Consider the following 922746-nt stretch of genomic DNA (forward strand, 5'->3'; position numbering starts at 1 on the left):
AATAAAAGGGTAGGAATAATTATTTTATAAGTAAGATAAAACACTATAATCCATATAACATACATGAATATTTGCTTTATCCAAAATTCTATCGGGAAGCTAATATTCATATATAGTGGCATACTTTGGACAATAAGCAGTCCAAAAAAGAGTATAGCTTTTGAAAAAATCGAAATATCTTTAACTGAAAATGGTTTCATCATATGCAATTTAAAAATAAATGTACGGAATATATTATGTCCTAAAATCGAAATCGACAGTTTCCTATAGAATGTCGATAGATAGACCTAGTTTATCTCAGAAAAATTAAATACATCTTATTAATTCCTGGATTGTGATGAATGTGTAAAAAAACATTTGTAAGCTGTGATAAAGAATTTTATCCGTTTTAATTGAGTCAGCAACTTTGTTGAAAACATAAAAGCAATTGAAGATTTTTAGGCATAAAAAAGCCTGACATTGTTGTCAGGCTTTTAAAATTTCCCTTATTGGCGAAAGATGCAGAACAAATCATCTCGTTTCAATAAAAGGGTTATGCTTACTGTAAAATGGAAGGAACCTTAGTTTTCTTTTATGAACGGAGCTATACTAGCCCAAGCGGAATTAAAATTCACAATAAAAGCAGGATGACCAGCATTAGGGATAATCGCTAACTGATGATTGGGAATTAACAATGCGGCATTTAAAACATTTTGTACGGAGTTCCCCTCGTCTCGGTCGCCTGCCATCACTAAAACCGGGCATTTAATGGATCCTAATAAATCCTTGCCCACTGTTAGTTTATTGTAACAATTGGAAACCTGTTTAAACACTTCTTCTAAGCGATTCGGTTCTGGCATTAAGGCCCGCTGTTGGATCCAAAATTCCGCATCCAACTCCATCGCATTATTGAAGTTAAAATTAAAATCTCTTAATCCCGGATATAAAATACCCGCGCCTATTACGATCATTTTTTTTACTTTATCAGGATACATCGAGCCGAATTTATAAGCGGTAAATCCTCCATCACTAAATCCGAGAATCATTACTTTTTCTTTGGTTACTTCATTGATTACTGCCAGTACATCATTGGCTCTTTGTTCTAATGTCAAAGGTTCGACTCCGATTTCAGATTTACCGTGCCCACGGGTAGAAACAGCTATTACCTGAAAATCAGTTGAAAGACTATCTATAATTCTTCCCATTTCGATAGTTGACCCAAACAGCCCGCCATGTAAGACTACAATGGGTTGCCCTTTGCCGTATACTTCATAATAAATTTTGGCATCTTTTGATTTTACATACTGCCCTGCTTGCGGATTATTTCCATAGGGAACTTTATAAATTACATTTGCAGGCTGCATAAATCCTCGGATGGGCTGTTGGGCTTGTAGCTGTATTGCACATAAGATACAGACCCAGAATAGATTGAAAAAACGTACCATTTTTTTATTAAAGTTAAAGTTTTTTATAATTAGCGTTTTATAATTTTCAAATCCTTGAAATAACCAATAGTTCCTATATCAACCCATAAAGCGATAGCTCCTTTAGTGGTGCTTCCCTTCATCGTATCAACAATAAAATTAGAATACTTTGCATCATTTACAAACAATTCAGCTCTTTGTCCTTTTATTTCTATTCTCAGTTTTATCCATTCATTGATAGCAACGGGAGCTGATGTCTCGTACATATCAGGAGAGAGTTTTCTTAATGTTTCAAATTTAAATTTTGGATAAGCATAATATTGAACGGTATGATTTCTGTAGGATTGATTGTCTGATCTTCCTACTTTTGGTCTTAAATAGATGTTCTCAAAAGCCTTATCGGTATCATCTATTCGGAAAGCAACTCCTATAAAACCTTGAGCAGATTGAAATGGTGAAGGATTCTGAATTTGGCTATACATTTTTACTTCAATCGTTCCGTTTTCAAATTCTAAATCGGTGAGTTTTGCATAAGTAGGTTCATCAACAGTAGATTCCAATCTGTTTACATCAAAAGCTAAGGCATTAAGATCTCGTTCTATTTTCAATACTTTTTGACCCTGAAAAGTAATAATTGATCCTGTAACATTTTTTAATTCAAATGTTTGCTTTCCCAGTGTCAGTTTCTGTCCATAAGAAACCACACATAAGAGCAAAAACGGAATTGTAATTTTTAATAACTTTATCATAATTGGTTTGTTTCAAGAAATTAATTAAAATAATTTTTCTGCTGGAGGAGTTGCACCTACTAATCGTAAATAAACGGTTGTTTGCGCTCTATGATGAGTTTGATGTTCGAAACATTTGTTTAACACCTGTTCTCTACTCATATCAAATTTGCCAAAAAGTTTAATCTGTTCCCCTAATTTATTATTAGGATATTTTTTAATGGAATTGATGGCAAAATCATAAGCAGCCATTACTTTGCTGGTAACACTTGCTTTGTTCTCATCACCGGATTTTTCTAAATCCCCAAAACCTACTGGTGGTTTTTCATCGGTAGCAGCGCCTACGAAACCATATATGGCATCGCTCAAGTGTAAAACTTGACCTGAGAAAGAACGCATTTCTTTTGTTGGTTTAAATGAATACCCACTTTCTGGCATTGCATCCAGATACTCTTTAGTATATGCTTTGGCTCTTTCCCAGTCTTTAATAATATCAGATGTTGTTGTTTGTGCATTCAAATTTCCCACAGATAAAATGAATGTCAGAAGTAATACAATTTTTTTCATGTTTTCTTGTTTTTATAGTTTTTTACAAATTTACGACCATTAGTGTATATTTGTAACCAATAAATTAAATACCAGTAACCAATAGGTAACTACAAATTGTATGAGATATATAGAAAACCCTTATGATTGTCCTGTAACAAGAGCCATGTCAATTTTTGGCGGAAAATGGAAACCTATAATATTAAATTGCATTGGCGAAAGCTCGTTGCGGTTTGGGAAGCTAAACCAATTAATGCCGGCTATTTCAAACAAGGTGCTTTCTAATGAATTAAAAGAATTAGAAACATTAGGATTAATTGAGAGAACAGCGTTTAAGGAAAGCTCCCAAAGAGTAGAATATACGTTATCAGATTCGGGGAAAAGTTTGATGCCTGTTTTACATGAAATTGCAAACTGGGGTAATTCAAATCAGGCAAAAAAGATTGTTACGGAAATGGTAAAGTAGAAAACCCGTTTCTTGTAATTACGGCTAATCATTTTTTTTAGATTCAATCCCAGAAAAACCAGGAATCACTACTTTTTAGACATAAAAAAAGCCCGACATTGCTGTCAGGCTTTTAAAGCTCCCTCTCTTGGGCTCGAACCAAGGACCCTCTGATTAACAGTCAGATGCTCTAACCAACTGAGCTAAGAAGGAAACTGTATATTTTTATTCTGATAATGAATGAACGTTTTTGTGTGCTTATTAGTGAAGTGTGTTTCACTTGTAAAGCGGTGCAAAGATAGGGCTTAATTTGATTTCTGCAAGCAAAAATAAAATTTTTTTTAATTTTTTTTACTTCCCAAGAATTGCCTTGTAAATGTCGTTTCCATTAGCAAATAGTAACAGTGTTATAAGTAATACGAAACCAACCATTTGTGCATTCTCTAGGAATTTATCACTTGGTTTTTTACCACTAACAATTTCATATAATAAAAACATTACATGACCACCATCAAGTGCCGGAATAGGCAATAAGTTCATTACACCAAGCATAATTGATAACAAAGCAGTGATTGTCCAGAAAACTTCCCAGCTCCAAGTATTAGGAAAAATGTCAAATATGGCTTTAAAACCACCTACTTGTTTGTAGGCACCCGTACTTGGACTGAAAATCATTTTCAGCTGTTTTCCGTATCCTACTAACTGGTCTTTTCCTTTTGCTAATCCTACAGGGATAGATTCTAATAGGCCAAATTCCTGCTTGCTAATTTTATAATAGCCTAGTTTCTCTAAAGATTCCATTCCTAAACCTCCAATTTGTACCCCTAGTTTTCCCTCTTTAGAAACGGTAACAGGAACTTGTACTTCTTTTTGATCTCTTAAAACAGTAGCATTAATGGTTTTGTTTTTATTGTTTTCCAAAACTGTTTTGGCTTCATCAAAATATTTTGTTTTTTGACCGTTAAGGGCAATAACGATATCTTTTGGTTGTAAAGCAGTATTTTTAGAATCCGCAGCAACAGCACCAATGACAAACGGCATTCTGATAGATACTAATGGTCCTTTTTCAAATTTTGATAATTGATCCACAAAATCATTTGGCATTGTGATAGACTGCTCAGTTCCATTTCTTTCAATAAGGACTTGTTTCCCCATTACCACTTTAGCATTGATTCCATTATCAAAACGTTCTACTTTTTCACCATCAATAGAAATGATTCTGTCACCCGTTTTGAAACCTGCATTTTGCATGGCTTTATTTTCGATCGAAAGACCGTCTTTCAAATCGGAGTTAGCAATATAGGTATCGCCATAAGCAAATGCCATTCCGATATAAATAATGAATGCCAAAATGAAATTCACGGTAACACCACCAAGCATGATAATCAAACGTTGCCAAGCCGGTTTAGAACGAAATTCCCATGGTTGAGGTGGTAAAGCCATTTGCTCTTTGTCCATGCTTTCGTCAATCATTCCTGAAATTTTTACATAACCACCCAAAGGCAACCAACCGATACCGTATTCAGTTTCGCCAATTTTCTTTTTTAGAAGGGAATATTTAACATCAAAAAACAAGTAAAATTTTTCGACTCTGGTTTTAAACAATTTAGCAGGAATAAAATGTCCTAATTCGTGAAGTATAATAAGTAATGATAAGCTCAATAAAAATTGAGAAAGCTTGATAACTATGTCCATTTTTTAATTTTAGTTCTTTTACAACTTACAAAAGTAAGGTTTTCTATTTGTTTAATTTACAATAATTGTTCCATACCGTTTTAAATGTTTGTTAATTAATTAAATTTCAATTTTTACTTTCGGTTATGTCCCTTAACTTTACTTTTTTTCAGGAAATGTTGTGAAACAGTAAAGTATAATTTTGACCATATAAGAAATAGAAGTTCACATAAGCTATAATTTAAGCTAAAACTTAAATGAACTGCTATTTCTTATATGGTTAAAAATAAGTAGTATATGCTTTTTTCGAAAGTATGCTCTTTATTATTTCCAAACAAATCCTGTCGAACTACTTTTTTAGAAAATCATTTTTAATTTTTAAATTAAACTTCATACAAATGGCATCACAGTTATTTTCACCACTTCAAATAAAAAACACCACCCTTAAAAATAGAATTGTTATTTCACCCATGTGCCAATATTCGGCAACAGATGGTTTTGCCAATGATTGGCATCTCGTTCATTTGGGTAGTCGTGCCAGTGGTGGAGCAGGATTAATTATTCAGGAAGCGACTGCAGTTTCTCCCGAAGGTAGAATTTCCCCTAGTGATTTGGGACTTTGGAAAGACGAACAAATTGAAAAAATGCAAGCGATTAATCGTTTTATTGTGAGTCAAAATTCAATTCCCGGAATTCAATTGGCGCATGCCGGAAGAAAAGCAAGTGCAGCTGCACCTTGGGAAGGGGGCAGAAAATTAGACGAAAGCCAAGGAGGTTGGGATACAGTGGCGCCAAGTGCTGTCGCTTATCATGACAATGAAAAAACACCTATTGCATTAGACAAAACGGGAATTGAAAAAGTAATTTCCGATTTTAAAGCGACTACTAAAAGAGCGGTTCAAGCCGGTTTTCAAGTCTTGGAAATTCATGCGGCTCATGGCTATTTATTGCATCAGTTTCTCTCGCCTTTGTCTAATTTTCGAACGGACGAATACGGAGGAAGTTTCGAAAACCGAATCCGTTTTACTTTGGATATTGTGGAAGCAGTACAATCGGAATGGCCAGAAAACTTGCCTTTATTTGTTAGAATTTCTGCTACGGATTGGGCGGAAGGCGGTTGGGACATCGAAGAATCAGTTCAACTTTCGAAAATACTAAAAGAAAAAGGGGTGGATTTAATTGATGTTTCTTCGGGTGGATTGGTGTCACACCAACAAATTCCGGTTGGACCCAATTATCAGGTTCCTTTTGCAGAAAGAATAAAAAAAGAAACTGCAATAATGACAGGTGCCGTAGGATTAATCACAGCATCCGGTCAAGCGGAAGAAATAATTGCAACTGGAAAAGCCGATTTGGTTTTGTTCGCAAGAGAATCCCTTAGAAACCCCAATTTAGGCTTGACATTCGCTCAAGAATTACAGGCAGATATTCAATGGCCTAAACAATACGAAAGAGCAAAAATTAAATAAAATGTAAACACGAATTAACGCGAATTATTTTTTACCGAATTCCCGGAGCAAAAATTAAATAATTTATTAGATAAATCTTCTGAATCGATTAATACGTCAGTTCGTCCCGACGCTTCGGGATTTTGAGCAGTGAAACGGGACAAAAAAGTATCGAGGACCAATTCTTCAACGAACTTATATTCCTATATGGTTCAAAATTTAACCACATAAGGAATATGAGTTCCTGTAAATTTTAAAATTAAAAGTTATAAATTCGTGTTCGACTAAAAAAAAACAGCACATGCAAAAAATAAGAACTGCTTTACTTTCCTACGGAATGTCTGGAAAAGTATTCCATGCTCCGTTTATATCATTCCATGAAGGATTTGAACTGATTGGTTCATGGGAAAGAAGCAAAAAACTGATACGCGAGGATTACCCTTTGGTTAAAAGTTATGCCACTATGGAGGCTTTACTCGAAGATGATGTCGATTTGGTGATTGTAAATACGCCAGTGGACACGCATTATGAATATGCCAAAAAAGTATTGCTTGCGGGAAAACATGCCATTGTCGAAAAAGCATTTACCACAACCGTTGCCCAAGCGCAGGAATTAGCTGCTTTGGCAAAAGAAAGGGGAGTTAAGCTCGCCGTTTTCCAAAACAGAAGATGGGACAGCGATTTCAAAACCGTGCAAAAAATTATTTCAGATAAAATGCTGGGTGACATTGTGGAAGCCGAATTCCATTTTGACCGCTACAATCCGCTTTTGAGCCCAAAATCACACAAAGAAACTGCTAATTCCGGTGCTGGAATTCTAAAGGATTTAGGTCCGCATTTAATTGATCAGGCCTTGTGTTTATTTGGTTTACCTGAATCTGTTTTTGCTGATATCAGAATTACGCGGGAACATTCTTTGGTAGATGATTATATAGACATCTTGTTGTATTATCCTGATTTCCGTGTCCGATTAAAAGCGGGATTTTTTGTTCGAGAAGCAATTCCGGCGTTTGTTGTTCATGGTAAAAAAGGGTCTTTCTTGAAACCACGTGGCGATGTACAGGAAGATGATTTAAAACTGGGGAAAAAACCGAATCTCGACACTTGGGGGAAAGAGCAAAAAGACAAAGAAGGTTTGCTTCATACGGAGTTCCATACCGATATATTAAAGGAAAATGTACCAACACTTCAAGGCAATTACTACGATTTTTTTGATGGAGTTTACAATTCTATTTCAAATGATGTTCAAGAGCCGGTAACGGCGCAGGATGGGGTTCATGTCATGCAAATTATCGAAGCGGCAATACAAAGTAGCGTCCAAAAGAAAGCAATTAATTTGTAGATTTCATCCAATGAATGTAATAACTAACCGCAAATTTGCCAATTTAAAACATGCAGATGAATGGGTAAATTTGCGGTTATCACTTTTTAAGTTGTACTAAATCCCCTCCTTTTTTATAAACAATAACGATATATTTTTGACGGGATGCGTTGTTTAGAGGTAATGAACGATTGCTTTTTGTACTTTTGACGGTATAAAACTCTAAAATCAAATCCTTTTGATAGATTTAAACTTTTTAGGCAGGTTCAGAACCAAAGCAAAATTCAAAAAAACGTATAAAGATGCCAAGATTTCTTATTTAAATAGAATTCGATGGGCAGTATCTATGTTTTATTTTGGAATGGGATTGTGTTTTGCCACTTGGGCAAGTAGAATCCCGGATATTAAAACAGCATTGCATTTAAGTTCAGGAGAATTAGGGTCAATATTATTTGCAGTTCCATTAGGACAATTGGTGGTTATGCCTTTTTCCGGAAAATTAGTCACCCGTTTCGGGAGTCATCGCATCCTTATACTATCACTATTATTTTACGTTTTTAGTTTAACAAATCTTGGACTGGCTGCTCAGGCTTGGCAATTATCACTTGGATTATTTGTATTTGGGATATTTGGAAATTTGGCAAACATAGCAGTAAATACACAAGGTGTTTATACCGAAGAACTTTTCAAGAAAACCATTATGTCTTCTTTTCACGGGATGTGGAGTTTTGCAGGATTTACTGGCGCATTAGTTGGTTTAGGAATGTTAGCACTGGAACTAACGCCGTATGAACATTTTTTAATAGTAGCCGGTATTGTACTTTTGATGATTGCTTTTAATTATAAATTCCTGATAAAAGCCAAAGAAATCATCAAAACCGAAAAGAAAAAATTATTTACAAAACCGGACAGTGCCTTAATTTGGCTGGGTATAATTGGTTTTTGCTGCATGGCCAGCGAAGGGGTTATGTTTGACTGGAGCGGTGTTTATTTCAAAGATGTCATCAAAGCACCCGGACCATTGGTTATTTTAGGCTATACTTCTTTTATGATAATGATGGCTGGAGGACGATTTTTTGGTGATGGCCTGATACATAAATTTGGAAGAAAACCAGTAATGCAAATCAGCGGAATTATTATTTCACTGGGATTATTTACCTCAGTATTTTTTCCATATATAATACCGTCAACTATTGCATTTATGTTTGTTGGACTTGGGGTTTCCACCATTGTTCCTACCTTATACAGCATTGCAGGGAAAAACCCAACGGTACCTCCTGGTGAAGCTTTAACAATCGTTTCAAGCGTAAGTTTTCTTGGATTTTTAATGGGTCCTCCCGTTATAGGATATATTGCAGAATTGTCCAGCTTGCGATTTTCATTTGCCTTTATAGGTGTTTTTGGTTTTTTAATTGCATTCATGGTTTCCAGAATCAAGGCAATTCAATAGATTTTTAGGAGCACAACTTCTCGTTTTTCATAAGCGTTCACACCCGCTGTACACAGTATCTTTTGTCTCGTAAAAAACGAGAAAAAAGGATACTTGCTCCCATCGGGGCTACTAATCCCGTTTTTAATTTCTTAGGACTTTTGCAAGGAGATAAGTATGTAAAATAGTTTTTTAAAAACATAAGATTTATTTTATTAAAAAATATATTTTTATAGTTTTTTTCTTATATTTACAATTAGAAATTCTAAACACCACGCCTTTCAGCAGAATTTCATTCGGTATCAAATTCTAATTTCCAAAAACATTTTACCATTATTTTATTCTTTATCTCTTTTTGGGATAAAGAATCTTTATTCATTGGCGTATTCTCATTCGCTTATAAAAGACATAATGTGCTTATGAAAAAAATTACCCTAATTCTCTTCTTTTTTGTTGTAATACCTTTTGCTTTTGCACAGCAAGAAACAGGCATTTCTGGAAAAATTATCGATTCCAAAACCCAGCAACCATTAGCATCTGTTGTAGTTACCATTCAAAACACAAATTTAATGCAGCTGACAACAGTTGACGGAAAGTTTAGGTTTAGCACTGTTCCCGCAGGAGAACAATTAGTTTTATTTCACAGTCAGGGGTATAAAGACGCCTTATTTCCAGTTGAAATCATAGCGGGACAACTACTCGATTTAGACACCATATTATTAGAAGATGACCAAAGTTCAGAACAACAAACCGGTTTAATTGCACTTTCCGAAAGTGATTTAAGTGATGACAACAGTGGCTCCGAAAGCACTTCAGGGCTTTTGCAATCCTCCAAAGATGCTTTTCAGCAAGCGGCGGCTTTCAATTGGGGACAAGCTCGTTTTAGGATTCGAGGGTTGGATAGCGAGCATTCCACGATGATGATTAATGGTGTTTCCATGAATAAATTGTACGATAGTAGACCGCAATGGGGCGATTGGGGCGGACTGAACGATGCGCTCCGAAATCAGGAATTTTCCATAGGAACTGCTCCTTCTGATTATACTTTTGGCGGAATATTAGGGACTCAGGAAATCAATACCCGTGCTTCCATTTACAGACCCGGCACCCGAATTTCATTTTCTGGCACCAATACTAATTACAGTTGGCGCATGATGGGAACGTATGCTTCCGGTATGAATGCACGAGGCTGGGCATTTGTAGTTTCGGCTGGAAAGCGATGGGCACAGGAAGGCTATTTTGAAGGAACAAATTACGATGCCAGTTCCGCCTTTATAAGTGTGGAGAAAAAACTGAACGAGAATCATTCCTTAAACTTTACGGCTTTTTATACTCCAAATTCACGAGGGAAAAATTCCCCAAATACCACCGAAGTTTCCCAATTAACAAACGGAAAATACAATTCCTATTGGGGTTTTCAAGATGGGAATAAGAGAAATTCAAGAATGAAAACCATCGAAGAACCGATTGTGATGCTAACCCATTTTTTTAAAATAAACGATCATACAAATTTGAATTCCAGTTTGATGTATCAATTTGGAAAAATTGGGAACAGCAACATCGATTATCAAAATGCCAATAGCCCAGATCCGACTTACTATAGAAAACTGCCAAGTTATTACAGTTCGCATTACGATTCAGATAACGGGGAATTTTCAGGAGAATTCACACCAGATTTAGAGAATGCGAAGAAAAGCAAAGAACAGTTTTTAGCCAATCAGCAAATGGATTGGAATGGGATGTACCAAGCGAATCAAAATCCGATTGTAGATGCAAATGGAACAATTTCAGGTTACGAACCTTCTAAAAGCAAGTATGTTTTGTATGAAGATCGAACCGATGATAAAACAATCGTGGCGACTTCTACTTTCAATACACAACTCACGGAAAATGTTATTTTGAATGCTGGAGCTTCTTTCAAAAACTTGAAATCACACAATTATCAAAAGCTTTTGGATTTATTGGGTGGTGCTTATTTTGAAGATATTGATGGCTTTTATAACGGAAACCAATCTCAATCAGACTTGAATAATCCAAACCGTCAAGTGGTTGTTGGTGACGAATACGGATACAATTATAATTATGTTGCCCATACGCTCGATGCGTTCACCCAATTCAAATTCTCGTATAACAAAGTCGATTTTTATCTGGCTCAAAGTTTCTCAAGCACCAATTATCAAAGGGAAGGTTTGTACAGAAACGGGATTTACGAAACCAATTCCTTTGGAAAAAGTGAGAAAGCAACATTCGAAAATTTCGGGTTTAAAGGAGGATTAACCTACAAAATATCTGGAAAACAATTGTTGATTTTTAACGGAGCGCACTTGACGAAAGCCCCAACAATCAGAAATACTTTCCCTAATTCCCGATTAAATAATAGGATTGTTGATGATTTAAAAAACGAGAACATAAGCAGTCTGGATGTCAGTTATGTGTATCGTTCTCCAAAATTAAAAGCCCGACTTACCGCTTTTTATACGTTGATAAAAGATGCCACACAAACTTCTTTCTTTTATGCCGAAGGAATTTTTGATGATGGTGCGGGGTATAATAACACGAGTGCTTTTGTGAGCCAGACGCTGACGCATTTGAACAAGAAAAATCTAGGTACGGAATTAAGTTTAGAATATCAGATAAACCCAACATTGAAAACCACTTTTTCCGCGGCTTTTGGAGAATATACCTACGACAGCAATCCAAATGTAATGGTGACTAATGATGCCGAAGCGTCAATAGAAAATACGAACCCTGTTTTTGATTTTGGAACCGCAGCATTAAAAAACTACAAACAACCGGGTTCGCCGCAACAAGCGTATTCGTTGGGAATTGAATATCGAGATCCTAAGTTTTGGTGGATTGGTGTTAATATTAATTATTTAACAAACAGTTATATTGATGTCTCTCCCATTGCCAGAACAGATCACTTTTTTATCAATCCTGCCAGTGGATTTTCCTTTCCGGAAGCCACCGAAGAAAGAGGCAAGGAATTATTGCAACAGGAAAAATTTGCTCCAACAACATTATTAAATATAGTTGGCGGTAAATCATGGCGAGTTTTCAGTAAGTATGTAGGTCTTTTTGCCAGCATCAATAATGTGCTCGATGTTACTTACAAAACAGGCGGTTATGAACAGGCAAGAAATGCCAATTTCAGGCAACGCAATCAGGATGTTTCCAGTGGAACACCATCTTTTGGCAACAAATATTTTTACGGGTACGGGAGGACTTATTTCGTCAATCTTTCCATCAATTTATAAATTTGAAAACAGAAACATAATGAAAACAACTTTCAATAATCTATTTTTTTCTATAGTAATAGCAATTGCTTTTACCAGTTGCGTAAACGATGAAGTAGCTATTCCAAAACTAATGTGTGCCCAACCTGATTTAACTGTAAACCGGACTGTTGCAGAAGTTCGGGAAAATGCCAATGCAATTGTAAGCCAATACAAGTACGACGATATCATAGAAGCGTACGTTGTTTCCAGCGATGAATCGGGTAATTTTTTTAAGTCCATTTCCTTTCAAACTTTGGCAACAGCCACAACGCCAGCTATAGGGTTTAGTGTTCCAGTAGATGCTACAAACTTGTATATTGATTACAGATTAGGCAATAAAGTATATTTAAAACTAAAAGACCAATACACTGATATTTCGTTTGGAGGCCTGCGCATAGGAAGCATTTTTGTTAATTCTTACAATGAAGGAGGAGTGGGGCGACTTTCCCAAAATGAGTATAAAAAAGTGTTGAATGCCTCTTGCACAACCGTAAAGGAGGAACTTCTAGTAAAGACAATTTCGATGGAGGATCTATTGAATGATTCTAATTTGAATATGTTGGTCGAATTATCGGATGTTCAGTTTACAGCGGATGCTATTGGTCGCCATTATTTTGAGGAAACCAATAATGTGGGTGGCGCAACCAATTGGGGTTTGATGGATAAATTAGGGAATCAAGTGTATTTTAGAACCAGTAGTTTCGCTGATTTTTCGAGTAGTATAGTTCCAAATGGAAGTGGAAAAGTAAGAGGGGTTTTAACAAAATATGGAACGGACTATCAACTATTACCGCGCTCCGAGAAAGATGTTGTGATGACTGGAACTAGAGCAGCTCCTTTTTTCTCTCAAGATTTTGAAACGGTTATTGATAAATCAAATTTGAGTCTTCCGGGATGGGCAAATATTGTTCAAAAGGGAGCGATTTCCTGGAAAGGGACAGTATATTCCGGAAATGGTTATGCCGAATTTAATATTTCAGGCGCAAAGGTAGTTTCGAATGTAGCTTGGTTGATTTCCCCAAAAATAGATATGGACAAGCACACTAATGAAATCTTAACTTTCAGGGCTGCCCAACATCATTTAGATGTTGATTCCCAATTGAATTCTTTGGAAGTTTATGTTTCCACTAATTTTGACGGATTGAATGTGGCTACCGCAACTTGGGTTCCCATTTTGGCGAAATTACCAAAACAAGCCACGCCTTGGTATCAATTTGTAGGAAGTGGAGGAATAGATTTATCCTCCTATAAAGGCAAAATAAATATTGCTTTCAAATATACAGGTTCCGGAAAAAATCTGGCTTTGGACGGTGCTTTTCAAGTGGATGATGTGCAGATCTTTGGAAATTAATATTGGCCACATAGCAGAGAAAAACACAATTTATGTAGCGTGTGTTTTATATATTTGCAATCTTAAAAATTAAATTAAAATTTATGAAATCTATTTTATTAGCATTAGTTTCTATACTATTTGTTTCTTGCTTATCAGATGCTGGAACATCTAAACCTGTTGATTATACAGTTCAAAATGAAAAAGAAATTGTTGATTATGTCGCCAAAAATCATTTAACTGCTACAAGAACCGATTCAGGATTGTATTATGTGGTTAATGAAGCCGGTACTGGAACTCAACCTACCGCAACGTCTAATGTAACAGTGGCTTATAAAGGTTATTTTACAAACGGAAATGTATTTGATGAAAGTAAAGCCGAAGGAATTTCATTTGGATTGAATCAAGTGATAAAAGGTTGGACAGAAGGAATCCCTTACTTTAAAGCAGAAGGAAGTGGTATCCTTTTAATTCCGGCTCACTTAGGTTATGGAAGTAATGATAGTGGTCCTATTCCTGGTGGTTCTGTACTTGTTTTTGAAGTTAAATTAATTTCAGTGAATTAGGCCATTTGTTTTTCTTTCCTAAATAACACCAAAATAAAAAGGCTGTCTTTTCGGACAGCCTTTTATACTTAATTATTTTTTGATTTCAACTATACTTATCGCATAACCTCCACCCGGAGCACTCAACTGCGCCAGTTTTGATTTGTTGGTCACCGTCATTTTACGAATTGTATAAGCTTGCGGATTTGTTTTATAATGTGCGTCTTTAGCATCTGCATAAATGGTGGCTACATACGTTTTTCCTTTTTCCAAGAAATCAAATTTGATAGCTGAAGTACGAGGCGTTTCTCCGTTTACATTACCAATGAACCAATTGTTGGTCACTTTTGCTTTACGCGCAACAGTAACATATTGACCTGGTTCCGCTTCTAGGTATTTACTGTCTGTCCAATCTACCGCTACATCTTTAATAAACTGGAATGCATCAGCAAATCGGTCATAATTTTCAGGTAAATCGGCTGCCATCTGCAACGGACTGTACATAGTTACATACAAAGCCAGCTGATTTGCTAATGTGCTGTTCACATGGGAATGATTATCAGGATTGATTTTGCTTAAATCCATTTCAAAGATACCCGGAGTATAATCCATAGGTCCGCCTACTAAACGGGTAAAAGGCAATACCGTTACGTGGTTTGGTTTAGAACCACCAAAAGCTTGATATTCGGTTCCTCTTGCGGCTTCGTTACCAATTAAATTTGGATACGTTCTGCAAATACCTGTTGGACGAATAGCTTCGTGAGCATTGACCATGATTTTATACTCAGCTGCTTTTTCGACAGCATATTGATAATGATTGACAATCCATTGGCTGTAATGATTTTCACCTCTTGGCAAAATATCACCTACATAACCACTTTTCACGGCATCATACCCATTGTCTTTCATAAACTGATAGGCTTTGTCCATATGACGCTCATAGTTACGAACAGATCCAGAAGTTTCATGGTGCATAATCATCTTAATTCCTTTTGATTTTGCATATTCATGTAAGCCTTTAACATCAAAATCCGGATACGGAGTTAGAAAATCAAAAACATAATCTTTTGAATGTCCAAACCAGTCTTCCCAACCTTCATTCCAACCTTCGACCAAAACCGCATCAAAACCGTTTTTGGCTGCAAAATCGATATATTTTTTCACATTGGTGTTATTCGCTCCGTGTTTGCCATTTGGTTTTGCTTTTGCAAAATCAGTAACGCCAAGTTGTACCGTTGGAAATTCATCAGTGTACGCCCATGAGCTTTTTCCAGTAATCATTTCCCACCAAACACCCACATATTTAACTGGTTTTATCCATGAAGTATCTTCGATTTTACTAGGGTCATTCAGGTTTAATGTCATTTTTGAAGCCAGAATTTCTCTTGCGTCATCACTAACGATTATCGTACGCCAAGGCGAATGACTTGGAGCTTGCATATATCCTTTGTCTCCTTTTGCATCTGGTGTTAACCAAGATTCGAATACCATATTTTTATCATCCAGATTCAAATGCATACAAGAATAATTAATTAAGGCTGCTTCGTGTAAATTGATATATAAACCGTCCCCAGTTTTTAGCATAAGCGAAGTCTGAACTCCTGTTGTAGAAAAAGACCTTTGAGAAACATTTGCAGTAGTTGCTTTTTCTGACAAGCCTCTAATTTCAGATAATTTTGAGGTGGTGTAATCATATTCTTGTGTGTCATAATCACCAGGAATCCAAAAAGCGGTATGATCTCCTGTCATTGCAAATTGGGTTCTTTCTTCTTTGATTACAAAATAAGTAAGGTTCTTTTGCGAAGGAAACTCATAACGGAATCCTAGACCATCGTCAAACAAACGAAAACGAATAACAATTTGTCTGTCGGTTTCTTTTTGATTTAAGGTAACGGCCAATTCGTTATAATGATTGCGAATTGAGGCAACTTCTCCCCAAACTGGTTTCCAGTTTTCATCAAAAGTGGATGTTTTAGTATCGATAACAGTAAAATCATTTAACAATGATTTTTTATCATTTTTTAGCTCAAGACCTAATTTACTTGGTTTTACAACTGCTTTGCCTTTGTAATTTAAACTGTAACTAGGTGTTCCGTCATTTTGTAATGAAAAGGTCATTACAAATTTTTCATTCGGTGATTTTAACTGCTGTGCATTTGCAGTGTTAAAAAAAGCGAGCCAAAGTAAGGCTGTAAAAAGAAATTGCTTCATTTTTTAAATAGAATTTAATAATTAATTTTTCAGGTTCGGTAATAGAATGTGATTTTCACGAAATCGATTTATTGAAAAAGACAAAGTTTTAATCCCAATTCCGAATTTCGAGAAAGTAAAAGTAAACGCTTTATGCGCTACATATTTTCATCATTCTAAAAAAGTAGATTGTGTTTCTATTTTTAAAATGCAATATACTGAATAACTGACTATTAAATAAATTTATTGTTTAAAAAAAGTAGTGTATTTATAATAAAAAAGAGGTCTTCCAGATTGTTTTAACCTGGAAGACCTCCTTAAAAAACAGATTTTTTCTATTTTAAATTGGTACCTATACGCATTACTTTTGCTTCAAATTCTTCCCGTGGACCTGCTGCTTTGTTTTTGAGTTGTGAACGGTAATTGTAAATAGTGGATACAGAATAGCGAAGAAATATTGAAATTTTTGCGCTATCCTTGATGCCCAAACGAATCAGGGCAAAGATTCTCAATTCCGTATTCAGCAGTTCACCGTCCTTTAATTGTGTTGCTTCATCATCAATCAATAAAGCTTTAAACTCTTCGATAAAATCAGGAAAGAGTTGCAAGAATGTTTTGTCGAAATTAGTATAAAATGCTGCGAGCTCATTTTCGATAAACTGTTTCGATTTTACGGCACTGATCAAGTCGTTCATTTTCCCCGTAGTCGCCATAACATTCAATTTTCGGCGGTATTCGTCTAATTTGCCAATGTAATCAGAACACTGGTCCATGTAACGGCCAATGTATATTTCTTTCAAAAGATTGGCTTCGGTCAGCGTATAATTGGTCTCATTCAATTTCTCAATAAATGTATTTAATTCGGCATTCAGTTCAGAAAGCTTGGTGTTGGCCAAACTTAAATCCTGTTTTGCTTTGGACAATTTTTTCATTTGCTTAAAAAGTAAAAAAAGCACCGCCAACAAGAACACCGATAGTATACTGGCACTTATCAAAAATAGCATTAATTGGAGTCGGTTGGTTTCATTTTGTTTTTGATACGCCTCGTTAATGATGGGCAGCATCTTAGAGATTTCATACGTCCTTAAACGCGCATTGCAAAAAAGGGCATCTTCGAGGGAACGTTTTATATATTTATAAGCGCGGTCAATATCTCCATTTTCATACATTAGAAAAGCCAAAGAACGCAACGAAATATATTCCTTTTTGGCCAACTGCAAATCAGAAATAGCAGAAATTGTCAACCATTTTTTCTCCTGTACATGGTCCTTTTTTTCGCGATATGCCTGCGAAATAATATAGGCAATGACAGCTTTATCAGGACTATTAGGAGCAATATTCGGAAAATAGTTCAGCAATAAATGCAGTGTCTCATTGAGTTTTCCAGCGTCAATAAGCGTGCTGGACTTCGCCATAATATAAGCACTTGATTGCGTTGGATAAAAATTTAAGGAGGAATCACGGTACTTTTTGGTTAACAGAATATATCTTTCTTTTTCCTGAGGTGAAGCCGCATAATCAGACATATATCCATAAACCACACTGTTTACGGTAAAATAATATCCTTTTAGGTCGGGAGTTGTATTGATGTTGATGGTATTAAGGATGTCAGTCGCTTCTTTGTACATTCCTAATGTTCCCATGATGGAAGCCAGATTTAATTGGGCATCATTTAGCTTTCGGGCATCATTCAGCTTTTCGGCTATTTGAAAACTTTTTCGGGCGTAAATCAATGCCGAGTCCGACTGATATAATTTATATTCCGAATACAATTTTCCGTAAATGGCATATTTTTGAAGATCAGCGACAGTGTATTGTAGCAGTCCTTTGAGTTTGTTTATTTCAGTCTCTTTTTTATTCGAATACAATTGGTAATCAGTTACAGTTTTATCCAATTCATCCAACAGTGAATCAAAATTATTTTGCCCAAAAAGAAGAACAGGAAATAGCGATGCAATAAGTAATGTCAAAAATCGATTCATTCAAATGGGATTAAATTCATGTAAAAATAATTAAAAATCCAAATTAACTCCTAAAGTGCGCAGTGCAAAAGCGTGAGAGTTATTTTTTAGCTACGAATTTTCCCTAATTTTTTTAAATTAAAGACTAATTTGTGGTGATTTGTATAATTCTATCTAACTCTTTTCAAATGGTTGGTATTAAGAATTCGAAATAGTACTACGGCACTATAAAATCTGCTGAATCTGCGTGCTAAAATTTTTCACGTAGATTTTGCAGATTCAGCAGATTAGTTTTGTAGAAAATTTGTTTTTTATCAGTATTTCGCTTTAGCGAACCTATTTCATCTGCTTACGGTTGACAATGCTTTTTTCTTTAGTCTAATTTCCAGCTCGACCAAAAAACTATCATTATTCACACCTTCTGACTTTTTTATAAACCCATAATTACATAAGTCCCTGACAAATCATTAAATTTGTAGCTTATTCAAAGACATGTTAGAAAAAGAAGTAATAAATTTCGAAAAAACGGCTATAGTTGGTATTGTAACTCAAAATCAAAGTGAAGAGAAACTAAACGAATATCTTGACGAATTAGAATTTTTGACCTTTACCGCTGGGGGCCAAGTGGTAAAACGTTTTTCGCAAAAAATGGAACGCCCAAATCCCAAGACTTTTGTTGGAACTGGAAAAATCGAAGAGATTCATCAATTTGTAAAAGAAAATGATATCTCGACTTTGGTATTTGATGATGAATTATCGCCTTCACAACAAAAAAATATTTCTAAAATAATTGAGGAATGTAAAATCCTCGATAGAACGCACCTTATCCTTGATATTTTTGCGCAACGTGCCGAAACTTCGTATGCAAGAACGCAAGTGGAATTAGCGCAATGCCAGTATTTATTACCAAGACTTTCCGGAATGTGGACGCACCTTGAACGTCAAAAAGGGGGAATTGGAATGCGTGGACCTGGGGAAACCGAGATTGAAACCGACAGACGTATTGTTCGTGACCGAATTGCTTTATTGAAGGAGAAAATAAAAACCATCGACAAGCAAATGGGCGTGCAACGTGGCAATCGTGGCGCTATGGTTCGTGTGGCTTTGGTAGGATATACTAATGTGGGAAAATCAACCTTGATGAATGCCGTTGGGAAAAGTGATGTTTTTGTAGAAAATAAACTTTTTGCGACTTTGGATACCACCGTTCGAAAAGTAGTGATTAAAAACTTGCCTTTCTTGCTTTCGGATACCGTAGGTTTTATTCGAAAATTACCAACACAATTGGTTGATTCTTTCAAAAGTACGCTGGATGAGGTTCGTGAAGCCGATTTGTTATTGCATGTGGTGGATATTTCGCATCCTGAATTTGAAGATCATATCGCATCGGTAAATCAAACTTTATTGGACATCAAAGCAAATGACAAACCGGTAATTATGGTTTTCAATAAAATTGATGCCTACAAACCGCTGACTATTGATGAAGACGATTTAATGACCGAAAAAACACCAAGACATTTCACTTTGGAAGAATGGAAATCGACTTGGATGAGCCGAGTAGGCGAGCAAAATGCCTTGTTTATTTCGGCAACAAACAAAGAAAATTTCGAGGAATTTAGAGAACGCGTTTACGAAGCCGTAAGACAAATTCACATCACCCGTTTTCCATACAATAAGTTTTTATATCCCGATTATAAAGATGCTGTGGAGAAAGAAGAAAAAGAAGAAATCGATTAATTTCTCCAAAAATATAAAGCTTACCATCCCTTTTGATATTTTCAAGAGGGATTTTTTTTGGGCATGTCTCAGCTTCCTCTGTGTTACAGCTACGTCAGGCTCTGCGCTAAAATCTTTTATTTCGCTATGCTACATAAAAGGATTTCCGCTACCGTCCTTCATGCGGGCTCTGGGGATATAATTGCTATTCTGGGTTTTAGACTATTTGTAAGAAAAAATCAATATATTTGATAATAAATAAAGTCTTACGTTTATCAGACATATTTACTCAATTTAGGGGTGATATGTCTGATGTCGTCAGTACTATATACTAGTTGGCGGTTAGTTGAATAAAAACTGCATAAAAAATAGAAAAATGAAAGAATATAATTTTGAATACTCTAATCAAAAATACGCAACTAAATTATTTTTAATTTGCTTTGGAATTGGTTTTGGTTTATTTTTTGGAATAATTGGTCTTTCAAAAATAGTCAAACTATCAGGAACATATTTTTTACTAGTATTTATTATGTTTATTATTGGAATTCCTTTTTTAATTTTTTGGCTAAACCGAAAGAATATCAAAAAAATAGGTTCTGCGAAATTAGATGAAAATAAAGTCCAATTTATTTATGAAAACAGCATTAAAGAAATTGATTTTAGCAACATTCAAAATTATTTAGTCCAAACTTATAATGGAACATTATTGCAAATGAAACTTTTAAATGGAGAAAAATTTAAAATGTTCTCAAATTCTAATTATTGTAATACTTTAGAATTTGATAAGTTCAGCTATGATTTAGAAATCAAACTCGAGAATTTTAAAAAACTAAATAATACAAGCATAATTAGAAAAAAATCATTTTTTGAAAGAGTTTGGATTTATCCATTCTTAATAATAATGACCATATTTGTAGCAATAATTGTTGTTTATGGTTTCTATGTTGGAAAAGGATTTTCTTTAAAATTTATTACTGCTATTTTTCCATTAATTTCTCTTTGGGCTGGTTATTATAGCGCAAAAAACAGGAATAAATAAGCGCTAAAGGAACTAAACAACCAACCACCAACACACGCTACAAGCAATTTGGGTATTAGGCTTAATTTGAAATTGGCTTTGTATTTGGAAGATTTGGAAAATCTGAATATAGGGCTTGATTTAGTCCAAAACCATCTGTAGTCCAAAGTTTTAACGGCAATTCCAAAACTAAATAGACAATTCAATGAACTCAAATATTAAAATAAAAGCTTTAGATATCGACGAAAATGATTTTACAAAATTTAGAATATTTTTCGATAATGGATTAATTTCGTCCCCATTTGAATTCTATCATTACATTGATTGTTTTACTGAATTTGCTTTAAAACTTGAGTCTTTTCCAATAGATGTTAATGATACTATTACGTTCGAGGTTGGAGAAGATTCTGAAAAATGGGCTTATTACTTGGCTTTAAAAATTAGTTGTGAATCTGATGGCAGATCAATTATACATATAAAACTCGACAACCATTTAGGTGACTCAGATTTAATTAAAGCAGAGTTTTTTATAAAAACACTTCCTGCTTCTTTAAATAAATTTGGGCAACTCCTTAAAAGTTGGAATCCAAAAGAAAGTACAGAAGTGTCTTGGGAAACAACATACTAAAGGCACAGCCGTTAACAGATGTTTCGGCTTATAGCGGTTCTTTAGTAGCTTGAAGATTTTCGTCATGGAAAATCGTTCTCTGGTGCTCGTTTGCAACGAGTACCTACTTAAATTAAGAGGTAAATTATAGCGTTTGCAACGCGGATCGCTAAAACAGAGCTATTCCTGGACGAGACAAATAAAAACAAAAAGGACCTTTAGAAAATTTCTAAAGGTCCTTTTTTATGAAAAATGCGTTTTTTTAGAAACCGTAATTAACCCCTAAGCCAAATACTTCTCTTACTTGAACGGCTTGAATCGAATTGTCATCGTAAATTGCTTGTACGGCCACATTTGCTGACAAGTATTTGTTTATTCTCATGATTACATTCATTTGATAATCGACATCAATGTTTTGCGGTTTGTCTAAATAATTGGAATATAAATTCAATCTGTTTTCAATACCAACATTTGTCATGATGTTGAATTTATAATATCCCGAAATACTGGCTCCAAATTCAAATCGGGAAGAATCACCTTGTAATACTCCAAAAGAAGGACCAAATTCAGTAAAATGAGGATGAACTATAATTAGTTTTGCTGTTGCAGGAGAAAAATTGACGCTTAAATGATTGTTTTTTTTCCACCACATTCCAGGTCCAACTTGAAAATAAGCCGGAGAAAAGAGATGAGAAATTTTGATGTTATTTTTATCAAAACCAGAGTCCATTTGGCTTTTGAAATTAAAAAACATGGAATAGTACCATTCTCCTTGGGCATTTTTACCCCAAAGTGAATTCAGTTCTAAACGATCATCGGTTTTGGCTATTTTTTCAGCTCCTTTTATTTTACTCAGACCATAAGCCAGAATGAATTTATTATCCCAAACTACATCTCCATTTTTATAGTTGAAATCATAATTCAACCCAAAATTCCCCGCAACGTTTGAAGTTCCGCCTCCCAGCCATTGTTTGTTATAAGCGGATTGATTAAGAAGCAAAGAGATATTTCCTTTTTTGGTCCAAAGTTTTGTGGTGTCTTTTGTAGTTTCTTCTTGCGCATTAACTGAAATTATGGCAAAAAGGAACAGTAAAGAAAATGCTGTTTTTTTCATGTCTATATCTTTTAAATTCTACTATTAAAGTATAAAATAAACGGAATACTACTACTCTTTTTTACTCGCTTTATATAATGGAACGGCAGAGCAAGCTTCGCCATACATAATACTTCGTGCATAAGGCTGTAGGTAGTGTGCTGCTAATACGTAAGCCCGCATTGGAACCGGTTTTCTGGAGCATCCTTTTATAATAACAGGTTTGTTTTCATACACCGAATAATCAATTTTAGGCAACAATTCTTCATAAAGAGAAGCGTCTAAATCTTCTAATGTCCCATTGATGATTTTCTTTGCAAATGGCGCTAATTGAATAGCAACCAAAATAGAAGCCCAAGCAGGAACAATAGCATCGGTACTGCAATTAATAGCAACATATTGATCTTGATATTGTGACCAATCGTGATTTTTCAGCTGCTCTCTAAAGTCTTTTTCTTTTAATAAAAAACCTTCCAAAAGCCATTGCGAAATATCTATTTGCGCACGAATCCCCTTTGGATAATAATCTTCAAGATCGAAGACTTCCAATACGCTATTCGCAACTTTATTTATTATTTCTTCCATTTTGAAAAGTTTAAAGGTTTAAAGTTTAAAGTTGCTCAACCTTAGACTTTAAACCTTGAACAAATTTTACAACATTCCCAATTCTAATTTTGCTTCTTCGCTCATTAAATCTTTGCTCCAAGGCGGATCAAAAGTAATTTCTACTTCAGCATCTTTTACATTGGTAATCGATTTTACTTTTTCTTCTACTTCTCTTGGTAAGCTTTCTGCAACAGGGCAGTTTGGGGAAGTAAGTGTCATCAGTATTTTTACTTCGTAATCCGTATTGACCATAACATCATAAATCAATCCTAATTCGTAAATATCTACAGGAATCTCCGGATCGTAAATAGTCTTTAATATTTTTACGATTGATTCTCCTAATTCGGCAGTGTCTATAATTGTTTCTTCCATTTTTATTTAGTTTTGCGTGTTGAATGCCAAAGCATACATTTTTATATTTTTTATCATGGATACTAATCCATTGGCGCGTGTAGGCGATAAATGTTCTTTCAAGCCGATTTCGTCGATAAAATTCATGTCGGCTTCCAGAATATCGGAGGCTTTTTGATTCGAAAAAGTACGAATTAATATAGCGATAATTCCTTTTGTCAAAATGGCATCACTATCAGCCGTGAAAACAATTTTATCGTCGTTTTTTTCTCCCTGCAACCACACTTTCGATTGGCAACCTTTAATCAAATTGTTTTCTGTTTTGAATTCTTCTTTTATCAAAGGAAGATTTTTTCCTAATTCGATGATGTATTCATAACGTTCCATCCAGTCGTCAAACATAGAAAACTCATCAACGATTTCTTCTTGTATGTCTTTAATTTTCATAGTATGCTGAATTTATTTCAGTATTATTCTTTTTTAGCGAATGAAGTTATTTTATTTACGAATTTCTTAATTTCTTTTGGTGGAAAACCATGATCAAAACCAGTCGTTTCATACGTTTTGTCTTTGTAGGTAATTTTCAAATTGGCAATAGGCGCACCGTCATAAAAACGTTTTTCAGTTGGTGCTTTTAATTTTGCCAAACTGTCTAATTCCACTGTTTTAAAACATTCCACTAGTTCTTTCCAGTCGGCATCAGCTATTTTTGTTGGTACCGGTTTGTCGTTTCCACTTCTATCTTTTGAAACAGTGACCATCTGATTCTTCACCGTTATTTTTTGATAAGAACCTCTGGTATTGGCAACATATTCAATTACAGCAGTTTCAATATCTTGTTTTTTTTGGGCTTCACACCCTTTTCCAAGAAAAATTGTCAAGAACAAAATAGATAGTATTTTCATGTGTAGCTAATTTTAAATTTTTAAGACAACATAAGTTGCGCTTTTTTAATGGCTTCAACCATAACGTCAATTTCTTCTTTGGTATTATAAAAAGCAAATGATGCTCGTATCGTTCCCGGAATACAAAAGAAATTCATGATTGGTTGCGCACAATGATGCCCTGTTCTTACGGCTATACCTAATTTGTCAATTATCGTACCAATATCATACGGATGAATTCCTTCAATATTAAAGGAAACTACAGAAGTTTTTGCTGCCGATGTACCAAAAATCTTCAAACCTTCAATTTCCAGTAAACGTTGCGTTGCATGTTCCAGTAATTCTTTTTCTTGTTGTTGAATGTTTTCAAAACCAACTTCGTTCATATAATCAACAGCAGTTCCCAGAACAATTCCTCCTGCAATATTTGGTGTTCCGGCTTCGAATTTATGAGGCAATTCAGCATAAGTAGTTTTCTCGAAAGTCACTTCCTTAATCATTTCGCCCCCACCTTGATACGGAGGTAATTTATTCAACCACGCTTCTTTTCCGTATAAAATTCCAGTTCCTGTTGGACCACACATTTTATGTCCAGAAAAAGCATAAAAATCACAATCCAATTCTTGAACATCTGGTTTCAAATGCGGAACCGCTTGTGCGCCGTCAATGAAAACAGCTGCTCCAACTTCATGTGCTTTGTCAATCATGTATTTAATTGGATTGACAGTTCCAAGAGCATTCGAAATATGATTTACGGTTACGATCTTTGTTTTATCCGAAAGTAATGTGTCATATTCGGACATAATCAATTCGCCATCCTCATTCATTGGAATTACGCGTAAAGTCGCTCCTGTTTTCTCACATAACATTTGCCAAGGCACAATATTGCTGTGGTGTTCCAATGCCGAAACTAAAATTTCATCACCCGGTTTTAAAATCGAAGCAAATCCATTGGCAACCAAATTAATTCCATGCGTTGTTCCCGATGTGAAAAGCACTTCGTGAGCAAATTTTGCATTGATATGATTTTGAAGTTTACCACGTGAAATTTCATAGGCATCGGTCGCCAGTTGACTCAAAGTGTGAACACCACGATGAATATTAGCATTAATCTCCTGATAATATTTTGAGATTGCATCAATCACAACTTGTGGTTTTTGCGAAGTAGCTCCGTTGTCGAAATAAACCAATGGTTTTCCGTTTACTTTCTGAGAGAGAATCGGGAAGTCGGCTCTAATTTTATTTATATCTAACATTTGTTTATTTAGAATTTTTCTAAATACAAAAGTAATAAAAACTAAATTGTTTTAGCCATGAATTAACCAATTTACTTCTATTAATTTCGGTGTTTTATTAAAATTAATTTCGAGAATTCGTGACTAAAAAATAATTATATTGCATTGTTTTACAATTAGCTACTATGAAAAAACTCTTCAAGTTCGTTGGTTTTGCCTCTTTTATCGGAATCTTTTATTTTGGATTCACCACCTATCCAAAACTGGATTTAATTTCTGGCTTTTCAGCCAAAAGTATCGCTTCGGGACATTTTATTGATAATCGTTCCCAACAAATGATTGAGAAAGGGGACAATGATATCGATATGATTGATTTGGCGAAAAACAAAATCGATGATGCCGGAAAATTTGCGGATGCTTCAGTTTATGGTTTGAAAGAACGAAAAGCAATTTACCGTGAAGGTTTGGGAGCCACTTTAATCAACGATGATTTTGATGTCACAAAACCGTATGAAGTTCCAAAAAGAACGAAATCGAACAACAATTTGCCTTTTCCGTATGGAAATAATGAGCCAAAAGATACCGTTTTTAGTACTATTGATTATACTAAATTGAATGCGGCAGTCGCCAATGCTTTTGATAAAACTACCGAAATCAAAAAAAGAACCCGTTCCATTTTAGTGATTTATAAAGATAAAATCATTGCCGAAAAATATGACTCGGGTTTCGATAAAAACAGTAAAATATTGGGTTGGTCCATGACTAAAAGTATCACGAGCGCATTATTTGGAATCCTTCAAAAACAGGGGAAATACGATATTGATGATTCTGCTCCAATTCCAGAATGGGCGAATGACAAACGGAAATTGATTACAACAAGCGATTTGCTGCACATGAATTCCGGTTTACAATGGGTAGAGGATTACAAGACTATTTGTGATGCTACCAAAATGCTTTTTCAAGCCGAAGATATGACTCGGGTGCAACTAGAGAAACCGGCGGAAATTAAACCCAATATGCGGTGGAATTATTCTTCGGGAACTACTAATTTACTTTCAGGGATTTTGCGGAAGCAGTTCAAAACGCATCAGGAATATTTAGATTTCTGGTATTCCGCTTTAATTGATAAAATAGGAATGAACTCGATGGTTGTCGAAACGGATATGGCGGGAAATTACGTAGGATCGTCCTACGGTTGGGCTACAACACGCGATTGGTCAAAATTTGGGTTGTTGTATTTGCACAAAGGCAATTGGAACGGCGAACAAATTTTGGACGAGAGTTGGATAAAATACACCACAACTCCTACGAATACTTCCAACGGAAGATACGGCGGACACTTTTGGCTCAATGCCAGCGGACACTTTCCTGATGTTCCAAGAGATATGTATTACTGTAGTGGTTTTCAAGGTCAAATGGTAGCGATTATCCCATCATTGGATTTAGTAATCGTAAGAATGGGTTTGACTGAAGAACCTGAATTTGATTTCAATGGAATGTTGAAAGGGATTGTGGGGAGTTTGGAGAAAAATTAACCACAAAGGACACAAAGCAAAAAAATACAAAGGGCACAAAGTTTAGTAAAAAACCTTGTGCCCTTTGTGCGTAAATCTTTGCGAACTTTGTGTTTAAAAACTACAAATCAAATCCTAATTTCACGCCCAATTTATTGGCGATAATAGTGGTAATTCGTTTTTTAAGTTCCGGTATTTTGATATTTTCGATAACGGCATTCGAGAACGCGTACATCAATAACGCTTTAGCTTCTTTTTTAGGAATTCCGCGTGCTTGCATGTAGAACATAGCCGTTTCGTCTAATTGTCCAACCGTACAACCGTGAGAACATTTTACGTCATCAGCAAAAATTTCCAATTGTGGTTTAGCATTTATTGTCGCTTTGTCGCTTAATAGAATGTTGTTGCTTTTTTGGAACGCATTCGTTTTTTGAGCGTCTTTCTCCACGTACACTTTTCCGTTGAAAACTCCTGTAGAACGATCAGAATAAATTCCTTTATAATCTTGGAAACTTTCGCAATTTGGAGCCGAATGTTTCACTAGAGTATAATGATCTACGTGTTGTTTTTCACCAATAATTGTGATTCCATTTAAGGTACTTGTCAATCGTTCCCCAAAGTGATAAAAATTCAAGTTGTTTCTCGTTAAGTTTCCTCCAAAAGAAAAGGTATGTACTGAAACGTGACTTTCTTTCTGTTGAGAAACAAATGTATTATCGATTAGATTCGCTTCAAGCGCATCGTTTTGAATTTTGTAATAATCTACGATAGCACGTTTTTGAGCAAAAATCTCGGTAACGGAATTCGTTAACACGGGATTTTCGGTCAAACTTTGGTGGCGTTCGATAATTTGAACATGTGAATTTTCACCCACAATTACCAAGTTTCTCGGTTGAACCAAAAGTGCCGCTTCGTTTCCTGTTGAGAAATACATAATCTCAATAGGCTTATCCGCCACTTTACTTTTAGGAATGTGGATATACGCTCCTTCATTGGCGAAAGCCGTATTCAAAGAAGTCAAACTTTCATCTTTACTCGCTATTTTATTAAAATAGGTGTCGATAATCATTTTGTATTTCGGTTTTGTCAATGCCGATGACATCAAACAAGCATCAATTCCGTCGTGTGTTGTTGACGATAAATGAGAACTGAAAACGCCGTCAATAAACACTACTTTATAGGTGTCTATTTCGTGTAAAAAGTATTTTTTTACTTGGTTAAATTCAATTGCACTTTCTTGCTTTGGAAAAACGGTAAAGTCATTTTTTAGGATGGCATTTAGCGAAGTATATTTCCAAGCTTCGTCTTTTTTGGTTGGGAAACCTTTATCTTCAAAGTTTTTTATGGCTGAAGTTCTCACATCATGAAGTTCAGAGTGAACATCGACACGCTCTTCGAAAGCCATAAAAGACGATAGTAATTTTTCTTTTAATTCCATTTTTGGTAGTTATAAGTTGGTAGTTGTAAGTTGGAGTTTTGCAAACTGCAAACTGTAAACTGCAAACTAATTTTACGCTTCTTGTTCTTGTTTAATCCAGTCGTATCCTTTTTCTTCCAGTTCGTGTGCTAGTTCTTTTCCACCGGATTTTACAATTTTTCCGTTGTATAGTACGTGAACAAAATCAGGGACGATATAGTCTAATAATCTTTGGTAGTGCGTAATAACTACGATTGCATTTTTGTCGCTTTTTAGTTTGTTAACCCCATTAGCAACAATACGCAAGGCATCAATATCAAGTCCAGAATCAGTTTCATCAAGAATAGCCAATTTTGGTTCCAACATTGCCATTTGGAAAATTTCGTTACGTTTTTTCTCTCCACCAGAAAAACCTTCGTTTAGAGAACGAGACAAAAATTTACGGTCGATTTCTAATAATTCTGATTTCTCACGAATCACTTTTAGCATTTCGTTAGAAGGCATTTCTTCCAGACCTTTAGCTTTACGAGTTTCGTTAATAGCGGTTCTCATGAAGTTCGTTACTGAAACTCCTGGAATTTCTACTGGATATTGGAACGACAAGAACACGCCTTTGTGCGCTCTTTCTTCTGGTGCCAATTCAGAAAGGTCTTCACCATCTAAAGAGATTTCACCTTCGGTTACTTCGTAGTTTTCGTTTCCTGCAATAATGGAAGCAAGGGTACTTTTCCCAGCACCGTTTGGTCCCATAATCGCGTGAATTTCTCCAGCTTTTACTTCAAGGTTGATTCCTTTTAATATTTCTTTGTCCCCAATGGAGGCGTGTAAATTTTTTATTGATAACATAAACGTCTTGTTTTTATAAAGTCTTAAAAAGGTTATCCTACAGATCCCTCAAGAGAAATTTCTAATAATTTTTGTGCTTCTACTGCGAATTCCATTGGTAACTTATTCAATACATCTTTACTGAAACCGTTTACGATTAAGGCTATAGCTTTTTCGGTTGGAATTCCACGTTGGTTGCAATAAAAAACTTGGTCTTCACCAATTTTACTTGTCGTAGCCTCATGTTCGATTTTTGCCGATGGATTTTTACTTTCGATATAAGGGAAAGTATGTGCTCCGCAATTGTTCCCCATTAATAAGGAATCACATTGTGAAAAGTTTCTGGCGTTATCCGCTCTAGCGCTAATTTGCACTAAACCACGGTAACTATTTTGTGATCTTCCTGCAGAAATTCCTTTAGAAATAATGGTCGATTTAGTGTTTTTACCTAAATGAATCATTTTGGTTCCTGTGTCGGCTTGTTGAAAATTATTGGTTACAGCAATCGAATAAAATTCTCCTGTTGAATTATCTCCTTTTAAAATAACGGAAGGATATTTCCAAGTTATAGCTGAACCAGTTTCTACTTGTGTCCAAGAAATTTTTGCGTTTTTCTCGCAGATTCCTCTTTTGGTCACAAAATTGAAAACACCACCTTTTCCTTCTTTGTTTCCAGGATACCAGTTTTGTACGGTTGAATATTTTATTTCGGCATCGTCTAGTGCGATTAGTTCTACTACAGCTGCGTGCAATTGATTTTCATCACGGCTTGGAGCCGTACAACCTTCTAAGTAGGAAACATAACTGCCTTCGTCAGCAACTAATAATGTTCTTTCGAATTGCCCTGTTCCTGCTTGATTGATTCTAAAATAAGTCGAAAGTTCCATTGGGCAACGAACGCCTTTTGGAATATAACAGAAAGAACCATCAGAGAAAACTGCCGAATTTAGCGCCGCATAAAAATTATCTTTTTGTGGCACAACCGTTCCTAAATATTTACGAACTAATTCTGGATGTTCTTTGATGGCTTCAGAAATACTCATGAAGATAATTCCTTTTTCTCCTAATGTTTTCTTGAAAGTAGTCGCTACTGAAACCGAATCAACAACGATATCCATGGCCACATTATTCATCATCTTTTGCTCATCTACAGAGATACCTAACTTTTTATACATTTCTAAAAGTTCCGGATCTACATCGTCCAATGTTTTATTAGGATCAACGACTTTTGGAGCAGAATAATAAGAAATCGCCTGAAAATCAGGTTTGGTATAATGCACATTAGCCCATTCCGGCTCTGTCATTAGCTCCCAAGCACGAAAAGCCTCAAGACGCCAATCAGTCATCCATTGAGGTTCTCCTTTTTTGTGTGAAATAGCCCTAACGATATCTTCATTTAAACCAATAGGAAACGTTTCTGATTCTAATTCGGTATAAAATCCGTATTCGTATTCTTTGTTTTCGAGTTCGATTTTTAAGTCGTCTTCGGTATATTTTGACATATTTTTTTATTTAATGTTTTACAAAGAGAAACTCTCTCCACATCCACAAGTTCTATTGGCATTTGGATTATTAAAAACAAATCCTTTACCATTTATTCCTCCTGAAAATTCTAATATTGTTCCGGCTAAGTATAGAAAAGATTTTTTCTCAACAGCGATAGTGATATCGTTGTCTACAAAAATTTTATCGTCCTCGCTTTTTGTTTTATCAAATTTTAAATCATAAGACAATCCAGAACATCCGCCGCTTTTTACACCAACTCTTACGTAGTCGATTGCAGCATCAAAACCATCATCTTTCATTAGATCGATGATTTTTTTTCTTGCAGTGTCAGAAACTTTTATCATAGCTTATATTGATTTTGTCTAAATTAAGGACAAAGATAGTGTATAAAAATCTTTTTCCATAATTGATGTCATTTTTATAGCCAATGCAAAAATAGAAAAAACCTATTTGAACCGAGTAAAAGCGTTTGAATTCCTTAACTTTGGTTCCTCTCGAAAAAAAGAAAAATCATGAAATTATATCCTATAGAAACTGGAAATTTTAAATTAGATGGTGGTGCGATGTTTGGGGTTGTACCCAAAACTATTTGGAATAAAACCAATCCAGCCGATGAAAACAACTTAATTGACATTGCTGCGCGTTGTCTATTAATTGAAGATGATAATAAATTGATTTTGATTGATACCGGAATGGGAAACAAACAATCCGAGAAATTTTTCGGGTATTATTCGCTTTGGGGAACGCATTCTATGGATAAATCTTTGGCTAAATTTGGTTTCCATCGGGATGATATTACTGATGTTTTTATGACGCATTTACACTTTGACCATTGCGGGGGAAGTGTGCAATGGAATACCGACAAAACGGGCTACGAACCAGCATTTAAAAATGCTAAATTTTGGAGTAATGACAGCCATTGGGAATGGGCAACAAAACCAAATCCCAGAGAAAAAGCGTCGTTTCTTTCTGAAAATATTTTGCCGATGCAAGAGAGCGGTCAGCTGCATTTTATCCAAAGACCGGAAGGTGATTTCCTTGAAAAATCGGAACTGGGTTTTGGTATTTTCTTTGCCGATGGTCATACGGAGAAACAAATGATTCCTTATATTCAATATCAGGATAAAACCATTGTTTTTTGTGCGGATTTATTGGCAACAGCCGGACACGTTCCTATTCCGTATGTAATGGGATATGACACGAGACCTTTATTGACCATGCCAGAAAAAGCAAAATTTCTAAACGCTGCTGCTGAGAATAATCATTATTTATTTTTGGAACACGATGCCCATAACGAAATTATAACGGTCGAAAAAACAGAAAAAGGAGTTCGGTTGAAAGAGCGATTTACGTGTGAACAAATCCTAACATAATGTTAACCCTAAATATTTTTGTAACAAAATAATTTATTTTAGACAAATATTTAAAACTTAACATAACAAATAATGAATAGTATTAAACCAATTTATTTATCAGCATTTGCACTATTAGTTCTGGCAGGATGTGGCGCTTCAAAACAAGTTTCTAATTCTAATGCAACGCTGACTGCAATAAGCGCACCTTTAAACATTACAAAAAAGGCACCAATAACTGAAAATGACTTGAAACGTTGGAGTCATTTAGATATCGTAAAAGATACGATTCCCGGAATGAGTGTTGATAGAGCGTATTCTGAATTATTGAAAAATAAAAAAGGGGTAAAAGTTATCGTGGGTATTGTAGATTCAGGAGTTGATATTGAGCATCAAGATTTAAAATCGGTGGTTTGGACCAATACAAAAGAGATAGCAGGAAATGGAATTGATGATGATAAAAATGGATATATTGATGATATTCACGGTTGGAATTTCCTTGGAGATATCACCAAAGAAAATTACGAATATGAGCGAATCATCAAAAACAAAAACATAGTTGATGAAGTAACGTATCAAGCAGCAAAAGCGACAAATGATACTAAAATTGCCGATGCAACTAAAGGGAAAACACGCTTGGAGCAAATGTTAGTTACCCTAAACGAAGGGGATGCTAGATTGATTAAGCATTTTGGAAAGCCGGTTTATACAATTGAAGAAGTTAAAGCAATTGTTTCACAAGAACCGGAAGTACAAAAAAGTAAGGCTGCTATGGAGCAAATGCTTTCTTATGGCATGCCTTTAACGGACTTAAAAGCAGCTGTTCAAAAACAATTAGATGGTTTTAATGCTGTTTTAAATGGAGAAAATCTAAAAACAGATTACAGAAAAGTTGTTGGAGATAACCCAGAAGATATTACAGATACAAAATATGGTAACAATAACGTTATGGGTCCGGATAAGAATGCAATTCTTCATGGAACTCACGTTGCGGGAATTGTTGCTCAAGTTAGAAACAATCAATTAGGTGGTGATGGAATTGCAAATAATGTTGAAATCCTAACTGTTCGTGCAGTGCCAGATGGTGATGAATACGATAAAGATATCGCTCTTGGGATTCGTTATGCGGTTGATAATGGTGCTAAAGTAATTAATGGAAGTTTTGGAAAAAGCTTTTCACCACACAAACAATGGGTTTATGATGCAATCAAATATGCAGAGAAAAAGGATGTATTAATTGTTCATGCTGCCGGAAATGATGCAAAAAACCTCGATACCGAAAATAATTTCCCTAATGATTCGGATGATAAAGTAACTGAATTTGCTGATAATGTAATCACAATTGGTGCGTTAAATTTTGAATACGGAAATAAAGTAGTAGCACGATTTTCAAATTTTGGAAAAACCAATGTTGACGTTTTTGCGCCGGGTGTAAAAATTTATGCAACTACACCAAATGATTCTTATAAATATTTACAAGGGACGTCAATGGCTTCACCAAATGTTGCCGGAGTTGCAGCAATAATCCGTTCGTATTACCCAAAATTATCGGCACAACAGGTGAAACATATTTTGATGGATTCAGGAGTAGCAATTACAACAGATGTTATTGTTGGTGGAAAACCTGCTGACACACGATCTTTTACTACTTTATCTAAATCAGGAAAAATAGTAAATGCTTACAATGCTTTATTGATGGCTGAAAAAATGTCTAAAAAATAATAAATCAGTTTGTTTACAAATGGAAGGGCATATTGTCCTTCCATTTTTATTTAGAACAAGATGAAAATACCTTTTAATATTCATTTCTTTGCTTTCGAACAAATCTTAATGGAGTGTTAATCCATTTAAATTCTGAGACAAAAAAACATAATTTAGACCCCACATTTAATTTTAAAAATTTATAAATGAACCATATTAAACCAATTTACTATTCAGCGGTTGCTTTTTTTGCAATAGTGGGATGTAATGCTCAAAAACAAGTTTCTAAAACTACTGCGCCTACAATAGTAAGTGCGCCGTTAATTATTAAGAAAGTTGCTCCTATAAGTGAAACTGATTTAAAACGTTGGAGTCATTTAGATTTAGTGAAAGATACGATTCCTGGAATGAGCGTTGATAAAGCGTATGCCGAATTATTGAAAGATAAAAAAGGAGTAAAAGTTATCGTGGGGATTGTAGATTCAGGAGTTGATATTGATCACGAAGATTTAAAATCAGTGATTTGGACCAATACGAAAGAAATTCCCGGAAACGGAATTGACGATGATAAAAACGGGTTTGTAGATGACATTCACGGTTGGAATTTTCTTGGCGATTCAGGATTTGAAAATTTAGAGATGACCCGTATTCTAAAAAAAGCAGATGATGGATCAGTAACGTATAAGAATGCTAAAGCAGATTATCAAAAAAAATATGATGAAGCTTTAGAAGGGAAACAGCAAGTGGATTTTCTTTTGAATACGAATAAAGCAATTCAAACGTATTTAAAGAAAGACGATTACACACTCGAAGAATTGAATGCAATCGTTAGTACTGATGAAAATTTGAATAGAAGTAAAATGATTATGACTCGCGTTATTGGGCAGTCAGGACCAAAATTTGCCGCTGATATCGAAGAGTATAGAAAGTACATTTACGACCAGTTGAATTACAATTTAAATAAAGAATTTGACGGAAGAAAATCAGTTGGTGATAATCCGGATGACATAAAAGACAACAAATACGGAAACAATGTTGTTTACGGACCGGATAAAGAAGAAGCGTTGCACGGAACTCACGTTGCCGGAATTATTGCTCAAGTGAGAAATAACAATTTGGGGGGAGATGGAGTAGCAAATAATGTTGAAATTATGGCCGTAAGAGCCGTTCCTAATGGTGATGAATACGATAAAGATATTGCTTTAGCGATTCGTTACGCAGTTGATAATGGGGCTAAAGTAATCAACGGAAGTTTTGGAAAAAACTATTCTCCTCACAAACAATGGGTTTTTGATGCTATAAAATATGCTGAAAAGAAAGATGTTTTGTTCGTACATGCATCAGGAAATGAGGGAAATGATATTGATTTAGAAAAAAACATCAGTTTTCCAAATGATTCGGAAGACAACAAAATAGAGTTTGCTAAAAACGTACTTACTGTTGGAGCCTTGAATAATGTATATGGTGAAGCAGTAGTTGCGCCATTTTCTAATTATGGAAAAATTAATGTAGATGTGTATGCACCGGGAATGGAAATTTATGCATCAGTGCCAAATAATAAATACAAATACGAACAAGGAACTTCAATGGCTTCACCAAATGCGGCTGGTGTTGCGGCATTAGTTCGCTCGTATTATCCTAAATTATCTGCTGCTCAGGTTAAACAAATCTTGATGGATTCAGGAACGCCACTTCCAGAAACGATAGAATTGGGAGAGACTCAAGAGAAAAAATTAAATGCTGAAACTTCAAAATCAGGAAAAATGATCAATGCTTATAATGCTTTGATTATGGCTGAAAGAATATCTAAAAATTAAATTCAAATAGGTATTAATCTAATGGGAGAGCTTTTGCTCTTCCATTTTTTATTATAAAAAATGATGCGAAAACTCTTTTTACTATCTTTTATCACACTTAATTGTAGTGCTTTATTGGCTCAAAGTTCCACGTATTGGCAACAACATGTTGATTATAAAATGGACGTCACGATGGATGTGAAAAATTATCAATACAAAGGAAAACAGGAATTGGTGTATACTAATAATTCTCCTGATACTTTGAAAAAAGTATATTACCATTTGTTCAATAATGCTTTCCAACCCGGAAGTGAAATGGATGCCAGAATTCAAAGTATCAAAGATCCGGATGCCAGAATGGTCAACAAAATAAAAGTTGACGGAAAAGATGTCAAAGAAAGCCGAATCAAAACTTTGAAGCCTAATGAAATTGGGTATTTAAAAATCACTAATTTCAAACAAGATGGAATTGTCGCTTCCGCAAAAACGGTAGGGACGATTCTCGAAGTAACTTTGGCAAAGCCAATACTACCCAATTCAAAAACTACTTTTACGTTGGATTTTGATGGCCAAGTTCCAGTTCAAATTCGTCGTTCCGGAAGAAATAATGTGGAAGGAATAGAATTGTCAATGGCGCAATGGTATCCAAAAATAGCCGAATTCGATTTTGAAGGCTGGCATGCGGATCCTTATATTGCAAGAGAGTTTCACGGTGTTTGGGGAAATTTTGATGTAAACATTACGATTGACAAGGATTACATTTTGGGTGGTTCCGGTTATTTGCAAAACCAAAACCAAATTGGACACGGATACCAAGAGACAGGAGTTACAGTGGTCTATCCAAAGAAAACAAAAACATTGACGTGGCATTTTATAGCGCCAATGGTTCATGATTTTACTTGGGCTGCCGATAAAAATTACATGCATGATGTAGTCAAAGGACCTAATAATGTTGACTTGCATTTTTTGTATAAAAATAGTCCAAAGACAATGGAAAATTGGAAACAATTAGAGCCATTAATGGTCAATGTAATGGATTTCTATAACAAACACATTGGAGATTATCCATACAAACAATATTCCTTTATTCAAGGTGGCGATGGCGGAATGGAATATGCAATGTGTACGTTGATGTTAGGTGACGGAACTTTGAAAGGAATTTTAGGAACAGCAACGCATGAGTTGGGACATTCGTGGTTTCAACATATCCTAGCTTCAAATGAATCGAAACATCCTTGGATGGATGAAGGTTTTACCACTTACGTTGAGGATTTTGCATTAAATGAAATAGCAGTCAAAAAAGAAGAAAATCCATTCAAAGATAATTACGAAGGGTATTATAAATTAGTAGAATCGGGTAAAGAGCAATCCCAATCTACGCATGGCGATCGTTATGATGAAAATAGAACTTACAGCACGCAATCGTACAGAAAAGGTAGTATTTTCTTGTCGCAATTGGGTTATGTGATTGGACAGGATAATTTAGCGAAAACAATAAAAAAATACTACCAAGATTTCAAGTTCAAACATCCTACGCCAAATGATATCAAGAGAACAGCTGAACGTGTTTCAGGGGCAAATTTAGATTGGTATTTGGTGGATTGGACACAAACCACAAATACTGTAGATTATGGAATTAAGGAAGTTAGAGTTGATCTTGGTTATACCGGAAAAAACACGGTAATCACTTTGGAAAGAATTGGGAGAATGCCAATGCCAATAGATTTATTGGTCGAATATACGGATGGTACGAAAGAGAGTTTTTACATTCCGTTGCGCATGATGAGTTTCGAGAAAGAAAACCCAAATCCAAATATTGAAAGAACGGTTTTGAATGATTGGGCTTGGGCTTATCCTACATACACTTACTGGGTACATACCGACAAAACCGTAAAGAAAATTACCATTGACCCAAGTGGGTTAATGGCCGATGTGAAACAAGTGAATAATACGTATGAAATAAAGTAATTTTTCATTAAACCAAAAAGAGTCTAGTTTACGCTAGACTCTTTTTGGTTTTAAAGAATAAATTTTATTTTTCGGCGCTCAAATTTTTCAACATATCCACGGTCATGGATTCCAAATCAAATTTGTGTTTCCAATTCCAATCTTTTCTAGCTTCAGTATCATCAATACTTGCAGGCCAGCTATCGGCTATTTTTTGACGGAAGTCAGGTTTGTATGTAACAGTAAATTCAGGGATGTGTTTTTTGATTTCGGCAGCAATCTCCGTTGGTGTAAAACTCATTGCGGCCAGATTATAGGAAGAATGAATTTTTATTTGTTCGACTGGCGCCTGCATAATTTGTATCGTTGCAGCAATCGCATCATCCATATACATCATTGGCATTTTAGTTTCGGAGGATAAAAAGCATTCGTATGTTTTGTCTGAAAGTGCTTTATGGAAAATATCCACGGCATAATCTGTAGTTCCACCTCCCGGAGGTGTAGACCAGCTAATCAAGCCAGGATAACGGATGCTTCGCACATCAACGCCAAAAATATTGTGGTAGTATTCACACCATCTTTCGCCAGCTTGTTTGCTGATTCCATAAACCGTTGAAGGTTCCATGATGGTGTATTGTGGTGTGTTTTCTTTAGGCGTTGTTGGTCCAAAAACAGCAATACTGGAAGGCCAGAATATCTTTTTTATTTTTTTGGCTTTCGCCAAATTCAAAACGTGAAACAAAGAATTCATATTCAAATCCCAAGCAAAAGCAGGATTTTTCTCGGCTGTAGCTGATAGTAATGCTGCCATTAAATAGATTTCATCGATTTGATGAATTTCTACAAGATGCTCAATTTGATTAAAATCCAGCGCATTTACCACTTCAAAAGGACCTGAATTAACAACATCATTATTCAGTTTTCGAATATCGGAAGCTATTACGTTTTCTGTTCCATATATTTTTCGCAACTTATGGGTAAGTTCAGTTCCAATTTGTCCGCAAGCGCCGATAATCAATATTTTAGTACTCATTTTGTCTGTTTTGAAATACAAAGATAACGTTTTCGTAAATAACACAAATTTGATTAAAACAGTTATAAATTTACTAAAATGGTATTTAAAATGGGTGTAAAATTCTTAATTTTTGTTCTTTTAAATATAAAAAGAGCTTCAAGAATATTAGATTGTTATTCCTATGTTGTAATTCGTAATTGTAAATTTACTTTGTAACTTTGTACTTTAATTCAAATTCAAATGATAAACAAAATAATAGTCTTCTTTTCTCTGATTTTCATCTTGTTTTCGTGTCAAGATGATAGTCAAAAACGGATTGCCGAAAATAAGAAAGAGATCAAAAAAAAAGAAGTCATATTTAAAAATATAGAGAAAGGCTGGGTTTTTTATGATACACCTATAACAGAGGCTTCTGAAAAAAGCATCGCTACCTGGAATGAATTGCGTATGTTTTTGGCTGAATTAGCTCAAAAGCCTAAAAAAACCATTGGTGCTTTTCAACAAAAATCCAAAGCACTTTCTAAAAAAGCAATGGCTTTGAACGATAATGTTCCTTATAATTTTAGTAAACCTCAGATAAAAAGTAGAATTTCGACGGTAATCACTAAGGTCCGAATGCTGGATTTATTCATTCACCTGGATAATATTCCCGATAAAAAAGTGACGCAGTTAGTTGCGGAAATTAATTTGGAATTGGTTTCCTTACAAAGACAAATGGATAAAATCGTAGAAAAAAGTAAAATTCCAGTCGAAGAAGGAGAATCCGACTTATTGAAAATGATGGATGCTTCAAGAGCAATTCCTAATACGCCAGCACCTAATACACCAATCGACCCAAATCTGCCACGCGTTGAGTAAAAAAGCCTTATATAATACATACGATAATGCACCAAAAACGCAGCAAATTGTTGCTCGTTTATTGGAAAATAATCAAGTAAAAATGCACCTTTCTGGATTACTCGGATCAGCGCTTTCCTTTGTAATTCGTGCGATTTTTAAGAAATCCGAACTTCCTTTTTTGGTTATTTTAAACAATAAAGAAGAAGCCGCTTATTATTTGAACGACCTCGAACAGATGGTTGGTGACCAGGATGTTTTGTTTTATCCCGGTTCATACCGTCGTCCATACCAAATTGAAGAAACGGATAATGCGAATGTTTTGCTTCGCGCCGAAGTCCTGAACAGAATCAATTCCCGTAAAAAACCGGCAGTTATTGTCACGTATCCCGAAGCATTATTCGAGAAAGTGGTGACCCGAAAAGAATTGGATAAAAACACGTTGAAAGTAGCTGTCGGAGACAAGATTTCTATCGATTTTATCAACGAAGTATTGTTCGAATACGAATTCAAAAGAGTTGATTTCATTACGGAACCCGGAGAATTTTCGGTTCGTGGAGGAATTGTGGATGTGTTTTCTTTTTCGAATGATAATCCGTACCGAATTGAGTTTTTTGGGGACGAAGTGGAGAGCATCCGTAGTTTTGATGTAGCGACCCAATTATCAATTTTACAACAGAAGAAAATCACGATAATCCCAAATGTAGAAAATAAAGTTTTTCAGGAAAACCGGGAAAGTTTCTTGGATTATATCTCGGAGAAAACGGTAATTTTTATCCAAAATACCGAAGATTTTTTATCGCAATTAGACAAACAATTTGGCAAAGCCGAAGAAGCTTTCGCAAAATTGTCACAGGAAATAAAACGTTCGACGCCGGAACAATTGTTCTTGAATCAAACGGAGTTTATAAAAAGAGCGTTGGATTTCTCCATTGTGGAATTGAGTCCGAAAGCTATTTTTAGAACCACCAAAAAATTCGAATACCACATTCAGCCGCAACCGTCGTTCAATAAACAATTTGATTTGTTGTTGAATAATCTGAATGAAAATCATTTCAATGGTTACAAAAATTATTTATTTTGTTCCAATGATGCTCAGGCCAAACGTTTTCATGATATTTTCGAAACCTTGGATGAGGCGAATTCGGAGAACATCAGAAAACAATACCATACCGTTGTTTTGCCTTTGTACCAAGGATTTATAGACGAGGAAAACCAAATAACCTGTTACACCGACCATCAGATTTTTGAGCGCTACCATAAATTCAGCATCAAAAATGGCTATTCGAAAAAACAGAATATTACTTTAAAAGAACTGACGACCTTATCCGTTGGGGATTACGTGACGCACATTGATCACGGAATTGGAAGGTTTGGAGGTTTGCAAAAAATACAGGTTGAAGGCAAAACGCAAGAAGCAATCAAACTCGTTTATGCCGATAATGATATTGTGTATGTAAGTATTCATTCGCTTCACAAAATTTCAAAATACAACGGAAAAGACGGAACGCCACCCAAAATTTACAAATTGGGTTCGAATGCCTGGAAGGTTTTAAAACAAAAAACCAAGGCGCGCGTTAAACATATTGCATTCAATTTGATTCAGTTGTATGCCAAGCGACGATTGGAAAAAGGATTCCAGTTTGCTCCCGACAGTTATTTGCAAAATGAACTGGAAAGCTCGTTCATTTACGAAGATACGCCGGATCAAACCAAATCGACAGCAGAAGTAAAAGCTGATATGGAGAGCGACCGTCCGATGGATCGCTTGGTTTGTGGGGATGTAGGTTTTGGTAAAACCGAAGTAGCCATTCGTGCCGCTTTCAAAGCAGTCGATAACAGCAAACAAGTTGCGATATTGGTTCCTACAACCATTTTAGCGTACCAACATTATAGAACTTTTACCGAACGATTGAAAGATATGCCGGTTTCTGTTGGCTATTTAAACCGTTTCAGAACTGCCAAACAAAAAGCGGAAACCTTAAAGTTATTAGCCGAAGGAAAACTCGATATTGTGATTGGAACGCATCAATTGGTCAACAAAAATGTAGTTTTCAAAGATTTGGGATTGTTGATTGTGGATGAGGAACAAAAATTTGGTGTCAACGTAAAAGACAAACTCAAAACTATTGCTGCGAATGTTGATACGCTGACTTTGACGGCAACGCCTATACCGAGAACGTTGCAGTTTTCATTGATGGCAGCGCGTGATTTATCCGTAATTACAACACCTCCGCCAAACAGATATCCAATTGAAACGAATGTAGTTGGTTTTAGTGAAGAATTGATTCGGGATGCGATTTCGTATGAAATTCAGCGCAACGGACAGGTTTTCTTTATCAATAACAGAATAGAAAATATCAAGGAAGTTGCCGGAATGATTCAGCGTTTGGTGCCCAATGCCAGAGTTGGAATTGGTCATGGACAGATGGAAGGAAAAAAACTGGAAGAATTGATGTTGGCTTTCATGAATGGAGAATTTGATGTTTTGGTAGCCACCACTATTATCGAAAGCGGTTTGGACGTTCCCAATGCGAATACGATTTTCATCAATAATGCGAATAATTTTGGATTATCTGATTTGCATCAAATGCGTGGTCGAGTAGGGCGTAGCAATAAGAAAGCGTTTTGCTATTTTATTTGTCCTCCGTATTCTGCAATGACGGATGATGCCCGAAAACGAATTCAGGCTTTGGAACAATTTAGTGAATTGGGAAGCGGATTCAATATCGCAATGAAAGATTTAGAGATTCGTGGTGCCGGAGATTTATTGGGAGGCGAACAAAGCGGTTTCATTAATGAAATTGGTTTTGATACGTATCAAAAAATTATGAATGAAGCCATCGATGAATTGAAAGAAAATGAATTCAAGGATTTGTATCCGGAGGAAAATAATTTGGAAACCAAAGAATATGTCAAAGACCTGCAAATCGATACGGATTTTGAGTTGTTATTCTCTGACGAATATATCAATAATGTTTCGGAACGATTGAGTTTGTACAATGAATTGGGCGGTGTAAAAAATGAAGAAGAACTCATTATTTTCCAGAATAAATTGATTGACCGTTTTGGTCCTTTGCCTCCACGAGCCAATGCATTAATGAATAGCATTCGAATCAAATGGATTGCTACCCGTATTGGAATCGAGAAACTGGTGATGAAACAAGGCAAGATGATTGGGTATTTTGTGTCGGATCAACAATCGGATTATTATCAATCCAATCGTTTTCATCAGGTGTTGCAATTTGTACAAACACACAGTTCTATTTGTAAAATGAAAGAAAAACAAACGCCAGCTGGTTTGCGATTACTGTTGACTTTTGACAATGTGAAGAATACTAGAACAGCTTTGGAATTTATGGAAATGTTGGGGAAGTAGCTTTTGAAATAAAAGCTTCCGGTATCAAAATTCAGAAAGTTTCATAAAATTTGTATATTTGATTTTTACAAATTCATTAGCAATGAAATTAAAATCAATAGACGAGTTTTACCAGGAAATCTCTGGAGACTCCAGTACGGAACCGAGTACATTATTGCCCAATGGAATCCAAAAAGAAATTGGTCATTTCAATGTTTTCAATATCAAAGAACTTTATGAAAGGCTAAAGGATAAGTCTTTTATGCCTTATGACCGGAGAGCGTATTATAAAATAAGCTTGATACGGGGTAAAAATAGAGTGGAATATGCAGACAAAGTAATTGATATTGAAAAGAATGCTCTTTTATTTGCCACACCCAAAATCCCATATCATTATGTTCCACAAGACACGCAACAGTCGGGACATTTTTGTGTCTTTACCAGTGAGTTTTTAACCAAGGACAAAAGTGGAATAGAATTAGATAAACTGCCTATTTTTCAAACGGATGGGTATCCTGTTTTCCAACTTACGGATGAAGAAACAATAGAGATTGATTTATTATTCAAAAAGATACACAAAGAAATCAATTCGGATTATGTGTATAAATACGATTTGATTCGGAATTATGTTGCGGAGTTGATACACTTTGGACAAAAGTTACAACCCATAACTGCCTTATATTCAAAACACAATTCGGCAGCCAGAGTTTCTTCCTTATTTATGGAATTACTCGAACGACAATTCCCAATTGAATCACCGCGGCAACGGTTAGAATTGAAATCGGCTAAAGATTTTGCGGCCCGTTTGGCTATTCATGTCAATCATCTGAATAAAGTTTTAAAAGAGAATTCCGGTAAAACTACCACCGAGTTAATCAGTGACCGATTGATTCATGAAGCGAAAATTTTATTAAAAGAAACCGACTGGAACATTTCGGAAATTGCCTATTCACTGGGTTTTGAAGAGTTGGCGCATTTTTCTAATTTTTTCAAAAAACAAACGGCTTTGTCTCCATTATCTTTTAGGGTTTAAATAAATTGAATCCTTTTAAATCTGCATGATCTGCTTGCCAATTTATTGTTTCACGCAGATTATGCAGATTTCTATTTTGCCTTTTTAAGAATTACGTATTGAATAACAAGATATTTAAGCACATAAAATAGGCAACCTTAAATGAACTTACATTGCTTATATGGTTAAAAAATCATGATTTGAATTTCGCAAACTCTGGATTGATATTTACAATTGGCTAGCGTTGCTTCTACACTAATTTTGCTGTATTAATTTAAAACAACTATTTAAGATGGAATCAAAGAAAAACAAAATAGCATTAGTAACCGGCGGAAGCCGTGGATTAGGGAAAGATATGGCTTTGAGCCTTGCCAAAAAAGGACTTGACGTAGTGCTGACCTACAACAGTAAGAAAGAAGAAGCGGAAGCTGTTGTAAAAGAAATTGAAAATTTGGGACAGAAAGCTGCGGCTATTCAACTGAATGTTGCCGAAGTGAATAGTTTTGAGGCGTTTTTTCAAAATGTAGCAATTGCATTAAAAAACACTTTCGATACAGAAAAATTTGATTTTTTAGTTAATAATGCAGGCGTAGGTGTTCACGAAAGTTTATTGAAAACAACTACAGCTCAATTTGATGATTTGGTAAACATTCAATTCAAAGGGCCCTTTTTTCTAACTCAAAAAGCTTTGGAAATAATGAACGATGGCGGTGGAATTGTAAATATTTCATCTGGATTGACTCGTTTTTCATTTCCGGGATATGGTGCTTATGCGAGTATGAAAGGTGCGATGGAAACATTGACAAAATACCAAGCTAAAGAATTGGGTGAAAGAAAAATCAGAGTAAATATAGTGGCACCAGGTGCTATAGCAACCGATTTTGGTGGCGGCGTGGTTCGCGATAACGAGCAATTAAATCAATTTATAGCTTCGGTAACGGCATTAGGACGAGTAGGTTTACCAGAAGATATTGGAAGCGTAGTGGCCTTTTTATGTACTGAGGATGCAAAATGGGTGAATGCGCAACGCATTGAAGTTTCAGGAGGAATGAACTTGTAATACTAAATTATAAGTTTAAACGTTTAGGGGATTTTTTAAACCATATAAGAGATGTAAGTTCATTTAAGTTGGACCATTTTGAATTTATAAATGGTATAATTGTGTCTTTACTTTTTTTAATTTATAATTAAAAAAGGGTGTATGAAATCAATTCATACGCCCTTTTGTGTTTTTAAAGTAATTGTTTTTATTTCCTTATTTTATAATCACTTTTTTGGTAACGTCAAGATGATTCGTGTTAACATTAACCAAATACAAACCTGTTGCTAAATTGTGGTCGATTTTTGTAGAGACACTAATTTGTTTTACGAAAACAATTTTCCCATTCAAATCAGTAACTGTAACTGTAGCAATGTCATTAGCTTCCAATTCAGGTAAAATTATATTAAACTGATTGTTGGTTGCTGGATTAGGATAGATAGTAATCAAAGTAGTTTCGCCTTCTTCATTCGAAAAGCTTTTTGCATTTGATAAGCGAGAAGTTGCTGTTCCAGCTGCGACTGCATTCAACTGCCATTGTGCACTATAAAAACTATCTTGCGCGCCTGAATATTGGGCAGCTCCAGTTTGTCCTTCTACATTTACAATACTCGCTGGTTGCCATTTATTTCTAATTCTAATCCAAGTGCCATCAATATATTCGGGAGTCCATTGCGCACTTGACCAACCTGCCGTAATCGCTCCACATTGAACAGAACCCGTTTGATTTTCGATGTGCATAAATTCTCCAGTACCTAGGTTTTTGAATTGCATGTAGCGACCATCGACCATTACTTTTTCCCAACGATAATTATTGTTTGCCACGGTTGCACCATAACCTACATTAGCGCCAGCATCGTAGAGATAGGTTCCTTTCCATCTATTTTGAATTGTATAATAATAGAGGTTTGTAACGACAAGATATTGATAAGGGTTCAAGGTCATCGTTGCACCTGAAGTTAAGTTAATAGTTGCACCGGTATATACTTCTTTGAAAGAACCTGCCATGGCTGCTGGAACAACAAAAGTTGAGGATGATCCTCTGAGGTTTGTGATGACAATAACCTTTTCGCTTCCAGATGTTTTGGTAAAAGCACAAACGTTCGTGTTTGAATAATTGGTCATTGTGCCACGTCTTATGGCTACGCTTGAGTTTCTAAAATTTAGTATTTTAGTAAAATCTGTTTTTGCGGTAGTATTACTCCAATTAATTTTTACAGAAGTATATGGCCATGGAATTATTTGATTAAAATCGGCTTCTTGCCCGCTGGTTAAGAACGGAACACCTCGCATGTAAGCAGATACAAGAAAATTTGCGATTACGCCATCGTGACCTCCAAAAACATTCATGGCTGTTTCAGTAGTTTCTGAGTCATGGTTAGCGGTATATCTGGCAATTTGTTGTGAGGCATTTGCCGAAGTATATTCAGTATTGGTAACCGTTTGAAGTTGGGCTACAGAAGTCCACGAGTGAACCGATTTAAGTGCATCACCATACCATTTAAACCCAAAATTCATATCAAAACCGGAAGTGAAATTTTGAGCAAAAGTACCTTCTGCAAATAGTATTAATTTATGCGAAGTAATACCTCTTAAATTACTGATGGCTTGCGTCCAGAAAGTGGCAGGAGCACTATCAGCAAAGTCACAACGATACCCGTCAATATTGGCAGCAAAAACCCAATAACGCATGGCATCAATCATTGCCGTTTTCATTGCTGTGCTATTGAAATTTAAAGCGGCTACATCAGGATACGTACTTAATTGCTGTATCACGCCATTACTTTGAACATAGTAATCGGGATGTTGGGTAATCCAGGGATGATCCCAGGAAGTTTGATTGGCAACCCAGTCTAAAATAACGGACATTCCTCTGCTATGAGCGGCATCAGAAAGGTTTCGTAAATCAGTCAGAGAACCATATTCTGAACCTACTGCTTTGAAATCTTTGATACAATAAGGAGAATTAGAACTTCTGGAATCAGTTCCGTAAGGGTAAATAGGCATCAGGTATAATACATTAATACCGAGTGCCTTGATTCGGTCTAAATCTGCTGTTACAGCTGCCAGATTACCGGCTGCACTATGCGGACGAATATGCACCTGATAAATGTTTGCATCTCTGGGATCTGATACTCCTGTATATGGGGTTCCGTACTGAGCAGGATCTTGTGCATAAATGGAACTCGCAAATAAAAGCATCAAGATCAAACAAAGCAGGAGTACTTTTGATTGACTGGAACAGCTATTTAATAGTTTAGAAGTGGTTTTTTTCTTCATTGGTTTTTTGGTTTATTATATTGGTTAATTTTTTACATAAACTTTAATAAAGGGCAGTTGTAATGAGGATTTGTTTTTCTGTTTTCAAAATATTATTGTAATTAAAACTATAGAGTTACTAGTATTAATAATTGTTTCGCTCCTTTTTTGAAGTTGTAATTATTATGAAGTTCCGGTTTGATGAAAAATTAGTTTTAAAAAGATAAAAAAAACACCTCGTGAGAGGTGTTTAAAACAAAACCCAAATTATATTTAAAACTTATATTGTAGTAAAATCTCATTTGTATTTTTAGCACTGGCCATCGTTGAAATAGTACTCATTTCATAAGCATATCCAATGATGAATTTCTTGTTAAGAATAAAATTAGCCATTGCTGCATAGGCTTTATCTGTTCGATACAATGCACCAACTTCAAAATTATTCTGTATTTGCAACATGGTACTGAAATCAACAGAAAATGGAGCAGCAGTAACATATCTAGCCAACACAGATGGTTTTAATACTAATGTACCTGCTGGATTAAGATTAAAATCATAACCACCGCTTAGATAAACTCTAGGTTTGTTGGTCTCTACTGTTGCATATCCATTATCATTTTTTGCATTTTGGATATTTAATAATTTTGGAACCGAAAGCGATACATAGAATTTTTCGCTTTTTAATAAGGCACCTGCACCAAAGTTGGGATTAAAGGTGTGAATGGAACCAAAAGCAGGATCTGCTTCAACTGAATACAGTTCTAATCCCGCTGTATTTAGATTAAAATTAGTACCGCCAGCGTTGATACCCAGATACAAATCAGTGCTTTGAGTCATTTTTACTTTATAAGATAAATTAATATCTACTGCCGTTTGTTTTTCTATAAAAGTAGAAGAATTGACTACAGCGATACCAAACCCAAGATTATTTGCTATTGGCATCCCAAAAGAAACTGCCTGAGTTTTTGGTGCATTTGCAATTCCGCTCCACTGATTTCTAAGGGAACTTGTAATTACGGTTTGCTCATCAACACCTGCATAAGCAGGATTGATAACATTCATGTGGTATTTGTAAAAAGCGAAAGAGCCTTCTTGTTGGGCAAAAACCGAACTACCAATTAAGAGTAGTACGGCTGCCAATATATTATGTATTTTTTTCATGTTACTTTTTTATTTATAAATTATTTAGCAATGTAAATCCAGCCTTGTTTGTCAATAGAACCATCATTACCTAAATCAATTTGATAGAAATAAGAACCTACAGCTACAATTGAACCGGTGTTTTTGTATTCTCCATTCCAATCATTTTGGTAATCTTTAGAAAAATACACTTCTGCTCCTGTACTGTTTAATACGCGAACGGAGGAATTAGGATGATTTATTAAATTATTTATAAACCAAGTGTCATTTTTACCATCTCCATTTGGAGAAAATCCTTCGGCTACATTTATTTCAACTAAATCACATGCGTCACCAATACCATCATGATCAATATCTGCCTGATCTTGATTATACGTTGTAGGACAGTTGTCATTTACGTCCAAAATACCATCAAAATCATGGTCTTCATTATACACTTCGATTGTGAAATTTTTAGTTGTAGAGCCAATAGAATTCGAAGCAGTAACAGTATAGCTGATTGCAGTTGTCTCTACAGTTGGTCTACCGCTTATTGCTCCAGTGCTGGTGTTAAAACTCATTCCGGTGGATAAAGAAGGATTGATGCTAAAAGTCGATACCGGATTTGAAGTTACAGTTGGTACTACAGTTTCCATTACTATGTTTATTGGTAACCTTAGGTTGCCGGCATATGCTAAAGCTGTTGGTATTCCTTGTATTTCAATACTAATTGTTTTTGAAGAAAAACCATAGCTATTGGTTGCAGATACTGTGTATACTGTTGCAGATTGAATGCTTGTTGGCGTTCCACTGATAATACCAGTAGCAGAGTCCAATTGAAGTCCTCCAGGTAATGCAGGATTTACAGTATATACAAGATTGCCTAAACCTTCATCTACTGAAGGAACTAAGCTTGCAATAGCTGTATTTGTGACAAAAATATTAGGGGTACTATAGTTTAATTTACTTGGTGCAGAAGGGATTAAAATACTATATTCTGCGGTCGTTTTATTAAAAATAATGTTATAAACACCGGCTGTTGGAACGGTTATAGGATTAGCATCAACAACTGCTGTTCCTGAAGGAAAGTCAGTTCCTCCCCAATTGTAAGGTAAGGTCCAAGCGTGGTCACCTCTAAATTTTAATGCACCTGGTATTAAAGAAACTCCATCAAGTGTATAAACAATACCATTTGAAGTCGTCATATCCGTATCGGTTACCCAAGCTCCCGGGGTTGCATCTCCAAATATACTTATGGTTTGAAATGTAAAACTGTAAACTCCAGTTGTTTTATTAAAAGTGATGTTGTAAATACCTGCTGTTGGTATTGTGATACCATTTGCATCAACAACTGCTGTTCCTGAAGGAAAGTCAGTTCCTCCCCAATTGTAAGGTAACGTCCAAGCATGATCCCCTCTGAATTTTAATGCACCTTGTACGAGAGAAACTCCGTTAATTGTGTAGTGAATACCATCTATAGTTGCCATGTCAGTATCCGTATTCCATCCGCCAGGAGTCGCATCACCAATTAAACCTACTATAGCATATACTATTTGTGGGGTGGCAAATGAATAAGCTCCAGTCGTTTTATTAAAAGTGATATTATAAATACCTGTAGTTGGTATAGTTATAGGGTTAGCATCAACAACTGCTGTTCCTGAAGGAAAGGCTGTCCCTCCCCAATTGTAAGGTAATGTCCAAGCGTGATCCCCTCTAAATTTTAATGCTCCCTGTACTAAGGAAGCTCCATTAAGAGTATAAATGGTACCGTCAGTAGTTGTCATGTCAGTATCGGTTACCCAAGCTCCCGGAGTCGCATCTCCAAATATACTGATCACTTGATAGTTTACTGGTGGAATTGTAATTGAATAAACTCCAGTTGTTTTATTAAAAGTAATATTATAAATACCTGCTGTTGGTACTGGTATAGGATTGGCATCAACTACCGCTGTTCCTGCTGGAAAGTCAGTTCCTCCCCAATTGTAAGGTAATGTCCAAGCATGATTCCCTCTAAATTTTAGAGCACCAGGAATCAAAGAAACTCCATTAAGGGTATAAATAGTCCCGTCTGTAGTTGTCATATCAGTATCAGTTACCCAAGCTCCTGGAGTGGCATCACCAAATATGCTTATGGTTTGAAATGTAAAACTATAAACACCCGTAGTTTTATTAAAAGTAATATTATAATTACCCGCTGTTGGTACGGTTATACCACTACCATCGACTGTTGCAGTTCCTGAAGGAAAACTTGTTCCTCCCCAATTGTAAGGTAATGTCCAAGCATGATCTCCTCTAAATTTTAATGCGCCAGGAATCAAAGAAACTCCATTAAGAGTATAAATAGTCCCATCTGTAGTGGTCATGTCAGTATCAGTTACCCAAGCTCCCGGAGTTGCATCACCAAATATGCTTATTACTTGAAAACTTACTTGCGAAACGACAAATGAATAAACTCCAGTTGTGATATTGAAAGTAATATCATAATTACCAGCGGTTGGTATTGTAATACCATTGGCATCAACTACTGCTGTACCTGAAGGAAAAGCGGTGCCTCCCCAATTGTAGGGTAATGTCCATTCGTGATTTCCTCTAAATTTTAATGCTCCTGGAATCAAAGCAACTCCTTTAAGAGTATAAGTTGTTCCATCAGTAGTGGTCATATCAGTATCCGTTGTCCAGCTTCCTGGAGTCGCATCACCGAATATACTGATCGTTAGAAAAGCTGAATTCTGTTTTTCTTCCGAAATAAGCGGTGGCTTTTTTGCATTTGCAAAAGAAATTGTCAAAAGACAAATAATAAAAAAGAGTAATTTCTTTTTCATAGTTTTTTGGTTTTTAAGTTAGTATTAGTATTTATTTTTTTGGTAATTCTGTTTAATAAACCATATTACAAAACAGGTGTGTTTGCAATATGGTTTGTGTTTTATTCTTCAAATTAGATTTTTTTTAAACCCTTCATTTCTGAAACATTCCCTTCTTTGATACTGATGGCAGTACCTCCACCGGGAGCGATGTATTGTTTCAAAACACTTTTTGAAGTCACTATGATTTTTTGAATCGTATAATTTTGTGGTTTTTCGTTCCAACTGGCGTCTTTAGCATCCGAATAAACTGTTGCGATGTATTTTTTACCTTTTGGAAGATAATCAAAAGCAATAGTTGCCGTTCTTGCATTTTCATCAGTTATACCACCCACGAACCATTCGTTTTTACCTTTTGCTTTACGGGCAATAGTGATGTAATCTCCCGGCTCAGCTTCTAGGATATAGCTATTGTCCCAGTCTACTGCAACATCTTTGATAAACTGAAAAGCATCTGGAAAACGATTGTAATTGTCCGGAATGTCAGCTGCCATTTGCAACGGGCTGTACATGGTCACATAATAAGCTAGTTGTTTTACCAAAGTAGTATTGACACGTTGGTTTCCACCAGTTTTGTAGTAGGTAAGATCGGTTTGAAAAATACCGGGTGTATAATCCATTGGTCCACCCATCAAGCGGGTAAATGGTAAAATAGTGGTGTGTTCCGGAGCTAATCCTCCCATGGCTTCAAACTCTGTTCCCCTAGCTGATTCTTGTGCAACCCAGTTCGGATAGGTACGGTTTAACCCCGTAGGACGAACCGCTTCGTGGCTGTCAATCATGATTTTATAATCGGCAGCGCGCTCCGCTACGTGTATGTAATGATTGACCATCCATTGTCCGTCATGGTGTTCACCACGAGGAATAATCTTCCCTACATAACCTGTTTTTACAGCATCATATCCATTGGCATTCATAAACTCAAAAGCACGGTCCAAACGACGTTCGTAGTTTGTTGCGGCTCCAGAAGTTTCGTGGTGCATGATAATCTTTACGCCTTTTGCGGCAGCGTATTCATGTACTGCTTTTACATCAAAATCAGGATAAGCAGTTGTGAAATCAAAAACTTCTTCTTTCCAATTGTTAATCCAATCTTCCCAACCTACATTCCAACCTTCGATAAGGATGGCGTCAAAACCATTTTTTGCTGCAAAATCAATGTACTCTTTGGCATGTTCCGTAGTCGCTCCGTGTTTTCCATTTGGCGTAAGCTTAGTAAAATCTTGATTTAGTTTCACATTATTCTCTTTTCCGTAAGCCCAAGTGCTTTTTCCAGCCACGAAATATTCCCACCAAATTCCAATGTATTTTACTGGTTTTATCCAAGAAACATCTTTGTAACTTGTAGGTTCGTTGAGGTTTAAGATTAGTTTTGAAGCCAAAATATCAGTGGCCTTATCACTTACCACAATAGTTCTCCAAGGCGTTTGAGCATCCGTTTGCATGTATCCTTTATTCCCAACAGCGTCCGGAGTAAGATGACTGCTCATTTTGAAAGTTGTTGCATCCACGTTTAAAGACATGGCGGGATAATTAATCAATGCCGCTTCATGAATATTGATGTATAAACCATCTGAAGATTTCATCATAGAAGGTGTTTGTACCGCCAAATTTTTTATTGGCCATTGGGAATTGATTTCAACGGTAGCTTTTTTCATCAAGGAAGGAATCTCCGAAATCTTTGATGTGGTATAAGCATATTCATTTGTGTCATAATCTCCCGGAATCCAGAAAATTTTATGATCTCCTGCCAATTGAAATTCGGTACGTTCTTCTTTGATTACAAAATAATTCAAATCATTTTGTTTTGGAAATTCATATCTAAAACCCAATCCATCGTTGAATAAACGAAACCTAATTCGGATGTAGCGATTGTTGTTTTTGGCTTGCGCCAAAGTAACTAGCAGTTCGTTGTAATTATTACGAATCGTTTTTTGTTCGCCCATAACAGGATCCCAATTAACATCAACAGCCGTTTGGGTTGTGTTTGTAATAGAAAATCCATCAATGAATGATGCTACATCTTTTGTTTCTACTCCTAAAGTACTGGATTTGATAACCGGTTTTCCCTTGTACGTTAATTGGTAAGAAGGCACTCCATTTTCTCTCAATTCAAATTTTAGAACAAGGTTTTTGTTAGGCGAATTGATTTCTTGTGCGAGCATCCATAATGGGCTTGCACAAACGAATAGAAATAACGCATGAAGACGTATTTTTTTAAGTCTAAAGTTCATGTTTTTTATTTTTTAATTAATTAATAAAGGATGCTATTCTGGTTTAATATGGTACTTTAATTTAGATTAGGACCGTTTTTTGAATGCGCTGAATAGGTATGAATCGTTCTCGTGGAACTTTCACAGCGTTGTAGGAATGAACATTAGTCCATCCTTAATAAATTGACGCAAAGGCACAAAGACACATAGGTTCGAAGCATTTAAAAATTTTAAATAAACTATCAAATTGCTTAAAAACAAGAAAGTGATATGAATTAAATCTTTTGTGCCTTTGTGTTTTGCGGCAATAAATGGAATAGTGTTTTGGCTAACGAATGTTACCTAAAATTAATTTTGAGCATTAATTTTTCAATACTTTATATTCAAATGGCAATAAACTTATTTGAGTACTTGCTGTTATTGCTGCACCAGTAAATCCATCTTTCCAAGTCAATTTTGACAATGAAACGGGAATAGTATAATTGACTGTTGCAGTAGTTAAGTTAGATAACACAAAGACTTTTTCAGTAGCGGTTTCCATAGTGAATGCACTTATAGCGTCACTACTATATCCTTTGTAAGTCCCTTTTTTTAGGGCATTGCTAGAATTTCTGAAAGCAATGATTTTCTTATATTCGGCTAGCATATCTAAATCGGCAGTACTCCAGTCAATAGGGGTACGGTTAAAATAATCGATTCTTTTATTGTATCCTACTTCTTGTCCGTTATAAATCATAGGTACTGAATTCATGTACGCAGTAACGACAAATGCTGCAATAGAACCTTTTTTTCCACCAAATAACTCTAACGGTGTACCATCAGAAAGGTTGACATCATGATTGGTTGTATACCTAACAATTCTATTTTCAGGATTATAATTATTAGCATATTCGGTAGCATTCGAATCTTGTAAAGTAGTAGCAGATTTATTCTCTTTGAAAACTTTTTCCAAAGCACTGAAGAAGTTAAAACCAAAAGTGTAATCAAAACCAGCAGCAAATTGACTCACTTTTGATCCTTCTGCAAGCATTAATATATTCTGGGTTTTCTTGATTTTTCTTAAAGCGGTAATGGCTTCTGACCAAAAATTCTGAGGAACAAAATCAGCATAATCACATCTGAAACCATCTATGTTTGCACTGTATACCCAATAGGACATTGCATCAATCATCCCACTTCGCATTTCAGTATTAGTAAAATCTAACTGTGCGACATCATTATAATTAGTTCCGGGAGGGATAATAATATTTCCATTAGCATCTTTTTGATACCAATCCGGGTGAGCAGTAATCCAGGCATTATCCCATGAAGTATGGTTCGCAACCCAGTCCAATATAACTGCCATGTTTTTTTTGTGGGCTTCTTCTACCAAAACACGTAAATCTTCCAAAGTTCCAAAATCTGTATTTACAGCTTTATAATCTTTAACAGAATATGGAGATCCTAATCCACCTGCAGATCGAACTACTCCAACAGGATAAATAGGCATTAAATAAATAACATTAACCCCAAGCTCTTGAATAGAAGTTAGTTTTTCCTGAACCCCTTTTATAGTTCCTGCCTGACTAAAAGCACGAATGTTTACTTGATAAATGACGGCATCTTCTTTTTTAGGCATTTTTTCAAACCGTGTTCCATATTGTGGATAAGCCGGAGCTGGAGTTGACTCATTATCCGAAGAACTGCAGGAAGCTAGTACCGAAGAAAAGATAAGTATAAAAACGATGTTGATATATAATTTCATTTTTTTTGATTTTTAATAATAACCGTTAAGAACTTAGAAATGGTTGCATCCCTTCCTCTTTTTCAATAAAAAGGGATGCTTTTTAAAATTACTAACTAAACCATTTTTATGCTAAACGAGTATTCTGTTTATTAGATTTTTGTAACTGTATAAGTAGCAGTAGCAGGATAAAGACCGGTTGTTACATCTTTTTCTTGTATAGAAAACGTTACTTCATAAGTACCGGCTTCACTAACATCGTAAGCTCCTTGATTGTCTATGTACATTATGTCATCAGTATTGTTTTTTGGGCCATAATTTACAGTCCAGGTGTTATTAAGCCTGAATTTTAAAGCACCTGCGCTTAAAGTCCCTTTAAATTTCCACACTTTTAGTTGATGATCATACGTCATATTAGTAGAGTTATCCCAGCCACCTGCAGTTGCGGTACCAATTATTCCCCAAGAAAAAGGAGTAGCTGTCCATTTTGCAGTGTTTAGGTTTACAGTCATTTGATAGGAACCTGCTTTTTCAATTTGAAAATCGGTATCACTGCCATTAACTATATTTCCATTGGCGTCAGCTCCGTAAAATTGACTCCAGCTTCTTTCATTGGTGAATTTAAATCCTAAACCTTGTGTTTCTGGAAAAGTCACATATCCTTGAAATATACCACTATCAATAGCTTTTAGTTCAGCTGCAGTATTTACATCCCATCCTTGGTAACTTCCCGGCATATATATTGCACCAAACACCACTTTTTTAGCAAAAGGGGTTACACTTAATTCTATAGGATTTGAATATATTTTTCTGTCCAAAGTTGATTCTACACGAACTACTATTTTTCCTGCAACATCAACTGGAAGACCTAATTTAATAGCCATTTTATTAAGGTCACTTCCTGAAAAAGCTTTGCTTAATACATCTACTCCAACTTCAACACGAACTGCTTTGGACCAAGCTGTAGCTCCAACTGCATCTGCTGGGATATCAAATTCCAAAGCATACGTTACAGGTGCATTCACAGGAAATATTACTGCAGACCATGATAGGGTTAGTACAGATAAATTTTCGTTTTCTGTAGAAATTACTATAGCATTTGACGAAGCCTCAATTGGACCCGAAAAATTCACTTCTTTTAGAGAGGTAAGTATGGCGTCATTTTCACAGGATACACCAAGGAAAAGTAACGCGCAAATTACGAATAACTTGTTTATATATTTTTTCATAATAGTTCTATGTTTAGTAACCTGGATTTTGTTTTATTCCTTTGTTTGCATCCAATGCCGCTGTTGGGATTGGGAACAATTTTCTGTAGTTAGCAGAAACACCTCTGAAATCATTTGCTAATAAGAATTTATCAAAACGAATCATATCTTGTCTTCTGTGTCCTTCCCAGTTTAACTCAAATCCTCTCTCATTATAAACATCGTCTAATGTTGGATTTGCAGCTAATATTCCAAGTCCGGCACGTTGTCTGACAGGATCTATGAATGGTTTTGCAGCAGCAGCATTACCTAGTCTAACATTACATTCTGCTTTCATTAATAATACATCAGCATAACGATAGATAGGAAAATCATTTGATGCTCCACCACCATCCATAGGTGTAACAGGATAAAATTTAGTATTACGAACACCCGCTTGTGGTGCAGCACCAGGATTGTCTAATGACGCTACATCAATAGAATAATTTACTCCTCCGCCTTGGTCTCCATAACGGAATTGTTTTTTACGAATGTCATTGTCATTGTATTTCGAAAAGAAATCTTTAGGCACAATAGTACCATTCCATCCGCTATAGCCAAACAAGTTTTTGGCGTCTGGTCCGTTTAGACTTCGAACTGTAAAAATATTACGGGATACTACATTTGCAGTAACAAACATGGCTAATATGGTTTCATCATCCGGGAGTACATCACCAAATAATTCATAGTATTTGTTCCCCATTGGACTAGAAGCATTAGCAGCACCAGAATGAAGTGAGAATCCTCCGCCACTCACTTTATCACAAGCGGCTAAACATTTTTCCCATTCAGGAGTACCAGTATATACTCCGGCATTCAAATATACTTTAGCCAATAAAGTGTAACCGGCCCATTTGTTGAATCTTCCGTAATAATTTCCTCCTTTGGTAGCCGAAAGAGTTTCTACATTTTCGGTTAACTCTTTTACGATGAAATTATAAACCTCTTTACGAGTTGATTGTGGAATTTGATCTACAGTTATATTATTATCCGTGTAGAAAGGAACATCTCCAAAATCATCTATCAATAAATAGTAGAAAAAGGCTCTCAATACTTTAGCTTCGGCAATTTTTGAAGGTTCAGCATTTGATTTTTCTAATTGGTTAACGGCTAAATTGGCATTGAAAATAGATTTGTACAACCATCTCCAAGTGTTGTTTATAAAAGAATCTGTTGGCAACCAATCGTGTTTGTATAAACGAGCAAAATCCAATTCCCAGTCACCGGTTGTTCTATGAGGAATAACTTGTTCATCCGAACTAAAGCAGTTTAAGTCATACCAACCTCTGTCTGCTCCAGCATATCCTACACCATCCCAATTCCCGCCAACTTGGGCGTAAACACTTGCCAATGCAACATCAGCTCCTTGCGCAGATCCGTAAAAGTCGTCTGCTGTATATTTATCATATACTTTTTCATCAACATTGGTACAACCAACAAGTAATAAGAAACTTAAGCTTCCTATTAACAATATATTTTTGATTTTCATTTTTCTTTTACTATTTAAATTTTACATTCAAACCAAAGGCAAAACTTCGGGTACGGGGATAAATACCATTATCGCCTCCAAAGCCATTACTACCACTCATATTTAATTCGGGATCAATTCCAGAATAGGGTGTAATCAACAGTAAATTATTTCCGGTAAGAGAAAGGCGAACAGATTCAATGTATTTGATCTTTTCAAAATGAAAATTGTAGCCAACAGTTACATTTTCTAATCGTAGAAAAGAACCATCTTCAAGCCATAAATCAGAACCATATTTAGAAGTGAATAATCCTAATGGAATGGCACTGTCTAAAATATTTGCTTTACCGATATTTTCTAAATAACTTAAGCTTGATCGCAGGCCATTGTATATTTTGTTTCCTCCTGATCCTCTCCATAACATTGAGACATCTAAATTTTTATATTGGAAAGTGGGGTTAAATGCATACGTATAAGTTGGTAAAGCAGAACCTTTTATCAAACGATCCGGGCTTGTATTTCCTTGATCTATGATTCCATTTTTGTCAACATCAAGTACAGTTTCAGAATTTGCATTGTCTTTTCCGGTATGATGTAAGATGTTGAAAGTCCCAATAGGTTGTCCAGCTATCAAAAAGGAACTTGGTCCCCAAGACACATTATCAGTATTTAACGGAACTCCGTTGATACTGCCGCTTAAGTTTAATACTTTGTTTCTCAATAAGGATACATTACCGGCAAGTGTAAGTGTTGTGTTTTCTGTTTTTATCAAATCATACCCTAAGGCAACTTCCAGTCCTTTATTTAATAGACTTCCTACGTTAGCTTTTATTGTATTGTAAGGAAATGGAGGTTGTGGAACAGTATAATCAAATAAAAGATTATCAGTAGTTGCTGTAAAAACATCGACAGTTCCTCTGATTCTGTTATTTAAAAGAGCAAAATCTACTCCGATATTGGTTTGTTTTTTTGTTTCCCAACGTAAATCTGCATTAGCATTTTGAGTTACATTGAAATTGGTAATTTGTTGACCTCCAAAATAAGTTACTCCTGATCCACCCACTAATGAAATAGAGTTTTGTGGATATAACCCTTGTTGGTTACCTGTAACACCATATCCTCCGCGTAATTTTAACTCGCTGAAAATAGTTTGATTAGCCATAAAAGGCTCTTTGTCTATTTGCCAAGCTACCGAAGCTGAAGGGAAATCTCCCCATTTATTATTTACACCAAAAACGGAAGAACCATCTCTTCTGATACTGGCAGTAAATAAATATCGGTTTAAAAACGAGTAATTTATACGTCCTAAAAATGAAACTAAGGTTCTGTCGTTTTTATATGAACTAATGTCTCCAGGTTGTACTTTGGACAAATCACCCAATTGCAACGCGTTATAAGTGGCAATATCATTGATAAAACCTTTGGCTTGGGCGAAATTACCTTGATAGGTTTGGTTTTGCCATTCGTATAATGCCAAAGCGTTGATGCTGTGGTCTCCAAATACTTTTTTATACGAAAGACTAATATTCATTAATCTTTCATTTTGTTTGTTGTTACTAATGTTAGCGTACCCTTTTTGGTCCATTGCATACGCATTAGTCGATTCGGCAGGGAGATAATATCCATTAGTACTATTCGTTTTTCTCCAGCTTCCAAACCAACCAGCTGTTAAACCTTTGTATAAATCTAAATCAGCTTTAAGGCTTCCAAATAAATTATCATATTGTCCTTGATTAGTAACAGTTTGTGCAGCTGCATAAGGATTTAGGTATTGAAAAACATTTGGATCTGTAAAATAACTTCCATCAGTATTGTAAACAGGATCCGTAGGGCGCATTACATAAGCATTTGTAATTAAATTAGATGTAAAAGCGGCTCTTCCGATGCTTCCAATACTATTAGTTGCATTGGTAATTCCACTGTTAAGATTGAAAGTTAATTTTAATTTATCATCTATCGCAGATTGAGTGGCTTGAATTCTACCGATATATTTTTGATTACTGGTGTTGATAACAACTCCATCTTGCAAAATAGCACTTATCGAAGCTCTATAACTAAATTTATCTGTTCCTCCACCAAAAGATAACGTATGGGTTTGCGTAGCGCCACTTTTAGTAAGAATACCATACCAATCGGTATCTGAGCCATGATTAGCCGAGGCAGGAACGCCAACTAATTGCGCTTGTTGCCACCATTGATCAGCATTCAGCATGTCTAGTTTTCTAGGTATATAATCGACAGCCATTGAACTAGAATATTCTACAGATGTTTTTCCTGCTTTATTTTTCTTGGTACTAACAATAATTACACCAGCAGCACCTCTAGAACCATAAACGGCAGTGGCAGAAGCATCTTTTAATATGTCCATCGAGGCTATTTCACTTGGAGGAATTTGGTTTAACAAATCCATATTTCCTTGAACACCGTCCACAACGACTAAAGGATCATTTCCACCAATTAAAGAAGATATTCCACGAATTCTTACACTTGGTGCCGTACCTGGCTCACTACCCGTTTGAGTAATATTTACCCCAGCCATTTTACCGGAAATTAATTGCAGTGGATTGACAACTGCACCTTGATTCATGTCTTTTGCAGCGATTGAAGAAACTGCACCTGTAACATCTTTTCTGGTAGAAGATCCATAACCTATCAATACAACTTCTTGTAAAGTAGTTGTTTCTGGGAAAAGTTGAATAACGCTATTGTCTTGATTTGCAGAAACTCTTCTTTGTTTATATCCTATATATGATATCAGAAGCATGGCATCACTGTCTTCAACGGTTATTTCAAAATTTCCGTTAGCATCAGTGATAACTCCTTTTTTTGTTTTTTCTTCAATAATGGATGCACCGGGAAGTGGCATTCCGTTTTCATCAGATACTTTACCTTTGATAGTCTTTTTTAAATAAAACTTCTCATCTGTTTTTTCAATAAGAGGTTTTTTTAAAATAATTTGAGTATCCCTAACTTTAAAATCCGTACCAGTTCCTTTGAATAGTTTATCTAAAACGACATCAATTGTTTGGTCCTTTACACGGATAGAAATGATACGATTTAAATCAATATCATTCATTTTATAAATAAATCGAAAATCTGTTTTTTGCTCAATGGTTTCGATAACCGTTTCCACGGTTGTGTTGTTTAATTCTAAACTTACTTTTGTTTTTTGTGCATAAGTATTGGCTCGAATATTAAACATAGCCACCAAAAGAAGGAGAGTAGTTAGTTTCAATTTTAGGTTATTTTGGAACAATGGGAATTGTATCCCACTATTCTTTGGTTTTTTTTTCATAATTTTGTAAATAGATTGTATTTAATCAGTTAGGTTCAATCACTTATTCAATCGGAAATTGTTCGCAGCTCTTTCCGATTTTTTTATGCTTCAATAGTTAACTCGTCATTTTTCATTGGTTTTTAAGGGTTATTTAATTAGTATCTCATTGTTTTTTATGGTGTAATTAATGCCGTGAACATCATTAAAGTAACTCAGTACTTTCTCTATTGGTTCATCGCCAAAACTGGCATAAAATTTTTCATTAGCCAATTTCTTGTTTTGGTTAACAATGGTAACATTGTAGTGTCTTTCCAGTTTTTTGGTTATATCGTTAAAACTCATGTTCTTAAATGTCAATCGCCCTTCCATCCATGAAGTATAAACATCAGTAATAACAGGTTTTGTTTCAATATGATTGTCTTTTCTATTAAAACTACCTTTATATCCGGGTTTAAGAACGGTATTTTTATTGGCGTCAAATTTCTCATTTGCAGTATATAAACCTACTGAACCTTCTACTAAAACTACATCAGTTACATTATCTTCAGGATAGCTGGAAACATTAAAATGAGTTCCTAAAACACGAATGTTCAAATTATCTGCATTGACTATAAAAGGGTGTTTTTTATCTTTTGTCACATCAAAAAAAGCTTCTCCGTCCAGAAAAACCTGTCTGTTTTCACCAGCAATAAATCGTACCGGATATTTAAGTGTGGTTCCGGAGTTCAGATGTACAATTGTTCCGTCAGATAATTCCAATTCAAATCGTTTTCCGTATGGAATTTTAATGGTATTGTAAACTAGTTTTTCTAAAGGGGTTTCAGTATCGTAGGCAATTTTATTTCCATTATGGTTTGCTACAACATTTCCTTCGGAGTCGGTTACTTGAGATTTTTTACCGGCTGAAATAATTTGAACATCACCGTTTGCTAATTGCAAAGTGATTTCATTGCTATTTATAATTGCATCATTTTTTTGTTTGAAAAAACCGTGTTGATAAGACCATCCAATGGATAACAAAACAATAATCGATGCTGCAACAGAAATGTATTTGAACATTGGAAACTTTTTGGTTTCAATCGCTGTTGATTCCGTTTCTTTTGCGCTAATTAATATTTTAGAAAATATTTTATCTGCAGTCGCTACATCCATTTCTGGAATTTCGTCTACTAGTATTTTTATGTCTTCAACTGTTGGGAAATCAGTAGTGAGTTTGTTTTTTCTGTAATAGTCAACAACTTCATTACTTTCTTCCACATTACATTGGTTTAAAATAAATTTATGAAGTAATTTTTGTATTCCTGAATTTTCATTCATCTCGAATTGGGTTTTTTGATCCTGTACTATATAATACAGTTCAAGTGGAGTTGACTACTACTCAAACGTTGTAATTTTTTTAATTTTAAGATAAAATAATTTCAAAAAGTAATTATTTCGTTTGTAACTCATTGTTTTTTAATTCTTTATTCGATTTACTTCGTAATAAAAAAAATAAAAAAAATCACCCATAAAGAGTGATTGAGGTGCTGATATTTTTTTATTGATTTATAAGATGCCATCATGGTCTTTAAAAAAAAGACGTATTGATTCCAGTGCTTTGCTCATTTGGCTTTTTACGGTATTTATAGAAATGCCTAATTCATGGCTGATTTCTTCATAGGTTTTACCTTGTTTACGCGACATTTTGAAAATTAGTTTGCGTTTGGGAGGCAGTTGTTTTATGGCTTGCTTTTTTAGTCTTTTGCAATCGGCTTCTCGAATGGAATAATCACCCTGATCATGAGATTTCTCACTTTTATAGAAAATCTCTTCTTTTAGAAGTACATCATTGGCGGCTTTATTCAAAAAATTAAAGGCTTGGTTTCTGGCAATGGTGAACAAGTAGGATTTAAAGGATTGCTCTAAATTCAAGTTTTCTCGATGTAACCAAATTTTCAAAAATACTTCTTGTACATTTTCTTCGGCTAATTCTTTTGACTTCAGAAGACTAATGCTATAGCCATAAATATCTTGGTAATAGAAATCAAAAAGGGAACGAAATGCTTTTTCGTTGTGATTTTTGAGTTCACTAACCAATAATTGTTCGCTATAGTTTTTTGTTTCTGACATTAATTTGGGTACCCTTTATTTTTTTGGCATTATAATAAGACACTCTCAATTCTAGCCTCTTAATTGTCTGATGAATTAGCAAATATATAAAAATATTATTCGCATCGATTTCTTTAAATCAAAAATGGTTTTTAATTTATACGCAAAACTTTGTAGATAAGTAACGTGGTTTGAATAAAAAACGGAATTCCGTTTAACTCAAAAATAAAATTTGTAATAAAAAAGCTTCCAGTCTTTTTTGAAGACAGGAAGCTTAAAATATAAAATAAGAAATATTAATTCTTTAAATCTTTAATTACTTTAAAAGCAACATCTACTTCATTTTCACTTACTAAAATTGTAAATTCATTTGAAGTCGAAATTACTTCGTTGATGATAATTCCTTCCCAAGCCAAACGTTGGAAAATGAAATAGTAAATTCCTGGAACTACGATATTTTCTTTAGGTAATTTCACGGTTATCGAAGCCAGATTATCCAGTTTTTGAATTAATTTTTCGTTGGCAAAATGTTTGTCAACCAAATGGTTTATTGTATTACTTACCACGATATTAGTTTCATTTACGCCTCTTGACGAGGTATAAAAAATATCTGGAAAAGCATTCAAATCGGTGATTAATTCAGCTTGCTTGTTTAAAACGGTATCTGATGCTGCAAAAGTATAATCGGTTAGTTCAGAGCGAACTGTGATTTCCCCAATGTTTTTTATTACTTTATTTATTTTATGATTTAATCTGAAATCCAACTCTTCCGTAAGTCTTTTTAGAGACATAACTACCGCTCCTTGTTTTACTTCTTTACCAAATTCAGATTCTAATTCAGTCATTATATTCCGTGATAAGGAAGTCAAATTAATGATTCCAAGAGATAAAGCATTTAATAGAAAAGGCTTTGTTTTGATGTAATTTTCTACAATGGATGAAACAGTTTTCATAATTGGTTAGGTGTTTTTACGTAGTTTTTACTTAGTTAGAGTGTCAAAAATCTCTGCAAAGATAGATAAAAAACAATTTGTTACAAATATAACATTGATTTTTTTTGTTAAAAATGATAAAAAGCATCTATAAGGTGTTCAATTACAAAAGATTTGCCTTCTTTGTGGATAGCAATAATGTCAAAACGGACTTCAATGTCCAAATCATTTTTACTTACGTAAGCATCTACAGCCTTTACCAGTAGCTGTATTTTTTTTGGTTTTACAAAATCTTGGGGTAAACCAAACTCTAGGGACGAACGGGTTTTTACTTCAACAACAGCAAGTGTGTTTTCTTTTTGGGCAAGAATATCAATTTCGGCTTTTTGAAAAGTCCAATTGGTTTCCAGGATAGTATAGCCGTCTTTTTGTAGGTATTCTACCGCCATTTCTTCTCCAATTTTTCCCAGTTCGTTGTGTTCAGCCATAAAAAAGTGTTCAGTTTTCAGTTCGTAAAAAAATCTGCAATCAAAAATCAATTTTTTACTCAAAAACTACGCTACTGGAATTTTTGTCTAAATGCAGAGTCACTTTACTTCCTAAAATTAATGCTCGGTTATCATGAATATGTCCCGCCGGGAAATTATAAATAACAGGAATGTTGTACTTTTTAGTAACATCCTCTATGATTTCAAGGGCGTTTTTGCCCCATGGAATATCATTGTCTTTCATTTTTGACATCGAACCAACAATAATTCCCTTAATACTTTCCAAACAACCATTGCGTTTTAAGTTCATCATCATACGATCGATGTGATATAAATATTCATCTAAGTCTTCTATAAACAATATTTTATCCGTGCAATCTATCGCTGATTGAGAACCAAATAAACTGTATAAAATAGATAAATTCCCACCGACTAATTCCCCGGAAGCATAACCAAATCGGTTCATGCCAAAAGGTTCAATAGTATATTTCAATGGTTCCCCAAACATGGCAATTCGTAAACTTTCAATAGCTTCAGGAGTTGCTTTTGGAATACTGATAGGCATAATACCATGAATAGATTTGAAACCCATTGTATTCAAATGATTGTGCAAAACGGTGACATCGCTAAAACCAATAATCCATTTTGGATGCTGCTTAAATTTGGTGAAATCCAATAAATCAATCATTCTTACCGTGCCATAACCACCACGAACACACCAAATTGCTTTGATGTTTGGATTGTCTAATTGAGTCTGGAAATCAGCGGCACGTTGTTCATCAGTACCAGCCAGTTGATTGTCATCTAGGCCAATACTTTTCCCAATAACAACTTCCAGTCCCCAGCTATGCAATAAATCTATTGCTGGTTTCAGGTTGTCGTCTATGTTTTTTCGAGCTGTTGCCAATATGGCTATGGTATCTCCTTTTTGTAAAATAGGTGGTGTAATCATTAGTGTGCTGGCTTGAGAATTGAAAGATTGTAAAACAAAAATAAGAAATAGGAATTTATATAAAACAACATTTCTTTTTAAAGTAAATCGAGAGGCATACATATTCGTTTTTTTTTCTAAAACAAATATAGACAATTACAAAATAATTCTAAGTTACATCTTCAAATGACTATTTTTACAATAAACGAAACCATTAGGATTTCTATTATGACTAAAGATATATTTAAACGTATGAGAATTACCAACTTGATTTTATTCTTGTTTCTTTTTTTTTCAATGATGAAATCGAGTGCTCAACAAAAGAATTATGTGATTCATACTGTTGCATTCTATAACTTCGAAAATTGTTTCGACACGATAAATGATCCAAAAACGAATGATGACGAATGGACACCAACAGGAACGCAGCGATGGACATCAAAAAAATATTATCATAAACTCGAAAATTTGGCTAGGGTTTTATCCGAAATCGGTTCTGCCGAAAATCCGGATTCACCAACTTTTATAGCCGGTTCCGAAATTGAAAATAGAGGAGTCCTGGAAGATTTAGTCAAACAGCCCAAACTGATAAACAAAAATTACGGTATTATTCACTTTGATTCACCGGACAAAAGAGGTATAGATGTAGCTTTATTGTATCAAAAAAAACAGTTCCAGCCCACTAGTTATCTCAATATTCCGCTGTATGTTTATAAAAATAACCTAAAAACTACAGCAGCTTTAAAAACTGAATCCGACGAGAAAACCGATGATGTTTTGCAAGTAAGTGCACAAAATAATAGGGTATATACAAGAGACCAACTCTTGGTTACCGGATTTCTTGATGGTGAAGAAATAAACATAATTGTCAATCACTGGCCGTCACGTTCCGGAGGAGAAAAAAAATCAAGCCCTTTTAGGGAAGCTGCCGGTATTTTAAACAGAAAAATCATTGATTCCCTGCAAAGGATAAACCCAAATGCGAAAGTCATTACATTGGGTGATTTGAATGACGGACCCTATAATAAAAGTGTAAAAGTAGCGCTTGGCGCAAAAGCAAAAAAGACCGAAGTTCCACCACTCGGAATTTATAATCCATTCGAAGAAATGGCCAAAAACGGGATGGGAACTATTGCAAATCGAGATGCTTGGGATATTTTTGACCAAATCATGGTTTCACAATCTTTATTAAAACCAGATTATTCCTCTTTTCGGTATTGGAAAGCGGGTATTTACAACAAATCATTTCTAATACAAACCAGTGGTCAGTACAAGGGATATCCGCTACGGCATTCGGCAACTGAGGTAGGATTTAGCGATCATTTTCCAGTTTATATTTATTTAATCAAAGAAAAACAATAGCGTTTTTTATTTCATAACTTTACATTTAAAATTCATAACAATGGCAATAGCAAAACCTTTCAACCTCAATAAATGGATTGACGAAAACCGACATCTGCTGAAACCGCCCGTTGGCAATAGAAATTTATACAGAGAATCCGGTGATTACATTGTGATGATTGTTGCGGGTCCAAACGCCCGAAAAGACTATCATTATAATGAAACCGAAGAATTATTTTACCAACTGGAAGGCTCAATAAAAGTGATTATTCAGGAAGATGGCGAGCGCAAGGAAATGGAACTTCATGCCGGCGATATGTATCTTCATCCTGCCAAAGTTCCGCATTCTCCGGTTCGTTCTGAGGGTTCGATAGGATTGGTGATTGAAAGAAAACGCGCCGGAAAAGGATATACGGATGGTCTATTGTGGTTTTGTGATAATTGCAATCATAAATTACACGAAGTCTATTTTGAACTGCATAATATCGAAAAAGATTTTCTACCTCATTTCGAGCATTTCTATAATTCAGAAGCACTGAGAACCTGCGAAAAATGCGGTACCGTTATGGAAACCGATCCAAGGTTTGTAGCCCAAAAATAGTTTTTTTTTGAAGCTATTCCCGTCATCCGCTCTATCTTTTGTGGCTTAAAGAAAGCCACAAAAGGATGCCGCTACTACCGGGGCTAGGGCTGATTAGTGTGAATTAATAATAAATCAATATTGGAACAAATTTTAGCTTACAGTTCAAATCGCTTCCCTTGTTCGGGAAAAATAAATTGCACATCTAAATCATTTTGTTTTTTTAACTGCGCCTTAATTTTTGCGTAATTTTCAACAGGAGGTTTCATATGGGTAATGATAATTTTAAAACCTTTCAAGGCATTTTTTCCTGTAAGTTCACTTAAAGCACGAAGCTCTTTCAGGAGATAATTAGGAGTTAAATGCCCAAATAAAAGAGAGTCAGGTTGCTCGTTTGGGAAGGAAACCTCAATAAAAATACCTTTTAATTGCTTATTTTTAATTAGTGGAGCAATTTCAGTCCATAGCAAACTTAATTTATCACTTTTTTCAACAGCATCAGACCCCGTGTCACCTAAATACAAAGCATAAGCTTCTCCGTTTTTAATTAAAAATGCGGTACTTTCAAAAGGATTTACATGACTTAGCGGAAATGCTTTTACGGTCATTGTGGTACTTGTAATATGCGTTTCTTCTTTTGGATTTAAGGTTTTAAAATGATATTTTTTTATGAGATAACCATTTCCTTCGTCTCCAAAATTGGCCCAGGTTTGCCCGTTGAAATAATGTTGTTTCATCATTTCCATACAACTATTGGTTGCGTAAACGGTTTTTGAAGAATCGGCAGGTGAATTAATAATTAAACCAGAAACATGATCTAAATGGGCATGGGATATTAAATAGCCTTTTATGTATTTTTTCAAAACAACTTCCGATGGGACTTTGAAAACTTTATTTTCTAAGGCTTTTTCAATTCCTGCATGTATGGTTCCCGCATCAAGACAAATAAAATCAGTAGTGTTTGAAGGTGCCAGTAAATAAGCCGAAAGGTTTTTTTCGTCAATACCGCCTTTTACTCCCAAAGGTACAACTTGGAAAGCTGTTTTTTGTCCCTTTTGTGCAAATGCACTTACTGATATTAAAACGAAACAAATCCAAATTTTTTTTAATATTACCATGTTTTAAAATGTGTATAGATAAATTAAATTTATGTCTGTAAAATTAGTTGGTTCTTTTGTATTGGACGCTTTTTTTTGCAAAATCAATTGCAACTCATCAAATTGATTTAATTTTACTTCGATTTTAACAAATTAATTCGATTGAAATTCAACTCTAAATAATATCTTTACAAAAAAATATAACAATTTTAACTAAAAAAGTTACAATGATAACAATAGCAGATCAATTCGGAATGAAAGAGGCATTGGCGCAATTGGGTGTAAAAGCCATAAATGAAGGAACATCAACAGGAATAAACCATTTTTCAAATGGAGAAATTCTGGAGAGTTATTCACCAGTGGATGGTCAATTAATAGCATCAGTAAAAACTTCAACTGCTGCCGATTACGAAAAAGTAATGCAAACCGCTACCGAAGCTTTTAAAACATTTAAATTGATGCCAGCGCCACAACGTGGTGAAATCGTGCGTCAGTTTGGAGATAAATTGCGAAAAAACAAAGAAGCTTTAGGTAAATTAGTTTCCTATGAAATGGGGAAATCATTGCAAGAAGGATACGGAGAGGTTCAGGAAATGATTGATATCTGTGATTTTGCAGTGGGTCTTTCTCGCCAATTGCACGGATTAACGATGCATTCAGAACGTCCAGGACATAGAATGTATGAGCAATACCACCCAATGGGCGTTGTTGGAATCATTTCGGCATTTAATTTTCCAGTGGCAGTTTGGGCTTGGAACACAGCACTGGCTTGGATTTGTGGAGATGTTTGCGTTTGGAAACCTTCAGAAAAAACACCACTTTGTGGAATTGCCTGTCAAAACATTATTGCTGAAGTAATCAAAGAAAATAACCTTCCAGAGGGAATTTCTTGTCTGATAAACGGAGATTACAAAGTAGGGGAAATGATGACTAATGATAGACGTGTACCATTAATTTCTGCAACGGGTTCCACTCGTATGGGGAAAATCGTAGCACAAGCAGTTGCGGGTCGCCTTGGAAAATCATTATTGGAATTAGGCGGAAACAACGCGATAATCGTAACGCCGGATGCTGATATTAAAATGACTGTTATCGGGTCAGTTTTTGGAGCAGTTGGAACGGCAGGACAACGTTGTACTTCAACACGTCGTTTAATCATTCACGAAAGTATTTATGAAAAAGTAAAAGATGCCATTGTTTCGGCTTACAAACAATTACGCATCGGAAATCCATTAGACGAAAACAATCATGTTGGTCCGGTAATTGACAATCATGCTGTGGAAATGTACAACAAAGCATTAGAAAAAGTAGTTGCCGAAGGTGGGGAAATCCTAGTTGAAGGTGGCGTACTTTCTGGTGAAGGATACGAGAGCGGCTGTTATGTAAAACCAGCAATTGCTGAAGCTGACAATACTTTTGAAATCGTTCAACACGAAACTTTTGCTCCGGTATTATACTTATTAAAATATTCTGGAACGGTGGAGAATGCTATTGCGATTCAAAACGGAGTAGCACAAGGATTATCATCAGCCATTATGACTAATAATTTGCGTGAAGCTGAACTTTTCTTATCCGTTACCGGTTCTGATTGTGGAATTGCAAACGTAAACATAGGAACTTCAGGAGCCGAAATTGGAGGTGCTTTTGGTGGAGAAAAAGAAACAGGCGGTGGACGTGAGTCAGGATCTGATGCATGGAAAGTATACATGAGAAGACAAACGAATACCATCAATTATACCACAAGTTTGCCATTGGCACAAGGAATAAAATTTGATTTGTAATACGCATTCATTTTAAACAAAAAGGCAATTTGAAAATTTCAAATTGCCTTTTTTTATAATTAAAATTTGGGTATTCTTTGCTTTTAAAAAGTATTACAAATTGAAAGAAGCACCAATATTAAAAACAAACTGGTTGTTTAAATTATCAAAACCAGTAATAGTGTTGTCATATTTTGCTATTGGAATTCCAGCTTCTGTAAAAATACCAAAACCTTCCGTAAAGAAATAACGAAATCCAAGGTGTGCACCAAAATTTCTTAAACCTAAATCAAGTCCCGGATAAACATCCATTTTTGGATCTAATTTAAGGACGTTTCCTAAATTAGCATTGAATCTCACTTTTGCATCAAATCGATCTCCAAATTTAGGTTTGTTCCCTAAATCATCATTAGAAACAGATAACAAATAAGAAGTTACAAATCCATAAGACATATTTTCACCAAGGCCAAAATCAGTAGAAAGACGAATTCCGGAACCTCCGTTTTGAATGTTTGCTCCAACATCAAATTTAGTATCTCCTTTTCCTTTGTATGCTTGTGCATTAACAAAACCAACTAACAATAATAATGATAGTGTAATAATTTTTTTCATGATTTTTGGGTATTAAAATTTTGCGCAAAAGTAGTTTATTTAAACTAATTCCTACCTTTTTCATTAGAGTATAAAAGATCTAACGGTTCACTTTGCCAGAATTCTTTGGTATCAACATCCATAATAGTCAACGGGCCTTTGAAAGCGGCACCGGTATCTACATTCCAAATACAAGCCATTTGTACGGGAGTTGTTTTGCCAATTCGAGAAACAGGCGTGTGACCAATATAAATTTCATTGTATAGGGTCAATCGCTTGGGATAAAATAAATTACCGGGTTTCATGTTTTTGTCTAATGCCAAAGCGGTTTCCCACAAAGTTCTGTCCCAATAAAAAAGCTTTGGAAAATATTCAAAATCAACACCATTCATATTGGTGAAACCAGCGTGAATAAATAACCGATTTTGGTCGTCAAGATAGAAATTTTCCAATGATTGCAGGAATTCAACATGTCTTTGTTTGGTTTCCGGATTAACCGTCTCATAAGCATTGACGGTTGCTTCACCCCCGTGTTTGTACCACAAAAGATTGTCTTTGCTGTCCTTAAGCCAGTGCAGGAGTAATTCATCGTGATTGCCACGAATAAAAACACAATTATTTTTAATATTCAATTCAATCAAATAATCAATTACTTGTGGTGATTGGCTCCAGCCATCTACATAATCCCCCAGAAAGATTAAAGTGTCTTCAGTAGTTACTTTGGCTCTTTCCATAATTTGGTGTAGCGCATGCAAACCACCATGTATATCGCCTATGACGAGTGTTCTCATTTCTAGTTGTCTCAATTTGTTCTTTTACAAAAATAGCAGAAAAGCATTTTTTGAACTCATAAAAATAGGTAAAAGAGTTAGGAAGAAAGCATTTTTAGGTAATTTTTTTGATTTCAACAAAAGAACTTAAAATTAATGAAGTAAACTTCATTTTTAATCACTTGAAATATACCCACTTTTAGTGATGTTCTACTAATAATAATAAGAGTAGTTTTACAAAAAAATCAATTGTTAAGATATTTCTGATTAGGATTATGCGGAAATGTGTCTAAGTCGCTTAAAATAAATTAGATGCCTAAAAATAACTCAAAGAGGGTAATTTAAATAAATAATTAAAATCAAAAGAATGAAAAAAGCATTCAAAATTATGACAGTTGCTTTTGCAATGTCAATTATGTTAACATCTTGTTTTTCTTATACTAGTGTTGTTGGTAAAGGGGCTCAAGGAAATGCACAAGTTACAAAATGGAATCACTATGTGATTGGAGGATTAGCACCAGTTGGAGTTTCAGATTCTAAACAAATGGCTGACGGAGCTGAAAATTATACCGTCTTCACTAGACAATCATTTGTTAATGGTTTAATTGCTGCTATTACATTCAGTATTTATACGCCAACAACAACTACTGTTACAAAATAACATAACATATGGCGGTGATGATTTCATCATCGCCAAATTTTTTAAACATGAAAAAGATTCTTTTTTACATATCATTGATAATTACTATTTATATAGTTTATATTATTTCAAATATTTTTATTTATCATTTTGATAAACTAAATAATTTTGGATTAGGTTTTTTAATTGGGGAATTAGTACTTTTAGTAATATTCAGTTTTTTAACTTATAAAATAAGACCAGAAAAAAAGAAAAATCAGTACTTTCAATCATAAAACATCTTTTAAGTTATTCACGTTTTTTTAATATGGGTTTTTCAAAAGTTGTATTGTACGTATTCTATTTGAAGTCTTTCATATGATTTCTCAAACGTCACAGTAGAAAAAACGGTTTTATTTTATAATTTTTGGTTTAAACCCGAGCGACCGAAATTGAAAATAAAAGAGGCCGATTTCCTAAAAATATTTTTTGAACTCGTTAGGTATTTCGTTAATAGGTTTTATCATTACCTCTTTGTAGTACACTTCGCTAGCTTCACTTTGTAATTGTATTTTTCCTTCAATTAGCGGCTTGAATTTCGTACCATCCCAAAAGCGAGAATTTGCCAGTACCATTACCACATGGCCATTTACAATATGAAGACTTTTTCCTTCAAAACATACCAGTTCTACTTCGGTCCAACTACCCATCGGACTTTCATAATTATCTTTTCGGGTACAATAACCGGTTCTTTCAGTATGGGTTCCAAAGGGTAAAAAAGATTGATTTTCATCGGCAATTGAACTCATCACGCCTTCTGATGCGAACGCTTTTATATCGATGGCAGCATTGGCAATATTCCAATAATCACCAAAATGTCCTTCCATGAATTGAAATTCTTGTGACAGCATCCACGCTCTCCAATAATCCACACCAGCTGGACCTTGTGAGTGATACAATACTCCGGCGTCGAATAATTTATCTGTTCTGGGTTCCCATTTTTTAGTTCCCCATTTTACTTTAAGTTTTAGGCGGTAATTTTTATAACTATTTTTGGTAAAAACACAACCGTAATATTCTCCGGAAACTCTTAAAACGGGAACATTATTTTCTTGGATTACAGTAAAAACACCAGCTTCATTTTTGTTATAGCCAATGGGTTCAATAACTTTTCCTTCACTATCGACAGGAACTTGACCATTGTAATTATTTTTATGTTTATAACTCAAATACGTCTCCCACTGACTGAGATTTGAATCTATAAGGCTAGTCCAATCCTTATTTTTAGAAGTCTGTGCGTGCAGTTCAAAGGTTGTGGAAAAAAGGAGCATTGAACAAAGGAATAATTTAATTATGGTTTTCATTTTACGGTTAATTTTTTATAATTTCATAGATTATGGCAAATATTCTGATTCAATAAATTGATACAATTTGGAAAATTTATTGAATTCAAATATATTGTTTAATAACAACATAAAAATGTTTTAGGATTTTCCCATCGATACAATTTTTTTAAGGAATTAGGGCTTTAATGGAGTAAATAATCGTCTTAATTGTTTGAAATTAAAGTAATTAATGTAAATTTGAGAGCTGAAATCATTATTTCAGTGCTACAAAAAAATCACTGTTTTTGGTGATAGTTTGATAAAATATTTTAGGTTATTTTTACAAAAACTTAAAACACATATAAGATGAATGCAGTTCTCGCTTTGTTGTTTCTTTTGACCAGTTTTGTATGTCAAGTGATAAATGATATTATAGTTTGGTTTGCGGCATTGTGGTCGTAATACAATCGAAAGGAATCAATAGTTCACTTAATTTTTAACTACACATTCTATTTCATCTTCCTCAGAATTTCCGAGCCATCCTAGTATGGCTTTTAGATTTGTCTTTTTTATAAAAGATAAAATTTCAAAATAAATATGAAAATATACCTGCAGATACTATTTTACTTTCTTCTTATTAGTTGTAATTCAAGTAAAAAAACGACTAACGTAAAAATTCCCAATCAAAATTTCGAAGTTAAATTAGACAGTGCAAATTGGTATGACACTTCAAGAAAACGATTAATTCCCGTTGCATTTTATTTGCCAAAGACAAACGGAAAAATTATAAATCAAAAAGTGGTACTTGTCAGTCATGGTTATGCAGAAAATACCCCCGGAGCTAATAAAGGCTATTCTTATTTGACGAAAAATTTAGCTTCAAAAGGATATTTTGTAGTTAGCATTCAGCATGAATTACCAACAGATGATTTAATTCCTAAAACAGGAATTCCTCAAGTTGTGCGGCGACCAAATTGGGAAAGAGGAGCGGAGAATATTTTATTTGTTCTTAATGAATTGAAAAAGATAAATCCCGATTTAGACTATAAACATTTAATCCTAATTGGGCATTCGAATGGAGGTGATATGTCTGTTTTATTTGCTCATAAATACCCTGATTTAGTAGATAAAATAATTTCGTTAGACAATCGCAGAATGGAATTACCCAGAACCTCTAAGCCTAAAATTTATTCATTACGATCCAGTGACCAACCTGCTGATGAAGGCGTTTTGCCAACTGTTGCAGAGCAGGAAAAATTTGGTATAACAATCATTAAACTGCCTAATACGATTCATAATGTCATGAGTGATAGAGGAAATAAAAGGCAGAAAAGAGAAATTAATAGATATGTGATGCGTTTTTTATTTGAATAAAATAGCCGAATAATTATAATAACTAAACGTCACTGCACATCATATTTCATTTTTCTCAAAATCCGTAACGCTTCTTTAAACGACAAATACACTTGAGTAAAAGGTTTCAAAAGCAGTTTGGCATCAATCAGTTTTTGTTTGGCTTCTTCAAAACCGTTGAGGTAACAAATCATGAAGGTCGAGGGTAAATTTTCTAAATCTTTGCGTTCCCTTTCGGATAGCGAAAGCCCTTTTTGGAGCTTATTCAGCAAAGTAATATTGGCATTGTAAATATGAAATAATAGTTTTTTATTGAATTCCGGCGGCTGAAAAAGCATTTCTCTTTCAATTTTGTAATAACCATTATCATGAAAATGAATGGTTTGTTTTTCTAAAGGATAGTAACTCGTTTTATCATTCAAACCCAATGGAACATACTCAATAATCGTAAAAGTATCTTCATCATAAATGATTTCGACAACATCCTGAGCCGAGTAAAACAACTTAATTTGTTCGTTTATCAGTTCAATGTCTACGCGTGATAAATAGGTTTTGTCTCGGGATTTTTTGGCGATTCCAGCCCAGCAAATCACAAATAATTCTTTGAAAACTTTATATTTTGGAGACATGTCTTTGTGACGAAAATTCATAAAATCAATCACGCCGTCCAATGTATATTCGATGCTGTTTCTTGAATTATTTTCGATGCCAATTACGGTTTCCGTGTTCTGGTAATTTTTTTCTATTTCGCCTTCAACCGGCATGGTATTGCTGCCTCGCCTTATAAAAACGCTGTTGGCAGGAATGGTGTGGATTCCTTTTTTGAAATGGGACGTTTTGCTTTTGGGTTTGATGGTTACTAATCCAATCACTTTATCCTTTGGCAGATTTGGGAAAGGGACATTTTCGTATTGAATTTTTGGTGGATTTTCAAGATACGCATTCACTAAATTCTGAATTCGGCTATCGTCAAAGAAATCATCACCAACAATAGTATTGTCTTGGTCTTCAACACCTACGACAATATAGGAATTATTAGTGGGATTTGAATTGGATAAGGCGCAAATGTGTTTCAAAAACTTAGCTTTTCCCTCTCGGGTATGTAAATTCAACTGACGCTTTTTATCATAAAAACTGCTCTCATCATTGTGAGCGAGAAGGTTTTTAATTAAAATTCGTTTGTTGATCATTACTATTAGATTTTTAGATTTCTTAGATTGTTGGATTTTAGATTGTCTAAATAATCTAAAATCCAACAATCTAAAATTCAATTTTAAATATTTCTTTTTAAAATAGTTGCTGAAGCCTGTGCAGTTGGAAATACAATCAAATCAGCAATATTCACATGATAGGGTCTTGAAACTACAAAATGAATGATATCAGCAATATCTTCTGGTTGTAAGGCTTCGATACCTTTATAAACATTGGCAGCTCGGTCATTATCACCTTTGAAACGCACTTCGCTAAACTCCGTTTCCACCATTCCGGGATGAATGGCACCAACCCTGATTCCATAAGGATTCAAATCCATACGCATGGCTTGGTTCAGGGCATCAACGGCATGTTTTGAAGCGCAATATACGTTTCCGTTTGGATAGACTTCTTTTCCGGCAATAGAACCAATGTTGATAATATGACCTGATTTTTGTTCAATCATTCGCGGAATGATAGCTTTGGAAACATACAACAACCCTTTTACATTGATGTCAATCATCGCATCCCAATCGTCTAAATCTCCATTTTGGATAGCATCTAACCCGTGTGCATTTCCGGCATTATTAATTAAAACATCAATTTTAGAAAATGCTTCCGGCAAGGAATTGATATTTTCAAAAACGGCCTTTTTATCGCGAACATCAAATGATAACGTATGGATTTCAGTGAATTCAGAAAGCTCTTTCGCAAGTGCTGTCAATCGGTCTTCACGTCTTCCACAAAGAATAATTTTATAATTATTTTTGGCTAATATTTGTGCTGTTGCTTTACCAATTCCGCTGGTTGCACCAGTTACTAAGGCTATTTTACTCATGGTTTTTTTTATGTTTTTCAATCATCTTTTTTCTGTTTTTTGCAATTTTCGACCTCATTATGGAACATTTTTTCCCATACTTTCTGCCCAAATGGCAAACCAATCTTCTTTTTCTAATTCTAATTCGACGGCTTTCATCAATGCCTGAATTCTTGCGACATTAACCGTTCCAGCAATAGGAATGACTTGGGCTGGATGTTTTAAAATCCAGGAAAGTAAAATCGTATCAGAACCCAAATGGTATTTTGAAACTAATGTTGCCAATAATTTTTTTAGTCGGTGAGTTTGTGGAATATCTTCTCTGAAAACGCATCCTAACGGATTCCATGACATAGGACGAATGTGGTTCGTTTGCATATAATCAAAGCTTCCGTCAAGCATAGGTTCAAAGTTGGTAGCCGAAAATTGCACTTGATTGTAGCTGATTTCTGTTTTCTGACGAATCAATTCTGTCTGCGAAGAAGTAAAATTAGAAAGACCAAAATCTATAATTTTCCCATCTGATTTTAGTTTCAAAACCGCTTCGGCAATTTCATCCGCTTGCATCAAAGGACTTGGTCTGTGCAATAAAAACACATCTAGATAATCCGTGTGTAAATTTTTTAAGGAATTTTCAACGGACCAAATAATATGGTTTTTCGAATAATCATAATGTTTTATGGTGTTTTTACGGTTTTCCGTCACCATTTGGATACCACATTTGGATATCAGTTGTATTTTTTCTCTGGCTATTTTGCTGGAAGCAAATGCTTTTCCAAAATCAGATTCAGTGGTATAATCACCGTATATATCAGCATGATCAAAGGTGGTGATTTTGTTTTCTAAACACACCTTAATCATGTTTTCCATTTCTTTGGTATTTAGATTTTTATCCCAAATTCCCCAATTCATGACACCAGCAACGATAGGTGATAATTTTGTTTTACTCATGGTTTTTATTTTTTATTGAAATGCGTAATTCTTCGAATTCAAAGCATATTTTTCAAAGTTCTTAAAAATATGAAAATTGTATCATAATTCGTCCTTAAAATTAAGGGTTTGGTCGAAGTTTTAACCATTTTTTAACATCTTACGTCTAAAAAAAAATTCAATTTGCACCATCAAAACGAAGGCATTAAATTCAAGGTTTTAAAAATAATAAAATGGAAGAAAATACAGCGACTTTAGACATTAGAGCAATCAATGAAAAAATTGAAAGAGAGAGTGCTTTTATAGACCTTCTCACAATGGAAATGAACAAGGTTATTGTGGGTCAAAAGCACATGGTGGAGCGTTTATTAATTGGACTTTTGGGTCAGGGACACATTTTGCTGGAAGGAGTTCCCGGATTAGCAAAGACATTGGCGATAAATACCCTTTCACAAGCTGTTCAAGGATCTTTCAGCAGAATACAATTTACTCCTGATTTATTGCCTGCCGATGTTGTTGGGACAATGATTTACAACATCAAACAAAATGAATTTTCGATAAAAAAAGGACCTATTTTCGCTAATTTCGTCCTTGCCGATGAGATTAATCGTGCGCCAGCCAAAGTGCAATCAGCATTGTTAGAAGCCATGCAAGAAAAGCAAGTGACTATTGGTGATACTACTTTCAAATTAGACAGACCTTTTTTAGTTTTAGCTACGCAAAATCCAATTGAGCAAGAAGGAACATACCAATTGCCTGAAGCTCAAGTCGATCGTTTCATGTTGAAAACGGTTATTGATTATCCAAAAATGGAAGACGAGCGTTTAGTAATTCGTCAAAACTTAAAAGGGAGTTACGAAAAAGTAAATGCTGTAGTTTCGGTGGAGCAAATTTTACGTGCTCAAGAAGCAGTTCGTGAGGTTTACATGGATGAAAAAATAGAAAAATACATTCTTGATATTATTTTCGCCACACGTTACCCAGAGAAATATAAATTAGCTGATTTGAAACCATTAATCAGTTTTGGAGCTTCGCCTCGTGGAAGTATCAATTTGGCGAATGCCGCAAAATGCTATGCCTTTATCAAACGTCGCGGATATGTAATTCCAGAAGATGTTCGTGCTGTAGTTCATGATGTATTGCGTCACAGAATTGGAGTTACCTATGAAGCTGAAGCCGAAAATATTACTTCAGTGGATATCATTAACAAAATCGTAAACGAAGTAGAAGTACCTTAAAATCAGATTGAAGTTTACAGTATTCAGAAAACAGTCTTTATTAGACGGCTTTTTTATCTGAAATCTGAAATCTAAAATCTGAAATCTGAAAAAATGGATACAAAAGAGCTTTTAAAAAAAGTACGAAAAATAGAAATCAAAACCCGAAGATTGAGCGATCACATCTTTTCGGGAGAATATCATACCTCTTTCAAAGGACGCGGAATGACGTTTAGTGAAGTGCGCCAATACCAGTACGGAGATGATATTCGTGCTATTGATTGGAATGTAACCGCACGTTATAACGAAGCGCACGTGAAGGTTTTTGAAGAAGAACGTGAATTGACCATGATGTTAATGGTTGACATTTCGGGTTCGGAAAGTTTTGGTTCTAAAAACCAATTCAAAAAGGATATTGTTACTGAGATTGCCGCAACAATGGCTTTTTCGGCGACTCAAAACAATGATAAAATAGGGTTGATTTTATTTTCAGATGAAATCGAATTGTATATACCACCTAAAAAAGGAAGATCGCACGTATTGCGTATCATCAGGGAATTGATAGAATTTCAACCTAAAAGCCGTAAAACTGATATTGCCCAAGCCTTGAAATTTTTATCGGGAACCCAAAAAAAGAAAGCCATCGTGTTTGTGATTTCGGATTTCATGTCGGAAGATTATGAACAAACATTGAAAATAGCTTCTAAGAAACACGATATAACAGGTATTCGTGTGTACGATATTCGAGAAGAAAAAATGCCAAATTTAGGTATGGTTTCCATGCTTGATGCTGAAACTGGAGCAATCGAATTGATTGATACTAGTTCAAAATCAGTACGAATGAATTATGAGAAACAGTATCACGATAAAGTAAACTATTTTAAAGAAACATTCAGCAAATCAGGTTCAGGGGTTGTAAACACTAGAGTTGACGAAAGTTATGTCACTAAATTATTAGGCTATTTTAAATCGAGATAAGACAAAAACCAGTTTGGTTTAAATAACAATTAAATGAAAATTAGACTTTACCTACTTTTTTTACTGGTTACAACGTTTGTTTTTGCACAACAAAAACAAGTAGTCACAAGTATTGACACGATTAAAAATAAAATTGGTGCGGAATTTAAACTGTCCATAAAAACTACTGTAGACACATCGTCTAAAGTAATTTTTCCAAAGCTAAAAAACTTGGGTGCTTTAGAGGTAATTCAGTCCTATCCTATTGATACCATCAAAACAGATGGTCGTTATGAATTGGTGAAAAAATACGGATTAACCCAATTTGATTCCGGTAGATATGTTATTCCAAGTATAAAAATCTTCATCAATAGCAAGCCGTTTCTAACAGACTCGCTTTTAGTTGAAGTTGCGAATGTTAAAGTGGATACTTTGAAACAAAAAATGTTCGATATCAAGGGCATTGCCCAAGCGGATAATTCGATTGGAGATTGGTGGAAATATCTTTTGATAATCGCATTGATTCTTGGAATTGGAGTTTTGATTTATTGGTATATTAAAAAGCACCAAAAGAAAAAGTTAGAAGCCGAAATATTCAAAACACCAATAGAAAAAGCGACCAGTTTGCTTGATACTTTAGAGAAAAAAGAACTTTGGCAAAAAGGAGAAGTAAAAGCTTATTACAGTGAATTAACTGATATTACCAGAAATTATATTGAAGAAGCAATAGAAATTCCAGCAATGGAAAGCACTACATCAGAGCTGATTCAAGGACTTAGGGCCGCTTCTGTCAAAAAGAAAATGACGCTTTCGCAGGAAATAATCGAAAATCTGGAGCGTGTTTTAAAACAAGCCGATTTAGTGAAATTTGCGAAATCAAAACCATTGGATTTTGAAATTACCGAAGACCGAAATAAGATTCAAAAAGCAATTCTGACATTAGACAATTCTATTCCTGTTGAGGTTCCTGCAGAAGAAGATATTTTATTGAATGAGGCACAAAGACAAAAACAGATACAAATTCAATTATTAAAAAAGAGAAAAAAACGTATCGTTACTGCAGTCGTTTCAGTTGTTTTTTTACTGGTGGCTACGACTACTTTTTTCATTGTTCTCAAAGGATTTGATTATGTAAAAGATAATATTCTAGGGAACCCTACTAAAGAATTATTGGAGGGCGAATGGGTGAAAAGTGATTACGGAAATCCAGGTGTTATAATAGAAACGCCAAAAGTGCTGAAGAGAGTTGATTTGACTAAAACGCTGCCAAAAGACGGAATGGCGTTGATTAAAGAAATGCAATCTTTTGTTTATGGAAGTGTTTCGGATCATTTTTATCTGATGGTTTCTACTTTGAAATATAAAAAAGAGACCGAAATAGATTTGAAAAAATCAATGGACGGAGCATTGCAATCACTAGAAGTTCAAGGTGCTAAAAACATGATTGTGAAACAAGAAGATTTTGAAACCAAAGAAGGAATTAAAGGACTTAAAGCCTACGGTACATTTCAGAAAATAGATGGCGATAAACAAAACAGCGTGAAAATTTATTATGAAGCATTATTGTTTAGTCAAGAAGGTGGATTACAACAAATTTTACTCTTCCATGAAGAAGGTGACACGTATGCAAATGAAATATCAGAACGCGTTTTGAGTTCTGTCGAATTAAAACAAGCAAGTAAATAATGGCTAAAATAACTTTTTTAAACCCAGAATTTTTTTGGTTGTTTCTTCTGATTCCAGTTGCGATTGTCTGGCTATTTTGGAAAAAGAACCAACAATCAGCAACGTTAAAAATAAGTTCATTACAAGGATTTAAAGGCTCCAGTTCGTATTTAACAAAGTTGAAACCAATATTGAACGTGTTTCGTGTATTGGCTTTGTGTTCCTTAATTATTGCGATGGCAAGGCCCAGAACGGTTGATGTAAGCAATAAAACAAAAACGACTAAGGGAGTTGATATTGTCATGGCGGTAGACGTTTCCGGAAGTATGCTGGCCAAAGATTTGAAACCAAACAGAATGGAAGCGCTGAAAAGAGTAGCTGCTGATTTTGTTGAAGAACGGCCAAATGATAGAATCGGATTGGTAGTTTATGCTTCTGAAGCCTATACAAAATCTCCGGTTACTAGCGATAAAGCAGTTGTTCTGGATGCTATCAATAGTATAAAATACGATACTGTTTTACAAGATGGAACTGGAATAGGAATGGGATTGGCCACAGCCGTAAACAGATTGAAAGACAGTAAAGCGAAGAGTAAAGTGATTATTCTTTTGACAGACGGGGTAAACAATGCCGGATTTATTGAGCCTGAAACCGCTGCTGATATTGCAAAACAATACGGAATTAAAGTATATACCATAGGAATTGGAACAAACGGAATGGCAATGTTCCCTTATGCGGTGGCACCAAATGGTCAGTTTTTATTCCAAATGATGAAAGTGGAAATTGACGAGCAATTGATGAAAAGTATTGCCCAAAAAACGGATGGAAAATATTTTAGAGCAACAAGCAATAGCAAATTAGCGGAGATTTATGCGGCTATCAACAAACTGGAAACTACTGAAATCGAAGAACTAAAATTCTATGATTATGATGAAAAATTCAGACCATTTATTTGGTTTGCAGGTTTTCTACTGTTACTGGAAATAGGATTGCGAAATACGGTTTTTAAAAGCTTTATATAATGAGAGTCGCAAACTGAAAATTGTGACTAAAAGATAAAAAATGGAATTAGACGAAAAAAAATATTTATACCTGCTACTTATACTCCCAATTGTGGTGTTGGTTTTTCTAGTTAATTTATATTGGAAAAGAAAAAAACAACGCGAATTTGGAGATTTAGAAATGGTTAAAAAACTAAGCCCTGAAAGCTCTGTTTTTAAACCAGTTTTGAAGTTGGTATTGTTGTTGCTAGCATTACTTGGACTTATTCTTGGATTGGTAAATCCAAAGATTGGTACTAAAATGGAAACCGTAAAACGAGAAGGAATTGACATTGTTTTTGCAATGGATGTATCCAAAAGTATGCTGGCCGAGGATGTCGCACCCAATCGTTTGGACAAAAGCAAGCAAATTGTTTCGCAAATTATCAATCAGTTAGGAAGTGACAGAATAGGAATTGTGGCTTACGCCGGAAGTGCTTTTCCAGTATTGCCTATCACAACTGATTATGGAGTAGCAAAAATGTTTTTGCAAAGCATGAATCCGGGAATGGTTTCTTCTCAGGGAACATCGTTGGATGAAGCCATAAAATTATCAGCTACTTATTTTGATGATAAAAGTAAAACAAGCAAATTATTGATTCTGATTTCTGATGGAGAAGATCATTCTGAAGGTGCCGAAAGTGCTGCTGAAGAAGCCAATAAATTAGGAATGAAAATTATTACGATTGGAGTTGGAACTGAAAAAGGAGGAACGATTCCATTGAAAAGAAACGGAATTGTAGAAAGTTTTCAAAGAGACAATAACAATGAAGTGGTTATTACTAAATTGAATCGAGCAGGATTAGAAGCTATTGCAAAAGCTACAAAAGGCGGTTATGTCAATGGGAATAATACCAAAGAAGTGCTGGAATATATCAAAAATGCTTTGGATAAAATCCAAAAAACAGAATTTGAAGCTACTGAAATGGCTGATTTTCAATCTCAATTTCAATGGTTTTTAGGTTTTGCTTTTGTTTTCCTGTTTCTGGATATTTTCCTTTTGGAAAGAAAAACAAGTTGGGTAAATAAATTGAATTTATTTAACGAGAATAAATAAAATATAAAGAACAAAGTATTTAGAACCAAAACAAAAAAAATACTTTGACGCTTACATTTAAAAAATAAAATGAAGAACTTAATCTTACATCTTTTATTGCTTATTTCTTTTGTTGTAAATGCACAACAGAAAGACAGAATATTGCCTAAAGCAAATGAGGAATATGCTGAAAATAATTTTGTGGATGCGGAAGCTAATTATAGAATTTCGGATTCAAAATTTCCGAATAAAACGATTGCACCTTACAATTTAGGGAATGCAATTTATAAGCAAAACCAAGTGGCAGAAGCAAAATTCGCTTATGCAAAAGCATTAAAAAACGCTAAAACAAGACCGGATAAACACCAAGCCTTTCATAATTTAGGTAATGTTTTCATGAAAGAAAAGGATTATACACAAGCGGTAGAAGCCTATAAAAATGCATTACGAAATGGTCCTACAGATGAAGAAACCCGTTATAATTATGCTTTGGCAAAGAAAAAGCTAAAAGAAAATCCGCCAAAGGATGACAATAAGAAAAACGACAAGAAGAGCGATAAGGATAAAGACAAAGACAAGAAAAACGACGATAAGAAAAAGGACGGCGACAAAGATAAAAAGGACGATAAAGATAAAGACAAGAAAGACGACAAAGGAGACAAAGGAGACAAGGATAAAGACAATAAAGGTCCTAAACCTGATGATAAAGGGGAGCCAAAACCAGCGCCGGGAGGAATCTCTAAACAACGTTTAGAAAATCTTTTGGATGCGGTAAATAAGGAAGAAAAGAAAGTTCAGGATAAAGTGAATGCCCAAAAAGTAAAAGGAAAACCAGTCAAAACTGAGAAAGATTGGTAATTCAATTAGATAATTTGAAAATGAAAAGATTTATAGCAGTACTAGTTTTAATGGTGTGTAGCTCACTTAGCGCTCAAGTACAGTTTGAGGCGAGAGTAAGTAAAACCACGCTAGGCTTAAACGAAAGACTTCGTATCGATTTTATAATGAATGTAGACGGGGATAACTTTAATCAACCGTCTTTTGAAGGCTTTAGGATTATTGCAGGCCCAAGTCAGCAAGTGAGTCAATCATGGGTAAATGGTAAGAGTTCTTTTGAGAAAATATATTCTTATTTTCTTCTGCCAAATCAAAAAGGATCGTTAGTTATCAAGCAAGCCGCTATAGAGTACAATGGACAAATTTATAAAACATCGCCCATAAGAATTAATGTCACTGCGGCAACGGAACAGCCTAGAGATCCAAACGATACCAGTGTTTCAGCAGATGATAATATTTATCTTGTTGCTGATATTTCTAAAACAAATCCGTATATAAACGAACCAATTACAGTAGTTTATAAACTGTATTTCAGTTATAATATAGGAATCACTAATTGGCGGGAACTCAACAAACCAAAGTACAATGATTTCTGGAGTCAGAACATCGATATCAAACAGCTTGTTGCCGAAGAAGGGATGTTTAAAGGGCAAAAATACCGTTATGTGGTATTGAGAAAAACAGTTTTATATCCGCAAAAATCAGGAAAACTGGCAATAGAGCCTTTGTCATTAGATATTGATGTGCAATTGCCTACAAACCGTCGCGATATGTTTGGACGTGTAATTGTTACTGACGGTAGTAAAAGGGTTTCTGCAGGAACAAAAACGATTGCTGTCAAAGCACTTCCTGAGGCAGGAAAACCGGAAGATTTTTCTGGAGCTGTAGGTAATTTTGATTTTAAAGTAACACCAACAAAGACCGATTTAAAAAATGGAGAAAGCCTTGATTTAGTTGTAAGTGTAACTGGTAAAGGGAATATGAAATTGTTCAGTTTGCCAAAACCAGTAGTGCCAAATGCTTTGGAAATGTATGATGCCGTTCATAATGAACAAGTAGATACTCCACTTTCAGGAATGTCAGGAAAAATTTCGGATAGTTATACTATTATCCCGCAATACAAAGGAAATTACCCGATAAAACCATTACAGTTTTCTTATTTTGATTTGAGTTCAGGGACGTATAAGACTATTAGTTCAAAAGAAATAATGATTAATGTGTTGGACGGTCCTTCAGCTTCGGATGCAACGACTGCTTCTAATTCAGGGGAGAATAAAAATAAAATAGGGAGCGTAGAGCAATTCAAATTCATCAAGTTGAAAAGTAAACTTTTGAATAGGAATAAGAAAGACTTCTTCGGGTCTAATTTGTTTTATGGATTGCTATTTTTCCCGTTTCTATTATTGCCTTTGATTGTGTTATTCAAAAAGAAAAAAGAAGCTATTGACGGCGATATTACCGGAAACAGAATCCGAATGAATAATAGATTGGCAAAGAAATATTTATCGGAAGCCAAAAAGCAAATCAACAACAAAGAACTGTTTTATATTGCACTTGAAAAAGCGATGCATAATTTCCTGAAAGCTAAATTACATATTGAGACTTCAGAAATGAGCAAAGATAATATTCAGGAATTCTTGTTGTCCAGAAATGCTAATCCAGAAGCGGTGAATGATTTTATTGCGCTTACGGAGAACTGTGAAGTAGCTAGATATGCTCCATCATCAAGCGTTACGATACAACAGGATTTTGATAAAGCGGTAGCGATAATCTCCGAATTAGAAAAACAGATTACTTAACCACAAAGGGCTCAAAGAAGGCACTATGTACACTAAGTTTTAAAAATAAATAAATGACTGAAAACGAAATATCAAAAATTGTATTTGAAAGTGCGCTAAAAGTTCACAAGGTTTTAGGTCCCGGATTATTGGAGAGTGCTTATGAAGAATGCTTGTTTTATGAACTTAAAAAGTTTAATTTAAAAGTAGAAAAGCAAAAAGCACTTCCGTTGATTTATGAAGAGGTTAAACTGGATGTTGGTTACAGAATAGACATATGTATTGAGGATAAGTTTATTGTTGAGGTAAAATCTGTTGAAGCCTTGACAGATGTTCACTTGGCTCAATTACTAACGTATTTGAGATTGTCCGATTACAGATTAGGATTACTAATCAATTTTAATGTGAAATTGCTAAAAGAAGGAGTGAAAAGAGTTATAAATGGAGCGCTTTAAATAGTGATCATTGTGACTTCTCTGTGACCTTCGTGTTTAAATTTTTATGAAAAATATATTATACATACTCTTACTTTCAACCCAAATTTTCTTTGCCCAAAATGGCTTTGAAAAAGGGAATGCCTTTTACGAAAAAGGGAAATACAATGAAGCTGTTGCTGCTTATGAAAGCGTTTTGAAAGACAACAAATATTCGTCAGAATTGTATTTTAATTTAGGAAATGCCTATTATAAATTAAATAAAGTTGCGCCTTCCATTTACAATTATGAAAAAGCCTTGGTGCTTAATCCAAATGATAGCGAAAGTAGCAACAACTTAAAATTTGCTCAAAAAAGAACTATTGATGAAATTAAAGTAATCCCAAAAGTTGGTTTTGGAAAACTAGTACGTGATTTCACGGGAATTTATCATTACAATACCTGGGCTTGGATTTCAGTAGGTCTTGCAACCGCATTCTTGTTGTTTTTTATTGGATATTATTTTTCACAGATTACGGTTTACAAGCGGATTTTCTTTTTTGGAATGTTTGCCCTTATTTTTCTGATGCTAATCAGTATTTCATCAGCAATTTTCGAAAAAAGCCATTTTGATAATGAGAAACCGGCTATTGTTTTTGCTGAAATTACTGAAGTAAAAAGTGAGCCGCAAAAAGCGGGTTCCGCTATTTTTGTACTGCACGAAGGAACAAAAGTTTTTGTACAGGAAACATTAGAAAATTGGAAAAAAGTACAATTAACTGATGGAACTGAAGGCTGGATTGAGAGTAGTGCTATAAAGGAAGTGAAATAATAGTATTTAGTTCAGTCGCAGTATTATTCCATTTTGAATGCAATAAATAGGCTTAGCATGTATTTATGGGCTGCCTATCAATGCTATTCTCTGAAAACTGAGACCTGAAATCTGCCTACTGCTTTTTCTTCAAACCATCGTACCATTTCTCTATTGAAGGATACATAAACCGAGCTGTTTTTTGGATGGGATTATAAAATAAAGATTTATCCAAGGTCTCTTTTTTGGCTATAAAATTGTGATAATTTATTTTTTCGAAAACAGCGAATACAATACCTAATATCAAAACAGTTTTCAATACCCTAAAAAAACCACCGCCTAATTTGTTAATCCAGCCTAAAAAAGCTAAATCTGCTATTCCGGTAAGGAATTTCCCCAATAATGATATTCCAATCACAACGAGGATAAAAGTAAGTACAAAAGCAATCACTTGAATGGTATATGGATTCCAATGAACAAAACCTGCCAACATTCCTTTTATAAGTGAGGAAAATTTTATGGCAAAATAAATTCCGACTATTAATGATACTAAAGAAGCTAATTCAACAAAAAGCCCGTTTCTAATGCCTTTATAAAATGTATAGGCTAGTAATCCACTCAAAATGATATCCAAAAATCCCATGCTAATTAATTTAGTGAAAATAAAAGTGCAAATATAAAAGAATAGTTCAGTATCAATTGCCAAATTTCAAGTTCTTATCTTTGTCAAAATAATTCGATTGCTATTTTTGAAAATTTATAATCAAAAATCGGAAATCAACAATAAAAAATAAAAATGTCAAGAGACACACAACTTAAAGAACGCTGGGAACAGCTTGTAAATATACTTTCTAATCAATTTTCTCAAGGAGAGGATTTAGATCTCGATGCTATTATTTATCTAATTGGAGTACAAGAACTCGGAAAAGTACATAGCGAATACAAGAAAGACGAAAAACTAAACCTGATGCACATCGCGATTTGCAGGTTATTAGAGCCTTATGGATTCTATGAATTTGAGTTTTTTGATGAAGAAGGATGGCCGCATTACAAAGTAAAAGAGGAGTTGCCACCTCTAAAAGCGGGGGAACAATCGGTTTTGATGAAAGAAGCTATTGTAAATTATTTTATTGAAAGAGAGCTGATAGAGTAAACCATATAAGAAATTTAAGGAAATATAATTTTTTTCATAAAAACGGTTAGCTCAATAAAGCTCAGGCTTAAATGTTCTTACATTTCTTAAATGGTTAAAAAATGATGTTTTAGTTTTTGTTATTGAACTAAGTAAGCAATCTAACAATTTAGAATGGAAACTTTAAACTTTAAACGGGAAACCTAAAACAAATTTTGTAATTTTGCACTCTCAATTATTGGATGAAAATGATAGACAAGATAAAAGAATATATTGGTGAAGCACAAGCTTTCTCAACGCAAAATACAGCAGATTTAGAAGCATTCCGAATTAAATTTCTTGGAACTAAAGGGCTTTTGAAAGATCTTTTTGCTGAATTCAAAAATGTTCCTAACGAACAAAAGAAAGAATTTGGGCAAGTAATCAATTTGCTTAAAACTTCTGCCGAAGAAAAAGTAAAAACGATACAGGAAGCTTTAGAAAGTAAAGAAGAAATCAAAGGCTTTTATGGGGATTTGACGCGCTCGGCTGAACCAATAACTATTGGCTCTCGTCACCCTATTTCATTGGTAAAAAATCAAATTATTGACATCTTTTCAAACATTGGTTTCAATGTTTCTGAAGGTCCGGAAATTGAAGATGACTGGCATAATTTTACCGCATTAAACCTACCGGAATACCATCCGGCACGTGATATGCAAGACACCTTTTTCATTCAAACGAATCCTGATATTTTGTTGCGCACGCACACATCATCCGTTCAGGTGCGTTATATGGAAGATAATAAACCGCCAATTCGTACTATTTCTCCGGGAAGAGTTTTCCGTAATGAGGCAGTTTCGTCCCGTTCTCACTGTATTTTTCATCAAGTGGAAGGATTGTACATTGACAAAGACGTTTCTTTTGCCGACTTAAAACAAACACTTTTATATTTCACCAAAGAGATGTTCGGAAAATCAAAAATCCGTTTACGTCCGTCTTATTTCCCTTTTACCGAGCCAAGCGCTGAGGTTGATATTTATTGGGGTCTGAAAACAGAAACCGATTATAGAATCACTAAAGGAACCGGTTGGTTAGAAATCATGGGTTGTGGAATGGTTGATCCAAACGTTTTGAAAAACTGTGGCATTAATCCTGATGAATACAACGGTTTTGCATTTGGAATGGGAATCGAAAGAATCGCCATGTTGTTGTATCAAATCGGCGATATCCGTATGTTTTATGAAAACGACGTTCGTTTCTTGGAGCAATTCAAATCAAGCATTTAAATATTTAAGAATGTTGATTAACGATTTCTGAAGGATTTAAAATCTGAATTCAGAAATCGTTAATCTTATATCTAAAATCAAAAATATGAAATCCGACATCATCATCCCCGAAGTAGAAAACGTATTCCTTGCTGCAGTTCAGGAATGGAGTGACGATTTCATGGAAAAAGTATGGTATGCCTACTTAATAAACGATAGTGATTACCTTATAGAAAGTGTTATGGTCGTTTCCAAAGCTTTTGGAACCATAGACGGCGAAATGAAAAAAACATCACTTTTGCGTCATGCTTTTGTAGAAGTGCCGCCAGTTTCAGTGATCAAAATAGAAATGATAGAAAAAAGTGTTCTGGCTCTTAACAATGAGTTTATGTTGACTTATTTCATCGGAGATAAATTGCACGACAAAAAATTCATTTTCAAAGCGCATTCCATCCATGAGGATTTTGTGGAAGAAGTACCTATTTTATTCGTTGACGGAGTTATTGTGAAATAAATTTATTTCGGTTTCAAGCCGAATCAAAAATAATTATAAAAACAAAGGCACTATCTTTATATAGATTAGTGCCTTTGTTTTTTGTTAGACCTGAAGAAATTCTTCTATTTTACTAATCTAATTTATCAGTCAAAGCTTTAAAAACAGTTTTAGCATCTTTTCCTCCGTACAGAATTTCATAAACGGCATCTATAATTGGAGTTTTCGCTCCATACGCTTGATTGAGTTTATAAGCGCTTTTTGCAGCGTAATAACCTTCGGCAACCATGCTCATTTCCATCATTGCTGATTTTACCGTGTAGCCTTTACCAATCATATTTCCGAACATTCTGTTTCTGGAGAATACAGAATACCCAGTAACCAATAAATCGCCTAAATAAGCCGAATCATTAATGTTACGTTTCATTTTGTGAACCTTTTTAATGAATTTTTTCATCTCCCGAATCCCATTGCTCATCAATACTGACTGGAAATTGTCGCCATAACCTAATCCGTGTGCCATTCCGGCTGCAATTGCATAGATATTTTTTAGCATGGCAGCATATTCAGTTCCTATAATGTCATCTGTAATCTTCGTTTTAATGTAATTTCCGGATAGATTTTTAGCAACAATTTTAGCTTTTTCATCATCGCCACAGGCAATAGTCAGATACGACAATCGTTCCATAGCCACTTCTTCTGCGTGGCAAGGCCCCGTAATTACACCGATATTATAATAAGGAATATCATATTTAACATGGAAGTGTTCGCCAACAATTAAACTCGTTTCAGGAACAATGCCTTTTATTGCCGAAAAAATGATTTTGTCTTTCAGTGAAACCGTCAATTTTTCTAATTCAGCATCCAAAAAAGCAGATGGAATTGCAAAAATGATATAATCAGCATACCCCACAGCTTCGTTGATATCACTGGTAAGTTTCAGTTTTTTGACATCAAATTCAACAGAACTTAGATAATTTGGATTGTGTTTGTAAGTTTTAATGTGTTCTATAGCAGCTTCATTACGCATATACCACGAAACCTCCGAAAGATTTACACATAGCATCTTTGCAATCGCTGTTGCCCAACTTCCTCCGCCAATCACTGCAAATTTTATGTTTTCGGTCATTTTCTTATTAAATTTAATCAAAAGTACTTAAAAAAGTAGTGATTATACAAATAAAAATGGAACAAGAAATGGGTATTCTATGAGTTTTCAAAAAGGGATGATTCTAAGAAATAAAAAATAATTTTTTATTTTTTATTTTTTAACACAATATGTATATTCGATTTGCGTTCTATATGATTATAAATTAATCATTTAACAAATATAATGCAAATTGAATTAGTTGGTTTTGTTTTAGTATTTTAAAAGGCGTCCCCATTATAAACATGAGAACGCCTTTTTATTTGTGCCAATGTCAATCAGCATCAGTATTATTTGAATTAATAACCCATTTCTACAATAGACTGTATTTTCTCTAAAGTAATGTTTTGTTTTTCACCCAAGGCTTTCCAACCTCTCTCTTCAAAGCGGGTTACGATAAAATCAGCCGTTTTTTCAAAGTCTTTTGTATAATCAGATAATTTCGTTTGCATTCCCATTGTGTGAAAGAATTCAACCGTCTTGTTGATGGCTTCATTGGCAATTTCATCATCACTTCCTGTCAAATTAAAAATACGTTTTCCGTATTGTGCTAATTTTCCTTTTTTGGTTTCAAACATTACTCGGTACAAATTTGGACCTACAACCGCCAAAGTTCTGGCGTGATCGATTCCATACAAAGCGGTCAATTCATGTCCAATCATATGCGTTGCCCAATCTGAAGGAACACCTTTTTGGATTAATCCGTTTAGAGCCATCGTACAACTCCACATAAAGTTAGAGGCTAACGCATAATCCGTAGGATTTTCAACTACGTCTGGACCAACTTGAATCAAAGTTTGCAGAATACTCTCTGCTATTCGGTCTTGAAGATACCCTTCGTGCGGATAGGTTAAATATTGTTCTAAAACGTGGACGTAAGCATCAACAACACCATTTTGCAATTGTCTTTTTGGTAAAGAGGCGATTACAGTTGGATCACAAATGGAGAATTTTGGAAACATAGCAGAACCACCAAAGTCTAATTTTTCCTGAGTGGCTTCAATCGTAATTACAGCACCAGAATTCATTTCGGTTCCCGTTGCGGGTAAAGTCAATACAGTACCAAAAGGAATTACTTTAGTAACATCTTTAAAAAGAATTCTTTTCTTAAGAATATCAATTGGATTTCCTTCAAAATTTGCTGCTGCTGAAATGAATTTTACTCCGTCAATTACCGATCCGCCACCTACGGCAAGAATAAAATCGATGTTTTGGTCCTTAATAATCGCAACAGCTTTCATTAAAGTTTCAAAATGTGGATTGGCTTCTATTCCACCAAATTCAACTATGTCAAAACCTTTTAGATTGTTGATTACTTGCTCGTGAATCCCATTTTTAAAGATACTTCCACCACCATAAGCCAATAATATTTTAGCATCTTTTGGAACTAGTGTAGCTAGTTTTTCTATTTGTCCTTTACCAAAAATTAAGTTGGTAGGATTGTATAATTCGAAATTTAACATGTTTATTTTTTTGCGTTTAATTGATCTAATATTTTCTCAGCCACAAGTTTAGAAGAAGCTGGGTTTTGTCCTGTAATTAATAATCCATCTTCAACGGCATATGGATGCCAGTCAGCAACTTTGCTATAAGTAGCGCCGTTATTTTGTAAAACATCTTCTAATAGAAAAGGAACAACTTTAGTTAAATCTACCGCTTCCTCTTCTGTATTAGAGAATCCGGTCACTTTTTTGCCTTTCACTAAAAATTCCCCATTTACTTTTACATTTTTCAAAGCTCCAGGAGCATGACAAACAAAACCAACTGGTTTATTGTGTGTGTAAAATGATTCAATCAATGCGATTGAAGTTTTGTCTTCGGCTAAATCCCAAAGTGGACCGTGACCTCCTGGATAAAAAACCGCATCATAGTCTGCTTGATTTACATCCGATAATTTTTTTGTGTTTTTTAGTTTAGCAAGAAGCACAGTGTCGTTATCAAATCTTTTGGTGTCCTCTGTTGCTGCCGATGGATCTTCACTTTTTGGGTCAATAGGCGGTTGTCCTCCTAGCGGTGTTGCAATATCAATCTGTACTCCTTTATCTGCCAAAGCATAATAGGGTGCCGCTAATTCTTCTGTCCAAAATCCTGTTTTTTCTCCTGTGTTACCCAATTTATCGTGACTGGTAACCACAAATAATACTTTTTTCATACCTTTTTTATTTATTTTTTGTGCAGTGGCAGTGATGCAACTTGCGGTTAATGCTACAATGGCAAATAATGCAATTTTCTTCATGACTGATTTTGTTTGTACAAATTTAGGACGAATATGCTATTAGTAAAAATAATTTAAATTATGTTTGTGATAAATATATTTATATCATGGTCAATCTCGAATGGTACAGAACCTTCAAATCGGTTTACAAAAACGGGAATTTTTCTTTGGCGGCCAAAGAATTGTTTATCAGTCAACCTGCAGTTAGTCAGCAAATATCAATGTTGGAAGCCCATGTAGGGTATAAACTTTTCAATCGAAAGTCAAAAGGCGTGGAGCCAACAGAATACGCCAAGTTACTGAATAATCTAATCATTGAGGCTTTAGACCGATTGGAAAATGTGGAGAATGGTTTTCGTGCCAAAGCATTTAATGCGAATCGCTTAATTTCAATTGGAATTTCGAAACACTTGATGAGCAGCTTGGGAAGTTGTTTGATTTCAAAATTTGACTTTATTGATTTTAGCTTTCATGAAAATGATGCGCTTTTTGAATTGGTAGATTCTAAAAAACTTGATTTTGCGATTGTAACCAAAAAATACGATACGTTTGACACGATTCAGAAAAAGGTGGGTGAAATCAAACAGGTTATTGTAGGTTCAAACACTATTGATGCCTCCGAATTAAAATCAAATATTAAAATTAAAGATTTCACGGCAATCGAGCATTGGTTAAATGATCAAAAATGGTTCAGTCACAATGCACAAATTCCACACATCAAATTATTTTGGTTGTATGTTTTCAACAAAAAAAGACCTTCGATGGTTCCCAATTATATCATTCCATCCGAATATGAAATGTTGGAAATACTTTCCAGAAATACTGGAATAGGAGTAGTTTGGGATATAAATGCAAAGAATTTTATTGCAGAAAAAAGAGCACAATTACTATGGAACAGTAAGCAAATGCCAAGTACAGAAGTGTTTTTATTATCGGGTAAAAATGATAATTTGAGTGCTGTTTTCGAAAATATTGAAACAGAATTGAAAAAGGTTTTGGATTAATTACTTCCTGTAAAAGTTATTATGATCAATATATTCCCAAACTTTTGGTGGTAACAAAGGCTGCACATTTTTTCCTTTTTTGATGTTATCCCGAATAAATGTTGAAGATATTTCAACAACCGGTGCATCAATCATGTGGATTTTTGGATGGTCCTTAAACATTAGGTTCTCTGCTTCATTTGAAATTCTAGGATAGACATAAATTTCATGATGTGACAGAATAGCTTCGTAGTTTTTCCATTTATGCAAAGATTTTAAATTGTCTTCACCCATGATTAAGGAGAAATCGTAATTCGGAAATTTTTCTTGTAAATGAACTAAAGTGTTCACTGTATAATTAGGTTGTGACAGCTTGAATTCAATATCCGAAGGTTTGATTTTAGGAAAATCTTCGGTAGCAAGATGTACCATTTGCAAACGATGGTAATCGTCTAGTAAAGTGCTTTTTTTCTTCAAAGGATTGTGTGGTGTAACCACCATCCAAACTTGGTCTAAATCGGCATGTTCCGCCATGTGATTGGCAATGATGAGATGCCCAACATGAATGGGGTTAAACGTTCCGAAATAAAGACCTATTTTCATTTACTAGGGTTTTAGGTTTGGATTTTAGATGTTGATTATAACTAAAAGCCAACACCTAAAACCTAAAGCCAATATTTTTATTTTACAAAATTCTTTACCAATTGATATGCTTCTTCAAGAGCAATATCCAAATCGTAGTTTTTTATAATAACATCAAATTGTGGTGCTGTGGCTAGTTCAACCGAAGCTTTAGCAATACGCATATTGATTTTGTCTTCACTTTCGGTAGAACGTTCTTTCAGTCTTCTTTTTAGTTCATCCACGCTTGGCGGTTTTACAAAAACAGCTAAAGTTTCTTCTGGGAATTTATGTTTGATACGCAATCCGCCAGATACATCAATATCGAAAATTACATTTTTTCCTTTGGACCAAATGCGTTCCACTTCACTTTTTAAAGTTCCGTAGAAATTATCGCGATAGACTTCTTCCCATTCCAGAAAGTCTTCGTTTTTGATGTGTTTTTTAAATTCTTCGGTAGACATGAAATAATAATCTTTTCCATTTACTTCTTCGCCTCTTGGTGCGCGGGAAGCGGCCGAAATAGAAAATTCAAGATTTAAATCTTCTTTGCTTAATAAATGCCTAACTATGGTAGTTTTCCCAGATCCTGATGGTGCCGAAAAAACAATTAATTTTCCTCCTGTACTCATTTTATGCTGAATTTATTTCAGTATCTATTTATGTTTTTCCTGCAAGGTTTTTTTAATCTTGTAGGTCTATTTATTGTAGAAACCTACAAGGTTAAAAAAACCTTACAGGTTGGGACTTATTATAGAACGTTCAATACCTGTTCTTTGATTTTTTCTAATTCGTCTTTCATCTGAACGACTAATTTTTGCATTTGTGCGTGATTGGATTTAGAACCCATCGTGTTAATTTCACGTCCCATTTCTTGGGTAATGAACCCTAGTTTTCTACCATTGGCTTCGGTACCGTTGATGGTTTCAAGGAAATAATCAAGGTGATTGGTCAAGCGCACTTTTTCTTCCGTGATGTCTAATTTCTCTAAATAATAAATCAGTTCCTGCTCAAAACGATTTTCATCAACGTTAACTTTTAGTTCTGAAATTGCAGTTTGCAAACGGTCTTTTATCGCCTGAACGCGTTCTGGATCAAGTGCCAAAGCTTCGGTCATGTATTGACGAATATTGCCAATTCGCAACTGAAATTCTTTCTCAAGAGACATTCCTTCATCTCTTCTAAAGGTCAAGATGTTTTGTAACGCTTCCTCAATAACGGTTTGGATTTGTACCCAGTCGTTTTCATCGATTTCATCACGTTCTATTTTCATGGTATCAGGCATGCGAATAGCCATTTTCATTAGTTCAGTTTCATCAGCGTCAGCATAGACTTCTCTCAATTGATTAATATAGCCTTTTACAATTGGCACGTTAACTTTCGTCGAAGTTTGTTCCGCTGTACTTTCGATAAAAATAGAAAAATCTACTTTTCCTCTTTCCAGTTTTAGGGCAATTTGGTTGCGTAAACCCAATTCCATTTCGCGGTAAAGAGAAGGCATTCTCACATTCAAGTCCAAACCTTTACTGTTTAAGGATTTTACTTCTACCGTGATTTTTTTGGTTGGTAACTGCAAAGTCGCTTTACCAAAACCCGTCATTGATTGTATCATATAATTTTCTAAAAGAGGTCAAAGATAAGGAAAAGCCACCGAACACCCAAAGAGGTGAATTACTGATGGTTTTGTTGTTATTTTAATGGTTTTTGGTCTATGCCAAAGCAAGCATTACTTGATGCATGTTTTGTTGTGTATTGCCAATGTAAATGGTGTCGTTGATAATAAAAACGGGACGACTCAAGAATGTATAATGTTCCAGAATGTATTTCTTGTAATCATCTTCGGTTAAAGATTTATTCTTCAAATCCATTGATTTGTACAACTGTGCTTTTTTGCTGAAAAGTGCTTCATAGCTTCCGGAAAGTTCGCGCATTTGTTCCAATTCCTCCACTGTAATTGGGTCTTGTTTGATGTCGTGAAACTTAAAATCATGGTCTTTCGGTAATGATTTTATAATTTTTCTGCAGGTATCGCAAGAAGCGAGATAATATATTTTGTCCATGTAAATAGCGATTTCTTTGTGCAAAGAAAAATCATTTGATATGGAAAATGATTATTTTTATCAAAAAATTCAAAAAATGCATCAAACATTAAGTATTACAGAAAACAGTAGAAATACCTTGTCAAAGTTTTTACAAGGATATACATTAGAGCAACTCAATGCAATTCCGGTGGGTTATAGCAATAATTTGATATGGAATATTGGGCATATTGTTGTGGTTCAGCAGATGTTGGTTTACAAATTGTCGGGTTTGCCTATGATGATTTCGGATGAAATGGTCGAGAAATATAAAAGAGGAACCAAGCCGGAACAAGATGCAACACAAGCTGATATAGATGAAATCCAATCATTTCTTTTTGAAACCATCAATCAAACAAAATTTGATTTAGAGAATAAAGTATTCCAACATTTTCAGGAATTCACCACCATGAACGGGTTTACGATAAAAACTGCCGAAGATGCTATGTCTTTCAACGTCTATCATGAGGCTGTTCACACCGGAATGATGATGAGCATCCGAAAGTTTATTTAGGAGCTATTTCCCGCTATTCGTTTCAATCTTTTACTTTTTTAAAGAAAAAAGTAAAAGGATTTTCACTGCTATCGGGGCTAGGTTATTATGGGGACATGATAATTTAGGATTTTAAAAACGCTAAATTATATGACCTTAAATTTCTTATATGGTTTAATTTTTTGAGGACCATTTATTATTTAACCATTAAATATTCATTCACTTCTTTGTAAGGCAATAGCAATTCTTTTGGTCCATCCGCATACGATGCCGCTTCATAGGAATTGTAATAAAGAAGCAATCCTTTATCGGTATAGAAAATATTTTGTGGCAGATAAAATTTCTCGTCCTCAAACATCAGTCCTGTTGCGTTTATAGATTTGTTTTCCGGAATTTTATATTTGGCTCTGAATTTTTTTTCGGCGAAAGCCATAAAAGCATTCTTGTTTTTAAACAATTTATTGTTCGGAATATATTTTCCGGTTTCCGGGTCAAATAGTAGCGAACGCAATCCTTCATAGCCATGAGCTCCTCCGGTAAAGGTGTAATGTTTGATTTCGATGTTCAAAATACTATCCGATTGGTATTTTACACTTCCTTCAATTTTGCCTTCCCAACCAAAAGTATCTTTCGGAAATTCTTTCTGAAGTTTTTCATAGGAATCAATAAACGAAGTCAACAATCCATTATAATTAGTAGAAGTATATGGCTTTTCGCCAAAATAAATAATCTCCTTCAATACTGAAAACACTTTTTTATTGATGCTGTCCGCAACAACGGGAACATCCTTTGCAACCGGAATTTTTACAGTTATCTGAGGACAATTTTCCTTGCAAGGCAAAGTCGTTTTTTTCTGAAAAGATTGCTCTTCAAAAGCTAATTCGTTAGAACAACGCGCAATAGAAAGAAGTAATACCGAAAAAAGGATAAAGTGTTTCATTTCAAAATTGTTAATTATATACAAAGGTATCAACTTGCGGCTTGGTTAGAATAAATTAAAAGGTAAATTTGTAAAACAATTCAGCATTTGAAAATTAAACGATAGGAAATCGTCAGGATTCAAAATCACAAAATATGAAGAATGGCGTTATCAGATTCCATTAAAAAAACAAATATTATCTAGATATGAAATTTAATACTAAAGTTATTCACGGTGGTCAGCACCATGATCCAAGTACGGGAGCAGTTATGCCTCCAGTGTATCAAACGTCAACATTTGTGCAGACAAGTCCCGGACACCCGATAAATCCGGATTATGAATACAGTAGAGCTGCAAATCCTACCAGATCAGCACTCGAAAATGCATTGGCAAGTATTGAAAACGGAACACGAGGATTGGCTTTTTCGTCAGGATTAGCAGCCACGGATTGTATTTTACGTTCTTTCAAAGCAGGTGACGAAATCATTGCGATGGACGATTTGTATGGTGGAACGTATCGAATGTTTACCCGTATTTATAAAGATTCAGGCATAAAATTCCATTTTGTGGATATGAATGACATGGAGAAATTCAAGTCATTAATCAATGAAAATACAAAATTGGTTTGGGTAGAAACGCCGACCAATCCATTAATGAAATTAGCCGATATTCAGGAGATTGCTAAAATCACCAAAGAGAAGAAAATCCTTTTTGCGGTTGATAATACTTTTGCAACACCCTATTTGCAAAAACCATTAGACTTAGGCGCTGATATTGTAATGCATTCAGCAACTAAATATCTTGGTGGGCATTCTGATGTTATTGCTGGTGCATTGATTGTAAAAGATGAAGCTCTTGGAGAACAACTACATTTTCAACAATTTGCGACTGGAGCCACACTTGGGCCAATGGACAGTTTCTTGGTTCTTAGAGGAATAAAAACGTTGCATTTACGTGTGGAAAGACATTGTGAAAATGGTGGAAAAGTAGTGGAGTTTTTAAGCAACCATCCAAAAATTAAAAGGGTTTATTATCCAGGATTACCGAGTCATCCATATCATGAAATTGCTAAAAAGCAAATGAGCGGTTTTGGAGGAATGGTTTCTTTTACTTTTGTTTCAGGCAAAAAAGAGGATGCGATTGACTTTCTTGAAAGGCTAAAAGTTTTTACATTGGCCGAATCTTTAGGCGGAGTAGAATCATTGGCAAATCATCCTGCTTTGATGACACACGCATCGATTCCGGAAGATAAACGGGCAGCAATTGGAATTACGGATGATTTGGTTCGATTGAGTGTAGGTATTGAAGATGCCGAAGATTTGATTGAAGATTTGAAACAAGCGTTAGCGTAAATATATAAAAAACAAAAACCCCAATTCTGAAACTTCAGAATTGGGGTTTTTGTTTTTTATAAAGGATTGTAATTGCTATTGTAAGTAATAAATATAACCTACATTGAACCAAACCAACCAATCATTTGCTTTGTTCTCTTTGTAAAGTGCCGGATTTGGATTTAAACCATCTACCCAATTAGAGAAATAATATTGGAATCTTAAATCAACCATCAAATCTCGTAAAGGAGTCAGTTTATAACGGGTTCCTACGCTTGATACGACTGACCAAACAGATCCTCCTTCGGTAGAAAAACCATAAGGGCGACCATCAGTAGGGGTTAAATATTTAGGAAAAGTGGTTAAGGGCGTCCCTAAAGGTCCCATTGTTGAATAAGCTTTGGCATTATAATAACTAAATTGTCCTCCAAGGCTTATGAATGGACCTAAACTACCAATTCGTGAGGTAAAATCCCGGATGCTTAATGGAAAATATTCCAATTGCATTCCTATATTAGTTACAGCGGTACTTCCTCGCATGGCTCGTAATTGATCTGCACCAAGTGAAGTTTTACTTGGATCTACCCATTCTCCAAAATGTTTCAATTCGGTTTTGTTATACGAAAGTTCCGATCTTAATTTAAAATGGTCGTTAAAATAAGTTTCGGGAGTATAACAGTTACATTCGGCTTTATAAGAAAAATTTAAATAATGAATGATTCCAATTCCAATTCCCGTATTTCCAGAGTTTGTGTTTAAATCGTGACGTTCTCCATAATCAGATTGAAAGGCTACAGGACCAAATATAACTCCTACTTCATGCGAAAAACCAAATTGCGCATTTGTATTATTTGAAAAGCCAAATAAAATAAATAAAGTAAGTATGGTTTGCTTGATCATCAGATGTAAATTTCAAATCTTGACAAATATATAAAAACATCAAGCATTAATTAAAATAAACTAAAAATTAAATATAAGTAATCAAATTCTTGTTTAGTTACGAAAACTACAACGTTTTCGTAACAAATAGGAGTTCAAAAGTAGATTTCTTTATAATTGCTTAATAAAAAGATAATTCTGTTGACAAAGTTAAAAAAAAAGCTGCAATATTCGTTTAAGATGTATCTTTGTAGACACTAACGAAAACGTTTTCTTAAACGTTAATAATCTAATTATTATGTCACAAAGTATTACTACTTTTATCGAAGCGGTTGCTAAAAAGAACCCTAACGAGCCTGAATTCATGCAGGCAGTTTTAGAAGTTGCTGAAACAGTAATTCCTTTTATCGAAGAAAATAAAAAATACCAGAACAAAATGCTTTTGGAAAGAATGGTCGAGTCGGATCGAATCATTACGTTTCGTGTAACTTGGATTGATGACAAAGGAGAAATTCAAGTGAATAGAGGATATCGTATTCAGATGAATTCTGCAATTGGACCATATAAAGGAGGACTTCGTTTTCATCCTTCAGTAAATCTTAGTATTTTGAAGTTTTTGGCTTTCGAACAAACTTTCAAAAATAGCTTAACTACATTACCTATGGGTGGTGGAAAAGGAGGAGCTGATTTTGATCCAAAAGGGAAATCAGATAATGAAGTGATGCGTTTTTGTCAAAGTTTTATGACTGAATTGTGTAAACATATTGGTGCTGATACGGATGTTCCTGCTGGAGATATAGGAGTTGGAGGAAGAGAAGTAGGATATATGTTTGGTCAATATAAAAGAATCAGAAATGAATTTACTGGTGTTTTAACCGGGAAAGGAATTTCTTTTGGAGGTTCATTGATTAGACCAGAAGCTACAGGTTATGGAGCAGTTTATTTTGCACAAAGCATGTTAGCTACAAAAGGAGATAGTTTTACAGGAAAAACTGTTGTTGTTTCTGGTTCAGGAAATGTAGCGCAATATGCTACTGAAAAAGCAACGCAATTAGGTGGGAAAGTAGTGACCATGTCAGATTCTGCAGGGTATATCTACGATGCTGATGGAATAGATGCGGAGAAACTTGCTCATGTAATGGTAATCAAAAATGAGTTAAGAGGTAGAATTAGTGATTATGTGACTAAATATCCAAATGCAAAATATGTTGCAGGAAAACGTCCTTGGGATGTAAAATGTGATATTGCATTGCCATGTGCTACTCAAAATGAATTGAATGAGGACGAAGCAAAAGCTTTGGTGGCACACGGATGTATCTGTGTTGCTGAAGGAGCTAATATGCCTACAATGCCAGATGCAGTTATTGTTTTTCAAAAAGCAAAATTATTATTTGCTCCGGGGAAAGCATCTAATGCTGGTGGAGTTGCAACTTCAGGTCTGGAAATGTCTCAAAATTCACTAAGATTAAGTTGGAGTTCTGAAGAAGTTGACGAAAGATTGAAAGGTATTATGTTGAATATTCATGCTTCTTGTGTGAAATATGGTTCTGATGCTAACGGTTATGTTGATTATGTAAAAGGAGCCAATATAGCAGGATTTGTAAAAGTAGCTGATGCTATGCTAGCTCAAGGAGTGGTATAAATCAGGTTTAATTATAATTTAAAATGCCTTCTGCCGATATTAAGGATAGAAGGCATTTTTTTTGTGTAACAAAATTCTAATACTTTCGTTTGTTCTATATTTGTAAACCAATATTCCTGCAAATAATGAAAAAGAGCGTTTTATGTTTTTTGCTTTTACTTTTTATCCAAATGGGTTTTGCCCAAAGTAATCTGTTGTGGCAAGGATATTTCTCTTACAATGAAATTAAAGATGTATCAGAATCTACAACTGCAGTTTTTGCCGCTTCAGAAAATGCCTTATTTTCTAAAAATATAGCAACAAGCCAAATTAAAACCACCAATACTATTGACGGACTTTCCGGAGAAACCATTTCGGCATTATACCATAGTGTAACATTCAATAAAACAATTGTAGGATACGAAAACGGATTGATAATAGTTATCAATGAAGCTGATGGAACGATGCTCAATGTGGTCGACATTATCAATAAACAACTTCCTTCAAACATAAAAAAAATCAATCACTTCATGGAATTTGAAGGCATTGCGTATGTTTCCTGTGATTTTGGAATTGTTCAATTCAATTTGGCTACCATGCAATTTGGTGACACCTATTTTATTGGTACAAATGGCGCTGAAATAATAGTGAACCAAACAACATTATTTAATGGATTTATTTATGCAGCTACTAATAACGGTATAAAAAGAGCCGATATCAGCAATAAGAACTTAGTTGATTTCAGCCAGTGGGAAACAATTGCTGCTGGAAATTGGTCTGGCGTGGCGACCTTAGGTTCTGATTTGTTTGCTGTTAATACTTCAGGGTACATTCATAAATACGATGCGAGTGCTAACCTGTTTATGGAATATTTAGCGCTTTCATCATCAGTTTTGGATATGAGAGCAACTGCGGGTTATTTGATACTAACAACTCTAAACAGTATCTATATTTACAACAGTCAGATGGTTTTGGTACGCCAAATAAACACAAACCAAATTACAGAAAGCACTCCGAGTTTTAATTGTGCTACAATAATAGGCGATACTATTTTTATTGGAACAAAAGAGGATGGATTGATTACCACTTCCATTTCTTCAGTTACGACTTTCGAAAATACGACTCCAATTGGGCCTTCACGCAATAATATATTTGCACTTCAAGCTACATCAAATTCGCTTTGGACCGTTTATGGAGATTATACAGTAGATTACAATCCGTATGATTTAGATAGTTATGGCGTGAGTAAATTTAGCGCAACAGGATGGTTGAATATTCCGTATGAGAAAGTTTTGGGTGCTAAATCTATGACCAGAATCACGGTTAATCCCAGTAATGAAAACGAAGTGTATGTGAGTTCTTTTTTTTCAGGATTGTTGAAAATTGAAAATGATGAACCAAAAATTTTATACAATCAAACCAATAGTGGTTTAGAATCATTAACATTTGTGGGTCCAAATTATATTGATGTTCGAATAAACGGAGCTGCATTTGATAAATCCGGGAATCTTTGGGTGACCAATAGCAGAATAAAAAATGGATTGAAAGTATTGAAATCTAGCGGTCAATGGCAAAGTTACGCGATGGATAATATTCTTGATTTAGCGATTGACAATAGTTTTGGAAGAATGGCAATCGATAAAAACGGAACGAAATGGCTAACCACCAATAGAGATGGGATTATTGGTTTTAACGAAAGTAATAATAAATTTAAAAAAATAACAACAGGTACAGACACTGGGAATCTGCCTATTGCTGACGTAAGAGCCGTTGCTGTAGATACCAGAAACCAACTTTGGATAGGAACCGCAAAAGGATTGCGAATTTTATCAAATGTTGGAAGTTTCTTGTCTGAAGATAAATTAACAACCAATTCCATAATTATTTTAGAAGATAACTTGGCACAAGAATTATTATACGAACAATTTATTACTGATATTGTTGTAGATGGGGCAAATAACAAATGGATTGGTACAGCAGATTCAGGTATTTTTTTAGTATCACCTAACGGTCAGCAAACCAAATATCATTTTACGACCAGTAATTCACCTTTGCCCAGTAATGTTATAAATGACATTGATATCAATAGCGTAACAGGAGAAGTTTTTATCGCTACCACCAAAGGTTTGGTTTCTTTCAAAGGAGTTTCGACTGCTGCCAATGATGATTTAAGTAATGCGTATGTGTACCCAAATCCAGTGCGACCTGAATATCAAGGAACCGTTAAAATTGCTGGGTTGCTGGATAAAGCCAATATTAAAATCACCGATATTGAGGGGAATCTGGTTTATGAAACCACTTCCGAAGGCGGAACAATAGAATGGGATACCACCGCTTTTGGGAAATACAAAGTCGCTTCGGGTGTGTACATGATTTTTATTTCGGCACAAGACGGAGTAGAAACAAAAGTTAAAAAAGTAATGATAATTAGATAACTCTGGGTTTTAGAAGATTTAAAACCAACACCTAAAATGCTTGTAAAAACCAAAGCCATCGTTCTTTCATCCATAAAATTTCAAGAAAAAAGCTTGATTGTGAAATGCTTCACGCTGTCTCATGGTTTGAAGTCCTATTTTGTTCGGGATGCTTTTTCGAGTCGAAAAGCCAATCAGAAAATTGCTTATTTTCAGCCGTTGACTATTCTCGAAATTGAAGCAGTTCATAAAAACAAAGGCACTTTAGAAAATTTCAAGGAAATAAAAATAGCTACCCCTTTTCATTCCATTCATTCGGATATTTATAAAAGTACGATTGTGATGTTCATTTCGGAAATGCTGCATCATTCGATTCATGAAGAAGAAAAAAACGAGCATTTATTTACCTTTTTAGAAACAGCCTTGCATTGGTTGGACAATCACGATGAAATTGCTAATTTTCATTTAATTTTATTATTGGAAACTACAAAATATTTGGGCTTTTATCCCGATATTTCTGATATGGACATGCCTTTTTTCGAAATGAACGAAGGAGTTTTTACGCCCTTTCATGCCATCAGTTCGCTTACGGAGCATGAAAGTAATTTGTTTAAAAAACTGATTGATTTAAAATTCGATAACAATCAAAAAATATTCCATGTCATTGAAAGACAAATAGTTTTAAGAATACTGATTGATTATTACAGTTTTCACTTGGACGGCTTTAAAAAACCAAAATCATTAGACGTTTTAAAAGAAGTTTTCTCTTAGAAAGCAATAAAAGGATATTTTGATTCCATTTTATCGAATTATCGATCCAATTTCGTCTATTTTCCCTCTTCTTTTCTTTCTTTTATTCAAAATTCCTTACTTTCGCACCTCGATTTAGAAAAGGATAAAATGAGCACAAAATTTACTGAATACAAAGGACTTGACTTACCAACTGTAGCGTCAGAAGTACTTGATTTTTGGAAGAAAGAAAATATATTTGAGAAAAGTGTAACCACTCGTGAAGGAAACCCACCATTCGTGTTTTTTGAAGGTCCGCCTTCGGCAAATGGATTGCCTGGAATTCACCACGTAATGGCACGTGCAATTAAAGATATTTTTTGCAGATATAAAACTCAAAAAGGGTTCCAAGTGAAGCGTAAAGCGGGCTGGGATACGCATGGTTTACCAGTGGAATTGGGTACCGAAAAAGAATTAGGGATTACCAAAGAAGATATTGGAAAGACCATTTCCATCGAAGAATACAACGAAGCGTGTAAAAAAACCGTGATGCGTTATACGGATGTATGGAATGATTTGACCGAAAAAATGGGATATTGGGTTGATATGGAAGATCCATATGTGACGTACAAATCCAAATATATGGAAACGGTTTGGTGGATTTTGAAACAAATCTACAACAAGGATTTGATGTACAAAGGGTACACAATCCAGCCGTATTCTCCAAAAGCAGGAACTGGATTGTCTTCTCATGAAGTAAACCAGCCGGGAAGTTACCGTGATGTAACGGATACGACTGTTGTAGCGCAATTTAAAGTAATTGACGCACACAAAGAATTGTTGTTTTCTAAGTTTTACGATTATATCACTTCAAAAAACTTACAGCATTACAAATTAGAAGCTTTGGATTTAGAGGATATCTATTTCTTGGCTTGGACGACAACGCCTTGGACATTGCCTAGTAATACGGCTTTGACTGTAGGTCCAAGAATTGAATATGCTTTAGTAAAAACATTTAACCAATATACGTTTCGTCCGGCAACATTGATTTTGGCTAAGAATTTAGTTGGAAAACAATTCGGGAAAGGGTTCTTCGAAAGTTCAGAACCAGCTGATTTTGAAAATTTCAAAGAAGGCGATAAGAAAATTCCATATCAAATCCTTGCTGAATGTAAAGGAGCTGATTTGGTTGATATTCGTTATGAACAATTGCTGTCGTTTACTTTGCCATACCAAAATCCAGAAAATGCTTTTAGAGTAATTTCAGGGGATTTCGTTACTACAGAAGATGGAACGGGAATTGTACATACTGCGCCAACATTTGGTGCTGATGATGCAAAAGTAGCTAAAGAAGCGACGCCAGAAGTTCCACCAATGTTGGTTCTTGACGAAAATGGAACTCCAGTTCCTTTAGTAGATTTACAAGGGAAATTCACTTCGCACATGGGTGAATATGCTGGTAAATATGTGAAAAACGAATATTATAATGATGGTGAAGCGCCGGAGCGTTCTATAGATGTTGAAATCGCTATTCGATTAAAAGAAGAAAATAAAGCCTTCAAGGTGGAGAAATACGTGCACAGTTACCCACATTGTTGGAGAACGGACAAGCCTATTTTATATTACCCTTTGGATTCTTGGTTCATAAAAATCTCTGAAGTTAAAGACAGAATGTTCGACTTGAACGAAACTATTAACTGGAAGCCAAAAGCTACTGGAGAAGGACGTTTTGGGAATTGGTTGAAAAATGCCAATGACTGGAATTTATCACGTTCAAGATTTTGGGGAATTCCGTTACCAATTTGGAGAACCGAAGAAGGAACCGAAGAAATCTTAATAGGTTCTGTTGAAGAATTATATAATGAAATTGAAAAATCAATCGCTGCAGGTTTCCAAAAAGAAAATCCTTTCAAAGGGTTCGAAATTGGAAATATGGCGGAAACAAATTATGATTTAGTTGATTTGCATAAAAATGTAGTCGATAAAATTACGTTGGTTTCTGCTTCTGGAAAAGCAATGACGCGTGAAGCGGATTTGATTGATGTTTGGTTTGATTCGGGTTCCATGCCTTATGCACAATGGCATTATCCTTTTGAAAACAAAGATAAAATAGACGAAAATAAAGATTTTCCTGCAGATTTTATTGCCGAAGGAGTCGATCAAACGCGTGGTTGGTTTTATACCTTGCACGCTATTGGAACATTAGTTTTCGATAAAGTAGCCTATAAAAATGTAGTTTCAAACGGATTGGTTTTGGACAAAAACGGACAAAAAATGTCCAAACGTTTAGGCAATGCCGCAGATCCATTCGAAACATTAAAAGAATACGGTCCTGATGCCACACGCTGGTATATGATTTCCAATGCGAATCCTTGGGACAATTTGAAATTTGACTTAGAAGGAATCGCTGAGGTACGCAGAAAATTCTTCGGAACATTGTACAATACATATTCGTTCTTTAGTTTGTATGCCAATATTGATGGTTTCAAATTTGAAGAAGCGGAGATTCCACTAAATGAAAGACCGGAAATTGATCAATGGATTATCTCGGAATTGAATACCTTGATAAAAGATGTTGACAGTTATTATGCGGATTATGAACCAACAAAAGCGGCTCGTGCAATCTCTGAATTTGTACAGGAAAACTTGAGTAACTGGTATGTACGTTTGTGCAGAAGACGCTTCTGGAAAGGGGAATATGCACAGGACAAAATCGCTGCTTATCAAACCTTATATACGTGTTTGTTAACCATAAGTAAACTGGGTGCGCCAATCGCTCCATTCTTTATGGACAAACTTTACAGAGACTTAACTTTAGCAACACAGTCGGAAAAGTACGACAGTGTACATTTGGCGGAGTTTCCAAAACACGTTGAAAACTTTGTTAATAAAATGTTAGAGAGTAAAATGCAGAAGGCACAGACCATTTCATCATTGGTTTTATCACTCCGAAAAAAGGAAATGATAAAGGTGCGTCAACCATTGCAAAAGGTAATGATACCAGTACTTGACGAGAATCAGAGAGCTGAAATTGAAGCCATTTCTGACCTTATAAAAGCAGAGGTAAACGTAAAAGAAATCGTACTTTTAGATGATGCTTCGGGTGTTTTGGTGAAACAAATTAAACCGAATTTTAAAGCGCTCGGACCGCGTTTTGGAAAGGATATGGGCTTGATTTCTAAGGCAATACAAGGGTTTTCTAAAGAGCAGATCAGTCAATTGGACAAGGAAGGAAGCCTGAATATTGTTATTGCAGGAAATAACGTAACTTTAACATTAGAAGATGTAGAAATTACGTCACAAGATATTGAAGGCTGGCTGGTAGCCAATTCAAACGGAATAACGGTTGCGCTTGACATTACAATTTCTGAAGCATTAAAACAAGAAGGAATTGCCAGAGAATTAGTAAACAGAATTCAGAATATCCGTAAAGATTCAGGATTTGAAGTTACTGATAAAATTAAAGTTCAACTGAAAAGAAATGGACTTTTAGAAGAGGCAATTCTTAAAAATGAAGCGTATATAAAATCAGAAACATTAACCAGCGATTTGGTTTTTGTTGATGAAATAGAAAACGGTACGGAAATTGAATTTGACGAAATAAAAACAATGATATTAATTTCAAAATAATATAAAAATGGTAGACGAAATAGCAAGATACTCTGACGCAGATTTAGCAGAGTTCAAAGAGATAATCCTTAACAAAATTCAAAAAGCACAAGCAGATTTAGATTTGATAAAAAGTGCTTATATGAATGATTTGAATAATGGGACTGATGATACTTCGCCTACGTTTAAAGCCTTTGAAGAGGGAAGCGAAACGATGTCTAAAGAAGCAAACTCACAATTGGCAATCCGTCAGGAAAAGTTTATTCGTGATTTGAAAAATGCACTTTTCCGTGTAGAAAATAAAACGTACGGAATTTGCAAAGTAACTGGCAAATTAATCGGGAAGGAAAGATTGAAAATCGTTCCTCACGCTACAATGAGTATCGAAGCAAAAAACTTACAACGATAAACCTCTTGTTGAACAATATTTAACGCTCCATTGGGAGCGTTTTTTTTGATTAAATTGTTACTTTTGCGCCATTAAAATTTATAAAATGTCATTACGAAAAGCGTATCTCCTTATTTTTATCATATTACTTGTTGATCAAGTGTCAAAAATATACATCAAAACTAATTTTATTTTAGGCGAAGAAGTTGAAGTATTCAAATGGTTCAAAATTCTTTTTATCGAAAATGAAGGAATGGCTTGGGGAACTAAAATCCCTGGAGCGTATGGAAAATTATTCCTGACACTTTTTAGATTGGTTGCCGTTGGCGGAATTGGGTATTGGTTGTGGGATTCTGTTGAAAGAAAACACAGTTCAAATTACTTAATTGTTGCCATTGCATTAATTCTTGCAGGTGCTTTTGGGAACATCATAGATTCTGTTTTCTACGGAGTGATTTTTGATGATAGTCATCAGCAATTAGCTACTTTGTTTACAGACAAACCTTATGGGACTTGGTTTCACGGTCAAGTTGTCGATTTGTTTTATTTCCCTTTTTGGCATGGAATTTTACCAAGTTGGATACCCGTTTGGGGCGGAAAAGAATTTACTTTTTTTAATGCTATTTTCAACGTTGCCGATATGGCCATTTCTACAGGAGTTGGAATCTTGATTTTTTTCAATAAAAAGGCATTTCATCATAAAATCGCATAAATTTTTAAATCACTATTTCACAAAATAAAAAAGACCTATTTCATAATTTGAATAGGTCTTTTTCTGTTGTTGGATTTATTTGTTTTGCCCCGGGGCATAACGCTTAGCGCTTCGGTCTCCATTCATTTTTTTGGCTTGCCCCGGTGGTATCCTTTTAGTTTTATAATAGGTTCTGTTCGAGTTTGTCCCTACTCTAACCGCACAGTTAGATAGTGAAATGGCAAATACAGCAATTAAAATAATTGTTGTAAATCTTGAGGGCTGAATTTTTTTCATAGCTTTAATTGGGCTTTGTTTACGAAAGTACGCTTTCAAAATTAAAAAGAGTGAATTAAATTTGGTGTCACGCAATAATCCAGTTTTACATCACCTTCAAAAACATCTGTAATCAATTCTTCAGGGTCAAAGAAAGAAAGGCCAATTTTGATTACATCGGGTTTACATTCCGATAAGAATTTGTCATAAAATCCTTTTCCATAACCCACCCGATTTCCTTTTTTGTCGAATGCTAAAAGCGGCACAAAAACAACATCAATTTTATGCGCAGGAACTTCAATTCCATCAACAGGTTCGGGGATATCGTATTCGTTTTTCTTGATTTTGGTATTGTCAGTCAACAGGAAATGAGTCATGTTTCTGGTTTCAAAATCAGCTTTAGAAATAATAATCTCCTTGTCTTTTCCGGATAATAAGTGCAGAATAAATTCAGTATTAACTTCTTTTTGTTCTATGATAGGAAGAAAAATATGGAAATAGGCTTTCTCCCAAATAGGAAGTGTCAGTACTTTATTGGCAATAGCCAAACTCATTTCTTCCAATTCATTTTCAGAAAGTGAATTTCGCAAAGCTTTGTATTTTATTCTTAGTTCTTTTTTATTCTTCATCTTCTTCGTTAGTATTTGACATGTGATAAATAGCATCGCCTTCGTAAACAATAGGCGAATGATTAGCATTGATTACATAGCCGTCATTAGGTGCTTTTACTTTTCGTTCAAATTTCCCAAAAGGATCTGTTATGGTGGCAAGAATGGTTCCTTTTTTTACAAATTTCCCAATCGTATCGTAATCGTGTAATAACCCGGAACATTTGGCTCGTATCCAACCCGATTTTTCAATATAAATGGTTGGTGTTTTTTGTTTAGTAACAAAATGTTTTGGATCCAACATATCGAGGTGAGCTAATAATCGCTTCACTCCATTTACGCCTTCATCAGCAACAGCGTTATTGATATCAAGAGATTTTCCGCCTTCAAAAAGCAGCATTTTAACATTCAATTTTTCACTGGAACTCCTGAAAGATCCCGAAATATTTTTAGAATATAAAGTAAATGGCGCATTGAATACATCGGCCAGTATTTTTAATGCTTCATTGTTTTGGGTAAGACGAATTTGAGGGGCATTGAAACGACTGGCGCCACCTGCGTGAAAATCGACGGCATATTGTACAATTGGCATAATCTCCGTTAAAATATGAAAAGCGAATCTACTGGCTAGAGAACCAGTTTTACTTCCAGGAAAAACCCGATTTAAATCTCTGCCATCAGGAAATTCTCTTGATTTATTGACAAATCCATATACATTAATTATAGGAATACAGATGATTGTGCCTCTTTTTGGTTTGTTTATTTTTTTGCTGATAAGTTGCCGTACAATTTCGACACCATTAATTTCATCACCATGTATTCCTGCAGAAAAAAGGACTACAGGACCGTCAATTTTAGACCTTCTTATTATGACTGGGATATTTAGTTTTGTTGTAGTATGAAGTCGCGCAATTTCCACATTGATGGTTTTACTTTCGCCGGGAATAATGCTTTCGCCAAAAATGACTATTGGTGCGGAATTATTTTTTATCATAAGTTCTTGAAAAGATAAAAATAAGGATAATAACGAATTAGAAAGTAAAATTCTGATAAAACTTTCATCAGAAAGATTTCAAGGGTATTGATTTGTATTTCGGGATTTTTGAGATTAACTTTGTTACATGAATCCAACAAGTTTAGCCCTACAAATACAGACTTTGCCTGATAATCCCGGTGTATATCAATATTATGATAAGGAAGGGAAAATTTTGTATGTAGGCAAAGCCAAAAATTTGAAAAAAAGGGTTTCTTCCTATTTTAATAAAATTCATGATACGGCTAAAACGAATGTATTGGTTAAGAAAATTGTGACCATAAAACACATTGTAGTCCCTACGGAAACCGATGCGCTTTTATTGGAAAATAATCTTATAAAAACTTTGCAGCCTCGTTACAATGTACTGTTACGAGATGACAAAAGTTACCCGTGGCTGTGTATTAAAAAAGAACCTTTTTCGCGCATATTTGCTACTAGAAGAATGGTCAAAGATGGCTCGGAATATTTTGGTCCCTATACGAGTTTCAAAACGGTGAATACTATTTTAGAACTGATTAAAGAGTTGTATCCACTTCGTACTTGCAACTATGATTTGAGTAAAAGCAATATTGATAGCGGAAAATTCAAGGTTTGTCTCGAATATCATATTGGGAATTGTATGGGACCTTGTGAAGGTTTTGAAACTTTAGAAAATTATCAAAAGCAAGTTGATGCAATTCGCGAAATCCTGAAAGGGAATTTCAAGGAAAGCATGAAAGATTTCAAACGGGTTATGACGAATCTTGCAGCGGACATGCATTTTGAAGAAGCACAAAAAATCAAAGAAAAAATAGAAGTTCTTGAAAATTACCAATCACGTTCTACGATTGTAAATCCAAAGATTACCAATATCGATGTGTTTTCGATAGTTTCGGATGAAAGTGCGGCTTATGTGAACTTTTTGCAAATTTCTCACGGCTCGATTATTCGTTCGCATACGATGGAAATCAAAAAGAAACTGGACGAACCTGATGAGGAATTACTGGAATTGGCGATTATCGAAATGAGAGAGCGTTTTCAATTGTTGTCCAAGGAAGTAATTGTTCCGTTTCATGTTGACTTGGGTGAAAACATAAAAATTACGGTCCCACAATTGGGAGACAAAAAGCAAATTTTGGATTTATCCATTCGAAATGCTAAGTTTTACCGCATCGAACAATTAAAACAACTGCAAATTGTAGATCCGGATCGCCACACGAAAAGAATTATGGCGCAAATGCAAAAAGATTTGCGATTGCCGGTGGAGCCAAGACATATCGAATGTTTTGATAACTCGAATATTCAAGGAACGAATCCCGTTGCGGCTTGTGTGGTTTTCAAAGATGGAAAGCCCAGTAAAAAGGATTACCGTCATTTTAATATAAAAACGGTCGAAGGACCGGATGATTTTGCGTCAATGACCGAAGTAGTTTACAGAAGATACAAACGATTGCTGGATGAAAATGAACCTTTGCCTAATTTAATAATTATTGATGGAGGGAAAGGACAATTGTCATCGGCATTGAAAAGTATTGATGAATTAGGTTTACGAGGGAAAATAGCCATAATTGGAATAGCCAAAAGACTGGAAGAGCTTTTTTATCCGGGAGATTCTATTCCGTTATATTTAGATAAAAAATCAGAAACCTTGAAAGTAATCCAGCAATTGCGCAACGAAGCACACCGTTTTGGCATTACGCATCACAGAGATAAAAGGAGTAAAGCGGCACTAAATTCGTCGATAGAAAGCATTCCTGGTATTGGAGAAAAAACGATGCTGACTTTGATTCAGCACTTTAAAAGTGTTAAAAGATTGAAATTAGCTTCAGAAAAAGAAATTTCTGACGTTATAGGTGTATCAAAAGCCAAAAAAATTACCGAATTTTACAAGGCGTCAAATGAATGATTAATTTAGATTGTTGAATTTTAGGCAAATGATAATTGATATCGTCAAATTCGATTGCACACCAAATTGCTACTTATGAAGAAAATTGCGCTGTTATTCATTGTTTTTTGTACTAGTTTAACTGTGTTTTCGCAAGAGCAGCGCAGACCAAAAATAGGGTTGGTCTTAAGCGGTGGTGGAGCAAAAGGATTTGCTCATATTGGCGTTTTGAAAGTGCTTGAAGAGGCAGGAGTCAAAATTGATTACATTGGCGGAACCAGTATGGGAGCAGTTATTGGCGGACTCTATGCTTCGGGATATAATGCAAGCCAGATTGATTCTATTTTTCAATCCACTAATTTTGATGAATTATTAAACGACTTCATTCCCAGATCTTCTAAAAATTTTTATGAAAAACGAAATGACGAATTATACGCGTTAGTCTTACCTTTTAATAATCTAAAAATAGGGATTCCCGAAGCGTTGTCAAAAGGAATGTACAATTATAACCTGTTGAGTAGAATTACCAGAAATGTTAGACACATCAAGGATTTTAATAAATTACCAATTCCCTTCTTATGTATTGGTACCAATATAGAAACAGGAGAACAAGTTTTGTTGAATAAAGGGAATTTGGCTCAGGCTATGATTGCCAGTTCTGCTTTTCCATCGTTATTTTCACCGGTAGAAATTGATGGAAAATTATTGGTAGATGGTGGTGTTGCTAATAATTATCCTATTGAAGAGGTGCGAAAATTAGGAGCAGATATTATAATAGGTGTTGATGTTCAAAATGATTTATTAGATAGAACACAATTAAAAAATGCAACAAGAATTCTGGTTCAAATCACCAATCTTCAATCTATAGAAAGAATGAAGAAAAATGTTAAAGAAACGGACATCTATATAAAGCCGGATATAAAAAACTACGGAGTAATTTCTTTTGATAAAGGACAAGAAATCATTAGAAAAGGAGAAGAAGCGACATTCTCTGTTTTTGAAAAACTAAAACTATTAGTTGATGAATCAAATCCATATAAGAAACCAGCATTAAAAATAGTTACGGATAGCTTACAAATTGAAAACATAAATTGCAATGAACTGGACAATTACACGCAAGATTATGTTGTTGGAAAATTAAGATTTAAGCCGGGTGTTAAAACGACTTACAATGGTTTGTTGAAGGGAATAAACAACATCAATGCAACTCAAAATTTTAGCACCATATCGTATTCGTTAGATGCGAATAATGGACGAGACGACTTAAATATGACGTTGAAAGAAAATCCTACAAAGACCTATTTGAAATTTGGTTTGCATTATGATGGTCTGTTTAAGAGTGGTGTTTTAGTTAATCTAACCCGTAAAAAAACACTCTTTAAAAATGATATTGCATCAGTTGATATTGTTTTAGGAGACAATATTCGATACAATTTAGATTATTATGTAGAAAATGGGTTTAATTTGAGTTTTGGTTTTAAATCCCAATTCAATCAGTTTAATAGAAATGTAGCTAAAGAAATTAGTAATTTGAATTTAAGTAATGTGAATTCAATTAATGTTGACTTCTCTGACTTGACTAATCAAGCCTATTTCCAATCTTTATTTGTTCAAAAATTTTTGGTTGGAGCTGGTGTCGAGCTTAAATTTTTAAAAATAAAATCAGAAACCTTAGCTAATGTAGATCCAATAATTGATAGAAGTAATTATTTAAGTGTTTTTGGATATGCAAAATACGATTCGTTTGACAATAAATATTTTCCTAAAAAAGGATGGTATTTCTCAGGGGATGTTCAATCCTATTTGCTTTCCTCAAATTACACAGGAGATTTTAAACCGTTCTCTATTGCTAAAGCTGATTTTGGTATAGCTACAACAATTTTTAAGAATGTAACGATTAAAATTCAAACGGATGCTGGTTTCTCATTTGGAAACGAAAGCGTCTCCTTTTTTAATTTTATTTTAGGAGGGTATGGGTATACACCGATAGATAATTTTAAGTATTTCTATGGGTATGATTTTTTAAGTGTAGCTGCCAATAGTTATATAAAATCAACAGGAACTATTGACTATGAATTTTACAAAAATAACCATTTTAACTTTTCGGCAAATTTTGCCAATATTGGAGATAAAATTTTTGAATCAGTAGATTGGGTTTCGGTTCCCAAGTATTCAGGATATGCAGTGGGGTATGGTCTGGAAACGGTAATTGGTCCTATAGAAATAAAACATTCCTGGTCTCCTGAAAACACAAAAGGATATACTTGGTTTAGTATTGGATTTTTGTTTTAATTATAATTTATTTCAATAATAATTCCGATATTTGTTATAATGAAAACAAAATGGCTAGGTTTATTAGATTATCTTCAATTCCTCATCAAGAGAAATCCTGAGTGAGCACCCTTTTTTTGATTTAACATAGCACATTATAAAGTAATCTCAACTTTAAATTGTTACACTTTTAAACAAAAAAATTATGCCTTTATATCATAAATTGGGAAGTTTTCCCCAAAAAAGACACACACAATTCGAAAAACCAAACGGGGGTTTGTACTACGAACAACTTTTTGGAACCGAGGGTTTTCATGGCCATTCATCATTATTATATCATGTTCACAGACCAACACAAGTAAAGGAAATTCTTAATTCCTACTCCGTTGAACCAAAAATTGCCATTGGAAAAAACATAAAATCGTTACTCTTAAAAGGGTTTGAGTTGAAACCCGAAGATGATTTTCTGGATAGCCGCAAAGCTATGCTGGTCAATAAAGATTGCACGATAGGATTAGCAGCGCCAAAACAATCCTTGCGTACGTATTTCTATAAAAATGCCGATGCCGATGAAATGATTTTTATTCACAAAGGCAAAGGGAAGTTGCGTACCATGATGGGAAATATTCCTTTTAAATACGGGGATTACCTGATTATTCCACGCGGAATGATTTATCAAATCGATTTCGATACTTTAGAAAATCGATTGTTTTACGTCGAATCATTTGCGCCATTTTATACTCCAAAACGCTATAAAAACGAATCGGGTCAGCATCTGGAACATGCTCCGTTTTGCGAACGCGATTTCATTTTGCCAAACGAGTTAGAAACACATGATGAAAAAGGAGACTTCCTTATCAAAATCAAAAAAGAAGGCATGATGCATGAAATTGTATATGCAACACATCCTTTTGACGTTGTAGGTTGGGACGGTTACAATTTTCCTTATGGATTCAGTATTCATAATTTCGAACCTATAACAGGTCGCGTACACCAACCGCCTCCAGTGCATCAAACTTTTGAAACAGCGACTTTTGTAGTTTGCTCTTTTGTGCCAAGATTGTACGATTACCACCCAAAAGCAATTCCGGCACCTTATAATCACAGTAACATCGACAGCGATGAGGTTTTGTATTATGTAGATGGCGATTTTATGAGCCGTAATAATATTGAGCAAGGCCATATTACGTTACATCCAAAAGGAATTCCTCACGGACCGGCACCAGGAGCAATGGAGCGCAGCATTGGTCAAACCATAACGCACGAATTAGCGGTTATGGTCGATACGTTCCGCCCATTAATGGTAACCGAAGAAGCGATGGGACTTGACGATGGACAGTATTACAAATCTTGGGTAGAATAAGTCATTGCGAGGAACGAAGCAATCGCACTTAATTATATAATAATAAGGAGCTATTTCCTGCTATCCGTTACAATCTTTCTAGTCCTGAACTTGTTTCAGGATCCTGAAACAAGTTCAGGACTAGAAAGGATTTTCACTATTATCAGGGCTAGGGCTTTAGTATAAATAACAACATCTTTTTAAATTAATAAAATCCGTGTAAATCTATTTTGGCAGCGTCATCTGCGTTCCAAAATTAGATTTGCCGAATCAAAAAATAAATCACAATGAGCAAAGAAGTAAAATCAGTAGAATACGGACTAGAAAAAATATTTGAAGGAGCGCAAGATTTCCTTCCTTTATTAGGAACCGATTATGTAGAATTCTACGTAGGAAATGCAAAACAATCCGCACATTATTATAAAACAGCTTTCGGATATCAATCATTGGCTTATGCAGGCTTGGAAACTGGAGTAAGAGACAGGACGTCCTATGTGCTAAAACAAGATAAGATCCGCATCGTATTGACCACGCCATTAACGCAAGATTCTCCCATACACGAACATTTGAGAAAACATGGAGATGGGGTAAAAGTTGCGGCACTTTGGGTAGAAGATGCCACTAGTGCTTACGAGGAAACAATGAAACGTGGTGCGCGCTCTTTTATGGAACCTACAGTTGAGAAAGATGAATTTGGAGAAGTAGTGCGTTCGGGAATTTATACGTACGGGGAAACCGTTCATATTTTTGTGGAACGCAAAAACTATAACGGTGTTTTTCTTCCGGGATATAAGGAATGGAAATCTGATTACAATCCGGAACCAACAGGATTAAAATACATAGACCATATGGTGGGTAATGTAGGTTGGAACGAGATGAATACCTGGGTTAAGTTCTATGAAGAAGTAATGGGATTTGTAAATTTCCTTTCCTTTGATGACAAACAAATTAATACCGAATATTCGGCCTTGATGAGTAAGGTAATGTCCAATGGAAACGGAAGAATTAAATTCCCAATCAATGAACCTGCCGAGGGAAAGAAAAAATCACAAATTGAGGAATATTTAGATTTTTATGGCGGACCTGGAATTCAGCATATCGCTATTGCAACGGATGATATTATCAAAACAGTATCTCAGTTGAAAGCAAGAGGGATAGAATTCTTGTCAGCTCCTCCGCATACTTATTATGAGGCAATTCCGGAGCGATTGGGAGAGCATATGAAAATGATGAAAGAAGATTTAAATGAAATCGAAAAGCTAGCCATTATGGTCGATGCGGATGAAGAAGGGTATTTATTACAAATATTTACAAAACCGGTACAGGACAGACCGACGTTGTTTTTTGAAATTATTCAAAGAATGGGAGCCAAAGGTTTTGGAGCAGGTAATTTTAAGGCCCTTTTTGAATCAATCGAAAGAGAACAGCAATTGCGAGGAACGCTATAAAAGAGTGTTATTTTTATGTTATGTTAAAAAATAATCAGTGAATAGTCTGTTTTTTTGCAAATGTTGTGTTAAACTTTATTTTTTGACTTTATAAACTAGTTTTATTAATTAGCTTTGCACTCTCAAAACAGGAAGGGGTGGTTTCCTTCCTAAATTGATATAAATTTCATAATTTATAGTTTTTTGGTTAGTTAATAGCATAAAAACTCAGTCATTATTTGACTGAGTTTTTTTGTTTTAATATATTTGGAACAAAATTTGCAGTTACGGTCAATAAATTGACAAAAAGTAATGAAAAAAATAATACTATTCATCCTATTTATAACCACAGTAAGTTTTGATTCTCAAAAAGAAGATGCTTACGATGTGGGCGAGTATTTTAAATTCCGTATCCATTATGGTATAGTAAATGCCGGATATGCTACGCTTGAAGTCAAAGATGCAGTTGTTAATAATAAGAAGACTTTCCATGTAGTAGGGAAAGGATACACAACAGGTATGTCTCGTTTTTTCTTTAAGGTTGACGATTTGTATGAAAGCTATATTGATAAGGAAACCAGAAATCCATATCAATTTGTAAGAAAAATTAATGAAGGCGGTTACACTAAAAATCAAGAAGGGTTTTTCAATCAGACTACAAATAAAATCCTTGTAAAAGATTACAAACACAAAAACGAGAAGACAATTGTCATTCCTAAAAACACACAAGACATTTTGTCTACTTTTTATTATTTGAGAAATTATCCAAGTATTGATAAAATTAAAGTAGGAGAATCAATAGCTATAGACATGTTCTTTGACGATGAATCTACAAAATTTAAGATGAAATTTATAGGTCATGAGGATATTACAACTAAATTTGGGGTTGTTTCAACGATGGTGTTTAGACCTTTAGTACAATCAGGGCGTGTTTTTAAAGAACAGGAAAGCTTAACCGTTTGGATTTCAGATGATGATAATAAAATACCCTTGCGAATTAAAGCAAGTTTGGCTGTAGGATCAATCAAAGCAGATTTAGATGAATTTAGAGGATTGAAGAATCAGTTTAAAATAAAAAATAATAATGGACAATAATAATTCTGAAGCAATTTTAAAAGAAATTGAGCTTAAATACCAAGCAATAGACCAGAAAACCGAAACGCAACTTGAAGGATTACTTTGGTCTAAGCCAATTACTTATTGGGATTATATACAAACAGATGCGTTATTAAATCTCCAGATTCAAAGAACAGTACTACCGGATGAAATGGTTTTTATCATGTATCATCAAGTCAATGAATTGATATTCAAGATGATTTTATGGGAAATGCATCAAATTTCTTATTGTAAAGAGATCAAGACGGATTTTTTTACTGAAAGATTAATGAGAATCAGTCGTTATTTTGATATGCTGACAACTTCTTTCGGAATCATGGAAGACGGAATGGAAGTAGATCAATACATGAAATTTAGAAACACACTTACTCCGGCAAGTGGTTTTCAAAGTGCACAATATAGATTAATAGAGTTTTGTTCTACGGACTTAATAAATCTTGTGGATTACCGGTATAGAAGTTCAATTGATAGAGATGCTCCATTTGAGTTTACTTTCGAACATTTGTATTGGCAAGCTGCAGGAAAAGATTACCAAACAGGGAAAAAATCATTTCTTTTAGAGGAATTTGAAAGGAAATACAAAGGAATGTTTTTAAAACACATGGAGGAATACAATACCATAAACATATGGCAAAAATTCAAGCAGCTTCCTGATGTAGATCAAAAAAATCCAGAGTTAATTCAAGCGATGCGCCATTATGATTATACTGTAAATATTACTTGGGTAATGCAGCATTTAAATGTAGCGATAAAATATATTGATCATAGCGGAAAAGGGGATGGCGAGGCTACCGGTGGAAGTGACTGGAGAAAATACATGCATCCAAAATACCAACGCAGAATATTTTTTCCTGAATTATGGACGAAGGATGAGTTGGCGAATTGGGGGGAATAAAAATAATTAGAATAAAAAAAAGATAGTTTGAAACAAGTATTAATAGCAATTATAGTGTTGTTTTCTTTAGTTTCTTGTAATAAATCTAATGATATATTAGACAAAGAAATTGTAAAACCAGTAGTTAAAAAAATAGAGTTTGGGTTTAAATACTCTGATTTTAATGTGATTCACGATACCATTAAAAAAGGAGATACTTTTGGTACTATTATCGAAAATCAAAATATTGGCACAAAGAAAGTATATGATATTATTGAAAAAGTAAGGGATACATTTGATGTTAGAATAATTAGAATCAACAAACCGTATACGCTGCTTAGATCCAAAAATAAAACAAACAATTTACAAGTTTTTATTTATCAGCCGGATGCATTAACCTACTATGTTGTTGATTTACGTGATACAGCTGTGGTTGTTTATAAAAAAACCAGACCCGTTACTATTAAGACCAGAACGATAGGTGGATTATTGAAAGGTTCTTTGTCAGAAACTCTCGAAAGCGCGAAAGTAGAGGGTTCATTGGCGAGTAAAATTTCTAAAATTTATGCCTGGTCTATTGATTTTTTTAAACTTAAAAAAGGTGATCGATTTGCCATTACTTTTACGGAAAGATATATAAATGACACTGTTTATGATGGTGTTGATAGTCTTAAAGCTGCCTTTTTTGAATACAAAGGGAAAATAATCTATGCATTTCCTTATGCTCAAAATCCATCGTCCAATAAAATTGAATATTACGACGAAGAAGGAAAAACATTGAAAAATTTCTTTCTTAAAACACCTATTAAATTTAGTAGAATTTCCTCGCGATTTTCAACTAATCGCTTTCATCCTGTACAGCAAATCTGGAAAGCCCACAAAGGAACTGATTATGCAGCACCATACGGAACGCCCATTACAACTACTGCTGCTGGAATTATTGAGCAAACTGGTTTTACAGCTGGAAACGGTAATTTTGTAAAAGTAAAACATAATGGAACCTATTCTACTCAATATTTACATATGTCAAGAATTTTAGTTCGTCGAGGACAACATGTAAATCAGGGACAGGTTATCGGTTTAGTGGGAAGTACAGGTCTTGCTACAGGTCCTCACGTTTGTTATCGATTTTGGAAAAATGGAGTTCAGGTAGACGCATTAAAACTCAAATTGCCTACTGGCGAACCTATGAGCGGCAGAAATAAAGACCGATTCATTAAAATAATAACTCCTTTGAAATGGGAATTAGACAGTGTTGCAAATTTATAGTTTGATTATTGAAACCATTTCATTCGAATTCAGAATTGTTTTATACCAATTCTGAATTTCACTATTTTGGCAATTTACCCATAAATTGTTATATAATTGTAAACACATTTACGGTTAAAACTAATTTCAGTATTTTTGTCAAAAATTAAACAAAACTACAATCCAAAAATAAATGGCTTTAAATACAATAAACCCAACCGAAACAGTAGCTTGGAAGAAACTTCAACAGCATTACAGTGAAATGCAAAAAGCTTCCATGAAAGAAATGTTTCAAGCAGATGATTCAAGAACAGAAAAGTTTAACCTGAGATGGAATGATTTTTTAATTGATTATTCAAAAAACATTATTAATCAGGAAACTCTTGATTTATTACTTGAGTTGGTAGAAGAATCTGGACTTAAAAGTGCTATCTCAGACTATTTTGATGGTGGTATTATTAATCAAACTGAAAGCAGAGCGGTATTGCATACAGCTTTGAGAGCTAAGGAATCAGCAGTTATAAATGTAGAAGGACAAAATGTGGTTCCTGAAGTTTATGAAGTAAAAAATAAAATAAAAGCATTTACTAATGAAGTAACATCCGGGCAAAGAACGGGTTTTACAGGTAAACCTTTTACGGATATTGTAAATATAGGTATTGGTGGTTCAGATTTGGGACCTGCAATGGCTGTTGAAGCATTACAATTTTATAAGAATCACTTGAACGTTCATTTTGTATCGAATGTTGATGGAGATCATGTAAACGAAATCATTAAAAAATTAAATCCAGAAACAACGCTTTTTGTTATTGTTTCTAAAACATTTACGACACAGGAAACATTGACTAATTCTGAAACTATCAGAAAATGGTTTTTGCAATCAGCAAAACAAGAAGATGTAGCCAAACATTTTGTTGCGGTTTCCACAAATATTGCCAAAGTAACAGAATTTGGAATAAATCCTGATAATGTATTCCCTATGTGGGACTGGGTTGGAGGTCGTTTTTCTTTATGGAGTGCTGTGGGGCTTTCAATAAGCTTAGCGGTAGGATTCGAAAATTTTGACGAATTATTAGGCGGTGCAAATGAAATGGATGATCATTTCAAAACGACTGATTTTGATAAAAATATCCCTGTTATTTTAGCTTTGTTGAGTGTTTGGTACAATAATTTCTTTGGAGCTGAGAGTGAAGCCTTGATTCCGTACACACAATATTTACAAAAATTGGCGCCTTATTTACAGCAAGGAACAATGGAAAGTAACGGAAAAAGTGTTGGACGTGATGGAAAACCGGTGAATTATGAAACGGGAACGATCATTTGGGGTGAACCGGGAACCAATTCGCAACATGCTTTTTTTCAATTGATACACCAAGGTACTAAATTGATTCCTACTGATTTTATTGGATTTATAAAACCATTATATGGTGATGAAGATCATCATGATAAATTGATGTCAAACTTTTTTGCACAAACGGAAGCTTTGTTGCACGGAAAAACAAAAGACCAAGTTCAAGCTGAATTTGATAAACAAGGGCTTGCCGCTGATAAAGCAGCTTTTCTTTTGCCGTTTAAAGTTTTTACGGGAAATAAGCCTACGAATACTATTTTGATACAAAAACTGACGCCAAGAACGCTAGGTTCATTAATTGCAATGTATGAACACAAGATTTTTGTTCAAGGAATCATTTGGAACATATTCAGTTATGATCAATGGGGAGTTGAGCTTGGAAAACAATTAGCGAATTCAATTTTAGAAGAGATAAACACTAAAAAAGTAAAAAATCACGATTCTTCAACTTCATTTTTATTAAATCATTTTCTTTCGAATAAATAAAATTTTGTTTTAATCCAGACTATATAACAAGGTTTAAAAACAATTTTCATTGAATTTTGAACTTATGGACTTCAAAAAGCCCCGATTTTTTATAAAATCGGGGCTTTTTTATGTAAGTAATTCAGCGATAGTGGGTTTTTGATAATAATTTCCATTTTTCAACAAATTAGTTTTTGTAATATTTTTATCAAATGAATATTTATAATTGTTAAAAAATAATAATCAAATTATTTTTTAACAATTATGTTGCAATAATCACTTTAAAGCAAAAAAATGTGATTTAGATGGATTTTCTTAACGTTTCCATAACAGTATGAGGCTTAAATGTTATAATTTTGCTAAAAATTAATAAATTAAACAAAAAACAAAAATGAAAAAAATTATTTTTATTTTGATTATTTTTTTATCAGCTGTTGGTCATGCGCAGGTTACTAGTTCTGCAATGTCTGGTTCTGTTAAAACAAGCACTGGCGAATTGCTTCCAGGTGCATCAGTTGAGGTTATACATAAACCAACTGGAACAAAATATTTTTCAACTACAGGTTCTAAAGGTGGATATGCTGTACAAGGAATCAGACCAGGTGGTCCTTACACAGTTAGAGTAACTTTTATAGGTTACAAAACAACTGAAATTACTGAAATCAACGCACCATTAGGTAATAATATTACAGTTAATGTTGTTGTAGATGAGGAATCCAATGCCCTAAAAGAAGTTGTGATTGTATCTACAAAATCAAAAGGAACTTTCAATAAAGGAAGAACTGGAGCTTCTCAACAATTTTCTAACAGAGAATTAACTGCCGTTCCAGTTACAGGAGCACGTTCAATAAACGCGGTTACTAAATATAATGCTAACGCAGGAAGTAATGGTAGTTTTGGAGGTCAAGATTCAAGATTGAATAACTTTACTATCGATGGATCTGCATTTAACAATGGTTTTGGACTTGGGACTGATTCACAAGCAGGAGGTAGAACAGGTTCTACTGCGATTTCTTTAGATGCTATTGAACAATTACAAGTTAATATTGCACCATATGATGTACGTCAATCAGGGTTTTTAGGTTCTGGAATTAATGCAGTAACTAAAAGTGGTACAAATGAAATTGAAGGTTCTGTATATAACTCTTTCCGTAATAACAGAAAAGATTTTATTGGAACTAAAGCAGGGAACACAGTAATCGTTCCTGGGAAATTTGATGAAACAGTTTGGGGAGCTAGAATAGGAGCACCTATTATTAAAGACAAATTATTCTTCTTTGGAAATTTTGAGACAATAGAAAATACAAGCCCAGCTACAACTTGGACTTCTACAGGTTCACCTCAGCCTAGTGCTCAGGTTTCTTTGCCAACATTTGCAGAAATGCAAACATTATCAAATTTTGTTAAAGATAAATTTAATTACACAACTGGTCCTTGGGAGAATTATGATGCTTCAAAAGTTTCAAAGAAATTCCTTGCTAGAATTGACTGGAATATTAATGACAATCATAAACTTACAGCTCGTTATGTTTTTCATAACTCAAATTCTGACGAGTTGACTTCTAATTCAAATTCATTAGGATTTGGTAACAGAAGAACTAGTAATCTTGCAATGTCATTCCAAAATAGTGGTTATGTTATTCAAGATAATACGAGATCTATTGTTGTAGAATTGAACAGTAAATTAAGTAATTCATGGTACAATAACTTCATCGCAGGTTATGATAAACAAATTGAAGATAGAGGATTACAAGGTGGAGGTTTGTTTCCTACAATTGATATAAAAAATGGATCAAATACGTTTATTTCATTAGGTTTAGATCCATTTACGCAAGGAAATAAACTGTCTTATTCTACACTACACTTTACGGATAATTTGACAAAAACAATAGGAAATCATTCGTTATTGTTTGGTGCTAATTTTGAGCATTTTAAATCAAGTAACTTGTTTTTCTCAGGATCTAATGGAGTATATGTCTTTAACTCTTTAACTGATTTTTACGCTGCTGCTAATCAATCTGCAAATACGGGTGGTGCTCCATCAACTACTGCTTTACCGGCACGTTTCCAATTCAGATATTCTGCTTTGCCAGGAGCTGAAGAGCCGTTACAGATTTTGAAATCTAATAAAATAGATGTGTACACTCAAGATGAAATCAAAGTGAGTGATAATTTAAGAGTGACATTAGGTCTTCGTGCTTCAGCGGTTTGGTTTGCTGATACGGCACTTGAAAATACTAAAGTTACAGCAATGACTTTTGGAAATGGTGAAAAGTTCAATACTGGTGAAATGCCAAATACACAATATTTATTTGAACCTAGAGTAGGTTTCAATTTAGATGTTGCTGGAGATGCTACAACACAAGTTCGTGGAGGTAGTGGTGTGTTTACAGGAAGAGCTCCATCAGTGTTTTTATCTAATGCAATTGGTAATAACGGTGTTCTTACTGGTTTTGTTGATGTTAGTGGCGCAGCTGTGGGAACAGGTGGATATGGTTTTACTCCTAATCCTAATGATTATTTCATTCCTGCAACACCTACGCTTCCTTCTACATTTGAATTGGCGTTTACAGCTAAAAAATTTAAATTTCCACAAGTTTGGAAAACTAATATAGCGGTTGATCAAAAACTTCCTTTTGGTTTCATAGGAACCATTGAAGGTATCTTCCAACAAAATATTAACGCTATTCATTATTACAATGCTAATTTTGATGCTCCAGTTGGAAATTTCAGCGGACCAGATACAAGACCTAGATATGCTAGAACTGATAATGGAGTTCGTATAAATGACAATGTTTCAAGTGCTGTTGTATTAACGAATACAGATAAAGGATATTTTTATTCAACAACATTCAAATTAGAGTATCCATATAAAAAAGGACTTTGGGGTTCAGTAGCTTACACGCATTCAAGTGCTAATGATTTATTATCTGCAGGTTCTATTGCTTCTGGTTCATGGACTGGTGCAAGATCTGTAAATGGTAACAACGATTTACCTTTGTCATTATCTTCTAACAATACACCACATAGAATTGTTGGTATATTAGGTTATAAAATTGAATATGGAAATAATTTAGGTGCTGCAACTTCAGTAAATCTTGGATATATTGGAGAACAAGCAGGAGCTTATTCTTATGCTTATGGTGGAGATATGAATGGAGATCAAGTTAATGGAAATGATTTAATGTATGTTCCAAATAATGGAAATGAAATCCGTTTTCAATCTTTATCTGTTACAAATATTGTAAATGGAGCAAATGTTGTAACTGTTTATACTGAAGCGCAACAACAACAGGCGTTTGAAGCTTACATCAAACAAGATTCATATCTTTCTTCAAGAAGAGGTCAGTACACTGAAAGAAATGGTGGTGTTTTACCAATGTTACATAGATTAGATTTATCTGTAACTCAAGATTTTTTCATTAAAATTGCAGGTAAAAAGAATAGCTTCCAATTTAGAGCTGACGTCTTAAACTTTACCAACTTGTTAAACAGAGATTGGGGAGTAACTCAAAGAATTACAGCAACAAACGGGAATGTTTTAAGTTATAAAACGACAACTGCGAATGTGCCTTTTTATACATTGGCAACTCAAACAGATGTTGCTGGAACAAAAACTTTAATTAAAGATACATTCCAAAAAAATGCTTCTACTTTCGATGTTTGGCAAGCACAATTTACACTTAGATATATTTTTGGTAAATAATACCTGAAAAAAATATCAAAAAATCAAAACCACGCTTTAAAGCGTGGTTTTTTTATGCCTTTTTTTATTATATTTGTTAAAACAAAAACACAATTTATGTACGAATTCATTCAAAAATTTCATTCTGGCTGGGCTTATATAGCACTTTTATTATTAGTGGTTGCGGTTATTAATTCCTTTATTGGGATGGCTTCCAAAAAAGAATTTACTTCAAAAGATAGAAAAATTGCATTATTTGGACTTATAGGAACACATACACAATTATTAATTGGTTTGATTTTATATTTCGTTTCGCCATTAGGTTTTGCTTCATTAGGACAAATGTCAGATAAAGCATTACGATTAACTTCTCTGGAGCATCCATTAATTAATATTATTGCGATTACTTTGATTACTATAGGATGGTCAAAACATAAAAAGTTAACGACTAGTGAGTCAAAATTCAAAACTTTTTCTATTTTTTATGGTTTAGGATTGTTGCTTATTTTAAGTAGAATTCCATGGTCAATGTGGTTTTAAAAAATCAATTAAAGCTCTAGAAATAGAGCTTTTTTTATCTGGGTATGGTTTTTGTAAAATAGATTAACTTAAAAAAGTATAAATGAAAAAATTAATAACATTATTTTTTTTGCTTGCAATTATAGGATTAGTTAGCAGCCAAAGTTCAATTGTTGATAAGCAAAAGAACGCCATACAAAAAGATACTATTAAAAAAAACAAGCCAGGGATTGTACGTCAAGAAATTATTTCAGACACCTTGACAATCGAAAACGGAAAATTTAAAATTTATAAAAAAGAAGCGCACGCCTCTTATTATGCGGATAAGTTCAATGGAAAAAGAACGACCAGCGGTAAAAAATTTGATAATAATAAATATACAGCTGCACATAAAAAACTGCCTTTTGGAACAAAAGTAAAAGTGACTAATGAATCCAACGGAAAATCAGTAATCGTAGAGATTACAGATAGAGGCCCATTTGTAAGATCAAGAGAAATAGATTTGTCAAAACGAGCTTTTAGAGATATCGCTTCACGTAATGACGATGGAGGAATGATTGTAACAATAGCAGTATTGAATAATTAAATCACCAGCTTTTATAAGGATTATTGCTTAAATAAGAATTATAATAATGCTTGTCATTTGTCACTTCATTGCTTAGCCAATTTGGTTTTTCGAAAGTTTCATTTTCAGAGCCAAGTTCAATTTCAGCAATGATTAATCCGTCGTTTTGGCCATGAAATACATCAATCTCATAAACATGGTTGCCTAATTTAACTTCAAAGCGGGTTTTATCAATCACGCCTTTTTCACATAAAAGCAACAAGTTTTTAGCTTCTTCAACTGGAATTTCCTTTTCCCACTCAAAACGAGATAAGCCAGATTCATTAGAAATTCCTTTTATGGTTAGAAATCCCTTTTTACCTTTTATGCGAACACGAACCGTACGTTCAGGAACCGAACTTAAATAACCCTGTGCAATATGATTCTCAGTAAAAGCATCTCTTTTAAACGAATCATCTTTAACCAAAAATTTCCGTTCTATTTCAATCATAATGACTTTAGTGTTATTTAGTTTTTGGAGTTATTTCCGGTTATTTGTTTCAATTTCTCTTTCATAAAGCTTTTTTTCTATTTAAAAAAAAGGAGCTTCTTGGGTCGCTCTTTTCTTAAAAGAAAAAATAGTTTTTTTCAATCGAAGATTTCCACTGCTATCCGGACTAATTCGATTCGTCAAATATATTGAATATTTTCACTATAATTAATTTATATCCTTCAAGAAGATTTCATTATCTCTTCCTCCCAATTAATTTATTATTCTGAGTTAAGTAGAATGGTATCACCGAAGATTTAAATCAAGTTTTTAGATGACTTTAAGTTTTATAAACATTTTTACAAGCGGTTATTTTATGATTAAGTTAATGAAAGTTGGCAGGTCAATTTGTATTTTTACAAAAATTGAACTAAAATAATGAAATCCCTTTTTAAAGCGAAACCAAAGAAAACTCCAGCAGAATTAATCACTAAATTTTTTGACGAAAGTCAGTATTGGCGTTATAAAGAAGATGATTTAGAACCATTAGTGGAGTTAATTAGATTGATTCGGCCTTTGAAAACTAAAAATTTAGAAATTGTTGATTTACAGGAAATCATATCTTTTTTAAAGGAAAATTATTTACTCCGAGAACAGTTTTCAATTTATATCAAAGAAATTTTAAACGATAAAAAGTTCAATAAAATCATTTCCGATGCGGCTATTTTGCAAGATGTAGATTTTATTTTTGAAGTCAAAAAAAGAATTTTTGCTAAATTGTTACCCTATCAGCCACAAAAAAATACATTAGAATACATCCTCAATCAAGTTTTTTATCTTGCTAATGATGCGATTTGGATTAATAAAATACCATCAAATCAATTAGAAGAATTATACGTTCTTTTAGAATTTAAGTCTATTTATGAAAGCACGGAGCCTAATTCGGTTTTATCTGAATTATTGTTTGGAATGTACTTAATTACACAGCGAATTAGCGGTCGTGCCATGGAAACGGATGTTATTAAAATGGTACCGGAATTTGATGATTATGAAAGCCCTTTCTCCGCTTTTGAAAAGGAATTGTTTCAAATTGAAGACAAAATTAGAAATTCTGAAAGTCATTATATCAAGTCGGATGATTTATCGTATGCGCAGCTGTTGGTTTTGCATAAACAATGTGAAGAATTCGTTGATAAAGCATTTCACAACAGTTCAAAATATGGGATTTCGCTTCGGGTAAACCAGAATTTATTAAAAATTAGACAACAATTAGAACGGTTGAAATTTTTAATTCCGTTATTGATTGTAGATGAAGAGAGTTATAAAAAAAGTAACGGTATCGCATTGGCGTTACACTTAATTAAATACAATTGCTACAAGAATAATGTTCGGAAATTTATTGGCGAAAGCACTCAATTGATTTCCTATGAAATAACGCAACATACTGCTAAAACAGGCGAACATTACATTACTGAAAACCGAAAGGAATATTTTAAAATGTTTCGAACTGCATTAGGAGGAGGATTTATTGTTGGAATAATGTGTGTCATTAAAGTCTTGCTTTCTAAAGCTGATACGAGTTTTTTTGGACATGCTTTTCTTTACAGCATGAACTATGCTTTTGGATTTATTGTGATTTATTTGTTGGGTTTTACATTGGCTACAAAGCAACCCGCAATGACTGCTTCGGCTTTGATAAAAGCTTTGGAGGAAGGTGTGATAAAACAAGGTAGAGATGCTGAGAAATATAAAGCTTTTGCCATTCTTTTTGCACGTGTTTTTCGCTCGCAGTTTATAGCATTTGTTGGGAATGTTATTATGGCTTTTCCGGTTTCATTACTTGGTATTTGGCTTATTGATTATACTTTAGATTATAATATTGCCGCTACTAAATGGGAGTCGTTGCTCATTGATATAAGTCCAATACATTCGTTGGCTATTTTTCATGCTGCCATTGCCGGAGTATTTTTGTTTTTATCCGGAATTATTTCGGGAAGTATAGCTAATAGGGATAAACATAATCAGGTTTTTTTCCGGATAACTGAACATCCCTTGCTTAAAAGAAGTTTAGGAAAAGATAGGACGCTTAAATTAGCAAAACTGTATGAGAAAAGATGGGCGGGAATTGTTTCCAATTTTTGGTTTGGTATATTCATGGGAAGTACAGCATCTATTGGTTTGTTTTTAGGACTGAATCTGGATATTCGACATATCACTTTTGCCAGCGGGAATTTGGCTTTAGCATTATACGGAGCAAATTATGAAGTCAGTGAGTCAATGTTATTTTGGGGTGTTTTTGGAATTGGTATTATAGGTTTGGTTAACTTTATGGTAAGTTTTAGTTTGTCATTGGGATTGGCCTTTCGCTCAAGAGCCATTTCATTATTTGAGTTGCGATTTGTCACGGTTTCCATTTGGAATCATTTCAAATCCCGCCCATTTAGCTTTTTCTTCCCTACAGAAAAGAAACTCAAATCAGAAGTGGTAGAAAATTATTTAAGTTCTGAAGCTAAAATATAATCTTTAGAAAAGAAAACCATTAGAAAATAGTTCTGGATATATAAGTATTAAAATATGCAGGAGGAGTCAGTGCTAAATAGAAAAATCATACACGTTGACATGGATGCATTTTATGCTTCGGTGGAGCAAATGGACAATCCATTATTACGAGGAAAGCCTATTGCCGTAGGAGGTTCTGAAAATCGTGGTGTGGTTGCGGCGGCGAGTTATGAAGCTAGGAAGTTTGGTGTTCGCAGTGCCATAAGTGGTGTTATGGCTAAGAAAAATTGTCCTGAACTCATTTTTGTAAGACCGCGATTTGATAGATACAAGGAGATTTCTACTAAGATCCATAAAATTTTTCATGAGTACACGGATTTGGTGGAGCCTTTGTCGCTCGATGAGGCCTATTTAGATGTAACTAATAACAAAAAAGGGAACCCTAGTGCTACTTTATTGGCACAGGAAATAAGACAGCGTATTTTCAATGAAGTAGGTTTAACGGCGTCGGCAGGGATATCGGTCAATAAGTTTGTGGCTAAAATTGCCAGTGATTATAATAAACCTAACGGACAAAAAACGGTAAACCCTGACGAAGTTATTTCATTTCTGGAAGAATTACCCATTCGCAAATTTTATGGTGTTGGAAAAGTCACCACTGAAAAAATGTACCAACTCGGAATTTTCACCGGAGTAGAATTAAAAAGTAAATCATTGGAATTTTTGGAGAAACATTTCGGGAAATCGGGGAGTTTCTATTATCATGTCGTGAGAGGGATTCATAATAGCGAAGTGAAATCAAATCGAATTACAAAATCAGTTGCGGCAGAACACACTTTTGATGTGAATCTCTCTTCTGAAATTTACATGTTAGAACAGCTTGAAACTATTGCCGGTGCATTAGAAAGAAGATTGAAAAAATACAATGTTGCAGGAAAAACAATTACTTTAAAAATTAAATACAGCGATTTCACACAGCAAACCCGTAGCAAAACGTTGCCTTATTTTATTTCTGATAAAGCATTGATAGTTGAAGTTGTAAAAGAACTATTGTATCAAGAGCGGATGAAAGATTCCGTACGGCTACTTGGAATTTCTTTAAGTAATTTAAATACCGAAGAGAAGAAATTTGTTGTTGTACAGTTAAAATTTGATTTTTAATTAATAATGGACACGTTCAACAATGGTTAAAATCAGCTATTTGCTATTTTGTTTTTATAAATAAAATTACATTTGACTTCAAAATCAAATAGCATGAGTAGTTTTGAACAATATGATGTAGCCATTGCAGAATATCACATGGGTCTAAGTGTAAAGAGACTGCCCGTTTTTTCTTGGGATTTTAATCATGAATTTATAGTAGAACTTAAAAACTCGTTTCTGGATTTAAATAAACTTAAATCAATTGCGTTAAAAAACAAATGGACTAGTGATAATTTAGATTTAAAATCAAGGCTAACCGAGGAAGTAATAATCGTTACTGATGCTAACTTAAGTATTGTTTTTGCTTCTCATAATATGTTGAAAATGAATGGTTATGTTGAAGCAGAAGTTTTGGGTAAAAGCCCTAAAATGTTCCAAGGTCATGCTACTGATTTAACAACTTCAAATGAGATTCGTGATGCAATTCAACTTAAACAACCTTTTGAAAAAACGGTTATGAATTATAAAAAAAATGGGGATATCTATGCGTGCTTGATAAAAGGATTTCCGGTCTTTAATTTGAAAGGAGATTTAAGTCATTATATTGCTTTTGAGAAAGCGGCATAAAATAAGAAACCCTTTCTGATTCAGAAAGGGTTTCTTATTATTGAATATTACAATAGACTTAGTTTTTACTGTTTAGCTTAGAAAGTAATCGTAAAAATTCTATGTATAACCAAACTAGCGTTATCATTAATCCCATAGCACCATACCATTCCATGTATTTAGGCATTTTTTGTTCGGCTCCTTTTTCGATTCTGTCAAAATCCAAAAATAGATTTAAAGCAGCAATAACTATTACAAAAATACTGATTCCAATGCTCATCATCGAGTTGCCATAATGAACGGGCACAAAGCTGGTAAACATAGAAAACAACCAAGATATTAGGTAGTAAGTTGCAATAGCAAGTGTAGCGGCTACAACAACAGATTTGAACTGCTCTGTTACTTTTACAATTTTATATTTATACAATCCTAAACAAACTGCAAAAGTTACAAACGTAGCTCCAACTGCCTGAATCACAATCCCGGGATACATGGCTTCAAATATTGCCGAAATCCCACCGATAAATAATCCTTCGAACAAAGCATAGCCCGGAGCCAGATACGGAGAATATTGTGGTTTGAAAGCTGAAATTACGACTAGAATAAGCCCTACAATAGCACCGCCAATTGCCGGAACCATTGGATTCATACCATTAAATGCCAGCCACCAAATTACCATTGCAGAAGCCGTAAGAAGTAAAAATAGAATTAAACTCTTATTGATTGTTCCTGACAAAGTCATTTCTTGGTTGAAATCAATTAGAGTTGCTTGGTGAACTTCGTCTTTTCTTGAAACTGCTGTTGACGAAAAAGTTTTATTATTTAAAAATGGATTTTTCGAATTGAAACTCATAATTAGTAAGATTTTTTGTTCCTCAAATATAAATTTTATTTTATAGAAGAATGTTTAATTGTTCTTAATTTTTTTCGAATGAAAATTTAAATGTTTTTTAGGTTAAAAAAGCTAGTCCAAAAAAAATCCGTCTCGTTATTAAACAAGACGGATTTTATAGTAATTCAAATAGCTTAGATCTATTCTATTTCAGAAACTCTTAAGGTGTTTACCATTCCTTTATCTTTAATAGGCATTGCTGCTAAATTGATAAGGAAATCACCTTTTTGTACAAAACCTTTTTGTTTTACGATTTCGTTAATGTCAGTTACAGTATCATCTGTGCTTACATCCTTAGAGTACATGAAAGATTTTACTCCCCATAATAAATTAAGTTGTGTAAGGATTCTTTTATTAGATGTAAAAACTAAAATATGTGCATTTGGTCTCCAAGCCGAAATTTGGAAAGCAGTATAACCACTATTAGTCAATGTACAGATAGCTTTTGCTTTGATAACATTAGCCATAGTTGCAGCATGGTGACAAATTGTTTTTGTAATAAAACGTTTTGTTTTTATCTGTGGCGTATTTTGTGGGACTTGAATAAGCGGAGAATCCTCAACTGCTTCAATGATTTGAGTCATTTTTTGGATTACTTGAACTGGATAATTTCCAGTAGCAGTTTCTCCAGAAAGCATTACAGCATCTGCACCATCCATAACTGAGTTCGCAACGTCATTTACCTCTGCACGTGTTGGCGTAAGGCTGGTAATCATTGTTTCCATCATTTGCGTAGCAACGATAACTGGAATACGAGCTGTTTTAGCTCTGCGAATTAATTCTTTTTGAACTAAAGGTACTTCATGAGCAGGAAGTTCAACTCCTAAATCTCCACGAGCAACCATCAAGGCATCGCAATACGCAACAATTTTGTCAATATTCTCTAATGCTTCAGGCATTTCTATTTTGGCAACAATTGGAATTTTATATTCTGAATGTTGTGCAATTAATTCCTGTAAGTCTTGTAAGTCTCTTGGTGTTTTTACAAAAGATAATGCAATCCAATCTACATTTTGACCAATAGCAAAAATAGCATCAGCAATATCTTTTTCAGTCATTGCTGGAAGAGATATTTTTGTATTTGGAAGATTAACTCCTTTTTTAGATTTCAACTCACCACCTTGAATTACTCTTGCTATAACCTCTGATTTTTTATCAGTTTCAACAATTTCGAAAATAAGTTTTCCATCATCAAGCAAAATTCTTTCTCCAGGATTTACATCATTTGGAAAGTTTTGGTATTTCATGAATACTTTTTTTGCAGTTCCAAGGATATCCTCAGCAGTAGTGAATGTAATCAAGTCACCATCATGAACTACAACACCTTCTTCCATAACTCCTACACGAAGTTTAGGTCCTTGTAAATCTCCCAGGATTGCAGTAGTGTAGCCAAACTCTTCATTTAGACCACGTATGATATTGATTTTTTGTTTTACATCTTCGTAGTCAGCATGTGAAAAATTCACTCTAAACACATTTACACCTGCATCAATCATGTCTTTAATGATCTCTCTTGTACTACATGCAGGCCCAAGTGTGGCTACAATTTTAGTTTTTTTGTTTGTAAGCATTGGTATTAAAAAATTAAATTGTTTTTTGATTTGATTTGATTTGTATCTACGGTATAAAGTGTAGATATGCTATCGATTTTGTTTAATATAGTCTGTATTGTTGATACGCTCGTTGTATCTTCAATATTCTCTATTTTTAAGAAATAATCTACTTTTTTAAACTCAGGAAGTAAAAAGACTTTTGTTGAGACTTCCATTGTAACATTTGAAAATAAATTTTGGCTAATTCCCTTTTTTTGTTGAACTACCTCATTTTTATTTTGAATCAAATTCCAAGTGATTGCTTTTTCATTATCATAATAATAGAATCTTGAAAAATTTGTTTCCCCTTCTTCTATATTAATCTGAATTTCATTCTTGCTTTTACTTAAATTTATTGGCAATAATTGATTAATAAAAAAAGCCAATCTATAGTCTTCTAATGAAGTATGTATAGCAATTAAATAGTAATCTATTTCGTCAAATTCTCCAAGATCTAGTTTATGAATAGCCATTTCATGAAAAAATAAGTTGTAAATATAGTATTTCTATCGAAGTTCTAACCTATCTAAATAGGATGTTTTTGTTAAATTATCAACGAAAACGTTATAGGTTTAAGAAAATGATGTTATTTTCTCTCCATTTTTTCTTGAAATGCAAAATAAGCACGTTGGGATGCTTTTTCTTCCGCCTTCTTTTTAGAAGTTGCTCTTGCTTTTGCAATTACTTTATCATCGATGCTGAGTTTAACTCCAAACAAGCGTTGTCCATCTATTGCATTGTCCTCAAAAATATCATAATGAAATATTTTTTTCTCTTTTTGACACCATTCTATGATTAAGCTTTTATAGCTAATTACCTTTCCTTCCAGTCGAGCAATATCTACATAGGGAACAATAACTCTTTTCTGGATGAATTTTTCGCAATAGACATATCCTCTATCTAAATAGATTGCTCCAACAAGCGATTCAAAGATATTACCATGTATGTTTTCGCCAAAATGTTGTAATGGCACTTTACTTTCTATATACTGAACCAGATTTAAATCCTTTCCTAATTCGTTCAAATGTTCTCTGCTTACGATTTTTGAACGCATTTTTGTCAAATATCCTTCGTCACCAGCAGGAGCTTTATTAAATAAATGGGCTGCAATTACTGAGCTTAACATAGCGTCACCTAAAAATTCCAATCGTTCGTAATTTATTGGGTTTCCCAGAACATCCAATCGATTAGAGGAACGGTGTGTGAATGCTTTTTTATAGTAATCTAAATTATCAGGGGCAAATCCTAAAATTTTCTGAATAGAATCAAAAAAAATCCCGTCTTCTAGAGAACGGGATTTCGAAAATATTTTTCTAATTATACGCATATAATTTAGATATCTAATTTTTTTACCAATACACAAGCATTGTGTCCTCCAAAACCAAAGGTATTACTCATTACAACATTCATTTCTCTTTTTTGAGGAACATTGAAAGTAAAGTTTAGTTTAGGATCTATGCTTTCATCATTAGTAAAATGATTTATTGTAGGTGGTACTATTCCGTGTTTCATAGAAAGAATAGAAGAAATAGTTTCAATTGCTCCGGCAGCACCAAGTAAATGGCCTGTCATTGACTTAGTTGAGTTCAGATTCATGGTATAAGCATGTTCACCAAAAACATGCAATATAGCTTTAGATTCTGCCATGTCTCCAAGAGGAGTCGATGTTCCGTGCATATTCACACCATCAACATCACTAGCTTGTAAACCTGCATCTCTCAAGCAATTCAACATTACATTTTTAGCGCCTAATCCTTCAGGATGCGGAGCTGTGATGTGATGTGCATCTGCTGACATTCCGCCACCACCAATTTCACAATAAATTTTTGCGCCACGAGCTATAGCATGTTCGTATTCTTCAAGGACAAGAGCACCAGCTCCTTCACCTAGAATAAATCCATCTCTGTCTTTATCCATTGGTCTTGAGGCTGTTTTTGGATCATCATTTCTTGTAGATAAAGCATGCATGGCATTAAATCCACCCATTCCTGCAATAGTTACTGCAGCTTCAGAACCACCTGTAACCATAGCATCTGCATGACCCAATCTGATATAATTGAAAGCATCAATAATAGCATTTGTAGAAGAAGCGCAAGCTGATACAGTTGTAAAATTTGGTCCTCTAAAACCATATTTTATTGAAATATGACCACCAGCTATATCGGCAATCATTTTAGGAATGAAGAAAGGATTGAATTTTGGGGTGCCGTCACCAGCAGCAAAATTAAGAACTTCTATTTGGAAAGTTTCTAATCCTCCAATTCCAGATCCCCATATTACACCGACTCTGTCTTTATCTAATTTTTCAAAATTGAAACCAGCATCAAGTACCGCTTCGTCAGATGCAACCATGGCATATTGAGCGTAACGGTCCATTTTTCTCGCTTCTTTTCTATCTAAAAAATCTTCAGCATTAAAGTTTTTCAATTCGCAAGCAAATTGAGTTTTAAATTTTGAAGCATCAAAATAAGTAATTGGCGCAGCACCACTAACACCGTTAATGAGGCCATTCCAGTACGCTTCAATGTTATTTCCAATAGGAGTAAGAGCGCCTAAACCTGTTACTACAACTCGTCTTAATTCCATAAATTCTTTATTTTGTTATCTTTAAACAAATAAAACCCATGCTGATACTGTATTATATAGTACAAAATAGCGATGGGTAATACAATAAATATCTTTTTGATTGAAATTCAATCTCGAATTTAATTTTAAAAAAAAATAATAACACCCGTTTACAGGATTGCAAACGGGTGTGTAATTTATTATTTTTTAGCTTCCTCGATGTAAGAGATTGCTTGACCTACAGTAGCGATGTTTTCTGCTTGATCGTCTGGAATTTGAATGTCAAATTCTTTTTCGAATTCCATAATAAGCTCAACAGTGTCTAATGAGTCAGCTCCTAAATCATTAGTGAAGCTTGCTTCTGTTACAACTTCGTTTTCGTCAACACCTAATTTGTCTACGATAATCGCTTTTACTCTTGATGCAATGTCTGACATAATCTTTAATTTTAGAATTTAATTTGTTGGCAAAAATAAAAAACTTTATTTTAAAACAACTAAATAGTTAATAAATGTGACAACTAATTTATAAAATATATTTGACAAAGCCTTCGCAATGTTATTTAATTTCATTTTTTATGCCTTTTTTTGCATAATAAAAAAGGGTTGAATTATGAAAAAAATAGTGATTTTCGCTTCTGGATCGGGGACTAATGCTGAAAACATCATCAAGTATTTCGCTGCAACAAAAATTGGAAGCGTTGAAGCCGTGTTTACAAATAACCCAAATGCTAAGGTGATTGAAAGAGTCAAAAAATATGAGATTCCAACGGAAGTTTTCTCGAAAACTGAATTATTTGAAAGTAAAATATTACAAAAAATTAATAATATAAAACCAGATTTGATTGTTCTGGCTGGATTCTTGTTAAAATTTCCTGAGAATATCATCGAAGCCTATCCTAATAAAATAATAAATATTCATCCGGCCTTGTTGCCAAAGTATGGCGGAAAAGGGATGTATGGGATGCACATACATAGAGCAATTGTTGGGAATAAAGAAAGAGAAACGGGTATTACTATTCATTTTGTAAATGAAAATTATGACGAAGGAAATATTCTTTTTCAAAAAAATGTAGTTTTATCAGGAGATGAAACTCCAGAAGAAGTTGCTGAAAAAATTCATGAATTGGAGCAAAAATATTTTCCGGAAGTGATTGAAAAGCTGTTAAATCATAATTTATAATTTTGAATATTCACGACGTACATATATATACGGATGGCGCTGCAAAAGGAAATCCAGGTCCAGGTGGGTATGGAGTGGTTATGGAATGGGTAGGAAAACCGTATAAGAAGGAATTCTATGAGGGTTTTCGTCATACCACTAATAATAGAATGGAATTGCTGGCGGTAATTGTGGGCCTTGAAAAATTAAAAAATCCCAATACGAGAGTTTTAGTAGTTTCAGATTCTAAATATGTTGTGGATTCTGTGGAGAAAAAGTGGGTTTTAGGTTGGGAAAAAAAAGGGTTTGTTGACAGGAAAAATTCCGATTTGTGGAAACGCTTTCTGGTTGTTTATAGAAAACACAAAGTCAATTTCAAATGGATAAAAGGACATAATAATCATGTTCAAAATGAAAGATGTGACGAGTTGGCAGTTATGGCTTCGATGCAAAAGCAACTTTCTATAGATGCTTTTTATGAAAAGGAAGAAGGGAAGTTGTTGTAAAACAATGGATTCCAGTAAAATAAATTAGCAAAACTTTACGACTGGGACCCTTTGCTATTTTATAACTTATGAACTATCTTTGCGCTTTAATTCGAAACACATAAAATGAATAAATTATTGATTGTTGGAACTGTAGCTTTCGACGCAATTGAAACTCCTTTTGCAAAAACAGATAAAATCTTAGGCGGAGCAGCAACATACATAGGATTATCAGCATCTTATTTCAATTTACAATCGGCAATAGTTTCTGTAGTTGGCGATGATTTTCCACAAGAATATTTAGATTTATTAATAGCAAGAAACATAGATATTTCTGGTATTGAAGTTGTAAAAGGCGGAAAAACGTTCTTTTGGAGCGGTCGTTACCATAATGATTTAAATTCAAGAGATACTTTAGATACTCAATTAAACGTTTTGGCAGATTTTCAACCAAAAGTGCCTCAAAATTTCAAAAACTCGGATGTGGTAATGTTAGGAAACTTGCATCCATTAGTACAAAGCAGTGTTTTAGACCAAATGGAAACACAACCTAAATTGGTAGTTTTGGATACTATGAATTTTTGGATGGACTGTGCTTTACCAGAATTATTGGATGTAATTAAACGTGTAGATGTTATTACTATAAATGATGAAGAAGCAAGACAACTTTCAGGAGAATATTCTTTAGTGAAAGCTGCTGCAAAAATTCATACCATGGGGCCAAAATATGTGGTGATTAAAAAAGGAGAACATGGGGCCTTATTGTTTCATAACAAAGAAGTTTTCTTTGCTCCGGCATTACCTTTAGAGGAAGTTTTTGATCCAACAGGAGCTGGGGACACTTTTGCAGGTGGATTTGCAGGATTTATTACGCAGAGTGAGAATATTTCATTCGAAAACATGAAAAACGCAATCATCTATGGTTCTAATTTAGCTTCATTTTGTGTAGAGAAATTTGGAACCGAAAGAATGATTGGTTTAGATAAAGAAGAGGTGCTGTCAAGATTGAAACAATTCAAATCATTGACACAATTTGACATAGAATTATAATATTTCAAACCTCGGAAACGGGGTTTTTTTGTTCAATAAATTAGGTTAATGACTTTCAAAGAAAAACAATGTGTTCTTGAACTAGTTCAATGCAAAGCAACTAAAATAAGCACAACTTTGTAGCATCATTAAGTAAATTATAAAAACGAGGGGTTTATATGATTGAAAAGAATACAGATTCAGTGGGCCCAAAGGATTTAAAAGATTAGAATTTGAAAATGAAACGATTTAGCTTGTTTCTAATAAGCAATAAATTGTAAAATTCTTTCTAAATAACAAACACAACAACAAACAACAACACAATGAGCGACGCTTTACAACACGAATGTGGAATAGCCTTAGTTAGACTACTTAAACCGCTTGAGTTTTACAAAGAAAAATACGGAACTGCTTTCTACGGAATACAAAAAATGTATCTCCTTATGGAAAAGCAACACAATCGCGGACAGGATGGAGCTGGTTTTGCAAGTATTAAAATGGATGTTGAACCTGGCGAGCGATATATAAGCCGTGTGCGATCAAACCATGCGCAACCTATTCAGGATGTATTTAAACAAATAAATGAAAGAATAAATGAAGAAATGGTGGCGCATCCAGAATATGCGGATGATGTGCCACAACTAAAAGCTAATATTCCTTACATTGGAGAGTTGTTTTTGGGACATGTGCGTTACGGAACTTTTGGAAAAAATAGTATCGAAAGCGTTCATCCATTTTTACGCCAAAGCAATTGGATGCATAGAAATCTGATATTGGCTGGGAATTTTAATATGACCAATGTAAAAGAACTTTTTCAAAACTTAGTAGAACTGGGTCAGCATCCAAAGGAAATGGCAGATACGGTTACGGTTATGGAAAAAATTGGACATTTTTTGGACAAAGAAGTGATGCAATTGTATCAAGATTGTAAAGAAGAGGGTTTGTCTAAAAGAGAAGCTTCACCAGTTATTGCAGAACGATTAGATATTGCTAAAATTTTGAGACGTTCTTCTAAAAATTTAGATGGAGGTTATGCAATGGCAGGACTTTTAGGTCACGGAGATTCATTTGTATTTAGAGATCCTGCAGGGATACGTCCCGCTTATTTTTATCAAGATGACGAAGTAGTTGTTGTTGCTTCTGAAAGACCGGTTATACAAACCGTTTTCAATGTGCCTTTCGAAAAAGTACAAGAAATAGACCCAGGGAGTGCATTAATAATTAAGAAGAACGGAACTGTTTCTATGCAGGAAATTCTTCCACCAACAGTTAAAAAAGCATGTTCTTTTGAACGTATTTATTTTTCAAGAGGAAGTGATGCTGAAATTTATCAGGAAAGAAAAAATTTAGGAAAATTGATTTTGCCTGCCGTTTTGGATGCCATTGACGAAGATACGGATAATACGGTTTTCTCTTATATTCCAAATACTGCCGAAACTTCTTTCTATGGATTAGTTGAAGCGGCTCAGGATTTTTTAAATCAAAGAAAGAATAATTACATTCTTGAAAATAGAAATACTTTAACTAAGGATTCTTTACAAGAATTACTTGCGGTAAAAATTCGTACAGAGAAAGTAGCGATTAAAGACGCAAAATTAAGAACATTTATTACGGAGGACAGTAGTCGTGATGACTTGGTAGCTCACGTTTATGATGTTACTTATGGTGTTATCAAACCAACAGATAATTTGGTGATTATTGATGACAGTATCGTGCGTGGAACTACCTTGAAAATGAGTATTATCAAAATGATGGATCGTTTGAATCCAAAACGAATTGTAATCGTTTCATCAGCACCACAAATTAGATATCCTGATTGTTACGGAATTGATATGGCTAAACTGGAAGGTTTAGTAGCATTTAAAGCAGCTTTGGAATTACTAAAAGAAAGAAACTTATATCACATTGTTGATGAAGTATATTTAAAATGTAAAGCACAGGAAAACTACATTGACAGTGAAGTTGTAAATTATGTAACGGCAATCTATGAGCCTTTTCAACCGCAAGAAGTTTCAAACAAAATTGCCGAAATGTTAAGCTCTCCTGAAATCAATGCTGAAGTGAAAATAATATTTCAAACCGTAGAAGATTTACATATTGCTTGTCCTAAAAACTTAGGGGATTGGTACTTCACTGGAGATTACCCTACACCTGGAGGGAATCGAGTAGTGAATCGTGCATTCATGAATTTTTATGAAGGAAAAGATGCTAGAGCATACTAGTAATTGGTATAATTTAGTTATTAATCGGTTTTATATGTTGTTCATCTAATTTATTTGGTGGCAACCAAGAACTAGTATAAATTTGAATCACCATAACATTAGTAGGTTAAGTTTATGGTAGATTTGGGGCAAAAAGGGTGGAAGAAATTCCACCTTTTTTATTGGAATAAAGTCAAGGATTTTTTAAATAATGAATAAAAAAAATAGACGAATAAACTTTAAAAAAGCCTATCCGTCTATCGTCTAAAAATCTATTGTTTTTCTCTTTATGACTATTTGTCTAGAGCATATCTTCTTGAAACTTCAGTCCAGTTAATTACATTGAAAAAAGCTTCGATATAATCAGGTCTTCTGTTTTGATAATGTAAATAGTAAGCATGTTCCCAAACATCCATTCCTAAAATTGGAGTCCCACCACAACCTACACCTGGCATTAATGGATTGTCTTGGTTTGGAGTTCCACACACATCCACTTTTCCACCTTTATGTACACAAAGCCAAGCCCATCCTGAACCAAACTGTGTAACACCCGCTTTAGAGAATTTTGCTTTAAATTCTTCAAAAGTTCCAAAAGCAGCTTCGATCGCAACCAATAAATCACCAGTTGGAAGTCCGCCACCGTTTGGTGTCATAACAGTCCAATATAAATTATGATTGTAAAAACCACCACCGTTGTTACGAACTGGCATGTTTTTCATATCAAGATTAATCAAAATATTTTCAATCGTCTTACCTTCCATATCCGTTCCTGCAATAGCTGCATTCACGTTAGTAATGTAAGTGTTGTGATGTTTTGTATGATGAATTTCCATCGTACGCGCATCAATATAAGGTTCTAATGCGTCATACGCATAAGGTAATTGTGGTAATTCAAAAGCCATAATATGATTGTTTAATGATTTATAAATATTTTTATTCAAATTTATACATTTAACTTTGGAATCGGAAATTCTATTTCGTTATAATTTCATTAAATTAATTGATAGTGTGTTCTTTGGAATTGTAACAGACTTGTTTTCAGGAGCTATTTCCTGCTTTCCGCTGCAATCTTTTTATTTACCGAAAAGGCGCATAAAAAGGATTTTCGTTGCAATCAGGGCTAAAAAACGACTGTGATTGAAATTGCCGTCCAGTTTTAAATACAAGTTTTAGGACCTGAATTTCCACATTACGATTGTGCCATTGCCATACAAATCACACTAATTTTAGCGCCAGGAATTTTCAATAAAGCATGGGAGCAAGCTTCAAGTGTGGCTCCGGTTGTGATAACGTCATCAATTAAAAGGAAATGTTTTTGATGGTCTTTTTCAGTAAAGGAAACATCAAAAATAGTTTCAATTCCTTCGGTTCTTCCCAATAAGTTTTTCTTGGATTGCGTTTTTGAATACACATTCCGAATCAATAGCGAATCATTATAATTTAAATTTAAACTGGAAGAAAGTGCTTCTCCAAAAGCAGTTACTTGATTGTATCCTCTTTCTTTTAATTTCCTTCGATGCAAGGGAACTGGAATAATTTCATCTACAGATTGTAATAAATTGATATTTTTTAAATCTTCGGCATACCATTCGCCTAAAATCGTTCCTATTTCCTCGTGTCCTTTATATTTTAAATTATGGATGAGTTCTTGAACAATTCCCTTTTTATGAAAATAAAATAATGCCGAAGTATGAATTACTGGAATTCTTCCGTAAAACTTTTTGAATGCATCATTCTTTGGATTTAAATGATGATTAGTCAACGGAATGTCATGCCTGCAAACGGTACAAATCACATTTTCATTAGATAATAAAAAAGAGCTGCAACCGGAGCAGACTTTTGGAAAAAAGAGATTAATAATGCTTTCAAACATGTAATCAAGGATTTATTTATAAAAATAGACAAATCAATGCTTCAATCTTTAATAATTTTCTTTTTTTTAAGTTCACTTTTTATATTTTTGCACTATTATGGCAAAACAAGAAGATTTATTTAAGAATGTAATTTCGCATGCAAAGGAATACGGATTTATTTTTCCGTCAAGCGAAATATACGATGGTTTAAGTGCAGTCTATGATTATGCACAAAACGGTGTAGAGTTAAAAAAGAACATACGCGAATATTGGTGGAAAGCAATGGTTCAAATGAACGATAACATTGTTGGTCTTGACGCAGCGATATTGATGCACCCAACTACTTGGAAAGCATCAGGTCACGTAGATGCCTTCAACGACCCATTAATTGACAACAAAGATTCGAAAAGAAGATATAGAGCTGATGTTTTGATTGAAGATTATGCCGAAAAGCTGAATCAAAAAGCAATCAAGGAAATCGAAAAAGCGCGTGCCCGTTTTGGTGATGCTTTCAATGAACAGGAATTTGTTACGACAAATACTAGAGTTGTTGAATACAAAGCCAAAGAAAGAGAAATTCTGGAAAGAATGGCTCGTTCGCTTGGTAACGAAGATTTAGAAGATGTAAAAGCATTAATTGAAGAATTAGAAATTGCTTGTCCGGAATCAGGTTCAAGAAATTGGACTGAAGTGCGTCAATTCAACTTGATGTTTGGTACAAAATTAGGTGCATCAGCTGATACTGCAATGGATTTGTATTTACGTCCGGAAACCGCTCAAGGTATTTTTGTCAATTTCTTGAATGTGCAAAAATCAGGAAGAATGAAAGTTCCTTTTGGAATTGCACAAACTGGAAAAGCTTTTAGAAATGAAATCGTTGCGAGACAATTTATTTTCCGCATGCGTGAGTTTGAACAAATGGAAATGCAATTTTTTGTACGTCCAGGCGATGAAATGAAATGGTATGAACATTGGAAAACTGCAAGACTAAACTGGCATTTGTCGCTTGGTTTAGGAAAAGAAAATTACCGTTTTCACGATCACGAAAAATTAGCGCATTATGCCAATGCAGCAGCCGATATTGAGTTTAACTTTCCTTTTGGATTCAAAGAATTAGAAGGAATTCACTCCCGTACTGATTTTGATTTGAAAGCGCACGAACAGTTTTCAGGCAGAAAATTACAATATTTTGATGCTGAATTGAATCAGAATTATGTACCTTATGTAGTAGAAACTTCAGTAGGATTAGATAGAATGTTTTTGGCAGTTTTTGCAACTTCATTAAAGGAAGAAACATTAGAAGACGGTTCTACAAGAACAGTTTTAAAATTGCCAGCAGTTTTAGCACCTACAAAAGCGGCAGTTTTACCGTTGGTTAAAAAAGACGGATTGCCGGAAATAGCTCATAAAATTATTGAAGATTTGAAATGGGATTTCAATGTGGCATATGATGAAAAAGATGCAGTAGGAAGACGCTATAGAAGACAGGATGCATTAGGAACTCCTTTTTGTATTACTGTAGATCATCAAACTATAGAAGACCAAACGGTAACGATTCGTCATAGAGATACAATGAAACAAGACCGTGTGAAAATCGCCGATTTGAAATCTATTATAGAGAATGAAGTTTCGATGAAAAATTGGTTGATGAAAATGTAATTATTTTTTTGTTTAAATAAGAAAAGCTTTCCTAAACGGAGAGCTTTTTTATTTTGCATAGGATCAGTAATTTTTTTAATGCACAATTAATTAGAAAGGAAATGGTTATTAATTTCTTTTGTAACAAGAATTTATGCGCTTTATCGGGTTTATTTGCGCTTCATCTTAATGTATCAACATTTGTTAAAAACATATTAACAACATCTATTAAAAAATGGTTAAATGCTTATTTTTAGACTGTTAAACAAGGGTTTTTATGCGATATTTTATGCTTTTGTTTAATTAGTTTCCCAAAACTACCAGTGTTACTTAATAATTTGAAGTGTATTTTACTTTGGAAATCTGATGTTACGCCTAACAATTTTAGGAATAGCCATTGATGAATTACTCGTACATAGTTATTGACGATGATCAAGAAAGTGTTTCGAAAACGAAAGCCATTGCTGATAGTTTTTCGGAGCTTACTTTTGTGGCATCAGCAAATAATTACACGGATGGCTTAAATCTTATTTTAGAACACACTCCTCAATTAGTTTTTCTTGAAATTGACCCTACCAATAAAGAGAGTAATTTGTCGTTGACTCTTATTAATGAGTTGTATCGATATCTGAAAGTAATCCCGAAGATTATTGTTACAACCACAAAGAAAGATTTGGCTTTTGAAGCTATTCAATATGAAGTGGCGGATTATTTATTAAAACCATTAGCTCGTATCGATATTGTAAAATCAATTTTAAAATTGAACAAATCGAATAATGCGGAAGAAGTTATTTCGGAGCAATCACCAACTGTTGATGAAAAACCTATAGTATCAGTTAGGCAAGAAATACTAAATCAGGAACAGCCTCTTATTCTATGTATAAAATCATATGGTGATTACAGATATATTGATGCTAAAGATATTTGCTACTTCCAAGCGGATAATAATTCTACTGACATACATCTAAATAATGGTGAAATGATAACTGCTTTCAAAACATTGAAGCATTTTGAAGGAATTTTATCCTTCCCTTTTATAAGAATTCACAACAGTTATATCGTAAACCGAAATTACATTTCTAGAATTCATACAGGAAATACGGTATGTTACATTAAAAATACCACTACAAAACTTCCTTTCTCCAAATCGTATAAGGCAAATGTAGACCTTATTATTTCCGATTTTTCTAACGGAAATTACTTGGAAATCTAAAAAATAGTCATTTACCATAATTTGAGCGTCATTCACTATCAAACGACTGTGTTCTACCATAAACGCCTTTTTTTGTAGGAAATTTTAAGAATGCTTATGTAGTTTTACTAAAGAAATTCCTGCAAAGGGAAATAAAAAAAGTAAAAAACATAACAACATAAAAATCCCCAAATTATGAAAAAAGCAATCTTAACAATCGGTTTATTCTCTTTAGTAATGATCTTAACATCATTCACTACACCAGAAACTAAAAATGCTGTAAAATCTGATACTAATGTTAATATCATTGGTCAAGGTGCAGCAGGAGGAAATGTAAAAGTTGATATTATTGGACAAGGTGCAGCAGGAGGAAATGTAAAAGTTGATATTATTGGACAAGGTGCAGCAGGAGGAAATGTAAAAGTTGATATTATCGGACAAGGTGCAGCAGGAGGAAACGTTAAAGTGGACTAAAAACTAAATTTTTTAGATATAATTTAGGCTATCAATTTATTTGATAGCCTTTTTTTATGTCAATAGTTTTATTTTACTATTTTTGGTAAAACATACTAATAACTATTGAAAAATAAATACTACATACTTCTATTATTTTTTATGTTGTTTGTTTTTTTTGGTTGTTCCAAAAAAAACGCGAAAAATATTCCTGTTGCTTCATCTGAAGATAGTCTTTCTTCTTATTTTTCATTAGCAAATGATTTTAGTTTAGCTAGGGAAAAAAGGCAAGAATACAATAATAAAGCTTTTGATATTGTTATCAATCAAGAAAATGATTCGCTCAACCGTGTCAATCTCTTCAAAGTAGCCAATCGATACTATAACATAAATAATTGGAAATATTTTAATAAAACGGTTCATCTTGTATTGGACAAGTCAGAAAAAGTAAAGGATACATTAAATATAATAAAAGGTTATACTTATTTAGGGGATTATTATGAGTCACAATCTATTTTGGATAGCTCTTTTCAGTTTTATTATAAAGCAGAAAAAATGTATGAAAAACTCGGTAATAATTTTAATTTAGGCAAAATACTCATCAATAAAGCTACATTACAGTTTAAAGCGGGTGATTTTTTTGGGTCTGAACAATCAGTTATTAAAGCATTGCGGATAATAAAAGGAGAAAAAGGTATTAATAACATTTTATATGATGCCTATAATTTATTGGGGTTAGTTTATAATGAACTAAGTGAATATGAAACTGCAATAGCCTATCATAATAAAGCATTAGTAATCAGTGATGATGAAATAATCCCCAAGGTATTTCAGTCTAAAGCAACTACTTATAATAATATTGGACTTCTATATCTAAATTTGCATAATTATACTAAGGCACAAAGTTATTTTAAAAAAGGTTTAGTTCAACAAAACTTAAAAACAGAAAAACCATACGTTTATGCCATGTTGTTAGACAATTTGGCCTATTCAAAAATGAAATTGAAAGATTCAAATGAATTACCTGAATTATTTTATGAATCACTAAAACTGAGAGATAGTCTTCAATTGACTTCTGGGATATTTGTAAATAAAATCCATTTATCAGAATATTTTGCTGCAAATAGGGATACCATTAAAGCTTTACGGTTTTCTAAAGAGGCATTATTGCTTGCTCGAAATACTAATATATCTCAAGATATTTTAGTAGCATTGAAGCAGTTGGCTATTATTGAGCCAGATAAAGCTTCTGCTTATTCAAAAGAATATATTCGTATTAATGAGAATTTACAAAAAGAAGAACGAAAGATGGGAGACAAGTTCTCTCGTATAGAATATGAAACGGATCAAATAAAAGGAGAGAATACAGATCTGGAAACTAAAAATAGGAATTTATTATTTGGTTTTAGTGTAATTACGATGTTGGGTTTATTTTTGTATATCATTAAAGCTCAAAAAACTAAAAACAGAGAATTGTTGTTTAAACAAGAGCAGCAAAAGGTTAATGAAGAAATTTATAACTTAATGATTTCGCAACAAAGTACCATTGAGACGAATAGAATTGTAGAGAAAAAAAGAGTAGCGCAAGAATTACATGACGGTGTGTTGGGAAGGATGTTTGGCGTGCGAATGAATTTGGATGGGTTGAATAGATTCAATGATGAAATGGCTGTTAGTCAAAGAAATAGTTATTTGGCGGAATTAAAAAATATTGAACAGGATATTCGCGAAATTTCACATGACTTGAATAGAGAGAAATCGGAATTAATTAATAACTTCGTTGCGATAGTAAATAATTTATTTGAAGATCAAAAAAAGACATTTAAGCCAAAATTAGTAACGATAATTGATCCTGCTATAAAATGGGAGTTATTAAGTAATGCTATTAAAATAAACTTATACCGAATTATTCAAGAGTCACTTCAAAACATTAATAAGTATGCTAACGCAAATACAATTAAAGTGGAACTCAAGAAAAATGGTAATGATTTATTTTTATCAATAAATGATGACGGAGTTGGGTTTAATGTAAATAAAGCAAAAAGAGGTATTGGTATACAAAACATTCAATCTCGAACGAATGAGTGTAATGGAACTGTCGATATAAAATCAAATAAAGGAGAAGGAACAACAATTACAATTGCAGTCCCAATAGAACAGAAACTAATACTTACATAGAAATGACAATTGCCTCAACTGAAAAGACAATGATTCAAAATAATATATTAATAGTTGATGATCACCCTTTTATTATTGAAGGGTATAAAAATGCAATTACAAGATATAATCCAAAGGATTTTCAGTTTTTTATTAGTCAGGCTAAGGACTGTAAATCAGCTTATGATTTGATTACAAATCCTGATACTTTAGCTTTTGACATCGCTTTTTTAGATATTAGCATGCCGCCTTACGAAGAAAAAGGTATTTATTCTGGAGAGGATTTGGCTAAATTAATTAACGAAATCATGCCTGCTTGCAAAATCATTTTGCTAACTATGTATACTGAATTGTTAAAGATTAAAACTATCATAAGTGCTATAAACCCAAATGGCTTAGTGATAAAAAATGATCTGACATTTGATGAATTGCTTTTTGCTTTTGATAAAGTCATAAATAATAAAATCTATTACAGTCAATCTGTCCAGAAAATGTTAGACTTGGCCGAAAAGGATACAATAGAAATAGATCAATTTGATAAACAAATTTTATTTCATTTGTCAAAAGGTACTAAGTTGAATGATATTCCACAATATATTCCAATATCCTTGGGAGCAATAGAAAGGAGGAAGTTAAACTTAAAAGAATTATTGAAAATTGTAGATGGAAGCGATATAGATTTAATTCGCGAGGCAAAAAATCAAGGATTACTTTTTTAGCTATTAAATGAACTTTAAACAAAAAACGACACTTGTAAAAGTGTCGTTTTTTGTTGGTTTAATGGATGCTTTATTCACTCAAGGCATCCCAACCACGCGCTTTTAAGGCGATTTTTGTGTTGGCACGAGTAACTAAATGAATGCCTTCACTTTCTTGTGTCATGTGGCCAATAATAGTAAAATTTGGATTGCCTTTTATTTTTTCAAAATCCTCCATGGCAATGGTGAAAAGCAATTCGTAATCTTCTCCTCCGTTTATTGCCACTGTTGTACTGTCGATATTGAATTCTTCACAAACATTAATAAATTGAGGATCGATTGGTAATTTGTCTTCGTATAAATTACAACCCACTTTGGACTGTTTGCACAAATGCATAATTTCCGATGACAATCCATCCGAAATATCAATCATTGAAGTTGGTTTTATTTCTAAAGCATGCAATAAAGTTCGAACATCCTTACGAGCTTCAGGCTTCAATTGACGTTCTATCAAATACGTATAAGCATCTAAATCTGGTTGTGAATTTGGATTAACCTGAAAAACTTGCTTTTCTCTTTCTAAAACTTGCAATCCCATATAGGCAGCTCCAATATCTCCAGTAACCACTAATAAATCAGTTTGTTTGGCGCCATTTCTATAAACGATTTCTTCTTCATCAGCTTCGCCTATGGCAGTTATACTGATGATTAAACCTTTTTGCGATGAGGTAGTATCGCCACCTATAACATCTACATTATATTCACGGGCTGCATGCGTAATTCCTGCAAATAATTCGTCTAATGCTTCCAAAGGAAAACGATTGGATACTGCAATAGAAACCGTGATTTGTGTTGGTTTGGCATTCATGGCGCAAATATCAGAAACATTGACCACGACAGCTTTATAGCCCAAATGTTTTAAGGGCATATATGCCAAATCAAAATGCACGCCTTCAATCAACAAATCAGTTGAAACTACTACTTTTTTATCTTTGAAATCCAAAACGGCAGCATCATCTCCAATTCCCTTTAAAGTAGAAGGTTGATTGATTTCAAAGTTTTTTGTCAAATGGTCTATCAATCCAAATTCTCCTAGTTGGGCAATACTTGTACGTTGTGGGGTTTTATCTTCGATCATTTTTTTCATTGTTTTGAGGTTGCAAATATACAAAGAAATATTCGCCTTGAATTCTATCAAATTCTATCAATTTTATCCGACCTTTAGAGTATTAAATTCGTGAAAAATGAAGTCATTTGATATAGTTACGCTTACAGTTAATCCTGCTTTAGATAAAAGCACTCATTTTAAAGGGTTAGTCCCGGAACAAAAAATACGATGTGATGAGCCTCGTTATGATGCGGGAGGAGGAGGAATCAATGTTTCTAAGGTAATCTCCCGTCTAGGAGGAACGTCTTTAGCGGTATTTACTTCTGGTGGACCAATGGGTAAAATGCTTGAGGAATTGGTGGCTAAAGAATCGGTTGAATTTAAAGCAATCGAAGTCCAAACTTGGACAAGAGAAAGTTTTGTAGCTGTGGATGATAATACAAATTCACAATACCGATTTGGATTTACAGGAGGAAAAATTTTAGAAGAAGAAAGCAAAAGAATATTAGAAACCATAGCTAATTTTGAACTAAAATTCCTTGTAGCCAGTGGTAGTTTGAACGAAGGGTTATCAGTAGATTTTTATCAAAAAATCGCTGAAATAACAAAAAAATCAAATGCGAAGTTAATTGTGGACACCTCTGGGGAATCATTAAAAAAAGCATTAGAAATTGGTGTTTATATGATCAAACCTAATGTTGGAGAATTGGCAAAATTAATAGGTGTGGAGCGATTGGAACTGGAAGAAGTAAACCAAGCTGCAAAACAAATCATTGCCAAAGGTGGAGCCGAAATTGTAGTCGTTTCCCTTGGTCCACAAGGCGCAGTATTGGTTACAAAAGATTCTTATGAATTTGTCCCTGCTCCCAATGTTGCCAAAAAAAGTACGGTAGGTGCCGGTGATAGCATGGTTGGTGGGATGGTTTGGGCGCTTTCGCAAAATAAAAGCCTGAAAGAAGTCATTCGTTGGGGTGTCGCTTGCGGTTCAGCAGCGACGATGAATGAAGGAACCCAATTGTTTAAATTCGAAGATGCAAAACGATTGTTTGAATGGTTGAAGGATAAATAAATGTATTATAGTTACATGTTATGTAGAGTTGCACTGCAGTGCAACTCTACTACGATACCGAAAAACAAAAAAACCTGATAATTTTTACATCATCAGGTTTCTATATATTTTCTAATTCCCTCTTCAGGGGTTAGGGGGATTAATCGTTCAATTTCAAAACAGCCATAAACGCTTCTTGTGGAATTTCAACATTTCCAACCAATCTCATACGTTTTTTACCTTTTTTCTGTTTTTCCAATAATTTACGTTTACGGGAAATATCTCCACCATAACATTTGGCGGTAACGTCTTTACGCAATGCTTTTATCGTTTCACGCGAAATAACTTTCACCCCAATAGCAGCTTGAACAGGAATATCAAATTGTTGACGTGGAATTAATTCTTTCAGTTTCTCACACATTTTTTTACCAATAGAATACGCATTATCGGCATGCATTAAAGATGATAAAGCATCCACAATTGTAGCGTTCAATAAGATGTCAACTTTAACCAAATTAGAAGTTCTCATTCCAATTGGCGTATAATCAAAGGAAGCATATCCTTTAGAAACGGTTTTCAAACGGTCATAAAAGTCAAATACAATCTCTGCCAACGGCATATCAAAAGTCAACTCTACACGTTCCGTAGTCAAATATGTTTGATTAGTAATCAACCCACGTTTTTCGATACACAAACTCATTACATTCCCAACATAATCAGATTTAGTGATGATAGTAGCTTTAATAAAAGGTTCTTCAACATGGTCTAAACGAGAAGGCTCCGGCAAGTCCGAAGGATTATTTACGATAAGCGGTGTTGTAGGATCTTTTTTGGTGTAAGCGAGATATGAAACGTTGGGAACTGTAGTAATAACAGTCATGTTAAACTCTCTCTCCAAACGCTCCTGGATAATTTCCATGTGCAACATTCCCAAGAATCCGCAACGGAAACCAAATCCCAAAGCCGCTGAACTTTCCGGTAAAAACACCAACGAAGCATCATTCAGCTGCAATTTTTCCATAGAGTTTCTCAACTCCTCATAATCTTCAGTATCCACTGGATAAATTCCCGCAAAAACCATTGGTTTCACATCTTCAAAACCAGTAATTATATTTGTTGTTGGCGTTTTCGCATCCGTCAACGTATCTCCTACTTTTACTTCTTTTGCTTCTTTAATTCCAGAAATTAAATACCCAACATCTCCTGCTGAAATGACTTGTTTCGGAACTTGATTTAATTTCAAAGTACCAATCTCGTCCGCAAAATATTCATTTCCGGTAGCCATGAACTTAATCTTCTGGCCTTTTTTAATCTGGCCGTTTTTTACACGAAAAATAACTTCAATTCCTCGAAACGGATTATAATGAGAGTCAAAAATCAACGCTTGTAAAGGTTCGTCAACATTTCCTGATGGAGGAGGAATTCTTTCGATAATTGCTGCCAAAATATTTTCTACACCCAAACCGGTTTTACCCGAAGCATGAATAATATCTTCCAGTTTGCAACCTAACAAGTCCACGATATCATCGCTTACTTCTTCAGGATTGGCACTTGGTAAATCCACTTTATTCAAAACTGGAATAATTTCCAAGTCATTTTCCAAAGCCAAGTATAAATTCGAAATCGTTTGTGCTTGGATACTTTGCGCTGCGTCTACAATTAAAAGTGCGCCTTCACAAGCCGCAATCGAACGAGAAACCTCATACGAAAAATCCACGTGTCCAGGAGTATCAATCAAATTCAAGATGTATTCTTGTCCTTTATACGTGTATTCCATCTGAATCGCGTGACTCTTAATCGTAATCCCACGTTCGCGTTCCAAGTCCATGTTATCAAGCAATTGCGCTTTTTCTTCACGGGCGGTTACTGTTTGTGTTGCGCCTAATAATCGGTCAGCAAGCGTGCTTTTCCCGTGATCAATATGTGCAATAATGCAAAAATTCCTAATATGTTTCATGTTCTAAATAATATCAAATTTATTTGGGTTTACCCTGAATTTATTTCAGGGCGTGACCACAAGGGTCGGGCTTTCCGCTACAATCTTTTCCTTTTTAAAGAAAAAGGAAAAGGATTTTTGCTGCAATCCCTCACGCAATCGCCAAACAGCGACAATTAATCTGCAAATATAAGCTAAATTCAACAGTTTCAAAGTCCCGAATTCGCAAACTAATTGGTTTAATACTAAGTCTTTCTTCTTTCTTCTTTTATCCTTTCATCTAAAAAACGTAATTTTGCACCAAAATAAATGAAGATGGTCAAGATTGGCAACATAATATTACCCGAATTCCCTTTACTTCTCGCACCTATGGAAGATGTGAGCGATCCGCCTTTCCGCAGATTGTGTAAAGCTCATGGTGCTGATTTAATGTATTCGGAATTTATTTCTTCCGAAGGTTTAATTCGTGACGCTATCAAAAGCCGAATGAAATTAGATATTTTCGATTACGAAAGACCTGTAGGAATCCAGATTTTTGGTGGTGACGAGGAAGCAATGGCTATGTCTTCCAAAATTGTTTCGGCAGTAAACCCGGATTTAATAGATATTAATTTTGGCTGTCCTGTTAAAAAAGTAGTTTGTAAAGGAGCCGGAGCCGGAGTTTTAAAAGACGTTGATTTGATGATTCGTTTGACTCAGGCCGTTATCGATAGTACCCATTTGCCTGTAACCGTAAAAACGCGTTTGGGTTGGGACGATAATTCCATTAATATTGATGAAGTTGCGGAACGTTTACAAGATATTGGTGTTGCAGCTTTGAGTATACATGCCAGAACTCGTGCCCAAATGTATAAAGGACACTCGGATTGGTCGCACATCGCCCGAGTAAAAAATAACCCAAGAATCACGATGCCTATTTTTGGAAACGGTGATATCGATTCTCCAGAAAAAGCATTACACTATAAAAACGAATACGGCATCGACGGAATTATGATTGGTCGCGCCGCCATTGGTTATCCTTGGATTTTTGACGAAATCAAACATTACTTTAAAACTGGAGAACATTTGCCAAAACCCACAGTTATTGATAGAGTAGAAGCGGTGAGAAATCACCTCACTTGGGCAATGGAATGGAAAGGTGAAAGATTAGGAATTGTGGAAACGAGACCACATTATACCAATTATTTCAAAGGAATTCATTCTTTTAAACCCTTTAAGCAAAAATTAGTAACGCTAGATCGACCTGAAGAGTTGTTCGCCGCTTTGAATGAGATTGAAGAAGCGTATGCGGGTTATGAGGTTGTTTAGACTCTTTTAGGGTTTTAAGCCCTAAAAGGGTTAGTTTGGTTTTAATTCAACAACTTTTTACTCACGCGACTACTTGCAATCAGCGAAGCGATAAAACCAAGTGTGACAATCGTTCCCATAACAATCAATACATTTTCGAGAGAAAAAACTACGGGATATGCCAGTGTGGGTGTAATCATAACCAATTGAAAATGTTGTTGCAGTAACACAATTATAATCCCTAAAACTAAACCTATTATTCCGCCAAAAACACTCAATAAAGTGCCTTGAAGCAGGAATATTTTTCGCAAATCTTTGATTTCAGTTCCAAGATTAAATAAGGTTTTTAAGTTTCCTTTTTTATCCAAAATCATCATAATTAGTGCGCCAATTAAGTTGAAAAGAGCCACAACAATCACTAAAGTAAAAATCAAATACACCGCAATATTCTCGGTGTTCAACATTTTATAGAGCGATTCGTTGAGTTGCGCTCTATTTTTTACGGTAATTGTATTATTAAAAATAGTTTGGAGTTGGTCTGTAATGACAGTTTCATCAGCACCAGCTTTTTCTTTTATTTCAATCCCCGAAACTTGATTGGTTTTGTATTCCAATAATTCTTGGGCTAAACCTAAATCGGCAAAAACATATTTAGAATCAAGGTCTTCGCTTATGGCATAAATCCCAACAGGAATAATATCCGTTTTGTTAAAAGCCTGTTCCGGATTTTCGATTGCTCCTTTTCCGGGTTTTGGAACTAAAACTTCCAATTGATGATTAAAATCAAGCAAGCCCATCGAGAATTTCTGGGCAATTCCGTAACCAACGACTACTTGATAGGTGTCCGGTTTAAGCCATAGCCCGTTGAAAAGTTTCTTTTCAATAGCATTTACTTTGCTAAAGTTGGAATCAACTCCCTTAAGATAAGTGACTTCCTGCTTTCCGTCAAAAGTAAATAAAACACGCTCTTCGATTATCTTAGTATAAGAAGCTAAGCCGTCAATTTTTTTGATTTGGCTTTCCTGATTTGGAGAAATAAGGAATGATTTCCCTAAAGTACTGCTTATTTTTAAATCAGGGTCGATATCATTCGTAAACGAAAGACTAAAAACTTTTAACCCGCTAAAAACAGATAAAACCACAAACAAAGCCATTGCGCCAACAATAATTCCCATGCTGGCAATTCGATTGATAATATTAATCGCATTGTTTTTACTATTGCTACGAATATAGCGTTTGGCTATGTAAAGGGGAAAATTCAAATTTTATTGAAATCTGCGTTTGTCCAAAAGATCTCTGTTTTCTATAGGATTGTCTTTGTTGGCTAAGGCATTGTCAATTTTTTCAATATAGTCCAAAGAGTCGTCGATAAAGAAAACCAAATTGGGAACTTTTCTTAATTGTAAACGAACACGTTGTGATAAATCATGTTTTATGGTTTTAGAATTGGACTTAACCGCCTCTAAAATTTCTTTTGCTTTGTCCTGAGGGAAAACGCTTAAATGCACTGTAGCTACTGATAAATCTGTAGTTACAGTAACCTTGGATACCGAAATGATTAAATTAGCCAATCCGTTTTTTCTCACTTCACCTTGTAGAATGTCAACCAAATCTTTTTGGATAACCCCACCTATTTTTTTCTGTCTATTTGTTTCCATGCTGCAAAAATACTACTTTTAAGTTTTATCCCGAAGTTTCGGGACAAATTTTAAAAGTAACCTAGAAATTGTTGCGTTTTTAGGAGCTATTTCCTGCTGTTCACTATATCTTTCCTGCCGAACACCGGCAAGAAAGGATGCCGTTTCTATCAGGGCTAGGAGATTTAGGAAATTAGAACGCTAATTCTAAATCAGAAATCTAAAATCGTTAATCAGAAATCTAAAATGTTAATGCAAAGACCTTCATTCTCCATATACGACGCATCGGCAGGTTCTGGAAAAACCTATGCGCTTGTCAAAGAATACCTAAAAATTATCCTTGTTGCAAAAAAGAATGACGCCTATCGAAACATTCTCGCGATTACGTTTACCAACAAAGCGGTTCACGAAATGAAAAGCCGAATCGTAGGCAGTTTGTCCGAATTTGCCAAAGACGAACCAAGTTCAAAAGCACAGGATTTAATGCAGGATTTGGCCGTAGATACCGAACTTTCTATCATTGAAATAAAAACCAAATCACAGCAAATCATCAAGCACATTATTCATAATTATGCTGCTTTTGATATTTCCACCATTGATAAATTCACACATAAAGTGATTCGTGCTTTTGCACACGATTTGAATTTACCTATGACTTTTGAAGTCACTTTGGATACTGAGAATTTATTGATTGAAGCTGTCGATGCCATCATCGCCCAAGCCGGAGAAGATGAAACATTAACCAAGCTACTCATCGATTTCACGATGGAAAAAACCGATGATGACAAATCTTGGGATATTTCACGAGAGATTCTCGATACCGGTCGTTTAGTTCTCAATGAAAACAACAGAAACGAAATCACTCATTTTCAAGATAAATCCATTGCTGAGTTTGTTGAAATAAAAAACAAACTAGCCGAAGCCTGTAAAAACTTAGAAAAGCAAACTATTATTTTTGCGGAAGAAGTATTGTCATTAATTGACAAAAATGGAATTGACATCAAATCCTTTTCTAGAGGTACTTTTCCGAATCATATTAATAGTATTCAGCAAGGAAAATTCAATCCCAAGAATAAAACTTTTCATGAGTTTGATGATATTGCTATCAATAAAACAGCTAAAGATCGTGCGATTATCGAAAATCTAATTCCTGAATTTTTGCAAATCCTGACTAAAGTTTATACAGCTTTCGAAAAGATAAATTTCTACAAAGCGTTCTTGAAAAACATTACACCTTTGTCATTATTAAATACGGTCAGCAATGAATTAACCAAAATCCAGAAAGAACAAAATGTGCTTTCTATTTCCGAATTTAATGCGATTATCCATCGTGAGATTCAAAATCAACCCGCACCTTTTATATATGAACGATTGGGCGAGCGCTACCGTCATTTTTTTATCGATGAATTTCAGGATACTTCCGAAATGCAATGGCAGAACCTGATTCCGCTTATTGATAATGCGCTTTCGGGTCAAGATGATTTTGGTGTAAAAGGAACTTTGATGATTGTAGGTGACCCAAAACAATCTATTTACCGCTGGCGTGGTGGAAAAGCGGAACAGTTTATTGAATTGAGTAAAGACCAAAATCCGTTCAATAATCCAGATAAAAAATTAGAACATTTAGATAAAAATTACCGTTCTTACTCACAGATAATCGAATTCAACAATGATTTTTTTAAATTGTTATCGAATGAATTCGAACATTTGGATTATAAAGATTTGTATGAAAATCACAGTCATCAAAAAACTAATGATAAAACTGGGGGCTACGTAAATATTTCTTTCATTCCAAAAGTAGAAACTTCGGAAGAAGATGAAGAAGTTTTAGACAAAACTGATTTGTATGTTTTAGCAACTTTAAACACGATTCAAAAAACCTTGAAACAAGGCTTTCAATACAAAGATATTGTGATTCTGACCCGAAAACGAGATCAGGGAATTGCGATTGCTAATTATTTGACGGAACAAGGAATTCCACTTTTGTCTTCGGAAACTTTGATGATTCAAAATGCCACTGAAGTTCGATTGATTATTCATTTATTAAAATACTTGAAAAATAGTTCTGACTTGGAATCCAAAGCAAACTTTCTTCAATATTTAGCACAAAACAGTCAGGATAAATTACCGATTCATGATTTTATCGCTCAGGGAATGGCGTTATTTCAGGAAACTGATTTCGAAAATTGGTTGATGAGTTTTGATGTTTCGCTTTCGTTTCAAAGCATTAGAAAAAAATCATTGTATGAGGCAGTGGAAACTATAATAAGTAAATTCCTCCCCCCAGCCCCCTCCGAAGGAAGGGGTGACGGAATAGTGAGCTGTGTGGATAAAAATCGTCTTATTGAATCAAATAAATTAGGATACATGACTGGCGGAAATTATTCTCATCTTTCAATCGATAAGGCTAAAGCGATGAGGAAAAATCCAACTAATGCTGAAAAAATACTTTGGTCTGAACTCAAATCACAATCTTTAGGAAGTAAATTTAGACAACAACATTTGATAGATGATTTTATTGTTGATTTTGTTTGTTTGTCAAAAAAATTAGTAGTCGAAGTTGATGGAGATTATCATTTTACTGAAGAACAAATTCAGTTAGACAAAAACAGAACTGAGATTCTAAGTAAATTAGGTTATAAAGTCATTCGATTTACCAATGAGCAAGTAATAAAGTGTATTTCAGATGTATTAAATAAAATAAAAGAAGAATTAATTCAACAAGAAGAAATTCAAAACTCCAATTTATCAGTTTCGGCTCCCTCCCCTTCGGGGAGGGTCGGGGAGGGGAATGCTTACGTTCAATATTTCCTAGACATTGTTCTCGAAAGAGACATTCGGAATCAAGCAGGTATTTCGGACTTCTTAAATTTCTGGGATAAAAATGCAGAGAAATTTAGTATTCCGTCTCCCGAAGGAAATAATGCAGTCCGAATTATGACTATTCATAAATCGAAAGGATTGGAATTTCCGGTCGTTATTTTTCCTTTTGCCGAAGAAGATTATAATCGAAAACCAAAAGATAAATTATGGCTTAATGCTGAGGAACAAGATTTCGGTCTACCAAAAGTTTTAATTGACAATAGTAGCGCGGTAGAAGGATTTGGAGAGGAAGCATCATTCGTTTACAATCAAAAGAAACAGGAAGAATTATTGGATAATATCAATGTTTTGTACGTGGCTTTAACCCGTGCTGAAGAGCAATTGTATGTAATTTCAAATATGAATTTGTCCAACAAAGGAGAAGTTCCAAAAAATAATATGTGTGCCTTTTTCATTAATTATTTGGGAAGCAAAGGGGAGTTCGATGAAGGTAAATTAGAATATGAATTTGGAAATAAAACGAAATTATCTGTAGGGCAGCGACACATTGATACTTCAAAAACGATTCCTTTAGTTTCAGAAATTTTGAATCCAAAGAATATAAAAATAGCACAACGCGAAGCTTTAATGTGGGGGACACTCCAACAAGAAGCTATCGAATATGGGAATGTTATTCACGAAATTCTATCTTTTGTCAAAACTAAAAACGATGTTGATTTGGCAATTACAAAATCCATTGAAAACGGATTGATAACTTTTAGTCAAAAAGAGACGGTTTTTAATACGATTCAAGAAATTGTTAATCATAGTGAATTAGAGATTTGTTTTGCTGAAGGGAATGAAGTTTTAAATGAACAAACTATTATTCAAAAAGAAGGAAAAACAGTAAAACCGGACCGAATGGTTTTGACAAAAAACAAAGAAGTATTGTTGTTGGATTATAAAACTGGAACACATAATGTTAAATACCAACAGCAATTGGAGAATTATCAGGATGCTATTGAGAAAATGGGATACAAAGTAGTTAAAAAGGCATTGGTATACATAGGGAAAGAAATCGATGTAGTAAATTTGTAACCTACTATTGAAAGGAATAAATAACGGCTTTAATAAACAGATAAAATGTACGGAAAAATCAAAGAATACTTACAGTCAGAATTGCAAACTATTGAAGATAACGGAATTTTCAAAAAAGAAAGAATCATCACTTCTCCGCAAGGAGCCGAAATCACTATTTCGACAGGTGAGACAGTTTTGAATTTTTGTGCTAATAATTATCTTGGATTATCATCACACCCTGAAGTAATTCAGGCTGCTAAAGATGCTTTGGATACGCATGGTTTCGGAATGTCGTCGGTTCGTTTTATTTGTGGAACTCAGGATATCCATAAAACACTAGAAAAAAAGATTTCTGAATTTTACGGGACAGAAGATACTATTCTTTATGCGGCAGCTTTTGATGCTAACGGTGGTGTTTTTGAGCCTTTGTTAGGAGAACAAGACTGTATTATTTCTGATAGTTTGAATCATGCTTCTATTATTGATGGCGTTCGTTTGTGTAAAGCAGTACGTTATCGTTATGAAAATAGCAATATGGAAGATTTGGAACAACAACTGATTAAAGCTACGGAAGCTGGAACGCGTTTCAAATTAATTGTTACTGATGGTGTTTTCTCTATGGACGGTGTTGTGGCCCCTTTGGATAAGATTTGTGATTTAGCGGATAAATATGATGCCATGGTCATGGTTGATGAATGTCATGCCGCTGGATTCATAGGTGCAACCGGAAAAGGTACGCTTGAAGCGAAAGGTGTAATGGGTCGTGTAGATATTATTACGGGTACATTAGGAAAAGCACTTGGTGGAGCCATGGGCGGTTATACAACAGCCAAAAAAGAAATTATTGAAATATTACGTCAAAGATCCAGACCTTATTTGTTTTCAAATTCTTTGGCGCCAGCAATTGTAGGTGCTTCTATCAAAGTTTTTGAAATATTAGAAAGAGATACGGTTTTAAGGGATAAATTGGAGTGGAATACCAACTATTTTAAAGAAGGTATGAAAAAAGCAGGTTTTGATATCATCGACGGAGATTCTGCGATTGTTCCTGTGATGCTTTATGATGCTAAGTTATCTCAAACTATGGCTGATGAGCTTTTAAAAAGAGGTATTTATGTTATTGGTTTTTTCTTTCCTGTAGTTCCTAAGGATAAAGCCAGAATTCGTGTGCAGCTATCTGCAGCACATACAACAGCGCATATAGACAAGGCAATTAGCGCTTTTGTTGAAGTTGGGCGTTTGTTAAAAGTTATATAATTTTTATTGAAAGTTATATAATTTCCACTTTGCCTCTAATATTATTGTTTTTTTTAACATTTCATTTTGTAGTTAAAAATTTACGAGTTACTTTTGTCTATAATTAACTAAATTGTAATTAAAAAAATTAAGTATGAAACATCTTAACAAACTTTTAGTTGCTGTAATGATGGTGATGGGTTTAAGTTCTCACGCACAAGACAGTAACAATCCATGGGCAATCTCTTTTGGGGTTAATGCCGTTGACACTAAAGCTAGTGCAGCTGGTGGTCATAATTGGCTAGATGCGCATTTTTCCCAGCCATTCGCTGTTAAAGACAACTGGAATATTCTTCCTTCTGTATCTTATTTAAGTGTATCTAGATACATTGGAGATAATTTCTCATTTGGACTTTCTGGATCAGTAAATAAAATTACAAAAGCAGTTTATTTTCGTCCAACTGCTCCGGGTCATGATTCTCGTGGTTATATTGTAACTAACCCAGGGGATTTAATGTATTATGGTATCGATGGTACTATTAGATATAGTTTCATGAACTTAATTAAATCTAAAGTAATTGATCCTTCTCTTGCTGTTGGTGGTGGTTATACATTCTTAGGAAAAGACAGTTTTGGAACTGTTAATCCAGGAGCTGGATTGAATATCTGGTTTACTGAAAATATTGGACTTTCATTAACAACTACTTACAAAAAATCTTTTGGAGATAGAGATGATGCTAATGGAGTTATTGATTCTCCTTCTCATTTCCAACATACTGCAGGTCTTATCTTCAAATTCGGTGGTAAAGATACAGATGGTGATGGAATATATGATAAAGATGATGCTTGTCCAGAAGTTGCTGGTTTGAAACAATTCAATGGATGTCCTGACACTGATGGAGATGGAATTCAAGATAGTGCTGATGCTTGTCCAGAAGTTGCTGGTTTAGCTGCATTAAACGGATGTCCTGATACTGATGGAGATGGAATTGCTGATAAAGATGATGCTTGTCCAGAAGTTGCTGGTTTAGCTGCTTTAAAAGGTTGTCCAGATGCTGACGGAGATGGAATTGCTGATAAAGATGACAAATGTCCAACTGTTGCAGGTCCTAAAGAAAATGCAGGTTGCCCTTGGCCAGATACTGATGGTGATTCAGTTTTAGATAAAGATGATGCTTGTCCTACTGTTGCTGGTCCAGCTAGTAACAAAGGATGTCCTGAAGTAACTACTGAAGCTTTAGACAATCTTAAAATTCAAGCTAGAGCAGTTTACTTTAATTCAGGTAAAGCTACTTTTAAAACAGCTGACGTTCCTGCTAGACTAGATGCTATGGCAAATATTCTTAAAAACTATCCTAATGCTAAATTCCGTATAGAAGGACACACAGATAGCGATGGTTCAGATGCATACAATCAAAAACTTTCTGAAGCTAGAGCAAATGTTGTTAAAAATGCTTTGACTGAAAGAGGTATTAGTGCTGATAATTTAAATGCAATAGGTTTTGGTGAAAGTTCACCAGTTGCAACAAATAAAACAGCTAAAGGTAAAGCTCAAAATAGAAGAACTGAAGTGTTGTTACAAAAATAATCTACTTCAAAATTTTTTAGAAAACGCCTCGATTTATCGGGGCGTTTTTTTTATTTTTATAAAATGACAAATACTTCTTTTTTAGATAAAATAGCCACAGTTTTAATTGAAAAATATTCAAATAATCTATCCAATACGATTGTAGTTTTGCCAAACAAAAGGGCAAAAATATTTTTGATTGAAGCGCTGAAAAATCAGGTGACCTCAAATATACTTTCTCCTGAAATTATAAGTATTGAAGATTTTATTCAAGACATAGCAGGCATTCGTACTATTGATCCGATTGAGCTATTATTCGAATTCTATGAAGTCTATCTGTCTGTTACTGATAAAGCAAACCAACAATCATTCGAATTGTTTGCAAATTGGGCGAAAACACTACTACAGGATTTTAATGAGATAGATCGCTATTTATTGGAACCATCCCACGTTCTTTCGTATCTAAAAGATATCGAAGACATCAAAAAATGGGGAATTGAAGTTGAAAATAAGACTGCATTATTAGAGAAATATATTGATTTTTGGAAATTACTGCCTAATTACTATCAATCACTTTATAGTCATTTATTGAATAAAGGAATCGGTTATCAAGGTTTGATTTATCGTGAAGCGGTAAATAACCTAAACCATTTTTCGAATTCAGTGCAAAATAAGCAATTCCTGTTTGCAGGTTTTAATGCGCTGAATGCCGCGGAGGAAAAAATAATCCAACACCTTATTGCTTCTGATCAAGCCAAAATATATTGGGATGTCGATCAAACCTTCCTTAATGACCCATATCATGATGCTGGACTGTTTGTGCGCCGTTTCAAAGAAAGTTGGAAACATTATAAATCGCATCCTTTTGAATGGATTGTAAATGATTTTTCGCAGACTAAAAACATCAAGGTTATTGGAACGCCGAAGACAATCGGTCAAGCCAAAATAGCCGGAAGTATTATTGAAAATGTCGTCAATGAAAATCCCGACGGCAAGCTGGATAAAGTGGCTGTAGTTCTAGGCGAGGAAAATCTTTTAGTTCCACTTTTATATTCGTTACCGTCAAGCGTTGGTGCTTTGAATATTACGATGGGTTATTCGAGTAAGAATAATCCTGCCCAGATTTTGATTGCAAAATTATTTAAAATGCATACGAATGCTTTGTCCAGAAATGCCAAAAGCTATGTGTTGTATTACAAAGATGTCTTGGATATTTTGACGCATCCTTTGGTGGAACCGTATGCGAAAACCAATGCGCTAGTCAAAATTATCAATCAAAACAATTACACATTTATTACCCATCATAAATTGATGGAATTGAATACTGATCCAACTGAGTTGTTTCTATTGTTATTCCAAAAATGGGAGCATGGTTCGATTCCGGTATTAGAGACAATTTCTAAATTATTGCAGACTATAAAGAACAATTTAAGTAATGATAACGAAGAAGAGAAAATTACCAAAGCTTTTGTTTTTGCTATTTTCAAAGTGATTAATAAACTAATTAATTACTATTCGAAGCATGAACATATTGATAAAATAGAAACGCTTTATGCTATTTACAAACAAGTAATTGATTTGGCAGAAGTTTCCTTTGAAGGAGAACCTTTGAATGGTTTGCAGATTATGGGAGTTTTAGAAAGTCGTGTTTTGGATTTTGAGACTGTAATTGTTACTTCGATGAATGAAGGGAAATTTCCGGCAGGGAAATCGCAAAATTCTTTTATTCCGTATGATGTGAAACGCGAATTGGGATTGCCGACATTCAAAGAAAAAGATGCTATTTATACCTATCATTTCTATCATTTATTACAACGTGCCAAAAATATTTACTTGCTTTATAATACCGAAAGTGAAGGTTTAGATGCGGGTGAAAAAAGTAGATTTATCACCCAACTGGAAGTTGAAAAACAAAAAAATCATACGCTTACTCATGAAATTTATAATGCTGTTTTACCTGAAACAGCCTATCAGCCAATGGTAATTCCAAAATCGGAAAGTGTTATGGTGCGATTGAAAGAAATTGCAGAGAAAGGTTTCTCTCCGTCCGCATTGACGAGTTATATCCGAAATCCAATTCAGTTTTATTTCCAGAAGATTTTACGCATCAGTGAAGTCGAAGAAGTCGAGGAAAATATAGCATTAAATACTTTGGGAACTATTATTCATGAAACCTTGAAAGTTTTATATGAGCCGTTTATTGGAAAATTCATTTCGGAAAGTAATATTTTAAATTGTTTCAAACAAATTGATGCTGAGGTTCTCCAGCAATTCAAATTGGTTTATAAAGAAGGTGAAATTAAAAAAGGAAGAAATTTATTGGCTTTTGAAGTGGCGAAGCGTAATGTTTCAAATTTCCTGAAAGTGGAATTGGAAAGTATTAAGAATGGTGATGCAATCAAAATCATCGCTTTGGAACAAACATTCGGACGTACTTTAAATCATCCTAATTTGCCTTTTCCGGTATTGATAAAAGGAAATGTAGATAGAATTGAAGAGCGTAACGGAATCATTAGAATTATCGATTACAAAACGGGAAAAGTAGAAAAAGCAAGCGTCACTTTGAAATCATGGAAAGGATTAACCGAAGATATTAAAAGCGACAAAATCATTCAGGTCCTGGCATATGCTTATATGTATGAGCATGAAGCTAAAGGTAAGCCAATTGAAGCAGGAATTATTTCTTTTAAAAACTTGAAGGCAGGTTTTCTTCCGTTTAATTTTAAAGAAGACAAAGAAATAAATTCAATTATAGATGAAGAAATTTTGAGTAATTACCTCGAACAGATTGTTATTTTGTTGAGTGAAATTTTAGATCAGAATATTTCTTTTGAAGAGAAAATAATTTAGATGCCTTTAAAAAAAGTTAACAATACTTTCAATAATTCCTCTTTGTTCTCAATATGACTCATGTGTCCGTCTGGAAAATTTGCGAATTGTACAGTAGTGTTTTCTAGTTGTTCTTTAGTCTCTTCGTAATTTAAAACAGGATCTTTTTCACCTAGAATTAATAGTTTTGGATAGGGTGTGAGGTGCAATAAAACTTCCCGGTCTTTTCTTGTTTTCATTCCTTCGAGTGAAGCAACGATTCCTTGAAGTGGCGTTTTTAAAGCTTCTTTTTTTACTCTTTCAATTTCTGACGAAAGTCTTTCTCTGTTGGATTCGCTGAATAAATTAGCGATGGATAGTGAAACAAAATTTATGAAAGATTGTTTTACGGCTTTGATAGCTCGGTCCCGATTTATTTTTCGCTCCTCACTATCAGCTCTTGTTGTTGAATTTAATAAAACCAATCCTTTTATATTTTCCGGATATAATTCAGCGAAAGCCAAAGCCACATAACCTCCCATAGAATGTCCTACAAAAATGGCTTTCCTGATACGTAATTCCGATAAAACAGCGTGAACTGCATCAGCATTATCCTCCATCGTTTGTACGTAACTCAAACATTCCGTTTCGCCATGTCCCAATAAATCAATTGTGATGACGCGGTTTTTTTTAGCAAACTCAGGAATATAAAAATCCCACATGCCTTTGTTTTCCAAGAAACCATGGAGCAAGACAATAGCGGTTCCTTTCCCGGTATCGGAATAGGAAATAGAGGTGTTTTTAAAGAGAATTTGTTTCAAAATGGAAATTTAGTCTACAAAAATAACACTTTATTTTTTTAACCATTTAGGAAATATAAGGTAGTGTAAGCAAATCACGAATAGGTTGTAATAAAAATAGTATATTTGAGAAAAGCATTTTATAAATATGGCTAAGATTTTAATTACAGGAAACGGATTTGATTTATTTCATCATTTGCCAACAAAGTATGGACATTTTATGTCAATAATGAAGGCTATTGAGGAAAATAATTTTTCAAAGATATTTCATTTGAAGATTTATTTGGGTCATTTTTTAAAAATGAATATGAAGTCGATTACAAGTTAATTGTTGAAAATTATGAAGTGGCTAAATTTAAATTAGATAAAATTAATGATTTGAAAGTTTCATTACAGAATAACTTATGGTACAAATATTTTAAGAATGTAATAGAGATAGAAACTTGGATTGATTTTGAAATGGAAATTGAAAATATTCTGAAACAAATATCAATTTTATTGAAATCAGAGACTACTCAATCCAAAAAAGTCAATTATTTCAGAGATATTTCTATAAATTATTCTGATTTTAATTTGTTTGGGATTATTGAGCATAAATTGGATGATAAAGAAGTTTTTAGTGTTACAGAAAAATATTTAGATAAAAGGAAACGTGAAATTAAAAGTAAGGATATATTGAGTGATTTATCAAATTCATTTGAGGAGTTTATTTCCATTTTTAATCGATATTTAGTTGATATATTGGGGGTATTTTATGAAAATAAAACCCATAATCACATTATTCCTTTTCATTTAATCAATCAAATATTTACATTCAATTATACCCCAACGTTAGAAAATTTTTATGGTGTTGATAAATCCAAAGTGGTTTATTTACATGGAGAAATGCACGCGAATAATGAAATCCAAAATTTAGTTTTTGGAATTAGCGAAATTCCTGATGATGTTAAAATAATTAAAGCGTATGATTTTGCTAAATATTATCAAAGGATAAAGAAAAACTCTAATAGAAAATTTATTGAGATACCAATAGATAAAAAAAGCGGACTTGAGGAGACAATTTTTTATATTATTGGACACTCTTTAGATGAATCAGATAAAGAATATATTTCCGCCTTATTTAAGTTTCTAGAATTTGATTTAAGTGGAAATTCTAGAATATGCGTATTTTATCACAGTTCTCATGATAGAGAACATAAATTGAAAAATTTATTCAGTATAATAGATAAGAATGATGTCGTTGAAATGGAAAAGGTAGGTCGGCTTTATTTTGTCGAATTAGATATTGAAAATACTAATCGTGAATTTAGTCGTAAAATTGTTATTAGTGGAGATTCGCATTTTTTTTTATAAAAAAACGGCTCCCATTTCTGAAAGCCGTTTATGAAAATTAAAATCGATTATCACCATCGAGAAGATTCCCTAATCCGCCTAATATACTGCCTTCGTCACGACTGCTACCGCCTGCTTTTGGTGCTGATGCGATGATTCTGTCGGCAAGTCGGCTGAAAGGCAAGGATTGTACGTAAACCGTTCCAGGACCGCGAAGTGTGGCGTAAAACAAACCTTCGCCGCCAAAAATAGAATTCTTGATGCCACCAATAAATTCAATATCATAATCGACATCTTTAGTAAAACCTACGATACAACCCGTGTCGACTTTTAGGATTTCGCCTGTCGCTAATTCTTTTTTGGCTAATGTTCCGCCAGTATGCACAAACGCCATTCCGTCTCCTTCTATTTTTTGCATAATGAAACCTTCACCACCAAAAAGTCCACGACCGAGTTTTTTAGAGAATTCGATTCCAATAGAAACGCCTTTGGCAGCACATAAAAACGCATCTTTCTGGCAAATGAATTTTCCGCCAAATTGGGTTAAGTCAATCGGAATTATTTTCCCGGGATAAGGTGATGCGAAGGAAACCTTACTTTTAGTATTGTTTTGATTGATGAACGCTGTCATGAAAAGACTTTCGCCAGTTAGGACTCTTTTTCCAGCGCTTAAAAGTTTACCAAACAATCCGGTTTGTTGTCCGGAACCGTCGCCAAAGATGGTTTCCATTTGGATATTATTGTCCATCATCATAAAACTTCCTGCTTCGGCAATTACAATTTCTTGTGGATCTAATTCTATTTCCACATATTGCATTTCCTCGCCATATATGTGGTAGTCTATTTCGTGTGCTTGCATGATTTCTGTTATTTAATTTTTTTAAATAAGTCGGAAGTTGGATTATAAAGTTACAGTTTTAAGATGGATTTTGGAATTGATGTTGTGGAGTTATAGATTTTCTCGTTGAAGCGCGCAAGGGATAATAGCGAAAAGCCCACAGCGCCGCATTTTTTTTGCGGTGCGAGGACTTACAGCGGATAGCCCGACGCAGCCGGAGTTTACGGAGGCTGGGTTGTGCCCAAATAAAAAACGGCCTACATTGCTGTAAGCCGTTCTGGATATAAACATTTGAAACGAGTTTAACTGTTCATCAACGTTTCAATTTCGTCGACTTCAATAGGAATGTTGCGCATCAAATTAAATGGTTCGCCAGTTTCCTGAACGATTACATTGTCCTCTAAACGGATTCCGAAACCTTCAGCAGGAATGTAAATTCCCGGTTCTACGGTGAAAACCATATTGGCTTGCATTGGTTCTGTCAGGATTCCATAATCATGCGTGTCCAATCCCATGTGATGGGAAGTTCCGTGCATGAAATATTTTTTGTAAGCGGGCCATTCCGGGTTTTCGTTTTGTACGTCGGCTTTGTCAATTAATCCCAAACCTAACAACTCAGAAGTCATGATTTTTCCCACTTCAAAATGATATTGTTTCCAAAGTGTTCCTGGTGTAAGCATTTTGGTCGCTTCGTTTTTTACTCGTAAAACGGCTTCGTACACCTGTTTTTGTCTGCCGGTGAATTTTCCTGAAACAGGAATCATTCTTGTCATGTCGCTCGAATAATTCGCATATTCAGCTGCCACATCCAATAAAATCAAATCACCTGCGTGGCATTGTTGGTTGTTTTCGATGTAATGCAACACATTGGCATTATTTCCGGAAGCAATAATTGGCGTGTAAGCAAAACCTTTAGAACGGTTGCGAATGAACTCGTGAATCAGCTCGGCTTCGATTTCGTATTCGGTTACATTTGGTTTTACAAATGACAATAATCTTCTGTATCCTTTTTCAGTGATGTTGCAGGCATTTTGGATTAAATCCAATTCTTCACTTTCTTTTACAGAACGAAGGCGTTGCAATATCGGATTGCTTTTTGCGACAGCATGTGCCGGATATTTCTCTTTCCACCATTTTACAAAACGGGCTTCACGGGTTTCGGTTTCTACGGTGGCACGGTAATGTTCGTTGGTGTTGATGTAAATCGTATCCGAATGTGTCATCATTTCGAATAAAATTTTCTCGAAATCTTGTAGCCAATAAACTGTTCTGATTCCTGAAACTTCAAAAGCGCGTTCTTTGGTCAGTTTTTCGCCTTCCCAAATTGCAATGTGTTCGCTGGTTTCTTTCAAGAAAATCATCTCTCTTTGATGTTCGTATGGCGCATCAGGAAAAAGCAATAAAATACTTTCTTCTTGGTCCACTCCGCTTAAATAAAAAATATCGCGGTGTTGTGCAAAAGGCATTGTGCTATCGGCACTTATTGGATAAATATCATTAGAGTTGAAAATAGCAACGCTTTTTGGCTTCATCTGAGCCATGAATTTGGTGCGATTTTTTATAAATAAATCCCGGTCAATTTGATGGTATTTCATAACAATTCAGTTTAAACTTTTAATTACTCAAAAATACTAAGTTTAAATCGTTTTTTGTTATGAATTTGTCAAATTTTAAATAAAAAACACAAAATAAAATAAACCGAAGTCTGTCGTATTTTGTGTTTCTATAAAATTGGATATTAAATAATTTAATCCACCCATTTGTAATAACGAGCACCTAATAGATTCGGAATTTCTTTTTCTATTCGGTCCAAAATCCATTCATTTTTTGGAAATTGAATGCTTTGTTCTTGTTCTTTTTTATGCAGTTTTTCGTAAGTTGGAAAGTCAATTTCAAAGCTTTGTTCTAATGTTTCAAAAAGGTTAATGTCAGCTATTGCAGTTTTCCAATCCGGTTGAATGGTTCCTTCGAAAACTTTGGATTTAGAGCCGCTACCATAGGCTAAAAAGCCAAATTTAGAATTTGTTATTTCCTTTTTGGTGTCGTAAAAATGTGCTAAAGTCGAAAGTAATCCCATGAAAATAGAACCAGTATATAGATTTCCAATTAAAGAAGAAGCCAATTCTGCAGGCATTAATTTTTCATTTACAAATTGTTGGTATTCTTCAGATTTACTGATTCCTTTCAATTTATTTTGATATTCCGAAGCGTCTTCATTTCCGGAGATAATTTTATTTTCGGCATCCAAAGCATAAATTTCAGACAGCATGCGACGTCCTTGAAAAGCATAAGGCAAATGCATGATGATGCTTTCCCAGGAATTATAGATTGTTTCGCTTGTGTTTTTTAATTTTTTTAATGAAAAATAGGCGTTTCTGGTACGGTCCATGTAACATTGGTTGGAGTATTGTCCGTCAAAAACCGGTTGGTCTTTGTGGATTTCTATTTGAGATTCAAGATTGTCAAACCACGAATCATTGTTTTTGTTTCCTGTGATTTCTTCTTTTGAAAGTGTTCTAAACGGTTTGAAAAAGTCAAAAACACCTTTTGTGCTTGTCGCCCAATTGTTGTCGAATGCAATGATTCTAGGATTTGAAGTAATTAACATTGCTAAAGCTCCGGCGCCCTGAGTATATTCACCTGTAGAGTTTAGATCGTATTTTGCAAAATCAGTAGTGACAACAATTGCTTTTTTGGTTGGATTTAATTTTACAAAATCGATACAGTTTTGTAGCGCGTCGACACCGCCAATGCAAGCGAATGTAAAATCAACTACATCACATTCTGACAAAGTGTTTTCTCCAAATTTTTGTTCCATTAAGGCAATTAAAAAAGAACTTATAGGTTTTGAACTGTCAATAGTGCTTTCGGTTCCAACATATATTCTTGCAATTTCATTCAGATTGAGATTGTTTTCTTGAATCAGTTTTGTTAAAGCGTTTGCTGCAAAAACTACTGTATCTTGATGTGTATCTGGTAAAGTCATTTTGATTAAACCCAGGCCTTTTTCTAATTTTTCAGGTTCAATATTTCTGGCTTTTGCCAAAGTTTTAATAGGTAAATGTATTTTGGCAACATCAAAAGAGATGGAATCAATTCCTGTTTTCATTATTCAATTTTTAACCTGTAAAGTTAAAAACGCATTGTCTAGGTACAATTAATTTAGGTACATAAAATGAGAAGTTGAGTGTTTTTATTAATTTAGAAATAAACAATAATAAAAATTATTGAATTGTTAATTTTAGTCGCTTTGTAGGTTGATTTTTGGTAAATTTCGTTATGTCATATTTAAGATTTCTTTCTTTTTTGTTTAACCGTTTATTTTGCTGTTTTTTGAATTTTGTTTGATATTTAAGGATTTCTTGTTTTTTTGTGTAAAACACTTTAAAATCATTATAAATAACAGCGAAAAGGTTGTAGTTCCTGTCTAATTGCTTTATTTTTGTAGAATTTTTTAAAACAAATTATATAAATCTTATGGCAAAATCTGCATTATTGAAATCGTCAATAGCAAAAAAAGTAGCTATGGCACTTTCAGGACTTTTTTTGATGTTGTTTCTAGCACAGCATTTTTTTATCAATATGACATCGGTCTTTAGTTCCGATACTTTTAACTCTATTTCTCATTTTATGGGAAACAATCCTTTAGTACAATTCGTTATACAGCCTATATTAATTGTAGGGGTTGTTTTTCACTTTATTATGGGTTTCGTTTTGGATTTCAAAAATAGAAGCGCAAGGCCAATTGCTTATGCGAAGAATAACGGAGCAGCAAATTCTTCTTGGGCTTCAAGAAACATGATTGTTTCCGGTTCAGTTGTTTTGGCTTTTATTGCACTACATTTCTACGATTTTTGGTTTCCTGAAATGGTTTACAAGTATGTAAATGTTAATCCATTGGATGCAACAAGATACTATCCTGAATTAGTTGAAAAATTTGAGAGCCCTGTTCGTACAGCATTGTATAGCATCTCATTCTTATTGTTGTCATTGCACTTGTGGCATGGTTTCAACTCCTCATTTCAATCGGTAGGTTTTAATAATAAATATTCAAAATCTTTGCATACTTTAGGATATGCTTTTGCAATTGTAGTTCCTTTTGGTTTCATTTTCATTGCATTATTTCATCATTTTAATCATTAATATTAAATTATAATGGCATTAGATTCAAAAATTCCTAGTGGTCCAATTTCGGACAAATGGACAAATTATAAAGATCATATTAATTTAGTAAACCCTGCTAACAAACGTAATTTAGATATAATTATAGTTGGTACAGGTTTAGCTGGAGGTTCTGCTGCTGCAACTTTAGCAGAATTAGGATATAACGTAAAAGCTTTTTGCTTTCAAGATTCACCACGTCGTGCGCACTCAATTGCTGCACAAGGGGGAATCAACGCTGCAAAAAATTATAAAGGAGACGGTGACTCTGTTCACAGATTGTTTTACGATACTGTAAAAGGGGGAGATTACCGTGCTCGTGAGGCTAACGTACACCGTTTGGCTGAAGTGTCGTCTAATATTATTGACCAATGTGTGGCACAAGGTGTTCCGTTAGCTCGTGAATATGGTGGATTATTAGACAATCGTTCTTTTGGAGGAACTTTAGTTTCTCGTACTTTTTATGCACAAGGGCAAACTGGCCAACAATTGCTTTTGGGTGCTTACTCAGCAATGAACCGTCAAATAGGTCGTGGTAAAGTAAAAATGTACAACCGTCACGAAATGCTGGATTTAGTAGTCGTAAACGGAAAAGCAAGAGGAATTATCGCTCGTAACTTAGTTACCGGTGAAATAGAAAGACACTCTGCTCATGCTGTTGTTATTGCTTCTGGAGGATACGGAAATGTTTTCTTCTTGTCAACCAATGCAATGGGATCTAATGCTACTGCTGCATGGAAAATCCACAAAAAAGGAGCTTTCTTCGCAAATCCTTGCTACACACAAATTCACCCAACTTGTATTCCAGTTTCTGGAGATCACCAATCGAAATTGACATTAATGTCAGAATCATTGCGTAATGATGGGCGTATCTGGGTTCCTGCAAAATTAGAAGATGCGCAAGCGATTCGTGAAGGAAAGAAAAAAGCAACTGATTTATCTGAAGAGGAAAGAGATTATTTCTTAGAAAGAAGGTATCCTGCTTTTGGGAACTTAGTGCCTCGTGATGTAGCTTCTCGTGCTGCTAAAGAAAGATGTGATGCTGGTTTTGGAGTAAACAAAACAGGAGAAGCAGTTTATTTGGATTTTGCCGCAGCTATTCAACGTTACGGAAATGAGCAAGCTTATGTAAAAGGTTTGGACACTAAGGATACTAAATTAGTAACTAAATTAGGGACTGAACTTGTAAAAAGTAAATACGGAAACTTATTCCAGATGTATTATAAAATTGTAGATGAGGATCCTTATACTTCTCCAATGATGATTTACCCTGCGGTACATTATACAATGGGTGGTACTTGGGTTGATTATAACTTGCAAACTACAATCCCAGGTTGTTTCTCTATTGGGGAATCAAACTTCTCAGATCACGGAGCTAACCGTTTAGGAGCTTCGGCTTTGATGCAAGGTTTAGCTGATGGCTATTTTGTATTGCCTTATACAATAGGTGATTATTTAGCTCCAGATATTAAAATGGGAACAATTTCTACAGATTTACCTGAGTTCGTAGCTGCTGAGAAAGCGGTTAAAGACCAGATTGATAAATTCATGAACAATAACGGAACACATTCTGTTGACTATTTCCACAAGAAATTAGGGAAAATTATGTGGGATAAAGTTGGAATGGCACGTAATGCAAAAGGACTTAATGAAGCAATTGTAGAAATTGCTGCTTTACGTGAAGAGTTTTACAAAGATGTTAAGGTTCCAGGAACGGATAAAGGATTCAATCAAGAATTAGAAAAAGCGACTCGTGTTGCCGATTTCCTTGAATTGGGAGAATTGTTCGCTAAAGATGCTTTACACCGTAATGAATCTTGTGGAGGACATTTCCGTGAAGAATATCAAACAGAAGAAGGTGAAGCGCAACGTGACGATGAGAATTTCGCATACGTAGCGGCATGGGAATACACTGGAAAACCAAGTGAAGCTGTTTTACATAAAGAGCCGTTGGTGTTTGATAACGTGAAATTAGTTCAAAGAAGTTATAAATAGTATTTCGAGAAAAGTCTTGAAGATTACTCTTAATACTTAATACTTAAAAAAAGATGAAACTTACATTAAAAATATGGCGTCAGAAAAATGCCGCTACTGAAGGAAAAATAGTTGAATATCCTATAGATCATATTGAACCAGATATGTCATTCCTTGAAATGCTTGACATTTTGAATGATGAATTAATCATGAAAGGGGATGAGCCTGTAGCTTTTGACCACGACTGTCGCGAAGGAATTTGCGGAATGTGTTCTTTGTATATCAATGGAGAAGCTCACGGGCCAGACAGAGGTGTTACAACGTGTCAATTGCACATGAGAATGTTCAAGGATGGTGATACCATTTTTATTGAACCATTTAGAGCCAAAGCATTTCCTGTAATTAAAGATTTAGTTGTTGACAGAAGTTCTTTTGACCGAATTCAACATGCTGGTGGATTTATATCTGTAAATACATCTGGTAATACAATTGATGCAAACACAATTCCAATCAACAAGAAAGATGCTGATACTGCTTTTGATTCAGCAGCTTGTATTGGTTGTGGAGCTTGTGTCGCGAGTTGTAAAAACTCATCAGCAATGTTATTTGTTGCTGCAAAAGTATCTCAATACGCTTTATTACCACAAGGAAGAATTGAAGCTACTGACAGGGTTTTAAATATGGTTAGCCAAATGGATGCTGAAGGTTTTGGTAACTGTACTAACACAGGAGCTTGTGAAGTAGAATGTCCAAAAGGAATTTCTCTTGAAAATATTGCTCGTATGAACAGAGAATATATGTCGGCAAGTTTGAAAGGATAGGACCTAATAAATGAAATTAATAAACGCATTCAATGTAAAAGTTGAATGCGTTTTTTTTTTTATCTTTATAAAAATGATTTTAAATGAAAATAGCACTTATTCAATCGTCTCTTTATTGGGAAAATCCAAAATCAAATCGAAACTATTTCGAAGAAAAAATCAATGCAATTAATAGTGATTTGATTGTACTTCCAGAAATGTTTACATCAGGATTTACTATGAGTCCGGCAAATGTTGCAGAAACTATGCAAGGAGAAACGATGATGTGGCTAAAGTCTTTGGCGAAAGCCAAAAAAACGGCTATTACGGGAAGCTTGGTTATAGAAGAAAATAGTAATTTCTATAACAGAATGGTATTTGTTTTTCCATCAGGAGAAATTCAATTCTATGATAAAAAACACTTATTTACCTTGGCTGGAGAAGATAAAGTGTATACTAGCGGAACCCAAAAAATTATTGTAGCGTATTTAGATTGGAAAATTTGCCTGCAAGTATGTTATGATTTAAGATTTCCGGTGTTCTCTAGGAATTCTGAGGATTATGATTTGTTGATTTATGTAGCAAGTTGGCCAAAAATAAGAACAAACGCCTGGGATGCATTGCTTAAAGCCCGTGCAATAGAAAACATGAGCTATGCGATTGGGGTTAATAGAATAGGGGAAGACAATAATGGCTATCAATATATAGGACACTCGCAAGCGATAGATTTTCTTGGGAATTACATTGTCGAACCAGTAGAGTCTGAAAGTATTCTCTTTGCGGAATTAAATAAAGAAAAGATGTTACAAACCAGACAAAAGTTAGGTTTTTTGAATGATAGAGATGCTTTTGAAATAGAAAAATTATAGTTTTTTATTCTTTTTATCCGTTTTCTTTTTAGGTTCAGGAATGTATGGAAGACTTAAGTCAAAAACTTGGTTCACATCCCAATTAGCCCGAACGTCTATTTCCTTAGAAAAATAAATCACTTCCTCAGCTTGGCGTTTTTCTAAATAACTTCCTGAATCCCATTCTTTATTTTTGTTTTCGTCGTAAACGGCTCTAAGGGTATAAAGTGCGGGTTCAATTAGATTAAAGTCGATTATTGTATTTTTTTCAGAGTATCCGGTAGCTAAAATTTCTCCTTTTGTATTAGTCAGTTCTACTATGACTGGAAATTGTTTTACATTTTGCAAAGAGACACTAAGATTCCCATATTCAGCGGTGCTTTTTGTAGTTAATTTATACGTTAATGAATCATTTGATTTTTCAAAAAAATCAGTCAATGCGCCAGGTAGAATCGAAACGGTATACTTTTCTAATGGTTCTTTTTGAAAATCGAAATGCAATTTCTGGTTGAATTCATCATATTCAGTTGTAAAAGCAACAGGTGCATTTGCTTTATTGACTAATTTTATTTTTGAATTGTCAAAACCTGTTAATGGTGTAGCAGTTTCTAAAGTGAATCGGTCTCTGAAATTTAATACGCCATTTTGTACGGCGGTGATGTTTAAAGTGTCTTTTTTCTGATCTTTAATTTTAAAGGGAAAATTTATATCGTATTTCTCTTTGGCTACAGCCAAAGCTAACGAATCTGCTTTTATAGGTTTGTACCATATTTGCAGGGAGTCCTTTTTAGGTAATTGGGTAACAATTGTGGATAGGATTTCATTCTTGTTTTTCAAGATTATTTTAGGTCTTAAATGGGCTTGATTAATCTTCCCTTCGTATCCCATAACTAATCTATTTCCAGACACTTGAATTGGCTTAAAAGCTTTGAATGCTGGTACTTCTCTAAATAATGCTACGTTGTAAACAGTATCGTTTGGGATAGTAATGAATTGTTTGTGAAATCCAATTTTGTCTTTTTTTGGATTGAATTTGTTATTGCTGTTGTAGTCTTTCATTGCTACAAGAAGGTATTTCCCCGCTTTAAGATTCTCTAAACGGAATGTTTTTAGACTATCCAATGTGTTAGTTACATATCTTGGATTTTCTTTATATACTATTGAATCCTTAAAAGTGTCATTTACTTCATACAACATGACAGAAACGAATGATTCTACATCTTTTTCATAAGCATCTTTTACAGTTCCTCCAATAGACAAAGAGTCGATATAGTCTCCGGTTGAAAATACATACTTGAACTGATTGAATGGATTTCCTTCGTTATTATCTGCTATACTCTGGCCAAAGTTGAAGCTGTAAGTTGTGTTGGGCTGCAGTGTGTCTTTTATTTTGATGGTAATAAATTTACTGGCAGTTGTTGGAAGAATCAAAGGTTCATTTTTCATTGGGGGTGAAATAATCAACTGCTTGTTTAGATTCTTTAATTTGATATTTTCATCAAAGACTAATTTAATCTCATTTCCTTTGAAATTAGTATTGAAATTTTTGGGAAAACTCATTTTTAAAACGGGTGCAATAGTGTCTTTCAAGCCTCCGGTAATGCTGCCTCTTTTTGCACAACCAATCATAAGTAAAAGCAGAAATAAGGAAATATATTTTAAATTGTTTTTCAACATATCAAATCAAAATTAGAATCTACAAAATAACAATTATAATTAATGTAATCGAAATTTTTTATCGAATTATTATGAGGTATTTAACTAAGCTTACTTTTGTAATTCTTCCTGCTTTTGTGCTTTTTAATATGTAATTTTACAAGACTTTAAGGCTTATGAATTATAAAAAAATACAATTTTTCTGCCTTTAAATTTTGTAATTAATTTCTAATAGAATATTTAAATAATGAAAAAAATAGAGCATATTGGGATTGCAGTTAATGATTTAGAAACGTCGAATTTAATTTTTGAAAAGCTATTTGGAGCAGCTCCTTATAAATTTGAAGAAGTGGAAAGTGAAGGGGTGACGACTTCGTTCTTTAATGTTGGTCCTAATAAAATTGAACTTTTAGCAGCAACTAATCCGGATAGTCCTATTGCGAAATTTATTGCCAAGAAAGGAGAGGGGATACATCATATCGCTTTTGATGTGGAGGATATTGTACTGGAAATCGAGCGTTTAAAGAAAGAAGGGTTTGTTGTTTTGAATGAAGTTCCAAAGAAAGGCGCAGATAATAAGCTGGTTGCTTTTCTACATCCCAAAAGCACTAATGGTGTTTTGATTGAGCTATGTCAGGAAATAAGATAACTTTTTAATAAAAAAAACTTATAATTCTAATATTCAGTTAGTTTCTATTTGAAAGCATTCAATAATAAAACTATATGAAAATCTAAGTCAAAAATATTTGGAGCGAATGAAAAATAGTAGTAATATTGCAAACTCTTAACCGGTCCTATAGCTCAGTTGGTTAGAGCACCTGACTCATAATCAGGTGGTCCCTGGTTCGAGCCCAGGTGGGACCACAAAAAAACCCTTTAAAACATTTGTTTTTTAGGGTTTTGTCAGTTATAATCAAAACCAATAAGCTTTAAAATACGTATCTTTGTTAGAATAAGAGAAGTATTTCTTATTTATGGTTTAATAGGTTTTTTTATTTCAGTAAATTTGCTATTTTTGAGGCCCATGAAGATTGAATCAAACAAATTTTATTTTTTAATAATTTTCCTTTTTGGGATTATGAATGCTTTTGCGGGTGATCCTCCCGCGCCATCTCCGTTTGGAAGAAAAAAACCTCCTCCTCCTCCGGGCTTGCCTATTGACGAAAATATTTTTATTTTAATGATAATGACAGTCTTATTTGGTATTTATATCATTTATAGCTTTAGACTAAAAACAAAAACTCCAATTTAAATTGGAGTTTTTGTTTTTATAGGATTTTTGTAATTTTCTATTTGTTGGAGTATAGTCTGGAGACATATTTTCCAATCACATCAAACTCAAGATTGATTTTTGTGCCCACTTTAAAGGAATTGAAATTGGTGTGTTCGTGTGTGTAAGGAATAATGGCTACACTAAACTGATTTTTCTTCGAGTTAACTACAGTTAAACTTACACCGTTTACAGTAATGGATCCTTTTTCTATAGTGATATTGTTGAGTGTTTCGTCATATTCAAATGTATAAAGCCAACTTCCATTAGTTTCTTCGGCTACGATACAAGTTCCTATTTGATCAACGTGTCCCTGTACGATATGGCCATCGAGTCTGTCGCCCAGTTTCATTGCTCTTTCAAGATTTACGCTATCGCCTTCTTGCCAATACCCTAAATTTGTTTTTTTTATGGTTTCATCAATCGCGGTTACGGTATAAAAAGTATCATTTAAAGCAACTACTGTCAAACAGATTCCATTGTGGGCTACACTTTGGTCTATTTGTAATTCACTGGTGATTGATGAATTCATTGTGATATGAATATTGTCTTTCTCTTTTTTTATTTCTTGGATTGTGCCAAGTGTTTCTATGATTCCTGTAAACATTTCTTATTTTATTTTACTAAATTTGCACTTCAAAATTAGCAATAAATAACGTGAGGTCATGATGAAAAAAGCAGAAAATATAATCGTAGGAATTTCTATAGGAGATTTAAACGGTATTGGAAGCGAAGTGGTACTGAAAACATTTGAGGATTCACGCATGCTGGAACTTTGTACGCCCGTTATTTTTGCCAATGTTAAAATAATGTCATTTGTAAAAAAGAGTTTTGAATCTACTTCAACGCTTCATGGTATTGATAGGTTAGATCAAATTGTTTTAGGAAAGATCAATGTTTTGAATCTTTGGAAAGAGGGTGTTGATTTAAATCCGGGTACAAATGACGAGAAAGTAGGTCAATATGCTATAAAATCATTTGTTGCCGCAACCAAAGCTTTAAAAGAAGGGCTGATTGATGTGTTAGTAACGGCTCCAATTAATAAATATAACATTCAGTCGGAGGCCTTCAAGTTTCCGGGTCATACGGATTATTTAGACCAAGAGTTAGAAGGAAATGCATTAATGTTGATGGTACAGGATAATTTAAGGGTTGGTTTGTTGACGGATCATATCCCTTTGAATGAAGTAGCATCACATTTGACAGAAGAGTTGATTAAGCAAAAAATTGAAACTATAAAACAATCGTTAATTCAGGATTTTAGTATAAACAAACCTAAAATTGCTGTTTTAGGGTTGAATCCACATTGCGGTGATGGTGGGGTTATAGGTACAGAAGACGATTTGATAATAAAGCCGGCATTGAAAAAAATATTTGACAAAGGAACGTTAGTTTTTGGTCCTTTTGCGGCGGATGGTTTTTTTGGAAGCAATCAATATGACAAATACGATGCTGTTATTGCAACGTATCACGATCAGGGATTAATTCCTTTCAAAACATTATCTTTTGGAAAAGGGGTTAATTATACTGCGGGTTTGGATAAAATCAGAACCTCACCAGATCACGGTACCGCTTATGATATTGCAGGAAAAGGGGTTGCTGATTATAACTCATTTAAGGAGGCTGTTTATCTTGCTATAGATATCTTTCATTCGAGAAATCAATACAAGGAAATCAGTGAAAAACCTTTGAAAACAAAAGAAAAACAGTTGTGAACAAAAAAAGGTGAATAACATTATTAGATTTGTAATAATTTTATATCTTTGCACTCCCGAAGTTTAGGGTAAATTGTTGTTGAAATGAACAAGACAAAAGAATATTTAATTCCTTTCGTAGGATTAAAGCTAGGGAAACATCAATTTGAATATCAAATAAGTAATGCGTTCTTTGAAATCTTTGATTATAATGAATTTCAAAATTCAGACATCAAAGTAAATGTAGTTTTAGAGAAGAAAAGTACAATGCTGGAATTAAGTTTAAAGCATAAAGGAACTGTAAATGTTCCTTGTGATCTTACCAGTGAAGATTTTGATTTGCCAGTTAAAGGTAAAATGAAATTAATTGTTCGTTTTGGAGAAATGTATAATAATGACAATGAAGAATTGTTGATTTTGCCACACGGAGAGTTTGAAATGGATATCGCACAGTATATCTATGAGATGATAGTGTTGTCCGTGCCTCTAAGACGAGTTCATCCAGGAATAAAAGATGGAAGTTTAAACACCGAAGCCTTGACAAAACTGAAAGAACTAACAATAAAAGAACAAAAAAAAGAGCATAAACAAGAACAAAAAGAAGAAAATATTGACCCGCGTTGGGACAAATTAAAGCAACTATTAACGGATAAATAATATAGTAAAATGGCGCATCCTAAGAGAAAAATCTCCAAAACAAGAAGAGATAAAAGAAGAACACATTACAAAGCTACTGTAGCACAAATCGCTACTTGCCCAATCACTGGGGAAGCGCATTTATACCACAGAGCCTACTGGCATGAAGGGAAAATGTATTACAGAGGGCAAGTTGTTATAGATAAATCTGTAGCTGTTGCTTAATACATTTTTGTAAATGATATTCGAACTCTCACATCGTGAGAGTTTTTTTGTTGTTTATAATTTTCATTAAATAAGAAGTTCTAAATCAATACGTTTTGGTATTTTTTTTGTAATTTTCAAGTCTTTTAAAAATTTTTCAAATGGAAGCATTTGATAAGAAATAATCGAATACAATGAATACAATTACAGCCGCAATTACAGCAGTTGGAGCCTATGTGCCGGACTTTGTACTTTCAAACAAAGTGCTAGAAACAATGGTTGACACAAATGACGAGTGGATTACCTCTCGTACTGGAATAAAAGAAAGAAGAATCCTTAAAGATGAAGACAAAGGAACTTCCTACTTAGCCATTATGGCTGCAAAAGATTTATTAGCTAAAGCAAATATTGACCCTTTAGAAATAGACTTGTTAATAATGGCAACCGCTACCCCGGATATGCCCGTAGCATCAACAGGTGTGTATGTGGCTACTGAAATAGGAGCTACAAATGCTTTTTCTTATGATTTACAAGCTGCATGTTCCAGTTTTTTATATGGAATGTCAACAGCTGCCGCTTATATTCAATCGGGTAGATATAAAAAAGTACTTTTGATTGGTGCTGATAAAATGTCCTCTATCGTAGACTATACCGATAGATCAACTTGTATTATTTTTGGAGATGGTGCCGGAGCAGTTTTATTCGAACCTAATTACGAAGGTCTTGGGTTGCAAGATGAATATTTACGAAGTGACGGTGTAGGCCGTGACTTTTTGAAAATTCCTGCCGGTGGTTCTTTAGTTCCTACTACCTTAGAAACGGTCAAAGAAAATAGGCACAATATCATTCAAGATGGTAAAACCGTTTTCAAATATGCTGTTACTAATATGGCTGATGCGAGTGAACTGATTTTGAAAAGAAATAATTTGACCAATGACGATGTAGATTGGTTAGTTCCACATCAAGCAAATAAAAGAATCATTGACGCTACTGCAAGTCGAATGAATTTAGAAGACTCAAAAGTTTTAATGAATATTGAGAAATACGGAAATACTACCTCTGCAACTTTACCTTTAGTAATAAGTGATTTTGAACATTTATTCAAAAAAGGAGATACCATTATTTTTGCAGCTTTCGGAGGAGGATTCACTTGGGGTTCTATTTACTTAAAATGGGCATACGATAAAAAATAAATTTAAACTAAAAATAAATAATTATGGATTTAAAAGAAATTCAAAATCTAATCAAGTTTGTTGCAAATTCAGGTGTTGCAGAAGTTAAATTAGAGATGGATGATGTTAAAATCACCATTAGAACAACTTTAGAAGGGAATGTAACTGAGACGACGTATGTTCAACAAATGCCAGCTCAAAATACACTTCAACAAGCCGTTGCGCCACAACAAATTGCTCCAGTAGCTCCAGTTGCGGAAGCTCCAGTAGTAGAAAATTCTCATTATATTACCATAAAATCTCCAATCATTGGAACTTTCTACAGAAAACCATCACCAGATAAACCTATGTTTGTTGAAGTAGGTAAAACAATTTCTAAAGGAGATGTGCTTTGTGTAATTGAAGCAATGAAATTATTTAATGAAATTGAATCTGAAGTATCTGGTAAAATTGTAAAAATATTGGTTGACGATATGTCTCCAGTAGAATTTGACCAACCTTTATTCTTAGTAGATCCATCATAAGGAATTTTGAATGATGAATTTTGAATGAGAAATTATTTTTCGATCATTCAAAAAATTTAAAATTTATAATTATAATTTATAATTTCAAGAAGATGTTTAAAAAAATATTAATTGCAAATAGGGGAGAAATTGCGCTTCGCGTAATTAGAACATGCAAAGAAATGGGTATAAAAACAGTAGCTGTTTATTCTACTGCCGATGCTGAAAGTCTACATGTGAAGTTTGCTGATGAAGCGGTTTGTATAGGGCCACCTCCAAGCAACTTATCCTATTTGAAAATGTCAAATATTATTGCCGCTGCCGAAATTACTAACGCAGATGCAATACATCCAGGGTATGGATTCCTTTCTGAAAATTCAAAATTTTCTAAAATTTGTCAAGAACATGGTATCAAATTCATTGGAGCATCTCCTGAAATGATTGATAGAATGGGTGATAAAGCTTCTGCAAAAGCAACTATGATTGAAGCTGGTGTTCCTTGTGTTCCCGGTTCAGTAGGAATTTTAGAATCGTATGAACAAGCCTTGCAATTATCGAGAGATTTTGGTTATCCAGTAATGCTTAAAGCAACTGCTGGTGGTGGTGGAAAAGGAATGCGAGCTGTTTGGAAAGAAGATGAATTGTTGAAAGCTTGGGAAGGTGCCCGTCAGGAATCTGCTGCAGCTTTTGGAAATGATGGAATGTATCTGGAAAAATTAATCGAAGAGCCTCGTCATATTGAAATTCAAGTAGTAGGGGATTCTTATGGAAAAGCGTGTCATCTTTCTGAAAGAGATTGTTCCGTTCAAAGACGTCATCAAAAATTGACCGAAGAAACTCCATCTCCATTCATGACAGATGAACTTCGTGCTAAAATGGGTGAAGCAGCTGTAAAAGCAGCCGAATATATTAAATACGAAGGTGCTGGTACAGTAGAATTTTTGGTTGACAAACACCGTAATTTCTATTTTATGGAAATGAATACCCGTATTCAAGTTGAACACCCAATTACGGAGCAAGTTATTGATTATGACTTAATCCGTGAGCAAATTATGGTAGCTGCTGGAATACCTATTTCAGGAAAAAACTATTTGCCACAATTACATGCTATCGAATGTAGAATAAATGCAGAAGATCCTTATAATGATTTCCGTCCATCTCCAGGAAAAATCACAACACTTCATATGCCAGGAGGACACGGTGTTCGTTTAGACACTCATGTTTACTCCGGTTATACCATTCCGCCAAATTACGATTCCATGATTGCAAAGTTGATTACAACTGCACAATCTCGTGAAGAAGCAATTAGTAAAATGAGAAGAGCGTTGGATGAATTTGTGATTGAAGGTATAAAAACTACCATTCCATTTCACAGACAATTAATGGATGATCCAAGATACATTGCAGGAGATTATACAACTGCTTTTATGGATACTTTCAAAATGAACGATCCAGAATAGTAAAACATTCAATAAAAAAAAACCTCACTTTTTGTGAGGTTTTTTGTTTTATAAACGGAATTCAAATTAAAGGGTTTCTTTTAGCCATTTGAAAAATTCACCTTGCCAAATTTGAGCATTTTGAGGTTTCAGCACCCAATGGTTTTCTTCTGGAAAATATAGGAATCTACTTTTTATTCCTCGCAATTGAGCTGCTTGAAAAGCTTCTTGTCCTTGTCCTATTGGCACACGAAAATCTTTCCCGCCTTGAATGATTAAAATGGGTTTATTCCATTTCTCCACCAGAGTCATTGGGTTGAATATAGTATACGCTTTTTGAGCAACAGCATTATCTTTTTCCCAATAAGCACCACCAAAGTCCCATTTATTAAAGAAAACCTCTTCAGTGGTCCCAAACATACTTTGAGTGTTATAAACACCATCATGAGCAATGAATGTTTTGAATCGGTTGTTGTGGATTCCAGCTAAATAAAACACTGAATAGCCTCCGTAACTGGCACCAACGCATCCTAAACGAGTGGCATCAACATATTTTTCTTTAGCCACATCATCAATTGCCGAAAGATAATCGTTCATCACTTGTCCACCCCAGTCTTTACTGATTTGTTCGTTCCAAGCCACTCCATGACCTTGCATACCGCGACGGTTTGGTGCCACTACAATATAGCCGTTAGCCGCCATCAATTGGAAATTCCAGCGGAAGGAATACCCTTGTGTCAATGGTGCCTGTGGTCCTCCTTGACAAAATAAAAGTGTTGGATATTTTTTTGACGCATCAAAATTAGGTGGAAGGATTACCCAAACCAGCATTTTTTTACCGTCGGTTGTGGTTACATATCTTCTTTCGGTTTTGCTTAACGCCAATGAATTATAGCTTGCTGTATTTATATTTGATAGTTGTTTCCAAGTGTTTTTCTTCAAATGGTAAGAATAAATTTCTGCAGCATGGTTCATGTCCGTTCTCGTTACGATGATATTGTCACCTGAAAAACCAACCAAATCATTGACGTCAAAATCGCCATTAGTGATTTGATGAACATTGATTGCAATTTTGGTAAGTCCTGGAAAATTAACTTCAAATAATTGTTTTGTTCCGTCTATTGGTGCAACAAAGTAGATTTTTTTACCATCATTACTCCACATAAAATGATCAACTGTTCCGTCCCAGTTTGCGGTTAGGTTCATGTTCATTCCTTTGAAGCTGACAATAATATCATTTTTATCTGATTCGTAACCGTCACGCTTCATTTGTAACCAAGTCAAATTTCCTGTTGGAGAAAATAGTGGAGCGGTATCATAACCTAGATTATCTTCGGTTCTGTTACTAGTTTTTCCAGTTTCCAAATTGTATTCGAAAACATTGGTATTGGTTGAAATAGCATATTCTGTACCTGCTTTTTTCTTGCTGACATATAAAATGCTTTTACTGTCTGGAGACCAGATATAATCTTCGTCACCACCAAAAGGTTTTTGTGGGCTATCAAAATTCTCTCCTTTCAGAATGTCGATTCCAACAGCGCCTTCTTTGTTTTCTTTATAAAAAACATGGTTGAATTTGCCTTCGTTCCAAGTATCCCAATGGCGATAATCTAGTCCATTGTAGATTTGAACTTCTGATTTTTCAAGAGCGGGATAAAAATCTTTCCCTAAAACCTTGTCAATTTTTACTTCTTCATTATAAACAATATACTTTCTGTCAGGAGAAATGTTCTTGTCTTTTAAAACTTCTTTGGTATCGTTTATTTCAGTTGGATTTCCGCCACTTAAGGGTAAAGTGTAAATTTTAGAGTTTGATTTATTTTCTTCAACAGAAGGAGTTGCTACTTTATAAACTACATTTTTTCCGTCTTTTGAAATACCTAATGGGGTTACTCTTCCTAGTTTCCAAAGTAATTCAGGGGTCATTACATTTTGTGCCATAGCATTTAGACTCATCATTATTAGTGTTGTAAACAGTATTTTCTTCATTTTAAAAATTGATTTTTTCAAGCTATAAAAATAGCCTATTTAAGTTGATGTTTTTCGTTTTTAACACTTGCTTTTTAGCCCCGATAATAGAGGAAATCCTTTTATTTTTTTCTTTTAAAAAATAAAAGATTGTAACGGATAGCGGGATTAGCTCCTGAAATAAATTCAGAATAAATCCTAAAAATTATTATTTTTATAAAAAATATTTGGATATGGATTTGAGCTATTGGGAATTAAAAAACTGGTTTACTGACGTAGATTATACGATTGTGGGGAGCGGTATTGTGGGCTTGCATACTGCATTACGCTTGCGCGAAAGATTCCCTGAAAGTAAAATTCTTGTTCTGGAAAAAGGGATGTTGCCGCAAGGAGCCAGTACTAAAAATGCCGGTTTTGCCTGTTTTGGAAGCCTTTCGGAAATTATTGATGATTTAAAATCCCATTCAGAAGAGGAAGTTGTCAATCTTGTTCAGAAACGATGGAAAGGACTGCAACTATTGCGAAAAAGACTTGGTGACGACAGGATCGATTTCAAGCCTTACGGCGGTTATGAGTTGTTTTTGAATACGGATGAAAACAGTTATAGCGAATGCGTTGGGAAATTACCATTTATCAATGAAATTTTAAGACCACTTTTTAAAACCGATGTTTTTGCCAAAGAAGTCGATCGTTTTGGTTTTAGCGGCATTCAGGAATATTTGATTTTTAATCCTTTTGAAGCACAGATTGATACTGGAAATATGATGCAGGCTTTGTTGAAACAAGCGATTAATGAAAATATTTTGATTCTAAACCAACAAACGGTAACGTCGTATTTAGATAAAGGTAATGGAGTCGAAGTAGCGCTTGGTGATTTTAATTTCACTACTAAAAAATTGTTGTTTGCTACGAATGGTTTTGCAAACGCACTTACTAATGGTGCTGTAAAACCAGCCAGAGCACAAGTTTTGATTACAGAGCCAATTAAAAATTTAGATATAAAAGGGACGTTTCATTTTGATAGAGGGTATTATTATTTCAGGAATATTGGTAACAGAATATTGCTAGGCGGGGGTAGAAACCTTGATTTTGAGACGGAAACAACTACCGAATTTGGGCAAACAGAAATCGTGCAAAAAAAATTGGAAGAATTATTAAAAGAAGTAATTTTGCCGAATCAGGATTTCAAAATTGCACACAGTTGGAGCGGAATAATGGGCATTGGCAATAGCAAGAATCCTATCGTTTCGCAACTATCAGATAATGTATTTTGTGGTGTACGATTGGGAGGAATGGGAGTGGCAATAGGAAGTTTAATAGGAACAGAATTAGCAGAATTAGTATAATGGCAACGAAAATAACACCAAAAAGATCAAAACAACCCGCAAAAAAAGAACCAACAACTTTTATGAGCAAACTAACCCGTTTTTTATTTAAAGTTTTCTTGTGGTTTCTGGGAATCTCTTTGTTTTTTGTGGTGCTTTTTAAATTTGTTCCGGTACCATTTACTCCTTTGATGGTGATTCGTGCCATTGAAAATAAAATGGCTGGGAAAGAAAATTACTTCAGTCATGACTGGGAACCTCTTGAAAATATATCAGTTAATTTACAAAAAGCGGTGATTGCCAGTGAAGATGGAACTTTCTTGAAACACAATGGTTTCGATTTTACCGCGATGCAAAAAGCGTATAAAAGTAACGAAAGAGGACGCAGAATAAAAGGAGGAAGCACGATATCACAACAAACCGCCAAAAATGTATTTCTTTGGCAAGGGCGTAGTTATTTAAGAAAAGGATTGGAAGCATATTTTACCGTTTTGATAGAGACTATCTGGGGGAAAAAACGCATCATGGAAGTATATTTGAATAGTATCGAAATGGGTGATGGAGTTTATGGTGCGGAAGCAGCAGCACAACACTGGTATAGAAAAGATGTTTCTAGTTTGACACCGCAACAAGCAGCAGGAATTGCTGCGATATTACCAAATCCAAGAAAATATTCGGCAACAAGTTCTTCATCTTATATCAATAATAGAAAATCTAAAATTGTCCGTATCATGCGACATGTGGGGAAACTGGAATATTAGATTCTTTGGTTAGGAAGATAATCGCACAAAAACTAAAAAACCGTAAACTCTTAATTAAAAGATTTTACGGTTTTGTTTTGTAGAGAAAGTAAATGTAGGAATGCTTATTTATTCATAGAAATATAATCAGAAGGCGACATTTTGAAATGTTTGTGGAAATTTCTGCCAAAACTGGTTTGGGATTTGTAGCCTACTATTTCTGCAATTTCATACATTTTATAGTCTTTATTTAAAAGTAATTCGGCAGCCTTTTTTAGCCTGACTAAGTTGATTAATTCATTTGGACTCATATTTGAAATATCCTTGATTTTTCTATACAACGTAGATCTGCTCATGTTCATTATTTCGGAAAGGGATTCCACGCTTAAATTTTGATCTGCAATATTTTTTATAATTTCTTCATCTAATTTTTTCAAAAAGTTTTCATCCGTCTTATTGTGTGCCATACTTTTTATATGAGAAAGAGGAGAACTAGCATAATAGTTCATTATTTGTTTCCTGTTTTCGATTAGATTTGAAGACTGAACTTTTAAGTATTCCATAGAAAAAGGTTTGGCAACATACGAATCTGCCCCAACCTCTAATCCATCAATTTGGGATTTGAGGGAATTTTTAGCGGTTAGTAATATTACTGGAATATGGCTTGTTTCTAGATTGGTCTTGATTTTTTTGCACAGCGTAATCCCGTCCATAATGGGCATTTCTATATCACTTATTACTAATGCGATATTTTCATTGTGAATTATTTTAAGCGCGGTTTCTCCATTGTTAGCTTTTAAAACAGCGTAGGACGACAGCAATTCGTTGGTTATAAAATTCAATAAATCTTCATTATCTTCTACAACTAAAATGGTTGTTTTTTCACTTTTTATTTCGGGTTCTATTATTTCGTTTTCATTGTTGTTAGTTTCTTTAGTCTGTTCGTCATAAAGCATAAATTCCTCTTCTTGATGCAAAGGGACAATAAACTCAAAAACATTCATTTTTGGTTCAGAAAAAATTAATTGCAAACTACCATGATGAAGTTGTGTTAGCGAATGAGCTAAAGAAAGTCCGATTCCGGTTCCAGAATTAGTATCCATATTATCAACTCTGAAAAAGGGTTCGAAGATTTTATCTTTTAAATTACTCGGGATTAATTTTCCGTCGTTTTTGACAATTAGTTCTAATTTTTTTTCATCTCTAATCAAACTCACTATGACTTTTTTTTCAGAATATTTGATGGCGTTATTGAATAGGTTACTCAATATTTTTTTTAAGGCTTCTTTATCTACAAAAGCATAAATGTCTTTATCGCTTAATTCTAATTCAAAATCAATGTTTTTTTCTTCGATGAGTTGGCTAAATCTTAAATGCATGTTTCTAACCAATGCTGAAATATTTACTTCAACAAAAGTTAGTTTTAAACCGCCAATTTCTGTTTTTCTAAAATCTAAAAGTTCATTTACCAATTTTAATAATCTTGAGGTATTCTTTTTCATTATGGAGAGATTTTGCGGAATCTCAGGAGTTTGATATTCAAACTTTAAAAGTTTTTCTAAAGGGCTTTTGATAAGTGTTAGTGGCGTCTTGATTTCATGGGCAACATTTGTAAAAAATTCTATCTTGGCTTGATAGATTTCTTTTTCTTTTTCGTCGTTTAGATGTTTAATTTTTCTGTCATTTTTTTCTTGGCTTAAATTATTAGAATAACGAATAATCATAAACAAGCCATAACAGATTAACATAAAGTACAATAGATACGCATAAGTACTTGCCCAAAACGGCGGTAGTATTTTTATTTTGACAGCAATTTCTTTACTCCAAACGCCAAAACTATTGCGTGATTTTACTTTAAAAATATAGGAGCCAGGAGAGAGTTCCGTAAAGAAAACTTTATTGTTCCTTTCTAAATAGACCCAATCTTTATTTACATCCTCTAATTTGTACCAATATTCTGTCAGCTCAGCTCCCGTATAATTTAATGCTGCAAATTCAATATTAAAAGACGATTGATTGTGGTTTAGTTCTAGTTCGTCTACATGCGAAATGGATTTTTTTATAGGTGAGTCTTTATCATTTGTTTGTACTTCCTGATTATTTATTTGCAAACTGGTTATAAAGATTTTTGGAGCGAATTTGTTTTTACTAAAATGTTTAGGATTGAAGCTAATCATTCCATTTAAGTTGCCAAAATACATATCTCCATTAGTGTCTTTGTAAGCTGAGTTGTAGTTGAACTGATCACTTAATAAACCATTAGCGGTTGTGTAAATTTTAATACTATTGTTTTCAGGATTAAACTGTACTAATCCTTTAGAGGTTGTTATCCATAAATTTTGCTTGTCATCTTCTAAAATAGAATAGAAAACATTGCTTGGGAATCCTTTTTTGGTATTGAATTTGGTAAAGGTTCTTGTTTTTTTGTCAAATAAATTTAAACCGTTTTCCGTGGCAATCCATAAATTTTTCTTACTGTCCTCAAATATGGAGTTGATAGAATTGTTGCTTATTCCTTTTGCATCTTTATAATTGTATCTGAAAATTTCTTTCTTCTTATTTTTAGAATTGTAAAATAATAACCCGTCTCTATAGGTTCCGGCCCAGTAATTTCCATCATTATCTTCCATAAATGAGGTATAATGCATGTTTTCAGGAAAATTCTTTAAAACATCAAAATTGTCATTTATCGAATTGTATTTGTAAATTCCTACGGAAGTTTGTACCAGTAAATCTTTGTTTCGGGTTTTATAGAAACTAAAGATAAAATTACTTTTAAGAGCGCCTGCTTCAGTACCCGCATTGTAATGTTTGATTACTTTTCCTGATTTGCGATCCAAAACATCTAAACCATGTTCAAATGTGCCAATCCAAATATTTTCTTTTCGTGGCAGTAAAGCATGAATATTATAATAAGATACTGAACCTGGACTCCCATTTGGTTTATAAGAAGTAAATACCTGAGTTTTTGGATTGAATTTATTGAGTCCCGCGTCTTCAGTTCCTATCCAAAAATCCCCGTTATCATCTTTGTGAATTTCTCTGACGGCGCTTCCGCTAATCGAATTTTGATTGTTCTTAGGGAAATATTTTTTGAACTGGGTATATTGTTTTTGATGATAGTTGATGCCTCCAAAATAAGTCCCAATCCAAACCCCATTTTCTTTATCAATAGTAATAGAATAAGCGGCATTATCTGAAATACTAAAAGGGTCGTTAAAGTCTTTTTTTAGATTGATGTATTTTTTTGTTTGAATGTTGTAAATATAAACACCTGATTCGCTTGCTATCCAAATCTCATTTTTTCCATTTTTTTTGAATTGCCTTACAAACAAAGGGTCTTTTGTGGCAAATGGCAGGGAAGACGTACTTTTATTTATGCGATTATAGGAAAGAACACCATGATCTTGTGTGCCTATTAAAATGTTGTTTTTGTCTAAAGCGTAAATTACCGTTATTCTATAAGATGGATTATTGTAATTTAATGGAACGGTTTCGAATGATAAACTTTCCTCAGAATAATGATACAACTTGTTCAAAGAAGAAACCCATATTTCTCCTTTTGCATCTCTTGTAATAGAAGTGGCTATAAAATATTTGTTTGGATTAAATGTAGTGGTCTCATTTTTTACAGTGGAATATTTATAGAGAATATTGCCTGAAATGAACCATATATTACCATGGTTATCATGCTCAATTGCTGCGATTCTATCATTAATGGCTTCGTTTAGGATACTAAAACGATCTAGTTTTTTATCGTATTTATACAATCCCTTATCCGTGCCTACCCAAATTATACCTTTATATTCATGTAAGGATTGAATGTAATTACTTCCTAAACTATGAATTGGGTCTGAATTGCTTCGGTAGGTCTTGAAACGGTAGCCATCAAACCTATTTAAACCATCTTTTGTGCCAAACCACATAAAGCCATCCTCATCCTGTAATGATGATAAAACAGTATTATTTGAGAGTCCTTCTTCTACTTGATAATGCTTAAAATAATACTCCTGTGCTTGCAGAGAATCTATTGTTAAAATTAAAAAAATACAAAAAAATAAGAATTTACGCATGTTTATGATTTTGATGTTTAATGCCAACTTCGACGAATCGTCTCAATTGTCTTCCAAATGTTGCAACACCTTAATTTTATAGCTCTAAAACAAGAATTTGCATCATTTCCAGTAAATATTGACACAAATGAATAGATTTTTTTTGAATTAAAATGACCTATTTTGAATTTTCAAATAAAAGATATTGATAATTTATTGGCTTTAAAATTATTATATCTATAAAAAAAATCAATAAAAAATTCACATTATTAATTTATAAAAAAAATGAACCAAATTTTATTGGAAAGCAATATGAATTGCTTTTTTGTTCGAATCAGAAGCGATTGAAATCTCCCAATCATTTAATAAACCAAACTAAATAAATTAAAACTATTTAAAATGAAAAATCAATGAAAACAAAAATCAACCAAATTTTAAAGAAGAGATATTGCCTCTTACTTTTTTTTAGCTTACTGCTACAAAAAGGGTATGCTCAAGAGCAAATTAAAATTACGGGAAAAATAACAGCTGCTCTTCACGGAGATCCTGTTCCTTTTGCCAATGTTCTTGTCAAGAATACACAAAATGGTGCAGTGACAGATTTTGATGGAAATTTTTCCATTACTGCTAAATCAGATGAAACACTTATAGTTTCTTACCAAGGATACAAAACAAAAGAAATAGCTATAAAGAATCAGAAAATAATTAATATTTCAATCGAAGAAAGTGCAGTTGCCTTAGATGAAGTAGTTCTTGTAGGTTACGGATCACAGCAAAAGAAAGATTTAACGGGAGCTATTTCTGTCGTTAAAGCGAATGAGATCCAGAAAAGACAAGTTACAACGATGGCCGAAGGATTGCAAGGCTTAGTAACAGGTGTCAAAGTTCGAGGAGGAGGAAGACCTGGACAAGAAGCAAGTATTGAAATTCGTGGACTTAAAAATCTTCAAAACACAAATCCTCTTTATGTAGTTGATGGTTTAATTACTACAGCTAACAGAGATTTTAATCCAAATGACATTGAAACCATTCAGGTTTTAAAAGATGCTTCTGCAGCAGCTATTTACGGATCTAGAGCTGCAAACGGGGTAATTATTATCACAACTAAAAAAGGTAAAAAAGGCCCTTTGAAAATTGAAGTTTCCTCTAAAACAAGTTTTTCAACTATGCCAAAATATGATTTGATGGGTACGGAAGAATTTTCGAAATTCAACTTTCAAGCCTATGATAATGCTGGTATTCCGAGACAAAACTTGAATCTAGGAGTAAATACGGATTGGCAAAAAGAGATTTTTAAACAAGGATTGCTTCAGGATTATAACGCCAGTTTTTCCGGAGGTGGTGACAATTCCACTTTTTTCATCTCAGCAAACTATTTTGGAAATGAAGGAACTGTAATTTCAACTGATTTTAACCGTGTTTCTTTTAGAGTGAACTCTAGCGGAAGTAAAGGGATTTTTAGCATTGGTGAGAACTTAGCTATCAGTAATTCAAGAACAGATGAAATGTCTGGAAATCCTATAATCGATGCTTACCGATTATTACCTACGATTCCTGTTTATGATGAAGATAATCCAGGAGGGTATGGTTATGGAAAACAAGGTGTAGCGAATACTTTTGGAACAAATCCAATTGCACTTGCCAATTTATTAGACACTAAAAACGAAAATTTCAGAATTAGAGGAAACTTATGGTCCGAAGTAAAACTAGCTTCTTTTTTAAAGTATCGCTTTAATTTTGGATACGAAACCAGTTTCGACAGTTATAACTTTATTAGAAAATTAGGAAATTGGACTTTGAATCAGCCTTTTGAACAATCGTTTATCAACCAAAATAAAGGCCGCTCAGAAACTAAATTATTTGAAAACACATTGACTTTTAAAAAAGAATTTGGCAAGCATGACATTACGATTTTGGCAGGTCAAACATTTCAAAAAGACAACTACGACCAAATATATGGTACCAAAAGAAATCTTTTGATTAATCCAAGTACAGGGGAGTATTTTGATGTTTTAGATTTAGGAAATCAAGCAGAAGTTGGCGGGTTTAGAAATGAGGCTGCATTAGCTTCTTATTTGGGAAGACTGGAATACAATTATGATGATCGTTATTTATTTAATGCAGTTTTCAGACGTGACGGTTCTTCAAAATTTAGTGATGCCAATAAATGGGGGAACTTTCCATCAGCTTCATTAGGATGGAGAGTGAGCAACGAATCCTTTTTTAAATCAAAATTCATTAATGATTTGAAATTAAGAGCTAGTTATGGGGAATTAGGTAGTGGAAATATTGGAAACTACGAATACCAAGGCTTCATAAACACTTTTGGTGCTATTGTACTTGGAGATGGTCAAACTTTATATCCATCAGCCACTCAAGTTAGATTAGCAAATGATGAATTGCGTTGGGAAAAATTAAAACAAACCAATGTCGGGATAGATTTAGGAATGCTTAATAGCTCTTTACGCTTAACGGCAGATTATTTTGTTGCCCGTACTGAAGATGTTTTATTTGGATTCCCAATATTGATGACAACGGGTAATGACGGAGGAAATCCTATTTCAAATGCGGCAACTGTACAGAATAAAGGATTTGAATTGGATTTAAGCTACAGCAAAAAAATAAATGATTTTTCATTCAATGCATCTGTAAACTTTACCAAACTAAACAATAAATTAGTTTCCCTTGGTAACGGACAAAATGAAAGCATTCAAGGAAATACAATTACAAAAGCGGGAAGTGCCGTAGGAATGTGGTATATGTTACAAACGGATGGATTGTTCCAAAACCAAGATGAAATTCAAAACTATGTGAATTCAGCCGGAACTGTAATTATGCCAAATGCAAAACCTGGAGACATTCGATTTAAAGATGTAAATGACGATGGAGAAATTACAAATGAAGACAAAGATGTTGTAGGCAGTCCATGGCCAGAGTTTGAAATGGGTTTTAATGCTGGAGCTTCTTACAAAGGTTTTGATTTCTCTATGAACTGGATTGGTTCTCATGGAGCTACTGTTTATAACGGATTTAGAAGTACGGTTGATCGTTTTGATGACGACAGTAACTACAGAACAGGAATTCATCCTTGGACTCCTGAAAATCCAAACACTGATTTCCCTAGAATTGTAAAAGGAACTACTTTAAATGCTAGAGGTGATAGTGATCGTTTTTTAGAGAGTGGTGATTTTATCAGACTTAAATACATTGGATTTGGCTATAACCTACCTGAAAAACTTTTACAAAAAGCGGGTCTTACAAGCGCCAGATTTTCTTTATCTGCACAAAATGTGATTACAATTACAAAATATCTAGGACTTGATCCTGAATTTAGTAATGGTAATATTTTTCAAAGAGGTGTGGATGTTGGTTCTTTTCCAAACCTGAAAACCTATTCATTCGGCGTGGAATTTAGTTTTTAATTTTAAAAAAATAGCATAATGAAAAAAATATTTTTAATAACTGTAGTTTTTCTCAATCTCTTATCCTTGTCTTCATGTGATAATGAATTGGAACTTAACAACCCAAATACGCTAACAACTGGCCAGTATTGGGCTACAGAAAGTGATGCACAAGCAGGGATAAATTCTGTTTATGCCATGTTTTACAAAGATGGTTTGTGGGCAAGATGGATTTATTTCCGTCTGGATTTAACATCCGATGAAGGCTTCAGCCAAAGTCCTTGGATAGAATTAGCGGACTGGACACGATTTAATTACATCAATTATAATTTCTGGGAAGGAAACAACGTAACCTGGAGAGATACCTATAAAGCTATTTTCAGATGCAATCAGGTTCTTGCCAATGTTCCAAAAATCGAATTCAAAAATGAAGATGATAAAAAGAAAATTTTAGCTGAAGCAAAATTTTTAAGAGCATTACACTATTATTATGCAGCTATACTTTGGGAAAATATTCCAATCGTTTTAGAGCCATCAACACCAAATGATCGTCCAGAGCAAAAAAACATCACGGAAGTTTGGGCACAAATAGAAAAAGACTTAAACGATTCTTTTGCTGATTTACCAACTGAATGGGCGGGAGATCAAACAGGAAGACCAGACAAAGGTGCTGCAAAAGGAATGCTTGCAAAAGTATACATGCAACAACACAAATGGACAGAAGCTAAAACAGCTTTAGAATATTTAATTTCTGGTACTGGAGCAAAATACAGTTTAGTCGCTAATTACAGAGATAACTTTACTGCTGTAAATGAAAACAACAGTGAATCTGTTTTTGAAATTCAGTTTGGAGACCAAAGAAAAGGCGGAACTGATGAAGGTCCAAGTGCTGCTGTTTCCAGTAACCGTGCCCAATTTTTTGCCCCAAGGAGTATCGGATGGTCAGACGGACAAGCAAGATTTTGGTTAGTAGACGCTTTCAAAAAAGAAAAAAATAAAGACGGAGGTTTAGATATTCGATTAAAATACACCTTGTTTTATCCTGATTTATTAGCTGATTTTGGAGACAAAACATACAATAAAACTTGGCAATGGGGAGCAAATGAAGCTTGGTTCAGAAAAGGTAGTAGAGATTATTACAGAGATAATGAAGATTATTACAGTCAAGTGAACTATCGATTAATTCGCTATGCTGATATTTTATTGCGTTACGCTGAAGTCTTGAATGAAACAGGAAATACTGCAGGTGCCTACCAATATGTAGACATGGTAAGAGCTCGTGTAAATATGGGAACTTTAGCAGTTGCGCACCCTGAAATTGGGAATGATAAAGCTAAATTTTTGGAGCAATTAAAAATGGAACGCGTTTTAGAATTGGCTGGCGAAAGTGTTCGTTGGGAAGATTTAAAACGTTGGGGAGATTTAGACACTCAAGCTGCTGTGGATAAAATTTCATTGCGTGATCCTGATTTTAAAAACTTTAAGGTTGGTAAAAATCAAAGATTACCAATTCCTCAAGTTGAGGTTGATAATAACCCTAATTTAAGTCAACATCCGGAATACTAATTTTTAATTTTTTAGGGAATGACCGTAGAATCATTCCCTAAAAATTAACGCAGACTTGTTCAAATTAAGAAAATTTATAATGAAAAAAACGAAACTGTATCTGGCATTTATGTTGGTAGGGATGCTATTACTTAGTTGTAACAGAGCCAAAACCAATTCAGAAGAGAATGATAAAAAAAATCAAGCAGAACAATCTGTAGATAAAAGAGAAATTTGGACAAAAGAACAGGCAAATTCATGGTATGCAAAACAGCCGTGGCTAGTAGGGTCTAATTATAACCCAAGTACAGCCATAAATCAACTGGAAATGTGGCAAAAGGAAACTTTTGATCCTAAAAGAATTGATCAAGAACTAGGTTGGGCTGAGCAAATAGGAATGAATACCATGCGTGTTTATTTGCATGACTTATTGCACAAACAAGATGCAGTAGGTTTATATAAAAGAATGGATACCTTTTTAGAAATTGCCGATAAACATCATATAAAAATTTTATTTGTACTTTTTGATTCTTGTTGGGATCCCTTCCCAGAATTAGGAAAACAAAGAGCTCCAAAACCATTTGTCCATAATTCAGGATGGGTACAAAGTCCAGGGCAAAAAGCTTTGTCAGACGCAAAAGAATATCCACGTTTAGAAAAATACGTAAAGGAAACAGTTGCTCATTTCAAAGATGATCAAAGAATATTGGGTTGGGATGTTTGGAATGAACCGGATAACATGACAGGTCCTTCTTATGAAAAAGTTGAAATCGCTAACAAAGTTGATTTAGTGTACAATCTTTTGGGAAAAGTATTCGAATGGGCTAGAGAAAGTAACCCTTCACAGCCACTTACCTCAGGTGTTTGGGCTGGTGATTGGACAGAGGCGAATCTAAAACCCATTTTTAAATTACAGTTAGACCAATCGGATGTGATTTCTTTTCATTGTTATGATAAACCCAAAGACTTCGTAAAACGTATCAATGAATTGAAACGTTATGGAAAACCAATGTTGTGTACTGAATATATGGCACGTCCTAATGGAAGTACATTCGAAGGATTTTTGCCAATTGCAAAAGAAAATAAAATTGCTATGATCAATTGGGGTTTAGTTGATGGAAAATCACAGACTAAATTCCCTTGGGATAGCTGGACTAAAAAATACACTTCTGCTCCACCTGTATGGTTTCACGAAGTCTTCAATACAGACGGTACACCTTATAAAAAATCTGAAACCGATTTTATTAAAAAAATCACTTCTGAGGCTAATAAGAAATAAAAACAAGTTAAAAACTAACCCTATTTTGATTTATTAAAATAGGGTTATAATACAAAAATGAATGAAAAACAGAATCCTAAATACGCTTTTTTTAATTGCAGTTTTATTGTTAGAAACGGCATTATTTGCGCAGCAACCTAATCCGCCGGGACAAGTACAAAACGGTTCAAAAGCGAAAAATGAAGCCTATTTGTTTGCGCACATGACGCATACGGATTATGGGAGATTGTATTATTCAGTAAGTCTTGATGGCTTACATTGGACCAATTTAAACAATGGGAAAAGAGTTTTTCCGGAATATCAAGGGCACCCGGATATTTGCAAAGGTCCGAACGGCAACTATTATATAGCAGGAAATACCAGCGATGAGTCACCAGAAATTAATATATGGGTTTCTGATGATTTGATTACTTGGAAAAAACACGCTGTTTATACGCCAGATTTAAAAAGTACTCCTGATTATTCAAACGCATTGCAAAGAATAGGCGCTCCAAAATTGTATTACGATAAAGATTCCGCAAAGTTTATGCTAACCTGGCACACGCCTCACAAACAAGGTTCTAAAGAAGATCCAGAAGCCTATTGGGCAAGTCAAAGAACACTTTATGTGTTGTCCAAAGATTTAAAAACTTTTGAAGGTACTCCAAATCGCTTGTTTGATTGGGACATGGGAACGATTGATGTATTTATCAGAAAAGTGGGAGATTCCTATTATGCCATTTTAAAAGATGAAACCTACCCAACTTTATATTGGACAACGGGAAAAACCATCCGAATTGCTAAATCAAAATCGCTTCTAGGACCTTATTCCTTGCCACAGGAATCAATTAGTCCAAATTTTAGAGAAGCGCCTATGTTGATTCCATCGCCAGATGATAAAATTTGGTATATGTATTACGAGCAATATCCTGGAGTCTCTTATGGATTATCCATTTCAGATAATTTAAACGGACCTTGGTTTCAAGCATCAGGATATACTTTTTATAGTGATTGGGATAAATACAGTTTGCCTGAAAAAGCAAGACACGGTTGCATGATTTCTATTTCTACAAAAGAGTATGATAGTTTGGTGCAAAAATTTGGTATAACCAAAACAGAATCGAATCCCAAAAAGTAAAAAATGAAAAAAATAAATTATGCGTTTCTAGGGCTTATTTTCATTCCATTACTTTCCTGTAGTGATTCTCCAAATGTGATTGATGAAAAACCAGTTGTAGAAAATATTGCATCTAAACCAGCTGTAGAAGGCATCAGAATCGCTTGGGATTATACTACTTTAATTCAAGTTTCGGATAAAAACAGCACTGATTACAATGGCTACGCCAGATTAGTACAGTTGAAGGACAAGAAATTAATGTGTACTTACGAATCCGGCGGAGCGATTTTAGTGAAAACGAGCAGTGATTTTGGCAACACTTGGAGTACGCCTATTAAAGTAGTCTCCGGGAATGCTTTGGTGAATATGACCACACCGGATATTTTACAATTAAAGGACAATTCTATTTTAATTTGTTATAATCCAAGACCAATTGCAGGAGGGAATGGCACCGAAAAATTTTCTATCAACACGATAAAAAGTTATGATGGAGGTTTAACCTGGAGCGAAAATCAAGTAGTTTATGAAGCCAGTTCTGATTTTGAAAATGGCTGTTGGGAACCTTCGGCGTTACAAATTCCAAGTGGCGAAATTCAATTGTTTTTTTCCAATGAAAATGTGTACCGCAATTCGAATGAGCAAAATATCTCTCTAATTCGTTCTTCGGATAATGGATTAACATGGTCAACAACACCAGAAATTGTGAGTTTCAGATCCGGAAAAAGAGATGGAATGCCTTCTCCGATTCTATTAAAAAACCAAACAGAAATTGTTTTTTCTATTGAAGATAATGGCGTTGAGAATCAATTTAAACCATATACAATCCGAAATTCTATTTCCGAAAACTGGAAACAACCAGTCGATGCAAATAGCAATAATAGAAATTATGCCTTGGAAGAAGTGTTGAGTAATCCAGTTTATGCGGGCGCTCCGTATCTGTCACAAATCAGTACGGGAGAAGTTTTGATGTCTTATCAAGGAACCGAAAATAGGACAACAAATGACATTAATAATGCCGATATGAAAGTGGTTATAGGTACTACTGACGCTAAAAATTTTAATAGAAAATCGACTCCGTTTTTAATTTCCAGCGGAAAATCAGCTTTGTGGAACAGTATTACGGTTTTGGATGATGACACTGTAGTTGCTTTAACCAGCACTAATCAATTTTCAAATTCTTCACAAATCTGGATGATAAAAGGGCATATTTTGCCTGAAATTAATGCAGCACAAGAAACAGCCATAATAGACGGACTAAACAATGAAGTGGTTTGGCAAAAAGAACCCCCTGTTTTTATTGGTCAAAAAAGCACAACACAATTAGAAGCCAATTTTACGTATAACGCAGCGTTTTTGTATGTTTTTGCCCAAGTGAAAGACAGCCAGATTGCAAGTACGGATGATTTAACAGGAAGTGATGGTTTGAATTTGTATTTAGACCCTAAGAATAAAAATTTAATAGCTCCTGGAAGTTCCATTTTTAAACTGGAATTAGGACAGTCCACTGTTTTTTCCATGTATGAGGGAGAAAACAGCAAATGGAAAAAATTAGCGGGTTTACAAGGAATTGTAACAACTACAGTCAAAACTACAAATGGTTATCGAATAGAAGCCAAAATTCCTTGGATAGTATTAGGCGGAATGCCTGCAAAACAAACCAGAATGGGTTGCAATATAGAGCTTAGAGAAAAAGGAACAAATAGTTATACAGAAGGTATTGCAACCAATATAAATGATAAACCGTATTCTTGGTCCACTTTAAAGTTGGCTAATTAATATATTAAAGAAATTTAAAAAACCGGTGAATTTTTAATGGTTAAAGAATTCACAATAAGGTGGTTGATTAGGTTAGTTTTTTGGGAATTACCAGACTGTTTTAAATGGTCTGGTAATTTATTTAGTAACAGAAATAAAAAACAGACATCAATTTTAGTGATGTATGCTCATAAAATAAATTAGATACAAATGAAAAAAAATGCAACAGTAATTCTCTTTTTATGCTTAGGATTGTCACTATCCGCACAATGGAAACCCGCCGGAGAAAAAATCAAAACAGAATGGGCAAATAAAGTAGATCCTAATCATGTGCTTCCTGAATATCCTCGTCCGATAATGGAACGCAAGGAATGGAAAAACCTAAACGGATTATGGAACTACGCCATTCAAGAAGTTGGGAAATCAGCTCCTGCAAAATATGACGGTCAAATTTTAGTGCCGTTTGCAGTAGAATCCAGTTTGTCTGGCGTGATGAAAGAAGTTGGCGCTAAAAAGGAGCTTTGGTACAACACCAGTTTTACCATAGAATCCAATTGGAAAAGCCAAAACATTTTGTTGCATTTTGGCGCAGTCGACTGGAAAACCGAAGTTTGGTTGAATGGTGTTAAAATTGGTTCCCATACTGGCGGATATACTCCGTTTTCTTTTGATATAACACCTTTTATAACTGGAAAAACGCAGCAATTAACGGTAAAAGTTTGGGATCCTTCAAATGACGGGCCTCAGCCAAGAGGAAAACAAGTAAAAAGCCCGGAAGGAATCTGGTACACACCGGTTACGGGAATTTGGCAGACGGTTTGGATCGAACCAGTAAATAAAAAGAATATTACAACGATTAGAACCACTCCAAATATTGATCAGAATGTGATAAATATAAAACCTGAAGTTGCAGGAGCGAGTTATGGTGATGTAATCGAAGTAACGGTTTATGAGGATTCAAAAACAATTGCAACAGGAAAAGCTTCCGTTGGAGAAAATTTAGAAATTGTTTTAAATAATCCAAAATTATGGTCTCCTGAATCTCCTTTCTTATACAAAACCAATGTGAAATTGATTAGCAACGGGAAAATTATCGATCAAGTAAAAAGTTATTTTGCCATGCGAAAAATTGGATCTAAAAGAGATGCAAATGGCGTCCTTAGAATGCAATTAAACAACAAAGACTATTTCCAGTATGGCCCATTGGATCAAGGTTGGTGGCCAGATGGATTGTATACCGCTCCTACAGATGAAGCTTTAAAATATGATATTGTTAAGACCAAAGAATTAGGTTTTAATATGATTCGCAAGCATGTCAAAGTAGAATCAGATCGTTGGTATACGCATTGTGATGAACTGGGAATTTTGGTATGGCAAGATATGCCAAGTGGTGACGAGCAACCTTTATGGCAAAATAAAAAATATTTTGAAGGTACTGAATTGCAAAGAACTTCTAATTCTGAAGAAATTTATAAAAAAGAATGGAAAGAGATCATGGATCATTTGTATTCATATCCAAGTATTGTTGTTTGGGTGCCTTTTAATGAGGCTTGGGGACAATTCAAAACAGTTGAAATTACGGAGTGGACCAAGAATCATGATCCAAGCCGATTAGTCAATTCGTCCAGTGGTGGAAATCATTTTCAAACAGGTGACATCTTGGACTTACACAATTATCCCGGACCGGAATTGTATCTTTATGATGCGCGTAGAGTTACCGTTTTAGGCGAATATGGCGGAATTGGATTGCCTTTGGAAGGTCATTTGTGGAGAGCAAACGACAATTGGGGGTATATCAAGTTCAAAAACGCTACCGAAGTAACCAATGAGTATATTAAGTATGCCAATGAGCTGAAAAAATTAGTTAAAACTGGATTTTCTGCAGCAGTTTACACCCAAACAACGGATGTAGAAGGCGAAGTAAATGGATTTATGACGTATGACAGAAAAGTAGATAAAATGGATTTCGAAAAAGTAAGTGCTGTTAATAAAGAGGTTATTGATGCTCTAAATCATTAATCGAATAGGGTATTTACTTTTAAAATCTACATAAATCTGCAAGATCTGCATGAAAATTTTTTCAAGAAAATTCGGATATTTCAAAAATAATGATTTTTAAAAACGAATGCCTTGTCAATCAAACAAAAATAATTGAAATGAGAAAATATTTAATACTGATTGTACTTATAATTGTTTCGGGTTGCCATTCGGAAACCTATTCGCAAGAAGAAACTTTTACAAATCCTATTTTACCATCAGGTGCGGATCCTTACAGCACGTATTACAAAGGATATTATTATTACACTCATACCTTGCAAAATCGGTTGGTTTTATGGAAAACAAAAAGTTTAGCCAATTTAAAAAATGCGGAGAGCAAAACCATTTGGACAGCACCAAAAGATACAGACTATTCCGGGGATATTTGGGCACCGGAATTTCATATTATCAATGGCAAGTGGTATGTATATTTTGCCGCCGATAATGGTGATAATGCTACCCACAGAATGTATGTTTTAGAAAATAAATCAGATGACCCTTTTCAGGGGAAATGGGAATTTAAAGGAAAAATAGCTGCAAAAACTGATAAGTGGGCCATTGACGGAAATGTTTTCAACTACAAAAATAGCCTTTATATGATTTGGGCAGGATGGGAAGGGGATATTAACGGACAGCAGAATATCTATATCGCAAAAATGAAAAATCCTTGTGAAATAGAAGGCGATCGGGTTTTAATTTCATCACCAACATTCGATTGGGAAACGCACGGCACTTTAAACGACCCGAATAATCCGCCTCAGGTAAATATCAATGAAGGACCGCAGTTTTTAATGCACGACGACAACGTATTTATTGTGTATTCCGCCAGTGGCTGTTGGACTGATTTTTATGCTTTGGGTTTATTGCATTTTCAAGGAAATGGAGATTTACTGGATGCTTCCTCATGGATAAAATCAGAGAAACCATTATTTCAACAATCTGTAAAAAACCAAGTTTTTGCTCCGGGACATAATTCGTTTTTCAAATCACCAAACGGAAAAGAAGACTGGATTTTGTACCACGCAAACTCTAATCCAGGAGAAGGTTGTGGGAATAAAAGAGCGCCAAGGATGCAAAAAATAAATTGGGATTCGAATGGATTTCCAGTATTTGGGGAACCTGTTAGTGAAGGAATGAAATTAGAAATTCCTGCCGAATAGTTTTTTCTATTAAACGATATAAAATTTAAAACAATGAAAAAGATTCAGATTTACACAGTCCTAATTCTTGCTGTATTTCAGGTTTCCTGTAAAGAAAATAAAAATAATAATTCAACTCAAAAAGAAATGAATCAAGGAACGACTACTGATTCGGCTCAAACTTTTTTAGAAACTAAAAATTTTGAAGCCGTAATTGACAATAAAAATACGGAATTGTATTGGATTGAAAATAACGGTTTAAAAGCTGCTTTCACCAATTACGGAGGACGATTAGTAGGATTGTGGTTAGCGGACAAAAACGGAAAACTCACAGATGTTGTTGTTGGGATGAACAGTGTTACCGGATTTCAAAAATCGACAGAACCGTATTTTGGAGCGACCATCGGCAGAGTTGGAAATCGAATCGCAAAGGGGAAATTTACCTTGGAAGGAAAGGAATACAATGTTCCTTTAAATAATGGTGAGAATGCGCTGCATGGTGGGAAAAAAGGTTTTCAGGATGTGGTGTGGAATGCGGAGAAAAAGGACGAACACACTCTAGTTTTGACTTATACATCTCCTGATATGGAACAAGGATTTCCAGGGAAACTAGAAGTAAAAGTAACCTACACCATTACGGCTGATAAAACCTTAAAAATGGAATATGAAGCGACCACTGATAAAACAACGGTTGTCAATTTGACCAATCACGCCTTTTTTAATTTAAATGGGGAAGGCAGCGGAACCATTTTAAACCATAAATTACAACTGTTTGCCAATAAATATACGCCTGTAGATGCAGGTTTAATTCCAACTGGAAAATTAGAAGATGTTGCTCAAACACCTTTCGATTTTCTTGAGATGCATACTATAGGAGAACGTATTGAGGCTAATAACGAGCAATTGAAATTCGGGAAAGGATACGATCATAATTATGTGCTTACCGGAAACAGGAAAGCCGGAATGAATCATGCCGCTACTATTACTGGAGACAAATCAGGGATTTCTATGGATATTTATACTGCTGAGCCGGGGATTCAGTTTTACAGTGGGAATTTTATGCAAGGTAAAAATACGTTCAAATCAGGAGCAAAAGATGATTTTAGAACGGCATTTGCTTTAGAAACACAACACTTTCCGGATGCGCCCAATCAACCTAATTTCCCATCCATTACTTTAAAACCAGGGAAAAAATACCAAACGGTTTCTTATTATCAATTTTCAATTCGTAAATAAATGAATTCTAAACCAACTCAAATGAATTTTATATATGTAATTCTATTTATAGGACTAAGTTTAAATTCATGTTCTCAGCAAAAGGAAGATGTAAGTAAAACACCTCTTCCTCCTGTAGTAAATGATGTTTTTCTGGCTGACCCAACCATTTTTTATAATGAGGGTACCTATTACTTGTATGGTACAACAACTGGAAACACCCCGTTAAACGGAGAAGGATTTCAGGTGTATACCTCTTCCGATCAAAAAAATTGGAAAGGACCAGTGGGTGCTCAAGGTGGTCTTGCACTTAAAAAAGGAGATGCATTTGGTTCGCAAGGATTTTGGGCTCCACAAATATTAAAGTATAACAATCAGTTTTACATGATTTACACTGCCAATGAAAATATCGCGGTTGCAACAAGTGATAGTCCGCTTGGACCTTTCAGAAGTGTATCTAAAGAACCATTAGCTGCTCCGGTCAAGCAAATTGATCCTTTTGTTTTTATAGATGATGATGGTAAAAAATATTTATATCACGTTAGACTTACGAATGGAAACAGAATTTTTGTAGCCGAATTAAACGATGACCTTTTAAGTATAAAACCAGAAACACTTACTGAATGTATCGCTGCACAATTGCAATGGGAAAATACCCAAAATGTGAACTGGCCAGTTGCCGAAGGGCCTACAGTTCTGAAAAAAGACGGTTTGTATTATTTAATTTATTCGGCAAATGATTTTAGAAATCCGGATTATGCCGTAGGATATGCTACAAGTAAAAGCCCCTTAGGTCCTTGGAAAAAATCAACAACAAGCCCCATTATTTCCCGAAATTTAATTGGACAAAACGGAACCGGTCACGGCGATTTATTTTTTGACAAAGACAACCAATTGCAGTATGTTTTTCATACCCATTTCAGCAGTACAAGTGAAGCGCCCAGAAAAGCAGCTATTATTGAAATGAATTTTGTTGAAAAAGAAAATGAATTACAATTAGAGGCAAAAAAGGAAAGCTTTCGATTTTTAAAGAAAAATTAGCAGAAAAATTATTAAACTAAAAAACCGTAAACTCTTAATTAAAAGACTTTACGGTTTTTGTTTTGTGGAGAATACCGGATTCGAACCGGTCACCTCTTGCCTGCCAGGCAAGCACTCTAGCCAAATGAGCTAATCCCCCAACTAGATCGCAAATATAAGATATTAATAAAGCAAAAAGCAAATTTCAAAAAGACAAATCCATACTATTTGAAAAAAAAGCCAAAGCATCCTTTACTTTTTTTAACTTTACATCAAAATAGGTGCTATGGTAACAGAAATTCCAACAGGTTCGCTCATCACAACAATCGAAAATAAAATCGCAACACTTGAATTTGGTCATCCGGCCAGCAATTCCTTTCCAAGAGAATTGTTAGACCGCTTAACAAATGAATTCAATAATTTGAGTGCTAATCCTGCCGTTTCAGTGATTATTGTAAAAAGCGAAGGCACTGGTGCTTTTTGTGCCGGAGCTTCGTTTGATGAACTTTTGGCAGTTTCTAATCAAGAAGAAGGGACGAAATTTTTCTCAGGATTTGCACATTTGATTAATGCCATGAGAAATTGTTCCAAACTAATTGTGGGTCGCATTCACGGCAAAGCAGTAGGTGGTGGCGTAGGAATTGCTTCGGCTTGCGATTACACTTTGGCAACAAAAAATGCTGCTATAAAATTATCGGAGTTGGCGATAGGAATTGGACCCTTTGTAATTGAACCCGTAGTTTCAAGAAAAATAGGAAAAATGGCAATGGCCGAAATGACACTGGCCGCACACGAATGGAAAACAGCCGATTGGGCAAAAGAGAAAGGATTGTACGCCAATACTTTCGAAACTATTCAAGAACTTGATAGTACTGTAGCTGATTTTAGTACAAAATTATCCAGCTATAATCCCGAAGCGTTAGCTGAAATGAAAAAGGTATTGTGGGAAGGAACCCAAGATTGGGAAACACTATTGCTGGAACGTGCCGCTATTTCGGGGAAATTAGTCTTGTCTGATTTTACCAAAAAGGCATTGTCTCAATTCAAAAAGTAATTTTTTCAGGATGTATTCTGAATTTATTTTAGAAGCTATTTCCTGCTGTCCGCTATATCTATTGTGGCGAACCCCGCCACAATAGGATGCCGCTTCCATCAGGGCTAGACCTCAGTGGAATCCGAATACCAAGATTTACAACTCATTTCTCATATCAATTTGCTAAATTTGCAATCAAAATTAAACTTCGATGAGCAATATCAGAATTACAAAACAATTTGGTTTCGAAACCGGTCACGCCTTATATGGTTATGATGGGAAATGTAAAAATGTTCACGGGCATAGTTATAAATTGTCAGTAACCGTAATAGGGCAGCCAATCGAAAACCGTAACGACGTAAAGTTTGGAATGGTAATCGATTTTTCTGATTTAAAGAAAATTGTAAAAGAAGAAATTGTAGATCAATTTGATCACGCAACAGTTTTTAATGAAACGACTCCTCATATTGAATTGGCAAACGAATTGATAAATCGTGGACATCACGTTATTTTGGTGGATTATCAGCCAACGAGCGAGAATATGGTAGTCGATTTTTCTCAACGAATCATGAGAAGATTACCGGAAGGAATTAAACTTTTCTCCTTAAAATTGCAAGAAACTGAATCTTCTTTCGCCGAGTGGTTTGCAAGTGACAATATGAAATCGATACTGTAGCTTCATGAAATTACCGAACAACAAAAAAATTTATTTCGCCTCCGATCAGCATTTTGGTGCGCCAACACCGGAATTGAGTTTTCCAAGAGAACAAAAATTTGTGGCTTGGCTCGATGAGGTAAAAAAAGACGCGGAAGCTATTTTTTTAGTAGGTGATTTATTTGATTTTTGGTTCGAATACAAAACAGTAGTTCCCAAAGGATTTATTCGTGTTTTAGGTAAACTCGCAGAAATTCGTGATAGCGGAATCCCTATTTATTTTTTCGTGGGAAATCACGATTTATGGATGGATGATTATTTCCAGAAAGAATTGAATATTCCGGTATACCACGACAATCAAGAATATACTTTTGGTGATAAAACGTTCTTAGTGGGTCATGGCGACGGGAAAGGTCCCGGCGATATGGGATACAAGCGCATGAAGAAAGTATTTACAAATCCATTCTCAAAATGGCTTTTTAGATGGCTTCATCCTGATATTGGAGTAGGACTGGCGCAATATCTTTCCGTAAAAAACAAATTGATTTCCGGTGATGAAGATGTAACCTTTCTTGGCGAAGACAAGGAATGGTTGATTCTCTATTCCAAACGAAAACTAGAAACCAAACACTACAATTACCTTGTTTTTGGGCACCGTCATTTGCCTATGAAAGTAACCGTAGGAGAAAATTCTGAATATGTCAATCTTGGCGATTGGATTACTTATTTCACCTATGGCGTTTTTGATGGGGACACTTTTGAAATTAAAAAATACGAGAATTAATTCATTCCCACGCCATACAAATAATCATCCAAATTAATTTTAAACAAAGTTCCCTCGACCAAGTCTTTTACAGCATTTAATTCCTCCATGGAAACGGCCAAATCAATTTGGGTACAAGGAGTTTTTAGCAAAAATTTGTGGCATTTATTTTTTAGTTCGCAATCGTCGCAGCATTTATTTAGTATACTACTTTCTTCAATGCAGTATTTAAATAGTTGGAGTTCATGTTTGGTAAAATAAAACCCCGTTTCTCTAAAAATCAATTGTACTTTATCCGTTACTACTTCATCCTCTTTTTTCCAGTAAAAAGAAGTTCCTGAATCATTGTAGTATATCTGTTTTATTTCTTTCATTTAAGATTTATTTGAAACAAATATAATAATTATTTAGATTTATTCTAAATAAAAAAATATAAAAAAGTCACAAAAAAAGTCGGTAAGTAATCCTGAGATTATTTTACCAACTTGTATGTAAAGTATTTTTTAAGAAAAAAATCTATTTGTTACTCACCCTTTTCATGTTCGTCAATATCCTTTTGTAAGTCCAGTTTTCTGAATGAAGGGGAAAATATTCCTGTCCCAAGCACGATCAAAAGTGTCATACTTCCACCAAAAACAACTGCAGTTACTGTTCCCATTAATTTTGCTGTCAATCCACTTTCAAAAGCACCCAATTCATTGGAAGAACCCACAAAGATAGAATTCACTGCCGAAACGCGGCCACGCATATGATCTGGCGTTTTCAATTGTAAAATAGTTTGGCGTATCACTACCGAAATTCCATCTACAGCACCACTTAAAAACAAAGCGAATACTGATAATGCGAAAATAGTGGAAAGTCCAAAAACAATAATACAAAGTCCAAAGGCAAAAATGGCGGACAAAAGCTTCAATCCCGCATTTTTATTCATAGGTACGTAAGCAGAAACAATCAGTGTTAAAAAAGAACCAACTGCTGGAGCAGCTCTTAAAACACCAAAACCTTCGGGACCCACTTTTAAAATATCTTGGGCAAAAATAGGCAACAAGGATACTGCTCCACCAAAAAGAACGGCCACCATATCCAGTGATAAAGCTCCCAAAACGGTTTTGTTATTGAAAACAAATTTCACGCCTTCTTTCAAGCTTTCCATAATTGGTTCCCCAATTTTTGGATTCAAAATAGGCTTAGCGGCTATTTGGGATAAAGCGATTAATGAAAAAACGGAACACGCAAAAACGGAACACATCGACCAATGAACCCCAATCAAGGTAATAGAAAAACCAGCTACTGCAGGTCCTAAAACAGAACCAATTTGCCAAACCGAACTACTCCATGTAGCAGCGTTTGGATATACTTTTTTAGGGACAATCAACGACAAAAGTGAAAATATGGTTGGTCCAAGAAATGAACGTACAATTCCCCCTAGAAAAACCAGAAAATAAATACCGTACAAAATAAATTTTGTAGAATACCCGCTTACAACTGGCGGCCACGTTAACAAAAACAATCCAAAACTAATTACTGAAAATCCTAAAATACACTTAAAAAGAAGTCCTTTCTTTTCGTTTTGATCGACTATATGTCCAGCAAACAATGCCATGGCAATAGCAGGAATTACCTCCATCAATCCAATGATTCCTAATGAAAGCGGATTTTTAGTCAAACTGTATACTTGCCATTCAATAACAATAAACTGCATGGACCAGGCAAAAACCATGGCAAAACGCAATAATAAAAACGTATTAAATTCTTTATAACGCAAGGCTGCGTAGGGATCGTGTTTCTTTTTCATTTTGTTAACCTAATTATTTAATATCTCTTAATCGTAATTGTAAACTGACATTTCCTTTCCATTCGTTTTCATCAATAGAATAAACCATTTCAAAAGGCTGTCCGTTTTTAGTAGTTTCTAATTTTTTGCCTAAGCCAAAGCCTATCGCAGCAATGCCTTCGGAATTATTTTGTTTTACAAACAGTTTTAAATGTTCGTCTTCTTGTCCCATTGGTTTTCCGTAACCAGTATCTTTTACATTTTTGGTCAGGAAAACGGGTGTCATATTTTGCGGTCCAAAAGGCTCAAATTGTTTTAAAATCCGAGTCAGTTTTGGAGTAATATCAGCAAAATTAATTTCGGCGTCAACGGAGATTTCAGGAGTCAGCATATCAGGATGAATGGTTTTTTCAACTTCTTTTTCGAATGCATCTTTGAAAAGTTGGTAGTTTTCTTCCTTTAAAGTCATTCCGGCAGCATACATATGGCCTCCAAATTGCTCCAAATGTTCCGCGCAGGCTTCCAATGCATTATAAACATCAAATCCTTTTACAGAGCGGGCTGAAGCTGCGTATTTATCGCCACTTTTGGTAAAAACCAAGGTTGGACGATAGTAGGTTTCTATTAATCGGGAAGCTACAATTCCAATAACTCCTTTGTGCCAATCCTCTTGAAAAACTACGGAGGTAAAACGCTCTTTTTCCTGATTGTCTTCAATTTGCGAAAGCGCTTCTTTAGTGATTTGTTTGTCTAATTCTTTCCTGTCGGAATTGTATTTTTCAATTTCAGAAGCGAATAGTTGCGCTTGTTCAAAATCAAATTCGGTCAATAATTCCACCGCGTGATTGCCGTGTTTGATGCGTCCGGCAGCATTAATCCTTGGCGCGATGATAAAAACAACATCGGTAATATCTAAGGTTTGTTTTTTTACTTGGTGAATCAAAGCTTTGATTCCTGGTCTTGGTTCAGTGTTGATGACTTGCAATCCAAAATAAGCCAACACTCTATTTTCCCCGGTCATGGGAACAATGTCAGCCGCAATGGCTGCCGCAACCAAATCCAAATAGGGGAATAAGTCTTCGATGGTTTCCTCACGGTTTTGGCCTAAAGCCTGAATCAATTTGAAACCAATGCCGCAACCGCATAATTCGTCATACGGATAGTTACAATCATCGCGTTTGGGGTCGAGAACCGCAATGGCTTCGGGTAAAAATTGACCGGGTCTGTGGTGATCACAAATGATAAAATCAATGTTTCGCTCTTTGGCGTAAGCCACATGATCGATAGATTTTATACCACAATCCAAAGCAATGATGAGCGAAAATCCATTATCATCAGCAAAGTCAATTCCTTTAAAAGATATTCCGTACCCTTCATCATAACGATCCGGAATGTAAGTGGCAACGTTAGGATAATAGGTTCTTAAATACGAAGAAACGAGCGAAACAGCTGTTGTTCCATCAACATCATAATCTCCAAAAACAAGAATGTTTTCCTGATTTTCAATTGCGTTTTCAATTCGTTCCACTGCTTTTTCCATATCCTTCATCAAGTATGGATCGTGTAAATCATCTAAACTGGGACGGAAAAATCGTTTGGCATCTTCAAAAGTTTCAATGCCACGTTGCACTAATAAGGTTGCCACGAAATCTTCCACATTCAAAGCTTGAGCAAGATGTTTCACAGTATCTTCGGAAGGTTTCGATTTAATGGTCCAACGCATGTTGATTTGAGATTATAAGATTTTCAGTAAGGATTTTGTCAAGTCGAACGCAGTCGAGACACATCAATTGGTCTCGACTGCGCTCGATCAGAAACCGAATAGTAACTTTTATTTTTTATTTTGAAACTAAAGCTTCGCCTTCAAACTGAATTCCGTTCCATCCAGTTTTCATAAAGTTGCGAATGTTTTGATGATCCGTTCCTGCTGGGTTTTTCAAAACGTCGTCATAATAGTATGCTCCAAAACAGGATAATGTCTCTGCTTCGGTTAAGTTTTGTAATTGGGAAAAAGCAAATAATTTGCAAGAACCGGAATTTTCTCCTGCGGCATTGATTTGAGAACCGTTCTGAAAGGTAGTTGGAGTAAAAGTATAGTTTTCTTCAATAGTTGCAATCGTTTCTGTAAATGCAATTGCTTCTGGAGTTTGTTTTAGTTTTTCTAAAAAAGATGCTAGGCTCATATTTATATTATTCTTCTGATGAAAATTTTGATTTTTTAGGGTCTTTGGTAATTGTTTTTCCACTTACCACAACGACAATTTCGCCTCTTGGTGCTATTTTTTCAAAATGGGCTACGACTTCTTTGACTGTTCCACGAATGTTTTCTTCGTGCATTTTTGATAATTCCCGTGAAACCGATATTTGTCGGTCTTCGCCAAAATAGGTAATGAATTCCGCTAAAGTTTTTACTAATTTATGCGGAGAAACATATAAAATCATTGTGCGCGTTTCTTCTGCCAAAGCTAAATAGCGAGTTTGACGTCCTTTTTTGTCAGGTAAAAATCCTTCGAAAACAAACTTATCATTGGGTAAACCGCTATTTACTAATGCCGGAACGAAAGCCGTTGCACCAGGCAAACATTCTACATCAATTCCATTTTCGACACAAGCGCGGGTTAATAAAAAGCCAGGATCAGAAATAGCAGGCGTTCCTGCATCCGAAATCAAGGCGATATTTTCTCCGGCTTTCAATCTCGAAATTAAATTTTCGATGGTTTTGTGTTCGTTGTGCATATGATGGCTGTACATGTGCGTGCCAATTTCAAAATGCTTCAACAATTTTCCGCTGGTTCGCGTGTCTTCGGCGAGAATCAAATCGACTTCTTTAAGAATCCGAATCGCTCGAAAAGTCATGTCTTCGAGATTGCCAATAGGCGTGGGAACGATATATAATTTTGACATAAATTAAAAAATTAAACGCATCCCGAATTTTCGAGATAAGAAGTAAAACGGAATGGATTTTAAAACTTAAGATCCATTCCGTTTTTATTATTTTGTTTTTGTTGAAAGGAACACTCAGAACAATTCAAACGGGATTACAAGAATTTTTTCTCGATAATGTCCATAAAACGTTCCTCGTAATCTTGTTTCCCTTCCCAGTTATTGTAATCTGGTTTTACCATTTCCTGAATAAAATCTCTGGTTTCATAGAATGTATCAAACGTGATTAATTGATTTAAAACACGGTTGTAGTCCTCACTGCTGTTGCCAAAAAGGTGTTTTGTAAATGCAATGCGATCATTCAAGTCGATATTGATATTTTTTGCTAATTTTTCATTTAAGGAAGCTGTTTTTGGTTCCACCGGTTCCGGTTTTACTTCTTCGATGGTGTCCAATTGTTTTTCTTCAAAATCAATAGCAATGGCAGTAGGAATGTTTTCAAGCGGATGTACTTTTACAAACTGAGCATCGCTGTAATTGCCGCCTAATAAATCTTCGAAAGAAATTTGGACTGCTTCCATTTTCTTTGGCGTTTCAATTTCTGCTGCTTTTTCTTCTTCAACTTCCTCTTCTTCTGATAATTCGAAAGCGGGTAGGAATGGAGCTGTTTCCGGTGCTGTTATTTCTTCTTCAATTGCGTCTTCCTCTTCTGCTACTATTTCTTCTTCAATAGTAGGCTCTTTCTCAGTAACTATTTCTTCTTTTTCCTCTAAAGGCGTTTCGATTGTTTCCTCAAAAATTATTTCTTCGGCCGCTACAGGGGTTTCTTCGTTTTGTTCTGCTGGTATTTCAACAATTTTGTTTGCTATCGTTTCTTCGATAGCTGTTTTCGTTTCAGGTTGAGCAGTTTCCTTTTGGTCAAAAACTTCCTCAATTTTTTGCTCTATTTCAGCAATTCCAATAGTTGGTTTTGCATCACTAAAATGCTCGTCTACAAATCGCAAGACAGAAAGTTTTTCATACAGTTTCTGTGTTTCCAGATATAATTGATTGATATCAGATTTATTTTTTAGTTGTAATATTCTGTGTGCAATGCTGATTAAATCGGCTTCCAATTTTTTTTTCATAACTTAGAAATTATAGTGTGTTAGGCGGGTCTTTTTCAATAAATTCCTTCCTGAGTTTTATTTAGCCTTAGGAAGAAGTAACCTTTAATAAAAATGTCATACTTTTGAAACGACGTAAAAGTATAAAATTTTTAAGTCGGTTTTATCCGTTACAAAGTAATAAAAACTATTCATTTTTTAAGTCAGAAAAATACAAAATGTTTCTCGAAAATACAGTAAATCATAAAGAACAATTTGGTTGGATTGAAGTCATTTGTGGCTCCATGTTTTCGGGTAAAACCGAAGAACTCATCCGTCGTCTGAAAAGAGCGCAATTTGCCAAACAAAAAGTGGAGATTTTCAAACCAGAAATTGATACACGCTATCATGATGATATGGTAGTTTCGCATGACGCTAATGAAATCCGTTCCACGCCCGTTCCTGCTGCTGCAAATATTGCTATTTTGGCGCAAGGCTGTGATGTGGTGGGAATTGACGAAGCGCAGTTTTTTGATGACGAAATCGTTAAAATTTGTAACGATTTGGCAAACCAAGGAATCCGTGTCATTGTTGCCGGATTGGATATGGATTTCAAGGGAAATCCTTTTGGTCCGATGCCCGCATTGATGGCAACAGCCGAATATGTCACCAAAGTGCACGCCGTATGCACCCGCACCGGAAATCTGGCGAATTATAGTTTTAGAAAAACTGATAATGACAAACTCGTTATGTTAGGCGAAACCGAAGAATACGAACCGTTGAGCCGTGCCGCGTATTATCACGCGATGAGGAAAGATCAGGAGAAGTAAAATAAATCCTCTCCCCAACCCTCTCCAAAGGAGAGGGAGCCAGAACTGGATTGAAATATAAAGTTTTGAAAAAGACAAACCCTTTCAAAGTTTAGAACTTTGAAAGGGTTTGTCTTTTTATAGAAACATTGTTTTTTGGATTGCTTTAAAGAAAAACTGCACAATAAATATATAATCATTAATGTTTTATTTATCAACACTAAATCTTAAATCGTTAATCAGGAATCTAAAATCAACAATCTTACATTTTCTTTCTCATTCTCGCCACAGGAATATCGAGTTGTTCCCTGTATTTAGCAATCGTTCTTCTCGCAATTGGATAGCCTTTTTCCTTAAGGATTTCGGCTAATTGATCGTCTGGCAGTGGTTTTTTCTTGTCTTCTTCCTCAATTGTATTCTGTAGGATTTTCTTGATTTCGAGTGTAGAAACATCTTCCCCTTGATCGTTTTTCATAGATTCCGAAAAGAATTCTTTTATCAGTTTAGTACCATAAGGTGTTTCCACATATTTGCTGTTGGCCACACGTGAAACAGTCGAAATATCAAGACCTACCATGTCAGCAATGTCTTTTAGAATCATCGGTTTCAACTTGGTTTCATCACCATCAAGGAAATATTCTTCCTGATAATGCATAATGGCGTTCATGGTTACAAAAAGCGTTTCTTGGCGTTGTCTTATCGCATCGATAAACCATTTAGCCGAATCCAGTTTTTGTTTAATAAACTGTACCGCATCTTTTTGCTGCGCTGATTTATCGCGGGAATCCTTATAGGTTTGCATCATTTCCTGATAATCTTTGGAAACGTGCAGGGAAGGAGCATTTCGTCCGTTTAAGGTCAGTTCCAGTTCACCGTCTACAATTCGGATAGCAAAATCAGGAACTACATTTTCAGTAACTTTATTATTTCCGGTAAAAGAACCACCTGGTTTTGGATTCAGTTTTTCTATTTCGTGAATGGCTTTTTTAAGTTGCTCATTCGAAACATTGTATTTTTGAATTAATTTATCGTAATGTTTTTTGGTAAAGGCATCAAACTGATTTTCGATGATATCAGTGGCTAATTCCACGTATTCTGTTGGTGTTTTATGTTTCAATTGCAACAACAAACATTCTTGTAAATCACGCGCTCCCACGCCCGAAGGCTCTAGTTCATGAATGACCTGTAACATTTTCTCCACCATTTTCTCATCGGTATAAATTCCTTGGGTAAATGCCATATCGTCCACCATATCAGGAACACTACGACGGATATAACCCATATCATCAATACTTCCTACGAGGAATTCGGCAATTTCACGCTCTTCATCATTCAAGATGAACGTATTCAACTGATTGATTAAATCCTGGTGAAAACTTACAGGAGCCGCAAAAGGCGTTTCGCGATCATCATCATCGTCACTGTAATTGTTGGCTTGTGTTTTATAATCTGGTGTTTCGTCGTTACTTAAATATTCGTCTATATTAATGTCTTCGGCATCAATTCGCTCCGATTCGGCATCATCATAATCATCATAATCTTCGTTGTCGAACTCGTCTTTCTCGTAATCTTCTTCTTCTTTTCCAGTTTCCAGTGCTGGATTTTCGTTCATTTCTTCTAATAAACGTTGTTCGAAAGCTTGCGTAGGCAATTGAATTAACTTCATCAACTGAATTTGTTGAGGAGATAATTTTTGTGATAATTTTAAATTTAAGAATTGCTTTAGCATTAAGTTTAATCGTTTATTTGTTTAATCGGTTATTCGGGATGATCGGTTAAACAAATAAACGATTAACCGAATAAACTTTTTTAGAATTCTGCATTCATTGGCGTTCTTGGAAAAGGAATTACGTCACGAATATTCGTCATTCCTGTTACAAACAATACCAAACGTTCAAATCCAAGCCCAAAACCAGAGTGAACCGCTGAACCAAATCTTCGTGTATCAAGATACCACCATAATTCTTTTTCATCAATTCCTAAGGCTTTCATTTTTTCTACTAAAACATCAAAACGTTCTTCTCTTTGTGAGCCACCCACAATTTCTCCAATTCCAGGGAAAAGGATATCCATGGCGCGAACTGTTTTTCCGTCTTCGTTCAAACGCATGTAAAATGCTTTGATATTTGCCGGGTAATCAAACAAGATTACCGGACATTTAAAGTGTTTTTCCACCAAATAACGCTCGTGCTCACTTTGTAAATCAGCACCCCATTCGTTAATGATATAGTTGAATTTTTTCTTTTTATTTGGTGTACAATCTCTTAAAATATCAATTGCTTCCGTGTAAGAAACGCGTTTGAAATTGTTTTCCAAAACAAAGTTTAGTTTGTCAAGTAAAGCCATTTCGCTTCTCTCTGCAACTGGTTTAGATTTTTCCTCATCCAATAATCTTCCTTCCAGGAATTTCAAATCTTCCGGACATTTGTCCATCGCATATTTGATTACATACTGAATAAAATCTTCAGCCAAATCCATGTTGTCATTCAAATCATTGAAAGCCACTTCTGGCTCAATCATCCAAAATTCCGCAAGGTGACGCGAAGTATTTGAGTTTTCGGCTCTAAAGGTTGGTCCAAAAGTATAAATCTGACCCAAAGCCATTGCAAAAGTCTCTCCTTCCAGTTGTCCCGAAACCGTAAGGTTCGTTTCTTTTCCGAAGAAATCTTCTTTATAATTCACTTTTCCGTCTTCGGTTCTTGGCGTTCCGTCAAATGACAAAGCGGTAACTTTGAACATTTCACCGGCACCTTCAGCATCCGATCCCGTGATGATTGGCGTATTTACATACACAAAACCTTTCTCCTGAAAATAACTATGAACCGCATACGATAATACGGAACGCACTCTCATAATTGCACCAAAGATATTAGTACGAACTCTTAAATGCGCATTTTCACGCAAGAAATCCAAGCTCGGTTTATTTTTAGGTTGTATCGGGAATTTCTCCGCATCCGAATCTCCAAGGATTTCCAGTTTTGCAACCTGAATTTCAAATTGTTGTCCCGCACCTTTACTTTCTACCAAAGTTCCGGTAACTGAAATCGCTGCACCAGTCGTAATTCTCTTTAAAGTCTCATCGGGAGTATTCTCAAAATCGACAACACATTGTATATTATTGATAGTTGAACCATCGTTCAACGCGATAAATTGATTGTTTCTAAAAGTTCTTACCCATCCTTTTGCATTCACTTCATGAAGCGTCGTGGTACTTTTTAGTAAGTCTTTAATTTTTGTATGTCTCATTTTAAGTATATAATTGAGATTGAAAATTGTCTTGTAATCGAACTGCAAATATAAATGATTTGTTTTAAAAGTCATTGCGAGAAATAGGGTAATCGGGAGCTATTTCCCGCTATCCGCTATATCTTTTACTTTTTAAAGAAAAAAGTAAAAGGATGCCGCTATTATCGGGGCTAAACGAATGGAGAGATTTGGAGTTTTATGAATGTTTTTTCGGAATATCCTGCACCGTTTTTTTAAGCTTCCAGCCTTTTGAAGGCTGGAAGCTTAAAAAAAGATATAGCGAATAGCGGGAAACAGCTCCAAATAAAAAAAACTAATTCACTAACTCGACCTCTATAAGGTCTTCTTTTTTGGCTTTTTTCTTTTCAAAAGTTAATACCAATGCCGGTAGAACCAATAAGTTAGCAAACATGGCAAATAATAACGTACAAGAAATCAAACCACCAAGTGCAATGGTACCGCTAAAGCTGGAAAGCGTGAAAGTCGCAAATCCAAGAATCAATACCACCGAAGTATAAAACGTACTAATTCCCGTTTCTCTCAACGCACTGAATACTGATTTTTTTACTTTTCCGTTGTTTTGTAGTAAATCGTGACGGTATTTTGCCATAAACTGAATCGCATTATCCACCGAAATCCCAAAAGCAATACTGAAAACCAATATCGTCGATGGTTTCAGCGGAATACCAAAATAACCCATCAATCCGGAAGTGATGCAAAGCGGTAAAACATTAGTGATTACGGATGCCATTACCATTTTCCCTGATCTGAATAAATAGGCCATTAATAGTGCTATCAAGAAAATAGCGAAAATCAAGGATTCGATAAGGTTGTCAATTAAGTAAGAAGTTCCTTTTTGGAAAACTAATGCTTTTCCGGTAAGTGTCACTTCGTAACGCTCTTTTGGGAAAACTTTGTCTATTTTTTGTCGCAACTGATGTTCCACTCTTGCCATTTCTTCGGTTCCAATGTCTTTCATGAAAGTGGTGATTCTGGCATATTGTCCAGTGGAATCCACATAACTTTTCATCAAGTTTTCTTTGGTTTTTTTAGTGGCATTTTTGGCATACGAAAGGATAAATGCCTGTTCTTGCGAAGTAGGTAATTCATAGTATTCTGGATTGCCGTTGTAATACGCTTGCTTGGAGTATTTAACCAAATTTACAATAGAAATAGGTTTTGATAATTCTGGAATGGTAGCAATGGTTTCTTGCAACTCGTCCATTTTTTTCATCGTGGACAATTTCATAACCCCTTTTTTGCGTTTGGTGTTAATCATGATTTCCAATGGCATAACGCCGTTGAATTCCTTTTCGAAGAAAACAATATCTTTAAAGAAAGAAGCACTTTTTGGCATTTCGCCAATTAAACTTCCCGAAACTTTCATCTGTGAAACCCCAATTACGCTAAATAGAAGTAGTAAAGCGTAGATGATATAAATTGTTTTTCGTTTGTATTTTACAATGTTCTCCACCCAATCCAACAAGGTTGAAATGTAGGTTTTGCTCAAGTGATACAAGTGTTTTTCCTTTGGTAAAGGCATAAAACTGTAAAAAATTGGCACAACAACCAGCGTCAACAGATATACGGAGATAACGTTGATGGAAGTCACTAATCCAAATTCAAAAAGTAAGTCGTTACCCGTAATCATAAAGGTGGCAAAACCGGCAGCTGTTGTTAAATTCGTCATCAGCGTAGAAACACCAATTTTGGAAATTACGCGTTGTAAGGCTTTGGCTTGATTATTATGCAATTTTATTTCCTGCTGGTATTTATTAATCAGGAAAATACAGTTTGTAATTCCAATAACAATAATCAATGGCGGAATAATGGCCGTTAAAATCGTGATTTTGTAATGGAATAATCCCAATGTTCCAAAAGACCACATCACTCCAAAAAGCAAAATACAAATGGATATAAATGTCGCTCTAAACGAACGGAAGAATAAAAAGAAAATTAATGAAGTAATAAACAATGCCGCTCCAATGAAAAGACCAATTTCGCCTTTCATGTTTTCGGCATTTATCGTTCGGATGTAGGGCATTCCCGAAACGCGAAGGTCAATTCCGGTTGTTTTTTCGAATTTCTCGATTTTTGGAACCAGATTCTCAATAATAAAAGTCTTTCTTCCTGCAGTATTTACGATTTTCTTGTTTAAATAAACCGCTGAACGAATACTCCCCGATTGTTTATTGAATAATAATCCTTCGTAAAAAGGGAGATTATTAAAGAGCTCGTTTTTTATTTTCTGTAAATATCCTGGGTTTACAGTTTGAGTTTGGTCGATAAGCGGCACCAATTCAAATTTTTCTTCTGCTTCGTTTTTTTGTAATTTTTTTAAATCATTCAAAGAAACAACCAGTTCCACTTCTTTGGAGTTTTTTAAACCTGTCATTAATTCATTCCAAGCAGCAAAAGCTTTTGGGGTGAAAAAGGTTTTGTCTTTGAAGCCTATAACAATCAAATTGCCTTCTTCACCAAACTTGTTTAAAAAATCTTCGTATTGTTGATTTACAATGTGTTTTTTAGGAAGTAAATTGGCTTCGGTATACGTCATGCCAAGGTTTTTCCATTGCAATGCCAGAAAAACGGTTAGGGCAAGAATAACTCCTAGTATTACAATTCTATTTTTAAGTACAATCCGGGCGATTAATTCCCAAAATCCTACTGTTATTTTCTTTTTCATAGCTGATTTAAAAATGCATGCAAATGTAATGAAAACCGTTATAAATCATAAAGTTTAAAGCAAACTTTTTGTATTTCGGCTAGGATGATTCTTTGTTTTTTATTTTACATTAAGATAATTTATGAGATATAAATTATATATTTGGTTTTCTCATCTTTGCTTTTTTAGAGATAAGAAAGTCCATTTAAAAATAAATATGAAAAATTACAAAAATGCATTATTTTATTTCGGTGTAACCGGTGGTTTCACTGCTTTAATGTACTGGATTATTAAAAAAGGCAAGCATTTAGAAGTAAGTAAAAAAGTCACCATTGCTACAATTGAAAATGGTTCTTGGAATGATTTCATAGCTTCAATGCAACATAGTTTTCAAGATCCCTTGGCAATACTTTTAGCTCAAATTATAACGATAATACTTGTTGCCCGTTTTTTTGGATGGGTTTTTAAAAAAATTGGACAACCCTCAGTAATAGGCGAGATTATTGCCGGTATTGTTTTAGGGCCCTCTTTATTAGGCCTGTATTTTCCTGAATTTTCGGCCGCATTGTTTCCGGTGGAATCGTTAGGAAATTTAAAATTTTTAAGCCAAATAGGATTGATACTTTTCATGTTCGTAATAGGTATGGAACTCGATTTGAAAGTATTAAAAAATAAAGCCAATGAAGCCGTAGTAATTAGTCACGCCAGTATTGTGATTCCTTTTACCCTCGGTATTGGATTGGCTTATTTTGTTTACAATAGATTTGCTCCCGAAGGCGTAAAATTTCTTTCCTTTAGTTTGTTCATGGGAATTGCCATGAGTATAACCGCTTTCCCAGTTTTGGCAAGAATCGTTCAGGAACGAGGAATTCATAAAACTAAATTGGGTGCCATAGTTATCACTTGCGCAGCTGCCGATGATATTACTGCCTGGTGTATTCTGGCGGTGGTAATTGCAATTGTAAAGGCGGGAACTTTTGTTAGTTCGTTATATATTATTTCGTTGGCATTAATTTATGTTCTATTGATGATTTTTATTGTAAAGCCTTTTTTGAAAAGAATTGGTGATTTATATGGAACTAAGGATAGTATTATAAAACCTGTTGTAGCCATCTTTTTTTTGGTGCTTATACTTTCCTCGTATGCTACTGAAGTGATTGGTATTCATGCACTTTTTGGTGCTTTTATGGCAGGAGCTATTATGCCTGATGTTCCAAAATTCAGATCTATATTTATTGAAAAAGTCGAGGATGTAGCCTTGATACTTTTATTGCCTTTATTTTTTGTTTTTACTGGTTTAAAAACGGAGATTGGACTTATCAATGATCCTTATTTATGGAAAGTAACTGGATTTATCATTCTGGTTGCAGTAGTCGGGAAGTTTTTAGGAAGTGCTTTGGCTGCTAAATTTGTAGGTCAGAGTTGGCGTGATAGTTTAACTATTGGTGCCTTGATGAATACCAGAGGATTGATGGAGTTAATCGTGTTGAACATCGGATTAGAACTTAAAGTGTTGACTCCCGAAGTTTTTACGATGATGGTTATCATGGCGTTGGTTACTACTTTTATGACTGGACCTGCTTTAGATTTAATCAATTACATCTTTAAAACGAAAGACAATCTTGACAACGAAGAAGTTGGAAATAATAAATTCCGAATATTAATTTCGTTTGGAAATAACGAAAAAGGAAAGTCACTTTTACGATTGGCCAACAGTTTAATAAAGAAAACAAAAGAAACATCCACTATTACAGTAATGCATTTGTCTTTGAGTGATGAAATGCACCAATTTAATATGGAGGATAAGGAGAAAAATAGCTTTATTCCAATTGTTGAAGAATCTAAACTATTAAAACAGGAAATCACCACTATTTTTAAAGCGACGATTGACATTGAAACGGATATTGCTGATATTGCTAATCAAGGAGATTACGATTTGTTACTTATAGGTTTAGGAAAATCAATTTTTGAAGGAACCATTCTTGGAAAAGTAATTGGTTTCACGACAAGAATAATCAATCCGGACCGATTGATTGACAAGTTTACCGGTAAAGAAGGATTGTTTGAAAATTCTCCTTTTGATGAAAGAACCAGGCAAATTATTTCTAAAACCAAGATGCCTATCGGGATTTTGATAGATAAAGATTTGCAAAATGTGGACGAGGTTTTTCTTCCTATTTTTTGTCAGGAAGATTCATTTTTGTTGGATTACGCCCAAAAATTAATTTACAATAACAATTCCAAAATAGTGATTTTGGATGTAAATGGACACATCGACTCTAATTTTGTAATCAAAAGTGCCATAAATTCTTTGGAACTAAAATATCCTAAAAACATCACTTTGATGAGAGATAAGATTCTTAAAGAGGAGTTTTTGTCTAAGGAAGACTTAATGGTAATTAGTCACGAAAATTGGAAAACGCTTGTCGATTCAAGAAGTGTGTGGCTGAGAGGAGTTCCATCTGTTTTGATTTTAAAACATTAAAAATGAACTGGATTTTATTGATTATCGGCGGTCTTTTTGAAGTGGGTTTTGCGACTTGTTTAGGCAAAGCCAAAGAAAGTTCAGGTGTTACCGCTACAATATGGTTGGTAGGTTTTTTAATTTGTTTGACCATTAGTATGGTGTTACTTTATAAAGCCACACAAACATTACCTATAGGAACTGCTTATGCGGTTTGGACGGGAATAGGAGCCGTGGGAACAGTTTTGGTAGGGATTTTTGTTTTTAAAGAACCAGCTGATTTCTGGAGGGTTTTCTTTATCACTACTTTAATAGCTTCGATTATTGGGTTGAAATTCGTGTCGAGCCATTAAAATCATGAAAATACAAAGAGTAATAGCAGTTTACCAAAAAAATGGTGAGGCTTTAATTGAAGAAATAATTATAAGCCTAACTACTGAGTTTCTAATTGAATTGTTTCAGATTGATATTGAAGGCGATCCAAATGTTTATTTATGTTATTTTGTAAATGAATCTCATTTCTTGAAATTAAAAAATTTAATTCCTGTATTGTCAAAATATGATTTAAATGAAGTTGAAATGTATGTTGAATGCTTTCAAATTAATTAAAGTCCCAAATTAAGTACATAATTTATTTTTACAGCGATATTGTCTTCAAATTTAGGAAGTTGATTGGGACCGTATCTGTAAAATCCACTTAGTCCCAGTCCTTTAAAAATTTGATTGAGTTCTATTCCGGATTCAAAAAAACCGTTATTTAAAGTTTTGTAATCGACACCAACATGTTGTTCCGGTTTTTTCATATTTCCCCAAGCCATTCTGGATACAAGAACTAAGGAAGGTTTTATTTTTTTGAATATAGTAACGCGACTAAAGCTATGTTTGAATTGAAAAAAAGCAAATTCACTGGAGAAAAATTCGTTAAAATACATGGTTTCAAAACTGTTTTTCCCTGCAAAAGTAATTCTTTGAATTATTGTTTCTTTATTTAAATTATTAGGGGATGTATTGTACAAATGGGTCAGAGGAATGTCACCAAAAGCATATCCCGCTTCAAAAAGCAAACTCGTTTTTTGACCGTTTAAATACTTTTTTTCATATTCTGTTTTGAAGTCAATTTTACTGAAGACAAAATCATTTTGCCAAATTTTAGGTAATGATTGCGTGTACTGAAAAGTAAATTTTGGAAAACGTTTTTCTACTTCAATTCTTCCCGTTGGTGTTTGCATATAATCACTAAAAGGATTCCATCGTAAGGATACCATCGCTGTTGTCATGGTGTAATTAGAATATAATTTCCCATTCAGATTATACAGATAGTTAAATTTGGGTTCCACAACAGAATGTGAAAGTTCCCATATACTTTCTGTTTTAGGGATGATTTTAGTTTCTATAAATGTTTTCCAACTCACATACTTGTAAAATGTACTAATGTTTATAGGCCTTGGATCATAGAGTTTAAAAATTCGTTTATCTATCGCATAGGAAGTACTGGCAATTTCCCGAACATCATCAGTGTAGGAAGCACCAATCCAAGAATTGGAGAATTTCCCCACCCGAGTAGCCATTCCTAGGTTATACTTGAAATTGCCATCCTTTGTCCCATAAGCGGAATAGCCTTCAATTCTATATATTTTTGAAAAATCCTCGTTTGTGACACCGCCTATTCCCAGTCGGAAGCCTTCGTAGTTATTATAACTGAATAATTTTCGTAAATCCAAATCAAATTTCCCTATCGGCAAATATCCATTGATGATTTTTCTGCCAAAACGGATGCGGCTTTCTATTCTTTTTTTTATAGAAATGCTATCAAGCGCTAAATAGGTATTATGGCTTCGGCTGTCTAAACTGTCTTTTCTGTAGGTATTCCAAAAACTTTCGGGTTTGTTAATGGCATCATCTTTAATCTCTATATAAATGGATGCTTTTTTAATTTCTATTGGAGTATTGTAATGAATATCAAAATTGTTGCTTTGTGATAACAAGTAGGTGTAATCCGAAGCTTCTTTTTTTCTTGTTTTAAAATCTTTTTCGACATCACCGTCAAATTGAATGGTTCCACCCAGAATTTTTAGGTCATCATCATTTTTGCCTTTTACTATTTTAAAAGTTTTATCAGATGGAAACCATAAATTCTCACTAGGAATGTATTTGAAATTATGCGTTCCGCTAATGTCAAGCACTCCTTTTATGCGCATGATAGCTTTGGCGACAGCAAAATTATTTTGATCAATATATAATACTCCTTCTAATCCCGATGCTTTCCTTTTTTTTCTATTTTTAAAATAAATCATATAGGTATTCCTGCCATCTATTGTTAAAGAGTCGAGTAGTTTATAGTTGTAATCCTTTAAAGCATCGTTAGCAATTGGGCTATTGTATTTGGTTTCAAAAAGTTCATAACTCGAATCATAAATAGAGAAAGACTGCAAATTAAAAGCAAGAATTTCATAAATAGGTTGTTTGAAGCCAGCCATTTTAGTGCCTAAAATAGTTTCCTTTAATTTTGAATTATGGAATTGATATTGCGACACTTTTTCGGTTTGGAACAAGTGTTGTTTTCGGATAATTTCTTTAAACTTATAATCGGAGGAATCAATTTTAGAGAATTGTTGTCCAATAGATTTTTGGATAAAAACAGAATCGATTCTTCCGTCAATGGAGTCAGGATTTGCAGTTACAATTAATTTATTGTAGGATTTAAACTCAAAACTGCTCAGTTTTCTCTGGGGATTATTGTTGTTTTTGTTTTCAATTACTTTCCTAATAATTGCCAAACCCGGATTCTCTTTTGGCACAAGAACTTCATTCAGATCATTAGTTTTTTGGGAAAGAACTACGATATAATAGTTTTTGTTTTTTTGAATAGGAACAGTAGTTTTGATGAAACCAATATAAGAAACATCAAAAGTTGATATGGGAATTAGAGATAGGACGCTAAATTTTCCATCAACATCGGAGATGGTATTTATGCTATTATTTGTAATAATGGTTGCAAAAGGGAGTGGTTCATTCGTTGAAGAATCTTTTACAATTCCATTTGCCTGAAATTGTGCCTGAAGCGAAATCGTAAATAAAAAGAACAACAAACAAAATTGCTTCATAAATACATTTTATTACAAAACGGGTACAATCTCATTTTGTTATGGCAAAAATAAGAATAAAAAAATCCGTCTCGTAATTTTGTCGGGACGGATTTTTAATATTGATTGATTTGAAACTTAAACTTTCATTATTTCAGCTTCTTTTAGAACGAGAAGTTCGTCTATTTTTCTGATGTAACTATTGGTTAAGTTTTGAACTTCTTCTTCGGCACTTTTACAAATGTCTTCGGATGTTCCTTCTTTTTCTAGTTTTTTAATATCAGTATTGGCATCTTTTCTTGCATTTCTAATACCTACTTTAGCGTCTTCAGCTTCTACTTTAGCTTGTTTAGCAAGATCACGTCTTCTTTCTTCAGTTAATGCTGGAACACTTATGATAATTACATCCCCATTATTCATTGGGTTGAAACCAATGTTTGCTACCATAATTGCTTTTTCAATTACCTGAAGCATGTTTTTTTCAAAAGGCTGTAAAGTAATCGTTCTTGCATCAGGAACACTGATTTTAGATACTTGTGAAAGCGGAGTTGCTGATCCATAATAATCTACAAAAACACTTCCTAGCATTGCTGGAGATGCTTTTCCGGCACGAATATTTAAAAATTCTTTTTCTAAATGCGCAATAGAACCTGTCATAGATTCTTTAGTACTATCTAATATAAATTCAATTTCTTCTGTCATAATTTAGATCTTTAGTTTTTTAGACTTTTGGACTTCTTAGATTTATTAAGCTTTTAGATTTTTAGTTCCACTAATCATCTAGTCTATCTAACAATCTAAGTAGTCTAATAATCTAAGTAGTCTATTATATATTTACTACTGTTCCTATGTTTTCTCCGTCGCAAATTTTCAATAGATTCCCTATTTTATTCATGTCGAAAACTACAATAGGTAATTTATTTTCTTGGCTTAATGTGAATGCTGTTGTATCCATTACATTCAATCCTTTTTTAAGGACATCTTCAAATGAGATGAAGTCAAATTTCACGGCAGATGCATTTTTCTCTGGATCACAATCATATACACCATCAACGCGAGTTCCTTTCAGGATTACATCAGCATCAATTTCTACACCACGTAAAACGGCAGCTGTATCTGTTGTAAAATAAGGATTTCCTGTTCCAGCGCCAAAAATTACAATTCTTCCTTTTTCTAGGTGACGAACGGCTCTTCTTTTTATATAAGGTTCAGCGATTGATTCCATTTTTAAAGCGGTTTGTAAACGAGTTTTCATCCCTTTGTCCTCTAATGCGCCTTGCAAAGCCATTCCGTTAATAACGGTAGCCAGCATTCCCATATAATCACCCTGCACTCTATCCATTCCTGCACTTGCTCCGGCAACTCCTCTAAAGATATTTCCACCACCTATTACAATGGCTATTTCTACTCCTTTTTCATGAATTTGCTTGATTTCGTCAGCATATTCAGCTAATCTTTTTGGGTCAATTCCATATTGTAAGTCGCCCATTAAAGCTTCACCACTTAGTTTTAGAAGAATTCTTTTGTATTTCATTTTTGTGTTGAGTTGATTGGTGCAAATATAGACATATTCTGTTTTTTAAAAAAAGTGTTATTTAAAATTTATAAATTAAGTTTTCCGTAGGATTTTTTTGCGGCTTCATAGCCAATATTGAAAATCGCATCCATTTTAATCTTATTGGTTTCAAAAGTACTATAGAGGCACAAATCCTTTGGCTCAATAACCCAATCGCAAACATTGAATTTATGCATATTTGAATTTGCCGAAAGGATATCAAAAGCGCGAGTAGTTACGGCTTTTATGGAATTCAAGTCTTTCGCTTCAATTTTTTGGATAGGACTTACATAAACACCAATGACGGTATCACATTGTCCTTGTAAAATATCTGTGGGAAAATGATTTAATATGCCACCATCACTATATAATTTTCCTTTGATTTCGTAAGGTGACAAAATCCCGGGAAATGCTGATGAAGCTAAAATAGCATCAATAATGGTTATTTCAGGACCAAATATTTTTAGTCTTCCTCTAACCATATCAGTCGCTGTAATATGGATTGGAATCTTGAGGTCCTCTAGTAAGGCATCCTTAAAAATAGCTTGAAAATAACTTTTGAAAGATTCCGAATCAATTATACCTGCTTTTGTGAAGGTAAAATGTTTCCAATGGAAAAGATAGATAGACTTAAAAAACTCCAGGATTTCGTCCGGTGTTTTCCCCCAGGCATACAAGGCACCAACAATTGAGCCTGCGCTTGTTCCTGCAATACGAGAAGGAAAGATGTTTTTCTCTTCCAAGAATTTAATTGCACCAGCATGCGCTATGCCTTTAGAGCCTCCGCCAGAAAGTACCAGTCCTATCGATTTTGTTTTTAAATCCATATTTACTATTTGTTATAAAATTACTCTTTTTGTACAACTGAAACTGATATAAGTCATATTTAAAACCCAATTTTATGGTAACTTTGTGTGAATAAAGATTTTATCATGAAAACAACAGTAGCTAAAGCGTTATTTCACAGTCATTCGTATTCTGAGTATAGAAAACTAGTTTCTGATTTATTATTTGATGGAAAGTCAACAGGAAATGAACAATCCGAAAATTTGACACAGTATAGTTCTTTGAATGAAACCCGTATGGATCGTTTGGATAAAACGATGAAAATTCCAGATGAAAATATTTTAAAAATAAAAAATTTAAAAAGAGAATACGTCTGGCTGGTTATTTCCGAAGGCTGGTGTGGAGATGCAGCGCAGATACTGCCTATTTTAAACCAAATGACAATTGCTTCAGAGGATAAAATAGAAATGAAAATTGTTTTGCGTGATGAAAATGAAGAGTTGATGAAGCTGTTTTTGACCAATAAAAAGAAAGCAATTCCCAAGCTGATTGTAATTGACAGAGAAACAGGAAGTGTACTTGACAGTTGGGGACCCAGACCAAAAGAGGCGACAGATTTGATTAACGATTATAAAAATAAATTTGGAATCATTGATGAAAAAGTCAAAACAGAATTACAATTATGGTATTTAAAAGATAAAGGGTTAAGTACGCAACAGGAAGTGATTAATCTGATGCAGAATCTTTAAATACAAAAAGACGCACAGTTATTAACTTCTTTGTGTTAATAATTAAGTATGTTTTTTTGTTGTTTATTTTTTTTTATTAAAAATAAATCGTAACTTAGTGAATGCCAACCAGGTCTATTATTTAATTTACAATTTACTTTTTTTATTGGTGTTTAAATATTGTTTCAATTAAAAAAACATCGTTATGAAAAAGCTATTTGAAAGGTTTTATGATTATTTATCGTGCTTACTATTTGGGGGTAAAAACGTAACGCATTATTAAAACCGATGGCGCAGCCAAGTAAACAAAAAAAGTATGGATTAAAACTACTTTAATTTTTAGAAAAAACACATCGCAAGTTCCTTTTTTGAATTTGTCATGTGTTTTTGCTTTTTTGATTACAATCGTGGAGCTAAACTTTGTTCAAATGCTTCAGCATCTATTCCATCAGTTACATTATAATTGCCAATTTTTGTTCGGCGTAAAGCGGTTAAATGTGAACCTGAATTCATGGCTTTTCCAAAATCAAAAGCCAGCGAACGAATGTAAGTCCCTTTGCTGCAAACTACTCTAAAATCGATTTCAGGAAGCGCGATTCTAGTAATTTCAAATTCGTGGATAGTTGTTTTTCTCGTTGCAATTTCTACTGTTTCTCCTGCTCTGGCATGCTCGTACAAGCGAACACCATCTTTTTTTATAGCAGAGTAAATGGGTGGTTTTTGGTCTATTTCACCTAGAAATTGTTTTACGGTTTCCTGAATTAAAGCATCGTCAATATGTTCAGTTGGAAATGTTTGGTCAATTTCGGTTTCTAAATCATAGGAAGGTGTAGTAGCGCCAATATAAAAAGTTCCAGTATATTCTTTGGCTTGACCCTGAAGTTCTGTAATTCTTTTGGTAAATTTTCCCGTGCACACTAAAAGTAATCCGGTCGCCAAAGGATCTAAAGTTCCGGCATGTCCAATCTTGAATTTTTTTGGAAGCCCTAGTTTAGTAATCAAAGCCCATTTCAATTTGTTCACTGCCTGAAAGGAAGTCCAATGCAAAGGTTTGTCAATGAGTATGATTTGTCCTTCTAAAAAATCTTCGGTTGTCATTAAATAATGGTCAAGGGATGAATGAAAAAGTGGATTATCAATAATAGGATTCCAGCTATAATTCTGTAATAACCAAATAGTTTAAATCCTTTTCTGCTTAAAAAACCAATGAATGATTTTATGGCTAAAAGTGCCACAATAAATGCCACCACATTACCAATAATAAGAAAGTTAATTTGATCGTGAGTCAATACATATCCGTCTTTATAATAATCATAACATTTTTTTGCAGTTGCGCCCAACATAGTGGGAACGGCAAGAAAAAAGGAGAATTCTGCTGCGGTAGTTCTGGATAATTTCTGAGACATTCCGCCTACAATACTGGCACCACTTCGGGAAACACCAGGAATCATGGCAAGGCATTGGAACAATCCAATTTTAAACGCTTGAATATAGGTGATTTCTTTACTGACTGGAAAGCCAACTTCTGGAACAGCAAACCAATCATCTACTTTTAATAAAATAATTCCTCCTATCAAAAGAGAAACGGCAACAGTAACAGGGCTTTCTAGCAAAGCATCTATTTTTTTGCTAAAAAGCAATCCAAAAACTACTGCTGGAATAAAAGCTACCAATAATTTGAAATAAAAATCAAAGGATTGAAAGAATCGTTTAAAATATAAAACTACAACTGAAAGAATAGCTCCCAATTGAATGACAATCGTAAAAAGTTTTGTAAAATCATCATGTGCAATTCCAAAAAAAGAAGATGCAATAATCATATGTCCAGTTGAAGAAACAGGTAAAAATTCAGTAATCCCTTCAATAATGGCAAGAATAATAGCTTGTAATGTATTCATTTATGCTTTTTTTGGATTTTTAAGAATAGCATAAACAGTGATTCCAAAACCGATTAAAACAGTTGTTGGAGCCAAACGAATTCTTCTGAAATCAAATATTGCTTCGCTAAATACTTTTGGATCATTACTTCCACCACCTGACATTAGAATAAATCCTAAAGCAATTACTCCAATCCCAATCAATAGAATTTTATAATTTATTTTGTCAAAAAGAAATTCTTGTTTTTGTTCTTCGTTTTTCATTTATGCTGAATTTATTTCAGCATCTAAAAATGCTGAATTATAAGGCTTTTTTTAAAATCCTAAAATTGATGTTGTTTTAATCTCTTATCTGTAAACTGAAACCTGCTCTGAAATCTAGTAAAGATCGTCTGTCCTTAAGTTCAAAAAGCGTTGTGTTGCGAAATAAGTGCTTAGCCAAGTGATCAAAATACCAATACCCAAAACGCCTAATAAGACCAAGCCAACCAGCAATTTGTCGTCAAGAATACCAAGGTCAGGAAAATTAGTTTGAACGTAAATTAAAACACCAATTAGCGCTAAAATCGCTAAACCAGCACCAATCATTCCCAGTTTTATGCTTCGCATGACAAATGGTTTTCTGATAAAGGCTTTGGTAGCACCAACCATTTGCATGGTTTTGATGATAAATCGATTCGAATGAATCGATAAACGTAAAGAGCTGTTAATTAATAAAACAGCGATAACAGTAAAAAATCCGCTGATTATTAAAATCCACATACTCACTTTTTTGATATTGTCATTTACCAGATTCACTAATTGTTTGTCATAAACAATATCCGAAATCATAGCATTTTTGCGTAAGCGATTTTCAATTTTTGCAATACTGTCCTTGATTACATAATCTGCTTTTAAGTGAATGTCGTAGGAGTTTTGCAAAGGGTTTTCACCAAGGAATTCCATAAAATCCTCACCTATAATATCAGTATGTTGTTTAGCTGCAGCTTCTTTAGTGACGTAAACGTATGATTTTGCAAAAGGAGCAGTTTTTAATTCGGTTCCAAAAGCTTTCAAAATGCTATCATTAGCATCGTTTTTGAAAAACACCGTCATGGCAATTTTTTCCTTGAAATCATCGGCCAGTTTTTTAGAATTTATAATGAAAAATCCTAACATTCCTAATAGGAATAACACTAAGAATACACTTAGTACAACCGAAAAATAAGAGGAAATTAACCTGCGTTTTTGAAATTTATCAAAGGAAGAACTCATAGTTTACTTAAATTATGGGGTAAAAATAATAAAGAATTTCTTTATTTAAAGTTAATAACGCTCAAAGTTTTAACTTTCGTACAATAAACGTAAATTTCAAAAGCAAACCAATCTTTTAAAGACTCTTTTTTTAGATTTTACCAATATTCCAAGTCAATGATAAATAATACAATGCTCCAATTGACGGTCCGCCCAATATAGAGTAATACGTTTTGTTGAGAAAATTAGTCCCTCCCAGTTTAGCCGTTACACCTGGTTTTTTAAAATTATAATTTACTTGTGCATCCATAGACCAATAGGCGGGTACTTCGCCACTAACAAGGAAAGAAACATAATCATATTTATTTTGATAGCGATAGGTAAGGCTTGCTCCAAGATTTCTCCATAAATTCTCTGTTAGGACTGTTCCATTCACAATGAATTTAGGCGTGTTAAAACCATCTTCCAGCCCATCTTTGTCATCTGTTCGGTCTAATTTTGTATAAGTTACGTTTCCTAAAAATGAAAATACATCGCTGTATTTGTATTTCAATCCTAAACTGCCTCCGTAATTGTAAATCTTACTTTTAGAATTGGTCCATAAACGATAACGACTTTGCGTAGCTTTAGAATAAAGGGCTGTTGGTATAAGTGCTGCATCCGCTGTGTTAGGAATGCTTGCTTCAACTTGTGCGATAAAATTCTCATAGGAGTTGTAATAAAAATCGGCATCAATAAACAAACGCTGATCTAGGGTAACTCCTCTAAATCCAAATTCGAACGAACGAACAAATTCGGGTTGTAAATAGGTATACGGATTTTTCTGGATGATGCCCTTGTTTTTATCAATTGCCGCTGCCTGTGTGAGTCCCAGAGTATTAATGTCGCTAGTTACCTGTGCTTGGAATTTATCGATAGATGCTTTTGTGTACGAATTTTCGAAAATCCCGTTAGACATGATGCGTAATCCACCCACGCGTTTTACACCGCCGCTGTTTGCATTAGAGAATCCTTCGAAAATACTCGGGAATCGATAACCGCTTTGGTAAGAGGCTCTAAAGTTAATTTTCTCTTTTGGAGAAAATACAGCAGTAAATCGGGGAGTAAATTTCAAATCGAAATAATCCGCTTTGTCTGCGCGAACGGTTGCACTCAGACGTAATTTTTTATCAAATAAATCGGTGCTTAACTGGGTAAATCCCCCTGTTTTTCCATAGGTTAGGTTTTTGCCATCATCAACTGGATTTATAAAGTAATTTCCATCGGGAACAATGATGTACGTTCTATAATCAAAACCACTTAAGAGTTGTGTGTCGATTTTTTTGAAAAAGTCAGCAAAAGCTTTATCCCAATTAAACAAACCTTCCGCATGCACTAAAGAAGATTTTACGCGCAAAGCCGCACCATAATCCCAATTATTGATGTTGGTTAATTCATCTTTCTTATTATTAAAAGCATCGGTTCCGGGAATAAATCTTCCTTGGTCAGAGGTTGCTCTAGCCATTCTATGGGCATCTGCAACGGTAGCTCCAGTGGTTATTGCATTTTTGTAAGCAGTTGTGTAATCCGAAAACCATTGGTCGTCTGATTTAAAAGCTCTGTCCATATTTTCAGCAAGAGAACGCATGTTATATGATTTTCCAGTATTTTCCTGAGTTAAATACGTTCGTATCTGAAAAATATCCGTATGATAATCAATCGCATATTGATGTAAGGTATAATCTTCTAATCTAAACCGATTCGAACGTTGGTAGACCGTATTAATTAAAGCACCTTTATAAGTTATGGCCAATTCCTGTCCTTTCTTTGGGCGGAAATAGAACCCAATATCACCTTTATAGTTTTGGATGTTGTAATCTGCAATGTCGGTTTCTCTATATCCCGTTCGGGAAACAACGTATTTTTTTCCATTTAAAGTTAATGTTTTTCTATTTGCCGATTCGTTTCCATAACCATTTACTTCATCAAAAGCAGGATTATCAGCTCCATATAAATTGGTTGAAGAATTTATATTTGGAGCCAAATCGGTTCTGTTGTCTGCAACCCAATCCGTTCCTCCAGTTGTGGAACCGTTTATTTTGAAAGCTATTTTGGAATTTATTGCTTTTGCATAACGGAAATTGGTCTGGTTATAAAGCTGTGGAGAGAAACGGTCTACATGGCCAACATGATTTACGCCTGTTAATTGCTGAAAGCTCAATCCTTCGTATTCAAAGGGGTTTTTGGTTTGAATATTCGCTAGTCCATTTATAGCATTCATTCCGTATAAAGCGGAAGCTGCTCCGGGAATTATTTCAATTTTATCGATGTCAAGGTCGTTTGCTCCAAGGGTATTTGCAATTGGCGCGCCCAGATGTGGTGCTTGGTTGTCTATGCCATCTACTAATTGGGCAAACCTCACATTGGTTGTGTTGGCAAATCCTCTCGTGTTTATGACTTTAAAACCTAAGGTGGGCGTAATAATTTGGACTCCTTTTAAGTTTTCGAGTGCATCAAAATTGGATGGAGAGCCCATGTTTTTTGCATCAGTCGATTTTAATTGCTCAATACTTATGGGGGAACGCAAAAATGTTTCTTGGGTGCGGGAAGCGGTAACGACTACTTCTTTCAGTATTTCTTTTTTGATGCTGTCTTGGCTTGTTTTTGAATTTTCTTTTTGAGACTGTACCAAGCTTTTTAAACTTAGCAGTATTATTAGGGTCAAATATAATTTTGATTTCATAAAAGGTAGTTTTTCAGTATGTTTAAAAAGGAATACTGATGATTAGGGTTTTTGGTTGTGTGGTTAGTTTTCTTTAATTCATTTAATAGTTGGTTTATTTCAGTATGTTTTTAAAAGAATACTGCTATTCAAATTTTTCAAAATTTCAAATTCAACGTTTCTTTTCTTGCAAAATCTTGAATTTTCTTTTCTAATTCATAAAAAGTCTGAATGGCTCTTTCTCCGGCTTCCGTCAATCTCGCACCACCACCACCTTTGCCACCAAGTAGTTTTTCTACCAGTGGTTTTTCGGCACGTTTGTTCATTTCTTCCACTAATTGCCAAGCTTGACGATACGCCATTTTCATTTCTTTGGCTGCATTAGTGATAGAACCCGTTTTTGCGATATTCTCTAGCAACCATATCTTTCCAATGCCCAAAAAAGGACCATCAGCTTCTTCAATCCAGATTCTGACCGCTATAGTGTATTTTTTATTTTCTCCCATCAGTATGTTTTAAAAAATATAGTGAAAAGCATTTAACTACTTATTAAATAAAATTTGATAAATTTAAAGTACGTAGATTTTATTTGCAAACATAAGTATTTTTACTTAGTTTTATTTAATTATTTATTTTTTTCTTTGTCAAAGAAATAGCTTTGGTACAATGTACAATAAACGTAAATTTGCCACTCAATTTTTGTGCAACCCTTTCAGGGTTCAATAAATACCTATTATGACTTGAGTTAGCGATAGCATGACTCCATTAAAAAACAATATATAAAGAGGAATGAAATACAATCCGAACGAAATAGAGGCCAAATGGCAGAAATATTGGTTAGACAACGCAACTTTTAAAGCTGAAAATAACGCAACAAAACCTAAATATTACGTACTTGATATGTTTCCTTATCCATCTGGGGCGGGATTGCACGTAGGGCATCCACTGGGATATATCGCCTCTGATGTGTATTCAAGATACAAAAGACACCAAGGTTTTAATGTATTGCACCCTATGGGTTATGACAGTTTTGGTTTGCCTGCGGAACAATATGCCATTCAAACGGGTCAACGTCCGGAAGATACGACTTCGGTAAATATTGACGGAGGAACGGATAAAGAAGGAAATAAAATTGCGGGTTACAGAAAGCAATTGGATAAAATTGGGTTTTCCTTCGATTGGAGTAGAGAAGTGCGTACTTCAAATCCTGATTATTATAAACATACGCAATGGATTTTCATCCAATTATTCAATTCTTGGTACAATAAAAACAACGATAAAGCAGAAGATATTTCGACTTTGGTTTCCATTTTTTCAACAGAAGGAAACGCTAATGTCAATGCAGTTTGCGATGAAAATATTGAAGCTTTTTCAGCAAATGAATGGAACGCTTTCGCAAAAGAACAGCAGGAGCGAATTTTACTGCAATACAGATTGACCTATTTGGCCGAGACGGAGGTGAACTGGTGTCCGGGATTAGGAACGGTGTTGGCGAATGACGAAATTGTAAATGGTGTTTCAGAACGTGGCGGTTTTACGGTTGTTCGTAAAAAAATGACGCAATGGAGCATGCGAATTTCGGCTTATGCAGAACGTTTGTTGCAAGGATTAAATGCTATTGATTGGAGCGAAAGTATCAAGGAAAGTCAAAGAAACTGGATTGGAAAATCTGTTGGAGCAACGGTGGAATTTAATGTTCAAAATTCAGAAGCTAAAATTGCGGTTTTTACCACAAGACCTGATACCATCTTTGGAGTTACGTTTATGACTTTGGCACCAGAACACGAATTAGTTTCTCAAATTACCACTCCGGAACAAAAGGCAGCTGTTGAAGCCTATATAGAAAAAACGTCAAAACGTTCCGAAAGAGAGCGTATGGCTGATGTAAAAACCATTTCGGGAGTATTCACCGGAACGTATGCAGAACATCCGTTTACGAAAGAGTCAATTCCAGTTTGGATTGGAGATTATGTTTTGGCGGGTTACGGAACAGGTGCGGTTATGGCGGTTCCTTGTGGCGACGAAAGAGATTATGCTTTTGCGAATTTCTTCAAAGGTCAAAATGGAATGCAGGATATCAAAAACATTTTTGATAAAGATATTTCTGAAGCTGCTTTTGGAGCCAAAGAAGGTTTTCAATTAGTAGATTCTGATTTTTTAAATGGATTAGATTATAAAAAAGGAACTCAAAAAGTTATCGAAGAACTTGAAAAATTAAACCAAGGAAAAGGAAAAACGAATTACCGTTTGCGTGATGCCGTTTTCTCACGTCAACGTTATTGGGGAGAGCCGTTTCCAGTATATTATGTGAATGGCTTGCCGCAAATGATTGATGCGCAACATTTGCCAATCATCTTGCCGGAAGTAGAGAAATATTTACCAACCGAAGAAGGTTTGCCACCTTTAGGAAATGCTTTGGTTTGGGCATGGGACAGTGTTCAGTGTTCAGTGGTTAGTACTCAGTTAGTCGATAATGTGACCATATTTCCTTTAGAATTGAACACGATGCCAGGTTGGGCGGGAAGTTCATGGTATTGGATGCGTTATATGGATGCAAACAATGAAAACGAATTTGCAAGTAAAGATGCTTTGGCATACTGGGAAAGCGTGGATTTATACATTGGCGGAAGCGAGCACGCAACCGGACATTTATTGTATTCCCGTTTTTGGAACAAATTCCTAAAAGATAAAGGTTTTGCTCCAACCGAAGAACCATTCAAAAAACTGATTAATCAGGGAATGATTTTGGGCATGAGTGCATTTGTTTATAGATTAGACGGAACAAATACGTATGTTTCTAAAAATAAAATCGATGGACAAAAAGTCCAACCTATTCATGTTGACGTTTCAATGGTTAATACTTCTGATGAATTAGATATTGAAAGATTCAAAAACTGGAGAGAAGATTATAAAGATGCTATTTTTATCACAGAAGAAAACGGAAAATACATTGTAGGTCGCGAAATTGAAAAAATGTCGAAATCCAAATACAATGTGGTAACGCCAGATGATATTTGTAATGAATATGGTGCGGATACATTGCGTTTGTATGAAATGTTCTTGGGACCTTTGGAACAAGCGAAACCTTGGAACACGGCAGGAATTTCGGGAGTTTTTGGATTCTTGAAAAAACTGTGTCGTTTGTATTTTGATGAAAATGGTTTAATTGTTACCAATGACAAACCAACCAAAGACAACTTAAAATCATTACACAAAACCATCAAGAAAGTGGCGGAAGATATTGAGAGTTTCTCTTTTAATACTTCGGTTTCACAATTTATGATTTGTGTGAATGAATTGTCAACCCAAAATTGCCATTCACATGCAATCTTGGAACCATTAGCGATTGTGATTTCGCCTTATGCGCCACACATCGCGGAGGAATTATGGTCGTTATTAGGAAATACAGGTTCGATTGCAACGGTAGATTTTCCACTATTCGACGCGCAACATTTGGTAGAAAGCAGCAAAGAATATCCAGTTTCCTTCAATGGAAAAATGCGTTTCACGATGGTTTTACCTTTGGATTTAACAAAGGAACAAATCGAGGAAATTGTAATGAAAGACGAAAGAACCATCAAACAATTGGAAGGAAGAACACCAAATAAGGTGATTATCGTTCCGGGAAAAATCATTAACTTGGTGGGATAACGTCCAATATGGAGATGCACTGCAGTACGTCTTTACGATAGTATATTAAAATCCAAATTCCAAAATCATTTTTGGGATTTGGATTTTTTAGTTTCAATTCATGAAATCCATTTAATATACGTTCTATTTCAGGAATGCCAAATTGACATTGTGAAAAATTGGTTCAAAATTTGATGTTTTACTTTAAACATTTAAAACAAACAAACAAAAATATGGGAATGAGTTATTTGATTCTTGCTGGAGCAATTATGCTATTTAGCTGGTTAGTTAGTTCAAGACTGAAAAGCAAATTTGAACATTATTCTAAATTACAATTACAAAACGGAATGTCCGGTGCTGAAATTGCTGAAAAAATGCTTGCTGATAATGGAATTCGGGATGTGCGGGTAATCTCGGTTGCGGGGCAATTGACGGATCATTATAATCCTTTGGATAAAACAGTAAATTTAAGCGAGGCGGTTTATAACCAACGAAATGCTGCTGCGGCCGCTGTTGCTGCTCACGAATGCGGTCACGCGGTGCAACATGCCGTAGGATATCGATGGTTGACAATGCGTTCGCAATTAGTTCCAATCGTAAATATCGCTTCAACGTACATGCAGTGGATTTTACTGGCTGGTATTTTGATGATGAGAACTTTTCCTCAATTGTTATTGGTAGGAATCGTGATTTTCGCAGCAACAACTTTGTTCTCTATTATTACTTTACCGGTAGAATATGATGCGAGTAATCGTGCCTTGGCTTGGTTAGAAAATAAAAGAATGTTGACGCCACAAGAACAGGCTGGGGCAAAAGATTCACTAAAATGGGCTGCCAGAACGTATGTGGTTGCTGCTTTGGGGTCTATTGCAACCTTGTTGTATTATGTTTCGATATATATGGGCGGAAGAAGAAATTAGATTGTTAGATCTTTAGACAAGTAGATCTTTAGAAAATTATAGAAAGAAACCGTCTTGTTATCTTACGAGACGGTTTCCTTGTTTTAGAAATCTAACAATCTAAAAGTCCAATAATCTAAAAATCTTTTTACAGTTGAATCTGTCTATCAATTTGTTGGTCTAATGATATGAAGGTTTCTGTTCTGGAAACGCCTTCGATAGCCTGAATTTTTGTGTTGAGTAATTGGTTTCCAGGCATCTTCCATCAGGTCACGTAAATTTCTTTATCGATGTCGTCTATTTCTACTATAAACCTGAGTTCAATTTTGTTGCATAAAAAAAGCCATTCGGATTGTGAATGGCTTTTGATTGTATCTGAAAAGTAATTTTCTATTTTCCTTTATTTGCTTCTACAATGTATTTTTCCAAAGCCATCGTCATTGAAGGTGTTGCTGGTGTTGGTGCCAAGATATCTACTCTTAAACCATGATCCAACGCTTCTTTTTGTGTAGTGCTTCCAAAAACTGCAATTCGGGTATCGTTTTGCTTGAAATCCGGGAAGTTTTTAAACAATGATTTTATTCCAGTTGGACTAAAGAAAGCTAAAACGTCATAATACACATCAGCTAAATCAGACAAGTCGCTCATCACTGTTTTATAAAAAACGGCTGGAGTCCAGTCTACTTTCAATGCGTTAAGCGTTATTGGCGCGTCGGCATTTAATTGATCTGAAGCTGGTAATAAGAATTTTTCGTCTTTGTATTTTTTTATCAGTGGAGATAAATCAGCAAAATCTTTAGGACCTACGTAAATTTTACGTTTTCTATACACGACATACTTTTGCAGGTAAAAAGCAATTGCTTCCGACTGGCAAAAATATTTCAATCCTTCAGGAACTTTAAAACGCATTTCATCAGCAACTCTAAAGAAATGATCAACTGCATTCTTGCTCGTTAAAATAATTGCGGTGTAATGATTAAGATCGATTTTTTGAAGTCTAATCTCTTTTGCATTAACGCCTTCTACATGAATAAAAGGTCTGAAATCAATTTTAACTTTATGCTTTTGTTGAAGCTCAAAGTAAGGGGAATTTTCCACTTTAGGCTCAGGCTGTGACACCAAAATTGTTTTCACTTTCATATTTTGACATTTTCTATGCGCTCCCTTTTGTAAACCAATAATACATAAAATAATAGGGGGCTATTTCAAGTGCGCAAAGATATAAAATAAAATAAAACAACTTACTGAATATTAAATTTTGATAGTTTTTTATTGAAATCAAATAAGTTAATATATTTATTATCAATACTATAGCTATAATAAATAATGGAAAATTTCTTGAAATTGAGTCGTAATAAAACAAAATAATATTGATTGGCAGTATTGTTAAACCAATATAGGTTCTATAAGTAACCTTTTGAAGATTAAATTGTTCAACAAATTCTTCCATATTGAATGCCGTGGCAATAATTTTTTCTATGAGATATTTCGATAAAATAAAAAAGATAAGGAAAGTAGTTATCTGAATGTATAAAATCCAATCTGTTTTTGTGGCATATCCAAACTGACTCAACGATAGCTGAATGAAAAATGCAAATGAAATAACCTGAACAAAAAACAAAGCAATGGTAAAACCGCTTTTAAGGTGACTGCTATCTCTGTATATTTTAGTGTATTTATCTGAAAAAATTAATTTTGAAAAATCACCAAAACGGTTTTCAAAAACAGATTTAGTAACAGCAACAATAGCAAAAGACAACACAAATAAAAGTGTAGCCCAATCTTTATTTCCGGTTATCCTTGGATGAAGTACGTGTTCAATCATAGCGATACAAAATTACTATTTTTTTGCATCATTCTTTTTTATTATAAATTTATTATGAATCAAATGGCATAAAAAGTTTACTTTTGCGTTGAAATTACTCAAAAGATGAACGATTGTATTGTTATAATTCCTACCTATAACGAAATTGAAAATATCGAAAGCATTATCAGAACAGTGCTTTCTCAACACAAGCTTTTTCATGTTCTTATTATTGACGATAATTCGCCAGATGGTACTGCGGATAGAGTAGTTACGCTTCAATCTGAATTCAAAGACAGATTGTTTTTGGAAAAAAGGGCAAAAAAATCAGGCTTAGGAACTGCTTATGTACATGGGTTTAAATGGGCTTTAAAGCATACGTATGAGTTTGTTTTTGAGATGGATGCTGATTTTTCACACAATCCAAATGATTTAGAAAAACTATATAATGCATGTCATTTAGGAGATGCTGATTTAGCGATTGGCTCTAGATATGTAACAGGTGTAAATGTGGTGAACTGGCCTTTAAGCCGTGTTTTGATGTCCTATTTTGCCTCGGTTTATGTTAAATTAATAACCGGAATGAAAATTCATGATGCTACTGCAGGTTTTGTTTGTTACAAAAGAAAAGTGTTGGAAAGCATCAATTTAGATAAAATAAAATTTGTTGGATATGCCTTCCAAATTGAAATGAAATATAGGACTTACTGTAAGAAATTTCAAATTGTTGAGGTTCCCATCATTTTTACCGATAGAACAAAAGGACAATCCAAAATGAGTAATTCTATAATTATAGAAGCCGTTTTTGGGGTTATTTCCCTTAGATTAAAAAAATTAGTCAACACATTATAAGAAGAAGATACGATGAACAGGATTTTAATTAAGAATGCCAAAATAGTAAATGAAGGAACGATTTTTGAAGGCGATGTATTAATTGAAGATGACTTAATTGTTGAAATTGCGGAAAGCATAAGTGCTAAATCTTCCCAATGCAAAATCATTGATGCCGAAGGAAATTACCTAATTCCTGGAGCGATTGATGATCAGGTTCATTTTAGAGAACCGGGTCTTACTTACAAAGGGGATATAGAATCAGAATCGAAAGCTGCAGTTGCCGGAGGAATTACTTCTTACATAGAACAGCCCAATACGGTTCCAAATGCAGTAACCCAAGAAATTTTAGAAGAAAAATATAAAATTGCTGCAGAGAAATCCTATGCAAATTATTCTTTTATGATGGGTGCAACAAACGATAATTTAGAAGAAGTTCTAAAGACAAATCCGAAGAATGTTGCAGGAATAAAAATATTTTTAGGTTCATCAACCGGGAATATGTTGGTGGATAACGAAGCTACTTTAGAAAAAATATTCTCCAGTACGCCAATGCTTATTGCAGTTCATTGTGAGGATGAAACGACCATCAAAAACAATCTTGAAAAATACAAAGAAGAGTTTGGAGAAGATGTCCCGGTAACGGTTCATCACCTAATTAGAAGTGAAGAAGCGTGTTATATTTCGTCTTCAAAAGCAATTGCTTTGGCTAAGAAAACAGGTGCTCGTTTGCATATTTTTCATCTTTCGACAGCTAAAGAAATGGATTTGTTTACCAATAAAATCCCATTGGAAGACAAGAAAATTACTGCTGAAGTTTGCGTTCATCATTTATGGTTTACTAATGATGATTATGCAACCAAAGGCAATTTAATCAAATGGAATCCAGCGGTAAAAACTGCCAATGACCGAAAAGTACTTTGGGAAGCCTTGCTTGATGACCGAATTGATGTGATTGCAACCGATCACGCGCCACATACACTGGAAGAGAAAAAACTACCGTATCTAAAAGCTCCTTCTGGTGGGCCATTAGTACAACATGCCGTTGTCGCTATGTTTGAAGCGCATCACCAAGGTAAAATCAGCATTGAAAAAATTGTTGAAAAAATGTGCCATAATCCGGCTAAGATTTTCAAAATAGAAAAGCGTGGTTTTATAAAAGAAGGGTATTATGCGGATTTGGTTATTATAAATTCAGGTTTGCCGTGGAGTGTTAAAAAAGAAAATATTCTTGCTAAATGCGGATGGTCACCATTTGAAGGATTTACGTTTAAATCCAGAATAACACATACTTTTGTAAATGGACAATTAGTGTATACTGCTTTCAAAGTAAAAGAAATTCGTGCAGGGAAACGATTGTTATTTGATAGATAAAAAGGTAGGATATGAAGAAAGTAATAGCATTTTTAGCGATTGTTGCGGTACTTATAAGCTGTAAGGATGAGGTATTAAAAAAACCAAATAAGCTTATAGAAAAAGACGAAATGATCAATATTATGTATGATTTATCGCTTTTGGAAGCTATTAAATACCAAAATCCGACCTCTTTAGATACCTTTAAAATAAATCCTAAAATATATATTTATAAAAAGTATAAGGTTGACAGTCTGCAATTTTCTAAAAGTAATACTTATTATGCTTCTAATTATGAGGAATATGCAAATATTATTGATCAAGTAAACGATAGGTTGACTAAAAATAAAAAAGCAATAACTGCTTTAATTAAGGCTGAAGAGAAAAAGAATAAGAAGAAAAAACCAGTTGAAAAATCCGTTTCACCTACCAGTAAAATGATAGATTCATTGGAAATTAACCAAAGAAAAAGGCTTTAGTTATAAAGCTGAAATTTCTTTGATGTATTGATCAATATCTAAAAACTCCGTTGTTAAAATAGTTGTAACTTTCTCATTGGAATATTCATTTTTGGAGTAAGATGCTTTTGCTGTAGCGCTAGTTAGTTGTCTTTTTTGCATGAAAATATTCGATAGTATCCAGTCTATTCTCCAGTAAATTTCCATAAATAACGGTTTCGCATGAATGGTAGGTCTTTTTGTAAGAAGAGAATCAGCAATAGTGTTTAATACATCTCGAAAAACCATATTTTGGGCAATTAATGTAAATCGTTCATTATGAATTTCACTTTTCATTAATTGAGTTGCGATGCGTACAACATCTGGTACAGCAACAAATCCATTACTTCCTAAGGTGTAAAATGATAATCCTTTTTTCACTTTGGTAAAAAGTTGCCCGCTTCCCTGTTCCCAAAAACCAGGGCCAATAATTATACCAGGATTTAGAATTATGACTTCTAATCCTTCCTGTTGCCCACGCCATATTTCCATTTCGGCACCGTATTTAGAAATTGCATAATCGCTGTGTGGTTTTTCGGGATTCCATTCGGTTTCCTCCGTAACTACTTTTTCGTGGGAAGCTAAATCGCCAAGGGCGGCAGTTGAACTGATAAAGCACAGTTTTTTTATAGCATTGGCAATGCAAAAATTGACAATATTTGCGGTTCCTTCAATATTGATTTTTCGAATTAAATCTTCGTCTTTTGGATCGAAAGAAATCAAAGCGGCGCAATGATAAACATAATTGATTCCCTCAAAAGCATTTTCTAACGCAGGAATGTCAGTGATATCCGCTTGAATCCATTCGATAGCATCAAATAAATCGTGCTTTTTGTATAGATTAAATAGATTTTTAGTCTTTTCGATACTTTTTGTATTGCGATAAATAGCACGGACATTTTCTCCACTTTCAATTAAATGAAGCAATACATGCGCACCTACTAAACCAGTTCCTCCTGTGACTAAAATCATTTGGTAAAGATAATAGATTGTTCGATTTTATAGAGATAGATTTTCAAATTATGCAATTAAAACTATCTTTGTGCAAATTGATTTTTATAAAATGAAAAATATTATTTCCGAATTACAATGGCGCGGTTTAGTTCACGATATCATGCCTGGGACTGAAGAGCAACTTCTAAAAGAAATGACAACCACTTACATCGGATTTGATCCAACATCGGATTCCTTACATATTGGAAGCCTGGTGCCTATAATTCTTTTGGTTCATTTGAAAAATTTTGGACACAAACCTATTGCATTGGTTGGTGGAGCTACAGGAATGATTGGGGATCCATCCGGTAAATCTGATGAGAGAAATCTCTTGGATGAAGCTACTTTGAACCATAATGTAGAAGGAATAAAAAGTGTTTTGTCTCGTTTTTTAGATTTTAATTCGAATGAAATAAATGCGCCTGTTCTGGTAAATAATTACGATTGGATGAAGAATTTGTCATTCATTAATTTCGCTCGTGACGTGGGTAAAAGAATCACCGTGAATTATATGATGGCCAAAGATTCTGTAAAGAAAAGATTGTCTGGCGAAGGTGAAGGGATGTCTTTTACCGAGTTTACCTACCAATTAATTCAAGGATATGATTTTTACCATTTGCATAAAGAATACAATTGTTTGTTACAAATGGGAGGTTCAGACCAATGGGGAAATATTACAACCGGAACCGAATTAGTAAGACGAATGAATTCAGAAGGAGCCAAAGCATATGCGATGACTTGTCCGTTAATTACAAAAGCTGACGGTTCAAAATTTGGAAAATCCGAAGGAGGTAATGTTTGGTTGACGGCTGATAAAACGTCGGTTTATAAATTTTACCAGTTTTGGTTGAATACCACGGATGTTGATGCAGAGAAATATATTAAGATTTTTACTTTTTTAGACAAAGAAACAATAGATGCGCTAATAGAAGAACATAAAACGGCTCCGCATTTAAGAGTTTTACAACGAAGACTGGCTGAAGAGTTAACGGTTTTTGTTCATTCGAAAGAAGATTTAGAAAAAGCAATTAAAGCCTCTAATATTTTGTTTGGAAATGCCACTGCCGATGATTTGAAACAATTAGACGAAGCGACTTTCTTAGAAGTTTTTGAAGGTGTTCCGCAGGCTGAAATTGCCAGAAATGAGATTGAAGCAGGAATTGATATTGTTGCTGTTTTGAATGAAAAAACTGGTTTTATGAAATCGAATGGAGAAGCAAGACGTGCTTTGAATGCAAATTCTATTTCAGTAAATAAAGAAAAAGTTGCCGAAGATTTTATACTTTCGACCAAAGATTTAATCAACAATCAATTTGTATTGTTGCAAAGTGGAAAGAAAAATTATTTTGTGGTGAGAGTTGTTTAATTGTTGAATCGTTAATTCGGTTAACCGATTAAACAAATTAACGATTAACCTTTTTACAAGATCATCAAGTTACAACCTCGAATATCAGAATTATCAAAACGTCCCAATACCTCGAAAGAGTTGTTGGGATTTTTTTATATCGCATTAAATAATTATTATTAAAGTGAATATCACTGAAAGCGGGTATTTTTATTACAACTTGCATTCAATATATTTGTTAAAGCATTCTTTGAAAAAATATTACTAACTTTAACCAAATAAGCTATGAAAAGAGTTTTAACGAAAATTAAATTATTATCCTTGTTAATTTTAATGTTTTCTATGACGAATTGTCAAGTAGAGGAAAACGGTATAAAAGAAAATAGCACAATTGCAAAACAAATTCAAATTACCGAGAAGACGTTTGATGAATTAATAATGGAAAATGAATTTAAATATGTTTTTCAAAAATTACCATATATGAATTCTACAAAACAGGGAAAAGGATTTAAACTCAGTAATGAAGATTATGAAATAGCAAATCAGCCTGCGAAAATTATTTAACATCAGAATAAAATTTCTTACACTTTTTTAATCACTAGAGAAAATAATAATAATTCATTTTTTGAAAATCTCGTAATTGAAATAGATAGTTCTAAAAATTCAAAAGCCTTTATAATAAAATACATTCCAACTAAACTAATCCATAAATTAAAAAATCAAGTGGATTTTGAAGGTGAAATTGAAGTGAAATCTATCAATAAGAATAGCGAACTGGCTAAGAGCAATACACAAAGCACATTTTGTTTTACGGAAGTTGTTTCGGCCTGTTCTGGTGATCCTTGGGATTGTGGGGGTGCAATTTGTGGATATTATTCTCGAACTACATGTGTTACTTTAGGCGGCTCTTCAGGAGCTATAAGTTTTGGCACTGCAAGTACTAGTAGTTATATTGGCACTGGCTCAGGTGGAGGTTATGCAAGTTCTAATTCAGTAATAACATCGCCAAACTTACCAAGTGGTGACGCAGTAATAACGAAACAGTACAATACTTTTTTGACTACTTTAAATAAAACTCAATATTATTTTTTAGGACTAAATCCACCATTTAATGAACAAATAACAAATTACTTAATAGAAAATGAATTTACTTATGCTAGTAGGATAATTGCAAAAGAGCTAATAAACACAGCAATGAATACCTCTGATGCTACTTTTGCTTATAATGTAATCATTGACCCATCATTTCAAAACAATCCATGTTTATATGGAGTATATACAAAACTTGGAGGGGCTCCAACTTTTCAGAATTATTTAAAAAAGTTTGATGGAGATTTTTCTGTGGCTAATTTGAAATTGAGTGCAGGGGCTATCCCTGTACCTAATAATGAAGCTAGTGCCGCAACTTTTGAACCTATAAATTATTTAATTGAAATTAGGTTCAACCCATTAAAGTTAGGTTCGCCACAATTAAATATTGCCAGAACTTTTATTCATGAAATGTTACATGCCGAAATGTATAGAAAACTATTGTCTCTTGCTAATCAAGGAAGCATTCCTTGGTCTGCAGATTTTATAAAGAGCATAAAAGATGATTATCCTGGAATTGCCGATTATTATACGCGATATAAATATAATGTGCCTACGGGACAGCAACCTTCTGTAGCTCAACACGAATTAATGGCTCAACATTCTAGAGAAATAATCATTCAAGTTTTACAACAATTTGACAATAATGCACACACTTTGGACTTTTATAATGCGCTTTCTTGGATAGGATTAATGGGTAGTGGGGGCAATCCAAGTACTGTTACTGGTCTTCCTCCCCATCCGACTATAGCTTGGCAAAACATACCAGAAATCAATAGAAAACAAATACTAGATATTTACTATAACTTTATAAACACAAATCCGCCATGCCAATAATAAGAAGAATATTCGTTTTATTTTGTTTAGTTCGTTTTTGTTTATCTTTTTCTCAAGAAATAAAAAAGCAAGAATCGACAACTGTTTTTATTGATTTAAAAGATAAATCGATAGCTAGTTATAGCATAAATAAAGCTGTAACAAAGGCTCAATTTAACTTTTATTACAAAGGCTATGAAACAAAGCAAGCAAGAGATAAAGGCTTAAAAAAATTCAGAAACGATCCTGAAAACAGTTTAAACGAACCCTCTTTCACATATACTCTGTATAGTTCGTCTTGTTTTTCCTCGAATCCCAAACCACCCGAAAAAATATATACTTTGAAAGGAGTAGATTATATCACACTAGAGAAGTTCAGAGAAAACAATTTACAATCATCAAGCAGAGTATATATACTTCATAAGTTAAAAAACGGAACTTATTTGAAATGGGAGACGTCTATGATAGACTTTAATTGATTTAGACAAGTATCAGTAATTCGGGTTAAAGAACCATCAAATTACAACCTCGGATATCCGAATTATCAAAACGTCCCAATACCTCGAAAGAGTTGTTGGGATCTTTTTTGCCTAAATCCTGCGTAGCGATAAACGAACAGGAATTGATATTGGCCAAATCAATCACGTTGATTCCTCCAGTTTTACCGTTGACTACATAAGTCAAAGCATCTTCGGTGTCGCGAATGAGGATTTGCATCCAAGAAGGGCACTCAAATAAGCCATTTCCTAAAGAATACGCCTGGGATAATAATTCGGTCATCCCGTATTCTGAATGAATGGCTGAAACGCCAAATCCTTTGCACAATTGTTCGTGTAATTCTTCCCGAATCATTTCTTTTCGTTTGCCTTTCATTCCACCCGTTTCCATGATTATGGTATTTTGCAGTTGGAATTGGTGTTTCTCAATCAAATCTAACAAAGCATAAGTGACTCCAATCAAAATGACATTTTGACCGGCTTGGTCCAGAGCAATGAGTTTCGCTATAAGTTCGTCATGATTGTGCAGGTAAAAACCGCTTTCCAGATGATTGGAAAGTGTTATCAAATCTTCAACCATGTAAATCAAAGAGGAGCCTTCTCTTTCTAAATAAGAAGGAAGTAAAGCCAAAACAACATAATCCTCGATGTTCCCATAAAACTGAGAAAATCCTTTGCGGTAGCTTTCTTCATATATGGAAGCGTCAGTGACTAAATGCTTGCTGGTAATCATTCCGGTTGTCCCGCTACTGGTAAATGTTTCTTCAATCGCATCTGTATTAGAAACAACTTGGTGGCTCTTGAAAAATTGTATTGGTAAAAAGGGAATTTGAGATAATGATTTTACTTTGTGAGGATCTGTTTTTAAAAAATTACAAAATTCCTGATACACCTTATTATTTTCGTATTGAAAACGAAACACTTTTAAAGCGACTTTCTCAAACTGTTTTTGACTGGAAATAGCAAATATGTCGGTAGTTGGAATCAAGAATTTTTTTTACAAAAGTAAGTAAAAAATTTGTAGACACTTAAGCATTCAAAGTCTTTGCAAGCACTTTACTCAATTTAATAAATAGCAGTACTATTTTATAAAAAAAGCCCCAATAGAATTGGAGCTTTTGAATTTGTCAGTTATAGATTATTATCGAACAATTAATTTTCTTGTGGCAGATGCATCATTTTCATTAATTTTTATGATATAAACACCTGAAGTAAGATTTGAAACATTTAGTTCTCTTGAACTCAGCATTGTTTGAAGTACTTTTTTTCCTAAAACATCAAAGATAATGATTTCTTTATCTAAGTCATTTTTTGAAGTAATGTAAACTTTGCCATTGCTCACGGGGTTCGGGTACAAGCTTAAGCCTTCTATCGAAGCAGTTTCTTGTGTTCTTGGCTGTTGTTTGTTTTCCTGAGCGGAAAGGCTCACAGAAAAGAAAAAAACCAATAAGATAGTAATATAAAAGTAGTTTTTCGCCATGATTTCGATTTGTTATGTAAATATATAAAAAATATTTCAAATATTGTACCACAAAAAAAAACACCTCTCATAAAGAGAGGTGTTTAGCTATTATTTTTCGAATTTTTTTACTAAAAACTATTTAATTAAGCTAGTACCACCAACAGTTGCCCATGCACCAGCTGTTAATGAAGCACCGGTAGCAGTTGTAGTTGTTGCAAAATTTCCAACTGGGAAATTAACTACAATACTTGAAGTTGCTCCTACAGGTACAATTTGTGAAGTTGAAGAGATGGTTACATTAGTTAATTTTATTTTTGATCCATTAACTTGATTCGTGTTTGTCGTAGCATCTTGAATTTTTACTGCAGCACCTTTGTAAATAGTTGTCCCTTCAGTATAGTCTCCGTATCCTGAGATAATGATATTGCTATAATCTCCATTTCCTTCTTTTTTGAATTGGAAAGCATCAACTTGAACATCACCAGCAACTTCTGGTACACATCCTGCTTCTCTTTTTAAAGTGATATTAATAACTTTTGGCCAGAATGCATTGTTGTTGTTAGAACATTCGATTTCCATTCCGAAATTTCCTTTACCCGTTTGGTAAGCATACCAGTTAGAGTTGTTTTGACCTTGCCATCCATCTTGCCAGTCAAAAGCATCATCATAGTTACCATAAGAAATAGCGTTTGTCATACTTACAGTTCCTCCAAAAAATTCATATCCATCATCAGCACCTTTGTAAGAAACTAAGTGGTCTAATGTTGTTCCAGAACCTACTGAATAGAATGTAAATCCATTATTTTCTTTTGTTCCATCAGCTAATTTTGCACCAGCATATTCAACTCTTGCATAGTTCAATGAACCTCCGTTGTGAGCTGCATTTGTTCCTCCGTAAGGCAATGCATTTCCATCTTCTGAAGTAGAAGTAGTTACACCACCAATTGCTTTTATTGGAGCATCACCATAGATGATAATTCCTCCCCAAGAACCTGGAGTTGCAGATGCTTCTGTAAATACAACTGGTTTGTCAGCTGTACCGTTAATGTTTAATTTTCCTCCGTTTAAAACAACAAATGCGTTGTCTCCTGTAGTTTTGTTTGCTGTAATTGTAGAACCTGCATCGAAAGTTACGGTTACTCCTGAAGCAACTTTAACAATACCTTTTAAAGTATAATTTCCATATGCAAAAGTTTTATTTGCAGTTATTGTACCTGTGATTTCGCCTGTTGCCGGTGGTGTAACAGGAATTGGACTGTCACTACTTGAGCAAGAATTTAGAAATAACCCTGTAGCAAGTGCTAAAGCAAAAAATTTAGTTTTCATAGTTTATTGTATTATTTATTGTTTTTTATTTTTGTCAAAATTATAGGATAACTTCACAAAGGGTGTTAGCCGAATATTACAATACGGTTACTAAAAAACTACCAAAATGTGAAGCGAATGTTAAGGGTGTTACGTGAGTTTTAAGCATAAAAAAAGCCCTAAATAAATTAGAGCTTTTGGTATTAAATAGGGTATGTGTTAAAAAGTGTATCCTAAGTTTATAGAGAACCCTCTTCCTTTTTTATAACTGTTTGTTATGGTTGAATTTTCAACTATAATTGAAGTCCCGCTATTTCCTTGTTCGGATTTACGTATTGGATCAAGTAGATTGTCAGCACTGAATTTTAAATCAAAATGATCTGATAATTTGCTGCTCCAAATAAAATCCAACTGTTGCACCGGCAGTTCATAAATATGGTCTAATCCCCCTGTTCCAACAGCATAAATTCTTTTTCCAAATACAGAATAAACTAATGAAACCGTGTTACTCCAAGATTCGCTTAAGTCAAATTGGTATTTTAAATCAGAGTTGATTAACCATTTTGAAGCTCCTTGTAGTTCTCTATTTTTAAAGGTTTCGATTGATGTTGTTACATTACCGTCACTATCAGTAGTGGTTGGTTTCACATCTACTTTCGTATGCATTAAAGAAGTGTTGAACCCAAAAGAGAAATCAGTTAAGCTTTCGTCAATTCTTGCAAAATCGAATAGGAGTTCAATTTCTGCTCCATATAAAACTGCATTGTCTGAATTTAAATAAGTCGTGATAGTTGAATTTGCAGCATTAGAGATGAATGTTCTTTCAATAGGCTGATCTATTTTTTTACCGAACAATCCAAGTACTAAAACTTCTTTTGATGTTGGGAATAATTCATATTTTAAATCAACATTGTAGTTGCTGCTATTTTTTAAAAACGGATTTCCTTTTGTTGAAGTTCCATCAGCATTGATATACTCTATAGGATAAGATTCCATTACTACCGGTCTTGTATATGTTTTTCCAGTAGCAAAACGCAGATTCGAATTTTCATTCAAACCATATTTCACATTTAAAGCGGGTAAAACATACAAGTTGTCATATTTTAAAGTTTTAAATGGGTCTGAGAAAGAACCTTGAGTTCTGTACTTAGTTTCTCTCATCGTACTTTCTAAACGAATTCCTCCGTTTACTTCCCATTTTTCACCAAACTTGTAAAGTAAGTTAGCATAACCTGCATTGGCAGTTTCTTTTAATTTTGCTTGATATGTTGCATTAGAACTTTCTCTAAAACTAATAGCATTTGAGGCTAAATAACCATTTAATTGCGTGTCCAATGAATTTAATGGTGCTGTAAAGCTGTTTGGAGCACTATTATTTACCGGTGTAATAAAACGATAGGATGAGGTCATGTCAGACATGTTTCCATTGTATCCAGCCGTAAAAATATTATTTTTTTCAGTTTTACCAAATTTCAACGTGTATTCTCCTAATCCTGAAAAATAAGAATCACCAGAAATATCCAAATACTGTTTGATAAAGTTATTTCCGGCAACAGAAACTAAAATATCGTCTGTTCCTGATTTTGTTCCTGAAAAGAATTTTCTGTCTGGTTGCGCATACTTAGTAATCGCATAGGAAACTGCCGCTTTTATATTTTGACTTTTATCTTCATTCAATGCATATTCGCCCAATAATTGGTTGTTTAAATAATTAGATTCGTCTAATTGATTGGTTCTAATTAAAGTTTTATTGTTGCTTGAGTTTGAATCCGCTACTCCAAATTGGTCTTTAACCAAATTTTCAGTTGTTCTGATGAAAAGGGTATTGTAAGAAAGTTTCAGTCTATTTGTGGTGTAGTTTAATCCTACTAAAGAAGACAGTGATGTTTTATATCGGTATTCAGTATTGTCAAAGTCATTTCTATAAGTAAATCCAGAAGGATTGTTTGTGAAAGTTCTTTCCACTCCGTTTCTAATCGAATAATTATTGTCAAAATTAATCGAAAGTAAGTAAGAAAAAGTCTTGTCGTCTTTTAGGTTAAATTTTTCGGAATGAAGAAAACCAATGCTTGAATTCAAAGGGCTGTTTATTTTTGAAACATCAAATCCACTTTTAAAAGACCTCAAAGATTCATCTGCAGTAAGCGTGTAACTTGAAGGTGTATTTCCCAATAATCCGGGAATTTTTCTGTCGTTTCCGGTCAAGCCAAATAATCCTTTGGTAGAATTTGCGTCTTTAGAAATTAAAAACTGTTCTAAATTGTTATTTACAGTGTAGCCAACTCCAACATTCAATTTGGTTACACTTTTCGAACCTTTAGAAGTTTGGATATTAAAAGTACCTCCGGCAAAATCACCATAAATATTAGGGTTAAACGTTTTGTATACTTCAATAACACCTACAATATCGGTAGAAAATAAGTCTAACGGAATAATTTTTTTGAAAGGATTGTTAGTCGGCGCAGCAAGGTCGTTTATCAGTAAATTGTTGTATCGGTCTTCCAGTCCACGTACAAATAGACCTCTCGAACCTACTTTTGTAATTCCTGTTATTTTGGTAAGTCCTTCCTCTACATCGCTAACTCCTTTACGAGCCATTTCTTGAGCACCTATACTTTGCTTTATTACAACGGCTTTCTTTTGGTCAAGTAATAATACCGTTTCTTTTTCTCTGCTTGCCGTGTTCTTTATAATAACATCTTCCAGTTTGTAACTTCCTGAACCAATCGCTTGATTTAGATTTACAGTTTCATTTGCTACTACAGTTACAGGAATTTCTACAGATTCATACCCTACGAAACTGAATTGTACCGTATAATTACCAGGGGCCATAGCGATAGTATATTTCCCATCAATATCAGTATTGGTTGCTATTTTGGTTCCTTTTATAAGTACATTAGCAAAAGGTAAGGATTGATTGTTAGCATCTTTATCAGTTAGGATTCCAGAAACGGTACCTTTATTCTGTGAAAAAGAAAAAGTTGTAATTAATAATGCTATAAACAATATTCTAAATTTCATTTTTGTTTGTTTTATTTTTATGCAAAGTAATGCCCGTTTTGTAAAGTAAAAGTTACTTGATTATTACCATTTAGTTTCGTGAATATTAATAAAACGTTAACATATTAAATTACGGTTAATGTGATTTTTAAACGGTTCTTTTATTGTTATATTTACAATCGGAATTGAAAATAACTGAGTATTTCAGGCGTAAATTCCATCAGAATAATATAATTTTTCTAATATGAAAAAAAGAAACACAAAGATTTTACTCGTTGATGATGAGCCGGATATTTTGGAAATTGTAGGGTATAATCTTGCTCAGGAGGGCTATCAGATAGTTACAGCAGCAAACGGGAAAGAAGCTATTGCAAAAGCAAAAAAAGAATTGCCAGACCTAATTATTATGGATGTAATGATGCCAGAAATGGATGGAATGGAAGCGTGTGAGAATATTAGAAAAATACCGGAACTGAATAATGTAATTATAACTTTCCTTACAGCAAGAAGCGAAGATTATTCTCAAGTAGCTGGTTTTGATGCGGGTGCCGATGATTATATTACAAAACCCATCAAACCAAAACTACTAGTCAGTAAAGTAAAAGCATTGTTAAGACGTTTGAAAGAACAGGAACAAAATAGTGAAACACTTAACGTAGGAGGAATCGAAATCAATCGAGAAGAATATAAAATAAGAAAAGACAATGTGGAGATTGCTTTGCCACGAAAAGAATTTGAATTGTTTTACTTATTGGCTTCCAAGCCGGGAAAAGTATTTAAACGCGATGAGATTTTAGATAAAGTATGGGGTAATGAGGTCGTAGTTGGCGGAAGGACCATAGATGTTCACATTAGAAAATTAAGAGAAAAAATTGGAGAGGATTTATTCAAAACCATTAAAGGAGTAGGGTATAAATTTGAAGTGTAAATACCACTTTTTTTTATAAGAATACAAATTACAAAATTCAAATCGCTTTAAAAGCGAGGTGTGAAATCGATGAAAATAAATTTTAAGAAAACGTATAAGTTCGCCATAAAGTCTGCTTTATTCATTAGCCTTTTTGCTACTGGATTTGTCCTCTTGATGGTATTGTTATTCTTTGGTTCTAAAGTAAATAATTTGCTGTTTTTTGGAATCGTTTGTCTCTTAATTATTTATTTATTTTCTTTTATAGTTTTACAATATCGTGTTGAACGGTTTATTTATAGACGTGTAAAAAAAATATACGATGACGTTTCGCTGTTGGAATCCAGTACTTTTATAAATCAGCCCATTACTACTGATATGGAAACCTTGACGCGAGAAGTCAAGAAGTTTGCCACTGATAAAAAACTGGAAATTGAAATGCTGCAGATTCGGGAAGAATACCGAAGAGAATTTCTTGGCAATGTTTCACATGAACTAAAAACACCTTTGTTTACAGTTCAAGGCTACATTTCGACTCTGCTGGACGGAGCGATGGATGATAAAAACATTAGAAAAAAATATTTAAAACGTGCCGAGAAAGGTGTAGAACGATTAATCTACATTGTGGAAGATTTAGATATGATTACAAAGTTGGAATCAGGGGATTTAAATCTTGACTTTTCTGAATTTGATATTGTAGAATTGATACAGAATGTTTTTGATTTATTGGAAATGAAAGCCGATAAAAAGAAAATCACACTGGCTTTCGAAAATTATCACATACAGCCTATTATCGTGCATGGGGATAAAGATAAGATACAACAAGTAGTTGAGAATCTAATTGTAAACTCTATTAAGTATGGTAGAGAAGGTGGTTTTACTGAAGTAGCCGTTGTCAATTTGACTAAGAAAAAGGTCTTGGTTCGAATAACTGATAATGGAGAAGGAATTGAAAAACAAAATATACCAAGGCTTTTTGAACGTTTTTACAGAGTGGACAAAAGCGGTTCGCGTTCAGAAGGTGGATCGGGTTTAGGATTAGCAATTGTAAAACATATCATAGAAGCGCATAAAGAAAAAATATACGTGGAAAGTGAATTTGGAATTGGGTCTGAATTTTCCTTTACAATTGAAAAGGCCAGATTAAAAAAACCAGAATTAGATCCGGAACAAATCTATAGTAAAAGTCTTAAGATTAATAAACTAAAAAAACAGTAAGTCTGGAAATGATTATAAACAAATCCTACAAATGGGATTGGAAACCTTACCGAAACGATAATTTATCACCAACATAATATTGTGTTAACGTTAGCTTAACACACCAGTATCATCTTTGCAAAAAAATTAATCAGATAACAACGATGAAAAAAATTTTATTTGCAGTTTTAGTTATGACTTCAGTGTTGGCTAATGCGCAAGATGTTAAGAGTGATGCTGTTAAAGCTGTAGCTGTCGATTCTTTAGAAACCCAAAGTATTGACTCAGTTAAAACAGTAAGCATAGAATCCTTGAAAGAATCGGTAGAGGATCATTCGATGAAATTAGCAGGCTTTGATGAGAAATTTTCGGCTATGGAATCAGTAGTTAATGAACTGGCTAAAATTAAAGTTTCAGGTTATATACAAGCACAATACGAAATGTACGATTCTTGGGCTTCTGACGGAAGTCAACACGGTGTTCCGGTAACAGGATCGGCTTATGAGGACAATTCATTTTACATCAGAAGAGCCAGAATTAAATTTACGTACAAACCTATTGATGGTGTGAATTTTGTTTTGCAACCCAACTTTGAAGTACATCAAGTTACTTTGAAAGATGCTTATGTGCAGTTGAATGACCGTTGGTTAAACCTATTCTCTTTATGGGTTGGGCAGTTTAACAGACCAACGTATGATATTGAATATTCTTCTTCATCAAGAGAATTTGCCGAAAGAACTTTGATGACCAGAACGCTTTATCCTACTGAAAGAGATCAAGGAGCAAAATTAGAAGCTGATTTTGCTACCACTTACAATATTCCTTTAAAGATACAAGTAGCCGTATTAAACGGAAATTTTGGAGAAGGAGCTTTGGCAAATCAAGCCAAAGACGTTGACAACGGGAAAGATTTGATGGCTAGAGCAGTTTATTCTTTTAAATTACCAAGCAAAGGTTTAGGTATAGATTTTGGAGCACATACTTATCTTGGGAAAACTTCAGTTCTTGAGAATACTGCTACTAAGACTACAACTACTGTTGATCCTGCTACTGGTATTAATACTGTTGTTATTAAAACTTCGCCAACTGTATTTACAGATGTGAATAATAAATCATTTACTCCTGCTGTTGGAGATCAATTCAAAAAAGAATTGTTTGGAGCTGAGATGCAGTTGTACTATGATTTCTTGGGAGGTATGTCTCTAAAAGGAGAATACATCAGAGGAACATATTCAGGAACAACTAATACTACTCAAGTTAACTCATTGTTCAATGCCAACAAAATAAGAAACGTTGAAGGATATTACATTTCATTTGTAAAAAATGTAGGTAAGGTTAATGAGGTTTCTTTGCGATATGACGTTTTTGATCCAAACACTAGATTGTCTGGAGACGCTGTTAAAACAAAGGACGATTTGAAATACAATAACTGGACATTTGCATGGCAATATTTCTTCAATGATAACATCAAAGTAATGGCTTGCTATGTAATGCCAATCAATGAAAAATCTCTAAATGCTGGAGCAGATTTCATAAAAGATAAACACGACAATATTTTCACACTTAGATTACAAGCTAAATTTTAATAAAAAAAATATAATTAAAAAAACAAATTAATGAAAACAACAAAAATCAAAATTGCAGCCATTTTATTAGTTGTGATGACAGTAGGATTCTCTTTTACTACAATTAACAAAGTGACCGTAAAAGGGTCTGATACTATGGTTATTTTGTCTCAAAAATGGGCCGAAGTATATATGAAGAAAAATCCAGGAGCTTCTATCCAAGTTACAGGTGGTGGATCTGGAGTAGGTTTGGCAGCATTAATCAATGGTTCAACGGATATTGCCAATTCAAGTCGTCCAATCAAATCTTCTGAAGTAGAAAAATTGAAAGCAAGATACAATACACTTGGTGTGGAAATTCCTTGCGCCAAAGATGGTTTGTCAGTTTATTTAAACAAAGCCAATCCAGTTGCCTCTCTTACATTGAAACAAATTGGACAAATTTTTGCGGGTAAAATCACTAATTGGAAAGAAGTGGGTGGGCCAGATGCAGCTATTAAATTATACGGTAGAGAAAGTAGTTCAGGAACTTTTGGTTTCTTTAAAGACAATGTAGTAAAAACAGATTTTTCGCCAACTTGTCAAACATTGCCTGGAACTGCAGCTATTGTAAATGCAGTAAAAAAAGACAAATACTCTGTAGGTTACGGTGGAGCAGCTTATGCTGAAGGGGTAAAAGATTGTGCCGTTAAAAAAGACGACAAAAGTGCTGCGGTTTTACCAACAGCTGCCACAATCAAAAACCATACTTATCCTATTACAAGATACTTGTACATGTATTTGAAATCAAGACCAACTGGTGAAACCAAAGCGTTTGTAGATTGGATTTTGAGTTCAGAAGGGCAAGCTATTATTGCAGAAGTAGGGTATTATCCTTTGAAATAATTATAAGTAAAACAACCCTCATTTTTTTATTAAAGTGAGGGTTTTTTTGTATTTATATTAAATGAATTCCTAAATAAATAAGATGAATTCCCAATTACCCATCAAACAAACTTTTACCAAAGAAAGTTTAAAAAAGCAATTCAGACTTTCTGAATTTCTAGCCGAAAAAATTATATCATCGGTAGCTTTTATGTCTATTGCGATAATTTTCTTGATTTTCATTTTTGTTTTCAAAGAATCATTGCCATTATTTAGTTTTGGAAATGATGCTAAAGCAAAAACAGAAATTCAATCCACAACCTCGAATAAACCCGAATCTTACGGAGCTACTACCGAGGATTTGAAGCCGGAATCGTATGGTTCAGAAACCAAGGAAGAGTTAAAACCCGAATCTTATGGAGCGGCAACTACCGAGGAATTAAAGCCCGAGACGTATGGTTCCGAGCCTGTTTCTAATAATGATTTGGAACCAGAATCCTATGGAGACACACAAAAAGAAGATTTGTCCGTAGCTTCATCAGACGAAACAACGGATGCCGTTTCCCAAAATAACGAAGGTTCAGACAAAACTTGGAGCACCTTTTTTACTACAGAATGGGTGCCCGTTTCAGAACATCCTCGTTTTGGATTGATTGGTTTGCTTATTGGAACTTTAAAAGTAACAATAATCGCAATGTTGATTGCAGGTCCTTTGGCAATATTAGCAGCCGTTTATACTTCGTGTTTTGCTTCTAATAGAAGAAAGGAAATCATAAAACCTATTATCGAAATGCTTGCCGCTTTTCCATCTGTAGTTATTGGATTTTTTGCTATGATGGTTTTGGCTACTTTTTTTCAAGATATTTTTGGTTATGATTCTCGATTGAATGCTTTTATTGGCGGTGTGGCAATGGCATTGGCAGCGATTCCTATTATTTATACCATTTCAGAAGATGCACTTTCGGCAGTTCCAAAAACGTATACTGAGGCTAGTTTAGCCTTGGGAGCCAGCAAAGCACAAACCGCTTTTTCGGTAATTTTGCCAGCGGCTACGCCAGGTATTTTTGCAGCTTTGCTTTTAGGAGTTGGTCGTGTTTTTGGCGAAACAATGATTGCGCTTATGGCAACAGGAAATGCAGCATTATTATCGGCAAATCCGTTTGAAAGTGTGCGAACTTTTGCCGCAACTATTGGATCAGAAATGGCAGAAACGGTATTTGGAGAAACTCATTACAGCGTTTTGTTTTTTATAGGTTCATTGCTTTTCATTTTTTCCTTTGTATTAAATGCAGTAGCAGAATTTTATGTCAAAGGAAAATTAATTAAAAAATTCCAAGGTAAATAAGTATGGAAAATACAATTAATATATCGGAAAATCCGTTTTCTAAATCGGATAAAACGGTAAAAAATATAAAAGAAAGCGCCGTTATTGGAGTTACTCAAGCGGCAGTTCTTTTGATTATTGCAATCCTGTTTGTCATCTTGGGGATTATCATTTACCAAGGACGTGACAAGTTTTCTTGGGAATTTATCAGTTCTTTTCCAACCGATGGAATGACTAAAGGTGGGATTTTTCCAGCCTTGATCGGAACTTTTATTTTGGTTGTTATAATGTCGATTGCGGCAGTTCCATTCGGGACAATCACTGCGATTTATTTAACGGAATATGCACACGAAAAATCAAAATTTGCAGCAGCAGTTCGGTTTTCTATTCGAACATTGGCAGTAGTTCCTTCGATTATTTTTGGGCTTTTTGGACTAGGATTTTTCATCCAATTTGTGGGAACAGGAATGGATTCCACGTTCAATAATGGTCAATTGCATTGGGGACAACCTAATATTCTTTGGGCAAGTTTAACAATGGCATTATTAACACTTCCTGTAATTATCGTTTCGGTAGAAGAAGCTTTGAAAACCATCCCAAGAGAATTAAGAGAAGCGAGTTTGGCATTAGGAGCGACCAAATGGCAAACGATAAAAAAAGTAGTTTTTCCGGGGTCTATTTCAGGAATTATGACAGGAACAATCCTTGCGGTGAGTAGAGGTGCTGGAGAAGTTGCTCCCATTTTATTTACTGGTGCGGCGTATTATTTGGCTACTTTGCCAGGTTCATTGAGTGATCAATTTATGAATTTGGGGTATCACGTTTACATTATGTCGACCCAATCTTCGGATGTGGAAAAAACAATGCCAATTCAGTTTGCAACTACTTTGGTATTATTAATTCTTACCTTGTCACTGAATTTAGTAGCGGTTGTTATTAGATCTAGAATTAGAAGAAAAGCAAAATGATGCCGCTAAGTCACAAAGAAAAGAAGTTTGTAAAAAGATTAAGATATTTTAAATAATTGAAATTCGTGCCTTTGCGCCTTTGTGGCAAAAACAAAACGGAATTGTTTTAATAAAAATAAAATGAGAGATATAAAAATACAGGTTAATGATTTGTCATTATACTACGGAGAAAAAAAAGCATTAAAGGAAATTTCGATGCAAATTCCAGCTAATAAAGTCACCGCTTTAATTGGCCCTTCGGGTTGTGGAAAATCTACTTTTTTGAGATGTATTAACCGAATGAATGATTTGATTCCGAGTGTGAAAATCACAGGAGAAATGCTGGTTGAAGGTGTAGACATCTATGATAAAAACGTAGATGTGGTCAATATTCGAAAAAAAATCGGAATGGTTTTTCAAAAATCCAATCCGTTTCCGAAATCCATTTATGAAAATGTGGCTTATGGACCTAGAATTAATGGATTGAAAGACAAGACACAATTGGATGAAATTGTAGAAATTTCTTTGCGTCAAGCTGCCATTTGGGATGAGTTTAAAGATCGTTTGGATGATTCTGCTTTGGGATTATCGGGTGGTCAACAACAGCGTTTGTGTATTGCAAGAACATTGGCGGTAAGCCCAGATATTATATTGATGGATGAACCTGCGAGTGCTTTGGATCCAATTTCAACTTCTAAAATTGAAGAACTGGTTCACGAATTGAAAGAACAATATACCATTATAATTGTAACGCATAATATGCAACAAGCAGCAAGAACTAGTGATCATACGGCGTTCTTTTATATGGGTGAATTGATTGAAATGGGGAAAACAAATACTATTTTTACCAAACCAGAGAAAAAACAAACGGAAGATTATATCACAGGAAGATTTGGATAATTGTTTAATCGATTAAACAAATAACCGATTATCCATTTTAAACTAAAAATTGTATGACACACTTTGAAATAGAATTAGAAAAACTTAAAAATGTTATCCAGAAAATAGGTGTTTTAGCTGAGGGTCAAGTAGGAGAATCAGTAAATGCGTTACTTTCAGAACCTTTTTCGGAAGTTAAAGAAGTAAAAAAAACAGAAAATAAGATTGATAAATTAGATGTGAAGATTGATGAAATTTGCCAAAGTATTTTTGCTTTGCAACAGCCAGTCGCTTCTGATTTACGCTTTATTATGTCAGCGATGCAAATTAGCAATGAGATAGAAAGAATCGGGGATTTGGCGATAAGCATCATAAAAAAATCTAAGAATATTAAAGATAAACATGACTTAATTGTTAAGTTTAATATTACTGATATAGCCAGACATGTTGAGGTGATTACTATAAAAACGAATGAATGTTTCTTGACTCGTAATGAAAGTACGATTGGAGAAATTTTCGTTTTGAATAATACCATAAAAAATGAATGTGATGAAGCAATACATAATATCATCAATGAAATGAAGTCAAATTCTAAGACGGTAGTTTCAGGAACAAATCTTGTGATTGTTTTAAAACATTTAGAACGTATTTCTGAACATTGTACAAATATTGCAGAGTATGTTTATTTCATGATTAATGCCAAAATCATCAAACACGAAAAATTTGGAGAGAAAAAATCAGAAGATTAGTCCAATACTTATAATCTAATTAAGTTATAGATTTTTTATAAAAACACCCTAATTATTATACTTTCAAAGTATATTATTAGGGTGTTTTTTGATTGTAAAAGAAATTGGATTTAGTGATTCTATTCAAAGACTTGAAACAATGCTTTCCAGTCTAATGCAGTATCTAATTGAGGCAGTCCTTTGTATAACTTAATTTCTTCAAGGTTTTCTATTTTAAAATCGTTTTGCTCCGCATATGGTACTAATCCTTCTTTTTTTAGTTTTTTTGCCAGATATTCCTGTTCGTATTGGCCGGGAGTAGGAATGAAAAAAGCTTTTTTATCCAGTTTAGCCAAGTCCATAATGGTTGTATATCCTGACCTGCATAATACGGTGTCACTTTCGTTAAAAGTTTGTTCAAGTTGTCTCGTATTCATAAAATTATAATAGGTGACATGGTCAATTTGTTCCTTTATTTGGTCTTTTTCTATAATCCCTTTTATAAAAACTACATTCCCATCATATTTCAATACTTCAGTCTTTAGTTTATCTTCCAACATGCCACGTTGCGGTTCTGGTCCGGATAAAATAACCATCAAATCGTATTTTTTTTGGGTCTCGCGTTTGTGTAATCGGCTTAATGGTCCTATGTATCTTGTCACAAAATCAGCCTTTTTTATATGTCCTAATTTGCCTGTCAAATTTGGTGTTCCTTCCAAATCCGGGATCCAACATTCGGCATATTTTTTTATAATGTGTTGGTGGAGCATACTGGTAATCCAAGTTGTATTTCCTGTCATGACATTCAATTGATGCGTCATAAATACCGAAGGTACTTTTTTACTAAATACGCCAAGTCTATTATCAGATAGTACGCCATCAATAGAATACTTCTTAACCCATTTCTTTACTAATTTCTTTTCAGCCCAAATGGCTTCAATCATTTTTGGACAATTTTGCAATAACTTCCATTTGAAATTTTTACCATTTTTAGAATATTCTATTTCGTATGAGGGCAATTCAAGTGTTTTTAAATACGGGAATTCTTTTCGCAATAATTCAAGCGCAATACCATCGGATGCGATTATTGGGATGTAATTATTGTCTTGTAGAGCCTTAATAATAGGAATGCAGCGCGTAGCATGTCCCAGACCCCAATTTAATGGAGCAATCAAAATAGTCTTGTTAGTATTCAAATCCATTTGGCGATATAAGTTCGTTATTTAAATTTGAAAGTTACTCAATGAAGTGGTTTTTTATATTTCGAACGTATTACCAAACTATTAATTTATTTCGGGTAAATATACTTTACTATTTGTTAAATAGAAAGAGGCTGCTCATTTTGAACAGCCTCTCGTTTTATATTGAATTGGAAAATATTACTCTTGAATATAAGTCTTGTTCCCGTTAGAGTTGATATAATATTTTCCACCTCTAGGACCTGTATATACTTTTTTTCCGTTGTATTCTCCAGTAATTTTATCTGCTACTTTAGGTGCTTTTTCATTGGTTTCTTTAACTTTTGAAGCGGCCTTTTTGGTTGCTATTTTTGCAGAGGAGGTTTCTTTCTTAGCCTTTTCTATTTTTTTATCGGTCTCTGTGACTTTGTTTTTAATGTCTTTTTCTGTTTTAGTAGCTTTAGCTTCACTTTTTACTTTAGTGGCTTTGTCTTTAGCATCTGTTTCAGTTTTTGCTGCTTTGGATTTAGCATCACTTTTTACTTTAGTGGCTTTATCTTTAGCTTCTGTTTGAGTTTTAGCTGCTTTAGATTTAGCATCACTTTTTACTTTAACTGCTTTGTCTTTAGCATCTGTTTCAGTTTTAGTTGCTTTAGCCTTAGCCATTTTTTCTTGGGCTTCCTTTTTTGCTTTTACACCTTTCTCGGTTTTTGCTTTTGCTTTTGTAATTTTCTTTTCAGCAGCAGTTTCTTGCGCATAAAAGTTTCCAGATAGAATAAATACTAAACAGAATAACACTAATTTTTTCATGATGTTGTTGTTTTAAAGTTTGGATGGTTAAATGAAAATTCAGAATAAATTTAATAATTTTATTCTGAATAATTGAGGTAAAAGCTTAAAAATAAGCTCTCAATTGTATATTTCCTGTGTGGATAGTTTGGCTGGACTCACTTTTTCTTCCTTGGTAATTTAAGTTTATGTCTAAAAATTGCGTCAGGTTTTTTTGCAACAATAATCTCCAAGTCATATTTTGCCCCGTTTGTAGCCCTTCTAGCATCTGGAAACCAACCGAAGAGAATTCATTTCCGGTGAATTTATTCTGATAAAAAGAAATCTCTCCATTCATGGTGAATTTTTTATCACTCGAATAAGAAAATGAAGTTCCAAAACGATTTTGTACTAATTTCTCCAAAACCCCAATCTGATTTTCTTTATTTTGCAATTCATAAAACACATCCCAACTGGTGTTTTTGGAGAATAAATAGCTGATTTTTGGAGCCAATTGATAGCCGCTAATACTATAGTTTTTTTCTGTAAAATTTTCAGATTCAATGGCGGTTTGGATTGTTTTTGCAAAAAAATTGAACAACCAACTTTTCTTGTATAAGTTGGTATATTGTAGTTGATGGGAGCTGTTTTTTGCTTCTTGAGTTCCTATTGATAATAAATTTTTCGTTTGATTTTGCAAATAAGTATAGGTTACGGAATGTTTTTGTTTTCCTCGATTATAAAACAAACTATTCCTGAAACTGGAATTTAGTCCCAGCACATTTTCTTTGGAGGTACTAAAAGGATTTAATTCGAAAGTGTCACCTTCACTTTTTATTTTTCGATCTATTATAAAGGAGGTCTGATTATAAAAATAGGACAGTAATTTTTTTAATCCAAGCTCATTTTGCCATTGATTCGGATTTATAGTTACAGATTGTGAGAACTTATTTTGATGTGTTTTTATGTAAATTCGGTTCGGTAAGAATATCCGAATGTATTTTGCCTGATCGATAAATGGCGCGATTTCAAATTCTTGTAACTCTTGAATTCCATTACTATTGTAGTCATTCCAGGTGTAAACGCCTTGGCCAGCCGGAACTTCAAGATAGGTGAATTCCTGTTGAGGAATACTTCCGGAATTAGTTTCATAAACAGTCGTGCTTTGAATTAATTGATTGAAAAAACGATCTGAATACACTATTCTGGAATTCAGAGAGGATTCTTTTTTCTTTGTTGCATCAGTAAAATCAAGCACTCTATAATTCACATAAGCGGTTAAATCGCTTTTCTTTGTTTGAATTAATTTCGATTTTAAGAAATATGTTTGAGATGCATTTACACGTTGTATGAATCCATTTTGTAAACTATCATTCGTTCTTTTAAAATAGCCTAATTCTACATAAACTTTGGTGCTGTCACCTCGTCCGGTAAAAAAACCATATTCAGTGAATCTTTGGCTTAAAGCTGAAAACTGATTGGTAGTTTTAAACTTCTCCTGATTGTCTTCTAATCTAAGATGCGTCCCAATCCAGTTTTTATTAAAATGAAAACGAGCTTGGGTTTGGTTTCTATAAAATTTAGAAACCGATTCAATTCCATCGCTTTTTAAGAAACTGCCATGATTTTGAATCGTCCAATTTTTCAGTTGAAATGCTCCGTCAATACTATGTCTGCTTCCCGAAAAGCTTTCTGAAAAATCCAATTTTTCAAATTGATAGTTTAGCAATCCTTTGTTCTGGGGGTTTTCTTTTGGATTTAATTCGAAATGTAGGCCAGAGACTAACAAACTTTGATTTCCTATTGCTGTTGTGCTTAAATTCCAATCTCGATCAAATTCAATGCTATAAAGGCGTTCCACAGATTTAAAATTCTTCTGAATAAATTGATAACTGGCAAAAGCATCAACATTCCATTTTTTTGAAAACAAGCGTTGTTTGGCATTTATTTTGGCAGCCAAGCCACGGTTATCGACATCGTCTGTTGAGGAGAAAAGATTTTTATCATTGTTGCTAAATCCTATTTCGTAATCAAAAGCTGTTTTTTCTGTCGGTTTATATTTTCCTAAAAATGTTGCCACCTGAATTTTTGTTGGAGAAACTAGTTGTATAATCGGTTCATAATTTCCTTGTGGAATAGCATTAATTGGTTGAACAAATTCATAAATTCGACCATTAGCCGATGAATTTTTTAAGATGTAATTTCCTTTATTTGTTCCCACTAAACTAAACCGTACATTGAAAAGTTCGTCATCTGGATTGTTTGAATATTCGAAAATTGCTGTCGAATTAAATGTTGTTTTTCGATACAACACTTTGTTATCCGAATAGGAATCTGCATAGGCGGAAGGTGCCGTCATCAAATCTGGATTGTCACCGGCATTCACTAAAATCTGGGCTTGTTCTGGAGAAAGATTTTGTTGTAAAGGTTGGTTTTTCAAATCACTTTCGGAGTATAAATACCCTCCAAAACTCCATTTTTCATTTTCGTGTGAAGCTCCGGCATAGGTTACAAATCGAGAATAATTCCGATCCGAATATTGGTATTCTATAGCGATTCGCATTTCGGAAGTAATAGTGAAAAGCGGTGTAAAAACTATTTCACCGGCATTATAGTCGATGGTGTAGTCATTATTTTCACCTCGTTTCAATAAAACGCCGTTCACATAAACCCGTTCTGAGCCTGAAATCACGAGAACATACAATTCACCATTTTGACCTTTTAATTTATAAGGTCCCTGATTGCCTTCCTGGCCAACAAAATTACTTTTGGCATATTGTCCTTTCACTAAAGCTACTGATGCAAAAACATTGGTTTTACTGTCTTCTGTTCCAAAATCGAAATTAGTGGCAAGTCCCTGTACTTTTTTATTGAAATTAAGGAACTGTGTTTTTTTGTTTTCAAGAAAGACATCACCGGCTCTAATATTCCATTTGTCACTAAAAAGTTCCATGAAAATATTGTCAAACTGATCTAACTTTTGAGAATAACCTCCATCTTGCAACGGAATATTGCTGTCTTGTAAGGAAGCCCTGAGGCTCACTTTCTCGGATAGTTTTCCTGTGATTTGTAAATCCAGATTTGAATTTAAAACTGTGTTTTGATTGTTACCAATAGTAACGCCACGCGTGATACTTCCGGAAGTGTTTAATCCGTCAAAAGGGATATTTTTTTTGACTGGATCCGTTTCAATTTTATATAAATTTCCTGAAGCAGCTTCGTTACTTACAATTCGGCTTGAATCATAAATATGATATTCTTTGGTTAAAATCTCAGGAAGTTTGAGATAGTGAATCGTTACAGAATCCGATGGATGAGCGAAATTCTCATTAAAAATCAAGATTGCTTTTTGAAAATTTATTTTATAAAAAACGGTATCAATAGGTTTTTCATTGGCGTCAAGCACTTTGAAGAAACTTGAATTGATACTTTCATTTTCAAGATGAATAGTGTCTAGGGTAGCGGGGATTTTTTTGGTTTTGTATAACGAGTTAGTTTCCTGGGCTTGTAGTCCGGAAAAACACATCATTAGAAACAAAAACACTACTTTTTTCAACATAGATAGTATAACGTCTATGCATCAAAAGTAGTGTATTCTGTAAAACAATAAGTACAAGTCGAGACTTTACGATGAAAAGATTTTCTAACTTTCTTTCGTTACAACCTGCATGGTCTCGCGACTCACTTGTTTCAATAAAACGGTTTTATTTTCTTCAACAGTTTGTGCTGCTTTATCATTGAAATGTCGGATGGTGTATAAAGTAACATTTTCATCAAAATCAACTTTGAATTTTTTCGAAAGAATGGCGTTCAAATCTTTGAAGTTTTCAAATTTGTCCTCAACGCAAACAGAGAAACTAATCGCAGAATTTTGAATCAAATTCACTTTTATTTTAAATTGGTGAAACAAAGCAAAAATTTCGCTGATGTTTTCTTCCATGATAAAAGAGAAATCTATTGACGAAAGCGAAATCAGGAGTTGGTTTCTTTTGACAATAAAACAAGGTAAATAAGGTTCTAAATCAGCACCTTTGGCAACACGAGTTCCCGGTAGCAAAGGATTAATAAACGATTTTACAAACAAAGGAATTTCCTTTTTTTGCAAAGGCTGTAAGGTTTTCGGATGAATAACCGTAGCACCATAAAAAGCTAATTCAATCGCTTCACGGTACGAAATTTGGTTTAGTAAACTTGCATTTTCAAAATACCTCGGGTCAGCATTCATAACTCCCGGAACATCTTTCCATATGGTTACACTTTCCGCATTTAAGCAATAAGCAAAAATAGCAGCAGTATAATCAGAACCTTCGCGACCTAAAGTAGTGGTAAAGTTATTTTCGTCTGAACCTAAGAAACCTTGAGTAATATTTAATATTTTTCTTTTTACGTTTTTGGCAATATTCTTTTGGGTCAATTCCCAATCTACTTCTGCATCTCTATAGGTAGCATCCGTTTTTATAAAATTCCGCACATCTAACCATTGTGTTTTTATTCCCATAAAGCTCATAAAATGACTTAGGATAGTGGTAGATATCAATTCACCATAACTTACGATTTGATCGTAAACGAAATTATAATTAGGCGATTTATTATGCGCTAAAAAATATTCTAAGTCAGAAAATTGATTGTTTACCGCAGTAAAAACTTCGTGCTTTTCTTCTTCAAACAAATCCATCAGAATTTGATTGTGGTATTTTTTTACTTCTTGAACGGATGAATTTAATTCAGCCGATTTATCAAAATAATTTTTTATTACGGTTTCAAGTGCGTTGGTGGTTTTTCCCATTGCAGAAACGACCAATAATACATCCTCATAACCTACTTTTTGCAAAACGTCATATACGTTTTTTATTCCTTCGGCATCTTTTACAGAAGCACCACCAAATTTGAATACTCTCATACTTTTTAAACAAAAAAATTTGTAATTTTATTTCAATCTATTATCTACAAAATTGTTGATTCCTGCTTCATCCATTTGTGCCACGTACCAATCTCTGAGCACTTTTGCACCTGATTTTTCATAAAAATCGATAGCTGGAGTGTTCCAGTCCAAAACATGCCAGTCAATTCTTCGAACATTATCTCTTTTGCCTTGTTTAATAATTTCAGAATACAATGCATAGCCTAATCCTGTTCCGCGCATTTTATCTTTTACCACTAAATCTTCCAGATGGATTATTTTTCCTTTCCAAGTAGAATAACGATAATAATACAAAGCGATACCCACAATTTCTGATTCCACTTCGGCAACAAAAACATGAAATAAAGGAGTTGTACCAAAACCATCACGAACTAAATCATCAACCGTGATAAGAACAGCGTCAGGCTCTTTTTCAAAGTCTGCCAATTCCTGAATTAGTCCTAAAACCGCTTCCATGTCTTCGGGATTTCCTTTTCTAATATTCATATATTCTTATTTTAAATGATTGAATTGCTCAAAATAAAGCTTTTTTCATTCATTATTCAACTATTTTATAAGCAAATATACAATAGTGGTAAACTAAGTAAATATTATTCAAATCATTTTCACAAAAAGAGCGATATTTGTGACTTCAAACTAACTACAACGATTTCGTAATGGAAGAACGCAACAGAACACTAGGTGAATTTATCATCGAAAACCAAAATGCTTTTCAATATTCGTCAGGAGAATTATCCCGGATTATCAACTCAATTCGGTTGGCAGCAAAAGTAGTCAACTACAAAGTAAACAAAGCTGGACTAGTAGACATAATTGGTGCCGCAGGAGAACAAAATATACAAGGGGAAGATCAACAAAAACTCGATGTATATGCTAATGACATTTTTATTCAAACTTTAATCAACCGTGAAATTGTATGCGGAATCGCTTCGGAAGAAAATGATGACTTTATTACAGTGGAAGGAAGCGACAAGAGCCACAACAATAAATATGTGGTTTTGATGGATCCGCTAGATGGATCTTCTAATATTGATGTAAATGTTTCTGTAGGAACAATATTCTCTGTATACAGACGCGTTACTCCAATAGGTACTCCGGTAACTATCGAAGATTTTTTACAGCCGGGAACGAATCAGGTAGCTGCAGGATATGTGATTTACGGTACATCAACAATGCTGGTTTATACGACTGGTCATGGCGTCAATGGATTTACATTAAATCCGGCAATTGGAACCTTTTATTTATCGCATCCCAATATGCAGTTTTCTAAGGATGGGAATATTTATTCCATCAATGAAGGAAACTATGTTCATTTTCCTCAAGGTGTAAAAGACTATATTAAATATTGCCAACTCGAAGAGGAAGACAGACCTTATACTTCGCGTTACATAGGAAGTCTAGTTTCGGATATTCATAGAAATATGATTAAAGGCGGAATTTATATTTATCCAACAAGTTCTAAAGCTCCAAAAGGGAAGTTACGTCTGTTGTATGAATGTAATCCAATGGCATTCATTGTGGAGCAAGCGGGCGGTAAAGCCTCTGATGGTTTTGGAAGTATAATGGAAATTGTGCCTACTGAATTACACCAACGTGTTCCTTTTTTCTGCGGAAGTTATAATATGGTTGAGAAAGCCGAAGATTTCATGCACAAAGCAAAATTGAGCAAGTACTAAAAAACAACTATAAAAAAAGCTTCCGCCGCGGCGGAAGCTTTTTTATGATTTTATTATTTATGCATATTTTGCATTTCGAAAAGGAAAGTATCTAAATCTACTTTTTTATCTACCAATGATAATGCTTTCGATATAATGTAATTCACGTTATCGGCATTAAAGCCTAATGCTACTCCAATTTTTCCTAACAATAATTCTTGTTTATCTCCTAAATGATGATCAACATGAACCATTCTGGCTAAATCATATAAACGTTCTAATCTTTGCTCATGTAAATAAGGAGCATTAATAGGATATTTTAATGGGTTTTCTAAAATTTCGGTATATTCTTCTGGAGAAATTTCTAGTCTAATGGCCAGTTTGTCTAAAAATAATTTTTCTTCTGGAACAAACTTTTCATCTGCAAGTGCTACACGAACTATGGCTGAAAAATGACCTTTATTTCTTTGTTTGAATTCGCTATCAAATAAATCTGAAAATGACATAATTATTAATTTTTTATCTTACAAAGATAAATCTATTTTTAAATTATTGATTTTAATTTTATTTAAAATTGTGATTTGTTAATCAAAGTATTTTAAAACCTTTTTTAAGGAATGATTTATATTTTGAAATCAATCATTTTCAAAATTAATCGTAAGTTTACAACCCCATATCAATTTAATAAATAACCTATGTCAGATTTTTGGATTTACTTTCAAATAGGATTAAAACACGTTTTGGATATTCATGCCTATGACCATGTTTTGTTTTTAATAGCATTAGCCGTTCCTTTTTCTTTCAAGGATTGGCAGCGAATAGTACTCTTGATAACGCTGTTTACAATTGGACATACGCTGGCTTTAGTACTTTCTGTTTTTGGAATAATTGCCATAAAAGTGAATGTTGTTGAGTTGTTAATACCAATAACGATATTAATAACAGCCTTGTTTAATCTTTTTACGGCTGGTAAATCCAGTAAAAAAGAAAGTATAAATTTAGTGTTTTTTATAACACTTTTCTTTGGGATTATTCATGGTTTGGGTTTTTCAAACTATTTTAAATCAATTCTGGGAGGAAGTGCAACCTCTAAATTATTGCCTTTGGGTGAATTTGCATTAGGGATAGAAGCAGCTCAAATTATTGTAGTTTTTGTTGTTTTGGTATTGTCCTATATTGTTCAAACGGTTTTTAGATTCTCTAAACGCGATTGGACTTTGGTGATGTCAGCATTTATAATAGGGGTAGTTTTGCCAATGATTATTGAAAATGAAATCTGGATTAGATAAAAAATAATGAAATCAAAAAAATTGAATAAATACGATAAAGCGTATCTTAGAATTGCCACTGAATGGGGACTTTTGTCTTATTGCAAAAGAAAACAAGTAGGTGCAATTATTGTAAGAGACCGAATGATTATTTCTGATGGTTACAACGGAACGCCAACTGGATTTGAAAATTGTTGCGAGGATGAAGAAGGGTTAACGCGTTGGGATGTGTTGCACGCTGAAGCGAATGCTATTCTCAAAGTGGCGCGATCAACACAGTCTTGCGAAGGGGCTACGTTATACATTACACTTTCGCCTTGTAAAGAATGCAGTAAATTAATCCATCAATCGGGTATAAAAAGAGTGGTGTATCACAATGGATACCGCGATGATTCGGGAATTCAGTTTTTGATAAAAGCGGGAGTAGAAGTAGAGCATATTCCAGTATTAGAAGAATAAAATGAAAATCGACAATAAATACCTGCCTATAATTATTAGTGTGGCTCTTGGTCTAGGAGTTGTTCTGGGCGGTTTATTGAATGCTCCAAATCAAAGCCCATTTTTTGCTAAAAACAATTCGAAGAATAAACTCAATAAGCTGATTGATTTTATTGATAACGAGTATGTTGATAATGTCAATACAGATTCTATTGTAAATCTGACTGTTGATAATATTTTGGCAAAATTAGATCCACATTCTGTATATATTCCGCCAAGTGAACAGGCTGAAGTTGTTGAAAGCATGAAAGGAGATTTTGTGGGTATAGGCGTCAATTTCTATATGTACAATGATTCGGTGGCGATAATAAAACCAGTTGAAAATGGCCCTTCGGCTAAAGCCGGAATAAAAGCTGGCGACCGAATTTTGTATGCTGATAAAACCAAATTATTTGGACGTAAATTGCCTAATGACAGTTTGTTTTCTAAACTAAAAGGTACTGTGGGTTCTGAAATTGAACTTACCGTTTACAGAAAATCAGAACGTAAAAAGATTAAATTAAAAGTAAAACGAGATGTTATTCCTTTAAAAAGTGTCGATATTTCCATGCTTTTGAAAAATGATACCGGTTATATAAAAATAAATCGTTTTGCCGAAACCACTTACGGCGAGTTTAAAAGAGGTTTGGATGCATTAAAAAAGCAAGGTGCCAAATCATTAATTATCGATCTTCGGGATAATGGCGGCGGTTATATGGAAGAAGCCATTGCAATTGCCGATGAATTACTAAAAGACAAGCAATTAATTGTTTTTACCAAAAATAAAAAAGGGAATATAGATAAAACTTTTGCAACTGAAAGAGGAAGTTTCGAAAGCGGAAATGTGTTTGTTTTAATTAATGAAAATAGTGCGTCTGCAAGTGAAATTCTGGCGGGAGCAATACAAGATAATGACAGAGGAACAATTGTAGGTCGACGTTCTTTTGGAAAAGGATTGGTACAGCGTGAAATGGATTTTGATGATGGCTCAGCTGTTCGATTGACTATCGCTAGATACTATACTCCAACCGGTCGTTCGATTCAAAAGCCCTATTCCAAAGGGAATGAGGCGTATTTTAAAGAATCGGATACTCGTTTTGTAAATGGGGAGTTGTATGAAAAAGACAGTATAAAAGTTTCGAATGCCTTAAAATTTAAGACCAAAAAAGGCAAAATTGTTTACGGCGGCGGCGGAATTGTGCCTGATGTTTTTGTGCCACTTGAAGTAGAACATGGAAATGAAAGCACGGCTTATTTATTGCAATCGGGTGTTGTGGGACATTTTGTGTTTGAACAATTGGACAAAAATAGAAATGCATTCAATGGATTGACTTTCCAGCAATTCCTAACTAAAATGAATGAAACGGATAGGTATTTTGATTCTTTCCAAAAGTATATTTTCGAAAACGGATTGGATTTGAAATTTGGAAAAAGCAAGTCGTTAGTAAAACGTTATGTAGCTGCAGAATTCGCCAGACAATTGTATGGTGAAAAGTATTACTATGAAATTGTATTAAAAGAAGATGCGATGATTAAAGCGGTTTTAAAGAATCAATAGTAAAGAATTGCCCCTGTTTTTACAGATTAAATTTATAAAATGACAGCTAATTTTCACTGTCCCAATCTTTTCTATAGCGAATGAGTTCTTTGTCTATCATGTCTTTGGATGTGTTCAATAGATAGGTTGCATCTTCAGAATAAATAGGAGGGAAGAAAGTTATTTTAATCTCGGTAGTAGGTTTCCCAAAACATTTTAAAAAATGTGGAATAAAAGTGTCGTTCCCAATGAAGGCATCCGTTTTCTCTTTATAATCAATAGCAATAGGTATAACTGCAGATTCTATTTTAGTAGCCATGACAAATGAGCCATAATTGAAAGCTACAGTTGTAGGCAAATCATGAGTTGTACCTTCGGGAAAATTGATGATTGAGTATCCTTTGCTCAGCACTTCTCGAATATTTTCGGCAGTATTTTGTCTGCTTTTCGAACACTTTCTGTCCACAAATAACACCCCTGATATTTTACAGATGTATCCAATAAGTGGCCATGAAGCAACTTCTATTTTTCCAACAGGATAGGCATGGATTAAATTTACAATTACGATTGGGTCAAAATAAGACCGGTGATTGGCTACGATTAATCCTTGTACTGTGGGTTTTTCGCCATAAACGATGGTGCGTATGCCTAAAATTATATTGGATACTTTTATTAAAAAATCGCGTAATACAAGTGCTTTTTTAGAATTAGTTTCTTCACTCCAAAAGAAACTCATGAAATAGAAAATAATTGAGAAAAAGGAAATGAATACTATAAAAACGATGAGTCTTGTGAAGCTCAATAAAAGTGATAACATAAAAATAGATTAATGAAAGTGTAAACCTACCATTATTTTTCTAGAGATTTTTCACAATGAAATTCTATTTATCTAATGCTATCATGACAATGCGTTTGTATGCCGCCATTCCATAAAGTAAGAATATCAGTGGCAACGGCAGCGCCGCTTCCGGCAGCAATGGCCAGTTGGCTTCTCCAGCCCGCTAAAGTTCCTATCACATAAATCCCGTCAGTAACTTTATGGTCATTATTTTTGAGTTGGATTCTTTGTTTTTCAGGAAGTGCTTTTTGGTGTGGTTCTACATAATGCATTAATCCATCTATTGCAAAAGTGTTTGCAGACCCAATGCCTATGACGATTATTTTAGTTTTGTAAGCGCTCTTGTTTGTGGTTACGGTGAATTCAGGAAAAATGCCTTCAATTTTCAGCACTTTTTCATTCGGAATTTGTGTAATGTGTGGGTAGGTTTCTGAAAGATGTTGAATGCTTTCCGTTAATAATTCGGAACCTAATTTGCCTGGAATTATTCCGTAAGCATTATTAAACAATGCGTCTTGAAGTGCCGATGTTTTTTGATGGGTGAAAACACCAATTTTTTTATCAATGGCAAAGGGTTTGTTTTTTGCAGAACCCAATACAAGTGCACATGACATTCCGGAAACGCCACCGCCAATAATTAGAACATCAAGCATGTTAGAACTTATCGTTTGATTTTTCTTCTATTTTTTTTGACATTCTAAAGATAAGAAGAATCAAAACAGCACAAAAAGATGCTGCAATCCCAATAAAAGCGACAACGCTGTCTCCTTTAAATGGATTTCTGAAATCAAGCAAAGTAACATTAAATAGGATTAAAGCTATTGCTAAAAACACCAGTATGTTAGTAAAGATTTTCATGATATTTTTTTGTTTTTAATATAAAAAATGAGGTTTTGAACTATTTCTTTTAGAAATTCAAGGCCCAAATAAAATCAAATTATTTTATATTATTGCGTTATGGGGTAAATTTATGAAAATTTATTTTAGACAAACAAACCTTTAACATTAGCAGCGAATAATTTAACAGCAATGGCAAGAAGTACAACTCCAAATGTCTTTCTTATTACTCCAAGGCCATTTTCTCCCAGCATTCTTTCGATTTTCGCAGATGATTTCAAGACAATATAAACCAGAATGATGTTTAAAATGATAGCAACGATAATATTAATGGTTTGAAATTCTGCTTTTAGTGATAATAAAGTCGTCATGGTTCCTGCACCGGCAACAAGTGGGAAAGCGATAGGGACAATTGAGGCAGAACTGGCGGCTTCGTCTCGATACAATCGAATGCCTAAAATCATTTCCAGCGCCAGAAAAAACAAGACAAAGGATCCTGCTACTGCAAAGGAGTGAACATCAATCCCAATCAGATTTAAGAATTCTTCCCCTATAAAAAGAAAGACAATCATAATTGCTCCTGAAGCCAAAGATGCTTTTTCGGATTCGATATGTCCAAATTTTGCTCTTAAATCGATGATAATTGGAATAGTACCAATGATATCAATTACTGCAAAAAGCACCATACTTACGGTAACAATTTCTCTAATGTCAAATCCTATCATAGCTTTTTATTTACAAAGTTAAACTTTTCGTCAGAATATTGGATGAAATAGCACGGTATTACGATTTATTTAGGTACTTTTTAAAGATTATTTAAATAACTATCGTTTTGGGAGGTTTTTTTTCTATTGTGTTCAATTTTAGTTTGTTGCTGTCAGTGGAACAGTTGGTTTGGTTTGAACGTTAAAGTTAGTTTTTATCTAAAAAAGTATAAATTACTTTAACTACCTTTGCGCTTTATAATCACAGTACCCCAAAATAATGTTTCAATTAGGAAAAACCATCGTCTCAGAAGACATTCTCGAAAAAGATTTTGTTTGCAATTTATCAGCCTGTAAAGGGGCTTGTTGCGTTGATGGCGATGCTGGAGCTCCATTGAGCGTTGAGGAAACGAAGATATTAGAAGAAATCTATCCTAAAGTAAAACCGTTTCTTCGTAAACAAGGAATTGCTGCTATCGAAGCGCAAGGAACTTGGGTAAAAGGAACTGATGGTGATCTTGAAACACCACTGATTGACAATAAAGATTGTGCTTACGTGATTTTTGACGGTAAAACAGCACTTTGCGGTATTGAACAAGCGTACAATCAAGGAATAATTGACTGGAAAAAACCAGTTTCTTGCCATTTATATCCTATTCGTGTGAAAGATTTTACGGAGTTTGCCGCGGTCAATTATGACAAGTGGGATATTTGTGATGCAGCCTGTTCTTTAGGTCAGGAACTTGAAGTTCCTGTTTACAAATTCGTTAAAGAAGCATTGGTTAGGAAATTTGGGGAAGACTGGTATGCAGAGCTTGAAAAAGTGGCTCTGGACATGAAAAAATAAATCCAAAAAAAATTAAATTTTTCTTGTTCCCTGTTTTTAAAATCCTATATTTTACGGTACTTTACACTCTTTTTTAAATTTTAAATCACTGATATACAGTTTTTTATAGTTTGTCTGAAAAACGTCCTGATTTTTTCTATTTGTTAAAAACTAGAGTCGATTGTGAATAAGTTTGACTTTTAATTTCGGCAATGTTTGATAATCTTTGTAGTTGATGAAAGTTAATAAAAAAGAGCCTTCAGACTCAGAAAGTCTTTGGCTCAAATTTTGTAAACTCATTCCGTCAATTCTTGGTTGTGGTAGACTCATCTTTGACGTAGTGAAATTATTTATCGAAAGATAGAATAATTTAAAATCCGATATAATCGTAAAGATTGTATCGGTTTTTTTATTGCTCAAAAATAGTATATAAATATATAAAATAAGGTTAACGTGTACTTAAAATTATCAACAATTTAATATTTTGTATTGATAAGTTTTTGCAGTGCATTTATTTTTAAGTATGGGCATCTTCTTTGATTAAATTTGAAATATTTTTTTTGAATAAATAAATTTAAAAAAAAATAAATTTTTCTTGTTTCTTGTTTTTTAAATCCTATATTTTACGGTACTTTGTATTCTGTTTTTGGTTTCAAATAATTGATTTTTAATTAATTAAAATGTTTGTGAGAAATGTTCTTGTTCTGTGTGTTTGTTAAAAACTAGGTCCGATTGTGAATAAGTTTGACTTTTATTAACCGCAATATTTCACAATCTTTGTAATCCACAGAAAGCATAAAATTTCGTTAAAACCTCAAAAAAATAAACAATTATAATGGCGCAAGTTGAACCAATTTTACAAGAAAATAAAAATCGTTTCGTAATTTTCCCTATCAAACACCATGATATTTGGGAATTTTATAAAAGTATGGAAGCCAGTTTCTGGACTGCTGAAGAAATCGATTTGTCACAAGATTTAAACGACTGGAATAATAAACTTTCTGATGAGGAACGTTATTTTGTAAAACATATTCTTGCTTTTTTTGCTGCTTCTGACGGAATTGTAAATGAAAATCTTGCTGAAAATTTTGTGAACGAAGTGCAGTATGCTGAAGCAAAATTCTTTTACGGTTTTCAAATCATGATGGAAAACATTCATAGTGAAACGTATTCTTTATTGATTGATACGTATGTGAAAGATGAAGCTGAGAAAGATGAATTATTCAATGCTTTAGAAGTTTTTCCTGCGATTAAGAAAAAAGCGGACTGGGCTTTGAAATGGATTGAATCCGATTCGTTTGCGGAGCGTTTGATTGCTTTTGCTGCTGTGGAAGGAATTTTCTTTTCGGGAGCATTTTGTTCTATTTATTGGTTGAAAAAACGTGGGTTAATGCCAGGATTGACATTTTCTAACGAATTGATTTCTCGTGATGAAGGGGTACACTGTGATTTTGCAGTGCACTTGCACAACCACCACTTGGTAAATAAAGTTTCAAAAGAAAGAATTCGCGAAATTATCGTCGATGCTTTGAATATTGAAAGAGAATTTATCACCGAATCACTTCCTGTAAGTTTAATAGGAATGAATGCAGTGTTGATGACCCAATATTTAGAATTTGTTGCGGATAGATTATTAGTAGAATTAGGTTGCGACAGAGAATACAACACTTCAAATCCGTTTGATTTTATGGATATGATTTCGCTTCAAGGGAAAACAAACTTCTTTGAAAAGAAAGTTGCCGAATATCAAAAATCAGGAGTAATGAATACGGATGAAGATGCTCAGAAAATTAGCTTTGACGCTGATTTTTAGAAAGTAGTTATCGCATCACCGGGTGTTTTTAGCCCCGATGGAAGGGAATATCCTTTCTAGTCCTGAGCTTTTTCAGGACTAGAAAGATTGGAATGACAGCGGGATTAGCTTCCCAAAAAAATGAAACAAATACTCAAAAACGGGAAAGGGATTTTCTGTTTTTTAAAACAATTAAGCGTATGTATGTAGTTAAAAGAGATGGCCATAAAGAGCCGGTAATGTTCGACAAAATCACTGACAGAATTAAAAAATTATGTTATGGTTTGAATGATTTGGTTGATGCCGTGAAAGTGGCAATGCGTGTAATTGAAGGACTTTATGATGGTGTTTCGACATCTGAATTGGATAACCTTGCTGCCGAAACTGCCGCGTCAATGACTATTGCGCACCCTGATTATGCACAATTAGCTGCTCGTATTGCAATCTCAAATTTACATTCGAATACAAAAAAATCATTTTCGGAAACGATGAGTGATATGTTCAATTATGTAAACCCAAGAAACGGTCAATATGCGCCGTTACTTTCTGAGGAAGTACATAAAGTGATTATGGATAATGCGGAGTTTTTAGACTCACATATTATATACAATAGAGATTTCAACTACGATTATTTTGGTTTTAAAACCTTGGAAAGATCGTATTTGCTAAAAATAAACGGTAAAATCGTGGAGCGTCCGCAACACATGTTGATGCGTGTGTCAGTTGGGATTCACTTAGATGATTTGAAATCAGTAATAGAGACCTACGACTTAATGTCGAAAAAGTTCTTTACGCATGCAACGCCAACATTGTTCAACGCCGGAACGCCAAAACCTCAAATGTCTTCTTGTTTCCTTTTGGCCATGCAAGATGATAGTATTGACGGTATTTATGACACGTTGAAACAAACGGCTAAAATCTCTCAATCAGCAGGTGGAGTTGGACTTTCTATTCACAATGTGAGAGCTACAGGTTCTTATATACGTGGGACAAACGGAACGTCAAACGGAATTGTTCCGATGTTGCGTGTTTTTAATGACACGGCGCGTTATGTAGATCAAGGTGGTGGAAAACGTAAAGGAAGTTTTGCTATTTATATCGAAACTTGGCATGCGGATATCTTTGAATTCCTAGACTTGAAAAAGAATACCGGAAAAGAAGAAATGCGTGCAAGAGATTTATTCTTTGCCATGTGGACTTCGGATTTGTTTATGAAACGTGTACAAGAAGATAGTTATTGGACCTTGATGTGTCCTAATGAATGTCCAGGATTGTATGATGTGTATGGCGAAGAATTTGAGGCGATGTACATTGATTATGAGAAACGTGGAAAAGGTAGAAAAACCATCAAAGCACATGAATTGTGGGAGAAAATCTTGGAATCGCAAATCGAAACTGGAACGCCTTACATGTTGTATAAAGATGCAGCCAACAGAAAATCAAACCAAAAAAATCTAGGTACGATTCGTTCTTCGAATTTGTGTACGGAGATTATGGAATATACTTCGAAAGATGAAATTGCGGTTTGTAACCTGGCTTCACTTTCGTTGCCAATGTTTGTGGAAAACAAAAAATTCAATCACGATTTGCTGTACACCGTTACAAAACGCGTGACCAGAAACTTGAATAAAGTTATTGACAGAAATTATTATCCAGTAAAAGAAGCCGAAAACTCTAATATGCGTCACAGGCCTGTTGGTCTTGGAGTACAAGGACTGGCCGATGCTTTCATTATGTTGCGTTTGCCATTTACGAGCGACGAAGCGAAGAAACTGAACCAAGAAATTTTCGAAACTTTATATTTTGCAGCCGTTACCGCTTCAATGGAAATGGCTAAAGAAGAAGGACCTTATTCTACTTTTGAAGGTTCACCAATGTCACAAGGAGAATTCCAGTATAATTTGTGGGGAATGAAAGATGAGGAATTATCTGGTCGTTGGGACTGGGCTTCATTGAGAAAAGAAGTGATGCAACACGGGGTGAGAAACTCCTTGTTAGTGGCGCCAATGCCAACTGCTTCGACTTCTCAAATTTTGGGTAACAACGAGGCATTTGAACCATATACTTCTAATATTTACACCAGAAGAGTACTTTCGGGAGAATTTATTGTGGTAAACAAGCACTTGTTACACGATTTAGTGGAACGTGGTTTGTGGAACGAAACATTGAAACAAGAATTAATGCGAAATAACGGTTCGGTTCAAGACCTAAACATTCCGCAAGACTTGAAAGAATTGTACAAAACAGTTTGGGAAATGTCCATGAAAGATATTATCGATATGTCCCGTCAACGTGGTTATTTTGTGGATCAATCACAATCGTTGAACTTATTTATGCAAAATGCCAATTATTCTAAATTGACATCGATGCATTTCTATGCTTGGCAATCCGGATTGAAAACGGGAATGTATTATTTGAGAACAAAAGCTGCGGTAGATGCGATTAAATTTACATTGAACAACGATAAAAAAGCGGAGCCAATCGAAATTAAAGAGCAACCAATCGCTGTTCCTGTAGTAGCGGAACAAGTAGAAATGACTACCGAAGAATACAAAGCAATGATTGAATTGGCAAAAAATGCCGGTCCAGACGAATGTGAAATGTGTGGGTCATAAGGCATTGCGAGGAACTAAGCAATCTTATACAAATCCTATTGTTGATGTCAACAAAAAGGTTTTAATACAAAAGCAGTTATTGTAATGATAACTGCTTTTTTTTGGAGCTATTTACTTCGTCAGTTCGCTTTGCTCGTGTCCCGCTTTTCGTTGCAATCTTTCTATCCGCCGAAAAGGCGAATAAAAAGGATTTTCACTTCAAACGAAGTTCACTGAACTCCAATTAAAATAAAAGTTAAGTGAAGTATCAGGGCTAAAATACCAAGAGTTAAGAGTTTAAATTTGTAAATAATTCACTATATTTGAGGTAGTTATCATTATAAGTTGTCATTTTTTATACGAACTACTATGGAAAATAAAAAACTTACTGTTACAGATGATTTATTAGCTTCCAAAAGCCAGCGTCTCCTGAATTTCATTATCGATGTATTGATAGTTTATATTATTGAAATCACCATTGGCACCACCATAATTATAATTGGAGACTTGACTAATAGTTATGCAGCCTCGAATTGGGTTAAATCATTGAGCCCAATCGAAAGCTTCTTTTTTGGACTTATTATCCTATTTTTTTACTACGGACTTACCGAAATGTATTTCTCCAGAACCTTCGCTAAATATTTTACTAAAACACTAGTTGTAAAGCATGACGGTTCAAAACCAAATATGAAAAGCGTTATTATACGAACAGTCTCCAGATTAATCCCTTTGGAGCCCTTTTCCTTTTTAGGAGTTGATTCACGAGGATGGCACGATACATTATCCGTTACTTATGTGGTGAAAAAGCATGAGTTTGTTGCAAAAAAGAAATTGCTTGATCCATTTGACGAAATTGTAGTTTAATAATAGTTTCCCTTAAAAAGAAAACCTAGTAAAATTTTTAAATCTACTAGGTTTTTTATTTAATTATTAAACAGTTGCTATATTTTCTACTGCAATTCTCATTTCCTGAGCAGCGGCCACCATTTCTATTAAAGCCTTTTTGGTTTCGTCCCAATGGCGGGTTTTTAAACCACAATCCGGATTTACCCAAAGTTGATCAACAGGAATAACTGCCGAAGCTTTTTCTAATAATTTCACCATTTCGGTACTCGAAGGGACACGAGGCGAGTGAATATCATATACGCCAGGTCCTATTTCGTTTGGATAATTGAAATCGGCAAAAGCATCCAGTAATTCCATTTGCGAACGCGAACATTCTATAGTGATTACATCGGCATCCATATCAGCAATATTCTGTATGATATCGTTGAATTCACTGTAACACATGTGTGTATGAATTTGGGTGTCATCTTTTACTCCACTTGCCGAAATTCTAAACGCTTTTACTGCCCAATCCAAATAGGTCGCCCATTCTTCTTTGCGTAAAGGTAATCCTTCTCGAATAGCAGGTTCGTCGATTTGAATAATCTTAATTCCTGCATTTTCTAAATCGACTACTTCATCTCTAATCGCCAATGCAATTTGGGTACAGGTTTCTGAGCGCGGTTGATCGTTACGAACAAAAGACCATTGTAAAATAGTTACAGGACCGGTTAGCATTCCTTTTACCCATTTTGGCGTAAGCGATTGTGCAAAGGCTGACCATTTCACAGTCATTGGGTTCGGGCGTGATACATCACCATAAATAACGGGAGGTTTCACGCAACGGCTTCCGTAACTTTGTACCCAACCATTTTTGGTAAATGTAAATCCGTCGAGTTGCTCTCCAAAATATTCCACCATATCATTGCGTTCAAACTCTCCATGAACCAAAACATCAATACCAGTTTCTTCTTGAAAACGAATCGTTTCTTCAGTTTCTTTTTGGAGTAAAGCATCATATTGTTGTTGATTTAATTCGCCTTTTTTGAACTTCGCTCTCCAGCTTCGTACTTCAGTAGTTTGTGGGAAAGAACCAATAGTTGTCGTTGGGAATAATGGAAGATTCAATACATCTATTTGTTTTTTTCTTCGAACGGAAAATGGATTTTGTCTTTGATCATCGCCGGTTGTAATGCTGGCAACACGATTTTTGACCGCATCATTATGGATTAATTTTGATGTTTTTCGGTTTTCATTGGCAATAGTATTTTCTTCAAAACGGATAGAATTACTGATGTCTATTTCGTTCGAAGCAAAATATTTAAGCAGCACTATTTCTTCTGTTTTTTGTTTGGCGAAAGCCAACCATTGCTTGATTTCAGGAGTTAGTGTTGCGTTGTTAGTTTCTAATTCTAAATCACATGGCGAGTGAATAAGAGAGCACGATGGCGCAATTAGGATTCTATTTTCGCCAAGTGCGTCCGTTGCTTTCTTGATAAGGGCTAAAGATTTTTTGAAATCATTTTTCCAAATATTTCTTCCATCTACAACACCAAGCGAAAGATTTACATTATCTGATAATTGTCCTGATTCCAGAATATCATCCAATTGCGAATGACACCGAACCAAATCTAAATGCAAAGTATGAACGGGTAATGCAAGGACAGTTTCAAGATTTTCGCCAAAGCAATCAAAATAATTAGCAAGAATCAATTTGATTTTAGGGAAACGTTTGTTGATTTCGGTATAAACATAAGTGATAGCACTTCTTTCTTTATCAGTTAGATTCAAAGCCAAAAATGGTTCGTCAAATTGAATCCATTCAATATTTTCATTTTCCAGTTTTTGAAGAATTTCAAAATATACCGGAAGCAATTTGTCAACAAGGTCAATTCTATGAAAACTTTCTTCCTTTTCTTTTCCAAGAAGTAAATAAGTAACGGGTCCTATTAGAACTGGTTTTGTCGCAATTCCTAAAGCATTAGCTTCTTTGAACTCATCGATTATTTTTTCGGAGAATAATTTGAATTCTTGATCTTTTGTAAATTCCGGGACAATATAATGGTAGTTAGTATCAAACCATTTTGTCATTTCCATAGCAACTACGTCTTGTCCTTCTTTTTGCGAACCTCTGGCCATCGCAAAATACAAATCGATAGTGGAGTTTGTTTTGGCTAATTCTTGATAACGTTTTGGTATAACTCCTAATGTAAGTGATAAATCCAGTACTTGGTCGTAAAACGAAAAGTCATTGGAAGGGATTAAATCGATTCCGGCCTCGGCTTGTAATTGCCAGTTTTCCTTGCGGATAGTAGCACCTACAGTTAAAAGTTCTTCTGCGGAAATTTTTCCTGCCCAATACGATTCACAGGCTTTTTTTAATTCTCTGTTGCTACCAATTCTTGGATAACCTAGATTGTTTGTTTTCATTATATACAGTATTTTTTACTATGCAAAGTTATTGTATTGGATATTTAAACTTAAATTAGCCTACTATTTCAGTGAATAAAAGTATTATATGGATATATGGTAGGTTTTAGTTCTGAATGAAACTTTGAAAATGATTTTTAACAGTAAAAAATACTATGGAAAATATTGATAACATTGATTTGCAAATATTAAAACACCTGCAAGAAAACTCGAACATCAATACTAAAGAGCTAGCAGGTAAATTATTTCTGACGGTTACACCAGTCTATGAACGTATAAAAAAACTGGAACGCGATGGCTATATTATGAAATATGTTGCCTTGCTAGATAAGAAAAAATTAAATCTTGGAATGACAGTTTTCTGTAATGTTCGGCTAAAGGAACATGCTAAAAATGTGGGGAGTAATTTTGTAAAAGATATTGTTGCTCTTCCTGAAATTATAGAATGCTACAACATAGCAGGGGATTACGATTTTATGCTGAAAATTTTAGTGGAAGATATGTCCAGTTATCAAGATTTTGTAATGAATAAATTATCAACTATTGAGAATATTGGTAATACTCAAAGTGTTTTTGTAATGGGAGAAATCAAGCATAGTACCGCATTATCCATTTGATTATTTACATTTTTGATTTGTCTTTTCTGTATCTTTGAAACCAAATCCTAAAAATAAACCATGAACTGGGAACAACTTTTATCACTAAGAAGACAAGGCGACAAAGGCAAAAGATTACGTGTAGAACAAGACGATACCCGTTTGGGTTTTGAAGTTGATTATGACCGTATAATCTTCTCGTCCGCTTTTAGAAGTTTACAGGATAAAACACAAGTTATTCCCTTGTCAAAAACTGATTTTGTGCATACCAGATTGACCCACAGTTTAGAAGTTTCGGTTGTTGGTCGTTCTTTAGGGCGATTGGTTGGTAAAAAAATTATAGAGAAATATCCGCATTTGAAAGAGGTTCACGGCTATCACATGAATGATTTTGGTGCTATTGTTGCCGCAGCATCATTGGCTCATGATATTGGGAATCCGCCTTTTGGACATTCTGGTGAAAAAGCGATTGGAGAGTATTTTTCTATTGGGAAAGGACAGCAATATAAAGACCAACTTACTGCAAAAGAATGGCAGGATTTAATAGATTTTGAAGGAAATGCCAATGGATTTTCGGTACTGACAGCAAGTCGCCCCGGAATCGAAGGCGGACTTAGAATTTCCTATGCGACCCTTGGTGCTTTCATGAAATATCCAAAAGAAAGTTTACCAAAAAAACCAACCGCAGCTATTGCCGATAAAAAATACGGTTTTTTTCAAACGGATAAAGCCTTTTTTCAAGATGTGGCTTCAGATATGGGTTTGATTCCCAATAAATCAGGAGATAATATAGGTTTCGAAAGACATCCTTTGGCTTATTTAGTTGAAGCTGCGGATGATATTTGTTACACCATTATTGATTTTGAAGACGGAATCAATTTAGGATTAGTTTCTGAAGATTTTGCCTTGGAATATTTGATAAAATTGGTAAAAGACAGCATTGACACTTCAAAATACAAAACTTTAGAAACCAAAGAAGACCGAATAAGTTATTTGCGTGCTTTGGCAATAGGAAGTTTAATTAATGATGCAGTTAAAGTTTTTATCGAAAATGAAGTATTAATTCTGGAAGGGAAATTCCCTTTTGCAATTATGGATAAAAGCAAGTACAAGGCACAAATGGATGATATTATAAAAATTAGTGTCAAAAATATTTACCAAAGCCGTGAAGTCATCGAGAAAGAAATCGTCGGTTACCAGATTATACAAACACTATTGGATAAATTCATAACTGCTTTCAATAATAAATTCAACGGAGAAGCATCTAATTATGATGCTTTAATCATGAAAATGTTACCTGAAAAACACCATTTAGAAAAAGAAAATCTTTATGGAAGATTACTTCATATTTGTCATTATGTGTCTCTTTTGACTGATGGGAATGCACTTGAATTATTTGAAACTATTAATGGAAGAAAGAAGGCTTAATGTTAAAAAACATAAACGATTCCAACTCCTAGCAGTTGTTTTAGTTGTGCTTTAGCGCCTTGAGTAACTTGAGTGCCGTCAACTTCTTTTTTTGATTTTATATCGTCATCATAAACGAGTCGTGTTCCTATATTTGCTTTTACATATTGATTTACAACTAAGTCTAATAATAAATCACAATCCACATCGACATTACCAAAGTTATTGATGTAATCAGAGTACAAACTCAAGCGGTTTTCTAAATTGATGTTTTTAAAAATTTCTTTCTTATAAGAGCTGGTCATTAAAAAACCAAGTTCCGTTTTAGATTTTTTACCTTCAGTAATTAAAACACCGTTTGCGTCATAGATCGCTTTTGTAACTCCAAAAGCTCCTTGATTTGCCAATCTTTGATCTAAAACTAATGTTGTTTTAAATGTAAATGGGGAAACATAAAAGGTTCTTTTCTTTTCTTTGTTGATATTTTCAGCTCCTATCCCCATGAAAATATAAGCTGGTGCAAATGGTTTTGAAATAGCAATTTCCTTGTTAGGGTAGGAATAACCATTGGTAAACTGGCTATTGAAATTAAATTTTGCTGAGTGGTACCAGTTAGATAGGGTGTCTTGGCGATAACCAAATGTAGAATTGAATTGAAGTGCATCATCAGTTTTTCTGACTTCAATTCCGTCTTGCTTATTTAAGCCATAGCGAACAATAAGCTCATTAGACCATTTGTAATTATCTCGATTATAAACCCTTAAAAAATTACCTTTAAAAAGTCCTGATATTGAACTGGTACCACCGGCACTCCAATTTACAAATGCAATTTCTGAAATGTCAAAGCCCAAAGTATTTTTTTTTATCCAATGCGATAAAGGAAGGTAATATGTTTTCGTCTGTATTTTTAGTGCTACAGCCAACGGTGCGTATGAAGTCACTTTTACGAGCGTTGAAACAGATGTGAGTTCCGGTATTGTTTTTTCTTGGGAAAAACTATTGATAGATATTATAAGTATAAAGAAAAGAATAGCGTACGACAGTAATTTCATTATAATGTATTTAAATTTAAGACTGCAAAATAATTATTTTAATAGCTTGAAAAAAGTATTTCAAGACTTTTAACGTCAATTTTGCAATATTGTTGTAATTCAGTAATAGTTCCTTGTTCTATAAATTCATCTGGAATACCAAGAACAGTTATTTTTGTACTATAATTATTCTCGGATGCAAACTCAAGAATCGCGCTTCCAAAGCCTCCTTTGGTAACGCCATCTTCAATTGTTATTATGTTTTCAAATTCAGTAAAAATAGAGTTTAATGCATTTTCATCCAAGGGTTTAACAAATGAAAAATCGTAATGCGCAATGGTTTTAGGGTGATTCATTTTTGCTAAAGCCAAAGTAACATTGTTTCCAATTGTTCCATTGGATAAAACGGCTACTTTCGAACCTTCTTTTATGCAAATACTTTTTCCAATTTCTATTTTTTCATACTTTCCAAGATGTTGCGTTTGCCAATCAATAATGATACCACGACCACGTGGATACCGTATTGCGATTGGATGGTTTAAACCCAATTGTGCTGTGTATAAGATGTTTTGCAATGCTATTTCGTTCATCGGTGCATAAACAATCATATTGGGAATGCAACGTAAATAAGCCAAATCGAAAACGCCATGATGCGTTGCGCCGTCTTCACCAACTAAACCAGCTCTATCCAAGCAAAAAATTACCGGGAGGTCCTGTAAAGCAACATCATGAATCACTTGATCATAGCCCCTTTGTAAAAAGGTAGAATAAATATTGCAAAAAACTACCATGCCCTGTGTCGCCATTCCAGCTGCTAGAGTCACTGCGTGTTGTTCAGCAATTCCCACATCAAAAGCACGTTTTGGAAAAGCATCCATCATGAATTTCAAGGAGCTCCCTGACGGCATTGCAGGTGTGATTCCAATAATTTTTTCGTTCTTTTTGGCTAAATCTAATAGGGTCAAACCAAAAACATCTTGGTATTTTGGGGGTAAATTTTCTTCGGATTTTATATGGATTTCGCCTGTGTTGGCATCAAATTTTCCGGGTGCATGGTATTTTACCTGGTCATCTTCGGCTTGTCGCAATCCTTTTCCTTTTGTGGTAATAACATGGAGGAATTTTGGACCTTTTATTTTTTGTAAACGCTTCAATTCTTTAACAACGGCAAAAACATCGTGACCATCTATTGGACCTGAATAATTAAAATTCAGGGACTTAATCATGTTGTTTTGTCTTGGGTTCTTTCCTTCTTTTACGGCAGTGAGGTATTTTTTCAAAGCACCTACGCTTGGGTCAATTCCGATAGCGTTGTCATTAAGAATTACCAATAAATTAGCGTCAGTAACTCCAGCGTGATTTAAGCCTTCAAAAGCCATTCCTGATGCTATGGAAGCATCTCCAATCACCGCAATGTGTTGTTTGTTATAATCGCCTTTCAAATTAGAAGCAATTGCCATTCCTAAAGCTGCTGAAATTGAAGTAGAGGAGTGGCCTACGCCAAAAGCATCATAAATACTCTCACTTCTTTTTGGGAAACCAGAAATGCCACCCAATTGTCTGTTGGTATGAAAATTTTCTCTTCTACCCGTCAGTATTTTATGTCCGTAGGCTTGATGCCCTACGTCCCATATCAATAAATCATTTGGAGTGTCAAAAACATAATGTAAAGCGATTGTTAGTTCTACAACTCCAAGACTTGCGCCCAGATGTCCTTCTTTTACAGATACAATATCGATAATAAAATAACGTAATTCCTGAGCGAGTTGAGGAAGTTGGGCTTCGTCAAGCTGGCGTAAATCGGTTGGGTTATTTATGTTTGAAAGTAAATTATCTGACATAAAGCAAATGTACGAATTGAATTCTTATTTTTGTAGTTATGATAAATCCTTTCACCGACGAATATTTTATGAAAAAAGCTTTGCAGGAAGCCGAAATGGCTTTTGACAAAGACGAAATTCCTGTTGGTGCCATTATTGTAATTGACAATAAAGTCATTGCCAGAAGTCATAATTTAACCGAATTACTCAACGATGTTACGGCTCATGCCGAAATGCAATCTATCACTGCAGCAGCTAATTATCTTGGTGGAAAATATTTAATAGGATGCACACTTTACGTAACACTCGAACCTTGCCAAATGTGTGCCGGCGCTTTGTATTGGAGTCAAATTTCGAAAATTGTTTATGGAGCCACTGATGAAAATCGTGGTTTTGTAAAAATGGGTACTCAATTGCATCCTAAAACTACTGTTGTAAAAGGAGTTTTGGCTAATGAAGCTTCGGAGTTGATGAAGCGGTTTTTTGCCGAGAAAAGAAAATAAGAATTAAAAAAAACTCTAATCTTATGGAATGCGGTTAATTTAGTTGGTTTGTATTAAAAATGTATTTTTGAAATGAAGTTAAATAAGTCGTTACCTAATTCTATCATTTTGCCACCTTTTGCAACTAATTCAGCAGGCAAAACTCCAATTGTGACCCAATCTTTTATTTCTTTGGCTTTGTTAAAGAATTTTTTCAATTTTCTGACTGATTTCTTTTCCTCTATTTCGTTTTTAGCATCTTCTAATCTACAAATTTCTAGTAAAGCATTAGTAAAGTTATCTTGCCATTCTTTATTTGCTTTACTCACATCTTCAAAGTCCTCTAAAATATCCTTTAGTTCTTCTAATTTTGTATTATTAGAATAATTACTATTATAAATTGTCTGACTATTATTTTTACCTAATAATTGTCCATTATTTACTACGTTTCCGTGAAAATGTATTCCTTGTTTTTCCATAGATTTAATAATTTTTGTTGAATCTTCAAAATTCTCAATTATTTTTAAAACATCAATATTTTTGATTTTATGGGTTGGATGATATTCTATAATGCTAATTCCATTATATAGACTTCCAATCATTTCGTCGTATGAAAGAAATACATCTGCATATCCTTCATCATAATAAAATTCATCACTTTGTTCGTCATAATCATCATAAAGAACCTCTTCTTTAAATTTTAATGAGTATTTGGAATTAATATCTTTTATATCACTTCTTAAAACTTCCCATAATCCTCTTATATTTTTTCCTTTTATCCAAAAATCAATAATTTTTGAATGTTGATTAGTTTCAACTAAAGCAAATGTTTCATTATTTAAATCTTTAAGAACAATCCCTGATTGCCAATATCCGTTTTCTATACATTTAGAAATGTTACGAGCCATAAAACGATACATTATTAACATTTCAAAAGCGGACTCAAATTGGAATCTATAATGCTTTGCGTCTATTTTATATTCTTCAAATTCAATCGGTTTTTCGCCTTCAAAAGCGCATGGAATAAGATATTCATCTTGAACAAAAGGATTGTAAACACATAAGTCATAATCAGTCATTAAGGCAAGAATAAATTGAAAATCTTTTACTTTATATTTTAATTTAACTTTCTCATTAGCAAATAAATATTTTTCTTCTTTAAAAATTTCTTTTAAATCTTTAGAATTCAAATGTCCTTTATTAGTTCTTGTTATTTCAGAAGTTATTACAGAATAAGCTCCAGTTGTAATCCAATCAGGGTTTAAAACTTGTAGTTCTTCTAATATTGGTTTATCAAAAAATACTATAGATCCAATTTTGTCTAATTGCTTTAAAAGATTTTTTCTATTAGTTTCATTGTAATATTTATTGTTGTCACAAATTAAATCATATTCATTATAAGCAATGTAATTTTTATTTACAGTTACATTTTTCTCTAACTCACCTTTAATTTTGAACCAATTGATTGGATATTGAACTAATAAATCTTTTTGGGATAAAATAATTTTAGTTAATACAGTTTTAAAATTATCAAAACCATCTCCTTCTTTACATGATAGTAAAAAAGGGTCTCTTAGCTTCGGATAAGTTTTTCTTAATTCATAAAAATTTTTATTATTATGGGAATTTTTATCCTTTAATTCTTTCCAATTATAAACTATTAAAACTTCGGAACCTTTTCCCAATTTTTCAATTTGCTCCAACCAATAAATTGCAGATGAATCATTTCTGGGATCTAGAAGTAATATATAAATAACTTTCTCTGTAAGAAAGAATTGATGTAATGAATGTTGAATATGTTGTCCGCCAAAATCCCATAAATTTACTCTTATTTCTTCACCATCATTATTTCTAATTTCATCCCATGATTTTTTATTTATACCATGTGTGGTTTCTTCTTTTGTATATGGTAAACCAATAATTTTTTTCATTAAACTGGTTTTTCCTAATCCTCCATCACCAACAAAAATAAGTTTGCATTCATTTAAAGATTTTAGATTATATATTCTAGCATCTTCAAAATATTGAATTATTGTATCGTTTCCTTGCTTTACTACCTCAATTGGTGGAATTACAAAATGATTGCCTTGTAAAAAAATGACATTTTCTAACTCTTCATCATAATCATATTGATCAAAAACTATCTTGACATTTTTAGAAATAAACTTTTCTAAAGGTCTTAAGTCACTAATTTCATTATTGACAATATCTAAAAGAGTCAAATTATTTAAATTAAAAAGAGATGATATATCGCTAATATTGTTACTCCCTATATCTAAACTCTTTAAATTATTTAGATTAGACAATATTGTTATGTCGGAAATATTATTATTCCACAAAAATAATATTTCAATCTTTTTTAATTCCTCAAGAGATGATATATCGGTAATTTTATTATTTCTCAATCCAACATATCTTAGTTTTTTTAAATACTTCAAAACTGATATGTCTGATATTTCGTTTGAACTTAACTCTAAATATGATAAATCAGTTAAACATTTTAATGGCGATAAATCTTCAATCGAACATTCCGATAAAATTAGTTTTGTTAGATTTTTAAAACAAATAATTTCAGCAAGATTATTTATTTTGCAGTAATTGATAGTTAATTCTTTTAAATTAATCAAACTACTAATAGATTTTAAATCTAAATTATCATTTTGAATTATACTAAGTGCTACAATTTTATTTGTTTCGTTTAATGAAAAATAATTAGTATCAAAATATGGCGAGCCAATTTTTCCATTTGGAGCTTGTGAAAAAGTTATTCCATATTTTTCTTCTAATTTACTTATTATATCTAAATCATTCATATCATCTTTTTTAAAATAAATTTTTTAATCAAAATTTATTTAAGTTCAAATATAATAAATATTACCTTACAATTTCGACATAATAATTTATTTAGGAGCCCAAATCCCCTAGCCCAGATGGCAGCGGAAATCCTTGTATGCCGGTGTTCGGCATATAAGATTGTAACAAACAGCTGGAAAAAGCTTCAAAAAATTTTAAAAAAAGACATAAAAAAACCGCCAATCTCACGAAAGGCGGTTTTAATTTATTCTATAATAACATTTTCTTTTTTATCGAAGAAATGATATTCTAAATACGTGTAAGCGTCACGAGGTATGATTTTCACCCACTTTTTATGTTCAAGAAACCATTTTGAACGTAATGATGGAAAACCTTTGGTAAGGTATGCGGCCACAAATGGATGTACATTAAGTACTACTTCTTTGTGATTTTTTAAAACTCTTTCTAAATCGGAAGCAATTTTATCAATGATTAATATTGGAGCTTCAATTTCTCCATTTTCATTGTTTGGATCTTCTTCTCTAGTTTTAATGTTTACTTCTGGTCTTACTCTTTGTCTTGTAATTTGAACTAATCCAAATTTGCTCGGAGGTAAGATTTTATGTTTTGCTTTATCGTCGCTCATTTCTTCCCGAAGGAATTCGAACAAAACTTTACGATTTTCTGGATTAGACATATCGATAAAATCTACTACGATTATTCCACCCATATCACGAAGACGCAATTGTCTTGCAATTTCAGCAGCAGCAATCATATTCACTTCCATGGCCGTATCTTCTTGGTTAGTAGCTTTATTAGAACGGTTTCCGCTATTTACGTCTATAACGTGTAAAGCTTCAGTGTGTTCGATAATAAGATAAGCTCCTTTACTCATGGAAACGGTTTTTCCAAAGGATGTTTTGATTTGTCTCTCTATGTTATATTTCTCAAAAATTGGCGTATCATTTGATTGATAAAACTTAACAATTGATTGTTTGGATGGTGCAATTTCTTGCAAGTAATCCTTCGTTTGGTTGTACAACTCTTCGTCATCAATTTGAATACCACTAAAGGTATCATTAAATACGTCTCTTAATATAGAAGAGGCTCTGTTGAGTTCTCCTAATACTTTGGACGGATGATGAGCAGTTGGTAATTTTTTACACATTGCAGTCCATCTGCTAAGCAGGTTCTGCAAATCTTTTTCTAATTCGGCTGTATTTTTGCCTTCGGCTACTGTGCGAACAATAACACCAAATCCTTTTGGTTTGATGGATTGTACCAATCGTTTCAAGCGTTCTTTTTCTTTTTTGTCTTCTATTTTTTGAGAAATAGAAACACGGTCAGAAAACGGAACTAAAACTATAAATCTTCCGGCAAGAGAAAGCTCAGCGCTAATTCTTGGACCTTTGGTAGATATAGGTTCTTTGACGACTTGTACTAAAACAGATTGATTAGCACTTAATACATCAGTAATGGTACCATCTTTATCTATTTCTTTTTCAAACTGAAAGGTTTTTAGGGAGAAATCTTTTAATTTACCTGCGCTTACAAGTTTTATGAATTTCAGTTGGGAAGATAAATTAGGGCCTAAATCGTGATAATGTAAAAAAGCATCTTTTTCGAAGCCTACATTTACAAAAGCAGCATTAAGTCCGGCAACTGGTTTCCTGATTTTGGCAATAAAAATATCACCAACTTGGAAGTTGCTTTTTTCTTCTTCTTTGTGTAATTCAATTAGTTTTCCATCTTTTAATAAGGCAAAATCTACGGCTTCAGAACTAGATCTAATGATTAATTCTTTATTCACGCTGTAAATTTTTTATCTATTCGCCAAAGCGAACAAATGGATTAAACAATATTTAACAGGTATTGAACCCGGATGGAATCCAGTTGGCAGTTAGCAGTTATCAGGCAGCAGTGTGAACTGCAATCTGTAATCTGTAAACTGCAATCTTTTTTCCAAATTTCAATGAACGTTTAAAAAGAAAAAAGTAGTTTAAAACTACTTTTTCTTTTTGTGACGGTTAGCTCTCGCTCTTTTTTTACGTTTGTGAGTCGCTACCTTATGTCTCTTTCTTTTTTTACCGCTTGGCATATCTTGAAGATTTATGATTAATTAATATATTATTTTGCTTCGTTATTTATTTTTACTCCTTCAACAAAAACTTTTGCAGGTTTGAATGCAGGAATATTGTGTGCAGGAATTTTTATTGTTGTGTTTTTTGAGATATTTCTACCAGTTTTCTCCGCTCTAGTTTTTACGATAAAACTTCCAAAACCTCTTAAATAAACATTGTCTCCAGTTTCTAATGAATTTTTTACTTCATTCATAAAAGTCTCTACAGTTGCTTGCACATCTCCTTTTTCAAGACCTAATTTTTCTGAAATTTTTGCTACGATATCTGCTTTCGTCATTTTCTTTCCTATTTATTATGTTGTACTATTTTTTTGAGTTTGCAAATATAGGAATTTAAAAAACAATTATTCAAGCTAATTCATTAAATTTTAATAACATAAACTTTTACTTTTGCCAACAAATAATTAAAACATGACTTTTTCTAACTTGCTAATACAATGGTATTTACGCAACAAGCGTGATTTGCCTTGGCGAAATACTACCAATCCGTATCCTATTTGGCTCTCGGAAATCATGTTGCAGCAGACGCGAGTTGCACAAGGGATGCCTTATTTTCTGTCTTTTACAGCAGCATTTCCTACTGTTTTTGATTTGGCGAAAGCCGATGAAGAGCAAGTTTTGAAACTTTGGCAAGGTTTGGGCTATTATTCTCGTGCCAGAAATTTGCATAAAACGGCTCAATATGTAGCGGATGAATTATCGGGCGTTTTTCCTGTTACTTATAAAGAGTTGTTGCAACTAAAAGGAATTGGAGAATATACCGCTGCCGCAATCGCTTCTTTTTCTTATAATGAAGTGGTTCCTGTTGTTGATGGAAATGTGTTTCGGGTTTTGTCGCGTTATTTTGATGTTGAAACTGATATTGCTGCGGCTTCCGCCAAAAAAGAATTCGCTGCTCTGGCTTTTGAATTAATGCCAAAAGACAATCCTGCCATTTTCAATCAAGCCATCATGGAGTTTGGTGCTTTGCAATGTGTTCCTAAAAGTCCCAATTGCGGCATTTGTGTTTTTAACGAAAGTTGTGCCGCTTTGCAAAAAAACAAAGTAGATCAATTGCCTGTAAAATCTAAGAAACTGAAAGTGAGGAATCGTTTTTTTAATTACTTGGTTGTCAATGATGAGAATGAAAACACGATAATTCAAAAGCGAACTGATAAAGGAATTTGGCATAATCTATATGAGTTTCCTTTGATAGAAACTGAAAAAGTAGAAGATTTTGATTGTATTACGGAGCGTATTCAAAAAGAATTTTTTATTAATAATGACATTTTAAGTATAATGGAGTGTAATGAAAAAAGTATCATTCATAAACTGTCGCACCAACACTTGCATATCAAGTTTTGGAAAGTAAATATAAAAGGTACAATTGAAAACGGAGTAGATGCTGCAACTTTAATTACATTTCCTTTCCCAATTGTGATTCATAATTTTATTGAAAAGGATTTATAAAGTTTCTAAAAAAATGTATCTTTGAGAGAAATACGATTTAAATACCATGAACGGAACATTAAATAAGGTTATGCTAATTGGTCATCTGGGAGATGATGTTAAAATGCATTATTTTGATGGAGGAAATTGTATCGGTAGATTTCAATTGGCGACAAATGAAGTTTATATCAACAAAACAACCAACGAAAAAATTACTTCTACTGAATGGCATAATTTGGTTGTGCGTAATAAAGCAGCCGAGCTTTGTGAAAAGTACCTTTCAAAAGGAGATAAAATATATGTAGAAGGTCGATTGAAATCGCGTCAGTGGCAAGCGGAAGACGGTTCTACAAAACACACTGTCGAAATTCAGGTTACTGAGTTTACTTTTTTATCTACCAAAAAAGGAAATGAAGACAACAAATCTATTCAAAGTCCAGAATCCGTAAAAAATACTAACTTTGACCCGCAAAACAACGGTTTGCCAGTCAATGATTTACCGTTTTGATTGTTTAACTAATCTTTTTTAATTTGGACCCAGAGCCCAGTTTATTTTTTACGTACGCCATAGACACTGACTTAGTGTTTGGTTTTGTTGGGATATTTGCCTTACTTTTTTGTTCTGCAATTGTTTCAGGAGCAGAAGTAGCATTGTTTTCGTTATCTCAAAAAGACATTGACGAAACCTTGAACGAAAATGTTTCAAAAGGGAAGATTATCTCAGATCTTTTAGAAAAACCCAAAAAGCTATTAGCTACACTTCTTGTCGCTAATAATTTCATCAACATTGGAGTTGTAATCTTATTTTCATTTGTTGGGAAAAACCTGTTTGCAGCGGTAACGTCGCCTATTTTAAAATTCATTCTCGAAGTAATTGTGGTTACTTTTCTATTGTTGCTATTTGGAGAGGTTTTGCCAAAAGTGTATGCGAGTAGGAACAATATTAAGTTTGCCAAGTTGATTGCGTATCCTGTTGCAGCACTAGATAAATTGCTTTCGCCAATAAGTTTGCCGATGCGCAAAATCACTATTTATTTGCACAATAAATTAGGGAAACAAAAGACAAATTTCTCTGTAAATCAATTATCACAAGCACTGGAACTGACAGATTCGGATGAAACAACTTCAGATGAGCAAAAAATACTAGAGGGAATTGTGAGTTTTGGGAATACGGATACGAAACAGGTGATGAGTCCCAGAATAGATATTTTTGCTTTGGAAATTGATGAGCCGTTTTCAGTTATTTGTCCAAAAATTATAGAAAAAGGATATTCCAGAATTCCTGTTTACCGAGACAATATAGATCAGATAGAAGGCGTTTTGTTTGTGAAAGATTTATTGCCACACATTAATACCAGTGAATTTGATTGGAAGTCATTAGTAAGAGAGCCGTTTTTTGTTCCTGAAAATAAAAAATTAGACAATTTGCTGAAAGATTTTCAAAGTATGAAAAGTCACTTGGCCATTGTAGTTGATGAATACGGAGGAACTTCCGGTTTGGTTTCTTTGGAGGATGTAATCGAAGAAATCGTTGGTGATATCAGTGATGAATTTGATGATGATAACATTAACTTTTCTCAAATTGATGATAAAAATTATCTTTTTGAAGGAAAAATAAACCTGAAAGATTTTTACAGAATTATTGATGTAGACGAAGAATTATTCGAAATTAAAAAAGGAGAAGCCGAAACATTAGCTGGATTTATTCTTGAGATTTTAGGAAATTTTCCAAAAAAAGATCAGAAAATTTCATTTGAAAACTGCCAATTCACGGTAGAAGCGGTGGATAAAAAACGAATTAAACAAATAAAAGTAACGATTGAATAATTAAAAATGTTTAAAAAAATAATCACTTTTTCAACAATACTACTGTTATTATTGAGCATTAGCTGCAAAGACGATGTTATACCAAAACCATCCAGTTATTTGCGATTGGATTATCCGGAAGCAAAATATGTGAATTTTGCAAATGAATGTCCATTTGCTTTCGAAATGAATTCGGAGGCTGTTATTAAAGGAGAGAAAAATTGTGGATTTACCATTACTTATCCAAAAATGAAAGCCACTATTTATCTGACTTATAAACCAGTAAATAATAATATCGCGAAATTATTGAAAGACGCTCAAAAATTGACTTATGAGCATGTGATAAAAGCAGATGATATATTGGAACAACCGTATTTAAATCCTCAAAAAAAGGTATATGGCATGTTTTATCAAGTGGATGGGAATGCGGCGACAAACTCTCAATTCTACGCAACAGATAGTACCAAACATTTTGTAACGGGTTCCGTTTATTTCTATGCAAAACCTAATTTTGACTCTATCATGCCGGCAGCGAGTTATGTAAAAAATGATATGCAAAGATTGATGGAAACGTTGAAGTGGAAATAATTTATTTCATAAAAAAGCTTCTCAATTGAGAAGCTTTTTTATGAAAATTGAATAGTCTAATTACGACTTCATATTCGAAACTTTATATGTTTTACCATCAGCAGTTGCTTCAACAACTTTAGTCAGGCTTTCAGGATTTTGAACCGTTTTATCAAAAGTTACAGTTGCCAGTTTTTTATCAAAATCTACAGTAGCTTTTTGTACACCATCCAAATCGGATAATTCGCTTTCTATTGTTTTTGCACAACCAATCGCGCAAGTCATTCCGTCTACTTTAAAACTTGCTGTTTGCAAATTAGCAGCTGCAATTTCTTTTTTAACTTTTGGAGCGGTAGTTTCTGTTGAAGCTATTGTAGTTGCTTCTTCAGTGTTTTTTTTGCAACTTACAAATAATAGACCTGCAAGGGCTATCGCTGCTATTGATTTTGTGAAATTCATTTTTATTTGGATTTAAATTAAAGGTCTAATTATCAGCTGCAAAATTAATGAAAAAAAGAAGCCCTATTTCATAAAATTATTACAATTTTGGGGCAAATTTAGATTTATGAATGCTAGACAATTGAAATGGGTTTACTTGATGATTCTTGCCTTGATCTGGGGAAGTTCATTTATATTAATAAAAAAAGGATTGGTTGGTTTAACTGCTTTGCAATTAGGTTCTTTGCGAATCTTGTTTGCAGCGATTTTTTTGTTAGTGATAGGGTTTAAAAGTTTGGTGAAAATTCCAAAAGAAAAATGGAAATATATTGCACTTACTTCGTTGTTTGGGACATTTACTCCTGCGTATCTTTTTGCCATTGCCGAAACGGAAATTGATAGTTCCATAACCGCAATTCTTAATTCCTTGACTCCATTAAATACTTTGATTTTGGGAGCGATGGCTTTTGGGATAAATTTCAAAAGAAGTCAGGTTTGGGGAGTTTTTATAGGTCTTGTAGGAAGTATGCTTTTAGTTTTTAACGGAGCAATAAACCATCCGGAGCAAAATTATTATTACGCTATTTTGGTTATAGTAGCTTCTGTTTGCTACGCCATAAACGTCAATTTATTGAAAAAATATTTGCATGATTTGAGTCCGTTGAGTATTACTACAGGGAATTTTGCATTTCTGTTGTTGCCAACATTACTTATTTTATTTTTCTCTGGTTTTTTTGATGTAATTCATGTTGGTACCGTACAGCATTCGGTTTTGTTTATCATGATTTTGGGAGTGGTAGGAACTGGAATCGCTAATATTCTTTTCTTTAAATTAATCCAAATGTCTTCTCCGGTTTTTGCAACTTCGGTAACATATCTAATTCCAATAGTTGCTTTCTTCTGGGGGTTATTAGACCATGAAATGTTAACGCCAGTTCAGTTTTTTGGTGCTTTTATTGTTTTGATTGGAGTGTATTTATCGGCAAAAAAGTAGTGCCCAGATTGCGAATTGCAGTGATGCAATAGTAAAAAAACAAAGGCTGTCTTTTTGAGATAGCCTTGTCACTTTTAAAATAAAATAATTAATTTTATTTGTAAACGGGTTTTTCTACAGGATTTCCGTAATTGTCAAAATAGAACATTGGAATGTTTAGTTTTTCCAATCCTGGAATCACTTCTGATCCTTTTCCTGCAATAATAATTCGGGTGTTGTCTAAAAGGAAATACTTGTTGGCAGCACGAAGAATATCATCTTGTGTTACGGCGTTTATGGTTTTGATATAATTTTCATAGAAATCAGCAGGAAGATCTTCGGTTTCTATGTTTAAGGCGTATCGTGCTATTGCTTGAGGCTTTTCTACCTGCATTACAAAGCGTCCTATATATCCTGCTTTTACACTTTTAAGTAATTCAGGAGATACTTTCTCGGTTCTTATTTTTTTAATTTCTTTGATGAATTCCACAACGGCGCTATCGGTTACGGTACTTTTTACAGCAGAGGCTGATCTTATTTTAGTTACGTATTTTCCAGAGCCAATGATTGCATTTGCACCATAAGTCCAGCCATTTTTTTCTCTTAAATTCATATTGAGGTAACTATTGAAATCTCCTCCAAGAATATAAGTGGCAATAACTGCAGGGAAGAAGTCTTTGTCGCTCATTTTTAAATTCACCGTATTTACTAATGAAATCTCTGATTGAACGGCATTGGGGACATCAACAAAATTGATTTGAGTAAAAGGTACATTTTGGGGAGCAGCATAGGTCAGTTTTGGAGTGCTTCTTTTTTCCCATGAACCAAAAAGCTTTTCAACAATAGGTTTAACATCGTCATATTTAATATCTCCAATAATTACCAAATATCCATTTTCGGGAACGAAGTAGTTTTGATAATTGGATTCCACATCAGCAAGCGTTACGTTTTTAAGTGTTTCTTCGGTCATGTATTCGCCGGAAGGATGATTTTTTCCAAAGGCAAGTGCATCAACCACTCTGTTAGCAATTGCAGGCACGCTTTTTTCCTGTGCTTTGAGTCCTTCTAGTAATTTGGCTTTTTCTTTGTCGAATTCTTCTTGGGTAAATTTTGGATGCAATGCTCCAGAAGCCATGAGTTCTAAGATTCTTCCTGAATATTTAGAAAGGGAACTGGCATAAGCGCCTTGCGAACTAAAGTTGATGTTGGCACCCAAAAAATCAATTTCTTCGTTGAAAGCATCTTTTGCAATTTTCACACTTCCGTTTCCTATTAGGTTATTGCATAATTCATCGACCCCTTTTTTATTGCCTTCTGCAAATGGAGCGTTGTCTAATGCAAGATTAAAAGTTACTCTGGGTAATTTGTGATTTTCTACAATCATTACTTTCAAACCATTATCCAAAGTAAAGGTTTGCGGTTTTTTTATATTTACGACTGGAGAGACTCCAGGTTTTGGTTGTGGACGATTTTGTGCTTGCATGATTCCTGTTATGAACAAAATGAATAATAGAATAGTTGTTTTTTTCATGATTGAAAAGTTCTTAATTTCGAGCCTCCGCTTTTGAAGGAACATAATCCAAAATAAGTCTTTGATTTGGATTTAAATATTTGTTGGCTACATCTCTAATTTCTTCACGTGTTATGGAATGAAACAGGTCAATCTCTGTGTTAATCAAATTCACATCACCATAAAGCAAATAGTAAGTCGCTAGATTTTCGGCAATTCCTTCTAGGTTTCCATTCTTATTCACAAAACGATTGTCAAACGTATTTTTCAATTTTTGAAAATCTTTCTCCGAAATCAATTCGGTCTGGATTTTTACAATTTCCTCATCAACCTCTTTTATTAAATCAGCAGAAGTGTGTGTTCCCATTGGTAGGCCATATAAAATATACATACCGTAATCTTCCTGACTAAAACCAACAGCGTCTATTTGTAATGCCATTTTTTTCTCATCAACGATTTTCTTGTATAGTTTAGAACTTTTTCCATCGCTTAAATAAGAGGATATTAAATCCAGTACTCTGGCGTCTCTCGTTTTCATCGAAGGAGTTCTATAAGTGGCCACAACCATTGGAATCTGGATGTTTGAGTCCTCGTAGGTTGCTCTTATAGTTTGTGTAATAGGTTCTTCGGTAAAAGTTTGTTTTTTTATTTCCTTTCCTTTTTGGATTGATCCAAAATATTTCTGAATCCATTCTTTAGCTTTGTTTTTTTCGAAATCTCCTGCGACAACCAATACGGCGTTATTTGGAATGTAAAACTTCTTGTTAAAAGCTTGAAATTCTTCTAAAGTGGCAGCATCTAAATGCTCCATCGAGCCAATTGTTGTCCATCGATAGGGATGGTTTTTGAACATGTTTTCTTTTACAGCGCCAATAATATTTCCATAAGGCTGATTGTCGTAGCGACTTCTTTTTTCTTCTTTTATCACTCCGTTTTGAGTGTCAACGCCAATTTTATTGATTACAGGATGCATTAATCTTTCGGATTCCATCCAAAGTGCCAATTCTAAATTGTTTGATGGAAATACCTCATAATAATAGGTACGATCATCAGAGGTGTTGGCGTTATTTATTCCGCCATTTGAAGTGACGATTTTGAACCATTCGCCACGTTTAATATTTTCAGTTCCTTCAAATAAAAGATGTTCAAAAAAATGGGCAAATCCAGTTCTGTTGGGTGTTTCATCTTTTGAACCTACATGATACATTACAGAAGTCACAACAACTGGCGCCGATGGATCGTTATGTAATATGACATGCATGCCATTATCTAAATCATATTCTTCGAAAGCTATTTTTTGAGCCGAAGCTATTCCTCCAAGCATAAGTGCAGTACTTAACATTATTATTAATTTTTTCATACGGATTAATACATTTCTATTTACAATAGATAAAAACGAAAAATATTTATACTTCAAAAATACCTTTTTTTAATCATGATTGTCTGATGATTTAAAGTTTCAGTTAATTTTAACAAATTTTTGACTGGATAAATGCTGTTTAGGAATATATAAAGTGTTGAAAAACAAAGTTTAAAACAGATGAAGTATTTTTTTGCTTGAGGGATTGCAGGATAAATATTTAATTGTATATTTGCAACCTTAAAAATTATTAAAACAATTCAGTATGTATGCAATCGTAGAGATAGCAGGGCAACAGTTCAAAGTAAGCAAAGACCTAAAGGTTTACGTTAACCGTTTGACAAATGAAGAAGGTTCGAAAGTTTCTTTCGATAAAGTTTATTTGTTAGATGATAACGGTACAATCACAATAGGCGCCCCAGCTATAGAAGGTGCTTCAGTAGAAGCTAAAGTGTTACAACACTTAAAAGGAGATAAAGTTATCGTTTTCAAAAAGAAAAGAAGAAAAGGATACAAAAAGAGAAACGGTCACAGACAATATCTTACTCAAATTGTAATTGAAGGTATTACTGGTGTTGGTGCTAAGAAAGCAGCTCCTAAAAAAGCAGCAGTTGAAGCAACTACAGAAGAAGAAGTAGAAGCTCCTAAGAAAAAGGTAGCTAAAGCTAAAAAAGAAGATACACAAGAATAATAACAAAATAAAACTAATACGTCATGGCTCACAAGAAAGGTGTCGGTAGTTCTAAGAATGGTAGAGAATCAGAATCAAAACGTTTAGGCGTTAAGATATTTGGTGGTCAAGCTGCTATTGCTGGGAACATCATCGTAAGACAAAGAGGTTCAAAACATAATCCAGGTGAAAACGTTTACATTAGTAAAGATCACACACTACACGCAAGAGTAGATGGAGTTGTTTTCTTCCAAAAGAAAAGAGATAACAAATCTTATGTTTCTATACTTCCATTCGAAGTTGAAGCATAATTGATTTTCTCAATTATTTAAAAACCCGTTTCGAAAAAAACGGGTTTTTTTGTTTCCTTCCACATATTTGATCAAAATTTATTGTAATTTAAAATAATAAAGTACTGGATTTCCGCAGACCATTTCCGAAAAACCTTCTTCTGTTTTATCTCCAATATAATAAGCTTTTAATTCTCCAGAATTTTCATCAATGTTGTAATCCCAAATTTCTTTATTTGCATATAAAAATTCTGTAAAAGAATATGACTCTGGATTTTCGGAAAACTTAATCTTTTCTGTTTTTACTAATTCCCATTTTTTTGAATTACGATACATTTCAAAAAATAGAATTTCATCTGTATTAAAAGTAATCATTTTTCCAACTAAGCCGTCTTCTCGGATTGCCCAATTTCCGTCTTTAGAAATCCATTTCCAATTTCCAATTAAACTATTAACCTTATTTTTTCTAAAAATAGATTTTAACGAATCTGCTTTTTTTATAGCAATTTGAGCAATTTCAGATTTTGCATTCATGTTATAGACTAATGAGAATTCTCTGATAGCTACTATATAATCACCGTTTTCAAGGGTGTTCTTTGCTGATTCAAAATTTTCTTTCTGATATTGATTCCTAATAGTATCTTGTGACCAAATCTGTATAGACGTCAATAGCAATAAGTTGAATAAATATTTTTTCATGCTCGTAGAAAATATTTTTTTATTGCAATTGTTAATTGTTAATTCGAAAGATCTGGGCTAATCAAATATAAGACTAATTTATATATTACACATTGTTATAAAAAGCCTATTAAACAAAAAACCCTCACATTTCTGTAAGGGTTCTGACTTAATACTTAGTACTAATTTCTTAATACTAATATCTGTAATATTCTGGTTTGAATGGACCTTCAACTGGAACGCCAATATAATCAGCTTGATCAACACGTAAAGTCTCTAATTCAACACCTAATTTAGCTAAGTGTAACATTGCTACTTTTTCATCTAAATGTTTTGGTAACATGTACACGTCATTGTTATATGCCGCGCTGTTTTTCCACAATTCGATTTGAGCTAAAGTTTGGTTAGTAAATGAGTTACTCATTACAAAACTTGGGTGACCTGTAGCACAACCAAGGTTTACTAAACGACCTTCAGCAAGGATAAGAATGTCTTTTCCAGCGATAGTGTATTTGTCAACTTGTGGTTTGATTTCAATTTTTGATGCACCGTGGTTTGTGTTCAACCAAGCCATATCAATTTCGTTATCAAAATGTCCAATGTTACAAACAACGGTTTTGTCTTTCATTTTTTCGAAATGACTTCCCAAAACGATATCTTTATTTCCAGTAGTTGTGATGATAATATCAGCAGTTGCAATAACCGTGTCTAATTTCTTCACTTCAAAACCGTCCATTGCAGCTTGTAAAGCGCAAATTGGGTCAATTTCAGTAACGGTAACAATAGAACCAGCACCTCTAAAAGAAGCAGCAGTTCCTTTACCTACGTCACCGTAACCACAAACGATTACTCTTTTTCCAGCTAGCATCAAGTCAGTTGCACGACGTACCGCATCAACTGCAGATTCTTTACAACCGTATTTGTTATCAAATTTTGATTTAGTAACGGAGTCATTAACGTTAATTGCAGGCATTGGCAATGTTCCCGCTTTTACTCTTTCGTATAATCTGTGAACTCCAGTTGTAGTTTCTTCAGATAATCCTTTGATACCAGCAACCAATTCCGGGAAACGGTCAATAACCATATTGGTCAAATCTCCACCGTCATCAAGAATCATGTTCAATGGTTTTCTGTCTTCACCAAAGAATAATGTTTGCTCAATACACCAGTCAAAATCTACTTCGTTCAAACCTTTCCAAGCATAAACCTGAATTCCTGCAGCAGCAATTGCAGCAGCAGCTTGATCTTGAGTAGAGAAAATGTTACAAGAACTCCAAGTAACTTCAGCACCAAGAGCGATTAAAGTTTCAATCAAAACCGCAGTTTGGATTGTCATGTGCAAACATCCTGCAATACGAGCACCAGCAAGTGGTTGTTCGTTTTTGTATTCAGCACGAAGCGCCATTAAACCTGGCATTTCAGCTTCTGCTAGTTCAATTTCTTTTCTTCCCCAAGCCGCTAGAGAAATGTCTTTAACTTTGAAAGCCACAAAAGGCATAGTTGTAGTACTCATTTATAGTATATTTGTAATTGTAAAATTTTTTGCAAATTTACGTAATAACTTTAGAATTTTACTGTTTTCTAAAAGATTTATGAATTGTTTAATTTGCTAATCTTTTGAACATTAACTAAATAATTTCTTTAAGCTGAACTTGTTTTAGTTTTTGGAGCTATTTCCCGTTATTCGCTATATCTTTTTACACGCAAAAAAGCGTGAAAAAAGGATGCCGCTACTACCGGGGCTAAAAAACAAAACCTGAACACGATGCCGCTTTTCAAAACCATAAATTTAAATTCCACCACCCAAATTCTTGTTTGGAAGGTAACCGAATCCTATGCGAAATTATTGGAACAAGTGGTCTTAAACGACAGCAATCGCATTCGCCTCGACGGAATGAAATCAGAAATGCACCAGCGCGCTTTTCTTAGTGTTCGCAAGTTATTGCAGGAAACGGGTCACACGGATTTAGATTTGTATTATGATGAATTCGGCAAGCCACATCTCCATGGAGAGAAACACATTTCCATAACACATTCCCATAATTTTTCGGCAATTATTATTAGTGAGGAAACAGTAGGAATCGACATCGAATTGCGAAGAGACAAAATCATCCGCATCGCAGATAAATTCTGTGACTCGGAATTTCAATTCTTATCCAGAAGCTTGGGGGCTGAAAACAAGGAAGAATACATTAGGAAATTGACCGTGATTTGGGGTGCCAAAGAAGCCATTTTCAAAATCAGAAACGAAAAAGGAATCAGTTTCAAAGATCATATCAAAGTCAATGCTTTCGAACTAAACGTTAAACAAACTATTGCCGAACTTCATTTTGACAGTCTGGTCAAAGATTTCAAAATTCATTTTGAAGAAATAGAAGATTTCACCTTAGTTTATGCCTTCGAAAAGTAGTGTTCAGTATTCAGGAGCCAGTCTAAGTCATTTCGACGAAGTAGAAATCTCAATGGCAGTTTCAAATAAACAATCGGTGTAAATCTGCAAAATTTGCGTGCCAAAATTACCAAACACCAAAAATAATTTACACCTTACTTCTGCTTTCAAAAATATTCATATAAAGAAAAGTACCCATTTTCCTAGCTCTTCGTTTCAGTATTTCAACATTTTCACCTTCAAAAAGTTCGTCTAAAGTTTCAAACCATAAGTTCAGCCAAATACCAAATTCATTAGGCGAAATTCGATGGTCAAAATGTTTGTCTACTTCGTTATGAACCGCAATGGGATTTCCATTGTATTTCTTTATCGCAAATAAATTCATTTCCCAAAAATCCGTCAGCTTTTCTAAATGTTCCTCCCAATTGGTGATAGTTTCATTAAAAAAGAAACCAATTTCTTTGTCGGCTCTTATTTTAGCGTAGAAAGAATGGACGAGAAGGGTCAAGTCGTCTCGGTTTTCAATTATTTTTTTCATAATGCAACGTTATTCAAAAAGATAAACAAAACACTGCAAAGCACGCTTGCTATGATGAGGTTGAATACCAATTTATGGTTCATTTGTGATAATATTGAAGTATTTACTAACATGCAAATTAAAACAGTAATGGCTAATTGTGTCATTTGTAAAATAGAGGTGCCGTTAGAAAGAATGAACATTGCTGCAGCAGCACCGAGACAACTTTGTCCAATAACTGCCATTGTTGAAGAGCCAATAAAATTTTGTTCAAAATTTTCGAATGTTTTTTTATAGAGTGTCATAATATGTGAATTTTATAGAGCAAATTTAGCTGCACTTCCATCCAGTTTTTTATGACTTCAATCATAAGACCAAAAATTAACGGTACACTTTTCGGTTAATGATTTTTAAAGTTCCTTTTTTTTCTAAAGATTTAATGGCTCGAATAACAGTTTCTACACGGAGTCCAGTTAAATCTCCAATTTGCTGCCGGGTTAAATCGATTCGATATCCGTTTTTATCTTCTTTGAAATTAAAATAAGCAATGGAATAATCAATTAATCGCAATACCCGATGTTCTGGTTCGTGAGTGGAAATCTCAGCCGCCATAACCGATTTATAATGCAAACGTTGTGCTAAATTTTCAATCACCTTCATCGATTCTGATGGATTTTCGTTTAGCAATTTCATAAAACCATCTTTTGAAATACTGAGTATTTCTGAATCTTCAACGGCTATTGCATTAGCTGGATAGGGTCGATTTAAAAATAAAGGTGGCTCTCCAAAACTTTGATTTTCATTAAAAAAACCTTGAATGAATTCACGGCCGTCATCGTTATAATTATTCATTTTTACTTCCCCGGAAAGTATTTGATAATAATGTATCGCATGATTGCCCTCTTTGAAAATGGTTTCTGTTTTTTTATACGATTTTCTAATGGCGCCATATTTTTCCAATAATTCAGTAGCTATCATAATTGCATTTGTTTTTTGTTCAGAATCCTGTAACAAATATAATTGATTCAAAATAGTTCTTAGACGTCAAAAAAACTTTTACTTTTACGGCTATTATGAAGCAAAAGATTTACAATCAACTACTCCAAGCCAAGTTGGAAAACAAAAAGATGTTGGCCATTCTTTTGGATCCTGATAAAGTGGTTTTGGAAAACCTTGATTTTTTGATTTCAAAAATCAATCATTCTCCAGCAACTCATGTTTTCATTGGCGGAAGTCTGGTTACAACTAATATCCTGGATGAATTAATCATTCGCTTAACGCAAAAAATAACATTGCCAATCGTTCTTTTCCCTGGCAATCCATCTCAGATTTCAACCGAAGCAAATGCTATTTTATTTTTGTCTTTAATCTCAGGGCGTAACCCCGATTATTTAATTGAGCATCAGGTAAAAGCGGCTCCCATTTTGAAACAAACCCAACTCGAAATTATTTCTACCGGATATATTTTGATAGAAAGTGGTAATGAAACAGCTGTAGAACGCATTAGTAAGACCAAGCCGTTAGACCGGAATAATATTGATTATGTAATTCAAACCGCACAAGCAGGTGAAATGTTGGGAAATAAATTGATTTATCTGGAAGCTGGAAGCGGTGCAAAACAAGCTGTTCCTCTGGAAATGATTAAAAAAGTAGCTCAAAATATTGAAATTCCATTAGTTGTTGGAGGTGGAATTGTAAATTTGCAAGGAATTCAAAAGGCGTATGATGCAGGTGCTGATTTGGTAGTCATAGGAACCGCTTTTGAAAATGACTTGAATTTTTTTAATAAATAATTTTAAATAGCCTAATGATAGAATACTTTTTTTCTCAATATGCAACCTATTCAACATTAGATATTGTTCTGGAAATTGTGGCAGTAATTTTTGGTTTATTCAGTGTTTGGTACGCAAAAAAGGATAATATTTTAGTTTTTCCAACAGGACTGGTAAGCACATTTATTTATGTTTACCTATTATGGAAATGGACTTTATGGGGTGATATGATGATTAATGGCTATTATTTCATAATGAGTATTTATGGTTGGTACCATTGGACAAGGAAAAAAGGCGACACTGTCGAATTCCCAATTTCAGTAATTTCTAATCATGAAAAACGAATTGCCATAATTATCTTTATATTTACGGTCGCATTTGTGGTTTCTGTTTATCATTATTTTGATAAATTCACTACTTGGTATGCTTATGTTGATACTTTTATAACGGGTATTTTCTTTATAGGAATGTGGCTTATGGCCAAAAGGAAAATCGAGAACTGGATATTTTGGATTATTGGAGATGTCATTTCGATTCCTTTGTATTTTGCAAAAGGTTTTACCTTTACGAGTTTTCAATATATAATATTTACAATTGTTGCCGTTTACGGCTATTTAGAATGGAAGAAAACCTTAAACAGCTCCAGCAAACTGGAACTATACAAATCATAAAAATTGCCCTTTTTGGTCCAGAAAGTACAGGCAAAACTACATTAGCTAAACAACTCGCCGAATATTACAAAACGGAATGGGTTCCTGAATTTGCACGGGACTATCTTCAAGCGAAATGGGATAAAAATCAAGACATTTGCAATGTTGATGACATGCTGCCTATTGCTTATGGTCAAACAAAACTAGAAAACGAACGGTTATTGTCAGCCAATGAATATCTTTTTTGCGATACGAATCTAATGGTGACTAAGGTATTTTCAGAAGTATATTATGACTATTGCGATCCATTATTAGATCAAGCGGCTCTTGCCCATGAATATGATTTGTTTTTTCTTACAGATATTGACGTTCCTTGGGAAAAAGATGATCTAAGAGACAGTCCTGAAGAAAGAGAATCCGTGTTTGCAGTTTTTAAACAATCCTTGATTGATAATAAAAAACCATTTATTACCCTTTCCGGAGATAAGGATTTACGATTAAACAAAGCGATTTCTATCATTGATGATTTGACAGAAGCTAGGAAAATGGGTTTTTCTTCTGTTGATTTTGTTCAAATTTATGAAAATGAAATTCCATTGGAAAACATCAAAAAACAATTGAGTTTTTTCAGAAATGGAATAGCAAAGAGTAATCTGGTAGGACCAGCAAGCTTATTAAACGGTATTTTAAAAGTATCTGAAAGTGATTTCCAAGAAAAGGCAACTTTTTTTGATGAAAACAAATCAAATTTTAAACTGGAGAAATTTGTTCCTGCTTCTGGAGCGGCAAGTAGAATGTTTAAATTTTTGATTGCTTTTTTGAATGATTTTGATATTGAGAATGAAAGTATTAATGCCTATATAAACAAGAGAAAAGATACTGAGTTGTCTATTTTTATAGTAGGTTTAGAAAAATTTCCATTTTTTAAGACAATTGATAAGAAATTAAGAGAAGAATTTTCTGATTTTGAATCTCTCGACAAGGATAGTAAAAATTATTATTTCATAGCATTGCTTTTAGCAAAAGATTTCTTTGATTTTGCCAATAAACCTAAAGGAGCGCTTCCTTTTCATAAATATCAAAAACGTATTGTAACCCCTGTTGAAGAGCATCTTCATGAGTGCATTTATTATGCAAGTTCGAATAACAATTCAAATATGCATTTTACAATGTCAGAAGCACATTTGGGCCAATTTGAAACCATAATTAATGCCATTAAAAGTGAAGCTGAAAGAAAATCAGAAACAACAATAAATGTAAGCTATTCGTATCAAAATAAGAATACGGATACCATTGCAGTTGATTTTGAAAACAACCCATTTAGAGATGAAAATGGGAGATTGTTTTTTAGACCGGGAGGTCATGGTGCCTTGATAGGAAATTTAAATCAACTAGATGCCGATATTGTATTTATCAAAAATATCGATAATGTAATTCAAAACAATATCGAAAAAACCGCAAGGTATAAAAAAGCATTAGCAGGAATCTTGATGGAATTGCAAGAACAAATTTTTAAGTATTTGCACGCAATCGAGACTAAAGAAATCCAAGAAGAATCTATTGATGAAATATTGCTTTTTTTGGAGGAAAAATTGAATATTAGAATTCCATACGATTTTTACAAACTTAGTTTTGAAAATAAAATAATTGAAATAAAGTCTCTTTTAGACAAGCCTATACGAGTTTGTGGAATGGTAAAAAATGAAGGAGAAGCTGGAGGTGGGCCATTTTGGGTAAAAGATGATGAAGGGACTATTTCATTACAAATTGTAGAAAGCTCACAAGTTGATTTATCAGATGAAAATCAAAAAAATATTCTTAATGCTTCCACTTATTTTAATCCTGTAGACTTAGTTTGTGGAATTAAAAATTATAAAAAAGAGAAGTTTGATTTGACTCAATTTGTAGATCATAATAGTGGTTTTATTGTGGAGAAAACAACTTTTGGAAGAGCAGTTAAGTCATATGAATTACCTGGTTTATGGAATGGTGGAATGGCAAACTGGATCACCATATTTGTCCAAGTTCCTTTAATTACCTTTAATCCGGTAAAAAGTGTAAATGATTTATTAAAATCAGCGCACCAGCCTCAATAAATGGAAAGAGAAAAAATCATATCTGAGTTAAATTTCAAGGCCGTTCGCAGCAGTGGTGCCGGCGGACAAAATGTAAACAAGGTTTCCTCGAAAGTGGTCTTGACTTTTGATTTGAAAAACTCACAAGCATTGACTGAAGAGGAGAAATTGCTGCTGGAAACTAAATTGTCTTCAAGGTTAACAACTGATTTAGTTTTGATTTTGAACTGTGATGAAGATCGAAGTCAACTTAAAAATAAAGAAATTGTAATCAAACGATTTTTGGAAATCATAAAAAATGGATTAATTGTTCCCAAAGAACGTAAACCCACTAAAATCCCAAAGTCAATTATTAGAAAGAGAATAAAAGATAAAAAGAGTGTGTCTGAAGTTAAGAAAAATAGAAAAAAACCAAATTTAGATTAGGTCATTTTTACTTTTACTGTCTTAAATTTTAAACTTTAGACAAAAAAAACTATTTTTGCATCGTCTCAAAGGGGTGCTCTAAATAACGAGCTGAGATTATACCCAAAGAACCTGGACAAGTAATGTTGTCAAGGGAAAAAATGACAAATAAATAGCGTTTACACTATCTATTTGTCATAGGAAACAATCATTTTAATTTAACAAAAGAATAATTCCCCCTTTTATTCGTAATTTTTTTACGGATGAACACTTTATTTTATTTTATTGGCCACAAAGGCGCAAAGGCACAAAATCCAAGATTTTTGATGTCTGTTATCTTTTCTCTTTTCTCTATTTATTCCTTTTCTCAGGTCAAAGACACCACCAAGGTAAACCAACTCGATGAAGTCTTGGTTTCTGCAGTTCGTGTTACTTCAAAAACTCCGGTTAGTTTTAGTAATTTGGATAAAAAAGAACTCAAGTTCCGAAATTTAGGACAAGATATTCCTATTTTGATGAATTATTTACCGTCTGTTGTTACTACTTCTGATGCTGGAAATGGAGTGGGATACACTGGAATCCGAGTTCGTGGTAGCGACGCGACAAGAGTAAATGTCACTATCAATGGAATCCCTTATAATGATTCCGAAAGTCATGGAACCTATTGGGTAAATATGCCTGATTTTGCCTCTTCAGTTGAGAGTTTACAACTGCAACGCGGGGTAGGAACTTCAACAAATGGAGCTGGTGCTTTTGGTGCGAGCTTAAACATGTTGACGGATTCTTATTCTGATAAAGCAACGGGAGAAATTTCTAATTCTTTTGGAAGTTTTAATACTCAGAAACATACCGTGAAATTCAGTACGGGATTAATGAATGGTCATTTTGAAATTGCGGGGCGTTTGTCAGCATTAAAATCGGATGGTTATGTTGATAGAGGTGCATCGGATTTAAAATCGTATTTTTTACAGGGAACATATGTTGGTAAAACGACTTTAATTAAAGCGTTGGCTTTTGGAGGAAAAGAAAAAACATATCAATCATGGTACGGAATTGATGGTGAAACATTGGCAAACAATAGAACATTTAACTTTGCTGGAATGTTTACGGATGAATCAGGAAATGCTCGTTTTTATGATAATGAAACTGATAATTACCAACAAGATCATTATCAATTGCATTGGAATGAAAAAGTATCAACAAATTGGAGTACCAATTTAGCGTTTCATTATACCAAAGGAAAAGGATATTATGAAGAGTATGTTGAAAATCAAAATTTTACGGATTATGGATTGCTTCCTGTAGGAGGTGCGGTAACTTCAACTGATTTAATTCGTCAAAAATGGTTGGATAATGATTTTTATGGGACTACATTTTCTGCAAATTACAAGGATGAAAAATTAGATATCATCTTTGGAGGTGGTTATAATAAATATGAAGGGAGTCATTTTGGAAAAGTAATATGGGCAAGATATGCTTCGCAAAGTGAATTGGGAGATCATTATTATGATAATTTCGCTACCAAAACTGACGGAAATGTTTTTGCAAAAGCGAATTATCAAATAACAGAGAAACTAAGTTTATTCGGAGATTTGCAACTTAGAAATGTACATTATAAAGCGGATAGTCCAGAAACAGGTTCAGTAAATGATAACTTTAATTTCTTCAATCCAAAGGCGGGATTGAATTTTGATATCAATGCTAATAATAAGCTATACTTCTCTTATGCAAGAGCCAATCGTGAGCCGAACAGAACGGATTATGAAGGCGGAAATGCTAAACCAGAAAAGCTGAATGACTTTGAATTAGGTTGGAGATATATTGCTGATAAAGTGAAATTTAATTCGAATGTGTATTATATGGCCTACAAAGACCAGTTGATATTAACTGGAAAATTAGATGACGTAGGAAGTCCAATTCGTTCTAATAGCGAAAAAAGTTACCGTTTAGGACTGGAAGTTGATGCTACAATTGCGGTGTCAGAACAATTTATCATTCGTCCTAATTTTACCTTGAGTGCTAATAAAAACATTGATTTAGCTGTTGAAGGGGAAAATTATGGGACCACTGATATTTCTTATTCACCATCGGTTATTGTTGGAAATATTTTGGTTTACAAACCTACAGAAAACTTTCAGATTTCATGGTTGCAAAAATTTGTGGGGAAACAATACATGAATAATATCGAATTACCGGCTGCAAAATTGGCAGATTATTTTGTGAACGATTTGAATATTGCTTACGAAATTAAACCAAAATCAGTTTTTAAATCAATTATTGTGACTGGTTTAGTGAACAATGTTTTAGATAAAAAATATGTTTCCAATGGGTATATGTGGGATGTTTATCCTTACTATTACCCACAAGCGGGAATTAACTTCTTGGCAGGATTAACGCTGAAGTTTTAGATTGTTATTGGTTCTTAAAACAAAAAATCCTGATAGTTTAGCTGTCAGGATTTTTTGTTTTAATTATAAACTCGAAGGACATTTCCATTAACTTCTACACGATATTGTTTTAAAGGATATTGTGCACCTCCTTGTGCTTGACCCGTAAACAAACTGTATTCTTTACTGTCACAAGAGCATAAAACATTGATTCCCTTTAGGGTCATAGTAGAGCAAGTGCTCAGTGCTTGATTAGGACAAGCAGCATCAAATGCATTATAGCCACTTCCGGTATTGAATACAAATATTCCTTTGGCACCAACACCTGAATAATAAACTGCGTTACTTGGGTATTGTAGAATCGAGTAAGCGGGCAAATTCATATTGAGATCTAAAGTAAAAGCGTAATTAGGAATATATGGGTTTTTATTGTTAAAACCATTGTCACTGCAACCAAAGAAAAAAGGCATAATCAGGGATACCAAAAGCAGTTTTTTCATTATTCAAAATATATTAAAAGAATTAGCGAAACAAATTTAATTTATTTAACTTTGAATTATATATGATTAACATATATTTATAGGCTAAAAAAAATAATAGTATCTTTGTGGAAAGAAATCCCGTCCTGATGGGATTTTTTCTATTTATATAAATGACGAAATTATGAGCACAGTATCTTATTACACCGCGGAAGGATTAAAGAAGTTAAGAGAAGAATTAGATTATTTGAAAAGTGTAATGCGTCCAAAAGCATCTGCAGATATAGCTGAGGCAAGAGATAAAGGTGATTTGTCTGAAAATGCAGAATATGATGCAGCCAAAGAAGCACAAGGAATGCTTGAAATGCGAATTGCTAAACTGGAAGAAGTACATTCTAATGCCCGATTAATCGATGAAACTCACCTAGATCTTTCTAAAGTATTGGTTTTGTCGAATGTGAAAATCAAAAACCAAACCAATGGAATGGAAATGAAATACACGTTGGTTGCCGAAAGTGAAGCAGATTTAAAAACAGGAAAAATCTCTGTAACCTCCCCAATTGGTAAAGGTTTACTTGGGAAATCGGTTGGAGAATTTGCTGAGATTACGGTTCCTAATGGTGTTTTGAAATTCGAGATTTTAGAAATTTCCCGCGACTAAATAGGTAAAGGTTTAGTCGGTTAATTATTTGACCGATTGACCGATTCAACAATTAACCAATTAATCAATTCCATAATGTCAAGTATTTTTACTAAAATCATAAACGGAGAAATCCCTTGTTATAAAATCGCAGAGGATGAACATTTTTTGGCGTTTTTGGATGTAAATCCAAACGCAAAAGGACATACGCTTTGTGTTCCAAAACAGGAAATCGATAAGATTTTTGATATTGAAGATGATTTATATATTGGACTCATGCAGTTCTCAAAAAAAATAGCCGTTGCATTAGAGAAAACAGTTCCATGTAAAAGAATTGGAATGGCCGTTATAGGTCTTGAAGTTCCCCATGCACACGTTCATCTTATTCCTTTAAATGAAATGGATGAAATGCGTTTTCAAAATAAAGTGTCTCTTTCAAAAGAAGAATTTGAAGCTTTGGCAAAAAGCATTCAAACTAATTTATAATATTTGCCAATAAAATAAATTGGTACGGTTTTCGTTTAGGAAGGGAATAGGTGAAAATCTATTCCCTTTTAATTTATGAGTCTACTCGGTAACATGAAAAACATTTATATACTACTTTCTTTATTTTTATCCCTTTTAAGTTTTGGTCAAGTCAATGTTGGATATGCTTTGATTGACAAGAAAATGTCTGCTATTTCTACAAGTTCAACTAATTCTACTGAGGCGATTGCCAATTATATCAAGGCTAATTTCAAAACAGATGCGGATAAGATTAGGGCTGTTTTTTATTGGACGACATCAAATATCAGCTACGATGTTGCTAATATGTATGCTGTGAATTTTAATGAAACTCCCCAAGACAGAATCATAAAAGCATTAAAAACAAAGAAAGGTGTTTGCATTCATTATGCTGAGGTCTTTAATGATATTTCGAATAAAATAGGAATACAATCATACATAATAGAAGGGTACACAAAGCAATATGGAAAAGTGGCAAACTTAGCTCATGCTTGGTGTGCTGCAAAAATTGATAATAAGTGGTATTTGTTTGACCCTACTTGGGGTTCAGGTTATGTCAACAATGGGAAATTTATCAAAAAATTGAATGAATATTATTTTAAAGCGGAGCCTAGTAAATTAATCTCTTCTCATATTCCATTTGATTATTTGTGGCAGTTTTTAAATTACCCGATTACAAATAATGAGTTTTATGCGGGTACAACTCAAATTATTAAATCGAAGAAATTTTTTGATTTTGAAACCGAAATTGCCAAGTATAATAAATTGCCTGAAACGGATAAATTATTTGAGTCTGCGGCAAGGATAGAAAAAAATGGGGTGCTGAATGCCCTGATTTTAGAGCGTCTGGAAGGGAAAAAGAAAGAGGTAGCCTATTTACGACATAATGCAAATATTGAAAAATTGAATTCAATAGTCGCTGATTTTAATGAGGCAGTCATCTTATTGAATGACTTTGTCCATTACAGAAATAATAAGTTCAAGCCTGCTTTTTCAGACGATGAAATTAGCCGGATGATTCAAACTCCAAAAGAGAAATTAGTTAAATGCCAAGACGCTATTTATAATATTGGAGCCGTTGGGAATGAGAATGCATCTAATTTGGCTTCGATTAAAAAATCCATTAATGAGGTATTGGCACAAACCGAAGAACATGTGTTGTTCGTTCAGGAATATTTGAGTAAGTCAAAAATTGCCAGAAAATTGATGTTTACGAAGGTTTCTTGGTATGGAGTTCCGTTAAACTAAATCACTTTTTTTAAAACTCACTTGCATTGTCGTTCCTTTCCCTATTTCGGAACCCAGTACTTTTATGGTTCCTTTGTGGTACTCTTCCACAATTCTTTTGGTTAAAGAAAGTCCTAAGCCCCAACCCCTTTTTTTAGTAGTAAAACCGGGTTCAAAGATAGTTTTGAATTGTTTTTTTTGAATTCCACCTCCAGAATCGATAATGTTTATTTTTACATAATCGCCTTCTTGCTCTATTTCTAAAGCTAATTTTCCTCTGCCTTTCATGGCGTCGATAGCATTTTTTACTAAATTTTCTATCGTCCAACTGTGTAAAGTAGGGTTTAACGATACCATTATTGGTGATTTTGGGGCTTTAAAGGAAAATTCAATTTGTTTCGAAAATCGAGATTGCAAATAGTCGTAGGACTGCAATGTTTCCGCTACAATATCTTTATTTTCTAATTTTGGTTCCGAACCTATTTTTGAAAAACGATCCGTTATAGTTTGTAGCCGCTCAATGTCTTTTTCAATTTCGAAAGTAGTACTTTCATCTACATTTTCTGATTTCAGGAGTTCAACCCAGCCAATTAAGGATGAAAGTGGGGTTCCTATTTGGTGCGCTGTTTCTTTGGCCATTCCAGCCCAAAGTTTGTTTTGCGTGGCCATTTTTGTACTTCTGTAAAAGTTATAAACCAAGCCGCCAAAAAGCACTATGATTAGCACTAATGCAACGGGATAGTATTTTAGTTTGTTCAGTAATGCGGAATTGCCATAATATAAATTTTGAAATTTCCCGGGTACATATTCAATGACAATAGGCTCATTTTCATTTTTTAAATCGTGTAAAAATGCGTTTGCCTTAGATTTATTTTTCACAATGGCATCATCAATATTTACCGTATTTATGATACTGTCTTTTTCTGTAAGTATTATAGGAATGGAAGTATTGTTACTGAAAATCTGAAGAGGAAGTTCTACATCCGTATTTTCACCTGCATTAATCAGTGTTTTTTGTGCTTTTGCCCAAAGGTTCATTTTTAATCGTTCTTCATTTTTGAAGATTTGAAAAAAGGTATAGGTATTCCAAAGAATCAATGAAATTATTAAAAAGGAAGCAAAAATAATAATCCAACGGGTTGTATTTCTTCTTTCAGAAAACTGCATAAATTAAATTTTGAATTATAAATATAACGAAATAAATGCTCTAGTATTTTAGTTTTAATTAAAGAATTTTTTTTCAAAAAATTATATTCTATTTTTATTCTAAATCTCGATTACTACTTCTTAAACTTGATTCATTTGTCTACTTTTGTATCTTTCGAAGATAAATTAAAAATATATGATTAGTATTGATCCTAAAAGTATTGAAACAGCTAAGTTGCAAGGCTATTTGCAAAGCTCTGTTGGACCAAGACCTATCGCTTTTGCAAGTACTATTGGTGTCAATGGAATTCCTAATGTATCGCCTTTTAGTTTTTTCAATGTGTTCAGTGCTAATCCGCCAATCCTTATTTTTTCACCAGCAAGACGGGTTCGAGATAATTCGATTAAACATACTTTAATCAATGCCGAAGCAACTCGGGAAGTGGTCATTAATGTGGTGAATTATGATATGGTTCAACAAACATCTTTAGCAAGTACAGAGTATGCTGATGGAGTAAATGAGTTTATAAAATCAGGTTTGACACCGATTCCTTCTGATGTTGTAAAGCCTTTCAGGGTTAAAGAATCGCCAGTTCAATTTGAATGCAAAGTCACTCAGATTATTCCTTTGGGAAGCGAAGGAGGCGCAGGAAATTTGATTCTTTGTGAAGTGTTGCGAATTCATATTGACGAATCTATTTTGGACGAAAACGGAGCAATTGATCAATATAAAATAGATTTGGTTTCAAGATTAGGCGGTAACTGGTATTCCAGATCAAATCAAGGACTTTTTGAAGTGCCGAAACCATTGTCAACACTAGGAATAGGAGTGGATGCAATCCCTAATTTTATAAAGGAAAGCACTGTTTTTAATGGAAATGATTTAGGTATGTTAGGGAATATTGAAGCCTTGCCTACAATGGAAGAAGTTAGTATATTTGTAAAACAGAATTTTGCTGTGAAAGGTGTTTTAAGCTCCGATGATACTATAAAAGTACATTTAGAAGCTAAAAAATATTTAGATAGTAATGATGTGTTTTCAGCATGGAAAGTACTTTTGGCTGAAAGAAAAAAATAGAGCAAAACAATTAAAACATAGAAGATGGAAGTTACAGGAAAAATTAAAATGATCGATCAAACTAAAGAAGTTGGATCTGGAGGTTTCAAAAAAAGAGATGTAGTTGTTACAACTGATGAGCAGTATCCACAACATATTCTAGTTCAGTTTGTTCAGGACAAATGTGACTTATTGAACGGTTTTCAAGTAGGTGAAGCTGTAAAAATTGATATTAATTTAAGAGGTAGAGAATGGACAAATCCTCAGGGAGAAACTGTTTATTTCAATACTATCCAAGGATGGAGAATAGGAAAAGTTCAAGCTGAAGCTCCTTCTGCACAAATGCCACCTATGCCAGCTGCTGAAGCATTTGCACCAGCAACAAACTTAAACGAAGAAGAAGCAGACGATTTACCATTCTAATCATTTGATTTTCTATTGATGTAGTAATCAAACCCGACAGCTATTTTTTAACTGTCGGGTTTTATTTTTTAATAAAGAATGTATTATTTAACTAAAGAATTATCCTTTCCTCCAGTTTCTCAGACTAATTCTTCGGGTATTCTTGCTCTTGGAGGTGATTTGTCGACTGAGCGTTTACAGCTTGCTTATACGAATGGGATTTTTCCATGGTTTGAAGATGGGGAACCTATTACATGGTGGTCACCTAATCCCAGAATGGTTTTGTTTCTGGATGAATTGATTGTTTCTAAGAGTATGCGCAACATTCTCAATAGGAATATTTTCAAGGTTACGTTTAATCAGAATTTTAGAGACGTAATCTCTTATTGTCAAAACATAAAACGCGATGGTCAAAATGGGACTTGGATAACGAATGATATGATTGAAGCCTATTGTAAATTGAACGAATTAGGCATTGTAAAATCAGTTGAAGTCTGGCAAGATGATGAGTTGGTAGGCGGTTTATATGGTGTCGATTTAGGACATGTTTTTTGTGGAGAAAGTATGTTTTCTAAAGTTTCGAATGCTTCAAAAGTAGCTTTTATCGCTTTGGTAAATCAATTGAAAAAAGACAATTATAAATTGTTAGATTGTCAAGTTTATAATCCTCATCTCGAAAGCTTGGGCTGTAGGGAAATTGACAGAGAAGAATTTATGAGTATTTTGAATGTTTCTAAAAAGTAAGTTTCATTATCTTTCTTTGATTCTAGAATTTGAAAAATAAGTATTTTTATAGCCAACTAAATTTTAATATGTAATGGACAACATTCTTTTTATTAGCGAAATCTACATCTATCCCATCAAAAGTTTAGGAGGAATTAGTTGTCAAAGTGCCAGGGCCGAAGAAATGGGTTTTGAAAACGACAGGCGATGGATGCTAATTGATGAAAACAATCAATTTATAAGCCAAAGAGAGCATCCAATTCTAAGTCAATTTCAACCTCAAATTGCGGATGGTAAAATTGAGATAACGTATCAAGGTAAAAAACATGCTTTTTTTATAAGTGAAAGTATAAATAGTCGAATTTCAGTAACAGTTTGGGATGATCAAAGCGAAGTTTTCGAGGTTAATAAAACAACATCCGATTGGTTTAGTGAATGTCTTGGTTTTACCTGTAAGTTGGTAAAAATCATTGAAATTGGCGATAGAAAACATAAAAGCAAGGCATTGAATGTTACTTTCAATGTTAGCCTAGCAGATGGTTATCCGTATTTATTAGTTGGGAGCGAAAGTTTAGACCATCTAAATGAAAAATTAAAAGATAAGATTACTGTTGCAAGATTTAGACCTAATATTGTTATTAATAGCACCCTTGCCCATGAAGAAGATCACTTTGAGATTATAAAAATAGGAGATGTTACATTCCAAAATGTAAAACCTTGCGGTAGATGCATAATGGTCAATAATGATCCATTGAAAAGTATTGTGCTAAAAGAACCGCTAAAGACATTAAGTAAATACCGAAAAGTGGATAATAGTGTTCTTTTTGGGACTAATTTAGTGTGTATTGAAAAAGGGATTGTTAGCGTAGGAGATGTTTTGAGTTTTAAAATTTAAGTTTGTTGAAACTCCAATCCAAGCTATTAAATAGTACCAATTCATTTTTTAAAGTTGGTAAATCCATAATTAGTTTCAAAGTTTCGTGCGCCATCATCGTGCCCATTATTCCCGGAAGCGTACCTAATACGCCATTCAAATTACAATTGGGAACGTCTTTTGGATTTGGTGGTTCAGGGAATAAGTCACGAAGATTTTTATTTCCACTATGATTGAAAACCGCCATTTGTCCTTCAAATTTTAAGATGCTCCCATAGATTAATGGTTTTCCTAACGTTACACAAGTATCATTTACTAAATAGCGGGTTGCAAAATTATCACAACCGTCAACAACTACATCAAAATTCATGATGATTTGTGCGGCATTTTCAACAGTTAGTTTTTCTTCAAAAGGAATAATATCAATCAATGGATTTAAAATTTCCAAAACCGATTTTGCAGTAATTGCTTTTGATTGGCCAACGTGTTTCTCTGTATATAGAATTTGGCGGTGTAAGTTGTGTAATTCTATTGTATCAAAATCTACTATTCCGATGGTTCCTACTCCAGCCGTTGCTATATATTGTAAAATAGGACAACCTAGTCCGCCAGCACCAATCACTAGAACTCTAGCTTTCTTGAGTTTTTCTTGTCCTGAATCACCTATTTCCGGTAACATCATTTGTCGGTTGTACCGTAAAAAATCTTGAATAATACTCATATTCTGCAATCTAAAATGTTAATCTATATTCGTATAACTTCTGTCCCAATCTTTCCAAACGGGTTCGTATCCTCTACTGGAAATGACTTTCGCAATCTCAGAAGCCGACCGTTCATCACTGATTTCAAATTGTTCCAATGATTGTGGATCAACAACATAACCACCAGGATTAGTTTTAGAACCGGCACTCATACTAGTAATTCCAATAGGAATGATATTATCACGAAATTTTTCATTTTCACGGGTTGACATGGAGATTTCTAAATCTTCATTCCACAAACGGTAGGCACAAATGAGTTGGGTTAAATCGGTATCATCCATGATAAAGTTGGGCTCAATAACTCCTTCTGCGGGTCTTAATCTAGGGAAAGAAACTGCATACTTAGTTTGCCAATACGTTTTTTGTAAATAATCTAAATGCAAGGCATTGAAAAAACTGTCCGTACGCCAATCTTCTAATCCTAATAAAACACCCAATCCAATTTTATGAATACCTGCAGTTCCTACTCGATCCGGTGTTTCCAAACGAAAATCAAAATTGGATTTTTTACCCTTTGTGTGGTATTGTTTATAAATATCACGATGATATGTTTCCTGATATACTAATATCGAATAGATACCAGCGTTATGTAATTGCTCGTATTCTTCTGTTGATAATGGCTGCACTTCGGCTGAAATGGTGGAAAAGTCATTTTTTATTTGAGCAATTGTCTTTAGAAAATAATGAATGTTTACAGTATGATTTGCTTCGCCGGTAACCAACAAAACATGATCAAATCCCGCTTTTTTTAAGACCTCAATTTCTAGCGTAATTTCACTTTCGGTAAGTGTTTTTCGCTTGATTTTGTTATCTAAACTAAAACCACAATAGGTGCAAATGTTCTGACATTCGTTACTTAAATACAAAGGAGCATACATCTGAATCGTTTTGCCGAATCTTTTTTTGGTTAATTCATGTGCCAGTTGCGCCATTTGCTCTAAATAGGGTTGGGCTGCAGGTGAAATTAATGCCAGAAAATCATCGAGATTTCGCTTGCTTTTGGCTAATGCATGTTCGACCTCTATTGAAGTAGTACTGTATATTTTGGTTTTGATGGTGTTCCAATCGTAGTTGTCAAAAACCGATTTAAATGTTTTCATTGTTTTTTAGTTTTTAACCACAAAGTGCACAAAGAAGGCGCGAAGTTCACAAAGCTTAGTGTTCTCAGTGCTTTCTTTGTGTGCTTTGTGGTTAAGTTTTGGTAATTATTCGTATAAAAACGCTGTCAAAGGACTTGAAGCTATTGCACGATTTACTTTTTGTGCTAATTGCGCTTCATAGGCTTTTCGACCTGCAATAACTGCTTCTCTGAAAGCTTCTGCCATCAGTATTGGATTTCCTGCCACTGCAATTGCAGTATTTACCAAAACCGCATCAGCTCCAAGTTCCATTGCTTTTGCTGCATCAGATGGCGCGCCAATTCCTGCATCGATAATTACAGGAACTCTACTTTGTTCGATAATGATTTCTAAAAAATCAATGGTTTTTAATCCTTTGTTACTGCCAATTGGCGAGCCCAAAGGCATTACCGCTGAAGTTCCTGCATCTTCCAAACGTTTGCACAAAACTGGATCCGCATGAATGTAAGGCAAAACGATAAATCCTAATTTGGATAATGCTTCCGTAGCTTTCAAAGTTTCGATTGCATCAGGCATTAAATATTTTGGATCAGGATGAATTTCGAGTTTGAGCCAATTGGTTTCTAATGCTTCGCGGGCTAATTGTGCTGCAAAAATGGCTTCTTTAGCATTTCTTGCACCAGAAGTATTGGGTAATAAATTAATTTTTGGGTGTTTCAGATGTGCTAAAATAGCATCTGTTTCGGTTTCTAAATCAACACGTTTTAAAGCTACGGTTACTAACTCGCTCCCGGATGCTAAAATAGCTTCTTCCATCTGTTGATTGGAACCGAATTTCCCTGTGCCTAAAAATAAGCGGGATTCGAAGGTTTTGTCTCCTATTTTAAATGGTAACATATAATTTGTCGTTAAGTTGATTGATAAGTTGCGATGCATTTTCAGTTTGTGTAATCAAACCTGAAACCGCTATTCCGTGAATTCCAGTTTTCATTAAACTTTCTACATTTTCAAGTGTGATTCCTCCAATGGCATAAATGGGAATTTGGATATTTTTTGCCTTCATTTGACCGATAATCGACCGATATCCTACCAATCCTAGAATTGGACTTAGATTTTGTTTGGTGGTTGTAAATTGGAACGGTCCCAAACCAATATAATCACAATTTTCAGTTGTTCTTTGAAGCACGTCTTCAAAAGTATTTGCGGTGCCTCCAATGATTTTTGTTTTACCTAAAATGAGTCTTGCTTCTTCAACGCTCATGTCACTCAAACCTAAATGAACTCCGTCAGCATCTAATTGTTGTGCTAAATGAACGTTGTCATTGATGATAAAAGTCGCTAAATATTCTTTGCATAACATTTTTACGGCTTCCGCTAAAGTAAAAGCATCATCTGAATAATTTTTTTTGAATCTCATTTGTATCCAATCGCAACCATTATCCAATGCTTTGTGGATGTTATATAATTGTTTTTCGACTGTGTTTCCTTGAGAAATGTATTGTAATTGGTTATGCATAATGGTATCCTAATTTGGTTTGGTTAGATTGTAAATAGGTTTCTATATATTTTTTGGCATTGCTGCATGCTGTTTTTAGGTCTTGTCCCAAGGCTAAATTGGCTGTAATAGCGGATGATAATACACAGCCGGAGCCATGTTTTTCGAAAGCTAAAGTACTATTTGGTGCAAGCTTGAAAATCTCATTTCCGGTATATAAATAATCGATACCAACTGCAAATGGATTATGACCTCCTTTAAGTAAAGTTGAACAGAATTTTGAAAGTTCAAGAGCGATTAAAACTGGATTTTTTTCTCCCGAAGACAATTGTAAAATCTCATTGTAATTAGGTGTTATTAAATCTATTTTTTTTAAGATTTCTATCAAAATAGCTTGATTTTCGATGGTTGTAAAATTGAATTCGCTACTGGACTTCAAAACCGTATCCCAAATTATTTTTGTTTTTGGCGAAAGTTTTTTTACAACCAAAACAATTTCTCTTAAATAATCCAATGAAGGAATAATTCCAATCTTTACGGCTTTAATAGTATAGTTGCCGAACAATTTTTTCAATGATTTCAAAACAAAATCTAAGTCAGTCCATTGCATTTCGAAGAACTCATTTTCAGTTTGAATGGTATTGCCGGTATTAACTGCAAATCCATATACATGATGTTGTTCGAATGTTTTCGCATCAGCCAAAATTCCTGCACCTCCAGAAGGATCAAAACCTGCAATTGTTAATACGAAAGGGCGATTTGCTGACATAGTTTATAATTTTCTATTGGGTTGTTGCTGTTCCAAATGGTACCTAAAAGTGCCACATCTTCAAAACCATATTTTAATGCAGTTTTGATTCTCTCAGATGTAATTCCTCCTACTGCAATTAATGCAGTTTTGTTGTTGTTTCTTTGTTTTAATTCTTTTTCAAAGTCAATATCCGAAATGTAATTTGGTTTAGAAATACTTTCGAAAACCGGCCCAAAAAATGCATAATCGAAAACATCAGATAATTTTTCAAAGTCAGTCATACTATGAATGGAAGTAGAGAGTTTATATCCTCGTTCTTTCCATTTCTTTAAACATTCTTCGGATGTTTCGGCTCTCATTTTTTCTGTAAAATGAATGCGATTAATTCCAAATGTTTCTGCCAATTGATGATGACTGTGTAAAACCAAATTTTGTCTATAATCCGATTTTATTTCCGATAAGAAAGCTTTCATTTCTGCTGTTGAAAAATCTGGTTTTCGAACATGAAATAACTGTAATCCTTCTTTGAAAAGTTGATGGATGAGGTTAATTTCATTCTCAATTGGAGTTGGATTTGAGATTAGTATCATATTGGAATGTATTAAGAGAGGAGTATTAAGTATTAAGAAGTAAGCATTTCTCTTTTTTTAATCTTAATACTCCTAATCTTAATTCTAAACATAAATTTCTTTTCCGCTTTCTACAAATTCTTGTGATTTTTCTTGCATACCTTTTTCGGCTTCAGCAACATCACGAATTTCCTGTGAGATCTTCATAGAGCAGAATTTTGGTCCACACATCGAGCAAAAATGAGCCACTTTTGCACCATCTGCCGGTAATGTTTCATCATGAAATTCACGCGCTGTATCTGGGTCTAATGACAAGTTGAACTGGTCTTCCCAACGGAATTCAAAGCGCGCTTTGCTCAAGGCATTGTCACGGTATTGCGATCCTGGATGACCTTTGGCTAAGTCGGCGGCATGTGCGGAGATTTTATAAGTGATTACACCATCTTTGACGTCTTTTTTGTTGGGTAAACCAAGGTGTTCTTTTGGCGTAACATAGCATAACATCGCGCATCCGTACCAACCAATCATTGCTGCACCAATAGCAGAAGTGATGTGATCATAACCTGGAGCGATATCAGTTGTTAATGGTCCTAAAGTATAAAAAGGAGCTTCGTCACAATGTTCTAATTGTTTGTCCATGTTTTCCTTAATCATGTGCATCGGTACGTGACCGGGACCTTCAATAAATACCTGAACGTCATGTTTCCATGCTATTTTTGTCAGTTCACCAAGTGTTTCCAATTCGGCAAATTGTGCAGCATCATTTGCATCGGCAATAGAACCTGGACGTAAACCATCTCCTAATGAAAAGGCTACGTCATACTGTTTCATAATTTCGCAAATCTCTTCGAAATGAGTATAAAGAAAGTTTTCTTTGTGGTGAAACAAACACCATTTTGCCATGATAGAACCACCACGGGAAACAATTCCGGTAACGCGATTGGCTGTTAAATGAATGTAACGCAATAAAACACCTGCATGAATAGTGAAATAAGAAACACCTTGTTCGGCTTGTTCTATTAACGTATCGCGGAATACTTCCCAAGTTAAATCTTCGGCAACGCCATTTACCTTTTCTAAAGCTTGGTAAATAGGCACAGTTCCAATTGGCACGGGAGAATTTCGGATAATCCATTCTCTGGTTTCGTGAATGTTTTTACCCGTTGATAAATCCATAATAGTATCAGCTCCCCAACGGCAAGCCCAAACTGCCTTTTCTACTTCTTCTTCGATAGTTGAGGTTACGGCACTGTTTCCAATGTTAGCATTAATTTTCACCAAGAAGTTACGACCTACAATCATAGGTTCGCTTTCTGGGTGGTTGATGTTATTTGGAATAATGGCACGACCTCTTGCTACTTCGCTACGTACAAATTCCGGTGTGATTTTAGATTTTGGTGTATTAGCTCCAAAACTGTTTCCGCCATGTTGGCATTGCATGGCTTTGGTTTGTTCGTTTATTAGCTCCAAGCGTTGGTTTTCACGAATAGCAATATATTCCATTTCGGGAGTAATGATTCCCTGTTTTGCGTAATACAATTGGGATACATTGGCTCCTTTTTTGGCACGCATGGGTTTGTGTAAATATTCAAAACGCAATTCGTTTAGTCTTTCATCATTCAAACGCTTTTTTCCATATTCAGAAGAGATTTCAGTTAATTCTTCAACATCATTACGGTCCAAAATCCATTGTTCACGGATGCGTGGTAATCCTTTTCGAATGTCAATTTCGATATTTGGGTCTGTGAATGGACCAGAAGTATCATAAACAGTTACTGGAGGATTTTTTTCTATTCTGCCGTTTGACATTTTAGTGTCTGCCAATGCAATTTCTCGCATCGCTACTTTTATGGGATGGATGGTTCCGTCTACGTAAATTTTTGTAGAGTTAGGGAAAGGAGTTCTTGAGATTTTTTCTTCGTTATTCATTGTTCAGTAGTTTATGTTTTGATGAGTGTTTGTCTTCTGCTAGAGATAGTAATGGAAACCCGTAAAGTGGAAAGCCAAATAAAACAAGGATTAGTGAAGCGACCGTTAGGAAGCTTTGACTAAGACTATGTTTTATAGGATTGCAACTGCGGACTTGAAATGGATAGCCCGCCCGAGCAGCCAAACTATCCTCCTTGAGTTGCAGAGATGATGAGAATGTCGTCGGTTTCTTGTATAGGATGGGAATTCCAGTTGGATTTTGGAATCACGGTATTGTTAATGGCTACAGCAATTCCATTTTGTTTGATAGGAATTTCCAAGTCAAGAAGTGCCTGAACAGTTAGACTGTCAGTTGCAAATTGTTTTGTTTGATTGTTGATTTTAAGCTCCATTCCTTTTGAATTTAGTATACAGTTATACTTTAGGAATGGCTACATGGGTACATAAATGTACAAGGAAGTCATCTTACTTTTCCCTACGCTAGTATGAACTAGATCAGGTTCAGAGGGTAATTCTCAGCCTACAATTTGTAGACACCCCTAAAGTGTGGAACAAAAATAGGATATTATTTAATACGTGATTCTTAAATTTTGAAAAAAAATGAAACTTTTCGAACTTGTTTTGTTATTGATTTTGAAAAAGTTACTGTTTTTTCCAACAATCTTCTACGTGATCATCGACCATTCCTGTTGCTTGCATATGAGCATAAACTACGGTGGATCCCACAAATTTAAACCCACGTTTTTTCAAATCTTTACTGATAGCATCAGAAAGGGGAGTGGTGGCAGGAACTTCTTTCAGCGTTTTTCGATTGTTATTTATTGGCTTTCCTTCTGTAAATTCCCAAATATATTTGGAAAAACTGCCAAATTCATCTTGTACTTTCATGAAGGCAACCGCATTTGAAACTGCTGCGCGAATTTTTAACTGATTGCGAATAATACCTGCGTTTTGAAGTAATTCTTGGATTTTATCTTCGGTATAAAGTGCGACTTTTTTATAGTCAAAATCATCAAAAGCTAATTTGAAGTTTTCTCTCTTTTTTAAGATGGTTATCCAACTTAACCCCGCTTGAAAAGTTTCTAAGATTAGAAATTCAAATAATTTTTGATCGTCATAAACGGGAACTCCCCATTCTTCATCGTGATATTTTTCATAAATATCAATACCAACACACCATTTACATCTTGTTTTTTCTTCCATGATTATTCTGTTTCTTCTGATAAATATTTTTTTATTAAATGATGTCCTAAATAAATTAATGGAGTCAATAAAATAGCAATTCCTAATTTGAATGTATAGCCTATTATTGCAGAGCTTAAAAAAGTGTCAAAGTTGATTTTTCCGGGTAACCAAAATGCAATTCCTAATACAATAAAGGAATCGAATAATTGTGAAACTACTGTAGAACCAGTTGTTCTTAGCCATATTTTTCGTTCCCCTGTTCTATTTTTGAAAAACCAAAAAACGGTTACGTCTATTAATTGGGAAACTAAAAACGCGATAATACTACCGGCAATAATCCACATACTTTGACCAAATACGGCATAAAATTGAGAATCATTTACAGGACTAATTCCTTTTGCCGCAGGAACAAGTATGGCTAAAAGTAGAATAATAAAAGCATAAGCAATTAAACAAGCCGTAATATAGGATAGTTTTTTTACTCCTTTTTCTCCAAAATATTCATTGATTAAATCGGTAGTGAGGAAAACTACAGGCCAAGGCAAAATTCCGATACTCATAACGAAAGGTCCCACTTGTATCAATTTTCCACCGATTAATTCTGCTACAACTGCATTGGTAATGAAGATTCCTGCTAGGATAACAAACACAATATCTTTTTTGGATCTAAACATAAAAATTATTAGTTTTTCAAATTTAGTATTTTAATTTCTTTTTAGATAATAAAAAAAATCCCATCTTGTTTTTACAACAAAATGGGATTTTATATTTGGTTTAGAAAACTTCTAAAAATAAACTTAGAGATTCTGAACTTGTTTCAGAATAAATTATCCTAAAGCGGCTCTTTTGAAACCTGTAACGATAAGATCTTTGTCTAAAGATTTAGCATAAGTAGCAACACTCATTTTATTATCTTTGATGTAATCTTGGTTTACTAAAGTATTGTCTTTAAAGAAACGAGCCAATTTACCTTTAGCGATATTGTCTAACATTGCCTCTGGTTTTCCTTCTTGACGTAGGATATCTTTAGCAATTTCTATTTCTTTTTCGATAGTTTCAGCGTCTACACCACTTTCGTCTAATGCGATAGGTGACATAGCTGCAGCTTGCATAGCGATGTTTCTTGCAACTTCATCAGCACCTTCAATTTTTGCAGAAAGACCAACTAAAGTAGCGATTTTGTTTCCAGAGTGGATGTAAGACCCGATAAAAGCACCTTCTAATTTCTCAAAAGTTCTGATTTCTAGTTTTTCACCAATAACTCCAGTTTGCTCGATTAATTTATCAGCAACAGTAACTCCGTTGAAGTCAGCTGCTAAAAATGCTTCTTTAGTATCAAAAGTCAATGCTAAATTAGCCATTTCAGTAGCCATTTTCACAAAGTTTTCATTCATACCTACAAAGTCAGTCTCACAGTTTAATGTGATAACTACACCAGCAGTTTTGTCAGCATTTACAACAGCAATTGCAGCACCTTCAGTAGATTCTCTATCTGAACGGTTTGCAGCTACTTTTTGTCCTTTTTTACGTAGGTTTTCGATAGCTAAATCAAAATCTCCGTCTGCTTCAACCAATGCTTTTTTGCAGTCCATCATTCCTGCACCAGTGATTGTTCTTAATTTATTTACGTCTGCAGCAGTAATTGTTGCCATGTTGTATTTTTTTTTAAGGTTAAAAGTAAAAAATTCCAAGTTTCAAATCCAATTTCCAATTTTATTAAATTATCAACTTTAGGTTTCTAATTTTTTATGGAGAGGAATTAAAACTTGGAATTAAATGTTTATTTATTCTTCAGTTGCAGTTGGAGCAGCTGCTTCTACGGCAGGAGCTACTTCTACAGCTTCAGCAGCAGGAGCAACAACTTCAGCAGTAGCTTCACCTTCTTTGTCAGAACCTCTATCAGAAAGTCCTTCAACGATTGCAGCTGTTACTAAAGATAAAATTTTATCAATTGATTTAGAAGCATCATCGTTAGATGGGATTACGAATTCAACCTCTCTTGGGTCAGAATTGGTATCCACCATTGCGAAAACTGGAATGTTTAATTTTTGAGCTTCTTTTATTGCGATGTGTTCCGCTTTGATATCAACTACGAACAATGCAGCTGGTAGTCTAGACATGTCAGCGATTGAACCTAAATTTTTCTCTAATTTAGCACGAAGACGATCCACTTGTAAACGCTCTTTTTTAGAAAGGGTCATGAATGTACCATCTTTCTTCATTTTATCAATAGTAGCCATTTTTTTAACAGCTTTACGGATAGTTACGAAGTTAGTTAGCATTCCACCAGGCCATCTTTCAGTGATGTAAGGCATGTTTGCAGCTTTTGCTTTTTCAGCAACGATATCTTTTGCTTGTTTTTTGGTAGCAACGAATAATATTTTTCTACCTGATGCAGCGATTTTTTTCAAAGCTTCATTAGCTTCTTCAATTTTTGCTGCAGTTTTATATAGATTGATAATGTGAATACCATTACGCTCCATATAAATGTAAGGAGCCATGTTTGGATCCCATTTTCTAGTCATGTGTCCGAAGTGAACACCTGCTTCTAGTAATTCTTTTACTTCTACTTTGTTTGCCATTTTGTTCTAGTTTACGTTCTGTTGATTAGCAATGAATAAATGGCGATTTCTCGGCTTTATACATTTAGATGCTAAACTATTTCCTACCTCAGTAGGAGAGCAACAACAACTGTTTTTTTAAATTCAATAATAAATGCACGATGTCTTGTCCCATTTGAACAAGACAGGTAATATTAACGTTTAGAGAATTGGAATCTCTTACGAGCTTTCTTCTGACCGAATTTCTTACGTTCAACCATTCTTGGATCTCTTGTCAATAAACCTTCTGGTTTCAATATTCCTCTGTTTTCAGCATTTACTTCACACATAACACGTGCTAATGCCATTCTTACAGCTTCTGCTTGACCAGTTGAACCACCACCGTAAACGTTAACTTTTACGTCAAAGTTGGTTACATTTTCTGTCATAGACATTGGTTGTAAAACTTTGTATTGTAAAGTTGCAGTTGGGAAGTATGTTTCGAATGCTTTTTTGTTTACAGTGATTACTCCTGTTCCTTCCGAAACATAAACACGTGCAACAGCGGTTTTTCTTCTACCGATTTTGTGAATAACTCCCATTACTTAAGATCGTTAAGGTTAACTGTTTTAGGTTTTTGAGCGCCTTGTTTGTGCTCTGATCCTACAACAACATTTAAATTTCTAAAAAGTTCAGCACCTAATTTATTTTTAGGTAACATCCCTTTTATTGCTTTTTCAACTAGTAATGCAGGGTTTTTTGATTGCAATACTTTAGCAGTTAAAGTTCTTTGACCTCCAGGGTAACCAGTGTGACGGATGTATGTTTTTTCATCCATTTTGTTACCTGTAAGGTTGATTTTTTCTGAGTTGATAACGATTACGTTATCACCGCAGTCCACGTGTGGTGTGTAACTTGGTTTGTACTTACCTCTTAAAATCATAGCGACTTTTGAAGCAAGACGACCTAAGTTATGACCATCAGCATCTACAACAATCCACTCTTTTGTAACTGTGGCTTTGCTTGCTGATTGTGTCTTGTAGCTTAATGCGTCCATAATATTTTTTTAATTAAACATTCCATCCCCAATAAAGGGGTTGCAAAAGTACAATTAATTATTTTAAATACAAATACCTTAAAAGAATATTTTTTATATGTTTTTGTGCTGATAATCAAATGTATATTTAGAATAAATTTAAGATGTGTTTTTCGGATTATACTTATATTAGGTCTTTCAATAATTGTATTACATTTGTTGTCAAATAAAATTTGTATATTACACTTTTGTAAAAGCAGGTTTGTATTACATAATTACTATATTTTTATACAAGAAAACAAATTAAATGATTCTTGTAATCATTAAAAAGCAATAAATTCCGATCTATGAAAGCTAAAGCAACTTTAAAACAAATTGCAAAAGAATTAAATGTTTCTGTTTCTACAGTTTCAAAAGCACTTAACGATAGTCCTGAAATTAGTGAATTGACAAAAATTAAAATTAAGGAATATGCAAAACTTAAAAATTATAAACCAAACGTTATTGGTTTAAACCTTAAAAATAGAAAAACAAAAACCATAGGTGTTATTATTCCTAATATTCTAAATTCTTTCTTTGCAAAAGTATTTAGCGGAATTGAAAAAATTGCTGATGAAAAAGGGTACAATGTAATAATGTGTATCTCTAATGAATCATTAGAAAAAGAAGCGCATACCCTTGAAATGTTGAGTAACGGGACAATTGATGGGTTTATTCTATCGGTTTCAGAAGAAGCTCAAAAACTTCATGAATACAATCATTTCAAAGAGATTATTAATGATGGCACTCCTATAGTTATGTTTGATAGAATTGCTGAAGGAGTAGATTGTGATAAAGTTGTAGTTGATGATTTTGATTCGGCTTTAAATTCTACCCAGCATTTGATTGATTTAGGATGCAAGAATATCGCTTTATTTTCTTCTGTAGATAATTTAAGCGTAGGTAAATTAAGAGCTGACGGGTATCTTAAAGCATTGGCGGATAATAATATTCCTGTAAATGAGAATTTAATTATTCGTACAGATTCAGAGGATGATTTAAAGGATAAAATCGAGAATATTTTTGATAATAACAAAATTGACGGAATCTTTGCTTTGGAAGAAAATGACTCAGTGGCTGCATTGCGTATTGCTATTAAAAAAGGATATAAAGTACCTGAAGAAATTTCTATTATAGGTTTTGCAGATGGAATTCTTGCTTCCAGAAGATTATCACCAAGTTTAACCACGGTTAGTCAGCATGGTATTGAGATAGGGGAAGTAGCAGCCAAGTTACTTATCGATAGATTAGAATCGAAAGAAGAGAATCTGCCATATGAAACAGTTGTTATTAAAACAAAATTGAAAGAAAGAGAATCTACGAGAAATTTGTAGATTATTTTTTGAATTATTTTTTTATAAAGGTATCTTTTTTGTTGAAAAAAAAGATACCTTTATTGTTTATAATCAACAGGTTATGTTATGAAAAAATTTTACATTTTACTTGTTTCATGCTTTTTTGTAAATACTGCTTTCGCTCAAGCAAAGCTTGATGTTTTTGATATTGGCAGAAAAGGGACTATAGATGAAGCGAAGGAATTATTCAAAACAAATCCACAAGCATTTAATACCACAAACCAAGATGGTTTTTCTCCATTAATTTTAGCTTGTTATCGAGGTAATAATGAAGTAGCAAGATTTCTAATTGAAAATGGAAGCGATATAAATGGCACCAGTAATATGGGAACTGCTTTAATGGCAGCAGTTGTAAAAGGAAATTTTGAAATTGCTAAGTTACTCTTAAGTAAAAAAGCAGATGCTAATATTGCAGATGCAAATAGAACTACTGCGTTAATATATGCCATAATGTTTAAAAACTATGATATTGTGAGTTTGTTGATTAAAGCAAAAGCTAATCCTGATTTTAAAGATAACAGAGGTAATTCGGCTACGGATTATGCCATACTTGCTAATGATGATAAATTAATAGAAATCTTAAAAACTAAATAGCTATGAAAAACTTTACTTTAACTGTATTTGCTTTTTTTATTATTTCGGTTATGTCTGGGCAAACTTTTACTACTGGTACAGTTGATTTATCAACTACATCTGGATTAGCATATTCTGCAAAAATTGATGTGTCTTCAACATTGGTTACTTTAACAATGGTTGGGCCAAGTGACAGATACCTTGGATTGGGTTTTGGAACTAATTCTATGGCTGATGGAGGAGATGTTGTAATATGTACAGGAAGTGACTTAACAGATAGGACTTTTCAAGGGTCAGGGAATGTACCAGCTTTAGATGCAACACAAAGTTGGACTATAACTTCTAATACAATTGTATCAGGAGTTAGAACATTAGTTGCCACAAGAGCTTTAGTCTCTTCCGGGAATTATACATTCAGCAATTCAGCGGGTTCATTAATGCTAGTTTGGTCAAGATCTGGTACGGCAAGTTTTAATTTAGTTTATCATGGTTCGACAAATAGAGGAGCTCTTACCACTAATTTGATGCTAGGAAATAAGGACTTTACTGTAGAGTCTTTTAAGATGTATCCAAACCCAGCTAAAGGGTTTATGAGAATAGAACTTCCAGTGGCAATTTCTTCGGGAGAAGTCAAAGTTTATGATAATTTAGGAAGAGTGGTTAGGCAGCAAAAAATTACCAACCTTGATAATGTCATTAATACTTCTGGTTTAACGATAGGATCTTATACAGTTGTCGTGAGAACGGATTATGGAAATGCCACAAAAACATTATTGGTTGATTAATTTACTATTTGCACTAAATAAGAAAGGGTCAGATTAAATTAATCTGACCCTTTCTTATTGAAACTTAATGTGCTTCCAGCCAATCTTTCCCGGCTCCTAAATCGACATCCAAAGGAACATCGAGTTTAAACGCATGCTCCATCTCGTATTTTATCATGGGTTGGATTTTTTCGAGTTCAGAATTATGAACATCAAAAACAAGCTCATCATGAACCTGCAGTAACATTTTGCTTTTCCAGTTTTCGGATATTAGTTTTTCATGGATGTTAATCATCGCAATTTTGATAACATCAGCAGCGCTTCCTTGTATCGGGGCATTCACGGCATTTCTTTCGGCAGCACCACGAACCACAGCATTAGCCGAATTAATATCTTTCAAATAGCGGCGACGTCCAAGAATTGTTTGTACAAATCCATTTTCTCGGGCATATTCAATTTGTTCCTGTATGTATGATTTTAATCTAGGATACGTTTTGTAATAGGCCTCAATCAAAGCGGCGCTTTCGGAACGGGAAAGGGAAGTTTGGTTACTCAATCCAAATGCCGAAACACCATAAATAATACCAAAATTTACTGTTTTGGCATGGCTTCGTTGTTCACGAGTAACGTCTTCTAATGGAACATTAAAGACTTTTGATGCGGTAGATTTGTGAATGTCTTCATGATTTTGAAAGGCAGCAATCATGTTTTCTTCGCCACTCAATGCCGCAATAATGCGAAGTTCTATTTGAGAATAATCGGCAGAAACAATCGTGTAATTTTCATCTCTGGCAATAAATGCTTTTCTGATTTGTCGGCCACGTTCGGTACGAATTGGAATGTTCTGCAAATTCGGATTATTAGAACTCAAACGCCCGGTTGCCGCTACGGTTTGCATATAATCGGTATGTATTCGATTCGTAATTTTGTCTACTTGGTTTGGTAAGGCCTCGACATAGGTGTTTTGCAGTTTTACCAATTGTCGCCAATCAAGAATATCTTTTACAATTGGGTTTTCAGCGGCTAAATAACTCAAGATTTCCTCACCAGTGGCATATTGACCGGTTTTGGTTTTCTTTTGTTTGGCTCCGCCAATTTTTAATTTGTCGAATAAAATATCACCCAATTGTTTCGGAGAAGCCAGATTAAATTTCTCACCCGCAGTTTCATAAATGTTTGCTTCTAATATTTTAATATCATCATCTAATGTTTTTGATAGTGATTTCAAGAAATCTACATCCACACGAATCCCTTCTTTTTCCATATCAGCTAAGACTTTTACCAATGGGATTTCAATTTCCTCAAAAAGTTTTTTGGTGCCGGTTTTGTCTAATTCCAAAGTGAATATTTCTTTGAGTTGCAATGTGACATCAGCATCTTCAGCGGCATATTCTTTAATTTCTTCCAATTCAACGTCGCGCATTGATTTCTGGTTTTTTCCTTTTTTTCCAATTAAAGCTTCGATAGATTTTGGAGAATATTTTAAATAAGTTTCCGCTAAAATATCCATGTTATGACGCATATCGGGATTAATCAGATAATGCGCAATCATGGTGTCGAATAATTTTCCTTCTACTTTAATGTTGTAATTAGAAAGAATTTTTAAATCGTATTTTAAATTTTGCCCAATTTTCTCAATACTTTCATTTTCGAAAAAAGGAATAAATTTTTCGATTAAAGTTTGTGCTTCTTCTTGGTTTTCTGGAAATGGAACATAGAATCCTTTTCCCTTTTCATAGGAGAAAGAGATTCCAACCAATTCAGCGTGTAAGGCATCTAAGCCTGTCGTTTCAGTATCAAAACAGACAGCAGATTGATTTTGTAAATTTTGTAATAATAATTTTAATCCTAAATCACCTTGAATAATCTGATAAGAATGTTCCGTATTTTCTAATGAATTGTAATATTGATGGCGTGTTTCTTCAGAAGTTTCATCTGAACTAGTACTTCCAAAAAGATCAAATTGTTCTTCATTTTTGGGTTGTGGTTTTTTATATAATTTAGCTTCGTCAACCGGATTGTTAGCTGTTGCTGTTCCGCCTTTTTTAAATATAGTATCAAACTGTTCTGCCATTCTTCGAAATTCTAATTCGTTGAAAAGAGCATCTGTTTTCTCAACATCTGGAGTCGATAATTCATAATCGGTTTCATCAAAAATTACCGGACAGTCCAATAAAATAGTCGCTAAAATTTTAGATAATAATCCTTTTTCTTTATTGGCTTCAATATTCTCCTTCATTTTTCCTTTTAGCTTGTCAGTATTTGCCAAAAGGTTTTCCATAGTTCCAAATTCCTTTAATAATTTCTTTGCAGTAACTTCTCCTACACCGGGTAATCCTGGAATATTATCGGCGGCATCTCCCATCATACCAAGAAAATCAATGACTTGATCAGGTCTTTCAATTTCGAATTTTGCCAAAACTTCAGGAATTCCCCAAATTTCTATTCCGTTACCCATTCGAGCGGGTTTGTACATGAAAATATTTTCAGAAACCAATTGTGCAAAATCCTTATCTGGGGTTACCATAAAGACTTTGTAGTTTTGTTTTTCGGCTTGTTTTGCAATGGTTCCTATTAAATCGTCGGCTTCATAACCTTTGACTTCTATGATAGGAATATGCATAGCTTTCAGTAAATCCTGAATGTATGGGATAGCAATTTTTATAGCTTCAGGAGTTGCATCTCGATGTGCTTTGTATTCAGGGAATATTTCATTTCTTAATTGACTGCCACCATTATCAAAAGCAACGGCTAAATGATCCGGTTTTTCTCTTTTTATTACATCCATCAATGAATTCATGAATCCCATAATGGCTGATGTGTCCATTCCTTTAGAATTGATTCGAGGATTTTTTATAAAAGCATAATAACCACGAAAGATTAAAGCATAAGCATCTAAAAGGAACAGGCGTTTTTGTTGTGACATGATTGTAATTTTGTATAATTTTCAAAAGTACAAAACTTGTCAGATAAAGAATAGAGAGTTTTAAATATTTCTTATAAATCATATTCTTGAGTTTTGGTAATCTAAGAAATTGAAGCTAAATGATTTTTAATCTAAAATTTATTTGAAATTTTTACTAACATGACTGAATTTAATCGAAAACAGTATTATTAATAATAATATTTGTAAGATTATAAATATATAATTATTAAAAATAAGTATTTAATCGATAAAATGTGTATTTAAACGACATGTTTCGTAGCTTTACTAAATAGAGTTAGTGTCTAATGACGCTCTTTATATTTAATCTTTTAATTCGTTTATTATGAAAAAAAATTACCCTGCTAAAAAGGTATTACAAGCCTGTCTATTATTTTTCATGATAATAACGACAAATGTATTTTCTCAAGTGGGAATTGGAACAGTTACTCCTGATGCAAGTTCGGTTTTAGACTTAACGTCTACTACTCAAGGGATGCTAGCGCCAAGGATGACCACTGCGCAAAGGACATCTATTGCTAGTCCTGCGAATGGTTTGATGGTATATGATACGGATATCAAGGCCCTTCAGTATTATGATTCCTCAACCTCATTATGGAATAAAATATATGGGGATAAAGATGGACGATTAAAGTTTAAGCGTATTAAATCTACGGATGTTTTAGCAACAGTTCTAGCTGCAGAAAAAACGGCTGGAGGAAGCACTAAATACCTTCTTGATACGAATACTTTATATGAAATTAATGGTATTGTTAATGTTGACTTACCAATAGAATTGAATAATGCTTATATTGTTGGTGAGGATGCTGGAGAAGATAAATTGGTTAAGGCATCTGGGGATCTTTTTACAGGTACAACCGGAGGTTCTGTTAAGATATTGACGTTGACGGCAACAAGTGGTAATGTTTTTAATGTTATTGGAACAGGATCAATCGCATCAGGAACGCAAACTCAAAGTTTAGTTTTAAGGGATTGTATCATAGCAAGTTCTTCTAACATAGGTAAAATTGAAAATTTTGCATTAGCTTTTGTAAGTATCGTACAGTATTTAGGAAATACTACTGGGATTGTTTATAAAGATATCAGTAAGGTCTTGCTTAGTAATGCCGCTTGGTTTGGAAATAATTCTGGAACCTATGAAACATTTCAAGGAACTTTTGGTTTAGTTGAAAAAACAGGAGGATTTAGTGAAGTATACGGTGCGGTTGTTGGTCTTGATGTCTCCAGTAATCCAACAATTACCGGAGATGCAGTAATAGAATCAGCTGTTTTTACTGGAACGCTTACAACTGGTCTATATATAAAAGGGTACACGGTTGGGAACTATACAGGTTATAATTTTGATAATAGATGGGCAGTCAGATGTGCAGGGGTTCCAAATGAAGGTGATGCATTTGCAACAGGATTTTTATATGATAGTAACAACACGACTTCAACAAGAACAACCGCCACTGCTCAAAATACCGATTATAAAGTAATTACTAACGCTACAACTGTTTCTAATTTATATAGAGTTAAATCGGATGTTAGTGGGAGATTAACTTATACAGGTAAAAAAACAAGAACTTTTCAAGTTAATGCCTCAATTTCATTTGCTGAAGTTTCTGGTGGAACAAATGCGACCTATGTTTATTATATAGCAAAAATTTCTACCAATGGTACTACCGTAGTACCTCTGCCAGAAACAGAGACTTATATTGATACAAATAGTGGGTTTGTGCAATCTTTTCCAGTTACTGGGACAGTTTCTTTAAATTCAAATGAATCAATAGAAGTTCATGTGAAAAGAATAAATACAGGTACAAAAATATATTTGGATGTATATTCGTTGAATTTGTCTATGAAATAAGGAACAAATTTATATTTATAATTTCAAGGCTTCACTTTTAATGAAAAAGTGAAGCCTTTTTAATTGAATTAAATTTTTAAAAACTTAATAATAAGTTAAACTTTTCTACGTGGGTAAATCTTCATTTTTTCTTCATATTGTAGGTATACATTTGGTCTATAAATAACAAATGAATAATTTAAATTTTAGAAAATATGAAAAAAGTATTGATGTTAGTTGCAATTATGTTAGGAACAAGTGTTATGGTAAATGCTAAAACTATTCCAACAAAAAAAGCTCCGGCCAAAGAAGTGAAAGTTGAAAAACACAAAAAACACAGAGCAGAGAAACAAGCTGCTGCTATTGGAGCAGAAACATCTAAAGCAAAAAAATAATCAACGTTTTTGTTTTGCTTTCTGAGTAATGTAAAATGAATTGCCAAGATGGCAAAACAAAAGGGTTAATTGTTGAAAAAGCTGATAAATTTATTTATCAGCTTTTTTTATTACCAACTTTCATTTAAATTTATAACTATTAAAACAGTTACATTTACATTATTTGTTACTTTGAATAGTTTTACTAGACAAATCATTTATGAATATTCTTATCGTTGAAGACAATGCTGAATTAGCTATTGAGTTGAAAGATTTTCTTTCTACGAGTGGCTATGTTTGTAAAATCGCTAAAAACTGTGCCACTGCATTAGAGGAAATTAACAGCAATGATTATGATATTATGTTATTGGATCTTGGATTGCCCGATGGAAGTGGTTTTGAGATTTTAAAAACGGTTCGTAAAATACAATCTAAAATGGCAGTCATAATACTAACGGCCCGTGGCGAACTCGATGATAGAATTAATGGATTACAGCTTGGGGCAGACGATTATCTTACTAAACCTTTTGCTTTGACAGAGTTAGGAGCACGTTTATTTGCTATCATTAGGCGCATACATGGTTTTGTTGTTAATGATTTAGACATTCATGACTTTAGTTTGCAGCTTCAAGATTATAAAGTGCATTGTGATGGAATTCCAGTTAAACTGACCAAAAAAGAATTTGATATATTTCAATATTTGGTGCTAAATAAAAACCGTGTTATTACCAGATTACAATTAACGGAACATATTTGGGGTGACATTCTGGAGGTTAATTCTGATTCGAATTTTATTGATGTACATGTACGAAACTTGCGTAAAAAACTAGAAAAATACGCTGCTATTGAATGGTTTGAGACGGTAAGAAGTGTTGGTTACAGGATTAACGATTAAATTATTTTATGAAAATAAAACACCAATTAACCATCTTCAATGCTATAACCAGATTGCTTGTAATTTTGGTTTTATGGATGATGTTACCCGTTTTAGTTGAAAAAGTGGTTTATAAACATATTAATAAAAGTTTATTAGAAAAAAAGCAGAAGTTTATTGAACATTTAGATAAGAAGGAAATCAATGATTTCATTGTTAGGAATGACTCAACGGAAACCTACGCAAGCTTTTCTACATTGCATAGTGAATTTCTGCAATTATCCAGGTTGCCAATAAATTCCGAAGTAGATAAAACGGTTTTTATCAATGAGCCTCGAATAATTGAGGAAGAAAAAAGCGATTACAGGATTTTACAATATCAATTTCTTTATGAGAAAACTCGCTATCAGCTTGAAATAGGCAGTAGTCTGAGTGAAGTTGAGGAACTAACTTTTACAATTCGATTTTTTGTCTTAATCGTGCTCGTTATTATTCTATTAGTTACTTTTTTGATGGATATTTTTTATATAGAATATCTTTTGAAGCCTTTCTATAAAATTATCGATACTAAAATTCGTCGGGTAAATGAACCAGACACTTTTGATCATACGCCAATAAACTCCCATTCTGCAGATTTTCAGGAATTGGATATGGTCTTAAATCAAATGATGAATCGAATAAGCGAACTTTTCAAGAAAGAAAAACAATTTATTGCCAATGTTTCTCATGAGCTTTTGACTCCAATTGCATTATTAAAAAATAAATTTGAAAATTTACTTCAGAATGATTCATTAAACGATAGTGCTATTGATAAAATTGCCAGTTCTCTAAAAACGTTAGATATGCTCAAGAAAGTAATCAATAATTTATTGCTTATTTCAAGGATTGAAAACCATCAATACGAGTCTAATGAAACTATAAATCTAGGCGAATTACTTACTGATTTGCATGAAGATTTGAAAGATCGTATGGATGAAAAGGAATTGACTTTCACGATGAGTCTTCAATATGATTTTCAGTTTATTGGGAATAAAACCCTAATTCATATTCTTTTATATAATTTGATGGTAAATGCCATTAAATACAATAAAAAAAATGGAAGCATTACCATTATAGATGGATTTTTAGATTCCAATTATTTTCTGTCAGTTTCTGATACTGGAATTGGAATGAATGAAAGCCAAATAGATCAGATATTCAATCGATTTTCTAGAATAGATGCTAATGAAGAAGGAAATGGTTTAGGACTCGCCATTGCTGACAGTATTGCTCTTTTTCATCATATAATAATTGAAGTTACTTCCAAACTAGACGAAGGAACAACATTTCGTTTGCGTTTTCCGAATAATGAAAAACTTAATAAATAGTTAAAATTTACCAGAGAACGGAATCTTCATTAAATCTTCATTTAGCAGTAATACATTTGGTCTATAAATAAATCAAATTATTAATAATAAAATTCACGATCATGAAAAAAGTATTGATGTTAGCTGCAATGGTTTTAGGAACTACAGTAATGGTAAACGCTCAAACAGCTCCTGCAAAAACAGCTCCTGCTAAAGAAGTTAAAGCTACTAAAAAAGCTGCTAAAAAAGCTAAAAAAGTAGAAGCTGCAAAAGCTGAACCTGCTAAAATGGAAGCAACTAAAGCCAAAAAATAATTAATTACTCTTATTTTACTTTCGTAAAATTGTTTAAATGAATTATTAAAAGGTAGTTAGTAAAATAAATAGGGTTTAATTGAAAAAAAGCTGATAAAGAAATTTATCAGCTTTTTTTATAAAAAAGGGTTGTTGCAATGTATTTGGTACGATTTTAGTTAAATTTTGATTAATAAAAACTAAAAGTATTTTCTTAATTTGTTATTTTGTATAAAATATTATAAAATGATTCTTCGCATACTATTATTATGTATTGTCCTTCTTATTATTGAGCTTTATGCATTTCAAGCATTGCGAACCTTAATAAAGGTAAAATGGGTTTTGGTCTCCTACCAGATTATTAGTTTACTATTGTTAGTATTCATTGTTTATTCTTTCATGCAATTTGACCGTTCTGTAGGACAAACTAAACAAACAATGTTTACTATGGGTTTAGTACTTTTAGTATATGTTCCAAAAATGGTTTTAGCGCTTGTATTACTTGGAGAAGATATCTTTAGAATTGGAGCCGGATCAGTAAATTATTTTATTGAGAACAATGATAATATGACTTTTTTAGCTTCTAGAAGAAAATTTGTGAGTCAGATTGGATTAGGATTGGCTGCAGTTCCTTTTTTATCTCTAATATATGGTGTGACGGTTGGTAAGTACAATTATAAGGTTATTAAACAACGAATTTTCTTTCCTGATTTGCCTGATGCTTTCGATGGTTTTACGATTACTCAAATATCTGATGTTCATAGTGGAAGCTTTGATAATCCTGAAAAAATAAATTATGCGATAGATTTAGTAAATGAACAAAATTCAGATATGATTTTGTTTACTGGAGATATTGTAAATACGGATGCCAAAGAAATGCATCCCTGGATTGAAACATTCAACCGAATAAAAAAACACGAATATGGGAAATATTCGGTTTTAGGGAATCACGATTATGGCGAATATGTAACTTGGCCATCTGAGGCGGCTAAAGAGAAAAATTTTCAAGATATAAAAAGTCTATACGGACAAATTGGTTTCAAATTAATGTTGAATGAACATACTTTTATCGAAAAAGGGAATGATAAAATTGCATTAATTGGTGTGGAAAACTGGGGACAAAATTTTAAGAAAGCGGGCGATATTAACAAAGCATCAGAACATGTAAATAAAGAAGATTTTAAAATTTTGATGAGTCATGATCCATCACATTGGGATTACGAAGTGCAGCATCATGAGAAAAATTTCCACCTTACATTATCTGGACACACGCATGGAATGCAATTTGGGATTGAAATCCCGGGTTATTTCAAATGGAGTTTAGCACAATATGTTTACACACAATGGGCCGGTTTGTATGAAAATGTAGGACGATATGTCTATGTAAATAGAGGGTTTGGCTTTCATGCTTATCCAGGAAGAGTCGGAATAATGCCTGAAATTACTGTCATCGAACTAAAAAAAGGCAAGGATGTGGCTTAATTCGTTTAAAATGTTACATTTGTAGAATAATTATCTTTTTTTAGTAAATTTAGAAAATTAAATTTTTGCTTTTATGTCAAAATTTGGAGAACTTATAAACACACAAATTCCTGTGTTGATTGATTTTTATACGGATTGGAACGAATCTTCTGTTTCAATGCATCCTGTAATTAGAGATGTTGCTGCAGCGCTTGGCGATAAAGCCAAAGTAATTAAAATTGACGTTGATAAAAATCAAGAATTAGCCGAAGCACTCCGAATAAAAGGCCTTCCTACACTTATGATTTATAAAGAAGGGTTAATGATCTGGAGGCAATCTGGAGAGTTAGATGCTAACACTATTATTAGTATTGTTCAAGAACAATTTTAATAATTACTTTTTTTATTCTATAATATCACAGATAAAATCATTCTTTTCTAGATAGGCTAAAGTTCTTGGAAGTACATATTCTAAGTTTTTGAAAGCTTTTATGCTGTCATGAAAAACAATTATACTTCCTGATTCTATATTGGATAGTACGTTTTCTAAACATTCTTCCTTAGATAGCTTTTGATCAAAATCTGCGCTTAGCACATCCCACATTATTATTTTATAGCCTAATCTCCGTATTTCTTTAGCTTGGGTTGTTTTTATCTTTCCGTAAGGTGGACGAAAGACTTTAGATTTTAGGTTGGTTACAAATTTTTGAATGATTTTTTCACATCGTATGAAATTTTCTATGTAGCTCTCAGTTGTCGTTTTCCAGCCATTCAGATGATTGAATGTATGATTCCCTATTGCGTGGCCTTCATTAATTACTTTTTTGAATATTTCGGGATGTTTTTCAATGTTATCTCCAATACAAAAAAAAGTTGCTTTTGCTTTGTGTTTTTTTAATTCTTCCAAAACCCATTCAGTGATTTCAGGAATAGGTCCATCGTCAAAGGTGAGGTAAACTTTATTTCTAGTATTGGGTAAGTCCCAAATGTAATTTGAAAATAATTTTTTTATAATCCAACTCGTTTTTATCCAATGAAGTTTCATTTTTTTTATTTTAAAAGTAAAAAAAAATAGCGACATTTTTCAATATCGCTATAGTTTATGATGGTCTTGTGTTTATTTAAGGTTATTCTTTCTCACGACCAAAACGTTCAAACATTTTAATATAGGTATTAAAAATCACTTTGTTTTTATTGTAAAATGCAGAGTCGCCACTTTCTTTCATTACTTGCAGCAATCCTCTGTAACGCTCAATGTCAGTTATAATATCAATTGCAATACTGGTTTGATCAACAGGTGTAAGATTGATATAATAATTAAGATTTTCTTTATATTTAGTCATTAGTTTTTCAAGAAGTTCCTGAGCTTTTTCTTTTTCTCCAACTGCATAGTATCCTTTTGCAAATGGTTCAACCAAAGAATAATAGCCAAATTTATCCAAAGGCATTTTTGTCATAGCTAAATCGATAATGTTTTTAGCCTTGCCATTCTTTCCTTCTGCAATTAATTGATTCATCAATCGAGCAAGATTCATTCGATACGTGATACTATTTCTTCGGGTTTCTGGATCATGATAAATAGTTGGACTTTCGCTGTTTCCCCAATCCCATTTCATAACGTTTGTGTACATTTTATCAGCATCAATTTGTCCCATTTCCATCTGGTTGTCATCTTTATTCAGTTTGGTTCTTATAGGGACTAATTTATAAACCATTCCGTCTAATTGAAGGTAATTTTTCATCCAGATATAATCTTCATCATCAAAGGCACCACCACTAAAATAAATAGGTCTTTTCCAGTTATTGTTAGCTACTATATCAAGCATCATCAATCTGTTTTTGTATAGTGCATTTCCTTTGATGTCAATGTCTATATAAGGAACGATGGAGTCGTTGTATTTTGCAGAAACGACCTTGTTGTTGATGATAGTATTTTTGTCAATAGGAATTCGTATTTTATTGGTTGGATAAAAATGAATGGTTTGACCATTTTGCATTTCAACAGTAGATTTTGGATTTTTAATAAAATTGATGAAATCTTTTATTTCCCATCTAGTTTCCACTTTTGGAATATGCGCTACGTAATCCAGTTTGTCACCTACATATTCGTCATGGACAAATGAAATAGGCAAAGGATCTGACTCGTATGTTTTAGTTTTCATTTGATCAATATACCAATCCGTCATGAAAAGACTCGTGTTTACTATTTTTACATCGGTTCTCACCTTTTCTATTTCTTGAGCATACCAAAGAGGGAATGTATCGTTGTCGCCAATGGTAAATAATATCGCATTTTTATCGCATGAATTTAAATATGCTTTTGCCATCGCAACAGCGGTGTATCTATTAGAACGATCATGGTCATCCCAGTTTTGAGATGCCATAAGTACAGGTGCTGCTAATAGACAAGATACTATAAGTAATGGGCCTGCTATTTTTGGGGCCAAATATTTCTGTGCACTTTCGTATAGCGCATAGACGCCAAATCCTATCCAGATAGCAAATACATAGAAGGAACCCACTAACGCATAATCTCTTTCGCGGGGTTCAAAAGGTCTTTCATTTAAGTAAATTTTCAATGCTATTCCTGTGAATAAAAATAGTGCTAACAGGACGTAAAAACTCTTTAAATCTTTATTAGCATGATACATCAAGCCAATAAGTCCAAGTATAAAAGGTAAAAAGAAATAAACATTTCGTCCCTTGTTATTCAATACATCTGATGGTAAATTATCTTGAGAACCTAAATGTAAATCATCAATAAATTTGATTCCACTAATCCAATTCCCATCTAAATTGTCGTATTTCCCTTGAACATCACTTTGGCGTCCAACAAAATTCCACATTAAATACCTCCAGTACATGTATCCGAATTGATATTCGAACATGAAACTGAAATTGTCAACAGTCGTTGGTTTTTCTATGATTAAATAATCACCATAACTTTTCAAAAACGAAACATAGCCGTCATTGTCAATTTGTTTTTGAGCATAAGCTTGTCTGAATTCTGTTACTGTTTTTTCAACTTCATTTTTCAACTGCGCAATGGCTTTGTTGTATTCTTCCTCGGTTAATTTACTTGGATCAATTCCGTATTTTGCTAAGTCATCTTCATACGGATAATCTGGATTAATCTTAAATTGTGGAGGATTTGTGAAATTCATGTAATTCGCGACATGCTCTGTGCTCCACATCCTAGGTAAAATAGTTTTTTGATTGTCATCACTATTTTGTTCGGCATTTTTGAAATTATTGGTGATAAGATACTTGCCTGTTTTATAGTCTCTTTCGTAGTTTGGAGCTTTGTCTAAGTAAGGATTTTTTTTATCTAATCCGGCAAAAGTTTCTGTGTACTGAGATCCATAAAATAAAGGGTTTACACCATATTGTTCTCTATTGTAATAAGCAAGAACCTCTGCTGCATCCGATGGTTTATTCTCATTAATTACAGTATTGGCATTGGCTCTGATAGGCAACATCATCCAAGTAGAAAACCCTATTAAAATGAATAATATGCAAAGGATTATTGTATTGTAAAATACCAATCCTTTTTGTTTGGTGTATTTTAAACCAAAATAAAAGAAGGCGATGAAGAGTAAGGCAACAAAAATAGTTCCTGAATCAAATGGCATTCCCATTTCGTTTACCATAAAAACTTCGGTTTTTCCAAAGAAAGCCATTGTTAACGGTAGTAATAATTTGAATATAAATAGCAATATGGCAATTACAACAACATTTGCAATGATGAAGTTTTTGATGGTAACAACTTTATAGTGTTTGAAAAAATAAAGAAAACCAATTGCTGGAATTGTTAATAAAGCCATGAAATGCACCCCAAATGATAGTCCAACGACTAATGAAATGATCAATAACCATTTGTTTCCTCTAGGTGTTTCCATGTCTTGTTCCCAGCGTAAACCCAGCCAAAATAATAAAGCAATGAATAAAGAAGCCATCGCATAAACTTCGGCCTCAACTGCATTGAACCAAAAACTATCAGAAAAAGTATACGCTAATGCGCCTACAAAAGCACTGCCTAAAACAACAATGTCATTGTTTTTATCATTTTCAGAAAATCTAGAAATCAGCCTTTTTAATAACATTGTAGATGACCAATACATAAAAAGGATGGTAAAGGCACTTGAAAAAACGGACATCATATTAACCATTAAAGCAATATGTTTGTCATCTGAAGCAAACATCGCAAAAAAGGCGCCCATCATTTGAAATAAAGGGGCTCCGGGTGGATGTCCAACTTCTAATTTTGCAGCTGTGGCAATATATTCTCCACAATCCCAGAAACTCATTGTGGGTTCAACGGTCATTGTGTATGTTACTAATGCGATTCCAAATGTAAACCAACCTATAATCGTATTCCATTTATTGAAATTGAATGTTGCCATATTTCAGTGCTAAATTGTAGTTAAATTTTGAGATACAAAGAAAATGTTTTTTTATGTAACGATGCGAGCATTAACAAAAATTTCTAAAAAACAAATATGAGAAACTAATGAATTGGTTTCTAGTGTTTTTGAAAAGTTTACAGGCTGTTTCTGTTCTTAGGGGAAATTATTTTCAATAAAAAGCGATAAAAAATTTGTGCAAATTAAAATTTGTTCTAAATTTGCACTCGCTAAGCAATAGCAAAGCAATGCTGGTCTATGGTGTAATGGTAACACAACTGTTTTTGGTGCAGTCTTTCAAGGTTCGAGTCCTTGTAGACCAACGTAAAGCCTCTCAATTTTTGAGAGGCTTTTTTTTTGGAAAAAATATTTTTTTAGGGAGGTTTTTAGGGAGTTTTTAAAAAATAATTTAAAGACGTAATGGGGATTGAAAAATTAAATCTTAAAAGTAATTACTGGTTTTATAGTATGATTTACCAAGTCTTCACTGATACTTCCGTTGAAAAAATGCGCTAGTCCAGTTCTGCCGTGTGTGCAAAGACCTATTAAATCGGCATTGATTGAATTTGAGAAATTAATAATTCCCTTTTCTACATTGCCATCGTTAAAAATATGTAAGGAGTAGTTTTGGATATTAAAGTTGGCAATAAAATCTTTCATTATTTTTTCGGAAACTAAAGTAGTTTTAAAGCTATTAGGAGTGCAAATCATTACTAAAAATAGATTTGCATCAAAGATTTTAGTGAATTCTATCATTTTTTTGAAAGGTTTTTTTATTTCTTGCGAAAAATCGGAAGCGAAAACAAAATTTCTGGCTTCAAATTTACCGATATCTTTTTTGATAACTAAAACAGGAATGTCGGAAAGTCGAACTACTTTCTCGGTGTTGGATCCAATAAGTATTTCTTCAATTCCTGATGAGCCATGAGATCCCATGATTATTAAATCGATTTTATTTTTTTTGCTAAATGACAGTATGCCGTCTGAGGCTCTTTCGAAATGTACTGTTTCGCTGACTGAGATGCCGTTTAAATAGGGTCGTTCTTTAATTTTTTGGAAGGTTTCGTTTGCTTTTTTTATAAATAACATTACTTCAGGGATACTGCTTCCTCCGGAAATAGCATCGCTCATTTGGCTTGGCAACTCCAACATGTGAAGTAAAAACATTTTGCAATTATTCTTTTTAGCAATTTGTGCAGCAACTTTTAATGCGTCTTCAGCATGCTCTGAAAAATCGGTTGGTACTAAAATTCGCTCCATAATCAATACGTATTAAATTATGTAAAAACAGTTGTTTTAATGCTGTATTAAAGATAAGAAATATTTTAACAGCTACCGTTTATTTTTAATTAATAAAAAAAACACTATATTTGCACCGTTATTTATTAAAATCTAGATAATGAGGGGACTAAATGTCCCCTCTTTTTATAAAAATATGACATTTAAAGAAAAAGTAAATACGTTATTGACCGAATGCCTTTCAGAAAAGGCATCAATTTTTTTGATAGACCTTACTATCACTGATGCTTTTAAGGTTATAGTGAATTTGGATGGTGATAACGGAGTAGCGCTTCAGGATTGCATCGATGTGAGTCGTTTTATAGATAATAACTTGGATCGCGAGGAACAAGATTACTCTTTAGAAGTAGCTTCGGTAGGGGTTGGGTCGCCATTGAAATTAGTAAGACAATATAAGAAAAATATAGGGCGCACATTGATTGTCAAGACTGGTACAGAAATAATTGAAGCAGAATTAGTGGAAGCTAATGATGATTTTGTAATTTTGTCGTGGAAAGCAAGAGAACCTAAAAAAATAGGAAAAGGAAAAGAGACAGTTCAAAAAGAACTAAAACTGCCTTACGCCGATATAAAAGAAGCAATTGTTACAGTAACATTTTAATTAAAGAATTCGCATGGAAAATTTAGCATTAATCGATTCATTCTCAGAGTTTAAAGATGATAAACTTATTGATCGTGTAACGCTTATGGCAATTTTGGAAGATGTATTTAGAAATGCATTGAAGAAAAAATACGGTTCAGATGATAATTTTGATATCATTATAAATCCTGATAAAGGAGATATGGAGATATGGCAGAGAAGAGTAATCGTTGCGGATGAAGATTTAGATTTTGATCATCTTGAAATTACTTTGACTGAAGCTAGAAAAATAGAGCCTGATTTCGAAATTGGTGAAGAGGTTTCCGAAGAAGTGAAATTAATTGATTTAGGAAGAAGAGCAATTTTAGCTTTACGTCAGAATTTAATTTCTAAAATTCATGAACATGATAACACAAATCTTTACAAACAATTTAAAGATTTAATAGGCGATATCTATACTGCTGAAGTACACCATGTGCGTCCAAGAGTTGTTATTTTGGTTGATGATGAGGGGAATGAGATTATTTTGCCAAAAGAAAAACAAATACCTTCTGATTTTTTCCGTAAAGGAGATAATGTTAGAGGAATAATAGAAAGCGTTGAATTAAAAGGAAATAAACCTCAAATTATTATGTCTAGAACTTCTGAGAAGTTTTTAGAAAAATTATTTGAACAAGAAATTCCTGAAGTTTTTGACGGTTTAATTATGGTTAAAAAAGTAGTAAGAATTCCTGGTGAAAAAGCAAAAGTAGCCGTAGATTCTTATGATGATAGAATTGACCCTGTAGGAGCTTGTGTGGGTATGAAAGGATCTCGTATTCATGGAATTGTTCGTGAATTAGGAAACGAAAATATCGACGTTATCAATTATACAAGTAATATTCAATTGTTTATAACAAGAGCATTAAGCCCTGCTAAAGTTTCTTCTATTAAAATAAATGAAGAGACAAAAAGAGCAGAAGTTTTCTTGAAACTTGAAGAAGTTTCTAAAGCAATTGGTCGTGGTGGACACAACATTAAATTAGCAGGTTTACTGACTGGTTATGAGCTAGACGTTATTCGTGAAGGTGATGTTGCAGGTGCTACAGCTGATGAGGATGATGTTGAATTAACTGAGTTCTCAGATGAAATTGAAGACTGGGTTATTGAAGAATTTGCAAAAATTGGTTTGGATACTGCAAAAAGTATCTTAAAACAAGATGTAGAAGATTTAGTAAGAAGAACAGATTTGGAAGAGGAAACTATTCTGGATGTAATGAGAATATTGAAAGAAGAATTTGACAGTTAGTCAATGTGTCTTCAACGATAAACATGCCACTTTACAATTAATTCTTGCTCGGTAGGTGTCGAGTTGGGAGTAAAGTGAGGAATAACAAAAAAGGTAATAATAAAAAGGTTTTATGTCTGAAGAGAGAATTATTAGAATAAACAAAGTTTTAAGGGAATTGAATATTTCTTTAGAAAGAGCTGTGGATTATCTAAAAGATAAGGGGATTGCTATTGAAGCAAATCCAAACGCAAAAATTTCTGATGATGTATACAATGTCTTGTGCGGTCAGTTTGCTGGTGACAAAGGGAATAAAGAGGCTTCAAAAGAAGTAGGGGAAGAGAAAAGAAAAGAAAAAGAAGCTTTACGTTTGGAACGAGAGAAAGAAATCGAAGACAAGCGCAAACAAGACGAAGAACGACTAAAACAACAAGAAGTTATCAAAGCGAGAGCTGTTTTAGCTGGACCTGTTCAGGTTGGAAAAATAGATCTCAATCCAAAAAAACCAATAGTTGTTCCTGCTCCTGTTAAGGTTGTTGAAAAAATCGAGACTCCTATAGTTTCAGTTCCGGTTGAAAAACCTGCTATTGTAGAAGCTATTCAAAAAGAGCCAGTTCAAAAAGAACCTTCACAAGATAAACTTGTTTCAGACAAAAAAGAAGTTAAACCTATTGTTGGAATAAAAGAAGTAAAGAAAGAGCCAGTAAAAGAGGTTGTTTCTGAAACTGTAAAAATTGAAAAAGTTGAAGAGGCTCCGGTTGATGAAACGATAACAACTCAATATCAAAAGTTATCAGGTACTACTTTAACAGGTCAGATAATTGATTTATCTCAATTTAATAAGCCTAAAAAGAAAAAAGAAGAGCCTAAAATTACTCCAAATAAACCAGGTGCGCCAGGAGCTATAGGAGCTAATAATGCTAATAAGAATAAACGCAAAAGAATTGCTCCAAAGCCGGGTGCTCCTAGACCACCTGCTACTCCTGGAGTTCCTGGAGCGCCAAATCCGAATAAAATCACGCCTAACACAGGTGGTGGTGGTTTTAATGCGAACAGAAGTGCAAGGCCTGGTTTTGTAAAAGGAAACAGACCTGCTATTGTTGCAAAAGTAGAGCCTACGGAAGAGGAAGTTAAAAATCAAATTAGAGAGACTTTAGAGAAACTACAAGGTAAAGGTGGTAAATCAAAAGCAGCTAAATATAGAAGAGACAAAAGAGATACACACCGTCAGAAATCTGATGATGAGCAAAGAGCCATTGACGAAGGAAGTAAAACTATTAAAGTTACGGAGTTTGTTACTGTAGGTGAAATTGCTATTATGATGGATGTGCCAATTACTAAAGTTATTGGTACTTGTATGTCACTTGGAATCATGGTTACCATGAATCAACGTCTTGATGCAGAAACATTGACTATTGTAGCTGATGAGTTTGGTTATGAAGTTGAATTTATTACTGTTGATATTGAAGAGGCAATTCAAGTTGTAGCTGATAAAGAAGAGGATCTAGTTTTCAGAGCGCCTATTGTAACAGTAATGGGTCACGTCGATCACGGTAAAACATCTTTGCTAGATTATATTCGTAAAGAAAACGTAATTGCAGGTGAGTCTGGAGGAATTACACAACATATAGGTGCCTACGGAGTAACATTAGATAACGGACAAAAAATTGCATTCTTAGATACACCTGGTCACGAAGCGTTTACTGCGATGCGTGCGCGTGGTGCTCAAGTTACTGATATTGCGATTATTGTGATTGCTGCAGATGATGATATCATGCCGCAAACTAAAGAAGCAATTAGCCATGCTCAGGCAGCTGGAGTTCCTATCATATTTGCTATCAATAAAATTGATAAGCCAAATGCTAATCCTGAAAAAGTAAAAGAAAGATTAGCAGGTATGAATTTACTTGTTGAAGATTGGGGTGGAAAAATTCAATCACATGATATTTCTGCAAAAGTAGGTACAGGTGTTAAAGAATTATTAGAAAAAGTATTGCTAGAGGCAGAATTATTAGATCTAAAATCAAACCCGAATAAAGCTGCACAAGGTACAGTTGTTGAAGCTTTCTTGGATAAAGGAAAAGGATATGTTTCTACAATATTAGTTCAACACGGAACCCTTAAAATTGGGGATTATATGTTGGCTGGAAAGCACCATGGTAAAATTAAAGCCATGCATGATGAAAGAGGAAACATTGTTACTGTTGCGGGTCCTTCGACTCCAGTATCAGTTTTAGGTCTTGACGGTGCGGCAACAGCTGGTGATAAGTTCAATATTTTTGAAGATGAAAAAGAAGCAAAACAAATTGCTTCAAAACGTTCTCAATTGATGCGTGAGCAATCTGTCCGTACACAACGACATATTACATTAGATGAAATTGGACGTAGAATTGCATTAGGTCAGTTTAAAGAATTAAACATAATCCTTAAAGGTGACGTGGATGGTTCGGTTGAAGCCTTATCAGATTCGTTCTCTAAATTATCTACTGAAGAAATTCAAATTAATATCATACATAAAGGTGTTGGAGCAATTACGGAGACTGACGTTATGTTAGCTTCTGCTTCTGATGCAATCATTATCGGATTTAATGTTCGTCCTGCTGGAAATGCTAGACAATTGGCAGACAAAGAAGAAATCGATATCCGTTACTATTCTATTATCTACGCAGCTATCGATGACTTGAAAGATGCAATGGAAGGAATGTTAGCGCCAGAGATGAAAGAAGAAATTCTTGGAACTGCTGAAATTAGAGAGATATTCAAGATTTCTAAAGTTGGTTCTATTGCGGGAAGTATGGTTATGGATGGTAAAATTGTTAAAAACGCCAAAATGAGAATCATCAGAGAAGGTGTAGTTGTGTTTACAGGTGAACTGTTAGCATTGAAACGATTTAAAGATGATGTAAGAGAAGTGGCTAAAGGATACGATTGCGGTATTCAAGTGAAAGGATACAATGATATTGAAGAAAGAGATGTTATTGAATCGTACCATGAAGTAGCTATCAAAAAGAAATTGAAATAAAATTTCAATATTTTATAATTAAAATCCCGATTCGTCGGGATTTTTTTTTGTGTATTTATGATTGTCTGTTCGGGAGTAATGAGAGTTGTTTGATTTCGATTTGGGCGTGCCACCATCTATAAAAAAGGGCTATCAACATGATCGGTCATTGCCCTTTTTTCTAGATGCTGTCGGGCTATCCGCGCTACAGGGTAGCTAGCTTCTATCTCTCACGCAAACAAAGAGCCGTTATCTATAATGAGGAAGTTTTTCTTTTTTTAAAACCTGTTAAGGAGTTTTAAATAAGTAGTCCTCCTAAATTTTAATAAGAAAAATAGTTTATATTTGATTTTGAATAGAACGGTTTATAAAGTATACAAAGCACAAAGAGCTAAGAACTACAAGCTATGGCAAGATGGTTTTCATCCGATTATATTAGATACTTTAGAAAAAATAGAACAGCGAGTAAATTATATTCATTGCAATCCGGTAGAAGCCGAAATCGTTATTCATGAAAGAGATTATGTGAATAGTAGTTATAGGAATTACGAAGAAGATAATACTATTCTTTGTAATGTAAATATTGAACCTTTATGGTAATCTATTTATAAGAGCCGCGTTGCAAACGCTTTGTTTAGTTAATTAAAAGTAAGTAGGCACTCGTTGAAAACGAGCGCCAGAGAGAATGATGATGATAGCAAGTACTATTCAGCAATAGAAAGAGCGGGTATTTTTGCTGCAACATTTGGAACAGTGAAGGCTATTGAAAAATTAGAAAGTTTAGGTAAAATAAGTAAACTAGATTCTAAAATATTAAATGCTAACAAAATTGTAAATGACAAAGTAATGTCAACTGTGAAAGAAAAATCAGAAGAAAAATAAATAAGCATCCATTTATGAGAAATTTAATGATAATGTTTTTAATTGGCTTAAATCAGAAGCATATAATTTTAGGAATTGTACTAATTGTATTGGGAATATTTTTTATTTGGTTTGGAAATTGGGGTACTAAAGAATACCGAATGGAGAAATATAACCCCTTCAAAAAAATTAAAAGAGAAAATACGAATGATTATTTTAGAGACTGGCTCAAAATAGCTTTATATATTAGAGGTATTGGTCTAATAGTTATGGGGGTTTTAGGTGTTTTGGGAGGAGTTTTAGTTATTTTACTAGAATTTTTTGAACCCGCAAAGAGAAGCTATTAGACAAGTATTTACAAAAAGATAAAAAACAAGAAAGCCACTTCATGACGGAGTGGCTTTCTTGTGTGAAAAAGTAATTATTACGATAGATTAGCGCTAATTTTTTATTTACTTGGTTTTATCAAGAGTACATTTTTGTATTTTTTTCGAATGTCAATTAAATTATGTTCTGCTTCAATACGAGTTTTAAAATTTCCAACCCAAACTTTATAATTGGGTGTGTTGAATACGATTGTTCCGTCCATATCGACAAACTCTTGTTTGAATTCGTTTAATGTGTTTTTCGCTTTTTCGCTATCGCCGCTAAATATTTGAACTTTATATCGGTCATTTACAGTGTTAGAAATGTTTGTTTTTCTTTTTTCATTTAGTAATTGTTCAAATTTAGAGTCTTGATTTACCGTGATATTTTGATCTTGCGCATTTATATAGTTACTAGTAAGGCACAAAGTGACGGCGTAAAAAAAAGCTTTTTTGGGTGTTAAAAATCTCATAATGTGATAGTTTTTATGCAAAAATACTATTTAATGAATGAAACGAAATAATAAATATTATTTAGAATTAATATAAATTGAATTTAAGACTATTTTAAGGTTTTGAGAATAGTTCTTAAGTCGTATTTTTGTGCAAGTTTTAAAAGAATGTATTGATTTTTTCTAATATTGTTAATAGAAAAAATCGTACCAATTTTAGTAGATAATCATTTATAATATGAAAAAGGTGGGTAACCATAATTCGATCTCAAGGAAATTATATTTAGGCTTAGGGCTAACACTAATTTTCTCCCTAAATTCATTTGCGCAAACTGCGGCTCCTGCAGCCGTGCAAGCTACGACACCAGATGTGGCTGTTGCAAGTCAAGGTGGTGATCCTGTAAAAGGAAAAGAGCTTTTTAATGCAAATTGCGCGGCATGTCACAAACTAGATGCGAAGGCAACTGGTCCTATGTTACGAGGTGTTGCTGCAAAACATGAAATGGCATGGATTTACAAGTGGGTTCATAATAGTTCTGATGTAATCAAATCTGGCGATGCTGCTGCAGTAAAGCTTTTTGAAGAAAACAACAAATCTGTAATGACTGCTTTTCCTCAATTAGCAACGACAGATATTGATAATATTATAGCTTATACGTCAGAGCCAAAAGCTGAGGCTCCGGTTACAGCTGGTGCTGCTGCGGTTCCGGGTGCTACTGCTGCTGAAAGCGGTTTGTCTAATAATATTATATTAGGTGCTCTTGGTTTAGTTATGGCTATGTTGGTTGTTATGTTGTTTTTAGTAAACAATGTTCTGACTAAAGTTGCTAAGGCTAATGGAATTGAAGTAACTCCAAAAGCTCCAACTACTCCAATTTGGAAAGCATTTGCTAGAAATCAATTTTTAGTATTGGTAACTTCTATCTTTTTGTTATTGTCTGGGGCTTATTTTGTGTATGCTTTCTTGATGCAAGTTGGTGTTGATCAAAATTACGAGCCGATTCAGCCAATTCATTATTCTCACAGAATACATGCGGGTAGTAATGGGATAAATTGTAAATATTGTCACTCTTCAGCTAGGGTAAGTAAGAATTCGGGAATTCCTTCTTTAAATGTTTGTATGAATTGTCATAAAAATATTGCTGAAGTTTCTGATACTACTGCTACTCCAGATCATACAAAAGCTTTTTATGACGGAGAAATTCAAAAATTATATAAAGCAGTTGGTTGGGATCAATCTACTCAAAAATACACTGGTAAAACAGAGCCGGTTAAATGGATTCGTATTCATAATTTGCCTGATTTTGTTTATTTTAATCACTCGCAACACGTTACCGTAGCAGGGATAGAATGCCAGACTTGTCATGGACCTGTTCAAACTTTTGAAGTTATGAAGCAATTTTCTCCTCTTACAATGGGATGGTGTATTAATTGCCATAGAAAAACGGAAGTTAAAATGGAAGGTAATGATTATTACACAAAAATTCATGAGGAACTTTCTAAGAAATACGGCGTAGACAAATTGACTGCGGCGCAAATGGGAGGTTTAGAATGCGGTAAATGCCACTATTAATCAAATTATTAAGATTTTAATATTTATATATGTCATCAAACAAAAAATACTGGAAAAGTGTTGAAGAACTAGACAAAAATAGTTCTATTGTTGAGGCGCTTAGAAATAACGAATTTGTTGAAGAAATTCCTACTGATGAGTTTTTAGGAAATAATGATGCTTTGTCATCTTCATCAACAACACGTCGTGATTTTTTAAAGTACGTTGGGTTTAGTACTGCGGCAGCTACGCTTGCAGCTTGCGAAGGCCCTGTTCATAAGTCGATACCTTATGTACTTCAGCCAGAACAAATCATTCCTGGAGTAGCAGATTATTATGCAACTTCGGTTTTTGATGGTTTCGATTTTGCAAATCTTTTGGTAAAAACACGTGAAGGGCGTCCTATTAAAATAGATAATAATACTATTGCTGGAGCAAAATTTAGTGCTAATGCTAGAATTCATGCGTCTATATTGTCATTATATGATAGTATGCGTTTAAAAGAGCCGAAAATTGAAGGTAAAAGTTCAACTTGGTCTGCTGTTGATTCTGCAATTAAATCAAGTTTGGTTGAAGCAAAAGCTAAGGGTGGTCAAATTGTACTTTTAACAAATACATTGGCAAGTCCGTCAACTGAAAAGTTGATTGCTGAATTTATTGGTAAAAATCCAAATGCTAAACATGTTGTTTATGATGCTGTCTCTTCTTCTGAAGCTTTAGACGCTTTTGAAGTGGTTTATGGTGAAAGATCTTTAGTTGATTACGATTTCTCAAAAGCATCTCTAATAGTTTCTGTTGGTGCAGATTTCCTTGGAGACTGGCAAGGTGGTGGATATGACTCGGGTTATGCTCAAGGTAGAATTCCAAAAAATGGAAAAATGTCTCGTCATTTTCAATTAGAATCAAATATGACTTTGTCTGGTGCTGCTGCTGATAAGCGTTTGGCAATGTCAACTGCAAATCAAAAACAAGCATTAATTCATATATATAATGTTATAACTGGCTCATCTGTGGCGGTTAGTTTAGATGATAAATTTAAATCTGAAGTTAATAAAGTTGCTCAGCAATTAAAAGCTGCTGGTTCAAAAGGAGTTTTAGTTTCAGGTATTCAAGATAAAAATGCTCAATTATTAGTTTTAGCTGTCAATCAAGTATTGGCAAGTGAGGCTTTTAGTGCTTCTGGAGCAAGACAAATTAGAAAAGGTTCAAACGAAAAAGTATCACAATTAATCAATGAAATGAAAGCTGGAAGCGTTCATACTTTGATCATGAGTGGCGTTAATCCTATTTATACTTTAGCAGATAGTAAGTCATTTGTTGAAGGTTTGAAAAAAGTTAAAACATCAGTTGCTTTTTCTTTAAAAGAAGATGAAACGGCTGCACTTACTACAATCGCTGCTCCGGCTCCACATTATTTAGAGTCATGGGGTGATTTAAGTTTGACAAAAGGTACGTATAGTGTAACTCAACCAACTATTCGTCCTTTATTTGATACAAAACAATTTCAAGATGCTTTATTGTCTTTGAATGGTGTAGGAGGTACTTTTTACGATTATTTAAAAGCGAATGCTTCAACTATCGTTTCAGGTTCTACTTGGAATCAAGTATTGCATGACGGTGTTTTCGTGGGGGCTGTTTCAGCTGTTTCTGCATCTTCTGCTGATTACTCTGGTGCGGCAAATGCTTTGGCTCAATCAAAAGCTTCTGAAGGATTTGAATTGATTTTATATACAAAAACTGGATTAGGGGATGGGCAGCAAGCAAACAATCCTTGGTTGCAAGAATTGCCAGATCCAATTACCAGAGTTTCTTGGGACAATTACCTTACTGTTTCGAATGCTGATGCTAAGAAATATGCTTTATCTAATGAAATTGTAGCGAATGGTGGTTTGAATGGTAGTTATGCTACTATTACAACTACTGATGGTTTGAAACTAGAAAATGTACCAGTAATTGTTCAGCCAGGTCAAGCTGTTGGTACAATTGGTTTAGCTTTAGGTTATGGTCGTAAAGCGGCTTTAAAAGAAGAGATGCAAGTAGGTTTAAATGCTTACTCATTATATAAAGGGTTTAATAATGTTCAATCTGTAACATTGATTAAGGCTGACGGAGAACATGAATTTGCTTGTGTTCAAGGTCAAAAAACTTTGATGGGAAGAGGTGATATTATTAAAGAAACCACTTTAGAAATTTTTAATACTAAAGATGCTGAGTTCTGGAATGAACAACCAATGGTATCTTTGGATCACAAAGAAGTTGAAGCTACAAAAGTAGATTTATGGGATTCATTTGATCGTTCTACAGGACATCACTTTAATCTTTCTATCGATTTGAATGCTTGTACTGGTTGTGGTGCTTGTGTAATTGCTTGTCATGCTGAAAACAACGTTCCAGTTGTTGGGAAAGCTGAAATTAGAAGAAGTCGTGATATGCACTGGTTGCGTATTGATAGATATTATTCTTCTGAAAGTACATTTGCAGGTGATAACGAAAGAAAAGAAAATATTGCAGGTTTATCAAGTTCATTATCTACATTTAATGAAATGGAAAAAGCAGGAGATAATCCTCAGGTTTCTTTCCAACCGGTAATGTGTCAACACTGTAATCATGCGCCTTGTGAAACTGTTTGTCCAGTTGCTGCAACATCTCATGGTCGTCAGGGTCAAAATCAAATGGCTTATAATAGATGTGTTGGTACTCGTTACTGTGCTAACAACTGTCCTTATAAAGTACGTCGTTTTAACTGGTTCTTGTATAACAAAAACAGTGAATTCGATTATCATATGAATGACGATTTAGGACGTATGGTATTAAATCCAGACGTAAATGTTCGTTCTCGTGGAGTTATGGAAAAATGTTCTATGTGTATTCAAATGACACAAGCTACAATTTTAAATGCAAAAAGAGAGGGAAGAGTAATCGTTGATGGAGAATTCCAAACGGCTTGTTCAAATGCTTGCTCTACTGGAGCAATGATTTTTGGAGATGTGAATGATAAAGAATCTAAAGTTACTAAATTAGCTGAAGATGAAAGAATGTATCATTTATTAGAGCATGTTGGAACAAAACCAAATGTGATTTATCATGTTAAAGTTAGAAATACCTAGTACAAAAATAATTAATTAAGAATCAATATAAAGGATTATGTCGTCTCACTACGAAGCAACCATTAGAAAACCCTTAGTTATAGGTGATAAATCTTATCACGATGTAACTGTAGATGTAGCTGCACCTGTAGAAGGTAAAGCAAACAAACATTGGTGGATTGTATTTTCAATTGCATTAACCGCGTTTCTTTGGGGAATGGGTTGTATCATTTACACCGTGTCTACAGGTATTGGAACATGGGGATTAAATAAAACTGTAGGTTGGGCTTGGGATATCACTAACTTCGTTTGGTGGGTAGGTATCGGTCACGCAGGAACATTAATTTCAGCCGTATTATTGCTTTTCCGTCAAAGATGGAGAATGGCAATTAACCGTTCTGCGGAGGCAATGACCATTTTTTCTGTAATTCAAGCAGGTTTATTTCCAATCATACACATGGGTCGTCCATGGTTAGCGTATTGGGTTTTACCAATACCGAATCAATTTGGTTCTTTATGGGTAAATTTTAACTCTCCTTTACTTTGGGACGTATTTGCAATCTCTACTTATCTTTCTGTTTCATTAGTTTTCTGGTGGACTGGTTTATTGCCTGATTTTGCTATGTTGCGTGATAGAGCAATTACTCCTTTTAATAAACGTGTATATTCTATATTGAGTTTTGGATGGAGCGGTAGAGCAAAAGACTGGCAACGTTTCGAAGAAGTTTCTTTGGTTCTTGCAGGTTTAGCAACTCCACTTGTGCTTTCTGTACATACCATTGTATCTATGGACTTTGCTACGTCGGTAATTCCAGGTTGGCATACTACAATTTTCCCTCCTTATTTTGTTGCTGGAGCTGTTTTCTCAGGATTTGCAATGGTAAATACTTTGCTTATTATTATGAGAAAAGTTTCTAACCTTGAAGCTTATATTACTATTCAACACATAGAATTAATGAACATCGTAATCATGATTACTGGTTCTATAGTTGGTGTTGCCTATATTACGGAGCTTTTTATAGCGTGGTATTCTGGAGTTGAATATGAACAATATGCATTCTTAAATAGAGCAACCGGTCCTTACTGGTGGGCATATTGGTCAATGATGACTTGTAACGTTTTTTCTCCACAGTTTATGTGGTTCAAAAAATTAAGAACAAGTATCATGTTCTCTTTTATTATTTCGATTGTTGTAAATATTGGGATGTGGTTTGAAAGATTTGTAATTATTGTAACATCGTTGCATAGAGATTATCTTCCATCTTCATGGACAATGTTCTCTCCAACATTTGTCGATATTGGAATATTCATAGGAACAATTGGTTTCTTCTTTGTATTGTTTTTGTTATATTCTAGAACATTCCCTGTGATAGCACAAGCGGAAGTAAAAACAATATTAAAAGGAACAGGAGATAATTACAAAAGAGAAAGAGAAGCAAATAAAGATTTACATCATGAGTAATAAAGTAATATACGCCATTTATAATGACGATGATGTTTTGATGGACGCGGTTAAAAAAACACGTGCAGCTCATCATCATATTGAGGAAGTTTTTACTCCTTTTCCTGTCCACGGATTGGATAAAGCCATGGGTTTAGCCCCAACAAGGATAGCTATATGTTCTTTTATATATGGTTTAGTAGGTTTGTCTTTTGGTACTTGGATGATGAATTACATTATGATTCAAGATTGGCCTCAGGATATTGGAGGTAAACCAAGTTTTAGTTATATTCAAAATATGCCTTCTTTCGTTCCAATTATGTTTGAAGAGACTGTATTTTTTGCAGCGCATTTAATGGTTATTACTTTTTATATGAGAAGTAAGTTATGGCCTTTCAAACAAGCAGAAAATCCAGATGTTAGAACAACAGATGATCACTTTTTGATGGAAGTTGCTGTAAATGATAATGAAAGCGAATTGGTTTCTTTTTTTGAAGGTACAGGGGCAGTAGAAGTTAAAGTAATTGTAAAGAATTAATTGTCGATATGAAAAGTCTATATAAAATAACATTTGTAATTTGTATTACTATTTTAGTTTCGTCTTGTCATGATAATTCGAAGCCTAATTACCAATACATGCCTAATATGTATGAGCCAGTAAGTTATGAAACTTATGAAGAGTCAAATGCATTTAAGAACGGTAAAGAAGGTCAGCTTCCTCCAGTAGGGACAATAAATAGAGGTTTTGAGCCTTATGATTATGAGAATTCTACAGCTGGATATGATTTAGCCAAATTAAATTCAAAATCACCGCTTGATTCAATATCGGTTAAAGACGAAGAGAAATCTAAAGAATTGTTTGAAATTTATTGTGGTATCTGTCATGGTAATGAAGGAAACGGTAAAGGTAAATTAGTAACCCAAGGAAAATTTCTTGGTGTACCAAGTTATAAAGATAGGGTGATAACTGAAGGAAGTGTTTTTCATGTTCAAACTTACGGTTTAAATTCAATGGGGTCTTATGCGAACCAGTTGAATCAACACGAACGTTGGTTAGTAGCATCTTATGTTTTAAAACTGAAAGCTAAATTATAATTGTTGAACAAACTGATCGTAATAGATATGTATACATTTTCAAGTAAATTAAAAACATTTTCTCTTGTCTTAATGGCTGTTGGCCTTTTAGGAATTGGATATGGTTTTTTAACTGCACCAAAAGATATTCAAGAAGTTGAAAAGATACTTGCTGCTGAAACTCATGAAAGACATGGGGAATCAAAGCATGAAGTTTCAAAATCTTCAGCTGAAGCTCATACAGAAATTAGTAAATCTGATGAAGCTAAAGAAGCTGCTGAACACAAGGAACATGTTGTTCATGTTCTAACACAATTACAAAATAAACCATGGGCTGCATTATATGTTGCTTGTATTTTCTTCATGCTTATTGCTATGGGTGTTTTAGCATTTTACGCTATACAACAAGTAGCTCAAGCAGGTTGGTCTCCTGTCTTATTTAGAGTAATGCAAGGTATTACGGCATATCTTCCGGTTGGATCGGTTATATTTTTTGTAATTCTTATTATTTGTGGACTACATATTTTTCCTTCTAATAGTTTGTTTATTTGGTTGGATCCAGAGGTTGTTGCCCATGATAAAATTATTGCTAATAAATCAGGATATTTAAATTTTCCTTTTTGGATAGTTAGAGCAGCTATATTCCTAGCAGGTTGGAATTTGTATCGTTATTTTTCAAGAAAAAATTGTATTGATCAAGACGCAGCTTCTGATAATCTTTCTTATAAAAAGAATTTTAATATATCAGCAGGATTTTTAGTTTTCTTTATTGTAACAGAATCTATTATGTCTTGGGATTGGATTATGTCAATTGATCCACACTGGTCTAGTACATTGTTTGGATGGTATGTTTTTGCTAGTTTCTTTGTAAGTGGTATAACTATGATTACCATGGTTACTTTATATTTGAAATCTAGAGGATTTTTAGAAAATGTTAATACCAGTCACATTCATGATTTAGCTAAATTTATGTTTGGAATAAGTGTTTTCTGGACTTATTTATGGTTTTCACAATTTATGCTTATATGGTATGCTAATATACCTGAAGAGATAACTTATTTTGTAACAAGAATTCAATTATATAATCTTCCTTTCTTCGGTGCGGTCGTTATGAATTTTGTATTTCCAATTTTGATTTTAGTTAATACTGATTTCAAAAGAATAACTTGGATCTTAGTTATGGCTGGAGTAGTAATCTTATTAGGTCATTATATTGATTTCTTCAATATGATTATGCCTGGTACAGTTGGGGACAGATGGTTTATTGGTGTTTCCGAAATTGCTTCTGTTCTTTTCTTCCTTGGATTATTTATTTATGTTGTTTTTACTGCATTAACTAAAGCTCCTTTGTTACCTAAAAGAAATCCATACATAGAAGAAAGTAAACATTTTCATTATTAATATTTAAACAAAAAAACAGATGACAAGTTTGTTGGTAATTATAGTTTTAGTTTTATTAGCTGTTGCTTTATGGCAATTGACGAAAATATTCGACCTAACTCAGGTAGGTTCTAATTCGGACAGTTCTCAAGTGGCTACGGATAATGATAATAATGTTCAAGGTTATTTAATGTTTGGTTTCTTGGCATTCATTTATATTTTCACAATCTATGGATTGTTTAAATGGGGACCTTTAGTGCTTCATACACCAGCTTCAGAACATGGTGCTCTTGTAGACAGTCTTATGAATATCACTTGGGTTTTGATATTTATTGTTCAGGCAATCACTCAAGTATTGTTGCATTATTTTGCCTTTAAATACAGAGGAAAAAAAGATCAAAAAGCTTTGTATTTTGCTGATAATAATAAATTAGAAGCAATTTGGAGTGTTATTCCCGCGGTTGTACTTGCAGGTTTGATCCTTTATGGTCTTTATGCATGGACTAACATTATGTTTATTGATGACGAAGATGATACTGTAGTAATTGAGTTATACGCACAACAATTCAAATGGACTGCTAGATATGCAGGAAATGATAATGTTTTGGGTAAAGCAAATGTTAGGTATATTGAAGGTGTTAATACACTTGGTGTTGATTTAGGAGATCCTTATTCTCAAGATGATATTGTTGTTTCTGAATTGCATATCCCTAAAGGAAAGAAAATACATTTTAAAATGCGTTCTCAGGATGTTTTGCACTCTGCTTATATGCCTTATTTTAGAGCTCAAATGAATTGTGTTCCAGGTATGGTTACTGAATTCGCTTTTACTCCAATATACACTACTTCTGAATATAGAGATTTACCTTTTATGATTGAGAAGGTTGCCAATATTAATGCTATTAGAACTAAGAAAAGTGCAGAGTTAGTAGCAAATGGAGAAACTGCTTTAGATCCTTACACATTTGATTATTTGTTATTATGTAACAAAATTTGTGGGGCTTCACATTATAACATGCAAATGAAAGTTATAGTTGATACTCCTGAAGAGTATAAAAAATGGTTAAGCGAAAAAGCAACTTTAGTACAGGAAGTAAAAACTTCTAAAACTCCTGCTCCAGCAGAAGGTGGAACTGGGAAAGATTCTACAAGTACTAAAGATACTGCAGCTGTTGCTAAAATAGCTATGAAATAATATTATTAAGAAAAATTTAAAGTATACACATATGTCAGCAGAAGGTCACGATCACGGACACGATCACGAACACGAACATCACCATAAAGACACTTTCATTACTAAATATATCTTTAGTATTGATCATAAAATGATTGCCAAACAATACTTGTTGACAGGTATTATTATGGGAGTAATTGGTGTAGGTATGTCTATGCTTTTTAGAATGCAATTGGCATGGCCAGAGCAATCATTTAAAATATTTAATATATTACTTGGTGATAAATTTGCTCCAAACGGAGTTATGGCTAATGATATTTATTTAGCTTTAGTTACTATTCACGGAACGATAATGGTTTTCTTCGTTCTTACCGCAGGTTTAAGCGGAACCTTTAGTAACTTGTTAATACCTCTTCAAATTGGTGCTCGAGATATGGCATCAGGTTTTATGAATATGATTTCTTATTGGTTGTTCTTTTTATCAAGTGTAATCATGATTAGTTCATTATTTGTAGAAGCAGGACCAGCTTCAGCTGGTTGGACTATTTATCCGCCTTTAAGTGCGCTTCCACAGGCTATTCCAGGTTCTGGAATGGGTATGACACTTTGGTTAGTTTCTATGGCTATATTTATCGCATCTTCATTAATGGGATCATTAAATTACGTAGTTACAGTTATTAATCTTAGAACTAAAGGGATGTCAATGACTAGATTGCCTCTTACTATCTGGGCTTTCTTTGTAACTGCAATTATCGGTATAGTTTCTTTTCCAGTATTATTATCAGCGGCTTTATTGTTAATTTTTGACAGAAGTTTTGGTACATCATTCTTCTTGTCTGATATTTATATAGCAGGTGAAGTTTTACATTACCAAGGAGGTTCACCAGTATTGTTTGAACACTTATTTTGGTTCTTAGGACATCCTGAAGTATATATTGTTTTATTACCGGCTTTAGGTATTACTTCTGAAGTTATTGCAACTAACTCTCGTAAACCAATTTTTGGTTATAGAGCGATGATTATGTCAATTTTAGCAATCGCATTTTTATCTACAATCGTTTGGGGTCACCATATGTTTATCTCGGGTATGAATCCATTCTTAGGATCTGTATTTACATTTACAACTTTGTTGATTGCTATTCCTTCTGCAGTAAAAGCGTTTAATTATATTACAACACTTTGGAAAGGAAATTTACAATTGAATCCAGCTATGTTGTTTTCAATTGGTTTGGTTTCTACTTTTATTACAGGTGGTTTGACTGGAATTATTCTAGGAGACAGTACTTTGGATATTAATGTCCATGATACATATTTTGTAGTTGCTCACTTCCACTTAGTAATGGGTATATCTGCTCTTTATGGTATGTTTGCGGGTATTTATCACTGGTTCCCAAAAATGTTTGGAAGAATGCTTAATAAAAATTTAGGTTATGTTCACTTTTGGGTAACTGCAGTTTGTGCTTATGGGGTATTTTTTCCAATGCACTTTATCGGATTAGCTGGTTTACCAAGACGCTACTATACAAATACTAACTTTCCATTGTTTGATGATTTACAAAATGTAAATGTTCTTATAACTACTTTTGCATTAATTGGAGGAGCTTTTCAATTGGTTTTCTTGTACAACTTTTTCAGTAGTATTTTCTACGGTAAAAGAACCGTTCAAAATCCTTGGAAATCAAATACACTTGAATGGACTGCACCAGTAGAGCATATTCACGGGAACTGGCCAGGAGAAATCCCTGAAGTACACCGTTGGCCTTATGATTACAGTAATCCTGCTCATGATGAGGATTTTGTACCTCAAAATGTTCCAATGAAAGAAGGAGAAGAAGTTCTTCATCATTAAAAATAAATAAAAAAGCCTCTACTGATAAAGTAGAGGCTTTTTTATTTATGGCTTGTGACTAAGTAATTAGTTGTTTAGCTGAATTATTTTTATAGTTATGATTATCAATATTTTTATAAAGTCTTCAAAGGGAATTCTGCCAAACTAAATACTTTCTTTATCTTTGTTTCATGAATGAGAATTTAGATCCAACTACAAACGGTTATAATGCAGACGAGCTTGATCTTGAAAAAAGATTAAGGCCGCTTTCATTCGATGATTTTGCCGGTCAAGACCAAATATTAGAAAATTTAAAAGTTTTTGTTCAGGCTGCAAATCAAAGGAATGAAGCGCTTGATCACACCCTTTTTCATGGGCCTCCAGGTTTAGGCAAGACAACTTTGGCTAATATTCTTGCCAATGAACTTCAAGTAGGAATAAAAATTACTTCTGGACCTGTTTTAGACAAGCCTGGAGATCTAGCCGGTTTATTGACAAATCTTGAAGAAAGAGATGTATTGTTCATTGATGAAATCCATCGTTTAAGCCCCATAGTTGAAGAATATTTATATTCAGCAATGGAAGACTTCAAAATTGATATAATGATTGAATCTGGGCCAAATGCTCGTACAGTACAAATTAATCTGAACCCATTTACTTTAATCGGTGCTACAACTCGTTCGGGACTATTAACTGCGCCCATGAGAGCCCGTTTTGGGATATCATCACGCTTACAATATTATACTACCGAGTTATTAACCACAATCGTGGAGAGAAGCGCCGCTATTTTTAAAATGCCTATCACAATGGAAGCAGCAATCGAAATTGCGGGTAGAAGCAGAGGAACTCCTCGAATCGCTAATGCTTTATTGCGTCGTGTTCGTGATTTTGCACAAATAAAAGGAAATGGTAAAATAGATATTGAAATTGCTCGTTATGCACTAAAAGCACTTAATGTAGATGCTCATGGTCTAGATGAAATGGACAATAAAATACTTACTACAATTATTGAAAAGTTCAAAGGTGGTCCCGTAGGTTTGTCAACTTTGGCGACAGCCGTATCCGAAAGTAGTGAAACTATAGAAGAGGTTTATGAGCCATTTCTTATCCAAGAGGGTTTCATTATGAGAACGCCAAGAGGAAGAGAAGTCACTGACAAAGCCTATAAACATTTGGGTAAATTAAACACCAATATTCAAGGCGGTTTGTTTTAATTTCATGGAGCTATTTCCTACTATTCGTCTAAATCTATCTCGTGAAAAAACGTGATAGGATATCGCTTCAAACGAAGTTCACTGAACTCCTATAAAAATTGAAGCTAAGTGAAGTAATCAGGGCTGGTATTTAATTGCCAATTTTAACTTTTTTAGTCATAGTTCAAAAATCTAAATATACAGAGTTCATTAAATCCGAAGCAAAACGCCTTGGATTTTTGGCTTGCGGCATTTCCAAAGCTCAGTTCTTAGAAGAAGAAGCTCCTCGCTTAGAAAATTGGTTAAATAAAAATAGGAATGGTAAGATGTCGTTTATGGAAAATCATTTCGACAAACGTCTTAATCCAACATTGCTTGTTGATGATGCGAAAAGTGTGATTTCTCTTTTATTAAATTATTATCCAGAAAAACTTCAAAATCCAGATTCGTACAAAATTTCTAAATATGCTTATGGACAAGATTATCATTTTGTCATTAAAGAAAAGCTTCAGGAGTTTTTATTTTCTATTCAATCAACTATTGGTGAGGTTTCAGGGCGTGCATTTGTTGATTCAGCGCCTGTATTGGATAAAGCTTGGGCTGCAAAAAGTGGTTTAGGCTGGATAGGTAAAAACAGCAATTTGCTGACTCAAAAAGTAGGTTCCTTTTACTTCATAGCAGAACTCATTATTGATTTAGATTTAGAATATGATAATTCAACTTCAGATCATTGCGGAACCTGTACTGCTTGTATTGACGCTTGTCCCACTGAAGCTATTGTAGCACCGTATATTGTAGATGGAAGTAAATGTATCTCTTATTTTACTATAGAACTAAAAGAGAATATTCCTCATGAAATGAAAGGCAGCTTTGATGATTGGGCTTTTGGATGTGATGTCTGTCAGGACGTTTGCCCATGGAATAAGTTTTCAAAAGCACATAAAGAACCTTTATTTAATCCAAATCCAGAATTACTTTCTATGTCCAAAAAAGATTGGAGAGAAATTACGGAAGAAACATTTAAAGTTGTGTTTAAAAATTCGCCTCTAAAAAGGGCAAAGTTCCAAGGATTAAAAAGAAATATTGATTTTTTAGAATAATTTTGGATCCTAGATCAGGTTAATTAATCGGATTGTTTTTTATAGAAGATTCTCTAATAATAATATTAGTGTCCAATTCAATTGTTCTTGGTTTAAAAGGAATTCCGTCTTTATGACAATTCATTTCTTCCAATAATAAGTTGAAAGACTCAATTCCCATCTCATGACTAGGCTGGTCTATAGTGCTTAATTTAGGCGTAAGTACTTGCGACATAAACCAATTGCTGAAGCCAATTACCGCTACTTGATCCGGAACTTTAATTTTGTTGTCATTAAAATAAGATAAAACACCAACAGCAACCAAATCAGTAACTGCAAATATTCCATCAACATCAGGATGGTCTTTTATTATTTGTTTTGCAAAATCTACTCCTTCTTGAAAGTTTACAGTTTCACAAGTATAGACTAATTTAGTGTCAAAAGGAATGTTGTTTTTTTCTAATGCTTTTTTATATCCTATATAACGGTCAATTGAATTTTGAGGATTTAATGGCCCACGAATATGAACAATTTTTTTGCAATTATTATCTATTAAATGTTGAACAGCATTAAATGCTGCTTTTTGATCATCAATAATTACTTTAGAACAAGAAATTAATTTGTTGATTTTATCAAACATTACAAAAGGAATGTTCCGGGTGATTATTTCTTTTAAATGATCATCATTATTCGATTCATTAGAAAGTGAAATGATAATTCCATCGACTCTTTTTTTAATCAATAGTTCTACTTGTTTTTTCTCTAAGGCCAATGACTCATTTGATTGTAATATAATAACTAAATAGCCATTTTTCTCTGCTTCATCAATAATTGCATTTACTACATTCGAAAAAAAATGATGTACAACTTCAGGAATAATTAATCCAATAGTTTTAGATTCTTTTGTTCTTAAATTTACAGCAAAACTATTAGGGGTATAATGTAGATTTTGGGCAAGATCAATTACTGCTTGTTTAGTTTTTGCACTAACATCAGGATAATTTTTTAAAGCTTTTGAAACTGTTGTTATTGAAATTCCTAGTTTAGTTGCAATTTCTTTAAGAGTGATGTCTTTCATGAATCGTATTTCTACTTATTTAATTTTAGAAAAATATTTCTCAGAAACGGTTTCCCTTTAAAGTTCGATGGGTTTTACCTTGTTTCATGTTTATGAAAAAGTATTATAACTTCAAATATTCTTCACCAAGATATTAATTTTTATCTTATTTCTGAAGTTTTTATCAAAATAAACAAATTAATATGGATTAGTTAAATTAAAAATAGGATGATTATTATTATATTAAAAAAGGCTACTTATTAAGTTGAATCTCTTTCTATTATGCTAGTTTCTAATTCAATTGATTGAAAAATAACAGGTGAATTATTCTTTTTTAAATTAATTTCATCAAATAAAATTGAGGCTGATTTTCTTCCAATTTCAAATCCAGGTTGGTCTACAGTTGAAAGTTTAGGACTCATTACACTAGACATAAACCAATTGCTAAATCCTAAAACGGCTATTTTTTGTGGAATTGCAATGCCTACTTCATTGAAATATTTGATGATTCCAATTGCAACTAAATCAGTAACCGCAAAAATTGCATCGATTTCTGGGTGCTCAGTAACTACTTTTTTTGCATTTTCATAACCATTTTCAAAATCCATGTTGTTATCACACACATAAACCAAAGAGGGGTCATAGATAATGTTATTGTCTTCTAAAGCTTTTTTGTAGCCCAAAAAACGGTCTATGGAATTTTGTGGTAAATAGGATCCTCTAAAATGAGCGATTTTTTTATATCCTTTTTTTATAAGATAGCTAACAGCATCATAAGCTGCTTTTCTATCATTAATAGTTACTTTAGAACAGTTGACAAGTTTTGCAATTTTATCAAAAAGTACTAATGGTGTATTATGAGAGAGTATGGTCTTTAAATGTTCAAATTCGCCAGTCTCATTTGATAAGGATATTAGGATTCCATCAACTCTTTTATTTAATAAAAGTTCAATTTGTTTTTTTTCAAATTCTAATTTTTCATTTGATTGTAAAATAATAACCAAGTAATCTCTCTTCTCAGCTTCTTCAAGAATTCCTTGAATTACATTTGAAAAAAAATCATGAACTAGCGTAGGGATAATCAAACCAATTGTTTTTGACTCTTTTGTTCTTAAGTTTACTGCAAAACTGTTTGGAGTATAATTTAGTTTATTAGCTAACTCTATAACTGCTTTTTTTGTCTTTTCACTTACATCTGAATAGCCTTTCAAAGCCTTTGAAACGGTTGTTATAGAAATTCCTAATTGGGAGGCAATTTGTTTGAGAGTGGTGTTATTCATATTTCATTACTCTAAATAGTAAAAGCCGAATAAAAAACTGCTTCTTGAAAACGAAATTACAATTAATTTATTGTAATTCAATTTTCAAGAAACAGTTTAATTTGAAATTACTGATTTTATATGTTTTTATTATTATTTGATTTCCATTATAATAGCTTCGTAAGGTCTTAAAATATTGCTTTTTAGTTTTTTAGTTCCAGTGTAGTTGTCTAAAATAATTTTAGATTTAGCAGTTGAAATTCCTATTTTGTACGGGCTATCTTTATCAGTAAAATTTAATAGCACTAATAATTTTTTACCATCTAATTCTCGTGTATAGGCATATACATTTGGATTTTCTCTGTCTAATAGCGTATATTTTCCATAAACAAGTGTTGATTCTTTTTTGCGTAATTGGACTAATTTTCTAAAATAATTCAATACTGAATTTGGATCTTTTTCTTGCGCTTCGGCATTCAAGGTCTTATAATTTGTGTTTACCTTCAGCCAGGGTGTTCCTGTAGTAAAACCTGCATTTTGAGTTGTATTCCATTGAAATGGAGTTCTTCCGTTTTCTCTGGACGTTTGTTTTTGTCCTTCTAAAAATGCATTCAAATCACCGCCCTTATTTTTTAAACCAATGTATTTGTTACGGGTATCCACATCATGATAATCATCAATAGAATTGAAACGAATGTTGTCCATTCCTAATTCATCTCCATAATAGTAATATGGAGTTCCTCTCATGGTCATTATAAAAGTAGAAAGCATTTTTGAAGAAATAGCTCTAAATTTTGGAGTGTCATTACCAAATTTACTGACCATTCTAGGTTGATCGTGATTGGCTAAGAATATAGCAAGCCACCCTTTATCTTTGAATGCTTGGTCGTATCGAGAAAAAATATCTTTGTATTTTACAAGGCCAAAATCTTTTAAATGTTTGCCAATATCAACACTTTCAAAATGATACGCCATGTTTAATTCTTTTCGATCGGGATCTACAAATAGCATAGCATCTTCAGGTGAACTCCCTGCGCCTTCAGCAACTGTCATGATATCATACTTGCTAAAAACTTCTCTATTCATTTCTTGTAAATAGTCGTGTAAATGAGGTCCTACACCATAATATTTTATGATATTTTTTTCATATCCTTTTGGTAATTCTGGCCAAGTGGTGTCTTTAGAAGCAAATTGGAAAGCGTCCATTCTAAAGCCATCAATACCTTTGTCTAACCAAAACTTCATAATATCATAAACTTCATTTCTTACTTTTGGATTTTCCCAGTTTAAATCGGGTTGTTTTTGGGAAAAATAATGAAGGTAATAGGAATCTGTTTGCGCATCATATTTCCAAGCATCACTGTTCACATCAAAAAAGCTCCATCTATAAGGTGGTTTTCCTTTTTCGGCTGGCCACCAATGGTAGTAATCTCTGTATTTATTATCTCTGGAACTTCTGGATTGTTTGAACCATTCATGCTCGTCGCTACTGTGATTCACCACTAAATCCATGATAAGTTTAATACCGCGTTTGTGCATTTCCTTTAACAAAAGATCAAAATCGGCCATAGTTCCAAAATCCTTCATGATTTCACGATAATTGCTAATGTCATAGCCATTATCATCATTGGGTGAAGTGTAAATTGGATTAAGCCAAACAGCATCTACTCCTAGACTTTTTACATAATCTAATTTAGATATAATCCCTTTTAAATCGCCAACTCCGTCACCATCGCTATCCTTGAAACTTCTAGGATATATTTGGTAGACTACGGCTTCTTTCCACCATTTGGAGTCATTTTTTGGAGTTGTTTTTACTGATATATTTTGTGCTAATGTGCTCTCAGATGAAAACAGCATCAGAGCAGAAAATAAGCATAAAGAAAAAATAGGTTTCATGGTTGTTTGTATTAATGGTATCTCGATTATTTAGAATTATTTTTTTGTGGGATTCATAAAATCATCAATTTCCTTAATAGCTATTTTTGGATTTGCACCCGTATTTTTTGCTACTAAAGCTCCCATGGCACAAGCAAAATCAATTGCTTTTTGAGGTTCGTTTGTGGTTAATAACTTGCTTAATAAAGAGGCTAAGAAGGAGTCTCCTGAACCTACAGTATCGACTACATCAATTTTGTAACCACTGTTGTAGTACATTTTTTCATTATAAAACAAAACAGCTCCATGGCTTCCTTTGGTTACACAAATATGTTTAGTGTTGGTGCGCTCGGCGATGAAAAGAATATTTTGCTCTAAGGAATGATAGGGTGAGTTTAGAAAAGCACTTATTTCATATAATTCATCATCATTAAACTTTATAAAATCAGATTGTAACATCAAACTGATAAGTATTTCTTTTGTGTAAAAAGGGGTACGTAAATTCACATCAAATATTTTATATTTGGCATAATTTATTAACTCTAATAAAGTTTGATAGGAAGTTAAGTCTCTGCAAACAAGGCTTCCAAATACAAATGCATCAGCTTTTTTTACCGTATTTTCGGCTTCGGGATTACATTCAATTTTGTCCCAAGCTACAGGATAATTGATGGTATAAGATGCAGAGCCTTTATCGTTTAATTGAACGAGCACTTCTCCGGTAGATAGGGTTTCGTCTATTTGAATACTGTTTGTAGGAATGCCATTTTTTTTAATGTAATCTAGCATTTCTCTACCTATTTCATCATTACCCACACGGCTTATTATTTGCGCTTTTACACCAAGTGAAGCTAATCTAAGAGCAACATTTAGAGGTGCTCCACCAATTTTTTTGTGTTTAGGGAAAACATCAAATAATACTTCTCCGAAACATACAATACTGAGTTCTTTTTTACTGTTATCCATTTTTAAGCATTTTATGTTCTAATTCTTCGAGTGATAATCCTTTGGTTTCGGGCATCATAAACAATACAAAAACTAATTGTAATACCATCATAAATGCAAAAAATGCAAATATAGGCCAAGGGTTTTCTTTAAATATATCAATCACTACAGGTCCGGCCAAAGTTATTAAGGCCGCGAAAATCCAATGAATTCCTGTGCCAAAGGATTGTCCATTGGCACGAACATTATTAGGGAATATCTCGGAAATAAAAACCCATATTACAGCTCCTTGTCCAATAGCATGAGAGGCTATAAATAGCATAATAGATGACATTAATATAATTGGTCCCATATTGTTGTAAAAAGCTAAAGCTACCATGCCTAAACTGATAATATAACCTAAAGAGCCAATAATCATCAGTTGTTTTCTTCCCAAAACATCTATTAATCGCATTCCCGCAATGGTGAATACTAGATTTGTTAGTCCAATTAAAATGGAATTCATCAAAGATTCTTTCGAACCTAATCCTGCCATTTCCAATATCTCTGGAGCGTAATATAAAATAAAATTGATTCCGGATAATTGATTGAAAAAAGCCAGTAAAAAAGCTAAAATAATTGGTAGTTTGTATCTTTTTGAAAAAATAGTTTCTTTGACCGTTGAGTCAACTAAATCTTTTTTAATTTCATGGAAATTTTCTAAAGCCTCCTCTTTATTATAAATCATTTCAAGAACTTTCATTCCTTCCTTATTATCTCTTTTTTTTAAGATTAACCAGCGCGGACTGTCCGGAATTTGTAAAACGACAATGCTATAGATCAAAGCAGGAACTGCTACGATTCCTATCATCCATCGCCAGTCATTGGCTCCAGCAAAACCTTCGAATAAATAATTAGAGAAAAATGCAATTAGGATTCCAAATACGATATTGAATTGGAATAATGTTCCTAATTTACCTCTATTTTCTGGAGTTGAAATCTCCGATATATAGATTGGTGCTGCTACTGAAGAAGCTCCAACTCCTATTCCGCCTATAAAACGAAAAAAAGAGAAAATATAGGGATTTGGCGCTAAAGCAGAACCTAAAGCCGATACTAAAAATAGGATTCCAATCCAAAATAATGTTTTCTTTCTGCCCCATTTATCGCATGGAATCCCTCCTAATAAAGAACCTAAAACAGTTCCCCATAATGCCATTGACATGATAAAAATGCCATGAAATAATGGTGTGGTATGCCATAATTCTTTTATTGGTAGATTAGCACCGGATATTACCACGGTGTCAAAGCCAAATAAAAATCCCGCTACGGCTACGGTAAGAGACCAATTTCGAACGTTATTCATTTTTATAGTTTTTGGTTGTTAGTTTAGTTGTTTTTATTTTGACGAAAGGCTTCTAATTTTGCCAAATTCCTTTTATTTTTGAGATTTTTATGTTTTTAATTTCTTGATTTTCATTAGATTGAATGCTAAGTTTATTGTAAGGCTTTTTTGGGAAAATTTGCTCAGTGAATGTGTAAATGCCATCATTGAGAAAAATTTCTATCGAAGACCAATCTAAAATTATATGATAGTTTATAGTTTTTGAAATAATATTTGGGGTTGAAGTCTTGTGAATTTCTTTTCCAAAATTGGCTTCGAAATTTACAATTCCGGAATGCCGTCTGTCTATAGAGAATGTTTTTTGTTTGGCATCATAATCAATTACTAAAGAATCTTTTGCATCGTTAGAAAATACTAATTTTAAATTCTTTGAATAGGCTTCAAACTTTATATTTGATTGATTTATATTGTCGTAATTTATTGTGAGAGTATGATTTGCATTTAGCGATAACAAATCTTTAGATAGTTCAGTAGTAAATTGTTTGTTTAGTTCTTCAACTGGAGTACTCTTTAGGATATAATTATTATTTAATTTTTCTAGTGCAAGTTCTCTTGGAAGTGTCATGGCACTTCTCCAGTTTTTTGTCGGTGTATTTCGTGCATATTGCCAGTTACTCATCCAGCCAATAAAGAGGCGTCTGTTATTTGGGGCATCATTATAAGTTACTCCTGCATAATTATCTGTTCCATAATCAATCCAGTTAGTCTCTTTTTGGACTGTTCGAAAAGTTTTTCCGTCAAAATCTCCTATGAAATATTGTGTCCCTGAACCCCCATTTGGTGCGCCAGGATTAATGCTAACAAGTAATACCCATTTTTCTTCATTTGAATTGGCTACTTTTAATTTGAAAATATCTGGACATTCCCAAACACCGCCATGAGCACCATTATTTTTACCAAAATCACTTTCGAATGTCCAATTTATTAGGTTTTTTGAAGTGTAAAATTGGGCGTGATCTCCAGCGACTAAAACTAAATTCCAAAGATTGGTCGCGGTATTCCAAAAAACTTTGGGGTCTCTAAAGTCTTTTAAATCAGAGTTTCCTATAATTGGATTTCCTTCGTATTTTAACCAAGTGTCTCCTTCGTCTAAACTGTAAGCCAGCCCTTGTGTTTGAAAGTTTGTTTTTCCTGCTTTTTCTCCTTCCATATTGTGGTAGGTAAAAATTGCGACCATTGGCGGGTTTTCCTTAGTTCCTAATTTAGAACTGTTATTTTGGTCTATTACTGCACTACCTGAAAATATAAGCCCCAGTTTATCAGGAAATAAAGCGATTTTTTTATGTTTCCAATGAATTAAATCTGTACTCGTAGCATGTCCCCAATGCATAGGCCCCCACACAATGTCATTTGGATAATATTGGTAAAACAGATGATAGATACCTTTATAATATACCATTCCATTAGGGTCATTCATCCATTTTTTTTCTGGGGAAAAATGAAATTGCGGTCGAAAAGGTTCTTTGAATATTTTTGAAGAATCACTTTCTGTTTTTTCAGAAGAATTAACCGTAATGATAGCATTATTTTCTTCTTTTTTACAAGAAAACAACAATAATGAAGTCCCGAATAAAAATAAGATTAATGGAATAGTACTTGTGAACTTCATTTAAAAAAGGGTTTATTTTTATATTATATCTATAAAAATAGAATTCTTTTTTTTAATTATTCAATTCGTAATAATCAAAAACGTTTTCGGTAAGTCGAAAACGTTTTCGATTTAGAATCAATGTACTATATCGAATTATATAATTATTTAACGAATTAATTATATAAGTTTGAAAATATTATTAAAAATTATAACTATGATTTCAAATTTTAAAAGCCTGTTCTTAATGTTTTTAGTGTGTCAAGCTGTTTTTGGACAAACAAAATCAGATCAATGGCATTTATATGCAAACTCCAGAGAAAATTATTATGGAGTTGCTATGGCAAATGGTCAAATAGGAATTGTTACAGATGACACCCCTTTAAAAACAAAAGAGATATTATTGAATGGAGTTTATGATGGTAGTCCTGAAAACGGAATAAGTAGAATTGTAAGAGGAATTGAATTTTTAAACTTACACCTTATTATAAATAATCAAGAAATAAAATCGAACAATATTGATAATTGGAGTCAAGTTGTTTCCATGAAAGAAGGAACTAGCACAACCTCATTTACATTCAAAGATTTTGCAAGTATTAATTATACAATTTTAGCCAATAGAGCGGTTCCATATTCTGCTATGGCAATTGTTGAAATTACTCCTAATAAAGACATCGAAATAGCAGCTAATAATTATATGGTTGTCCCTGATGAATTGAAAGATGCAAAAAGTCAGTTTCGGGTATTAAAAGATAATCAGTATTTGATGCCGGTTTTTGGAACAACTGCAAAAACATTAACGGGTAAGTATACAGTTTCAGCGTCAACAACTTTTCTTTTTGACGGGCAAAGTGAAGCATTGAAGAAAACTGGAAATGAAGTTGGGTTTTCTAAAAAATTAGTAAAAGGGAAAAAATATCGATTTGCTATTGCCGGAGGGATTTGCACTTCAAAAGATATTACGGATCCTTTGAATGAATCCGAAAGACAACCTATATATGCATTGCAACAAGGAATTGATAATTTATTGAATCGTCATAAAGAAGCTTGGGCTGAATTATGGAATACAGGAGACATTCAAATAGAAGGAGATTTAGATGCGCAACAACGCGTAAGATTCGCTTTGTATAATTTGTATTCCTATATACGTCCGGAAACAAGACAAAGTGTTGCGCCTATGGGATTGTCTTCTCAAGGATATAATGGACATATTTTTTGGGATAGCGAGCTTTGGATGTATCCTACGCTTTTAGCCTTGCAGCCTGATATGGCAAAATCTTGCTTAGATTATCGTTCCGACCGTTTGCAAAAAGCAAAACAGAAAGCTACCATATATGGATATAAGGGGGCCATGTATCCATGGGAGTCTGATGATACAGGAGAAGAAGCAACGCCAACTTGGGCTTTGACGGGAATTTTCGAACAACATATTACGGCTGATGTTTCGATTGCGTTTTGGAATTATTACGCTTATACACAAGATAAGTCTTGGTTAAAGAAAGAATGGAGCGTATTAAAAGAAACGGCTGATTTCTGGGTAAGTCGAGTAGTTAAGAATCAGGATGGAAGTTATTCTGTTTTGAATGTTGTTGGTGCAGATGAATACGCACAACATGTCGATGATAATGCTTTTACAAATGCTTCAGCTATTGAATCATTAAAAAACACCATTAAGGCAGCTACAATTTTAAACGAACCTATCGATCCGAAATGGGTAGCAGTTTCTGAAAAATTAGTAATTCATACCGAAAATGGAATTACTCAGAATTACAAAGGATATAAAGGACAAATTATTAAACAAGCCGATGTAAATTTATTAGCATATCCGTTACATATTATTACTGATAAAGCACAAATTGAAAAAGATTTGGAATATTACACTGAAAAAATCGATAAAAAAGATGGTCCGGCAATGGCTTCAGGGGTTTTGTCCGTTTTGTATGCTCGATTAGGTGATAAGGAAAAAGCGTATAGTTATTTTGTGAAATCCTATTTGCCAAATAGTCGACCTCCTTTTGGTGTTTTTTCTGAATCAGCAAACAGTAATAATCCTTATTTTGCAACAGGAGCGGGTGCGATGCTTCAAGCCGTAATTTATGGTTTTGGAGGTGTTGAGCAAACTGATAATGGATTGAAATATAATAAAGGATTGCTTCCAAAAAAATGGAAGTCATTAAAAATAATTGGTTTGGGAATGGATAACAAAACAATTACAATAGAATAACAGCATAAAACAAAAATTTCCTGCCACGATTACACTTTTTGATCTTTTTAAGAAATTGAAAGAAGTGTATTCGTGGCTTTTTTATGGAAATAGCTTAAAATCCTTCTTAATAACCTCTTTTAAAATAAAATCATTGCCATAAATAAATTCCTCAAAAAAAGGGGGAATCTCAATTAAGTAGGCCATTCGATTAGAAAGAATGCTAATTTTAGAATTAAAGGCTATTTGATAAATAAGTACGAAAAAGGCTTTTAGATTAGAGAATCTGTAACGATTTTCGTTATAAAGCCTTTTTTTTGACATATGTTTAAGTATTGAATATGGTAAATTAAGTCAAATTATGACAATGTGTTTTTTTTAACGCTTTTTTTTAAATTTTATATAATTTTAGTATTAATTTTTTGAAGTATTAATTTTAAAATCGAAAACGTTTTCGACTCAACGAAAACGTTATAGTTTGTAATTTTCTTAATTTTATCATAAAATTAGTATTATGTTTACCACATATTTTAAAACAAACCATTAAAACAAATTATTAACCAACTTATTTATTACGTATGAAAAATAGTCTATTAAAAGGCTTGATGGTGTTTCTAACGATGCTATGTACTAGTTTGACTTATTCGCAAGATGTGTCCGGTACAGTATCAGATGCTAGTGGTCCGCTTCCAGGGGCTTCTATATTAGTTAAAGGAACAACAAATGGAGCACAAACAGATCTCGATGGAAAATTCACTATCAAAAATGTTGGCTCAAACGCAGTTTTGATTTTCAGTTACATTGGTCTTAAAAGTCAAGAAGTAAGTGTAGCAGGGAAAAGCTCAGTTAAAGTAATCTTAAAAGAAGACTCAGCTGAATTAAAAGAAGTAGTAGTTATTGGCTACGGTTCTGTTAAAAAGAAAGATGCAACTGGTGCAGTTGATCAAATTGGAGCTAAAGATTTCGATAATGTATCTTCTCCTTCGCCAGCTCAATTATTGAGAGGTAAAGTAGCTGGTGTTCAGGTGACTCAGTCAAGTGGGGAGCCAGGAGCTGGGGTTGCTATTAGAGTTCGTGGAAATTCATCCATTCGTTCAGGAAACGGTCCATTAATTGTTATTGATGGTGTGCCATTAGATGGTGGAAATGTTTCTGGTGGTGGAGATGATTTATTAGGAGCGTCTTCAGCAAGAAACCCATTGAACTTTGTGAATCAAAATGATATAGAAAGTATAAGTGTATTGAAAGATGCTTCTTCTACTGCTATCTATGGTTCTCGTGGTGCTAATGGTGTAATTGTAATTACTACTAAAAAAGGAAAATCAAAAGAACCTCAATTAGCTTACAGTACATCAGTACAATTCAGTAAAATGGCTGGTAAATTTGGTGTAATGGGTGCAAATGAATTCGTTGCTGCAGGTGGAGTTGATAAAGGATCAAGAACTTATGACTGGAAAGATGCCGTTTTACGTAATGGTTTTTCTATGAATCATGATTTGTCTTTTAGCAAAACAACTGAAAACTCTAATACTAGAGTGTCTTTTGGTGCAGCTAACACAAATGGTATTGTAAAAAATTCAGGTTTGGATAAATACAGTGCTTCTGTTTATAATTCAAATGATTTCTTTGGTGGAGCTTTAAAAGTAGAATCAAGATTGATTTATGCTTCTATAAAAGATGAAACTACATTGTTGTCTAATAATGCAGGTTTTATTGGTAATTTAATTGGTACAGCATTGTATTGGAATCCAACATTGCCAATTTATAATGCAAATGGTTCTTATAATGTAGTAAGTAATACGTATTTGAATCCTGTGCAGTTATTAAATGCTTACAAAGATTATACTAATACTAATAAAGTTTTAGGAAGTATCAATACTACTTGGAAGATTAATAGTCACTTGAAATACCAATTCTTATTTGGTATAGAAAGTTCAAATTCTATTAGAAAAAGTCAACTATTGCCAACTATTGATATCTTGAATGTTGCTCAGGCATCAGTTCCTGGTTCTACTGAAGTTAAACATGGTCAAGCTTCAATCAATAGTCAAAATAAGTTTAATAAAACTTTTGAGCATACATTGAATTATAATAATGACTTTGGTGATAACTTTAACTTAGATGCATTGGTAGGATATTCTTACTATGATTATACTGCTGATGGAAGTTTTTCAAGTGCTAAAGGTTTTGATATGGCTCAGACTAATTTGATTGATAATATCGAAGGTGGTCTTCAAAATGAATTTAGAGTTTCTTCTTATAGAAATAGAGTAGAATTACAATCTTATTTTGGTAGAGTAAATGCTACATTATATAAAAAATTAATTCTTACAGGAACTTTAAGATCTGATGGATCTACTAAATTAGGAGTAAATAATAAATATGATTATTTTCCATCAGTTGGTATAGCTTATAAAGTTGTAGACAATAAAGAAGGTATTGTAAACAGTTTTAAAATTAGAGGGAATTACGGTATTACAGGAAATCAAGAATTTGCTCCAAACTCAGCAATTTCTAGAGGTTCTTATGGAATCAACGGTACTTTAGGTGTAGATACTAATTCAAATGCTGATTTGAGATGGGAAACTACTAAATCATATGGTGTAGGAACTGATTTTGAATTGTTTAACAATAAATTGACAGGTTCATTGGATTATTTCCAAAGAGATACTAAAGATTTAATTTTCCCAGTACCTGCAGCAGCTACGCAACCAGGGCCACCATCTCCACGTTTCAAAAACTTACCTGGAAACTTAATCAACAAAGGAGTTGAGGTAGCTTTGAGTTATAAAGTGATTGACAAAGAAGATTTAACATGGGATATCTCAGGAAATGCATCTTTCTTAAGTAATGAAGTTAAAAACTTTGCAGGTTTCATCTCTACAGGAGGATTGAACGGTCAAGGATTGACAGATGCTTATGCACAGGTAATTACTAATAATCATCCAGCATATACTTATTATATGTATGAGTGGAGAGGGTATGATGCTAGTGGAAATTCTATCTATGCTGATGCAGCTGGTAATGATACTGGTTTAGGTACTGCCGCTAAAAAATTATTGAACAAACAACCTTTACCAAAAATAAATGTTGGTTTCTCTACTAATCTTACTTTTAAAGGATTTGATGCTAGTGCTTCTTTCTATGGTGCATTTGGTCATTATATCTATAATAATACAACTAATGCTTATTTCTTTAAAGGTGCTTTCCTTGGAGGTAGAAACGTTACTCAAGAAGCAGCGACTTCTGCGCAAGCACAAGGAGATCCAAACTCACCATCTACTAAATATTTAGAAAAAGGGGATTTCTTAAGAATGGGTAATTTAACATTTGGTTATACTGTAAAAGGAGATGTTTTAGAGAAATTTAAAATTAAAACAGCTCGTTTCTATGTTAATGCATCAAATTTATTTATAATTACAGGTTATTCAGGTTCTGATCCTGAGGTTGATACTGATAAATCATTGAATGGCGTGCCTTCTGCTGGTATGGAGTATTTATCTTACCCAAGAGACAAAAGTGTAGCTGTTGGACTTAACGTAACATTTTAATTAAAAAACAATGAAAAGAAATAATATTATAAAAAGCATCTTATTTGCCAGTACAATTGTACTAGGGGTAAGTTGTACTAATCTAGATGAAGAAGTATTAGATGGTGTAGTTATTAATAATACTGCAGGAGGTACAGTAAATACTGCATCTTTATTAACTAATGCATACAATGGATTAAGAGGTTTTCAAGATCAGGACAAAATGTTCGCCTTAGACGAAATGTCAAGTGATGCATTAGTTGGGCCTACTCGAGGTGGTGACTGGGATGATAATGCAAAATGGAGACAATTGCATACACATACATGGGCACCTGATAATAATGAGATTAGAGGAGCATGGAATTCTTTGTTATCAAACGTTTACAATTGTAATTTGGTTGTAGAAAACGGTACAGCTACTGAGGTAGTTCAAGCTCGTTTTTTAAGAGCATTTTATTATTATAATGTTGTTGATTTGTACGGTCAAGCTCCTTATAGAGAAGCTGGTAGTGCATTAACTGATGACCCTAAAGTTTGGACTAGACAAGAAGCAACTGCTTTTATAATAAGTGAATTAGAAGCGATAGTTGGAAGTTTGCCTGCTCGTGTAGCTGGTGATGCAAGTATTGCGAACAAAGATGCAGCACACTTTTTGTTAGCTAAAATATATTTAAACAAAGGGGTTTTCAATGCAGCTGATGCAGCTGGACCTTATGTTTTTGATGCAGCTGATATGACTAAAGTAGTATCTCATGTTGATGCAATAAGCAGCTCTTTGGCAGCTGACTATTGGGATAACTTTAAACCAGACAACAATACATCTCCAGAGATTTTGTTCTCCTCTAAAAATTTAAGAGGTGGTGCTGGTGGAGGTATTCAATCAAGATGGAGAATGGGAATGCATTACAATCAAACTCCTGATGGATGGAATGGTTTTGCTACAGTAGCTGAATACTACAATAAATTTAATCCTAATGACAGACGTATTAAAAATGCAGATCCAGCGATCATTGCAGCTTTTGGTAACAATGTTGGATTTCAAATTGGTCAAATGTACAAACCAGGTGGTGTAACTCCATTGCAAGATAGAAATGGTCATCCATTAGTATATACTGCTGCATTAACTTTGATTACTGGTGGAGCTACTTTAGAAACTGCAGGTATTAGAAGTCAGAAATATATTCCGGATGCCACTAATTTAGGTACTCCAGAAAATGACTACGAATTGATGCGTTATTCTGATGCTTTATTAATGAAAGCTGAAGCTGTATTAAGAGGTGGAGCAGGAACTGTTGGAACTATTATGACTGATATTGCTGCTAGATCAGGTCAAGCTGCTTCTCCAGCAACTTTGGATGGAATATATCTTGAAAGAGGTAAAGAATTATGGTATGAAGGATGGAGAAGAAATGATATGATTCGTTTTGGTAAATTCCTTGCTGCAAGAGAATTGAAACCTTATGTATCTGATAATAGATATGCTTTGTATCCAATACCAGCTGACGCTTTGTTTAATGCAAATTTAAAACAAAACCCTGGTTACTAAGAGTTGTTTACAATTAATTATGTTTTGAGTTAGTTATAAAGAGGGTATTTTTAATACCCTCTTTTATTTTTTATATTAACTAGTTTTTTTTGTTTTTTTTTTGAAACTATCACAGTAGTTTTTCAGGTATTAAAATTGCTAATAATCATTAGATTATAAGAAAAATTAAACCTTTTTTTAGTTTTAAAAACAACGATTTATTTCCAGTATTAATTTTTTTATATAATGAATTATATATAAATTGGTCAATTATAATTACCTAATCAAATAGTTTTTAAATATGTTTAATCGTATTGTTTTATTTCTACTTTTAATTTTAATTTTCTCCAATTGTTCTAAAGAAAATTCAACAAATGAGAATGCCCTATTCTCTAAATTAGATTCTTCAAATACCGGAATTAATTTTGTAAACGAAGTTAAGAATGGTGCTGATATGAATATATTTAAATATCGAAATTTTTATAATGGTGGTGGTGTAGCTATAGGGGATGTCAATAATGATGGACTTTCAGATGTGTTTTTTACATCAAATCTAGGGGCTAACAAACTGTATTTGAATAAAGGTAATTTCAAATTTGAAGATATTTCTAAGAAAGCAGGAGTCGAAGGAAATAAGTCATGGTCAACAGGTGTTATAATGGTTGATATTAATGGTGATGGATTGCTAGATATTTATGTTTGTAGTGCTGGGAATAACATTAACTCAATAAGAAAAAGCCAACTTTTTATTAATAACGGTAACTTGACTTTTACTGATAAAGCAGAACAATACAATCTTGCGGACACTGGCATTACAACTCATGCTGCTTTTTTTGATTACGATAAAGATGGTGATTTAGATTGTTATATTTTAAATAACAGTTTTATTCCCGTGAGTAGTCTTAACTATTCCAATAAACGAGAACTCCGTGATAAAGATTGGGATGTAGCCGATATTCTTAAAGGGGGAGGAGATAAATTATTGAGAAATGATAATGGAAAATTTACTGACGTTAGTAAAGAAGCCGGAATATATGGAAGTCTTATAGGTTTTGGTTTAGGTGTTACCGTAGGTGATGTAAATGGAGATTTATATCCAGACATTTATATTTCAAATGATTTCTATGAAAGAGATTATTTATATATCAATAATAAAAATGGAACTTTTACGGAGCAAATTCAAGGATGGGCATCTCATATAAGTCAGTCTTCTATGGGTGCTGATATGGCTGATATAAATAATGATGGTAAAGCTGATATATTCGTTACAGATATGTTACCAGAACACGATGAACGTCTGAAGACTACGACAAATTTTGAAAACTATGATTTGTATCTTAGAAAAATAAATTTAGATTTTTTTAATCAATATATGCAAAATACTTTGCAGCTTAATAATGGAAACAATCAATTTCTTGAAATCGCAAATTATGCTGGTGTTTCCAAAACGGATTGGAGTTGGGGCGCTTTAATGTTTGATATGGATAATGATGGTTACAAAGACATATATGTTTGTAACGGAATTTATCATGATTTAACTAATCAGGATTTTGTTGATTTTTTCGCAAATGAATTCATGCAAAAAATGATTGTTACTGGTAAAAAAGAACAAATTGAGACCGTTATCAATAAAATGCCAAGTACACCAATACCTAATTATGCATTTAAAAACAATAAAAATCTAACATTTACTAATGAAGCCCAAAACTGGGGACTTGATACACCAAGTTTTTCAAATGGAGCGGCCTATGGGGATTTAGACAATGATGGCGATCTGGATTTGATTGTCAATAATGTCAATATGGAAGCTTTTGTTTATAAAAATAATTCCGAAAAAAATAAAGAAAATCATTTTGTAAAGATCAAATTGAAAGGTGACAACCAAAATAGATTTGGAGTAGGAAGTGTAGTTCAATTATTTTCAGGGAAAGAGATTTTAAGACAAGAGTTAATTCCTTCTAGAGGTTTTCAATCTTCAATTGATTATGTTATGACTTTTGGAATTGGTACTAAAAAATTGGATTCTTTGCAGGTAATTTGGCCAAACGGTAAATTTCAAACTATTAAAAAAATAAAAAACAATTGTACGCTCAATTTGAATATTGCAGACGCAAAATCAAGTTTTGTTCCAAAAAAAGATAAATCTAAATCATTATTATCTGAAAAGAAAAGTCAATTCTTGGCAAACAAAGAAAATGATTATATCGATTTTGATTATGAAGGTTTGATTTCAAAAGAACTCTCGCAGGAAGGGCCTTCACTTGCGGTTGCAGATATTAATGGAGATGGAAATGAGGATGTTTTTATTGGAGGAGCCAAAGGGCAAGGCGGAAAAATCTATTTAAATAATGGAAACGATAATTATACAATTACTAGTCAAAAGGATTTAGACAGCGATGCCCTTTATGAGGATACTGCCGCTAGTTTTTTTGATGCAGACGGTGATGGCAATCAGGATTTATTAGTTGGTTCCGGTGGTAACGAAAAATCAGATCAAGCAAATTACAAAAACAGATTGTATTTGAATAATGGAAAAGGAATTTTCACAAAAAGCAAATCTAATATTCCAACAACCAATAATAATGTATCGGTAATAGCTTCAAACGATTTCGATAATGATGGTGATATTGATGTTTTTATTGGCAGTAGGAGTGTCCCTGGTGTTTATGGAATTGATCCAAAACAATTATTACTAGAAAATGATGGTAAAGGGAATTTTACTAATGTTACTGATAAAAAAGCATTCAAATTGAATGAAGTAGGAATGATTACAGATGCAGTTTGGGAAGATATAGACAATGATGGTAAAAAAGATTTAATAATAGTAGGAGATTGGATGGCACCGCGAATATTCAAAAATACTGGAAGAAGATTAGCAGATTATAAATCAAATCTATCAGAATATAAAGGTTTTTGGAATGCAATCAGTTGTGTAGATTTGAATAAGGATGGTAAGAAAGACTTGGTTCTTGGGAATAAAGGAACTAATATGTCTTATAAAGCATCAAGTACTAATCCAATGCGATTGTTTATAAATGATTTTGATAATAATGGGACTATCGAGCAAATTGCAACTCGTTCTATCGATAATAAAGATATACCAATTCATTTAAAACAGGAATTAGCGAAACAAATACCCTCAATAAAAAAGAAGAATTTAAGTTATGCGGACTATTCCAAGAAATCATTTCAGGAATTATTTGCTCAAGATGTAGTTGATAATTCTATTCAAAAAACAGTTACGATTCAAGAGAGTGTAATTGCTATTAATAAAGGAAATGGAAAATTTGATGTGAAAGTATTACCGAAAGAAGTTCAATTTTCGTGTGTAAATACGATTTGTGTGGTAGATGTGAATAAAGATGGAATATTAGATTTGGTTTTGGGTGGGAATCAATATGAATTTAAACCCCAATTTTCAAGATTAGATGCAAATTATGGCAGTGTGCTTTTAGGTTCAAGAAATGGTACTTTTTCATGGTTACCTTACGATAAATCAGGATTCTTTATCAAAGGCGAAGTAAAGCATGTTAAAACAATAAAAAATAAGAATAACACTATTTCAATAATAGCTGTTGTAAATGATAATGCTCCTAAAATATTTAAAAGCAATGAATAATTTTTTTAGAATAGGACTGGCTTCATTGCTAATTGTTAGTTGTTCCAAAAAACAAGATCAGTTATTTGAAAAGTTATCTCCAGAAAAAAGTAACATTACATTCAATAATAAGCTCGATCCTTCAAAAAACATCTCTATTTTAGATTATCTCTATTATTATAATGGTGGGGGTGTAGCTCTTGGAGATATTAATAATGATGGTTTGGTTGATGTGTATTTTACTTCTAATCAAGGTAAAAATAAATTGTATCTGAACAAAGGCAATAATAAATTTGAAGATATTACTGCAAAAGCCGGAGTTGAAGGACAAAGTGATTGGAATGCGGGTACAGTCATGGCAGATGTTAATGGAGATGGCTATTTAGATATTTATGTTTGTGCAGTTGTTGGAATCAATGGCTTTGAAGGGCACAATGAACTGTTCATCAATAACAAGAATAATACATTTACTGAAAGTGCTGCTGAATATGGATTAGATTTAGATAATTACAGTTCATCGGCTGCGTTTTTTGATTATGATAATGATGGAGACTTAGATATGTATTTATTAAATCATGCTGTTCATTCTGAATTATCATTTGGAAATGCTGAAATTAGAAATAAGAGAAGTTACGAATGCGGTGATAAATTATTTAGAAACGATAATAACAAATTTGTTGATGTAAGCGAGCAAGCAGGGATTTTTGGGGGTGCTAATGGTTATGGTTTAGGATTAGCAGTTTCTGATTTCAATTTAGATGGTTATCCTGATATTTATGTTTGCAATGATTTTCATGAAGATGATTATTATTACATAAATAATGGGGATGGTACTTTTACCGAAAGTTTAAAGAAACATTTTGGTCATACCAGTAGATTTTCGATGGGTGTAGATGTTGCGGATATTAATCACGATGGTTTTCCTGATATAATGACCTTGGACATGCTTCCTGAGGATGAAAAAGTTTTGAAATCCTCATTAGGGGATGATAATGTACAGATGCTGAAAATGAGAACCGAGAAGCTAGGCTATCATTATCAGTATACCAGAAATATGTTGCAATTGAATCAAGCAGGAGAACATTTTACAGAAACTGCTTTATTAAGTGGTGTAGCAGCTACTGATTGGAGCTGGAGCACTTTATTTGCTGATTATGATGAGGATGGTGAGCAAGATATATTTGTATGTAATGGAATTCCAAAACGTCCAAATGATTTAGATTATGTAAAGTATTTTTCAAATGATCAGATTAAAAATAAAATTAGTGCCACTAAATTGTTGGATAAAGAAGCTTTAAAGAAGATGCCAAAAGGGAATGTGACTAATTATGTTTTCCAAGGTTCAAAAGATTTAATGTTTAAAAATAAATCTAACGATTGGATTGAAAATGACTCTATAATTTCAAATGGAAGTGGTTATGCAGATATTGATAATGATGGCGATTTAGATGTTATTACTAATAATTTAAATAGTGTTGCATCAGTGTATATAAATCAAACCAATAAAAATTCTAATTATTTAAAATTGAAATTGCAGTTTGGCGGAAAAAATACTTTCGGCATAGGTACCAAAGTAATTTCGTATTCTAAAGGCAAAAAACAATTCAAGGAACTGCAAACTACAAGAGGATTTCAATCATCTTCTGAGCCTATGATTCATTTTGGATATGGTAAAACAAAAACTATAGATTCGTTAGTAGTTGTTTGGCCAGACAAAACGTACCAAACAATTAAGAATGTTAAAACTTGCCAAACATTAACGATAAAACCGAATAGTAATAGAAAGGTTTTTGATTATAATAAATTACATCCTGCAGTTATTCCTGTTTTCAAAAAGGTAGTGACTAATTTAGGAATTGACTTCACGCATCAAGAAAATGATTATATCGATTTTGTTTTTCAGAAATTAATTCCTTATCAACGTTCAGATCGTGGTCCGGCAACAGCAATAGGTGATTTAAATGGTGATGGTAAAGATGATATTTTCTTTGGTGGAGCCAAAAATAAAAAAGCAGCCATTTATCTTCAGAACACAAAAGGATTTGCTAAAAAGGCTTATAATGAAATTGAAAATGATTCTGTTTTTGAAGATGCTTCAGCTGTAATAGGTGATTTTAACAATGATAAAATTAACGATTTATTTGTAGCTTCAGGTGGAGGAGAAAATGCGTCTAATTTGCAAGACCGATTATACTTAGCTAATAAAGGACAGTTAGTAAAAACGATTTTACCAAATTTAGCTCAGAACGCATCAGTTGTAAAAATGTTCGATTATGATAAAGATGGTGATTTAGATGTTTTTATTGCTAATAATTCGGTGAACAATAGATTTGGGAGTATGCCGGATTGTTATTTATTGAACAATAATAAAGGCATTTTTACTATTGTAGAAAGTAAAACTTTTTCAAAAATTGGAATGGTTACAGATGTTCTTTTTGATGATTTTAATAAAGATGGTAAAGTTGATATTATTGCAATAGGAGAATGGATGAAACCAACTTTTTTTGCAAATACGAACGGAAAATTCAAAGATGTAACTGAAACTGTTTTTCCTGAAAAAAGCAATGGATTATGGCAATCTATTATCCCTTTTGATATTGATAATGATGGTGATCTGGATTATTTAGTTGGAAATTGGGGAATGAATTCAAAGTTTAAAGCTTCTCAAGAGTTTCCTATGAAAATGTATTATGACGATTTTGATGGGAATGGTTCTTTTGAAACTATTGTGGCTAAAGAAAAAAATGGAAAATATTACACCACAATGGGACTAGATGAATTAGCGGAACAGTTTAGTGGAATGCTTAAAAAGAAATTCAACAGCTATAAATCATTTGCTGGAAAACCAGTAGAAGAAATTTTTGATCCAAAAATGCTTGAAAAAGCAAAATTATATGAAGTGCATAATTTAAAATCGGGTTATTTAAGAAATGACAAAGGAAAATTTACATTTGTTGCTTTTTCGAATAAAATGCAAGTGGCACCAATTACCTGTTTTGTAAAATCAAACTTTGATTCGGATAAAAAAGAAGAAGTTTTTGCAGCAGGAAACTATTTTGGGGTATCACCTTATCACAGTCGATTTGATGGGTTTTCAGGAGCTTTAATAAAAAATGAAAAAACAATCTATTTAGGAAATCAAATAGGTATCGATTTAACTCAGAAGGCAGTTAAGCATTTGGATATTATCAATTTCAATGGCAAGAAATATTTATTGATTACCATCAATAATAACAAAGCAGAGGTTTATAAAATGCCAATGCTTAAAAACTAATTCAAAAATTACTACAAACAAAATAATTAAACCAAATAAAATGAAATCTAAAATTTATCTTTTAGGACTTATAACGCTCTTTTTTATTTCTTGTAAAAAAGAAGATTCAATTAAGGTTACAACGAATGATTACTGCGCTGCAGTGGATACAGTAACGGGAATTATGGTTCATGATATCTTTTCACCACCGGTTGCGAGTAGAATTTACGTTTATCCTAATATTGCAGCCTATGAGATTATGGCTCAAAATAGTACTAAATACGAAAGTCTACAGGGACAATTAAAAGGATTAGATTCTATCCCTAAACTAGATCCGAAAAGTGGAGTCAATAAAAATTTAGCGGCACTTATTGCCCATATCGAGGTTAGTAAACAATTAATTTTTTCTGAAGAAGCGTTAGGAAAATATAGAGACAGTTTATACCAAAAATGGGAAAATGAGAATGCTAAGGAATTTCTGGTTTCTAAAGAATATGGTTTAAAAGTAGCAGATCGAATTAAAAAATGGATGGGAAAAGATAATTATAAGCAGACCCGAACTTTTTCTAAATTTTCTGTTTATGCTAATCAGCCAGGAAGATGGCAGCCTACTCCACCTGCTTATATGGACGCGGTTGAGCCACATTGGGGTGAAATAAGAACTTTAGTTATGGATTCAGCTTCTCAATTTAAACCAATTGCACCATATCCTTTTTCTACAGATAAAAATTCTGCTTTTTACAAAGATGCAAAGGAAACCTATGATGTAGGAAATATGATTTCCGAAAAATTAATCGCAATGGAGAAAAATAAAAGTACTGTAATTCCGGAAGAATCTGATATTGCTACTTTTTGGGATTGTAATCCGTATGCTACGGTAACTCAAGGGCACATGATGTTTGCCAAGAAAAAAAATTCACCGGATGCGCATTGGATGAATATAACTAAAATTGCGTTGAAAAAAAATAAATCTGATTTTGAAACTGCTGTTTTTGCTTATACTAAAACGTCAATCGGAGTTTTTGAAAGTATTATTAGTTGTTGGAATGAAAAGTTTAGAAGTAATGTAATTAGACCAGAGACCTATATTAATCAAAATATTGATGAAAACTGGAGACCGCAATTGCAAACTCCTCCTTTTCCTGAATATACTAGCGGGCATTCAGTGATTTCTTCTTGTTCGTCGCTGATTTTGACATCTATTTTTGGAGATAATTTTAGTTACATTGATGATTCTGAAGTTCCTTTTGGCTTGCCAAAAAGACCTTTTAAGTCATTCAAGCAAGCGGCAGCAGAGGCTGCAATCAGTAGATTGTATGGAGGTATCCATTACAGAGCCGCAATTGAAAATGGTGTTGTTCAGGGGGATAACATTGGAAATTATTTGAATAAAAAATTAAAGATGCTTAAAAAATAATGATAGTCAGAAAAAAAATTATATTAGGATTTAGTGCTTTTTTTTTAGTCTTTTTAACTTGGTATTTATTTATTAAAAAAAGTGATTATAGTATTTCATTTAAAGTTAATACTGCTACAGGAACTATTTTTCAGGGTATTCAGGAATGGTCTGCAACTCAGTTAGTAAATCAAAAAGAAAATTATAGCATTCTGGAAAATAGAAATTTTGATTTCATTAAACAAGAAATGAAAAAAGGGAATGTCCATATGGAATATATTTGGGAAATGAACTCCATTGATGATTCAATAACTGCAGTAACTGTAGGCATAAAAGATTTAAATAATAGTTTATTCAATAGACTTACGGCTCCTTTTTATGGTACTAGTTTCAAGGTTGAACAAATTAAAAAAATAACCGATTTTAGAAACGGTTTAAAAAATCATATAGGTAATTTTAAAGTCAAAATTGATGGTGAAGGATCTTCTAAAGAGATTTTTGTGGCGTATATTAATCTAAAAAGTGTTTTACAGGAGAAAGCGCAAACCATGATTGCAAATGATGCCGTTATAACAGGGTTTTTGCAACAGAATAATATTAAAATCATTGGTAAACCATATGTAGAAATCGAAAATTGGAATCTTGATAAAGAAACTCTCGATTTTAATTATTGTTTTCCAATTGATAAAAATACTAAAGCAATCCAAGATAAAGAGGTGAAATTCAAAACTATTCCTGCTCTTAAAGGTTTGACGGCAACTTATTATGGGAATTTTAGGACTTCTGATAGAGCATGGTTTGCATTATTGGATTATGCTAAAAATCATAATTCTAAATTAGAAAATAAACCATTAGAAAATTTTCTGGCAAATCCTTTCAATGGTGGTGACGAATTGGAATGGGAAACAAAAATAATTATTCCATTTGCTAAAAAATAAAGGTTAAAAATTTAGATTATTTTAACATTTCGAAAACGTTTTCGGTTATTCCGAAAACGTTTTTGTTTTAATAATGTATTGAATTGGGAATTTTAAAATTAAATTTAAAAAAAATTAACAAACCAATACATTAACCAAAAAATGGGAATTAAAATAAAATTAAGTTTTTGGCAGATAATCAATATGAATGTCGGTTTTTTTGGCATACAATATAGCTTCGGATTACAGCAAAGTGCCGTAAATCCTATTTATGATTTTTTACATGCAAGCCCAGATCAAATCCCGTTATTAAATCTTGCAGGTCCATTAACGGGTTTGTTGATACAACCTATAATTGGGGCAATGAGTGATAAAACTTGGCATCCAAGATGGGGAAGGCGAAAACCTTACTTTTTTATTGGTGCAATAGTTTGTAGTATTGCTTTATTTTTATTCCCATTTAGTAGTTCATTATGGATGGCTGCAGGTTTGCTTTGGATTCTAGATGTTGGAAATAATACCGCTATGGAACCTTATCGTGCTTTTATTGCGGATACATTGAGCGAAGACCAGCAACCTATGGGTTTTCAAGCGCAAAGTTTTTTTACTGGTTTCGGGCAGTTTTTGGCTTATATCTCTCTTTTTCTATTTCCAATAATTTTCGTCGGTTATACGGGATCATTGCCTACTTGGATTTATGCCTCTTTTTTTTTAGGAGCAGTACTTTCTGTAACTTCCATTTGCTGGAGTATAACTAAGACTAAAGAAATTCCACCAACTGAAGCCGAATTAGCAATTTTAAAAGCGGAGCCATTAAATGTTTTTTCTCCTTTTATAGATATTTATAGGGCGGTTTTAGAAATGCCAACGGTTATGTGGCAACTGTTTTTGGTCTATTTGTTTCAATGGTATGCCATGATGTGTTATTGGCAAAACAATTCAAAAAGTATTGCTTTGTCCGTTTGGAATGTAACGCCAAAGAATACAGTAGGATATGAAAAAGCAGTGGAATGGAATGGATTGATTGGTGCATTTGGGTTTATAGTTACTTTTTCAATAGCCTTCTATTTGGCCAAATTAGCCAAAAAGCATGGTGCTAAGATGATTCATTTCGTCTGTCTGTTATTAGGAGCAGTTTCTCTTTTATGTTTTCCAATGGTACAAAATCAGTATGTATTTTTTGCTGTGGTTATTGGCTACGGCATTGCTTGGGCAAGTATGATGGGAATTCCTTACTTGATGGTTGTTGCTGTTATTTCAAAAGAAAGATATGGTGTCTACATGGGTATTATTAATATGATGATTGTGATCCCAATGATTATTCAAAACCTGTCATTTGGTTATATTTTAAAAAATTTCTTACATAATGACCCTCGATTAGCGATAAGTTTTGCGGGAGTATTGTTAGTGATTGCTGCTCTCTGTACATTATTAATTAAAATAAAAAAGACAAAATTAAGTGAATAATACAATAAATAATAATATGGATGTAATAGATATCCTTTGTGTTGGTGAAGTTCTTGTAGATTTTATTGGACATCAAGAAGGAGTGCTTATTAATGAAACTAGAGATTATCATAGGTATTTAGGAGGTTCGCCTACTAATGTTGCTATGAATTCAACACGATTAGGTTTGAATACTATCATGGTTGCAACAGTAGGGAACGACGGTTTTGGTTCCTATATTACGGAACGATTAACGAGTGTTGGAGTAAATACAAACCACCTTAACGTCTTAGATGATAAATCGACTAGTGTGATTTTTGTTTCAAGGTCCGAGGGTACACCAGATTTCATACCGTATCGTTCAGCAGATTGTTGTATTTATGAAGAGCAAATTTCTAGGGAAATACTATCCAATACCAAGATATTTCATACTACTTGTTTCGCATTAAGTAAAAATCCTGCACAGAAAACTATCTTAAAGAAAGCACAAGAAGCACACGATTTAGGATGTAAGCTAAGTATCGATGTTAACTATGCAAGAAAGTTATGGAAAAGTCAAAAGAAGGCTTTTAAAGTAATCAAAACCTATTGCCAGTTTAATCCATTAATAAAAATTAGTGAAGATGATATGCTCCGTCTTTTTGAGAAGGAACTACCTCATGAAGAGATATTTGATTTTTTTCACCATCAAGGAGTAGATACTGTTTGCTTAACTTTAGGTAGCAAAGGGGTGAAATTATCTCAAAAAGGGAAAGAAGTAATACAAATGCCAGCGATAAAAATTGACAAAGTTATGGACTCAACTGGAGCAGGTGATGCTTTTTGGTCCGGATTTTTATTTGCTTATATAAAGGAAAAATCAATTAATGAATGTTTGGATATCGCTTTAAAATTAGCAGCTTTAAAACTACAAAATGTAGGGCGATTACCGGATAACATCAATATCCTTTCTAAACTTTTATAAAATACGATGCAACAAAATAATAAAAAGATCAGTAATGGTGTAATGCTGAATGTTTATCCAGATAGTATTGGAAAAAAATTTAATGACACCATAGCCATGCTTAAAATGGCAGAGTTTAAAGATGTATTTTCTTTAATATACGTGTTGCCTACCTTTTTCAATAGTGACTTAGATAGAGGTTTTTCTATTATTGATTATGATATAAATAAAGATTTAGTAGACATAAAAGATTTAAAGGACTTGAATGAGCTCCAGATAAAGTTGAAATTTGATATTGTGTTAAATCATCTTTCTGTCGCTTCTCCTCAGTTTAAAGACATGCTACAACACGGTAATAAATCTAAATTTAAAGATTTTTTTATCAATTGGAATGAGTTTTGGGAGGGAAACGGGGTAAAAAATGAAGATGGAATTGTAATTCCAAAACCAGAGTTTCTCAATAAATTGTTCATGAGAAAGTCGGGTTTGCCTATATTGAAAGTGCGTTTTCCGGATGGTACAGAACAGCCTTATTGGAATACTTTTTATCAGCAAATAACCTACAATCCAATTGCTGTATCAGATTTGCAAAATGTAAAAGGATTAACTGAAGAGCAAAGTCTATTTATTGTTGCCGTAATTAATACTGCAATTAATGATAATCAAGATTTCACGACCATTGATTTTGAAGATTGTACTCCTTTGAAATCAGAAATTTTACAAATTGTAGAACAAAAGCGTTCCTATTTAGGACAAATGGATGTTAATGCTGCATCGCCTTTAGTCTGGGATTTTTATGAGGAGACACTAAAGAAATTAAATGGTTATGGTTGTAATATCCTTCGATTAGATGCTTTTGCCTATTTGCATAAACAAGTAGGGGAATCCAATTTTTTTAATAAACCGGGGACTTGGGAATATTTAGAGCGTATTAAGGAAATAGCACAACAAAATAATTTGATGCTATTGCCAGAAATTCATGCAGAATATGGTTTGCATTTACATGATGAGGTAGCCAATGAAGGATATTATATCTATGACTTTTTCTTACCTGGTTTAACGATACATACTATCGAAAATAAAACTAGTAAAGCCTTGTTAAGTTGGGCTAAGGAAATTATTGCTAAAGGATATAAAACAGTAAATATGCTTGGTTGCCATGATGGAATACCTGTTCTAGATTTGAAAGGTAAGGAGGTAAATGGTGTTTATAATAAAGGATTGTTAGAAGATGCCGAGATAGAAAGTATCATGAATAAAATCATGGAACGTGGCGGTCGGGTAAAGAATCTTTACGATCCTTCAGGGAATAAAATTTCTTATTATCAAATAAATGCTACATTTTTTAGTGCACTAGGTGAAGACGAACAAAAGTTACTTCTTGCAAGAGTGATTCAAATGTTTATGCCAGGAATACCGCAGGTTTGGTATTTAGATATTTTTGCAGGTAAAAACAATTATGAAGCTGCAGATAATGGAGGTAGTGCCGGACATAAAGAAATTAACCGTACCTCGTTGGCAATGAAGGATATCGCGCAAGGGTTGAAAACGGAAGTTGTAAATAAACAACTGGAAATTATGCACTTAAGAAATACTTCAAATGCTTTTTCAGGTCATGTAGAAATAAATGATGCCGTAGATGCTATTATAGATGTCAAATGGGTAAATGGCACCACAGTTGCGCACCTAAAGGCAAACCTTGAAACCAATGGTTTTACAATTGATCATACGGTAAATGGTATGACAAGCACTATGAGTTTCTAAATTTTATACTGTAATCGAAAAATTAGGCATGTTAAAATATTAAAATAAAGATAGTGACTCCTGAAGGGATTTAAAATCTTAATTATCCAAATGATTAAAAAAATAAAAAATGAAAAAAAACGCTGTCAAAATTGCGATGTATCTCAATTATTTTGTGTTTGCAATATTATTAAATAGTGTTGGGATTGTTATACTAAAATCGCAAGCAAATTATGGAGTAGATGAATTGCAAGCCAGTATTCTCGAAGCATTCAAAGATCTGCCTATTGCTATAGTTTCTTTTTTGATAGCGTCATTTTTGCCAAGAATAGGGTACAAAAGAGCCATGCTCATTGGATTAGCATTGGTTTCTGTAGCCTGTATAAATATGTATTTTGGAAATTCGTTTGACACCGCAAAAATACTTTTTGCAACTGTTGGAGTTTCCTTTGCTTTGATAAAAGTTTCCGTTTATTCCCTAATTGGGACAGTTACAGAAAATCAGAAAGAGCATAATAGCTTGATGAGTAGTATTGAAGGTGTTTTTATGATAGGAATTGCCTTGGCTTACTTTTTATTTCCTGCTTTTAATTCGGATACAAATCCTGATTCATGGTTAAATGTGTATTGGCTGTTGGCCGGAATTTCATTAATATCATTTGGATTTTTGTTTTTCACCAAATTTGAAAATCAAACGGAAATTCCTGGAGTTAATCTGGTCGATGACTTCGCACAAATGTTCAAATTATTTGCTCAGCTTCTAACAATCGTTTTTGTAATTAGTGCTTTTTTGTTTGTAATGATAGAGCAAGGGATAATGTCTTGGTTGCCTACATTCAATAGTAAAGTGCTGCATTTGCCACAAAACATTAGTATTATGATGGCGAGTATATTAGCAATTACTTTAGCCGCTGGACGACTTTTAGCGGGTGTGATTACAAAAAAAATAAATTGGATTTGGGTACTCAGTTTTTGTATCGTGATGGCTATGCTGATTGTTGTTTTTCTACTTCCAAGAACAGTTGGGTTAGAGGTGAAAGAAATTAATTCACTTAGCGATATTCCATTAATAGGATTTGCATTTCCATTAGTTGGACTATTTATTGCACCGATTTATCCACTTTTAAATTCAGTTGTTTTAAGTGCTTTGCCAAAAAAACTGCACAGTTCAATGACAGGTTTAATCGTTGTTTTCTCAGCTCTTGGAGGTACTATTGGATCTAGAATTATTGGTTATTTGTTCAAAAATGAAGGTCCTGAAAATGCATTTTTCTATACTTTAATTCCAATGTCATTACTGCTTGTTTCATTTTTTATATTAAAAAAACTTACTTCTAAAATATGAATTTCTTAATTAACATAGACAAGGTATTCCATGAATTACTACTTCAGGAAGATACCGATAAAGATAAAAAAATCACTAAAGATGATAATGGACCTAAAAAGTTTGCTTTAGTTGATGAAAACACCAAACAAGAAATTGTTATTGAGGGAACGTATCATTTGTCAAATTTACTTCAGGAATTAGCTTTATTAAAAGAAAATAAAGTGGATAAAGGAGAGATAGATTTGAGCCGTATTCAAGAGAATCCTGTAGAACGGATTTCGAGGAAAATTAGAGAAGACTATTGGAATGAATTGACCAGAACTATTGATAGAAAAGGTTTAGATCAAATTCTTCAGGATGAAAAAACGACGAATGAAGTTCCTACACTTTATGTTTCGGCGAAGGACAAGCAAGGTGTTGCCTATTTTCAGGAATTGGAAAAAGAACTTCAGAATTTTAAAGTAGGTATTTTGCCCGAAAATTTCTCGATGGAATATGTAGATACATTGAATAAAAAACCGGGTATTTTGGCTTTGGCTTTAGAGCAAAAAATATACAGTTTACAAGGAGTGCCTTTCGTAGTTCCCGGAGGAAGATTCAATGAAATGTATGGATGGGATAGTTATTTTATTGGTGTTGGTTTGATTATAGACAATCAACTGGAAAAAGCAATGTCAATTGCCGAAAACTTTAAATACCAAATCATACATTACGGTAAGATTCTAAATGCGAATAGAAGTTATTACTTAACGAGAACACAACCACCATTGTATTCTTCATTATTAATCGAAATTGTAAAAAAGAAAGTGCCTAGTTTAGAATGGTTGAGAAGTCATTTAGAAATAGTTATTTTGGAATATAATACGGTTTGGATGGTTCAAGGAAACCGATTGACACCAACAGGTTTAAATCGATACAAAGCTGATGGGGTAGGGATGCCATTTGAAGTAGAGCCTGGGCATTTTGATGATGTTCTAGAGCCGTATGCTAAAAAATACAATTTGCCAATTCGAGAGTTTGAAAAACAATATTTAAACCGAACTCTTGTTGATGCTGAGCTTGACGTCTATTTTGTTCATGATCGTAGCTTGAGAGAAAGCGGTCACGATACTACCGATAGACTTATAAATACATGTGCCAATTTAAACTCGGTAGACATCAATAGTTTTCTTTATAAATACGAAAAGGACATTGCGTATTTGATAAAGGAGTATTTTAACGATAATTTCCAAGTTGGAGATGTAACGTATTCTTCCGAAGAATGGGAGCAAAAAGCACTTTTCAGAAAAGAGAAAATGAACGAATTGTGTTGGAATGAAGAATTAAGCATGTATTTTGATTATGATTTTGTAAATAAAAGACAGTTTCCATTTGAAGCAGCAACTACATTTTTTCCTTTATGGGCTGGGTTGTGTAATGAACACCAAGCTAAAAAATTAGTAGAAACAGCTTTACCGCAATTTATAAAAACTGGAGGAATTACAGGAAGTACAAAAGCGAGTAGTGATAGTTTTTCAAAAGATGCGCCACAACGACAATGGGATTACCCATTTGGCTGGGCGCCACATCAAATGTTATTGTGGGAGGGTTTAATTAACTATAAGTTTTTCAATAAGGCTCAAGAAATGGTGTACAGATGGTTGTGGTTAATCACTAAAAATGCGGTTGAATATAACGGAACCATTCCTGAAAAATTTGATTTAGAAATCAGTTCACATAAGGTTTTTGCTGAATATGGTAATGTAGGAACCGAATTTGATTATATCGCCAAGGAAGGATTTGGTTGGGTAAATGCATCGTATCAATACGGGTTGCAAATATTGAGTGACAATTTAAAACAAGAGCTAAATAAGCTGACTTCGCCCGATGAATTATTTTAATGTGAAATAAATAAATAAATTGAGCATTTGAATGCTATTTTTTTTAACTTTATAATAAATTAAACTTATCTATTATGACTGTTAATCAAATATTAAGCACAAAAGGAAAGGAAGTTTATTCCATACTTTCCACTAACACTGTATACGAAGCATTGACAGTGATGAGCGAAAAAAACATTGGAGCGATTCTTATCATCGAAGATGGAGTTTTGAAAGGTGTTTTATCTGAAAGAGATTACGCCAGAAAAATTGTTTTGAAAGCTAAATCTTCAAAGAAAGCGTTGGTTCATGAAATTATGGAGGCTGCTGTAGTTACAGTAAAACCTTCCGATAATTTAGATTATTGTATGGAATTAATGAGTACTAAAAGAGTGAGACATTTGCCTGTTTTAGAAAACGATACTGTCATAGGAATTATATCCATAAGTGATGTTGTGAAAGCAATAATCGAAATCCAAAAAGATACAATTCAACATTTAAACTCTTATATTACACAATAGAAGTAAATAGTCCAATTCATATAATAGCTGCGAATTTTTGCAGCTATTTTTATTTGTATCTGCTGGTACTAGTCTGTTTTTTTATAAAAGAATAGGATAAAAGCTGACTTTTTAAACCAAGTCTTCTATCTTTGTATGATAGAATAAAATCTCAAAAAAATGAACAAAGACAGCAAAAGAAGAGAAGCATTATTATACCACGCAAAGCCAACTCCTGGTAAAATTCAGGTAGTTCCCACTAAGAAATACGCAACACAAAGAGATTTATCTTTGGCCTATTCCCCTGGTGTAGCCGAGCCATGTTTAGAGATTGCAAAAGATGTTAATAATGTTTATAAATATACAGCTAAAGGAAATTTAGTAGCAGTAATTACCAATGGTACAGCAGTATTAGGGCTTGGGGATATTGGTCCTGAAGCATCTAAGCCAGTAATGGAAGGAAAAGGATTATTATTTAAAATTTTTGCTGATATTGATGTATTTGACATTGAAATTGGAACAAAGGATATTGAGGAATTTATCCAGACCGTTAAAAATATAGCACCAACTTTTGGTGGAATTAATTTGGAAGATATTAAGGCTCCGGAGTCTTTTGAAATAGAAAGAAGATTGGTTGAAGAGCTGGATATTCCTGTAATGCATGATGATCAACACGGAACGGCTATTATATCATCGGCCGCTTTATTGAATGCATTAGAACTGGCTAATAAAAAATCGGAAGATGTAAAAATGGTGGTTTCCGGAGCAGGTTCTGCTGCTCTTGCTTGTGCCGATTTATATGTTTTATTAGGAGTAAAAGTTGAAAATATATTGATGTTTAACAGTAAAGGGGTTTTGACGAAAGACAATCCTTCTCTTTCTGTTTTGCAACAAAAATATGCCAGAGATATAAAACCAATGAGTCTTGAGGAAGCATTAGTTGGTGCAGATATCTTTTTAGGTTTGTCAACAGGTGGAATTATGTCTCCACAAATGTTGATGGGAATGGCAGAAAATCCAATCGTTTTTGCAATGGCAAATCCAGATCCTGAAATTGATTATAATCTGGCTGTTGCAACTAGAAAAGATGTTATCATGGCTACGGGACGTTCTGATTTTCCTAATCAGGTGAATAATGTTCTTGGATTTCCTTATATTTTTAGAGGTGCGCTTGATGTTCGTGCAACCAAGATAAACGAAGCCATGAAAATGGCAGCTGTAAAAGCGCTAGCTTTATTGACAAAAGAATCGGTTCCTGAACAAGTAAATGTTGCTTATGGAGCTACAAAATTAAATTTTGGTAGAGAATATATCATCCCAAAACCATTTGATCCAAGATTAATAACTATTGTCGCGCCTGCTGTTGCAAAGGCTGCGATGGATTCAGGAGTAGCGTTAAATCCTATTACTGATTGGAAAAAGTATGAAGAAGAACTTTTAGATCGTTTAGGGAATGACAATAAAATGGTTCGATTGATTACCAATAGAGCCAAAATGGATCCAAAAAGAATCGTTTTTGCGGAAGCAGATCATTTAGATGTGCTTAAAGCTGCTCAAATTGTATTAGAAGAAGGGATTGGTTTTCCAATTTTATTGGGGAACAAAGAAATTATTTTAGAATTAAAAGAAGAGCTAGGTTTTGATGCTGATGTTCAAATTATAGATCCAAAAATAAAAGAAGAAGAGTCTAGAAGAAATAAGTTTGCCAAAACCTATTGGTCATCTAGACAAAGACGTGGAATATCTTTATTGGATGCTCAGAAATTAATGCGTGAAAGAAACTATTTTGCCGCCATGATGGTCAATGAAGGTGAAGCAGATGCACTTGTTACAGGACATTCGAGAAGTTACCCATCTGTTGTAAAACCAATGTTACAACTTATTGAAAAAGCTCATGGTGCTTCTCTTGTTGCCACTACAAATATGATGATGACTAGTCGTGGTCCTATGTTTTTATCGGATACGGCTATAAACATAAATCCTTCTGCAGATGATTTGGCAAAAATTGCTATAATGACTGCAAAAACGGCCAGAATGTTTGGAGTGGAGCCAGTAATTGCAATGATATCGTATTCTAATTTTGGTTCTTCAACAAATGAAAGTGCTACAAAAGTGAGAGAGGCGGTGGCTTATTTGCATAAAAACCATCCTGATATGGTTATTGATGGAGAAATTCAAGCTGATTTTGCGTTGAATCCAGAAATGTTAAAAGAAAAATTTCCGTTTTCAAAACTTGCAGGTAAAAAAGTAAATACTTTAATTTTTCCTAATTTGGAATCCGCTAATATTACCTATAAACTTTTGAAAGAATTAAATAAAGTTGATTCAATAGGACCGATCATGTTGGGAATGGGAAAACCAGTTCACATATTTCAATTAGGAGCAAGTGTAGAAGAGATGGTCAATATGGCAGCTATTGCTGTGATTGATGCTCAAGAAAAAGAGAAGAAAAAAATAAATGTAGGGTAATGCTTCTTTGATGAAAAGAACATTTAAATAGATGAATTTAGTTAAATTATGTGCTAATTTTATTATATTTGGAGACATATATTATAAAAAATGATTGCACATATACAGGGAAAATTGGTAGAAAAGACACCAACACAAGTAGTTATTGATTGTGGAGGTGTTGGGTATCATGTAAATATATCCTTACATACCTACTCTTTGCTCCCCAATGCGGACTTTATAAAATTGTATACGCATCTTCAAATAAAAGAAGATGCGCATACTTTATTTGGTTTTGTAGAAAAATCAGAAAGAGAAATTTTTAAATTATTATTATCTGTTTCAGGTATTGGTGCAAGCATTGCTAGAACGATGTTGTCATCATTAGACCCAAAACAAATTACAAATGCAATTGCATCAAGTGATGTAGTTACCATTCAATCTATAAAAGGAATTGGTAGTAAAACGGCACAAAGAGTAATACTTGATTTAAAAGAAAAAGTATTGAAATTGTATGATTTAGACGAAGTTTCTATGTCGCAAAGCAATACAAATCGAGATGAAGCGTTATCTGCTTTGGAGGTATTAGGTTTTGTTCGAAAAACTTCAGAACGAATCGTAGAAAAAATTGTAAAAGAGGATCCAGAGGCTTCTGTTGAATCGATTATTAAGAAAGCTTTAAAAAACTTATAAAAGGTACTCAAAACACGGATTATATGCATAAAATTTGTATTTTTTTGCTAGTCATATTTTGTGGTTTTGTATCGCAAGCTCAGGTAACACCGGCCGCTCAGGATACAATTAAAACTGGTTTCTCTACAGGGAAAGTTCAGTTAAAAGATCCTCAAAGTGTTCTTTCTGCGTATACTTATGATCCAGTTACTGACAGGTATATTTACACGAATTCTGTAGATGGATTTTCCATTAATTATCCTATTATATTAACTCCAAAAGAGTATGAAAATTTGGTTTTGAAAGAATCTATGCGAGATTATTTCAAGAAAAAAGTAGATGCTATTGATGGAAAAAAAGAAGGCAGTGAAGCCGCCAAAAAAGATTTATTGCCAAGATATTATGTGAAATCAGGGCTCTTTGAATCTATTTTTGGAAGTAATACAATTGACGTAAAACCTACCGGATCAATAGAAATGGATTTGGGAATGCGTTATACTAAACAAGATAATCCATCATTTTCACCAAGAAACAGATCGAATCTTTCTTTTGACTTTAATCAAAGGATAAGTATGAGTTTGATGGGGAAAGTGGGAACGCGACTCAATGTAAATGCTAATTATGATACACAGTCAACTTTTGCTTTTCAAAACTTAATTAAGTTAGAATATGCTCCTTCGGAAGATGATATTATTCAAAAAATTGAAGTCGGAAATGTAAGTTTGCCTTTGAATAGTTCTTTAATTAGAGGAGCTCAAAGTTTATTTGGTGTAAAAACACAATTAAAATTTGGTAAAACAACCGTTACAGGTATATTTTCAGAACAAAAATCCCAAACAAAAAGTATTGTTGCTCAAGGTGGAGGAACGATTCAGGACTTTGATATGTATGCGTTGGATTATGATAATGACCGACACTTTTTCTTATCCCAATATTTTAGAAACAAATACGATTCATCCTTAAAAAATTATCCTTTTATTGACAGTAGAGTTCAAATTTCAAGATTGGAGGTTTGGGTTACCAATAAGCAAAATAGGGTAAATACCACCAGTAATAATCTGCGAAATATTATTGCGCTTCAGGATTTAGGGGAAGGGGAGTTAACGGATTTAAATGGTAATCCAATAAGCGGCAAACAAAATGAGGTAGTAGTATTAAACCCTATTCCTCTAAACTTTTTTATTGACCAGCCAGATCAATTAAAAAAACCATATCCATCGGATAATAAAAATAATAAATATGATCCCGCATTAATAGACAACGGAGGTTTTTTAAATAACAACATTAGGGAAATTGTAACAGCAGGGTCTGGTTTTACAGGAGTGGATGTTAATGAAGGTGCGGATTATTCTAAATTAGAAAACGCTAGAAAACTAAATCCTAATGAATATACCTTTAATGCTCAATTAGGTTATATTTCATTGCAACAGCGATTAGCTAATGATGAGGTTTTAGCCGTTGCATATCAATATACAATTGGTGATAAAGTGTATCAAGTGGGTGAATTTGGTAATGATGGTGTAGATGCAACTGTAGTAACGGGTAATAGTAATACATCAAATCAAGCAATCATAACACAAAGTTTGATATTGAAAATGCTAAAAAGTAATTTGACCAATGTCAAAAACCCTGTTTGGAACTTGATGATGAAAAATATTTATCAGATTCAAGGAGCTTATCAAGTGAAACAGGAAGACTTTAGGTTTAATATACTTTATACCGATCCATCTCCTTTAAATTATATTAATATTGTTTCACCGTTACCATCACCGGATTTAGTAACAAGTACACCTTTGCTTAAAGTTTTTAATTTAGATAAACTCAATTACAACAATGACCCACAAGCAGGCGGAGATGGTTTTTTTGATTTTATGCAAGGCTTGACAATCGATGCTCAAAATGGTAGAATTATCTTCACAACCAAAGAGCCTTTTGGAGAACTGCTTTTTTCTAAATTATCAAATGGAGGAGAAAGTTATGATGATGCAAATACATATAACGCTAATCAAAAGAAATACGTGTTTAGAAACATGTATCGAAACACACAGTCAGGGGCTTTACAAGATAGCGATAAGAATAAATTTTTATTAAGAGGTAAATATAAATCTACTGGTGGCGATGGAATCCCAATTGGTGCTTTCAATGTTCCAAGAGGTTCAGTTGTTGTTACTGCTGGAGGTAGGGTTTTGGTTGAAGGAATTGATTATAGCGTGAATTATCAATTGGGAAGAGTCCAGATTTTAGATCCTTCGCTTCAAGCCTCTAATACTCCTATTAATGTTTCTTTAGAAAACAATTCTGTTTTTGGTCAGCAAACCAGAAGGTTTATGGGTGTAAATGTAGAGCATAAAATTTCTGATAATTTTTTGGTAGGAGCGACTTTTTTAAAAATGACAGAGAAACCATTTACTCAAAAATCTAGTTTTGGTCAGGAATCTGTTAATAATACCATTTTTGGATTTAATACCAATTTCTCAACGGAAGTTCCATTCTTTACCCGATTAGTAAATAAATTACCTAATATCGATACTGATGTTCCATCCAATCTTTCTATACGAGGTGAAATTGCTTTTTTGAAACCGGATTCCCCAAAAGCAGATCAATTTCAAGGGGAGTCAACTATATATGTTGATGATTTTGAAGGTTCTCAATCAACTATTGATATGCGTTCTCCGTATGCTTGGAGCTTGTCATCGACTCCAGAGAAAAACACTAGAAGCACCTATGATTTCAATGCTAGTGCTAATGATTTGAGTTATGGTTTTAAAAGAGCAAAGTTAGCATGGTACTCAATAGATCCTGTTTTTTATACTCAAAAACCGTCTGGAATTACAAATGAAGAATTATCTTTCAATACAACCAGAAGAATTTTTAGTGAGGAGTTGTATCCTTTGACAGATATTGCACAAGGACAATCTCAGGTTGTCAATACACTGGATTTAAGTTATTATCCTTCTGAAAGAGGGCCGTATAATAATAGTTCAAATGTGTCTACAAATCCAACTTCTAATTTTGGTGGGATTATGAGATCATTGAATTCTACTAATTTCGAACAAGGAAATGTAGAATACATTCAATTTTGGATATTAGATCCTTATGTGGGAAGTGGTGAAATACCTCAATCCAATACCGGTAAAATCTATTTCAATTTAGGAGAAGTCTCAGAGGATGTTTTGAAAGATGGTAAAAAGCAATATGAAAATGGACTTGGACCAGATCAAATTATTTCAAAACCAAATCCAGGAACAGCCAATTGGGGAGATGTTCCCGCATCGCAATCTTTAATTTATGCATTTGACACCAATGTTAATAATAGAACGAATCAGGACGTTGGGTTAGATGGTTTGGCTAATGCCAAAGAAGGTGCGATTTACAATAATTTTGCATCAGAACCAGATCCTGCAGCTGATGATTACACCTATTATTTGAATGCTTCTGGAAATGTTTTAGACCGATATAAAAAGTATAATGGTGTAGACGGTAACTCAGCTGTTGATATTAATGATCCTAATAGAGGTTCTACCACGTTTCCAGATGTAGAAGATATCAATAGAGACAACACCATGAATACCATCAATGCCTATTATGAATATAGTATTGATGTTAAGCCTAATATGAGTGTCGGACAAAATTACATTACTGATATCAGAAATACTCAAGTTACATTGCCAAATGGAGGTACAACAGATGCCAGATGGATTCAGTTTAAAATACCAGTTTCACAACCTGAAAATACAATTGGAAATATTTCTGATTTTAGATCAATTCGTTTCATGAGAATGTTCATGACGGGTTTTAATGATTTGGTAACGGTCCGTTTTGGAGCATTGGATTTAGTGAGAGGGGAATGGAGACGCTATACGAATACACTCGATTTTAATGATACAAATGTTGCTGATGATAAAACTAATTTGGATGTGTTAGCTGTAAATGTTCAAGAAAATAACGAAAGATGCCCGGTGAATTATATTACTCCACCCGGTGTAGTAAGAGAACAATTGTATAATAATAATACGGTTATTAATCAAAATGAACAATCGTTATCTTTAAGGGTTTCTGGGAATGGACTGGAACCGGAAGATTCAAGAGCAGTTTTTAAAAATGTGAGTATTGACATGCGTCAGTTTAAAAAATTGAAAATGTTTTTACACGCTGAATCTTTACCAAATGAAATTGCGCTTCGAGACAATCAAATGGTAGGTTTTATTCGTTTTGGAAATGACTTTACACAGAATTTTTACCAAATAGAAATTCCTTTAAAAGTTACTGTTCCGTCCTCATCATCAACTTCGGATTGTTCTGCATTAAGCGCCGAAGCTGTTTGGCCTGAAGATAATGAAATTGATTTGTCATTGGCATTATTGACACAATTGAAAATTCAGGCAATGAGTATAGACAAAAGTACGCTTCCGCTGGATGGAATCTATTATCAATATGAAGATGATCTTGACCCTTCGTTAGTAAACAAAAGTAACAAGTTGAGATTGGGTATAAAAGGAAATCCTAATTTTGGCCAGGCTAGAACTTTAATGGTGGGTGTGAAAAGTAATGAAACGCACCAAGACATTAAAGGAGAAGTTTGGTTCAATGAGCTGCGTTTAGCTGATATGGATAATAAAGGTGGTATGGCAGCTGTATTGAATGTAGATTCAAATTTTGCTGATTTTGCTACAGTTTCTGCAACAGGTAAAAAAAGCACGATTGGTTTTGGAGCATTAGAACAAGGTCCAAATGAGAGAAGTCGAGAGGATACGAAACAATATAATATTGTTACTAATGTTAATTTAGGGAAATTATTACCTCCAAAATGGGGTGTTAATTTACCGTTCAATTACGCCATTGGCGAAGAAATGATTACTCCAGAATATGATCCTTTTAATCAAGACATTAAATTAAAACAGTTATTAAATAACACTGCAGATAAAGCCGAAAGAGATAATATTCAAAGTCGCGCAACTGATTATACGAAACGTCAAAGTATCAATTTTATAGGGGTTAGAAAAGAAAGAGGAGCAGAGCAGAAACAACACGTTTATGATGTTGAAAATTTCACTTTTTCTCAATCTTTTAATCAAGTGGAGCGACATGATTTTGAAATAGAAGATTATGTAGATCAGCATGCCAATTCATCAGTTGATTATGCATATACTTTTCAGTCAAAGCCAGTAGAACCGTTCAAGAAAACTGCTTTCATGAAAAAAAGTAATTATTGGAAATTATTAAGTGATTTTAATTTTAATTATCTTCCTTCTAATATCTCTTTTAATACCAATATTATTAGACAATTCAATCGCCAACAATTTAGACAAGTTGATGTAGAAGGTTTAGGTCTAGATCCATTATACAGAAGAAATTTTGCATTCAATTATCAATATGGATTTAATTTTAATTTGACAAAATCATTAAAATTGAATTATACGGCTTCTTCTAGCAATATTGTGAAAAGCTATCTAAATAAGAATAATGAGCCTATTGATAGTTTTACAATATGGGATAGTTATTGGGATATTGGAGATCCTAATCAGCACATGCAACAATTGGTTTTAAATTACGAGATACCAATTAATAAAATCCCATTATTTAGTTTTGTAAAAGCTAATTATTCTTACACCGGTGATTATAGTTGGCAACGTTCTTCTAATGCTTTGTCACAAATAGAGATTGATGGCAACAGTTATAACTTAGGAAATACAGTTCAAAATGCAAGTTCCAGTAATTTGAATGCAACATTCAATATGGATGCATTGTACAAGTATTTAGGAGTAACAAAAAACAGTAATAAACCAGTGGCTAAGCCTAAGGCAATTGCTCCAAAGCCCGGTGAAAAAATTGTAAATACAAATACACAACAGATTGTAAAAAACAATGAATTTGTTGACGGTTTAATTGGGGTTTTGACGAGTGTTAAAAACATTCAAATGAATTATACGGAGAATAGCGGTACGATATTGCCAGGATATACGCCAAGTGTTGGATTCTTGGGTTCTTCAAGACCATCGTTAGGATTTATTTTTGGAAGTCAAGACGACGTGCGTTATGAGGCGGCTAAAAATGGCTGGCTTACCAACTATCCTAATTTTAATCAAAATTATTCTCAAGTAACCAACAAGTTATTTAAAGCTACTGCAAATGTTGATTTGTTTCCAGATTTAAAAATCGATTTGTCATTGGATAGATCTTATTCCAAGAACTTTTCAGAGCAATATGATATAACTGATGGACAATATAATGCACGATCTCCATATAGTTATGGTCTTTTCTCTATTTCTACAGTTCTGATAAAAACATCTTTCTCAACAAGTGATGAAAATTCATCTGCGGCTTTTGATGATTTTAGAAGTAATAGACTTACCGTTGCAAATCGATTAGCAATGCAACGTGGTATAGATATTAGTAATCCAGTTAATCTTGATGCAGAAGGATATCCTTTAGGGTATGGTAAAAATAATCAAGCGGTTTTGCTGCCTGCTTTCTTAGCTGCGTATTCTGGATCTAATGCTTCGGGAGTTTCACTGGGGATTTTCAGAAGTTTTCCAATACCAAATTGGGCTGTTAAGTACAATGGTTTGATGCGTTATAATTTTTTCAAAAAGAACTTCAAACGCTTTTCGATGCAACACAGTTATAGAGCTTCTTACACAATTAGTGCCTTTAGATCTAATTTCGAATATGATAAAACACCCAACGGTGTAGATGCAAGCGGTAATTTTTTCAATAGCACAATCATGTCAAATGTCAATTTAGTAGAGCAATTCAGTCCGCTTATTAGAATGGATTTTGAGTTAAAAAGCTCTTTAAAAGTACTTACCGAAATAAAGAAAGATAGAGCATTATCCATGAGTTTTGATAATAACCTATTGACAGAAGTAAAAGGAATAGAGTATGTTGTAGGACTTGGTTATCGATTTAAAGATGTTATTTTCTCTTCCAGATTGGCAGATAATCCAACAGGAATTATAAAAAGTGATATTAACTTGAAAGGAGATCTTTCCTATCGAAATAATCAAACAATTGTTCGATATTTAGACTATAATAACAATCAATTAGCCGGAGGACAAAATATATGGTCTCTAAAAATAACTGCGGATTATGCTTTCAGTAAAAATTTGACCGCAATTTTCTATTATGATCATTCATTTTCGAAAGCAGTAATATCAACTTCTTTCCCATTGACAAATATTCGATCAGGATTTACGATGCGCTATAATTTTGGGAATTAATTTTTTTAAAATCTAAACAAGATTTGAATTGAGATTGTTACATTTGTCACATAAAATTCAATTATCAATTAATAATTATCAATTAGTATTTATATGAACATACCAGCAAATTTAAAGTACACTAAAGATCACGAATGGGTTAGTATTGAAGGCGATATCGCAACAGTAGGAATTACTGATTTTGCACAAAAAGAATTAGGGGATATCGTATATGTTGAGGTGGAAACTTTAGACCAGACTTTAGAAAAAGATGAAGTTTTTGGAACTGTTGAAGCGGTTAAAACGGTTTCTGATTTGTTTCTTCCATTATCAGGTGAAATTGTCGAGTTTAATGACGCTTTGGAAAACACACCGGAAAGTGTGAATTCGGATCCTTATGGAGCTGGATGGATGATAAAAATAAAAATTGCAAACGAAGCTGAAATTGATTCATTGCTTTCAAGCGAATCTTACAAAGAACTTATTGGTGCCTAAACAATTCTGTTTTTGGGCAGCTTTAACTTGGACAGGGCTAATCGTCTTTTTTTGTTTAATTAAATCAAGCGATATTCCTACTGTTCAAATTACGAATCTAGATAAAGTTGTTCATTCCTTTTTTCATTTGGTCTTTACATCGCTTTGGTTTTTCTTTTTTAAGAAGCAAATAAATAGTTCAGCTATTTTTAAGCCTTTGACAGTATCATTTATGCTTTCCATTTTTTTTGGAATAGCAATAGAAATAGCACAAACGCTATTTACCACAACTAGAAAAGGTGATTTGTTTGATGTTTTAGCAAATTTATCTGGAGCAACTCTTGCTGTTTGTATAATTTTGTTTTTTAACAAGTACACTAACTTAAATAAAGTTTGATACGAATTACAATCCCACTTCGGTGGGATTTTTTTATATTACAAATGTTTTTTATTTTTTAATGAGTAAGAAATTATAAAATAAGATTACTTCCTTACGAAGTAGTTGTTAATATTAAATAAATGTGAATTTAAAATGTATTTTTGCTAATAGGATAGTAAAAGGTGTCATCAAGCTATAAGAAAAATGAATATTAAACAATATTTAGATTCTACTTATTTAAAAACAGCAACACAGGCAGGACTTAGTGAAGCTGATAATGTCGTTATTGTCAAAAAAAATATTCAGGAAGCCATTAATGAGCATTTTAAGCTTATTATGATTCGTCCAAATATGGTTTCTATCGCCCAAGAAATGATTATTGATGCCGATTCAAATTTACAAATAGGTACGGTGATTGATTTTCCAGAAGGAAAATCGAGTGTGGAGGATAAACTTTCTGAAGCGATTCAGGCGATTGAAGATGGAGCAGATGATTTAGATTTCGTTTGTAATTACGAAGCTTTTAAAAAAGGGAGTATTGATTTGGTTAAAGATGAAGTCCTAAAATGCACGTTATTAGGACTGGAAAATAATAAGGTTGTAAAATGGATTATAGAAGTGGCTGCACTAAACGATAAACAGATTATACAATTGTCTGCTTTGATAAAAAATGTAGTTATTTCAAATTTTAAAGAGGAATTGTACCAATCGGTTTTTGTAAAATCATCAACAGGATTTTATAAAACGGAAGGTAATTTGCCAAATGGAGCCACAATTCCATCCATTATTATGATGTTGGAAAATGCTTCGCCACTTCCAGTAAAAGCAGCTGGCGGTGTAAGAACTTATAAGGAGGCTGTTGAAATGATACGGCTGGGTGTAAAACGAATAGGAACGTCTGGGGCAAAAGCAATTGCTAATGGGCAAGATTCACAAATTGATTACTAAATTCACAAAGAAAACCAATATGAAAAAGGGGTTGTTAACGTTACTTTTATCATTTTATTCATTTTTTATTTATTCGCAAGACATAAATAATAATGCAACTCAATCGGGACTTTCGCCTGAACGATTTCCTGTTTTTTTGAATTGTGAAAACTTGCAATCTAAGGAATTGGAAAAATGTTTTTACTATCAAGTGCAAAATTTTGTATTTCAAAATTTTCAAGTTTCTGAAAATCTTAAAAAAAATAATTTTAAAGGTAACGTAGAAGTGCTTTTTGAAGTTGATGCTAATGGTGTTTTTAAAGTAATTTATGTAAATGCTACCGATGAGGATTTGATAAAAGAAACTAAGCGAGTTTTGGGGTTATTCCCAAAGATTAAACCATCAACTTATAATGGAAAACCAACGTATTCGAGATACACAATTACAATTGCGATTCCATTAAAAAGCCCAGAGCAGTTAGCTTCAGAAGTGCTCGCTCGTGCAGAAATTTTGCCAAATGAAACTAAACAACTTACCGAATTAGATAGTATTGTTTATAAAAAATTCAATACTCCTCAGTTCGAAAGTCATTTGAATATTCCTTTTTCTCATAGTTATTATTCTCAGTTTGACGCTTCTTTAAATCAAGTTGGTAGCAATAATCACACTGCATCTAAACCGTATACTTATGTGGAGGTATCAAAATATTATGATTTTAAAGCAGTAAATGATAAGCTAAAGAAAAATGTTTCCGGTTGGTGGGCCAAAAAATTATGGAATGAAAGTATGGTTGAAATTCAAGGAGACGGCTACTGGTTTACTTTGAATCCTATTTTAGATTTACAAGTTGGTAAGGCGTCTCAAACTAAAGCGAATTATACTTATGTAAATACTCGTGGAATCAATTTCCGAGGAGGATTAGGGAAGCAAATTAATTTCACTGCTACGGTTTTTGAAAGTCAAGGGCGTTTTGCGGATTACTACAATCGTTATGCAGAATCTATAAAACCAGCAGGTGGGAATCCTGCAATTATTCCAGGTATGGGAATTGCTAAAGATTTTAAAACAGATGCGTATGATTTTCCTTTGGCGGAAGCCAATATAACTTTTGCGCCTAGTAAATATTTTGACTTGCAATTGGGTTATGGAAGGAACTTTATAGGAGATGGATATCGTTCTTTGTTAGAAAGTGACGGTGCGAGCCCGTATCCGTATTTCAAAATAAATACTAATTTTTGGAAAATAAAATACACCAATACCTATATGTGGCTTAAAGATGTTCGTCCAGAGGTTACCCTCGAAAAAACGTACGCTACTAAATTTATGGCAAATCATTATTTGAGTTGGAATGTGTCGAATAAATTGAATCTTGGTTTCTTTGAATCAGTAATTTGGACTGATACAAATAACAGGGGGTTTGATGTGAATTTTGTAAATCCAATTATATTTTATCGTTCGGTTGAATTTGCTTCTTCGGCCAGAAGTGGAAATGCGCTTTTAGGGTTGACTTATAAGTACAAATTGAATAATCAAATCAATACATACGGACAGTTTCTTCTTGATGAATTTTCTCTTGGAGATGTTAAAAAAGGGGACAATAGCTGGAAAAATAAATTTGGGTATCAATTAGGTGTTAAATATTATAATGCTTTTCACGTTGATAATTTGGTATTGCAGTTAGAGTACAATCATGTGCGCCCTTATGTGTATTCCCATAGTAATCCGATCACAAATTATGGACATAACAATCAAAGTATAGGGCATCAATGGGGCGGGAATTTTAAAGAATTTTTAGTTATCGCCCGTTATCATAAAGACAGGTATTTTGCTGATGCAAAAATAACTATGGGTACTCGAGGATTGGATTTTGATACAGCCGAAGATGGTTATAATTACGGAGGAAATATCTATAAAGATTATGACGAAAACAGAGCTTTAGATAGCGGTGTAAAAGTAGGACAAGGGAATAAAACGGCTGTTTTTATAACAGATGTTCAAGCTGGATATCTGATAAATCCAGCAACCAATCTGAAACTTTTTGGAAGCTATATTTATAGAAGTTTTGATCCAACAAAGAATACGGCAACGACTTTTAATGAAAGTACTAATTGGTTTACTTTAGGGATACGTTCGGATGTTTTTAATTGGTATTTTGATTATTAGCTTTAATAATATTTCTAAAAAAGCTTTTTTATGAATTGTTTTTTGTCAAATCCCTTTTGATAAACTACTTTTGCAAAAGTTTTTACATAGCAAATAAACATTAGTATTGAACGCAACACAAAATACCCTTTCATTAAAGTCTATCTATATTGATTTCCGCGAGATAACTAAAGCACGTCTCGCTGTTAGCGTAGTGTTTTCGTCTATTGCAGGATTTATGCTTGGGATTACTGATATCCATTCTTTCAGTTGGATGGTATTGTTAAAACTTGCCATTGGCGGATATTGTATGGTAGGAGCTTCTAATGCTTTTAATCAGGTTATTGAAAAAGATTTAGATGCGTTGATGGATCGGACAAAAAATCGACCTGTTCCGGCAGGTAGAATGTCTTCTAATACGGCTTTGATTATTGCAAGTCTTCTTACTATTATTGGAATTGTACTGTTGTATACAATCAATTCTAAAACTGCCATGTTTGGTGCAATTTCTATATTTCTTTATACGAGTGTTTATACGCCTTTGAAAACTATGACATCATTGTCAGTTTTTGTAGGAGCGTTTCCTGGGGCAATTCCATTTATGTTGGGATGGGTTGCTGCAACTGGAGAATTTGGTATAGAAGCAGGGACTTTGTTTTTAATTCAATTTTTCTGGCAATTTCCTCATTTCTGGGCTATTGGATGGTTTTTATATGAAGATTATGAAAAAGCAGGGTTTTTTATGCTTCCTACAGGAAAAAAAGATAAATCAACGGCTTTACAGATTATTTTGTACACGGTTTGGCTTATTATAGCTTCGCTTTTGCCAGTTTTGGGTTACACAGGGCAGTTGTTTATTACGCCTATAGCTGCTATTATCGTATTTTTACTTGGACTTTGGATGCTTTATTATGGAGTGCAATTATACAAATTAAGAACAGCAAAAGCAGCGAGAACATTGATGCTGGTAAGCGTTTCTTATATTACATTGTTACAATTAGTTTATATATTTGATAAATTTTTAAGATAGTTATGGAGATTACAATGACAACAGATGAACATAAATCGAGAACAGCGCGATCATATAAATTGATATTGTTGTTTGCTATGGTTAGTATGACTATGATGTTTGCAGGACTTACAAGTGCTTTTGTGGTAAGTAAATCTAGAGCCGACTGGTTGAAAGATTTTCAATTGCCTACGGCATTTTATTTTAGTACGGTTGCAATCATCGGATGCAGTATTACTTTTCATTTGGCAAAAAAAGCGATTCAAAAAGACAAACAAAGTGCAACTACTGCATTTCTTTTGTCTACTTTAGCATTGGGAATATTATTTGTTATTTTACAGTTTGTAGGTTTTGGTCAGATCGTTGCTAATGGGTATTATTTTACCGGAAGTGAAAGTTCTATAACGACTACTTTTCTGTATATTGTAACGGTTGTGCACCTAATTCACCTTGCTGGTGGGTTAATTTCACTTCTAATTATAATTTATAATCATTTTAAACAAAAATACAATTCAACTCAAACTCTTGGAATTGAACTAGGTGCGATGTACTGGCACTTTCTTGATTTCTTATGGGTTTATTTATTTTTATTTTTATATTTCTTTAAATAATAAAAAAACGTAAATTTGGGAACTTTTTAACGAATAACTTATATGGAAGCGACAGTTACTACTGCAAATAGTGAAGGAAAAACTTGGGGAGGCGGCACAGAGCCAATGGGAGCAGATTATGGCAAATTAATGATGTGGTTTTTTATCGTATCAGATGCCTTAACATTCTCTGGATTTCTAGCAGCTTATGGTTTTTCTAGATTTAAATTTATTGAAACTTGGCCTTTAGCCGATGAAGTGTTTACTCACTTCCCATTCATGCACGGTGTCTCGGCCCCGATGTATTACGTGGCATTTATGACGTTTATTTTGATTTTTTCATCTGTAACGATGGTTTTAGCAGTTGATGCGGGGCATCAGATGAAAAAAGACAAAGTGACAATATATTTGTTTTTAACAATCATCGGAGGTATTATTTTCGTTGGTTCACAAGCTTGGGAATGGAAAAACTTTATTAAAGGGGAGTATGGTGCTATTGAAACAAAAGGAGGTAGTTTACTTCAGTTTGTTGATAAAGAAGGTCACCGTGTAGCTTTAGCTGATTTTGCTGCAACTTTGCCTGAAGATAGAGAGCAATTGACAAGAAATAAAGGAAAGTGGTTTATGGATGAGGCGGCTATTTCGACTTATTCTGTAGCTGAAGTTCAAGCTGGTTTCAAAGCACATCCTGATCTTTTGATTAGAACAGAAACCATCACTGCTGAAAAGAAGAAAACTATTCTTTCAAGAAAAGATTCTGAATTGAGATTGACTCAAGCCAGTTTAGTTATTGAAGGAGCAAATTTAACCCACAACGAATACGGAAGTAAATTATTTGCTGATTTCTTTTTCTTTATAACAGGATTTCACGGTTTTCACGTATTTTCTGGGATAATCATTAACATCATTATATTTTTCAATGTTCTAGTAGGAACTTATGAGAAAAGAGGAAGTTATGAAATGGTTGAAAAAGTGGGGTTATACTGGCACTTTGTCGATTTAGTTTGGGTATTTGTATTTACGTTTTTCTACTTAGTTTAATTTTAGATTTATCATTATGTCACACGAACATGTTTCTAATACAAAAAGAATTTGGACGGTTTTCGGTCTTTTGTCTGTAATAACTATTGTTGAAGTAATTTTTGGTATTATTAAGCCAGATGCTCTTCATATGAATAGTTTCATGGCGATGAGTTTGTTAAACTGGTTATTCATAATCTTAACACTTGTAAAAGCATATTTTATTGTATGGGCCTTCATGCACATGGAAGGAGAGAAAAGTACTTTAAGAAATGCAGTTGTTTTACCAGTAATTTTTTTAATATTATATTTGCTTTTCATTCTTTTGACTGAAGGGAATTATATTTATGAGGTTTTTAAGAATTCTACGATTAAATGGAATTTTTAACAAGATATTAATTCAAAAAAAGGGTACGCATTGCGTGCCTTTTTTTATTTTTGTACTTTAAATTTTATCATTGCAATGAAAAAAAATATTGTTCTTTTTGTTCTTTTTATTTTGCCTATTGTAGCTTATCTTTTTTTTGCATCAGGTATAAATAGTTTTACTAAGTTGCCTATTATTACTCCTAAGGTTGCTGATTTTGGCAACTGGGAATCATTAAAAGGAGAAAAAGTTAGTTTGAATAATAAAATAACCATTTTAGGTTTTTCTGGTACAGAGATTCTGAAAAACAGAGGTAATTTTTTTAATTTAAATGAAAAAATATACCAGCAATACCATACGTTCAAAGATTTGCAATTTGTTGTAATTTGTCCTTTAGGAACTGAAAAGGATGCCAAAAAAGTGGTAGATGCTTTAGGTGCTTTTACGGATGTTAGTCAATGGCATTTTGTATTTACTTCACCTCAAGAAATCAATAATTATTACGATCAACTTAAACTGGTTGGAAAATTAGATAAAAATTTAGGAACTCCAAATGTTTATATTATAGACAAAGTAAGAAATCTTAGGGGAAGAAAGAAAAATAAAGAATACAAAGAAGGGTATGATACATTTCATCCAGCTGATTTGAGCAACGAGATGCTTGATGACTTCAAAGTTATTTTGTATGAATACCGCGCAGCTCTTAAAAAAAATCATAATGCAACTAAAGAACTTTAATTCTTAGAAATAATGCTTAAAAACAAGTCTTACATTGGAATCTCCTTTATTATTTTACTTTTTGGGATTTATGCAGTACCAAAAATAATTGATAGAATACAAAACAATGATGTTGTAAAAGGGGATCGTTTGGACAAAGTTGGTTTAACTACTAAAAACGATGATAAATTAGTTAAAATCGGTCCTGCTCCAAAATTTGAATTAGTCAATCAGGATAATATAAAAATTACTAATGAGACCTATAAAGGTAAAGTTTATGTCTTAGAATTTTTCTTTACAACTTGTCCTTCTATTTGTCCAAAGATGAATTTGAGCATGTTGGCCATAGAAAATAGTTTTTTTGGAAACCCTAATTTTGGAATTGTTTCCATTACTATTGATCCGGCGCATGATACTCCGGCTATTTTGAAAGCGCATGCTAAATTATTAGGAGTAAAATCGTCTAATTGGAATTTTCTGACGGGAGATAAAGATTATATTTTTGGTATTGCCAATAAAGGTTTTAATCTTTATGTTGGAGAAAACAGTAAAGTAAGTGGTGGTTTTGAGCATTCAGGATTGTTTGCCTTAATTGATAAAAATGGTACGATCCGTTGTAGAAAGGATGATTTTGGAAATCCAATTTTATATTACGATGGATTAGATAAAAAAGGGGTTAGAGATATTCAACAAGATATTAATATTTTATTAAAAGATTAAAGATGGAAGATAATTCACTTGAACAAAAATTTAGCAAATTTATTATAATTGTTTCAATTGTAATTCCTGTTGTTGTAGCTATTCTCTTTGGAGTGAAACTAAAAGATTTTGGTTACAATGTGGAGCCGCTTTCTTTTTTACCAGCTATTTATGCGACTACAAATGGATTAACGGCTATTATTTTAGTAGCTTCTGTAATTGCAATCAAAAATGGCAAAAGAAAACTTCACGAACAGTTAATGACAAGTGCAATAGCGCTGTCAGTAGCTTTTCTGGTAATGTATGTAGCTTATCATATGACTGCTGATTCTACTAAATTTGGTGGAGAAGGAGCTATTAGATATGTATATTTCTTTCTTTTGATAACGCACATTATCTTATCGATTGCGATTATTCCTCTTGTTATGATTACTTATGTTAGAGCTTTGGCTGCTAAATTTGATAAACACAAAAAAATTGCTAAAATTACATTTCCTATTTGGTTGTATGTTGCTGTTACCGGTGTAGTTGTTTATTTAATGATTTCGCCATATTATGTTCAATAAAGATAAAATGAAAAAGATTACAACAATACGGTTTTCAAGATTTGTAAAGACGAGTTTCTTTCTTCTGCTGTGTTTTTTTTTATACTTACCTACAAATGCTCAATGTGCGATGTGTCGTGCAGCATTATCTGGTGAAGGGAATAAAGTTAAAGCAGCAGCAGTAAATGACGGAATTGTTTATTTAATGGTCATTCCTTATCTTCTTGTTGGAGCTATTGGTTATGCAGTTTATCGTATGAGAAAGAATAAATCAAAATAGCTTTTCAATATTATTTTAAACCGTCAACCGAAACATTTACCGTTCCTTTTACTTTTATAAAAGCAATGATAGCCTGATTGGTTAGTTCAATTTTTTGAAATTGAATGTCTTCCATTTTTCCATTTACAAAAACACCTGGCATTGGTGAATAATTTTTCAAATAATTCATCATGCTTTGTTTGCCTTCGTCTAAATTTGGTTTTATGGAATAGCGACAGCTTTGTTGGATTTTTCTTAAAACTAATCCCTGAGCAAGCCAGTTAGCTGTACGTATTAATTTGTTCTTTGTGTCCAATGCATAATCTAATTTGTCAAAAAACACTTCTTTCGTTTTATCATTATATTGAGGAAAACCTGTCAAATAAATAGTTCCATTTACAGATCCCAATACATCTAAAGCAATTATCATTTTGCCGTTTTTGTGCCAAATAGCTACATTTTGAACTTTGACTTTCTTGCTTCCTGAGCCAAATTCCTGTCCAGAGAAATTGGTAGTCATTATTTTTGAAGCTTCTTCATAAGTTGAAACTGCAACGATATTTGCCGTAATATCTTCGGGAATTTTGATGACGGGTTTCAAAGCAATTTTGTTTTTGTCAAATTTTGATTCCGGTTTCTTGCCTATCAATGTTTCCATAGTACACTTCATACCCATGTCTAATAAAAAGGTGTCGTTTTTTAGTTTGGCAGTAGTAGAATAGATTTCAATAGGAATAATACGAAACCAGCTTTCATATTCCTCATTCATTTGAAAAGGAGTGCAAATTTTCTCTAATGCTGATAGGACATTAGGTTTGAAATCCATAGATTTTGCTATAGCATCATCTATCTTTTTTTCAATTTTAGATTTAAAAAGTTTGATTCCGGGATTGATCAAGTACGTTACAGGGACATTTTTTCCAAAAACGGTCATTGTTGGACTTTCGTTCCAGTCTAATGATTTTAGTTCTGTTTTAGTATTTAGCTTCCAATTAATCAAGCCGGTATCGCTTATTAAAGTCACTACGCCATCAAGATTAAATTCCCGAGTGTCATAAAATTCAACACCCATTTTTTTTGTGCCAATTCTATATTTCACTATAGCCTTGAGTGGTAGAATAGTCTTTATTTTTTCTCCAGAAACTCCTTTGTCATTTGTAATGGTAATTGGGGCTTGTTTCCAAACTTTCATTTCTATGTCGTCATCCTTAATATTGTTGTCCTCATAGATTAGTCCATTTAAGATTGAGTTTGTTTGGTTTTCAATATCTTTTAACTTTATGCTAATTGGTAAATTAATAAAAGAGGGAATGTTTTCGTAAACTAATGGAACAGCATCGTCAGGTTCAGGTTTTAAAGCAGCTATTTTTTGTGAAGTGGAGCAACCGGAAATCAATAAGATAAAGACTATAGGAAGTAAGAATGAAAAGAATTTCAGCATTTTATTTTAGTTTAAAAAAGCAAAATTAACAAAACAAATATATTTTTAGCATTTTTTGTAACAAATGCTAATTTTCAAAGTCTAATTGTTTTTATAACGGGTTCTGGTATGAATTATTTTATAATATTTCCAAGTTCTTTAATAGAAAAAGTTAAATTTGTTTAGCAGTGATACTGCACTTTTATTCGAAATATATGGGAAAAAGAAGTTTTCTTAGTTTAATTCTAATGTTAGTTTTTAGCATTACTATTCAGGCACAATCTAAAAAGTGGACCTTAGAAGAATGTGTAAAATATGCGATACAAAACAATATTTCAATCAAGCAAACCGAATTAGATTCTAAAACGGCTGCAATTGATAAAAAAGGCGCAATAGGAAATTTTCTTCCTTCTTTAAATGCTAATGCGTCACATTCTTGGAATATTGGGTTGAATCAGGATATTACAACAGGACTTTTACAAAATAAAACAACTCAGTTTACCTCTGCAGGAGCAAATATTGGGATTGATATTTATAAAGGCTTGCAAAACCAAAATACACTTCGCAAAGCCAATCTTTCGATAGTAGCAGCTAAATATCAATTGCAAAAAATGCAGGAAGATGTAGCGCTAAATGTTGCTAATGCCTTTTTGCAGATTCTTTTTAATAAAGAGAATTTAAAAGTACAACAGGAACAATTAGGCATCAATCAAAAACAATATTCTCGTTCAGAAGAATTAGTTAATGCGGGATCAATTCCTCGCGGAGATTTGTTAGATATAAAAGCAACTGTAGCTTCTAATAATCAAAATGTTATTGCAGCTGAGAATGCTTTGTTAATTTCAAAATTGAGTTTAGCTCAGTTATTACAATTAAAAGAATTTGAGAGTTTTGATATCATTGATGATACTAATGCTAAAGATGAAAACAATATTTTAGCACAAACTCCAGCAGCAATCTATGATAAAGCAAAAGAAAATAAAATCGAATTGAAAATTGCCAAAACCAATTTGGAAATAGCTGAAAAAAATGTTGCGATTGCAAAAGGGGCTTTTCAACCAACTCTTCAAGGATTCTATAGTTTTAGTTCTAGGGTTGCTTATAGTGACAGAGTTGTAGGTGTTCAACCTAATACTTCAAATCCTACATCTATAGTTGGATATGTACAAGGAACAAATCAAAATGTTTTGCAAAATAATTTTTCTCCTGTATTAGGAAATGCATTGCCATTTTGGGATCAATTTAGCAATAATAAAGGGCAATCTTTTGGAGCACAATTGTCTGTTCCAATTTTTAATGGTTTTTCAGCAAGAAATAATGTAGAACGTTCAAAAGTAAGTTTAGAGAAATCAAAAATTGCATTAGAACAACAGGATTTAGATTTGCAAAGAAATGTTTTTACTGCATTTACAGATGCGAAAGGCGCTTTAAATGCACATGAATCTTCCATTGTAGCATTAGAATCAAGACAAGAAGCCTATAATTATGCTAAAGAAAAATATGCGGTAGGTTTGATGAATTCTTTTGATTTTAATCAATCACAAACGTTGCTTACTAATGCACAATCTGAGGTTCTTAGAACAAAATACGATTACATTTTTAAAATTAAAATTTTAGAATTCTATTTTGGAATTCCAATCATTAAAAACTAGATTATTATGTCAAAAAAAACAATTTATATCTTAATTGGTAGTGCTGTGGTTATTATTGCATTATTAGTAGTGCTTTCAAAAAAAGGAATTATTGGAAACAAAGATAAAGGTAAAGAAGTAGAAACAGCCCAAGTTGATGCTACTACAATAGTTGAAACAGTTTCAGCTACAGGAAAAATTCAGCCAGAAATTGAAGTAAAAATATCCTCAATGGTTTCAGGAGAAATTATTTCCTTACCAATAAAAGAAGGACAAGTAGTCAAAAAAGGAGATTTGTTAGTAAAGATAAATCCAGATTTATATACTTCTGGATTAAACAGAACAGTTGCCAATTTATCAGGAACGAAAGCAGGTTTGAGTCAGGCAGATGCCTCTTTTAAAGAAGCTAAGGCAAGTTATGACAGAAACAAAACGTTATTCGATAAAGGAATTATTTCCAAATCAGATTGGGATAAATCAATTGCCTCATTTGAGGTTGCAAAAGCAGCAAAGCAAACCGCTTACTTTAATGTTAGAAGTGCTTCTGCTTCGGTTAATGAAGCTCAAGATAATCTTGGCCGAACAATTATTTATGCCCCTGCCGATGGAACAGTTTCAGTACTTAACGTAGAGCTTGGCGAACGTGTTTTGGGAACGCAACAAATGGCTGGAACAGAATTGTTGAGAGTAGCTAACTTAAATAACATGGAAGTTGAAGTTGATGTAAACGAAAATGATATTGTAAAAATAAAAGTGGGTGACGAAGCAAAAGTTGAAGTTGACGCCTATTTGAAAAAACAGTTTAAAGGAATTGTTACCAGTATTTCTAACTCGGCAAGTTCTTCTTTGACGGCTGATCAAGTAACGAATTTCAAAGTAAAAGTAAGAATACTTAAAGAATCGTATCAGGATTTATTAGAAGGAAGACCAGCAGCATATTCTCCTTTTAGACCAGGAATGACCGCAACAGTAGATATTATTACTAAAACAAAAAAGAATGTATTGTCTGTGCCAATTAGTTCAGTTGTGGTAAAATCAGATACAGCTGCTGTTAAGGAAATAAAAATTGAGGATCCTAAATCTGAGGAGAAAAAAGTAGCACCTAAAAGTGATAAGAAATTTGAATGTGTTTTTGTTAAAGTAGGCGATAAAGCTAAAATAAGAATCATTAAAACTGGAATTCAGGATGATACAAATATTGAAGTTTTAACTGGACTTAAAAAAGGCGATGTAGTTATTACAGGTCCTTACACTACAGTTTCTAAAGAGCTTAATTCTGGAGATAAAGTGACATTAAAAACAGAAAAAGATAAGGAAGAAAGCAAGAAATAATACATAAAGTACATATATTTGAAAATCACAATTATAAATTTTATTTTATGGTTGTGATTTTCACGTTAAAAATAAAAATGAATTACATACTTAACATCGAAACCGCAACAAAAAACTGTTCAGTTGCTCTTGCAAAAGAAGGAATAACAATTCTATGTAAAGAAATTGCAGAAGAAGGGTATTCTCACGCCGAACGGTTACACGTTTTTATTGAAGAAATAATACAGGAAGCAGGAATTACTTTCAAAGATTTAGTTGCTGTTGCGGTAAGTCAAGGCCCTGGATCCTATACGGGATTGCGAATAGGAGTTTCTGCCGCAAAAGGGCTGTGTTTCGCTTTAAACATACCTTTGATTGCTATTGATACCCTGAAAACATTGGCTTCTCAGGCAACTGTTTCAGATGGATTGATTATTCCTATGATTGATGCCAGAAGAATGGAAGTGTACAGTGCTATTTTTACTTCTAATTTTGAGAATAGGAGAGGGACTTTAGCTGAAATTATAACTGAAAATTCATTTGAAGATTTTCAGGAAACGCTTTATTTTGTGGGAGATTGTGCGGAGAAATGCAAAACAGTTTTAACCAAAGATAATTTTGTTTTTTTGGAACATATCAAATATCCTTCAGCCAAGGAAATGAGTTTGTTGAGTTTTGAAAAATTCAAAACAAACGACACGGTAGATGTCGCTTATTTTGAACCTTTTTATTTGAAAGATTTTATGATTACTACTTCAAAGAAATAACATCATATATTTAAGAATCTGTTCTAGATAATCCTTTTGCAAATGGCTGAATAACGATTCCGGCAGCATCAAATGCTATCTTACAGCTTTCTAAAGTTTGTGAGAAAACGGCACCAAAATCCTCATTATTTGCCCATGGCCTAACTGCAAGTTGGATGGCATTATCAGTCAAATTCTTGACTGAAACTTCAGCAATGGGAGTTTTAAGTATTTTTGGGTTACTATTTAAAACAGCAGTAATAATATCTTTTGCCTTTTTTATATCAGTGTCATAGGAAATAGCAATAGTCAAATCGGCTCTTCTAAATCCTTGTAAAGAATAATTGATGATAGTGCCATTGGATAATGATCCATTTGGAATAAAAATAGTTTGATTGTTTCCGTTGATTAATTTGGTCACAAATATTTGGATTTCGCTAACTGTTCCAATGTTGCCCTGTGCTTCAATAGTATGTCCTACTTTAAATGGTTTGAACATAATAATTAGCATTCCCCCTGCAAAATTGGATAAAGAACCTTGAAGTGATAAACCTACTGCAAGTCCCATTGCTCCTAATATAGCCACAAAAGAAGACGTTTCTATTCCTAGATTTGAAATAAAAGTTACAAATAGTAATACCCTTAAAACCCAAAGTAAAATATCGGCAAGAAACTTAGTTAAAGTAGGGTCTAAATCTCTCTTTACCATTATTTTCCTGATTAATCTATTGATAAGTCGAATGGCATAAAGACCTACAAACAAAACAATAACAGCAGAAATTAATTTGGGAGAATAATCGATTAATAGTTGAATAAAAGTACTGGCGTAATCAGTTATTTGATTAGGATTTAAGATCATTTTTTAAATAATAAAAAACCCTCTCAAAAGAGAAGGTTAAGTTTTGAAGTGCAAAAATACAAATAAATTATTTTTATATAAATTAATCTGCGTCTTCTTCTATTCTATTTATGTTTTCTTTAGCAGTTTGAGTGGTTTCAGAATCAGCATCACTTATAAAAGTACTAGTTTTTTCAGAAACTGTATCAACAGCATCAGTAGCAATTGTTTTAGTTTCACTTACTGCGTCCTCAACTTTGTTTACTGCTGTGACAGCTTTTTCTTTTACAGTTTCTACTACTTTTCCTAAAACATCACCTGCTTTTTCAGAATAGTCGCTTACAGCTTCCTTGGCCTGGTCAGCATATACTTCTGCTTTGTCTAATATTGGAGCGGCAGCCACTTTTGCTTTGTCTATTGTTTCAGTTGCAAAAGTCTCTACTTTATCTAAAATTGGAGTAGCAGCTTCTTTTGCCTTGTCTAAAGTTTCTTCTGCAAATGCCTCTGCTTTTTCAATATAAGGTGCTGCAGTTTCTTTTGCTTGTTCAAAAGTTGTTTCTGCCTTGTCTGCTAATTCACCAGCAGTTTCTTTGGCTGAGCCAAATAAATTTTTAAAAAATAAAGATAGTCCCATGATATTTATTTTGATTAGTCTTACAATATTAAGCAATTTTTTCTAAGAACGCTTTATTGAATCATTAATAATTTGCTGAAAATCAGTGTTTGAGGTTAAATGCGTTTGGTTTTGATAAACATGAAATGGCCTCTTATTAGTTTATATTGTGGAGCTAAAAAGGGAATATTTGATATTGTTTTGGCTAGAGCCAAAACAATATTGGGAGTATGTAAGCTATTTATTCTTGTGAAATAATCTAAACCTAATGTTCTGAAAATGGTTGATTTTTTGCTTTGTTCCGAGTAATTTAAAGCTAAATTCAGGTTTTCCAATTTATAGAATTGTTGGCGTGTTGTAATAAATAGAGACTAGTTTATAAATGTAGCTCGTTCATTGGGATTGTTTAGCCCCGGTAGAAGTGAAAATCCTTTTCCTTTTTTCTTAAAAGGGAAAAGATTGAAACGGATGACGGGAAATAGCTTCTGAAAATAAGTTATAAAAAAAGCGTCTCAAATGAAACGCTTAAATTAATTGGGTCAAATTAAGCTATTCGAGTTCGAAAGTTAATTTTAAATTTACTCTATATTCTGTTATTTCTCCTCCACTTACGGCTGCACTTTGGTCTTTAATGTATACAGAACGTATGTGTTTTACGGATTTAGCCGCCTTTGCAACACCTTTTCGTGCTGCATCTTCCCAACTAATATCTGAACTGGAAAGTACTTCAATTACTTTTAATACTGACATAATTTCTATTTGTTAAGTTAAAGATTAAATGTACTTATTTTATTTAAAATCAAAGGCTTTTTTAATATAACTATAACATTATCAATATTATATATTTTTTAATTGAGTTATGCGTTTACTGCTTCCACTTTAATTCCTTCGTCATTCAACATACTTTTTAGCATGTTTTCAATACCGCTTTTTAAGGTAAATGTTGATGAAGGACAGCCACTGCAAGCGCCTTGAAGGATTACTTTTACGGTTTTGTCACTTTCGTTATAAGAGTCAAATGCAATATTACCTCCGTCAGCTTGTACGGCTGGTTTTACATATTCCTCTAATATGTTGATGATTTGTTGTGAAGTGACATCAAGATTATCAAAACTTTGCGCTTTAGTATTTTCTTCTGCGGTTGCTGCTTGAATAAAATTTTCATCTAAAACGGTTCCTCCGTTTTCGATATATTGCTTGATGAAACTTCTTATTTCTAAGGTAATTTCCTGCCACTCATTGATTTCATATTTGGTTACAGATATGTAGTTTTCGTCAATAAAGACTTCTTTTACATAAGGAAATTTGAAAAGCTCTTTAGCCAATGGCGATGAACCTGTTTGATCAATATTTTTATATTCAACAGCATTTTTGGTCAACATTCTGCTTACTACAAACTTTAAAGCAGATGGATTAGGAGTTGTTTCTCCGTAAACGGTTATTGGCTGTTTTTTTGTTTTGTTTTCGTCCGGTGTAATGATTATTCCGCCATTATTTACAAATGTTTCTATTTGCTCTGACACCGCATCTTTTACATCTTCCCATTCTACAATGCTGTATTTTTCAATAGCGATGAAGTTTCCAGAGATGTAAACCGTTTTTACGAATGGTAGGTAAAACAATTGTTGTGCTAATGGTGAAGATTTTGCCTCGTCTATATTTTTGAATTCAAAACTTTCATTTTGAGTAATGAAATCCTGAAATTCAAATTTTAATATGGTTGGGTTTTGAGTTTCTTTTATGGTAACTTTTATCATGATCTTTGTAAATTTTTACAAATTTAGTAAAGTTATTTTCCACGAATAGCTATATTTGAATTTTAATAAAATAAATTAACAATAATTTAGTTATCTAAAGAGTTGTTACTGCATTTTATTGGCTAACGAATCATTTTATATATTAGTTTTTCTATGTATAACAAAATTAAATTATTAGTAGTCTTCTTTTTTATGTATCAATATTCTTTTTCACAAGAGGGTATTGCGGTGTATTCTGATTATTTATCAGATAATTATTACTTGATCCATCCTTCTATGGCTGGAGCAGCAAATTGTGCAAAAATTAGACTTACTGCTCGTAAACAATGGTTTAGCCAGCAGGATGCGCCGGAACTGCAAACACTTAGTTTTAATGGTCGAGTGGGAGAAAAAGCTGGAGCTGGAATTATTTTGTTTAACGATAAAAATGGGTATCATTCTCAAAAAGGAGTTAAGTTTACGTATGCCTATCATCTTATGTTTTCTAGAGATGAAATTGATTTAAACCAACTATCATTTGGTATTAGTGCAGGTTTGATTCAAAGCCAACTAGATGAGACCAGTTTTTTACAATCAGGTGATTTTGATCCTATTATAGATGGAACTGTTGTGCAAAAAGATTCCTATTTCAATTTTGATATTGGAGCATCTTATAATTATTTAGATTTTTATGTGCATGGTACAGTAAAGAATGCCGTTGAAACCAGACGGGATATTTACACCGAATATGAAAGTGATAATTTAAGAAAATATTTGTTGAGTGCCGGTTATGTTTTTGGTGATAAAGATAGAGTATTGTGGGAACCATCATTTTTATTTCAACTGGTGGACAAGACCAAAGAAAAATCAATTGACTTCAATATTAAAGCCTATAAAAATATGGATTTCGGAATGCTTTGGGGAGGTTTGTCCTACCGTAGAAGTTTAGACGGAGCCGAATATACTAATGGTTCAGGAGTTTCCAAACAAAAACTTCAATATATTACTCCCATCGTTGGAGTTAATTTTAACAATTTCATGTTTGCTTATACCTACTCACATGTATCAGGTCCAGTGAAATTTGATAATGGTGGTTTTCACCAAATTACTTTGGGAATCAACTTATTTTGTAAGCCTGAAAAATACGAATGTAACTGTCCTGCAATTAATTAATTTACTTTATCCATGTTAATCAAATCTGTTAACGGAAAAACACCCTTAATACCTGAGGATTGTTATGTCGCCGAGAATGCTACTATTGTTGGTGATGTTAGTTTTGGTTCTTCTTGTAGTGTTTGGTTTAATGCCGTTATAAGAGGAGATGTCAATTTTATTAAAATTGGTGATAAAGTTAATATTCAGGATGGAGCAATTATTCATTGTACATATAAAAAACATCCAACAATTATAGGGAATAATGTTTCTATTGGTCATAATGCTATTGTGCATGGTTGTACGATTCATGACAATGTATTGATTGGAATGGGAGCTATTGTAATGGATAATTGTGTTATTGAAAGTAATTCTATTGTTGCTGCTGGTGCTGTTATTACCCAAAATACAGTTGTTAGTTCAGGTTCGATTTGGGCCGGAGTTCCTGCAAAAAAGGTGAAAGATATTGACCAATCTGATTTTGCAGGTGAAATCGAACGTATTTCTAATAATTATGTAATGTATTCCAGTTGGTTTAAAGAGGAATAGGATTTTAATGTACTTATAAATTGATTTTTTCAAAGAATGAGCTTTTGTAGCTTTCACTAATCGGGATTCTTTTTTCGGCAATTATAACCTTGTTTTTCTGGATTGATTTCACGTGTTTTATATTGATGATATACGACCTGTGAATTCTTGCAAATCCTTTGGATGAAAGCAGATTTTCCAGTTTTATAAGACTGATTAATGTTAGTGTGTACTTATTGTCAGTGGTGTATATTTTGACATAATCTTTCAATCCTTCGATAAATAAAATATCTGAAAAATTCAATTTTACATTTTCATATTCAGCTCTTACAAACATAAAATCCTGTTCGATTTCAGGAGTGGAAATCAAGTTGTTACTTACAGGTAAATTTTGTGGATTGAAAATTTGTTGTGCCCTTAAAACAGATTTTAAAAACCGATGAAACGGAATGGGTTTTACCAAATAATCAACCGCGCCAAGATTAAATCCTTCAACAGCATAATTAGAATAAGCAGTTGTAAATATGATTAACGGTTTTTTCTCTATGGCATTAATAAAATCAATCCCTGAAAAATGAGGCATTTCAATATCTAAAAAAATCAAATCAACATTGGACTGATTGATTATTGAAATAGCATCAATAGCATTAGTGAATGTGTTGACCAGTTCAAGAGAATCTACTTTGCTGACAAATTCTTTGAGCAAATCAACCGCTAAAGGCTCGTCGTCTATAATTACACATTTCATCTTTTTTGTTTTTTATTTAAAATTTGGAACAATTAAAATCTACATCAGGTTTCTAATTAAAAGAAGTTTGAATTTGGTCTAGTTTTAAATTTAAATGGACACTATAATTACTGTCTGTCTCAATAATAGTAAGTTGGTGTGCATTAGGATAAAGGAGATTCAGGCGATTTTCAATATTGGTCATTCCTATCCCTGAATTTTCCGGATCTTTCCTGTGATTTTCAATTTTGTTTTCTACCCAAAAATCTAAAATATTCTCTTCAATTGTTATTTTGATTTTTACAAAAGCGGCTCCTTTGTAATCGGTGCCATATTTAAAAGCATTTTCGATAAATGAAATCAAAAGCAACGGCTCGATGTACTTGTTTTTTGTCTCGCCATGAATGTTAATAGTAATATTTTCAATATTATTCAATCGCAGTTTTTGTAACTCAAGATAGTTTTTAATGTAATTGATTTCTTTTTCCAGAAACACGGATTTATTATCGGTTTCATACAACATATACCGCATCATTTCTGACAAAGTTACAATTGCATCTGGAACTAAATCGGATTTTTTATAGGCTAATGAATAAATGCTATTTAGGGAATTAAATAAAAAATGAGGATTCGTCTGTTTTCTTAGATAGTTTAATTCTGTTGAAGCCCGGTGTGTTTCGGCAATTAATTTATTTTGCTGATTGTTATATAATTCAGACAAGGTTTTTATAATTGTACCAATTGTAATGATTAATATATAGAAAAAAGAAGGAACCGCCTTAAAAAAAAACGGTTGCTTCCTTTTAAAATTGGCGTTTACTAAAATCTCTTTACCAGATGAATTTATCATTCTGAGAGGTCTCATATTCTTAAATTCGGGCATAAAAAAAGTATACCGAATAATCATAAAGAGGATTATTATAGAAATTAGAATAGTAAAATATTCCCAATATTTTTTTTGCAAAAGCAATAAGGGAACTAAGTATAAATAATTCAGATAAAATAATAGTATTCCCGTAATCCACTGGGCATAGAAATCAGTATTAATGCTAAAAGGACTTTCGTAAAACTGGATTAATGAGGTAACAATAAAAAAACACCAAATCATACTATGAAAAAGTATTTGGTTTAAATTGTTGTTTTTAATTCCTTCTATGTTCATCTAGATTTTTACAGCTAATAAAAATAAATCTTTTTTTGTTACCGTAGGCGATAAATCGTCTTTCAATTTTTGTAATACTAAGTTTCCTACTTTCAGCGCATCTTCTTCGGTTTTGAAGCTTTTATTTTCACTAATAACGGGAATTACGGTTTGTTTTATTATAATTTTTTTATTGTTAGTTATAAAATAACCCCAACCTGTTGGCGTTTTTAAGGGTTTTATGTTTAAATTTTCATTTTTGTTACAAGAAATAAATAGGAATAAACCCAATAGTAGGAACGCATTATTTCTTGTAATTAGGAATGATAAATTCTTCTGGATTGCTGTCCAGAAGAATTTATTTGTTGTATTAGTTGTCATCATCATTTTGTTCTTCTAAAGGTTTAAATTCCCATGAATCATCAAAATAAGATGTTCCGGTTCTTCCCAGCATTACAAATCCTCTTTGGTTAATTGAAAAACCTGTAGCATCTGTTCTTGCCGATCCTTCAAGTGGTGTTCTTTCTAACCAAATATCAGTTGATGGATTGTATTCCCAAATCGATTTTGAACTTTCGCCACAAGCGATATATCCTAATCCGTTCATAGAAAAACTGGATGCATTAGAACGGACAATTACATAATCATCGTTGTAAGCATAATCATCTTCGGTGTCTTGATCAATGTCGCGTTTTCTTGTCCATACATCCGTTGCCGGATCAAACATCCAGAAATCAACTTGATAAACTCCACTATTTACTCCTGTTCCAAAATACGCTTTGTCATCAATTACAAAAACAGTTGCATTTCTTCTTTTATTTCCACTAAATCCATTTGCCAATGACCAAGAATCAGTAGTTGGGTTGTACTGATAAAAATCTTTTAAATAGTTTCCATCATAACCAGTTCCAAAATACGCTTTACCACCCACTTGGAATCCTACAGCTGAATAACGTGCTGTTCCTGCAAAATCTGCTTTTTGTGTCCAAGTATTGCTGGTAGGATCGTATTGATAGAAATCTTTCAATTTATTAGTGCCATCATAACCAAGACCTACATAGCCTTTTTCGTTTAATTCAAATCCAGAGGCCGAACTTCTTGCTGCTCCAATAAAATCAGCTTTTTGCTCCCAATAATCGCCCGTTGAATTGTAAGCCCAAAGATCTTTTAGATATTCATCTCCTGTATATCCAGTAGTTACAAAAGCGTAAGTGCCAATTACGAAACTCGTTGCGCTTGATCTTGCAGGTCCGTCAAAGGAAGATTTTTTAATCCAGTTTCCTATTAAATCTTCGGAATCATCATTATTACTGCAGCCTACAAATACTAAACTTGCAAAAAGTGTAGTGAACAATATTCCTTTTTTTAAACTATTCATAATTTATTTTATTTATTAATGTTTGTATTTTATTCCAATGTTAAAAATGTAGCCGTTAGTGCTGTTAAAATCAAATTTTGAATCTCCACTATAATTTGTCAGATTATATTTTTTGTTAAATTCATAACCTCCTTTAAGACTTACAAACCAGTTTGAATCCATGTTTCTCTCATATTCTAATGCCGAAGTCATTTGTGAAAAACTAACTTTTGTTGCGGTGTTTAAATCATCAAGAACTCTTGGTTTATCCAGGTTGTAAAAATTTCCATTGAAACTATTTGTAACACTGAACGTATTTCGAGTGCTGTTTGAATAAGAAATAGTTGAGTTTGGAAAGCCAACGTTTACAAATGCATTCTGATTTATTTGATGATGAAAAGAAAAAGTAGGCAGTATTTCCAGTTTACCAAAAGGGGACATTCTTTTTATACCAATGCTAATGGTATTTGCAGGATTAAAAGAATGGTTAACTTCTAAACCACCGAGAAACGACACATCAGAAATTCCAAGATTACTCTCGAAATTAAGTATTGGATTAATTTCTAAATTCAATTTTGTATCCTCAGTTAGTTGATGAGAAAGTTCAAAATCATTTTCGAAACTAGTAAACTGATTAAGACTATTTTGTAAATCATAATTTTCTAAAGAATAATTGATTCCAATATTTTTGTACTTGATAGTGTTGGTTATTTTATTTTTAGAATCAATATTCCTAAAAAAGGTTAATCCAATTCCAGTTTCATTTACTGTGATTTTATCAGTTGGTTGTTTTTTTACATTCAACTCTAAGGAATATCCGCTTTGGGCCGATGCATTAAGAATTGGAATCATAAATAACAGGTTTACTAAAGTCTTTATTCTCATTATTTTTTTATTGTTTCAAAAGTAGATACGTTATCCAATTAAAAAAAAGAAGATATATATACCGCCTAATTTCATAGACAAACAAGGCATTTGTATGGTCGAATGAATAATTAGTACCTGTGTCTTAATTGTAGATTAGAATTGGCTTTTTATAGACAAAAAGCTTCGAACGGTATATGTTGTTATGCGGTGTAAAGTGGTCTCTTATATATTTGTTCAAAAAACATTTATGTATAAGGTATTGTTGTTGCTGTTTTTTGGACTTATGATGAACTCGTGTAATTCTGATTCTGACACTGGTGAGTTTGTTGTTGGTTCTGACTATTTATCGGTTAATAATAAAGTGATATTGATTGATACTTTAACTGTTGATGTTGCTACTATTAATTTTGATTCATTAGTAACATCCAGTCAAAGTAGGATTCTGGTTGGGAATTATGACGACCCTATTTTTGGAAAAGTAAAATCTGACAGTTATTTTCAAATGGCAGCTACAAGTTACAGTCTGTATAATGAGAGTTCAGATACTGATGCTCCAAATTATGTGTTTGATTCCATTAAATTAGTTTTAAAAGAGACTAAGTATTTCTATGGGGACACAACAAAAGTACAATCACTTAGTATTCATAAGTTGACACAAAAGGTAAAAACCAATCTGGAAGACAAGAATTTTTATAATAATTCCAGCTTAAATTATGATGCTGAAAGTTTAGGGAGTATTTCATTTAAACCAAAACCAAATAGAAAGGATTCAGTAGTTGTTAAACTGAATAACGAATTTGGTAATGCTCTTTTTCTAAAATTGAAAAAACATGAAATATCAAATTTTGATGAGTTTACAGAATATCTCAAAGGATTTGTTATCAAGTCAACATCTGGTAGTTCTTCCAGTATTATAGGTTTCAATATGTCCAGCGCGCTTCGGTTGTATTATTCAAAATACCTAGGTGATTCAGAAACCTCATTAATTAAAAATTTCTCTGTTTTGGATGTCTCCAAGCAATTTAATAATATCACTTTGGATAGAACTGGAACACAAATTCAGGATTTGCCTATTTCGTCAAGTAGACTGTCCAGTTTGCAAACGGGGAATAAAGCGTTCATTCAATCAGGAACAGGAATTGCTTGCCGAGTAGATTTCCCTAACATAAAACAATTGAAATATCTCTCAGAAAATGGAGCAATTGTAGATGCGGAATTAATTATAAAACCAGTAAATAATACCTATTCAGACACGTATCCTTTAGTAGATTCATTACGGGTTTTTGTTGGAGATAAATTAAATAGAATTAAAGGAACACTTAATACTATAGCCGGAAAACCTGTTTATGCAATCTTGAATAAGACAAGTGATGAATTTAATGAGAATATTGGATATAAGATTTCGATAGGAGCTTTTTTGCAAAGTGAAATGCTAAAAGAGTCAGATTCTAAATCTTCATTAATTCTCACATTGCCCAGTATTTCAAAAGCAGTTGACAGACTAGTTTTAGGCGATCAGAAAAATGCCAACAATAAAATTCAATTGAAAATTTATTATATTTCTTATTAGATGAAAAATAAAATAGCATTCATAGGTTTGTTTCTTTTTATAACAACAGTTTCGTTTTCCCAAAGTATTTCCAGTTCGCCCTATTCACTTTACGGTTTAGGAACCTTGTATGATTCTGATTTTGGCTCAATTCCTTCTATTGGTTCTTCAGGAATTGCATTGCCATCGAATCGATTTATCAATAATTTAAATCCCGCCTCTTTGGGGTTTATGTATCAAAATCATTTTTTATTTGATGTAGGAGGGAAAGCTATTTTATCGAGTTATGAAAATAATTTAAAAAAAGAAAATCGGAATAATGTTCAGTTTTCTCATATCGCTTTTGCTTTTCCGGTGACATCAAAATCAGCTTTTAGTTTAGCGCTAAAACCTTATTCGAGTTCTACATTCAAAATATCTAATTTATCATTGCCAATTCAAGATAGCCAAGAAAGCTATATTTTGAATGCTACGGGAACTGGTGGGTTGAATAATTTTGATATTTCATATGGGTATAGAATAGGTAAAAAACTTGCATTGGGAATTTCAACGTCTTTACTTTTTGGAAACACTACCGATGATAGGAATTATACTATTTCTAATTCTGTAACTAACATTTATAAAAAAACGAATTACAATGGGGTTAGAGCATCTCTAGGGGCTCAGTTCAAAGTCGATTCTACATTTACTTTAGGAATGAATTTAAAATCGCCTACAAAAATAAATGCTACCAAAGTGCAATCCGTAACCACAGTCAATAATTCTGGGACTACTACAATTGAGTCGGAGCTTGCATCTGATACCGATGATTATTATATGCCATTGGAAATAGGTGTGGGTATAAGTAAAGTTTTTAAAAACAACTTGAATCTGACACTTGATTATGGAAAAGGGTTATGGAATAGTACAAATCAATCCGACTTGTATGGTAATTTTATTAATCAAGATAAATTAGCTTTGGGATTTTCGTACAGCAAATCAAAAAATATAAGAAGTTATTTTGATAGAATTCAGTACTCGACAGGATTAAATTATGATACGGGTTATCTGGAGGTTGATAATAAAAGAATCAATTCAATGTCATTTTCGCTTGGGGTTTCGCTTCCTATCGAAAACACTTTTTCAGCGTTGAATATTTCGTATTCCTATGGGCAAAAAGGAAGAATCAGTGATGGACTTATCAAAGAAAATTATCATAAATTATCCCTTAATTTATGTTTAGATGGAATTTGGTTTGTTAAAAGAAAATTTGAATAAATTAAAAATCTATTTCTTCGACAGTATATTTGTTTTCTAAAATTTCAGTTAAAACCTTAGGATTACTATTGACATAGAAAATAGGTTCGCTTTTCTCAGTTGAAGAAAAACCTATTTTTTCTCGTAATATTTTTTGAGTCTGTTTTGCTACAGCTTCACCAGAATCGATGATGTGAATGTGTTCTGGAAGTATCTTTTTTATTTGAGGAATCAAATAGGGATAATGACTGCAGCCCAATACTAAATAATCGATGTTAGCCTCAATCATGGGAGTAAGATAGGAGTGAAGTAGTTTTGTCATTTCGGGTGAATTGATATCGCCATTCTCAATTAGTTGCACTAATCCATGACCTACTTGTTCTATTATTTTGGTGTCTTGATACATTTCAGCAGTCTTATTAAAAAGCTCACTGTTTAATGTGCCTTGTGTGGCAAGGATTCCTATAATTTGTGTCTTAGAATGCGTTGCTGCCGGTTTTATGGCCGGTTCAATACCAATGAAAGGAACATCATACTTTTCTCGTAATTCTCGAATGGCATTAGTAGTTGCGGTATTACAAGCTACTACAATCAATTTACAGTTCATTTTAAGCAATAAATCAGTATTTTTCATGCTTAAAGCAACAATCTCTTCTTTCGATTTTTGACCATAAGGAGCATTCTTACTATCGGCTAAATAGATTGTTTTTTCGTTAGGTAGTAAATCATGAATTGCGCTCCAAATTGAAGTGCCTCCAATACCGGAGTCAAAAATTCCTATTGGTTGATCATTGTTCATAGAAACAAAGTTAAGTGCTAGCATTTAAATATCCTAAAATTTATTTTAACAAAAAAAACTGCTCAACCCTATATTTTAGGTGAGCAGTCTTTAAATTATTTGTGTGCGTTTTTTAGAAACCTAAATCTTTTTTCACATCAGCTGTCAAGTTTGGACCGTCAGCTAATAAAAGTGTAGAACCATCTAACACATATTGAAATCCTTTTGCTTTACCTACTTTTTGGATAGAAGCTCTTACTTTTTCCATTAAAGGTTTTACGATATCAGATTCTTTTTGTTGTAATTCTTTTTGAGCATTATCTCTAAAATCAACGATTCTTTTTTGCATATCTTGAACTTCTTTAGAACGTTCTCCATTTACAACTTCAGTAACTGTTGCAGATTCTGCTTCGTATTTTTTTAATTTTGCTTGGTATTCTTCAACCATTTTTTTGTAATCTGCATCGTATGTACCACTTAATTTTTCAAGTTGTTTTTGTGCTTCTAACATAGCTGGCATTTTTGCCATAATTTCACTCACATCAACATGAGCAGTTTTTGCTTGAGCGTTAATAGTTTGGTTTGCACCAAATAAAAGTATTGCAGCAATTAGTAAAGTTTTGATTTGTTTCATCGTTTTTAAAATATTTAGTATTAATTTTTGTTAGTATTTTTTTTAATTTTTTTCTTTCGCTTTTTTAAGAGCTTCTCTTTCTTTCAATATTTTCTTTCTTTTTTCTTCTAAAGCTTTTTTGCGATCTTCTAATACCTTTTTGCGGTCTTCTAAAATTTTCGCTTTTTGTTCTATTTGTTTCTCTTTAGCGTCTTCCACAATTTTTTTTGAATCTACTTTAGTAGAATCACTAATAACTGTTTTATCCTTTATATCTTCTTTTTTAGAAGAGGCAGAAATCGTGCCAGTTTTTTTAGCTTCTCTTTCTTCAAGGATTAGCTGTCTTTTTTCTTCAACTGCTTTTTTGCGATCTTCCAACGTTTTTTGTCTCAAATCCATTTGCTTTTGCCTAGCCTCGGCAGCAGCAGTTTTAGACGCTTCAATTTGTTGGGCTTTATCAGTTGTTGCAGCTGTTTTATTGTTATTAGTTACAGCACCAGTTTTTTTAGCTTCTCTTTCAGATAGGAGTTGTTTTCTTCTCTCGTCAAATTCCTTTTTCTTCTCTTCTTGAAGTAACTTCCTATCAGTTATAATTTTGTCTCTGGCTGCTTTTTTTTCATCCAATGCTTTTTGTCTATCAGCTAAAACAGGATTCTCATCCAGAGCATCTTCTTTATTTTCTTTCGCCTCTTCTTCCTTAAGTTGTTTTTTACTTAACTGCTCTCTCTTTTCGGCTCTATTTATTACTCGTAAAACTTGATCACTTACATCAAATCTTTTTGCTGAAAAAAGCATGGTTAAGTCAGAAGATTTATCAAAGATAAAATCGTATTTTTTTGCTTCAGCAATATCTTGAACAGCAGTAAAAACTTGATCTTGTATTGGTTTTGCTAACATTGATTTTTGTTGAATCAAATCGCCATTAGCCCCAAATCTTTTTTGTTGATAATCTAAAGATTCATTTTCAAGAAACTTAATTTCTGTTTCCCGTTCATTAATAAGTTCTTTTGTCAGTAAAGCTTGTTCTGCTTTTAATGCGTTTTTTAACTTGTCTATTTCGTTTTTTTTAACTTCAATCTCTTGTTTCCATTTTTGAGCTTTTTGCTCTAATTGGATTTTTGCTTCCGTATAATCGGGTACGTTTTGAAGGATATACTCCATGTCAATATACCCTATTTTGGTTCCTCTAGTTTGCGCATGAGAAGTAGTTACTACAACTAGCGCTAAAAATATAAATAAAAATTGTTTTCTCATAACTTTAATGTATTAGAAAAATTTTTAACTAATTTTTTTTAAAATTGTTGTCCAATGATAAAATGGGTTTCCCATCCGTTTGGTTTAGCTGTTCCTGGTAAGGCATCAAAACCATATCCAAAATCAATTCCTAATAATCCAAATGCAGGCATGAAGACACGTAAACCAGCTCCAGCGGAACGACTTAATGCAAACGGATTATAGCTTTTGAAATTCGCATAAGACGAACCTGCTTCTAAAAACGTTAAAGCATAAATAGATGCCGATGATTTTAATGTTATAGGATAACGCATTTCTAATGAAAATTTATTATAAACTGTTGCTCCAATTTGCTCTCCAGCAGCGTTTACTGGTGTCAAAGAGTTGTTTGGATATCCTCTTAATTGTATTGTTTCTCTACCATCCATAGAGTAATTTGCTAATCCGTCACCACCCACATAGAACCTTTCAAAAGGAACAACACCTCTATCTTGGTTGTATGCTCCAAGGAATCCAAATTCAGTTAAAGTTCGTAGTACTAATTTACCATAAATTTTTGTGTACCAGTCAGCTTTGAACTTAATTTTATAATATTCTAACCAATTAAATTTCTGTTGATCTACTTTTGCTGGGTCAGCAGCGGCATCTTGATAGTTAGAAACTTTGTTTGGAGTTGGGTTTGTTGTACTAGGAATAACTTCTACATAATCTCCTTCATTTACTTGTATTCCGTTTGAACCGGTATAAGTAGTACCTTTATATTTGTATTTGTATTCTTCCTTATCACCTAATGTAGCATAATCAGTTCCATTTATCAATGAGTATGGAGGAGTTAATTTTGCTGAAATGCTAAACTCTGAACCATACGTTGGGAAGATTGGATTTACTCCTTTATTACTTCTTGTTAAACCAATTGTGTAAGCTAAGTTTCTAGAAGTTCCATTTCCAAATGTAAATAATCCTGTGTTGTAATTATGTAAATCATAATGTTGGTAACTTATCGATTGTGACAAAACAAAGAAATCATCTGGCACAGTTAATCTTTTAGCTAAACCAACAGACAAAGTAAGGATATTAAAACTCTTAGTTTTATCTACTCTTTGTGTTACATAATTATTTAAAAATTGTTTACTATAGGATAATGAGGTACTAAACTGTACTGGTTTTTTTCCGCCAAACCATGGTTCAGAAAACGACATACTATAAGTTTGAAAGTAAGTACTTCCCTGTAATCTCAAAGAAACTTTTTGCCCATCTCCCATTGGTAAAGGTTTATAAGCTTCTTTGTTTAAAAGATTTTTTGCTGAGAAATTGTTGAAAGATAATCCCAAAGTACCTATAAAACCTCCTCCTCCATAACCACCTTGTAGTTCTATTTGACTAGATCCTTTTTCAACAAGATTGTATTCTATGTCAACAGTTCCAGCTCCAGAATCAACATTTTTAAATTTTGGATCAATCGCTTCAGGATCAAAAAATCCCAACTGTCCAATCTCTCTAATAGTTCTTACCAGTTCTTCTTTACTGTATTTTTCTCCGGGCTTAGTTCTTAATTCTCGGTAAATTACATGATCATTAGTTTTGTCATTTCCTACAACTGTAATTTTATTAAAATAAGCCAAAGGCCCTTCGGTAACTCTTATCTCAAAATCGATGGTATCGTTAGCGGTCTTTACCTCTACGGCATTTATATTTGAAAATAAATAACCATTATTTTGATATAAATTGGTAATGTCTTCTCCGTCAGGTTTAGATTTATCAGCAATTCGTTTCTCAAGAAGTACCCCATTATAAGTTTCTCCTTTTTTGACACCTAATATTCTGCTCAACAATTGATCTGAATATACAGTATTTCCTAAAAACTTAATATTTCCAAAATAGTATTTATTTCCCTCTTCTACATTTATTTTAATAGACAATGCATTCTTGTCTTTATTATAAGTTACTGAATCCGAAAGTATTCTGGCATCTCTATAACCTTTTTCTTTATAAGCAGCAATTACTTTTTCTAAATCGGTTTTGTATTTTGCTTGTATGAATTTAGATGCTTTTAAAAGGCGAATAGGATTTTTTTGTTTTGTATCTTTCATTGCACCACGCAATGTTTTATCAGAAATCTTTTCATTTCCTACAAAATCAATATTTTGAATCTTTATTTTGTCACCTTTATCGATATTCACAAGCATGTTTACTTGGTTAACTGTTGTAGTATCTTTGGTGGTATTTATTGTTACTTTAGTATTGTAAAAACCATCTTTTTTGTATTTATTTTCAATGTAATTTTTAGTCGTAGTGATTAAATTTTCGTTTACAATCTTATTTTTGGTAAGGCTATTATCTTTGATTAAAGCCTCAGTTTTATTTTTCTTAATCCCTACAAATCTCACCTGATTTAACTTAGGTAATTCTGCAATATTTAGGTCAAGATAGATACTGTCATTTTGAATTCGATTTACATAAAAAGAGATTTCATCAAAAAGCCCTAATTTCCCCAGTTTTTTTATGGCGCTGCTGATTTCTTCACCGGGAATAGTTATTTCCTGTCCTTTTTGAAGTCCTGCAAAAGTTACTACGGTCTGAGAATTGAAACTTATTTTTCCAACAACTGCTACATCGGCTAGAATGTATTTTTTTCCTTGGTCAAAAGGAACTCTTTCTTGAGCCTTAATTTGAGTAAAACTTCCCAAAATCAAAATAGTAAGGACTGTTTTTATGCTTTTATGTAACACTAAAAAATTATTTAATTTGTTCACTTGTTTTTCCAAATCTACGTTCTCTTTTTTGATAACTAATAATAGCCTCATATAAATCTTGTTCTTTAAAGTCTGGCCACAATATATCAGTAAAATATAATTCTGCATAGGCGATTTGCCACAACAAAAAATTACTTATTCTATGTTCTCCACTTGTTCGTATTAATAAATCTACATCCGGTAAATTTTGCGTGTAAAGATGCTCATTTATAATTGAATCGTCAATAGTGTCTATTGAAATTATATTATTTTTAACTTTACTGCAAATGTTTTTAACCGCAGAGACTAATTCTTCTCTAGAACCATAGCTTAATGCCAGTGTTAATGTCATTTGCGTGTTGTCCTTTGTTTTATTTATTACATCGAGAAGTTCTTTTTGTGCTGATTTTGGTAATTTTTCAAGATTTCCAATAGCATTCAGTTTGATGTTGTTTTTTTGGAGTGTTATAAGCTCCTTTTTTAAGGAATTTATTAAGACTCTCATTAAAGTCTCTACTTCCAGTTTTGGTCTGTTCCAGTTTTCAGTAGAGAAAGCATATAAAGTGAGATATTCTATTCCTAATTTAGCACTGGTTTCAATTATTTTTTTTACTGATTTTGTTCCACTTTCATGCCCAAAAGCTCTTAAAAGCCCTTTTTGCTTTGCCCAGCGTCCGTTACCATCCATGATAATGGCTAAGTGTTTTGGTAAATTAGTTGTGTCTATCGTATTTAGTAAATCCATTTCTTTATTCTGCACAGTAACAAGGTTTGTTTCCAAAGGTATAGGTTAGGGTTAATCCCGAAAACACATACCAGTCATTATTATTTAAATTTCCAAATCGTAACGTTTCTAAATTACCATTTTTCGGATTGCTTCCGTCTAGATTATCCGTCAGTGTGTATCTTGCTCCAACTTCTGCAGCTAATATAAAATTAGGCGTAATATTAGACTTTATTCCTAAATTCATTGGAATTGCAAAAGAACCAGCACTCTTATCTTTTCGTGTTACGCCTGATAAAATATATAATTCATCATATCTAAAGTAACTTATTCCAGAATACACATAAGGCGTGATTTTATTCTTCATTTCATGAAGATTAAAATCAAAAAAATTGAATTCAAGGCCTAAAGATACTTCTTTTATACTATTTTCAAAATGATATCCTCTTTGGTTTCTACCAGCTTCTTCAGAATCCAAATCGTTTGATGTTATTTTTGATTGTGTGTAGGAAAATCTATAAGCATGTCTTGGGCTTTTATTCCATTTGTAAAGAATTCCCAAAGCAGGCTCGTTTGGAGAAATATAGGTTGTTGGTCCAACATCTCCAATGTAGTTACTGCCTCCTACAAAAACACCAATTTCATGAATTTGAGCATGGACTGCTAAAAAAGGAAACAGGCATAAAAATAAATTAAAAACTTTGTTCATTTAGTTAAAATTGCGTGCAAATATAATAATTATCAATACGATTCAATACCTATTGTATTAATTGTGTCCTCTTTTGAGTAATTCATAATAAATAGGTGTTAGATAAATCCAAACGTGAAAAATAGATAGAATCGTATAGTGTTTAACTAAAATGGATTAATTCCTTCTGTCTTCTCCCCAAAGGAGTTTGGTACGCAATGTTTTTAGAAAGGTCTCTTCTGGGATTTCCACCATATTTATTTGAAAAGGAGTTTTCTTAATAGTTAGGATTGATTCGTTTTTTACAGATGCAATTCTGGAATCCAAGGATACTAAATATTGATTTTCTCTACCGGAAACTTTTAGTCTTATTTCTGTTTCATCAGGAACTACAAGCGGTCTGGCATTTAAGTTGTGAGGTGCAATAGGAGTTATTACTAAGCTTTTTACATCTGGGGTTAAAATAGGACCTCCGCAACTTAAATTATATCCGGTCGATCCTGTAGGAGTGGCAATAATTAAACCGTCTGCCCAATAGGAATTTAAAAACTCATCATTCAAGTACGTTTCTACGGTAATCATCGAGGTAGAATCTTTTCGGCTAACTGAAATTTCATTCATAGCAAAATTGATGTCTAATAGCGATTCGTTTTCGGGAGTGCAGGACAAACTTAATAATGTTCTTTTTGAAATGGTGTATTTTTTATCAATGACAAACTGCATAAATGCAGCAATATTCTCTTTTTGAACAGTAGCCAAAAAGCCTAATCGACCTGCATTTATCCCTAGTATTGGAACACCGGAATTCCGGACTAATGTAACGGCTCTTAAAATAGTTCCGTCACCACCAATGCTGATTAGCATATCGAAACTTTTGTCTAATTCTGTATGTGATGAAAAAGTATTGTATTCTTTTTGTATTATTTTCTTTTCATAAAGCATTTTAAGAAATTCTGCTTCAATAACCATTTCAACATTGTTTTTATTAAAAAAAACAAAAATATCTTTTATGATTGGTTCTGTGCTTACAAGATAGTATTGTCCGTATATAGCTACTTTCATCTGTTGTTTAATCGTTATTTAGTTAAATCTGTTAATTTGTTGAAGTAAATAAACAAATTAACGAGTTGACTATATATTAAGGTATTTGTCTAAATAATCAGAACGCTCCTTTAAGTTATTAATGTAATTATCTTCTTGATGTTCTGATATGATTTCATAATTATACCTCCTGAAAGTTTGGATAATTTCATTCATGGCTCCTAAACTTATTTTCATAGTTATCTGGACACTTTCAACATCAGCATCAGATATGAATAAACCCAAAAGCTTCCCGTTATTGCTTTCAACAATTTGGGTAATCTGACTCATTGAATAATCCAAAATCGGTTTTTTAACAACAATAATTCCGCCTGGTTCTTTTAAAAAAGGAGTTTCATGGAAAAATTTCATGATATCCTCTATTTCATAATAGCCTACATATTTATTGTTTTCATCTAAAACAGGTACTAAATTGGTATGATTTTTTGCAAAAACTTCCAAAACATCCAGCCAAATAGTATTAGTTCTAGTAAAAAATCCTTCAAGAGTAAATCGGTAATCAGCTACTTCCTTATCGGTATCAAAAGTCTCTATATCGTCGGATGCAATACTGCCAATATAAATTCCCTCTTCAATCACTGGAAAGTGTGAAAAGTGCAATTCATCAAAAAACTCTTGAACAACCGCAATTGTATCATGGCTGTCAATCGCTTTAAAGTCGTTGGTAATATATTCTGTTATTTCTGTCATATATCAATCGGCAATATTTCATGCAAAATAATCAAAAATAAGCAAAAACTCCTAAGTTTTACTTTGTATTTTTGCTCCATTAAATAGTATTATCACAATCAAAAAGTGTTCCAATGACAAAGTTAAGTGTAAACATCAATAAAATAGCTACTTTACGAAATGCTCGTGGTGGAAATGTTCCTGATTTATTAAAAGTCGCAACCGACATTCAAAAATTTGGAGCAGAAGGAATCACCATTCACCCACGTCCGGATGAGCGTCACATTCGTTATCAAGACGCCCGTGATTTGAAATCCATTGTTTATACTGAATATAATATTGAAGGAAATCCTGAGAAAACATTTATCGATCTCGTTCTCGAAATAAAGCCTACCCAAGTGACTTTAGTTCCTGATGCTGTCGATGCGATAACTTCTAATGCAGGTTGGAATACGATAAAACATGCTGATTATCTCAAAGAGATTGTTCAGGAATTTCAACGCAACGGAATCAGAACTTCTATTTTTGTTGATCCGCTTCTAGAAATGATCGAAGGCGCTAAAAAAATTGGCACCGAAAGAATCGAATTATACACTGAAGCCTTCGCGCACGAATACAGTTTGGGTAACGAAAGAGGAATACAACGGTATATGGAATCAGCAATTTTAGCCAATCAAATAGGTTTGGGAATCAACGCTGGCCATGATTTGAGTTTGGATAACATTCAGTTTTTCAAAGATAACATACCGGGATTACTCGAAGTTTCAATAGGTCATGCTTTAATTTCCGAAGCCATTTATCTGGGATTGGATAATGTGATCAATATGTATTTACAAAAATTAAAATAGTTTGTCTTTTAGTCTAATTTTAAATGAGGCATTAAAATCAAAAATATTGATTTTAATGCCTCATTTATTTGTAAAATATAGTAAAGATTTGAAATAACTAAAAAAAATTATAACCCCAGTTTTATTAGATTACAATTGTTTATCTTAGCATTTTTCTTGTTAAAATCATACTTTTTGAAATCAATTATTTTATTTTGTTTGTTCTGTTTTTCTAATTTATTTGCGCAATCAAAGGCTACAATCTTTGGGAATGTAAAGTCAGCTGAAAAGTTGAATTTAATTGGAGCTAGTATTGGTTTTAATGTAAAAGATCAAAAAAAATATTCTCAAAGTGATACTTTAGGGACATTTTCTGCAGACCTTAAATTAGGATTAGTTAGGGTAACGATTAATTATTTGGGTTATTTAGAAAAAGAGTTGAATTTTGATTTGAAGAAGGATACCATACTTTCTATAGTATTAGAAAAAGATATTTCGTTTTTGAAGGAGGTTGTAGTTTCTAATAGTAAGAAAAATTCTATAAAAACTCTGTCAGGAGGTAAATTATATTTTAATCTAAAAGAATTATCTTCAGTACCCACTGTTCTTGGAACAACAGATATAATTAAGCTTTTACAATTAACACCCGGTGTACAGAATTCAGGTGATGCAAATGGATATTTGTACGTTAGAGGTGGTGATCCTGGCCACAATGCAATAGTATATGGTGGGACCCCAATATATGGGATGTCTCATTTATTAGGTGTTTTTCCTTTTTATAATACAGACCATATACAAGAAGTAGAATTTGATAAATCAAGTTCTAATGCAAAATATGGAGGGCGTTTAAGTTCTACTACTTTATTGATTCCTAATAAAAAAGTCCCTCCGCAAGTAACAATTCAGGGGAATATTGGATTATTAGCATCTCAGTTGACTTTGGCAATTCCTATTACTAAAAAATCAGGACTTTTTATCTCAGGTAGAAAAACATATATTGATGAGGTTATAGCTCCAATATTAAATTCAGGATCAAAAAATAAAGATGTTCAAGATATGAAATATGGTTTTTTGGATAGTAATTTAACCTTTATTACAGAGATCTCTAAAAATAGCTTGTTGACGCTCGATGCTTTTATAAGTTCTGATAAACTAAAAATTAAAGATTCTAATTTGACTCTACAATCCAGTTTGAAATGGGATAATTTTGCAGTGTCTCCTACATTGATTTCTAAATTATCTCCTAAAACGAGCATGTCAAATGCTATTTACTTTACTCAATATACTAATGAGTTAAATATGAAACAATCTACAATTCAAATGGGAGTTTCATCCTATGTTCAGGATTTTGGATTTACAAATTCAGTTCGCTTTTTTGTTAAAGAAATACCTTTCGAATCGGGTTTGCAATACGTTTTTCACAATTTACAACCGCAAAAAATTCAAATAGAGAATCTAGGCGCGGATAATAATACAGAGCAAAATAACTTAATTAAAGCAAACGAACTTGCTGTTTTTGCAACTGCAAAACCTAAATTGGGCGATAATTTAATTGCAGAATTAGGTTTAAGAATTAACTATTATAGTTCAGGATTAAAGTCTAATTCATTCTTGCATTTACAACCTCGTATTGTGTTAAATTATTATCCAGATAAAAAGTTCTCGGTTTATGCTTCATATAATAGACAAAATCAATATTTAAATCTAATAACTACTTCAAGTGTAGGGATTCCAACGGATTTTTGGATTGCAAGTTCAGACGGAATTCCATCGCAATCTTCAAATGAATTTTCTATTGGTTCTAACCAAACTATTTCAAGAAATATTACATCCTCATTAGGAGGCTTTTATCGTTCAATGAAAAATTTGTTAGAATATCCTTATGGAGTCACTCAGTTTAATGAAATCTCAACATTAAAAAAGGATTTGCTTCTTGGAAATGGAAAAGCATATGGTTTAGAAATGATGCTGAGAAAGAATAATGGAAAGTTCAAGGGATGGTTGAGTTATACTTTGAGTTGGTCCAATAGAAATTTTGATGAATTCAATAATGGAAATACCTATTTTGCTAAATACGACAGACGTCATAATTTGTCACTTGTAGGAATGTATGATTTAAATTCAAAATGGAATTTTGGAGTTACACAAATTTTCAGTTCTGGGAATCGTTTTACAATGCCAACATCATGGTATTTTATAAATAATAACCCCGTCAAAGAGTATTCAGAGTATAATAACGCTCAAATGCCAAATTACATTCGGACAGATGTTTCTGTTAATTATTTTTTTATTAAAACAGCAAAAAAGGAAAGTGCGTTAAATTTTTCGGTTTATAATACTTTCAATATAGAAAATCCTATTTATGTCGTTTTGAATGTTACTGTTAATGAAAATAAAGACAGTGTCATTGTAAAGCCTGAAAACAAGGTCTTGTACAGAATACTTCCTTCAATAAGTTGGAGATTTAAATTTTAAATGATGAAAAAATATTATTTATTCTTTTTAATAATAGCATTCAGTTGTAATAACGATACTATTGGTAATGAAATTGATCTTGAGTCAAAGATAGTTGTTGAAGGTTGGATTGAAGAAGGAGACGTTCCTCAAGTTATATTGTCTAGTAGTATTCCTATAAGTGATGTTGTTGATTCAACTAATGTTTTAGATCATGTGATACGTTCTGCAAAAGTTACTGTTTCTGATGGTCAAACAATAGAGGTTTTACGAGTTAAAAACGATAAAGATAGAGTTCCCCCGTTTGTTTATTTTGGAACAGTATTAAAAGGAATAGCGGGCAAAACTTATACGTTGAAAATAGAATATTTAAACCGAATAGTTGCAGCAAGTACAATTATACCTAAAACAGTGGCTCTTACCAGTGCAGAATTTATAAAAAAGAATACCACGGATTCCACTGGATATGTTTTTGTGAAATTTGACGATCCTCTAAATGAAAAAAATTACTATCAAGTTGCAACAAGATTAGATGGACAAGAGCCTATTTTTGTTCCCGCTTTTTATGGTAATCTAGATGATAAAAATTTTGATTCGTCAAAAATTTCTCTGCAAGTGAATAGAGGTGTGTTGCTTTTTCCTAAAACTAAATTCAAACCCTATTTTACAGACGGAGATTTAATTTTTGTGAAATTAAGAACTATGAATAAAGACGCATTTGATTTTTGGAATAGTTGGCAGAATGAAATTGTCAACAGTAGAAATCCTATTTATCCATCTAACACAAGTCTGAAATCAAACATTAAAGGAGGGATTGGTATTTGGGCTGGCTACGGTCAAAACACGATATTAGTTAAAACACCTCCAAAAAAATAAAGCCGAACTGAGTAATTTTCAGTTCGGCTTTAAATCAAAAGTTTAAATTATTTATCTTTCAAAAGATTTTAAGAAATTCTCAAATTTAGTTTCAAGATCATCAAATCCTGTCGAAAAGTAAGAGCTCATAGCAACTTCAGTCCCATCGCCAAACTTCAAGTAAAGCACTTCATCGTAATATTGCATAGTAATTATCTCACCATTACCATTATATGACCAATATCCACCAGCGGTAGAATTATCAGCAACCCATACAGGTAATTCATTATCATAGCTATATCCTTTTTCTGAACGGTAGATAACGTCAGCTATCTTAGTTCCGTCTTTTTTAGATACTAAAATTAGTTTCGCGTTTTTATTGGAATTAATCACATTGCCTTCAGAATACTTTTTATTGTATGTGTTTTCAGCTGTGTAGTAGGCTTTGAAGTCAGCTTTAGAGCTTTGATAATCAGGATAATCAGGATAAACTAAGCTTTTGTCTAAAGCTTCCTCATCTTTAGTTTGTGTAGTGATATCCATATCGGCTACGATGATAAAGTTATCCATGATTTGAATTAAACCATTTGCTTTACCTTGGTATTGAATAAGATTATCATCTTTTATTAAAGCATCAATATCAGCAGTACTTCCGGAGGTAAACGAAACTAAATTTTTCCCGTTATACGTAAAAGAAGATTTTGCAGTGTTTTGTGTTGCTTTCTTACTCCCGCTGATTTCATATGTATATCCATCGTTCAAAACCATTTTAAAACTAGATTCGTTTGGCGTTTCTACTGTACCAGTATATTTTGCGTTCGTTGCAAAAGTAGCAGCTTGTACATTATCAATAGTTAAAGTTGCATCAACCGAAGTAGGTAAATAAAACTCGTCATTTATAGATGGAGTTTGAATATAATCATCAGTTTTTGGATCATATACCCAGTTTCCGTAAGTGTCTTCAAGTTTTATTTTTATGTTTGAAGAAGTACTTTTAGAGGATAACGATGCGTTGTTTGCAGTTTGGCTTGCTTTTGCAGGGAAAATAAATTTTAATTCAGTAGTAGATGTCGTTTTAATCCAAATTTGTTTCGAATTATTCCATGTGTAAATCCCATATACATCAGAAACATTTAGGATGTCTTCTATCTGATTGTCATTTTTTCCATTGAATATGTCTACAGAATTAATACTTAATAAATTCCCAAGATTTTGTATGGCCTCAATCGCTCCAGATGTTTTTGATTTGTCCATTTGAACTAACATATCATTGGCTTCTGCTTCTAATTTTACTTTTTGTTGAGATGGAGTTAATTTGGAATATGGTTGTGTAGTAATATTTGCAATTTGCTCGCTTAGGCTTTCTTCAGGAAGATTGGCAGGTTCATCATTATTACTACAAGAGATTGTAAGTTGTGAAATAATCACTGAAAAGAAAATGATTTTTTTAATCATGGGGTAAATTTGAAGTTAGAAATAAATGGAATCAAACCGTTATAGTTTGATTTTATGATAGATTGGAAACTAAAGGTTTTTATTAAAAAATAACCTACAATTTTAATCTATGACAAAACTAAAATAATTAGAATATTCTTACAATACCCACTTTTAGTGATATTCACTAAAAAACCTAATTAGAATATACTCATCAGATGAAATTAGATTTTTATCTTTGTAAGATGTTTCGGTTCTAAAAAATAAATTTTAAATTAATATGCTCTACTCAAAAATAGAAGGTTCAGGACAACCACTTTTAATTCTCCACGGATTTCTTGGAATGTCTGACAATTGGAAAACACTCGGAACACAATTTGCTGCTGATTTTCAAGTTCACATTCTCGATTTACGCAATCACGGCAGAAGTCTACATTCAGAAGAATTCAGTTATGAAATCATGGTTCAGGATGTTTTTGAATATTGTCAAGCCCATACTTTAGAAAACATCAATATCATTGGGCATTCAATGGGCGGGAAAGTAGCCATGCTTTTGGCAACAACGCATCCCGAATTAGTAGACAAATTGATTGTCGCGGACATTGGACCAAAATTTTATCCACAACACCATCAGGATATTTTGGCGGGATTAAATGCAGTTGATTTTTCAATAAAACCAAGTCGCAACGAAGTCGAGGAAATTATGGCAAAATACATTCCTGATTTTGGGACACGACAATTCCTGATGAAAAATTTGTATTGGCAAGAGCCGGGACAACTCGCATTCCGATTTAATTTGGAAGTTTTCAATACTAAAATGGATGAAATAGGAGTTCCATTGCCAGAAAATTTAATTTTCGAGAAACCAACTTTGTTCATTCGTGGTGGGAATTCCAATTATATTTTGGACAGCGATTTCGAAAATATAAAATTCCATTTTCCAACGGCAACAGTCGAAACAATTCCTAACGTAGGACACTGGCTTCACGCCGAAAATCCTATTGTTTTTTATGAAACGGTTATCTCGTTTCTAAAATAAATTAATCGGATTTAAATTTTTCTTACATTTATTAAAATTTTAAAACAAAAAACTATGAATTTATTGATTAGAATTCTTGTTACTTCAGGATTAGTGCTGCTAATTTCCCATTTTATGCCAGGGGTTCATGTGGCTGGATTTACTACAGCATTAATTGTAGCGGTTGTTTTGGGTTTACTTAATATATTTATCAAACCAATATTGGTGATATTAACATTACCAGTTACCATTCTTACTTTGGGTTTGTTTTTATTAGTCATCAATGCATTAATTATCTTGTTGTGTACCAATATTGTAGGTGGGTTTAGCGTTGATTCGTTTTGGACCGCCTTTCTTTTCAGTATCATATTGTCTGTTTCACAATCCATCATGAATGGGATATTGGGAGAAGGAAAATAATAAATTATTTTAACACCTATTTGTGAGTGAATAAATTCACAATGATTGTTGATTTAATACCTTTGTTCTATAAATCGCTTGATCAATGTCGAAAAAGTTTTACATAGTGCTATTTGTTGTGTTTGGTTTCTTTATGACACCGAGCGTAGCTTTTGCATGTGGAACTAAATCAGAGAAAGCATGTTGCAAAAAAGAGGCTTCTTCAAAAACGGAGAAGGCTGACTGTTGTAACAAAGAACATTCTTCGAAAAAGGAATCACATGATGGTTGTAATGGAGCTTGCAAGAGTGTTTCCTGCAGTTGTCCTGCAATTCATTTGGGTTTAACTTCATTATTTTACACCGATTTAAACAATAAAAACGTTAGTTTTTCTTCAGAAAAACAAAATTACTATTATTCAGAAATCTTTATTTCTTCTGATTTCCGATCCGTTTGGCTTCCACCTAAAATAAGCTAAATTCCTTTTTAGTAAGCCATAAGTCTGCTTAATTCAAAGCGTTAATGCTTTAAAATCATTAAATTTATAGTCAAATTCAATTTTTAGCAATGCAAACCATTGCTCCGATTTTGTTTGTCACAAACTCACTTCAAAATTATTAAAACAATGAACTCAATAAAAAAAATAGTGACGGCAATTATAGTATTGCTTTCAGTCACAATCGCTAACGCACAAATAAAAAATATCAAAACCGAAACGGTTAAAATTTATGGGAATTGCGGAATGTGTAAAACAACGATAGAGAAAGCCGGAAATTTAAAAAAGATAGCACAGGTAGATTGGAATAAAGATACCAAAATGGCTCTCCTGACCTATGATTCACAAAAAACAAATCAAGAGGAAATATTAAAACGCATTGCTTTGGCAGGTTATGACAGCAACAGCTTTCTTGCTCCAGAGACAGCTTATAATAATCTTCCTGGATGTTGTCAATACGACAGAGAAGCTAAAGTGGCTGTTACATCCGAAACTAAAAATGACCTGAGCAATAGCGAACAGGCGAAGCAAATGGGAACCATGACAAATCATGAAAGTCACGATAAAAATTCAGGGACTCTAAATCAAGAACAGAAAACGAATAATCAATTGAAACCAGTTTTTGATAGGTACTTTTTGTTGAAAGATGGTTTGGTAAAAACGGATGGTAAAGCGGTTTCATTGATAGCAAAAGATTTATTAACCGCATTGAATATGGTAAAAATGGATGAACTGCCGATGGATGTTCACTTGGTTTGGATGAAAGTTATGAATGAGTTGAAAGAAGATGCCGAACATATTTCTGGAACGCAAGATATAAAACACCAACGAGATCATTTTGCTACTCTTTCAAAAAATATGTATGCATTAATAAAAGTATCAAAAATGAACGAGACAATTTATTATAATAATTGTCCAATGTTTAATGATGGAAAAGGTGCTAATTGGTTGAGCAAAGAGGACGCTATTAAAAACCCTTATTATGGTTCTCAAATGTTGAGTTGTGGTAAAACGATTGAAACGATTAAGTAATTTGCAGGAGTGAATTATAGCAAGGACTTTAAAATAAAATTAATAATCAGTAAACATAAAACATAAAACATGAAAAATATAATCCTTTCCTCGATTGCATGCACATTCTTATTTATAGCTTGTAACCCAAAGAATAAGCAAGCCGAAACAATAAATACTGAAACAGCTAAGAGTTCTTCAGAATTATATGCCTGTTCCATGCATCCTGAAATTACAGGAAAAAAAGGAGAAGCATGTTCTAAGTGCGGAATGGAATTGACAGAACCTGTTGCTAAAATTCCGAAAACCGAAACAAAAATAACTACTATTGTTAGACCTGAAGCTGAAACGAAACCAGTTATTTCCTCTTCATTTGCTATTGATGAAATTGTAAGCAGCTATTTAAAACTTAAAAATGCATTGATAAAAGACGATTCTAAAGCTGCGGCCAATGCGACTAAATCAATAGTAGTAGCTTTAAATGAGGCTGGAACAAATACATTGGATGCAAAACTAAAAAAGAAATACAATGATATTGCGGCTGATGCTAAAGAACATGCTAAACTTATTGGTAACACTGTAGGGAAAATCGATCAACAAAGAGCGCATTTTGCAATGCTGAGTAAAGATGTAAATGATTTGATAAAAACCTTTGGAACAAAACAAAAATTGTATCAGGATTATTGTCCAATGTATGATGAAGGAAAAAGCGGCTATTGGATAAGTGAAATCAAAGAAATTAGAAATCCGTATTATGGTTCCGAAATGTTAAGCTGCGGTAGAATAGAAAAAATGATTCAATAATTATGAAGCTCTATATTAAAAATATGGTATGCGATCGCTGTAAAATGGTTGTGAAAGCAGAACTCGAAAAAATTGAAATTTTTCCAGTTTCAGTTGAGTTAGGTGAAGTCGAATTATTAGGCAATTTCAAAGACAATCAGAAGCAAGATTTAGAAAAAAAGTTGCAATCACTTGGATTTGAATTATTAGAGGATAAAACGACTATAACTATTGAGAAGGTTAAATGCCTAATTGTTAATTTGGTTCATCATCAAAATAATGAATTAAAAACTAATTTGTCAAGCTATTTGTCAGAGCAATTAGGGCAAGATTACAACACTTTAAGTAATTTGTTTTCGGAAGTTCAGGGAACGACTATTGAGCATTATTTTATTGCTCAAAAGATTGAAAAAGTAAAGGAATTATTAATGTATAAGGAATTAACACTAAGTGAAATTGCAATTAAGTTGAATTACAGCGATGTAGCGCATTTGAGTAATCAGTTTAAAAAAATTACGGGCGTAACGCCAACTCATTTTAAACAATTAAAAGAAAATAACAGATTGCAAATTGATGGGTTGTAAAATTTACAAATCATTTCCAAAATTCTACAACAAGTCAAAATAGAAGGTCTTGTACCTTTGATTTGTAGAAATGAATCTTTAGTTTAATATTTTAATAATAGAAAAAATGAAAAAATTAATTATCGTACTAAGCGTATTCTTAGCAGTGAATTCAATGGCATCAGCTCAAGAAGCTGTAAAATCTTCCCAAAAGGAAACTCATAAAGGGATGTTTGTGTGTCCAATGCATCCGGATGAAATGAGTAATAAAGAAGGAGAGTGCAGTAAATGTGGAATGAAATTGGTAAAAACATTAAAACACGACACCTCGGGTAAAGGGAGAAAAACAGAAGTGGTTTCAAAATACGTTTGTCAAATGGATGGCACAACTTCTGATAAACCAGGAAAATGTTCTAAATGCGGAATGAAAATGACTCCTGAAAAAGTTGAAAAACCGGCATATTCTTGTCCAATGCATCCCAAAGAAATGAGTGATAAATCTGGAAAATGTCCTAAATGTGGAATGCAAATGACTCCAACAGATAGTGATAAAAAAGTAGAGAATCATCAACACTAAAGTTTTTTCAAATCGGTTCTATAATTTTTTATAGAACCGATTTTTTTTAATTCAACATTATGAAACATACCTATACAGTCACCGGAATGTCTTGCGACGGTTGTCGTTCCAAAGTAGAAAAAACATTGAATGCTATCGATGAAATTCAAGCAACAGTTACTCTAGATCCGCCAATGGCGACTATAACAATGGATAAACACATTCCTACAACTCAATTACAAGAGGCTTTAACTACCATCGGAAACTATGCAATTACAATGAATAACGGGGGTGATTCTCATGGAACAACTGAGAAATCAATGGAAAATTCATGTTGCAGTTCGAATAAACAACTAGAGAAAACGACAATAACTTTACCCGATAATGCGCAAGGCAAATACTATTGTCCGATGCATTGTGAGGGCGAAAAAGTCTATGATAAATCAGGAAGTTGCCCAGTTTGTGGAATGGATTTGGTCAAAGAAGCAGCATTGACAAACAGTAAAACGTTGTACACTTGTCCTATGCATCCTGAAATAATTAAAGAAGGTCCCGGTTCCTGTCCTATTTGTGGAATGGATTTAGTGCCGATGGAGCCTACTGATTCTGAAGAAAATAAGGTGTATAATGACTTGGTGCGTAAAATGAAAATCGCAGTGATTTTTACAGTTCCAGTGTTCTTAATTACCATGTCGGATATGATTCCGAATAATCCATTAATGAAAATTATGGATGTTTCAAAATGGAATTTGGTACAGCTAATTTTATCGCTTCCAGTAGTTTTTTATGCGTGTTGGATGTTTTTTGAGCGCGCTTGGAAATCCATTAGTACTTGGAATCTCAATATGTTTACCCTTATCGGAATTGGTACAGGAGTGGCGTTTTTATTTAGTTTAGTCGGATTGTTTTTTCCAACTATTTTTCCAAATGAATTTAAAACCCATAACGGAACGGTTTCACTCTATTTTGAAGCAACAACAGTCATACTGACTTTAGTTTTATTAGGGCAATTATTAGAAGCCAGAGCACATAGTAGAACCAGTGGTGCGATAAAAGAATTGTTGAAATTAGCACCAATCGAAGCCACTTTGGTTAGCGATGGCGCGGATAAAGTAATTTCAATTCACGATATCAAAAAAGGAGATTTATTGCGTGTAAAGCCTGGAGATAAAATTCCGGTCGATGGAAAAATCACCGATGGAGAAAGTACCATTGATGAATCGATGATTTCTGGAGAGCCTATTCCCGTTGATAAAAAAAAGGATGATTCCGTTATCGCAGGAACAATAAACGGAAATAAATCCTTTGTGATGATTGCTGAAAAAGTAGGTTCGGAAACTTTGCTTTCGCAAATTGTACAAATGGTCAATACTGCCAGTAGGTCTAAAGCACCAATCCAAAAACTAGCGGATAAAATCGCTAAATATTTTGTGCCTATTGTTGTTTTTGTATCGGTAATAACCTTTTTTGTTTGGGCAAAATTTGGACCGGAGCCTGCACTGGTTTATGGATTTATTAATGCGATCGCCGTATTAATCATTGCGTGCCCATGTGCTTTGGGATTAGCCACGCCTATGTCAGTAATGGTTGGTGTTGGGAAAGGAGCGCAATCAGGGGTTTTGATAAAAAATGCCGAAGCACTGGAAAATATGAACAAAGTGAGTGTTCTAATTACAGATAAAACTGGGACAATTACCGAAGGAAAACCTTCCGTTGAAAAAGTATTTGCTATAAATAATGATGAAAATTCGCTATTGCAAAGTATTGCTTCCTTAAATCAGTATAGCGAACATCCTTTGGCGCAAGCCGTAGTCAATTTTGCGAAAGCGAAAGGAGTTTCATTAATCGAAGTAATGGATTTTGAAGCGATTTCCGGAAAAGGGGTTATTGGTACGGTAACCAATAAAAAAGTGGCTCTTGGAAATAAAAAATTAATAGAACAGGTGAGTGCTACGGTTTCTGAAGAGTTAGAAAATCAAATTATAGCAGAACAAAAACTAGGGAAAACAGTTTCTTATATTTCAGTTGACGGAATAGCGGTGGGGTTTGTATCGATTACTGATGCTATAAAAACAACAAGTGTCGAGGCTATAAAAGAACTGATGCGTCAAGGAGTTGAAGTAATTATGCTTACGGGTGATAATGAAAATACAGCAAAAGCAGTGGCGACACAATTGAATTTAAGTTCTTATAAAGCGGGTTGTTTGCCCGAAGATAAGCTCAAGGAAATTAAACGATTGCAATCCGAAGGGAAAATTGTAGCTATGGCTGGTGATGGAATAAATGACGCTCCGGCTTTGGCGCAAGCCGACATAGGAATTGCTATGGGAACCGGAACAGATGTTGCCATTGAAAGTGCTAAAATTACATTGGTGAAAGGAGATTTACAAGGAATCGTAAAAGCCAAAAACTTAAGTCATGCCGTGATGCGAAATATTAAGCAAAATTTATTTTTCGCTTTTTTCTATAATGTGTTGGGAATTCCAATTGCAGCGGGTGTTTTGTATCCGTTTTTTGGAGTTTTGCTTTCGCCAATGATTGCGGCTTTGGCGATGAGTTTTAGCTCGGTTTCGGTAATTGCCAATGCGTTGCGATTGCGAAATTTAAAACTATAAAATGAAAAAATACTCCATAATTATAATCTTGATTTTTGCTTTGAATGCTGAGGCGCAAAAAGTGGTTCGTTACGATTTATATGTTCGGGACACCATCGTTACTTTTGGCGATAAATCTAAAAGAGCGATTGCCGTAAATGGACAAATTCCCATGCCAACGCTCACTTTTACCGAAGGTGATATTGCCGAAATTTATGTACACAATGAATTAAATGAAGATACTTCGTTGCATTGGCACGGATTGTTTTTGCCGAATCAATATGATGGTGTTCCTAATTTGACACAAATGCCAATCAAACCACATACAACCCATAAATATACGTTCCCAATTATCCAAAATGGAACCCATTGGTATCATAGTCATACTGGATTGCAGGAACAAATTGGGATGTATGGTTTGTTTATTATGAATAAAAAAGCAGATGATTCGACTTTTAGAAAAGGAATAGATAATTTACTAACTGTTCCAATTATTTTGAGTGAATGGACGGATATGAAGCCTGAAAATGTGCATCGAATGTTACATAGCGCTTCTGATTGGTTTGCAATTCAAAAAGGGACAACACAAAGTTATTCTGAAGCCGTAAAAGCGGGGCATTTCAAAACAAAAGTCACTAACGAATGGAAGCGAATGAATGCCATGGATGTTAGTGATGTCTACTACAATAAATTTCTAATTAACGGGAAAAACGAAAGCCAACTTTCACAGTTAAAAGGGGGTGATAAAGTCCGATTGCGAATTGCAAATGGAGGTGCATCAACGTATTTTTGGTTGACCTATGCCGGTGGAAAAATCACAGTCGTTGCCAATGATGGAAATGATGTGGAGCCTGTAGAAGTCGACAGGCTAATTGTTCCAGTTGCTGAAACATATGACGTAATTGTAAAGATTCCTGCCGATAAAACGGCGTATGAGTTTTTAGTAACCTCAGAAGATAGAACCAAATCAGCTTCCTTGTATTTAGGGGATGGTGTGAAACAATTAATTTCTCCTTTGCCCAAATTAAAATATTTTGAAGGAATGAAAATGATGAACGGCATGATGAAAATGAATGGGGATTTAGATGATATGGGAATGCAAATGTCACTCAATAAAATGGATATGAATGTGGTGATGTATCCTGAAATTACTGGAAAAGAAGAGGACAGCCGGAAGAATATAGAGCAAAGAAAAGATGAAAAAATGGATCATGCTTCACATGACATGGGGAAAATGAAAATGACTGAAGATGATTACAACAGCAATGAACTTTCAGATATCACGACTTTGAATTATGTGATGCTGAAATCACCCACTAAAACAACATTACCAAAAGACGCACCCGTAAAAGAATTAAAGTTTGAACTTACAGGGAATATGAACCGTTATGTTTGGAGTTTGGATAATAAAGTAGTTTCGGAAACTGATAAAATCTTGATTAAAAAAGGAGAAATTATCCGCATGGTACTTCACAATAATTCGATGATGCGACATCCGATGCATTTGCACGGACATGATTTTAGGGTAATTAATGGGCAAGGGGATTATTCACCATTGAAAAACACGATTGATATCATGCCAATGGAAACCGATACCTTGGAATTTGCTGCTACCGAAAGTGGCGATTGGTTTTTTCATTGCCATATTTTGTATCACATGATGAGCGGTATGGGCAGGATTTTCTCTTATGAAAATTCTCCTGTTAATCCCGAAATACCAAATCCGAAATTAGCGCAACGCAAATTATTTGGTGATGATCGCGCTTTTCATTTGATGGCCGAAAATGATTTTGCCACCAATGGAAACGATGGAATGGCAATGTTAGGAAATACGCGTTGGAGTATTGGAACCGAATGGCGTTTGGGTTACAGCGATCATCACGGTTATGAAACCGAAACACATATTGGGCGATACATTGGGAAAATGCAATGGCTGATGCCGTTCATTGGTTTTGACTGGAGGTACCGAAAAATGGAAATGGGAGCAATGGAAGAGAATCTTTTTGGTCAAACCAATACCAAAGACAATCGCGCCGTTTTCAGTGCCGGAGTCGAATATATTTTGCCAATGCTAATCAAAGCACAAGTGGAAATGTTTACAGACGGAAATTTAAGGTTGCAATTTGAACGTATGGATATTCCTGTTTCCAAAAGATTGCGCATGAATTTAATGTGGAATACCGATAGGGAATACATGGTAGGTTTGCGCTATATCGTGAAGAGAAATGTTGGAATTACAACGCATTATGACAGCGATATGGGATTTGGTTTTGGATTAAATTTGAATTATTAAAATACGACAGAAGTATTTATATAGTATGAGAAATACTTTGCTCAGCTTGGGTAGATTATAGCGTTTTGTATCTTGTGTTGTTTAAAGTTTTATTTAATCTCTAAAATATAAGCTATGTTTAATATCGGTAATGGAGAAATGCACATGGAATCCTACTCATTTATGGGAATACATGTTTTTTGGTGGTTTTCAATAGTCGTTTTAGGACTGGCATTATTAGTGGGAGCTCACAGGTATCGGAGAAGAAAGTGATAATGATCTTTAATCTGAAAAAATAAAAACAGCAGCCCCAATGGTTTGGCTGAAAGTGTGGACATTTTAAATGAAAAAATTGCCCTAGCTTTTTTGTATTGTGTCTAACTGTTATAAAATAGTAAGACACAATCAAATCAGTCTTTTTTATGTTGTTCTGTGTGGTTTTGATTTCCGTTAATCGTATGGTCTCCCACGTTCATTCCGTTTGACATTCCGATCATAAAAGCAGTAATAATTAGCATAATTTTTCTTTTGGCCCAAAGAATAGGGCGTTTAGATTGCTCTAAACGTGTTTTATTGTTGTGTTTATGCATTTTGTAAATGATAAATGATTATACATTTGGTATCATCTTTATGCATGGGATTGCATAAATGCGTAGAAAGAAATTTTCTAGGCTATGTATAAACTTTTATAGGAGTTTGGGGAAGGAATCATTTCATTTACAAAGAGGTGTTGCGTTGCAAATGAACGTACTTTTTGATAAAGCAGCGTTTGTGATTTTTGAAGAACCGGAATTTTAAAACTATAAATATCTTGAAATTGGAGATAAGCTAAGTGAAACAGGAAGGTTTTTTCAGACGAATTTATCTGATTAAAAACATATAATTTCGAACCTTTATAGTTTAATTCTCTTCTTAGAATTACGTTCGAGAATTGATAATAATCTACTGAATTTGATTGAGAATTTAAAGCACCATCATTTACCATCAGGCCAAAAGCCAGAAAGAGAGAAATGAGATATTTTAAATGCTTTGTCAATTTATTATTTTAATTATTGCTAGTTGTATTGCTTTCCTAGGTTTTGTTAGGATTCTGGAGCTTGTGACACAAATTTATTCTTTGAATGAAGACTTTGCGGAGCCGGAGGGGTTGTTGTTTTCATTTGCTACGAATTTAGCCAATAATTTAAAACTTACAATTTCAGAAATTTCTTTGAAATGATTTCTTTTTCTGTATAGATTGTCAGGAAGTAAGTTCCGGAGACTAGTTGTGAAACATCGATATTATATATACTTTCATTCAAAGAAGGCAGGATATTTCCCAGTGTTTTTCCTGTCAAATCAATAAGTGTTATTTTTTTGATTTTCTGGTTGTTTGTGTTGATATTCAATTTATTGTGTGTTGGATTTGGAGATAATACAATTGTATTAGAAGGTTGCGCGTTTTCAGTAATGCCTAAACTGTCGTATGAAATCTGAGCAGTAAAGGCATCATCTTGCCCGGTATAACCACCAGTTGCAGTTGTAATACTGACTGAATTTCCATAATCCAAAGTAGCGCTAAACCTTCCTGAAATATAAGCCGAGTTGTTCCTAATATCTAACCCATGAAACCAAATATGCCATATGTTTTTTAGGTGATACATATTGAGATAATTACCGTTTGATGGACTGATTTCAGCCAATGACATTCCCATTTGCTGTCCCCGAGATGGATCATTATAAGTAGTGTTACTTCCCGCAACACCATTTACGGTATAATTGAATGTTCCCAAATAATTCATACCAACGAACACACGACCGTCATCATTGATGTCAATAATCGAGGCTGTTCTTCCACTGGAATTGGTAGAAGTGCCTCCGTCGAGCTTTTTTGCCCACAACATATTACTTTCTGAATTCATTTTTCCAAAAAAAGGTGTCGATTGACTGCTGTCATTGATGCCGCTATCCAGAACAAAACTTGTATTAGAAGGTTCGAGATTAATATGATTGGTGAAGTTACCGGAAAAATAAATATTATTATCCGCATCAATCGCAACTGCATTGGCTTGTTCTGCTGAGTTATAGTTGCCAATCATTGTTCCTTGTGCAGTTTTTGCCCAGATAAAATCGCCATTGCTGCCAAGCTTCACAATAGCTAAATCAGGGTAATTCAAATCAGACTGAATATAATTTCCTGACGGTGGATTGAGATAAACATTTCCATAAGTACCACCAGCTACAATAATATTGTTTTGAGAATCTGTGGTAATATCGTTGATTCTGTATCGCCCGTATAAGTTTGAGGCGAAAATTTTATTCCAAATGAAGCCACCTTCTTTATCTATTTTCATGATGAAATTGTTGCGTCCTGTCGCTGTACTGGCTTGAATGGTATTTCCAAAATCAAAATCTATGCTGTTCTGAAATTCTCCTGTGAGCAAGATATTGTTTTCGTTATCAATCTCTATTCCTGTAGTTTCTATTCCTGAATTAATTATCGAACCAAATTGAAAATGTTTGCCCCAGATGTATTCGCCACTGGTGCTTAATTTTACAACATAGGCACTCGGATATGGAGAAACAACCGTATGGATGTCAGTTCCGTTACCCGGATTAAGGTCAATGGAACCTGTAAATTGTGAAGTCAGGTACAGATTATTGCTGCCATCAAGCGTTAAATAGGATGACTCCATGTGCATTTCGTTCTTGAAAACTTTAACCCAAAGCAAGCTTCCTGTCGGACTCAATTTTTGGACATATACATCGCCATATTGCATCGCTACCTCAGTAATATTTGTATTTCCGGAATCGAAATTGGTCGTTTGTCTGAAAATCCCCGAAGCATAGGTATTTCCGTTAGTATCAGCTAGAATATTCGAACCAATATCTAATTGGTCTGGACCACCAGTTGCCCTCGCCCATTGAGCCGTTTGTCCATAAGTGATTCCCGTCAGTAAAAAAAGTGCAATCAGTAAAGTATTTTTTTTCATAATTTTAGTTCAGATTCAGCGTTTATAGCAATTTTATGAAATTTATTTTGAGTAGTTTAGTGGTTTTTATATTCTGTCAACGTTCTCATGCTAAATTGGTTTATTCCTAAATTAAGCTAATTGATCAAATCAATTTGTAGAAGCTGCTAGCGGTTGGCTTAACTTTTAGATACAAGTTTAATAGGATTTTGATTAAATTCCATAAAGTGAAATAATGCATCTTTATTTAATTCATCAATAAGTTTTGCAACAATAGATTTCGTTTCTATACTTGAATTAACTCCAAAATACACATTCTTAATATTTGTTCCTTCATAGTGATAATAGCAAGGTTTGCTTCTCCATATACGCCATTCCTTTTCTTTACACCAAGAAGTAGATTTCAAAGATAAATCTTGAAAAAAGTATTTTAGATTTTCATCTTTACCATTCATAAATTCAGCAATTTTTGAGATGTCCAATTTTGGTAAATAATCAGTGTAATTAATCTTTTGAAAGTGATGGTCAATTTTTGAGTCGTCGAATTCAAACTCAACAACAAAACCAGTGTGTGATGAAGCATAATGTGACCACATTAAAATGTCGTCAAAAGTTTCGCTTAACGAGCAAAATGCAAAATCGTCTAATAATTTTTTTCTTTGAAGATTTATAAAATTTGTTACTTGCTCATTTGAATAATTAAAAATACGTTTCAAACTTGGATTCAAGTGATTTTCAAAATATGATTTAAAAACTGTAACTTCTTCAGGAGTTATTTCTCTATTTAAAAAAGCCAAACAATCAGCCGGATCATTCATTTTTTTTGGATAATGACACCAAAGTCCTCGGACAGAAATCGACTTGAATGAATTCACATTATCCGGATAATATTTATACAGTTTCATAGTGTCTTTTCAGTACTTTAATTCTTGAATCTTTACGTTAACTTGTTTAGATGTGTGATAAAACTAAAAAGTTACCCCATATTTTGGGTGTATATGGGGGATAATAGTCACATACTTATTTAGTTCAAATATATTAAAAATTTTTCTTACAAACTATCAAAATTATTGAATACCACGAGTCGCGTGAAGGATGGTAGTGGAGCTCTTTTATGGACTGCCTTTTTTTGGCAGGCGATAAAAAGCGGGAACGTACAGCTTGACCCGTAGTTTTTACGGAGGGACACGCCCAAATTATTTTCCGTTTCAGACCTGTGATTTTATCAAATAACCGCCTAAAATTCAATCCAGTCCCGTCCCGACGCTTCGGGATCGGGATCGTGAATAAAAAGCTTGTTTGGGTTGTAAAAATTTTATAATTTTGCAGTCCAATTTTATTATGTAAATTAAAGAAGAAGATGGATATTAAAAGAGTAGCAATAGACGCTGTAACTGAGACAATTGTAATGACAGTTGTTCACATGGATTACAAAGGACAAGTAGCAAAAAGAATAAACGAAAAAATGCCTTTGGCAACTGTTAAAGGATTTAGAAAAGGGGCTGTGCCTAAAGATCTTGTTGAAAAACAATACGGTAAAGCAATCAAACAAGAAGAAGTTCAGAAAGTTGTGGACTTAGCTTTAGAGCGTTTCGTACAATCAGAAAGATTAAACCTTCTTGGAACACCACTTGCTAAAGTAAACGAAGATTTTTCTTGGGATACTGAAGAATTGGTTTTTGAATATGAAATTGGTTTAGTGCCAAACTTCGAATTAGACTTAGAAGCTAAAAACGACATCGTTAAATATGTAGTTTCTGCTGATGATAAATTGATCGAAGGTCAAGTAGAACGCATCCAAAAACAATTTGGAAAAGCTATTCCTCAAGAAGTTGTTGAAGCAGGTTCTGATATTACAGGAACTTTCACAAACGAAGAAAAAGGAATTAATAACGCTACCACTATTGCTGCTGATCTTTTCAAAGACAAAGCGACTTGGGATTTATTCATCGGTAAAAAAGTAGGTGATGTAGTGACTGTAAGCACTAAAGGTTTATTTGAAGACGATCATCAATTGATGGATGTTATGAAAGTAAATCATGATGACGTTCACGGATTAGAAGTTGATGTTGATTTCACAATCGAAGCAATCAATACAGCTGAATTGGCTGAATTGAACCAAGAATTGTTTGACAAACTTTTTGGAGCAGGAACTGTTGCTTCACTTGAAGAATTGAAAGCAAAAATCAAAGAAGATGCTGAAAATCAATTTGCACAACAAGCTGACCAAAAATTATTGGCTGATGTTCAGGATTTCTTGATCGAAAACACAAAATTCGACTTGCCATCTGAATTCTTGAAAAAATGGTTGCAAACTGTTGGAGAGAAAAAATTGTCTCCTGAAGAAGCTGAAGTAGAATATGCACGTTCTGAAAGAGGATTGCGTTTTCAGTTGATCGAAGGTAGAGCAATGGCTTCAAGCGATATCAAAATTACTTTTGAAGACTTGAAATCATTTACTACAAGATCAATCAAACAACAAATGGCTCAATTCGGGCAAACAAATCCTACTGACGAAGAAGTTCAAGGAATTGTTGCAAGAGTTTTGTCAAACCAAGACGAAGTAAAAAGACTTTCTGACCAAGTTGTTGCTGAGAAATTATTGGAATTGTTCAAAGAGAAAGCAAATCCTACTACTAAAGAAGTAACGTACGAAGAATTTATTGCCGCTTCATACGGAGAATAATTTCTAAAAAAATAAGTATATTTGAGCGTCAAAAGAATAATTTTTTTGGCGCTCTTTTATTTGAATTAATTTCAGGAGCCAATCCAGCTATTCGTTGCAAGTTTTTTCATTGCTGCCTTTTTTGTAAGGTAAAAAAAGAGCTTCCTTTGGTCGCTTTTTTTTACCAACAAAAAAATGCCAGCCATTTCAAAAAGCTTTTCACTGCTATCTGGGCTAAAAATAAGACATATTGACATCATTTGGAAATAGGTATGACCTTTGCATTAAATCGAATCACAAGATATTACGTAAAACTTAGAACAAAAAAATATGAACTACGGTAAAGAATTTAAAAAATTTGCTACAAAGGACCACGGCGTAAACTCCATGTATTACGATAAAATCGTAGGCGCAATGACTCCTAAAAACATGACTCCATATATCATCGAGGAGCGTCAGTTGAATATTTCACAATTAGACGTTTTCTCAAGGCTGATGATGGACAGAATTATATTCTTGGGAACAGGAATTGATGACCAAATTGCAAATATCGTTCAGGCACAATTATTGTTCCTTGAAAGCGCTGATGCTTCAAAAGACATTCAAATTTATTTGAATTCTCCAGGAGGAAGCGTTTACGCAGGATTAGGAATTTATGACACGATGCAATACATCAAACCAGATGTAGCAACTATTTGTACAGGAATGGCAGCTTCTATGGGAGCGGTCCTTTTGTGTGCAGGTGCTGCAGGAAAACGTTCGGCATTGCCACATTCAAGAGTAATGATTCACCAACCATCAGGCGGAGCGCAAGGAGTTGCTACTGATATGGAAATCAACTTACGTGAAATGTTGAAACTGAAAGATGAGTTGTACAAAATCATCTCTCACCACTCCGGACAAACTTTCGAAAAAGTGCATAACGACAGTGAACGTGATTATTGGATGATTGCCGAAGAAGCAAAAGCATACGGAATGATTGATGAAGTTTTAATAAGAGGATAAATTTAGTATTCAGTTCTCAGTTGGCAGTATTTAGTCTGCTTACTGAGAACTGAACACTGCTAACTGAAATAGATGGCAAAAGTAGTATTAGAGTGTTCGTTTTGTGGAAGAAAGAAACCAGAAACCAATTTATTGATTGCTGGTATCAATGCACATATTTGTGATAAATGTATCGAACAAGCACACGGAATTGTTTTAGAAGAATTGAAATCCAGCGGAAGTTCAAAACTGGTTGGAGATTTGATTTTGAAGAAACCAAAAGAAATCAGAGCGTTCTTGGATCAATATGTAATTGGACAGGACCAAACTAAAAAAGTAATGTCTGTTGCGGTTTACAATCACTACAAACGTTTGATGCAACAGCAATTAGACGATGAGGTTGAGATTGAAAAAAGTAACATCATCATGGTGGGACAAACAGGAACAGGAAAAACATTGGTGGCAAAAACCATTGCAAAAATGTTGGATGTGCCTTTAGCGATTGTTGATGCGACAGTTTTAACAGAAGCAGGTTATGTTGGGGAAGATGTCGAAAGTATTTTGACTCGTCTTTTACAAGCTGCTGATTATGATGTTGCCAAAGCTGAACGTGGAATTGTATTCATTGACGAAATAGATAAAATTGCCCGTAAAAGTGACAATCCGTCTATTACGCGTGACGTTTCCGGGGAAGGTGTGCAACAAGCATTATTGAAATTATTGGAAGGAACCGTTGTGAATGTGCCACCAAAAGGAGGACGTAAACACCCAGACCAAAAATTTGTTGAGGTAAATACACAAAACATTTTGTTTATAGCCGGTGGTGCTTTTGATGGAATCGAAAGAATTATTTCGAAACGATTAAACCGTCAAGCTGTTGGGTATTCTACATCTAAAAATGTAGATAATATTGACAAAGACAATTTGTTGCAATACATTATTCCAAAGGATATCAAAGATTTTGGATTGATTCCAGAGATTATTGGGCGTTTGCCAGTATTGACACACATGGATCCTTTGGACAGAGAAACCTTGCGCGCAATTTTGACACAGCCTAAAAATGCGTTAATCAAACAATACGAGAAATTGTTTTTGATGGATGATGTTGAATTCACCATTACAAATGAAGCATTGGATTTTATTGTTGATAAAGCTTTAGAATATAAATTAGGAGCTCGTGGATTGCGTTCTTTATGTGAAGCAATTTTAACGGATGCGATGTATGAATTACCAAGTTCTGATGATAAAACATTAGAAATTGACGTAGATTATGCAAAAGAAACGTTGAATAAAAACTTATTGAAACGATTGGAGATTGCTTCTTAATTTGAGTTCTGATAAAGATTAATTTTAATCTTTTCTAAAAATATAAAACCTGTTCATTCCATTGAACAGGTTTTTTTTATAGATTATTTTAAAAGCTATATTCTTGATTATAAAAGAGAACTGACTTTAAATAATTTGTAAATTTACAGTCGAAAATTTGGTTTCGAAAAGCAAAATACTGAAGTATTGCAACAATAATGTTGGCAGGAAATTTTGAATAACTTTAAAATATGCTAAAAATTGACACTCTAAAAATAATAGTATGACAAAGCAAATATGGCTTAATTTGCCAGTAAAAGAGGTAGCGAAATCAAAAGCATTTTTCGCTAAAATAGGTTTTTCTTTTAATGAACAATACGCTACTCCGCATTCAACATGCCTGTCAGTTGGTGCTACTAATTTTGCGGTTATGCTTTTTGCGGAATCGATGTTTGAAGGTTTTGTGCAAAATAAAATTACAGATACGCAATCGAGTTCCGAAGTGTTAATTTCTATAGATGCAGAAAGTAGAGAAGAAGTGGATGAATTCGCAAAGAAAGTAGAAGAAGCCGGAGGAACAGTTTTCGCTAAACCTGCCGAAAATCAAGGTTGGATGTACGGTTGTGCTTTTGCGGATTTAGATGGACATCGCTGGAATATGTTATATATGGATTTTAGTAAAGTACCAAAACAATAGGTTTTAAGTTAATCTGAAAAAGAGCAAGATGACAACACTAGAATTTAAAATCGAGATAAATGCTCCAAAAGAAAAAGTTTGGGACATTTTATGGAATGAAGAAACCTACAAACAATGGACATCTGTTTTTTGTGAAGGAACTTATGCAGTAAGCGATTGGAAAGAAGGGAGTAAAATTCATTTTTTATCTCCAAATGGGGACGGAATGAACAGCATTATTTACAAAAAAATGGATAATGAATATATCGCTTTTAAACATTTGAGTGGAATCAAAAACTTTAAGGAAATGCCTGTTGATGATGGAACTCAAGAATGGGCTGGTGCTATGGAAACCTATCGATTAACTGAAAACAATGGTCGGACTGTTCTAGAAACTAAAATGGATTCAGTCGAAAAATATATCGATTATTTCAGAACCACATTTCCAAAAGGCTTAGATTTGGTAAAGAAACTTTCAGAGAAAAAATAAATAGTAATCTTAAAATAGTATTATGGCATCAATTAATCCGTATTTAATTTTTAATGGAAATTGCGAAGAAGCATTCCTATTCTATCAATCTGTATTTGGTGGTGAATTCCCTTATATTGGGAAGTTTAAAGATATGCCGCCAGCAGAAGGTAATCCTGTGCTTTCTGAAGCAGATGGAAATAAAATAATGCATGTTACTTTACCAATCGGTGATGGATTTGTATTAATGGGAAGCGACAGCAATTCAGCAAGTGGGGAAGTTGCTTTTGGACAAAACGTAGCACTTTCAATCAATGCTAAGAGCAAAGAAGAGGCTGGTAAATTGTTTAACGGACTTTCGGTAGGAGGAACGGTAACGATGCCAATGAATCAAACCTTTTGGGGCGCTTATTTTGGAATGTTTGTAGATAAATTTGGAATCAATTGGATGGTAAATTTTGATGAAAACGAGAAATAATTAGCATTGAAAAGGTTGAACATTGCATAGTAAAGATTGCATTTTTCTCATAAATACAAACCTGTTCATTCATTTGGGCAGGTTTTTTTATGAGTAATTTAAACTATTTGTTATTGTTTAAAAAAACAAACATTATTCTTTTTTATCACCATTAGAATGCCGATTTTTGTCCATTGTAAATCAATATAAAAACAAAATGATTATAGAAGATAAAGAGGTTATTTTATTAAAAGTTTCTGGTCAGGACAAACCTGGAGTTACAGCTGGTTTAACATCGATATTAGCAACTTATGATGCAACTATTTTAGATATTGGACAAGCAGATATTCATGACACCCTATCTTTAGGTATTTTATTTGAAATAAAAGCGGGTTCTTCTTCTGGGCCTGTTTTAAAAGATTTATTGTTTAAAGCCTATGAATTGGGTATTAAAGTTAAGTTTATTCCAATTTCTATTGCTGATTACGAAATTTGGGTGAAAGCACAACGCAAACAGCGTTACATCATAAATATTTTGGGAGAAACATTAACGGCTGTACAATTGGCGGCTGTGACCAGAATAATGTCTGACCAAAATTTAAATATTGATTCTATCAAAAGATTAACCGGTAGAGTTTCTATTATTGAAAAAGAAGAATTTCCTCGTTCTTGCGTGCAATTATCCGTAACGGGTGATATTGTGGATAAAGCATCGATGACTGCCAGTTTTATGGAAATTTCCAGAACATTAGATGTGGATATCTCTTTCCAAGAAGACAATATGTATAGAAGAAACAGACGTTTGGTGTGTTTTGATATGGATTCTACCTTAATTCAAACGGAAGTAATTGATGAATTAGCTGAATTAGCGGGTGTAGGCGAGCAAGTAAGAGCCATTACTGAATCGGCTATGAATGGTGAAATTGATTTTAGCGAAAGCTTCAAAAAACGGATGGCTTTGTTAGAAGGCTTAAGTGAAGATGTGCTACAAACGGTTGCTGAAAATCTGCCCATAACACAAGGAGCTCATCGCTTGATGAAAGCCTTGAAATATTACGGTTATAAAACCGCTATTTTATCAGGAGGATTCACCTATTTTGGGAATTATTTACAAAAGGAATTAGGGATTGATTACGTTCACGCCAATGAATTGGAGATTAAAGACGGGAAATTGACGGGTAACTATTTGGGTGAAATCGTTGATGGACAAAAGAAAGCCGAATATCTAAAAGCTATTGCGGAAAAAGAAGGCATAAATATCAATCAAACCATTGCTGTGGGTGATGGTGCAAATGATTTGCCTATGTTGAATCTGGCAGGTTTAGGAATTGCTTTTCATGCCAAACCTACGGTAAAAGAAAATGCAGCTACTTCAATTTCTAGTCTGGGTCTTGATGGTGTTTTATACCTGTTAGGCTATCATGACAGGCATATTGATATGATGGATGAGGAGTAAATAGTGCAAATGATAATATATAAAAAAGGCTGTCTAAATAATTTTAGACAGCTTTTTTTATGCTTTAATAGTAACTGTTTTTTCAGATTTTACCAATGTTTGTTTTTCGGGAGATTTACAAATTCCTCTGGCTCCACAACGCATTCTGTGTGGTCCACAGGAACTCAGAAAAAGTATCGTTATCAAGATGTAGAAGGTATTTTTCATCTTCTCGTTTTTTATGCTGTTTGAAACTGCATGCTTTTCAATTGTTCCAGATAATCTCTTTGGTTTGATAATCTTGGAATTTTATGTTGACCGCCCAGTTTATTTTTTCCTTTTAGCCAGTCATAAAATAAATTTTTACGGGCTACATTAATTACTAACGGATTCAGCGTCATGTTATTGTAGCGTTTCGCTTCGTAATCAGAATTTAAGGATTGTATGGATTCATCCAGCGCTTTCTGAAATTGGGATACATCAGTAGGATTATCTTTAAATTCAATCATCCATTCATGGGCACCTTTTTCTTTTCCATTCATAAATACAGGCGCAACGGTATATTCAACAACTTCCATTTGAGTTATTTTACAGGCGTTGGCAATAGCCTGATCTGTATTTTCGACCATTAATTCTTCTCCAAAAACATTGATATGATGTTTGGTTCTACCCGTAACCCGAATTCGGTATGGATTCAATGAGGTGAAACGTACGGTGTCGCCTATCAAATAGCGCCATAAACCAGAATTGGTAGTAATCACTAATGCATAGTTTTTGAAAAGTTCCACATCAGCCAAACGAATTACTTTTTGGTCCGATGTGCCAAAAGTATCCATTGGAATAAATTCATAGAAAATTCCGTAATCCAGCATTAATAATAAATCACTGGAATAATTTAAATCCTGAATGGCAAAAAATCCCTCAGAGGCATTGTATATTTCGTAATATTTAAAATCTTTTTTCGGTAGTATTTTTTTATACTGTTCTCGATACGGTTCAAAATTTACGCCGCCGTGAAAGTACACTTCGAGATTGGGCCAAATTTCGAATAAATTTCCTTTTCCGGTTTCCTCCAGCATTTTATTCATTAGAACCAGCATCCACGAAGGAACTCCTGCAAAACTGGTCACATTTTCGTTTTTCGTTTCGTTTATAATGGCAGCAATTTTGGTTTCCCATTCACTCATTAGTGAAATCTTGCTGCTTGGCGTACTGCTAAACTCCGCCCAAATAGGCATATTTTCGATTAATATCGCTGATAAATCTCCAAAAAAAGTATTGTTGTCTTCATAGATTTGGGAGCTTCCGCCAAGACGCAGACTTTTTCCAAGAAAGAGTTCTGATTCTTCGTTGTTATTGAGATACAAACACAGCAAATCTTTACTTCCTTTATAATGACAATCTTCGAGCGCTTCGTTGCTTACCGGAATAAATTTACTTTTGGCATTCGTTGTTCCGCTTGATTTTGCGAACCATTTTATGGGGGTTTCCCAAAAAACATTTTGTTCGCCTTTACGAGTTCTCTCAATCAGCGGTTGTAATTCTTCATAAGTAGAAATAGGAATTCTATCCGCAAAAGTGGTATAGGAATTTATAGAAGCATAATCATATTCTTTGCCTAAAATAGTATTTTTTGATGACTGAATTAAATTCATAAGCAATTCTTCCTGAACCTCGTTCGGGTATTTCAAGAAAAGTTCAATCTGATGGATGCGTTGTTTCAGAACCCAAGAGGCAAACGAATTGATTATGGTTAGTGGCATTTTATGGATTTACGATTTACAATATTAGATTTACGATATTGAATTTGAATATCGATTGACAAATGTTAACTTTGCAATTGAACCAAAAATAGTATTTTTTTCTTAGATGAAGTCCTATTTAAAATCAAATATTCTAACATAGCGGTCTTAAATCTAATATCGTTTATCTTAAATCTTAAATTCAAATGACTTACGAAGGTGTACTTACAAAAATGCAGACTGAATTTGGAAATCCAATTCAATATTATTTGGTTTTTGAGAATAGTTTTTTGAATGTGAATCAGTTGCTGAATAAAAATCTTGAAATTAATTTTGTGGGATATCAATGTTTGAATTGTGGAAAGAAGAAAAAGATATTCCGTCAAGGATTTTGTTACGATTGTTTCTATTCTAGTGCTGCTGTTGGAGATTGGATAATGAAACCGGAGTTAAGTACAGCTCATCTTGGAATTCAGGATAGAGATTTAGCGTATGAAGAAAAAGTACAATTGCAACCACATATTGTGTATTTGGCGTTGTCTAGCGAAGTAAAAGTGGGAGTAACCAGAAAAACACAAGTGCCAACCCGATGGATTGATCAAGGCGCTACCCAAGCGATTTCTATTGTTGAAGTTCCCAATCGGTATTTAGCGGGTATTACTGAGGTAGCTTTGAAAAATCATTATGCTGATAAAACCAATTGGCGCAAAATGTTGACCAATAATGTCGAACAAATCGATTTAATTGCTGAAAGATTAAAAGTGGAGAATCTAATTCCAACAGAAGTTCAGGAGTATTTCTATTCGCAAAAAAATGATTTGTACGAAATGCATTATCCCGTTTTACACTATCCAAATAAAGTAAATAGTTTGAGTTTAGATAAAACACCTCAGTTTCAAGGAAAACTCACAGGAATAAAAGGGCAATACCTTCTTTTTGACGATGGAACAGTTTTCAATATCCGTGGTTCCGAAGGATATGTAGTAACGATTAATGTATAAAAAAAAGCCTAAAAGTATTGAAACTTTTAGGCTTTTTAATTTAGAAGGAAGCTTAAGGTGTTGTCTTAGGCTCTTCTGCTTTTTTCTTTTTATTAAACAATCCATTTAATAAATCAGTTGCTTTTGTTTTTACAGCATTGGTAGTTTCTTCCTTTGTTGTAGGAGTTGCTGTTTTTGTAGTGTCGCTTGGTTTCTTATTTTTATTGATAAAATCAGTTAAAGCCGAAGTTCCTTGTTTTACCAATCGTTCTTTTTGTTGTTTTACTAATTGAGTAGTCAGATTATTAACAGCACTTTTTATATCGGTTGAAATTTTTGGATTAGTGAAGTTTCCAGTTAAAATGGCATTTATAGGGAGGTTTTCCAATTTAGCAGCATCAGCTGGTGACAATTTTGCAATTAATGCATTGGCTTCTGAACCCAGATATTTAGCCGGGACATCAAATTTGATATTGTAATTCATACTTTGGTCAAAACCATGAGAACCGCCTATTGTTGCTTTAATGTCTTTATACTTGATGTCAAATGGTTTTACATTTACTTTTCCGTCTTTGAAAGTAATGGCCGCTTTCAAATCATTTAAATTGATTTTACTTACATCGATGAACTTCAGATTAGAGCCCAAAGCCGTTAGCAAAGTCGAATTACTCGAATTTATAGTGGTTGAAAGCAACTGTCCCAATAAATCTCCGGTCAGTGTTTTTAAATCAGGCGTTAGTTCTGTTGCATCAAGATTCCCGTTCAGTTTTATGTTTGAATTCAATTTTCCGTTAATGATTCCGGCTATTGGCGCAATTTTTTTCAACATATCAAGTTGCGTAAAAGATTGTGCAATATCCACTTGATTTAAATTCAAATCCATATTGAAAACTGGCGTTTTTCCTTTTGTGGAAACTGCTCCATTCACTCCGATTGTCCCTCCAAAAATAGATGTTTTTACGTTTTCTAATGTTACTTTCTCATCCTTTACTAGCAGTTTTCCCGAAACGTCTTTCAAGGTCAGATTGTTATATAAAACCGTAGTCGCTTTTGCGGTAAGCGTACAATTTAAGAAAGCCGGAATCTTCATCGCTTCTGCTTTTTTTGTTTGCTTCGCCTGTTCGCTGTCGCTCGGGTCAGTTTTAGTTTTTTCACCAGTTGTCATGAAATCACTAACGGCTAATTGCTTAGAATTCATGTTGAAATTTCCTTTCAATTCTTGGTTTTTAAAAATAAATCCGTAAAAATTTTCTAAAACTCCCGTTACACTAATGTCGCTTTTTCCGGTCGTCGCATTCAATTGTTTCAAATTGACCTGACTCGGGTTAAACTGAACTAAGGCATTACTAATATTCATTGTTTTGCCATTTTCATCCACATAGTTGAAACCAGACAAACTCATTGTTCCTGCATTATTAATATTTTGATATTGACTTTTCTCTACAGATTGCATATCAAATTTTGTCGTTACATCTGCTTTTAAAATCCCTGATAAAGGTTTGTCTAACTTTATAGGATATGCTTTCGAAAGATTTGCCAAGTTGATAGTTCCTTTTAAAGCGGCATCGACAATTGCATTTTGTGTGATGTTTTTGATATTGGCTTTAGCATTGAAAACATCCTGATCTATTTTGAAAGATAGCTTATCAAGGTTCACATAAGTATCGTTGAGGATTCCCGTTTCATTAATAATTTTAGTATCAATAACTATATTTTGAACTGATTTTGGTAAATTAGGATATTGAAATGAAGCATTATTGGAAGCGATTTCAATTTTGAATTTTGGAACAGTGGTGTCGGAATATAATCCTTTTGCAAAACCCATAACAGTAAAATCACCAGTTGTTTTTACATTATCTAAACTTGCTGCATAAGCCGCTGGTATAACTCCCAAGAAATTTTTGAAAGAAGAAGTTGGTGTTTTAAATTTTAAATCATATTGCTGACCCGCTTTCACCATTTGAATAAAACCGTCAAATTCTAACGGTAATTGGTTGATTAACGCTTTGTTTTCCTTGAATGTGTATTTGCTTTTTTCTAAATCAATGCCCAAAACAGCATCTAAAGTCAAAGAGACGTTTTTCATGTAATTGACTTTATCCATGTCTAAAGATATTTTCGCAGTAGATTTAGTTACCAAATCTAGTTTCTGTGCTTCAAAATCTCCAGTTCCTTCATGGTTTAAACTGTCGATAACCATCTTTATTTTTGAACTTTCGTCAAAATACCTGAACTTGAAATTCTCGATTTTATAATTCTGAATTTTTAATGATAAAGGACTGCTTTTACCTTCATCCTTGGTTTTGTTATCTTTCAAAGCGATGTCATAATTCCCAATTCCGTCTTTATTGAATATGATATTGATTAACCCGTTTTTTGAAGTTATTCCGTCAATATTCATTGCTTCGTTTTTGCCCTTAAAAAGTTCCTTAATGGACATTTTTAAATTCAATTCACCTAATGAAACTAACGTGTCGCCTTCAAAAGGAGCTTTGTTTATAATAACTAACTTATCCAAAGTCACATTCGCGTTTGGGAAATTTTTGAATAAACTTAAATCGGCATCTGCAAAAGTGACTTTGGCATCTACTTTTTCATTGATAGCTTCGGCAATTTTGGCTTTTATTTGATCTTTAAAAAAATAGGGAATAGCAAATAAAGCTGCTGCGAGTAGGACAATTAGAATCCCAATGATTTTTAAAATTTTCTTTAGCATAATTTGATTTCTTAAGATTTTATAAGTTTAGCAAAAACCCTGCCTGACTTCTTACAAAAATAACGGATTATGGTTTAGGACATTTGTAATGTTTTCATAAATAACGAAATGCTCTCTTTTTTCTTTGTAAAAAAAATCCGTTTAAGTGAGCTTAAACGGATTTTCTATCAGATGTCGTACGGATTTATTTGATGTTAATTTCAAAAGGCATCATGGCTTGAACGCCTTTTTGAGCTTGCAGTCTTTTTACTTCTTCCATAATTTTATAGTTTTCTTCCCCAATTTCTTCCTTAATAAAAGATTCTTTAGACTTAGCAAATGGCAGGTTAGCTAAAAGATCATTAAAGTCTTTTTCGTATTCAGGATAGTTTTGTGTGGAGTATGTTTTTGTTTTTGCCAAAGCTGCAGCTTCATGTATAGCATCATTCAAACCTCCAATTTTATCTACAAGTCCAATTTTAACTGCTTCAGAACCAGCCCAAACTCTTCCTTGTGCGATAGCGTCCACTTGCGCAAATGTCATTTTTCTTCCTTGTGCCACATGTGTTACAAAAGTTTTATAGATATGTTCAATTTCTTCAAGTGTAACTGCTTTTAATTTTTCATCCAATGGGACAAAAGGACTGTATCTCGCAGCGTTTTCATGTGTTTTTACTTGTTCTACATTTATGCCGATTTTCTTTGTCAATTGACTAAAATTAGGCAATATCCCAAAAACACCTATTGAACCAGTAATAGTATTGTTTTCGGCAAAAATTTTATTCGCGTTGCAAGCAATATAATACCCTCCTGAAGCTGCGTAATTTCCCATTGAAACTACTACGGGTTTTACTTTTTTGGTTAATTCAACTTCTCTCCAAATTAAATCGGATGTCAAAGCACTTCCACCTGGACTATCAATTCTAAGTACGATGGCTTTTATATTTTTGTCTTTTCTGGCATCTTGTAATGAACGACGCATGGAACCTTCGCCTATAACATCTACATCACCTTCACCGCTGCGAATTTCGCCTTGAGCATAAATAATGGCAATTTTATCATTGGCATCGGTGTTTTTTGAAGTAGTCGCTACTTTTTTGGCATAATCCAAAATAGTTACTTTGTTGTAATCTTCGTCTTTGTCTACTTTCAATCGGTTTTTAATGGCATTATGGTACACATCTTCGTAGGCTACAACATCAACTAATCCTTGTGTTTTTGCCATTTCAGGAGTTCGTGCTAGAAGTCCGTTCGCAATTTCATTTAGTTTTGTTACAGATATATTTCTACTTTTTGAAATTTCTGTTACAACAGAATTCCAAATAGAATTCAATAAAGCGGAAGTTTGCTCTCTGTTAGCATCACTCATTTTGTTTTCCAGAAAAGGTTCAACAGCACTTTTGTATTTTCCATGACGAATTACTTCCATTTTTATGCCTGATTTTTCCTGAAAATCTTTGAAAAACATAATTTCCGAAGACAATCCTTTGAAATCCATATCTCCCACAGGGTTTAGGTAAATAGGTTTGGCAACCGAATTTAAATAATATTCCTTTTGAGAATACGAATTGGCGTAAGCCATTACAAATTTACCTGATTTTTTAAAATCTTCTAAAGCATCTCTTAAAGCTTTACTTTGAGCCATTCCTAATTGAGAATCATCATTCAAAATAGAAATTCCTTTAATATCATCATCAGTTTTGGCATCTTGTATTGCACTGATAATATCGGTCAAACCTATATTTTTGCCATCAGAAAAGATGGTTACCCAAGGATCTTTGAATTTACCGGCATAATCATTTTTTATATCTTCTAAATTTAATTCGATAACCGAATTGCTTTTTACGCTAACTCCTTCTGATTCACCTCCAAAAATGGCTCCTATAATTAGTATTCCAAAAAAGAACAACATAAAAAAGATGAAAATACCTATGATGGTCGCCAACACATTTCCTAAAAACTTCATATTTATATTTTTTTAATAAGTCTAAAAAGAGGTCGAATTGTTACAAACTTTAGGTTTTATAATTCTAGAATTAGTTATCAACACTCTTTGCAAAGATACTTCTATTCTAAAATTCTTTTAGTTAATTTGTGCTTAATATGAAATCACAACATCAAGTTATTTTATCGATAGGTAGCAATCAAGGAAACCGATTAGAAAACATCGAGCGTTGCTTGCAATTGATACACCAGGAAGTGGGAACGGTAATCAAAGTTTCAAAGGTATATGAAACGCCATCTTGGGGTTTTGACAGTGATGCATTCTATAATTGTGCGTTGGTGATTCATACTTTTAGTTCTGCAAATAAAATTCTGACTCAGGTTTTGAAAATTGAAAAACGGTTGGGACGTATTCGCAGTGAAGAATTGGGATACCAATCTAGAATTATCGATATTGACTTGATTGCTTTCGATTCGGCAATTATTGAAACCGAAAAACTTCAGATTCCACATCCATTAATGCAAAACAGGAAATTTGTTTTGTTACCCATTCAGGATTTGAATTTAGATTGGAAACATCCTGTTCTTAAAAAAACAATATCGGAATTGCTTGAAATCTCTCCGGATCAAAGCGTTTGTGAAGTGGTGCAAGATTTAGTGAATCCTTTGCAAACTATTGCTTTGGACCAATTTAATTATGTGGCATTTGAAGGAAATATTGGAGCAGGAAAGACAACTTTGGCCATGAAAATTGCTGAGGATTTTAATGCGAAAACAGTTTTAGAACGCTTTGCAGACAATCCTTTTTTACCTAAATTTTATAAAGATCAAAACCGATACGCTTTTCCGCTTGAAATGTCATTCCTTGCCGACAGGTACCAACAGTTATCAGATGATTTAGCCCAATTTGATTTGTTTAAAGATTTTTTAGTAGCCGATTATCATATTTTTAAATCTTTGATTTTTGCCAAAATAACGCTGGCTGAAGACGAATATCGGTTGTATCGGAACCTGTTTGATATCATTTATCGAGAAATGCCGAAACCCGATTTGTATATTTATTTGTACCAAAATTCGGAACGCTTATTGCAAAATATTAAAAAGAGAGGTAGAAGCTACGAACAAAAAATTCCAGCAGAATATTTGGATAAAATTAATAACGGATACCTAGATTACATTAAATCACAAACGGAACTGAATGTTCTGATTATTGATGTGTCTAATCGGGATTTTGTAAAAAATCAAGACGATTATCTTTATATTTTAGATCAAATTCAAAAGAAGATTAGTGAGTAATTTATCTTTTTAACGAAAAATGACCTCTCATTTCAGGTTTTGTATTGTCGATTTTTAAGACATACCAATAATCGGATGCGGGTAATGGATTTTTATTTAAGGTTCCGTCCCAAGTTTGTTTTAATGCATTTAGTTGGGTAATTAATTTTCCGTAACGATCAAAAATAGTTACTTCGGCTTCGGGATAATTAATTAATCCTTCAACTTCCCATAAGTCATTATAAGTGTCATTATTTGGTGTGAAAAACTTAGGCACTATTAATACAATAAAATTTTGTGTATCATAACTACAGTAATTTATTTCTCTCACATAAGCAGTTTGTAGTCCGGCAAGTGAATTTGCAAAAACATTAGACGATTGATAGTTTACGCCATCTATTGAATATTCATAATAAATTGCAGGATTTTTTAAAATTACCGTTACTGTAGTTCCATCAACAGATATCGATTCTATCACAGGAGCTGGATTTTCTGAGACGGTTATTGTTTTTTTGACGGTACAGCTTTCAGGTGCTGGTCGTGTTATGTCTACAGTATATGTTCCGGCTTTAGAAATTTCGATTGTTTGATTTTTTTCTCCTGTTGACCATAAATAAGTCATTCCTATTTCTGAAATTTTGGCGTCAATGGTTAGTTTTTTTGATTCACAAATAACTAATTTTTCGTCTGGAATAATGGGGAGTTTATATACAACTACTTCCACGGGTACTCTAGTTCCTGTTGTGCAGTTTTTATTTATAGCTTCTACATAGAATGTTGTATTTACGGCAATATCTCTTGTTATACTTGTTCCTATTGCAATTAGATTATTGCCAGTTAGCTCGCTATACCAATATATTGTTCCTTCTGTTGTTTTTGCGTCAAGAGTTACGCTTCCTGGTCCGCATAAAGTGAATCTTGAATTAGTTGTTGTTATTACGGGGATATTATTTATAGTGGCAGTAACCGGAGTTCTTGTGGAATATTTTTCGCAAAGCCCATATTCTGTTTCAATATAATAAGTTGTACTTTTTGAAATAATGGGCGTTGTAAAAGTTGTACCTGTTGCTAAAGGGACTCCCTCTGTCTCATTTTCAAACCAATTAATCGTGCCTAAATTAGAGGTTGCTTGTAAAGTTAAACTTCCTGATCCACAGGTTGCCGATTCAGTTGTACTTGTGATTTGAGGAATTGTAATTGAGGTACTTGTTGCTATATGTATTTCGGGATCATTGGGCATTCCTCCATATTCCACTATAAATCCATTGGCTTGTTGGGAACCTCCAAACGATTCGCCATTGTAATTTATATCATTCCAAGATCCTTTACTTCCGTTGCTATTATTGTCTATTATAATTGCATAATCTTCATCTTCTCTGAATAAATTATAAATGTTATCAGGTTCATAATATGGAATTCCACTATACCATTTGGCACTGCTTCTGTTCCAATTTACATAGTTGGTTGTTGAACCAATACCATGTGGATTAGATGCAAAAACTCCAGATGCAGGGGTAGATTCTAAATTGTAAAAAAAAGTAGTTCCTTTTTCTGGGCCCGCCATCCATTTCCAAACACCTTCTTCTGCAATATCAGATCCTCCAATCCATCCTGTTCCCGATTGTTGAGTTGCTGCTATTTGGTTTTCATCTGCAGATAAAATGGTTGCTAAATATCCTTTTAATCCGTGATAAGTTCTTGCATTAGCCAAGTCATTTGCAACTCCCCAGTCAATTCCTAAATTTGGAGCAATTCCAATACTTGGTACAAACTCATAAAAATGTTGGTTCGATGGCAAGTAACTGAGTTTATCGGTACTAATCGAAAAGTTTCTGTTTCCTGTTGGTTGGTTGGATGAATTTGTATAAACAATATCTTTTACTGCTTTAATAAAATCAACATAAGTTACAGGGACACCTGGTGTTGAACTTGTGAGTGTCATTCTTCCAGTAGCTAAATCCCAGATAGAGCTTATTGTAGAATGAGAGCCAGTGAGTGTTAATAAGTCTTGAGAATAGTTATATCCACTAGAAATTTGAATATAGATTGCTTCTGTGCTTTTATCGTCTGGATCTGTAATTGTAATATCAGTCACAATATTCAGGGAAGTATGTGGACAATATACTTGATCTCCTATAGCTGTAATTATTGGAAGAATATTATTAGTTGATGAGGTTTTAATCTTTTTTAATGAAGGAAATGGTCTGTGATTAATTTTATCGTTTATATATGAAATAGGGATTTTTTCTGAAGAGCGAATACAATTAGTTGAGTATGCGATTTTGCAACTCAAAAATAGCACTACGAGTATTAATCTAAAAAAAAATAGCATTTTTCATTTTGTAGTAGAGTTAATTTTCATAGTAATAATATTGTTAGAATACTTAATTTAGATAAACACTTTCAAATTTACCTTTTTAACGAAAAATGACCTCTCATTTCAGGTTTTGTATTGTCGATTTTTAAGACATACCAATAATCGGATGCGGGTAATGGATTTTTATTTAAGGTTCCGTCCCAAGTTAATTTTGATGTATTTAGTTGGGTAATTAATTTTCCATAACGATCAAAAATGGTTACTTCGGCTTCGGGGTAATTAATTAATCCTTCAACTTCCCATAAGTCATTATAAGTGTCATTATTTGGAGTGAAAAACTTAGGAACTATTAATACAATGAAATTTTGTGTGTCATAACTGCAGTAATTTATTTCCCTAACATAGGCAGTTTGTAGTCCGCTTGATACATTAAAAAATACATTTGAACTCTGGTAATTGATTCCATCAACGGAATATTCAAAATAAACTTGTTCTTGCTTTAAATAAATGACTACCGTAGTTTCGTTGACATCAATACGGTCTATCTCGGGGGTAGCATGTTCAACAACAGTGATTTTTTTTGTACTAGAACAGTTTTCAGGTGCTGGGCTTGTTATAATTACGCTATAGGTGCCTGGTGTGGAAATGCTAATTGTTTGCGTTGTTTCTCCAGTCGACCATAAATAAGACATTCCGGAAAGTGAAGCATCTAGAGTTATGGTACTCGATTTACATAGAGTCATTTCTTGGTCTGTAACGACAGGAGGAGTGTAAATGTTTATAGTTACAGGAATTCGGTTACCAGTAGTGCAACCATTGTTTACTGCTTCAGCATAATAAGTTGTGCTTGTTGTTGCATTTGGTAATGTGAAACTTGTACCTGTCGCTTCAATTGTTGTACCAGTTGAACTAGAATACCAATTGATACTTCCAGCGTCTGTAGTTGCTTGAAGTGTTACAGCCCCTATACCGCACCTTGATACTGGAGAATTGGTTGATGTAACAGTCGGAATAGTATTTATTGTTGCCGTAATTGGTGTTCTAGATGTTGAACAACCGGCATCAAGATAATAGGTTGTGGATGTTGTTAATGGGGGAGTTGTATAACTATTGCCCGTTGTTAATAAATTCCCGTTAATTGGAGCGTCGTACCAACTTATTATCCCGCCAGAAACGGTTGCTTGGAGTGTAACTGTTCCCGAGCCGCATCTTGAGGCTGGTGTCGTGCTGGTTATTTTTGGTATCGTGATAGTAGTACTTGTTGCTATTTGTAGTGTTGGATCGCCTTGCATTCCGCCATACTCTACGACATAACCTTTCGGTTGATAGGATCCGCTGATAGCGCCCGTATCAGAGAGATCATTCCAAGAGCCTTTGATTCCGACACCTGGTTCTGTAATATGAGCATAATCTTCATCACCGGTTTGGTTGGGTTCATTTGTATTCCAAAAGGCAAAGTTTGGAGATGATCCATTGGCAAGACCATTCCAAAATATTGTACCATTTTCAGGACCGGTTACCCATTTCCAAACCCCTTCGGTTGCAGCATCACTACCTCCAATCCATCCTGTGCCTGAAGCTTGTTCCCCAATAAGTAGCGCTTCATCTAAAGCGCCTACTGTTGCTAAATAACCTTGAATTCCATAATATGTGCTCGTTTCTGCTGCCGTTTTTGCTGCAGTCCAAGTAATTCCTACACTAGGGATAAATTGATAATAATGTTGTGTTGAAGGTAGGTAATTGGCTTGCCCGATGCTGATAGAAAAATTCCGAATTCCTGAAGGTGAAGCCGATGAATTGTAAAATTGTACTTCTTTAATTGCAGATACAAAGTCCGTATAAGATATCGGTATTCCAGTAGGACTGTATAATTTTAATTTTCCTGCAGTAATATCCCAACTTGTAATAATTGTAGGATGTGAACCAATAAGTGTTAATTGGTCTTGTCCGTTTATATAACCTGATGAAATTTGAATGTAAATGGCATCAGTACTAGTGTCATCAGGATCAGTTATTGTAACATCAGTTACAATTTTTATATTGGTTTGAGGGCAATAGATTTGATTGCCGGTAGCTTTAATTATAGGAGCAATATTTGCTGCTAAATTTATTTTAGAATTATTAACAACATGGCTGATGTTTTGTCTTATAGTGGTGGCATTTCTTTTTTTTAAAGGATAAACAACTTTAGTAGCGTAGGTTATATTATTGATTAAAAAAAATATTACAAAAATGACTTTAAAAAAAATATTATTTTTCATTTTATAAAAATATAAATTTTATCAATATATCGGTGTTTGGCTATAAATTTTAACTAAAAAGAGACAGGTTAAAAAGGTAATAAAACAAAATGCATGCTAATTGTTAAATTGTTTAAAAAGTTCCCAAACTACAATCCCTGCGCTTACTGAGATATTTAAAGAATGTTTGGTTCCTAATTGTGGAATTTCAATACAACCATCACATAATGCAACTGCTTCCTGAGAAACGCCGTAAACCTCATTTCCAAAAACTAAAGCATATTTTTTATTTTTCTCAACTTCAAAATCGTGAAGAAAAATGGCGCTTTCCACTTGTTCAATAGCAAGTGTGGTAATGCTTTCTTCTTTTAATTTATTAATAACTTCAAGGATGCTGTCATTATGTTCCCAAGTTACTGTTTCGGTAGCGCCAAGTGCAGTTTTATGAATTTCTTTGTTTGGAGGTGTTGCAGTAATACCGCATAAATATATTTTTTCTATTAAAAACGCATCGGCAGTTCTAAATACAGAACCTATATTGTGTAAACTCCTAATGTCGTCCAATACTAAAATAAGCGGTGTTTTTTCAGATTGTTTAAATGCTTCAATAGATTTTCTTTCGAGTTCGCTGTTTTCCAGTTTTCTCATATTTTTTTGGGTTTATTTCAATAAAAAAAGCTTCCCTAATTTAGGAAGCTTTTTTATTATAATTAATTTAGAATTTAGCTTTTTGGTGCATCATCTGCTAAAACTGTACCTTTTATAGTAAGTACTTTAGTTGGTTGTCCTTCAGCATTTGAAGTTACAGTTACGGTTTTTGTAAATGCACCAACTCTGTCAGTAGCATATTTAACACCAATAATACCTTTTGCTCCTGGAGCAATTGGCTCTTTTGGAGTAGTAGGAACAGTACATCCACATGAACCTTGAGTATTGGTAATGATTAACGGTTTGTTACCATTATTAGTAAAAACAAATTCACGTTTACCATCTGCATTGTGGGCAACCGTACCATAATCGATAGTTTCAGTTACAAAAACCATTCCGGCACCATCTACTTTTGGAGTAGAAACTTTAGCAGTTGTAGCTTTTATTTTTTTTGTAACTTTTGATGTTTCTTGTGCATTAGAAGCTGTAACTCCTAATACTAATAATAACGCTAGTGTAACTATTTTTTTCATTTTCTTGTTTTTTTTAATTAGTTAAACAAATTTAAAGAAAAAATCATGCCATTAGCTTAATTTTTCCTTAAAAAAATTAATTTTTTGAAGTGTTACTTATTCGCTTTAAAATATTTAAATTCGCTGACACATTTTTTTTCATTTTTTAAATATAAAATAACTTGGCATCTAAAGAGAAAACGGTTAAAGAAACGCCTTTAATGAAACAATATAATGAGATCAAAAGGAAATATCCGGATGCGTGTTTATTGTTTAGAGTAGGGGATTTTTATGAAACTTTTGGAGAAGATGCTGTTCGTGCTTCAAAAATTCTCGGAATAACATTGACCAAAAGAGGGGCAGGTTCAGAAACGGAGACTGCACTGGCAGGCTTTCCTCATCATTCTATAAATACATATTTGCCAAAATTAGTTAAAGCGGGACTTCGGGTTGCTATTTGTGATCAGCTTGAAGATCCAAAAATGACAAAAACTATTGTGAAACGCGGTGTTACAGAGCTTGTAACTCCCGGGGTTTCCATGAATGATGAGGTTTTGCAATCTAAAACGAATAATTTTTTAGCGGCTGTTTTCTTTGCTAATAAATCAATAGGAATTTCATTTTTGGATGTTTCTACGGGTGAGTTTTTAACAGCGCAAGGAAATGCAGAATATATTGATAAGTTGCTTCAGAATTTCAATCCCAGCGAAGTTTTAATTCCAAAAAATAATAAAAATGATTTCCGAGAAATTTTTGGAGATGATTATCATATTTTTTACTTGGAAGATTGGGTTTATAAAGAAGATTACGCATTCGAAACCTTAACCAAGCATTTTCAAACTGTTTCTTTAAAAGGATTTGGAATCGAGGAATTGAAAGAAGGGATTATTGCTTCGGGAGCGATTTTGTATTATTTGTCCGAAACGCAACATAATAGAGTACAACATATAACAGCTATTCAGCGTATTGCCGAAGATGCTTATGTTTGGATGGACCGATTTACAATTCGAAATCTGGAATTGTATCACAGTTATAATCCTAATGCGGTGACGCTTTTAGATGTTATTGATAAAACGCTTTCGCCAATGGGTGGGCGATTATTAAAGCGGTGGTTAGCGCTTCCTTTAAAAGATAGTGCTAAGATTCAAAGTCGTCATCAAGTGGTTTCTTATTTAAAAGAACATCAGGATGTTTTGAAAAACATTCAAAATCAAATCAAACAAATCTCAGATTTGGAACGTTTGATCTCGAAAATTGCTGCTGGAAAAGTTTCACCCCGCGAAATAGTTTATTTAAAAGAATCATTGGATGCCATTATTCCAATAAAAACCTTGGCGTTAGAAAGTCCGCAAGAGGCAGTAAAAGTAATTGGCGATAGTTTGCACAGTTGTGAATTATTGCGTGAAAAAATCAAAACCGTTTTAAATCAAGATGCTCCTGTGGCTATTGCCAAAGGAAATGCTATCGCCAAAGGAATCAATGCGGAATTAGATGATTTACGGGCTATATCGACTTCAGGAAAAGAATTCTTGGAAGGAATAGAAAAACGAGAGTCGCAATTGACGGGAATCTCCTCGTTGAAAATTTCCTTTAATAATGTTTTTGGATATTACATCGAAGTTCGAAACTTACATAAAGATAAAGTACCGACAGAATGGATTCGAAAACAAACTTTGGTCAATGCAGAGCGTTATATTACGGAGGAATTAAAAGAATATGAAACTAAAATTCTTGGTGCCGAAGAAAAAATTCATAAGATAGAAGTAGAATTATTTGAACAATTGGTGAGTTGGATTGCTACTTATATCAAACCGGTTCAAATGAATGCTAATCTGGTAGCGCAACTGGATTGTTTGTGTTCTTTTACTCAATTAGCTATCGAAAATAAATATGTTTGTCCTGAACTAGACGAAACATTCGAACTGGAAATTAAAAACGGAAGACATCCTGTTATCGAAAAGCAATTGCCGGTAGGAATGCCTTATATAGCCAATGATGTTTTCTTGGATAGAGAAACGCAGCAATTGATTATGATAACTGGTCCGAATATGTCTGGAAAGTCTGCTATTTTACGCCAAACGGCTTTAATTGTACTGTTGTCTCAAATGGGGAGTTTTGTTCCTGCAGACAGCGTGAGAATGGGAATTGTCGATAAAATATTTACCAGAGTAGGGGCGAGTGATAATATTTCGATGGGAGAATCTACTTTCATGGTCGAAATGAATGAAACAGCCTCTATCTTGAACAATATTTCTGATAGAAGTTTAGTGCTTTTAGATGAAATAGGAAGAGGGACGAGTACTTATGACGGAATTTCTATTGCATGGGCAATTGCGGAGTTCTTACACGAACATCCTTCAAAACCTAAAACACTATTTGCAACGCATTATCATGAGTTGAATGAAATGAGTGAATCTTTACCTAGAATTCAGAATTATAATGTTGCTGTCAAAGAATTGAAAGATACCGTACTTTTTATTCGAAAATTAGTAAAAGGAGGAAGTGCGCATAGTTTTGGAATACATGTGGCTAAAATGGCTGGAATGCCTCAAATTGTAATTTTGAAAGCACAGAAGCTTTTGAAAAAATTAGAAAAAAATCATTCGAGCGATGCGCTGAACGGAATTAAAGCCGCAAAAGACGAAATGCAAATGAGCTTCTTTAATCTGGACGATCCTTTATTGGAGGAAATCAAAGAAGAGATCATAAACTTAGATATAAATACCATTACGCCTATGGAAGCGTTGATGAAACTTAATGAAATTAAAAGAATGTTAACCAGAAAATAATTTATTTTGTTTTAAAGTTTACGTTATCAGAAAGTTAACTTTTATCTGTGATTTTTTTATAAAAAAGACTTGTTTAATTCAATAAATGTCCTAAATTTGCATCCGCAATACAGAACAAGTATCGCGGTTCTTTCTAAGAATTGAAAATGCGAAAATAGCTCAGTTGGTAGAGCGCGACCTTGCCAAGGTCGAGGTCGCGGGTTCGAGCCCCGTTTTTCGCTCCAACACCACATAATGCTCGGATGGTGAAATTGGTAGACACGCTGGACTTAAAATCCAGTGAACAGCAATGTTCGTGCGGGTTCAAGTCCCGCTCTGAGTACTAAAAAGCTTCAAACTATGTTTGGAGCTTTTTTTATTTTATAGAAATTTGTAATTGTGAAGAAAGTAATTTTTATAAAAGTGAATTCTAAGCTCCACGTTTAGAATCTAAAATCTAAAATTTCATGGGGGCTTTTGTTATTAGTAAACGATTTAATGATGAGTATAAATTTGTTTTCACTTCTAGGAAGGGAAAAATTATTTTTACAAGCTTAAGTTATGAGCTCAATTTTGAGTGTCAGGAGGATATTGAAAAGTTAAAGGAAGATATTGTCTCAGCTGACTTTTTAAAGTTTAAGTCGTCCAGTGGAAAGTATTTTTTTAAACTGATGTTTCGAGGGAGTCATTTTGCGACAAGCAGAAAATATACTACTTCGTTAATGCTGGAGAAGGGAATAAAAGAAATTGTTTTATATGCTTCAAAAGCAGAAATATTAGATTTTTCAGTAGATCATTTCGTTTTCACTGATTGAGAGTTTATTGTGAATATTGGTAAAAAAGAGAGCCGTGTAATTAACACGGCTCTCTTTTTGTATTATATCAGCTTTTTTAAAGGGCTGATATAAATAACTAAAAAAGCCATCTCGCTTAGCGGATGGCTTTAAAATTTTTAGAATTTAAATTCTAATTATTTTTTTGCAGCTTCAGTTGCAGTTTTTGCAGCGTCAGTAGCAACAGCAGCAGCAGAATCAACTACAACAGCAGCAGAATCAACTACAGCAGCAGCAGAATCAACAACAACAGCAGCAGAATCAACTACAGCAGCAGCGTCTTCAGCAGGAGCTTCAGCTTTTTTACATGATACAACAGTTAAAACAGCAACAACAGCTAAACTTAAAAATACTTTTTTCATCTTACTTTATTATAAAAGGTTAATTATTAATTCGTGGCAAAGATATAAATTTTTTAATATGTAAAATATTTTTTTATTTTTTTTTTAAAAAATAATATTTTTTGTCAACATTCTCATTTACAGCAACTATTATGCCAGAAGGGTGTTTTTGCGAATTATTCGGCTCATATTTAATAAATGATACTCTTACAAAATTTTGCTTAAAGCAATTTTAATTAATTTAATACTCTTTGCATAATGTAATTAAGAATAAACCGAACAATTAAGGTACTTGCATTAGATACTCTTTTTATTTAATTAATTCTAAAATATTAATGTGTTTCAAAATTTGTAATGGTATTCATGATCACATTTGTGGCGCCTTTATTCATTTGTACAAAAGTGCCGCAAATATGCCCTCTTTCCTGTCGTTCTACCTCGTTTAGAATTAAATTTGTAAAAGCAGTATCGAGTTCCTTTTTATTGGAAACAGAAACGCATCCTTCCAGATTCACTAAAGCAGTTGCTTCGGCAAAATGGGAATAATTTGGTCCTATTACTGTTGGAACACCAAAAGTGGCGGGCTCAAGGATGTTATGTACGCCGGGGTTTCCAAAGCCACCGCCAACATAAGCAATGTCAGCATAACTATATATTTTGGTCAGGATGCCAATAGTATTAATGATTAAAACATCGTATTCAGCTAGCGTTTTATTTTCTTTTTCAGAAAAAAGAATGGGTTTTTTAGTAATGCTATTTTTTAGTTGTTGAATTTGTTCGTTTTTTATGTTGTGAGGTGCAATTATAAATTTGACATTGTAATTATTCGAATTTATAAAATCGACTAGTAAATTTTCATCTTTTGGCCAAGAACTGCCAATCACAATAGTTAGGGTGTCATTTTTAAAATCAGCAATAAAATCCAAAGTATTATCTTTTTCTAAAATCGCAACAACCCTGTCAAAACGAGTATCTCCAGAAACGGCTACATTTGTTTTGCCTAATTGCAGCAATAACTTTTTGGAGTTTTCATTTTGTACGAAAAAATAAGTGAAGGTGTCCAGGGCTTTTCTATAAAAGCCACCATACCATTTAAAAAACATTTGGTTTTCTCTTAGGATACCGGAAATCAAATAAGTGGGTGTGTTTTGTTTTTTAAGTTCGCTTAAATAGTTCAGCCAATATTCATATTTGATAAAAAATACTAAATCCGGGTGTACGAGTTTTAAAAACTCCTGCGCATTTTTTTTAGTGTCCAAAGGCAGATAAACAGTGACATCAGCGACGGTATTGTTTTTGCGTACTTCATAACCCGAAGGCGAAAAAAAGGTAACCACAATTTTATGCAGAGGGAATTTTTCTTTAATTTTTTCAATCACAGGTAAGCCTTGTTCGTATTCGCCTAATGAGGCGGCGTGAAACCAAATTGTTTTATCGGAAGGTTTTATTTTTTGTTCCAATGTAGGGAAAACAACTTTCCGACCGTCCACAAAAAGTTTGATTTTTGGGCTAAAAAGTGCTACGATTTTTAATATAAAACCAGCAATCCGAACAATAAGATTATAGAGAAAAAGCATCATTGAAATTTTGGGGCTAAAATACGTTTTCTTTATATTAATTTCTTCTGAAAGAAATATTTAAATTTTTGGCTGTCAGGAACACGATTTTTTATTTCATTGGAATACTTTTTTTTAATTTGGGTTTCATTGGTTTAAACTCATTAAATAACTATTTTTGTTCTTCGTTTTAAGAAAGTGTCAGTTGTTTCCAGAAACGCTAAACTTTCGAACTTTAAACAAAAATTTCAATGAAAAAAATCCAAATGGTTGACCTAAAAAGTCAATACGATAAAATTGCAACCGTTGTAAATACCTCTATTCAAGAAGTTTTAGATACCAATACATATATCAACGGACCTCAAGTTCATCAATTTCAAAAGTCTTTAGAAGAATATTTAGGCGTAAAGCATGTAATTCCATGTGCAAATGGAACTGATGCCTTGCAAATAGCCATGATGGGACTGGATTTAAAACCTGGTGATGAAGTTATTACTGCCGATTTTACTTTTGCAGCGACAGTGGAAGTGATTGCTTTACTGCAATTAACGCCCGTTTTAGTTGATGTGGATCTATTCAATATGAATATTTCTATTGAAGGAATTAAAAAAGCGATTACGCCAAAAACCAAAGCGATTGTACCTGTACATTTGTTTGGTCGTGCTGCCAATATGGAAGCCATTATGGCTATTGCCAACGAGTATAATTTATATGTTATTGAAGATAATGCACAAGCTATTGGAGCCAATTGTAAATCTTCCGATGGAACCAAAAAGAAAGCTGGAACGATTGGACACGTAGGGGCTACTTCATTTTTTCCTTCCAAAAATCTTGGATGTTATGGAGATGGTGGTGCTATTTTTACAAATGATGATGCTTTGGCACACAAACTTCGCGGAATTGTAAATCACGGAATGTATGAACGCTATCATCACGATGTAGTAGGAGTGAATTCACGTTTAGACAGTATTCAAGCAGCTGTTTTGAATGCTAAATTGCCATTATTAGACGAATACAGTAAAGCACGACAAGATGCTGCCAGAAAATATTCTACTGCTTTTGAAGGGCATAAAAATATTATTGCACCAAGCATTTGTGATATTTGTGATTGCCATGTTTTTCATCAATACACGTTACGCATTATTGATGCAGATAGAAATGGTTTAATGCAGCATTTATTAGATAAAGGCATTCCATGTGCTATTTATTATCCAATTCCGCTACATTCACAAAAAGCATACATGGACTCGCGTTACAAAGAAGAAGATTTTCCGGTAACCAATCAGTTAGTCAAAGAGGTACTTTCTTTGCCAATGCACACTGAACTGGATGATGAGCAAATAAAATTTATCACGGAAAGTGTTTTAGAGTTTTTAAAATAATAATACAGAGACGCAATTTATTGCGTCTTTTTTATAAAATGAGATGTGAAAAATCACATTCATAACAAGATATAAGCGATGAAAATACTAGTAACAGGAGGGTTGGGTTTTATTGGCTCACATACCGTTGTCGAATTGCAAAACGAAGGTTTTGAAGTACTAGTTGTGGATAATCTTTCTAATACATCATTGAATGTGTTAGACGGGATTCAGAATATTACCGGAAAAATTCCTGCTTTCGAAAAGCTTGATTTGCGCAAAAAAGAAAAAGTACAGGATTTTTTCAAAAGGCATCACGATATTTCAGGAGTGATACACTTTGCGGCTTCAAAAGCAGTTGGGGAAAGTGTTGAAAATCCATTGTTATATTATGAAAATAATATTAATACGTTAGTTTACTTGCTTCAAGAATTACAGAAAAAGCCGGAAGCAAATTTCATTTTCAGTTCGTCTTGTACCGTTTACGGTCAAGCTGAAAAGATGCCAATTACTGAAGATGCTTCTATTCAAGCCGCCATGTCTCCTTATGGGAATACAAAGCAAATTGGGGAGGAAATTATCACCGATACTGCCAAAGTAACTAATATTAATGTAATTTTGTTGCGTTATTTCAATCCAATTGGAGCACACCCATCAACTGAAATAGGGGAATTACCTATTGGAGTTCCTCAAAATTTAGTGCCATTTATCACTCAAACCGGTTTAGGTTTGCGAAAAGAATTATCAGTTTACGGCGATGATTATCCTACGCCTGATGGTACAGCTGTACGGGATTATATTCATGTAGTTGATTTGGCGAAAGCCCATGTTATTGCTTTACAACGGTTATTAAATAAAAGGAATACTGCCAAAGTTGAAATCTTTAATCTGGGAACCGGAACCGGAAGCTCCGTTTTAGAAGTCATTCATACTTTCGAAAAAGTAAGCGGACAAAAATTACCTTATAAAATAGTTGCCCGTAGAGAAGGGGATATTACATCCGCTTATGCCAATACGGATAAAGCAAACAATATTCTGGGATGGAAAGCACAATCAACACTGGAAGAAGCGTTGGCAAGTGCCTGGAAGTGGGAACAGAAGATTAGAAAATAAAAAAAGGCTGTCAACGACAGCCTTTTTGGGATTATTTTTTTGCTGCTTCTTTTAGTTTTTCAGCTGCTTGGTTCATTTTATCAGCCCCTTTTTCAAGAACTTCCCCTGCTTTAACTTTGGTCGAATCAGCCGCAGCATCAACTTTTACAGCTGCCGTATCTATCGCTTCATTCATTTCATTCCCAACAGCTTCGGTAGCCTCTTTTACTTCGTCTTTTGTTTCTTTTTTACAAGAAGTCATTAAAGTTGCAACAAATGCTAATCCTAAAAGTGCTTTTTTCATTTTTTTTGATTTTAAAAATTAATAATTGAGTGAACTCATTCTATAAAGATAAACAAAATCCCCACAAACATAAGTTTATGAGGATTTTGTTTATAGGCAACAACTGATAGCTAGAAAAGGAATCACTGACCACTATTTTTAAGCATTCGCAGTCACCGCTTCTTTATCAATTTTTCCAATTAATCCTGCCAATACTTTTCCTGGACCAACTTCAGTAAACAAAGTCGCTCCATCTTTAATCATTTGTTGTACAGATTGCGTCCATTTTACGGGAGCTGTCAATTGTATAATTAAGTTTTTCTTAATTTCGTCAGCGTCAGAAACGGCACTTGCAGTAACATTCTGATATACTGGACAAATAGGGGGCGAGAACGTAGTTGCTTCAATAGCAGCAGCCAGTTCTTCACGAGCTGGTTCCATCATTGGAGAGTGAAAAGCACCACCAACAGGCAATAATAAAGCGCGTTTTGCACCAGCTGTTTTCATTGCTTCACAAGCTTTTTCCACAGCCGATGTTTCTCCTGAAATTACTAATTGTCCTGGACAGTTATAATTGGCAGCCACTACAATTCCGTCAATCGAGGCACAAACATCTTCCACAATATTATCAGCTAATCCTAAAACAGCCGCCATGGTAGATGGCTTAATCTCGCAAGCTTTTTGCATTGCTAGCGCCCGTTGTGAAACCAATCGCAATCCGTCTTCAAAAGACAAAGCGCCATTCGCCACTAATGCTGAAAATTCACCTAATGAATGTCCCGCTACCATTTCCGGTTTGAAATCGTCACCTAGCGTTTTTGCCAAAATCACCGAATGCAAGAAAACTGCCGGTTGTGTAACTTTGGTTTCTTTCAATTCTTCGGCTGTTCCTTCAAACATGATGTCTGTGATGCGAAAACCTAAAATTTCATTAGCTTTCTCGAATAATTCCTTTGCTAATGGGGAGTTTTCATATAAGTCTTTGCCCATTCCTGTAAATTGTGCGCCCTGACCCGGAAATACGTATGCTTTCATCTGTAGTTTTTTTTATTGTTTTTTATTTGTCAGATGGAATGCCAAAAGGCATTTCATATATTTTTGTGACTTAATTTAAAGTTCTGCAATGTTGCGAAAAAAATTAAATTAAGCTACAAAAATACTACTTTTTTGGGATTTATTGGAATGACTTTTAGGAGTAGGTATTTTATGTTTTTTCATCACGAGTCGTCCCGCTTACGCCTTTATCTCTTCACTACGCTACGAGGATACCTCCCGAAGCTTCGGGATTTATCGGGGCTATTTTAGCACTTTTACGGTTCTTATCCTATTCGCATTTGTAGTTGCTGAACGAGGAACAGTTTTTCTATAAAGAATAATTTTTAAACATATAAATCCATAATAATCTGGAGAAACGAATATTAAATGAAGCCATGGTAACAATAACCACAGCAATAATAGGAATGATTCTTAGATCGAAAGTTTCCTTAAAGAAAAATTGGGCAATAATATAAGTAGCAATTCCTTGCGCTACTGTCAGTCCATAATTGACATACATGGCGCCGAAAAAATAACCAGGTTCCTTCTCAAATTTATATTGACAATGTGAACAATATTGATTCATTTTAGGAAATCCAATATTGAAAAAAATGTTTTTTTCTTTAAATACTTTGCCTTCAAGACAATGAGGGCAATCATTATTTAGGATGTGAGAAATTGCGTGTGACATTTTTATTATTTTTATCAAAGGTATTTCTTATCCACGTCATGGATGTTTTCTATATTCGCTAATTATAGCACAATAAAGACATTTAGGACTTATGAAAAAATATCCTATTTATAACATTCAGCGGTTTAACTGCAATTCTGTAAATAGTGATTTGTACATTAATACATTCAAAAATCACTTAATTGACCATAGTTTTGTTGAGGAACCGCATCGGCATAATTCTTATGTTTTGGTCTTTTTTACGAAAGGCTCAGGAACACATGAAATCGATTTTGATGTGTTTGCGATTCAGCCGGGAAGTATGTTTTTTTTGCAACCCGGACAAATGCACCATTGGGATTTATCGGATGATATAGAAGGATTTGTGATTTTCTATTCGCAGGAAATGTATAATCTCTATTTTGGACAAAAAACCATCGGTGACTATCCTTTTTATTCATCGGTGGACAATAAACCTGAAATGGTTTTTGATGTATCCGAATCGAAAGCGATTTTCCCTTATTTTGAGAGTTTAATTCTAGAAAATCAGGCAAATAAGCTGTTGAAGCAGGATAAAATCATGAATCTATTGGATATTATTCACATTGAAATTGCCAGAAAATATAGTGAAACACATTTCCACGAAGCGCATTCGTATAATGTGAAAATTAAAAATTTTGAAATGGTTTTGGAGCAAAATTTTAAAACAGAAAAAGCGCCTTCTTTCTATGCTTCACAACTTAATATTACTTTAAAACATTTGAACAGGATTTGCAATGAAATGCTGCAAAAAACCACTACAGAAGTAATTACAGACAGAATTATTCTCGAAGCCAAACGAATGTTGATGGATAAAAAATTTACCGTCAATGAAATTGCAACGGAATTGGGCTACGATGATTATTCTTATTTCACACGATTATTCAAAAAACATACTATAATGACTCCGACGGACTTCCGAGTTTTTAAAAAGTGAGTTAGTATGTGTCTGGTAAATATTTAAAATTGAGTATAAAAAGTTAGCCACGAATTTCACCAATTCTCTCTAATTTCATTAAAATGATAATGAATTAATTCGTGGAATATTCGTGGAATTCGTGGCGAAAATATACAAATTATCTTAGTAATAAAGGTAATTTATTCATTTACAGTCACTAAACTGGCTGCTTTTTTTGCTTTTTCTACAACCTCTTCAATTGGAGTTTCTAAGCTGTCATTGACTAAAGCCACGCCCATTCTTCTATAGGGTCTTGAAGTTGGTTTTCCAAAGATTCTGAAATCAGTTTTAGGTAAAGCAGCAATTTTTTCGATACCTGAATAGGTTGGATTTGTTGAATTTTCCGAAGCCAAAATCACGGCGCTGGCTCCTGCTTTTTCTAAAGTAATTTCGAAGATAGGTAAACTTAAAATGGCTCTTAAATGCAACTCGAATTCATTGAAGTTTTGTGTTCCTGCTAAAGTTACCATTCCTGTATCGTGTGGCCTTGGCGATAATTCCGAGAAATAAACGCCATCATCAGCCAAGAAAAATTCGACTCCAAAAAGGCCAGAGCCACCCAAAGCTTCCGTTACTTTTTCGGCCATGTCTTGCGCTTCGTATAAATCCTTGTCGGAAATTCTGGCGGGTTGCCAACTTTCCTGATAATCGCCCCGTTCTTGTCGGTGACCTATTGGCGCACAAAACAATGTTGGATTATTGTTTTGGACAACAGTCAATAAAGTGATTTCGGAATTGAATTTTACAAAGGCTTCCACAATCACTTCTACAACATCGCCTCGGGAACCTTCAACGGCATAATTCCATGCTTTTTCGATATCGGCTTCTGTTTTTATGGTCGATTGTCCTTTTCCGGACGAAGACATTAATGGTTTTACCACGCAGGGCATTCCAACGGCTTCAACACCTTTTCGTAACTCATCGGCAGTTGTGGCGTAGCGATACTTGGCGGTTTTTAAACCTAATTCCTTGGATGCCAAATCGCGGATTGCTTTTCGGTTCATGGTGAAATTTGCCGCTTTCGCAGATGGAACTACTGTGATTCCTTGCTTCTCGTAATCATAAAAACGCTCGGTACGAATGGCTTCGATTTCTGGAACAATGAAATCAGGTTTGTGTTTGGCAGCGATTCTATCTAAAGCGTCACCATCCAGCATATTGATGACTTCAAAATCATGGGCAACTTGCATGGCGGGAGCATTTTCGTAACTGTCAACCGCAATTACGATTTGTCCGATGCGTTGTGCCGCGATCACAAATTCTTTTCCTAATTCGCCTGAGCCTAGAAGTAGTATTTTCATATTTTAATTTGTTGGGGATAATACTTTTAAACTTTTTATTATTCCAAATTATCCAAATTTATTCCAGCTGATTCAATTAGGATTTCTTTAAATTCTGCTGAATCAGAAATTCCAATTCCACCTTCAGCTTTAATTTCAATATTGTTATTGGTAATTATTCTGTAATTGAAATTTTCAGAATTGGAAATTCCTGTTTCTTTAGTTTGTTTTTGAATGCTTTTCTGAAATTTTTTTATAGTTTTCGTTGCAAATTAATTTACCACTAATTGCTCCCATACTTTTGTCAATAATTTCAAAAGTTACTTTTCCAATTAGTTCGTTTTCTATGTAAACTTTACATTCCATTTTATTTTATTCTTTTTTCAAATAAGATTATTAAAATTGTTATTCTGATCATAACACTGCTTTGTACTTATTTTTTTATTTCGTTTCATATTGATATTTTCTTATTTCGTAATTACTAAATTCTTCATCATTCATTCTCAATAATATTTTCGATAATTTAGGATAGTTTATAGGTTCTTTTTGTTTTAAAAAATCTGTGACCTCATAATGAGTAAACGTATGCTCTAAATCTTCTATTTTTAGTTCCGAATATCGTTTTCTTGATTTTGGATATTGTTTCCAGAATCGATTATAAGTTTCGTATTGAGAGCTAGTTATTTTATTCACTAGTTCATTGATTAAATCTGTTGGGATATGATTTCCTGCCAATTCATAGTAATACTTTTCAATTTTACTATGAAAGTTCTTTTTCGGTTCAAGTTTATTTTCTGTTTTCAAGAACATCATATTTTTTAAATTAAGCACAACTTGTTAATTGTCTGTACTAGATGTGTTTTTTCGCATGAGGGATAGGAGTGGAAATCCTTTTTATTCCCGTAGCGATAGCGAAGGTAATAAAAAGATTGCAACGGATAGCCCGACCCGCTTTTCAGCGGGGCATGCCCATAAAAAAAATAGTTTAAAGTATAAAGCGATGAAACTTTAAACCTTAAACTATTTTAAATTTTAAACAAATTTTATATTATGCAGGAACTTCGGTTAATGATACCGCTTCTTTTATTCTGCGTAATGCTTCTTTCAATAAATCTTCGCTTGTTGCGTAAGAAAAACGGATACAGTCCGGGTTTCCAAATGCGTCACCAGTTACGGTTGCTACATTCGCTTCGCCTAAAAGGTACATAGAGAAATCGTTAGCATCTTTGATAAAAGTTCCTTTCAATGTTTTTCCGAAGAAAGATGAAACGTCTGGGAATACGTAAAAAGCACCTTCTGGAACGTTGATTTTTACTCCAGGAATGTCTTTCAATAATCCAACCACTAAATCTCTACGGCTATGGAAAGCGTCAACCATGTGTTTTAAAACACTTGGATCAGCATCTACTGCTGTAATGGTAGCACGTTGTGCAATACTGTTAGCACCACTTGTTACTTGTCCTTGAATTTTTGTACACGCTTTAGCGATGAATTCAGGAGCTCCAATATATCCAATTCTCCAACCTGTCATGGCGAAAGCTTTTGCTACTCCATTTACGGTAATAGTTCTTTCTAACATTCCCGGGATTGAAGCGATGCTACAAAAAGTTCCTGAGAAATTGATGTGCTCGTAGATTTCATCAGCAACAACATAAACGTTTGGATATTTCTCCAATACTTTTGCTAAAGCTGTTAACTCTTCTCTGTTGTACACCGATCCACTTGGATTACAAGGAGAACTGAACCACATCATTTTTGTTTTTGGTGTGATAGCTGCTTCTAATTGTTCTGGTGTGATTTTGAAATCAGTATCTACAGAAGTTGGAACTTCTACAGGAACTCCACCAGATAATTTTACGATTTCGAAATAAGAAACCCAGTAAGGAGCAGGTAAAATTACTTCGTCACCATCGTTTAACATTACTTGCGCAATATTGTACAAAGATTGTTTTGCTCCAGTTGAAACTACAATTTGAGAGGGTTTGTACTCTAAATTATTGTCTCTTTTAAATTTTCTACAGATTGCTTCTTTTAATTCAGCATATCCTTCTACCGGAGAATAGGTACTGTAGTTTTCATCAATCGCTTTTTTTGCCGCTTCTTTAATAAAGTCTGGCGTATTAAAATCAGGTTCGCCTAAACTTAAGCTGATGATATCTTTTCCTTGTGCTTTTAATTCTCTGGCCAAAGCAGCCATTGCTAGTGTTTGTGACGTAGCTAGATTGTTAATTCTGTCTGAAAGTGGATTATTCATTAAAAAAGTTTTGAAAGCCCCGAATTCCCATGCAGGAATTGAGGGAGGTTAATTATTATTTTTTAGTTTATTTGTTTTCTGTTGAGATGCACCGTGGTACGTCTTTATTATTATGTAAGCTCTGGTTTCATTCCCAATTCTTTCAAATGCTTAAAGTGAGCAATAACAGCACTTCGCATCGTTTTATATTCGTAATAAGGCAAGTTGCATTCTTGAGCAGTTTCTTTTACAATTTTTGCAATTTTGCCGTAATGCACATGACTTATATTTGGAAAAATATGGTGTTCGATTTGGTGGTTTAATCCGCCGGTGTACCAGTTTACAATTTTGTTTTTTGGTGCAAAATTGGTTGTGGTAAACAATTGGTGAATTGCCCAAGTATTGTCCATTTCCCCTAGTTCATTTGGAGAAGGATTAGTGGTTTCTTCTACAACGTGTGCCAATTGAAAAACAACGCTAAGAATTAATCCTGCAGTATAATGCATTACAAAAAAGCCAATAAGTACTTTCCACCATGTAATTCCTATAAGGATAGGTAATACAATCCAGATTGAAACGTAAATCACTTTTGTAATGATTAAAGTTGTCCAAAGTATTTTTGGACTTTTGGCTTCACCATAAGATAATTTTCTTTTCAGGTAGCTTCTCATTTGTTTAAAATCAGTTGTGATAGCCCAATTGAAAGTTAGTAATCCATATAGAAAAACGGAATAATATTGTTGAAAACGGTGAAAGTTATACCATTTTGCTTCTTTTGTAAAACGGATGACACGTCCGGCATCTAAATCTTCATCATGACCGGGAATGTTAGTATAGGTGTGGTGTAAAACATTGTGTTGCACTTGCCAGTTATATACATTTCCTGCAAGAACATAAATGGTTCCCCCCATGAATTTATTTACCCAATTTTTATTAGAATAAGAACCGTGGTTTCCATCGTGCATTACATTCATTCCCACTCCGGCCATACCTATTCCCATGACAATAGTCAATAACAGATGGGCCCAAAACGGCATATCTAACGTTAGTATCAAAAAATACGGCGCAAGAAAAACAGTAAACAGAATTATGGTTTTCAAATAAAGTCTCCAATTTCCTGTTTTTTGAATATTGTTTTCCTTGAAGTAATTGTTTACCCGCGAGTTAAGCGTTCTGAAAAACTTCAGATTGTCTTGCTTTGCAAATGTAGGAGCGGTCTTGTTCATATAATTTTATAATAATTCCCAAAGGTAATTATTATAAATTTTCAATATGCAAAATTGAGTTAAATATTTACAATCTAAAAATAGTACTTTTGTTAAAAAATTAGAGCATGGACGAGATTCTTAAGTATTTTCCTTATTTAACCGATATTCAAAAAGAGCAATTCGCAAAATTGGATTTTCTATACCACGATTGGAACGAAAAAATTAATGTCATTTCGAGAAAAGATATTGATGCTTTATACACCAAACATATTCTGCATTCGTTGGGAATTGCCAAAATTATAAAATTTGAACCGGGAACTTATGTCTTGGATGTTGGAACTGGCGGTGGATTTCCTGGAATTCCATTGGCGATTCTTTTTCCGGAAACCCGTTTTTTTCTGATTGATATAATTGCCAAAAAAATCAAAGTGGTTCAGGCTGTTGCCGAAGCATTAGAACTTAAAAACGTAAAAGCAGAGCAACTTCGCGCCGAAAATGTAAAAGGTGATTTTGATTTTATCGTGAGTCGTGCGGTAACGAATATGCCAGATTTTGTTTCTTGGGTGAAAACCAAAATCAAAAAAAATAACAAACACGAATTGAAAAACGGTATTCTCTATCTTAAAGGCGGTGATTTAACCGAAGAATTAAAGGATTTTCCAAAAGCAACAGAATACAATTTAGCTGACTTTTTTGAAGATGAATTCTTTGAAACGAAGAAAGTGGTGCATTTGCCACTGAAGTTTGTGGTTTAGAAATTGTTATTGCTGTATTGAATTTGTGTCTAAAAACTAGGAGATTCAGGACCTAAAATAATAAAATTTAATGAAAAATAAAGTAATATCATTTTGCTTTTTGGTGCTGTTATTTGTAACGGCTAATAGTAATGCGCAAAAATCAGAAGTAGGGAATTGGTTCGCTTATTTGGGTAACCAAAAAATAAATAACAAATGGAATTGGCATAATGAGGTGCAATATCGAAACTTTAATTTTGCCGGGGATCTGGAACAATTAATGGTAAGGACAGGTTTAGGTTATAATTTATCTGAAAATAATAATAATGTATTACTTGGTTATGCGTATGTTCATTCGGAACCTTATATAGCGGGAACAGAAGAGAAGACACGAACGGACGAGCATAGGATTTTTCAGCAATTTATCACAAAACAACAGTTTGGGAGAGTGAGTATTTCGCATAGGTATCGTTTTGAACAACGATTTCTTCAAGATAATTTTAAAATGCGTTTCCGTTATTCACTAGCGTTGAATGTCCCATTAAATAAAAAAGTGATGGAGAAAAATGCAGTTTATGTCTCGTTGTCAAACGAAGTTTTCATCAATACAAAACAAAATCATTATGATAGGGATCGTATTTATGGCGGTATTGGATACTGTTTCAGTAAATATGTTAAAGTAGAGGCTGGCGTAATGTCTCAACTTTTACCTGCAACTAGCCGAACTCAATTTCAAATTATGATTTTTAATAACCTTCCTTTTTAATTTGGTTATTTAGAAAGAATTAGTAAAAACTACCCTTGTTATATTTTAGGTTTTAAAAAATAAAACCTCCAAGACTTCAAAATTATTTGAATTCTTGGAGGTTTTTTAATCTAAAATTTTCATGCGAAAATCCTCAATTTTTATCCTTATTCTCCTAAAAATGGATATCTGTAATTTTCTGGAGTTATAAAAGTTTCTTTGATAGTTCTTGGGGAAGCCCAACGCAATAAGTTCAACGCTGAACCCGCTTTGTCGTTAGTTCCTGATGCTCTTGCACCACCAAAAGGTTGCATTCCTACAACAGCTCCTGTTGGTTTGTCATTGATGTAGAAGTTACCGGCAGCATTTTGTAATTTGGTAGTCGCTTGCTCAATAGCATAACGATCTTGACTAAAAACAGCACCTGTTAAAGCATATTCTGAAGTAGTGTCAACTAATTCTAAAGTTTCTTCCCATTTTGCATCTTCGTAAACGAAAATTGTCATTACTGGTCCGAATAACTCCGTTTCCATTGTGGTATAATGTGGGTTTGTAGTTACAATTATTGTTGGTTCAATAAAATAACCAACAGATTTATCGTAATTACCACCTACAATGATTTCGGCATCAGTATCTTTTTTGGCTTGGTCAATAAAACTGGCTAACTTGTCAAAAGAACCTTCGTGAATAACTGCAGTAATAAAGTTGCCAAAATCTTCTGGCGAACCCATTTTCATGGATTTTGTATCAGTGATTAGTTGTTCTTTTACGGCTGGCCATAAACTTTGTGGTACATAAGCTCTTGAAGCTGCCGAACATTTTTGACCTTGAAATTCAAAAGCACCACGAACAATTCCTGTTGCTACTTGTTTTGCATTGGCACTTGGATGCGCGATGATAAAATCTTTACCACCGGTTTCCCCTACAATTCTTGGGTAGGTTTTGTAATGGTGGATGTTAGTTCCAATTTTTGACCAAATATCTTTGAATACATGAGTTGAACCTGTAAAGTGAATCCCGGCAAAATCACGACTTGCCAAAACAGTATCAGTAATCATCAAAGCATCTCCAAAAACTACATTGATAACGCCATCAGGAACTCCTGCTTCTTTGAAAACTTCAATTATGATTTGTGCAGAGAAGACTTGGCTGTCACTTGGTTTCCAAATCACAACATTACCCATCATTGCAGCACTCGCAGGAAGATTTCCAGCAATAGCAGTGAAGTTAAAAGGAGTGATAGCATACACAAAACCTTCTAGTGGTCTGTATTCTAATCGGTTCCACATATCCGAATTTGAATTAGGCTGATCTCCGTAAATTTGAGTCATAAATTCTACATTGAAACGTAAAAAATCGATAAATTCACAAGAAGCATCAATTTCGGCTTGATGAATGTTTTTAGATTGCGCAATCATAGTTGCAGCATTTATTCTGGCTCTGTATGGACCAGCAATCAATTCAGCTGCTTTCAGGAAAATAGCGGCTCTTTGTTCCCATGCCATATTTGCCCATGCAGTTCTAGATTCTAATGCATTTGCAATGGCGCTTTCAACATGAGATTTTTCGGCTAAATGATACGTTCCTACGATATGTTTGTGATCGTGAGGAGCGGTCATGTTTTTTGTGTTTCCAGTTCTAATTTCTTCGCTTCCAATGTATAATGGTACATCGATTTTAGAATTCCACATTTTTGCGTAAGCTGCTTGAACAGCTGCTTTTTCTGGTGAATTTGGTGCGTATCCTTTTACTGGTTCGTTTACCGCTTTTGGTACATGAAAAAATCCTTTTAACATATTTGTAAAATTATAAAATTAGCGAATGTTTGTGTGTGATAATTTTTTTTCACAAAAGTACGAATGATTGTTTTAAAAATCGTCATTTGTTGGTATAAAACTATTGGTAATAAATTAGATCGTTTGTGTTGTAGCCCAGATAGAAATGAAAAGACCGGAGTAAAATAAGCTTTTTTTGCGGCTCTAAAAAAGCGACCAACGGAAGCTCTTTTTAGGGCTTGCAAAAACACTATTTTTATGAGGACTTGTAATGAATAGCTGGAATAGCTCCTAGAAATAAAGCTGATGATTTTAGTTTAAAGCAAATGGGGCACACAATCTAAAGGTAGGCACAATAACTTTGAAAGTTTTTGTAGAAGTAAAATTAATCATATTAAAATACCCTTTCATTGCTCCATAAGGGGATGATAATAAACAACCGGAACTGTAAGTGTGAAATTCTCCTGGTTTTAAAACGGGTTTTTTTCCAATGATACCTTCTCCATCCACCACTTCAACATCATTTAGTGAGTCAAAAATTTCCCAATGGCGAGAGGTTAATTGTACGGAATCTTTACTGTGGTTTTCGATTGTAATTTCATAACTAAAGGCAAAGTGAATCTTATAGTTTTTGAAGTAGGTGCCTTCAAAACTAGTCAATACCGTTATCTTTATGCCTCTTGTTATTTGAGAAACCATACTAAATATGTGAATAGGTGCTTAATACCGACAAATTTACAAAAAATTGATTTTGTATAGTCGTTTTTCGAAAAGTTTTTTTAGTTGATGATATTTAATGAATTTGCTGTTCCTTTTCCTATGGCTCTATCATATCGATCGGTATTTTCTCGGTAATAGACCATTATAGAGTAATCATTTTCTGTTTGATAAAAATTCCCGTCAATTGCATTTTCATGATCGATAATTCCTTTGCTGTCGGCAACTGTATATTGAAAATTAGTAAATCCTTGCTTTATTAAAATTGCTTTTTCATAGAGGTTCTTTTTTTCATTATAATCCATTTTATTTTCTGGAGTTAAATTATAATTATTGAACATTCCAGTGATATAAATGTCTTTATTCATTCTAAAAGTTGGAGCCGAAAGACTGAAATAAACCCATGCATAATCAGCTTCAATTTCACTATTGGTTGCGTTTATATTTTTGACAACAAAATTTCCGTTTACATCTTGTGTTACGGAATACGGATAATTTGTTCGGGCATTATTGGTATATAAATAAGAACTATAGATTTCATTATTTGAATCTACACGGGCTACATTATTATTGGCAGCTCTAATATCTTTATTTTCAAAGTATAAAAATTCGTTTCCTGCCCAAAATTGGGTTTGGGCATCATATTTATAAATCAAATCGTTTCCAATCGTGTATTGAGGGGTAATGTTTGTAATTGCGTCATTGAATTGTCCATTTTGAAGTAAAACTACTTTTACATTTTTAATAGGATTTTGAAAAGTAATGGTACTTGATTTAATGGTAAATTCTAAGTTGTGTTTAGAATCTAAATTGCTGACAGTTCTCGCTCTTTTTACTTGAATAGGAACCGTAACCCGATCTTCATAAAGAATAAATTTCCTGGAAAAAACGACTTCTTTATTGTCGTTTAAAATTTTCAGTATGTAATTACCGCTGATTAATAATTGTGTGAACTGATTTGGAATAGCTAGTCTATAATGGGAATAGATTTGTAATGTGTTGAAAGAATTGGTGTAATCTGAAATCCTTTGGTTATCAAAACCTTTTAAATACTCACTTTTAGGGATTTCCGTAGGATTCCAATTATAGTCGCAATGGGTTATGTCGTAGTAATAATCAGCTTCATTGCCAAATAAATCATCGAATTGCAACTGAAACCCTTCTCCTAATTTAAAAATAGGAATTACATTTTGATTGCTTTGAACAAAAGAAATCGTCTTAACATTATATGGCGGAGCAACCTCTTTTTCTACTTGAGCAGTAGCCGAAGTAATTATGAAAAGCAATACTATTTTTTGAAAAAAGGCTTTAAGCATATGTTTTGAATTGCTGAAATGTAAATATACGGAATTAAGCAACACTATTATTATGCCAATTATGGAGCAGTTTTATTTTATCTGTTTTAAATTTATTTAAAACAAACAGGAATAATTTCCCCTTTTGCTAAACAATATTTTTCTACCAATTCCGGGGCTATTTTATTGGTGTAATCTTCTTCGATTACTTTAAAACCAATACTTCTTAATTTATCAAAATAATCTCGTCCATAAATACGAACGTGATCGTATTGTCCGAATATTTTAGCACGTTCTTTCTGGTCGGTAATCGTATCATCTGCAAAAGTAGTGGCTCTGGACAACTCTTGTGGGATTTGTAAAATTGCCATTCCTCCTGGTTTCAAAACTCGATATAATTCCTGCATTGCTTTCGTATCGTCTGGAATGTGTTCCAAAACGTGATTGCAAAGAATAACATCGTATTGATTGTCCTCGAAAGGCAAATCACAAATATCCGCTTTTACATCTGCTAGAGGTGAAAATAAATCGGTTGTGGTATAATTCAGGTTTTTTTGATTTCGAAATAATTTATAAAAGGCTTGTTCCGGTGCAAAGTGTAGCACTTTCTTTTTTTCTGACGAAGTAAAAAAATCAGTCTCTTCATTCAAATACAGCCACAACAAACGGTGTCTTTCCAATGAAAGGGTACTTGGCGAAAGTACATTGTTTCTTTGTGTTCCATAACCGTAAGGCAGAAACATTTTGAAACTTTTCCCATCAATAGGATCCGTAAATGTATTTCCTTTTAATGCTAATGCAAGAACTGGACGAGCCACGTAACTTAAACGAATAAGTAAAGGACGCGGAATGGTATTGAGTATAAGTTTAAAGAGTTTTTTCATTTTTGTTTCAGACAGATTCGCTTTTATAACTTTAGATTTTCTTATATGACCTTAAATCACTTATATGTTTCAAAAAAGGTTAAACATATAAGTGATTTAAGGTCATAATTTGGGTTTCAATTCGTGTTGAACTTTTAAATAATTTATAGAACTAAAGGCTCTCTTCTAAACTCATCTTCTTCATTACTCACAATTCCTAAAGCTTTGTAGATGTATCCAAAAGTTGATAAAATCTCCGGTTTTCCATCGATAATCGCAACGTCATGCTCAAAATGGGCACTTGGTTTTCCATCGGCAGTAAGGATTGTCCAGCCGTCTTTTAATTGTTTGATGTTTCGGGTTCCCAAATTAATCATAGGTTCAATGGCTACAACCATTCCTTCAACAAAAAGCTTTCCTCTTCCTTTTTTACCATAATTTGGCATTTCAGGATCTTCATGCATTTTTTGTCCTACTCCGTGTCCTACTAGCTCACGAACAACTCCGTATCCATGTGCTTCTGTGTGTCTTTGAATAGCATTTCCAACATCTTCCACGCGATTTCCTAATTTTAATTCTCGGATTCCCACGTATAAGGATTCTTTGGTTATTTGTAATAATTTTTTAGTTTCGGGAACTACTTCGCCAATTTCAAAAGAATAAGCATGATCGCCATGGTATCCATTTTTATAAGCACCACAATCTACAGAGATTACATCGCCACTTTCCAATGGTTTATTATTTGGAATTCCATGAACTACTTGTGCATTTGGACTCATACAAAGTGAATTAGGGAAACCATATAAACCAAGAAAACTTGGTTCAGCTCCGTGGTCACGAATGAATTCTTCCGCTAATTTGTCTAAATATAAAGTAGTAACTCCTTCTTTTATTTCAGAAGCAATCATTCCTAATGTTTTTGATACGATTAATGCGCTTTCTCGCATCAATTCTATTTCTTCACGTGATTTTACAATAATCATAATTTCGAATTTTCAGTTTGCAAAAGTACAATTTTATGAGAACTTTTGATAATAAAAAAGCTGTTCCAAATTAGAACAGCTTTTTTGAATTTTATTTAAATCGTATTTAAATTTTTTGATTCAAATTATTTCTATGTTTTACAACAAAGAATGACACGTCATAACTGCTGGTTTTTCAACCCCCATCAATTCTAAAATTGTTGGAGCTATGTCTCCCAAAACGCCATCATGAATCGTTTTCAAATCTTTGTCTACCAAAATAATTGGAACCGGATTTGTTGTGTGCGCTGTATTAGGGCTTCCATCAGGATTAATCATAGTTTCACAGTTTCCGTGATCTGCAATTACAATGGTAGTGTAATTATGAGCTAATGCTGTTGTGATTACCTTTTCGACACATTTGTCAACGGCTTCACAAGCTTTTATCGCTGCACTCATAATCCCTGTATGACCTACCATATCGCCATTGGCAAAATTAAGACATACAAAATCCACTTCTTCTTTTTCAAGTTCCGGAACTAAAGCATCAGTCAATTCAAATGCACTCATTTCTGGTTGCAAATCATAAGTAGCTACTTTTGGAGAATTTTTCAAAATACGACTTTCGCCGACAAAAGGTAATTCTCTTCCGCCTGAAAAGAAGAAAGTCACGTGAGGGTATTTCTCTGTTTCGGCAATACGAATTTGTTTTTTCTGTGCTTTTTCTAAAACTTCGCCAAGAGTTTCGGTAATGTTATCTTTATTATAAACAACTTTTACGTTTTTATACGTTTCGTCATAATTGGTAAGTGTTACATAATACAAATTCAATTTGTGCATGTTCTGCTCATGGAAATCTTGTTGCGAAAGCGCTTCTGTCAATTCTCTTCCTCTATCCGTTCTGAAATTGAAGAAAATAACTACATCATCTTCCTCAATAGTAGCTAGGGGTTTGTCATTATGATCAACTACAATCATTGGATGAATAAATTCATCGGTTATATTGACTTCATAGCTTTCTACCATCGACGCAACTGGATTTTTAGTGTGAGTACCAGTTCCGTTTACTAATAAATCGTAAGCTAGTTTTACTCTTTCCCAACGTTTGTCACGGTCCATCGCATAATAACGTCCAATAACAGAAGCTATTTTTACGGTAGTATTTGCGATATAATCTTCTAAATCCTGAATGTAATTTTTTCCTGATTTTGGATCAACATCACGACCATCAGTGAAAGCGTGAACAAAGACTTTTTGCAATCCGTATTGTTGTGTTGCATCAATCAAACCTCGTAAATGAGAAGTATGGGAGTGAACACCACCATCAGAAACCAATCCTAAGAAGTGTACTTTTTTATTATTTTCTTTAGCATAAGTAAAAGCATCAACTAATACTTGTTCTTTTGCCAAAGTATTATGCGCTACGGCAAGATTTATCTTGGCTAAATCCTGATATACTATTCGTCCAGCGCCAAGGTTCATATGTCCTACTTCGCTGTTTCCCATTTGTCCTTCCGGCAAACCTACATTTAGACCATCGGTTCTAAGTTGGGCACTTGGATAATTTTTATAAAGGCTATTTATAAATGGTACATTGGCATTATCAATTGCAGATACCTTAGGGTCAGGAGATTTTCCCCAACCGTCCAAAATCATAAGAATTACTTTTTTGTTCATTGTAATATATTTTGAACAAAGATAAAGCATTTCTAAAAATGTTCGAAGCAATCGAAATCACTATTATTCATTCGTAACATAACAATAACAAATAATGATAATTTTGTTGCAGAAACTGTGGTTTTTTAAAATTAATGCAACTTAGAATTTATTTTTCACGGCGTTATAGTCTATGAAATAACGAATGCTTATAGAAAAAACATGTTTAAGTTGATCATTGGTTAACAAAGTAGTAACGTTCCTTCCAAAATCCTTGTCGATTTCTCTTTGAAAATTAGCTGCATTGTTTCTATATAAAATAGAGACTTCACTTCCAGGGGCAAACCACCAGGAATAGGATAAATCAGCGTTCCAAGAATAAAAACTTGAGTTTCTGTTTTCGGTAAAATTCGTATAATCCTTTAATCTTCCGTTTTGTTCCAGAGAGAGGAAGTTTTTATTTTCGGCAAAGGACCAATATTGTCGCAAAGAAAGATTAAAAGTCATTTTGCTGTTGACAGAGTATTTTCCAGTAAGCGAATTAGAGTAGGTAATTACATTTCTATTAGCAAATATTATGGTGTTAGGCGTAGTTGAATTTAAATCATCATCAATACTATCTATATATCCTTTATTATTGTTTTGTCTAAAAAAGTTGAAGCTGTAATTTAAAGCAAATTTATCATTGAAACGGTATCTTGGACCAAGTAAAAAGCCATATGAATTTCTTCCAGGTTCGCTTAAAACAGCAAAAGAAGGGTTAAAGTCTATTGCAAATTTATTATTGTAATTAGAAGAAAAGTAGAACCAGCCTCCCATTCTTTTTGGGAAAATTAGAGGTCTGTTTTCTGTTCTTGATTCATAATAATCATAGGATTCAATAGGATTTGCATTTATACCTAATCCAAAATAATGATTTTGTTTATTATTAGAATTTATATTTACATTGATATTATTTCCTTGAATTTTTCCTGTCTCTTTTTGAAATTGAGTATACATGTTGAAATTCGCAACGAAAGTGTTGAAATATTTTGTGGGATTTAATATTCTATAATTTGTGTTTCCATAAATAGCATAGTAGTTGGTTTCAAAATTGATTCCTAAATCATTGCTGTCGAAGTTTTTAGAAACTATTTCTGTTCCAAGGCTGTATCGGTATTTTCCAGAAGTTTCTCCAAAGTTTAATGAAGTAAAAGTCCCTTTCTTGTCTTCGGTATCGTTTATGATACTGTACTTGAAATTTCCAGAGAGATTATAGGTGTTTTTCTTAGTGTTTAAATCCCAAACTAATGCTGAAACATTTGCATCACGAAAACTTCCGTTTCTGGTAACATTAGTATTGATAAATGAAACTGAGGAGTTTTTGCGAAAGCGCTGATCTAAAACCAATACATTATAATTAGTTAACGGTTCTACTAATTCTTTTCTTGTTTCATTGGTATCATTATTCTGAATCGTTGCATATGTTTTTTCAGTAACTGCATTTAAAATCCCTATTCCCAACCCATTTTTTGTTCTGCCGGACACTTTTAAGGCATTGATAAGATTGATACTTGAAGGATTGTCAATAATTTTTTCATTGCTCGCAATAGTTGGATAATTTGATGGCCTTCCGCCAATTCTTCTGGAATAGAGTAGATTTCCTTTGCTGAATAAATCCGTTCCTTCTGTAAAAAAAGGTCTGTTCTCATTAAATTGTTGTTCGAAAGGACCTAAATTCAAAATTTGATCATCATATTTTGTTTGGCCAAAATCAGGAATAAGTATGGCATCAAGAGTAAATGCGTCGTTTATGCCATATTTTATATCTAAACCACCTTTAATTGTACCCGTAGTTTTTTGTTGTGAATTTGCATTTACATAAAAAGAAGAATAGGGTAAAAGAAACAGTCGGGTAGGTGTTTTTATATTTTCAATTCCTTCTAAAATACCAGTTTGTTGCGTAAAAGTTCCAATTTTTGAATCAATAAAATTCCAACTATATTTTTGCTGATCCCGTTTTATTTCTCTAAAAAAATTGAGTCCCCAAGTTTGTTTTTTCTCACCCGAAAAACGTAGTGCAGCATATGGAATTCGCATTTCAACTACCCAGCCAAAATCGGTGATTACTGCTTTACTTTTCCAAACTGCGTCCCAAGAGTAATCTTCTCCATTTGTATCGGTTCCTATACAATCAGCTTGTCCATCCGATGCGGAAACTATAAAGCGAAAATCTTGTTGCCCGTCATTATAACCATTTACAAAAACTCCAAAAATATCAGAAGCACCAAAATTATCTCTTTGTGAGATTTCTTTCAATATTTTGTTAGGTTCATTATCATACATTAATGCGGCAACATATATGGCATCATTGTCATATAAAACTTTTATCTCAGTTTTTTTGTTTTCTGCAATGGGCTTACCATTGTCTGGTTCAAACATGATAAAGTCTTTAGCCACAGGAACTGATTTCCAAACATTTTCATCTAATTTTCCATCAATAGTTATATTGTCAGTGATGAATTTAGTTTGTAATATTTTTTTCTGGCTGTAGCCAAATAATGAAAAAAGGAGCGTGATTATAAGGAGTAATTTTCTCATTTAATTTTGATTGATTTTGATTGAAGTTGATTGATTTTGATGATTGCTGTGATTCTTTTAATCGAATTAGAATAATAGACTGTACTTTTAAGAATTTGTTACAGTTTTTTTAATAAAAAATTAAGCTGCGTTTCATTGCATAAAAAAATGAGATTGAAAACGAAGTGTTTTTCAATCTCATTTTATGACGCATTCTTTTTGGGTTAAAATTTACTTTTCACCACATTATAATCAATAAAGTAACGAAGACTAATGGAAAAAATAGTAGTCAGGTTACTGTCAAAAACATTTTTGAAATTAGTGGATAAATCTTTTTGAACATTTCGAGTACTTTCGAGTGCATAGTTGCGGTATAAAATAGAGATTTCACTACCTGGAGCAAACCACCAAGAATACGATAAATCAAAATTCCAGGAATTAAAATTTCTGTTTTTATTTAATGAATAAGCATTATTTTGAACTAAATAACCATTGTCCTCTAAAGTTAGAAATTGATGATTTTGAGAATAGGACCAGTAATAACGAGCTGTCAAGTTTAGCGTCATTTTATTGTTTATGGCATATTTACCAGTAACGTCATTCTGTAATATTTCTCTGTTGCGCTCTGCAAAAATGATTCCCGTGTTGTCTTGGTCCACCCAACCTCTGTCGTTTGTCTTGCGGGTATAATCTAATATGTAAGAAAGTGAAAATTTGTCATTAAATCTGTATTTTGGACCTACAGCGAGTCCGTAAGTAATTCTTCCTTCTTGATCATATAATGTGAAAGATGGGGTGAAGTCAAAAGTAAAAGCATTGTTACTATTGAATTCGGTTCCAAAATAAGATGCTATTCTTCTTGGAATTTGGAGGTATCTGCCGTTTGTGCGTGGTTCATAAAAATCGAACGTTTCAAATGGATTTATTATTAAAGCAAATTCAAAATAATCATTTTTTTTAGATGTAGCTTTAATTACTGTTTTATACCAACCTTCTTGTATTTTTCCAGTTGTGTTTTGCAGTTCTAAATTTAATTCTTGTTCGACTTTGAAGGTATTGAATGTTTTAGTTGGATTTAAAATTCTATAGCTAGCATTAGCTAATGCATTGTGATAATTGGTGTAAAAAATAATTCCTAAGTCATTTATATCATAATCCTTAGATATGTATTTCCCAGAAAGTAAGTATCTATATCTTCCACTTGTTTTTGCAAAGTTTAATGAGGTTTTAAAGCCATTGTAATCTTGAACTGTATTGATAGCACTGTATTTGAAATCACCATATAAATTATAGGTATTTGATTTTGTGTTTAAATCGAATAATAATGCTGAAACATTAGCGTCTCTGAAGTCGCCATAACGAGTTGTATTTGTATTTACAAATGAAACCGATGAATTTTGATTAAAACGTTGGTCTAAAACCAATATATTATAATTGGTAAGTGGTTCTATGACTTCTTTTCTGGTTTCATTTGTATCATTATCACGAATAGTAGCGTATGTTTTTTTTGTGACAGCATTCAAAAAACCAATTCCGAGGCCTTTTTCTGTCCTTCCGGAAACTTTTACTGCATTAAGTAAGTTAACTGTGTTAGGATAATTTATTATTTCTTCATTTGCGTCAATTACTGGTTCTGTTATTGGTGATCCACCAATTCTTCTGGAATAAAACAAACCTCCTTTATTGAATAAATCAGTTCCTTCTGTAAAAAAAGGCCTGTTTTCATCCAGTTTTTGTTCAAAAGGTTCTAGGTTTAAAATAGCATTGTCAAATTTAGTCTGTCCAAAATCTGGGACCACGATAGCATCCAATGTAAAGGAATCATTGATTCCGTATTTTATATCTAAACCAGCTTTAAAAGTAGTTCCCGAAGCGATATCATTTTCCTGGTAATATGCAGATGAATAAGGTATAAAAAAGAGTCGGGTAGGTGTTTTTATATTTTCAATTCCTTGAAGAATCCCCGCCTGTGTAATTACAGCTCCAATTTTTGTATCAACACGATTCCATGTGTATTTTTGATTGTCGCGTTTTATTTCACGCATAAAATTCAAACCCCAAGTTTGTTTTTTAGTATTCGAAAATCGTAAAGCTGCATAAGGGATTTTCATTTCGACTGTCCAGCCATAATCAGTTATTGCTGTTTTGCTATACCATATAGCATCCCATGTAAAATCTTCGCTTTCCTCTATTGCTAAACAATCTGATTGAACTCCTGCTGAACTTACAAAAAAGCGAAAGTCTTGCTGTCCGTCATTGAATCCATTAATGTTAACTGAAAAGTTATCTGAAACTCCAAAAACATCTCGTTTTGTAATTTCTTTTTTTATTTTATTGGGTTCATCATCGTATAAAGTAGCAGCAATATAAATAGCATTGTTGTCATAAAGTATTCTAACTTCCGTTTTCTTAGCGGTGCTTATTGGTTTTCCATTATCAGGTTCAAACATTACAAAATCGGTAGCTACCGAGCTTGTTTTCCAAATTTCCTCATTAATTTCCCCGTCAATGGTGATGTTTTCTGAAATAGATTTTGTTAAAAGAATCTTTTTTTGGCCATAGCTATTGAAACTATAGAAAATTAATATAATTAGGATTGTGAAATGCAATTTGAACATAAATTAGTATTGTATATAAACAAAAATAACAAAATTAACATAGAAAGTGATTTTATTATGATTTTTTGCTCAATATTTTCAGCACTTAATTCGTTATAGAGGTCTAAAGTTTTGTTAATTCCTTTTTAATTCTTGTTTTTTGAAGTACGTTTGTAATCCCAAATTAGTTTATAACTTAAAGATATTCAATGATTTATAAGATATTTCCTGCTATTTTGTTTATGCTGGTTTCATTCACTCCAAGCAAAACAAGTTTTTCTGAGCCAAAGAGTATTAAATCAGTAGTTTATGCCAAAACGGTAAAATCTAGTGCTGAAGCTACTATTGAAATGGCATATAATAATTTGCATTCCAACGAATTTGCCTTACCTAAATTTGAAGGTTTTTCAGAAGCTTTAAAAGGGTATTATTTGTTGAAAGAAAAAGGATTCATTAAGAAAGATATTTTAACTTTAGTTGATTTTAGTTTATCATCCAATACCAAAAGGCTTTGGGTTATTAACCTGACAACAGGTGAAATCTTGTTCAATACGCTTGTTGCACATGGGAGAAATACTGGCGATGAATTTGCTTCTACTTTTTCAAATTCAGCCGAATCCTATAAAAGCAGTTTAGGTTTTTATGCAACTGGTGAAATCTATAGCGGTAAACATGGGATGTCACTAAAATTAGATGGTTTAGAAAAAGGAGTAAATGACAATGCAAGAGCAAGAGGCGTGGTTATGCATGCGGCTGAATATGTTTCTAATTCGTTTATTAAAAACAATCATAGATTAGGAAGAAGTCAAGGTTGTCCAGCTGTGCCAGTAGAATTGTCTAAAGATATAATCAATGCAATAAAAGACAAATCATGTTTCTTTATTTATCATCCATCAAGAGCATTTAAATTGGAATCAGAGTTAGTTTCTTAATTTATTGTATAAATCAACGTCAAGATTATAAATGTCATCTCTAAAAATTAATTTATTATTGTCACTCCAAGCAGTCCAATACAATAAATGAAAGGAAACATCTTTTTTTATTTTGACAAATTTTGTTTTTTCGTTTTGTAATGTAGTTGTGATTTTTTCTAAGTTCCAATTGACGGGGTCATTCAGTAAATATTCCGTTAATTCCAACGGATTATCAACCCTGACGCAACCTGAGCTCAACGAGCGATCAATTTTATCAAAATAATCCCTGTGATTTGTATCGTGTAAGTAAACAGAGAAACGATTTGGGAAAATAATTTTCACCATACCTAGAGAATTAAAAGTTCCCGGATTTTGTACATAGCGGTAACTTTTTGCTTGAGATAATTGCCATTCATAAGGACTTACTATTCTTCCGTCACTATCATATATCTTAATGTTTGAATTTATTAAATAGCTTCTGCTTTTTAAAATTGCTGGAATAACATCTTCTCTTAAAATAGTTGGTGGAACCGTCCATGTTGGATTAAAAACGACCTGAATTAATTTAGAACTTAGGATTGGAGTTTTTCTTTTAGCTCTTCCCACAATTACTCTGTGTGTTCTCAAAGTGTCTTTGTCTTTAACTAAAGTCAATCTGTAATCGGGAATGTTAATGATTACGTATTCTTTACCCATTTCTTTTGGATACCATTTCCAGCGCTCGAGATTGACAATAATTTGATGGATACGTTGTTCTTTTGAAAAATTTAGAGAAGCTATTGTTGCTTCTCTGATAATTTCGTCATGAGCTAAACCATGACGGGCTTGAAACCTTTTTACCGCCATTACGGTTTCTTCGTCATAAATTGGTGTCAAAGTGTCTTTAGGCAGTAAATCTTTCCAATAAATTAATCTTTTTTTGATGTCAATTATGGAACGATTAGTATCGTTTGGAGAAATTCTCTCGGTAATTTTTAAATTTTTGAAATTGTATTTAGGAAAACTTTGAATCAGTTTAAGCGCCTTTTTTAATCTTTTGTAAACAATGTGACTGGGTTTTAATTGTTCTATTTTATAGGCTAATGAGTCGCTTTTTAGTAATTGAGTGACAGTTTCGTTTAGATTAATATCGTTTTCTTTTAAATCCCAGTTTTTATATAGTCTTCTTGGGTTTAATGCCCCATTTGTTAGATGTGAAATGTATTTTTCAAGACTGGAAGTTAGTAAAATATCATATTTTGCTAAATCTATAGTATCTAGAGTTGCTGATTTTTTTTCAAATTCAAGTAGTTTTTTTACTTTATAATCCTCTGGATTTAATCCTTCTTCGTCAGATTTAAGAAGTTCTTCTAAAATTATTTTTCTCTTTTCGTCAGATTGCCAAACGGTTTTGTATTCAGTCGATTTGTAAAAATTGAAAAGCGTTTTATCGTTAAAAGAGGTTAGTAGAGTAGTGTCAATTCTAATTGATTTACTTTCAGGGATGACATAGGAATTTGGAATCTCTTTTTTCAAGATTACCTCGCTTTTCAGTTCTTCCTTTTTACAACTTATGACTGAATACAGCAATAATATTAGAAATAACTTATTCATCATTTATTTTTTTAAGCATGACAACGTGTTCTCGAACTTCTTTTATTTGTAAAAGCAATCCTTTTATTTGATAGCCTATTTTCTCATAGAAACAATTGGTTCTGTCCTAGCATTAAACCAAATTGAATTGCACTTTGTCTTTACTATATTTCCTATAACTGAGAATGAGTTTCTCGCTGAAACCTTTTTTTGAGATTGTTCTAAAACTCCCATTCCCCGAATTTGAAACTGTTTTTCACATCAAATAAATCGTTTTTTGTTTCTAATATTGAAATGATTCAATGAGATTATTCTTGTCAAACAAGCCAAAACGGGCGGTAGTCTCTAAATTGTTACCGTCGAAATGACAACAATCTATCGATTTATAAGCTTTGAGTACAGGATATCTTACCAAAAATGTCTCCAATGCAGAGATTTATTTGATGTTTTGGATTCTTTTTTTTTAGCCTAATAAAGGTATAATATTTTCATATTAAATTCTTTATGATTTATATCGGCTTTGTTAAAAAAGATTGTGGGGAGTGGTTTGTGATTTTTCAGAAAAAAAACTTGCATTGAAGCAGAATTATTATTTATATTTGCACCGTTGTTAATGCGAAAGTAGCTCAGTTGGTAGAGCTCCAGCCTTCCAAGCTGGTTGTCGCGAGTTCGAGCCTCGTCTTTCGCTCTAAAACCTCAAATTTTGGTTTGAGGTTTTTTATTTAAATTTTGTCATGCGAAAGTAGCTCAGTTGGTAGAGCTCCAGCCTTCCAAGCTGGTTGTCGCGAGTTCGAGCCTCGTCTTTCGCTCTTTAAAGCCGAAACTTAATTGTTTCGGCTTTTTTATTTAGTATAAATTCGTTTCTGTATTATTTTATAGAACTCAAATCGCTTCCGCTTTCTAATTCTTCCGCTATTTTGTTTTGTCTAAAAAGTCTCGCTGACAAATTCCCTCTTAAGATTGTTTTTTCGCCTTGAACCTCTAGCCAGCTTCCTTCTCGTAATCCTAAAACAGGAATGGTATTAAATGCATGAAATTCTTTGATTCGTGTTTCGCGCGTTTCACCCATATGTGTTGACTGCGAATCAGCATCTAAATAATGTGGATTCAAATTAAAAGGAATTAGTCCCAATGTTTGAAAACTCGGGGGATAAATAATAGGCATATCATTAGTGGTTTGCATCGTTAGTCCGCAGATGTTACTTCCTGCACTCGTTCCTAAGTAAGGAGTTCCTTTTTTAACGGTATCAGCGAGAACAGTCATGACTTTGTTTTTATACAATTGTGAAACCAGTAAAAAAGTATTACCGCCTCCGGTGAAAATTCCTTCTGCATTTTGAATAGCTTCTGCAGCATCTTCAAATTCATGAATTCCTTTTACGGTTTTGTTTATTTTGGCAAAAGCCAAAGCAACTTTTGATGTGTATTCCTCATGCGAAATGCCTCCAGAACGGGCATAGGGAATAAAAAGTATGGTTTTACAATTTAGAAAATGCAAGCTTAATCTAGGTAATAAGTAGTCTAAATAATCTCCATCATGTAGTATAGATGTACTGGCGATAATTATGTTTTTCATTGTGTTTTATTTTGAAATAGTAAGTGTTAAAGGTATAAAATTGTCTATTTTAATGTTATGTTTTGCGTTTTTTAATTAACATATTTTTACCAAGTCATTAGTAATTAATTTTGAAGAGAGTAAGATACTTTTACAATGTACCAATAATCGAAATTTGATTGTCATCTGATGAGTAGAGTTGTTTGCCTTTTTTTTATTTTAGTTGCTTCCAAAGCCTTTGCTCAAGAACCCGTTCCGGTAAAATTGAAGGGAAAAGTTATTGCTGACATGTCAGATCTGGAAGGAATTTATATTATAAATTTAAAAACTGAAAAAGCAGCAATTACTGAAAAAGGCGGTTATTTTACAATACCAGCTGTTCCAGGTGATACGCTGTTGTTTTCTGCTATGCAGTTCAAAGGTACTCAGGTGGTTTTAACACAAAAAACTTTTGAAAATGAATTGCTTTTTGTTAAAATGGAGCCTATCATGAATCAATTAAAAGAGGTTATTGTTAGAAGGGGTTTTGATAATATCAATGCGGTTTCTCTTGGTATAATTCCAAAAGGACAAAAATCATATACTGTAGCTGAACGTAAATTATATACCGCCACTGATCTTAATGCATCAGCAAGTTTGTCTGGAATGGCTGGTGGTTCAATTTCAGCTGATCCGTTGCTTAATTTTCTTTCCGGGAGAACACGCATGCTCAAAAAGCAATTGGAAGTAGAGAAAAAAGAATTTTATTTAAAGCAATTGGAAAATCTATTTGATATTGACCATTTTGTAAATAAATTAAAAATCCCTTCTGAATATGTAAAAGGATTTGAGTATTTTGCAGTTGAAAATATTAAATTCACCAGAATTTTGGATACAAAAAATAAAACTACTATTGAATTTTTATTGGGCGAATTAGCTACAAAATATAACGAAATATTAGCCAGTGAAAATGAATAATACGTTACTTCTTTTTTTATTTTTCGTCACTACTATTACTTTTGGGCAAGTTACTTTTGAAAAAGAAATTCGAGGGAAAATTAGTGCTGATACAATTGCAGTTGAAGGAATAAATATTGTCAATTCGTCAACTCAAAAAGCAACAACAACAGATAAGAATGGCTCTTTTTTACTATTTGTAAAAGAAGGGGATATTTTGATTTTTTCTGCTGTAAATCTTGTAACTTTACATAAGAGAATAAATAAACAGGATTTAATGCAGGATATTCTTAAGATTCAAATGACTCCTAAAAGCATTGAACTAAAGGAAGTTATTGTTAATGAAAATCCACAAATAACGTCTGAGAATTTAGGAATTATCCCTTATGGTCAAAAAAAATATACACCAGCAGAACGGAAATTATATACTGCAACTTCCGGTGGTGGGATTGATGGTTTATTAAACACAATTTCAGGCCGTAAGGCGATGCTTAAAAAAGAGATACTAGTTGAAGGGAAAGAACAATCCTTAAACCGGCTTGTTCCAATTTTTGATGATAAATATTATTCAGAAACTTTGAAAATACCGACTGATTATATCAAGGGGTTTCAATATTATTGCGTTGAAGATGCAAGTTTTACTGCGGCATTGAAATCTAAAAATAAAACGTTGATCATGTTTCTGATTGTTGGATTATCTGAAAACTATACTAAAATCATTACAAATGAAAAATAAAATCATAATATTGGTTTTGTGTTTGTGTTGGCAATTTTGTTTTAGTCAATTGACAAGAAAAACATTGTATGGTCAAGTCGTAAATGATTCTATTAAGTTAGAAAATGGGATTGTTTTTAATGTTAATTCTAAGACAGGAACAGTTATAAACCAACAAGGATATTTTAGTATTTTGGCAAAAGCCAAAGACACCTTAGTTTTTTCGGGTATAGCTTTTAAATCCAGAAAAGTAGTGCTTACTGGAAAAGATATGTCAACTGTATTGTTGAGAGTGAAACTGATTGCTTTTGTCAATCAATTGCCGGAAGTGGTAGTTTCAGGAAATAAAAAAATTAGTCCAATTTCAGAGGGTTCACAGGCAATTGTCGATAAGCAATATTTTGACGATGCAAAATCATCTCCAAAAAATAGAACGATGCCACCCGATGGAAGTATTGAAAACGGAGTAAACTTTGTTCGAGTTTATAAAGATGTCTTAAAGGCTTTGAGAAAAAACAATCCTGAAAAAACCGACTTTACTACTGATAAAAGTTTTACGGAACTTACAATGAATAAAGTTGGCTATTCCTTTTTTACTAATACATTAAAGTTAAATGATGATGAAATAGGTCTCTTTCTTATTTTTTGTGAAAATGATCCTAAATCAAAGCTATTTATGAAATCAGATAATGAATTTCAATTGATGGATTTCTTGGTTACAAAAAATAAAGAGTTTAAAAGAATTACTACTTTTGAAAAATGAAATCGCCATGATTCCAAAACATAAATTAAGATTGAAAATAGGCGATACCATTATTCCGATAAAAAACAAATAGAATCTTCGTATGAAAAAAACAATCTTATATTCTTTTATTGGAATTTTATTTCTGAGTTTAACTGCTTTTAGTGTTCATAAATTTTATATGGCGGTATATCAGGTAAATTATGCTCCCGAAAAAAAAATGCTCCAAATTACATCCCGTATTTTTGTTGATGATTTGAATAAAGCGTTAGAGAAAAAGTATAATAAAAAACTCAATTTAGGATCTGAAAAAGAATCACCTGAAGAAATTCTTTTGTTAAAGAAATATTTCTTGGAAAAATTCTCGGTAAAAGTAAATGGACAATCTAAAACAATCAATTTTCTAAGCAAAGAATTAGAAGGCGATGTGCTTGTATGTTATTGTAGTATAAAAGAAATTACCAAGATTAATTCGATTGAAATTGCAAACACAATTTTGATCGATTGGAATTCAGAACAGCAGAATATAACCCATGTTACAGTGCTGGGAGAGAAGAATAGTATTCTTTTTACTGATTCTAATAAAATCGGAATGTTAAAATATTGATATAATGCGAGAAATTTGTTAAAAATTATTATTTTCACGCACTCAAATAATTTGCATTCTACACATGAAAAAAATCACTTTATTATTCCTTTTTCCAGTAATTTTATTTGCTCAAGAAAAAGTACCTGTTGTAACTCCTAAACAACCAGGGAAGTATGACACGAACAAGTTTAGTCAAATGTATGATTTATTAGCTACGCCTAATATGTTTCGTACAGCATCTGGAGCTCCAGGACCAGCCTATTATCAGCAACAAGCTGATTATAAAATAGATGTGGAGTTAGATGATAGAAAAGCTAAATTAAGTGGCTCAGAAACGGTAACGTATTATAATAATTCTCCGGATAGTTTAGAATATTTATGGGTGCAATTAGACCAAAACCAAGCAGCCAAGAATTCACAATCTCCTTTGGCTGAAAGTGAAAAAATAGAACAGGTTTTACCTGCCGAAAAATTTGCAAATGAATATTTAAAGCAAGGATTAGAGCGTGGATTTAATATTGAATATGTAAAAGACGCCAAAGGAAATCCTTTGTCTTATACGATAAACCAAACCATGATGCGTATTAATCTGGTTACTCCTCTTAAACCAGGTGAAAAATTTATATTTTCAACAAAATGGTGGTACAATATCAATAACTACATCCAAGATGGAGGGCGTTCTGGTTATGAGCCATTCGAAAAAGAAGGAAATAAACTGTATGTAATTGCTCAGTTTTATCCTAGAATGGCAGTTTATAATGATGTCGAAGGTTGGCAAAATATGCAATTTTGGGGAGGTGGAGAATTTGCTTTACCTTTTGGAAATTTTGATGTCAATATTACTGTGCCTGCGGATCATGTTATGGATGCGACAGGGGAATTGATGAATAGAAGCGAAGTGTTTACGCCTGCGCAAGTTAAAAGATATGAACTGGCTCAAAAATCATTTGATAAACCAGTCGTTATTGTAACTCAAGCTGAGGCTGAAGCTGCTGAAAAAGGTTTTTCTGATAAGAAAAAAACATGGAAATTTAGCGCTAAAAATGTTAGAGATTTTGGTATAGCCACTTCAAGAAAGTTTATTTATGATGCTATGGCGGTACAATTGAGTAATAAAGTGGTAATGGCTGAATCTGTGTATCCTAAAGAAGCGAATCCGCTTTGGGGAGAAACTTCTACAAGAACAGTTGCACATACTTTAAAAAGTTATTCTTCTCATACTTTTGACTATCCTTATCCAAAAGCGGTATCTGTTTCAGCAGAAGATCAAGGAATGGAATATCCTATGATTTGTTGGAACTATGGGCGTCCAGATGAAAATGGAGTGACTAGCGAACGTACAAAAAATGGAATGATGGGAGTAGTTATACACGAAGTTGGACATAATTTCTTTCCTATGATTGTCAATTCTGATGAGCGTCAATGGACTTGGATGGACGAAGGATTAAATTCGTTTATGCAATATATGGCGGAACAAGAATTAGGAACTAATTTTCCGTCTAATCGCGGAATTCCTAGTAAAATTGTTCCTTACATGAGTGGAGACCAAAAATTATTGGAGCCAATTATGTCTAACTCAGAGAATATAATTCAATTTGGAAATAACGCTTATGGGAAACCGGCAGCAGGACTTAACATTTTGAGAGAAACCATTATGGGAAGAGAATTGTTTGACCATGCTTTCAAAGTATATGCAAATAGATGGAAATTCAAACACCCTACACCAGAAGATTTTTTTAGAACAATGGAAGATGCTTCGGCAGTAGATTTAGATTGGTTTTTTAGAGGTTGGTTTTACTCGACAGATTTTGTTGATATTGGAATAAATGAAGTAAAACAATATTATGTTTCTGAAACTCCAACAACAGAGTTGAAAGATGCTAAAGTGAGAAAAGGACGTTTTGGTTTAGATAAAGGACCATTTGTGTATTTAATTTCTGAAAAAAGTACGGAGTTGAATCCGGCATCTAAGAAAGCATTAAAAGTTGAGGAGGTAAAATTACTTTCGGATTACGTAGACCAAAAACTTACAGCCGAAGAGCGTGCGACTTTAAAAACACCTAAATACTTTTATGAAGTAGAATTTAATAAGCCGGGAGGAATGTTGATGCCTATTATTGTTGAAATTACTTATGAGGATGATTCTAAAGAAAATTTCAAATATCCAGCTCAAATTTGGAGAAAAAATAATGACACCGCTAAGAAAGTTTATGCAACTGAAAAAGCAATTAAAAAAATTCAGATTGACCCAAAATTGGAAACAGCTGATATAGATGTAACCAATAACAGTTGGCCAAAAACAGAAGTGAAATCGAAATTTGATTAAAGAAATAAAAAGAATAAAAAAAAGGCTCCAAAACGGAGTCTTTTTTTTATGAAAAATTTAAAATACTGCGATTCAAAAAATGATATATTTGTATTCAAGAAAAATCTAAAATTATGTTTGGTATAGGAGGAGGCGAATTAATTTTTATAATGTTTATTGTACTGATGCTTTTTGGTTCAGATAAAGTGCCTGAAATAGCGCGTACTATGGGAAAAGCGATGGCGCAGATAAAAAATGCAACAAACGATATAAAAAGCGAAATTCAAAAAGGAGCAGAGTCGAATGGTTTTGATACAAAAACATTAAGCGATTTAAGAGGAAGTATTTCATCAGAAATCAATAAAGCGAAGGAGAATCTATTAGGGGATGCAAGCTCATTGACTGATATGACCGGTAATATAACCTCAGAAATCAATAAAGCCAAAGACAATCTCTTAGGGGAGACTACGACTCACGTTGAAAAAATAAAAGAAGGAATTGACGATATTACGGGCCCAATAAAACGCCAAATGTAATGTTGGAAAAAATTCTGTCTCTTGATACCCAGTTATTTATTTATTTAAACAGCTTAGGTTCTGAAACCTATGATGGATTATGGCTTTCTATAACCAAACAAATCAATTGGATTCCGTTATTTTTATTATTGGCTTACTTGATTTTTAAAAAATTAGGAACAAAACAAACCTTATATTTATTGTTGTTTGTAGCTATTCTGATAACGATTACGGATCAAACTACCAATTTGTTTAAAAATGGATTTCAAAGGTTAAGACCTTGTAATAATCCGGATATCAATACTTTTATTCGAGTAGTGAAAAAGAGTAATTCTTTTAGTTTCTTTTCAGGACATGCGGCAAATTCTATGGCAGTTGCTGCTTTTTTATTCTTCAATTTTAAACACAAAATCAAATATTTTGGTTTCTTGTTTTTATGGCCTTTAATATTTGCTTACAGTCGCATCTATCTAGGTTTGCATTATCCATTAGATATTTTAACAGGCTATTTTTTCGGATTTGTTTTTGGCTTCTTAATGTTTAAGATATATAAAGTAGCACAACGAAAATATTTCCCACAATAAAAAAGGTAGTAGATTTTGGAGCTATTTCCTGCTATTCGCTCGTATCTTTACTTGCTTAAAGAACGCAAGTAAAGGATACCGCTTCTATCAGGGCTAGGGCATTAGTTTCCAAAAGGCAATTTTTGAATTGACATAATTTGATCAAAGTTATTGCAACTGACATCTTAAATCTAAAGAACTCGACTCACAGTCAATCCATCGCGAATAGGTAATAAAACTGTTTCTACTCGGGGATCATTTGCCAGTAATTTATTGTATTCCAATAATACTTTTGTACTCAAATCTTTTGGATTCAATGGTTCAAGAACTTTACCGCTCCACAATACATTATCGGATAAGATAATTCCGCCTTTATTCATTTTTGGAACAATCAATTCAAAATAGTTGAGGTAATTGTCTTTGTCCGCATCAATGAAAACTAAATCAAATTTTATATCGAGCGTTGGAATAATAGTAGTTGCTTCTCCCAAATGCTGAAAAATTTGTTTTCCCCAAGGTGATTTATCAAAATGTTTGCGCTGAAAATCTACCAATTCTTCTTTAATATCAATTGTATGTAGGGTCCCGTTTTCCTGCATTCCTTCACATAAACACAACGCCGAATAACCGGTGTAAGTTCCAATTTCAAGAATAGTCACCGGCCGAATTAATTTCGATAGCATACTCAAAACGCGACCTTGGAAATGTCCACTCAACATTCTTGGTAATAAGATTTTTTGGTATGTTTCTTTATTCAAAGCCGCTAATAATTGAGGCTCTTTTTCGGAATGTTGCTCGATATAATCTTCTAATTCTTGGGAAATGAAATGCATTTTTTGATTTTTTTTCAATAGAAGGCAAAGTTATCAAATTATCAAATCAACAAATCAACAAATTGTCATTAAATTTGCACCATGCAAATCGATAAAAAAGACATACGAGCCTTATCAAAAGAACAATTACGTGATTTTTTTGTGGCTAATAACGACAAAGCCTTTCGTGGAAATCAAGTCTATGAATGGTTGTGGAGCAAAGGCGCACATAGTTTTGAAGATATGACTAATGTTTCTAAGGGAACACGTACTATGCTTGAAGCTAACTTTGTTATCAATCATATCAAAGTAGATACCATGCAACGCAGTGAAGACGGAACCGTCAAAAATGCAGTTCGTTTACATGATGGGTTAGTGGTGGAATCTGTCTTGATTCCTACTAATACACGAACTACAGCTTGTGTTTCCAGTCAGGTGGGTTGTAGTTTGGATTGTAATTTTTGCGCGACAGCGCGATTAAAAAGAATGCGAAATTTGGAACCAGCCGAAATTTATGATCAGGTTATTGCCATCGATAAAGAAAGTCGTTTGTATTACAATCATCCGTTGTCCAATATTGTTTTTATGGGAATGGGAGAGCCGCTCATGAATTACAATAATGTGTTGAAAGCAATAGAAATGATAACTTCTCCAGAAGGTTTAGGAATGTCTCCTAAACGTATTATGGTTTCGACTTCGGGAGTTCCTAAAATGATTAAAAAACTAGCTGATGATGATGTGAAATTCAAACTGGCTGTTTCTTTACATTCTGCAATTGATGAGATTCGTTCTCGAATAATGCCTTTTAGCGAAAATTTCCCTTTGGCAGATTTACGGGAATCATTAGAATATTGGTACCGAAAAACCAAAAGTAAAATCTCTTACGAATATGTGGTTTGGAAAGATATCAATGATAACAAAGCTTCAATTGATGCCTTAGTAAAATTCTGTAAATATGTTCCTTGTAAAGTCAATCTGATAGAATACAACCCAATTGATGACGGGGAATTCCAACAAGCCTCAGAAGAATCGATTAATGCCTACATCAAAGCACTTGAAGCCAGCGGTATTGTTGTGAAAGTACGCCGTAGCCGCGGAAAAGATATAGATGCTGCCTGTGGTCAACTGGCAAATAAAGAAGCATAAAAAAAGGAGTTCAATGTGAACTCCTTTTTTTGGTTTTAATGTCTATGGGTAAGTCTTTTTAATTACCTAAAGTAATTTGAGTTGCAGTCCCACCATCAATGGATAGCATGGCTAAATTATCACAATCACCTGTTCCATAATCAATTGTTGCATAATGGGAATTTTTTGAAAGTTTTAGTATTCCGGATACAGGAAATGGCATAGGGATTTGTATTAGACTACAAGCCGTTTTATGAACTAATGGAGTCGTTGATTCTATTAAAGAAGTAAAAATAGTCCCATTTGGGTGTGTTGTTGTAAATGTACCGTAAGTTGAATATAAATCATCCGTTGGGCTTAAACGTGTTAAAAATCCAGCAGTCATTTCTCTTATGCGATCTCCATTACGGGTGTAAACTCCAGCTGTAGTGGTTAGCGTCATACCAGTCATGGTAAATGTAGTTTTTGGATGTAAATTGTCTCCAGTACCTAGCATTTCTCTTTTCCAAGTTGATGTTCCTTCTAATTTATTTTCATTTACATAAAAATTATGGTAAGTAACAGTTATGATCTTAGGAAAAGTAGTTCCAACAGTACGGGTTAAAATAATTTGCCCTTTTAGAGAATGCCCTCTAAAGATACAGGCAGAAGTTTCAGTTCCAAAGGTAATAGTCAAGACTCTAACAGAAGATGTTGACCCTAAATCACTAACTGATGCGCAGCTAGGTAATAAGGAATGATAATTCTCAGTACTTTTTCCAGTTGTGGAACCTTCACTTACTTCGTACTGATTATCAGTGATAAGAGATACATCGTCGATGGCATTATCCATCTTCTGGGTTGCAGTGACATCGTTGCTGGTAACTTTAGCTTCCGCAGTTGTAGAATTAGAGTCTTGCGAACAGCTTGTGAATGCAAGAATGCTCAAAGTCATTCCAAATAATAGAATTTTCTTTTTCATAATAAATAGGTTTTAGGTTAAAGCTTTGATTTGTAAAAGAATAAAAGGTTTAATTGGGGCTCAATTAGACTATAAAAATACAAAAGTTTACTTAGAAAAATTATTGTTTCATAAATTTAGTTCTATTGGAGAGCTATTTATAAAGACAGAGAACAGTGAGTCAAATGGGTTTTAAAATGGGAAGTGATTAAAAAAACATATAACTACAGGAAATAGATAAAGGTTTTTATTTAAAATAGTATATTTGAAATCTAAATGAATGTCACCTCTAAAATAAAACAGCCCATTTTCGATGAAATGGAACTTTTTGAAAAAAAGTTCTACGAATCGATGACTTCAAAAGTGGCTTTGTTAAATAGAATCACTTATTATATTGTAAACAGAAAGGGAAAGCAAATGCGTCCTATGTTTGTTTTTCTTACTGCCAAAATGGTTTCGGGAGGTATTGTAAACGAAAGAACCTATCGAGGAGCTTGTGTTATTGAACTTATTCATACCGCTACATTAGTTCACGATGATGTTGTTGATGACAGCAATCGTCGAAGAGGTTTTTTCTCTATCAATGCGCTTTGGAAAAATAAAATTGCAGTTCTGGTTGGGGATTATTTGTTATCCAAAGGATTGTTGCTCTCTATTGATAATGGTGATTTTGATTTACTTCGAATTATTTCAGTCGCTGTTCGCGAAATGAGTGAAGGCGAGTTACTCCAAATAGAAAAAGCCAGAAGACTTGACATCACTGAAGATGTTTACTACGAAATCATTCGAAAAAAGACAGCAACACTTATTGCAGCCTGTTGCGCGCTTGGTGCAAGATCCGTTATTGAGGATGAAGTTCAGGTAGAGAACATGCGAAAATTTGGAGAACTCATCGGAATGGCTTTTCAAATAAAAGATGATTTATTCGATTATACGGATGAAGCCATTGGGAAACCAACAGGAATTGACATCAAAGAACAAAAAATGACTTTGCCTCTTATTCATGTTTTGAATACGTGTACTTCCAAAGAAAAAAGCTGGCTGATTAACTCCATTAAAAACCATAATAAAGATAAAAAACGCGTCAAAGAAGTTATAGCTTTTGTAAAAAACAATAATGGATTACTTTATGCGGAACAAAAAATGGTAGAATTCCAGCAAGAAGCACTTTTACTTTTAGATAATTATCCAGATTCTGAGTTTAAAGATGCGTTGATTTTGATGGTAAACTATGTTATTGAAAGAAAAAAATAATTTTTTTCAAAATAATTTCCTTTCGTAAACTATTGATTTTGTTGCCCTTTTTTATTTTCGAACTGTAAGTCGAAAAAAATATAAATTAACATGCAACCTTTTTGCATTGTTAATCGTCTATGCTAATAGAAACACTTTATAAAGATTTTGAAAGTAATCAACTTACATCAGGAGGAAAATGAATTAATCCAGTTAGCTGTCGAAAGTAATCGGCAGGCGCAACAGAAGATTTATACCCAGTTTTCTCCAAAAATGTTAAGTGTTTGCCGTCAATACATAAAAGACATTCATCAGGCAGAAGATATCATGATTACCGCTTTTATGAAAGTTTTTACAAATCTGAAAAATTTTCAGCATAAAGGAAGTTTCGAAGGTTGGATTAGAAGAATTATGGTGAACGAATGTATTTCTTTCATTAGAGTCCAAAAAAAGGTAAAATATATTGAGGATGAAGATTATTTTGAAGAAAGCTTCAATAACATCGAAAGCCAATTTTCAATTGATGCTATCCAGTTTTTGATAGACAGTTTGCCGGATGGTTATAAAATGGTTTTCAATTTGTATGCTATAGAGGGGTACAAACATCAAGAGATTGCCAGTATGTTAGGGATTAATGAAGGAACATCTAAATCGCAATTGTCACATGCCAGAAAAATGCTGCAAGGACAAATTAGCAAGTTAAAAAATTACGATAATGGAACGGAATAAATTAGAGACACAGTTTAAAGAGCAATTGGATTCTCGGGAGATCAAACCATCAGAAATGGCTTGGAACAAACTGGATGCAATGCTTATGGTTGCTGAAAAACCAAAAGCTAAATTCCCTTGGATGTATATTGCGGCAAGTATTTTGGGATTTTTATTTATAGGGACAGTTTACTTTAATCAAAAAAACGATGCAATTAAAAATCAGAAAAAAGAAGTTGTAATTCAGGATGCGGTTACTCCTAAAAGCACTGTAACTACTGCTATTGTTGTCAATCCGAAAATAGAAGAAGAAAAAAGTGTAGTTATTAATGTTGTCCAAAAAACAACTTCAAAAATCAATAAGATTACTAAGTTAAAAGAAGAATCAATAATCATTAATAAGAGTTCAAATCAAAATCAAGTAGCAGAAGTTTCAATCAGTAATCAAAAAACAGAACAAAAATCAATCAAACCCCAAACCAATACTGTTTCAGTTGACGTACTGCTGGCAGCTGTTGAAAATCCTTCGAAAAGGGAAAAACAATTGAATCAAAAACCAGTTGTGCATGTAAATGCGAGTAATTTACTCTTGCAAGTGGATGGCGAATTAGAACTTTCCTTTCGAGAAAAAATAATCAATAAGGTAAGTAAGAATTACCAAACAGTAAAAGTTGCTTTATCCAATCGCAATTTAGAATAAAAATCATCAATCATCATTAAAATCAAATCATCATGAGAAATTTTACCATTTACTTAGCACTACTTTTATGTCTTTATGCCAGCAAAATGCTTGGACAGGAAACATTTGAAAAACGAGCAAAAAGCATTGCTTCAAAAATCGAAAGTATAACAAAAGAAGAAAAAGCGGCCTTGAAAATAGAAGTTGAAGCGGTTAACAATCAATTAATAAACGGCACGATTTCTCGAGAAGAAGCCGAGAATAAAAAGAAAGCTTTAGCAGAAGCCAGAGCAATAAATATTGAATCGAAAGTAGCTCAGGAGCAAGAAAACCTAAAAAATCTAGTTCAGGAAAAGGTGGACGGGAAAATCAAGGAGCAAGATAGTCTGAAAAAACACAAATTTGAATTGAATTGGGATTGGGAAAAAGATTCAAAAAGGAATGATTCTATTCGTTCAACAAAAGGAGAGCAAAGAACAACTTCCCAGTTTGTATTTGCCGCAGGTTTAAATAATTTAGTTACTGATGGAAAAGTTCAGGATTCTGATTACCGATTTTTAGGTTCTCATTTCTATGAATTGGGAGTTAGTTACAATAGCCGAATTGCAAAAAATAATAATCTGCTTCATGCAAAATATGGCTTGTCAGTGATGTATAATAATTTGCGTCCCACAGACAATCGTAATTTTGTTATAAACAGTAACCAGACTAATCTTGTGGTGAATCCTGTTGATTTAAAAGATTCTCGTTTTAGAAATGTATATTTAGTTGCACCAGTTCATTTAGAGTTTGATTTTTCAGGTAAAAAAATGAAAGAGGACAAGCCATTTTTCAAAACACATCAAAGTTTCCGTCTTGGAGTAGGTGGTTATGCAGGAATCAACTTAAAGTCAAAACAAATTATCAAATACGATGATAATGATTTAAAAGCTACTGAAAAAACCAAAGGAGATTTTAATACCAGCAATTTTATCTATGGTTTGAGTACTTATATTGGATATAAAGAAACGAGTTTGTACTTGAAATATGATTTGAATCCCTTGTTTAAAGACAATGCAGTGAAACAAAATAACGTTTCTTTAGGACTGCGTTTCGATTTAAATTAAAATTTGGTTGAGTTAGTTTTATACTTTGAGAAGCACTTCGAAAGAAGTGCTTTTTTTATTTTAGATATTGAATTATCAGCTTTGATTTGTGTATTTTTGTGGACTTTTCAATTACTAAATATTTCTTACGATTTGATTTCAAAAGCCACTATAGATACTGTTTTCGAAACTGCTCGAGTAGAGGAGGTTATTGGTGATTTTGTGCATTTGAAACGTGCAGGAAGTAACTTCAAAGGGTTAAGTCCGTTTTCTGAAGAGCGTTCTCCATCGTTCATGGTTTCTCCTGCCAAAGGAATTTGGAAAGATTTTAGTTCTGGAAAAGGGGGCAACTCTGTGGCTTTCTTGATGGAACATGAAAAGTTCACGTATCCGGAAGCTATTCGCTATTTAGCCAAAAAATACAATATTGAAATTGAAGAAACGGAGCAAACCGATGAAGAGAAAGCCAATACTGATGTTCGAGAAAGTATGTATTTGGTTTCGGAATTTGCAAAAACCTATTTTCATAATACACTTTTAAACTCTGAAGAAGGGAAAGCTATTGGGTATTCTTATTTCAAAGAAAGAGGTTTTACTAATGAAACCATAAAGAAGTTTGGATTGGGATATTCACCTGAAGCTTGGGATGCTTTTACCAAAGAAGCTTTAGGAAAAGGATATAAATTAGAATTCCTGGAAAGTACGGGTTTAACAATAGCTAGAGAAGACAGGCCATTTGACCGTTTTAAAAGTCGTGTGATGTTTCCAATACAAAGTATGTCAGGAAGGGTTTTGGGTTTTGGAGGAAGAATTTTAACCAATGATAAAAAAGCGGCAAAATACCTGAATTCTCCAGAAAGTGATATTTACCATAAAAGTAAAGTTCTTTATGGAATCTTTCAAGCCAAACAATCTATCGCTAAATTGAATAATTGTTATTTGGTTGAAGGATATACGGATGTAATTCAGTTCAATCAATCCGGAATTGAGAACGTGGTTGCTTCTTCCGGAACAGCTCTGACACCAGACCAAATCCGTTTAGTCAACAGATTGACCAAGAATATTACCGTTCTTTTTGATGGAGATGCTGCGGGACTTCGTGCTTCTATTCGAGGAATTGATTTGATTCTTGAGGAAGGAATGAATGTGAAAGTATGTACTTTTCCTGATGGTGAAGATCCGGACAGTTTTGCCAAAAAAACATCTTATGACGATTTAGTTTTATATCTCGAAAATAATGCAAAAGATTTCATTCAGTTTAAAGCCTCGCTTTTGATGAATGAAGCAAAGAATGATCCTATAAAAAAAGCCGATTTAATTCGGGATATGGTATTGAGTATTTCTAAAATTCCAGATAGAATTCAGAGAGAAATTTACATTCAGGAATGTTCCAGAATTATGGATATTTCTGAGCAAGTGCTTGTGAGTACTTTGGCACAATTAGTTCAAAAAGATGTTTCTGAGGTTGGAAAAAAACAAAAACAAGAGCAAAAAGCTTTTGAAGTTGTGAAAAATGAAAATCCGGCAGAAACAGAAAAAGTAGATGTTCTTTATCGTTTGGAAAGGAAAATAATCGAGATTCTTTTGTTATATGGGAATAAAACAGAAGAGTTTGAAGATACTTTTTTGAAAACAAATGAGGATGGAGAAATAGAAAATGTTTTAGAAAAAAAGGAATATAAAGTATATCAGAGAATTTATTTGAGTCTGCAGGAAGATGAGGTTGAATTAGCCAATCCATTGTTTCGCGATATATTCAATAATTTGATAAACTTCTATCATCAGAATGAAAACTTCAGTTTAGAGCAGTATTTGATGCACTTACAGGTAGATTTAGCACAAGAGGTAACCGATATTTTGATGGAAGATGAAAGAGTTGTTTTGCACAATTGGGAAGGACAAAATATTTTTCCAAAGTCTAAAAATGATACAATAGTTCAGAATGTTTCTGAGACCATTTTAACGTTGCGATGGTATTTAGTAGGTAGAATCATCGAAGAATTAAAAAGCTCTGTATTATCGGAAGTAAATTCAGATAATACAGAGCCTATGTCAATGATTATGGATTATAATATGTTAATCCATTCTTTTTCAAAAAAATTAGGAAGAGTAATGTCTAGATATTACTAAACAATTTCTAATGTTTTTGCTTTGTTTACTAAATCTACTAAATTAGTAACATTCAGTTTTGTTAGTAGTCTTAATTTGTAAGTACTAATTGTTTTTTCGTTGAGTTTTAGAATTTCGGCTATTTCATGATTCTTTTTTCCATCACTTAAATAGCGTAATACTTCTACCTCACGGTTAGAAAGCTTTCGATACAATCGTTCGCTCTTACTTTGTTTTGCAATTAATGCTAGGTTTTTCTTAACTGTTTCGTTAATAATTATCTTTCCTTGATGTACTTTGATAATTGAAATTCCTAAAGTTTCTAGTTTTTCTTTTTTGTGGATAAAACCTGAAACCCCAGCTTTTATAGCATTAGGTGCATAAATTTGTTCAGAAAGACCACTGAATATAATAATTTTTGTTTTTGGGAAGTTTTTCAAAACTGATTTTACTTCAAAAATGCTTGAAAGCCCCTCTAATTCCAAATCCAATATTAATACATCAATCTCTTTGGTAAGCAGTATATCTCGTACCATCAAAAAATTACCAACATTGGCAACTATTGATATTTCGGCATGGTCTTTAAAGTAAGATTTTACTCCAAAATGCACTACGGGATAATTGTCGGCTAAACATACTTTAATCATGGTATTTAATTTTATTTAAGTGTTGTTTATCTTTTGGACAGTAAATTTAATAAAAAAATTCTGTAATTAATTGGAAATCAATATAAAATATGATTTTTTTTATAAATTTGATATTAAACAAACTGGTATTGCATTCATTTTGTGTTTGTTGGTGTTATTTAGACGTTTGTAAATTTCAAAAACTACCTTTTCTCTGCCAGTAAAATCATTTGCTGATTTTCCAGTTTCATCCTCATTCATTGCCCATTCCAGCTCATCATAACTAGCACCTAATTGATCCTCATCAGTTCTTTCATCACCAAATAATCCGTCAGAAGGAGATGCTTTTAAAATTGAATCTGGAACTTCTAAGTAAGCACCCAAGCTATATACTTCGGATTTCAATAAATCAGCAATAGGACTCAAATCTACTCCGCCATCGCCATATTTTGTATAGAAACCTACTCCAAAATCTTCTACTTTATTTCCTGTACCGGCAACTAATAATCCATAAATACCAGCAAAATAATACAAGGTAGTCATTCGTAGGCGTGCCCTAGTATTGGCTTGAGATAAGTGGAGCTTATGGGTGTCAATAGTATCTGGAACTATTTTTTTGAAACTTTCAAAAACATAAGTTAAGTCAGATTCAACACTTGTTACATTTGGGAATCTATTTTTTAATTGTTCGATGTGTTCGCGTCCACGAGTTACATGACTGTGCGGTTGGTGTATTGGCATTTCAACACATAAAACTTGTAATCCGGTTTGGGCGCATAATGTTGAGGTGACTGCTGAATCTACTCCTCCTGAAATTCCTATGACAAATCCGTTAACTTTAGCATTTTCGGCATAAGTTTTTAACCAATTTACTATATGAGTATTCACTTTTTCAACTTGGATTGTACTTTTTTTAGTCATAATAGTTTACGTTTTAAAAAGCAGGAATGTATATTTGCAAAATCAATTAGTTGCGCATTGGTTTCCTTTGTTCTTAGGACACAAATTTAATTAATAAATATGAAAAAAAATCTATTTTTTGTAGTCTTTTGTCTCTTTTTTTTATCCTGTGAGAAAAAAAATAAGGTAGAAAATGCTGTAGAGAAAATTCCGTTAAAAATAAAAATAGAACGCTTTGATAAAATATTTTTTGAAACTTCCCCAAAAGATTTAGATAAAGTAAAGGTAGCCTTTCCTTTCTTTTTTCCTGCAGGAAGCGATAATAGTATTTGGTTGAATAAAATGCAGGATCCAATATGGAGAGAATTGTATACTGAAGTTCAAAAAAAGTATGCTAATTTTGAACCAGAAAAAGTAGAGTTGGAGTCTCTTTTTAAGCATATTAAGTATTATTTTCCTCAAACTAAAACTCCCAAAATTATTACTGTAATCTCTGAAATGGATTATAATAATAAGGCTATTTATGCGGATAGTTTGGTGATTATTTCGCTTGAATTGTACTTGGGAAAAAACCATAAGTTTTATCAGTTTCCAAATTATATAAAACAAAATTTTGAGCAAAGACAAATCTTACCAGATGTAGTTTCGAGTTTCTCGTCTCATAAAATTGCCCCTGTGACTGATAAAAAAATGTTAAGCCAAATGATTTATTTTGGAAAACAATTGTACTTAAAAGACTTACTTTTGCCAAATTATACAGATGCAGAAAAAATGGGATACACGCCTGAGCAAGTAAAATGGTGTGAAGAAAATGAAAGTTATATGTGGCGTTATTTTATCGAAAAAGAAATGCTTTACAGCGATGATCAAAAGTTAATACCTCGATTTATAAATCCAGCGCCATTTTCTAAGTTTTATCTGGAAATTGACAATGAATCGCCAGGACAAGTTGGTGCCTGGATAGGGTGGCAAATAGTTCGATCCTTTATGAAAAATAATGAAGTCCCTATTGCAGATTTATTAAAAACAGATGCAAAAGAAATATTTATGAAATCAAAATACAAACCTAAAAAGTAATGTCAGATAAAAATACCTCAGAAATTAAGTTTCTAATCGAATTAGACGATAATCGTGTTCCGGAAAAATTAATGTGGTCCGCAAAAGACGGTGGAGTAGAACAAGAAGAAGCAAAAGCTATTATGTTGTCCATTTGGGACAGTAAAGTAAAAGAAACAATGCGTATCGACTTGTGGACAAAAGATATGCCAGTTGATGAAATGAAAATTTTCTTTCATCAAACTTTGGTTGCTATGTCAGAAACCTTCAAGCGTGCCACTGATGATGAGAAAATGGCGGAAACCATGAAAGATTTCTGTGATTACTTTGCAGAAAAATTAGAGCTAACAAAATAAATAAGATTTTGTTTAAAATGAAAAATCCCAAAACTATTATTTTAAGTTTTGGGATTTTTGGTTTTTAAATATATGAAGGTGTTTTCTAAAACTGACTGTTGTTTTTGAAAACTTCTTGATTCACTTCGTCAATATAGGAAAGTAACTCTTCTTTTCCTGTAGATTCAGTTGCTGATGTAACAAAATAATGAGGCATCTCGGCCCAGTTATTAGCAAACATTTTCTTTTTGTATGCAGCAATATGAGAATCGATTTTTACTTTGCTTATTTTATCTGCTTTGGTAAAAACGATGCAAAAAGGAATTTCACTTTCGCCCATGTAAGACATAAATTCGATGTCTATGGTTTGTGCTTCATGACGAATATCAATCAGAACAAAAGCGCAAACTAATTGTTCTCTTGTTTCAAAATAATCAGTGATGAATTCCTGAAAAATAGATTTTGTTTTTTTTGAAACCTTGGCATAACCGTAACCTGGTAAATCAACTAAAAACCAGTTGCTGTTGATCAAAAAATGATTAATCAATTGTGTTTTTCCTGGTCTTCCAGATGTTTTAGCTAACTTTTTATGGTTTGTCAGCATGTTTATCAAGGAGGATTTACCAACATTTGATCGGCCTATAAAAGCATATTCCGGCAAAAAGTCTTTAGGACATTTGGCTACATCGGAGTTACTAATAATAAATTCGGCGGTATTAATTTTCATTTCTTTTTTGGTGTAAAATTCTTCTTAAAGATTAGTGTATTGCTAAATGGGTATGGGTTAACCAATCCTCTAGCAAACGATTAAACTCGTCTGGATGTTCCATCATAGCAGCATGTCCGCATTTGTCTATCCAATATAAAGTAGAGTTAGGCAATAATTTATGAAACTCCTCTGCAACATCTGGAGGGGTAACTTTATCATTTTTTCCCCAAATAATACAAGTTTGAACATGCATTTTTGGTAAATCTTTTGCCATGTTATGACGAATGGCACTTTTTGCTATCGTCAATGTTTTTATTAATTTTATTCTGTCATTTACGGATGCGTAAACTTCATCAATAAGTTCTTTAGTGGCTACTTTTGGATCATAAAATACATCTTCGGCTTTTTTCTTGATGTATTCATAGTCACCTCTCTTTGGATAGCTGTCGCCCATCGCACTTTCGTAAAGTCCTGAGCTACCTGTTATTACGAGTCCGGATACTTTTTCAGGATACATTTTAGTGTGATACAAAGCAATGTGCCCGCCTAATGAATTTCCTAAAAGGATTACTCTTTCTAATCCTTTGAATGTGATAAAATCTTTAACGTATTTTGCAAAACTTTTTACGTTTGTTTTTAAAATATTCTGCGTGTATATAGGTAAATCTGGAATGATTATTTTATATCCTTTATTAGAAAAGTAGCTTGCAACAGCATCAAAGTTGCTTAGTCCTCCCATAAGACCATGTAAGATCACAATTGGTGTTCCTTCGCCTGCTTCATAATAGCTGTATCTACCTTCTTTTTTATAGTATTTTTCCATGTTTTTGAATCTGGATTTTCAATTTTGACAAATATAGGATTTAATAAATAAAAATGAATTTTTACAACAATTTTTAATTATTAAATTCTATCTGCAAATATGAAAATAGGAAGCTGTTTTTTGTGTATTTATTTGCAATTTTATGATTATACTCTTTTTATTCCTATTGATTTTAAAGGATGTTTCATACTCTTTTAATCTTGTCTTTTTTTATAACATTACCTTTCTTACAAATAAAATAAAAATTACCTAACGCTCTGATTGTCCAAAAATTAAGGGTTTTTATTCAAAAGTGGTTAAACTTATTAACAAAGTGGTATATAGTGGTAAAATGTGGTAAAATTTTTTATATTTTTGCTCAACATCATTTAAACTTTTTACTTGGATACAATTATTGGAACATATGAATGTAAAGTTGATGCTAAAGGAAGGTTGCTGTTGCCGGCGCCTTTAAAAAAGCAATTGGCTTCTTCTCTTCAAAACGGGTTTGTTTTGAAGCGTTCCGTATTTCAACCTTGTCTGGAGCTATATCCTATGAAAGAATGGGATTTGATGATGCAAAAAATTAATAAACTGAATCGATTTGTAAAGAAAAACAATGACTTTATCCGCAGGTTTACAGCAGGGGTAAAAGTGGTTGAGATAGATGCTTTAGGGCGATTATTAGTGCCAAAAGATTTAGTACTTTTTGCAAGTATAGCTAAGGAAGTTGTGTTTTCATCGGCAGTGAATATTGTTGAGATTTGGGATAAAGATTTATACGAAAAATCAATAAATGGTGAAGATGTTGATTTTGCAGATTTGGCAGAAGAAGTAATGGGAAATATAAATGACGACGACAATGGAATATCATAATCCGGTTTTGCTTCAGGCATCAGTAGATGGTTTAAATATTAAGCCAGACGGCATTTATGTAGATGTGACTTTCGGCGGAGGAGGACATTCAAAAGAAATTTTGAAAAGACTGGGGCCAAACGGAAAATTATTTGCTTTCGACCAAGATGAAGATGCTTTGGCAAACGCATTGCCAGACGAAAGATTTACGCTTATCAATGAAAATTTCCGTTTTATAAAACGGTTTTTACGTTTTTATGGTGTGAAAAGTGTCGACGGAATTTTAGCAGATTTAGGGGTTTCCTCACATCAATTTGATGTTCCTGAAAGAGGTTTTTCTACTCGTTTTGATGCTGAATTAGATATGAGAATGAGTCAGAAAAACGATTTGAATGCCTATCGAGTTGTGAATGAATATGATGATGCGAATTTGAGAAGGGTGTTTTTGGATTATGGTGAATTGAAAAATGCGCCTGCTTTGGCAAGAACAATTATAGAAGCCAGAGAGGAGCAACCAATCAAAACAACCGATGAATTGAAAGAGGTTTTGGCGAAATATTTACCTGAAAGAGTTAGAAATAAAATATTGGCTCAAATCTATCAGGCCATCCGAATCGAAGTAAATCAGGAAATGGATGTTTTGAAAGAATTCTTGGAGCAATCCTTAGAAATATTAAATCCAGGCGGCAGATTAAGCGTGATTTCGTACCATTCTTTAGAAGATAGATTAGTGAAAAGATTTATGAAAAATGGTATGTTTGAAGGTGAACCAGAACGTGACTTTTTTGGTAATTTTTCAGTTCCATTTAAAACTATTGGAAAATTAATTGTTCCGGATAGCGCTGAAATAAAGGAAAATAATAGAGCAAGAAGTGCCAAATTAAGAATAGCTGAAAAGAGATAATTAGTTATGAAAAACGGAGTTTACAGCCTATTAAAAGCTAGATTTCTTATAGATGATGATGCCGTTAAAAACTGGCGATTCATTGTTTTTGTAATTATTTTGGCAATTGTTATGATTGCTAATACACAACGATTTGAGCAAAAAGTATTTAAGATTGCCGATTTGACAAATCAGGTTAAAGAATTACGTTCAGAATTTGTGGACAGACGTTCAGAATTAATGAAATTGAAAATGGAATCGACTGTTTCTGAAAAAATGGTAGAAAAACAAATTTTTCCGTCAACAGTGCCTCCAGTTAAAATCAAAGTTAAAAAAGAAGAAGAAAAAAGCTTTTTCAAAAAAATATGGCAGTAGAAGATAAATACATATCGTACAGAATTTATCTGGTTGCATTTGCTATCTTTTTGATGGCCATTGCGATTGCTGTAAAATTGACAAATATTCAATGGGTTGAGGGTGATTATTATAGAAAATTAGCTAAAGAAAGAACCGTTAGAAATTTTGTGATTCCTGCTAATAAGGGTAATATTTATTCTGCTGACGGGAGTCTTTTAGCAACTTCTATTCCTAATTATGAAATTCGATTTGATGCTGTGGCCCCAAAGCCGGAAGCATTCGAAAAAAATGTTAAGTCATTGTCAGATTCATTGGCTTTAGTTTTAGGAAAGCCGTCAAATTTTTTCCAAAACGAACTACGAAAAGCCAGAGCAAATAAAAACAGGTATTATTTAGTTGCACGTAATTTAAGTTATACCCAGTATTTTAAAATCAAAGGATTTCCATTGTTTAATTTAGGAGCTTATAAAGGTGGCATTATAATCGAACAGGAAACTGTAAGGGAGCATCCGATAGGGAGAATTGCGGAGCGAACTGTTGGTTATGAGAGAACTTCTCATGGTGCATCACTTGATGGAAAAGGAATTGAATGGGCTTTTAGAAAATATTTGAACGGGAAAGACGGGAAAATTTTAAAACAAAAAATAGCAAAAGGACAATGGAAACCGATACGTGATATCAATGAAGTTGATCCGCAGGATGGGTATGATGTAATCTCGACAATTGACGTTTATATTCAGGATATTGCGCATCATGCTTTGCTAAAACAATTGGAATTATACCAAGCAGATCATGGTTGTGTTGTGGTTATGGAGACAAGTACAGGTCATGTGAAAGCAATTTCGAATTTGGGAAGAGCTACTGACGGAACGTATTTTGAAACAACTAATTATGCGGTAGCCGAATCTCATGAGCCTGGTTCTACCTATAAATTAGCCGATTTAATGGCACTTCTAGAAGACAAAAAAGTGGATACTAGTGCTGTTTATGATAGCAATGGAGGTGTTGTAGTTTATTCTGGAAGAAAAGTGCGCGATTCACACGAAGGAGGTTATGGGAAAATTTCTTTAGCTAGAGGTTTTGAGCTTTCATCTAATACTGTTATGGTTCAAGCTGTTTACAATAGTTATAAAAATGAGCCTTCAAAATTTGTAAATCACCTTAATAATTTTGGATTAAATAGACCTCTGGGACTTTCTATTAAAGGAGAAGGTCGTCCCTATGTTCCACAGCCAAGTGATAAACACTGGTCAAATATTTCACTTCCTTGGATGGCTTTTGGATATGGAGTTTCTATTACGCCAATGCAAACATTAACCTTTTATAATGCTGTTGCTAACAATGGAGAAATGGTTAAACCTCAGTTTGTTTCTGAAATCAAAGAGTGGAATAAAACAATAAAAAAATACGATAAAGAAGTTTTGAATCCTAAAGTATGTTCGCAAGAAACAATCAAAAAACTAAAAGCCGTTTTAGCGAATGTTGTAAAAAAGGGAACAGGTTCAAAACTCTATTCTAAAGATTTTTCGATGGCAGGAAAAACTGGAACAGCTGCCGCTAATTATAGTAAAGATGGTGGCTCAGGAAAATATTATATTTCCTCTTTTGTCGGTTATTTTCCAGCAGATCATCCTAAATACTCCTGTATAGTTGTGGTGCATAAACCAAGTACAGCTTTAAATAATTATTATGGTGCTGATGTAGCAGGCCCAGTTTTCAAACGTATTGCGCAAAAGATTTTTACTGATGCACCTTCAACTAATGAGATTAAAAATTTAGATAGAAAAATACAGAAACAAGAGAGTAATTATGATTCGTATTTTGTCAAATCACAAAAAAAAGAGCAGTTAATTCCTAATGTAAAAGGAATGTCAGGAATGGATGCTGTAGCCTTATTAGAAAATTTAGGTATAAAAGTAAAAGCCATTGGAGTTGGAAAAGTGAAAAAACAATCGCTTCAGGCAGGACAAAACATAGTTAGAAACACAACAATTTTATTAGAATTATCGTGAAAATCTTAAAAGACATATTGTATAAAGTAGCTATTGAAGCCGTAAAAGGTTCGACAGATATTGCTATAAACAAAATGGATTTCGATTCTAGAAAAATCGAGTCTAATGATGTTTTTATTGCTATTCGTGGTGCCATTTCAGATGGTCATGATTTTATAGAAAAAGCAATTCAGCAAGGAGCTGTTGCAGTTGTATGCGATACATTTCCAGAAAACATAGCAAAAGGAATTACCTATGTTCAGGTAAAAGACACGAATTCAGCGGTAGCATTTATGGCTGCAAATTATTTTGGAGATCCTTCTCAAAACTTGAAATTAGTTGGGATTACAGGAACAAACGGTAAAACTACCATTGCTTCTTTGTTATATCAATTATTTAAAAAAGCAGGTTTTAAAGTTGGATTACTTTCTACAGTAAAAATTTTGGTTGATGATGTCGAATATAAAGCAACTCACACTACTCCTGATTCGATTACAATAAACCACTATCTAAAAGAAATGGTGGAGAACGATGTTGAATATTGTTTTATGGAAGTGAGTTCACATGGAATTCATCAAAAAAGAACAGAAGCATTGCATTTTGTTGGCGGTATTTTTACCAATTTGTCTCACGATCATTTGGATTACCATCCAACATTTGCAGAATACAGAGATGTAAAAAAATCGTTTTTCGATAATTTACCTAAAACGGCATTTGCATTGTCTAATATTGATGATAAAAATGGACAAGTAATGTTGCAGAATACTGCAGCAAAAAAACTGACATATGCTTTAAAAACCTATGCTGATTATAAAGCGCAAATTCTGGAAAATCAATTGTCAGGTTTGTTGTTGAAAATAAATGGAGATGAAGTTTGGGTAAAACTAATAGGGACATTTAATGCTTATAATTTATTGGCTATCTATGGAACTGCGGTTGAATTAGGGATGGAAAGTCTGGAAGTACTTCGGTTATTGTCTGATTTAGAAAGTGTTTCGGGGCGTTTTCAATTTATTGTTTCGGCTTCAAATATTACAGCGATTGTTGATTATGCGCATACGCCAGATGCATTAGAAAATGTGCTAAAAACAATCAATGACATTCGTACAAAAAACGAACAATTGATAACAGTTGTAGGTTGTGGTGGCAATAGAGATAAAGCCAAGCGCCCAATTATGGCTGGAATTGCATCTGATTTGAGTGACAAAGCAATTTTCACTTCGGATAATCCAAGAAATGAAGACCCGGAAGTTATTATTACTGAAATGGAGCAAGGAGTTGCACCTCAAAATTATAAAAAAACATTGACTATAACGGATAGAAAGCAGGCTATAAAAACGGCTTGCCAATTGGCTCAGCCAAATGATATCATTTTGATTGCTGGAAAAGGTCATGAGACATATCAGGAAATAAATGGCGTACGTCATGACTTTGACGACATGAAAATAGTTAAAGAAATATTAGATCAACTAGGAAAATAAAAGTTTAATCGTTGATTTGGTTAACTGTTTAATCTAATAGTAATCAAATCAGCAACTAAACAAATCAACGATTAACCAAATAAACAAAGATATATGCTATACTATTTATTTGAATATTTAGACAAAACATTAGACGTTCCTGGGACAGGCGTTTTTCAGTACATTACTTTTAGATCTGCATTAGCATTGATGCTTTCTTTGCTGTTATCTACGATTTATGGAAAAAGAATTATCAGTTTCCTGCAAAGACAACAAGTAGGGGAAACAGTTCGTGAACTTGGTTTGGCTGGTCAAAACGAAAAAGCTGGAACACCAACTATGGGTGGTTTAATCATCATATTTGCCACTTTAGTTCCTGTTATACTTTTTGCAAAACTACATAATATTTACATCGTTTTATTGATTGTGACCACACTTTGGATGGGAACTATTGGTTTTATTGATGATTATATCAAAATTTTCAAAAAGGACAAAGAAGGTTTAAAAGGAATTTTCAAAGTTGTAGGACAAGTAGGTTTGGGTTTAATAGTTGGGACAGTTCTTTATTTTAGCCCGGCAGTTACCGTACGTACCGATACAGGAAAAACGGATATTTTTAAAGTATCAACAGAAACAGTTATTACTCCTGCTCCAGTTGAGGAAAAATCTACGGCAACTACGATTCCTTTCTTTAAAAACAACGAATTTGATTATGCTGAATTATTAGCTTGGACAGGTGAAGGATATGAAAAATGGGCGTGGTTGATTTTTATTCCAGTTGTTATTTTCATTATTACTGCTGTTTCTAATGGTGCTAATTTAACGGATGGTATTGATGGACTGGCTGCAGGAACTTCCGCTATTTCGGTCCTCGCACTAGGAATATTTACGTTCGTTTCGGGGAATATTATATTCTCTAATTACTTGAATATAATGTATATACCTAGTTCAGGGGAAATGACCGTTTTTATAGCTGCTTTTGTGGGGTCATTGATTGGATTTCTTTGGTATAATTCCTATCCGGCATCTGTTTTTATGGGAGATACAGGGAGTTTGACTATCGGTGGAATTATAGCTGTTCTGGCAATTGCTGTTCGAAAAGAAATGTTGATTCCATTATTATGCGGAATTTTTCTTGTCGAAAATCTATCAGTTGTTTTACAAGTAAGTTATTTTAAATATACCAAAAAACGCTTTGGCGAAGGCCGAAGAATATTCCTGATGTCACCTTTGCATCATCATTATCAGAAGAAAGGATATCATGAAAGTAAGATTGTAACCCGTTTTTGGATTGTTGCTATAATGCTGGCCATATTATCAATTGTCACTTTAAAATTAAGATAATATGAGGCTAGTGATCTTAGGTGGAGGAGAAAGCGGAGTAGGAACTGCTATTCTGGGTAAGAAAAAAGGATATGATGTTTTTGTGTCTGATTTTGGAAAGATAAAAGGAAATTACAAAGAGGTTCTTATCATTAATGAAATTGCTTGGGAAGAAGAAAAGCATACGGAAGATTTGATTCTGAATGCTGATGTGGTGATGAAAAGTCCAGGAATTCCGGATAAATCTCCAATAATAAAAAAACTTCTAGCTAAAGGAATTCCAGTGTTGTCGGAAATTGAGTTTGCTGCTCCTTTTACAGATGCAACTATAGTAGGAATCACTGGAAGTAATGGAAAGACCACCACCACGATGTTGACTTATCATTTGCTAAAATCAGCAGGATTGAATGTTGGATTAGGGGGGAATATTGGAAAGAGTTTCGCCTGGCAGGTGGCAGAGAATAAATTCGATTCGTATGTGCTTGAATTGAGTAGTTTTCAATTGGATGGGATTGTAAATTTTAAGCCACATATTGCGATTATTACGAATATTAGTCCAGATCATTTAGATCGATATGATTATAAATATGAAAATTACATTGATTCAAAATTTAGAATTACAATGAATCAAACCGAGGAAGATTACCTCATTTATGATGCAGATGATGAAGCCATTGCAGAATGGTTTAAAACACATACAACAAAAGCCAAATTAATTCCTTTTTCATTGACAAAGACTTTCAGCGAAGGAGCTTATATAAAAAACAACAAAATGGAAATTTCAATCAATCAAGAAGAGTTTACAATGGACACAGAGCATATTGCCTTAGAAGGAAAACATAACATGAAAAACGCAATGGCAGCAACCTCTGTGGCAAAATTGATGCAAATAAGAAAGTCTACAATACGTGAAAGTTTATCTAATTTTCAAGGAGTAGAACATCGTCTTGAGAAAGTATTGAAAATTCAAAATGTACAATACATCAATGATTCAAAAGCAACTAATGTAAATGCTACTTTTTTTGCATTAGACAGCATGAATACGCCTACGGTTTGGATTGTGGGAGGTGTTGATAAAGGAAATGATTACAACGAATTGATGTCATTAGTTCGTGAAAAAGTGAAAGCGATTATTTGTCTTGGTGTGGATAACAAAAAGATTATAGATGTTTTTGGGAATGTAGTTGACATGATGATTGAGGTTGACAATATGAATGATGCCGTGAGAATGGCACAACGATTATCAGAAAAAGGAGACACGGTATTATTGTCGCCCGCTTGTGCAAGTTTTGATTTATTCGAAAACTATGAAGACAGAGGAAATCAATTCAAGCAAGCGGTTAAGAATTTATAAATTCAGATTATTAGATTGTTAGACTTCTTAGATTATTAAATTGTTAGAAAATTATAAATAGTCTCTAATAATTTGATAATCCAAGATCGAGTCAAAGTCTAAAAATCTAAGAAGTCTAAAAATCAAAAAATGAAACAACTAATAAACAATTTAAAAGGAGATAAAGGAATTTGGTCATTTGTGGCCTTATTAGCCTTGTTTTCATTTATGCCTGTTTTTAGTGCGAGTAGTAACTTGGCTTATATTGGTCATGGAACAGGAAATACATTAGGTTATCTGGTAAAGCATTTAGCGCATATTGCCTGTGGTTTTACGATTATTTATTACGTTCATAAAATTCCCTATCATTATTTTCGTTCTATTTCTAAATGGTTATTGCCTGTAGTATGGGTAGTTTTAGCCGTTGCGATGATAAAAGGAACGGTGATTGGCGGAGCTAATGCTAGTCGATGGCTCCAAATTCCGTTTGTGGGGATTTCGTTTCAGCCTTCGGCTTTTGCTGCTTTGGTTCTGTTTGTATTTGTGGCGCGCTATTTGTCAAAAACAAGAGAGAAAGCTATTGATTTTCTAGAATCATTAAAAGAGCTTTGGCTTCCAGTTTTTATTACGTTAATTTTTATTCTGCCTTCAAATTTTTCCACTACGGCATTAATTTTTTCGATGATTTTAATGTTGGTCTTCATAGGCAAATATCCGATGAAGTATATCGCAATAATTGTAGGTACGGGAATTTTATTTCTAGCTTTTTTTGTTTTGCTTTCCAAAGCTTTTCCAGATGCTAAATTTTTTAACCGAGTAAAAACTTGGGAAAGTCGTATAGAAAACTTCTCAACAGATAAACCTGACGAAGATGATTACCAAATAGAAAAAGCTAAAATTGCTATTGCTTCGGGACAAATATATGGATTAGGGCCAGGTAAAAGTGTTCAAAAGAATTTCTTGCCACAATCATCTTCCGATTTTATTTACGCCATTATTGTTGAGGAATACGGACTTTTAGGAGGTTTGGTAGTACTTGGGCTGTATTTATTACTGTTGTTTCGATTTGTAATTGCTTCACATAAAGCCAATACATTATTTGGAAAATTGGTGGTAATAGGACTTGGTTTTCCAATGATTTTTCAGGCGATGATTAATATGGCAGTTGCAGTAGAATTATTGCCTGTTACGGGACAAACTTTGCCATTAATAAGTAGTGGTGGAACTTCTATTTGGATGACCTGTATCGCATTAGGGATCATTATTGGTGTAACCAAAAAAGAAGAAGAAATCGCTCAGGAATTAAAAGATGCGGCTAAAAGAGAAGAAGCGCTTCAAAAACTAATCGATAGAGAATTAGAAGAGGAAGTTGTGATAGAAGGAGATTATTCTATTGAAGATAAAGCTACGAATCCAATGAATGCAGTTTTAAATAAGTAATTCGGTTTTCAGAGAAAAAGTAAATTATAAAAACTTAGGAACTCAGTAACTTTAATAAAAATGAAACAGTATAAATTCATATTAAGCGGTGGTGGAACAGGCGGACATATTTATCCGGCAATTGCAATTGCCAATGAATTAAAATCTCGTTTTCCTAATGCCGAAATTCTTTTTGTAGGTGCCAATAATAAAATGGAAATGCAAAAAGTGCCTCAAGCAGGTTACAAAATCATAGGACTTTGGATTGCAGGATTACAACGAAGACTGACATTTGATAATGCGCTTTTTCCAATTAAATTGCTTTCAAGTTTATTGAAATCCAGAACAATAATCGCAGCGTTCAAACCGGATGTGGTTATTGGAACCGGAGGTTTTGCAAGCGGGCCTTTATTGCAGGTAGCTGGGATTGCAGGTATTCCAACAGTAATTCAAGAGCAAAATTCCTATCCTGGGATTACCAATAAATTATTGAGTAAAAAAGCAAGTAAAATTTGTGTTGCATACGAAAATTTGGAACGATTTTTTCCAAAAGGAAAAATGATTTTGACCGGAAATCCAGTGCGTCAGGATTTAATTGATATCGACAGTAAAAGAGCAGAAGCCATTCAATATTTTAATTTAGACTCTAAAAAGAAAACATTGTTAGTTCTTGGAGGAAGTCTTGGTGCGAGAAGAGTCAACCAATTAATCGAAAAAGAATTGGAAAATATTCTTTCTCAAAATGTTCAGGTGATTTGGCAATGCGGAAAATTATATTTAGAAGATTATAAAAAATATAACAAAGAAAATGTTCAGGTAGTCGCTTTTATAGAAAGAATGGATTTAGTTTATGCTGCTGCAGATGTTATTATTTCCCGAGCAGGAGCGTCATCAGTTTCGGAGTTGTGCATTGTTGGGAAGCCAGTAATTTTTATTCCTTCACCAAATGTAGCTGAAGATCATCAAACTAAAAATGCTCAAGCCATTGTTGATAAAAAAGGAGCGTTAATACTCAAAGAATCAGAGCTTGATTCGCAATTTGGTCTTGTTTTTGAAGCCTTATTGAAAGATCAGGGAAAACAAAATCAGTTGAGTGAAAATATAAAACAATTGGCTATGCCAGAGGCAACAAAACAAATTGTTGACGAAATTGTGAAGTTGATTAAATAGAAAGAACAAGATAATAGTGCAAAGACTTAAAATAATATGAACTTAAATCAAATACATAACGTCTATTTTATAGGAATTGGAGGTATAGGCATGAGTAATCTGGCTCGTTATTTCAAGAATTTGGGAAAACAAGTCTCTGGTTACGATAAAACGCCTTCTGCACTTACCAATGAATTAATAGAAAGTGGAATTTCAATTCATTTTGAAGATAGTATCGATTTAATTCCTGCAGATTTTTACGTAGAGAATACTTTGGTGATTATTACCCCTGCAGTTCCAAAAGCACATTCAGAGTGGAATTATTTTTTGGAAAGAGATTTTCAGGTAAAAAAAAGAGCGGAAGTTTTAGGGATAATTACAAAAGATACTTTTTGTTTTGCAGTAGCGGGAACACATGGAAAAACGACTACTTCAGGTATTTTAGGTCATGTTTTGCATGAAAGCGGTGCTGATGTTACTGCCTTTATTGGTGGAATTGTAGAAAATTACAATTCGAATTTAATAGGAAACGGAAAAACAGTAACTGTTGTTGAAGCAGATGAATTTGATCGTTCGTTTTTGCATTTACATCCTAATATAGCGTGTATTACATCAATGGATGCGGATCATTTGGATATTTATGGAACCAGTGAAGCGATAGAAGAATCTTTTGTTGAATTTGCTTCTAAAGTAGAAGATAAGAGCAACCTTTTTATAACCAAAGAATTACCATTAGAAGGGATTACATGTGCAGTAAATGAAGAGGCTGTTTTTAAAGCTTTTAATGTTAGAATAGGAAATGGTAGTTATGTTTTTGACGTACAGACGCCTACAGAGATAATAAAAGATTTACATTTTGGATTACCAGGAAAACACAATTTGATGAATGCATTAATGGCTATTGCAATGGCAAATATATTCGGCACCCCAACCGATGCCATTGCAAAAGCCATTGCATCATTCAAAGGAATTAAAAGAAGATTTTCGTACCAAATTAAAACGGATAAGTTAGTTTATATCGATGATTATGCACATCATCCAACGGAAATAAATGCAGTGCATCAGGCGGTTAGGGAATTGTATCCAGACCAAAAAGTATTGGCAATTTTTCAACCACATTTATTCAGCAGAACGAGAGATTTTGCTGATGATTTTGCCAAAAGTTTGTCTGCCTTTGATGACGTTGTTTTATTAGATATTTATCCGGCCCGTGAATTGCCAATGGAAGGCATAAATTCACAATGGTTGATGGATAAAATGACCAATAATCATAAAAAAATAGTCTCTAAAAGCGATTTAATACCAACAATTTTAGCTAGCGATGCTACCGTTATTGTAACTATTGGAGCAGGAGATATTGGAGAATTAGTGCCATCCATTAAAAAAGCGATAAATGAAACTCTTTAATTGGACAAATATTCGGTTAATACTAATGTTTATAGTAGTAATTTTTCTGTTTTCGTTTACGTCAAATCGAAATAAAAACAGAAAATTGACTAAATCTGTAGTGGTTTTTGTTGGAGAGAATGCGCCTTTTGTTAAACAGGAAACGGTTAATAAATTGTTAATAGAAAATAATAGAGATGCATCAAGCATTCAAAAAGTTAATTTAGATTTGAATAAACTGGAAAGAAGTCTAGATGCACAAGAAATGATTGAAAAATCAGATGTATTTGTGAGTATTGACGGTGTGTTGAAAGCAGTAGTAAAACAAAAAACTCCTATAGCTAGAGTTTTTGATGATGGTGGTTCTTTTTATATTGATTACGAGGGGAATAGAATGCCATTGTCAACTAATTTTACAGCGAGAGTTCCACTTGTATCCGGGGGGATAAATAAAAAAAATAACGAAGATTTAGCCGACTTATTTCGAGCAATCTATGACGATGCGTTTTTGAAAAAAAACATCATTGGGATTGAAATTATGCCGAATGGTAGCTTAAAAATGCTCAATAGAAATTTTGATTATCAAATTGATTTTGGTAGAATGATAAATGTAGAGCGAAAATTTAAGAATTATAAAGCTTTTTTTCAAAAAGCGGTTTTAGATAGTTCGTTGTATAAATATAAAAAGATTGATCTCCGATTTACGGAACAAGTAGTTTGCACTAAATAATAGATAATGGAAAAAGAGAATATTGCAGTAGGTCTAGATATTGGGACAACTAAAATAGTTGCCATGATAGGCAAGAAGAATGAATATGGGAAACTAGAAATTTTAGGTGTAGGAAAATCTAAAAGTTTAGGTGTGGCCAGAGGCGTTGTAAATAACATCACTCAAACCATACAATCAATACAACAAGCGATACAAGAAGCCGAAAATAATTCAGGCTATAAAATAAAAGATGTAGTGGTGGGAATTGCGGGTCAACATATCCGTAGTATTCAACATACAGATTATATAAGCAGAAACAATCCAGAAGAAGTAATTGGAGGGAATGATATTCAGCTTTTGATTGACCAAGTAAATAAATTAGCAATGTTACCTGGCGAAGAAATAATTCATGTTTTGCCACAAGAATTTAAAATTGACGGACAATCTGAAATTAAAGAGCCTATAGGGATGTACGGTGGAAGATTAGAGTCTAGTTTTCATGTTGTAGTAGGACAAGCCTCATCAATACGTAATGTAGGCAGATGTATTCAAAGTTCAGGAATTGAATTGTCAGGTTTAACCTTGGAACCATTAGCTTCGGCAGATGCAGTTTTGAGTCAGGAAGAAAAAGAAGCAGGAGTTGCACTTATTGATATAGGTGGTGGAACAACTGATTTAGCCATTTTCAAAGATGGTATTATTCGCCATACAGCGGTAATTCCTTTTGGAGGAAATGTAATTACAGATGATATTAAAGAAGGATGTTCTATAATTGAAAAGCAAGCTGAATTATTGAAAGTTAAATTTGGATCTGCTTGGCCGGGGGAAAATAAAGACAACGAAATTGTTTCTATCCCAGGATTGAGAGGCAGAGAACCAAAAGAAATTTCATTAAAGAATCTTTCTAAAATTATTCATGCCCGTGTTGTTGAAATTATAGATCAAGTTTTTACGGAAGTGAAAGCATACGGACACGAAGATCCCCGTAAAAAACTAATCGCAGGGATAGTGCTTACTGGTGGCGGTGCTCAATTGAAACACATCAAACAGTTAGTAGAGTATATCACAGGAATGGATACGAGAATAGGATATCCAAACGAGCATTTGGCTGGAAATTCAGATGAGGAGATTTCAAGTCCTTTATATGCTACTGCAGTTGGATTGGTAATGAACAGCATCGAAAACAAAACGCAAAGTGCGGTTAGAATGGATGCTATCGAACCACCAAAAGCGCCAGTGTACAGACAACCAGTTGTTCAAGCGCCAGTGATTGAGGTTTCTGAAGAAGAAGTTGAGGAAGAGGCACGAAACACTAATGAAAAACAGAATTCGACAGTAAACAGAATTCAGAGAAATTTCTTCGACCGTTATGTGGATAAGATTAAGGATTTTTTAGATAACGCAGAATAAGGGCAGTGCCCAAAAACACAATAATTAATAATAAATATCAAAAACCAAATAAAATGATGAGCAACTCAGAATTTGGAAGTATTTCATTTGATTTACCAAAGAACCAATCAAATGTAATAAAAGTTATTGGTGTAGGTGGAGGCGGTAGTAACGCCATAAATCACATGTTTAAACAAGGAATCAAAGGTGTGGATTTTATCGTATGTAATACGGATTCTCAGGCCTTACAAAGCAGTTCTGTGCCTAACAAAATACAGTTAGGAGTACATTTAACTGAAGGACTTGGTGCTGGAGCAAATCCAGATGTAGGTCAGCAATCAGCTATTGAAAGTATTTCCGAGATTGAAAAAATGTTGGACCGCAATACTAAAATGGTGTTCATCACTGCCGGAATGGGTGGTGGAACTGGAACTGGAGCTGCACCAGTAATCGCGCAATTGGCTAAAGAAAGAGATATTCTTACTGTAGGGATTGTTACATTACCTTTCTTATTTGAAGGGAAAGTGCGTCAGGAACAAGCATTAATTGGGATAGAAAAGTTACGTAAACAAGTCGATTCTTTAATTGTTATCAATAATAACAAATTAAGAGAAGTGTATGGAAATCTTGGTTTCAAAGCTGGGTTTTCAAAAGCAGACGAAGTTTTGGCGACAGCCTCAAGAGGAATTGCTGAAGTAATCACGCATCACTATACTCAAAATATCGATTTAAGAGATGCCAAAACAGTATTGTTTAATAGCGGAACGGCTATTATGGGATCTTCTGTTTCTTCAGGTGAAAATAGAGCTAAGGAAGCAATTATTGCTGCTTTAGATTCTCCTTTGTTAAATGATAATAAAATTACTGGTGCCAAAAACGTATTGTTGCTTATCGTTTCTGGAACTAATGAAATTACAATTGACGAAATTGGAGAAATCAATGATCATATTCAAGTTGAAGCAGGTCATAATGCTAATATTATCATGGGGGTTGGTGAAGACGAATCGCTTGGAGATGCTATTGCAGTGACTATAATCGCTACAGGTTTTGATATTGAACAACAAAATGAAATCGTAAATACAGAGCCAAAAAAAATCATTCATACATTAGAAGATGAGCAAAGAAGTGTTCATAATCTAAGTAATAAAACGGTTACTGCATTCGATTTGAATACAGAATCTCCAGTTTCTAATTCAAATGAAAGAATTGTTTTCGATTTGTTAGAAGAAACTGCAGTTGCGCCTGAACCAGTGGTAACAATACCAACACCAGCGCCAACAATCAATAAAGAAGAGTTGATGGTTATGTCTGAATTTATTAAAAATTTAGATGTTACTTTCGAAATCGTTTCTCCTATTACTGATATTGATTTCACAATCACATCACCTGTAGCCGAAGTTAAAGAAGTAAAAGCGGTACAGCCAAAAGTTATCGAAAGACAAGAACAAACTACTTTTTCTTTTGATTTGCCACTTTTCAAAACAGAGCCAGTAGCACAAGTTGAGGAAAATAAAGTTTTGTTTGAGCTAACGAATGAAACTCGTGATATTAAAGTAAATGAAGCAGTTCAGTTTGTCCCGGTAACGGAATTGACTGATAACGGAATTATCAAATATTCTCTTGAAGAATATATGGAACCAGAGAATGATTTCATGGCTAAGCCAGTTGCTAAAACTCCAGAAGTTGTTATTCCGGCGGAGTTGAATATTACAATGAAACAAGTGAATACACCAGTAAATACGCCTGTAGATTTTGATGCTATTTCTCCTATGGAAATGACAATCGAAGAATCATTGCGAATGAGAGCTGATGAAAGAAGAAAAAAATTAAAAGAATTCAATTATAAGTTTCATAATAATGTTTCTAAAATTGATGAGTATGAAAAAGAGCCTGCTTACAAAAGATTAGGAATAGACATTTCAAACAATCAAACTAATAATACAAATTCGAGAATTTCTGTTGGAACAGACAGCAACAATGATCTACAGTTGCGTTCTAATAACTCGTATTTGCATGACAATGTAGATTAACTAACTCAAACCAAAATGAGACAGCCCGAAAATTCAATTTAATTTTCGGGTTATTTTTTTGTGTAGTGAGAACAAAGCAATCTATTGTTAATTCCAGTAAATTTCTTTAAATTTGCCGGGCCTTAATCCAGCTGTCGTTTCAAGCTTTTTCTCGAAAATGCTTTTTTCTAAGTACTTAAAAGAGCTTCTAAAGTCGCTTTTTAAGTCCAAGAAAAAATACATTTTCTCCTAAAAAGGCTTTTCACTACCATCTGGGGCATTAAAAAGCAGTTGTTTTCATAATTAGCATTTCAACAATCGATTAAACAAATAATCGATTAACCAAATTAACAATAAAGAATATGAGTTTATCAGTACAAATCATGGACGAAATGAAAACCGCCATGAGAGCCAAAGATACAGTTGCATTAGAAGCTTTAAGAGCTATAAAATCTGAAATCCTATTAGCTCAGACAGCATCAGGATCAAAAGAAGAAATAACGGAAGACGACGAGGTTAAATTGCTTCAAAGATTAGTAAAAACACGTAAAGAAAGTGCCAGAATTTTTACAGAACAAAACCGTTTGGATTTAGCTGAACCAGAATTGGCTCAAATTGCAGTAATCGAAAAATTCTTACCGGCACAATTGAGTGAAGCAGAAGTAGAAACAGTGATTGCAAAAATTATCGCTGAAACTGGAGCTGCTGGTATTGCTTCAATGGGAAAAGTGATGGGATTGGCTGCTGCACAATTAGGTGGAACTGCTGAAGGAAAAACCATTTCTACAATAGTTAAAAAATTATTGACATAAAATAGTTATGATTTGTGATTTAAGAATTAGAATTTCAAAATCCTAAATCAAATGGCTGCGTAGTTCAACTGGATAGAATATCAGATTTCGACTCTGAGGGTTGCAGGTTCGAACCCTGTCGCGGCCACAAACACTAACAAAAATACTCCAAAATAATTTCAAGTAAACTTGATTATTTTGGAGTATTTTTGTTTTAAAGAAGAAAAAAAAATATGACAGAACAACTTTTTATTTTTATATTGTTTGGGGTATTATTTCTTGTAATAATTATTTTTAGAGTTCTGGAGCCTGCTTATCTCTTATTGTTCAATAAGCCATTTTATATTCATTGGTATCCTTTCTCTAAAATGTTAAAATCAAACCAACGAAAAATTTTAGTCGATGAATTTCCATTTTATAATAGACTTTCCTCTAAAAGGAAAATGTATTTTGAACATCGGGTAAAAGAGGTTGTTGCAAGTTATAAGTTCGTAGGTAAAGAGATTATCATTACGGAACAAATGCAAATGTTAATTGCAGGAACTTATGTAATGCTAACTTTTGGAATGAGAAATTATCTGGTCAGTTTATTCAATAAAATAATAATTTATCCTTCCAGTTATTTTTCGACCGTAAATCAAGCGTACCATAAAGGAGAATTTAATCCTAGAATGAAAGCCGTAGTTTTTTCATGGGATGATTTCTTATTGGGACATGCAACATCAAATGACAATATTAATCTTGGTTTACATGAGTTTTCACATGTACTGCATTTTCATTGTTTAAAAAGTAATGATCCAAGTGCCATTATTTTTTTTGATGAGTTCAATGAAGTGATAAAATATTACTCAGATCAAAATTTAAATAAAGAACTACAACAAAAAGGGTATTTTAGGCTGTATGCCTACGAAAACCAGTTTGAATTTTTATCGGTAATCTTAGAACACTTTTTTGAAACACCTCATGTTTTTAAAACAACCCATCCTGAATTATACGCACATATTGCTAAGATGATCAATTTTAAAGAAGAATAGTTTAAATTAAATGGAAATAATTTCGAGTATAATTTTTTACTTTTTTTATCGGCATAATTTAGTTTTATATTTTATAATAAGTTCTTATTGATAAAAAACAGACATTAAGTCCTTAAAAAGAAATCGTTATATAAAATGAAATAGTAATGCCATATTTTTATATATTTGTCTATAATTGTTAAAATCATTTTATACTCAAAAGAAAATGATATTAGTTCTACAGAACAGCAACAATTACTACACTATTGGAATTATCATAATCAGGAATTATTTTGTAAGGTTAAGAAAGTCTCTAATCATGGATGTTATTATGGACATGATTTTAGAAAAATCTATTACAAGAATAACTGAAATTACTCTAAATTTTTATAATCATAAATCGTATGTCAAGAAGAGGCTATTTTATACTACTGGCAAGTTTTATATGTTTACTGAATTCCTGTAATTCATCAGAAAGCGATAGAAGGAAAATTTCTATTGGATTCTCACAAAGTGTTGATGATGATATTTGGAGAACATCGATGAATCATGCGATGGAGGTTGAATCTTCGCTTCATCCAGAGGTTAGCTTGAGAATTTATAATGCGAATCGTCAACCAAAAAAACAGATTCGTGATATTGAAAAGTTTATTGAAGATAAAGTAGATGTCATAATAGTTTCCCCTTTTGAATCAGACTTTATTGTCCCAGTAATAGAAAAAGCCAAAGCCAAAGGTATCCCGGTAATCATAGTAGACAGAAAAGTAAATACGTCTAATTATACAGCATATTTGGGAGCAGACAATATTGAAGTGGGACGATTAGCGGGTAAACATCTCGTTTCAATTTCTAAAGGGCATGCAAATGTGATTCAAATTTATGGGGATTTAGATACATCGCCTGGTTTAGAAAGAAGCTTGGGATTTAAGCAAATTGTTCAACAATATCCTGGTATTAAAGTTTTTGACATCGATTCAGATGACTTTGGACATCCAAAAACAAATTATATAAAGTTATTAGATAGTATGTCTAATATTGATTACGTATATGCCTTTAATGATTTAATTGCGTATAACGCATGGAAAATTGCCAAGGATAAAGGGTTAGATAAAAAAATAAAATTTATAGGGGTTGATGGGCTTAATGGACCATTCGGAGGGATTCAATATGTTAAAGATAAAATTTTAGAAGCAACCGTTTTATATCCAACAGGAGGAAGTGAAGCCATACGATTAGCTTTGAGAATAGTCAATCAAGAAATTGTTCCTAAAAATAATAAATTGAATACGATATTGATAGATTCTCTTAATGCAGATATAATGAGCAATCAATTTGATAAAATAACAATCCAACAATCTGATATTGAGCAACAACAAAATGTTATTAAAAATCAAGAAAAGAAATATTCGACACAGGGTAATCTGCTGAAACTTTTAATTTCTTTGTTTATAATTGTACTAAGCTTAGCGATATATAGTATCTATTCAGGAATAACAATTCGTCGTAAAAAGAAAGAATTAGAAGAGACAAATAAAAAAAATGTTAGTCAAAGAAACGAAATTGAAAAATTTTCTGAAGAACTAAAATTAAGTAATGAAGCAAGACTTAATTTTTTTACAGGTTTGTCTCATGAATTCAAAACGCCGTTAACGTTGATATTGAGTTCTATAGAATCTTTAGGAAATGAATTTAAGAATAAAGGGATTTCCGTGAATAAGGAAATAAATTTGATGTATAACAACTCCAGAAGGTTACTCCGGTTAATTAATCAATTATTAGACTATAGAAAAACAGAGGATCAAAAATTTATTTTGAGAGCATCAAAAACTAATATTTTAGATTTTTCTAAAAGTATCATTGGTGATTTTGATCGGGAAGCGAAGAAAAGAAATATTGATTTTTCATTGACAACGAACAATCCAGACCTAGAGGTCTACATAGATCGCAATCTAATGGATAAAGTCTATTTTAATTTGTTGTCTAATGCCTTTAAATTCACCCCTGAAAAGGGTAAAATTTTGATTACAATAAAAGAAGATAAACCCAATAATACAGTTAAAATTCACTTTAAAGATTCAGGTATAGGGATTCCAGAAAATGAGTTGAAGGAGGTTTTTAATGCTTTTTATCAAGGTTCAAATAATTACAGAAACAGTTCCGGAATAGGACTGCATCTGTCAAAAAGTTTTGTCGAACTGCACAAAGGAAACATAGAAATTAATTCAAAAAATGGAACAGAATTTATAATTACATTACCATTAGGAAAAGAGCATCTTGATGAAAAATACATAATAAAGGAGCCTATTTTGGATTTTGTTCATCAACCCGATTATCTGGATTCGGAGTTTATTCAAAGTGTTGAACCAAAAAACACCGAAGATAAATATTCGATTCTATATATAGAGGACAATAAGGAGCTTTTAGATTTTGTGTCTCATAAATTCTCAGCAGAATATACTTTTTTTGCTTCCGATGGTACCAATGCAATTGAAAGAGCATTGGAGTTAATTCCGGATATTATTATCTGTGATTTGAATTTGCCTGAAAAGAATGGTTTTCAAATTTGTGAAATACTCAAGAAAGATTTAAGAACGTCACATATTCCTATTATAATACTTACCGCTTCGGATGATCAAGATTCGTATTTGAAGGCTTTAGAAAGTGGAGCTGATATCTTTTTGACAAAACCTTTCAATTTAAAAGTATTAGCTCAATCTATTAAAGGATTGCTCTTTAACAGAGAAAAACTACGGTTTTATTATACCAATAATATTTTAAATATTGAGGATGGTGATTTTGGTGTTTCTGAACAAGATTTTCTAAGAAAATTAAATGATCTTATTGCAAAAAACTTGGATAATTCTGCCTATACTGTTGAAGATCTTGCGCGAAGTTTAACTATTTCGCGGATACAATTGTATCGAAAAGTTAAAGCTATATTAGGAATTAGTGTTAGTGACCATATTAATAATATGCGATTGGATAAATCAAAAGAGCTATTAAAAAAATCAGACCAAAACATTTCAGAAATTGCCTATGCAGTGGGTTTTTCATCACCAAATTATTTCTCCACTTCCTTTAAAAATAAATTTGGGGTTACACCTAAAGAATATAAAAATAAAAAATAGATTTTTTTCTATTGAACCACTTTCTTCTTGCAATAATAGCGTAACATAATTATAATTCATGTAACATAAAAGCAACTACAACGAAGTAGTTGCTTTTCTTTTTACGTGTAATTATTTGATATGTAGCTAATTAGTATTTTTTAAACAATTTTTACTGGCATTATATGAAAAAGCAACATCCTTAAAATAATAGCTAAATTTTTACGGATATCTTAGCAATTCAATTTAATTTTTTAACATAGTTAAATTTTTTAGTTGATTTTAAATAACCTCTTTAAAAAAAGTTAGAGAACGACTAATCGTTATTTAATCAAATAATAAGGAGGTTTTGATTTCTGAACTAAACATTTTTATAAAAATTATTTAATCTCGGGGTGTTGAGTGTCTTTAGGATATTTGATAGTTTTCGTAAACCAACAAAATATGAAAATATGTCTTAAGTTTTTATGTCTTTTTCTTTGTCATGCAGTGTTTTATAATTGCAGTAACGATAATAAGCCTGGAACTGAAAATCCGGTTGTTGAAACAAATGCGCCAGCTTGCCAAACAGCTAATGAATTAAGCAATGCGTATACAACTTTCTTTAAACCGACTTCAGCTTGGTTTGGTGATCCTATGCCATTTTATGAAAATGGAATATTCCATATTTTCTATTTGTACGATGCGAGAAATACATTGCCCACATTTCATCCTTGGTACAAAGTAACCACAACTGATTTTGCAACATTCAATGACAATAGCGAAATGATTGCTACTGGAACCGTGACTGATCAGGATGGAGCATTAGGTACAGGATCCGTTTTTAAATTGAATGGAATTTATTACGCTTTCTATACAGGACATAACGGAATTCTTGATCCTAAAGAAAAAATTATGCTTGCAACGTCTACGGATTTAAAAACTTGGACAAAAGATCCATCATTTTTGCTTCAAGCTTCTTTCGGATACGATCGTAATGAATTTAGAGATCCAATTGTTATAGAGGATAAAATTACGGGAACATATAAAATGTTGATTGCGACACGTTCTGAGGTTGGTTTAGTTTCTGATGGTAATGTACCATGGCGGGCAGTTATCGCTCAATACAGTTCTACTAATTTAAAAGATTGGACTTTGGAAAAGCCATTTTATGAGGACACAACTACCTTTATAACTGAATGTCCTGATGTATTTAGTATGGGTGACTATCAGTATTTGATCTATTCTAATATTGATGATCGAATGGTACACTATAAATACCGTTTGCTGACAGCCAATACTTGGATTACTCCTGTAAATAATACCTTAGATGGAATTGCTTTCTATGCTGGAAAAACAGTTACCGATAGCATAAACCGGTATATAGCAGGATGGTGTCCTACTAAAAACAAAAACAGTGATGCCGCTATTTTTGATTGGGCTGGATCGCTTGTAACGCATCGACTTGTAACGCATCCAAATGGAACATTAGGTATTGCGATACCCAATGGTGTAGACAACAAGTTTATTGTTAATGAAGCTTTAAATGCGAAAATAGGCTTTGGAACTACAAAGCAAGGAGACGCCTATACATTGAAGGGTAATGGGGCTGAAAAAGCATTTTCAGTGTTTGACAGAGAAACTGGAGCATTTAAAATTAAAACACATATAAAAGCGATATCATCCACTCAATTTGGTTTTGAATTTGGAGCGTGTGACACACGAAATGAAGTATTTGCCATTGTATTCGATTTAGCCAAAAATCAATTAAGATTAGATAAGGTTATAAAAAATGCGTCCTCCTTAAATGTAACGCAGCTTCCACTAAATGTCCCGGCTAATAAAGAGTTTGATGTTACAATCATTTCTGAAAATTCGGTATGTGTGATATACATTAATGACGAAATAGCTTTTACGAACCGTATTTATAAAATGAATCAAAATCCGTGGGCTATTTTTGCTGATAATGGTGAAGTCACTTTTTCAGACTTAAAAATTTTTAAATAAAAGCGTGCTATAGAAAGGGTGCCTTAGGTTTTCCAAAAGCTTTGGGCTCACTAAAGAACAAATTCTGTTTGTTTTTTGAATAAGTTATAACATGCTCTTTCACTTTTATAAGTTGCAGACAAAAATCAGAACCATCAAAATCTAATTTTGATGGTTTTTTTTATGGCCCCCATTTCAATGTAATAGTTTAGAAGGCTTACATGACTTATGTGATTATAATAAACTCCAGTTCGAGTGCTTTTTGCGGAGTGATGCGCAGCAGAATTATATGTAGGACTGTTTGAATTTCAAAGGGCCTTGTTCTCGCTGCAATTCCTATGCATCGATTCTAAAAACGCTTTGAATCCTTAGGGTATACTGTATTTCATCTGCGTAAATCTTTGTAAAATTTTTAGTATGCTATAATAGTGTGAAAATGCCTGGTAAATTCGTTTTTTTTATGTATTATTTTTATACTTCCTGTAAAAATAAATTTAAAATTATAGTAATTGAGTAAAATCAGTACAGTAGTCTTTTTTATGGATCGGTATCTAGGTTTTTTATCTTAAAAGTAGCGTAACATAATTGTAACAAGTGTAACATCATTGAACTACAACGAAGTAGTTCTTTATTTATCTTAGTGTGTAATTCACTGAAAAACAGGTAATTGTGTTTTTTATTTGTTTCTAAAAACAGTTTTAAATGAAATTGTAACATCCTTAAAATACATGCAGAATTTTTGCAGATATCTTAGCAATCTAATTTAATATTTTTTGATAATGAAAAAAATTGTTGTTTGGTCTCTGATTGCTTCACTTGCAGGGTTTCTTTTTGGATTTGATACGGTTGTTATTTCAGGAGCTGATAAAAAGTTGCAAGTTTTATGGAATTCTTCTGATGCTTTCCATGGAACAGTAGTTATGGGGATGGCTTTGTGGGGTACCGTTTTTGGAGCAATATTCGGTGGGATACCAACTAATAAAATAGGAAGAAAGAATACACTATTATGGATCGGGATTTTATTTTTCATTTCGGCAATTGGTTCTGCTTTAGCAAATAACCCATTCGTTTTTGCTGCTTTTAGATTTATTGGTGGTCTTGGTGTTGGAGCATCAACAATTGCAGCGCCAGCCTATATCTCTGAAATTGCACCGGCAAAAGATCGAGGGAAATTAGTTGCTTTCTATCAATTTAATATTGTTTTAGGGATTCTGGTTGCTTTTCTTTCTAATTATTTATTAAGAGACACAGGCGAAAATTCATGGAGATGGATGATGGGAGTACAAGCAATTCCATCTTTTATTTATACACTATTTATTTTTACTATTCCAAAAAGTCCAAGATGGCTGTTGTCTAAATCCAGAAATGAGGAAGCTAAAAAAGTCTTGCATCTAATGGGGCAAGAAGCTGACTATGAAAAATTGATGGTAGAGATTAACCAGCATAATAACAATACTACTATTTCCAATGAAAATATTTTTCTAAAAAAATATCGTACCCCTTTAATTTTAGCCTTTTTTATAGCGCTGTTTAACCAATTGTCCGGTATTAATGCATTCTTATATTATTCACCCAGAATTTTTCAAGAAGCTGGTTTGGGAGAAAGTACCGCTTTATTAAGCAGTATAGGAATCGGAGTCATAAATTTAGTTTTTACTCTAATTGGAGTTTTTCTAATTGATAGATTAGGACGAAAAGTCTTAATGTATATTGGTTCGGTAGGATACATTGTTTCACTTTCTCTTGTTGCTATGGCCTTCTTTTTCCATTGGCAAGGAATGGCGGTTCCAATCTTCTTGTTTTTATTTATTGCTTCACATGCAATAGGTCAAGGAGCGGTAATCTGGGTTTTTATTTCAGAAATTTTCCCGAATCATCTTAGAGCATCTGGACAAGCTTTTGGGAGTACAACGCACTGGGTTTTAGCAGCGATAATTCCATCTCTAATTCCATTTTTGTTTTCCACTATAGGTCCTGGTGTTGTGTTTTTGTTTTTCGCAATAATGATGGTTTTTCAACTCTTGTTTGTTGCGTTTTTGATGCCGGAAACTAAAGGAATTTCCTTAGAAGAATTAAGTAAAGAATTAATAAAAAAAGAGAACTATGATTACAGTAAATAAAAAAGAATTTTTTAGAACAATATGTTGCATCATGGGGCTATTAGTTTTATTCGGTTGTAAAGAAACTGCAGTGGTCAATAAAAAATCCTATTCGGAAGAAGAACTTTATAGACCCAATTTTCATTATACTCCAAAAAAAGGTTGGATGAATGATCCTAATGGGATGTTTTACAACAACGGATATTACCACCTTTATTATCAATATTATCCAGATTCTAATGTTTGGGGACCTATGCATTGGGGACATGCTATAAGTACTGACCTTATAACATGGACTGAAAAACCAATAGCGCTTTATCCTGACGAAAAAGGCTATATTTTCTCAGGAAGTGCTGTTGTTGATACAAAAAACACTTCGGGATTTGGCAGTTTAAGAAATCCGCCCATTGTAGCCATGTTTACTTATCATGATCCTATAAAAGAAAAAGCTGGTAAAATCGATTGTCAATCACAAGGAATTGCCTATTCGTTAAATGAAGGCTTGACTTGGACAAAATATGACCAGAATCCAGTTATAAAAAATCCAAATCTTAAAGATTTTAGGGATCCAAAAATGACTTGGGATGCCATTCATGAGCAGTGGTTAATGGTTTTAGCAGCTGGAGATCATGCTATGTTTTATGGTTCTAAAAATTTAAAAGATTGGGAATTACTTTCTGATTTCGGAAAAGATATTGGAGCCCATGGAGGCGTTTGGGAATGCCCGGATTTTTTCCCATTGCAAGTAGAGGGTACGGATGAATATAAATGGGTGCTTTTATTAAATATAAACCCAGGAGGACCTAATGGTGGTTCAGCAACACAATATTTTGTTGGCGATTTTGATGGTAAAACATTTAAACTGGATGAGTCATTCTCTCAAGACTTAAAAAAGCAAAAAGCATTATGGATTGATTTCGGCAGAGATAATTATGCTGGAGTTACTTGGTCAAACATTCCAGATACTGATGGTAGAAAACTGTTTGTTGGTTGGATGTCTAATTGGGACTATGCTAATAAAGTTCCAACTGAAAAGTGGAGGGGAGCTACAACTTTACCAAGAGAATTAAGTCTTGTAAAAGAAGACTATCATTTCAGGGTTTCTTCTCAGCCAGTGAGAGAATTGAAAAATTATATTTCAAAGACTATAAAAAAAGATACCATTAAAATTAATAAAGGGAAAACCGTATTAATTAATAAAACAATGGTGGATTTATCAAAACTAGATATTCGATTTACCTTAAAAAATTTAAAAGAAGACGTTTACACTTTTTCTCTTTCCAATAATTCCAATAATTCAATTCATTTTGGGATTAATAAAAAAGAAAAATACTTTTTTATTGACAGACAAAACTCAGGGAATTTATCTTTTTCTGATGTTTTTGCAAAGCAAATTTCTAAAGCTCCATTTACTGGAGATTTTGATAAAATGGATGTAAGAGTAATCGTTGATAAAACCTCAATAGAAGTGTTTTACGATAATGGAAAAACAGTTATGACCGAAATATTTTTCCCGGAAAAACCGATGGAAACATTTTCAGTCACTAAAGAAAATTTCAATTTCACTATTGAAAATTTAATAATTAACCAACTAAAATTTTAACTAAACTATCTAAATTATGAAACAAAAAATCATCCTCTATTTAATTTTAATGGGTTCCTTTTTTTCACTTACGGCCCAAAACATAGGAATAAAAGGAGTGGTTACTTCCTCCGAAGACGGAATGTCACTCCCTAGTGCATCTGTTACGGTATCCGGAACAAAAAATGCTACTGCAACAGATCTTGATGGTCATTATGCGCTTAACAATGTAGATAAGAATGCTACTTTGGTATTTAGTTTTACAGGTTTTGCAAGTCAAACAATTAAAGTTAACGGACGGGAATCAATAAATGTTGTTTTAAAACCAGAGTCGATAAATTTAAGCGAAATTGTTGTAGTAGGATATTCAAAGGAGCGAAAAGTAGATGTAACAGGTGCCGTTACTGTAGTAGATTTAAAACCGATTACAGGTCAAAGTATGAGCTCTGGAAATGCTATGCAGGCTTTACAGGGTAGAGTTGCCGGATTAACTATTGAGAAATCTGGTGATCCAAGTGGAGCGAACAGCAGAATATTAATCAGGGGGGTAAGTACACTGGGGAATACAGATCCATTGTATGTGATTGATGGGGTTCCTACTGTGAGACCAGAAGTGTTTGCTAGCTTAAATCCAAGTGCTATAGAGTCTGTTCAAGTATTGAAAGATGCTTCCGCTTCCTCTATTTATGGTTCTAGAGCTGCAAACGGTGTTATTATTGTAACCACAAAAAATGCAGCAAAAGGAGGGGCAATGAGTGTCTCTTATAGTACTAATGTCTCAGTTCTTTCTGAAAAAAAGCAACGATATAAAATGCTTAATGCATTGGATAGAGGTAAGGTTTTGTGGCAGGCATCAGTAAATGATCATGCAGATCCAGCTGGTGGATATGGCGAGATATATAATTTTGACTGGAATCATGATTTTAATAATCCAGTATTAAACAGCGTAACAGTTAAACCTTATGTTGGTGGTGATACCAATGTTCCTGTTGGTGATACGGATTGGCAGAATACTGTTTACAAAACAGGGTTGCTTATTAATAATGATTTATCGGTATCCGGTGGATCTGATAAAGCAAATGCGGTATTGAACATGGGGTATTTAGATAACTCAGGAATGTTGAAATATACCAATTATGAAAGATATTCTGCCAGACTTAATGCTAATTTTAAGTTATTCAATGATAAAGTTAGATTTGGTGTGAATTCTCAATTTACACAGTCTAACGAAAGAAGTGCAGCTAATGATGTAGGAAATGCACCAACGCCAGGTTTAGCCATAACCTTAGCGCCAACAATTCCGGTATATACTGCTTCTGGTGATTATGCAGGGCCATTAGGATCTGGTTATTCCGATAGAAATAACCCTTTATTGATGCAATATTTGAACAGATGGGATAACAGCAAAAAAGTCTCTTTGTATGGGAATGTTTTTACGGAAATTGACATTTTGAAAAATCTTACATTCAGAAATAGTATCGGGATGGATTTTAATGATTTTAACAGGAAAGACATTGAGCCAATTGTAAAAAACGGGTTTGTGAATAGAAGTACAAATAGTTTGACTTTTGACACCAATAAATATTCAAGTTTAACAATTTCAAACACGTTAAGCTATAACTTGAAAGTTTCAAATCATAAAATTGGAGTAGTTGTAGGTACAGAATCGACTAAAACCGATTTGAATACTTTATATGCTCGTGCTGAAGGATTTGCAGTAGAGTCAGAGTCTTATTTTACACTTTCTGCAGCCACGGGAGCCAGAACAAATAATGGTATTTCTACGGGTAGCAGGCTTCTTTCTCAGTTTGGAAAAATCAACTATGCGTTTTCAGACAGGTATTTGGCTACGTTTACTATTCGAAGAGATGGTTCGTCAAGATTTGGACAAGACAATAGATATGGAATTTTTCCGGCTGCTACTGTAGGTTGGAAGATAAATAATGAAGATTTTTTAAAGAATATTAAAGCAATCTCAACACTTAAACTTCGTGCTGGTTATGGAGAAGTAGGGAATCAATCTATTGGTGATAATGCTCGTTTTGGTTTATATGAAGCGCGATACGGGCCTAACCAAAATGTATATTTTCCTGATTTCTTTAATATCTATTATAATGTAGGTACAGCCTATGATTTGAATGGTACTAATACCGGGAATTTACCTTCTGGTTTTGTATCGATACAAGCTGCTAATTCAGGGTTAAAATGGGAAACTACCAAAGAGGTTAACGTTGGTCTTGATTTTGGTTTTTTCGAAAATAAATTATCAGGTTCATTTGATTACTTTTCAAGAAACACAGTTGGAATTTTGATTAAACCACCCGTTGCATCTGCTGTAGGAGAAGGGCAACAACGTTTCGTAAATGGAGCTTCCACTGCAAATAAAGGTTGGGAACTTACAGTGGGATATGCTGATAAATTAGAAAATGGATTGTATTTTAATGTTACCACTAATTTTGGTGCTACCAAAAATAAAATCACAGATTTACCGGCAGAAGTTAGGGCGGCTTATCCTGGGACAGCCATAAACTCCATAATTGGTCATTCACAATTTGAAATTTTTGGTTATAAAACAGATGGTTTGTTTCAAAGTCAGGCTGATATCGATTCGCATGCCACTCAAGTGGGTTCTAGGTTGGGAGGTATAAAATTTGTTGACATCAATGGTGATGGTGCTATAAATTCTGATGATAGAACTTTTATTGGTACAACACTTCCAAAATTAGAATATGGTATTAATATTAGTTTAGCGTATAAGAATTTTGACTTCTCCGTTTTTGGTTCTGGTGTAGCAGGAAGAATTGGAGTTGATCCTTATATTTTCTGGAACAATTTTGTTCAGGGAAGAGAAAATGCAGGTCCTGGAACATTTAATGCTTGGACTCCAACCAATACAAATACAAATGTGCCATCGCTATCATTGGCTCATAATGATACCCAGACTTCAGATTATCTTTTTAGAAATAACTCCTATTTTAAAGTTAGAAATCTACAAATTGGATATTCTCTTCCTACTAGTTTAGTAGGCAAAACGGGTTTCATAACTAGATGTAGAGTTTATGCGCAAGGAGAAAATCTATTTTGGTTTACTCCAAAAGGATATATAGGGTCAGATCCAGAACGAACAGATGTAAACAGAATACCAGTACCTACGACATTATCATTAGGTGTAAACTTTAATTTTTAATTAATTCTCATGAAAAAATATAATAAAATAGCTATCAGCTTCTTGTCAATCTTATTTTTGGCATCATGCAGCGCAAATTTTTTAGATTACGAACCTACAGGAGTATTATCTTCTGGGAATGTTGCAACAGCGGGAAATGCCGAAGCTCTTGTTAATGCAGCTTATGCAGCTATTGGCAATGACGAAATGGTGGGGCCAATAACCAACCAATGGGTTTATGGAAGTGTACGATCTGATGATGCTTATAAAGGTGGAGGAGGTCGTGGTGACGTTGATGTAGTGGATCGCTATGAACAATATAATCTAACTACTCCTGATTATGGTGACTGGATGTTGCCTAGAACATGGACTAATCATTATAAAGCGATCTCAAGAGCAAATTTTGCATTGTCAGTAATCAATAACATACCTGATGCCGATTACCCATTAAAAAAAGTGAGACAAGCGGAGTTACGTTTTTTAAGAGCACATTCTTATTTTATGTTGAAGTTGTTGTTCAATAAAGTTCCTTATATCACTGAAGATTTGACTCAGGAGCAAATTCTGAAAACGTCTAACGATTTGTCAAGTCAAGATTTGTGGAATAAAATTGCAGATGATTTTCGTTTTGCATTTGATAATTTGCCACAATCACAAGATCAAGTGGGAAGAGCTGATAAAAATGCAGCAGCGGCTTATTTAGCAAAATTAAAACTGTATCAGGCTTACGAACAAAATGATACACATCAAGTTACGAATATTAATGCATCAAGATTGCAAGAAGTTATTGATTATGCTGATAAAGTAACTGGAAGTTTAGAACCGGACTTTGGGAATAATTTTTTAGATGGTCATGATAATGGACCAGAGTCCATTTGGGCAGTTCAGTTTTCTATTAATGATGGTACAAATACCGGAAGAGTTAGTTTCGTTACGGGATTGAATTCTCCGCATGGGACGCCACTTTATGGATGTTGTGGTTTTCATTTAGCAAGCCAAAATATGGTAAATGCTTTTAGAACAGATGCTAGCGGTTTACCGTTATTGGATACTTTTAACAATGCAGATATTTTTAACACAGTTGATGGAAATGGAAATGCGCCACTTGCTACAGGTGTTACGATTGACCCTAGAATTGATCATACAGTGGGAGTTCCTGGAAGACCATTTAAATACAAAAGTACACTGAAAACTACTGGTGATATGGTTTACAAATTTAGTTGGGCTAGAGATCCAGGAGTTTATGGATACTTTGGAAATATGAAAGAGCAACAATCTCCTGATTGTTCCTGTTATGTAAAAAATGGACCGTTCATTGGTACTTCAAAAAATGTTGATTTTATCAGATATGCAGATGTGTTATTATTTAAAGCAGAAGCATTAATACAATTAAACAGGTATACTGAAGCTTTGCCTATAATTAATCAAGTTAGAGCCAGAGCTGCAGCGAGTACAACAATGACATTAGCAGCAGGAGCTTCAAATGTTTATAAAATTGCTCCTTACGCTTCTTTTCCTTCAAAAGATTATGCTATGAAAGCACTTATGTTTGAAAGACGATTGGAGTTTGGAATGGAAGGTCCTCGATTTTTTGATCTTGTTAGATGGGGTAAAGCAGAACAAGTTTTGAACGCTTATCTTGGTGTAGAAAAAACAAAGAAAGATTTCCTTTCCAATGCCCATTTTACTTCAGGTAGAGATGAGTATTATCCGATACCTCAAAGAGAAATTGATTTTACTGGAGGTTTATACAAACAAAATCCAGGATATTAAAATAAGGTTAATAATAATGTTTGTTTGGTTAGTGTTTTAAATTAGGTTAAAGGCAAGTTTTACACTTGCCTTTAATTTTTAAATTTTTTAGTTATGAATACAAAATACATTCTAAGTGTAGTTAGCTTTGGAGAGGTTTTATGGGATCTTTTTCCAACGCATAAAAAAATTGGAGGAGCGCCATTGAATGTTGCGCTTCGAATGAATTCTTTGGGGGCAGAAACAACGATTATAAGTCGTGTCGGTGCAGACGAAGATGGGAACGAAATTATATCTTTTATAAATAATCAGGATGTGAGTTCAGATGCTATCCAAATAGGGGAAGATTATAAAACAGGTGTGGTTAATGTAATGATTAACGAAAAGGGAAATGCTTCTTATGATATTCATTACCCGTCTTCCTGGGATAAAATTACACCGAGTAAAGAAATGGATGAAAAAGTGTCGGAATCAGATGCTTTTGTTTTCGGGAGTTTAATATGCCGTGATGAAGTTTCCAGATCTACTCTGTATGATCTTTTGGATAAAGCTAAATATAAGGTTTTGGATGCGAATCTAAGAGCTCCGTATTATACTGAAGATGTACTTAATGAATTGATGTTAAAGGCAGATTTCATTAAGCTCAATGATGAAGAATTATATGAGATAAGTCAGCAATTGGAATCGCCTTATAATTCGTTTGAACAGAATATTAAATTTATCGCTGAAAAGACAAATACAAAGCATGTTTGTGTAACGAAAGGCGCATTTGGTGCGGTCTTATATTACAATGATAAATTTTATTATAACAGCGGTTATTTTATAAAAGTAGTTGATACTGTAGGAGCCGGGGATTCTTTCTTAGCTTCACTCATAGTCAAATTACTTAGAGGGAAATCACCACAAAAATCATTGAATTATGCTTGTGCTGTTGGAGCATTAGTAGCGGGGCATGAGGGAGCTAATCCTAAAATTTCCGAAAAGGAAATAAGTAAATTCATGAAGCTTTAACAAAATAGTTTAAGCATAGAATTAAGTATATAAAAAAGCCAAAGAAGCAATATCTTTGGCTTTTTTTATGTAAAATAGTAGGAACTAAAAAGAAGTCAATTTCTTCAAATCGGCAATCGTTGCTGTTGGGTTTTCTGCCTTAAAAACAAAACTTCCCGCCACAAGAACATCAGCTCCTGCTTCCACAAGTTGTTTTGCGTTTTTATTAGTAACGCCTCCATCAATTTCTATAATTGTATTGGCTCCTTTTCGGGTAATCAAATCTTTTAATTTTCGTACTTTGGAGTAGGTGTTTTCTATAAAAGATTGTCCGCCAAAACCTGGATTTACACTCATGATACAAACCAAATCGATATCATTGATTACATCTTCTAAAAGGTCAATGTTTGTGTGTGGATTTAAGGCTACTCCAGCTTTCATACCTTCGGCTTTAATAGCTTGCAAGGTTCTGTGTAAGTGGGTACAGGCTTCATAGTGTACACATAAGATATTTGCCCCTAAATCAGCAAAAGTCTTGATGTATCGGTCTGGATCTACAATCATTAAATGAACATCGATTGTTTTTTTTGCATGTCTCGAAATAGCTTCAAGAACGGGCATTCCAAAAGAAATGTTTGGTACAAAAACGCCATCCATGATGTCTATATGAAACCAATCGGCTTCACTGTTATTGATCATTTCGATGTCGCGTTGCAGATTAGCAAAATCAGCAGCAAGAACTGATGGTGCAATTAATGTGTTTTTCATTGTATAGTTGTTTTGTTGAGATGCACTGCAGTGCATCTTTACAGTTGTATTGTTTGTGCAAAAGTAGTTTTTTTGGAGCAATTGGCGAAAATTTTTTTAGTAAGAAGAGACAACTCGCGAGTTGTCCGTAGATTGCGTAAGGGATTGAAGTGGAAATCCTTTTTATTTTTTTAAATAAAAAGATTACTTCACTATGTTTTTATTTTCATCGGTGTTCAGTGAATTTCATTTGTAACGAAAAGCCCGAACCGAAGTTTTTACGGAGGGTTACGCCCCAAATGATTTTAAACAGGAATAGGGTCAAGGGAATCTGAAATGAATTCAGATTAAAAAAATAAAACTCCGGTAATCAGCCGGAGTTTCAATCATCAATCAAAAAACGAACAGTCAATCAAACTGTTGTTCATTTTGAATTAAAAGATTTAAAATTTAAAAATTTTAATTGGGGAATATCGTGAATTAACCTAAGTAGGTTTTTAATATTTTACTTCTGGAAGTGTGTTTCAATCTTCGGATTGCTTTTTCCTTGATTTGACGTACACGCTCACGAGTTAAGTCGAAAGTTTCTCCAATTTCCTCTAATGTCATTGGGTGCTGATCACCAAGACCAAAGTACAAACGAACAACATCAGCTTCTCTAGGAGTCAATGTTTCTAATGAACGCTCGATTTCAGTACGCAATGATTCGTGGATTAATTCTCTGTCTGGATTTGGAGATTCACCAGAACGCAATACATCGTAAAGGTTAGAATCTTCTCCTTCCACAAGAGGCGCATCCATTGATAAGTGACGACCAGAGTTTTTCATACTCTCTTTTACGTCATTTACGGTCATGTCAAGTTCTTTTGCAATTTCTTCAGCAGATGGTGGGCGCTCGTTAGATTGCTCTAATAAAGCGTACATTTTGTTGATTTTATTGATAGAACCAATTTTGTTCAAAGGCAAACGAACGATACGGGATTGTTCAGCCAATGCTTGTAAAATAGATTGACGAATCCACCAAACGGCATACGAGATGAATTTGAAACCACGTGTTTCATCAAAACGTTGTGCTGCTTTTATCAATCCTAAATTTCCTTCGTTAATCAAATCGGGAAGGGTTAACCCTTGATTTTGATATTGTTTTGCTACCGAAACCACGAAACGTAAATTGGCTTTTGTCAATTTCTCTAATGCTTTCTGGTCACCGGCTTTAATCTTTTGTGCTAATTCTACCTCTTCGTCAGCGGTAATAAGGTCAACTTTTCCAATTTCTTGTAAATACTTGTCTAATGAAGCAGTTTCACGATTGGTTACCTGCTTGGTGATTTTTAGTTGTCTCATGTTTTTTTGTCTCCTCAATTTTTAAGTGTACAAGTAGTTATACGTATGGGGTCGATAAAAAGTTACAATAGTTTTGAAAATAATTTAAATAAAAACAAAAAACCCGTTTCAAATACATGAAACGGGTTTTTCTATAAATAAACCTTTAGTAAACTAAGATCTGATTACTCTTTTTTCTCCTCGCGTGGAGGTCTTGGCATTAAGGCTTTTCTAGATACTTTCTCTTTACGAGTTTTAGGGTCTAAACCTAGATACTTAATCATGAATACATCACCCATGTTTACTACATCGGCAACATTTTCTGTTCTTTCCCAAGCCAATTCGGAAACGTGAAGTAATACTTCGTTTCCTGGAGCATCAAGGTATTCTACAACTGCACCAAAATCTAGCATTTTGATTACTTTTACTTCGTAAGCTTCACCCATTTGTGGTTTGAAAGTAATCGATTGGATTTTAGCCAATACCGCTTCAATTCCAGCAGGATCAGTTCCAAGGATTTCGATAACTCCTTGTTCGTTTACTTCGTTGATTACGATAGTTGTTCCAGTAGCTTTTTGTAATTCTTGAATTACTTTTCCACCAGGTCCAATCAACGCACCAATAAAGTTACCAGGAATTGTTCTTGTGATAATTTTTGGAGCATAGGCTTTAACATCTGCTTTTGGAGCTGCTAAAGTATTGGTTAGAATTCCAAGGATATGCAAACGACCATCTCTGGCTTGAGCCAAAGCAGCTTCCATAATCTCGTATTTCAATCCGTCAATTTTGATATCCATTTGACAAGCCGTAATACCTTCAGAAGTTCCAGTTACCTTAAAGTCCATATCTCCCAAGTGATCTTCATCACCAAGAATATCAGATAAAACTGCAAAACGATCTCCATCAGTAATCAATCCCATTGCAATTCCAGAAACAGGACGTATCATTTGAATTCCAGCATCCATTAACGCTAATGTTCCAGCACAAACTGTTGCCATAGAAGATGAACCATTTGATTCTAATACTTCAGAAACAATTCTGATAGTATAAGGATTTTCAGCAGGAATCATGTTTTTCAAAGCACGTTGTGCTAAGTTTCCGTGACCAACTTCTCTTCTTGAAGTTCCTCTTAATGGACGAGCTTCTCCTGTAGAAAATGGTGGGAAATTATAATGCAAGTAGAATTTTTCTTCTCCTTGTTCAGATGGTGAATCAATTTGGTTTGCTTCTCTAGAAGTTCCTAAAGTTGCAGTTGCCAATGCTTGAGTTTCTCCACGTGTAAACAATGCGGAACCGTGAACTGATGGTAAGTAATCTATTTCACACCAGATAGGTCTGATTTCTGTAGTTTTTCTTCCGTCAAGACGTGTTCCTAAATCTAGCGTTACATTACGAACTGCTTCTTTGTTAACTTTGTAGAAATATTTCCCTACTAAATCACCATTTTCTGCTAATTCTTCTTCTGTAAATAAGGCTTTTACTTCATCTTTAACTTCTGCAAATGCAGCAGTTCTCTCTTGTTTAGAAGATCCAACTTTTGCGATATCATAAATTTTATCATATGCAGCTGCTTTTACTTTAGCGTAAATTGCATCGTCAGATTTTTCAGTTTCGTAAGTACGAACTTCTTTTTTCCCAAATGCTGCTGCCAATCTTTCTTGTGCGGCAATTTGAACTTTAATGTGTTCGTGAGCAAATTTAATAGCTTCAACCATTTCTGCTTCTGAAATTTCTTTCATTTCACCTTCTACCATTGCGATAGAATCTGTTGAAGCACCAATCATCATGTCGATGTCAGATAGTTCTAATTGTGCACGACTTGGATTGATGATAAATTTACCATCAATACGACCTACACGAGCTTCAGAAATTAAAGTTTCGAAAGGAATGTCAGATAAAGCTAATGCTGCTGAAGCTGCTAATCCTGCTAATGCATCAGGCATTACATCTTCGTCATGAGACATTAACTGAATCATAACTTGAACTTCAGCATGATAATCATCTGGGAAAAGTGGACGCAATACGCGGTCAACTAATCTCATTGTTAAAACTTCGTTATCGCTTGGACGAGCCTCTCTTTTGAAGAAACCACCAGGAAAACGTCCTGCTGCAGCAAATTTCTCACGATAATCTACCGTAAGTGGTAAAAAGTCAATACCTGGAGTTGCTTTTCTTGAGGATACTACTGTTCCTAAAATAACAGTTTTTCCAATTCTTACTACTACAGCACCGTCAGCTTGTTTCGCTAAACGTCCTGTCTCGATTGAGATGCTTCTGCCATCTCCTAAATCGATGTTTTCTACAAATAATTGTGGAATCATAATTTTAATTCTCTTTAGATTAAACAATGGGTTCTAGTTGTGTTGTAGTTGTTGTTTTGCGTAGTTAATGCCTAAAACCCAATGAAAAACCAAACTTTTTTATTGTTGTATATAAAAACAAAAAGAGGCACTTTCGCACCTCTTTTATATTGATTATTTTCTGATATTCAATACTTTGATAATCTCACGATATCTGTTGATTTCTGTTTTCTTCAAGTAATCCAACAAAGCTCTTCTTTTACCTACTAGTAATACTAATGAACGCTCTGTGTTATAATCATGACGATTTTTTTTCAAGTGCTCAGTTAAGTGGCTAATTCTGAAAGTGAATAAAGCGATTTGTGCTTCTGATTTTCCAGTGTTTGTTTTTTCTCCGTGTTTAGCGAAGATCTCTTCTTTAATCTCTTTAGTTAAATACATTCCAATATTTGTTTAATGATTTTTATGTATGCCGTACATCTATTGTAAGACGGGTGCAAAAGTAAAAAATAATTATGACACGAACAAAATAAACCTCCCTTATTTTGTGAACTGGCGAAGCAATTATGAATTATGAATTGTCAATTATTTTAAATCTTAATACAACTTCGCAATTTCCTCATTTACAAACTCTAGAAATTGTTCGTCATCTTTATTAAATGGATTGAGTACATGGCTGTCAATATCAATTTGTCCTATATTTTCTCCATTTACAAAAAGCGGAACCACAATCTCTGATTTTACTGTAAAGCTACAGGCAATATAATTGTCTTGTGCTGCAACATCAGGAACTACAAAGTTTTCGTTAGAAACCGCCACTTGTCCGCAAATACCTTTTCCAAAAGGAATTACGGTATGATCTGTTTCTGCTCCTACATAAGGGCCTAAGTGTAAAGTTTTAGTTTCCTGATTTGCAAAATAAAACCCTACCCAATTGTAATAGTCAATAGAGTTACTTAGAAGCTGACAAATAGATAAAAGTTTTTCGTCTCTTGAAAGCGTTGTGTTTAGCGTGATTTCGGTTACTTTTGGCTGTAATTCTTGAAATGTCATGGTTTTTATTTATATTTATGCAAAAGTATTTAAAGCAGTTTTTAAAAATTATATAAATTTGTTAAAAAATAGATTTTGAAAAAATATTTTATTCTCTACAAGCCTTTTTTGTTTTTTCTGACTACCTTTTTTTTGACTTACATTGCCCTTACCTTTTTGTATCAGGAATATCTTAATAGTTTTGGAGAAAATAAACTGGATAGAATTACCCAATTTGTGGGTCAGAATACCAAACAGGTTATGCAATTGTTCGATAAAAGCGCTACTGTTGAGGAAAATACTTTAGAACCTTATATTAAGTTGTTTTACAGTCAAAAATATGTAGCTAGAATTATTGAGGGTTGTAATGCCATTAGTGTTATCATTTTGTTTGTAGCTTTTATAGTTGCTTTTTCAGGAAAACTAAAAACAACGTTACTTTTTATCTTTGGCGGAAGCGTACTTATTTATGTATTAAATGTATTTAGAATAGCAATTTTATGTGTTTTGATGTTTAATTATCCAAATCAAAAACAGTTTTTTCACGGAGTACTTTTTCCTTTGTTTATATATGGTGTTGTTTTTATTTTATGGCTAATTTGGGTTAATAAATTTTCAAGATATGCTTCAAAAACTACTAAAGAATAAAGTTAGACTACTACAGTTTGTTGTTTTAGTTGTATTTTTAGTGCTAATTCGTGCATTTGAAGATCAATTGTTTTACGACCCTTTTTTGGATTATTTCAAAAACGATTTTACTAATATGCCTTTGCCTAATTTCAATTCATTTCAGTTGTTTTTGGGATTACTGTTTCGTTATACATTGAATACAGTTGTGTCATTAGGGATAATTTATGTTCTTTTCAAAGATGTACAAATGGTAAAATTTGCCCTTGTTCTGTATTATTTTTTCTTTATGATATTGATTGCTGCTTTTTTCTATATAATTTTATTCATCAAAGGGCATAATAATTTAGTATTGTTTTATGTTCGCCGATTTTTGATTCAACCCATTTTTGTTTTGTTATTTGTTCCGGGATTTTATTATCAAAAACAAAATAAGTAATCTTTTTTCTTTACCTTTAGTATGGATTTAATTTGCTAATTGTCAAAGTTTTAAGAATATGAAAATTGTCAAGCATTCTGGAAATATTGTAGAATTTAATCCTGATAAACTGAAGAGTTCACTTTTAAAATCGGGGGCAAGTGCAGTTGTTGTGGAAAATATTTTGCAAACAATTAGAAAACAAATGTACGAGGGTATTTCAACCAAGCATATCTATAAAATGGCTTTTGGTTTATTGAAAAAAACGGCTAATTCCCATGCAGCACGTTATAACTTAAGAGAAGCTATACGATTATTAGGTCCAGCAGGTTTTTTTTTCGAAAAATATATTGGACGACTTTTTGCTTCAGAGCATTATGAAACTAAAACAAACATAACATTACAAGGCAAATGTGTCTCGCATGAAATAGATGTTTTAATAAAGAAGAATGGCACTATTGCCATGATTGAATGTAAATATCATGCCGGTAGAGATGCTGCTTCTGATGTAAAAGTACCTATGTATATTTTGTCTCGTTTTAATGATTTAAAAATCAATCAACATCCTATATTTTCTGATAATGATGTTATCTCAAAATGTTGGATTGTTACCAATAATAGATTTACAACAGATGCTATTGATTTTGCCAACTGTTCAGGCTTGAATTTGTTAAGTTGGAATTACCCAGAAGATAACAATTTAAAAACAAAAAATGACAACAGTTACCTGTATCCGGTAACATGTTTGACTACTTTGTCACTTGCCGAGAAAGATAAATTATTAATCCTTGATATAATCTTGGTAAAAGAAATAATAAATAATTCCGATTGTTTAGAAAAAATTGGATTGAGTACATCCCGAATAAAAAATGTATTAAAAGAAGCTTCGGACTTATGTAGATTTATTTAAAAAAAGTTCTGTATTATTTAATTTTAAATTAAAATCAGATGAAAATTAAATTTATTGGAGGCGCAGGAACTGTAACAGGTTCTAAAACATTAATTGAAAGCAACGGAATTAGAATTCTAATAGATTGCGGTCAATTTCAAGGAATTAAACCGCTGCGGGAACTCAATTGGGAGCCACTACCCATTTTGCCTTCAACAATAGATTTTGTTTTGTTAACTCATGGTCATTTAGATCATTGCGGCTGGTTGCCCAGATTAGTAGATCAAGGTTTTAGGGGAAAAATTTATTGTACAAGTCCTACTAAGGATGTCGCTAAGCTAATTTTATTGGATAGTGCTAAAATTCAAGAAGAAGAAGCCAAAAAAGCGAATGAAGGAAAATTTTCCAAACATGAAATTGCTCAACCACTTTATACCGTAGCCCAAGCTGAAAAAGTTTTTCCTCTTTTTAGAGTTATTAAAACCAATGAAGCTATTCCTTTGGACGCTGAAATTAGTGCCGTTTACACGAATGCAGGACACATTATTGGTGCCTGTACAATTGAACTGCAGCTTGAGAATAAAATATTGGTTTTTTCAGGAGATATTGGACGTGATAATGATGCGCTTATGTATCCGCCAACAAAACCCAAAAGGGGCGATTATATATTTCTTGAAAGTACTTATGGGAATCGATTGCATCCCGATACTGATCCCAAAGACGAGTTGGAAATGTATATTAATAATACTGTTCAAAAAGGCGGAACAATCATCATTCCTAGTTTTGCCGTAGAGCGTGCGCAAAGTGTAATGTATCTATTATGGAAACTTAAAACGGAAGGAAGAATACCTAATATTCCTTATATCATTGATACTCCAATGGGAATAAGTGTTTTGGATATTTTTTCCAATAATAGAAAATGGCATAAATTACCAGAGCATGACTATGTTGAAATGTGTAATATGTTCACGATGATTGCAGAATATCAAGAAACCATTGAAACTATTTTTAATAAACAATCAAAAGTAGTTATTGCTGCTAGCGGAATGGTTACTGGTGGTAGAGTTCTCAGTTATTTAGAACGCTATATTGGTTTGCCCGAAACTACTGTGATTATTATTGGTTATCAAGCTGAAGGAACCCGCGGAAGAAAATTATTAGAGGGTGCCAAAGAAATTAAAATTCGCGGTAAATATTATCCAGTGTTGGCTACGATATTAGAAATAGAAGGATTGTCTGCGCATGGCGATCAAAAAGACCTTCTGAATTGGCTGTCAGCTTTAGAAAATAAACCAAAAAAAGTGTTTTTAGTTCATGGAGAGAATGCACCAGCCGATGAACTTCGAATAAAAATTCAAGAAAAATATGGGTTTGATTGTAAAGTTCCTTTAATGGGGCAAGAGTTTGAACTTTAATTTTTAACAGAAATTTGATTTTATAGATTGATTAAATCACTAATTTTGCAAAATGAGATTCAAAAAGCACATTAGTATTCTTCTCGCTTTTTTCCTGTTGGTTTCCAATGTGGGATTGGCTTTTGATGTGCATTATTGTGGCAATGAAATCGCTTCAGTTTCTTTGAAAACAGACTTCTCATCTCAAAATTCCGAAAAAAAATGTTGTGATAAAGTCGAAAAAAAATCACCTTGTTGTAAAGATAAAGTGGTTCATTTTCAAAAGAAATCAGATAATGTACTTATAAAAGCATTTTCTTTAAATGCTGATGTGCCATTTTTAATAAAGGAATGGAATCCGATTGTTTTTTCTAAAGGTACTATTTTTAAAAGTTTCGAAAATAATTCTTATTACTGCGATGCCCATTCGCCGCCACTTTTTAAGCTTTACAGCCAATATATTTTCTACGCCTGATTTTAATGTTTTTTAAAAGTCAAATCATTTTGTGTGATTTGAAATTATTTTTTATAAACATTAAAATATTTTGCCATGCAAAAAACAATAACGCTATTTGTTATTATTTTGTTTTCAATTCCGCTTTTTTCTCAAGAAAAGCTGAATGAAGTCAAAGTGATAAAAAAGCAAAAAGGGATTCAAAAATCATTTACCGTAACAGGAAATACCACGCTAATTACAAGTAAGGAATTACTTAAAGCAGCCTGTTGTAATCTAGCTGAAAGTTTTGAAACAAATCCGTCTATTGATGTCAGTTTTTCAGATGCTTTAACGGGGACTAAACAAATCAAAATGCTGGGATTGACCAGTCCGTACTTAATGATTACCGAAGAAAATATCCCATCAGTTCGTGGTGCTTCACAAGCATACGGATTGTCATTTACTCCTGGAACTTGGGTCGAAAGCATCCAGATTACTAAAGGAGCAGGAAGTGTAGTGAATGGATATGAAAGTATTTCGGGGCAAATTAATACGGAATTAATTAAACCGATTAATGATATTCCATTTTTTTTGAATGCCTATGGTTCGTCAGATTCGCGGTTTGAATTAAACACCCATTTCAATAAAAAAATATCAGATAAATGGAGTAGTAGCCTGTTTCTTCACGGGAATACAAGAGTTGCTAAAACAGATATGAATAATGATGGGTTTTTGGATAATCCATTGGCTAAACAAATTAATATCCTCAATAGATACCAATATTACAATGCCGAAAAAGGCTGGGTGAGTTTTATTAATTTCAGGTATATGAATGATAAAAAACAAACCGGAGAGTTGGACTTTAATCCAGATAAAGACAAAGGGACAACCAATTACTGGGGTTCAGAAATAAACACGGAGCGATTGGATGTTTCTACAAAAGTGGGGTATGTTTTTAAAGACTTGCCTTATCAGAGTATTGGTTTTCAGAATGCTTTTAACAGCCATAATCAACAATCCTATTTTGGTTTGAACCAATACAATATTAAGCAAAGCAGTTATTATTCGAACTTGATTTTCAATTCAATTATCAGCAACACGATGAATAAGTTTGCTGCAGGTTTGAATTTCACGTATGATAAATACCAAGAATTTGTCAATGTAAATGATTATAGTAGAATTGATAATTCAGTGGGTGCTTTTTTTGAATATACATATGATAATGCCGATAATTTCAGCATTATTTTGGGAGGAAGAATTGATAATCACAACCGTTTGGGGACATTTTTAACACCACGATTGCATGTGCGATACAATCCTTGGGAAAAAGGAGTTTTACGATTCTCGGCCGGTAGAGGAAAGCGAAGTGCCAATATTTTTGCCGAAAACCAACAACTTTTTGCCAGTTCAAGAACATTTGATATTTTAGACTCAAACGGTAAAATATATGGATTGAATCCAGAAATTGCCTGGAATTATGGGGTGAGTTTTGCTCAAAAGTTTTTGCTCTTTGGCAAAAAAGCCGACGCGGGTTTTGATTTCTATAGAACTGATTTTCAAAACCAAGTAGTTGTTGATGTGTTACAAAGTCCACAGCAAGTGTTGTTTTATAATTTAAATGGAAAGTCGGTTGCCAATAGTTTGCAACTGGAATTCAATTATGAAATTTTGGATCATTTGAATTTTCGTTCGGCCTATAAATTTTATGATGTAAGGACGGATTATATTTCTGGAAATTATCAAAAACCATTGCAGGCTAAACACAGAGTTTTTGGAAATTTAGAATACGAAACCCATATTGGAGAAAAGGGAAAACAATGGAAATTTGATTATACTTTCAATTGGATTGGAAAACAGCAATTGCCAAATACAGCAAGCAATCCCATAAATGATAGATTACCGGAATTTTCACCATCTTATTCGTTGATGAATGCACAAATTACCAGAACTTTTTCTGATAGATTTGAAGTGTACGTAGGTGGAGAAAATATTGGTAACTATACTCAGGAAAAAGCGATACTTGGTTCTGATAATCCTTTTGGACCGAATTTTGATACTTCAATTGTGTATGCACCTGTTTTTGGACAAATGTATTATGCGGGATTGCGATTCAAAATAAAATAAACTCGGGATGAAAAATTAATAATCACAATAGAAAAAGTAAAAATGAAAAATATAATTTTAATAATGATGGTTAGTTTTCTTGGATTTGCTGCTCAGGCTCAAGAGAAAAAGAATAAAAATGCCCATTACACAACTGAAGTAAATGGGATTTGTGAACAATGTCAAAAACGAATTCAAAAAGCAGCCTTTTCCGTTTCTGGAGTTAAATCAGCAATTTGGAATATAGAGACGCATCAATTGAGTTTGATTTTGAATGAAGAAAAATGTTCTCCCTTAGATGTGAAAAAAGCTATTGCAAAAGTAGGACATGACACTGATGAGGTAAAGGCAACAAAAGAAGATTATGATAATCTTCATAGCTGTTGTAAATACGAACGAATGTAATTTTAAAGTCCAAAATGAAAATTTTGGACTTTTTTTAATTTAAGATTTAAAGGATTTAGAATCTTCATTGCTATGTTTTTAAAGCGTTAATTAAACTTTAAAATGCGGCAATAAATTGCGGTTAAGCTAAATTATTCTTACTTTCACGACCAATAAATTTAATTACAAATCGTTTTTATGAATAATTTTGATTGGACACAATTACTTAATCCGGAATTTTATATTACCCTTCAAATAGGAGGAGTTCAAATAGGTTTGTATATCGTTTTATTTATAATTTTTGCCGAAACTGGTCTTTTTGCCGGTTTTTTTCTTCCTGGAGACAGTTTGCTTTTCCTTGCGGGAATTTACAGTAAAGATTTGGTACAAAATATGGTCACTATAGAAAGCGATTTTATTAATGTTACCATATTATCGTTATTGGTTGCTGCTGCAGGAATTATAGGAAATATGGTTGGCTATTGGTTTGGGGCAAAAAGTGGATATTATTTATTTAAGAAAGAAGATACTTTTTGGTTTAAGAAAAAATACCTTTTGCAATCAAAAGATTTCTTTGAAAAATATGGAGGAAAGGCAATAATATTTGCACGGTTTTTACCAATTTTTAGAACCTTTGCACCTATCGTAGCAGGAATTGTATCCATGGATAAAAGTAAATTCATGTTTTTCAATGTTTTAAGTTCTTTTTTATGGTCCTTTATTTTGATTTTTTCGGGTCATTATCTATATGGTGTCTTTTTAGATAAGTTTGGAATTGATCTGAAAGAGCATATTGAATATATCATAATAATAATTGTTCTTATTACCACTGTTCCCGTTTTATTCAAGCTTTTGAAAAAAAGGGTTCATATAAAATAATCATCAATTGCAATAAATAAAAAACTCCGTTTCAATTAAGAAACGGAGTTTTTTTATTTAAAAAGGAGAATGAATTACATCATTCCTGGCATACCACCACCCATTGGGTTTCCGCCACCATTATCTTCTTTAATATCAATCAAAGCACATTCTGTAGTTAAGATCATACCAGCTACTGAAGCAGCATTCTCTAACGCCACACGAGTTACTTTTTTAGGGTCAATAATACCTGCTTTAAGCATATCAACATACTCGTCTGTTTTTGCATTGTAGCCAAAATCACCTGAACCTTCGGCAACTTTTGCAACAACAACTGAACCTTCAAGTCCAGCATTTTCAACAATAGTTCTCAATGGAGATTCTACTGCACGAGATACAATTTGAATTCCTGTTGCTTCGTCAGCATTGTCAGCTTTAATAGTGCTAAGTGCATTTTTAGCTCTCAATAAAGCAACACCGCCACCAGCAACAATTCCTTCTTCAACAGCAGCACGAGTTGCATGAAGTGCATCATCAACTCTGTCTTTTTTCTCTTTCATTTCTACTTCAGAAGCAGCACCAACATAAAGTACAGCAACTCCACCAGCTAATTTAGCCAAACGTTCTTGCAACTTTTCTTTGTCATAATCAGAAGTTGTAGCTTCCATTTGACCTTTGATTTGGTTGACACGATTTTTGATGATGTCAGCTTCGCCAGCACCACTTACAATCGTTGTATTATCTTTATCGATAGTCACTTTTTTAGCAGTCCCTAACATTTCGATAGTTGTGTTTTCTAAAGTGTATCCTCTTTCTTCTGAAATTACAGTTCCTCCAGTTAAGATAGCAATATCTTCAAGCATAGCTTTTCTTCTGTCTCCAAAACCAGGTGCTTTTACAGCAGCGATTTTCAAGGCTCCACGTAATTTATTTACCACCAATGTAGATAATGCTTCACCATCAACATCTTCAGCAATAATCAATAATGGTTTTCCAGATTGAGCAACTGGCTCAAGAACTGGTAATAATTCTTTTAATGAAGAAACTTTTTTATCATATAAAAGGATGTAAGGATTTTCCAATTCTACTTCCATTTTTTCTGAATTAGTAACAAAATAAGGAGAAAGATATCCTCTGTCAAATTGCATACCTTCCACAACATCAACATAAGTATCTGTTCCTTTAGCCTCTTCAACTGTGATAACACCCTCTTTTCCTACTTTTGCGAAAGCAGTAGCGATTAACTCACCAATTACTTCGTCATTATTTGCAGAAATTGAAGCAATTTGTTTGATTTTTTCAGAATCACTTCCTACTACTTTTGCTTGTTTAGCTAAGTCAGCTACAATAGCTTCAACCGCTTTATCAATACCGCGTTTCAAATCCATTGGATTCGCTCCTGCAGCAACGTTTTTCAAACCTTCTTTCACGATAGCTTGTGCCAAAACAGTAGCAGTAGTAGTTCCGTCTCCAGCTAAATCATTCGTTTTAGACGCTACTTCTTTCACCATCTGAGCACCCATGTTTTCCAATGGATCTTTCAATTCAATTTCTTTTGCAACGGTAACACCATCTTTAGTAACATTTGGCCCACCAAAAGCTTTTCCAATAATTACGTTACGACCTTTTGGTCCTAGAGTTACTTTTACTGCATTTGCCAATGCATCAACACCACGTTTTAATCCGTCACGTGCTTCAATATCAAATTTTATATCTTTTGCCATTTCTTTGCTTTTTGTTTAAAGTTTAATTTGTTTAAAGTTTCAAGTTGTCTTGATACTTAATTTTTAGGACTTAATACTATTTAGATAATTGCTAAAATATCGTCTTCACGCATGATCAAATAATCTTTTCCTTCCAGTTTCAATTCAGTTCCGGCATATTTTCCGTAAAGAACAGAATCACCAATTTTCACAGTCATTGTGTGATCTTTTGTCCCGTTTCCAACTGCAACTACAGTTCCTTTTTGCGGTTTTTCTTTAGCAGTATCTGGAATAAAAATCCCTGACGCAGTTTTAGTTTCAGCTGCTACTGGTTCGATAAGAACTCTGTCTGAAAGTGGTTTAATGTTTAAAGCCATGATTTTATATATTTTTATTATTTTTATGATTGCATTTAGGATTTCAGAAATTGTGCCATCCTATTATAACTGACATATTTTCTTATAAAAAATGCCAGCTTTGACAGGCTGGCATTTAGAATAAAAAGTGTTGTTTTATTTTGCTGGATTTGTTTCAGCAGGTGTATTTTGAACTGGAGATGCTGGCGTAGCAGTTGCAGGTGCAGCAGTTCCTGTTTGTTCAATAATTTTAGAATCATTATCACTTAATGCTCCTGTAAAGCTTAAGCTAGAAAGAAGTATAAGTACAATTAAAATAGTAGCAAGTGTCCAAGTGCTTTTGTCTAAAAAATCTGTTGTTTTTTGTACACCACCTAACATTTGAGAACCACCTATAGTTGAAGATAATCCACCACCTTTAGGGTTTTGAACCATTATTACTACGATTAATAGGAAACAAACTATTGTTATTAAAACTAAAAAAATTGAAAATGTGCTCATTGTTTAATTATTGTTTTGTTGTAAAATCTTAATATCCGCTATGCGGTCTGCAAAGAAACTACTTTTTTCTGGATATTTCAAAATTAATATTTCATAAGCTTGAATCGCTTTTTGATATTTTTTTTGTTCCAAATAAACCCGTGCTAAAGTCTCCGTCATCAAATAGGAATTGTCGTCTTTATTAAGGTCAAAAGTAACTGTTGATGCAACACCATGTTTTACAGGTGAAATCTTCGGACTGGTTTCTATAAATTTATCGATTAATGCTGCTTTTTTCTTTTTGTCTTCATCTTCTATTGGTAACGTTTTAGAAGTATTTACACTTTCTGTTTCTCTAACTATAGGCTGCGTTCGGGATAATTGAAGCCATTCTTGGAAGGAATGCTTTTCACTTATGGAAAAATCCAAAGGAGTTCCAATCGCTAATTTTTCTTCTGTAGTTTTTGAATTTTCATTAGATTCTAAAGGTAAAGCTTCCTTTATAGAAGTAAGAATTGATTGTTCCAGAGTATTTATTTTGGACTCTGACTTTTCTTTCTGAATAATTAGTTCACTATCGACTACAGTAATGTCAAGAAGTTCGAGTGCTTTTTTATCATATAATCCTTTTTGAATAGCAGTAAAAGTATCTGAAGTAATAAAATCGAACAAAACGGTTCTGTCAGTCGTATGCGCGGCAGTAACTTTTAGAGCAAAATTATACTTAAAACTATTTTGGTTATAAAGACCTTTCAAACGTAAAGCTCTGGCACTTTGAAAATATGAAAATTCATCCAATACATTCCCCAACGCTTCCGTTTGCTTTTCATTGATAGCATCGGGTCTGTTTATTAAATAAGTATAATCGGTTACATTCATAAAGGTTATTCGTTTATTTGGTTATTCGTTTATTTGTTCTTCGATTAACCGAATCAACAAATTACCGAATCAACACCTCCATTTACCATTTAGCAAGGGATTCATTAAAAATATCTTGTGTTATTCTTTCGAAGATATCTTTCAAAGCACTATTCAAAGTTGATCCTACAAGTTGCTGTGTTGCCGGGTAATCGTAATAAAACTCAAATGGTTTTTCGAAATTATCCGTTTCTTTATTTTTATTGGTAAACCTAACATTTACTCTTATTTTTAATCTGTTTTGAGCCGCTTTCTGATCGGCAGTTGCGGTCATTGGGCTTATTCTATAATCTACAATCTCCCCTTCATAAGTTAAATCAGCACCACTTTTTACTAAATTTAAGTTGGTTTGATTCTGAATGATGTCTTGTAATGCGAGTGTAAAGGTTCTGTCAATTCCAGGTTCAATCAAATCTGCATTATTTTGGAAAAAATTCACCTGAAAGGTTTTCGCATCAATTTTTCCTGTTCCTGTAAAGTTGTAAACGGAGCAGCTATTGAAAGTCACTGCGATCAACAAAATAAAAATATATTTTATGTGTTTCATTTTAAATTTTAAGATTGCTTTACCAGTTCGCTAACGCTCGGGTCAAAGATATTCATTTTCAATTCACAATTTCCAATTTGAATTTTTACAAATCAAATTGTTTGATTTTTCGATACAAAGTTCTTTCGGAAATCCCCAATTCATCTGCGGCGGCTTTTCGTTTTCCTTTATTTTTTTCCAATGATTTTTTAATCATTTCAATTTCTTTCTGCTCCAATCTCAAAATTTCTTCTTCCTCTTCGATTGTTTCAGCAAATAGGTAACTATCGTCATTCTCTTGATAACGTTCTTCTTTATTTTGAGTTGTAATCAAAGCCGTTCTTGGTTCTTCTTCAAAATCTATTTCGCTGTCATTTTCTTGGGAGCCATAGATTTTTTTAATCAAATTTTGATTTGTTTCTTGCACTTTAGAACTTCCACTTTGCATTAGTTCCAAAGTAAGTTTTTTTAAGTCATGCAAATCACTTTTCATGTCAAAAAGCACTTTATACAAAATCTCTCTTTCGGTGTTGAAATCACTATCGCCTTTCTTATCTTTAATTACTGACGGCAAGTTGGTGCCTTCAGTTGGTAAATAAGATTGTAAAGTCGCAGCCGAAATTTCGCGATTTGTTTCCAAAACCGAAATTTGTTCCGCAACGTTTCTCAATTGACGGATATTACCACTCCAGCGAAATTTTTGCAAAACAGCAACAGCACTTTCGTCTAATTTTAATGGAGGCATCTTGTATTTATGTGCAAAATCAGAAGCAAATTTTCTAAATAACAAGTGAATATCTTCTTTTCGTTCTCGCAACGGAGGTAAAGTAATATCTACTGTGCTTAATCGGTAATACAAATCTTCACGGAATTTCCCTTTTTCGATAGCATTAAATAAATTAACATTGGTAGCAGCTACAATGCGTACATCTGTTTTTTGCACTTGTGAAGAACCTACTTTTATGAATTCACCATTTTCCAAAACACGAAGTAACCGCACTTGAGTAGTCAAAGGCAATTCACCTACTTCATCAAGGAAAATCGTTCCACCGTCAGCCACTTCAAAATATCCTTCGCGTGTGTTAGTTGCACCAGTAAAAGCTCCTTTTTCATGTCCAAAAAGTTCACTGTCAATCGTTCCTTCAGGAATTGCACCGCAGTTTACTGCAATGTATTTTCCATGTTTTCTATGCGAAAGTGAATGAATAATTCTGGGGATATTCTCTTTTCCAACACCACTTTCACCTGCCACTAATACCGAAATATCAGTAGGGGCAACTTGAATGGCTTTTTCTATGGCACGATTGAGCTTTGGGTCATTCCCAATAATCTCAAATCGTTGTTTTATAGCTTGAACTGATTCCATATTGTCATTGCGAGGCACGAAGCAATCTCATTAATGTTGTTTTTTAACCATTCCCGATAGCTATCGGATTCACGAATTATTAAAATTAATTTTCGTTTAATACTATATTCGATTCGTAAGAATCTATTGCTTTGGTTTTGTAAGTGTATCTTTCATGGGAGCTGTTTTTTCAACTTTATGTTTTGGGAAATAGGTTCTAATGATATAGAATGTAACCCCAAATCCAATTATAAAAGTAACTAAACCAATTATTATATTTTTTTTTGACATCTTATTTTATTTTTTTTTTAATATCAAATGAATTAAAACACTTTTTAATTCATTAGTTTTTTTAGCCACAGATTAAAAAGATTTTCACAGATTTGTTTAATCTTCTTTATAACGCATATCTTTTATATTGTAAAGATTTATTTTGAAAATTAACTAATAATCCAATTTCTGAATCTGCTAATTTCAAATAGTTTAAAATTTGTGCAATATGTTCGTTGCAGAATTCTTTTACAGCTTTTATTTCTAATACAATATCTTCACAAACAATAAAATCGGCAATAAATTTACTACGCAAAATCTCACCTTTATAGTCAATCGAAAATTCTTTTTCTCTTTCGTAAGGAATATTGTTTAGCTTAAATTCTACTTCTAAAGCGTCTTTGTAAACAATTTCTAATAATCCTGGACCAAGAATTCTATGTACTTCCATACAAATCCCTATAATTTTATAAGTTTCCTGTTCTCTGTATCCTTCTATAAAACATCTTGTTTTTTTGCCACAGATTAAAAATATTTCAAAAAATCTGTGAAAATCTTTTTAATCTGTGGCTAAATTTCTAATAATCCTGGACCAAGAATTCTATGTACTTCCATACAAATCCCTATAATTTTATAAGTTTCCTGTTCTCTGTATCCTTCCATAAAACATCTTGTTTTTTTTGCCACAGATTAAAAATATTTCAAAAAATCTGTGAAAATCTTTTTTAATCTGTGGCTAAATTTCTAATTCATTTCGCTTAAACCAACTGCTTCTCCTTTTAAAGTTCCACTGGTACAACTCAAAATTTTCACATTGACAAAATCTCCAATCTTATAATTTTCTTTAGGGAAAACAACGGTAATACTTTGTGAATTTCTTCCGGAAAACTCTTCTGTTGATTTTTTGGATACTTTTTCTACTAAAACTTCTACAGTTTGACCAATAAATTCTTCACTGCGTAACCAAGCGTGTTTTTGTTGTAAATCGACAATTTCCTGCAATCTTCTCGCCTTTGTTTCTTCGGTAACATCATCTTCCATTTTTCTTCCAGCCAAAGTTCCAGGACGTTCAGAATAGGAATACATATAACCAAAATTATACTTCACATATTCCATCAAGCTCATTGTGTCTTGATGATCTTGTTCGGTTTCTGTTGGGAAACCTGCAATCATGTCTTGTGAAATAGAGCCGTTCGGAATGATGGTTCTGATTTTGTCAATCAAAGTCATGTATTCTTCCCGCGTGTGCAAACGGTTCATTTCTTTTAGGATTCTATTGCTTCCAGATTGGACAGGCAAGTGAATATGCTTACATATATTAGGATGTTTTGCAATCACATGTAAAATACTTTCGTGCATGTCTTGAGGATTGGATGTCGAAAAGCGAATGCGCATTTTTGGAAAACCAACCGCTACCATTTCTAGTAATTGGTCGAAATCTACTGCTGTTGCTTTTTGCATTTCGGTAGCATTTTCGAAGTCTTTTTTCAAACCACCACCATACCACAAGTAACTATCCACATTCTGGCCTAAAAGTGTAATTTCCTTAAAACCTTTGTCCCACAAATCCTGAATTTCCTTCATGATACTTTGCGGTTCACGACTGCGTTCTCGTCCTCGGGTGAAAGGCACCACGCAAAACGTACACATATTATCGCAACCACGTGTTATAGACACCAAAGCCGTAATTCCGTTGCTCATCAATCGCACAGGCGAAATATCCCCATAAGTCTCATCTTTCGACAAAATCACGTTAATCGCATCGCGTCCTTCTTCTACTTCTTGCAAAAGGTTTGGTAAATCTTTATAGGCATCAGGACCCACAACTAGGTCTACAATTTTTTCTTCTTCCAGAAATTGACTTTTCAAACGCTCGGCCATACAGCCCAAAACGCCTACTTTCATTTTTGGATTAATGCGTTTCACGGCATTGTATTTCTCTAAACGTTTGCGAATCGTTTGTTCCGCTTTGTCCCGAATAGAACAGGTATTTACCAAAACTAAATCGGCTTCCTCCAGCACTTGTGTTGTATTATATCCGTTTCCAGATAAAATAGAAGCTACGATTTCACTGTCTGAAAAATTCATCGCACAGCCATAACTTTCTATAAATAATTTTTTGGTATTCTCGGGTTTATGTTCTAGAACAAGACTTTCGCCTTGTTTACTTTCTTCAATAATCTTTTCCATCCTATGTTTTCAAAGCACAAAGATAACGCAATTGAAATAAATATGACAAGATGTCAGACGAAGAATTAACACTATTTTAAGGCATTGTTTCTGGGGAGCTATTTCCCGCTTTCCGTTACAAGTCCTCGCAAAAAAAAGTAAAAGTTTCCAAAGTCCTAAAAAGAGCTTCCGTTGGTCGCTTTTTTAGAATAGGAAACTTTTACTTTTTTGCTCCGGGCTTTTCACTGCAGTCGGGGCTAAAAAACAGTCGAGTATGGCTATAACTTACCTATTAATGGTTGTGAAATAGTTCAAAAATAAAATCAAAAGCCCGATATTTAAAAAAAATAGATACTTTTGTCCCAGAAAAATAGAGTAATGGCAAAGAATTTAGTTATAGTTGAGTCCCCTGCAAAGGCAAAAACAATCGAGAAATTTCTAGGAAGTGATTTTCAAGTGGAGTCCAGTTATGGACATATTGCTGACTTGCCTTCCAAGGAAATTGGTGTAGATGTAGAAAATGGTTTCAAACCTAAATATGAAGTTTCTGCCGATAAAAAAGCATTGGTCACCAAATTAAAAGGATTAGCAAAGAAAGCTGAAATGGTTTGGTTAGCAAGTGATGAGGATCGCGAGGGTGAAGCTATTTCTTGGCATTTAGCCGAAGAATTAAAATTAGACAAAAATAAAACCAAGCGAATTGTTTTTCACGAAATCACTAAAACTGCGATTTTAAAAGCGATTGATAATCCACGTGAAATCGATTATAATTTAGTCAATGCACAACAAGCACGTCGTGTTTTGGATAGATTGGTTGGTTATGAATTGTCTCCTGTACTTTGGAGAAAAATAAAAGGGGGACTTTCTGCCGGTCGTGTACAATCGGTTTCTGTTCGTTTAATTGTAGAGCGTGAAAGAGAAATTCAAAATTTCAAAGCCATTGCGACGTATTCTATTGTGGCTGAATTCACTAATGAATCCGGAAAAACATTCAAAGCCAAACTGCCTAAAAATTTCAATACTAAAAAAGAAGCCGAAGATTTTTTAAATAAAAATGTAGGTTCTACATATAAGGTAGCTGATTTAGAGACAAAACCTACCAAAAAATCACCAACTGGACCTTTTACAACTTCGACTTTACAACAAGAAGCGGCGAGAAAATTGTATTTACCTGTTGGAATTACTATGCAACTCGCACAACGTTTATATGAAGCTGGACTTATTACTTATATGAGAACGGATAGTGTGAACTTATCGAAAGATGCAATGGAAGCTGCTGAAGCTGAAATTATAAAATCCTACGGAAAAGAATTTTCTAAACCTCGAACTTTTGTTAATAAAAGCAAAGGCGCACAAGAAGCGCACGAGGCAATTCGTCCAACGGATATGTCACGTCACACGGTAAATATCGATAGAGATCAAGCGCGTTTGTATGATTTGATCTGGAAAAGAACCTTGGCTTCGCAAATGAGTGATGCACAATTGGAGCGTACTAACGTAAAAATTGAAGCGAACAATCATGGTGAAATTTTCACTGCATCTGGAGAAGTTTTACTTTTTGAAGGTTTCTTGAAAGTGTATCTTGAAGGTCATGATGACGATGAAGAGGAGCAAGAAGGAATGTTGCCTGCGATGAAAGTCAACGAAAAATTGCAAAACAATTATATTACAGCAACAGAAAGATATTCAAGAGCTGCAGCAAGATATACCGAAGCTTCTTTGGTAAAAAAATTAGAAGAATTAGGAATTGGCCGTCCTTCTACTTATGCACCAACAATTTCTACCATTATCAACAGAAATTATGTTGAGAAAGGAAATCTTGACGGACAAGAAAGAAATTATACACAATTGACTTTACAATCTGGAAAAGTAGGAGAGAAGTTATTGAAAGAAAATACAGGTTCCGATAAAGGAAAATTAGTTCCTACAGATATTGGAACTATAGTTACCGATTTCTTGGTTAAGAATTTCGGAAACATTCTCGATTATAATTTCACTGCAAAAGTGGAACAGGATTTTGATGAAATTGCAGAAGGGAATATTGTTTGGACAAAAATGATGCAAGAGTTCTACGATAAATTTCACCCAACAGTGAAAGATGTAGAGGCTAATGCGGATAGAGAAAGCGGTGAAAGAATTCTGGGAACAGATCCAAAAACGGGGAAACCAGTTTCGGTACGTTTAGGGAAATTTGGACCCATGGCTCAAATTGGAGCTGCAGACGATGAAGAGAAAAAGTTTGCCAGTTTAATGTCAGATCAAAATATTGGAAATATTACTTTAGAGGAAACTTTAAATTTATTTTTGTTGCCAAAAAATCTTGGACAGTATAAAGACGAGGAAGTTGAAGTGAGTAATGGTCGTTTCGGTCCTTATATTCGCCATGGAGCTGCTTTTGTTTCTTTGCCAAAAGGAGAAAATCCTTTGGACGTAGATTTTGAAAGAGCAAAAGAATTAATTGACGAAAAAGCAATAGCAGATGCGCCAATTGCAGTTTATAAAGGAGAAGGTGTTCAGAAAGGTGTGGGTCGTTTTGGTCCGTTTATCAAATGGAACGGTTTGTTTATAAATGTGAGCAAGAAATATAATTTTGATAATTTATCACAATCAGATGTTGAAGAATTGATTGAAGATAAATTGCAAAAAAATATTGATAAGGTTTTACATAACTGGGAAGAGGAAGGAATTTTAGTTGAAAAGGCCCGTTGGGGACGTTCGGTTATTACCAAAGGAAAAATCAAAATTGAATTAAGTAAAGATGTTGATGCCACAAAATTAACATTAGCAGAAGTTCAGGAAATGATTGCCAAGAAAACTCCGGCTAAAAAAGTAGCAGCTAAAAAAGCTCCGGCTAAGAAAGCTGTTGCTAAAACTGCCGTTAAGAAACCAGTAGCCAAAAAGAAATAAGTATAAATACATTCCATCCCCTTCCCTTCCCAAAGGGAAGGGAAGGGGATGGAAAAAAGAAATAAGATATGGAGTTTGATTTTCTGAAACCCGTAGACGATGAAATCCTTAGTTATATAAACGGATTGACTTCCCAACAGTTGGGAAGTAAAATAGTTTTGCATACCAATGAACAGTTTCCGGATTTAAATAAGATTAAAATTGCTGTAATTGGCGTTTTAGAAAACCAAGGAGATAAAAAAGCTGTTTCTGATGTTGATTTAATACCGCTTAGAAAAGAGCTGTATGGATTGTTTCCTGGAAATTGGGATGCTTCAATTGCAGATTTGGGTGATATTCTTGCTGGTAATTCGGTTGAGGATACTTATTTTGCACTAAAGAAAGTTGTTGCAAGTCTAATCAAGAAAAGGATTACTCCTATAGTTATTGGAGGTTCTCAAGATTTGACGTATGCACTTTACAGAGCCTATGATGATTTAGAACAAATGGTCAATTTAGTTTCCATTGATAATAAATTTGATTTTGGGAAAGATGAAGAAGCCGTTTCAGCTTCTTCTTATTTGACAAAAATAATTGTAGACGAACCTAATAATCTTTTTAACTATTGTAATATTGGGTATCAAACGTATTTTAATTCGCAGGAAGAAATTGATTTGATCGAAAAATTATTTTTCGATGGTTATAGATTGGGTGAGATTTCGAATAATATTGCTCTTGCGGAACCTGTTTTTAGAGATGCGGATTTAGTGAGTATCGATTTAAATTCAATTAAGTCCTCTGATTCAGGAAATTTTGTTTCATTTGCACCTAATGGTTTCAATGGTAAAGAAATATGTTCTTTATCCAGATATGCAGGAATAAGTGATAAAGTATCTTCTTTTGGGATATTTAATCATAATAATTCGGTACAGGAATCGGTTATTATTGCACAGATAATCTGGTATTTTATAGAAGGGTTTCATTATCGTTCTAATGAATATCCGTTTGGAAGCAAGGAAAATTATTTGAAATATATCGTTCCATTAGAGGAAGAGGAACTTGTTTTCTATAAAAGTGATAAAACTGATCGTTGGTGGATAGAAATACCATTTATTTCAAACAGTAATAATAAATTAAAGAGAAATACGTTATTACCGTGTTCCTACGATGAATATTTATTGGCATGCAATCAAGAATTACCTGAAAGATGGTGGAAAGCACAAAGAAAAAATATCATTTAGAATAATTTTTTACTTATTTATTATTTTTTTATAAAAAACACGTTGTTTACTGTAAAAAAATTGTTTTTGTAAAAAATAATAAATAGGTTTACACACTTAAAAATAATGAATAGTTAACCCAAATTTATATGAAGAAGTTCATTGCATTTACGGCAATTTTGACCCTATTAATTAGCTGTGGTAAATCAAGCGACAAAGGAGAATTAGTAGGTGTCAATGGTGGGAAATGGCATCCTGAGAAACCTTATGGAATGACATTGGTTCCTGGAGGTGCTTTTACTATGGGTAAATCAGACGATGATTTAGCTGATGTTGAGGATGCACCAACAAAAACGGTAACTGTTCGTTCTTTTTATATGGATGAAACTGAAATTACAAATAGTGAGTACCGTCAATTTGTAGAATGGGTAAAAGATTCTACGATGAGAGTTCGATTAGCAATTCTTGCTGACGAAAGTGGTCAAAAAGCAGGAGATGGAAAAGGCAAAGGTAAAAATTCTGGTAGTATTGGAGATTTTGCTTTTAATGATTCAGATCCTGAAAAGATGACCGCGTACGATAAATATATGTATGATAACTATTACAGTGTAGGTACCGCTGATGATCCTTATGCTGGTAGAAAATTGAATAAAAAAGTAAAATTAATCAAAGATACTAAGTTGTATCCGGATGAGTATTATACTGAGGTTATGGATTCTATGTATTTGCCAATAGAAGCTTCTTACAATGGATTGCGTACTATAGATGTAAATAAATTGAAATTCCGTTATTCTTGGATGGATATTCAGGCTGCTGCCAAAGCTAAAGTTGGTAAAAGAAAAGATTTTATTAAAACTGAAGAAGTAAACGTGTATCCTGACACCACTGTTTGGATTAAAGATTTTGCTTATTCTTACAATGAGCCAATGCATAATGACTATTTCTGGCACAAAGCATATGGAGATTATCCAGTTGTAGGTGTAAAATGGACCCAAGCAAAAGCTTTTTGTGCTTGGAGAACTTTAAATAAAAATACATACATAAAATCTAAAAAGAAAGGACATGATCTAATCAATTCTTTCAGATTACCTACTGAAGCTGAATGGGAGTATTCTGCTAGAGGTGGTTTAGAATCTGCAACATATCCTTGGGGTGGTCCGTATACTAAAAATGACAGAGGTTGTTTTCTTGCTAATTTCAAACCTAACAGAGGTGATTATGCAGCAGACCAAGCGTTATATACTGTAGAGGCAAAATCGTATGAACCAAATGGTTATAATTTGTATAACATGGCAGGAAACGTTTCGGAATGGACGGATTCTTCTTATGATCCAAATGCATATGAATATGTTTCTTCAATGAATCCAAATGTTCTGGATGCTTCAAACAAACGTAAAGTGGTTCGTGGAGGTTCTTGGAAAGATGTTGCTTATTTCCTACAAGTAAGCACAAGAGATTATGAATATGCTGATTCGGCAAGAAGCTATATTGGTTTTAGAACTGTTCAGGATTACATGGGAATTCAAACTACCGGAAAAACTAAAAGAGGCAAATAATAAATAATTATAAAAGAAACCAAATCTTTAAATCTAACCCCAAAAAAAATTATTATGGCATTACTTAGCAAAAAAACAATGAATTTCGCATACGGAATGGGTGCGGCAGTTGTAATTATTGGTGCATTATTCAAAATTACTCACCTTGAATTCGGTTTTATAACTGGAAATTTAATGCTAACAATTGGACTTGTTGTAGAAGCTGCAATTTTTGCTCTTTCTGCATTTGAACCAGTTGATGATGAATTAGATTGGACATTGGTTTATCCAGAACTTGCTAATGGTAAATCTACAGGACTAAAGAAAGCAAAAGTAGAAACTCCTTCTGATGCTCAGGGATTGTTATCTCAAAAACTAGATGCTATGTTAAAAGATGCTAAAATTGACGGAGAATTAATGTCAAGTTTAGGAAACAGCATTAAAAATTTCGAATCAGCAGCAAAAGGAATTGCACCTACCGTAGATTCAATTGCTTCAACTAAAAAATATAGTGAAGAGTTGACTTTGGCTGCAGCCCAAATGGAATCTTTGAACAGTTTATATAAAATACAATTGCAAAGCGCTTCAAGAAATGCACAAATCAATGAAGAAGTTGCTGAAAATAACTTAAAATTAAAAGACCAAATGCAGTCTTTGACATCTAATTTGTCATCACTTAACAGTGTATACGGAGGAATGCTTTCTGCAATGAACAACAAAGGATAATTAGTTTCAAACGATATAAAAATAACAAACTAATTAGTAGAAAATATGGCAGGAGGAAAACTAACCCCTAGACAGAAGATGATAAACCTGATGTACTTGGTTTTTATCGCAATGTTAGCATTAAATATGTCCAAAGAAGTATTATCTGCTTTTGGGATTTTGAATAATAAAATAGTAGAGTCTAACTCTATAACAGATACCAGAAATGAAAGTTCATTTCTACAGTTATCGCAAAAAGCAGTGGATCAACCGGGGCAGTTTGGTGATAAAAAAGCTAAAGTTGAAAAAATTAGAGCCTTGTCTAAAGATTTTAATGATTATTTAGAAAATATAAAAACTACTGTTACCAAGAAATTTGTGAGAGATTCACAAGGAAATTTGCCATACGAGCAAATGGATAAAGGGGATTTAATTGATAGGAAATTTTTTACAGGTGATAGAGTTTCAAAGGAAGGTCAAGAGTTTTTAGATAGAATTAATAATTTTTCAACTCAAATCAAACAAATTGGAGGAAGTTCAATTGCTGATTCTGAAATGAAAAAAATTGAAGCTAGATTTGCAACTAATCCAGTTTATTCTGAAAAAGCGGGTGCAAAATTACCTTGGATTGATTATAACTATAAGGGATTTCCACTTATTGCTACAATTACAAAATTGTCTCAATTACAAGCGGATATCAAGACAACTGAAAGCGATGTAATGACCGGAATGTTCCAATCAGATTTAGTTGCTGCAGCCTCTCTTACTGCTTATCAACCGATAGTAGTTCTTGAAAAATCAGTTTTCTTTCAAGGAGAAACTGTTCAAGGAAAAGTTATATTAGGTAAGTTTGACCCATCATTAAGAGCTAAATCAGTTATAGTAAATGGTTCAAGTTTACAAGCTGAGGCTGGTCAAGCAAAGTTCTCATTTGGAGCGGGTAACATTGGAGAACACCCGATTGGTGGTTCATTCAATTTTGAAGAAAATGGAAAATTAGTTCCGCTTGCAATACAAAAAAGTTCTTACGTTGTTGTCCCAAGACCAAAATCAGCTACTATTTCTGCTGATAAAATGAATGTTGTTTATAGAGGTGTTGTAAATCCTATGACTATTTCCTTTGCGGGAGTATCTGCGGATAAAGTTTCGGCTAGCGCTCCAGGATTAAGTTCTGCAGGTGGTGGTAAGTACAATATGAGTCCAGGTGCTGGTTCTGAAACAGTAATTAATGTTACTGCAACTCTTCCTGATGGTTCTAAAGTTTCTGATAAAAAATCTTTTAGAATTAAAGGAATTCCAGGTCCTACAGGTACTATACGTGGTGAAATGGGTGTTGTAAAAGGTCCTAAATCAAATTTACAAGTTGCTACAATTGGAGCTAAATTAGTTGATTTTGACTTTGAAGTTGGTTTGGATGTCGTTGGTTTTAATTTGAAAGTAACAGGTCAGCCTACTGTAGTTGTACAAGGAAATAAGTTGAATGCACAGTGTAATGCAGTTCTTTCTAAAGCAGTTAGAGGTGATCAAGTTACCATTTCTGAAATTAAAACTAAACTTGTTGGTGCAGGTAGTTATTTATTACCAAGAACAGCTCCAGTAATTTTTGAAATACAATAATAAGTAGTTTTAATAAAAACTGCTTCATTAACTTATAATGAAAACATGATGAATGTAAGAAATTTTTTGATTGCTATTATCTCTGTCACTTGGAGTTTTGCATCTGTAGCACAATCTAATTTGCTGAATGCTAAAACACCAGATCAAATTGGTCTTAAGTCTGCTGCACAGCTGATTTCTGATAATGACAAACCATTAGCTTATGGTTATGTGCATGATAGAGATGTCTTGATGGGTAAAACAACGTGGGAAATAATCGATTTAAGTGAAAAGATTAATTTTGCATTGTATTTTCCAATTGATACAGCTAATATCGGTTCAGATAGAAGATCATTGTATGATGTCTTGACAAAAGCAATGAGAAATGGTAAAATAACGGAAGTTTATACTGATAGTTATTTTAACACTAAAAAATCGATGCAAGATATTCAGGCTTCATTGACTCGTATTGATACAACGGATGCAGGAAGAGAACAAATAAATGCTGGTGCTCAGATTTCACCGGAGTATATTTTAAAATCAGATCTAACTGCTCAAGATGTTACTCAGTATAAAATTAAAGGATACTGGTATTTTGATAAGCGTCAAAGTGAATTGAAGTATCGTTTACTTGGAATTTGTCCAGTGACTCCAGATGTTTTTACAATGAACAGTGATGAAAAAGATTATATTGAATTATTTTGGATCTTTTTCCCAGCTGCAAGAGATGTTTTACATGAAGCAAAAGCCTTCAATGATAAAAATTCTGCAATGCCGGTTTCTTTTGATCAAATATTAAATTCAAGACGTTTCAATAGTGTAATTTACAAAGAAGAAAACGTTTACGGAGACAGATCTATTGCTGAATATATGAAAGATAATGCTCAGAATCAATTGTTAGAGTCTGAGAGAGTGAAAGAAAAAATTCGCAATTTCGAACAAGATATGTGGAATTATTAATTCTCATTTTAAATAAAAAGAAAAACTCTTACTGTAATGGTAAGAGTTTTTTTGTTTTAAAGTGTTTACTTTGCGTTTACTTAAAAAGGGATTACTTCAAATGATTGATTATTTAATAATAGGTTCTGGTTTAGCGGGTATTTCATTTGCAGAGATTGCTCTGTGGAATGATAAATCTATTTTAGTGTTGGATAATAATTCACAAAATTCCTCAAAAATTGCTGGGGGTTTGTATAATCCGGTTATACTAAAACGCTTTAGCGAAGTATGGCAAGCTCAAGAGCAACTGGTATTGATGAATGAATTTTATACTGTTTTAGAGGAAAAACTGAATTGTAAAGTAGATTTTAAAAGACCAATCCTAAGAAAATTTTTCTCTGTTGAAGAGCAGAATAATTGGTTTACAGCTTCAGATAAAGTTGCATTAGCTCCATTTTTATCTACGCAATTGATTTCAAAAAAGTATTTAGGAATTGATTCTCCTTATGGATATGGCGAAGTGTTACAAACAGGTTATGTCGATACCGCTTTATTATTAAATAAGTACAGAGAATATTTGAAACAAAACAATCTGTTTAAGGAAGAATCATTTGATTATGATGCTTTACAAACTGAAAGTGATGGAATTCATTATAAAGACGTTAAAGCCAAACATATAGTTTTTGCAGAAGGTTTTGGGATGCATGCAAACCCATATTTTAAACATTTGCCTTTAGACGGAACTAAAGGGGAGCTTTTTATTATTAAAGCACCTCAGTTAGATTTAGATGTAATCGTAAATACAAGTGTGTTTATTCTACCACTTGGGAATGATTTATTCAAAGTGGGCGCTACATATAATTGGAAGGATAAAACTGATTTGCCAACAGAAGAGGGTAAGGTTGAATTAGTGGATAGAATAAAAGAAATTATAACCTGTGATTTTGAAATTGTAGAGCATTTTGCGGGCGTTAGACCAACTGTAAAAGACAGAAGACCTTTAGTAGGAACACTTCAAAATTATGAATCAATTCATATTTTGAATGGTTTAGGAACAAGAGGAGTTATGCTCGGACCTGCAATGGCAAAAGCTTTATTTGAGAATATTGAACATCAAATTCCTTTAAATCCGGCAATTGACATATTCAGATTTCGGCCTAAAGGACATCAATAATGCTATTTTAAATTTGCTTTTGGATCATAAGAAACAAACATATTGATGTATATGTTTCTTGACAAACGTAAAATAAATGGAAATAAGAGAATTAGTGAAGCAATTATAGCAATAAAAGCAACTTTCAAACTGGAGCCGAAAATTACGAATGCGATTATAAAGGCTGCAATTCCTACGCCTACATTCAATCCATAACTTACATACATTGCTCCATAAAAGAAGGAAGGTTCAATTTGATATTTTAAACCACAATGGCTACAATTTTCATGCATTTTTAAAACTTTATCAATATGTAACGGATTTTTATCCAAATACATACTCTCATTCTGACATTTAGGACAAGTTCCTGTTAAAATGCTATATAATTTGGATCCTTTTTTTAACATTTGCAAAAAATTTAATATTTCCTTTTTTAGAGTTACAAATTTACACATTCAAAAAGGAATAAAATAACAATACATGCTTAATATACACAATTTATCCGTTTCGTTTGGTGGTACTTATTTATTTGAAGAAGTTACCTTTCGATTGGGTGCTGGGGACCGTGTGGGTCTTGTTGGGAAAAACGGGGCTGGGAAATCGACCATGCTTAAAATGTTGGCAAAGGATTTTGCTCCTGATTCGGGTGTTATTTCTCAAGAGAAAGATCTTCGAATGGGATTCTTGCGTCAGGATATCGATTTTGAACAAGGCAGAACGGTTTTAGAAGAAGCCTATGAAGCTTTTACGGAAATTAAAATTGTTGAGAAAAAGCTTGAAGAAATTAACCATTTGTTGGTTACCCGAACTGATTATGAAAGTGACGAATACAGCCAAATTATAGAAGACTTATCTGATTATACCCACCGTTTTGAATTGTTGGGTGGATATAATTATGTTGGCGATACGGAGAAGATTCTCCTTGGATTAGGTTTTAAAAGAGATGTATTCGATAATCAAACGGAAACCTTTTCCGGTGGATGGAGAATGCGTATTGAATTAGCTAAATTATTATTACAGGCAAATGATGTTTTGTTGCTGGATGAGCCTACGAATCACTTGGATATAGAAAGTATCATTTGGTTAGAAAGTTTCCTTCGCAATTATCCAGGAGTTGTTGTGATTGTTTCACACGATAAGATGTTCTTGGATAATGTGACCAACAGAACTATCGAAATTTCTCTTGGGAAAGCGTATGACTTCAATAAACCGTATTCTCAATATTTAGAATTGCGTCATGAAATTCGTGAAAAACAATTGGCAACACAAAAAAATCAGGCCAAAAAAATTGAAGAAACGGAGAAATTAATCGAAAAATTCCGTGCGAAAGCTTCCAAAGCTTCTATGGCGCAATCGATGATTAAAAAACTCGACAAAATAGAACGTATCGAAGTTGATGAGGATGACAACTCGGTGATGAACATCACTTTTCCTGTTTCAAAGGAACCCGGTAGAGTTGTTATAGAAGCCGAAAATGTAACTAAAAGTTATGGTGACAAAACGATTTTGAAAGATATCAACCTGTTGGTGGAACGCGGAAGCAAAATCGCATTCGTTGGACAAAACGGACAAGGGAAATCAACTTTCATTAAAGCTATTGTTGACGAATTTGAATATAAAGGAAATATTAAGTTAGGCCATAATGTACAATTGGGTTATTTTGCCCAGAATCAAGCAGAATATCTTGATGGTGAAATTACCTTGCTGCAAACTATGGAAGACGCTGCAGCAGATACCAACAGAATGAAAGTACGCGATATGCTGGGTTCTTTCTTGTTTCGTGGTGATGATGTAGAGAAAAAGGTAAAAGTCCTTTCTGGAGGCGAAAGAAACCGTCTGGCGTTATGTAAATTGTTGTTGCAACCTATCAATGTTTTATTAATGGATGAGCCTACGAATCACTTGGACATCAAATCCAAGAATGTTTTGAAAGCGGCTCTTCAAAAATTTGGCGGTACTTTATTGCTGGTTTCTCACGATAGAGATTTCTTGCAGGGAATGTCAAATTTGGTTTATGAATTCAAAGACCAAAAAATAAAAGAATATTTAGGAGATATTAATTATTTCTTGGAGCAACGCAATATGGAGAATATGCGTGAAGTGGAGAAAAAAGATGCTGAAAAAGCAGCAGCACCTAAAGAAAGTAACAAAGCCTCCTACGAAGATCAAAAGAAAGGGAAAGCGTTGCAAAATAAATTGAGCAAAGTGGAGAGTCAAATCAAGCAATTGGAAAAAGACATTCAAAACGATGACAAAATGCTAGCTTCTAATTATGATAAGCATATTGAAGATGCTAAATTTTTCATGGCTTACAATAAAAAGAAAGCCGAGTTGGACAAATTGCTGTTGGATTGGGAACTCGTTCAGGAAGAAATAGATAATTTATAAGAAAAAAAAGAGTTCCAATTTGGGACTCTTTTTTTATACAATAATCCCAATCATTTTTGAGTGTGCAATGGCTTCACTGCTATTTTTGAAATAACAAACGGATACTTTTAAGGTTTCTAAATTTTTCAAAACAGCTGTTACTTTATCTTTTTTAGAGTCACCAGTTTGTCTAATGTAAACCGCTTTTACGGTGACCGGGAAAATTTTGCAAATTGCTTCGTATAAAAAAGCATCGTGTTGTGAATCATCACCCAGTAGTACATACTCTAAATTTGGGTAGAATTCTAAAATGTGTTTTATTTTGTCAAACTTATGATTGTGATTGCCTCTTCCAGTCAGAAAAAAATCTTTAAGGCTCGTTTTAATATCTTTCAATAGCAAAACCGCTTTTGGCAGTTGATGAAGTTCGGTAAACTTTATAATAAAACGGTACAAATTCCATTCGCTGCTGGAAACATAGAAAAAAGCATTGAATTCTTCTTTATTTTCTCTTCCTGCCGTACTTAATGCTTGGTAATGTGTGACAACGTCTTTGTAAATTTTTCTTTTATTTATGTTTTTGAATAACAAAACATATAATTTCTTCAAAGGATTCAAGGTGTGAGAAACTAAAAAAGTGTCGTCAATATCGGATATAATTCCTAAATTTCCTTTGTGTGGGCGAATGTAACTGTCTTTAGTTGTTAAGCTTTCGTTTTGGTGAACAATACTCACCTCATATTCAATCCAGCCATAACGGGTAAATTGGTCTAATGGCACACAAAATTTAAAATAACCGTCATTCAAAGTTTTGGTATGGATTTTTATTTTATTATGTTCCAGATAAACGTCAGCATTTGCTTGCGTTTTCATTCTAAACATACCAATCACCGAAGTTGCGTTTTTGATGTTTTTTTTTTGAAAGTCGTATTCTTTGGCCGTTGTTGGTTTAAAAACATGTCCCATCACAATTAATTCTTGCTCATTAGCATAGCCACGGTATAATTTTAAAATAGGCTTCATTTATTTAGTACTTTTGAGTTGAATTATTCGTTTTATATTTTGTACCAATAAAAGTAGCTAAATTTTGAGAAAGAATATCATAATGATTGTTAATCCTATTTCTGGAGATATAGATAAATCAGAATTTATTGTAGCGGCAGCACATTTAGCGGCGGCTGAAAATCTGAATTTTGTACTTTATAATACTACAGGTGATGATGATATTTTAAAGATAAAATCACTTTATTTAAGTTATAATCCAGAAAGAATTATTGTAGCTGGCGGCGATGGGACGATAAAGATGGTTGCTGAGGCGATGGAAAAAAATGATGTAATTATTGGAATTGTACCAGCGGGTTCAGCCAATGGTTTGGCTATGGATTTAAATTTACCGTCAACAGTCGAGGAAAACTTAAACATTGCTTTTCATAATACGTATATGGAAATTGACATGATTTCTATCAATGGAAAAAAAAGTATTCATCTAAGCGATTTAGGACTTAATGCTGAAATGATTAAAAACTATGAAAAAAGTACTATTCGCGGTAAATGGGGCTATGTTTTACAAACCGTAAGTACATTGATAGATTTAAACGATCCTTTTACGGCGACTATTAAAGGCGATTTTGAAACGATAGAATGTACAGCAAGAATGATTGTGATTGCGAATTCTAAAAAGTATGGGACAGGAGTTTCTATCAATCCGAATGGTGTTATGGATGATGGAAAGTTTGAATTAGTTATTTTAAAAAACCTGGATTTAGTTGTTTTAGGAAAAATTATCACTGGGAATATGCCGTTAGATTCTGAGGACGTAGCCATAATTTCTACTGATAGAGCTGAAATTACTACCAATGTGCCTGTTTGTTTTCAAATTGATGGAGAATATTATGGAGAGGAAACAAAACTGGATATTGAAATATTACCCAAGCAAATGAAAGTTGCAATTCCTTAATTTCAGAAATTATTTAAATGGATTTCGTTCCTGCCAAATAGTTTCGGGCTCTAAATATTTAAATATTTTGGGCATATATGAATTAACAATAGAATTGCTGTGCTCAATAAAACCATACATTTTTAAAGGTTTTGCCCCAACAGAACTTTTGATTTCCAAAGCGGTTCTTGCAAAAACGATTTCTTTAAAACCTTTATTTATTGAATAAGCGACCATGTCATATAGCATATTCAAATACAACATTTTTTCGCGTTGAATGCCTTCGTCGTATCCTAAAAAATAAGTGTCCATCACTTTACCATTTTTTATTAAAGTATTGAAACCTATTAGTTTTTCATCAATGAAATAGCCATAAAAGAGGAATTTATCTTTGAAGATTTCTTTAAAAATTCTAAAATGATTTTTCGGGAGGAAAAAAGTATTGAATGGGGCATTTTTAGCAACATGGATATACAAATCATAAATGATATCTTCATATGTAATGATTTCTTCAAGATGCATTTTCCTTTTCTCAATTCCAGCTGCTTTTTTTCGGGCTCTTTTGTACTGATCTCTATATTTTTTTGAAAGAGAATCAATATAATCTTGTTCTGATTTCCAATTTTCATTGATAGTAAAAACCATATTGGGTTGGGTAGAAAACTGATAATCGTTTTTAAATTCCGGAATATTAAAAATTTGAATTTCGTCGATGTTAAAATCTTTAAAGGACGTAATATGAATCTTTTTTCCTTGAGTTTTAAACTTCTTTTTCAAAGCAATTGAAGCCAATTTTAATGCTTGTAATGCCTTCTTTTTATCAGTAGAATCAGAAAAGCAAAAAGAATTTTGCCCAGTTAGCATATTATTGCCAATAAGAAGGACATGAGAACTGAAATTTCGGAAAGCAAAATTCCGTATTGCTGTTTTGATACATTTGTCTCGTTCTCCAAAAGATTCTAATTTATTTAAATCTAGGAATTGAGAAACAGCAATTCCAACTAAAGCATTATTTTCAAAAATTCCAATATAATTGCAAATCATATTTTCAGGAGATGATTTTTCTAATACTTCCAGATATTTTTTCGATAAAAAAATAGTTGAAACGGCTAAATCATCCCATTGTTTTGGAAGTTGAGCAGTGGAATTATAAATTTTGAAAGAATAAGATGTATTCAAGTTGAATTTTAATATTTCATCAAAAATAGTTAATAAAGTTAAAGTATTTCTCTTTGATTCGAAATTAACTAACTTTATATAAATAAAAAATAAAATTATGAAAACCTATTCAGAAGAAACAATTCAACCCGAATTAAAAGAGCTAAAAGACTGGCAATTTATTAATAATGGAATTGAGAAAAAGTTTTCCTTTTTAAACTTCACGCAAGCACTGGGCTTCATCGTTCAAGTAGGGGTGATGGCTGAGAAAAGAAATCATCATCCGGAATTATTCAATGTATATAATAAAGTGACGATTCGGTTGACTACGCATGATGCAAATGGAGTTACCGATAAAGATGTTGATTTAGCAAAAGCGATTGAGCAGATACAATAAAAAAATCTCATCCTTTTTTAAGAGACGAGATTTTTATTGTTAATTTATTTTTAAACCCAAGCACAAATAATTCCGCCCATAATTGTAAAACATACAATCCAGAAACCTCCTGATATTAAAGTGTATTTAAAGCTTCTTTTTTCGAATAAGGCATTTGTGCCAATAATTGGCAATGCTAAAAACAAGCCAGATAAAAATCCGTGAAATGCACCATGTTTGAATGTTCTAAATGCAGTTCCATAATCGGACATAAACGCAGCGTAAGAAGGTAAAGCTTTTGTGGCATCACCACCAACCATGCTAAACGCACCCCATTGATGAATCGTTAAAAACTGAAGAATTATAGCAATAAGGAAAGCGTAAAAAACTGCAAAACCAAAAATTGCAACCATATTGCTGCCTTTCATGCTTTCTTCTGTTAATCCGGCTTCTTTCATCCAAATAGTTCCAAAAACTTTTGGGTGATACCATACAAATCCTACTAAAAGGGTAGATAAAGCTGCAACTAAAAGCGCTAAAAAATTAATTTCCATAAAATAGTTTTTAAAGGTTAGTAAATCAAATTTAGTAAATTATTATTATTTAACAGTAATTTGAATTTATTGTAGGATATAACTCTATAAAACACATAAATTGGTGTATTTCGTCGATTTTATTTGCTCGTTGCCCACATTGTGTGTAGATTTATATGTATAAAATAAAAAAATCAAGTTATGAAAAATATAACTACTCTATTTTTAACCGTTTTGTTTTCTTTTTCTATGTTTGCTAATGTAGTTCCTTCAGATAAAGAAGCGCTTATTAAATTATACAAAGCAACGAATGGAAGTAAGTGGATCACAAAATGGGATTTATCATTGCCAGTATCAACTTGGTATGGTGTTAAGCTAGAAGGTGAGAAAGTAGTTTCTGTAAACTTAGCCAATAATAATTTAGTTGGTGAAATACCATCTGATATTGTTAATTTAGTTAGTCTTCAAGAATTAGATTTACATAAAAATCAAATATCTGGTGCGATTCCTTCTTTCATCGGAAACCTAAAAGATTTGAAAGTATTAAATCTTTCTTTTAATAAATTGTCAGGAACAATTCCTTCCTCTGTATGTGAATTGAGTAATTTGAAAGATTTAGAACTTTATATGAATGCACTTTCAGGAGAGATGCCTATTGAAATTGGTGCCTTGAAACAATTAGAAGTGTTGTCATTATATAACAATGAAATAACAGGACAAATTCCAAGCTCACTTTATGATGTGAAAACAATGAAAATCCTACTTTTAAGCAGTAACAAGCTTAGTGGAGGATTAAGTCGTGAGGTGGTACGTATGACTTCTCTTGAAAATTTTAGTTTGTTTGATAATAAAATGAATGGTCAAGTGCCTTTAGAACTAGAAAAATTGAATAATCTTAAAGAAATGAATATTTCTTATAATATGTTTAATGGTTTAGTAACTAAAGATTTGGCGGCACTTGATGCATTAAATATGACTATGATAAATGATAAAGGAGCTACTGTTTTGTTAGATGTTACTACTGATAAAAATTCAGCTATAGTTTCTGAAGATTAGTATTTGGAATAATATGAGATTAAAAACTCTTTAAGAAAATGGTTTTAGTTTTTTTTTAAATAAGTTAGTTTAATAAATTTAGTTAGAAAAACCTGTGTAGCTTATTGCTTCACAGGTTTTTTTATGCAAATCAATTATTTGAAGTTGTTGCATAAAAAGAGCTTCAGATTTTTCTGAAGCTTTTTTAGTAGCGGGTAATCTTGAAAAATCTAATGGATTTCTAGATGATTACACTAAAATAGTTTCTGTCGGGAACGTATTATATTCTCCGCTCTTAAATTTCTTTTTTTTATTATGTTATTTGATATTATAATCGCTCTGTTAGGATAAATAGATAACCAGTTCAAACCATTACTCAAGCTGTCGATGAGAAGTTTAGTTCCCTTTGAGCCCATTTTTTGCTCCGGATTGTGTTTTGTGTCTACTTGTTTTATCTTTTTGTGCTTGACAAAACACTATACAAACCTGTTAGTATAATTAATTTAATGTGAAGCGGTTATTTTTATAGAATTCTTTTATCTAGAAGATGACTCTTATTATCCCAAAACTCTTTTAAAATAGGTGTTGGTCGAAAAAGTTAGGATTAGAATATTAAATTAGTTTAACATTGTGTTGTTGCAAGTTTGATGAAAAAATAATAATTATAATCATGATGAAAAATATTTTTCTGTTACTAAGTTTTTTTTGCATTATACCAATAATTAGTAGTCAAGAATTGGTAAAACCACCCAAACCTTTTGGTCCATTGCCTACGCAAAAACAAATTGAATGGCACGAAATGGAATCTTATGCTTTTATTCATTTCTCTCTAAATACGTTTACGAACAAAGAATGGGGTTATGGAGATGAATCACCTCAATTGTTTAATCCTACTGCTTTAGATGTACGTCAATGGGCTCGGGTTGCTAAGGAAGCGGGGATGAAAGGAATAATATTAGTGGCTAAACATCATGATGGATTTTGCTTGTGGCCATCGGTATATACAGAGCGCTCTGTAAAAAATTCTCCTTGGAAAAATGGAAAAGGGGATGTCATTAAAGAATTAGCAGCAGCTTGTAAAGAATATAATTTAAAATTAGGACTGTATCTTTCTCCATGGGATAGAAATAATCCGGAATATGGTAAACCGGCATATGTTACCTATTTTAGAAATCAACTAAAAGAATTGTTGACAAATTATGGTGATATTTTTGAAATGTGGTTCGATGGTGCCAATGGAGGTGATGGATATTATGGAGGAGCTAATGAGGCAAGAAAAATAAATACACTGGAATATTATAATTGGGAAGAGACTTATAAATTGATCTATACAATAGCTCCTAAAACACTGGTTTGGGGAGTTGGGCCTTCGGAAGCACGATGGATAGGAAACGAAGAAGGTCGTGCAAATCAAACCAATTGGAGTCTTTTGCGTCAAAAAGATGAATTAGCGGGAAAAGTACACTATTCCGAATTTATGTCTGGGCATGAGGACGGAGAAAGATGGGTGCCAGGTGAAGCTGATGTATCAATCAGACCAGGATGGTTTTACCATGCTGTTGAAGATGATAAGGTACGATCACTGGATGAATTAGTAGATATTTATTATGAATCTATCGGTCGTAATGCAAATCTTATACTAAATCTGCCTGTTGACAGAAGAGGTTTAGTTCATGAAAATGATGAAGCCAGACTGAAAGAATTGGTAGCAACTATAAACGCCGATTTTGAAACGGAAGTATTAGCCGGAAGTAAAGTCAGTGCTGATAATGTCAGAGGGAACAATGTCCAATTTACTGCTCAAAATGTTATTGATGGGGATAAAAACACCTATTGGGCTACGGATGATAATGTGAAAACGGCATCTATTATTTTTGATTTTAATCAACCAACACCCGTTAATAGAATCTTGCTTCAAGAATATATAAAACTGGGACAACGTGTTAAGGCATTTACTGTTGAAGCTAAAGTTGATGGACAATGGAAAACCATTGCTGCTGAAACCACTATTGGTTATAAAAGAATTCTAAGAACCAATAGAGTTATCGCTTCGGCACTACGAGTAACGATTACAGATTCAAAAGCAAGTATTGTTATCTCTAATATTCAAGCCTTTAATGCGCCAATTTTTGTGCGTGCTCCCGAGGTAAAACGAGATAAAAATGGGGAAGTTACTATCAAATCTGAAGCAGGAAACAGTATTTATTACACTGTTGATGGCTCTGATCCATCAGTAAAAAGTATTTTGTATAAGAAACCATTCAGATACAATAAAGCAGTTGAAATAAAGGCTATTGCATTAAATACAAAAGAAAATATAAGCAGTGCTATAAAAAGAGCTAAGTATGGAGTTTCTAAGGAAAAATGGAAAATAGTTTCAATCTCTAGTGGCGATTTGAATACCGTAAATCGGGTTATAGACGGCAATCCAAATACCGATTGGAGCTTTGGAAGCGATACTGCTAAACTTCCTCAGGAAATAGTTATTGATATGGGAGCCCTGCTTAAAATCAACGGGTTTACCTATGTTCCGCAACAAGTGGGTAATGCCCTTAATTTAATAGCTAATTATGAATTTTATACCAGTACAAATGCTGTAAAATGGACTAAGCAATCTCAAGGAGAGTTCTCAAATATTAAAAACAATCCTATAGAACAACTGAAAATTTTTACGGAAGTAAAGGCCAGATATTTGCGTTTTGTAGCTAAATCAGCAGTAGAAAAAGGGCAAACCGTTTCTATTGGAGAAATAAATGTTATTGAAGGACATTAGGTTAGATTGAATTATTGTGTGAAAATCATTTTAAGTTTATAATTATGTCTTTTGCCGAAGGCTATTAGCTGTTAGTCGAATTTTTAATAGTTAAAGATTTATAAATACTTAATTTTATTTTAATTAATTAAATGAATAACTGGCAAATGATTAAAGAAGGTATAAGTTTTAAAGAAGCAGGGAAGTTTGAAGAAACACGTTTTGAGAAAATTCACAATGTTATTTTCCATTCCTCTCAAGAAGCTTCGGTATTAGTAGCACAAGAAATAGCAAATATAATTCAGAGAAAAGAAGAATTAAATGAACCTTGTGTTTTAGGACTGGCAACAGGATCTTCACCAATAAAAGTTTACGAAGAACTGGTTAGAATGCATAAAGAAGGCGGTCTAGATTTTACAAATGTAGTAACCTTTAATTTAGATGAATATTATCCGATGGATAAGGATAACATTCAGAGTTATTATCAATTCATGCATGAGCATCTTTTTAACCATGTAAATATTCTTCCAGAAAATATTAATATTCCAGACGGAAAAGTGAGTAGTGAAGATTTGCACCAATATTGTATTGATTATGAAATGAAGATTAAATACTTAGGAGGATTAGATTTTCAGCTGTTAGGTATTGGTAGAACAGGACATATAGGATTTAATGAACCGGGATCTCACATTAATTCCGGAACGCGAAGTATTACCCTTGATCATTTGACGCGTGTCGATGCGGCTTCTTCTTTTTTAGGAATCGATAATGTGCCTAGAAAAGCAATCACAATGGGTATTGGCACGGTAAGAAATGCCAAAAGAATTGTGCTTCTTGGTTGGGGAATCAGCAAAGCGGGAATTATAAAAAAAACCATTGAAGGAGAAATATCTTCCCGAGTACCAGCTACTTATTTACAAGAACATAGCAACACAACGTTTGTTTTAGATACTGAGGCTTCATCAGAGTTAACAAGAGTAAAAACACCTTGGTTAGTTAGACCGTGTATATGGACAGAAGAATTAAAATTGAAAGCTGTTGCATGGTTAACTGAATTAACCAAAAAGCCTTTTCTTAAGTTGACTGATAAAGACTATAATGACAACGGTATGTCTAGTCTTTTAACAGATGAGGGAACTGCATATGATTTAAATATTAAAATGTTTAATAAAATGCAGCAGACAATCACAGGTTGGCCTGGAGGAAAGCCTAATGCAGATGATACATATCGACCGGAGCGTTCAACTCCAGTAAGAAAGAGAATTATTATTTTTAGTCCACACCCAGATGATGATGTTATTTCTATGGGAGGAACATTTGACCGACTTGTAGAGCAGGGGCATGATGTGCATATTGCGTACCAAACCTCAGGAAACATTGCTGTTTCTAATGAAGAAGCTTTAAAATTTGCTGAAATTTCCAAAGCTTTAAATGTCAATTCTAAGGAGTCAGAGCATATTATTCAGTTTTTAAAGAACAGATCGGCTAATGAAATAGATTCTTTAGAAGTTAGAAAATTAAAAGGATTAATTAGAAGAAGCGAATCGTTGGCAGCGACACGTTATCTTGGTGTTGCCGATTCGAATGTACATTTTCTGGATCTTCCTTTTTATGAAACGGGTACCGTTAAGAAAAACAATCTTTCAGAGGCTGATATTGAAATTATGTGTAATCTGATAGATAGCATAAAACCACATCAAATATATGCCGCTGGAGATTTAGCAGATCCACATGGCACTCATAAAGTATGTCTGGACAGCTTGTTTGAAGCCCTAAAAATTGTAAAACACAATAGTTATATGGATGATTGTTGGGTATGGCTGTATCGTGGAGCTTGGCATGAATGGGAATCATATCAAATTGAAATGGCGGTTCCTATGAGTCCGGATCAGGTACTTAAAAAACGTCATGCTATTTTTTATCACCAGACTCAAAAAGATGGAGTTATGTTTCAAGGCGATGATAACAGAGAGTTTTGGGTTCGTGTTGAAGACAGAAATAGATTAACAGCAAAGAAATATCATGATTTAGGATTAGCAGATTATTCCGCTATTGAAGCGTTTAAACGATATCATTTTTAGTATGTTGTTTTTAAAAACAATAAATTATTTATGTGGTTTGTTTGGTTAGTTACCTGGTTTTGTTAAAAATGCAACCGTTTTGGTTGCATTTTTTTTTGCTTATTATAGTAAGGCATAAATAATCAAGGATGTAGTAATAATCACTTTTAATTCTTTGAAATTTCAGAGAAATATATTTTTTTAAAATGAAGGGAAAAAAATAATCTGTATGCAATCTAGATTGGTGATTAAATCTGAATCAATTCTCAGTCGCGTAAAAAAGAAGTATAATTGGACTAAATTATCAAAGTTTGATAGTTTTAATAAGGCAACCTCTAAAAAGAGGTCTTTATTAAATAGAAGAATTTAAAATTTTTTGTTTAACATCATCAATATAAGATCTTCCTATTACGTATCTGAGGCCCTCTATCTCTATGCTATTTCCTTCAACAGCATCAATTTTATCAATAGCTATGGTATAGGATCTGTGTATTCTTATAAAATCTCTTTCAGGCAATAAATTAGTGAAATCAGATAGTGTGCTGTGTATGATGTATTTCCCTGTTAATGTATTTATTTTTAAGTAATCTTTTAAGCTTTCGATAACCAAAATTTCATTTAAAAAAATCTTCTTCATTTTCTTTTTATCTATTTTGACAAAAATGAATGGGTTTTCTTTACTGTTTTCCACAGTAACTTTACTGGTATTGTTGAGTCTTTTGTTAATCTTGTTTACCGCTTTCATCAATCTGGGAAACTCAATAGGTTTAACTAAGTAATCCAAAACGTCTAATTCGTAAGTTTCTATAGCAAATTGATCATATGCGCTAGTAATAACTAATAAAGGAGGGTCTTCTAAACTTTTTATAAAATTTATACCATCTAGAACAGGCATATTAATGTCTAGAAAAATTACATCAATTGTATTGTTTTTTAAAAAATTTAAACCTTCTATTGAATTACTAAAGGTGTTTATTAATTCTAAATCTTCAATTTGCTCGATGTAATTTTTAATAACATTAATCGCCAATGGCTCATCATCAATAATCAAACACTTTATTTTCATTTCTATTTTATTAGTTTTGGTCAAAATAATTTGAGTGGGGATAATTTAAAAAAAAAGATAAACCGTATTAAGATACTTTAATTACTAGCTTCACGACAAAATTATTCTTTTTATTTTTAAAAGAAAGCTTATAGTCATTTTTATTATAACCTAAAGCAATTCTTTTTTTTACATTTTCAATTCCGATACCACTAGATATATTTAAATTTTCTTTAAGTTTTGTAATGGTAGGCATTGGGTTTGAAATGCTGAAATGAAGAAAATCTTCTTTAACATTAAAATTAATATCAATTTTTACTTTTCCGGTATTTTTATTTACGCCATGTTTAAACGCATTTTCAACAAAAGTCAGCAATAAAATAGGCGCTATTTCCTTATCGTGAATATCCCCAGAGATGGCTATGTTTACTTCTAATCGGTCATCATTTCTGATTCTTTCTAGGTCCAAGTAGTTTTGAATGCAGAGTATTTCGTTTTCTAAAGTTTGTCTCTTGTTTTTAGTTTCATAAAGCATGTAGCGCATTAACTCCGAAAGCTTTAAAATTATCTTTGGTGTTTTATTAGATTTCTCTACCGATAAAGAATAAATGTTATTCAGTGTATTGAAAAAAAAGTGCGGAGAAATTTGTGATTTTAAGAAAAGTAATTCTGTTTCTAATTGTGATTTTTCAAGATCGGTTACTCTTTTTTGTTCCTTTAAAAAGTCTAATGTAATCTTAATTGCCGTAACAAATGTAATTACATAAAGTTCCCCCATCATCATATCAATAGTATAGTTGAGAGATAATTTATCAATAGTTTCTGGTCCTTCCGGCCAAACATTATGAGTTATTAGTAAGTAAGTGAGGTTAAATTTTATAAAGACCATAATAAATATGGCTGATAAAATGGAAAGGACATATAATAAGTATCTTTTTCGGTAAACCAAATAAGGCATGAGAACTAAAATATTCAAATAACATAAGGTCATGTGAATGGGAAAGCCCAATAAATTTGTTTTCAAGGAATATAAATAATCATTGAAATAGCTCCCCCAACGAAATGTATTAAATAAAAAATAGGTTAGCCAAAATATAATGTGGTAATGCAGTGGTATTCGGTATAATTTACTAGAGTTGAAAATCATCATGGGGAGGAAAGTATGGTTTGTTACTATTTTTTTGATGTTTAGGTCAGTTTATATGTTATCCGTCTAAATTAATTTTAGTAGATGTTAAATTTATATAAATTTAAAATTAAATTAAGATTGTTTGATATGAAGAATTTTTCCTTGCTTGTTTTGTTTGTAATTTTAATTACAAGTTGTAAAATAAAGATAAATAAAAATAACCTCCAAGAAGATATTTTTGTTGACCGTGTAAATCCTTTTTTGGGTACTGGAGGTCATGGCCATACGTATCCTGGTGCAACTGTTCCTTTTGGGATGCTGCAAGTAAGTCCTGATAATGGGATTTCGAGCTGGGATTGGTGCTCTGGTTATCATTATTCGGACTCTATTGTGGCTGGTTTCAGTCATTTGCATTTAAGCGGAACTGGGATTGGTGATTTAACCGACATATTGTTTATGCCAATAAATAAAAAAGTCGATTTAACTGCAAAAACAACTTCCCGCGATCAGCTTCCTTATAAATCATCTTATAGCCATGCTAACGAAAAAGCTACTCCGGGTTATTATCAAGTTTACCTCGAAGATCCTAAAATTAATGTAGAATTAACATCGACTCAACGTACTGCATTTCATAAATATACATTTGCTAATGGAGATAAACAATCTGTTGTCGTTGATCTTGGTTTTGCAATTAATTGGGATAAAGCCTTAAAAACAAGTATCACAATTGAAGACAAGTATACCATAAGCGGGTATCGTTTTAGTACTGGATGGGCAAAAAATCAGAAAGTATTTTTTGTGGCTAAATTTTCTAAACCTATTTCAGAAACGATATTAACCGCTGATAAAAAAATAATTTCAGGAGCAGTAGCAGACGGCGAAAATACTGCCTTACAATTATTTTTTAATGCGAATAACAGTAATGAGTTGCTTGTTAAAGTGGCTTTGTCTTCTGTTAGTATTGCTAATGCAAAAGACAATTTGGAGGCTGAGAACTTCAATTTTGAAAATGTAAAATCAAAAGCAGCAACAACTTGGAACACTGCTTTAAATAAAATTACAGTAGAAACTCCAGTAGATTCACTAAAAACAATGTTTTATACCGCTATGTATCATACGCAATTAGCGCCTGTAACATATAGTGATAAAAATGGGCAATTTAGAAAAGAGAATGACGAAATTGTTACTGCAAAAAATTACACTGCTTATTCCACTTTATCACTTTGGGACACTTTCAGAGCCGAAAATCCTTTATTGACTTTAGTAGCACCAGATAAGGTTTCGGATCTAGTAAATTCTATGTTAGCGTATTATGATACTAAAAAAATATTACCCGTTTGGACTCTTTATGCTAATGAAACCAATACGATGACTGGTTATCATTCTATTCCTGTAATCGTAGATGCTTACAAAAAAGGGATTAAAGGCTTTGATGCTGAAAAAGCCTATAGTGCGATGAAAGCGACTATGATGCAAGACGAACGCGGATTGAATTTGTACAAAAAATACGGTTTTATTCCCTATAATTTGTTAGACGAATCAGTTACCATTACGTTAGAATATGCGTATGATGATTGGTGTGTGGCACAAATGGCGAAAGCGTTAGGAAAAAATGAAGAGTATCAATTTTTTCTAAACCGATCAAAAGCGTATCACTATTTATTTGATCCAGCAACAGGATTTATGAGAGGAAAATCATCAGATGGAAAATCATGGAACGAACCTTTTGATCCCAAACATTCAAATCATAGAGAACATACTGATTATACCGAAGGGAATGCATGGCAACACAGTTGGTTTGTACCACAAAATGTAGAAGATTTTATTTCGTTACACGGAAGCAATGAAATTTTCACAAAACGTTTAGAGCAGTTATTTACTGAGAGTTCAGAGATTACAGGAAGTAATGTTTCTGCTGATATTTCAGGATTAATTGGTCAATATGCACATGGTAATGAACCAAGTCATCACATTGCTTATATGTTTAACCGCGCTGGTCAACCTTGGCGAACACAATATTGGGTACGCCACATTTTAGATACGCAATACAATACCACACCAAACGGATTAAGCGGGAATGAAGATTGTGGGCAAATGTCGGCTTGGTATGTATTTAGTTCAATGGGATTGTATCCTATGAATCCAGCTTCGGGAGAATACGAAATTGGAAGTCCAATTTTCGAAAAAGCAACAATCAATCTTCAAGAGGGAAAAACGTTTGTAATTGAAGCAGAAAATGTTTCAGACAAAAAATTTTATATCCAGTCAGCTACATTAAACGGTGTTGCATTTGATAAAACAGCAATCACACATCAACAAATAGTACAAGGCGGAATTTTACATTTTGTGATGGGATCCAAACCTAATAAAAACTGGGGTTTAACAAAATAACCAACCAAATTAATTAACTAATAAATAAAATTAATGGATATTATTGACGTATCAATCATCGTAGCTTATATTCTACTATCAGTAGGAATAGGAATTTGGATTTCAAGAAAAGCATCAAAAGGATTAGATGATTATTTCCTTGGTGGAAAAACAATCAAATGGTATTTCTTAGGTTTGAGCAACGGATCAGGAATGTTTGATGTTTCAGGAACTTCTTGGATGATTGGAGTATTATTTTTATATGGAGTAAAAAGTTTCATGTTTATGTGGCTTTGGCCAATTTGGAATCAGATTTTTGTGATGATGTTCCTGGCCGTTTGGATAAGAAGATCGAAAGTTATGACGGGTTCTGAATGGATTTTAACTCGTTTTGGAAGTGACAGAGCCGGAAAAGCATCACATATAATAGTTGCTATTTTTGCCATCATTTCTACCATTGGTTTTATTGCTTACTTTTTTGAAGGAATCGGGAAATTTGTAACCATCATTCTTCCTTGGGATTTAACGCTTCATTATGGAGATTTAATTGTATTGACTTCTGAACGCTCTTATGCTTTGATAATTATACTTTTAACGACAATTTATACGGTAAAAGGCGGTATGTTCTCTGTAGTGGCGACTGAAGTGGTTCAATACATCATTATGATTATTGCGGGTGTTTTAATCGCAGGTTACGCTTTTATCAATTATTCAGAACTTCAGATTAATTCGGTTATTACTGAGGAATGGAAAAATGTTTTCTTCGGATGGCAGTTCGAAACCCAGTGGAGTGATAAATTTCAAACCTTCAATACATTAATTGATTCGGAAGGATACAAAATGTTTGGCGCTTTTATCGGAATGACATTATTTAAAGGATTTTTTGCCAGTGTTGCAGGACCAACGCCAAGTTACGATTTACAAAGAATTCTCTCTACCAAATCGGTAAAAGAAGCGGCCTATATGAGTGGTTTTACCAACTTAATTTTATTCATTCCGAGATATTTATTAATTACAGGAATTGTGGTAATCGCTTTAATGAATTTAGCACCAGAATTAAATTCAAATGGTCATTTAACGGGAGCAGACTTAGAATTATTAATGCCAAAAGTGGTTAATCTATACATTCCTGTTGGAATAAAAGGAATTTTATTAGCCGGTTTATTGGCTGCATTTATGTCTGGATTCTCCGCTTTTGTAAATGCAGGTCCAGCCTATATTGTAAATGATATTTATAAAAAATATTTCAAACCGGTTGCAACAAATGCACATTATATAAAAGTAAGCCAAATTTCTTCTTTCTTGGTTGTTGGTTTAGGAGTTTTCATGGGATTCTTTGCAGACTCCATTAATTCCTTAACCTTATGGATTACAAGTGCATTATACGGAGGTTATGTCGCTGCCAATTTTTTAAAATGGATTTGGTGGAGATTTAACGGTTGGGGGTATTTCTGGGGAATGTTTGCCGGATTAATTGTAGCTTCTTTCCAATTTGTTTTAGGGCAAAATAAAGGAAACTTTACGCAAGGATCATTTTTATATGATTTATCCGAAGTGCAGGCGATTTATTTATTTCCGGTAATATTTGGCTTCTCCATTTTGGGTTGTCTTCTAGGTACTTTCTTGAGTAAACCTACAGATATGGAGGTTCTAAGATCTTTCTACACGAACGTAAGACCTTGGGGTTGGTGGAATCCGGTTTATAAAACATTAAAAATTGAAGATCAGACTTTCGAAAAAAATAATGATTTCTGGAAAGATATGCTGAATTGTCTTATCGGAATTGTATGGCAGTCCAGTATGATTTTACTTCCGATATTCTTTATTATCAAAGATTATCCAAAGGCGATTACAGCATTAGTAGTGTTTTTAGTGACAACGACAATCCTAAAATTCACATGGCTAGATAAAATTCGAAAAATCGAAGACTAATATTGCGAGAGAAAAACAAAAAACAAACTATAATAAAAAAACAAAAAGAGCATGAGTGCAATTCCTTGGCAAGACAGACCCGAAAACAGTACCGAAGTAATTTGGAGATATTCTAATAATCCAATTATCGACAGATACGCTATACCATCATCAAACAGTATTTTTAACAGTGCTGTTGTTCCTTTTGAAGATGGATTTGCTGGTGTTTTCAGATGTGATAACAAAGCAGTTCAAATGAATATTTTTGTCGGTTTTAGTAAGAATGGTATCGATTGGGATATTAATCATGAACCAATTGTAATGCAGTCCGGTAATACTGAAATGATTGAATCTGCTTATAAATATGATCCTCGCGTTGTTTTTATCGAAGATCGATTTTGGATTACATGGTGTAACGGATATAACGGACCAACAATTGGTATTGGGTATACTTTCGATTTCAAAGAATTTTTTCAATGCGAAAATGCCTTTTTACCTTTCAACAGAAATGGTGTTTTATTTCCACAAAAAATAAATGGAAAATATGCAATGTTAAGTCGCCCAAGTGATAACGGTCATACACCTTTTGGAGATATTTGGATCAGTTATAGTCCGGATATGAAATATTGGGGAGAACACCGTTGTGTGATGAAACCAACTCCTTTTGAAGACAGTGCTTGGCAATGTACCAAAGTTGGAGCAGGACCAATCCCGATTCTTACAGACGATGGTTGGTTGATGTTATACCATGGTGTTATCAATACTTGCAATGGTTTTCGTTATGCGATGGGAGCAGCTATTTTAGATGAAAATGCACCAGATCAGGTAAAATACAGAACACAACCTTATTTATTAGGACCAGCAGAAATTTACGAGCAAGTAGGAGATGTTGGCAATGTTGTGTTTCCTTGTGCTGCTTTGCATAATATAGAAGAAGATAAATTAGCAGTTTATTATGGTGCAGCAGATACCGTTGTGGCTATGGCATTTGGTAAATTAAGTGAAGTAATTCAGTTCACAAAAGATAACAGTTTATAAAAAAAGCATGCGTTTAAAATTTAAATGGTTAACAGTCGCTTTAGGATTTATTTCCATCATTGGTTATTCACAATCAAAAAACGGAATTATGCCCAAAAGTTATGTGGCGTATAAAACGACAGATAAAATGATAATCGATGGAGACGAATCTGATGCTTCATGGGCTAAAGTGGATTGGTCAGATCCTTTTATAGATATCGAAGGGATCGAAAAACCAAAGTATGGGACGAAAGTGAAAATGCTTTGGGATGAAACCAATTTTTATATATTGGCTAAGCTTGAGGAACCACACGTTTGGGCAAACTTAAAGCAACGCGATACCATTATTTTTTACAACAATGATTTTGAAGTTTTTATCGATCCGGATGGTGATACTTTTAACTATTATGAATTAGAAATAAATGCTTTAAATACAGCTTGGGATTTATTTTTGTCAAAACCATATCGTGAAAATGATAATGTGGTTTTGAACGATTGGAACATTACAGGTTTAAAATCAGCAGTAAAAATCAACGGAACCCTTAATAACCCAAAAGATACTGATGAAGGTTGGGTACTGGAAATGGCGATTCCTTGGGCAGCTTATAAAACTTCTTTTTCTGAGAAAAATGTACCTGCAGATAATTTTTGGAAGGTTAATTTCTCCAGAGTTAATTGGCAACATACGGTAACCAACGGAAACTATGAACGCAAGAAAGATGCTGACGGGAAATTTTTACCGGAGTACAATTGGGTTTGGTCGCCCATGGGAGTTATAAACATGCATGAACCTGAAAAATGGGGTTATGTTTATTTTTCTTCCAAAGAAGGAAAAGATAGTTTTACAATACCTCAGGAAGATAAACTAAAATGGGAATTGTTTACTTTATACCGAGCTCAAAAAGAGTATTATCAAAAACACAAAGCATGGGCAACATCTTTAGAAAGTCTTACTAAAGAACCTATTCGTCTTGAAAATAAAATTTTAAAACCGATACTAGAAAATCATCCGGCAGGATATACTATTTCGGTAAAAAGTCCTTTTTCAAATAAAACATTAATTATTAGACAAGATGGTAAAATTATATCAAACTAAATCAGCAATGAAGCTAACGAAACTATTTGGTGTTGTACTGGCACTAACTTTCATTTCTTGGGTAAGTAAAGAGGAAAGTAAAAAGGAGCATCTAACGGCTAAAACTGTAGTTACAAAAACGCCTTTCAAATTTGGGGTTTGGATTACTGCCAATGCAAAAAGATCAAATGAGGAGTACGCTCAAGAATTTGAAAAATATAAAAGTGCCGGGATTGATGAGGTTTTAATAAACACAGGAACTGACCCAAAACTTTTAAAACGATTAGTACCAATAGCGAAGCAAAAAGGGTTGAAAGTTCATGCTTGGATTATGGCTATGAACAGACCAGGTGATTCAATAGCGCTTCAACATCCGGATTGGTATGCGGTTAGTAAAGAAGGGAAATCTTGTTTTGATACGCGTCCGTATGTAGATTACTATCAGTGGTTGTGTCCTACAAGAAAAGAATCCAGAAATCACATATTAGGTTTGGTTGAAGAATTGGCCAAAGTAGATGGTATCGAAAGCGTACACTTAGACTACATTCGTTTTCCAGATATTTTCCTGCCAATAGGTTTACTTCCTAAATATAATTTGGTTCAAGAGGTAGAATTACCCCAATTTGATTTTTGTTATTGTGACGTTTGTATTAAAGAATTTGAAAAAATTCATCATAAAAATCCAAAAAACAGTCCCAATACTTCAATTGACATGGAATGGAAAAACTTTAGATTAAATGCTATAAAAGCAGTGGTTGATGATGCTTACAAAATTGTACATAAGTATAACAAAAACTTGACAGCAGCTGTTTTTCCTTATCCGGAAATGGCAGATCATATGGTGCGTCAACGTTGGGATAAATGGAATATCGATGAAGTATACCCAATGATTTACCATGGTTTTTATAATGAAGAAGTAGACTGGGTTGGTTATGCCACTAAACAAGGAGTTACGGATTTAAAAGGTAAACAAACAAAGATTAATACCGGGGTTTATTTACCGGCTTTTAAATCGGGGGAAGAATTGAAAGAAGCTATTTTATTAGCCAAAGAAAATGGAGCTAGAGGAGTTACTTTTTTTGATGGCCCAGCCTTAACTGCAGATCAATTGAAAACTATTAAAGAAACCAAAGCTAGTTTAAAATAAATAATGAAAAAACAGCATCTGATATATATACTATTTGTATTGCTTTTGTCTAATTGCGGGCTACATAAAAGTCATGTTCAATTGACTAATTATGTAAACCCATTTATTGGTACAGCTGGTCCCGGGAATACATATCCCGGAGCAACTGTACCTTTTGGGATGGTACAATTAAGTCCTGATATTGGGATTCCCGGTTGGGATAGAATTGCAGGATATTATTATAAAGACTCTATTATTTCCGGATTTTCCCACATGCATTTATCAGGTACTGGCGCGGGCGACTTATATGATATTTTAGTGATGCCCACCAACAGCCGATTTTCAAAACGGATTAAAGACAATAACTTTATGCCATTCTCCAGATTTTCGCATGATAAAGAAACAGCAATTCCAGGCTATTATGCTGTAGATTTATTAGATTTTGGAATCAAAGCGGAGCTCACTACAACAGCACGAACAGGGATTCATAAATATACTTTTCCTAAAGATGATGCATCACAAATTCACATTGATTTGGGCTATGCCTTAAATTGGGATACACCTACAGAAACGTATATTAATGTTGTGGATAAAACTACTATTGAAGGCTATAGAAAATCTACAGGATGGGCCAAAGAGCAACGCGTGTATTTTGTAATGAAACTTTCAAAACCGTTTAAATCCTATCAGATTTTCAAAAATGATTCGCTTACAACTAATCCTTCAAAAGCAATTAAAACCAAGATTGTTTTAAATTATAGTACTGTTGATGACGAAGAAATAATTTTAAAAACAGGACTTTCTACAGCTACTATTGCGGGAGCTTATAAATCCTTAGCAGTAGAAGCTCGCGATTTTAATTTTGAAAATTATAAAGCGAAAGCCTCGACTCTTTGGGAAAAAGAACTGCATAAAATTCAAATTGAAACACCAGACGAGACCAAAAAGAAAATCTTTTACACCATGATGTATCAATCGATGTTAGCACCCACATTGTTAAGTGATTGTAACGGAGATTATAAAGGTGCGAATGGCAATATAGAAAAGGCCAAAGGCTTTGATCGATACGATACGTTTTCGTTATGGGATACCTATAGAGCGGCGCATCCATTGTATACTATTTTGCACCCAAAACGTGCTTCGAGTATGATTAATTCTTTACTGGCACATTATAAAGAAACAGGCTTATTGCCCGTTTGGTCAATGCAAGGAAATGAAACGAATATGATGATAGGCAACCACGCAATCCCCGTTATTGTCGATGCTTATTTTAAAGGGATTGAACATTTTGACATAGCATTAGCTTATAAAGCGTGTATAGAAAGTTCTATGGTTAATTCAAGACAATTAGACAGTTATAAAACATTAGGCTACATACCAGTTGATGAACACAATGAAAACTGGTCAGTTTCAAAAACGCTGGAATATGCTTATGACGATTGGTGTTTGGCGCAGTTTGCAAAAGGATTACATAAATCTAGCGATTACGAATATTTCTTGAAACGTTCTGAGAATTGGAGAAATATGTACGATGCTACAAGTACATTTATGCGTCCAAAATCGAGAACAGGTGCATTTATAAAAGACTTTATTCCAAAAGAATATTCACCTTATTTCTGCGAAAGCAATGCATGGCAATATTTTTGGTCCGTGCCTCAAAATATTGAAGGCTTAATAAAAGCGGTTGGCGGAAATCTAACTTTTGAAAAAAAATTAGATACTATGTTTACCTTAAATCCATTGCCAGAAGACAAACTGCCTATATTTAGTACAGGAATGATTGGGCAATATGCACATGGTAACGAGCCTAGTCACCACGTGGCTTACTTGTATAACTATATTAATGAACCTTGGAAAACGCAAAAGCTAGTTAGGGAAATTTTAGATAGTCAGTATAAAAATACTCCCAGCGGACATTGCGGAAACGAAGACTGCGGACAAATGTCGTCTTGGTATATCTTTAGTTCATTAGGTTTTTATCCCGTAAATCCAGCCCAAGGGATTTATAGTTTTGGATCGCCACTATTTGACTCAGCCACAATTAACTTAGAAAATAATAAAACATTTGTTGTCCAAACAAAAAACAACAGCAATGAGAATATGTACATCCAATCTATTGAATTGAATGGTAAAAAAATAGACAGAAACTACATCACGCACAAAGAAATTACACAAGGAGGAACCTTAATTTTTACAATGGGTAAATTCCCTAAAAAGGATAAAAGTTATATAGCATTATCTTCGGAAATGTTCAATTAAAAAGAAGTAATGAAAAAAACGGCATTCATATTAATATTTATACTAGCTTTTATAGCCTCCTCTAAAGCGCAAGAAAGTGTTCCGTTTTGGTTAAATGAAAAAATCAACGAGGAAAACAGAGAACCAATGCACGCTTCTTATTTTGTTTTCGAAAACGAAGTATTAGCAACAAAAAACAATTGGAAACAATCTGAAAACTATCTGGATATAAATGGATTATGGAAGTTTAAATATGTAGAAAGCCCAAATGATTTACCAAACGGATTTGAGAAAAGTACTTTTGATGATACTGCTTGGGATACCTTTAAAATCCCTGCCACTTGGGATGTAAACGGGTATGGTTTTCCGGTTTACACTAATACAACCTATGATTTTGCTAAATATATAACGATAAATCCACCTCTGGTTCCAGTAAAATACAATCCCACAGGAGTTTACAGAAGAGAAATTATTATCGATAAAAGTTGGGAAGGAAAAGATGTTTTTCTTCACGTAGGAACGGCCAAATCAAATCTTACCGTTTGGGTAAATGGCATTTATGTTGGCTATGGCGAAGATGGTAAATTGCCTCAGGAATTTAGTCTCAATGCCTTTTTAAAAACAGGAAAAAACACCATTACCCTAAAAGTGATGAAGTGGAGTGATGGTTCATATTTAGAATGTCAGGATTTTTGGAGAATGAGTGGTATTACCAGAGAATCGTATTTGTATGCCAGAAATAAAGCGCATCTTAAAGATTTTGAAATCATTCCGGATTTAGATGCTTCTTATGTAGATGGTACTTTGAAAATTGTGACTCAGTTTTCTGATTTAAATAAAAAGGACAACTATGCTTTAGAAGCAGAACTAAAAGATGGCGAAACACTTATCGCAACAAAAAGTTTCAAAATTAATGCTGCAACTAAGAAATTAGCCTTTGATTTTTTTGTAAATAATCCCAAAAAATGGTCGGCTGAAATTCCGAATCTGTACCAAATCAATTTTATTTTAAAAGATAAAAAAGGAAATGTAGTAGAAGTGATTCCTCAAAACGTTGGTTTTCGAAAAGTAGAAATCAAAGGCGGACAATTAATAGTAAATGGGCAACCGGTATATATAAAAGGCATTAACCGTCAAGAAACAGATCCAACCACAGGGCAAACTATTTCTAGGAAGCGAATGGAAGAAGATATTAAAGTGTTGAAACAATACAATATCAATGCACTCAGAATGTCGCACTATCCTAATGATGAATACATGTATGAATTGTGCGATAAATATGGGATTTATGTTGTGGATGAAGCCAATTTAGAATCGCATGGAATGGGGTATGATATTGGTAAAACGTTGGGCAATAAATCCAGCTGGGAATTGGCACATTTGCAACGCATTACCAGAATGGTCGAAAGAGATAAAAATCATCCATCGATTATTATTTGGAGTATGGGGAATGAAGCTGGAAATGGTTACAATTTTTATCGGGCGTATTTATGGCTAAAAGGTAGAGACGCATCAAGACCAATTCAGTATGAAAGAGCTTCTTATGCCGCATGGGATGGGAAAAATTTAAAGTTTGATTGGGATTCAGACATTATAGACCCACAATACAGTGCACCAACAGCAATGGAAGAATACATTCAAGCTAATCCCAACCCGGAAAGACCATATATTCTGAGTGAATATGCGCATGCAATGGGAAATTCTTTGGGAAATTTTAAAGAGTATTGGGATGTTATCAGAGCGCATGGGAATTTTCAAGGAGGCTTTATTTGGGATATGATAGACCAATCGGTTTATAAAAGAAGAGAAGATGGAACGCTTGTTTTTGCTTATGGAGGTGATTTTGGTCCAAAAGATGTACCGAGTGATAATAACTTTCTGAATAATGGGATATTTAATCCGGAGCGGCAACCCAATCCACATGCTTTTGAAATGCGAAATGTCTATCAAAACATTCTGACTTCTTGGGCACCTTCAGAAGCAGCAACCATAAAGGTTTTTAATGAATTTTTCTTCAAAGATTTGAGCAATGTGAGTTTGCATTGGAAATTAGTACTTGATGGAGTAGAGACGATTAGTGGCACTGTTGATACTTTAGATATCAATCCTCACCAATCTAAAGACTATGTTTTGCCGATTAATTTTGAAGGAAAAAAATATAAAGAAGCTTTTATAAATGTGAGTTATTATTTGAAACAAGACGAACCTTTTTTGCCTCAAGGATTTGAAATTGCTACAGAACAACTTCACTATAAAGGAAATTGGAAAAACGATATAAAAATTGATGGTGTAGCCAAAATGCTGGTACAAAAATCTACTAAAAACATTGTTTTTAAAAGCGATAACACCGAAATCATTTTCGATAAAAAAACAGGATTTGTAACGGGATATACATTCCATAATCAGCCTATTTTAAAAGAAGGGTATCAATTGCGTCCCAATTTTTGGAGAGCCCCAAATGATAATGATTTTGGAGCAGGATTGCAGCAGCGACTTTTGCCTTGGAAAGAAGCCATGCAAAACCCTAGATTACTAAGTTGGTCTTACTCTAACACAAAAGACAATAACGTTTTGGTGAAAGCCACATATAGTTTACCCGAAGTTGCTTCTGAATTGGTTTTAAATTATGAAATCAATAGCAATGGAGAACTCAGCGTTCAGCAACTATTAAACATCGATAAAACTAAAGACGTGGCCATGTTGCCTCGTTTTGGGATGGAAATCGTATTGCCAAAAGACTTCAGTGCGATGCAATATTATGGTAAAGGACCACATGAAAATTATCTTGACAGAAATTATAGCGCTCAAGTTGGTCTTTATAATCAAACGGTTTCAGAGCAATATTATCCATATATCCGTCCGCAGGAAACAGGAAATAAAACAGCCGTCAGATGGTTGAATTTATCTAATGAAAAGCTACAGATAAATGTTCAATCGGATGATTTGTTGAGCATTACCGCTTTGCATTTTCTAACGGAGGATTTAGATGATGGATTAGAAAAAAATCAAAGAAATGCGGCTGATATCAAAGAAAGAGATTTAACGAGTCTGAAAATTGATTACAAACAAATGGGCGTAGGAGGGATTGACAGTTGGCAATCTTGGCCCATGGAAAAATACAGACTTTTGGATAAAAGCTACCAATATCAATTTAAAATAACACCTTCTTTAAAATAATTAAAATGAGAACATTAAAATCAATCATTGTCGCTGTCTTACTGGTAAGTTCCTGTTTTAGCCAAAAAGCCGTGGCACAAAAGGATATTAATCTATTTCCAAAGCCAGTAAATTTGGTCCTTAAGGAAGGCGTTTTTCAGTTTTCTAAAAACACCAAGTTTGTTGTAGACAATGATTCTCAAAAAGAAATAGCAAATGCTTTAATTACCAAATTTGGACAGTCAGCAGGTTGGTTTCCGGAAATTTCAGCTAAGATTCCAAAAAGCAATTACGTTCAATTTAAGATAGATAAAAATCTCAAGAACGAAGCCTATAAATTGGAAGTAACGACTAAAAGTATTACGATTTCAGCCAAAGGAAATGCCGGTTTTATTTACGGATTAGAAAGCATACGGCAGTTACTTCCAACTGCTATTGAAAGTGAAAAAGAGGTGTCTAATGTAAAATGGGAGATTCCAACTGTAATCATTAATGACGAACCTCGTTTTCAATGGAGAGGATTAATGCTAGATTTATCACGTCATTTTTTCGATAAAAACTACATAAAAGAGACTATCGATCGTTTGGCAATGCTTAAAATGAATGTATTGCATTTGCATTTAGTTGACGATCAGGGCTGGAGGATAGAAATTAAAAAATACCCAAAATTAACTGAAGTTGCTGCTTGGAGAGTCAATCAGGAGAATTTGATTTGGAATGCAAGACTTGCTGTAAATCCAGATGAAAAGGGAACTTATGGAGGTTTTTTAACACAAGAAGAATTAAAAGAAATTGTAAAATATGCTCAATCAAAAAATATAGAAATCATTCCGGAAATCGAAATGCCTGCACATGTGAGTTGTGCCATTGCGGCTTATCCGGAGTTAGCTTGTTTCAATCAACGTATCGGAGTTCCATCAGGTGGAGTATGGCCTATTACTGATATTTATTGTGCCGGAAAAGAATCTACATTTGAGTTTTTGCAAAATGTATTGGATGAAGTTATGACTATTTTTCCTTCAAAATACATTCACATTGGGGGTGATGAAGCCACTAAAACCAATTGGAAAAAATGCCCTCATTGTCAAAAAAGAATCAAAGACGAAGGCTTGAAAGATGTGAATGAATTGCAAAGCTATTTTGTCAAAAGAATGGAAAAATATATCAATTCTAAGGGCAAAAAAGTAATAGGTTGGGACGAAATCTTAGAAGGCGGTTTAGCTCCAGAGGCAACCGTAATGAGTTGGAGAGGAACGAAAGGTGGTATTGAAGCTGCAGAACAAGGACATAATGTAATTATGACTCCAGATTCTCATTGTTATTTTAATTTTTATCAGGGACCTCAAAACGAAGAACCTTTAGCTTTTGACGCCTATATTCCGTTGCGTAAAGTATATGATTTTGATCCTATTGTAGATTCAATGACTCCTAATCAAGCTAAACATGTTTTGGGAGGTCAAGCTAATTTATGGGCAGAATATATTTCTAATCCCGATGACTCTGAGTATATGATTTTTCCAAGATTAGCAGCTTTGGCGGAAGCCGTATGGAGTCCAAAAGAAGCGCGGAATTGGAATAATTTTATTGATAGATTACCTTCATTATTAGAACGATATGATTATTTAGGAGTCAATTATGCTAAAAGTGCTTACTTAGTAACTGCTTCATATACCGCTGATTTAGATAAAAAATTAGTCAAAGTGGCTTTGAAAAATGAGTTACAAAAAACGGATATTCGTTATGTTTTGGGTGATAAAAGGGTTGAAGAAAATGCTTCTAAATTTACAGATCCTATAACAATTAATGAAACGACTATTATAAAAGCTTCATTATTTCAAAATGATAAACCAATAGGAAAAACGTTTATCGATACAATTCAATTTCACAAAGCATTTGGAAGTAAATTAAAGTTTAAATCTTCGTATGATGATAACTATAAAGGAGATGGACCATTAAGTTTGGTTAATATTATTAGAGGAAGTAAAGACTTTCATGATGGTCAATGGCAAGCTTGGTTGGTGAATGATATGGAAGTGATTGTTGATTTAGAAAAGGTGCAAACCATAAATCAAGTAACAGTTGGTTCAATAGAAAATCAAGGAGCAGGAATTTATTTTCCAACGGCAGTAAAAGTTTTGGTTTCAGCTGATGGAGTGACTTATAAAGAAGTGCAGCAAGTGCTACGCCCATTTGCTATAAATTCAAATTCGGAGTTGAAAGATTTTAAAATTAAATTTGACAAACTCAATACCAGATTTGTAAAAGTAATTGCAACTAATTTGAAAAAGACTCCAAAAGGAGAAGATTCTTGGTTGTTTATAGATGAAATTTTAATTAATTAAAAAGTGTACTAATAAAAAATATAAATCAATTAAAATGAAAAAAGGAATATTTATACTCGCTATTTTATTTTCAGTCCAATTATTTTCTCAAGCCATTTATGAAGATGAGCGCTATGTGCCGGAAACGGATCCATTGGTGTTAAAAAAATTAGATGAATGGCAAGGTAAAAAGTTTGGTTTGTTAATGCATTGGGGAACGTATAGTCAATGGGGAATTGTAGAATCTTGGTCAATATGTCCTGAAGATTATGGCTGGTGTGAACGAACAAAAGGCAGTAATCCAGCTAATTATAATCAGTATCTAAAAGACTATGAAGGATTGAAAAAAACATTCAATCCTGTGAAATTTAACCCTGAAAAATGGGCGAAAGCAGCGAAAAATGCAGGAATGAAATACATGGTATTTACAACTAAACACCATGATGGATTTTCTATGTTTGATACTAAATATTCTGATTACAAAGTAACAGATCCTGAATGTGCTTTTAGCAGCAATCCAAGAGCAAATATTGCAAAAGAAGTTTTCAATGCTTTCAGAAACGAAAAACTATGGATAGGCGCTTATTTTTCTAAACCAGATTGGCATAATGAAAATTATTGGAATCCTTATTTTCCCGCTTTTGATAGAAATGTAAATTACGATCCGATTGCTTATCCGGAAAAATGGAAAAAATATGTAAACTTTACACACAACCAAATTTTAGAATTGCTTTCGGATTATGGAAAAGTAGATATCTTATGGTTAGACGGTGGTTGGGTTGCAAAAACACCTCAAAATGATGTGAAAAAAGGGTATAATGAGAAGTTTGCAGAAAATGAATCCGGTAATGGATTTATTAAGCATAGAGTAGTTGACCAAGACATTAAAATGGATGATTTAGTCGTAGAAGCACGTCAAAAACAACCCGGATTAATTGTGGTGGACAGAGCAGTTCACGGAAAAAACCAAAATTATTTAACCCCAGAAAACCGTGTTCCTGATAAAACGTTGCCTTATCCTTGGGAATCTTGTATTACCTCTGGTGGCGGATGGTCTTATTCTCCGGATGCTCAATACATGACCGGCAGACAAGGGATTCACATGCTTGTTGATGTGGTTGCCAAAGGAGGAAACTTATTATTGAATGTGGCTCCGGGACCTGATGGAGAATGGCAACAAGGCGCTTATGATTTACTGGCTGAATATGGTGCTTGGATGAAAGTAAATAGCAGTGCCATTTACAATACAAAACCAATAGCACCTTACAAAGAAAATAATATCTGTATGACTCAAAATAAAGCAGGGAATGTATTCTTGTTTTATTTGGCCAAAAAAGGAGAAAATAAAATACCTTCTGAAGTCGTTGTACAATCTATCAGTCCAAAAAAAGGAACAAAAATCACAATGTTAGGATCTGGTACATCATTGAAATGGACCAAACTTGATAAAGGTTTTAAAGTTATAATTCCAGAAAAATTAAGAAATAATTTGCCGTCAAAAGAAGCTTGGACATTAAAACTTGAAGCGATTAACAGATAGAAAATTAAAAGGTATGTTTTTAAATAGCGGGATAACAATACGGGCAACGCTTTTTTCTTTGATGCTATTTTTTAGCGCAGGAATTATATATGCGCAACAACCAGCAGATTTTGTAAATCCGTTTATTGGAACTTCAAATTATGGCGCTGCCTATCCCGGTCCAATTGCGCCAAGAGGAATGGCTAGTATTAGTCCGTTTAACGTAGCGGGATCTCAAAATTTACCATTAGAAAAAGACAGCCGTTGGTTATCGAATCCGTATGTAAATGAAAATACATTTCTAACAGGATTTAGTCAGGTCAATTTAAGCGGTGTGGGTTGTCCGGAATTAGGTGTTATTTTATTGATGCCAACCACAGGAGCTGTTGAGACCAATCATTTAAAGTATGGTTCCACCTATTCTGATGAAGTGGCAAAAACGGCGTATTATAGCGTAAATATTGATAAGTATAATGTACAAGGAGAATTTACGGCATCCAAAAGAGTAGGGGTTAGTAAATTTACTTTTCCAAAAGGACAATCTAATATTTTATTAAATCTTGGTATAGGTTTAACCAATGAAGAAGGGGCTATGGTAAAAGTAGTGTCTTCAACTGAAATTGAAGGAATGCGTTCCGTTGGTTCGTTTTGTTATAATAGTCCGGAAGCCGCTTATCCGGTATATTTTGTTGCTAAATTTTCAAAACCGGCTGCAAAATTTGGAGTTTGGAAAAAACCATCAAAACAGGAAGGTGTTGAAGCGCAATGGATGACGTATAACGGCAAAACCAGAATGATGGATAATGCCACTAAAATGGTTGTTGGAGACAGCATTGGAACTTATTTTTCCTATGAATTTGATAAAGTAGAAACAGTTGAAGTGAAAGTTGGCGTTTCTTATGTAAGTATCGAAAATGCCCGTGAAAATTTAGAAAAAGAAACCGGAAACAAAACCTTTGATGCCGTTTATAAAGAGACTTATACCGAATGGAACGCAGCACTTTCTAAAATTTTGGTCGAAGGCGGTTCCAAAGAAGCGAAGACTATTTTTTACACAGCTTTATATCACACTTTAATTCATCCCAATACGTTAAATGATTTCAATGGGCAATATCCTGAAATAAAAACTGGTAAAATTGGTACAACCAAAGGAACCCGTTATACAGTATTTTCGCTTTGGGATACCTACAGAAATTTACATCCGTTAATGTCATTGGTTTATCCACAGCAACAATCGAATATGATTAAAAGCATGTTGGAAATGTATGATGAAAACGGCTGGTTGCCCAAGTGGGAATTAAATTCTACCGAAACATTCACGATGGTTGGTGATCCCGCCAGTATTGTTATTGCTGATACGTATTTAAAAGGAATTCAGGATTTTGATGTGCAAAAAGCCTATAAAGCCATGCTGAAAGGTGCGGACCAAATTCAAGATAATCCGTTGCGTCCGGGATTAAAAGATTATATCGAAAAAGGGTTTTTGACAACCAAAGATCAAGGACCTGTTTCTACTACGCAAGAATACAATGTGTCAGATTATTCTATTTCACTTTTAGCGAAAGCTTTAGGTAAAAAGAAGGATTATTTACGTTTTAAAAACCGTTCGCTATCCTATCGAAAATTATTTTATAAAGATTTAAAATTACTTCGTCCAAGAACAGCCAACGGAAAATGGTATGAACCATTTGATCCTGTATCGGGAGCGAACTTTGAAGAAAATGTTGGTTTTATTGAAGGCAATGCCTGGCAATATGCTTTTATGGTACCTCACGATATCAAAGGACTTATAAAGCTAATGGGCGGTGATAAAGCTTTTTCAAACCAATTGCAAAAAGTATTCGATATCAAGCAATTTGATATGGCAAATGAGCCGGATATTGCGTATCCTTATTTGTTTAATTACATAAAAGGAGACGAATGGAAAAGCCAGAAATTGGTTAAAAAATTAGTAGCAACATATTTTCAAAATAAACCAAATGGATTGCCTGGAAATGACGACACAGGAACAATGTCCGCTTGGTTGGTGTATTCTATGATGGGAATATATCCTATCTCTCCAGGAGATCCAATTTACACCATCACAACTCCCATGTTTGATAAAATAACGATTCAATTAGATCCAAAATATTATAAAAAGAAAAGTATTGTAATTGAACGCGAAGTCAACAATGACGCTAAAATTAAATCAATTCAATTAGACGGAAAAACGCTTAATAGTTATTTTATATCTCATGATGATTTTGTGAATGGAACAACACTAAAAGTGATTCAAAATTAATTAATACACTACTAATAATACCACCTAAGAATGAAAAAAACAACCCTTGTTTTAGTACTGTTTCTTGGTTTTTTTAACCAAGGCTTTGCGCAAAAAAAATATCCGTATCAAAATCCTAAATTACCGGTTGAAGATAGACTAACAGACTTGCTGAGCAGAATGAGTCTTGACGAAAAAGTACGCCAAATGGATATGTACAAAGGCGAATACTTTAAAGAAAAAGAAAATTTTTCTAAAACTAAATCGGATGTTAAAATTGGAAATCTTGGAATAGGAGCTATTCATGACATTTATCCACGTTCGGCAAAAATGATTAATGACCTTCAAAGTGAAGTTATAAAAAAGAATAAATGGGGAATTCCAGCACTTATTATGTGTGAAATGCTTCATGGTTATTTAGATGATGAAAGTACTGCTTTCCCCATGAGCATTGGTTTAGGTGCTACTTGGGATACGAATCTAATGGATAAAGTGGGTAAAGTAATAGGAACCGAAGCCAGAGCTCACGGTGTTCATTTTGGCTTGGGACCCAATCTTGACGTTGGTCGCGAACCGCGTTGGGGACGAGTTGCCGAAACCTTTGGGGAAGATGTTTATTTAACGGGAGAACTAGGGTTAGCGATGATTAAAGGAATGCAGGGTAATGATTTAACTTCAGACCGTTCTATTATTGCTGAACCCAAGCATTTTGCTGTACACGGAATTCCGCAAGCAGGAGGAAATTCATCGCCAGTATTGATAGGTGAGCGAAGTGCTCGTGAAGATTTTTTACCTTCATTTGAAAAAGCATTTAGAAAAGGAGGCGCTTTAGGAACAATGTGTGCGTATTCGGAATTAGATGGAATTCCTTGTGCTGCCAATCATTGGTTATTGACTGATGTACTTAGAAAAGAATGGGGTTTTAAAGGAATTGTGGTTTCGGATTTAGGCGCTATTAAATACCTTCAAACCACACATTATGTTGCAGATTCTCCAAAAGAAAGTATCAGACAAGCCATTTCTGCCGGGGTTGATATGCAGTTTTATGATTTTACAAATGAGTTTTGGCAACAAACTATCATTGAATTGGTGAATGAAAAAAAATTGACGATGGAGCAAATAGACCGAGCTGCAGGCGGTGTTTTGAGACTTAAATTTTTATTGGGTTTATTTGAAAATCCATACACCGATAAAAACTTGATTAAGGAACGTTTTCATTCAAAAGAAAATCAGGATTTAGCATTGGAAGCAGGACATAAATCTATTGTTTTATTGAAAAATGAAAACAATATTTTGCCTTTAAATAAGGATATAAAAACAATCGCAGTTATTGGTCCTAATGCAAATGCTTCAAGATTGGGCGGATATTCAGTAAAAAACAAAGTTGGAACTACAATTTTAGAAGGGATTCAACAAGTTGTTGGTACAAAAGCAAATGTACTTTATGAAGAAGGGGTTTCTCTTATAGTGAAAGGACAGGTTATTCCATCAAAATTTTTGTTCGCGCCAGATGAATCACAAAACGGATTAAAAGGAGAATATTTTAATAATAGAAATTTAGAAGGAAATCCAGCATTAACGCGTATTGACAATCAATTAGAATTCGATTGGCCGTGGTCACCGGGTGATGGAGTCAGTGATGATGATTTCTCTATTCGTTGGACCGGTTATATAAAATCAGAAAAGGCATTTGATGGTTGGTTGGGTTTAAGTTCTGATGATGGAATTAGAATGTGGATTGACGATCAATTGGTTATCGATAATTGGACAAAAGGAGCAACCAATATGGTCACTACTCCAAAGAATATTGAAGCGGGTAAAAAATATAAAGTTCGCATAGAAATGTGGGAAGGAGGCTGGGGAGCCAGAGCGCACTTGCGTTGGAATTTAGAAAAAGTAAATTTTCAGCCTGCAATTGATATTGCTAAAAAAGCCGATATCGCTATTGTTGTTTTAGGGGAATCGAATGAATTGGTAGAGGAAAATAGAGATGTGGCTACTTTAGATTTACATGGTATGCAACAAGAACTGATTGAAGCCATTCAACAAACGGGAACTCCGGTAGTTTGTGTATTGTTAAACGGTCGTCCGCTTTCTGTAAATTGGATAAATGAAAATATTCCTGCCGTTGTTGAAGCTTGGTTTCCGGGTGAAGCAGGAGGAAAAGCGGTTGCCGATGTTTTATTTGGAGATTATAATCCAGGAGGGAAACTTCCTATTACCTTTCCTAAATCGGTTGGGCAGTTGCCTATTTATTACAATCAGAAGCCTTCGGCCATTCATAGGTATGTGACTGAAAGTGAAAATCCATTGTATACTTTTGGATATGGATTGAGTTATACCACATTTGAATATTCAAATCTTTCAATAAGTGCCGCAGCAATTAATGCTGACGGAGAATTAAAAGTTAGTGTAAATGTGAAAAATACAGGAAATTATGATGGAGATGAAGTGGTACAATTATATATTAATGATGTTTATAGTAGTGTAACCACGCCATTGAAAACATTAAAAGGTTTTGAAAGAGTATTCATTAAAAAAGGCGAAACAAAACAAGTAACATTCACATTAACTCCTGATGAATTGGCTATTTGGAATCGTGAAATGAAAAGAGTGGTGGAGCCAGGTGATTTTGAAGTAATGGTTGGAGGCAATTCGGTTGATTTACTTAAAACAAATTTTAAGGTTTTGAATTAATTGAATGTGTTTATAAAAGAAATTGTTAAAATTTTAACAATAATTTAGCAATAACAGAAAAACATTAATCTTGAATTTGAGATTGATGTTTTTCTTTTTTATATAAGGATGGGGTTTTGTAAAATAGTTGCTAATTTGTATAATTCATTAGTAATTACGCATTATAAAAAAGCCTTAGTTATCAAAAAACAGATAAAATTGACAAACACCTTTTCAAATTTGTTATTGGTCGAAATAATTTTCCAGTGATGTGGCATAGTTTTAAATTTAAGAAATTATTAACGTTAGGTTAACCAATTAAAAATAAATTATTAACACAAAAACCAAATTATGATTCAAAAAGTATTTAAGTTACTGTTTGTGTTTTGCTTATTCAGCTTTCAATTTGCTAAAGCACAAACCACAGTATCAGGAAAAATTACCGATGGAAGTACTGGTATGTCATTACCAGGGGTAAATGTTGTTGTTAAAGGGACAACAAAGGGGATTTCGAGCGATTTTGAAGGGAAGTACAGTATTAATGTTCCAAATCGGTCAGCGATTTTAGTATTTTCTTATGTAGGTTATACTGAAAAAGAAGTTACTGTTTCTGGTTCAACTACTGTAAATGTTTCTATGTCAGAAAACGCAAATCAGTTAGGAGAAGTAGTAGTAACAGCTTTGGGTATTTCTAAAGATCAAAGAAAATTAGGTTATGCTGTAACTACTGTAGGTGGGGATAACTTAGACAAAGCTAGAGAAACGAACGTAGCTAATGGTTTAGCAGGTCGTGTTTCAGGTCTTGTAGTTAGAGGTACTAATAGTGGTGCCGGTGGAACATCAAAAGTTCTTTTAAGAGGTATATCAGGTATCACTAGTGGAGGTTCTCCATTATTTGTTATTGATGGTATTCCAATTGATAACACACAAAGAGGTTCTGCAGGAGAATGGGGTGGAGCTGACCAAGGGGATGGTATTGGTAATATCAATCCAGATGATATTGAGAAAATGACAGTTCTTAAAGGTCAGTCAGCATCAGCTCTTTATGGTGCTAGAGCTGTAAATGGGGTTATTATTATTACTACTAAAAAAGGTAAAAAAGGGGGTGATTACTCTATTACTTTTAATTCTAATTTCATGGCTGACGCACCAGTTGATTATACTGATTTTCAAGATCAATATGGTCAAGGTACAGGTGGTTCAAAACCTTTAACTGCAGGTGCTGCATTAGCAACAAACAGAAATTCCTGGGGAGGAAAATTAGATGGTAGTCCAGTAATTGGTTTTGACGGTAAACAATATTTGTACAGTAAAGCTAAAGAAAGTTATATCGATTTTTATAGAACAGGAACTAACCTTACCAATACTGTTTCTGTTTCTAAAGGTGTTGGAAATGGAGCATTTCGTTTGTCATTCTCTAATTTAGATTCTAAATCTATTGTGCCTAATAGTGGTCTTAAACGTACTACGATAAATTTGAGCGCAGATCAAAACATTACGGATAAATTAAATGTGGCTGCTTCTATAAATTACACAGATGAAAGATCAAATAATAGACCTTTTTTAAGTGATGGTCCTAAAAATCCAAATAACTTTTTATTCTTGGCTCCCAATGTAGATCATAATATTTTTGCTCCGGGTTATGACCCAGTAACTGGTGCTGAGGTTGTTTTTAGTGATGATAATTATGTGACAAATCCTTATTTTATAGTTAATCAAGGGGTTGAGGATCCTACAAGAAAAAGAACCATTTCTGTATTATCAACTAAATATAGCTTTACCGATAATATCTATGCCATGGTAAGATTAGGAAATGATGTTTCTAATGATACAGAATTTAGTGTTAATCCATGGGGATTAGATTATACTACTAATAAACGTGGAAGCTTGGATAGTAAAGGTCAATCTACCCGTTCTGAGTTAAATCTTGATGGACTTTTTGGAGCTAAATTTAAAGTTGGCAGTGATTTCTCAATAGATGCATTAGCAGGTGCTAATATTAGACAAAATAAATATGAAAGAATTAAAATAGGTGGTGGTCCATTCGTTTTACCTTATTTATATACTCCAAACAATGTAGTTAATATTAATAGAGAGTATAATTATACAGGAAGTGAAAGTCACTCTGCATTTTATTCTTTTGATTTTGGATATAAAAAATATTTAACATTATCTACAACAGGTCGTTATGATGTTTATTCTTCATTGTCTTCTGCAGCGTCTTCTAATAATGGAGTATTTACACCATCAGTTTCTGGAGCGTTTGTTTTCAATGATTTATTGCATATCGATGCGTTAGATTTTGGTAAAGTAAGATTATCTTATGCGGTAACAAGTGGTGAAGCTACTCCTTATACGAATTCTTTATATTTCAATTCAGGGAATTCATTAGTAAGTAATGGTGTAAGTTATTCTACGGGTTCAATTCCTTCAACTCTTCCAACTCTTTTAAAACCATTTACGGTAGACGAGATAGAATTAGGTTTAGATCTTAGATTCTTAAAAAGCAGATTAACATTTGATTTATCTTATTATCAAAAAACTTCTCATGATGAGATTTTAAATGCGGAATACAGTAGATCTACTGGATTTGCTACAGGTGTAGTTGCAAGTGCTTCTATCCAAAATAAAGGTTTAGAAATTGCTGTAACAGGTGTTCCTGTAAAAACAGATAATTTTACTTGGACAACTAGTTTGAATACTACCAATTTTAAAAACAAAGTATTGGCTACTAATGCAGATGCTACTCCAATCGTTTTAGGAAGTAATCGTGGAACTTTAGGAAATGCTGTTACTGCTTATGTAGTAGGTGCAGCTGGTCCGCAAATTAGAGCGTATGATTATGCTTATAATACAGATGGAAGTATTCAAGTTGATGCTGCTGGTTTACCAGTAAGAGGGGAGTTTAAAAACTTCGGTTCTGTTTTACCAACTTTTTATGGTGGATGGAATAATGAATTCAAATACAAAAACTTTAATCTTGCATTCTTAGTTGATTTTAATTACGGTAATAAAGTAATTTCTGCTACTGAATACTACTCTCGTTTAAGAGGATTGAATCAAGCTACATTAGTAGGTAGAGAAACAGGTGTTACAAATAGTGGAATTACTGCTACAGCTGAAAATTATTATCAAGCAGAAGCTCGCAACATTACAAGTACAAGTGTTGTTAGCGGGGATTTTATCAAACTTAGACAATTATCATTTGGATATGCTTTCCCTAAAAGTGTAATGGGTAAAATCTCATTCTTGGAAGGAATTGATGTTTCATTTGTAGCCAGAAATCTTGCTATCCTAATGCGTAAAGCGGATAATATTGATCCAGAAAGTAGTTTTGGTTCTAATGTGAAATATTACGGAATTGAAGGGACTAGTTTACCTTCAACAAGGTCTTTTGGTCTAAATGTTAACTTTAAAATAAAATAATTATGACTAAATATATTAAAATATTGTTCGTTGTTGTTAGTGGTTTGCTAATTTCATGCGATAGTAATTTCCAAGAAATTAATACCGATCCAACTAAAGCAGGATCAGAAATATTTGATCCCAATCTACTTTTACCAAGAGCTCTTTATGATTATGGACAAAGAACTGTAGGTTACGAGGGTCCAATCTTATTTCAAAGTATGTGGGTACAACTTTTAGCATCACCTTCAACTGGAGGAGCTAATTATTATGATGGTGGAGATAAATATGTTACTACTGGTGGTACATATGATTATGTTCAAAGAATTTGGAATGGAGTTTATACTGCAGCTTCAACTGCTAATCAAATGTCTAAATTAGCAACTCAAAAAGACATGCCAAATTTAGCTGCTATTGGAACAATTGTAAAAATCATGTCTATTTCTTATATTTCAGATGTATATGGTGATGTTCCTTATTCTGAGGCTTTAATGTTAGATGCAAGTGTTTCTCAACCAAAATACGACAAACAACAAGATTTATATCCTCAAATGTTAGCTGATTTAGATGCTGCAATAGCAACTTTAGATGTTTCTAAAGATAAACCAACAAGTGATATTTATTATGGTGGTAATATTGCTAAATGGCGTTCTTTTGGTTATTCATTGATGTTAAAAATGGCAATGAGATTAACAGCTGCCGATGCTGCTAATGCTAAAAAGTATGCTGAAAAAGCGGCTGCTGGTGGAGTTTTTGCTTCAGTTGCTGACGAAGCTATTTCTCCTACTGATGATGCAGATGGTTTTGATAATGGTAATGGAGCTTCTTTCACTGTATCTGCAGATGTTTATGAAGTACGTTGGTCAAAAACATTGATTGATTATTTAAAATCTAACAATGATTTACGTTTACCTGTTGTTGCTGAAGTTCCAGGTGCTGGACTTGCTGCGAATTATTTATATACAGGTGGTAATACAAGTACAGCTGCTCAAATAGGGTTTCCTAATGGGTATGATACTAAAGGAGGATCTAGAGATGTAAGTTTAGAGCCTAATTATCCAGGTGCTACAGGTACAGGTGGTGATGTTGCTGCAATTGGTAATTATTCTAGACCTACACCTATGTATAGAAATAGAACTACTCCAGTTTTTGTTCTTACTTATGCACAAGTACAATTGTTATTAGCTGAAGCGGCAGTAAGAGGATATTCTGTATCAGGAACTGCATCTCAGTACTTTAATAATGGATTAGTAGGTGCAATGATAACTTTGAATAAATTTGGTGGAACTCAAATTACGAATGCTGACGCTGTTTTTTACGCTGCTGCACATCCTTTGAATGTTACTTCAACTGCTGCTTCTTTGAAAATGATCAATGAGCAAATTTGGGCAACTACTGGCTTAACCGGTAACTGGGTTGAAGCTTGGAACAACTGGAAAAGATCTGATTTCCCTGTTCTTACACCGGTAAATTACACTGGAAACTTTAGTTCAGGACAAATTCCTACAAGACAAGTTTATCCGTCTACTGAAGGAAGTAATAATACAGCTAGTTATAATGCAGCTGTTTCTAATATGGGTGGAGACACTTGGATTACAAAAATCTGGTGGGACAAATAATAAGTTGATTTTTTGAAAAGTAATTCTGTTAAAAGGAGAGGTAACTCTCCTTTTAACTTTTTTTTCAATTTTATTGTCAAAAAAATAAACAGTTACGCTCTCTTTTTATTTAATCTGTTGGAAATTCAATAGTACTAATTTTTGGCTATTACTATTGTTTAAAAAAAAATATTAGGCTATAAATAGTTCATCTTCATATCAATCTGCTCTTCATTTACAAAATGCAGATGCATATTGTATAGAGTTATGTTCTGAATTAGCGATATGAAATCTTCATAATGTTTTGTTTAAAAATAAAAAAAACAGTTGTTAATATATAGAGTTGGGCTGTCAAGCAATAGTCACCATATTAGTATGTGACGCTATTCCTTTTAGAAAATAGAAACACTAAAGAATTGAAAAAATAAAATCTAATAATCGAATACCTATAAATTAAAATTATAAAATAATAATTATTATGGCTAGCAGTAACCAATTAGTAGCACAGGAAAAAAACACCACATTAATTCCAATTATGATAATTGGAGGACTATTTTTCATTTTTGGATTCGTAACCTGGATTAACGGTGCATTAATTCCTTTTATGAAAACGATAAACGAATTAACATCAGCTCAATCACTATTAGTAGCATCAGCGTCCTATATCTCTTTTGTAGTTATGGCCTTGCCGGCATCTTACATTTTAGCAAAGATTGGCTATAAAAAAGGAATGTCTTTAGGATTGTTTGTAATGGGAATAGGAGCTTTAGTATTTATACCTGCCGCCGAGGCAAGAACCTATTGGATGTTTTTAACCGGTATCTTTATTCAAGGTACTGGGATGACCTTATTGCAAACGGCATCAAACCCTTATATTACTATTTTAGGACCTATTGACAGCGCGGCTAAACGTATCGCAATTATGGGAATTGCGAATAAGATAGCTGGAGCTTTAGGGTCTCTTATTTTTGGAGCCCTTTTATTATCTGGAATAGATGAAATTAAAGAAAAACTAAATGTTGTCGATGCTGCCCAAAAAGTACAATTGTTAGATACTATGGCAGATAGTGTTGTGGTTCCGTATGTAATAATGGCAATTGTTTTATTTGTTTTAGGTCTTTTAATACGAAAAGCACCTTTACCAGATGTAGAAGCTGAACCTATCGAAGCACCAAAAGAGGGTGAAACCACAAAAACGAGTATTTTTCAATTCCCTCATTTGTGGTTAGGTGTATTAACTCTTTTTATGTATGTTGGGGTTGAGGTTATTGCAGGAGACACCATTATAGCGTATGGTATTGCTCTAAATTTTCCTGTAGCGGAAGCTAAATTTTTCACCACACTTACATTAATGGCTATGGTAGCAACTTATGGTTTTGGAGTATTTTTAATTCCAAAATACATTAGTCAAGCCCTTGCATTAAAAGCAAGTGCAGCTTTAGGAATTGTATTGTCGTTTTGTATTGTGTTTTCTTCCGGATTTACATCTGTTTTATTTGTAGCAGCGTTGGGTATTTCAAATGCTTTGGTATGGCCGGCAATATGGCCTCTAACTTTAAAAGGATTAGGTAAGTTTACTAAAACCGCTTCTGCATTATTGATTATGGCTATTTCTGGAGGAGCAGTAATTCCACCTTTATATGGGAAATTAGTTGATTCCAATAAAGAGGAGTTTATTGCCCAAGGAATGAGTGATGCAATGGCGACAGCAAATGCTTCCACAAAGGGATATTGGATTTTATTACCGTGTTATATTATTGTATTATATTATGCCATTGCAGGACATAAGTTAGGATTAAAGAAAAACCAATTGTCAGTAAAAAACTAAATAGTAATTTTTAACCAACGATGAGTTTAAAACTAAAGTATCTTGGAATTGTATTGGTTTTAATGTGTTTTTCTTGCTCTTCTGTACCAAAGAAGCTAAAAGCAAGTAACATCACTTCTGGTTATATAGTTGACCAACCCATAACCAGCAGTAGCCATGCGGCAACATTGGTTGAGTTTAAGCCAAACCAACTTATGGCAGCATGGTTTGGCGGGAAATATGAAGGTGCGAAAGATGTAGGGATTTATGCAGCGGTTTATAATGGGAAAATCTGGTCTACTCCTCATAATCTTATTAAACCCTTAATATCCCAAGGAGACACATTGCCTTGTTGGAATCCGGTATTATTCAAAAGCAAAAGCCAACGTTTATATTTGTTTTACAAAGTGGGGAAAAATCCCAGAGAATGGTTTGGAGCCATGATTGTATCAAAAGATAATGGAACTACTTGGAGTATTCCAAAATACCTGCCTAAAGGGATGCTTGGTCCTATAAAAAACAAACCTATCGAGGTAACTCCAGGTGTTATTTTGTGCGGTAGTAGTACCGAAAGTATTGATAACAAGGAATGGCGCATACATGTAGAAACGTATACAGAAGCAACTGATAGTTGGGAGAAGATAACTGTTGAAAATAAAAAAGAATTTGATATCATTCAACCTACATTTCTTGTTCATTCTGCGAATACTATTCAGATGTTATCCAGAAGTAAGCATAATAAACTCATCAGTAGTTGGTCTACTGATAAAGGCAAACAATGGAATCACACAGACAGCCTAAATGTTGTCAACTCAAACTCAGGAATTGATGCAATAACTTTGTCTAAAAAATCATTTTTATTGGTCAATAATCCATTACCACAAGGTAAAGACTGGTTCAATGGGCGCAATGTTCTTGATGTAGAATACTCTAATGACGGAGTGCATTGGGAAAAGCTTTTTGATCTTGAAAATCAAGCCGAAGGAGAATTTAGTTATCCGGCTATAATTCAGACTTCAAACGGAAAAATTCATGTTTTATACACTTACAATCGAAAATACATAAAGCATGTAGCCTTTAGTATATAATTAATCTGAAAGCTTATTTGAGAATCTTTAAGGCATTTAAAATAGTAGTAATTAAAATTTTTTTTAAGATTCATTGAACAGAATGTGAGGCTTGCTTGAACTTTTATGTTTAGTTTTAGTAATTTTATAATTTAAGAAGATATCTATTCCTGTCATGATAATTCATTTTTAATACACAAAAATATGAAAAGAGTTTGGTTATTTATAGGGTTAAGTTTATTGGTTTTTTTACCTGTTTTTTCGCAACAGACAAAATTATTTTCTTTGCTGCCTGCTGAAAAAACAGGAATTACTTTCAATAATCGTCTTCCTGAATCTCCTCAGCTTAATATTATTACTTACGAATATTTTTATAATGGTGGAGGAGTGGCATCCGGTGATTTTAATAATGATGGATTGATAGATTTGTATTTTACGTCTAATCTTCAACCAAATAAAATGTATCTCAATAAAGGAAATCTGAATTTTGAAGATATCACAAAGAAATCAGGTACAGAAGGGCGCAGAGGATGGAAAACGGGGGTAAGTGTTGTTGACATAAACGGTGATGGCTGGCTGGATATTTATGTTTGTTATTCTGGAGATGTTGAACCCGAGAAAAGAAGAAATCAATTGTTTATCAATAATGGGCCTTCCTCATCTGGAGAAATTACATTCAAAGATAAAGCGATGGAAATGGGAGTTGCAGATGAAGGATACTCCACGCAATCCGCTTTTTTTGATTATGATAATGATGGAGACTTGGATCTTTTTGTGTTGAATCATAATATCAAAGCGCTTCGTAATTTTGATGCTTCTTTTGTGAAAAAAATGATAGATCCTGATGCGGGTGATCGTCTTTATCGCAATGATAACAATCATTTTACTGATGTTACCGTTAAAGCTGGTATCATTTCTAATCCTCTTGGATATGGGTTATCTGTTATTGTGAGCGATTTAAATAATGATGGTTGGGCAGATTTATATGTTTCTAATGATTATGTCGAAGAAGATTATCTCTACATTAATAACAGAGACGGAACTTTTACGGATAGTTTGAAAGATCAGTTAGGACATATTTCTAATTTTTCTATGGGAGCGGATATCGCCGATATTAATAATGATGGTTGGCCTGATATTTATACGCTTGACATGCTTCCTGCCGATAATAAAAGACAAAAATTATTATATGCCCCAGATAATTATGAACTCTATAATAATACTTTAAATAACGGATTTTACCATCAGTTAATGCGTAATATGTTGCAGGTAAATAACGGCAACAATACCTTTAGCGAAACCGGGCAGTTGAGTGGAATCTCTAATACTGATTGGAGTTGGTCAGCCTTATTTGCTGATTTTAACAATGATGGCAATAAAGATTTGTTTGTTTCCAATGGGTATGCAAGAGACATGATTAATCGCGATTTTGTCAAATTCTACGCTAGTGAACGATTGAAACATTTGCGTGGCGAAACTGAAGACAAGATGTTCACAATGTTGCAGGGAATTCCTTCGACACCACTTCATAATTATATTTTTGAAAACAAAGGAAATCTTCAGTTTAAGGATTCTTCAATGGATTGGGGACTTGAAGATGAAAATTTTTCGCATGGATCTGTTTATACTGATCTTGACAACGACGGAGATCTTGATTTGGTAATCAACCGAATGAATCAGGTTGCAGCTGTATATAAGAATAATGCCATTGAGATGGGGAATGGTGGCAATTATATTAATCTGGAATTGCAAATGCCGGGACAAAATAAAAATGCTTTGGGAGCTAAAGTAAAAGTGTTTACTCCTAATGGTACCATTACCCAGGAAAATTATCCCGTTCATGGTTTTCAAAGTTCCATGCAACAACCCATACATTTTGGTTTGCCTTCAGTAACGATTGATTCGATTGCAGTGTATTGGCCAGATGGGAAAATGGAGATAATAAAAAAGAATCTTAGGGTTAGTAAATCTATTAAACTGCTGTACGAAAAAGCCAATGTTAGTTCAATTGTTCCAGAGCCTAGTAAAAAGACCGTATTTTCTTCGGCTACGACAGCGATTCCCTTTCGACATACAGAAGAAGAAACGAATGATTTCAAGGTGCAACCGCTAATGACAAATATGCTTTCTTATAGCGGACCACATATTGCAAAAGCGGATGTGAACAAAGATGGATTGGAAGATGTTTTTATTGGCGGCTCCAGAGGGCATGCTGGTCAACTTTTGTTGCAGCAAGCCAACGGTGATTTTGTTCTTTCTGTCCAAAAAGGATTCGAGCAGGACAGTGCGTCAGAAGATGTTGATGCGTTGTTTTTTGATGCGGATAATGATGGCGATGTGGATTTGTATGTAGTCAGTGGAGGATATGCTTTTGAGGAAAATGACGCGGCATTACAAGACAGACTTTATATCAATACCAATGGGGTTTTCGAAAAAAGTTTGGATGCATTACCAATAGAAACCAAAAGCGGCTCTTGTGTAAAGGCCGCCGATGTAAATGGGGATGGAAATCTTGACTTATTTATTGGGAGTCGTGTAATTCCAGGGAAATATCCTGAAACTCCGGAAAGTATGTTACTCATCAATAACGGTAAAGGAATATTTACCAATCGTACCGCCTCATTAGCTCCGGCATTGCAAAAATTAGGAATGGTTACTGATGCTTTGTGGATGGATATCAATAAAGATGGTCAACTGGAATTGATTGTTTGTGGCGAATGGATGAAAGTGAGTTGTTTTGAAAATAAAAACGGAACGCTTACAGATGCCACTCAAAAATATTTTCCGGATTCTTTAGAAGGTTGGTGGAACCGATTGGCTACCGCTGATTTGGATAATGATGGAGATCTTGATTTGGTTGCTGCTAATTGGGGAACTAATAGTCAAATTAAGGCTAGTGAGAAAGAACCTGCAACGCTTTGCTATGGTGATTTTGACAAGAATGGTTCCATAGATCCTTTTGTTTCTTGTTATGTTCAGGGAAAATCATATCCTATGGCCAGTCGAGATGAATTAACAGACCAGATTGTTAGTTTGAGACAACGATTTCCAAATTATGAATCATATTCAGAAGTGACTATTAATGAAATTTTAACAGCAGACCAATTGCAGTCTGCAAAGCAATTAAAGGCCAGTACGTTTGAAACGGTTTGGTTCGAAAATAAAAAGGGGGTCTTTATTAAACACCTTTTACCTGTTCAGGCTAATTATGCTCCTGTATACGCCATTGGAATAGATGATTACAATAATGATGGTAAAGCTGATATTTTATTGGGGGGTAATATAGAGAAAACAAGAATAAAAATAGGCAAGATAGACGCTAATTATGGCGTCTTATTGACCGGAGACGGAAAAGGGAATTTTAATTATATGCCACAGTTAAGTTCAGGTTTGAATGTTAATGGATGTGTAAAGGATATCATTTCTTTACCATTTAATGGTAAAAAAAGGATTCTTTTTTCTGTAAATAATCAGCTTCCTGCTGTGTATAATTATTAATACATTCGCTATGAGAAAAATCTATATCGTTCTATTTGTAATTTTTATAGGGAGCACATCATATTCCCAAAATTCAGCGCAATTCTCTTCAAAAGAGTATGTCTCCGCTTTAAAAAAAGTAACGGATGTGATGGTCAATGATATTGCCTCTCCAGTGGCAGCAGCAAGGTATTATGCTTATATTACTCTTGCTTCAAATGAAGTGACGTCATTGTTTCAAGTGCCTGCAAATTCTTTTTCCAAATCGCTCCAACACTATCAAAAGTTGCAGGTATCAGATACACTAATAGCCAAAAGTAATGCTTCTTTTGCTACAGTATTTACCGTTTTTAAAATGGCAGAAAAACTGTTACCATCGGGTTCCAAGTTTTCAGCTAAAGCTGATTCTCTATCGCTTTTAGCTATAAAAAAAGGAATTCCTAAAGCGCAGGTCGAAAATACTTCTATGTTAGTTCAAGTTGCAGTAAATCAAATGATGCAGTATGTAAGAGCAGATGGTTTTAGTAAGCTTAGCAGTTATAAGAAATACACTCCCATAGCGGGAGAAGGTCATTGGCAACCAACAGGTCCAGGATATATGCAGGCTTTGGAGCCACAATGGTATCGAATAAGAACCTTTTTGCTTGATTCGTCACAGCAATTTAAGCCAAAAGCACCCACTTCTTTTGATAGTAACAAGACGTCTTCTTTTTACAAACAAATGTTTGAGGTTTATACCATTGTAAACCACTTAACAAAAAAAGAAAAAGCCATTGCCAGTTTTTGGGATTGCAATCCTTTCACTTTACAGCAGATTGGGCATGTTGAGTTTGGTTTGAAAAAAATTTCTCCTGGAGGGCATTGGATAGGGATTACCGGTATTGCTTGTTTAAAAAAAGAAACCACTTTACCGCAAACCGTTTTTATTCATACGGCAGTTGCTCTTACATTGTCTGATGCTTTTATTTCTTGTTGGGATGAAAAGTATAGAAGTAATCGAATAAGACCCGAAACAGCAATCAATAAATGGATTGATATTCGATGGCGATCATTGTTGCAAACACCTCCTTTTCCTGAATATACTTCTGGGCACAGCGTAATATCAACAGCCGCTGCTACGGTGCTCACTCAAATTTTAGGAGATAATTTTTCTTTTACAGACAATACAGAGATAGAATTTGGTTTACCTGAGCGGAAATTTAAATCCTTTTTGCAAGCATCACAGGAAGCCGCCATTTCCAGATTATATGGTGGAATTCATTACAGAGATGCTATTGAAAACGGTGCGTTACAGGGAGAACAAATAGGAACGTTCATTGGTCAAAAAATATTGAAATCTAATGATGGGAGTTTTACCTTTAAAAATTAATTAGCATACTATTTATATAATTTGTCAAAATGAAGTTTAAAGTATTTTATTGGTTTGTCGTTTTTTTTGCAAATTAATCTTTAACAATTTGGTTTCTAATACAATTAAAAACAAATACAATGTTAGATAGAGTATCTAACCAAAAAAGTGAATGGTATTTTTGAGCTAATCTCAGTGTTTGGGGAGTTTAACGAAGGTGTTGAAAATGAAAAAACCCATCAAAATGTTGATGGGTCTTTCTTAGTAGCGGGAACAGGACTTGAACCTATGTCCGCCGTGGCGGATAGGAGCCCTTCCGTATTAAAAATTTTGAATAAGATTTTGAATAAATTCTCTCCCAATTCCGGATTTTAAATATTTTTCTCTTTTCATTGCTGTTGATTTTGAATTGAAAAACTCAACATGAATGACTTTCCAAGGTCTAAATTTTAAAGTATACCCTTTTGTTTCTAAAAGATTATGAGATTTGAATCGCTCTATTAAATTAGAAGTAAAACCAGTATAATTCTTTTCGAATTTTTCAGAATATAAAATGTATACAACAAATTCATCCATAATTGTAAGGTATAAAAAAACCATCAATAAAAATTGATGGTTTTTCTCAGTAGCGGGAACAGGACTCGAACCTGTGACCTTCGGGTTATGAGCCCGACGAGCTGCCTACTGCTCTATCCCGCGATGTGCGTTTGTATTTTCAATAAAATTCTTAGTAGCGGGAACAGGACTCGAACCTGTGACCTTCGGGTTATGAGCCCGACGAGCTGCCTACTGCTCTATCCCGCGTTGTTTCGGGTGCAAATGTACGACGAATTTCCGTATTTCCAACGAAAATTTTAAAAAATGTTTTATTTCGTCTATTGACTTGATATGTCTACCTTTGCAAAATAAATTATAATAAAAATGTCACATAAAGCAGGTTTTGTAAACATCATAGGAAATCCAAATGTTGGGAAATCAACACTAATGAATGCCTTTGTTGGAGAAAGATTGTCAATAATCACATCAAAAGCACAAACAACACGTCATAGAATTCTTGGGATTGTAAACGGGGAAGATTTTCAAATGATCTTATCGGATACGCCAGGAATCATCAAACCGGCATACGAAATGCAGGAATCAATGATGAATTTTGTGAAGTCGGCTTTTGAAGATGCTGATGTTCTGATTTATATGGTGGAGATTGGAGAACAAGAGTTGAAAGACGAAGCGTTTTTTAATAAAATTATCCATGCTAAAATCCCTGTTTTATTATTATTGAATAAAATTGATAATTCAAATCAGGCGCAACTAGAAGAACAAGTAGCTTTCTGGACTGCGAAAGTTCCTAATGCAGAAATTTTTCCAATTTCAGCCTTGCAGAATTTTAATGTACCAGAAGTTTTTGGAAGAATCATTTCATTATTACCGGAATCTCCTGCTTATTACCCGAAAGATCAATTGACAGATAAACCGGAACGTTTCTTTGTAAATGAAACTATCCGTGAGAAAATCTTGTTGAATTACAGCAAAGAAATTCCTTATGCGGTAGAAATTGTAACCGAAGAGTTTTTTGAGGATGAAAACATCATTAGAATCCGTTCTTTGATTATGGTGGAGCGTGAAACCCAAAAAGGAATTATAATAGGTCATAAAGGTGCTGCTTTGAAAAAAGTAGGAATGGAAGCGCGTGTCGATTTAGAGAAATTCTTTGGAAAACAAATCCATATTGAGTTGGTGGTGAAAGTGAACAAAAATTGGAGAAGCAACACGAATATGTTGAAGCGTTTTGGTTATAACCAATAAGAGTTGATTTGTTTATTCGATTATTTGTTTAATCGTTTGAAAATAAAACCATTTGATTTGGAAATGCCCTAGCCCTGATAATAGCGGCATCCTTTTTCTGGCTTTTTTAGACAGAAAAAGATACAGCGGATAGCAGGAAAAAGCTCCTTAAAACTTTAAAGTTGAAAGCTTAAACAAAAAGCATACCTTTGCAAAATATTTGAAAATAGGATTATGAATAACATTGTTGCGATAGTAGGAAGACCTAATGTAGGGAAATCAACCCTTTTTAATAGGCTGATACAAAGAAGAGAAGCTATTGTAGATTCGGTTTCTGGGGTTACCAGAGACAGAAACTACGGTAAAAGCGAGTGGAACGGAAAGGAATTTTCTGTAATTGATACGGGCGGTTACGTACGTGGGTCGGATGACGTTTTTGAAGGCGAAATCCGTAAACAAGTAGAACTTGCTATCGATGAAGCGGATGTTATCATTTTTGTTGTCGATGTAGAAGAAGGAATTACTCCAATGGATGATGCTGTTGCGAGATTGTTGCGTAAAGTGACGAAACCGGTTTTACTTGCAGTAAATAAGGTGGATAATGCGATGCGTGAGAAAGATGCGATTGAGTTTTACAACCTTGGTTTAGGAGAATATTATACGTTTGCCAGTATTTCAGGAAGTGGAACTGGGGATTTATTGGATGCATTGATTGATGCTTTTCCTATAAAACCAGAGCCAACTCAGGAAGAAGTTGTATTGCCTCGTTTTGCAGTTGTAGGTCGTCCTAATGCTGGAAAATCAAGCTTTATCAATGCATTGATTGGTAAAGACAGATATATTGTTACTGATATTGCGGGTACTACCCGTGATTCTATTGATACAAAATTTGACCGTTTTGGGTTCGAATTTAACTTGGTTGATACGGCAGGAATTCGTCGTAAAGCGAAAGTGAAGGAAGATTTAGAGTTTTACTCGGTAATGCGTTCGGTTCGTGCGATTGAGCATGCCGATATTTGTATTTTGATTATTGATGCCACACGTGGATTTGAAGGACAAGATCAAAGTATTTTTTGGTTGGCTGAGAAAAACCGTAAAGGAGTTGTAATCTTAGTGAACAAATGGGATTTAGTTGAAAAAGAAACGATGTCAACTCGTGATTATGAAGCTAAAATCAGAGAGGAATTAATGCCATTTACGGATGTGCCTATTCTTTTTGTTTCGGCATTAACGAAACAACGTTTGTTGAAAGCATTAGAAGCAACCGTAAAAGTTTTCGAGAACAGACAACAGCGTATTGCTACTTCAAAATTCAACGAATTTATGTTGAAGGTGATTGAAGCATACCCACCACCAGCAACAAAAGGGAAATATGTAAAAATCAAATATTGTATGCAGTTGCCAACACCAACACCACAATTTGTGTTTTTTGCCAATATGCCACAATATGTAAAAGAACCTTACAAACGTTATCTGGAAAATAAAATTAGAGAAAACTGGGACTTTTCAGGAGTGCCAATCGATATTTATATCAGAGAAAAATAAGAGAAAATCCCGAGCAATCGGGATTTTTTTGTTTAAATAGCTATTATAAATATTACTGTTTTTCTTCTTCTTCTAAAGTTTCCATTGGATGGTCACCGTACCAATCTTTAAAAGTTCTTACTGTTTTGTAATCATCATGTAGAACTGTATATACCATAAACAAGATTAATGGTATACCAATGCAATATAGGGTCATTATTACCGGCAAAGTAACGTTAGTTTGACATAAACCGGCAAATACAAAAACATAAATGGTGGTAAACCACACGAGTTTGATTGCAAAATTTTTCATGGCTATATCTTTTATTAAAGTTACGCCAGAAAACTTAAAAATTTAGTTAATAGACTATTAATCAATGTTTAAAATTAAATTGGAAACGATTTTTTTAGCAGGAATTTTCTATAATGATTTCTATAAAAAGTTCTATGATTTAGATATGCGTATATTTTAAATAGAAAAAGTCCTGATTTCTCAGAACTTTTTTGTGAATTGTATTTTGTAAATGTTTTTATATCTAACTCAAGAAACCTTTTACATAATCTCTTGTTAGTTTCTCTTTTGGGTTTAATAAGATCTCTTCAGTTGGACCAAATTCTATTATTTCTCCCATATACACAAATCCAATATAATCCGAAACCCTGCGCGCTTGGCGAAGTATGTGTGTCACTAATACAATGGTGTATTTGTCTTTTAGTTGCAAAAATAATTCTTCAATGTGCTGCGTCGAAATTGGGTCCAATGCAGATGTTGGTTCATCTCCTAAAATAATTTCAGGTTCGATGGCAAGTCCTCTAGCTAAACACAACCGTTGTTGTTGCCCGATGGATAATCGAGTGGCAGGAGATTTTAATCGGTCTTTGACTTCGTCCCAAAGATTGACACCTCTAAGGTATTTTTCTACGATTTCGTCTAGTTCTTTTTTGTTGTTATTTCCATGAATTCGTTGTCCGTAAGCAATATTATCATAGATATTCATAGGTAATGGAAAAGGTCTTTGAGAGAGCAATCCCATTTTTTTTCGAATGTGGGTTACTTCAACTTTTGGATCATAGATATTTTCGCCATCTACTAAAACTTTTCCTTCTACACGTACATCAGTTTGTCGGTCGAGTAGGCGATTCATAGTTTTAAGAAGTGTTGTTTTTCCACAACCGGAAGGACCTATTAATGAAGTAACTTTTTTATCCGGAATGTCCAGATTGATGTTTTTTAGAATGTGGTTTTCTCCAATGTGTACGTTTAAATTTTGAATGCTGATATGGGGCTGAATGATCATATTTTATTTTTTGAAAGGTTTTTGCTTGCAATTTTTGCAGCTATACTAATGATTAAAACAATTATGGTAAGAATAACTGCTGCTGCATACGCTCGGTTTTGTACTTCTTGAATCGGACTACTTAATTGGAAAAATATAGACAGAGGTAATGTTGCTGCTGGTTGGTCAAGTGATGTTGGAATGCTATCCGTAAAGCCAGCAGTGAAAAGTACACAGGCCGCATCGCCAATTGCTCTGCCAAATGATAATAATATCGCAGTAATAATTCCAGGGATAGATTGTCGTAATAAGATTTTTGCGGTTTCATAACGTGTGCCACCAAGTGAATATACAGAGTTGCTCATGTCTTCCGGTACGACTCTTACCACTTCATCTATGGCTCGAACCAATATGGGAATGATCATTAGCGTTACAGTTATTATTCCTGCTAAAAGGGAAGTTTTTAATCCCATATAAACCATTATTGCGAAACCAAAAGCGCCATAAACAATTGAGGGAATTCCAAACAAAATGTCATAACTCAATCGGGTGATATTCGCTAATAATGAATTTTTTTTTGCATATACGTTGATGTAAATAACAATTGGAATACTCACTAAAAGCCCCAATAAGGTTGAACCCAAAGTAATATAGACAGATCCAATTATAGCATTCAGAATTCCACCCCCTTTGCCAATATAAAATCCTCCCTCAGGTATTTTTGAAATCATATCCCAACTCAACGATCCAACACCTCTTGAAAAAATGGTGTACAGTATCATGAATAAGGTACTACTGATGATGATTGTACTGAGTATCATCAAAAATTTAAATATATTTTCTTCTGTTTTTCTCATTTTTGATGGGTCTTAGTTGGTTCTTTTTTCAATTCTAAATAAAATAATTCTAGAAATAGCATTAAATAAAAAGATAATGACAAATAGAAGTAAAGCGGCAAACATCAGCGCCGAGTCATACATGGGAATAGACATCATTTCTCCGTAATTATTAGCAATAAGAGCAGGTAAAGGATAGCCTGAATCGAATACACTTTTAGGAACTTGTGCTAAATTTCCGCAAACCATCAGAACGGCTATAGTTTCACCAAAAGCTCTCGAAATTGCCAATACTACCGCAGCTACAATTCCATCAATTGATTTTCTAAGAAGTACTTTTTTAGTAGTTTGCCATTGTGTTGCTCCTAGTGCCAAAGACGCATCTCTTAATTCCTGTGGAACGTTGTCAAACACCTCTATCAGAATACTTATAATCAACGGGAAAATCATAATGGCTAACACAATTCCTCCTGCTAAAACGGAATATCCTGTTGTAAATTCAATAAAATGGGGTGCAATTTTATCCTGGATTAAAGGAACGATTACCAATACGCCCCAAACTCCAAAAAGAACCGGTGGAATTCCTGATAGTAATTCAATCAATGGTAAAACCAATTTCCGAACCCGAATGTTTGCATATTCCGAAAGATAGATTGCAGTAAGCATGGATAGCGGTAAGGCTATAATTATGGCAATTCCTGTTACCCAAAATGTACCCACTATAAATGGATAAAACCCAAAAGCTTCCTTAAAAGGTTTCCATTCCGAGGAAGATAATAGATTCCATAATGAGCTGCTATGCAAAATAGGTAGTGATTTGTAAAACAAGCCAAGCCCCATTAAAACTACTGTAGATATGGAAAGTATGGTGAGTGTTAAAAAAGCTTTACTTAGGAAACGATCTTTTAGTAATCTTATATTTTTCATTTTAATTATTGTAAAACCACCCTAACAAACTGAGTTTTAAGCCGCTCGTGGTTTTAAGGAGTTGCATTAGAGTGGATATTTGGTATTTAAAAGAATATTATTTTACTTTTTCTAACTCTTTATTGATTTTCTCTTTGGAAAACTTGATATAGCCTGCTTCCTGAACAAATTTCTGCCCATCAGTAAGAATGTATTTTATAAATTCTTTTACGATTGGATTTTTTGGTTTTCCCACAGTTACAAAATACAAATCTCTTGCTGGAGGTGATGGATATTTTCCGGCAACAATAGCTGCAATCAACTGATCGATATCATCATAAAAATTTTCATCTGGATCTAATTTTCCATTGTTGTTCAAATCAATTGGAACAGGAACTACTCCGTTAGTTGGTTTATTTGTTTTGGTATCATAGACATACACAATATTATTAAAACCTAATCCTGACGGGTCTCTTTTTACAGCTTGCGCCAGTCCTGGATCACCAAATACAGCTACTCCTTGTAAATCTTCTTGTTTTTTATTGAAATATTTGGCCCAAGTTTCTGCTGCTCCCGATGCATCTGAGCGTGTATATACATGTATTGGAGCTTCACTTTTAAAACCTAAAGTATTCCAAGTCTTGTATTTACCAGTAATAAAGATGTGGTTAAAGGCATCCTTTTTTACTCCTTTTTCATATAGTACTTTTCTGTATGGACTTGAAGCACTTATAGTTGGGATTACAGCATCTTTAGTTACTGCCACGGAAAAAGCTCCTTTTTTATACTCTGCTGCATTCAAGTCTCTAGAAACCAATCCAATGTCGGTTACTTTAGATAATACATCGGTTATTCCTTTTCCTGCTCCTCCAGCTTGAATATCAATTTTGACATTTGGGTTGATTTTCTTGAATTCTTCTGCCCATTTTACAGTAATTGGATACAAGGCAAAAGCTCCAGAAATGCTTATATTTCCTTTTAAATCTTGTGCAGCTACTTTTGTGGTAGTTGCATTTGTCAATAATAAAATTATTACGGCTACGAATGATATTTTATATGTTTTCATTTTGTTTCTTTTTAGAATTTTTAAAAATTAGAATTTTAATTGCAATTGTGCTATAATTTCATCTTTATTGATTGAAAATCCTTGTTCACTTTTGTGCTTGTAGTTGACTTGAAATTTCACAAAACTATTTGGATATAGATTAGCACCAAGGGTATAGAATGAAGTAATGTCATTCTTTGGATTGTTTTTTGTTGGGTCGAATGTATCGTATTTAGCTACAAACTGGAGTTTCTTTGGTAGAACAAAATAACCCACTTGTGCATACCAACCGTCCTTAAGAAGATCTCTATTTACTCCGTTTACAATATAAGTACCTTGTTGTGCTTGTAAATATTCAGCTCTTAATGAGAAGTCATTGTAATTTACCGATACATCAGCGCCAATGCGAATTTGATCTTGGTTTTTAGCAGGTGTTGTCCATGAGTCGTGTCCATTAGAATAGGAGATACCAAAATCTAAAAATTCATAAGGATGTGCCACAATTCTGGCAGCAATATCTTTAGATTCGTTTTTATCTGAAGCGATATTAATTCCTTGACCATCAAAATAAGCCAAATAATAATCTAAAAGAAAACGGTTTGAGGCTGTTTTGAATAAGCTACCACTGGCTTGCAGTCCTATATCACGGCCATTTTGATCTCCAAGCGCATCTTTATTTCGCCCTGTTAAACCACTTATTTGTGCACGATCTATTGTCTCTAGTGAACTATCTGAAGTAGTGCTTTCTAATGAATTTGGAATTAGAAATTGTCCACCGGTTATTTTTAAGTAATCAAAAGGTTTGTAGACAAAATACGCATCAATTATTTTTGTATTGATAGCAAAATCTGTTTGTAATCGGTATTCCCATTCCGGAGAAAAATTACCTTTTATGTCTAATCTGGCTCTTCTTATATCAAAGCCATCAGCTTTCCCTTGTTCTTGTAAGGATTGATAGCGCACTTGTGTATAGCCACCAATATTTATGTTCCGACTGGAAAGGACATTAAATAATTTTTGTTTTTCTTTTACTTCTTGTTGTTTGAAAGCATAATCAGCACGTATAGAGTCTGCATCATTTTGTTTAACTAGCCCTTTTTGGATTAATAAATTAAGTACATCATCTGATGATTGTGCTGTAGCTATTCCAATTGTAAAAAATGTGATTACGAGTAACAGTATTTTTTTTGTTTTCATTTTGTGTGTTTTTTTAATTTTTTTTCTATGTGTTTATCTATTTATTTTTTGAAGGGACTATGTTTTTAAAACTAAAATTCCCCTAAAGTGTTTTTATGCCCGAGGGCACATAAAATAGAAACTGCACGTATTTTTTAAATTAAAAAAAATGGTTGTATTTAAATCTAGGTTTAGTAAACCTTTTTTAAGTAGATTAATTTTCATGATTTAATTATTATATAAATTATATGTAAGTAGTAGAGTTTAAATTAAATTTTTTTTTTTCTAACACTCGCACATCATAATATCATCATAAAATTTAATAGTAATTTGATTTAAATTTTTTTGATTCTCAATAAATAAACTGAGGTTTTCAGAATGATTTTTCATTTTTTTAACTTTTAGCGTTATAATCTGGAGCAAATATATAATTAATTCTATAAAAATAGTAGAGTTTAAAAAATATTTTTTTATTTTTTTACTAATGAGGAAATTGTAATGCCTTGCATAGCCTTTAGAGTCTCGTCTCGAATAGTCATTAGCCCGTGTCGTAACAGGCATTCAGACTCACTAGTACAATCGGAGCAAGGCTCGTAAAAATTTAATGATGCGCACGGAAGTAATGCAATTGCCCCATCAAATAATCGATGAATATCAGCTAAAGTAATTTCATTTTTGGATTTTAAAAGATAATAACCTCCAAATTTTCCTTGTTTGCTCCCTACAAAATGGCCACGTTTTAAATCCAATAAGATCTGCTCCAAAAACTTTTTTGGAATATTAGCTGCTTCAGCAATTTCAATAGTTCTTGAAATGTGATTTTCGTCTTGTTGCGCTAAAAAAAGTAATGCCTTGAGAGCGTATTTGGCTTTATGTGAAAGCATTTTTAATGTATTTTATAATTGTAACTTTTAAATTGGATGCGATTTCAAATTTTAAAAAAATGAAAGTAAAACAAACATAAACTATTTTAGTTTATAATTTTATAAGTAATGCTGATTTTGGATGTCAAATGTAATCTTGAAATATTGATGCAAACGGAAGACAACTAGTTTTAATCTACCAATCTCCACCAGATCCACCACCAGAGAAACCTCCGCCACCAAATCCTCCACCGAAACCTCCGCCACCAAATCCTCCACCAGATGAACCACCACCAAAACCGCCTCCGCCGCTGTTTCTGCCAAGACTACTAAGAATAAGAATATCAAGCAAACTAGGTCCGCCACCTCTGTTACCAGAATTTCCGCCACCGCCTTTGTTTCTTGAAATAAGAATAAGAATAATTACAATAATTACGATAAAAGGTAAAATTGGAAAATCTTGGCCTTTATTTTGTTTTCGTTCTCCTTTGTATTTGCCTTTAAAAACATCAATTATAGCATCGGTTCCTTTATCAAGACCTCTGTAATAACTTCCTGCTTTAAATTCTGGAATAATAATATTTCGAGTAATTTCTCCTCCAATTCCAGCTGTTAAGCGATCTTCAAGCCCATAACCTGGTGAAATCCATATTTTTCTTTCGGCTTTAGCCAATAAAATAAGAACTCCGTTATCGTCTTTTGCAGTTCCGCCAATTCCCCATTGGTGCCCCCATTTTGGAGTAAGAATACCTATGTCTTCGCCTTTAAGGCTTTCAATGGTAATTACTACAATTTGAGTAGTTGTAGAATCAGAATATTTAATGAGTTTATCTTCTAATTGTGCTTTTTCTGTTGCGCTTAAAATATTGGCATAATCATAAACCGAAGTTTGTAAACTCGGTTTTTCAGGAATAGTAAATTGAGCAAAACTAATTTGTGTAAATAAAAAACAAACTAATAGCTTTAGGAAAATTGAGTTAATCTTTTTTTGTAATAGCATTATCCTTTAGATATTTCGTTTGATAATTCATTGGTGTCGTCCGCTGACCAAGGGAAATGTTTTTTCAATTGTTCCCCTGTCATTAAAATCCCATCAATAAGTCCTTGTTTGAAATTTCCATTTTTAAAATGGTTTTTCATCACTTCTTTTGTGGTATCCCAAAAATCATCAGCAACAAGATCATTAATTCCTTTGTCTCCACAAATCACAAATTTTTTATCGGCAACAGCGAGATAAATTAAAACGCCATTTTGAAGTTGGGTTTCGTTCATTTTCAATTCATGAAAAACTTCCAAAGCCCTGTCAAAAGGAACTTCGGAAGTTGTTTTTTCTATATGTACTCTAATCTCGCCAGAAGTATTTTTTTCGGCCACGCGAATAGCTTCAACAATGGCGCTTTCTTCTTCTTGGGTTAAAAAATCTTCTACTTTTGACATTGAAATATTTTTGAGTTAAGATTAGCGATTTTTGATTTCAGAATTGTTAAATCTGCAATCAAACAACCGTTAATTTTTAAAGGTTGTTTCTTAAATTTGTTATGACTTCTAAAAATCTAAGAAGTCTAATAATCTAACTTTAGAATTTTACTTCAACAGGTTTGTCTGCACCTTCTACAGCATTAAAATATGCTTTTTCTTTGAAACCGAATATTCCTGCAAATAATGAATTTGGAAACGTTTTAATATGTGAGTTATACGGTTTAACTGCTTCATTGAAACGGGTTCTTGCTGTAAGAATTTGGTTTTCAGTACTGGCCAATTCGTCCTGTAATTTCAAGAAATTCTGATTCGCTTTCAAATCAGGATATTGCTCTACTGTCACTAATAATCGAGATAATGAACTGCTTACGCCACTTTGTGCTTTATTGAATTCTGCTAATTTTTCTGGAGTAATGTTTGTTGGGTCAATTGTAGTTGAGGTCGCTTTTGCTCTAGCTTCAATAACAGCAGTCAAAGTTGATTTTTCAAAATCAGCGGCTCCTTTTACAGTATTTACTAAATTTCCTATAAGGTCATTTCTTCTTTGGTAAGCCGTTTGCACATCTCCCCAAGATTGTTCTACTGTTTGATTTAAAGTTACAGCTGTATTGTTAATTCCTTTAACCCAGCTATAAATTCCAATAATTAATACTGCTGCAATAATCCAAGGTAAAAATTTTTTAAAATCCATTTTTGTTTAATTTAAAGTTTAGTGTTTAATTGTTATTTTTATAAAATCAGCAACCAAAAAAATTATAGTTGATCTTTAATATTTGTTAATTGTGTTCGTATGGTTTCCAGTTTTCGAATAATTTCAAATTTATCCAAGGTTTTTTTCTGGCCTTCTTTCAAATGTGTTTTGGCACCTTCCAGTGTAAAACCTCTTTCTTTCACTAAATGAAAGATGAGTTGTAAATTAGTCACATCTTCAGGAGTGAACATGCGATTGCCTTTGGCATTCTTTTTTGGCTTCAGAATATCAAATTCATTATCCCAAAAACGAATTAGTGAGGCATTCACATCAAATGCTTTGGCTACTTCACCAATGCTGTAATATCTTTTATCTTTTGAAAGCTCAATATGCATATTATTTTTATTTGACTTTTTAATTCTGCTACCATTATCTGTAGACTTTTTCACTCCTAATACCTGTTCACTGACCACTCTTTTTTATAAGTATTAATCTAATGATTGATTTTCTTGGTTAGCCAATTTTGAAATGGCAACATACTCAATTGCCGAAATATTCCCATAATAAAAATTCAATGGATTCACGACTTTACCATCTTTATGTACTTCATAATGCAAGTGCGGTCCTTCGGATCTTCCTGTACTTCCTACATACCCTATAATATCACCACGTTTTACTCTTTGTCCGGCTCTACAATTGTATTTACTTAAATGACCATATAGGGTTTCGTATCCATAACCATGCCTAATTACCACATGATTTCCAAAACCAGAAACCGTATTATCCGCTTTTGAAACAACTCCATCTCCTGTAGCATAAATGGGAGTCCCTATTTTTGCAGAGAAATCCATTCCTTCATGCATTTTTCTCGCCTTCGTAAAAGGATCTGTTCGATACCCAAAGCCTGATGCCAATCGTTTCAAATTCTCATTTCTTACTGGCTGAATGGCAGGAATAGCTGCCAATAATTTATTTTTTGCTTTAGCTAAGGCCAAAATAATATCCAGTGATTTTGACTGAATCGCCAATTCTTTGCTAAGCACGTCAACTCTTTTTGTCGTGTTGATTACCAGTTGGGAATTGTCATAACCTTCTAATGTTTTATAGCGATTGATATTTCCAAAACCTGATTTTCGCACCGAGTCAGGAATCGCTGCCGTATTAAAATAAATCCTGTATAAATTATTATCTCTATCTTCAATGTCTTCAACAACACCATCAACTTGATCCATTTTCTTATTTAAAATAGAAAAATTCAACTTCAAATTGTCAATTTCACGCGCTAGCAAACGGTCTTTTGGCGTTTCAAAATAGGGAGTGTTCAATAAAACAATAAAACATAAAAATCCGAACAAGGCCGATGCTATTAAAAATAAGGCTACAACACCAAATTTCTTTCTTTTTCTTACTTTTATTTTTCGGTATGCTAGATTTTCGGAATCGTAATAATATTTTACTTTCGCCATATTTTAAAATACCCTATTTTTGCACCTTCATAAAAGGTTAGTCGAACAAATTTAATAAATGTTTCATTCGTTCAACCCTTTTTTTAGGAATAAATATAATAATGTGCCTATTCCAGCTATTCGTTACAAGTTCTCGTCTTGAAATCTTTTTTTCTAATGCGCCAGCAGGAGCTTCCTCCGGTCGCTCAGCCATCTCAAGAAAAAATAAATTTCAAAGCCGTGAAGCTTTTCACTGTTATCTGGGGCATTAAATGTTGATTCGTTGATTTGGTTATTCGTTTATGCGATACAACCGATTAACCAAATCAACAAATAACCGAATAAACAATAAAAATGAAATCACAAGACGTACGTAAACAATTTCTGGATTTTTTCGCATCAAAAGGACACTTAATCGTTCCTTCAGCACCCATAGTTCTAAAAGATGACCCAACACTGATGTTTAACAACTCAGGAATGGCACAATTCAAAGAATATTTCCTTGGGAACGCCACGCCAAAAAGCAATAGAATTGCCGATACACAAAAATGTCTTCGTGTTTCAGGAAAACATAATGACTTGGAGGATGTAGGTTTTGATACGTACCACCACACCATGTTTGAAATGCTTGGGAACTGGTCTTTTGGAGATTATTTCAAAAAAGAAGCCATCAACTGGGCTTGGCAACTTTTGACAGAAGTGTATAAAATCCCAAAAGAAAATTTATACGTTTCTGTATTTGAAGGTAACCCAGAAGAAAACGTACCATTCGATCAGGAAGCTTGGGATATTTGGAAAGGATTGATTGACGAAGACCGAATTATTCTTGGAAACAAGAAAGACAATTTCTGGGAAATGGGCGATCAAGGACCTTGTGGACCTTGTTCTGAAATTCATGTTGATTTACGCCCAGAAGCTGAAAAATTACAGGTTTCCGGAAAGAGTTTAGTAAACAATGACCATCCGCAAGTAGTGGAAATCTGGAACAACGTATTCATGGAGTTCAACCGTAAAGCAGACGGTTCTTTAGAAAAACTTCCTGCGCAACACGTTGATACCGGAATGGGATTTGAGCGTTTGTGTATGGCATTGCAAGGAAAAACTTCCAATTATGATACCGATGTGTTTACGCCACTTATTGAAAAAGTAGAGCAAATAACAGGATTAAAATACACAACCAATGAAGTCATTCTGAACGATAGTGAAGAATCTCAAGAGCAAAACAAAACCAATATCGCTATTCGTGTAGTGGTAGATCACGTTCGTGCGGTAGCTTTTGCTATTGCCGACGGACAATTGCCATCAAATACAGGTGCTGGTTATGTAATTCGTAGAATTTTGCGTCGTGCGATTCGTTACGGATTTACTTTCTTGAATACCAAGGAACCGTTTATCAATCAATTGGTAGCAGTTTTAGCCAATCAAATGGGGGAATTTTTTCCAGAAATCAAATCGCAACAACAATTGGTTACGAATGTAATTCGTGAAGAAGAAGCATCGTTCTTAAGAACTTTAGACCAAGGGTTACAATTACTGGAAAATGTGGTTGCCGAAACTAAAGGGTCAACAGTTTCCGGTACTAAAGCATTTGAATTATACGATACTTTCGGATTTCCAATTGACTTGACAGCATTAATTCTTAGAGAAAAAGGATTCGAACTGGACGAAGCCGGTTTTAATGTTGCCATGCAAGCTCAAAAAGCTCGTTCACGCGCTGCATCAGAAGTTTCTACCGAAGATTGGTCTGTGTTGATTCCAGGAAATGTAGAAACATTTGTGGGTTACGATCAATCAGAAAGTGACGTAAAAATCACTCGCATCCGTAAAATTGACAGTAAAAAAGACGGGGTTTTATACCAAATCGTTTTAGATAACACACCATTCTATCCAGAAGGTGGTGGGCAAGTGGGAGATAAAGGAAGTTTGGTTTCTGCAAATGAAACGATCGAAATCATCGATACTAAAAAAGAAAATAACCTGATTTTACATTTTGCCAAAAAATTACCGGAAAATGTTAACGCCAGTTTTGTTGCTAAAGTGAATCAGGATTTGAGAAGTTTGTCTTCTAGAAATCACTCGGCTACACACTTAATGCATCAAGCGTTGAGAAGTATTCTTGGCACACATGTGGAACAAAAAGGTTCCTTGGTAAACCCAAACTATTTGCGTTTTGACTTTTCTCATTTTGCTAAAATGACAGAATCTGAATTGCAGCAAGTAGAGGATTTTGTAAACGCAAGAATTCAAGAGCAATTGCCATTAATTGAAAGAAGAAATATTCCAATTCAACAAGCTTTAGAAGAAGGCGCAATGGCATTGTTTGGTGAAAAATACGGAGATAATGTACGTGCCATAAAATTTGGCGAAAGCATGGAACTATGTGGTGGAATTCACGTAAAAAATACAGCTGAAATCTGGCATTTCAAAATCGTTTCTGAAGGAGCGGTTGCTGCAGGAATTCGTCGTATCGAAGCCATTACAAGTGATGCTGTTAAAGCACATTTTGCATCCTATGAAAACACATTGAATGAAGTAAAAACAGCATTGAAAAATCCTCAAGATATTTTGAAAGCCGTTCATTCGATGCAAGAAGAAAATGCAAAATTGGCCAAACAAATTGAGGCTTTGGTAAAAGATAAAGTTAAAAATTTGAAAGCGGGTCTAACAGCAGAAATACAAGAAATAAACGGCATACAATTCCTAGCAAAACAAGTGGATTTAAATCCGGAAGGAGCAAAAGATTTGGCGTATGAATTAGGGAATTTAGGGAATAACGTATTTTTAGTTTTGGCTACAGCCGACGAAGAAAAACCAATGTTAACTTGTTATATTTCTAAAGAATTGGTTGCTGATAAAAACCTAAATGCAGGACAAGTAGTCCGTGAATTGGGTAAGTTTATCCAAGGTGGAGGCGGGGGACAACCGTTTTTTGCTACAGCTGGAGGAAAAAATGTTGCAGGAATTCAGGAAGCTTTGGGAAAAGCAATTGAGTTTGTAAAGTAAAACAAATTTATTTTTTATAATAAAAACCCTTTTAGAACTTATGTTCTAAAAGGGTTTGTTTTTGTTCAATACCTTATTTTATAGTATTTGCATGGCGTTGCAATTAGATTTGAAAATAGTAGTTTAACCGAAATATAGGGATTGTAACGATGAATATTGTAGCTATTGTTTTATTTTTTTAGGTTTGAATGATGTAACGCTAAAAGCTTTGACAAAGGCAAATGCGATTTATTTAGTAAAATGAAAAAAACAAAAAACATATTTTGGGTATTATCAATTTTTGTATTGACACTTTATTCGTGTTCAAATGATACTGACGATAGCATAAAATTGCTAAAAAAGATAGTCGCTACTTCAGCAGATGGAACTTCAGCAACAACTTTGTTTACTTATAATGGCAATAAAATTGTAAGTATTGATGGTGTTCAGAAACATATTGATTTTACGTATACGGATGATTTGATTTCGAAAACAGTAACGTTAAATAAAACAAATCAACTTCTCGAAACTATAGAATATACGTATGTTGTTGGTCAATTGGTGCGTACAAAGTCTCTTGACAATTATATGATAAATTACATTCATAATTCAGACGGAACTGTTTTTTATGAAAAATTAGCTATTAATTCAGGGAACCAAGAAGTGAAAATGTATCATGGAATTTTGTATTTCCAAAACGAAAATTTCATCAAAGACGAAAGAATATTAGATAATACTGCATCTGGTGTTTTGTCAAAATACAGCGTAAGCTTTGATTATGATTCTAAACACAATCCATTATATAATGTATTGGGATATAAAAAGCTGTTAGATTATAATGAAGGAATCTCATCCAATAATAGCTTGATAAGTACAGTAATAGCAAGTGTTTCTAAAGACGACCAAATAATATCATCCGCTAAATTTTATAAAAATTCCTTTGCATACGATTTAGAGAATTATCCAACGGAGCAAGTAACGGATAATGCTATTTCTGATGATGTAAATACAGGTTATTTGAAATCACAGTATTTCTATTAATAAAATCAGAAGTTTATAACAACCGGCAAACCCTTTCATCAGTAAAACGTTGAAAGGTTTTTTTATACCAATGAAAAAAGAACTAAACCCCATTTAATTCACTAAAATTATTCAAATTTGTAATAAATTATAAATAATGCAATTCAGAACTTCAATCCCCATTTCTAAAAGTAATCATCCTTTAGATTACAATTCTAAAATTGTGTCTTTGGGTTCTTGTTTTGTGGAAAACATGGGTGAAAAATTTAATTATTTTAAATTTGAAAACAGCATAAATCCTTTCGGAATAATTTTCAATCCGGTTTCTATTGAAAAAATTATTTATAAAGCCATAAATGCAGTATTATTCACCGAAGAGGATATTTTTTTCTATAACGAACGTTGGCATTGTTTTGATGTGCATTCAGATTTGAGTAATGCTAATTCAGGCGAATTAATAAACAATTTGAATGCGATTGTCAAATTAACGAATCAACTAATAACAGCCTCAACACATCTCATAATCACTTATGGAACCTCGTGGGTGTATCGAAATATTGAAAGTGATGCGATTGTGGCGAATTGTCATAAAGTACCACAGAAGCAATTCAAGAAAGAATTACTTTCGTTTGAAGAGAATAAAGAGAGTATCACAAATACTATTAAATTAATCCATTCAGTTAATCCTAGTTGCAAGATTATTTTCACAGTTTCACCGGTGCGACACATCAAAGATGGTTTTGTCGAAAATCAATGGAGTAAAGCCAACTTGATTTCTGCTATTCACAGTGTTTTGAATAATGAACACTGCAAATTGAACACTGAATACTTTCCTTCCTATGAAATCATGATGGATGAGCTTCGTGATTATCGGTTTTATGCTGAAGATATGTTACATCCCAATCAAGTGGCAATCGATTATATCTGGAAGCGTTTCAAGGAAACTACCATTTCTGAAACCGCTTTTTCTATAATGGAAGAAGTAGAAAGTATTCAAAAAAGTCTTTCACACAAGCCTTTTAATCCTGATTCTGAAAGTCATTTGAAGTTTGAAACCAAACTTCAAGATAAAATCACTAAATTGGAAACTCAATATTCATTTATGAAATTTTAATTATGCTTAGAAGAATACTTATTGGAATAGGAGTTATTGTCGGAATATTTTTATTATTCAAATTTTGTGACTTTAAAAAAAACAATGATGAAGACATCAGTTACAATACAAATCTAATTCAGCAACAAATTGTAAACGTAGGGAAACTTGTGGTTACTGAAGGTCATTTCTCAGAAGTGATAACCTATAAAAATCAACAGAAATACTTGTTGGATATGCTTTCTTTCGAGAAAAAAGCCCTAGTTATTGTTAATGCCGATGTGACTGTTGCGTATGATCTGCATAAAATGAAATATGATATCGATGAAAAAAATAAAACCATCACGATTGTAAGCATTCCAAAAGAAGAGATAAAAATCAGTCCCGATATTCAATTTTACGATGTAGAACAAAGCAAACTAAATCCATTTACGGGAGATGATTACAACAAAATCAATAAGTCAGTTAAAGCTAATTTAGCGAAGAAAATAGAAAAATCGTCATTAAAAACGAATGCTCAAAATCGCTTAATTAGTGAATTGTCCAAAATATTGATTCTGACCAATACCATGGGTTGGAAATTGCAATACGAAGGGAAAGTAATTGAGAACGAGAAAGATTTTGGTCAGCAAATAAAACTTTAGATAAAATTTTAAACACGAATTGCACTAATTTCCACGATTTAATTTGTGGAAATTAGTGCAATTCGTGTTTAATCCTTTTTATGTTTTCTGAGAAAAACCTAAGCTTTCTCCTTATCAAAAATCAAGTCTAAACCGCCAGCAATCAAATGCGCTACTTCGGGTCTTTTTTCTTTTAAATTTTCAAGATAAGCAATCACTTCCTGTAACAGTTGCGGTTCATTTCTGTCTTTCAAAAGTTCAGTGATTTCAACGGATAACAACCAGTCATTTGAGTGATTGGTGTGTAATTTATCAAAAATTGGCGCCAAAGAAGTGTGTATATCTTTGGATTCCCTTATCATTCGAATCGTTTGATATAAAATCTCTAAATCGTCACGTTCTGCAGTATGTTTCGCCTTGATGGTTTTACTTGTAGGAACATGCGAAATCAAATCAAAACTATTCACATCAGCAGGGCCTGAAAAAGCTGAAATCACCTTTTTTCCTATCGCCATATCGTAATTGCCCCATTCCGGTTGAAACAAAACAGCTTCTCTATGTGTTACGGTACAGTTTTTTAAACTGATTAAAATAATCTCACCGTGCAGGTTTCTGGAACCGGTAATAATCTCTCCTTTTACGGTAATCTCTCCTTCAAACTCCAGTGTTACACTTTGATTTTCAGTGATGGAATAGGCGCTTAAGTCTCTAGGACTCATGTCTTCAATAGCGAGATTTATTCCTTTTAGTTTTCCAATAGGACTTCCAAAACCTTCCGGATGTTTGATTGTTCCATGACCCACTAGTTCTTTTTCTCTATACGATAAGGCAGTTTTTCCTGTCGTTTGGATATAAACGGGTTTTCCTTCTTCTTCAATAACATTGGTAAACACACCCGAAATCTGAATTCCGGTACTCAGTTCAATCGTTCCTAAAGCATTGGAATGAATCAATTTATTAATTCCCGATAATCCGCCAGTTCGTAATGCCATTTTATTGGCAAACTCTTCCAAAACCAAGCTTAAATAAGCAAAATCTGGAGTGACGTAAAGTTGCGGTTGCAGTTTTGTAATGTCAAAACTTTGGTTAGCTGCTGATAGGTCGTAAGGGATTTTCTTCACATTATCCGTCATGCACCACGCACTTTCACCAATAGACGAAAGTAATCCAGCACCATAAATTTTTGGATTGTCGATAGTTCCTATCAAACCATATTCCACGGTCCACCAATGTAGGTTTCTAATTTGCGCCATTTCCGATAATTCGCCCATATTGTTCTGTAAATCTTCTACTGCTTTTTCGGCAGCATCAATATCGGCTTGCGGCGTATCTTCGGCTTCTTTCAAGATAGAAAGCAGTCGGATGGCTTCATACATTTGGTAATCCTTGTTCGAAGAAATCGCTTTACAGCCTATTTCCCCAAAACGACGCAGGTATTCTGCATATTCAGGATTAGCAATAATGGGCGCGTGACCGGCACCTTCGTGAATAATATCTGGTGCTGGCGTGTATTCTATATGTTCGAGTTGACGAATATCAGAAGCAATTACGAGTACATTATAGGCTTGAAATTCCATGAAAGCATTTGGTGGAATAAATCCGTCCACCGCTACGGCAGCCCAACCTATTTCGGTCAGAATCCGATTCATGCCGTACATACTAGGAATATGGTCAATTTCAATTCCTGTTTTTTTCAATCCTTCGAGGTACGAACTATGCGCTACTTTCGAAAGATAATTCACATTTTTGCGCATCACATAACGCCAAACTGCCTGATTTATAGGAGTGTAATCGCTATAATCCTGAGGCTTAATGAATTGCTTTAAGTGCTTTGGCAATCGGTCTAATAATGGATTACTTTCAATAGTTGAGTTCATTTCGAAATCGTTGTAGTTATGTTGCAAAAGTACAAATTTAAGGAGCCATTTCCAGCTTTTCATTGCAAGTTTTTGTAAACCCGTTTGTTTTTCTAGTGTTTCTGCAAGAGCTTCCTCCGGTCGCTTTGCGGCAACAAGAAAAACCAAAACGGCTTCGCAAAAAGCTTTTCATTCCAAACGAAGTTCACTGAACTCCAATAAAAATAAAAGTATAGTGAAGTAATCTGGGCTAGGGGAGTTGTAGATTGATTGATGTTTTTGGGTTTATTATTCCGTCAACTCAAACACCAACACTTGTGTTCTTTGCATCTCAGAAAAATTATTATCTGAAATAAAAATAATGGATTGGTGACCGTTAGCCAATTTTGGTCCAAAAGTAAGGCCTTCGATATTATCAATAAAAATCCCCAAATCATCCATGTTCAGAATCAGTTTTTTGGAGGCTAATTCAAAATTTTGGTTCTTTAACGAACCGTAGTTTTTAACATTAGTTGCTTTTTTCAAATCACACAAATAAACTTTAACCGTGCAAGCTTGTGCGCCGGTAGAATAAGAGCGTTCCACAACCAGTAATTGGTCTTTACCATAATATTGAATCGCCGAAACTCCATTTATGGCAAAAGCACCTTTTGGATTGGGTTCATGTGCAATTGCATCTAGTTTGTATGCGTATTGATTCGTATTCTTTTTGGTTTTGGCATTAAATTGATACAATCTGATTAAAGCTCCTTTACTCGTATTGGCTTGGTTGTCATCTTCAAATAATGGTTCCTCAATGTTGGTGTATAGGTTTTTATAGTTGGAGTCAAAAGTTATTCCTTCTAAAGTTCCATTATTTCTAGGGCCTTTTTCCGATTTTTGCATTTCTAAATTCCCTGGTAATTTGGCTTTGTCAAGAAAATTACCTTTTAAATCTATAAAATTAATGGAAGGGTTTTGTAAAATTAATTTATCTGCAGTAACTACACGAGCGCCTTCGCTACTCCAAACTAAGGAGTTAGTTTTGGGATTGAATCGAATATCTTCAGGGTCGGCTGCTGCTGTTGGGTTAGTATTCCAGTTGCCAAAACTTTTTCCGGTTTCATTTTTTAAAGTAGTGACGCTTTGAAAATTGATACTTTCTAATTTATTTTCGACTAACCGAATTTTTGCAGTGTAAAATCGGGAATCGTTAAAAGCTGATCTATCATCACTTATTAGATAATAAAGGTCATTTTTTGCATCATAATCGATTCCGGATAAGCCACCAACTTTCGTGTCTTGAAAAGTTTGATTAAAAGGAATTTCAAGTGAACTGATAAATTTTAAACTGGGAGTCGGTTTGTTTTCGGCAGTTTGTTTTAAATTGGTACAAGAAAGGAGGACAGCTTGTAAAACAACGAGAATTAGAAATTTACGCATATTTTATTTAGTATAATATTCGTGTGGCTTTTAGTTGAATTGTATTTTGTTTCAAAGATACTGGTAATCGAAAAAAAGTTGATTGGTTAGTCTTTAATAATTAGTTAAGGATTTAATTTTTTTCGGCATTTCTGAAATACTCAATTTTATAATTGAACATTTCCGCCATATTCTTGGCACGTATTTTCGCTTCTTCGGCTAATGGTCCTACAAATAAACTATCGGTAGTTTCAATGAAAATTTCCATCCAGCGTTCAAAGTGTTCTTTAGAAACGGGTAATTGTTTGTGAGGAGGAAATGGACTGCCAGAATAAGAGTGAACTTCCAGTAAAATAGTTTGCCAAAAGCGATACATTTTTTCTAAATGTTCTGGCCAGCGGTTGCTTATTTTTTCGTTGAATATGGGTCCAATAAATTGGTCTTTTTGAACTTTGGAGTAAAAAGAATCAACAAGTAATTTGATATCTTCCAAAGTTGTAATGTCGGTAAAGATTGCCATAATTTGGTATAAAAAAGCCTACGCAAAGGTAGGCTTTATGTTTAAATTTATCTTAAGCTATTTTGCTTTAGGCGGGAATTGTTCTAAAATTTTAGCCACAAATTCATTGATTTGTTTTTCTTTTTCTTTTCGGTTTTGAGTCAAATACCCTACGCCTTCGCCTTCCCAAACCAATTCTTTTTTCTTGGCGTCAATTAAATCAATATAAAGAGTGCCTTCAGTTGAAGTGGAAACATAGGTACGTCCTCCCCATAAATAAGGATTCCATCCCCATCCCCAACCATAACCCCATCCAGCGTTATATTGGCTAACATCTACTTGTTCTCTTTCTTTGGTTAAAATATTAATAAGTAAATCAGGTGTCTCACTCTTAGTCATTCCTTTTTTACTCAATTCATTGTCAATAGCATGAAGAATTCTTTTCTTGTCTAATTCTGAAACTTCGACTCTATCGATACCTCTTCTATGAAATGCATAGGTTTTGTATTGACTAAAATCTGCATTTTTATCAAAATCGGAATATACTTTTACGGAACTGCAAGAGGCTACTATAAGAAGTAGTACTACTGGAAGGAGTTTAATTACTTTCATGACTTGGGTTGTTTGGTTACTATTTGTCTATTAAATATGCGTTCAAATTTTTAAAAATCCAATAAATTATCTGCCACTATATTAGGGATGGTAACTTTCAATAAAGGTTGCGTCTCCATCGCTCTTTTTATTGCAAATAATGCTCCTTCGTTTCGAGCCCAGCTTCTTCTGGAAATTCCGTTATTGACATCCCAGAAAAGCATTGATTCTAAACGCCTTGAAGCTTCTTTTGAACCATCAAGAACCATACCAAAACCACCGTTAATTACCTCTCCCCAGCCAACACCGCCACCATTGTGAATCGAAACCCAAGTTGCACCACGAAAGCTGTCTCCAATTACGTTTTGTATCGCCATATCGGCAGTAAAACGGGAGCCGTCATAAATATTAGATGTTTCTCTGTAGGGTGAATCAGTACCGGAAACATCATGGTGATCCCTGCCTAAAACGACAGTTCCTATTTCGCCTTTGGCAATAGCCTGATTAAAAGCTTCGGCAATTTTCACACGTCCCTCGGCATCAGCATAAAGAATTCGGGCTTGTGAACCTACGACCAATTTATTTTCTTGTGCACCTTTTATCCAGTGAATGTTATCTTGCATTTGTTGCTGAATTTCTTCAGGAGCAGTTTTAGCCATTTCTTTCAGTACTTGACAAGCAATTAAATCTGTTTTAGCTAAATCTTCTGCTTTTCCTGAGGCACAAACCCAACGGAATGGACCAAAACCGTAATCAAAACACATTGGTCCCATGATATCCTGAACGTAACTCGGATACCTGAAATCGATATGATTTTCCGCCATTACATCAGCACCGGCGCGGGATGCTTCGAGTAAAAAGGCATTTCCGTAATCAAAGAAATAGGTTCCTCGGGCAGTGTGTTTATTGATAGCGGTAGTGTGTCGACGTAAAGTTTCCTGTACTTTTATTTTAAATAAATCAGGATTTTCAGCCATCATGATATTAGCTTCTTCAAAGGAAACATCGGCTGGATAATATCCACCGGCCCAAGGATTATGTAACGAAGTTTGATCGGATCCTAAATCAATATGGATATTTTCCTGGTCAAATTTTTCCCAAATGTCTACTACGTTTCCGAGATAGCCGATAGAAACGGTTTCTTTATTGGCTTGCGCCAAAGCGACTCTTTTTACTAATTCATCTACATTTTCAACCACTTCATTTATCCAACCCTGGCTATGGCGAATATGGGTTATTTTTGGGTTTACTTCGGCACAAACGGTGATACAACCTGCAATGTTTCCCGCTTTTGGTTGTGCGCCACTCATTCCGCCCAGTCCTGAGGTAACGAATAAACCACCTTTTGGACTGCGTTTTATTTTACGAAAACCATTCAAAACAGTGATTGTTGTTCCATGTACAATTCCTTGCGGACCAATGTACATATAGCTTCCTGCGGTCATTTGTCCGTATTGAGAAACACCTAATGCATTCATTTTTTCCCAATCATCCGGTTTGGAATAATTAGGGATTACCATTCCATTTGTGACAACAACTCGTGGCGCTTCTTTATGTGAAGGAAACAATCCCATAGGATGACCGGAATACATCGTCAATGTTTGCTCATCGGTCATTTCAGATAAGTATTGCATCGTTAATAGATACTGCGCCCAGTTTTGAAAAACGGCTCCGTTTCCGCCATACGTAATTAACTCATGCGGATGTTGTGCCACGGCGTAATCCAAATTATTTTGAATCATTAACATAATCGCTTTTGCCTGTTCACATTTTCCTGGATATTCAGTAATAGGTCGCGCATACATCTTATAATCTGGACGAAAGCGATACATATAAATGCGGCCATACGTTTCTAATTCTTCTGAGAATTCTTTTATTAATTCAGTGTGATGTTGTGGTTCAAAATAACGCAAGGCATTGCGTAATGCTAGTTTTTTTTCTTCAGCAGAAAGGATTTCTTTGCGTTTTGGGGCGTGATTGATAACTGTTTCGTATGGTTTTATTTGTGGTAAAACCGATGGAATTCCCTGTTGAATTTGTTCTTGGAAAGTCATTTTTGATGTTATTCGTTAATTTTTTATGTGTAATTTTAAAAGAAAAGTATCTCGACTGTGCTCGATAGGACACGATTTTAATTTTAAAATACACTATGGATAACGAATATCCGACCTGTGGTAGGATTTATGAATTTTGATTCTATATTTCTGTAAACAAATATCCATTTAGTTTTTTGTTGGTGTTTTTTGAAAACTGCCGTTCTCTTGATTTCTGCTATCAGTAACCTAAATATTGACTACTTTTTATTTGTGCCTGTTTTTTTATCAAAACCATAGGGACAATGACGACAACCACTTTTACAACAATACCCTCGTTTTAAATGGTATTTTTCAGTGAAACACTTATAACCTTCTGGTGTGTAATAGAAATCTTCCCCTTCTATTAAATTATTTTCATTACTTTGCTCAATCATACTTGGGATTATTCTATTGTAAATGTCATTTGGATTGTTTTAATGAAGAAAACAACTCAATCGATTGAGTTTTTCATTAAATAGAACCATTTTATCAGTACAAATTTATAAATTTTATAGCGAATGTTTCTAATTGTTGCTAAATATTTAATTCCAAAAGGATATCGTGGATTGGCGGCATTCCCCTTTGTCTTTGTAAAATATCGTATTGATGTAGAAAACAAGGTTTTTGTTAATCATGAAAAAATACACTTGCGTCAGCAATTAGAACTCCTGGTGATTCCTTTTTTTATTTGGTATTTTATAGAATATCTTTTTCGTTTGATTCAATATAAAAAAGCAGATTTGGCATACAGAAATATCAGTTTCGAAAGAGAAGCTTACGCCAATGAAAAAGATTTAGAGTATTTGAAAAACAGACCTCTTTTGCAATTTTCAAAACATCTTTTTTTATAAATAGCATTCGCCAATAAGACAATCACTTTGGTAATTTAAAGGCTTTTTTTGCTACTTCAGTTTGAGAATAAAAAATATACTAAATCGTTAGTACTCTTAAGTTTTTCTATCTAAATATGGGAATTATTGAATCTAATGTATTTGGTTCTATTTTTTTTATTTTAAATTGTAGGTAATTACATATTTAAAATTAAAAAAGATGTATTTAAACGTTTTTTTATACTTTTTATCGGTATTATAACTACTTGTGAACCTGTTTTTTTTGTAACTTTAGATAAAATATTAAATGTTGGGTTTGGTTTTCTGAAAATTGGGATTATAAACGGATCAGAAATTTTATTATTATCCCTAATAGCTTCATTTTCTATCATTAAAGATGTTATTACATCTAATGGAATTGCTCATTAAAAAAGTACAAATTAATTTAATACAGAAGCTTATGAACTCAAAATTACTTAAAATAACACTATTGATTATTTCCGGAGTTTTATTTCAGAATAATATCAATGCGCAAATGTTTGTAAGTGCCAATACAAATGTCTTTGTAAATAATGAAGTTGTTTATATAAAACAAGGCTTGGAATTAAATGCTGCGAGCAGTAATTTTTACTTAAGAAGAGATGCACAATTATTGCAAGGTTCTACCGCAGCTGGAGCAAATAAAGGAGTTGGAAACTTATCTGTTTTTCAAGAAGGATCAACTAATAATTTCCAATTTAATTATTGGTGTTCCCCAGTTGGAGGAAATAGTGCTACAGCAGGAAATTCTCCTTTTGGGATTACCCAACTTAAAGATATTGTTGATTTGACGAATAGCAATAATCCAACTATTTTAGCTATGAATAATTACAATGGTACAGCTAGTCCATTTGCAATTGCTCCTTTTTGGATTAATAAATTAGTAGCTTCATCAGGATATACAAGTTGGGCTCAAGTAGGATCCGCTTCTAGTATAAATGCTGGAGAAGGATTTACCATGAAAGGAACTTCGGGAACAAATTTAACTACTGTAAATGGAGTTCAAAACAATCCGACAAGTCAACAACGATATGATTTTAGAGGAAAACCTAATGATGGAACCATTTCTATTAACGTATTAGATCAAGAATTTACATTGACGGGTAATCCATATCCCTCAGCTATAGATTTGTCTGCTTTTTTAACCGATGCAACAAATTGTACCGGTATTGCTTATTTCTGGGAACAAGACAAAACAGTAAATTCTCATTATATAGCTGATTACAAAGGAGGATATGGAACTTTTTCTCCGGTTTCTAGATCAGGGTCAGGTATTTATGTTCCGGCAACATTCTATTCTTATGATGGCTCCGGTAATGAAGGATCGAGTACTGGAACAGGTGGGATTTATGAAAGACGTTTTAGTCCTGTAGGGCAGGGTTTTATGATTGACGGGACAGCAAATGGAACGGTAGAAATGAAAAATAGTTACCGAGTATTTGTCAAAGAAGGAGCGTCAAATTATTCTCAATTTAATAAAAGTGCAAATCAAAATAAAACGAAAACCAAAAGCGATTATTTGTCTAAAATTCAATCTGTTTCAGGGTTTGATTATACTAAAGTGAGTCTTTTGCCAACACCACAAATCAGATTCAATACATTGATGAATAATCAAGGAGTTCGTCAACTGGCACTTGCATTTATTCCTGAAGCAACTGATGGTGTTGATCGTGCAATGGATGCAATGTCCTCAAGTGACGATTCTCCAGCGGATGTTTACTTCGTATTAGAAGATACGGAGTATGTTATTGATGCTGTGAATTTTGATGTTGATAAGAGTATTCCAATTGGTTTTAGAAATGGAGATCAAGCCAATTATAAAATTACGGTTAAGGAAATTTTGAATTTTACTGAAGCTAACAATGTTTATTTACACGATAAAGTGGCAGATAAATATTTTGATATAAAAAATGATTTCCATGAATTGACATTGCCTGCTGGAGTCAACAATACACAATTTGAAATTACTTTTAAAAGTAATTCTACTTTAGGAGTTAAGGATTTAGCTAGTGAAAGTTTTGTGGTTTATCAAAATAATGCAACTAAAAATTTAACAATCAATAATCCATTGTTAATGGATCTTGCTACTTGTGGTTTGTATGATGTAGCAGGGAAATTAATTTTCAGTAAAAAAGATTTAGGAGTGAATTCCTCTTATAAGTTTTCTACTTCGGGTCTTGGAGATGGAATTTATATTGTTAAGATATCGACTAAAGACAATATTGAGGTGGGTAAAAAAATTATCATTAGAAATTAAATTCCAGAAATAAATAGAAAAGGAAAAATGCAATCTGTTAGGATTGCATTTTTTATTATATATTAATTTTACCTTTGTAAAAAATATTTAGTTTGAATCAACAGGTAACGATATCATTTCCAAATTCAATTTCATTGCATATCAAACGCGAAGATTTGATTCATCCTTTTGTTTCGGGAAATAAGTTTAGGAAGTTGAAGTATAATTTGCTTCAAGCAAAAGAAGAAAATCAGGAAACACTATTGACTTTTGGAGGGGCTTTTTCAAATCACATCGCAGCAGTCGCCTTTGCAGGAAAAGAAAAGGGATTCAAAACTATTGGGATTATTCGAGGAGAAGAATTAGGGAGTAAAATTTCAGAAAATCCAACTCTATCATTCGCTCAAAACTGTGGAATGCAATTGGAATTTGTTTCCAGGGAGGAGTATCGCTTAAAAAGTGAGATCTCATTTTTAGAAAAATTAAAAACAAAATTCGGAAATTTCTATCTTATTCCAGAAGGAGGAACCAATGAATTGGCCATCAAGGGCTGTGAGGAAATTCTAACTGAAGACGATGCTAAATTTGATTATATCTGTTGTTCAATAGGAACAGGCGGAACCATTTCAGGAATTATAAACAGTGTTTTACCGCATCAAAAAGTTTTAGGATTTCCTGCTTTAAAAGGTGATTTTTTAAAAGATGAAATTCGTAATTTTGCCCAAAATGAGAATTGGGAATTAATTACGGACTATCATTTTGGAGGTTACGGAAAAGTAAATTCAGCATTAATCGATTTTATAAATCGGTTTTATGAGGAAAATCAAATTCCTTTGGATCCTATTTATACAGGAAAGATGGTTTTTGGCGTTATAGATTTAATACAGAACAACTATTTTCCGGCTCAATCAAAAATTTTACTAATTCATACTGGTGGAATTCAAGGAATTCAGGGAATGAATATGAAATTAAGAAACAAACAATTACCAACAATCAATATCAATGTTTAAAAAAATTCTACTGCTTTTTATACTAATATTTTTGGTAGGTTGTAAAGCCACAAAACCGGTTATTATAACTACGAAAAAAGTTCCGGTAAAACCAAAATCACAAGTAGTTAATACTACTAAAAAGGCTAATATAGCAAAACCGCTATATACAAAACCAGTAAAGCAAGAACAAAATAATCAAGAGACAGAAGTAATTGTTTCCACATCAAAAACGGTGGTTACTAATGAAGTGATTAAAGCTTATGTTTCCCAATTCAAAGATATTGCGATGGGGAATATGAAAAATTATGGTATTCCTGCCAGTATTATTTTAGCCCAGGGAATTTTAGAATCGGGTGCTGGAGTAGGTGATTTGGCCATAAGTGCCAATAATCATTTTGGTATAAAATGCCATGAAGGCTGGACTGGAGAAAGTGTGAGGCATGATGATGATTCTGATCAGGAATGCTTCAGAAAATACAATAATCCATCAGAGTCGTTTAAAGACCATGCTATATTTCTAACTGGCAGAAGTAGATATGCTAAATTATTTGCATTACAAAAAGGAGATTATAAGGCTTGGGCCAGAGGATTAAGAACGGCAGGTTATGCAACAGATCCAAGATATCCTGATAAATTGATTTCCTATATTGAACGTTATAATTTGCATCAATATGACAATCAGGTTTTAGATTTGAATTATGTGTCGAATGAAAAACAATTGGTAGAGGAATTGACATTAGAAACTAAAAAATCAAAAAGTGAAGATTTAGCTTTATATGAAGTTCAAAAAGGAGATACTTTTTATTCGATTTCGAAAAAATTCAACCTAATGGTGGATGAATTAAAACGAATAAATAATCTTTCGAATAATATACTTTCTATTGGGCAAAAACTGATAGTGAAATAATCTAAAAAATAATCATAACTCAAAATTTATAAATGTTATATACAAGAAGTAGTCAGCTTTTTGCTGAAGCAGAAAAAGTAATTCCAGGAGGAGTAAATTCACCAGTAAGAGCCTTTAAAGCGGTAGGTGGAACTCCAATTTTTGTTAAAAGTGCCAAAGGTGCTTATTTGTATGATGAAGATGGAAACCGTTTGATTGATTACATTAATTCATGGGGACCAATGATTTTAGGACATGCTTTTGAACCGGTTGTACAAGCCGTGATTGAGAAAGCTAAATTGGGAACTTCTTTTGGAATGCCCACAGAATTAGAAACTCAAATTGCAGCTTTGGCTGTTTCTATGGTTCCTAATATTGATAAAATTAGATTTGTAAATTCAGGAACTGAAGCTTGTATGAGTGCGGTAAGACTCGCTCGTGGATTTACCAAAAGAGATAAAATAATCAAATTTGCAGGTTGTTATCACGGCCATTCGGATTCATTTTTGATTCAGGCTGGAAGTGGAGCGATTACTTTTGGAACACCAAACAGTCCTGGAGTAACTGCTGGAACTGCCAAAGATACTTTGCTGGCACGTTACAATGATTTAGAGAATGTAGCAGCTTTAATTACAGCCAATAAAAATGAAATTGCAGCCATTATCGTAGAGCCTGTTGCTGGAAATATGGGTTGTATTCCGCCAAATAAAGGTTTTCTGGAAGGCTTGCGCCAATTGTGTACAGACAATGGAATTCTGCTGATTTTTGATGAGGTGATGACGGGATTTAGACTTGCCAGAGGTGGTGTTCAAGAATTATTTAATATAACTGCTGATATAGTTTGTTTCGGAAAAGTAATAGGCGGAGGTTTGCCGGTTGGCGCTTTTGCTGCCCGTGCCGAAATTATGAATTATCTGGCTCCATTAGGACCTGTTTATCAAGCAGGTACTTTATCTGGAAACCCGTTAGCGATGGCAGCAGGATTAGCAATGTTACAATCATTAGATACGGATCGTGCTATTTTTCAAAGATTAGAAGAAAAAACAGCGTATTTAGCTGCAGGAATAGAAAAAGTTTTGAAAGCAAATAATGTTGTTTTTACCATAAACAGAATTGGTTCGATGGTTTCCGTGCATTTTGATACTGCTCCGGTAGTCGATTTTCAATCTGCTGCAAAAGGAGATAATGAGACCTTCAAAAAATTCTTTCATGGATTATTACAGGAAGGAATTTATATTGCTCCATCCGCTTACGAAACCTGGTTCATCACTGATGCACTAACGTATGATGATTTAGATTTTACAATTCAAGCTGTAGATAAAGTTTCTAAAACTTTTTAATTATAAAAAAAAACTTCCGGCTTAGACCGGAAGTTTTTTTATGGTGTAATTTGAACCCAATTTATTTTTGCTTTTTGATATCGGCAACATATTTAGTCAATTTTTTTCCATAAAGTGATTGTGCCACTTTTGGAGACATTGATTTTTGAATCGTATCTAAATATTTAATATTGATATCATAAATCTCTGACAAGGCAATATAAGGCGCTACATCGTAGTTTCTATTGTTTATTGCAAAGTTGGTAGCAAATAGATATTTTCTTTTTATATTAGAGTCTTGTTTTGCACTTAAGCTGTCAATCGCTTTCGTGTTATTATTTTTAATGGCATTGAATTTTTTCTCAATTAAAGTAAGATTTTCATCTGTGAAACGAGAATTTATCTTTTTATACTCTTGATATAAATCGTTATTTTTTGATCCTGTAATTTTTGCACCAGAAAGATAGGAGTCTAAACTAGTTTCAATAGTTATATTTCCCGGTTCAGCAAAAAATGTGAGGTTGTTATCCAGTGAATTGCTTACGCCTCTATCCAAAAATAAATAGAGCATTTCAGGAGATTTTAAATCTAAGTCACTTTCAAAAGCAGAGCTTCCATCGATGTTAATAGTATCAATAGCTACAAGGCTGGTATCGACTATTCTTTGAATATATAAAGTCCCTTTTTTTAATCCTTTGATATTTCCGGTAATATGTAAGTTTGTTTTTGATTCCTTTTCGCTACAAGAAGATAAAAGCAAAAGGGTAGCGAATGCGATAATAGATTTTTTCATGTGAAGTTAATATTTGTTTTTTTTGGAACATGGTATCACCATTCTTTATTATGATTTGTCCCGAAGCTTCGGAATTGAATCATGGCGATTTCATTTGTGTTTATATTTTGACGCAAAATAAAGAAAATTGTTGGAATGATTTGGTAACGCGTTCAAATTTTACAAAAAAAATCCCAATCTATTTCTAAATTGGGATTTTATGAATTGTTTTTTGGTTTATGCTTTAAACCAAGCTTCTTTTAATTTGTTTTTTGAAGAATCTGTAGCTTTCAAACCGTCTTTTTCTTCGTAAGGCAATTTTACTTTTCCGTTAATAATTTGTGTTGTGCCGTTACGTTTTATTTTTACTGAAATTGCATCGTTTTCTTTCCATTTTTGACTTTCGGCAATCATTTCATAGATATTGTCTAAAGAATAGGGCTTATCATTTATAGCGATTATGATATCTCCTCCTTTAAGTCCTAAACTGGTGTAAAAATCGATTAACGTTATCTTTGGATCAACGATTATTTCTTTAGTTTTTTGGTCAACATTGATATAGGGTGTTTTCCCTTTTAAGAAAACATTGCCTGGTACTTTTTCTATTGTATTAGTGACACCCGCTTTAGCCAAGTAAGTAGCATAAGGAATTGGGGTTGTTCCAGATACATAAGTAGTTAAAAAAGTCCCTACTTCAGGATAGGTTAAAGCTGTTATTTTTGCGAAAAGTTCCTCATCATTAAATGGTTTTGTTGGACCATATTCATTCGATAGCTTTTGCATCAAATCAAGAATCCCTTTTTCTCCGTTGCTTTTTTCTCGAATTATAATATCCAAACACATTCCGATAAGTGCCCCTTTTTCATATACATTTAGGTATTGGTCTTTGTAAGGTTGAGTTAGTACATTAGCGCTCATAGTTGTAAATGACATGGTATCATTCATAGTGTTGGCACGAGTTATTTTTTCTGCTATCCGCGTATAGAATTCATCTTCATCAATTAAGCCTTGGTTAATTTGGAAAAGATTAGCAAAATATTCTGTAACACCTTCGTACATCCACAAGTGTTGAGACATTTTTGGTGCATTGTAATCAAAATATTGAATCTCTTTAGAATGAATAGACAAAGGAGTTACAATATGGAAAAATTCATGTGAAACCACATCTTTCATCGATTTTACTAATTCATCTTTTGGCATCATTTCAGGTAAAACTACTGTTGTTGCTGTAGGATGTTCCAAAGCACCAAATCCTTTTGCGTCATCTTCCTTCATTGTCGAGAGATACAACAAAACACTGTATTTTTTAGTAGAATTTATTTTACCTAAAAAGTTCTTTTGGGCAGTCATGATCGTTTTCATCTCTGGAGTAATGCTTTCAGCGGTATATTTTCCAGTTGGAGAATAAACACCAATCAATATTTCCATTCCATCAACTGTAAAAGTGGTGTAATCTGGCTTGGCATACATGATCGGATTTTCTACTAATTCAGCATAACGAGACGTTATGAATTTATCATTAGTAGTACTGGCGTCCAAGTCTGTCATGGAGGTCGCTCCCCAAAGCGTTGCTGGATGTGAAATCGTTACTTCATAGGGTATTGACATGTAATTTGTAAAATAACCCACAAAACAATGTGTGTTTAGCATTATGTTTTTACCGGCATCAATATTAGAACCTGCAGGCGAAAAAATTTCATCATCACCAAATTTTTTACCAGTTTCGGTATCAAATGAATCATTTACCAAATAAGTAATCTTGTCTAACGTTTTTGCATTAGCAATGGACCAAGAATTAGTGTCTGTTTTCTTTACCACCAATAGATTTCCTTTTGTATCATACGCTTTTAAATCATCAATGTATCTACCGTAGTTGTCTTCAGAATACGTTCCTGGAACTGTTTTTGGAATATGATACGTAATTTCATCAGTAGAAATTGATGGCGCATTTACGGTTACCATCACCTTGTCATTTTTTATATCATTTAGATTGATTGCAACCTGAACTTCTTGTTTTGAAGCATTAGTAATAGAAGTACTTGCCGTTTTACAGCTCCAAAGAATTGAAGCTAAAGCAAGGGAAAAAAGTATTCGTTTCATTTTGTTCGTTTTATTTTTGTTATAAGTCATTTAAACCCTGCTATTGTTACAGTTTATAATGATTTAATAAAGACAGTAATGGTGTTAGTTAATTTTGTCGATACCGGTAAATCAGGATTGGTATAGGATTTCATGTTTTCGGTATCATCACCCATAATTTCTTTGAAAATATGATTCATATTGTCAATAATAACAAGTTCAGCATCAGGTTTTGCTTTTTTCAATAGCTCCGCATCTGTAACGTTGACTTGTAAATCTTTGGTTCCATTTATCAGTAATGTGGGGATTTTTAACTTTTTGATTTCATCTTGCGGATTGTATTTTATCCATGAAATCATATAGGGTTGAACACTTGTTCTAAATAAAGAAGCTAGCATTTGATTTTTTAGTTCAAAGGTTTTTCCGCTTTTAAGAATTTCAAGATCTTTTTGTACTTCTTCTTTTAGAAAAGGAGCTTGTTTCTCTATTTGCTCTGTTAAAACAGCATCAATTGTTCTTCCGGCTCCTGCCAATGAAATGAAGGCATCGGCATTGTTGTTTGCGGCTAGCATTCCTATTAGTGAACCCTCACTGTGTCCTGCAATTATTATTTTGTTGTATTTTTTTTGATTTTTGAAATAAGTGAAAACGTCTTTTGCATCATTGACAAAATCATCAAATGAAAGTGTCGCTTCGTTTACAGTTCCTGCCATCATTTGCGCGATAATTCTTTTGTCATAACTGAAAACGGCAATATCATTTTTTACTAATTCTTCGGATAAGTATTTTGAAGCGTTGTTGATTAAACCTTTTTGGTTTCCATCTCTATCAGTAGGTCCAGAGCCTGCAATAAGAATAACAAGATTCGTCTTTTTGTTTTGTTTTAAAGGAGAATACAACGAACCTTTTATCAATGGATTGATGGAGATTTCTTCCTTGTTAAAGGATTTAAGTGCTATTTCTGTTTGAGAATGACATAGTGTTGAAAATAATGTCAGCAATAAGAATAGTGATTTTTTCATTTTTATTTAGTGTTTAATAGGCGCATTGTTTCTTCTGGATTGGCAACTTCGATAATTAGTTTTTTGTAATAATTGTCTTTTAGTTCCACAATCAGAGCATTTTTTTTATTCATAACGTCCCAAAAATTCCTGCCTTTTTTATAAAATGTTCCAGCGGTAATTATACCGGGAATTTCTGTACCAGGCATTCTGAAACCTCTCCAAAACGTAAATTCGTTTTTGTTTTGATACGCTCTTATAATATTCTCTTTTGAAATGGTAATCTTACTTTCCATCGCCCAAATTTTATGGAGACCTTTTATTTCAAAAATAAATGTATCGCCATCTAATGTTACTGAAACCATAATTTTAGATTTATAAAAAATTAATAATTACTATTTTAGAAATAATTTCTGCAGCAACAATAGCTGCTATAAATAATAAGATATGCTTGGTTTCTTTTGCATTTACGGCTGTTTTAAATCCGTTAAAAAGTAATGCGATGAACCAAATTAACGAAGCAATAATTGCAAATGACATCAGTAATAGATAGAAAATATCCGTACTTGAAAGCGGGTTTGTTTTATTAGATTTCACCAAGTTTAAAATTCCTTGTGAAATAGTATACGCTTTATTATTTGCATTGAAGAAAGTAACAATGTAGTATGGAATTCGAGCAATCATACTTGTCAAAAAAATATCAATAATTCTCGTTTTTGGATTAATGATTTTGCCAACAATAAATAATAAAACAGTTGTACATAGAATATTAATCCCAATTTCTAAAATAGGTTGATAAAGAGACACTTTTTCTACAAAGTGTAAATCAATAACTCCATCAAAGCGTGCATTAAAAACAAAACCTAAATAACCACCAATTACGGTAAATGCTAATCCCACAATAATTAAAATCCTTTCCGAATATTTTTCGAAAGGATTGAATAGCAATGTTTTCATATTTTTTGTTTTAGAAGGCTTATTTTCTGAATGATATCGTCTAATTTATTTCTTACGGTGGGATAGCTGTTTCCCATTTGAGAAGCCATTTCTTTCAAACTTCCGCTTGTCATAAAAAATTGAAGAATAAAGTTTTGTTCTTCTTCTGATATTTGAAGGAGTAGCGGTAAGGAATAATTGCCTGAAACGATCGTTGAGCAATTCCCACAGCTAAGCTGTGTAACCGAAAGTGCGTTTTCGCAACTCGGGCATTGTATAGGAAGTTTTGGTTGCATACAGTTATATTAGTATGCAAATGTAAATAATATTTATATATTAATTAATATTATTTATTCGTATATTAATATTATTAATAAAAAGGTGCTTGGAAATAAAATTTAAATTTGTCAAAAAACAAAAAAACTCCTGAATGATACAGGAGTTTTATTTTTAATCAAGTTTATTTTTTATGTAATATTTACCATCCAAATCTTCATCAAAATCATCTATTTTAACAGGTTTTGGTTTTGGTTTATTTGCAGTAGCTTTCTTTTTCCACATTTCAAATTTTTCTGCTGGCATCTTCTTTTTCATGATCTCAAGAACCTCTTTTTCAGCCAAACCAAATTCTTTTTTGATAATTTCAAAAGGATTTTTTTCCTCTAAGGCCAGTGTAACAAGTTTTTCTGTTTGTTCCCAGTTCAATTCTTTGCGGTTACTCTTTTTCATCACGTGAAAATTAATTCAAATAAGTTGTTAATGATTAATAAATGTCATTTCTAATTATATTCCAATATTAAGAAAAAAAATAATTACTTCGTATCAAAACAAGATTTTTTTTATTGTTTTTTAGTTGTTTTCTGTTGAACGTGGTTTTTGAAACGGTATTTCGAGCAAATTTTTCAATTGATTGTGCTCTTCGGGATTGGGATGTGTATCGATACCATAGATAATTTCTTCTTTTGGGAGTGCCATAAATGTCCCAAAAAGACGGTCCCAAATCGAAAATATATTTCCGTAATTACTATCAGTATAAGGTAACACATGATGATGGTGTACTTTATGCATATCTGGAGATACAATAAAATAACTCAAAATCGTATCCATTTTTTTAGGAAGCGAAATATTGGCGTGATTAAATTGTGTGGCAATAACGGATAAAGTCTGATAAAGAAAAACCATCCACATGGGACTTCCTACGATTAAAACTCCCAGAGTGGTAAACGTAAAACGGATTATACTTTCTCCTGGATGATGTCTGTTTGCAGTAGTTGTGTCAACCCATGTATCAGTATGGTGAATTAAGTGAAAACGCCATAGCATTTTGGTTTTATGTTCTACTAAATGAACTAAATAAGCGCCTATTAAATCCAATAAAAGCAATCCAACAAGAGCGTAAATTCCTAAAGGCATTTGTGGAAGCCATTGTAGAATTCCAAAATGGTTTGCAACGGTCCAATCTGCAGATTTTAATAAAATAAAAGCCAGAAAGAAATTGACAACGATTGTCGTAAACGTCAAAAAAATATTGATACTTGCATGATGCCATTTTTTATAGGTAAAATTAAAAAGCGGAAAAGCATTTTCTATCAACCAAAAAATAGTGATTCCACTCACAAGAATTAAACTCCTATGTGAAGATGGGATTGTAGAAAAATAGGCAATAATAGCATTCATAATTTGAGTATTTATTTCAAATCTAATGATTTTTTGCAGAAATTATCTATTTGATTACCCTAAAAGTAAGATTGATTCGGGAACTTATGGGTTTTGCGGTTTTTGGGATTTGATGTTTCCAGAAATGCTGTGTAGTTCCTTTCATCAGTAATAAACTCCCATGCTCCAGGACAATGCTTTTTTTCTGGTCTTTGTTGGAATTGTGTTTCAATTGAAACGTGCGTTCGGCACCAAAACTCACCGAAGCGATTACAGGATTTATCCCTAATTCTTTTTCGTTATCGGCGTGCCAGCCGTTACTGTCTTTTCCGTCGCGGTAATAATTGAGTAAAACGGTAGTGAAATTAGTATTGGAAACACTTTCAATTTGTGATTTTATCTTTTGCAAAAGCAAATTCCAAGGATGCGGTTGCATTTTTATATTTGAATACGAATATGGTTTTCCTTCGTTTCCAAATAAAGCAGTCAATCGAGGTTGCGGATGAATTTTGCCAAAAACTCGAATTTCATCCTGTTGCCAAGGAATTTCATGTATCAGCTCCGCATAAATACTATCGGCTTCTTCTTTGGTAAAAAAAGCAGGATAATACATGATTTCTGCATCTTGCAATTGGAGATGTATCGGTTCTGATTGAAATAGTGAATTCATTGTGCAAAAATAAAGAGAAAAACGTAACGTTGCGGTTTCATTTTTCTCTTTGGAATAAATATATTTTTTAAAAAGTTATGCTTCTGAATTATCCTGCAATAGATTTTTATAAATAAGACCAGCCACAATAGCGCCTAATATTGGTGCAACCCAAAACAACCATACTTGTGATAACGGTTCACCTCCTACAAATAAAGCCTGCGATAATGATCTTGCCGGATTTACAGAAGTATTGGTGATAGGAATACTGATTAAGTGAATTAAGGTTAATGCTAAACCAATGGCAATTCCTGCGAATTTTCCGTTTGCAAATTTATCGGTTGCGCCAAGGATGATCAATAAGAAAAATAAGGTCAAGACAAATTCGGCTATAAAAGCTGCCTGCATGGAATATCCATCGGGTGAAAAAGCGCCAAATCCATTCGATGCAAAAGCTCCAGCCTTAGTATTGTCTATCATAAAACCAGCTTTTCCGGATGCAATTGTGAATAAAGTTCCTGCTGCAGCAATAGCACCAACACATTGCGCAATGATATAAGGCAGTAATTCTTTGGCCGAAAATCTGCCTCCTGCCCATAATCCAAAAGAAACAGCCGGATTAAAATGACCACCGGAAATGTGACCTACTGCATAGGCCATGGTCAAAACCGTTAAACCAAAAGCTAGAGAAACTCCCACAAATCCAATCCCTAAATCAGGAATTCCAGCAGCAAAAAGTGCGCTGCCACAACCTCCAAATACTAACCAATACGTTCCGAAAAATTCTGCAAAAAGTTTTTTCATAATAGATTTATTTAAATTAAGGGTAAAGTTAATTATTGAGAAATGTATATTGAAAGTCCCAGTACATCAAGCCAAACTGCAAGGGTATTCGTAAAAGTAAAACCCATTTAGGTAAACCCATTCTCGCTTTTTCATTTGCATACATATAAATATGCGTTGGAAAAATTGCAAGTAACAAGGCTATAATTCCCCAAGCGGCAAGTTTTGAAGCAGTAGGAATGCAAAGTGCTATTCCCAAAAGTATTTCAGCAAAACCGCTTATGGAATTTAATAACTTTGGATTTGGAAAATAAGGAGGAATGATTTTTAGGTAAAGGCGAGGGTTTCTGAAATGATTAAATCCTGCTAAAATATAAACAAAAGCCATTGCGTATAAATGCCAAGGTAAAGTCATAACAAGTTGTTTGTTACGAATTTAATAAAATTATTAATACAAATAATACAATTAAATTAATAATTTTAGCTTTAAATGAAAATTAGGTTGTTTTCTTGAAATTTACATTCATGATGATTATAGCCAGAATAATTAAAAGAATTCCAAACCATTGAACAGTGTTTACCTTTTCGCTTAAAAGAAAATAAGCCATTAGTACCGATACCGGAAGTTCTAATGCGGAAACAATGCTTCCTAATCCAATTCCGGTAAGAGGAAAACCGGCATTGAATAATAATGGCGGAATCACTGTCCCAAAAAGGGCCAATACAATTCCCCATTTCATGAAAATCTCAAAATTGAAAGGAGTGTTTTGTGTTGCAATAGCAAACCCAAAAACAATTATCGCGCCACCCAACAACATAAAAAGACTGCGTTGCGCTGACGAAACATGTGTTGCCACACGATTAGCGGTAAACATTGTTGTGGTAAAAGAAACCGCTGATAAAAGCCCCAATATGATGCCGCGCCAGTCAAAATCAACTTTGCTCTGAATGAGATTTGTAGCGAGAGCCGTTCCTATTAATACGATGATTACAGATATGATTTTTTGTATAGAAGGTATTTTCTTTTCTAAAAGCATTTCGAATAAAACGCCCATCCAAACGGTTTGCATCAACAAAATAATAGCAATTGAAACAGGAATGTATTTGATGGCCAAATAATAAAAAACACTGGTCATTCCCAGAGAAGTTCCGGCTAGCATCAATTGAAAAATGTTTTTCTTAGAAGCTTTTACAACATTATTCCCTTTTTTAGCTTTTTGATAGCTATTGATAATCAACATTCCTAGAATTCCATATATAAATTGGGCTATTGTCACTTCGGGAGTTGTAAAACCTTCTCCATAAGCTATTTTTACAAACGTAGCCAGCATTCCGTAGCTCGTTGCGCCAAGACCTACTAAAAAAACTCCTTTTAATACATTGTTCTTTATCATTTATTCTATTTTAAAAAGCGGGCAAAGATAGGTTTTTGTTTTTGGGATGTGTGTCAATTATGAATTAAGATTCAAGTTTTAGTATTTCCTTAAAACAACAATTTAAAAATTCCTTCTCAATGGGAACATTGTTTATGGAGTTATTTTGTTTCTTTTTCTATCAAATCACTTAAATGTAAACGCAATGCATCTACCGAAATATTTATTTCCCAAAATGATAATCCCAATGAAATAAGCAAACCAAGTAAACTCATTCCAAAAAGATAAATTCCAAATAATTGCTGATCTAAAAATAACAATAACATTGTAAAAACGGATAAAAAGAGACTTGATACTCCAGCCATTTGCATGTAGCGAATGAGTGTTAAGCGTAAGTTCAGGTTTTTGATTTCCAATAAAATCATTTTATTTTCTTTCTCTTTGTATGTCTTTTTTAGTCCCCTGACAATTGTTGCAACGGTCAAAAATCGGTTTGTATATGCCAATAAAATCAACGAGGTTGCTGAGAAAAGTAAAGCAGGAGTTTCTATGTGTAAAGTCATAATTGTGATTGTGTTTTTATAATGAAAAATCTAAAGTACGCAATTCGATTCTTTTTTAAATAAAAAAAATGGCAAGAGTGAACTTGCAGTTTCTTGATGCGTTTTTAAAATAATACAACTCTTAGGTAGGGTAAAGTGTTTTACAGTTGTCTTATTATTGAAGTTAGTCAAACGATAATAACTGTAATTAAAATTTATAATCATGAAAACAATTAAAGTCCTACTTGTCCTATTTTTTTTGGGAGCAATAGCAACAGTAAATGCACAAGAAGCCAGTGTAAAAAGTGAAACAAGCATAAATACCAATGCAGATAAAATCACTTATTATCAACAAAGGGGTAGTGAAGATGCTAATTATGAATTGACATTTACGGCTAAAACGAAAGCCGAGGAGAAAGCTTTTTGGAAAGAGCAAAAAGAGTACGAAAAGGATTTGAAAAAAAAGAATAGAAAAGCATATCAGGCCTATATTGCCAGCAAGCAAGATGTTTATACAACGCATCATTCTCATTGTGATGCTAATTGCCACCACAGTGATTCCTTTTATGGACACGCAGGATTTTATTATTATGAATATGATCAAAGAAATTATCAAAGAGCACCAAACAATACTTCGGTAAGTACACAAATAGGCGTGCGTGCCCCCAGCGTACGATTAGGTCTTTTTTAATATATTGAAGTTTACAAAAAGCCGTTTTTTTCTTGTTTAGAAAAAACGGCTTTATTATTTTACAGGCAGGTATTTTGCATTAATTTCTGTTACAATAAATCCTATTGCGACAAAAAAGTAAACTTATTTCAATTAATACGTGCATGATTTTATTTATCTGCTTTTGTTTGTGGTCGTCTTACTGGGATTTTATAAGTTAATTTTTTTGTCATTTCGACGAAGGAGAAATCACAAAGTCATAGTGTATTATTCTTAACTTAATGACATTGCTCTCGCTTAGCTACGTGGTTTTTTTAGTTTAGTTGCTTACTGTTGTGGACACGGATTAAAAATTCTCGCTATCGTATTTTTTTAAATCTTGTTTCAAAGTTCGTTATTCTTTTTGCTGTTTTTCATTTTTAAAAATAAAAAAGACCTGCAAGTTTACACAAGCAGGTCTTTTCTCTTTTCATCGGTTATACGAATAACCAAATAAACTATTTTATTAAATCAAAACTTCTTTTCACGAAAGCTGTTAATGCTTCTCCTTTTAATAAGTTTTGTGACAATTTAGCTAAGTCTAAGGCTTGTTTTACCAAACTTTCCTGAGCTGTTTTGTCTTTATTGTTTAGGATGCTTGTTGCCAATTCAGAATTGGTATTCACCACTAAATTGTACATTTCCGGCATATTGCCCATTCCGAACATTCCGCCGCCACCGGATTGACTCATCTCTTTCATTCTACGCATGAATTCTGGTTGCGTGATGATGAATGGTGAAGCATTGCTGTCTAAAGCTTCCAGTTGAACGGAGTAGGTTTGTTTAGGTACAATTGCCTCTAAAACAGTTTTTAAATTCGTTTGTTCTTCCTCAGATAATTTAGAAATAGTAGTTTCCTCTTTCTTGATTAAATTATCAATATGGTCTGAATCAACACGTACGAAAGTCATCCCGCTGTTATCGCCTTCAATTTTTTGAATTAAATGAGAGATAATTGGAGAATCAAGCAATAAAACTTCATATCCTTTTTCTTTTGCAATTTCAATATACGAGTGTTGCGCTTCTTTATTTCCAGCATATAAAACAACCAGTTTTCCGTCTTTGTCAGTTTGATTTGCAGCCAGTTTTTCTTTTAGTTCTTCTAATGTAAAATATTTATCATCTACAGTAGGATACAAAACAAAAGCACCTGATTTTTCGTAGAATTTATCTTCGGAAAGCATTCCGTATTCTAAAACGATTTTTATGTCGTTCCATTTTTTCTCAAAATCTTCACGGTTTTCGTTGAATAACGATTTTAGTTTATCAGCTACTTTACGGGTAATATAATTCGATATTTTCTTAACGGCAGCATCCGCTTGTAATCCAGAACGCGATACATTCAATGGAATATCCGGTGAATCGATAACCCCTTTAAGCATGGTTAAAAATTCAGGAACAATTCCCTCTACATTATCTGTTACGTAAACCTGATTTTGGTACAATTGAATTTTATCTTTCTGAATTTGTAAATCAGAACCCAATTTTGGGAAATATAAAATACCTGTTAAATTAAACGGATAATCTACATTTAAATGAATATGGAATAACGGTTCTTCAAATTGCATTGGATACAATTCATGGTAGAAATTTTTATAATCTTCATCCGACAATTCAGTTGGTTGTTTCGTCCAAGCTGGATTTGGGTTGTTGATGATATTATCTATTTCAACTGTTTTGAAGGTTTCTTCTTTGTCTTCTGGAGCAACTTCTTCGCCCTTTTTTTGTTCAATTTTCTCCGTTTTAGTTCCAAATTTAATTGGAATAGGCATGAACTTATTGTATTTATTCAATAACTGATTGATTTTTGCGTCTTCCAAAAATTCTAAAGAATCTTCAGCAATATGCAAAATAATCTCTGTTCCACGAGTGGTTTTATCCGCAGGCTCTAATGTAAACTCAGGACTTCCATCACAGGTCCAGTGTGCTGCAGGTTCATCTTTGAAAGATTTAGTGATAATTTCCACTTTTTCGGCAACCATAAATGCAGAATAGAAACCAAGACCAAAATGACCAATAATTCCTGAATCTTTAGCAGAGTCTTTGTATTTGTCCAAAAATTCTTCAGCACCAGAAAAGGCTACTTGGTTGATGTATTTTTCTACTTCATCTGCAGTCATTCCTAAACCTTGATCGATAATGTGTAGTTTTTTACCTTCTTTGTCGATTTTTACTTCGATAATTGGGTTGCCATATTCTACTTTGGCTTCGCCAATGCTTGTTAAATGTTTTAATTTTAGCGTGGCGTCTGTCCCATTTGAAATCAATTCACGCAAGAAAATTTCGTGATCACTGTACAAGAATTTCTTGATTAGGGGGAAGATGTTTTCTACCGAAACATTAATTTTTCCAGTTGTCATATTTTGAATTTTTAAGTTTGAATTTGGAACTATTCAGTCAAATAAGATACCAATCTAGATTAAAGTGACAAATTGTCGTAAGCGTTAATTATGATATAAAATAATTTAATTGTGAAACATTTTTGTTTTGATGCGTTGTATCTTTGTAATAATATTAATCACAAAATTTTTTGACACGATGAAAAAAGTTATTTTATTATGCACATTAGCTATTTTGATGTTTGCATGTAAGTCAACATCAGTAACCAGTACAAATACCGATAGAAAAGCGCAAGTTGCTATGAAAGGAAACTGGGTTATCAGTTCCGTAACCTATCCAGGTTCACAATACATTAAAGTGAATTCATTTCAAATTGCTGATTCAGAATGTTTTGTAGGTAGTACTTGGAAATTTATTTCTAATAATAATAAAGGAGATATGGCTTTGACAAAAGCTGGATGTTCCTCATTTAGTTCTCCAATTACTTGGTTTGTAAATAAAGATGGTCAATTTATTCTGAAAGTTTTGGATGCAGGCATAAAAGCAAAAAAAGTTAGAGAAGGGTATATATTATATGTAGCGAACCAAACAGAAACTTCTTTTCAGTTGATTGATAAAATTGATGTAGGTGGAAAAATGACTGATGTGGTTTACCAATTTCAAAAAAACTAATTAATTAAAAATACAAATATGAAAAAGATTTCAATAGTTGCAATGGCAACAATAATGTTGATGGGTTCAATGTTTACTAGCTGTGAGGCAGTTAAAAATACGAATAAAACGCAAAGAGGAGCTGGAATAGGAGCTGTTGCCGGAGCTGTTTTAGGAGGAGTCCTGGGAAATAATTTAGGTAAAGGTGGTAACGGAGCATTAGGAGCGGTATTAGGTGGAGTTGTTGGTGGAGTTGCCGGTGGAGTTATTGGTAACAAAATGGATAAACAAGCAAGAGAAATCGATGCTGCACTTCCAGGAGCTGAAGTAGTTCGTGTAGGAGAAGGAATTAAATTAGTTTTGAATGAAAATGCAGTACGTTTTGATACTAATAAATCTTCTTTGACAGCTTCTGCAAAAGCTAATTTAGATAAATTGGTTCCTGTTTTTGGAGAATATCCAGATACTAATATTACTATTTACGGATATACTGACAGTACTGGTCCAGCAGATTATAATTTAAAACTTTCTGGTGAAAGAGCTGCGTCTGTTAGAAATTATTTAGCAAGCAAAGGGGTTTCTTCCAGTAGATTTCAAGTAACTGGTATGGGTATTGCTGATCCAATTGCATCTAATCAAACTGCTGATGGAAGAAGTCAAAACCGTCGTGTTGAATTTGCTATTACTGCAAATGAAAAAATGATTCAAGAAGCTAAAACAGAAGTGAAGCAATAAGCTAATTTTCTATAAAAGTAAAAGCTGTTTCGTCATGAAACAGCTTTTTTTTTGACTTCATTTTTAAATTAAACATTGTAAATTTGCGCTCTTAAATACTGAACATGCTTGAAATAAAAAATATATCTTTTACTTACATTGAAAATCCCGTTATCAAGAATATTAGTTTTGAAATTACCCAAGGACAAAATGTAGCAGTAATTGGTGAAAGTGGCTGTGGTAAAAGTACTTTGTTGAAATTGATATATGGATTATATGATTTAGATGAAGGTCAAATAGCCTATAATAATAAACCCATTTTTGGACCCAAACGCAATCTTGTTCCCGGGGAAGATTATATTAAATACTTAGCTCAGGATTTCGACTTGATGCCTTATATATCTGTTGAAGAAAATGTAGGGAAGTTTTTGTCTAATATTTATAAAGACAAAAAGAAAGCCAGAGTTCAGGAACTTTTGGAAATGGTTGAAATGTCGGAATTTGCTAAAGTGAAAGCTAAATACCTTAGTGGCGGACAGCAACAAAGAGTTGCACTGGCAAGAGTTTTAGCATTGGAGCCGGAAATAGTTTTGCTGGATGAACCTTTCAGTCAGATTGATTCCTTTAGAAAAAATGCCTTGCGTAGAAATTTATTCAGTTACTTAAAACAAAAAGGGATTACCTGTATTATTGCTACACATGACAGTACGGATGCTTTGTCCTTTTCGGATGAAACTATCGTAATGCACAACGGAAAAGTGCTTACAAAAGGAAACTCAAAAACCTTGTATGAAAATCCCACAAATAAATATGTTGCGTCTCTTTTTGGGGAAGTAAATGAATTAAAATTGTCACAATTAATTGCACTTGATGGTGACGATGAAGCACTTTTGCTCTATCCACATCAGTTGAAAGTGGTCGATAAGGGAATGATGCACGTAGTTGTAAAACAATGTTATTTTAAAGGAAGCCATTATTTGATAAAAGCAGCTTTTGAAAGAAGAGCCATTTTCTTTGAACATGATTCGGAATTAGAATTGAATCAGGAAGTGACATTGATGTTAGGGTAAGAAGCAAATTGTAGATTCAGAAAGCAATGGACAACTAGAAATGGCTATTGCATGATAGCATTACAGCAAAATATAAAACCCCAAAGTCTTGAATTTTGGGGTTTTTATTTATGTTATTTTTTTAACTCTGCTTTTCTTTCTCCTCCATGATGTCCACGATGTCCATTTCTTTGATGCTGTTTTTCTTTCATTGCATCCCATTTTTCAAATTGTTCCGGAGACAATATACTTTTCATTTTATTCTTCATGACAATTTGCTCATCTAGCATCTTGTTTTTCATTGCAAAAAGTTCATCACTAGTCGGTTTTTCCTGATTCGCTTTTCGCGCCGTTCTCATAGCTTCTCTTTTGGTACTTTGTTCAGCAATGATTTGTTTCATTTGTTCTTGCTGTTTGGCATTCAAGTCTAGGTCTAATGTCATTTTTTTTAACATTAATTGATTTCGTTGTTCTGGAGTGAATTTTTCCATCTCATCTCTACGAGGTCTTTTTTCCATTTCTTTTTTGTCCTGAGCAAAAGATGACATACCGACAACTAATAATGCGGCGATAATTAATTTTTTCATTTCTATTGTTTTAAGTTATGGTTATAAGACAACAGAAGAAATGAAAAGTTTAATCGTTAACAAAAGTTTATCGTTTGGATAATGTGAGAAAACTCATTGTTCAGCTACCTAAAAAGTATTATTGTTTTCAGCGTAGTAATTTATAGCGCATGATATTTATCAGCTTTTATGCCGTTTTGTTTCTCGACTTTTGTGGTTTATTTATTAAATCATTTAGGCATGACAACAATTAAACCACTTCATACATTTCATATTCCGGTAATGGGACTTGCATATACGATTGATAGTCCTATAAGAGTGGCGAAGTATGGAATATCTTCTGTGATTTCAATTATGGATGATGAACTTATCGAAAAAATGAATGCATTTTATAGTAAGAAATTTGATCTTCCTTACCAAGAAATCACTCAAAAAATTCATGATTATAGGGCAGAACGAATTACTTCTTATTTGAATTTGGTAGACAAAATCGTAAAAGAAAAATTTGAAAATTTAAAAACTGAGTTGTCCGAGAGCAAATTAGCATTGGAAAATTATATAGCAATGTTGCCCAATAAATCGGAAATTAAATTAGGCTTGCAAAATTTGTTGGAAGACGGTTTTGCTTTCAAAGAAAACATCAAAAATTATCTGGAGAATAATCTTTATCCGGGTGCTATTGATGTGAATATAATGACCAAACTCGATAAGGACAATTTCATTAAGGATGAACAATTACCAATTGCTTTCAATGATGCGCATGCCGCTCTACGGGGCTTTGCCAATAGCACGTTAGAATCATCAGTAGTTTTATCTGCAGGAATGAATCCCAGGTTGTACAGTTACTTTGAAAATTTTACGGCTTTCTTTCCTGATTTGAATAACACACTAAAAAAGAAAATTACGCTGAAAGTAAGCGATTTTCGTTCGGCGATGATTCAAGGGAATTTTTTAGCCAAGAAAGGACTTTGGGTTTCTGAATACCGAATAGAATCAGGACTAAATTGTGGCGGACATGCTTTTGCTACCGATGGGTATCTGTTGGGACCCATTTTAGAAGAATTCAAACAGAAAAAAGACCAATTGATTCAATCTGCCCATGATTTGATGGTGAAAGCTTTGGGACAAAAAGAAATGCATGTTCCGGAACAGCCATTGGATTTAAAAATCACCGTTCAAGGAGGTGTAGGAACTTCTGAAGAACACGATTTCCTATTGGATCATTATAAAGTTGATGCTGTGGGTTGGGGTTCCCCATTTTTATTGGTTCCCGAAGCGACTTCCGTTAATAAACACACCAGAATATTATTGGCTGGAGCCAAAGAAGATGATTTGTATTTAAGTCATATTTCGCCGTTGGGAATTCCTTTTAATACGTTGCGAGGAACAACTAATGAAAAATTAAAACTGAAACGCATTGAGGAAAGTAAAGCGGGAAGTTCGTGTCCAAAGCGATTTTTGGCGTTAAGCAAAGAATACGATGTAAAAGGAATTTGCACTTCTTCCAAAAAATACCAAGATCTAAAACTGGAAGAATTATTGCAGCAAAAAGATATTCTATCAGCAGATGTTTATAATAAAAAGAAAAGCAGCATTACTGAAAAAGCATGTCTTTGTGTAGGTTTGGCCAATGCTTCGTATCTCGAAAATGATATTAAAATTAAAGGGCAGGCACAAGGCGTAATTATTTGTCCTGGACCCAATATGGCTTATTTTGACCAAGAAGTTTCACTTTCTAAAATGGTGCAACATATTTATGGAAACGCTTCTGTATTAACGGCTGCGAATCGTCCTAATCTCTTTGTCAAAGAATTAAAAATGTATTTGGATTACTTGACAAATGAAATCGCGGCAGTTTCTGATGAAATTACTGCGGCGCAAATAAAAAAATGGCATTCATTCCAAAAGAATTTGATGGAAGGAATCGCATATTATGAAGATTTATTTTCAGCAACGCCTTTTTTCGAAAGCACTAAAAAAGAGATTCTAAATCAATTTAATAGTTATAAAACTACATTGATTGAAATTCAAATTCCGGAATTAGTTTTGGTTTAATACTAAATAGGCTTGACGTTTTTCAAGCCTATTTTTTTATTTTCTGTAACCGAGGAAATAATAATAAAATAAAAAAGGTCTTTTAATTTTTCAAATTAGATTTACTTTAAAAAATTATAATCTACCTTTGCCCCGTGAAAAAAATAGCATTCATAATAGTATTGTTCATGTTTTTAAAGCCACTATTTCCGGTTTTAGAATATGCAATTAATTATGAATATATTTCAAAAGTGCTGTGTGTTAACAAGGCAAAACCGATGATGCATTGTAATGGGAAGTGCCATTTGATGAAAGAATTAGCCAAAGCACAAGAAGAAGAAAAACAAACATCTTCTAACAAAAAGAATACAACATTCGATACTGTTGATTTAATTTTGGACATCAAAAACGACTTCTCCTTATTAGTTTATAACGGAAATACCAAAACACCAATACATTCAAAATATAGTAATCTATATTCCCACCTGAATTTATATTCCATTTTTCATCCGCCCATTTTTATTTCTTAAATTTTAGTTGAAACACTTTTACGTGTATTTTTTCATTTGACAAATGTCATTTGAAACCAGCTTGTACGCGTAATTATTTCAAAACAAATAAGAAGAAATATACAATCATATAAATGAAAAATTTACGGAATAAAGCAATAGCAATTATTGCATTAAGCGCTGTCTTTGCAGGCTGTACTAATAATGATGAGGTAATCTCAGGAACAGGAAACTTAGGGGTTGAATTCGATAATTCTTTTGGGTCAAATGACTTGATATTAAACACGCAAGCCAATACAACTTCCAACGGGGAAGTGTTAAAAATCAATACAGTTAAATACATTATCAGCAACATCGTCTTGACCAAAGAGGATGGAACTACTTTTACCTATCCAAAAAGCGAAAGCTATTTTATAGTTGATGAAGCTACTGAAGCCAGTCATTTATTGGAATTAACGAATGTTCCTGCGGCAAATTATACCAAAGTAAAATTTGGAATAGGAGTTGACAAAGCGCAATGGGAATTGGGTGCAGCGGGTCAAGGAAATTTCCTGGCTACAGCCCAAGCTGCTGATATGTTGTGGAGTTGGTCTGCGGGATATAAATTCCTGGCTTTCGAGGGGACATTTACGTCCCCAACAGTAGCTAACAGTACCTCATTTATGGTTCATACGGGACAAACGGGAACAAATTATAACTATACCGAAGTAACACTTGATTTGCCTACAAAAGCGATGGTACGAACTACTATTGCTCCAGAAATTCATGTTGTGGCGGATGTGTCTAAAATTATTGACGGAACAAACAAAATCAAATTGTCTGACAATAACATGGGCGGAATGGGAGCCATGATTATGGGTGGAACAAATTTGCCTTTAATCACAGCAAACCTTAACGGAATGTTTACGGTAGCGCACGTTCATAACGATTAATACGTGCTGAATTAGAAGCTATTTCCTGCTATACATTGCAAGTCCTCGCTAAAAAATGTGGTTTTCTAAGCTGGAAAAAGAGCTTCCTTTGGTCGCTTTTTTCCAGCAAGAAAAACTACATTTTTCTGCTGTGGGCTTTCCATTACTATCAGGGCTAAAAAACGTGAAGATGTACAAATTAATACTGTTATTTCTTTTTTTGACTTTGCTTTCCAGTTGTTCGGATCAAGATGATGTTTATGTCAATAAACCTTTAGATTTCGAAGTGCCATCTAATTTTCCAGATTTGGCTTATAATATCGCATTGAATCCACCAACAGAGAAAGGATTTGAACTGGGAAAAAAGTTGTTCTACGATGGAAGATTATCTTCGGACGGTCTTATTTCTTGCGGTTTTTGTCACATTCAGGAAAATGCATTTACACATCATGGGCATACTTTCAGTCACGGAGTTGGGGATAATATCGGAACCAGAAACACGCCTCCGATTCAAAATTTAGGCTATCAAACGGCATTTATGTACGATGGAGCAACAACGCATCTGGATTTGCAACCTATTATTCCGTTGACAAGTGCGATTGAAATGAATGGAAATTTGACGGCAATTGTTGCCATGATGAAAGCCGATAAAACCTATCAAAAGCTTTTTCAGCAAGCATTTACTGATGGAGCCATAAATACCGAAAATATGCTGAAAGCACTTTCTCAATTTATGTTAATGGTGACGTCATCCAATTCTAAATTTGATAAATACCGACGTAATGAAACGGGCGGTACTTTAACTTCGGAGGAATTAGCGGGTTATACACTTTTCAATGCTAAGTGTGCTTCTTGTCATGCAACGGATTTGATGACTGATAATTCCTATCGGAATAATGGTTTGGCAGTCAATCCGCAAATAAATGATGTGGGAAGATTTCGTGTGACACAATTGGCAGCGGATTATTATAAATTCAAAGTGCCTAGTTTGCGAAATATTGAAAAAACTGCACCTTATATGCACGATGGAAGATTCGGGACATTAGAATCTGTTTTGAATCATTATGCTTCCGGAGTTGTAAATGGAGCCACTTTAGACCCGATTCTAAATCAAAACGGAAATTTAGGAATTCCGCTTTCTGATACTGAAAAAACAAGATTAATTGCCTTCCTAAAAACACTAACCGATAATCAATATCTCACCGATAAACGATTCTCAGAATATTAAAACCATGAAAAATAAAATTTTAATTATTGTTTTAGTTCTTTTTGTAAACCAGTTTGTTTTTGCCAAAACAGAAAAAGACAGCATTTCGAGATTTACCTTCCAGAAAATGCAATTGCTTGAAGATTTCGAAGATGATTGTGATGCCTGTGGTTGTTCTGCAAGTGGAGGTAGTATGGGATTTAGTTCTATGCTGAATAATAATTTTGTAGGCTTGCGCTATTTCAATCAAAGTTATACCAGTAGAGACGGGATTTTCGCCAATTCACCGTGGATTGACGAAAATTTCAATACAATCCAAATTTGGACTAAAATACCAATTACAGAAAAAATCCAGATTTCGGCATTGGTTCCGTATCACTTTCACACTCGGGAACGTTCCACCGGAACAGAAAACATTCAAGGATTGGGCGATATCTCCGTTATGGCGATGTATTCTGTATATCAAACGCAAAAAGACAGCACAGTTTTTACCCATAAACTGCAATTGGGAGGAGGAGTAAAAATACCTACAGGAAAATTTGATGAAGCTAACAATACCGGAAGTGTCAACCAGAGTTTCCAAGTGGGAACAGGAAGTTGGGATTATCTTTTGGTTTCGGAATATGTTGTCAAAAAGAAAAATTTAGGATTAAGCACGATGCTGAATTATACTTTCAAAACCGAAAACCAAAAGCAATACCAATTTGGAAATCAATTTAATTACGGCAGTACACTGTTTTATCTTTTTGATTTACCCGCTGTAAAACTGGTTCCGCAATTGGGTTTGGCGGGCGAAGTCTATGAAACCAATAAGCAATATGGAGAAAAGTTACCGGATACTTCTGGAGATATTCTTTTTAGTAAATTTGGAATTGAAGCTGGAAAAGGGGACTTTTCCATCGGTGTTAATGCCATGCTTCCCATCAATCAACATTTGTCCAATTCAAAAATCGAAGCCAATTACCGTTGGAGTGTCAATTTAAATTATACGTTGTAAAAACAGAAAAAGGAGCTTCAATTGAAGCTCCTTTTTTATATAATCAAACGGAATAAACTATTCAGCTAATTCCACCACTTTACTATCACCTACTAAAGCGACTTTCACTAAACCATGTTTTGCCAAACCTTTCATGGCAGCATCCCATTTCTTTCCGCTTAAATCTGATTTTACTTTCAATAATCCCAAATCCATTTTGCTTTCATTGGTTTTCAAAAGAGCAATGATTAATTTCTCTTCGTCTAGCAATTCAATTTGAACTTGTTTTTTCTCTGGTCGCATTTGTGGGAACAACAATACTTCTTGAATAGAAGCATTATTAGTTAAATACATAATCAATCGATCCATTCCAATTCCCATTCCAGATGTTGGAGGCATTCCGTATTCTAAAGCTCTCAAGAAATCTTCATCGATAATTCCTGTGGCTTCATCATCTCCTTTTTCAGCCAATCTCATTTGGTCTTCAAAACGTTCTCTTTGGTCAATTGGGTCATTCAATTCAGAATAAGCGTTTGCTACTTCTTTACCACAAACCATTAATTCAAAACGTTCTGTCAATTCCGGATTGTCACGGTGTTGTTTACATAATGGTGACATTTCCTTTGGATAATCCGTGATATAAGTGGGTTGGATGTAATTTCCTTCACATTTTGCTCCAAAAATCTCATCAATCAGTTTTCCTTTACCCATTGTGGCATCTACATCAATTCCCATGCCTCTGGCAGCGTCAAATAACTCTACTTCACTTTTTCCAGAAATATCAAATCCTGTAAAATGTTTGATAGAATCGGTCATCGTAACTCGTGCATAAGGTGCTTTAAAGTTGATGGTATGTTCTCCAAAAGTCACTTCTGATGTCCCATTTACGGCAATCGCGCAATGCTCCAAAAGATCTTCGGCAAATTTCATCATCCAGTTGTAGTCTTTGTAGGCTACATATATTTCCATGGCAGTAAATTCCGGATTGTGCGTACGGTCCATTCCTTCATTACGGAAGTTTTTCGAAAACTCATAAACCCCTTCAAAACCACCAACAATTAATCTTTTTAAGTACAACTCATTCGCAATACGCATGTATAAAGGCATATCAAGCGAGTTGTGGTGCGTGATAAAAGGACGCGCTGCAGCTCCACCAGGAATTGGTTGTAAAACAGGAGTTTCTACCTCTAAATATCCTTTGTCATTAAAGAAAGAACGCATTGCATTGAACAATTTTGTTCTCTTGATAAACGTTTCTTTGACATGATCGTTCACTGTTAAATCTACATAACGACGACGGTATCTTTGTTCTGGATCAGCAAAAGCATCGTGCGTTTTTCCGTCAGCATCCGTTTTTACAACTGGTAGTGGTTTCAAGGCTTTTGCCAAAACCGTCAATCCATAAACATGAACGGAAATTTCCCCAACTTGCGTTTTGAAAACCGTTCCACGAATCCCAATAAAATCGCCAATATCCAATAGTTTTTTGAAAACTACATTGTACATTGTTTTCTCCTCATCAGTCGAAATATCATCTCTCGAAACATAGATTTGAATACGTCCTTCAGCATCTTTCAATTCTGCAAATGACGCCTTTCCCATGATACGCTTACCCATCAAACGTCCTGCTAAAACAACTTCTTTTCCTTCGTACTTCTCGAAATCGGCTAGGATTTCGCTCGAATAAGCGGTTGTGATAAATTCGGCTGCTGGATAAGGCTCAATGCCTAAATTGCGTAATTCGGTAAGTGCTTCTCTACGTAATATTTCTTGTTCGGATAATGCCATTTTATGCTGTTTTTAAGAGCGCAAAGATACTGTATAAGTAGCAAAGTAGCAAAGTGCTAACCGTTTTTTGGAGCTATTTCCAGCTTTCCGTTATAATCTTTTTATTTTTAAAGAAAAAATAAAAAGGATTTCCACTTTAATCTGGGCTAGGAATTGTAGTTATTATTTTACATTTGGTAAAAAATCATCATTCAAAATCATAAAAATTGAAAAATAAAATTTACGCTTTTTTGCTTTTAGGGCTACTCGCTACAAGCTGCCAAATCACCGAAACCATCCATTTAAACCAGGACGGAACGGGAAGAATAGAAACCGAATCACTTCGCGATGAACACAGTTACATGCAACTAGCGGGAGAAAATTATTCCAAAGAAGAAAAATTCGAGGATACAACTTACGTTTTCAAGGATTTTATAACGAAATATTCGGAAACATTTTCAAAACTTCCAGCATCCGAAAAAGCTATTTTTCAAAAATATGCAACCGTAAATGTTCACATCAAGAAAAGTTCCTATGAGAAAGAATTTCGAACAAAAATCAATCAAAACTTCGATAAAATTTCAGCAGTTCCGGATTTATACAAAACTCAGGAATATGCGGATGATTTAGAACATAATTATGCCTTGACAGCCGAAGAACATTATTATAGTGTAAGTTATGCTTTTGACGGAAGTCTTTTTAAAAGAATAGTGAAAATTACTGATGAAGTCGAATTGAAAAAACAACAGGATAAAATTTCAGAATTGAAAACCCGAGTAGCCAATTTTAAAATCAATCAATCCTATGTTTTAAAATATTATTTTCCTCGAAAAATAAAATCAGTTTCAAATGCAAATGCAAAAATCAGCGAAGACAAAAAAGCATTGGAATTGCAATTCCTTTTATCGGATTGTTTGCAAAATCCAGAAAGCACAAATTTAGAGGTGATTTTGGAATAAGAATTTTAAACTATAAGATGTAAGGGAACACTGTATTATTCATTCTTGAAAACTTTGTACCTTTGCCAATCAAAAATAAGGGGACGAAATAGGATTGCTTCGTTCCTCGCAATGACAAATGAACAAAACCATCCAACTTCAAGATTTAGGAAACAAAGATTACAAGGAAACTTGGGAATACCAAGAAGAATTGTTCAAAGAAATAGTTGACTTAAAAATTAAAAATAGGAGAGAGGAAACGAGTTTACAAACTCCTAATTATTTCCTTTTTGTGGAACATCCTCACGTTTATACTTTGGGTAAAAGTGGCGATTTAAGTAATTTGCTTTTATCCGAAAAACAACTGGAATCCAAAGGAGCGACGTTCTATAAAATCAATCGTGGTGGCGATATTACGTATCATGGACCCGGACAAATTGTGGGTTATCCAATTATAGACTTAGAAAATTTCTTTACGGATATTCATAAATACTTGCGTTTTCTAGAAGAAGCCATTATTCTTACACTTCAAGAATATGGAATTTCTTGTGGCAGAAGTGAAGGTGAAACTGGAGTTTGGTTAGGTGCAGGAACTCCATTTGCAAGAAAAATTTGTGCTATGGGCGTACGTGCTTCCCGTTGGGTAACCATGCATGGATTTGCACTAAACGTAAATGCTGATTTGGGTTATTTTGACAATATTATTCCGTGTGGAATTCGCGGTAAAGCCGTAACTACATTAAACGTAGAACTTGGAGTTGAAAGAGTAAACGAAGAAGAAGTCAAAGAGAAAATCCTAAAACATTTCTCCCATTTATTCGAAGCTACATTTGAGAAATCTTAAATCAAAAATCAAAAGAATATTGTTCCGGTAACAATCGAAACGTCATTCGGTGGTATTTCGTAATCCCGTATTTCCGTATTGCTTCACGATGTTCTTTGGTAGGATAACCTTTATTTTGTTTCCAATTGTACATAGGGAATTCCTCGTGAATGCGGTTCATATAGTCATCCCGATACGTTTTTGCCAACACTGAGGCAGCAGCGATACTCATAAATTTAGAGTCCCCTTTTACAATACTGGTATTTGGAATCGAATTAAGAATTTCGAGTTCAGCATCAGTAAAGATTTTCCCTCCACGGTTTTTTATCCCTTTTTTGTGAATTAATGGTGCATTCCCATCCACAATAATATATTCGGGTCTGGGATGGAGTTTTAGAATACTTTCCTGCATCGCTTTTATCGATGCGTTCAGAATATTAATCTCGTCAATTACCAAAGGCTCAAGATGCGTTACAGCAAAGGAAATGGCTTGCTGCTCAATAATAGGTCTTAACTTTTCTCGGACTTTTTCGGATAATTGTTTACTGTCATTCAGTATAGCGTTTTCAAAATCAAAAGGTAATATAACGGCTGCTGCAGTTACAGGACCGGCAAGACAGCCACGACCTGCTTCATCAGTTCCGCTTTCGAGGATAATTTTCGAAAAATTGTTTTCGAGCATGTTCTGTTTTTTAAAGAAACAAATATTATAAAATTTTCGCTGTAAAAACCCGTTAGTTACCTATTTGTTATAACAATCCTATAAAATGCTGTGTTTTTTTATTTATATGTTTTTATAAATTACCTTTGCTTGATTAAAATTGTAAAAATAATTGCCTAATTATACCCCATTCAAATGAGAATTTTCTTTTTTTTTATTTTTATATCATTCTCCACTTTGCTGTTTTCTCAAGAAAGGAATAGTAAAGAATTAGATTACAATAGCAAATACAACGGTTCCGATTCTATCAAAAAGGTAAAACAACCCGTTGCTACCATAGATATGTATCGCGTGATTACTTTGGATCGAGACACAACTTACATAGATACTTCACTTACTATCCAAAAAGAGTACAGCCATAATTATTTGCGAAAAGACATTTTTGGACTTTTGCCTTTTGCAAATGAAGGCCAAACGTATAATACGTTGCAATATAGTTTAACTGATTTTTCGCCTTTACCAGAATTTGGTTTCAAAGCAAAACATTTTAATTTTCTGGAGGCAAACCAAATACGATATAGTTCAGTCGCCACTCCAGTTACCGAATTATATTTTAAAAGTGTCATGCAAAAAGGACAATCGACTGATGCATTCATTACTTTAAACACGTCTGAAAATCTTAATTTTTCTATAGCCTACAGAGGATTGCGCTCTCAGGGAGAATATTTAAATCAATTGGCAAGTACAGGAAATTTTAGATTCACAGTAAGTTATAACACTAAAAATAAACGCTATTATTCTAATGCACATTTTACATCGCAAGATATTCTAAATGAAGAAAACGGCGGAATTACAACCATTAGTGATTTCGAAAGTGAAGACCCAAAATACAATAACAGACAACGATTTGAAGTCTTTTTTTTAGATGCTAAATCATTTCTGAAGGGGAAAAGAATATTCTTAGATCACAATTTTAGAATAAATGCAAATAAAGGAGCAAATAATTTATATGTAACGCACCAATTTAATTATGAAAATAAGTTTTTCGAATACAATCAGCTAACCGTTCCTTCTACCGTGGGTTCGGAAATTGTATATCGATTTGGGGCTTCTTTCAAAGACAGTGGAATTAATGATCAAACCCGGTACAATAAAATGTATAATAGAGCTGGATTGATTTATGAGAATACAACTTTAGGAAAATTTCAGTTTTTTGTAGATGATTTTAGGTCTAATTATTACTACAACCAGATATTAATTTTTGATAATAAAACGGTTCCGGGTTCTTTGGCTCAAAAAATAAATAATGCAGGAGGGCAATATGAGTATCAAAAAAATAAATGGAATGGGAAATTCTTGTATTCAAGATCGATTACAAATCAATCTTTATCAAATTTGGATGCTAAAGTTAAATATGATTTTAATGAGGAAACGCAGTTGTCATTTCAATATCAAAACATAAATAAGCTACCAAATAATAATTACAATCTGTATCAGAGTAGTTATGTTCAGTACAACTGGTCAAATGATTTCAAGAATGAGAAAATAAACTCAATTAGTGCTAATGCAATTACACCGTGGTTTAATGCCTCGTTACAGTATTCCGTTCTAAACGATCATTTGTATTTTAATGATGTTTCAACCGATGCACAAATATTGGCACGTACTCAAATCGTTGCTCCGGCACAATACGCTAATACCATAAATTATTTGTCCGTGAAAGTGAACAAAGAATTGAAATTTGGTAGTTTCGCATTAGATAATACTGTTTTGTATCAAAAAGTTGATCAGCAAGATAATGTATTAAACGTTCCTGAAATTGTGACTAGAAATACATTCTATTACTCGGGTTCTTTTTTCAAAAAGAAAGCTTTGTTTTTGCAAACTGGTATTTCTTTGAATTATTTTACGAAATATTTTGCCAATGATTATAATCCGGTTATTGGTGAGTTTTTCGTTCAAGACAAAAAGGAAATTGGAAATTCTCCAAACTTTGATTTCTTTATTAATGCCAAGATTCAAAGAACCAGAATTTACTTTAAAGCAGAGCATTTTAATTCGTCTTTATCGGGTAATAATTTTTACGCGTCACCTAATAATCCGTCTCGTGATTTTACAATCCGTTTTGGACTGGTTTGGAATTTCTTCAATTAATAAATAGTAGCGCACTATTTAGTAAAAAAAAAGCCCTTTTTTCAATGCTAATCGATATGCTTTTACTCGCTTGGGAATAAGCTAGTGATGGATATTGTTTTAAATGAAATTCTAGGAACTCCCAATAAAATAAAAGTATAGCGAATTAATAAGGAGTGTAAAATTCTTTAATCAAGATTTTTTTTGTAACAATATGCTATCTTTGTGTTGTGATTTATAACAACGAACACTCTTAAATGAATAATAAAATGCACTACGCAGAAAATATATTAGGCACAATAGGCAACACACCATTAGTTAAACTTAATAAAGTTGTTGCTGGTATAGATGCTTTGGTACTTGCTAAAGTAGAAACCTTCAATCCTGGAAATTCCGTAAAAGACAGAATGGCCGTTAAAATGATTGAAGATGCCGAAGCGGATGGAAGACTAAAACCAGGAGGAACCATTATCGAAGGGACTTCAGGAAATACAGGAATGGGATTGGCATTAGTGGCTATCATAAAAGGGTACAAACTTATTTGTGTGATTTCGGATAAGCAGTCTAAAGAAAAAATGGATATTCTTCGTGCTGTAGGCGCAAAAGTGGTAGTTTGTCCTACTGATGTAGAACCTACCGATCCACGTTCGTATTATTCTGTTTCTAAAAGATTAGCAGAGGAAACAACTAATTCTTGGTATGTAAACCAATACGATAATCCATCTAATTCTTTAGCGCATTATGAGCAAACCGGACCTGAAATTTGGGAACAAACTGGCGGTAAAATCACTCATTTTGTATCGGGTGTAGGAACTGGAGGAACGATTTCAGGTGTTGGGAAATATTTGAAAGAAAGAAATCCGAATATTAAAATTTGGGGAATTGATACCTATGGTTCTGTATTTAAAAAGTACCATGAAACAGGTATTTTCGATGAAAATGAAATTTATTCTTATATTACAGAAGGAATTGGTGAGGACATATTGCCAAAGAATGTTGACTTCTCTTTGATTGATGGTTTTACAAAAGTAACGGATAAAGATGCAGCGGTTTATACCCGAAAAATTGCATTGGAAGAAGGGATTTTTGTTGGGAATTCAGCAGGTGCAGCGGTAAAAGGATTGTTGCAACTTAAGGAGCATTTCAAACCGGAAGATGTGGTGGTTGTTTTGTTTCATGATTCCGGAAGCCGTTATGTAGGCAAAATGTTCAATGACGATTGGATGCGTGAAAGAGGATTTTTGGATGAGGAAATCAAAAAAGCAGAAGATGTTATCAAAGATCATATCGACAAACCATTGATTGTAGTTCGTACAGAAGAATTAGTTTCACACGCTATAGAAAGAATGCGTAAATACAAGATTTCTCAAATTCCGGTGATTGACGTCACAGGATTTGTAGGTTCTGTTGATGAAAGTGATTTGTTCCAAAGTTACGTTGCCGATAAAAATGTTGCAGACAGACCCATTAAAGAAATTATGGGAAAACCATTTCCAATCGTAAAATTAGGAACCTCAATAGAAGAAGTTTCGAAATTATTTACCAAAGAAAACGATGCGGTTTTGGTTGAATTAGAAAATGGAAATCACCATATAATTACCAAATATGATATTATTGGGTCGATAAAATAATAATATATTTTTCAAGTATTAAAATTTTCATAACCACAAATTTGACGAATTAAATTCGTTAAATTTGTGGTTTTTTAGTTTTATAAAAATGCAAATTTAATGACCTTTACTGCTATAGATTTTGAAACCGCAACAGCATTCCATCCTTGCTCAGTTGGTATTGTTACCGTAGAAAACGGAATAATTGTAGATGAATTTGTCAGTCTAATAAAGCCGCCAAATAATCTATATTCTCCTTTTACCATTCAAGTTCACGGAATTTATCCACGTGATACAGTAAATGCAAAATCATTTGCACAAGTATATCCTGAAATACAAAAACGGTTACAAAACAGAGTGATTGTGGCGCATAATGAGAGTTTTGACAGAAATGTTCTGGCTAAATCAATGGCGCTTTATAATTTGGATTATGCTGATTTGAATATCGCTTCTCGTTGGGAATGTACCGTGAAAATTTATAAAGCCAAAGGATTAAAACCTACCAAATTAAGTGATTGCTGTCGGGAAATGAATATTTCATTAAATCATCACGAAGCGTTATCTGATGCTCGTGCTTGCGCTAAATTGTATTTATTGAAATAAATTTCTTTCATTTCTGTTTTTTCCTTACTTTAGTCTTTCATCTAAAATATCAAAATGAAAGAAGATTTCCTCCATTACCTCTGGAAATTCAAAAAGTTCGACACTTTGAATTTAAAAACGTTCAACAATGAGGGAGTCACAATTATCAATGTAGGTCAATATCTTGAATTGGCAGGTCCTGATTTCTTTAATGCTCAAATTACTATTGGTGATCAGAAATGGGCTGGAAACGTTGAAATTCATCTTAAATCTTCAGATTGGTATGTGCATCATCACGAAAAAGATTCGGGTTATGAAAATGTAATTTTGCATGTAGTTTGGGAACATGACACAGAGATTTTTAGAAACAACAATACTGAAATTCCGGTTTTGGAACTTAAAAAATATGTTGAAAAAGAGACTGTCGAAAATTACCAATCTTTAATGGCTCCTAAATCTTGGATTTTTTGCGAAAAGCAACTAAAAGAGATTGACGAATTTGCTTTTAAAAACTGGCAAGAGCGTTTGTTCTTTGAACGTTTAGAAAGGAAATCCAAGCCTATATTTGATTTACTGGAACAAACCAACCAAGATTGGGAAGCGGTTTTGTTTTCTCTTTTAGCGAAGAATTTTGGTCTAAATACGAATGGAGAAATCTTTTTAAAAATAGCGCAATCTATTCCCTTTTCGATTATAAGAAAAGAAAGTTTTGAAGTGGAGAATCTAGAAGCTTTGATTTTTGGAGCTTCGGGATTGCTGGATTTAGAAAAGGAAGATAATTATTTCAAAGATTTAAAATTCAGGTATTTCTACTTGTTGCATAAATATCAAATAGAGAAAGTGTGTATAGAACCCGTTCAGTTTTTTAAGCACCGTCCTGATAATTTCCCTACGATACGACTTTCTCAATTGGCCAATTTATATCACAGTCAGCAAAATTTATTTTCTAAAATAAGCACTCTAAATTCATTAAAAGATATTTACGGAGTGTTTCAAGTATCCGCTTCTGAATATTGGTTAAATCATTACCAATTTGACAAAGAAAGTCCGAAGAAAAAGAGATCGCTTTCTAAATCTTTTATCGATTTGATTGTTATAAATACGATCATTCCACTTCAGTTTGCTTTCGCAAAAAGTCAAGGAAAGGAAATTTCAGAGGATTTAATAGGTCTTTTAAATGAAGTTGCTCCAGAGAAAAATGCGGTTATGGAAAAATTTAGTTCTTTCGGAATACAACCAAAAAGTGCTTTTGAAACACAATCTTTGTTGCAACTCAAAAATGAGTATTGTAATAAAAGTAAATGTTTAGAATGTGTTGTAGGAATGGAATTGCTAAAAAGAAGTTGATTCAGTTATTTTTAAATTAGTTAACTGGAGCATGTAGTAATGTTGTAAATTTGTTTTTCGAATTAACGAATAATCAATTTAACTAAAAGATGTCAGTAGTAATCAAACTCAAATTTTTTTTTGAGAAACACGGTTTTCATGTTTCTTCCCGTATGGCTGATACACTAGGAATGCGGGCCAGTAGCGTGCGATTGTTTTTTATCTACTTGTCGTTTGTTACTGTTGGATTGTGGTTTGCCGTTTATTTGACATTGGCTTTTTGGATTCGTTTGAAAGATTTAATTCGGGCTAAACGCACTTCTGTTTTTGATTTGTAAAATCATATAAATAAGAAAAAGGGATTATAAAGTATTTAAGCACTTTATAATCCCTTTTTTATTTTTGAAAAAATAAATTTATTCTTTAGTATTGTTTAATACACTATTTTTCTTTCCATAAGCAAAATAGAAAATAACACCTATTGCCATCCATGCAAAAAGTCTAAGCCAGTTTGTCCAACCTAAACCTGCCATCATCAAGACGCAAGTGATAACTCCTAAAATTGGAACTAAAGGTACGAATGGTGTTTTGAATTCGCGAATCATGTTTGGTTCTTTTTTTCTTAGAATTATTACGGATACACATACTAATGAAAAAGCAAACAATGTTCCAATACTAGTCATGTCTCCTACAATGTCTCCAGGAATAAAAGCGGCAAATGCACCAACGATTATTAAAATAGCGATATTAGCTTTGTATGGTGTTTTGTATTTTGGATGTAAGTCACTAAACATTTTAGGTAATAAACCATCTTTACCCATCGCATAAAATACTCTGGATTGTCCTAATAGCATCACTAAAATTACAGAAGAAAATCCTGCCAAAATAGCTACAGTTACTAATTGACCTAACCAAGCATATCCAATCATGTATTTGTTAATTGCAAATGCTACAGAAGCTTCTTTTCCACCAGTTCTAAAATCTTCTATAGTTGCTACTCCAGTAAGTACATGAGCAAATAAAATATATAATACGGTGCAGATAGCTAATGAACCCAAGATTCCTATAGGCATATTTCTTTTTGGGTTTATCGTTTCCTGTGCAGCTGTACTTACAGCATCGAATCCTATAAAAGCAAAGAAAACGGTTCCGGCTGCTCCAATTATTCCCCAAAAGCCTCCAAATTTATGATCGATCCCATGTTCATCTGTGAAAATTGAACTTGCTGGAATATAAGGGGTATGATTTGCTGGATTTACAAAATGCCATCCTATAACAATGATCATTATTACAATAGCAACTTTTACAATTACAATGATTCCATTAACAAAAGCTGATTCTTGAATCCCTTTTATTAATAATAAACTAATAACCCCAACTATAAATAATGCTGGTAAGTTGATCATTCCATGTTCACCAGTTATTGGATCAGTTTGAAATGGGGAATGTGACAACGAAAAGGGTATTGGACTCATGTGGAGTACATTGACCAGTAAATTGTTAAGGTATTCACTCCAGGCAATTCCTACAGTGGCTGCTCCTACGGCATATTCAAGAATTAAATCCCAACCAATGATCCAAGCTAAAAATTCACCCATTGTTGCGTAAGTATAGGTGTAAGCACTACCAGAAATAGGTATTGAAGAAGAAAGCTCTGCATAACACAATCCGGCTAATGCGCAACCTATTGCAGCAACAATAAATGCTATTGTTACAGATGGTCCTGCATTTTGTGAAGCAGCCATAGCGGTTCTTACAAACAATCCTGCGCCAATTATGGCACCAATGCCTAATGCAATTAGAGTCCAAGCGGTTAATGTTCTTTTTAATCCCTTTTCAGAATCAGCGGCCTCTGCTAAAAGCTGAGCTAATGGTTTTCTTTTCCAAATAGACATGTTTTGTGTGTTTTTTTGTTATTAAGCTCCAAATGTATTCTTTTTTATAAAAAATAAAAACAATAATTTAAATAAATTTTATAAAATAAAAAAACCTAACAATATTTTAATAAATGCATAATAATTATTTTAACGGCTTAATTTTATTAATTACATAAAAAATATAATGTTATTTTTTTAAATTCTTATTTTAAAGTTGTAAAATTTTCGATAAGAAAATATAAGTTGAATTGATTTTTATTATATTTTTAAATTTAAATAGTTTTCTTATTTTTAACTATTAAAATAAGGTTTTTAATCAAATTAAAATAATGAATTTCAGAACGATGGTTGTCTATTTTAAATTTTCTCGTGAACAACGTAATGGTTTGTTTTTATTATTTGCGATTATCATTGTTTTGCAATTGGTTTATTTTTTTGTTGATTTTAGTGCTGTCGTAAAGAATTATCCAGAGAAACAGAAATGGCTTTCACTACAATCTCAAATTGATTCCATGAAAACTGATAATTCTAAGGCTTTCCCTAAAATATATCCTTTCAATCCTAATTTTATAACAGACTATAAAGGATATAAGCTAGGAATGTCAGTTCAGGAAATTGACCGCTTGTTGGCTTTTAGAAAAGAAAATAAATATGTCAATTCTGCAGCGGAATTTCAAAACGTGACTAAAGTTTCGGATTCGTTATTAAATGCAATAGCTCCCTTTTTTAAATTTCCAGATTGGGTGAAAAATAAAAAAGAATTCAAAGCATATAAAAATGATCCAGATCAGGCTTTCGCCAAAAAAGAAAAAAATGTTTTAATCGACATCAATCAGGCAACCAAGGAGGATTTGGTAAAAATTTACGGGATAGGTGAGGCAATTTCTTTGCGAATTTTAAAACAAAAAGAAAGTTTAGGCGGGTTTGTTTCAATGGAACAAATGAAAGATGTTTGGGGATTATCTCCTGAAGTTATTGAAAATTTGAATACTCATTTTAAAATTTCAGTGCTCCCAAATTTTAAAAAGATAGATATTAATAATGCTTCTTTAAAGGAGCTTTCTCAGTTTTATTATTTTAAATATACTTTAGCCAAAGAAATTGTCACTTATAGAAGTATGACAGGAAATATTAAGAATATTGAGGATTTAACAAAAATTAAGGGATTTCCTGTTGATAAAGCAAATATAATTGGCTTATATTTGGACTTTTAAAATAAAACACTGTCACAATGAACTTTGATTACAACGAAACGCAATCTATGATTGCACAATCTATAAGAGATTTTGCTGAAAAAGAAATTCGTCCAAATATAATGGAGTGGGATGAAGCGCAAACATTTCCTGTGCCTTTGTTTAAAAAATTAGGTGAAATGGGATTTATGGGTGTTTTAGTCCCGGAAGAACTTGGAGGTTCCGGATTAGGATATCATGAGTACATTACCATTGTAGAAGAAATATCAAAAGTGGATCCATCCATTGGGCTATCAGTAGCCGCACATAATTCTTTATGTACCAATCATATTTTGACTTTTGGAAACGAAGAGCAAAAGAAGAGATGGATTCCTAAGTTAGCCACCGCAGAACATATAGGTGCTTGGGGATTGACAGAACATGATACAGGATCAGATGCTGGAGGAATGAATACTACAGCAAAAAAAGATGGAGATTTCTGGATTGTCAATGGAGCTAAGAATTTCATTACACATGCCATTTCTGGAGATATAGCTGTGGTTATTGTTCGTACAGGTGAAAAAGGAGATTCGAAAGGAATGACTGCTTTTGTATTCGAAAAAGGGATGCCAGGTTTTGCTTCAGGAAAAAAAGAAAATAAATTAGGGATGCGCGCCAGCGAAACTGCTGAATTGATATTTGATAATTGTCGTATTCCTGATGCTAACAGATTAGGGGAAGTAGGACAAGGTTTTATTCAAGCGATGAAAGTTTTAGATGGAGGAAGAATATCCATTGGAGCATTGTCATTAGGGATTGCGAAAGGTGCTTATGAAGCTGCATTAAAATATTCGAAAGAAAGACATCAGTTTGGGCAGCCAATTTGTGAATTTCAAGGAATTTCATTCAAGTTAGCTGATATGGCAACTGAAATTGAAGCTTCGGAATTATTGTTGCATAAAGCGGCCTTCTTAAAACAACAACACAAACCAGTTACCACGATGGGAGCTATGGCTAAAATGTATGCTTCAGAAGTTTGTGTAAAAGTAGCGAATGAAGCGTTGCAAATTCATGGAGGATATGGTTATATTAAAGATTATCCAGTGGAGAAATTCTATAGAGATTCTAAATTGTGTACCATTGGGGAAGGAACTACTGAAATTCAAAAAATAGTAATTTCCAGAAATTTGTTGAAAGCATAGTTTTTGAAAATTTGAATATAGTATAAAGAGTCAAAATACATTAAATTGTAGATTGGCTCTTTTTTTTGCGTGAAGGATGGAAGAGGAAAGCCCGGAATGCAATGAGGACTTGTAACGGAAAGCCTGACGGCGGACGAATTAACGTTTTGTGAATGATAAAAGTGGTGTCCGCCGGCACGCCCAAAAATAATCTATAATTCATGGCTCGTAATTCAAAATAATGTTTACTTTTGCACACTTAAAGAAAGGGGGTGTCTATATTATGTTAATTATACCAATTAAAGACGGAGAAAATATCGATAGAGCGTTAAAACGTTACAAAAGAAAATTTGATAAAACAGGAACTGTTCGTCAATTAAGAGCACGTACTGCTTTTATTAAGCCTTCAGTTACAAATAGAATCAAAATTCAAAAAGCGGCTTATATCCAAAATATGAGAGATAACTTAGAGAGTTAGTCAATATCTATTAGAATAAAGTACCGTTAGTCATTAAAGTTTTATAACTTTGATGCTAACGGTTTTTTTATGGCTACTAATAAAGATGCATTTCGGGATTATCTACAGTTGGAGAAAAAATATTCTTCACATACCGTAACTGCGTATTGTAATGACGTCGCTTCTTTTGAATTATTTAATACGATTCATTTTGAACAAGAGGGCATAGAGCAGGTTAATTATAGTCAAATTAGAACATGGATTGTTTCTCTTGTCGATAATGATATATCAAATACCTCGGTTAATAGAAAAATTGCATCCTTAAAAGCATTTTATAAATTTCTATTAAAAACAAAACAAATAAAGGGGAGTCCGCTATTGAAACACAAAGCGCTAAAGACTCCTAAAATAATACAAATTCCGTTTTCTGAAAAAGAAGTTGAGGATGCATTAGGTCATTTGCAAAATCCTGTAGGCTTTGAGGAAATAAGAAATAAGCTTATAGTTGATTTGTTTTATACTACCGGCATGCGAAGAACGGAGTTGATTCATTTAAAAGTAGTTAATGTCAATTTATCTGGAGGTACAATCAAAGTGCTGGGAAAAAGGAATAAGGAGCGGATATTGCCAGTTTTGCCGATAATTATAAATCGGTTTTCTTTATATTTAAACGAGCGCTCTTTCATGCTGTCAATAGTAGATGACGATTATTTTTTTCTCACAAAAAAAGGGTTAAAATTAAATGATTCTTTTGTGTATCGATTAATAAATTCTTACTTTAGTGCTGTCTCCGAGAAAGTAAAAAAGAGTCCGCATATATTGCGACATACGTTTGCAACTCATCTATTAAATAACGGAGCCGATTTGAACTCAGTAAAAGAATTATTAGGACATTCCAGTTTGGCGTCAACGCAGATATATACGCATAATAGTTTGGCAGAACTAAAAAAAGTATATGGAGATGCGCATCCAAGGAATCAGAAGTAATTTGGAAATGTTTAACTATTAAAAAATAATGATTATGAAGGTAAATGTTCATGCAGTTAACTTTACTGTTGACAAAAAGCTAGTTGATTTTGTTCAAGAAAGAATGGACAAGTTAGAAAAATATTACGATAAGGTAGTGTCCGTGGATGTTTTTTTAAAAGTTGAAAAGACAAGTGATAAAGAGAATAAAATTGCTGAGATAAAAATTAATGTTCCGGGTGATGATTTTGTGGTTAAAAAGCAGTGTAAAATTTTTGAAGAAGCAGTGGAGCTTTGTGCTGAATCTTTAGAACGATTGTTGGTAAAAAGGAAAGAAAAAATAAGTTCGCACATTTAATATAAATTTTTTTCAAAAAATGTTTTGATTGAGAGATAAAATCTCTACATTTGCAGTCCGTTAGAAATAGCGGACTTTTTTATTGATATTGCCAGCGTAGCTCAGTTGGCTAGAGCAGCTGATTTGTAATCAGCAGGTCGTGGGTTCGAGTCCCTCCGCCGGCTCTAAAAATTTGTTTTCAAAGCGTTTGGAAATAGTTCTTTTAAAGTACTGGAAATCAATAAAAGGGGAGATACTCAAGCGGCCAACGAGGGCAGACTGTAAATCTGCTGTGTAAACTTCGCAGGTTCGAATCCTGCTCTCCCCACAAAATAAAGTTTGAAAAATCGAATTTTAAATTTGAATATTGAACTTGTAATGAAGATTTCTCTGCCGGTGTAGCTCAGGGGTAGAGTGCTTCCTTGGTAAGGAAGAGGTCTCGGGTTCAATTCCCGACATTGGCTCAAAATGAAATATTTGAACACTAATAAATTATAATAACTAAGATTAAAAATTAAGTAAAATGGCAAAAGAAAATTTTAATCGTTCCAAACCGCACTTAAATATAGGTACAATTGGACACGTAGATCACGGAAAAACTACTTTAACTGCAGCAATAACGAAAGTATTATCTGATGCTGGTTACTGTCAAGCAAAATCATTTGATCAAATTGATAATGCTCCTGAAGAAAAAGAAAGAGGTATTACAATTAATACATCTCACGTTGAGTATGAAACAGCTAATCGTCATTACGCTCACGTTGACTGTCCAGGTCACGCGGATTACGTAAAAAACATGGTTACAGGTGCTGCTCAAATGGATGGTGCTATTCTTGTTGTAGCTGCTACTGATGGACCAATGCCACAAACACGTGAGCATATCCTTTTAGGGCGTCAGGTGGGTATTCCTAGAATGGTTGTATTCATGAATAAAGTGGATATGGTTGATGATGAGGAATTACTTGAATTAGTTGAGATGGAAATCAGAGACTTGTTATCTTTCTACGAATATGATGGAGATAATGGTCCTGTTGTTCAAGGTTCAGCTTTAGGTGGATTGAATAATGATCCAGTTTGGGTACCAAAAATTCTTGAATTGATGGAAGCTGTTGATGCTTGGATCGAAGAGCCTGTAAGAGACGTTGCAAAACCTTTCTTGATGCCTGTTGAAGATGTATTCTCAATCACTGGTCGTGGAACTGTTGCTACAGGTCGTATCGAAACAGGTGTTGCTAATACTGGAGATCCAGTTGAAATCATTGGTATGGGAGCTGAAAAATTAACTTCTACTATTACAGGAGTTGAGATGTTCCGTAAAATCCTTGATAGAGGAGAAGCTGGAGATAACGTAGGTATTCTTTTAAGAGGTATTCAAAAAGAAGACATCAAAAGAGGAATGGTTATTTGTAAGCCAGGTTCAGTTAAACCACACGCTACTTTCAAAGCTGAGGTTTATATCTTGAAAAAAGAAGAAGGTGGTCGTCACACACCATTTCATAATAACTACCGTCCACAGTTCTACGTGCGTACAACTGACGTAACAGGTATCATTACTTTGCCAGCAGGTGTAGAGATGGTTATGCCTGGGGATAACTTAACTATTGATGTTGTATTGCTTAGTGCAATTGCATTAAATGTTGGTTTACGTTTTGCTATCCGTGAAGGTGGTAGAACAGTTGGTGCAGGTCAGGTAACTGAGATTGTAGCATAATCCTATAAATAAAATTATGAAGCCAGTAACTTCTTAGGTTGTTACTGGCTTTTATTAACAGACGGGCGTAGTTCAAGGGTAGAATAGCGGTCTCCAAAACCGTTGATGGGGGTTCGAATCCCTCCGCCCGTGCAAATAAACTAAATCATAATGACAAAAGTTGTTAATTACATATCAGAAGCATTTGAAGAATTAAAGTCAAATGTAACTTGGCCAGCTTGGGCTGAGGTGCAACGTCTAACGATTGTTGTTGCTGTTTTTTCAGTATTATTCGCTTTGGCAACTTGGGGAGTAGATGAAATTTTCGCAAAAGCTTTGGCTGGATTTTTTAACTGGATAAAAGCATAATTTTTTTGTTATGGCAGATAATAATATTAAAAAGTGGTATGTAGTTAGAGCAGTAAGCGGACAAGAAAATAAAGTGAAAGCATATATCGAAACCGAAATCGCAAGATTAGGGATGGGTGACTATGTTTCGCAAGTTCTCGTTCCTACTGAAAAAGTAGTTACTGTAAAAGAAGGAAAGAAGATAATCAAAGATAAAGTTTATTTCCCTGGTTATGTTATGATTGAGGCGAATCTAATAGGTGAAATACCTCATATTATCAAGTCTATAACAAGTGTTATTGGTTTTTTAGGTGAGATTAAAGGTGGTGAGCCTGTGCCGTTAAGACTTTCTGAAGTTAACAGAATGTTAGGTAAAGTAGATGAGTTAGCTGTGAATACGGATACTCGTTCTATACCTTTCAATATTGGAGAAACTATTAAAGTTGTTGATGGTCCTTTCAATGGTTTTAATGGAACGGTTGAGAAAATCAATGAAGAAAAGCGTAAACTAGAAGTAATGGTTAAGATTTTCGGAAGAAAAACACCATTGGAGTTGAGTTTTATGCAAGTTGAAAAAGTATAATTTTTTGTTACATCTATAATATCCATTACAATCGCTTCCAATGATTGTAGTGTTAAATTTTTTAAAAAATGGCTAAAGAAATTAGTAAGGTAGTTAAACTACAAGTTAAGGGAGGTGCTGCGAACCCGTCGCCACCGGTTGGACCTGCTTTAGGAGCTGCTGGGGTAAACATCATGGAATTCTGTAAGCAATTTAATGCTAGAACTCAAGATAAACCCGGCAAAATATGCCCAGTACAAATTACTGTGTATAAAGACAAATCATTTGATTTTGTTGTAAAAACTCCTCCTGCTGCTGTCCAGTTATTGGAAGCTGCAAAGCTAAAGTCCGGATCAGGTGAACCAAATCGTAAAAAAGTAGCTAGTGTTACTTGGGATGTTATCAAAGCAATTGCTGAAGATAAAATGGTAGATTTAAATGCATTCACAATCGAATCTGCTATGAGCATGATCGCTGGAACAGCTAGATCTATGGGTATAACTGTATCAGGAGATTCTCCTTTTTAATTAAGAGAAAGACATGGCAAAATTGACAAAAAAGCAAAAAGAGGCTGCTTCAAAGATTGAAAAGAACAAACTATATTCTCTTAAAGATGCTGCGGCATTGATAAAAGTAGTTGCTTCTGCAAAATTTGATGAGTCTGTTGATATCGCAGTTCGTTTGGGCGTAGATCCAAGAAAAGCGAATCAAATGGTTAGAGGTGTGGTAACATTACCTCATGGAACTGGTAAAGACGTTAAAGTATTAGCATTAGTTACTCCAGACAAAGAAGCGGAAGCTTTAGCAGCTGGTGCAGACTATGTAGGTCTTGACGATTATTTACAAAAAATTAAAGACGGTTGGACAGATGTTGATGTAATTATCACTATGCCTTCTGTTATGGGTAAATTAGGTCCATTAGGTCGTATTTTAGGACCTAGAGGTTTAATGCCTAACCCTAAAACAGGTACTGTAACTATGGATGTTGCTAAAGCTGTTCAAGAGGTTAAAGCTGGTAAAATTGACTTTAAAGTTGATAAAACTGGTATTGTGCATGCAGGAATTGGTAAAATTTCTTTTGGAAGCGAACAAATCGTTGACAATGCACACGAAATTATTCAAACATTAATCAAACTTAAGCCAACTGCTGCTAAAGGAACTTACATCAAAAGTATTTACCTAACTAGCACTATGAGTCCAGCAATTGCTTTGGACCCTAAAGCAGTATAATTGGTAGTTAAAAATTTTTAGTATGACTAGAGAAGAAAAATCAATCGCGATTGAAGTTTTAACTGCACAGTTAGCTGGTACAAACATTGTTTATGTATCTGATATTTCTGGAATGAATGCAGAAACAACTTCAAACTTGAGAAGAGCTTGCTTTAAAGCAGGTATAAAATTAGAAGTGGTTAAAAATACTTTGCTTGCAAAAGCAATGGAAGCTTCAGCTAATGATTATGGAGATTTACCTTCAGTTTTGACTGGTAATAGTGCTATATTCATTTCTGAGATAGCAAACGCTCCTGGTAAAATAATCAAAGATTTCAGAAAAAAATCAGCTAAACCTGTATTAAAAGGAGCTTTTATTAACTCTGAAATTTATATTGGAGATGATCAATTAGATGCATTAGCAACTATTAAATCTAAAGAAGAGCTTATCGGCGAACTTATTGGATTATTGCAATCACCAGCACAAAGAGTTATTTCTGCTCTTCAAAACCAATTCGCAAAAAGCGAAGAGGCAACAGAAGAAGTGGAAGCATAATAAAAATAGAGTCTTACTCTATTTTATTTAAAAAACGCGCACAATAAATAAATTATATTTTTACAAATCATTTTAAAACGATAGAAAAAATGGCAGATTTGAAACAATTCGCAGAACAATTAGTTAACCTAACAGTAAAAGAAGTTAACGAATTAGCAACAATATTAAAAGATGAGTACGGAATCGAACCAGCTGCTGCAGCTGTAGTAGTTTCAGGTGGTGGTGAAGCTGCTGCTGAAGATGTTCAAACAGAATTTACAGTTGTATTAAAAGCAGCAGGTGCTTCTAAATTAGCAGTTGTAAAATTAGTTAAAGAACTTACAGGTTTAGGTTTGAAAGAAGCTAAAGATGTAGTTGATAGCGCACCAAGTAATGTAAAAGAAGGTGTTTCTAAAGAAGAAGCTGAAGGGCTTAAAAAATCTTTAGAAGAAGCTGGAGCTGAGGTTGAACTTAAATAGTTAAACTCGGTTTAAAGAATTAGGTTTAGGTCTTGGGTTTAGTCACCCAATGACCTAAACCATTTTTCGTATAACAAAAGTCTACCTTGTATAATTACATAATAGCCTTTTAAAACAAATTCATTTTGCCCATTACGAGGAAAAAAAATTAACAGATAATAAGAAAGTAGTTATCTTAAATTGATTTTTAAAGATGTAATGGTTGTAAAAAGAAAGTATAAATAAATCAATATTTGTACAAAAAAATTACTTTTTTAATCAAAATTTTGTCCATTGATGATAACAAATCAGACTGAAAGATTGAATTTTGCCTCTACAAAAAATATTCCTGATTATCCAGATTTTCTAGATGTTCAGGTAAAATCGTTTAAAGATTTTTTTCAATTAGAAACTAAATCTGACGAAAGAGGCGACGAAGGGCTTTACAATACCTTCATGGAAAATTTCCCAATTACTGATACAAGAAATAACTTTGTATTGGAATTTCTTGATTATTTTGTAGATCCACCACGTTACACAATTCAAGAATGTATAGAAAGAGGTCTTACTTATAGTGTGCCCTTAAAAGCAAGGTTAAAACTATATTGTACTGATCCAGAACATGAAGATTTTGAAACAATTGTTCAGGATGTATATCTTGGTACAATTCCTTATATGACACCAAGTGGTACCTTTGTTATTAATGGTGCTGAGCGTGTTGTTGTATCTCAATTACACAGATCGCCGGGTGTTTTCTTTGGTCAATCATTCCATGCAAATGGTACAAAATTGTATTCTGCCAGAGTAATTCCTTTTAAAGGTTCATGGATAGAATTTTCTACAGATATTAATAGCGTAATGTATGCTTATATCGATAGAAAGAAAAAATTACCAGTTACCACTCTTTTTAGAGCAATTGGTTTTGAAAGAGATAAAGATATTCTAGAAATTTTTGACCTTGCTGAAGAAATTAAGGTTTCTAAAACAGGTCTAAAAAAATATGTTGGTAGAAAATTAGCTGCCCGTGTATTGAATACATGGCATGAAGATTTCGTAGATGAAGATACTGGTGAAGTAGTTTCTATCGAACGTAACGAAATAATCCTTGATAGAGATACAATTATCGATAAAGATAATGTGGAAGAAATCATTGATTCTAACGTTAAATCTATTTTGTTGCATAAAGAAGATGCTAATCAAGGTGATTATGCCATCATTCATAATACGCTTCAAAAAGATCCAACAAACTCTGAAAAAGAAGCTGTTGAGCATATCTACAGACAATTGCGTAACGCAGAACCGCCTGATGAAGAAACTGCTCGTGGTATTATAGATAAATTATTCTTCTCTGACCAACGTTACAACTTAGGTGAAGTAGGTCGTTATAGAATGAATAAAAAACTTGGTTTAGATATCCCAATGGAAAAGCAAGTGCTTACCAAAGAAGATATCATTACCATTGTAAAATATTTGATTGAATTGATCAACTCTAAAGCTGAGATTGATGATATTGATCACTTATCAAACCGTCGTGTTAGAACAGTTGGTGAACAATTGTCTCAACAATTCGGTGTTGGTTTAGCTCGTATGGCTAGAACTATTAGAGAGCGTATGAACGTTAGAGATAACGAGGTGTTTACACCAATAGATTTGATTAATGCTAAAACATTATCATCTGTTATCAACTCTTTCTTTGGAACAAACCAGTTGTCTCAGTTTATGGATCAAACGAATCCACTTGCCGAGATTACACACAAAAGAAGATTATCTGCACTAGGACCAGGTGGACTTTCGAGAGAAAGAGCAGGTTTTGAGGTACGTGACGTTCACTATACGCATTACGGACGTTTATGTCCAATTGAAACTCCTGAGGGACCAAACATTGGTTTGATATCTTCTCTTGGTGTTTATGCTAAAGTAAACGGAATGGGTTTCATCGAAACACCTTACCGTAAAGTAACTAACGGAACTGTAGATTTAGAGTCTACTCCAATTTACTTAAGCGCAGAAGAAGAAGAAGGAATGATGATTGCTCAGGCAAATATTCAAATGGATGCTACAGGAAAAATTACTGCCGAAGACGTAATTGCACGTCAAGAAGGTGATTTCCCGGTAATTGAACCAACAAGAGTTGATTATACTGATGTTGCTCCAAATCAAATTGCTTCAATTTCAGCTTCTTTGATTCCTTTCTTAGAACATGATGATGCGAATAGAGCCTTGATGGGATCTAACATGATGCGTCAGGCCGTACCATTAATTCGTCCTGAAGCTCCAATTGTTGGAACTGGTTTAGAGCGTCAAGTAGCTTCTGATTCTAGAGTTTTAATTAACGCTGAAGGAGATGGAGTTATTGAATATGTAGATGCTAATATTATCACTATCAAATACGATCGTTCTGAGGAAGAAAGAATGGTAAGTTTTGAGCCTGATGAAAAAACATACAATTTAATTAAATTTAGAAAAACCAATCAAGGAACAAGTATCAACTTGAAACCTATCGTAAGAAAAGGGGACAGAGTGATTCTTGGTCAAGTATTATCGGAAGGATATGCAACTCAAAATGGTGAATTAGCTTTAGGTCGTAACCTAAAAGTTGCATTTATGCCATGGAAAGGATATAACTTCGAGGATGCGATTGTAATTTCTGAAAAAGTAGTTCGTGACGATATTTTTACCTCTATTCACGTTGATGATTATTCATTGGAAGTTAGAGATACTAAATTAGGTAACGAAGAACTAACGAATGATATACCAAACGTTTCTGAAGAAGCTACTAAAGATTTAGATGAAAATGGTATGATCAGAATTGGAGCCGAAGTTAAACCTGGCGACATTCTTATCGGAAAAATTACTCCAAAAGGAGAATCAGATCCTACTCCGGAAGAGAAATTGCTTCGCGCAATCTTCGGGGATAAAGCAGGTGATGTAAAAGATGCTTCATTAAAAGCTTCTCCTTCTTTACATGGTGTTGTTTTAGACAAAAAATTGTTCGCAAGAGCAGTAAAAGATAAACGCAAACGTACTCAAGACAAAGATGCTTTAGGCGCTTTAGAAATGGAATTCGAAACTAAATTTGTTGAATTAAAAGATAAATTAGTAGAGAAACTTTTCTTAATCGTTAACGGAAAAACATCTCAAGGTGTAATGAATGATTTGGGTGAAGAAGTTTTACCAAAAGGTAAAAAATACACACAAAAAATGCTTTATGCAGTTGAAGATTTTGCTCACTTAAGTAAAGGTCAATGGGTTGCTGATGATGCAACTAATAAAATGGTTAATGATTTAATTCATAACTATAAAATTAAATTGAACGATTTACAAGGTGCATTACGTAGAGAGAAATTCACTATTACTGTTGGAGATGAATTGCCAGCAGGAATCTTGAAATTAGCGAAAGTATATATTGCGAAAAAACGTAAACTGAAAGTTGGGGATAAAATGGCTGGACGTCACGGTAACAAAGGTATTGTTGCTCGTATCGTTCGTCATGAAGATATGCCTTTCCTTGAAGATGGAACGCCAGTAGATATCGTGTTGAACCCACTTGGTGTACCTTCACGTATGAACATTGGTCAAATTTATGAAACTGTTCTTGGCTGGGCTGGAATGAACTTGGGTAGAAAATTTGCTACACCAATTTTTGACGGAGCAACTCTTGATCAAATCAATGAATTGACTGACGAAGCTGGAATACCACGTTTTGGACATACACATTTATATGATGGTGGTACAGGAGAGCGTTTCCATCAAGCAGCAACAGTAGGTGTTATCTACATGTTGAAACTTGGACACATGGTTGACGATAAAATGCACGCACGTTCTATAGGTCCATACTCGTTGATTACACAACAACCACTTGGAGGTAAAGCTCAATTTGGAGGTCAACGTTTTGGAGAGATGGAGGTTTGGGCACTTGAAGCTTATGGAGCATCAAGTACACTTAGAGAAATCTTGACTGTGAAGTCTGATGATGTTATTGGTAGAGCAAAAACTTACGAAGCAATCGTTAAGGGTGAATCTATGCCAGAACCAGGATTACCAGAATCATTCAATGTATTAATGCATGAATTGAAAGGTCTTGGACTTGACATTCGTTTAGAAGAATAATATAATATTTGTCTCAAGTAGAGGCGTTGCATTGCAACGTCTCTACTTTGGCATTTATAAAAGTTTTTAGGATTTAGACCCGTAACCCGTTCCGATTTTTTATAAAATTTCAAAAGATTTTATAACTAGCACTTCAAAAAAATTGTTTGAAGTTTAGAGAAGTAATCCGAGGTAATATGTAGAGAAGTAGTATGGCTAAGTCTCCATAAAATCAATTTTTTAATTGCAAATAAATCAATAGTAAAAACTATGATGAATAATAGAAATAATAACAATAAAGATAAAAACCCTGTAAAAAGGTTTAATAAAATCTCAATAGGACTTGCTTCTCCTGAATCTATTTTGAAAGAATCAAGAGGTGAAGTATTGAAGCCGGAAACTATCAACTACAGAACACACAAACCAGAACGTGATGGTCTTTTCTGCGAAAGAATTTTCGGACCAGTAAAAGATTTTGAATGTGCTTGTGGTAAGTATAAAAGAATACGTTACAAAGGGATCATCTGTGACCGTTGTGGTGTAGAAGTTACAGAGAAAAAAGTACGTAGAGACAGAGTAGGTCACATCAATCTTGTTGTGCCAATTGCTCATATCTGGTATTTCCGTTCTCTTCCAAACAAAATTGGTTATATCCTTGGTCTTCCATCTAAGAAATTAGATATGATTATCTACTACGAAAGATACGTAGTTATCCAAGCTGGTATTGCTAAAAATGCAGATGGTGAATCATTACAAAGATTAGACTTTTTGACAGAAGAAGAATATTTAAATATCTTAGATACACTTCCTGCAGACAATCAATATCTTGATGATTTTGATCCTAATAAATTTGTTGCCAAAATGGGAGCAGAATGTATTATGGATTTATTGGCAAGAATTGATCTAGATGCATTGTCTTACCAATTGAGACACAATGCTAATAATGAAACGTCTAAGCAACGTAAAACTGAAGCATTAAAAAGATTACAAGTTGTTGAATCTTTCCGTGAGTCTAACTTGAACCGTGAGAATCGTCCGGAATGGATGATTATGAAAGTGGTACCTGTTATTCCGCCAGAATTACGTCCACTTGTGCCACTTGATGGAGGTCGTTTTGCAACTTCAGATTTGAATGATTTATACCGTCGTGTAATTATACGTAACAACCGTTTGAAAAGATTAATGGAGATTAAAGCTCCAGAAGTTATCTTGAGAAACGAAAAACGTATGTTGCAGGAATCTGTAGATTCACTTTTCGATAATACACGTAAAGCTTCTGCAGTAAAAACAGAATCAAACAGACCATTAAAATCATTATCTGATTCCCTTAAAGGTAAACAAGGACGTTTCCGTCAAAATTTACTTGGAAAACGTGTGGATTATTCTGCTCGTTCGGTAATTGTTGTTGGACCTGAATTGAAATTATCTGAGTGTGGTATCCCAAAAGATATGGCAGCAGAATTATACAAGCCTTTCGTTATCCGTAAATTGATAGAAAGAGGAATTGTAAAAACTGTAAAATCAGCTAAGAAAATAATAGATAAAAAAGAGCCTGTAGTTTGGGATATCCTTGAAAATGTAATCAAAGGTCACCCAATATTACTGAATCGTGCTCCTACTTTGCACAGATTAGGTATCCAAGCATTCCAACCGAAATTAATTGAAGGAAAAGCAATCCAATTGCACCCTTTAGTTTGTACTGCATTTAATGCGGATTTTGATGGGGATCAAATGGCAGTTCACTTGCCTTTAGGACCAGAAGCTATTTTGGAAGCACAACTATTAATGTTGGGTTCTCACAATATTCTGAATCCTGCAAATGGTGCTCCAATCACGGTACCTTCTCAGGATATGGTTTTGGGTCTATATTATATGACCAAAGAACGTTTATCTACTCCTGAGCTTAAAATTTTAGGAGAAGGAATCACTTTCTATTCTGCTGAAGAAGTAAATATTGCTTTGAATGAAGGAAGATTAGAATTGAATGCTCGTGTGAAAATTAGAGCTAAAGATTTTAATGATGCTGGAGAATTAGTGTATCAAATTATCCAAACTACTGCGGGTCGTGTATTATTTAATGAAGTAGTACCGGAAGCAGCTGGATATATCAATGATGTATTGACTAAGAAAAACCTTAGAGACATTATCGGACACGTTTTGAGTTCTACTGATGTACCTACAACTGCGGCTTTCTTGGATAACATGAAAGATATGGGTTACAAATTTGCCTTTAAAGGTGGATTGTCATTCTCTCTTGGGGATATTAGAATTCCAGATCAAAAACCTAAATTAATTGCAGACGCCAGAGAACAAGTTCAAGGTATTTCTGCTAATTATAACATGGGTCTTATCACTAATAACGAACGTTACAACCAAGTTATTGATGTATGGACTTCAGCGAATGCTCAACTTACAGAGTTAGCAATGAAAAACATTAGAGAAGACCAACAAGGTTTCAACTCTGTGTATATGATGCTTGATTCTGGAGCGAGGGGTTCCAAAGAACAAATTCGTCAGTTAACCGGTATGCGTGGTTTGATGGCTAAGCCAAAAAAATCTACTGCTGGTGGTGGTGAAATTATTGAAAACCCGATTCTTTCTAACTTTAAAGAAGGTCTTTCTATCCTTGAGTACTTTATATCTACTCACGGTGCGCGTAAAGGTCTTGCGGATACGGCTTTGAAAACGGCCGATGCAGGATATTTAACAAGAAGATTGCACGATGTATCTCAAGATGTTATTGTTAATATCGAAGATTGTGGTACATTAAGAGGTGTTGAAGTATCAGCATTGAAAAAGAATGAGGAAATAGTTGAATCTCTAGGAGAAAGAATTTTAGGACGTGTTGCATTGCAAGACTTAATCAATCCTTTAACTAGTGAGATTTTAGTTAAATCTGGTGAGCAAATTACAGAAGTTATAATGAAAGCAATTGACGCTTCTCCTATCGAGAAAGTGGAAGTTCGTTCCCCATTGACTTGTGAAGCGTTGAAAGGTATTTGTGCAAAATGTTACGGTAGAAATTTAGCTACTGGTAAAATGACACAAAGAGGTGAAGCGGTTGGTGTAATTGCAGCACAATCTATTGGAGAACCTGGTACACAGTTGACATTACGTACATTCCACGTTGGTGGGGTTGCGGGTGGTATATCTGAAGAGTCTAGTATTGTTACCAAATTTAATGGTAAACTAGAAATTGAAGATTTAAAAACGGTTAAAGGAGAAGATAGTGAAGGTAATGCAGTTGATATTGTAGTTTCTCGTTCAACTGAATTAAAATTGATTGATGAGAGAACAGGTATTTTATTAAGTACTAATAACATTCCTTACGGTTCTAGTATCTTCGTTAAAGACGGTCAATCTGTTGTTAAAGGAGATGTGATTTGTAAATGGGATCCATATAATGGAGTTATCGTTTCTGAGTTTACTGGTAAAATTGCTTACGAAGATTTAGAGCAAGGTCAATCATTCATGGTTGAAATTGATGAGCAAACTGGTTTCCAAGAAAAAGTAATTTCTGAATCTAGAGCTAAAAAATTAATTCCAACTTTATTGGTTTACGGTAAAGACAATGAATTAATTCGTTCTTATAACTTACCAGTTGGAGCCCACTTGATGGTTGAAAACGGTGAGAAAATTAAAGCAGGTAAAGTATTGGTAAAAATTCCACGTCGTTCTTCTAAATCAGGAGATATTACAGGAGGTTTACCTAGAATTACAGAGTTGTTAGAGGCTCGTAATCCTTCAAACCCAGCTGTTGTTTCTGAAATCGATGGTGTTGTTTCTTTTGGGAAAATCAAAAGAGGAAACCGTGAGATTGTTATCGAATCTAAATTTGGTGATATTAGAAAATACTTGGTTAAATTATCAAGCCAAATTTTAGTTCAAGAAAATGACTTCGTAAGAGCAGGGGTACCTTTATCTGATGGTGCAATTACTCCAGACGATATTTTAAGAATCCAAGGACCAGCAGCTGTTCAACAGTATTTGGTAAATGAAATTCAAGAAGTATACCGTTTACAAGGGGTAAAAATCAATGACAAACACTTTGAAGTAGTAATACGTCAAATGATGCGTAAAGTAAGAGTACAAGATCCAGGTGATACTTTATTTTTAGAAGATCAATTGATTCATACTAAAGACTTTATCGTTCAAAACGATAAGTTATATGGTATGAAAGTAGTTGAAGATGCTGGAGATTCTAGTGCTTTAAAAGAAGGACAAATTATTACGCCTCGTGAGTTGCGTGATGAAAACTCTCTTTTGAAACGTACTGATAAAAATCTTGTTGTAGCTCGTGATGTTGTTACTGCAACAGCAACACCAGTTTTACAAGGTATTACAAGAGCATCACTTCAAACGAAATCATTTATTTCTGCTGCATCTTTCCAAGAAACTACTAAAGTATTGAATGAAGCTGCTGTTGCAGGTAAAATCGATTACTTAGAAGGATTGAAAGAAAATGTAATTGTAGGACATAGAATCCCTGCCGGAACTGGTATGAGAGAATATGATAATACGATTGTAGGTTCGAAAGAAGATTATAATGATATGATGGCTAATAAAGAGGAATACATTTATTAATAATAGGATATGAGCAATTCAAATCAACAACAAGAACAAATCAACATTGAGTTGGATGAAAAAACTGCCGAAGGAATTTATTCTAATTTGGCTATAATCAATCATTCTTCATCTGAATTTGTTTTAGATTTTGTAAGTATCATGCCTGGTATTCCTAAAGCTAAAGTAAAATCAAGAATTGTCTTGACACCGCAACATGCCAAAAGATTGTTGAAAGCGATTGGAGAAAATATTCACCGATTTGAAGTCGCTCACGGCGAAATAAAAGATAGTGAACAACCTTCAATACCACTTAATTTTGGTCCTGCAGGACAAGCATAATTCTAAGTTAAAGATAAAAGGCTCCAGAAATGGAGCCTTTTTTTTGTCTTTTTTTTAATGAAAAGCCTTTTTTAAATTATTATAATTCAATCTTTTTCTTTGTTTTTATTTAAAAAGTTAAAAAGGGAAATGGTTGATTACCTCATATTAATACTATAAAATAAATTGAGTTTTTATTGAGATTTTGTCGCTTTGACGAGTATTAAGGCGATTCATCGAAAATATTTTTTATTAGAAATTTAATGGTATAGTTTCGTATCAGAATAAGAGAAACATCTTATTAATTTTAAAAAAAAAATACACAAATGAATCATTTTTCAAAACATACTAATAATAAAATAAACAACAACTTTTTTATGTTGCTAGTAATTATTTTATTGTCTAATGTTTCTGTTTTTAGTCAATCTACTGAAAATACTGTAGCAACTAATAATACTACTGAAGTTTTGAATGTAGTAAAACAAGAAAATGTTTCAACAAATAGTTCTTCTTCAAATACTATGAATTTTGTACTTTGGTTTATGGGGTCAAAACAAGATCCTAATAGCTCTATTTCAAAAGAAGGAATAAATACAAAAAAACAAATTATGACTTCTGGATTGGCTCCTAATAGATTGTTAATTAAAGCATTTTTAAAGAAAGCAGTAAGTTTAGAAAGTACAATTGCCTAAATTTAAATTGATTTTATAAAATATAAAAAAAACGCTAATTTTTAATTAGCGTTTTTTTTTATGTGTGTCGTCCTGAAATAACGGTGCACAATTTATGTCTAGCCTAAATTATTGTTACAGTTAATAGACAAATTATCATTAAATGTGATAATTTTAATTTGTCAGTATAATTTAAATTATTTATAAAATTTTAGTGTTAATTTTATCCACATTTAGTTTAAAAATGGGTTTTGTAATATGAAAAATTTTTTTTGTGTTTGTTGTTTAGTGTTGTTTTCCATAGCTGTTTGGTCTCAAAAACCAATTGAAAAATATAGATTTGTTAATATAAAAGAAAACATTTCCCAAATTGGCGTACATACAATAATTCAAGACCACTACGGTTTTATTTGGCTAGGTACCAGTGGAGCTGGATTAAATAAATTTGACGGAAGTGATTACAAAACATATAAATTCAAACCAAACGATCCTACCTCATTAAGTAATAATATTATCAATTGTTCTTATCTTGACAATATGAACAGATTATGGTTTGGTACAGACGAAGGACTCAACTTATACGACTACAAGAATGATTGTTTTAAAAGAATTCTTTTATCTGAATTCAAAAAAAATAAAAGAAATGTTTCGGTTAAGAGTTTGATAGGAGATAAGAAGGGGAACTTATTTATTGGTACTGTAGAACTAGGATTATTCAAGATGGATTTAAATAATTTTAAGGTTGAAAAAATATTATGTCAAGAATCTAACTTAACTTCAACTATTACGATAAATGCGCTTCAGGCAGATGCTAAGGGAAAGGTATATGCTGGAACTGATAGAGGTCTTAAAGAGTTTGACGCTAAAACAAATACACTTAAACGTTCTGTTTTTAAAAATAAAGAAGGGCTTAAGTCCATCAATGACCCTATTCAATGTTTATTAATAGAAAAAAATAATATATGGATTGGAACTATGTCTACAGGCTTATTTAAAATTAAGAGCAATGATAATAGTAAAGATCATTTATTAGAGATAAATCATTTTCAAATTTCTCAAAATCGTCTTTTATCAATTATTACTTTACCGGACAAAACCTTAATGTGTGGTACGGAGAATGAAGGGTTATTTCATATTGACTCCAATGGTAAAATTTTAAATCATTATCTATCAAGTAAATACGAAAGAAAAAATATTCTGTCTAATTCTATTTGGTCTTTATTTTTGGATCGTAATGAACGTATATGGATGGGATATTACAATGCAGGAATTGGTGTTTACGACAAGTTATATGATAAGTTTGAAAATCTAGAAAGTATACCTGGCATTCCTAATTCATTACAAATAAATTCTGTTACTGCTATTGTAAAAGATCATTTTAATAAATTTTGGTTAGCTATGGATGGAGGAGGTATTGATGTTTTTGATCCTAAATCGAGTCAGTATACTCATATTGGCCCTACAGAAAACAAGGTGTTTTCGGGGCTGACCAATAATTACGTAGAAGCATTATTTATTGACAGTAAACAAAATATATGGGCTGGTACTTGGAATGGAGGGGTATATTTTTTAAAGAATGGCGATAAAAAATTCATTAATTTCACAGTAAATAATTCAGGTGGAGGTTTAACCTCCAATAATATCATCAGTATTACGGAAGATTTAGAAGGAACTATTTGGTTTGCTAGCTGGGACAAAGGTCTGCATTCGTTCAATCCGGAAACAGGAAAATTTACAAATTACAGGTCAGGGCTGTTTTTAAAACACGGTATTTCAGATAGTTACGTGTCTAAAATATTAGTTGACAAAAAAGGTAATCTTTGGGTAGCGACAACAAGTTTAGGTTTGTTTAAGATTAAAAAGTTAGCAGGGAATACGTTTTCTATTGTATCAATGGCTAATAGGATGTCTAAAGAACTTAAAAATTACGCAAAAACTGACGCCGTTTGGTCACTATATGAAGGAGAAGACGGTTCAATATGGATTGGAACAAGAGGTGGTGGTTTGTGTAAATACAACGGTAAAACTGATAGTTTTAAATGGTATAACAGACTAAATGGTTTAGAAGCCGATAATATAGTGGGTATTATTGGAGATTTAAAAGGAAATATTTGGCTTAGCTCAAATTCAGGAATTATAAGATTAGACGTTAAAACCAATAGGTTTACTAGTTATACAAAAAATGATGGACTTCTTTCTAATGATTTTAACCGAAATGCTACTTTTAGAGATGAACAAGGAATTATTTATTTTGGTAATTATTTTGGATTAGATTATTTCAATCCTTCAAATATTTTAGTTAATAATGTTTTACCATCTTTATATTTAACTGACTTTAAGATATTTAATAAAACGGTTACCACTAATCAGAAAGGGTCGCCTCTTCAAAGTGCTATTGGTGAGACGAAGAGTATTACTTTAAATAGTACTCAATCTGTATTTACAATTGAATATACAGGCATTAACTATACAAGACCCGAAAAAAATCAATATGCTTATTATCTTGAAGGTTTAGAAAAATCATGGAATTATGTTGGTAGATTAAAAAGTGCCACTTATACAAATTTGGAACAGGGTAATTATATATTCAAATTAAAATCAGCCAATAGTGATGGTAAATGGAATAAAGAAGTATTAGAACTAAAAATAACTGTTTTACCACCTTGGTGGAAGTCAAATATGGCTTTGTTCTCTTATGTTGTTTTGTTACTTTTAGGGGGCTATTATTTTAATAGGATGATGCTTATTAGGTTGAATAAAAATAAAGAAATAATTATAGAACAAAATATAAGATTGCAAGAAAAGGCTTTAAATGAAAAAAAGTTTCAGTTTTTTACTAACATATCCCATGAATTAAGAACACCTCTTACCTTAATTATGAACTCTATTGACGATATTATTAGAGATGATACCTTAAACCTCGCAACACGAACAAAAGGAAAGCTTAATATTATTAATAAAAACACCAACAGACTTTATAGGTTGATAAACGAGCTATTAGATTTTAAAAAACTTGAATCAAATAAATTAAAGGTTAAAGCTGTGAAATTAAATTTAGTAGATTTTATTAAAGATGTTGTAATCCATTTTAGAGAAGAATTATCTATAAAAGGAATAGAATTTGATCTAGATTCAGATGTAGCAGATCTGTCAATTTGGAGTGATGCAGATATGTTGGAAAAGATTATTTTCAATATCCTATCAAATGCTATTAAGGTTACACCAAATGGTGGGACAATCAACATCAACCTTCAATCAACGGATAAGTTATTCCATTTACCTTTAGTAAGTAAAACTGAGGGGGTAAAAGCGGTAGAGATTATTATTTCTGATACGGGTCCGGGTATTGAAAAAGGAGAATTGGGAAAAATATTTGAGCGTTTTTATCAAGTTGAAAATTTAAATAAAAGTTATTACGGAGGTACAGGAATTGGTTTAGAATTGGTTCGAGATTTTGTTAGGTTACATAAAGGCGAAATTGAAGTTGACAGTAAAGTAGGAGAAGGAACTACTTTTACAATCATATTGCCAATAGGCAAGTCTCATTTTGATGATAATGAAATACTTTTAGATAGTATAGAGGTTCAAGTTAAAAAGAAACAAGCACTTACATATCTTGAAATAGAAAAGGAAAAGGGAATTGATATAGATGAAAATCTACATAAATATACATTGTTAATAGTAGAAGATAATTATGAACTTAGAGATTATTTAAAAAAAGAACTTGAAAATGAGTACAAGGTTTTAGTTGCTAATAATGGAAAAAGTGGAATTGATTTAGCTAATGAGTTCCTTCCGGATATTATATTAACAGATGTCATGATGCCAGAAATGGACGGGTTCGATTTTTGTAAAAATATAAAGAGAGATTTAAGAACAAGTCATATTCCTGTATTAATGCTTACTGCCAAAACTGAAATCGAAGATAGAATAGAAGGTATTGAAGTGGGTGCTGATGCTTATATGGTTAAGCCTTTTGATATGAGGCTATTAAGGTTGCGCTTGTCCCAGTTAATAACCAGCAGGCAGTTAATTTTTAATAAATATTTTAGTTTAATTAGTGAAGTGCCTGAGGGAATTAAAACATTATCCTTAGATAAAGAATTTATTGAGAAAGTGTTAAACTATATTAAAGAGAATATAAGTAATCCGGATTTAAATGTAGAATCACTTGCTACTCAATTAAAATTGAGTAGGAGCCAGTTTTATAGAAAAATTAAAGTGCTCACAAACCAGACCGCTAATGAGTTTTTAAGAAATGTTCGACTTCAAAAAGCAAAACAAATTTTGGAAAACGACAATGTAAGTATAAGCGAAGTATGTTATAAAACTGGATTTTCTTCCCCTTCCTATTTTACAAAATGCTTTAAGAGTTATTTTGGTATATTACCTACAGATGTTAAAATCAAAAAAAACGAGCTTTGATGATTGGTTTATTCGATTAGAAAATCAGTATAGAATCCTCATTTTTAAATCCACCAAATACACTATTCCAAAAAGGGTGTAAGTTGAAATGGATATGTAATAAAAACGACACGCTCCCCAAAAGGTTGTAAGTTAAAAAGTTAGGTTTCGATTTTATAATCGGAGCCTTTTTTTTAATATAATGGTAAATTGGTTTAAAACAATTTACCAATTTTGAATCGGCCTGGACTATTTTTTGGGTGCTTCCCTTAAAGCCAAAAAATATTGATTTTAGAACTGTCTCATCTGTGAGGAATGACAATTTATTTTTGGTGTATTTTCGAATTTTACCAGTAAGATTTTCAATTAAATTGTGGCATAAATGATTTTTAGGATTACAATTGGAAAGTCAAAAAATACCGTTAGCTCCTCCCATTTATCGAGCCGGAATTTGAGAACATAAAAATATTCACTTTCCCGTTTGTTGGTAAAATGTTTTAAAGCCAGCTCTGCGGCTTTTTTGGTTGGAGCTTTATGATAGTTTCATATCGGCAGTAAATTGCTTCCGGTTCTTCCAAACAACGAGTTTACAAGCGTTTCTAATTTGATGAACCATGCCTATTTGTGTTTTGGATTTCGGAAAAACAATTCTTTCTTCAACAACACAAGCTTTTAAGTCGGTTAAGACATTCATCCAAAAAACTGCTGCTTTCGTATTTGCCAAGCCGCATCCCCAAATCTTCTTTTTATCCTTTTCTGTTGTGGCCTAAGGCTAAAAAGATGGTTTTGTTGATGACTTTTGAGCCATCTCTAACTTTAATAACAATGCTATTCATACAAACAATTAAATAAAGGTCTTCTGAGGATCATTGGATATGTAAATAAATCAATTTTAGGATCGAAATTTCATAGTAGGTCATTTACAAAGAGATATTTCATAGTCAAATGGAATTTAAGACTATAAAAATTGTTGCATCGACTATAAAAATATCGCTTAAAAGGTAGCTAAATATGTAATAGCTTGAAAAATTATAGTTATTGCTTTAAAATTGATATTTAAATTTTTGGATTTTCTTAACATTTGTCAAACTATGGAATTTAAAATTTCTTAATGGAATCAATTTGTTGAAATACTACTATTTAGATGCTCTCATTGCATTTTTATTATTCATATTGATCCTTTTTTTTAAACTAAATCTCATAGTACTAACTAACCAAAAAAAAATTTTATGAAAAACAAACTACTAAAAAAACTAATACTTCCCGTATTTTTATTATTTGGAAGTATTATTTATGCTCAATCAGTATCGGGTACTGTATCCGATAAAACAGGTCCAATTCCAGGTGTTAATGTATCGGTTAAAGGTACTGCTGCAGGAACACAAACAGATTTTAATGGGGCTTTTAAAATCAATGCTAAGAATGGAGATGTTTTAGTCTTCACTTTTGTAGGTTATAAATCCCAAGAGATTAATTACAAAGGGAATTCTCCAATTAATGTATTGTTGGAAGAGAATTCAAATGCTTTAGACGAAGTTGTGGTTGTAGGTTATGGGGCTAAGAAGAAAAGTTTAGTAACAGGGGCAATTTCTAGTATTAGTTCTGCTGATATTCAAAATTCTTCATCAGCACGTGTTGAGTCCGTGTTACAGGGTAAAACATCAGGTGTTACCGTTGTATCTTCTTCTGGGGCTCCAGGTTCTGGTTCTAAAGTTAGAATTAGAGGTGCTGGATCTAATGGAAATTCAGATCCATTATATATTGTTGATGGAATGAAAGTAAGTTCCATAGATAATATTTCTCCAAATGACATTGCTAGCATGGAGGTTTTAAAAGATGCTGCATCTTCTGCAATTTATGGTACACAAGGAGCAAATGGAGTTATCATTATTACAACTAAACAAGGTAAGCCTGGAGAAACAATAGTTAGCTACAGTACGCAAATAGGTACTCAATCCGTTAGGTCTAATATGAAGTTGATGAATGCGTCTCAATTTGTAACCTATTTCCAAGAGGCAGGAAGAACTAATGTAGTTGATAACGGTATTAATACAAATTGGATCGATGAAACTTTTAAAAATGCCGCTACACAAAGACATGATTTAAGTATCTCTGGAGCGAACGAGAAAACGTCTTTCTATTTTTCAAGCTCCTATATGGATCAAGATGGAGTTGTTGGTAAAGATTCAAATTATAAAAGATTTACAGGAAGACTTAATCTTAAATCTCAAGTCAATGATTGGCTAGAAATAGGTTCTAATATGACCTATTCAAATATAGGGTCTTCGCCTATTACTGAAGATAATTCAACAGCTGGAGTTGTAACTCAAGCTTTAGTTATGGATCCATTAACGCCCGTAATTTATACAGGAACTTTACCTGCACGAGCTTTAGCTGGAGTAGCTGCAGGAACAGCTATGACAGATGGTAATGGGAATGTTTACGGATACCCAACTTATGCAACGGGTGAGGCTGTCAACCCTGTGGGATTAGCAAATTACACATTTAGAGGAGGTATTGATACGGATAAAATTTTAACATCGGTGTTTGCTAAATTGAATTTAGCGGAAGGTTTATCATTTACCTCTAGATTCGGATATGAAAGAACAAATACGTTTGATAATAGATGGAGTCCTATTTGGGTTGTATCGTCAGAAGCTCAAAATTCTACTGTAACATTAAACAATCAGATTTCAAGAAGTTCAAAATGGTTGTGGGAAAATTTTGCGAGCTACACTAAAGAATTTGGTAATCATAATATAACAGGATTATTGGGGTATTCATCTGAGAAAACTAAGAGTCCATTTTATTCTTTACGCGGGGCGCAAATTCATGATCAAACAGACCAGTTTGCATACTTTGACTTTGCAAACCGTAACAATGATGTAATTGGTGGTAGTATTGTTGAAAAAAGGGGAAGCTCAGTTTTTGGAAGAATTTCTTATGATTATATGGGTAAATATTTATTAGAAGGCTCGTTGCGTAACGATACTTCTAGTTATTTTCCGACTTCAAAAAAATCGGGGTATTTCCCTGCAGCTTCTGCTGGTTGGTTAGTATCTAAAGAAAATTTTTGGAAAGAAGGCTCGAAAATTGATTATCTAAAACTACGAGCTAGTTGGGGACAAAATGGTAGTGATAACAATTTAAGCACTTACATAAACAGCTTAATATTCCAAACTGTAGCAACAGAAACCGCTTTAACAGTTCCAGTTGTTTACGAAGGTCAAACTGGTATTACTCCAGGGAATTTACCAAATACCAATTTAGAATGGGAACGTTCTGAGCAATTGGATTTAGGTTTAGATTTACGAGCATTAAATAATAAATTGAATTTTTCAGTTGACTATTATGTTAAAACAACTAGAAATTTACTTCTTGTAAATGGAAATATCATTGCACCTCCATCTTTAGGTGTAGGAGTTCCTTCTATTAATGCTGGAACAGTTGAAAATAAAGGATTTGAATTTGAAACAGGTTACAGTGATAAAACAGCGGGTGGTTTTAGTTATGGTATAGACCTTAATTTGTCAACCTTGCATAATGAAGTTACCGCTATTAATTATGTAGGTGACAATGGTTTTATAATAGGTGCACTGGCACCGCAAAACAATGATGGTGTAACTCGTTTCCAAAAAGGATTACCATTATGGTATTTCTATGGATATAAAACTGACGGTATAGATCCTGCGACAGGAAAAATAAAAATTGTAGATACCGATGGTGTTCCTGGAATTACATCAAACGATAAAACAAAAATCGGTTCTCCTCACCCTGATATTCTTTTTGGAGGAAATATTCAATTTGGATATAAAGGCATTGATTTAAATATTAGATTTCAAGGTACGCAAGGGAATGATATTTTTGAAGCTTACCACCAGACTTCAAGACCGCTTACCAATCACCCAATTGAATTTTTTACGGGTAGATGGCAACAAGAAGGAGATATTGCATCTTATCCAGCTGCGCAATATGCAACATCTGCATACGATACTGATTTAGTAGTAAAAGATGGTTCTTATATGAGAATTAAACAAATTCAATTAGGTTATAATTTCTCTAAGGATGTTTCTAATAAAATGAAATTGAAAAAACTAAGAACTTATATTTCTTTAGATGACTATTTCACCTTTACTAAATATAATGGTTTGGATCCTGAAGCAGGAAGTTTCTCTGATAATAGTATAGGAGTAGATAGAGGATATTATCCAGTAGCTGCTAAAATATTACTTGGTTTGTCACTTGAATTTTAATAAAATAAAACATTAAATATGAAAAAAATAATATATAGTGTTGCGGTTATATTTTTAATAACTGTATCATGTAGTTCAGATTTTACGGAGGTAAAACCTGTTGGTGTACTGGAGAGTACAACTTTCTTTAATAGTGAAAGTAATACGGAAGAAGCTTTAATTGGATTGTATGACCTTGTACAATTTAATAATGATCAGGCTTGGAATTCAGCTTTTTTTATTAAAGTACTGCCGGGTGATGAGGCTAATGCCGGTGGTGGTACTGCAACAGATCAAAAGCAATTACAAGAAATTGATGATTATGCAAATATATCTATTTCTAATCCCTCTTTGGAAGGGGTTTGGAATAAGGAATATAAAACAATTGCACTTGCAAACACTATTATAGAGAAGGTGGAAGCAGGAACCTTAAGCAATAAGGCCTTTGCAATTGCAGAAGCAAAGTTTATGAGAGCTTGGTGTTATTTTGAGCTAACAACTATGTGGGGAGATGTGCCTTTGCGTTTAGAAAATCCCACAACAATTAGCGCTGAAGCTTTTGCTAAAGCCAAAAGTCCAAGAGCAGAAATTTATGCTCAAATAGAAGCTGATTTAGCTGTTGCTATTGCAGGTTTGCCAGATAAAACTGCGGTTAAAAATAATTTTAGAGTTTCAAAAGGGGCTGCTCAAGCATTATTAGGGAAAGTTTTGGTTTTTCAAGGAAAAACGCTTGCTGCAATTCCTTATTTAAAAGCTGTAATAGATAATCCCGCTCATGGTTTAGAGTCAGACGTTTCAAAAGTTTGGTTAAAAGATTCAGAATTTGGAAAAGAGTCTTTATTCGAAGTAGGCTTTATTACTACAAAAGGTTACAATTTTACTACTGCAAATCTTGCTGGTCGTGAAGAAAGTAACATATTTATACAATTAATGGGTCCTCGTGGTGATGGTTACTTTAATTTGACGGGTACTGGATTGAGAAATGGATGGGGCTTTAACTTGCCAACAGCAAAAATATTAAGTGCGTTTGATGCTGCAGGAGATGTAAGTCGTAAAGCAGCTACAGTAATGAGTGAAGCAGAACTTGTTTCATTTGGTGGAAGTAAAGCAGGAACCCCTTGGGACTATGAAGGAGGTATTAGAACAAAATATGCTCCACGTGCTTCAGAAACAAGCGCTGGTGGTGTTGTAGAAGCAAATTATGGTACAAACTTGAGATTATTTAGATTTGCTGAAGTATTGTTGCTTGCAGCCGAAGCTTATAATAAGGAAGGACAAGATGCCAATGCAAGAATAGAATTAAACAAAATTAGACAAAGAGCTGGATTAGCTGATGTGTCTTCGACCTTAACAGGTGCAAATTTGTTTAACGCTATTGTAAATGAAAAATTCTTGGAGTTAGCTTTTGAAGGACAGCGTTTTTGGGATTTAGTTAGATGGGGAAGAGCTAATGCAGAGTTATCAAGTAAAGGATATACTGCTAAAAATGATTTATATCCAATTCCTGCATCAGAAATTGCTAAAAATAAAGCGCTAACAAGTGCGGATCAAAATCCAGGTTATTAATATAATTTGTTAAGTTTGTTTGTTAATGGTGACTGCCCGAAAAGTGATTTTCGGGCAGTTTTTTATAAAAAAAAGTACACTTTTGTGTAAAATGATTATCCAATCTTTTAAAATTAGTTCCATTATTTTTTATTTTTAAATTAATACTCTAAAATATTTACTATGAAACGTCGTCAATTTCTTCAAAGCACTGCTCTATTTTCTGTAGCATCCTTAATAAACGCAAATGAACTGTTTGCCAAAAATCCATTAATCAATAAAGTAGGCTTGGGGTTATTCTCTATACCAAAAATGTTAGAGAATGACTTTGATGGTGCTTTTGCTATGTTAGCTAAAATGGGGTACAAAGAAGTGGAATGTTTTGGTCCTTATGAGTTCAGTACTGAAAAAGCAAAAGCTTCATGGAATGCTGTTACACCCCAACTTGGATTCAAAGGGAGCGGCTTCTTTAACAAAACTACTGCTGATTTTTTTAAAGCAGCAAAATCAAATGGCATTAGTATTCCATCCATGCATACTGACTTAGATACGCTATCAAATAATATGGGGCAATTGGCGGAAGCCGCTCATTTAATCGGTGCGAAATACGTCGTACTTCCTTCCATTCCCGATAATGAAAGAAAAAACTTGGACGATTATAAACGAGTAGCAGAAAAATTCAACTCGATTGGCGCTGAAGCCAAGAAAGAAGGAATTCGTTTTGCCTATCACAATCATGGTTATGGTTTAAACAATGTGAATGGCATTATGCCATTAAATATTATTTTTGACCAAACTGACCCTAACCTGGTTTATTTTGAAATGGATCTTTATTGGACAATAGCCGGTGGAGCAGATCCCGTTGAATTATTCAAAAAGCACAAAGACAGGTATAAAATGGTGCATATAAAAGACATGAAAGAAGCAAAAAGATTTGCAGGAGATGGTGGAGATGCATCACAATGGATTAGTCTTTTTCCGTACATGACTTCATGTGGCGAAGGTGTACTGGATTTGCCAACAATACTTACTGCTGCAAAACAAAATGGTGTTGAGCATTTCTTTGTGGAACAAGATATGGTACAATCACCTGAAATAGCATTGAAAAAAAGTATCGATTATTTAAAGTCTCTTTAAATAAATTGAAAAGCCTCTCCAGTAATGAAGAGGCTTCTTTTATGTTTGCTATTTCAAGCGTATATTTTGCTATTTATTCAAATTCCGAGGTGAAAAACAACTTCACATTTGGATATTTATTTTGTGTCATCTGAATAGTAAAATCAGAATCGGCTAGAAATACCAATTGCCCGTACTTATCATGTGCCAAGAATTTTTGTTTGATTCTTCTAAATTCTTTAAACTCATCACTTTTTATATCATTTGGCTTCACCCAACATGCTTTATGAACCGGAAAATTTTCATAGGTACACTTGGCACCATATTCATGTTCTAAACGATATTGGATTACTTCATATTGAAGCGCACCTACAGTTCCAATGATTTTTCGGTTGTTCATTTCCAAAGTAAATAACTGTGCAACCCCTTCGTCCATTAACTGATCGATTCCTTTGTCCAATTGTTTGGCTTTCATTGGATCGGCATTATTGATGTATCTGAAATGCTCTGGTGAGAAACTTGGAATTCCTTTGAAGCTCATGATTTCACCTTCGGTCAAAGTATCTCCAATTTTAAAATTTCCAGTATCATGTAATCCTACAATATCTCCAGGATAGGAGATATCTACAATTTCTTTCTTTTCAGCAAAGAAAGCATTTGGACTGGAAAATTTTAAATTCTTTTTTTGTCGAACGTGATAATATGGTTTGTTTCTTTCGAAAGTTCCTGAAACAATTTTTATAAAAGCTAAACGGTCTCTGTGTTTTGGATCCATATTGGCATGGATTTTAAAAACGAAACCAGTCATTTTTTCTTCTTTAGGATCAACTAGTCGAGTTTCTGAATCTTTTGGTCTTGGTGATGGAGCAATTTGGACAAAACAATCCAATAACTCTCTAACTCCAAAATTATTTAAAGCAGAACCGAAAAATACAGGTTGCAATTTTCCATCTAAATAATCCTGACGATCAAATTTTGGATATACTTCGTCTATTAATTCTAATTCTTCACGTAATCTGTCAGCAGGTTTCTGTCCAATTATTTTTTCTAATTCTGGATTTTGAACATCAGAAAAAGCAATAGTCTCTTCGATGTTTTTACGACTGTCACCACTAAATAAGTTGATGTTTTGTTCCCATAGATTATAAATTCCTTGAAAATCATATCCCATTCCTATTGGAAAACTTAATGGCGTAACGGTTAAACCCAGTTTTTGCTCCACTTCATCCATTAAATCAAAGGCGTCTTTTCCTTCTCGGTCTAATTTGTTTATGAAAACAATGATGGGTATTTTTCGCATTCTACAAACAGCCACTAATTTTTCTGTTTGTTCCTCTACACCTTTGGCCACATCAATTACAACAATAACACTGTCAACTGCGGTTAATGTTCTAAAGGTATCTTCTGCAAAATCCTTGTGTCCCGGAGTATCGAGAATGTTTATTTTTTTGTCTTTATAATTGAATGCCAAAACTGAAGTAGAAACCGAAATTCCTCTTTGACGTTCAATTTCCATAAAGTCACTGGTAGCGCCTTTCTTGATTTTGTTGTTTTTCACGGCACCTGCTTCTTGAATAGCACCACCAAAAAGGAGGAGTTTTTCAGTAAGTGTTGTTTTTCCAGCATCAGGATGTGAAATAATCCCGAAAGTTCTTCTGCGTTGTATTTCTTTTAAAAAGCTCATGTTTAATATAAATAGTCTGCAAAAGTACTATTTATAAATGCCAATTAAAAAAATAGTATAATCTAAATAGAGTATGTAAATTTTGAATATGTATTCTGGTAGCTTTTGAATCAATTTTACTGTTTTTTACTATTTAATAATGTAGTAAAAAAAAGTGGATGTCTTTTTGGACATCCACTAAAATATTATATTTTACATATTAATGGACCAAACGGAATAACCATTTGGAGGACATTGAATTTTTACCCATTTATCCGCTTGGGTTGTAGGATACCAAGTTGAGTTACCTGTGAAATCTTTAATTTGTGCATTGACCCAATTAGTCTGAATCCATCTTTCTTGCCAAGTTGATGAGTTATTGATGTAAACCACTAATCCTGGATTTCCATTATATCCATTTCTTCGAGCAATGTATTCATCATTATCTGCATATAAAATGGAAGTAGTACCGGTTGCTTTATTGTTATGAATCCAAATTAAATTATTCAATTTGGCTTTGTCTAGCCATTCTTCATAATCTCTGTAGAAAATAGTTGGATATCCTTCATGAGTTAAAATATAAGCATATGCCAATTGTTTATTCCAAATTTCATCTGTATCATGATTAGTAACAAAAGTGACCGCTTTGTAAGGGTTTCTTTTCCACATCATATCATCATTCAATAAGGCAAGGTTGTTGCCGTCAAAAGCGTCATTCATTTTGTAATAGCAAGCAAAATCAAATACAGAACTATTAGCGTTGTTCGCCCAATCATTCAATGTGTTTACGTTTGAATCCCATAATTCGCCAACAGAAAATCCGCCGACATTTGCATTCCAACTGTTGATAACCCATGAACCAAAGCCTTTTACATAATCAAATCTCCATCCATCAAAATGCATGGTGTTTTTGTAATATTTACCTACACCGTCCGTTCTCAACCACAGCCAATTTTGAACATTTGAGGCGGCATGGCATAAATCAGGAAATCCTCCGAACGCACCTTCGTCGTTATTTCCGAATGAATTTTTATAAAAATCAGCACTGGTTCTAGGAAATTTTCCTGAGGCTACACCGGTAAAATTGGTATAAGTTTGTGTTCCTGTGAAAGGATTGTTTTCTAATTGTCCACCGCTATTGTGATTAATTACGATATCAGCATATACTTGCATATTTTCATTATGTGCTTTTGTTATTAAACTTTCTAATTCAGTACGAGAACCAAATCTAGTTTCGATAGAACCATTTTGATTGTAATCTCCAAAATCAAAATAATCAGTAGGATCATATCCCATAGAAAAAGCACCATTTTGAGCTTTTGATGCTGGTGGAAGCCATATAGAACCGATACCGGCATTAGACCACTCCGTCACTTTGGTATTGATGGTATTCCACCAGTTTCCACCTGAAGGAACATCCCAATAAAATGCTTGCATCATAACACCGCCTCCGGGATTTGCAACATATTTTCCTGTTAATGAAGTAGTTGTTTTTCCGGTGCTAAAAGGATGTCCATCATGATGTGTTACATTAATTACTTTGAATTGGGAAGCAGCCGAAACGGAATCAGTAGCTACATCTTCATTTGAACTGCACGAGTAGAAGCCAATTAATAAGGCTGATAATAGATAAATTTTAAAATTTGATTTTTTCATAAAAATGAATGGTTTAGGTTAGGTAATAGATTTGAGGTTGATTAATAGTAAAGTTTTGTTTTATGAATTTTAATGCTAATCATTAAAATAAATAGTATAAGTTTATTTTTTAATATTAATTATTGAATAAAATTTATATTTAGGGCTAATTTATATAAATTCTGATAGTTCCCATGTAAGTGAAATTTTATTTAATCACGAAAACGTTGTAGTGTTGAGAACTTTCTATTATACTCTTGAAAATGATGATTTTAATTACTTTTTGAGTTGTTGTCTTAGTGCTTTTTATAAATATATTTTTTTGAAGTCTAAAATCAGGATGAAAATGAATACTGTAAAGAGGCAGTAAACAAAAAAAATATAATAAAGGCGGATTTTAAAATAATAATAAGTTTGAGAGATAGTTGTTCTATATAGATTAGCAAAAGTTATTTTGTTGTCAATTAATTGATCTAAAAAGTAAGTTTCCAGAAGAATTAGGAAGTTAATAAGCCAATAAAGAAATGCGTTAATAAATTTTTGTTAATACTAGTACGTAAACTTGTATTATGTAATTGAATTGTTATTTTTGTTGGTTATAAGTTAAAAGAATAGTAAGTAATTGTATTATAAAATCAATTCATTTCTTGATTCTTAAAGTGTATATTTGGCCAAAATTAATGAGGCTTTTATAAAAAAGATTTAAAGCAAGAAAACAACGATACGTTACGATAAAAATAAATTTAAAAAATGCCATTAAAAAAAATACAAATGAAGTCTATAAATAATAAAATTGCGCTTGCCTTTTTTCTTTTACTTTTTTCATGTTCAATAGTAAAAGCGCAAGAGATTATAAAAGATAGTGCAGTTGTTTCTACTAAAAAAGTTCAATCCAATCAAAAACAAAAAATTGACGGTGTCATTGCTACAGTTGGAGATTATATCATATTAGATTCAGATATTGACAAAGGCTATTTAGAAATATCAAGTCAAGGAGGTTCTATAAAAGATGTTACAAGATGTCAGATGCTAGGAAAATTATTGGAAGACAAATTGTATGCACACCAGGCAATCCAAGATAGTATTAAGGTTACGGATACGGAAGTAAAAGGAATGATGGATGATCGATTGAACTATATGGTAGAGCAATTAGGGTCTTTGGAAAAGGTGGTGAAGTATTACAAGAAAAATAATGAAGAAGAGTTTAAAACCTATTTTTTTGATGTTTTGAAAGAACAGAAGTTGACTTCGGAAATGCAAAAAAAGATTGTTGATGCGGTAGAAATAACTCCAGAGGAAGTTCGTAATTTTTTCAAAACAATACCTACTGCAGATCTTCCTGTTTTTGGAGCCGAAATGGAAGTGGCACAAATTGTAATTACGCCAAAAGTTACTGATGCAGAAAAGCAAAAAGTGATTGACAAATTAAATGCTTTCAAAAAAGAGTGCATGGAAGGAGCTAGTTTTGCAACTAAAGCAGTTTTATACTCTCAAGATCCAGGTTCAAGTTCTAATGGAGGTTTTTATAAAATGAATCGTAAGACCCCATTTGTAAAAGAGTTTAAAGATGTTGCATTTAGTCTTGCTGAAGGAGAAATATCAGCTCCATTTGAAACAGATTTTGGATTTCATATTATATATGTAGAAAAAATAAAAGGTCAAGAGGTTGAATTGCGTCACATATTATTGACGCCAAGTGTTTCTGAGGAGTCATTGAAAGATGCCAAAGAAAAAATCACTTTGATTAGAAAAAAAATAATGGATAAGGAAATTACTTTTGCAGAAGCGGCAAGAACTCAATCTGATGAGAAGGAAACCAGAGTAAATGGTGGAGCTTTAATCAATCCAAAAACACAAGACACTCGTTTTGAATTAACAAAGATGGATCCTAGCTTATATGGTCAAGTTTCAAATTTGAAAGAAGGAGAAATTACAGCGCCATTCATGGAAGATGTACAAGGAAAGAAAAAATACAAATTAATTACTGTAACCAATAGAATAAACGAACATACAGCTGACTATGCTAAGGATTATGTTAAGATAAAAGATTTAGCATTGAAAGAAAAACAAATCAAAGCTATCGGGAAATGGTTTGATGATAAAATCAAAGAAACGTATATTAAAATCATTGGAGAGTACAGGGATTGTACCTTTACAAACAACTGGTTGAAAAAATAATTTTTATAAAATAAATAAAAAGAGTTAGCTTTATGAATTCATATCGCTAACTCTTTTTAATTTAAAATACATTCTAAAATGTCTGACGTAGCAGCAATACATAACTTAGTTCAAAAAAGAAATGAACTAAAAAGCGAAATAGCAAAAATCATTGTAGGTCAGGATGCGGTGGTAGATCAAATTTTACTTTGTATTTTTTCTGGGGGGCATGCACTTTTAGTAGGAGTTCCCGGATTAGCAAAAACATTGATGGTAAATACTTTGGCGCAAGCCTTAGGTCTTGATTTTAAAAGAATTCAGTTTACTCCTGATTTGATGCCATCAGATATTCTTGGGAGTGAGATATTAGATGAAAGCCGAAAATTTAAATTTATAAAAGGGCCTATTTTTTCGAATATTATTCTGGCGGACGAAATCAATAGAACACCTCCTAAAACGCAGGCAGCTTTGCTGGAAGCAATGCAGGAACGTTCCGTTACTATTGCTGGAGAGAATTATAAGTTGGATTTACCCTATTTTGTTTTGGCAACTCAAAACCCTATTGAGCAGGAGGGAACCTATCCTTTGCCTGAAGCGCAATTAGACAGATTTATGTTTGCCATAAAACTCGAATATCCTTCTTTTTCGGAAGAAGTGCAAGTGGTAAAACGTACAACTTCTGATATAAAAAACACAATTAATCCATTATTTACGGCGCAGGAAATTATTGATTTTCAACAATTGATTCGTAGGATTCCTGTTGCGGATAATGTAATTGAATATGCAGTAACGCTGGTAAGCAAAACGCGCCCGGACAATCCGTTGTCGAATGAATTTGTGAAAAATTATTTGGATTGGGGAGCAGGACCTAGAGCTTCGCAAAATTTAATTTTGGCTGCCAAAGCCAATGCTGCTTTTAATGGAAAATTTTCACCGGATATTGAAGATGTAAAAGCGGTGGCTACAGGAATTTTGCGTCACAGAATAATCAAAAATTACAAAGCTGATGCCGAAGGGATTACTGAAGAAATGATTATTGATAAATTGATATAATCAGTATTTCACTAATTTAGAAAGATAATGTGTTTAAAATAGTCATTTAACATCGTATTGTTGTAACATTCAATTTCGACTTTGTTAGAAAAAAGAAGCTATATTGTTGATTTTTTATTATTTGACATAAAAAACTATTGTTTTCTCAATTTAATGCAGTGTAATCTGTTTTTTTGCAATAATAATTTTTCAAAAGGCTGTGTCCATTAAATTTTTTTTAATTCTCATCTTTAATTCTTAAATTTGCGCTACAAATAAAAAAAACTAATATTATGGCTTTTTTATTTTGAAATAATCAAGGAAATATGCCATATAACATTGAAAATACATCATTATGAACACTTATAACGATTACATCAAGGAGATCGAAGAACGAAAAATTCAGGGACTTCATCCCAAGCCAATTGATGGTGCCGAATTGTTAAGCGAAATCATTGCGCAAATTAAAGATTTAAATAACGAGTACAGAGCAGATTCTCTTAACTTCTTTATTTACAATGTTGTTCCAGGAACTACTCCTGCGGCCAATGTAAAAGCTAATTTTTTAAAAGAAATTATTCTAGGTGAATCAGTAGTTGCTGAAATTTCGCCTGTTTTTGCTTTAGAATTATTGTCACATATGAAAGGTGGAACTTCTATAGCCGTATTGCTTGATTTAGCTTTAGGTAATGATGTTGCTATTGCAAAAGATGCTGCGGAAGTTTTAAAGACACAAGTTTTTCTTTATGAAGCAGATACAGATCGTTTAGAAGCTGCTTTCAAAAGCGGTAATGGAATAGCGACAGCAATTCTAGAGAGCTATGCTAAGGCTGAGTTCTTTACTAAATTACCAGAAATAGCAGAAGAAATTAAGGTAGTTACTTTTATTGCTGGTGAAGGAGATATTTCAACTGATTTACTTTCTCCAGGAAATCAAGCACATTCACGTTCAGATCGTGAATTGCATGGAAAATGTTTAATTTCTCCTGAAGCACAAGCTGAAATCAAAGCATTAGCAGCAGCTAATCCAGATAAGAGCGTAATGTTAATCGCTGAAAAAGGTACGATGGGTGTTGGTTCTTCAAGAATGTCAGGTGTAAACAACGTGGCGCTTTGGAGTGGAAAACAAGCAAGTCCTTATGTTCCATTTATTAATATTGCTCCAATCGTGGCAGGAACAAACGGTATTTCTCCGATTTTCCTAACGACTGTTGATGTTACTGGTGGTATTGGTCTTGACCTTAAAAACTGGGTAAAAAAATTAGATGAAAATGGTAACGTTCTTCGTAATGAAAGCGGTGACCCTATTCTAGAGGAGGTTTATTCTGTTGCTACTGGTACAGTTCTTACAATCAATACAAAGACAAAAAAACTTTATAACGGTGATAAAGAATTAATTGATATTTCTAAAGCATTCACGCCTCAGAAAATTGAATTTATAAAAGCTGGTGGGTCTTATGCTATTGTTTTTGGAAAAAAATTGCAAACATTTGCATCAAAGACTCTTGGTATTGATATTGTACCTGTATATGCTCCGTCAAAAGAAGTTTCTGTTGAAGGACAAGGTCTTACAGCTGTAGAAAAAATATTTAATAAAAATGCGGTTGGTACAACTCCAGGTAAAGTTTTGCACGCTGGTTCTGATGTTCGTGTTACCGTAAATATTGTTGGTTCACAAGATACAACTGGTTTGATGACTTCTCAGGAATTAGAGTCTATGGCTGCTACTGTGATTTCTCCAATCGTTGACGGTGCTTACCAATCAGGTTGTCACACTGCTTCAGTTTGGGATAATAAATCCAAAGCAAATATTCCTAGATTAATGAAATTTATGAACGATTTCGGATTGATCACAGCTCGTGACCCGGAAGGCGTTTATCACTCCATGACTGATGTAATTCACAAAGTACTTAATGATATTACTGTAAACGAGTGGGCTATCATCATTGGTGGTGACTCTCATACAAGAATGTCCAAAGGTGTTGCTTTTGGTGCTGACTCAGGAACAGTTGCTCTTGCATTGGCTACAGGAGAAGCTTCAATGCCAATTCCGGAATCTGTGAAAGTAACTTTCAAAGGAGATATGAAAGGGTATATGGATTTCCGTGATGTGGTTCATGCTACACAATCTCAAATGCTTAAAACATTTGGTGGAGAAAATGTATTCCAAGGAAGAATTATTGAAGTTCACTTAGGAACTCTTAATGCGGATCAAGCCTTTACATTTACAGACTGGACTGCAGAAATGAAAGCAAAAGCTTCTATCTGTATTTCTGAGGATTACACCTTGATTGAATCTTTAGAGATTGCGAAGGGTAGAATTCAGATCATGATTGACAAGGGAATGGATAATAAAAATCAAGTTCTTAAAGGATTGATTGCTATAGCTGATAAGAGAATCGCCGAGATTATATCAGGTGAGAAACCAGCCCTAAGACCTGATGCAAACGCTAAATATTACGCTGAAGTTGTTGTTGATTTGGATCAGATTGCTGAGCCAATGATTGCAGATCCAGATGTTAATAATGCGGATGTTTCTAAAAGATATACGCACGATACCATCAGACCTTTATCTTTCTATGGAGGAGTTAAAAAAGTAGATCTTGGATTTATTGGTTCTTGTATGGTTCACAAGGGAGATATGAAAATTCTAGCGCATATGCTTAAGAATATTGATGAACAAGAAGGTAAAGTAGAGTTCAAAGCGCCACTAGTTGTAGCTCCTCCTACTTATAACATTGTTGATGAATTAAAAGCAGAAGGTGATTGGGAAATTTTACAAAAATACTCTGGTTTCGAATTCGACGATAATGTTCCTAAAGCGGCAGCACGTACGTCATACGAAAACATGCTATATCTAGAGCGTCCTGGTTGTAACCTTTGTATGGGTAACCAAGAAAAAGCGGCAAAAGGAGATACTGTAATGGCAACATCTACTCGTCTTTTCCAAGGAAGAGTCGTAGAAGATACTGAAGGTAAAAAAGGAGAATCATTACTTTCCTCTACACCGGTTGTAGTTTTATCTACAATCCTTGGTAGAACTCCAACAATAGAAGAATATAAAACTGCTGTGGAAGGTATCAATCTAACTAAGTTTGCGCCTTCTCATAAGTTATTAGTTAAATAATTCACATAATTAGTTAATTATAATGTAAAAGCCTGAGTCTAATGACTCAGGCTTTTTTTATACTCTATTTTTTTGTATCTTGTATGTTTAAAATAGAATAGTAACAATTATATATAAATCTTATGGCTTTTGATATTGAAATGATTAAAAAAGTGTATGCGAACATGACTAGTCGTGTTGATGCAGCACGTGAGATAGTTGGTCGTCCACTTACTTTAACAGAGAAAATTTTATATAGTCATCTTTGGGATGGCGTTGCTAAGCAAGCATACGGAAGAGGAGTTGATTATGTTGATTTTGCTCCAGACAGAGTTGCTTGTCAAGATGCAACAGCTCAAATGGCATTATTGCAATTTATGCATGCAGGAAAGAAAACGGTGGCAGTTCCTACAACGGTTCACTGTGATCATTTGATTTTGGCTAAAAATGGAGCTGAATTTGATTTAGCTGCAGCAAATAAACAATCTAAAGAGGTTTTTGATTTTCTTTCTTCAGTATCTGATAAATACGGAATTGGTTTTTGGAAACCGGGTTCAGGAATTATTCACCAAATCGTTTTGGAGAATTATGCATTCCCTGGAGGTTTGATGATTGGTACTGATTCACATACTGTAAATGCAGGTGGATTAGGGATGCTGGCAATTGGTGTTGGTGGAGCTGATGCAGTAGATGTAATGTCAGGAATGTCTTGGGAATTAAAATTTCCAAAATTAATAGGTGTAAAATTAACTGGAAAACTTTCTGGTTGGACTGCACCAAAAGACGTTATCCTTAAAGTAGCTGATATTCTTACTGTAAAAGGTGGAACAGGAGCTATTGTTGAATATTTTGGAGAAGGAGCTACTTCAATGTCTTGTACCGGAAAAGGAACTATTTGTAATATGGGTGCCGAAATTGGAGCTACCACATCTACATTTGGTTATGACGAGTCAATGAGAAGATACCTTTCTGCAACAGGTCGTCAAGATGTAGTAGATGCTGCTGATAAAGTAGCTTCTTACTTAACTGCTGACCCAGAAGTATATGCTGATCCAGCAACTTATTTTGATCAAGTTATCGAAATTAACCTTTCTGAATTAGAGCCACACATTAATGGTCCTTTTACTCCGGACAGAGGTACGCCGGTTTCTAAAATGAAAGAAGAGGCTGCTGCTAACGGATGGCCAATTAAAGTTGAATGGGGATTAATCGGTTCTTGTACGAACTCTTCTTACGAAGATATGGCTCGTGCTGCGTCTATCGTAAATCAAGCTGTTGAATTAGGAATCAGTCCAAAAGCTGAATTCGGTATCAACCCAGGTTCGGAGCAAATTAGATATACTATTGAAAGAGATGGAATCATCGCTACTTTCGAAAAAATGGGAACCAAAGTATTTACAAATGCTTGTGGACCATGTATCGGACAGTGGGATAGAGCTGGAGCTGATAAAGGAGAAAAAAACACAATCGTTCACTCTTTCAACCGTAACTTTTCTAAACGTGCAGATGGTAACCCAAACACACACGCTTTTGTAACGTCACCAGAAATGGTTGCTGCTTTAGCAATTTCAGGGCGTTTGGATTTCAATCCTATTACTGATACTTTAATCAACGATAATGGGGAAGAAGTGAAATTGAGCGCTCCTTATGGTGATGAATTGCCTAAAAAAGGATTTGCTGTAGAAGATGCAGGATTTCAAGCACCAGCTGCTGATGGATCAGGAGTTCAAATCGTAGTTAGCGAAACCTCAGATCGTTTGCAATTATTGGCGCCATTCCAACCTTGGGACGGTAAAAATATTTCAGGAGCTAAATTATTGATCAAAGCTTTCGGAAAATGTACTACAGATCATATTTCTATGGCTGGACCTTGGTTGCGTTTTCGTGGTCACTTAGATAATATTTCTAACAATATGTTGATTGGAGCAGTTAATGCTTTCAATGATAAAACCAATTCGGTTAAAAACCAATTAACTGGTGCGTATGATGCAGTCCCTGCAGTTGCACGTGCTTACAAAGCAGCTGGAGTTCCATCTATTGTTGTGGGAGATCACAATTATGGAGAAGGTTCTTCTCGTGAGCATGCAGCTATGGAGCCTCGTTTCTTAGGTGTTCAAGCGGTATTAGTAAAATCATTTGCTCGTATCCACGAAACAAACCTTAAAAAACAAGGTCTTTTAGGATTGACATTTGCTAACGAAGCAGATTACGATAAAATCCAAGAAGATGACGTTATCAACTTCACAGATTTAGTAGATTTTGCTCCAGGAAAACCATTAACATTAGAATTCGTTCACGCGGATGGAACCAAAGATATCATCTTGGCAAACCATACTTATAACGAAGGGCAAATTGGTTGGTTCGTTGCTGGTTCAGCATTAAACTTAATTGCTGCTGCTAGTAATGCATAAGTAAATTAAAATATTTTATATTCAAAACTCTCAAGGCAACTTGGGAGTTTTTTGTTTCATGGAGTTTTCTTCGAAGAGCGGTATTCTTTATTTTAAAACCTATTAAATGTAAGTTAAAATATTGATAATAAGTATGTTGATGTTTAAAGTAATTGCGCTATTTTGTATCTTTAGTCACTATTAATTTTAAATCTAATTGCGATGAGAATGTTAGTTAATGTTATCTTCCCTATTGAGCCTTTCAACTCAATGGCTAGAAATGGTACAGCAGGTGAGATCATCAGTCGAGTGATTGAAGATATTAAACCAGAGAGTATTTATTTTTCTGAACAAGACGGTAATCGAGGTGCAGTTATGGTAGTTGAAGTTCCTGATGCTTCCGCTATTCCATCAATTGCTGAACCTTGGTTTTTAAATTTTGAAGCGAATTGCGAGTTTAGGATTGCAATGACTCCTGATGATTTAATGCGGGCTAACCTCAGTAAACTTGCAGAAAAATGGCATGATGTTCATGTAATGTAAAGAAAGCGAAAGAATTAAAAGCACCACTTCATATAAAATGAGGTGGTTTTTTTTTGGAGCTATTTCCTGCTGACCGCTTCAAGCTTTTTCATGGAATTGCTTTTTTCCTGAGAAAAAAGGAGCTTCCGCCGGTCGCTCTTTTTTCTCAGGAAAAAAATGCAATTCTATTTCAAAAGGCTTTCCACTTTCATCAGGGCTAGAAATCGGGGAGGCGATTTCTTTTGGATTTTACGATTTAAAAAAAAAGAAGTGAATAGTATCATTTTAAATAAAATGGAATTTTTTGTTCTAAAAAGACCAAAAAAATGTTGAAAAATAGGCGTTTTCTTTTTTTTACACGTTAAAATCAAAAAAAAATATTGTTTTTTAAATTTTATAACTTAAATTAGCTTTTTTGAAGATAAATTTTTCAGTGAAGCCTTTTTTGATTGTAAATACAAATCATCACTTCATTAGAATATTTATTTTTAGCGCAACAATACATTAGGATTGTACCGCGTTAGTGTTTAAGTTGCTTTCGCAATTCGAACAAAAATTCAATTATATTTTAAAATGATCTTATTCTTGCCCTCTTTTTTGAAAAGAGCTAAGAATTTTTTACACATTTTTTAAAAATTAAAAATAGTTGAAAACAGACCTAGCGAGATTTAATAATTATATCCCGAAATTGCTAAGGAGAATAAAATGGGGTAAGTAATTTGAAATAAATGAATATGAGTTTAAGATTAGTTGTAACATTATTTTTATTGAATTGTATGGTACTTTTTTCTCAGGAAAGTACTAAGAAACATACCATCGTAAAAGGGGAGACCATTTCGAGCATTGCAGAGAAATATGATGTAAAACAAAGTGAAATCTATAAACTGAATCCAAAAGCCAAGAATCTATTAAAACTCAATTCAGTATTATTAATCCCTGTTACTGCTACAAAAAATACCAATACCAAATCTAAGATTGCGATAAATTATCAAGAGAAAGAACACGAAGTACTTGCCAAAGAAACACTTTACGGAATCGCAAAACAATACGGAGTTACAGTAAAAGAATTAAACGAAGTTAATCCTACATTAGAAACTTCAGGATTAAAAATAGGTCAAAAAATTGCAATCCCCGCCAACGCAATTTCAACTGAAATAGCAGTTGCTCCCCAAACAAAAAAGTCTTCACAAAAAGCATCAGTACCAGTAGAACCTCAGATTACTGAAACTGAAAATCCCATTACAGAAGTTACATCAATTGAAGTACTACCAAAAGAATCTAAATATTCTATCGCAAGAAAATACGGAATCACAATCAAGGAATTAGATAAAGCCAATCCAACAATAGGAGTCAAATCACTAAGAGTGGGGCAAAAAATCAATATTCCTGCAAACGCAATTTTAAAAACTGAAATAGCAGTTGTACCTAAAGAAGAGAAAGTATTGGTTCAAGAAGAGCCTAAAGTTATTCCTCAGCCGATAATTTCACCAAAGTCAGAATTAGTAGTTGCACCGCAACAAATCGAAACTTCTAGTGCTACATCTGAAAATATTGTACGGGAAGTGATGCCTAAAGAAACTAAGTATGGGATTGCTAAACAATATGGGATTACGGTTAAAGAACTAGAAAAGCAAAATCCAGAAATTAAAAATAATTTTCCAGTTGGTTATAAATTAAGCATTCATCCAGCTAATTCTTCGGGTGAAAATGCAGTAGTTTTAAACTCAGAAAAGAAGAAAATAGAATTCAAAAATCCGGAGATTACTAATGAGGACAATCAAACTGCGGATAATAATAGTGAATTTAAAAGTTTTATAAAACCAGCTTCTAATCCAGATTTTTTAGATCAATTGATAGAAACCGCTTCGGCTAATATTGGAACACGATACCAATCAGGTGGCACTTCAAAATCAGGTTTTGACTGTTCCGGTTTGATGTGTACTACTTTTGGTGCTTTCGATATTAAATTGCCTAGAACTTCCTTAGAGCAATCTCGTTTAGGAGTCGTAGTCAATACTGAAGATGCTCAAAAAGGCGATTTAATTTTCTTTAAAACTAATGGCAGAAGCCGTATCAATCATGTTGGGATGGTAGTTGAAGTTTGCGATGGAGAAATTAAATTCATTCATGCCTCAGTAGGTGGAGGAGTAGTGATTTCATCTGTTAAAGAGAAATATTATGAAAAAAAATTAACTCAAATCAATCGTGTTCTGCAATAATCAAACTTTAGAAAAGATAATTACTTCTTATATAATGGAAACTCTTCAGGTAACTGAGGAGTTTTTTGTTTCTTATTATTCCTATGTTTATTCACTTTATTTAGTTCAAAAGAAAACTGAAATCTATGATACAAAGTTGCACAACATACACGAAGAAAACATTACATAATTTAAAAGAAAAGTATCATCTTTCACACATCTAGTTAAAAGAGGTGTGTGGTTTTTGTGATAATGGTAGTGAAGTAACGATTTTTATAGCTTCTCTTGGCTGTATTTTCTAATAAGGAGAAAAGGTATGGATTTTACTGTTTACTCCTGTTTTACACTGTTTACTTCAATCCAATAGCCATCAGGATCCTGGAAATAAACTTGTTTGATGTCATCAGCGCGAACCATGATTTTATGAAGCTCTCCGGGCCAGTCAGAATAAGTGATGTTTCTATTTTCGAGTACTTTTACCAATGCGTCAAAGTTGACGGTTTTAAAAGCAAGATGCACTGCTTTGTTTATTGTGACAGGTTCTTTAATAGTAGAAACGAGATGCAGCTCTTTTCCATCTCCTAAAGAAATCCAACGAATGCCTTCTTTTCTGGTAAGATTAGTAATTTCTTTTAATTTTAGAACATTGGTGTAAAAATCTACAGAGCGATCCAAGTCTTTTACTGAAAGTGCCGCGTGATCCATTTTCAAAGTAAAAGAATCCTGCGCCCAGATCGATCCGGTAAATATAAAGGCAAGTACTAAGAATGTTAGTTTTTTCATTGGTTATTTAATTTTGGTTTTTCGTTAGATAGCTTTTTGACTTTGTGTCAGCAGCTAAAAGTACGTAATAAATTATTCCTGCTAAAATTTTAAAATACTAAACCTAGTATTAAGTTTAGTCGTCTGGCAGATTAAATAAATTAATAATTCAATATTTTGATTTTATGGTTTCTTGTTAGGTAATTTACTATACCCAAACAATCCATGTTCTCCTTGCAGTGAAATATATTTGGTTGTGTGCTGTCATATCCGTGCGACCTGGTTGTAATCGATTTGGTATCAGATTTAATTTGTTTCAGTTGGCGACTATTGCTTCCTAATTTGCATTTTACATAATATAGAATTAATGTAAATTAGCCTTTTGCATCATAAAAAAAAGCACTATTTCTAAACCGTAAGGATATATTTTGCAATCTTTGAACTCAAAAAAATTAAAAAAGACTTTATGAGTAAGACTAAATTAATAGTTAATCGCAATGGATCTATAAAAATAGAAGGTGATTTCGAAATAATGGACAGTGAAGGAAATGTTTATGGACTGGAAGGAAGAACCGCATTGGGTCTTTGTCGTTGTGGGTTGTCATCCAACAAGCCTTTTTGTGATGGTTCACACCGAAACAATTTTGAACATGAAGCAGCAGCTTTTGACTTGCCACCAATGAAAACTAAATAAGAAATACTGTTTTTTACTTTCAATCAATAAAAAAAGCTACTTCATTGTAGCTTTTTTTATGTTTTGCGTTTCTTCATTGTGGACACGGAAAAGATTTTCGGGCTATCGAATAAGGAAGTATATCTTCATGGTCGGATACTGTTTTATGCGAAAATTAAATCGTCAGTTGTCAATTTTATTTTTGGTTTATTCAATTTTAAAATTGCGTTTTTCACTCTAATTTGTTCGCTTTTAGGTAAGAAAACGGGGATTAATTCACTAATGTCAATTTTTAATAATCGATTAATCAGAATTAAGTCTTTTAAAGAAAAAGGGCTAATTCCATTCATTAATTCTGACATGTGAGTTTTACTTTTATGTCCTAGAATAGATCCTAATTCTTGTTGATTAAGATTAAGATTTTTTAGTTTATTTTTGATTGTAGTCTTCCTGTTTTCTATGAATTCTCTTTCTTTTTCGGCAATTAGTTCTGCAATATCACTTTCTTTAATTTTATTCTCATCTATTGCATTTTCATCAGACCAATTATTGGTTTCATATATTTCAATAATGTCTCTTAACTTTTTTCTTAAAGTTTTAAAATGAACGGATTCTTTGGAAAGAATACGTAATTTTCTATCAGCGATTAATGCTCTTTCAAAATCTAATTCATTTTCTATTTTACCTTTAAGAACAAATTCTTCAATGTCAAAATGTGTTTTCATGGCTATACGTGATTACGTGATTTCAACCATTTTTCAATAGTCTTTTTATTGTTTTTAAATGTTCTTTCATAATCTTGGTGGTCACCCGTCCATATAATTGTTGCTTCTCCGTCTTCGTCAAACTCCAATAAAATCATTGTTCGATGTATTGCGATATCAAAAAAGTAAAAGCCATCTTTATGAACACAATCAGCATCGTTTCTAATGGTCTTCAGTTCAGTCTCATTCTTCCAATTGTTATTTTCAATATCCGAAATTAAAATATCAATTGCAGTACATAAAGGTTTGTTTCCAAGATTCTTTACTTTTAGTTTTGTTAATCTATTTTTTCCGATTAATCTCATAAGCGTATACAAATATAAAAAAAAGTTCGGAATAAAACCAAACTAATATATTAATTTTAAATGGTCTATAAATAGTAAAGTATAAGTTAGGATTTCTTATTTGGTTTTTGTGCTAACTCATCTTCGTAATCAAATCTTGACAATCATAGTGGGTACGGAAAAGATTTCCAGGCTATATCTAGGTACGATTAGAAACATCCGAGCGATCGAGTTAAATTAAGCTCATTCTTGTAATGGAGATTCCAAAAGGAGGCGGAAAGTTCCGGCTCTTGGGAATTCCAACAGTAGTCGATAAACTACTTCAACAACGATTGTGTAATCGCCCATTTTCTCTATTACTTTATTATTCTAAATGTTAGATTTATCCTTGTCTCCTTTATTTTTTTTTCTTTAGGCACACTATGTTGCCAATGATGCTGTAGTTCTCCTCTCATTATTAACAAAGTGCCGTGTTTTAATGGAAATTCAATTTTAACAGAATGGTCATCGTTTCTTCTAAGTAAAAATCGTCTTGTTGCACCAAAGTTAATCGAACCAATTATTGGATTGTTTCCTAACTCTTTTTCAGCGTCAGTATGCCAATTTATATAATCTTCGCCATCTCTATACCAATTCATTAGAACACTGTTAAATTTAACCATTGCTAATTTTTCAATTTGTTCTTTAATATATAATAGACCTTTATTCCAATTATTTGGTTGCAAAGTTATACCTGAATAAGTGTAAGGTTTATCGCTATCACCATACCAAGCTGAATATCGAGGCAGGAAAAGTTCTTTGCCATACATATTTAACTTGTCGTGATGCCAATTTATATTTTTGAATTTTACATTTGACAGACTTTCTTTATCAAATTCTCTCCAATTTGCAATCTTCCAATCAAATAAATCATTTTCTAAAAAATACTCTAAAGTCCTGTCGCTTATTTTCTTATCAAAAAAATGCTCGATATAAATGATTTCACCATTAGGTACATTGATAATATATCCATTCAAATCCTGATTAAATTCACAACGAAACCCTTCCATATTTGGAATTTGAAAAGGAAAGTTTTGACTAGATAAATTGAATAAGTCCATAAATGTTAGTTTAAGTTTCCAGCATAATCAACCAACTTGCCAAGTGGTTTTTGAAGTGTCGATTTAGATTTTATATATTCTTTATTACCAACAATATAAATGGTATTTCTGGCACGTGTAATAGCTACATTTACAGATTCTGGCACTACGTTATCAATCCAATTTATTTTAGAATTTGGAGAGTTATTGGTAACAACTAAACTGAAAATCATTATATCTTTTTCGTCCCCTTGAAATTTATAAACAGTATCTGCAACTATTCTTGATTTTAAATTTACTGGGATTTTATTGTGCAATTCTATTGCTTGATGTCTAAATGGTGTTACAATACCAATTGAAATATTTGGGTTACTATTTGCTATTTTGGTTGCTATTTCTATAGATTTAGCAATTTCTGCATCGTTGATATTAATATTGTCTGCTCTTTGAGTCCCTACAACATCTTCCCAAATCATTCCTTTGGGTGTTATTTGAAATTGATTTTCATTTGTACAAATTTCCAAATTAAGATTACGTTTGGGAATATAAAAAGCTTCATTTGAATATCCAATAATTTCAGGATGGCATCTATAATGCTTGTCAATATTTACAGTTGTTGAATTGTTTTTGGCATTGGCTAAAAAAGATTCACTATAATCCCACAAAGATTTTTCTTTATATTTTAAATACACTGAACTACTTAATTGAAGATGTTCTTTTATTTTTTCTTCTTCAAATTTATTTAATGCAGAAATGTGTTTTAATTGTAATGGGTCGCCTATTACCACTAATTGTTTTGCTCTTAAAATCAAAGAAATTGCTGAAGCTATATCACATTGTGACGCTTCATCTATTATAACCATATCGAATAGCTCGGTAGTTAATGGCAATGATGCTTTTGCTGACAAACTAGTGACACAATTAATATTAAAAATTTCTAAAAAATTTTTAGTTGTATTTTCAAATTGGGATATTTCTTCATACCTCCAAGGGATATTATTAGGAAGATAATCTTTGTAATTATTGATATGTGATAAAGAAGCATTGAATAATTTATTTTCAATTTTTTCTTTAAGTACTATTTTACTCAACTTTATTATTTCATCTTCGCAAGATGCAATAGTCTTTCTTATTTCTTGTTCGTTAGCATTTATTTCAGCTATTTTATTATTAATAGTTGCAATTTCTTGCTGGTTCTTTTTTAGTTCATTATCTTTTTTAGTATAATTATTTATGTAATTGATAATTGATTCTAAAGAATCAATCGTTTTTTTATAAGCATTAATAATTACTGTTCCATTCCTAAATTCTTCTATCTGATTAGGAAGACTTATATTCTTGAAATAATTTCTAAATTCAATTGGGAATTCGTTTATAGAATTTAGAAATTCAGAAGCGATTTTTCGTTTTTTAAACCAATCAAACCAAAGTTTGCCTAATCCAGAATACTTTAATTCTAAAGTGTTTTTGGATTTCTTTAATTGAGAAGAATAAGTATCAATAGTACTAATTTGATGATTTATTCTGAACAGCTCCAATAAAGGATTTTGGCTACTTAAATTTTGAATTTCAATATTTAAGTTTTCAAAAAGTTTAGTGAGTTCGGGCAGTTTTCTTTGGAGTTCGTTTCTTAATTCAAGCTTTCTTTTGTTTTCACTTTTGACTTTCCTTTTTTCATTTAGTTTGTCTTGGGCTATTTTTATTTGAATTGAATTATCTTCTAAATCGGGTTTAATAACACTAATTTTATTTATGTCGGGTAGTGTTGTGTTTTCTAATATTTGTTTATTTCCAAATCTTAAGAAAAAGCCAGAATTATTATCCCTTTCAAATCTGCTTTTTACATTGTCCACCGCTTGGTTATTCTTGCTTGCTACAAGAATTTTTTTGTTTTGCATTACTGCATTTGCCAAAATATTTGATATTACTTGTGTTTTTCCGCTACCAGGAGGACCTGTTATCACGGTTAATTTATTATTGAAAGCAGTTAGAACAGCCTTTTTTTGGCTGTCGTCCATAACGCTTAATTGTATCAAGTCATCTTCTGTAAGATTATCTATTTTGTTGTCGATTGATGAATTAAGCAAAAAGTTATATAGTAAACTTCCATCTTTTACATTTTGTCTATTTATTTTTTTTAATTCAGAATAAATTTGACTTAATGCAGGGTTTTTAGAACTTAATGCAAAAGATATATTGTTAGCAAAAGTTAGATTATTATCAATTTTTTCTTTGAAAACATTAATTATATTTTCTAAATTATTTTGCTCTTTTATTAATTTTTGAATTTCGTCAATCTCTTCTTCGCTTTTTTCAAAATTTGATAAAACACCATAGTTAATTTCAAAATCGGATAGTTTAAGTTTTACCTTTTCAGAAGTAGTGTTAATGTCTTTAATATCGTCAAAAAGATATGTGTAATTTAGTACGGCATATTTTTTTGAATTAATTTCTATTTCAATTGATATATTTAAGTCTTTTGGAAACTTTTCTTTTATATTACTTTTGAAAATGGAAAGAAAATTTATGTTGCTTTCTAAATCCACAACAATCTCATTGCTTTCATTTATTTCATAGTTATAGCTATAAAACTGTTCAATTGCAGGTTCTTTAATTTGTTCTAAAAAAACTACTTGTTTATAGTATTCTATGATTTTATCAATATTACTTAATGCGTTTGTATTAATCTTGTTCAGTTCTTTTTGTAAAATATGTAAATAGTTTTTATTTGTTGGCATCGGTGGATAATATATAGATTTAATAATTTGTATTTCGTTTCCTTTTATTTTAAAGACTAGCAATTTAATTGTTCCTCTTGTAGTTTTTAGTTTCCCATTTTCTTTTCCAATAATTTGTTTCTCTGTGAAATTTAAGAGTTTTGCAAATTCATCTATACGAGTTGAAGTTGCATTTAAAGGCCCAACACAAATAAAGTATTGCTCTCCATTTAAATTGCTTTTAATTAAACTTGTTAGCTTTTCTAAATTTATAGATTCTATATCAAGGATATTTGAAAAGAAATTTATTGTAATTGGTTCTGTAATTTTTATATCAGATAGAATAATATCATCAAGTGTTTTATCTACTAACTGAACTTTTGTATTATTATCTAAACTTGCCTTAAGGTAATCATTAGCCTTAGTTATTGCAGGTTTAGATGGCTCTATGAGTATTATTTTTTTTGGATTATTAGGTTTCGTGTTTTCTTTTAAATAATCGAGCAAACATAAAGACGCTAATCCTTGACCGCAACCCCAGTCAATTACCTGATATTGTCCTCCAAAAATTTCTTCAATATTAGTTAAAGTAGATAATGCTGAATGTATTTTTTCTTCGTGCATTTTACCATATGCGGATAAGTAACAATTTAACTCATCTTCATTTTTTAACAAACCAACTCCGTGATTTATATACGACCAAGGTTTTAATTTTTTTTCACTTGGCAAATTTTTATAAGCAGTCTCAATAATATTTTGTAATCCTGTCATTTATAAATTTACTTATGGTTGGTAATTTTGTGTATGTCGTCTTTTTAAAGTGTCGCATAACTTATATATACCCAAAACAAACTTTCTCAAAGCATACCCTATTTGGGGGGATTGGCGAAGGTTTCTTTTCGTTTTATACTTTCTCAAATATATTAAAATTTTCTTACAAATTTTTAATGAAATAAATGAATGCCATTGTTATTACAGTCTGCGTGAGTGATGGAAGCGACATCCTTTATTTTCTTTCTTTAAGAAAATAAAGATATAGCGTACAGCACGACCTAAAGTTTTTACGGAGGGGCACGCCCAAATAAATAGTTTTTTGTTCTCAATCATCTATTTATTTATCATCTCTTCGGCTATTTTCTTAAATTTCCAAAAAAAGTATATCTTTAGCCAACTAAAACCAAAACCCCAAAAACAAAAAATATGGAAGACGAAAAACCAGAAGATTTTAAAAGAGAATTAGGATTGCTTGATGGAACCATGCTTGTGGTGGGTTCTATGATAGGTTCGGGGATATTTATTGTAAGCTCGGATATGGTGCGCCAAGTAGGTTCTGCCGGTTGGCTCATTGCTATCTGGGTGCTTACCGCTTTGCTTACCATTGTAGCAGCGGTTAGTTATGGCGAGTTGAGTGCGATGTTTCCCAAAGCGGGAGGACAATATGTTTATATCAAAGAAGCTTACGGAAAATTGATAGGATTTTTATATGGTTGGAGTTTCTTTGCCGTGATACAAACGGGTACAATTGCAGCTGTGGGTGTGGCTTTTTCAAAATTTGCAGCCTATATTTATGCACCTTTGAGCGATGAAAATATTCTTTTTGAAATGGGTTATTTCAAGCTCAATGCGGCACAAATTGTTTCTATCATTACTATTATTTTGCTTACTTATATCAATAGTCGAGGGGTAAAAAACAGTAAAATTTTACAAACTGTTTTGACGGTTATCAAAATTTCATCATTATTGGGATTAATTATTTTTGGCTTTATTCTAGGTGCCAAAGCTGAGATTTGGAATGCCAATTGGACTCATGCTTGGGATTCAAAAGCGCTTGATGTATCTAATGGTTCTTGGCTTCCAATTAGTGGCACGGCATTATTATCTGGATTTGTGGCTGCTTTTGTGGGTTCCCAATTTTCAAGTGTGGCTTGGGAAGGTGTTACTTTTATCGCTGAAGAAATTAAAAATCCCAAACGAAATGTAGGTCTAAGTCTTTTTCTGGGAACGTTAATTGTTGGGTTTATTTATACCATGGCTAACGTGATGTATATTGCTGTTCTTCCTTTGCAAGATATTGCAACGGCAAAATCTGACCGGGTTGCCGTTGTGGCATCACAGGTAATTTTTGGGGGTATGGGGACTTTAATCATTGCAGTGATGATTATGATTTCGACTTTTGCCTGCAACAATGGATTGATTATGGCTGGAGCAAGAGTTTATTATACGATGGCAAAAGACGGCGTTTTTTTTAAAAAAGCGGCAAATCTTAATAGTGCAAGTGTTCCGGAATGGGCATTATGGGCTCAGTGTATTTGGGCTTCGACTTTGTGTTTAACCGGAAAATATGGAGCGTTATTAGACTTTGTGGTTATTATTGTTTTGATATTTTACATACTTACCATTTACGGAATTTTTATCCTGCGCAAAAAAATGCCTAATGCAGAGAGACCTTACAAAGCTTTTGGTTATCCATTTTTGCCAATGTTTTTTATTGTAATTTCTAGTATAATCTCGATTACATTATTGATTACAAAAACAAGTACTTGTGGTTGGGGCGTTTTTATAATGTTAATTGGAATTCCGGTGTATTATTTGACTAAACCGAAGGAGTAGTTTTTAATGATCATTCTCCGTTTGCAGGTTTCATTTTAAGCAGATTTCAGTGAACTTGTTTGCAGTGAGTAGCCCGACCCGAAGTTTTTACGGAGGGTCGCGCCTAAAATACTTTAATTTATACTATAAAAACAGAAAACCCGTCTTGAGACCAAGACGGGTTTTTCTAGTGTAGTAAGCACTTGTTTAATGTTAGATAACTGCGTTTTCTAACACTAACTCTTCATGAAAAGGCAGATTCCAAGCTTCGGCAACTCCTTTGTAAAGGATTTTTCCGTTAGCAATGTTCAATCCTTTTTTCAATTCTTCATTTTCGGCACAAGCTTTTTGCCATCCTTTGTTTGCTAATTGCAACGCGTAAGGTAAAGTAGCATTTGTAAGCGCCAATGTTGAAGTATAAGGGACTGCGCCTGGCATATTAGCCACACAGTAATGTACAATATCGTCTATGATAAAAGTTGGGTTTTCGTGTGTTGTAGGTGTACATGTTTCGATACAGCCTCCTTGATCTACAGCTACGTCAACTACTACTGTACCCGGACTCATTAATTTCAACATGTCACGAGTGATTAAATGCGGTGCTTTGGCTCCTGGAATTAAAACGGCTCCAATAACTAAATCAGCAGTTGCAATTGCTTCACGGATATTGTAATGATTGGAGATAATTGTGGTAACATTAGCTGGCATCACATCCGATAAATAACGCAAACGCGCTAAGCTTACATCCATAATGGTTACTTGAGCACCAAAACCTGCTGCCATTTTTGCTGCTTGTGTTCCTACGATTCCACCACCCAATACTAATACTTTAGCAGGAGGAACTCCCGGAACGCCACCTAAAAGGATTCCTTTTCCTTTCAATGGTTTCTCTAAATATTTAGCACCTTCCTGAATTGACATACGACCTGCCACTTCTGACATGGGTACTAATAAAGGCAAGCTACGGTCTGCTTTTTCAACAGTTTCATAAGCTAAACATACTGCACCACGCTCAATCATAGCATGAGTCAACGGTTCCGATGAGGCGAAGTGGAAATAGGTGAATAATAGTTGGTCTTTTTTGATCAAAGGATATTCAGAAGCGATAGGCTCTTTTACTTTGATTATCATTTCAGCAATGCTGTAAACGTCTTCAATTGTTGGCAATAATTCTGCTCCAGCCTCAGCATATGCTTTGTCGCTAAAACCACTATTTTCACCAGCACTTGCTTGTACATAAACGATATGACCTTGTTTTTTGAATTCGGCAACACCTGCGGGAGTAAGTGCTACACGGTTTTCGTTATTTTTGATTTCTTTAGGAATTCCGATTATCATAGTGTTGTGTTTAAATGTTTGAATTTAATTGCATTACAAATTTATATATAAAGAAAATATTATTGCTATATGCTATTTAATTAAGAAAATATTAATTTTATTTAGTAATTTAGCATTAAATTTTTCTGAATATAAGTTTTTTTATATTTCTAAAAAGAAAAAAAAACTGCTTTTAGACCTAAAAAAAGAATCAATAAATTATGATACTGGACGAAACTGACAAAAAAATCTTACGCCTTCTTCAGGAAGATGCGCATTTGACCTTGAAAGATATTGCCAACCAAATCAACCTTTCGCTGACACCGGTTCATGACAGGGTAAAACGTTTGGAAAAAGAAGGTATTATTGAGAAGTATGTTTCGATTTTGAATAAAAAGAAACTAGGTAAAAACCTGACGGTATATTGCCAGGTGACACTTGTAAAACAGACCTATGATATCTCAGAAGGATTCAATCAAGCGATACTGAATTTACCCGAAGTGGTGGAATGTAATTTTGTTTCGGGAAGTTTTGATTATATGTTGAAAATTGTATTGCCGGATATGGAAAGTTACCATCATTTTCATCAGAAAAAATTGTCGATTTTGCCGGAGGTTTCTTTGATTAACAGTTTTTTTATTATTTCGGAAGTAAAGAGTACTACTGTTTTGCCGATTTAAATTATAGGTTTGTTCTGAATGTGTTCTAAAAAGCTAAAAAAAAGGAACACAGATGATTCAGTTTAAAACAAAAAAATCCGTCCCGATAAATCAAGACGGATTTTCTATTTAATTCAGGTTGGGTTGCTATTATCTAAAACTAAAAAAAAAACTAAAAACTAAAAAAAGGCAACGCACAACCTGTAATCTAAATGCTAGTAATACGTAAAACGTCTTACTTTAGCAATGTATTTTGCCAATCGGATTACTTGGTGACTGTAACCATATTCGTTGTCATACCAAATGTATAAGACAATATTTTTTCCGTCATTAGAAACAATCGTTGCATTACTGTCATAAATTGACGGTGCCGAAGTACCTACAATATCCGATGAAACCAATTCGTTATTCAAGGAGTATTTGATTTGTTCTACCAATTCACCCTCTAAAGCATATTTTTTCATGATGGCATTAATTTCCTGAATTGAAGTTGTTCTTGAAACTTCAAGATTTAGAACCACTAATGAACCATTAGGAACCGGCACTCTTATGGCATTAGAAGTCAGTTTTCCTTCAAGTGATGGTAATGCTTTTGCAACAGCACTGCCTGCGCCCGTTTCGGTGATTACCATGTTTAGAGCTGCTGCTCTTCCGCGACGGTATTTTTTATGCATATTATCAACCAAATTTTGGTCGTTAGTATAGGCATGAATCGTTTCTAAATGTCCTTTTACAACGCCTAAAGTATCTTCAACGGCTTTCAAGATTGGTGTTATCGCATTCGTTGTACAGGATGCGGCCGAAAAAATGTTTATTTCATCTGGATTGTATTCGTTTTGGTTTACGCCATGAACGATATTTGGAACTCCTTTTCCAGGAGCGGTAAGCAAGACTTTATCGGTACCTTTCGAAACTAAATGCCTGCTTAAAGCTTCATGGGTAGTGAAAGCGCCAGTATTATCAATAACCAAAGCATTGTTGATTCCGTAAAGTGTATAATCAATTTCTTCGGGCACATTTGCTGTAATAATGTGAACGGTTGTGCCATTAATTATCAAAGCATTATTTTTTGTGTCAGCAACAACCGATCCTTGAAAATCGCCATGAATAGAATCATAACGCAATAAAGAAGCTCTTTTTTCTAGAGAAGTTGCGTCGTTTTTATCACGAGTTACAATGGCTCTCAATCGCAATTGATTTCCTTTTCCTGTTTTCGAAAGTAACTCACGTGCCAGTAATCGTCCAATTCTACCAAAACCATATAACACTACATCTTTAGGTTGAATTTCCTCAGAGTTTTTAGCGTCTTTTAATTTGTCAATCACAAAATGCCTTGTGTCGGGATATTTTTCATCTTCCAAACGATATTCATAAGTAAGTTTACCAATATCCAGTTTTGAAGGTGGTAAATCCAATTCTAAAACAGCTCTGGCTATTTCTACTGAATCAAATACAGAAATTGGTTTTCCCACAAATTCACCCGCATAGTCATGCAAGTTGATGATTTCGCTTACGTTTCTGTCAATTAATTGATTTCTAAATAAAACCATTTCAATTGATTTGTCATACCATAAATCACTGATGATTTTGATCAATTCTACTCCTGCACGTCGTCTGTCGGCTTGAAAAGAAACTTCTTTTTCGTATGTAATGCTCATGTGAAAATTTGTAAAATAAATTAATGATTTTTTTAAATTTTGCGCAAAATTACCTATTTCAATCGATTTCGTAAGCTATTTTATGATTTATTTTTAAAATAAAAAAGCCACCTTGGTTTTCCAAGATGGCTTTAGTTTTTGCATTATAAGTTTTTAGATTATAATTCTGATAGTTTCTCCGTTTTTATTTATCATTTCAATTCGGATGCTTTGACTTTCGTCTTTTTTGTCCAAAAGTTTAGAGACTGTTTCTATATCAGTTGCCTTTATATTATCGATGCTCAAAATAATATTTCCTTTGAGTTCTTCTTCATATTGTTTCAGATTGTCATTGGTAATGGATCTGATTCTTACCCCATAGTCCAGATGGAATTTCTTTTTGTCTGTGGCGTCTATGTTTTCCAATTCCAATCCTTTGAATTCAGTACTGAAAAATTCATTTTTGCTCAAAACTACAGGTATAATTCTATTTTTTCCATCTCTGATAATCGTTACCTGAACTTTATCATTAGGTCTTTTGGTGTTGATATACCCAGAAAGATCAGCATAAGTAGCTACATTTTGGTCATCTAGTTTTACGATAATATCTCCTTTTGTAAGTCCGGATTTTTCGGCACCGGAATTTTTGGTTACCTTACTGATATAAAAACCTTGTGTTTGGGAAATTTTCAATTCTTTGGAAGCGATATCATTTAATTCTCCGCCTTCAACTCCAAGAATTCCTCTTTGTACATTACCAAATTCCATAAGGTCTTCGATTATTTTTCGGGCAATATTTGATGGAACGGCAAAAGAATAACCAACATAAGAACCTGTCATGGATGAAATCATCGTGTTGATGCCAATTAGTTCTCCACGGGTATTTACCAATGCACCACCGCTATTTCCAGGATTTACTGCAGCGTCTGTTTGTATGAAAGATTGAATGCCGCTAGTGCCCAAATCTCTTGCTTTTGCAGAAACAATTCCAGCAGTTACCGTAGAGGTTAAGTTATACGGATTTCCTACTGCCAAAACCCATTCGCCAATTTTTACCGAATCAGAATTGGCAAAAACAGTATACGGTAACTTTTCGTCAGCATCGATTTTTAATAAAGCAATGTCCATTTTAGAATCGGTTCCAATGAGTTTTGCTTTATATGATTTTTTATTGTTCAAAGTGATTTCAATTTCCGAAGCATCTTTTATCACGTGATTGTTAGTCACGATATAACCATCTTCAGAAATAATTACACCAGAACCCGTTCCCACTTGTTCTTGTTGCTGCTGTCCTCCGTAGCCATAAAAGTATTCAAGCATTGGATTAATAACAGTTTTGCGAGAAACATTTTTTACGTGAACCACGGTATGAATGGTCTTTTCGGCAGCTTCGGTAAAATCAACATTTTCGGCTGATAATCCCACGCGTTTTCCATACGAATCAGAGGCGACGGTAGTGATTGAGTTTTTGTTATTCGAGAAATAGCCATCATTGTCAAATAATAATTTGTAAGCCCCTAATGTTACGGCTCCACTCAGCAATGATATTAAAAACAGTGTTGAAAATCGTTTCATATTAGAATTCATTTTTAAATTATTTTAAAGTAAAAATAGCGTTAATTTATTTTTTTGAAAAACAGTTTAACGCTCTTTAACAATGATTAACATTTCATTAATAGTTCGTACTTTTGTATCTCTCAATTCAAAGAAAATGCAAATAGAATTTTATAAATACCAAGGAACAGGAAATGATTTCGTGATGATTGATAACCGTCAGGGAATTTTTCCAAAAGACAATACTCAACTTATAGCCCACTTATGCGACAGACGTTTTGGGATAGGAGGAGACGGACTTATTTTATTAGAAAATGACCCTGAGACCGATTTCAAAATGGTGTATTACAATTCAGATGGGAATCAAAGTTCCATGTGTGGGAACGGTGGAAGATGTTTAGTGGCTTTCGCCAAAAAGCTAAACGTTATTGAAGATAATACTACTTTTATAGCGACAGATGGTTTGCATCATGCCTCAGTTGCTGATAATGGAATAGTTTCATTACAAATGATAGATGTCGAAGACGTGAAAATCACTCCAGAATATGTGTTTATGAATACGGGTTCTCCGCATCACATACAATTAGTGGAAGATTTAGAGCACTATAATGTCAAAGAAAACGGAGCGAGTATTCGATACGGTGAATTATATGGGAAACAAGGAAGTAACATCAATTTTGTAAAAAAAATAGATGAAACTACCTTTTCATTAAGAACATATGAAAGAGGTGTTGAAGATGAAACTTTAGCTTGCGGAACCGGAGCAACTGCAGTAGCAATCGCGATGAATGCATTAGGAGAAACAAAAGCGAATTCGATAGATTTGAATGTTGAAGGAGGGAAATTAGTTGTCTCTTTTGACAAAAAGGATGGACAGTTTACTAATGTTTTCTTGAAAGGACCTGCGGAGTTTGTTTTTAAAGGACAAATAGAAATATAATTACGAATTAGGAATTATGAAAACGCCAGATTTACCAATTTTAGTTTTGTTATTATTTTTTTGTTGTTTTCTTGTTTATTCTCAATTCAAGAAAGGTGGATTTTCAAAAATGAATTATTACGATAAATATCGTTCAATGATTGGTTATTTACTTATTCCTATTGTGATGATAATTTTACTTGTTGCTGTTTTTGATAAATTGGTTAGTAATTCGTAATTATTTAAAATGATAACATTAAAAGGCGAGAACATCTACATTCGTGCACTTGAACCCAATGATTTGGAGTTTGTTTACGCTATTGAAAACGACCAAAGTATCTGGGAAGTGAGTAATACGCATACGCCTTACAGTCGGTTTTTGGTAAAGCAATATTTGGAAAATGCGCATCAGGATATTTATGAAGCCAAGCAATTGCGATTAGCCATTTGTCAGGATCAGGATTTTCCGGCTTTGGGATTAATCGATTTATTTGATTTTGATCCAAAGAATAATCGGGCAGGAGTTGGGATTGTAATTCAAGGCAGTGAAAATCGCAAACAGAATATTGGTTCTGAAGCATTAGGACTATTAATTCGGTATGCTTTTCATCATCTTAATCTACATCAATTATATGCAAATATTGGCACTGAAAATGTAGCAAGTACCGCTCTTTTTATTAAATTTGGTTTCCAAAATATAGGAGTAAAAAAAGATTGGAATTTAGTTAACGGCATTTATAAAGACGAAGCTGTTTTTCAATTAATTAATCACACGAACGTCAGCGAACTGGCGTAGCAATTTTAAAAAATAATTATTTTGAACTTAAAGAAAATCATAACAATCATATCTGTTGCATTAATATCAGTATTAATGGTTTACGGATTTATTTTGTTGCGCCAAATTTTTTCAGCGAATACAAAGTTTGCCGAAAAAGAACTCTATGTGTACATCCCAACAGATTCTAAATACGAAGATGTCAAAAAAATAATTGCTCCTTATGTCGAAAATATGGACCGTTTTGAAACGGTTGCCAGCAAAAGAGATTATCCTGAAAATGTAAAACCAGGGCGCTTTTTATTCACCAAAGGAATGAATAGTTATGAATTGGTAAAAACGTTACGATTAAATGTACCTGTAAATTTAGCTTTCAATAATCAGGAACGATTAGAAAATTTAGCAGGACGCGTAGGTTCTCAAATTGAAGCGGACAGTTTATCATTGCTGACTACATTTAGAGATTCTGTTTTTTTAAAAGAAAATGGATTTACCGAAGAAAATGTCTTGGCGATGTTTATTCCTAATACTTATGAAACGTATTGGAATACTTCGGCTGAAAAGTTCCGAGATAAAATGATTAAAGAATATAAAAACTTTTGGAACAAAGAACGTGTTGCTAAAGCTGCAAAACAAGGATTAACTCCAATTGAGGCCACTATTCTTGCTTCGATCGTACATAAAGAATCTGTAAAAAAAGACGAAAGACCAAGAATTGCAGGAGTTTATTTGAATCGTTTAAGAGCTCAAATGCCACTTCAGGCAGATCCAACAGTTATTTACGCGATAAAAAAGAAGTCAAATGATTTTGATCAGGTTATCAAAAGAGTTTTTTATAATGACTTAACAATGAGTTCTCCTTATAATACGTATGTAAATATTGGTCTTCCTCCAGGACCTATTGCGATGCCTGATATTACTGCATTGGAAGCCGTTTTAAATCCGGAGAAAAATAACTTTATCTATTTCTGTGCGAGTGTGGAACGTTTTGGATACCATGAATTTGCAGCTACTTTAGAAGAGCACAATAAAAACGCAAAAAAATATTCAGATTGGATAAACAGTCAAGGTGTAAAAAGATAGTTTTGAGATTTAAAAAACTACTTTTTTTATTCTTGATTTTGAATGGATATCAAACCTGTTTTTCGCAAAATACAATTGATGATTTCCTTACGCCATCGGACTCTTTAAATAAAAAAAGACAAAATACCGTTGTGATTTCTGAAGCGGTATTGGCTTCAGGAATTTTGGTTGGCTTAAACCAACTTTGGTACGCCGATTATCCCAAGTCTAATTTTCATTTTATAAATGATAATTCCGAATGGCTTCAAATGGATAAATTGGGACATTCTTTTTCTTCGTACCATTTAGGCAGGCTTAGTGCCGAAATGTTGCAATGGAGCGGAGCCAGTAAAAAGAGCCAACTTATTTACGGAGCAGGTTTAGGATTTGCTTTTTTGACGGCTGTTGAGGTTATGGATGGATATTCTTCTGAATGGGGTGCTTCATCAGGGGATATAATTGCAAATGCTTCTGGAACGGCTTTGTATGTTTCACAAGAATTAATTTGGAAAGAACAACGTATAACTCCTAAATTTTCTTTTCATACCACACAATATGCGACTCAAAGACCAGAGGTTTTAGGGAGTTCATTTACGGAACAAATTCTAAAAGATTATAACGGACAAACCTATTGGCTTTCGGTCAATTTATATTCCTTTGCTAAAGGCTCTAAAATACCAAAATGGTTAAATCTGGCATTAGGTTATGGAGCCGAAGGAATGATTACCGGAAATAGGGAAAATAACATGCTTTTTTTGACTCAAAATCCACAAAGATTCAGACAATTTTACGTCAGTTTTGATGTCGATTTGACTAAAATTAATACCAAATCACACTTTTTAAAGACTCTTTTTTCAGTTTTAAATACAATAAAAATACCGGCTCCAACGATTGAAATGGCGCACTTCAACGATATTAAATTACACTTAATCTATTTTTAGTAAACTTTAACTAGTTGATTATCAGTATAATTATTTTTTACGTATATTTGCACGTAGAAATTTCTTAACGGGACAGCGTTTTGAAGAAAAACAATTTATGATAAAGAAATGGTATTTTTATACAGGTTTGACGATTATTATTGCCTTTTTAAGCTCGGGTTTTAAGCCCTTTAATTTAGACACCAACTCTTGGTTTCTAGTACATGAAGAAGATGGATCACACTACTTATTTCCATCTGAAAAACAAGAAGATTACACCAATTTGAATATCCCTTTTACTGGAAATTTCTTTATTGGATTCAAAGAAGCGATTGGATACAGAGAATCTGAAAGCAAATACAAAAAAATTAATTCACTCGGATATTTAGGCAAATACCAATTTGGTATTGAAACACTAAAAACTATAGGTATCCATGATCGTTCCGCTTTTTTGAATAGCCCTGAAATGCAAGAAAAAGCTTTTATAGCTCTTTTGGCAAAAAACAAATGGGAATTAAAAAGAGAGATCGAAAAATATGAGGGGACAATTATGAACGGAATCTACATAACGGAATCCGGAATATTGGCTGCTGCACATCTTGGAGGCGCAGGGTCAGTAAGGAAATATTTGAAAAATAAAGGTAAAAGATATTTCCGGGATGCTTACGGAACTTCTATACGAAGCTACATGAAAGCTTTTGGAGGGTATGATACTTCGTTTATTGTTGCAGATAGTAATGCTAACATAAAAAATATATAAGAACATTTATTGCAAAAAAAGAGAGGTTTTTCTAAATTACTTTTAGATAGCCTCTTTTTTTTTGTGTTTTAAAATTGATTATTTAATTTTTGTAATTTCTCCATCGGGACGAACTACTAATTTAACAGTTTCGTTGTCTTTTTTAATCTTAACGTTATACAGTTTTTTAGTAACATCACCTTCCCTTTGTGTGTAGAGAAATTGATCATTTACAATAGCCCATCCGGGATAAGTTCTGTAAATAGAATAAATGACCTCACTGGGAAGTTTTACATTTTTATACTCTTCGACCACACGTACTAATTTACCTTTGTCATTATAGGTTGCTGACAAAGTTCCTTTTTTTGTACTCATAACCAAAAGATATTCTTCGGATCCTTCATAGTCCTTTCCAAGGTCATAGGCAATGAATTTTTCTTCAATTGTTCTAACTGTTTGATCAGGATTATTATCCGGAAGATACACGGAGAAATCTTTTCCTACTCTTTTAATTACAACTGGTGGTAATTCTATGACTTTTATCTTTCCTTGAACGGTATCTTTCTTCTGGTCTTGTGAGTAAGATGGTGCGCATAAACCTAAAAATAACAAAATAATAATTAATGATTTCATGATATTTGGTTTTAAATTAATATTAAATAAGTTAAATTTTAATGAACAAATAAATGCTAATCTTTACTATTTTATTTCTTTTTTAATTATCGTAATTAATTATATATCAATATTTTAAATAAAAAAAAATATTTATTTTTCTATTTGTTAAAATCAATTGTCTATGTAAAATTAGTTCATTTATTTAGCTCTTTAGGTTAATTTTTCCCATATGTTATGTTAAAAGTAGTTCCTATAAGAAGTTTTTTTTAGTAGGAATCTTTGTTACTAATTTGAATTAGTAAATTGCATAAAAAAACCCTAACATATTGATGTTAGGGTTTTTGCTTTGGTAGCGAGACCGAGATTTGAACTCGGGACCTCAGGGTTATGAATCCTGCGCTCTAACCGACTGAGCTATCTCGCCATGATTGAGGGTGGATAACCAGCCCTGAATGCGGGTGCAAATATAAAAATAATATTACAGGTTGCAAGCGTTTTTTAAAGAAAAAAAAATATTTTTAAAAATCCTTTTTTTTCGGAGTTATATTCTTATATTTCACAAAAATTAAATGTAGCTCATGGATCAAAAAGTACGTTACGAAATCGAGTTTCCCATAAATTCTTCGCCTCAATTATTATATCAATATATATCGACTCCATCCGGTTTATCGGAGTGGTTTGCCGATAACGTAAATTCTCGTGGAGAGTTTTTTACTTTCATTTGGAATGATTCCGAAGAAAAAGCAAGACTTGCTTCTAAGAAGTCTGGTGAAAAAGTAAAATTCAAGTGGGTTGACGAAAACAGTAAAGACACGGAATATTTTTTTGAATTACATATTTTAGTTGATGAACTAACTAAAGATGTCTCATTAATGGTTGTTGATTTTGCATCCAAAGATGAGGTTGATGAGGCGACTCAGCTATGGGAAAATCAAATTTCAGATTTGAAACATCTAATTGGTTCTGTATAGTAAAATCATATTTTATGACTTATATTTGCCCTAAACAAAATTTAGGGCTTTTTTTATGATTAATTTTAATGGAACTATAGTGTCTCAAGATGCTAGTATATTGACACAGAACCGCGCTTTTTTATATGGTGATGCCGTTTTCGAAACAGTTAAAATAGTAAATAATAAAATTCTTTTTTTAGAAGATCATTATTTTAGATTAATGGCATCAATGCGTGTGGTTCGAATGGAAATTCCAATGAATTTTACCATGGAATATTTTGAAGAGCAAATCCTGTCAGTAGTTAAAGTTAATCAACTAGAGCGTTCTTCAAGGGCCAGAATCACTATTTATAGAAATGATGGAGGCTATTATTTGCCTCTGAACAATACAATCTCTTTTTTGATTCATACAATAGCACTAGAAAACACTTTATATTCAATTGACCAAAAGGAATATGAAGTCGATTTGTATAAAGACTTTTATGTGACAAAACAATTGCTGTCTTCTATAAAAACAACAAATAAAATTATAAACATTACGGGTAGTATTTATGCTAACGAAAATGGATTGGACAATTGTATTTTGTTGAATGACAGTAAGAATGTAGTTGAGGTTTTACAAGGAAATATTTTCATGCTTTTGGGTAATAAACTGATTACGCCTCCTGTATCTGAAGGATGTTTGAATGGTGTGATGAGAAAACAAATTTTGAGTTTGGCAAAAAAAATAGAAAATCTAGACGTAGTTGAAGAAGTAATTTCTCCATTTGATCTTCAAAAAGCAGACGAATTGTTTGTTACAAATGTTATAAAAGGAATTCAACCTATAACTAAATATCGTAAAAAAGAGTTTACAATTAAATTAGCCAATGAATTGATTCAAAAATTGAACCAATCAATAGGTGTATTTTAATTTAAATAAGGATTTTCTGGAGCATTTGACCAAATAAGGTATTCTCCTCCTAATTCCATGATTTGCTCTTTCCAGAAATGAGCTGGTGATTTTCCTATGATTTTATTTTCGTAATTATTTTCAGTAATAATCCAGGAATTACATTCCATTTCGGTTTCTAGTTGGTCTTCTTCCCAGCCAGTGTACCCTAAAAAGAAGCGAATATTATTTTTTCTTATTTTACCGGAATTGATAAGTTCTTTCGCAGATTCGAAATCACCACCCCAATAGATGCCATTTGAAATTTCTACACTATTAGGAATTAGTTCTGGAATGTCATGGATGAAATAAAGATTATCTTGTTCCACTGGACCACCATTGTAGATTTTAAATCGAGCGTCTATATCTGGTATTAAGTCGTGGATGGTATATTTCAAAGGTTTATTTATAATAAAACCAACAGAACCTTCCTTATTGTGGTCTGCTAATAATATTACTGATCGGCTAAATGATAAATCTCCAAATATAGAAGGCTCTGCTATAAGTAGATGTCCTTTTTTTAATTTTTCTGAAATCATAACGGCTACTTTTTTTATTAAATTTAAGAATAAAATTTCAAAAAAACCAAAGAAAGTCGTTCAAATGCATAAAAAAACCTTCCATGTGGAAGGTTTTGATTATATTGGAAAACTCAAATTAGTTTACCGCTCCTTCTAATTCTGCACCAGCTTTAAATTTCACAACATTTTTAGCTGCGATTTGAATCGTATTACCTGTTTGAGGATTTCTTCCGTCTCTAGCAGCTCTAGCTGAAACAGACCATGATCCGAAACCTACTAAAGATACTCTTCCACCTTTTTTCAAAGTACCGCCTACATTTCCTAAAAATGACTCTAAAGCTAATTTAGCTGCAGCTTTTGTAATTCCTGCATCTGCAGCGATAGCATCGATTAATTCTGATTTGTTCATAATAAATAGTTATTAATTGTTGGTTAAAAAAATTGTTAATACACAAATTTAGTAGGAAATCCGTTCCTTGCAAGCGTTTTGTGTTATTTTAGTTTGTTTTGTTAATAACTTATTTTTTTTGTTCATAAAACAAAGCCTATTTCTTGTTAAAACTATCGAAACGCCCGTTTTTACTGATGTTAATAGACTTTTGCGTTTTCAGAAAAAGACATTCCATTTAACAATTCCGCAGTACTTATTCTCTTTTTCCCCGGAAACTGTAAACTAAGTACCTGGATAAATCCATCTTTTACAGGAATTTTCATCTCTTTCTTGTTACAAATTAAACTACCAACAGGATAATTGTGATGTTCTGAAATGATTTTTGCTTCGTATATTTTGACATTCCACTCTTCATTCTTATCTCCAAAGAAACACCAAGAAGCTGGATAAGGGCTCAAACCTCGAATCAAATTATTTATTTCTGAAGCTGATTTTGTCCAATCTATTTTGCAATTCTCTTTATTTAGCTTGTATGCCGTTTTAATATCAGCATCATCTTTTTGAATAATGGTGGCTACATTTCCTTTTTCAATCATTTCCAAAGTTTCAATAACGGTCGTACTTCCCAAATTCATTAATCGATCGTGCAATTGTCCTGCATTTTCGGTAGCTGAGATTGGTGTTTCCGAACTTAAAATCATTGCTCCGGTATCAATTTTATCATCGATAAAAAATGTAGTCACACCCGTTTTTGTTTCTCCATTTATGATTGCCCAATTTATTGGGGCTGCTCCGCGATAATTGGGTAGGAGCGAAGCGTGAAGATTGAATGTTCCTAATGAAGGCATTTCCCAAACTACTTTTGGTAACATTCTGAAAGCAACTACAATTTGTAAATTAGCATTCAAGGATTTTAATTCTGATAAAAAAGCTTCGTCTTTTAGGTTTGCAGGCTGTAACAAAGTAAGATTATTGGCAAGCGCATATTCTTTTACCGCCGAATATTTTAATTTTTGTCCGCGACCGGCAGGCTTGTCTGCTGCTGTGATAACACCCACAACTTCATAGTTGTGTTTGACTATAGTGTCTAAAATCCCAACGGCAAATTCTGGGGTTCCCATAAAAACAATTCGTAATTTTTCCATTATGATCTTAAAGTATATTTATTATTTGGTTTAACCAAAATAGTGTTGTTTTCTAATAAATGTTGCAGCACAAAGATAATATCATCTGGGCTATTTTTAGTGCGATTTTGAATGTCTCTGGAATTTAAATCTTCTGTTTGTAGCAAGGTAATAATGGCTTCCGATAGTGAAGTGATGTCTACTTTCCTATTTTTTTTAGTAATGCAATAAGAGCAAATTCCACAATCAACGCTTGCCTTCTCACCAAAATAATCCAAGATCAATTTACTCTTGCAAACTTTCTTTTCATTAACATAAAAGAGAACTGCTTTAAGTTGCTCTTTTTTTAATTCGTTTTGCTTTTCTAAATATTTAGAAACTCGACTAATGGTTCTTTCGTCTTCCCGAACTTCGTTGAAAATTAAAGTGGCATCATTATTTTTCGAATGATACTCAATAATGCCTTTTTCTTTCAATTTATGTAGAACTGCTTGTATTTCATTTGTAGCATGATTTGACTTTTTTGCAATTAATTCTATATTGAAAGCGGTTTGCATTTCATAAATTCCAGGATAGGTTCGTAATATTGCTAAAATTATTTCTTCGTCATTAGGATTCAAACTCATATAACGAATCACTTCTTTGGATGGAATAAGAAATTGAAGTGTGATTTTCTCAGAAAATTCTTGAGATAAACTAATAATCCCTTGTCTGTCCAGAAACTGCATAGCATTGTAGGTTTTCAATGTCGGAAACTCATACTTTAGACAAAAATGATGCAAATTGAAATTAAATTGTTCGTTAATACCTTCTCCGTAAGCAATCTGAAAATAATTGCAAAGTTTGACATACATTAGATTCAAAAACTTTTTATCAGGAAGGACATTGATGAACTGATTTTCAGTTTGAAGAATATCCGATGGACTGGTTAATAATATGGCATAAGCTTTCTCTCCATTTCTTCCGGCACGTCCAGCTTCTTGGTAATAATTTTCTAAATTTTCAGGAAGTTGAATGTGAATGACTGTTTTTACGTTGGCTTTATCAATTCCCATTCCAAACGCATTGGTAGCAACTATAATTTGTGCACCTTCATTCATCCAAGACTGCATGTTTTTATCTTTTTCTTTGGACGTAAGTCCGCCATGATAATACGTTGCTTTAAACCCTAAAGATTGTAGTTGTGCCGAAATTTCCAAACACGATTTCCTGTTTCTTACATAGATTATGGATGGTTGAGGGTTTTTCTTTAGAATTTGTTCTATTCTGAAAAGTTTATCTTCGACTTCAAAAACCATGTAGGCGATATTTTCTCTGGCAAATGACTTCTCGAAAATTTTTGGATTATGCAATCCTAAATCAGTGATAATACTTTCTTTAACTTTTGGTGTTGCCGTTGCGGTCAAAGCTAAGAAAGGGGTTTTAGGGAAATGCTTTTTTAATTCAGAAATTTTCAAATAAGCAGGCCTGAAGTCATGTCCCCATTGTGAAACGCAATGTGCTTCGTCAATGGTAATCAGGTTGATAGGGAGGTTTTTTATTCTTTCGAGAATCCAGTCTGACTGCAAACGCTCCGGGGATAAATACAGGAATTTATAATTTCCAAATTGACAATTGTCCAATAAGTCTATCATTTCATCGGACTTTATTCCACCAGTCAATGCAATCGCTTTAATATTTCGTTTTTGTAAATTGGCGACTTGGTCTTTCATTAATGCAACTAAAGGTGAAACCACTAGGCAAATTCCTTCTTTCATAATGGCCGGAACCTGAAAACAGATTGATTTTCCGCCCCCGGTAGGCATTAGCGCAAAAGTATCTTCACCACTTAAAACAGAATTTATAATTTCGTTTTGTAGCGATCTAAATTTATCGTGTTTCCAATACTTTTGAAGAATTTGTAATGCTTCTGGCATAGATTTCGTTCCCAAAGCTTCGGGATTAGATTTTAATTTATACTTGATGAAAAAATCGTAAATCCCAATTTGTAATCCTTAAATTATTTAGAAATTTTATCTAAGATAAAAAGAATTCTGTTATCAACACTATCTTTAGGGACTTCTATAAGTTCGTAACCATAATTTTGATAAGTTGCCACAAGGTGCGTGTCGATATTTTTTGCCTGTTCGAAATTTTCATATCGTTCAGTATCACTCGTGTAGATTTCTTCCCAAGGTGGAAGAATAAAGATTTTAGTGTATTTGTGTTCTTTGCACGCGGTATCAAAAAAGGATGGATAACTGTCACCTATATAATCCATATAGGCTACAACATCTGGAATACCACGATCTATAAACACAATTTTATGCGGTTCTTCAAGTGCGCTTTGAAACTGTTTTTTTCTACCTTCCAAAAGTAATTCGCTGAACAGTAAAGGATTTGTCAGGAATAATTGTTCGATACCTTGCTTTTGAGCTTCCAAAGTCACTTGTCTGGAAATTTCGGGATAACAGCAATATCCATTTGCCACTAATCCATCTATGATTGTACTTTTTCCAGTTCCGGGACCGCCAATGATAACTATGATTTCTTTCTGCACTTTTTACAAATAAGGCGCGAAATTACTCAAACTTATTGGAATTTGAAAAAATGATTGCCGTAAAAGCATAATTAGACAAAAAATCATATTTCAAATATTCAAAATTTACATTTGAAACCGTATATTTGCTCTTATTTTTAAATTGAAAATGGATAACGATAAAGAAAAAGAGACTGCAGAATTTTACGAAAGATTAAAAGTGGAGCTGGATATGAGTAATACATGGCCAGCAGAATACTTATTTAAGTTTATTGTGCCAACAGAAAATGATAATGTAGAGCGTGTTGAGTTGGCTTTTGACTGTATGGGAGCGGTTATAAAAACAACAAAATCCAAAACGGGTAAATTTACAAGTATATCTGTTGACGTTACAGTAAAAGATTCGCAAGAAATAGTAGATAAATACCTAGAAGTTTCTACAATTAAAGGTATTGTTTCCCTATAATATAAAATAAATTTTGATACATTTCGAATGATTTAAATCTTCGGAAATGTGGCATATAAGATCAAAAAAATATACATTCGAATATGAATTCAAAATATATAAAAGAAAACGCGAACGATACCGTCCATCATTTGGAATATAATGCGGAGCGATCCCATTTAATTATTCCGGAATACGGACGTCATTTGCAAAAATTGATTGATCAGGCTACAAAGATTGAAGATGATGTGGAGCGCAATAAAGCAGCAAAATATATCATTCAGGTAATGGGGAGTTTAAATCCTCACTTACGAGATGTTCCTGATTTTCAACATAAATTATGGGATCAGATTTTTATCATGTCTGATTTTAAATTAGTGGCTGATTCACCCTATCCAATTCCATCTCGTGAAGTCTTGCAATTAAAACCAGATGTTTTAAAATACCCGCAAAATTTTCCAAAATACAGGTATTATGGCAACAACATAAAATATATGATTGATGTCGCTAATAAATGGGAAGATGGCGAAATGAAGAATGCATTGGTAAAAGTAATTGCCAATCACATGAAAAAATCCTATTTGAGTTGGAATAAAGATACCGTAAAGGACGATGTTATTTTCGAACACTTATATGAATTATCCGATGGTAAGTTAAATTTGCTTCAAAGTACCGAAGAGCTTCTAAATACTACTGATTTATTGCGAACTAATAAACGAGTTTCTAATAAAATCACTCCTGTTGGGCAACCAAAAATTCTAAGCAATAAGAATTTAAAAACGGGTAAACCAAAACCTTTCATAAAAAACAATAATCCAAAATAAAATAGGTCTTAAGTGGGTTAGATTTTGAGTTGCTATTTTTAATAAAGTAGGTAAAAATTCAGAACCTTTGTAACTTAGAACCTCAGAACCTTAAAAAAAGAATATGGGAATTTTCAAAATTGAAGGTGGCATTCGTCTAAAAGGAGAAATCACGCCACAAGGAGCTAAAAATGAAGCATTACAAATTTTATGTGCAGTTCTTTTGACTCCTGAAAAAGTGACAATTAATAATATTCCTGATATTATTGATATCAATAAGCTAATTACACTTTTAGGAAATTTAGGAGTTAAAATCCAAAAAAATGGATCAGGTTCTTATACTTTTCAAGCTGACGATGTTAATATACAATATTTAGAAACTGAAGCATTCAAACAAGAAGGTGGTTCTCTACGTGGTTCTATTATGATTGTGGGGCCATTATTGGCTCGTTTTGGCAGAGGATATATTCCAAAACCAGGAGGGGATAAAATAGGTCGTAGAAGATTAGATACACACTTTGAAGGATTTATCAATCTGGGTGCGAAATTTCGTTACAATAGAGAAGATCATTTTTATGGTGTGGAAGCTCCAGATGGATTAACCGGAGCTGATATGTTGCTTGATGAAGCTTCAGTTACCGGAACAGCAAATATTGTTATGGCTGCTGTTTTGGCAAAAGGAAAAACTACAGTTTATAATGCAGCCTGTGAGCCTTATTTGCAACAACTTTGTAAAATGTTGAACGCTATGGGAGCAAACATCACGGGTGTTGGATCTAATTTATTAACCATTGAAGGAGTTGAAAATCTAGGTGGTTGTGAGCATAGAATTCTTCCGGATATGATTGAAATTGGTTCATGGATTGGATTGGCAGCCATGACTAGAAGTGAAATTACAATTAAAGATGTAAGTTGGGACAATCTTGGTGTTATTCCAAATACTTTTAGAAAATTAGGAATCACATTGGAACGAAGAGGAGATGATATTTACATTCCTGCTCACGAAGATGGATATGAGGTAAAAACGGATATTGATGGTTCTATTCTTACTATTGCTGATGCACCATGGCCAGGATTTACACCTGATTTATTGAGTATCGTTTTAGTTGTAGCCACACAAGCAAGAGGAGATGTATTGATTCACCAAAAAATGTTTGAAAGCCGATTGTTTTTTGTAGATAAATTAATCGACATGGGAGCAAAAATTATGTTATGTGACCCGCATAGAGCAGTGGTTATGGGGCATGATTTTAAATCACAATTGAAAGCAACAACAATGTCTTCACCGGATATTCGTGCTGGAATCTCCTTATTGATTGCGGCTCTTTCAGCTAAAGGAACAAGTACCATTCAAAATATTGAACAAATAGATAGAGGTTATGAGCGAATAGACGAACGCTTAAGAGCGATTGGAGCTAATATCATTCGAGCATAAACTTCTAAATTATTAAAAAAAAATCGTTTAAAAATTCCTTTTTGAATATGTAAATTCAGATTTAAAAAAGGAATTTTTAAACGATTTTTAATTTCATTATTACACAATACAATGTCAAAAGAACAGACAGCAATTAAGGCTACATATTTTAGTATAGTTGGAAACATTTGTTTGGCAATTATAAAAGGCTTGGCAGGTTTTTTTGGAAATTCTTATGCTTTAGTGGCTGATGCAATAGAATCTACCACCGATATTTTTTCCTCTCTTTTAGTCTTGTTCGGAATCAAATATTCTAATAAACCAGCTGATGAAAATCATCCCTACGGACATGGTCGTGCAGAACCATTAATAACTTTTTTAGTTGTTGGTTTTTTGATAACATCAGCAACTATTATAGCATATGAAAGTATTGATAATATTGGAACACCTCATGAATTGCCTGAATCTTGGACACTTTTTATTCTTGGTGCTATAATTATTTGGAAAGAGTATTCGTTCCGTATAGTTATGAAACGCAGTAAAGAAACGAATAGTTCTTCACTACGAGCCGATGCCTGGCACCATAGAAGTGATGCCATAACATCGGTAGCGGCATTTGTCGGAATTTCTATTGCATTAATTTTAGGAAAAGGATATGAATCAGCCGATGATTGGGCAGCACTTTTTGCTTCTGGTTTTATATTGTATAACAGTTATCTTATTTTTAGACCCGCACTTGGAGAAATTATGGACGAGCATCTGAACGATGATTTAGTTAATGAAATTAGAAAGGTTTCGTTTCAAGTCGAAGGAATTATTGATACTGAAAAATGTTTCATTCGCAAAGCAGGAATGCAATATCATGTTGATCTTCATGCTATTGTAGATGCGAATATTTCAGTAAAAGAAGGACATGATTTAGCCCATAAACTAAAGGATACTTTAAGACAAGAAATTCCTGAATTAGGACATGTTTTGATTCATGTGGAACCGAATAATTAATTTTATAGTTAAACAAAAGGCACAAATTTTTTGCGCCTTTTGTTTATAATATATCGTTTGATTATTCTTTTAAACTACAAAAAAGATTGCACCGCTAATTCGTAACTTTTTAATCCAAAGCCTAATATAACTCCTTTAGCATTACCAGAAATATAAGACTGATGACGGAAACTTTCACGTGAAAAGGTATTCGAAATATGGACCTCAATTACTGGAGTCGTAATCGCTTTTATTGCATCTCCAATTCCTATAGAAGTATGGGTGTAAGCTCCGGCATTTAAAATTATGCCATCATAAGAAAAACCAAATTCCTGAATTTTATCAATTAATTCTCCTTCAATGTTACTTTGATAATAAGTGAATTCTATTGCAGGAAATTTTATTTGTAAAGTAGTAAAATACTCTTCGAAAGTTAGGCTGCCGTAAACTTCTGGCTCACGTTTTCCAAGAAGATTAAGATTTGGACCGTTGATGATACTTATTTTCATAATTGTTATTTTGGTAAAAATAAAAAAACCGTTCCAATTTATGGAACGGTTTTAATTAATTTATTTTAATTTCTTAGAACTTAATACCTGCGGAAACTTGAACAACAGAATTTTTAACTTGTGCATCCTTTGAGGCATCTGTTAATCCTAAACCATAACGCCCTTGTATGAATAAATGGTTAGTAATATTTAGACCTAAACCCCCAACAACTGCAAAATCAAAAGTATTTGCATCTTTGACATCAAAATTATTTCTTTCGCTCAATAAAAAGGAAGCTTGTGGGCCTAGTTCAATACTAACTACTTTATTTAAATTAATTTTTGCTAAAACGGGGATTGATAAATAGCCTAATTCATTTCTGAATTCTTCTCCTGCACTTTTATAACTTGCGCCTTGTGTAGAATAGAGTAGTTCAGGTTGTATAGAGAAACTATCTATAATTTTAATTTCTGCGATTAAACCGGCATGATAACTTGTAATAGCTGAAGTGTTATAATTAGAATTATTAATCGTAATATCAGACCCAGTTTGATTTGCGTAATTTAAACCAGCTTTTATTCCAAACTTAACTAATTGAGCTTGCATATTACTTGAAATAGCAAGAAGTAAAGCGGCAACTAAGATTGTCTTTTTCATAATATTGTATTTAATTATTGTCTTTAATTTGAATGTACAAGGTAAAACTCTTAAAGTAAAGAAATATTACACTTTTATGTTTATTACTTACAATATTTACTTTGTTTTTACTTTAATAAAAAGGGGTTTTTAAGTTTTTAAAAGTATTTTTTAATTCACAATTACTTAAAAATCAATGAGTTAAATCTTATTTTGTTGTTTTTAAACGGATTAATTTGGCAATCAACGAGTTTTTTGACGTAAAATCAGATGCGATTGTTGATTTTTCTAACTTTGGGTATATAAATTTTAAATGATAAATCATGAAAAAAATTATTTTATCAGTAGTGATGGTATTCGCATTTGGATTTGTGAATGCTCAAGACAAAAAAATGAGCAATGGTGGTGGTCAAACTGCAGAAGGGAAATGGTTAATTGAAGCTAATACTGGTTCATGGGCTACCGGAAATACTTCATTTTCCTTACTATCTGTTGATGGAGGAAATACCGCTTGGTCAGTTGGTTTAGAAGGAGGGTATTTTGTTATAAAAGATTTAGCAATAAAAGCAGGTTTAGGTTACTCAGACGATGGTGATGGTTATAATCCTTTTAGTTATAAAATAGGAGTTAAGTATTATATTGTAAGTCAGTTTCCGGTAGGTATTGATTTTACAGGTACTTCAGGAAGCGGAAATAATGCCAACTGGATTGGTTTTCAAGGAGGGTATGCTATATTTCTTGGAGACAATGTTTCAATTGAGCCTGCAATTCGTTATAATGCGACCCTTGACAATAACAAAGCGGATAATGCTTTTCAAGGATTAATTGGTTTTGTATTACACTTCTAAATATTTTAAAACTGCAATATTTTAAGCCTCCCAATTGGGAGGTTTTTTTTATTAAATAGAAAAATTGTAAGTAAATAATTATTAATTTATGTGTTAGCTACTACAACAAGCTTCTTACTTAATCTGGTGAGAAGCTTGTTCGTAAATTTTTGTTTGTCAATTATTTAAAAAATTAGATTTTTTTTATTTTTTAAATAATGAAAATATTCATTTCAAAATAAATAGTTAATAGTAGGAATATTTTTATATTTGTTTTTTTAATTTAACAAATAAAGAATGAAAAAAGTAATTTTAGTAGCATGTATTGCATTGGCTTTTACCAGTGTTTATTCACAAAAACAGGGTGGCTTTAGAGTTGGGTTAGATTTAGGATATACAGTCCCTTCAGTTGGGGGTGGTGGTTTATTGTTGTCGATCGAACCGAAATACAACATAAAAGAGAATATGAATGTAGGACTGCGAATAGGTGGAGCTGGAATGATTCGTGATATTCAAGATAATGGTAGTACTACAAGTGCAAAAGTTTCTGCTAATATTTCTTATGTTGGAACATATGATTATTATTTTAATAAATCCGGTAAATCTTTTGTTCCTTATATTGGTGGCGGAATAGGATATTATTCTATCGCAAATGTTGAATTTAATGATACAAATAATTCAGATCAAGTATCTGTAAATGGAACTGGAAAAGTTGGGGAGTTATTGCGTGGAGGTTTTGAATGGAATAAATTTAGAATGGGAATAGAATATAATTTTGTACCAAAATCTAATTTACAGGATATAAATGGTAATGACTTAGGAATAGTTTCAAACACGTATTTAGGGATTCATCTTGGATTCTACGTTGGTGGAGGAAAATGGAGAAAATAATTTTTTATCTTATGTAACATTCTAAACTTTCCAAAATGAATAGTTAATAATTAGGAGTATTTTTATATATGTTTTTTTAATTTTAACAAAAAAGTCAATGAAAAAAAAATTTTTAACTGCGGTAGCAGTATTCGCATTTGGATTTGCAAATGCACAAGATGTCAAATTTGGATTAGCAACTGGTGTTGATTTTGCAACTGCAAAAGCGGTTTATCCTGGAGGTTCAAATTCTGGGTCAGAAACTGGTTTTTATGTTGGTGCTGTTGTAGATATTGCTGCTTCAGATAAGTTTCATGTACAACCAGAATTATTGTTGGTGTTTATTAAAGATTCTAAACAATTGCAATTGCCAATTCTTGCAAAATTATTTGTTGCAGAAAAATTCAGCCTTCTAGTTGGTCCAGATTTATTATTTGATTTAGATGAGAAAACCACAGGGCTTAAAACTTTTGGTGTAGGATTGGATTTTGGAGGAGCTTACGATATAGATAAAAATTTTAGTATTGAAGCAAAATACAATTTGGGTTTAACTAATTTAATTGAAAATGCTCCATCTGGATATAGCGCAAAGATTAATGGTCTATTTGTAGGTCTTGGATATAAGTTTTAATGTGTCAACCTTCTAAAATATTAAAAACCTCTCATTTCGAGAGGTTTTTTTATGTCTAAAAAATGCTTTACTTTGGGATATGAATTGGAATACTTATATAAAAAGTTATCAGTCTTATTTAAGAATCGAACGGGGTTTGTCAAAGAATACTATTGAAAATTATTCTTTCGATATTGAACGTTTGTGTCTTTTTCTGGAAAATAATGGAATTGTTATTTCTCCAATACATATTGATGACGAAATGATTCAGCAGTTTATTTATGATGTTTCAAAACAAGTTAATCCGCGTTCACAAGCCAGAATCATTTCGGGACTTAAAAGTTTTTTCGGTTATTTAATATTTGAAGACTTTCGGGATACTAATCCTTTAGAATTAATTGAAACGCCTAAAACGGGCCGAAAACTTCCGGATACGTTATCTGTGGCTGAAATTGATAATCTTATTTCGGCTATTGATTTAACCACAAATGAAGGGGAGCGTAATCGTGCCATGCTCGAAACACTTTATGGTTGTGGATTGCGAGTTTCTGAATTGACAGCTTTGAAAATTTCCGATTTGTTTTTTGAAGAGGGTTTTATTAAAATAACGGGAAAAGGGAATAAGCAACGGTTTGTGCCTATTGGAAATTTAACTCAAAAATACATTCAAATTTATAAAGATACGATGCGAATCCATTTGAACATAAAGAAAGGATTTGAAGATACGTTGTTTTTAAATAGAAGAGGAAATCAATTGACACGAGCCATGATTTTTACGATTATTAAAGATTTAGCCAGTAAAATAGATTTAAATAAAAATATCAGTCCGCATACCTTGCGACATTCTTTTGCTACACATCTTCTGGAAAATGGAGCAGATTTACGATCCATTCAATTAATGCTGGGTCATGAATCGATAACTACAACAGAGATTTATGTTCATCTTGATCGAAAGTTTCTGACAGAAGTAATTAACACTTTTCATCCCAGAAAGAATCCCCTCCCAGCCTCCCCGAAGGGGAGGGGGTAAAACAAAAAAAAAATGATTAGCTCAAGCTAATCATTTTTTTAAGTATAAAGGCTCCTCCCCTTCGGGGAGGCTGGGAGGGGACTATTTCGCAATATTCACTGCTCTTGTCTCTCTGATTACAGTTACTTTAACTTGACCAGGATAAGTCATTTCTGTTTGAATTTTTTGTGATATTTCAAAAGATAAATTTGCTGCATTTTCATCAGAAACTTTCTCGCTTTCTACAATAACACGAAGTTCTCTACCAGCTTGAATAGCATAAGCGTTTTTTACACCGCTAAAACCGTAGGCAACTTCTTCTAAATCTTTTAAACGTTGTATGTAAGAATCTAGTACTTGTCTTCTTGCACCTGGTCTCGCACCTGAAATAGCATCACAAACCTGAATAATCGGTGATAACAATGATTTCATTTCTATCTCATCGTGGTGTGCTCCAATGGCGTTACAAACTTCTTCTTTTTCACCGTATTTTTCAGCCCATTGCATTCCTAATAAAGCGTGAGGTAAATCACTTTCTGCATCTGGAACTTTACCAATATCGTGTAATAAACCGGCTCTTTTAGCTAGTTTTACGTTCAAGCCAAGTTCAGCAGCCATGATTCCACAAAGCTTGGAAACTTCGCGAGAGTGTTGCAGTAAATTTTGTCCATAAGAAGAACGGTATTTCATACGTCCCACAACTTTAATCAATTCAGGATGTAATCCATGAATTCCTAAATCAATAACGGTACGTTTACCAACTTCTATGATTTCATCATCAATTTGTTTTGCTGTTTTAGCAACAACTTCTTCAATACGTGCTGGGTGAATTCTTCCGTCAGTTACCAGTTTGTGTAATGCCAAACGTGCGATTTCTCTACGTACAGGATCAAAACAAGAAAGAATAATAGCTTCTGGTGTATCGTCTACAATGATTTCAACTCCGGTTGCAGCTTCTAGGGCACGAATATTTCTACCTTCACGACCAATAATTCTACCTTTCACATCATCGGATTCAATATTGAAAACAGATACACAGTTTTCTACTGCTTCTTCTGTCCCAACTCTTTGAATCGTGTTGATGATAATTTTCTTTGCTTCTTGTTGAGCTGTCAATTTAGCTTCTTCAATCGTGTCTTGTATATGAGACATTGCTTTGCTTTTAGCTTCAGCTTTTAATCCTTCAACCAATTGATTTTTAGCTTCCTCAGCTGATAAACCAGAGATTACTTCCAATTGTTGCAATTGGCTTTTGTGTAATTTATCTACTTCAGCTTGTCTTTTATCTAAAACTTCTATTTTAGTAGTATACTCTAAAGTTTTTGATTCAAAATCATCATTAACTTTTTTCGCTTTTGACAATTCATTAGAAATTTGAGATTCTTTATCACGAACTCTTTTTTCTATTTCTGCTACTTTTTTGTCACGAGAAAGGATTACTTGCTCATGCTCCGATTTCAATTCGATAAATTTTTCTTTAGCTTGAAGAATTTTATCTTTTTTTATGTTTTCAGCTTCAAGATTAGCATCTTTTAGAATCGATGCAGCTTCTTTTTTTGCATTTTTAATTAAGTTAGAAATATTGCTTTTTTCTATTATTTTGGCTATCCCAAAACCTCCTGCAATACCTATAAAACCAGTAATAATGATCGTTAATATGTTGTCCATGTTTGTTAAAATTTATATATAAAAAAGCCTACATTAGGTTGCTTGAATAAACTCGGAAAGACAAGTTTTGAGCTAACTCACTGTTCAAGTTTCCTCGCCGGAGCGTGGCATGCTTTAGTAGTGATGATTTGCTCATTCTAAATTGTTAGTGTTGAGTTTACCAAATATGAACTAATGTAGGCAGTATCTTAGTCTATGTAAAGAACGTTTAATTATCGAGATATTGATCTAAAACCGCATTGATTTTTTTTAATCTTTCAATGGTCGCTTCGCCATCAATTGCATTATCAATTTGTTTTTGTTCTACTTGAGAAGCAAATTGTAAAGCGCACATGGCTAAAACATCTTGCTTGTCACGAACAGCATAATTTTCTTCAAATTGCTTTATCATCACATCAATTTTCTTTGAGGCGCTTCTAAGTCCTTCTTCCTGAGATAGTTCTACCGTTAACGGGTAAACTCTGTCTGCTATTGATATTTTAATTTTAAGCTTATCGTCCATATCTTTTATTAATCTGATAGTTGTGCTATACAGTAATCAATTTCGCGAATTAATGAATTTATTTTAAGCTTTGTATCTCTTTTATTATCGTCACTGCCTAATAATGTATTAGCAATTTTGAGTGTTTCATATTGCGTTTTTAGCGCTTCAATCTCTTGATGTTGAGTTTGTATGGTTTGTGCAGATTTTGTTAATTCAACCTTTAAATCTTGATTGATTTTCTCCAAACTCTTTAATTTAATAAAAAGTTTTTCAACCTTATTTTCAAGAGTATCAATTATTTCTGCAATTACACTCATTATTAATTCTAATTCATTACTTAATCTTACAAAGTTAGTATTCCTTTTTATTATTACAATATTTTATTGATTTTTTTACGTTAAAAAAATCAATTATATGTAATTCAATACGTTGTGATTTGATTTCTTTTATGAATTTTTTATTAACTACTTTTTTTTATCTTAGCAAAAATGAAACCCATGAAAATTTTTATATTTCTTATATTTTTTTGCTGTCCTCTTTTTGCTCAGGTCGAATATCCCAAAGATTATTTCAGCTCTCCACTTGATATCCCAATGCAACTTTCAGGAAATTTCGGAGAATTAAGACCCAATCATTTTCATGCTGGCTTTGATTTAAAAACGTTGCAGAAGGAAGGATTAAAAGTTTACGCTGTTGCTGACGGCTATATATCAAGAATAAAGATTTCTACTTTTGGTAACGGAAAGGCTATTTACATAACCCATCCTAACGGATATACTTCCGTATATGGCCATTTGCAAATAGCAAATGGACTTATTGAAGAGTATATTAAAAAATCTCATTATGCCTTAAAATCTTTTGAAATAGAGTTATTTCCAAAATTAGATGAATTGATTGTTAAAAAAGGACAAATAATTGCTTTTTCAGGAAATACAGGCGGTTCTGAGGGGCCACACTTGCATTTTGAAATTAGGGATACAAAAACAGAGAAAATTATTAATCCTATGTTTTTCGGATTTGATAAAATGCTTAAGGATACTAAAAAGCCAACTATTTCTTCTGTTTACGTATATCCATTAGACACAAAAACTTCGGTGAATCATTCCAAGCGGCCTTTGTTACTTAATTTGTCATTGCAAAAAGATGGTACTTATTTATCTGAAAAGGTTGTTGCCAATGGGAAAATAGGATTTGGTATTAACACTTTTGATTACGATGATGTTTCCTTTAATAAAAACGGAGTTTTCAAAGTACAATCATTTTCTAATGGAAAACCAACTTTTGGGTATCAATTTGACACCTATTCTTTTGACGAAATGCGCTATGTAAATGCACTTATCGATTATTCAAAATATAAGAAAACACAACAAAGAGTTCAGAAGTTATTTATGAAAAATAAATACGGATTAAGCATTATTCAGTCTGATGAAAATAACGGAGTTGTTACTGTAACACCGAATTTATCTTCGGTTTATCGTGTTGAAGTTTCGGATTTTAATGGCAATAAAAGCACTGTTGCTATTCCAATACAATATGATTTATTATCCACTATTATTGAGAAGGAACCCGTAGTGTCTAACTATTTTGTAAAGGCAAACAAAGACAGTAATTTTGCAAAAGATAATATGTCTGTTTTCTTTCCTGCAGGAACTTTTTATGAGGATTTTGATATGAATTTTGATGTAAAAAACGATACTTTATATCTTCATGACGATACTGTTCCAGCGCATACTAATTTTACGATTTCCATAGAAGACAATAAATATACGGAAGCACAAAGAGAAAAAATATTTATAGGTTTAATCGAAGGTCAAAAAGTAACTTACAATTCAACCTATAAGAAAGAAAATGTTTTTAATACAAAAGTGAAAACCTTAGGAAAATATGCTTTGGTTATGGATACGATTGAGCCTAAAATTACGATAGCGAAACCTATTGAAGGAAAATGGTTGAGTGATCAAAAGACGATTCAACTTACTATAAATGATAGTTTGTCAGGTATAAAATCTTATAATGGTTATTTGAATGGAAATTGGATTTTATTCGAATATGACAATAAAACTAAAAAAATAATTCACAAATTCAATGATGGAATTGTAGCCGAAGGGGCCAATGATTTAAAAGTAGTTGTAATTGATAATGTAGGAAATTCAACTATCTTTGAAACTCATTTTTTTAGAAGTCAAAAAAAATAAAAACCAAACCATTTGAGTACTAATAAATTATTACTTGTTTTCTTCTGTTTCTGTGTTGGACTTGCTGCATCAGCCCAATCAGCCAGAATCAGAGGAATTATTCTTGATAAAAATAACCAACCCGTAGATAACGTAAATGTTTTCTGTCTTGGCAAAACAACTCAATCTAATACAAATGGTTTTTTTGATTTGGCTGTTCCTGCAAATCAAAAACTAGTAGTTGTTTTTACGCATGTTTCTTTAAAAAAGACAACAGTTTCGATTGTTTTAAAATCAAATGAAGACTATGAATTCAATTTGGTAATGAATGACCATGAGGAACAGATGGGTGAAGTTATAGTTATTGCAAAAAACAAAAAGCGAGTACAAGGAATTACCACGATTGAACCTGAAGTGATTCGAAAGATTCCCGGGGCCAATGCTGGTATCGAAAATATATTGAAAACTTTACCGGGTGTAAATTCTAATAATGAGCTCAGCACTCAATACGCTGTACGTGGTGGAAATTATGATGAGAATTTAGTTTATGTCAATGAAATCGAAGTATATCGTCCTTTTCTAATTCGTTCGGGGCAGCAAGAAGGATTGAGTTTTACCAATACTGATTTGGTTCAAAACATTGATTTTTCCGCTGGAGGTTTTCAGGCGAAATTTGGAGATAAATTATCTTCAGTGTTGGATATTACCTATAGAAAACCTGTGAAATTTGGTGCCAATCTTGAAGCTAGTTTTCTTGGCGGAAGCTTTTCGATGGATGCCGTTTCTAAGAATAAAAAATGGTCGGCAGTAACTGGAGTTCGATATCGAAACAATAGTCTTTTGGTAAAAAGCCAAGAAACACAAACGAATTTCACACCAACATTTGCTGATATTCAAACGAACGTTAATTACCAAGCATCGGCGAAATGGCAATGGAGTTTTTTGGGAAATATTTCTCAAAATAAATACCAATATCAACCCTTGACACGCCAAACTAATTTTGGAACCATTGATAATCCTATGGCACTTTCTATTTATTATGAAGGCCAGGAAAAAGATAAATACGATACTTATTTTGGAGCTTTAAAAACAACTTTTAAAGCTTCGGATAACTTTACATTGAAATTTATCGGATCTGTTTTTCATACTTTGGAACAGGAACATTTTGATGTTTTTGCGCAATATAGTTTGGGTGAAGTAGATACTAATATCGGTTCGGATACGTATGGCGATGTTTCTTTTACAAGGGGAATTGGCTCACAACTTAATCATGCACGAAATGATTTAGATGCACTAATTATCAATACGGAAGTAAAAGGATTTCATGATTGGAAAGAAAACCAATTCGAGTGGGGAGTAAAATACACCCGAGAATCCATTCGTGATAAAATAGTGGAGTGGGAAGTAATTGATTCGGCAGGATTTTCTATAAATCCGCCAATTGTTATTTTGCCTAAAAATGAGCAGCCATATACTCCTTACACCGGGCCTTTAGTGCCTTATCAAAACGTGAGAGCCACTAATTTTAATACGATTAATAGATTTTCTGGGTATGCACAATGGAGTAGAAAAGGAAATTTAGGTTCCAGTGAAGTTTGGTATAATGCGGGAGTGCGAATGCATAACTGGGAAGTTTCTGGAGGTAATGTAATGGGTAAATCTCAAGTTACTTTTAGTCCAAGAGTGCAGTTTGCCATAAAGCCAAATTGGGAAAAGGATATGGTTTTCAGGATTTCGGGAGGGATGTATCATCAACCCCCATTTTATAGGGAACTTAGAGATGCAGATGGAGTAGTGCAGTCTAATGTTAAGGCGCAACAATCCATTCATTTAGTTTTGAGTAATGATTATAGTTTCAAGATGTGGAACCGTCCTTTTAAACTGGTTTCAGAATTGTATTATAAATCATTGACAGATGTAAATACGTATACCATTGATAATGTTCGCATACGTTATGCGGCTAATAATAACGCAAAAGGATATGCACAGGGACTAGACGTTCGTTTAAATGGCGAATTTGTTCCCGGAACGGAATCGTGGTTTAGTTTTGGATATTTGAAGACGGAAGAAAACAGCAATAACAAAGGATACATAGCAAGGCCTACGGATCAAAGATTGAAATTTGGGCTTTTGTTCCAAGATTTTATGCCTAATATTCCAAGTGTGAAAATATACCTGAATTTAGTTTACAATACAGGTTTGCCGGGAGGCTCGCCTTCGTATGCAGATCCTTATTTGTATCAAAACAGATTAAGGGATTATCGTCGGGCAGATGTTGGTTTTTCTAAAGTACTTATAGATAATAGTACAGGAAATAGCAATAGCGGTTGGTTTAAAAGCTTCAAGGAGCTGGCTATAGGATTAGAAATTTTTAATCTTTTTGAAAATCAAAATGCGATTACCAATACTTGGGTTCGGGATGTGTATTCAAAAAATCAATATGCTATTCCTAATTACATGACCACGAGGGTTTTTAATATAAAATTGAGCGCGAAATTATAATAGAAAAGAATTAGAAACGTTTTTTATAAAAGAAGAAAGATTTCTAAACTATAAATCATTTGCAGAATGTCACTAGCATTTTTAAAAATGATTACATTTGAATTTATTTTTTAATAAGACATCATCATGAAAAAATTACATATAGCATTACTAGGACTTTCAGTTCTACTTTTAACCAGCTGCAAAGAGGACGCAGAAAAACCAAAAGTAATTTACGGTGGTGTAAATAAAGGAAAAGAAATCGCCAAAATTGATTCTACTGATATTGAGATAGCTGATTTGCCTATTCATATGGAAGGCACTAATTATCTGATTCATCCCGTAGGCGATTTAAGCATTCGAGAAAGAGGAATAAAAACAAGATATGGATCTTCCAGCGTGAATGATTTGAGTTTTACCATCTCTAATTATGGAGAAAATGAAATCACTGGTTTTTTACAAAACATAAAGTTTCAAAAAATAGGTTCAGATTCCATAAAAGCATTGACAGATGAGCCTGTTTTGATTCAAACTGCAACGTATTTAAAATCAGTTGCTGATAAAACTAAAAATCAAATCATGGTTTATACGATGGTTGATATGGATACTAATAAAGATGGAAAACTGGATACAAGTGATATTAAGGCTTTGTATCTTAGTGAAATTAGCGGTGATAAATTGACTAAATTATCGGATAGTTATCAGGAATTAATCGATTGGAATTTGATAGAATCTACTAACCGTTTGTATTTTAGAACCGTTGAGGATACTAATAAAAATGGGCAATTTGATAAAATGGATGTAGTGCATTATAACTACGTTGATTTGTCAAATAAACAATGGAAAATCGTCAGTTACAAACCGGTTTAAAACCTAAATTAAAATATCACTTTCTAAATCAGATTTTTCAATTGTAAAATCAAATCCTAATTGTTTTACCAATTGAATAACGAGGTTTTTATACCAGTTTTCAGATTTTGGATGAATGTATATTTTTTCGATTAATTCGTTGATGTCAACATTGATTTTAAGTCCATCGTTAATTTTAATGGTATTGTCTGCAACATCCGAAATGATACGTACTTCACGCTCGTATTGAAAACTCTTTCTTTTGAATAAAAAAGGAAAGAACATATCATCAAACGGGATGTACTCTTTTTTGTAGTCGATATAATTTACTTCTCCAATGTATTGATTGAAATTAACCTCAGGATGAAGTGCATTTTGTAATCTCCCAATCGTGGATTGAATCGCCAATCCTTCACTGTTTTGAGTGAAAATTTGCCACATCGCAAAGGATTCATATTCATTTATATGCCAACTGCTAATAGCCACTCTTTCCCGATGCGTTTTATAATAATCAAGAAAATCAGGATTATTAATGGATAATTTTTTGATTTCCTCGAATGTAGGCTCGCTAAAAGTACCTTCATATTGATCTTCAAATTTATCAGACCTTGACATGAATAGCTTTTGAGACATTAATAAATCCAGAAATTTAGACAAGTCTAAGTATTTCCAAACAATAGTATTTGGGTCTTCGGGAAGTTTTATGTTGGGGTTGTCAAGATACATTTTTTAGATTTAAAGATTTAAAAATAGAATGCTTTAAAGATTTTTGTTTGTCAAAAATCTTAAATCAAAAATCTGCAATCTTAAATCATCATTCAAAAGATTGCATGGTTACTAATTTGTTATAAGTTCCATTCAATGCAATTAGTTCTTCGTGTTTGCCTTGTTCCACAATTTTTCCTTTTTGCATTACTACAATTAAATCCGCTTTTTGAATGGTAGAAAGACGGTGTGCAATAACAATGGAAGTTCGGTTTTGCATCATGTTTTCCAGAGCCACTTGTACAAACTTCTCGCTTTCAGTATCTAATGCTGAAGTCGCTTCATCCAGAATCATAATTGGAGGATTTTTCAAAACGGCTCTTGCAATTGATAAACGTTGTTTTTGCCCACCAGAAAGTTTGTTTCCGCTATCGCCAATGTTAGTGTAAATTCCTAACGGTAGCTCGTTCACAAATTCATATGCATTGGCAATTTTAAGAGCTTCAATAATTTCATCATCTGTTGCACTATGTTTACCAAGTGAAATATTGGCTTTTATGGTATCGTTAAATAAAATACTGTCTTGGGTAACCAATCCCATTAAGTCACGCAGCGAGTGGATATTCATGTCCTTGATGTCAACTCCGTCAATAGAAATTGTCCCTTCATTTACATCATAAAAACGAGTTAATAAATTAGCAATGGTGCTTTTTCCACTTCCGGATTGGCCAACTAATGCTACAGTTTGTCCTTTTTTTACTTCCAATGAAAAATGTTTTAAAACATTCTCGTCTTCGTATTTAAAGTTAATGTCTTTAATAACTATGTTAGTGTCAAACGAATCCTTTTTGATGGCATTTACTTTGCTTTTAATGGTGTTTTCCTGGTCCAGAATTTCCAAAACACGTTCTGCAGCAGCATTTCCTCTTTTTACAGCATACGATGCTTTCGAGATTGATTTTGCTGGTGTAAGAATGTTATAGGCTAATCCCATATAAGCAATAAACGATGCGCCATTCAAAGTTTTTTCAATCAAAACCATGTGTCCACCATACCAAAGTAAAATAGCAATTACCATAATTCCCATAAACTCACTGGCAGGAGAAGCTAGATTTTGGCGATTGCCAATACTATTGGATAGCGTAAAAAAACGTTGTGTCGACTCTTGAAAAATACGATTGAAATAGCGCTCGGAATTGTATCCTTTTACCACTTTCAATCCGCCTAAGGTTTCTTCAATGGTAGATAAAAAGATTCCTTGTTCTTGTTGTGCTTTGGTTGATTTTTTTTTCAATTGCTTTCCTATCAATGAAATGACATAGCCCGAAACCGGAATGAAAATAAACACAAAAAGTGTCAGTTTCATGCTTATGGTAAACATGGTAGTGATGGTAAAAATAATGGTAAGCGGTTCTTTTACAATAAGTTCTAAAATAGAAAGAAAAGAAGTTTGTACCTCATTTACATCTGCTGAAATTCTGGCAATTACGTCTCCTTTTCTTTTCTCTGAAAAAAAGGCTAACGGTAAATCAATGGTTTTTTTGTACATCGCATTTCGCATGTCTCTCAACACACCATTTCTTAAAAAGGTGATGAAAAACATAGCCATATAATCGCTAAGATTTTTTAGTAAGAAGATTACAATAATCACAGCAACCATAATGGATAGGGTATGGCCCACGCCAAAAGTATCGGTAGTATTGGTAATGTAATAGCTTAGATAATCTTCACCATATTTTTTAAGTTCCCAGATTCCTTTGTAAGTAGGAAGCACCGTATTTCTTTTGGTTTGGTCAAATAGAACCTGCATCATAGGAATTAGTGATACAAAAGAAAGTGTACTGAAAAGAGCGTATAAAACATTAAAAAATATGTTTAGATACGCATACTTTTTATACGGAATTATAAAAGGGAATATTTTTTTAAAATTGATCATTTATGTTGTTTTTTACCATTAAGACCCGACAGGATTTTTAAAGCCTGTCGGGTCTGTCAGAAAAATTTATTTGCATTCAATTAATTCAATTGCATGGCAGCGATAATGTTTTTTATTTTTTCATTTAAAACAGCTTCTACTTTAGTGAAATTTTCAACAGTATCCAATGCTGTATTTACGCTGATATAGAATTTTATTTTAGGTTCAGTTCCGCTAGGTCTGGCGCAAATTTTTGACCCGTCTTCAGTATAATAAATCAAAACATCTGCTTTTGGCATATCCATGATTTCTTCTTCGCCGGTTAGTAAGTTTTTGGCAACAGATGATTTGTAATCTTCTAGCATGATTACTCTTTGTCCGTTAATTTCTTTTACAGGATTTTCACGTAAAGAAATCATCATCTGATTGATTTCGGCTAAGCCTTCCATTCCTTTTTTAGTGATAGAAATCAAATGCTCTTTATAAAAACCGTGTTCAACATAAAGTTTTAATAATTCTTTATAGACAGTACTTCCTTTGGCTTTGGCCTGAGCCGCAACTTCACAAATTAATAAAGTTGCTGCTACGGCATCTTTATCGCGAACCGCATCTCCAACCATATATCCAAAACTTTCTTCACCACCACCGATGAATTGTAGTTCAGGAAAATCTTTTATCATTTTGGCAATCCATTTAAAACCGGTCAAACCCACTTTAAATTGTACATCATAAGCCGATGCCAATTCCATAATCATAGGTGTTGAAACTATCGTGGAACCCACGAATTGTTTGCCATTAATCTTTCCTGCTTTTTTCCATTCTTCCAATAAAAAAGCAGTCATCAAAATCATGGTCTGATTTCCGTTCAACAAAGTCATTTGCCCTTCGTTGTTTCGAACAGCAACACCCAATCGGTCACAATCTGGATCAGTACCAATTACAATATCAGAATTTGTTTTATCTGCTAATGCCAATGCCATTGCCAATGCTTCCGGTTCTTCAGGATTAGGAGATTTTACTGTTGGGAAATCACCATTTGGAACTCTTTGTTCTTCAACAATATGCACGTTAGGATAACCAGCTTGTGCAAAAGTATCTGGAACAAGTGTAATTGATGTACCATGCAAAGAAGTAAAAACAATATTCAAATTTTCTTTGGCTTCAGCGGGAGTATTGAAACTGGCATTTTCGATAGTTGATTTAATAAAAGCTTCGTCAACTTCGGTATCTATATATTCTATCAAATCTTCATTTGCAGTAAATTTGATTTGATTGTAATTTAAATTTTCAATTACATTGATGATTCCCTCATCTTCCGGCGGAACAATTTGTCCACCATCTTCCCAGTATACTTTATAACCATTATATTCCGGTGGATTGTGAGAAGCAGTAAGAACAATTCCGCATTGGCAGCCTAAATATTTAAGGGCAAATGACAATTCTGGTGTTGGTCTCAAACTAGAAAACAAATAAACATGAATACCATTGGCAGAGAAAACATCTGCAACCAATTTGGCTAGTGTATCACTATTATGACGACAATCATAAGCAATAACTGCTTTTATAGGTTGGTTAGGAAATGATGTATGTAAATAATCCGAAAGACCTTGTGTACTTTTTCCAAGCGTATATTTATTGATGCGATTGTTTCCTACACCCATTATACCTCGCATTCCACCAGTTCCAAATTCAAGATTTTTATAAAAACTTTCTTCCAGTTCTTTAGGCGAAGTAGTCATCAATTCTTTGATTGTTTCCTGTGTTGCTGTGTCAAATGTTGGGGTAAGCCATTCATTTACTGCATCCAAAATGTTTTGTTTGATATCCATTTTTGTATGTTTTTAGGTTCTAAATTCTTAGTTTAAAATTTCAATATAGTTGCTCCGACGAATTGGTTTTATTTTTTAGGAGCTGTTTCCTGCTATCCGCTGTATCTTTTTCTTTTTTTAAAGAAAAAAAGAAAAAGGATGCCGCTGCTATCAGGGCTAGTTTGTGTCCTGATGAGAAATAGTTCCCGTAAATTTCAGTAATTCTTCCGATATGCAATTTGCAAAATCAAACAATACAATTTACATTAAATTCGTGTTTTTTTTAATCTTGAGTAAAAATTATAAAAAATTAACTTCTGTTGAAACTTTATAACGCTCTTCATTGTTTTTTGTTCGCAAAATTATTTCGCCAAGAAATCCGGCCAAAAATAATTGGGTGCCTAATACCATGGTTGTTAAAGCAATATAGAACCAAGGATTACTGGTCACTAAATTATAGGTCATGCCATTATACATATGGTACAGTTTTGAAACACCAATATAACCCGCCAATAAAAAACCAATTATAAACATTAAAGAGCCCATGGCGCCGAATAAGTGCATCGGTCTTTTTCCAAAACGAGAAAGAAACCAAATGGTAATTAAATCTAAGAAACCATTGATGAAACGTTCCATTCCAAATTTAGTTTCACCATATTTTCTGGCTTGGTGTTGTACTACTTTTTCGCCAATTTTGCCAAAACCGGCATTTTTTGCCAAAACCGGAATGTATCGGTGCATTTCACCTGAAACTTCAATGTTTTTTACAACCACATTTTTGTAGGCTTTCAATCCACAATTAAAATCATTCAATTCAACCCCTGATGTTTTTCTGGCAGCCCAATTAAATAATTTTGAAGGTAAGTTTTTAGCAACTACGGAGTCGTAACGTTTCTTTTTCCAACCGGAAACCAAATCAAATTTGCCATTGACAATCATTTCATATAATCCGGGAATTTCTTCCGGACTGTCTTGTAAATCGGCATCCATGGTGATGATGACATCGCCTTTGGCTTTTGCAAAACCAGCATGCAAGGCTTGTGATTTTCCAAAATTTTTCATGAAACGAACGCCTTTTACATGAGGATTTTCATTTGCAAATTGTTCAATAATAGCCCAGGAATCATCCGTACTTCCGTCGTCCAGAAAAATGATTTCATAGGTGTAATTATTCACTTGCATCACTTTAATGATCCAAGTGTAAAGTTCCTTAAGTGATTCCTCTTCGTTAAGAAGTGGTATGAGTATAGATAAATTCATTCCTGTTTATTCTTGTGATGAAGATTTACTTTTGAAAAATGCGGCCATAATCAATCCTAATATAGCGCAAAAAAAGAGGTTGAAAATAGACCCTTTTAATTGTTCAACGATGGAATAAGGATCTGTTTGTTTTAGTTTTAAAATAGTTTCATTTAAAGAAGATGCAGCTACTCCAAATTTTTCAGAAGTGCTAATCAAATATTTTATGGTTAAATCTAGTAAAGCGGTTTTTACTGATGGATCTATGAGATTGAATAAAATGATTTTAAAAGCGAGAGAAATAAGTACCCCAATAGCAGCTGTAATAAAATAGGTAGTAAAAGCTTCTTTAAAAGGGAATATACCGTTTAATTCTTTTTTTGTTTTAGAAAGCGATAGAATTGGAACAATGATAAAAACAGAAAAGCTTAAAAGTGTAGTCCACCAAGCAATGAATAATTCTATGTCTACCGCATACATTAAAGCAGTAATTAACGATAATACTACTCCTGTAATTATCCCAAATGTAATTCCGTTTCTTTTTATAATTTCATTAACCATTAGTAGCTGTTTATTTATTAATCCACAAATATAGCAATTCCCAATATATTCGAGGATAAAAATCGCTTTTTACGATTATATAAAAAAAGTGATGCAAAGATTTGATTATTGGAAAAAAATTGTAAATTTGCAAACTCAAAATAATAATGTAAAACAAAAAGTTATAATGAGTTTATACCTTTTCTGTTAGAAGAAAAGCTTCAAGACAAGTTATAATTAACAAATAAAAAAGATTAACAAGATGAAAAAAGGAATTCACCCAGAAAATTACAGATTAGTTGCATTTAAAGACATGTCAAATGACGAAGTTTTTATTACTAAATCTACTGCAGATACAAGAGAAACATTAACAGTTGATGGTGTTGAATACCCAGTTGTAAAAATGGAGATCTCTAGAACTTCACACCCTTTTTACACAGGTAAATCTAAACTTATTGATACTGCAGGACGTATTGATAAATTCAAAACTAAATACGCTAAACACGTTAAATAATTTTAACTTGTTTTCAAATACAAAAAAGCCTTCCTTTCGGGAGGCTTTTTTATTTTTATCTATTTGAAAACTTTGTAACTTTGGTGTCAATATTATTAAAACGGTAGATTGATGAAATTAATTTTCGAATCAACAAATAACCGAATCAACAAATAAACAATTTTATGAATTACATACTTTTTGACGGTCCTGCCCGAAATGCATTATTACCTTTTACCTTTACACGTCCCGTTGCGGATATTCTTATAGGAATCTTGACCATTCGTCAAAAATGGGAAATGCGTTTGGGATCCACCACTACAACCTTGACAGAGGAGTATTTGTCAGAAAAATTTCCAATGGTAGAACTGGAAGAAAATGTAATGATAAACGCTTCCTTTCTACCTAACGATGTTTTGGCTGAAATGGTTAGTAATTTAGAATCAAATCAGGCTATTTTCAAAGGTGATGAAGTAATTGCTTTTTATACCAATGAAGATCAGGAAGAAGTAGACTTTGATACGTATGAAATTATAGAATATCAAGACGATTGCTTAACGGTGGAACATACTTGGGATATTTTTTCTAAAAATGATGCAGCAATACGAGAGGATTTTGAATTTTTAACCGAAGATAGAAAATCGCAACCCATTCCAAAAAGCGTTAATGTCATTGCGCCGGAAAATATATTTATAGAAGAAGGAGCAAAGTTGGAATTTGTTACCTTGAATGCTTCTTCGGGGCCAATTTATATTGGCAAAGATGCTGAAATTATGGAAGGTGCCGTAATTAGAGGCCCATTTGCCTTGTGCGAAAATGCAACAGTAAAAATGGCAGCTAAGATATATGGAGCAACCACAGTAGGTCCCTATTCCAGAATTGGCGGAGAAGTAAATAACGCTGTTTTATTTAGTTATTCGAATAAAGGACACGATGGGTTTTTAGGAAATTCTGTTCTTGGTGAATGGTGCAATATTGGTGCGGACAGTAATAATTCGAACCTGAAAAACAATTACGAAGAAGTAAAATTGTGGAGTTATGAAACCGAAGGTTTTGCTAAAACAGGACTTCAGTTTTGTGGCTTGATGATGGGGGATCATAGCAAGTGCGGAATTAATACCATGTTCAATACTGGAACGGTAATAGGGGTAAGCGCCAATATTTTTGGAAGCGGATTTCCTCGCAATTTTGTGCCGAGTTTTTCTTGGGGCGGAGCTTCGGGTTTTACCACTTACGTAACCAAAAAAGCTTTTGAAACGGCTCGATTAGTAATGGCTCGAAGAAATGTTGACTTTGATGAAAGAGAAGCTGCAATTTTAGAACATGTTTTTGAGGAAACTAAAAAGTGGAGAAAAGACTAGTTTTTTTATTCTGTCAAATGAAGAGTCTTTTCTTGTTGAATGTGACATATAATAAGAATCCCAATAAAATAAGCTTCTAGTCGAGGCTTATTTTATTGATAGGCATAAATAAGAGAACCGTTTTTTATCAGGTCAATCAGTTTATTTGCATTGCAGTCCGGAACGGAAAAGCATCCCCAGCTGAATTTACTGTACATCCTTTTTGAAGAATGAACCACAATATTTCTTTTCAAAGCATTGGAATTCTTGTCGTTTTCTAAGCCATTTAGCTTTAAAGAATAACCCCACATACCATTATAGGTTTGTAAAGTGACGTAACAGCCTAATGAAGTCGCATTGCTTCCAATAGCATTGCTAAATAAATTAGGAGTTAATCCTGTACCAGAGCCAGAGCCATGATCAACATTACTAGTGAGTAGTATTTTGCTATTTTTCAAATCAATCACATACAGTCTCGCTTCCTCTATTGATTTTGAAAAATCGATTAGGGTTATAATGTCTTTATTTTTGGCTTTAAAACCCCATTTTATTTCTATTTCTTTTGCCTTCTTTACAATTTCTTCGTTGTTTTGGGCTACAATGAAATTAATCGTGCACAAAAGAATTATTGTTAGTGTTTTTTTCATGAACTAGTTTTTAAAATATTTTTCCGAACCTAAATAATTCGGGTTTGTAGTTTCATCATCAGTGTTATTCTCTAAACTATTCTCGCTTTTTTACACTATTTAAGCGATAATTAACATCTTCGGTATTGTTTCTGTTTTATTGTTGTTAAGATTTTAATTTGCTTTAAATACAGTGTCTTTTTTATTATTTAATCGTCTGTATATCAAATACAAAACTATAAAAAAATATTATTATTGTTCGCTGTTTGATTTTTATATTTCATGGATTAAAAACTTAAATTGTTATAAATTATTTCAATTGTCCAATTCCTTATTTAACCTATATTTGCACTTTCAAAAAAATGTTCAATAGCGGATGAAACTTTAAAAAGTTGAACATTAAACTTTAAACAAAAACAATGATTACAGTTAACGATATTTCTGTGCAATTTGGTGGTACTACACTTTTTAGTGATGTCTCTTTTGCTATAAATGAAAATGATAAAATTGCCCTAATGGGTAAAAATGGAGCTGGGAAATCGACGCTTCTTAAAATTATTGCGGGTCAAAGTAAGCCTTCAACCGGTAATATTTCGGCACCAAAAGATGCTGTCGTGGCATATTTGCCTCAGCATTTATTGACTACGGATGGCGCGACAGTGATGGAAGAAACGTCTAAAGCTTTTGGTGAAGTTTTTGGAATGAAAGCAGAAATCGATGAAATCAATGAGCAATTGACGATTCGTACGGATTATGAAAGCGATGCGTATATGAAATTGATCGAAAGAGTTTCGGACTTAAGCGAGAAATTTTATGCAATCGAAGAAATAAATTATGAAGCTGAAGTAGAGAAGATACTAATTGGTTTGGGTTTTGTTCGAGAAGATTTTAGCCGTCAAACTTCTGAATTTTCCGGAGGATGGAGAATGCGAATAGAATTAGCCAAAATTCTTTTGCAAAAACCAGACTTAATTTTACTGGATGAGCCTACCAATCACATGGATATTGAAAGTATTCAATGGCTGGAAGATTTCTTGATTAATTCTGCCAAAGCGGTTGTGGTGATTTCTCACGATAGAGCTTTTGTAGATAATATTACGAATCGTACTATCGAGGTTACAATGGGGCGTATTTATGATTACAAAGCAAAATATTCCCATTATCTTGAATTAAGAAAAGACAGGCGTATGCACCAACAAAAAGCATACGATGAGCAACAACGAATGATTGCTGATAATAGGACTTTTATTGACCGTTTTAAAGGGACGTTTTCTAAAACAGATGCGGTTCAATCCCGCGTTAAGATGTTAGAGAAACTAGTTATTGTTCAGGTTGATGAGGTTGACACTTCGGCATTAAAATTAAAGTTTCCGCCTGCAGTACGTTCCGGACAATATCCTGTGATTGTGAAAGATTTGTCTAAATCGTATGGAGATCATGTAGTTTTTAAAGATGCTAATGTTGTTATCGAAAGAGGAGAGAAAGTGGCCTTTGTAGGGAAAAATGGGGAAGGAAAATCGACGATGATCAAAGCAATCATGAAACAAATTGAGATTGATGGCGGAAGTTTAGAGATCGGTCACAATGCACAAATTGGTTATTTTGCCCAAAACCAAGCTTCTTTATTAAATGAAAACGCCACTATTTTTGAAACTATCGATGATATTGCCGTGGGTGATGTTCGTACTAAAATCAAAGATATTTTAGGGGCTTTCATGTTTCATGGTGATGATGTAACCAAGAAAGTGAAAGTGCTTTCCGGTGGTGAGAAAACCCGTTTGGCAATGATAAAATTATTATTGGAGCCGGTGAATTTATTGATACTGGATGAGCCTTCGAATCACTTGGATATGAAAACTAAAGATATTATTAAAGAGGCGTTGCGTGATTTTGACGGAACATTGATTTTAGTTTCTCACGACAGGGATTTCTTGGACGGATTAGCAACTAAGGTTTTTGAATTTGGAAACAAAAGAGTAGTGGAGCATTTTGAAGATATTGCTGGTTTCTTAGCACATAAGAAAATGGATAGTATGCGAGAGATAGAGAAGAAATAGTATTCAGTTTTCTTTTTCGAAATAAAAAAAGGCATGAATTTAATTATTCATGCTTTTTTTTTGACAATATTGTTCCGTCCTGAAATAACGATACACAAAAGGCAAATTTAAATGTGAGAATATTACACTAAAGCTTTTTTTTATATCTTAGTAATTAAATTCATTTACTGAATGATTTAATTTTAATATAAAAATATGAAAAACAGCACTTTATCTTTCGTCGTTTTACTCGCTTTTATGCTAAGTCTACCCGTGTTTGCACAAACGGATAATGAACCGGAGGCATTAGGGTTGCCAGGAGACAATCTGAATCTGTATGCAGTTTTAGAAGTTTTTCAAAAATCAAAGACATTAGAGGAATTTGAAAAAGCTATAAACGATAAGGAGTCAAATATCAATAATCTGGATTTAGATAATGATAAAAATATTGATTACATAGAAGTAGTTAGCGAAAAAGAGGGTGATTCTCATTCCATAGTGCTTAAAGTAGCAATTAATAATAAAGAGAATCAAGATGTTGCCGTCATTGAAGTTGAAAAAAACAAACAAAATAAAGTTATTGTTCAGATTATTGGGGATGAGGAGCTTTATGGAAAAGATTACATAATAGAACCTACTGAAACCGAAACGCTTTCAGGAACAGTGAACCCAGGATATAAAAGTAATGAAACGGTAATCATCAATAATAACACAACAAATAATTATTCTACAACAAATAACAATGCAAGTAATGTTAGTTCTGTTAGTGCTTGGCCAGTAGTCTTGTTTTTATTTTCCCCTGTATATGTAGTGTATAGATCGCCTTGGTATTGGGGGTATTATCCACCTTATTGGAGACCGTGGGCTCCTATATATTATTATAATTATTGGGGTTTTCATAATCATTATTATAGAAATCATTACTATCATAGAACTGTGATTATAAGAAACCCAGGTCGTTATGGTTATTATAATTCAAGAAGAAATAGTTCAACTTTAGTGAGACAGAATAGAAATAACGGTAATTATAAAGGTACTTATAATGGAAGAGATTATAAAAGACCAGTGTCGCCAGTTGTTCGTCCTATTTCGCCTATGACTAGACCAGCAGTTCGTCCTGTAAGGCCTGTAAATAGGCCAAGCCGTCCTACTACTCCAACTAGACCGATTACACGTCCGGCTGCACCAACTACTAGACCTGTAACTAGGCCGGCAACTCGTCCGTCAATACCTGTTGCTAGAGCAACTAGACAAGCTATGCCGAGTAGAACAAGGAATTGATGAAAGGTTTGTTTTCTAACTCATAAAAAAAACGAGACATTGTCAATAAACAGTGTCTCGTTTTTTTATAAGCGTATTCCTGGAGGAAGTAACTCTTTATAAACAGGATTTTTTTTGAAAAATACCACTATTTTAGGAAGGATAGGAACAACTTTAAATTTTCGTTCGATTGCAATTCCCATGATGTTTTTTAGAAAATTAGAAATAAACTCTTCGTCATCGAATGATTCGGGGATATTGATTTTTGTCAAAAATATTTTTTTCTCCTGAAACGAATATTCGACAGAAACCAGTCCTTCTTTCACTTCGGTTTCAAATTGTCTTGCAAAAGTATTGTCTTTGATTTCCATAGTGATTGCTGCTTCCATACTAATTTAACTGTGATTCATTGGTACTTCTACCAAAAGTATTTTTGATTGGGTTATAATCTTGATTTCAAATTGATCGAAATCAGTTATTCCCATGGCATCTCTTGCCTTCAAAATTTGGTTGTTGACTTCTATTTCGCCTTCAATTAAAAATAAATAAACTCCGTTTTGAGGAATTTTAACTTCGTATGTCGTAGTGGTGTTGCTATCGAAAATACCTAAATAAAAAAAGGTTTTCTGGTAAACCCAAAGCGCATTTCCGTCATTACTGTCTTTTGGCGAAACAATATTTACAAAGGTATTGATTTGATTTTCAATATCAAATGATTTCTGGTCGTATCTTGGTGTAACTTCTTCTTTGTCAGGGAATACCCATAACTGTAATGTTTTAGCATTGTCTTTTTGACTGGCATTCATTTCAGAATGTTCCACTCCGGTTCCGGCACTCATTACTTGGACTTCTCCAAAACGAATTACACCTTCATTTCCCATACTGTCCTTATGCATCAATCCACCTTCAAGTGGTATGGTGATGATTTCCATGTTGGCATGACCGTGCGTACCAAAGCCTGTTCCTCCTGCAATCGTGTCGTCATTTAAAACGCGTAACATTCCAAATTGTACCCGTTCCGGATTGTGATAATTTCCAAACGAAAAGGAGAAATTAGCTTTAAGCCAACCAAAATCTGCTTTGCCTCTTGTGTCCGATTTAAATAGTTGTGTAGTCATAAATTATTGATAATATAAAGTGGTAATTCGGGTGGTTTCCGATAAAAAAATTATTTTTATACAAAATTCGCCATAAAAAACGAAATGCTGTTATAAAATCGTTAAAACAATTATGAGTAAAATACCAGTTTATTTAATGCCGGGATTAGCGGCCAGTACTGCAATTTTTGAACGGATTGCACTTCCGTCAGATGTCTTTGAGATACATTTATTAGAATGGGAAATCCCAATGGATAATGAATCTTTAACGGATTATGCAAAACGAATTGCCGAGAAAATCCAATATAAGAACCCTGTTTTAATTGGAGTTTCCTTTGGTGGTATTTTAGTTCAGGAAATGTCAAAATATATTGATGCCCGTAAAGTGATTATCATTTCGAGTGTGAGAAGTAATTTGGAATTTCCACGCAGATTAAAAATTGCCAAGACCACTAAAGCCTATAAACTGATTCCTATGAATCTTATTTTGAATATGGAAAGTCTGGCTAAATTTTCCTTTGGGGAAAAAGTAAATCAAAGGCTTAAATTGTATGAAAAATTTCTTTCGGTTCGGGATATTCGTTATTTGAATTGGGCAGTTGAACAAGTTATTCTTTGGAAGAGAACGGTTATAGATGAAAACGTGATTCATATTCATGGCGATATGGATGATGTTTTTCCAATAAAAAATATCAAGAATTGTTTCGTTGTTAAAGGAGGAACGCACATTATGATTTTGAATAAATACAAATGGTTGAATGAAAATTTGCCCAAAATAATTTTGGAATAATATCAATAAAAAAGGGTCAAATAATACACATTTGACCCTTTTTCGATAATTGTAAAAAATTATATTTTCTTCATTTGTTCTTTCATCATGGTAATTTGATCTTTCAACATATTCTGTTTGTCTAATTTTTTAGCTTCATTCAATAGGGAAGTAGCTTCTAATTTTCGGCGACGGGTCATAGCAACTCCGGCTAAATTCAATTTGGCTACAGCCAAATCCATATCCATTGATAATCCTAACTCGATTGCTTTTTTGAAATATTTCTCTGCTTGATTGATATTCGTTTGCGAAAGCATGATTCCGTGTAAGTAATTAAAATATCCTTGTTGTTTTTGTACTAAAGCAGTTTCAGGATTTTTGATGTAAGCCAACCACTTTTTAGCTCCTTCAAAATCCTGTTTTCTTAGTTTTAAGAAGGCAAGTAAGATGAATTCGTTTTTGAAGTAAAGAAAAATAGGAATTGCACTCAATAAAATAAGGAATATTCCGTTCCCGATATTTCCTTCTGTAAATTGCCAAATGCCAGTAGCTATAATAAGTCCAGCGATAATAAGTTTAATATTTCTGTGAAACATAGTGTGTTTATTTTAAGATCACAAATATAGTAAAAGGAATTGAAAATATTTTTACAAAACTGCTTGTGAGAAAAAAAAGTCTTTGTATATTTGCACTCGGTTTTAGAATAACAGTTATTCGAAATTAGGAAGACATATAAATAAGATTTTAAAGATACAAAGCAATGAGCAAAAGAACGTTTCAACCATCGAAAAGAAAAAGAAGAAATAAGCACGGATTTATGGACAGAATGGCTTCTGCTAATGGAAGAAAAGTTCTTGCGCGTAGAAGAGCTAAAGGAAGACATAAATTGACTGTTTCTTGTGAACCAAGACACAAAAAATAATGTTTTTATAAACATACATAAGGCGTTACTTTTTTTAGTATCGCCTTTTTTTATACCTTGTCGTTAAAAATGTTAAGTTTTAATGCTAAGGGGTTAAAGTTGAGTAACTTTGAACTTTGAAAAAAATAACTACACAACACAATACTACCATACAATGCCAAAAGATACATCCATAAAATCAGTTTTAATAATAGGTTCAGGTCCAATTGTTATTGGTCAAGCATGCGAATTTGATTATGCAGGTTCACAATCTGCACGTTCTATTCGTGAAGAAGGAATTGAAGTGATTCTTATCAACTCGAATCCTGCTACGATTATGACCGACCCAAGTATGGCTGATCATGTTTACTTGAAACCATTAACGACCAAATCCATTATTGAAATACTTAAAGCACATCCTCAAATCGATGCCGTTTTACCTACTATGGGTGGACAAACCGCTTTGAACTTGTGTCTGGAAGCTGATGAAAAAGGAATTTGGCAGGATTTTGGAGTAAAATTGATCGGGGTTGATGTCAATGCCATTAATATTACCGAAGACAGAGAGCAGTTTAAACAATTGCTTGAAAGAATTGGAATTCCTGCTGCACCTGCAAAAACAGCGACTTCTTACCTTGAAGGAAAAGAAATTGCACAAGAATTTGGTTTCCCGTTAGTAATTCGTCCTTCCTTTACTTTAGGTGGAACCGGAGCTGCTATTGTCTATAAAAAAGAAGATTTTGACGAACTTTTAACCAGAGGTTTAGAAGCATCGCCAATTCACGAAGTTTTAATTGATAAAGCTTTAATGGGTTGGAAAGAATACGAATTGGAACTTTTGAGAGATAAAAACGATAATGTTGTGATTATCTGTTCTATCGAAAATATGGATCCAATGGGAATTCATACCGGAGATTCCATCACGGTTGCGCCTGCAATGACATTATCTGACACGACTTTCCAAAAAATGCGTGACATGGCAATCTTAATGATGCGCAGCATCGGAAATTTTGCTGGAGGTTGTAACGTGCAGTTTGCCGTTTCGCCTGACGATAAAGAAGACATTGTAGCGATTGAAATCAATCCTCGTGTGTCTCGTTCATCCGCTTTGGCATCAAAAGCAACGGGTTATCCTATTGCAAAAATTGCTTCCAAACTGGCTTTGGGTTACAATTTAGATGAATTGCAAAATCAAATTACCAAATCAACTTCGGCTTTATTCGAACCAACTTTGGATTATGTGATTGTGAAAATTCCACGTTGGAACTTTGATAAATTCGAAGGAGCCGACAGAACGTTAGGACTTCAAATGAAATCCGTTGGTGAGGTAATGGGAATTGGACGTTCGTTCCAAGAAGCATTGCACAAAGCGACTCAATCATTGGAAATCAAAAGAAATGGTTTAGGTGCTGACGGAAAAGGGTATAAAAACTACGAACAAATTATCGAGAAACTGACTTTTGCGAGTTGGGATCGTGTTTTTGTGATTTATGATGCTATCGCGATGGGAATTCCATTGAGCCGCATTCATGAAATCACTAAAATCGATATGTGGTTCTTGAAACAATATGAAGAACTTTATACACTAGAAAAAGAAATTTCTAACTATAAAGTAGAATCTTTACCAAGAGAATTGTTGCTTGAAGCGAAACAAAAAGGTTTTGCCGACAGACAAATCGCACACATGATGAGTTGTTTAGAAAGCCAAGTGCATACGCTGCGTACTACAATGAACATCAACCGTGTATTCAAACTGGTTGATACTTGTGCTGCCGAGTTCAAAGCAAAAACGCCTTACTATTACTCGACTTTTGAAGCCGAAATTGAAAAAGCGGACGGAACTCGTTATGTAGACAACGAAAGTATTGTTACGGATAAAAAGAAAATAATTGTTCTTGGGTCAGGCCCAAATAGAATTGGACAAGGAATCGAATTTGATTATTCTTGTGTTCACGGGGTGCTTGCCGCCAAAGAATGTGGATACGAAACCATCATGATCAACTGTAATCCAGAAACGGTTTCGACTGATTTTGATACAGCGGATAAATTGTATTTCGAACCGGTTTTCTGGGAACATATCTACGATATTATTCAACATGAGAAACCAGAAGGTGTAATCGTACAATTAGGTGGACAAACTGCCTTGAAATTGGCCGAAAAGCTTTCTAAATACGGTATAAAAATCTTGGGAACTAGTTTTGATGCTTTGGATTTAGCCGAAGACAGAGGACGTTTCTCAGAACTTTTAACGGATTTAAAAATTCCTTTCCCACAGTTTGGAATTGCAGAAACAGCAGACGAAGCTTCTGCTTTGGCTGATACTTTAGACTTTCCATTATTGATTCGTCCTTCTTATGTGTTGGGTGGTCAGGGAATGAAAATTGTAATCAACAAACAAGAATTAGAAGAACACGTTATCAATTTATTGAAAACGATTCCAGGAAATAAATTGCTTTTAGATCATTATTTGGCTGGTGCTATTGAAGCCGAAGCTGATGCGATTTGCGATGGGGAGAATGTGTACATCATAGGGATTATGGAGCACATCGAACCTTGCGGAGTACACTCAGGAGATAGTAACGCCACTTTGCCACCGTTTAACTTAGGTGAATTTGTGATGCAACAAATAAAAGACCATACCAAAAATATTGCGTTGGCTTTGAGAACGGTTGGTTTAATCAACATTCAGTTTGCGATAAAAGATGATATCGTTTACATCATTGAAGCGAATCCTAGAGCGTCTCGTACGGTTCCATTTATTGCGAAAGCATACGGAGAACCTTATGTGAACTATGCGACTAAAGTAATGTTAGGTCACAATAAAGTAACCGACTTTAATTTCAACCCACAGTTGAAAGGATATGCTATTAAGCAACCAGTTTTCTCTTTCAGTAAATTCCATAATGTGAATAAAGCATTAGGACCGGAAATGAAATCAACAGGAGAAAGCATCTTGTTTATTGATGACTTGAAAGACGATCAATTCTACGAATTGTACTCCAGAAGAAAAATGTATTTGAGTAAATAAAAACTTGAATTTATTGATATTGAAAAGCCCCAATTTAGATTGGGGCTTTTTTTATGGGATAGTTTTGTGTTCTAAGCAATATTCTCCAATCCACCGGGAAACGGTCTATAGGCATAATAATGCAAGACTTCTTCAATGGCTATTTTTAAAGCTTCGTTTATGGGGAGTAAAGTAATGGCTAGCCTATTGTCAATTTGTGAAAGTTGCATGTAATAATCCGAAAAAATGGGCACGTATAATCCTTTGCTAATGGCTTCTTCAGTATCCTTGTAGTTTTGTTGTTGTTCTTCTTTGATTATTTTGCAAGTGGCCAATCGCAGTTTGCCATATTTATCTCTGCTGGCGGCATACCCAAAAAGCCTGCAAATCAATCCGCGATAGCGATAATTGCTACAGCTTCCGTTGCTGCGGTCCAAGACAGCAAGCGGTCGGTATAAATGACAGTTGCTATTGGATTTATTATTCAATTCCACTAACATTTCTTCAGCTTTACCGTTTAAAAACAGATATAATGCCCAAGGTAAAAACTCTAAGGGAGAAGCAACGATGTCTGGTGTAGAACAGCATTTGCCACAGCCAGTACGACAATGTAAATTAGTTTCTGATTGGAAAGCACTAATTTCATTTTCAAGACGGTCGAATAATTCTTCAACCAGCCGAACCTTATGTTCTATAGACATTGATTTTTGTGTAAGGTAGTCTATTAAAAAGGGGTAACTGTATAATTAAGTTTTTCTTATCGTTTATAATTTATAAGGTTGGTTTTCAATTGCAAAGCTATAAAAGAGGAAGCAAGTGTTTTTTTTCGGATGGAGACAAATCAGTCTTCTCTTAAAAATTCAAATACTTCATCATTCTGAATGATAGTTACTTTGCTGCAATGAGACAAGTATGAAAAGGAATAAGGCTTTCTGATATTGAAGAATCCACTGCCGCCTAGCCTGAATTTTCCGTTGCATTCTGGAATACCTGCTGATGAATATCGGTTTATTAAGTATCCTTCGTCAATTGGTTTCAACCAAAACCAACCTCCTGCGACTTCGCCACCCAACCATTGACTGTCTTTGGGGATATTTTCGGGTCTTGTTGGTGCCGGTAGTGTGCCTTTTACGTTTTCTTTGGTATATACTGTATTGGAGTGATGGTGCTGTCTTTTTGGATTATCAGCAGCAATTTCCGGTATAATGATTTTATTCGAAAGACAGTTAATATTGGTTATGGGCATGGGTTTGAGACGCCATAAATAGCGCAGTTTAAAACGGTATTTTAGCTCAGGGGTTCCCGCCAAAATTCCGTTTCTCACAAATCGGCAACAATTGATTCCATTAATTACAAATGGACCAAAAGGAATCGCTTCTTTATTTTGCAGTTCTTTAATCTTGGATCTGGAAGACTCAATATTTACAGGACAATAGGATGCATATAACGGTCCCATGCCAAAAGTAGTTTCATTGTTTTGTATTTCATTCAAGAGTTCTTTTATATTCGTTATTTTATTATTGAAGAAGTTGGCCTTTGTATGAATTTCAAGATTTGCATCTGTAGTAACATCCCGAATTCGTCCATGCTGATACGGAGCATGGTATCTTCCACAATCAAAATAAGAACAATTGCCCGAGGCAAAGTCTACCAATATTAATGATGCATGACCTACTTTATATTGAAAATTTTTGTTATGGCCCAACCAGCGCATTGGCATATCATACCAGGAACCGGGCTGTTTGCCAATAAATTCAGGCCACGCAATTGCGATTGTCATTCCGTTATGTTTAGCCATTTTAAAACGTTTTGAGGTTATTCAAGTTTTTTATCTTCCGGCATTGTTCCAAAAATAATGTCCCAAAGAGGAAATGTAAGACCAAAAGCTACCGTTTCATTTTTGTAATGGTGCAGAAGATGGTGTTTCCATAGATAACGAAAAAAGTTTTTGGGAGGTTTGGTCGTATGTATGAAATAATGTAAAGACAGATAGTACGAATACCCCATTAAAAAACCCGGAAAAAATATAAACACATACTTGCCAATAATAAGCCAGAAAACAAATATAAATAAGCCGGCGAGTGGTATGGATACAGGAAGAGGTAAAACCAATCGTTGTTTGTCCTGGGGAGTAGTATGATGCATTCCATGAATCTTGAATATCAATTTCTTAGGATTTTTATATTCTGCCGAATGATAAATAAATCGGTGTATTAAATATTCGGCAAGTGTATAAACAAAGGTTCCCGAAAAAAATAAAGCTATATAGCCAAGTATCGATAGCTTTATTTTGATTATACCAAAGAGGAGTATGCTTAGCGATATAAGTGCTAAAGTAGCGATTACAAACAAAGCATTGGTTTTTGTAAGACTTTCCAAAATTGGATTTTCAAAAAGGCGTATGGATTCCTTTGAGTTTTTCATATTTGTTTGTTTTTAATGCTTCCAAGGCTGTAAAATTGAAAATATTCAATGCTTTGATTTTGTCGATAAGAGTTATGAAATAATTTTCATTCTCCTTGGTTTTTCTCAAAATCTACCATCCAGTTTACTCCAAATTTATCAGTAAATGTCCCGAAATAGCCTCCCCAAAAAGCATCTTCCATTGGCATTCCTATTTTCCCACCCGCTGAAAGTGCATTAAACAGTTTGTCAGCTTCTTCTTTACTTTCGGCATTGATAGCAAGCGAAAAATTATTTCCGTAAACAGTTTTAGCGCCAAATGATTCGAAGCTGTCACTTCCTGATATAGCAGTTTCTTTACTGATGGGTAAGGAAATGTGCATTATTTTTTCGGCTTCTCCGGGAGGACAGGTTTTGCCCTCTTGCATGGGCATATCTTTAAATCTTCCAAAATAGGAGAATTCACCTCCAAACACTGATTTGTAAAAATTAAAAGCTTCTTCGCAATTCCCATTATAGGTGATATACGTATTTACTGTTGCCATAGTACTTGTATTTAAATGTTAGATTGTTTGTTTTTTTATTGATTATATAGTTTTAAAAGATGAATAAGCGAGCATTAAAAAGTGATTTTTACAGATAGTCCCGGTTGTGAATTTAGAACTAACGAACCTTGCATGGGGCTGAAAACGGGTTGGTTACTTAAAGAAATAGTTGCCGCTTTTCGAGCATTATTTCCTGACATTATAAAAAAAGGAATGCTTCCCAAACCAGAAACAACACCTCCCAACATAATAAAACCATAGGTATCTGTTGTTGAATTAGAACTACTATACCAGCTATCGCTAAAACCAATTACCCCCACTACAGTCATAAGAGTTCCGCCTGAAAGTAAAATCCAACCAGTGGTTTTTTGGTTTTTACTTTTCTTCAAGTAATATTTTTTAGAAAATTCATTATTTGGTATTGTCTGGCTAAATGCATTTACCGTAAAAAGTAAAAGCATTAGAACAGTAATTGTCTTTTTCATGATAGTGCGTTTTTTGCCTACTCTTTCAATATGCAGTTTTGGCTTAGCTGTTTTTATATTTAAGTAAAAAGATATTTAGGATAATTTTAAATCAAAAGACGATGATAAATGACTGTAATTATTGGAAAGGATAGGTCAAGTTTTTACATTCTTACTCGTCTTTTTTTGTCAAATATCTTTTGTACCAGACAATAGCTAAATCAGCTACTTCCTGTAATTTTCCTGGCTCTTCGAATAAATGGGTCGCTCCCGGAATTATTTTCATTTCTTTTATGGATCCCAATTCATCATAAGCCATTTTATTCATACCAATAACCGGAACATCTTCACCGCCTACAATTAGTAGTGTAGGAGCGGTTACTAATGGTAATTCGGTTATGGCTAAATCAGGGCGACCGCCTCTCGAAACTACTGCTTTTATTTTGTTTCCAAAATGAGCTGCAGCCCGCAATGCTGATGCAGCTCCGGTGCTTGCTCCAAAGTAGCCTATGGGTACATCTTTTGCGCCTTTATTGGACATAAGCCATAATGTAGTTTCTATTAGTCGGATGGATAATAAGTCGATATTAAACCGGTTTTCGTAAATGCGATCTTCTTCTTCAGTTAGTAAGTCAAACAGGAATGTGCCTATTTTTTGTTGCTGAATCAGTTCTGCGACCATTCTGTTTCGGGAACTGAATCTACTGCTGCCGCTTCCGTGTGAAAAAACAATAATCCCAATTGCATTTTCAGGAATTACTAAATCCCCTTTCAACGTGACAGATGACAAAGGGATGTCCAAATCTAATTTCTCCATAATTGATTTTTTTAAAAATAAACAATAGTAGATTTGTAATGCTATTCAATAGGGCTTGCAACATTCAATATTTTAACTACTTCCTCATCTTCGACTTGATCGAATTCTTGGTAAAATCCTCCAACTCCTCTAAAAGATTTTGAAGCAATCAGATAGATAAACTCATCTGTATTTCTTTCAAATATGGGTACATTATTATATGGCAATACAGGAACAGCTACGATAATTTTTGCGGGTTTTTGTTTTCGCAACATTTTTATACTGGCAAGCAAGGTATTTCCTGTTGCTATACCATCATCTACTAAAATTACGTTTTTGCCTTTTATATCCATTGGCTCTCTATTACCCATGTAGAGTTGGTATTTCTCTTTTAATAATTTTCGAAGACGAGTAATTTCTTCATCTATATATACATTGGAAACACCAGGATGCTCATCAATAATCATAGAATCCAGGGATACGGCACCTATAGCAAACTCCTTATTATAAGGATGTCCAATTTTTTTTGAAAGTACAATGTCTAAGGGGAGATGCAATTTTTTTGCTATTTCATGACCAACGGGAACACCGCCTCTGGGAACTGCAAGAATGATTGAATTGCTATTCTGATACGTTTTCAATTTTTCAGCTAGCAATAATCCCGCTTCAATCCGGTCTTTTAATATCTCGTTATACATAACATACCGTTTTATATAAAAAAAGAAAATTTAACATAAAGGTACTGATTTTCAGTTACTTTGATTTATTTTGATAAATTTATTTTATCCTTTTTCAAAATATTTCATAGCTTAAATAGAAAGAAATCAATTTAGACTGAATTTTATAGTTTAAAAAGATAGGGTATGAAATTATTTCCAATCAAATTAAAAGGTGGATTTAAAAGACAAAAGGACATCGTTTTTATAAAAGGATTTTTGCTATTTTTACTTCTTACCTAATGAAGAAAAAATGGCATTGCTAAAAAACATAAATGTAAAGGCTAAGGCGGATAAGAATACTGGTTTTGGAACTAATGCGAATAGTTATGGAGGACGTTTTGTAAATAAAAATGGAACTGCAAACGTAGAGAAGAAAGGCATGCATATTTTGCATCGGATTAGTTGGTATCATACCATGATTAATATGCCACGATGGAAATTTATGCTGATTCTTTTACTGTTTTATGTTGGTATGAATTTTTTATTCGCATTTGTTTATTATCTCATTGGAATTGAACATTTGGATGGGATTGATGCCTCCGGGTCGGATTGGGTACAATTTGGACAGGCATATTTCTTTAGTGCACAAACTTTCACTACAGTTGGTTATGGACATATTAGTCCCACCGGTTTTATGACCAGTTTAGTTTCGGCTGCTGAAGCCTTAATTGGTTTGTTGAGTTTTGCTATTGCTACGGGTTTATTCTTTGGGAGATTTAGTAAACCTACTGCATTTTTGAAGTTTTCTCAAAATGCCTTGATTGCACCTTATGGAGAAATAAAAGGTTTAATGATTAGAACTACCCCTTTTAAAAATACTAATTTCACTGATGCTGAAGCCAAAATGACTCTTGGAATGAGCATTGAAGAAAATGGTGTAACGACTAATAATTTCTATTCTTTGGAATTAGAATTGGATAGAATAAATGCTTTAACCTTAAGCTGGACTTTGGTTCACCCAATAACTGAAAATAGCCCACTTTATAATTTTACGGAAGCTGATTTTAAAAATACTCATGGAGAAATTCTTGTTTTCATCAAAACCTTTGATGATATGTTCAGTAATACGGTTGCAATCAGAACTTCATATACCTTTAATGAAGTAGTCTATGGAGCAAAGTTTGAACCGATGTACGCCCGAAGTACCGATAATTCTAAAACGATTCTAAATTTAGATAAATTGGATGCTTTTGAGAACGTCACTTTAGAATAAAACAATAGTTTTCTCATTATTTCAAATTTATAGGAAAATTTATTTTACATTTGTTTATTAAATTTAGACAAATGATGAACAATATAAAAAGTGTGTTTAGTATAAAAGATCTTGAAAATCTTTCTGGAATAAAAGCACATACCATACGAATTTGGGAGAAAAGATATGACATATTGCAGCCCATGCGTACGGATACAAATATTCGACTATACGATTTGGCTAGTTTACAGAAGCTTTTGAATATTACTTTGTTGCATGATTATGGGTATAAAATATCCAAAATTGCGACTTATCCCCAAGAAAAAATTCCGTCTCTTGTAAGAGAAATTATTTCGACAAAAAACGCCAAAAACCATGCCATCAGTGCCTTTAAGATGGCAATGATGAACTTTGATCAAGAGCTTTTTTTTAATACTTATAATTGGTTAATCGCCGAAAAATCGTTCAAAGAAATCTTTCATCAAGTTTTTATTCCTTTGATGAATGAACTCGGATTGTTGTGGCAGTCTGATACGATTACGCCGGCGCACGAGCATTTTGTAAGTTATTTGATTAAGCAAAAACTATTGGTAAATACTGAAAAATTGCAGGTTTTGAAACAAACCAAATTCGATAAGGTATTTGTTTTGTCACTTCCTTTGAATGAAATACATGAATTGGGATTGATGTATTTGAATTATGAAATCCTTTTGAATGGATATAAAACGATTTACTTGGGAGAGAGTATGCCTATTGAAAATTTGAAAGATTTGAAAAAACATTTTAATTCCATTGTTTTTGTATCCTATATGACCGTTCAGCCTGAGAGAGATTCCATAAATGACTACGTGGCCAAAATGAACCATGCATTGGTAGACGATAATACCGAGTTATGGCTTACCGGTAGATTGGTCGAATTTATTAATAAGGAAGAACTTTCTGATAAAATATCAATTTTCGATTCCATTTCTGAATTAATAGACCGAATTTAATTTTTTGTTTAATATTTTTGTATATTTGTTAAACAAATGAAGAAAAAAATTACAATTATAGGTTCGGGATTTTCAGCTTTGGCAGCATCCTGTTATTTGGTAAAAAGTGGTCATGAAGTTACTGTTTTTGAAAAAAACGCCACTATTGGCGGCAGGGCAAGACAATTAAAAAGAGAGGGATTTACATTTGACATGGGGCCAAGCTGGTATTGGATGCCGGATGTATTTGAACGCTTTTTTGCCGATTTTGATAAAAAAACAACGGATTATTATGAACTCGTAAAATTATCTCCAGCGTATCGAGTGTACTATGGCATAGATGATTTTATCACTATAGCTGATAATTTAACGGATATTATATTTGCTTTCGAAGCCATTGAAAAAGGAAGCGGTAAAATACTAAATGAATTTATGGCCGAGGCCAAAAGCAATTATGACATTGCCATCAAAGATTTAGTGTACCGTCCTGGAGTTTCACCATTGGAATTGGTAACTAAGGAAACCGCTTTGAAAGTGGGACAGTTTTTTAGTAACATCAGTAAAGACGTACGTAAGAAATTTAAGAACGAGCGTTTAATTCAAATATTGGAATTTCCAGTATTGTTTCTTGGAGCAAAACCATCTGATACGCCATCGTTTTATAGTTTTATGAATTATGCTGATTTTGGTCTTGGAACTTGGCATCCTAAAACTGGAATGTTCGATGTAGTTCGCGCTATAGAAAGTTTAGCAAGAGAATTAGGAGTTACGTTTCACACGAATTCAAATATTGAAAAAATAATCGTTGAGAATAAAACGGCAAAAGCGATAGTTGTGAATGGCGAAACGATTGCGTCCGATTTGATTTTGAGTGGAGCTGATTACCATCATACGGAAACATTACTGGATAAGGAACATCGAGCGTATTCTGAGAAATATTGGGACAGTCGTGTTTTTGCGCCTTCGTCATTGTTATTTTACGTTGGGTTTGATAAAAAAATAGAAAACATATCGCATCACGCATTATTTTTTGATGTTGATTTTTATCAACATGCAAAGGATATTTATGATGAACCGCAATGGCCACAAGAACCTTTATTCTATGCAAACTTTCCTTCGTTGACTGATAGAACGGCTGCACCTGAAGGAATGGAATCAGGATTTTTTCTCGTTCCGTTAGCACCGGGAATCACTGATACCGAAGAATTACGCGAAGAATATTTCAATAAAATAATGGATCGTTTTGAAATTTTAACGAAACAAAGCGTGAAAAATAACATTATATTTAAGCAGTCGTTCTGTAAAAATGATTTTGTCTCAGAATACAATTCCTATAAAGGAAATGCCTATGGAATGGCGAACACTTTATTACAAACCGCGTTTTTAAGACCGAAATTAAAAAGTAAAAAAGTAAAAAATCTATATTTCACGGGACAATTAACCGTTCCCGGACCGGGTGTTCCGCCCGCATTAATCTCAGGAAAACTAGTGTCAGAGTTAATAAATAAGCAATTTTTAGAACAATAGCCATGAAGCAATTATTCGATGAGGTATCTTTCAAATGCAGTAAATTAGTTACTAAGAACTATAGTACTTCATTTTCATTGGCGGTATACATGCTTTCGCCAATCATTAGGGATGCGATATACAGCATTTATGGTTTTGTTCGTTTTGCCGATGAAATTGTAGATTCATTTCACGGTTTCGATAAAGAAAATTTGATTAATGATTTCGAAAAAGAATATTATAAATCGTATAATTCTGGGATAAGTCTCAACCCAATTTTGAATTCTTTTCAGCATACGGTTAAGAAATACAACATTACTGATGACTTGATTCAGGCTTTTTTGAAAAGTATGAAATTAGATTTAGTGAAATCAGATTACAACAGCAAAGCCGAATATGAAGAATACATTTACGGCTCTGCAGATGTAGTTGGATTGATGTGTCTTAAAGTTTTTGTAGCCGGAAAAGACCATAAATACGAGCAGTTGAAAGACGAAGCCATGCGATTGGGTTCTGCTTTCCAAAAAGTTAATTTTTTGAGAGATTTGAAGGATGATAATTTAGTTTTGAACCGAAATTATTTTCCGGGAGTCGATTTGAATTCATTCGATGAAAATGCCAAGAAAATGATCATAAAGGAAATTCAAGAAGATTTTAATGTGGCGTATCAAGGAATTCTGAAACTGCCTATTGAAGCTAAATTTGGAGTTTACACCGCATTTGTATATTATAAAAAACTCTTGAAAAAACTAGAAAATACGCCTTGTCATGAAATTGGGAATGCCAGAATTCGAGTTTCTAATTATACCAAAGCAGGACTATTAGCGCAATCTTTTGTAACGTATAAGTTGAAATTAGTATAAACAGTGCTTACTTTTAAAACGTATATTTTAAATAAAAAAAATAATGATTTCTTTTTTAATCTTTTTGGCTGTTTTCCTTTTCATGGAATGTGTGACTTGGCTGACGCATAAGTATGTAATGCACGGTTTGATGTGGTATTTTCATGCCGATCATCACCAACCCAAATACGCGAATGTTTTCGAACGAAACGATGTTTTTTTTGTGATTTTTGCCATTCCCAGCATCGTTCTTTTTTACTATGGCGTAGAAGGGGGAATGAATTATCTGTTTTTCATTGGACTCGGAATCACATTTTACGGATTCTGTTATTTCATGATTCACGATGTCTTGATTCACCAGCGATTTAAGTGGTTCAAAAACACCAATAACAAGTATTTAATAGGCTTGCGCAAAGCACATAAAATGCATCACAAACATTTGGGTAAGGAGCACGGTGAGTGTTTCGGAATGTTATTTGTGCCTTTCAAATACTATAAAATCTAATAATTCCATTTGGGCGTGACCCGATGAAAAATCGGGTCGGGCTGTACGTTCCCGCTTTTTTATAGCTGGCAAAAAAGCCATCTATAAAAAGAGCTCCACTTCCATCCCTCACGCAACTCGCATTTCAATACAATTTCCGATTAAAAACAACAAGTATCACAGATGAAACTCTATAAAAAAGAAACCGTTCAGCATGTAAATGCAAGTTTAGAAGAATGTTGGGCTTTTTTTTCCAGTCCAAGTAATCTTCAAAAAATCACACCAGAAACAATGGGTTTCGAAATCACTGATTTCGATAATAAATCCATGTACGCCGGGCAAATAATACAATATAAAGTGTCTCCACTTTTGGGATTGAAATTGCCTTGGGTTACCGAAATCACATTCGTAAAAGAGAATAGTTATTTTATCGACGAACAACGTTTTGGACCTTATGCGTTGTGGCATCACAAGCATTTTTTCGAAGATACTGAAAACGGAGTGAAAATGACCGATTTAGTTCATTATGCGTTGCCTTTGGGATTCATCGGTCGCATTATGAACACACTTGTCGTAAAAAATAAATTGAAAGCCATCTTTGATCACAGACGTGTTATGGTAGATCAACTATTTAATTCAAAATAATGGTGAAACAAGAAGTATCTTTTTTTTGGTTCAGACGCGATTTACGTTTGGAAGATAACGTTGGATTATTCCATGCTTTGAAGTCTGAATATCCAGTGATTCCGTTGTTTATTTTTGATGATTCCATTTTAGACAGTTTACCAAAAAACGATGCCAGAGTAGGTTTTATTCACGAATCACTTTCGAAAATAAATACCCAATTACAAGAAATAGGAAGTTCACTATTAGTAAAAAAAGGAAAAACTATTGACGTTTGGCAGTCACTTTTAAAAGAATTCGATGCCAAGGAAGTTTTCTTCAACAAAGATTACGAACCATACGCCATACAACGTGACACCGGTATTTGTGAAATGTTGGAAGCAAACCATACAATCTCCTATTCTTTTAAAGACCAAGTTATTTTCGAAGAAAAAGAAATCACAAAAGCGGATGGATTGCCGTATACGGTCTACACTCCTTTTAAAAATAAATGGCTAGAAAAATACAAGTCAATGGCTCCGATTCCAGAATATGATGCCACGGATGTGTTTTCTAATTTCTATAAAAGTGACTTTGCTTTTCCAGCATTGGAACAAATAGGTTTCGAAGAAAGTCCAATAAAAGTAAAGCCACATAATTTAAAATTCATTGCAAATTATCAAGATATAAGGGATTTTCCAGCCTTGGACAAAACCTCTTATCTTTCGCCGCATTTACGTTTTGGAACCGTAAGCATACGGAAATTAGTCAATTGGGCATTTCATAAAAACGATGTTTTTTTGAGTGAATTGATTTGGAGGGAATTCTTCATGCAAATTTTATTCAGTTTTCCAAAAGTTGTTACCCAGAACTTCAAATCTGCGTATGATGGGATTCAATGGCGCAATAATGAAGATGATTTCAAGCGGTGGTGTTCGGGAACTACCGGTTATCCCATGGTGGATGCAGGTATGCGTCAACTCAATGAAACCGGATACATGCATAACAGAGTTCGTATGGTGGTAGCGAGTTTTCTCTGCAAGCATTTATTGATTCAATGGCAATGGGGAGAAGCCTATTTTGCTCAAAAATTACTGGATTACGAATTGTCTGCTAATGTTGGCAACTGGCAATGGGCTGCAGGAACCGGTTGTGATGCTGCTCCTTATTTTCGAGTTTTTAATCCGGAGATTCAACAAAAAAAATTCGACGAAAAAGGAATCTACATCCGAAAATGGATACCAGAATTCGATTTAGGATATGGAGAACCAATGGTAGAGCACGCTATGGCTAGGGATAGAGCGATTGCTACGTACAAAGCAGGGATTTTGAAGTAAAAGGATTTAAACATATAAGTCATATAAGTTTTTAGGTTATGTCTTAAAAACTTATATGACTTATATGTTAAAAAAAATTACTGAATCAATTTCTTCAACATTCCCTCGAAAATAAACCCGTGAAACGGCAAAACAGAATACCAGTATAATTTTCCCCAAATTCCTCTCGGCCTGAAAGTCGCTGCTTGATACAAAGTATTTCCGATAATTTTGAATTCTAGCCAAGCTTCACCTGGCAGTTTCATTTCGGCAAATAAGATTAATTTTCCTTCTTCTTTATTGGCATACAAAACGCGCCAAAAATCCAAAGCATCTCCAGAATGAATATCATGTCGGTTCGTTCTTCCTCTTCGGGAACCTACACCACCGTATAGTTTGTCTATAAAACCACGTAAATCCCACAACCAATCGCCATAATACCAACCCGTATCACCACCGATGGACCAAATTCTACTGATGGTAAAATCCCGGTCTATGATTTCCATTTTACGTCGATCAATAAAGCAATCCTTTTTTGGAACCTTTAAATATTCCGACATGTTGCTACTAAAACGTCCGCTGACCAACGAATCTTTCCAGCTCGAAGCTACTTTGTCTTCGTCTACTTTTATCAAAGCACGGGAAAGCGCTTGTTTGTAGGACATAGGCTTGACATTCAGTAGCGTGTTGATTCTGTTATCGCTGCAAACGACTTCGACTTTCATGCTGCTGACCAGTGCTGACGCAAGTCTATAGGATGTTGAGGTTACAAAATACAACCAATACGAAGATAATTTTGGTGTCATTATAGGAACAGTAAATATCCATCGCTTTAGTTTTTTAGCCTCCGCAAAACCCAAAAGCATTTCTTTGTACGTTAAAATATCCGGCCCGCCAATGTCAAAACTCTGATTGTAGGTTAGCTGATTTAATAATGATTTGGATAAAAAATCAAGAACATCCGGAATTGCAATCGGCTGGCATTTAGTATTCAGCCACTTTGGAGTAATCATTAGGGGAAGTTTATTCACTAAATCCCGAATGATTTCGAACGATGCACTACCAGAACCAACAATAATTCCCGCTCTTAAAGTTGTCGTGGCAAAAGTTCCAATATTTAAAATTTCTTCTACTTTTTTTCTCGATGATAAATGTTTGGATAGTGATTTGTCATTGATGATTCCACTCAAATAAATAACTTGTTTTGCTTCGGTTTCATTCAAACGCTGTACAAAATTAAGTGCTGATACGCTTTCTAATTCATCAAAATTAGCATCGGTTCCTGACATGGAATGAATCAGATAATAAGCAGCATCAATAGCATCTGGAATGGTTGTCAATGTTTCTTGTTTGAGAAAATCAACTTCAATTACCGTAACACTTTTTTGAAATTCTATTGGACAATAAAACCTGTTTTTATCCCTTACACAACAGATTACTTCGTGACCTTGTGCCACCAGAATAGGCAAAAGTCGTTTCCCGATATAACCTGTTGCGCCTGTTAAGAGAATTTTCATGATCTTGTATTTAAACAATTATGCTTGTCCTAAATAATACTTAAATTTTTTTTGCCACGAATCACACTAATTAACTCTAATTTCAAATTAATCAATCAAAAGATCTGTGATAATCTGTTTAATACGTGTAATCTGTGTTCTATTTTTAGCTAATAAAAAACATTTGGAATGAACAAATAAGTAATTAAAATTAACTCAGTTTATTTGATACTAAACTGATAAATTCTTTTCTGGTTTTGTCTTTTTCGAAAGCACCGGTAAAAGAAGAAGTCGTGGTAACCGAGTTTTGTTTTTGGATGCCTCGCATTTGCATGCACATGTGTTGCGCTTCAATCACAACCGCTACACCAAGTGGATTCAAAGCGTCCTGAATACAATTTTTAATCTGGTCAGTCAGTCGTTCCTGTACTTGCATTCTTCTGGCAAAAGCATCAACCACCCTTGGGATTTTACTTAAACCTACAATTTTACCATTTGGAATGTAAGCAACGTGTGCTTTACCAAAAAATGGCAACATGTGGTGTTCACACATCGAATATACTTCGATGTCTTTTACCACAATCATTTGTTGGTGATCTTCAGTAAATAGCGCCGATTTTAGTATTTCCAAAGGATCCAGTCCGTAACCGTGTGTTAAATATTGCATAGCTTTGGCCACGCGTTCCGGTGTTTTTTCTAGACCTTCTCTGTTAACGTCTTCCCCTAAATTTTCAATTATTACTCTGTAATTATCAGCTAACGATTCTGTTATTTCAGTGTCGTATTGTTCAATTTTCTCGTAACTTTTCATTTCTTTTATCATGTTATGCTGTATTTCAATTTTAAGTTTGGCTAATTATTTTTTTAAATTTTAAAAGTCACTATTCCGTAATCCATTTCGAATACTTGACCTGAAATTGATTTTGTATTTTCCGAAATCAGGAAGTCAGTCATACTAGCTACTTCTTCCGGCTTTAAATAGCCTTTCATCGGGTGGCGTTCCACCATGTTTTCTTTCATTCGATCATTTCTCAAAATACCTGCTGAAAGTGATGTTTCGGTAATCGTGGGAGCAATGGCATTGATGCGTACTACCGATGCTAATTCTGCTCCCAACGATTTCACTAATCCTTCAACTCCTGCTTTTGCGGTAGCAATACTAGCATGAAACGGCATTCCTAATTTTGCGGCTACCGTGCTAAACAAAACAATCGATGGATTAGTTCCCTTTTTTAAAACAGGTAAATATTTCTGAATGGCTTTCACAGCGCCAATGACATTAATTTCAAAATCATTTCTAAAATCATCTATACTGAGACTCCCTATGGGTTTCAAATTGATGGAACCCGGACAGTAAATCAAGGCGTCAATAGTTTCTATTTCCGGAAGTGAATCCTGCAATACATCTACAGAAAAGTGTTTCAGATTGGGATGTGTGATATCTGGCGCGTTTCGGCTAATGTTGTAGACAAAGTTTGTCTCTAATTGTTGCAACAAAATAGCACTGCCAATTCCTTTACTACCACCAATGATTACTATGTTTTTCATTTTTTATACGTTGTTATTTTAACAGATTACTGTTCATGGAACACTAATTTTTTATCGCTTGGAAATCTTGTTATTGTTAATTTGTCTTTGCATCGTGCATTTAAAACGACCCTCCCGAAAATCCCTTAATTTTTCATGTTTTGTTTTGCGGCCTTGTACTCTTTTACGCCACATTCTAAAACTCGAAGGTTTCATTTCGATTCGCATCAAGTCGATTACTTCTTGTTCTTTTAGTCCAAATTGCATTAAAATCGCATCAAAAGTGGTTCGGTCTTCCCAGGCCATTTCTATGATTCGGTCTTTGTCTAAATCAGTAAGTTCTTTTTTTATAGTCACGATATTTTTTTTAATTCAAATTGCTGTTTTTTTAATATGTGTTGAAGCATTATTCGCTGTCGCCAATATCAGCCATGGTGTGTAACTTTAATATGCGAAAACTTTCCTCTTTTACTAATGGATTCTTTTTCATTTTCCATAAAAAATCACTCGCAAATTTTCTCGTTCGTTCCATATTTACAATTGGTTTCGGATAATTGATTCCTATTTCGAAGTCATTAAACTTCTGGTCTAAATAGGTCATTTTATATGGTTCATGTACAAATGCCCGTGGCAAATTGCGCAATTCCGGAACCCATTTTTTTATAAATTCACCATCAGGATCGTGTTCGTAACTGTTCTTTATTGGATTATAGATACGCAACATATTGATTCCGGTTTCACCAGCCTGCATTTGCAACTGCGGAAAATGAATTCCCGGTTCAAAATCCAGAAACATTTGTGATAAATATTGCGTCGCTTCTTGCCAAGGTTGCCATAGATTATGCGTGAAAAAGGACACTAACATCGCCCGCATTCTAAAGTTCAAATAACCGGTTTCATTCAGGCAACGCATGGAAGCATCGATTAATGGAAATCCCGTTTTTCCCGTTTTCCAAGCATCAATATAATTTTCATTGACTTTCTTTTTCAAAGAATGAAAACCTTTATTAACACTTTCAAACTCCATGATTTCTTCCATTTCAAATTTTTGAATGAAATGTGCCTGCCAAGTCAGTCTGGATATAAAAGAATCAATTTGCTTTTTATGGCTACACGTCAATCGGAAAGTGGCTGCCTTTTGCAAAACTTGCCTCGATGATAGATTTCCCCAAGCAATGTATGGCGATAATCTGCTGCAACTTTTTCGAGCCAATAAAGGTTTTGAAATATGGGAACTATAATTGTGATAGCGCTCGTCAAAGAAGTTTTGTAAATATTTACCAGCCATTGTACTGCCCCCTTTTTGAAAAACAGTATCCGAAACAGTTTCTAAACTTGTCTTTTCCAATGCTTTTTCGAGTTCGGTTATTGCTTCCGTATTGAGGAAATTCTCTGCTTTAGAATCAAAACTAAATTGGGGTTCATTCATGTACTTTTCCCATTTTGAAACCCAATTCGTTCTGTTTTTCAACGCTCTGAAAATGCCGTTATTGGTGTTTTCGACCCAATTGATTTGATTATTTTTGCAAAATCGTTTGAAGGTTTTATCTCTTTCGTAAGTGATTTTTATACCCGTTTCCTGATGCGAAAAAACCGTGTCTATTTTATATGTTTCTTGTATGGTATTAAATACTTGAAGTACTTCAGAAGACACCGTTAAAACGCGTGTATTCGATTGTTCCAGTTGTTTATTGACATCTACAAGCGATTGCTTGATGAAATTCCAGTGTCTCGGACTGTAATGCGAATCATTTTCTAAAGATTTTTCGAATACATAAAGCAATAACGTAGGCGTATGAGTTTGTGTTGCATTAAAAATCGCTTCGTTATCCTGTAAACGAAGGTCTCTTTTAAACCAAACCACATTGATATGTTTCTTGTTTGTATTCATTAAATTTTTAAAATAATTGTTGTTGCAACCATAATTTCTGGAATTTTGATTGCCCGTCATAATTCTCGGCCTGTAACTTAATATTGAATTTTCGATCCCTTGGGTCGTTACCAACTCCTGAAACATACATCCAATTCCCGTAATTGCTGTGAACATCGTAATCAATAAGCATCGCTTCAAAATACGCGGCTCCTATGCGCCAGTCTAGCAGAAGATTCTTTGCAAAATAAGACGCTACATTTTGTCTCCCGCGATTACTCATCCAGCCAGTTTGTTGCAATTCAATCATGTTGGCATTTACAAATGGTTCTAGACTATTTCCATTTATCCAATTTGTTATAGTGAATTGATTGGTTTTCCAGTCGTAATTTTTATCTAAAATCCCTCCAATTTTAAAAATAGAATTCCCGTTTTTCATTGAAACATATTTAAAATAATCCCTCCAAACCAGTTCAAAAATCAACCAATACGTTGATTCATTTTTCTCGACTTCTTGCTCATATTTATTAATTTTCCAATAAATAGTTTTCGCCGAAATGGAGCCGTTGGCTAACCAAGGAGAAAATTTTGAACTAAAATCAGTTCCAATCAATCCATTACGGGTTAATTTATAAACACTTAGTTTTTTGGTTTCCCAAAAATAATGTTCCAGTCGTTTCAGCGCTTCGTTTTCACCACCACGAAAAGGGAAAGCGGTTCTGGAATCCGTTTCAAAATCAGTAAATCCCAATGTTTCCATCGTAGGAATTACAGTTTTATGTGTGGTCCAATTTTCTTTTAACATCGGTTGAACTGCAAATTCAGGTCTGACTTTTGTCGATTTTTCACACTGATTTCTAAATTGTGTAAAAACATTTGGAATCGATGGAATCGAAAATGGAATGTCTTCAGGATGAAATAAGAACTGATTGTAAGTACTTTTGAACGATATTGAATCCGGAACTTTAACTTTTATATTTTGTAAAACTTCGATTTCTTCACTCGTCCACTCTTCTTGAAAGTAAACAGAATTGATTTCATTTTGAGCAATAATTTCCGGAATAGAATCTTCTGGTTTTTGATGGTAAACCAAAAGCGGAATATTTAATTTCTCCAGATTTTGTTTCAATGCTGTTACCGATTCAATTAGAAATTTGGCTCGAAATTTTTCTGTTTTTTTAAAACCAAATCTTGTTTCCTCATAATGTCTTGGATCAAAAAAATACACCGCAATTACGGTTTCATTTTCATCAATAGCATTTGTCAACGATTGATTGTCATTGACTCTCAAATCATTTCTAAACCAAACTAACCCTTTTTGTTTCTTTTGCATTTTTCGCTACAATATTTGACTTCGTCCCAAACCTTTTCCCATTTTTTCCGCCAGCTAAAAGGTCGGTTACAAACCAAACACATTTTTGAAGGCAGATTTTCCTTTTTCACTAGTTGTATTTTTGATATTCATTGACAACAATTTTCGCTTTCAAATCAAACATTAAATTGTATAACCCAAAGAAGGTTCTGTTCATATAAATGAAATGTTTGGAACCTCTATTCCCGTTCATTTTTCTAAGATTAGTGTCTTTTGAGAATCGTTCTCCTAATTGTGCGATGCTTTCAAAGAATGCTGCGTCCGAGAAATCAAAAGTTTCGGTTTGAAATGGTTTGGTGAACAGCGATAACAAATCGTAAAACATTTGAGTGAAATAGTCCACTTCCTCTTTGGAGTCATCCACTCTAAGGATTTCTAATTCGAATAATTTTTGACTAAAAAGTTTCTTGTTATCAATCACTTCTTTGTTTATTAATTCGAAATAAGGAATATAGAAGTCATTTGGAATTTGTTTCATACATCCAAAATCCAGTGCAACCAATTGGTTTTCATCATTTACCAAGAAATTTCCCGGATGCGGGTCAGCATGTACTTTCCTTAAAATATGAATCTGATACATATAGAAATCCCACAAAGCCTGACCAATTTTGTCCGCGATTTCTTGATTGTCATTTTTATTGGTAAATTCCGAAAGATGAATCCCAGTCATCCAATCCATCGTGATAATTTTCTCCGATGAAAATTTTGGGTAATAATTCGGGAAAACCAGATTTTCAATTTTTTTGCAAGCATCAACAACTTCTTGGCTTTGTTTTAGTTCCAATAAATAATTAGTTTCCTCAATCAATTTGTCTTCGACTTCCTTGAAATACTTATCAGAATCTTTTCCTTGAAGGTTAAACATTCTAATCGCTATTGGTTTCACCAAAGCCAAATCAGATGAAATACTATTGGCTACCCCTGGATATTGAATTTTTACCGCCAATTTCTTGCCGTTTTTTATTGCAACATGAACTTGTCCAATACTTGCAGCGTTTACAGAGTTTGCGTTGAATTCGTCAAAAATCTCATAAGGTGTTTTGCCAAAATTAGTCTTAAAGGTTTTCAACACTAATGGTGCCGAAAGTGGTGGAACAGAAAATTGTGAAAGTGAAAATTTTTCCACATAAGCCTGCGGCAAAAAGCTTTTGTCCATACTTAGCATTTGCGCTACTTTGAGCGCGCTTCCTTTCAAACTTTTCAGTCCGTCGTAGATGTCTTCTGCGTTATCTTCGTTGAGTTTATCACGAGTCAAATCAGAATTAACCATTTTTTCTCCGTAATATTTTAGATAATTGACGCCAACTTTTGCTCCAGTTTGCACCAGTTTGGTTGCTCTTTCAATTTTTGAAGTAGGTATATAGTCTATGGTTTTCATTATTTGTTGTGTATTTTTTCTTTGAAAATAAATTTCCCAAAGTCTATTAAGCTATCTAGCGGAGTGATATTCATTAATTCAAATGTTGCTTTTATTGACTTCTCTATATATAGGTCTGTTTTCTCGAAAGCTGTTGAGGAGTCTTCCAACCAAAATTTCAAGGTCAATAATAGTTGAATCCAAGACGTTTCCTGAATTGCTTTTTCTTGAAAGTTTTGGAATTTTTCCTGCTTGATTCGGTATTCATCTGAAATGATTCCTGCGACATAGTTTTTGAAACTGCTTCTCAAACTGGATAGCAGCATTAAATTTTTCAACTCATTGTGATGCTGTTTCAAACTCATAGTCACATAACTTCTGTTAGCAGACAATAATTCAAAGAAAGTAAAGTAAAAACTTAGTATTTTACTTTTCATATCATAGGTTTCATAGTCTTGGTCTTTTTGAAGTAATTCGACCGTTTTGTCTAGAAACATTTTGAAGATTTCTTTCTCTACACTTTCCATGGTTCCGAAAAAGTTGTAAAATTCAGCTTCTGAAAAGTTATTCAGTTTCGTGAAATTATAAACGGATTTCGGTTTGTCATTATTTTCCAATGTATAATTCATATACATAGAAACTATTTTATCTCTTGTTATTGTTGATTTTTTAGTAGCCATTTTTGATATATTTCAAATTAGAGTATAAAGGTAGTGAATGTTTAACTAAATTATAATAATGTTAAACAAAAATTAATGTTAATGTTTATATGACTCAAAATGACTAGATTTGTTTTGTTATGAAAAAAAATATATTAATAAGCGGAGGTTCAGGATTTATCGGTAAACACTTAACTGATTTGTTAATTGAGAAAGGATTCTCAGTTTCTATATTGAGTCGAAGTGATAAAAAAAACACAACCGATATTTCTTATTTTAAGTGGGACGTTTCTAATCAAACAATTGATGAAGCGGCGGTACTAAATGCGGATTATGTAATCCATTTAGCGGGCGAAAATATCGCTGAAAAAAGATGGACTGGTAAACGTAAATTAGCTATTATTGGTAGTAGAGAAAAGTCAACGCAATTGATTTATTCTGTTTTGAAGAAAAACAATAAAAAACTGGATGCCTTTATTTCGGCTTCAGCAGTTGGGATTTATGGCGCTGTGAATGGAGAAGAAATCTGCACGGAAGAAACTCCTTTGGCTCATGACTTTCTGGGTGCTACGTGTCAAAAATGGGAAGATGCAATAGATTTTATTGAAAATTTGCATATTCGTACGGTAAAAATCCGAACGGGATTAGTATTAGGAAAAAATGATGGTTTTTTAAAGAAACTGATTCCTATATTTAAATATCGATTGGGTTCAGTATTGGGTTCAGGAAAGCAATATATGCCTTGGATACATGTCGATGATTTGTGTAATATATATCTTGAGGCTATTGTAAATGAGGAAATGAATGGACCATATAATGCAGCCATTAATGATAATACAAACAATGCAATTTTTTCTAAAACACTGGCGCGAGTTTTAGGTTATTCTATTTGGTTGCCAAATGTCCCCGAATTTGTGTTAAAATTTGCAATGGGTGAAATGTCTAAAATTGTATTGTATGGACGAAGAGTGTCATCAGAAAAACTGGAAAAATTAGGATTCCAGTTTAAATACAAAAACTTGGAGGTAGCTCTTAGGAGTTGTTTAACTAAATAGTTTTATTGTAAAACACAATAAAGCTGAGTATTCACGTTTTTGGATATTTTACTTCGCACGATAAAAGGAATTTCGATTTTGAAATCATCAGTATTTAAAGGAAAATTAGTAATTAATTCGATTCCTTGAGTTCCTTTTTTGATAGTACCTGTAACAATGATTTTTTTTGATTTTCCATGCATAGTGATTTTTCCTATAATTTGATATTCAGTTGCATTTGAGTCAATATTTTTCAAATCAAATTTCTCAATTCTGCCTTTGAAAATAGCTTTAGGATATCGATGACTCTGCATGTAATTAGCATTAAAATGTTCCTCCATCAAACTTCTTTCAAATTGGAAATTTTTGATGATGGCAAAACAGGTTAACTCCCCAGTTTTGGTAATCAAAACACAGGCTGTTTTTTTATTTATTGCTTTTACTTCTTCAAAGAAAGGAACTGAAGCTTCAAAATTAATGATTCCTTTATCAGTCGTCATTTTTTCTTGTGCAATAGTAGTAGTAGCTATAAAAATCAGGAAAAGGAGCGTAATTTTTTTCATCGCCTTTTATGAATTAAACTACTTAAAGTTACGAAATTTCAAGGAAATAAGTTTACGATTAATGATAAATTATCGCATTAATATAAGCTTATTTAAGCCGTTTGTATAAATATTAAGTTATTTAAGTTTAGATTTTTTCAAATCTTAAAACCATTGATTTTAGTTGAAAAATCAGGCTGAAATAATCTAGTGTAAGGCTAACTGCACATTATACTTTTCAAGGCTCGCCAGCGATTCAGGAGAACTATAATCAAACTTTTCTTCGTGTAGGTCTTTTTCCTTTTTCAAGGCAATTTGTTTGATGCAATTGCAAAAACGGCGTACTTCATTAAGGTTGGATAAGATTAAACCTGGAACCAGAACACTTTTGCCTTCCTTGTCTTTGGCAACCATTGTAAAATAAGAAGAATTACAATGTTTTATTTTTCCTGTTTGAATATTTTCAGCCTCAACCCGAATGCCTATAATCATAGAACTGTTACCAACATAATTCACACAAGCTTTCATAGTAACCAGTTCGCCTACTTCAATTGGTTTAAGGAAATTTACCGTGTCCACTGATGCGGTCACACAATAATTCCCTGAAAATTTTGAAGCACAAGCAAATGCAATTTGATCCAGTAAAGACAAAATATAACCACCATGAATTTTTCCGCTAAAATTGGTGTGAGAAGGCAGCATCAATTCTGAAATACTGATATTTGACGAAGCGACAGTTTTAAAAGTTGTATTCATAAAAATTATTTTTGATTAAAAGGAGAAGGCTCTTTTTGAACGGATGTAACAAAATATCTCGTTTCTCCCCACCAAGCAAATGTTCTGTATCGTTCTACATAAGTTAATTTTACATAATTTCCTTGAAGCCCTTTCAAATCTTCAATTACTTTTTTATCGCTATCCAAAACAGAGAAACTAAAAATCTGTGCTCCGGAAATTCCCTGACTTAATTCGCCTTCCCATGTTTTTATTGCCATTCCTTTATGACTCAATTTTATGAGTTCACCAGAACGAATACCTTCACTGTAAGGAACGTAATAGAGAAATGCAAAATAACAAATCAAGACCAGCGTGCCGACTCCTAAAATAATTCCTAAAATTCGTTTCATTTTATATTAGTTTAATAATTGATTTTCGTCTTTTTCTGCTCTGTTCAATATGCTTTCAGGAAGTGCTTTTTTAGCTTTGGCTCCCATCTTTTTCAATTTCTCCACACTTACGATTAAGTTTCCTTTTCCTTCCACCAGTTTATTCATCGCGCCACTGTATTCAATTTTGCTTTCGTCTATCTTCTTTCCAATTTTGATTAAATCACCTACAAAACCTTCAAATTTATCATACAATGCACCAGCTTGTCGCGCAATTTCTAATGCGTTTTCCTGTTGCTTTTGGTTGGCCCACATACTGTCAATAGTTCGTAAAGTAGCTAATAAAGTAGCAGGTGTAACAATAACAATGTTTTTCTCGAATGCTTTGTTGTACAAAGTCGTATCCTCGTTAAGCGCCATGGCAAAAGCGGGCTCGATAGGAATGAATAACAATACGAAATCAGGGCTTTCAATTTGATATAAATCCTGGTAGTTTTTATTGCCCAATTGTTCTACGTGACGTTTGATAGAATTAACGTGTTCTTTTAAAAATCCAGCTTTTAGATCGTCATCTTCCTCATTGATGTATTTTTCATAAGCGGTCAAAGAAACTTTAGAATCGACAATCATCTTTTTGCCGTCCGGCAGGTTAATGACAACGTCCGGAAAAACGCGATTACCATCTTCAGTAGTGAACGCTTGTTGCACTTCATATTCACGGCCTTTCTCTAATCCTGATTTTTCAAGAACGCGTTCCAAAACCAATTCTCCCCAATTTCCCTGCATTTTACTGTCGCCTTTCAAAGCTTTCGTCAGGTTGAGGGTTTCCTTGCTCATTTGGATATTCATTTCTCGTAAGCCTAAAATTTGTTGGCGCAAAGCCGCATGATAATCAATACTTTCTTTGTGTGTGTCCTCGACTTTCTTTTCGAACAATTGAATTTTATCCTGCAAAGGCGACAGGATATTTTTCATATTCTCTTTGTTCTGCTCCGTAAATTTATTGGACTTTTCTTCTAATATTTTATTGGCGAGATTCTCAAATTCCTTGGTGAATTTTTCTTGCAGCTTCTCGACTTCTTCTTTTTGTTCTTTGTTGCGTTCCCAAAGATTCTCAAAATCAACTTCTTTTTTAGAAAGCTGAATGGCTAAACTGTCTTTTTCACTTCGAATGCTTTCTTTCTCCCCATTGGCGTTTTCTAATTGTTTTTCAAAAGTTGTTTTGTCAACAATAATCTGCTCTTTCAGTTGATTGAATTGGGAGGAAAATGCAATTAATTTTTCTTCTAAACTAATTTTTTCCGATTGGAATCGGGCAGAAAAAATGAGTTTACCAATGAAAATACCAATAACGAGAGCAACGATGAAAATCAATAAAAACGGAAGCATATTTGACATAGAATTTCTTTTTGTAAGTTTGTAAAAATAAACAAAAGTTTCCTTGTTTCCTTTCGGAAATCAAAATACTATCTCAAGTTTTAGCATTCATGACTTTGTAAATAGAGTTGTCAATTAATTTTATACTTTAAAAAATATGCAGGATAAATCTTTAAAATTAAATTCTCGTTTTTTTCCAATTATAGCTATTGTCGGTTGGTTTGCTGTTTTTTTACAATTGTATCTTATAATTTTGAATCGTGCGGCTTCGCTTTCGGAAACAATTGTTCGATTTTTTAGTTTTTTTACCATTCAAACGAATATTTTGGTTGCAATATGTTTTACTTTTCTTTGGCTCAAGCCAAAATCTAAATGGGGATTATTTTTTTTGAAACCTAAAAATGCAACCGCAATTACGTTATACATCACCATTGTAGGACTTGTTTACAATGCGATTCTGCGATTTTTATGGGCTCCAACGGGTCTGCAAAAAGTAGCGGATGAGTTATTGCATTCGGTCATTCCAATATTGGTTTTACTATATTGGATTCTATTTGTCCCTAAAAAAGCATTGGAATTCAAAAACATCTTTCCGTGGTTGATTTTCCCTGCGGTGTATTTGGTTTATACTTTAATTCGGGGTGCTTTTTTTAGTTTTTACCCTTATCCGTTTGTTGATGTGGTTCTTTTGGGCTACAATTTAGTATTGCTTAACAGCTTTTTTATGCTATTGGCTTTTCTTTTTTTTGGAACTTTACTAATTGTAATTGGGAAATTAAGAAGCCGTAATTTAGAATAGAAAAATAAAAAAGGCCAATAGGAATTAGATTCGTATTGGCCTTTTTTAAACAAAATCAATTGTTATTCATCCAGTTTAATATTCCCTCTGTCTTCCTGATTATCCGGATGGGAATTTGGATAACGGTTAGCAGTAATGTCCGAGTTATGATCTTTATTTTCTACCATTTTTTTAGCTTGTTCTTCAGAAACATTCGCGATATCAGAACTTAAATTTATAGGAGTGCTGTCCTCATTTTGTTCTAAAGTTCCATCAATATTACGTGCTCTTTGAACAATTTTTTGATTTCCATGACTATCAGTTTCTACTTCTGATTTCAAATGTGATACCTCAGGATTCGTATTTTGGGCTAGATTCAGACCGCTAAATCCTTCGTTTATATTTTGCTTATTATTTGTTTTTTTTGAACCTAAATCGTTGCTTTCCATACTCTTTAATTTTAAAGCTAATACTGTTAGCTTCTATAAGATTACGCCTTTTAAGCGAAGGAATTCAATCATTTAACATAGCTTTTGGTTTGCACCAATAAATGTATGGCGACACTATTTTAAATCCTGCAAAAACAAAACTATCTTTGCAGGCATAACTAATACACTAAAATGGCTCATTCTCATTTCATCATTCACAAGCCTTACGGGTATCTGAGTCAGTTTATTTACGAATTAAAAAGAAAAAAGAAACTGCTGGGCGAATTGCATGATTTCCCTAAAGGAACGATGGCAATAGGGCGTCTTGACGAAGATTCAGAAGGATTATTGCTATTGACCACGGACGGGATGATGAGCGAAATCATTCGAAGTAAAAAAGTAGACAAGGAGTATTATGTCCAAGTCGATGGGATTATCAATCAAGAAGCCATTGAGCAACTGCAAAAAGGAGTCGAAATAGGTTTTAATGGCACTAAATACATCACTAGACCTTGTAAAGCTTCGTTGATTAATGAAATTCCTGCTTTTGGAACAAGAGGAAAAAAGATACGTGATGAACGTCACGGTCCAACTTCTTGGGCTTCCATTACAGTGAATGAAGGGAAGTTTCGCCAAGTCCGAAAAATGACTGCTGCAGTTGGTTTTCCTACGTTACGCTTGGTTCGTGTTCGAATAGGAAACGTACATCTCAATGATTTACAAGCTGGAGAAGTTTTGGAAGTTGAAGATTTTCAAATAACCGAATAAACAAATAACCGATTAACCGATTAACCAATAAGAAATGTTAAACATCGTTTTAGTAGAACCCGAAATCCCAAACAATACAGGAAATATTGGACGATTGTGTGTAGGTACAGAAAGCCGTTTGCACTTAATTCATCCTTTTGGATTTGTTATTAATGATAAAAACCTGAAACGTTCCGGTTTGGATTATTGGGTACACCTTGATGTTACCGAATATGAAAATGTAGCAGAATGGAAAGCACAGATTCCGGATTTGTCCCGAGTTTTCCTGATGAGTTCCCACGCTGAGAAATCGTATTTAGAGAATGATTTTCAGGATGGAGATTGGTTGGTTTTTGGGAAAGAAAGTAAAGGTTTGAGTGAAGCTGTTTTAAACGAATTTCCCAATCATCTGACAATTCCTATGTCACCACTAATTAGAAGTTTTAATATTGCAAATTCTGTAGCGTTTGTCATTGGCGAAGCAAAGAGGCAAATCGGTTTGTAGAGACGTTGCATTGCAACGTCTGTACGAGGAAATTGCAACGTCTGTTCCGAGAAATAGAATCATAATAGGTTTTTTTTTAGATGATATTTTCATATATTTGAGTAGGTTATTCTGGATTGAATTGTGTTTTTTCTTCTTTAAAACGTACTTTTTATGATTGATAAAATTACTCTTAGAAGCACCATTTTCAAACATTTGGATGGTTTGGTTACTGCACCTGTAGCGTATGTTTTGCATGAAAAAGGGGTGCTTTCCTATATTCTTGACAAAAAAGAAGTGACGCTTTCGGAACTTTCGGAGCACTTTAAAGCCAATGAAGGCTATCTCAATGTAGGTTTGCGTGTTTTGTGTTCGCAAGGATTCCTGGATTATCATATCAATACCACCACAGACCAAATTAAATTTAGCATAAACGATAAAAGTGCGATTGCTTTTCCAATGTTCTATCTGTATGAAGATGTGCTTGATTTACTGCATTTCTCGATGCAATTTCGCACACGATTATTAGATGATATTCCATTTGTTCGATTGGGTCTAATTTTCGATTTGTATGCAACTAATTATGGAATTTTATTTTCGAATGATACGCTGACCAATGAAATTCAGCATCAGATTCTAACGCATATTGAAGGTTGTTTGGTCGGGCCAATATTAGTAAGACTTGGTATGAGCGGCATGTTCCATAAATATTTTATGGAGATTTCCTTCCGCCCCGAAGAATTTCATAAATCTCCCGAAAATTTCAAAATTATACTGGATTTCTTTGTTGATTTAGGTTGGTTTACACAAAAGAAAGGCAATTATCAGTTTACGGAAAAGGGATTGTTTTTTGCCAAAAGGGCTTCTGCTTATGGAGTGACGGTTTCCTATTTACCTACTTTCAGTAAAATAGAGGATTTGCTTTTTGGTAACCCAAATATACTTCGAACGGTGACCGAGGGAGAAGATGAAATTCATGTGGATCGAGAAATGAATGTTTGGGGAAGCGGAGGTGCACACGACACTTATTTTAAAATTGTAGATGAAATTATCATCAAATTGTTCAATTTACCAATAGAAGATCAGCCCAAAGGAATTTTGGATATGGGTTGTGGCAATGGAGCATTTATAGAGCATATTTATACTGTAATCGAGAGGCAAACCCTTCGAGGAAAAATGCTGGATGATTATCCTTTATTCCTTGTTGGCGCCGATTATAATCAAGCAGCGTTGAAAGTAACCCGAGCCAATTTAATCAAAGCTGATATTTGGGCCAAAGTAATTTGGGGAGATATTGGTCAACCCGATTTGTTAGCCAATGACTTATTGGAAAATTACAATATTGATTTGAAAGATTTACTGAATGTGAGAACCTTCTTGGATCATAACCGAATTTGGGAAATGCCAAAACAGATAACTAAAGATAGAGTAAGTCATTCAACTGGCGCATTTGCACATAGAGGAGAGCGAATCAGTAATAGTTTAGTCGAAGATAATCTATTGGAACATTTGAATAAATGGTCGCCTTATGTTCGGAAATTTGGATTGTTGATGATTGAATTGCATACGATTGCTCCAAATTTGACTGCTGCTAATTTAGGAAAAACTGCCGCTACGGCTTATGATGCTACGCATGGTTTTTCGGACCAATATATAGTCGAAATTCCTGTTTTGCACAAAATTGCTGCTGAAGCAGGATTGTATCCAGACACTAATTTCTTCAGGAGATTTCCAGATGCTGCTATTGCAACAGTGAGTATAAATTTATTGAAAGGAAATGGTTAGCAAATTTTGCACTGAATAGTAAAATGTTGGAACTAAACAATCATGAATTTTCCTTTTTCAGCGTCAAAAACAATATGTTCATCTTTGAATAAGGTATTGAAACTTCCTTTTGCTATAAAATTACAAGGTTCGTCTTGAAGTACTGTTTCAGGAGTCATAATAATCATTTCGTCACTCAATTGTATTGCCATATCAATATCATGGGTCGAAAATAAAATGCATTTTCCAGTTTCATGAGTAAGCCTTTTCAAAAGTTTGAATAAAGCCACCTTGTGCAATAAATCCAAATGGGTAGTGGGTTCATCTAAAATTATTAACGGAGTATCTTGTGCCAAAGCTCGTGCAATTAATACTTTTTGTAATTGCCCGTCACTAATCTCATAATGTTTTTTTGTGGCTAAATGACTGATTTGTGTCAATGTAATAGCTTCATTAACTTTAACAATATCAATGTCAGATAAAGTTCCCATCCAATTGGTGTAGGGCTGTCTTCCTAAAGCAATGAGTTCAAAAACAGTTAAATTACTGGGTGGTAATTTTTCGGTTAAAACAATACTTAGGTTTTGGGCTAAGTCCAAAGGTTCGTAATCAGTAATTTTCTTTTCATTCAAGAAAACAGCACCAAACAGCGGTTTCTGGATTCCTGTTATTGTTTTTAAAAGGGTTGATTTTCCAATGCCATTTGCACCAATTAAAGCAATCAGCTTTCCTTTTTTTAAGGAAATAGAAATATTAGAAGCCACTACGGTTTTCTCTTTTTTATGAGAATAACCGATGCTAATTTGAGACGCTTGTAAGATGATTTTATTTTCCATTAGGCAATCATTTTTCGTTTTCTAACCAATAACCAGATTACTACAGGAGCACCAATTATCGAAGTCACAGCATTGATTGGCAAAGTAATCTCCAATCCGGGCAATTCTGAAATTACATCACAAATAAGCATAATCGAAGCTCCTAAAAGTAACGTACTCCAATACAAAACCGAATGATTACTGGTTTGAAATACTAATTTTGCTATATGTGGAACCGCCAGTCCTATAAATGCAATTGGACCTGCATAAGCGGTAATGCTTCCTGCTAAAATACTTGTTGCAAAAATAATAATCAATCGTGTTTTTTTGAAATTCAAACCTAAACTGCGGGCGTAATTTTCACCCAGTAGCAGAGCATTTAGTGGCTTTATGCTAAATAGACTTAATAATAAGCCAATTGCCACACAAATTGTTAGAATTAAGATGGATGACCAAGACAAGTTGCCTAAATTTCCCATGGACCAAAACGTGAATTTTTGCAATTGTTCTGCTGAACTAAAATAGGTAAGAACGCCTACTATTGCGCTGGTAAAACTACCAAACATCAATCCCACAATTAAGATGGCCATTGTATCGCGTAGCCTTTGGGAAACCATTAAAACGGCTAGTAATACAACAGAACTTCCTATAGTTGATGCTAAAACCACTCCATACGAGGATAGCAAAAGAGTACTTAAAAAAGTAGGAAGTAAGCTCGCACCTAATATTACAAAAGCGACACCTAAACTGGCACCGGAACTCAGTCCTAAAACATAAGGTCCTGCCAATGGATTTCGAAATAAAGTTTGCATCAGTAAACCACTTATGGATAAACCCATGCCAACAAGAATAGCCGTAATGGCTTTGGGTAAACGATAATTGATGATGATATATTCCCAAGTAGATTTACTGGCTTGACCACCGGTTAAACTAGTATAGACTTCTTTAAAAGGAATCGTTATGGAACCAAAACTAATGTTTACAAAAAACAAAAGAACAAGCCCTAAAGTAAGCAAGGAAAATAGAATCGTATTTCGTTTTTGATTCGCCAATTTAATTTAGTTTTTGTGCAAAAGTAAAAGTATAATTTGGAAGCAATTCAGGGTGAAAGATTTTAATGTAATCTTTCAAGACCAAATCAGGTCTGCTTGGTGCTAATTCATAATAAATGGTTCCTCCTGTTGTGCCTAATTTACTTTCAAAAGTATACACATTTTTAGATTTTAAAGCATCAAACTGACTGTAATGCGGATTACTGTTTTCGAATTCAGTAATGCTTTTAAAAGAACCTGTTGCAATCCAATATTTTGCCGTTTTTGCTTTCTCTAATATTTTTTCAAAAGGCAAACTAAGACTTCCTGTTCCTGCTACATTTGCCCACAAATAATTCGCTTTGGCATCTTTCATAAATTGGGCTACCCAGCTATTTCCTCTTGCTACATACCATTGATCTTGATACATAGATCCATAAAGAACAGTAGCTGTTGGTTTTTTGGTTGCAACCAATTGTATTGCGTCATTGTAATTTTTAACGATTTCATCAAAAAGAGTTTTGGCTTCTTTTTCTTTTCCAAATAAAGCACCGTAAAGCTTAATCCATTCTGCTTTTCCTAGTGGAGTTTGCTCCATCCAGTCTGCTTGAATGAGTACTTTAAGACCGCTTTTTTGTAAATTATCAACCATTGGGTTGTTGTTGTCAACTCCAAAAGTTACAATTAAATTAGGCGCCAAATCAATGAGTTGCTCCATGTTTAATTTTTCGTTTTGTCCTATGTTTTTAACAGCACCAGCATCAATTAGTTTTCTGGTTTTTTCAGAAGAAACATAATCGGTGTGAGGAAAACCTACCAGTGATTTTTCAACTCCAAGCATTTCCAAAAAAGGAATATTAGTAGTTGAGGTAACGACAATAGATTCCAAAGGAATTGGAATTGTTGTGTATTTTTGAAGGCTATCAGGAATGTTGCCGTTTTTTTCTTTTAATATATAAGTGAAGTCCTTATTTGCTTCAGGCCAAGGGTTTGAAACTTTTACTACTGTATATCCTTCGTGTTTAAATATAGCAAGGCTTTTTGAATACGTTATGGAATTCCCAGTTGTAACTACTGTTTTGATTGTAGTTTGCTCGTTTTTTTTGCATCCAATTAGCATTAAAAACAATATAAAATAAGTTAATTTCAGCGTATTTCCTTTCATAATTTTTTGCAAATTTGAAGACAAAGGTAAATTATAATTTTTTTATAATCAGAATCAAATTTTTAAAATGAGGTAGAAAGTGTAAAACATAAAATAAGATTTATACTAATAGTTAGCTGCATACCTTTATATTTGTACTTCGTTTTTTTTCTGTTTTTATTTAAAAAAAGCAAGCAAAAAAAACTCTAAATTGATAACTACAATGATGAAAATTTGTTCTTTTCTGCCTGCTGCCACTTCTATGATTTACGAAATGGGATTAGAAAATCAATTGGTTGGTGTTACTTTTGAATGCCACTCGGATAAACCAAAAGTAGTTCGTTCCTATCTTGAAGGTACCAATCACACGAGCAAGGAAATAGACCAAATTGTATCACAATCCAAGGCACAAGGAAAAAGTTTATACTACATAGACGATACTTTACTAGAATCGATTGCTCCAGATATTATTTTTACCCAAGATGTTTGTGATGTATGTCAAATAGATACCAGTCATGTGGCTCGTTCCATTTATAAATTATCGAAAGAGCCTGAATTGATTCCACTTATTCCTAGGAATTTAGAAGATATTTATCAAAATGCAATAACTATTGCAAAGGCTTTCGATAAAGAAGAACGCGCATATGAATTACTTGTAAAACTTAAAAAACGAACCGATTTTATTTTGGATAGGCTTCGCAAAAATAACGCACCATTAAAACGAGTTATGGTTATGGAGTGGCTGGATCCGATTTATAATTGTGGACATTGGATACCGTATCAAATTTCGCAAGCTGGAGGCGTTGATATGCTTTCGAATCCGTCTGGCTATTCGATTGTTACGGATTGGGAACGTATTTTGCTTTACAATCCAGAGGTTTTGGTGGTGGCACCTTGTGGTTTTGATGTAAGCCGTTCGGGGCAAGAAATTGAAGCATTGACAAAATTAGAAGGTTGGGAGACTTTAAAAGCAGTTCAAAATAACGCTGTTTTTCTTGCTGATGCTGATTTGTTTACACAACCCAGTACGACTGTTGTAGACGGAATAGAATTGTTGGCAGCACTATTTCATCCTGACCTTTTTGAAGTTCCAAGTAAATTAAAGCACAAATATTTGTCTTTTCATTTTAATGAAAAAGTGAAATAATAATGACTGATAATTTTCCAAACACTATTCGAATAAAAAACTGTTCTACCTGTGGAACTCCTTTCAATTGTGGAGATACGCCAGAAGGAAGTAAATGCTGGTGCAATGATTTTCCGCCAATTTTCACACCATCAGAGGTAGTCGATTGTCTTTGCCCAAGTTGCTTTACAACTGCTTGTTCCATTAAAATAGAAGAGTATGTGGAGTCTGTAACTCCCGAATCAGCAACGGATAATAAAGCTAAAGATTTACCCACAACGGCTAATCTCGTGGAAGGAATCGACTATTATTTAGAAAATGGGAATTATGTTTTTAAAGCTTGGTTTCATCTAAAAAGAGGGTATTGTTGTACCAATGGATGTCGACATTGTCCGTATAAATAAATAACAATCTACAATTACAATGATATACCTAATAACAGGCGGTGAACGCTCCGGTAAAAGCAGTTATGCCGAAAATTTAGCAAAAGAACTATCGGATAAACCGATGTATGTGGCTACAGCCAGAAAATGGGATGATGATTTCCAAAAAAGAATCGATCGTCATCAAAAAGATCGTGACGAACGATGGATTAATATTGAAAAAGAAAAGCACTTGAGCGAAATTGATTTTTCAGGAAAAGTAGCTATTGTCGATTGTGTTACACTTTGGTTAACGAACTTTTTCGTGGATACTAAAAACGATGTTCCCTTGTGCTTAGAACAAGCTAAAGCCGAATTTGATGCTATTGCAAATCAAGAAAATGCGACAATTATTATTGTAACCAATGAAATAGGGATGGGGATGCATGCCGAAACTCATATTGGTAGAAAGTTCACCGAACTTCAAGGTTGGATGAATCAATATATCGCTAAAAATGCCGATACCGTTGTGTTTATGGTTTCTGGAATTCCTGTAACAATAAAAGAAAAGAAATGAATTTTGTGACTTCTTGGAGTGGCGGAAAAGACAGTTGTTATGCAATGATGCAAGCAACCCAGCAAGGACTTATTCCAAAAGTATTGCTCAATATGATGAATGAAAACGGCAAAGTGTCCCGTTCTCACGGATTGCCTTTGTCTATTTTGAATCAGCAAGCCCAAAAAATGGGATTACCTATGGAAGCAATTCCCGCAACGTGGGGTGATTATGAAGCCAAGTTTATTGCTGTTTTGAAAATGCTAAAAGCCAAATATGATTTGGAAGCAGCTGTTTTTGGGGATATTGATTTGCAACCGCATAAAGATTGGGAAGACAAAGTATGTGCCGCAGCTTCGTTAAAAGCAATTTTGCCTTTGTGGCAACAAGACCGAATTGTTTTGGTAAACCAAATGCTTGAAAAAGGCATTGTAACAATGATTGTTTCTTGTAATACCATGATGGGAGAACGTTATCTGGGGAAAATTTTGACCAAAGAATTAGCACAAGAATTACATGAAAAAGGAATAGATCCTTGTGGCGAAAATGGGGAGTTTCATACTTTGGTAATTAACTGTCCGTTATTTTCTGGAGCGATTGAATTGCCTGAATTCACTAGAATTACCTATGAAAATTATTGTTTCATCGTTTGGGAATAAATATAAAAGCAAAAATCATTTTAAGATGACTTATTTAGATGAAATTTTAAAATCCCGTCGTGACACACGCCATTTCACAAATGACGAAGTACCGGATGCTGTTCTTGAAAAAGCACTCCAAGCGGGACATTGGGCTCCTTCTGTGGGTTTGACTGATGCTACAAAATATTATCTGATCAGATCGGCTGAAATGAAGAAAGCCATTAAAGGTTTATTTTTAGATTATGATGAAAAAGCAATTGCTCTAACGGATAACGAACAACAAAAACTAGAATATAAAGCCCTTAAGCTAGAAGCAATAGAAGAAGCACCATTGGGATTAGTGATTTGTTATGATCGTTCCGTTTTGAATAATTTTACGATTGGAACCGTTGGGAGTAATGAAGCGGTAAAGTTTAGTTCCGTTTGTGCGGCGCAAAATATTTGGCTGTCATTAACGGAGCAAGGGTATTCCATGGGATGGGTTTCCATATTAAATTACTACCAGTTCAAGCAATTATTAGGTTTACCCGAAAACATGGAGCCATTGGGGTATTTTTGTGTGGGAAAACCGGCTACCAATTATGATAATCAACCCATGTTGCAACAACTGAATTGGAAACAAAAACAAGAAATTCCATTAGTTGAGGAAATCACTGTTTTGCATGAAAGTAAGGTAGAGAAAGTATTTTTTGGTACTAAAAATGATATAGATTCTGTTGCTTTTGCAAATGCGTTACAATATAAAATCGACCAAAAAACCAAGCCAACAGGTTCATTAGGAGTTTTAGAAGTACTCGCCAAACAAATTGGGATGGTGTTTCAAACTTTAGAACCTAAAATTATAAAACCGAATATAGTTGTTTTTGCCGCAGATCACGGAATTGCAAATCATGGCGTAAGTGCTTATCCGCAAGATGTAACCAGACAAATGGTAAATAATTTTTTGATAGGTGGCGCAGCAATCAACGTATTTTGTAAACAAAATAAGATTCAATTAGCTATTGTAGATGCTGGGGTGAATTATGATTTTCCTATGAATACGGATTTGATTTCGGCTAAAATTGGGAAGGGAACACATTCTTTTTTGCATGGAGCGGCAATGAGTAAAACAGAAGTTGAATTGTGTTTTATAAAGGGAAGCGAAATTGTTGCCACTATTGCAAAGATGGGTAGTAATTGCGTTGGTTTTGGCGAAATGGGTATTGGCAACACAGCTACAGCTTCAGTTTTGATGAGTATTATTTTAGAATTGCCAATTGAAGATTGCGTGGGAAAAGGCACTGGAGTAAATGATGAAAAGCTGATACAAAAAATTAATATCCTTAAAAAATGCATTGATAATTACGATGGTTCAGATGATTTAGAGAGCAAATTAGCCTATTTTGGGGGTTTTGAAATCATGCAAATGGTAGGAGGAATGCTTCAGGCAAAAGAAGCTAATATGTTGATTCTAGTTGATGGTTTTATTTGTAGTGTTGCTTTTTTAATTGCCTTTAAAAAGAATCCATCTATTATTAAAAATGCTATTTTCTGCCATTCTTCTGCTGAGCAAGGGCATCAAAAAATATTAGATTACCTTGGAGTTCGTTCCTTGTTGCAACTCGATTTACGATTGGGTGAAGGCACCGGTTGTGCCATTGCTTTTCCTATAATTGAATCGGCTGTAGCATTCTTGAATGATATGGCTAGTTTTGAATCAGCAGGAGTGAATAGCCGAGAACTTTAATTGTAGGTTATTAATGAATAGATCAATTGGCTTCAGCCAAAACAATATAAAATATGAAAAAAGAACTCCATATATTTTTTACCGCATTAATGTTTTATACTAGGATTCCGTGTCCTGCAACTATCGATCATAATCCAGATTATTTAAATAAAGCGTCCCGTTATTTTCCATTAATTGGTTGGATTGTGGGTAGCGTGGCTTTTGGGGTATATTGTGTTTTTAATTATTTAGTTGCTCCTGAAATTGCGGTCCTGTTTTCGATGATTGCTTCGGTTTTAGTTACGGGAGCTTTTCATGAAGATGGTTTTGCTGATGTTTGCGATGGTTTTGGTGGCGGTTGGACCAAAGAAAAAATACTGATGATTATGAAAGACAGTGCTATTGGTGCCTATGGAGCAATAGGTGTTGTTTTACTCTTATTAGTGAAGTTGATGTCCACAAATATGCTTTTTAGAAATGCGGAAAATACGGGGCTAAATGTATATATTGTTAGTTTTTTACTCCTTGTTTCGGCGCATTCCATCAGTCGATTAGCGGCAATTTCAATTGTTTTTACCCATGAATATTCACGAGAAGATGCTTCAAGTAAAAGCAAACCTATCGCGCAAAGTTATTCTTGGAGAGAAGTGGTAGGAGCTTTCTTGTTTGGATTACTTCCATTAGTTATTTTGTCCTATTTTCAGTGGCAAATGCTGTTGATTTTAATCCCAGTTTTTCTGACCCGATTTTTTTTAGCATGTTATTTTCAGAAATGGATTGACGGGTATACTGGGGATTGTTTGGGGGCAACTCAACAAGTTTGTGAAGTGGTTTTTTATATATCAGTTATTGCATTATGGAAGTTTATTTAGTACGCCACACGGAAACGGTTTGCAAAAAAGGAATTTGTTATGGACAATCCGATGTGAAAATAATGGAGCCTTATGATGCTGTTTTTCAGTCTGTTTTAAATCAATTGCCTCAAGATGCAAAGCTATATTCCAGTCCTCTACTTCGCTGTGTTCTTTTGGCAAATTACATCAAAGACAATTCAGAAATTGCTTCTATTAATGAAGATTCTCGTTTAATGGAAATGAATTTTGGTGATTGGGAAATGAAAAATTGGGATGTAATTCAACCCGAAGAACTAAATCCCTGGATGACTGATTTTGTAAATGTTCGCGTGCCCAATGGAGAGTCGTTTACAGATTTACACGGTCGAGTAGTTGATTTTATGCATAATGAACTTCAAACAAACAATTCAAAGCGAGTAATTATTGTGGCGCATGCAGGAGTGATACGAAGTTTTTTATGTAAAATTTCGGATTTGCCTCTTAAAGACGCTTTTCAGAATAAAGTAGATTTTGGAGCTGTAATTAAAATTGAATTATAAAATCCGCAATTATTTAGGTTATTAACCTAATATAATTTTATCTTTGCCGCCGTATTGAGGTTGAGGTTTGTTTTTTCAAACCACATTAAAAGGGAATCAGGTGAAAGATTTCAAGTTTTAGATTTCAGATTTTAGGTTTAAATCCTAAATCATGAATCCTAACTTAAATCAAGAATCCTGAGCTGTACCCGCAACTGTAAGCTATCAAGCTTGTTGTTATCTACAAAACCATTGTTCGCCGCGGCGAATGAGAAGGTAAACAACAAGACGCAAGCCAGGAGACCTGCCTATTACATCGAGTATCAAACTTTCGGGAAAAAAGGTTTGGGTATGGGTCATTCTATGCTTTTCTCCCCAATTTATTAAATTTTACATTTTTAAAATGAACAAAAAATTCATTCGCTTTAGTGCGATTGCATTGTTATTTGCAATGAACACGTATGCACAAAACCAAGAGCCAAAACAACTTGATGAGGTTGTCGTTTCCGATTCGAAATTTGCATTATCAAAAGAAAAATCAGGAAAAGTTATCGTCAAAATTACTGCTGAGGATTTGAAGAAAAAATCAGGCCAATCAGTAGCTTCAATTTTAAGTACAGTGGCAGGTGTTGAAATCAATGGAAATCAGAGTCGTAATGGTAAGGATTTGGGACTTTACATTCGTGGAGGAAGAAATCATCAGGTTTTAATTTTGATTGATGGTGTTCCGGTAACAGATGCTTCTGGAATTAGTTTATCGTATGATTTGAGATTGCTTCCAGTGGAGCAAATTGAAAGTATTGAGATTATGAAAGGCGCTTCAAGTACTTTATACGGTTCTGGAGCAGCGACAGGTGTTATTAATATTACACTAAAAAAAGCAGGTAAAAAGGCTATTGCAGGAAATGCATATATGAATATTGGTACACAAACAGTTGCTAAAAAAGCAAATTATAGTGTGCAAGATTACAATCAGGGTTTTGCTGTAAACGGTGGTTTTGAAAAAGTAAATTATTTTGCTTCTTTGAATAGTACTGAAACTACAGGGATTTCTGAAGCAAAACCATTAAATTTAAATACTAAATTTGAAAATGATGCTTTTTCAAGAGTAAATTCTTTAGTGAAAATTGGCTTTACGCCAACTAAAAAATTATCGTTTGATTTCTTTGCTAATTATGATCGAATGAAAAACGATTTTGATGCAGGTTCATTTGCAGATGACCTTAAAAATTTCAGTCTTTCGGAACAATTTAGAGTTGGTTTTACTCCAAAATATAAATACAATAAAGGAGAATTGGTAATTAATACAAGTGCAAACGTAATCAACCGGGATATCTTTAGTTATGGCTCTTTATTTCAGGCTAAGTCAAGAAGTGTCAATGTTGATGCCTTTAATAAATATGAAATTTCATCTCAATTATTTGTCGTTACAGGAACACAATTTCAGTTTCACGAAATGTCAAACATGAGCCAGTATGACGCAATTACAAATGAAGTGGCTAAATTTAATATGATTGATCCTTATGTAGCTGCTGTTTATAATTCAGACTTTGGATTGAACTTAAATGCAGGAGCACGTTATAATATTCATAGTAAATACGGGAATAATTTAGTTTATAATGTTAATCCATCGTACAGCTTTTCAGAATCATTAAAAGTATTGGCTTCTTATAGTACTGCATTTGTCACTCCAAGTTTGTACCAATTGTACTCTCCGTATGGTGATTTGAATTTGTCTCCAGAGAAAGATGCGACTGCCGAAGCTGGTTTTGAAGCAAGTTTAGTAAATAAGAAAGTAGTTTTAAATGCAGTTGTTTTTCAAAGAGAAGAGCAAGATGCTATAGGTTTTGATTTGATGACTTATAAATACTTCAATGTTAATGGTAAAAACAAAGCTAAAGGTCTTGAAACAATGATTTCTTATGCTTTTAATGATAAAGTAAAATTCAATGCCAATTATACGTATACCGAATTAGAAAGACAATCTCGTATTCTAAACCCAAAACACAAAGTAAATGCTGCTCTTGATGTGCAAGCAACAACGCGTCTTGCTTTTAATGTTGCGTACCAATTTGTGTCTGATAGATATTTAGAATATACAATCTATCCAGCTCCAACATATGATCCTGTATTGAAATCAGAAGTTTTAAAAGATTACCAATTAGTAAATGCTAATGTTCGTTACGAATTAATCAAAAACAGATTAAACGTTTTTAGTGCTGTTGATAATATTCTGGATAAGGATTTTGTTGAAAGCAGAGGATATAGCACTAGAGGAAGAAACTTTAAATTAGGTTTGAATTTCTTATTCTAAAAAAATAAATATTTTAGTTTTAGTACTTAAAACCCGTTCCTTAATTTGGAACGGGTTTTTTGTTTTTATTATTTCATTTCCGAAATAAATTCTGAAATGGATTTAGCAATTTTGTTTTGCTCCTTATCATCAATCAAGTATTTTTTGTCATTTTCATTGGTCAAATAACCAAGTTCGACAATTACTGCAGGTACATCTGATCTTTTTAGAATGTAAAAAGGACCGTTTTTTATACCAGATATTTTCAAATTTGTATCCTTTGAAAATTTGTCTTGCAGTCTTCCGGCAATTTCATTTGATTTTTCAAAAAACTCAGTTTCTTTAGCGACATAAAATTCTAAGCCAGATGTTTTATTATTTAAGCTTGAATTTACATGTAGCGATAAAACTAAATCAGGTTTGATTTTGTTGATAAAATCAGTTCTTTCTTCATAGGATAAAAAGGTGTCATCTGATCTTGTAAGATGAATCACAACATTGCTATTCAAAGACTTAATTTTGTTAGTGACTTGTTCTACAATTTGTTTTTCGGTAATGGAATTAGAGATGACTCCAAAATCATTCCCGCCGTGACTGGCATCAATAACTATATTTATTTTTTTTGGCTCTAATGTTTTTGAGCTTATAAATGAAAAAGAAACAATTATAATTAGTATTAAAAATACTTTTTTTAAATTTTCCATTTAGTTCTTTTTTAGGATGTTAAGTGTTAAATGTAAACTTAAAAAAAGTATTTTTATTATGGAGACGTTTTAAATTTATTTTAAAGCTTTCAAAAGCCCTTCGGGTGCTTTTTCAAGATACATTTGGTTTTGTAACCCATCTATAGATTTTGAATCTTTAAAATAATTAAAATCTTTTTCCGGACTTTGTTTCATCATTCTGGCAGTTCCAGTAATTTTACCAATAGCAGTGCTCAATAAAGGTTCTGCAGTGTCGCCAAGAACTCCGAAAGTGCTCAAGGTTTCTTTCAGTGCGTAAGTAGGTGTTAAACCATTATAGTAATCACCAAAACCATCTGAATTTACAATTTTTAGCACAATAGGCTGCATTGCATACCTGTGGTTTGGGTTTCTGTTTTCTGTGCCAAAAGTAGGCGAATCATATAGTGTAACTGATCCAACATTTTTCCCGGTTGTGATATCCCCAATTTGTACAACAGTAATGTGAGGTTTTAATCCGTTTATCACCAATTCACTTGCTGATGCAGTACTTTTGGTTGTTAGAATATAAATTTTGGTCATATTTAAACTGTTAATAGCTGTAGTTCCAATTTTGTCCGTAAAACTATTGATTAAAGCTGTTGGATTTTCAGCTTCGAAATAAGCATTAATTTTAGCATTCCATTGTTGTTTAGCAAAGACTTGTCCTGTGAATTGTCCCGTAATCATACTCGCTAATCGTGTAGCTGTTTGAACAGAGCCACCACCATTGTAGCGTAAATCTAAAACCAAGTCAGTAATTCCTTGAGATTTTAGAGTAGCAAAAGCATCATTTAATTGCGTGTCATAATTAGCATAAAAGCCGTTGTACATTAAATATCCTATTTTATGAGAGCCAGAGGTTATTACCTTATTGATTAAAATTGGATTTTCCGATAAAACGGTTTTTGTCAATGACACTGATTTTCCATTGGCAACAATTGTAGTTCCATTGTAGTCCGCCATATTTAATGTGTAACTATCAGCGGCTAATAGCGATTGATAGTTACTGATGGTAAGTTGAGTTCCATTTACGGCAGTAAACAAATCACCACGCTTGATTGCTTTAGTTGATGCATCAGAATTTGCAATAATATAACGTACATAGCCAAATATCTCGGTAGTACTTCCTGGCTTATAACTTAAACCAAAATCAACACCGTCATTTTTAGTTGTTCCTTGAAGCGCTCCTTCCAGTTCTAAATAATCGCTTACAATCCAGCTGAATCGATCAATAGTTTTGTCTACTCTTAAGGCATTGAATAAATCTTCAGGAACAGGATACCCTTTCAAAAAAGTATTTAATTCTGCTTGGGTTGAAAATCGGTCATCCCCTAAATTGGGTACGTCAGCTTGCCATAAATAGTATTGGTTTAAGCCTTTCCATATAAAATCCTGAATATCTAAGTTTACTGGTGCGGCAACATCGTCGTTATCTTGACAAGATTGAAAAGTAAAAACGGCTAAGAATAATAAAAGCGTAAGTTGGAATGTTTTTTTCATGTTTTGGGAGCGATATCTTTTATAAACGTAAAAATAGTAACTTTAGTTTTTATTTTATGTTTTTTTGTAACAAAAAGAAATATGAATCGTCTTGATTCTATAACCACTTTATTAAATACTCTTTATGAACCAAAATGAGTTTGTGCAGCTAATCTCACCATTCAAGGACAAAGTCTTTCGACTGGCAAAGCGATTGCTCATAAGCACTGAGGAAGCTGAAGATGCCACTCAGGAAGTTTGGGTTAAATTATGGAATAAAAATAAAAGTTTAGATGGCTTTAATAGTATAGAAGCTTTTGCGATGACAATGACAAAAAATTATTGTTTGGATCAATTGAAATCAAAAAGAGCGGGAAATATTAAATTAGTCCATACTAATTTTACGGATGGTCAACCAAGTTTGGATAAAAAAGTAGAAGATATTGATAGTCTAAATTGGGTTGAAAAAATAATAAACCAATTGCCGGAACAACAACGATTATTAATACAAATGCGGGACATTGAACAATATGAGTTTGCAGCAATTGCGGAAATAGTAAACATGAATGAAACTGCTATTCGCGTAGCGCTTTCAAGAGCAAGGAAAACGATAAGAGAAAGCATGACAAAAACGCACAGCTATGGAATTAAATAAAATAGAAATACTTTTTGAAAAATACTTTCAGGGAGAAACCAGTATTGCCGAAGAAAATGAATTACGTAATTATTTTTCTTCGCCGGATGTTGCGCAGCATCTAGAACAATACAAACCTATGTTTGGTTATTTCTCTCTCCCAAAAGAGCAAATGTTAAAGCAAGAAATTCCACGACAAGCTAATAAACGTTTTGTAGCATGGTTATCTATTGCGGCTTCAGTAGTTGTTTTGCTGGGAATTGGGACGTATATGTTTTATAATTATGATAATGCAAATGAGAAACAGGATTTAGGAACATATGATGATCCTGAAGTTGCTCTTAGAGAAACTCAAAAAGCATTGGCATTATTATCGAATCATGTAAATGTTGGCATAGAAAGTGTATATTATATTAGAGAATACCAAGAGTCAAAAGAATTAATTTTTAAACAATAATAAATAAATAAAAATGAAAAAATTTATAATAACAGTAGTAGCAGTATTAGTTTCGAGTCCATTTTTCGCGCAAGCGGCCTTCGATAAATTCGACGGACAAGATGATGTAACCTCAATCATTGTCAACAAAAAAATGTTTGATTTAATGAGTAAGGTAAAAGTCGATACTTCGGACAAGGAGACACAACAATACCTTAATTTGATAAAAAAATTAGATAATCTAAAAGTTTTTACAACTAAAAGTACCAGAGTGGAAGGCGAGATGAAAGTTGCGGCTGAAAGATATATAAAATCAGCAGGTCTGGAAGAGTTAATGCGTGTAAATGATAGCGGAAAGAATATAAAAATTCTAGTAAAATCAGGTGCGAAAGATTCTCAAATAAGAGAGTTGTTAATGTTTATCGAAGGGGCTAAAAATGATGACACAGTTTTAATGTCATTGACAGGAGATTTTGATTTAAGTGAAATTTCGGTACTTACGGACAAAATGCGAATTCCTGGTGGGGATGATTTGAAGAAAGCAACTAAAGGTAGAAAGTAAAATGAAACCTATTTATGGTATTGCGCTATTCTTTAGCTTGTTTCTGTTCAGTTGCAATCAAGAACCTACATTGCAGAAATACTTTGTAGAAAATACTGAAAACAAGAATTTTTTAGCATTAGATATTTCTCCGGGTATACTGAATGTAGATCAGACGAAATTGTCATCGGAACAAAAAATAGCACTGCAATCTTTTGATAAGATGAATGTTCTGGCCTTTAAACTCAATGATAAAAACAAAGCGCAATTTGAGGTGGAGCGTGCTAAAGTAAGCCTGATTCTGAAAGATAAAAAATACCAGCAGCTGATGAAATTTGGTTCCGGAAAAGAAGGAGCTTCAGTAAGTTATGTAGGTTCAGATGAGCATATCGAAGAGTTTGTTTTTTTTGCTAATAAAAAAGAAACAGGTTTTGCAGTCATACGAGTTTTGGGTAAAGACATGAATCCCACAAATATCATGACTATGATGCAGGTCATTCAAAAATCAAATATTGATTTAGAACAACTCAAACCTTTGCAACAATTAATGAAATAGTTGTTTACATAAATTATAAAAGCGTCCTAATACTGTGTCAGGACGCTTTTTTTATTGTTTTAATACCCTTCGAAATGATTACTTACAAAACATTTTTTTGTTTTTTGCAGCACTTTGGCTTCCGTATTGAATGGCTTTGGAGAAATCAGCACACGCATTCTTTTTGTCCTCAATATGAATGTAGGATAGTCCTCTAAGGTTGTAAGCGATGTAATCTTTTGGGTTTAAAATAATAGATTGGGTGCAATCTTCAATAGTACCTTTGTAATTCTTTGATTTGTAATTAATATCAGCACGAGTAGTATAAGCATCTCCTCTTTTTGGGTCAATGCTGATAGTTGTGTTAACATCAACTAAAGCTCCTTTTATATCGCCTATTTTTTGTTTTGAGAGTGCTCTGTTTAAGTATGCTTCTGCAAATAAGGGATCTCTTTTGATTGCCTTGGTATAATCGTCTATTGATCCTTTGATATTTCCAGAGGCTGCTTTTTTTAATGCTTGATCAAAAAAATCATAAGCAATAGGGTCTTGGCTCCATCCGACGAAGGAACTTAATAATAATGCAATGAGGATTAGTTTTTTCATAAATAACTTAGGTTTGAAATTGGGGGTAAATTTTCAGGTAATTAACAGAACCTTTTTTATAAAGGTACAATTCTTTCAGCTATTCCATTAACGAATAGAATCGTAATTTATTTTGAATGACTGAAAGAAAATCAATTTTAGACTAACTAATAGTTCCACTTAATTTTTTTTGACACGATGATTTAATAGTTTGTTTTTAAAATAATTATTTAAGCCGTATCGTTTTAAAAATATCGAATTCTTGTTTTAATAGTAGTTGGTTTTTATTTCATATCAACTCTTGGTGTTTTTTCAATTTTATATTTTTCAGAATTGAATATTTAACACCTACATACATCATCTGTTTTATATAATGCTTCAAATCTGCTAACTGGCTTTTTAATATAGGACTACTTTTATCAAAAATAATTTACTGTTTTATAATACATTAACTATTTGGAGCCAATATTTTCTGAAAATTAATTTTAGAAATAGTACAGCTATAAGAGCACAACCCTTGTTTTATAAAAACAGATTGAATTATTAAAATAAACCAAAATTAACCATTAACAAAAAAATTATGAAAAAATTAAGTCTGCTCTCATTATCATTAATCTGCTTATTAGGGTTTGTATCCTGCTCGGATAATACTCCAGAAGTAGAAAACCAAGTAGCAAGTACGAGTATGAATAGCAACACCAGTAAAGTCGCCGCTGCTCCATGGGTAAAGCAATTTGAAGATACGTTTAATGCTGGTTCTACACTTTCACAATGGACAAAGGCGCAACGTACGGATTATAACTCTAAGTATTGTGATTATAACAGTTCCGTACCTACCATACAAACAAGAGACGGAAAAGGATGTTTAGAAATTAAGACTACAAAATTGAGTGCAACTAAATATCAATCAGGTCTAATTAAGTCTAATTATCAGTACAAACCAGAAAACAATACTGAATACATGCTATCTGCTAATATTAAATTAATAGCTATGGACGGTGCTAATTATAAATCATTCACAGATACTTATGGCGCTTGGCCTGCTTTCTGGAGTGTTCAAGAAAATGCTTGGCCAACTCAAGGAGAAATTGACGTCATGGAAGCTTATTCTTTTGCGCCAAATGTATCTCGTTTTACTTCTAATCTTTTTTATGGTACAGCTTCTGGTACGAACCAATTAGGAAACGCAGCAGAAAGAGGGTATCCTTCATTTGATGTAAACGCAAATAACGGATGGCATTTATACGAATCATTTTGGAGTGTAAAAAACAATGTGGTTACGGTAACTATAAAATTAGATAATGTGACTGTTTCTACATATACTAATAGCAGCGTATCAAAGCTTAATTTGAATAATTTCGGACCACACAATATCATTTTAAATATGAATGTAGGATCGAATGACTCGAGTTTTATAGATCCAAATAAAATAAATTTATTTACAAATGTTATGATGTGGGTAGATGATGTTACAGTATATAAGAGACCAATCTAAATAATGTATACAACATAACCGTTTCATAGGAGTATTACAGAATTTTCCTTTAAAAAATATTTTTTTTAAATACTCGAATTTGATAAAATCTGCAAAAATCTGCGTGCTATTTTCACGCAGATTGATGCGGATTTTCAAATATTCTCTTAAAAAAGGTAATTCATCAGGCACCACAATTATACCTCAAAAGAAAAATAAATAAGAATAATGATACATAAAAGAGTAATAAACATTGGGCTTTATGCCTTACTAACTATTGGAACTATTAACGCGCAGAAAAAGCTTCATTTAAACAAAACAAAACCAACAGAAGAACGCATCGATTTGCTAATGAAGCAAATGACTTTGGAAGAAAAAGTGGGTCAAATGAACCAATACAATGGTTTTTGGGAAGTAACAGGTCCTGCGCCAAAAGGAGGAAATGCCGAATTAAAATACAAACATTTGCGTGACGGTTGGGTAGGTTCGATGCTAACGGTTCGTGGGGTAAAAGAAGTAAGAGCCGTTCAGAAAATTGCGGTCGAAGAAACCCGTTTGGGAATTCCCTTGATTATTGGGTTTGATGTAATTCACGGGTACAAAACATTAAGCCCGATTCCACTGGCAGAAGCAGCAAGCTGGGACATGGAAGCGATAAAAAAATCAGCTCAAATAGCTGCCGAAGAAGCTTCGGCTGTGGGGATTAACTGGACTTTTGGACCTAATGTCGATATTTCTAATGATGCACGTTGGGGGCGTGTAATGGAAGGAGCAGGTGAAGATCCTTATCTAGGAAGTAAAATTGCTACGGCAAGAATAACTGGTTTTCAAGGAGATTCGAGAGCTGATTTAGCTAAAGTAAACACAATTGCGGCTTGTGCTAAACATTTTGCGGCCTATGGTTTTGTGGAGTCCGGTCGTGATTATAATACGGTTGATATTAGTAATTCTAAATTATACAACACTGTTTTACCTCCGTTCAAAGCTGCGGCAGATGCAGGTGTTCGTACGTTTATGAACTCTTTCAATATCTTAAATGGTATTCCTGCAACCGGAAATTCTTTTTTGCAAAGAGACATTCTAAAAGGAAAATGGAAATTTGATGGTTTTGTGGTTTCAGACTGGGCTTCGGTTCGTGAGATGATCACACATGGATTTGCAAAAGATGGTGCAGAAGCATCCAAAAAAGCAGTAAACGCGGGTTCTGATATGGATATGGAGTCGCATTTGTATGTAGAAGAGTTGGTGAATTTAGTAAAGACTGGTGAAGTAAAGGAATCTTTGGTTGATGATGCCGTTCGTAGAATTCTGCGTGTGAAATTCGAATTGGGATTGTTTGACGATCCCTATAAATATTGTGACGAGAAACGCGAAAAAGCAATTATAGGAAACAAAGCCAATAATGATGGTGTTTTGAACATGGCCAAAAAATCGATTGTGCTGTTGAAAAACGAAAAAGGGTTACTTCCGTTAAAAAAATCAGGGCAAAAAATTGCTTTGATTGGCGCTTTGGCTAACGATAAAAACAGTCCTTTGGGAAGTTGGAGAATTGCTTCAGATGATAATACTGCCGTTTCAGTTTTAGAAGGAATGCAACAATACAAAGACAATCAATTGACGTACGAAAAAGGATCAGATTTGACTGTTGGAAAAACGACATTCTTGGACGAATTAGTTTTCAACACCACCGACACAAGCGGATTTGAAGCAGCCAAGAAAGCAGCAGCTAATGCTGATGTGATAGTAATGGTTTTAGGAGAACACGGATTTCAATCTGGAGAAGCGCGCAGTAGAACGAATCTGGATTTACCTGGAAACCAACAAGAATTACTAGAAGCAATTTACAAAGTAAATCCCAACATTGTTTTGGTTTTAAATAATGGCAGACCTTTGTCAATTCCTTGGGCAGCAACACATATTCCTACCATTGTTGAGGCTTGGCAACTAGGAACCCAAACCGGAAATGCAGTGGCTCAAGTGCTGTATGGAGATTACAACCCAAGCGGAAAACTGCCTATGTCATTTCCGAGAAATGTAGGTCAATGCCCTATTTATTACAACAATTACAACACCGGAAGACCTACAGATGTTGATAAAAATGTATTTTGGTCGCATTATACCGATGTGGAGAAAACACCGCAATTCCCTTTTGGTTTTGGATTGAGCTACACCACTTTCGATTATAAAAATCTAAAAATAAACAAAACTGCTTTCGCAAAAGGAGAACCTGTACAAGTTTCTGTGGAAGTTACAAACTCCGGAAATTATGACGGGAAAGAGGTCGTTCAACTTTATATCCATGATGAGTCAGCGAGCTTGGCAAGACCCGTAAAAGAACTAAAAGGTTTTGAATTAATTGATTTAAAGAAAGGAGAGACCAAGACCATAATCTTTATGTTAACAGATAAAGAACTAGGCTTTTTTGATAATGATGGAAACTATTTGGTCGAAGCCGGAATTTTTAAAATTATGGTCGGAGGAAGCTCAGACAAAGGACTGGAAGGTAGCTTTGAATTGCAATAGACCTACTTTACAAAATAATTCATTTAGCCTATTCGAGGTATAAGTCCTGTTCCACAAATTAGGTGTTTAGTTTTTTTTTAGTAAAAAAAACAGCAATTGAATCGTTTAAACTATTTTTCGCCACACCCGATAGCAATCGAGAGTGGCGAAATTTTTCTTTGGTATTATCTATTTTTTTTGATATAAATTGCATCGCTATTTAAACCCAAATTATTTCACAATGTTCAGTAACAAAAACAGCACTTTATTCCTCTTTTTCCTCTTTATCACTGCGAGTTTGTTTTCTCAAAACAGCTTCGATAATTTTCAGTTTCTTACTATAAAAGAAGGAATTTCAAAAAGAGCTGTTTCGAGTATATCACAAGATCATTATGGCTTTATGTGGTTTGGTACCGATGGTGCAGGATTGTATAAATATGACGGGATAAATTACACCAACTACGAATATGATTGGAAAAACAAAAATGCTATAAACAGTAATTTAATTTATGCAACTTACATTGATTCATACAATAGACTTTGGGTTGGTACAGATGAAGGTCTGTGTTTGTACAATCGAAATCTAAACAAATTTGAAAATATAGACTTAAAAAATGCATTTACGAAAGGATATAAAAATATAGTAACCGTAAAAAGCATTATTCAGGACAACATAGGCAATCTTCTAGTTGGGACTTATGCTCATGGACTATTCAAATTAAATTTGAAAACTTTTAAAATGGAGTCTATCCAATTAAACTCACCTTTAAACAGTGACAGTAAGATTAATTGTTTTGTAAAAAACAAAAAAGGAATCCTCTATCTAGGCACGGATTTAGGGGTAATAGAATATGATTCTAAGAGCAACAAGGTAAAGAAATCGACTTGGAACACAAAAAAAATATCAATAACAGATCCTATAGAAACTTTATATCTTGATACTTCTGAAAATTTATGGGTAGGTACAATTTCCAACGGTTTACTCAAAATTTCGGGCAATCAAAAAACTGCTCAGATCGAAAGATTCCAAATTTCCAAAAATAAAATCTTGTCGATAATTGGCGTCAATTCCCATACTCTTATGTGTGGCACCGAAAATGACGGACTCTTTTTAATCAATGATAAAGGTACTATAATTCATCGGTATTTGAATAGTAAATCGGACAGTCATAGTTTAAAATCCAATTCTATCTGGTCCTTATTTTTAGACAAAGACAAACGCATTTGGTTGGGGTATTACAACAAAGGAGTTGGTGTTTTTGATAAGCGACATGCCAAATTCAATGTAATCGAAAGTCTTCCGACCAATACTAATTCTTTGCAAACAAACTCGGTTACCGGGATTGAAAAAGACAATTCTGGCAAGTTATGGATTAGTATGGAGGGCGGTGGAGTCGATGTTCTAGATTCTTCTACTAAAGTTTTTAAGCACATTAACAATAAAGACACCAAAAATTATTCGGGACTTACAAGCAATAATATCTTAACCGTTTTTATAGACAGCAAACAGAATATTTGGCTAGGAAGTTGGAATGACGGTATTTATTTTTTGAAAAAAGGATCTAAAACATTTGTCAATTTCACTTCAAAAAACACAACTGGTTTAAGATCGGACCAAATTTTTAGTTTTTCGGAGGATTCAAAAGGTATAATTTGGATAGGTTCCTATATGAGAGGATTGCATTATTATGAGCCTCAAAAAAAAGAATTCCATCATTGTGATTCACAACCATTTGTCACTAACAATTTAAACACTGCCAACATTCGAAAGGTTTTAGTAGATTCTAGAAATGTAATATGGGTTGCTACAATAGATGGTTTGTATCAAGTACACAGGAATCCAAATGCAACTTTTTCTGTTGTATCGATGAAAAATGTCATGTCCAAAAGCATAAAATCCAATAAAAGCACAAATACGATTCTATCTCTTTATGAATCCAAAAACAAAATTATTTGGATAGGAACAGCTGGATCTGGTTTGTTTAGTTATGATGCGAAAAACAACAAATTAGCTTGGTACACTGATTTTCCTGAATTCAAAGAAAAATTAGTAGTTGCTATAACCGAATCCCGTGATGGTGCTATCTGGATTAGCGGAAAAACAGGGATAACAAAATTAGACTTGAAAAATAAAAAAGCTGTAAATTTCTCGACTGATGATGGACTTTTAAGTAACGACTTTAACAACAATGCAGTCTTGAATGATAGAAATGGCGATTTGTACTTTGGAAGTTATGAAGGAATAAATTATTTTAATCCCAATAAAACGTCAAATGATATAAAGGAACCATTGCTTTATTTGGATGATTTTAAATTATTCAACGAGTCAATTCATCCAAATGAGTCGCAATCTCCTTTGACTAAAGTAATATCCGAAACCGATCATATTACACTTCGATACGACCAATCTGTATTTACTATTGACTACATAGGTCTCAATTATTCTTATCCAAGTGCCAATGAATATGCCTATTATTTAGAAGGTTTTGAGAAGAATTGGAATTATGTAGGCAATAAACGTTCGGCAACTTATACTAATTTGGCTCCTGGAAAATATGTTTTCAAAGTCAAGTCGGCAGCACGAGGCGGTATTTGGAATAAGAAACCGTTGCAACTCTATATTGAAATTTTACCGCCTTGGTGGAGAACCTCTTTTGCCTATTTTTTCTATCTTTTATTGCTAGCAGGAACCTTTTATGCTAGCAATAAGTATTTCCAAAATCGATTTAAAGAAAAACAAGCCGTTAAATTTGAAAGAGATAAAGCCATCCAAATAGAAAAATTAAATACTAAAAAGCTTCAGTTTTTTACCAATATCTCCCATGAATTCAGAACGCCTTTGACTTTGATACTAAATCCACTGACTGATCTTATTAAAAATAAAAGTCCAGAATTATCACATGATGTTATAAATAAACTACAAATCATGCACAAAAGTTCGGATCGCCTTTCAAAATTGATTAATGAATTGATGGATTTCAATAAATTACAGTTCAATCAAGTTGTGGTACAAGTGCAAAAAATAGAAGTAGTTAGTTTTACCAAAGACATTATTAGTTATTTTGAAGAAGAAGCCTCTAGCCGCAGAATTACAGTAGTTTTTGAATCAAACATAGCCGAATTGCACGATTGGTTAGACCCCAAAATGGTTGAAAAAATTATTTTTAATATTGTATCAAATGCCTTTAAAGTTACTGCTGATGATGGATTTATAAAAGTTCAAATAAATGTATCACAAAAAACAGCGCAGTTCCCGTTGACCAATATTGAAAAAGAAATTCCTTATTTTGAAATTGCAATAGCCGATACTGGTGCTGGATTAGACAAAAAAGATATTAAAAAAATATTTGACCGCTTTTACCAAGTAAACAATTTAAGCAAAGCTTATTATGGCAGTACTGGAATAGGATTAGAAGTGGTTCGAGGATTTGTTGAATTGCAAAAAGGAAAAATTGAAGTCGAAAGTGAATTGGGAATTGGATCAACATTTACAGTTGCTTTTCCATTAGGGAATGATTTTTTTACCGAAAATGAAATTGTTAAAGAAACATTCAAAAGAGAAGGAAAAATAACCCCGCATCTTTTATCTATTCTAAACAAAGAAAAACCTAGTGAACAAGCTTCAGAAAAAGTACATACCATTCTCATTGTAGAGGATAATACTGAATTGAGAAATTACTTAAAAAATGAATTAAAAAATGAGTATAAAGTGCTTGTTGCCGAAAATGGTCAGAAAGGACTAGAGATGGCTTTAGAAAAATCTCCGGATATCATTATGACGGATGTGATTATGCCTATTATGAATGGTTTAGACTTATGTAAAAACATAAAAAAAGACATAAAAACAAGTCACATTCCATTATTGATGCTGTCCGCAAAAGCAATGGTAAAAGACAAACTGGAAGGAATAGATTCTGGTGCCGATATCTATTTAAGTAAACCTTTTGACATGGATATTTTGAAATCAAGCTTGGCACAACTCCTCACCAGTAGACAGATTATGTTTAATAAATTCTATCATGGAATTACTAAAAAAGCAAAAGCCAAAACAACAACAGTAGATAATGAGTTTATTCAAAAAGCATTGAATTTCATCCATGAAAACATTAACGAATCCGATTTAAGTGTAGAAGTATTGGCAACAAAAGTATTCTTGAGTAGAAGTCAACTCTATAGAAAAATAAAAACACTAACTGGAGTATCCGTAAATGAGTTTATTAGAAATGTACGATTGGAAAAAGCAAAAGAATTGATTGCCCTAGGTAATGATAACATCAATGAAATTAGCTATAAAGTAGGGTTTACTTCGTCTTCCTATTTTACAAAATGCTTTAAGGAAAAATACGGACATCTTCCCACACACAAAAAAGATGATTCGAATGTGTAATTATTTTTCTTTAAAATAAATATTTGGATTGAAATTTACTACTTCAAAATAATCAGGGCATTCGTTTTAAAACAATGAAATATTCGGATTTTATAAAATCTATCTGATCTACTGAATCTGCGTGCAAATTGTAGCACGCAGATTTACGCGATTTTTTTAAACACTTCTCTAAAAGTGCAATTTGTCGTGCACTATCCTGTAATTTCTTATTTTCTATCAATTATTAAAAATTTATTTTTTTTTGGTTTATTTTTTTAGATGCCAAATTAATACCAGTTGTTTTAAAGCAATGTGGCAATGGCTTTGTTTTTTTTTTTATTAAAACACATCACGGTCTGTAAATAAAGGCTTTACGGGAAGTTGTTGCAACAAATATACTAAATTATGCATCATGCGTGCTATAATTTGAGCAATGAACAAGGTAGTTTTGAGAAGTATTCTTTTGACAATATTGAATGTTTTGTTTTTCTAAAATAGACTGATAGCTCCAAAAACACACATTCAAGATAAACCTATTTGAAGGGATATAACCATTAAAAAAAAACTAACCAAAACAAACTTTTCATGAAAAAAACATTATTAAAAAAATTAGTAACGCTAGTTTTAATACTGTCTGGATTTTCCTTTTACGGGCAGACAATTAAAGGCAAAGTGGAATCGGCAGGGATGCCTTTACCCGGCGTTAATGTTGCAGTAAAAGGAACTGCTATAAGTATCACAACAGGTTTTGATGGTACTTTTACATTAGACAAAGTGCCACCAAAATCTAAAATTGTATTTAGTTTCATCGGTTTCGAAACCAAAGAGATCGCATCTGATGGCAAATCAGTATTAAATGTAAGTCTAAAAGAAGACATAAAAACATTAAATGAAGTTGTTGTCATTGGTTACGGAACGGCAAAAAAGAAAGATATTACAGGAGCAATTTCATCTATAAAAGCTTCAGAAATTCAAGACAAGCCTTTTACTTCTATTGATCAAGCACTTGTAGGAAAAGCAGCAGGTGTGAATGTGACTCAAAATTCAGGTACGCCTGGAGGAGGGATCTCTGTTCAAATTAGAGGAATTACGTCTATTAATGGTAACGAACCATTGTATGTTATAGATGGAACTCCAATATTTGCAGATAAGAATAATGATTCTTTTGCATTTAGCGCATTAGGAGGAGGAAGCGGACAAACTAAAAATTCTGCTTTGTCTAGTTTGAATATTGCGGATATTGAATCTATTGATATTTTAAAAGATGCTTCTTCAACAGCAATCTACGGTGCAAATGGTGCAAATGGAGTTGTTTTGATTACAACCAAAAAAGGAAAAAAAGGGAAATCGACATTTGCATACGAAACGTATTTAGCAACTCAAGAAGCAACAAAATTTGTTGATGTTTTAAACTTACCACAATATGCTAAGTATCAAACAAAAATTTTCGCATTAAATGGCGAGCCTATTCCGTTTCAATATCAAAAGCCTGATTTATTAGGTAATGGAACAAACTGGCAAGACGAACTTTTCAGGACAGCTGTGATGTATAACCATCAATTGTCATTCTCAGGCGAAAAAGATGGAACTCGATATTATACTTCTTTAAATTATTTTAATCAAGAAGGAATTGTTCTAAATTCAGATTTCAACAGAATGTCTATGCGATTAAATGTAGATTCGAATGTGAAATCTTGGCTAAAAATTGGTAATAATATTGCATTGAGTAAGTCGCATCAAAAAGTGGTAAGAAACGACGACAGAGGTGGTTTAGTGATGAATACACTAAGACAATCTCCAGAATTACCGGTTAGATATGCTGATGGTTCTTTTGCAGGTCCTATCTCTGGTTTAGGTTCTTCGGCAAATGAAGCAACTAATCCAATTGCTCTGGCCGAATACAATAATGCACAAAACGATAGATATAAAATTAACGGAAATTTATTTGCTGATTTCACTCTTACGAAAGGATTGGTTTTTAGATCAGAATTAGGATATGATTTGAATTTTGCAAAAAGCAGTTCTTTTGCTCCTGCATATACTTTAGGAAATGTATCTGAACTTTTAAACAAATCGTTTAAGCAGCAGGATCAAAGCTTTTATTGGAGTATTAAAAATTATTTGACATATAATAAAACAATAAACGATAAACACAATTTTACTTTTTTATTAGGGCAGGAAGCTCAGGAAAGTCAATGGGAATATTTAAGCGGTTACAGAACAGGTGAGTTTTTAAATAAAGATTTTACCAACTTAAACTTAGGTGATATTGATACTGCTTTGAACGGAAATGGTTCCGGCAGATGGTCCATGACTTCTTATATTTCGAGATTAAATTATAGTTTTTCTGACAGATATTCTTTTTCAGCTTCTCTAAGAACTGATGCTTCTTCAAACTTTGGTCCTAATAATAAATGGGGTTATTTTCCATCATTTTCCGCAGGTTGGACTGTGAGTAACGAAAAGTTCTTTGAGCCATTATCAAATACCATAAATTATATGAAGTTTAGAGTTGGTTACGGTTCGGTAGGAAATCAAAATATTCCAGCCAATAGATACCAAACCATTTTAACTCTAACTCCATCTCCATTTGGAGGTTCCTCTCCAACAATTGATAACTTAGGTAATCCTGATATTAAATGGGAGTCTCTAAAATCTTTCAATGCGGGTCTTGATTTAGATATGCTTAATAATAGAGTAAAGTTTGGATTTGATTATTATATTAAAAATTCTTCAGATTTCTTAACAAAACAAATCAACGACGAATCCAATCAAAGTGCTCTTAACTACTATTTGAATACGGGTAAAATTGAAACTAAAGGAATAGAATTTACATTAAATACAAAAAATATCGTAACAGATAATTTTACTTGGGATAGTACTATTATTTTATCAAAATACAATAATAAGTTAGCTAGCTTTCAAGGTGACGGTAAATCTTTATTAGGAAAAGTACAATTCGATTTATATACTGTTACTAAAACTACCGAAGGACAACCAGTAGGACAATTTTATGGATATGTTACTGACGGATTGTTTAAAAATGATGCGGAATTAGCCTCAGGACCTACTCAGGAAACAGGAACGGCAGTTGGTGATATCCGTTTTAAGGATCTTAATGGAGATGGAAAAATTGACGCTAAAGATCAAACAGCTCTAGGAAGTGCAATTCCTGATTTTACGTATTCATTTACGAATAATTTTAAATACAAAAATATCACTTTAGGAATTGTTTTAACAGGAAGTCAAGGTAACGAAATCTACAACTTTACGCGCCATTATACTGATGGTATTTATCCAGGATTTGGAGATCGATATGGAAACGTAAGTACTAATGTTTTAAATGCGTTTGAAACAGGTGTAAACGAAAATACAAATGTGCCAAGAATTACACTTACTGATCCAAATGGAAATGGTAGAATTTCTAACAGATTTGTTGAAGATGGTTCTTATCTAAGAATTCAAAATGTTTCTTTGAGCTATGATTTACCTAGTATGATTTTCGAAAAATCTATTTTCTCTAATGTTAGATTTTATGTAAATGTGCAAAATCTATACACGTTTACAAAATATTCTGGATTTGATCCTGCTTTAGGAAATTTAGATCAAAATATAACATTGAGTGGTATTGATTTAGGGAGATACCCTGTTCCAAGAACGACTTCTGTAGGAGTAGATTTAAAATTCTAAAATTTCAATCAAATAGTATTTAACTTAATGATTAATAGTCATTAATATAAAAAAATAATAGTTATGCAAAAACGTTTTAAACTTTTTATGATGGGAATGCTCATACCATTACTGTCTTTGTTTTCTTGTTCAGATGAATTTTTGGATGCGCCATCCGAAAATCAATTAACACCAAGTGATTTACCGGAAGGAATCACAGCTTTTGATGGAATCGCCGAGAGTTTGTACTTCAAACCTTGGTTTACTTTTAATGATAAATTCTTAATTGCTATAGGGGATATGTACGCCGGTAATGCTTTTACATTTGATGGTGCTTTTGCACAATTTCTAAATGCGCAGGTAACATCACAAAACCCAATTTTAACAGAAGGATACGTTTCTTTATTTTCGGTTGTCGATCAATCAAATAATTTAATGAAGTTGGTTGAAGACCGAAAAAGCGAATTACCAGAAGCATCCTATAAAAATGCGATAGCAATATCTCGATTTATGAGAGCAAATGCTTATTTCTATTTAGTGAGAACTTTTGGTGCTGTGCCTATCGTTGATAAAGCAGGTTCTGCAGCACAGCCAAAAAGAAATCGTGTAGAGGATATTTATAAATTTATAAAACTAGATTTAGAATACGCCGCTGCAAATTTACCTGAAACTTCAACAAAAAAAGGGTATGTCAATAAAACGGTAGCCATGGGTGTTCTTGCAAAAGTACATTTAACGCTACACGAATATGCAGAATGTGCTAGTTTAACCCAAGAAATTATGGGAAAACAATATTCTCTAATTCAAGAATATGGTAACTTATTTAGCAGTCCAGAAAACAATAATAGTGCCGAAAGTATGTTTGCGCTTCAATGGAAAGCTATTGCTACAGAATGGGGAACTCAAAACACAAATCAAGCATACATAGTTCCTGGAGGTACTGGAATCACTGGTGGCGGTGACGGATGGGGAGTTTATTTGCCTTCTATTTCATTGCAAGCAGGATTTGAACCAAAGGATAGCAGAAAAAAGAATACTATCATGACCGATGGTGACTTTTATCCTGAATTGTTAAAAAATCAAGGTGGTTTCAAGTATAAAAAAATACTCTCTTCTACGGCAGCTAATTTCAGAAAGTACATTGTAGGTTCTGCTGCAGAAAGAAACGATGTGTTTTTTATGAGAACATCACAAAACACAATTATATTAAGATACTCTGATATTTTATTAATGCATGCCGAAGCTGTTTTGGCTGGAGCCAATTCTACAACAGAACCATCAGCACTAAAAGCCTTCAACGAAGTGAGAACTAGAGCAGGATTACCAACTAAAGCATTACTTACAAGAGACGAATTGTTTAATGAAAGACGAATTGAGTTTGCACTTGAAGGACAATATTTCTTTGACTTAAAACGTCGTGGTTTAGTTGAAGCAACAGCAATTATTTCGCAACAGGAAGTTGGTTTTTATTCGGATGATGACAGAACAGTTTTAGTTTCCAGAAAGATAACTCCAACAAGCGGTTATTTTGAATTGCCTTTACCACAATCTGCAATAGATACTAATCCATCATTGCTAGAACCTCCAGTTCCTTTTAACTTTAATTAATTTTTATATGATGATCAATAAAATAAAATATAGCATTATAATTCTTTTGGTTTTGGCTTCTTTTACAGGATGTCAAAATGACGATGTAGTTACTGCAAACGTAGATGCAATGGTTTCTGAACCGGGTGATTTACTAAATCAAACTTTTCCACTCAGGAAAATTAGAGTGGAAGGTGAGGGATTGTCCGGATTAAAAAAAATAACTCTGGACAATAAAATTGATATCAGTTTTAACCCTACTTATAATTCAGATAAAGCGTTTATTTTCACTATCCCTTTTGATGATAAACTAGGAAGTAGATTTGGAGTACAACCAATTACATTTGTAACCGCAACGGGTTCTGTTACTAAGGATATAGAGATTTTACAGCCTACTCCAACTATTGTAAAAACCATACCAGCTGTGGCAACACCAGGTTTTCCTTTGGCAATTGAAGGTACTTGGTTTTATAATGTTTCTTCGGTAACGGTAGGAGGAAAAGCAGTAAGTTATACTGTAAATTCATCTTCTTCAATTATTATTGGTTTGCCATCAAACGCTGTTTCAGGTGAAGAATTGGCAATTACTACTCCAGGAGGCACAGTGAAAAAATCAATTGATTTTGAAAAAGTAATACTCGTATCTAATTTTGATGGAGGTGGCTCCAGAGAGTCTTGGAGTTCTTATGGGGATGTTGCTTCTTTTGATGCAAGTACGACGGGCGGTCCAACAGGTAATTATGCAACGCTTACTTGGACTGGCTCCACTGCAAATGGTTACAACGGTAGCAGTGGTGGTGGTGGAGCTAATTTCTTGAGCGCAACAAATACAGATGCAACAAGAACTTTTATAGATATTGATGTAAGTGCAAATGTCATTGGAGCACAATTTGCCATTCAATTGAATACTATTGAGGGGATAAACTACGGATACAATTTCAAAATAACGGATGTAAATTGGTCTACAAAGACTATATTACTTTCTTATTTTAAGGATAATTATGGGTTTGGGGGTAATTCAGCTGCTACGTTAGATGCTTCTAAAATTAATGAGATTAAGGTTGGAATCGCTCAAGGTGATACGCCTAATCCCAGCACAATAAAATACGATAATATTAAGGTTCGTTACAAATAATTTATTGGTTTTGAGTTTAGTCTTTTACTTCAAAAAGGTTGTGGTCAAATGCAACCTTTTTTGTAGTAACTGAATTCGTAAATTAAAATAATAAAGACTATTTTTCTTGAATGTTTTCTAAAATACAAAAAAATGAAATATAAATTTTTACTAGTTTTAACTAGCATTATGTTTTTTTTGAATTCTTGTTCAAAAGAGGATAACATAATTGCTGATACTTTAACTACTCCGATCGCAAATGCGTCCACAGATATAAACAATACTGGTTTTAAAGCCAAATGGGGGTTTGTTTCCAACGCTCAAAGTTACCTTTTGGATGTTTCTACCAGCGCTGATTTTACAACTTTCATTCCAAATTACAATTCAAAATCAGTAACTGATTTGAATGAAATGGTTGTGGGTTTAAATACTGGAACTCAATATTTTTACAGAGTTAGAGCTAAAAGAGACTCGCAAATTTCGAGTTATTCAAATGTAATTAGTGTTGTAACAACGGGTACAAGTAACGTTCCTGAGGATCCTACTTTTCTAAAAGTAAAGGTAAATAAATTAGCAAATCCGTTTTTTGTAGGTATGGCTGTAAAAGCTAATCAATTAGAGAATGGAAGCAAATATGATGCAATTTTAAAAAATGAATTTAGCAGCATTTCGGCAGAATATGAAATGAAAATGAATCCAATTTCAACTGCAAGTGGAGTTTACAACTGGGCTGCCGCAGATAAAATTGTTGCTTACGGAAATTCTAATGGCATCAATGTTCATGGTCATGTCTTGGTATGGCACGGTGCGGTGCCAAGTTGGTTAACTAACTTTTCTGGTACCGATGCAGAATTTGCTGCCGAAGTAAAAAAATACATTACAGATGTTGTTACTCATTATGCAGGAAAAGTAAAATCCTGGGATGTAGTAAACGAAGCAGTAGATGACAATAGTGGCAACTTGAGAAATACTATTTTTCTTCAAAGAATGGGGCCAAACTATATTAAAGATTGCTTTAAATGGGTTAGAGATGCAGCAAATGCGGCAGGCGATACAAACTTATTATTGTTTTATAATGATTATGCTACTTCGACTAATATTTCTAAACAAAATAAAATGTTTTCAATAGTAGATGATTTAAAAACGAGTAATCTTATCGACGGTATAGGTTTTCAAATGCATAACACGTATTTAAGTCCAACTAAAACTCAAATCGAAACTGATATTAATAGAGCTGTTGCTAAAGGTCTAAAAATTCATGTTTCTGAGTTAGATATACAAGTGAATCCAGCAAATGACATTACCTCTTTTACCAATGAAAGAAGATTAGCTCAAAAAGAAAAATACAAAGAGATGGTCAAAATATATAATGCGCTTCCTGCAGCAAACAAATATGCCTTAACAGTTTGGGGTTTTAAAGATAATGAATCTTGGATTCCATATAGCACTGATTTAAATCACACCGGAAACGATTGGCCTTTATTGTATGATTCAAATTTTGCTCTAAAAAGTGCACATACTGGATTTTTGGAAGGATTAGAGTAAATCTTCTTAAATTTCAAGTTGTTTTTATGCCACAATCCTTATGAATAAACAGGATTGTGGCATTTTTTTTAAAGTAGAAAGGAATAGTATTTAGTATAGTTTACTTCGAAACTGATAGTCAACTTAAGCTGGAAAGTAGTTGTTAATTCGACCATTTTTATCACGAGATCTCACAATACCCGCTTTAGCGATATGTATTTATTCTACATAATATAGAAAAGAATTTATCTAATAAAAAAGCGTTTGTTAACAGTCACTAATATGTTTAGCAAAAACCTTCTTAACTCCTGTAAACAGGTTTTAAAAGTGATCTTAATTAGCACAAAAATTGGATGTTTATTGATATATTTGAACCTTTTGTGTGAATATAAGTTTTATAATTTTTCAGCATCATTCAAACGTTGTGCTACATTATCCCAGTTGATGATATTGAATAAAGCATCCACAAAATCGGTTCGTTTGTTTTTATATTTTAAGTAGTAGGCATGTTCCCATACATCAATTACTAGAATAGGTATTGCTCCCCATTGAGTGAGCTTTTCGTGATTTTCACATTGTAAAACCACAAGGCTATCACTATAAGGTTGATAGGCTAAAATTCCCCAACCGTTACCATCAACATTTTTTGAAGTGGCAGCGATTAAAACTTTTAGTTTATCAAAACTGCCGAAGCTTTTTTCTATTCGCTTTAATAAATTGCCTTTGGGTAGGTTAGGTTTATTGGTAAGATTTGTCCAAAATATGGAATGCAGTATATGTGAGGAAAAATGGTACGACAATTTTTTTGTCCAAAAATCAATAGTCTCCAAATTGTTTTCATCCAATGCTTTTTTTATCATTTGCAAATCTTTATTGGCTCCTTTTACTGCTCCACCATGATGAAAAGTATAATGCAAATGCAAAGTTTCGGCATCCATGTAGGGTTCTAAAAAACTTTCACTATAGGGTAATGGCTGTTGGATGTAATTGCCATTTGCATCAACCAGTTTGTCAATGGAATTGTCAGCTAAATTCTTAGCAAATGCATTGGTAGTAGGAAGAACTAATGCCGCTGCACCAAATAAAGTGCTCGATTTTAAAAAATCTTTTCTGTTCATACTATTAATTTTATAATGATTCCTACAACTGCTGCAACAACAATAATATAGGGTTCTTGAATTTTTTTAATATAAAGTAAAGCAAAAATTGTTGCAATAGCTATTAACGCAGTTGGAACATCGAGAATACTTCTGGATGCAATTACACCAACGGATCCTACTAATGCACCAACAACTGCTGCTGTGATACCGTCTACAAAAGCTTTGATTGATTGATTTTGTGCTATTTTCTTAAAAGATGGAGCTAAAGCAATCGTAAATAAATAGCACGGCAAAAATGTTGCTAAAGCTGCAATCAAAGCTCCGGGAAAACCTGCAACTAAATAGCCTATAAAACCAACTGTGATAACAACTGGACCAGGAGTAATCATGGCAACAGCTACTGCATCTATAAATTGTTGTTCAGATAACCATTGATTTTCTATTACAACTCCTGAGTGTAAAAAGGGTACAATTGCTAATCCACTACCAAATACAAATGCTCCAGCTTCCGCAAAAAAGACAGCAATTTTCATGAGAGTGGTATTCTCATAGTTCCAAAAGCCTATTTGTAATAGAACAATAGAATTGACAGTTTTACGATTAAACCATTTTGGAGGAGCTTTGACAAACATATATAAAAGCCCGGCAAATACAAATAACAAAACTTGTTCCTGCTGTGTTACTAATGTTATAATTGCAGCAACAATAAAAAACAACCACAGTAACCAATTCGTTTTAAAAGACACTAAATTGAATTTACCGATAGACTTTAGCGTCAGCTTGTAAGAACTCATTACAATGATGCCTATAACAGCTGCTCCTACACCATAAAAAACAGCTTGTATCCAAGATAATCCTCCGAATAATTTGTAAACTATTCCTAATAACACCACCATTATAAAAGAAGGTAAAACAAAGGCAAAACCTATCAACGTTGCTCCTAAAAAACTGTAATGTACAAATCCGAGGTAAATCGCTAATTGTGCTGCTAATGGACCAGGCGCTAATTGTGCTAAAGCTAGACCTTCCTTGTATTCTTCTTCTGAAATCCATTTTCTGTCTTCGACTAAATCCCTGTGCATATAACCAACCAATGCTACTGGGCCACCAAAACCAATTGTTCCTAATTTCAAAAAATAAAATGCTAAATCTTTTAAAGTATACGTTGGATTTTCCTTCATTATAAAATAGTTTCAAAAAGTAACAGAGTTCCCGGATTAATAAAAAACAAAACTATGTATGTTAACAAGATATAAATAGTATGCTATTTACTTTTTGTATCTGGATTACTTTTTTGTGAATTTTTCCGGAAGGAAGAAGGATTTTTTCCTGTACTCTGTTTGAATATCCTCGTAAAATGACTTTGATCTGAAAAGCCCGTCATATAAGCTATTTCGGTAAGTGTATAAGTTGAATTTTGAATAAGAGTAATTGCTTTCTCAATTCGTAATTTTCTAACGTAATCTCCAAAATTGAGGTCTTCAAAATACTTGGAAAACTCCCTTGATAAATAGGAAGGATTAAGTTCTAGGTCGTTGGAAATTTTCTTTAAGTCAAAAGTAAATTGGGCGTCTATTTGATCCTGAATAATTGCTTTTAAATCTTTGACCCAAACAGGTGTTTTCTTGTTGGTTATTTTCTTCTCCTTCAAAAATTTATGATATACTTCATGTAGCATATTTTCAAAAGGACTATTCTGTAAATGATTTTGTTTGTATAAATGCGTAGCCCAACTGTATAATGCATCATAAATAACCATTCCCGTTTCTAATAACTTATAGTCATCGGTGATATTATAAGAAAGACCCGCAGAAATTGCCCAAAGTCCCGCTGATTCTTTTGCAATATCGTGTTTGTCTGTGTCGGCACCACGTACAATATCTGCCATAATTAAAATAGCAGGATCTCCAATTTTATATTTTTTTACAATATAATCAAAGGTACTTTGTTCTTTGTAATGGGTAAACTCCACATTAGGAATGTCAAATGGAATAGCATTTAATTCTTTTGCTTTATCAAGAACCTCGCTGAATGGAATGTAAATAAATTCAGCATCCTTATCAACAAATTTTTTTATTAACCAAGGGCAGGCTAACCGGTCGATTTTTGGTCTATCTCTAGTGATCCATTTCATTTAAAACTCTATTTGGAAATATATCAGTCAATTTTAAGGTCTAATTGTAAAAAATTTCCATTTACTGACATTGAAGATTCAGAAATTAGTGCTAAGTTACATTTTATGAATAATGAAAAGACTCTATCGTATTACATTTTTTAATTTATTTAAATATAGCACACTAATAGTATCGATGTCAAATTTTACAATTGGGGATATTAAAATATATAAACAGCTGCATGTTATTTGCAATAAATAAGATAAGTTGAAAAATTAAAAAGCCTGTAAAAACAATGTTTTACAGGCTTTCTAATTTTTAAAGTGACCACGGTGGGATTTGAACCCACACGCCCTTGCGAGCACCAGCCCCTCAAGCTGGCAAGTCTACCGTTTCTCCACGTGGCCTTAAAAAAGAAAAGGTCAAGTAATAAATTACTCAACCTTTTTGTGACCCGACTGGGGCTCGAACCCAGGACCCCATCATTAAAAGTGATGTGCTCTACCAACTGAGCTATCGAGTCAATGCTTCAAGGAAATTATGTGTTGATCACTAAAATTGTGACCCGACTGGGGCTCGAACCCAGGACCCCATCATTAAAAGTGATGTGCTCTACCAACTGAGCTATCGAGTCATATTCTTTCCTTGAATGCGGGTGCAAATATAAGAACTTATTTTGGAGTTTTGCAAGCAATTTTATTATAAATTTGTCTTTTTTTAACAAAATCACACAACACCTTAATTTGTAAGGTTTTATTCAAATGAGAAAAATTGTATTATTGGGTTATATGGGGTGTGGGAAGTCCACAATTGCGAATAAGCTGTCAAAAATTATCGAAATTCCTTTCGTGGATTTAGATAAAAAGATCGAAGAAAAAATAAATTTGTCTATAAATGCGATTTTTGAAAAGCACGGAGAAATTTATTTTAGGAAGTTAGAACACGAAGTTTTTGTCGAATTATTAAATTCGCCCGATAACTTAATTATAGGTTTAGGCGGAGGGACGCCTTGTTATGCAAATAATCATGAATTACTAAAAAGCGATACTGTGACATCAGTTTATCTCAAAGCTTCAATAGAGACTTTGTTTAATAGATTGAATCATAATAAAAGCAAACGCCCTCTTATTGCCGATAAAAGCGAGGACGAAATGAAAGAGTTTATTGCGAAACATCTATTCGATAGAAGTTTTTATTACAATCAAGCGCAATATAAGGTAATTGTTGATGATAAGACAATCGAAGAGACTGTTATGGATATTGTTGCAATTTTAGCTTAAATAAGCGTAATTATCTCCGTCCTCATCAAAAACAACCTGTACGTGTTCTAGTAGAGAGGTTGAAAGCGAGATGCCTTTGAAATCAGCTTTTACAGGATACTTCTTATGGTTTCTGTCTACTAGGACCGCTGTTTTGAATTTTTTCAAAGGAACATCGATAAAATGTCTCACGGCATAGATTAGTGTGGTGCCTGAATTTAAAACATCGTCAACAAGAACTAATCCTTTATTGGCATATTGTTCTTTTGATAAGGAAGTATGAATTGGTAATTCAGGATTCTGTTTGTTGATTTGCACTTCGCAAAGTGAAACTTTAAGGGGAGAAATAGTTTCAAGTATAAGCGCTATTTTTTTTGCAAAAGTAAAACCATTAGTTGCAATTCCGGCAATGACTATTTCTTCTTCATCTACAAAGGTTTCATAGATTTGGTAAGCAATTCTTTTTATTTTATGCTCAATTTCCTGATTCGTTAAGATGATATTTTTGCTCATTGTTTTAGTTTTAAAGTTTTAGAATGGGTATTTTAATCTGCATCTTCCTCGTTCACGATTTCATTACCAAATTCATCAATGTCTCTTCGGTCTTTTTTGGTAGGTCTTCCTGTTCCGTTTTTTCTATAATGCTCTTTGGATAATTTCAACAGTTCTAAATGTTGATAGGCTTCGGCAGGAGTATCGTTTCTTCTATAGATATCTACTAATTTAGCCCTGACACGATTTTCAGGAATGTCCAGAACAGTGATGATTTGGGTGATTTGGTCCTTCCGGAATGTGATTTTATCAGTAGGAAAAACCTCCTTTGAAGGCTTGGCAACCTGACCATTTACGGTAACATGATTTTTTTTACAAGCTTCAGTTACCATGTTTCTCGTTTTATAGTATCGTACGCACCATAAATATTTGTCTATTCTCATAAATTTTCTAAAATCGGAGTTAAATAGTTTACAAAAATAAATCAATATTGTATCTTGCGCACTTAAAAATTAGCTATAATGAACAAATTTAAGTATTATTTTATTTTATTAATTACAACAATCTCTTTATTTTCATGTTCGAAGAATGATACCGCTACAGTTGAGCCACTTAGAGATTATGCAGCGCAATATGCCACTGATAATACTGACATTGAAGAATATTTAAAAACAAATTATATAACCGTTATAAATCATCCCGGATTTACAGACGATCAAGATATCACTATTACAAAGATACCAACTGGAGGAACTCAAAAATCAATTTTTGATCAAACAGATTATGAGCTTAAAACCAGAAATGTAAGTTTACATGATGTTACCTATAAAATGTATTATTTAGTTTTAAGAACAGGAACAGGTATTGCTCCTTGTAATGTAGATGGGGTTTTAACAGCTTATAAAGGAGAATATTTAGAGCGTATCACTACATCAGGAGTTACAACACTAACTTCAACTCCATTTGAAGAAGTTAAATATCCTCAAACTTTTTTGAGTTTATTTAGCACTATTTCTGGTTGGGGAGAAATTTTTCCACAATTTAAAACGGGTACTTATAGCTCAAATGCTGATGGAACCGTAACGCACAATGATTTTGGTGCGGGAGTAATGTTCATACCTTCAGGATTGGCATATTATGCTTCTGGAAGCGGGATTATTCCTGCGTATGCTCCTTTAGTGTTTAGTTTTAAATTGTTTGAAATAAATAGATTAGATCAAGATTTAGATGGAATACCATCTTATTTAGAAGATTTAAACGGAGATGGATATATGCATGACTTTAGAAGTACTTCTAGCTATCCTACAACACCTGCTGTAAATCCTGATGATACTGATGGAGATGGTATTCCTAATTTTATAGATGTAGATGATGATGGAGATAATTATACCACTAAATTAGAAATCAAAAATCCGGCTACCGGATTGCCTTATCCATTTGCAGATATTCCAAGTTGTACTTCAGGGAAGAAAAATTATTTAGATGCAACTTGTCATCCGTAAATTATAAAATTAGCTACCTAAAGAGACTTGTTTTTTAGGATACGGTTTAAATCAAAAAACCCCGTTACAATAATTTTGTAACGGGATTTTTTATTTCAAAAGGAATTATTATTTTCTTTTAATAACTCTTTCTACAGCTTCAACAATCGCTTGATTGTTCAATTTGTATTTTTCCATTAATTGCTCCGGTGTTCCAGATTCTCCAAAGCTGTCATTTACCGCAACAAACTCTTGTGGAGCAGGATTGTTTAATGCTAGTACTCTAGAAACGCTTTCGCCAAGACCACCAAGGATATTGTGCTCTTCAGCTGTAACGATACATTTTGTTTTTGCCAATGATTTCAAAATTGCTTCTTCATCCAATGGTTTGATAGTATGAATGTTGATTACTTCAGCAGAAATACCTTTTGCTTCCAAAGCTTCGGCAGCAATAAGTGCTTCCCAAACTAAATGTCCTGTTGCAACTATAGTTACATCAGCACCTTCGTTTAAAACAATTGCTTTTCCAATTACGAAAGGCTCGTCAGACGGCATAAAGTTAGGCACTACCGGACGACCAAAACGCAAGTAAACTGGGCCATGATGATCTGCAATTGCTAATGTAGCCGCTTTAGTTTGATTGTAATCACACGTATTGATTACTGTCATTCCCGGTAACATTTTCATTAATCCTATGTCTTCAAGGATTTGGTGTGTTGCACCATCTTCACCTAAAGTTAATCCTGCATGTGAAGCACAAATTTTTACGTTTTTCTCAGAATAAGCAACTGATTGACGAATTTGATCGTAAACTCTTCCTGTAGAGAAGTTAGCGAAAGTTCCAGTGAAAGGAATTTTTCCTCCAATAGTTAAACCCGCTGCAATTCCAATCATGTTCGCTTCAGCAATTCCAATTTGGAAAAAACGCTCTGGGTGATTTTTCTTGAAATCGTCAAATTTTAATGAACCAATTAAATCAGCACAAAGTGCCACAACATTTTCATTGGTTTGACCTAATTCAGTCATTCCCGCTCCAAAACCCGAACGAGTATCTTTACTTCCTGTATTTGTATATTTTTTCATTTTCTAATTTAGATTTTTGGCAGTATTCGAATGAACACTAATTACGGAACACTTCCTAGTAGTCTGAATTACCTCCAGTATTATAATTTTGTCCTAAAGCATTGTCAAGTTGAGCATCATTTGGCGCTTTACCATGCCAAGCATGACTGTACATCATATAATCTACTCCATTACCCATTTCAGTATGCAACAATACACAAACTGGTTTTCCTTTTCCAGTTCTTGATTTAGCATCATTCATTCCAGCAATAATAGCTTCAATGTCGTTTCCTTTTTCAATTTCCAAAACATCCCAGTCAAAAGCTTCAAATTTTGCACGGATACTTCCCATTGCTAAAACTTCGTCAGTTGTACCATCAATTTGTTTTCCGTTTAAATCGATTGTAGCGATAAGATTGTCTACTTTTTTAGCAGAAGCATACATAATTGCTTCCCAGTTTTGACCTTCTTGTAATTCACCATCACCGTGAAGCGTGTAAATAATATGGTTGTCACCATTTAATTTTTTTGCTTGCGCAGCACCAATTCCTACTGATAATCCTTGTCCAAGAGAACCTGATGCAATACGTACTCCAGGTAAACTGTCATGAGTAGTTGGGTGTCCTTGTAATCTTGAATTGATTAAACGGAAAGTTGCTAGTTCCGATACTGGGAAATAACCACTTCTCGCTAAAACGCTATAAAATACAGGGGAAATATGCCCGTTTGAAAGGAAGAAAAGATCTTCTCCAATTCCGTCCATATCAAATCCTTCTTTGCGTTCCATCAAGTTTTGGTACAAGGTTACAAGAAATTCAGTACAACCTAGAGAACCTCCTGGGTGACCTGAGTTTACAGCGTGAACCATTCGAAGAATATCTCTTCTGACTTGGATAGTTAAATCGTTTAATTGTTGTGTGTTAGGCTTCATTTTGTGTGTAAAAGTTAAACTGGTGCAAATGTAATTTTTATTTAGGGTTACAGCAAACGTTTTTTTGAATATTTAATGTACTGTTGATTACTGTTTGTGATTATAGGAATTAATAATTTAGAAGACAATAATCCATAAATAAAGCCCGCATAAGCGGGCTTTATGTCAAATAGTGGAACAGTAAGAAATTACTGTTCTCAATTAAATTACATTCTAAGTATTTGTGATTGCATCTGCTTTAAAAGCTTGTCTGTTGACTGCAGATAAAGCAATTCCAGTTAATCTAGCATCAGTATTTTTCTCTTCATTAAGATTCATAGCCAGTAATTCTGCAGCTTTATTTTCGCCTAGCGTTTTTGCAAAAGCATGTAAAGTGCCATAGGTTGCAATTTCATAATGTTTTACTTTTTGATCTGCTGCAATAATTCCGGCATCACGTACCATACCAATATCGGTTTCTTTTATAAGACCATTAGTCTCTTTCAATATGCCCTGCATGGCATCACATTTTTTTGCTGTAGGTGCAATACCTGTTACTTCAAATATTTTTTCCAGGCGGGAAACGTGTTCTTGTGTTTCACTTAACTGTTTTTTTAATGAGTTAACTAATTCTGGCGATGAAGCATTTTTTACCATTTTTGGCAACGTTTTAGTCAATACTTTTTCAGCCCAATAAATGTCTTTCAATCCAACTTCAAATAAATCTCTCAATCCATGTGCCGCATTTGATTTTGCTTGAACAGCTCCTTTAAAAGGTTCGTTTTTACTACTTTCAGGTCTCATAATAGTTGTTTTTTTAAGATTAATTGTTTGTAAGTAGTCTAAAATTTGGCGCTTTATAATACAAACTCATTACTTACTTTTTTAACAGCATAAAATTAAACAAACTATATTTTAATCAATTGTTAATTAACTAATTGTAAATACGAATAGTATGATTTTTTCCAAAATTTAACGTACTGCTTTATTGCTTTGGGGATTTTTATTTTAATAACCAATTTTATTTTGAAGACTACTCCAGCCGCCGCCATTGTATACTTTTGTAAATCCATTTGATTTCAAAATACTTTTTGCTGAAGCACTTCGCATTCCTGAAGCACAACAAGTGATTATAGGTTGATTTTTTTCTTTTAGTTTAGAAAGATTATTACTTAGAGTATCAACCGGAATATTTAGGGACCCTTTTATGTGTCCGCCTGCATATTCCACTTTGCTTCTAACATCCAGAATAATAGCTCCTTGTTGTACTAAATCGACATAATTTACTTTTGGACCAAATCCAAATATTTTTTTGAGTGTGTTAAGCATCTTATTTAATTTGTGATTGATAATAATTTACATCTAGCCAGGAACCTCCATTATAACATTCGATTCCCTGTTCGGTCAGAAAAAGTTGTGCTTGTCCGCTTCGGTTTCCCGATGCACAACAAAGTACTAACGGTTCTTTAAGATTTCGCAATTCTTTCACTTTTTGTGGAATTTCATTCAGTGGAATATTAATGGAATCGGCTACATGGCCACCCATAAATTCAGCATGGGAGCGAACATCTACGATAGTTCCTTGTTTTTCTTTGATTATTTTTTCTAAGCTCATTTTTATGTTTTTTAAATTAATAGTCAAATAGCGTTTAACTAAATTAGGGTACAAAAGTAAAGCAAGAATAAGCGTTGCACAGTAACTTTTGTTACACAAAGGATTTTTTATTTTGTATGCTTCTGTTTTTAAAATATTTTATGGTTTCAAGAATGATAAGGATGCCAATCGCTCCTAAAATAGAAGGCATAAAATGATTGTAATTGGTAACTTCAAAATTAAAAGTATTTTGCAACGACTGAATCGAAATAATCAGCAACAACATTATGATGGCGGTTAAGAGAATGGGAATTGTAACTGGATTTCTTTCGGTTATTACGGAGATAACGTTTCTTGTTTTTGAAATATTAGTCAAATTATGTTCCTGTAGTATAAACCTTTGCGAATCCTTTTCCTTGTACCCCAAGTGTTCCGCTGAAAACCAATCCATGTGAATCGGAATCATCTGTTTGTACGCTTTTCGTTACTGCGACTGATTCGCCGGCAAGCAATAATTCATCAACGGTGAGATTTATGGAGTCGAGCACTTTTGCATCAGCTGCAATCCGAATTTCTTTTCCGTCCCGAATCACTAAAGCGCGTGGCGAAGATAGTTTTTTGAGTGCTTCCAGTGCTTTTTCAGTTTTCTGATATTGGTAAAAAGTGATGAAAATGATAACCAAAATGGCCGAAAGTAAAATAATACCTTCTCTGTAATCGCCCAATAGAATATAGAGTACACCACAGCTAATCAATAAAATGAACATAGGCTCTTTCATGACTTCCAAAGCAATGCGCCAAATGGATTTGGTTTTTGCTGATGGCAATTCATTAAAACCAAAGACTTTCAGTTTTTCCTGAGCTTCCGCTGTATTTAATCCTTCAATCATAGTTTTATAATTTAGGAATTATTGCAAAAATGAAATTTAAAAGTAGCGTAAGAACAATCAAATTATACAATTGTAGTGATGGTTGTATCAAATTTTCATTTTCCAAAATAAAAGGTTGAGCGCTTGAGATTAAGATACTTTGAGAGTAGTCTGTCTGGGTAGTAGAGATTCTTTTTGAGGAATAATTTTTTTCTAGTGATGTCTTTTCAGAATTATTTTAAATTTTCTGCAAGCTTGTCAAAAGATTCGTTCCAGCTGACATTGGTTAAATCTATTATTTTTCCTGATGGAATCCCTTCATGAATAAGAGTCATTTTTGTTTTTCCTTCATGCGCTTCAAATGTAACGGTTACCTGCAATTCTAACGGGAAACCTTCCATGCCATAATGTGTCGCCGAAACGACATTCCCTTTCTCATCTGCAAATGAATCCGTGCAAACAATTCGTTCCATAGGGACAATTTTGATGTAAGTTCCAGTGCCCCAGAATTCCTTACCATCGGAAGATCGCATACAATTAAGGTATTTACCTCCAACTTTAAAATCTATTTTACAGACTGGGCAAGTAAAATTTTTGGGTCCCCACCATTTCATGCAAATTTCAGGATCTGTCCAAGCTTTCCAAACAAGCTCTCGTGATGCATCAAATTCTCTTACGATTACGAGTTTTTGTTTGTTGGATTCAGTGGTTGCTGTTGATTGATTCTTTGTTTCCATTTTTATAATTTTTTAATTGTTACATATATAACACATAAAGTTAAATAAAATGTATTCAATAGGTTGTTAATTAAATGTTTATGTGTTGTTTTAGGATTATAAAAAATAAGAGCTGTATTTGAAGAGTGTAATTTGATAGTATTGTATGGATAATCAGTTTCCAAAATAATGAAAATGAAAGACTATGTGATGATGGAAAACGGGACAAATGAGCAAAAAAAGAGTAATACTGTACTAAATATAAATAAAGAAACTGTTGGTTTAAAGTTCATTCCAAAATAGCGTTGAAAATTTTAGATTAGAACGTATTAATTTCAATTTAACTAAAAAAAAATAATAGTATAATGTGCTGAAAATCAGTATTTTTTGTTAAATTTAATGTCTTATTAACTAAAAATTAATTAAATATGAAAAATTTTTTCTCAATTGTATTGTTGGTCGCTACTTGCATCACTTACGGACAAAAGAAAACTAATGGAACTATTTATGTAGAGCATCCTGCAATTAATGCGGTTGAAGCCATGACCCAAGCATTTGTTAGTGGAGACGCTGATAAAGTAGCTAGCTTTTTAACAGATGATTTTAAATCATATAATGGTTCAAGTTCTGATAAGGATGATAAGGGAAAAGATAAAGAATCATTTTTAAAAGAAGTAAATTTTTGGAAAGATAATATTGATTATCTGAGTATTAAAAGATCTCAAGGAGCTTATCCAGATGCTTTAGAATACAAAGAAGCTAATAATAAAGATGTAGTTTGGGTTCAAACTTGGGAAGATTTGAAAGGAGTGCACAGTAAAACTGGAGTAAAAATAGATATGCCATTGCATAGATTGTTTATAGTTGATAAAAACAATAAAATAAAAACAATTATCAGGTATTCTAATAATAGTGTTTTTGATGAAATTGGTAATAGTTTTAATGATAGAGAAAATGGGACCATTTATAATCATCATGAAAATATTAATAGTGTCAGAAAAATGATTTATGCTTTTGAAAATAAAGATTTTGATAAAGCGTATAGTTTTTATGATGACAAAGCGATTTTTATGGACATCAATTCCCCTGTAGGGAAAAGCATAACCTTAGCAGAACAAAAAGCAAATGATCAAAAACTTTTTGATAAATTTGATTTAACCAGTATTGATATGGTTGGATATCCGGACTATTTGCATTATGAAATGGGAGATGCAAGGGTAGTGCAATCGTGGTGGAATTTTAGATTAACCAGAAAATCAGATAAAAAGAAAATTGTTTTACCAATATTTTTCATTGATAATTTTGATGATAAAGGTAAAATAACTTCTGAGATAGCCTATTACAGTGAAAAAATGATGGAATAATAAAGTGAATTTTTAAGTATAATGTCCTAAAATAAGTTGTGTTTTGTGCCAACTTATTTTAGGACATTTTCATTTTTAAAATACAAATTCGGTTACAATTCCTAATGCTTTGGTTACTGCTGTGTCTTTTATTTCAGGGATAACAGTTCCTTCAACTCTGAAAACAGTGATGTCTGTCATGCCCAAAAAGCCCAAAACTGCTCTCAAATAAGCTTCCGTAAAATCAAACGGTTTCATTGGTCCTTCAGAGTAAATACCGCCAGAAGCAATTGCTAAATAGATCTTTTTATTTTTTATTAATCCTTCCGGACCATTTTCAGAATAAGTAAAAGTGATGCCTGCTCTTGCTATATGGTCTATCCAGGATTTTAAAGTAGATGGTATTCCAAAATTGTACAAAGGCACGCTTATTACAATTATATCGGCTTCCATTGTTTCTTTGATTGCTTCATTAGAAACTTTGATAGTTTCTTTATCATCATCTGTTTGCAAATTTTCGGGTGTGAAAAATGCAGTTAAATGTACTTCATCCAAATGAGGTAACGGATTTTTTCCTAAATCAAGTGTTTGTAAACTACTGTCTGGATATTGAGTTTGTAATTTTTCTACAATTGCAGTTGATAATTTGCTGCTAAAAGAATTTTCACCCTTAGCACTAGATGTAATATTTAATATTTTTTTCATTTTTAGTTGTTTATTTTGTTGCTATAGATATAGGAAACTAGAAGAATACCTGAAAAAATCAAAGGCATAATTGCTATTGACATTGGGTCGCCACTTGATGTGTGAGCAATAAATGCTGAAACAAATGTTAATGTAAAACCAAAATATGCCAACCCTTTAATGCTTCTTGAAAAAGTAGGAATCAGCAATACAATTGCTCCAATAATTTTAGCTATTGCCAATTCAATTCTGAAATAATTTGGAAATCCGAGATGTACAAATGCACCTTTCATTTCTTCATTTGTTAAATAACTATATGCACTGAAAAGCATCATAGCTCCAATTATACCCGTACTAGTCCAATAGATAATCTTATTTTTTTTCATTTTTGATATATTTAAATTAAAGTTTTATAAAGTTTAGAGTAGATAAAGCCCCTTTTGCTTGTTGAAATTTACTGCCAACGGATAAAGAGCCGAGATCGACTGGTGCAAATCCGATTGCCTTAATCATCTCACTTACCTGAAATTTAGCCTCTTTATCATCACCTGATATAAAAAGAACTCGATTGCCATTGGCTACCTTTGGGTCTGCTTGAAGTGTTTTAAAATAAAGAGTGTTAAAAGATTTTACAATTAGAGCGCCAGGAAGGTAATTTTGGACAATTTCACTCGATGCACGGTCACCCAAATCCTCGACCTGATAATCAGGTGTTATAAAATGGTTAGTCGCATCAATTACTATTCGGTTGTTCCAATCTGTAATTTGAGTAAGCGTTTTAACTTGCGACCATGGTAATGCTAAAAAAATAATGTCAGCTTCAGCAGCCTCAGCTATTGTTACAGCTTTTACTCCATTTCCTAATAGTGTAACCGTTTCTTTTAAGGATTCAGGGTCTTTGCTGTTACTGATCATTACAGAGTAGTTACTTTTTAATAAGTGTACTGCAACCGTTTTTCCAATATTTCCTGCTCCAATAATTCCTATGGTTTTTTTCATTTTCATTTATTTTGTTTATGATGCAAATGTCATTATATTTGCTATATAAAAGTATGTACTATACCAAAGTATAGGACTATACTTTGGTATAGTGACTCAAGAAATCAAATCGAAATGGAAAAAGAAGTAATAAAAACACATAGTACTTGTACAGGTTTAATTCAGCCTGTAACAGATGCGTTGTATGTATTGAGTGGAAAATGGAAGATTCCTATTTTAATTTCGTTAACATTCGGAAATAAACGGTTTGGGCAAATGGCAAAAGAAATACCAAAAATTACCGAAAAGATGTTGTCAAAAGAATTAAGGGAATTAGAATTAAATCAGCTAGTCAAACGTACCGTTTATGATACGATTCCAGTTGTAGTAGAATATTCCCTAACCGAATATGGTCATTCTTTAGATAAATTGATTTTTGAACTTGCTACATGGGGAACGGAGCATAGAAAACGAATTATTGGAAAATAAATGTTGCTTGTCGTTTGATGATGTTTGTAAAAGGAATGTTCTGGCGCTTGCAGTGGCTAAGAAAAGTTGGCAAGTATTAGGGTTAAAGGCTAAGCTTTAAAAGTACATGACCAACTTTAAATTAAACCCAAAAAGCTAATTGATATAAACGGCAGTTAGCAGCTGTCTTTTTTATTTTTTCTATTCTTTGTTTGGTTTCGGTTTAACAAGTATGCTCAACGCAAATGCACTTGCCGATGCACAAAACACGGAATAATCAAGCGGCGCTTTTATACTGCTAGAAAATGCCATTGACAATGCAAACAATAAAAGTAATGCACTACTAGCTTTGGCTACCCAATTGGTTTTGAATTTTGTAAGCAACAAAATGCCTAAAATAATTTCTAAACTTGTTGCTGTGTAAGCCAAAAACGGCACTAAACTGTCTGGTGCAAATGGATTTAAACTTTTGGTATAAACCACAAAATTTTGCCAATTTCCCCAAGCAGAAACTTCTTTGGGCCACATTCCAAAGCGATCTGCTGAGGCAGATAGAAATCCTGCACTTAATGCTATGCGCAAAAACCATTCTGCAATTTTAATTTCTGATAATTTCATATTTCTAATTTATAGGATTACTAAAATGAAACGCACTGATGGTGAAGTTTTCTTTGAAATAAAGTTTATGTGCCTTTGTTCTAAGATGCCCACTATCTAAATGTACCGATTTACAATTTTCTTGTTTTGCAATTTCATACAAATGGTTGAGTAATACTGTAGCATAGCCTTTTCCACGGCAAATATCTAATGTAGAAAGATCATCTATATACAACATCTTGCCACAATAAAGCATCGAAAAAATGCGGTATCCTGCAATTGAAACTACTTTACCTCCTTCTTCAATATAAATTAAAGAATATCCCTCTTTTTGCATTTCTTGTATTTGCGCTACAAATTCATTTTCTTTCAACATCGGTCGTAAAAGAAAAATAGCTTCCCAACAAGAAGCTATTTCAATCGCTGTAATTGCAATTTTTATTTCAGTCATAATTCTCTTTTTGTAAAATTTATAAAGTCAATATTTTAGACTTTTTATTTTGAGTTGCCGCTAGCGTCAGTTCTCCCGAAGCTTCGGGATAAAAACTTCTAAACGAACTGATTTTTGTTAAATGGAATGTAAATATATATGATTTATACTATAATTATTTCTTTTTTTTGAAAAAAGAAGTTTGATTTAGCTTTTCAAAAAAGGGGGTAAAAGCCTTAAAAAAGGCTTTTAGAGTGCTAAAATAGAAAGGCAATACTTAGATATTGTTTTAGTAGATTTTAGTCAATCAGGTTAAAAATCCTGTTGAAGTTATAAGCTAAAAAAACAATCATTATTTGATTATTGTTGTAGCCTATCAGTACTATTGGGTTTGTAACACAAAACAATTTTGCCACCAGAATATAACTTTGCTTGATGAGAGTAAGTTTCTGTATTTTGACAAGTGAATTAAAACTAGTTATTGCCACAAACTGCTTTTAGCTGCTGCTTTGTTCTTTAGCAAACCTATCCTCCAACTCTTTTGTCATCGACTTTATAAATGCGCCCTTATCTTTCTTGGCTTCTTTTATTTTTGCTTTTATTTCGGTTGGAAGGGAAAAGTATTTGTCTGCCCAAAAATGGATTTCAAGCAAAACAGGCAATAAGTCAATTCCTTTTTGTGTCAGTGTGTACAATACTTTTGCTTTACTGTCGGGGTGGTCTAATTTTTTTATAATTCCATTTTCTTCAAGCCCTTGCAGTCTTGATGCTAAAATATTGGTAGCAATTTTTTCTTCGGATTTGAGAAAGGCGCCATAGGTGTTTTTATTGAAAAATATCAAATCTCGGATTATCAGCAAAGACCATTTGTCTCCAAATATATCAAGCATGCAGCTAATTGGGCATTCTGACCTACTTTTATTTTTTTTCATTTTTTTTTTATATTTTAAAAAATCACTTGCAAATTAAAAGTTGTTTTATATATTTGCACTTGCAAAATGCAAGCAAATATAAATATTAAAAAATTAAAAGCAAAATGGAATTAAGAGACAAAACAATTTTGATAACTGGCGGTGCTTCTGGTATTGGGTTAGAAGCGGCCAAACAATTTTTAGAAAACGGCTCCAAAGTTATTATTACGGGTAGAAGCCAGGCAAAATTAGATGCAGCCAAAAAACTTCATCCTTCGATAACAGCTATCAATAGTGATGTGGCAAATGCCGAAGAGGCAGCTTCATTATTTGAAGAAATCCAAAAACTGGGAGGAATAGATATTTTATATAACAATGCCGGTGTAATCAGTAAACCTCAAAATTTGGGAATTGCCAATAAAGTTCATTTTGAAACTGCTGAATATGAAATGAGTATTAACTATTTAGGGGTGATTCGTATGAATAATTTGTTTATGGATATGCTTAAATCGAGAAAAGAGAGCGCCATTATTAATACGGCTTCTATATTAAGCTATGTGCCACTAAATCTTGCGCCAACTTACTCTGCATCAAAAGTTGCTGTTCGATTTTATACCGATTCTTTGCGTAATCATTTGCAGATTTTGAAAAGTCATGTCAAAGTATTTGAACTTTCTCCTCCCTTAGTTGCAACTGCTATGGCAGATGGTGTAGATGCAAAAACAATTACTTCTGAAAAATTAGTAAATGGATTGATTGCAGGACTAAAAAAGAATAATTACAAAATTCGCATCGGTGATACAAAGGCTATTTATTTTTTAAACAGATTTTTACCAAAAATTGCTTGGGGTTTAATCAACAGAAAATCAAATGCCAAACAACTTCAAAAATAATATACATCCTAGTTCCTTTGGGGATTATGTTTTTAAGTGCAGGGTTATTAAAATAGCTGTTTGACGTTCGTTGTTTTTCGCTTATACTTTTCCGTTGTATTTTGGGTCAAAATCAACCATCCATTCAATACCGTATTTATCTCTAAACATTCCAAAATAAGAACCCCAAGGACTGTCGCTAATAGGTACTTCAATATTTCCGTCTACTGAAAGTCCGCTAAATAATTTGTCAGCTTCTTCACGACTTTCTGCACTAATAGATATCTTAGACCTGTTTTCATTTTCATTAACTCGACCCATACTTGCTGGAATGTCATTGGCCATTAAAATGTTTTTGCCAATTGGCAAAGCAATGTGCATTATCTTATTGGCATCATTTTCTGCTACTGGATATTCAGGGCTTGCTATATCTTTGAAGCGCATAATCTTTGTGAATTCTCCGCCAAATACTGATTTGTAAAAAAGGAATGCTTCTTCGGCATTTCCATTGAAGTTGATGTGTGGATTGATAAGTGCCATAATTTATATTTTTTAAGTTGTTTTTTCCAAATAGGGCAGAGTTTTGTAAAGATTATGCGATTCTAGTATATCAACGCGCTCGGGCGTCCCATTCTCGTTTCAGCATTGCGTATTGAAATTCACTTCCCCATTTTCCTTTAAAGAATATATTTTCAATAAAGTGTCCTTCTTGTTTAAATCCGGTGCTTCTTAGTAAGTTGATTGAAGGAATATTTTCAGCGTCCACTATTTCAACAACTCGGTGTATTTCTTTTGTGTCAAACAGAAAGGTCAAAATTCCAATTAAAACTTCTTTTGCGTAACCCTTTTTTTGTTCAATATGTGAAATGGTAATTCCAATTTCTGCAATTCTTTTATCGTACTGGTCAAGTTTAATTGCACAGTCGCCAATAAGTTGTCTTGTTTCACTATTTTCAATTCCGTACTGTACCCATTCTCCTGCTTTGCCAAAATATTTTGTCGAGTTCTCTTTAATAAACTCTTCGGCTTGTTCAATTCTCATAATATCAAAGCCTTGATATTTTGTGACCTCTGGGTTTGAACGATAAATATGAAAATCAGATAGATCTGATAATTCGAGGTGTCGAATATTAAGTCGTATTGTTTGTAAATTAAGATTTTCCATTATCTAAATTTCTGTTGTTTGTAATTTGTATGGGAGTCTTTTACAACGACTACTAGCGTTTGTTAAAATAGGTTTGGGACTAAATTAAGCCCTATTTTCGGATTTGCCAAATCATCCCAAATACAAAGTCAACTTTCCATTAAGCCAAATGCCCAAATCCTTTGTAGCAAGTGTTAGCCGTTCGTTGTTTTCTTGTTTGCTGTTCGTTTTTGTTTATTGTTCAATCTCAATCTTATTGTAAGTAATCCAACGTTTCAAATTTCCAACCATTCTTTTTAAATGGTCTTCATTCAAGAAAATATTTGTCCAAAAATCAAACCTGTCGCACTGGATACTGATGTAATAATTCATAATGGCTAAACAAGCAAAAGGTAAAAAGTTTTTTTCTTCTTCGCTAATTTCGACTACTGTTTCATACCCTTTCAGAAAATTATCTGCTTTTATTTGATATTCATCTTCGTTTAAATTCGTAGAAAATAACTGAAATAAAAAGTATGAAATGTCAAAACACAAAAAACCGTTGCCACAAAAATCAAAATCAAAAAAAGTTACGTCTTTTTCATTATCTAGGTGCATATTGTCAAACCAAACGTCAAGATGTGTAGCTCCATATCTCATTTGTTGTTCGTCAATATTGTCAAATTTTACGGTTAGAAAATTTGATAGGTTCTCTAAAAACTTAATTTCTTCTGTTGTATTTTTGAAGAAGTTTTTTGTTCTTAAAAGAGAGTCAACGAGTAAACTTTCTGTATTATAAGTAATTCTGTTTAGTGCAAAATTTTCTGTTGATTTATGAACTTTAGCCAATGCTTGTCCTATTAGAAAACTGGTTTGATGTGAAAATTTTGCGGTCTTTGTACCTTTTGCATATGAAAATAAGACGCCAAATCTTTTTCCCTCTGGTGCATTAATCTCTTGAATAAATTGATTCGATTTGTCAGCTATTGGAAAGGCAACTTGTCCGCCATTTTCTTTTAAGTGGATTAAAAGCCTTAATTCTTCCTCAATTTCTAACTTTGACCGCCAATTATGTGTATAAACCCTAAAAGCGTATTTGTTTTCGTTATCATTAATTATATAAAGATGGTTCATTGCAGCCCGAAATAGGTTACATTCTGTATTCACACTTAAATTATATTGTTGTCGAATAAGCTTGCTTAGTTCTATTGACGAAAGTGTACTGTTTATTACTAAAAATTTTTCTGTCATTTATTTTTGGTTGTCTTAGTACCGTCGTTCTACAATGACGGTCAACGTTGTAGTAGCTGTTAGTGGCTTCTCTTGTTATTTCGAATAAATTTCATTTTCACTGGAGCCAATTAAGCCAATTATTTTTCTTTCTTTTAGCGTATCGATTCCGAATAAATAAGGCATCCTTCCTTTTGTACTTCCTATATTTCTTAAATTCAATAATATTGCATTATCTCTTGCAATTAATGTTAATTTATGTCCAGGCTGATTAAATAAAAAAGGAATATAAAACTCATAAAGCGCACCCTGCTTTGTTTTAGTTATCCATTGCTGTTCGTCGACAATTTTTTCAATCAAACTAATATTTTCTACTTCATTAAATGGTGTCACAATAGCAATCATTTTTTTTTTCATTGAACTTAGAATAGAAAGTGTAAAAAATCAAGATTATGAAAACTATTTGAATAGTGATGTTATTTTTTGAGGCAAATAAAAAAATGAATAAAGGTAAAAAGCCAAAAAAATTATTCCAAAAATCATCAAGTTCATCTTTAGGAAGTTCTTTGGTTTTAATAATATTTTGAAGTTCAATTTCTGTCATTTTGGTGTAGGTTGGTTTAGAATAGCCACTAACTAGTATAGCGGTCAGACTTTATTTATTATCAAATATATAATAATAATCGTATAAATCATCAAAAGCATTTTTTCTTTGCTGGATGCTTTTTGAAATTGAGATGAAGAGAATTTTAGTTGTTGTTTTCACTTCATATTTGCTTGATTTACATGAGTTTAAGTGCTTTTATGAAGCGAAGCGGAATAAAAGATTATTTCACAATATTTTCATTTTAAGCTGAGTTCATTGAACTTGTTTGCAACGGATAGTCCGACCTTTTTAGGACACGCTCAAAAGGAATTTCCAATTGGTAATTAAATTTTTAAATGATGTAATTATCTAATTTTATTTCTAAAAAGTATTTAAATTTTGCTTGTCAGGAACCCCCTTTTTCATTTCATTGGAAGAAAAATATTTTTTTGACGGGGGGGTCAAATTAACCTATCTTTGCGCACTGAAAAACGCCTATATGAAGTTTGATTTATTAAAAAAAGATCCGCAGTCCAAAGCCAGAGCGGGAAGTATTACCACTGATCACGGTGTGATTGAAACCCCAATTTTTATGCCTGTAGGGACCGTAGGTTCCGTAAAAGGTGTGCATCAACGCGAATTGAAAGACGATATAAACCCGGATATTATCTTGGGAAATACCTACCATTTATACTTGCGACCACAAACCGAAATCCTGGAGAAAGCGGGGGGTTTGCATAAATTCATGAACTGGGACCGCAATATTTTGACGGATTCCGGAGGATACCAAGTGTATTCGCTTTCGGCCAATCGGAAAATTAAGGAAGAAGGAGTGAAGTTCAAATCGCATATTGACGGTTCGTACCACTTTTTTACGCCAGAGAATGTGATGGAAATTCAACGTACCATAGGAGCCGATATTATCATGGCTTTTGATGAGTGTACGCCATATCCATGTGATTATAACTACGCAAAGCGTTCGATGAAAATGACGCACCGCTGGTTAGACCGTTGCATCAATCATTTAGACACGCAACCTTTTAAATACGGATATGAGCAAACGTTTTTTCCAATTGTTCAAGGAAGTTGCTATAAAGATTTACGCCAACAATCAGCGGAATATATTGCGAATTCAAATCAACAAGGAAATGCGATTGGCGGACTTTCAGTAGGGGAACCTGCCGAGGAAATGTATGCCATGACCGAAATAGTTTGTGAAATCCTACCCGAAGACAAACCCCGTTACCTGATGGGCGTGGGAACTCCGATAAATATTCTGGAGAATATTGCCCTTGGAATTGACATGTTTGACTGTGTGATGCCTACGCGTAATGCCAGAAACGGAATGTTGTTTACGGCTAACGGTTCGATTAATATTAAAAACAAAAAGTGGGAAGCTGATTTTTCTCCTATTGACGAAATGGGAATCACATATGTTGATACGGAATATACGAAAGCGTATTTGCGTCACCTTTTTGCTGCCAATGAATACCTAGGAAAACAAATTGCTACAATCCATAATCTTGGATTTTATATGTGGTTGGTTCGTGAGGCCAGAAAACATATCTTAGCGGGAGATTTCAAACCTTGGAAAGAAATGATGGTGAAGAATATGAGCCAACGTTTGTAAATTAGGTTATTTGTTTATTCGGTTATTTGTTTAATCGAATAAACGAGTTATCATTTTACCGAATTACCAAATAACGATTAACCGATTAAACCTTTATGTTAACAATAATAGACAAGTACATCTTAAAAAGATATTTAGCCACTTTTTCGGTTATGTTGCTGATGTTTATACCTATTGGGATTATTATTGATGTTTCGGAGAAGATTAATTTCATGCTCGAAAATAAAATTCCATTTGTTGAAATTGCAATCTACTATTATAATTTCACGGTTTATTTTGCCAATAATTTATTCCCGATATTTTTATTTTTATCCATTATTTGGTTTACTTCAAAACTAGCCAACAACACAGAGATTATCGCTATTTTGAGTTCAGGGATTTCTTTTACCCGTTTTTTAAGGCCTTACATTATAGGGGCTTCGATGGTTTCGGTTTTTGTTTTGTTGATGGGGTTTTTTGTGGTTCCTGCTGCCAGCGAAGGATTTAATAATTTCAGGTATACGTATTTGCGTACTGGAGGTAAAGAAGCCATGCGAGGCGACGATACCGATGTGTACCGACAAATCAGTGATACTGAATTCATCTACGTGAACAGCTTTAATACGCTGTCTAAAACTGCTTTTAATTTTTCATTGGAAAAGTTTGATAAAGAGAAACTGATTTATAAAATTTCAGCAAGCAGAATAAAATGGAACCCAAAGAGTAAGACCTACACTATGTATGATTATACAAAAAGAACGGTAGGGGTTAATGGTGATAAAATTGAAAAATTAGCTGAAAAAGAGGCCCGTTTCAGTTTTGATTTAGAGGATTTAGCTCCTGTTGTATATATCGCTGAAACCTTAAGCTTGAATAAACTTATCAACTTTATTGATAAAGAGAAAAAGCGGGGTTCTTCTAATATCAATGTTTATTTAGTGGTTTTATATAAGAAATTCAGTGTTCCGGTTTCGGCATTTATTCTGACCATTATTGCGGTTTCGGTTTCCTCTATGAAACGCAGAGGCGGAATGGGAATGAATTTAGCGATAGGAATCGCCTTGGCTTTTGCCTTTGTATTTTTTGATAAAATCTTTGGGGTATTAGCGGAGAAATCAAGTATTCCTGCCATGCTGGCTGTTTGGTTGCCTAATATGGCTTTTGGAATTTTAGCTATTTATTTATTACGCAATGCAAAACGATAAACTAAAGTCTTACTTAAACCTGCATCTAATTGTTTTTATCTGGGGTTTTACCGCTATTTTAGGAGCTTTAATCACTATAAAACCGGATGCATTGGTTTGGTATCGAATGCTTTTTGCCAGTGTTTTTTTAGGATTGTTTATTGTATTCAAAAAAAAATCATTTAGAATTCCGTTGCAATCATTCTTAAAATTGATTTTCGTTGGATTATTGATTGCCTTGCATTGGATCTTTTTTTTTAAAGCTATCCATGTTTCCAATGTTTCTATTACACTTTCAGTTTTCTCTTTGGGTGCTTTTTTTGCCTCGGTGTTAGAACCTCTTTTTTATGGCAGAAAAGTGTTGTGGTATGAAGTTTTCTTTGGACTCATTATCATTGCAGGATTAGGATTGATTATGAAAGTAGAAGTCAATTATCTGGAAGGAATGCTTTACGCTTTGGCGGCCATTATATTAGGGGTTTTATTTACTCTTATGAACGGAAAGTTAATTGCAGATCACGATCCATCAGTAATTTCATTTTATGAGTTTTTGGCTGGTGTTTTTTTTATTACGGTTTACTTTTTATTTCAGGATAAATTCTCTTTGGATTTCTTTGTTTTGACATTCAATAATTGGGGTTTAATTTTGATTTTGGCTTCTGTTTGTACCGCTTATGCATTCACCGCTTCGGTAAAAGTGATGCAAAAGCTGACTCCTTACACTGTAATGCTTACGACCAATCTAGAGCCGGTTTACGGAATTGTGTTGGCTTATTTTATCCTTGGCGGAAAAGAAAAAATGAGTTTTGAGTTTTACATTGGAGCCATTATAATAGTAATTACCGTAATCTTAAATGGAGTTATTAAGCATTATCAAAAGGATATTTAGGATAAATAACTCTTTAAGAGCTGTTTAGTAATTAGAATTAATAGGTTATAAAACAGATTTTCAAGATTCGATTCCCTTTTTTGTATAAATTTTAACTGTGGTCAACAGATTAATTGTAATATCTTTGCACTTCTTTTACAATTAATTTACTTTGAAATGCACAAACACTTGCGCTTAAATGAATACAAGGTTCTGATATACAGACTTTCGTTAGCTTATATTTTTTACTTCATAGCTCGAATTCTATTTTATATTTTTAATATTAATTTGTTAAAAGTAGATTCTATTTCAGATTTACTTTCACTTTGTTATTATGGCTTGGCCTTCGATACGACTGCAATTCTATATGTGAATTTGCTGTTTATTGTTTTTTCGATTTTGCCCTTTTGGAAAAACACGAATTCAGGCTATCAAAAATCCCTTTTTTATCTTTATTTCGGGACTAATTTAGTGGCTTATGCAACTAATTTTATTGATTTTATTTATTACAAGTATACTTTTGCACGCACAACAATTGTTGTCCTGAATGTATTGAAACATGAAACGAATAAGAAAGTATTACTTTTTAGTTTTCTATATGACTATTGGTATGTTTTTATCTTATTTGTATTGTTTTCAGCGCTTTGGATTTATTTATATAAAAAAGTAAGTGTTGCGGTTGTTGTACCGTCAAAAAAACTGCATTATTTTGGATTCTCAACTATTGGATTTTTTGGTGTTGTTTTACTCATAATCGGAGGAATTCGTGGTGGAGATTTTAATAAAGCCACGCGACCTATTAACCTTTTGGATGCCAGTAGACATGTGAAAACTATCGTTCAATCGGATATTGTGCTCAATACGCCTTTTGCCATTATCAGAACCTTGTTTAGCAATAGTTTCCTGAAACCCAATTATCCAGATGTTAACGAGCAAGTGATTCTGGAAAAAGTACAGCCTATAAAACAATACCATAATAATCCTGCGACTAAGCCTAATGTGGTAGTGTTTATTCTCGAAAGTTATGGCCGCGAGTACATAGGTGCTTTTAATAAAAATTCAAAAATCCCGAATTATAAAAGCCATGCTCCTTTTCTGGATTCCTTATCGCAGCACAGTATGATTTTTACGAATGCTTACGCAAATGGACGACAGTCGATTCACGGGATGTCATCCGTTTTAGCAGGAATTCCATCATTCAAAGATGCTTTTACGTCGTCTCCTTATCCAAAACAGAAAATAGAATCCCTAGTCTCAACTTTAGAAAGTGAGGGCTATAATACTTCATTTTTTCATGGCGCTGCCAATGGCTCTATGGGCTTTTTAGGTTTCGGAAATATATTAGGTTTTGATAAGTATTATGGAAGAACGGAGTTCAATGACGATTCTCAATTTGATGGTTTTTGGGGAATTTGGGATGAGCCTTTTCTTCAGTACATGAAAAACACTTTAGACAAAAAGAAGACACCATTTTTTGCTTCCGTTTTTACAGTTTCGTCTCATGAACCCTATATTATTCCGGAGAAATATAAAAATAGATTTCATGAGGGCGGTGTTCCTATTCATAAATGTGCGGAGTATACAGATTTTGCTCTGAAACGATTTTTTGATGAAGCCAAAAAGAAACCTTGGTTTTCCAATACCATATTCGTTCTGGTTGCAGATCATTGTAACCAAATTTATTATGACGAATATCAAAAAGCAATTAACCATTTTGCAGTCCCTATTATCATTTATAAACCCAATAGTAAGTATGTGGGTGTTGATGATGATTTGGCACAACAAATTGATATTTATCCAACAATTTTGGATATGATTGGGTACAAGAAACCATTTAGAAGTTGGGGTAGAAGTTTATTGGACAAAAAATCAAGTCAGCCGTTTGTTATTAATTCAACAGGAAATATATATCAGTTTTCTAAAGGGAATTATATCTGTACCTTTGATGGTAAAACTGCGTTAGGGTTTTATGATAAAAATGACAAAGCATTAAAAAACAATTTGATAAAAAACCGAAATCCTGAAATGAATGAAATAGAGCTTAATTGCAAAGCTTTTATTCAAGATTATATGGATAGAGTGGTGGATAAGAAAATGTATTTTAAACAATAAGTTTTAATAATTTTACAAGATGAAAAAGAATAAAAAAATAATTGGATTTTCAATCCTTGCAGTCGTTTTAATATTGGTGGGAAAATATGTTTATGATATGAACATCAACCACAATTTTGAAACGATTACCGAAGGGAAAGTGTACAAGTCAGGAGTGATTCCGCCAGATGAGATAGAAAGTTACGTTAAGAAATACCATATAAAATCGATTGTCGATTTGCGTTTTCCAGGAACTGCAGATTTAAAGAATAATCCTGAGATTCCAGCTGAACTTACTGCTGAGCAAGTTGCGGTAGCTAAAATAAAAGGAGTAAATTATTTCAATAATGGTTCAGATCAGGTTCCAAAACAAGAGAATTTAGATCGTTTTTTTAAAATAATGGATAACAAAGACAATTATCCAGTGTTGATTCATTGTTATCATGGTATTGGTCGTGCCGAAATGTATTCAGCATTGTATCGTATTGAATATGAAAATTTCACGAATGAAGAAGCACGTCAAGGCGTAAGAGCATTAATAAAATATAGCTCTTTTGATGACGGAACTCCAAAAGGAGAATACTTAAAAGCCTACAAATCGAGAAAAGAATTAGCAAAAGAAAAGAAGTAATTATAAACTAAGCTTCACTTATATCGTAAGATTAGTTTTGTGCTTTTAATTTTAAAAAGATAAAAGTAGTTCATTTGTAAGTGCTTTATTTTCATTTGTTAAATAAAAAAATAGCGCTGTTTTATGTTCCTTTAAAAAATGATTTTAGCAATTTATAAAGTGTGATAAGACACATAAATATAAAATTTACCTCTTTGAACGATTTAAAATTTTATATTTGCCGTTCCAATTAAAAACAAAACGAAGAAATCCTATGGAATATTTAGATTTTGAGCTTCCAATAAAAGAACTAGAAGAACAGTTAGATAAGTGTCTAGTTATTGGTCAAGAATCGGATGTTGATGTTACTAATACTTGTAAGCAAATCAACAAGAAACTAGAAGAAACCAAAAGACATATTTATAAAAACTTGACTGCTTGGCAACGCGTACAGCTGTCAAGACACCCTAGTCGTCCCTACACAATGGATCACGTACGTGCTTTGTGTGGCGAAACGTTTCTGGAACTTTTCGGTGACAGAGGTTTCAAAGACGATAAAGCAATGATTGGTGGTTTAGGGAAAATTGATGGACAATCTTTTATGATTGTAGGGCAACAAAAAGGATTTAATACTAAGACACGTCAGTTTCGTAATTTCGGAATGCCAAATCCGGAAGGATATAGAAAAGCGTTGCGATTGATGAAAATGGCAGAGAAATTTGGTATTCCTGTATTGACTTTAATTGACACTCCGGGAGCTTATCCAGGATTAGAAGCCGAAGAACGCGGACAAGGTGAGGCTATTGCCAGAAACATCTTCGAAATGATTTGCCTAAAAGTGCCAATTATTACTGTTATTGTAGGTGAAGGCGCTTCTGGTGGAGCATTAGGAATAGGTGTGGGTGATAAAGTATACATGATGGAAAACACGTGGTATTCTGTTATATCTCCTGAATCATGTTCTTCTATTCTATGGAAAAGCTGGGAATATAAAGAACAAGCTGCTGAAGCATTGAAGCTGACTTCTGCTGACATGAAAAAGCAAAAATTAGTGGATGATATTATCCCTGAACCATTAGGTGGAGCGCATTACGATAGAGAGACTGCTTTCAAAACCGTAGAGCAATATATCATGAAAGGATTCAATGAATTGAAAGACTTATCAACAGAAGAATTAGTTGCCAGAAGAATGGACAAATACAGTAAAATGGGTGAATATAAAGAGTAAAATCTTACAAATTGATATTTAATCCGAAGCCTTACAGTTTCGGATTTTTTTATGGTTATAAACAAAAAATAGTTACTTATGAACAATTATTTGTAACAACTCAATGAAGATATTTTTTTAATTTTTGTTACTTTCGCTCTATGGAAAACTTCAGAAATATTAATCCTGTGAAGGTTGATAAAACTACTATAATAAGCCTTGAAAAAGGAAAATTGCAACCGCAGGTTCTCGATTTAGAAGAGGCTGTGCTTGGCGCCATGATGATTGATAAAAAAGGGGTAGATGATGTAATTGATATTTTACAACCTGATGCTTTTTATAAAGATGCACACAAACATATTTTTGAGGCTATCGTTCAACTGTTTACAGAAACACAGCCTATTGACTTATTAACCGTTTCTGCCCAACTCAAGAAAAATGCAAAATTAGAGTTGGCTGGAGGAGATTTTTACTTAATTCAGCTTACGCAAAAGATTTCGTCTTCGGCGCACATTGAATTTCATTCCAGGATTATTCTTCAAAAATTTATTCAACGCAGTTTGATTCGAATTTCTACAGAAATTATTGAAGAATCTTACGATGAAACAACGGATGTTTTTGATTTATTGGACAGAGCCGAATCCAAATTATATGAAGTAACACAAGGAAATATAAAACGTAGTTCTGAAACAGCTCAGAGTTTAGTTTTGCAAGCCAAAAAACGAATCGAGGAAATTGCCGGTCAAGAAGGATTGAGTGGTGTAGCGACAGGTTTTGATAAATTAGATAAGATTACTTCAGGATGGCAACCAAGTGATTTAATTATTATAGCGGCGAGACCAGCAATGGGTAAGACCGCATTTGTATTATCGATGGCACGAAATATGGCAATTGATTTTGGAATGCCGGTTGCCTTATTTTCCTTGGAGATGGCATCAGTTCAGTTGATCACCCGTTTAATTTCTTCCGAAACAGGTTTGTCATCGGAGAAATTGCGTACTGGAAAACTGGAAAAACACGAATGGGAGCAATTGAGTACCAAAGTTAAAAATTTAGAAAAAGCCCCATTGTATATTGATGATACGCCGTCGCTCTCTATTTTTGACTTAAGGGCAAAAGCGAGACGTTTGGTTTCACAACATGGTATCCGAATTATTATTGTCGATTATTTGCAATTGATGACAGCCGGTGGAAACGGAAAAGGAGGAGGAAACAGAGAGCAGGAAATTTCTACTATTTCCCGAAACTTAAAAGCATTGGCGAAGGAATTAAATGTTCCTGTTATTGCACTTTCTCAATTGTCGCGTGCGGTTGAAACACGTGGTTCCAGTAAAAGACCTTTGCTTTCTGACCTTCGTGAATCGGGTGCGATTGAGCAAGATGCCGATATTGTATCGTTTCTATACCGTCCTGAATATTATAAAATTGACGAATGGGATGATGATGAAGCTTCACCAACTGCAGGTCAGGCTGAAATAATGATAGCAAAACACCGTAATGGTAGTATTGAAAACGTTCGTTTGAAGTTTATTGGACATCTGGGTAAATTTGATAACCTGGAAGATTACAGCGGAGGTTATGATGACTTACCATCAAGTATGAATCAAGATGACAATCCTTTTATTACTAAAAACCTGCCATCTGCAAATGAAGCTTTTGGAAGTAACTTGAATGACCCGGACGACGACAGTGATGTACCGTTCTAAAATATAAATTTAAATCCGCTACTTCAGCGGATTTTTTTATGATTTTCATCGCCTAAAAACTGTTATCTTTGAAATAAAAACGGTAATGTCTTTCAAGAAGTCACTCTATATTCTATTAATTTTTATTTCCTTTTCGGCGAAAGCTTCTTTTATTTTGTTACCAATGGATGAAACTACACAGCAAAATCATCTGAAGGCTTATGGAATTACCTATTGGTGTCTGGATAAAAATTACAAAGCAAGTTGGTTGCTCAATTATCGAGGTGGTTCTTTTTTACTTCCTGATGCTGAAGAAATACGAAAAGAATGTCAGATTCGAGGAGTGAGTTTTGAAATTCTTTCCGACAGTGAAGAAGCCAGAATTTTAGATGAGATTTCTAGTCCTTCCCAAAATATGGAAACGGTAGTATTAGAAAAAGCCCCCAAAATAGCAGTTTATACACCTAAAGGAAAACAGCCTTGGGATGACGCGGTAACACTGGTTTTGACTTATGCCGAAATTCCTTTTACACCTATTTATGATGAAGAAGTATTAAGTGATCAACTGTTGCTTTACGATTGGTTGCACTTGCATCATGAAGATTTTACAGGGCAATACGGTAAATTTTATGGTGCCTACAAAAATGCACCTTGGTATATCGAACAAAAGAAAGATGCCGAAGCATTGGCAACTAAATTAGGCTATTCGAAAGTGTCACAAGAAAAGGGAGCTGTAGCCAAAAAAATCAGAGACTTTGTTATTGGCGGGGGATTTATGTTTGCGATGTGTTCAGCAACGGATAGTTTTGATATTGCTTTGGCAGCTGATGGTGTAGATATTTGCGAAGCTATGTTTGATGGAGATGCCAGCGATGCTAATTATCAATCGAAGATGAATTACAATAATTCGTTTGCTTTCAAAGATTTTATTTTAGAAAGGAGACCGGAGCAATATGAATTTTCGGATATTGATATGACTTTGAAAAGAAGAATTCCTATGGATAAGGATTATTTTACTTTAATGGAATTTTCGGCAAAATGGGATCCAATACCGAGTATGTTGTGTCAAAATCATACGCAGTTGGTCAAAGGATTCATGGGACAAACAACTTCTTTTGATGTCTCGCTTATAAAATCGAATATTTTGGTGATGGGAACTTGTGAACTTAATGGAGAAGCACGTTACATTCATGGAGAAAAAGGAAAAGGAATGTTCACTTTTTATGGAGGCCATGATCCCGAAGACTTTCAGCATCAGGTAGGAGATGCACCCACAGTTCTTGATTTGCATCCCAATTCACCTGGATATCGCTTGATTTTGAATAATGTGTTGTTTCCTGCAGCCAGAAAGAAAAAACAAAAAACCTAACTAAAAGTTTTCAAAAAACATTTTATTAAATTCCTTACATGAACTATAAAACAATTTTGCAAGAAGTATATCAAGAGGCAAAAAAACTTCAAAGTAGTGGTAATGTTTCTACATCAATACCAGAACTAACAAAAGTTGATCCAGATAAATTTGGTATTCATTTGATAAGTATTGAAGGCGAGGACTTTGGAATTGGGGATAGCAACGAAAAATTTTCTATTCAAAGTGTCTCTAAAGCTTTGACTGTAGCTTTGGCATTTTCATTCTTGGATGAAAGGATTTGGGAACGAGTAGGAGTTGAACCTTCCGGAAGTGCATTTAATTCACTAGTGCAATTAGAATATGAAAAAGGAATTCCGCGAAATCCATTTATAAATGCAGGAGCAATAGTTATTGCAGATATGCTTGTTACCCATTTGGAAAATCCTAAACAAGATTTTCTGGATTTTATACGAATGATTTCTGGAAGTCCTACTATTGATTTTAATTTAAAAGTAGCACAATCTGAGAAAGACACTCGGTTTAGAAATGCCGCACTGGCTAATTTTTTAAAGTCATTTGGAAATATAGATAATGATGTTGAAACGGTTCTTGATTTTTATTTCTACCAATGTTCCATAGAAATGACGTGTAAGGAATTAGCTCATTCTTTTTTCTTTCTTGCCAATGAAGGAAAAACGATATCAGGAATACAAGTTTTAACTAAAAGCCAGGTAAAACGACTCAATGCTTTGATGCAAACCTGTGGCTTTTATGATGAGTCAGGTGAGTATACTTATAAGGTAGGATTGCCAGGAAAAAGTGGTATAGGTGGAGGAATCGCAGCTTTATATCCTAAAAATTTTGTTGTTTCTACCTGGAGCCCACGACTTAATGAAAAAGGAAATTCAGATTTAGGTATGAATGCTTTGGAATTATTGACTACAAAAACGGAGATGTCAATTTTCTAAAAATAAAGCTATTTTAAGACATATGTTTTATAGCCCTGATAGAGCCGGTATCCTTTGAGAGGAACGAACAAAGATAAAGGTGAAAGCAGGAATAGCTCCAAATTAAATCGTAATTTATGGGGTTAAAAGTTAATAATGAAGCCAAAAAAAGCTACTTGTTACAGTAGCTTTTATGGTTTGTTCAAAAAAATTAAACGCTTCCGTGTTCGTTTTCTTTATCTAAATATTCTTGTACAATATCGATAGCATTAGTAACCACATCACTTAATGCGGTAATGAAGCTTCCTTCTTCGGCGCAATTGATGGCGTGTTTTATCGCTTCGGTTTCTTTAGGAATAATTTCATAAGTGACTATTTTGCCGGAATTTTTAATTCCTTCGAGTATTAAATCAATAATTTCCTCTTCGGTTCTTCCTCTCAGGTATTTTTCTTGTCGAATGATAATGTGGTCAAACATTCGGGCTGCTATAAAAGCACATTCTTTAATATCTTCGTCACGACGGTCTCCAACACCAGCAATAATTCCAATTTTCTTGGTAGCATCGACACTTTGCAAATATTCTTCCACCCCTTTGTACCCGGATGGATTATGAGCAAAATCAATCAATACTTTGAATTTTTTGAACTCAAAAATATTCATACGACCGGGAGTTTGTGCCGCACTTGGAATAAAAGTCTGTAAAGACAAACTAATATCTTCGGTTTTAAAACCCCACAAATAACTCGCTAAAGTTGCCGCAAGTACATTGGCAATCATGAATTTTGCTTTTCCGCCTAATGTTAAAGGAACGTGAGTAGCGCGTTCGATTCGGATTTTCCATTCGCCTTTTTTGATGGTTATAAATCCATTTTCATATACGGCAACCGTTTTTCCTTCAGCACAAAGTTTTTTAATGAAATCACCGTCTTCACTCAGACTAAAATAAGCGACATTGCAATTTAAATCTTGACCTATTTTTACACAATGTTCATCGTCTCCATTTAAAACTGCCCAACCGTCTTTCTTGATGCTTTTTACAACTGTTGCTTTAACTCTTGCCAAATCGTCAAGAGAATGAATATCACTTAAACCCAAATGATCTTCCTGAATATTGGTAATAATTCCAATATCGCAACGGCTGAAACCTAAACCGGAACGAAGGATTCCACCGCGAGCGGTTTCTAAAACTGCGAATTCTACTGTTGGATCTCTCAAAACATATTCGGCACTTAGGGGTCCGGTAGTATCCCCTTTTTCCATCATGTGATTTTGAATATAAATCCCATCCGATGTGGTGAATCCCACCTTGAATCCATTATTTTTCACAATATGTGCCAAAAGTCGCGTAGTAGTGGTTTTACCATTGGTTCCCGTCACAGCCATTATAGGAATGCGAAAGGATTTACCCGGAGGATATAACATGTCAATAACTGGTGAAGCCACGTTTCTAGGTAATCCTTCAGAAGGTGCAAGATGCATTCTAAAACCTGGAGCTGCATTGACTTCCAAGATTACACCACCATTTTCTTTTAACGGTTGCGTTAAATTCTCTGCCATAATATCAACACCACAAACGTCCAGTCCAATTACTCTTGAAATTCTTTCGGCCAGAAAGATATTTTCGGGGTGCATCATATCAGTGACATCTACAGAAGTTCCGCCCGTGCTTAAATTTGCAGTGGATTTTAGAAATACGATTTCACCAATTCTAGGAATGGTCTCTAATGTATAGCCTAATTTTTCTAATAAATCTTCAGTATCTCTGTCTACATCAATTTGGGTTAACACATTTTCATGGCCATAACCTCTTCTGGGATCTAGATTAGTAGTGTCTATTAAATGCTGAATACTGTCTTTTCCATTTCCTATTATGTGAGCAGGAACACGTTTTGCGGCAGCAACTAATTTATTATCAATCACTAATATTCTAAAGTCGAAACCAGTAATAAATTTTTCTACGATAACACGTTTGCCATATTCTTGTGCGAATGCCAAGCCTGAAAGCGCATCTTCCCAATTGGTAACATTAATGGAAGC

General features: G+C 33.7%; 792 protein-coding genes, 19 tRNA genes, 1 pseudogene and 2 riboswitches (2 of these 814 running past the window's edge). Of the genes and pseudogenes, 457 read left to right on the forward strand and 355 right to left on the reverse strand.

From position 1 onward, the window contains the following. The 4 genes from OA85_RS05175 to OA85_RS05190 form a co-directional block, all read right to left on the reverse strand. Positions 1 to 200: the 5' portion of a sensor histidine kinase gene (locus tag OA85_RS05175; protein WP_197056055.1), read on the reverse strand. The gene continues 859 nt to the left of window position 1, outside the view; only the first 200 of its 1059 coding nucleotides appear in the window; its start codon is at positions 198 to 200; the stop codon falls past the left edge of the window. 360 nt (positions 201 to 560) lie between these two features. Further along, positions 561 to 1424 (reverse strand): alpha/beta fold hydrolase, encoded by an 864-nt coding sequence (locus OA85_RS05180; RefSeq protein ID WP_082014115.1) that lies wholly within the window; start codon positions 1422 to 1424, stop codon positions 561 to 563. 29 nt (positions 1425 to 1453) lie between these two features. Next, the gene (locus OA85_RS05185; protein ID WP_052257148.1) at positions 1454 to 2152 is read right to left on the reverse strand and encodes a family 16 glycoside hydrolase; all 699 of its coding nucleotides are present in this window, start codon (positions 2150 to 2152) and stop codon (positions 1454 to 1456) included. Between the two features lie 24 nt (positions 2153 to 2176). Further along, positions 2177 to 2698 carry a DinB family protein gene (locus OA85_RS05190; RefSeq protein WP_039108423.1) on the reverse strand — a complete coding sequence of 174 codons (522 nt, stop codon included), beginning with the start codon at positions 2696 to 2698 and terminating at the stop codon, positions 2177 to 2179. A gap of 100 nt (positions 2699 to 2798) precedes the next feature. Here OA85_RS05190 and OA85_RS05195 point away from each other — a divergent pair, with 100 nt between their 5' ends. Next, positions 2799 to 3143 carry a helix-turn-helix domain-containing protein gene (locus OA85_RS05195; RefSeq protein WP_039108424.1) on the forward strand — a complete coding sequence of 115 codons (345 nt, stop codon included), beginning with the start codon at positions 2799 to 2801 and terminating at the stop codon, positions 3141 to 3143. A gap of 118 nt (positions 3144 to 3261) precedes the next feature. On the opposite strand, the gene OA85_RS05200 is transcribed toward OA85_RS05195, so the two are convergent. Both OA85_RS05200 and rseP read right to left on the reverse strand, forming a co-directional pair. Continuing rightward, positions 3262 to 3335, reverse strand: a tRNA-Asn gene (locus OA85_RS05200). A 138-nt stretch (positions 3336 to 3473) separates the two neighbouring features. After that, entirely contained in the window at positions 3474 to 4817 is a 1344-nt protein-coding gene (gene rseP / locus OA85_RS05205) for an RIP metalloprotease RseP (RefSeq protein WP_039108425.1), read from the reverse strand. Between the two features lie 377 nt (positions 4818 to 5194). On the opposite strand from rseP, the gene OA85_RS05210 reads away from it, so the two are divergent. From OA85_RS05210 to OA85_RS05235, 6 genes are all read left to right on the forward strand, one after another. Next, positions 5195 to 6265, forward strand: coding sequence for an NADH:flavin oxidoreductase/NADH oxidase (locus tag OA85_RS05210; protein WP_039108427.1), 1071 nt, complete (start codon positions 5195 to 5197; stop codon positions 6263 to 6265). Between the two features lie 280 nt (positions 6266 to 6545). Then, positions 6546 to 7586, forward strand: coding sequence for a Gfo/Idh/MocA family oxidoreductase (locus OA85_RS05215; protein ID WP_039108429.1), 1041 nt, complete (start codon positions 6546 to 6548; stop codon positions 7584 to 7586). Positions 7587 to 7803: 217 nt separating this feature from the next. Continuing rightward, entirely contained in the window at positions 7804 to 9015 is a 1212-nt protein-coding gene (locus OA85_RS05220) for an MFS transporter (RefSeq protein WP_039108430.1), read from the forward strand. A 398-nt stretch (positions 9016 to 9413) separates the two neighbouring features. Then, on the forward strand, positions 9414 to 12251 hold the full coding sequence (locus OA85_RS05225; RefSeq protein WP_039108431.1) for a TonB-dependent receptor: 2838 nt from the start codon (positions 9414 to 9416) through the stop codon (positions 12249 to 12251). A gap of 19 nt (positions 12252 to 12270) precedes the next feature. Beyond that, the gene (locus OA85_RS05230; RefSeq protein WP_039109389.1) at positions 12271 to 13623 is read left to right on the forward strand and encodes a DUF5689 domain-containing protein; all 1353 of its coding nucleotides are present in this window, start codon (positions 12271 to 12273) and stop codon (positions 13621 to 13623) included. Between the two features lie 83 nt (positions 13624 to 13706). Further along, positions 13707 to 14168 carry an FKBP-type peptidyl-prolyl cis-trans isomerase gene (locus OA85_RS05235; RefSeq protein ID WP_039108432.1) on the forward strand — a complete coding sequence of 154 codons (462 nt, stop codon included), beginning with the start codon at positions 13707 to 13709 and terminating at the stop codon, positions 14166 to 14168. Between the two features lie 72 nt (positions 14169 to 14240). Here the strand turns inward: OA85_RS05235 and OA85_RS05240 are convergent, their stop codons facing one another. Continuing rightward, a complete protein-coding gene (locus OA85_RS05240; protein WP_039108433.1) occupies positions 14241 to 16358 on the reverse strand; it encodes a glycoside hydrolase family 97 protein in 2118 nt (705 codons plus the stop codon). Between the two features lie 314 nt (positions 16359 to 16672). Then, positions 16673 to 18319, reverse strand: a complete 1647-nt coding sequence (locus tag OA85_RS05245; RefSeq protein ID WP_039108434.1) for a DUF6377 domain-containing protein — start codon at positions 18317 to 18319, stop codon at positions 16673 to 16675. Between the two features lie 471 nt (positions 18320 to 18790). Between OA85_RS05245 and hflX the strand changes: the two genes are divergently transcribed. The 3 genes from hflX to OA85_RS05260 all read left to right on the forward strand — a co-directional run bounded on the left by hflX (position 18791) and on the right by OA85_RS05260 (position 21660). Continuing rightward, positions 18791 to 20035, forward strand: coding sequence for a GTPase HflX (gene hflX / locus OA85_RS05250; RefSeq protein WP_039108435.1), 1245 nt, complete (start codon positions 18791 to 18793; stop codon positions 20033 to 20035). 355 nt (positions 20036 to 20390) lie between these two features. Then, positions 20391 to 21053, forward strand: a complete 663-nt coding sequence (locus OA85_RS05255; protein WP_039108436.1) for a hypothetical protein — start codon at positions 20391 to 20393, stop codon at positions 21051 to 21053. 184 nt (positions 21054 to 21237) lie between these two features. Next, positions 21238 to 21660 carry a hypothetical protein gene (locus tag OA85_RS05260; RefSeq protein ID WP_039108437.1) on the forward strand — a complete coding sequence of 141 codons (423 nt, stop codon included), beginning with the start codon at positions 21238 to 21240 and terminating at the stop codon, positions 21658 to 21660. A 241-nt stretch (positions 21661 to 21901) separates the two neighbouring features. Here the strand turns inward: OA85_RS05260 and OA85_RS05265 are convergent, their stop codons facing one another. From OA85_RS05265 to OA85_RS05290, 6 genes are all read right to left on the reverse strand, one after another. Beyond that, entirely contained in the window at positions 21902 to 22753 is an 852-nt protein-coding gene (locus tag OA85_RS05265; RefSeq protein WP_039108438.1) for a DUF3078 domain-containing protein, read from the reverse strand. Between the two features lie 51 nt (positions 22754 to 22804). Continuing rightward, positions 22805 to 23317, reverse strand: a complete 513-nt coding sequence (locus tag OA85_RS05270) for a DUF2480 family protein (protein WP_039108439.1) — start codon at positions 23315 to 23317, stop codon at positions 22805 to 22807. Positions 23318 to 23383: 66 nt separating this feature from the next. Further along, positions 23384 to 23710: an SUF system Fe-S cluster assembly protein gene (locus OA85_RS05275; RefSeq protein ID WP_035669120.1), complete on the reverse strand. Its 327-nt coding sequence runs from the start codon at positions 23708 to 23710 to the stop codon at positions 23384 to 23386. 6 nt (positions 23711 to 23716) lie between these two features. Further along, the gene (locus OA85_RS05280) at positions 23717 to 24136 is read right to left on the reverse strand and encodes a SufE family protein (RefSeq protein WP_039108440.1); all 420 of its coding nucleotides are present in this window, start codon (positions 24134 to 24136) and stop codon (positions 23717 to 23719) included. A 23-nt stretch (positions 24137 to 24159) separates the two neighbouring features. Next, positions 24160 to 24594 (reverse strand): hypothetical protein, encoded by a 435-nt coding sequence (locus OA85_RS05285; protein WP_039108441.1) that lies wholly within the window; start codon positions 24592 to 24594, stop codon positions 24160 to 24162. A gap of 20 nt (positions 24595 to 24614) precedes the next feature. Then, positions 24615 to 25829: an aminotransferase class V-fold PLP-dependent enzyme gene (locus OA85_RS05290; RefSeq protein WP_039108442.1), complete on the reverse strand. Its 1215-nt coding sequence runs from the start codon at positions 25827 to 25829 to the stop codon at positions 24615 to 24617. Positions 25830 to 25993: 164 nt separating this feature from the next. On the opposite strand from OA85_RS05290, the gene OA85_RS05295 reads away from it, so the two are divergent. Further along, complete coding sequence (locus OA85_RS05295; RefSeq protein WP_039108443.1) at positions 25994 to 27343, forward strand: serine hydrolase; 1350 nt, start codon at positions 25994 to 25996, stop codon at positions 27341 to 27343. Positions 27344 to 27443: 100 nt separating this feature from the next. On the opposite strand, the gene sufD is transcribed toward OA85_RS05295, so the two are convergent. The 4 genes from sufD to OA85_RS05315 form a co-directional block, all read right to left on the reverse strand. Next, positions 27444 to 28760, reverse strand: coding sequence for a Fe-S cluster assembly protein SufD (sufD, locus tag OA85_RS05300; protein ID WP_039108444.1), 1317 nt, complete (start codon positions 28758 to 28760; stop codon positions 27444 to 27446). Positions 28761 to 28832: 72 nt separating this feature from the next. After that, positions 28833 to 29585 (reverse strand): Fe-S cluster assembly ATPase SufC, encoded by a 753-nt coding sequence (sufC, locus tag OA85_RS05305; RefSeq protein WP_039108445.1) that lies wholly within the window; start codon positions 29583 to 29585, stop codon positions 28833 to 28835. 32 nt (positions 29586 to 29617) lie between these two features. Continuing rightward, positions 29618 to 31066 carry a Fe-S cluster assembly protein SufB gene (sufB, locus tag OA85_RS05310; protein ID WP_039108446.1) on the reverse strand — a complete coding sequence of 483 codons (1449 nt, stop codon included), beginning with the start codon at positions 31064 to 31066 and terminating at the stop codon, positions 29618 to 29620. Positions 31067 to 31084: 18 nt separating this feature from the next. After that, positions 31085 to 31414 (reverse strand): iron-sulfur cluster assembly accessory protein, encoded by a 330-nt coding sequence (locus OA85_RS05315; protein WP_039108447.1) that lies wholly within the window; start codon positions 31412 to 31414, stop codon positions 31085 to 31087. 168 nt (positions 31415 to 31582) lie between these two features. Here OA85_RS05315 and OA85_RS05320 point away from each other — a divergent pair, with 168 nt between their 5' ends. The 4 genes from OA85_RS05320 to OA85_RS05335 all read left to right on the forward strand — a co-directional run bounded on the left by OA85_RS05320 (position 31583) and on the right by OA85_RS05335 (position 37887). Further along, the gene (locus tag OA85_RS05320) at positions 31583 to 32443 is read left to right on the forward strand and encodes an MBL fold metallo-hydrolase (RefSeq protein WP_039108449.1); all 861 of its coding nucleotides are present in this window, start codon (positions 31583 to 31585) and stop codon (positions 32441 to 32443) included. A gap of 72 nt (positions 32444 to 32515) precedes the next feature. Further along, positions 32516 to 34144, forward strand: a complete 1629-nt coding sequence (locus tag OA85_RS05325; RefSeq protein WP_039108450.1) for a S8 family peptidase — start codon at positions 32516 to 32518, stop codon at positions 34142 to 34144. Positions 34145 to 34329: 185 nt separating this feature from the next. Beyond that, positions 34330 to 35940 carry a S8 family peptidase gene (locus OA85_RS05330; RefSeq protein WP_039108451.1) on the forward strand — a complete coding sequence of 537 codons (1611 nt, stop codon included), beginning with the start codon at positions 34330 to 34332 and terminating at the stop codon, positions 35938 to 35940. A gap of 63 nt (positions 35941 to 36003) precedes the next feature. Beyond that, the gene (locus OA85_RS05335) at positions 36004 to 37887 is read left to right on the forward strand and encodes a M1 family metallopeptidase (protein WP_039109391.1); all 1884 of its coding nucleotides are present in this window, start codon (positions 36004 to 36006) and stop codon (positions 37885 to 37887) included. Positions 37888 to 37951: 64 nt separating this feature from the next. Here the strand turns inward: OA85_RS05335 and OA85_RS05340 are convergent, their stop codons facing one another. Next, entirely contained in the window at positions 37952 to 38899 is a 948-nt protein-coding gene (locus tag OA85_RS05340; protein WP_039108452.1) for an L-threonine 3-dehydrogenase, read from the reverse strand. Between the two features lie 222 nt (positions 38900 to 39121). Here OA85_RS05340 and OA85_RS05345 point away from each other — a divergent pair, with 222 nt between their 5' ends. From OA85_RS05345 to OA85_RS05360, 4 genes are all read left to right on the forward strand, one after another. Continuing rightward, a complete protein-coding gene (locus OA85_RS05345; protein WP_039108453.1) occupies positions 39122 to 39739 on the forward strand; it encodes a hypothetical protein in 618 nt (205 codons plus the stop codon). Continuing rightward, positions 39732 to 43097 carry a transcription-repair coupling factor gene (gene mfd, locus OA85_RS05350; protein ID WP_039108454.1) on the forward strand — a complete coding sequence of 1122 codons (3366 nt, stop codon included), beginning with the start codon at positions 39732 to 39734 and terminating at the stop codon, positions 43095 to 43097. Before OA85_RS05345 ends, mfd begins: the two co-directional genes overlap by 8 nt. Positions 43098 to 43179: 82 nt before the next feature. Beyond that, the gene (locus tag OA85_RS05355) at positions 43180 to 44109 is read left to right on the forward strand and encodes an AraC family transcriptional regulator (protein ID WP_039108455.1); all 930 of its coding nucleotides are present in this window, start codon (positions 43180 to 43182) and stop codon (positions 44107 to 44109) included. A 271-nt stretch (positions 44110 to 44380) separates the two neighbouring features. Next, the gene (locus OA85_RS05360; RefSeq protein ID WP_039108456.1) at positions 44381 to 45148 is read left to right on the forward strand and encodes an SDR family NAD(P)-dependent oxidoreductase; all 768 of its coding nucleotides are present in this window, start codon (positions 44381 to 44383) and stop codon (positions 45146 to 45148) included. 195 nt (positions 45149 to 45343) lie between these two features. On the opposite strand, the gene OA85_RS05365 is transcribed toward OA85_RS05360, so the two are convergent. The 13 genes from OA85_RS05365 to OA85_RS05425 all read right to left on the reverse strand — a co-directional run bounded on the left by OA85_RS05365 (position 45344) and on the right by OA85_RS05425 (position 65754). Further along, positions 45344 to 47407, reverse strand: coding sequence for an alpha-amylase family glycosyl hydrolase (locus OA85_RS05365; protein ID WP_082014116.1), 2064 nt, complete (start codon positions 47405 to 47407; stop codon positions 45344 to 45346). A 252-nt stretch (positions 47408 to 47659) separates the two neighbouring features. Further along, on the reverse strand, positions 47660 to 48547 hold the full coding sequence (locus OA85_RS05370; protein ID WP_039108457.1) for a type IX secretion system membrane protein PorP/SprF: 888 nt from the start codon (positions 48545 to 48547) through the stop codon (positions 47660 to 47662). Positions 48548 to 48567: 20 nt separating this feature from the next. Next, entirely contained in the window at positions 48568 to 51327 is a 2760-nt protein-coding gene (locus OA85_RS05375; RefSeq protein ID WP_082014117.1) for a gliding motility-associated C-terminal domain-containing protein, read from the reverse strand. A 113-nt stretch (positions 51328 to 51440) separates the two neighbouring features. Next, the gene (locus tag OA85_RS05380; protein ID WP_039108459.1) at positions 51441 to 53600 is read right to left on the reverse strand and encodes a glycoside hydrolase family 97 protein; all 2160 of its coding nucleotides are present in this window, start codon (positions 53598 to 53600) and stop codon (positions 51441 to 51443) included. Between the two features lie 340 nt (positions 53601 to 53940). Further along, a complete protein-coding gene (locus OA85_RS05385; RefSeq protein ID WP_039108460.1) occupies positions 53941 to 55323 on the reverse strand; it encodes an alpha-amylase family glycosyl hydrolase in 1383 nt (460 codons plus the stop codon). Between the two features lie 131 nt (positions 55324 to 55454). After that, positions 55455 to 56531 (reverse strand): SusF/SusE family outer membrane protein, encoded by a 1077-nt coding sequence (locus OA85_RS05390; protein WP_039108461.1) that lies wholly within the window; start codon positions 56529 to 56531, stop codon positions 55455 to 55457. A 13-nt stretch (positions 56532 to 56544) separates the two neighbouring features. Beyond that, positions 56545 to 58038 (reverse strand): RagB/SusD family nutrient uptake outer membrane protein, encoded by a 1494-nt coding sequence (locus OA85_RS05395; RefSeq protein ID WP_039108462.1) that lies wholly within the window; start codon positions 58036 to 58038, stop codon positions 56545 to 56547. 10 nt (positions 58039 to 58048) lie between these two features. Next, positions 58049 to 61312: a TonB-dependent receptor gene (locus OA85_RS05400; RefSeq protein ID WP_039108463.1), complete on the reverse strand. Its 3264-nt coding sequence runs from the start codon at positions 61310 to 61312 to the stop codon at positions 58049 to 58051. Between the two features lie 129 nt (positions 61313 to 61441). Beyond that, entirely contained in the window at positions 61442 to 62611 is a 1170-nt protein-coding gene (locus tag OA85_RS05405; protein ID WP_039108464.1) for a FecR family protein, read from the reverse strand. Positions 62612 to 62839: 228 nt separating this feature from the next. Continuing rightward, positions 62840 to 63403 carry an RNA polymerase sigma factor gene (locus tag OA85_RS05410; RefSeq protein ID WP_039108465.1) on the reverse strand — a complete coding sequence of 188 codons (564 nt, stop codon included), beginning with the start codon at positions 63401 to 63403 and terminating at the stop codon, positions 62840 to 62842. Between the two features lie 275 nt (positions 63404 to 63678). Continuing rightward, a complete protein-coding gene (locus OA85_RS05415; protein WP_035669162.1) occupies positions 63679 to 64335 on the reverse strand; it encodes an aspartate kinase in 657 nt (218 codons plus the stop codon). Positions 64336 to 64442: 107 nt separating this feature from the next. Further along, complete coding sequence (locus tag OA85_RS05420; RefSeq protein WP_039109393.1) at positions 64443 to 64802, reverse strand: YraN family protein; 360 nt, start codon at positions 64800 to 64802, stop codon at positions 64443 to 64445. A 55-nt stretch (positions 64803 to 64857) separates the two neighbouring features. Then, the gene (locus OA85_RS05425; protein WP_039109394.1) at positions 64858 to 65754 is read right to left on the reverse strand and encodes an LD-carboxypeptidase; all 897 of its coding nucleotides are present in this window, start codon (positions 65752 to 65754) and stop codon (positions 64858 to 64860) included. Between the two features lie 231 nt (positions 65755 to 65985). On the opposite strand from OA85_RS05425, the gene OA85_RS05430 reads away from it, so the two are divergent. Together OA85_RS05430 and OA85_RS05435 are read left to right on the forward strand one after the other, a co-directional pair. Further along, entirely contained in the window at positions 65986 to 67095 is a 1110-nt protein-coding gene (locus tag OA85_RS05430) for an endonuclease (protein WP_039109395.1), read from the forward strand. 40 nt (positions 67096 to 67135) lie between these two features. Beyond that, positions 67136 to 67675 carry a 3-hydroxyanthranilate 3,4-dioxygenase gene (locus OA85_RS05435; RefSeq protein ID WP_039108466.1) on the forward strand — a complete coding sequence of 180 codons (540 nt, stop codon included), beginning with the start codon at positions 67136 to 67138 and terminating at the stop codon, positions 67673 to 67675. Between the two features lie 137 nt (positions 67676 to 67812). Here OA85_RS05435 and OA85_RS05440 read toward each other — a convergent pair whose 3' ends face one another. Next, entirely contained in the window at positions 67813 to 68772 is a 960-nt protein-coding gene (locus OA85_RS05440; protein WP_039108467.1) for an MBL fold metallo-hydrolase, read from the reverse strand. A gap of 206 nt (positions 68773 to 68978) precedes the next feature. On the opposite strand from OA85_RS05440, the gene OA85_RS05445 reads away from it, so the two are divergent. Further along, positions 68979 to 70532, forward strand: coding sequence for an aldehyde dehydrogenase family protein (locus tag OA85_RS05445; protein WP_039108468.1), 1554 nt, complete (start codon positions 68979 to 68981; stop codon positions 70530 to 70532). A 93-nt stretch (positions 70533 to 70625) separates the two neighbouring features. Here the strand turns inward: OA85_RS05445 and OA85_RS05450 are convergent, their stop codons facing one another. Further along, positions 70626 to 71123, reverse strand: coding sequence for a DUF6646 family protein (locus OA85_RS05450; RefSeq protein WP_039108469.1), 498 nt, complete (start codon positions 71121 to 71123; stop codon positions 70626 to 70628). 44 nt (positions 71124 to 71167) lie between these two features. After that, positions 71168 to 71893, reverse strand: coding sequence for a metallophosphoesterase family protein (locus OA85_RS05455; RefSeq protein ID WP_039108470.1), 726 nt, complete (start codon positions 71891 to 71893; stop codon positions 71168 to 71170). A 346-nt stretch (positions 71894 to 72239) separates the two neighbouring features. On the opposite strand from OA85_RS05455, the gene OA85_RS05460 reads away from it, so the two are divergent. Beyond that, positions 72240 to 72533 (forward strand): Bor family protein, encoded by a 294-nt coding sequence (locus OA85_RS05460; RefSeq protein WP_035674133.1) that lies wholly within the window; start codon positions 72240 to 72242, stop codon positions 72531 to 72533. A gap of 434 nt (positions 72534 to 72967) precedes the next feature. On the opposite strand, the gene OA85_RS05470 is transcribed toward OA85_RS05460, so the two are convergent. Continuing rightward, on the reverse strand, positions 72968 to 73855 hold the full coding sequence (locus OA85_RS05470; protein ID WP_039108473.1) for a DUF1080 domain-containing protein: 888 nt from the start codon (positions 73853 to 73855) through the stop codon (positions 72968 to 72970). Positions 73856 to 74413: 558 nt separating this feature from the next. On the opposite strand from OA85_RS05470, the gene OA85_RS05475 reads away from it, so the two are divergent. Continuing rightward, positions 74414 to 75190 (forward strand): alpha/beta fold hydrolase, encoded by a 777-nt coding sequence (locus tag OA85_RS05475; protein WP_039108474.1) that lies wholly within the window; start codon positions 74414 to 74416, stop codon positions 75188 to 75190. 29 nt (positions 75191 to 75219) lie between these two features. Here the strand turns inward: OA85_RS05475 and OA85_RS05480 are convergent, their stop codons facing one another. From OA85_RS05480 to OA85_RS05490, 3 genes are all read right to left on the reverse strand, one after another. Next, complete coding sequence (locus OA85_RS05480; RefSeq protein WP_039108475.1) at positions 75220 to 76359, reverse strand: ATP-binding protein; 1140 nt, start codon at positions 76357 to 76359, stop codon at positions 75220 to 75222. A gap of 83 nt (positions 76360 to 76442) precedes the next feature. Then, entirely contained in the window at positions 76443 to 77198 is a 756-nt protein-coding gene (locus OA85_RS05485) for an SDR family NAD(P)-dependent oxidoreductase (RefSeq protein ID WP_039108476.1), read from the reverse strand. Positions 77199 to 77255: 57 nt separating this feature from the next. Then, positions 77256 to 78128 (reverse strand): aldo/keto reductase family oxidoreductase, encoded by an 873-nt coding sequence (locus OA85_RS05490; RefSeq protein ID WP_039108477.1) that lies wholly within the window; start codon positions 78126 to 78128, stop codon positions 77256 to 77258. A 212-nt stretch (positions 78129 to 78340) separates the two neighbouring features. Between OA85_RS05490 and OA85_RS05495 the strand changes: the two genes are divergently transcribed. From OA85_RS05495 to OA85_RS05535, 9 genes are all read left to right on the forward strand, one after another. Next, a complete protein-coding gene (locus OA85_RS05495) occupies positions 78341 to 79345 on the forward strand; it encodes a MoxR family ATPase (protein WP_039108478.1) in 1005 nt (334 codons plus the stop codon). A gap of 93 nt (positions 79346 to 79438) precedes the next feature. After that, positions 79439 to 80302, forward strand: a complete 864-nt coding sequence (locus tag OA85_RS05500; protein WP_039108479.1) for a DUF58 domain-containing protein — start codon at positions 79439 to 79441, stop codon at positions 80300 to 80302. A 33-nt stretch (positions 80303 to 80335) separates the two neighbouring features. Continuing rightward, entirely contained in the window at positions 80336 to 81967 is a 1632-nt protein-coding gene (locus tag OA85_RS05505; RefSeq protein ID WP_039108480.1) for a hypothetical protein, read from the forward strand. Next, positions 81967 to 82968: a VWA domain-containing protein gene (locus OA85_RS05510; protein ID WP_039108481.1), complete on the forward strand. Its 1002-nt coding sequence runs from the start codon at positions 81967 to 81969 to the stop codon at positions 82966 to 82968. The genes OA85_RS05505 and OA85_RS05510 overlap by 1 nt, the downstream gene beginning before the upstream one ends. 40 nt (positions 82969 to 83008) lie before the next feature. Next, a complete protein-coding gene (locus OA85_RS05515; RefSeq protein ID WP_039108482.1) occupies positions 83009 to 84043 on the forward strand; it encodes a VWA domain-containing protein in 1035 nt (344 codons plus the stop codon). A gap of 69 nt (positions 84044 to 84112) precedes the next feature. Next, a complete protein-coding gene (locus OA85_RS05520; RefSeq protein WP_039108483.1) occupies positions 84113 to 84880 on the forward strand; it encodes a tetratricopeptide repeat protein in 768 nt (255 codons plus the stop codon). Between the two features lie 20 nt (positions 84881 to 84900). Then, complete coding sequence (locus tag OA85_RS05525) at positions 84901 to 86658, forward strand: BatD family protein (RefSeq protein ID WP_039108484.1); 1758 nt, start codon at positions 84901 to 84903, stop codon at positions 86656 to 86658. Between the two features lie 53 nt (positions 86659 to 86711). Continuing rightward, positions 86712 to 87092, forward strand: coding sequence for a GxxExxY protein (locus OA85_RS05530; RefSeq protein ID WP_039108485.1), 381 nt, complete (start codon positions 86712 to 86714; stop codon positions 87090 to 87092). Positions 87093 to 87138: 46 nt separating this feature from the next. Further along, complete coding sequence (locus tag OA85_RS05535; protein WP_039108486.1) at positions 87139 to 87882, forward strand: tetratricopeptide repeat protein; 744 nt, start codon at positions 87139 to 87141, stop codon at positions 87880 to 87882. Between the two features lie 115 nt (positions 87883 to 87997). On the opposite strand, the gene OA85_RS05540 is transcribed toward OA85_RS05535, so the two are convergent. Then, complete coding sequence (locus OA85_RS05540) at positions 87998 to 88504, reverse strand: CvpA family protein (RefSeq protein ID WP_039108487.1); 507 nt, start codon at positions 88502 to 88504, stop codon at positions 87998 to 88000. A gap of 153 nt (positions 88505 to 88657) precedes the next feature. Here OA85_RS05540 and OA85_RS05545 point away from each other — a divergent pair, with 153 nt between their 5' ends. From OA85_RS05545 to OA85_RS05555, 3 genes are all read left to right on the forward strand, one after another. After that, complete coding sequence (locus OA85_RS05545) at positions 88658 to 89014, forward strand: hypothetical protein (protein ID WP_039108489.1); 357 nt, start codon at positions 88658 to 88660, stop codon at positions 89012 to 89014. Between the two features lie 227 nt (positions 89015 to 89241). Continuing rightward, positions 89242 to 90261 (forward strand): phenylalanine--tRNA ligase subunit alpha, encoded by a 1020-nt coding sequence (gene pheS / locus OA85_RS05550; RefSeq protein ID WP_039109396.1) that lies wholly within the window; start codon positions 89242 to 89244, stop codon positions 90259 to 90261. Between the two features lie 85 nt (positions 90262 to 90346). Continuing rightward, a complete protein-coding gene (locus OA85_RS05555) occupies positions 90347 to 90754 on the forward strand; it encodes a hypothetical protein (protein ID WP_039108490.1) in 408 nt (135 codons plus the stop codon). A gap of 112 nt (positions 90755 to 90866) precedes the next feature. Here the strand turns inward: OA85_RS05555 and OA85_RS05560 are convergent, their stop codons facing one another. From OA85_RS05560 to OA85_RS05570, 3 genes are all read right to left on the reverse strand, one after another. Beyond that, positions 90867 to 91862, reverse strand: a complete 996-nt coding sequence (locus OA85_RS05560) for an NAD(P)H-dependent glycerol-3-phosphate dehydrogenase (protein WP_039108491.1) — start codon at positions 91860 to 91862, stop codon at positions 90867 to 90869. A 317-nt stretch (positions 91863 to 92179) separates the two neighbouring features. Further along, positions 92180 to 93343, reverse strand: a complete 1164-nt coding sequence (locus OA85_RS05565; RefSeq protein ID WP_039108492.1) for an iron-containing alcohol dehydrogenase — start codon at positions 93341 to 93343, stop codon at positions 92180 to 92182. A gap of 2 nt (positions 93344 to 93345) precedes the next feature. Then, positions 93346 to 94116, reverse strand: coding sequence for a type 1 glutamine amidotransferase domain-containing protein (locus OA85_RS05570; RefSeq protein ID WP_039108493.1), 771 nt, complete (start codon positions 94114 to 94116; stop codon positions 93346 to 93348). 86 nt (positions 94117 to 94202) lie between these two features. On the opposite strand from OA85_RS05570, the gene OA85_RS05575 reads away from it, so the two are divergent. Continuing rightward, positions 94203 to 95099, forward strand: a complete 897-nt coding sequence (locus tag OA85_RS05575) for a LysR family transcriptional regulator (RefSeq protein WP_039108494.1) — start codon at positions 94203 to 94205, stop codon at positions 95097 to 95099. Here OA85_RS05575 and nadD read toward each other — a convergent pair whose 3' ends face one another. The 4 genes from nadD to OA85_RS05595 all read right to left on the reverse strand — a co-directional run bounded on the left by nadD (position 95100) and on the right by OA85_RS05595 (position 97759). Beyond that, the gene (gene nadD, locus OA85_RS05580; protein WP_039108495.1) at positions 95100 to 95681 is read right to left on the reverse strand and encodes a nicotinate (nicotinamide) nucleotide adenylyltransferase; all 582 of its coding nucleotides are present in this window, start codon (positions 95679 to 95681) and stop codon (positions 95100 to 95102) included. Between the two features lie 77 nt (positions 95682 to 95758). Then, complete coding sequence (gene gmk, locus OA85_RS05585; protein WP_039108496.1) at positions 95759 to 96331, reverse strand: guanylate kinase; 573 nt, start codon at positions 96329 to 96331, stop codon at positions 95759 to 95761. A gap of 119 nt (positions 96332 to 96450) precedes the next feature. Then, positions 96451 to 97311, reverse strand: a complete 861-nt coding sequence (locus OA85_RS05590) for a YicC/YloC family endoribonuclease (RefSeq protein ID WP_039108497.1) — start codon at positions 97309 to 97311, stop codon at positions 96451 to 96453. Between the two features lie 97 nt (positions 97312 to 97408). Next, positions 97409 to 97759: an arsenate reductase family protein gene (locus OA85_RS05595; RefSeq protein ID WP_039108498.1), complete on the reverse strand. Its 351-nt coding sequence runs from the start codon at positions 97757 to 97759 to the stop codon at positions 97409 to 97411. A 76-nt stretch (positions 97760 to 97835) separates the two neighbouring features. Between OA85_RS05595 and OA85_RS05600 the strand changes: the two genes are divergently transcribed. Beyond that, the gene (locus OA85_RS05600) at positions 97836 to 98291 is read left to right on the forward strand and encodes a DinB family protein (protein ID WP_039109397.1); all 456 of its coding nucleotides are present in this window, start codon (positions 97836 to 97838) and stop codon (positions 98289 to 98291) included. A gap of 175 nt (positions 98292 to 98466) precedes the next feature. On the opposite strand, the gene OA85_RS05605 is transcribed toward OA85_RS05600, so the two are convergent. Next, positions 98467 to 99210 (reverse strand): DUF3298 and DUF4163 domain-containing protein, encoded by a 744-nt coding sequence (locus tag OA85_RS05605; protein ID WP_039108499.1) that lies wholly within the window; start codon positions 99208 to 99210, stop codon positions 98467 to 98469. 185 nt (positions 99211 to 99395) lie between these two features. Here OA85_RS05605 and OA85_RS05610 point away from each other — a divergent pair, with 185 nt between their 5' ends. After that, complete coding sequence (locus OA85_RS05610) at positions 99396 to 100541, forward strand: cystathionine gamma-synthase (protein WP_039108500.1); 1146 nt, start codon at positions 99396 to 99398, stop codon at positions 100539 to 100541. A 75-nt stretch (positions 100542 to 100616) separates the two neighbouring features. Here the strand turns inward: OA85_RS05610 and OA85_RS05615 are convergent, their stop codons facing one another. Next, on the reverse strand, positions 100617 to 101420 hold the full coding sequence (locus tag OA85_RS05615; protein WP_039108501.1) for a hypothetical protein: 804 nt from the start codon (positions 101418 to 101420) through the stop codon (positions 100617 to 100619). A 277-nt stretch (positions 101421 to 101697) separates the two neighbouring features. On the opposite strand from OA85_RS05615, the gene gdhA reads away from it, so the two are divergent. The 6 genes from gdhA (at position 101698) to OA85_RS05645 (ending at position 110872) form a co-directional block, all read left to right on the forward strand. Beyond that, positions 101698 to 103041 carry an NADP-specific glutamate dehydrogenase gene (gene gdhA / locus OA85_RS05620; protein ID WP_039108502.1) on the forward strand — a complete coding sequence of 448 codons (1344 nt, stop codon included), beginning with the start codon at positions 101698 to 101700 and terminating at the stop codon, positions 103039 to 103041. Positions 103042 to 103166: 125 nt separating this feature from the next. Beyond that, a complete protein-coding gene (locus OA85_RS05625) occupies positions 103167 to 105455 on the forward strand; it encodes a T9SS type A sorting domain-containing protein (protein ID WP_039108503.1) in 2289 nt (762 codons plus the stop codon). Between the two features lie 36 nt (positions 105456 to 105491). Further along, positions 105492 to 106205 (forward strand): DNA repair protein RecO, encoded by a 714-nt coding sequence (recO, locus tag OA85_RS05630; protein WP_039108504.1) that lies wholly within the window; start codon positions 105492 to 105494, stop codon positions 106203 to 106205. A gap of 129 nt (positions 106206 to 106334) precedes the next feature. Further along, entirely contained in the window at positions 106335 to 109793 is a 3459-nt protein-coding gene (gene ileS, locus OA85_RS05635; protein WP_039108505.1) for an isoleucine--tRNA ligase, read from the forward strand. Positions 109794 to 109800: 7 nt separating this feature from the next. After that, positions 109801 to 110181, forward strand: coding sequence for a TraR/DksA C4-type zinc finger protein (locus OA85_RS05640; protein ID WP_082014118.1), 381 nt, complete (start codon positions 109801 to 109803; stop codon positions 110179 to 110181). Positions 110182 to 110266: 85 nt separating this feature from the next. Beyond that, entirely contained in the window at positions 110267 to 110872 is a 606-nt protein-coding gene (locus tag OA85_RS05645; RefSeq protein ID WP_039108507.1) for a lipoprotein signal peptidase, read from the forward strand. Positions 110873 to 110947: 75 nt separating this feature from the next. Here OA85_RS05645 and OA85_RS05650 read toward each other — a convergent pair whose 3' ends face one another. From OA85_RS05650 to OA85_RS05660, 3 genes are read right to left on the reverse strand one after another with little or no spacing between them, the layout of a single operon-like run. Further along, on the reverse strand, positions 110948 to 111148 hold the full coding sequence (locus OA85_RS05650; RefSeq protein ID WP_039108508.1) for a hypothetical protein: 201 nt from the start codon (positions 111146 to 111148) through the stop codon (positions 110948 to 110950). 41 nt (positions 111149 to 111189) lie between these two features. Further along, positions 111190 to 111756, reverse strand: coding sequence for a 5-formyltetrahydrofolate cyclo-ligase (locus tag OA85_RS05655; RefSeq protein WP_039108509.1), 567 nt, complete (start codon positions 111754 to 111756; stop codon positions 111190 to 111192). After that, a complete protein-coding gene (locus OA85_RS05660; protein ID WP_082014119.1) occupies positions 111746 to 112729 on the reverse strand; it encodes a succinylglutamate desuccinylase/aspartoacylase family protein in 984 nt (327 codons plus the stop codon). The genes OA85_RS05655 and OA85_RS05660 overlap by 11 nt, the downstream gene beginning before the upstream one ends. A 127-nt stretch (positions 112730 to 112856) precedes the next feature. Here OA85_RS05660 and uvrC point away from each other — a divergent pair, with 127 nt between their 5' ends. The 11 genes from uvrC (at position 112857) to OA85_RS05715 (ending at position 129519) form a co-directional block, all read left to right on the forward strand. Beyond that, positions 112857 to 114656, forward strand: coding sequence for an excinuclease ABC subunit UvrC (uvrC, locus tag OA85_RS05665; RefSeq protein WP_039108510.1), 1800 nt, complete (start codon positions 112857 to 112859; stop codon positions 114654 to 114656). Between the two features lie 75 nt (positions 114657 to 114731). After that, positions 114732 to 116927: a patatin-like phospholipase family protein gene (locus OA85_RS05670; protein WP_039108512.1), complete on the forward strand. Its 2196-nt coding sequence runs from the start codon at positions 114732 to 114734 to the stop codon at positions 116925 to 116927. A gap of 184 nt (positions 116928 to 117111) precedes the next feature. After that, entirely contained in the window at positions 117112 to 118269 is a 1158-nt protein-coding gene (locus OA85_RS05675) for a homogentisate 1,2-dioxygenase (protein WP_039108514.1), read from the forward strand. 266 nt (positions 118270 to 118535) lie between these two features. Continuing rightward, complete coding sequence (gene hppD / locus OA85_RS05680) at positions 118536 to 119696, forward strand: 4-hydroxyphenylpyruvate dioxygenase (RefSeq protein ID WP_039108515.1); 1161 nt, start codon at positions 118536 to 118538, stop codon at positions 119694 to 119696. 291 nt (positions 119697 to 119987) lie between these two features. Continuing rightward, complete coding sequence (locus tag OA85_RS05685; protein WP_039108516.1) at positions 119988 to 120770, forward strand: DUF3108 domain-containing protein; 783 nt, start codon at positions 119988 to 119990, stop codon at positions 120768 to 120770. After that, positions 120760 to 121686 carry a tryptophan 2,3-dioxygenase family protein gene (locus tag OA85_RS05690; RefSeq protein WP_039108517.1) on the forward strand — a complete coding sequence of 309 codons (927 nt, stop codon included), beginning with the start codon at positions 120760 to 120762 and terminating at the stop codon, positions 121684 to 121686. Before OA85_RS05685 ends, OA85_RS05690 begins: the two co-directional genes overlap by 11 nt. Positions 121687 to 121713: 27 nt before the next feature. Beyond that, positions 121714 to 122934 carry a peptidoglycan DD-metalloendopeptidase family protein gene (locus OA85_RS05695; protein WP_039108519.1) on the forward strand — a complete coding sequence of 407 codons (1221 nt, stop codon included), beginning with the start codon at positions 121714 to 121716 and terminating at the stop codon, positions 122932 to 122934. Positions 122935 to 123106: 172 nt separating this feature from the next. Continuing rightward, positions 123107 to 124750 carry a glucose-6-phosphate isomerase gene (gene pgi, locus OA85_RS05700; RefSeq protein ID WP_039108520.1) on the forward strand — a complete coding sequence of 548 codons (1644 nt, stop codon included), beginning with the start codon at positions 123107 to 123109 and terminating at the stop codon, positions 124748 to 124750. Positions 124751 to 125120: 370 nt separating this feature from the next. Beyond that, a complete protein-coding gene (locus tag OA85_RS05705) occupies positions 125121 to 128435 on the forward strand; it encodes a TonB-dependent receptor (protein ID WP_039108521.1) in 3315 nt (1104 codons plus the stop codon). Between the two features lie 96 nt (positions 128436 to 128531). After that, entirely contained in the window at positions 128532 to 128954 is a 423-nt protein-coding gene (locus tag OA85_RS05710) for a hypothetical protein (protein ID WP_039109399.1), read from the forward strand. 82 nt (positions 128955 to 129036) lie between these two features. After that, a complete protein-coding gene (locus tag OA85_RS05715; protein WP_039108522.1) occupies positions 129037 to 129519 on the forward strand; it encodes a septal ring lytic transglycosylase RlpA family protein in 483 nt (160 codons plus the stop codon). 1 nt (position 129520) lies between these two features. Here OA85_RS05715 and OA85_RS05720 read toward each other — a convergent pair whose 3' ends face one another. Then, positions 129521 to 129988 carry a CYTH domain-containing protein gene (locus OA85_RS05720; RefSeq protein WP_039108523.1) on the reverse strand — a complete coding sequence of 156 codons (468 nt, stop codon included), beginning with the start codon at positions 129986 to 129988 and terminating at the stop codon, positions 129521 to 129523. Positions 129989 to 130405: 417 nt separating this feature from the next. Here OA85_RS05720 and OA85_RS05725 point away from each other — a divergent pair, with 417 nt between their 5' ends. The 3 genes from OA85_RS05725 (at position 130406) to OA85_RS05735 (ending at position 134236) form a co-directional block, all read left to right on the forward strand. Beyond that, positions 130406 to 132487 carry a recombinase gene (locus OA85_RS05725; RefSeq protein ID WP_052257151.1) on the forward strand — a complete coding sequence of 694 codons (2082 nt, stop codon included), beginning with the start codon at positions 130406 to 130408 and terminating at the stop codon, positions 132485 to 132487. Between the two features lie 54 nt (positions 132488 to 132541). Further along, a complete protein-coding gene (gene dinB / locus OA85_RS05730) occupies positions 132542 to 133627 on the forward strand; it encodes a DNA polymerase IV (protein WP_039108525.1) in 1086 nt (361 codons plus the stop codon). Between the two features lie 93 nt (positions 133628 to 133720). After that, on the forward strand, positions 133721 to 134236 hold the full coding sequence (locus tag OA85_RS05735) for a PAS domain-containing protein (RefSeq protein ID WP_039108527.1): 516 nt from the start codon (positions 133721 to 133723) through the stop codon (positions 134234 to 134236). 58 nt (positions 134237 to 134294) lie between these two features. Here the strand turns inward: OA85_RS05735 and OA85_RS05740 are convergent, their stop codons facing one another. From OA85_RS05740 to OA85_RS05765, 6 genes are all read right to left on the reverse strand, one after another. After that, the gene (locus OA85_RS05740; protein ID WP_039108528.1) at positions 134295 to 135068 is read right to left on the reverse strand and encodes a Bax inhibitor-1/YccA family protein; all 774 of its coding nucleotides are present in this window, start codon (positions 135066 to 135068) and stop codon (positions 134295 to 134297) included. A gap of 179 nt (positions 135069 to 135247) precedes the next feature. Continuing rightward, positions 135248 to 136678: a pyruvate kinase gene (gene pyk, locus OA85_RS05745; protein ID WP_039108529.1), complete on the reverse strand. Its 1431-nt coding sequence runs from the start codon at positions 136676 to 136678 to the stop codon at positions 135248 to 135250. A gap of 5 nt (positions 136679 to 136683) precedes the next feature. Then, positions 136684 to 137172 carry an IPExxxVDY family protein gene (locus OA85_RS05750; protein ID WP_039108530.1) on the reverse strand — a complete coding sequence of 163 codons (489 nt, stop codon included), beginning with the start codon at positions 137170 to 137172 and terminating at the stop codon, positions 136684 to 136686. Between the two features lie 113 nt (positions 137173 to 137285). After that, the gene (gene rnc, locus OA85_RS05755; protein WP_039109401.1) at positions 137286 to 138026 is read right to left on the reverse strand and encodes a ribonuclease III; all 741 of its coding nucleotides are present in this window, start codon (positions 138024 to 138026) and stop codon (positions 137286 to 137288) included. 5 nt (positions 138027 to 138031) lie between these two features. After that, complete coding sequence (gene fabF, locus OA85_RS05760) at positions 138032 to 139285, reverse strand: beta-ketoacyl-ACP synthase II (RefSeq protein WP_039108531.1); 1254 nt, start codon at positions 139283 to 139285, stop codon at positions 138032 to 138034. Positions 139286 to 139464: 179 nt separating this feature from the next. Continuing rightward, a complete protein-coding gene (locus OA85_RS05765; protein WP_007137004.1) occupies positions 139465 to 139701 on the reverse strand; it encodes an acyl carrier protein in 237 nt (78 codons plus the stop codon). 175 nt (positions 139702 to 139876) lie between these two features. Here OA85_RS05765 and purN point away from each other — a divergent pair, with 175 nt between their 5' ends. The 4 genes from purN to OA85_RS05785 all read left to right on the forward strand — a co-directional run bounded on the left by purN (position 139877) and on the right by OA85_RS05785 (position 144161). Then, entirely contained in the window at positions 139877 to 140446 is a 570-nt protein-coding gene (gene purN / locus OA85_RS05770) for a phosphoribosylglycinamide formyltransferase (protein WP_039108532.1), read from the forward strand. Positions 140447 to 140448: 2 nt separating this feature from the next. Beyond that, positions 140449 to 140931 (forward strand): ribonuclease HI, encoded by a 483-nt coding sequence (gene rnhA / locus OA85_RS05775; RefSeq protein ID WP_039108533.1) that lies wholly within the window; start codon positions 140449 to 140451, stop codon positions 140929 to 140931. 105 nt (positions 140932 to 141036) lie between these two features. Then, positions 141037 to 141960: a PfkB family carbohydrate kinase gene (locus tag OA85_RS05780; RefSeq protein ID WP_039108534.1), complete on the forward strand. Its 924-nt coding sequence runs from the start codon at positions 141037 to 141039 to the stop codon at positions 141958 to 141960. A 302-nt stretch (positions 141961 to 142262) separates the two neighbouring features. Continuing rightward, positions 142263 to 144161 (forward strand): amidophosphoribosyltransferase, encoded by a 1899-nt coding sequence (locus tag OA85_RS05785; RefSeq protein ID WP_039108535.1) that lies wholly within the window; start codon positions 142263 to 142265, stop codon positions 144159 to 144161. Between the two features lie 272 nt (positions 144162 to 144433). Here the strand turns inward: OA85_RS05785 and OA85_RS05790 are convergent, their stop codons facing one another. Together OA85_RS05790 and OA85_RS05795 are read right to left on the reverse strand one after the other, a co-directional pair. After that, complete coding sequence (locus tag OA85_RS05790) at positions 144434 to 145042, reverse strand: superoxide dismutase (protein WP_039108536.1); 609 nt, start codon at positions 145040 to 145042, stop codon at positions 144434 to 144436. A gap of 287 nt (positions 145043 to 145329) precedes the next feature. Further along, the gene (locus OA85_RS05795) at positions 145330 to 146013 is read right to left on the reverse strand and encodes a ComF family protein (RefSeq protein ID WP_039108537.1); all 684 of its coding nucleotides are present in this window, start codon (positions 146011 to 146013) and stop codon (positions 145330 to 145332) included. A 97-nt stretch (positions 146014 to 146110) separates the two neighbouring features. Here OA85_RS05795 and OA85_RS05800 point away from each other — a divergent pair, with 97 nt between their 5' ends. The 5 genes from OA85_RS05800 to OA85_RS05820 all read left to right on the forward strand — a co-directional run bounded on the left by OA85_RS05800 (position 146111) and on the right by OA85_RS05820 (position 152152). Then, positions 146111 to 147652 (forward strand): glycine--tRNA ligase, encoded by a 1542-nt coding sequence (locus tag OA85_RS05800; RefSeq protein ID WP_039108538.1) that lies wholly within the window; start codon positions 146111 to 146113, stop codon positions 147650 to 147652. A 379-nt stretch (positions 147653 to 148031) separates the two neighbouring features. Further along, positions 148032 to 148844: a LytTR family DNA-binding domain-containing protein gene (locus OA85_RS05805; RefSeq protein WP_039108539.1), complete on the forward strand. Its 813-nt coding sequence runs from the start codon at positions 148032 to 148034 to the stop codon at positions 148842 to 148844. Positions 148845 to 149018: 174 nt separating this feature from the next. Then, on the forward strand, positions 149019 to 149297 hold the full coding sequence (locus tag OA85_RS05810; protein WP_039108540.1) for a hypothetical protein: 279 nt from the start codon (positions 149019 to 149021) through the stop codon (positions 149295 to 149297). A 105-nt stretch (positions 149298 to 149402) separates the two neighbouring features. After that, the gene (locus OA85_RS05815; RefSeq protein ID WP_039108541.1) at positions 149403 to 151454 is read left to right on the forward strand and encodes a tetratricopeptide repeat-containing sensor histidine kinase; all 2052 of its coding nucleotides are present in this window, start codon (positions 149403 to 149405) and stop codon (positions 151452 to 151454) included. Between the two features lie 29 nt (positions 151455 to 151483). Then, positions 151484 to 152152: a response regulator gene (locus tag OA85_RS05820; RefSeq protein ID WP_231557079.1), complete on the forward strand. Its 669-nt coding sequence runs from the start codon at positions 151484 to 151486 to the stop codon at positions 152150 to 152152. A 70-nt stretch (positions 152153 to 152222) separates the two neighbouring features. Here OA85_RS05820 and thiL read toward each other — a convergent pair whose 3' ends face one another. Then, on the reverse strand, positions 152223 to 153269 hold the full coding sequence (gene thiL, locus OA85_RS05825; RefSeq protein WP_039109402.1) for a thiamine-phosphate kinase: 1047 nt from the start codon (positions 153267 to 153269) through the stop codon (positions 152223 to 152225). Between the two features lie 106 nt (positions 153270 to 153375). On the opposite strand from thiL, the gene OA85_RS05830 reads away from it, so the two are divergent. Continuing rightward, positions 153376 to 154308, forward strand: coding sequence for a 1-phosphofructokinase family hexose kinase (locus OA85_RS05830; protein WP_039108543.1), 933 nt, complete (start codon positions 153376 to 153378; stop codon positions 154306 to 154308). 139 nt (positions 154309 to 154447) lie between these two features. Here OA85_RS05830 and lepA read toward each other — a convergent pair whose 3' ends face one another. Then, complete coding sequence (gene lepA / locus OA85_RS05835) at positions 154448 to 156244, reverse strand: translation elongation factor 4 (RefSeq protein ID WP_039108544.1); 1797 nt, start codon at positions 156242 to 156244, stop codon at positions 154448 to 154450. A 294-nt stretch (positions 156245 to 156538) separates the two neighbouring features. Between lepA and dusB the strand changes: the two genes are divergently transcribed. Continuing rightward, positions 156539 to 157531: a tRNA dihydrouridine synthase DusB gene (gene dusB / locus OA85_RS05845; RefSeq protein ID WP_039108546.1), complete on the forward strand. Its 993-nt coding sequence runs from the start codon at positions 156539 to 156541 to the stop codon at positions 157529 to 157531. A 41-nt stretch (positions 157532 to 157572) separates the two neighbouring features. Here the strand turns inward: dusB and OA85_RS05850 are convergent, their stop codons facing one another. Then, positions 157573 to 158772, reverse strand: coding sequence for an FtsX-like permease family protein (locus tag OA85_RS05850; protein ID WP_039108547.1), 1200 nt, complete (start codon positions 158770 to 158772; stop codon positions 157573 to 157575). A gap of 3 nt (positions 158773 to 158775) precedes the next feature. Next, a complete protein-coding gene (rbfA, locus tag OA85_RS05855) occupies positions 158776 to 159168 on the reverse strand; it encodes a 30S ribosome-binding factor RbfA (RefSeq protein WP_039108548.1) in 393 nt (130 codons plus the stop codon). Between the two features lie 231 nt (positions 159169 to 159399). Between rbfA and OA85_RS17165 the strand changes: the two genes are divergently transcribed. The 4 genes from OA85_RS17165 (at position 159400) to OA85_RS05880 (ending at position 168682) form a co-directional block, all read left to right on the forward strand. Continuing rightward, on the forward strand, positions 159400 to 163047 hold the full coding sequence (locus tag OA85_RS17165) for a UvrD-helicase domain-containing protein (RefSeq protein WP_082014144.1): 3648 nt from the start codon (positions 159400 to 159402) through the stop codon (positions 163045 to 163047). A 45-nt stretch (positions 163048 to 163092) separates the two neighbouring features. Then, positions 163093 to 164286 carry a glycine C-acetyltransferase gene (gene kbl, locus OA85_RS05870; protein WP_039108549.1) on the forward strand — a complete coding sequence of 398 codons (1194 nt, stop codon included), beginning with the start codon at positions 163093 to 163095 and terminating at the stop codon, positions 164284 to 164286. Between the two features lie 133 nt (positions 164287 to 164419). After that, positions 164420 to 165853 carry an OmpA family protein gene (locus OA85_RS05875; protein WP_039108550.1) on the forward strand — a complete coding sequence of 478 codons (1434 nt, stop codon included), beginning with the start codon at positions 164420 to 164422 and terminating at the stop codon, positions 165851 to 165853. Between the two features lie 63 nt (positions 165854 to 165916). Then, positions 165917 to 168682 (forward strand): PD-(D/E)XK nuclease family protein, encoded by a 2766-nt coding sequence (locus tag OA85_RS05880; RefSeq protein WP_039108551.1) that lies wholly within the window; start codon positions 165917 to 165919, stop codon positions 168680 to 168682. Here OA85_RS05880 and OA85_RS05885 read toward each other — a convergent pair. After that, positions 168679 to 169461, reverse strand: coding sequence for an alpha/beta fold hydrolase (locus OA85_RS05885; protein WP_039108552.1), 783 nt, complete (start codon positions 169459 to 169461; stop codon positions 168679 to 168681). The two genes, OA85_RS05880 and OA85_RS05885, sit on opposite strands and share 4 nt — an antisense overlap. A 127-nt stretch (positions 169462 to 169588) precedes the next feature. Here OA85_RS05885 and OA85_RS05890 point away from each other — a divergent pair, with 127 nt between their 5' ends. Both OA85_RS05890 and OA85_RS17355 read left to right on the forward strand, forming a co-directional pair. Beyond that, on the forward strand, positions 169589 to 169768 hold the full coding sequence (locus OA85_RS05890; RefSeq protein WP_052257153.1) for an AbiH family protein: 180 nt from the start codon (positions 169589 to 169591) through the stop codon (positions 169766 to 169768). Between the two features lie 17 nt (positions 169769 to 169785). After that, positions 169786 to 170793, forward strand: a complete 1008-nt coding sequence (locus OA85_RS17355; protein ID WP_052257154.1) for an AbiH family protein — start codon at positions 169786 to 169788, stop codon at positions 170791 to 170793. A gap of 37 nt (positions 170794 to 170830) precedes the next feature. On the opposite strand, the gene OA85_RS05895 is transcribed toward OA85_RS17355, so the two are convergent. The 3 genes from OA85_RS05895 to OA85_RS05905 all read right to left on the reverse strand — a co-directional run bounded on the left by OA85_RS05895 (position 170831) and on the right by OA85_RS05905 (position 174719). Beyond that, complete coding sequence (locus OA85_RS05895; protein WP_039108553.1) at positions 170831 to 171631, reverse strand: TIGR00266 family protein; 801 nt, start codon at positions 171629 to 171631, stop codon at positions 170831 to 170833. Between the two features lie 281 nt (positions 171632 to 171912). Continuing rightward, positions 171913 to 173205, reverse strand: a complete 1293-nt coding sequence (locus tag OA85_RS05900) for an aminopeptidase P family protein (protein WP_039108554.1) — start codon at positions 173203 to 173205, stop codon at positions 171913 to 171915. A gap of 152 nt (positions 173206 to 173357) precedes the next feature. Next, positions 173358 to 174719, reverse strand: coding sequence for a hydroxymethylglutaryl-CoA synthase family protein (locus tag OA85_RS05905; RefSeq protein WP_039108556.1), 1362 nt, complete (start codon positions 174717 to 174719; stop codon positions 173358 to 173360). Positions 174720 to 175087: 368 nt separating this feature from the next. Between OA85_RS05905 and OA85_RS05910 the strand changes: the two genes are divergently transcribed. The 4 genes from OA85_RS05910 to OA85_RS05925 all read left to right on the forward strand — a co-directional run bounded on the left by OA85_RS05910 (position 175088) and on the right by OA85_RS05925 (position 179414). Then, positions 175088 to 175753, forward strand: a complete 666-nt coding sequence (locus OA85_RS05910; RefSeq protein ID WP_039108557.1) for a succinate dehydrogenase cytochrome b subunit — start codon at positions 175088 to 175090, stop codon at positions 175751 to 175753. A 12-nt stretch (positions 175754 to 175765) separates the two neighbouring features. After that, positions 175766 to 177766 carry a fumarate reductase/succinate dehydrogenase flavoprotein subunit gene (locus OA85_RS05915; protein ID WP_039108558.1) on the forward strand — a complete coding sequence of 667 codons (2001 nt, stop codon included), beginning with the start codon at positions 175766 to 175768 and terminating at the stop codon, positions 177764 to 177766. A gap of 53 nt (positions 177767 to 177819) precedes the next feature. After that, on the forward strand, positions 177820 to 178566 hold the full coding sequence (locus OA85_RS05920; protein WP_039108559.1) for a succinate dehydrogenase/fumarate reductase iron-sulfur subunit: 747 nt from the start codon (positions 177820 to 177822) through the stop codon (positions 178564 to 178566). Positions 178567 to 178649: 83 nt separating this feature from the next. Beyond that, positions 178650 to 179414 (forward strand): nitrilase family protein, encoded by a 765-nt coding sequence (locus tag OA85_RS05925; RefSeq protein ID WP_039108560.1) that lies wholly within the window; start codon positions 178650 to 178652, stop codon positions 179412 to 179414. Here the strand turns inward: OA85_RS05925 and OA85_RS05930 are convergent. Beyond that, complete coding sequence (locus tag OA85_RS05930) at positions 179409 to 181070, reverse strand: Ig-like domain-containing protein (RefSeq protein WP_039108561.1); 1662 nt, start codon at positions 181068 to 181070, stop codon at positions 179409 to 179411. The two genes, OA85_RS05925 and OA85_RS05930, sit on opposite strands and share 6 nt — an antisense overlap. 226 nt (positions 181071 to 181296) lie before the next feature. Between OA85_RS05930 and mce the strand changes: the two genes are divergently transcribed. Next, on the forward strand, positions 181297 to 181698 hold the full coding sequence (mce, locus tag OA85_RS05935) for a methylmalonyl-CoA epimerase (RefSeq protein WP_039108562.1): 402 nt from the start codon (positions 181297 to 181299) through the stop codon (positions 181696 to 181698). Positions 181699 to 181839: 141 nt separating this feature from the next. Further along, positions 181840 to 181913, forward strand: a tRNA-Ile gene (locus OA85_RS05940). Positions 181914 to 182338: 425 nt separating this feature from the next. On the opposite strand, the gene OA85_RS05950 is transcribed toward OA85_RS05940, so the two are convergent. After that, entirely contained in the window at positions 182339 to 182926 is a 588-nt protein-coding gene (locus OA85_RS05950; RefSeq protein ID WP_039108564.1) for a riboflavin synthase, read from the reverse strand. Positions 182927 to 182984: 58 nt separating this feature from the next. On the opposite strand from OA85_RS05950, the gene pdxA reads away from it, so the two are divergent. The 6 genes from pdxA to accC all read left to right on the forward strand — a co-directional run bounded on the left by pdxA (position 182985) and on the right by accC (position 187988). Further along, positions 182985 to 184034 carry a 4-hydroxythreonine-4-phosphate dehydrogenase PdxA gene (pdxA, locus tag OA85_RS05955; RefSeq protein WP_039108565.1) on the forward strand — a complete coding sequence of 350 codons (1050 nt, stop codon included), beginning with the start codon at positions 182985 to 182987 and terminating at the stop codon, positions 184032 to 184034. 84 nt (positions 184035 to 184118) lie between these two features. Beyond that, a complete protein-coding gene (locus OA85_RS05960; RefSeq protein WP_039108566.1) occupies positions 184119 to 184670 on the forward strand; it encodes a DUF177 domain-containing protein in 552 nt (183 codons plus the stop codon). 9 nt (positions 184671 to 184679) lie between these two features. Next, positions 184680 to 184874, forward strand: a complete 195-nt coding sequence (gene rpmF / locus OA85_RS05965) for a 50S ribosomal protein L32 (protein ID WP_007137315.1) — start codon at positions 184680 to 184682, stop codon at positions 184872 to 184874. A gap of 173 nt (positions 184875 to 185047) precedes the next feature. Beyond that, the gene (locus tag OA85_RS05970; RefSeq protein ID WP_039108568.1) at positions 185048 to 186046 is read left to right on the forward strand and encodes a beta-ketoacyl-ACP synthase III; all 999 of its coding nucleotides are present in this window, start codon (positions 185048 to 185050) and stop codon (positions 186044 to 186046) included. 23 nt (positions 186047 to 186069) lie between these two features. Further along, positions 186070 to 186549, forward strand: a complete 480-nt coding sequence (gene accB / locus OA85_RS05975; RefSeq protein WP_039108570.1) for an acetyl-CoA carboxylase biotin carboxyl carrier protein — start codon at positions 186070 to 186072, stop codon at positions 186547 to 186549. Between the two features lie 92 nt (positions 186550 to 186641). Beyond that, positions 186642 to 187988 (forward strand): acetyl-CoA carboxylase biotin carboxylase subunit, encoded by a 1347-nt coding sequence (gene accC / locus OA85_RS05980; RefSeq protein WP_035669422.1) that lies wholly within the window; start codon positions 186642 to 186644, stop codon positions 187986 to 187988. 66 nt (positions 187989 to 188054) lie between these two features. Here the strand turns inward: accC and OA85_RS05985 are convergent, their stop codons facing one another. Next, a complete protein-coding gene (locus OA85_RS05985) occupies positions 188055 to 189956 on the reverse strand; it encodes a S9 family peptidase (protein WP_039108571.1) in 1902 nt (633 codons plus the stop codon). A 212-nt stretch (positions 189957 to 190168) separates the two neighbouring features. On the opposite strand from OA85_RS05985, the gene OA85_RS05990 reads away from it, so the two are divergent. Together OA85_RS05990 and mtgA are read left to right on the forward strand one after the other, a co-directional pair. Continuing rightward, positions 190169 to 191281 carry an FAD-binding oxidoreductase gene (locus tag OA85_RS05990; RefSeq protein ID WP_039108572.1) on the forward strand — a complete coding sequence of 371 codons (1113 nt, stop codon included), beginning with the start codon at positions 190169 to 190171 and terminating at the stop codon, positions 191279 to 191281. Continuing rightward, positions 191281 to 192021: a monofunctional biosynthetic peptidoglycan transglycosylase gene (gene mtgA, locus OA85_RS05995; RefSeq protein WP_039108573.1), complete on the forward strand. Its 741-nt coding sequence runs from the start codon at positions 191281 to 191283 to the stop codon at positions 192019 to 192021. Before OA85_RS05990 ends, mtgA begins: the two co-directional genes overlap by 1 nt. Positions 192022 to 192125: 104 nt before the next feature. Here the strand turns inward: mtgA and OA85_RS06000 are convergent, their stop codons facing one another. Next, positions 192126 to 196073 (reverse strand): hybrid sensor histidine kinase/response regulator transcription factor, encoded by a 3948-nt coding sequence (locus OA85_RS06000; protein WP_039109405.1) that lies wholly within the window; start codon positions 196071 to 196073, stop codon positions 192126 to 192128. A gap of 389 nt (positions 196074 to 196462) precedes the next feature. Between OA85_RS06000 and OA85_RS06005 the strand changes: the two genes are divergently transcribed. The 9 genes from OA85_RS06005 to OA85_RS06045 all read left to right on the forward strand — a co-directional run bounded on the left by OA85_RS06005 (position 196463) and on the right by OA85_RS06045 (position 210560). Then, a complete protein-coding gene (locus tag OA85_RS06005; protein ID WP_039108574.1) occupies positions 196463 to 199474 on the forward strand; it encodes a TonB-dependent receptor in 3012 nt (1003 codons plus the stop codon). 18 nt (positions 199475 to 199492) lie between these two features. After that, a complete protein-coding gene (locus tag OA85_RS06010; protein WP_039108575.1) occupies positions 199493 to 201019 on the forward strand; it encodes a RagB/SusD family nutrient uptake outer membrane protein in 1527 nt (508 codons plus the stop codon). Positions 201020 to 201098: 79 nt separating this feature from the next. After that, on the forward strand, positions 201099 to 202277 hold the full coding sequence (locus tag OA85_RS06015; protein WP_039108577.1) for a cellulase family glycosylhydrolase: 1179 nt from the start codon (positions 201099 to 201101) through the stop codon (positions 202275 to 202277). A 61-nt stretch (positions 202278 to 202338) separates the two neighbouring features. After that, on the forward strand, positions 202339 to 203394 hold the full coding sequence (locus OA85_RS06020; RefSeq protein WP_039108579.1) for a glycoside hydrolase family 43 protein: 1056 nt from the start codon (positions 202339 to 202341) through the stop codon (positions 203392 to 203394). A 3-nt stretch (positions 203395 to 203397) separates the two neighbouring features. Further along, entirely contained in the window at positions 203398 to 205149 is a 1752-nt protein-coding gene (locus OA85_RS16990) for a sugar-binding protein (protein ID WP_052257155.1), read from the forward strand. A gap of 189 nt (positions 205150 to 205338) precedes the next feature. Next, entirely contained in the window at positions 205339 to 207147 is a 1809-nt protein-coding gene (locus OA85_RS06030) for a glycoside hydrolase family 2 protein (RefSeq protein WP_039108581.1), read from the forward strand. Between the two features lie 137 nt (positions 207148 to 207284). Continuing rightward, a complete protein-coding gene (locus tag OA85_RS06035; RefSeq protein WP_039109407.1) occupies positions 207285 to 208325 on the forward strand; it encodes a family 43 glycosylhydrolase in 1041 nt (346 codons plus the stop codon). 33 nt (positions 208326 to 208358) lie between these two features. Beyond that, positions 208359 to 209540, forward strand: a complete 1182-nt coding sequence (locus OA85_RS06040; protein ID WP_039108583.1) for an aldose epimerase family protein — start codon at positions 208359 to 208361, stop codon at positions 209538 to 209540. Between the two features lie 21 nt (positions 209541 to 209561). Continuing rightward, positions 209562 to 210560, forward strand: a complete 999-nt coding sequence (locus OA85_RS06045; protein WP_039109408.1) for a glycoside hydrolase family 43 protein — start codon at positions 209562 to 209564, stop codon at positions 210558 to 210560. A 65-nt stretch (positions 210561 to 210625) separates the two neighbouring features. Here OA85_RS06045 and OA85_RS06050 read toward each other — a convergent pair. Then, positions 210626 to 210699, reverse strand: a tRNA-Ala gene (locus OA85_RS06050). A gap of 126 nt (positions 210700 to 210825) precedes the next feature. Here OA85_RS06050 and OA85_RS06055 point away from each other — a divergent pair. From OA85_RS06055 to OA85_RS06065, 3 genes are all read left to right on the forward strand, one after another. Continuing rightward, complete coding sequence (locus OA85_RS06055) at positions 210826 to 211593, forward strand: enoyl-CoA hydratase/isomerase family protein (RefSeq protein WP_039108584.1); 768 nt, start codon at positions 210826 to 210828, stop codon at positions 211591 to 211593. A 190-nt stretch (positions 211594 to 211783) separates the two neighbouring features. After that, complete coding sequence (locus tag OA85_RS06060) at positions 211784 to 212248, forward strand: 6-carboxytetrahydropterin synthase (protein WP_039108586.1); 465 nt, start codon at positions 211784 to 211786, stop codon at positions 212246 to 212248. A 4-nt stretch (positions 212249 to 212252) separates the two neighbouring features. Then, positions 212253 to 213011: a UDP-2,3-diacylglucosamine diphosphatase gene (locus tag OA85_RS06065; protein WP_039108589.1), complete on the forward strand. Its 759-nt coding sequence runs from the start codon at positions 212253 to 212255 to the stop codon at positions 213009 to 213011. Here OA85_RS06065 and OA85_RS06070 read toward each other — a convergent pair. The 6 genes from OA85_RS06070 to OA85_RS06095 all read right to left on the reverse strand — a co-directional run bounded on the left by OA85_RS06070 (position 213008) and on the right by OA85_RS06095 (position 218774). Beyond that, positions 213008 to 213364 (reverse strand): hypothetical protein, encoded by a 357-nt coding sequence (locus OA85_RS06070; protein ID WP_039108590.1) that lies wholly within the window; start codon positions 213362 to 213364, stop codon positions 213008 to 213010. The genes OA85_RS06065 and OA85_RS06070 overlap by 4 nt on opposite strands. Before the next feature lie 149 nt (positions 213365 to 213513). Continuing rightward, positions 213514 to 214785: an MFS transporter gene (locus OA85_RS06075; protein ID WP_039108591.1), complete on the reverse strand. Its 1272-nt coding sequence runs from the start codon at positions 214783 to 214785 to the stop codon at positions 213514 to 213516. A gap of 13 nt (positions 214786 to 214798) precedes the next feature. Further along, positions 214799 to 216487, reverse strand: a complete 1689-nt coding sequence (gene recJ / locus OA85_RS06080) for a single-stranded-DNA-specific exonuclease RecJ (protein WP_039108592.1) — start codon at positions 216485 to 216487, stop codon at positions 214799 to 214801. 115 nt (positions 216488 to 216602) lie between these two features. Next, positions 216603 to 216947, reverse strand: coding sequence for a HopJ type III effector protein (locus OA85_RS06085; protein ID WP_039108594.1), 345 nt, complete (start codon positions 216945 to 216947; stop codon positions 216603 to 216605). 7 nt (positions 216948 to 216954) lie between these two features. After that, positions 216955 to 217668, reverse strand: a complete 714-nt coding sequence (rsmI, locus tag OA85_RS06090; RefSeq protein ID WP_039108596.1) for a 16S rRNA (cytidine(1402)-2'-O)-methyltransferase — start codon at positions 217666 to 217668, stop codon at positions 216955 to 216957. A 134-nt stretch (positions 217669 to 217802) separates the two neighbouring features. Further along, entirely contained in the window at positions 217803 to 218774 is a 972-nt protein-coding gene (locus tag OA85_RS06095; RefSeq protein WP_039108598.1) for a hypothetical protein, read from the reverse strand. 197 nt (positions 218775 to 218971) lie between these two features. Between OA85_RS06095 and OA85_RS06100 the strand changes: the two genes are divergently transcribed. Beyond that, a complete protein-coding gene (locus OA85_RS06100; RefSeq protein ID WP_039108599.1) occupies positions 218972 to 219562 on the forward strand; it encodes a thymidine kinase in 591 nt (196 codons plus the stop codon). A gap of 241 nt (positions 219563 to 219803) precedes the next feature. Here the strand turns inward: OA85_RS06100 and rpoN are convergent, their stop codons facing one another. The 3 genes from rpoN to OA85_RS06115 form a co-directional block, all read right to left on the reverse strand. After that, positions 219804 to 221270: an RNA polymerase factor sigma-54 gene (gene rpoN / locus OA85_RS06105; protein ID WP_039108600.1), complete on the reverse strand. Its 1467-nt coding sequence runs from the start codon at positions 221268 to 221270 to the stop codon at positions 219804 to 219806. An 80-nt stretch (positions 221271 to 221350) separates the two neighbouring features. After that, positions 221351 to 222787 (reverse strand): asparagine--tRNA ligase, encoded by a 1437-nt coding sequence (gene asnS, locus OA85_RS06110; RefSeq protein ID WP_039108601.1) that lies wholly within the window; start codon positions 222785 to 222787, stop codon positions 221351 to 221353. Between the two features lie 313 nt (positions 222788 to 223100). Continuing rightward, on the reverse strand, positions 223101 to 225473 hold the full coding sequence (locus OA85_RS06115; protein ID WP_039108603.1) for an RND family transporter: 2373 nt from the start codon (positions 225471 to 225473) through the stop codon (positions 223101 to 223103). A gap of 196 nt (positions 225474 to 225669) precedes the next feature. Between OA85_RS06115 and OA85_RS06120 the strand changes: the two genes are divergently transcribed. The 3 genes from OA85_RS06120 to OA85_RS06130 are packed head-to-tail and all read left to right on the forward strand — an operon-like array spanning position 225670 to position 228525. Next, positions 225670 to 227937, forward strand: coding sequence for a cation:proton antiporter (locus OA85_RS06120; RefSeq protein WP_039108604.1), 2268 nt, complete (start codon positions 225670 to 225672; stop codon positions 227935 to 227937). 2 nt (positions 227938 to 227939) lie between these two features. Further along, positions 227940 to 228269, forward strand: a complete 330-nt coding sequence (locus OA85_RS06125; RefSeq protein WP_039108605.1) for a multidrug efflux SMR transporter — start codon at positions 227940 to 227942, stop codon at positions 228267 to 228269. A gap of 4 nt (positions 228270 to 228273) precedes the next feature. Then, on the forward strand, positions 228274 to 228525 hold the full coding sequence (locus tag OA85_RS06130) for a hypothetical protein (protein ID WP_039108607.1): 252 nt from the start codon (positions 228274 to 228276) through the stop codon (positions 228523 to 228525). Here the strand turns inward: OA85_RS06130 and OA85_RS06135 are convergent. From OA85_RS06135 to OA85_RS06150, 4 genes are all read right to left on the reverse strand, one after another. Then, the gene (locus tag OA85_RS06135) at positions 228522 to 231020 is read right to left on the reverse strand and encodes a DUF5686 family protein (protein WP_039108609.1); all 2499 of its coding nucleotides are present in this window, start codon (positions 231018 to 231020) and stop codon (positions 228522 to 228524) included. The genes OA85_RS06130 and OA85_RS06135 overlap by 4 nt on opposite strands. A 117-nt stretch (positions 231021 to 231137) precedes the next feature. After that, positions 231138 to 231701, reverse strand: coding sequence for a ribosome recycling factor (gene frr / locus OA85_RS06140; protein WP_039108610.1), 564 nt, complete (start codon positions 231699 to 231701; stop codon positions 231138 to 231140). A gap of 124 nt (positions 231702 to 231825) precedes the next feature. Beyond that, positions 231826 to 232533 carry a UMP kinase gene (pyrH, locus tag OA85_RS06145; protein ID WP_039108611.1) on the reverse strand — a complete coding sequence of 236 codons (708 nt, stop codon included), beginning with the start codon at positions 232531 to 232533 and terminating at the stop codon, positions 231826 to 231828. A gap of 68 nt (positions 232534 to 232601) precedes the next feature. After that, complete coding sequence (locus tag OA85_RS06150) at positions 232602 to 233381, reverse strand: patatin-like phospholipase family protein (RefSeq protein WP_039108612.1); 780 nt, start codon at positions 233379 to 233381, stop codon at positions 232602 to 232604. Positions 233382 to 233486: 105 nt separating this feature from the next. Here OA85_RS06150 and OA85_RS06155 point away from each other — a divergent pair, with 105 nt between their 5' ends. Continuing rightward, the gene (locus tag OA85_RS06155; RefSeq protein WP_039108613.1) at positions 233487 to 234089 is read left to right on the forward strand and encodes a thioredoxin family protein; all 603 of its coding nucleotides are present in this window, start codon (positions 233487 to 233489) and stop codon (positions 234087 to 234089) included. A gap of 378 nt (positions 234090 to 234467) precedes the next feature. On the opposite strand, the gene truB is transcribed toward OA85_RS06155, so the two are convergent. The 6 genes from truB to OA85_RS06185 form a co-directional block, all read right to left on the reverse strand. Further along, the gene (gene truB, locus OA85_RS06160; RefSeq protein WP_039108614.1) at positions 234468 to 235166 is read right to left on the reverse strand and encodes a tRNA pseudouridine(55) synthase TruB; all 699 of its coding nucleotides are present in this window, start codon (positions 235164 to 235166) and stop codon (positions 234468 to 234470) included. After that, positions 235166 to 235966: an undecaprenyl-diphosphate phosphatase gene (locus OA85_RS06165; protein ID WP_039108615.1), complete on the reverse strand. Its 801-nt coding sequence runs from the start codon at positions 235964 to 235966 to the stop codon at positions 235166 to 235168. Before OA85_RS06165 ends, truB begins: the two co-directional genes overlap by 1 nt. Continuing rightward, on the reverse strand, positions 235967 to 236209 hold the full coding sequence (locus OA85_RS06170) for a DUF3098 domain-containing protein (protein WP_039108616.1): 243 nt from the start codon (positions 236207 to 236209) through the stop codon (positions 235967 to 235969). A 114-nt stretch (positions 236210 to 236323) separates the two neighbouring features. After that, positions 236324 to 237199, reverse strand: a complete 876-nt coding sequence (locus tag OA85_RS06175; protein ID WP_039108617.1) for an ABC transporter permease — start codon at positions 237197 to 237199, stop codon at positions 236324 to 236326. Positions 237200 to 237329: 130 nt separating this feature from the next. Beyond that, positions 237330 to 239900: a TonB-dependent receptor gene (locus OA85_RS06180; protein WP_039108618.1), complete on the reverse strand. Its 2571-nt coding sequence runs from the start codon at positions 239898 to 239900 to the stop codon at positions 237330 to 237332. Between the two features lie 137 nt (positions 239901 to 240037). Then, positions 240038 to 240385, reverse strand: a complete 348-nt coding sequence (locus tag OA85_RS06185; protein ID WP_039108619.1) for a winged helix-turn-helix domain-containing protein — start codon at positions 240383 to 240385, stop codon at positions 240038 to 240040. A gap of 283 nt (positions 240386 to 240668) precedes the next feature. Between OA85_RS06185 and leuS the strand changes: the two genes are divergently transcribed. Next, a complete protein-coding gene (leuS, locus tag OA85_RS06190; protein ID WP_039108621.1) occupies positions 240669 to 243530 on the forward strand; it encodes a leucine--tRNA ligase in 2862 nt (953 codons plus the stop codon). Positions 243531 to 243742: 212 nt separating this feature from the next. Next, a complete protein-coding gene (locus tag OA85_RS06195) occupies positions 243743 to 244429 on the forward strand; it encodes a zinc metallopeptidase (RefSeq protein WP_156129438.1) in 687 nt (228 codons plus the stop codon). A 127-nt stretch (positions 244430 to 244556) separates the two neighbouring features. Here the strand turns inward: OA85_RS06195 and OA85_RS17600 are convergent. From OA85_RS17600 to OA85_RS06205, 3 genes and pseudogenes are all read right to left on the reverse strand, one after another. Beyond that, positions 244557 to 244655: pseudogene (locus tag OA85_RS17600) on the reverse strand (transcriptional regulator); the annotation flags it as partial. A gap of 143 nt (positions 244656 to 244798) precedes the next feature. Further along, a complete protein-coding gene (locus OA85_RS06200) occupies positions 244799 to 245548 on the reverse strand; it encodes a uroporphyrinogen-III synthase (RefSeq protein ID WP_039108622.1) in 750 nt (249 codons plus the stop codon). Between the two features lie 13 nt (positions 245549 to 245561). Then, positions 245562 to 246233 (reverse strand): DUF4271 domain-containing protein, encoded by a 672-nt coding sequence (locus OA85_RS06205; RefSeq protein WP_039108623.1) that lies wholly within the window; start codon positions 246231 to 246233, stop codon positions 245562 to 245564. Between the two features lie 105 nt (positions 246234 to 246338). Here OA85_RS06205 and OA85_RS06210 point away from each other — a divergent pair, with 105 nt between their 5' ends. The 3 genes from OA85_RS06210 to OA85_RS06220 are packed head-to-tail and all read left to right on the forward strand — an operon-like array spanning position 246339 to position 248875. Then, complete coding sequence (locus tag OA85_RS06210; protein WP_039108624.1) at positions 246339 to 247064, forward strand: polyprenol monophosphomannose synthase; 726 nt, start codon at positions 246339 to 246341, stop codon at positions 247062 to 247064. 12 nt (positions 247065 to 247076) lie between these two features. Continuing rightward, the gene (locus OA85_RS06215) at positions 247077 to 248417 is read left to right on the forward strand and encodes a dihydroorotase (protein ID WP_039108625.1); all 1341 of its coding nucleotides are present in this window, start codon (positions 247077 to 247079) and stop codon (positions 248415 to 248417) included. An 11-nt stretch (positions 248418 to 248428) separates the two neighbouring features. Next, the gene (locus tag OA85_RS06220) at positions 248429 to 248875 is read left to right on the forward strand and encodes a DUF4296 domain-containing protein (RefSeq protein ID WP_039108627.1); all 447 of its coding nucleotides are present in this window, start codon (positions 248429 to 248431) and stop codon (positions 248873 to 248875) included. On the opposite strand, the gene OA85_RS06225 is transcribed toward OA85_RS06220, so the two are convergent. Further along, positions 248876 to 249865 carry an NAD-dependent epimerase/dehydratase family protein gene (locus OA85_RS06225; protein ID WP_039108628.1) on the reverse strand — a complete coding sequence of 330 codons (990 nt, stop codon included), beginning with the start codon at positions 249863 to 249865 and terminating at the stop codon, positions 248876 to 248878. Positions 249866 to 249956: 91 nt separating this feature from the next. Here OA85_RS06225 and tyrS point away from each other — a divergent pair, with 91 nt between their 5' ends. From tyrS to OA85_RS06245, 4 genes are all read left to right on the forward strand, one after another. Further along, on the forward strand, positions 249957 to 251252 hold the full coding sequence (gene tyrS, locus OA85_RS06230) for a tyrosine--tRNA ligase (RefSeq protein ID WP_039108630.1): 1296 nt from the start codon (positions 249957 to 249959) through the stop codon (positions 251250 to 251252). Positions 251253 to 251516: 264 nt separating this feature from the next. Further along, a complete protein-coding gene (locus OA85_RS06235; protein ID WP_039108631.1) occupies positions 251517 to 251795 on the forward strand; it encodes a hypothetical protein in 279 nt (92 codons plus the stop codon). Between the two features lie 159 nt (positions 251796 to 251954). Beyond that, positions 251955 to 253157, forward strand: a complete 1203-nt coding sequence (locus OA85_RS06240) for a hypothetical protein (RefSeq protein ID WP_039108633.1) — start codon at positions 251955 to 251957, stop codon at positions 253155 to 253157. Further along, positions 253148 to 253615 (forward strand): hypothetical protein, encoded by a 468-nt coding sequence (locus OA85_RS06245; RefSeq protein WP_039108634.1) that lies wholly within the window; start codon positions 253148 to 253150, stop codon positions 253613 to 253615. Before OA85_RS06240 ends, OA85_RS06245 begins: the two co-directional genes overlap by 10 nt. Positions 253616 to 253640: 25 nt before the next feature. On the opposite strand, the gene OA85_RS06250 is transcribed toward OA85_RS06245, so the two are convergent. The 4 genes from OA85_RS06250 to OA85_RS06265 all read right to left on the reverse strand — a co-directional run bounded on the left by OA85_RS06250 (position 253641) and on the right by OA85_RS06265 (position 259421). Beyond that, positions 253641 to 254621 carry an acyltransferase gene (locus OA85_RS06250; RefSeq protein WP_039108635.1) on the reverse strand — a complete coding sequence of 327 codons (981 nt, stop codon included), beginning with the start codon at positions 254619 to 254621 and terminating at the stop codon, positions 253641 to 253643. A 153-nt stretch (positions 254622 to 254774) separates the two neighbouring features. After that, positions 254775 to 255113 carry a T9SS type A sorting domain-containing protein gene (locus OA85_RS06255; protein WP_039108636.1) on the reverse strand — a complete coding sequence of 113 codons (339 nt, stop codon included), beginning with the start codon at positions 255111 to 255113 and terminating at the stop codon, positions 254775 to 254777. A gap of 117 nt (positions 255114 to 255230) precedes the next feature. After that, the gene (locus tag OA85_RS06260) at positions 255231 to 256421 is read right to left on the reverse strand and encodes a hypothetical protein (protein ID WP_039108638.1); all 1191 of its coding nucleotides are present in this window, start codon (positions 256419 to 256421) and stop codon (positions 255231 to 255233) included. A 198-nt stretch (positions 256422 to 256619) separates the two neighbouring features. Next, positions 256620 to 259421, reverse strand: a complete 2802-nt coding sequence (locus OA85_RS06265; RefSeq protein ID WP_052257156.1) for a TonB-dependent receptor — start codon at positions 259419 to 259421, stop codon at positions 256620 to 256622. 223 nt (positions 259422 to 259644) lie between these two features. On the opposite strand from OA85_RS06265, the gene OA85_RS06270 reads away from it, so the two are divergent. The 8 genes from OA85_RS06270 to phoU all read left to right on the forward strand — a co-directional run bounded on the left by OA85_RS06270 (position 259645) and on the right by phoU (position 267832). Then, positions 259645 to 260328, forward strand: a complete 684-nt coding sequence (locus OA85_RS06270) for a response regulator transcription factor (protein ID WP_039108639.1) — start codon at positions 259645 to 259647, stop codon at positions 260326 to 260328. Between the two features lie 69 nt (positions 260329 to 260397). After that, on the forward strand, positions 260398 to 261525 hold the full coding sequence (locus OA85_RS06275; protein ID WP_052257157.1) for a cell wall metabolism sensor histidine kinase WalK: 1128 nt from the start codon (positions 260398 to 260400) through the stop codon (positions 261523 to 261525). A gap of 143 nt (positions 261526 to 261668) precedes the next feature. Then, positions 261669 to 263090 carry a porin gene (locus tag OA85_RS06280; RefSeq protein ID WP_039108640.1) on the forward strand — a complete coding sequence of 474 codons (1422 nt, stop codon included), beginning with the start codon at positions 261669 to 261671 and terminating at the stop codon, positions 263088 to 263090. A 30-nt stretch (positions 263091 to 263120) separates the two neighbouring features. Then, positions 263121 to 263954, forward strand: a complete 834-nt coding sequence (locus OA85_RS06285) for a PstS family phosphate ABC transporter substrate-binding protein (RefSeq protein ID WP_039108641.1) — start codon at positions 263121 to 263123, stop codon at positions 263952 to 263954. 82 nt (positions 263955 to 264036) lie between these two features. Further along, positions 264037 to 265278, forward strand: coding sequence for a phosphate ABC transporter permease subunit PstC (gene pstC / locus OA85_RS06290; protein ID WP_039108642.1), 1242 nt, complete (start codon positions 264037 to 264039; stop codon positions 265276 to 265278). Between the two features lie 2 nt (positions 265279 to 265280). Beyond that, positions 265281 to 266225, forward strand: coding sequence for a phosphate ABC transporter permease PstA (gene pstA, locus OA85_RS06295; RefSeq protein ID WP_082014120.1), 945 nt, complete (start codon positions 265281 to 265283; stop codon positions 266223 to 266225). Between the two features lie 120 nt (positions 266226 to 266345). After that, positions 266346 to 267104 carry a phosphate ABC transporter ATP-binding protein PstB gene (pstB, locus tag OA85_RS06300; RefSeq protein ID WP_039108643.1) on the forward strand — a complete coding sequence of 253 codons (759 nt, stop codon included), beginning with the start codon at positions 266346 to 266348 and terminating at the stop codon, positions 267102 to 267104. 53 nt (positions 267105 to 267157) lie between these two features. After that, positions 267158 to 267832: a phosphate signaling complex protein PhoU gene (gene phoU, locus OA85_RS06305; RefSeq protein ID WP_039108644.1), complete on the forward strand. Its 675-nt coding sequence runs from the start codon at positions 267158 to 267160 to the stop codon at positions 267830 to 267832. Positions 267833 to 267951: 119 nt separating this feature from the next. On the opposite strand, the gene OA85_RS06310 is transcribed toward phoU, so the two are convergent. From OA85_RS06310 to OA85_RS06330, 5 genes are all read right to left on the reverse strand, one after another. Beyond that, on the reverse strand, positions 267952 to 269013 hold the full coding sequence (locus OA85_RS06310) for a glycosyltransferase (protein WP_039108645.1): 1062 nt from the start codon (positions 269011 to 269013) through the stop codon (positions 267952 to 267954). A 177-nt stretch (positions 269014 to 269190) separates the two neighbouring features. Next, positions 269191 to 269799: a hypothetical protein gene (locus tag OA85_RS06315; protein WP_039108646.1), complete on the reverse strand. Its 609-nt coding sequence runs from the start codon at positions 269797 to 269799 to the stop codon at positions 269191 to 269193. Positions 269800 to 269884: 85 nt separating this feature from the next. Continuing rightward, positions 269885 to 273316 carry a hypothetical protein gene (locus OA85_RS06320; protein WP_039108647.1) on the reverse strand — a complete coding sequence of 1144 codons (3432 nt, stop codon included), beginning with the start codon at positions 273314 to 273316 and terminating at the stop codon, positions 269885 to 269887. Positions 273317 to 273400: 84 nt separating this feature from the next. After that, positions 273401 to 274657, reverse strand: a complete 1257-nt coding sequence (locus OA85_RS06325) for an aspartate kinase (protein ID WP_039108648.1) — start codon at positions 274655 to 274657, stop codon at positions 273401 to 273403. 27 nt (positions 274658 to 274684) lie between these two features. Further along, positions 274685 to 275164: a GNAT family N-acetyltransferase gene (locus OA85_RS06330; protein ID WP_039108649.1), complete on the reverse strand. Its 480-nt coding sequence runs from the start codon at positions 275162 to 275164 to the stop codon at positions 274685 to 274687. 170 nt (positions 275165 to 275334) lie between these two features. Here OA85_RS06330 and fbp point away from each other — a divergent pair, with 170 nt between their 5' ends. After that, positions 275335 to 276354 (forward strand): class 1 fructose-bisphosphatase, encoded by a 1020-nt coding sequence (gene fbp / locus OA85_RS06335; RefSeq protein WP_039108650.1) that lies wholly within the window; start codon positions 275335 to 275337, stop codon positions 276352 to 276354. A gap of 53 nt (positions 276355 to 276407) precedes the next feature. Here the strand turns inward: fbp and OA85_RS06340 are convergent, their stop codons facing one another. Continuing rightward, a complete protein-coding gene (locus tag OA85_RS06340; protein ID WP_039108652.1) occupies positions 276408 to 276839 on the reverse strand; it encodes a TerB family tellurite resistance protein in 432 nt (143 codons plus the stop codon). Between the two features lie 189 nt (positions 276840 to 277028). Here OA85_RS06340 and OA85_RS06345 point away from each other — a divergent pair, with 189 nt between their 5' ends. From OA85_RS06345 to OA85_RS06355, 3 genes are read left to right on the forward strand one after another with little or no spacing between them, the layout of a single operon-like run. Next, positions 277029 to 277622, forward strand: coding sequence for a HupE/UreJ family protein (locus OA85_RS06345; protein WP_039108653.1), 594 nt, complete (start codon positions 277029 to 277031; stop codon positions 277620 to 277622). Between the two features lie 6 nt (positions 277623 to 277628). Beyond that, on the forward strand, positions 277629 to 278060 hold the full coding sequence (locus OA85_RS06350) for a dCMP deaminase family protein (protein WP_039108654.1): 432 nt from the start codon (positions 277629 to 277631) through the stop codon (positions 278058 to 278060). A 1-nt stretch (position 278061) separates the two neighbouring features. Then, positions 278062 to 279636: a S41 family peptidase gene (locus OA85_RS06355; protein ID WP_039108655.1), complete on the forward strand. Its 1575-nt coding sequence runs from the start codon at positions 278062 to 278064 to the stop codon at positions 279634 to 279636. Between the two features lie 46 nt (positions 279637 to 279682). Here OA85_RS06355 and OA85_RS06360 read toward each other — a convergent pair whose 3' ends face one another. The 4 genes from OA85_RS06360 to OA85_RS06375 all read right to left on the reverse strand — a co-directional run bounded on the left by OA85_RS06360 (position 279683) and on the right by OA85_RS06375 (position 282015). Continuing rightward, complete coding sequence (locus OA85_RS06360) at positions 279683 to 280351, reverse strand: lysophospholipid acyltransferase family protein (RefSeq protein WP_039108656.1); 669 nt, start codon at positions 280349 to 280351, stop codon at positions 279683 to 279685. Between the two features lie 149 nt (positions 280352 to 280500). Continuing rightward, positions 280501 to 281106, reverse strand: coding sequence for an FAD-dependent oxidoreductase (locus OA85_RS06365; RefSeq protein WP_039108657.1), 606 nt, complete (start codon positions 281104 to 281106; stop codon positions 280501 to 280503). Between the two features lies 1 nt (position 281107). After that, on the reverse strand, positions 281108 to 281311 hold the full coding sequence (locus OA85_RS06370; RefSeq protein WP_039108658.1) for a hypothetical protein: 204 nt from the start codon (positions 281309 to 281311) through the stop codon (positions 281108 to 281110). Between the two features lie 125 nt (positions 281312 to 281436). Then, entirely contained in the window at positions 281437 to 282015 is a 579-nt protein-coding gene (locus tag OA85_RS06375; RefSeq protein WP_039108660.1) for a MarC family protein, read from the reverse strand. Positions 282016 to 282274: 259 nt separating this feature from the next. On the opposite strand from OA85_RS06375, the gene OA85_RS06380 reads away from it, so the two are divergent. Further along, positions 282275 to 282841: a DUF3109 family protein gene (locus tag OA85_RS06380; protein WP_039108661.1), complete on the forward strand. Its 567-nt coding sequence runs from the start codon at positions 282275 to 282277 to the stop codon at positions 282839 to 282841. 150 nt (positions 282842 to 282991) lie between these two features. Here the strand turns inward: OA85_RS06380 and OA85_RS17360 are convergent, their stop codons facing one another. Beyond that, complete coding sequence (locus OA85_RS17360) at positions 282992 to 283150, reverse strand: hypothetical protein (RefSeq protein ID WP_156129414.1); 159 nt, start codon at positions 283148 to 283150, stop codon at positions 282992 to 282994. A 505-nt stretch (positions 283151 to 283655) separates the two neighbouring features. Here OA85_RS17360 and OA85_RS06385 point away from each other — a divergent pair. The 3 genes from OA85_RS06385 (at position 283656) to OA85_RS06395 (ending at position 288070) form a co-directional block, all read left to right on the forward strand. After that, complete coding sequence (locus tag OA85_RS06385; RefSeq protein WP_035669586.1) at positions 283656 to 284633, forward strand: ribonucleotide-diphosphate reductase subunit beta; 978 nt, start codon at positions 283656 to 283658, stop codon at positions 284631 to 284633. 179 nt (positions 284634 to 284812) lie between these two features. Continuing rightward, a complete protein-coding gene (locus tag OA85_RS06390; protein WP_039109413.1) occupies positions 284813 to 287227 on the forward strand; it encodes a ribonucleoside-diphosphate reductase subunit alpha in 2415 nt (804 codons plus the stop codon). 348 nt (positions 287228 to 287575) lie between these two features. Then, complete coding sequence (locus OA85_RS06395) at positions 287576 to 288070, forward strand: RDD family protein (protein ID WP_052257159.1); 495 nt, start codon at positions 287576 to 287578, stop codon at positions 288068 to 288070. Positions 288071 to 288136: 66 nt separating this feature from the next. Here the strand turns inward: OA85_RS06395 and metE are convergent, their stop codons facing one another. Continuing rightward, positions 288137 to 290461: a 5-methyltetrahydropteroyltriglutamate--homocysteine S-methyltransferase gene (gene metE / locus OA85_RS06400; RefSeq protein ID WP_039108662.1), complete on the reverse strand. Its 2325-nt coding sequence runs from the start codon at positions 290459 to 290461 to the stop codon at positions 288137 to 288139. Positions 290462 to 290616: 155 nt separating this feature from the next. Between metE and OA85_RS06405 the strand changes: the two genes are divergently transcribed. Beyond that, positions 290617 to 291078, forward strand: a complete 462-nt coding sequence (locus OA85_RS06405; protein ID WP_039108663.1) for an Lrp/AsnC family transcriptional regulator — start codon at positions 290617 to 290619, stop codon at positions 291076 to 291078. A 60-nt stretch (positions 291079 to 291138) separates the two neighbouring features. Beyond that, a complete protein-coding gene (gene dgt / locus OA85_RS06410) occupies positions 291139 to 292485 on the forward strand; it encodes a dGTP triphosphohydrolase (protein ID WP_039108664.1) in 1347 nt (448 codons plus the stop codon). Between the two features lie 2 nt (positions 292486 to 292487). On the opposite strand, the gene OA85_RS06415 is transcribed toward dgt, so the two are convergent. Both OA85_RS06415 and OA85_RS06420 read right to left on the reverse strand, forming a co-directional pair. Then, entirely contained in the window at positions 292488 to 293516 is a 1029-nt protein-coding gene (locus OA85_RS06415; RefSeq protein WP_039108666.1) for a DUF3078 domain-containing protein, read from the reverse strand. A gap of 38 nt (positions 293517 to 293554) precedes the next feature. Next, positions 293555 to 295336: a 1-deoxy-D-xylulose-5-phosphate synthase gene (locus OA85_RS06420; RefSeq protein WP_039108667.1), complete on the reverse strand. Its 1782-nt coding sequence runs from the start codon at positions 295334 to 295336 to the stop codon at positions 293555 to 293557. Positions 295337 to 295374: 38 nt separating this feature from the next. On the opposite strand from OA85_RS06420, the gene OA85_RS06425 reads away from it, so the two are divergent. Beyond that, on the forward strand, positions 295375 to 295818 hold the full coding sequence (locus tag OA85_RS06425; protein WP_039108668.1) for a nucleoside deaminase: 444 nt from the start codon (positions 295375 to 295377) through the stop codon (positions 295816 to 295818). Between the two features lie 53 nt (positions 295819 to 295871). Here OA85_RS06425 and OA85_RS06430 read toward each other — a convergent pair whose 3' ends face one another. The 3 genes from OA85_RS06430 to OA85_RS06440 form a co-directional block, all read right to left on the reverse strand. After that, the gene (locus OA85_RS06430; RefSeq protein ID WP_039108669.1) at positions 295872 to 298610 is read right to left on the reverse strand and encodes a COR domain-containing protein; all 2739 of its coding nucleotides are present in this window, start codon (positions 298608 to 298610) and stop codon (positions 295872 to 295874) included. Positions 298611 to 298855: 245 nt separating this feature from the next. Continuing rightward, positions 298856 to 300400, reverse strand: coding sequence for a ribonuclease E/G (locus OA85_RS06435; protein WP_039108670.1), 1545 nt, complete (start codon positions 300398 to 300400; stop codon positions 298856 to 298858). Between the two features lie 317 nt (positions 300401 to 300717). Next, positions 300718 to 301008: an HU family DNA-binding protein gene (locus OA85_RS06440; RefSeq protein ID WP_016989051.1), complete on the reverse strand. Its 291-nt coding sequence runs from the start codon at positions 301006 to 301008 to the stop codon at positions 300718 to 300720. A 133-nt stretch (positions 301009 to 301141) separates the two neighbouring features. Between OA85_RS06440 and mutY the strand changes: the two genes are divergently transcribed. Genes mutY through gldD form a run of 4 tightly spaced genes read left to right on the forward strand, consistent with a single transcriptional unit; the run spans position 301142 to position 304552 of the window. After that, on the forward strand, positions 301142 to 302179 hold the full coding sequence (mutY, locus tag OA85_RS06445) for an A/G-specific adenine glycosylase (protein WP_039108671.1): 1038 nt from the start codon (positions 301142 to 301144) through the stop codon (positions 302177 to 302179). A gap of 46 nt (positions 302180 to 302225) precedes the next feature. After that, complete coding sequence (locus tag OA85_RS06450) at positions 302226 to 302666, forward strand: single-stranded DNA-binding protein (protein WP_039108672.1); 441 nt, start codon at positions 302226 to 302228, stop codon at positions 302664 to 302666. A 23-nt stretch (positions 302667 to 302689) separates the two neighbouring features. Beyond that, positions 302690 to 303985, forward strand: coding sequence for a gliding motility-associated protein GldE (locus tag OA85_RS06455; RefSeq protein ID WP_039108673.1), 1296 nt, complete (start codon positions 302690 to 302692; stop codon positions 303983 to 303985). A 6-nt stretch (positions 303986 to 303991) separates the two neighbouring features. After that, positions 303992 to 304552: a gliding motility lipoprotein GldD gene (gldD, locus tag OA85_RS06460; RefSeq protein ID WP_039108674.1), complete on the forward strand. Its 561-nt coding sequence runs from the start codon at positions 303992 to 303994 to the stop codon at positions 304550 to 304552. A gap of 60 nt (positions 304553 to 304612) precedes the next feature. On the opposite strand, the gene OA85_RS06465 is transcribed toward gldD, so the two are convergent. Further along, positions 304613 to 304990, reverse strand: a complete 378-nt coding sequence (locus OA85_RS06465; RefSeq protein WP_039108675.1) for a heavy-metal-associated domain-containing protein — start codon at positions 304988 to 304990, stop codon at positions 304613 to 304615. Positions 304991 to 305096: 106 nt separating this feature from the next. On the opposite strand from OA85_RS06465, the gene OA85_RS06470 reads away from it, so the two are divergent. After that, positions 305097 to 305963 (forward strand): DMT family transporter, encoded by an 867-nt coding sequence (locus OA85_RS06470; protein ID WP_039108676.1) that lies wholly within the window; start codon positions 305097 to 305099, stop codon positions 305961 to 305963. A 94-nt stretch (positions 305964 to 306057) separates the two neighbouring features. Here the strand turns inward: OA85_RS06470 and OA85_RS06475 are convergent, their stop codons facing one another. Then, the gene (locus OA85_RS06475) at positions 306058 to 307473 is read right to left on the reverse strand and encodes a pitrilysin family protein (protein ID WP_231557080.1); all 1416 of its coding nucleotides are present in this window, start codon (positions 307471 to 307473) and stop codon (positions 306058 to 306060) included. A 13-nt stretch (positions 307474 to 307486) separates the two neighbouring features. Then, positions 307487 to 308812, reverse strand: a complete 1326-nt coding sequence (locus OA85_RS06480) for a pitrilysin family protein (RefSeq protein ID WP_039108678.1) — start codon at positions 308810 to 308812, stop codon at positions 307487 to 307489. A gap of 265 nt (positions 308813 to 309077) precedes the next feature. Between OA85_RS06480 and rplU the strand changes: the two genes are divergently transcribed. Together rplU and rpmA are read left to right on the forward strand one after the other, a co-directional pair. Further along, a complete protein-coding gene (gene rplU, locus OA85_RS06485) occupies positions 309078 to 309503 on the forward strand; it encodes a 50S ribosomal protein L21 (protein ID WP_039108679.1) in 426 nt (141 codons plus the stop codon). 23 nt (positions 309504 to 309526) lie between these two features. Then, complete coding sequence (rpmA, locus tag OA85_RS06490) at positions 309527 to 309793, forward strand: 50S ribosomal protein L27 (RefSeq protein ID WP_035669638.1); 267 nt, start codon at positions 309527 to 309529, stop codon at positions 309791 to 309793. A 78-nt stretch (positions 309794 to 309871) separates the two neighbouring features. Here the strand turns inward: rpmA and OA85_RS06495 are convergent, their stop codons facing one another. Together OA85_RS06495 and ahcY are read right to left on the reverse strand one after the other, a co-directional pair. Further along, the gene (locus OA85_RS06495; protein ID WP_052257160.1) at positions 309872 to 310471 is read right to left on the reverse strand and encodes a hypothetical protein; all 600 of its coding nucleotides are present in this window, start codon (positions 310469 to 310471) and stop codon (positions 309872 to 309874) included. Positions 310472 to 310646: 175 nt separating this feature from the next. Then, positions 310647 to 311963, reverse strand: coding sequence for an adenosylhomocysteinase (gene ahcY, locus OA85_RS06500; protein WP_039108681.1), 1317 nt, complete (start codon positions 311961 to 311963; stop codon positions 310647 to 310649). 252 nt (positions 311964 to 312215) lie between these two features. Here ahcY and OA85_RS06505 point away from each other — a divergent pair, with 252 nt between their 5' ends. Further along, entirely contained in the window at positions 312216 to 312860 is a 645-nt protein-coding gene (locus OA85_RS06505) for a 4'-phosphopantetheinyl transferase superfamily protein (protein WP_039108683.1), read from the forward strand. A gap of 127 nt (positions 312861 to 312987) precedes the next feature. On the opposite strand, the gene OA85_RS06510 is transcribed toward OA85_RS06505, so the two are convergent. From OA85_RS06510 to OA85_RS06520, 3 genes are all read right to left on the reverse strand, one after another. Continuing rightward, positions 312988 to 313377, reverse strand: coding sequence for a group III truncated hemoglobin (locus OA85_RS06510; protein ID WP_039108684.1), 390 nt, complete (start codon positions 313375 to 313377; stop codon positions 312988 to 312990). After that, complete coding sequence (locus OA85_RS06515; RefSeq protein ID WP_039108685.1) at positions 313374 to 313661, reverse strand: hypothetical protein; 288 nt, start codon at positions 313659 to 313661, stop codon at positions 313374 to 313376. The genes OA85_RS06510 and OA85_RS06515 overlap by 4 nt, the downstream gene beginning before the upstream one ends. A gap of 76 nt (positions 313662 to 313737) precedes the next feature. Next, positions 313738 to 314334, reverse strand: coding sequence for a Crp/Fnr family transcriptional regulator (locus OA85_RS06520; RefSeq protein WP_039109418.1), 597 nt, complete (start codon positions 314332 to 314334; stop codon positions 313738 to 313740). Positions 314335 to 314429: 95 nt separating this feature from the next. Here OA85_RS06520 and OA85_RS06525 point away from each other — a divergent pair, with 95 nt between their 5' ends. From OA85_RS06525 to OA85_RS06545, 5 genes are all read left to right on the forward strand, one after another. Continuing rightward, positions 314430 to 315149 (forward strand): geranylgeranylglyceryl/heptaprenylglyceryl phosphate synthase, encoded by a 720-nt coding sequence (locus tag OA85_RS06525; protein WP_039108686.1) that lies wholly within the window; start codon positions 314430 to 314432, stop codon positions 315147 to 315149. A 14-nt stretch (positions 315150 to 315163) separates the two neighbouring features. Continuing rightward, positions 315164 to 315799, forward strand: coding sequence for a nicotinamide riboside transporter PnuC (pnuC, locus tag OA85_RS06530; RefSeq protein WP_039108688.1), 636 nt, complete (start codon positions 315164 to 315166; stop codon positions 315797 to 315799). Next, positions 315748 to 317874: a DUF4301 family protein gene (locus tag OA85_RS06535; RefSeq protein ID WP_039108689.1), complete on the forward strand. Its 2127-nt coding sequence runs from the start codon at positions 315748 to 315750 to the stop codon at positions 317872 to 317874. Before pnuC ends, OA85_RS06535 begins: the two co-directional genes overlap by 52 nt. Next, positions 317875 to 318279 carry an alternative ribosome rescue aminoacyl-tRNA hydrolase ArfB gene (gene arfB / locus OA85_RS06540; RefSeq protein ID WP_039108690.1) on the forward strand — a complete coding sequence of 135 codons (405 nt, stop codon included), beginning with the start codon at positions 317875 to 317877 and terminating at the stop codon, positions 318277 to 318279. Between the two features lie 242 nt (positions 318280 to 318521). Then, the gene (locus tag OA85_RS06545; protein WP_039108691.1) at positions 318522 to 320666 is read left to right on the forward strand and encodes a TonB-dependent receptor; all 2145 of its coding nucleotides are present in this window, start codon (positions 318522 to 318524) and stop codon (positions 320664 to 320666) included. Positions 320667 to 320725: 59 nt separating this feature from the next. Here OA85_RS06545 and OA85_RS06550 read toward each other — a convergent pair whose 3' ends face one another. Beyond that, positions 320726 to 321145 (reverse strand): hypothetical protein, encoded by a 420-nt coding sequence (locus OA85_RS06550; RefSeq protein WP_039108692.1) that lies wholly within the window; start codon positions 321143 to 321145, stop codon positions 320726 to 320728. A gap of 163 nt (positions 321146 to 321308) precedes the next feature. On the opposite strand from OA85_RS06550, the gene greA reads away from it, so the two are divergent. The 3 genes from greA (at position 321309) to OA85_RS06565 (ending at position 323516) form a co-directional block, all read left to right on the forward strand. Then, positions 321309 to 321785 (forward strand): transcription elongation factor GreA, encoded by a 477-nt coding sequence (gene greA, locus OA85_RS06555; RefSeq protein WP_039108693.1) that lies wholly within the window; start codon positions 321309 to 321311, stop codon positions 321783 to 321785. Between the two features lie 75 nt (positions 321786 to 321860). After that, positions 321861 to 322250: an HIT family protein gene (locus OA85_RS06560; RefSeq protein WP_039108694.1), complete on the forward strand. Its 390-nt coding sequence runs from the start codon at positions 321861 to 321863 to the stop codon at positions 322248 to 322250. A gap of 93 nt (positions 322251 to 322343) precedes the next feature. After that, complete coding sequence (locus tag OA85_RS06565) at positions 322344 to 323516, forward strand: transglutaminase domain-containing protein (protein ID WP_039108695.1); 1173 nt, start codon at positions 322344 to 322346, stop codon at positions 323514 to 323516. Here OA85_RS06565 and OA85_RS06570 read toward each other — a convergent pair. Then, entirely contained in the window at positions 323508 to 324662 is a 1155-nt protein-coding gene (locus OA85_RS06570) for a PAS domain-containing sensor histidine kinase (protein WP_039108697.1), read from the reverse strand. The two genes, OA85_RS06565 and OA85_RS06570, sit on opposite strands and share 9 nt — an antisense overlap. Before the next feature lie 175 nt (positions 324663 to 324837). Here OA85_RS06570 and OA85_RS06575 point away from each other — a divergent pair, with 175 nt between their 5' ends. From OA85_RS06575 to OA85_RS06590, 4 genes are all read left to right on the forward strand, one after another. Continuing rightward, positions 324838 to 325719: a flavin reductase family protein gene (locus OA85_RS06575; RefSeq protein ID WP_039108698.1), complete on the forward strand. Its 882-nt coding sequence runs from the start codon at positions 324838 to 324840 to the stop codon at positions 325717 to 325719. Positions 325720 to 325743: 24 nt separating this feature from the next. Then, positions 325744 to 326121, forward strand: coding sequence for a DUF3127 domain-containing protein (locus OA85_RS06580; protein WP_039108700.1), 378 nt, complete (start codon positions 325744 to 325746; stop codon positions 326119 to 326121). Between the two features lie 78 nt (positions 326122 to 326199). Then, positions 326200 to 326844 (forward strand): leucyl/phenylalanyl-tRNA--protein transferase, encoded by a 645-nt coding sequence (gene aat / locus OA85_RS06585; RefSeq protein ID WP_039108701.1) that lies wholly within the window; start codon positions 326200 to 326202, stop codon positions 326842 to 326844. A 73-nt stretch (positions 326845 to 326917) separates the two neighbouring features. Continuing rightward, positions 326918 to 327718 (forward strand): MOSC domain-containing protein, encoded by an 801-nt coding sequence (locus OA85_RS06590; protein ID WP_039108702.1) that lies wholly within the window; start codon positions 326918 to 326920, stop codon positions 327716 to 327718. Here the strand turns inward: OA85_RS06590 and OA85_RS06595 are convergent. The 14 genes from OA85_RS06595 to rplM all read right to left on the reverse strand — a co-directional run bounded on the left by OA85_RS06595 (position 327708) and on the right by rplM (position 339063). Beyond that, positions 327708 to 328418 (reverse strand): HesA/MoeB/ThiF family protein, encoded by a 711-nt coding sequence (locus OA85_RS06595; protein WP_039108703.1) that lies wholly within the window; start codon positions 328416 to 328418, stop codon positions 327708 to 327710. The two genes, OA85_RS06590 and OA85_RS06595, sit on opposite strands and share 11 nt — an antisense overlap. An 18-nt stretch (positions 328419 to 328436) precedes the next feature. Next, positions 328437 to 329558 carry a 2-iminoacetate synthase ThiH gene (gene thiH, locus OA85_RS06600; protein ID WP_039108704.1) on the reverse strand — a complete coding sequence of 374 codons (1122 nt, stop codon included), beginning with the start codon at positions 329556 to 329558 and terminating at the stop codon, positions 328437 to 328439. A 105-nt stretch (positions 329559 to 329663) separates the two neighbouring features. Beyond that, entirely contained in the window at positions 329664 to 330434 is a 771-nt protein-coding gene (locus tag OA85_RS06605; RefSeq protein ID WP_039108706.1) for a thiazole synthase, read from the reverse strand. Beyond that, the gene (locus OA85_RS06610) at positions 330421 to 331053 is read right to left on the reverse strand and encodes a thiamine phosphate synthase (protein ID WP_039108707.1); all 633 of its coding nucleotides are present in this window, start codon (positions 331051 to 331053) and stop codon (positions 330421 to 330423) included. Before OA85_RS06610 ends, OA85_RS06605 begins: the two co-directional genes overlap by 14 nt. Continuing rightward, positions 331046 to 331801 (reverse strand): hydroxymethylpyrimidine/phosphomethylpyrimidine kinase, encoded by a 756-nt coding sequence (locus OA85_RS06615; protein WP_039108708.1) that lies wholly within the window; start codon positions 331799 to 331801, stop codon positions 331046 to 331048. The genes OA85_RS06610 and OA85_RS06615 overlap by 8 nt, the downstream gene beginning before the upstream one ends. After that, entirely contained in the window at positions 331774 to 332373 is a 600-nt protein-coding gene (locus OA85_RS06620; RefSeq protein ID WP_039108709.1) for a thiamine phosphate synthase, read from the reverse strand. Before OA85_RS06620 ends, OA85_RS06615 begins: the two co-directional genes overlap by 28 nt. Positions 332374 to 332457: 84 nt before the next feature. Continuing rightward, positions 332458 to 334281 carry a phosphomethylpyrimidine synthase ThiC gene (gene thiC / locus OA85_RS06625; protein ID WP_039108710.1) on the reverse strand — a complete coding sequence of 608 codons (1824 nt, stop codon included), beginning with the start codon at positions 334279 to 334281 and terminating at the stop codon, positions 332458 to 332460. A 185-nt stretch (positions 334282 to 334466) separates the two neighbouring features. Continuing rightward, positions 334467 to 334673: a sulfur carrier protein ThiS gene (gene thiS / locus OA85_RS06630; RefSeq protein WP_039108711.1), complete on the reverse strand. Its 207-nt coding sequence runs from the start codon at positions 334671 to 334673 to the stop codon at positions 334467 to 334469. 63 nt (positions 334674 to 334736) lie between these two features. Next, a riboswitch (TPP riboswitch) is annotated at positions 334737 to 334832 on the reverse strand. 91 nt (positions 334833 to 334923) lie between these two features. Beyond that, positions 334924 to 335484 (reverse strand): DNA-3-methyladenine glycosylase I, encoded by a 561-nt coding sequence (locus OA85_RS06635; protein ID WP_039108712.1) that lies wholly within the window; start codon positions 335482 to 335484, stop codon positions 334924 to 334926. Between the two features lie 2 nt (positions 335485 to 335486). Then, entirely contained in the window at positions 335487 to 336140 is a 654-nt protein-coding gene (locus OA85_RS06640) for a queuosine precursor transporter (RefSeq protein WP_039108713.1), read from the reverse strand. A gap of 153 nt (positions 336141 to 336293) precedes the next feature. Next, on the reverse strand, positions 336294 to 337118 hold the full coding sequence (tsf, locus tag OA85_RS06645; protein ID WP_039109420.1) for a translation elongation factor Ts: 825 nt from the start codon (positions 337116 to 337118) through the stop codon (positions 336294 to 336296). 132 nt (positions 337119 to 337250) lie between these two features. Beyond that, positions 337251 to 338048 carry a 30S ribosomal protein S2 gene (rpsB, locus tag OA85_RS06650; RefSeq protein ID WP_039108714.1) on the reverse strand — a complete coding sequence of 266 codons (798 nt, stop codon included), beginning with the start codon at positions 338046 to 338048 and terminating at the stop codon, positions 337251 to 337253. Positions 338049 to 338221: 173 nt separating this feature from the next. Beyond that, positions 338222 to 338608, reverse strand: coding sequence for a 30S ribosomal protein S9 (rpsI, locus tag OA85_RS06655; RefSeq protein WP_039108715.1), 387 nt, complete (start codon positions 338606 to 338608; stop codon positions 338222 to 338224). Next, positions 338608 to 339063 carry a 50S ribosomal protein L13 gene (gene rplM / locus OA85_RS06660; protein WP_035669714.1) on the reverse strand — a complete coding sequence of 152 codons (456 nt, stop codon included), beginning with the start codon at positions 339061 to 339063 and terminating at the stop codon, positions 338608 to 338610. Before rplM ends, rpsI begins: the two co-directional genes overlap by 1 nt. A gap of 326 nt (positions 339064 to 339389) precedes the next feature. Here rplM and OA85_RS06665 point away from each other — a divergent pair, with 326 nt between their 5' ends. From OA85_RS06665 to OA85_RS06675, 3 genes are all read left to right on the forward strand, one after another. Further along, positions 339390 to 340415, forward strand: a complete 1026-nt coding sequence (locus tag OA85_RS06665; RefSeq protein ID WP_039108716.1) for a LacI family DNA-binding transcriptional regulator — start codon at positions 339390 to 339392, stop codon at positions 340413 to 340415. 87 nt (positions 340416 to 340502) lie between these two features. Then, positions 340503 to 341030: an ankyrin repeat domain-containing protein gene (locus OA85_RS06670; RefSeq protein WP_039108718.1), complete on the forward strand. Its 528-nt coding sequence runs from the start codon at positions 340503 to 340505 to the stop codon at positions 341028 to 341030. A gap of 2 nt (positions 341031 to 341032) precedes the next feature. After that, positions 341033 to 341794 carry a T9SS type A sorting domain-containing protein gene (locus tag OA85_RS06675; protein WP_039108719.1) on the forward strand — a complete coding sequence of 254 codons (762 nt, stop codon included), beginning with the start codon at positions 341033 to 341035 and terminating at the stop codon, positions 341792 to 341794. Positions 341795 to 341858: 64 nt separating this feature from the next. Here the strand turns inward: OA85_RS06675 and polA are convergent, their stop codons facing one another. Beyond that, complete coding sequence (gene polA, locus OA85_RS06680) at positions 341859 to 344699, reverse strand: DNA polymerase I (RefSeq protein WP_039108721.1); 2841 nt, start codon at positions 344697 to 344699, stop codon at positions 341859 to 341861. A 343-nt stretch (positions 344700 to 345042) separates the two neighbouring features. On the opposite strand from polA, the gene OA85_RS06685 reads away from it, so the two are divergent. From OA85_RS06685 to OA85_RS06715, 7 genes are all read left to right on the forward strand, one after another. Next, a complete protein-coding gene (locus OA85_RS06685) occupies positions 345043 to 346566 on the forward strand; it encodes a hypothetical protein (protein WP_039108722.1) in 1524 nt (507 codons plus the stop codon). A 194-nt stretch (positions 346567 to 346760) separates the two neighbouring features. Next, a complete protein-coding gene (locus OA85_RS06690) occupies positions 346761 to 346940 on the forward strand; it encodes a hypothetical protein (protein WP_039108723.1) in 180 nt (59 codons plus the stop codon). Between the two features lie 199 nt (positions 346941 to 347139). Then, a complete protein-coding gene (locus OA85_RS06695) occupies positions 347140 to 347814 on the forward strand; it encodes a response regulator transcription factor (protein ID WP_039108725.1) in 675 nt (224 codons plus the stop codon). A gap of 8 nt (positions 347815 to 347822) precedes the next feature. Continuing rightward, positions 347823 to 349160 carry a HAMP domain-containing sensor histidine kinase gene (locus OA85_RS06700; RefSeq protein ID WP_231557081.1) on the forward strand — a complete coding sequence of 446 codons (1338 nt, stop codon included), beginning with the start codon at positions 347823 to 347825 and terminating at the stop codon, positions 349158 to 349160. Positions 349161 to 349261: 101 nt separating this feature from the next. Continuing rightward, entirely contained in the window at positions 349262 to 349453 is a 192-nt protein-coding gene (locus OA85_RS06705) for a hypothetical protein (protein WP_039108726.1), read from the forward strand. Between the two features lie 225 nt (positions 349454 to 349678). Continuing rightward, a complete protein-coding gene (locus tag OA85_RS06710; protein ID WP_039108728.1) occupies positions 349679 to 350914 on the forward strand; it encodes a metallophosphoesterase in 1236 nt (411 codons plus the stop codon). A gap of 73 nt (positions 350915 to 350987) precedes the next feature. Further along, positions 350988 to 351284, forward strand: coding sequence for a co-chaperone YbbN (locus OA85_RS06715; RefSeq protein ID WP_039108730.1), 297 nt, complete (start codon positions 350988 to 350990; stop codon positions 351282 to 351284). Between the two features lie 12 nt (positions 351285 to 351296). On the opposite strand, the gene OA85_RS06720 is transcribed toward OA85_RS06715, so the two are convergent. Both OA85_RS06720 and OA85_RS06725 read right to left on the reverse strand, forming a co-directional pair. Then, positions 351297 to 351938: a polysaccharide deacetylase family protein gene (locus OA85_RS06720; protein WP_039109422.1), complete on the reverse strand. Its 642-nt coding sequence runs from the start codon at positions 351936 to 351938 to the stop codon at positions 351297 to 351299. 82 nt (positions 351939 to 352020) lie between these two features. Further along, complete coding sequence (locus OA85_RS06725; RefSeq protein WP_039108731.1) at positions 352021 to 355296, reverse strand: DUF2723 domain-containing protein; 3276 nt, start codon at positions 355294 to 355296, stop codon at positions 352021 to 352023. Between the two features lie 252 nt (positions 355297 to 355548). Here OA85_RS06725 and OA85_RS06730 point away from each other — a divergent pair. Next, a tRNA-Gln gene (locus OA85_RS06730) sits at positions 355549 to 355619 on the forward strand. Positions 355620 to 355731: 112 nt separating this feature from the next. Here the strand turns inward: OA85_RS06730 and OA85_RS06735 are convergent. Beyond that, entirely contained in the window at positions 355732 to 356556 is an 825-nt protein-coding gene (locus OA85_RS06735; protein WP_039108732.1) for a universal stress protein, read from the reverse strand. A gap of 175 nt (positions 356557 to 356731) precedes the next feature. On the opposite strand from OA85_RS06735, the gene rimP reads away from it, so the two are divergent. The 6 genes from rimP to OA85_RS06765 all read left to right on the forward strand — a co-directional run bounded on the left by rimP (position 356732) and on the right by OA85_RS06765 (position 362651). Beyond that, entirely contained in the window at positions 356732 to 357196 is a 465-nt protein-coding gene (gene rimP / locus OA85_RS06740) for a ribosome assembly cofactor RimP (RefSeq protein ID WP_039109423.1), read from the forward strand. A gap of 13 nt (positions 357197 to 357209) precedes the next feature. Then, positions 357210 to 358463 carry a transcription termination factor NusA gene (gene nusA, locus OA85_RS06745; RefSeq protein ID WP_039108733.1) on the forward strand — a complete coding sequence of 418 codons (1254 nt, stop codon included), beginning with the start codon at positions 357210 to 357212 and terminating at the stop codon, positions 358461 to 358463. Positions 358464 to 358575: 112 nt separating this feature from the next. Continuing rightward, complete coding sequence (gene infB, locus OA85_RS06750) at positions 358576 to 361464, forward strand: translation initiation factor IF-2 (protein WP_039108734.1); 2889 nt, start codon at positions 358576 to 358578, stop codon at positions 361462 to 361464. A 324-nt stretch (positions 361465 to 361788) separates the two neighbouring features. Further along, positions 361789 to 362043 (forward strand): hypothetical protein, encoded by a 255-nt coding sequence (locus tag OA85_RS06755; protein WP_231557082.1) that lies wholly within the window; start codon positions 361789 to 361791, stop codon positions 362041 to 362043. Positions 362044 to 362106: 63 nt separating this feature from the next. After that, positions 362107 to 362325, forward strand: coding sequence for a hypothetical protein (locus OA85_RS06760; protein ID WP_039108735.1), 219 nt, complete (start codon positions 362107 to 362109; stop codon positions 362323 to 362325). A gap of 14 nt (positions 362326 to 362339) precedes the next feature. Further along, positions 362340 to 362651, forward strand: a complete 312-nt coding sequence (locus tag OA85_RS06765) for a hypothetical protein (RefSeq protein WP_156129415.1) — start codon at positions 362340 to 362342, stop codon at positions 362649 to 362651. 101 nt (positions 362652 to 362752) lie between these two features. On the opposite strand, the gene OA85_RS06770 is transcribed toward OA85_RS06765, so the two are convergent. Then, positions 362753 to 363142, reverse strand: coding sequence for an SPOR domain-containing protein (locus tag OA85_RS06770; protein WP_039108737.1), 390 nt, complete (start codon positions 363140 to 363142; stop codon positions 362753 to 362755). Positions 363143 to 363359: 217 nt separating this feature from the next. Between OA85_RS06770 and OA85_RS06775 the strand changes: the two genes are divergently transcribed. The 10 genes from OA85_RS06775 to queG all read left to right on the forward strand — a co-directional run bounded on the left by OA85_RS06775 (position 363360) and on the right by queG (position 376949). Next, on the forward strand, positions 363360 to 364694 hold the full coding sequence (locus tag OA85_RS06775; protein WP_039108739.1) for a cytochrome c3 family protein: 1335 nt from the start codon (positions 363360 to 363362) through the stop codon (positions 364692 to 364694). 29 nt (positions 364695 to 364723) lie between these two features. After that, positions 364724 to 367780, forward strand: a complete 3057-nt coding sequence (locus tag OA85_RS06780; protein ID WP_039108740.1) for a TAT-variant-translocated molybdopterin oxidoreductase — start codon at positions 364724 to 364726, stop codon at positions 367778 to 367780. Positions 367781 to 367817: 37 nt separating this feature from the next. Beyond that, positions 367818 to 369221 carry an NrfD/PsrC family molybdoenzyme membrane anchor subunit gene (nrfD, locus tag OA85_RS06785; RefSeq protein WP_035669766.1) on the forward strand — a complete coding sequence of 468 codons (1404 nt, stop codon included), beginning with the start codon at positions 367818 to 367820 and terminating at the stop codon, positions 369219 to 369221. Beyond that, positions 369214 to 369738 (forward strand): DUF3341 domain-containing protein, encoded by a 525-nt coding sequence (locus OA85_RS06790; protein ID WP_039108742.1) that lies wholly within the window; start codon positions 369214 to 369216, stop codon positions 369736 to 369738. The genes nrfD and OA85_RS06790 overlap by 8 nt, the downstream gene beginning before the upstream one ends. Before the next feature lie 8 nt (positions 369739 to 369746). Further along, entirely contained in the window at positions 369747 to 370295 is a 549-nt protein-coding gene (locus tag OA85_RS06795; protein ID WP_039108744.1) for a cytochrome c, read from the forward strand. Positions 370296 to 370322: 27 nt separating this feature from the next. Further along, positions 370323 to 371675, forward strand: coding sequence for a hypothetical protein (locus OA85_RS06800; protein WP_039108745.1), 1353 nt, complete (start codon positions 370323 to 370325; stop codon positions 371673 to 371675). A 19-nt stretch (positions 371676 to 371694) separates the two neighbouring features. Beyond that, a complete protein-coding gene (locus OA85_RS06805) occupies positions 371695 to 372849 on the forward strand; it encodes a cytochrome c oxidase subunit II (protein ID WP_039108747.1) in 1155 nt (384 codons plus the stop codon). 31 nt (positions 372850 to 372880) lie between these two features. Further along, positions 372881 to 374677 (forward strand): cbb3-type cytochrome c oxidase subunit I, encoded by a 1797-nt coding sequence (locus OA85_RS06810; protein WP_039108749.1) that lies wholly within the window; start codon positions 372881 to 372883, stop codon positions 374675 to 374677. A gap of 170 nt (positions 374678 to 374847) precedes the next feature. Then, the gene (gene ruvB / locus OA85_RS06815; RefSeq protein ID WP_039108750.1) at positions 374848 to 375870 is read left to right on the forward strand and encodes a Holliday junction branch migration DNA helicase RuvB; all 1023 of its coding nucleotides are present in this window, start codon (positions 374848 to 374850) and stop codon (positions 375868 to 375870) included. A 158-nt stretch (positions 375871 to 376028) separates the two neighbouring features. After that, complete coding sequence (gene queG, locus OA85_RS06820) at positions 376029 to 376949, forward strand: tRNA epoxyqueuosine(34) reductase QueG (RefSeq protein ID WP_039109425.1); 921 nt, start codon at positions 376029 to 376031, stop codon at positions 376947 to 376949. 19 nt (positions 376950 to 376968) lie between these two features. Here the strand turns inward: queG and OA85_RS06825 are convergent, their stop codons facing one another. The 6 genes from OA85_RS06825 to OA85_RS06850 form a co-directional block, all read right to left on the reverse strand. Then, positions 376969 to 378006 carry a LacI family DNA-binding transcriptional regulator gene (locus OA85_RS06825; protein ID WP_039108752.1) on the reverse strand — a complete coding sequence of 346 codons (1038 nt, stop codon included), beginning with the start codon at positions 378004 to 378006 and terminating at the stop codon, positions 376969 to 376971. Positions 378007 to 378245: 239 nt separating this feature from the next. Further along, the gene (locus tag OA85_RS06830) at positions 378246 to 379265 is read right to left on the reverse strand and encodes a LacI family DNA-binding transcriptional regulator (RefSeq protein ID WP_039108754.1); all 1020 of its coding nucleotides are present in this window, start codon (positions 379263 to 379265) and stop codon (positions 378246 to 378248) included. 132 nt (positions 379266 to 379397) lie between these two features. Next, positions 379398 to 381143 (reverse strand): alpha-glucosidase, encoded by a 1746-nt coding sequence (locus OA85_RS06835; protein ID WP_039108756.1) that lies wholly within the window; start codon positions 381141 to 381143, stop codon positions 379398 to 379400. 36 nt (positions 381144 to 381179) lie between these two features. Then, positions 381180 to 382088 (reverse strand): carbohydrate kinase, encoded by a 909-nt coding sequence (locus OA85_RS06840; protein ID WP_039108759.1) that lies wholly within the window; start codon positions 382086 to 382088, stop codon positions 381180 to 381182. After that, positions 382081 to 383412: a sugar porter family MFS transporter gene (locus OA85_RS06845; RefSeq protein WP_039108760.1), complete on the reverse strand. Its 1332-nt coding sequence runs from the start codon at positions 383410 to 383412 to the stop codon at positions 382081 to 382083. The genes OA85_RS06840 and OA85_RS06845 overlap by 8 nt, the downstream gene beginning before the upstream one ends. A 52-nt stretch (positions 383413 to 383464) precedes the next feature. Next, positions 383465 to 385060: a glycoside hydrolase family 32 protein gene (locus tag OA85_RS06850; RefSeq protein WP_039108762.1), complete on the reverse strand. Its 1596-nt coding sequence runs from the start codon at positions 385058 to 385060 to the stop codon at positions 383465 to 383467. 196 nt (positions 385061 to 385256) lie between these two features. On the opposite strand from OA85_RS06850, the gene OA85_RS06855 reads away from it, so the two are divergent. The 28 genes from OA85_RS06855 (at position 385257) to OA85_RS06995 (ending at position 428748) form a co-directional block, all read left to right on the forward strand. Then, entirely contained in the window at positions 385257 to 387263 is a 2007-nt protein-coding gene (locus OA85_RS06855) for a glycoside hydrolase family 65 protein (protein WP_039108764.1), read from the forward strand. 557 nt (positions 387264 to 387820) lie between these two features. Further along, a complete protein-coding gene (locus OA85_RS06865) occupies positions 387821 to 390793 on the forward strand; it encodes a SusC/RagA family TonB-linked outer membrane protein (RefSeq protein WP_231557083.1) in 2973 nt (990 codons plus the stop codon). 10 nt (positions 390794 to 390803) lie between these two features. Continuing rightward, positions 390804 to 392318 carry a RagB/SusD family nutrient uptake outer membrane protein gene (locus OA85_RS06870; protein WP_039108768.1) on the forward strand — a complete coding sequence of 505 codons (1515 nt, stop codon included), beginning with the start codon at positions 390804 to 390806 and terminating at the stop codon, positions 392316 to 392318. Positions 392319 to 392598: 280 nt separating this feature from the next. Continuing rightward, positions 392599 to 395916, forward strand: a complete 3318-nt coding sequence (locus OA85_RS06875) for a VCBS repeat-containing protein (protein WP_039108770.1) — start codon at positions 392599 to 392601, stop codon at positions 395914 to 395916. Continuing rightward, positions 395909 to 399169 carry a VCBS repeat-containing protein gene (locus tag OA85_RS06880; RefSeq protein ID WP_039109426.1) on the forward strand — a complete coding sequence of 1087 codons (3261 nt, stop codon included), beginning with the start codon at positions 395909 to 395911 and terminating at the stop codon, positions 399167 to 399169. Before OA85_RS06875 ends, OA85_RS06880 begins: the two co-directional genes overlap by 8 nt. A 40-nt stretch (positions 399170 to 399209) precedes the next feature. Then, the gene (locus OA85_RS06885; protein WP_039108772.1) at positions 399210 to 400565 is read left to right on the forward strand and encodes a vanadium-dependent haloperoxidase; all 1356 of its coding nucleotides are present in this window, start codon (positions 399210 to 399212) and stop codon (positions 400563 to 400565) included. Further along, the gene (locus OA85_RS06890; protein ID WP_039108773.1) at positions 400565 to 401482 is read left to right on the forward strand and encodes a hypothetical protein; all 918 of its coding nucleotides are present in this window, start codon (positions 400565 to 400567) and stop codon (positions 401480 to 401482) included. Before OA85_RS06885 ends, OA85_RS06890 begins: the two co-directional genes overlap by 1 nt. A gap of 141 nt (positions 401483 to 401623) precedes the next feature. Next, positions 401624 to 402928, forward strand: coding sequence for an MFS transporter (locus OA85_RS06895; protein WP_039108775.1), 1305 nt, complete (start codon positions 401624 to 401626; stop codon positions 402926 to 402928). A 16-nt stretch (positions 402929 to 402944) separates the two neighbouring features. Then, a complete protein-coding gene (locus tag OA85_RS06900) occupies positions 402945 to 403871 on the forward strand; it encodes a carbohydrate kinase family protein (protein ID WP_039109427.1) in 927 nt (308 codons plus the stop codon). Positions 403872 to 403877: 6 nt separating this feature from the next. Continuing rightward, positions 403878 to 405614, forward strand: a complete 1737-nt coding sequence (locus tag OA85_RS06905; RefSeq protein ID WP_039108776.1) for a glycosidase — start codon at positions 403878 to 403880, stop codon at positions 405612 to 405614. 109 nt (positions 405615 to 405723) lie between these two features. After that, on the forward strand, positions 405724 to 406938 hold the full coding sequence (locus tag OA85_RS06910; RefSeq protein ID WP_039108778.1) for a sugar MFS transporter: 1215 nt from the start codon (positions 405724 to 405726) through the stop codon (positions 406936 to 406938). After that, positions 406935 to 408800, forward strand: a complete 1866-nt coding sequence (locus tag OA85_RS06915) for a trehalase family glycosidase (RefSeq protein WP_039108780.1) — start codon at positions 406935 to 406937, stop codon at positions 408798 to 408800. Before OA85_RS06910 ends, OA85_RS06915 begins: the two co-directional genes overlap by 4 nt. A gap of 74 nt (positions 408801 to 408874) precedes the next feature. Beyond that, a complete protein-coding gene (locus OA85_RS06920; protein ID WP_039108782.1) occupies positions 408875 to 409300 on the forward strand; it encodes a CBS domain-containing protein in 426 nt (141 codons plus the stop codon). 159 nt (positions 409301 to 409459) lie between these two features. After that, on the forward strand, positions 409460 to 411748 hold the full coding sequence (locus tag OA85_RS06925; RefSeq protein ID WP_039108783.1) for an NADP-dependent malic enzyme: 2289 nt from the start codon (positions 409460 to 409462) through the stop codon (positions 411746 to 411748). A gap of 90 nt (positions 411749 to 411838) precedes the next feature. Then, on the forward strand, positions 411839 to 412420 hold the full coding sequence (ruvA, locus tag OA85_RS06930; protein ID WP_039108785.1) for a Holliday junction branch migration protein RuvA: 582 nt from the start codon (positions 411839 to 411841) through the stop codon (positions 412418 to 412420). A 23-nt stretch (positions 412421 to 412443) separates the two neighbouring features. Then, on the forward strand, positions 412444 to 419619 hold the full coding sequence (gene sprA, locus OA85_RS06935; RefSeq protein WP_039108786.1) for a cell surface protein SprA: 7176 nt from the start codon (positions 412444 to 412446) through the stop codon (positions 419617 to 419619). Positions 419620 to 419712: 93 nt separating this feature from the next. Further along, a complete protein-coding gene (gcvH, locus tag OA85_RS06940) occupies positions 419713 to 420093 on the forward strand; it encodes a glycine cleavage system protein GcvH (protein ID WP_039108788.1) in 381 nt (126 codons plus the stop codon). Then, complete coding sequence (locus OA85_RS17175; protein ID WP_082014146.1) at positions 420086 to 420469, forward strand: VanZ family protein; 384 nt, start codon at positions 420086 to 420088, stop codon at positions 420467 to 420469. The genes gcvH and OA85_RS17175 overlap by 8 nt, the downstream gene beginning before the upstream one ends. Positions 420470 to 420655: 186 nt before the next feature. Continuing rightward, positions 420656 to 421399 (forward strand): deoxyribose-phosphate aldolase, encoded by a 744-nt coding sequence (gene deoC, locus OA85_RS06950; protein ID WP_039108791.1) that lies wholly within the window; start codon positions 420656 to 420658, stop codon positions 421397 to 421399. A gap of 19 nt (positions 421400 to 421418) precedes the next feature. Further along, on the forward strand, positions 421419 to 423542 hold the full coding sequence (locus OA85_RS06955; RefSeq protein ID WP_039109429.1) for a hypothetical protein: 2124 nt from the start codon (positions 421419 to 421421) through the stop codon (positions 423540 to 423542). Positions 423543 to 423648: 106 nt separating this feature from the next. Continuing rightward, positions 423649 to 424551, forward strand: coding sequence for a heme o synthase (gene cyoE, locus OA85_RS06960; protein WP_039108793.1), 903 nt, complete (start codon positions 423649 to 423651; stop codon positions 424549 to 424551). 2 nt (positions 424552 to 424553) lie between these two features. After that, positions 424554 to 425141, forward strand: coding sequence for a cytochrome c oxidase subunit 3 (locus OA85_RS06965; protein WP_039108795.1), 588 nt, complete (start codon positions 424554 to 424556; stop codon positions 425139 to 425141). Positions 425142 to 425183: 42 nt separating this feature from the next. After that, positions 425184 to 426161 carry a cytochrome c oxidase subunit 3 gene (locus tag OA85_RS06970; protein ID WP_039108797.1) on the forward strand — a complete coding sequence of 326 codons (978 nt, stop codon included), beginning with the start codon at positions 425184 to 425186 and terminating at the stop codon, positions 426159 to 426161. 16 nt (positions 426162 to 426177) lie between these two features. After that, a complete protein-coding gene (locus OA85_RS06975; protein WP_039108799.1) occupies positions 426178 to 426528 on the forward strand; it encodes a cytochrome C oxidase subunit IV family protein in 351 nt (116 codons plus the stop codon). A 75-nt stretch (positions 426529 to 426603) separates the two neighbouring features. Next, entirely contained in the window at positions 426604 to 427245 is a 642-nt protein-coding gene (locus tag OA85_RS06980; RefSeq protein WP_039108800.1) for a hypothetical protein, read from the forward strand. 12 nt (positions 427246 to 427257) lie between these two features. Further along, complete coding sequence (locus OA85_RS06985; protein ID WP_039108802.1) at positions 427258 to 427944, forward strand: SCO family protein; 687 nt, start codon at positions 427258 to 427260, stop codon at positions 427942 to 427944. A 2-nt stretch (positions 427945 to 427946) separates the two neighbouring features. Then, positions 427947 to 428489, forward strand: coding sequence for a DUF420 domain-containing protein (locus OA85_RS06990; protein ID WP_039108804.1), 543 nt, complete (start codon positions 427947 to 427949; stop codon positions 428487 to 428489). Continuing rightward, entirely contained in the window at positions 428479 to 428748 is a 270-nt protein-coding gene (locus OA85_RS06995; RefSeq protein WP_039108806.1) for a hypothetical protein, read from the forward strand. The genes OA85_RS06990 and OA85_RS06995 overlap by 11 nt, the downstream gene beginning before the upstream one ends. Positions 428749 to 428758: 10 nt before the next feature. Here OA85_RS06995 and OA85_RS07000 read toward each other — a convergent pair whose 3' ends face one another. Then, complete coding sequence (locus OA85_RS07000; RefSeq protein ID WP_052257162.1) at positions 428759 to 430168, reverse strand: DUF4403 family protein; 1410 nt, start codon at positions 430166 to 430168, stop codon at positions 428759 to 428761. 227 nt (positions 430169 to 430395) lie between these two features. On the opposite strand from OA85_RS07000, the gene OA85_RS07005 reads away from it, so the two are divergent. From OA85_RS07005 to tsaB, 3 genes are all read left to right on the forward strand, one after another. Next, positions 430396 to 431799: a TolC family protein gene (locus tag OA85_RS07005; protein WP_369699879.1), complete on the forward strand. Its 1404-nt coding sequence runs from the start codon at positions 430396 to 430398 to the stop codon at positions 431797 to 431799. Positions 431800 to 431805: 6 nt separating this feature from the next. Continuing rightward, positions 431806 to 433110, forward strand: coding sequence for an efflux RND transporter periplasmic adaptor subunit (locus OA85_RS07010; protein WP_039108809.1), 1305 nt, complete (start codon positions 431806 to 431808; stop codon positions 433108 to 433110). A 77-nt stretch (positions 433111 to 433187) separates the two neighbouring features. Next, positions 433188 to 433856 (forward strand): tRNA (adenosine(37)-N6)-threonylcarbamoyltransferase complex dimerization subunit type 1 TsaB, encoded by a 669-nt coding sequence (gene tsaB / locus OA85_RS07015; protein ID WP_039109432.1) that lies wholly within the window; start codon positions 433188 to 433190, stop codon positions 433854 to 433856. A 10-nt stretch (positions 433857 to 433866) separates the two neighbouring features. Here the strand turns inward: tsaB and OA85_RS07020 are convergent, their stop codons facing one another. The 4 genes from OA85_RS07020 to OA85_RS07035 all read right to left on the reverse strand — a co-directional run bounded on the left by OA85_RS07020 (position 433867) and on the right by OA85_RS07035 (position 437043). Further along, positions 433867 to 434694, reverse strand: a complete 828-nt coding sequence (locus OA85_RS07020) for a mechanosensitive ion channel family protein (RefSeq protein WP_039108811.1) — start codon at positions 434692 to 434694, stop codon at positions 433867 to 433869. An 82-nt stretch (positions 434695 to 434776) separates the two neighbouring features. Beyond that, complete coding sequence (locus OA85_RS07025) at positions 434777 to 435307, reverse strand: hypothetical protein (protein ID WP_082014125.1); 531 nt, start codon at positions 435305 to 435307, stop codon at positions 434777 to 434779. A 528-nt stretch (positions 435308 to 435835) separates the two neighbouring features. Next, complete coding sequence (locus OA85_RS07030) at positions 435836 to 436036, reverse strand: dodecin family protein (protein WP_039108812.1); 201 nt, start codon at positions 436034 to 436036, stop codon at positions 435836 to 435838. Between the two features lie 107 nt (positions 436037 to 436143). Next, positions 436144 to 437043, reverse strand: coding sequence for a NifU family protein (locus OA85_RS07035; protein WP_035669874.1), 900 nt, complete (start codon positions 437041 to 437043; stop codon positions 436144 to 436146). A 153-nt stretch (positions 437044 to 437196) separates the two neighbouring features. On the opposite strand from OA85_RS07035, the gene OA85_RS07040 reads away from it, so the two are divergent. Further along, positions 437197 to 438195 (forward strand): type IX secretion system membrane protein PorP/SprF, encoded by a 999-nt coding sequence (locus OA85_RS07040; RefSeq protein ID WP_039108813.1) that lies wholly within the window; start codon positions 437197 to 437199, stop codon positions 438193 to 438195. A 12-nt stretch (positions 438196 to 438207) separates the two neighbouring features. Further along, a complete protein-coding gene (locus tag OA85_RS07045) occupies positions 438208 to 438723 on the forward strand; it encodes a gamma carbonic anhydrase family protein (protein ID WP_039108814.1) in 516 nt (171 codons plus the stop codon). A gap of 13 nt (positions 438724 to 438736) precedes the next feature. On the opposite strand, the gene OA85_RS07050 is transcribed toward OA85_RS07045, so the two are convergent. Genes OA85_RS07050 through OA85_RS07070 form a run of 5 tightly spaced genes read right to left on the reverse strand, consistent with a single transcriptional unit; the run spans position 438737 to position 442779 of the window. Beyond that, positions 438737 to 439450 carry a LytTR family DNA-binding domain-containing protein gene (locus OA85_RS07050; protein WP_039108815.1) on the reverse strand — a complete coding sequence of 238 codons (714 nt, stop codon included), beginning with the start codon at positions 439448 to 439450 and terminating at the stop codon, positions 438737 to 438739. A 52-nt stretch (positions 439451 to 439502) separates the two neighbouring features. Beyond that, positions 439503 to 440591 carry a sensor histidine kinase gene (locus OA85_RS07055; protein WP_039108817.1) on the reverse strand — a complete coding sequence of 363 codons (1089 nt, stop codon included), beginning with the start codon at positions 440589 to 440591 and terminating at the stop codon, positions 439503 to 439505. Beyond that, on the reverse strand, positions 440592 to 440957 hold the full coding sequence (locus tag OA85_RS07060) for a DUF4907 domain-containing protein (protein ID WP_231557084.1): 366 nt from the start codon (positions 440955 to 440957) through the stop codon (positions 440592 to 440594). After that, entirely contained in the window at positions 440941 to 441948 is a 1008-nt protein-coding gene (locus OA85_RS07065) for a kelch repeat-containing protein (protein ID WP_052257163.1), read from the reverse strand. The genes OA85_RS07060 and OA85_RS07065 overlap by 17 nt, the downstream gene beginning before the upstream one ends. Before the next feature lie 15 nt (positions 441949 to 441963). Continuing rightward, positions 441964 to 442779 carry a DUF6268 family outer membrane beta-barrel protein gene (locus OA85_RS07070; RefSeq protein ID WP_197056056.1) on the reverse strand — a complete coding sequence of 272 codons (816 nt, stop codon included), beginning with the start codon at positions 442777 to 442779 and terminating at the stop codon, positions 441964 to 441966. 262 nt (positions 442780 to 443041) lie between these two features. On the opposite strand from OA85_RS07070, the gene OA85_RS07075 reads away from it, so the two are divergent. Both OA85_RS07075 and OA85_RS07080 read left to right on the forward strand, forming a co-directional pair. Continuing rightward, positions 443042 to 444364: a DUF4270 family protein gene (locus OA85_RS07075; RefSeq protein WP_039108819.1), complete on the forward strand. Its 1323-nt coding sequence runs from the start codon at positions 443042 to 443044 to the stop codon at positions 444362 to 444364. Next, positions 444365 to 445600 (forward strand): hypothetical protein, encoded by a 1236-nt coding sequence (locus tag OA85_RS07080; protein ID WP_039108820.1) that lies wholly within the window; start codon positions 444365 to 444367, stop codon positions 445598 to 445600. A 1-nt stretch (position 445601) separates the two neighbouring features. Here the strand turns inward: OA85_RS07080 and murI are convergent, their stop codons facing one another. The 8 genes from murI to OA85_RS07120 all read right to left on the reverse strand — a co-directional run bounded on the left by murI (position 445602) and on the right by OA85_RS07120 (position 454138). Next, positions 445602 to 446378 (reverse strand): glutamate racemase, encoded by a 777-nt coding sequence (murI, locus tag OA85_RS07085; protein WP_039109436.1) that lies wholly within the window; start codon positions 446376 to 446378, stop codon positions 445602 to 445604. Between the two features lie 112 nt (positions 446379 to 446490). Further along, positions 446491 to 446991: an OmpH family outer membrane protein gene (locus OA85_RS07090; RefSeq protein WP_039108822.1), complete on the reverse strand. Its 501-nt coding sequence runs from the start codon at positions 446989 to 446991 to the stop codon at positions 446491 to 446493. 42 nt (positions 446992 to 447033) lie between these two features. Continuing rightward, entirely contained in the window at positions 447034 to 448224 is a 1191-nt protein-coding gene (locus OA85_RS07095; protein WP_082014126.1) for an OmpH family outer membrane protein, read from the reverse strand. A 38-nt stretch (positions 448225 to 448262) separates the two neighbouring features. Continuing rightward, on the reverse strand, positions 448263 to 451007 hold the full coding sequence (locus OA85_RS07100) for an outer membrane protein assembly factor (protein ID WP_039108823.1): 2745 nt from the start codon (positions 451005 to 451007) through the stop codon (positions 448263 to 448265). Further along, positions 450940 to 451680 carry an isoprenyl transferase gene (locus OA85_RS07105; RefSeq protein WP_039108824.1) on the reverse strand — a complete coding sequence of 247 codons (741 nt, stop codon included), beginning with the start codon at positions 451678 to 451680 and terminating at the stop codon, positions 450940 to 450942. The genes OA85_RS07100 and OA85_RS07105 overlap by 68 nt, the downstream gene beginning before the upstream one ends. A 4-nt stretch (positions 451681 to 451684) precedes the next feature. Then, positions 451685 to 452368 carry a DUF6089 family protein gene (locus OA85_RS07110; protein WP_039108825.1) on the reverse strand — a complete coding sequence of 228 codons (684 nt, stop codon included), beginning with the start codon at positions 452366 to 452368 and terminating at the stop codon, positions 451685 to 451687. Positions 452369 to 452524: 156 nt separating this feature from the next. Continuing rightward, positions 452525 to 453409, reverse strand: a complete 885-nt coding sequence (locus tag OA85_RS07115) for an NAD kinase (RefSeq protein ID WP_039108827.1) — start codon at positions 453407 to 453409, stop codon at positions 452525 to 452527. 69 nt (positions 453410 to 453478) lie between these two features. Then, complete coding sequence (locus OA85_RS07120; protein WP_039108828.1) at positions 453479 to 454138, reverse strand: CBS domain-containing protein; 660 nt, start codon at positions 454136 to 454138, stop codon at positions 453479 to 453481. Between the two features lie 113 nt (positions 454139 to 454251). Between OA85_RS07120 and OA85_RS07125 the strand changes: the two genes are divergently transcribed. From OA85_RS07125 to OA85_RS07135, 3 genes are all read left to right on the forward strand, one after another. Next, positions 454252 to 454965, forward strand: coding sequence for a pyridoxine 5'-phosphate synthase (locus tag OA85_RS07125; RefSeq protein WP_039108829.1), 714 nt, complete (start codon positions 454252 to 454254; stop codon positions 454963 to 454965). Between the two features lie 174 nt (positions 454966 to 455139). Beyond that, positions 455140 to 457419, forward strand: coding sequence for a TonB-dependent siderophore receptor (locus OA85_RS07130; protein ID WP_039108830.1), 2280 nt, complete (start codon positions 455140 to 455142; stop codon positions 457417 to 457419). Next, positions 457420 to 458274: a DUF4249 domain-containing protein gene (locus OA85_RS07135; protein ID WP_231557085.1), complete on the forward strand. Its 855-nt coding sequence runs from the start codon at positions 457420 to 457422 to the stop codon at positions 458272 to 458274. A gap of 51 nt (positions 458275 to 458325) precedes the next feature. Here the strand turns inward: OA85_RS07135 and OA85_RS07140 are convergent, their stop codons facing one another. Then, on the reverse strand, positions 458326 to 459708 hold the full coding sequence (locus tag OA85_RS07140; protein WP_039108831.1) for a hypothetical protein: 1383 nt from the start codon (positions 459706 to 459708) through the stop codon (positions 458326 to 458328). Between the two features lie 259 nt (positions 459709 to 459967). Between OA85_RS07140 and OA85_RS07145 the strand changes: the two genes are divergently transcribed. The 10 genes from OA85_RS07145 (at position 459968) to OA85_RS17365 (ending at position 469652) form a co-directional block, all read left to right on the forward strand. After that, positions 459968 to 460726 carry an alpha/beta fold hydrolase gene (locus tag OA85_RS07145; RefSeq protein ID WP_039108832.1) on the forward strand — a complete coding sequence of 253 codons (759 nt, stop codon included), beginning with the start codon at positions 459968 to 459970 and terminating at the stop codon, positions 460724 to 460726. A gap of 54 nt (positions 460727 to 460780) precedes the next feature. After that, on the forward strand, positions 460781 to 461125 hold the full coding sequence (locus OA85_RS07150; protein ID WP_039108833.1) for a phage holin family protein: 345 nt from the start codon (positions 460781 to 460783) through the stop codon (positions 461123 to 461125). An 85-nt stretch (positions 461126 to 461210) separates the two neighbouring features. After that, positions 461211 to 461582 (forward strand): hypothetical protein, encoded by a 372-nt coding sequence (locus OA85_RS07155; RefSeq protein WP_156129416.1) that lies wholly within the window; start codon positions 461211 to 461213, stop codon positions 461580 to 461582. Positions 461583 to 461729: 147 nt separating this feature from the next. Further along, on the forward strand, positions 461730 to 462632 hold the full coding sequence (locus OA85_RS07160) for a DUF3347 domain-containing protein (RefSeq protein WP_039108835.1): 903 nt from the start codon (positions 461730 to 461732) through the stop codon (positions 462630 to 462632). A gap of 69 nt (positions 462633 to 462701) precedes the next feature. Further along, positions 462702 to 463415, forward strand: a complete 714-nt coding sequence (locus tag OA85_RS07165) for a DUF3347 domain-containing protein (protein ID WP_039108837.1) — start codon at positions 462702 to 462704, stop codon at positions 463413 to 463415. A 2-nt stretch (positions 463416 to 463417) separates the two neighbouring features. Continuing rightward, positions 463418 to 463978 carry an AraC family transcriptional regulator gene (locus tag OA85_RS07170; protein WP_039108838.1) on the forward strand — a complete coding sequence of 187 codons (561 nt, stop codon included), beginning with the start codon at positions 463418 to 463420 and terminating at the stop codon, positions 463976 to 463978. A 106-nt stretch (positions 463979 to 464084) separates the two neighbouring features. Continuing rightward, positions 464085 to 464534, forward strand: a complete 450-nt coding sequence (locus OA85_RS07175; RefSeq protein ID WP_039108839.1) for a heavy metal-binding domain-containing protein — start codon at positions 464085 to 464087, stop codon at positions 464532 to 464534. A 59-nt stretch (positions 464535 to 464593) separates the two neighbouring features. Then, positions 464594 to 467128, forward strand: coding sequence for a heavy metal translocating P-type ATPase (locus OA85_RS07180; RefSeq protein ID WP_039108840.1), 2535 nt, complete (start codon positions 464594 to 464596; stop codon positions 467126 to 467128). Position 467129: 1 nt separating this feature from the next. Beyond that, the gene (locus tag OA85_RS07185; RefSeq protein ID WP_039108841.1) at positions 467130 to 469400 is read left to right on the forward strand and encodes a multicopper oxidase domain-containing protein; all 2271 of its coding nucleotides are present in this window, start codon (positions 467130 to 467132) and stop codon (positions 469398 to 469400) included. A gap of 114 nt (positions 469401 to 469514) precedes the next feature. Continuing rightward, entirely contained in the window at positions 469515 to 469652 is a 138-nt protein-coding gene (locus OA85_RS17365) for a hypothetical protein (protein ID WP_156129417.1), read from the forward strand. Positions 469653 to 469789: 137 nt separating this feature from the next. Here OA85_RS17365 and OA85_RS07190 read toward each other — a convergent pair whose 3' ends face one another. The 4 genes from OA85_RS07190 to OA85_RS16995 form a co-directional block, all read right to left on the reverse strand. Next, the gene (locus OA85_RS07190; protein WP_039108842.1) at positions 469790 to 469969 is read right to left on the reverse strand and encodes a hypothetical protein; all 180 of its coding nucleotides are present in this window, start codon (positions 469967 to 469969) and stop codon (positions 469790 to 469792) included. 77 nt (positions 469970 to 470046) lie between these two features. Further along, complete coding sequence (locus OA85_RS07195; protein ID WP_156129418.1) at positions 470047 to 470415, reverse strand: hypothetical protein; 369 nt, start codon at positions 470413 to 470415, stop codon at positions 470047 to 470049. Positions 470416 to 470569: 154 nt separating this feature from the next. Next, entirely contained in the window at positions 470570 to 472351 is a 1782-nt protein-coding gene (locus tag OA85_RS07205) for a T9SS type A sorting domain-containing protein (RefSeq protein WP_039108845.1), read from the reverse strand. Positions 472352 to 472509: 158 nt separating this feature from the next. Beyond that, positions 472510 to 473235 carry a DUF2971 domain-containing protein gene (locus OA85_RS16995; protein WP_082014127.1) on the reverse strand — a complete coding sequence of 242 codons (726 nt, stop codon included), beginning with the start codon at positions 473233 to 473235 and terminating at the stop codon, positions 472510 to 472512. Between the two features lie 455 nt (positions 473236 to 473690). On the opposite strand from OA85_RS16995, the gene OA85_RS07215 reads away from it, so the two are divergent. The 7 genes from OA85_RS07215 to serB all read left to right on the forward strand — a co-directional run bounded on the left by OA85_RS07215 (position 473691) and on the right by serB (position 480342). Then, positions 473691 to 475016 (forward strand): trigger factor, encoded by a 1326-nt coding sequence (locus tag OA85_RS07215; RefSeq protein ID WP_039108846.1) that lies wholly within the window; start codon positions 473691 to 473693, stop codon positions 475014 to 475016. A 309-nt stretch (positions 475017 to 475325) separates the two neighbouring features. Then, positions 475326 to 476000: an ATP-dependent Clp endopeptidase proteolytic subunit ClpP gene (gene clpP / locus OA85_RS07220; RefSeq protein WP_039108847.1), complete on the forward strand. Its 675-nt coding sequence runs from the start codon at positions 475326 to 475328 to the stop codon at positions 475998 to 476000. A 72-nt stretch (positions 476001 to 476072) separates the two neighbouring features. After that, a complete protein-coding gene (gene clpX, locus OA85_RS07225; RefSeq protein ID WP_039108849.1) occupies positions 476073 to 477305 on the forward strand; it encodes an ATP-dependent Clp protease ATP-binding subunit ClpX in 1233 nt (410 codons plus the stop codon). Positions 477306 to 477567: 262 nt separating this feature from the next. Beyond that, positions 477568 to 477981, forward strand: coding sequence for a VOC family protein (locus tag OA85_RS07230; RefSeq protein WP_039108850.1), 414 nt, complete (start codon positions 477568 to 477570; stop codon positions 477979 to 477981). Positions 477982 to 478009: 28 nt separating this feature from the next. Beyond that, positions 478010 to 478450: an SRPBCC domain-containing protein gene (locus tag OA85_RS07235; RefSeq protein WP_039108851.1), complete on the forward strand. Its 441-nt coding sequence runs from the start codon at positions 478010 to 478012 to the stop codon at positions 478448 to 478450. Between the two features lie 22 nt (positions 478451 to 478472). Beyond that, a complete protein-coding gene (locus tag OA85_RS07240; protein ID WP_039108852.1) occupies positions 478473 to 478907 on the forward strand; it encodes a VOC family protein in 435 nt (144 codons plus the stop codon). A gap of 196 nt (positions 478908 to 479103) precedes the next feature. Next, complete coding sequence (gene serB, locus OA85_RS07245; RefSeq protein WP_039108853.1) at positions 479104 to 480342, forward strand: phosphoserine phosphatase SerB; 1239 nt, start codon at positions 479104 to 479106, stop codon at positions 480340 to 480342. Positions 480343 to 480399: 57 nt separating this feature from the next. On the opposite strand, the gene OA85_RS17370 is transcribed toward serB, so the two are convergent. Both OA85_RS17370 and OA85_RS07250 read right to left on the reverse strand, forming a co-directional pair. Continuing rightward, positions 480400 to 480549: a hypothetical protein gene (locus tag OA85_RS17370; protein ID WP_156129419.1), complete on the reverse strand. Its 150-nt coding sequence runs from the start codon at positions 480547 to 480549 to the stop codon at positions 480400 to 480402. Between the two features lie 11 nt (positions 480550 to 480560). Next, positions 480561 to 482084: a GH3 auxin-responsive promoter family protein gene (locus tag OA85_RS07250; protein WP_039108855.1), complete on the reverse strand. Its 1524-nt coding sequence runs from the start codon at positions 482082 to 482084 to the stop codon at positions 480561 to 480563. 185 nt (positions 482085 to 482269) lie between these two features. Here OA85_RS07250 and OA85_RS07255 point away from each other — a divergent pair, with 185 nt between their 5' ends. Further along, entirely contained in the window at positions 482270 to 483064 is a 795-nt protein-coding gene (locus OA85_RS07255) for a DUF2797 domain-containing protein (RefSeq protein WP_039108856.1), read from the forward strand. A gap of 52 nt (positions 483065 to 483116) precedes the next feature. Here OA85_RS07255 and OA85_RS07260 read toward each other — a convergent pair whose 3' ends face one another. Continuing rightward, on the reverse strand, positions 483117 to 485759 hold the full coding sequence (locus OA85_RS07260; RefSeq protein ID WP_039108857.1) for an AsmA family protein: 2643 nt from the start codon (positions 485757 to 485759) through the stop codon (positions 483117 to 483119). Positions 485760 to 485943: 184 nt separating this feature from the next. Further along, positions 485944 to 487704, reverse strand: coding sequence for a signal peptide peptidase SppA (gene sppA / locus OA85_RS07265; RefSeq protein ID WP_039108858.1), 1761 nt, complete (start codon positions 487702 to 487704; stop codon positions 485944 to 485946). 137 nt (positions 487705 to 487841) lie between these two features. On the opposite strand from sppA, the gene folK reads away from it, so the two are divergent. After that, positions 487842 to 488978 carry a 2-amino-4-hydroxy-6-hydroxymethyldihydropteridine diphosphokinase gene (gene folK, locus OA85_RS07270; protein ID WP_039108859.1) on the forward strand — a complete coding sequence of 379 codons (1137 nt, stop codon included), beginning with the start codon at positions 487842 to 487844 and terminating at the stop codon, positions 488976 to 488978. A 1-nt stretch (position 488979) separates the two neighbouring features. Here folK and OA85_RS07275 read toward each other — a convergent pair whose 3' ends face one another. The 4 genes from OA85_RS07275 to OA85_RS07290 form a co-directional block, all read right to left on the reverse strand. Beyond that, complete coding sequence (locus tag OA85_RS07275) at positions 488980 to 491250, reverse strand: T9SS type B sorting domain-containing protein (RefSeq protein WP_052257165.1); 2271 nt, start codon at positions 491248 to 491250, stop codon at positions 488980 to 488982. A 116-nt stretch (positions 491251 to 491366) separates the two neighbouring features. Next, complete coding sequence (locus tag OA85_RS07280) at positions 491367 to 493535, reverse strand: T9SS type B sorting domain-containing protein (RefSeq protein WP_039108862.1); 2169 nt, start codon at positions 493533 to 493535, stop codon at positions 491367 to 491369. A gap of 96 nt (positions 493536 to 493631) precedes the next feature. Further along, complete coding sequence (locus OA85_RS07285) at positions 493632 to 494162, reverse strand: RNA methyltransferase (RefSeq protein WP_039108863.1); 531 nt, start codon at positions 494160 to 494162, stop codon at positions 493632 to 493634. Between the two features lie 74 nt (positions 494163 to 494236). After that, on the reverse strand, positions 494237 to 494695 hold the full coding sequence (locus OA85_RS07290; RefSeq protein WP_039108864.1) for a DUF1573 domain-containing protein: 459 nt from the start codon (positions 494693 to 494695) through the stop codon (positions 494237 to 494239). 161 nt (positions 494696 to 494856) lie between these two features. Here OA85_RS07290 and mutS point away from each other — a divergent pair, with 161 nt between their 5' ends. From mutS to OA85_RS07310, 4 genes are all read left to right on the forward strand, one after another. Next, complete coding sequence (mutS, locus tag OA85_RS07295; RefSeq protein ID WP_039108865.1) at positions 494857 to 497463, forward strand: DNA mismatch repair protein MutS; 2607 nt, start codon at positions 494857 to 494859, stop codon at positions 497461 to 497463. A 148-nt stretch (positions 497464 to 497611) separates the two neighbouring features. Then, positions 497612 to 497687: transfer RNA gene (locus tag OA85_RS07300), tRNA-Gly, on the forward strand. Between the two features lie 12 nt (positions 497688 to 497699). Beyond that, positions 497700 to 497785: transfer RNA gene (locus tag OA85_RS07305), tRNA-Leu, on the forward strand. Between the two features lie 124 nt (positions 497786 to 497909). Then, the gene (locus OA85_RS07310; protein ID WP_039108866.1) at positions 497910 to 498257 is read left to right on the forward strand and encodes a hypothetical protein; all 348 of its coding nucleotides are present in this window, start codon (positions 497910 to 497912) and stop codon (positions 498255 to 498257) included. 155 nt (positions 498258 to 498412) lie between these two features. Here the strand turns inward: OA85_RS07310 and OA85_RS07315 are convergent, their stop codons facing one another. After that, positions 498413 to 498637: a hypothetical protein gene (locus OA85_RS07315; RefSeq protein WP_039108867.1), complete on the reverse strand. Its 225-nt coding sequence runs from the start codon at positions 498635 to 498637 to the stop codon at positions 498413 to 498415. A gap of 311 nt (positions 498638 to 498948) precedes the next feature. After that, a complete protein-coding gene (locus tag OA85_RS07320; RefSeq protein ID WP_039108868.1) occupies positions 498949 to 500193 on the reverse strand; it encodes a 3-deoxy-D-manno-octulosonic acid transferase in 1245 nt (414 codons plus the stop codon). 230 nt (positions 500194 to 500423) lie between these two features. On the opposite strand from OA85_RS07320, the gene OA85_RS07325 reads away from it, so the two are divergent. Continuing rightward, on the forward strand, positions 500424 to 501554 hold the full coding sequence (locus OA85_RS07325; RefSeq protein ID WP_039108869.1) for a DegT/DnrJ/EryC1/StrS aminotransferase family protein: 1131 nt from the start codon (positions 500424 to 500426) through the stop codon (positions 501552 to 501554). A gap of 78 nt (positions 501555 to 501632) precedes the next feature. Then, positions 501633 to 502646, forward strand: coding sequence for a UDP-glucose 4-epimerase GalE (galE, locus tag OA85_RS07330; RefSeq protein WP_039108870.1), 1014 nt, complete (start codon positions 501633 to 501635; stop codon positions 502644 to 502646). A 31-nt stretch (positions 502647 to 502677) separates the two neighbouring features. Here the strand turns inward: galE and OA85_RS07335 are convergent, their stop codons facing one another. The 3 genes from OA85_RS07335 to OA85_RS07345 all read right to left on the reverse strand — a co-directional run bounded on the left by OA85_RS07335 (position 502678) and on the right by OA85_RS07345 (position 504634). Then, positions 502678 to 502929 carry a hypothetical protein gene (locus tag OA85_RS07335; protein ID WP_039108871.1) on the reverse strand — a complete coding sequence of 84 codons (252 nt, stop codon included), beginning with the start codon at positions 502927 to 502929 and terminating at the stop codon, positions 502678 to 502680. Between the two features lie 138 nt (positions 502930 to 503067). Further along, entirely contained in the window at positions 503068 to 503943 is an 876-nt protein-coding gene (gene fabD, locus OA85_RS07340; RefSeq protein ID WP_039108872.1) for an ACP S-malonyltransferase, read from the reverse strand. 328 nt (positions 503944 to 504271) lie between these two features. Beyond that, a complete protein-coding gene (locus tag OA85_RS07345) occupies positions 504272 to 504634 on the reverse strand; it encodes a hypothetical protein (protein WP_039108873.1) in 363 nt (120 codons plus the stop codon). A gap of 91 nt (positions 504635 to 504725) precedes the next feature. On the opposite strand from OA85_RS07345, the gene OA85_RS07350 reads away from it, so the two are divergent. Continuing rightward, positions 504726 to 505589, forward strand: coding sequence for an AraC family transcriptional regulator (locus OA85_RS07350; RefSeq protein WP_039108874.1), 864 nt, complete (start codon positions 504726 to 504728; stop codon positions 505587 to 505589). 161 nt (positions 505590 to 505750) lie between these two features. Here the strand turns inward: OA85_RS07350 and purT are convergent, their stop codons facing one another. The 5 genes from purT to OA85_RS07370 all read right to left on the reverse strand — a co-directional run bounded on the left by purT (position 505751) and on the right by OA85_RS07370 (position 510349). After that, positions 505751 to 506911 carry a formate-dependent phosphoribosylglycinamide formyltransferase gene (gene purT, locus OA85_RS07355; RefSeq protein ID WP_039108876.1) on the reverse strand — a complete coding sequence of 387 codons (1161 nt, stop codon included), beginning with the start codon at positions 506909 to 506911 and terminating at the stop codon, positions 505751 to 505753. A 198-nt stretch (positions 506912 to 507109) separates the two neighbouring features. Further along, entirely contained in the window at positions 507110 to 507256 is a 147-nt protein-coding gene (locus tag OA85_RS17375; protein WP_156129420.1) for a hypothetical protein, read from the reverse strand. Between the two features lie 75 nt (positions 507257 to 507331). Further along, entirely contained in the window at positions 507332 to 507703 is a 372-nt protein-coding gene (locus OA85_RS07360; RefSeq protein ID WP_039108877.1) for a hypothetical protein, read from the reverse strand. A 235-nt stretch (positions 507704 to 507938) separates the two neighbouring features. Further along, positions 507939 to 509144, reverse strand: a complete 1206-nt coding sequence (locus OA85_RS07365) for a pyridoxal phosphate-dependent aminotransferase (protein ID WP_039108878.1) — start codon at positions 509142 to 509144, stop codon at positions 507939 to 507941. 110 nt (positions 509145 to 509254) lie between these two features. Further along, on the reverse strand, positions 509255 to 510349 hold the full coding sequence (locus OA85_RS07370) for an acyl-CoA desaturase (RefSeq protein ID WP_039108879.1): 1095 nt from the start codon (positions 510347 to 510349) through the stop codon (positions 509255 to 509257). Positions 510350 to 510456: 107 nt separating this feature from the next. Between OA85_RS07370 and rsmG the strand changes: the two genes are divergently transcribed. Then, positions 510457 to 511086 (forward strand): 16S rRNA (guanine(527)-N(7))-methyltransferase RsmG, encoded by a 630-nt coding sequence (gene rsmG, locus OA85_RS07375; protein WP_039108880.1) that lies wholly within the window; start codon positions 510457 to 510459, stop codon positions 511084 to 511086. Between the two features lie 70 nt (positions 511087 to 511156). Beyond that, on the forward strand, positions 511157 to 511831 hold the full coding sequence (locus OA85_RS07380) for a DUF2490 domain-containing protein (protein WP_039108881.1): 675 nt from the start codon (positions 511157 to 511159) through the stop codon (positions 511829 to 511831). A gap of 146 nt (positions 511832 to 511977) precedes the next feature. Here the strand turns inward: OA85_RS07380 and pruA are convergent, their stop codons facing one another. From pruA to OA85_RS07420, 8 genes are all read right to left on the reverse strand, one after another. Then, on the reverse strand, positions 511978 to 513606 hold the full coding sequence (pruA, locus tag OA85_RS07385; RefSeq protein ID WP_039108882.1) for an L-glutamate gamma-semialdehyde dehydrogenase: 1629 nt from the start codon (positions 513604 to 513606) through the stop codon (positions 511978 to 511980). A gap of 291 nt (positions 513607 to 513897) precedes the next feature. After that, positions 513898 to 514284: a Co2+/Mg2+ efflux protein ApaG gene (gene apaG, locus OA85_RS07390; RefSeq protein WP_039108883.1), complete on the reverse strand. Its 387-nt coding sequence runs from the start codon at positions 514282 to 514284 to the stop codon at positions 513898 to 513900. Between the two features lie 80 nt (positions 514285 to 514364). Beyond that, positions 514365 to 515618, reverse strand: a complete 1254-nt coding sequence (locus OA85_RS07395) for a DUF5103 domain-containing protein (RefSeq protein WP_039108884.1) — start codon at positions 515616 to 515618, stop codon at positions 514365 to 514367. Between the two features lie 92 nt (positions 515619 to 515710). After that, positions 515711 to 516481, reverse strand: coding sequence for a class I SAM-dependent methyltransferase (locus OA85_RS07400; RefSeq protein WP_039108885.1), 771 nt, complete (start codon positions 516479 to 516481; stop codon positions 515711 to 515713). Between the two features lie 143 nt (positions 516482 to 516624). Continuing rightward, entirely contained in the window at positions 516625 to 517443 is an 819-nt protein-coding gene (map, locus tag OA85_RS07405; protein ID WP_039108886.1) for a type I methionyl aminopeptidase, read from the reverse strand. A gap of 138 nt (positions 517444 to 517581) precedes the next feature. Continuing rightward, entirely contained in the window at positions 517582 to 519099 is a 1518-nt protein-coding gene (gpmI, locus tag OA85_RS07410; protein ID WP_039108888.1) for a 2,3-bisphosphoglycerate-independent phosphoglycerate mutase, read from the reverse strand. A gap of 141 nt (positions 519100 to 519240) precedes the next feature. Beyond that, on the reverse strand, positions 519241 to 521658 hold the full coding sequence (locus tag OA85_RS07415; RefSeq protein WP_039108889.1) for a DUF5916 domain-containing protein: 2418 nt from the start codon (positions 521656 to 521658) through the stop codon (positions 519241 to 519243). A gap of 203 nt (positions 521659 to 521861) precedes the next feature. Further along, entirely contained in the window at positions 521862 to 524255 is a 2394-nt protein-coding gene (locus OA85_RS07420) for a DUF5916 domain-containing protein (RefSeq protein WP_039108890.1), read from the reverse strand. 188 nt (positions 524256 to 524443) lie between these two features. Here OA85_RS07420 and OA85_RS07425 point away from each other — a divergent pair, with 188 nt between their 5' ends. Beyond that, positions 524444 to 525166: a murein L,D-transpeptidase catalytic domain family protein gene (locus tag OA85_RS07425; RefSeq protein WP_039108891.1), complete on the forward strand. Its 723-nt coding sequence runs from the start codon at positions 524444 to 524446 to the stop codon at positions 525164 to 525166. On the opposite strand, the gene OA85_RS07430 is transcribed toward OA85_RS07425, so the two are convergent. Continuing rightward, a complete protein-coding gene (locus OA85_RS07430; protein WP_231557086.1) occupies positions 525155 to 526744 on the reverse strand; it encodes a murein L,D-transpeptidase in 1590 nt (529 codons plus the stop codon). The genes OA85_RS07425 and OA85_RS07430 overlap by 12 nt on opposite strands. A gap of 591 nt (positions 526745 to 527335) precedes the next feature. Between OA85_RS07430 and OA85_RS07435 the strand changes: the two genes are divergently transcribed. Then, a tRNA-Gly gene (locus OA85_RS07435) sits at positions 527336 to 527408 on the forward strand. 48 nt (positions 527409 to 527456) lie between these two features. Beyond that, a tRNA-Gly gene (locus OA85_RS07440) sits at positions 527457 to 527529 on the forward strand. A gap of 59 nt (positions 527530 to 527588) precedes the next feature. Here the strand turns inward: OA85_RS07440 and pepE are convergent. After that, a complete protein-coding gene (gene pepE / locus OA85_RS07445; protein WP_039108892.1) occupies positions 527589 to 528296 on the reverse strand; it encodes a dipeptidase PepE in 708 nt (235 codons plus the stop codon). A 168-nt stretch (positions 528297 to 528464) separates the two neighbouring features. Here pepE and OA85_RS07450 point away from each other — a divergent pair, with 168 nt between their 5' ends. From OA85_RS07450 to OA85_RS07480, 7 genes are all read left to right on the forward strand, one after another. Further along, positions 528465 to 529232, forward strand: coding sequence for a hypothetical protein (locus OA85_RS07450; protein WP_039108893.1), 768 nt, complete (start codon positions 528465 to 528467; stop codon positions 529230 to 529232). Further along, the gene (locus OA85_RS07455; RefSeq protein WP_082014128.1) at positions 529225 to 529947 is read left to right on the forward strand and encodes a carboxypeptidase-like regulatory domain-containing protein; all 723 of its coding nucleotides are present in this window, start codon (positions 529225 to 529227) and stop codon (positions 529945 to 529947) included. Before OA85_RS07450 ends, OA85_RS07455 begins: the two co-directional genes overlap by 8 nt. Next, positions 529937 to 530689 (forward strand): hypothetical protein, encoded by a 753-nt coding sequence (locus OA85_RS07460; RefSeq protein WP_039108897.1) that lies wholly within the window; start codon positions 529937 to 529939, stop codon positions 530687 to 530689. Before OA85_RS07455 ends, OA85_RS07460 begins: the two co-directional genes overlap by 11 nt. An 82-nt stretch (positions 530690 to 530771) precedes the next feature. Beyond that, a complete protein-coding gene (locus OA85_RS07465; RefSeq protein ID WP_039108899.1) occupies positions 530772 to 531275 on the forward strand; it encodes a DUF6702 family protein in 504 nt (167 codons plus the stop codon). A gap of 64 nt (positions 531276 to 531339) precedes the next feature. Further along, positions 531340 to 533583: a M1 family metallopeptidase gene (locus OA85_RS07470; RefSeq protein WP_039108900.1), complete on the forward strand. Its 2244-nt coding sequence runs from the start codon at positions 531340 to 531342 to the stop codon at positions 533581 to 533583. 113 nt (positions 533584 to 533696) lie between these two features. Then, the gene (locus OA85_RS07475; RefSeq protein WP_039108901.1) at positions 533697 to 534098 is read left to right on the forward strand and encodes a twin-arginine translocase TatA/TatE family subunit; all 402 of its coding nucleotides are present in this window, start codon (positions 533697 to 533699) and stop codon (positions 534096 to 534098) included. Next, positions 534098 to 534661 (forward strand): phosphatase PAP2 family protein, encoded by a 564-nt coding sequence (locus tag OA85_RS07480; protein ID WP_039108902.1) that lies wholly within the window; start codon positions 534098 to 534100, stop codon positions 534659 to 534661. Before OA85_RS07475 ends, OA85_RS07480 begins: the two co-directional genes overlap by 1 nt. Positions 534662 to 534831: 170 nt before the next feature. On the opposite strand, the gene OA85_RS07485 is transcribed toward OA85_RS07480, so the two are convergent. Further along, the gene (locus OA85_RS07485; RefSeq protein ID WP_039108903.1) at positions 534832 to 535473 is read right to left on the reverse strand and encodes an O-methyltransferase; all 642 of its coding nucleotides are present in this window, start codon (positions 535471 to 535473) and stop codon (positions 534832 to 534834) included. An 81-nt stretch (positions 535474 to 535554) separates the two neighbouring features. Here OA85_RS07485 and rlmN point away from each other — a divergent pair, with 81 nt between their 5' ends. Beyond that, entirely contained in the window at positions 535555 to 536598 is a 1044-nt protein-coding gene (rlmN, locus tag OA85_RS07490) for a 23S rRNA (adenine(2503)-C(2))-methyltransferase RlmN (RefSeq protein WP_039108904.1), read from the forward strand. A 58-nt stretch (positions 536599 to 536656) separates the two neighbouring features. Here the strand turns inward: rlmN and OA85_RS07495 are convergent, their stop codons facing one another. After that, a complete protein-coding gene (locus OA85_RS07495) occupies positions 536657 to 537538 on the reverse strand; it encodes a hypothetical protein (RefSeq protein WP_039108905.1) in 882 nt (293 codons plus the stop codon). A gap of 255 nt (positions 537539 to 537793) precedes the next feature. Between OA85_RS07495 and OA85_RS07500 the strand changes: the two genes are divergently transcribed. The 5 genes from OA85_RS07500 (at position 537794) to dnaG (ending at position 543352) form a co-directional block, all read left to right on the forward strand. Further along, positions 537794 to 538771 carry a polyprenyl synthetase family protein gene (locus tag OA85_RS07500; protein WP_039108907.1) on the forward strand — a complete coding sequence of 326 codons (978 nt, stop codon included), beginning with the start codon at positions 537794 to 537796 and terminating at the stop codon, positions 538769 to 538771. 147 nt (positions 538772 to 538918) lie between these two features. After that, positions 538919 to 539479 carry an RNA polymerase sigma factor gene (locus OA85_RS07505; RefSeq protein WP_039108908.1) on the forward strand — a complete coding sequence of 187 codons (561 nt, stop codon included), beginning with the start codon at positions 538919 to 538921 and terminating at the stop codon, positions 539477 to 539479. Then, entirely contained in the window at positions 539466 to 540158 is a 693-nt protein-coding gene (locus OA85_RS07510; protein ID WP_039108909.1) for a hypothetical protein, read from the forward strand. The genes OA85_RS07505 and OA85_RS07510 overlap by 14 nt, the downstream gene beginning before the upstream one ends. A 32-nt stretch (positions 540159 to 540190) precedes the next feature. Further along, positions 540191 to 541243, forward strand: coding sequence for a hypothetical protein (locus OA85_RS07515; protein WP_039108910.1), 1053 nt, complete (start codon positions 540191 to 540193; stop codon positions 541241 to 541243). Between the two features lie 132 nt (positions 541244 to 541375). Continuing rightward, on the forward strand, positions 541376 to 543352 hold the full coding sequence (dnaG, locus tag OA85_RS07520) for a DNA primase (protein ID WP_039109442.1): 1977 nt from the start codon (positions 541376 to 541378) through the stop codon (positions 543350 to 543352). Here dnaG and OA85_RS07525 read toward each other — a convergent pair. Together OA85_RS07525 and nadE are read right to left on the reverse strand one after the other, a co-directional pair. Continuing rightward, a complete protein-coding gene (locus OA85_RS07525) occupies positions 543349 to 543978 on the reverse strand; it encodes a response regulator transcription factor (protein ID WP_039108911.1) in 630 nt (209 codons plus the stop codon). The genes dnaG and OA85_RS07525 overlap by 4 nt on opposite strands. A gap of 99 nt (positions 543979 to 544077) precedes the next feature. Then, complete coding sequence (gene nadE, locus OA85_RS07530; protein WP_039108912.1) at positions 544078 to 544878, reverse strand: NAD(+) synthase; 801 nt, start codon at positions 544876 to 544878, stop codon at positions 544078 to 544080. A 99-nt stretch (positions 544879 to 544977) separates the two neighbouring features. Between nadE and gldB the strand changes: the two genes are divergently transcribed. Both gldB and gldC read left to right on the forward strand, forming a co-directional pair. Further along, entirely contained in the window at positions 544978 to 545934 is a 957-nt protein-coding gene (gldB, locus tag OA85_RS07535) for a gliding motility lipoprotein GldB (RefSeq protein WP_039108914.1), read from the forward strand. Next, positions 545934 to 546269, forward strand: a complete 336-nt coding sequence (gene gldC, locus OA85_RS07540; RefSeq protein WP_039108915.1) for a gliding motility protein GldC — start codon at positions 545934 to 545936, stop codon at positions 546267 to 546269. The genes gldB and gldC overlap by 1 nt, the downstream gene beginning before the upstream one ends. 85 nt (positions 546270 to 546354) lie before the next feature. Here the strand turns inward: gldC and yihA are convergent, their stop codons facing one another. Together yihA and OA85_RS07550 are read right to left on the reverse strand one after the other, a co-directional pair. After that, positions 546355 to 546975 carry a ribosome biogenesis GTP-binding protein YihA/YsxC gene (gene yihA / locus OA85_RS07545; RefSeq protein ID WP_039108916.1) on the reverse strand — a complete coding sequence of 207 codons (621 nt, stop codon included), beginning with the start codon at positions 546973 to 546975 and terminating at the stop codon, positions 546355 to 546357. A 31-nt stretch (positions 546976 to 547006) separates the two neighbouring features. Then, complete coding sequence (locus OA85_RS07550) at positions 547007 to 547780, reverse strand: alpha/beta fold hydrolase (protein WP_039108917.1); 774 nt, start codon at positions 547778 to 547780, stop codon at positions 547007 to 547009. Between the two features lie 381 nt (positions 547781 to 548161). On the opposite strand from OA85_RS07550, the gene mraZ reads away from it, so the two are divergent. From mraZ to OA85_RS07665, 23 genes are all read left to right on the forward strand, one after another. Then, on the forward strand, positions 548162 to 548635 hold the full coding sequence (mraZ, locus tag OA85_RS07555; RefSeq protein WP_039108918.1) for a division/cell wall cluster transcriptional repressor MraZ: 474 nt from the start codon (positions 548162 to 548164) through the stop codon (positions 548633 to 548635). Continuing rightward, positions 548610 to 549518: a 16S rRNA (cytosine(1402)-N(4))-methyltransferase RsmH gene (rsmH, locus tag OA85_RS07560; protein ID WP_197056057.1), complete on the forward strand. Its 909-nt coding sequence runs from the start codon at positions 548610 to 548612 to the stop codon at positions 549516 to 549518. The genes mraZ and rsmH overlap by 26 nt, the downstream gene beginning before the upstream one ends. A 6-nt stretch (positions 549519 to 549524) precedes the next feature. Then, entirely contained in the window at positions 549525 to 549872 is a 348-nt protein-coding gene (locus OA85_RS07565) for an FtsL-like putative cell division protein (protein WP_035670148.1), read from the forward strand. Then, positions 549863 to 551866 carry a penicillin-binding protein gene (locus OA85_RS07570; protein WP_039108920.1) on the forward strand — a complete coding sequence of 668 codons (2004 nt, stop codon included), beginning with the start codon at positions 549863 to 549865 and terminating at the stop codon, positions 551864 to 551866. The genes OA85_RS07565 and OA85_RS07570 overlap by 10 nt, the downstream gene beginning before the upstream one ends. Beyond that, on the forward strand, positions 551863 to 553326 hold the full coding sequence (locus OA85_RS07575; protein WP_039108921.1) for a UDP-N-acetylmuramoyl-L-alanyl-D-glutamate--2,6-diaminopimelate ligase: 1464 nt from the start codon (positions 551863 to 551865) through the stop codon (positions 553324 to 553326). Before OA85_RS07570 ends, OA85_RS07575 begins: the two co-directional genes overlap by 4 nt. A 93-nt stretch (positions 553327 to 553419) precedes the next feature. Then, positions 553420 to 554649 (forward strand): phospho-N-acetylmuramoyl-pentapeptide-transferase, encoded by a 1230-nt coding sequence (gene mraY / locus OA85_RS07580; RefSeq protein WP_039108922.1) that lies wholly within the window; start codon positions 553420 to 553422, stop codon positions 554647 to 554649. Position 554650: 1 nt separating this feature from the next. Further along, complete coding sequence (murD, locus tag OA85_RS07585; RefSeq protein ID WP_039108924.1) at positions 554651 to 555982, forward strand: UDP-N-acetylmuramoyl-L-alanine--D-glutamate ligase; 1332 nt, start codon at positions 554651 to 554653, stop codon at positions 555980 to 555982. A 129-nt stretch (positions 555983 to 556111) separates the two neighbouring features. Beyond that, on the forward strand, positions 556112 to 557401 hold the full coding sequence (locus OA85_RS07590) for an FtsW/RodA/SpoVE family cell cycle protein (protein ID WP_039108925.1): 1290 nt from the start codon (positions 556112 to 556114) through the stop codon (positions 557399 to 557401). A gap of 60 nt (positions 557402 to 557461) precedes the next feature. After that, entirely contained in the window at positions 557462 to 558550 is a 1089-nt protein-coding gene (murG, locus tag OA85_RS07595; RefSeq protein ID WP_039108926.1) for an undecaprenyldiphospho-muramoylpentapeptide beta-N-acetylglucosaminyltransferase, read from the forward strand. A 36-nt stretch (positions 558551 to 558586) separates the two neighbouring features. Next, the gene (gene murC / locus OA85_RS07600) at positions 558587 to 559936 is read left to right on the forward strand and encodes a UDP-N-acetylmuramate--L-alanine ligase (RefSeq protein ID WP_039108927.1); all 1350 of its coding nucleotides are present in this window, start codon (positions 558587 to 558589) and stop codon (positions 559934 to 559936) included. After that, positions 559923 to 560645: a cell division protein FtsQ/DivIB gene (locus OA85_RS07605; protein ID WP_039108928.1), complete on the forward strand. Its 723-nt coding sequence runs from the start codon at positions 559923 to 559925 to the stop codon at positions 560643 to 560645. Before murC ends, OA85_RS07605 begins: the two co-directional genes overlap by 14 nt. A 6-nt stretch (positions 560646 to 560651) precedes the next feature. Beyond that, the gene (ftsA, locus tag OA85_RS07610) at positions 560652 to 562034 is read left to right on the forward strand and encodes a cell division protein FtsA (RefSeq protein WP_039108929.1); all 1383 of its coding nucleotides are present in this window, start codon (positions 560652 to 560654) and stop codon (positions 562032 to 562034) included. Positions 562035 to 562087: 53 nt separating this feature from the next. Further along, positions 562088 to 564043, forward strand: a complete 1956-nt coding sequence (ftsZ, locus tag OA85_RS07615; protein WP_039109445.1) for a cell division protein FtsZ — start codon at positions 562088 to 562090, stop codon at positions 564041 to 564043. Positions 564044 to 564384: 341 nt separating this feature from the next. Next, positions 564385 to 564834 carry a GatB/YqeY domain-containing protein gene (locus tag OA85_RS07620; protein ID WP_039108930.1) on the forward strand — a complete coding sequence of 150 codons (450 nt, stop codon included), beginning with the start codon at positions 564385 to 564387 and terminating at the stop codon, positions 564832 to 564834. A gap of 53 nt (positions 564835 to 564887) precedes the next feature. Then, a tRNA-Arg gene (locus OA85_RS07625) sits at positions 564888 to 564961 on the forward strand. A 220-nt stretch (positions 564962 to 565181) separates the two neighbouring features. After that, positions 565182 to 565847 carry a zinc-dependent peptidase gene (locus OA85_RS07630; RefSeq protein WP_197056058.1) on the forward strand — a complete coding sequence of 222 codons (666 nt, stop codon included), beginning with the start codon at positions 565182 to 565184 and terminating at the stop codon, positions 565845 to 565847. Positions 565848 to 566230: 383 nt separating this feature from the next. After that, the gene (locus OA85_RS07635; RefSeq protein WP_039108932.1) at positions 566231 to 568954 is read left to right on the forward strand and encodes a substrate-binding domain-containing protein; all 2724 of its coding nucleotides are present in this window, start codon (positions 566231 to 566233) and stop codon (positions 568952 to 568954) included. A 423-nt stretch (positions 568955 to 569377) separates the two neighbouring features. Then, entirely contained in the window at positions 569378 to 570919 is a 1542-nt protein-coding gene (locus tag OA85_RS07640) for a glycoside hydrolase family 32 protein (RefSeq protein WP_039108934.1), read from the forward strand. 758 nt (positions 570920 to 571677) lie between these two features. Next, the gene (locus OA85_RS07645) at positions 571678 to 573018 is read left to right on the forward strand and encodes a sugar porter family MFS transporter (protein WP_039108935.1); all 1341 of its coding nucleotides are present in this window, start codon (positions 571678 to 571680) and stop codon (positions 573016 to 573018) included. Further along, positions 573002 to 574600: a glycoside hydrolase family 32 protein gene (locus tag OA85_RS07650; RefSeq protein WP_039108936.1), complete on the forward strand. Its 1599-nt coding sequence runs from the start codon at positions 573002 to 573004 to the stop codon at positions 574598 to 574600. Before OA85_RS07645 ends, OA85_RS07650 begins: the two co-directional genes overlap by 17 nt. A 16-nt stretch (positions 574601 to 574616) precedes the next feature. Further along, positions 574617 to 577766, forward strand: coding sequence for a TonB-dependent receptor (locus OA85_RS07655; RefSeq protein ID WP_039108937.1), 3150 nt, complete (start codon positions 574617 to 574619; stop codon positions 577764 to 577766). A gap of 9 nt (positions 577767 to 577775) precedes the next feature. Further along, on the forward strand, positions 577776 to 579518 hold the full coding sequence (locus tag OA85_RS07660; RefSeq protein ID WP_039108938.1) for a RagB/SusD family nutrient uptake outer membrane protein: 1743 nt from the start codon (positions 577776 to 577778) through the stop codon (positions 579516 to 579518). 93 nt (positions 579519 to 579611) lie between these two features. After that, on the forward strand, positions 579612 to 580508 hold the full coding sequence (locus tag OA85_RS07665; RefSeq protein ID WP_039108939.1) for a carbohydrate kinase family protein: 897 nt from the start codon (positions 579612 to 579614) through the stop codon (positions 580506 to 580508). Between the two features lie 84 nt (positions 580509 to 580592). Here OA85_RS07665 and rpe read toward each other — a convergent pair whose 3' ends face one another. From rpe to OA85_RS07690, 5 genes are all read right to left on the reverse strand, one after another. Next, complete coding sequence (rpe, locus tag OA85_RS07670) at positions 580593 to 581255, reverse strand: ribulose-phosphate 3-epimerase (protein ID WP_039109447.1); 663 nt, start codon at positions 581253 to 581255, stop codon at positions 580593 to 580595. Between the two features lie 459 nt (positions 581256 to 581714). Then, on the reverse strand, positions 581715 to 582578 hold the full coding sequence (locus tag OA85_RS07675) for an RNA polymerase sigma factor RpoD/SigA (RefSeq protein WP_007137700.1): 864 nt from the start codon (positions 582576 to 582578) through the stop codon (positions 581715 to 581717). A gap of 164 nt (positions 582579 to 582742) precedes the next feature. Further along, positions 582743 to 584878 carry a polyribonucleotide nucleotidyltransferase gene (locus OA85_RS07680; protein WP_039108942.1) on the reverse strand — a complete coding sequence of 712 codons (2136 nt, stop codon included), beginning with the start codon at positions 584876 to 584878 and terminating at the stop codon, positions 582743 to 582745. 153 nt (positions 584879 to 585031) lie between these two features. Then, entirely contained in the window at positions 585032 to 585298 is a 267-nt protein-coding gene (rpsO, locus tag OA85_RS07685; protein ID WP_035670202.1) for a 30S ribosomal protein S15, read from the reverse strand. Between the two features lie 156 nt (positions 585299 to 585454). Next, a complete protein-coding gene (locus OA85_RS07690) occupies positions 585455 to 585910 on the reverse strand; it encodes a GAF domain-containing protein (protein WP_039108943.1) in 456 nt (151 codons plus the stop codon). 75 nt (positions 585911 to 585985) lie between these two features. Between OA85_RS07690 and xrtF the strand changes: the two genes are divergently transcribed. The 8 genes from xrtF to OA85_RS07730 all read left to right on the forward strand — a co-directional run bounded on the left by xrtF (position 585986) and on the right by OA85_RS07730 (position 593019). Beyond that, positions 585986 to 586537: an exosortase family protein XrtF gene (gene xrtF / locus OA85_RS07695; protein ID WP_039108944.1), complete on the forward strand. Its 552-nt coding sequence runs from the start codon at positions 585986 to 585988 to the stop codon at positions 586535 to 586537. Beyond that, entirely contained in the window at positions 586512 to 586955 is a 444-nt protein-coding gene (locus OA85_RS07700; RefSeq protein ID WP_039108946.1) for an exosortase F system-associated protein, read from the forward strand. Before xrtF ends, OA85_RS07700 begins: the two co-directional genes overlap by 26 nt. Before the next feature lie 58 nt (positions 586956 to 587013). Beyond that, a complete protein-coding gene (locus tag OA85_RS07705; protein ID WP_039108947.1) occupies positions 587014 to 587844 on the forward strand; it encodes an ATP cone domain-containing protein in 831 nt (276 codons plus the stop codon). 38 nt (positions 587845 to 587882) lie between these two features. Next, a complete protein-coding gene (locus OA85_RS07710) occupies positions 587883 to 589238 on the forward strand; it encodes an MBL fold metallo-hydrolase RNA specificity domain-containing protein (RefSeq protein WP_039108948.1) in 1356 nt (451 codons plus the stop codon). Positions 589239 to 589290: 52 nt separating this feature from the next. Beyond that, positions 589291 to 589692 carry a hypothetical protein gene (locus OA85_RS07715; protein WP_039108949.1) on the forward strand — a complete coding sequence of 134 codons (402 nt, stop codon included), beginning with the start codon at positions 589291 to 589293 and terminating at the stop codon, positions 589690 to 589692. 75 nt (positions 589693 to 589767) lie between these two features. Further along, positions 589768 to 591777 carry a TonB-dependent siderophore receptor gene (locus OA85_RS07720; RefSeq protein WP_039108950.1) on the forward strand — a complete coding sequence of 670 codons (2010 nt, stop codon included), beginning with the start codon at positions 589768 to 589770 and terminating at the stop codon, positions 591775 to 591777. Between the two features lie 42 nt (positions 591778 to 591819). Beyond that, positions 591820 to 592161 (forward strand): heavy-metal-associated domain-containing protein, encoded by a 342-nt coding sequence (locus OA85_RS07725; RefSeq protein WP_039108951.1) that lies wholly within the window; start codon positions 591820 to 591822, stop codon positions 592159 to 592161. A gap of 177 nt (positions 592162 to 592338) precedes the next feature. Further along, complete coding sequence (locus OA85_RS07730) at positions 592339 to 593019, forward strand: DedA family protein (RefSeq protein WP_039108952.1); 681 nt, start codon at positions 592339 to 592341, stop codon at positions 593017 to 593019. 74 nt (positions 593020 to 593093) lie between these two features. Here OA85_RS07730 and groL read toward each other — a convergent pair whose 3' ends face one another. The 10 genes from groL to miaB all read right to left on the reverse strand — a co-directional run bounded on the left by groL (position 593094) and on the right by miaB (position 600786). Beyond that, entirely contained in the window at positions 593094 to 594722 is a 1629-nt protein-coding gene (groL, locus tag OA85_RS07735; RefSeq protein ID WP_039108955.1) for a chaperonin GroEL, read from the reverse strand. An 80-nt stretch (positions 594723 to 594802) separates the two neighbouring features. Beyond that, entirely contained in the window at positions 594803 to 595078 is a 276-nt protein-coding gene (gene groES, locus OA85_RS07740; RefSeq protein WP_035670228.1) for a co-chaperone GroES, read from the reverse strand. A gap of 135 nt (positions 595079 to 595213) precedes the next feature. Continuing rightward, positions 595214 to 595558, reverse strand: a complete 345-nt coding sequence (gene secG / locus OA85_RS07745; RefSeq protein WP_039108956.1) for a preprotein translocase subunit SecG — start codon at positions 595556 to 595558, stop codon at positions 595214 to 595216. Positions 595559 to 595561: 3 nt separating this feature from the next. Beyond that, positions 595562 to 596416 (reverse strand): tetratricopeptide repeat protein, encoded by an 855-nt coding sequence (locus OA85_RS07750; protein ID WP_039108958.1) that lies wholly within the window; start codon positions 596414 to 596416, stop codon positions 595562 to 595564. Positions 596417 to 596498: 82 nt separating this feature from the next. Next, positions 596499 to 597002, reverse strand: a complete 504-nt coding sequence (locus OA85_RS07755; RefSeq protein ID WP_039108960.1) for an LptE family protein — start codon at positions 597000 to 597002, stop codon at positions 596499 to 596501. A gap of 85 nt (positions 597003 to 597087) precedes the next feature. After that, positions 597088 to 598347 carry a sigma-54-dependent Fis family transcriptional regulator gene (locus OA85_RS07760; protein ID WP_039108961.1) on the reverse strand — a complete coding sequence of 420 codons (1260 nt, stop codon included), beginning with the start codon at positions 598345 to 598347 and terminating at the stop codon, positions 597088 to 597090. 123 nt (positions 598348 to 598470) lie between these two features. Then, positions 598471 to 598617, reverse strand: a complete 147-nt coding sequence (locus tag OA85_RS17385) for a hypothetical protein (protein WP_156129421.1) — start codon at positions 598615 to 598617, stop codon at positions 598471 to 598473. Between the two features lie 106 nt (positions 598618 to 598723). Next, on the reverse strand, positions 598724 to 599095 hold the full coding sequence (locus OA85_RS07765; protein ID WP_039108962.1) for a GxxExxY protein: 372 nt from the start codon (positions 599093 to 599095) through the stop codon (positions 598724 to 598726). A gap of 71 nt (positions 599096 to 599166) precedes the next feature. Further along, positions 599167 to 599259, reverse strand: a complete 93-nt coding sequence (locus OA85_RS17735) for a GxxExxY protein (RefSeq protein WP_304413490.1) — start codon at positions 599257 to 599259, stop codon at positions 599167 to 599169. Positions 599260 to 599340: 81 nt separating this feature from the next. After that, on the reverse strand, positions 599341 to 600786 hold the full coding sequence (miaB, locus tag OA85_RS07770; protein ID WP_039108964.1) for a tRNA (N6-isopentenyl adenosine(37)-C2)-methylthiotransferase MiaB: 1446 nt from the start codon (positions 600784 to 600786) through the stop codon (positions 599341 to 599343). A gap of 357 nt (positions 600787 to 601143) precedes the next feature. Between miaB and topA the strand changes: the two genes are divergently transcribed. The 7 genes from topA to OA85_RS07805 all read left to right on the forward strand — a co-directional run bounded on the left by topA (position 601144) and on the right by OA85_RS07805 (position 610820). After that, on the forward strand, positions 601144 to 603672 hold the full coding sequence (gene topA, locus OA85_RS07775; protein WP_039108965.1) for a type I DNA topoisomerase: 2529 nt from the start codon (positions 601144 to 601146) through the stop codon (positions 603670 to 603672). A 68-nt stretch (positions 603673 to 603740) separates the two neighbouring features. Then, on the forward strand, positions 603741 to 604892 hold the full coding sequence (locus OA85_RS07780) for a formimidoylglutamase (RefSeq protein ID WP_039108966.1): 1152 nt from the start codon (positions 603741 to 603743) through the stop codon (positions 604890 to 604892). Between the two features lie 128 nt (positions 604893 to 605020). Further along, positions 605021 to 606427 carry a gliding motility lipoprotein GldK gene (gldK, locus tag OA85_RS07785; RefSeq protein WP_039108969.1) on the forward strand — a complete coding sequence of 469 codons (1407 nt, stop codon included), beginning with the start codon at positions 605021 to 605023 and terminating at the stop codon, positions 606425 to 606427. Positions 606428 to 606481: 54 nt separating this feature from the next. Next, positions 606482 to 607132 carry a gliding motility protein GldL gene (gene gldL / locus OA85_RS07790; protein WP_039108970.1) on the forward strand — a complete coding sequence of 217 codons (651 nt, stop codon included), beginning with the start codon at positions 606482 to 606484 and terminating at the stop codon, positions 607130 to 607132. 45 nt (positions 607133 to 607177) lie between these two features. Then, positions 607178 to 608728 carry a gliding motility protein GldM gene (gene gldM / locus OA85_RS07795; protein WP_039108971.1) on the forward strand — a complete coding sequence of 517 codons (1551 nt, stop codon included), beginning with the start codon at positions 607178 to 607180 and terminating at the stop codon, positions 608726 to 608728. 48 nt (positions 608729 to 608776) lie between these two features. After that, on the forward strand, positions 608777 to 609667 hold the full coding sequence (gene gldN, locus OA85_RS07800; protein WP_039109448.1) for a gliding motility protein GldN: 891 nt from the start codon (positions 608777 to 608779) through the stop codon (positions 609665 to 609667). Between the two features lie 100 nt (positions 609668 to 609767). Beyond that, the gene (locus tag OA85_RS07805) at positions 609768 to 610820 is read left to right on the forward strand and encodes an FAD-binding oxidoreductase (RefSeq protein WP_039108972.1); all 1053 of its coding nucleotides are present in this window, start codon (positions 609768 to 609770) and stop codon (positions 610818 to 610820) included. A gap of 2 nt (positions 610821 to 610822) precedes the next feature. Here the strand turns inward: OA85_RS07805 and OA85_RS07810 are convergent, their stop codons facing one another. Then, positions 610823 to 611206, reverse strand: a complete 384-nt coding sequence (locus tag OA85_RS07810; protein ID WP_039108973.1) for a DUF983 domain-containing protein — start codon at positions 611204 to 611206, stop codon at positions 610823 to 610825. Between the two features lie 73 nt (positions 611207 to 611279). Here OA85_RS07810 and abc-f point away from each other — a divergent pair, with 73 nt between their 5' ends. Beyond that, positions 611280 to 613187, forward strand: coding sequence for a ribosomal protection-like ABC-F family protein (abc-f, locus tag OA85_RS07815; RefSeq protein WP_039108974.1), 1908 nt, complete (start codon positions 611280 to 611282; stop codon positions 613185 to 613187). A gap of 33 nt (positions 613188 to 613220) precedes the next feature. On the opposite strand, the gene OA85_RS07820 is transcribed toward abc-f, so the two are convergent. Beyond that, on the reverse strand, positions 613221 to 614189 hold the full coding sequence (locus tag OA85_RS07820) for an App1 family protein (RefSeq protein WP_039108975.1): 969 nt from the start codon (positions 614187 to 614189) through the stop codon (positions 613221 to 613223). A 64-nt stretch (positions 614190 to 614253) separates the two neighbouring features. Between OA85_RS07820 and OA85_RS07825 the strand changes: the two genes are divergently transcribed. After that, entirely contained in the window at positions 614254 to 615123 is an 870-nt protein-coding gene (locus tag OA85_RS07825) for a diacylglycerol kinase family protein (RefSeq protein WP_039108976.1), read from the forward strand. Positions 615124 to 615132: 9 nt separating this feature from the next. On the opposite strand, the gene OA85_RS07830 is transcribed toward OA85_RS07825, so the two are convergent. After that, a complete protein-coding gene (locus OA85_RS07830) occupies positions 615133 to 616281 on the reverse strand; it encodes a peptidogalycan biosysnthesis protein (RefSeq protein WP_039108977.1) in 1149 nt (382 codons plus the stop codon). Positions 616282 to 616378: 97 nt separating this feature from the next. Here OA85_RS07830 and OA85_RS07835 point away from each other — a divergent pair, with 97 nt between their 5' ends. Next, entirely contained in the window at positions 616379 to 616657 is a 279-nt protein-coding gene (locus OA85_RS07835) for a 4a-hydroxytetrahydrobiopterin dehydratase (RefSeq protein WP_039108978.1), read from the forward strand. Between the two features lie 50 nt (positions 616658 to 616707). On the opposite strand, the gene OA85_RS07840 is transcribed toward OA85_RS07835, so the two are convergent. Beyond that, a complete protein-coding gene (locus OA85_RS07840) occupies positions 616708 to 617190 on the reverse strand; it encodes a DUF1761 domain-containing protein (protein WP_039108980.1) in 483 nt (160 codons plus the stop codon). A 180-nt stretch (positions 617191 to 617370) separates the two neighbouring features. On the opposite strand from OA85_RS07840, the gene OA85_RS07845 reads away from it, so the two are divergent. The 3 genes from OA85_RS07845 to nagB all read left to right on the forward strand — a co-directional run bounded on the left by OA85_RS07845 (position 617371) and on the right by nagB (position 623037). Continuing rightward, a complete protein-coding gene (locus tag OA85_RS07845) occupies positions 617371 to 618225 on the forward strand; it encodes a leucine-rich repeat domain-containing protein (RefSeq protein ID WP_039108982.1) in 855 nt (284 codons plus the stop codon). A gap of 652 nt (positions 618226 to 618877) precedes the next feature. Beyond that, positions 618878 to 620977, forward strand: a complete 2100-nt coding sequence (locus OA85_RS07850) for an alpha-L-fucosidase (RefSeq protein WP_039109449.1) — start codon at positions 618878 to 618880, stop codon at positions 620975 to 620977. A gap of 146 nt (positions 620978 to 621123) precedes the next feature. Then, on the forward strand, positions 621124 to 623037 hold the full coding sequence (nagB, locus tag OA85_RS07855) for a glucosamine-6-phosphate deaminase (RefSeq protein ID WP_156129442.1): 1914 nt from the start codon (positions 621124 to 621126) through the stop codon (positions 623035 to 623037). A 331-nt stretch (positions 623038 to 623368) separates the two neighbouring features. Here the strand turns inward: nagB and OA85_RS07860 are convergent, their stop codons facing one another. Then, positions 623369 to 624082 carry a LytTR family DNA-binding domain-containing protein gene (locus OA85_RS07860; RefSeq protein ID WP_039108985.1) on the reverse strand — a complete coding sequence of 238 codons (714 nt, stop codon included), beginning with the start codon at positions 624080 to 624082 and terminating at the stop codon, positions 623369 to 623371. A gap of 67 nt (positions 624083 to 624149) precedes the next feature. Next, positions 624150 to 625208 (reverse strand): sensor histidine kinase, encoded by a 1059-nt coding sequence (locus tag OA85_RS07865; protein ID WP_039109450.1) that lies wholly within the window; start codon positions 625206 to 625208, stop codon positions 624150 to 624152. Positions 625209 to 625337: 129 nt separating this feature from the next. On the opposite strand from OA85_RS07865, the gene OA85_RS07870 reads away from it, so the two are divergent. The 17 genes from OA85_RS07870 to OA85_RS07950 all read left to right on the forward strand — a co-directional run bounded on the left by OA85_RS07870 (position 625338) and on the right by OA85_RS07950 (position 659582). Next, positions 625338 to 627581 carry a GH92 family glycosyl hydrolase gene (locus OA85_RS07870; RefSeq protein ID WP_039109451.1) on the forward strand — a complete coding sequence of 748 codons (2244 nt, stop codon included), beginning with the start codon at positions 625338 to 625340 and terminating at the stop codon, positions 627579 to 627581. A 33-nt stretch (positions 627582 to 627614) separates the two neighbouring features. Next, positions 627615 to 629492: a sodium:solute symporter family protein gene (locus OA85_RS07875; RefSeq protein WP_039108986.1), complete on the forward strand. Its 1878-nt coding sequence runs from the start codon at positions 627615 to 627617 to the stop codon at positions 629490 to 629492. A gap of 51 nt (positions 629493 to 629543) precedes the next feature. Then, on the forward strand, positions 629544 to 630509 hold the full coding sequence (locus OA85_RS07880) for a glycoside hydrolase family 130 protein (protein WP_039108987.1): 966 nt from the start codon (positions 629544 to 629546) through the stop codon (positions 630507 to 630509). A gap of 7 nt (positions 630510 to 630516) precedes the next feature. Continuing rightward, a complete protein-coding gene (locus OA85_RS07885) occupies positions 630517 to 631584 on the forward strand; it encodes a carbohydrate-binding family 9-like protein (protein ID WP_039108988.1) in 1068 nt (355 codons plus the stop codon). Between the two features lie 7 nt (positions 631585 to 631591). Beyond that, complete coding sequence (locus OA85_RS07890) at positions 631592 to 632710, forward strand: putative glycoside hydrolase (protein ID WP_039109452.1); 1119 nt, start codon at positions 631592 to 631594, stop codon at positions 632708 to 632710. A 3-nt stretch (positions 632711 to 632713) separates the two neighbouring features. Beyond that, on the forward strand, positions 632714 to 634948 hold the full coding sequence (locus tag OA85_RS07895) for a GH92 family glycosyl hydrolase (protein WP_039108989.1): 2235 nt from the start codon (positions 632714 to 632716) through the stop codon (positions 634946 to 634948). A gap of 9 nt (positions 634949 to 634957) precedes the next feature. Beyond that, positions 634958 to 638104: a glycoside hydrolase family 2 TIM barrel-domain containing protein gene (locus OA85_RS07900; RefSeq protein WP_039108990.1), complete on the forward strand. Its 3147-nt coding sequence runs from the start codon at positions 634958 to 634960 to the stop codon at positions 638102 to 638104. 5 nt (positions 638105 to 638109) lie between these two features. Further along, complete coding sequence (locus tag OA85_RS07905) at positions 638110 to 640425, forward strand: family 20 glycosylhydrolase (protein WP_039108991.1); 2316 nt, start codon at positions 638110 to 638112, stop codon at positions 640423 to 640425. A gap of 34 nt (positions 640426 to 640459) precedes the next feature. Then, positions 640460 to 641944 carry an alpha-L-fucosidase gene (locus OA85_RS07910; protein WP_039108992.1) on the forward strand — a complete coding sequence of 495 codons (1485 nt, stop codon included), beginning with the start codon at positions 640460 to 640462 and terminating at the stop codon, positions 641942 to 641944. A gap of 13 nt (positions 641945 to 641957) precedes the next feature. Continuing rightward, a complete protein-coding gene (locus OA85_RS07915; protein ID WP_039109453.1) occupies positions 641958 to 644204 on the forward strand; it encodes a GH92 family glycosyl hydrolase in 2247 nt (748 codons plus the stop codon). A gap of 30 nt (positions 644205 to 644234) precedes the next feature. Beyond that, positions 644235 to 646880, forward strand: a complete 2646-nt coding sequence (locus OA85_RS07920; RefSeq protein ID WP_039108993.1) for a glycoside hydrolase family 3 N-terminal domain-containing protein — start codon at positions 644235 to 644237, stop codon at positions 646878 to 646880. Between the two features lie 330 nt (positions 646881 to 647210). Next, positions 647211 to 650285 carry a SusC/RagA family TonB-linked outer membrane protein gene (locus OA85_RS07925; RefSeq protein WP_039108994.1) on the forward strand — a complete coding sequence of 1025 codons (3075 nt, stop codon included), beginning with the start codon at positions 647211 to 647213 and terminating at the stop codon, positions 650283 to 650285. A gap of 2 nt (positions 650286 to 650287) precedes the next feature. Beyond that, on the forward strand, positions 650288 to 651883 hold the full coding sequence (locus OA85_RS07930; RefSeq protein ID WP_039108995.1) for a SusD/RagB family nutrient-binding outer membrane lipoprotein: 1596 nt from the start codon (positions 650288 to 650290) through the stop codon (positions 651881 to 651883). A gap of 457 nt (positions 651884 to 652340) precedes the next feature. After that, entirely contained in the window at positions 652341 to 653690 is a 1350-nt protein-coding gene (locus tag OA85_RS07935) for a sugar MFS transporter (RefSeq protein WP_039108996.1), read from the forward strand. Positions 653691 to 653710: 20 nt separating this feature from the next. Beyond that, on the forward strand, positions 653711 to 654757 hold the full coding sequence (locus OA85_RS07940) for an exo-alpha-sialidase (protein ID WP_039108997.1): 1047 nt from the start codon (positions 653711 to 653713) through the stop codon (positions 654755 to 654757). A gap of 183 nt (positions 654758 to 654940) precedes the next feature. Further along, a complete protein-coding gene (locus OA85_RS07945) occupies positions 654941 to 658234 on the forward strand; it encodes a VCBS repeat-containing protein (protein ID WP_039108998.1) in 3294 nt (1097 codons plus the stop codon). 10 nt (positions 658235 to 658244) lie between these two features. Next, positions 658245 to 659582, forward strand: a complete 1338-nt coding sequence (locus OA85_RS07950) for a vanadium-dependent haloperoxidase (RefSeq protein WP_039108999.1) — start codon at positions 658245 to 658247, stop codon at positions 659580 to 659582. 300 nt (positions 659583 to 659882) lie between these two features. Here OA85_RS07950 and OA85_RS07955 read toward each other — a convergent pair whose 3' ends face one another. The 3 genes from OA85_RS07955 to OA85_RS07965 all read right to left on the reverse strand — a co-directional run bounded on the left by OA85_RS07955 (position 659883) and on the right by OA85_RS07965 (position 660365). After that, positions 659883 to 660137 carry a GIY-YIG nuclease family protein gene (locus OA85_RS07955; protein ID WP_039109000.1) on the reverse strand — a complete coding sequence of 85 codons (255 nt, stop codon included), beginning with the start codon at positions 660135 to 660137 and terminating at the stop codon, positions 659883 to 659885. Positions 660138 to 660187: 50 nt separating this feature from the next. Next, positions 660188 to 660260, reverse strand: a tRNA-Met gene (locus tag OA85_RS07960). A gap of 32 nt (positions 660261 to 660292) precedes the next feature. Further along, positions 660293 to 660365 (reverse strand) — tRNA-Met (locus OA85_RS07965). A 117-nt stretch (positions 660366 to 660482) separates the two neighbouring features. On the opposite strand from OA85_RS07965, the gene era reads away from it, so the two are divergent. Further along, entirely contained in the window at positions 660483 to 661364 is an 882-nt protein-coding gene (gene era, locus OA85_RS07970) for a GTPase Era (RefSeq protein WP_039109001.1), read from the forward strand. A gap of 213 nt (positions 661365 to 661577) precedes the next feature. Continuing rightward, on the forward strand, positions 661578 to 662888 hold the full coding sequence (gene der, locus OA85_RS07975; RefSeq protein WP_039109002.1) for a ribosome biogenesis GTPase Der: 1311 nt from the start codon (positions 661578 to 661580) through the stop codon (positions 662886 to 662888). Between the two features lie 52 nt (positions 662889 to 662940). Here the strand turns inward: der and OA85_RS07980 are convergent, their stop codons facing one another. The 12 genes from OA85_RS07980 to OA85_RS08035 all read right to left on the reverse strand — a co-directional run bounded on the left by OA85_RS07980 (position 662941) and on the right by OA85_RS08035 (position 672606). Beyond that, positions 662941 to 663180, reverse strand: coding sequence for a hypothetical protein (locus tag OA85_RS07980; protein ID WP_039109003.1), 240 nt, complete (start codon positions 663178 to 663180; stop codon positions 662941 to 662943). Positions 663181 to 663403: 223 nt separating this feature from the next. Next, entirely contained in the window at positions 663404 to 664165 is a 762-nt protein-coding gene (gene pstB / locus OA85_RS07985; protein ID WP_039109004.1) for a phosphate ABC transporter ATP-binding protein PstB, read from the reverse strand. Then, positions 664162 to 665001: a phosphate ABC transporter permease PstA gene (pstA, locus tag OA85_RS07990; protein WP_039109005.1), complete on the reverse strand. Its 840-nt coding sequence runs from the start codon at positions 664999 to 665001 to the stop codon at positions 664162 to 664164. The genes pstB (OA85_RS07985) and pstA (OA85_RS07990) overlap by 4 nt, the downstream gene beginning before the upstream one ends. Before the next feature lie 12 nt (positions 665002 to 665013). Continuing rightward, on the reverse strand, positions 665014 to 665907 hold the full coding sequence (gene pstC, locus OA85_RS07995; RefSeq protein ID WP_039109006.1) for a phosphate ABC transporter permease subunit PstC: 894 nt from the start codon (positions 665905 to 665907) through the stop codon (positions 665014 to 665016). A 97-nt stretch (positions 665908 to 666004) separates the two neighbouring features. After that, a complete protein-coding gene (locus OA85_RS08000; RefSeq protein WP_039109007.1) occupies positions 666005 to 666952 on the reverse strand; it encodes a PstS family phosphate ABC transporter substrate-binding protein in 948 nt (315 codons plus the stop codon). Positions 666953 to 666979: 27 nt separating this feature from the next. Then, entirely contained in the window at positions 666980 to 668128 is a 1149-nt protein-coding gene (locus tag OA85_RS08005) for a porin (protein ID WP_039109008.1), read from the reverse strand. Positions 668129 to 668577: 449 nt separating this feature from the next. Beyond that, a complete protein-coding gene (locus OA85_RS08010) occupies positions 668578 to 668991 on the reverse strand; it encodes an Rrf2 family transcriptional regulator (protein WP_039109009.1) in 414 nt (137 codons plus the stop codon). A gap of 175 nt (positions 668992 to 669166) precedes the next feature. Further along, positions 669167 to 669970, reverse strand: coding sequence for a YgcG family protein (locus tag OA85_RS08015; protein ID WP_039109010.1), 804 nt, complete (start codon positions 669968 to 669970; stop codon positions 669167 to 669169). Beyond that, a complete protein-coding gene (locus OA85_RS08020; RefSeq protein WP_039109011.1) occupies positions 669970 to 670407 on the reverse strand; it encodes a TPM domain-containing protein in 438 nt (145 codons plus the stop codon). Before OA85_RS08020 ends, OA85_RS08015 begins: the two co-directional genes overlap by 1 nt. A gap of 139 nt (positions 670408 to 670546) precedes the next feature. Then, positions 670547 to 671140, reverse strand: coding sequence for a LemA family protein (locus OA85_RS08025; protein WP_039109012.1), 594 nt, complete (start codon positions 671138 to 671140; stop codon positions 670547 to 670549). A gap of 62 nt (positions 671141 to 671202) precedes the next feature. Next, entirely contained in the window at positions 671203 to 671535 is a 333-nt protein-coding gene (locus OA85_RS08030; protein ID WP_039109454.1) for a MerR family transcriptional regulator, read from the reverse strand. Positions 671536 to 671628: 93 nt separating this feature from the next. Further along, positions 671629 to 672606, reverse strand: coding sequence for a M23 family metallopeptidase (locus OA85_RS08035; protein ID WP_039109013.1), 978 nt, complete (start codon positions 672604 to 672606; stop codon positions 671629 to 671631). 333 nt (positions 672607 to 672939) lie between these two features. On the opposite strand from OA85_RS08035, the gene alaS reads away from it, so the two are divergent. From alaS to OA85_RS08055, 4 genes are all read left to right on the forward strand, one after another. Beyond that, positions 672940 to 675588, forward strand: coding sequence for an alanine--tRNA ligase (gene alaS / locus OA85_RS08040; protein ID WP_039109014.1), 2649 nt, complete (start codon positions 672940 to 672942; stop codon positions 675586 to 675588). A gap of 240 nt (positions 675589 to 675828) precedes the next feature. Next, positions 675829 to 676608, forward strand: a complete 780-nt coding sequence (locus OA85_RS08045) for a hypothetical protein (RefSeq protein ID WP_039109015.1) — start codon at positions 675829 to 675831, stop codon at positions 676606 to 676608. A gap of 136 nt (positions 676609 to 676744) precedes the next feature. Beyond that, positions 676745 to 677701, forward strand: a complete 957-nt coding sequence (locus OA85_RS08050; RefSeq protein WP_039109016.1) for a GSCFA domain-containing protein — start codon at positions 676745 to 676747, stop codon at positions 677699 to 677701. Between the two features lie 2 nt (positions 677702 to 677703). After that, complete coding sequence (locus OA85_RS08055) at positions 677704 to 678324, forward strand: DUF4230 domain-containing protein (RefSeq protein WP_039109017.1); 621 nt, start codon at positions 677704 to 677706, stop codon at positions 678322 to 678324. Between the two features lie 98 nt (positions 678325 to 678422). Here the strand turns inward: OA85_RS08055 and OA85_RS08060 are convergent, their stop codons facing one another. The 6 genes from OA85_RS08060 to OA85_RS17485 form a co-directional block, all read right to left on the reverse strand. Further along, positions 678423 to 680180: an aromatic amino acid hydroxylase gene (locus OA85_RS08060; protein WP_039109455.1), complete on the reverse strand. Its 1758-nt coding sequence runs from the start codon at positions 680178 to 680180 to the stop codon at positions 678423 to 678425. Positions 680181 to 680447: 267 nt separating this feature from the next. Beyond that, positions 680448 to 681581 carry an esterase-like activity of phytase family protein gene (locus OA85_RS08065; RefSeq protein WP_039109018.1) on the reverse strand — a complete coding sequence of 378 codons (1134 nt, stop codon included), beginning with the start codon at positions 681579 to 681581 and terminating at the stop codon, positions 680448 to 680450. Positions 681582 to 681693: 112 nt separating this feature from the next. After that, the gene (locus OA85_RS08070) at positions 681694 to 682080 is read right to left on the reverse strand and encodes a group III truncated hemoglobin (RefSeq protein ID WP_039109019.1); all 387 of its coding nucleotides are present in this window, start codon (positions 682078 to 682080) and stop codon (positions 681694 to 681696) included. 57 nt (positions 682081 to 682137) lie between these two features. Further along, a complete protein-coding gene (locus tag OA85_RS08075; RefSeq protein WP_039109020.1) occupies positions 682138 to 682671 on the reverse strand; it encodes a DUF4136 domain-containing protein in 534 nt (177 codons plus the stop codon). A 50-nt stretch (positions 682672 to 682721) separates the two neighbouring features. Then, positions 682722 to 684704 carry a urocanate hydratase gene (locus OA85_RS08080; RefSeq protein ID WP_039109021.1) on the reverse strand — a complete coding sequence of 661 codons (1983 nt, stop codon included), beginning with the start codon at positions 684702 to 684704 and terminating at the stop codon, positions 682722 to 682724. Positions 684705 to 684943: 239 nt separating this feature from the next. Continuing rightward, entirely contained in the window at positions 684944 to 685120 is a 177-nt protein-coding gene (locus tag OA85_RS17485; protein WP_197056059.1) for a DUF5522 domain-containing protein, read from the reverse strand. A 123-nt stretch (positions 685121 to 685243) separates the two neighbouring features. Here OA85_RS17485 and OA85_RS08085 point away from each other — a divergent pair, with 123 nt between their 5' ends. The 5 genes from OA85_RS08085 (at position 685244) to hemL (ending at position 691048) form a co-directional block, all read left to right on the forward strand. Beyond that, positions 685244 to 685576, forward strand: a complete 333-nt coding sequence (locus OA85_RS08085; RefSeq protein WP_039109022.1) for a hypothetical protein — start codon at positions 685244 to 685246, stop codon at positions 685574 to 685576. Positions 685577 to 686015: 439 nt separating this feature from the next. Then, a complete protein-coding gene (locus OA85_RS08095) occupies positions 686016 to 687851 on the forward strand; it encodes a T9SS type A sorting domain-containing protein (RefSeq protein ID WP_039109457.1) in 1836 nt (611 codons plus the stop codon). Positions 687852 to 687943: 92 nt separating this feature from the next. Continuing rightward, positions 687944 to 688840, forward strand: coding sequence for a 1-aminocyclopropane-1-carboxylate deaminase/D-cysteine desulfhydrase (locus OA85_RS08100; protein ID WP_156129422.1), 897 nt, complete (start codon positions 687944 to 687946; stop codon positions 688838 to 688840). Beyond that, the gene (locus OA85_RS08105) at positions 688833 to 689729 is read left to right on the forward strand and encodes a glucosaminidase domain-containing protein (RefSeq protein ID WP_039109025.1); all 897 of its coding nucleotides are present in this window, start codon (positions 688833 to 688835) and stop codon (positions 689727 to 689729) included. Before OA85_RS08100 ends, OA85_RS08105 begins: the two co-directional genes overlap by 8 nt. Before the next feature lie 32 nt (positions 689730 to 689761). After that, positions 689762 to 691048 (forward strand): glutamate-1-semialdehyde 2,1-aminomutase, encoded by a 1287-nt coding sequence (hemL, locus tag OA85_RS08110; RefSeq protein WP_039109026.1) that lies wholly within the window; start codon positions 689762 to 689764, stop codon positions 691046 to 691048. A 61-nt stretch (positions 691049 to 691109) separates the two neighbouring features. Here the strand turns inward: hemL and OA85_RS08115 are convergent, their stop codons facing one another. The 13 genes from OA85_RS08115 to OA85_RS08175 form a co-directional block, all read right to left on the reverse strand. After that, positions 691110 to 691820 (reverse strand): DUF4369 domain-containing protein, encoded by a 711-nt coding sequence (locus OA85_RS08115; RefSeq protein WP_039109027.1) that lies wholly within the window; start codon positions 691818 to 691820, stop codon positions 691110 to 691112. Between the two features lie 216 nt (positions 691821 to 692036). Then, positions 692037 to 693899, reverse strand: coding sequence for a peptidase M61 (locus tag OA85_RS08120; protein WP_039109458.1), 1863 nt, complete (start codon positions 693897 to 693899; stop codon positions 692037 to 692039). Positions 693900 to 693952: 53 nt separating this feature from the next. Beyond that, positions 693953 to 694900: an alpha/beta hydrolase gene (locus OA85_RS08125; protein WP_039109028.1), complete on the reverse strand. Its 948-nt coding sequence runs from the start codon at positions 694898 to 694900 to the stop codon at positions 693953 to 693955. Positions 694901 to 694902: 2 nt separating this feature from the next. Next, positions 694903 to 695244: a hypothetical protein gene (locus OA85_RS08130; RefSeq protein ID WP_039109029.1), complete on the reverse strand. Its 342-nt coding sequence runs from the start codon at positions 695242 to 695244 to the stop codon at positions 694903 to 694905. 10 nt (positions 695245 to 695254) lie between these two features. Further along, positions 695255 to 695836 (reverse strand): hypothetical protein, encoded by a 582-nt coding sequence (locus OA85_RS08135; RefSeq protein ID WP_039109030.1) that lies wholly within the window; start codon positions 695834 to 695836, stop codon positions 695255 to 695257. Then, positions 695833 to 696111, reverse strand: a complete 279-nt coding sequence (locus tag OA85_RS08140; RefSeq protein WP_039109031.1) for a DUF2089 family protein — start codon at positions 696109 to 696111, stop codon at positions 695833 to 695835. Before OA85_RS08140 ends, OA85_RS08135 begins: the two co-directional genes overlap by 4 nt. A 154-nt stretch (positions 696112 to 696265) precedes the next feature. Then, entirely contained in the window at positions 696266 to 696544 is a 279-nt protein-coding gene (locus OA85_RS08145) for a DUF2805 domain-containing protein (RefSeq protein ID WP_035670363.1), read from the reverse strand. Between the two features lie 120 nt (positions 696545 to 696664). Next, positions 696665 to 697492, reverse strand: a complete 828-nt coding sequence (locus OA85_RS08150) for a sterol desaturase family protein (RefSeq protein ID WP_039109032.1) — start codon at positions 697490 to 697492, stop codon at positions 696665 to 696667. 46 nt (positions 697493 to 697538) lie between these two features. Continuing rightward, entirely contained in the window at positions 697539 to 698141 is a 603-nt protein-coding gene (locus tag OA85_RS08155) for an alpha-ketoglutarate-dependent dioxygenase AlkB (RefSeq protein WP_039109033.1), read from the reverse strand. Positions 698142 to 698216: 75 nt separating this feature from the next. Beyond that, the gene (gene aqpZ, locus OA85_RS08160; RefSeq protein ID WP_039109034.1) at positions 698217 to 698924 is read right to left on the reverse strand and encodes an aquaporin Z; all 708 of its coding nucleotides are present in this window, start codon (positions 698922 to 698924) and stop codon (positions 698217 to 698219) included. A gap of 28 nt (positions 698925 to 698952) precedes the next feature. Next, on the reverse strand, positions 698953 to 699318 hold the full coding sequence (locus OA85_RS08165; RefSeq protein ID WP_039109035.1) for a hypothetical protein: 366 nt from the start codon (positions 699316 to 699318) through the stop codon (positions 698953 to 698955). A gap of 82 nt (positions 699319 to 699400) precedes the next feature. Next, positions 699401 to 700297, reverse strand: a complete 897-nt coding sequence (locus tag OA85_RS08170; RefSeq protein WP_039109036.1) for a DMT family transporter — start codon at positions 700295 to 700297, stop codon at positions 699401 to 699403. 140 nt (positions 700298 to 700437) lie between these two features. Beyond that, positions 700438 to 700839, reverse strand: coding sequence for a DUF2721 domain-containing protein (locus OA85_RS08175; protein WP_039109037.1), 402 nt, complete (start codon positions 700837 to 700839; stop codon positions 700438 to 700440). 202 nt (positions 700840 to 701041) lie between these two features. On the opposite strand from OA85_RS08175, the gene OA85_RS08180 reads away from it, so the two are divergent. Continuing rightward, positions 701042 to 701509: a hypothetical protein gene (locus tag OA85_RS08180; RefSeq protein WP_039109038.1), complete on the forward strand. Its 468-nt coding sequence runs from the start codon at positions 701042 to 701044 to the stop codon at positions 701507 to 701509. 476 nt (positions 701510 to 701985) lie between these two features. On the opposite strand, the gene htpG is transcribed toward OA85_RS08180, so the two are convergent. Next, positions 701986 to 703887: a molecular chaperone HtpG gene (gene htpG / locus OA85_RS08185; RefSeq protein WP_039109039.1), complete on the reverse strand. Its 1902-nt coding sequence runs from the start codon at positions 703885 to 703887 to the stop codon at positions 701986 to 701988. A 178-nt stretch (positions 703888 to 704065) separates the two neighbouring features. Between htpG and OA85_RS08190 the strand changes: the two genes are divergently transcribed. From OA85_RS08190 to OA85_RS08200, 3 genes are all read left to right on the forward strand, one after another. Next, on the forward strand, positions 704066 to 704539 hold the full coding sequence (locus tag OA85_RS08190) for a lipocalin family protein (RefSeq protein ID WP_039109040.1): 474 nt from the start codon (positions 704066 to 704068) through the stop codon (positions 704537 to 704539). An 18-nt stretch (positions 704540 to 704557) separates the two neighbouring features. After that, positions 704558 to 705253 (forward strand): OmpA family protein, encoded by a 696-nt coding sequence (locus OA85_RS08195; RefSeq protein WP_039109041.1) that lies wholly within the window; start codon positions 704558 to 704560, stop codon positions 705251 to 705253. Between the two features lie 104 nt (positions 705254 to 705357). Further along, a complete protein-coding gene (locus tag OA85_RS08200) occupies positions 705358 to 706302 on the forward strand; it encodes an ABC transporter ATP-binding protein (RefSeq protein WP_039109042.1) in 945 nt (314 codons plus the stop codon). Between the two features lie 113 nt (positions 706303 to 706415). On the opposite strand, the gene OA85_RS08205 is transcribed toward OA85_RS08200, so the two are convergent. After that, a complete protein-coding gene (locus OA85_RS08205; protein WP_052257169.1) occupies positions 706416 to 706868 on the reverse strand; it encodes a hypothetical protein in 453 nt (150 codons plus the stop codon). Between the two features lie 219 nt (positions 706869 to 707087). Here OA85_RS08205 and OA85_RS08210 point away from each other — a divergent pair, with 219 nt between their 5' ends. The 5 genes from OA85_RS08210 (at position 707088) to OA85_RS08230 (ending at position 712505) form a co-directional block, all read left to right on the forward strand. After that, the gene (locus OA85_RS08210) at positions 707088 to 708902 is read left to right on the forward strand and encodes a hypothetical protein (protein WP_039109043.1); all 1815 of its coding nucleotides are present in this window, start codon (positions 707088 to 707090) and stop codon (positions 708900 to 708902) included. A gap of 167 nt (positions 708903 to 709069) precedes the next feature. Beyond that, positions 709070 to 709411, forward strand: coding sequence for a hypothetical protein (locus OA85_RS08215; RefSeq protein ID WP_039109044.1), 342 nt, complete (start codon positions 709070 to 709072; stop codon positions 709409 to 709411). A gap of 113 nt (positions 709412 to 709524) precedes the next feature. Beyond that, complete coding sequence (locus OA85_RS08220; RefSeq protein ID WP_039109045.1) at positions 709525 to 710322, forward strand: MbnP family protein; 798 nt, start codon at positions 709525 to 709527, stop codon at positions 710320 to 710322. Positions 710323 to 710491: 169 nt separating this feature from the next. Further along, positions 710492 to 711529, forward strand: coding sequence for a cytochrome-c peroxidase (locus OA85_RS08225; RefSeq protein ID WP_039109461.1), 1038 nt, complete (start codon positions 710492 to 710494; stop codon positions 711527 to 711529). Positions 711530 to 711533: 4 nt separating this feature from the next. Next, positions 711534 to 712505: a transporter gene (locus OA85_RS08230; RefSeq protein WP_039109046.1), complete on the forward strand. Its 972-nt coding sequence runs from the start codon at positions 711534 to 711536 to the stop codon at positions 712503 to 712505. Between the two features lie 57 nt (positions 712506 to 712562). On the opposite strand, the gene lysS is transcribed toward OA85_RS08230, so the two are convergent. After that, positions 712563 to 714272: a lysine--tRNA ligase gene (lysS, locus tag OA85_RS08235; protein WP_039109047.1), complete on the reverse strand. Its 1710-nt coding sequence runs from the start codon at positions 714270 to 714272 to the stop codon at positions 712563 to 712565. Between the two features lie 206 nt (positions 714273 to 714478). Here lysS and OA85_RS08240 point away from each other — a divergent pair, with 206 nt between their 5' ends. Together OA85_RS08240 and lipB are read left to right on the forward strand one after the other, a co-directional pair. Then, positions 714479 to 715210, forward strand: coding sequence for a hypothetical protein (locus OA85_RS08240; RefSeq protein WP_052257170.1), 732 nt, complete (start codon positions 714479 to 714481; stop codon positions 715208 to 715210). A gap of 118 nt (positions 715211 to 715328) precedes the next feature. Beyond that, on the forward strand, positions 715329 to 716033 hold the full coding sequence (lipB, locus tag OA85_RS08245; RefSeq protein ID WP_039109048.1) for a lipoyl(octanoyl) transferase LipB: 705 nt from the start codon (positions 715329 to 715331) through the stop codon (positions 716031 to 716033). Between the two features lies 1 nt (position 716034). Here lipB and OA85_RS08250 read toward each other — a convergent pair whose 3' ends face one another. Continuing rightward, positions 716035 to 716694 carry a ribonuclease HII gene (locus OA85_RS08250; RefSeq protein WP_039109049.1) on the reverse strand — a complete coding sequence of 220 codons (660 nt, stop codon included), beginning with the start codon at positions 716692 to 716694 and terminating at the stop codon, positions 716035 to 716037. 174 nt (positions 716695 to 716868) lie between these two features. Between OA85_RS08250 and OA85_RS08255 the strand changes: the two genes are divergently transcribed. The 5 genes from OA85_RS08255 (at position 716869) to OA85_RS08275 (ending at position 722662) form a co-directional block, all read left to right on the forward strand. Then, positions 716869 to 718827, forward strand: coding sequence for a putative porin (locus tag OA85_RS08255; RefSeq protein WP_039109050.1), 1959 nt, complete (start codon positions 716869 to 716871; stop codon positions 718825 to 718827). Positions 718828 to 719075: 248 nt separating this feature from the next. Next, positions 719076 to 720437, forward strand: a complete 1362-nt coding sequence (locus OA85_RS08260; RefSeq protein ID WP_039109463.1) for a pyridoxal-phosphate dependent enzyme — start codon at positions 719076 to 719078, stop codon at positions 720435 to 720437. 99 nt (positions 720438 to 720536) lie between these two features. Further along, positions 720537 to 721019: a 3'-5' exonuclease gene (locus OA85_RS08265; RefSeq protein WP_039109051.1), complete on the forward strand. Its 483-nt coding sequence runs from the start codon at positions 720537 to 720539 to the stop codon at positions 721017 to 721019. A 54-nt stretch (positions 721020 to 721073) separates the two neighbouring features. Next, complete coding sequence (locus OA85_RS08270; RefSeq protein WP_039109052.1) at positions 721074 to 722345, forward strand: DUF2851 family protein; 1272 nt, start codon at positions 721074 to 721076, stop codon at positions 722343 to 722345. Positions 722346 to 722434: 89 nt separating this feature from the next. Beyond that, positions 722435 to 722662 carry a hypothetical protein gene (locus tag OA85_RS08275; RefSeq protein ID WP_039109053.1) on the forward strand — a complete coding sequence of 76 codons (228 nt, stop codon included), beginning with the start codon at positions 722435 to 722437 and terminating at the stop codon, positions 722660 to 722662. A gap of 78 nt (positions 722663 to 722740) precedes the next feature. Here the strand turns inward: OA85_RS08275 and OA85_RS08280 are convergent, their stop codons facing one another. Further along, the gene (locus OA85_RS08280) at positions 722741 to 724219 is read right to left on the reverse strand and encodes an amino acid permease (protein WP_039109054.1); all 1479 of its coding nucleotides are present in this window, start codon (positions 724217 to 724219) and stop codon (positions 722741 to 722743) included. 311 nt (positions 724220 to 724530) lie between these two features. Here OA85_RS08280 and OA85_RS08285 point away from each other — a divergent pair, with 311 nt between their 5' ends. From OA85_RS08285 to OA85_RS08400, 24 genes are all read left to right on the forward strand, one after another. Next, on the forward strand, positions 724531 to 725415 hold the full coding sequence (locus tag OA85_RS08285; protein WP_039109055.1) for a helix-hairpin-helix domain-containing protein: 885 nt from the start codon (positions 724531 to 724533) through the stop codon (positions 725413 to 725415). A gap of 17 nt (positions 725416 to 725432) precedes the next feature. Further along, the gene (locus tag OA85_RS08290) at positions 725433 to 726575 is read left to right on the forward strand and encodes an acyl-CoA dehydrogenase family protein (RefSeq protein WP_039109056.1); all 1143 of its coding nucleotides are present in this window, start codon (positions 725433 to 725435) and stop codon (positions 726573 to 726575) included. A gap of 262 nt (positions 726576 to 726837) precedes the next feature. Further along, positions 726838 to 727032, forward strand: coding sequence for a 30S ribosomal protein S21 (rpsU, locus tag OA85_RS08295; RefSeq protein ID WP_035670421.1), 195 nt, complete (start codon positions 726838 to 726840; stop codon positions 727030 to 727032). 69 nt (positions 727033 to 727101) lie between these two features. Continuing rightward, positions 727102 to 727998 (forward strand): tyrosine-type recombinase/integrase, encoded by an 897-nt coding sequence (locus OA85_RS08300; protein ID WP_039109057.1) that lies wholly within the window; start codon positions 727102 to 727104, stop codon positions 727996 to 727998. 34 nt (positions 727999 to 728032) lie between these two features. After that, a complete protein-coding gene (gene hpf / locus OA85_RS08305) occupies positions 728033 to 728335 on the forward strand; it encodes a ribosome hibernation-promoting factor, HPF/YfiA family (protein WP_039109464.1) in 303 nt (100 codons plus the stop codon). A gap of 90 nt (positions 728336 to 728425) precedes the next feature. After that, positions 728426 to 728499: transfer RNA gene (locus OA85_RS08310), tRNA-Thr, on the forward strand. Positions 728500 to 728561: 62 nt separating this feature from the next. Next, positions 728562 to 728642: transfer RNA gene (locus OA85_RS08315), tRNA-Tyr, on the forward strand. A 64-nt stretch (positions 728643 to 728706) separates the two neighbouring features. Continuing rightward, positions 728707 to 728778: transfer RNA gene (locus OA85_RS08320), tRNA-Thr, on the forward strand. A 59-nt stretch (positions 728779 to 728837) separates the two neighbouring features. Continuing rightward, on the forward strand, positions 728838 to 730025 hold the full coding sequence (gene tuf, locus OA85_RS08325) for an elongation factor Tu (protein WP_039109058.1): 1188 nt from the start codon (positions 728838 to 728840) through the stop codon (positions 730023 to 730025). 61 nt (positions 730026 to 730086) lie between these two features. Next, positions 730087 to 730157: transfer RNA gene (locus tag OA85_RS08330), tRNA-Trp, on the forward strand. A gap of 18 nt (positions 730158 to 730175) precedes the next feature. After that, a complete protein-coding gene (secE, locus tag OA85_RS08335; RefSeq protein WP_039109059.1) occupies positions 730176 to 730373 on the forward strand; it encodes a preprotein translocase subunit SecE in 198 nt (65 codons plus the stop codon). Positions 730374 to 730383: 10 nt separating this feature from the next. Beyond that, positions 730384 to 730935 (forward strand): transcription termination/antitermination protein NusG, encoded by a 552-nt coding sequence (gene nusG / locus OA85_RS08340; RefSeq protein WP_039109060.1) that lies wholly within the window; start codon positions 730384 to 730386, stop codon positions 730933 to 730935. A 68-nt stretch (positions 730936 to 731003) separates the two neighbouring features. Further along, entirely contained in the window at positions 731004 to 731441 is a 438-nt protein-coding gene (gene rplK / locus OA85_RS08345) for a 50S ribosomal protein L11 (protein WP_035639405.1), read from the forward strand. Between the two features lie 13 nt (positions 731442 to 731454). Further along, positions 731455 to 732144 (forward strand): 50S ribosomal protein L1, encoded by a 690-nt coding sequence (rplA, locus tag OA85_RS08350; protein ID WP_039109061.1) that lies wholly within the window; start codon positions 731455 to 731457, stop codon positions 732142 to 732144. Positions 732145 to 732166: 22 nt separating this feature from the next. Beyond that, positions 732167 to 732679, forward strand: a complete 513-nt coding sequence (gene rplJ, locus OA85_RS08355; protein ID WP_039109062.1) for a 50S ribosomal protein L10 — start codon at positions 732167 to 732169, stop codon at positions 732677 to 732679. An 89-nt stretch (positions 732680 to 732768) separates the two neighbouring features. Beyond that, a complete protein-coding gene (rplL, locus tag OA85_RS08360) occupies positions 732769 to 733137 on the forward strand; it encodes a 50S ribosomal protein L7/L12 (RefSeq protein ID WP_039109063.1) in 369 nt (122 codons plus the stop codon). 276 nt (positions 733138 to 733413) lie between these two features. Then, on the forward strand, positions 733414 to 737226 hold the full coding sequence (gene rpoB, locus OA85_RS08365) for a DNA-directed RNA polymerase subunit beta (protein WP_039109064.1): 3813 nt from the start codon (positions 733414 to 733416) through the stop codon (positions 737224 to 737226). Positions 737227 to 737475: 249 nt separating this feature from the next. Further along, positions 737476 to 741789, forward strand: a complete 4314-nt coding sequence (rpoC, locus tag OA85_RS08370; protein WP_039109065.1) for a DNA-directed RNA polymerase subunit beta' — start codon at positions 737476 to 737478, stop codon at positions 741787 to 741789. A 9-nt stretch (positions 741790 to 741798) separates the two neighbouring features. Further along, positions 741799 to 742110, forward strand: coding sequence for a DUF3467 domain-containing protein (locus OA85_RS08375; protein ID WP_035670440.1), 312 nt, complete (start codon positions 741799 to 741801; stop codon positions 742108 to 742110). A 305-nt stretch (positions 742111 to 742415) separates the two neighbouring features. Further along, positions 742416 to 742781 carry a hypothetical protein gene (locus OA85_RS08380; protein WP_039109066.1) on the forward strand — a complete coding sequence of 122 codons (366 nt, stop codon included), beginning with the start codon at positions 742416 to 742418 and terminating at the stop codon, positions 742779 to 742781. Between the two features lie 237 nt (positions 742782 to 743018). Next, complete coding sequence (locus tag OA85_RS08385) at positions 743019 to 747185, forward strand: two-component regulator propeller domain-containing protein (RefSeq protein ID WP_039109067.1); 4167 nt, start codon at positions 743019 to 743021, stop codon at positions 747183 to 747185. A gap of 1208 nt (positions 747186 to 748393) precedes the next feature. After that, positions 748394 to 751417, forward strand: coding sequence for a TonB-dependent receptor (locus OA85_RS08390; protein ID WP_039109068.1), 3024 nt, complete (start codon positions 748394 to 748396; stop codon positions 751415 to 751417). 18 nt (positions 751418 to 751435) lie between these two features. Next, positions 751436 to 752962 (forward strand): RagB/SusD family nutrient uptake outer membrane protein, encoded by a 1527-nt coding sequence (locus OA85_RS08395; RefSeq protein ID WP_039109069.1) that lies wholly within the window; start codon positions 751436 to 751438, stop codon positions 752960 to 752962. A gap of 162 nt (positions 752963 to 753124) precedes the next feature. Next, entirely contained in the window at positions 753125 to 754078 is a 954-nt protein-coding gene (locus OA85_RS08400) for a sugar phosphate isomerase/epimerase (RefSeq protein WP_039109070.1), read from the forward strand. Between the two features lie 73 nt (positions 754079 to 754151). On the opposite strand, the gene OA85_RS08405 is transcribed toward OA85_RS08400, so the two are convergent. Together OA85_RS08405 and OA85_RS08410 are read right to left on the reverse strand one after the other, a co-directional pair. Continuing rightward, complete coding sequence (locus OA85_RS08405; RefSeq protein WP_039109071.1) at positions 754152 to 755741, reverse strand: peptide chain release factor 3; 1590 nt, start codon at positions 755739 to 755741, stop codon at positions 754152 to 754154. A 192-nt stretch (positions 755742 to 755933) separates the two neighbouring features. Further along, complete coding sequence (locus tag OA85_RS08410) at positions 755934 to 757376, reverse strand: alpha-amylase (protein ID WP_039109072.1); 1443 nt, start codon at positions 757374 to 757376, stop codon at positions 755934 to 755936. A 729-nt stretch (positions 757377 to 758105) separates the two neighbouring features. Here OA85_RS08410 and OA85_RS08415 point away from each other — a divergent pair. The 6 genes from OA85_RS08415 (at position 758106) to OA85_RS08440 (ending at position 768781) form a co-directional block, all read left to right on the forward strand. After that, the gene (locus OA85_RS08415; protein ID WP_039109073.1) at positions 758106 to 759533 is read left to right on the forward strand and encodes a peptidylprolyl isomerase; all 1428 of its coding nucleotides are present in this window, start codon (positions 758106 to 758108) and stop codon (positions 759531 to 759533) included. A 78-nt stretch (positions 759534 to 759611) separates the two neighbouring features. Next, the gene (locus tag OA85_RS08420) at positions 759612 to 760565 is read left to right on the forward strand and encodes a MoxR family ATPase (protein WP_039109074.1); all 954 of its coding nucleotides are present in this window, start codon (positions 759612 to 759614) and stop codon (positions 760563 to 760565) included. Positions 760566 to 760899: 334 nt separating this feature from the next. Then, positions 760900 to 763671 carry a bifunctional aconitate hydratase 2/2-methylisocitrate dehydratase gene (locus OA85_RS08425; RefSeq protein WP_039109075.1) on the forward strand — a complete coding sequence of 924 codons (2772 nt, stop codon included), beginning with the start codon at positions 760900 to 760902 and terminating at the stop codon, positions 763669 to 763671. 122 nt (positions 763672 to 763793) lie between these two features. Next, the gene (locus OA85_RS08430; RefSeq protein ID WP_039109076.1) at positions 763794 to 766061 is read left to right on the forward strand and encodes an aconitate hydratase; all 2268 of its coding nucleotides are present in this window, start codon (positions 763794 to 763796) and stop codon (positions 766059 to 766061) included. A gap of 201 nt (positions 766062 to 766262) precedes the next feature. Further along, the gene (locus OA85_RS08435; RefSeq protein ID WP_039109077.1) at positions 766263 to 766583 is read left to right on the forward strand and encodes a hypothetical protein; all 321 of its coding nucleotides are present in this window, start codon (positions 766263 to 766265) and stop codon (positions 766581 to 766583) included. Positions 766584 to 767296: 713 nt separating this feature from the next. Further along, entirely contained in the window at positions 767297 to 768781 is a 1485-nt protein-coding gene (locus OA85_RS08440) for a peptidoglycan endopeptidase (protein ID WP_039109078.1), read from the forward strand. 309 nt (positions 768782 to 769090) lie between these two features. On the opposite strand, the gene OA85_RS08445 is transcribed toward OA85_RS08440, so the two are convergent. Next, positions 769091 to 769543, reverse strand: coding sequence for a VOC family protein (locus tag OA85_RS08445; protein ID WP_231557089.1), 453 nt, complete (start codon positions 769541 to 769543; stop codon positions 769091 to 769093). Between the two features lie 445 nt (positions 769544 to 769988). Between OA85_RS08445 and OA85_RS08450 the strand changes: the two genes are divergently transcribed. Beyond that, positions 769989 to 770216: a CDGSH iron-sulfur domain-containing protein gene (locus OA85_RS08450; RefSeq protein ID WP_039109079.1), complete on the forward strand. Its 228-nt coding sequence runs from the start codon at positions 769989 to 769991 to the stop codon at positions 770214 to 770216. Positions 770217 to 770359: 143 nt separating this feature from the next. Here OA85_RS08450 and OA85_RS08455 read toward each other — a convergent pair whose 3' ends face one another. From OA85_RS08455 to OA85_RS08470, 4 genes are all read right to left on the reverse strand, one after another. Further along, positions 770360 to 770920: a helix-turn-helix domain-containing protein gene (locus OA85_RS08455; protein WP_039109080.1), complete on the reverse strand. Its 561-nt coding sequence runs from the start codon at positions 770918 to 770920 to the stop codon at positions 770360 to 770362. Positions 770921 to 770922: 2 nt separating this feature from the next. Next, positions 770923 to 771264, reverse strand: a complete 342-nt coding sequence (locus OA85_RS08460) for a type II toxin-antitoxin system HigB family toxin (protein WP_035670479.1) — start codon at positions 771262 to 771264, stop codon at positions 770923 to 770925. Positions 771265 to 771599: 335 nt separating this feature from the next. After that, complete coding sequence (locus OA85_RS08465) at positions 771600 to 772343, reverse strand: alpha-ketoglutarate-dependent dioxygenase AlkB (RefSeq protein WP_039109081.1); 744 nt, start codon at positions 772341 to 772343, stop codon at positions 771600 to 771602. A 5-nt stretch (positions 772344 to 772348) separates the two neighbouring features. Continuing rightward, a complete protein-coding gene (locus OA85_RS08470) occupies positions 772349 to 775810 on the reverse strand; it encodes a DEAD/DEAH box helicase (RefSeq protein WP_039109082.1) in 3462 nt (1153 codons plus the stop codon). Between the two features lie 429 nt (positions 775811 to 776239). Here OA85_RS08470 and OA85_RS08475 point away from each other — a divergent pair, with 429 nt between their 5' ends. Continuing rightward, positions 776240 to 777649 carry an APC family permease gene (locus tag OA85_RS08475; RefSeq protein ID WP_039109083.1) on the forward strand — a complete coding sequence of 470 codons (1410 nt, stop codon included), beginning with the start codon at positions 776240 to 776242 and terminating at the stop codon, positions 777647 to 777649. Positions 777650 to 777841: 192 nt separating this feature from the next. Here the strand turns inward: OA85_RS08475 and ald are convergent, their stop codons facing one another. After that, a complete protein-coding gene (ald, locus tag OA85_RS08480) occupies positions 777842 to 778966 on the reverse strand; it encodes an alanine dehydrogenase (protein ID WP_039109084.1) in 1125 nt (374 codons plus the stop codon). Between the two features lie 200 nt (positions 778967 to 779166). On the opposite strand from ald, the gene OA85_RS08485 reads away from it, so the two are divergent. Beyond that, a complete protein-coding gene (locus OA85_RS08485; RefSeq protein ID WP_039109085.1) occupies positions 779167 to 779625 on the forward strand; it encodes an Lrp/AsnC family transcriptional regulator in 459 nt (152 codons plus the stop codon). A gap of 194 nt (positions 779626 to 779819) precedes the next feature. Here OA85_RS08485 and OA85_RS08490 read toward each other — a convergent pair whose 3' ends face one another. Continuing rightward, positions 779820 to 781262, reverse strand: a complete 1443-nt coding sequence (locus tag OA85_RS08490; RefSeq protein ID WP_039109086.1) for a glyceraldehyde-3-phosphate dehydrogenase — start codon at positions 781260 to 781262, stop codon at positions 779820 to 779822. 153 nt (positions 781263 to 781415) lie between these two features. Beyond that, the gene (locus OA85_RS08495) at positions 781416 to 782816 is read right to left on the reverse strand and encodes a trypsin-like peptidase domain-containing protein (RefSeq protein WP_039109467.1); all 1401 of its coding nucleotides are present in this window, start codon (positions 782814 to 782816) and stop codon (positions 781416 to 781418) included. A gap of 136 nt (positions 782817 to 782952) precedes the next feature. Here OA85_RS08495 and dapF point away from each other — a divergent pair, with 136 nt between their 5' ends. From dapF to OA85_RS08525, 5 genes are all read left to right on the forward strand, one after another. Then, on the forward strand, positions 782953 to 783735 hold the full coding sequence (gene dapF, locus OA85_RS08500; RefSeq protein WP_039109468.1) for a diaminopimelate epimerase: 783 nt from the start codon (positions 782953 to 782955) through the stop codon (positions 783733 to 783735). Positions 783736 to 783961: 226 nt separating this feature from the next. Beyond that, positions 783962 to 784510, forward strand: a complete 549-nt coding sequence (locus tag OA85_RS08510; RefSeq protein WP_039109088.1) for a GNAT family N-acetyltransferase — start codon at positions 783962 to 783964, stop codon at positions 784508 to 784510. Positions 784511 to 784531: 21 nt separating this feature from the next. Beyond that, positions 784532 to 785572 carry an endolytic transglycosylase MltG gene (gene mltG / locus OA85_RS08515; RefSeq protein ID WP_039109089.1) on the forward strand — a complete coding sequence of 347 codons (1041 nt, stop codon included), beginning with the start codon at positions 784532 to 784534 and terminating at the stop codon, positions 785570 to 785572. 2 nt (positions 785573 to 785574) lie between these two features. Further along, positions 785575 to 786492 (forward strand): DUF2279 domain-containing protein, encoded by a 918-nt coding sequence (locus OA85_RS08520; protein WP_052257171.1) that lies wholly within the window; start codon positions 785575 to 785577, stop codon positions 786490 to 786492. A gap of 97 nt (positions 786493 to 786589) precedes the next feature. Further along, the gene (locus OA85_RS08525; protein WP_039109091.1) at positions 786590 to 787231 is read left to right on the forward strand and encodes a hypothetical protein; all 642 of its coding nucleotides are present in this window, start codon (positions 786590 to 786592) and stop codon (positions 787229 to 787231) included. Between the two features lie 78 nt (positions 787232 to 787309). Here OA85_RS08525 and OA85_RS08530 read toward each other — a convergent pair whose 3' ends face one another. Continuing rightward, the gene (locus OA85_RS08530) at positions 787310 to 787843 is read right to left on the reverse strand and encodes a hypothetical protein (RefSeq protein WP_039109092.1); all 534 of its coding nucleotides are present in this window, start codon (positions 787841 to 787843) and stop codon (positions 787310 to 787312) included. 329 nt (positions 787844 to 788172) lie between these two features. Beyond that, positions 788173 to 788249: transfer RNA gene (locus tag OA85_RS08535), tRNA-Met, on the reverse strand. A 154-nt stretch (positions 788250 to 788403) separates the two neighbouring features. Between OA85_RS08535 and OA85_RS08540 the strand changes: the two genes are divergently transcribed. Further along, a complete protein-coding gene (locus tag OA85_RS08540) occupies positions 788404 to 788796 on the forward strand; it encodes an START-like domain-containing protein (protein ID WP_039109093.1) in 393 nt (130 codons plus the stop codon). A gap of 55 nt (positions 788797 to 788851) precedes the next feature. Further along, positions 788852 to 789691 carry an aminotransferase class IV gene (locus OA85_RS08545; protein WP_039109094.1) on the forward strand — a complete coding sequence of 280 codons (840 nt, stop codon included), beginning with the start codon at positions 788852 to 788854 and terminating at the stop codon, positions 789689 to 789691. Here the strand turns inward: OA85_RS08545 and OA85_RS08550 are convergent. The 5 genes from OA85_RS08550 to OA85_RS08570 all read right to left on the reverse strand — a co-directional run bounded on the left by OA85_RS08550 (position 789688) and on the right by OA85_RS08570 (position 794284). Beyond that, positions 789688 to 790248, reverse strand: a complete 561-nt coding sequence (locus OA85_RS08550; protein WP_039109095.1) for a YqgE/AlgH family protein — start codon at positions 790246 to 790248, stop codon at positions 789688 to 789690. The two genes, OA85_RS08545 and OA85_RS08550, sit on opposite strands and share 4 nt — an antisense overlap. Positions 790249 to 790366: 118 nt before the next feature. After that, positions 790367 to 790639 carry an HU family DNA-binding protein gene (locus OA85_RS08555; RefSeq protein WP_035667751.1) on the reverse strand — a complete coding sequence of 91 codons (273 nt, stop codon included), beginning with the start codon at positions 790637 to 790639 and terminating at the stop codon, positions 790367 to 790369. A gap of 179 nt (positions 790640 to 790818) precedes the next feature. Then, positions 790819 to 791766 carry a methionyl-tRNA formyltransferase gene (gene fmt / locus OA85_RS08560; RefSeq protein WP_039109096.1) on the reverse strand — a complete coding sequence of 316 codons (948 nt, stop codon included), beginning with the start codon at positions 791764 to 791766 and terminating at the stop codon, positions 790819 to 790821. Beyond that, positions 791766 to 793661: an ATP-dependent DNA helicase RecQ gene (locus OA85_RS08565; RefSeq protein ID WP_039109097.1), complete on the reverse strand. Its 1896-nt coding sequence runs from the start codon at positions 793659 to 793661 to the stop codon at positions 791766 to 791768. Before OA85_RS08565 ends, fmt begins: the two co-directional genes overlap by 1 nt. An 83-nt stretch (positions 793662 to 793744) precedes the next feature. Continuing rightward, positions 793745 to 794284: an AAA family ATPase gene (locus OA85_RS08570; protein WP_039109098.1), complete on the reverse strand. Its 540-nt coding sequence runs from the start codon at positions 794282 to 794284 to the stop codon at positions 793745 to 793747. Between the two features lie 148 nt (positions 794285 to 794432). On the opposite strand from OA85_RS08570, the gene OA85_RS08575 reads away from it, so the two are divergent. The 4 genes from OA85_RS08575 to OA85_RS08590 all read left to right on the forward strand — a co-directional run bounded on the left by OA85_RS08575 (position 794433) and on the right by OA85_RS08590 (position 797927). Continuing rightward, a complete protein-coding gene (locus tag OA85_RS08575) occupies positions 794433 to 794729 on the forward strand; it encodes a DUF493 family protein (RefSeq protein ID WP_039109099.1) in 297 nt (98 codons plus the stop codon). An 83-nt stretch (positions 794730 to 794812) separates the two neighbouring features. Continuing rightward, positions 794813 to 795532, forward strand: a complete 720-nt coding sequence (locus tag OA85_RS08580) for a DUF4290 domain-containing protein (protein WP_039109100.1) — start codon at positions 794813 to 794815, stop codon at positions 795530 to 795532. A 103-nt stretch (positions 795533 to 795635) separates the two neighbouring features. Beyond that, positions 795636 to 796946, forward strand: a complete 1311-nt coding sequence (murA, locus tag OA85_RS08585) for a UDP-N-acetylglucosamine 1-carboxyvinyltransferase (RefSeq protein WP_039109101.1) — start codon at positions 795636 to 795638, stop codon at positions 796944 to 796946. Positions 796947 to 797057: 111 nt separating this feature from the next. Continuing rightward, positions 797058 to 797927 (forward strand): cation diffusion facilitator family transporter, encoded by an 870-nt coding sequence (locus tag OA85_RS08590; protein WP_039109102.1) that lies wholly within the window; start codon positions 797058 to 797060, stop codon positions 797925 to 797927. Between the two features lie 74 nt (positions 797928 to 798001). Here the strand turns inward: OA85_RS08590 and aroQ are convergent, their stop codons facing one another. Together aroQ and OA85_RS08600 are read right to left on the reverse strand one after the other, a co-directional pair. After that, positions 798002 to 798415 (reverse strand): type II 3-dehydroquinate dehydratase, encoded by a 414-nt coding sequence (gene aroQ, locus OA85_RS08595; RefSeq protein WP_039109103.1) that lies wholly within the window; start codon positions 798413 to 798415, stop codon positions 798002 to 798004. Positions 798416 to 798488: 73 nt separating this feature from the next. Continuing rightward, positions 798489 to 799052 (reverse strand): porin family protein, encoded by a 564-nt coding sequence (locus OA85_RS08600; protein WP_039109104.1) that lies wholly within the window; start codon positions 799050 to 799052, stop codon positions 798489 to 798491. A gap of 302 nt (positions 799053 to 799354) precedes the next feature. Here OA85_RS08600 and OA85_RS08605 point away from each other — a divergent pair, with 302 nt between their 5' ends. The 4 genes from OA85_RS08605 to xerD all read left to right on the forward strand — a co-directional run bounded on the left by OA85_RS08605 (position 799355) and on the right by xerD (position 802368). Further along, the gene (locus tag OA85_RS08605) at positions 799355 to 799879 is read left to right on the forward strand and encodes a hypothetical protein (protein ID WP_039109105.1); all 525 of its coding nucleotides are present in this window, start codon (positions 799355 to 799357) and stop codon (positions 799877 to 799879) included. Between the two features lie 276 nt (positions 799880 to 800155). Further along, positions 800156 to 800749 carry an outer membrane beta-barrel protein gene (locus OA85_RS08610; protein ID WP_039109106.1) on the forward strand — a complete coding sequence of 198 codons (594 nt, stop codon included), beginning with the start codon at positions 800156 to 800158 and terminating at the stop codon, positions 800747 to 800749. Positions 800750 to 800846: 97 nt separating this feature from the next. After that, on the forward strand, positions 800847 to 801359 hold the full coding sequence (locus OA85_RS08615; protein WP_039109107.1) for an outer membrane beta-barrel protein: 513 nt from the start codon (positions 800847 to 800849) through the stop codon (positions 801357 to 801359). Between the two features lie 79 nt (positions 801360 to 801438). Then, positions 801439 to 802368 carry a site-specific tyrosine recombinase XerD gene (xerD, locus tag OA85_RS08620; protein ID WP_039109108.1) on the forward strand — a complete coding sequence of 310 codons (930 nt, stop codon included), beginning with the start codon at positions 801439 to 801441 and terminating at the stop codon, positions 802366 to 802368. Positions 802369 to 802449: 81 nt separating this feature from the next. On the opposite strand, the gene rny is transcribed toward xerD, so the two are convergent. The 3 genes from rny to OA85_RS08635 all read right to left on the reverse strand — a co-directional run bounded on the left by rny (position 802450) and on the right by OA85_RS08635 (position 804816). After that, the gene (gene rny, locus OA85_RS08625; RefSeq protein WP_039109109.1) at positions 802450 to 804015 is read right to left on the reverse strand and encodes a ribonuclease Y; all 1566 of its coding nucleotides are present in this window, start codon (positions 804013 to 804015) and stop codon (positions 802450 to 802452) included. A 208-nt stretch (positions 804016 to 804223) separates the two neighbouring features. Beyond that, positions 804224 to 804517, reverse strand: a complete 294-nt coding sequence (locus OA85_RS08630) for a cell division protein ZapA (RefSeq protein WP_035667727.1) — start codon at positions 804515 to 804517, stop codon at positions 804224 to 804226. 8 nt (positions 804518 to 804525) lie between these two features. Then, positions 804526 to 804816 (reverse strand): hypothetical protein, encoded by a 291-nt coding sequence (locus OA85_RS08635; RefSeq protein WP_039109110.1) that lies wholly within the window; start codon positions 804814 to 804816, stop codon positions 804526 to 804528. 180 nt (positions 804817 to 804996) lie between these two features. Here OA85_RS08635 and OA85_RS08640 point away from each other — a divergent pair, with 180 nt between their 5' ends. The 3 genes from OA85_RS08640 to OA85_RS08650 all read left to right on the forward strand — a co-directional run bounded on the left by OA85_RS08640 (position 804997) and on the right by OA85_RS08650 (position 810024). Further along, the gene (locus OA85_RS08640; RefSeq protein WP_039109469.1) at positions 804997 to 806694 is read left to right on the forward strand and encodes a M23 family metallopeptidase; all 1698 of its coding nucleotides are present in this window, start codon (positions 804997 to 804999) and stop codon (positions 806692 to 806694) included. A 12-nt stretch (positions 806695 to 806706) separates the two neighbouring features. Then, positions 806707 to 809175: a carboxypeptidase-like regulatory domain-containing protein gene (locus OA85_RS08645; protein WP_039109111.1), complete on the forward strand. Its 2469-nt coding sequence runs from the start codon at positions 806707 to 806709 to the stop codon at positions 809173 to 809175. A gap of 126 nt (positions 809176 to 809301) precedes the next feature. Further along, a complete protein-coding gene (locus OA85_RS08650) occupies positions 809302 to 810024 on the forward strand; it encodes a hypothetical protein (RefSeq protein ID WP_039109112.1) in 723 nt (240 codons plus the stop codon). A 3-nt stretch (positions 810025 to 810027) separates the two neighbouring features. Here the strand turns inward: OA85_RS08650 and OA85_RS08655 are convergent, their stop codons facing one another. The 5 genes from OA85_RS08655 to OA85_RS08675 all read right to left on the reverse strand — a co-directional run bounded on the left by OA85_RS08655 (position 810028) and on the right by OA85_RS08675 (position 816231). Then, on the reverse strand, positions 810028 to 810729 hold the full coding sequence (locus tag OA85_RS08655) for a hypothetical protein (protein ID WP_039109113.1): 702 nt from the start codon (positions 810727 to 810729) through the stop codon (positions 810028 to 810030). A gap of 88 nt (positions 810730 to 810817) precedes the next feature. Next, positions 810818 to 812644 carry an ABC transporter ATP-binding protein gene (locus OA85_RS08660; RefSeq protein WP_039109114.1) on the reverse strand — a complete coding sequence of 609 codons (1827 nt, stop codon included), beginning with the start codon at positions 812642 to 812644 and terminating at the stop codon, positions 810818 to 810820. Between the two features lie 80 nt (positions 812645 to 812724). After that, positions 812725 to 814452, reverse strand: a complete 1728-nt coding sequence (locus tag OA85_RS08665) for a phospho-sugar mutase (protein WP_039109115.1) — start codon at positions 814450 to 814452, stop codon at positions 812725 to 812727. Positions 814453 to 814731: 279 nt separating this feature from the next. Continuing rightward, complete coding sequence (locus OA85_RS08670; protein WP_039109116.1) at positions 814732 to 815691, reverse strand: glycosyltransferase family 2 protein; 960 nt, start codon at positions 815689 to 815691, stop codon at positions 814732 to 814734. 6 nt (positions 815692 to 815697) lie between these two features. Further along, a complete protein-coding gene (locus OA85_RS08675; RefSeq protein WP_039109117.1) occupies positions 815698 to 816231 on the reverse strand; it encodes a DUF4199 domain-containing protein in 534 nt (177 codons plus the stop codon). Positions 816232 to 816472: 241 nt separating this feature from the next. Here OA85_RS08675 and OA85_RS08680 point away from each other — a divergent pair, with 241 nt between their 5' ends. Together OA85_RS08680 and OA85_RS08685 are read left to right on the forward strand one after the other, a co-directional pair. Continuing rightward, positions 816473 to 816724, forward strand: a complete 252-nt coding sequence (locus tag OA85_RS08680; RefSeq protein ID WP_039109118.1) for a type B 50S ribosomal protein L31 — start codon at positions 816473 to 816475, stop codon at positions 816722 to 816724. Positions 816725 to 816888: 164 nt separating this feature from the next. Further along, entirely contained in the window at positions 816889 to 818064 is a 1176-nt protein-coding gene (locus tag OA85_RS08685) for a GlmU family protein (RefSeq protein ID WP_039109119.1), read from the forward strand. Between the two features lie 92 nt (positions 818065 to 818156). Here the strand turns inward: OA85_RS08685 and OA85_RS08690 are convergent, their stop codons facing one another. After that, a complete protein-coding gene (locus tag OA85_RS08690; protein WP_052257172.1) occupies positions 818157 to 818690 on the reverse strand; it encodes a murein L,D-transpeptidase catalytic domain family protein in 534 nt (177 codons plus the stop codon). Positions 818691 to 819088: 398 nt separating this feature from the next. Between OA85_RS08690 and OA85_RS08695 the strand changes: the two genes are divergently transcribed. Next, the gene (locus OA85_RS08695) at positions 819089 to 820726 is read left to right on the forward strand and encodes an ABC-F family ATP-binding cassette domain-containing protein (protein WP_039109120.1); all 1638 of its coding nucleotides are present in this window, start codon (positions 819089 to 819091) and stop codon (positions 820724 to 820726) included. 195 nt (positions 820727 to 820921) lie between these two features. After that, positions 820922 to 821986: a hypothetical protein gene (locus OA85_RS08700; RefSeq protein WP_052257173.1), complete on the forward strand. Its 1065-nt coding sequence runs from the start codon at positions 820922 to 820924 to the stop codon at positions 821984 to 821986. A 65-nt stretch (positions 821987 to 822051) separates the two neighbouring features. Here OA85_RS08700 and OA85_RS08705 read toward each other — a convergent pair whose 3' ends face one another. Beyond that, positions 822052 to 822336, reverse strand: coding sequence for a GNAT family N-acetyltransferase (locus OA85_RS08705; protein WP_039109473.1), 285 nt, complete (start codon positions 822334 to 822336; stop codon positions 822052 to 822054). 24 nt (positions 822337 to 822360) lie between these two features. Continuing rightward, on the reverse strand, positions 822361 to 823083 hold the full coding sequence (locus OA85_RS08710) for a pirin family protein (protein WP_039109121.1): 723 nt from the start codon (positions 823081 to 823083) through the stop codon (positions 822361 to 822363). Between the two features lie 112 nt (positions 823084 to 823195). Here OA85_RS08710 and OA85_RS08715 point away from each other — a divergent pair, with 112 nt between their 5' ends. Further along, on the forward strand, positions 823196 to 823852 hold the full coding sequence (locus OA85_RS08715; protein ID WP_039109122.1) for an alpha/beta hydrolase: 657 nt from the start codon (positions 823196 to 823198) through the stop codon (positions 823850 to 823852). Positions 823853 to 823911: 59 nt separating this feature from the next. On the opposite strand, the gene OA85_RS08720 is transcribed toward OA85_RS08715, so the two are convergent. Further along, a complete protein-coding gene (locus OA85_RS08720; protein ID WP_039109123.1) occupies positions 823912 to 824427 on the reverse strand; it encodes a hypothetical protein in 516 nt (171 codons plus the stop codon). A 164-nt stretch (positions 824428 to 824591) separates the two neighbouring features. On the opposite strand from OA85_RS08720, the gene rpmH reads away from it, so the two are divergent. Then, positions 824592 to 824753 carry a 50S ribosomal protein L34 gene (rpmH, locus tag OA85_RS08725; protein WP_007136275.1) on the forward strand — a complete coding sequence of 54 codons (162 nt, stop codon included), beginning with the start codon at positions 824592 to 824594 and terminating at the stop codon, positions 824751 to 824753. A gap of 154 nt (positions 824754 to 824907) precedes the next feature. Beyond that, positions 824908 to 827760 (forward strand): carbamoyl-phosphate synthase large subunit, encoded by a 2853-nt coding sequence (gene carB, locus OA85_RS08730; RefSeq protein ID WP_039109124.1) that lies wholly within the window; start codon positions 824908 to 824910, stop codon positions 827758 to 827760. A 71-nt stretch (positions 827761 to 827831) separates the two neighbouring features. Here carB and OA85_RS08735 read toward each other — a convergent pair whose 3' ends face one another. The 7 genes from OA85_RS08735 to OA85_RS08765 all read right to left on the reverse strand — a co-directional run bounded on the left by OA85_RS08735 (position 827832) and on the right by OA85_RS08765 (position 832645). Then, positions 827832 to 828440, reverse strand: coding sequence for a YkgJ family cysteine cluster protein (locus tag OA85_RS08735; RefSeq protein WP_039109125.1), 609 nt, complete (start codon positions 828438 to 828440; stop codon positions 827832 to 827834). Positions 828441 to 828580: 140 nt separating this feature from the next. Continuing rightward, entirely contained in the window at positions 828581 to 829537 is a 957-nt protein-coding gene (locus OA85_RS08740) for a DUF6695 family protein (RefSeq protein WP_039109126.1), read from the reverse strand. A 17-nt stretch (positions 829538 to 829554) separates the two neighbouring features. Beyond that, positions 829555 to 830163: a sterol desaturase family protein gene (locus OA85_RS08745; RefSeq protein ID WP_039109127.1), complete on the reverse strand. Its 609-nt coding sequence runs from the start codon at positions 830161 to 830163 to the stop codon at positions 829555 to 829557. A gap of 86 nt (positions 830164 to 830249) precedes the next feature. After that, positions 830250 to 830687: a VOC family protein gene (locus tag OA85_RS08750; RefSeq protein WP_039109128.1), complete on the reverse strand. Its 438-nt coding sequence runs from the start codon at positions 830685 to 830687 to the stop codon at positions 830250 to 830252. 74 nt (positions 830688 to 830761) lie between these two features. Next, the gene (locus OA85_RS08755; RefSeq protein ID WP_039109129.1) at positions 830762 to 831172 is read right to left on the reverse strand and encodes a hypothetical protein; all 411 of its coding nucleotides are present in this window, start codon (positions 831170 to 831172) and stop codon (positions 830762 to 830764) included. Between the two features lie 151 nt (positions 831173 to 831323). Continuing rightward, positions 831324 to 831968, reverse strand: coding sequence for a dienelactone hydrolase family protein (locus OA85_RS08760; protein ID WP_052257174.1), 645 nt, complete (start codon positions 831966 to 831968; stop codon positions 831324 to 831326). A gap of 41 nt (positions 831969 to 832009) precedes the next feature. Further along, positions 832010 to 832645, reverse strand: coding sequence for a phosphoribosyltransferase (locus OA85_RS08765; RefSeq protein ID WP_039109130.1), 636 nt, complete (start codon positions 832643 to 832645; stop codon positions 832010 to 832012). Positions 832646 to 832916: 271 nt separating this feature from the next. On the opposite strand from OA85_RS08765, the gene OA85_RS08770 reads away from it, so the two are divergent. The 7 genes from OA85_RS08770 (at position 832917) to OA85_RS08800 (ending at position 839601) form a co-directional block, all read left to right on the forward strand. Next, entirely contained in the window at positions 832917 to 833879 is a 963-nt protein-coding gene (locus OA85_RS08770; RefSeq protein WP_039109131.1) for an ion channel, read from the forward strand. Between the two features lie 74 nt (positions 833880 to 833953). Then, on the forward strand, positions 833954 to 834850 hold the full coding sequence (locus tag OA85_RS08775; protein ID WP_039109132.1) for a MerR family transcriptional regulator: 897 nt from the start codon (positions 833954 to 833956) through the stop codon (positions 834848 to 834850). Between the two features lie 36 nt (positions 834851 to 834886). Then, entirely contained in the window at positions 834887 to 836356 is a 1470-nt protein-coding gene (locus OA85_RS08780; protein ID WP_039109133.1) for an NAD(P)/FAD-dependent oxidoreductase, read from the forward strand. A gap of 2 nt (positions 836357 to 836358) precedes the next feature. Beyond that, complete coding sequence (locus tag OA85_RS08785; RefSeq protein ID WP_039109134.1) at positions 836359 to 837198, forward strand: phytoene/squalene synthase family protein; 840 nt, start codon at positions 836359 to 836361, stop codon at positions 837196 to 837198. Between the two features lie 43 nt (positions 837199 to 837241). Further along, entirely contained in the window at positions 837242 to 837682 is a 441-nt protein-coding gene (locus OA85_RS08790; protein ID WP_039109135.1) for a sterol desaturase family protein, read from the forward strand. Positions 837683 to 837844: 162 nt separating this feature from the next. Next, a complete protein-coding gene (locus OA85_RS08795) occupies positions 837845 to 838306 on the forward strand; it encodes an SRPBCC family protein (RefSeq protein ID WP_039109136.1) in 462 nt (153 codons plus the stop codon). Further along, complete coding sequence (locus OA85_RS08800; RefSeq protein ID WP_039109137.1) at positions 838306 to 839601, forward strand: deoxyribodipyrimidine photo-lyase; 1296 nt, start codon at positions 838306 to 838308, stop codon at positions 839599 to 839601. Before OA85_RS08795 ends, OA85_RS08800 begins: the two co-directional genes overlap by 1 nt. A gap of 77 nt (positions 839602 to 839678) precedes the next feature. Here OA85_RS08800 and OA85_RS08805 read toward each other — a convergent pair whose 3' ends face one another. From OA85_RS08805 to OA85_RS08840, 9 genes are all read right to left on the reverse strand, one after another. Further along, positions 839679 to 841097: an SDR family oxidoreductase gene (locus OA85_RS08805; RefSeq protein WP_039109139.1), complete on the reverse strand. Its 1419-nt coding sequence runs from the start codon at positions 841095 to 841097 to the stop codon at positions 839679 to 839681. 190 nt (positions 841098 to 841287) lie between these two features. Then, positions 841288 to 841899: a GTP cyclohydrolase I FolE gene (gene folE / locus OA85_RS08810; protein WP_039109140.1), complete on the reverse strand. Its 612-nt coding sequence runs from the start codon at positions 841897 to 841899 to the stop codon at positions 841288 to 841290. Between the two features lie 41 nt (positions 841900 to 841940). Continuing rightward, a complete protein-coding gene (locus OA85_RS08815; RefSeq protein WP_039109141.1) occupies positions 841941 to 842624 on the reverse strand; it encodes an SDR family NAD(P)-dependent oxidoreductase in 684 nt (227 codons plus the stop codon). Positions 842625 to 842675: 51 nt separating this feature from the next. Continuing rightward, positions 842676 to 842960, reverse strand: a complete 285-nt coding sequence (locus OA85_RS08820; RefSeq protein ID WP_255350537.1) for a TIGR03643 family protein — start codon at positions 842958 to 842960, stop codon at positions 842676 to 842678. 49 nt (positions 842961 to 843009) lie between these two features. After that, positions 843010 to 844494, reverse strand: a complete 1485-nt coding sequence (locus OA85_RS08825; protein WP_039109476.1) for a cryptochrome/deoxyribodipyrimidine photo-lyase family protein — start codon at positions 844492 to 844494, stop codon at positions 843010 to 843012. A 7-nt stretch (positions 844495 to 844501) separates the two neighbouring features. Continuing rightward, a complete protein-coding gene (locus OA85_RS08830; protein WP_039109142.1) occupies positions 844502 to 845806 on the reverse strand; it encodes a DASH family cryptochrome in 1305 nt (434 codons plus the stop codon). Next, positions 845782 to 845916, reverse strand: coding sequence for a DUF2256 domain-containing protein (locus OA85_RS17180; RefSeq protein ID WP_082014130.1), 135 nt, complete (start codon positions 845914 to 845916; stop codon positions 845782 to 845784). The genes OA85_RS08830 and OA85_RS17180 overlap by 25 nt, the downstream gene beginning before the upstream one ends. After that, positions 845916 to 847223, reverse strand: a complete 1308-nt coding sequence (locus OA85_RS08835; protein ID WP_039109143.1) for an AarF/ABC1/UbiB kinase family protein — start codon at positions 847221 to 847223, stop codon at positions 845916 to 845918. The genes OA85_RS17180 and OA85_RS08835 overlap by 1 nt, the downstream gene beginning before the upstream one ends. Continuing rightward, positions 847223 to 847882, reverse strand: coding sequence for a TetR family transcriptional regulator C-terminal domain-containing protein (locus OA85_RS08840; protein ID WP_039109144.1), 660 nt, complete (start codon positions 847880 to 847882; stop codon positions 847223 to 847225). The genes OA85_RS08835 and OA85_RS08840 overlap by 1 nt, the downstream gene beginning before the upstream one ends. Before the next feature lie 119 nt (positions 847883 to 848001). Here OA85_RS08840 and OA85_RS08845 point away from each other — a divergent pair, with 119 nt between their 5' ends. Then, positions 848002 to 848916 (forward strand): TIGR01777 family oxidoreductase, encoded by a 915-nt coding sequence (locus OA85_RS08845; RefSeq protein WP_039109145.1) that lies wholly within the window; start codon positions 848002 to 848004, stop codon positions 848914 to 848916. 2 nt (positions 848917 to 848918) lie between these two features. On the opposite strand, the gene OA85_RS08850 is transcribed toward OA85_RS08845, so the two are convergent. The 4 genes from OA85_RS08850 to rmuC all read right to left on the reverse strand — a co-directional run bounded on the left by OA85_RS08850 (position 848919) and on the right by rmuC (position 851941). After that, positions 848919 to 849458, reverse strand: a complete 540-nt coding sequence (locus tag OA85_RS08850) for a YceI family protein (protein ID WP_039109146.1) — start codon at positions 849456 to 849458, stop codon at positions 848919 to 848921. 186 nt (positions 849459 to 849644) lie between these two features. Continuing rightward, positions 849645 to 850193, reverse strand: a complete 549-nt coding sequence (locus OA85_RS08855) for an acyl-CoA thioesterase (RefSeq protein ID WP_039109147.1) — start codon at positions 850191 to 850193, stop codon at positions 849645 to 849647. A 5-nt stretch (positions 850194 to 850198) separates the two neighbouring features. Next, a complete protein-coding gene (locus OA85_RS08860) occupies positions 850199 to 850564 on the reverse strand; it encodes a hypothetical protein (protein ID WP_039109148.1) in 366 nt (121 codons plus the stop codon). Positions 850565 to 850570: 6 nt separating this feature from the next. Then, positions 850571 to 851941 (reverse strand): DNA recombination protein RmuC, encoded by a 1371-nt coding sequence (gene rmuC / locus OA85_RS08865; RefSeq protein WP_039109149.1) that lies wholly within the window; start codon positions 851939 to 851941, stop codon positions 850571 to 850573. 136 nt (positions 851942 to 852077) lie between these two features. On the opposite strand from rmuC, the gene OA85_RS08870 reads away from it, so the two are divergent. Continuing rightward, positions 852078 to 852719 (forward strand): Pr6Pr family membrane protein, encoded by a 642-nt coding sequence (locus OA85_RS08870; RefSeq protein ID WP_039109150.1) that lies wholly within the window; start codon positions 852078 to 852080, stop codon positions 852717 to 852719. Between the two features lie 62 nt (positions 852720 to 852781). Here OA85_RS08870 and OA85_RS08875 read toward each other — a convergent pair whose 3' ends face one another. Then, positions 852782 to 853147, reverse strand: a complete 366-nt coding sequence (locus OA85_RS08875; RefSeq protein ID WP_039109151.1) for a hypothetical protein — start codon at positions 853145 to 853147, stop codon at positions 852782 to 852784. A 171-nt stretch (positions 853148 to 853318) separates the two neighbouring features. Here OA85_RS08875 and OA85_RS08880 point away from each other — a divergent pair, with 171 nt between their 5' ends. The 3 genes from OA85_RS08880 to OA85_RS08890 all read left to right on the forward strand — a co-directional run bounded on the left by OA85_RS08880 (position 853319) and on the right by OA85_RS08890 (position 856142). After that, on the forward strand, positions 853319 to 853894 hold the full coding sequence (locus OA85_RS08880; protein WP_039109152.1) for a pseudouridine synthase: 576 nt from the start codon (positions 853319 to 853321) through the stop codon (positions 853892 to 853894). 34 nt (positions 853895 to 853928) lie between these two features. Continuing rightward, on the forward strand, positions 853929 to 854378 hold the full coding sequence (locus OA85_RS08885; RefSeq protein ID WP_039109153.1) for a tRNA (cytidine(34)-2'-O)-methyltransferase: 450 nt from the start codon (positions 853929 to 853931) through the stop codon (positions 854376 to 854378). 153 nt (positions 854379 to 854531) lie between these two features. Beyond that, positions 854532 to 856142: a class I SAM-dependent methyltransferase gene (locus OA85_RS08890; protein ID WP_039109154.1), complete on the forward strand. Its 1611-nt coding sequence runs from the start codon at positions 854532 to 854534 to the stop codon at positions 856140 to 856142. Between the two features lie 32 nt (positions 856143 to 856174). On the opposite strand, the gene OA85_RS08895 is transcribed toward OA85_RS08890, so the two are convergent. From OA85_RS08895 to OA85_RS08905, 3 genes are read right to left on the reverse strand one after another with little or no spacing between them, the layout of a single operon-like run. Continuing rightward, positions 856175 to 856957, reverse strand: a complete 783-nt coding sequence (locus OA85_RS08895; protein WP_039109155.1) for an ABC transporter ATP-binding protein — start codon at positions 856955 to 856957, stop codon at positions 856175 to 856177. Beyond that, positions 856957 to 857988 carry an iron ABC transporter permease gene (locus tag OA85_RS08900; protein ID WP_039109156.1) on the reverse strand — a complete coding sequence of 344 codons (1032 nt, stop codon included), beginning with the start codon at positions 857986 to 857988 and terminating at the stop codon, positions 856957 to 856959. Before OA85_RS08900 ends, OA85_RS08895 begins: the two co-directional genes overlap by 1 nt. 1 nt (position 857989) lies before the next feature. After that, a complete protein-coding gene (locus OA85_RS08905; RefSeq protein ID WP_039109157.1) occupies positions 857990 to 859132 on the reverse strand; it encodes an ABC transporter substrate-binding protein in 1143 nt (380 codons plus the stop codon). A 202-nt stretch (positions 859133 to 859334) separates the two neighbouring features. On the opposite strand from OA85_RS08905, the gene OA85_RS08910 reads away from it, so the two are divergent. The 8 genes from OA85_RS08910 (at position 859335) to OA85_RS08945 (ending at position 867187) form a co-directional block, all read left to right on the forward strand. Beyond that, on the forward strand, positions 859335 to 860258 hold the full coding sequence (locus OA85_RS08910) for an ABC transporter substrate-binding protein (protein ID WP_197056060.1): 924 nt from the start codon (positions 859335 to 859337) through the stop codon (positions 860256 to 860258). A 2-nt stretch (positions 860259 to 860260) separates the two neighbouring features. After that, the gene (locus OA85_RS17185) at positions 860261 to 860641 is read left to right on the forward strand and encodes a DUF5522 domain-containing protein (protein ID WP_082014131.1); all 381 of its coding nucleotides are present in this window, start codon (positions 860261 to 860263) and stop codon (positions 860639 to 860641) included. 19 nt (positions 860642 to 860660) lie between these two features. Further along, positions 860661 to 861176 carry a bifunctional adenosylcobinamide kinase/adenosylcobinamide-phosphate guanylyltransferase gene (gene cobU, locus OA85_RS08920; protein ID WP_039109160.1) on the forward strand — a complete coding sequence of 172 codons (516 nt, stop codon included), beginning with the start codon at positions 860661 to 860663 and terminating at the stop codon, positions 861174 to 861176. After that, a complete protein-coding gene (locus OA85_RS08925) occupies positions 861173 to 861814 on the forward strand; it encodes a diphthine--ammonia ligase (protein ID WP_039109161.1) in 642 nt (213 codons plus the stop codon). The genes cobU and OA85_RS08925 overlap by 4 nt, the downstream gene beginning before the upstream one ends. A 25-nt stretch (positions 861815 to 861839) precedes the next feature. Beyond that, positions 861840 to 863522, forward strand: coding sequence for a nicotinate-nucleotide--dimethylbenzimidazole phosphoribosyltransferase (gene cobT / locus OA85_RS17190; protein ID WP_082014150.1), 1683 nt, complete (start codon positions 861840 to 861842; stop codon positions 863520 to 863522). A 53-nt stretch (positions 863523 to 863575) separates the two neighbouring features. Beyond that, positions 863576 to 864373, forward strand: coding sequence for an adenosylcobinamide-GDP ribazoletransferase (locus tag OA85_RS08935; RefSeq protein WP_039109162.1), 798 nt, complete (start codon positions 863576 to 863578; stop codon positions 864371 to 864373). After that, positions 864358 to 864894: an alpha-ribazole phosphatase gene (gene cobC / locus OA85_RS08940; protein ID WP_039109163.1), complete on the forward strand. Its 537-nt coding sequence runs from the start codon at positions 864358 to 864360 to the stop codon at positions 864892 to 864894. The genes OA85_RS08935 and cobC overlap by 16 nt, the downstream gene beginning before the upstream one ends. 46 nt (positions 864895 to 864940) lie before the next feature. Beyond that, a riboswitch (cobalamin riboswitch) is annotated at positions 864941 to 865200 on the forward strand. Positions 865201 to 865276: 76 nt separating this feature from the next. Beyond that, positions 865277 to 867187, forward strand: coding sequence for a TonB-dependent siderophore receptor (locus tag OA85_RS08945; RefSeq protein WP_039109164.1), 1911 nt, complete (start codon positions 865277 to 865279; stop codon positions 867185 to 867187). A 68-nt stretch (positions 867188 to 867255) separates the two neighbouring features. Here OA85_RS08945 and OA85_RS08950 read toward each other — a convergent pair whose 3' ends face one another. Both OA85_RS08950 and OA85_RS08955 read right to left on the reverse strand, forming a co-directional pair. Beyond that, positions 867256 to 867870, reverse strand: a complete 615-nt coding sequence (locus OA85_RS08950) for an N-acetylmuramoyl-L-alanine amidase (protein ID WP_039109165.1) — start codon at positions 867868 to 867870, stop codon at positions 867256 to 867258. Positions 867871 to 867945: 75 nt separating this feature from the next. After that, positions 867946 to 869391, reverse strand: coding sequence for a S41 family peptidase (locus OA85_RS08955; RefSeq protein WP_039109166.1), 1446 nt, complete (start codon positions 869389 to 869391; stop codon positions 867946 to 867948). 124 nt (positions 869392 to 869515) lie between these two features. Between OA85_RS08955 and OA85_RS08960 the strand changes: the two genes are divergently transcribed. From OA85_RS08960 to OA85_RS08975, 4 genes are read left to right on the forward strand one after another with little or no spacing between them, the layout of a single operon-like run. Beyond that, positions 869516 to 870025, forward strand: a complete 510-nt coding sequence (locus OA85_RS08960; protein WP_039109167.1) for an RNA polymerase sigma factor — start codon at positions 869516 to 869518, stop codon at positions 870023 to 870025. Then, complete coding sequence (locus tag OA85_RS08965) at positions 870012 to 870461, forward strand: hypothetical protein (RefSeq protein ID WP_039109168.1); 450 nt, start codon at positions 870012 to 870014, stop codon at positions 870459 to 870461. Before OA85_RS08960 ends, OA85_RS08965 begins: the two co-directional genes overlap by 14 nt. Positions 870462 to 870474: 13 nt before the next feature. Continuing rightward, a complete protein-coding gene (locus OA85_RS08970; RefSeq protein WP_039109170.1) occupies positions 870475 to 871002 on the forward strand; it encodes a DUF4252 domain-containing protein in 528 nt (175 codons plus the stop codon). Between the two features lies 1 nt (position 871003). After that, positions 871004 to 871537 (forward strand): DUF4252 domain-containing protein, encoded by a 534-nt coding sequence (locus OA85_RS08975; protein WP_039109171.1) that lies wholly within the window; start codon positions 871004 to 871006, stop codon positions 871535 to 871537. A gap of 78 nt (positions 871538 to 871615) precedes the next feature. Here the strand turns inward: OA85_RS08975 and OA85_RS08980 are convergent, their stop codons facing one another. Continuing rightward, positions 871616 to 872122 (reverse strand): hypothetical protein, encoded by a 507-nt coding sequence (locus tag OA85_RS08980; RefSeq protein ID WP_039109172.1) that lies wholly within the window; start codon positions 872120 to 872122, stop codon positions 871616 to 871618. Positions 872123 to 872681: 559 nt separating this feature from the next. On the opposite strand from OA85_RS08980, the gene OA85_RS08985 reads away from it, so the two are divergent. The 7 genes from OA85_RS08985 to OA85_RS09015 all read left to right on the forward strand — a co-directional run bounded on the left by OA85_RS08985 (position 872682) and on the right by OA85_RS09015 (position 888358). Continuing rightward, a complete protein-coding gene (locus OA85_RS08985; RefSeq protein ID WP_039109173.1) occupies positions 872682 to 873596 on the forward strand; it encodes a glycoside hydrolase in 915 nt (304 codons plus the stop codon). A 207-nt stretch (positions 873597 to 873803) separates the two neighbouring features. Next, the gene (gene bglX / locus OA85_RS08990) at positions 873804 to 876098 is read left to right on the forward strand and encodes a beta-glucosidase BglX (protein ID WP_039109174.1); all 2295 of its coding nucleotides are present in this window, start codon (positions 873804 to 873806) and stop codon (positions 876096 to 876098) included. A gap of 220 nt (positions 876099 to 876318) precedes the next feature. Beyond that, a complete protein-coding gene (locus tag OA85_RS08995) occupies positions 876319 to 880464 on the forward strand; it encodes a hybrid sensor histidine kinase/response regulator transcription factor (protein WP_039109175.1) in 4146 nt (1381 codons plus the stop codon). A 564-nt stretch (positions 880465 to 881028) separates the two neighbouring features. Beyond that, a complete protein-coding gene (locus OA85_RS09000) occupies positions 881029 to 884133 on the forward strand; it encodes a TonB-dependent receptor (RefSeq protein ID WP_039109176.1) in 3105 nt (1034 codons plus the stop codon). 63 nt (positions 884134 to 884196) lie between these two features. After that, entirely contained in the window at positions 884197 to 885720 is a 1524-nt protein-coding gene (locus tag OA85_RS09005; protein ID WP_039109177.1) for a RagB/SusD family nutrient uptake outer membrane protein, read from the forward strand. Positions 885721 to 885727: 7 nt separating this feature from the next. Further along, the gene (locus OA85_RS09010) at positions 885728 to 886834 is read left to right on the forward strand and encodes a hypothetical protein (RefSeq protein WP_231557090.1); all 1107 of its coding nucleotides are present in this window, start codon (positions 885728 to 885730) and stop codon (positions 886832 to 886834) included. A gap of 132 nt (positions 886835 to 886966) precedes the next feature. Next, positions 886967 to 888358 (forward strand): endo-1,4-beta-xylanase, encoded by a 1392-nt coding sequence (locus tag OA85_RS09015; RefSeq protein WP_039109178.1) that lies wholly within the window; start codon positions 886967 to 886969, stop codon positions 888356 to 888358. A gap of 374 nt (positions 888359 to 888732) precedes the next feature. Here OA85_RS09015 and OA85_RS09020 read toward each other — a convergent pair whose 3' ends face one another. From OA85_RS09020 to OA85_RS09045, 6 genes are all read right to left on the reverse strand, one after another. Next, positions 888733 to 889455, reverse strand: a complete 723-nt coding sequence (locus OA85_RS09020) for a superoxide dismutase (protein ID WP_039109179.1) — start codon at positions 889453 to 889455, stop codon at positions 888733 to 888735. After that, complete coding sequence (locus OA85_RS09025) at positions 889452 to 890618, reverse strand: chromate transporter (RefSeq protein ID WP_039109180.1); 1167 nt, start codon at positions 890616 to 890618, stop codon at positions 889452 to 889454. Before OA85_RS09025 ends, OA85_RS09020 begins: the two co-directional genes overlap by 4 nt. An 83-nt stretch (positions 890619 to 890701) precedes the next feature. After that, positions 890702 to 891571: a chromate resistance protein ChrB domain-containing protein gene (locus OA85_RS09030; RefSeq protein WP_039109181.1), complete on the reverse strand. Its 870-nt coding sequence runs from the start codon at positions 891569 to 891571 to the stop codon at positions 890702 to 890704. 304 nt (positions 891572 to 891875) lie between these two features. Beyond that, positions 891876 to 891958 (reverse strand) — tRNA-Leu (locus tag OA85_RS09035). Positions 891959 to 892001: 43 nt separating this feature from the next. Continuing rightward, positions 892002 to 892074: transfer RNA gene (locus OA85_RS09040), tRNA-Lys, on the reverse strand. A gap of 38 nt (positions 892075 to 892112) precedes the next feature. Further along, a tRNA-Lys gene (locus tag OA85_RS09045) sits at positions 892113 to 892185 on the reverse strand. Between the two features lie 127 nt (positions 892186 to 892312). On the opposite strand from OA85_RS09045, the gene OA85_RS09050 reads away from it, so the two are divergent. Then, positions 892313 to 892831 (forward strand): shikimate kinase, encoded by a 519-nt coding sequence (locus tag OA85_RS09050; protein ID WP_039109182.1) that lies wholly within the window; start codon positions 892313 to 892315, stop codon positions 892829 to 892831. Here the strand turns inward: OA85_RS09050 and OA85_RS09055 are convergent. Next, positions 892823 to 893323 carry a phosphoribosyltransferase family protein gene (locus tag OA85_RS09055; RefSeq protein WP_039109183.1) on the reverse strand — a complete coding sequence of 167 codons (501 nt, stop codon included), beginning with the start codon at positions 893321 to 893323 and terminating at the stop codon, positions 892823 to 892825. The genes OA85_RS09050 and OA85_RS09055 overlap by 9 nt on opposite strands. Before the next feature lie 32 nt (positions 893324 to 893355). Further along, a complete protein-coding gene (locus OA85_RS09060; protein ID WP_039109185.1) occupies positions 893356 to 893745 on the reverse strand; it encodes an RNA-binding S4 domain-containing protein in 390 nt (129 codons plus the stop codon). A gap of 78 nt (positions 893746 to 893823) precedes the next feature. Here OA85_RS09060 and OA85_RS09065 point away from each other — a divergent pair, with 78 nt between their 5' ends. After that, positions 893824 to 894804, forward strand: coding sequence for an FKBP-type peptidyl-prolyl cis-trans isomerase (locus tag OA85_RS09065; protein ID WP_039109186.1), 981 nt, complete (start codon positions 893824 to 893826; stop codon positions 894802 to 894804). A gap of 108 nt (positions 894805 to 894912) precedes the next feature. Here the strand turns inward: OA85_RS09065 and OA85_RS09070 are convergent, their stop codons facing one another. The 8 genes from OA85_RS09070 to OA85_RS09105 form a co-directional block, all read right to left on the reverse strand. Continuing rightward, a complete protein-coding gene (locus OA85_RS09070) occupies positions 894913 to 895866 on the reverse strand; it encodes a transketolase family protein (RefSeq protein WP_035667569.1) in 954 nt (317 codons plus the stop codon). 55 nt (positions 895867 to 895921) lie between these two features. Further along, entirely contained in the window at positions 895922 to 896776 is an 855-nt protein-coding gene (locus tag OA85_RS09075; RefSeq protein ID WP_039109187.1) for a transketolase, read from the reverse strand. Between the two features lie 213 nt (positions 896777 to 896989). Continuing rightward, positions 896990 to 897559 (reverse strand): ferritin-like domain-containing protein, encoded by a 570-nt coding sequence (locus OA85_RS09080; RefSeq protein WP_039109188.1) that lies wholly within the window; start codon positions 897557 to 897559, stop codon positions 896990 to 896992. 204 nt (positions 897560 to 897763) lie between these two features. Next, positions 897764 to 898084: a rhodanese-like domain-containing protein gene (locus tag OA85_RS09085; protein WP_039109189.1), complete on the reverse strand. Its 321-nt coding sequence runs from the start codon at positions 898082 to 898084 to the stop codon at positions 897764 to 897766. Between the two features lies 1 nt (position 898085). Further along, on the reverse strand, positions 898086 to 898370 hold the full coding sequence (locus tag OA85_RS09090) for a rhodanese-like domain-containing protein (RefSeq protein ID WP_039109191.1): 285 nt from the start codon (positions 898368 to 898370) through the stop codon (positions 898086 to 898088). Positions 898371 to 898461: 91 nt separating this feature from the next. Further along, positions 898462 to 898725, reverse strand: coding sequence for a hypothetical protein (locus OA85_RS09095; protein ID WP_039109193.1), 264 nt, complete (start codon positions 898723 to 898725; stop codon positions 898462 to 898464). Position 898726: 1 nt separating this feature from the next. Beyond that, entirely contained in the window at positions 898727 to 899239 is a 513-nt protein-coding gene (locus tag OA85_RS09100) for a cation-transporting P-type ATPase (RefSeq protein ID WP_052257175.1), read from the reverse strand. A gap of 212 nt (positions 899240 to 899451) precedes the next feature. Further along, a complete protein-coding gene (locus OA85_RS09105) occupies positions 899452 to 899955 on the reverse strand; it encodes an SRPBCC domain-containing protein (RefSeq protein ID WP_052257176.1) in 504 nt (167 codons plus the stop codon). Positions 899956 to 900362: 407 nt separating this feature from the next. Between OA85_RS09105 and OA85_RS09110 the strand changes: the two genes are divergently transcribed. Further along, positions 900363 to 901298 carry a hypothetical protein gene (locus tag OA85_RS09110; RefSeq protein WP_039109195.1) on the forward strand — a complete coding sequence of 312 codons (936 nt, stop codon included), beginning with the start codon at positions 900363 to 900365 and terminating at the stop codon, positions 901296 to 901298. Between the two features lie 75 nt (positions 901299 to 901373). Here the strand turns inward: OA85_RS09110 and OA85_RS09115 are convergent, their stop codons facing one another. From OA85_RS09115 to OA85_RS09125, 3 genes are read right to left on the reverse strand one after another with little or no spacing between them, the layout of a single operon-like run. Next, complete coding sequence (locus OA85_RS09115) at positions 901374 to 901982, reverse strand: FMN-dependent NADH-azoreductase (protein ID WP_039109196.1); 609 nt, start codon at positions 901980 to 901982, stop codon at positions 901374 to 901376. Positions 901983 to 901984: 2 nt separating this feature from the next. Then, positions 901985 to 902347, reverse strand: a complete 363-nt coding sequence (locus OA85_RS09120; RefSeq protein ID WP_039109197.1) for a DoxX family protein — start codon at positions 902345 to 902347, stop codon at positions 901985 to 901987. A gap of 16 nt (positions 902348 to 902363) precedes the next feature. Next, a complete protein-coding gene (locus tag OA85_RS09125) occupies positions 902364 to 902960 on the reverse strand; it encodes an NADPH-dependent F420 reductase (RefSeq protein WP_039109480.1) in 597 nt (198 codons plus the stop codon). A 114-nt stretch (positions 902961 to 903074) separates the two neighbouring features. Between OA85_RS09125 and OA85_RS09130 the strand changes: the two genes are divergently transcribed. After that, positions 903075 to 903428, forward strand: a complete 354-nt coding sequence (locus OA85_RS09130) for a helix-turn-helix domain-containing protein (RefSeq protein ID WP_039109198.1) — start codon at positions 903075 to 903077, stop codon at positions 903426 to 903428. 180 nt (positions 903429 to 903608) lie between these two features. Here the strand turns inward: OA85_RS09130 and OA85_RS09135 are convergent, their stop codons facing one another. The 3 genes from OA85_RS09135 to OA85_RS09145 all read right to left on the reverse strand — a co-directional run bounded on the left by OA85_RS09135 (position 903609) and on the right by OA85_RS09145 (position 905366). Then, positions 903609 to 904025, reverse strand: a complete 417-nt coding sequence (locus OA85_RS09135; protein WP_039109199.1) for a MauE/DoxX family redox-associated membrane protein — start codon at positions 904023 to 904025, stop codon at positions 903609 to 903611. A 4-nt stretch (positions 904026 to 904029) separates the two neighbouring features. Further along, positions 904030 to 904455 (reverse strand): GNAT family N-acetyltransferase, encoded by a 426-nt coding sequence (locus OA85_RS09140; protein WP_039109200.1) that lies wholly within the window; start codon positions 904453 to 904455, stop codon positions 904030 to 904032. Between the two features lie 476 nt (positions 904456 to 904931). Next, positions 904932 to 905366 (reverse strand): helix-turn-helix domain-containing protein, encoded by a 435-nt coding sequence (locus OA85_RS09145; RefSeq protein WP_039109201.1) that lies wholly within the window; start codon positions 905364 to 905366, stop codon positions 904932 to 904934. Positions 905367 to 905470: 104 nt separating this feature from the next. Between OA85_RS09145 and OA85_RS09150 the strand changes: the two genes are divergently transcribed. Beyond that, complete coding sequence (locus OA85_RS09150) at positions 905471 to 906238, forward strand: SDR family oxidoreductase (protein ID WP_039109202.1); 768 nt, start codon at positions 905471 to 905473, stop codon at positions 906236 to 906238. 81 nt (positions 906239 to 906319) lie between these two features. On the opposite strand, the gene OA85_RS09155 is transcribed toward OA85_RS09150, so the two are convergent. The 4 genes from OA85_RS09155 to OA85_RS09170 form a co-directional block, all read right to left on the reverse strand. Next, positions 906320 to 906757, reverse strand: a complete 438-nt coding sequence (locus OA85_RS09155; RefSeq protein WP_039109203.1) for a VOC family protein — start codon at positions 906755 to 906757, stop codon at positions 906320 to 906322. Positions 906758 to 906827: 70 nt separating this feature from the next. Then, positions 906828 to 907382 (reverse strand): GNAT family N-acetyltransferase, encoded by a 555-nt coding sequence (locus tag OA85_RS09160; RefSeq protein WP_039109204.1) that lies wholly within the window; start codon positions 907380 to 907382, stop codon positions 906828 to 906830. Positions 907383 to 907595: 213 nt separating this feature from the next. Beyond that, the gene (locus tag OA85_RS09165; protein ID WP_039109205.1) at positions 907596 to 908591 is read right to left on the reverse strand and encodes a phosphotransferase; all 996 of its coding nucleotides are present in this window, start codon (positions 908589 to 908591) and stop codon (positions 907596 to 907598) included. 75 nt (positions 908592 to 908666) lie between these two features. Then, positions 908667 to 908987 (reverse strand): hypothetical protein, encoded by a 321-nt coding sequence (locus tag OA85_RS09170; RefSeq protein ID WP_039109206.1) that lies wholly within the window; start codon positions 908985 to 908987, stop codon positions 908667 to 908669. Positions 908988 to 909655: 668 nt separating this feature from the next. On the opposite strand from OA85_RS09170, the gene tgt reads away from it, so the two are divergent. From tgt to OA85_RS09220, 9 genes are all read left to right on the forward strand, one after another. Next, the gene (gene tgt / locus OA85_RS09180) at positions 909656 to 910786 is read left to right on the forward strand and encodes a tRNA guanosine(34) transglycosylase Tgt (protein WP_039109481.1); all 1131 of its coding nucleotides are present in this window, start codon (positions 909656 to 909658) and stop codon (positions 910784 to 910786) included. Between the two features lie 95 nt (positions 910787 to 910881). Further along, on the forward strand, positions 910882 to 911970 hold the full coding sequence (locus tag OA85_RS09185) for an LptF/LptG family permease (RefSeq protein ID WP_039109208.1): 1089 nt from the start codon (positions 910882 to 910884) through the stop codon (positions 911968 to 911970). Beyond that, complete coding sequence (locus OA85_RS09190; RefSeq protein ID WP_039109209.1) at positions 911957 to 912838, forward strand: DMT family transporter; 882 nt, start codon at positions 911957 to 911959, stop codon at positions 912836 to 912838. Before OA85_RS09185 ends, OA85_RS09190 begins: the two co-directional genes overlap by 14 nt. A 156-nt stretch (positions 912839 to 912994) precedes the next feature. Further along, positions 912995 to 914929 (forward strand): LTA synthase family protein, encoded by a 1935-nt coding sequence (locus OA85_RS09195; RefSeq protein WP_039109210.1) that lies wholly within the window; start codon positions 912995 to 912997, stop codon positions 914927 to 914929. Between the two features lie 19 nt (positions 914930 to 914948). After that, positions 914949 to 915539 carry a dual specificity protein phosphatase family protein gene (locus tag OA85_RS09200; protein WP_039109211.1) on the forward strand — a complete coding sequence of 197 codons (591 nt, stop codon included), beginning with the start codon at positions 914949 to 914951 and terminating at the stop codon, positions 915537 to 915539. A gap of 253 nt (positions 915540 to 915792) precedes the next feature. Further along, complete coding sequence (locus OA85_RS09205) at positions 915793 to 916746, forward strand: acetyl-CoA carboxylase carboxyltransferase subunit alpha (RefSeq protein WP_039109212.1); 954 nt, start codon at positions 915793 to 915795, stop codon at positions 916744 to 916746. A 140-nt stretch (positions 916747 to 916886) separates the two neighbouring features. Further along, positions 916887 to 918431 carry a replicative DNA helicase gene (gene dnaB / locus OA85_RS09210; RefSeq protein WP_039109213.1) on the forward strand — a complete coding sequence of 515 codons (1545 nt, stop codon included), beginning with the start codon at positions 916887 to 916889 and terminating at the stop codon, positions 918429 to 918431. Positions 918432 to 918516: 85 nt separating this feature from the next. Continuing rightward, positions 918517 to 919779: a hypothetical protein gene (locus OA85_RS09215; RefSeq protein ID WP_039109214.1), complete on the forward strand. Its 1263-nt coding sequence runs from the start codon at positions 918517 to 918519 to the stop codon at positions 919777 to 919779. Between the two features lie 38 nt (positions 919780 to 919817). Continuing rightward, positions 919818 to 920729 (forward strand): glutaminase, encoded by a 912-nt coding sequence (locus tag OA85_RS09220; protein ID WP_039109215.1) that lies wholly within the window; start codon positions 919818 to 919820, stop codon positions 920727 to 920729. A gap of 190 nt (positions 920730 to 920919) precedes the next feature. Here the strand turns inward: OA85_RS09220 and cphA are convergent, their stop codons facing one another. Then, positions 920920 to 922746, reverse strand: the 3' portion of a protein-coding gene (gene cphA, locus OA85_RS09225; protein WP_039109217.1) for a cyanophycin synthetase. It continues 798 nt past the right edge of the window; 1827 of the gene's 2625 nt are visible here — the last part of the coding sequence; its start codon lies off the right edge, out of view; its stop codon occupies positions 920920 to 920922.

This window comes from Flavobacterium sp. AED, from assembly GCF_000812945.1.
Lineage (GTDB): Bacteria > Bacteroidota > Bacteroidia > Flavobacteriales > Flavobacteriaceae > Flavobacterium.

What these genes read in the sequence shown, in the direction of transcription:
- OA85_RS08800 (WP_039109137.1), top strand. Translation starts at nt 838,306, where the DNA reads ATGGTGAAACAAGAAGTATCTTTTTTTTGGTTCAGACGCGATTTACGT.
- OA85_RS08470 (WP_039109082.1), bottom strand. Translation starts at nt 775,810, where the DNA reads ATGACAGGATTACAAAATATTATTGAGACTGCTTATAAAAATTTGCCA.
- OA85_RS06055 (WP_039108584.1), top strand. Translation starts at nt 210,826, where the DNA reads ATGGTAACAGAAATTCCAACAGGTTCGCTCATCACAACAATCGAAAAT.
- OA85_RS06280 (WP_039108640.1), top strand. Translation starts at nt 261,669, where the DNA reads ATGAAAAAAATTTTATTTGCAGTTTTAGTTATGACTTCAGTGTTGGCT.
- OA85_RS06260 (WP_039108638.1), bottom strand. Translation starts at nt 256,421, where the DNA reads ATGAAAACTAAATTTTTTGCTTTAGCACTTGCTACAGGGTTATTTCTA.
- OA85_RS05805 (WP_039108539.1), top strand. Translation starts at nt 148,032, where the DNA reads ATGAATTACTCGTACATAGTTATTGACGATGATCAAGAAAGTGTTTCG.
- xerD (WP_039109108.1), top strand. Translation starts at nt 801,439, where the DNA reads ATGAATTGGAATACTTATATAAAAAGTTATCAGTCTTATTTAAGAATC.
- polA (WP_039108721.1), bottom strand. Translation starts at nt 344,699, where the DNA reads ATGTCACAACAAAAACGCCTGTTCCTTTTAGATGCTTATGCTTTAATC.
- OA85_RS06845 (WP_039108760.1), bottom strand. Translation starts at nt 383,412, where the DNA reads ATGAATAACGTTCGAAATTGGTCTCTTACCGTAGCCGTAGCGGGATTT.
- OA85_RS07840 (WP_039108980.1), bottom strand. Translation starts at nt 617,190, where the DNA reads ATGGAAATTAATTTTTTAGCGCTTTTAGTTGCAGCTTTATCTACCCTT.
- OA85_RS06245 (WP_039108634.1), top strand. Translation starts at nt 253,148, where the DNA reads ATGCCAATAATAAGAAGAATATTCGTTTTATTTTGTTTAGTTCGTTTT.
- OA85_RS05640 (WP_082014118.1), top strand. Translation starts at nt 109,801, where the DNA reads ATGGTAGACGAAATAGCAAGATACTCTGACGCAGATTTAGCAGAGTTC.
- OA85_RS09200 (WP_039109211.1), top strand. Translation starts at nt 914,949, where the DNA reads ATGAAAAAGAATAAAAAAATAATTGGATTTTCAATCCTTGCAGTCGTT.
- OA85_RS06985 (WP_039108802.1), top strand. Translation starts at nt 427,258, where the DNA reads ATGCTTAAAAACAAGTCTTACATTGGAATCTCCTTTATTATTTTACTT.
- OA85_RS07050 (WP_039108815.1), bottom strand. Translation starts at nt 439,450, where the DNA reads ATGAAATGTGTAATTATAGACGACGAGCCTTTAGCGGTTGATTTGCTC.
- OA85_RS08085 (WP_039109022.1), top strand. Translation starts at nt 685,244, where the DNA reads ATGTTTCTAATTGTTGCTAAATATTTAATTCCAAAAGGATATCGTGGA.
- OA85_RS06870 (WP_039108768.1), top strand. Translation starts at nt 390,804, where the DNA reads ATGAAAAGAAATAATATTATAAAAAGCATCTTATTTGCCAGTACAATT.
- OA85_RS06640 (WP_039108713.1), bottom strand. Translation starts at nt 336,140, where the DNA reads ATGTTTAGATCCAAAAAAGATATTGTGTTTGTTATCCTAGCAGGAATC.
- OA85_RS07680 (WP_039108942.1), bottom strand. Translation starts at nt 584,878, where the DNA reads ATGATTCCACAATTATTTGTAGAAAACATCGATTTAGGAGATGGCAGA.
- OA85_RS08445 (WP_231557089.1), bottom strand. Translation starts at nt 769,543, where the DNA reads ATGAAAAAACTAACATTCTTAGTACTTGCCTTTATATTTACCGGATCG.
- sufB (WP_039108446.1), bottom strand. Translation starts at nt 31,066, where the DNA reads ATGTCAAAATATACCGAAGACGACTTAAAAATCGAACTCGAAAACAAA.
- OA85_RS05455 (WP_039108470.1), bottom strand. Translation starts at nt 71,893, where the DNA reads ATGAGAACACTCGTCATAGGCGATATACATGGTGGTTTGCATGCGCTA.
- OA85_RS08095 (WP_039109457.1), top strand. Translation starts at nt 686,016, where the DNA reads ATGAACTCAAAATTACTTAAAATAACACTATTGATTATTTCCGGAGTT.
- OA85_RS06710 (WP_039108728.1), top strand. Translation starts at nt 349,679, where the DNA reads ATGATTCTTCGCATACTATTATTATGTATTGTCCTTCTTATTATTGAG.
- asnS (WP_039108601.1), bottom strand. Translation starts at nt 222,787, where the DNA reads ATGAGACATACAAAAATTAAAGACTTACTAAAAAGTACCACGACGCTT.
- OA85_RS08540 (WP_039109093.1), top strand. Translation starts at nt 788,404, where the DNA reads ATGGATCAAAAAGTACGTTACGAAATCGAGTTTCCCATAAATTCTTCG.
- OA85_RS07645 (WP_039108935.1), top strand. Translation starts at nt 571,678, where the DNA reads ATGAAAAAAATTGTTGTTTGGTCTCTGATTGCTTCACTTGCAGGGTTT.
- gpmI (WP_039108888.1), bottom strand. Translation starts at nt 519,099, where the DNA reads ATGAACAAAAAAGTAATTCTTATGATTTTGGACGGTTGGGGAAAATCT.
- sprA (WP_039108786.1), top strand. Translation starts at nt 412,444, where the DNA reads ATGCATAAAATTTGTATTTTTTTGCTAGTCATATTTTGTGGTTTTGTA.
- OA85_RS05830 (WP_039108543.1), top strand. Translation starts at nt 153,376, where the DNA reads ATGAAGTCATTTGATATAGTTACGCTTACAGTTAATCCTGCTTTAGAT.
- OA85_RS05810 (WP_039108540.1), top strand. Translation starts at nt 149,019, where the DNA reads ATGAAAAAAGCAATCTTAACAATCGGTTTATTCTCTTTAGTAATGATC.
- OA85_RS08510 (WP_039109088.1), top strand. Translation starts at nt 783,962, where the DNA reads ATGATAACATTAAAAGGCGAGAACATCTACATTCGTGCACTTGAACCC.
- OA85_RS05255 (WP_039108436.1), top strand. Translation starts at nt 20,391, where the DNA reads ATGAAAGAATATAATTTTGAATACTCTAATCAAAAATACGCAACTAAA.
- OA85_RS05520 (WP_039108483.1), top strand. Translation starts at nt 84,113, where the DNA reads ATGAAGAACTTAATCTTACATCTTTTATTGCTTATTTCTTTTGTTGTA.
- OA85_RS05510 (WP_039108481.1), top strand. Translation starts at nt 81,967, where the DNA reads ATGGCTAAAATAACTTTTTTAAACCCAGAATTTTTTTGGTTGTTTCTT.
- OA85_RS05475 (WP_039108474.1), top strand. Translation starts at nt 74,414, where the DNA reads ATGAAAATATACCTGCAGATACTATTTTACTTTCTTCTTATTAGTTGT.
- carB (WP_039109124.1), top strand. Translation starts at nt 824,908, where the DNA reads ATGCCAAAAGATACATCCATAAAATCAGTTTTAATAATAGGTTCAGGT.
- OA85_RS05495 (WP_039108478.1), top strand. Translation starts at nt 78,341, where the DNA reads ATGGAAGAAAATACAGCGACTTTAGACATTAGAGCAATCAATGAAAAA.
- sufD (WP_039108444.1), bottom strand. Translation starts at nt 28,760, where the DNA reads ATGGAATTAAAAGAAAAATTACTATCGTCTTTTATGGCTTTCGAAGAG.
- OA85_RS08840 (WP_039109144.1), bottom strand. Translation starts at nt 847,882, where the DNA reads ATGGCTACTAAAAAATCAACAATAACAAGAGATAAAATAGTTTCTATG.
- OA85_RS05325 (WP_039108450.1), top strand. Translation starts at nt 32,516, where the DNA reads ATGAATAGTATTAAACCAATTTATTTATCAGCATTTGCACTATTAGTT.
- OA85_RS05235 (WP_039108432.1), top strand. Translation starts at nt 13,707, where the DNA reads ATGAAATCTATTTTATTAGCATTAGTTTCTATACTATTTGTTTCTTGC.
- rlmN (WP_039108904.1), top strand. Translation starts at nt 535,555, where the DNA reads ATGCAAATCGATAAAAAAGACATACGAGCCTTATCAAAAGAACAATTA.
- arfB (WP_039108690.1), top strand. Translation starts at nt 317,875, where the DNA reads ATGGAAAGAGAAAAAATCATATCTGAGTTAAATTTCAAGGCCGTTCGC.
- OA85_RS06425 (WP_039108668.1), top strand. Translation starts at nt 295,375, where the DNA reads ATGATAAATCCTTTCACCGACGAATATTTTATGAAAAAAGCTTTGCAG.
- OA85_RS08885 (WP_039109153.1), top strand. Translation starts at nt 853,929, where the DNA reads ATGTTAAACATCGTTTTAGTAGAACCCGAAATCCCAAACAATACAGGA.
- bglX (WP_039109174.1), top strand. Translation starts at nt 873,804, where the DNA reads ATGATACATAAAAGAGTAATAAACATTGGGCTTTATGCCTTACTAACT.
- OA85_RS08755 (WP_039109129.1), bottom strand. Translation starts at nt 831,172, where the DNA reads ATGAAAAAGACAATTACTGTTCTAATGCTTTTACTTTTTACGGTAAAT.
- OA85_RS09020 (WP_039109179.1), bottom strand. Translation starts at nt 889,455, where the DNA reads ATGAACAGAAAAGATTTTTTAAAATCGAGCACTTTATTTGGTGCAGCG.
- OA85_RS05655 (WP_039108509.1), bottom strand. Translation starts at nt 111,756, where the DNA reads ATGAAGAATAAAAAAGAACTAAGAATAAAATACAAAGCTTTGCGAAAT.
- OA85_RS08195 (WP_039109041.1), top strand. Translation starts at nt 704,558, where the DNA reads ATGAAAAAGATTTCAATAGTTGCAATGGCAACAATAATGTTGATGGGT.
- ileS (WP_039108505.1), top strand. Translation starts at nt 106,335, where the DNA reads ATGAGCACAAAATTTACTGAATACAAAGGACTTGACTTACCAACTGTA.
- OA85_RS06030 (WP_039108581.1), top strand. Translation starts at nt 205,339, where the DNA reads ATGAAAAAAAATGCAACAGTAATTCTCTTTTTATGCTTAGGATTGTCA.
- hppD (WP_039108515.1), top strand. Translation starts at nt 118,536, where the DNA reads ATGAGCAAAGAAGTAAAATCAGTAGAATACGGACTAGAAAAAATATTT.
- OA85_RS08635 (WP_039109110.1), bottom strand. Translation starts at nt 804,816, where the DNA reads ATGAGTGTAATTGCAGAAATAATTGATACTCTTGAAAATAAGGTTGAA.
- OA85_RS05345 (WP_039108453.1), top strand. Translation starts at nt 39,122, where the DNA reads ATGATAAACAAAATAATAGTCTTCTTTTCTCTGATTTTCATCTTGTTT.
- gldN (WP_039109448.1), top strand. Translation starts at nt 608,777, where the DNA reads ATGAATGTAAGAAATTTTTTGATTGCTATTATCTCTGTCACTTGGAGT.
- tsaB (WP_039109432.1), top strand. Translation starts at nt 433,188, where the DNA reads ATGAATTACATACTTAACATCGAAACCGCAACAAAAAACTGTTCAGTT.
- OA85_RS08490 (WP_039109086.1), bottom strand. Translation starts at nt 781,262, where the DNA reads ATGAGCATTACATACGAAAAAGAAGTTTCTTTTCAAGCCGACAGACGA.
- OA85_RS07365 (WP_039108878.1), bottom strand. Translation starts at nt 509,144, where the DNA reads ATGAATAATCCACTTTCAGACAGAATTAACAATCTAGCTACGTCACAA.
- OA85_RS08815 (WP_039109141.1), bottom strand. Translation starts at nt 842,624, where the DNA reads ATGAAAAACATAGTAATCATTGGTGGTAGTAAAGGAATTGGCAGTGCT.
- OA85_RS05925 (WP_039108560.1), top strand. Translation starts at nt 178,650, where the DNA reads ATGAAAATAGCACTTATTCAATCGTCTCTTTATTGGGAAAATCCAAAA.
- ftsA (WP_039108929.1), top strand. Translation starts at nt 560,652, where the DNA reads ATGGAAAAAGAGAATATTGCAGTAGGTCTAGATATTGGGACAACTAAA.
- OA85_RS07005 (WP_369699879.1), top strand. Translation starts at nt 430,396, where the DNA reads ATGTTAGTTTTTAGCATTACTATTCAGGCACAATCTAAAAAGTGGACC.
- OA85_RS07090 (WP_039108822.1), bottom strand. Translation starts at nt 446,991, where the DNA reads ATGAAACAAATCAAAACTTTACTAATTGCTGCAATACTTTTATTTGGT.
- OA85_RS05340 (WP_039108452.1), bottom strand. Translation starts at nt 38,899, where the DNA reads ATGAGTACTAAAATATTGATTATCGGCGCTTGCGGACAAATTGGAACT.
- OA85_RS05210 (WP_039108427.1), top strand. Translation starts at nt 5,195, where the DNA reads ATGGCATCACAGTTATTTTCACCACTTCAAATAAAAAACACCACCCTT.
- OA85_RS05505 (WP_039108480.1), top strand. Translation starts at nt 80,336, where the DNA reads ATGAAAATTAGACTTTACCTACTTTTTTTACTGGTTACAACGTTTGTT.
- OA85_RS08265 (WP_039109051.1), top strand. Translation starts at nt 720,537, where the DNA reads ATGACCTTTACTGCTATAGATTTTGAAACCGCAACAGCATTCCATCCT.
- rplA (WP_039109061.1), top strand. Translation starts at nt 731,455, where the DNA reads ATGGCAAAATTGACAAAAAAGCAAAAAGAGGCTGCTTCAAAGATTGAA.
- OA85_RS06595 (WP_039108703.1), bottom strand. Translation starts at nt 328,418, where the DNA reads ATGAGTATTATTCAAGATTTTTTACGGTACAACCGACAAATGATGTTA.
- OA85_RS08450 (WP_039109079.1), top strand. Translation starts at nt 769,989, where the DNA reads ATGAGTAAGACTAAATTAATAGTTAATCGCAATGGATCTATAAAAATA.
- sufC (WP_039108445.1), bottom strand. Translation starts at nt 29,585, where the DNA reads ATGTTATCAATAAAAAATTTACACGCCTCCATTGGGGACAAAGAAATA.
- OA85_RS06550 (WP_039108692.1), bottom strand. Translation starts at nt 321,145, where the DNA reads ATGAAAAAACTGCTTTTGGTATCCCTGATTATGCCTTTTTTCTTTGGT.
- pstC (WP_039109006.1), bottom strand. Translation starts at nt 665,907, where the DNA reads ATGAAAAATATAAGATTACTAAAAGATCGTTTCCTAAGTAAAGCTTTT.
- OA85_RS06830 (WP_039108754.1), bottom strand. Translation starts at nt 379,265, where the DNA reads ATGAATAACACCACTCTCAAACAAATTGCCTCCCAATTAGGAATTTCT.
- frr (WP_039108610.1), bottom strand. Translation starts at nt 231,701, where the DNA reads ATGACAGAAGAAATTGAATTTATATTAGATAGTACTAAAGAATCTATG.
- OA85_RS09115 (WP_039109196.1), bottom strand. Translation starts at nt 901,982, where the DNA reads ATGAAAAAAATATTAAATATTACATCTAGTGCTAAGGGTGAAAATTCT.
- OA85_RS05265 (WP_039108438.1), bottom strand. Translation starts at nt 22,753, where the DNA reads ATGAAAAAAACAGCATTTTCTTTACTGTTCCTTTTTGCCATAATTTCA.
- OA85_RS07945 (WP_039108998.1), top strand. Translation starts at nt 654,941, where the DNA reads ATGAAAAGAGTTTGGTTATTTATAGGGTTAAGTTTATTGGTTTTTTTA.
- OA85_RS08615 (WP_039109107.1), top strand. Translation starts at nt 800,847, where the DNA reads ATGAAAAAAAAATTTTTAACTGCGGTAGCAGTATTCGCATTTGGATTT.
- OA85_RS09165 (WP_039109205.1), bottom strand. Translation starts at nt 908,591, where the DNA reads ATGACAGAAAAATTTTTAGTAATAAACAGTACACTTTCGTCAATAGAA.
- OA85_RS08425 (WP_039109075.1), top strand. Translation starts at nt 760,900, where the DNA reads ATGAACACTTATAACGATTACATCAAGGAGATCGAAGAACGAAAAATT.
- OA85_RS06020 (WP_039108579.1), top strand. Translation starts at nt 202,339, where the DNA reads ATGAAAAACAGAATCCTAAATACGCTTTTTTTAATTGCAGTTTTATTG.
- OA85_RS05500 (WP_039108479.1), top strand. Translation starts at nt 79,439, where the DNA reads ATGGATACAAAAGAGCTTTTAAAAAAAGTACGAAAAATAGAAATCAAA.
- OA85_RS06825 (WP_039108752.1), bottom strand. Translation starts at nt 378,006, where the DNA reads ATGAAAGACATCACTCTTAAAGAAATTGCAACTAAACTAGGAATTTCA.
- OA85_RS05555 (WP_039108490.1), top strand. Translation starts at nt 90,347, where the DNA reads ATGAAATCCGACATCATCATCCCCGAAGTAGAAAACGTATTCCTTGCT.
- OA85_RS16990 (WP_052257155.1), top strand. Translation starts at nt 203,398, where the DNA reads ATGAAAAAAATAAATTATGCGTTTCTAGGGCTTATTTTCATTCCATTA.
- OA85_RS05540 (WP_039108487.1), bottom strand. Translation starts at nt 88,504, where the DNA reads ATGGGATTTTTGGATATCATTTTGAGTGGATTACTAGCCTATACATTT.
- OA85_RS05225 (WP_039108431.1), top strand. Translation starts at nt 9,414, where the DNA reads ATGAAAAAAATTACCCTAATTCTCTTCTTTTTTGTTGTAATACCTTTT.
- OA85_RS06560 (WP_039108694.1), top strand. Translation starts at nt 321,861, where the DNA reads ATGTCAAGTATTTTTACTAAAATCATAAACGGAGAAATCCCTTGTTAT.
- OA85_RS06075 (WP_039108591.1), bottom strand. Translation starts at nt 214,785, where the DNA reads ATGAAAAAGAAACACGATCCCTACGCAGCCTTGCGTTATAAAGAATTT.
- murI (WP_039109436.1), bottom strand. Translation starts at nt 446,378, where the DNA reads ATGAACAATGATCAACCAATAGGAATTTTTGACTCCGGTATTGGAGGC.
- OA85_RS07920 (WP_039108993.1), top strand. Translation starts at nt 644,235, where the DNA reads ATGAAAAAAACAACCCTTGTTTTAGTACTGTTTCTTGGTTTTTTTAAC.
- OA85_RS07720 (WP_039108950.1), top strand. Translation starts at nt 589,768, where the DNA reads ATGCAAAAAACAATAACGCTATTTGTTATTATTTTGTTTTCAATTCCG.
- OA85_RS08785 (WP_039109134.1), top strand. Translation starts at nt 836,359, where the DNA reads ATGAAGCAATTATTCGATGAGGTATCTTTCAAATGCAGTAAATTAGTT.
- pgi (WP_039108520.1), top strand. Translation starts at nt 123,107, where the DNA reads ATGGCTTTAAATACAATAAACCCAACCGAAACAGTAGCTTGGAAGAAA.
- OA85_RS05315 (WP_039108447.1), bottom strand. Translation starts at nt 31,414, where the DNA reads ATGATAAAAGTTTCTGACACTGCAAGAAAAAAAATCATCGATCTAATG.
- OA85_RS06355 (WP_039108655.1), top strand. Translation starts at nt 278,062, where the DNA reads ATGAAAATCGACAATAAATACCTGCCTATAATTATTAGTGTGGCTCTT.
- OA85_RS07465 (WP_039108899.1), top strand. Translation starts at nt 530,772, where the DNA reads ATGAAAAAAACAATCTTATATTCTTTTATTGGAATTTTATTTCTGAGT.
- OA85_RS06270 (WP_039108639.1), top strand. Translation starts at nt 259,645, where the DNA reads ATGAAAAAAAGAAACACAAAGATTTTACTCGTTGATGATGAGCCGGAT.
- OA85_RS09080 (WP_039109188.1), bottom strand. Translation starts at nt 897,559, where the DNA reads ATGAGACCTGAAAGTAGTAAAAACGAACCTTTTAAAGGAGCTGTTCAA.
- OA85_RS05670 (WP_039108512.1), top strand. Translation starts at nt 114,732, where the DNA reads ATGAAGAAAATTGCGCTGTTATTCATTGTTTTTTGTACTAGTTTAACT.
- OA85_RS08150 (WP_039109032.1), bottom strand. Translation starts at nt 697,492, where the DNA reads ATGAATGCTATTATTGCCTATTTTTCTACAATCCCATCTTCACATAGG.
- mraY (WP_039108922.1), top strand. Translation starts at nt 553,420, where the DNA reads ATGCTATACTATTTATTTGAATATTTAGACAAAACATTAGACGTTCCT.
- OA85_RS07905 (WP_039108991.1), top strand. Translation starts at nt 638,110, where the DNA reads ATGAGAACATTAAAATCAATCATTGTCGCTGTCTTACTGGTAAGTTCC.
- OA85_RS07475 (WP_039108901.1), top strand. Translation starts at nt 533,697, where the DNA reads ATGTTTGGTATAGGAGGAGGCGAATTAATTTTTATAATGTTTATTGTA.
- OA85_RS05395 (WP_039108462.1), bottom strand. Translation starts at nt 58,038, where the DNA reads ATGAAAATCAAAAATATATTGTTAATAGGAAGCTTAAGTTTCTTATTA.
- OA85_RS07635 (WP_039108932.1), top strand. Translation starts at nt 566,231, where the DNA reads ATGTCAAGAAGAGGCTATTTTATACTACTGGCAAGTTTTATATGTTTA.
- OA85_RS05380 (WP_039108459.1), bottom strand. Translation starts at nt 53,600, where the DNA reads ATGAACTTTAGACTTAAAAAAATACGTCTTCATGCGTTATTTCTATTC.
- OA85_RS07120 (WP_039108828.1), bottom strand. Translation starts at nt 454,138, where the DNA reads ATGACAGAAATAACAGAATATATTACCAACGACTTTAAAGCGATTGAC.
- OA85_RS06520 (WP_039109418.1), bottom strand. Translation starts at nt 314,334, where the DNA reads ATGATAGCTACTGAATTATTGGAAAAATATGGCGCCATTAGAAAATCG.
- gldK (WP_039108969.1), top strand. Translation starts at nt 605,021, where the DNA reads ATGAAGAAGTTCATTGCATTTACGGCAATTTTGACCCTATTAATTAGC.
- OA85_RS05705 (WP_039108521.1), top strand. Translation starts at nt 125,121, where the DNA reads ATGAAAAAAATTATTTTTATTTTGATTATTTTTTTATCAGCTGTTGGT.
- OA85_RS05795 (WP_039108537.1), bottom strand. Translation starts at nt 146,013, where the DNA reads ATGTTTGAAAGCATTATTAATCTCTTTTTTCCAAAAGTCTGCTCCGGT.
- OA85_RS06620 (WP_039108709.1), bottom strand. Translation starts at nt 332,373, where the DNA reads ATGATACTAATCTCAAATCCAACTCCAATTGAGAATGAAATTAACCTC.
- tuf (WP_039109058.1), top strand. Translation starts at nt 728,838, where the DNA reads ATGGCAAAAGAAAATTTTAATCGTTCCAAACCGCACTTAAATATAGGT.
- hflX (WP_039108435.1), top strand. Translation starts at nt 18,791, where the DNA reads ATGTTAGAAAAAGAAGTAATAAATTTCGAAAAAACGGCTATAGTTGGT.
- OA85_RS08715 (WP_039109122.1), top strand. Translation starts at nt 823,196, where the DNA reads ATGAGTAAAATACCAGTTTATTTAATGCCGGGATTAGCGGCCAGTACT.
- OA85_RS08210 (WP_039109043.1), top strand. Translation starts at nt 707,088, where the DNA reads ATGACAACAATTAAACCACTTCATACATTTCATATTCCGGTAATGGGA.
- OA85_RS06285 (WP_039108641.1), top strand. Translation starts at nt 263,121, where the DNA reads ATGAAAACAACAAAAATCAAAATTGCAGCCATTTTATTAGTTGTGATG.
- OA85_RS08275 (WP_039109053.1), top strand. Translation starts at nt 722,435, where the DNA reads ATGTCAGTAGTAATCAAACTCAAATTTTTTTTTGAGAAACACGGTTTT.
- OA85_RS05720 (WP_039108523.1), bottom strand. Translation starts at nt 129,988, where the DNA reads ATGATTGAAATAGAACGGAAATTTTTGGTTAAAGATGATTCGTTTAAA.
- gmk (WP_039108496.1), bottom strand. Translation starts at nt 96,331, where the DNA reads ATGAGTACAGGAGGAAAATTAATTGTTTTTTCGGCACCATCAGGATCT.
- OA85_RS06200 (WP_039108622.1), bottom strand. Translation starts at nt 245,548, where the DNA reads ATGAAAGTGAAAACAATTTTGGTGTCACAGCCTGAGCCTAAAGTGGAA.
- mce (WP_039108562.1), top strand. Translation starts at nt 181,297, where the DNA reads ATGAAAAAAATAGAGCATATTGGGATTGCAGTTAATGATTTAGAAACG.
- OA85_RS05735 (WP_039108527.1), top strand. Translation starts at nt 133,721, where the DNA reads ATGAGTAGTTTTGAACAATATGATGTAGCCATTGCAGAATATCACATG.
- OA85_RS08590 (WP_039109102.1), top strand. Translation starts at nt 797,058, where the DNA reads ATGTCAAAAGAACAGACAGCAATTAAGGCTACATATTTTAGTATAGTT.
- OA85_RS07460 (WP_039108897.1), top strand. Translation starts at nt 529,937, where the DNA reads ATGAAAAATAAAATCATAATATTGGTTTTGTGTTTGTGTTGGCAATTT.
- OA85_RS06765 (WP_156129415.1), top strand. Translation starts at nt 362,340, where the DNA reads ATGAGAAATTTAATGATAATGTTTTTAATTGGCTTAAATCAGAAGCAT.
- OA85_RS05595 (WP_039108498.1), bottom strand. Translation starts at nt 97,759, where the DNA reads ATGGACAAAATATATTATCTCGCTTCTTGCGATACCTGCAGAAAAATT.
- OA85_RS05535 (WP_039108486.1), top strand. Translation starts at nt 87,139, where the DNA reads ATGAAAAATATATTATACATACTCTTACTTTCAACCCAAATTTTCTTT.
- OA85_RS05985 (WP_039108571.1), bottom strand. Translation starts at nt 189,956, where the DNA reads ATGAAGAAAATACTGTTTACAACACTAATAATGATGAGTCTAAATGCT.
- OA85_RS09000 (WP_039109176.1), top strand. Translation starts at nt 881,029, where the DNA reads ATGAAAAAAACATTATTAAAAAAATTAGTAACGCTAGTTTTAATACTG.
- era (WP_039109001.1), top strand. Translation starts at nt 660,483, where the DNA reads ATGTCACATAAAGCAGGTTTTGTAAACATCATAGGAAATCCAAATGTT.
- OA85_RS05800 (WP_039108538.1), top strand. Translation starts at nt 146,111, where the DNA reads ATGGCAAAACAAGAAGATTTATTTAAGAATGTAATTTCGCATGCAAAG.
- OA85_RS06320 (WP_039108647.1), bottom strand. Translation starts at nt 273,316, where the DNA reads ATGTTGAAAAAAGTAGTGTTTTTGTTTCTAATGATGTGTTTTTCCGGA.
- OA85_RS08690 (WP_052257172.1), bottom strand. Translation starts at nt 818,690, where the DNA reads ATGAAAAAAACACTAACAATAATTCTTTTGTGCACGATTAATTTCATT.
- OA85_RS06450 (WP_039108672.1), top strand. Translation starts at nt 302,226, where the DNA reads ATGAACGGAACATTAAATAAGGTTATGCTAATTGGTCATCTGGGAGAT.
- OA85_RS05785 (WP_039108535.1), top strand. Translation starts at nt 142,263, where the DNA reads ATGAGCGACGCTTTACAACACGAATGTGGAATAGCCTTAGTTAGACTA.
- OA85_RS07160 (WP_039108835.1), top strand. Translation starts at nt 461,730, where the DNA reads ATGAACTCAATAAAAAAAATAGTGACGGCAATTATAGTATTGCTTTCA.
- OA85_RS06545 (WP_039108691.1), top strand. Translation starts at nt 318,522, where the DNA reads ATGAACACTTTATTTTATTTTATTGGCCACAAAGGCGCAAAGGCACAA.
- OA85_RS06420 (WP_039108667.1), bottom strand. Translation starts at nt 295,336, where the DNA reads ATGTCAGATAATTTACTTTCAAACATAAATAACCCAACCGATTTACGC.
- OA85_RS05435 (WP_039108466.1), top strand. Translation starts at nt 67,136, where the DNA reads ATGGCAATAGCAAAACCTTTCAACCTCAATAAATGGATTGACGAAAAC.
- OA85_RS09050 (WP_039109182.1), top strand. Translation starts at nt 892,313, where the DNA reads ATGAGAAAAATTGTATTATTGGGTTATATGGGGTGTGGGAAGTCCACA.
- OA85_RS06365 (WP_039108657.1), bottom strand. Translation starts at nt 281,106, where the DNA reads ATGCTTGATGTTCTAATTATTGGCGGTGGCGTTTCCGGAATGTCATGT.
- OA85_RS08770 (WP_039109131.1), top strand. Translation starts at nt 832,917, where the DNA reads ATGGCATTGCTAAAAAACATAAATGTAAAGGCTAAGGCGGATAAGAAT.
- OA85_RS07105 (WP_039108824.1), bottom strand. Translation starts at nt 451,680, where the DNA reads ATGGATTTACTAAATACGATAGACACAACTAATTTACCAAAACACTTA.
- OA85_RS09025 (WP_039109180.1), bottom strand. Translation starts at nt 890,618, where the DNA reads ATGAAGGAAAATCCAACGTATACTTTAAAAGATTTAGCATTTTATTTT.
- OA85_RS08580 (WP_039109100.1), top strand. Translation starts at nt 794,813, where the DNA reads ATGAATTCAAAATATATAAAAGAAAACGCGAACGATACCGTCCATCAT.
- OA85_RS08680 (WP_039109118.1), top strand. Translation starts at nt 816,473, where the DNA reads ATGAAAAAAGGAATTCACCCAGAAAATTACAGATTAGTTGCATTTAAA.
- OA85_RS07285 (WP_039108863.1), bottom strand. Translation starts at nt 494,162, where the DNA reads ATGAGAAAACTGGAAAACAGCGAACTCGAAAGAAAATCTATTGAAGCA.
- OA85_RS07480 (WP_039108902.1), top strand. Translation starts at nt 534,098, where the DNA reads ATGTTGGAAAAAATTCTGTCTCTTGATACCCAGTTATTTATTTATTTA.
- gcvH (WP_039108788.1), top strand. Translation starts at nt 419,713, where the DNA reads ATGAACATACCAGCAAATTTAAAGTACACTAAAGATCACGAATGGGTT.
- OA85_RS07870 (WP_039109451.1), top strand. Translation starts at nt 625,338, where the DNA reads ATGAAGAATTTTTCCTTGCTTGTTTTGTTTGTAATTTTAATTACAAGT.
- OA85_RS08075 (WP_039109020.1), bottom strand. Translation starts at nt 682,671, where the DNA reads ATGAAAGTAATTAAACTCCTTCCAGTAGTACTACTTCTTATAGTAGCC.
- OA85_RS08605 (WP_039109105.1), top strand. Translation starts at nt 799,355, where the DNA reads ATGAAAAAAATTATTTTATCAGTAGTGATGGTATTCGCATTTGGATTT.
- OA85_RS05715 (WP_039108522.1), top strand. Translation starts at nt 129,037, where the DNA reads ATGAAAAAATTAATAACATTATTTTTTTTGCTTGCAATTATAGGATTA.
- OA85_RS06040 (WP_039108583.1), top strand. Translation starts at nt 208,359, where the DNA reads ATGAAAAAGATTCAGATTTACACAGTCCTAATTCTTGCTGTATTTCAG.
- OA85_RS07875 (WP_039108986.1), top strand. Translation starts at nt 627,615, where the DNA reads ATGGATATTATTGACGTATCAATCATCGTAGCTTATATTCTACTATCA.
- OA85_RS08045 (WP_039109015.1), top strand. Translation starts at nt 675,829, where the DNA reads ATGAAAAAAACAAAAAACATATTTTGGGTATTATCAATTTTTGTATTG.
- OA85_RS08995 (WP_039109175.1), top strand. Translation starts at nt 876,319, where the DNA reads ATGTTCAGTAACAAAAACAGCACTTTATTCCTCTTTTTCCTCTTTATC.
- OA85_RS06325 (WP_039108648.1), bottom strand. Translation starts at nt 274,657, where the DNA reads ATGAGAGTATTCAAATTTGGTGGTGCTTCTGTAAAAGATGCCGAAGGA.
- phoU (WP_039108644.1), top strand. Translation starts at nt 267,158, where the DNA reads ATGACACACTTTGAAATAGAATTAGAAAAACTTAAAAATGTTATCCAG.
- OA85_RS07590 (WP_039108925.1), top strand. Translation starts at nt 556,112, where the DNA reads ATGAAACAACTAATAAACAATTTAAAAGGAGATAAAGGAATTTGGTCA.
- nusA (WP_039108733.1), top strand. Translation starts at nt 357,210, where the DNA reads ATGGAAAATTTAGCATTAATCGATTCATTCTCAGAGTTTAAAGATGAT.
- OA85_RS06805 (WP_039108747.1), top strand. Translation starts at nt 371,695, where the DNA reads ATGACAAGTTTGTTGGTAATTATAGTTTTAGTTTTATTAGCTGTTGCT.
- OA85_RS07515 (WP_039108910.1), top strand. Translation starts at nt 540,191, where the DNA reads ATGAGAAATTTTACCATTTACTTAGCACTACTTTTATGTCTTTATGCC.
- OA85_RS08460 (WP_035670479.1), bottom strand. Translation starts at nt 771,264, where the DNA reads ATGAGATTAATCGGAAAAAATAGATTAACAAAACTAAAAGTAAAGAAT.
- OA85_RS08970 (WP_039109170.1), top strand. Translation starts at nt 870,475, where the DNA reads ATGAAAAAATTTATAATAACAGTAGTAGCAGTATTAGTTTCGAGTCCA.
- OA85_RS08910 (WP_197056060.1), top strand. Translation starts at nt 859,335, where the DNA reads ATGATGAAAATTTGTTCTTTTCTGCCTGCTGCCACTTCTATGATTTAC.
- OA85_RS08845 (WP_039109145.1), top strand. Translation starts at nt 848,002, where the DNA reads ATGAAAAAAAATATATTAATAAGCGGAGGTTCAGGATTTATCGGTAAA.
- OA85_RS09125 (WP_039109480.1), bottom strand. Translation starts at nt 902,960, where the DNA reads ATGAAAAAAACCATAGGAATTATTGGAGCAGGAAATATTGGAAAAACG.
- pstA (WP_082014120.1), top strand. Translation starts at nt 265,281, where the DNA reads ATGGAAAATACAATTAATATATCGGAAAATCCGTTTTCTAAATCGGAT.
- OA85_RS07835 (WP_039108978.1), top strand. Translation starts at nt 616,379, where the DNA reads ATGAAAACCTATTCAGAAGAAACAATTCAACCCGAATTAAAAGAGCTA.
- OA85_RS07180 (WP_039108840.1), top strand. Translation starts at nt 464,594, where the DNA reads ATGAAACATACCTATACAGTCACCGGAATGTCTTGCGACGGTTGTCGT.
- OA85_RS05970 (WP_039108568.1), top strand. Translation starts at nt 185,048, where the DNA reads ATGAATACAATTACAGCCGCAATTACAGCAGTTGGAGCCTATGTGCCG.
- OA85_RS07315 (WP_039108867.1), bottom strand. Translation starts at nt 498,637, where the DNA reads ATGAAAAAAGTATTTTTAAGTTTAGCTGTTGTTGCTGTTTTAACTGTT.
- OA85_RS06605 (WP_039108706.1), bottom strand. Translation starts at nt 330,434, where the DNA reads ATGTTACCATTTAAAATAGGAGACAAAACCTTCGAATCCCGCTTATTT.
- OA85_RS06735 (WP_039108732.1), bottom strand. Translation starts at nt 356,556, where the DNA reads ATGGAGCGAATTTTAGTACCAACCGATTTTTCAGAGCATGCTGAAGAC.
- OA85_RS05195 (WP_039108424.1), top strand. Translation starts at nt 2,799, where the DNA reads ATGAGATATATAGAAAACCCTTATGATTGTCCTGTAACAAGAGCCATG.
- rpoN (WP_039108600.1), bottom strand. Translation starts at nt 221,270, where the DNA reads ATGCTAAAGCAATTCTTAAATTTAAAATTATCACAAAAATTATCTCCT.
- OA85_RS05545 (WP_039108489.1), top strand. Translation starts at nt 88,658, where the DNA reads ATGTCAAGAGACACACAACTTAAAGAACGCTGGGAACAGCTTGTAAAT.
- OA85_RS06130 (WP_039108607.1), top strand. Translation starts at nt 228,274, where the DNA reads ATGAAAATACAAAGAGTAATAGCAGTTTACCAAAAAAATGGTGAGGCT.
- OA85_RS17735 (WP_304413490.1), bottom strand. Translation starts at nt 599,259, where the DNA reads ATGGAAGGATACAGAGAACAGGAAACTTATAAAATTATAGGGATTTGT.
- OA85_RS07955 (WP_039109000.1), bottom strand. Translation starts at nt 660,137, where the DNA reads ATGGATGAATTTGTTGTATACATTTTATATTCTGAAAAATTCGAAAAG.
- OA85_RS17185 (WP_082014131.1), top strand. Translation starts at nt 860,261, where the DNA reads ATGACTGATAATTTTCCAAACACTATTCGAATAAAAAACTGTTCTACC.
- OA85_RS09145 (WP_039109201.1), bottom strand. Translation starts at nt 905,366, where the DNA reads ATGAAAAAAAATAAAAGTAGGTCAGAATGCCCAATTAGCTGCATGCTT.
- OA85_RS07620 (WP_039108930.1), top strand. Translation starts at nt 564,385, where the DNA reads ATGAGTTTATCAGTACAAATCATGGACGAAATGAAAACCGCCATGAGA.
- OA85_RS06375 (WP_039108660.1), bottom strand. Translation starts at nt 282,015, where the DNA reads ATGATAGGATTTGACATTAGAGAAATTGTTACCGTAAGTATGGTGCTT.
- OA85_RS07650 (WP_039108936.1), top strand. Translation starts at nt 573,002, where the DNA reads ATGATTACAGTAAATAAAAAAGAATTTTTTAGAACAATATGTTGCATC.
- OA85_RS17165 (WP_082014144.1), top strand. Translation starts at nt 159,400, where the DNA reads ATGCAAAGACCTTCATTCTCCATATACGACGCATCGGCAGGTTCTGGA.
- OA85_RS05450 (WP_039108469.1), bottom strand. Translation starts at nt 71,123, where the DNA reads ATGAAAAAAATTATTACACTATCATTATTATTGTTAGTTGGTTTTGTT.
- OA85_RS06615 (WP_039108708.1), bottom strand. Translation starts at nt 331,801, where the DNA reads ATGTCAGCAAATCGCCCTTTCGTATTAACAATTGCAGGTTTTGATCCT.
- ruvB (WP_039108750.1), top strand. Translation starts at nt 374,848, where the DNA reads ATGAATGAGAATTTAGATCCAACTACAAACGGTTATAATGCAGACGAG.
- OA85_RS07335 (WP_039108871.1), bottom strand. Translation starts at nt 502,929, where the DNA reads ATGAAAAAAGCACTTTTAGGATTAGCATTTGTTGCAACTTTAATGACT.
- hemL (WP_039109026.1), top strand. Translation starts at nt 689,762, where the DNA reads ATGTTATATACAAGAAGTAGTCAGCTTTTTGCTGAAGCAGAAAAAGTA.
- OA85_RS06965 (WP_039108795.1), top strand. Translation starts at nt 424,554, where the DNA reads ATGGAGATTACAATGACAACAGATGAACATAAATCGAGAACAGCGCGA.
- OA85_RS05645 (WP_039108507.1), top strand. Translation starts at nt 110,267, where the DNA reads ATGTCATTACGAAAAGCGTATCTCCTTATTTTTATCATATTACTTGTT.
- OA85_RS07010 (WP_039108809.1), top strand. Translation starts at nt 431,806, where the DNA reads ATGTCAAAAAAAACAATTTATATCTTAATTGGTAGTGCTGTGGTTATT.
- OA85_RS05375 (WP_082014117.1), bottom strand. Translation starts at nt 51,327, where the DNA reads ATGAAAAAGAAATTACTCTTTTTTATTATTTGTCTTTTGACAATTTCT.
- OA85_RS09215 (WP_039109214.1), top strand. Translation starts at nt 918,517, where the DNA reads ATGTCTTTCAAGAAGTCACTCTATATTCTATTAATTTTTATTTCCTTT.
- OA85_RS06855 (WP_039108764.1), top strand. Translation starts at nt 385,257, where the DNA reads ATGATTTCAAATTTTAAAAGCCTGTTCTTAATGTTTTTAGTGTGTCAA.
- OA85_RS08385 (WP_039109067.1), top strand. Translation starts at nt 743,019, where the DNA reads ATGAAAAATTTTTTTTGTGTTTGTTGTTTAGTGTTGTTTTCCATAGCT.
- OA85_RS05385 (WP_039108460.1), bottom strand. Translation starts at nt 55,323, where the DNA reads ATGAAATTATATATCAACATCGTTTTTATACTTATCTTTTCTTCGGTA.
- OA85_RS17370 (WP_156129419.1), bottom strand. Translation starts at nt 480,549, where the DNA reads ATGAAAAATACCTTCTACATCTTGATAACGATACTTTTTCTGAGTTCC.
- OA85_RS06085 (WP_039108594.1), bottom strand. Translation starts at nt 216,947, where the DNA reads ATGAGCCTAGCATCTTTTTTAGAAAAACTAAAACAAACTCCAGAAGCA.
- OA85_RS08485 (WP_039109085.1), top strand. Translation starts at nt 779,167, where the DNA reads ATGATACTGGACGAAACTGACAAAAAAATCTTACGCCTTCTTCAGGAA.
- OA85_RS07895 (WP_039108989.1), top strand. Translation starts at nt 632,714, where the DNA reads ATGAAAAAACAGCATCTGATATATATACTATTTGTATTGCTTTTGTCT.
- thiL (WP_039109402.1), bottom strand. Translation starts at nt 153,269, where the DNA reads ATGATCGAAGATAAAACCCCACAACGTACAAGTATTGCCCAACTAGGA.
- nadD (WP_039108495.1), bottom strand. Translation starts at nt 95,681, where the DNA reads ATGAAAATAGGTCTTTATTTCGGAACGTTTAACCCCATTCATGTTGGG.
- OA85_RS07115 (WP_039108827.1), bottom strand. Translation starts at nt 453,409, where the DNA reads ATGAAAGTAGCTATATACGGACAATACTATCTTGTAAGCACAGAACCA.
- OA85_RS05650 (WP_039108508.1), bottom strand. Translation starts at nt 111,148, where the DNA reads ATGAAAAAAATTCAGCCCTCAAGATTTACAACAATTATTTTAATTGCT.
- OA85_RS08230 (WP_039109046.1), top strand. Translation starts at nt 711,534, where the DNA reads ATGAAAAATAAAATTTTAATTATTGTTTTAGTTCTTTTTGTAAACCAG.
- OA85_RS09110 (WP_039109195.1), top strand. Translation starts at nt 900,363, where the DNA reads ATGAAAAATTTTTTCTCAATTGTATTGTTGGTCGCTACTTGCATCACT.
- OA85_RS06440 (WP_016989051.1), bottom strand. Translation starts at nt 301,008, where the DNA reads ATGACGAAAGCAGATATCGTAGCAAAAATTTCAGAAAAATTAGGTCTT.
- OA85_RS07155 (WP_156129416.1), top strand. Translation starts at nt 461,211, where the DNA reads ATGTCGAAAAAGTTTTACATAGTGCTATTTGTTGTGTTTGGTTTCTTT.
- OA85_RS08410 (WP_039109072.1), bottom strand. Translation starts at nt 757,376, where the DNA reads ATGAAAAAATCAAATTTTAAAATTTATCTATTATCAGCCTTATTAATT.
- OA85_RS05790 (WP_039108536.1), bottom strand. Translation starts at nt 145,042, where the DNA reads ATGGCTTTTGAATTACCACAATTACCTTATGCGTATGACGCATTAGAA.
- OA85_RS08285 (WP_039109055.1), top strand. Translation starts at nt 724,531, where the DNA reads ATGAATTTCAGAACGATGGTTGTCTATTTTAAATTTTCTCGTGAACAA.
- OA85_RS08430 (WP_039109076.1), top strand. Translation starts at nt 763,794, where the DNA reads ATGGCTTTTGATATTGAAATGATTAAAAAAGTGTATGCGAACATGACT.
- rpmH (WP_007136275.1), top strand. Translation starts at nt 824,592, where the DNA reads ATGAGCAAAAGAACGTTTCAACCATCGAAAAGAAAAAGAAGAAATAAG.
- dgt (WP_039108664.1), top strand. Translation starts at nt 291,139, where the DNA reads ATGAACTGGGAACAACTTTTATCACTAAGAAGACAAGGCGACAAAGGC.
- OA85_RS05515 (WP_039108482.1), top strand. Translation starts at nt 83,009, where the DNA reads ATGGAATTAGACGAAAAAAAATATTTATACCTGCTACTTATACTCCCA.
- OA85_RS07280 (WP_039108862.1), bottom strand. Translation starts at nt 493,535, where the DNA reads ATGAAAAATAATATTTTTTTTAAAGTCATTTTTGTAATATTTTTTTTA.
- OA85_RS08525 (WP_039109091.1), top strand. Translation starts at nt 786,590, where the DNA reads ATGATAAAGAAATGGTATTTTTATACAGGTTTGACGATTATTATTGCC.
- OA85_RS07845 (WP_039108982.1), top strand. Translation starts at nt 617,371, where the DNA reads ATGAAAAATATAACTACTCTATTTTTAACCGTTTTGTTTTCTTTTTCT.
- OA85_RS06465 (WP_039108675.1), bottom strand. Translation starts at nt 304,990, where the DNA reads ATGAATTTCACAAAATCAATAGCAGCGATAGCCCTTGCAGGTCTATTA.
- OA85_RS06910 (WP_039108778.1), top strand. Translation starts at nt 405,724, where the DNA reads ATGAAAAAAAACGCTGTCAAAATTGCGATGTATCTCAATTATTTTGTG.
- OA85_RS08125 (WP_039109028.1), bottom strand. Translation starts at nt 694,900, where the DNA reads ATGAAAAAATCACTATTCTTATTGCTGACATTATTTTCAACACTATGT.
- OA85_RS08950 (WP_039109165.1), bottom strand. Translation starts at nt 867,870, where the DNA reads ATGGAAAATTTAAAAAAAGTATTTTTAATACTAATTATAATTGTTTCT.
- OA85_RS05605 (WP_039108499.1), bottom strand. Translation starts at nt 99,210, where the DNA reads ATGAAACACTTTATCCTTTTTTCGGTATTACTTCTTTCTATTGCGCGT.
- OA85_RS07255 (WP_039108856.1), top strand. Translation starts at nt 482,270, where the DNA reads ATGACTTACGAAGGTGTACTTACAAAAATGCAGACTGAATTTGGAAAT.
- OA85_RS08060 (WP_039109455.1), bottom strand. Translation starts at nt 680,180, where the DNA reads ATGAACTCAACTATTGAAAGTAATCCATTATTAGACCGATTGCCAAAG.
- OA85_RS06685 (WP_039108722.1), top strand. Translation starts at nt 345,043, where the DNA reads ATGAAAAAAAATTACCCTGCTAAAAAGGTATTACAAGCCTGTCTATTA.
- ald (WP_039109084.1), bottom strand. Translation starts at nt 778,966, where the DNA reads ATGATAATCGGAATTCCTAAAGAAATCAAAAATAACGAAAACCGTGTA.
- OA85_RS06675 (WP_039108719.1), top strand. Translation starts at nt 341,033, where the DNA reads ATGAAAAACTTTACTTTAACTGTATTTGCTTTTTTTATTATTTCGGTT.
- OA85_RS08375 (WP_035670440.1), top strand. Translation starts at nt 741,799, where the DNA reads ATGAGCAATTCAAATCAACAACAAGAACAAATCAACATTGAGTTGGAT.
- OA85_RS09130 (WP_039109198.1), top strand. Translation starts at nt 903,075, where the DNA reads ATGGAAAAAGAAGTAATAAAAACACATAGTACTTGTACAGGTTTAATT.
- OA85_RS09070 (WP_035667569.1), bottom strand. Translation starts at nt 895,866, where the DNA reads ATGAAAAAATATACAAATACAGGAAGTAAAGATACTCGTTCGGGTTTT.
- OA85_RS05930 (WP_039108561.1), bottom strand. Translation starts at nt 181,070, where the DNA reads ATGTTGAAAAACAATTTAAAATATATTTCCTTATTTCTGCTTTTACTT.
- rbfA (WP_039108548.1), bottom strand. Translation starts at nt 159,168, where the DNA reads ATGGAAACAAATAGACAGAAAAAAATAGGTGGGGTTATCCAAAAAGAT.
- sppA (WP_039108858.1), bottom strand. Translation starts at nt 487,704, where the DNA reads ATGAAGTTTTTAGGAAATGTGTTGGCGACCATCATAGGTATTTTCATC.
- OA85_RS05565 (WP_039108492.1), bottom strand. Translation starts at nt 93,343, where the DNA reads ATGTTAAATTTCGAATTATACAATCCTACCAACTTAATTTTTGGTAAA.
- gdhA (WP_039108502.1), top strand. Translation starts at nt 101,698, where the DNA reads ATGTCACAAAGTATTACTACTTTTATCGAAGCGGTTGCTAAAAAGAAC.
- OA85_RS08155 (WP_039109033.1), bottom strand. Translation starts at nt 698,141, where the DNA reads ATGAATTCACTATTTCAATCAGAACCGATACATCTCCAATTGCAAGAT.
- recJ (WP_039108592.1), bottom strand. Translation starts at nt 216,487, where the DNA reads ATGCGTTGGACCATTAAATCGAAACCTTCCGAAGATACTGTGAAACAT.
- OA85_RS08700 (WP_052257173.1), top strand. Translation starts at nt 820,922, where the DNA reads ATGAAAAACAGCACTTTATCTTTCGTCGTTTTACTCGCTTTTATGCTA.
- OA85_RS05950 (WP_039108564.1), bottom strand. Translation starts at nt 182,926, where the DNA reads ATGTTTACAGGAATCATAGAAACACTTGGCACAATCCAAGAAATAAAA.
- OA85_RS09160 (WP_039109204.1), bottom strand. Translation starts at nt 907,382, where the DNA reads ATGGAAAATCTTAATTTACAAACAATACGACTTAATATTCGACACCTC.
- OA85_RS09065 (WP_039109186.1), top strand. Translation starts at nt 893,824, where the DNA reads ATGAACAAATTTAAGTATTATTTTATTTTATTAATTACAACAATCTCT.
- OA85_RS07080 (WP_039108820.1), top strand. Translation starts at nt 444,365, where the DNA reads ATGAAAAATAAAATAGCATTCATAGGTTTGTTTCTTTTTATAACAACA.
- recO (WP_039108504.1), top strand. Translation starts at nt 105,492, where the DNA reads ATGCTTGTAAAAACCAAAGCCATCGTTCTTTCATCCATAAAATTTCAA.
- OA85_RS07455 (WP_082014128.1), top strand. Translation starts at nt 529,225, where the DNA reads ATGAATAATACGTTACTTCTTTTTTTATTTTTCGTCACTACTATTACT.
- OA85_RS06415 (WP_039108666.1), bottom strand. Translation starts at nt 293,516, where the DNA reads ATGAAATTACTGTCGTACGCTATTCTTTTCTTTATACTTATAATATCT.
- OA85_RS06005 (WP_039108574.1), top strand. Translation starts at nt 196,463, where the DNA reads ATGAAAACAAAAATCAACCAAATTTTAAAGAAGAGATATTGCCTCTTA.
- OA85_RS08280 (WP_039109054.1), bottom strand. Translation starts at nt 724,219, where the DNA reads ATGTCTATTTGGAAAAGAAAACCATTAGCTCAGCTTTTAGCAGAGGCC.
- OA85_RS06480 (WP_039108678.1), bottom strand. Translation starts at nt 308,812, where the DNA reads ATGAAAAAATTAATAATAATGTTAAGTACTGCACTTATGCTTGGAGGA.
- folE (WP_039109140.1), bottom strand. Translation starts at nt 841,899, where the DNA reads ATGATAAAAGAAATGAAAAGTTACGAGAAAATTGAACAATACGACACT.
- lipB (WP_039109048.1), top strand. Translation starts at nt 715,329, where the DNA reads ATGAACAAAACCATCCAACTTCAAGATTTAGGAAACAAAGATTACAAG.
- OA85_RS06135 (WP_039108609.1), bottom strand. Translation starts at nt 231,020, where the DNA reads ATGAAGCAATTTTGTTTGTTGTTCTTTTTATTTACGATTTCGCTTCAG.
- rsmG (WP_039108880.1), top strand. Translation starts at nt 510,457, where the DNA reads ATGGACGAGATTCTTAAGTATTTTCCTTATTTAACCGATATTCAAAAA.
- miaB (WP_039108964.1), bottom strand. Translation starts at nt 600,786, where the DNA reads ATGGAAAAGATTATTGAAGAAAGTAAACAAGGCGAAAGTCTTGTTCTA.
- OA85_RS07675 (WP_007137700.1), bottom strand. Translation starts at nt 582,578, where the DNA reads ATGAGACAACTAAAAATCACCAAGCAGGTAACCAATCGTGAAACTGCT.
- OA85_RS08390 (WP_039109068.1), top strand. Translation starts at nt 748,394, where the DNA reads ATGAAAAACAAACTACTAAAAAAACTAATACTTCCCGTATTTTTATTA.
- OA85_RS07425 (WP_039108891.1), top strand. Translation starts at nt 524,444, where the DNA reads ATGATTTATAAGATATTTCCTGCTATTTTGTTTATGCTGGTTTCATTC.
- OA85_RS05575 (WP_039108494.1), top strand. Translation starts at nt 94,203, where the DNA reads ATGGTCAATCTCGAATGGTACAGAACCTTCAAATCGGTTTACAAAAAC.
- OA85_RS09105 (WP_052257176.1), bottom strand. Translation starts at nt 899,955, where the DNA reads ATGGAAACAAAGAATCAATCAACAGCAACCACTGAATCCAACAAACAA.
- OA85_RS07240 (WP_039108852.1), top strand. Translation starts at nt 478,473, where the DNA reads ATGGCATCAATTAATCCGTATTTAATTTTTAATGGAAATTGCGAAGAA.
- OA85_RS06370 (WP_039108658.1), bottom strand. Translation starts at nt 281,311, where the DNA reads ATGAAAATCTTTACTAACATACTGGTGTTTTTAGCAATAGCTTTAATC.
- OA85_RS05485 (WP_039108476.1), bottom strand. Translation starts at nt 77,198, where the DNA reads ATGAGTAAAATAGCCTTAGTAACTGGTGCAACCAGCGGAATTGGTAAA.
- OA85_RS08965 (WP_039109168.1), top strand. Translation starts at nt 870,012, where the DNA reads ATGGAATTAAATAAAATAGAAATACTTTTTGAAAAATACTTTCAGGGA.
- OA85_RS07950 (WP_039108999.1), top strand. Translation starts at nt 658,245, where the DNA reads ATGAGAAAAATCTATATCGTTCTATTTGTAATTTTTATAGGGAGCACA.
- OA85_RS09010 (WP_231557090.1), top strand. Translation starts at nt 885,728, where the DNA reads ATGATGATCAATAAAATAAAATATAGCATTATAATTCTTTTGGTTTTG.
- OA85_RS07345 (WP_039108873.1), bottom strand. Translation starts at nt 504,634, where the DNA reads ATGTCACACGCAATTTCTCACATCCTAAATAATGATTGCCCTCATTGT.
- OA85_RS06720 (WP_039109422.1), bottom strand. Translation starts at nt 351,938, where the DNA reads ATGAAACTTCATTGGATAAAAACGAGTTGGATTATAAAAAAATTATTT.
- OA85_RS08415 (WP_039109073.1), top strand. Translation starts at nt 758,106, where the DNA reads ATGCCATTAAAAAAAATACAAATGAAGTCTATAAATAATAAAATTGCG.
- OA85_RS05445 (WP_039108468.1), top strand. Translation starts at nt 68,979, where the DNA reads ATGATAACAATAGCAGATCAATTCGGAATGAAAGAGGCATTGGCGCAA.
- rseP (WP_039108425.1), bottom strand. Translation starts at nt 4,817, where the DNA reads ATGGACATAGTTATCAAGCTTTCTCAATTTTTATTGAGCTTATCATTA.
- rpoB (WP_039109064.1), top strand. Translation starts at nt 733,414, where the DNA reads ATGATAACAAATCAGACTGAAAGATTGAATTTTGCCTCTACAAAAAAT.
- OA85_RS06575 (WP_039108698.1), top strand. Translation starts at nt 324,838, where the DNA reads ATGATTAGTATTGATCCTAAAAGTATTGAAACAGCTAAGTTGCAAGGC.
- OA85_RS07940 (WP_039108997.1), top strand. Translation starts at nt 653,711, where the DNA reads ATGAGTTTAAAACTAAAGTATCTTGGAATTGTATTGGTTTTAATGTGT.
- OA85_RS08400 (WP_039109070.1), top strand. Translation starts at nt 753,125, where the DNA reads ATGAAACGTCGTCAATTTCTTCAAAGCACTGCTCTATTTTCTGTAGCA.
- OA85_RS05355 (WP_039108455.1), top strand. Translation starts at nt 43,180, where the DNA reads ATGAAATTAAAATCAATAGACGAGTTTTACCAGGAAATCTCTGGAGAC.
- gldL (WP_039108970.1), top strand. Translation starts at nt 606,482, where the DNA reads ATGGCATTACTTAGCAAAAAAACAATGAATTTCGCATACGGAATGGGT.
- lepA (WP_039108544.1), bottom strand. Translation starts at nt 156,244, where the DNA reads ATGAAACATATTAGGAATTTTTGCATTATTGCACATATTGATCACGGG.
- OA85_RS05750 (WP_039108530.1), bottom strand. Translation starts at nt 137,172, where the DNA reads ATGGCTATTCATAAACTAGATCTTGGAGAATTTGACGAAATAGATTAC.
- OA85_RS06780 (WP_039108740.1), top strand. Translation starts at nt 364,724, where the DNA reads ATGTCATCAAACAAAAAATACTGGAAAAGTGTTGAAGAACTAGACAAA.
- OA85_RS06395 (WP_052257159.1), top strand. Translation starts at nt 287,576, where the DNA reads ATGGAAAATAAAAAACTTACTGTTACAGATGATTTATTAGCTTCCAAA.
- OA85_RS08630 (WP_035667727.1), bottom strand. Translation starts at nt 804,517, where the DNA reads ATGGACGATAAGCTTAAAATTAAAATATCAATAGCAGACAGAGTTTAC.
- OA85_RS05405 (WP_039108464.1), bottom strand. Translation starts at nt 62,611, where the DNA reads ATGAATGAAAATTCAGGAATACAAAAATTACTTCATAAATTTATTTTA.
- OA85_RS05610 (WP_039108500.1), top strand. Translation starts at nt 99,396, where the DNA reads ATGAAATTTAATACTAAAGTTATTCACGGTGGTCAGCACCATGATCCA.
- thiS (WP_039108711.1), bottom strand. Translation starts at nt 334,673, where the DNA reads ATGGAGCTTAAAATCAACAATCAAACAAAACAATTTGCAACTGACAGT.
- OA85_RS06310 (WP_039108645.1), bottom strand. Translation starts at nt 269,013, where the DNA reads ATGGATTTGAATACTAACAAGACTATTTTGATTGCTCCATTAAATTGG.
- OA85_RS05890 (WP_052257153.1), top strand. Translation starts at nt 169,589, where the DNA reads ATGGCTAAGATTTTAATTACAGGAAACGGATTTGATTTATTTCATCAT.
- OA85_RS08575 (WP_039109099.1), top strand. Translation starts at nt 794,433, where the DNA reads ATGGATAACGATAAAGAAAAAGAGACTGCAGAATTTTACGAAAGATTA.
- OA85_RS07165 (WP_039108837.1), top strand. Translation starts at nt 462,702, where the DNA reads ATGAAAAATATAATCCTTTCCTCGATTGCATGCACATTCTTATTTATA.
- OA85_RS09150 (WP_039109202.1), top strand. Translation starts at nt 905,471, where the DNA reads ATGGAATTAAGAGACAAAACAATTTTGATAACTGGCGGTGCTTCTGGT.
- OA85_RS05525 (WP_039108484.1), top strand. Translation starts at nt 84,901, where the DNA reads ATGAAAAGATTTATAGCAGTACTAGTTTTAATGGTGTGTAGCTCACTT.
- OA85_RS06210 (WP_039108624.1), top strand. Translation starts at nt 246,339, where the DNA reads ATGAACGATTGTATTGTTATAATTCCTACCTATAACGAAATTGAAAAT.
- hpf (WP_039109464.1), top strand. Translation starts at nt 728,033, where the DNA reads ATGAAGGTAAATGTTCATGCAGTTAACTTTACTGTTGACAAAAAGCTA.
- OA85_RS06330 (WP_039108649.1), bottom strand. Translation starts at nt 275,164, where the DNA reads ATGAATATTAGAAAAGGAAATCCCGAAGACATGGAAGCGGTTTTAGGA.
- OA85_RS06060 (WP_039108586.1), top strand. Translation starts at nt 211,784, where the DNA reads ATGAGCAATATCAGAATTACAAAACAATTTGGTTTCGAAACCGGTCAC.
- OA85_RS08945 (WP_039109164.1), top strand. Translation starts at nt 865,277, where the DNA reads ATGAACAAAAAATTCATTCGCTTTAGTGCGATTGCATTGTTATTTGCA.
- dnaB (WP_039109213.1), top strand. Translation starts at nt 916,887, where the DNA reads ATGGAAAACTTCAGAAATATTAATCCTGTGAAGGTTGATAAAACTACT.
- OA85_RS06920 (WP_039108782.1), top strand. Translation starts at nt 408,875, where the DNA reads ATGACTGTTAATCAAATATTAAGCACAAAAGGAAAGGAAGTTTATTCC.
- OA85_RS08145 (WP_035670363.1), bottom strand. Translation starts at nt 696,544, where the DNA reads ATGAAAAAGAGTAACCGCAAAGAATTGAACTGGGAACAAACAGAAAAA.
- OA85_RS08805 (WP_039109139.1), bottom strand. Translation starts at nt 841,097, where the DNA reads ATGAAAATTCTCTTAACAGGCGCAACAGGTTATATCGGGAAACGACTT.
- OA85_RS05625 (WP_039108503.1), top strand. Translation starts at nt 103,167, where the DNA reads ATGAAAAAGAGCGTTTTATGTTTTTTGCTTTTACTTTTTATCCAAATG.
- OA85_RS07025 (WP_082014125.1), bottom strand. Translation starts at nt 435,307, where the DNA reads ATGGGACTATCTTTATTTTTTAAAAATTTATTTGGCTCAGCCAAAGAA.
- OA85_RS05960 (WP_039108566.1), top strand. Translation starts at nt 184,119, where the DNA reads ATGAACAAGACAAAAGAATATTTAATTCCTTTCGTAGGATTAAAGCTA.
- OA85_RS06725 (WP_039108731.1), bottom strand. Translation starts at nt 355,296, where the DNA reads ATGGCAACATTCAATTTCAATAAATGGAATACGATTATAGGTTGGTTT.
- OA85_RS06895 (WP_039108775.1), top strand. Translation starts at nt 401,624, where the DNA reads ATGGGAATTAAAATAAAATTAAGTTTTTGGCAGATAATCAATATGAAT.
- OA85_RS16995 (WP_082014127.1), bottom strand. Translation starts at nt 473,235, where the DNA reads ATGAAACTGTATAAATATTATCCGGATAATGTGAATTCATTCAAGTCG.
- OA85_RS07415 (WP_039108889.1), bottom strand. Translation starts at nt 521,658, where the DNA reads ATGAGAAAATTACTCCTTATAATCACGCTCCTTTTTTCATTATTTGGC.
- OA85_RS05710 (WP_039109399.1), top strand. Translation starts at nt 128,532, where the DNA reads ATGTACGAATTCATTCAAAAATTTCATTCTGGCTGGGCTTATATAGCA.
- OA85_RS07660 (WP_039108938.1), top strand. Translation starts at nt 577,776, where the DNA reads ATGAAAAAATATAATAAAATAGCTATCAGCTTCTTGTCAATCTTATTT.
- OA85_RS06405 (WP_039108663.1), top strand. Translation starts at nt 290,617, where the DNA reads ATGGAAAATATTGATAACATTGATTTGCAAATATTAAAACACCTGCAA.
- OA85_RS07550 (WP_039108917.1), bottom strand. Translation starts at nt 547,780, where the DNA reads ATGGAAAAATACTATAAAAAAGAAGGTAGATACAGCTATTATGAAGCA.
- OA85_RS09030 (WP_039109181.1), bottom strand. Translation starts at nt 891,571, where the DNA reads ATGAAATGGATCACTAGAGATAGACCAAAAATCGACCGGTTAGCCTGC.
- OA85_RS05560 (WP_039108491.1), bottom strand. Translation starts at nt 91,862, where the DNA reads ATGACCGAAAACATAAAATTTGCAGTGATTGGCGGAGGAAGTTGGGCA.
- OA85_RS07980 (WP_039109003.1), bottom strand. Translation starts at nt 663,180, where the DNA reads ATGAAAAATTTTGCAATCAAACTCGTGTGGTTTACCACCATTTATGTT.
- OA85_RS08795 (WP_039109136.1), top strand. Translation starts at nt 837,845, where the DNA reads ATGAAACTCTATAAAAAAGAAACCGTTCAGCATGTAAATGCAAGTTTA.
- OA85_RS07290 (WP_039108864.1), bottom strand. Translation starts at nt 494,695, where the DNA reads ATGAAAAAAATAGTTACACTAGCGTTATTATTAGTATTAGGAGTTACA.
- dusB (WP_039108546.1), top strand. Translation starts at nt 156,539, where the DNA reads ATGGTCAAGATTGGCAACATAATATTACCCGAATTCCCTTTACTTCTC.
- OA85_RS17385 (WP_156129421.1), bottom strand. Translation starts at nt 598,617, where the DNA reads ATGTCAAAAAAAAATATAATAATTGGTTTAGTTACTTTTATAATTGGA.
- rpe (WP_039109447.1), bottom strand. Translation starts at nt 581,255, where the DNA reads ATGAAAAACACATTAATTGCACCATCAGTTCTTGCTGCTGATTTTGCT.
- OA85_RS08435 (WP_039109077.1), top strand. Translation starts at nt 766,263, where the DNA reads ATGAGAATGTTAGTTAATGTTATCTTCCCTATTGAGCCTTTCAACTCA.
- OA85_RS06235 (WP_039108631.1), top strand. Translation starts at nt 251,517, where the DNA reads ATGAAAAGAGTTTTAACGAAAATTAAATTATTATCCTTGTTAATTTTA.
- OA85_RS08640 (WP_039109469.1), top strand. Translation starts at nt 804,997, where the DNA reads ATGAAAATTTTTATATTTCTTATATTTTTTTGCTGTCCTCTTTTTGCT.
- OA85_RS06975 (WP_039108799.1), top strand. Translation starts at nt 426,178, where the DNA reads ATGTCACACGAACATGTTTCTAATACAAAAAGAATTTGGACGGTTTTC.
- OA85_RS08270 (WP_039109052.1), top strand. Translation starts at nt 721,074, where the DNA reads ATGAAAGAAGATTTCCTCCATTACCTCTGGAAATTCAAAAAGTTCGAC.
- rplM (WP_035669714.1), bottom strand. Translation starts at nt 339,063, where the DNA reads ATGGACGCATTAAGCTACAAGACACAATCAGCAAGCAAAGCCACAGTT.
- OA85_RS17365 (WP_156129417.1), top strand. Translation starts at nt 469,515, where the DNA reads ATGTTTAATATCGGTAATGGAGAAATGCACATGGAATCCTACTCATTT.
- OA85_RS07730 (WP_039108952.1), top strand. Translation starts at nt 592,339, where the DNA reads ATGAATAATTTTGATTGGACACAATTACTTAATCCGGAATTTTATATT.
- OA85_RS05440 (WP_039108467.1), bottom strand. Translation starts at nt 68,772, where the DNA reads ATGGTAATATTAAAAAAAATTTGGATTTGTTTCGTTTTAATATCAGTA.
- OA85_RS06970 (WP_039108797.1), top strand. Translation starts at nt 425,184, where the DNA reads ATGGAAGCGACAGTTACTACTGCAAATAGTGAAGGAAAAACTTGGGGA.
- OA85_RS07700 (WP_039108946.1), top strand. Translation starts at nt 586,512, where the DNA reads ATGCTTCAAAAACTACTAAAGAATAAAGTTAGACTACTACAGTTTGTT.
- OA85_RS08300 (WP_039109057.1), top strand. Translation starts at nt 727,102, where the DNA reads ATGGCTACTAATAAAGATGCATTTCGGGATTATCTACAGTTGGAGAAA.
- OA85_RS07110 (WP_039108825.1), bottom strand. Translation starts at nt 452,368, where the DNA reads ATGAACAAAGTTTTTAATTTATTTTTATGCCTGTTTCCTTTTTTAGCA.
- OA85_RS08250 (WP_039109049.1), bottom strand. Translation starts at nt 716,694, where the DNA reads ATGCTCGAAAACAATTTTTCGAAAATTATCCTCGAAAGCGGAACTGAT.
- OA85_RS07075 (WP_039108819.1), top strand. Translation starts at nt 443,042, where the DNA reads ATGTATAAGGTATTGTTGTTGCTGTTTTTTGGACTTATGATGAACTCG.
- pyk (WP_039108529.1), bottom strand. Translation starts at nt 136,678, where the DNA reads ATGCTTACAAACAAAAAAACTAAAATTGTAGCCACACTTGGGCCTGCA.
- OA85_RS07500 (WP_039108907.1), top strand. Translation starts at nt 537,794, where the DNA reads ATGAATGTCACCTCTAAAATAAAACAGCCCATTTTCGATGAAATGGAA.
- yihA (WP_039108916.1), bottom strand. Translation starts at nt 546,975, where the DNA reads ATGAAAATTAATACCGCCGAATTTATTATTAGTAACTCCGATGTAGCC.
- OA85_RS08225 (WP_039109461.1), top strand. Translation starts at nt 710,492, where the DNA reads ATGTACAAATTAATACTGTTATTTCTTTTTTTGACTTTGCTTTCCAGT.
- OA85_RS06380 (WP_039108661.1), top strand. Translation starts at nt 282,275, where the DNA reads ATGTTTCAATTAGGAAAAACCATCGTCTCAGAAGACATTCTCGAAAAA.
- OA85_RS07065 (WP_052257163.1), bottom strand. Translation starts at nt 441,948, where the DNA reads ATGAATAGTTTAAAAAAAGGAATATTGTTCACTACACTTTTTGCAAGT.
- OA85_RS05780 (WP_039108534.1), top strand. Translation starts at nt 141,037, where the DNA reads ATGAATAAATTATTGATTGTTGGAACTGTAGCTTTCGACGCAATTGAA.
- rmuC (WP_039109149.1), bottom strand. Translation starts at nt 851,941, where the DNA reads ATGTCAAATATGCTTCCGTTTTTATTGATTTTCATCGTTGCTCTCGTT.
- OA85_RS07655 (WP_039108937.1), top strand. Translation starts at nt 574,617, where the DNA reads ATGAAACAAAAAATCATCCTCTATTTAATTTTAATGGGTTCCTTTTTT.
- rplK (WP_035639405.1), top strand. Translation starts at nt 731,004, where the DNA reads ATGGCTAAAGAAATTAGTAAGGTAGTTAAACTACAAGTTAAGGGAGGT.
- OA85_RS07705 (WP_039108947.1), top strand. Translation starts at nt 587,014, where the DNA reads ATGAAAATTGTCAAGCATTCTGGAAATATTGTAGAATTTAATCCTGAT.
- rny (WP_039109109.1), bottom strand. Translation starts at nt 804,015, where the DNA reads ATGGACAACATATTAACGATCATTATTACTGGTTTTATAGGTATTGCA.
- mtgA (WP_039108573.1), top strand. Translation starts at nt 191,281, where the DNA reads ATGGCAACGAAAATAACACCAAAAAGATCAAAACAACCCGCAAAAAAA.
- OA85_RS08895 (WP_039109155.1), bottom strand. Translation starts at nt 856,957, where the DNA reads ATGGAAAATAAAATCATCTTACAAGCGTCTCAAATTAGCATCGGTTAT.
- OA85_RS06430 (WP_039108669.1), bottom strand. Translation starts at nt 298,610, where the DNA reads ATGAATGATTTAGATATAATAAGTAAATTAGAAGAAAAATATGGAATA.
- OA85_RS06705 (WP_039108726.1), top strand. Translation starts at nt 349,262, where the DNA reads ATGAAAAAAGTATTGATGTTAGCTGCAATGGTTTTAGGAACTACAGTA.
- pruA (WP_039108882.1), bottom strand. Translation starts at nt 513,606, where the DNA reads ATGTTAAAAGGATTTTTTCATGTACCAAAAGCGGTAAACGAACCAGTA.
- OA85_RS06635 (WP_039108712.1), bottom strand. Translation starts at nt 335,484, where the DNA reads ATGGAAGAAAAAACAAGATGTAAATGGTGTGTTGGTATTGATATTTAT.
- OA85_RS06095 (WP_039108598.1), bottom strand. Translation starts at nt 218,774, where the DNA reads ATGAAAAAAAAATTGGAAGCCGATTTAATCAGCATTGCACACAGAATA.
- nagB (WP_156129442.1), top strand. Translation starts at nt 621,124, where the DNA reads ATGATTAAAGAAGGTATAAGTTTTAAAGAAGCAGGGAAGTTTGAAGAA.
- OA85_RS08750 (WP_039109128.1), bottom strand. Translation starts at nt 830,687, where the DNA reads ATGGCAACAGTAAATACGTATATCACCTATAATGGGAATTGCGAAGAA.
- OA85_RS07885 (WP_039108988.1), top strand. Translation starts at nt 630,517, where the DNA reads ATGCGTTTAAAATTTAAATGGTTAACAGTCGCTTTAGGATTTATTTCC.
- OA85_RS07495 (WP_039108905.1), bottom strand. Translation starts at nt 537,538, where the DNA reads ATGAAAAAGAAAATTCTATTATTTGGAATGACTTTGAGCATTCTTGCA.
- OA85_RS08955 (WP_039109166.1), bottom strand. Translation starts at nt 869,391, where the DNA reads ATGAAAAAAACATTCCAACTTACGCTTTTATTATTCTTAGCCGTTTTT.
- OA85_RS08710 (WP_039109121.1), bottom strand. Translation starts at nt 823,083, where the DNA reads ATGACTACACAACTATTTAAATCGGACACAAGAGGCAAAGCAGATTTT.
- OA85_RS07925 (WP_039108994.1), top strand. Translation starts at nt 647,211, where the DNA reads ATGATTCAAAAAGTATTTAAGTTACTGTTTGTGTTTTGCTTATTCAGC.
- OA85_RS05230 (WP_039109389.1), top strand. Translation starts at nt 12,271, where the DNA reads ATGAAAACAACTTTCAATAATCTATTTTTTTCTATAGTAATAGCAATT.
- OA85_RS06700 (WP_231557081.1), top strand. Translation starts at nt 347,823, where the DNA reads ATGAAAATAAAACACCAATTAACCATCTTCAATGCTATAACCAGATTG.
- OA85_RS07420 (WP_039108890.1), bottom strand. Translation starts at nt 524,255, where the DNA reads ATGTTCAAATTGCATTTCACAATCCTAATTATATTAATTTTCTATAGT.
- OA85_RS05320 (WP_039108449.1), top strand. Translation starts at nt 31,583, where the DNA reads ATGAAATTATATCCTATAGAAACTGGAAATTTTAAATTAGATGGTGGT.
- OA85_RS08260 (WP_039109463.1), top strand. Translation starts at nt 719,076, where the DNA reads ATGCACTACGCAGAAAATATATTAGGCACAATAGGCAACACACCATTA.
- OA85_RS17360 (WP_156129414.1), bottom strand. Translation starts at nt 283,150, where the DNA reads ATGAGTCTACCACAACCAAGAATTGACGGAATGAGTTTACAAAATTTG.
- OA85_RS08825 (WP_039109476.1), bottom strand. Translation starts at nt 844,494, where the DNA reads ATGAATACAAACAAGAAACATATCAATGTGGTTTGGTTTAAAAGAGAC.
- ftsZ (WP_039109445.1), top strand. Translation starts at nt 562,088, where the DNA reads ATGATGAGCAACTCAGAATTTGGAAGTATTTCATTTGATTTACCAAAG.
- OA85_RS05905 (WP_039108556.1), bottom strand. Translation starts at nt 174,719, where the DNA reads ATGAAAACAGGAATTGATTCCATCTCTTTTGATGTTGCCAAAATACAT.
- OA85_RS07755 (WP_039108960.1), bottom strand. Translation starts at nt 597,002, where the DNA reads ATGAAACACATAAAATATATTTTTATTTTGTTGATCGCAGTGACTTTC.
- OA85_RS07000 (WP_052257162.1), bottom strand. Translation starts at nt 430,168, where the DNA reads ATGCTGAAATTCTTTTCATTCTTACTTCCTATAGTCTTTATCTTATTG.
- OA85_RS07095 (WP_082014126.1), bottom strand. Translation starts at nt 448,224, where the DNA reads ATGAGAAAACAATTTTTATTTATATTTTTAGCGCTAGTTGTAGTAACT.
- OA85_RS07525 (WP_039108911.1), bottom strand. Translation starts at nt 543,978, where the DNA reads ATGATTAAAGTATGTTTAGCCGACAATTATCCCGTAGTGCATTTTGGA.
- OA85_RS08685 (WP_039109119.1), top strand. Translation starts at nt 816,889, where the DNA reads ATGAATTACATACTTTTTGACGGTCCTGCCCGAAATGCATTATTACCT.
- OA85_RS08055 (WP_039109017.1), top strand. Translation starts at nt 677,704, where the DNA reads ATGCTTAGAAGAATACTTATTGGAATAGGAGTTATTGTCGGAATATTT.
- OA85_RS08780 (WP_039109133.1), top strand. Translation starts at nt 834,887, where the DNA reads ATGAAGAAAAAAATTACAATTATAGGTTCGGGATTTTCAGCTTTGGCA.
- OA85_RS08105 (WP_039109025.1), top strand. Translation starts at nt 688,833, where the DNA reads ATGTTTAAAAAAATTCTACTGCTTTTTATACTAATATTTTTGGTAGGT.
- groL (WP_039108955.1), bottom strand. Translation starts at nt 594,722, where the DNA reads ATGGCAAAAGATATAAAATTTGATATTGAAGCACGTGACGGATTAAAA.
- OA85_RS07470 (WP_039108900.1), top strand. Translation starts at nt 531,340, where the DNA reads ATGAAAAAAATCACTTTATTATTCCTTTTTCCAGTAATTTTATTTGCT.
- fmt (WP_039109096.1), bottom strand. Translation starts at nt 791,766, where the DNA reads ATGGAAAAATTACGAATTGTTTTTATGGGAACCCCAGAATTTGCCGTT.
- OA85_RS06570 (WP_039108697.1), bottom strand. Translation starts at nt 324,662, where the DNA reads ATGCAGTTTTCTGAAAGAAGAAATACAACCCGTTGGATTATTATTTTT.
- OA85_RS07750 (WP_039108958.1), bottom strand. Translation starts at nt 596,416, where the DNA reads ATGAATGTAACCGATTATACTTATTTAATAAACAGACCCGATGCTATC.
- OA85_RS06665 (WP_039108716.1), top strand. Translation starts at nt 339,390, where the DNA reads ATGAAAGCTAAAGCAACTTTAAAACAAATTGCAAAAGAATTAAATGTT.
- OA85_RS08610 (WP_039109106.1), top strand. Translation starts at nt 800,156, where the DNA reads ATGAAAAAAGTAATTTTAGTAGCATGTATTGCATTGGCTTTTACCAGT.
- OA85_RS07715 (WP_039108949.1), top strand. Translation starts at nt 589,291, where the DNA reads ATGAGATTCAAAAAGCACATTAGTATTCTTCTCGCTTTTTTCCTGTTG.
- OA85_RS06315 (WP_039108646.1), bottom strand. Translation starts at nt 269,799, where the DNA reads ATGAAAAAATTAGTGTTATTCTGTTTAGTATTTATTCTATCTGGAAAC.
- OA85_RS07140 (WP_039108831.1), bottom strand. Translation starts at nt 459,708, where the DNA reads ATGATTAAAAAAATCATTTTCTTTTCAGTGATTATTTCACAACTTACA.
- apaG (WP_039108883.1), bottom strand. Translation starts at nt 514,284, where the DNA reads ATGGTTTCTCAAATAACAAGAGGCATAAAGATAACGGTATTGACTAGT.
- OA85_RS08720 (WP_039109123.1), bottom strand. Translation starts at nt 824,427, where the DNA reads ATGTTTCACAGAAATATTAAACTTATTATCGCTGGACTTATTATAGCT.
- folK (WP_039108859.1), top strand. Translation starts at nt 487,842, where the DNA reads ATGAAATCACAACATCAAGTTATTTTATCGATAGGTAGCAATCAAGGA.
- OA85_RS08875 (WP_039109151.1), bottom strand. Translation starts at nt 853,147, where the DNA reads ATGGAAAGCAACGATTTAGGTTCAAAAAAAACAAATAATAAGCAAAAT.
- OA85_RS07100 (WP_039108823.1), bottom strand. Translation starts at nt 451,007, where the DNA reads ATGAGGCTATTATTAGTTATCAAAAAAGAGAACGTAGATTTGGAAAAA.
- OA85_RS07710 (WP_039108948.1), top strand. Translation starts at nt 587,883, where the DNA reads ATGAAAATTAAATTTATTGGAGGCGCAGGAACTGTAACAGGTTCTAAA.
- rpsI (WP_039108715.1), bottom strand. Translation starts at nt 338,608, where the DNA reads ATGGGAGTTATTCACAAAATCGGTAGAAGAAAAACCGCTGTTGCACGT.
- greA (WP_039108693.1), top strand. Translation starts at nt 321,309, where the DNA reads ATGAGCACAGTATCTTATTACACCGCGGAAGGATTAAAGAAGTTAAGA.
- OA85_RS08765 (WP_039109130.1), bottom strand. Translation starts at nt 832,645, where the DNA reads ATGTATAACGAGATATTAAAAGACCGGATTGAAGCGGGATTATTGCTA.
- mutY (WP_039108671.1), top strand. Translation starts at nt 301,142, where the DNA reads ATGACTTTTTCTAACTTGCTAATACAATGGTATTTACGCAACAAGCGT.
- OA85_RS17485 (WP_197056059.1), bottom strand. Translation starts at nt 685,120, where the DNA reads ATGATTGAGCAAAGTAATGAAAATAATTTAATAGAAGGGGAAGATTTC.
- OA85_RS05425 (WP_039109394.1), bottom strand. Translation starts at nt 65,754, where the DNA reads ATGATTACACCACCTATTTTACAAAAAGGAGATACCATAGCCATATTG.
- OA85_RS06495 (WP_052257160.1), bottom strand. Translation starts at nt 310,471, where the DNA reads ATGAAAAAATATTTATTCAACTTATTGCTATTGACGTCTATACAGATT.
- OA85_RS06175 (WP_039108617.1), bottom strand. Translation starts at nt 237,199, where the DNA reads ATGAGTTCTTCCTTTGATAAATTTCAAAAACGCAGGTTAATTTCCTCT.
- OA85_RS08165 (WP_039109035.1), bottom strand. Translation starts at nt 699,318, where the DNA reads ATGACTTTACCTTGGCATTTATACGCAATGGCTTTTGTTTATATTTTA.
- OA85_RS08975 (WP_039109171.1), top strand. Translation starts at nt 871,004, where the DNA reads ATGAAACCTATTTATGGTATTGCGCTATTCTTTAGCTTGTTTCTGTTC.
- OA85_RS07915 (WP_039109453.1), top strand. Translation starts at nt 641,958, where the DNA reads ATGTTTTTAAATAGCGGGATAACAATACGGGCAACGCTTTTTTCTTTG.
- OA85_RS07865 (WP_039109450.1), bottom strand. Translation starts at nt 625,208, where the DNA reads ATGATTTTCAACTCTAGTAAATTATACCGAATACCACTGCATTACCAC.
- OA85_RS06590 (WP_039108702.1), top strand. Translation starts at nt 326,918, where the DNA reads ATGGACAACATTCTTTTTATTAGCGAAATCTACATCTATCCCATCAAA.
- der (WP_039109002.1), top strand. Translation starts at nt 661,578, where the DNA reads ATGAATAACATTGTTGCGATAGTAGGAAGACCTAATGTAGGGAAATCA.
- OA85_RS08550 (WP_039109095.1), bottom strand. Translation starts at nt 790,248, where the DNA reads ATGATTTCAGAAAAATTAAAAAAAGGACATCTACTTATAGCAGAGCCT.
- OA85_RS07485 (WP_039108903.1), bottom strand. Translation starts at nt 535,473, where the DNA reads ATGCATTTCATTTCCCAAGAATTAGAAGATTATATCGAGCAACATTCC.
- OA85_RS08200 (WP_039109042.1), top strand. Translation starts at nt 705,358, where the DNA reads ATGCTTGAAATAAAAAATATATCTTTTACTTACATTGAAAATCCCGTT.
- OA85_RS08670 (WP_039109116.1), bottom strand. Translation starts at nt 815,691, where the DNA reads ATGAATTTATCTATACTCATACCACTTCTTAACGAAGAGGAATCACTT.
- thiC (WP_039108710.1), bottom strand. Translation starts at nt 334,281, where the DNA reads ATGAATAACGAAGAAAAAATCTCAAGAACTCCTTTCCCTAACTCTACA.
- rpsB (WP_039108714.1), bottom strand. Translation starts at nt 338,048, where the DNA reads ATGGCAAACAAAGTAGAAGTAAAAGAATTACTAGAAGCAGGTGTTCAC.
- OA85_RS08905 (WP_039109157.1), bottom strand. Translation starts at nt 859,132, where the DNA reads ATGAAAGGAAATACGCTGAAATTAACTTATTTTATATTGTTTTTAATG.
- OA85_RS08455 (WP_039109080.1), bottom strand. Translation starts at nt 770,920, where the DNA reads ATGAAAACACATTTTGACATTGAAGAATTTGTTCTTAAAGGTAAAATA.
- OA85_RS06115 (WP_039108603.1), bottom strand. Translation starts at nt 225,473, where the DNA reads ATGAAAAAGAAAATAACAGTAGGATTTTGGGAATTAATCGCCCGGATT.
- OA85_RS07045 (WP_039108814.1), top strand. Translation starts at nt 438,208, where the DNA reads ATGTTAATCAAATCTGTTAACGGAAAAACACCCTTAATACCTGAGGAT.
- OA85_RS06015 (WP_039108577.1), top strand. Translation starts at nt 201,099, where the DNA reads ATGAAAAAAACGAAACTGTATCTGGCATTTATGTTGGTAGGGATGCTA.
- cobC (WP_039109163.1), top strand. Translation starts at nt 864,358, where the DNA reads ATGGAAGTTTATTTAGTACGCCACACGGAAACGGTTTGCAAAAAAGGA.
- OA85_RS06065 (WP_039108589.1), top strand. Translation starts at nt 212,253, where the DNA reads ATGAAATTACCGAACAACAAAAAAATTTATTTCGCCTCCGATCAGCAT.
- OA85_RS07020 (WP_039108811.1), bottom strand. Translation starts at nt 434,694, where the DNA reads ATGATCTTAAATCCTAATCAAATAACTGATTACGCCAGTACTTTTATT.
- OA85_RS08020 (WP_039109011.1), bottom strand. Translation starts at nt 670,407, where the DNA reads ATGTCAAAAGTAGAAGATTTTTTAACCCAAGAAGAAGAAAGCGCCATT.
- OA85_RS08070 (WP_039109019.1), bottom strand. Translation starts at nt 682,080, where the DNA reads ATGGCAATCTTTACCGACATTACAACTTTGGAAGATATCAAATTACTT.
- leuS (WP_039108621.1), top strand. Translation starts at nt 240,669, where the DNA reads ATGAAATACAATCCGAACGAAATAGAGGCCAAATGGCAGAAATATTGG.
- OA85_RS07630 (WP_197056058.1), top strand. Translation starts at nt 565,182, where the DNA reads ATGTTAAAATCAAACCAACGAAAAATTTTAGTCGATGAATTTCCATTT.
- OA85_RS06925 (WP_039108783.1), top strand. Translation starts at nt 409,460, where the DNA reads ATGAACAAAGACAGCAAAAGAAGAGAAGCATTATTATACCACGCAAAG.
- OA85_RS05530 (WP_039108485.1), top strand. Translation starts at nt 86,712, where the DNA reads ATGACTGAAAACGAAATATCAAAAATTGTATTTGAAAGTGCGCTAAAA.
- OA85_RS06150 (WP_039108612.1), bottom strand. Translation starts at nt 233,381, where the DNA reads ATGGATTTAAAAACAAAATCGATAGGACTGGTACTTTCTGGCGGAGGC.
- rsmI (WP_039108596.1), bottom strand. Translation starts at nt 217,668, where the DNA reads ATGTCAAAATTATATATCGTTCCCACGCCTATTGGCAATCTCGAAGAC.
- ruvA (WP_039108785.1), top strand. Translation starts at nt 411,839, where the DNA reads ATGATTGCACATATACAGGGAAAATTGGTAGAAAAGACACCAACACAA.
- gldM (WP_039108971.1), top strand. Translation starts at nt 607,178, where the DNA reads ATGGCAGGAGGAAAACTAACCCCTAGACAGAAGATGATAAACCTGATG.
- OA85_RS07190 (WP_039108842.1), bottom strand. Translation starts at nt 469,969, where the DNA reads ATGCATAAACACAACAATAAAACACGTTTAGAGCAATCTAAACGCCCT.
- OA85_RS07150 (WP_039108833.1), top strand. Translation starts at nt 460,781, where the DNA reads ATGAATTTATTGATTAGAATTCTTGTTACTTCAGGATTAGTGCTGCTA.
- nusG (WP_039109060.1), top strand. Translation starts at nt 730,384, where the DNA reads ATGGCAGATAATAATATTAAAAAGTGGTATGTAGTTAGAGCAGTAAGC.
- OA85_RS07880 (WP_039108987.1), top strand. Translation starts at nt 629,544, where the DNA reads ATGAGTGCAATTCCTTGGCAAGACAGACCCGAAAACAGTACCGAAGTA.
- OA85_RS05660 (WP_082014119.1), bottom strand. Translation starts at nt 112,729, where the DNA reads ATGATAAAAAATAATTCCGCACCAATAGTCATTTTTGGCGAAAGCATT.
- OA85_RS07170 (WP_039108838.1), top strand. Translation starts at nt 463,418, where the DNA reads ATGAAGCTCTATATTAAAAATATGGTATGCGATCGCTGTAAAATGGTT.
- OA85_RS05675 (WP_039108514.1), top strand. Translation starts at nt 117,112, where the DNA reads ATGCCTTTATATCATAAATTGGGAAGTTTTCCCCAAAAAAGACACACA.
- OA85_RS07070 (WP_197056056.1), bottom strand. Translation starts at nt 442,779, where the DNA reads ATGATTCCAATTCTTAATGCATCGGCCCAAAGCGGATATTCCTTAGAG.
- OA85_RS05765 (WP_007137004.1), bottom strand. Translation starts at nt 139,701, where the DNA reads ATGTCAGACATTGCATCAAGAGTAAAAGCGATTATCGTAGACAAATTA.
- tgt (WP_039109481.1), top strand. Translation starts at nt 909,656, where the DNA reads ATGAAGTTTGATTTATTAAAAAAAGATCCGCAGTCCAAAGCCAGAGCG.
- OA85_RS05725 (WP_052257151.1), top strand. Translation starts at nt 130,406, where the DNA reads ATGAAATCCCTTTTTAAAGCGAAACCAAAGAAAACTCCAGCAGAATTA.
- OA85_RS08860 (WP_039109148.1), bottom strand. Translation starts at nt 850,564, where the DNA reads ATGAAACGAATTTTAGGAATTATTTTAGGAGTCGGCACGCTGGTCTTG.
- OA85_RS05470 (WP_039108473.1), bottom strand. Translation starts at nt 73,855, where the DNA reads ATGAAAACCATAATTAAATTATTCCTTTGTTCAATGCTCCTTTTTTCC.
- OA85_RS08440 (WP_039109078.1), top strand. Translation starts at nt 767,297, where the DNA reads ATGAGTTTAAGATTAGTTGTAACATTATTTTTATTGAATTGTATGGTA.
- tsf (WP_039109420.1), bottom strand. Translation starts at nt 337,118, where the DNA reads ATGGCAACAATTACTGCTGCAGACGTAAATAAATTAAGAACAATCACT.
- OA85_RS07215 (WP_039108846.1), top strand. Translation starts at nt 473,691, where the DNA reads ATGGATATTAAAAGAGTAGCAATAGACGCTGTAACTGAGACAATTGTA.
- OA85_RS06510 (WP_039108684.1), bottom strand. Translation starts at nt 313,377, where the DNA reads ATGAAAAAAATAATTGAAAACCGAGACGACTTGACCCTTCTCGTCCAT.
- OA85_RS08405 (WP_039109071.1), bottom strand. Translation starts at nt 755,741, where the DNA reads ATGAGCTTTTTAAAAGAAATACAACGCAGAAGAACTTTCGGGATTATT.
- OA85_RS08420 (WP_039109074.1), top strand. Translation starts at nt 759,612, where the DNA reads ATGTCTGACGTAGCAGCAATACATAACTTAGTTCAAAAAAGAAATGAA.
- OA85_RS05880 (WP_039108551.1), top strand. Translation starts at nt 165,917, where the DNA reads ATGACAAATACTTCTTTTTTAGATAAAATAGCCACAGTTTTAATTGAA.
- OA85_RS07910 (WP_039108992.1), top strand. Translation starts at nt 640,460, where the DNA reads ATGAAAAAAGGAATATTTATACTCGCTATTTTATTTTCAGTCCAATTA.
- murA (WP_039109101.1), top strand. Translation starts at nt 795,636, where the DNA reads ATGGGAATTTTCAAAATTGAAGGTGGCATTCGTCTAAAAGGAGAAATC.
- map (WP_039108886.1), bottom strand. Translation starts at nt 517,443, where the DNA reads ATGATTATTGTAAAATCACGTGAAGAAATAGAATTGATGCGAGAAAGC.
- OA85_RS05275 (WP_035669120.1), bottom strand. Translation starts at nt 23,710, where the DNA reads ATGGAAGAAACAATTATAGACACTGCCGAATTAGGAGAATCAATCGTA.
- OA85_RS06220 (WP_039108627.1), top strand. Translation starts at nt 248,429, where the DNA reads ATGAAGAAAGTAATAGCATTTTTAGCGATTGTTGCGGTACTTATAAGC.
- fabF (WP_039108531.1), bottom strand. Translation starts at nt 139,285, where the DNA reads ATGGAATTAAGACGAGTTGTAGTAACAGGTTTAGGCGCTCTTACTCCT.
- OA85_RS06155 (WP_039108613.1), top strand. Translation starts at nt 233,487, where the DNA reads ATGAAAACAACAGTAGCTAAAGCGTTATTTCACAGTCATTCGTATTCT.
- OA85_RS05335 (WP_039109391.1), top strand. Translation starts at nt 36,004, where the DNA reads ATGCGAAAACTCTTTTTACTATCTTTTATCACACTTAATTGTAGTGCT.
- OA85_RS07760 (WP_039108961.1), bottom strand. Translation starts at nt 598,347, where the DNA reads ATGGAATCAGTTCAAGCTATAAAACAACGATTTGAGATTATTGGGAAT.
- OA85_RS06850 (WP_039108762.1), bottom strand. Translation starts at nt 385,060, where the DNA reads ATGAAGTTCACAAGTACTATTCCATTAATCTTATTTTTATTCGGGACT.
- OA85_RS07360 (WP_039108877.1), bottom strand. Translation starts at nt 507,703, where the DNA reads ATGATGTTCTTGAAAACAGAAAATAAACTTGAACCGAAAAAGAACTTT.
- pheS (WP_039109396.1), top strand. Translation starts at nt 89,242, where the DNA reads ATGATAGACAAGATAAAAGAATATATTGGTGAAGCACAAGCTTTCTCA.
- OA85_RS07400 (WP_039108885.1), bottom strand. Translation starts at nt 516,481, where the DNA reads ATGAAAAAACTCTTTAAACTTATACTCAATACCATTCCGCGTCCTTTA.
- OA85_RS09090 (WP_039109191.1), bottom strand. Translation starts at nt 898,370, where the DNA reads ATGAGCTTAGAAAAAATAATCAAAGAAAAACAAGGAACTATCGTAGAT.
- OA85_RS06835 (WP_039108756.1), bottom strand. Translation starts at nt 381,143, where the DNA reads ATGAAACCTATTTTTTCTTTATGCTTATTTTCTGCTCTGATGCTGTTT.
- OA85_RS06505 (WP_039108683.1), top strand. Translation starts at nt 312,216, where the DNA reads ATGCCGCTTTTCAAAACCATAAATTTAAATTCCACCACCCAAATTCTT.
- OA85_RS08745 (WP_039109127.1), bottom strand. Translation starts at nt 830,163, where the DNA reads ATGAAAAACTCAAAGGAATCCATACGCCTTTTTGAAAATCCAATTTTG.
- kbl (WP_039108549.1), top strand. Translation starts at nt 163,093, where the DNA reads ATGTACGGAAAAATCAAAGAATACTTACAGTCAGAATTGCAAACTATT.
- OA85_RS08190 (WP_039109040.1), top strand. Translation starts at nt 704,066, where the DNA reads ATGAAAAAAGTTATTTTATTATGCACATTAGCTATTTTGATGTTTGCA.
- rsmH (WP_197056057.1), top strand. Translation starts at nt 548,610, where the DNA reads ATGACGACGACAATGGAATATCATAATCCGGTTTTGCTTCAGGCATCA.
- OA85_RS09170 (WP_039109206.1), bottom strand. Translation starts at nt 908,987, where the DNA reads ATGAAAAAAAAAATGATTGCTATTGTGACACCATTTAATGAAGTAGAA.
- abc-f (WP_039108974.1), top strand. Translation starts at nt 611,280, where the DNA reads ATGCTTAATATACACAATTTATCCGTTTCGTTTGGTGGTACTTATTTA.
- OA85_RS08175 (WP_039109037.1), bottom strand. Translation starts at nt 700,839, where the DNA reads ATGACTTTACACATAGAAACTCCTGCTTTACTTTTCTCAGCAACCTCG.
- OA85_RS08850 (WP_039109146.1), bottom strand. Translation starts at nt 849,458, where the DNA reads ATGAAAAAAATTACGCTCCTTTTCCTGATTTTTATAGCTACTACTACT.
- purT (WP_039108876.1), bottom strand. Translation starts at nt 506,911, where the DNA reads ATGAAAATACTACTTCTAGGCTCAGGCGAATTAGGAAAAGAATTTGTG.
- OA85_RS07260 (WP_039108857.1), bottom strand. Translation starts at nt 485,759, where the DNA reads ATGCTAAAGAAAATTTTAAAAATCATTGGGATTCTAATTGTCCTACTC.
- OA85_RS05215 (WP_039108429.1), top strand. Translation starts at nt 6,546, where the DNA reads ATGCAAAAAATAAGAACTGCTTTACTTTCCTACGGAATGTCTGGAAAA.
- OA85_RS08880 (WP_039109152.1), top strand. Translation starts at nt 853,319, where the DNA reads ATGGCTCATTCTCATTTCATCATTCACAAGCCTTACGGGTATCTGAGT.
- OA85_RS05180 (WP_082014115.1), bottom strand. Translation starts at nt 1,424, where the DNA reads ATGGTACGTTTTTTCAATCTATTCTGGGTCTGTATCTTATGTGCAATA.
- alaS (WP_039109014.1), top strand. Translation starts at nt 672,940, where the DNA reads ATGAAATCACAAGACGTACGTAAACAATTTCTGGATTTTTTCGCATCA.
- OA85_RS08170 (WP_039109036.1), bottom strand. Translation starts at nt 700,297, where the DNA reads ATGATAAAGAACAATGTATTAAAAGGAGTTTTTTTAGTAGGTCTTGGC.
- OA85_RS07175 (WP_039108839.1), top strand. Translation starts at nt 464,085, where the DNA reads ATGAAAAAATTAATTATCGTACTAAGCGTATTCTTAGCAGTGAATTCA.
- OA85_RS07640 (WP_039108934.1), top strand. Translation starts at nt 569,378, where the DNA reads ATGAAAATATGTCTTAAGTTTTTATGTCTTTTTCTTTGTCATGCAGTG.
- OA85_RS08650 (WP_039109112.1), top strand. Translation starts at nt 809,302, where the DNA reads ATGAAAAAATTACATATAGCATTACTAGGACTTTCAGTTCTACTTTTA.
- OA85_RS06475 (WP_231557080.1), bottom strand. Translation starts at nt 307,473, where the DNA reads ATGAAAAAAACAACTATTCTATTATTCATTTTGTTCATAACAGGAATC.
- OA85_RS06225 (WP_039108628.1), bottom strand. Translation starts at nt 249,865, where the DNA reads ATGATTTTAGTCACAGGAGGAACTGGTTTAGTAGGTGCGCATGTATTG.
- groES (WP_035670228.1), bottom strand. Translation starts at nt 595,078, where the DNA reads ATGGCTTTAAACATTAAACCACTTTCAGACAGAGTTCTTATCGAACCA.
- OA85_RS05895 (WP_039108553.1), bottom strand. Translation starts at nt 171,631, where the DNA reads ATGCAAGCACACGAAATAGACTACCACATATATGGCGAGGAAATGCAA.
- OA85_RS06275 (WP_052257157.1), top strand. Translation starts at nt 260,398, where the DNA reads ATGAAAATAAATTTTAAGAAAACGTATAAGTTCGCCATAAAGTCTGCT.
- serB (WP_039108853.1), top strand. Translation starts at nt 479,104, where the DNA reads ATGATTATAGAAGATAAAGAGGTTATTTTATTAAAAGTTTCTGGTCAG.
- OA85_RS06890 (WP_039108773.1), top strand. Translation starts at nt 400,565, where the DNA reads ATGATAGTCAGAAAAAAAATTATATTAGGATTTAGTGCTTTTTTTTTA.
- OA85_RS05290 (WP_039108442.1), bottom strand. Translation starts at nt 25,829, where the DNA reads ATGTTAGATATAAATAAAATTAGAGCCGACTTCCCGATTCTCTCTCAG.
- OA85_RS05600 (WP_039109397.1), top strand. Translation starts at nt 97,836, where the DNA reads ATGCATCAAACATTAAGTATTACAGAAAACAGTAGAAATACCTTGTCA.
- OA85_RS08180 (WP_039109038.1), top strand. Translation starts at nt 701,042, where the DNA reads ATGAAAACAATTAAAGTCCTACTTGTCCTATTTTTTTTGGGAGCAATA.
- OA85_RS06360 (WP_039108656.1), bottom strand. Translation starts at nt 280,351, where the DNA reads ATGAGTTTCTTTTGGAGTGAAGAAACTAATTCTAAAAAAGCACTTGTA.
- OA85_RS08735 (WP_039109125.1), bottom strand. Translation starts at nt 828,440, where the DNA reads ATGTCTATAGAACATAAGGTTCGGCTGGTTGAAGAATTATTCGACCGT.
- OA85_RS05430 (WP_039109395.1), top strand. Translation starts at nt 65,986, where the DNA reads ATGAGAATTACCAACTTGATTTTATTCTTGTTTCTTTTTTTTTCAATG.
- OA85_RS06885 (WP_039108772.1), top strand. Translation starts at nt 399,210, where the DNA reads ATGAAATCTAAAATTTATCTTTTAGGACTTATAACGCTCTTTTTTATT.
- OA85_RS08290 (WP_039109056.1), top strand. Translation starts at nt 725,433, where the DNA reads ATGAACTTTGATTACAACGAAACGCAATCTATGATTGCACAATCTATA.
- OA85_RS07930 (WP_039108995.1), top strand. Translation starts at nt 650,288, where the DNA reads ATGACTAAATATATTAAAATATTGTTCGTTGTTGTTAGTGGTTTGCTA.
- OA85_RS05390 (WP_039108461.1), bottom strand. Translation starts at nt 56,531, where the DNA reads ATGAAAAAATATATAAACAAGTTATTCGTAATTTGCGCGTTACTTTTC.
- gldB (WP_039108914.1), top strand. Translation starts at nt 544,978, where the DNA reads ATGAAAAAAAATCTATTTTTTGTAGTCTTTTGTCTCTTTTTTTTATCC.
- uvrC (WP_039108510.1), top strand. Translation starts at nt 112,857, where the DNA reads ATGAATCCAACAAGTTTAGCCCTACAAATACAGACTTTGCCTGATAAT.
- OA85_RS08600 (WP_039109104.1), bottom strand. Translation starts at nt 799,052, where the DNA reads ATGAAAAAGACAATCTTAGTTGCCGCTTTACTTCTTGCTATTTCAAGT.
- rpsO (WP_035670202.1), bottom strand. Translation starts at nt 585,298, where the DNA reads ATGTATTTAACTAAAGAGATTAAAGAAGAGATCTTCGCTAAACACGGA.
- OA85_RS06100 (WP_039108599.1), top strand. Translation starts at nt 218,972, where the DNA reads ATGTTTCTCGAAAATACAGTAAATCATAAAGAACAATTTGGTTGGATT.
- OA85_RS07665 (WP_039108939.1), top strand. Translation starts at nt 579,612, where the DNA reads ATGAATACAAAATACATTCTAAGTGTAGTTAGCTTTGGAGAGGTTTTA.
- thiH (WP_039108704.1), bottom strand. Translation starts at nt 329,558, where the DNA reads ATGAAAACATTTAAATCGGTTTTTGACAACTACGATTGGAACACCATC.
- clpX (WP_039108849.1), top strand. Translation starts at nt 476,073, where the DNA reads ATGGCAAAAGTAGTATTAGAGTGTTCGTTTTGTGGAAGAAAGAAACCA.
- OA85_RS05365 (WP_082014116.1), bottom strand. Translation starts at nt 47,407, where the DNA reads ATGAAGAAAAAAACCACTTCTAAACTATTAAATAGCTGTTCCAGTCAA.
- OA85_RS05900 (WP_039108554.1), bottom strand. Translation starts at nt 173,205, where the DNA reads ATGAAATACCATCAAATTGACCGGGATTTATTTATAAAAAATCGCACC.
- fbp (WP_039108650.1), top strand. Translation starts at nt 275,335, where the DNA reads ATGGAAGAACGCAACAGAACACTAGGTGAATTTATCATCGAAAACCAA.
- OA85_RS05590 (WP_039108497.1), bottom strand. Translation starts at nt 97,311, where the DNA reads ATGATACAATCAATGACGGGTTTTGGTAAAGCGACTTTGCAGTTACCA.
- OA85_RS17375 (WP_156129420.1), bottom strand. Translation starts at nt 507,256, where the DNA reads ATGGAATGTAAAGTTTACATAGAAAACGAACTAATTGGAAAAGTAACT.
- OA85_RS09060 (WP_039109185.1), bottom strand. Translation starts at nt 893,745, where the DNA reads ATGAGAATAGACAAATATTTATGGTGCGTACGATACTATAAAACGAGA.
- OA85_RS08935 (WP_039109162.1), top strand. Translation starts at nt 863,576, where the DNA reads ATGAAAAAAGAACTCCATATATTTTTTACCGCATTAATGTTTTATACT.
- OA85_RS06195 (WP_156129438.1), top strand. Translation starts at nt 243,743, where the DNA reads ATGGGAATGAGTTATTTGATTCTTGCTGGAGCAATTATGCTATTTAGC.
- OA85_RS06795 (WP_039108744.1), top strand. Translation starts at nt 369,747, where the DNA reads ATGAAAAGTCTATATAAAATAACATTTGTAATTTGTATTACTATTTTA.
- OA85_RS06180 (WP_039108618.1), bottom strand. Translation starts at nt 239,900, where the DNA reads ATGAAATCAAAATTATATTTGACCCTAATAATACTGCTAAGTTTAAAA.
- OA85_RS08890 (WP_039109154.1), top strand. Translation starts at nt 854,532, where the DNA reads ATGATTGATAAAATTACTCTTAGAAGCACCATTTTCAAACATTTGGAT.
- OA85_RS08555 (WP_035667751.1), bottom strand. Translation starts at nt 790,639, where the DNA reads ATGAACAAATCAGAATTAATCGATGCTATCGCTGCAGATGCAGGAATT.
- topA (WP_039108965.1), top strand. Translation starts at nt 601,144, where the DNA reads ATGGCAAAGAATTTAGTTATAGTTGAGTCCCCTGCAAAGGCAAAAACA.
- aat (WP_039108701.1), top strand. Translation starts at nt 326,200, where the DNA reads ATGTATTATTTAACTAAAGAATTATCCTTTCCTCCAGTTTCTCAGACT.
- OA85_RS06535 (WP_039108689.1), top strand. Translation starts at nt 315,748, where the DNA reads ATGGAAGAAAACCTTAAACAGCTCCAGCAAACTGGAACTATACAAATC.
- pnuC (WP_039108688.1), top strand. Translation starts at nt 315,164, where the DNA reads ATGATAGAATACTTTTTTTCTCAATATGCAACCTATTCAACATTAGAT.
- OA85_RS09205 (WP_039109212.1), top strand. Translation starts at nt 915,793, where the DNA reads ATGGAATATTTAGATTTTGAGCTTCCAATAAAAGAACTAGAAGAACAG.
- OA85_RS06875 (WP_039108770.1), top strand. Translation starts at nt 392,599, where the DNA reads ATGTTTAATCGTATTGTTTTATTTCTACTTTTAATTTTAATTTTCTCC.
- OA85_RS08015 (WP_039109010.1), bottom strand. Translation starts at nt 669,970, where the DNA reads ATGCTATTACAAAAAAAGATTAACTCAATTTTCCTAAAGCTATTAGTT.
- OA85_RS06775 (WP_039108739.1), top strand. Translation starts at nt 363,360, where the DNA reads ATGAAAAAGGTGGGTAACCATAATTCGATCTCAAGGAAATTATATTTA.
- OA85_RS08140 (WP_039109031.1), bottom strand. Translation starts at nt 696,111, where the DNA reads ATGCAACCAAAACTTCCTATACAATGCCCGAGTTGCGAAAACGCACTT.
- OA85_RS06865 (WP_231557083.1), top strand. Translation starts at nt 387,821, where the DNA reads ATGAAAAATAGTCTATTAAAAGGCTTGATGGTGTTTCTAACGATGCTA.
- lysS (WP_039109047.1), bottom strand. Translation starts at nt 714,272, where the DNA reads ATGGCATTATCCGAACAAGAAATATTACGTAGAGAAGCACTTACCGAA.
- OA85_RS06770 (WP_039108737.1), bottom strand. Translation starts at nt 363,142, where the DNA reads ATGAGATTTTTAACACCCAAAAAAGCTTTTTTTTACGCCGTCACTTTG.
- OA85_RS05820 (WP_231557079.1), top strand. Translation starts at nt 151,484, where the DNA reads ATGATTCAAAATAATATATTAATAGTTGATGATCACCCTTTTATTATT.
- OA85_RS08495 (WP_039109467.1), bottom strand. Translation starts at nt 782,816, where the DNA reads ATGAAACGATTTTCAACACTGTTTTTAATATCATTGCTGAGTGGAGCC.
- OA85_RS08005 (WP_039109008.1), bottom strand. Translation starts at nt 668,128, where the DNA reads ATGAAAACAAAAAAAATACTGTTACTCGTAATCACATTTTTTACAATT.
- OA85_RS05875 (WP_039108550.1), top strand. Translation starts at nt 164,420, where the DNA reads ATGAAACATCTTAACAAACTTTTAGTTGCTGTAATGATGGTGATGGGT.
- pstB (WP_039108643.1), top strand. Translation starts at nt 266,346, where the DNA reads ATGAGAGATATAAAAATACAGGTTAATGATTTGTCATTATACTACGGA.
- OA85_RS05690 (WP_039108517.1), top strand. Translation starts at nt 120,760, where the DNA reads ATGGACAATAATAATTCTGAAGCAATTTTAAAAGAAATTGAGCTTAAA.
- OA85_RS07810 (WP_039108973.1), bottom strand. Translation starts at nt 611,206, where the DNA reads ATGTTAAAAAAAGGATCCAAATTATATAGCATTTTAACAGGAACTTGT.
- OA85_RS05570 (WP_039108493.1), bottom strand. Translation starts at nt 94,116, where the DNA reads ATGAAGAAAATTGCATTATTTGCCATTGTAGCATTAACCGCAAGTTGC.
- OA85_RS07395 (WP_039108884.1), bottom strand. Translation starts at nt 515,618, where the DNA reads ATGCTTAAAGCCTTTTTTCAAAAAATAGTATTGCTTTTCATAATTACT.
- OA85_RS07890 (WP_039109452.1), top strand. Translation starts at nt 631,592, where the DNA reads ATGAAGCTAACGAAACTATTTGGTGTTGTACTGGCACTAACTTTCATT.
- OA85_RS05190 (WP_039108423.1), bottom strand. Translation starts at nt 2,698, where the DNA reads ATGAAAAAAATTGTATTACTTCTGACATTCATTTTATCTGTGGGAAAT.
- secE (WP_039109059.1), top strand. Translation starts at nt 730,176, where the DNA reads ATGACAAAAGTTGTTAATTACATATCAGAAGCATTTGAAGAATTAAAG.
- OA85_RS06800 (WP_039108745.1), top strand. Translation starts at nt 370,323, where the DNA reads ATGTATACATTTTCAAGTAAATTAAAAACATTTTCTCTTGTCTTAATG.
- OA85_RS07040 (WP_039108813.1), top strand. Translation starts at nt 437,197, where the DNA reads ATGTATAACAAAATTAAATTATTAGTAGTCTTCTTTTTTATGTATCAA.
- OA85_RS08675 (WP_039109117.1), bottom strand. Translation starts at nt 816,231, where the DNA reads ATGGTTAATGAAATTATAAAAAGAAACGGAATTACATTTGGGATAATT.
- OA85_RS07235 (WP_039108851.1), top strand. Translation starts at nt 478,010, where the DNA reads ATGACAACACTAGAATTTAAAATCGAGATAAATGCTCCAAAAGAAAAA.
- dinB (WP_039108525.1), top strand. Translation starts at nt 132,542, where the DNA reads ATGCAGGAGGAGTCAGTGCTAAATAGAAAAATCATACACGTTGACATG.
- OA85_RS07325 (WP_039108869.1), top strand. Translation starts at nt 500,424, where the DNA reads ATGAAAAAAATCCAAATGGTTGACCTAAAAAGTCAATACGATAAAATT.
- OA85_RS07820 (WP_039108975.1), bottom strand. Translation starts at nt 614,189, where the DNA reads ATGAAGCCTATTTTAAAATTATACCGTGGCTATGCTAATGAGCAAGAA.
- OA85_RS07935 (WP_039108996.1), top strand. Translation starts at nt 652,341, where the DNA reads ATGGCTAGCAGTAACCAATTAGTAGCACAGGAAAAAAACACCACATTA.
- OA85_RS06525 (WP_039108686.1), top strand. Translation starts at nt 314,430, where the DNA reads ATGAAGCAAAAGATTTACAATCAACTACTCCAAGCCAAGTTGGAAAAC.
- OA85_RS09015 (WP_039109178.1), top strand. Translation starts at nt 886,967, where the DNA reads ATGAAATATAAATTTTTACTAGTTTTAACTAGCATTATGTTTTTTTTG.
- OA85_RS06565 (WP_039108695.1), top strand. Translation starts at nt 322,344, where the DNA reads ATGAAAAACATTTATATACTACTTTCTTTATTTTTATCCCTTTTAAGT.
- OA85_RS09055 (WP_039109183.1), bottom strand. Translation starts at nt 893,323, where the DNA reads ATGAGCAAAAATATCATCTTAACGAATCAGGAAATTGAGCATAAAATA.
- OA85_RS08135 (WP_039109030.1), bottom strand. Translation starts at nt 695,836, where the DNA reads ATGAAAACATTGCTATTCAATCCTTTCGAAAAATATTCGGAAAGGATT.
- OA85_RS06810 (WP_039108749.1), top strand. Translation starts at nt 372,881, where the DNA reads ATGTCAGCAGAAGGTCACGATCACGGACACGATCACGAACACGAACAT.
- OA85_RS05240 (WP_039108433.1), bottom strand. Translation starts at nt 16,358, where the DNA reads ATGAAGCAATTTCTTTTTACAGCCTTACTTTGGCTCGCTTTTTTTAAC.
- OA85_RS06990 (WP_039108804.1), top strand. Translation starts at nt 427,947, where the DNA reads ATGGAAGATAATTCACTTGAACAAAAATTTAGCAAATTTATTATAATT.
- OA85_RS06045 (WP_039109408.1), top strand. Translation starts at nt 209,562, where the DNA reads ATGAATTTTATATATGTAATTCTATTTATAGGACTAAGTTTAAATTCA.
- OA85_RS09155 (WP_039109203.1), bottom strand. Translation starts at nt 906,757, where the DNA reads ATGGCACTTATCAATCCACACATCAACTTCAATGGAAATGCCGAAGAA.
- OA85_RS08255 (WP_039109050.1), top strand. Translation starts at nt 716,869, where the DNA reads ATGAGAATTTTCTTTTTTTTTATTTTTATATCATTCTCCACTTTGCTG.
- OA85_RS06610 (WP_039108707.1), bottom strand. Translation starts at nt 331,053, where the DNA reads ATGCATAACCAATTACAATACATTTCTCAAGGAAACACAGTCGAAAAA.
- OA85_RS07510 (WP_039108909.1), top strand. Translation starts at nt 539,466, where the DNA reads ATGGAACGGAATAAATTAGAGACACAGTTTAAAGAGCAATTGGATTCT.
- OA85_RS06980 (WP_039108800.1), top strand. Translation starts at nt 426,604, where the DNA reads ATGAAAAAAAATATTGTTCTTTTTGTTCTTTTTATTTTGCCTATTGTA.
- OA85_RS07780 (WP_039108966.1), top strand. Translation starts at nt 603,741, where the DNA reads ATGGAGTTTGATTTTCTGAAACCCGTAGACGATGAAATCCTTAGTTAT.
- OA85_RS09140 (WP_039109200.1), bottom strand. Translation starts at nt 904,455, where the DNA reads ATGACTGAAATAAAAATTGCAATTACAGCGATTGAAATAGCTTCTTGT.
- rpoC (WP_039109065.1), top strand. Translation starts at nt 737,476, where the DNA reads ATGATGAATAATAGAAATAATAACAATAAAGATAAAAACCCTGTAAAA.
- OA85_RS06385 (WP_035669586.1), top strand. Translation starts at nt 283,656, where the DNA reads ATGGCGCAAGTTGAACCAATTTTACAAGAAAATAAAAATCGTTTCGTA.
- murC (WP_039108927.1), top strand. Translation starts at nt 558,587, where the DNA reads ATGAACTTAAATCAAATACATAACGTCTATTTTATAGGAATTGGAGGT.
- OA85_RS08565 (WP_039109097.1), bottom strand. Translation starts at nt 793,661, where the DNA reads ATGCCAGAAGCATTACAAATTCTTCAAAAGTATTGGAAACACGATAAA.
- OA85_RS06900 (WP_039109427.1), top strand. Translation starts at nt 402,945, where the DNA reads ATGGATGTAATAGATATCCTTTGTGTTGGTGAAGTTCTTGTAGATTTT.
- tyrS (WP_039108630.1), top strand. Translation starts at nt 249,957, where the DNA reads ATGAAAAATATTATTTCCGAATTACAATGGCGCGGTTTAGTTCACGAT.
- pdxA (WP_039108565.1), top strand. Translation starts at nt 182,985, where the DNA reads ATGATGAAAAAAGCAGAAAATATAATCGTAGGAATTTCTATAGGAGAT.
- OA85_RS06070 (WP_039108590.1), bottom strand. Translation starts at nt 213,364, where the DNA reads ATGAAAGAAATAAAACAGATATACTACAATGATTCAGGAACTTCTTTT.
- OA85_RS06690 (WP_039108723.1), top strand. Translation starts at nt 346,761, where the DNA reads ATGAAAAAAGTATTGATGTTAGTTGCAATTATGTTAGGAACAAGTGTT.
- gldD (WP_039108674.1), top strand. Translation starts at nt 303,992, where the DNA reads ATGTTTAAAAAAATAATCACTTTTTCAACAATACTACTGTTATTATTG.
- OA85_RS07250 (WP_039108855.1), bottom strand. Translation starts at nt 482,084, where the DNA reads ATGCCACTAACCATAATCAATTCGTTTGCCTCTTGGGTTCTGAAACAA.
- OA85_RS06125 (WP_039108605.1), top strand. Translation starts at nt 227,940, where the DNA reads ATGAACTGGATTTTATTGATTATCGGCGGTCTTTTTGAAGTGGGTTTT.
- OA85_RS05990 (WP_039108572.1), top strand. Translation starts at nt 190,169, where the DNA reads ATGGATTTGAGCTATTGGGAATTAAAAAACTGGTTTACTGACGTAGAT.
- rplJ (WP_039109062.1), top strand. Translation starts at nt 732,167, where the DNA reads ATGACTAGAGAAGAAAAATCAATCGCGATTGAAGTTTTAACTGCACAG.
- OA85_RS08205 (WP_052257169.1), bottom strand. Translation starts at nt 706,868, where the DNA reads ATGAAAAAATTAATTATCGCCGCATTATTAGTTGTCGGTATGTCATCT.
- OA85_RS06035 (WP_039109407.1), top strand. Translation starts at nt 207,285, where the DNA reads ATGAGAAAATATTTAATACTGATTGTACTTATAATTGTTTCGGGTTGC.
- pyrH (WP_039108611.1), bottom strand. Translation starts at nt 232,533, where the DNA reads ATGAAATACAAAAGAATTCTTCTAAAACTAAGTGGTGAAGCTTTAATG.
- secG (WP_039108956.1), bottom strand. Translation starts at nt 595,558, where the DNA reads ATGAGCACATTTTCAATTTTTTTAGTTTTAATAACAATAGTTTGTTTC.
- OA85_RS09190 (WP_039109209.1), top strand. Translation starts at nt 911,957, where the DNA reads ATGCAAAACGATAAACTAAAGTCTTACTTAAACCTGCATCTAATTGTT.
- OA85_RS08000 (WP_039109007.1), bottom strand. Translation starts at nt 666,952, where the DNA reads ATGAAAACATATAAAATATCATTCGTAGCCGTAATAATTTTATTATTG.
- OA85_RS08395 (WP_039109069.1), top strand. Translation starts at nt 751,436, where the DNA reads ATGAAAAAAATAATATATAGTGTTGCGGTTATATTTTTAATAACTGTA.
- OA85_RS09220 (WP_039109215.1), top strand. Translation starts at nt 919,818, where the DNA reads ATGAACTATAAAACAATTTTGCAAGAAGTATATCAAGAGGCAAAAAAA.
- OA85_RS07125 (WP_039108829.1), top strand. Translation starts at nt 454,252, where the DNA reads ATGACAAAGTTAAGTGTAAACATCAATAAAATAGCTACTTTACGAAAT.
- OA85_RS06580 (WP_039108700.1), top strand. Translation starts at nt 325,744, where the DNA reads ATGGAAGTTACAGGAAAAATTAAAATGATCGATCAAACTAAAGAAGTT.
- aroQ (WP_039109103.1), bottom strand. Translation starts at nt 798,415, where the DNA reads ATGAAAATAAGTATCATCAACGGTCCAAATCTTAATCTTCTTGGAAAA.
- OA85_RS08380 (WP_039109066.1), top strand. Translation starts at nt 742,416, where the DNA reads ATGAATCATTTTTCAAAACATACTAATAATAAAATAAACAACAACTTT.
- OA85_RS05370 (WP_039108457.1), bottom strand. Translation starts at nt 48,547, where the DNA reads ATGAAAAAAATACATAATATATTGGCAGCCGTACTACTCTTAATTGGT.
- OA85_RS08695 (WP_039109120.1), top strand. Translation starts at nt 819,089, where the DNA reads ATGATTACAGTTAACGATATTTCTGTGCAATTTGGTGGTACTACACTT.
- OA85_RS07185 (WP_039108841.1), top strand. Translation starts at nt 467,130, where the DNA reads ATGAAAAAATACTCCATAATTATAATCTTGATTTTTGCTTTGAATGCT.
- OA85_RS07135 (WP_231557085.1), top strand. Translation starts at nt 457,420, where the DNA reads ATGATGAAAAAATATTATTTATTCTTTTTAATAATAGCATTCAGTTGT.
- OA85_RS07725 (WP_039108951.1), top strand. Translation starts at nt 591,820, where the DNA reads ATGAAAAATATAATTTTAATAATGATGGTTAGTTTTCTTGGATTTGCT.
- OA85_RS09075 (WP_039109187.1), bottom strand. Translation starts at nt 896,776, where the DNA reads ATGAAGCCTAACACACAACAATTAAACGATTTAACTATCCAAGTCAGA.
- OA85_RS08740 (WP_039109126.1), bottom strand. Translation starts at nt 829,537, where the DNA reads ATGGCTAAACATAACGGAATGACAATCGCAATTGCGTGGCCTGAATTT.
- truB (WP_039108614.1), bottom strand. Translation starts at nt 235,166, where the DNA reads ATGACAACCGAAGATTTTTTAGAAGGACAAATCATACTCATTGACAAA.
- OA85_RS06715 (WP_039108730.1), top strand. Translation starts at nt 350,988, where the DNA reads ATGTCAAAATTTGGAGAACTTATAAACACACAAATTCCTGTGTTGATT.
- pepE (WP_039108892.1), bottom strand. Translation starts at nt 528,296, where the DNA reads ATGAAAAACATAATTATCGCCAGTACATCTATACTACATGATGGAGAT.
- OA85_RS05410 (WP_039108465.1), bottom strand. Translation starts at nt 63,403, where the DNA reads ATGTCAGAAACAAAAAACTATAGCGAACAATTATTGGTTAGTGAACTC.
- deoC (WP_039108791.1), top strand. Translation starts at nt 420,656, where the DNA reads ATGAATATTAAACAATATTTAGATTCTACTTATTTAAAAACAGCAACA.
- OA85_RS08050 (WP_039109016.1), top strand. Translation starts at nt 676,745, where the DNA reads ATGCAATTCAGAACTTCAATCCCCATTTCTAAAAGTAATCATCCTTTA.
- OA85_RS08130 (WP_039109029.1), bottom strand. Translation starts at nt 695,244, where the DNA reads ATGGTTTCAGTAACATTAGATGGCGATACATTTATTTTTGAAATAAAA.
- htpG (WP_039109039.1), bottom strand. Translation starts at nt 703,887, where the DNA reads ATGACAACTGGAAAAATTAATGTTTCGGTAGAAAACATCTTCCCCCTA.
- OA85_RS05260 (WP_039108437.1), top strand. Translation starts at nt 21,238, where the DNA reads ATGAACTCAAATATTAAAATAAAAGCTTTAGATATCGACGAAAATGAT.
- pstB (WP_039109004.1), bottom strand. Translation starts at nt 664,165, where the DNA reads ATGATCATTCAGCCCCATATCAGCATTCAAAATTTAAACGTACACATT.
- OA85_RS08655 (WP_039109113.1), bottom strand. Translation starts at nt 810,729, where the DNA reads ATGTATCTTGACAACCCCAACATAAAACTTCCCGAAGACCCAAATACT.
- OA85_RS07320 (WP_039108868.1), bottom strand. Translation starts at nt 500,193, where the DNA reads ATGCTTTTTCTCTATAATCTTATTGTTCGGATTGCTGGTTTTATATTA.
- OA85_RS07850 (WP_039109449.1), top strand. Translation starts at nt 618,878, where the DNA reads ATGAAAAATATTTTTCTGTTACTAAGTTTTTTTTGCATTATACCAATA.
- OA85_RS06215 (WP_039108625.1), top strand. Translation starts at nt 247,077, where the DNA reads ATGAACAGGATTTTAATTAAGAATGCCAAAATAGTAAATGAAGGAACG.
- rplU (WP_039108679.1), top strand. Translation starts at nt 309,078, where the DNA reads ATGTATGCAATCGTAGAGATAGCAGGGCAACAGTTCAAAGTAAGCAAA.
- OA85_RS05490 (WP_039108477.1), bottom strand. Translation starts at nt 78,128, where the DNA reads ATGAGTAAAACAAAATTATCACCTATCGTTGCTGGTGTCATGAATTGG.
- OA85_RS08465 (WP_039109081.1), bottom strand. Translation starts at nt 772,343, where the DNA reads ATGGACTTATTCAATTTATCTAGTCAAAACTTTCCTTTTCAAATTCCA.
- OA85_RS07900 (WP_039108990.1), top strand. Translation starts at nt 634,958, where the DNA reads ATGAAAAAAACGGCATTCATATTAATATTTATACTAGCTTTTATAGCC.
- OA85_RS06880 (WP_039109426.1), top strand. Translation starts at nt 395,909, where the DNA reads ATGAATAATTTTTTTAGAATAGGACTGGCTTCATTGCTAATTGTTAGT.
- rpmA (WP_035669638.1), top strand. Translation starts at nt 309,527, where the DNA reads ATGGCTCACAAGAAAGGTGTCGGTAGTTCTAAGAATGGTAGAGAATCA.
- OA85_RS06010 (WP_039108575.1), top strand. Translation starts at nt 199,493, where the DNA reads ATGAAAAAAATATTTTTAATAACTGTAGTTTTTCTCAATCTCTTATCC.
- OA85_RS06345 (WP_039108653.1), top strand. Translation starts at nt 277,029, where the DNA reads ATGTCAGATTTTTGGATTTACTTTCAAATAGGATTAAAACACGTTTTG.
- OA85_RS06995 (WP_039108806.1), top strand. Translation starts at nt 428,479, where the DNA reads ATGTTCAATAAAGATAAAATGAAAAAGATTACAACAATACGGTTTTCA.
- OA85_RS08760 (WP_052257174.1), bottom strand. Translation starts at nt 831,968, where the DNA reads ATGGAGAAATTAGATTTGGACATCCCTTTGTCATCTGTCACGTTGAAA.
- murD (WP_039108924.1), top strand. Translation starts at nt 554,651, where the DNA reads ATGAGGCTAGTGATCTTAGGTGGAGGAGAAAGCGGAGTAGGAACTGCT.
- OA85_RS06185 (WP_039108619.1), bottom strand. Translation starts at nt 240,385, where the DNA reads ATGGGAGAAAATAAAAAATACACTATAGCGGTCAGAATCTGGATTGAA.
- OA85_RS06470 (WP_039108676.1), top strand. Translation starts at nt 305,097, where the DNA reads ATGAATGCTAGACAATTGAAATGGGTTTACTTGATGATTCTTGCCTTG.
- OA85_RS08925 (WP_039109161.1), top strand. Translation starts at nt 861,173, where the DNA reads ATGAATTTTGTGACTTCTTGGAGTGGCGGAAAAGACAGTTGTTATGCA.
- OA85_RS09135 (WP_039109199.1), bottom strand. Translation starts at nt 904,025, where the DNA reads ATGAAATTATCAGAAATTAAAATTGCAGAATGGTTTTTGCGCATAGCA.
- OA85_RS08475 (WP_039109083.1), top strand. Translation starts at nt 776,240, where the DNA reads ATGGAAGACGAAAAACCAGAAGATTTTAAAAGAGAATTAGGATTGCTT.
- OA85_RS05480 (WP_039108475.1), bottom strand. Translation starts at nt 76,359, where the DNA reads ATGATCAACAAACGAATTTTAATTAAAAACCTTCTCGCTCACAATGAT.
- OA85_RS07690 (WP_039108943.1), bottom strand. Translation starts at nt 585,910, where the DNA reads ATGACATTTCAAGAATTACAGCCAAAAGTAACCGAAATCACGCTAAAC.
- OA85_RS09120 (WP_039109197.1), bottom strand. Translation starts at nt 902,347, where the DNA reads ATGAAAAAAAATAAGATTATCTATTGGACTAGTACGGGTATAATTGGA.
- OA85_RS08870 (WP_039109150.1), top strand. Translation starts at nt 852,078, where the DNA reads ATGCAGGATAAATCTTTAAAATTAAATTCTCGTTTTTTTCCAATTATA.
- OA85_RS08010 (WP_039109009.1), bottom strand. Translation starts at nt 668,991, where the DNA reads ATGCTTTCACATAAAGCCAAATACGCTCTCAAGGCATTACTTTTTTTA.
- fabD (WP_039108872.1), bottom strand. Translation starts at nt 503,943, where the DNA reads ATGAAAGCATACGTATTTCCGGGTCAGGGCGCACAATTTACAGGAATG.
- OA85_RS06255 (WP_039108636.1), bottom strand. Translation starts at nt 255,113, where the DNA reads ATGGCGAAAAACTACTTTTATATTACTATCTTATTGGTTTTTTTCTTT.
- OA85_RS08790 (WP_039109135.1), top strand. Translation starts at nt 837,242, where the DNA reads ATGATTTCTTTTTTAATCTTTTTGGCTGTTTTCCTTTTCATGGAATGT.
- OA85_RS06840 (WP_039108759.1), bottom strand. Translation starts at nt 382,088, where the DNA reads ATGGATAACAGTAAAAAAGAACTCAGTATTGTATGTTTCGGAGAAGTA.
- OA85_RS05280 (WP_039108440.1), bottom strand. Translation starts at nt 24,136, where the DNA reads ATGAAAATTAAAGACATACAAGAAGAAATCGTTGATGAGTTTTCTATG.
- OA85_RS08855 (WP_039109147.1), bottom strand. Translation starts at nt 850,193, where the DNA reads ATGAATACAACTTTTAAAACTGTCGCTTCGTCAAATATCAGTATTTCA.
- OA85_RS09100 (WP_052257175.1), bottom strand. Translation starts at nt 899,239, where the DNA reads ATGATTGAAGGATTAAATACAGCGGAAGCTCAGGAAAAACTGAAAGTC.
- OA85_RS05285 (WP_039108441.1), bottom strand. Translation starts at nt 24,594, where the DNA reads ATGAAAATACTATCTATTTTGTTCTTGACAATTTTTCTTGGAAAAGGG.
- OA85_RS06265 (WP_052257156.1), bottom strand. Translation starts at nt 259,421, where the DNA reads ATGAAATTTAGAATATTGTTTATAGCATTATTAATTACAACTTTTTCT.
- dapF (WP_039109468.1), top strand. Translation starts at nt 782,953, where the DNA reads ATGCAAATAGAATTTTATAAATACCAAGGAACAGGAAATGATTTCGTG.
- OA85_RS05400 (WP_039108463.1), bottom strand. Translation starts at nt 61,312, where the DNA reads ATGAAAAAAAAACCAAAGAATAGTGGGATACAATTCCCATTGTTCCAA.
- galE (WP_039108870.1), top strand. Translation starts at nt 501,633, where the DNA reads ATGAAAATACTAGTAACAGGAGGGTTGGGTTTTATTGGCTCACATACC.
- OA85_RS07570 (WP_039108920.1), top strand. Translation starts at nt 549,863, where the DNA reads ATGGCAGTAGAAGATAAATACATATCGTACAGAATTTATCTGGTTGCA.
- OA85_RS08830 (WP_039109142.1), bottom strand. Translation starts at nt 845,806, where the DNA reads ATGCAAAAGAAACAAAAAGGGTTAGTTTGGTTTAGAAATGATTTGAGA.
- OA85_RS08035 (WP_039109013.1), bottom strand. Translation starts at nt 672,606, where the DNA reads ATGGCGAAAGTAAAATATTATTACGATTCCGAAAATCTAGCATACCGA.
- rimP (WP_039109423.1), top strand. Translation starts at nt 356,732, where the DNA reads ATGACATTTAAAGAAAAAGTAAATACGTTATTGACCGAATGCCTTTCA.
- ahcY (WP_039108681.1), bottom strand. Translation starts at nt 311,963, where the DNA reads ATGAGTACTACAACTATGCCTTTTGTGGCTTTCAAAGTTAAAGACATT.
- OA85_RS06120 (WP_039108604.1), top strand. Translation starts at nt 225,670, where the DNA reads ATGAAAAATTACAAAAATGCATTATTTTATTTCGGTGTAACCGGTGGT.
- aqpZ (WP_039109034.1), bottom strand. Translation starts at nt 698,924, where the DNA reads ATGAAAAAACTTTTTGCAGAATTTTTCGGAACGTATTGGTTAGTATTT.
- OA85_RS07565 (WP_035670148.1), top strand. Translation starts at nt 549,525, where the DNA reads ATGAAAAACGGAGTTTACAGCCTATTAAAAGCTAGATTTCTTATAGAT.
- pstA (WP_039109005.1), bottom strand. Translation starts at nt 665,001, where the DNA reads ATGAGAAAAACAGAAGAAAATATATTTAAATTTTTGATGATACTCAGT.
- OA85_RS08115 (WP_039109027.1), bottom strand. Translation starts at nt 691,820, where the DNA reads ATGAAAAAATCTATTATCGCATTCGCTACCCTTTTGCTTTTATCTTCT.
- purN (WP_039108532.1), top strand. Translation starts at nt 139,877, where the DNA reads ATGAAAAAAATAGTGATTTTCGCTTCTGGATCGGGGACTAATGCTGAA.
- accC (WP_035669422.1), top strand. Translation starts at nt 186,642, where the DNA reads ATGTTTAAAAAAATATTAATTGCAAATAGGGGAGAAATTGCGCTTCGC.
- OA85_RS06790 (WP_039108742.1), top strand. Translation starts at nt 369,214, where the DNA reads ATGAGTAATAAAGTAATATACGCCATTTATAATGACGATGATGTTTTG.
- cobU (WP_039109160.1), top strand. Translation starts at nt 860,661, where the DNA reads ATGATATACCTAATAACAGGCGGTGAACGCTCCGGTAAAAGCAGTTAT.
- OA85_RS06165 (WP_039108615.1), bottom strand. Translation starts at nt 235,966, where the DNA reads ATGAATACATTACAAGCTATTATTCTTGCCATTATTGAAGGGATTACT.
- OA85_RS06170 (WP_039108616.1), bottom strand. Translation starts at nt 236,209, where the DNA reads ATGAAAAACGAAGAACAAAAACAAGAATTTCTTTTTGACAAAATAAAT.
- OA85_RS05295 (WP_039108443.1), top strand. Translation starts at nt 25,994, where the DNA reads ATGAAAAAACTCTTCAAGTTCGTTGGTTTTGCCTCTTTTATCGGAATC.
- OA85_RS05910 (WP_039108557.1), top strand. Translation starts at nt 175,088, where the DNA reads ATGGCAAAATCTGCATTATTGAAATCGTCAATAGCAAAAAAAGTAGCT.
- OA85_RS07145 (WP_039108832.1), top strand. Translation starts at nt 459,968, where the DNA reads ATGCTCTACTCAAAAATAGAAGGTTCAGGACAACCACTTTTAATTCTC.
- OA85_RS05360 (WP_039108456.1), top strand. Translation starts at nt 44,381, where the DNA reads ATGGAATCAAAGAAAAACAAAATAGCATTAGTAACCGGCGGAAGCCGT.
- OA85_RS07230 (WP_039108850.1), top strand. Translation starts at nt 477,568, where the DNA reads ATGACAAAGCAAATATGGCTTAATTTGCCAGTAAAAGAGGTAGCGAAA.
- OA85_RS08530 (WP_039109092.1), bottom strand. Translation starts at nt 787,843, where the DNA reads ATGAAATCATTAATTATTATTTTGTTATTTTTAGGTTTATGCGCACCA.
- OA85_RS08220 (WP_039109045.1), top strand. Translation starts at nt 709,525, where the DNA reads ATGAAAAATTTACGGAATAAAGCAATAGCAATTATTGCATTAAGCGCT.
- OA85_RS08705 (WP_039109473.1), bottom strand. Translation starts at nt 822,336, where the DNA reads ATGGAAATCAAAGACAATACTTTTGCAAGACAATTTGAAACCGAAGTG.
- OA85_RS06695 (WP_039108725.1), top strand. Translation starts at nt 347,140, where the DNA reads ATGAATATTCTTATCGTTGAAGACAATGCTGAATTAGCTATTGAGTTG.
- OA85_RS08660 (WP_039109114.1), bottom strand. Translation starts at nt 812,644, where the DNA reads ATGATCAATTTTAAAAAAATATTCCCTTTTATAATTCCGTATAAAAAG.
- OA85_RS06905 (WP_039108776.1), top strand. Translation starts at nt 403,878, where the DNA reads ATGCAACAAAATAATAAAAAGATCAGTAATGGTGTAATGCTGAATGTT.
- OA85_RS08215 (WP_039109044.1), top strand. Translation starts at nt 709,070, where the DNA reads ATGTTTTTAAAGCCACTATTTCCGGTTTTAGAATATGCAATTAATTAT.
- OA85_RS05185 (WP_052257148.1), bottom strand. Translation starts at nt 2,152, where the DNA reads ATGATAAAGTTATTAAAAATTACAATTCCGTTTTTGCTCTTATGTGTG.
- OA85_RS05740 (WP_039108528.1), bottom strand. Translation starts at nt 135,068, where the DNA reads ATGAGTTTCAATTCGAAAAATCCATTTTTAAATAATAAAACTTTTTCG.
- OA85_RS07430 (WP_231557086.1), bottom strand. Translation starts at nt 526,744, where the DNA reads ATGATGAATAAGTTATTTCTAATATTATTGCTGTATTCAGTCATAAGT.
- OA85_RS05415 (WP_035669162.1), bottom strand. Translation starts at nt 64,335, where the DNA reads ATGAAAACTGTTTCATCCATTGTAGAAAATTACATCAAAACAAAGCCT.
- OA85_RS08065 (WP_039109018.1), bottom strand. Translation starts at nt 681,581, where the DNA reads ATGCGTAAATTTCTAATTCTCGTTGTTTTACAAGCTGTCCTCCTTTCT.
- OA85_RS07380 (WP_039108881.1), top strand. Translation starts at nt 511,157, where the DNA reads ATGAAAAATAAAGTAATATCATTTTGCTTTTTGGTGCTGTTATTTGTA.
- OA85_RS05615 (WP_039108501.1), bottom strand. Translation starts at nt 101,420, where the DNA reads ATGATCAAGCAAACCATACTTACTTTATTTATTTTATTTGGCTTTTCA.
- OA85_RS08665 (WP_039109115.1), bottom strand. Translation starts at nt 814,452, where the DNA reads ATGGATATCAAACAAAACATTTTGGATGCAGTAAATGAATGGCTTACC.
- OA85_RS06915 (WP_039108780.1), top strand. Translation starts at nt 406,935, where the DNA reads ATGAATTTCTTAATTAACATAGACAAGGTATTCCATGAATTACTACTT.
- rnc (WP_039109401.1), bottom strand. Translation starts at nt 138,026, where the DNA reads ATGCGTATAATTAGAAAAATATTTTCGAAATCCCGTTCTCTAGAAGAC.
- OA85_RS06515 (WP_039108685.1), bottom strand. Translation starts at nt 313,661, where the DNA reads ATGACACTCTATAAAAAAACATTCGAAAATTTTGAACAAAATTTTATT.
- OA85_RS06390 (WP_039109413.1), top strand. Translation starts at nt 284,813, where the DNA reads ATGTATGTAGTTAAAAGAGATGGCCATAAAGAGCCGGTAATGTTCGAC.
- nrfD (WP_035669766.1), top strand. Translation starts at nt 367,818, where the DNA reads ATGTCGTCTCACTACGAAGCAACCATTAGAAAACCCTTAGTTATAGGT.
- OA85_RS08960 (WP_039109167.1), top strand. Translation starts at nt 869,516, where the DNA reads ATGAACCAAAATGAGTTTGTGCAGCTAATCTCACCATTCAAGGACAAA.
- OA85_RS07370 (WP_039108879.1), bottom strand. Translation starts at nt 510,349, where the DNA reads ATGAACAAGACCGCTCCTACATTTGCAAAGCAAGACAATCTGAAGTTT.
- OA85_RS08835 (WP_039109143.1), bottom strand. Translation starts at nt 847,223, where the DNA reads ATGAAAACCATAGACTATATACCTACTTCAAAAATTGAAAGAGCAACC.
- nadE (WP_039108912.1), bottom strand. Translation starts at nt 544,878, where the DNA reads ATGACTAAAAAAAGTACAATCCAAGTTGAAAAAGTGAATACTCATATA.
- OA85_RS08775 (WP_039109132.1), top strand. Translation starts at nt 833,954, where the DNA reads ATGAACAATATAAAAAGTGTGTTTAGTATAAAAGATCTTGAAAATCTT.
- OA85_RS05920 (WP_039108559.1), top strand. Translation starts at nt 177,820, where the DNA reads ATGAAACTTACATTAAAAATATGGCGTCAGAAAAATGCCGCTACTGAA.
- OA85_RS08985 (WP_039109173.1), top strand. Translation starts at nt 872,682, where the DNA reads ATGAAAAAATTAAGTCTGCTCTCATTATCATTAATCTGCTTATTAGGG.
- OA85_RS07030 (WP_039108812.1), bottom strand. Translation starts at nt 436,036, where the DNA reads ATGTCAGTATTAAAAGTAATTGAAGTACTTTCCAGTTCAGATATTAGT.
- rpsU (WP_035670421.1), top strand. Translation starts at nt 726,838, where the DNA reads ATGTTAATTATACCAATTAAAGACGGAGAAAATATCGATAGAGCGTTA.
- OA85_RS05270 (WP_039108439.1), bottom strand. Translation starts at nt 23,317, where the DNA reads ATGGAAGAAATAATAAATAAAGTTGCGAATAGCGTATTGGAAGTCTTC.
- OA85_RS08545 (WP_039109094.1), top strand. Translation starts at nt 788,852, where the DNA reads ATGATTAATTTTAATGGAACTATAGTGTCTCAAGATGCTAGTATATTG.
- OA85_RS08980 (WP_039109172.1), bottom strand. Translation starts at nt 872,122, where the DNA reads ATGAAAAAACTAATCCTCATTGCATTATTATTAAGTTCCTTCGTCGGA.
- OA85_RS07450 (WP_039108893.1), top strand. Translation starts at nt 528,465, where the DNA reads ATGAGTAGAGTTGTTTGCCTTTTTTTTATTTTAGTTGCTTCCAAAGCC.
- OA85_RS05460 (WP_035674133.1), top strand. Translation starts at nt 72,240, where the DNA reads ATGAAAAAAGCATTCAAAATTATGACAGTTGCTTTTGCAATGTCAATT.
- OA85_RS06340 (WP_039108652.1), bottom strand. Translation starts at nt 276,839, where the DNA reads ATGTCATTTTCAGATTTATTTGATAGCGAATTCAAACAAAGAAATAAA.
- OA85_RS06205 (WP_039108623.1), bottom strand. Translation starts at nt 246,233, where the DNA reads ATGATTGAACACGTACTTCATCCAAGGATAACCGGAAATAAAGATTGG.
- OA85_RS07035 (WP_035669874.1), bottom strand. Translation starts at nt 437,043, where the DNA reads ATGATAAAAGTTACCATAAAAGAAACTCAAAACCCAACCATATTAAAA.
- OA85_RS07350 (WP_039108874.1), top strand. Translation starts at nt 504,726, where the DNA reads ATGAAAAAATATCCTATTTATAACATTCAGCGGTTTAACTGCAATTCT.
- accB (WP_039108570.1), top strand. Translation starts at nt 186,070, where the DNA reads ATGGATTTAAAAGAAATTCAAAATCTAATCAAGTTTGTTGCAAATTCA.
- cobT (WP_082014150.1), top strand. Translation starts at nt 861,840, where the DNA reads ATGACTTATTTAGATGAAATTTTAAAATCCCGTCGTGACACACGCCAT.
- OA85_RS06000 (WP_039109405.1), bottom strand. Translation starts at nt 196,073, where the DNA reads ATGCGTAAATTCTTATTTTTTTGTATTTTTTTAATTTTAACAATAGAT.
- clpP (WP_039108847.1), top strand. Translation starts at nt 475,326, where the DNA reads ATGAACTACGGTAAAGAATTTAAAAAATTTGCTACAAAGGACCACGGC.
- OA85_RS07205 (WP_039108845.1), bottom strand. Translation starts at nt 472,351, where the DNA reads ATGAAAAAAAATACTTTACTGATTGCACTTTTTTTACTGACGGGAATC.
- OA85_RS08030 (WP_039109454.1), bottom strand. Translation starts at nt 671,535, where the DNA reads ATGCATATTGAGCTTTCAAAAGATAAAAGATATTACAGCATTGGTGAA.
- OA85_RS07805 (WP_039108972.1), top strand. Translation starts at nt 609,768, where the DNA reads ATGATTGATTATTTAATAATAGGTTCTGGTTTAGCGGGTATTTCATTT.
- rpmF (WP_007137315.1), top strand. Translation starts at nt 184,680, where the DNA reads ATGGCGCATCCTAAGAGAAAAATCTCCAAAACAAGAAGAGATAAAAGA.
- OA85_RS09005 (WP_039109177.1), top strand. Translation starts at nt 884,197, where the DNA reads ATGCAAAAACGTTTTAAACTTTTTATGATGGGAATGCTCATACCATTA.
- OA85_RS05685 (WP_039108516.1), top strand. Translation starts at nt 119,988, where the DNA reads ATGAAAAAAATAATACTATTCATCCTATTTATAACCACAGTAAGTTTT.
- OA85_RS06670 (WP_039108718.1), top strand. Translation starts at nt 340,503, where the DNA reads ATGAAAAAATTTTACATTTTACTTGTTTCATGCTTTTTTGTAAATACT.
- OA85_RS08080 (WP_039109021.1), bottom strand. Translation starts at nt 684,704, where the DNA reads ATGACTTTCCAAGAACAAATTCAACAGGGAATTCCATCGGTTTTACCA.
- OA85_RS07310 (WP_039108866.1), top strand. Translation starts at nt 497,910, where the DNA reads ATGGGGGCTTTTGTTATTAGTAAACGATTTAATGATGAGTATAAATTT.
- pstC (WP_039108642.1), top strand. Translation starts at nt 264,037, where the DNA reads ATGAATTCCCAATTACCCATCAAACAAACTTTTACCAAAGAAAGTTTA.
- OA85_RS05915 (WP_039108558.1), top strand. Translation starts at nt 175,766, where the DNA reads ATGGCATTAGATTCAAAAATTCCTAGTGGTCCAATTTCGGACAAATGG.
- OA85_RS07605 (WP_039108928.1), top strand. Translation starts at nt 559,923, where the DNA reads ATGAAACTCTTTAATTGGACAAATATTCGGTTAATACTAATGTTTATA.
- gldC (WP_039108915.1), top strand. Translation starts at nt 545,934, where the DNA reads ATGTCAGATAAAAATACCTCAGAAATTAAGTTTCTAATCGAATTAGAC.
- OA85_RS08025 (WP_039109012.1), bottom strand. Translation starts at nt 671,140, where the DNA reads ATGGATTTTAAAAAATTTTTACCTTGGATTATTGCAGCAGTATTAATT.
- OA85_RS09185 (WP_039109208.1), top strand. Translation starts at nt 910,882, where the DNA reads ATGTTAACAATAATAGACAAGTACATCTTAAAAAGATATTTAGCCACT.
- OA85_RS09085 (WP_039109189.1), bottom strand. Translation starts at nt 898,084, where the DNA reads ATGCTTAACACACTCAAAAAAATATTTGGATTTGGTCCAAAAGTAAAT.
- OA85_RS09195 (WP_039109210.1), top strand. Translation starts at nt 912,995, where the DNA reads ATGCACAAACACTTGCGCTTAAATGAATACAAGGTTCTGATATACAGA.
- OA85_RS06955 (WP_039109429.1), top strand. Translation starts at nt 421,419, where the DNA reads ATGAAAAAGGGGTTGTTAACGTTACTTTTATCATTTTATTCATTTTTT.
- OA85_RS07060 (WP_231557084.1), bottom strand. Translation starts at nt 440,957, where the DNA reads ATGATGATGACAACTAATACAACAAATAAATTCTTCTGGACAGCAATC.
- OA85_RS05330 (WP_039108451.1), top strand. Translation starts at nt 34,330, where the DNA reads ATGAACCATATTAAACCAATTTACTATTCAGCGGTTGCTTTTTTTGCA.
- metE (WP_039108662.1), bottom strand. Translation starts at nt 290,461, where the DNA reads ATGAAAACAAACAATCTAGGTTATCCAAGAATTGGTAGCAACAGAGAA.
- OA85_RS07860 (WP_039108985.1), bottom strand. Translation starts at nt 624,082, where the DNA reads ATGAAAATAAAGTGTTTGATTATTGATGATGAGCCATTGGCGATTAAT.
- infB (WP_039108734.1), top strand. Translation starts at nt 358,576, where the DNA reads ATGTCTGAAGAGAGAATTATTAGAATAAACAAAGTTTTAAGGGAATTG.
- murG (WP_039108926.1), top strand. Translation starts at nt 557,462, where the DNA reads ATGAAACAGTATAAATTCATATTAAGCGGTGGTGGAACAGGCGGACAT.
- OA85_RS08120 (WP_039109458.1), bottom strand. Translation starts at nt 693,899, where the DNA reads ATGAAACGAATACTTTTTTCCCTTGCTTTAGCTTCAATTCTTTGGAGC.
- OA85_RS06350 (WP_039108654.1), top strand. Translation starts at nt 277,629, where the DNA reads ATGAAATCAAAAAAATTGAATAAATACGATAAAGCGTATCTTAGAATT.
- OA85_RS05245 (WP_039108434.1), bottom strand. Translation starts at nt 18,319, where the DNA reads ATGAATCGATTTTTGACATTACTTATTGCATCGCTATTTCCTGTTCTT.
- rplL (WP_039109063.1), top strand. Translation starts at nt 732,769, where the DNA reads ATGGCAGATTTGAAACAATTCGCAGAACAATTAGTTAACCTAACAGTA.
- OA85_RS07055 (WP_039108817.1), bottom strand. Translation starts at nt 440,591, where the DNA reads ATGAACATAGAAGGAATTAAAAACAACAATTTAAACCAAATACTTTTT.
- OA85_RS05420 (WP_039109393.1), bottom strand. Translation starts at nt 64,802, where the DNA reads ATGGCTGAACACAACGAACTGGGAAAAATTGGAGAAGAAATGGCGGTA.